The 922746-nt window shown below is 42.3% G+C and carries 820 protein-coding genes, 1 tRNA gene, 109 pseudogenes and 2 riboswitches (2 of these 932 cut by a window edge); of the genes and pseudogenes, 500 read left to right on the top strand and 430 right to left on the bottom strand.

From position 1 onward, the window contains the following. Positions 1-114 (top strand): annotated as a pseudogene (locus VL20_RS01740) (RNA-guided endonuclease InsQ/TnpB family protein) (its annotated part extends 802 nt beyond the left edge of the window); the annotation flags it as partial. A gap of 18 nt (positions 115-132) precedes the next feature. On the opposite strand, the gene VL20_RS01745 reads toward VL20_RS01740, so the two are convergent. Beyond that, positions 133-585: an SRPBCC family protein gene (locus tag VL20_RS01745; protein WP_002771258.1), complete on the bottom strand. Its 453-nt coding sequence runs from the start codon at positions 583-585 to the stop codon at positions 133-135. 104 nt (positions 586-689) lie between these two features. Between VL20_RS01745 and VL20_RS01750 the strand changes: the two genes are divergently transcribed. The 3 genes from VL20_RS01750 to VL20_RS01760 all read left to right on the top strand — a co-directional run bounded on the left by VL20_RS01750 (position 690) and on the right by VL20_RS01760 (position 2430). Continuing rightward, positions 690-1052 carry a cupin domain-containing protein gene (locus tag VL20_RS01750; RefSeq protein ID WP_052275417.1) on the top strand — a complete coding sequence of 121 codons (363 nt, stop codon included), beginning with the start codon at positions 690-692 and terminating at the stop codon, positions 1050-1052. Positions 1053-1057: 5 nt separating this feature from the next. After that, the gene (locus VL20_RS01755) at positions 1058-1903 is read left to right on the top strand and encodes a prephenate/arogenate dehydrogenase (protein WP_052275418.1); all 846 of its coding nucleotides are present in this window, start codon (positions 1058-1060) and stop codon (positions 1901-1903) included. 68 nt (positions 1904-1971) lie between these two features. Beyond that, entirely contained in the window at positions 1972-2430 is a 459-nt protein-coding gene (locus VL20_RS01760; RefSeq protein ID WP_052275419.1) for a nitrate reductase associated protein, read from the top strand. Positions 2431-2822: 392 nt separating this feature from the next. Here VL20_RS01760 and VL20_RS01765 read toward each other — a convergent pair whose 3' ends face one another. Continuing rightward, positions 2823-3014 (bottom strand): DUF2949 domain-containing protein, encoded by a 192-nt coding sequence (locus tag VL20_RS01765; RefSeq protein ID WP_002758191.1) that lies wholly within the window; start codon positions 3012-3014, stop codon positions 2823-2825. Positions 3015-3057: 43 nt separating this feature from the next. Further along, positions 3058-3285, bottom strand: a complete 228-nt coding sequence (locus VL20_RS26905) for a hypothetical protein (protein WP_128575121.1) — start codon at positions 3283-3285, stop codon at positions 3058-3060. A 211-nt stretch (positions 3286-3496) separates the two neighbouring features. Here VL20_RS26905 and VL20_RS01770 point away from each other — a divergent pair, with 211 nt between their 5' ends. Then, complete coding sequence (locus VL20_RS01770; RefSeq protein WP_052275420.1) at positions 3497-4474, top strand: glycosyltransferase; 978 nt, start codon at positions 3497-3499, stop codon at positions 4472-4474. Positions 4475-4657: 183 nt separating this feature from the next. Here VL20_RS01770 and VL20_RS30940 read toward each other — a convergent pair whose 3' ends face one another. Continuing rightward, positions 4658-4843 (bottom strand): hypothetical protein, encoded by a 186-nt coding sequence (locus tag VL20_RS30940; protein WP_139294327.1) that lies wholly within the window; start codon positions 4841-4843, stop codon positions 4658-4660. A gap of 106 nt (positions 4844-4949) precedes the next feature. Here VL20_RS30940 and VL20_RS01775 point away from each other — a divergent pair. From VL20_RS01775 to VL20_RS01785, 3 genes and pseudogenes are all read left to right on the top strand, one after another. Beyond that, positions 4950-5285, top strand: a pseudogene (locus tag VL20_RS01775) (DUF4351 domain-containing protein); the annotation flags it as partial. 70 nt (positions 5286-5355) lie between these two features. Next, positions 5356-6827, top strand: a pseudogene (locus VL20_RS01780) (BCD family MFS transporter). 114 nt (positions 6828-6941) lie between these two features. Next, complete coding sequence (locus VL20_RS01785) at positions 6942-7379, top strand: pentapeptide repeat-containing protein (protein WP_012267829.1); 438 nt, start codon at positions 6942-6944, stop codon at positions 7377-7379. A gap of 387 nt (positions 7380-7766) precedes the next feature. Here the strand turns inward: VL20_RS01785 and VL20_RS01795 are convergent. After that, positions 7767-8669, bottom strand: a pseudogene (locus VL20_RS01795) (hypothetical protein). Positions 8670-8680: 11 nt separating this feature from the next. Between VL20_RS01795 and VL20_RS01800 the strand changes: the two are divergent. Next, on the top strand, positions 8681-9073 hold the full coding sequence (locus tag VL20_RS01800; protein WP_002748454.1) for a hypothetical protein: 393 nt from the start codon (positions 8681-8683) through the stop codon (positions 9071-9073). Positions 9074-9266: 193 nt separating this feature from the next. Here VL20_RS01800 and VL20_RS01805 read toward each other — a convergent pair whose 3' ends face one another. Then, positions 9267-9530 (bottom strand): hypothetical protein, encoded by a 264-nt coding sequence (locus VL20_RS01805; RefSeq protein ID WP_002777724.1) that lies wholly within the window; start codon positions 9528-9530, stop codon positions 9267-9269. A 173-nt stretch (positions 9531-9703) separates the two neighbouring features. Between VL20_RS01805 and VL20_RS01810 the strand changes: the two genes are divergently transcribed. Then, positions 9704-10243, top strand: a complete 540-nt coding sequence (locus VL20_RS01810; protein ID WP_052275423.1) for a hypothetical protein — start codon at positions 9704-9706, stop codon at positions 10241-10243. Positions 10244-10268: 25 nt separating this feature from the next. On the opposite strand, the gene VL20_RS01815 is transcribed toward VL20_RS01810, so the two are convergent. Together VL20_RS01815 and VL20_RS01820 are read right to left on the bottom strand one after the other, a co-directional pair. Then, complete coding sequence (locus tag VL20_RS01815) at positions 10269-10634, bottom strand: hypothetical protein (protein WP_002796256.1); 366 nt, start codon at positions 10632-10634, stop codon at positions 10269-10271. Next, on the bottom strand, positions 10631-10894 hold the full coding sequence (locus VL20_RS01820) for a hypothetical protein (protein ID WP_004162140.1): 264 nt from the start codon (positions 10892-10894) through the stop codon (positions 10631-10633). The genes VL20_RS01815 and VL20_RS01820 overlap by 4 nt, the downstream gene beginning before the upstream one ends. A gap of 38 nt (positions 10895-10932) precedes the next feature. Here VL20_RS01820 and VL20_RS01825 point away from each other — a divergent pair, with 38 nt between their 5' ends. The 4 genes and pseudogenes from VL20_RS01825 to VL20_RS01840 all read left to right on the top strand — a co-directional run bounded on the left by VL20_RS01825 (position 10933) and on the right by VL20_RS01840 (position 14906). Further along, positions 10933-11184 carry a DUF2283 domain-containing protein gene (locus VL20_RS01825; protein WP_052275424.1) on the top strand — a complete coding sequence of 84 codons (252 nt, stop codon included), beginning with the start codon at positions 10933-10935 and terminating at the stop codon, positions 11182-11184. A 66-nt stretch (positions 11185-11250) separates the two neighbouring features. Further along, entirely contained in the window at positions 11251-11475 is a 225-nt protein-coding gene (locus tag VL20_RS01830) for an AbrB/MazE/SpoVT family DNA-binding domain-containing protein (protein ID WP_012267820.1), read from the top strand. A gap of 4 nt (positions 11476-11479) precedes the next feature. Continuing rightward, a complete protein-coding gene (locus VL20_RS01835) occupies positions 11480-11695 on the top strand; it encodes a type II toxin-antitoxin system death-on-curing family toxin (RefSeq protein WP_284525977.1) in 216 nt (71 codons plus the stop codon). A gap of 170 nt (positions 11696-11865) precedes the next feature. After that, positions 11866-14906, top strand: a pseudogene (locus VL20_RS01840) (CHAT domain-containing protein). A gap of 382 nt (positions 14907-15288) precedes the next feature. Here the strand turns inward: VL20_RS01840 and mnmG are convergent. Beyond that, the gene (mnmG, locus tag VL20_RS01845; RefSeq protein ID WP_052275425.1) at positions 15289-17196 is read right to left on the bottom strand and encodes a tRNA uridine-5-carboxymethylaminomethyl(34) synthesis enzyme MnmG; all 1908 of its coding nucleotides are present in this window, start codon (positions 17194-17196) and stop codon (positions 15289-15291) included. 232 nt (positions 17197-17428) lie between these two features. Here mnmG and VL20_RS01850 point away from each other — a divergent pair, with 232 nt between their 5' ends. Continuing rightward, the gene (locus VL20_RS01850) at positions 17429-18856 is read left to right on the top strand and encodes a cytochrome ubiquinol oxidase subunit I (RefSeq protein WP_052275426.1); all 1428 of its coding nucleotides are present in this window, start codon (positions 17429-17431) and stop codon (positions 18854-18856) included. A gap of 8 nt (positions 18857-18864) precedes the next feature. Next, entirely contained in the window at positions 18865-19878 is a 1014-nt protein-coding gene (cydB, locus tag VL20_RS01855) for a cytochrome d ubiquinol oxidase subunit II (RefSeq protein ID WP_052275427.1), read from the top strand. A gap of 300 nt (positions 19879-20178) precedes the next feature. On the opposite strand, the gene VL20_RS01860 is transcribed toward cydB, so the two are convergent. Both VL20_RS01860 and VL20_RS01865 read right to left on the bottom strand, forming a co-directional pair. Further along, entirely contained in the window at positions 20179-20673 is a 495-nt protein-coding gene (locus tag VL20_RS01860) for a phosphoribosyltransferase (protein ID WP_039899628.1), read from the bottom strand. A gap of 22 nt (positions 20674-20695) precedes the next feature. Continuing rightward, positions 20696-20929: a hypothetical protein gene (locus VL20_RS01865; protein ID WP_002771307.1), complete on the bottom strand. Its 234-nt coding sequence runs from the start codon at positions 20927-20929 to the stop codon at positions 20696-20698. Between the two features lie 80 nt (positions 20930-21009). Between VL20_RS01865 and VL20_RS01870 the strand changes: the two genes are divergently transcribed. The 4 genes and pseudogenes from VL20_RS01870 to VL20_RS01885 all read left to right on the top strand — a co-directional run bounded on the left by VL20_RS01870 (position 21010) and on the right by VL20_RS01885 (position 23933). Beyond that, a complete protein-coding gene (locus VL20_RS01870; RefSeq protein WP_052275428.1) occupies positions 21010-21699 on the top strand; it encodes a lecithin retinol acyltransferase family protein in 690 nt (229 codons plus the stop codon). A 90-nt stretch (positions 21700-21789) separates the two neighbouring features. Further along, positions 21790-22026: a hypothetical protein gene (locus tag VL20_RS01875; RefSeq protein WP_016514875.1), complete on the top strand. Its 237-nt coding sequence runs from the start codon at positions 21790-21792 to the stop codon at positions 22024-22026. An 82-nt stretch (positions 22027-22108) separates the two neighbouring features. After that, a pseudogene (locus VL20_RS01880) lies at positions 22109-23271 on the top strand (GuaB3 family IMP dehydrogenase-related protein). 320 nt (positions 23272-23591) lie between these two features. After that, positions 23592-23933, top strand: coding sequence for a DUF760 domain-containing protein (locus VL20_RS01885; protein ID WP_002796237.1), 342 nt, complete (start codon positions 23592-23594; stop codon positions 23931-23933). A gap of 104 nt (positions 23934-24037) precedes the next feature. On the opposite strand, the gene VL20_RS01890 is transcribed toward VL20_RS01885, so the two are convergent. Together VL20_RS01890 and VL20_RS26925 are read right to left on the bottom strand one after the other, a co-directional pair. Continuing rightward, complete coding sequence (locus VL20_RS01890) at positions 24038-25891, bottom strand: hypothetical protein (protein ID WP_128575123.1); 1854 nt, start codon at positions 25889-25891, stop codon at positions 24038-24040. A gap of 90 nt (positions 25892-25981) precedes the next feature. Then, positions 25982-26245 (bottom strand): annotated as a pseudogene (locus tag VL20_RS26925) (zinc ribbon domain-containing protein); the annotation flags it as partial. A gap of 69 nt (positions 26246-26314) precedes the next feature. Between VL20_RS26925 and VL20_RS26930 the strand changes: the two are divergent. Beyond that, positions 26315-27330, top strand: a pseudogene (locus VL20_RS26930) (IS30 family transposase). Between the two features lie 218 nt (positions 27331-27548). Here the strand turns inward: VL20_RS26930 and VL20_RS30945 are convergent. From VL20_RS30945 to VL20_RS01910, 3 genes are all read right to left on the bottom strand, one after another. Continuing rightward, entirely contained in the window at positions 27549-27713 is a 165-nt protein-coding gene (locus VL20_RS30945; protein ID WP_002788348.1) for a hypothetical protein, read from the bottom strand. Beyond that, positions 27713-28003, bottom strand: coding sequence for a DUF433 domain-containing protein (locus VL20_RS01905; RefSeq protein WP_052275430.1), 291 nt, complete (start codon positions 28001-28003; stop codon positions 27713-27715). Before VL20_RS01905 ends, VL20_RS30945 begins: the two co-directional genes overlap by 1 nt. 165 nt (positions 28004-28168) lie before the next feature. Continuing rightward, positions 28169-29398 (bottom strand): HAF repeat-containing PEP-CTERM protein, encoded by a 1230-nt coding sequence (locus VL20_RS01910; RefSeq protein ID WP_052275431.1) that lies wholly within the window; start codon positions 29396-29398, stop codon positions 28169-28171. Positions 29399-29689: 291 nt separating this feature from the next. Between VL20_RS01910 and VL20_RS01915 the strand changes: the two genes are divergently transcribed. The 4 genes and pseudogenes from VL20_RS01915 (at position 29690) to VL20_RS01930 (ending at position 32232) form a co-directional block, all read left to right on the top strand. Beyond that, positions 29690-30115, top strand: a complete 426-nt coding sequence (locus VL20_RS01915; protein ID WP_052275432.1) for a DUF29 family protein — start codon at positions 29690-29692, stop codon at positions 30113-30115. 100 nt (positions 30116-30215) lie between these two features. Next, positions 30216-30488: a hypothetical protein gene (locus VL20_RS01920; RefSeq protein ID WP_052278354.1), complete on the top strand. Its 273-nt coding sequence runs from the start codon at positions 30216-30218 to the stop codon at positions 30486-30488. Next, positions 30475-30615 (top strand): annotated as a pseudogene (locus VL20_RS01925) (type II toxin-antitoxin system VapC family toxin); the annotation flags it as partial. The gene VL20_RS01920 and the pseudogene VL20_RS01925, both read left to right, overlap by 14 nt. 246 nt (positions 30616-30861) lie before the next feature. Beyond that, positions 30862-32232 (top strand): helix-turn-helix domain-containing protein, encoded by a 1371-nt coding sequence (locus tag VL20_RS01930; RefSeq protein WP_052275434.1) that lies wholly within the window; start codon positions 30862-30864, stop codon positions 32230-32232. A gap of 40 nt (positions 32233-32272) precedes the next feature. Here the strand turns inward: VL20_RS01930 and VL20_RS01935 are convergent, their stop codons facing one another. From VL20_RS01935 to psbA (VL20_RS01945), 3 genes are all read right to left on the bottom strand, one after another. Next, positions 32273-32710, bottom strand: a complete 438-nt coding sequence (locus VL20_RS01935; RefSeq protein ID WP_052275435.1) for a putative toxin-antitoxin system toxin component, PIN family — start codon at positions 32708-32710, stop codon at positions 32273-32275. After that, positions 32707-32970, bottom strand: a complete 264-nt coding sequence (locus VL20_RS01940; protein WP_052278355.1) for a hypothetical protein — start codon at positions 32968-32970, stop codon at positions 32707-32709. Before VL20_RS01940 ends, VL20_RS01935 begins: the two co-directional genes overlap by 4 nt. A gap of 92 nt (positions 32971-33062) precedes the next feature. Continuing rightward, positions 33063-34145 (bottom strand): photosystem II q(b) protein, encoded by a 1083-nt coding sequence (psbA, locus tag VL20_RS01945; protein WP_045358920.1) that lies wholly within the window; start codon positions 34143-34145, stop codon positions 33063-33065. Positions 34146-34420: 275 nt separating this feature from the next. On the opposite strand from psbA (VL20_RS01945), the gene msrB reads away from it, so the two are divergent. Beyond that, positions 34421-34837 (top strand): peptide-methionine (R)-S-oxide reductase MsrB, encoded by a 417-nt coding sequence (msrB, locus tag VL20_RS01950; RefSeq protein ID WP_002758329.1) that lies wholly within the window; start codon positions 34421-34423, stop codon positions 34835-34837. 53 nt (positions 34838-34890) lie between these two features. Here the strand turns inward: msrB and VL20_RS01955 are convergent, their stop codons facing one another. The 4 genes from VL20_RS01955 to ruvA all read right to left on the bottom strand — a co-directional run bounded on the left by VL20_RS01955 (position 34891) and on the right by ruvA (position 37291). Next, positions 34891-35094, bottom strand: coding sequence for a phycobilisome linker polypeptide (locus VL20_RS01955; protein ID WP_002739162.1), 204 nt, complete (start codon positions 35092-35094; stop codon positions 34891-34893). A 189-nt stretch (positions 35095-35283) separates the two neighbouring features. Continuing rightward, on the bottom strand, positions 35284-35769 hold the full coding sequence (gene apcB / locus VL20_RS01960) for an allophycocyanin subunit beta (RefSeq protein ID WP_002758327.1): 486 nt from the start codon (positions 35767-35769) through the stop codon (positions 35284-35286). A 79-nt stretch (positions 35770-35848) separates the two neighbouring features. Further along, entirely contained in the window at positions 35849-36334 is a 486-nt protein-coding gene (locus tag VL20_RS01965; protein ID WP_002744263.1) for an allophycocyanin subunit alpha, read from the bottom strand. 327 nt (positions 36335-36661) lie between these two features. Further along, positions 36662-37291 carry a Holliday junction branch migration protein RuvA gene (ruvA, locus tag VL20_RS01970; RefSeq protein ID WP_002764838.1) on the bottom strand — a complete coding sequence of 210 codons (630 nt, stop codon included), beginning with the start codon at positions 37289-37291 and terminating at the stop codon, positions 36662-36664. 171 nt (positions 37292-37462) lie between these two features. Between ruvA and VL20_RS01975 the strand changes: the two genes are divergently transcribed. Next, complete coding sequence (locus tag VL20_RS01975; protein ID WP_369800425.1) at positions 37463-38584, top strand: site-2 protease family protein; 1122 nt, start codon at positions 37463-37465, stop codon at positions 38582-38584. Between the two features lie 223 nt (positions 38585-38807). On the opposite strand, the gene VL20_RS01980 is transcribed toward VL20_RS01975, so the two are convergent. After that, positions 38808-39956, bottom strand: coding sequence for a substrate-binding domain-containing protein (locus tag VL20_RS01980; protein ID WP_052275437.1), 1149 nt, complete (start codon positions 39954-39956; stop codon positions 38808-38810). A 220-nt stretch (positions 39957-40176) separates the two neighbouring features. On the opposite strand from VL20_RS01980, the gene VL20_RS01985 reads away from it, so the two are divergent. Further along, positions 40177-41202, top strand: coding sequence for a cyanophycinase (locus tag VL20_RS01985; protein ID WP_052275438.1), 1026 nt, complete (start codon positions 40177-40179; stop codon positions 41200-41202). Between the two features lie 77 nt (positions 41203-41279). Further along, entirely contained in the window at positions 41280-41882 is a 603-nt protein-coding gene (locus VL20_RS01990) for a chromophore lyase CpcT/CpeT (protein ID WP_052275439.1), read from the top strand. Positions 41883-41893: 11 nt separating this feature from the next. Here VL20_RS01990 and VL20_RS31550 read toward each other — a convergent pair whose 3' ends face one another. Further along, positions 41894-42067, bottom strand: coding sequence for a hypothetical protein (locus VL20_RS31550; RefSeq protein WP_167341530.1), 174 nt, complete (start codon positions 42065-42067; stop codon positions 41894-41896). Positions 42068-42220: 153 nt separating this feature from the next. On the opposite strand from VL20_RS31550, the gene VL20_RS01995 reads away from it, so the two are divergent. Both VL20_RS01995 and VL20_RS02000 read left to right on the top strand, forming a co-directional pair. Beyond that, the gene (locus tag VL20_RS01995) at positions 42221-42589 is read left to right on the top strand and encodes a hypothetical protein (protein WP_052275440.1); all 369 of its coding nucleotides are present in this window, start codon (positions 42221-42223) and stop codon (positions 42587-42589) included. A gap of 43 nt (positions 42590-42632) precedes the next feature. Continuing rightward, positions 42633-44444: a sodium:solute symporter family protein gene (locus tag VL20_RS02000; RefSeq protein WP_052275441.1), complete on the top strand. Its 1812-nt coding sequence runs from the start codon at positions 42633-42635 to the stop codon at positions 44442-44444. A gap of 264 nt (positions 44445-44708) precedes the next feature. Here VL20_RS02000 and VL20_RS02005 read toward each other — a convergent pair whose 3' ends face one another. Then, positions 44709-46076, bottom strand: coding sequence for a helix-turn-helix domain-containing protein (locus VL20_RS02005; RefSeq protein WP_052275442.1), 1368 nt, complete (start codon positions 46074-46076; stop codon positions 44709-44711). A 446-nt stretch (positions 46077-46522) separates the two neighbouring features. Here VL20_RS02005 and VL20_RS02010 point away from each other — a divergent pair, with 446 nt between their 5' ends. The 3 genes from VL20_RS02010 to VL20_RS02020 all read left to right on the top strand — a co-directional run bounded on the left by VL20_RS02010 (position 46523) and on the right by VL20_RS02020 (position 47921). Beyond that, the gene (locus VL20_RS02010) at positions 46523-46909 is read left to right on the top strand and encodes a hypothetical protein (protein ID WP_052275443.1); all 387 of its coding nucleotides are present in this window, start codon (positions 46523-46525) and stop codon (positions 46907-46909) included. 88 nt (positions 46910-46997) lie between these two features. Then, the gene (locus VL20_RS02015; protein WP_052275444.1) at positions 46998-47402 is read left to right on the top strand and encodes a hypothetical protein; all 405 of its coding nucleotides are present in this window, start codon (positions 46998-47000) and stop codon (positions 47400-47402) included. An 84-nt stretch (positions 47403-47486) separates the two neighbouring features. Further along, on the top strand, positions 47487-47921 hold the full coding sequence (locus VL20_RS02020; protein ID WP_052275445.1) for a hypothetical protein: 435 nt from the start codon (positions 47487-47489) through the stop codon (positions 47919-47921). 61 nt (positions 47922-47982) lie between these two features. On the opposite strand, the gene VL20_RS02025 is transcribed toward VL20_RS02020, so the two are convergent. Beyond that, positions 47983-48180 (bottom strand): hypothetical protein, encoded by a 198-nt coding sequence (locus VL20_RS02025; RefSeq protein WP_002761095.1) that lies wholly within the window; start codon positions 48178-48180, stop codon positions 47983-47985. 411 nt (positions 48181-48591) lie between these two features. Continuing rightward, entirely contained in the window at positions 48592-49029 is a 438-nt protein-coding gene (cynS, locus tag VL20_RS02030) for a cyanase (RefSeq protein WP_012264521.1), read from the bottom strand. Positions 49030-49215: 186 nt separating this feature from the next. On the opposite strand from cynS, the gene psbA (VL20_RS02035) reads away from it, so the two are divergent. The 5 genes from psbA (VL20_RS02035) (at position 49216) to VL20_RS02055 (ending at position 51640) form a co-directional block, all read left to right on the top strand. Further along, a complete protein-coding gene (psbA, locus tag VL20_RS02035) occupies positions 49216-50298 on the top strand; it encodes a photosystem II q(b) protein (protein WP_045358920.1) in 1083 nt (360 codons plus the stop codon). An 85-nt stretch (positions 50299-50383) separates the two neighbouring features. Further along, the gene (locus VL20_RS02040) at positions 50384-50599 is read left to right on the top strand and encodes a hypothetical protein (protein ID WP_002799384.1); all 216 of its coding nucleotides are present in this window, start codon (positions 50384-50386) and stop codon (positions 50597-50599) included. Positions 50600-50604: 5 nt separating this feature from the next. Beyond that, positions 50605-50889 carry a type II toxin-antitoxin system RelE/ParE family toxin gene (locus VL20_RS02045; RefSeq protein WP_052275446.1) on the top strand — a complete coding sequence of 95 codons (285 nt, stop codon included), beginning with the start codon at positions 50605-50607 and terminating at the stop codon, positions 50887-50889. 254 nt (positions 50890-51143) lie between these two features. Further along, positions 51144-51350, top strand: coding sequence for a hypothetical protein (locus VL20_RS02050; protein ID WP_002799381.1), 207 nt, complete (start codon positions 51144-51146; stop codon positions 51348-51350). A gap of 2 nt (positions 51351-51352) precedes the next feature. After that, positions 51353-51640 (top strand): type II toxin-antitoxin system RelE/ParE family toxin, encoded by a 288-nt coding sequence (locus VL20_RS02055; RefSeq protein WP_052275447.1) that lies wholly within the window; start codon positions 51353-51355, stop codon positions 51638-51640. 72 nt (positions 51641-51712) lie between these two features. On the opposite strand, the gene VL20_RS02060 is transcribed toward VL20_RS02055, so the two are convergent. Beyond that, positions 51713-53083, bottom strand: a complete 1371-nt coding sequence (locus tag VL20_RS02060; RefSeq protein WP_052275448.1) for a helix-turn-helix domain-containing protein — start codon at positions 53081-53083, stop codon at positions 51713-51715. Between the two features lie 248 nt (positions 53084-53331). Between VL20_RS02060 and VL20_RS02065 the strand changes: the two genes are divergently transcribed. From VL20_RS02065 to VL20_RS02080, 4 genes are all read left to right on the top strand, one after another. Continuing rightward, a complete protein-coding gene (locus VL20_RS02065) occupies positions 53332-54132 on the top strand; it encodes a vWA domain-containing protein (protein ID WP_052275449.1) in 801 nt (266 codons plus the stop codon). Between the two features lie 17 nt (positions 54133-54149). Beyond that, positions 54150-55736 (top strand): PP2C family serine/threonine-protein phosphatase, encoded by a 1587-nt coding sequence (locus VL20_RS02070; protein ID WP_052275450.1) that lies wholly within the window; start codon positions 54150-54152, stop codon positions 55734-55736. Between the two features lie 4 nt (positions 55737-55740). Further along, a complete protein-coding gene (locus VL20_RS02075) occupies positions 55741-57021 on the top strand; it encodes a protein kinase domain-containing protein (RefSeq protein ID WP_052275451.1) in 1281 nt (426 codons plus the stop codon). 951 nt (positions 57022-57972) lie between these two features. Then, a complete protein-coding gene (locus VL20_RS02080; RefSeq protein ID WP_052275452.1) occupies positions 57973-58617 on the top strand; it encodes a Uma2 family endonuclease in 645 nt (214 codons plus the stop codon). Positions 58618-58857: 240 nt separating this feature from the next. On the opposite strand, the gene VL20_RS02085 is transcribed toward VL20_RS02080, so the two are convergent. Next, positions 58858-59430: a DUF2808 domain-containing protein gene (locus tag VL20_RS02085; RefSeq protein ID WP_052275453.1), complete on the bottom strand. Its 573-nt coding sequence runs from the start codon at positions 59428-59430 to the stop codon at positions 58858-58860. Positions 59431-59596: 166 nt separating this feature from the next. On the opposite strand from VL20_RS02085, the gene recF reads away from it, so the two are divergent. Then, positions 59597-60724: a DNA replication/repair protein RecF gene (gene recF, locus VL20_RS02090; protein ID WP_052278356.1), complete on the top strand. Its 1128-nt coding sequence runs from the start codon at positions 59597-59599 to the stop codon at positions 60722-60724. Between the two features lie 257 nt (positions 60725-60981). Here the strand turns inward: recF and rpiA are convergent, their stop codons facing one another. The 3 genes from rpiA to VL20_RS02105 all read right to left on the bottom strand — a co-directional run bounded on the left by rpiA (position 60982) and on the right by VL20_RS02105 (position 63623). Then, positions 60982-61692, bottom strand: a complete 711-nt coding sequence (rpiA, locus tag VL20_RS02095) for a ribose-5-phosphate isomerase RpiA (RefSeq protein WP_002747271.1) — start codon at positions 61690-61692, stop codon at positions 60982-60984. 72 nt (positions 61693-61764) lie between these two features. Beyond that, positions 61765-62292 (bottom strand): RNA recognition motif domain-containing protein, encoded by a 528-nt coding sequence (locus VL20_RS02100; protein ID WP_052275454.1) that lies wholly within the window; start codon positions 62290-62292, stop codon positions 61765-61767. A 44-nt stretch (positions 62293-62336) separates the two neighbouring features. Continuing rightward, entirely contained in the window at positions 62337-63623 is a 1287-nt protein-coding gene (locus tag VL20_RS02105) for an RNA-guided endonuclease InsQ/TnpB family protein (protein ID WP_052275455.1), read from the bottom strand. A 702-nt stretch (positions 63624-64325) separates the two neighbouring features. Here VL20_RS02105 and VL20_RS02110 point away from each other — a divergent pair. Together VL20_RS02110 and VL20_RS02115 are read left to right on the top strand one after the other, a co-directional pair. Beyond that, a complete protein-coding gene (locus tag VL20_RS02110; protein ID WP_002791926.1) occupies positions 64326-64526 on the top strand; it encodes an NblA/ycf18 family protein in 201 nt (66 codons plus the stop codon). Between the two features lie 133 nt (positions 64527-64659). Further along, on the top strand, positions 64660-65541 hold the full coding sequence (locus VL20_RS02115; protein WP_052275456.1) for a universal stress protein: 882 nt from the start codon (positions 64660-64662) through the stop codon (positions 65539-65541). Between the two features lie 306 nt (positions 65542-65847). Here the strand turns inward: VL20_RS02115 and arsC are convergent, their stop codons facing one another. The 4 genes from arsC to VL20_RS02135 all read right to left on the bottom strand — a co-directional run bounded on the left by arsC (position 65848) and on the right by VL20_RS02135 (position 68536). After that, the gene (gene arsC / locus VL20_RS02120; RefSeq protein WP_052275457.1) at positions 65848-66246 is read right to left on the bottom strand and encodes an arsenate reductase, glutathione/glutaredoxin type; all 399 of its coding nucleotides are present in this window, start codon (positions 66244-66246) and stop codon (positions 65848-65850) included. A gap of 23 nt (positions 66247-66269) precedes the next feature. Further along, positions 66270-66917, bottom strand: a complete 648-nt coding sequence (gene arsH / locus VL20_RS02125) for an arsenical resistance protein ArsH (protein ID WP_052275458.1) — start codon at positions 66915-66917, stop codon at positions 66270-66272. 9 nt (positions 66918-66926) lie between these two features. Then, positions 66927-68072 carry an ACR3 family arsenite efflux transporter gene (arsB, locus tag VL20_RS02130; RefSeq protein WP_052275459.1) on the bottom strand — a complete coding sequence of 382 codons (1146 nt, stop codon included), beginning with the start codon at positions 68070-68072 and terminating at the stop codon, positions 66927-66929. Between the two features lie 125 nt (positions 68073-68197). Beyond that, entirely contained in the window at positions 68198-68536 is a 339-nt protein-coding gene (locus VL20_RS02135; protein WP_052275460.1) for an ArsR/SmtB family transcription factor, read from the bottom strand. 175 nt (positions 68537-68711) lie between these two features. Between VL20_RS02135 and psb30 the strand changes: the two genes are divergently transcribed. From psb30 to VL20_RS02170, 9 genes and pseudogenes are all read left to right on the top strand, one after another. Further along, the gene (psb30, locus tag VL20_RS26940) at positions 68712-68831 is read left to right on the top strand and encodes a photosystem II reaction center protein Ycf12/Psb30 (protein ID WP_002736367.1); all 120 of its coding nucleotides are present in this window, start codon (positions 68712-68714) and stop codon (positions 68829-68831) included. Between the two features lie 223 nt (positions 68832-69054). Continuing rightward, positions 69055-71384, top strand: a pseudogene (locus tag VL20_RS33535) (NACHT domain-containing protein). A 10-nt stretch (positions 71385-71394) separates the two neighbouring features. Beyond that, entirely contained in the window at positions 71395-72816 is a 1422-nt protein-coding gene (locus VL20_RS02145) for a hypothetical protein (protein WP_052275461.1), read from the top strand. Between the two features lie 594 nt (positions 72817-73410). After that, positions 73411-74967 (top strand): M16 family metallopeptidase, encoded by a 1557-nt coding sequence (locus VL20_RS02150; protein WP_052275462.1) that lies wholly within the window; start codon positions 73411-73413, stop codon positions 74965-74967. 195 nt (positions 74968-75162) lie between these two features. Next, the gene (locus tag VL20_RS02155; RefSeq protein ID WP_052275463.1) at positions 75163-76611 is read left to right on the top strand and encodes a M16 family metallopeptidase; all 1449 of its coding nucleotides are present in this window, start codon (positions 75163-75165) and stop codon (positions 76609-76611) included. A 335-nt stretch (positions 76612-76946) separates the two neighbouring features. Continuing rightward, a pseudogene (locus tag VL20_RS26950) lies at positions 76947-77078 on the top strand (UPF0175 family protein); the annotation flags it as partial. 350 nt (positions 77079-77428) lie between these two features. After that, positions 77429-79870: a phosphoenolpyruvate synthase gene (gene ppsA, locus VL20_RS02160; protein WP_052275464.1), complete on the top strand. Its 2442-nt coding sequence runs from the start codon at positions 77429-77431 to the stop codon at positions 79868-79870. Between the two features lie 431 nt (positions 79871-80301). Then, positions 80302-82638 (top strand): GUN4 domain-containing protein, encoded by a 2337-nt coding sequence (locus tag VL20_RS02165; protein WP_052275465.1) that lies wholly within the window; start codon positions 80302-80304, stop codon positions 82636-82638. A gap of 154 nt (positions 82639-82792) precedes the next feature. Beyond that, a complete protein-coding gene (locus VL20_RS02170; RefSeq protein WP_052275466.1) occupies positions 82793-83947 on the top strand; it encodes an ISL3 family transposase in 1155 nt (384 codons plus the stop codon). A gap of 318 nt (positions 83948-84265) precedes the next feature. Here the strand turns inward: VL20_RS02170 and VL20_RS02175 are convergent. Next, positions 84266-85356, bottom strand: a pseudogene (locus tag VL20_RS02175) (ISAs1 family transposase). A gap of 542 nt (positions 85357-85898) precedes the next feature. Between VL20_RS02175 and VL20_RS02180 the strand changes: the two are divergent. After that, positions 85899-86297, top strand: a pseudogene (locus VL20_RS02180) (endonuclease domain-containing protein); the annotation flags it as partial. Positions 86298-86524: 227 nt separating this feature from the next. Here the strand turns inward: VL20_RS02180 and VL20_RS32150 are convergent. Together VL20_RS32150 and cbiE are read right to left on the bottom strand one after the other, a co-directional pair. After that, the gene (locus VL20_RS32150) at positions 86525-86917 is read right to left on the bottom strand and encodes a bifunctional cobalt-precorrin-7 (C(5))-methyltransferase/cobalt-precorrin-6B (C(15))-methyltransferase (RefSeq protein WP_284525980.1); all 393 of its coding nucleotides are present in this window, start codon (positions 86915-86917) and stop codon (positions 86525-86527) included. Beyond that, positions 86862-87755 carry a precorrin-6y C5,15-methyltransferase (decarboxylating) subunit CbiE gene (cbiE, locus tag VL20_RS02185; RefSeq protein WP_284525981.1) on the bottom strand — a complete coding sequence of 298 codons (894 nt, stop codon included), beginning with the start codon at positions 87753-87755 and terminating at the stop codon, positions 86862-86864. The genes VL20_RS32150 and cbiE overlap by 56 nt, the downstream gene beginning before the upstream one ends. Before the next feature lie 99 nt (positions 87756-87854). Between cbiE and VL20_RS02190 the strand changes: the two genes are divergently transcribed. From VL20_RS02190 to VL20_RS02230, 9 genes and pseudogenes are all read left to right on the top strand, one after another. Next, the gene (locus VL20_RS02190) at positions 87855-88469 is read left to right on the top strand and encodes an NERD domain-containing protein (protein ID WP_052275467.1); all 615 of its coding nucleotides are present in this window, start codon (positions 87855-87857) and stop codon (positions 88467-88469) included. Between the two features lie 57 nt (positions 88470-88526). After that, positions 88527-89228, top strand: a complete 702-nt coding sequence (locus VL20_RS02195; RefSeq protein ID WP_052275468.1) for a hypothetical protein — start codon at positions 88527-88529, stop codon at positions 89226-89228. A 57-nt stretch (positions 89229-89285) separates the two neighbouring features. Further along, on the top strand, positions 89286-89966 hold the full coding sequence (locus VL20_RS02200; protein WP_052275469.1) for a hypothetical protein: 681 nt from the start codon (positions 89286-89288) through the stop codon (positions 89964-89966). 57 nt (positions 89967-90023) lie between these two features. Continuing rightward, complete coding sequence (locus VL20_RS02205) at positions 90024-90626, top strand: NERD domain-containing protein (protein WP_052275470.1); 603 nt, start codon at positions 90024-90026, stop codon at positions 90624-90626. Beyond that, a riboswitch (cobalamin riboswitch) is annotated at positions 90597-90755 on the top strand. Its footprint overlaps the gene before it by 30 nt. A gap of 57 nt (positions 90756-90812) precedes the next feature. Beyond that, positions 90813-92236: pseudogene (cobG, locus tag VL20_RS02210) on the top strand (precorrin-3B synthase). Between the two features lies 1 nt (position 92237). After that, a complete protein-coding gene (locus tag VL20_RS02215) occupies positions 92238-92864 on the top strand; it encodes a precorrin-8X methylmutase (protein WP_052275471.1) in 627 nt (208 codons plus the stop codon). Beyond that, positions 92861-93565 (top strand): precorrin-2 C(20)-methyltransferase, encoded by a 705-nt coding sequence (cobI, locus tag VL20_RS02220; protein ID WP_052275472.1) that lies wholly within the window; start codon positions 92861-92863, stop codon positions 93563-93565. Before VL20_RS02215 ends, cobI begins: the two co-directional genes overlap by 4 nt. 334 nt (positions 93566-93899) lie before the next feature. Next, positions 93900-96437 carry an SUMF1/EgtB/PvdO family nonheme iron enzyme gene (locus VL20_RS02225; RefSeq protein ID WP_052275473.1) on the top strand — a complete coding sequence of 846 codons (2538 nt, stop codon included), beginning with the start codon at positions 93900-93902 and terminating at the stop codon, positions 96435-96437. A gap of 335 nt (positions 96438-96772) precedes the next feature. Then, the gene (locus VL20_RS02230) at positions 96773-97012 is read left to right on the top strand and encodes a hypothetical protein (protein ID WP_002750429.1); all 240 of its coding nucleotides are present in this window, start codon (positions 96773-96775) and stop codon (positions 97010-97012) included. A 195-nt stretch (positions 97013-97207) separates the two neighbouring features. On the opposite strand, the gene VL20_RS02235 is transcribed toward VL20_RS02230, so the two are convergent. Further along, complete coding sequence (locus VL20_RS02235) at positions 97208-97540, bottom strand: DUF5615 family PIN-like protein (RefSeq protein WP_002736383.1); 333 nt, start codon at positions 97538-97540, stop codon at positions 97208-97210. Then, positions 97530-97847, bottom strand: a complete 318-nt coding sequence (locus VL20_RS02240) for a DUF433 domain-containing protein (protein WP_002765820.1) — start codon at positions 97845-97847, stop codon at positions 97530-97532. Before VL20_RS02240 ends, VL20_RS02235 begins: the two co-directional genes overlap by 11 nt. 435 nt (positions 97848-98282) lie before the next feature. Here VL20_RS02240 and dprA point away from each other — a divergent pair, with 435 nt between their 5' ends. Then, the gene (gene dprA, locus VL20_RS02245) at positions 98283-99431 is read left to right on the top strand and encodes a DNA-processing protein DprA (RefSeq protein ID WP_052275474.1); all 1149 of its coding nucleotides are present in this window, start codon (positions 98283-98285) and stop codon (positions 99429-99431) included. A 66-nt stretch (positions 99432-99497) separates the two neighbouring features. On the opposite strand, the gene trxA (VL20_RS02250) is transcribed toward dprA, so the two are convergent. Continuing rightward, positions 99498-99854 (bottom strand): thioredoxin, encoded by a 357-nt coding sequence (trxA, locus tag VL20_RS02250; RefSeq protein ID WP_002750414.1) that lies wholly within the window; start codon positions 99852-99854, stop codon positions 99498-99500. 377 nt (positions 99855-100231) lie between these two features. On the opposite strand from trxA (VL20_RS02250), the gene VL20_RS02255 reads away from it, so the two are divergent. Next, the gene (locus tag VL20_RS02255) at positions 100232-101437 is read left to right on the top strand and encodes an acetate kinase (RefSeq protein WP_052275475.1); all 1206 of its coding nucleotides are present in this window, start codon (positions 100232-100234) and stop codon (positions 101435-101437) included. Positions 101438-101551: 114 nt separating this feature from the next. Here the strand turns inward: VL20_RS02255 and VL20_RS02260 are convergent, their stop codons facing one another. From VL20_RS02260 to VL20_RS26970, 3 genes are all read right to left on the bottom strand, one after another. Further along, entirely contained in the window at positions 101552-101749 is a 198-nt protein-coding gene (locus VL20_RS02260) for a type II toxin-antitoxin system RelE/ParE family toxin (RefSeq protein ID WP_284525982.1), read from the bottom strand. Further along, entirely contained in the window at positions 101746-101976 is a 231-nt protein-coding gene (locus VL20_RS02265) for an addiction module protein (protein WP_002788275.1), read from the bottom strand. The genes VL20_RS02260 and VL20_RS02265 overlap by 4 nt, the downstream gene beginning before the upstream one ends. Positions 101977-102244: 268 nt before the next feature. Further along, entirely contained in the window at positions 102245-103081 is an 837-nt protein-coding gene (locus tag VL20_RS26970; RefSeq protein ID WP_284525983.1) for a transposase, read from the bottom strand. Positions 103082-103491: 410 nt separating this feature from the next. Between VL20_RS26970 and VL20_RS02275 the strand changes: the two genes are divergently transcribed. Next, positions 103492-104061 carry a transposase gene (locus VL20_RS02275; protein ID WP_284525984.1) on the top strand — a complete coding sequence of 190 codons (570 nt, stop codon included), beginning with the start codon at positions 103492-103494 and terminating at the stop codon, positions 104059-104061. 224 nt (positions 104062-104285) lie between these two features. On the opposite strand, the pseudogene VL20_RS02280 reads toward VL20_RS02275, so the two are convergent. Continuing rightward, positions 104286-105450: pseudogene (locus VL20_RS02280) on the bottom strand (ISAs1 family transposase). Between the two features lie 157 nt (positions 105451-105607). Between VL20_RS02280 and VL20_RS02285 the strand changes: the two are divergent. Continuing rightward, a pseudogene (locus VL20_RS02285) lies at positions 105608-106757 on the top strand (IS1634 family transposase); the annotation flags it as partial. Between the two features lie 161 nt (positions 106758-106918). Beyond that, positions 106919-107197 (top strand): annotated as a pseudogene (locus VL20_RS02290) (IS1634 family transposase); the annotation flags it as partial. A 608-nt stretch (positions 107198-107805) separates the two neighbouring features. On the opposite strand, the gene VL20_RS02295 reads toward VL20_RS02290, so the two are convergent. From VL20_RS02295 to VL20_RS02315, 5 genes are all read right to left on the bottom strand, one after another. Further along, the gene (locus VL20_RS02295) at positions 107806-108357 is read right to left on the bottom strand and encodes an anti-sigma factor family protein (RefSeq protein ID WP_002788273.1); all 552 of its coding nucleotides are present in this window, start codon (positions 108355-108357) and stop codon (positions 107806-107808) included. Positions 108358-108470: 113 nt separating this feature from the next. Further along, entirely contained in the window at positions 108471-109127 is a 657-nt protein-coding gene (locus VL20_RS02300) for a sigma-70 family RNA polymerase sigma factor (protein ID WP_002735181.1), read from the bottom strand. Positions 109128-109356: 229 nt separating this feature from the next. Beyond that, complete coding sequence (locus VL20_RS02305) at positions 109357-109947, bottom strand: PAP/fibrillin family protein (RefSeq protein WP_002788271.1); 591 nt, start codon at positions 109945-109947, stop codon at positions 109357-109359. 246 nt (positions 109948-110193) lie between these two features. Next, positions 110194-110409 (bottom strand): hypothetical protein, encoded by a 216-nt coding sequence (locus tag VL20_RS02310; RefSeq protein WP_002788269.1) that lies wholly within the window; start codon positions 110407-110409, stop codon positions 110194-110196. A gap of 403 nt (positions 110410-110812) precedes the next feature. Further along, positions 110813-111904, bottom strand: a complete 1092-nt coding sequence (locus VL20_RS02315) for an ISAs1 family transposase (protein ID WP_128575369.1) — start codon at positions 111902-111904, stop codon at positions 110813-110815. A gap of 235 nt (positions 111905-112139) precedes the next feature. Between VL20_RS02315 and rseP the strand changes: the two genes are divergently transcribed. Together rseP and nth are read left to right on the top strand one after the other, a co-directional pair. Continuing rightward, entirely contained in the window at positions 112140-113231 is a 1092-nt protein-coding gene (gene rseP / locus VL20_RS02320; RefSeq protein ID WP_052275477.1) for an RIP metalloprotease RseP, read from the top strand. Then, entirely contained in the window at positions 113231-113887 is a 657-nt protein-coding gene (gene nth, locus VL20_RS02325; protein WP_052275478.1) for an endonuclease III, read from the top strand. The genes rseP and nth overlap by 1 nt, the downstream gene beginning before the upstream one ends. 103 nt (positions 113888-113990) lie before the next feature. Here nth and tnpA read toward each other — a convergent pair. Further along, a pseudogene (gene tnpA / locus VL20_RS02330) lies at positions 113991-114341 on the bottom strand (IS200/IS605 family transposase); the annotation flags it as partial. Between the two features lie 226 nt (positions 114342-114567). On the opposite strand from tnpA, the gene VL20_RS02335 reads away from it, so the two are divergent. Together VL20_RS02335 and VL20_RS02340 are read left to right on the top strand one after the other, a co-directional pair. Then, entirely contained in the window at positions 114568-115827 is a 1260-nt protein-coding gene (locus VL20_RS02335; RefSeq protein WP_052275479.1) for an RNA-guided endonuclease InsQ/TnpB family protein, read from the top strand. Between the two features lie 45 nt (positions 115828-115872). Further along, a pseudogene (locus tag VL20_RS02340) lies at positions 115873-116450 on the top strand (rhomboid family intramembrane serine protease). On the opposite strand, the gene VL20_RS02345 reads toward VL20_RS02340, so the two are convergent. Then, the gene (locus VL20_RS02345) at positions 116447-116773 is read right to left on the bottom strand and encodes an antibiotic biosynthesis monooxygenase family protein (protein ID WP_002759792.1); all 327 of its coding nucleotides are present in this window, start codon (positions 116771-116773) and stop codon (positions 116447-116449) included. The pseudogene VL20_RS02340 and the gene VL20_RS02345 overlap by 4 nt on opposite strands. 160 nt (positions 116774-116933) lie before the next feature. On the opposite strand from VL20_RS02345, the gene VL20_RS02350 reads away from it, so the two are divergent. Then, a complete protein-coding gene (locus VL20_RS02350) occupies positions 116934-117476 on the top strand; it encodes an NADPH-dependent FMN reductase (protein ID WP_002759793.1) in 543 nt (180 codons plus the stop codon). On the opposite strand, the gene folB is transcribed toward VL20_RS02350, so the two are convergent. Both folB and VL20_RS02360 read right to left on the bottom strand, forming a co-directional pair. Continuing rightward, positions 117463-117819 (bottom strand): dihydroneopterin aldolase, encoded by a 357-nt coding sequence (gene folB / locus VL20_RS02355; RefSeq protein WP_002770608.1) that lies wholly within the window; start codon positions 117817-117819, stop codon positions 117463-117465. The two genes, VL20_RS02350 and folB, sit on opposite strands and share 14 nt — an antisense overlap. A gap of 224 nt (positions 117820-118043) precedes the next feature. After that, the gene (locus VL20_RS02360; RefSeq protein WP_052275480.1) at positions 118044-119027 is read right to left on the bottom strand and encodes a glycosyltransferase family 2 protein; all 984 of its coding nucleotides are present in this window, start codon (positions 119025-119027) and stop codon (positions 118044-118046) included. Between VL20_RS02360 and VL20_RS30950 the strand changes: the two genes are divergently transcribed. The 9 genes from VL20_RS30950 (at position 118999) to VL20_RS02400 (ending at position 126484) form a co-directional block, all read left to right on the top strand. Further along, positions 118999-119178: a hypothetical protein gene (locus VL20_RS30950; RefSeq protein ID WP_128575124.1), complete on the top strand. Its 180-nt coding sequence runs from the start codon at positions 118999-119001 to the stop codon at positions 119176-119178. The two genes, VL20_RS02360 and VL20_RS30950, sit on opposite strands and share 29 nt — an antisense overlap. 114 nt (positions 119179-119292) lie before the next feature. After that, positions 119293-120213 (top strand): glycosyltransferase family 2 protein, encoded by a 921-nt coding sequence (locus VL20_RS02365; RefSeq protein ID WP_052275481.1) that lies wholly within the window; start codon positions 119293-119295, stop codon positions 120211-120213. Positions 120214-120227: 14 nt separating this feature from the next. Continuing rightward, positions 120228-121187 carry a GDP-mannose 4,6-dehydratase gene (locus tag VL20_RS02370; RefSeq protein ID WP_002770602.1) on the top strand — a complete coding sequence of 320 codons (960 nt, stop codon included), beginning with the start codon at positions 120228-120230 and terminating at the stop codon, positions 121185-121187. 2 nt (positions 121188-121189) lie between these two features. After that, entirely contained in the window at positions 121190-122407 is a 1218-nt protein-coding gene (locus VL20_RS02375) for a glycosyltransferase family 4 protein (RefSeq protein WP_052275482.1), read from the top strand. 29 nt (positions 122408-122436) lie between these two features. Next, the gene (locus VL20_RS02380; protein ID WP_002788256.1) at positions 122437-123414 is read left to right on the top strand and encodes a glycosyltransferase family 2 protein; all 978 of its coding nucleotides are present in this window, start codon (positions 122437-122439) and stop codon (positions 123412-123414) included. A gap of 32 nt (positions 123415-123446) precedes the next feature. Beyond that, positions 123447-124001, top strand: a complete 555-nt coding sequence (locus tag VL20_RS02385) for a phycobiliprotein lyase (RefSeq protein WP_052275483.1) — start codon at positions 123447-123449, stop codon at positions 123999-124001. A gap of 85 nt (positions 124002-124086) precedes the next feature. Further along, a complete protein-coding gene (locus VL20_RS02390; RefSeq protein WP_052275484.1) occupies positions 124087-124479 on the top strand; it encodes a MerR family transcriptional regulator in 393 nt (130 codons plus the stop codon). Positions 124480-124484: 5 nt separating this feature from the next. Continuing rightward, the gene (locus VL20_RS02395) at positions 124485-125705 is read left to right on the top strand and encodes a hypothetical protein (RefSeq protein WP_052275485.1); all 1221 of its coding nucleotides are present in this window, start codon (positions 124485-124487) and stop codon (positions 125703-125705) included. Next, a complete protein-coding gene (locus tag VL20_RS02400) occupies positions 125702-126484 on the top strand; it encodes a hypothetical protein (RefSeq protein ID WP_052275486.1) in 783 nt (260 codons plus the stop codon). Before VL20_RS02395 ends, VL20_RS02400 begins: the two co-directional genes overlap by 4 nt. A gap of 229 nt (positions 126485-126713) precedes the next feature. Here the strand turns inward: VL20_RS02400 and VL20_RS02405 are convergent, their stop codons facing one another. Continuing rightward, complete coding sequence (locus VL20_RS02405; RefSeq protein WP_052275487.1) at positions 126714-128129, bottom strand: mechanosensitive ion channel domain-containing protein; 1416 nt, start codon at positions 128127-128129, stop codon at positions 126714-126716. Positions 128130-128138: 9 nt separating this feature from the next. After that, positions 128139-128789, bottom strand: a complete 651-nt coding sequence (locus tag VL20_RS02410) for a nitroreductase family protein (protein WP_052275488.1) — start codon at positions 128787-128789, stop codon at positions 128139-128141. A 206-nt stretch (positions 128790-128995) separates the two neighbouring features. Between VL20_RS02410 and VL20_RS02415 the strand changes: the two genes are divergently transcribed. Next, positions 128996-130420 carry a PP2C family protein-serine/threonine phosphatase gene (locus VL20_RS02415; protein ID WP_052275489.1) on the top strand — a complete coding sequence of 475 codons (1425 nt, stop codon included), beginning with the start codon at positions 128996-128998 and terminating at the stop codon, positions 130418-130420. Positions 130421-130448: 28 nt separating this feature from the next. On the opposite strand, the gene VL20_RS02420 is transcribed toward VL20_RS02415, so the two are convergent. After that, entirely contained in the window at positions 130449-131690 is a 1242-nt protein-coding gene (locus tag VL20_RS02420; RefSeq protein WP_052275490.1) for an AmpG family muropeptide MFS transporter, read from the bottom strand. 307 nt (positions 131691-131997) lie between these two features. Here VL20_RS02420 and VL20_RS02425 point away from each other — a divergent pair, with 307 nt between their 5' ends. Further along, on the top strand, positions 131998-132618 hold the full coding sequence (locus VL20_RS02425; protein ID WP_052275491.1) for a GNAT family N-acetyltransferase: 621 nt from the start codon (positions 131998-132000) through the stop codon (positions 132616-132618). Between the two features lie 350 nt (positions 132619-132968). Continuing rightward, the gene (locus tag VL20_RS02435; protein WP_002770582.1) at positions 132969-134381 is read left to right on the top strand and encodes an LCP family protein; all 1413 of its coding nucleotides are present in this window, start codon (positions 132969-132971) and stop codon (positions 134379-134381) included. A 94-nt stretch (positions 134382-134475) separates the two neighbouring features. Here VL20_RS02435 and VL20_RS02440 read toward each other — a convergent pair whose 3' ends face one another. Then, complete coding sequence (locus VL20_RS02440; protein ID WP_052275493.1) at positions 134476-135159, bottom strand: Uma2 family endonuclease; 684 nt, start codon at positions 135157-135159, stop codon at positions 134476-134478. Positions 135160-135314: 155 nt separating this feature from the next. On the opposite strand from VL20_RS02440, the gene VL20_RS02445 reads away from it, so the two are divergent. Both VL20_RS02445 and VL20_RS02450 read left to right on the top strand, forming a co-directional pair. Continuing rightward, positions 135315-135956: a Uma2 family endonuclease gene (locus VL20_RS02445; protein ID WP_052275494.1), complete on the top strand. Its 642-nt coding sequence runs from the start codon at positions 135315-135317 to the stop codon at positions 135954-135956. Between the two features lie 328 nt (positions 135957-136284). Beyond that, on the top strand, positions 136285-136788 hold the full coding sequence (locus VL20_RS02450) for a hydrogenase maturation protease (RefSeq protein WP_052275495.1): 504 nt from the start codon (positions 136285-136287) through the stop codon (positions 136786-136788). Here the strand turns inward: VL20_RS02450 and VL20_RS02455 are convergent. The 3 genes from VL20_RS02455 to VL20_RS02465 form a co-directional block, all read right to left on the bottom strand. Further along, positions 136715-138397, bottom strand: a complete 1683-nt coding sequence (locus VL20_RS02455) for a mechanosensitive ion channel family protein (RefSeq protein WP_052275496.1) — start codon at positions 138395-138397, stop codon at positions 136715-136717. The two genes, VL20_RS02450 and VL20_RS02455, sit on opposite strands and share 74 nt — an antisense overlap. 3 nt (positions 138398-138400) lie before the next feature. Beyond that, positions 138401-139498 carry a saccharopine dehydrogenase family protein gene (locus tag VL20_RS02460; protein ID WP_052275497.1) on the bottom strand — a complete coding sequence of 366 codons (1098 nt, stop codon included), beginning with the start codon at positions 139496-139498 and terminating at the stop codon, positions 138401-138403. A gap of 89 nt (positions 139499-139587) precedes the next feature. Next, complete coding sequence (locus VL20_RS02465; RefSeq protein ID WP_052275498.1) at positions 139588-141030, bottom strand: sensor histidine kinase; 1443 nt, start codon at positions 141028-141030, stop codon at positions 139588-139590. Positions 141031-141422: 392 nt separating this feature from the next. Between VL20_RS02465 and VL20_RS02470 the strand changes: the two genes are divergently transcribed. The 5 genes from VL20_RS02470 (at position 141423) to VL20_RS02490 (ending at position 149628) form a co-directional block, all read left to right on the top strand. Continuing rightward, complete coding sequence (locus VL20_RS02470; RefSeq protein WP_052275499.1) at positions 141423-144545, top strand: DEAD/DEAH box helicase; 3123 nt, start codon at positions 141423-141425, stop codon at positions 144543-144545. A gap of 13 nt (positions 144546-144558) precedes the next feature. Next, complete coding sequence (locus VL20_RS02475) at positions 144559-145398, top strand: SWIM zinc finger family protein (RefSeq protein WP_052275500.1); 840 nt, start codon at positions 144559-144561, stop codon at positions 145396-145398. Positions 145399-145623: 225 nt separating this feature from the next. Next, positions 145624-146895 carry an AAA family ATPase gene (locus tag VL20_RS02480; protein WP_052275501.1) on the top strand — a complete coding sequence of 424 codons (1272 nt, stop codon included), beginning with the start codon at positions 145624-145626 and terminating at the stop codon, positions 146893-146895. Further along, positions 146895-147320 (top strand): hypothetical protein, encoded by a 426-nt coding sequence (locus tag VL20_RS02485; protein ID WP_052275502.1) that lies wholly within the window; start codon positions 146895-146897, stop codon positions 147318-147320. The genes VL20_RS02480 and VL20_RS02485 overlap by 1 nt, the downstream gene beginning before the upstream one ends. A gap of 283 nt (positions 147321-147603) precedes the next feature. After that, positions 147604-149628, top strand: coding sequence for a potassium channel family protein (locus tag VL20_RS02490; RefSeq protein ID WP_052278358.1), 2025 nt, complete (start codon positions 147604-147606; stop codon positions 149626-149628). A gap of 186 nt (positions 149629-149814) precedes the next feature. On the opposite strand, the gene VL20_RS02495 is transcribed toward VL20_RS02490, so the two are convergent. Next, positions 149815-151599 carry a hypothetical protein gene (locus VL20_RS02495; protein ID WP_052275503.1) on the bottom strand — a complete coding sequence of 595 codons (1785 nt, stop codon included), beginning with the start codon at positions 151597-151599 and terminating at the stop codon, positions 149815-149817. A gap of 264 nt (positions 151600-151863) precedes the next feature. Between VL20_RS02495 and groL the strand changes: the two genes are divergently transcribed. Beyond that, positions 151864-153546 carry a chaperonin GroEL gene (groL, locus tag VL20_RS02500; protein WP_052275504.1) on the top strand — a complete coding sequence of 561 codons (1683 nt, stop codon included), beginning with the start codon at positions 151864-151866 and terminating at the stop codon, positions 153544-153546. A gap of 190 nt (positions 153547-153736) precedes the next feature. After that, the gene (locus VL20_RS02505) at positions 153737-155626 is read left to right on the top strand and encodes an ABC-F family ATP-binding cassette domain-containing protein (RefSeq protein WP_052275505.1); all 1890 of its coding nucleotides are present in this window, start codon (positions 153737-153739) and stop codon (positions 155624-155626) included. Between the two features lie 29 nt (positions 155627-155655). Here VL20_RS02505 and VL20_RS02510 read toward each other — a convergent pair whose 3' ends face one another. The 5 genes from VL20_RS02510 to VL20_RS02530 form a co-directional block, all read right to left on the bottom strand. After that, the gene (locus tag VL20_RS02510; RefSeq protein WP_002759849.1) at positions 155656-156123 is read right to left on the bottom strand and encodes a hypothetical protein; all 468 of its coding nucleotides are present in this window, start codon (positions 156121-156123) and stop codon (positions 155656-155658) included. A gap of 267 nt (positions 156124-156390) precedes the next feature. Next, the gene (locus VL20_RS02515) at positions 156391-156582 is read right to left on the bottom strand and encodes a hypothetical protein (protein WP_002759850.1); all 192 of its coding nucleotides are present in this window, start codon (positions 156580-156582) and stop codon (positions 156391-156393) included. A gap of 92 nt (positions 156583-156674) precedes the next feature. Then, positions 156675-157025, bottom strand: a complete 351-nt coding sequence (locus tag VL20_RS02520) for a hypothetical protein (protein WP_052275506.1) — start codon at positions 157023-157025, stop codon at positions 156675-156677. Positions 157026-157075: 50 nt separating this feature from the next. Next, positions 157076-158134: an RpnC/YadD family protein gene (locus tag VL20_RS02525; protein WP_052275507.1), complete on the bottom strand. Its 1059-nt coding sequence runs from the start codon at positions 158132-158134 to the stop codon at positions 157076-157078. Positions 158135-158285: 151 nt separating this feature from the next. Then, entirely contained in the window at positions 158286-160304 is a 2019-nt protein-coding gene (locus tag VL20_RS02530) for a calcium-binding protein (protein ID WP_284526152.1), read from the bottom strand. A 478-nt stretch (positions 160305-160782) separates the two neighbouring features. Here VL20_RS02530 and VL20_RS02535 point away from each other — a divergent pair, with 478 nt between their 5' ends. Next, positions 160783-161874 carry an ISAs1 family transposase gene (locus VL20_RS02535; RefSeq protein WP_128575369.1) on the top strand — a complete coding sequence of 364 codons (1092 nt, stop codon included), beginning with the start codon at positions 160783-160785 and terminating at the stop codon, positions 161872-161874. Positions 161875-162000: 126 nt separating this feature from the next. Here the strand turns inward: VL20_RS02535 and VL20_RS02540 are convergent, their stop codons facing one another. From VL20_RS02540 to VL20_RS02575, 7 genes are all read right to left on the bottom strand, one after another. After that, positions 162001-164484: a calcium-binding protein gene (locus tag VL20_RS02540; RefSeq protein ID WP_128575125.1), complete on the bottom strand. Its 2484-nt coding sequence runs from the start codon at positions 164482-164484 to the stop codon at positions 162001-162003. A gap of 131 nt (positions 164485-164615) precedes the next feature. Next, on the bottom strand, positions 164616-165140 hold the full coding sequence (locus tag VL20_RS02545; protein WP_052278359.1) for a hypothetical protein: 525 nt from the start codon (positions 165138-165140) through the stop codon (positions 164616-164618). Positions 165141-165176: 36 nt separating this feature from the next. Next, positions 165177-165413, bottom strand: coding sequence for a hypothetical protein (locus VL20_RS02550; RefSeq protein WP_052275508.1), 237 nt, complete (start codon positions 165411-165413; stop codon positions 165177-165179). A 50-nt stretch (positions 165414-165463) separates the two neighbouring features. Continuing rightward, a complete protein-coding gene (locus tag VL20_RS02555) occupies positions 165464-166408 on the bottom strand; it encodes a DUF4351 domain-containing protein (protein ID WP_052275509.1) in 945 nt (314 codons plus the stop codon). Between the two features lie 321 nt (positions 166409-166729). Then, positions 166730-167245 (bottom strand): hypothetical protein, encoded by a 516-nt coding sequence (locus tag VL20_RS02565; protein ID WP_052278360.1) that lies wholly within the window; start codon positions 167243-167245, stop codon positions 166730-166732. A 36-nt stretch (positions 167246-167281) separates the two neighbouring features. Then, entirely contained in the window at positions 167282-167518 is a 237-nt protein-coding gene (locus VL20_RS02570) for a hypothetical protein (RefSeq protein WP_052275508.1), read from the bottom strand. 50 nt (positions 167519-167568) lie between these two features. Continuing rightward, positions 167569-168597: a DUF4351 domain-containing protein gene (locus VL20_RS02575; RefSeq protein ID WP_052275511.1), complete on the bottom strand. Its 1029-nt coding sequence runs from the start codon at positions 168595-168597 to the stop codon at positions 167569-167571. A 379-nt stretch (positions 168598-168976) separates the two neighbouring features. On the opposite strand from VL20_RS02575, the gene VL20_RS02585 reads away from it, so the two are divergent. Next, positions 168977-169189 (top strand): DUF2281 domain-containing protein, encoded by a 213-nt coding sequence (locus VL20_RS02585; protein ID WP_002738971.1) that lies wholly within the window; start codon positions 168977-168979, stop codon positions 169187-169189. Between the two features lie 17 nt (positions 169190-169206). Then, positions 169207-169614, top strand: a complete 408-nt coding sequence (locus tag VL20_RS02590; RefSeq protein ID WP_283160206.1) for a type II toxin-antitoxin system VapC family toxin — start codon at positions 169207-169209, stop codon at positions 169612-169614. 150 nt (positions 169615-169764) lie between these two features. Here the strand turns inward: VL20_RS02590 and VL20_RS02595 are convergent. Both VL20_RS02595 and VL20_RS02600 read right to left on the bottom strand, forming a co-directional pair. Next, positions 169765-170088: pseudogene (locus VL20_RS02595) on the bottom strand (DUF4351 domain-containing protein); the annotation flags it as partial. Positions 170089-170101: 13 nt separating this feature from the next. Beyond that, positions 170102-171088 carry a DUF4351 domain-containing protein gene (locus VL20_RS02600; protein WP_052275513.1) on the bottom strand — a complete coding sequence of 329 codons (987 nt, stop codon included), beginning with the start codon at positions 171086-171088 and terminating at the stop codon, positions 170102-170104. 27 nt (positions 171089-171115) lie between these two features. Between VL20_RS02600 and VL20_RS02605 the strand changes: the two genes are divergently transcribed. Then, complete coding sequence (locus tag VL20_RS02605) at positions 171116-171310, top strand: hypothetical protein (protein WP_052275514.1); 195 nt, start codon at positions 171116-171118, stop codon at positions 171308-171310. Between the two features lie 238 nt (positions 171311-171548). On the opposite strand, the gene VL20_RS02610 is transcribed toward VL20_RS02605, so the two are convergent. Beyond that, positions 171549-172976 (bottom strand): glycosyltransferase family 2 protein, encoded by a 1428-nt coding sequence (locus tag VL20_RS02610; RefSeq protein WP_052275515.1) that lies wholly within the window; start codon positions 172974-172976, stop codon positions 171549-171551. 211 nt (positions 172977-173187) lie between these two features. Between VL20_RS02610 and VL20_RS02615 the strand changes: the two genes are divergently transcribed. Beyond that, positions 173188-174423, top strand: coding sequence for a bifunctional sterol desaturase/short chain dehydrogenase (locus VL20_RS02615; protein ID WP_052275516.1), 1236 nt, complete (start codon positions 173188-173190; stop codon positions 174421-174423). Positions 174424-174433: 10 nt separating this feature from the next. Here the strand turns inward: VL20_RS02615 and VL20_RS02620 are convergent, their stop codons facing one another. The 3 genes from VL20_RS02620 to VL20_RS02630 all read right to left on the bottom strand — a co-directional run bounded on the left by VL20_RS02620 (position 174434) and on the right by VL20_RS02630 (position 176557). Further along, positions 174434-175378, bottom strand: coding sequence for an NAD(P)-dependent alcohol dehydrogenase (locus VL20_RS02620; protein WP_052275517.1), 945 nt, complete (start codon positions 175376-175378; stop codon positions 174434-174436). Positions 175379-175380: 2 nt separating this feature from the next. Further along, a complete protein-coding gene (locus VL20_RS02625) occupies positions 175381-175767 on the bottom strand; it encodes a hypothetical protein (protein WP_052275518.1) in 387 nt (128 codons plus the stop codon). A gap of 85 nt (positions 175768-175852) precedes the next feature. Continuing rightward, positions 175853-176557 carry an acyl carrier protein gene (locus VL20_RS02630; protein WP_052275519.1) on the bottom strand — a complete coding sequence of 235 codons (705 nt, stop codon included), beginning with the start codon at positions 176555-176557 and terminating at the stop codon, positions 175853-175855. Positions 176558-177093: 536 nt separating this feature from the next. Here VL20_RS02630 and VL20_RS02635 point away from each other — a divergent pair. Beyond that, positions 177094-177624: a universal stress protein gene (locus VL20_RS02635; protein ID WP_052275520.1), complete on the top strand. Its 531-nt coding sequence runs from the start codon at positions 177094-177096 to the stop codon at positions 177622-177624. Here the strand turns inward: VL20_RS02635 and VL20_RS02640 are convergent. Both VL20_RS02640 and sppA read right to left on the bottom strand, forming a co-directional pair. Beyond that, positions 177614-179773 (bottom strand): ComEC/Rec2 family competence protein, encoded by a 2160-nt coding sequence (locus VL20_RS02640; RefSeq protein WP_052275521.1) that lies wholly within the window; start codon positions 179771-179773, stop codon positions 177614-177616. The genes VL20_RS02635 and VL20_RS02640 overlap by 11 nt on opposite strands. Before the next feature lie 54 nt (positions 179774-179827). Beyond that, positions 179828-181642: a signal peptide peptidase SppA gene (sppA, locus tag VL20_RS02645; RefSeq protein WP_052275522.1), complete on the bottom strand. Its 1815-nt coding sequence runs from the start codon at positions 181640-181642 to the stop codon at positions 179828-179830. 663 nt (positions 181643-182305) lie between these two features. Between sppA and VL20_RS02655 the strand changes: the two genes are divergently transcribed. Beyond that, positions 182306-183673 (top strand): DNA cytosine methyltransferase, encoded by a 1368-nt coding sequence (locus VL20_RS02655; protein WP_052275523.1) that lies wholly within the window; start codon positions 182306-182308, stop codon positions 183671-183673. On the opposite strand, the gene VL20_RS02660 is transcribed toward VL20_RS02655, so the two are convergent. From VL20_RS02660 to VL20_RS02675, 4 genes are all read right to left on the bottom strand, one after another. Continuing rightward, positions 183670-184482 (bottom strand): TdeIII family type II restriction endonuclease, encoded by an 813-nt coding sequence (locus tag VL20_RS02660; RefSeq protein WP_045357158.1) that lies wholly within the window; start codon positions 184480-184482, stop codon positions 183670-183672. The genes VL20_RS02655 and VL20_RS02660 overlap by 4 nt on opposite strands. A 22-nt stretch (positions 184483-184504) precedes the next feature. Further along, on the bottom strand, positions 184505-184732 hold the full coding sequence (locus VL20_RS02665) for a helix-turn-helix domain-containing protein (protein WP_008203587.1): 228 nt from the start codon (positions 184730-184732) through the stop codon (positions 184505-184507). 144 nt (positions 184733-184876) lie between these two features. Beyond that, positions 184877-185107: a type II toxin-antitoxin system HicA family toxin gene (locus VL20_RS02670; protein WP_002744591.1), complete on the bottom strand. Its 231-nt coding sequence runs from the start codon at positions 185105-185107 to the stop codon at positions 184877-184879. Beyond that, on the bottom strand, positions 185104-185343 hold the full coding sequence (locus VL20_RS02675) for a type II toxin-antitoxin system HicB family antitoxin (RefSeq protein ID WP_002777417.1): 240 nt from the start codon (positions 185341-185343) through the stop codon (positions 185104-185106). The genes VL20_RS02670 and VL20_RS02675 overlap by 4 nt, the downstream gene beginning before the upstream one ends. A gap of 138 nt (positions 185344-185481) precedes the next feature. Between VL20_RS02675 and prfC the strand changes: the two genes are divergently transcribed. The 8 genes and pseudogenes from prfC (at position 185482) to VL20_RS02720 (ending at position 197577) form a co-directional block, all read left to right on the top strand. After that, positions 185482-187116 (top strand): peptide chain release factor 3, encoded by a 1635-nt coding sequence (gene prfC, locus VL20_RS02680; protein ID WP_052275524.1) that lies wholly within the window; start codon positions 185482-185484, stop codon positions 187114-187116. Between the two features lie 112 nt (positions 187117-187228). Then, positions 187229-187939: a lysophospholipid acyltransferase family protein gene (locus VL20_RS02685; protein ID WP_052275525.1), complete on the top strand. Its 711-nt coding sequence runs from the start codon at positions 187229-187231 to the stop codon at positions 187937-187939. Between the two features lie 346 nt (positions 187940-188285). Beyond that, on the top strand, positions 188286-189317 hold the full coding sequence (locus VL20_RS02690) for a GntR family transcriptional regulator (RefSeq protein ID WP_052278361.1): 1032 nt from the start codon (positions 188286-188288) through the stop codon (positions 189315-189317). A gap of 374 nt (positions 189318-189691) precedes the next feature. Beyond that, positions 189692-190816, top strand: coding sequence for a vWA domain-containing protein (locus VL20_RS02695; protein WP_052275526.1), 1125 nt, complete (start codon positions 189692-189694; stop codon positions 190814-190816). A gap of 17 nt (positions 190817-190833) precedes the next feature. After that, positions 190834-193987: pseudogene (locus VL20_RS02700) on the top strand (tubulin-like doman-containing protein). A gap of 92 nt (positions 193988-194079) precedes the next feature. Continuing rightward, positions 194080-196617 carry a hypothetical protein gene (locus tag VL20_RS02705; protein WP_072923736.1) on the top strand — a complete coding sequence of 846 codons (2538 nt, stop codon included), beginning with the start codon at positions 194080-194082 and terminating at the stop codon, positions 196615-196617. A 6-nt stretch (positions 196618-196623) separates the two neighbouring features. Next, entirely contained in the window at positions 196624-197265 is a 642-nt protein-coding gene (locus VL20_RS02715; RefSeq protein WP_052275527.1) for an OmpA family protein, read from the top strand. Positions 197266-197343: 78 nt separating this feature from the next. After that, a complete protein-coding gene (locus tag VL20_RS02720; protein WP_012268074.1) occupies positions 197344-197577 on the top strand; it encodes a hypothetical protein in 234 nt (77 codons plus the stop codon). Between the two features lie 51 nt (positions 197578-197628). On the opposite strand, the gene VL20_RS02725 is transcribed toward VL20_RS02720, so the two are convergent. Both VL20_RS02725 and VL20_RS02730 read right to left on the bottom strand, forming a co-directional pair. Beyond that, positions 197629-198189: a Uma2 family endonuclease gene (locus tag VL20_RS02725; RefSeq protein WP_052275528.1), complete on the bottom strand. Its 561-nt coding sequence runs from the start codon at positions 198187-198189 to the stop codon at positions 197629-197631. Between the two features lie 5 nt (positions 198190-198194). Further along, on the bottom strand, positions 198195-198785 hold the full coding sequence (locus VL20_RS02730) for a Uma2 family endonuclease (RefSeq protein WP_052275529.1): 591 nt from the start codon (positions 198783-198785) through the stop codon (positions 198195-198197). 552 nt (positions 198786-199337) lie between these two features. Here VL20_RS02730 and VL20_RS02735 point away from each other — a divergent pair. The 4 genes and pseudogenes from VL20_RS02735 to VL20_RS02750 all read left to right on the top strand — a co-directional run bounded on the left by VL20_RS02735 (position 199338) and on the right by VL20_RS02750 (position 204488). Continuing rightward, positions 199338-201257 carry a long-chain fatty acid--CoA ligase gene (locus VL20_RS02735; RefSeq protein ID WP_052275530.1) on the top strand — a complete coding sequence of 640 codons (1920 nt, stop codon included), beginning with the start codon at positions 199338-199340 and terminating at the stop codon, positions 201255-201257. 61 nt (positions 201258-201318) lie between these two features. Next, positions 201319-201767: pseudogene (locus VL20_RS02740) on the top strand (YlqD family protein). A gap of 247 nt (positions 201768-202014) precedes the next feature. After that, positions 202015-203379, top strand: a complete 1365-nt coding sequence (locus tag VL20_RS02745; protein WP_052275531.1) for a DUF3370 domain-containing protein — start codon at positions 202015-202017, stop codon at positions 203377-203379. 224 nt (positions 203380-203603) lie between these two features. After that, positions 203604-204488 carry a hypothetical protein gene (locus tag VL20_RS02750; protein ID WP_052275532.1) on the top strand — a complete coding sequence of 295 codons (885 nt, stop codon included), beginning with the start codon at positions 203604-203606 and terminating at the stop codon, positions 204486-204488. A gap of 153 nt (positions 204489-204641) precedes the next feature. On the opposite strand, the gene VL20_RS02755 is transcribed toward VL20_RS02750, so the two are convergent. The 5 genes from VL20_RS02755 to queA all read right to left on the bottom strand — a co-directional run bounded on the left by VL20_RS02755 (position 204642) and on the right by queA (position 212964). Continuing rightward, the gene (locus VL20_RS02755) at positions 204642-206213 is read right to left on the bottom strand and encodes a TIGR04222 domain-containing membrane protein (protein ID WP_052275533.1); all 1572 of its coding nucleotides are present in this window, start codon (positions 206211-206213) and stop codon (positions 204642-204644) included. Positions 206214-206799: 586 nt separating this feature from the next. Beyond that, positions 206800-208530, bottom strand: a complete 1731-nt coding sequence (locus VL20_RS02760; protein WP_052275534.1) for an Rqc2 family fibronectin-binding protein — start codon at positions 208528-208530, stop codon at positions 206800-206802. Positions 208531-208673: 143 nt separating this feature from the next. Then, positions 208674-209780 carry a glycine cleavage system aminomethyltransferase GcvT gene (gene gcvT / locus VL20_RS02765; RefSeq protein WP_052275535.1) on the bottom strand — a complete coding sequence of 369 codons (1107 nt, stop codon included), beginning with the start codon at positions 209778-209780 and terminating at the stop codon, positions 208674-208676. Positions 209781-209992: 212 nt separating this feature from the next. Then, on the bottom strand, positions 209993-211702 hold the full coding sequence (locus VL20_RS02770) for a serine protease (protein ID WP_052275536.1): 1710 nt from the start codon (positions 211700-211702) through the stop codon (positions 209993-209995). 164 nt (positions 211703-211866) lie between these two features. Next, complete coding sequence (gene queA, locus VL20_RS02775; RefSeq protein ID WP_052275537.1) at positions 211867-212964, bottom strand: tRNA preQ1(34) S-adenosylmethionine ribosyltransferase-isomerase QueA; 1098 nt, start codon at positions 212962-212964, stop codon at positions 211867-211869. A gap of 160 nt (positions 212965-213124) precedes the next feature. Between queA and VL20_RS02780 the strand changes: the two genes are divergently transcribed. Then, entirely contained in the window at positions 213125-213514 is a 390-nt protein-coding gene (locus VL20_RS02780) for a hypothetical protein (protein WP_002796539.1), read from the top strand. Between the two features lie 3 nt (positions 213515-213517). On the opposite strand, the gene VL20_RS02785 is transcribed toward VL20_RS02780, so the two are convergent. Then, on the bottom strand, positions 213518-214570 hold the full coding sequence (locus VL20_RS02785; protein ID WP_052275538.1) for an LOG family protein: 1053 nt from the start codon (positions 214568-214570) through the stop codon (positions 213518-213520). A 188-nt stretch (positions 214571-214758) separates the two neighbouring features. Continuing rightward, positions 214759-215946 carry a tetratricopeptide repeat protein gene (locus tag VL20_RS02790; protein ID WP_052275539.1) on the bottom strand — a complete coding sequence of 396 codons (1188 nt, stop codon included), beginning with the start codon at positions 215944-215946 and terminating at the stop codon, positions 214759-214761. Between the two features lie 37 nt (positions 215947-215983). On the opposite strand from VL20_RS02790, the gene VL20_RS02795 reads away from it, so the two are divergent. Then, a complete protein-coding gene (locus VL20_RS02795; protein ID WP_052275540.1) occupies positions 215984-217159 on the top strand; it encodes an esterase-like activity of phytase family protein in 1176 nt (391 codons plus the stop codon). Between the two features lie 110 nt (positions 217160-217269). Here the strand turns inward: VL20_RS02795 and VL20_RS02800 are convergent, their stop codons facing one another. From VL20_RS02800 to VL20_RS02810, 3 genes are all read right to left on the bottom strand, one after another. Next, positions 217270-217821 (bottom strand): LabA-like NYN domain-containing protein, encoded by a 552-nt coding sequence (locus tag VL20_RS02800; protein ID WP_002764933.1) that lies wholly within the window; start codon positions 217819-217821, stop codon positions 217270-217272. 381 nt (positions 217822-218202) lie between these two features. Further along, positions 218203-219027 carry a sulfurtransferase gene (locus VL20_RS02805; RefSeq protein WP_052275541.1) on the bottom strand — a complete coding sequence of 275 codons (825 nt, stop codon included), beginning with the start codon at positions 219025-219027 and terminating at the stop codon, positions 218203-218205. Beyond that, a complete protein-coding gene (locus VL20_RS02810; RefSeq protein ID WP_052275542.1) occupies positions 218996-219439 on the bottom strand; it encodes an ATP-binding protein in 444 nt (147 codons plus the stop codon). Before VL20_RS02810 ends, VL20_RS02805 begins: the two co-directional genes overlap by 32 nt. Positions 219440-219611: 172 nt before the next feature. On the opposite strand from VL20_RS02810, the gene VL20_RS02815 reads away from it, so the two are divergent. Further along, on the top strand, positions 219612-220748 hold the full coding sequence (locus VL20_RS02815) for a PP2C family protein-serine/threonine phosphatase (protein ID WP_052275543.1): 1137 nt from the start codon (positions 219612-219614) through the stop codon (positions 220746-220748). On the opposite strand, the gene VL20_RS02820 is transcribed toward VL20_RS02815, so the two are convergent. After that, positions 220749-221072, bottom strand: coding sequence for an STAS domain-containing protein (locus VL20_RS02820; protein ID WP_052275544.1), 324 nt, complete (start codon positions 221070-221072; stop codon positions 220749-220751). A 145-nt stretch (positions 221073-221217) separates the two neighbouring features. On the opposite strand from VL20_RS02820, the pseudogene crtO reads away from it, so the two are divergent. Further along, positions 221218-222862, top strand: a pseudogene (gene crtO, locus VL20_RS02825) (beta-carotene ketolase CrtO). Positions 222863-222907: 45 nt separating this feature from the next. Here crtO and VL20_RS32165 read toward each other — a convergent pair. The 4 genes and pseudogenes from VL20_RS32165 to VL20_RS02840 form a co-directional block, all read right to left on the bottom strand. Next, positions 222908-223091: pseudogene (locus VL20_RS32165) on the bottom strand (hypothetical protein). Between the two features lie 204 nt (positions 223092-223295). Then, on the bottom strand, positions 223296-225311 hold the full coding sequence (locus VL20_RS02830; RefSeq protein WP_052275545.1) for an ABC transporter ATP-binding protein: 2016 nt from the start codon (positions 225309-225311) through the stop codon (positions 223296-223298). A gap of 35 nt (positions 225312-225346) precedes the next feature. Next, the gene (locus VL20_RS02835; protein ID WP_052275546.1) at positions 225347-226519 is read right to left on the bottom strand and encodes a glycosyltransferase; all 1173 of its coding nucleotides are present in this window, start codon (positions 226517-226519) and stop codon (positions 225347-225349) included. 106 nt (positions 226520-226625) lie between these two features. Continuing rightward, positions 226626-227963 (bottom strand): ArsB/NhaD family transporter, encoded by a 1338-nt coding sequence (locus tag VL20_RS02840; RefSeq protein WP_052275547.1) that lies wholly within the window; start codon positions 227961-227963, stop codon positions 226626-226628. A gap of 232 nt (positions 227964-228195) precedes the next feature. Beyond that, positions 228196-228326: riboswitch (cyclic di-AMP (ydaO/yuaA leader) on the bottom strand. Between the two features lie 189 nt (positions 228327-228515). On the opposite strand from VL20_RS02840, the gene VL20_RS02845 reads away from it, so the two are divergent. Beyond that, positions 228516-229094 (top strand): DUF3172 domain-containing protein, encoded by a 579-nt coding sequence (locus VL20_RS02845; RefSeq protein WP_002733879.1) that lies wholly within the window; start codon positions 228516-228518, stop codon positions 229092-229094. 204 nt (positions 229095-229298) lie between these two features. Here VL20_RS02845 and VL20_RS02850 read toward each other — a convergent pair whose 3' ends face one another. Together VL20_RS02850 and VL20_RS02855 are read right to left on the bottom strand one after the other, a co-directional pair. Then, a complete protein-coding gene (locus VL20_RS02850; protein WP_002786257.1) occupies positions 229299-229616 on the bottom strand; it encodes a P-II family nitrogen regulator in 318 nt (105 codons plus the stop codon). Between the two features lie 73 nt (positions 229617-229689). Next, entirely contained in the window at positions 229690-230670 is a 981-nt protein-coding gene (locus VL20_RS02855) for a sodium-dependent bicarbonate transport family permease (protein WP_002786258.1), read from the bottom strand. Between the two features lie 1316 nt (positions 230671-231986). Between VL20_RS02855 and rimI the strand changes: the two genes are divergently transcribed. From rimI to VL20_RS02875, 4 genes are all read left to right on the top strand, one after another. Beyond that, entirely contained in the window at positions 231987-232565 is a 579-nt protein-coding gene (gene rimI, locus VL20_RS02860) for a ribosomal protein S18-alanine N-acetyltransferase (protein ID WP_052275548.1), read from the top strand. A 38-nt stretch (positions 232566-232603) separates the two neighbouring features. Continuing rightward, positions 232604-233794, top strand: a complete 1191-nt coding sequence (locus VL20_RS02865) for a glycosyltransferase family 4 protein (RefSeq protein WP_052275549.1) — start codon at positions 232604-232606, stop codon at positions 233792-233794. 90 nt (positions 233795-233884) lie between these two features. After that, complete coding sequence (locus VL20_RS02870) at positions 233885-234502, top strand: CP12 domain-containing protein (RefSeq protein ID WP_036388153.1); 618 nt, start codon at positions 233885-233887, stop codon at positions 234500-234502. 97 nt (positions 234503-234599) lie between these two features. Continuing rightward, positions 234600-235106, top strand: coding sequence for a DUF1269 domain-containing protein (locus VL20_RS02875; protein WP_052275550.1), 507 nt, complete (start codon positions 234600-234602; stop codon positions 235104-235106). A gap of 127 nt (positions 235107-235233) precedes the next feature. On the opposite strand, the gene VL20_RS02880 is transcribed toward VL20_RS02875, so the two are convergent. From VL20_RS02880 to acs, 4 genes and pseudogenes are all read right to left on the bottom strand, one after another. Further along, positions 235234-235758 (bottom strand): GNAT family N-acetyltransferase, encoded by a 525-nt coding sequence (locus VL20_RS02880; RefSeq protein WP_052275551.1) that lies wholly within the window; start codon positions 235756-235758, stop codon positions 235234-235236. Between the two features lie 39 nt (positions 235759-235797). Beyond that, the gene (locus VL20_RS02885) at positions 235798-236457 is read right to left on the bottom strand and encodes a tropomyosin (protein ID WP_052275552.1); all 660 of its coding nucleotides are present in this window, start codon (positions 236455-236457) and stop codon (positions 235798-235800) included. A gap of 19 nt (positions 236458-236476) precedes the next feature. After that, a pseudogene (locus tag VL20_RS33540) lies at positions 236477-236683 on the bottom strand (hypothetical protein). A gap of 207 nt (positions 236684-236890) precedes the next feature. Beyond that, complete coding sequence (gene acs / locus VL20_RS02890) at positions 236891-238861, bottom strand: acetate--CoA ligase (RefSeq protein WP_052275553.1); 1971 nt, start codon at positions 238859-238861, stop codon at positions 236891-236893. Positions 238862-239112: 251 nt separating this feature from the next. Here acs and psaC point away from each other — a divergent pair, with 251 nt between their 5' ends. Continuing rightward, positions 239113-239358 (top strand): photosystem I iron-sulfur center protein PsaC, encoded by a 246-nt coding sequence (gene psaC / locus VL20_RS02895; protein WP_002734319.1) that lies wholly within the window; start codon positions 239113-239115, stop codon positions 239356-239358. Positions 239359-239667: 309 nt separating this feature from the next. Here the strand turns inward: psaC and VL20_RS02900 are convergent, their stop codons facing one another. Beyond that, complete coding sequence (locus VL20_RS02900) at positions 239668-240378, bottom strand: Uma2 family endonuclease (protein ID WP_052275554.1); 711 nt, start codon at positions 240376-240378, stop codon at positions 239668-239670. Positions 240379-240453: 75 nt separating this feature from the next. Between VL20_RS02900 and VL20_RS02905 the strand changes: the two genes are divergently transcribed. Next, positions 240454-241182 (top strand): ABC transporter ATP-binding protein, encoded by a 729-nt coding sequence (locus tag VL20_RS02905; protein WP_052275555.1) that lies wholly within the window; start codon positions 240454-240456, stop codon positions 241180-241182. Between the two features lie 2 nt (positions 241183-241184). On the opposite strand, the gene VL20_RS02910 is transcribed toward VL20_RS02905, so the two are convergent. The 3 genes and pseudogenes from VL20_RS02910 to VL20_RS02920 form a co-directional block, all read right to left on the bottom strand. Continuing rightward, positions 241185-241955 (bottom strand): class II glutamine amidotransferase, encoded by a 771-nt coding sequence (locus VL20_RS02910; RefSeq protein ID WP_044034738.1) that lies wholly within the window; start codon positions 241953-241955, stop codon positions 241185-241187. A 637-nt stretch (positions 241956-242592) separates the two neighbouring features. Continuing rightward, positions 242593-244059, bottom strand: a pseudogene (locus VL20_RS02915) (hypothetical protein); the annotation flags it as partial. A 186-nt stretch (positions 244060-244245) separates the two neighbouring features. Continuing rightward, positions 244246-245418, bottom strand: a complete 1173-nt coding sequence (locus VL20_RS02920; protein WP_052275557.1) for an RNA-guided endonuclease InsQ/TnpB family protein — start codon at positions 245416-245418, stop codon at positions 244246-244248. Between the two features lie 340 nt (positions 245419-245758). Between VL20_RS02920 and thrC the strand changes: the two genes are divergently transcribed. Further along, positions 245759-246868, top strand: coding sequence for a threonine synthase (gene thrC, locus VL20_RS02925; protein ID WP_052275558.1), 1110 nt, complete (start codon positions 245759-245761; stop codon positions 246866-246868). A gap of 30 nt (positions 246869-246898) precedes the next feature. Here the strand turns inward: thrC and hisB are convergent, their stop codons facing one another. The 3 genes from hisB to VL20_RS02940 form a co-directional block, all read right to left on the bottom strand. Then, positions 246899-247528 carry an imidazoleglycerol-phosphate dehydratase HisB gene (gene hisB, locus VL20_RS02930; RefSeq protein WP_002782099.1) on the bottom strand — a complete coding sequence of 210 codons (630 nt, stop codon included), beginning with the start codon at positions 247526-247528 and terminating at the stop codon, positions 246899-246901. Between the two features lie 374 nt (positions 247529-247902). After that, positions 247903-249417, bottom strand: coding sequence for an energy transducer TonB (locus VL20_RS02935; RefSeq protein WP_052275559.1), 1515 nt, complete (start codon positions 249415-249417; stop codon positions 247903-247905). A 166-nt stretch (positions 249418-249583) separates the two neighbouring features. Beyond that, positions 249584-250267 (bottom strand): hypothetical protein, encoded by a 684-nt coding sequence (locus VL20_RS02940; protein ID WP_002796567.1) that lies wholly within the window; start codon positions 250265-250267, stop codon positions 249584-249586. A gap of 501 nt (positions 250268-250768) precedes the next feature. Here VL20_RS02940 and VL20_RS02955 point away from each other — a divergent pair. Next, a complete protein-coding gene (locus tag VL20_RS02955; protein WP_002756687.1) occupies positions 250769-250981 on the top strand; it encodes a chlorophyll a/b-binding protein in 213 nt (70 codons plus the stop codon). Positions 250982-251039: 58 nt separating this feature from the next. On the opposite strand, the gene dapF is transcribed toward VL20_RS02955, so the two are convergent. Then, positions 251040-251885, bottom strand: coding sequence for a diaminopimelate epimerase (gene dapF / locus VL20_RS02960; protein WP_052275560.1), 846 nt, complete (start codon positions 251883-251885; stop codon positions 251040-251042). A gap of 61 nt (positions 251886-251946) precedes the next feature. On the opposite strand from dapF, the gene VL20_RS02965 reads away from it, so the two are divergent. From VL20_RS02965 to VL20_RS02995, 8 genes and pseudogenes are all read left to right on the top strand, one after another. Next, positions 251947-252159 (top strand): Hfq-related RNA-binding protein, encoded by a 213-nt coding sequence (locus tag VL20_RS02965; protein ID WP_002733331.1) that lies wholly within the window; start codon positions 251947-251949, stop codon positions 252157-252159. Between the two features lie 337 nt (positions 252160-252496). After that, positions 252497-252745, top strand: a pseudogene (locus tag VL20_RS02970) (glycosyltransferase); the annotation flags it as partial. 101 nt (positions 252746-252846) lie between these two features. Continuing rightward, positions 252847-253302 carry a GtrA family protein gene (locus VL20_RS02975; protein ID WP_052275562.1) on the top strand — a complete coding sequence of 152 codons (456 nt, stop codon included), beginning with the start codon at positions 252847-252849 and terminating at the stop codon, positions 253300-253302. A gap of 63 nt (positions 253303-253365) precedes the next feature. Further along, the gene (locus tag VL20_RS02980) at positions 253366-254007 is read left to right on the top strand and encodes a hypothetical protein (RefSeq protein WP_284525985.1); all 642 of its coding nucleotides are present in this window, start codon (positions 253366-253368) and stop codon (positions 254005-254007) included. A 177-nt stretch (positions 254008-254184) separates the two neighbouring features. After that, positions 254185-255204 (top strand): hypothetical protein, encoded by a 1020-nt coding sequence (locus tag VL20_RS02985; RefSeq protein ID WP_284525986.1) that lies wholly within the window; start codon positions 254185-254187, stop codon positions 255202-255204. A 320-nt stretch (positions 255205-255524) separates the two neighbouring features. Continuing rightward, a complete protein-coding gene (locus VL20_RS02990) occupies positions 255525-256697 on the top strand; it encodes a glycosyltransferase family 2 protein (RefSeq protein WP_052275563.1) in 1173 nt (390 codons plus the stop codon). A 426-nt stretch (positions 256698-257123) separates the two neighbouring features. Beyond that, positions 257124-257705: pseudogene (locus tag VL20_RS27005) on the top strand (ISAs1 family transposase); the annotation flags it as partial. Positions 257706-257838: 133 nt separating this feature from the next. Further along, entirely contained in the window at positions 257839-258540 is a 702-nt protein-coding gene (locus VL20_RS02995) for a hypothetical protein (protein WP_002756702.1), read from the top strand. Between the two features lie 558 nt (positions 258541-259098). Here VL20_RS02995 and VL20_RS33545 read toward each other — a convergent pair. The 5 genes and pseudogenes from VL20_RS33545 to VL20_RS03015 form a co-directional block, all read right to left on the bottom strand. Next, positions 259099-259379: pseudogene (locus VL20_RS33545) on the bottom strand (hypothetical protein). Positions 259380-259454: 75 nt separating this feature from the next. After that, positions 259455-259634: pseudogene (locus VL20_RS27010) on the bottom strand (hypothetical protein); the annotation flags it as partial. Between the two features lie 17 nt (positions 259635-259651). After that, positions 259652-261199 carry a glycosyltransferase family 39 protein gene (locus VL20_RS03005; protein ID WP_052275564.1) on the bottom strand — a complete coding sequence of 516 codons (1548 nt, stop codon included), beginning with the start codon at positions 261197-261199 and terminating at the stop codon, positions 259652-259654. 141 nt (positions 261200-261340) lie between these two features. Continuing rightward, complete coding sequence (locus VL20_RS03010; RefSeq protein WP_052275565.1) at positions 261341-261622, bottom strand: hypothetical protein; 282 nt, start codon at positions 261620-261622, stop codon at positions 261341-261343. Positions 261623-261697: 75 nt separating this feature from the next. After that, complete coding sequence (locus tag VL20_RS03015) at positions 261698-264163, bottom strand: ATP-dependent Clp protease ATP-binding subunit (protein WP_004160623.1); 2466 nt, start codon at positions 264161-264163, stop codon at positions 261698-261700. Between the two features lie 481 nt (positions 264164-264644). Here VL20_RS03015 and VL20_RS03020 point away from each other — a divergent pair, with 481 nt between their 5' ends. The 11 genes and pseudogenes from VL20_RS03020 (at position 264645) to VL20_RS03065 (ending at position 271480) form a co-directional block, all read left to right on the top strand. Next, positions 264645-264923: a hypothetical protein gene (locus VL20_RS03020; protein ID WP_052275566.1), complete on the top strand. Its 279-nt coding sequence runs from the start codon at positions 264645-264647 to the stop codon at positions 264921-264923. Positions 264924-264960: 37 nt separating this feature from the next. Continuing rightward, positions 264961-265185 (top strand): addiction module protein, encoded by a 225-nt coding sequence (locus VL20_RS03025; protein WP_052275567.1) that lies wholly within the window; start codon positions 264961-264963, stop codon positions 265183-265185. Next, on the top strand, positions 265182-265478 hold the full coding sequence (locus VL20_RS03030) for a type II toxin-antitoxin system RelE/ParE family toxin (protein ID WP_052275568.1): 297 nt from the start codon (positions 265182-265184) through the stop codon (positions 265476-265478). Before VL20_RS03025 ends, VL20_RS03030 begins: the two co-directional genes overlap by 4 nt. 426 nt (positions 265479-265904) lie before the next feature. Next, complete coding sequence (locus VL20_RS03035; RefSeq protein WP_052275569.1) at positions 265905-267569, top strand: AIPR family protein; 1665 nt, start codon at positions 265905-265907, stop codon at positions 267567-267569. A 349-nt stretch (positions 267570-267918) separates the two neighbouring features. Beyond that, positions 267919-268185, top strand: coding sequence for a hypothetical protein (locus VL20_RS03040; RefSeq protein WP_004160621.1), 267 nt, complete (start codon positions 267919-267921; stop codon positions 268183-268185). 4 nt (positions 268186-268189) lie between these two features. Then, positions 268190-268333 (top strand): annotated as a pseudogene (locus VL20_RS33550) (clan AA aspartic protease); the annotation flags it as partial. Between the two features lie 86 nt (positions 268334-268419). Then, positions 268420-268848, top strand: a complete 429-nt coding sequence (locus VL20_RS03045) for a DUF29 domain-containing protein (RefSeq protein WP_052275570.1) — start codon at positions 268420-268422, stop codon at positions 268846-268848. Positions 268849-269240: 392 nt separating this feature from the next. Continuing rightward, positions 269241-270167 (top strand): restriction endonuclease, encoded by a 927-nt coding sequence (locus VL20_RS03050; protein WP_036401709.1) that lies wholly within the window; start codon positions 269241-269243, stop codon positions 270165-270167. A gap of 391 nt (positions 270168-270558) precedes the next feature. Next, on the top strand, positions 270559-270834 hold the full coding sequence (locus tag VL20_RS03055) for a hypothetical protein (RefSeq protein WP_002801699.1): 276 nt from the start codon (positions 270559-270561) through the stop codon (positions 270832-270834). Between the two features lie 216 nt (positions 270835-271050). After that, positions 271051-271260 carry a type II toxin-antitoxin system HicB family antitoxin gene (locus VL20_RS03060; protein WP_002734849.1) on the top strand — a complete coding sequence of 70 codons (210 nt, stop codon included), beginning with the start codon at positions 271051-271053 and terminating at the stop codon, positions 271258-271260. Further along, complete coding sequence (locus tag VL20_RS03065; protein WP_052275571.1) at positions 271253-271480, top strand: type II toxin-antitoxin system HicA family toxin; 228 nt, start codon at positions 271253-271255, stop codon at positions 271478-271480. The genes VL20_RS03060 and VL20_RS03065 overlap by 8 nt, the downstream gene beginning before the upstream one ends. A gap of 147 nt (positions 271481-271627) precedes the next feature. On the opposite strand, the gene VL20_RS03070 is transcribed toward VL20_RS03065, so the two are convergent. The 4 genes from VL20_RS03070 to VL20_RS31555 form a co-directional block, all read right to left on the bottom strand. Continuing rightward, positions 271628-272575, bottom strand: a complete 948-nt coding sequence (locus VL20_RS03070) for a PRC-barrel domain-containing protein (RefSeq protein ID WP_052275572.1) — start codon at positions 272573-272575, stop codon at positions 271628-271630. Positions 272576-272839: 264 nt separating this feature from the next. Further along, on the bottom strand, positions 272840-274099 hold the full coding sequence (locus VL20_RS03075) for a dihydrolipoamide acetyltransferase family protein (RefSeq protein WP_052275573.1): 1260 nt from the start codon (positions 274097-274099) through the stop codon (positions 272840-272842). 527 nt (positions 274100-274626) lie between these two features. After that, positions 274627-275370 (bottom strand): DUF561 domain-containing protein, encoded by a 744-nt coding sequence (locus VL20_RS03080; protein WP_002756734.1) that lies wholly within the window; start codon positions 275368-275370, stop codon positions 274627-274629. Positions 275371-275462: 92 nt separating this feature from the next. Beyond that, the gene (locus VL20_RS31555) at positions 275463-275630 is read right to left on the bottom strand and encodes a hypothetical protein (RefSeq protein WP_002756735.1); all 168 of its coding nucleotides are present in this window, start codon (positions 275628-275630) and stop codon (positions 275463-275465) included. 191 nt (positions 275631-275821) lie between these two features. Here VL20_RS31555 and glmU point away from each other — a divergent pair, with 191 nt between their 5' ends. Next, positions 275822-277192 carry a bifunctional UDP-N-acetylglucosamine diphosphorylase/glucosamine-1-phosphate N-acetyltransferase GlmU gene (glmU, locus tag VL20_RS03090; protein WP_052275575.1) on the top strand — a complete coding sequence of 457 codons (1371 nt, stop codon included), beginning with the start codon at positions 275822-275824 and terminating at the stop codon, positions 277190-277192. A 133-nt stretch (positions 277193-277325) separates the two neighbouring features. Here glmU and VL20_RS03095 read toward each other — a convergent pair whose 3' ends face one another. Next, complete coding sequence (locus tag VL20_RS03095; protein ID WP_052275576.1) at positions 277326-278141, bottom strand: hypothetical protein; 816 nt, start codon at positions 278139-278141, stop codon at positions 277326-277328. Positions 278142-278524: 383 nt separating this feature from the next. Between VL20_RS03095 and VL20_RS03100 the strand changes: the two genes are divergently transcribed. Together VL20_RS03100 and VL20_RS30965 are read left to right on the top strand one after the other, a co-directional pair. Beyond that, positions 278525-279106 (top strand): thioredoxin family protein, encoded by a 582-nt coding sequence (locus tag VL20_RS03100; RefSeq protein WP_052275577.1) that lies wholly within the window; start codon positions 278525-278527, stop codon positions 279104-279106. Positions 279107-279126: 20 nt separating this feature from the next. Further along, a complete protein-coding gene (locus tag VL20_RS30965) occupies positions 279127-279282 on the top strand; it encodes a hypothetical protein (RefSeq protein ID WP_158499311.1) in 156 nt (51 codons plus the stop codon). A 4-nt stretch (positions 279283-279286) separates the two neighbouring features. Here the strand turns inward: VL20_RS30965 and VL20_RS03105 are convergent, their stop codons facing one another. Next, a complete protein-coding gene (locus VL20_RS03105) occupies positions 279287-280537 on the bottom strand; it encodes an FGGY-family carbohydrate kinase (protein WP_052275578.1) in 1251 nt (416 codons plus the stop codon). A 2-nt stretch (positions 280538-280539) separates the two neighbouring features. Here VL20_RS03105 and VL20_RS03110 point away from each other — a divergent pair, with 2 nt between their 5' ends. From VL20_RS03110 to VL20_RS27025, 8 genes and pseudogenes are all read left to right on the top strand, one after another. Continuing rightward, positions 280540-281598, top strand: coding sequence for a tocopherol cyclase family protein (locus VL20_RS03110; RefSeq protein ID WP_052275579.1), 1059 nt, complete (start codon positions 280540-280542; stop codon positions 281596-281598). A 93-nt stretch (positions 281599-281691) separates the two neighbouring features. Continuing rightward, the gene (locus VL20_RS03115) at positions 281692-281934 is read left to right on the top strand and encodes a hypothetical protein (RefSeq protein WP_249264876.1); all 243 of its coding nucleotides are present in this window, start codon (positions 281692-281694) and stop codon (positions 281932-281934) included. A 155-nt stretch (positions 281935-282089) separates the two neighbouring features. Further along, positions 282090-282455: a hypothetical protein gene (locus VL20_RS03120; protein WP_284525987.1), complete on the top strand. Its 366-nt coding sequence runs from the start codon at positions 282090-282092 to the stop codon at positions 282453-282455. Positions 282456-282574: 119 nt separating this feature from the next. Beyond that, a complete protein-coding gene (locus tag VL20_RS03125; RefSeq protein ID WP_052275229.1) occupies positions 282575-284080 on the top strand; it encodes an IS5 family transposase in 1506 nt (501 codons plus the stop codon). Between the two features lie 3 nt (positions 284081-284083). Then, on the top strand, positions 284084-284608 hold the full coding sequence (locus tag VL20_RS03130; RefSeq protein WP_128575126.1) for a transposase: 525 nt from the start codon (positions 284084-284086) through the stop codon (positions 284606-284608). Then, entirely contained in the window at positions 284583-284795 is a 213-nt protein-coding gene (locus VL20_RS03135; RefSeq protein WP_052275239.1) for a hypothetical protein, read from the top strand. Before VL20_RS03130 ends, VL20_RS03135 begins: the two co-directional genes overlap by 26 nt. 361 nt (positions 284796-285156) lie before the next feature. After that, complete coding sequence (locus VL20_RS03140) at positions 285157-285633, top strand: hypothetical protein (RefSeq protein ID WP_002756760.1); 477 nt, start codon at positions 285157-285159, stop codon at positions 285631-285633. Between the two features lie 1350 nt (positions 285634-286983). Next, positions 286984-287664, top strand: a pseudogene (locus VL20_RS27025) (IS1 family transposase). Between the two features lie 149 nt (positions 287665-287813). Here VL20_RS27025 and VL20_RS03150 read toward each other — a convergent pair. Next, positions 287814-288125 (bottom strand): hypothetical protein, encoded by a 312-nt coding sequence (locus tag VL20_RS03150; protein ID WP_002749272.1) that lies wholly within the window; start codon positions 288123-288125, stop codon positions 287814-287816. Positions 288126-288203: 78 nt separating this feature from the next. After that, positions 288204-288965 carry a twin-arginine translocase subunit TatC gene (gene tatC / locus VL20_RS03155; protein WP_052275580.1) on the bottom strand — a complete coding sequence of 254 codons (762 nt, stop codon included), beginning with the start codon at positions 288963-288965 and terminating at the stop codon, positions 288204-288206. 248 nt (positions 288966-289213) lie between these two features. On the opposite strand from tatC, the gene nadA reads away from it, so the two are divergent. After that, the gene (gene nadA, locus VL20_RS03160; protein ID WP_052275581.1) at positions 289214-290173 is read left to right on the top strand and encodes a quinolinate synthase NadA; all 960 of its coding nucleotides are present in this window, start codon (positions 289214-289216) and stop codon (positions 290171-290173) included. 363 nt (positions 290174-290536) lie between these two features. Here nadA and VL20_RS03165 read toward each other — a convergent pair whose 3' ends face one another. The 4 genes from VL20_RS03165 to VL20_RS03180 form a co-directional block, all read right to left on the bottom strand. Further along, positions 290537-291994, bottom strand: coding sequence for a DASH family cryptochrome (locus VL20_RS03165; RefSeq protein ID WP_052275582.1), 1458 nt, complete (start codon positions 291992-291994; stop codon positions 290537-290539). A 362-nt stretch (positions 291995-292356) separates the two neighbouring features. After that, entirely contained in the window at positions 292357-293448 is a 1092-nt protein-coding gene (locus VL20_RS03170) for an ISAs1 family transposase (protein ID WP_128575373.1), read from the bottom strand. 204 nt (positions 293449-293652) lie between these two features. After that, positions 293653-295962, bottom strand: a complete 2310-nt coding sequence (locus VL20_RS03175) for a GumC family protein (protein ID WP_052275584.1) — start codon at positions 295960-295962, stop codon at positions 293653-293655. A 593-nt stretch (positions 295963-296555) separates the two neighbouring features. Continuing rightward, the gene (locus tag VL20_RS03180; protein WP_052275585.1) at positions 296556-297668 is read right to left on the bottom strand and encodes an IS630 family transposase; all 1113 of its coding nucleotides are present in this window, start codon (positions 297666-297668) and stop codon (positions 296556-296558) included. A gap of 368 nt (positions 297669-298036) precedes the next feature. Between VL20_RS03180 and VL20_RS03185 the strand changes: the two genes are divergently transcribed. The 5 genes from VL20_RS03185 (at position 298037) to VL20_RS03205 (ending at position 304007) form a co-directional block, all read left to right on the top strand. Further along, complete coding sequence (locus VL20_RS03185) at positions 298037-298879, top strand: putative capsular polysaccharide synthesis family protein (RefSeq protein WP_052275586.1); 843 nt, start codon at positions 298037-298039, stop codon at positions 298877-298879. 25 nt (positions 298880-298904) lie between these two features. Next, positions 298905-300206: a flippase gene (locus VL20_RS03190; RefSeq protein ID WP_052275587.1), complete on the top strand. Its 1302-nt coding sequence runs from the start codon at positions 298905-298907 to the stop codon at positions 300204-300206. Positions 300207-300370: 164 nt separating this feature from the next. Beyond that, positions 300371-301735 carry an oligosaccharide repeat unit polymerase gene (locus VL20_RS03195; protein ID WP_052275588.1) on the top strand — a complete coding sequence of 455 codons (1365 nt, stop codon included), beginning with the start codon at positions 300371-300373 and terminating at the stop codon, positions 301733-301735. A gap of 398 nt (positions 301736-302133) precedes the next feature. Further along, positions 302134-302973 (top strand): sulfotransferase domain-containing protein, encoded by an 840-nt coding sequence (locus tag VL20_RS03200; RefSeq protein ID WP_052275589.1) that lies wholly within the window; start codon positions 302134-302136, stop codon positions 302971-302973. Between the two features lie 131 nt (positions 302974-303104). Then, complete coding sequence (locus VL20_RS03205) at positions 303105-304007, top strand: sulfotransferase family protein (protein ID WP_052275590.1); 903 nt, start codon at positions 303105-303107, stop codon at positions 304005-304007. A gap of 513 nt (positions 304008-304520) precedes the next feature. On the opposite strand, the gene VL20_RS03210 is transcribed toward VL20_RS03205, so the two are convergent. Continuing rightward, positions 304521-305675, bottom strand: a complete 1155-nt coding sequence (locus VL20_RS03210) for an ISL3 family transposase (protein WP_052275591.1) — start codon at positions 305673-305675, stop codon at positions 304521-304523. 247 nt (positions 305676-305922) lie between these two features. On the opposite strand from VL20_RS03210, the pseudogene VL20_RS03215 reads away from it, so the two are divergent. From VL20_RS03215 to VL20_RS32175, 4 genes and pseudogenes are all read left to right on the top strand, one after another. After that, positions 305923-306648, top strand: a pseudogene (locus tag VL20_RS03215) (ISL3 family transposase); the annotation flags it as partial. A 140-nt stretch (positions 306649-306788) separates the two neighbouring features. Continuing rightward, a pseudogene (locus VL20_RS03220) lies at positions 306789-307277 on the top strand (ISL3 family transposase); the annotation flags it as partial. Positions 307278-307900: 623 nt separating this feature from the next. Continuing rightward, the gene (locus VL20_RS03225) at positions 307901-308839 is read left to right on the top strand and encodes a class I SAM-dependent methyltransferase (RefSeq protein WP_052275593.1); all 939 of its coding nucleotides are present in this window, start codon (positions 307901-307903) and stop codon (positions 308837-308839) included. Positions 308840-308896: 57 nt separating this feature from the next. Further along, positions 308897-309100 (top strand): annotated as a pseudogene (locus VL20_RS32175) (hypothetical protein). A 626-nt stretch (positions 309101-309726) separates the two neighbouring features. On the opposite strand, the gene VL20_RS03240 reads toward VL20_RS32175, so the two are convergent. After that, positions 309727-310770: an IS630 family transposase gene (locus tag VL20_RS03240; protein ID WP_052275594.1), complete on the bottom strand. Its 1044-nt coding sequence runs from the start codon at positions 310768-310770 to the stop codon at positions 309727-309729. Between the two features lie 688 nt (positions 310771-311458). On the opposite strand from VL20_RS03240, the gene VL20_RS03245 reads away from it, so the two are divergent. The 13 genes and pseudogenes from VL20_RS03245 (at position 311459) to VL20_RS03300 (ending at position 322297) form a co-directional block, all read left to right on the top strand. Then, on the top strand, positions 311459-312286 hold the full coding sequence (locus VL20_RS03245) for a sulfotransferase domain-containing protein (RefSeq protein WP_249264853.1): 828 nt from the start codon (positions 311459-311461) through the stop codon (positions 312284-312286). Between the two features lie 251 nt (positions 312287-312537). Continuing rightward, complete coding sequence (locus tag VL20_RS03250) at positions 312538-313809, top strand: glycosyltransferase family 4 protein (RefSeq protein WP_052275596.1); 1272 nt, start codon at positions 312538-312540, stop codon at positions 313807-313809. 100 nt (positions 313810-313909) lie between these two features. Continuing rightward, positions 313910-314185 (top strand): annotated as a pseudogene (locus tag VL20_RS03255) (Uma2 family endonuclease); the annotation flags it as partial. Between the two features lie 97 nt (positions 314186-314282). Further along, positions 314283-314576, top strand: coding sequence for a hypothetical protein (locus VL20_RS03260; protein ID WP_052275597.1), 294 nt, complete (start codon positions 314283-314285; stop codon positions 314574-314576). 71 nt (positions 314577-314647) lie between these two features. Then, the gene (locus VL20_RS03265) at positions 314648-315013 is read left to right on the top strand and encodes a PIN domain-containing protein (protein WP_238707180.1); all 366 of its coding nucleotides are present in this window, start codon (positions 314648-314650) and stop codon (positions 315011-315013) included. 115 nt (positions 315014-315128) lie between these two features. After that, positions 315129-315929: a Uma2 family endonuclease gene (locus VL20_RS03270; RefSeq protein WP_052275599.1), complete on the top strand. Its 801-nt coding sequence runs from the start codon at positions 315129-315131 to the stop codon at positions 315927-315929. Positions 315930-316292: 363 nt separating this feature from the next. Next, entirely contained in the window at positions 316293-317189 is an 897-nt protein-coding gene (locus VL20_RS03275) for a class I SAM-dependent methyltransferase (protein WP_052275600.1), read from the top strand. Positions 317190-317341: 152 nt separating this feature from the next. Then, positions 317342-318295, top strand: a complete 954-nt coding sequence (locus tag VL20_RS03280; RefSeq protein ID WP_052275601.1) for a glycosyltransferase family 2 protein — start codon at positions 317342-317344, stop codon at positions 318293-318295. 90 nt (positions 318296-318385) lie between these two features. Further along, on the top strand, positions 318386-319423 hold the full coding sequence (locus VL20_RS03285; RefSeq protein ID WP_052275602.1) for a glycosyltransferase family 4 protein: 1038 nt from the start codon (positions 318386-318388) through the stop codon (positions 319421-319423). A 49-nt stretch (positions 319424-319472) separates the two neighbouring features. After that, positions 319473-320144 (top strand): class I SAM-dependent methyltransferase, encoded by a 672-nt coding sequence (locus VL20_RS03290; protein ID WP_052275603.1) that lies wholly within the window; start codon positions 319473-319475, stop codon positions 320142-320144. Between the two features lie 200 nt (positions 320145-320344). Continuing rightward, positions 320345-320494 (top strand): hypothetical protein, encoded by a 150-nt coding sequence (locus VL20_RS32180; protein WP_249264849.1) that lies wholly within the window; start codon positions 320345-320347, stop codon positions 320492-320494. 22 nt (positions 320495-320516) lie between these two features. Continuing rightward, complete coding sequence (locus tag VL20_RS03295) at positions 320517-321296, top strand: glycosyltransferase (RefSeq protein ID WP_052275604.1); 780 nt, start codon at positions 320517-320519, stop codon at positions 321294-321296. A gap of 20 nt (positions 321297-321316) precedes the next feature. After that, positions 321317-322297: an NAD-dependent epimerase/dehydratase family protein gene (locus VL20_RS03300; RefSeq protein ID WP_052275605.1), complete on the top strand. Its 981-nt coding sequence runs from the start codon at positions 321317-321319 to the stop codon at positions 322295-322297. Between the two features lie 22 nt (positions 322298-322319). Here VL20_RS03300 and VL20_RS03305 read toward each other — a convergent pair whose 3' ends face one another. After that, a complete protein-coding gene (locus VL20_RS03305; RefSeq protein WP_052275606.1) occupies positions 322320-325028 on the bottom strand; it encodes a bifunctional acetate--CoA ligase family protein/GNAT family N-acetyltransferase in 2709 nt (902 codons plus the stop codon). Between the two features lie 333 nt (positions 325029-325361). Here VL20_RS03305 and gcvH point away from each other — a divergent pair, with 333 nt between their 5' ends. From gcvH to VL20_RS03320, 3 genes are all read left to right on the top strand, one after another. Beyond that, positions 325362-325757 carry a glycine cleavage system protein GcvH gene (gene gcvH, locus VL20_RS03310; protein WP_002737085.1) on the top strand — a complete coding sequence of 132 codons (396 nt, stop codon included), beginning with the start codon at positions 325362-325364 and terminating at the stop codon, positions 325755-325757. Positions 325758-325916: 159 nt separating this feature from the next. After that, entirely contained in the window at positions 325917-327089 is a 1173-nt protein-coding gene (gene moeB, locus VL20_RS03315; protein WP_052275607.1) for a molybdopterin-synthase adenylyltransferase MoeB, read from the top strand. 241 nt (positions 327090-327330) lie between these two features. After that, the gene (locus tag VL20_RS03320) at positions 327331-327912 is read left to right on the top strand and encodes a hypothetical protein (RefSeq protein WP_052275608.1); all 582 of its coding nucleotides are present in this window, start codon (positions 327331-327333) and stop codon (positions 327910-327912) included. A gap of 155 nt (positions 327913-328067) precedes the next feature. Here the strand turns inward: VL20_RS03320 and VL20_RS03325 are convergent. Beyond that, positions 328068-329371, bottom strand: a pseudogene (locus VL20_RS03325) (ABC transporter substrate-binding protein). Positions 329372-329499: 128 nt separating this feature from the next. Here VL20_RS03325 and VL20_RS32185 point away from each other — a divergent pair. Beyond that, entirely contained in the window at positions 329500-329622 is a 123-nt protein-coding gene (locus VL20_RS32185; protein WP_284525989.1) for a hypothetical protein, read from the top strand. A gap of 291 nt (positions 329623-329913) precedes the next feature. Here VL20_RS32185 and ctpA read toward each other — a convergent pair whose 3' ends face one another. Continuing rightward, positions 329914-331152 carry a carboxyl-terminal processing protease CtpA gene (gene ctpA, locus VL20_RS03330; RefSeq protein ID WP_002787753.1) on the bottom strand — a complete coding sequence of 413 codons (1239 nt, stop codon included), beginning with the start codon at positions 331150-331152 and terminating at the stop codon, positions 329914-329916. A gap of 228 nt (positions 331153-331380) precedes the next feature. Here ctpA and VL20_RS32190 point away from each other — a divergent pair, with 228 nt between their 5' ends. Continuing rightward, positions 331381-331593 carry a hypothetical protein gene (locus VL20_RS32190; RefSeq protein WP_249264847.1) on the top strand — a complete coding sequence of 71 codons (213 nt, stop codon included), beginning with the start codon at positions 331381-331383 and terminating at the stop codon, positions 331591-331593. A gap of 84 nt (positions 331594-331677) precedes the next feature. Here VL20_RS32190 and VL20_RS03335 read toward each other — a convergent pair whose 3' ends face one another. The 4 genes from VL20_RS03335 to VL20_RS03350 all read right to left on the bottom strand — a co-directional run bounded on the left by VL20_RS03335 (position 331678) and on the right by VL20_RS03350 (position 336083). Continuing rightward, a complete protein-coding gene (locus VL20_RS03335) occupies positions 331678-332721 on the bottom strand; it encodes an IS630 family transposase (RefSeq protein WP_128575128.1) in 1044 nt (347 codons plus the stop codon). Positions 332722-333072: 351 nt separating this feature from the next. Continuing rightward, on the bottom strand, positions 333073-334152 hold the full coding sequence (fba, locus tag VL20_RS03340; RefSeq protein ID WP_002744497.1) for a class II fructose-bisphosphate aldolase: 1080 nt from the start codon (positions 334150-334152) through the stop codon (positions 333073-333075). Positions 334153-334284: 132 nt separating this feature from the next. After that, a complete protein-coding gene (locus VL20_RS03345; protein WP_052275609.1) occupies positions 334285-335412 on the bottom strand; it encodes an aldo/keto reductase in 1128 nt (375 codons plus the stop codon). A 170-nt stretch (positions 335413-335582) separates the two neighbouring features. Beyond that, a complete protein-coding gene (locus VL20_RS03350; protein WP_052275610.1) occupies positions 335583-336083 on the bottom strand; it encodes a bifunctional nuclease family protein in 501 nt (166 codons plus the stop codon). Between the two features lie 475 nt (positions 336084-336558). Here VL20_RS03350 and VL20_RS27070 point away from each other — a divergent pair, with 475 nt between their 5' ends. Both VL20_RS27070 and rpsD read left to right on the top strand, forming a co-directional pair. Further along, positions 336559-336828: a hypothetical protein gene (locus VL20_RS27070; RefSeq protein ID WP_072926087.1), complete on the top strand. Its 270-nt coding sequence runs from the start codon at positions 336559-336561 to the stop codon at positions 336826-336828. Further along, positions 336783-337391 (top strand): 30S ribosomal protein S4, encoded by a 609-nt coding sequence (gene rpsD / locus VL20_RS03355; RefSeq protein ID WP_002737433.1) that lies wholly within the window; start codon positions 336783-336785, stop codon positions 337389-337391. Before VL20_RS27070 ends, rpsD begins: the two co-directional genes overlap by 46 nt. Positions 337392-337628: 237 nt before the next feature. Here the strand turns inward: rpsD and VL20_RS03360 are convergent. From VL20_RS03360 to VL20_RS03410, 11 genes and pseudogenes are all read right to left on the bottom strand, one after another. Beyond that, positions 337629-339227, bottom strand: a pseudogene (locus VL20_RS03360) (IS5 family transposase). 291 nt (positions 339228-339518) lie between these two features. Continuing rightward, complete coding sequence (locus VL20_RS03365; protein WP_052275612.1) at positions 339519-341345, bottom strand: hypothetical protein; 1827 nt, start codon at positions 341343-341345, stop codon at positions 339519-339521. 21 nt (positions 341346-341366) lie between these two features. After that, positions 341367-345926 carry a DUF6603 domain-containing protein gene (locus tag VL20_RS03370; RefSeq protein WP_052275613.1) on the bottom strand — a complete coding sequence of 1520 codons (4560 nt, stop codon included), beginning with the start codon at positions 345924-345926 and terminating at the stop codon, positions 341367-341369. Between the two features lie 35 nt (positions 345927-345961). Further along, positions 345962-349171: a hypothetical protein gene (locus VL20_RS03375; RefSeq protein ID WP_052275614.1), complete on the bottom strand. Its 3210-nt coding sequence runs from the start codon at positions 349169-349171 to the stop codon at positions 345962-345964. Between the two features lie 119 nt (positions 349172-349290). After that, positions 349291-349626, bottom strand: a complete 336-nt coding sequence (locus tag VL20_RS03380) for a nucleotidyltransferase domain-containing protein (RefSeq protein ID WP_052275615.1) — start codon at positions 349624-349626, stop codon at positions 349291-349293. A 130-nt stretch (positions 349627-349756) separates the two neighbouring features. Continuing rightward, positions 349757-350413 carry a type I restriction endonuclease subunit R gene (locus VL20_RS03385; RefSeq protein ID WP_249264894.1) on the bottom strand — a complete coding sequence of 219 codons (657 nt, stop codon included), beginning with the start codon at positions 350411-350413 and terminating at the stop codon, positions 349757-349759. A gap of 28 nt (positions 350414-350441) precedes the next feature. Further along, complete coding sequence (locus tag VL20_RS03390; protein ID WP_284525990.1) at positions 350442-352649, bottom strand: LamG domain-containing protein; 2208 nt, start codon at positions 352647-352649, stop codon at positions 350442-350444. Positions 352650-352698: 49 nt separating this feature from the next. Beyond that, the gene (locus tag VL20_RS03395; protein ID WP_284525991.1) at positions 352699-356703 is read right to left on the bottom strand and encodes a hypothetical protein; all 4005 of its coding nucleotides are present in this window, start codon (positions 356701-356703) and stop codon (positions 352699-352701) included. 1060 nt (positions 356704-357763) lie between these two features. Further along, on the bottom strand, positions 357764-358951 hold the full coding sequence (locus VL20_RS03400; protein ID WP_052275617.1) for an RNA-guided endonuclease InsQ/TnpB family protein: 1188 nt from the start codon (positions 358949-358951) through the stop codon (positions 357764-357766). Between the two features lie 209 nt (positions 358952-359160). After that, positions 359161-359760 (bottom strand): hypothetical protein, encoded by a 600-nt coding sequence (locus VL20_RS03405; RefSeq protein ID WP_052275618.1) that lies wholly within the window; start codon positions 359758-359760, stop codon positions 359161-359163. Positions 359761-360056: 296 nt separating this feature from the next. Then, on the bottom strand, positions 360057-360668 hold the full coding sequence (locus VL20_RS03410) for a calcium-binding protein (RefSeq protein WP_052275619.1): 612 nt from the start codon (positions 360666-360668) through the stop codon (positions 360057-360059). A gap of 242 nt (positions 360669-360910) precedes the next feature. Between VL20_RS03410 and VL20_RS03415 the strand changes: the two genes are divergently transcribed. From VL20_RS03415 to VL20_RS27095, 4 genes are all read left to right on the top strand, one after another. After that, positions 360911-361966, top strand: a complete 1056-nt coding sequence (locus VL20_RS03415; RefSeq protein ID WP_284525992.1) for a hypothetical protein — start codon at positions 360911-360913, stop codon at positions 361964-361966. A gap of 124 nt (positions 361967-362090) precedes the next feature. After that, on the top strand, positions 362091-362351 hold the full coding sequence (locus tag VL20_RS03420; RefSeq protein ID WP_002758926.1) for a hypothetical protein: 261 nt from the start codon (positions 362091-362093) through the stop codon (positions 362349-362351). Next, the gene (locus VL20_RS03425; protein WP_012264691.1) at positions 362338-362748 is read left to right on the top strand and encodes a type II toxin-antitoxin system VapC family toxin; all 411 of its coding nucleotides are present in this window, start codon (positions 362338-362340) and stop codon (positions 362746-362748) included. The genes VL20_RS03420 and VL20_RS03425 overlap by 14 nt, the downstream gene beginning before the upstream one ends. A gap of 194 nt (positions 362749-362942) precedes the next feature. After that, complete coding sequence (locus VL20_RS27095; RefSeq protein WP_128575129.1) at positions 362943-366293, top strand: CHAT domain-containing tetratricopeptide repeat protein; 3351 nt, start codon at positions 362943-362945, stop codon at positions 366291-366293. Positions 366294-366662: 369 nt separating this feature from the next. Here the strand turns inward: VL20_RS27095 and VL20_RS32195 are convergent. The 7 genes and pseudogenes from VL20_RS32195 to VL20_RS03460 form a co-directional block, all read right to left on the bottom strand. Continuing rightward, positions 366663-367619: pseudogene (locus VL20_RS32195) on the bottom strand (IS110 family transposase). A 538-nt stretch (positions 367620-368157) separates the two neighbouring features. After that, entirely contained in the window at positions 368158-368448 is a 291-nt protein-coding gene (locus tag VL20_RS03440; protein WP_002764160.1) for a helix-turn-helix domain-containing protein, read from the bottom strand. Between the two features lie 404 nt (positions 368449-368852). Further along, positions 368853-369338 (bottom strand): annotated as a pseudogene (locus VL20_RS03445) (IS630 family transposase); the annotation flags it as partial. Between the two features lie 195 nt (positions 369339-369533). Further along, positions 369534-369719, bottom strand: a pseudogene (locus tag VL20_RS27105) (IS630 family transposase); the annotation flags it as partial. Positions 369720-369898: 179 nt separating this feature from the next. After that, a pseudogene (locus tag VL20_RS03450) lies at positions 369899-370386 on the bottom strand (IS630 family transposase); the annotation flags it as partial. Positions 370387-370566: 180 nt separating this feature from the next. After that, complete coding sequence (locus tag VL20_RS03455; RefSeq protein WP_284525993.1) at positions 370567-370866, bottom strand: CU044_2847 family protein; 300 nt, start codon at positions 370864-370866, stop codon at positions 370567-370569. A gap of 204 nt (positions 370867-371070) precedes the next feature. Further along, positions 371071-371790 carry a hypothetical protein gene (locus VL20_RS03460; RefSeq protein ID WP_052275620.1) on the bottom strand — a complete coding sequence of 240 codons (720 nt, stop codon included), beginning with the start codon at positions 371788-371790 and terminating at the stop codon, positions 371071-371073. A gap of 645 nt (positions 371791-372435) precedes the next feature. Between VL20_RS03460 and VL20_RS03465 the strand changes: the two genes are divergently transcribed. The 7 genes and pseudogenes from VL20_RS03465 to VL20_RS03490 all read left to right on the top strand — a co-directional run bounded on the left by VL20_RS03465 (position 372436) and on the right by VL20_RS03490 (position 378509). Next, the gene (locus tag VL20_RS03465) at positions 372436-373149 is read left to right on the top strand and encodes a 2OG-Fe(II) oxygenase (protein WP_052275621.1); all 714 of its coding nucleotides are present in this window, start codon (positions 372436-372438) and stop codon (positions 373147-373149) included. Positions 373150-373345: 196 nt separating this feature from the next. Beyond that, positions 373346-374044, top strand: coding sequence for a hypothetical protein (locus VL20_RS03470; RefSeq protein ID WP_002763548.1), 699 nt, complete (start codon positions 373346-373348; stop codon positions 374042-374044). 54 nt (positions 374045-374098) lie between these two features. Then, a pseudogene (locus VL20_RS33555) lies at positions 374099-374248 on the top strand (methyltransferase); the annotation flags it as partial. Between the two features lie 90 nt (positions 374249-374338). Beyond that, the gene (locus VL20_RS03475; RefSeq protein WP_249264942.1) at positions 374339-374482 is read left to right on the top strand and encodes a hypothetical protein; all 144 of its coding nucleotides are present in this window, start codon (positions 374339-374341) and stop codon (positions 374480-374482) included. A gap of 319 nt (positions 374483-374801) precedes the next feature. Beyond that, a complete protein-coding gene (locus VL20_RS32200) occupies positions 374802-375080 on the top strand; it encodes a hypothetical protein (protein WP_223213098.1) in 279 nt (92 codons plus the stop codon). A 1203-nt stretch (positions 375081-376283) separates the two neighbouring features. Beyond that, the gene (locus tag VL20_RS03485; protein ID WP_052278369.1) at positions 376284-377582 is read left to right on the top strand and encodes a homoserine dehydrogenase; all 1299 of its coding nucleotides are present in this window, start codon (positions 376284-376286) and stop codon (positions 377580-377582) included. A 19-nt stretch (positions 377583-377601) separates the two neighbouring features. Then, a pseudogene (locus VL20_RS03490) lies at positions 377602-378509 on the top strand (LysM peptidoglycan-binding domain-containing M23 family metallopeptidase). Positions 378510-378822: 313 nt separating this feature from the next. Here the strand turns inward: VL20_RS03490 and VL20_RS33560 are convergent. Next, positions 378823-379023 (bottom strand): annotated as a pseudogene (locus VL20_RS33560) (IS1634 family transposase); the annotation flags it as partial. Between the two features lie 165 nt (positions 379024-379188). Between VL20_RS33560 and VL20_RS27120 the strand changes: the two are divergent. From VL20_RS27120 to VL20_RS32215, 4 genes and pseudogenes are all read left to right on the top strand, one after another. Next, positions 379189-379906, top strand: a pseudogene (locus VL20_RS27120) (IS1 family transposase). 95 nt (positions 379907-380001) lie between these two features. Continuing rightward, positions 380002-380304 (top strand): hypothetical protein, encoded by a 303-nt coding sequence (locus tag VL20_RS32205; protein WP_284525994.1) that lies wholly within the window; start codon positions 380002-380004, stop codon positions 380302-380304. Next, entirely contained in the window at positions 380208-380834 is a 627-nt protein-coding gene (locus tag VL20_RS32210) for a transposase (protein WP_284525995.1), read from the top strand. The genes VL20_RS32205 and VL20_RS32210 overlap by 97 nt, the downstream gene beginning before the upstream one ends. Next, entirely contained in the window at positions 380809-381021 is a 213-nt protein-coding gene (locus VL20_RS32215) for a hypothetical protein (protein WP_052275239.1), read from the top strand. Before VL20_RS32210 ends, VL20_RS32215 begins: the two co-directional genes overlap by 26 nt. Positions 381022-381417: 396 nt before the next feature. Here the strand turns inward: VL20_RS32215 and VL20_RS03505 are convergent, their stop codons facing one another. After that, positions 381418-383628 carry a molybdopterin oxidoreductase family protein gene (locus VL20_RS03505; protein WP_052275623.1) on the bottom strand — a complete coding sequence of 737 codons (2211 nt, stop codon included), beginning with the start codon at positions 383626-383628 and terminating at the stop codon, positions 381418-381420. A gap of 242 nt (positions 383629-383870) precedes the next feature. Between VL20_RS03505 and dnaX the strand changes: the two genes are divergently transcribed. Beyond that, positions 383871-386279, top strand: coding sequence for a DNA polymerase III subunit gamma/tau (gene dnaX, locus VL20_RS03510; protein ID WP_052275624.1), 2409 nt, complete (start codon positions 383871-383873; stop codon positions 386277-386279). Between the two features lie 87 nt (positions 386280-386366). Then, the gene (gene grxD / locus VL20_RS03515; RefSeq protein ID WP_052278371.1) at positions 386367-386690 is read left to right on the top strand and encodes a Grx4 family monothiol glutaredoxin; all 324 of its coding nucleotides are present in this window, start codon (positions 386367-386369) and stop codon (positions 386688-386690) included. Between the two features lie 327 nt (positions 386691-387017). Here the strand turns inward: grxD and VL20_RS03520 are convergent. Then, positions 387018-388756, bottom strand: a pseudogene (locus VL20_RS03520) (mechanosensitive ion channel family protein). 182 nt (positions 388757-388938) lie between these two features. Here VL20_RS03520 and lipA point away from each other — a divergent pair. Beyond that, positions 388939-389823, top strand: a complete 885-nt coding sequence (gene lipA, locus VL20_RS03525) for a lipoyl synthase (RefSeq protein WP_052275625.1) — start codon at positions 388939-388941, stop codon at positions 389821-389823. A 281-nt stretch (positions 389824-390104) separates the two neighbouring features. After that, positions 390105-391232, top strand: coding sequence for a class I SAM-dependent methyltransferase (locus VL20_RS03530; RefSeq protein WP_052275626.1), 1128 nt, complete (start codon positions 390105-390107; stop codon positions 391230-391232). Between the two features lie 47 nt (positions 391233-391279). On the opposite strand, the gene bchB is transcribed toward VL20_RS03530, so the two are convergent. From bchB to VL20_RS03560, 6 genes are all read right to left on the bottom strand, one after another. Continuing rightward, positions 391280-392806: a ferredoxin:protochlorophyllide reductase (ATP-dependent) subunit B gene (gene bchB, locus VL20_RS03535; RefSeq protein WP_002761981.1), complete on the bottom strand. Its 1527-nt coding sequence runs from the start codon at positions 392804-392806 to the stop codon at positions 391280-391282. A 155-nt stretch (positions 392807-392961) separates the two neighbouring features. Continuing rightward, complete coding sequence (locus VL20_RS03540; protein WP_002740297.1) at positions 392962-393558, bottom strand: ParA family protein; 597 nt, start codon at positions 393556-393558, stop codon at positions 392962-392964. Between the two features lie 201 nt (positions 393559-393759). Further along, positions 393760-394347 (bottom strand): hypothetical protein, encoded by a 588-nt coding sequence (locus VL20_RS03545; RefSeq protein WP_052275627.1) that lies wholly within the window; start codon positions 394345-394347, stop codon positions 393760-393762. 1322 nt (positions 394348-395669) lie between these two features. Then, a complete protein-coding gene (locus VL20_RS03550; protein WP_081417878.1) occupies positions 395670-396143 on the bottom strand; it encodes a tRNA (cytidine(34)-2'-O)-methyltransferase in 474 nt (157 codons plus the stop codon). A 160-nt stretch (positions 396144-396303) separates the two neighbouring features. Further along, on the bottom strand, positions 396304-396645 hold the full coding sequence (locus VL20_RS03555) for a hypothetical protein (protein WP_052275628.1): 342 nt from the start codon (positions 396643-396645) through the stop codon (positions 396304-396306). A gap of 393 nt (positions 396646-397038) precedes the next feature. Then, positions 397039-398082 (bottom strand): DNA cytosine methyltransferase, encoded by a 1044-nt coding sequence (locus tag VL20_RS03560; RefSeq protein WP_052275629.1) that lies wholly within the window; start codon positions 398080-398082, stop codon positions 397039-397041. Positions 398083-398435: 353 nt separating this feature from the next. Between VL20_RS03560 and VL20_RS03565 the strand changes: the two genes are divergently transcribed. Then, positions 398436-399940, top strand: a protein-coding gene (locus tag VL20_RS03565; protein ID WP_128575130.1) for an IS5 family transposase whose coding sequence is annotated in 2 segments (ribosomal slippage) — positions 398436-399195 and positions 399195-399940 — 1506 coding nt in all. Because the reading frame shifts where the segments join, the coding sequence is not laid out codon by codon here. Positions 399941-400158: 218 nt separating this feature from the next. Here VL20_RS03565 and ltrA (VL20_RS03570) read toward each other — a convergent pair. Both ltrA (VL20_RS03570) and VL20_RS03575 read right to left on the bottom strand, forming a co-directional pair. Continuing rightward, positions 400159-402004: pseudogene (gene ltrA, locus VL20_RS03570) on the bottom strand (group II intron reverse transcriptase/maturase). 770 nt (positions 402005-402774) lie between these two features. Then, positions 402775-403167 (bottom strand): annotated as a pseudogene (locus VL20_RS03575) (IS1634 family transposase); the annotation flags it as partial. Between the two features lie 68 nt (positions 403168-403235). Here VL20_RS03575 and VL20_RS33565 point away from each other — a divergent pair. Next, positions 403236-403424: pseudogene (locus tag VL20_RS33565) on the top strand (hypothetical protein). Between the two features lie 141 nt (positions 403425-403565). On the opposite strand, the gene VL20_RS03580 reads toward VL20_RS33565, so the two are convergent. From VL20_RS03580 to VL20_RS03600, 6 genes and pseudogenes are all read right to left on the bottom strand, one after another. Beyond that, positions 403566-404564, bottom strand: coding sequence for an IS630-like element ISMae24 family transposase (locus tag VL20_RS03580; protein WP_052275630.1), 999 nt, complete (start codon positions 404562-404564; stop codon positions 403566-403568). An 82-nt stretch (positions 404565-404646) separates the two neighbouring features. Next, positions 404647-405561 (bottom strand): annotated as a pseudogene (locus VL20_RS03585) (IS1634 family transposase); the annotation flags it as partial. A 140-nt stretch (positions 405562-405701) separates the two neighbouring features. Then, positions 405702-405932: pseudogene (locus VL20_RS33570) on the bottom strand (IS1634 family transposase); the annotation flags it as partial. 518 nt (positions 405933-406450) lie between these two features. Beyond that, the gene (locus tag VL20_RS03595; protein ID WP_284525997.1) at positions 406451-408160 is read right to left on the bottom strand and encodes an eCIS core domain-containing protein; all 1710 of its coding nucleotides are present in this window, start codon (positions 408158-408160) and stop codon (positions 406451-406453) included. 308 nt (positions 408161-408468) lie between these two features. Then, positions 408469-408754: pseudogene (locus VL20_RS27140) on the bottom strand (transposase); the annotation flags it as partial. 320 nt (positions 408755-409074) lie between these two features. Beyond that, a pseudogene (locus tag VL20_RS03600) lies at positions 409075-410139 on the bottom strand (ISKra4 family transposase). A gap of 135 nt (positions 410140-410274) precedes the next feature. Between VL20_RS03600 and VL20_RS03610 the strand changes: the two are divergent. Continuing rightward, entirely contained in the window at positions 410275-411147 is an 873-nt protein-coding gene (locus tag VL20_RS03610) for an IS630 family transposase (RefSeq protein WP_211571732.1), read from the top strand. Positions 411148-411178: 31 nt separating this feature from the next. Here VL20_RS03610 and VL20_RS27145 read toward each other — a convergent pair. Continuing rightward, a pseudogene (locus tag VL20_RS27145) lies at positions 411179-412163 on the bottom strand (IS30 family transposase). 197 nt (positions 412164-412360) lie between these two features. On the opposite strand from VL20_RS27145, the pseudogene VL20_RS33575 reads away from it, so the two are divergent. From VL20_RS33575 to VL20_RS03665, 9 genes and pseudogenes are all read left to right on the top strand, one after another. After that, positions 412361-413464, top strand: a pseudogene (locus tag VL20_RS33575) (tetratricopeptide repeat protein). A 36-nt stretch (positions 413465-413500) separates the two neighbouring features. After that, entirely contained in the window at positions 413501-413713 is a 213-nt protein-coding gene (locus tag VL20_RS03630) for a hypothetical protein (protein WP_002760549.1), read from the top strand. Between the two features lie 446 nt (positions 413714-414159). Beyond that, entirely contained in the window at positions 414160-414423 is a 264-nt protein-coding gene (locus tag VL20_RS03635) for a type II toxin-antitoxin system Phd/YefM family antitoxin (protein ID WP_002787527.1), read from the top strand. Continuing rightward, a complete protein-coding gene (locus VL20_RS03640; RefSeq protein WP_002734288.1) occupies positions 414420-414806 on the top strand; it encodes a type II toxin-antitoxin system VapC family toxin in 387 nt (128 codons plus the stop codon). Before VL20_RS03635 ends, VL20_RS03640 begins: the two co-directional genes overlap by 4 nt. A gap of 874 nt (positions 414807-415680) precedes the next feature. After that, positions 415681-417308 (top strand): annotated as a pseudogene (gene hcp, locus VL20_RS03645) (hydroxylamine reductase). 85 nt (positions 417309-417393) lie between these two features. Then, positions 417394-418110, top strand: coding sequence for a bidirectional hydrogenase complex protein HoxU (gene hoxU, locus VL20_RS03650; protein ID WP_002752680.1), 717 nt, complete (start codon positions 417394-417396; stop codon positions 418108-418110). Positions 418111-418118: 8 nt separating this feature from the next. Continuing rightward, on the top strand, positions 418119-418514 hold the full coding sequence (locus VL20_RS03655; protein ID WP_002731876.1) for a hypothetical protein: 396 nt from the start codon (positions 418119-418121) through the stop codon (positions 418512-418514). A gap of 2 nt (positions 418515-418516) precedes the next feature. Further along, a complete protein-coding gene (locus tag VL20_RS03660) occupies positions 418517-418978 on the top strand; it encodes a hypothetical protein (RefSeq protein WP_052275635.1) in 462 nt (153 codons plus the stop codon). Between the two features lie 77 nt (positions 418979-419055). Then, the gene (locus VL20_RS03665; protein WP_002740992.1) at positions 419056-419604 is read left to right on the top strand and encodes an NADH-quinone oxidoreductase subunit B family protein; all 549 of its coding nucleotides are present in this window, start codon (positions 419056-419058) and stop codon (positions 419602-419604) included. Positions 419605-420191: 587 nt separating this feature from the next. Here the strand turns inward: VL20_RS03665 and recG are convergent. From recG to VL20_RS03680, 3 genes are all read right to left on the bottom strand, one after another. Then, positions 420192-422660 carry an ATP-dependent DNA helicase RecG gene (recG, locus tag VL20_RS03670; RefSeq protein ID WP_052275636.1) on the bottom strand — a complete coding sequence of 823 codons (2469 nt, stop codon included), beginning with the start codon at positions 422658-422660 and terminating at the stop codon, positions 420192-420194. 67 nt (positions 422661-422727) lie between these two features. Next, positions 422728-423633, bottom strand: a complete 906-nt coding sequence (locus VL20_RS03675; protein WP_002770465.1) for a hypothetical protein — start codon at positions 423631-423633, stop codon at positions 422728-422730. Positions 423634-423778: 145 nt separating this feature from the next. Next, positions 423779-424933 carry an ISL3 family transposase gene (locus VL20_RS03680; protein WP_052275591.1) on the bottom strand — a complete coding sequence of 385 codons (1155 nt, stop codon included), beginning with the start codon at positions 424931-424933 and terminating at the stop codon, positions 423779-423781. Between the two features lie 198 nt (positions 424934-425131). Between VL20_RS03680 and VL20_RS03685 the strand changes: the two genes are divergently transcribed. Beyond that, positions 425132-425965 carry an Rpn family recombination-promoting nuclease/putative transposase gene (locus VL20_RS03685; RefSeq protein WP_002760540.1) on the top strand — a complete coding sequence of 278 codons (834 nt, stop codon included), beginning with the start codon at positions 425132-425134 and terminating at the stop codon, positions 425963-425965. Positions 425966-426070: 105 nt separating this feature from the next. Then, entirely contained in the window at positions 426071-427141 is a 1071-nt protein-coding gene (gene hypE / locus VL20_RS03690; RefSeq protein WP_052275637.1) for a hydrogenase expression/formation protein HypE, read from the top strand. Positions 427142-427209: 68 nt separating this feature from the next. Here the strand turns inward: hypE and VL20_RS32230 are convergent, their stop codons facing one another. Continuing rightward, on the bottom strand, positions 427210-427509 hold the full coding sequence (locus tag VL20_RS32230; protein WP_284525998.1) for a hypothetical protein: 300 nt from the start codon (positions 427507-427509) through the stop codon (positions 427210-427212). Here VL20_RS32230 and VL20_RS03700 point away from each other — a divergent pair. From VL20_RS03700 to VL20_RS03710, 3 genes are read left to right on the top strand one after another with little or no spacing between them, the layout of a single operon-like run. After that, positions 427490-427834, top strand: coding sequence for a hydrogenase maturation nickel metallochaperone HypA/HybF (locus VL20_RS03700; RefSeq protein WP_052275638.1), 345 nt, complete (start codon positions 427490-427492; stop codon positions 427832-427834). The two genes, VL20_RS32230 and VL20_RS03700, sit on opposite strands and share 20 nt — an antisense overlap. Continuing rightward, positions 427825-428643: a hydrogenase nickel incorporation protein HypB gene (gene hypB, locus VL20_RS03705; protein WP_052275639.1), complete on the top strand. Its 819-nt coding sequence runs from the start codon at positions 427825-427827 to the stop codon at positions 428641-428643. Before VL20_RS03700 ends, hypB begins: the two co-directional genes overlap by 10 nt. 46 nt (positions 428644-428689) lie before the next feature. Continuing rightward, complete coding sequence (locus VL20_RS03710) at positions 428690-429088, top strand: helix-turn-helix domain-containing protein (RefSeq protein WP_002787811.1); 399 nt, start codon at positions 428690-428692, stop codon at positions 429086-429088. A gap of 263 nt (positions 429089-429351) precedes the next feature. Here VL20_RS03710 and VL20_RS03715 read toward each other — a convergent pair. After that, positions 429352-431441, bottom strand: a pseudogene (locus tag VL20_RS03715) (recombinase family protein). Between the two features lie 78 nt (positions 431442-431519). On the opposite strand from VL20_RS03715, the gene VL20_RS03720 reads away from it, so the two are divergent. Next, entirely contained in the window at positions 431520-432857 is a 1338-nt protein-coding gene (locus VL20_RS03720) for a proton extrusion protein PcxA (protein WP_052275640.1), read from the top strand. A gap of 35 nt (positions 432858-432892) precedes the next feature. Here the strand turns inward: VL20_RS03720 and VL20_RS03725 are convergent, their stop codons facing one another. Continuing rightward, complete coding sequence (locus tag VL20_RS03725) at positions 432893-433711, bottom strand: Rpn family recombination-promoting nuclease/putative transposase (RefSeq protein ID WP_052275641.1); 819 nt, start codon at positions 433709-433711, stop codon at positions 432893-432895. Positions 433712-433747: 36 nt separating this feature from the next. Continuing rightward, positions 433748-435055 carry a hemolysin family protein gene (locus VL20_RS03730; protein ID WP_052275642.1) on the bottom strand — a complete coding sequence of 436 codons (1308 nt, stop codon included), beginning with the start codon at positions 435053-435055 and terminating at the stop codon, positions 433748-433750. Positions 435056-435322: 267 nt separating this feature from the next. Here VL20_RS03730 and VL20_RS03735 point away from each other — a divergent pair, with 267 nt between their 5' ends. Beyond that, a complete protein-coding gene (locus VL20_RS03735) occupies positions 435323-436807 on the top strand; it encodes a polysaccharide deacetylase family protein (protein ID WP_052275643.1) in 1485 nt (494 codons plus the stop codon). Between the two features lie 51 nt (positions 436808-436858). On the opposite strand, the gene VL20_RS03740 is transcribed toward VL20_RS03735, so the two are convergent. Beyond that, positions 436859-437644, bottom strand: coding sequence for a segregation/condensation protein A (locus tag VL20_RS03740; protein ID WP_052275644.1), 786 nt, complete (start codon positions 437642-437644; stop codon positions 436859-436861). Between the two features lie 51 nt (positions 437645-437695). Here VL20_RS03740 and pdxH point away from each other — a divergent pair, with 51 nt between their 5' ends. The 11 genes and pseudogenes from pdxH to VL20_RS32235 all read left to right on the top strand — a co-directional run bounded on the left by pdxH (position 437696) and on the right by VL20_RS32235 (position 443939). Next, positions 437696-438340, top strand: coding sequence for a pyridoxamine 5'-phosphate oxidase (pdxH, locus tag VL20_RS03745; RefSeq protein ID WP_052275645.1), 645 nt, complete (start codon positions 437696-437698; stop codon positions 438338-438340). A gap of 231 nt (positions 438341-438571) precedes the next feature. Then, entirely contained in the window at positions 438572-438874 is a 303-nt protein-coding gene (locus tag VL20_RS03750) for a trypco2 family protein (protein WP_052275646.1), read from the top strand. Positions 438875-438992: 118 nt separating this feature from the next. Next, positions 438993-439778, top strand: coding sequence for a trypsin-like serine protease (locus tag VL20_RS03755; protein ID WP_052275647.1), 786 nt, complete (start codon positions 438993-438995; stop codon positions 439776-439778). 430 nt (positions 439779-440208) lie between these two features. Then, complete coding sequence (locus tag VL20_RS03760; RefSeq protein WP_052275648.1) at positions 440209-440955, top strand: hypothetical protein; 747 nt, start codon at positions 440209-440211, stop codon at positions 440953-440955. 35 nt (positions 440956-440990) lie between these two features. Continuing rightward, the gene (locus VL20_RS03765; RefSeq protein WP_052275649.1) at positions 440991-441242 is read left to right on the top strand and encodes a hypothetical protein; all 252 of its coding nucleotides are present in this window, start codon (positions 440991-440993) and stop codon (positions 441240-441242) included. Positions 441243-441947: 705 nt separating this feature from the next. Continuing rightward, positions 441948-442196 (top strand): type II toxin-antitoxin system Phd/YefM family antitoxin, encoded by a 249-nt coding sequence (locus tag VL20_RS03770; RefSeq protein WP_002739617.1) that lies wholly within the window; start codon positions 441948-441950, stop codon positions 442194-442196. Beyond that, positions 442189-442458, top strand: coding sequence for a type II toxin-antitoxin system RelE family toxin (locus tag VL20_RS03775; protein ID WP_002739840.1), 270 nt, complete (start codon positions 442189-442191; stop codon positions 442456-442458). Before VL20_RS03770 ends, VL20_RS03775 begins: the two co-directional genes overlap by 8 nt. Positions 442459-442540: 82 nt before the next feature. After that, the gene (locus VL20_RS03780; protein ID WP_002760519.1) at positions 442541-442831 is read left to right on the top strand and encodes a UPF0175 family protein; all 291 of its coding nucleotides are present in this window, start codon (positions 442541-442543) and stop codon (positions 442829-442831) included. Then, positions 442815-443310: pseudogene (locus VL20_RS03785) on the top strand (DUF3368 domain-containing protein). Before VL20_RS03780 ends, VL20_RS03785 begins: the two are co-directional and overlap by 17 nt. A 27-nt stretch (positions 443311-443337) precedes the next feature. Further along, on the top strand, positions 443338-443559 hold the full coding sequence (locus VL20_RS03790) for a hypothetical protein (RefSeq protein WP_002749976.1): 222 nt from the start codon (positions 443338-443340) through the stop codon (positions 443557-443559). Positions 443560-443690: 131 nt separating this feature from the next. Beyond that, on the top strand, positions 443691-443939 hold the full coding sequence (locus tag VL20_RS32235) for a PIN domain-containing protein (protein ID WP_249264971.1): 249 nt from the start codon (positions 443691-443693) through the stop codon (positions 443937-443939). A gap of 167 nt (positions 443940-444106) precedes the next feature. Here VL20_RS32235 and VL20_RS32240 read toward each other — a convergent pair whose 3' ends face one another. Further along, positions 444107-444232: a hypothetical protein gene (locus tag VL20_RS32240; protein WP_283160201.1), complete on the bottom strand. Its 126-nt coding sequence runs from the start codon at positions 444230-444232 to the stop codon at positions 444107-444109. Positions 444233-444248: 16 nt separating this feature from the next. On the opposite strand from VL20_RS32240, the gene VL20_RS03795 reads away from it, so the two are divergent. The 5 genes from VL20_RS03795 to VL20_RS03815 all read left to right on the top strand — a co-directional run bounded on the left by VL20_RS03795 (position 444249) and on the right by VL20_RS03815 (position 447909). Next, on the top strand, positions 444249-444899 hold the full coding sequence (locus tag VL20_RS03795; protein ID WP_052275650.1) for a DUF3782 domain-containing protein: 651 nt from the start codon (positions 444249-444251) through the stop codon (positions 444897-444899). Between the two features lie 113 nt (positions 444900-445012). Then, positions 445013-445642 carry a DUF3782 domain-containing protein gene (locus VL20_RS03800; RefSeq protein WP_052275651.1) on the top strand — a complete coding sequence of 210 codons (630 nt, stop codon included), beginning with the start codon at positions 445013-445015 and terminating at the stop codon, positions 445640-445642. 111 nt (positions 445643-445753) lie between these two features. After that, positions 445754-446404 carry a DUF3782 domain-containing protein gene (locus tag VL20_RS03805; protein ID WP_052275652.1) on the top strand — a complete coding sequence of 217 codons (651 nt, stop codon included), beginning with the start codon at positions 445754-445756 and terminating at the stop codon, positions 446402-446404. 113 nt (positions 446405-446517) lie between these two features. Continuing rightward, entirely contained in the window at positions 446518-447126 is a 609-nt protein-coding gene (locus VL20_RS03810) for a DUF3782 domain-containing protein (protein ID WP_052275653.1), read from the top strand. Positions 447127-447237: 111 nt separating this feature from the next. Further along, positions 447238-447909 carry a DUF3782 domain-containing protein gene (locus VL20_RS03815; RefSeq protein WP_052275654.1) on the top strand — a complete coding sequence of 224 codons (672 nt, stop codon included), beginning with the start codon at positions 447238-447240 and terminating at the stop codon, positions 447907-447909. 84 nt (positions 447910-447993) lie between these two features. On the opposite strand, the gene VL20_RS03820 is transcribed toward VL20_RS03815, so the two are convergent. Then, positions 447994-449037: an IS630 family transposase gene (locus VL20_RS03820; RefSeq protein WP_052275655.1), complete on the bottom strand. Its 1044-nt coding sequence runs from the start codon at positions 449035-449037 to the stop codon at positions 447994-447996. Positions 449038-449162: 125 nt separating this feature from the next. Here VL20_RS03820 and VL20_RS03825 point away from each other — a divergent pair, with 125 nt between their 5' ends. From VL20_RS03825 to obgE, 5 genes are all read left to right on the top strand, one after another. Continuing rightward, positions 449163-449813 (top strand): DUF3782 domain-containing protein, encoded by a 651-nt coding sequence (locus VL20_RS03825; RefSeq protein WP_052278374.1) that lies wholly within the window; start codon positions 449163-449165, stop codon positions 449811-449813. A 464-nt stretch (positions 449814-450277) separates the two neighbouring features. Next, on the top strand, positions 450278-450604 hold the full coding sequence (locus VL20_RS03830; RefSeq protein ID WP_052275657.1) for a nucleotidyltransferase domain-containing protein: 327 nt from the start codon (positions 450278-450280) through the stop codon (positions 450602-450604). After that, a complete protein-coding gene (locus VL20_RS03835) occupies positions 450601-450984 on the top strand; it encodes a HEPN domain-containing protein (RefSeq protein ID WP_002787843.1) in 384 nt (127 codons plus the stop codon). The genes VL20_RS03830 and VL20_RS03835 overlap by 4 nt, the downstream gene beginning before the upstream one ends. 436 nt (positions 450985-451420) lie before the next feature. Then, the gene (locus VL20_RS27170) at positions 451421-451597 is read left to right on the top strand and encodes a hypothetical protein (RefSeq protein WP_221634927.1); all 177 of its coding nucleotides are present in this window, start codon (positions 451421-451423) and stop codon (positions 451595-451597) included. A 44-nt stretch (positions 451598-451641) separates the two neighbouring features. Continuing rightward, the gene (gene obgE / locus VL20_RS03840; protein ID WP_002787844.1) at positions 451642-452670 is read left to right on the top strand and encodes a GTPase ObgE; all 1029 of its coding nucleotides are present in this window, start codon (positions 451642-451644) and stop codon (positions 452668-452670) included. A 9-nt stretch (positions 452671-452679) separates the two neighbouring features. Here obgE and VL20_RS03845 read toward each other — a convergent pair whose 3' ends face one another. From VL20_RS03845 to purS, 6 genes are all read right to left on the bottom strand, one after another. Then, positions 452680-453045 carry a KH domain-containing protein gene (locus tag VL20_RS03845; protein WP_002787845.1) on the bottom strand — a complete coding sequence of 122 codons (366 nt, stop codon included), beginning with the start codon at positions 453043-453045 and terminating at the stop codon, positions 452680-452682. Then, on the bottom strand, positions 453038-453286 hold the full coding sequence (gene rpsP / locus VL20_RS03850) for a 30S ribosomal protein S16 (protein WP_002736858.1): 249 nt from the start codon (positions 453284-453286) through the stop codon (positions 453038-453040). Before rpsP ends, VL20_RS03845 begins: the two co-directional genes overlap by 8 nt. A 564-nt stretch (positions 453287-453850) precedes the next feature. Further along, positions 453851-454927: a dTDP-glucose 4,6-dehydratase gene (gene rfbB / locus VL20_RS03855; RefSeq protein WP_043995804.1), complete on the bottom strand. Its 1077-nt coding sequence runs from the start codon at positions 454925-454927 to the stop codon at positions 453851-453853. 46 nt (positions 454928-454973) lie between these two features. Beyond that, positions 454974-455900 (bottom strand): CDF family zinc efflux transporter Cdf31, encoded by a 927-nt coding sequence (locus VL20_RS03860; RefSeq protein ID WP_052275658.1) that lies wholly within the window; start codon positions 455898-455900, stop codon positions 454974-454976. A 279-nt stretch (positions 455901-456179) separates the two neighbouring features. Next, positions 456180-456866 carry a phosphoribosylformylglycinamidine synthase subunit PurQ gene (purQ, locus tag VL20_RS03865; protein ID WP_052275659.1) on the bottom strand — a complete coding sequence of 229 codons (687 nt, stop codon included), beginning with the start codon at positions 456864-456866 and terminating at the stop codon, positions 456180-456182. Positions 456867-456951: 85 nt separating this feature from the next. Next, positions 456952-457209, bottom strand: a complete 258-nt coding sequence (purS, locus tag VL20_RS03870) for a phosphoribosylformylglycinamidine synthase subunit PurS (RefSeq protein WP_002794616.1) — start codon at positions 457207-457209, stop codon at positions 456952-456954. Between the two features lie 31 nt (positions 457210-457240). On the opposite strand from purS, the gene VL20_RS03875 reads away from it, so the two are divergent. Then, on the top strand, positions 457241-457624 hold the full coding sequence (locus VL20_RS03875; protein WP_002734059.1) for a Fur family transcriptional regulator: 384 nt from the start codon (positions 457241-457243) through the stop codon (positions 457622-457624). 85 nt (positions 457625-457709) lie between these two features. Here VL20_RS03875 and accD read toward each other — a convergent pair whose 3' ends face one another. From accD to VL20_RS03890, 3 genes are read right to left on the bottom strand one after another with little or no spacing between them, the layout of a single operon-like run. Next, positions 457710-458660, bottom strand: coding sequence for an acetyl-CoA carboxylase, carboxyltransferase subunit beta (gene accD / locus VL20_RS03880; RefSeq protein WP_052275660.1), 951 nt, complete (start codon positions 458658-458660; stop codon positions 457710-457712). Between the two features lie 19 nt (positions 458661-458679). Next, entirely contained in the window at positions 458680-458889 is a 210-nt protein-coding gene (locus tag VL20_RS03885) for a hypothetical protein (protein ID WP_002746583.1), read from the bottom strand. 41 nt (positions 458890-458930) lie between these two features. After that, positions 458931-459740, bottom strand: coding sequence for a prepilin peptidase (locus VL20_RS03890; RefSeq protein WP_002787854.1), 810 nt, complete (start codon positions 459738-459740; stop codon positions 458931-458933). Positions 459741-459985: 245 nt separating this feature from the next. Here VL20_RS03890 and VL20_RS03895 point away from each other — a divergent pair, with 245 nt between their 5' ends. Further along, positions 459986-460288, top strand: a complete 303-nt coding sequence (locus tag VL20_RS03895) for a YkvA family protein (RefSeq protein ID WP_052275661.1) — start codon at positions 459986-459988, stop codon at positions 460286-460288. A 142-nt stretch (positions 460289-460430) separates the two neighbouring features. On the opposite strand, the gene VL20_RS03900 is transcribed toward VL20_RS03895, so the two are convergent. Next, positions 460431-461090, bottom strand: coding sequence for a phosphoribosyltransferase (locus tag VL20_RS03900; protein ID WP_052275662.1), 660 nt, complete (start codon positions 461088-461090; stop codon positions 460431-460433). A gap of 198 nt (positions 461091-461288) precedes the next feature. On the opposite strand from VL20_RS03900, the gene VL20_RS03905 reads away from it, so the two are divergent. From VL20_RS03905 to VL20_RS30980, 30 genes and pseudogenes are all read left to right on the top strand, one after another. Then, entirely contained in the window at positions 461289-461774 is a 486-nt protein-coding gene (locus VL20_RS03905) for a DUF4079 domain-containing protein (RefSeq protein WP_052275663.1), read from the top strand. Between the two features lie 188 nt (positions 461775-461962). After that, positions 461963-462301, top strand: a complete 339-nt coding sequence (locus VL20_RS03910) for a P-II family nitrogen regulator (RefSeq protein WP_002787863.1) — start codon at positions 461963-461965, stop codon at positions 462299-462301. 818 nt (positions 462302-463119) lie between these two features. Further along, a complete protein-coding gene (gene rplC / locus VL20_RS03915; RefSeq protein WP_052275664.1) occupies positions 463120-463758 on the top strand; it encodes a 50S ribosomal protein L3 in 639 nt (212 codons plus the stop codon). A 20-nt stretch (positions 463759-463778) separates the two neighbouring features. Then, the gene (gene rplD / locus VL20_RS03920) at positions 463779-464411 is read left to right on the top strand and encodes a 50S ribosomal protein L4 (RefSeq protein WP_002757580.1); all 633 of its coding nucleotides are present in this window, start codon (positions 463779-463781) and stop codon (positions 464409-464411) included. Then, positions 464401-464706 carry a 50S ribosomal protein L23 gene (locus tag VL20_RS03925; protein WP_052275665.1) on the top strand — a complete coding sequence of 102 codons (306 nt, stop codon included), beginning with the start codon at positions 464401-464403 and terminating at the stop codon, positions 464704-464706. The genes rplD and VL20_RS03925 overlap by 11 nt, the downstream gene beginning before the upstream one ends. Before the next feature lie 33 nt (positions 464707-464739). Continuing rightward, the gene (rplB, locus tag VL20_RS03930; RefSeq protein ID WP_002746601.1) at positions 464740-465573 is read left to right on the top strand and encodes a 50S ribosomal protein L2; all 834 of its coding nucleotides are present in this window, start codon (positions 464740-464742) and stop codon (positions 465571-465573) included. Positions 465574-465603: 30 nt separating this feature from the next. Further along, positions 465604-465885 carry a 30S ribosomal protein S19 gene (rpsS, locus tag VL20_RS03935; RefSeq protein ID WP_002753908.1) on the top strand — a complete coding sequence of 94 codons (282 nt, stop codon included), beginning with the start codon at positions 465604-465606 and terminating at the stop codon, positions 465883-465885. A gap of 128 nt (positions 465886-466013) precedes the next feature. Continuing rightward, positions 466014-466373: a 50S ribosomal protein L22 gene (gene rplV, locus VL20_RS03940; protein WP_002746605.1), complete on the top strand. Its 360-nt coding sequence runs from the start codon at positions 466014-466016 to the stop codon at positions 466371-466373. Between the two features lie 23 nt (positions 466374-466396). Beyond that, a complete protein-coding gene (rpsC, locus tag VL20_RS03945; RefSeq protein WP_052275666.1) occupies positions 466397-467125 on the top strand; it encodes a 30S ribosomal protein S3 in 729 nt (242 codons plus the stop codon). Between the two features lie 30 nt (positions 467126-467155). After that, entirely contained in the window at positions 467156-467575 is a 420-nt protein-coding gene (rplP, locus tag VL20_RS03950) for a 50S ribosomal protein L16 (RefSeq protein ID WP_002734310.1), read from the top strand. Continuing rightward, on the top strand, positions 467575-467793 hold the full coding sequence (gene rpmC, locus VL20_RS03955; RefSeq protein ID WP_002746608.1) for a 50S ribosomal protein L29: 219 nt from the start codon (positions 467575-467577) through the stop codon (positions 467791-467793). The genes rplP and rpmC overlap by 1 nt, the downstream gene beginning before the upstream one ends. A gap of 6 nt (positions 467794-467799) precedes the next feature. Further along, on the top strand, positions 467800-468042 hold the full coding sequence (gene rpsQ / locus VL20_RS03960; RefSeq protein ID WP_002801923.1) for a 30S ribosomal protein S17: 243 nt from the start codon (positions 467800-467802) through the stop codon (positions 468040-468042). Between the two features lie 20 nt (positions 468043-468062). Further along, positions 468063-468431 carry a 50S ribosomal protein L14 gene (gene rplN, locus VL20_RS03965; RefSeq protein ID WP_002732358.1) on the top strand — a complete coding sequence of 123 codons (369 nt, stop codon included), beginning with the start codon at positions 468063-468065 and terminating at the stop codon, positions 468429-468431. 72 nt (positions 468432-468503) lie between these two features. Continuing rightward, complete coding sequence (gene rplX, locus VL20_RS03970) at positions 468504-468857, top strand: 50S ribosomal protein L24 (RefSeq protein ID WP_002777681.1); 354 nt, start codon at positions 468504-468506, stop codon at positions 468855-468857. Positions 468858-468911: 54 nt separating this feature from the next. Continuing rightward, a complete protein-coding gene (gene rplE, locus VL20_RS03975; protein WP_002734750.1) occupies positions 468912-469451 on the top strand; it encodes a 50S ribosomal protein L5 in 540 nt (179 codons plus the stop codon). A gap of 222 nt (positions 469452-469673) precedes the next feature. Continuing rightward, entirely contained in the window at positions 469674-470075 is a 402-nt protein-coding gene (rpsH, locus tag VL20_RS03980) for a 30S ribosomal protein S8 (RefSeq protein WP_052275667.1), read from the top strand. 104 nt (positions 470076-470179) lie between these two features. Beyond that, positions 470180-470740 (top strand): 50S ribosomal protein L6, encoded by a 561-nt coding sequence (gene rplF / locus VL20_RS03985; RefSeq protein WP_052275668.1) that lies wholly within the window; start codon positions 470180-470182, stop codon positions 470738-470740. 3 nt (positions 470741-470743) lie between these two features. Next, positions 470744-471106 (top strand): 50S ribosomal protein L18, encoded by a 363-nt coding sequence (gene rplR, locus VL20_RS03990; RefSeq protein ID WP_002746610.1) that lies wholly within the window; start codon positions 470744-470746, stop codon positions 471104-471106. A gap of 26 nt (positions 471107-471132) precedes the next feature. After that, positions 471133-471654, top strand: a complete 522-nt coding sequence (gene rpsE, locus VL20_RS03995) for a 30S ribosomal protein S5 (RefSeq protein WP_052275669.1) — start codon at positions 471133-471135, stop codon at positions 471652-471654. Between the two features lie 10 nt (positions 471655-471664). Next, positions 471665-472108 (top strand): 50S ribosomal protein L15, encoded by a 444-nt coding sequence (rplO, locus tag VL20_RS04000; RefSeq protein ID WP_052275670.1) that lies wholly within the window; start codon positions 471665-471667, stop codon positions 472106-472108. Between the two features lie 249 nt (positions 472109-472357). Next, positions 472358-473677 carry a preprotein translocase subunit SecY gene (secY, locus tag VL20_RS04005; protein ID WP_052275671.1) on the top strand — a complete coding sequence of 440 codons (1320 nt, stop codon included), beginning with the start codon at positions 472358-472360 and terminating at the stop codon, positions 473675-473677. Between the two features lie 70 nt (positions 473678-473747). Further along, positions 473748-474314 (top strand): adenylate kinase, encoded by a 567-nt coding sequence (locus VL20_RS04010; RefSeq protein ID WP_052275672.1) that lies wholly within the window; start codon positions 473748-473750, stop codon positions 474312-474314. Between the two features lie 824 nt (positions 474315-475138). Continuing rightward, entirely contained in the window at positions 475139-475825 is a 687-nt protein-coding gene (locus VL20_RS04015; RefSeq protein ID WP_052275673.1) for an ATP-dependent Clp protease proteolytic subunit, read from the top strand. Positions 475826-475860: 35 nt separating this feature from the next. Next, positions 475861-476460 carry an ATP-dependent Clp protease proteolytic subunit gene (locus tag VL20_RS04020; protein ID WP_002734165.1) on the top strand — a complete coding sequence of 200 codons (600 nt, stop codon included), beginning with the start codon at positions 475861-475863 and terminating at the stop codon, positions 476458-476460. A 166-nt stretch (positions 476461-476626) separates the two neighbouring features. Then, complete coding sequence (locus VL20_RS04025; RefSeq protein ID WP_052278375.1) at positions 476627-477268, top strand: discoidin domain-containing protein; 642 nt, start codon at positions 476627-476629, stop codon at positions 477266-477268. Between the two features lie 383 nt (positions 477269-477651). Beyond that, on the top strand, positions 477652-477966 hold the full coding sequence (locus tag VL20_RS04030; RefSeq protein WP_249264868.1) for a DUF1622 domain-containing protein: 315 nt from the start codon (positions 477652-477654) through the stop codon (positions 477964-477966). Between the two features lie 514 nt (positions 477967-478480). Continuing rightward, the gene (locus tag VL20_RS04035) at positions 478481-479599 is read left to right on the top strand and encodes an RNA-guided endonuclease InsQ/TnpB family protein (protein WP_052275674.1); all 1119 of its coding nucleotides are present in this window, start codon (positions 478481-478483) and stop codon (positions 479597-479599) included. Between the two features lie 628 nt (positions 479600-480227). Continuing rightward, complete coding sequence (ltrA, locus tag VL20_RS04040) at positions 480228-482039, top strand: group II intron reverse transcriptase/maturase (protein WP_052275675.1); 1812 nt, start codon at positions 480228-480230, stop codon at positions 482037-482039. Positions 482040-482137: 98 nt separating this feature from the next. After that, positions 482138-482278: pseudogene (locus VL20_RS33580) on the top strand (RNA-guided endonuclease TnpB family protein); the annotation flags it as partial. Then, the gene (locus tag VL20_RS30980) at positions 482268-482420 is read left to right on the top strand and encodes a hypothetical protein (protein ID WP_158499313.1); all 153 of its coding nucleotides are present in this window, start codon (positions 482268-482270) and stop codon (positions 482418-482420) included. The pseudogene VL20_RS33580 and the gene VL20_RS30980, both read left to right, overlap by 11 nt. 94 nt (positions 482421-482514) lie before the next feature. On the opposite strand, the gene VL20_RS04045 is transcribed toward VL20_RS30980, so the two are convergent. The 3 genes from VL20_RS04045 to VL20_RS04055 form a co-directional block, all read right to left on the bottom strand. After that, the gene (locus tag VL20_RS04045; RefSeq protein ID WP_052275676.1) at positions 482515-483195 is read right to left on the bottom strand and encodes a response regulator transcription factor; all 681 of its coding nucleotides are present in this window, start codon (positions 483193-483195) and stop codon (positions 482515-482517) included. Between the two features lie 101 nt (positions 483196-483296). Then, a complete protein-coding gene (locus tag VL20_RS04050) occupies positions 483297-483752 on the bottom strand; it encodes a (2Fe-2S) ferredoxin domain-containing protein (protein WP_052275677.1) in 456 nt (151 codons plus the stop codon). Between the two features lie 55 nt (positions 483753-483807). Beyond that, positions 483808-484110: a hypothetical protein gene (locus VL20_RS04055; RefSeq protein WP_052275678.1), complete on the bottom strand. Its 303-nt coding sequence runs from the start codon at positions 484108-484110 to the stop codon at positions 483808-483810. A 115-nt stretch (positions 484111-484225) separates the two neighbouring features. Between VL20_RS04055 and VL20_RS04060 the strand changes: the two genes are divergently transcribed. Genes VL20_RS04060 through VL20_RS04080 form a run of 5 tightly spaced genes read left to right on the top strand, consistent with a single transcriptional unit; the run spans position 484226 to position 486792 of the window. Next, positions 484226-484627 carry an Npun_F0494 family protein gene (locus VL20_RS04060; protein WP_052278376.1) on the top strand — a complete coding sequence of 134 codons (402 nt, stop codon included), beginning with the start codon at positions 484226-484228 and terminating at the stop codon, positions 484625-484627. Continuing rightward, positions 484612-484851: a hypothetical protein gene (locus VL20_RS04065; RefSeq protein WP_052275679.1), complete on the top strand. Its 240-nt coding sequence runs from the start codon at positions 484612-484614 to the stop codon at positions 484849-484851. Before VL20_RS04060 ends, VL20_RS04065 begins: the two co-directional genes overlap by 16 nt. A gap of 6 nt (positions 484852-484857) precedes the next feature. Further along, a complete protein-coding gene (locus VL20_RS04070) occupies positions 484858-485058 on the top strand; it encodes a hypothetical protein (RefSeq protein ID WP_052275680.1) in 201 nt (66 codons plus the stop codon). A 9-nt stretch (positions 485059-485067) separates the two neighbouring features. Then, the gene (cobQ, locus tag VL20_RS04075; RefSeq protein ID WP_052275681.1) at positions 485068-486543 is read left to right on the top strand and encodes a cobyric acid synthase CobQ; all 1476 of its coding nucleotides are present in this window, start codon (positions 485068-485070) and stop codon (positions 486541-486543) included. 9 nt (positions 486544-486552) lie between these two features. Next, positions 486553-486792, top strand: a complete 240-nt coding sequence (locus VL20_RS04080) for a 2Fe-2S iron-sulfur cluster-binding protein (RefSeq protein WP_052275682.1) — start codon at positions 486553-486555, stop codon at positions 486790-486792. Between the two features lie 14 nt (positions 486793-486806). Here the strand turns inward: VL20_RS04080 and VL20_RS04085 are convergent, their stop codons facing one another. Continuing rightward, complete coding sequence (locus VL20_RS04085; protein WP_052275683.1) at positions 486807-487511, bottom strand: cytochrome b/b6 domain-containing protein; 705 nt, start codon at positions 487509-487511, stop codon at positions 486807-486809. A 44-nt stretch (positions 487512-487555) separates the two neighbouring features. On the opposite strand from VL20_RS04085, the pseudogene VL20_RS04090 reads away from it, so the two are divergent. After that, positions 487556-488295 (top strand): annotated as a pseudogene (locus tag VL20_RS04090) (TIGR00297 family protein). Positions 488296-488331: 36 nt separating this feature from the next. Beyond that, positions 488332-489387 carry an amino acid ABC transporter substrate-binding protein gene (locus VL20_RS04095; protein WP_052275684.1) on the top strand — a complete coding sequence of 352 codons (1056 nt, stop codon included), beginning with the start codon at positions 488332-488334 and terminating at the stop codon, positions 489385-489387. A gap of 2 nt (positions 489388-489389) precedes the next feature. On the opposite strand, the gene VL20_RS04100 is transcribed toward VL20_RS04095, so the two are convergent. After that, positions 489390-490277 carry a lipid kinase gene (locus VL20_RS04100; protein WP_002762832.1) on the bottom strand — a complete coding sequence of 296 codons (888 nt, stop codon included), beginning with the start codon at positions 490275-490277 and terminating at the stop codon, positions 489390-489392. 362 nt (positions 490278-490639) lie between these two features. Here VL20_RS04100 and VL20_RS04105 point away from each other — a divergent pair, with 362 nt between their 5' ends. Together VL20_RS04105 and VL20_RS04110 are read left to right on the top strand one after the other, a co-directional pair. Beyond that, a complete protein-coding gene (locus VL20_RS04105) occupies positions 490640-491398 on the top strand; it encodes a sulfite exporter TauE/SafE family protein (protein WP_002762830.1) in 759 nt (252 codons plus the stop codon). Positions 491399-491562: 164 nt separating this feature from the next. Continuing rightward, positions 491563-492144: pseudogene (locus VL20_RS04110) on the top strand (Rpn family recombination-promoting nuclease/putative transposase); the annotation flags it as partial. A 77-nt stretch (positions 492145-492221) separates the two neighbouring features. Here the strand turns inward: VL20_RS04110 and VL20_RS04115 are convergent. The 5 genes from VL20_RS04115 to VL20_RS04140 all read right to left on the bottom strand — a co-directional run bounded on the left by VL20_RS04115 (position 492222) and on the right by VL20_RS04140 (position 495720). Beyond that, entirely contained in the window at positions 492222-492776 is a 555-nt protein-coding gene (locus tag VL20_RS04115; RefSeq protein ID WP_052275685.1) for a Uma2 family endonuclease, read from the bottom strand. A gap of 407 nt (positions 492777-493183) precedes the next feature. Next, the gene (locus tag VL20_RS04125) at positions 493184-493390 is read right to left on the bottom strand and encodes a hypothetical protein (RefSeq protein WP_002762824.1); all 207 of its coding nucleotides are present in this window, start codon (positions 493388-493390) and stop codon (positions 493184-493186) included. Between the two features lie 18 nt (positions 493391-493408). Further along, positions 493409-493870, bottom strand: coding sequence for a hypothetical protein (locus tag VL20_RS04130; protein ID WP_002762822.1), 462 nt, complete (start codon positions 493868-493870; stop codon positions 493409-493411). An 11-nt stretch (positions 493871-493881) separates the two neighbouring features. Continuing rightward, positions 493882-495072, bottom strand: a complete 1191-nt coding sequence (locus tag VL20_RS04135) for a PEP-CTERM sorting domain-containing protein (protein ID WP_052275686.1) — start codon at positions 495070-495072, stop codon at positions 493882-493884. A 27-nt stretch (positions 495073-495099) separates the two neighbouring features. Then, entirely contained in the window at positions 495100-495720 is a 621-nt protein-coding gene (locus tag VL20_RS04140; RefSeq protein WP_052275687.1) for a hypothetical protein, read from the bottom strand. Positions 495721-496383: 663 nt separating this feature from the next. Between VL20_RS04140 and VL20_RS31560 the strand changes: the two genes are divergently transcribed. The 18 genes and pseudogenes from VL20_RS31560 to VL20_RS04155 all read left to right on the top strand — a co-directional run bounded on the left by VL20_RS31560 (position 496384) and on the right by VL20_RS04155 (position 503219). After that, positions 496384-496560 (top strand): hypothetical protein, encoded by a 177-nt coding sequence (locus VL20_RS31560; RefSeq protein WP_002762817.1) that lies wholly within the window; start codon positions 496384-496386, stop codon positions 496558-496560. Beyond that, positions 496557-497615 carry a DUF3326 domain-containing protein gene (locus VL20_RS04145; protein WP_052275688.1) on the top strand — a complete coding sequence of 353 codons (1059 nt, stop codon included), beginning with the start codon at positions 496557-496559 and terminating at the stop codon, positions 497613-497615. Before VL20_RS31560 ends, VL20_RS04145 begins: the two co-directional genes overlap by 4 nt. Then, the gene (locus VL20_RS04150; RefSeq protein WP_052275689.1) at positions 497612-498193 is read left to right on the top strand and encodes a CPBP family intramembrane glutamic endopeptidase; all 582 of its coding nucleotides are present in this window, start codon (positions 497612-497614) and stop codon (positions 498191-498193) included. The genes VL20_RS04145 and VL20_RS04150 overlap by 4 nt, the downstream gene beginning before the upstream one ends. A gap of 242 nt (positions 498194-498435) precedes the next feature. After that, a pseudogene (locus VL20_RS27190) lies at positions 498436-498510 on the top strand (DUF3531 family protein); the annotation flags it as partial. A 235-nt stretch (positions 498511-498745) separates the two neighbouring features. After that, a pseudogene (locus tag VL20_RS27195) lies at positions 498746-498820 on the top strand (DUF3531 family protein); the annotation flags it as partial. A 235-nt stretch (positions 498821-499055) separates the two neighbouring features. Further along, positions 499056-499130: pseudogene (locus VL20_RS27200) on the top strand (DUF3531 family protein); the annotation flags it as partial. 235 nt (positions 499131-499365) lie between these two features. After that, a pseudogene (locus VL20_RS27205) lies at positions 499366-499440 on the top strand (DUF3531 family protein); the annotation flags it as partial. A gap of 235 nt (positions 499441-499675) precedes the next feature. Beyond that, positions 499676-499750, top strand: a pseudogene (locus tag VL20_RS27210) (DUF3531 family protein); the annotation flags it as partial. Between the two features lie 235 nt (positions 499751-499985). Beyond that, positions 499986-500060, top strand: a pseudogene (locus tag VL20_RS27215) (DUF3531 family protein); the annotation flags it as partial. A 235-nt stretch (positions 500061-500295) separates the two neighbouring features. Next, positions 500296-500370 (top strand): annotated as a pseudogene (locus VL20_RS27220) (DUF3531 family protein); the annotation flags it as partial. Between the two features lie 235 nt (positions 500371-500605). After that, a pseudogene (locus tag VL20_RS27225) lies at positions 500606-500680 on the top strand (DUF3531 family protein); the annotation flags it as partial. A 235-nt stretch (positions 500681-500915) separates the two neighbouring features. Then, positions 500916-500990, top strand: a pseudogene (locus VL20_RS27230) (DUF3531 family protein); the annotation flags it as partial. Between the two features lie 235 nt (positions 500991-501225). After that, positions 501226-501300: pseudogene (locus VL20_RS27235) on the top strand (DUF3531 family protein); the annotation flags it as partial. Positions 501301-501535: 235 nt separating this feature from the next. Further along, positions 501536-501610, top strand: a pseudogene (locus VL20_RS27240) (DUF3531 family protein); the annotation flags it as partial. 235 nt (positions 501611-501845) lie between these two features. Further along, positions 501846-501920, top strand: a pseudogene (locus VL20_RS27245) (DUF3531 family protein); the annotation flags it as partial. Between the two features lie 235 nt (positions 501921-502155). Further along, positions 502156-502230, top strand: a pseudogene (locus VL20_RS27250) (DUF3531 family protein); the annotation flags it as partial. Between the two features lie 235 nt (positions 502231-502465). Further along, positions 502466-502579, top strand: a complete 114-nt coding sequence (locus VL20_RS27255) for a DUF3531 family protein (RefSeq protein WP_369800433.1) — start codon at positions 502466-502468, stop codon at positions 502577-502579. Between the two features lie 196 nt (positions 502580-502775). Then, positions 502776-503219, top strand: coding sequence for a DUF3531 family protein (locus VL20_RS04155; RefSeq protein WP_052275690.1), 444 nt, complete (start codon positions 502776-502778; stop codon positions 503217-503219). A 32-nt stretch (positions 503220-503251) separates the two neighbouring features. On the opposite strand, the gene VL20_RS04160 is transcribed toward VL20_RS04155, so the two are convergent. Then, positions 503252-503437, bottom strand: coding sequence for a hypothetical protein (locus VL20_RS04160; RefSeq protein ID WP_052275691.1), 186 nt, complete (start codon positions 503435-503437; stop codon positions 503252-503254). Between the two features lie 20 nt (positions 503438-503457). On the opposite strand from VL20_RS04160, the gene VL20_RS04165 reads away from it, so the two are divergent. The 6 genes from VL20_RS04165 (at position 503458) to VL20_RS04190 (ending at position 515036) form a co-directional block, all read left to right on the top strand. Then, positions 503458-505812, top strand: a complete 2355-nt coding sequence (locus VL20_RS04165; protein WP_052275692.1) for a GH116 family glycosyl hydrolase — start codon at positions 503458-503460, stop codon at positions 505810-505812. A 334-nt stretch (positions 505813-506146) separates the two neighbouring features. Further along, entirely contained in the window at positions 506147-508627 is a 2481-nt protein-coding gene (locus tag VL20_RS04170) for a CPBP family glutamic-type intramembrane protease (RefSeq protein ID WP_128575133.1), read from the top strand. An 80-nt stretch (positions 508628-508707) separates the two neighbouring features. Next, on the top strand, positions 508708-509559 hold the full coding sequence (locus VL20_RS04175; RefSeq protein WP_052275694.1) for a hypothetical protein: 852 nt from the start codon (positions 508708-508710) through the stop codon (positions 509557-509559). Further along, positions 509559-511409: a VMAP-C domain-containing protein gene (locus tag VL20_RS04180; RefSeq protein ID WP_052275695.1), complete on the top strand. Its 1851-nt coding sequence runs from the start codon at positions 509559-509561 to the stop codon at positions 511407-511409. The genes VL20_RS04175 and VL20_RS04180 overlap by 1 nt, the downstream gene beginning before the upstream one ends. Beyond that, on the top strand, positions 511399-512499 hold the full coding sequence (locus VL20_RS04185) for an AAA family ATPase (RefSeq protein WP_052275696.1): 1101 nt from the start codon (positions 511399-511401) through the stop codon (positions 512497-512499). Before VL20_RS04180 ends, VL20_RS04185 begins: the two co-directional genes overlap by 11 nt. An 8-nt stretch (positions 512500-512507) precedes the next feature. Further along, complete coding sequence (locus VL20_RS04190; RefSeq protein WP_052275697.1) at positions 512508-515036, top strand: SAV_2336 N-terminal domain-related protein; 2529 nt, start codon at positions 512508-512510, stop codon at positions 515034-515036. Between the two features lie 443 nt (positions 515037-515479). On the opposite strand, the gene VL20_RS04195 is transcribed toward VL20_RS04190, so the two are convergent. From VL20_RS04195 to VL20_RS04205, 3 genes are all read right to left on the bottom strand, one after another. Continuing rightward, positions 515480-516985, bottom strand: coding sequence for an IS5 family transposase (locus tag VL20_RS04195; RefSeq protein WP_052275229.1), 1506 nt, complete (start codon positions 516983-516985; stop codon positions 515480-515482). 152 nt (positions 516986-517137) lie between these two features. Beyond that, entirely contained in the window at positions 517138-517608 is a 471-nt protein-coding gene (locus tag VL20_RS04200; RefSeq protein ID WP_052275698.1) for a PIN domain-containing protein, read from the bottom strand. Further along, positions 517605-517907 (bottom strand): UPF0175 family protein, encoded by a 303-nt coding sequence (locus VL20_RS04205; protein WP_052275699.1) that lies wholly within the window; start codon positions 517905-517907, stop codon positions 517605-517607. Before VL20_RS04205 ends, VL20_RS04200 begins: the two co-directional genes overlap by 4 nt. A 1390-nt stretch (positions 517908-519297) precedes the next feature. Between VL20_RS04205 and VL20_RS04215 the strand changes: the two genes are divergently transcribed. Continuing rightward, entirely contained in the window at positions 519298-520890 is a 1593-nt protein-coding gene (locus VL20_RS04215) for an ArnT family glycosyltransferase (RefSeq protein ID WP_052275700.1), read from the top strand. Positions 520891-520990: 100 nt separating this feature from the next. Continuing rightward, a complete protein-coding gene (locus tag VL20_RS04220) occupies positions 520991-521455 on the top strand; it encodes a DNA phosphorothioation-associated protein 4 (RefSeq protein WP_002738176.1) in 465 nt (154 codons plus the stop codon). Between the two features lie 104 nt (positions 521456-521559). Here VL20_RS04220 and VL20_RS04225 read toward each other — a convergent pair. From VL20_RS04225 to VL20_RS04240, 4 genes and pseudogenes are all read right to left on the bottom strand, one after another. After that, a pseudogene (locus VL20_RS04225) lies at positions 521560-522899 on the bottom strand (aromatic ring-hydroxylating dioxygenase subunit alpha). 126 nt (positions 522900-523025) lie between these two features. Further along, the gene (locus tag VL20_RS04230) at positions 523026-523655 is read right to left on the bottom strand and encodes a DUF1361 domain-containing protein (RefSeq protein ID WP_052275701.1); all 630 of its coding nucleotides are present in this window, start codon (positions 523653-523655) and stop codon (positions 523026-523028) included. A gap of 3 nt (positions 523656-523658) precedes the next feature. Continuing rightward, positions 523659-524075: an acyl-CoA thioesterase gene (locus VL20_RS04235; protein ID WP_052275702.1), complete on the bottom strand. Its 417-nt coding sequence runs from the start codon at positions 524073-524075 to the stop codon at positions 523659-523661. A 7-nt stretch (positions 524076-524082) separates the two neighbouring features. Further along, complete coding sequence (locus tag VL20_RS04240) at positions 524083-524601, bottom strand: cofactor assembly of complex C subunit B (RefSeq protein WP_002734244.1); 519 nt, start codon at positions 524599-524601, stop codon at positions 524083-524085. Between the two features lie 134 nt (positions 524602-524735). Between VL20_RS04240 and VL20_RS04245 the strand changes: the two genes are divergently transcribed. The 3 genes from VL20_RS04245 (at position 524736) to VL20_RS04255 (ending at position 527541) form a co-directional block, all read left to right on the top strand. Further along, the gene (locus VL20_RS04245) at positions 524736-525641 is read left to right on the top strand and encodes a metal ABC transporter permease (protein ID WP_004163173.1); all 906 of its coding nucleotides are present in this window, start codon (positions 524736-524738) and stop codon (positions 525639-525641) included. Between the two features lie 672 nt (positions 525642-526313). Continuing rightward, on the top strand, positions 526314-526952 hold the full coding sequence (locus VL20_RS04250; protein ID WP_002760669.1) for a MotA/TolQ/ExbB proton channel family protein: 639 nt from the start codon (positions 526314-526316) through the stop codon (positions 526950-526952). A gap of 19 nt (positions 526953-526971) precedes the next feature. After that, positions 526972-527541, top strand: a complete 570-nt coding sequence (locus VL20_RS04255; protein ID WP_052275703.1) for an ExbD/TolR family protein — start codon at positions 526972-526974, stop codon at positions 527539-527541. Here the strand turns inward: VL20_RS04255 and VL20_RS04260 are convergent, their stop codons facing one another. Together VL20_RS04260 and csaB are read right to left on the bottom strand one after the other, a co-directional pair. Beyond that, a complete protein-coding gene (locus tag VL20_RS04260) occupies positions 527542-527892 on the bottom strand; it encodes a hypothetical protein (RefSeq protein ID WP_052275704.1) in 351 nt (116 codons plus the stop codon). It lies immediately after the preceding gene. A 274-nt stretch (positions 527893-528166) separates the two neighbouring features. Then, positions 528167-529204, bottom strand: a complete 1038-nt coding sequence (csaB, locus tag VL20_RS04265; RefSeq protein WP_052275705.1) for a polysaccharide pyruvyl transferase CsaB — start codon at positions 529202-529204, stop codon at positions 528167-528169. Here csaB and VL20_RS27265 point away from each other — a divergent pair. Next, positions 529150-529449, top strand: coding sequence for a hypothetical protein (locus tag VL20_RS27265; RefSeq protein ID WP_128575134.1), 300 nt, complete (start codon positions 529150-529152; stop codon positions 529447-529449). The genes csaB and VL20_RS27265 overlap by 55 nt on opposite strands. Before the next feature lie 43 nt (positions 529450-529492). On the opposite strand, the gene raf1 is transcribed toward VL20_RS27265, so the two are convergent. Then, positions 529493-530572: a RuBisCO accumulation factor 1 gene (gene raf1 / locus VL20_RS04270; protein WP_052275706.1), complete on the bottom strand. Its 1080-nt coding sequence runs from the start codon at positions 530570-530572 to the stop codon at positions 529493-529495. Between the two features lie 213 nt (positions 530573-530785). On the opposite strand from raf1, the gene VL20_RS04275 reads away from it, so the two are divergent. The 13 genes and pseudogenes from VL20_RS04275 to VL20_RS04325 all read left to right on the top strand — a co-directional run bounded on the left by VL20_RS04275 (position 530786) and on the right by VL20_RS04325 (position 541166). After that, positions 530786-531586, top strand: coding sequence for a beta-carboxysome assembly protein CcmO (locus tag VL20_RS04275; protein WP_002775137.1), 801 nt, complete (start codon positions 530786-530788; stop codon positions 531584-531586). Between the two features lie 409 nt (positions 531587-531995). Further along, entirely contained in the window at positions 531996-532469 is a 474-nt protein-coding gene (locus VL20_RS04280; protein ID WP_052275707.1) for a hypothetical protein, read from the top strand. A 332-nt stretch (positions 532470-532801) separates the two neighbouring features. Continuing rightward, positions 532802-533026 (top strand): type II toxin-antitoxin system MazE family antitoxin, encoded by a 225-nt coding sequence (gene mazE / locus VL20_RS04285; RefSeq protein ID WP_052278377.1) that lies wholly within the window; start codon positions 532802-532804, stop codon positions 533024-533026. Then, positions 533019-533390: a type II toxin-antitoxin system PemK/MazF family toxin gene (locus VL20_RS04290; RefSeq protein ID WP_052275708.1), complete on the top strand. Its 372-nt coding sequence runs from the start codon at positions 533019-533021 to the stop codon at positions 533388-533390. Before mazE ends, VL20_RS04290 begins: the two co-directional genes overlap by 8 nt. Positions 533391-534023: 633 nt before the next feature. Further along, a complete protein-coding gene (locus VL20_RS32250) occupies positions 534024-534533 on the top strand; it encodes a hypothetical protein (RefSeq protein ID WP_249264976.1) in 510 nt (169 codons plus the stop codon). Between the two features lie 2 nt (positions 534534-534535). Further along, positions 534536-535849, top strand: coding sequence for a site-specific DNA-methyltransferase (locus tag VL20_RS04300; protein WP_223210363.1), 1314 nt, complete (start codon positions 534536-534538; stop codon positions 535847-535849). 361 nt (positions 535850-536210) lie between these two features. Beyond that, positions 536211-536420, top strand: coding sequence for a DUF2281 domain-containing protein (locus VL20_RS04305; RefSeq protein WP_002760653.1), 210 nt, complete (start codon positions 536211-536213; stop codon positions 536418-536420). A gap of 221 nt (positions 536421-536641) precedes the next feature. After that, a pseudogene (locus VL20_RS32255) lies at positions 536642-537796 on the top strand (RNA-guided endonuclease InsQ/TnpB family protein). A gap of 574 nt (positions 537797-538370) precedes the next feature. Further along, positions 538371-538512 (top strand): annotated as a pseudogene (locus VL20_RS34030) (RNA-guided endonuclease TnpB family protein); the annotation flags it as partial. 10 nt (positions 538513-538522) lie between these two features. Beyond that, the gene (locus VL20_RS04315; protein WP_249265027.1) at positions 538523-538813 is read left to right on the top strand and encodes a PIN domain-containing protein; all 291 of its coding nucleotides are present in this window, start codon (positions 538523-538525) and stop codon (positions 538811-538813) included. Positions 538814-538902: 89 nt separating this feature from the next. Then, positions 538903-539016: pseudogene (locus VL20_RS33585) on the top strand (UPF0175 family protein); the annotation flags it as partial. A 31-nt stretch (positions 539017-539047) separates the two neighbouring features. Further along, positions 539048-539763 (top strand): IS1 family transposase gene (locus VL20_RS27280; RefSeq protein WP_441293345.1). Its coding sequence is split into 2 segments (ribosomal slippage): positions 539048-539375 and positions 539375-539763, totalling 717 coding nucleotides; the frame shifts between segments, so codons are not numbered across the junction. Between the two features lie 188 nt (positions 539764-539951). Beyond that, on the top strand, positions 539952-541166 hold the full coding sequence (locus VL20_RS04325; RefSeq protein WP_052278378.1) for an ISL3 family transposase: 1215 nt from the start codon (positions 539952-539954) through the stop codon (positions 541164-541166). A gap of 987 nt (positions 541167-542153) precedes the next feature. Here VL20_RS04325 and VL20_RS04330 read toward each other — a convergent pair. From VL20_RS04330 to VL20_RS04340, 3 genes and pseudogenes are all read right to left on the bottom strand, one after another. Beyond that, positions 542154-542456, bottom strand: coding sequence for a hypothetical protein (locus tag VL20_RS04330; RefSeq protein ID WP_052275709.1), 303 nt, complete (start codon positions 542454-542456; stop codon positions 542154-542156). A gap of 227 nt (positions 542457-542683) precedes the next feature. Then, positions 542684-543077 (bottom strand): annotated as a pseudogene (locus tag VL20_RS04335) (DUF5615 family PIN-like protein). Continuing rightward, complete coding sequence (locus tag VL20_RS04340) at positions 543074-543451, bottom strand: DUF433 domain-containing protein (RefSeq protein ID WP_002760641.1); 378 nt, start codon at positions 543449-543451, stop codon at positions 543074-543076. The pseudogene VL20_RS04335 and the gene VL20_RS04340 overlap by 4 nt, the downstream one beginning before the upstream one ends. 175 nt (positions 543452-543626) lie before the next feature. Here VL20_RS04340 and VL20_RS04345 point away from each other — a divergent pair, with 175 nt between their 5' ends. Then, positions 543627-543824 carry a hypothetical protein gene (locus VL20_RS04345; RefSeq protein ID WP_052275710.1) on the top strand — a complete coding sequence of 66 codons (198 nt, stop codon included), beginning with the start codon at positions 543627-543629 and terminating at the stop codon, positions 543822-543824. A gap of 64 nt (positions 543825-543888) precedes the next feature. On the opposite strand, the pseudogene VL20_RS04355 reads toward VL20_RS04345, so the two are convergent. Further along, positions 543889-544825, bottom strand: a pseudogene (locus VL20_RS04355) (IS110-like element ISMae40 family transposase). An 846-nt stretch (positions 544826-545671) separates the two neighbouring features. Continuing rightward, a complete protein-coding gene (locus VL20_RS04360) occupies positions 545672-546679 on the bottom strand; it encodes a Gfo/Idh/MocA family protein (RefSeq protein WP_052275711.1) in 1008 nt (335 codons plus the stop codon). Between the two features lie 84 nt (positions 546680-546763). On the opposite strand from VL20_RS04360, the pseudogene VL20_RS04365 reads away from it, so the two are divergent. Then, positions 546764-548802: pseudogene (locus tag VL20_RS04365) on the top strand (hydantoinase/oxoprolinase family protein). Between the two features lie 217 nt (positions 548803-549019). On the opposite strand, the gene VL20_RS04370 reads toward VL20_RS04365, so the two are convergent. The 3 genes from VL20_RS04370 to VL20_RS04380 all read right to left on the bottom strand — a co-directional run bounded on the left by VL20_RS04370 (position 549020) and on the right by VL20_RS04380 (position 550745). After that, the gene (locus VL20_RS04370; RefSeq protein ID WP_002767928.1) at positions 549020-549640 is read right to left on the bottom strand and encodes a chorismate lyase; all 621 of its coding nucleotides are present in this window, start codon (positions 549638-549640) and stop codon (positions 549020-549022) included. Between the two features lie 148 nt (positions 549641-549788). Continuing rightward, the gene (locus VL20_RS04375; protein WP_002787937.1) at positions 549789-550085 is read right to left on the bottom strand and encodes a hypothetical protein; all 297 of its coding nucleotides are present in this window, start codon (positions 550083-550085) and stop codon (positions 549789-549791) included. Beyond that, positions 550086-550745, bottom strand: a complete 660-nt coding sequence (locus VL20_RS04380) for a glutathione S-transferase family protein (protein ID WP_052275712.1) — start codon at positions 550743-550745, stop codon at positions 550086-550088. It abuts the gene before it with no gap. 236 nt (positions 550746-550981) lie between these two features. Between VL20_RS04380 and lepB the strand changes: the two genes are divergently transcribed. From lepB to VL20_RS04400, 4 genes are all read left to right on the top strand, one after another. After that, on the top strand, positions 550982-552079 hold the full coding sequence (gene lepB / locus VL20_RS04385; protein WP_052275713.1) for a signal peptidase I: 1098 nt from the start codon (positions 550982-550984) through the stop codon (positions 552077-552079). A 151-nt stretch (positions 552080-552230) separates the two neighbouring features. Next, positions 552231-552806: a hypothetical protein gene (locus VL20_RS04390; RefSeq protein ID WP_052275714.1), complete on the top strand. Its 576-nt coding sequence runs from the start codon at positions 552231-552233 to the stop codon at positions 552804-552806. A gap of 6 nt (positions 552807-552812) precedes the next feature. Beyond that, positions 552813-553181 (top strand): DUF1818 family protein, encoded by a 369-nt coding sequence (locus tag VL20_RS04395; protein ID WP_052275715.1) that lies wholly within the window; start codon positions 552813-552815, stop codon positions 553179-553181. 65 nt (positions 553182-553246) lie between these two features. Continuing rightward, a complete protein-coding gene (locus VL20_RS04400; RefSeq protein ID WP_052275716.1) occupies positions 553247-554317 on the top strand; it encodes a YheT family hydrolase in 1071 nt (356 codons plus the stop codon). A 10-nt stretch (positions 554318-554327) separates the two neighbouring features. Here the strand turns inward: VL20_RS04400 and VL20_RS04405 are convergent, their stop codons facing one another. After that, positions 554328-555323 carry a carbohydrate kinase family protein gene (locus VL20_RS04405; protein ID WP_052275717.1) on the bottom strand — a complete coding sequence of 332 codons (996 nt, stop codon included), beginning with the start codon at positions 555321-555323 and terminating at the stop codon, positions 554328-554330. On the opposite strand from VL20_RS04405, the gene VL20_RS32265 reads away from it, so the two are divergent. Together VL20_RS32265 and VL20_RS04410 are read left to right on the top strand one after the other, a co-directional pair. After that, positions 555313-555438, top strand: a complete 126-nt coding sequence (locus VL20_RS32265; protein ID WP_260441291.1) for a hypothetical protein — start codon at positions 555313-555315, stop codon at positions 555436-555438. The genes VL20_RS04405 and VL20_RS32265 overlap by 11 nt on opposite strands. A 181-nt stretch (positions 555439-555619) precedes the next feature. Next, on the top strand, positions 555620-556090 hold the full coding sequence (locus VL20_RS04410) for a GNAT family N-acetyltransferase (protein WP_052275718.1): 471 nt from the start codon (positions 555620-555622) through the stop codon (positions 556088-556090). On the opposite strand, the gene VL20_RS04415 is transcribed toward VL20_RS04410, so the two are convergent. Both VL20_RS04415 and VL20_RS04420 read right to left on the bottom strand, forming a co-directional pair. Then, entirely contained in the window at positions 556026-556883 is an 858-nt protein-coding gene (locus tag VL20_RS04415) for a sensor histidine kinase (protein WP_052275719.1), read from the bottom strand. The genes VL20_RS04410 and VL20_RS04415 overlap by 65 nt on opposite strands. Beyond that, complete coding sequence (locus VL20_RS04420) at positions 556838-557425, bottom strand: L-threonylcarbamoyladenylate synthase (protein ID WP_052275720.1); 588 nt, start codon at positions 557423-557425, stop codon at positions 556838-556840. Before VL20_RS04420 ends, VL20_RS04415 begins: the two co-directional genes overlap by 46 nt. Before the next feature lie 224 nt (positions 557426-557649). Between VL20_RS04420 and VL20_RS04425 the strand changes: the two genes are divergently transcribed. From VL20_RS04425 to VL20_RS04435, 3 genes are all read left to right on the top strand, one after another. Continuing rightward, positions 557650-558177 (top strand): GIY-YIG nuclease family protein, encoded by a 528-nt coding sequence (locus VL20_RS04425; RefSeq protein ID WP_052275721.1) that lies wholly within the window; start codon positions 557650-557652, stop codon positions 558175-558177. Positions 558178-558256: 79 nt separating this feature from the next. After that, entirely contained in the window at positions 558257-559291 is a 1035-nt protein-coding gene (trpD, locus tag VL20_RS04430; RefSeq protein WP_052275722.1) for an anthranilate phosphoribosyltransferase, read from the top strand. 901 nt (positions 559292-560192) lie between these two features. Further along, positions 560193-562838 carry an efflux RND transporter permease subunit gene (locus tag VL20_RS04435; RefSeq protein WP_052275723.1) on the top strand — a complete coding sequence of 882 codons (2646 nt, stop codon included), beginning with the start codon at positions 560193-560195 and terminating at the stop codon, positions 562836-562838. Between the two features lie 6 nt (positions 562839-562844). Here VL20_RS04435 and VL20_RS04440 read toward each other — a convergent pair whose 3' ends face one another. From VL20_RS04440 to VL20_RS04465, 6 genes and pseudogenes are all read right to left on the bottom strand, one after another. Next, positions 562845-564269: an FAD-binding domain-containing protein gene (locus tag VL20_RS04440; RefSeq protein ID WP_052275724.1), complete on the bottom strand. Its 1425-nt coding sequence runs from the start codon at positions 564267-564269 to the stop codon at positions 562845-562847. A gap of 129 nt (positions 564270-564398) precedes the next feature. Beyond that, the gene (locus VL20_RS04445; RefSeq protein ID WP_170863862.1) at positions 564399-565091 is read right to left on the bottom strand and encodes a Uma2 family endonuclease; all 693 of its coding nucleotides are present in this window, start codon (positions 565089-565091) and stop codon (positions 564399-564401) included. A 221-nt stretch (positions 565092-565312) separates the two neighbouring features. Further along, complete coding sequence (locus VL20_RS04450) at positions 565313-566011, bottom strand: Uma2 family endonuclease (RefSeq protein WP_170863863.1); 699 nt, start codon at positions 566009-566011, stop codon at positions 565313-565315. A 278-nt stretch (positions 566012-566289) separates the two neighbouring features. After that, positions 566290-566982, bottom strand: coding sequence for a hypothetical protein (locus tag VL20_RS30990; RefSeq protein WP_052275725.1), 693 nt, complete (start codon positions 566980-566982; stop codon positions 566290-566292). Continuing rightward, positions 566983-568332: an AAA family ATPase gene (locus VL20_RS04460; RefSeq protein ID WP_052275726.1), complete on the bottom strand. Its 1350-nt coding sequence runs from the start codon at positions 568330-568332 to the stop codon at positions 566983-566985. 366 nt (positions 568333-568698) lie between these two features. Then, positions 568699-569639, bottom strand: a pseudogene (locus VL20_RS04465) (serine hydrolase). A gap of 110 nt (positions 569640-569749) precedes the next feature. Between VL20_RS04465 and VL20_RS04470 the strand changes: the two are divergent. The 8 genes from VL20_RS04470 (at position 569750) to gshA (ending at position 576586) form a co-directional block, all read left to right on the top strand. Next, entirely contained in the window at positions 569750-570412 is a 663-nt protein-coding gene (locus VL20_RS04470) for a 4'-phosphopantetheinyl transferase family protein (RefSeq protein WP_052275727.1), read from the top strand. A 97-nt stretch (positions 570413-570509) separates the two neighbouring features. Continuing rightward, on the top strand, positions 570510-571643 hold the full coding sequence (locus VL20_RS04475; RefSeq protein ID WP_052275728.1) for a glycosyltransferase family 4 protein: 1134 nt from the start codon (positions 570510-570512) through the stop codon (positions 571641-571643). A 55-nt stretch (positions 571644-571698) separates the two neighbouring features. After that, the gene (gene clpS / locus VL20_RS04480; RefSeq protein WP_052275729.1) at positions 571699-571992 is read left to right on the top strand and encodes an ATP-dependent Clp protease adapter ClpS; all 294 of its coding nucleotides are present in this window, start codon (positions 571699-571701) and stop codon (positions 571990-571992) included. A gap of 2 nt (positions 571993-571994) precedes the next feature. Continuing rightward, on the top strand, positions 571995-572279 hold the full coding sequence (locus VL20_RS04485; RefSeq protein ID WP_052275730.1) for a DUF2103 domain-containing protein: 285 nt from the start codon (positions 571995-571997) through the stop codon (positions 572277-572279). 5 nt (positions 572280-572284) lie between these two features. Beyond that, complete coding sequence (locus VL20_RS04490) at positions 572285-574231, top strand: pentapeptide repeat-containing protein (RefSeq protein WP_052275731.1); 1947 nt, start codon at positions 572285-572287, stop codon at positions 574229-574231. A 216-nt stretch (positions 574232-574447) separates the two neighbouring features. Beyond that, a complete protein-coding gene (locus tag VL20_RS04495) occupies positions 574448-574687 on the top strand; it encodes a hypothetical protein (protein WP_052275732.1) in 240 nt (79 codons plus the stop codon). A 312-nt stretch (positions 574688-574999) separates the two neighbouring features. Then, positions 575000-575392 carry a pre-16S rRNA-processing nuclease YqgF gene (locus VL20_RS04505; RefSeq protein WP_052275734.1) on the top strand — a complete coding sequence of 131 codons (393 nt, stop codon included), beginning with the start codon at positions 575000-575002 and terminating at the stop codon, positions 575390-575392. Positions 575393-575431: 39 nt separating this feature from the next. Beyond that, entirely contained in the window at positions 575432-576586 is a 1155-nt protein-coding gene (gene gshA / locus VL20_RS04510) for a glutamate--cysteine ligase (RefSeq protein ID WP_052275735.1), read from the top strand. 4 nt (positions 576587-576590) lie between these two features. Here the strand turns inward: gshA and VL20_RS04515 are convergent, their stop codons facing one another. Continuing rightward, positions 576591-576878: a YggT family protein gene (locus VL20_RS04515; RefSeq protein ID WP_052275736.1), complete on the bottom strand. Its 288-nt coding sequence runs from the start codon at positions 576876-576878 to the stop codon at positions 576591-576593. A gap of 242 nt (positions 576879-577120) precedes the next feature. On the opposite strand from VL20_RS04515, the gene fumC reads away from it, so the two are divergent. Next, positions 577121-578524 carry a class II fumarate hydratase gene (gene fumC / locus VL20_RS04520; RefSeq protein WP_052278381.1) on the top strand — a complete coding sequence of 468 codons (1404 nt, stop codon included), beginning with the start codon at positions 577121-577123 and terminating at the stop codon, positions 578522-578524. 120 nt (positions 578525-578644) lie between these two features. Here fumC and VL20_RS04525 read toward each other — a convergent pair whose 3' ends face one another. From VL20_RS04525 to map, 5 genes are all read right to left on the bottom strand, one after another. Next, a complete protein-coding gene (locus VL20_RS04525) occupies positions 578645-580972 on the bottom strand; it encodes a VPS10 domain-containing protein (protein ID WP_052275737.1) in 2328 nt (775 codons plus the stop codon). Between the two features lie 134 nt (positions 580973-581106). After that, positions 581107-581733: an aminoacyl-tRNA hydrolase gene (gene pth, locus VL20_RS04530; protein ID WP_052275738.1), complete on the bottom strand. Its 627-nt coding sequence runs from the start codon at positions 581731-581733 to the stop codon at positions 581107-581109. A gap of 49 nt (positions 581734-581782) precedes the next feature. Beyond that, positions 581783-582007 carry a DUF2811 domain-containing protein gene (locus VL20_RS04535; protein ID WP_002739844.1) on the bottom strand — a complete coding sequence of 75 codons (225 nt, stop codon included), beginning with the start codon at positions 582005-582007 and terminating at the stop codon, positions 581783-581785. A 437-nt stretch (positions 582008-582444) separates the two neighbouring features. Further along, positions 582445-582846, bottom strand: coding sequence for a universal stress protein (locus VL20_RS04540; protein ID WP_002758063.1), 402 nt, complete (start codon positions 582844-582846; stop codon positions 582445-582447). A gap of 68 nt (positions 582847-582914) precedes the next feature. After that, positions 582915-583760, bottom strand: coding sequence for a type I methionyl aminopeptidase (map, locus tag VL20_RS04545; protein WP_052275739.1), 846 nt, complete (start codon positions 583758-583760; stop codon positions 582915-582917). A 326-nt stretch (positions 583761-584086) separates the two neighbouring features. Here map and trxA (VL20_RS04550) point away from each other — a divergent pair, with 326 nt between their 5' ends. The 7 genes from trxA (VL20_RS04550) (at position 584087) to VL20_RS04580 (ending at position 588505) form a co-directional block, all read left to right on the top strand. Then, entirely contained in the window at positions 584087-584404 is a 318-nt protein-coding gene (gene trxA, locus VL20_RS04550) for a thioredoxin (protein ID WP_002787985.1), read from the top strand. 33 nt (positions 584405-584437) lie between these two features. Then, the gene (locus VL20_RS04555; RefSeq protein ID WP_002743550.1) at positions 584438-584722 is read left to right on the top strand and encodes a DUF427 domain-containing protein; all 285 of its coding nucleotides are present in this window, start codon (positions 584438-584440) and stop codon (positions 584720-584722) included. Beyond that, complete coding sequence (gene coaD / locus VL20_RS04560; protein ID WP_002750042.1) at positions 584719-585192, top strand: pantetheine-phosphate adenylyltransferase; 474 nt, start codon at positions 584719-584721, stop codon at positions 585190-585192. Before VL20_RS04555 ends, coaD begins: the two co-directional genes overlap by 4 nt. A 36-nt stretch (positions 585193-585228) precedes the next feature. Further along, complete coding sequence (locus VL20_RS04565; protein WP_052275740.1) at positions 585229-585888, top strand: ATP synthase subunit B family protein; 660 nt, start codon at positions 585229-585231, stop codon at positions 585886-585888. Positions 585889-586048: 160 nt separating this feature from the next. Further along, complete coding sequence (locus VL20_RS04570; RefSeq protein WP_052275741.1) at positions 586049-586846, top strand: hypothetical protein; 798 nt, start codon at positions 586049-586051, stop codon at positions 586844-586846. A gap of 309 nt (positions 586847-587155) precedes the next feature. Further along, entirely contained in the window at positions 587156-587998 is an 843-nt protein-coding gene (gene folP, locus VL20_RS04575) for a dihydropteroate synthase (protein WP_052275742.1), read from the top strand. A 48-nt stretch (positions 587999-588046) separates the two neighbouring features. Continuing rightward, complete coding sequence (locus tag VL20_RS04580; RefSeq protein ID WP_002758047.1) at positions 588047-588505, top strand: cupin domain-containing protein; 459 nt, start codon at positions 588047-588049, stop codon at positions 588503-588505. Between the two features lie 17 nt (positions 588506-588522). Here the strand turns inward: VL20_RS04580 and VL20_RS04585 are convergent, their stop codons facing one another. The 3 genes from VL20_RS04585 to VL20_RS04595 form a co-directional block, all read right to left on the bottom strand. Beyond that, on the bottom strand, positions 588523-588723 hold the full coding sequence (locus tag VL20_RS04585) for a hypothetical protein (RefSeq protein ID WP_052275743.1): 201 nt from the start codon (positions 588721-588723) through the stop codon (positions 588523-588525). A 321-nt stretch (positions 588724-589044) separates the two neighbouring features. Beyond that, on the bottom strand, positions 589045-589269 hold the full coding sequence (locus VL20_RS04590) for a hypothetical protein (protein WP_052275744.1): 225 nt from the start codon (positions 589267-589269) through the stop codon (positions 589045-589047). A gap of 53 nt (positions 589270-589322) precedes the next feature. Beyond that, positions 589323-590123 (bottom strand): Rpn family recombination-promoting nuclease/putative transposase, encoded by an 801-nt coding sequence (locus VL20_RS04595; RefSeq protein WP_052275745.1) that lies wholly within the window; start codon positions 590121-590123, stop codon positions 589323-589325. 58 nt (positions 590124-590181) lie between these two features. Here VL20_RS04595 and VL20_RS04600 point away from each other — a divergent pair, with 58 nt between their 5' ends. From VL20_RS04600 to VL20_RS04630, 8 genes are all read left to right on the top strand, one after another. Next, a complete protein-coding gene (locus VL20_RS04600) occupies positions 590182-591069 on the top strand; it encodes a S66 peptidase family protein (protein WP_052275746.1) in 888 nt (295 codons plus the stop codon). Between the two features lie 64 nt (positions 591070-591133). Then, positions 591134-592111, top strand: a complete 978-nt coding sequence (locus VL20_RS04605; protein WP_052275747.1) for an SDR family oxidoreductase — start codon at positions 591134-591136, stop codon at positions 592109-592111. A gap of 23 nt (positions 592112-592134) precedes the next feature. Continuing rightward, positions 592135-593052 (top strand): NAD(+) kinase, encoded by a 918-nt coding sequence (locus VL20_RS04610; RefSeq protein ID WP_002765357.1) that lies wholly within the window; start codon positions 592135-592137, stop codon positions 593050-593052. 226 nt (positions 593053-593278) lie between these two features. Continuing rightward, positions 593279-594067: an ion transporter gene (locus VL20_RS04615; RefSeq protein ID WP_052275748.1), complete on the top strand. Its 789-nt coding sequence runs from the start codon at positions 593279-593281 to the stop codon at positions 594065-594067. 229 nt (positions 594068-594296) lie between these two features. Then, the gene (hemF, locus tag VL20_RS04620; RefSeq protein ID WP_052275749.1) at positions 594297-595319 is read left to right on the top strand and encodes an oxygen-dependent coproporphyrinogen oxidase; all 1023 of its coding nucleotides are present in this window, start codon (positions 594297-594299) and stop codon (positions 595317-595319) included. Positions 595320-595505: 186 nt separating this feature from the next. Next, on the top strand, positions 595506-595640 hold the full coding sequence (locus VL20_RS27305; RefSeq protein WP_284526004.1) for a hypothetical protein: 135 nt from the start codon (positions 595506-595508) through the stop codon (positions 595638-595640). 57 nt (positions 595641-595697) lie between these two features. After that, a complete protein-coding gene (gene tilS, locus VL20_RS04625) occupies positions 595698-596672 on the top strand; it encodes a tRNA lysidine(34) synthetase TilS (RefSeq protein WP_052275750.1) in 975 nt (324 codons plus the stop codon). A gap of 297 nt (positions 596673-596969) precedes the next feature. Continuing rightward, complete coding sequence (locus VL20_RS04630; RefSeq protein ID WP_052275751.1) at positions 596970-599270, top strand: ATP-dependent helicase; 2301 nt, start codon at positions 596970-596972, stop codon at positions 599268-599270. Here VL20_RS04630 and VL20_RS04635 read toward each other — a convergent pair. The 4 genes from VL20_RS04635 to VL20_RS04650 form a co-directional block, all read right to left on the bottom strand. Beyond that, a complete protein-coding gene (locus VL20_RS04635) occupies positions 599235-599474 on the bottom strand; it encodes a DUF6737 family protein (protein ID WP_016514583.1) in 240 nt (79 codons plus the stop codon). The two genes, VL20_RS04630 and VL20_RS04635, sit on opposite strands and share 36 nt — an antisense overlap. Positions 599475-599574: 100 nt before the next feature. After that, positions 599575-600456, bottom strand: coding sequence for a 4-hydroxybenzoate solanesyltransferase (locus VL20_RS04640; protein WP_052278382.1), 882 nt, complete (start codon positions 600454-600456; stop codon positions 599575-599577). 252 nt (positions 600457-600708) lie between these two features. Beyond that, complete coding sequence (locus tag VL20_RS04645; RefSeq protein WP_052275752.1) at positions 600709-601206, bottom strand: DUF427 domain-containing protein; 498 nt, start codon at positions 601204-601206, stop codon at positions 600709-600711. 65 nt (positions 601207-601271) lie between these two features. Further along, a complete protein-coding gene (locus VL20_RS04650) occupies positions 601272-601787 on the bottom strand; it encodes a DUF1499 domain-containing protein (protein ID WP_002788005.1) in 516 nt (171 codons plus the stop codon). 70 nt (positions 601788-601857) lie between these two features. Between VL20_RS04650 and VL20_RS04655 the strand changes: the two genes are divergently transcribed. Then, entirely contained in the window at positions 601858-602061 is a 204-nt protein-coding gene (locus VL20_RS04655) for a ssl0294 family protein (protein WP_002788007.1), read from the top strand. Positions 602062-602134: 73 nt separating this feature from the next. On the opposite strand, the gene VL20_RS04660 is transcribed toward VL20_RS04655, so the two are convergent. The 3 genes and pseudogenes from VL20_RS04660 to VL20_RS04670 all read right to left on the bottom strand — a co-directional run bounded on the left by VL20_RS04660 (position 602135) and on the right by VL20_RS04670 (position 604171). Then, a complete protein-coding gene (locus VL20_RS04660) occupies positions 602135-602599 on the bottom strand; it encodes an SRPBCC family protein (RefSeq protein WP_002778570.1) in 465 nt (154 codons plus the stop codon). 935 nt (positions 602600-603534) lie between these two features. Then, positions 603535-603936, bottom strand: a pseudogene (locus tag VL20_RS04665) (putative toxin-antitoxin system toxin component, PIN family); the annotation flags it as partial. Beyond that, positions 603923-604171 (bottom strand): hypothetical protein, encoded by a 249-nt coding sequence (locus tag VL20_RS04670; protein WP_052275753.1) that lies wholly within the window; start codon positions 604169-604171, stop codon positions 603923-603925. The pseudogene VL20_RS04665 and the gene VL20_RS04670, both read right to left, overlap by 14 nt. A 318-nt stretch (positions 604172-604489) precedes the next feature. On the opposite strand from VL20_RS04670, the gene VL20_RS04675 reads away from it, so the two are divergent. Continuing rightward, on the top strand, positions 604490-604807 hold the full coding sequence (locus tag VL20_RS04675) for a type II toxin-antitoxin system Phd/YefM family antitoxin (RefSeq protein ID WP_249264801.1): 318 nt from the start codon (positions 604490-604492) through the stop codon (positions 604805-604807). After that, positions 604801-605067: pseudogene (locus VL20_RS04680) on the top strand (Txe/YoeB family addiction module toxin). Before VL20_RS04675 ends, VL20_RS04680 begins: the two are co-directional and overlap by 7 nt. A gap of 70 nt (positions 605068-605137) precedes the next feature. Here the strand turns inward: VL20_RS04680 and VL20_RS04685 are convergent. Further along, complete coding sequence (locus VL20_RS04685) at positions 605138-607450, bottom strand: transglutaminase TgpA family protein (protein WP_052275754.1); 2313 nt, start codon at positions 607448-607450, stop codon at positions 605138-605140. Between the two features lie 299 nt (positions 607451-607749). Here VL20_RS04685 and VL20_RS04690 point away from each other — a divergent pair, with 299 nt between their 5' ends. Both VL20_RS04690 and ndhD1 read left to right on the top strand, forming a co-directional pair. Beyond that, positions 607750-608487 carry a phycocyanobilin:ferredoxin oxidoreductase gene (locus VL20_RS04690; RefSeq protein WP_052275755.1) on the top strand — a complete coding sequence of 246 codons (738 nt, stop codon included), beginning with the start codon at positions 607750-607752 and terminating at the stop codon, positions 608485-608487. 370 nt (positions 608488-608857) lie between these two features. Beyond that, positions 608858-610441 (top strand): photosynthetic/respiratory NAD(P)H-quinone oxidoreductase subunit D1, encoded by a 1584-nt coding sequence (gene ndhD1, locus VL20_RS04695; protein WP_052275756.1) that lies wholly within the window; start codon positions 608858-608860, stop codon positions 610439-610441. Positions 610442-610513: 72 nt separating this feature from the next. Here the strand turns inward: ndhD1 and VL20_RS04700 are convergent, their stop codons facing one another. The 4 genes from VL20_RS04700 to VL20_RS04715 all read right to left on the bottom strand — a co-directional run bounded on the left by VL20_RS04700 (position 610514) and on the right by VL20_RS04715 (position 614510). Next, positions 610514-611020 (bottom strand): hypothetical protein, encoded by a 507-nt coding sequence (locus VL20_RS04700; protein ID WP_002768563.1) that lies wholly within the window; start codon positions 611018-611020, stop codon positions 610514-610516. Between the two features lie 447 nt (positions 611021-611467). Continuing rightward, on the bottom strand, positions 611468-612139 hold the full coding sequence (locus tag VL20_RS04705; protein WP_002762999.1) for a hypothetical protein: 672 nt from the start codon (positions 612137-612139) through the stop codon (positions 611468-611470). A gap of 734 nt (positions 612140-612873) precedes the next feature. Next, complete coding sequence (locus VL20_RS04710; RefSeq protein WP_052275757.1) at positions 612874-613638, bottom strand: ABC transporter ATP-binding protein; 765 nt, start codon at positions 613636-613638, stop codon at positions 612874-612876. 59 nt (positions 613639-613697) lie between these two features. After that, positions 613698-614510 carry an inositol monophosphatase family protein gene (locus tag VL20_RS04715; RefSeq protein ID WP_052275758.1) on the bottom strand — a complete coding sequence of 271 codons (813 nt, stop codon included), beginning with the start codon at positions 614508-614510 and terminating at the stop codon, positions 613698-613700. 61 nt (positions 614511-614571) lie between these two features. Between VL20_RS04715 and scpB the strand changes: the two genes are divergently transcribed. Both scpB and VL20_RS04725 read left to right on the top strand, forming a co-directional pair. Further along, positions 614572-615090: an SMC-Scp complex subunit ScpB gene (gene scpB, locus VL20_RS04720; protein ID WP_081417800.1), complete on the top strand. Its 519-nt coding sequence runs from the start codon at positions 614572-614574 to the stop codon at positions 615088-615090. Between the two features lie 134 nt (positions 615091-615224). After that, positions 615225-615575, top strand: coding sequence for a DUF760 domain-containing protein (locus VL20_RS04725; protein WP_002735620.1), 351 nt, complete (start codon positions 615225-615227; stop codon positions 615573-615575). 441 nt (positions 615576-616016) lie between these two features. Here the strand turns inward: VL20_RS04725 and VL20_RS04730 are convergent, their stop codons facing one another. The 12 genes from VL20_RS04730 to VL20_RS04785 form a co-directional block, all read right to left on the bottom strand. Next, positions 616017-616886, bottom strand: a complete 870-nt coding sequence (locus VL20_RS04730; protein ID WP_052275759.1) for an NAD(P)-dependent oxidoreductase — start codon at positions 616884-616886, stop codon at positions 616017-616019. A gap of 25 nt (positions 616887-616911) precedes the next feature. Next, positions 616912-617571 carry a class I SAM-dependent methyltransferase gene (locus tag VL20_RS04735; RefSeq protein WP_002763008.1) on the bottom strand — a complete coding sequence of 220 codons (660 nt, stop codon included), beginning with the start codon at positions 617569-617571 and terminating at the stop codon, positions 616912-616914. Between the two features lie 13 nt (positions 617572-617584). Then, positions 617585-618427: a DUF6671 family protein gene (locus VL20_RS04740; RefSeq protein WP_052275760.1), complete on the bottom strand. Its 843-nt coding sequence runs from the start codon at positions 618425-618427 to the stop codon at positions 617585-617587. A 379-nt stretch (positions 618428-618806) separates the two neighbouring features. Beyond that, positions 618807-619664, bottom strand: a complete 858-nt coding sequence (locus tag VL20_RS04745) for a S1 RNA-binding domain-containing protein (protein WP_052278385.1) — start codon at positions 619662-619664, stop codon at positions 618807-618809. 96 nt (positions 619665-619760) lie between these two features. Then, positions 619761-620495 (bottom strand): dienelactone hydrolase family protein, encoded by a 735-nt coding sequence (locus VL20_RS04750; RefSeq protein ID WP_052275761.1) that lies wholly within the window; start codon positions 620493-620495, stop codon positions 619761-619763. A 147-nt stretch (positions 620496-620642) separates the two neighbouring features. Further along, the gene (locus VL20_RS04755) at positions 620643-621458 is read right to left on the bottom strand and encodes a Cof-type HAD-IIB family hydrolase (RefSeq protein WP_052275762.1); all 816 of its coding nucleotides are present in this window, start codon (positions 621456-621458) and stop codon (positions 620643-620645) included. 532 nt (positions 621459-621990) lie between these two features. Beyond that, the gene (locus VL20_RS04760; RefSeq protein ID WP_052275763.1) at positions 621991-622647 is read right to left on the bottom strand and encodes a Uma2 family endonuclease; all 657 of its coding nucleotides are present in this window, start codon (positions 622645-622647) and stop codon (positions 621991-621993) included. 20 nt (positions 622648-622667) lie between these two features. Next, positions 622668-623324 (bottom strand): Uma2 family endonuclease, encoded by a 657-nt coding sequence (locus VL20_RS04765; RefSeq protein ID WP_052275764.1) that lies wholly within the window; start codon positions 623322-623324, stop codon positions 622668-622670. 64 nt (positions 623325-623388) lie between these two features. Continuing rightward, positions 623389-624444 (bottom strand): 3-deoxy-7-phosphoheptulonate synthase, encoded by a 1056-nt coding sequence (aroF, locus tag VL20_RS04770; RefSeq protein WP_002768581.1) that lies wholly within the window; start codon positions 624442-624444, stop codon positions 623389-623391. 58 nt (positions 624445-624502) lie between these two features. Beyond that, a complete protein-coding gene (locus VL20_RS04775) occupies positions 624503-624967 on the bottom strand; it encodes a PAM68 family protein (RefSeq protein ID WP_002763019.1) in 465 nt (154 codons plus the stop codon). Positions 624968-624991: 24 nt separating this feature from the next. Further along, a complete protein-coding gene (gene rpsO / locus VL20_RS04780; RefSeq protein ID WP_002738807.1) occupies positions 624992-625261 on the bottom strand; it encodes a 30S ribosomal protein S15 in 270 nt (89 codons plus the stop codon). A 43-nt stretch (positions 625262-625304) separates the two neighbouring features. Then, positions 625305-625499, bottom strand: a complete 195-nt coding sequence (locus VL20_RS04785; RefSeq protein ID WP_052275765.1) for a hypothetical protein — start codon at positions 625497-625499, stop codon at positions 625305-625307. Positions 625500-625542: 43 nt separating this feature from the next. On the opposite strand from VL20_RS04785, the gene VL20_RS04790 reads away from it, so the two are divergent. Further along, a complete protein-coding gene (locus VL20_RS04790) occupies positions 625543-625872 on the top strand; it encodes an NAD(P)H-quinone oxidoreductase subunit M (RefSeq protein WP_002768583.1) in 330 nt (109 codons plus the stop codon). Between the two features lie 521 nt (positions 625873-626393). Continuing rightward, positions 626394-626555: a hypothetical protein gene (locus tag VL20_RS31445; RefSeq protein WP_155119788.1), complete on the top strand. Its 162-nt coding sequence runs from the start codon at positions 626394-626396 to the stop codon at positions 626553-626555. A 12-nt stretch (positions 626556-626567) separates the two neighbouring features. Here the strand turns inward: VL20_RS31445 and VL20_RS04795 are convergent, their stop codons facing one another. The 3 genes and pseudogenes from VL20_RS04795 to VL20_RS33590 all read right to left on the bottom strand — a co-directional run. Beyond that, complete coding sequence (locus VL20_RS04795; protein ID WP_002763025.1) at positions 626568-626801, bottom strand: hypothetical protein; 234 nt, start codon at positions 626799-626801, stop codon at positions 626568-626570. Between the two features lie 268 nt (positions 626802-627069). Continuing rightward, the gene (locus VL20_RS04800) at positions 627070-628575 is read right to left on the bottom strand and encodes an IS5 family transposase (RefSeq protein WP_052275229.1); all 1506 of its coding nucleotides are present in this window, start codon (positions 628573-628575) and stop codon (positions 627070-627072) included. 135 nt (positions 628576-628710) lie between these two features. After that, positions 628711-632146 (bottom strand): annotated as a pseudogene (locus VL20_RS33590) (beta strand repeat-containing protein); the annotation flags it as partial. A gap of 178 nt (positions 632147-632324) precedes the next feature. Between VL20_RS33590 and VL20_RS04820 the strand changes: the two are divergent. From VL20_RS04820 to VL20_RS04845, 7 genes are all read left to right on the top strand, one after another. Beyond that, positions 632325-633089 (top strand): PD-(D/E)XK nuclease family protein, encoded by a 765-nt coding sequence (locus VL20_RS04820; RefSeq protein ID WP_052275769.1) that lies wholly within the window; start codon positions 632325-632327, stop codon positions 633087-633089. 125 nt (positions 633090-633214) lie between these two features. Continuing rightward, on the top strand, positions 633215-633898 hold the full coding sequence (locus VL20_RS04825; RefSeq protein ID WP_052275770.1) for a J domain-containing protein: 684 nt from the start codon (positions 633215-633217) through the stop codon (positions 633896-633898). Positions 633899-634148: 250 nt separating this feature from the next. After that, positions 634149-634760: a DUF3611 family protein gene (locus VL20_RS04830; RefSeq protein WP_002768594.1), complete on the top strand. Its 612-nt coding sequence runs from the start codon at positions 634149-634151 to the stop codon at positions 634758-634760. Positions 634761-634762: 2 nt separating this feature from the next. Further along, on the top strand, positions 634763-635104 hold the full coding sequence (locus VL20_RS04835; protein WP_002768596.1) for a DUF565 domain-containing protein: 342 nt from the start codon (positions 634763-634765) through the stop codon (positions 635102-635104). Between the two features lie 59 nt (positions 635105-635163). Next, positions 635164-635286 (top strand): hypothetical protein, encoded by a 123-nt coding sequence (locus tag VL20_RS32270; protein ID WP_284526005.1) that lies wholly within the window; start codon positions 635164-635166, stop codon positions 635284-635286. Between the two features lie 108 nt (positions 635287-635394). Then, positions 635395-636582, top strand: a complete 1188-nt coding sequence (locus VL20_RS04840) for an RNA-guided endonuclease InsQ/TnpB family protein (protein ID WP_052275771.1) — start codon at positions 635395-635397, stop codon at positions 636580-636582. Then, entirely contained in the window at positions 636579-638948 is a 2370-nt protein-coding gene (locus tag VL20_RS04845; protein ID WP_052275772.1) for a tetratricopeptide repeat protein, read from the top strand. Before VL20_RS04840 ends, VL20_RS04845 begins: the two co-directional genes overlap by 4 nt. A gap of 269 nt (positions 638949-639217) precedes the next feature. On the opposite strand, the gene VL20_RS04850 is transcribed toward VL20_RS04845, so the two are convergent. From VL20_RS04850 to VL20_RS04875, 6 genes are all read right to left on the bottom strand, one after another. Beyond that, complete coding sequence (locus VL20_RS04850; RefSeq protein WP_016514503.1) at positions 639218-639529, bottom strand: hypothetical protein; 312 nt, start codon at positions 639527-639529, stop codon at positions 639218-639220. A 318-nt stretch (positions 639530-639847) separates the two neighbouring features. Continuing rightward, complete coding sequence (locus tag VL20_RS27330) at positions 639848-640084, bottom strand: tetratricopeptide repeat protein (RefSeq protein ID WP_128575137.1); 237 nt, start codon at positions 640082-640084, stop codon at positions 639848-639850. Further along, positions 640066-644025, bottom strand: coding sequence for a serine protease (locus VL20_RS04860; protein WP_128575138.1), 3960 nt, complete (start codon positions 644023-644025; stop codon positions 640066-640068). The genes VL20_RS27330 and VL20_RS04860 overlap by 19 nt, the downstream gene beginning before the upstream one ends. 39 nt (positions 644026-644064) lie before the next feature. Beyond that, positions 644065-644673: a COP23 domain-containing protein gene (locus VL20_RS04865; RefSeq protein WP_002763038.1), complete on the bottom strand. Its 609-nt coding sequence runs from the start codon at positions 644671-644673 to the stop codon at positions 644065-644067. Positions 644674-644732: 59 nt separating this feature from the next. Further along, a complete protein-coding gene (locus tag VL20_RS04870; protein ID WP_052275773.1) occupies positions 644733-645833 on the bottom strand; it encodes a S1C family serine protease in 1101 nt (366 codons plus the stop codon). Between the two features lie 143 nt (positions 645834-645976). After that, a complete protein-coding gene (locus VL20_RS04875) occupies positions 645977-646471 on the bottom strand; it encodes a tetratricopeptide repeat protein (protein ID WP_052275774.1) in 495 nt (164 codons plus the stop codon). Between the two features lie 178 nt (positions 646472-646649). On the opposite strand from VL20_RS04875, the gene VL20_RS04880 reads away from it, so the two are divergent. From VL20_RS04880 to VL20_RS04890, 3 genes are all read left to right on the top strand, one after another. Beyond that, positions 646650-647207 carry a Uma2 family endonuclease gene (locus VL20_RS04880; RefSeq protein WP_052278386.1) on the top strand — a complete coding sequence of 186 codons (558 nt, stop codon included), beginning with the start codon at positions 646650-646652 and terminating at the stop codon, positions 647205-647207. Positions 647208-647608: 401 nt separating this feature from the next. After that, positions 647609-647899, top strand: a complete 291-nt coding sequence (locus VL20_RS04885) for a DUF4160 domain-containing protein (protein WP_002797746.1) — start codon at positions 647609-647611, stop codon at positions 647897-647899. Beyond that, positions 647883-648131 (top strand): DUF2442 domain-containing protein, encoded by a 249-nt coding sequence (locus VL20_RS04890; protein WP_002785172.1) that lies wholly within the window; start codon positions 647883-647885, stop codon positions 648129-648131. Before VL20_RS04885 ends, VL20_RS04890 begins: the two co-directional genes overlap by 17 nt. A gap of 183 nt (positions 648132-648314) precedes the next feature. On the opposite strand, the gene VL20_RS04895 is transcribed toward VL20_RS04890, so the two are convergent. The 11 genes from VL20_RS04895 to VL20_RS04940 form a co-directional block, all read right to left on the bottom strand. After that, entirely contained in the window at positions 648315-648653 is a 339-nt protein-coding gene (locus VL20_RS04895) for a HepT-like ribonuclease domain-containing protein (protein WP_046662410.1), read from the bottom strand. Beyond that, a complete protein-coding gene (locus VL20_RS04900) occupies positions 648650-648943 on the bottom strand; it encodes a nucleotidyltransferase family protein (protein ID WP_002763046.1) in 294 nt (97 codons plus the stop codon). The genes VL20_RS04895 and VL20_RS04900 overlap by 4 nt, the downstream gene beginning before the upstream one ends. Before the next feature lie 86 nt (positions 648944-649029). Continuing rightward, positions 649030-649281, bottom strand: a complete 252-nt coding sequence (locus VL20_RS04905; RefSeq protein ID WP_128575139.1) for a hypothetical protein — start codon at positions 649279-649281, stop codon at positions 649030-649032. Between the two features lie 76 nt (positions 649282-649357). Next, positions 649358-649702, bottom strand: coding sequence for a hypothetical protein (locus VL20_RS04910; protein ID WP_052275775.1), 345 nt, complete (start codon positions 649700-649702; stop codon positions 649358-649360). Positions 649703-649892: 190 nt separating this feature from the next. After that, positions 649893-650189, bottom strand: a complete 297-nt coding sequence (locus tag VL20_RS04915; RefSeq protein WP_002763050.1) for a type II toxin-antitoxin system HicB family antitoxin — start codon at positions 650187-650189, stop codon at positions 649893-649895. Positions 650190-650200: 11 nt separating this feature from the next. Continuing rightward, the gene (locus VL20_RS04920) at positions 650201-650389 is read right to left on the bottom strand and encodes a type II toxin-antitoxin system HicA family toxin (RefSeq protein WP_002768607.1); all 189 of its coding nucleotides are present in this window, start codon (positions 650387-650389) and stop codon (positions 650201-650203) included. A 17-nt stretch (positions 650390-650406) separates the two neighbouring features. Then, on the bottom strand, positions 650407-650568 hold the full coding sequence (locus VL20_RS31570; protein ID WP_167341532.1) for a hypothetical protein: 162 nt from the start codon (positions 650566-650568) through the stop codon (positions 650407-650409). 144 nt (positions 650569-650712) lie between these two features. After that, entirely contained in the window at positions 650713-653880 is a 3168-nt protein-coding gene (locus tag VL20_RS04925) for a serine protease (protein WP_052275776.1), read from the bottom strand. Between the two features lie 231 nt (positions 653881-654111). Beyond that, the gene (locus tag VL20_RS04930; RefSeq protein WP_052275777.1) at positions 654112-656574 is read right to left on the bottom strand and encodes a CHASE2 domain-containing protein; all 2463 of its coding nucleotides are present in this window, start codon (positions 656572-656574) and stop codon (positions 654112-654114) included. Between the two features lie 15 nt (positions 656575-656589). After that, entirely contained in the window at positions 656590-657717 is a 1128-nt protein-coding gene (locus VL20_RS04935; RefSeq protein ID WP_052275778.1) for a DUF1822 family protein, read from the bottom strand. Between the two features lie 2 nt (positions 657718-657719). Next, entirely contained in the window at positions 657720-658967 is a 1248-nt protein-coding gene (locus tag VL20_RS04940; RefSeq protein WP_052275779.1) for a sigma-70 family RNA polymerase sigma factor, read from the bottom strand. A gap of 272 nt (positions 658968-659239) precedes the next feature. Here VL20_RS04940 and ftsH3 point away from each other — a divergent pair, with 272 nt between their 5' ends. Then, positions 659240-661093: an ATP-dependent zinc metalloprotease FtsH3 gene (gene ftsH3, locus VL20_RS04945; RefSeq protein WP_052275780.1), complete on the top strand. Its 1854-nt coding sequence runs from the start codon at positions 659240-659242 to the stop codon at positions 661091-661093. A 620-nt stretch (positions 661094-661713) separates the two neighbouring features. Then, a complete protein-coding gene (miaA, locus tag VL20_RS04950) occupies positions 661714-662661 on the top strand; it encodes a tRNA (adenosine(37)-N6)-dimethylallyltransferase MiaA (protein WP_052275781.1) in 948 nt (315 codons plus the stop codon). On the opposite strand, the gene VL20_RS04955 is transcribed toward miaA, so the two are convergent. The 4 genes and pseudogenes from VL20_RS04955 to VL20_RS04970 form a co-directional block, all read right to left on the bottom strand. Then, positions 662603-664009 carry a DUF2079 domain-containing protein gene (locus VL20_RS04955; protein WP_052275782.1) on the bottom strand — a complete coding sequence of 469 codons (1407 nt, stop codon included), beginning with the start codon at positions 664007-664009 and terminating at the stop codon, positions 662603-662605. The two genes, miaA and VL20_RS04955, sit on opposite strands and share 59 nt — an antisense overlap. A gap of 12 nt (positions 664010-664021) precedes the next feature. Continuing rightward, positions 664022-664878, bottom strand: a pseudogene (locus VL20_RS04960) (amino acid ABC transporter substrate-binding protein). Between the two features lie 18 nt (positions 664879-664896). Further along, positions 664897-665934 carry an AI-2E family transporter gene (locus VL20_RS04965; protein WP_052275783.1) on the bottom strand — a complete coding sequence of 346 codons (1038 nt, stop codon included), beginning with the start codon at positions 665932-665934 and terminating at the stop codon, positions 664897-664899. Between the two features lie 9 nt (positions 665935-665943). After that, positions 665944-666159, bottom strand: a complete 216-nt coding sequence (locus tag VL20_RS04970; RefSeq protein WP_369800440.1) for a hypothetical protein — start codon at positions 666157-666159, stop codon at positions 665944-665946. Positions 666160-666373: 214 nt separating this feature from the next. On the opposite strand from VL20_RS04970, the gene VL20_RS04975 reads away from it, so the two are divergent. Together VL20_RS04975 and VL20_RS04980 are read left to right on the top strand one after the other, a co-directional pair. Further along, positions 666374-667171, top strand: a complete 798-nt coding sequence (locus tag VL20_RS04975) for a pentapeptide repeat-containing protein (protein WP_052275784.1) — start codon at positions 666374-666376, stop codon at positions 667169-667171. 48 nt (positions 667172-667219) lie between these two features. Then, complete coding sequence (locus VL20_RS04980) at positions 667220-667672, top strand: hypothetical protein (RefSeq protein ID WP_052275785.1); 453 nt, start codon at positions 667220-667222, stop codon at positions 667670-667672. A gap of 17 nt (positions 667673-667689) precedes the next feature. Here VL20_RS04980 and VL20_RS04985 read toward each other — a convergent pair whose 3' ends face one another. Further along, positions 667690-668340, bottom strand: a complete 651-nt coding sequence (locus VL20_RS04985) for a ParA family protein (RefSeq protein WP_052275786.1) — start codon at positions 668338-668340, stop codon at positions 667690-667692. Between the two features lie 29 nt (positions 668341-668369). Here VL20_RS04985 and VL20_RS31000 point away from each other — a divergent pair, with 29 nt between their 5' ends. Continuing rightward, positions 668370-668555: a hypothetical protein gene (locus VL20_RS31000; RefSeq protein WP_369800469.1), complete on the top strand. Its 186-nt coding sequence runs from the start codon at positions 668370-668372 to the stop codon at positions 668553-668555. Between the two features lie 112 nt (positions 668556-668667). On the opposite strand, the gene gatB is transcribed toward VL20_RS31000, so the two are convergent. Then, positions 668668-670140: an Asp-tRNA(Asn)/Glu-tRNA(Gln) amidotransferase subunit GatB gene (gene gatB / locus VL20_RS04995; protein WP_052275787.1), complete on the bottom strand. Its 1473-nt coding sequence runs from the start codon at positions 670138-670140 to the stop codon at positions 668668-668670. A 600-nt stretch (positions 670141-670740) separates the two neighbouring features. Here gatB and VL20_RS05000 point away from each other — a divergent pair. Further along, complete coding sequence (locus VL20_RS05000; RefSeq protein WP_052278388.1) at positions 670741-672270, top strand: pyruvate kinase; 1530 nt, start codon at positions 670741-670743, stop codon at positions 672268-672270. Next, on the top strand, positions 672194-672589 hold the full coding sequence (locus VL20_RS05005) for a hypothetical protein (protein ID WP_158499316.1): 396 nt from the start codon (positions 672194-672196) through the stop codon (positions 672587-672589). Before VL20_RS05000 ends, VL20_RS05005 begins: the two co-directional genes overlap by 77 nt. 60 nt (positions 672590-672649) lie before the next feature. On the opposite strand, the gene VL20_RS05010 is transcribed toward VL20_RS05005, so the two are convergent. Then, positions 672650-672844 carry a hypothetical protein gene (locus VL20_RS05010; protein ID WP_002738625.1) on the bottom strand — a complete coding sequence of 65 codons (195 nt, stop codon included), beginning with the start codon at positions 672842-672844 and terminating at the stop codon, positions 672650-672652. Between the two features lie 236 nt (positions 672845-673080). Here VL20_RS05010 and VL20_RS05015 point away from each other — a divergent pair, with 236 nt between their 5' ends. The 4 genes from VL20_RS05015 to VL20_RS27345 all read left to right on the top strand — a co-directional run bounded on the left by VL20_RS05015 (position 673081) and on the right by VL20_RS27345 (position 676434). Next, complete coding sequence (locus tag VL20_RS05015) at positions 673081-673656, top strand: hypothetical protein (RefSeq protein WP_052275788.1); 576 nt, start codon at positions 673081-673083, stop codon at positions 673654-673656. 1 nt (position 673657) lies between these two features. After that, positions 673658-675337 (top strand): glycosyltransferase family 39 protein, encoded by a 1680-nt coding sequence (locus tag VL20_RS05020; RefSeq protein WP_052275789.1) that lies wholly within the window; start codon positions 673658-673660, stop codon positions 675335-675337. 11 nt (positions 675338-675348) lie between these two features. Next, entirely contained in the window at positions 675349-675558 is a 210-nt protein-coding gene (locus tag VL20_RS05025; RefSeq protein WP_002752080.1) for a hypothetical protein, read from the top strand. 181 nt (positions 675559-675739) lie between these two features. Next, a protein-coding gene (locus tag VL20_RS27345) for an IS1 family transposase (protein ID WP_128575271.1) occupies positions 675740-676434 on the top strand; the annotation gives its coding sequence in 2 pieces (ribosomal slippage) (positions 675740-676082 and positions 676082-676434; 696 coding nt in all). A 113-nt stretch (positions 676435-676547) separates the two neighbouring features. Here the strand turns inward: VL20_RS27345 and VL20_RS05035 are convergent. The 5 genes from VL20_RS05035 to rpmH all read right to left on the bottom strand — a co-directional run bounded on the left by VL20_RS05035 (position 676548) and on the right by rpmH (position 679186). Further along, on the bottom strand, positions 676548-677042 hold the full coding sequence (locus VL20_RS05035) for a Jag family protein (protein ID WP_052275790.1): 495 nt from the start codon (positions 677040-677042) through the stop codon (positions 676548-676550). After that, positions 677042-678190, bottom strand: coding sequence for a membrane protein insertase YidC (gene yidC, locus VL20_RS05040; RefSeq protein ID WP_052275791.1), 1149 nt, complete (start codon positions 678188-678190; stop codon positions 677042-677044). Before yidC ends, VL20_RS05035 begins: the two co-directional genes overlap by 1 nt. An 84-nt stretch (positions 678191-678274) precedes the next feature. Continuing rightward, positions 678275-678670 (bottom strand): PH domain-containing protein, encoded by a 396-nt coding sequence (locus VL20_RS05045; protein ID WP_002738951.1) that lies wholly within the window; start codon positions 678668-678670, stop codon positions 678275-678277. Beyond that, on the bottom strand, positions 678660-679022 hold the full coding sequence (rnpA, locus tag VL20_RS05050; protein WP_002738574.1) for a ribonuclease P protein component: 363 nt from the start codon (positions 679020-679022) through the stop codon (positions 678660-678662). Before rnpA ends, VL20_RS05045 begins: the two co-directional genes overlap by 11 nt. A 26-nt stretch (positions 679023-679048) precedes the next feature. After that, positions 679049-679186, bottom strand: coding sequence for a 50S ribosomal protein L34 (gene rpmH, locus VL20_RS05055; RefSeq protein WP_002739276.1), 138 nt, complete (start codon positions 679184-679186; stop codon positions 679049-679051). A gap of 91 nt (positions 679187-679277) precedes the next feature. Between rpmH and VL20_RS05060 the strand changes: the two genes are divergently transcribed. Together VL20_RS05060 and VL20_RS05065 are read left to right on the top strand one after the other, a co-directional pair. Beyond that, positions 679278-681266: an amylo-alpha-1,6-glucosidase gene (locus VL20_RS05060; RefSeq protein WP_052275792.1), complete on the top strand. Its 1989-nt coding sequence runs from the start codon at positions 679278-679280 to the stop codon at positions 681264-681266. Between the two features lie 65 nt (positions 681267-681331). Then, entirely contained in the window at positions 681332-681991 is a 660-nt protein-coding gene (locus tag VL20_RS05065; protein ID WP_052275793.1) for an HAD-IA family hydrolase, read from the top strand. A 135-nt stretch (positions 681992-682126) separates the two neighbouring features. On the opposite strand, the gene grpE is transcribed toward VL20_RS05065, so the two are convergent. Then, positions 682127-682849, bottom strand: coding sequence for a nucleotide exchange factor GrpE (gene grpE, locus VL20_RS05070; protein WP_052275794.1), 723 nt, complete (start codon positions 682847-682849; stop codon positions 682127-682129). Positions 682850-683089: 240 nt separating this feature from the next. On the opposite strand from grpE, the gene VL20_RS05075 reads away from it, so the two are divergent. Beyond that, positions 683090-685105, top strand: a complete 2016-nt coding sequence (locus tag VL20_RS05075) for a GspE/PulE family protein (protein ID WP_052275795.1) — start codon at positions 683090-683092, stop codon at positions 685103-685105. A gap of 138 nt (positions 685106-685243) precedes the next feature. Next, the gene (locus tag VL20_RS05080; RefSeq protein ID WP_052275796.1) at positions 685244-686344 is read left to right on the top strand and encodes a type IV pilus twitching motility protein PilT; all 1101 of its coding nucleotides are present in this window, start codon (positions 685244-685246) and stop codon (positions 686342-686344) included. Here the strand turns inward: VL20_RS05080 and VL20_RS32275 are convergent. After that, the gene (locus VL20_RS32275; RefSeq protein ID WP_284526007.1) at positions 686294-686599 is read right to left on the bottom strand and encodes a hypothetical protein; all 306 of its coding nucleotides are present in this window, start codon (positions 686597-686599) and stop codon (positions 686294-686296) included. The genes VL20_RS05080 and VL20_RS32275 overlap by 51 nt on opposite strands. A 97-nt stretch (positions 686600-686696) precedes the next feature. Here VL20_RS32275 and VL20_RS05085 point away from each other — a divergent pair. After that, positions 686697-687684 (top strand): annotated as a pseudogene (locus tag VL20_RS05085) (type II secretion system F family protein). A 96-nt stretch (positions 687685-687780) separates the two neighbouring features. Further along, on the top strand, positions 687781-688317 hold the full coding sequence (locus tag VL20_RS05090; RefSeq protein WP_052275797.1) for a hypothetical protein: 537 nt from the start codon (positions 687781-687783) through the stop codon (positions 688315-688317). 236 nt (positions 688318-688553) lie between these two features. Here VL20_RS05090 and VL20_RS05095 read toward each other — a convergent pair whose 3' ends face one another. Continuing rightward, positions 688554-691124 carry a TIGR03960 family B12-binding radical SAM protein gene (locus VL20_RS05095; protein WP_052275798.1) on the bottom strand — a complete coding sequence of 857 codons (2571 nt, stop codon included), beginning with the start codon at positions 691122-691124 and terminating at the stop codon, positions 688554-688556. Between the two features lie 31 nt (positions 691125-691155). Here VL20_RS05095 and VL20_RS32280 point away from each other — a divergent pair, with 31 nt between their 5' ends. From VL20_RS32280 to VL20_RS05130, 9 genes are all read left to right on the top strand, one after another. Beyond that, positions 691156-691281, top strand: coding sequence for a hypothetical protein (locus VL20_RS32280; RefSeq protein ID WP_284526008.1), 126 nt, complete (start codon positions 691156-691158; stop codon positions 691279-691281). 323 nt (positions 691282-691604) lie between these two features. Next, entirely contained in the window at positions 691605-692387 is a 783-nt protein-coding gene (locus VL20_RS05100; RefSeq protein ID WP_052275799.1) for an ABC transporter ATP-binding protein, read from the top strand. Positions 692388-692433: 46 nt separating this feature from the next. Continuing rightward, positions 692434-693768 (top strand): MlaD family protein, encoded by a 1335-nt coding sequence (locus tag VL20_RS05105; protein WP_052275800.1) that lies wholly within the window; start codon positions 692434-692436, stop codon positions 693766-693768. 416 nt (positions 693769-694184) lie between these two features. Then, positions 694185-695288: a non-hydrolyzing UDP-N-acetylglucosamine 2-epimerase gene (gene wecB / locus VL20_RS05110; RefSeq protein ID WP_052275801.1), complete on the top strand. Its 1104-nt coding sequence runs from the start codon at positions 694185-694187 to the stop codon at positions 695286-695288. Between the two features lie 3 nt (positions 695289-695291). Next, the gene (locus VL20_RS05115) at positions 695292-695777 is read left to right on the top strand and encodes a crossover junction endodeoxyribonuclease RuvC (RefSeq protein ID WP_002763127.1); all 486 of its coding nucleotides are present in this window, start codon (positions 695292-695294) and stop codon (positions 695775-695777) included. A gap of 269 nt (positions 695778-696046) precedes the next feature. Next, positions 696047-696298 carry a hypothetical protein gene (locus tag VL20_RS05120; RefSeq protein WP_002763128.1) on the top strand — a complete coding sequence of 84 codons (252 nt, stop codon included), beginning with the start codon at positions 696047-696049 and terminating at the stop codon, positions 696296-696298. 27 nt (positions 696299-696325) lie between these two features. Beyond that, on the top strand, positions 696326-696478 hold the full coding sequence (locus tag VL20_RS27350) for a hypothetical protein (protein ID WP_284526009.1): 153 nt from the start codon (positions 696326-696328) through the stop codon (positions 696476-696478). Positions 696479-696686: 208 nt separating this feature from the next. Beyond that, complete coding sequence (locus tag VL20_RS05125) at positions 696687-696932, top strand: type II toxin-antitoxin system RelE/ParE family toxin (RefSeq protein ID WP_080603664.1); 246 nt, start codon at positions 696687-696689, stop codon at positions 696930-696932. A 349-nt stretch (positions 696933-697281) separates the two neighbouring features. After that, positions 697282-697605, top strand: a complete 324-nt coding sequence (locus VL20_RS05130; RefSeq protein ID WP_052275802.1) for a helix-turn-helix domain-containing protein — start codon at positions 697282-697284, stop codon at positions 697603-697605. Here the strand turns inward: VL20_RS05130 and secF are convergent. Beyond that, complete coding sequence (gene secF, locus VL20_RS05135; RefSeq protein ID WP_052275803.1) at positions 697602-698534, bottom strand: protein translocase subunit SecF; 933 nt, start codon at positions 698532-698534, stop codon at positions 697602-697604. The genes VL20_RS05130 and secF overlap by 4 nt on opposite strands. 80 nt (positions 698535-698614) lie before the next feature. Here secF and VL20_RS31575 point away from each other — a divergent pair, with 80 nt between their 5' ends. After that, positions 698615-698752, top strand: coding sequence for a hypothetical protein (locus VL20_RS31575; RefSeq protein WP_167341533.1), 138 nt, complete (start codon positions 698615-698617; stop codon positions 698750-698752). 64 nt (positions 698753-698816) lie between these two features. On the opposite strand, the gene secD is transcribed toward VL20_RS31575, so the two are convergent. Next, entirely contained in the window at positions 698817-700223 is a 1407-nt protein-coding gene (gene secD, locus VL20_RS05140) for a protein translocase subunit SecD (RefSeq protein WP_052275804.1), read from the bottom strand. 26 nt (positions 700224-700249) lie between these two features. Then, complete coding sequence (locus tag VL20_RS05145) at positions 700250-701233, bottom strand: alpha-ketoacid dehydrogenase subunit beta (RefSeq protein ID WP_002742584.1); 984 nt, start codon at positions 701231-701233, stop codon at positions 700250-700252. Between VL20_RS05145 and VL20_RS31005 the strand changes: the two genes are divergently transcribed. The 10 genes and pseudogenes from VL20_RS31005 to VL20_RS05185 all read left to right on the top strand — a co-directional run bounded on the left by VL20_RS31005 (position 701232) and on the right by VL20_RS05185 (position 708343). Next, a complete protein-coding gene (locus VL20_RS31005) occupies positions 701232-701396 on the top strand; it encodes a hypothetical protein (RefSeq protein WP_158499317.1) in 165 nt (54 codons plus the stop codon). The genes VL20_RS05145 and VL20_RS31005 overlap by 2 nt on opposite strands. A 173-nt stretch (positions 701397-701569) precedes the next feature. Next, the gene (locus VL20_RS05150) at positions 701570-703138 is read left to right on the top strand and encodes a YcjF family protein (RefSeq protein WP_052275805.1); all 1569 of its coding nucleotides are present in this window, start codon (positions 701570-701572) and stop codon (positions 703136-703138) included. A gap of 80 nt (positions 703139-703218) precedes the next feature. Then, positions 703219-703815, top strand: a complete 597-nt coding sequence (gene yqeK, locus VL20_RS05155) for a bis(5'-nucleosyl)-tetraphosphatase (symmetrical) YqeK (RefSeq protein WP_002763152.1) — start codon at positions 703219-703221, stop codon at positions 703813-703815. Between the two features lie 55 nt (positions 703816-703870). Beyond that, a complete protein-coding gene (gene rsfS / locus VL20_RS05160) occupies positions 703871-704275 on the top strand; it encodes a ribosome silencing factor (RefSeq protein WP_002752120.1) in 405 nt (134 codons plus the stop codon). Positions 704276-704280: 5 nt separating this feature from the next. After that, positions 704281-704784 carry a CGLD27 family protein gene (locus VL20_RS05165; RefSeq protein ID WP_052275806.1) on the top strand — a complete coding sequence of 168 codons (504 nt, stop codon included), beginning with the start codon at positions 704281-704283 and terminating at the stop codon, positions 704782-704784. A gap of 15 nt (positions 704785-704799) precedes the next feature. After that, positions 704800-705753, top strand: a complete 954-nt coding sequence (locus VL20_RS05170; RefSeq protein ID WP_052275807.1) for an asparaginase — start codon at positions 704800-704802, stop codon at positions 705751-705753. A gap of 289 nt (positions 705754-706042) precedes the next feature. Next, the gene (locus tag VL20_RS05175; RefSeq protein ID WP_052275808.1) at positions 706043-706309 is read left to right on the top strand and encodes a hypothetical protein; all 267 of its coding nucleotides are present in this window, start codon (positions 706043-706045) and stop codon (positions 706307-706309) included. Between the two features lie 105 nt (positions 706310-706414). Then, a pseudogene (locus VL20_RS33595) lies at positions 706415-706486 on the top strand (divergent PAP2 family protein); the annotation flags it as partial. A 61-nt stretch (positions 706487-706547) separates the two neighbouring features. Beyond that, entirely contained in the window at positions 706548-707699 is a 1152-nt protein-coding gene (locus VL20_RS05180; RefSeq protein ID WP_052275809.1) for an AAA family ATPase, read from the top strand. 2 nt (positions 707700-707701) lie between these two features. Continuing rightward, positions 707702-708343: pseudogene (locus tag VL20_RS05185) on the top strand (DUF3226 domain-containing protein). 86 nt (positions 708344-708429) lie between these two features. Here the strand turns inward: VL20_RS05185 and VL20_RS05190 are convergent. From VL20_RS05190 to VL20_RS05210, 5 genes are all read right to left on the bottom strand, one after another. Beyond that, a complete protein-coding gene (locus tag VL20_RS05190) occupies positions 708430-710283 on the bottom strand; it encodes a peptidoglycan D,D-transpeptidase FtsI family protein (protein ID WP_052275810.1) in 1854 nt (617 codons plus the stop codon). Positions 710284-710475: 192 nt separating this feature from the next. Continuing rightward, entirely contained in the window at positions 710476-710997 is a 522-nt protein-coding gene (locus tag VL20_RS05195) for a hypothetical protein (RefSeq protein WP_052275811.1), read from the bottom strand. Positions 710998-711136: 139 nt separating this feature from the next. Then, entirely contained in the window at positions 711137-712501 is a 1365-nt protein-coding gene (locus tag VL20_RS05200) for a GTP-binding protein (RefSeq protein WP_052275812.1), read from the bottom strand. Positions 712502-712663: 162 nt separating this feature from the next. Continuing rightward, on the bottom strand, positions 712664-713128 hold the full coding sequence (gene folK, locus VL20_RS05205; RefSeq protein WP_052275813.1) for a 2-amino-4-hydroxy-6-hydroxymethyldihydropteridine diphosphokinase: 465 nt from the start codon (positions 713126-713128) through the stop codon (positions 712664-712666). After that, positions 713125-713835 carry a sirohydrochlorin chelatase gene (locus tag VL20_RS05210; protein ID WP_052275814.1) on the bottom strand — a complete coding sequence of 237 codons (711 nt, stop codon included), beginning with the start codon at positions 713833-713835 and terminating at the stop codon, positions 713125-713127. The genes folK and VL20_RS05210 overlap by 4 nt, the downstream gene beginning before the upstream one ends. 392 nt (positions 713836-714227) lie before the next feature. Here VL20_RS05210 and VL20_RS05215 point away from each other — a divergent pair, with 392 nt between their 5' ends. The 3 genes from VL20_RS05215 to VL20_RS05225 all read left to right on the top strand — a co-directional run bounded on the left by VL20_RS05215 (position 714228) and on the right by VL20_RS05225 (position 715314). Further along, positions 714228-714527 carry a type II toxin-antitoxin system HigB family toxin gene (locus VL20_RS05215; protein WP_052275815.1) on the top strand — a complete coding sequence of 100 codons (300 nt, stop codon included), beginning with the start codon at positions 714228-714230 and terminating at the stop codon, positions 714525-714527. After that, entirely contained in the window at positions 714514-714909 is a 396-nt protein-coding gene (locus VL20_RS05220; RefSeq protein WP_170863898.1) for a helix-turn-helix domain-containing protein, read from the top strand. The genes VL20_RS05215 and VL20_RS05220 overlap by 14 nt, the downstream gene beginning before the upstream one ends. Before the next feature lie 138 nt (positions 714910-715047). Beyond that, entirely contained in the window at positions 715048-715314 is a 267-nt protein-coding gene (locus VL20_RS05225; RefSeq protein ID WP_002771454.1) for a hypothetical protein, read from the top strand. Here VL20_RS05225 and VL20_RS05230 read toward each other — a convergent pair. After that, on the bottom strand, positions 715311-716975 hold the full coding sequence (locus VL20_RS05230) for a transglutaminase domain-containing protein (protein WP_052275817.1): 1665 nt from the start codon (positions 716973-716975) through the stop codon (positions 715311-715313). The two genes, VL20_RS05225 and VL20_RS05230, sit on opposite strands and share 4 nt — an antisense overlap. Before the next feature lie 112 nt (positions 716976-717087). Between VL20_RS05230 and cofG the strand changes: the two genes are divergently transcribed. Further along, complete coding sequence (cofG, locus tag VL20_RS05235) at positions 717088-717975, top strand: 7,8-didemethyl-8-hydroxy-5-deazariboflavin synthase subunit CofG (RefSeq protein ID WP_052275818.1); 888 nt, start codon at positions 717088-717090, stop codon at positions 717973-717975. A 537-nt stretch (positions 717976-718512) separates the two neighbouring features. Then, positions 718513-719825, top strand: a pseudogene (locus VL20_RS05240) (cytosine deaminase). Here the strand turns inward: VL20_RS05240 and VL20_RS32285 are convergent. Further along, a pseudogene (locus VL20_RS32285) lies at positions 719802-719915 on the bottom strand (DUF952 domain-containing protein); the annotation flags it as partial. The pseudogenes VL20_RS05240 and VL20_RS32285 sit on opposite strands and share 24 nt — an antisense overlap. A 75-nt stretch (positions 719916-719990) precedes the next feature. Then, the gene (locus tag VL20_RS05245; protein ID WP_052275819.1) at positions 719991-720332 is read right to left on the bottom strand and encodes a DUF952 domain-containing protein; all 342 of its coding nucleotides are present in this window, start codon (positions 720330-720332) and stop codon (positions 719991-719993) included. Between the two features lie 235 nt (positions 720333-720567). Between VL20_RS05245 and VL20_RS05250 the strand changes: the two genes are divergently transcribed. The 4 genes from VL20_RS05250 (at position 720568) to VL20_RS05265 (ending at position 724349) form a co-directional block, all read left to right on the top strand. After that, complete coding sequence (locus VL20_RS05250; RefSeq protein ID WP_052275820.1) at positions 720568-721563, top strand: L-lactate dehydrogenase; 996 nt, start codon at positions 720568-720570, stop codon at positions 721561-721563. 389 nt (positions 721564-721952) lie between these two features. Next, on the top strand, positions 721953-723389 hold the full coding sequence (locus tag VL20_RS05255) for an SEFIR domain-containing protein (RefSeq protein ID WP_052275821.1): 1437 nt from the start codon (positions 721953-721955) through the stop codon (positions 723387-723389). A 325-nt stretch (positions 723390-723714) separates the two neighbouring features. Next, positions 723715-724008, top strand: coding sequence for a DUF433 domain-containing protein (locus VL20_RS05260; protein ID WP_002771469.1), 294 nt, complete (start codon positions 723715-723717; stop codon positions 724006-724008). Further along, positions 724005-724349 carry a DUF5615 family PIN-like protein gene (locus VL20_RS05265; protein ID WP_004162992.1) on the top strand — a complete coding sequence of 115 codons (345 nt, stop codon included), beginning with the start codon at positions 724005-724007 and terminating at the stop codon, positions 724347-724349. The genes VL20_RS05260 and VL20_RS05265 overlap by 4 nt, the downstream gene beginning before the upstream one ends. A 262-nt stretch (positions 724350-724611) precedes the next feature. Here VL20_RS05265 and VL20_RS05270 read toward each other — a convergent pair whose 3' ends face one another. From VL20_RS05270 to VL20_RS05305, 8 genes and pseudogenes are all read right to left on the bottom strand, one after another. Continuing rightward, the gene (locus tag VL20_RS05270) at positions 724612-725880 is read right to left on the bottom strand and encodes a glycosyltransferase (protein ID WP_052275822.1); all 1269 of its coding nucleotides are present in this window, start codon (positions 725878-725880) and stop codon (positions 724612-724614) included. Further along, positions 725880-727622 carry an ABC transporter substrate-binding protein gene (locus VL20_RS05275; protein WP_052275823.1) on the bottom strand — a complete coding sequence of 581 codons (1743 nt, stop codon included), beginning with the start codon at positions 727620-727622 and terminating at the stop codon, positions 725880-725882. The genes VL20_RS05270 and VL20_RS05275 overlap by 1 nt, the downstream gene beginning before the upstream one ends. 198 nt (positions 727623-727820) lie before the next feature. Continuing rightward, entirely contained in the window at positions 727821-728960 is a 1140-nt protein-coding gene (locus VL20_RS05280) for a citrate synthase (protein ID WP_052275824.1), read from the bottom strand. A gap of 287 nt (positions 728961-729247) precedes the next feature. After that, positions 729248-729942: pseudogene (locus VL20_RS05285) on the bottom strand (Uma2 family endonuclease). A 281-nt stretch (positions 729943-730223) separates the two neighbouring features. Then, positions 730224-733442, bottom strand: a complete 3219-nt coding sequence (locus VL20_RS05290; RefSeq protein WP_052275825.1) for a type I restriction endonuclease subunit R — start codon at positions 733440-733442, stop codon at positions 730224-730226. 85 nt (positions 733443-733527) lie between these two features. Next, positions 733528-734598, bottom strand: coding sequence for a restriction endonuclease subunit S (locus VL20_RS05295; RefSeq protein ID WP_052275826.1), 1071 nt, complete (start codon positions 734596-734598; stop codon positions 733528-733530). A gap of 509 nt (positions 734599-735107) precedes the next feature. Beyond that, the gene (locus VL20_RS05300) at positions 735108-735527 is read right to left on the bottom strand and encodes an endonuclease domain-containing protein (protein ID WP_052275827.1); all 420 of its coding nucleotides are present in this window, start codon (positions 735525-735527) and stop codon (positions 735108-735110) included. 35 nt (positions 735528-735562) lie between these two features. Continuing rightward, positions 735563-737620: a class I SAM-dependent DNA methyltransferase gene (locus VL20_RS05305; protein WP_052275828.1), complete on the bottom strand. Its 2058-nt coding sequence runs from the start codon at positions 737618-737620 to the stop codon at positions 735563-735565. A gap of 291 nt (positions 737621-737911) precedes the next feature. On the opposite strand from VL20_RS05305, the gene VL20_RS05310 reads away from it, so the two are divergent. After that, the gene (locus VL20_RS05310) at positions 737912-739135 is read left to right on the top strand and encodes a DHH family phosphoesterase (RefSeq protein WP_052275829.1); all 1224 of its coding nucleotides are present in this window, start codon (positions 737912-737914) and stop codon (positions 739133-739135) included. 52 nt (positions 739136-739187) lie between these two features. Next, positions 739188-739682, top strand: a complete 495-nt coding sequence (gene sixA, locus VL20_RS05315; RefSeq protein ID WP_002761593.1) for a phosphohistidine phosphatase SixA — start codon at positions 739188-739190, stop codon at positions 739680-739682. A gap of 485 nt (positions 739683-740167) precedes the next feature. Here sixA and VL20_RS05320 read toward each other — a convergent pair whose 3' ends face one another. The 4 genes from VL20_RS05320 to ftsY all read right to left on the bottom strand — a co-directional run bounded on the left by VL20_RS05320 (position 740168) and on the right by ftsY (position 744384). Continuing rightward, on the bottom strand, positions 740168-741451 hold the full coding sequence (locus VL20_RS05320; RefSeq protein WP_052275830.1) for a DUF3086 domain-containing protein: 1284 nt from the start codon (positions 741449-741451) through the stop codon (positions 740168-740170). A gap of 247 nt (positions 741452-741698) precedes the next feature. Continuing rightward, the gene (locus tag VL20_RS05325; RefSeq protein WP_002761589.1) at positions 741699-742115 is read right to left on the bottom strand and encodes a DUF3119 family protein; all 417 of its coding nucleotides are present in this window, start codon (positions 742113-742115) and stop codon (positions 741699-741701) included. Between the two features lie 39 nt (positions 742116-742154). After that, the gene (locus VL20_RS05330) at positions 742155-742955 is read right to left on the bottom strand and encodes a metal ABC transporter ATP-binding protein (protein ID WP_052275831.1); all 801 of its coding nucleotides are present in this window, start codon (positions 742953-742955) and stop codon (positions 742155-742157) included. A gap of 94 nt (positions 742956-743049) precedes the next feature. Beyond that, entirely contained in the window at positions 743050-744384 is a 1335-nt protein-coding gene (gene ftsY, locus VL20_RS05335; RefSeq protein WP_052275832.1) for a signal recognition particle-docking protein FtsY, read from the bottom strand. Positions 744385-744589: 205 nt separating this feature from the next. Between ftsY and VL20_RS05340 the strand changes: the two genes are divergently transcribed. From VL20_RS05340 to VL20_RS05350, 4 genes are all read left to right on the top strand, one after another. After that, the gene (locus VL20_RS05340) at positions 744590-745177 is read left to right on the top strand and encodes a Uma2 family endonuclease (protein ID WP_052275833.1); all 588 of its coding nucleotides are present in this window, start codon (positions 744590-744592) and stop codon (positions 745175-745177) included. 101 nt (positions 745178-745278) lie between these two features. Beyond that, positions 745279-745425: a PCP reductase family protein gene (locus tag VL20_RS27360; RefSeq protein ID WP_128575141.1), complete on the top strand. Its 147-nt coding sequence runs from the start codon at positions 745279-745281 to the stop codon at positions 745423-745425. 80 nt (positions 745426-745505) lie between these two features. After that, positions 745506-746093 carry a Uma2 family endonuclease gene (locus VL20_RS05345; protein ID WP_052275834.1) on the top strand — a complete coding sequence of 196 codons (588 nt, stop codon included), beginning with the start codon at positions 745506-745508 and terminating at the stop codon, positions 746091-746093. A gap of 101 nt (positions 746094-746194) precedes the next feature. Then, positions 746195-746380 carry a PCP reductase family protein gene (locus tag VL20_RS05350; RefSeq protein ID WP_052275835.1) on the top strand — a complete coding sequence of 62 codons (186 nt, stop codon included), beginning with the start codon at positions 746195-746197 and terminating at the stop codon, positions 746378-746380. A gap of 4 nt (positions 746381-746384) precedes the next feature. Here VL20_RS05350 and moaA read toward each other — a convergent pair whose 3' ends face one another. Then, positions 746385-747374 (bottom strand): GTP 3',8-cyclase MoaA, encoded by a 990-nt coding sequence (gene moaA / locus VL20_RS05355; protein WP_052275836.1) that lies wholly within the window; start codon positions 747372-747374, stop codon positions 746385-746387. A gap of 494 nt (positions 747375-747868) precedes the next feature. Here moaA and VL20_RS33600 point away from each other — a divergent pair. The 4 genes and pseudogenes from VL20_RS33600 to VL20_RS05380 all read left to right on the top strand — a co-directional run bounded on the left by VL20_RS33600 (position 747869) and on the right by VL20_RS05380 (position 755347). After that, positions 747869-748771: pseudogene (locus tag VL20_RS33600) on the top strand (transposase). Between the two features lie 276 nt (positions 748772-749047). After that, positions 749048-749233 carry a hypothetical protein gene (locus VL20_RS32300; protein WP_071822930.1) on the top strand — a complete coding sequence of 62 codons (186 nt, stop codon included), beginning with the start codon at positions 749048-749050 and terminating at the stop codon, positions 749231-749233. Positions 749234-749360: 127 nt separating this feature from the next. Then, entirely contained in the window at positions 749361-750125 is a 765-nt protein-coding gene (locus tag VL20_RS05375) for a hypothetical protein (protein WP_002788156.1), read from the top strand. 98 nt (positions 750126-750223) lie between these two features. Beyond that, positions 750224-755347 carry a hypothetical protein gene (locus VL20_RS05380; RefSeq protein WP_052275837.1) on the top strand — a complete coding sequence of 1708 codons (5124 nt, stop codon included), beginning with the start codon at positions 750224-750226 and terminating at the stop codon, positions 755345-755347. 13 nt (positions 755348-755360) lie between these two features. Here the strand turns inward: VL20_RS05380 and VL20_RS05385 are convergent. Together VL20_RS05385 and VL20_RS32305 are read right to left on the bottom strand one after the other, a co-directional pair. After that, a pseudogene (locus tag VL20_RS05385) lies at positions 755361-756648 on the bottom strand (RNA-guided endonuclease InsQ/TnpB family protein). A 248-nt stretch (positions 756649-756896) separates the two neighbouring features. Next, positions 756897-757082 (bottom strand): annotated as a pseudogene (locus VL20_RS32305) (hypothetical protein); the annotation flags it as partial. Between the two features lie 494 nt (positions 757083-757576). Between VL20_RS32305 and VL20_RS05390 the strand changes: the two are divergent. Further along, a complete protein-coding gene (locus VL20_RS05390; RefSeq protein ID WP_052275838.1) occupies positions 757577-758905 on the top strand; it encodes a DUF3370 domain-containing protein in 1329 nt (442 codons plus the stop codon). Positions 758906-758912: 7 nt separating this feature from the next. Here the strand turns inward: VL20_RS05390 and VL20_RS05395 are convergent, their stop codons facing one another. Together VL20_RS05395 and VL20_RS05400 are read right to left on the bottom strand one after the other, a co-directional pair. Continuing rightward, complete coding sequence (locus tag VL20_RS05395; RefSeq protein ID WP_052275839.1) at positions 758913-759425, bottom strand: TolB family protein; 513 nt, start codon at positions 759423-759425, stop codon at positions 758913-758915. Between the two features lie 23 nt (positions 759426-759448). After that, on the bottom strand, positions 759449-759664 hold the full coding sequence (locus VL20_RS05400; protein ID WP_002788162.1) for a hypothetical protein: 216 nt from the start codon (positions 759662-759664) through the stop codon (positions 759449-759451). 365 nt (positions 759665-760029) lie between these two features. Here VL20_RS05400 and VL20_RS05405 point away from each other — a divergent pair. Beyond that, positions 760030-760103, top strand: a tRNA-Asp gene (locus tag VL20_RS05405). 85 nt (positions 760104-760188) lie between these two features. On the opposite strand, the gene VL20_RS05410 is transcribed toward VL20_RS05405, so the two are convergent. Beyond that, positions 760189-762723: a glycogen/starch/alpha-glucan phosphorylase gene (locus VL20_RS05410; RefSeq protein ID WP_052275840.1), complete on the bottom strand. Its 2535-nt coding sequence runs from the start codon at positions 762721-762723 to the stop codon at positions 760189-760191. 169 nt (positions 762724-762892) lie between these two features. On the opposite strand from VL20_RS05410, the gene hpnA reads away from it, so the two are divergent. Then, positions 762893-763879, top strand: coding sequence for a hopanoid-associated sugar epimerase (gene hpnA, locus VL20_RS05415; RefSeq protein ID WP_052275841.1), 987 nt, complete (start codon positions 762893-762895; stop codon positions 763877-763879). A 175-nt stretch (positions 763880-764054) separates the two neighbouring features. Here hpnA and crcB (VL20_RS05420) read toward each other — a convergent pair whose 3' ends face one another. Both crcB (VL20_RS05420) and crcB (VL20_RS05425) read right to left on the bottom strand, forming a co-directional pair. Continuing rightward, positions 764055-764459 (bottom strand): fluoride efflux transporter CrcB, encoded by a 405-nt coding sequence (gene crcB / locus VL20_RS05420; RefSeq protein ID WP_052275842.1) that lies wholly within the window; start codon positions 764457-764459, stop codon positions 764055-764057. 145 nt (positions 764460-764604) lie between these two features. Further along, complete coding sequence (gene crcB, locus VL20_RS05425; protein ID WP_052275843.1) at positions 764605-764994, bottom strand: fluoride efflux transporter CrcB; 390 nt, start codon at positions 764992-764994, stop codon at positions 764605-764607. 122 nt (positions 764995-765116) lie between these two features. Here crcB (VL20_RS05425) and rsmA point away from each other — a divergent pair, with 122 nt between their 5' ends. Next, entirely contained in the window at positions 765117-765923 is an 807-nt protein-coding gene (gene rsmA / locus VL20_RS05430) for a 16S rRNA (adenine(1518)-N(6)/adenine(1519)-N(6))-dimethyltransferase RsmA (protein WP_052275844.1), read from the top strand. Positions 765924-765940: 17 nt separating this feature from the next. Beyond that, a complete protein-coding gene (ispE, locus tag VL20_RS05435; protein WP_052275845.1) occupies positions 765941-766882 on the top strand; it encodes a 4-(cytidine 5'-diphospho)-2-C-methyl-D-erythritol kinase in 942 nt (313 codons plus the stop codon). A gap of 21 nt (positions 766883-766903) precedes the next feature. Here the strand turns inward: ispE and VL20_RS05440 are convergent, their stop codons facing one another. The 3 genes from VL20_RS05440 to VL20_RS31450 are packed head-to-tail and all read right to left on the bottom strand — an operon-like array spanning position 766904 to position 768350. Then, complete coding sequence (locus VL20_RS05440) at positions 766904-767716, bottom strand: urease accessory protein UreD (RefSeq protein WP_052275846.1); 813 nt, start codon at positions 767714-767716, stop codon at positions 766904-766906. Between the two features lie 3 nt (positions 767717-767719). Further along, complete coding sequence (locus tag VL20_RS05445) at positions 767720-768244, bottom strand: hypothetical protein (protein ID WP_052275847.1); 525 nt, start codon at positions 768242-768244, stop codon at positions 767720-767722. Beyond that, entirely contained in the window at positions 768198-768350 is a 153-nt protein-coding gene (locus tag VL20_RS31450; protein WP_162490486.1) for a hypothetical protein, read from the bottom strand. Before VL20_RS31450 ends, VL20_RS05445 begins: the two co-directional genes overlap by 47 nt. Positions 768351-768531: 181 nt before the next feature. Between VL20_RS31450 and VL20_RS05450 the strand changes: the two genes are divergently transcribed. The 3 genes from VL20_RS05450 to gyrA all read left to right on the top strand — a co-directional run bounded on the left by VL20_RS05450 (position 768532) and on the right by gyrA (position 773206). Continuing rightward, entirely contained in the window at positions 768532-769746 is a 1215-nt protein-coding gene (locus VL20_RS05450; RefSeq protein ID WP_052275848.1) for an AAA family ATPase, read from the top strand. After that, positions 769739-770323 carry a DUF4276 family protein gene (locus VL20_RS05455; RefSeq protein WP_052275849.1) on the top strand — a complete coding sequence of 195 codons (585 nt, stop codon included), beginning with the start codon at positions 769739-769741 and terminating at the stop codon, positions 770321-770323. Before VL20_RS05450 ends, VL20_RS05455 begins: the two co-directional genes overlap by 8 nt. 192 nt (positions 770324-770515) lie before the next feature. Next, complete coding sequence (gene gyrA / locus VL20_RS05460; protein WP_284526010.1) at positions 770516-773206, top strand: DNA gyrase subunit A; 2691 nt, start codon at positions 770516-770518, stop codon at positions 773204-773206. A gap of 32 nt (positions 773207-773238) precedes the next feature. On the opposite strand, the gene VL20_RS05465 is transcribed toward gyrA, so the two are convergent. Together VL20_RS05465 and VL20_RS05470 are read right to left on the bottom strand one after the other, a co-directional pair. Next, complete coding sequence (locus tag VL20_RS05465) at positions 773239-773769, bottom strand: ComEA family DNA-binding protein (RefSeq protein WP_046663126.1); 531 nt, start codon at positions 773767-773769, stop codon at positions 773239-773241. Next, positions 773766-774164, bottom strand: a complete 399-nt coding sequence (locus VL20_RS05470; RefSeq protein WP_002788179.1) for an NINE protein — start codon at positions 774162-774164, stop codon at positions 773766-773768. Before VL20_RS05470 ends, VL20_RS05465 begins: the two co-directional genes overlap by 4 nt. Before the next feature lie 321 nt (positions 774165-774485). Here VL20_RS05470 and asnS point away from each other — a divergent pair, with 321 nt between their 5' ends. Then, positions 774486-775850, top strand: a complete 1365-nt coding sequence (gene asnS / locus VL20_RS05475) for an asparagine--tRNA ligase (RefSeq protein WP_052275850.1) — start codon at positions 774486-774488, stop codon at positions 775848-775850. 167 nt (positions 775851-776017) lie between these two features. Here asnS and VL20_RS05480 read toward each other — a convergent pair whose 3' ends face one another. Both VL20_RS05480 and VL20_RS34035 read right to left on the bottom strand, forming a co-directional pair. Continuing rightward, complete coding sequence (locus VL20_RS05480; RefSeq protein ID WP_238567846.1) at positions 776018-776227, bottom strand: DUF6887 family protein; 210 nt, start codon at positions 776225-776227, stop codon at positions 776018-776020. Between the two features lie 23 nt (positions 776228-776250). Next, positions 776251-776535, bottom strand: a complete 285-nt coding sequence (locus VL20_RS34035) for a DUF6888 family protein (RefSeq protein WP_052275851.1) — start codon at positions 776533-776535, stop codon at positions 776251-776253. Between the two features lie 240 nt (positions 776536-776775). Here VL20_RS34035 and VL20_RS05490 point away from each other — a divergent pair, with 240 nt between their 5' ends. Then, complete coding sequence (locus VL20_RS05490) at positions 776776-777213, top strand: hypothetical protein (protein ID WP_052275852.1); 438 nt, start codon at positions 776776-776778, stop codon at positions 777211-777213. A gap of 225 nt (positions 777214-777438) precedes the next feature. Continuing rightward, the gene (locus tag VL20_RS05495; protein ID WP_008205255.1) at positions 777439-777792 is read left to right on the top strand and encodes a hypothetical protein; all 354 of its coding nucleotides are present in this window, start codon (positions 777439-777441) and stop codon (positions 777790-777792) included. A gap of 131 nt (positions 777793-777923) precedes the next feature. On the opposite strand, the gene VL20_RS05500 is transcribed toward VL20_RS05495, so the two are convergent. Together VL20_RS05500 and VL20_RS05505 are read right to left on the bottom strand one after the other, a co-directional pair. Further along, entirely contained in the window at positions 777924-778433 is a 510-nt protein-coding gene (locus VL20_RS05500; RefSeq protein WP_052275853.1) for a PIN domain-containing protein, read from the bottom strand. Continuing rightward, the gene (locus tag VL20_RS05505) at positions 778430-778675 is read right to left on the bottom strand and encodes a UPF0175 family protein (protein ID WP_002748168.1); all 246 of its coding nucleotides are present in this window, start codon (positions 778673-778675) and stop codon (positions 778430-778432) included. Before VL20_RS05505 ends, VL20_RS05500 begins: the two co-directional genes overlap by 4 nt. 379 nt (positions 778676-779054) lie before the next feature. Between VL20_RS05505 and VL20_RS05510 the strand changes: the two genes are divergently transcribed. The 5 genes and pseudogenes from VL20_RS05510 to crtD all read left to right on the top strand — a co-directional run bounded on the left by VL20_RS05510 (position 779055) and on the right by crtD (position 783258). Then, positions 779055-779300 (top strand): UPF0175 family protein, encoded by a 246-nt coding sequence (locus tag VL20_RS05510; protein ID WP_012264092.1) that lies wholly within the window; start codon positions 779055-779057, stop codon positions 779298-779300. After that, positions 779297-779440: pseudogene (locus tag VL20_RS31585) on the top strand (DUF3368 domain-containing protein); the annotation flags it as partial. The gene VL20_RS05510 and the pseudogene VL20_RS31585, both read left to right, overlap by 4 nt. Positions 779441-779961: 521 nt before the next feature. Beyond that, positions 779962-780672: a superoxide dismutase gene (locus tag VL20_RS05515; RefSeq protein ID WP_052275854.1), complete on the top strand. Its 711-nt coding sequence runs from the start codon at positions 779962-779964 to the stop codon at positions 780670-780672. Positions 780673-780674: 2 nt separating this feature from the next. Beyond that, positions 780675-781592 (top strand): homoserine kinase, encoded by a 918-nt coding sequence (gene thrB / locus VL20_RS05520; protein WP_052275855.1) that lies wholly within the window; start codon positions 780675-780677, stop codon positions 781590-781592. A gap of 157 nt (positions 781593-781749) precedes the next feature. After that, on the top strand, positions 781750-783258 hold the full coding sequence (crtD, locus tag VL20_RS05525; protein ID WP_052275856.1) for a C-3',4' desaturase CrtD: 1509 nt from the start codon (positions 781750-781752) through the stop codon (positions 783256-783258). 128 nt (positions 783259-783386) lie between these two features. On the opposite strand, the gene VL20_RS05530 is transcribed toward crtD, so the two are convergent. Further along, positions 783387-784724 carry a histidine phosphatase family protein gene (locus VL20_RS05530; protein WP_052275857.1) on the bottom strand — a complete coding sequence of 446 codons (1338 nt, stop codon included), beginning with the start codon at positions 784722-784724 and terminating at the stop codon, positions 783387-783389. A gap of 465 nt (positions 784725-785189) precedes the next feature. On the opposite strand from VL20_RS05530, the gene VL20_RS05535 reads away from it, so the two are divergent. After that, a complete protein-coding gene (locus VL20_RS05535) occupies positions 785190-786434 on the top strand; it encodes a DUF4912 domain-containing protein (RefSeq protein ID WP_052275858.1) in 1245 nt (414 codons plus the stop codon). Between the two features lie 97 nt (positions 786435-786531). On the opposite strand, the gene VL20_RS05540 is transcribed toward VL20_RS05535, so the two are convergent. From VL20_RS05540 to VL20_RS05560, 4 genes are all read right to left on the bottom strand, one after another. Further along, positions 786532-788184, bottom strand: a complete 1653-nt coding sequence (locus VL20_RS05540) for an acetolactate synthase large subunit (RefSeq protein ID WP_052275859.1) — start codon at positions 788182-788184, stop codon at positions 786532-786534. 219 nt (positions 788185-788403) lie between these two features. Next, positions 788404-788883 (bottom strand): hypothetical protein, encoded by a 480-nt coding sequence (locus VL20_RS05545; protein WP_041804515.1) that lies wholly within the window; start codon positions 788881-788883, stop codon positions 788404-788406. Positions 788884-789962: 1079 nt separating this feature from the next. Then, on the bottom strand, positions 789963-790634 hold the full coding sequence (locus VL20_RS05555) for a choice-of-anchor K domain-containing protein (RefSeq protein WP_369800446.1): 672 nt from the start codon (positions 790632-790634) through the stop codon (positions 789963-789965). A 341-nt stretch (positions 790635-790975) separates the two neighbouring features. Then, complete coding sequence (locus VL20_RS05560; protein ID WP_052275861.1) at positions 790976-791650, bottom strand: TIGR04283 family arsenosugar biosynthesis glycosyltransferase; 675 nt, start codon at positions 791648-791650, stop codon at positions 790976-790978. A 377-nt stretch (positions 791651-792027) separates the two neighbouring features. Between VL20_RS05560 and VL20_RS05565 the strand changes: the two genes are divergently transcribed. Beyond that, the gene (locus VL20_RS05565; protein ID WP_052275862.1) at positions 792028-792444 is read left to right on the top strand and encodes a CoA-binding protein; all 417 of its coding nucleotides are present in this window, start codon (positions 792028-792030) and stop codon (positions 792442-792444) included. A gap of 47 nt (positions 792445-792491) precedes the next feature. Here the strand turns inward: VL20_RS05565 and VL20_RS05570 are convergent, their stop codons facing one another. The 4 genes from VL20_RS05570 to VL20_RS05580 form a co-directional block, all read right to left on the bottom strand. Then, entirely contained in the window at positions 792492-794351 is a 1860-nt protein-coding gene (locus VL20_RS05570) for an iron uptake porin (RefSeq protein ID WP_052275863.1), read from the bottom strand. A gap of 207 nt (positions 794352-794558) precedes the next feature. Beyond that, a complete protein-coding gene (locus tag VL20_RS05575; protein WP_002771577.1) occupies positions 794559-795428 on the bottom strand; it encodes a bile acid:sodium symporter family protein in 870 nt (289 codons plus the stop codon). A gap of 300 nt (positions 795429-795728) precedes the next feature. After that, positions 795729-795947 (bottom strand): hypothetical protein, encoded by a 219-nt coding sequence (locus tag VL20_RS31010; RefSeq protein WP_128575143.1) that lies wholly within the window; start codon positions 795945-795947, stop codon positions 795729-795731. Between the two features lie 6 nt (positions 795948-795953). Beyond that, positions 795954-797954 (bottom strand): alkyl/aryl-sulfatase, encoded by a 2001-nt coding sequence (locus VL20_RS05580; protein WP_249264891.1) that lies wholly within the window; start codon positions 797952-797954, stop codon positions 795954-795956. Between the two features lie 45 nt (positions 797955-797999). On the opposite strand from VL20_RS05580, the gene VL20_RS05585 reads away from it, so the two are divergent. After that, the gene (locus tag VL20_RS05585) at positions 798000-798386 is read left to right on the top strand and encodes a hypothetical protein (RefSeq protein ID WP_052278390.1); all 387 of its coding nucleotides are present in this window, start codon (positions 798000-798002) and stop codon (positions 798384-798386) included. A 272-nt stretch (positions 798387-798658) separates the two neighbouring features. On the opposite strand, the gene VL20_RS05590 is transcribed toward VL20_RS05585, so the two are convergent. Together VL20_RS05590 and VL20_RS31015 are read right to left on the bottom strand one after the other, a co-directional pair. Beyond that, the gene (locus VL20_RS05590; RefSeq protein WP_052275865.1) at positions 798659-800035 is read right to left on the bottom strand and encodes a cobyrinic acid a,c-diamide synthase CobB; all 1377 of its coding nucleotides are present in this window, start codon (positions 800033-800035) and stop codon (positions 798659-798661) included. 316 nt (positions 800036-800351) lie between these two features. Beyond that, positions 800352-800504, bottom strand: coding sequence for a hypothetical protein (locus VL20_RS31015; protein ID WP_155726621.1), 153 nt, complete (start codon positions 800502-800504; stop codon positions 800352-800354). Positions 800505-800909: 405 nt separating this feature from the next. On the opposite strand from VL20_RS31015, the gene pckA reads away from it, so the two are divergent. After that, entirely contained in the window at positions 800910-802589 is a 1680-nt protein-coding gene (gene pckA, locus VL20_RS05595; RefSeq protein ID WP_052275866.1) for a phosphoenolpyruvate carboxykinase (ATP), read from the top strand. A 157-nt stretch (positions 802590-802746) separates the two neighbouring features. Here pckA and VL20_RS05600 read toward each other — a convergent pair whose 3' ends face one another. The 8 genes from VL20_RS05600 to VL20_RS05635 form a co-directional block, all read right to left on the bottom strand. Next, positions 802747-803970, bottom strand: coding sequence for a BaiN/RdsA family NAD(P)/FAD-dependent oxidoreductase (locus VL20_RS05600; RefSeq protein WP_052275867.1), 1224 nt, complete (start codon positions 803968-803970; stop codon positions 802747-802749). Between the two features lie 196 nt (positions 803971-804166). Next, entirely contained in the window at positions 804167-804865 is a 699-nt protein-coding gene (urtE, locus tag VL20_RS05605; RefSeq protein WP_052275868.1) for an urea ABC transporter ATP-binding subunit UrtE, read from the bottom strand. Positions 804866-804903: 38 nt separating this feature from the next. Beyond that, positions 804904-805650, bottom strand: coding sequence for an urea ABC transporter ATP-binding protein UrtD (gene urtD / locus VL20_RS05610; protein ID WP_052275869.1), 747 nt, complete (start codon positions 805648-805650; stop codon positions 804904-804906). Between the two features lie 99 nt (positions 805651-805749). Next, positions 805750-806904, bottom strand: a complete 1155-nt coding sequence (urtC, locus tag VL20_RS05615) for an urea ABC transporter permease subunit UrtC (RefSeq protein ID WP_052275870.1) — start codon at positions 806902-806904, stop codon at positions 805750-805752. A 3-nt stretch (positions 806905-806907) separates the two neighbouring features. Further along, the gene (locus VL20_RS05620; protein WP_052275871.1) at positions 806908-808068 is read right to left on the bottom strand and encodes an ABC transporter permease subunit; all 1161 of its coding nucleotides are present in this window, start codon (positions 808066-808068) and stop codon (positions 806908-806910) included. A 94-nt stretch (positions 808069-808162) separates the two neighbouring features. Next, positions 808163-809479, bottom strand: coding sequence for an urea ABC transporter substrate-binding protein (urtA, locus tag VL20_RS05625; protein ID WP_052275872.1), 1317 nt, complete (start codon positions 809477-809479; stop codon positions 808163-808165). 364 nt (positions 809480-809843) lie between these two features. Next, positions 809844-810119: a TMEM165/GDT1 family protein gene (locus VL20_RS05630; RefSeq protein ID WP_002732425.1), complete on the bottom strand. Its 276-nt coding sequence runs from the start codon at positions 810117-810119 to the stop codon at positions 809844-809846. Positions 810120-810239: 120 nt separating this feature from the next. After that, on the bottom strand, positions 810240-810659 hold the full coding sequence (locus tag VL20_RS05635) for a TMEM165/GDT1 family protein (RefSeq protein ID WP_128575144.1): 420 nt from the start codon (positions 810657-810659) through the stop codon (positions 810240-810242). 379 nt (positions 810660-811038) lie between these two features. Between VL20_RS05635 and VL20_RS05640 the strand changes: the two genes are divergently transcribed. Next, on the top strand, positions 811039-811659 hold the full coding sequence (locus VL20_RS05640) for a vWA domain-containing protein (RefSeq protein ID WP_052275873.1): 621 nt from the start codon (positions 811039-811041) through the stop codon (positions 811657-811659). Positions 811660-811705: 46 nt separating this feature from the next. Here the strand turns inward: VL20_RS05640 and glgA are convergent, their stop codons facing one another. Continuing rightward, positions 811706-813133 (bottom strand): glycogen synthase GlgA, encoded by a 1428-nt coding sequence (gene glgA, locus VL20_RS05645; protein WP_052275874.1) that lies wholly within the window; start codon positions 813131-813133, stop codon positions 811706-811708. 999 nt (positions 813134-814132) lie between these two features. Here glgA and VL20_RS05650 point away from each other — a divergent pair. From VL20_RS05650 to VL20_RS05665, 4 genes and pseudogenes are all read left to right on the top strand, one after another. Continuing rightward, entirely contained in the window at positions 814133-816316 is a 2184-nt protein-coding gene (locus tag VL20_RS05650) for a hypothetical protein (RefSeq protein ID WP_052275875.1), read from the top strand. Next, positions 816229-817965: pseudogene (locus VL20_RS05655) on the top strand (Calx-beta domain-containing protein); the annotation flags it as partial. The gene VL20_RS05650 and the pseudogene VL20_RS05655, both read left to right, overlap by 88 nt. A 190-nt stretch (positions 817966-818155) precedes the next feature. Beyond that, positions 818156-819121: an o-succinylbenzoate synthase gene (locus tag VL20_RS05660; RefSeq protein ID WP_052275876.1), complete on the top strand. Its 966-nt coding sequence runs from the start codon at positions 818156-818158 to the stop codon at positions 819119-819121. After that, positions 819097-820439 (top strand): annotated as a pseudogene (locus tag VL20_RS05665) (2-succinylbenzoate--CoA ligase). The gene VL20_RS05660 and the pseudogene VL20_RS05665 overlap by 25 nt, the downstream one beginning before the upstream one ends. A gap of 9 nt (positions 820440-820448) precedes the next feature. On the opposite strand, the gene VL20_RS31590 reads toward VL20_RS05665, so the two are convergent. After that, entirely contained in the window at positions 820449-820589 is a 141-nt protein-coding gene (locus VL20_RS31590; protein ID WP_002739942.1) for a hypothetical protein, read from the bottom strand. Positions 820590-820683: 94 nt separating this feature from the next. Between VL20_RS31590 and VL20_RS05670 the strand changes: the two genes are divergently transcribed. Then, the gene (locus VL20_RS05670; RefSeq protein WP_052275878.1) at positions 820684-822156 is read left to right on the top strand and encodes an NADH-quinone oxidoreductase subunit M; all 1473 of its coding nucleotides are present in this window, start codon (positions 820684-820686) and stop codon (positions 822154-822156) included. Between the two features lie 62 nt (positions 822157-822218). Here VL20_RS05670 and VL20_RS05675 read toward each other — a convergent pair whose 3' ends face one another. Beyond that, the gene (locus VL20_RS05675; RefSeq protein WP_052275879.1) at positions 822219-823382 is read right to left on the bottom strand and encodes a cysteine desulfurase family protein; all 1164 of its coding nucleotides are present in this window, start codon (positions 823380-823382) and stop codon (positions 822219-822221) included. Positions 823383-823627: 245 nt separating this feature from the next. Here VL20_RS05675 and VL20_RS05680 point away from each other — a divergent pair, with 245 nt between their 5' ends. The 4 genes from VL20_RS05680 (at position 823628) to VL20_RS05695 (ending at position 826686) form a co-directional block, all read left to right on the top strand. Then, on the top strand, positions 823628-824446 hold the full coding sequence (locus VL20_RS05680) for a hypothetical protein (protein WP_052275880.1): 819 nt from the start codon (positions 823628-823630) through the stop codon (positions 824444-824446). A 141-nt stretch (positions 824447-824587) separates the two neighbouring features. Continuing rightward, the gene (locus VL20_RS05685) at positions 824588-824989 is read left to right on the top strand and encodes a phage integrase SAM-like domain-containing protein (RefSeq protein ID WP_052275881.1); all 402 of its coding nucleotides are present in this window, start codon (positions 824588-824590) and stop codon (positions 824987-824989) included. Positions 824990-825109: 120 nt separating this feature from the next. Beyond that, positions 825110-825661, top strand: coding sequence for a DUF4334 domain-containing protein (locus VL20_RS05690; RefSeq protein WP_052275882.1), 552 nt, complete (start codon positions 825110-825112; stop codon positions 825659-825661). A gap of 89 nt (positions 825662-825750) precedes the next feature. After that, complete coding sequence (locus VL20_RS05695; RefSeq protein WP_052275883.1) at positions 825751-826686, top strand: RpnC/YadD family protein; 936 nt, start codon at positions 825751-825753, stop codon at positions 826684-826686. 170 nt (positions 826687-826856) lie between these two features. Here VL20_RS05695 and VL20_RS27400 read toward each other — a convergent pair whose 3' ends face one another. Beyond that, positions 826857-827435 carry a Coq4 family protein gene (locus tag VL20_RS27400; protein WP_349283557.1) on the bottom strand — a complete coding sequence of 193 codons (579 nt, stop codon included), beginning with the start codon at positions 827433-827435 and terminating at the stop codon, positions 826857-826859. A gap of 295 nt (positions 827436-827730) precedes the next feature. Continuing rightward, a pseudogene (locus VL20_RS05705) lies at positions 827731-829247 on the bottom strand (COR domain-containing protein); the annotation flags it as partial. A gap of 178 nt (positions 829248-829425) precedes the next feature. Between VL20_RS05705 and VL20_RS05710 the strand changes: the two are divergent. Continuing rightward, positions 829426-830220: a hypothetical protein gene (locus tag VL20_RS05710; protein WP_052275885.1), complete on the top strand. Its 795-nt coding sequence runs from the start codon at positions 829426-829428 to the stop codon at positions 830218-830220. A gap of 4 nt (positions 830221-830224) precedes the next feature. Beyond that, positions 830225-830644 carry a DUF488 domain-containing protein gene (locus VL20_RS05715; RefSeq protein WP_052275886.1) on the top strand — a complete coding sequence of 140 codons (420 nt, stop codon included), beginning with the start codon at positions 830225-830227 and terminating at the stop codon, positions 830642-830644. A gap of 395 nt (positions 830645-831039) precedes the next feature. Here VL20_RS05715 and VL20_RS05720 read toward each other — a convergent pair whose 3' ends face one another. The 5 genes from VL20_RS05720 to grxC all read right to left on the bottom strand — a co-directional run bounded on the left by VL20_RS05720 (position 831040) and on the right by grxC (position 832932). Further along, a complete protein-coding gene (locus VL20_RS05720; RefSeq protein WP_052275887.1) occupies positions 831040-831246 on the bottom strand; it encodes a leucine-rich repeat domain-containing protein in 207 nt (68 codons plus the stop codon). A gap of 220 nt (positions 831247-831466) precedes the next feature. Then, entirely contained in the window at positions 831467-831769 is a 303-nt protein-coding gene (locus VL20_RS05725) for a HigA family addiction module antitoxin (protein WP_052275888.1), read from the bottom strand. 12 nt (positions 831770-831781) lie between these two features. Next, positions 831782-832057 (bottom strand): type II toxin-antitoxin system RelE/ParE family toxin, encoded by a 276-nt coding sequence (locus tag VL20_RS05730; protein ID WP_012268033.1) that lies wholly within the window; start codon positions 832055-832057, stop codon positions 831782-831784. Between the two features lie 84 nt (positions 832058-832141). Beyond that, positions 832142-832630 carry a tRNA adenosine(34) deaminase TadA gene (tadA, locus tag VL20_RS05735; protein WP_052275889.1) on the bottom strand — a complete coding sequence of 163 codons (489 nt, stop codon included), beginning with the start codon at positions 832628-832630 and terminating at the stop codon, positions 832142-832144. Continuing rightward, a complete protein-coding gene (gene grxC / locus VL20_RS05740) occupies positions 832615-832932 on the bottom strand; it encodes a glutaredoxin 3 (RefSeq protein ID WP_002751734.1) in 318 nt (105 codons plus the stop codon). The genes tadA and grxC overlap by 16 nt, the downstream gene beginning before the upstream one ends. Before the next feature lie 125 nt (positions 832933-833057). On the opposite strand from grxC, the gene VL20_RS05745 reads away from it, so the two are divergent. From VL20_RS05745 to ccmS, 4 genes are all read left to right on the top strand, one after another. Beyond that, positions 833058-833618, top strand: a complete 561-nt coding sequence (locus tag VL20_RS05745; protein WP_002740951.1) for a 5-formyltetrahydrofolate cyclo-ligase — start codon at positions 833058-833060, stop codon at positions 833616-833618. Between the two features lie 244 nt (positions 833619-833862). After that, positions 833863-834180 (top strand): slr1957 family protein, encoded by a 318-nt coding sequence (locus VL20_RS05750; protein ID WP_002733676.1) that lies wholly within the window; start codon positions 833863-833865, stop codon positions 834178-834180. Between the two features lie 251 nt (positions 834181-834431). After that, positions 834432-835445, top strand: a complete 1014-nt coding sequence (locus tag VL20_RS05755) for an aldo/keto reductase (protein WP_052275890.1) — start codon at positions 834432-834434, stop codon at positions 835443-835445. 342 nt (positions 835446-835787) lie between these two features. Continuing rightward, entirely contained in the window at positions 835788-836228 is a 441-nt protein-coding gene (gene ccmS, locus VL20_RS05765) for a beta-carboxysome assembly chaperone CcmS (RefSeq protein WP_052275892.1), read from the top strand. Here the strand turns inward: ccmS and nagA are convergent. Then, positions 836184-837335 carry an N-acetylglucosamine-6-phosphate deacetylase gene (gene nagA / locus VL20_RS05770; protein WP_052275893.1) on the bottom strand — a complete coding sequence of 384 codons (1152 nt, stop codon included), beginning with the start codon at positions 837333-837335 and terminating at the stop codon, positions 836184-836186. The genes ccmS and nagA overlap by 45 nt on opposite strands. 493 nt (positions 837336-837828) lie before the next feature. Between nagA and VL20_RS05775 the strand changes: the two genes are divergently transcribed. From VL20_RS05775 to VL20_RS05785, 3 genes are all read left to right on the top strand, one after another. Then, a complete protein-coding gene (locus VL20_RS05775; protein ID WP_052275894.1) occupies positions 837829-838623 on the top strand; it encodes a metallophosphoesterase family protein in 795 nt (264 codons plus the stop codon). 78 nt (positions 838624-838701) lie between these two features. Further along, positions 838702-839520 carry a SirB1 family protein gene (locus VL20_RS05780; protein WP_002765776.1) on the top strand — a complete coding sequence of 273 codons (819 nt, stop codon included), beginning with the start codon at positions 838702-838704 and terminating at the stop codon, positions 839518-839520. Between the two features lie 161 nt (positions 839521-839681). Then, the gene (locus VL20_RS05785; RefSeq protein WP_052275895.1) at positions 839682-840146 is read left to right on the top strand and encodes a VOC family protein; all 465 of its coding nucleotides are present in this window, start codon (positions 839682-839684) and stop codon (positions 840144-840146) included. On the opposite strand, the gene VL20_RS05790 is transcribed toward VL20_RS05785, so the two are convergent. The 3 genes from VL20_RS05790 to VL20_RS05800 form a co-directional block, all read right to left on the bottom strand. Then, positions 840143-840910 carry a tryptophan-rich sensory protein gene (locus VL20_RS05790; RefSeq protein WP_052275896.1) on the bottom strand — a complete coding sequence of 256 codons (768 nt, stop codon included), beginning with the start codon at positions 840908-840910 and terminating at the stop codon, positions 840143-840145. The two genes, VL20_RS05785 and VL20_RS05790, sit on opposite strands and share 4 nt — an antisense overlap. A gap of 3 nt (positions 840911-840913) precedes the next feature. Further along, entirely contained in the window at positions 840914-841393 is a 480-nt protein-coding gene (fabZ, locus tag VL20_RS05795; protein WP_002734156.1) for a 3-hydroxyacyl-ACP dehydratase FabZ, read from the bottom strand. A gap of 255 nt (positions 841394-841648) precedes the next feature. After that, positions 841649-842788: a SpoIID/LytB domain-containing protein gene (locus VL20_RS05800; protein ID WP_052275897.1), complete on the bottom strand. Its 1140-nt coding sequence runs from the start codon at positions 842786-842788 to the stop codon at positions 841649-841651. Here VL20_RS05800 and VL20_RS05805 point away from each other — a divergent pair. Both VL20_RS05805 and VL20_RS05810 read left to right on the top strand, forming a co-directional pair. After that, entirely contained in the window at positions 842787-842996 is a 210-nt protein-coding gene (locus tag VL20_RS05805; protein WP_043995539.1) for a hypothetical protein, read from the top strand. The genes VL20_RS05800 and VL20_RS05805 overlap by 2 nt on opposite strands. A 180-nt stretch (positions 842997-843176) precedes the next feature. Further along, positions 843177-844268, top strand: coding sequence for an ISAs1 family transposase (locus VL20_RS05810; protein ID WP_128575398.1), 1092 nt, complete (start codon positions 843177-843179; stop codon positions 844266-844268). 355 nt (positions 844269-844623) lie between these two features. Here VL20_RS05810 and VL20_RS05815 read toward each other — a convergent pair whose 3' ends face one another. The 5 genes and pseudogenes from VL20_RS05815 to VL20_RS05840 all read right to left on the bottom strand — a co-directional run bounded on the left by VL20_RS05815 (position 844624) and on the right by VL20_RS05840 (position 847989). After that, positions 844624-845016 carry a Coq4 family protein gene (locus VL20_RS05815; RefSeq protein ID WP_128575146.1) on the bottom strand — a complete coding sequence of 131 codons (393 nt, stop codon included), beginning with the start codon at positions 845014-845016 and terminating at the stop codon, positions 844624-844626. A 289-nt stretch (positions 845017-845305) separates the two neighbouring features. Next, positions 845306-845806 (bottom strand): annotated as a pseudogene (locus VL20_RS33605) (type II toxin-antitoxin system PemK/MazF family toxin). 2 nt (positions 845807-845808) lie between these two features. Continuing rightward, positions 845809-846039, bottom strand: a complete 231-nt coding sequence (locus VL20_RS05830) for a hypothetical protein (protein WP_128575148.1) — start codon at positions 846037-846039, stop codon at positions 845809-845811. A 92-nt stretch (positions 846040-846131) separates the two neighbouring features. Beyond that, positions 846132-847215: pseudogene (psbA, locus tag VL20_RS05835) on the bottom strand (photosystem II q(b) protein). Between the two features lie 591 nt (positions 847216-847806). Further along, entirely contained in the window at positions 847807-847989 is a 183-nt protein-coding gene (locus VL20_RS05840; RefSeq protein WP_052275901.1) for a hypothetical protein, read from the bottom strand. A 122-nt stretch (positions 847990-848111) separates the two neighbouring features. Here VL20_RS05840 and VL20_RS27405 point away from each other — a divergent pair. Next, a pseudogene (locus VL20_RS27405) lies at positions 848112-848961 on the top strand (IS630-like element ISMae21 family transposase). 452 nt (positions 848962-849413) lie between these two features. Here the strand turns inward: VL20_RS27405 and VL20_RS05855 are convergent. From VL20_RS05855 to VL20_RS05975, 26 genes and pseudogenes are all read right to left on the bottom strand, one after another. Continuing rightward, positions 849414-849983, bottom strand: coding sequence for a Pvc16 family protein (locus tag VL20_RS05855; protein ID WP_052275902.1), 570 nt, complete (start codon positions 849981-849983; stop codon positions 849414-849416). After that, on the bottom strand, positions 849980-850642 hold the full coding sequence (locus VL20_RS05860) for a YkgJ family cysteine cluster protein (protein WP_170863894.1): 663 nt from the start codon (positions 850640-850642) through the stop codon (positions 849980-849982). Before VL20_RS05860 ends, VL20_RS05855 begins: the two co-directional genes overlap by 4 nt. Positions 850643-850672: 30 nt before the next feature. Next, entirely contained in the window at positions 850673-852829 is a 2157-nt protein-coding gene (locus tag VL20_RS05865) for an AAA family ATPase (protein WP_052278393.1), read from the bottom strand. 84 nt (positions 852830-852913) lie between these two features. Further along, positions 852914-853135, bottom strand: coding sequence for a hypothetical protein (locus VL20_RS05870; RefSeq protein WP_052275903.1), 222 nt, complete (start codon positions 853133-853135; stop codon positions 852914-852916). 103 nt (positions 853136-853238) lie between these two features. Next, positions 853239-853853 (bottom strand): hypothetical protein, encoded by a 615-nt coding sequence (locus VL20_RS05875; protein ID WP_052275904.1) that lies wholly within the window; start codon positions 853851-853853, stop codon positions 853239-853241. An 86-nt stretch (positions 853854-853939) separates the two neighbouring features. Continuing rightward, complete coding sequence (locus tag VL20_RS31595) at positions 853940-854104, bottom strand: hypothetical protein (protein WP_002793099.1); 165 nt, start codon at positions 854102-854104, stop codon at positions 853940-853942. Then, positions 854101-854448 (bottom strand): hypothetical protein, encoded by a 348-nt coding sequence (locus VL20_RS05880; protein ID WP_002793098.1) that lies wholly within the window; start codon positions 854446-854448, stop codon positions 854101-854103. Before VL20_RS05880 ends, VL20_RS31595 begins: the two co-directional genes overlap by 4 nt. 162 nt (positions 854449-854610) lie before the next feature. Beyond that, positions 854611-855039, bottom strand: a complete 429-nt coding sequence (locus tag VL20_RS05885) for a hypothetical protein (protein ID WP_128575149.1) — start codon at positions 855037-855039, stop codon at positions 854611-854613. A gap of 9 nt (positions 855040-855048) precedes the next feature. After that, a complete protein-coding gene (locus tag VL20_RS05890; protein WP_052275906.1) occupies positions 855049-857502 on the bottom strand; it encodes a hypothetical protein in 2454 nt (817 codons plus the stop codon). A 58-nt stretch (positions 857503-857560) separates the two neighbouring features. Next, entirely contained in the window at positions 857561-858328 is a 768-nt protein-coding gene (locus VL20_RS05895) for a phage tail protein (RefSeq protein WP_052275907.1), read from the bottom strand. 40 nt (positions 858329-858368) lie between these two features. Next, positions 858369-859886 (bottom strand): baseplate J/gp47 family protein, encoded by a 1518-nt coding sequence (locus tag VL20_RS05900; RefSeq protein WP_052275908.1) that lies wholly within the window; start codon positions 859884-859886, stop codon positions 858369-858371. A 54-nt stretch (positions 859887-859940) separates the two neighbouring features. Beyond that, positions 859941-863429, bottom strand: coding sequence for a putative baseplate assembly protein (locus tag VL20_RS05905; RefSeq protein ID WP_052275909.1), 3489 nt, complete (start codon positions 863427-863429; stop codon positions 859941-859943). Positions 863430-863454: 25 nt separating this feature from the next. Continuing rightward, entirely contained in the window at positions 863455-863847 is a 393-nt protein-coding gene (locus VL20_RS05910; protein WP_052278394.1) for a GPW/gp25 family protein, read from the bottom strand. 13 nt (positions 863848-863860) lie between these two features. Further along, positions 863861-864262 carry a PAAR domain-containing protein gene (locus VL20_RS05915; RefSeq protein ID WP_052275910.1) on the bottom strand — a complete coding sequence of 134 codons (402 nt, stop codon included), beginning with the start codon at positions 864260-864262 and terminating at the stop codon, positions 863861-863863. 34 nt (positions 864263-864296) lie between these two features. Further along, on the bottom strand, positions 864297-864950 hold the full coding sequence (locus VL20_RS05920) for a phage baseplate assembly protein V (protein WP_052275911.1): 654 nt from the start codon (positions 864948-864950) through the stop codon (positions 864297-864299). Beyond that, positions 864947-866014, bottom strand: coding sequence for a phage late control D family protein (locus tag VL20_RS05925; RefSeq protein ID WP_052275912.1), 1068 nt, complete (start codon positions 866012-866014; stop codon positions 864947-864949). The genes VL20_RS05920 and VL20_RS05925 overlap by 4 nt, the downstream gene beginning before the upstream one ends. A 118-nt stretch (positions 866015-866132) precedes the next feature. After that, positions 866133-866834: a CIS tube protein gene (locus tag VL20_RS05930; RefSeq protein ID WP_052275913.1), complete on the bottom strand. Its 702-nt coding sequence runs from the start codon at positions 866832-866834 to the stop codon at positions 866133-866135. Further along, complete coding sequence (locus tag VL20_RS05935; RefSeq protein ID WP_128575150.1) at positions 866825-869197, bottom strand: hypothetical protein; 2373 nt, start codon at positions 869195-869197, stop codon at positions 866825-866827. Before VL20_RS05935 ends, VL20_RS05930 begins: the two co-directional genes overlap by 10 nt. 13 nt (positions 869198-869210) lie before the next feature. Next, positions 869211-869750 carry a phage tail protein gene (locus tag VL20_RS05940; RefSeq protein ID WP_052275915.1) on the bottom strand — a complete coding sequence of 180 codons (540 nt, stop codon included), beginning with the start codon at positions 869748-869750 and terminating at the stop codon, positions 869211-869213. Between the two features lie 21 nt (positions 869751-869771). Next, positions 869772-869888 (bottom strand): DUF6760 family protein, encoded by a 117-nt coding sequence (locus tag VL20_RS33610; protein ID WP_369800470.1) that lies wholly within the window; start codon positions 869886-869888, stop codon positions 869772-869774. 41 nt (positions 869889-869929) lie between these two features. Next, complete coding sequence (locus VL20_RS05945; protein ID WP_002770407.1) at positions 869930-870292, bottom strand: hypothetical protein; 363 nt, start codon at positions 870290-870292, stop codon at positions 869930-869932. Between the two features lie 26 nt (positions 870293-870318). Next, positions 870319-870747, bottom strand: a complete 429-nt coding sequence (locus tag VL20_RS05950; protein WP_052275916.1) for a phage tail protein — start codon at positions 870745-870747, stop codon at positions 870319-870321. Between the two features lie 39 nt (positions 870748-870786). Beyond that, complete coding sequence (locus VL20_RS05955; RefSeq protein ID WP_052275917.1) at positions 870787-871929, bottom strand: phage tail sheath family protein; 1143 nt, start codon at positions 871927-871929, stop codon at positions 870787-870789. A 14-nt stretch (positions 871930-871943) separates the two neighbouring features. Further along, entirely contained in the window at positions 871944-873188 is a 1245-nt protein-coding gene (locus VL20_RS05960; RefSeq protein WP_052275918.1) for a phage tail sheath family protein, read from the bottom strand. A gap of 553 nt (positions 873189-873741) precedes the next feature. Next, positions 873742-874758, bottom strand: a pseudogene (locus VL20_RS27410) (IS4 family transposase). Between the two features lie 33 nt (positions 874759-874791). Further along, complete coding sequence (locus VL20_RS05975; protein WP_052275921.1) at positions 874792-875880, bottom strand: DNA cytosine methyltransferase; 1089 nt, start codon at positions 875878-875880, stop codon at positions 874792-874794. 824 nt (positions 875881-876704) lie between these two features. Here VL20_RS05975 and VL20_RS05980 point away from each other — a divergent pair. Both VL20_RS05980 and VL20_RS05985 read left to right on the top strand, forming a co-directional pair. Next, on the top strand, positions 876705-878972 hold the full coding sequence (locus VL20_RS05980; RefSeq protein ID WP_052275922.1) for a GspE/PulE family protein: 2268 nt from the start codon (positions 876705-876707) through the stop codon (positions 878970-878972). A gap of 65 nt (positions 878973-879037) precedes the next feature. Then, a complete protein-coding gene (locus tag VL20_RS05985) occupies positions 879038-879328 on the top strand; it encodes a DUF3082 domain-containing protein (RefSeq protein ID WP_002786666.1) in 291 nt (96 codons plus the stop codon). A gap of 45 nt (positions 879329-879373) precedes the next feature. Here the strand turns inward: VL20_RS05985 and VL20_RS05990 are convergent, their stop codons facing one another. The 6 genes from VL20_RS05990 to hslO form a co-directional block, all read right to left on the bottom strand. Continuing rightward, entirely contained in the window at positions 879374-880561 is a 1188-nt protein-coding gene (locus tag VL20_RS05990) for an RNA-guided endonuclease InsQ/TnpB family protein (protein WP_052275923.1), read from the bottom strand. 176 nt (positions 880562-880737) lie between these two features. Beyond that, positions 880738-882387 carry an alpha/beta hydrolase gene (locus VL20_RS05995; RefSeq protein ID WP_052275924.1) on the bottom strand — a complete coding sequence of 550 codons (1650 nt, stop codon included), beginning with the start codon at positions 882385-882387 and terminating at the stop codon, positions 880738-880740. 323 nt (positions 882388-882710) lie between these two features. Then, positions 882711-884354, bottom strand: coding sequence for a Ppx/GppA phosphatase family protein (locus tag VL20_RS06000; protein WP_052275925.1), 1644 nt, complete (start codon positions 884352-884354; stop codon positions 882711-882713). A gap of 110 nt (positions 884355-884464) precedes the next feature. Beyond that, positions 884465-885676 (bottom strand): pentapeptide repeat-containing protein, encoded by a 1212-nt coding sequence (locus VL20_RS06005; RefSeq protein WP_249264936.1) that lies wholly within the window; start codon positions 885674-885676, stop codon positions 884465-884467. Between the two features lie 636 nt (positions 885677-886312). Next, positions 886313-888268, bottom strand: a complete 1956-nt coding sequence (locus VL20_RS06010; protein WP_052275927.1) for a coiled-coil domain-containing protein — start codon at positions 888266-888268, stop codon at positions 886313-886315. A gap of 63 nt (positions 888269-888331) precedes the next feature. Then, entirely contained in the window at positions 888332-889246 is a 915-nt protein-coding gene (gene hslO / locus VL20_RS06015) for an Hsp33 family molecular chaperone HslO (RefSeq protein ID WP_002759591.1), read from the bottom strand. Positions 889247-889330: 84 nt separating this feature from the next. On the opposite strand from hslO, the gene VL20_RS06020 reads away from it, so the two are divergent. Continuing rightward, positions 889331-889714 (top strand): hypothetical protein, encoded by a 384-nt coding sequence (locus VL20_RS06020; protein WP_052275928.1) that lies wholly within the window; start codon positions 889331-889333, stop codon positions 889712-889714. 170 nt (positions 889715-889884) lie between these two features. Continuing rightward, positions 889885-891321, top strand: a complete 1437-nt coding sequence (gene ffh, locus VL20_RS06025) for a signal recognition particle protein (protein ID WP_052275929.1) — start codon at positions 889885-889887, stop codon at positions 891319-891321. Positions 891322-891324: 3 nt separating this feature from the next. On the opposite strand, the pseudogene thiL reads toward ffh, so the two are convergent. Together thiL and VL20_RS06035 are read right to left on the bottom strand one after the other, a co-directional pair. Further along, positions 891325-892292, bottom strand: a pseudogene (gene thiL, locus VL20_RS06030) (thiamine-phosphate kinase). 39 nt (positions 892293-892331) lie between these two features. Next, positions 892332-893002, bottom strand: a pseudogene (locus VL20_RS06035) (MBL fold metallo-hydrolase). A gap of 266 nt (positions 893003-893268) precedes the next feature. Here VL20_RS06035 and VL20_RS06040 point away from each other — a divergent pair. The 4 genes from VL20_RS06040 to cax all read left to right on the top strand — a co-directional run bounded on the left by VL20_RS06040 (position 893269) and on the right by cax (position 897860). Then, positions 893269-894366 carry an RRXRR domain-containing protein gene (locus VL20_RS06040; RefSeq protein ID WP_052275930.1) on the top strand — a complete coding sequence of 366 codons (1098 nt, stop codon included), beginning with the start codon at positions 893269-893271 and terminating at the stop codon, positions 894364-894366. A 112-nt stretch (positions 894367-894478) separates the two neighbouring features. Beyond that, on the top strand, positions 894479-895963 hold the full coding sequence (locus VL20_RS06045) for a site-2 protease family protein (RefSeq protein ID WP_081417900.1): 1485 nt from the start codon (positions 894479-894481) through the stop codon (positions 895961-895963). 157 nt (positions 895964-896120) lie between these two features. Next, positions 896121-896744, top strand: a complete 624-nt coding sequence (locus tag VL20_RS06050) for a YdcF family protein (protein ID WP_052275931.1) — start codon at positions 896121-896123, stop codon at positions 896742-896744. A 27-nt stretch (positions 896745-896771) separates the two neighbouring features. After that, positions 896772-897860 carry a calcium/proton exchanger gene (cax, locus tag VL20_RS06055; protein ID WP_052275932.1) on the top strand — a complete coding sequence of 363 codons (1089 nt, stop codon included), beginning with the start codon at positions 896772-896774 and terminating at the stop codon, positions 897858-897860. 2 nt (positions 897861-897862) lie between these two features. Here cax and rsmG read toward each other — a convergent pair whose 3' ends face one another. Both rsmG and VL20_RS06065 read right to left on the bottom strand, forming a co-directional pair. Next, positions 897863-898540 carry a 16S rRNA (guanine(527)-N(7))-methyltransferase RsmG gene (gene rsmG, locus VL20_RS06060; RefSeq protein WP_052275933.1) on the bottom strand — a complete coding sequence of 226 codons (678 nt, stop codon included), beginning with the start codon at positions 898538-898540 and terminating at the stop codon, positions 897863-897865. Between the two features lie 141 nt (positions 898541-898681). Then, the gene (locus VL20_RS06065; RefSeq protein WP_002786686.1) at positions 898682-899329 is read right to left on the bottom strand and encodes an ABC transporter ATP-binding protein; all 648 of its coding nucleotides are present in this window, start codon (positions 899327-899329) and stop codon (positions 898682-898684) included. An 85-nt stretch (positions 899330-899414) separates the two neighbouring features. On the opposite strand from VL20_RS06065, the gene VL20_RS06070 reads away from it, so the two are divergent. Both VL20_RS06070 and VL20_RS06080 read left to right on the top strand, forming a co-directional pair. Next, positions 899415-900329, top strand: coding sequence for a Sll0314/Alr1548 family TPR repeat-containing protein (locus tag VL20_RS06070; RefSeq protein ID WP_052275934.1), 915 nt, complete (start codon positions 899415-899417; stop codon positions 900327-900329). A gap of 517 nt (positions 900330-900846) precedes the next feature. After that, positions 900847-901887, top strand: coding sequence for a fatty acid desaturase (locus VL20_RS06080; protein ID WP_052275936.1), 1041 nt, complete (start codon positions 900847-900849; stop codon positions 901885-901887). A 310-nt stretch (positions 901888-902197) separates the two neighbouring features. Here the strand turns inward: VL20_RS06080 and VL20_RS06085 are convergent. From VL20_RS06085 to VL20_RS06095, 3 genes and pseudogenes are all read right to left on the bottom strand, one after another. Continuing rightward, positions 902198-903783 (bottom strand): annotated as a pseudogene (locus VL20_RS06085) (protein kinase domain-containing protein). Positions 903784-903939: 156 nt separating this feature from the next. Next, positions 903940-905163 (bottom strand): RNA-guided endonuclease InsQ/TnpB family protein, encoded by a 1224-nt coding sequence (locus VL20_RS06090; protein ID WP_052275937.1) that lies wholly within the window; start codon positions 905161-905163, stop codon positions 903940-903942. Positions 905164-905624: 461 nt separating this feature from the next. Then, a complete protein-coding gene (locus tag VL20_RS06095) occupies positions 905625-907115 on the bottom strand; it encodes a UDP-N-acetylmuramoyl-L-alanyl-D-glutamate--2,6-diaminopimelate ligase (RefSeq protein ID WP_052275938.1) in 1491 nt (496 codons plus the stop codon). A gap of 456 nt (positions 907116-907571) precedes the next feature. Here VL20_RS06095 and VL20_RS06100 point away from each other — a divergent pair, with 456 nt between their 5' ends. Then, entirely contained in the window at positions 907572-908318 is a 747-nt protein-coding gene (locus tag VL20_RS06100; protein ID WP_052275939.1) for a DUF4079 domain-containing protein, read from the top strand. Between the two features lie 6 nt (positions 908319-908324). On the opposite strand, the pseudogene VL20_RS06105 reads toward VL20_RS06100, so the two are convergent. Next, positions 908325-909751: pseudogene (locus VL20_RS06105) on the bottom strand (DUF7305 domain-containing protein). A gap of 383 nt (positions 909752-910134) precedes the next feature. Then, a complete protein-coding gene (locus VL20_RS06110; protein WP_052275940.1) occupies positions 910135-912360 on the bottom strand; it encodes a glycosyltransferase family 2 protein in 2226 nt (741 codons plus the stop codon). Positions 912361-912546: 186 nt separating this feature from the next. Between VL20_RS06110 and VL20_RS06115 the strand changes: the two genes are divergently transcribed. After that, on the top strand, positions 912547-912729 hold the full coding sequence (locus tag VL20_RS06115) for a hypothetical protein (RefSeq protein ID WP_002743955.1): 183 nt from the start codon (positions 912547-912549) through the stop codon (positions 912727-912729). On the opposite strand, the gene VL20_RS06120 is transcribed toward VL20_RS06115, so the two are convergent. Beyond that, complete coding sequence (locus VL20_RS06120) at positions 912722-913261, bottom strand: NUDIX hydrolase (protein WP_002776703.1); 540 nt, start codon at positions 913259-913261, stop codon at positions 912722-912724. The two genes, VL20_RS06115 and VL20_RS06120, sit on opposite strands and share 8 nt — an antisense overlap. A gap of 120 nt (positions 913262-913381) precedes the next feature. Here VL20_RS06120 and rpsN point away from each other — a divergent pair, with 120 nt between their 5' ends. Beyond that, positions 913382-913684 (top strand): 30S ribosomal protein S14, encoded by a 303-nt coding sequence (gene rpsN, locus VL20_RS06125; RefSeq protein ID WP_002740009.1) that lies wholly within the window; start codon positions 913382-913384, stop codon positions 913682-913684. 342 nt (positions 913685-914026) lie between these two features. Here the strand turns inward: rpsN and VL20_RS06130 are convergent. Continuing rightward, positions 914027-916179: pseudogene (locus tag VL20_RS06130) on the bottom strand (polyribonucleotide nucleotidyltransferase). A 57-nt stretch (positions 916180-916236) separates the two neighbouring features. On the opposite strand from VL20_RS06130, the gene VL20_RS06135 reads away from it, so the two are divergent. The 4 genes from VL20_RS06135 (at position 916237) to VL20_RS06150 (ending at position 921134) form a co-directional block, all read left to right on the top strand. Next, positions 916237-916563, top strand: coding sequence for a hypothetical protein (locus VL20_RS06135; protein ID WP_052275941.1), 327 nt, complete (start codon positions 916237-916239; stop codon positions 916561-916563). 165 nt (positions 916564-916728) lie between these two features. Continuing rightward, positions 916729-917829 carry a peptide chain release factor 1 gene (gene prfA, locus VL20_RS06140; protein WP_052275942.1) on the top strand — a complete coding sequence of 367 codons (1101 nt, stop codon included), beginning with the start codon at positions 916729-916731 and terminating at the stop codon, positions 917827-917829. A 144-nt stretch (positions 917830-917973) separates the two neighbouring features. After that, positions 917974-919215 (top strand): bifunctional ornithine acetyltransferase/N-acetylglutamate synthase, encoded by a 1242-nt coding sequence (gene argJ / locus VL20_RS06145; RefSeq protein WP_002787007.1) that lies wholly within the window; start codon positions 917974-917976, stop codon positions 919213-919215. A 416-nt stretch (positions 919216-919631) separates the two neighbouring features. Next, positions 919632-921134 carry a pentapeptide repeat-containing protein gene (locus VL20_RS06150; protein ID WP_052275943.1) on the top strand — a complete coding sequence of 501 codons (1503 nt, stop codon included), beginning with the start codon at positions 919632-919634 and terminating at the stop codon, positions 921132-921134. A 345-nt stretch (positions 921135-921479) separates the two neighbouring features. On the opposite strand, the gene psbM is transcribed toward VL20_RS06150, so the two are convergent. Beyond that, positions 921480-921587 carry a photosystem II reaction center protein PsbM gene (gene psbM, locus VL20_RS06155; RefSeq protein ID WP_002745897.1) on the bottom strand — a complete coding sequence of 36 codons (108 nt, stop codon included), beginning with the start codon at positions 921585-921587 and terminating at the stop codon, positions 921480-921482. A gap of 113 nt (positions 921588-921700) precedes the next feature. Next, positions 921701-922746: the 3' portion of a universal stress protein gene (locus VL20_RS06160; protein WP_052275944.1), read on the bottom strand. Its footprint extends 70 nt past the window's final position; only the last 1046 of its 1116 coding nucleotides appear in the window; the start codon falls outside the window, past its right edge; the stop codon is at positions 921701-921703.

The raw sequence follows: 922746 nt of genomic DNA on the forward strand, positions 1-922746 counted from the left end.
AGAGAGTCCGACCTCTGGGTTTTTAATGGAGACATTGAGAATCTAAGCTGTCTCGTTGAACAAGGAATTTCCGATAGTGATAGGTCAAGAATCCCCCGTCACAGCGTAGCTTGACGGTGGGAGTATGTCAACTCACCTTGGCGGCGTATTATTGACAATATTGAGCGCATAAAGGCGAAAACGCTCTAGATCAGCTTGCAGGGTTGATTCTACCACTCGACCGAGGAAAAGATTATCCATCAATTTTCCTAACCAACCGGGTATAGCATAGGCTGCTGTCAGTCGCACAATACTCCTACCATGACGATCATAAAAACGAATCGCCCCGCGGTTAGGCAACCCGTCCACGGATTCCCATTGAATAATCTGGTGGGGGACAATTTTCATTATCCGTGACAACCAAGTAAATTCTAGACCACCACTGGCTAACTTCCAACGGGAAAGCTCTGGCTCCTCCTCGATAATTTTCACCGATTCGATCCATTTCATCCAGTGGGGCATTTGTTCTAAATCTGACCAGAGTTCCCAAACCAGATCGATCGGCGCGTCCACTTCCACCTGTACACTATGTTCTAACCAAGTCATTCGTTAATTCTGGCGATGCTGAATATTTCTATGATAACGGCTATTAGTCTTTAGCTTTTCACTCAATGATAAAATAAAAACAATCTTCGAGGTTTAATTGTACTATGTTAATCAGAAAACTGCTCGAATGTGAGGAATTCATCGCTGGTGATCATACCCGATTGCGCGAGTTATTGCATCCCGATAAACAGCCGTTAAATCTACGTTATAGTTTAGCCCATGCGCAGGTAGATGTGGGGGAAACTTCTATTCCCCACGCTTTAAAAACTGCGGAAGTTTATTATATTCTGCAAGGACAAGGGGAAATGCACATCGATGAGGAAGTGCAATTAGTGACTGTCGGTGATGCAATTTATATACCTCCTCTAGCTAAACAATATATTCATAATTGTGGAGAGGAACCCTTAGTTTTCTTGTGCATTGTCGATCCTGCTTGGCGACTGGAAGACGAAATTATCTTTGAGTAAAACTAATGAATATTGGCATTATTGGACTGGGTTTAATCGGTGGTTCCTTGGGGTTAGATTTCCGCTCACAAGGTTATAAGGTTTTGGGAGTTTCTCGTCAACAATCAACCTGTGATATTGCTGTAGAAAAAGGAGTGGTAGATGAATCTAGCACCAGTTTAGAATTATTAGCTACTGCCGATTTAATCTTTATCTGTACTCCTATACATTTAATTGTGCCAACTTTGGAAAAATTAACTCCCTATTTACAAACCCAAACCATTGTCACCGATGTGGGATCGGTTAAAGAGGCAATTGTAGCCAATTGTAGTCAATTATGGCCAAATTTTGTCGGTAGTCATCCTATGGCTGGGAAAACCGAACAGGGAATTAATGCGGCACAATCGGGTTTATTTGTCAATACCCCTTATGTGATTACCCCCCTTGAATCTACTCCTAAATGTGCCGTGAAAATCTTAACTGAAATAGTAGAAAAATTAGGCTGTCAAATTTATTATTCCTCCCCCGAAGAACACGATCGAGCCGTGGCATGGATTTCCCATCTGCCAGTAATGATTAGTACCAGTTTAATCCAAGCTTGTGGGAAAGAACAAGACCCGAATATTCGCCAATTAGCGGAAAATTTAGCTAGTTCTGGTTTTCGCGATACCAGTCGCGTCGGTGCTGGCAATCCCGAATTAGGTTTAATGATGGCTAAATACAATCGTCAAGCTTTATTGATATCTTTGGCAAATTATCGGCAAAATCTTGATCAAATTGTTGACTATATTGCAGGAGAAAAATGGCAGGAAATAGAGGAAATTCTCGTCTCTAGTCATCAATATCGAGCCAATTTTCTTCAATCAAAATAACATTTTGCCCAGCAATTATACCCCAGCACTGTATCATAGATTTATCCTCAGCAAACCAATAAAATGATATGACCACCTTTTTCGACTTTGAAGCCGAATTTGTTGACTCCTTACGTTGCATACCGATGGCCGTGAGAATGAAACTAGATACCTGTGGAGTTAAATTAAAATTATCCCATTGGATGCAGTTAACTCAACCAGAAAGAATGGTATTAGTTAATATGGCTTGTACGACGGCAGCAGAAGCCAAAATCTATCGAGATTTTCTGCAAAAATTAATCACGGAAAAAACTGGCAATCCCGCAGGAGAACTAGCAATAGATACCCATCCCGCTTGGCTAGATGATAGCCAGATTCCTGATACAGTCCTAGAAAAAGCTAGAGAATTCCAGATCGAAATTAGTTTAGAACAATGGCAAAAATTGCCACCATCCCAACGTTTTGCCCTGATTAAACTCAGTCGTCCCGGTCACGAAAATCTCAACTTCTATCCGGCTCTAAAAGAGTTCCATATAGTCGATGCCTAACTCAAGGACTTAAGTAGTCGTGCAAAATAAATTTCCTAGTGAAGAAAGGCAAAGGGCAAGAGGCAAGAGGCAAAGGGGGGTTAGATATGTGTAATTAATTTTGCCTAGGTACTTATGCCAGATTAATTAAGTTTGTTTCTACCTTACTTTCATGACAAGCAAAAAGGCGATCAAGGCGAGAAATTAGTATTTTATACCAGATCAATCTCGAATTAAAACGGGGGGAAATAGCAGATGATAGCTGGTTTAATTAGTCCCAGCAAAGGGGAGGTTTCCTACGATGGTAAACTTTAACGGGACTTAATAAATAAATTTCAGTAAATTGCCGCTCTGGGGATTGGTCATTTTTCTTAATAAAAATGATAATTAATGAGCATATTCTTGGAAAATAATTATACAGTTTCCATCCAGTCAAAAACTTGATTTAATTGCGACAAATCGATTAAACCGTACTGCCATAAAACCATCGGCAAAGAACCCACCGATGCTTCACAGAGACGCACAGCCATATCGAAGGAACGGGGGGAAATAGCTAATTTTTCCAAGAGGAAAGTGCGGAGTTGTTTTTGTTGATGAGCTTCCATGATGTAAGGATCATTGGTAATGATAATCTGATTATTGAATAACTTATCCTCTATTAAAAAGAGATGCTTCCCTCACGGGGATCACCCAATTGGGTGATTTTGTCCACCAATCGGAATAATTGAAGAATTTATCCATAATATGTCCTACTATCCCGAAATTGCTAGTGGGGATATCAACACTTTCTTTAGTTAGGGTCTGCTGAAAAAGTTTTTCGTGGGGACAGGGTGTGGGGTGTGGGGTGTGGGGTTTTACCAATTTTGAGGAGGTCAATTACCTAATTTTCAGGGAAAAAGTCCAGGAATTTTCCCCCCGATCACTCCCAGATCTGGTACTTTTTGATTTCCCAAAAGTCTAAAAATCTTACCAAACAAGGTTTTTAGATTTATTCAGCATACCCTACTTAGAAAAACGAGAAAGGGGAACTTTTGGGATAAGCTATTGATAACCTAGTTTTTGCTCGAGTAGGAGAGAATTTCCCTCAATGAGTCATGTTCCTAAAGTTTCCGTGATTATTCCTTGCTATAATCAAGGTCGCTATCTTGATCATGCGATCGCATCTGTTTTAGTACAAACATACCAAGGCTTTGAAATCCTCGTCATTGATGATGGATCCACAGAACCAGAAACCATCGAGATTTTACAAGATTATCAACAGCCAAAAACTAGGATCATCCGCACAGAAAATCAAGGGGTTGCCACAGCGAGAAATCTAGGAATTGCCCAAGCGCAAGGAACCTATATTCTTCCCCTTGATGCTGATGATAAAATTGCCGATTCCTATCTAGAAAAAGCGGTTGCTTTGCTAGAAAGTAATGAGCAATTAGGTATAGTTTATTGCGAAGCGGAATATTTTGGCGATAGACAAGGAATTTGGCCGCTGCCTGAGTATAAATTTCCCGATATATTAGTAGATAATATGATATTTTGCTCCGGTTTGTTTCGGAAATCTGACTGGGAAACTGTGGGCGGCTACAATAGCAATTTAATTTATGGTTGGGAAGATCACGATTTTTGGTTATCTCTGATCGAATTAGGTCGAGAAGTCTATCGTATCCCAGAATTGTTATTTTTCTATCGACAAAAAGCTGATTCTATGAGTCGCTCAATGACCGCAGAACACTATATCTATTCCTACACCCAACTTTTTTATAATCATCCCCAACTTTACTCCCAAAATATCCAAACCATTTTTGCTGCTTTAGTCACCTTAAAAGTCGATATATTCGCTCAGTTGGAACAGGCTAGAGAACGAATTAAACAATTAGAAATTCATCAACAAGAATTGCAAGAAGAATTGCAAAAAACCCAATTGGATTATCGAGAAAGAGACGAGGAATTACAAAAAGCTGACAGTAAAATAGCCGCCATGGAAAAAAGTAAATTCTGGCAAATGAGAAGAGCTTGGATTAAAATGCAAAAATTGCTAGGGTTGCTGGAAAAAGACCCAATTTATTCCTAAGGGAACTTCAACGCTAAACAAAGATCGAATCGATTATAATCATTACAGAGTAAGCACTTGACGATTTGACTTCTGGATCACGGTGCCAAGATTTAGATCGTCGATAATTCCTCGCAGGTTGGCGATTCCTCCCTGTTTCATGGTTTCTTCTGGTTCTTTACTTTCGGTTTCCCCGTATTGAGTCTATTTTAGTCGGTCTTTGGGGTTGTAGATTTTGGCATCGGTGAGGACAATGGGGAAGATACGATCATAGAAATCTCCATTTTGTGCGATCTCGATTAACTCGAACATACAGTTACAGGAAAATGGATAATACAATAGGAAAATCTTGGCCAAAGTAGCCACAAAAATTGATAAGTAGGGAGGCACAATTATTTGTAGGATAGGTTAGCGGTAGCGTAACCCATGCTGGCGTTGGGTTTCATGCTTCAACCCAACCTACGTTCATCTTATATTTAATTCCACCCACCTACTTAATATCAAGGGGAGAACTGAAAAAAGCAATTTAGCCGTTGCTACAGCAATTCTGGCGGGGTTAGTATTAAGTAAGGAAATCACCAGAAGCTTATTAAGAGAAGAAATTATGGGCGAATCAGTCATTGATCAGGACATCCAAGAAAAAGGAAGACAATCAGAAGCGGTTTCTTTGATTCTACAACTACTTAACCGTCGTTTAGGTGAAATATCCTCAACTTTAAGCCAACAAATCCAAGAACTATCCCTAGAACAATTAGAAACTTTAGGAGAAGCGCTGCTCGATTTTACCAGCTTGACAGATCTGACCACTTGGTTATTGGACACAGAAACTTAAATCCCCAGAAGATGTCTGCTCGTCCTGCGTTAAATTTTTAAATACTGGCTTTTTTTGTATTGATTTAACCATGGCTACCAGCGATATCTCCAATTCTACTCACTCATCCCCAAAACCCCTGCCAAAACTGGGACTTTTCACCATGTTTCGCTTAGGACTCTTTCAGATGGGACTAGGTATTATGTCCCTGCTGACTTTGGGGGTTCTCAATCGGATTATGATCGATGAGTTAAAAGTTTTACCCTTTCTTGCCGCAGCTGCGATCGCTATGCACCAGTTTGTTAGTCCAGCACGCATCTGGTTTGGGCAAAGATCCGACGGTAAAACTATTTTCGGTCATCATCGCAGCGGTTATGTCTGGATTGGGGCGGCAATTTTTACCGCTTTAGCTTTTATTGCTTTGCAGGTAGTTTGGCAATTGGGACTTAGTATTCAAACTTCGGGATGGAATACCATTTCCTACGCTTGGATTGCCCTCTTAGCCTTAATTTTCGCCCTCTACGGACTAGCTTTAAGCGCCAGTTCCACCCCTTTTGCTGCCCTCTTGGTGGATGTGTCCGATGAAGATAATCGATCGCAATTAGTTGCTATAGTTTGGTCAATGCTGATGGTGGGAATCGTCGTCGGGGCGATCGTTAGTTCTCGTTTGCTGGATACTCCCAATATCTGCGGTACAAATATTTTGACCTACGATCCGACTCAATCAGCCCCTATAGCCAATATTCCGCAGCTACAGGCGAGTATTAACCCCGTGTTCACGATTATGCCCGCTATCGTCTTCGGTCTCTGTATTTTAGCGACTTTTGGCGTAGAAAAAAATATTCTCGTTTTAGTAGCCGGTCCACTCTTGTGCAAAGAGAGGATCAAATTACCTTCAAAGATGCCCTACAAGTTCTCACCGCTAGTCGGCAAACCGGTTTATTTTTCACCTTTCTGCTGATGATGACTTTGAGTTTATTTATGCAGGATGCAATTATGGAACCCTTTGGCGGCGAGGTTTTTGGGATGTGTATCGCCCAAACGACCCAATTGAACGCTTTTTGGGGAACCGGAACCCTTTTTGGTATTGCTGCCACGGGATTTATGCTCATTCCCCGCATCGGTAAACAAAAAACCACTAAATATGGCTGTATTTTTGCAACAATTTGTTTTATTCTCTTGATTTTTGCCGGCTTTTCTGCTAACCAAAGTTTATTAAAATCAAGCTTGCTCTTTTTCGGTTTAGCTTCGGGAATGATTACCGCCGGAGCTACCAGTTTAATGTTAGATTTAACCGCCGCCGAAACCGCAGGAACTTTTATCGGCGCTTGGGGATTATCACAAGCGATCGCCCGGGGATTGGCCACGGTTTTAGGCGGTACGATTTTAAATATCGGTAAAGTTGTCTTTTCTAGTCCAGTTTTAGCCTATGGCTTAGTTTTCCTCGTGCAAGCATTGGGAATGATCCTAGCAGTTTGGTTATTAAGTCGGGTTGATGTGAAGGAATTTAAGGAAAATGCCCGAGCAGCGATCGCTACGGTAATAAAAGGAGAGATCGACTAGCAAAAGCAAGCAAAAGTAAGATAACAGGAGAATTAGCCCGATCGGGGGAAGTTGGTTAGCAGCTTTTTTCCTATCCTAAAAGTAGAGAAGAAAACGAAAGAGGAGGCGAAAACAATGAAAAGGACTTTAATGATTGCCCTAGGTTCCCTAGCCTCCTTACTGCTGATTAACCCCGTCGGTGCGGAAAATCCCCAACAGGTACAACAATTATTGAATACGCGGGAATGTCCGGGCTGTGATCTCCGCGGTGCAGATTTAAGGGGGGCGCATCTAATCGGCGCAGATTTGAGAAAAGCGAATTTACAAGGAGCTAATCTGGAGGAAGCTAACTTAGAGGGCGCGGATTTGACGGATGCTAACCTAGAAGGCGCAAATTTGACCGCAGCTTTTCTGACTAATGCCAGTTTCAATCAAGCTGATCTCGATGGAGTCAATTTCACCAGTGCCGTGATTTATGATGCCGATGTGACAGGTGCATCGATGGAGAGAATCAACTTGACAAATGCTCAGATTTATGGCACTGGCATCGCTGTGGGTGGTGGCAATCCCTAGATAGGGCGGGCTGAATGAATCTAAAAACCTGGCGTTGTCAAATTGAAAGATGCTCCGAATCAGCACCGGAACTGAAATTACTTTGATAGGAAAGATTACATGGCATCTTGACAATTAGTGTTTAATGAACGAATAGTGCCGATAGTTGGGCTTAAGTGGGGAACAAGAGTCGCTCGATTTAGCAGTGGAATTAGCCCTACAATCGGCGTAGGGCTAATTCATGAATTAGCCCTACAATCGGCGTTGTCAAATTGAAAGATGCTCCGAATCAGCACCGGAGCATTGCATCTTTCCTCTTCTGATCTGACAACGCCGAAAACCTTGTGGGGTGCGACTTTTAGACTTTTTTTATTAACGATCGCTTTTGATAATTTCCCCGATTGACTCTCATCGGGATTTTGGGACATCCGGCGCGAGAATCATCAATTGTCCCTCCTTATCCTCGCGAATGGCTAGAATCGCCGGACGTTCATTGTCTGCCGACTGAGGGGATAACCCGCGAAAAACATAAGTCCAATTATTATTTTGAATTAATAAACGCCAGACTCGCGGGGGATTAACTTTACTATCATTCGTTTCTTTTCCCCGCAGCTCTTCGAGTAATTTGGTCTCACCGATAATTCGATAACCCTTAAGAGAAGGATCGGTAAAAACATCCTGCGGATTCCGACCGATCGCTATCTGTTTTTCCGGTAAAACTAAAGTGATAACTGGTAAGGTAGAACTATCATTAATTGCATCGCGACGGGCATCGATCGATCCCTGAATTCGAGCTAACCAAAAAAGGATAATTAATAGCCAAATAACAGCGATCAAATCTTTTCGGAGAGATTCGGGAATTCCCCGGACTAATAAACTTAGAAACTGAAATTTTTGATGAAATTTCCGTTTAGATTGACTGACAATTGCATAGGATGGCAGGGGAGACAAAATCTAGAGAGTAAATTGAATCGCAAAGGCAACGGCAACCAGCGCCAGAAACGTTCGCAGCAACGCCCCGAAATCGCCACAGAAGACCTGTATCGGCACGAAAAGGAAGGAACGCAAGGGCAAGTCTAGACGGTTAATCTCAAGGCTAAACCAGCCGAAATAGGCCCACCGATAGATCCATCCCGTAAAATAGAGAAAAATCCCCAACAAACCGAGAAGACTGGCGAAGGTTCCTAGTATCTGTGTTCCGGGAGGGGGAGAATTCGGAGCGCTCACGGCAAAATGTCCCTGATTGGCGTTTTCGATCGCTATCCTACTCGATCGATCGGGTTCTATCGCCAGTTCTTTGTATTTTATCAAGGAGAATAACCATGTCCATCGACGATCCCCGACAAGTTCGTTTTTTAATTGAGAAAATGGAAGCGAGTTTACCAATCCCTGTGCGTGCAACTCCCGAAACGTTAAAACTAGCTGAAACAAAAGGCGAGCGATACAAACCCGATCACCAGTTTTCGATCGATAAAATTTTCTACATGGGAGACGAGGGGGGAATTATTTGTTCCCTAAAAAACGAATCGGGAAAACAAACGAGTCTTGTCTGTTCTTTAACCCATCTACGCATCGATAACTCTCATCCGTTAGCGGCGGATATTCAATCCTACCAGAAAAAGCGATCGATGCGGATCGCACTACAGGATGGTAAAACCGGAAAAGCCCTCCGTATTGCCAAACAAAACCGCCCGAACAAAGGTTTCGGAAAGTAAAAATATATTGACAAAAACCGCAGGTTGGGTTACGAATATCGCTAACCCACCGCATCCAATTATATTCGGGGAATAGGTTCGATCCCCCCTTAGTCCCCCTTGATAAGGGGGGTGCCGATCCCCCCTGCGCCCTTGATAAGGGGGGTGTATGATAATTTTTAACGCCTACCTACTTAAAACTTGCTTTTAACACTTAAATATCCTCTGCCGTAAAATCTCCCCACGCTTCTCGTCGGGTTTTATCGATATCTTCAGCCGAGGGAGCCTGTCCTAAATCGGCGCATATACCCCATAAAGAGGGACGGGGTTGATTAACTTCTGCCGATTCCGATGCCATTTCTGCGGTAATTTTTTCGATCAGTTGCCGTTTCTCGATTGCGGATAATTTTTCCGCCCACCGCATTAGCTCTTGTAGAGTCATATTTCTATCGCTTACCGCATAAAGGAGTACCTTCATAAGTTTTAACATAAAGAGAAGATAAAACGCTTCCCCTTTGACAATCCCGACGCTAAAATATGGAAAAAACCCTCTAGAAAAAACCGCAGGTTGGGTTACTGTTACTCCTAACCCACCGCATCCAAGATCGAAAACAGAACCAACTAAATCCCGATCATTCAGGCAAGGTAAAGATGAAAAAACTCTACCCAATAATAACCGCAACTAGCCTAGTTTTTATCGCCTCTCTTGCTGGCTATCATCTACCAGCCACCGGCGATCAATCTCCCGTCAAGAAAATCCCCGTATTCATACCAGATGATACAAATGTATATTTAAAAAATGGCACTTCTCTATCCGGGAGATTAATCAAGTTCGATTCCCAAGCAAAAACGATCGCTTTAGGGAGAGATTCAAAAACAAAAGAAGTGGCAATGAAAGAGATCAAACAGATAGAGTTTCAAGGGAAGGTTATTATCAAAAGCGGAAGGCTTGTTATTCGTGGGGAAGAGAAATCAAGCAATCCAAAAGAGAATAGAAAACGCTGGCAGGAACCCCTACAGAACTTCAAAATTATTGATGTTAATCAAGGAAAAGCAGAAGTAACTTTAACCTCGCTAGATCCTCTAGAAATAATAGGGATCGAGGGGGTGGCGAGTAACAGTTCCTACGTTGTTGAGGAAATTAAATTCAACCCCTCGGACAAAATTGAGATTCAAGTAAACCCCCATTAAAATTCACAAAAAATAGGTCTATTTTTTAGGCAATTAAAGAAGACTTTAAATGGGAAAGTTGGCTGATGTATTGTTCGATCATTTTTGGTGATAGTGGATCGTTTAAGGTCGGGTTAGCGAGGTCAAAGATGATGTCATTGATGAGATTTTCCTCATCTGTTTTATAGGCGATATCTTCTCTGCATTCGATGGCATCGGCCCAGTTTTCTAGGTCGGTGGCAGATAGAGCGTTATTGAGATAGCGATCGAGAATATCGATCAGATGCTCTTTTTTTAGGGTGATAATTGCTTCGCTACTGTCCCAAGGAAAGGTTTTTAGGATAGGGAGGATAGTTGATAAGGGTTGGTCAAAGTTGACTAGGGCGTTGAGGTATTCTTGTCTATTTTTCATGGGTATTTTTGTTTGATGTGAACAATAGAACCGTTGGGGGCGTAGGTTGTTTTGGTGTAAAAGAGAGTGATTCCTTCCGCATCAATTTGTTTTTCGTAGGTTGCATAGGAACCGGAAATATTTTTGGCAGGAACGTCCGATTGAAATGCTTTGCCACCGTTGGGAAGATTATAGATCCGAATTGGGGTAGCATGACGGGGAAGGCGTTTTTGAAAGCGGTTGAGGTTGTCTAGTTGGGCTGGGGTTAAAGATGTCACCATATAGTAATTATAATCTTTATTGCCTTGGCGGTTGCTATATGAAAATAGACTATGATCGAGCCGCTAATGCCGCTTATATTCGTCGTTTTGAGGGAAAGGTTATTGATTCTGAGGAAGTAGCGCTGGGGATTATCTATGATTACGATGAGACGGATAGGATTGTAGGGATTGAGATTTTAGGAGTCAAACAGAGAACGGCCGAACAATTCAAAAATATTGATTTTCCGTTGGAAGAGAGTGAAAAACAAGAGATTAGACAATGGTTCGGAAAGTTAATACTAAATTGTTAAGTGATGTGAGAAATTCAGGAAATATGGGAGGTGCTATAATTGACACATTTACTCAGTCAAAAAACGATGATTAAGTTAAAAGTCACAACGGTAGGGAACTCTATGGGGGTGATTTTCCCGAAAGAGTTGGTGGAGAAGCTGCGCCTTAGTAAAGGCGATATGCTCTACGTCTTGGAAACGCCGAATGGCTTTGAGCTTACACCCTACGACCCCGAATTTGTCCAGCAAATGGAAGTGGCGGAGGAAGTGATGCGCGAAGACTGGAATGTTTTGAGAAAGCTGGCAACTTAGGCTCATGAACCAGCTAATCTGGATAGCTGATGGGGTAGCTCTCGCGATTCATCACCGCCAAATAGCCGAGCATGGTGGATTAGAGGGTATTCGAGATGAGGGGTTGCTAGAAAGCGCACTTTCCCGACCGCAAAATCTTCTGGCTTATTCTGAGTCGCCTCCTGACATGGCTTCTTTGGCAGCAGCCTACGCTTACCCAGGGAACAACAAGAGATGTTAATCGAGTCAGGGGAGAATATCAGGAATTGAGAGCCTGTTCCTGTAGTTATGATTTCCGCATCATTTTCTATTTAGAACGAGACGAAAAAACTCAAACAGATAGGATAGTTTTGATTAACATTGGAACTCATGATGAGGTGTATTAACTAATAACTGATAGCGGAAATAACTATGAATCCCAAATTTTACGCCTTACTTACTCTTTCTCTGGTGGCTACCGTCACCCTACCAGTTGTTAACGGGAAACTCTCCTCTCTCATCCCTGCGGTAATAGCGCAAAATACGGATGGGAGGAAAGCAGAAGCGGATCAACTTTTGCAATTATGTCGCCAGAATCTTGATAATAATCAAGTAAAATTGGCGATTCAATCCTGTCAACAGGCGGTGATAGCCTACCGGCAAATTAAAGACCTTTCAGGAGAAGCTAAATCTACCGCTAATTTAGGCAATGCCTATGTTAACGACGGTCAATACCGTCAAGCTATTTCTGTTTTAGAAAATGCGGTTAAAATAGCACAAGAGTCAAAAGAACGTCGTGTAGAAGCCCTCGCCTTTTTATATCTCGGTGGGGCTTACTATGAGTTAGGAGAATTTAAGGAGAGCATAGAATTTTTTCAGCAGACTTTAATAATCGCAAAAGAAATTAAGGATGCTGATTTAGAAAAAATTGCTGAAAAAATCATGGAAGCAGAAAAACAGCGAAAAGAAGCGGATAGGCTTTTACAGCAAGGCGCTCAACAATATGAAATAAGTCAGTTTCGAGAAGCCTTGCAATCGTGGGAAAAAGCCTTACAAATTTATCAAGAAATCAAAAATCGTCAGGGAGAAGCGGCTTCTTTAGACAATTTAGGAAGTGCTTATCTTTCCCTCGGACAATATCAAAAAGCGATCGATCTCCACGAAAAGTCTTTAGTCATTAACAGGGAGATAGTTAATCGCCAAGGAGAAGCCAATTCTTTAAACAATTTAGGAAACGCTTACCAATCGCGTGGAGAGTATCAAACAGCGATCGAGTACCATCAACAGTCTTTAGACATCACGAGAGAGTTAGATGATCGTTCTGGGGAAGCCAAGGTTTTAAACAATTTAGGAAACGCTTACCAATCGCGTGGAGAGTATCAAACAGCGATCAATTACCACCAGCAGTCTTTAGCCATCACGAGGGAGTTAGATGATCGTTCTGGGGAAGCCAAGGCTTTAAACAATTTAGGAGTTGATTACCGCTTACTAGGACAGTACCAAAAAGCTATCAATTACCACCAGCAGTCTTTAGAAATCGCTGAGAAAATCGGCGATCTAAAAGTGCAAGCCGATTCTTTAGGCAATTTAGGAAACGTTTACCAATCCCTCGGACAATACCAAAAAGCGATCGATTACCACCAGCAGTCTTTAGAAATCGCTGAGAAAATAGGCGATCAAGGAAGTAAAGCCAGATCTTTAGGCAATTTAGGAAACGCTTACCAATCGCGTGGAGAGTATCAAAAAGCGATCGATCTCTACGAAAAGTCTTTAGTCATCACGAGGGACATAGGCCTTCGGCAAGAGGAAGGGTCTTTTTTAAACAATTTAGGAGTTGCTCACTACTTCCTCGGAGAGTACGAAAAAGCGATCGATTACCTTAAACAGACTTTAGACATTGCGAAGAAAATAGGCGATCTAAAAGGGGAAGCTAATTCTTTAAATAATTTAGGAGTTGCTTATCAAAAGATAAATCAACCCGCAGAAGCGATCAAGAATTTGGAAGAGTCCCTCAACATTATCCTCAAGATACGGGGAGATATTTCGAGGGAAAATATTGCAGGTCAAAATCGAAAATCGTTTTTAGCCTCTAACGAAAGAACCGTTATCACTCTCGCCGAAGTCCTAATCCAACAAAACCAACCCGAAAAAGCTTTTGAATGGCTAAACCTCGCCACTACCGCCGATCTCGCCGATTACAATCGCCTGATTAATGCCAAAGTTGCCGATCCCGATGCACAAAAAGCACTTGATAACTGGAACACCGACAATCAACAACTCGAAGGAATGCGCCGACAACTACAGGATAAATTCTCTGAAGAACTGGCACAACAGATCCGACAATTCGAGGAAAAAGTGTATAAAAATGCGGAAACTATCGGAGATAAATATCCTGAAATTGCTGAACTTTTTGAAACCAAACCCACTGACATCGCCCAACTCCAGAAAAATATCGCTCCTGATACCCTCGTCATTCAACCCGTTCCCCTCCGCGATAAAGTCGCCCTATTTCTCGTTACTAGAGAAAAATTAATCGTTATTCAGAGCGATGCAAAACGCGAGGAATTGAATAAACTCGTCAGCGAATACCGTCCCCAATTAGCCAATGCTAAAAATAGCGATGTGTACGATACCGGTGGCAAACTCTACGAGATTTTAATCCGTCCCATTGAATCACAAATCGCCACCAGTTCCCCGAAAAATATCGCTATTATCGCCACTGGACAACTGCGCTATATTCCCTTTGAAACCCTCTACGATGAGAAAAATGAGCAAGTTCTCCTAGAAAAATATCCAATTTATTATTTAACTCGTATCTCGACCTCTTCTCTTGCTACTCAAAAAACGAAAACAGATCGCTCCACTCTCAAAGCCTTAGCTCTAGCTAATCCCAAACCTTTTCTATTTGACACGGAGAAAAAAGAAAAAGTTGATCTTAAAGGCACAGAAATAGAAGCAGAAACTATCAGCAAAATCTTTCCGGGAAGTGAAAATATCTCGGTACAAACGCAACTCTAGATATATTCAAAAAACAAGCCTTTCGCTTCTCGATTTTACACTTAGGAACTCATGGCTGTTTTAAGCGTGCTGGCTGTCCTAATTTGGATATGCAAGCTAATACTATTCTTTTCGCCAATAAAGAGCAATATAACATCGCTGATGCCGCATTATTAGGCTTAAAAAATACCGAATTAATTACCCTGAGTGCTTGTCAAACCGCCAAGGAAGCCAACGCAGACGGACAGGAAATATCAGGACTTGCTTACGTCCTAGAAAGAGCCGGTGCTAAATCAGTAATTGCCAGTCTTTGGGATGCTGAAGATAATACCAGTGCCGAAATTATGACCCAATTTTATCAAAATCTCAAGAATGGCATGACTAAAAGTGAAGCCATGCGACAGGCCAAACTGAGTCAAATTAAAAGCCATCCTTATTTTTGGTCGCCCTTTATTTTGATTGGGGCTGCTAATTAAGTAGGTAGGCACAATTATTTGTAGGATGGGTTAGCGGTAGCGTAACCCATGCGGGCGTTGGGTTTCATGCTTCAACCCAACCTACGTTCATTTTATATTTAATTCCACCCACCCACTTAGGGTTTGCTGAAAAAGTACGGGCGAAGCATTCGGATAGAAAATCTACGGTTTCACCGATAGGTTATTGCCCGAATGCTTCGCCCCTACAGGAGGCGGGCCGATGAAGACGCAAGGTTTTGAAGCATGATTCTCTCAAAATCTTGCACCTGTTTCGCTCGTAAAGCCACAAAACCCTTACCTTGCCTACATTTCACATTTATTCAGCAAACCCTAATTAAGCAGCCGATGATAACTCTCGATCGCTGATAATCAGGATTATTTCCTAACTTTTAACTGCCGACATCTGCCGCATTTCTAAATACACTAATAAAGCGTTAATATCGGCGGGATTAACTCCGCCAATTCGCGAGGCTTGACCGATGGTGGCGGGTTTAATTTTTGTTAATTTTTCCCTGGATTCCATTGACAAAGTTTCGATTTTCATGTAGTCAATATCGGGGGATAAATGACGGTTACTGTGGCGACTAATTTGGTCAATTTGATTTTGTTGTCGCTTCAAATAACCGGAATATTTAATCTCAATTTCTACCCCTTCTCTTTCGGCTAAATTTAAATCAGGATTACCTAAACCATAGCGATCAAGATCGAGATAATGCAAGCTAGGACGACGCAGTAAATCCGCTAAAGAGAGAGAACCTTTGATTTTTTGTTCCGTATCCTTAACGATGGCAATTGCTACCTCATCCCGTTCTTTAATTCTCGTTTCGTGTAGGCGTTCTTTTTCGGCGATAATATTAGCTTGTTTGCTCTGGAATAATTGCCAACGCCGGTCATCAATTAAACCAATTTCTCGCCCTACAGGTGTTAATCTTTGATCGGCATTATCCGATCGCAATACTAAGCGATATTCAGAACGACTGGTTAACATTCGATAGGGTTCCCGCAGATCCTTAGTACACAAATCATCGACCAAAGTTCCTAGATAACTTTCCTCCCGGGGAAAAACAATTAACTCTTTTCCTAAAGCAAATCTTGCCGCATTAATCCCCGCCACCAGTCCCTGGGCTGCCGCTTCTTCATAACCGGTTGTGCCGTTAATTTGTCCCGCACAAAATAACCCCTCAATCTTCTTCGTCATCAGGGTTGGATAACACTGAGTTGCTGGTAAATAATCGTATTCCACTGCATAGGCAGCCCGCAACATCACACAGTTTTCTAAACCGGGTAAAGTCCGCAGCATTGCTAATTGAACATTTTCCGGCAGTCCCGTTGAAAAGCCTTGGATATAAAGTTCGGGAATATCGCGCCCTTCCGGTTCAATAAAAATTTGATGACTTTCTTTATCGGCAAAACGGACGATTTTATCCTCAATACTAGGACAATAACGCGGTCCTTTGGAGTCAATAAAACCGCCATAAATGGGGGATAAATGTAAATTATCTCTGATTAATTGATGAGTTGCCGCCGTGGTGCGGGTGAGATGACAGTTCATTTGTTCTCGTTCGATCCACACCTCCGGATCAAAACTAAACCAACGCACCTCGTCATCGGGCGGTTGCGGTTCCATGCGCGAGTAATCCACCGAACGCTTATCCACACGGGCAGGAGTGCCAGTTTTTAGGCGACCGGTCTCGAATCCGAGACGATTTAGGGTTTCTGTTAAACCCACCGCCGCAAATTCGCCCGCCCGTCCAGCTGCCATGGATTTGCCGCCGATCCAGATTTTGCCGCCTAAAAAAGTGCCAGTGGTTAAAATGACGGCTTTAGCGGCGAAACAAGTGCCGAAATAGGTTTCTACTCCTAAAACTTGCTCATTTGCCCCTAAAATCAGGTCTGTGGCCATGGCTTCCCGAATAACCAGATTTGCCTGGGTTTCGACGATACTTTTCATCACCGCCGCGTATTCCCGTTTATCGGTTTGGGCGCGTAGGGCCCAGACTGCCGGCCCGCGAGAGGCATTAAGAACCCGTTTTTGCAGATAGGTGCGGTCGGCCATTTTGCCAATTTCGCCGCCTAAAGCGTCCACTTCGTGGGTTAATTGGGATTTAGCCGGACCACCGACGGCGGGGTTACAAGGTTGCCAAGCGATTTTATCGAGATTAAGGGTGAGGAGAAGGGTACGACAACCGAGACGGGCGCAAGCTAGGGCCGCTTCACAGCCGGAATGGCCCGCCCCGACGACGATGACATCAAATTCATCTTGAAAGTCTGCGGCTGAGGAGAAAGTCATACTCGATCGAGGGGAAAATTAATTAATCAGGCTAATATTCTAGCAATTTTTCTGAGTTTTCCTCCCAATACAATACAAGTGTACTAACTAAGTCATTGACTAACACCAAAGCGATCGCATAAATCTAAAAACAATCTATATAATTCCTATTTAACCTTGCCTTTTCAGGGCATTACTGGCTAAGTATTATAGGTGCTTATGATATCTTCACGATCGTTTAAAGATTATAATCATGGATTTACTTGCCAATCCCGTTGCTTTGTCGCGGATACAATTCGCCATCACCGCTATTTTCCATATGCTTTGGCCGGTGTTAACCACTGGTATGGGCATTTATCTAGTCATTGTCGAAGGATTATGGCTAAAAACTCGCAATCCTGACTACTATCATCACGCTCGCTTCTGGTCAAAACTCTACATTCTCAATTTCGGCATTGGAGTTGCTTCTGGTTTACCGATGGCTTTTCAGTTTGGCATGAATTGGGCGCCTTTTTCGGAAGCAGTGGGGGACTTTTTCGGAACTATCCTCGGTTTCGAGGGAACCATGGCCTTTATGCTAGAGGCTAGTTTTCTAGGAATTATGTTGTTTGGTTGGGGACGAGTTCCCCCTTTAATTCACTTCCTAGCGACAATTCTCGTCGCTTTCGGGGCTAATCTTTCCACTTTCTGGATTTTAACCGCTAATTCTTGGCTGCAAACCCCCGCCGGTGGCATCTTCGTGGATGGTAAATTTATCGTTCAGGATTACCTACAAGCGATTCTCAATCCCTTCATGGTTAATAGTTTCCTGCATATGTTTTTCGCTACTCTGGAAACTTCTCTTTTCGTCATTGGTGGGATTAGTGCTTGGTATTTGCTCAATAAACGTCACATTAGCTTTTTTAGTCGTTCTCTCAAAATTATTCTTACTCTAGCGATTGTTATCGCCCCCTTGCAAATTTTTGTCGGTCATCTTAGTGCCGAACAAGTGTATCACTATCAACCGGCTAAATTAGCCGCCATGGAAGCGCAATGGGAAACCATTCCTGCGGGAGAAACTGCCGGTTGGAGTTTGGTTGCTTTACCCAAGGATAAAGCGGAGACAAATAGCTGGGAAGTGAAGATTCCTAATGCTTTGGGTTATCTTTTGGAATTAAAACCCAAGTTATCGGAACCTGTTCTGGGCTTAAAAACGTGGAAATACGAAGACAGACCGCACATGGTGGGGCTAATCTATTATTCCTTCCGGATTATGGTCGCTATCGGTCTTTTTCTCGCGTCTTTAATGGCTGTAACTGTCGGGCAATGGCTGCGCGGTCAATTATCTAACGAAAAAATCGACAGTCAAAAATGGTTACTACGCGCTTGGGTTTTTGCGGCCCCTCTGGGTTATCTTGCGGTTGAAACCGGTTGGATTGTCCGTTGTGTCGGTCGTCAACCCTGGACGGTTTACAATCAAATCCGGACGGTGGATGCTGCTTCTAAACTGCCCGCAGGCGAGATTTTAACCTCTTTAATCGGAATTACGGCGATTTATGTCGTTTTCTTGGTTTCTGCTCTCTATTTCGGTAGTCTTATTATCCGTCAGGGACCCAATCTTAACTTACCACTGCCGGGGACTCAACAGGAAACAGTGACCTCACAGGAAGCGAATCCCCGTTCCCTAGAAGCGCAACAATAGGAGGAACTATGGAACCGTTACAGTATTTTTTGCCACAAATTTGGTTTTTTATTCTGGGTTTATTCCTGTTTCTCTACGTCCTCCTCGATGGTTTTGACTTGGGGGTAGGAATTCTTTCCCTGACTTCCTCCTCCGAGAAGCGTCGCAGTATTTTAATGACCAGTTTGGGCAATGTTTGGGATGCTAACGAAACTTGGATTGTCTTGATGGGTGGTTCCCTGTTTGGGGCGTTTCCCCTAGCTTACGGGACAATTTTAAACGCTTTATACCTGCCAGCAGTGATTATGGTAGTGGGGCTGTTATTTCGGGCTGTTTCCTTCGAGTTTCGTGAACATTCTCGTCGCAAGTTGTTCTGGAATTATGCCTTCGGACTCGGCAGTTTTTTGGCCGCTTTGGGGCAAGGATTCGCCCTCGGTGCGGTTTTTGAGGGCATTAAAGTGGATGAATTGGGTCATTTTGCCGGCGGTCCCTTTGATTGGTTAACATGGCGATCGATTCTAGTTTCTTTAACTTTAATCCAAGCTTATGTTTTAGTGGGTTCCACTTACCTAATTCTGAAAACTACGGGGAATTTACAGGAAGTTCACTATAAAACGGCAAAAATCGCCGCTATTACCACTTTTATCGGTGCTATCTTTATCACTATCAGTACGCCGCTGCTTTCTGACCATATCCGTCAGCGTTTATTTGACCCTCGACTAATTTACATCTTTATCCTCATCCCGATTTTAGCTGTGGTCTTACTGGGTTTATTACTGCGGAGTTTGCAACTAAAGGAAGAAAACACTCCGATGGTGTGGACAGTATTGCTGTTTATGCTCTCTTTTATCGGTTTGGGATTGTTGATTTTTCCCGATATTATTCCCCCGTCCGTGACAATTTATCAAGCGGCGGCCGCCCCTAGTTCTTTGGTGTTTATGCTGACTTTTGTGGTTTTTTTAATCCCAATTTTACTAGCTTATACAGTTTATAATTACATCGTTTTTCGGGGTAAAATTACTGCTGAATCCTACGGAGAATAGATGAGGTTGCCGATTTCAGACATGAATCTTCTTTGGTGGTATTTTTAAAGGGAAACTCTCGGCTAAAATCGGGCTTTACTTTCGATTTTATCATTCAATCCAAGCTTTTGGGGGGTAGAACCCCCGCGCATTATTTCTTCAGTGGGATGCTTACAGGCAGTTGTTGATACATTTGTAATGATTTAAGAGTCAATAATAATTGCTGATTGTCGGTATTTATGCAAATGACAGATTTCAGACATGAATCTTCTTTTGTGGTATTTTTAAAGGGAGACTCTCTAAGCTGATGCTAAACTGTATTTACTCTAGGAGATCTTTGGGTGTAATTAATTCGTAACGCTCGAAGGGTTGATGAATCCAAGGATTATCGGGGTAATATTCCACATAATAGTCAGGTTTGATTCTTGATGCCGCTTTGTACCAGATCACCGCAGTTTTGATATTGGTAATCCCGTATTTTTCCTGCAATAAAATCGAGGTTTTTTGGAGAGTAATTCCCGAATCGACTAAATCATCCACTAATAACAAGGGACTCTTTAATTTGGCTTCGATCATGGCTAAATTCGAGGAAATAGTTAATTCTCCCCGAATTTGATGATTTTGCCCCCCGTAGGAAGCAGCGTAGAGAATAGCTAGGGGTTGACGAAAAAGACGACAGAGAATGTCACCGACGCGCAATCCTCCCTTAGCTAAACAGACAATCTGAGCAAATTGCCAACCAGAATGATCGATTTTTACTGCTAATTTTTCGATCAGACGATGGTATTCATCCCAAGAAACATAGACATCGGCCATATTTTCCATTCCCGATTCAGAATTACTTATTTTCGGCAGGTCGATCACTACTCCAGGCCCACCAAACTCGATCGCATTGACAATGATAGAATTCCTGCCATTTACGACGAGAATCTTCTCCTAAAACGGGAGCGCGGCGATTGATCCAAACGGCCTGAGCTTCTTTAGCTTTTGCCCCACAGTAAGGACAACAAAAATTGTAGGCGTGAACAGCATTCTCTGTCCAGTCAGGGGGAAAGGGACTAAAAGCATCCATAATCTCTAAAATATAAGAGTAATAACTAGAAAAACTGGGTCAATAGATAATCTCCTTGTTTACTCTATCACTAAAAAAATATGGCTAAAGGGGATCAAATATACGCCTATCGGGAATTGCTCAATCTTCAGGGTGTTTATGCTCATCATGGCATCGATTGCGGTGATGGTAGCGTCATTCATTACCGAAAACCGAGCGAGATTGTCGAACGAACTTCCCTAGAAACTTTTGCTAGGGGCGGTAAAATCTATGTGGTGCGCTATGTAGAGGTGGGATTTTCCTTTATCCCCGATGTGGTGGTAGAAAGGGCGCTAAGTCGTCTGGGGGAGCAGAAATATAATCTTCTTTTTAACAACTGCGAACATTTTGCCACTTGGTGTAAAACCGGTATTAGCAAAAGTCAACAGATAGAAGAATTTATCCCGATTATTACCCATTTACAAGCGGTGGGACTCTACGAACCTCTGAAAAAATCTCTCATCGGAGCCGACCCCAACAATGCCCAAACCCTGTTAACAGGGGCTTTAAGCAATCTTAAGGTCAGTTGGGATGAAATTCAACCCCAGTACAAAAAAGCCCTTCAAGAAGCAGAAACATGGAATCGAGTAGCGATCGAAGCTTTAAGCAAAAATCGCGATGATTTAGCCCGGGAAGCCCTGAAACGCAAGGTAGAAGCCAAAAAACAGGCAAAACGCCATCAGGAACAATTGGATCAAATAGCGGCCATGACCGAAAATGTTCTTAAAAGTCTGGTGATTGCTAACGGTTAGTCTGGATGTCAGTAAACTGTTCAGTATCTAAACCTCTGCCAATTGCCTCGGTTGATTCCCCTCCACATCAGGTAATTTTAGTCGCTCGCCATGGAAATCTGGATTATTTTACGTTTTTCAATCGCCGCTGCCATTATCGCTTTAGTTTGCTGGTCTTTAACCAGTGCCGTGCGCGATAGTTGGCAAGTTGCCCGACGGATGCACTCCATCCCTTGCTCCCACTGCCGCTACTTTACCAACGATTATCGCCTCAAATGTAGTGTACAACCCAGGAGCGCCAACACCGAACAAGCGATCGACTGTGGCGATTATTTTCCTGATGCCTAGTCTGCCATAATACCGAAAAGCTTTTCGAGATGGTGCGAAATTTGCTAGTCTAGGCTAAATAGGTCTGAAATAGTATAGAAAAGTGGATACAATTATTGGTCGGGGCAAAACAGCCCGTAGAGCTTACGGTATCGATGAAATCGCACTTGTACCCGGAGTGCGAACCCTCGATCCTAGTTTAGCCGATACCCGTTGGTCTCTCGGCAATATCGAGCGGGAAATCCCGATTATCGCCAGCGCTATGGATGGGGTGGTGGATACTAAAATGGCCGTCCTTCTCTCCGAGTTGGGGGCGCTAGGGGTACTAAACCTCGAAGGTATTCAAACTCGTTACGAGGATCCTAACCCGATTCTTGATCGCATTGCGGCGGTCGGCAAAGCAGAATTCGTCGGTTTAATGCAGGAACTCTACGCAGAACCGATTAAACCGCAACTAATCGAGCTTCGTATCCAAGAAATTCAAGAAAAAGGCGGTATTGCGGCAGTTAGCCTCACCCCTGCCGGTGCCGTCAAATATGGTGCTATTGTTGCCCAAGCAGCAGCCGATATTCTCTTTGTCCAAGCAACGGTTGTTTCCACTGCCCATTTATCCCCGGAAGCTATCACCCCCCTCGATTTAGTGCAACTGTGCCAAGAAATGCCCCTTCCCGTGGTTTTGGGCAATTGCGTCACCTATGAAGTCGCCCTTAACCTGATGAAAACCGGGGCAGCCGGGGTTTTAGTCGGTATCGGTCCGGGGGCTGCCTGTACTTCTCGCGGCGTTTTAGGGGTGGGAGTTCCCCAGGCCACTGCTGTGGCCGATTGTGCCGCCGCTAGGGACGATTTTTTCCAAGAAACCGGTCAATACGTCCCCGTTATTGCCGATGGCGGCATTATTACCGGCGGTGATATCTGCAAATGTATTGCCTGTGGCGCTGATGCGGTGATGATTGGTTCTCCCATTGCCCGCTCCTTGGAGGCACCGGGCCGCGGTTTTCACTGGGGTATGGCCACACCTAGTCCAGTTCTACCCCGGGGAACCCGGATTAGTGTGGGCAGTACGGGAACTATTGCCGAAATCCTCGTTGGACCGGCAAAATTAGATGATGGTACTCATAACCTCTTGGGGCGCTGAAAACCAGTATGGGAACTTTGGGTGCTAAGAACTTAAAGGAAATGCAACAGGTGGAAGTGGTGATTGCCCCCTCGCTGCTGACGGAGGGTAAAGTCTATCAAAAGGCCCAGCAGTTAGGTATGGGTAAATAAAAGTTATCGGTGAACAGTGATCGGTTATCTGCTTCTCGGAGCAGTTTTTGATTTTTGCCAGAGATGGATTTTCTGCTTGGGATTACCATCACCTTCGGGTTCGGTTCTACCGACTGCCACTATCTCAAAAAACTGTTAAATTGGAAGGGAGCATCTCATTTATGCAAGCGAGTAATTATACTTGTCCCTAAAACTGGTTTCTAGCAAGGCTTTCAAAATAGCTTGACATAAAACCTGATTTAGGAGTTACAAAGGTGAAATGCTCCCAATTGGAAGAACCAAAAGGATAATTTAAAAAAATTGAGTTAAGGAGATCAAAGGTGTATAGAGAAAACGATCGCCCTCACAATTTATTCGGTACCGATAGTGAATTTTCCGAGAGTTTGTGGCAGTATGTCCAGACCTTAAGTCCAGAAACAATCGCCCAACTCTCGAAACCGGAGTCCCAAGAGGTTTTTCAAGTGATGGAACGCAACATTATCGGACTTTTGGGCAACCTTCCTTCGGAACATTTCGGGGTCACTATCAGTACCAGTCGCGAACATCTGGGCCGGTTATTGGCCTCAGCAATGATGAGTGGTTACTTTCTCCGCAATGCTGAACAGAGAATGAATTTTGAAAAATCCCTCGCTAGTCTCCAGAGTGGTTCTAGCGATGTTTAAGGTTTAGCGGTAGTTAGTTTGAAAGGGAAAAAGAAGCAATCAGATTTTAGTTACAAGATAACTTTGATCTGGTTAATAACTGATAACTGATAACTGATAACTGATTAAAGACAGTTTTGCTGCCAGAGTAGTTCTTTTTCGATTCCCTGTTTTTCTCCGGGGGGGACAGTCCTTTCCCGCATGATATAAAGTTGCAGGGATTTAATTTGTTGATCACTACCGTGCTGCTGATTCCAGTTTTGACAGAGATACTGACCAAACTCTCCATAAACTGACCGACCGATAGCTCGATTAAGATTAATAAAATATACCCGCCACTGCATGGTTTTATACAAACGATTGCGATCGCTATCCGTGGGTTTATCCCAAATTACCGGCTGTCCTTCTCTAAATATATCTACCGTGGAACCATCGGCTAATTGACTGACTGCCACAAACCAAGCATCATCGCGAGGGGGACTAGGGGAAAAAATAGTCCAATATTGGTCTAAACGGGTAACTCTTGCCAGAATATCAATTGTATTAAAAGTACGACGGGTGAGCAAGCGATCAAGAGACTTAATTAGAGGTGTATTTAAATCGCCTCTATCGACCGATTGCCGGACAAAACTGCGTAAATTCCAGATACTGGTCAACAAGAAGAAGAAAATTACCAAAATATTTAAAGGTAAAGAGGATTTAATCGTCAGGGGACGAAACTTGAGAGGTTTGGTGAAATTGCCCATAAAACGACGATGGGAGGCAATCCACTCATAAATTCTCGTTCCCAGGGTCATGAGGGGCGGTAAACGCAAAATTGGCGCTAAAAACCAGAAAATCGGCGAAAGACTGACAATATAAACCAATGCTGACCATTTAAACCGACGTTTTCCCTGCCAATCTTCCACCACCCAAGAATTTTGGGCCACCATATCCTCGTATATTGAGGGGTTATCCTGCGCGACTAACAGGGGAGTGCCGGGTAAAATGAGAAACGTGCGGAGAAGATGAACAACTTTCTTGCAAAATCCACAATCTCGATCATAATTAATCCTTAAACCTTCCCTTTCTGGGTTTATTATCCGTTTTTGTCCCCAATCCCAGACAAGACTAGGTATGATGGGCAACCAATGGGTAACACTCAAGAAAGGGAAAACCCCTAAATGTAGAATCAGTGCAAAAACCGTATGCAAGAAAATAAAGGAAACTACGGCGATTATTTTAAATAAACTATTGCGAAAGGGAACAAACATCAATAGCGGACCGAACCATTCAAAGCCTAGGGCTGAAATTGTCAGGAATTTGAGGAATTGCTGCGGTAAAGTCAGTAAAAAACTCCCGAAAGCGGTAGCGTATTGATCGTAACTAAGAGAGTAATAAACGGCTGTACCGTCGGGCCACCAAGTCTCACTTTTGAGTTTAAAAACCACTGACCACATATAGATATAACACACCTGTATCATAAAAGCCACCGTGGCAGCCGAAACTACGCGCTTGGGTAGGGGGTTGGGATTGGTGTTTAAGGCACTTTCCACGGAATAACAGGCACCGAGGGGTAAAAACATCGCCCAGAATAATACTGCCCGGATTACGTCATCGGCGGCAAATAGTAACAGGGGGTTGCGATGATGTAAAGAGACGATTAGCGCCCAAGTGGCGATCGTGGCTAAACGGGTATGATAGCCAATTAAAAGCAATAATGCGATCGCTATAGCGACAATAAACAGGATACTCTGCACCAGTACCGAGTCACTGAGAGCAAAAATCGACCAGTAAAAAGGACTAGCAGAAACTTTCGATAAGCTTCCTAGGGGTAAAACCCCTAATTCGCTGTAATGGGCAGTTACTTGGCTAAAACGAACTGATAAATCCACTAAAACCACTAACGCCAAGGCAATGCGAAATAAAGCCAGCGATCGCAGGTCAAACCCGAAAATCTCTGCCAGTCTTTGTCTAAATGATTTTGTCATTATCGCCATAGGATGATGATTCCCTCCACTTCTTCAATAAACCTACTTTTTGACTCTCCCCCGCTAACCGCTCGCACGGTGTAGCGGGGGATTCTTGGTTCATCTGCTCTTGACTAGATCAAACAGGTTTAACTGAACGATCCCCGTTAGATCGCCTCCGCAAGCGTTTTCTAACAGGGTCAGTCCGACCGCGTTTTTTCCTCGGTTCTCGATTACCTTCGCCGATGCCGTATCTCTCGGTTCGATGTGACCACAAGAATCGCATCGGTGAACTCTTTCCGATAACGACTTTTTACCAGTGAACGCGCCACAATTAGGACACTCTTGCGAAGTTCCGTTTTTATCAACCTTAAGATAATATCGCCAATTCAAAAATGAAACGCATCAACCTCAAGAGTTGACAAAGAAAGGCTCATCAGGTACTGTCTGATCATTAACAAAAACAAATCAGACCCAAAAACGAAGCCCCAACATCTTAACATAGAACAAAGAAACTTGCTCTACCAACTTAGTCAGGAGGGAAATTTATCTCAACGGCAAATGGCCGTCTGGCTCGGATGTCATCAAAGCACGATATCACGAGAATTAAGAAGGAATCAAAGTTCTCTCGGCTGCTATCTACCTGACACAGCACAAGCTGAAAGCGAGACGCGCACCAAAAATGCCAAACAACCCTTTAAAAATGTCAGAGAGTCAGCCTTAGAGTTGGTGAAAGAAGGATTGAAAAATTATCATAGTCCCGAACAAATAGCAGGTCGTCTGAAAAGAGCCAGTTAAGAATCGCTCAGTCATGAAACCATCTATCAAATGATCTATCAAAACTACCCTTGACTGTGGAAAGTATCAAGAATACCTACGCGGCCAGACGAGGAAAAAGAAAGAGTCGAAATGGAGCAAAAAGTAAGCGTGGAGGGATTCCAGGGCGTGTAGATATCAGCGAGCGACCAGCAATTGCTGACCAGAAAACCGAAATCGGTCATTGGGAAAGTGACACAATGATTGGGGGCAATCATCTAGGAGTTCTCGTTACTCATGTGTACAAAGCCTCGAAATTTTTAGGAGCAGGATTAGCCAAAAACAAAACCGCATCGGAAATCAATAGAGTCACAGAAAAACTTTTCCAAGAGATTCACCCTGACAAAAGAAAAACCTTTACTTGTGACAACGGCAAAGAATTTTGTGGATATCAAGAGTTGAGTCAGAAACTAGGAGCAGATTTTTATTTTGCTACTCCTTATCATTCGTGGGAGAGGGGATTAAACGAGCATACCAATGGACTGTTAAGACAATTTTTCCCCAAGGGAACGAATTTAAAAATTGTTAAGCCAGAGGAGGTGGAAAGAGTCGTAAACTTAATTAACAATCGTCCTCGAAAATGTCTTGACTATCGTACCCCGAATGAGGTATTCTATAAAGGTAGATCAGATAGTGATGCAATTCAGACTTGAATCGGCCCAATCCTGTTATAATTGCAGTGAGATTACTAAACTTTTTTCCCAGATAAATTATAAGTAAGTGCTTATAATTAAGGTTCTACTGAACTTGTCATGTAAAATTGACAGTTGAAAATAGGCAAAAGGCAATAGGCAAAATATTTTAAGAATTTAGTTTTTTAAGAAGAGAAGGAATCATTCGGGTTTCTTCCAGGAGTAAAGAAATAATCGATTTAATATCTTTTTCCCCTATTGCCTGTTGCCTGTTGCCTTAAATCAATTACTAATTTAGCATAACAATTACGGAAGAGCCTTACATCAATCTTCAGATTCCGCAAAGCTTCCAGGACCGAGCGTTGACCCGCATCTTCATCAAGGTAGAGACGGATTTGACTCATTACAATTCACCGGCTCGATATCGGGATTCCCAGTCTTCACAATCGGCTCGGTAAGCATCGATATCGGCCTCTATCTGTTCTTTATTCGCGTGATAATACGCTAGAGCGCTATAAATTTGAGCCAGATTTAACTGAGGATACTCCTTAGCGATCGCTTCGGCACTCATTCCCGTTTTATGATCCATGACTAAACTTTGAATCGTGATTCTAGTTCCCGCGATCCGGGGACGGGAATTACAAATATCCGGACTAGCCACAATAAATTCGCTAATATCAATGCCTGTAGCCATATTTTCGCCTAGAGAAGTCCCTTTTATTGTAGCTCGATCGATACATCCGAACAAGAAAAAAGCCCCCCTTTCGAGGATGCCCTTTTATCTAATGATTTAGACGCTAACTGATTGAGATGCCAAAAATAGGTAATTTATGGACTTTCCCATCAAAGTTAGGTTATATTATGACCATTTCTTAATTAAAAAACCCACCAAAGAAAACAGCCCTAACCCTAAAATAGAACTAGGCTCCGGTACAGATGGATTATTTTGCGGATTTAAACGAGCAATCCAAGCTTCAAGATTGCCATTAGGGTTCCATCCTTGACCCACGATCGTTAACCCATCAGCAGATACTTGAGGATTTCCAGCATAACTCAATGCCCCCCAACCAGTTAAATCTAAACCGTAATCATTGGTTAAAATCTCTCTTAAGCTCCGCATCCCTTGTGTGGAATTCCAGACAAATACCTCACCACCAACACTATAACCAACAATAACAGACCCATCGGCTGATACTCCAGTAGCCGCGCTCACGAAAAGACCCCCTGGTAAAGACCCTAAACCAATCATCCCCGTCCCTTGTGTCCAACGGAATGCTTCATAACCATAAGCTCCAGAGCTTTGACCAACCACAACAGACCCATCGGCTGATACATTTTGAGCACTGCTCCAGAAATTACCCCCCGGTAAGTCTCCTAGACCGACCATCCCTGTCCCTTGTGTCCAACGAAATGCCTCCTGCCAACCTAATACCTCAATTCCATTGGCACTCGTGCTGTTACCAACAACAACAGACCCATTGGCTGATACTCCAGTAGCAGAACTGGCGGCATAGTAACCACCCCCAGGCAAGTACCCCAACCCAACCATGCCCGTTGCTTGTGTCCAACGGAATGCCGTACCGTAAAATCCTGTGCCATTACCAACCACAACAGACCCATCGGCTGATACTCCAGTAGCTTTGCTATCGAAAATACCTCCCGGCAAGTCCCCAAGACCGACCATTCCCGTTGCTTGTGTCCAACGAAATGCCTCATAACCACCATAACCACCATTAACATTAGGAATGTTGCTGTAACCTACAACAACAGACCCATCTGCTGATATTCCAAGAGCATTACTCCCAGCGTTAAGATTAGCACTAGGCCCACCCCCCGGTAAGAACCCTAGTCCGACCATTCCTGTCCCTTGTGTCCAACGGAATGCTTCAGTAGGACTGTTAACACTACTGCTTTCACCAACAACAACAGACCCATCTGCTGATACTCCATGAGCAAAGCTCCTACTAAAACTGCCTCCTGGTAAGAACCCTAACCCCGTAAAAAAAGGGGCGGCTTGTACTGGAACAGCCACCCCGATCGCACCCAATCCGATCCCTAAGCTGATACAATTAGCTAGTATCTTGTTCATAACCTGATAAGACTCCAAAAAACTAAGTGATTCTTACAATCTAGATGTTCACTTTGGTTTTGTCTGTGGGAATTTGTGGCCATTTTGGATTTTCTGATACAATAATTTTTGTGGGATAAAGTGGGATTTAGTGACAAAAAGGAGGGCAAGGCTCATGAAACAAGGCTAAATTTTCGTTAATAAGGCAAGAGAACAGGCAAAAGTTTTCGCTTGTTTTTCCAACTTTAACAATATCTAATGTAAAGGACAAATTACTAAATTAAGAGGTTAATCAGTAAAAAAAAGCAAAAAATGGAAGAATTATTAGAGTTAAAAAATCTATTACTAGCTGGCAATGTTCCCGATGCCTTGATCTTGGTAGAGGAAATGACAGAAATGAGCAAGGATGATAAGCTCAATAAGATTTTTAGCTTTAGTATTATTGTATTATTACATCTGATTAAACAGCAAGCAGAAAAACGCAGTACACGCTCATGGGAAACCTCTATTTCTAATTCTGTTCGACAGATTCAACGCATTAATCAACGACGTAAAACTGGAGGAAATTATCTAACATCAGAAGAATTAAAAGAAACCTTAGATGATGCTTATTCTTCGGCTTTAAGACAAGGGGCATTAGAAGCTTTTGAAGGTATATATCAACCCGAAGAAATTGAGGCTATGATTGATAAAAATAAAATTATTAATCAAGCATTGGAATTGATATTAATCGATTAAGTAACAGGTGACAGTCGGAAACAAATCAGGAGGGTTAAATGTCAGAAACAGTCGCTTAAAGATTAGCAGCCTATTTAAAAACCTTAACAGAGGAAAATTAATGATTAACTTAGAACAAATTCAACAAGATATTAACCAATTACCTGAAAAAGCACAAAACTTACTGATTGATTTTATTGAGTTATTAAAAAAACGCTATTCTTTAGCAAAAAAGCCGGAGATTGCAGCAAAAATAAACCCTGAAGCTCAAAGTACCCTAGACATTTTAAAAGAATCTGGATTAATCGGTTGTATTAGTGCAGAATCAGACCTTTCTACTAATTATAAATCCGTTTTCAAAGAAGGATTAAAAGCTAAATATGATCATCGTTGATACTGGGTTCTGGGTGGCTTTATTTAACAATAAAGATCAATATCATCTAATAGCACAGCAAACCTTAGCACAGTATTCTTCCCAACCCCTAATTACAACTTGGTGTGTTTTAACAGAAACTTGTCATCAGTCCGTAGTAGTCCGTAGCGAATATGTCAGATTTTTAAATATAGCGCAGAGTTCAATTCATAAATTAGAAACTTATCTTCTCCTATCTGGACGGATAGGATGAGGTGAGCAAAAAGAGATAAAATAATAGTCGATCTTTTGCAAAAGTAAAGTAAAATGATTATTAGTCTGATAAAAAAACAAGAAACCTAAAATATGTTCCCTGATCCCAACCAGCAATACAACTGTTCTATCACTTACTTATATGGATATTCAAACCCTTTTAGAATGGACAGATAAACAGGTATTAGAGAAAACTGGTAAACATCTTGATTCATTGCAAGAATCCATCTTACAGGGTATTTGGGAACATCAAGATTATGAAGAAATTGCCAAAGATAATCAGCGCAGTTATGACCATATAAAAAAAGAAGCATGGAAGTTATGGCAACTGTTATCTGATGTTTTTGAAGAAGATATAAAAAAGTCTAATGTTCGTTCTATTTTAGAAAATAAAGCTTCATCCATTATTTATCACTTTGTTAACTATCATTGTAATAATATCGGCAATAACCATATAAATATCTGTCGAGAAAATAATCCCTATTCAGAAAACAACTTAAAAAAGTCTTCAAATTTTCCAGATAATGATCATCAATCCCCCATAATTGACTTAACAAAAGCTCCTGAATTAAGGTATAACTATGGACGTAAGTTAGAAATATCAACCTTAAAAGAATGGCTAGATAATAAAACTCGATTAATTACCATTTATGGGTTAAGTGGAATTGGAAAAACAGCTTTAACCCTTAAATTAATTTCAGAAATTGCCCCACAATTTGATTATATTATTTATCGCAGTCTGGAAAATATTCCTCAATTAATCGCTCTCAAAGATGATCTAAAACAGTTTTTCGCCCAATCTCTATCAACCCCCTTACCTGATATAATAGATTATCTAAGCTCCTATCGTTGTTTAATTATTCTTGATGATGTGCAGAATATTTTTAAACCGGGGGAATTAGCAGGTAAATATTTAAACGACTGTCAGGATTATCATAAATTTTTTCAGCAAATTGCTACCACATCTCATCAAAGTTGTTTGATTTTAATTAGTTGGGAACTTCCCAGAGATTTTGTCACCTTAAAATCCGATAAAATTAAAACTTTATACCTGCAAGGTTTAACAACAGAATTTGAAGAAATCTTCAAAGAATACGGTTTAAAAAGTGAGGAGAAATGGACGGAACTGAGGGAACTTTATCAAGGTCATCCTAACTGGTTAAATATCATCTCCTCAACCCTTATTGAACTATTTGATGGAGAAGTATCCTTATTTTTAGAACAAATGAAAAATGAAATTTATTTAGTAGATATAGAAGACTCGATCGAATGTCATTTACAGCGTTTATCCGCAACAGAAAAAAAGGTGATACACTGGTTAGCTAATCAAACTGAAGCGGTAGAAAAGTTTCCCAAAACTGCTAATCTTGACTTATCTACTTCTGAATTTTGGGCAGCTATTCAGTCATTAATGAGACGCTGTTTACTGGATAAATTACCATCAGAAACCTCGTCCTATTTTCCTATTAATCCTGTGTTTAAATCCTATCTTAAAAGAAATCCTAACGATTAGGATTATCTCTTTACAAATAAATGCGATCGCATTTTTATCTTTAACTATTTTGTAAGACTTGTAAGAATAAATTTGGCGATAAAATTTGTGTATGATGATAATGCTTTAGCGGTAAAATGTGTTTTTTATCTAAAGAAACTAGATAATCAGCACCTATTTCGTAAGCGGCTGCCAAAAACATATTATCATTTGGATCAACCTGATCGAGTAGCGTTGCTTGATAAATGCCTTGAATTTTGATAGCAGTATAAAAAATAGCCGTTAAAATATCCTTAATATCATTTCTGTCAATATTTTTTACTAATACTTTTTCAACCAATTCCTCCAATAATTGAGGAGAAATAACTAACTTAAATCTACCCTCTCTCCAATAACGAATAATTTGACAAGGCACACTGTTAGGATTTTTACTTAACAAAGCTGAAAGAAAAACCGAAGTATCAAGAATAACAAGAGGTGAATCTTGAGCAAACATCATAGTAAATCAGATTCTTCTAAGTTTCCTGAAATTCTCACACAAGCGTCATCAAATTTTTGCCAAACTTCATGATAACAATTATCGGGCATATTTTGAACCTCATTTAATGTTTCCATAATCAAATCTTTGGCCTGTTTTCTATTTACATTTTCTTTTAAAACTTCTAAATGCTTGTGTAACTGTTCTAATAACCATTTTTTATCTTCAAACGAAAAATTTCGTAACTTTTGTTCCAGTTCAATAATTTGAGGGGATATCATAAAATTAACTCCATTTAACATTGAGCTATATCATAATTCTAACAACAAAAAAGCACCCCCTCGCGGGAGTGCCTTTTTGTTCAGACTAGGAATTAACCATTGATAGCAGGAGCGGTCAGAGCCACAGGAGCCTGTTCACCACTAGCTAAGTCTAAGGGGAAGTTATGTGCATTGCGCTCGTGCATTACTTCCATACCGATACCAGCGCGGTTTAACACATCGGCCCAAGTACCGATTACACGACCTTGAGAATCGAGAATCGACTGGTTGAAGTTAAAACCATTGAGGTTAAACGCCATGGTGCTAACACCCATTGCCGTAAACCAGATACCGATTACCGGCCATGCACCTAAGAAGAAGTGCAGAGAGCGGCTGTTGTTGAAAGAAGCGTATTGGAAGATTAAACGTCCGAAGTAACCGTGAGCGGCAACGATATTGTAGGTTTCTTCTTCTTGACCGAATTTGTAACCGTAGTTCTGAGATTCGATTTCGGTGGTTTCACGCACTAAGGAAGAAGTTACTAGAGAACCGTGCATTGCACTGAACAAGGAACCGCCGAACACACCAGCAACACCTAACATATGGAAGGGGTGCATCAGGATGTTATGTTCTGCTTGGAACACGAACATAAAGTTGAAGGTTCCAGAGATTCCTAAAGGCATACCATCAGAGAAAGAACCTTGTCCGATGGGATAGATTAAGAATACAGCAGTTGCGGCGGATACAGGTGCAGAGTAAGCTACACAAATCCAAGGACGCATTCCTAAACGGAAAGACAGTTCCCACTGACGACCGAGGTAGCAGAAGACACCTAGTAAGAAGTGGAAAATGACTAACTGGTAGGGACCACCGTTGTATAACCACTCATCTAAGGAAGCTGCTTCCCAGATGGGGTAGAAGTGGAGTCCAATCGCGTTAGAAGAGGGAACAACTGCACCAGAGATGATGTTGTTTCCGTAGAGTAGGGAACCAGCTACAGGCTCGCGAATACCGTCGATATCTACAGGAGGAGCGGCGATAAAGGCGATGATGAAGCAGGTGGTGGCGGTGAGCAGGGTGGGGATCATGATGACACCGAACCAACCGATGTATAAACGGTTGTTGGTGCTGGTAATCCACTGGCAGAACTGCTCCCACAGGGAAGCGCTCTCGCGCTGTTGTAGAGTGGTGGTCATTGGTTTATGATTCCTATTAAGTTATCGAGGTACGATTGATTGATGATGTTTCTATCTTAGAGAGTTTGTAACGGTTTGTAAAGGGGTTTGACGATATTGTTACTTATATCATTGATAAGCTGGGGTTATGCTAAGTCTATAGGGTTTCCTGACCAAGTTTTCCTTTTGGGGAGTACGTCGTCAGGGGCCGATGCTAAATCAGGTCATACTTCATGTTTATGAAAAAACCCTAGATCTCGAACTCAGGTTAGACTAAAAAGGGAAGTTTAATCATAATGGCGGTTGTCCTGACTATGGTAGAAAAAGTTCGTAAAACCGAGGCGGAATGGCAGGCCCAGCTAACTCCCGAACAGTTCCAAGTTACTCGCAAAAAGGGAACAGAACGGGCGTTTACGGGTAAATATCACGATAATAAGGAAAAAGGTATTTACAAATGTGTCTGCTGTGGTACGGAGTTATTTACTTCTGACAGCAAGTATGATTCGGGTACTGGTTGGCCGAGTTTCTGGACTGCTGCTAACGAGACTAATATTAAGTACGAACGAGATATTAGCTTTTTCATGGTGCGGACAGAGATTGTTTGTGCCGCCTGTGATGCACATCTCGGTCACGTTTTTAACGATGGTCCACCTCCAACGGGAAAACGCTATTGTCTCAACTCTGCCGCTTTGCAGTTTGAAAAAAATCCCTAAAGCAAAAAGAGGTCTTTCCAGACCTCTTTTTTTTAAGTTCCAGTGGCAGCCAATTACAGTAAACCTGTATTAGTTCCCGGTTTGCCGGTAGCTAACTGCACTTTGACAATTTTGCCGCCCATTTTCATGATGCGTTGTTGCTCACGAAACCAATTATCGTAGGGAACGAGTTTGGTGAAATAGGTATTTTGTAATTCCCGTTGTGTCCGAATGCGGCTTTGGCTAGGAACACAAGCGGTGATTTTGAACATCCGCATGGATTGATTTCTCCTAATCGCTGAAAAACTTGTCGCTCAAACTAACGAAGGCTTTTTCCTAAAATAACAAAGGTCGGGAGTCAAGGATCAATACTAGCTCGTCAAAACCTATCTTGGACAGATTCAGCCTTTAAAGACCTAGCACTCATCCTCGGCTTCCCGAACCTATTTTGTCCGAGTTCGTTATTTCTAGCTTAAGCCAGAGCTAATGTAGTCGAAGTAAATCCCCATTTCTTTACCCGCATCAGCACCAACTAAACTAGCGGTGACTTCTTTCATCGCTTGGATAGCTTGAACGGTGGAGGAGATGGGTACACCTAAAGAGTTGTAGGTTTCTTTCAGGCCGTTGAGAACGCGCTCATCGAGGATAGAAGGATCTCCAGCTAACATAGCGTAGGTAGCATAACGGAGATAGTAGTCGAGGTCACGGATACAAGCGGCGTAACGACGGGTGGTGTACATATTGCCACCGGGACGGGTTACGTCAGAGTATAACAGGGACTTAGCCACAGCTTCCTTAACGATGCCGGCAGCGTTGGCACTAATGACACTAGCGGCACGCACGCGCAGTTCACCGGTGGCGAAATAGCTTTTCAGTTTGCCGAGAGCATTAGAGTCAAGGTATTTGCCTTGAACGTCAGAAGAGTTGATAACAGAAGTAATTGCGTCTTGCATGGTGGTTCTTCCTTGGGTTTTGCTTAATCTTAAGAGGTTTACGGGGGGTGTGTCTAGAACAATTCACAAAGGAGTTGTTCTACGACATAGAGCCGATCACGTAATCGAAGTAGGAAGAAGCTTCAGAAGCATCGTCAGAAGACATAAGACCAGTAGCAACTTCTTTCATTTCGCGAACGCTTTGAGCTACGGCACCGATGTCGGTTCCTAAAGATTTGTACATTTCACGCACACCGACTAAACCGATTTCTTCAATCGGGGTGACATCACCAGCAACTACTCCGTAGGTGATTAAACGTAGGTAGTAGTCCATGTCACGCAGACAGGTGGCGGTCATTTCTTCGCCGTAAGCGTTGCCACCGGGGGAAACGATGTCAGGACGTTTTTGGAATAAGCGATCGCCAGCTTGTTTAACGATGGTTTCGCGAGCGCCAGTCAGGGTTTCAGCGATGCGTAAACGAGCGGCACCACTGGTAACGAAGGCTTTAATTCTGTCTAGTTCGCCGGGGCTGAGGTAACGAGCTTCAGCATCAGCATTCACGATCGATTTCGTGACGATACTCATTGATGGATTCCTCCCAACTAAGTGAGATTAATAAACTTAATCTGACATTTTATAGCAGTTGTGGTCACTACGCTTAAGTTATCTCGTTTCCGCCTCAGCGTCTCAAGACTTCCCTAGCTAGAGCGACCTAACGCAACTATTTTGCGGCATCTGGTTCACCTTCTCACTATTTTCGTAATACTTTTTAACATTTGCCCTAAGAAGGGAGCACCGGAGTGGGGAAGTGGGGAAGTGAAGCATTTGGCTGAAATTTCCCTAAACCCCTAAATCCCTATCACCCCATCACCCTATCTATCGACTCCTATCTCCTGACTCCTGACGACTGATTTAACCTAGCCAATTAATTGCCCCTTTAATCCAGTCTTCTGGCTGAGTATTTTTACTAAATAAAGCATCTTGACTGAGGACTGCCATAGCTCGATCGATCTCCTCTTGGCTGTATCCTAAAGCTAAAAGGGTCATCTGCACATCTTCGAGGATTTCCGCTGCTGGTAATATTGCCGTGGTTGTCGTTGTCGCCTCTTTTAGCTGTCGCCATGCTGCCAATTTAGTTTTTAACTCTAAAGCGATTCTTTCTGCTGTTTTTAAGCCAACTCCGGGGGTTTTGCTCAAAATTTTGGTATTTCCTGTCACTATCGCCACCACAAGTTCCTCAATCCCCAAGGTATCGATTAAAGCTAGGGCTAATTGCGCCCCAACCCCATTGACGGAAAGCAGTTGACGAAACAAATCTCGCTCTGGAGCGGTGCCGAAACCGTACAATAAAGGCTGCTCCTCGCGAAGGAGTAGGTGAGTAAAAATCTGACGACTATCATTGTTATCTTTGCCGATGTCTAGGGCTAATCGCGAGGGAATTTGGATTTCGTAACCGATCTGGTTTACGTCTAAAATCAAGATCAGTCGGTTATTAGGGGTTTTGATCACCTCGATCGCTTGTCCCCGTAAATAATTAATCATTGATTTAATTCTCCTACGAAAATAACCGAACAACAGTGATGACGGTTTTTACTCCCTGAAGGAATGCTGGGGAGATTTTCATTTTTGTTACAATTTTTAACAGAAGTGAATGGCGCAGTTGATAACCTAATTTTCTTGGCGTTAGTCCCCCATAATTGGAGAAGATACAAAATGAATGGCAACATTAGAGTCGGGAATCTCTTTGGAATTCCCTTTTATATTAATCCTTCTTGGTTCTTTGTTCTGGGGTTAATTACCTTAACCTATGGGCGAGATTTAAGTCAGTTTCCCCAGTTGACGGGAATTATGCCCTGGCTCTTGGGATTTTTTGCCGCTATTCTCCTATTTGCTTCCGTGGTTGCCCATGAATTAGGTCATAGTTTTGTTGCCATCGCCCAAGGTATTGAAGTTAAATCAATTACCCTATTTTTATTCGGTGGTTTGGCAACTCTCGGCAGAGAATCGAAGACTCCTCTAGAAGCTTTTCTAGTGGCAATTGCTGGCCCTTTAGTTAGTTTACTGCTCTTCAGTATTTTCCTAATTATTCGTCTCAATATTAGTTTAAATGCGCCCATGGCGGCGATTCTTTCTCTGCTTGCCTATATCAACCTCGCTTTGGGTTTATTTAACCTGATCCCCGGTTTACCTTTAGATGGTGGTAATATCCTTAAAGCTATCGTTTGGCAAGTAACGGGCAATCCTAATAAAGGGGTTTTATTCGCTAGTCGTTTCGGTCAATTTTTTGGTTGGTTAGCGATTGTCATCGGTGCGCTATCAATTCTAGGAATCACTCAATTTGGCAGTTTTTGGACGCTATTAATTGGCATTTTCCTCCTACAAAATGCTGGCTTTTCCGCTCAATCAGCTAAGGTTCAAGATTTCCTAAGTCGCTACAGTGCTAAAGATGTTATCTCTCCTAATAGTCCTGTAGTTCCGATTAATTTAACCCTGCGCAAGTTTGCTAATAATTATGTTATCGGTAAACAACAATGGTCTAAATTCCTAGTTACCGATAGCGAAGGTAAACTATTAGGGGTGATTAATGTAGAGGAGCTAAAAACGATTCCCACTTCCCAATGGACCCAGGTAAATATCGGCCGGTTATTACAAACTAGCGAAAGTCTCAAACTGGTTTTGTCTAATACTTCCCTCCTAGATGTGGTAAAAATTTTGGAAGGAGAAAATTTATCTCAAGTGACAGTGGTAGAAGAAAACGGCACGGTTTTGGGATTAATTGAGAAAGCTTCTATCCTTACTTTTCTCGCCCAAGAAACCCAAAGTCAAACCGCTTAATCAGTTATCAGTTATCAGTGAGCAGTGAGCAGTTATCAGTTATCAGTTATCAGTTAGAATCAGTTAGGTAAATGTATTTTTTACCTCAATATTCTCGCAGAATTCTGTCTATTGTCTCCTGATACCAAATCCAGTTATTAAAGACTGATTATTTATTCCTCCTGTTGCCTGTTGCCTGTTGCCTGTCCTCATAAGTAGCCTGTACTCAACGAAGTTAGTATGACTATACTAACTGTCGCATTGCTTGCCACAATTGCTCGTATTCTTGCTCGGTTGCTGGCGATAAAGGGTTTAAAAAATCGCTTTTTTTGATCGCTTCTGGATTGACAAGTAAAGGATTATTTTTAATATCTGAGGGAATTTGGTCGGGATTTTCAGTGAGAACTAGGGGTGATAATCCAGAGGTAAATAAAGAAATTTTATTAGCGGATTCTGGTTGCCAACAAAAATCAATCCATTGCTCCACAAGAGAATTAGGAGTAGTTAAAACTGGTTTTACCCAGACATCTGACCAGAGAGAAGTGCCGGATTTGGGGACAACAACTTTAATTTTATTATAGCGATCGCTCACTGGTAAAATATCATTAGACCAACCCACAGACAGCCAGACATCACCGAGTATCAGGGGTTGTAAATAATATTGAGAACTATAAAATCTTACCTGTTTTTGTAAGGCGAATAGCTGGTCTTTTAGTGTCGTCACTTGTTTTAAATCACTGGAATTATAAGAATAACCCAATTTTTTTAGGGTTAAACCGATGACTTCCCGACGATTATCAATTAGGGCAATTTTACCGGTTAATTCCGGTCGCCATAGATCGGACCAATCCTGTGGTCGCCAGTCAAATTGAGCGAATTTTTCCTCATTATAGGCAATTACTGTCATTCCCCAACGGTAGGGCGCACCCCAGACTTTCCCCTCTGTTTGCAGTTGTCCTTGGGCATTGCGAGTCATATTTTCTTGCCAACGTGGGGGCAGTTTTGACCAATTAGAGAGTTGAGAAGTATCTAGGGGTTGAATTAAACCGTTGCTAATCGCTTTTCCTAGCCAAGCATCCCCTAGGGTGACTAAATTACCTATCGCTGGGTTTTGTTCCCTAAAAGGGATAGGAATCGAAAATTGTGAGGTTGGTTGCCCCTGATTTTTTAACCATTTTTCCAACAATTCTAATAGCTCTTTCAGCTGCCTTTCCGACTGAAAATTGACTTTTTTTTCGGCAATAGTTTTCTGAAAATCTGTTAGCAATCGCGGCGGAATTGAACCGGACAGGAGAAAAATGCTCGGATCGCCGCTTCCGGAAGCGCAGCCATTTAACCCCCCCGCTAAGGCGATTGTACCTAATCCTTGCAAAAAAGAACGTCTATTTAACATATCGCCCGCCGATTCTCAACTTTAACAGTAATAATTGCCAGTTTCTAGCCTTGAATTATTATAGGACGATTTTTAACAAAATGTAAACTAGGGAGTTTTGCTGGTACCGATTTCAGCCATAGAGAGGTTTTGTTGTTAACTTTTATGGTATAAAACTCTGATTTTGTCCTAGTTAAAGCTAGGATAGAAGGAGTAAGCTAAGGGGAGAGGGTATAAGACTATGCCAAACAATCATGATCGAGATTTCCATTATTCTTGTCGTTGTGGAAAAGCCAATTTTCAGTCTGTAAAACATCGATCTGGTATTTTATTAATCGGGGGAGCGGAAGGAGGTAAGTTAGGAGAAGATCAGGCGACAAAATGGTTATTAAATCGAGCTAAAGGCGGCAATTACTTAGTGTTGCGCTTTGGCGATCTTGGCGGTCAAGCCGATTGGATTTGCGACAATTATCCCTCCCTGATCGGCTCGGCAGCGGAACTATCAATTGATAGTCGTGAAGGGGCGAATCATCCTGATGTTATCGAATATATTCGTAATGCCGATATCCTTTTTTTTGCCGGTGGTGATCAAAATCAGTACGAGGATTTGTGGGAAAGCACAAAGGTGGAAACAGCGATCAATTATCTAATCAACGACAAAAAAGTTCCCGTGGCGGGAACCAGCGCAGGAATGGCTATTCTGGGGGATTTTTACTATGCGCCTACTCACGAAGGAGTACTGAGTTCAGAAATATTAAATAATCCCTTTCACTTCAACACCAAAGACTTCTATCGGAGTGATTTTATTCGGGTTCCTTTTCTCAAAAAAGTGGTGACAGATACCCATTTGGATCGACTCAATCAAGATCATCCCGAAACAAGATATGGTCGCCTTTTTGGTTTTTTAGCCCGCAATGTACACGATAATCACAATCAACTGCCCGCCTACGCTATCGGTTTAGAAGAAGGTGCTTTTCTGGCGATCGATGAGCATGGTATGGCCAAAGTCTATGGCAACGGCACCGATAAAGGACAAGATGCCTATTTTCTGCAAACTAACGGGACTCTACCCGAACAGATGGAGCCGGATCGGCCTTTAATCTGGAATAATAACGGTCAAGCGGTGAAAGTCTATCGCATCGCAGGAACTCCCTCCGGCAGCGGTAAATTTGACCTCAAGGATTGGTCTAGTGCTACTGGCGGTCGCTGGGAATATTGGTACACTAAAGGAGGAATAGCTGGGTTTAAGCGGGTTTTGGTAGCTTGAAGGTCATTTTTGTCAAAAAAGTGATTTCTATGGGTTTTAGGATTAATTTTGAGGCAATAAGGAGAGTTTTTTGAGCTATGACCCCTGAATTAATCACTTTTGGTCGGTATCTCGCGGGTGAATTTGAAAATCAACGGCAAGCGCAAGCAGAACCGGTGTGGTACGTTCACCTGCGTTTATGGTTGCGTCCGCTGCCTTTATTTCGAGAAGACAGCATCGCTCTTTTTGCCGAACAGGCCAGTATCATCAATTTAGACCAACCCTACCGACCGCGACTGTGGCGATTAACGCGCTCGGAATCGGGAGGGTTAGAGGTTAGGCACTATATGTTTAATGACCTGAAATCCGTGCAAGGTGCGGGCAAAAATCCCGATATTTTGCGAAAAATTAGCTTAGAAGACCTAACTTTCCTGCCTACTTGCACTTTAGCGGTTCAAGTCCATACTCTCGCTGATCATCAATACCAGTTTATCGCCCAACCGCAACCGGAACAGCGCTGTCAATTCACCTATGAGGGTACAACCTATCAGGTGGCTTTAGGTTTCGAGGTGACGAGTCATAGCCTAAAAACCTACGATAAAGGCCTAGATCCCGGCACTGGTAAGGGAATTTGGGGTGCTCTGCTCGGTCCCTATCAATACGAGAAAAAACGGGATTTTTCGGCAGAATTGGAGGTGTGAGGAAGATTGCATCACATTAGGTCAAAATGACGGCAGATAACACCGCAAACAGCCGCTAAAGCGGTAATTGCTAAAGCTGTACCGATGTCTTGTCCTTGATTGACAGCAAAGGAAGTGACGATTCCCGCACCTAAACCGGCTGTGATTGCCGCTCCGAGAAAATCTTTATCTGAGTTTTTATACATAGAGATAAGGCCAAATTTCGACAAAATCGTGTTTTTTACCTTATCATCCTCTTTTGAGCAACTAATCACCCGGGGGCGGAATTGCAATCAAGCTTTAGATTTAGCCACGTTTCTTAACATTAAGTTGGGTAGGATAGATAGGGGGTAAAATCGATGAAAATAGCTAAAATCTCTTTTTCTGGCTTTTTAACGCTGATTATCTCCCTTTTGCTAATACTGAGTTTTGTTAATGCCAGCAAAGCACAATCGGATACGGCGGTAAGATCGGATTTAATTAGTCTCCGCAATCGAGTCGAGCGCCTTGAAAGTCAAGTCCGAGGAATAACCATCCGCGGGGAAAATGCCGCTCCCATTCCCCAACGGCGATCGGGAACGGGTATAGTAAATGGGGAAGTAGTCGGGGAAAGTGACCCACTGTTCCAGCGTTTAGCCACTTTAGTAATTGAACTAAAGGAAGATTTAAAAAAGCTAGAGCAACGGGTGCAAATCTTAGAAAAAGAAACCGTTAGCCAGAAATCGTAGTCAATTGATGCTATAACGATCGAAAGTTAAATTGATCTCAACTATGCAGTTAATTGATTATGTAATTGTGCTGCTTTATCTAGCAGGAACCCTAATAATCGGGATTATCGCCGAGAAAAAAGCTTCTCAAGGTCTAGAATCCTACTTTTTAGGTAATCGCAATTTGCCTTGGTGGATGTTAGGGGTGTCGGGAATGGCAGCTAACACCGATTTAGCGGGAACTATGGTCATTTCTGCCCTTATTTACGCCGTCGGCCCCAAAGGACTATTTATCGAAATCCGCGGCGGTGTTGTCCTAATTATGGCCTTTCTCATGGCTTTTATGGGCAAATGGAATCGTCGCGCCCAAGTTATGACCATGGCGGAATGGATGCAGTTTCGCTTCGGACCGGGAAAACAGGGGAATTTTGCCCGAATTATTAGCGCCATCGCCATTCTCTTATTCTCTATCGGTACGATGAGTTATTTCTCCGTTGCGGGGGGGAAATTTTTAGGGCAGTTTTTGGGTATGGATGATCGTCTTGCTTCGGTGATATTAATTCTTTTAACCTTAATTTATACGGTGGCCAGTGGTTTTTATGGTGGGGTAATTACCGATTTATTTCAAGGATTTCTGATTTTTGTGGCGGTAATTTATGTATCGGCAGTAGCCTTTTTTACTGTCAATCTTCCCGATAGTTTCACGGTAGCAATTCCGGGGGCAGCAGAGCCAAAAACTTGGAATTTAAGCGACTGGTCTAGTATTTTCCCTTCGATGACTTTGGATTTACCCGGAGATTATGCCATCTTTAATTTGTTTGGTGGGGTGATTTTCTTTTATTTAGTTAAAACCATCATCGAGGGTTGCAGCGGCAGCGGTGGTTATATGTTACAACGATACCTAGCCGCCAAAAGCGATCGAGATGCCGGTTTATTATCTTTATTCTGGATTGTTCTGCTTTCTTTCCGTTGGCCTCTAGTCACAGCTTTTGCGGTTTTAGGCATTCACTATGGTTTAACCGAAGGCACGATTACAGACCCAGAAAGAATTCTGGCCACGGTGATTACTCAATACATTCCCGTGGGGATGAAAGGGTTATTAATTGCTGCTTTTTTAGCGGCGGCTATGTCCACTTTTAACGCAGTTATTAACGCTAGTGCTGCCTATTGGGTCAAAGATATCTATCAAGCTTTTTTGAAACCAAATGCGGGAGAACAGGAGTTAGTTTTTCAAGGTCGTTTGGCCTCGATTTTTGTGGTAGTAATTGGCTTAGTTTTGAGTTTTAATATCCAAAATGTCAATGATATTTGGGGTTGGTTAACCACGGGATTAGGGGTGGGATTAGCAGTTCCTCTCCTATTACGTTGGTATTGGTGGCGCTTTAATGGTTATGGTTTTGCTGTGGGAACTTTAGCGGGAATGATTGCGGCTATTGCCTCACAAGCGATAATTTTACCTTTCTTTCGTCACAGTCAATATCAGGAACTTATTCTCTTTCTTGTGCCGAGTTTGTTCGCTTTAGCTGGCTGTATTCTCGCTACTTTGTTGACTCCTCCCACCGATAGTTTAGTTATGGAAAATTTCTATAATGTTACCCGACCTTTTGGCTTTTGGGGAGAAGTACGTCACAGTGTTAAACCTAACCTACAGGCAAAAATTAAAGCGGAAAATCAACGGGATATCATCGCCGCTTTTCTCACCGTTCCTTGGCAATTAGTCCTGTTTATGATGGGGATTGTTTTAATCATCAAGCAGTGGCAAAGTTTGAAGATTTTGGCTTTGGTTTTTCTTTTGCTTTCCATCGGTCTCTATTTTACTTGGTATCGACATTTATCTAAGGAAATTACCGTCACTAAAGACCGAGATTTAGGTTAATCAGTTCAGGAGACAGGAGACAGGAGGCAGCTATCAGTTTTTTTCCTGCTCCCCCTGAATGGTTACTCTGTTTCTAGTTGATAATCCTGTCAATTGATGGAAACCCTGAAAATTTAAATTTTTGAATCGGAGAGTTATATTATGATTAAAATATCTATTTTAAATCTCAATATTATGTTAGGATTGTTAAATGCAAGTGTAACTATTTGACAGTCGTAGAATTTCGTAAACTATTATGATTGCGATAAAATTTTCGACTCAGCCCTAGATTTGATGATTAATTACATAAGCTTTAAAAACAGGATTCAAACATAATAAAGCGTTTTCATCTTTTGCCACTATTATTCGTCTGATTAGAGATTGAATGACTTTCAAAGAATCTGTATAAGCTAGAGAAGTTTGCTCGATCATTTCTTTAATAGAAATAGGTTGATTAAAATTTGCTAATTCTGTTAGCATTAGTTTCTCTGATTCTGTTAAATTTTGTAAAATACTTAATAAAGTCTGCTCTAAAGTTTCCTCGGCAATCGGGTATTTAATCTCCAAAAAGTCAGCCACCTTACCTAAAAATGTCTCTTGAATAAAACTAGCAACTAATTCTAACCAAAGAGGATGACCTTGATAACATTTAATTAAGGCTTCCCAACTGTCTTCATTTAATAGATTATGATGGCGCAAAATTTCTATGGCATCTTCTCCTAAACCTTCTATGATTAATGTTTTAATGAATTTATTTTTCTGCCCATAAAAAGTCGTATCAATAGGTTTTTCTTGACTCAACAACAGTAAACAGCTTTGATGATTGACTTCAGCAATGCTTTTAAACAATAGTTGATAATCTTGGTACTCTTTGTGATAATTACCTGCTAGTTTTTTAGAATCAAATAGACTTTGTAAATCATCAAGAATAATCAAGCATCGATGACTTTTCATTAATTGTAAGAACAAATTTAATTGCTTTTCAAGACTTTGAGAAAGCTTCAATTGAGGATTGATAGATTGTAAAATTTCACTTAAAAGTTCATCTAGTTTTGGACAAAAATACAAACTTCTGCGAATAACATAGTTAAAATTATCTTTGATTTTATCAACCAGTTTCAGAGAAAGTGTGGTTTTACCAATTTCTTTTAAACCTAACACATTAACCAAGCGGTATTTGTCCGCAACTATACAAGTTTGCAGGTTATTTAATTCGGTAATTCTTCCATAAAATTGAGTTATTTCAGGAGTATGACCTAAGTCTAAATAGGGTTGATCCTGCGGGATTTCAGACGGATGATTATTCTTGAGGGAGGATGGATTATGATCACAAATATGAACATTATTAAAAGAGACTAAATCTCGTCCCATATTATTATTTATAAAGCTATGTTTCTTTAAAACTGCTCTAATATTTGATTTAGTAATATCTTCCCCTAAAACTTCTGACAAAATTTTCCATAATTCTGAAGCACTATCTCGAACATGACCTTCACTAAGATGAGATTCTTTGGCAACTTCTGAGTATTTGTAACCTTCTAAAGTCGCTTCTAAGATAGTTTTTTGAAGATAGTCTAGATGTTGATCTGTTTTGGCAAAAACCAACTCATCTAAGAGATTTAACACCGTATTAGATAGATTAGCTTGAAACATGGACTATAGATTAGGTATGTGAAGGTAGAGCAGACAGTGATGCAATTCAGACTTGAATTGGCGAGTTTTTACGCGATGTGCAACTAAAAACGACAGAATCAGGGTTCCCGATGATACTTTATCACTGCTGATTTCTGAGAGCCTTGTAAATCAAGACTAAAAATATAGTTGCACACGGGGTAGTTTTTTACTTATTCTAGCTGACATTTCCGATATTTCAGATCAATTGTTTGGCTGTAAGTTCCGACTTTTCCGACTTACTAAACTCAAGACTGCGATGTATCCTAAGTAATTAAGCAGTTTCAAGGCTTTATTTAGCCAATGTAAAGAAAATGTGAAATAGTACAGGTTCTAGCATATCACAGTCAGGATGCTTAAGGTGGCTTTAGGCAATGTAGCCCAGGCCGCACGCTCAACCAGTACACAAATCAAATGGGGAGGAAAAAATGACATCAAGTTCTAAAGAAAATGTCTTAGTTGACAACTGTTTTGGTATTGTAACGAACAAAAGACTTACCTATATGGCGAAGAAAAGCTGGTTTCGTGGTGGACGAAGAGAAGATGTTCCTCTCAAGCAAGTTGTTGCAGTTCGATATGAAATGGATAGGAAAGTTGTTGGGGGACTATTCCTTGTTGTTTTAGGGATTGTCTTGATAACTGTAGTAGTGGGTATTATTCCCTTGATTTTTGGTGTTCTATTGATGTGGGGATCTCCAACGGTAAGTGTGGTTACGGCCGGAGGAACAGCAACTCCTGTCACTGGATGGCCATGGCAAAAATCAGAAGCAGAAGCGTTTGTAAATGCTGTACATGGTCAATTATTCGGTGAGTAAATCGAGCGCACAAATTGTTAAAATTTACTCAATCTTGCTGATACTTTTATAACTTCGGAAAATTAAAAAGTTAGCTGGAGAATTTTTTATGGATTTGGCAAATCGTTTGCTAATAATGCCTCATTACTTGAGTTGTTTAATTTCATATTTCTTTTTCTTCTATGGTGTATTACTTGCTGTTGTTGGGTTATTTGCACGGGAATTAGTTGCCCAATTCTTTCTAAATTGGCATATACTTATAGTAATATTTTTTCAGTTTCTTTTACAGATGTTTTTAAACCAATCATCACAGGAACAACTTCTGATGACTTTGGCCAGAGACATTGCATTATTGGCTTTCGGAATGTTACCAAGTATAGTGCCTACCAGTAATTTTCAAGAGGGTCTTCTCGTTTTTGTAATTTCGGGATTTTTTATGGTCGGAATCCTTGACTCAGAAGTAGTTAAGAGTTGTGGTACTTTCGAGCAATTGCTTGAAATGTTTGGTCGCTAAATAATATAGATTTTTAAGATTTACTCAATCTTGCTGATACTTTCATGACTTTAGAGATTTACAAACTTAGCTGGAGAATTTTTTATGGATTGGGGAAATGCTTTGAGAAATGTTTACGATGGGATCGTAAAAGCTGTCTCTGTTGGGTTTTCATTGATGGCGATTTATTTGGGATTTTGGGGATTTTTTGCACAAGATGCTGGAGCAATATCCCTACTATTTATAGTAGGTACTAGCTTGACTATTCTAAGTTATGCTATAACACCTGTACTAGGCTTAAGTTTAGATATATCTGCAATTTTAACTGATTTATTACTTGTTATAGTATCATATTTTGTGGCACATCTTTTTTTATCTGGTGCTTCTTCATATTTCGGAGTTCCCTATTCACCATTTCTTGTTAATATAATGTTTTTTGGAGCTATCGTTATGGTTAATCTTCGCCGAATAGCGGAGGTAACTTGTTTACCACAACTTGCACAAATATTCAGTTTTTCTATTAATCATTGCCTACGCTAATTTTTTTAAATGACGAATATTTATATATTCTAATGATAACAAAAGCTCCATATTTAAGGCTTTAACTAAAGATTACTTTGTTATAAACATCTGCCATCTCTACCTCAATCCTCAAAGATTTTAAAGGAACAATAATGTTAGTTTCATAAGCGGTAAAAAAACAGCGATCTCGCAGAGATCCGCTTTGCGGTGCGCCTTCTTCTTGAAAATGTTCAATATAACATCGCCAATTGAAGTCTGAATTGGCAGTTATAGTCATTTCAATTAAGATTGAGAATATCAATGCTAGAGTTAATCAGGGTTTCATCGGTCTAGAGCGTATCAGACTTATCTGAAATGACTATATCAGTTTACTGTCTTCCCACTCCCCAATTCATAATTCATAATTCCCCAAACCCTCACCGCTCAAGGAATTAGAAGTTTCACAGCATAATTAGGAGAGATACCTTGACTTTTGCGGCGGCTTGGGTTATGATTTTCTTACAATGGGACTTTTGTGTTTAAGTTCAAGTGCTAAGATTTCCATTATTACTAAACTCTTTTAAAAATATTGTCCCAAAATCTGCCAAAAAAAGCAAGCAAAATTTTGCCGTCAATTGTTAAGTTTTGTTAAGAAAAATAGCAAGAGCGGCAAGGAATAGAAATTCCTTACCGTTGACTTTGGCCGGACTCACCACTTCTTATAGGGTAAAAACTTACCCGACATAGTAATTTTAACGCGATCGCCTTTAGGGTCTTCCTCCTTATCCACGTCGAGGGTAAAATCGATCGCACTCATAATACCATCGCCGAATTTTTCATGAATCACCGATTTTAGTGGCATTCCATACACCTGCATGATCTCGTAGAAACGATAAATCAGGGGGTCGGTGGGGACAACAGGACCCAATCCCTTGACAGGATACTCGGTTAAGGATGCGACGATTTCGGTTCCCAGTCCCAAAGCTGCCACAATTTTCGTTGCTTCTTCTAGGGAGGCGCTCGCTTGCCGGTAAAAAACAGCGGCAATCCACACCTCATCTCGTCCTAGAATCGCTTCTAGGTCAGCGAAACTGAGGCCTTTTTCCTTCTTCGCTTCCAATAGTTTTGCGGTAATTTCGGGTATCATTGCTTATTTTTGCAGAATTTGTCTGCTTCTAGTTTACCTGAACATCAATTATATAAGTAAAAGTTATGACATTGATAAAAAAAACATTTCTTAAAACCCCTTTACATAACTATAAAAAGCCGATAGTATTAACTCATGTCAAACGACGAACCTTGACAACCTAATACATACAGAAATTATCCAACCATGACTACCACTCTACAACAGCGCGAGAGCGCTTCCCTGTGGGAGCAGTTCTGCCAGTGGATTACCAGCACCAACAACCGTTTATACATCGGTTGGTTCGGTGTCATCATGATCCCCACCCTGCTCACCGCCACCACCTGCTTCATCATCGCCTTTATCGCCGCTCCTCCTGTAGATATCGACGGTATTCGCGAGCCTGTAGCTGGTTCCCTACTCTACGGAAACAACATCATCTCTGGTGCAGTTGTTCCCTCTTCTAACGCAATTGGACTCCACTTCTACCCCATCTGGGAAGCAGCTTCCTTAGATGAGTGGTTATACAACGGTGGTCCCTACCAGTTAGTCATTTTCCACTTCTTACTAGGTGTCTTCTGCTACCTCGGTCGTCAGTGGGAACTGTCTTTCCGTTTAGGAATGCGTCCTTGGATTTGTGTAGCTTACTCTGCACCTGTATCCGCCGCAACTGCTGTATTCTTAATCTATCCCATCGGACAAGGTTCCTTCTCTGATGGTATGCCTTTAGGAATCTCTGGAACCTTCAACTTTATGTTTGTGTTCCAAGCAGAACATAACATTCTGATGCACCCCTTCCATATGTTAGGTGTTGCTGGTGTGTTCGGCGGTTCCTTGTTCAGTGCAATGCACGGTTCCCTAGTAACTTCTTCTTTAGTGCGTGAAACCACTGAAATCGAATCTCAGAACTACGGTTACAAATTCGGTCAAGAAGAAGAAACCTACAATATCGTTGCCGCTCACGGTTACTTCGGACGTTTAATCTTCCAATACGCTTCTTTCAACAACAGCCGCTCTCTGCACTTCTTCTTAGGTGCATGGCCGGTAATCGGTATCTGGTTTACGGCAATGGGTGTTAGCACCATGGCGTTTAACCTCAACGGTTTCAACTTCAACCAGTCGATTCTCGATTCTCAAGGTCGTGTAATCGGTACTTGGGCCGATGTGTTAAACCGCGCTGGTATCGGTATGGAAGTAATGCACGAGCGCAATGCACATAACTTCCCCTTAGACTTAGCTAGTGGTGAACAGGCTCCCGTAGCTCTGACTGCTCCCGCTATCAATGGTTAATTCCTAGTCTGAACGAAAAGGCACTCCCGCAAGGGGGTGCTTTTTTGTTGTTAGAATAGAAGGTGGTTTTTTGAGAGGTTGAATTATGATCAGTTTAGAACAAGCTTTAAATACTGTTGAGCAACTATCTTTAGAACAACAGGAAATGTTATTAGAAATTTTACAAAATCGTTTACTTGATATTCGCCGTCAAGAAATTGCTAGGGATGCTAGGGAGTCAATTAATGCTTTTCATCAAAGAGAATTTAAACCTCAACCCCTAGAAATTGTTCTGAGAGAATTGAGAGAAACTTTGGAATAGATATTATGAGAGAACTGGTTTTAACGCCTAAATTTAAGCGGACTTTCCGTAAGTTTGTTCTCAGAAATCCTCAGCGACAGAAAGCGATTGAGAAAACATTGGCACAAATGAGGGAAGATATTTATTTTTTGAGCTTGGGAACTCATTCATTAAGAGGGGAATTATCGGGACTTAAAGCTTGTTCTTGTGGTTATGATTGTCGGATTATTTTTTCTATAAAAATTGAGCCAGACACCCAGGAGGAAGTTATCATTTTACTTGACATTGGTACTCATGATGAAGTGTATTGATAAAATAGGAAAAACTAGAAAGCGCTCCTGCGGGTTTCTGCGTTGCGGTACACATATATTTATAATAAGATAAATTTGGCTCTCTTAGGTTTGGTGGGTAAAATGTATTCTAAGATACAGTCCTGGTGACGAGCGAGTGGAGCAAACCACAAAGACACAAAGGACACAAAGATTGATCGCTCCTATATAAGTTAAACTGATCACACAAAGAATAAGAGATCCCAGGTTTTGATCGAGAGTTAAGAGGTAAAATGATGACTTTGCAAGAAATGATCAAATCTTTTGAGAATTTATCAGAGGATGAACAGGAGTCATTGTTAGAGATTTTGTGTCAATATAGAGCTAAAGCAAGAGAAAGAGAAATTTTAGCTAATTTTAAGGAATTGAAAGATGCGATCGCTACTGGAACGGCCAGAAGGGGAACCGTAGAAGATTTGATTGCTGATTTGAATGAGGATTAACCATGGATCTAATATGGAGTGATGGGTTTAAGCGTTCGTTTAAGAAGCTAATCAAGAAAAATCCCCAGTTAAAACCTCAAATTTTCGATGTACTTAGAAAACTGGCAGAAAACCCATTTACACTGTCTTTAAAAACCCATAAGTTAAGTGGTAATTTAGAAGGGTTATGGTCTTGTACTGTAGCTTACGATTGTCGAATTATTTTTAGTTTTTCGGAAGATGGAGAATATTTAGAAGTTATCATCTTGTTAATTGATATTGGTAGTCACGATCAGGTGTATAGAAAATAGGAAAAACTAGAAAGCGATCCTGCGGGTTTCTGCGTTGCGGTACACATATATTTATAATAAGATAAATTTTTCCTAATCGTTAGGATTTCTTTTAAGATAGGATCTAAACACAGGATTAATGGGAAAATAGGACGAGGTTTCTGATGGTAATTTATCCAGTAAACAGCGTCTCATTAATGACTGAATAGCTGCCCAAAATTCAGAAGTAGATAAGTCAAGATTAGCAGTTTTGGGAACCTTTTCTACCGCTTCAGTTTGATTAGCTAACCAGTGTATCACCTTTTTTTCTGTTGCGGATAAACGCTGTAAATGACATTCGATCGAGTCTTCTATATCTCCTAAATAAATTTCATTTTTCATTTGTTCTAAAAATAAGGACACTTCTCCATCAAATAGCTCAATAATGGTTGAGGAGATGATATTTAACCAGTTAGGATGACCTTGATAAAGTTCCCTCAGTTCCGTCCATTTCTCCTCACTTTTTAAACCGTATTCTTTGAAGATTTCTTCAAATTCTGTTGTTAAACCTTGCAGGTATAAAGTTTTAATTTTATCGGATTTTAAGGTGACAAAATCTCTGGGAAGTTCCCAACTAATTAAAATCAAACAACTTTGATGAGATGTGGTAGCAATTTGATGAAAAAATTTATGATAATCCTGACAGTCGGGTAAATATTTACCTGCTAATTCCCCCGGTTTAAAAATATTCTGCACATCATCAAGAATAATTAAACAACGATAGGAGCTTAGATAATCTATTATATCAGGTAAGGGGGTTGATAGAGATTGGGCGAAAAACTGTTTTAGATCATCTTTGAGAGCGATTAATTGAGGAATATTTTCCAGACTGCGATAAATAATATAATCAAATTGTGGGGCAATTTCTGAAATTAATTTAAGGGTTAAAGCTGTTTTTCCAATTCCACTTAACCCATAAATGGTAATTAATCGAGTTTTATTATCTAGCCATTCTTTTAAGGTTGATATTTCTAACTTACGTCCACAGTTATACCTTAATTCAGGAGCTTTTGTTAAGTCAATTATGGGGGATTGATCGTCATTGCGTAAAAAACTTTTTGTTTTTTTTCCATTATTAATTGTTTGTAAAGATTGATCACAAATATGAATATTTCCTTGATTAACTTGTAAACAATGACCAAAATTAGAAGTTTGAGAAACCCGATATTTTCTTTCTAACTTGGATCGTAAATTATCTTTATTAACATCTTCGTCTAATACCTTACCCAACTTTTTCCATAAGTTAGCAGCCTCTTTTTTAATATGAGATTCACTACAACCATTAAAAGATTGAGCAATTTGCCAATATTTTTGACCTTGCCAAACCCCTGTCAAGATTGCTTCTTGTACTGGTGTCAGATGAGACGCCACTTTCTCAAACATTAAATCATCAACATATTGCAAAACTTGGTCAATATTATTCATTTCTGGTTAAAAAATTAGAGGGTTAATCCAATATATTATACCAAACGGAACTAAGACTGTACCATAACCTACCTATAAATTGTGTACCAAAGCCTACTTTGGTACTAAAATCAAACGCTACAATACTGAGATGTTAGGTAAATCAAGCTAATTAGTCCTATTTGCTTGCTAGATTGTCATCATAGCCCATTTTGCGGTGACATGATCATCTTTTCCCTTTCAAAAATCAATGAAGTAATCTTTAAGTTATGTATCAAGAACAACTGAGTAGCGCCAAGCCTGGATTTATCCTGATTATGATTGATCAGTCAGCTTCAATGTCAGATAAATACGCCAATTCAGATAAAGCAGATTTTGCCGCAAAAGCCGTTAATCGAGTCATCGGAGAAATTATTACAGCTTGTTCATCGGGTAATGAGATTAAAGACAGATGTTTTGTGGCGGCGGTTGGCTATGGAGCAAGTATTAATGTACTATTTCTAGATAAAGCCTCAGATTTGGCTAAAAATCCCAATACAACAACCCTTAAGAAAAAAGTCTCTGATGGTGCAGGTGGGTTGGTTGAAGTGGATGAAGTAATGCGAGTGTTTGTGGAACCGACTGCAAGTAATGGAACACCAATGGCTGAAGCCTTTAAACAGGCTTATACTGGGGTAGAAAAATTTATTTCTAATCATCGCGATAGTTTTCCACCTGTTGTGATTAATATAACCGATGGAGAACCTAATGATTCTAATGCTGCTACTACTGAAGCGAAAAAACTAGCACAACTTAAAACAAGTGACGGTAACGTGATTGTTTTGAATGCTCATATTTCTAACGCATCAGCAGGGAAAATAGAGTTACCTAGTGACAATGCTGGTTTTAGCAATAATAAATTTGCTAACTTTTTGTTTGATATTTCCAGTGTGCTTCCTGAGCCTCTTGCTGAGAGTGCCAAAAATGCGGGTTTTAATGTTCAACCTAATGCCAGAGGTTTTATCTTTAATGCTGATGCTGAAGCACTGATTAAACTTCTTCAATTTGGTTCTCAAGGAGCATTACGCTAAAGTTATTGTCATTAATTATGCAATCTGATCATAAAGTTTCAGTCATCCGTCGGTTCAGTTATAGAACTCATAAAGAGATGGAAACCATTAGCGGTTGTCAAGATAATTTTAGCTATAATGAAGCTAAGAATTGTTTTGCGATCGCCGATGGGGCAACTCAATCATTTTACTCAAGTATATGGTCAAAACTTCTTGTTGATTATTTTTGTGAAAATCCCCAGATTGATAAAAACAATTGGCAAGAATGGCTTGAACTAATTCAGCAAAAATGGTTAGAAGAAGTTAAAGCAGAATTACAAAAAGCAAAAAGCGGTAATAATCCTGCCTGGATTGAGATTTACAATGGTTTGAATGGTTTTCAACCAGCAACATCTACCTTTATTGGGTTACAATTTATTGAAAATCAAGCCAAAGTATCTATTGTTGGCGATAGCTGTCTGTTTATTTTTCAGGGAGATAAATTAATTAAAACCTATTTATTGCAAAAATCAGCGGATTTTAATAATCGACCTGGATATTTTGGAAGTTACCCTAAAAATAATAATGATTATAAGCCAGAATTTTTAGACATCGAATTAAAATACAAACAAGATTCAGATAAGCTTTATTTTGTACTAGCAACTGACGCTCTAGCTGAATATATTTTTAAATATACAGAACAGCAAAGAGATATTTTAAAAACTTTACTTAAAATTAATTCAGAACAGGAGTTTGAGAATTTTGTAAAATATGCTAGACAGGATGACACAATAAAAATGAAAAATGATGATGTTACTTTAATGATTTTAGAAGTCAGGGATCGTGAAATTCCCAGTTCGCCTACACAACCCATAAAAGAAGATCAAGAAAATTCTACTTCAAGTGATGAAACTAAACAGCCTTTTAACGAAGATCAAAACAATTCTTCAAAAGTAGAAGAAGAACCTAAAGACAATACTTCTGCTGAAAATTTAGAAGTTACTTCTGGTTTTGCCAAAATAAGATCCAATCTACAAACATTATTACAACCTCTGCTATCTTTATTCATGGCGCGCCGCAATCTGACGAGTTCAACTTCTAAACCGACGAAATACACCGTAATTAAAGGAGGAATAGATGGAATCCGTAATCTTCTCCTTGTTTTTATTCCTGTAAATATAATCTTAACTATACTCTCCACTGCGACCATAATAAATAGTATAAAAACTGAACAATCAAGCAATTCAAATTCATCTAGTCAAGTCACTAAATATGAACCTAAATATAGGAACCTTGAAAAAGGAAATCAAATCTACAAAGATCAAACTTTTCAAGAAATTATTATTCCTGCTTTATCTGACTCATCTCAGGTTTTAATTTTAGAAGAAGGAGAGGAATGGATTAAATTTCAGATTGATCTTTATGCTAATCAAGCAATCTTGAATGAATGTTATACTTGTGCAAGGGATGAAATAGAAATAAAACCCAAGACAAATCTGAGAATCTTTCCTAAGACAAATCTGAGAATCTTTCCTAGTGGATCAGAAGGGGATGTTTTTGGACAATTAAGTGAACCATCAAAGTTTAAAAAACTTGAATTTGATTCCCTTCCCAATTGGTCTAAATTTACATTTGTGGGTATGTAAAAAAATGAAATATCCGCTTAGAACTGACTATGAAACATTCGTAAAATCCCCTGATAAATTTATATACGATGGTATTTTACAAAAAGGAAAGCCTGTTAAGCAAAAGCAAAATCAGAACTTTTTACTGTCTCATAATGGCGGAAAAGCCGTTGTTTATGAAATTCAAACTAATCCTAAAAAATATGCCCTTAAATGTTGGATAGAAGATTTAGGGGATCTAAAAATTCGTTATAAGGCGATTGATGCCTATCTTAAAACAGTTCAACTTCCTTATTTTGTTGATTTTGCTTACCAAGAACAAGGAATTTTAGTCAATGGACAAAGATTTCCCATTATTAGAATGGAATGGGTTGATGGTATTAGCTTTAAAGACTTTATATCTAATAATATTAATAACCCGACTTCTATCCGTAACTTTGCCGAAAAATTCTTAGAAATGGTTAAAATTCTCCATCAAAATAATATTTCTCATGGAGACTTACAACACGGTAATATTATAGTGCGTAAAAATGGTGATCTATGTTTAATTGACTATGATAGTTTATATGTTCCTCAATTAAGCAATGCAACCGACAATATTAAAGGACTCCCTGGTTATCAACATCCTAACAGAAATAAGTTATCTAAATTAAGTCCAAAAGCTGACTATTTCTCAGAAATGGTGATTTATTTATCATTGCTTGTTCTATCAGAAAATCCTGACTATTGGCAACAAATACAACCAGAGGAAAGACTGCTATTTTCCGAAAATGACATAATTAAACCTAATTTATCCAAGATTTTTAAAGAACTTAAAAATCTTTCTCCTGAGATTGTGTATTTTACCCAAGAATTAGAGAAATTTTGTCAACAATCAAATATTGAAAACCTACAACCTCTTGAAAATTTAGTCAACAATTACACAGGAGCTAAATGGAGTTTTGAGCCTACTACTGATACTGGTATCCAGGATCCTCCCCCTGAGAAAAAGCCACCTCAAACCAGTCCAGAAAAGACAAAATCTTCAGATCCCTGGGAAAAACTTAAAACCAATTCATCAAGTGCTTGGGATAAATTTGACACGGGTAAAACACCACCTCCAAAAGATGAAAACATTTGGGATAAATTTGACACGGGTAAAACACCACCTCCAACAGATTGGGATAAACTCCATCAACAACCTCGAAAAGAAGCACCAGTACCTATTCCAGATGAAAACATTTGGGATAAATTTGATAATATTTGGAAGAAACTTACAACATCTGTATCATCTATTTGGAACAAAATTTTGAACTGGTTTAATTAGCTATCTGATTATTCTGTGCAGTTCTCCTATCCTAAAATCAACCCCATTGCTTGATTAATAATTTTATTTTTATCAACCATAGCTTCAATTTCTTCTGGTTTAAGTAGGTGGGTGGAATTAAATATAAAATGAACGTAGGTTGGGTTGAAGCATGAAACCCAACGCCCGATTATGTTACGCTACCGCTAACCCATCCTACAAATAATTGTGCCTACCTACTTAGGCTCTTCTCGACTTTGTGTGATAATTTTTGCTTATGTAAGGTTAAATGCTTACTGGGCAAGACTTTTAGGACTATTTTGAAAGAAGAAACTATCAGTATAGACCTCGTTTACACACAGAAACCAGAAGAGCCTGGTTTATATAGCGTTTCCTGTTCGCAAGAGGTACATTATCGATGTTGAAAAGCTTAATTAGGGTTTGCTGAATAAATCTAAAAACCTTGTTGGATAAGACTTTTAGACTTTTTTGAAATCCAAAAGTGCCGGGCATGGGAGTGATCAGGGGGAAAATCCCTGGACTTTTTCCCTGAAAATTGGGTAATTGACCACCTGAAAATCGGTAAAACCCTACACCCTACACCCTACACCCCGCACCCTGCCCCCACGAAAAACTTTTTCAGCAAACCCTATCTAAATGGTTGCCTTTTTTAACTTTTTTATTGATCTCATTAAGCATTTCTACTTATTGCAAAGGTGAGATGCTACCGGGTCTTGGGTCTTGCCTCTTGCCTCGTCTCAACAAGCAATTTAAATGCGCGGGCAGCTTACTAGAACTCTTGCATATAGCGCTTTTCACGTTACTGAGGTATCGACAAGTTTTGCCAACAAAGAGTTTAAGCCCCTTGCCCATGCCTCATTCTGATGAAAACTGCTATATATAGTCTAAGGTAGAAAAAAGTTAAATACTGACTAAACCGCGCAATCATAACAACTGAGCCGACAAATTCTGATGTTATTAGCATTACAACAACTAACTGTTACCCCAGGCGACCGCCTGTTGTTAACTTCACTCACTTGGCAAGATTATGAAAAAATTCTTGACGAATTGGGAGATCGACGGTCAATTCGTCTATCTTATAGTCAAGGAACTTTAGAAGCAATGACTCCTCTTTTTATTCATGAAAATACCAAAGTTTTAATCGGGGATTTGGTTAAAGTTCTCCTGGATGAATTAGAGTTAGACTATGAACCCGCCGGATCAACAACCTTTAAAAATCAGCAAATGGATCAAGGAATAGAACCAGATGAGTCTTTTTATATCGAAAATTGTGCCGCTATCAGGGGAAAAACGCGCCTTGATTTGGCGATTGATCCCCCTCCCGATTTAGCAATTGAGATTGATATTACTAAGCGAACCCGATTTAATAATTATGAGCGATTGGGTGTTCCTGAATTGTGGCGATATAATGGAGAGAGACTGGAAATCAATGTTTTGCAAAGATCAGAATATGTTGAATCTTCCCAAAGCCGACTATTTTCTCAATTTAATCTAATAGAAAAAATTCCAGAAACGCTACAAAATAGTCAAAAAATAGGTAGTGCAATGGCATTAAAACAATTCCGAATTTGGGTAAAGCAAACGCTTAATCCCTGACCTCAAATGTACAAGGAAGTCAGGGAACTTTTGCCGATGATAATTTAGAGGTTACAGTTTTCGGTTTAAGGCTGCACCTATTCCTATTGATCAGTGATCAGTTATCAGTGGGTAAGTTAACAGTTATCAGATATGAGTTTTTAAGTGTGCAGTATTAAATAGAGGTTTCCTACTGTCTTTTTACTGCTCACTGATTACTGGTCACTGATTACTGCTCACTGTTTTTAGACGTGGAACGGACTACCAGCGATCGCCAGCCTCATAAATTGCTAAACGTCCGACACCTAGATATAATCCGGGAGAATTGTCCCCAGGGGGATAAGCAGTAATTCCAAACTGATAGACACCACCATAATCGGGATTTCGTACTGGTTTCAGACCGATGGAAACGGTATTACCGGGGGGGACAGGAGGATCAAAAATGACCGTGATCGTCTGAGTATTGGGGTCAAAAGTAGTGGATTTTAGGGTTAATTTTTCGCCTCGCTGATTGCGATCGCCAAGAAAAGCAAAAGTTTGATCGCCAAGAAAAGCAATAGTTTGAATATTAGGCTGCTGTTGTATGGTTACTTTACCCAAGGGTGCCCCGAGAGACGGCGGTAGAGCGATGGTAAGATAGTATTTTGCCCCCCAAGTACGCACGGATTGGAAAGTAGCGGAGAAATTAACCAGAGTGGGAGAACTCTCAAAAAATATTCTGCCATCGGGAAATTGTCCTGCGAGAGACACAGAAGCATCAAAAGCGAGTATAGCAATCAAAGCGAGTTTAGATAGACTTTCAGTCTGTTTTAAAGGCAAAAAAGGAATTTTCAAGGTAAAAGCTACTATAAAATATTGATTGTTAAGGGCAATTATACCAAATTCACTTAACCCTAAACCGCTGCCATTATCAGTGATCAGTTATCAGTTGTTTTCTCCCCACTCCCCCACACCCCACTTCCCCAACCCCCAACCCCCAACAGCTAACCCCCAACTTGCAATGTATCTCGAACACCTACATCTTCACAGTTTTAGAAATTATGCCGAACAGGTGCTAAAATTCGACTCTAAAAAAACAATATTATTGGGCAATAATGCTCAGGGAAAATCCAATTTACTAGAAGCGATCGAACTTTTGTCCACTCTCAAGAGCCATCGAGTCAGCAAGGATCGGGATCTGGTGCTAGAATCGGACTCGGAGGCGAGAATTTTTGCTAGGGTTAATCGTCTTTATGGAGCATCAGAATTAAGTTTAATTCTCCGTTCTTCCGGTCGTCGCACCGTGATCCGCGACCGTCAACCCCTGCGCCGTCATCTCGATTTTTTGGGCGTGATTAATGCGGTACAATTTTCTAGTCTCGATCTGGATTTAGTGCGCGGTGGTCCGGAAGCTCGCCGAGATTGGTTAGATACTTTATTAATTCAATTAGAACCCCTATACGTTCATATTTTACAGCAATATAATCAGGTTTTACGACAAAGAAATGCTCTCTTAAAAGAGATTCGTAAACAGGAATTAGAGGGCAAAGTTTATGCAGATTTATCCCAACTAAAACTCTGGGATTTACAACTAGCAGAAACCGGTTCAAGAGTAACGAGAAGAAGGGCGCGAGTCCTGCAAAGATTAATTCCTTTAGCCCAAAAATGGCACGAAAGTATTAGCGGAAAAACCGAACTTTTAGAATTACAATATATTCCCAATGTGCCTTGGGTAGAAGATGATGTCAATGGGGTACAAAGGGCTTTTTTAGATAAGATTGAAACCCGTCGTTTGGCCGAGAAACAGCTAGGGACATCGGTAGTCGGTCCCCACCGGGATGAAGTGGATTTTTTAATTAACCAAAACCCCGCTAAATCCTACGGTTCCCAAGGACAACAAAGAACCTTAGTTTTAGCCTTGAAATTAGCGGAATTACAGTTACTAGAGCAGATTATCGGAGAACCTCCCCTACTACTCCTCGATGATGTTTTAGCCGAATTAGATATCGAACGACAAAATCAATTATTAGATGCGATCGAAGACCGTTTTCAAACTTTAATTACCACCACTCATCTCAGTTCTTTTGAGTCTCGCTGGTTGCAATCTTCCCAGATATTTTCTGTCAAAAAGGGACATATTTTTTATTAGCCTATAGTCATCTCTTTGTTTTGCTCTTTGTCTGTACACACCCATAATTCGATCCCCCCTTAATCCCCCCTTAATAAGGGGGGTATCTGACAGTTTTTAACACCTAACTACTTAATAAAACAGGCTGTAGGCCTGTTTTATTAAGTAGTTAGGCAAAATTATTTACACATGACGATCATTGCCCCGTAAGGGTTTTAGCTCGATCGGGCAGGTAATTAATTTTGCATGACTACTTATTAGCTTAAGAATAATTAAGCCTACTTAATTTCGCGCACTACCGGCTTACCGTCAATAATTTCACCGACGAGAATCAGATCAGCAACCCCGACAAATAAACCATTTTCTAAAACCCCCGGCATATTATTAATAGTTCTTTCCAAATCAGCCGGATCATCGATACTATCAAATTTAACATCGATAACTAAATTGCCTTGATCTGTCACCACGGGGCCGGCTTTTTTCACTCCCATGCGCAGGGAAGGTTTACCACCGAGGGCCTCTAATTTCAGCATCACCGGAGTCATGGCCATGGGTAACACTTCCACAGGCAAAAGAAAAGTCGATCCCAACTTATCCACCAGCTTATTGCCATCCACTACCACGACGAAAATATCGGCGAGACTATCGACAATTTTCTCCTGAGTATGGGCAGCACCGCCGCCTTTAATCAGGTTTTTCTGGGGATCCACCTCATCGGCCCCATCGATAGCGATATCCATCTTCACGATGACATCGAGGGTAGTGAGGGGAATTCCGTACTTCCTCGCCAAAACTTGCGCTTGAAAAGAAGTAGGAACCCCGACAATATTGCTGATTTCCCCGCTTTGCAGTCTAGCGCCCAGATATTCGATCGCATAGGCCGTCGTTGAACCAGTTCCCAATCCCACGACTGAATTAGATTGAACTAGATTAGCGGCGGCCTTACCGACCTCCTGTTTCATGATAATGACCGGATCGATTGCTGTCATGATGCACATTCCTAAAAGCGATGTTTTGAACCTCTTAGTTATCGGCTATCCCTTGCCCTCTTGTCAATGGAATTAGGGATTAGTGGCCTGAGCTGCTAACATTTCCTTGAGTTTAGCCAATTCATTGGCCCAACGGGGATCTGGCTGTAAAGCGTCACCATCGCCGGTAACTTTCGGGGTACTGCTGCTACCCCGTTCAGCCTTGCGTTTTTTGCCGCCGCCGCCACCACTACTGGATTTGCGCGGTGCTGCCGTCGTCGGTTTCGGAGTCGGTCTTTCGACTTTTTCCGGGGTTTCTACGCTGGCCTCCGGCCCTTCTGCTTCTTCTCCTTCTTCTTTACCTCCCTTGCTGCGGGGGAGAGCTTTCTCGATTTTGATCGGGTTTTCCATGAAGGATTGACCGTTGTATTTTTCGATAAACTGGTCAGCTAGTTCATCGCTAGGGACGGTAACGAAGGCAAAACCGCGACATTTGCCAGTTTTGCGGTCTTTGATGACTTTAGTGGTGATCGTATCCCCTTCATCGGCAAAAAGTGCCTGTAATTTTTCGCGCTCGACGGATTCTTTGGGTAAATTACCAACGTATAGACGAACGGACATGATGGATTCCTCCAAGTATAGGGTGATTTGACATACTCCCACCGTCAAGCTACGCTGTGACGGGGGATTCTTTCCACATTGCTGTTAGAAATTCCTTGTTCAACGAGACAGCTTAGATTCTCAATGTCTCCATTAAGAATCCAGAGGCCGGACTCTCCCAAGGCGTTTGGGTCGGTTTCTGTTTGCCCAACAGTACCGTTGAGATAATTTCCCAAATATTGTAACCCTTTTTTAAGAATATTTATTGCTGCATTATGATCCCTATCTAAGACTGTTTTACAGTTAGGACATTGATGAGTTCTAGTGCTTAATGTTTTTTGCACTCTCGTCCCACAAACTGAACAATCTTGAGAAGTGAAATGCGGCGGCACAGCAACACAAACAATCCGATAAATCTTGGCAAAATAATTCAACCATTGAGTGAATTGATACCAAGAAGCATCAGAAATCGACTGGGCCAGCTTACGGTTTTTGACTAAGTTTCTTACCTTTAAAGCTTCATAGACTACCAGATCATTAGACTGGACTAACGCCAAAGCGTCTTTAATTGCTTTGTCTTTACGTTGTCTTGATACTTTAAGATGAAGCCTAGCTACTTTTATCCGTTGCTTGTGATAGTTGTTAGACTGTTTCTTTCCTTTGCGAAATTGTTTTGATAATCTCCTTTGTGCTTTTTGAAGTCGTTTTTCTGACTTTCTTAAATAACGTGGATTCTCTACAGTATTACCTTGGGCATCGGTATAAAATTCCTTTAACCCTAAGTCAATTCCTGTTATTTGTCCCGTCGGTTTATGGTATTCTTGCCGTTCTACGTCAATCAGAAACTGGCAATAATAACCGTCAGCACGTCTAACAACTCTTACCCGTCTAATCTGTTGCTCTGAATAATAAACTAAGGTCTTTTGACTACACCATAAATCAAATTCTCCTGCTTTAAAGCCATCAGTGAACTTGATTTTACGTCGATCATCTGATAGTTTGTAGCCCGTTAGTTTATACTCAACCGAACGGTTATGTTTTTTGAACCGAGGAAAACCCTTTTTTCCCGGTATCTTAGCATGACAATTCTGATAAAATCTATTAATTGATTGCCAGGCTCTATCAGCAGCCGATTGACGAGCTTGAGAGTTTAATTTATTAACCCATGGTGTCTCTTTATTTTTAGCTAGTACCGCGCAAAGTTTTTGGAGATCATTGCGGGTTGTCCCTTGATTGGACCGCCAATAACGAACACAAGAATTACGCACAAACTGAGAAGTTTTGATAGCTTCATCAAGCCGGTGATATTGCTCTGGTGTTCCGTTTTTTAGCTTTGCTTCTACGACTAGCATCTAACAATCCTCGACCCTTGGCTAAGTTAATTATAACACAGTTTACCCACAGATTGTGGAATTAAACCGATGCTCTGCGGTTGATATTCTGGTCGGATTTCATCCCCCGCAAAGCTGAGTATCTTGTCGAAAAATGTAGCGGGGGCATTCATCCGACATTTTAGGTAAAAACTTGTGCGACATTCCGTGCCTGTATGCTGATTTTTTTAAGGCAAACAGAGCTAAGGAGGATGTTTCCCAGCGATAAGCTTGTAGTTTCTGCACGATAGCGGCTGTGTCCGTCAATTTTGACTATCCTTAACGATTTCAACGAGAGGGACGGGATCTAGGGGTTACGTTTTTAGCTGTTAACAGGCCTAATCATTCAACTTACCCGATTTATGTCGCTCTTTTCGATTATTACAGAATGTTTACACAATTTGTCAAATATTTTCTCTCGCCCTGGGCTACCTAAGTATAACTACTTAAGTATTTGTTCACAGTAAGCAAAATTTTATTAAAACTCTTGCTAAATGTATCATTATATGCTTCTTTCCTTTTGACGGCGGGGTATCCTAGCTAACAGGAGGGGAAAAGCAAAACCCTCTTTACAGATACATTGACACTTTGTCAAGTATTTGTTACATTAGTTAAAGAAAAGAGGTGATACCAATCACCCATCTCGCTTGTTATCAACCACTGTCTTCATCGAGGAGAAACACCATGTCTCAACCGATCGAACTTTCCTTAGAACAACAGTTCAACATTCGTTCTTTTCAGACTCAGGTAGAAAAAATGAGTCAGGAGCAAGCGCAGGATTTCCTGATCAAGCTCTACGAACAAATGATGGTCAGGGAAAATATGTACAAAGCTTTTCTCAAACACCAGTGGGGTCTAGATTCTAATCCCTGGGCTTCCCAATAACTCATTTCACCCCTGCGGGCGACCTCTTTCTCCGGCTGGGTTTCTCCGGAAACGAGCTAGGGATGCGGGGCGCATTTCTTCACCTTTTTAGCTATTCTTAGGGAAGAATAACCGAATTGCTAGGGGTTAATTTATGTTCGAGCGCGCTTTGATCTGTACAGATCTTTTCGATGGTCTCCATCGTCTTGTCCATTGTGTGCCACACTTAGCCCTGAGCGGCTTAAAACAAGTTATCTTCCTCCACAGTATTCCGGTTTGGGAACAACCCACCCTAGCTGCCGTAGATCAAGGAAAAATTGACGCGGCTAAAGAAAAATTATCCCCAGCTTTAGCAAATATTCCCGACGGTATGACAGTTATTGTCGAAATCTCTAACCGTCGTCCCGTGGATGCCGTGCGGGAAATCCTCGCGCATCACTCTATTGACGTGATTTTGATGGGAAATCCCATGCGCGGTGCCGTCCAAGAAAAATTATTCGGTAGTACCAGTTTAGCGATCGCAGGTATGACCGATATTCCGCTGCTGATTTTCCGACCGCAATTATTATCAGTTTATACTCGCGATGAATTAGCCCTGCGCTGTCAGCATCTCTGGAAACATTTATTAATTCCCTACGATGGCAGTCCCGACGCAATTTATCTAATTGAACAGATAGAAAAATACGCTCAAACTCGCTCCCCCGGTTCTTTTGAGCAATGTCTCCTCGTCCGGGTAGTGGAAAATATCAGTCGCGATCCCAGTGTCACCGAATCTCGTTTAAATGATGCCCATCGGGAATTAGAATCGGTGCAAGCGCGACTAGAAAAACTCGGTTTGCAAGTACAGAGCCAAGTGCGACAGGGAACACCTGTATTAGAAGTTTTGACGGCAGCAGAAGAAGATGATATCAGTGCGATCGCTGTGGCCACCTCCCATCGTTCTAATATGTTGGAATGGTTAGCTGTGCGTCGAATTAATGAAGATATTCTTCATCAACTGTGGTTTCCGCTCTTATTTTTCTCCCCCAAGGGATAAGCTATAAAAAAGATTCTCTTGGGGATAAACCACAGAGACACAAAGAACACAGAGAGGAAGACAGATTCGAGCGCTAAAATCTATCACACAAACGACAAGAGAACCGCAAAAATTTGGCAGAAATTAACTTAAGTAAATAGTTATAATTAAATTAAAGATGGATTTTGCCTCTGATCCCCACTGCCCCCTAGGGTTGATTCATAGTAGGGTTGATTCATAGTAGGGTTGATTCATAGTAGGGTTGATTCATGAATCAACCCTACCCTACCACCCTTGATAAGGGGGGTGTCTGACAACTTTTAAAACCTACCTACTTAACTGCTCGATTAATCCGATAACTTTAGCCTTAATTTCATCGCGAACTCGGCGAAAAGTTTCGATAGGTTGACCATCGGGATCATCAATTAACCAATCCTCGAAAATTTCCTGTAAAACCCATCCTTCCGGCAGATTGACACCGCAACCACATAGGGAGATAACTGCATCGTAATCTTCAGGATTAAAATCCCTAATTGATTTGGAAGTTTGGTCAGTAATATCGATACCAATTTCCCCCATAACTTCGATTGCTCGGGGGTGAACTTTGGCCGCTTCTAATCCGGAACTGGTGACAGCAATTTTGCCCGCACCTAAAGTTTTAGCGAAACCTTCGGCGATTTGGGAACGACAGGAATTTTTTCTACAGGCAAACATGACTCTTTTCATGATTTTAACTCCTAGGAATTGATTTAATTAATAGCTTTATGGGCAATTGTGACTATTTCTTGGGCGGCTTTTTCCTTTCTTTCACTATAGCGATCGGTCAGATAATCTACCTGATCTCGCAGGAGAATGGTAAACTTATAAAGTTCCTCCATTACATCAATAACTCGATCTCGATAGGGGGAATCTTTCATCGTGCCATCCTCGTTAAACTCCTGATAAGCTTTAGCCACCGAAGACTGATTGGGAATAGTAAACATTCGCATCCAACGACCAAGAATTCGCAGAGTGTTAACCGCGTTAAAAGATTGGGAACCTCCGCTTACTTGCATGACTGCTAAGGTGCGGCCTTGGGTTGGCCGAATCGCACCAATACTCAAGGGAATCCAATCAATTTGGTTTTTGATAATGCCGCTAATATTGCCGTGAAGTTCGGGAGATGACCAGACTTGACCCTCAGACCATTGACTTAATTCTCGTAATTCTTGCACCTTGGCATGAGTATCGGGAACACTGCCATAAATCGGCAATTCACGGGGATCAAAAAAGCGCACTTCTGCCCCATATTCAGTGATAATTCTGGCCGCTTCTTCTGCTAATAAACGACTGTAGGAACGTTCCCGCAAAGAGCCATACAGAAAAAGAATTCTCGGTTTGTGAGTCGATTGGATCATGGTGAATAATTATTTGTAAGGACTCAAGCAACGAGGATCGAGAAGGGTAGCTTTTTCTGGATCTCTGGGAAACCAAAAGGCGGTTTTTTTACAGAATTCTACCAACATTAACATCACAGGTACTTCAATCAATACCCCCACTACTGTCGCTAAAGCAGCCCCCGAATTCAATCCGAATAACATCACCGCAGTGGCGATCGCTACCTCAAAATGATTACTAGCACCAATTAAAGCAGCGGGAGCGGCATCTTCGTAAACTAAATTGAGTTTGAGAGCGGCCACATAACTAAGAAAAAAAATCAGATTAGTTTGAATAAACAGGGGAATAGCAATCAGGAAAATATGCAGGGGATTACTAACAATTAAATCGCCTTTGAAAGCAAAAAGCAGGATTAAGGTTAACAATAAGGCAGTGATTGCCACAGGACTGAGATAGTGAAGAAAACGCGATTCAAACCAGGCCCGTCCTTTATGTTTAAAAATCCAGTGACGGCTATAAATACCAGCAATAAGCGGTAAACCAACGTAGATTAACACAGAAAGAACAATGGTCTGCCAGGGGACTACAAAATTATTAGCTGCCAGTAACCATTTACCTAGGGGAGCGTAGAGAAAAAGCATCGCTAGGGAATTGACTGCTACCATAATTAGGGTATGACCCTGGTTACTGTAGGAAAGATAGCCCCACATCAAGACCATGGCCGTACAGGGAGCAATTCCTAGTAAAATGGCTCCAGCAGTGTAGGAACTAGCTAAACTTACCGTCTGTCCTCGGATAATCTCCGTTTGACTCAACCAAGGCAGAAACAGCCAGCCGAGAAAAAATTGAGCCAGCGCCACCATGGTAAAGGGTTTGATCAGCCAATTAACCACTAAAGTTAAAATAACTGGTTTGGGAGTACGGGCAGCCCGAAGAGCTTGAGAAAAGTCGATCTTAACCATGATCGGATACATCATGAAGAAAAGACAGATGGCGATCGGAATAGAAACGTTATAGATACTCATGGCATCTAAAGTCCGCGCTACGTCCGGAAATAACCGACCGAGGGCAATTCCCGCCAAAATACAGAAAATAACCCAAAGGGTAAGATATTTTTCAAAAACACTAAGGCTACCACCAGCTTTGGCGGCTTTAGGATTGATTTGATTAGTCATCGCACAAAGGTGGAAAGGGAATGATGGGAGATTGGGTAATCCACCTTTATTATTTCAAAAAAAGTTGATATGTCAAGGGTAAAAGCCAGTCATAAAGCTTTAATATTTCTAAAAATCTTGATTGGTTACTGATTTTCCTCGCAGAAACGAGCGGGGACGAGGGCAGCAAAACGACGATATTCGGATAGATATTCTTCTAGGAGAAGAAATTGAGATAGATTCAGGCTGTAGTAGATCCAACGACCCTCTTGACGACTGCGGACTAAATTGGCTTCTTTTAGCGTTTTTAGGTGAAAAGATAATTTAGATTGGGCGATATCAAGATGGTCGCGCAATTCACAGACGCATAATTCCTGATGTCGCAAAAGTTGCAGAATTTGCAGTCGCAGGGGATCCGAGAGTGCCTGAAAACCAGTATAAATCCGGGTTAACGAGTCGGGAGATGTGGTCAGAGAGTTGAACATTGAGATGGTCCCTCGGTGGGAAGGAAAGAGGAAAGCGGGAAAATTCAGAATTGCAACAAAACTTTATGTATTTTTGTATCGAATCAGGAAAACCAGCGAATCATCCCCTGTATGATAGACAATGGTTTTGACCAGATTAGCCTTTTAAATCATTGTAAACAGGTTAGGAGACATCATGGAATTATTTGCGGCTCTCAATTTAGAACCCATTTTTCAACTCACCTTCGTGGCGCTAATCATGTTAGCTGGCCCCTTTGTCATTTTCCTACTAGCTTTTCGTGGTGGCGACCTATAAAAACCGCCTCCCACCCATTGTTATTCGTGCTTTTTTTGACTTCTCTCCTCTTTAGGGAGAGATTTTTTGTCTAAAACCCAGTCATCAGTTATCAGTTATCAGTCATCAGTTATCATACTAAATCTGGTTATTAAAAACTGATTATTTATTCCCCCTCGTGCATGAGTGCCTCTCCTTATATGTAGCCTATACTGTATGAATCAGTGTTATATTGGTAGCCAGGATGTGGGAAAAAGGCAAAGAAACGGTACAGACAATGAAGTTTATTCACTGGAAAAAGCAGCAGTTATTGATGATTTTTGTCCTAGCGCTGGCAATTTCAGTCGCGTGGGGGACAATTTTGCCTGTTTCTACTAAAAAGCTTCCTGCACCTAATCCCTGTAACCAACTTAGGGGAGATATTCAAAATCGGGCAAAAAAAGATGCAGAAGCTGACCGTTTGAACTTTTTTAATACTGATAAAAAGAAAAAGACAATTGGTGATATTTTAAATTTGTATAAAGAGGCAAATTCTCAAGCTTCTTGTTTTCCACAGGATGAATTATGGGATATCTATGAACAACAATATGATAGTAATAAATATCCTGCCTGGATACCTGTGCTTGTTATTCTTGTTTTGGGTGGTATTGTGGGGACTGTTATTAGTGATACCTTAAAAAAATGGCTCAATCAGTCTTTAGAAGCGATTAGTAAATGGATTTATAAAACCTTTGCTGGAACACCCTTATTTGAAAATATTGCTCTTAAAAAGTATCGACAAGCATTAATTGATAAATATCAAAAACTTAATATACCTTTTCGTCCTCATCGTCCCCTAGAAATGCGGGAGATTTATGTTTCTTTAAAAGCTTTTAAAGCGAGCAAGCGCTCTTTGATTGAAGCAGAAAATGCGGTGCAAGAATACGGCCGCTTAGTGGTTAAAGGTGCGCCTGGTTCGGGGAAGTCGATGTTATTAAAGTATCTAGCACTTTCCTATTCAGAAGGACGATTCAAAAATTTATCGGATCGTCCCGTGCCAATTTTACTAGAATTGAACCGCCTCAATGAGGCTAATTTGACAGTAGAAAAGTTAGAACAACATTTAGTAGAAGCTTGCGATCGCCATAATTTTCCCAAAGCTAATCGTTTCATCTCTCAAGGTTTAAAAGACGGACGTTTACTGCTGCTTTTAGATGGGTTAGATGAGGTTAGTAGTGGCGTTCGCTCTTCTGTTGTTCGGTGTCTTAAAGACTTTTAGGATTACCAGAGTATAAAAAATGTCGGGTAATTATTACCTGTCGGACGGCTGTTTATCATAATGAGTTTGTCGATAATACCGAGGAAACTTTAGAAATTGTCGAATTTAGTGACCAGCAAATGCGCCGCTTTTTGCAAGCTTGGAAGTCGGAAATGCCGCCAGATAAATCAGTAGAACAATTGATTCAAACCTTGCGAGCTAGACCGAAAATTATGGCACTGGTGCGGAATCCCCTACTGTTAACAATCATTGCCTATCTTTATACTGATACTCCCTTCGTTTTACCTCATTCGCGGGCCGAATTTTACACTAAAGCTACTGATGTTTTATTAGAATTGCGCGATCAAGAAAGAAATATCCCTAATCAATATAGTGGTGTCAACAAGCGGCGAGTTCTGCAACATTTAGCACTTTATGCTCAGAATAGCACTAATCGACAACAGCAAGATCGCCGCATTCTTCTTGATTCTGAAGTATGGGAACAAGTTAAACAAGTCTTACCTTCATTAAATCTAGAGGCTAAAGATGCTAATTCTATCGTTGATGAAATCGTCAAACGCAGTGGATTATTGCTTCTCATTGATGGCGGACAGCGTTATCGTTTTCCTCATCTCACTCTACAAGAATATTTCGTAGCAGCAGCTTTAACAAACAGACAAGATGAATTAATTCAAAAATGGCAAAATGCTCCTAGCGACTGGCTAGAAATTGTCAAGTTATGGTGTGGATTGGCAAACAATAGTACGGATTTAATTACGGCGGTATATCAACAAGATACACTGACAGCATTTGAATGTTTAGCAGATGCTCAAGAAGTAAAACCAGAAGTTGCTCAGGAGATTATAGATTATTTTAAGACACAATTGAGAACCGATGAATCAATTTGTAGTGCTTTTGGCTCAGTAGCGGCTGATTTTCGTCCTAGAGGGAAAGCATTATTTGATTTTTTAGTTGCTAGTTTAGATAATTCAGCCAGCCAAAAAGCAGCGGCTCAAGCCTTATCCGCCACTAATTTGCCTCAAGCAGTAGAAAAATTAGTTATTTACTATGATCCCAATCAACCCCATTTTATAGAAGTGCGAGAAGCGTTAATCAGAATGGGAGGTTTAGCAGTCAATCAACTAGAATCTTTAGCTCGAAAAGGCTCTATAGAAGCAATGGATGATCTAGTTAAAATTGCCATACCAGAAGCGGCTGAGGCACTTGAAAGATTGCAGGAAGATCCGAACTTAAGCGGAAAAGTAAGTTTTCGACTTGCAGCACTGTTGAAGGAGTTAGAAGATAGTCAAGCTGAACGCAATCGCACTCTATCATAAAGGAAAACTAATGCTATTCAGATTCATTCGCCGACTAAAAAATCGAGCCGTCAAACAAAAGCGCCAGCCACAAGAGGTAATCGAAACGGACTTAAATTGGATTTGGCAACCTTTTGAAAATTCAAGCAATTTGCAGTTCTCTGCTACTGTCAAGAAAGTTGCTGCTGCAATTATTGAAAGCTCTGCTGATGATATTCCCACAATCACTCTTGAAGTCGATCCTCGGTTAGTCATTCCTTTATGTGCGATTCAGTTACAAGATGAAATTAATCTAACTCAATTGAGTTATTTAAAAAATGAATTAGAATCAGTTTCAATTGAAAATTTAGACAATAAAATAGAGTTTGTTGATCGAGTTTTAAGTAAAATCACTCCAAACCAGCGTTGGTTATATTTATTTAATAGTCTGACACCTGAATTAAAATTTGCCTTACTGTTTCGCTTAATCAACTACCGCCTACCCACAAGAAACGACTGGCGCAATCTTTTTAAAAAAATAGAATATGAGTTTAAAAAAGGCCGAGAATATCTAATTGTTATAACTGTTGTCTTCTTGCTTTCTCTTGCATCTGTAATTGAAATATTTGCCATTATGCTCAGTCAGCCAAAAAGTTGGGTTAATGGCTTGATGGCAATCACAATTGTTGTTGTCTTGTCTTTTTTAATAGTTTTATGGCAAGAATTTAAAGCCAAAGAAGAAAAATCAGAGCTATCAGAGCCAACTTTATTGATGCAATTGGGCTTACTAGGATCCTGGACGTTTTGCCAAGAATGGTATCGACTACTCAGAAAAAACCTAGTTTGGGAAGGAATAACAGCTTTGTTTGATGATCCTGTTAGGGCTAGGGCTGGGGCTGTGGTTGTGACGAATGTGGCTATGGTTGTGATGGGTGTGGCTGTGGTTATCGCTGGGGCTGTAGATTGGGCTACGGCTGTGGGTTGGGTTTGGGTTGTGGCTCTATTGGGGATGGGTAATATTGTGCTTGTGATTGCGGATTGGGATCACGATTGGGATCAGTATTCGGATTGGCATTGGGATCGGTATTGGAAGAACGTTTGGATAGCTATGCTTGGGACTGCGTGTCTGGCTGTGGTGGTGGCTTTGGAATGGGCTGGAGTGGCTATGGCTGTGGCTGGCGCGGTGGCTGGGGTTATTGTCTTTGGTTTGGGAATTTGGTATCTGGCTAAAGAAAAAACAGATTTAGGATGGGTGCGATTCTTGTCGATATTAGCTTTTCCCTGGTTTTGTTGGTTTCCCATTGTATTTGGGTTTACCTCTTTTGCTCTGTATCATCGCCTATCTTGGGAATGGCGATCAATATCCCTATTTTGGCTAGTTATCTTCGGATTTTGTACTGTCCTTTGGGTGCGAGGTAAAAAATTAGAAGAAAAAGCCCGCAACCCCCTCAGAGGCATTTTAGATGGGCAGTGATAGTCGCCCAAACAGTAATAAACTTGACGATGTTATAGAAATTCTTCTACTGTTGAGATACAGTGAACAGTAAACAATGAAATGACAACTGATAAGGGACTTGCGCTTTGATAATGTACCTTTTGGGCGAACGCAGTTCGCCCCTACATTGTGGGCAAAATCCGTTACTGTAGGGGCGCAAAGCTTGCGCCCTCTGATCGATTGGGATATTATTCCCACGCAAGTCCCTAAGCTGTTCGTAATTTAAATTGCTTGTTGAGACGAGGCAAAAGGCAAGAGGCAAAAGGCAACAGTAAAGGGATTGGGGGAGGTTCGGCTAATCTAAGAATAAGCGGTTTAAATGCGTCTTAGCTTAACTGTTTACTGTTTACTGTTTACTGAAAAGCCCCCATTGCCACTTCCCCACTTCCCCACTTCCCCACTTCCCAATTCATAATTTATAATTTATAATTCATAATTCTCACACCCCACTTCCCAATTCATAATTTATAATTCATAATTCATAATTCCCACTCCCCCTCTCCTAACAATCGACTGCTAAGATCGAACAGAGCGATCGATCTCGCGCTCCCACGATACCTGATAAAACTATCTATGATCATTAAAAATAACCCCTATTATCGGGCTGTAATCGGCTTTTGGGTCGCTTTTCTTGTGTTTTGGGGTTTTGGGAGTTTCTCACCCCTTCTTGCCCAAGCGAAAGAGGAACCAGCCGATGTACAATCGATTACCCCCTACCTTAAGCAATTTCAACAAAAAATTACCGAATTTCGCCTCGATAACGGACTAAAATTTATTATCCTAGAAAATCGCGATGCCCCGGTTATTTCCTTTGTCACCTACGCGGATGTGGGAGGTGCCGATGAACCAGACGGTAAAACAGGAGTTGCCCACTTTTTGGAACATTTAGCCTTTAAAGGCACAAAAACCATCGGTACTAGCGATTATCTTAGCGAGAAAAAAGTCCTCGATCGCCTTGAAGCTATAGACAAAGAACTACAAGCGGCCAAAAAAGCGGGTAAAAGCGCAGAAGTGGCTAAATTAACGGAAGAATTTCAAAAAACTAAGGCAGAGTCCGAGAAATTCGTCCAACGCAACGAATACGGGCAAATCGTCGAAACTCAGGGGGGAGTCGGTTTAAATGCCACCACTTCCACCGATGCAACTAGCTATTTTTACAGTTTCCCGTCGAATAAATTGGAATTATGGATGTCTTTGGAATCGGAACGATTTTTAGAACCGGTCTTCCAACGGGAATTTTACAAAGAAAAAGACGTAATTCTAGAAGAAAGACGGATGCGGACGGATAATAGCCCCTTGGGTCTATTAATCGAAGCTTTTCTCGATCAAGCTTATACTGTCCATCCCTACAAACGTCCCGTTATCGGCTACGATCGAGATATTCGCAATCTAGAACCCTCAGATATCCAAAACTTTTTCGATAAATTTTATCCTGCCAGTAATTTAACCATAGCTATCGCCGGGGATGTGGACCCAGAACAGGTCAAACAGTTAGCTAAGGTTTATTTTGGTCGTTTTCCCGCTAAACCGAAACCCCCACAGGTGAAAGTAGTGGAACCGAACCAAACCAAAACAAAGGAAATTACCCTAAAATTAGCCTCGCAGCCTTGGTATTTAGAAGGATACCATCGTCCCGCTCTCAATCATCCCGATCATGCGGTTTACGAGGTTATCGCCACTTTAATGAGTGAAGGAAGAACTTCGCGACTGTATAAAGCTTTAGTGGAGGACAAACAACTGGCCCTCGCTGCCCAGGGATTTAACGGCTTTCCGGGGGATAAATACCCGAATTTGCTGTTATTCTATGCTCTCAGCGCTCCTAATGTCAGTCTGGAGGAAGTAGCGCAGGGTTTGAATTGGGAATTGGAAAGATTGAAAAATGAACCGGTTTCGGAACAGGAATTAGAACGGGTTAAAAATCAACTACGGGCAGCCCTATTAAGAGGTCTTGATTCTAACATGGGCATGGCGCGATCCTTGATTGAATACGAGGTAAAAACCGGCGATTGGCGTAATTTATTCGCCCAATTAGATGCTTATAATGCTGTCACGGCAGCTGATATTCAACGGGTGGCTAAAGAAACTTTTACCCCCGAAAATCGCACTATTGGCCGAATTTTACCGAAATAGAGAGATGGGGAGATAGGGAAGTGGGGAAATGGGGGAAGTGGGGAAGTGGGGGAAGTGGGGAAGTGGGGGAATTTCAACTAAAACCCCATCACCCCCCGCAACGCGCACGCAGTGACCACCCCAACACCCCAACACCCTAAAACCTAAAACCTAAAACCTAAAACCTAAAACCTAAAACCTAAAATAAATATAATCATGAAAAAACGCTTACAATGGCTAGGTTTAATCCTGATCACCCTGATAGGTGTCCTAGCTTTTCGTTCCCCGGCAATTGCCCAAACCCCGCGACATTTTACTGATTTAACTTTTCCTCCCCTTCCTGAAGTTACAGTTCCCCAATACGAACGTTATCAACTAGATAATGGTATGGTGGTTTATTTAGTGGAGGATCGGAGCTTACCTTTAGTGAGTGGTACGGCGATGATTCGGACAGGAGGGAGATTAGAATCCGGGGAAAAAGTCGGATTAGCCGATATTACTGGAACCGTGTTGCGTAGTGGTGGCACCGAAAAACATCCTTCCAATGTCTTAAATCAATTATTAGAACAAAGAGCAGCCCTAGTAGAAACCTCGATCGATCTTAACGCTGGAACTGCTAGTTTTAGCGCCCTTAGTGAAGATTTAGAAGCAGTTTTTAATCTCTTTGCTGAGGTTTTGCGTTCCCCAGCTTTTGAAAGTCAGAGGGTGGAATTAGCTAAAGTTCAGGAAAAAGGGGCGATTGCTCGACGTAATGATGATCCCAGTGATATTGCTAGTCGGGAGTTTAGAAAGCTAGTCTATGGTGATAATAGCCCCTACGCTCGTACTGTAGAATATAGCACTTTAGCTAATATTGACCGTCAGGATTTAATCGATTTTTATCGTACCTATGTCCGTCCCGACCAAATAATTTTAGGAATTGTCGGTGATTTTGATTCTCAGTCGATGAAAGCATTAATCAATAAGACTTTTGGCGATTGGAAAAATCCCGCCACTGCCACTAAAATTGTCACCCCTTCGGCAACCCAAAAAAATCTTCAAGGTGTCTTTGTCGTCAATCAACCCCAATTAACCCAGAGTAGCGTTTTATTAGGTCATCTTGGGGGCCGTTTGGATAGTCCCGACTATCCTGCTTTAACGGTATTAAATGAGATTTTAAGCGGTTTTGGTGGTCGTTTATTTAATGAAGTGCGCTCCCGTCAAGGATTAGCTTATTCTGTCTATGGTGTCTGGAATAGTCGTTATGATTATCCCGGTTTATTTATTGCCGGAGGTCAAACTCGCACCGATGCCACCGTACCTTTTATTAAGGCAATTTTAGGCGAAATCGAGCGCCTTCGCAATCAACCCGTTACTGCCAAAGAATTAGAAGACGCTAAAAATGCTATTCTCAATTCTTTTGTTTTTAAGTTTGAGAAACCTGGTCAGAATTTATCGCGATTGATGACCTATGAATACTATGGTTATCCCCAAGATTTTATCTTCCGTTATCAACAAGCGGTAAAAGGGGTGACAATTGCCGATATTCAACGAGTGGCCCAACAATATCTGCAACCGAATCAAATTGTGACTCTTGTGGTGGGTAATGAACAGGAAATTCAACCTCCTCTATCCAGTTTGGGAACTACGGTTAAAACTGTTGATGTTACCATCACACAAATATAAATAAATCTAGGTTGGATTGAGCTAAACTAGGTGAAATCCAACCTAAAAAAATGAGATAAATATAGCAGGAGATATGACTTTACAACTCACCATAAATTATCCTGAAAATTTACCCGACTTTCTTCAAAAAAACCGCGAGGAATTCGAGAGAGAAGCAACTTGATCTATGGTAGTAAAACTCTTTGAGATGAAACCTAAGTAGGTAGGCGTTAAAAATTATCAGATGCCCCCCTTATTAAGGGGGATCCCCCCGCCTATCGGCACCCCCCTTATCAAGGGGGGCAGGGGGGATCGAACCTAAAATCCATTTTTAATTTAATTATAACCAGCTACTTATTTCATCGGGTATGGCTGCCAATTTATTAGGAGTGGATAGGGTTAATTTTTTATTGAGATTGACCGATTTTGGCGTAGGGATGATTGACTTAACAGAAGAAGAACTATTATCAGACCTTGAAAATGCCTAAAGCTAAATTACAGCCCTTCTCATAAAAAAAAGTATAACCTAATTTGGTATTGACTCCTGACTGCTGACGACCGACTCCCCAAAACGAAAACTTCCTATCTCACCATTGAGATAACTGCTGTAACTATTTTGAGATAACTAAGGCTATCATTGAGGAAAGTTACTGTTGAGACTCCTGATTAGTTTGTTAATTTTTGTGTTAAGTAGCTAGACAATTAAACCCTTTAGAGATAGGGTGATCGTGGCTGAGTTGGCTATTATAGAGTTTTGTAAATAAATATCAAACTCAAGGATTTTTGAAGATGGTATGTCGCTAAACTGAAAGTATAAAGTACAGAGGTAAAAATACTTATGATGCTACTACAAGATGTTGCGAGAACCTCTAGAGAACAAGCATTAATTCTGTGGTTTGAAGAAGTGGACAGCAAAGATGTAGGATTAGTCGGCGGCAAAAACTCCTCCTTAGGCGAAATGATCCAACAATTAACCCCAAAAGGGATTAATGTCCCCACAGGATTCGCCACCACCGCTTACGCTTACCGTCACTTTGTCGAAAAAGCCGGACTAGACGCACAATTAAGACAAATTTTCCAAGATTTAGACGAAAACGATGTGCAGAACTTGCAGGAAAAAGGTAAACAAGCGCGCACATTAATCCTCAATACACCGTTCCCCGATGATTTAAGTCATGCGATCGCTATTGCCTATCGCCGACTCTGTGAACGTTATGGCGATGATCTCTATCATTCCATCGATGTGGCCGTTCGCTCAAGCGCCACTGCCGAAGACTTACCAGAAGCGAGTTTTGCCGGACAACAGGAAACCTATCTCAACGTGCAAGGGGTGAGGGGAGTTTTAGAAGCTTGCCATAAATGTTTTGCCTCTTTATTCACCGATCGCGCTATTTCCTACCGTCATCATAACGGTTTCGATCACTTTTCCGTCGCCCTTTCCGTCGGTGTCCAAAAAATGGTGCGTTCAGATCTAGCCACCTCCGGGGTGATGTTTTCCATCGATACGGAAACAGGGTTCAAAAATGCCGCTTTAATCACGGCAGCCTACGGTTTAGGGGAAAATGTCGTGCAAGGAGCCGTTAACCCCGACGAATATCTGGTTTTTAAACCGACTCTTAAAAACGGTTACAAACCCATCCTCGAAAAACGCCTCGGCAGTAAAGCGATCAAGATGATCTACGATGATGGAGGATCGCGTCTAACCAAGAATATCCGAGTTAACAAGCTAGAACAGGATCAATTCTGCATTAATGACCAAGAAATCCTCACTTTAGCCCGTTGGACAGCCGAAATCGAGGAACATTACTCGCAAGTGCGCGGAACCTACACCCCCATGGACATCGAATGGGCAAAAGATGGGATCACGGGAGAACTGTTTATCGTTCAGGCGCGTCCAGAAACCGTACAATCGCAAAAAGCCGCTAATATCCTTAAATCCTACGAGATTAAGCAAAGAAGTCAAGTTTTAGCGGTGGGACGGAGTGTAGGTGCGGCAATCGGTCAAGGAAAAGCCAGAGTCATCCTCAGTGTAGATAAAATCAACAACTTTAAACCGGGAGAAGTTCTCGTCACCAATCGCACGGATCCCGACTGGGAACCGATTATGAAACAAGCAAGCGCGATCGTTACTAATCAGGGTGGTCGTACTTGCCATGCCGCTATTATCGCGCGAGAAATGGGCATTCCGGCGATCGTGGGTTGCAATAATGCCACGGAAACGATTAAAACCGGTCAGGAAGTCACCGTTTGCTGTGCGGAAGGGGATGAAGGGAAAGTTTACCTCGGATTGCTACCCTTTGAAATTCTTGAAACTCCCCTGGACAATTTGCCCCAAACTCGGACAAAAATCCTCATGAATATCGGTAATCCCGAAAAAGCCTTCGCTTTTGCCGATATTCCTGCCCAAGGGGTCGGTTTAGCCCGTCTAGAGTTTATTATCGCTAACCATATTCAGGCCCACCCCAGCGCCTTGCTGAAATTCCACGAATTGGAAGAAGGAGACGTAAAAGACCAAATCGCCGAATTAACCAAACACTACGAGGATAAACCCCAATTTTTCGTCGATAAATTGGCCCGGGGAATTGCCATGATTGCAGCCGCATTCTACCCCAAAGATGTAATTGTGCGGATGTCTGATTTTAAATCCAATGAATACGCTAATTTATTGGGTGGCAAACCCTTTGAACCCAAGGAAGAAAACCCGATGATCGGTTGGCGCGGCGCTTCCCGTTATACTGATCCTAATTATCGCGAGGCTTTCGCTTTGGAATGTCGGGCGCTGAAAATGGTACGGGAAGAAATGGGATTAACTAATGTGATTCCGATGATTCCTTTCTGTCGTACCCCCGAAGAAGGGATGAGAGTCCTCGAAGAAATGGCGAAAAATGGTCTCGAACGCGGGGTTGATGGTTTGCAAGTTTATGTGATGTGTGAGTTACCAAGTAATGTAATTCTTGCCGACCAATTTGCTCAGGTGTTTGACGGATTTTCGATCGGTTCTAATGATTTGACCCAATTAACCTTAGGATTAGATCGGGATTCTGCCCTAGTTGCCCATCTTTTTGATGAACGGAATGAGGGAGTTAAACGCATGGTGAAAATGGCCATTGAAACCGCTAAAGCCCAAAATCGCAAAATCGGTATCTGTGGTCAAGCTCCCAGTGATTATCCTGAATTTGCTCAATTTTTAGTGGAATTAGGCATCGATTCTATCAGTCTTAATCCTGATTCTGTCCTCAAGACTTTATTGATGGTGGCAGCAGTGGAGCAAGGACAATAGTTTAGTGATAAAGGTGGGCAAGTCCCACCTTTTTTTGTACTAAGCCAACTAACTTCATCATACTGAAAATACCTATAGCCCAATGGCTATTTTTTAGTTGTCTCTTAACAAATATTAACTTTAAACTGCGATTAAGAGATAAACTTAGATTTCGTCAGGATTAATGCCTAATTCCCGCAGTTTATTGGCTAATCGTTCCGCTCGTTGTTTTTCCTCATTATAGCTAGTGAAAGCTTGTCCATCGGGATAAAAAAGCGACATTTCCGGTTCGATCCCCCCTGCCCCCCTTGATAAGGGGGGTGCCGATCCCCCTTAATCCCCCCTTGATAAGGGGGGTGTCTGATAATTTTTAACGCCTACCTACTTATAAGCCAATAACACCACTCTAAAGGGGTCTAGTATAATTAGAAGAGGTTGATCAAAGGGGGTTTATGGACGATAAAACCGCAAAGCCGGAAGAATCCGAATCTGAAGAGAAAAAAGAATCAGATTTTGACCAGGAAAAGGAACAGGCTGAAGTTTGGACGGGAAAAATCACTGCTTTTGTTGCCCATCAACTCCGAACCTCCGCTCCTTCCCTTCCAATTATCGGGGGTAGCATTACAGGCATCTTAACTTGGCTTAGTCAACATGACACGGTTAAGGCGATTATTGTCGGGGGAGTCACCTTTATCGTCACGGGCTTTTTTACCTACGGATCAGCCTGGAGTCAAGGGTTTTTAGAAATAGCAAGAACCCACGGTACAAATCATGGTAGAGGTACAGCTTTAAGCTTTTTTGTTTGGCTAGACAAAAGACTGGAAAAAATACGTTGGCAATTAGCTAATCCTGACGGTAAATATTTAATTAAATTACGGGATTCAGATTGTCGTTATGATGATATTGAAGGGATTGAAGATGCAATCTTTGGTTTTTCTACCCCAGAACTAGAAGAAATTTTTATTAATTTGGATCTGAGTCAATTAGAACTGCGCTCAGAAGAAGAATCTAAAGGTACGGGGGATGATATTTGGGATTTATTGCGACGGGCTAAAAAGAGGACAAATTTACGGTTGTTAATTCTGGCTCCTGGTGGACGAGGAAAAACAACTTTATTGCGTCATTTAGCCTATAACTACGCTCTAAAACAACCGAAACAAAATGCACCTGTTTTAATTCCTGTCTTTTTACGTTTACGGAGATGGCAGGAAGTGATTACCACCACAGAAGGATTGGATTTACCAACCTTAATTGAGCGACATCTTAAACAAGATATTTCTCAAGAATTAGATTTACCTCAGAACTGGGCTAAAAGTCATTTAACCCGTCAGCGAATGTTAGTGATGTTTGATGGTTTTGATGAAGTTAAACCCGAATATGCCGAAAAAGTCAGTCAATGGATTGGCAAACAGTGGCAAGATTTTCGCCAAAACTATTTTATTTTAACCTCTCGTCCGAAAGGCTATCAAGCGTTTAGCTCTGAGCATAAACCTCGGCAAAAGGTGTTTATTAATGAATTTACCGATAAAAATATTCAGGATTTTGTCTATAAATGGTATTTCTGGCAAGAGCAGGAAACCAGAGTTAGCAGAAGTTTAAAAGCTAAACAAGAAGCTGCCGACAATAAAGCAAAGGATTTAATTAATCAGTTATTTGCTCTCGATGATTCCGGGGAAAGTTCTACTCTATTAGCCTTGGCGAGAAATCCCTTAAATCTGAATATGATAGTACAGTTACATCGGGCAAACTTTGGATCGGGACAAAAATTACCTCAGCAACGAGTGGATTTATTTCGCCGAATTTTTGATCTGCAATTGATCACTCGCCCTCAAGCTAGGGGCATTGATATGATTTTAGATAATAATGAGGAAAATCATCGTCAACGGGTATTACAACAATTAGCCCTGAAAATGGGAAATACAACCACGATTGAATATTCGGAATTACTGAGTTCTATACAAAATTTTATTCAGGAATTGGGTTATCCTGAAAGCACTTCGGCTAAGGATTTTGTAGAGCGGTTAATTCATGTGAGTGAGTTAATTTTGAAAAAGGATGAATACTATGAGTTTGCCCATAATCTTTTTCAGTCCTATTTAATCGCTTTGGAAGTTAAACGGTTAAAGCAGGAAAATTTACTCAAGGAAAATTGGGAGCAAAATCTCTGGTACGAGGCTTGTATTATGTATGCCACTTTATTGACTAATCCGACTGATTTTATTGTCTATTTTTATAACCAATCTAATCCTAAAGCTCAGGGATTAGCGGAGCGATGTTATCGAGAATTACCTGTTAAAAAACGTCGCAGATTGGAACTTTTAGAACAAAAACGACAGACTTCTCTCTTTACTCAACTAGAAACCTATCTGAAAAATGGGCAATGGCGCGAAGCCGATGAGGAAACGATGCGGTTAATGTTGTTAATTGCTAAAAGGGAAGATGAAGGCTGGCTAGATGAAGAAAGTGCTGAAAACTTTCCCTGTGAGGAATTACGCACCATTGACAAGCTCTGGGTAGATAATAGCGGCGGCAAATTTGGCTTTTCTGTGCAGAAAAAAGTCTGGCTGGATTGCGGTGGTGTCCCAGGGGAATACGATTATGATGTGTATAAAAAATTCGCTGACGAGGTGGGTTGGCGCAGGTGGCGCAGGAGCGGACACTGGTTGAGCTATGATGAGCTAACTTTTTTATTAAACAGTAGTAAACACGCACATTTGCCTTTTTTAAAGTGGTTCCCTAGTAAGTACGCAAGGGCTGGTTATGCTCTTTTCTGGCGCAGCGACTTGTAACCTGTAATATATCACAGACTTATACATCTTAAACCAGTAAAAAGCCCCCTTATCAAGGGGGGTTGGGGGGATCAAACCTATGCAATTAACCAATCGGCTCTTCTAGGTTCTGTGTGAGCATGGTATAATAGTAACACAGAACAGGAGGTGGGTTATGTGGATAAATTTTGATCAACTCCTCGATTTACCAAATGTAACAGTGGTCAATTATCAAAAAATTGCTCAGACAATTTTCCTAAAGCTTGCTCTTTTAAATGAAACAATTGAATGTCCGAATTGCCATCAAACCTTAGACAGAATCAATCAGACAGAGTATAATCTAGTCAGAGACTTGTCAATATTAGGTAATCCAGTATATTTAGAAGTACCACGCCGTCAGTTTCATTGTCAAAAGTGCCAAAAGTATATCAGCGAAAGACTGAGTTTTATGAGATTAAGACAGCATCATACAATTCGCTATGAATCGATGATTTATGAGAGAGTAAAAAATTGTAGCATCGAAGAAATAAGTCGAGAAGAAGGGTTAGGATGGTCAGAAGTTGAGTTAATATTTAATCACTGTGCTAAAGAACTAGAAAAGGAAGAGTGGGAAGCACCAGAACGAATAAGCTTAGATGAATTTAGTAACTTAAAAGGACATAAAGATTTCATCACAACGGTCGTAGATATGGACAAGAAAATTTTACTAGATGTGATTAAAGGACATAAGCAAGAAGAATTAATGGAAGCCTTAAAAGCACAGCCAGACGCAGTTCGGGAGAAAGTGAAAGAAGTGAGCGTCGATATGTGGTCAGGATTTACAGCAGTGATCAAGGAATTATTTCCCAATGCTAAAATCATCTATGACCGTTTTCATGTAATGGCTATCATCAATGACGAGCTTAATAAATTGAGAAAGTTAATGGGGGTGCATGAAAAAGGATTACCTCATTTATTATGGAAGAATAAAGAGGACTTAAAGGACGAGCAAAAACAACAACTAGAAGTTATCTTAAAAGAACATCCATGCTTAGGAATAGCCTGGGAAATGAAAGAAGAAATTAGACAAATTTATCAAAGTAGTAGAACGTTCAGAGGTGCTGAGAGAAAATTGGAAAAATGGATAAGAATAGGCGGGATATTATATGAAAGTAGTGCCAGGATGATCCAGAAGCATTTGCCAGGTATTTGTAATTACTTTGAAAATCAGACAACCAACGGATTAATTGAGGGAATGAATACCAAAATAAAGCTTATTAAAAGAATGAGTTATGGATTTACCAATTTTGAACATCTTCGACTTAAGCTGTTTGCTTGCTTTAATTCATAACAAAAATTAACACACGAAAACCAGAAGAGCCACCAATCATCTTAAACCAGTAAAAAGCCCCCCTTATCAAGGGGGGTTGGGGTAGGGTTGATTCATTTAAATTAAGTATAGCTAATTTTGAGTCAATAAATTTGACTGAAGATTCTCAATTTTATCTTTCTCTAACCAAAAGAGTTAGTCACAATAACTAATATTTAATCTTCTGCCAATATTTATTATGAATAAATTGATAAAGCTTGTTCCCAAGCCACTAAAAGCCTATCTCTCTTCAAATTTTCTGAGAGTACATCCTGTTAATTTAGCTAATTTTTCTGCTTCTTACGTCGATAAAACTATCAGTTTTTCCCAACGTTCAGCTAACCACCTCTGTCCTCCGTTATTGAGAGAAAACCCAAACCTCTGAAAAGATTCAATCCTATGGTTGTGAGAATTGACCAATTGCTGGCCGCTTGAAAATCACTAATTTCGCTTTTATCTTCCTCAAAAATTACATCTTTTACCCAATGTAACTGATTTTCTATTTTCCAGTGTCCTCGAATAATTTTAGCAAATACTTCGGCGGATTCGGTTAGGCTACTGATATAGTAAGCTGTTTCTTCATAGGTTTTATCCCCGCGACTACCCCTTCTTTCTACTTTAATAACTCTTCGCAGATTTTCAAACCCTTTTCTTTCATTTTTCCTCACTTTAAAAACTTCTATTTTTCTTGATATTTTTCGTCCATGACTATTATCTTGTTCAAGAAAAAAACTTTCTGGCTTTGAGGAATTACTCAGGTCTTGTATTCGCTGATAAAGATTTTTCTGATTTCCTTTAACGGTGATAACATAGTCATTTTTAGTCTTGGCTATTAAGCTGATTGTTTTCTTCTGACAGTGTAAAGCATCCCCAGTAAAAACTTTATTTTGGAGAGAGCAATCCTCAATTATAGCTTGCCCTTCGTCGATTTCAGACCCTTTTTTGTTTTCGATTCTTTTTAAGTGTAATACCAAGCCACTTTCTTGACTAAACAATGAGATAAACATGATAAAATTTTGTTGTTCATTGTTAGGATTCTTTAGGGTGTTTTTGAGACTTTTTCCATCTATGCCTAGCCAATTTATATCATCTCTTTGTCCATATTCTTGTAATGCCCATTCATTAAACATTTTTAACAAAATCTGACCATCAACTCCCATCATTACCCTTCTAATTGTTGAATAGGATGGGACTCTTTCTGGAATTATGTTAAATTCTTTACTCAGCCTGTGCCGATTATTTTTAGCAAACTCTCCTAGTTCTCTATAACCTGAGTATCCTAGCATTGTTCCTAGTATTATTACTACTAATACTATCCATAAAGGGTGTCTTTTTCCTTTATCTTTCCGAAAGTCCTTGACTTGTTTTAGTTTTTCTATTAAGCTCAACATATATTTAAAAAGTTGCCGGTCACTTCTCATTTTACCTGATATTGATCGCTTTTACTTTTGATATTCTGATGGGAGAATGAAACAGCCCTAGGGTTGGGGGGATCAAACCTATGCAATTAACCAATCATCTTAAACCAGTAAAAAGCCCCCCTTATCAAGGGGGGTTGGGGGGATCAAACCTCAAAACTGCCCCCCAAAATTCCCCTGCTAACAGCAAAACTTATCAACAATAACACCTGATTTTTAATAAAAAAACGCAATCGCTTTAAGTTTCATCCCCCCGCCTACGACTCCTTGATAAGGGATATTATAGCGGTTCTCACCCCTGGGTGGCACAGTTAAACCTTTGCTGATTAAGCTTTTCAACATTAATAATGTACCTCGTGCGAACAGAAAACGCTATATATGCTAAACTTATTAGTTGAAAAATAATCTTTCTTTTTTTAATAAATAAAACTGCAATCACGTTAAGTTTGATCCCCCCAACCCCCCTTGATAAGGGGGGCTAAGTACGGTAACATGACTAACCAGAAAGTAAGCTTATGCAATTAACCAATCATCATCATCTACCCTACAATCCCAAACTCGTAGAACGAGCCAAAGAACTCCGTAAAAACATGACCAAAGCTGAAAGAAAACTTTGGTATGAATACTTAAAAAATTTTCAATATAGAGTTCATCGTCAAAGACCGATTGATCAATTTATTGTTGACTTTTATTGCCCCGAATTAAAATTAGTGATTGAAATTGATGGTGATATTCATAATAGTGAAGATGCTCAGAACTATGACTTAGAAAGAACCCAAATTTTATCAGGTTATGGATTAACAGTAATCCGCTTTACTAATCAAGAAGTTTTGAGTAGTTTTGAGGGAGTTTGTGGAGTAATTGGAAGTTTGATCCCCCCAACCCCCCTTGATAAGGGGGGCTTTGATCCCTCCTTATTAAGGGGCTTTGATCCCCCAATCCCCCTTGATAAGGGGGGCTTTGATCCCTCCTTATTAAGGGGCTTTGATCCCCCCAACCCCCCTTGATAAGGGGGGCTTTGATCCTTCTTGATCAGGGAGATCTGACAATTTTTAACACCTAACTAATTAGACAGGAAAAGAATAGCCAAAAAGTTCTATCTACAACTTTTGCAAGAGAAATCAAGGAGAAAATCAAGGATTTACAATCTCGGTTTCAGAACAGTCCACTGGGTTACGGGGGCCATGGCTTTCCAACCTAAAAACTTGCCGACTGGTTCGGCTTTTTCAATGCCAATTCGCAGCAGTTCCCCTCCTAATTTACTATGCCATTGCAAGAGGACTAATTCGCTTTCAATTGTAACAGTGTTGGCAACAAGACGACCCCCGGGGCGCAGGGCTAACCAACAGGTTTCCAATAGGTGGGGTGTGGTGATACCGCCACCGATAAAAATAGCGTCCGGCTGCGGTAAATCTTCCAGGGCGCTCGGTGCGATTCCGGCGACGATTTGCAGGTGGGGCGTTCCCAGGGCGGCGGCATTATCGGCAATGTATTGTAATCTGGTGGGATGATGTTCGATCGCAATCCCTGGCAACGGCGATCGCTCCGCAGCCACTCAATGGCAATGGAACCACAACCCGCCCCACATCCCAGAGCAATTGTCCGGGTAGGGGAGCCAATCTACTCAGCGTAATAGCACGAACTTCTCTTTTTGTCAACTGTCCGTCATGATGGTAAGCAGAATCCGGCAGTCCTGGAAGGCGCGGCGCCAGGGTGGGGGGATGGGAGGAGATGCAGCTAATGGCGATGACATTTAAATCTGCCAGATCTGTAAACTCCCAATCGTTGGCGATGCCTTGAATGTGGCGTTCTCGGGTTCCCCCTAGATGTTCTAAAACCGTGATGGAACTTTCGCCAAAACCTCCCTTCCTGAGCAGCCGAACAGCGATCGCAGGAGTCTGGGCATCAGCGCTCAGTACCAGCAGTTTAGCGCCGGGATAAAGCACCCCATTCAACCAAGCCGGGGGCCGACCGCACAAACTCAAAGTTTCCACTTCACTCAGGGACCAACCCAAACGACTACAGGCAAGACTAAAGGCAGAAGGAGAGGGAATAATCGTCATTTCCTCCAGGGGAATCTGACGGGTGAGGGTGACACCAATTCCGTAGCACATGGGATCACCACTGGCCAAAACACAGACAGATTGACCACGAAGGCGGATAATCTCGTTAACAGAGTCTTGAATGGGAGAAGTCCAGAGCAGTTTTTGCCGTTGATCCTCTGGGGGTAACATTGCCAGATGACGTTCACCACCGACAATAACTGATGCTAAAGAAAGCAGACTTCGTCCCACTGAACTTAACCCTTCTAAGCCATCTTCACCAATTCCTATGATCGATAGCCATTTCGACTGACAATTGCGATCCGCCATATTAAAAAAAATCGCTACTATTTCATTATCTGCTATCAGAGTCTATCCTTCAAACAAGATATAATCAGGTTATTGTCAAGTTAATTCAGAGGAGAAAATATGACCACCACCGCCGATGATGTTTGGCGATTATTAGCCGAATTAGTAGAAGCTCAAAAAGAGACAGAAAGATGCTTTCAAGAAACCGAGCGACGCTTTCAAGAAACCGAGCGACGCTTTCAAGAAACCGAGCGGATTCTCAAAGAACAATCTTTAAAAACCGATCGCCAAATTACCAGAGTCAGTCAAGAAATTGGTAATCTTGGCGGTAAATGGGGACGTTTTGTCGAAAATATGGTAGCTCCCGCTTGTGAGACTTTATTTTTAAATCGTCAGATTCCCGTACATCAAGTTAGTCAAAGAGTCAGAAAACGTCTCGACGGTAAAACCCTAGAAATTGATGTGTTAGTAACTAATGAAAATCATGTGCTAGTAGTAGAAGTTAAAAGTAGTTTAAGTGTAGATGATGTCAAAGAATTAATCAAGAATCTAACAGAATTTAGGCAATTTTTCCCCGAATATAACCATAAACAATTGTATGGGGCAGTAGCAGGCATTGAAATGGAAGAAGGAGCAGATAAATATGCCTATCGTCAAGGTTTATTTGTCTTGGCACAAAGGGGTGAAAATGTAGCGATTCTTAACGATACTGAGTTTCAACCGAAAACTTGGTAGGGGCTTTAAAAACAAGATATAATCAGGTTAGTATCAAGTTAATTCAGAGGAAAAATTATGACCACCACCGCCGATGATGTTTGGAAATTATTAGCCGAATTAGTAGAAGCTCAAAAAGAGACAGAAAGATGCTTTCAAGAAACCGAGCGACGCTTTCAAGAAACCGAGCGTGTTCTCAAAGAACAATCTTTAGAAACTGAGCGACGCTTTCAAGAAACCGAGCGTGTTCTCAAAGAACAATCTTTAGAAACCGAGCGACGCTTTCAAGAAACCGAGCGGATTCTCAAAGAACAATCTTTAAAAACCGATCGCCAAATTACCAGAGTCAGTCAAGAAATTGGTAATCTTGGCGGTAAATGGGGACGTTTTGTCGAAAATATGGTAGCTCCCGCTTGTGAGACTTTATTTTTAAATCGTCAGATTCCCGTACATCAAGTTAGTCAAAGAGTCAGAAAACGTCTCGACGGTAAAACCCTAGAAATTGATGTGTTAGTAACTAATGAAAATCATGTGCTAGTAGTAGAAGTTAAAAGTAGTTTAAGTGTAGATGATGTCAAAGAATTAATCAAGAATCTAACAGAATTTAGGCAATTTTTCCCCGAATATAACCACAAACAATTATATGGGGCAGTAGCAGGCATTGAAATGGAAGAAGGATCGGATAAATATGCCTATCGTCAAGGTTTATTTGTCTTGGCACAAAGGGGTGAAAATGTAGCGATTCTTAACGATACTGAGTTTCAACCGAAAACTTGGTAGGGGCTTTAAAAACAAGATATAATCAGGTTAGTATCAAGTTAATTCAGAGGAAAAATTATGACCACCACCGCCGATGATGTTTGGAAATTATTAGCCGAATTAGTAGAAGCTCAAAAAGAGACAGAAAGATGCTTTCAAGAAACCGAACGACGCTTTCAAGAAACGGAGCGCATTCTCAAAGAACAATCTTTAGAAACCGAGCGACGCTTTCAAGAAACGGAGCGGATTCTCAAAGAACAATCTTTAGAAACCGAGCGGATTCTCAAAGAACAATCTTTAAAAACCGATCGCCAAATTACCAGAGTCAGTCAAGAAATTGGTAATCTTGGCGGTAAATGGGGACGTTTTGTCGAAAATATGGTAGCTCCCGCTTGTGAGACTTTATTTTTAAATCGTCAGATTCCCGTACATCAAGTTAGTCAAAGAGTCAGAAAACGTCTCGACGGTAAAACCCTAGAAATTGATGTGTTAGTAACTAATGAAAATCATGTGCTGGTAGTAGAAGTTAAAAGTAGTTTAAGTGTAGATGATGTCAAAGAATTAATCAAGAATCTAACAGAATTTAGGCAATTTTTCCCCGAATATAACCATAAACAATTATATGGGGCAGTAGCAGGAATCGAAATCGAAGAAGGAGCAGATAAATATGCCTATCGTCAAGGTTTATTTGTCTTGGCACAAAGGGGTGAAAATGTAGCGATTCTTAACGATACTGAGTTTCAACCGAAAACGTGGTAGGGGCTTTAAAAACCAGATATAATCAGGTTATTGTCAAGTTAATTCATCTGAAAAATTATGACCACCACCGCCGATGATGTTTGGAGATTATTAGCCGAATTAGTAGAAGCTCAAAAAGAGACAGAAAGATGCTTTCAAGAAACCGAACGACGCTTTCAAGAAACGGAGCGCATTCTCAAAGAACAATCTTTAAAAACTGATCGCCAAATTACCAGACTCAGTCAAGAAATTGGTAATCTTGGAGGTAAATGGGGACGTTTTGTCGAAAATATGGTAGCCCCCGCTTGTGAGACTTTATTGTTAAATCGTGATATTCCCGTACATCAAGTTAGTCAAAGAGTCAGAAAACGTCTCGACGGTAAAACCCTAGAAATTGATGTGTTAGTAACTAATGAAAATCATGTGCTAGTAGTGGAAGTCAAAAGTAGTTTGAGTGTAGATGATGTCAAAGAATTAATCAAGAATCTAAGAGAATTTAGGCAATTTTTTCCCGAATATAACCACAAACAATTATATGGGGCAGTAGCAGGTATTGAAATCGAAGAAGGAGCGGATAAATATGCCTATCGTCAAGGTTTATTTGTCTTGGCACAAAAGGGTGAAAATGTAGTGATTCTTAACGATACTGAGTTTCAACCAAAAACGTGGTATAATCCTTAAACTTGTCTTTGGGAAAGTCCAGTGCGATTCTGGTACTGTGCCGCAGCTGTAATCAGGTAAAAAGTAAAAAGAGTACATCTTCCCTTTTTCCTTGCGAGTCAGAATACCAATTACAAGCTTTTGATCGGTAGTATAGACAACTAATTTTCTAACTACTTCTCTGCGTCGCATGGAGAACAAACAACGGTGAATTGGTTAGTTAAAGCAAATGCTTGTCCCGGTTTATTTTATGGAACTGCTGCCCAGGATGGGTTTTTAATTCGTCTCCGCACCCCCGGTGGATGGCTCAATTCTCCACAGGGAAAAGCGATCGCCACTTGGCTCGAACAATGGCAGAGTACAATACAAGTTACCAATCGGGCAAATCTGCAAATTCGCGGACTGCAAAAATCCCCCAGTTTAGAAGAATTTCAAACCCTGCAAAAATTAGGGTTAGCTGCCCATAATCCCAGTATCGATCATCTGCGTAATATCATGTCTAGTCCCACGGCTGGAATTGACTGCCAAGAATTGATCGATACTCGTCCATTAGTCCAAGAATTAGATAATTTTATCCAAAATTATCCATCAATTGCCCAACTAAGTCCTAAATTTAGTATCGGGATCGATGGCGGCGGTGCCGTGGGAATTGGCACCAGTTCAACTATGCCCTGGCAACACCGCTATAACGAGATTCAGCTATCAGCAATTGCCCTCAATAATCCGACAAATTTAACTTCTATTGTTTGCTTTCGATTAGCCCTCGCAGGAGATAAACAATTCTATGACACGGACTTATTAATTGAGCCAGAAAACTGTTTAGCTGTAGTCAAAGCTTTAGTAAAAGTTTATCTCGATTATGTTCAACAAACCCCTAATATCAAGGGGAAAAAACCTCGGATGAAACACCTACTCAAAGATTGGGGATTGACAAAATATCTCGAACAAGTTAACTCCCAATTACATCGGAATTATACTGGAATAATAGACTGGCAAGAATGCCAGCAAACTGCCCATTCTACTCAACCCTATTTTCATCTGGGAATTCATCCTCAAAAGCAACCCGGATTGTCTTATATTGGCCTATCATTAAGATTAGGACAATTGACGGCTAATCAACTATGGGGATTAGCGGCACTATCAGAAACTTTTGGCAGTGGTCAGTTACGATTAACCCCTTGGCAGACTGTTATATTACCCGATATTCCCGATGAAAAAGTGTCAGAATTGTTGCCAAAACTGGCATCACTAGGATTATCCGCTTCTCCCGGATGGGATGCGGGATAGTTGCCTGTAGCGGTAAACCGGGTTGTGCAGCAGCGGCCACTGCAACTCAAATTCATGCTTCTCTCCTAGCAGATTATTTGCAGGAACACTTAACCTGCAATTCTCCTGTTAATATTCACTTGACGGGTTGTGCTAAATGCTGCGCTCAACCGGGTCCAGCCGAAATTACCCTTTTAGGAACTACCATCGAGGAAAATGGCCAAATACTAGAAGCTTATCAAGTCTATATGGGTGATAGTAAAAAATTCTTAGAAACACCTATATTTGAGGGAGAATTTGCCAAGATTACCCCGCTCATAGCCCAAATTTTAAGCTCCCAAAACTCGAAAAATTTAGATGAATAGAATGGAATACATTAAGAATGGTGAGGAAATTTACCGCAAATCTTTTGCTATTATTCGGGCTGAAACTAACTGGAAAAATCTCCCCGATGATTTAGCTCATGTGGCAGTTCGTCTAATTCATTCCTGCGGGATGACAGACATAACAGAAGATTTAGAAGCATCACCAGACGCGGTTAAAATCGGACGAAATGCCCTCGCTGGGGGTGCAGCAATTCTCTGTGATTCTCAAATGGTCGCTAATGGCATTACCAAAGCCCGTTTACCTAAAAATAATCCGATTATTTGTACCCTCAATCATCCAGAAGTAACCGAGTTAGCACGGCAAATTAATAATACCCGCTCCGCTGCCGCTTTAGAACTTTGGCGACCTCATTTAGCTGGAGCAGTGGTAGCCATTGGTAATGCACCAACCGCACTTTTTCACCTACTAGAATTGCTCGATCAAAATGTAGATAAACCGGCTTTGATTTTAGGCTTTCCCGTGGGATTTGTAGGAGCGGCAGAGTCGAAAATAGAATTAGCAACTAATAGTCGTGGCGCGCCATTTATTACCCTACACGGACGTAGGGGAGGCAGCGCAATCGCAGCAGCGGCAGTCAATGCTTTAGCAAAAGAGAACGAATTATGAATAAATTAGGCAAACTTTATGGATTAGGAATCGGGCCTGGCGATCCCGAATTGTTGACGCTAAAAGCACACCGGATTCTCACAACTGTTCCGGTAATTGCCTATCCTACCTTAGAAAGTGGCAAAGTTTTGGCACGGGCAATTGTCTCGGATTTTATCCGTCCCGAGCAGATAGAAATTCCCATGCCTTTACCTTTTAGTGTCGAGCGCAGTTCTCAACCTCATTATGATATTGCCGCCGAAAATATCGCCGAACAGTTAAACTTAGGTCGAGATGTGGCGGTTTTATGTGTGGGCGATCCGATGTTGTATGGCACATTTATGTATATCTTTAATCGCTTGTGCGATCGCTTTTCTATTGAAGTCGTGCCGGGTATTTCTTCAGTGATGGCAAGTGCAGCAATGCTGGGTGTACCTATCACTTATCGAAATGACGTATTTAGTATTATGCCCGCTACTTTAGAGGCGGAAATATTGCGGGATCGCCTAGGATTTATCGATGCAGCAGCGATTATTAAATTAGGCAGACATTTCGCTAAAGTTCGTGATATTCTCCAGGAATTAGGATTATTAGAACGCGCCCTCTACATCGAACGAGCAACCCTACCCAATCAGCAAATTATTCCGATTACCGAAATCGATCCAGAGGCTGTCACCTACTGGTCATTAATTCTGATTCCTAGTAAAACTAAACCCCAATAACTCTATAGACATAGTTAAATCTTCTATCCCCTACCTGACAGAACCCATCGGGTTTAGATGATATGATGAAAATGTCTTTTCTTCATTGCTTTTTTGTTCCACAGGAGGTTATATATCGCGTTTCTCGGATTGATAAGTAGGTAGGCGTTAGAAATTATCAGATGCCCCCCTTATCAAGGGGGGATTAAGGGGGGATCCCCCCGCCTATCGGCACCCCCCTTATCAAGGGGGGCAGGGGGGATCGAACCTAAAATCTATTTTTAATTTAATTATAACCAGCTACTTAAGGTAATCTATTTTATTCTCCCTTCTCTGTCACCTAAAAATAACTACCATGTCCGATTCTCCTGAATCTATCCGCAATACTAGCGTCAGCGATCAAGCGACTAATAATGATGCTCTCGGATTTGAGCCTTATGTAATAGCGATCGCTGAATTTTTGTTGCATGAGCAGACACAACCACCCCTAACTTTATCGGTTGAGGGAGAGTGGGGTAGTGGCAAGTCTTCTTTTATGAAAATGTTGGAGGAATATTTACGAAAAAAAGGAGGTCGGACGGTTTGGTTTAATGCTTGGCGACACGATAAAGCGGAGTCGGTATGGGCAGCTTTTGCGCTGTCTTTTATTAAGCAGATTTCTACGCCCAAAAATTGGCGAGATTTGCCTCGAGTTATTCTAGGACATTTTAAATTACAATTATTGCGTTTTAACTTAGAAAAAGGCTTATTTGAATTAATTAAAGCTTTACCATTAATAATTTTTGTGATTTGTGCCTCAATTGCTATTCCCTTTATTTTAATCGTTTATGGAGTTGAAGGAATTAACGAATTAATCAGAGCAACAACCTCTCAAGATATTTTTTGGAGCAAAATTAATTCAGTTTTTAAATTATTATTTACTGCGGTCGGTGTCACCTTATCAGGAGCGGGGATTTTCGCTGGTATTAAGAGTTTATTGAGAAATTTTCAAAGATTACTCCAAAACCCCAAAAACAACCTAATTAAATACATAGAAGCCCCAGATTATAAAAAACAATCGGCATTTGTAGAAGAATTTCATGAAGATTTTGCTAAAATTGTTGATGCCTATGTTGGCAATGATCGGGTATATGTATTTATTGACGATTTAGATCGTTGTGAACATCCAAAATCAGCGGACTTGATGCAAGCGATTAACTTGATGATTGCCGATGATCCTTCAGTCGTGTTTATTTTAGGAATGGACAGAGAAAAAGTAGCCGCTAGTTTAGCTGTCAAATACGAAAACATTCTCAAGTATTTACCGTCAGAAACCACAGAAATTGATCCTGATATTTTAGCGAGACGTAGTGCTAATAAAGGGTTAGCTTATGGTTATACTTTCATTGAAAAGTTTGTCCAGCTTCCCTTTTTAGTTCCCCAACCATCCCGGTCAGATTTTGAGCGTTTTTTGATTCAGCTTGCTACTTCAACTCCTCCCAATTTACCGCCAGCTAAACCTCGTTTTCCATTTTTTCAGTCATTCTGGGGTAAGTTAGCTTTACCCCAGAGAAATAATTCGCAAAAGCATCTTACTTCCCCAACAAGTAATCAGACAAGTGATTTAAACAAATCGTCTCCAGATAATCCTTCGATAGAATCTGAACAAACCGAAAAAGAGAAAGCACGAGCATCTGTAATTAAGCGATTAGAAGCGATTCAAGTCAACAATTTTGATAAAGATTCCCCAACAGTGCGGAATGTCATTATGATGGTGGCTCCCGCATTGGATTACAATCCGCGACGGATTAAACACTTTATCAATGTCTTTCGTCTCAAGGTTTATATCGCTAATGAAACTGGTTTATTTTTTGAGAAGCGAGACAAGGATGATAATTTGTTAGAGCCTTCTTTGACTTTTGAACAGTTAGGTAAATTTACTGCCATTAGTTTAAAATGGCCATTGTTATTGTCAGATTTGGAAAATGATCAGCAAATTTTAGCAAAATTAGAAAAATTTGCACTAGATGAAGAAAAAACCCAAGAATATGAAGAGTCGATTCGCTATTGGGCTAGTCATACTAAGCTTAAAGCTTTAATGGCTTACGGTCATACAAGATTTGTAACTAACTCTAAATTTAGCTTGGCAGAGGTAAATGTTGATAAGTTATTACAAGTATCACCCAAGATAATTCGGTCAGCTAATCAGCCTATTCAACGAAAACAAATTAGTCAAAATATAAAAATTAGCCAAAATATTACCTCATTGCCTCCAGACTTTCACTTAGAAATGGTGGATATACCCGCCGGTAAATTTAACATGGGTTCTAATGAGTATGAAGATGAAAAACCGATACATGAAGTAATTGTGCCAGCATTTCAGATAGGCAAATATCCCGTCACCCAAGCACAGTATCAAGCAGTGATGGAAAAAGCTAGTTCAAGTTTTTCACGAAATCCCCAGAACCCAGTAAAATCTGTTAGTAAGGATGATGCTGAAGTCTTTTGTAAACAACTGAGCAAGTTAACCGGAAAAAACTACCGTTTGCCTACAGAAGCAGAATGGGAATATGCCTGTCGCGCTGGCACAGAAACCCGATTTAGTTTTGGCGATGATGAAAGTCAACTAGGAGATTATGCCTGGTTTAATGGTAATTCAAATGGTACGACCCATCCTGTTGGGGAAAAGCGACCTAATCCCTGGGGAATCTATGATATGCACGGCAATGTTTGGGAATGGTGTGTTAATAAATGGACTGGACATTATGATATTGCATGGAATAGTTATAAAGCATCATCACTTCGTGGCGGAGCTTGTGACTCCTATCCCGGACTTTGCCGTTCCGCGTATCGCGGCGACATGGATGTTCTCGGCTACGGACACGGGTTTCGGGTTGTGTGCGATCTCTCCTAATCAGTTAACAGTTAACTTTTATCAGTTGGGAGCCACCATTGGCGCAATAATATTATTGTAGGGGCCAATTGCATTCGCCCTCTTTGAATAACTTCTGCTGCTCACCTATAGGTGAGGGAAAGTCACAAATAGGAGATGCAGCCGATAATTTTCTGGAAATATAGTCTTTAAACCCTTGTCTGGCAAAACTACAAGGAATGATAAGCAATGATTATCACACAAAGTCGAGGAGAGCCATAGGGGGAGCCTGAGAATAGCGATCGCTGTAGTTAGCCATCACCGCTTTTTATGGTTACTTTAATGTTAGAATCGAATCACTTCTTTTAGGTTTTGCTATGCGTGCGATTGAAACCACTGGTATCCTCAATACTCAAGGACAAATTCAACTTGATCATCCTATTCCCCAAGAAAAAGATCGGTTTGTGCGCGTCATTCTTTTGATGTCGGAGGATGAACTGAACGAAAAAAACTGGCTAGATGCCGTTTCCCATAACCCTAGCTTTGCTTTTCTGCAAGATCCCGAAGAAGATATTTATACTCTTAACGATGGACAACCTGTAACTAATGAAGGGTAAAATTGTATTAATTCAATTTCCCTTCGACGATTTATCTTCCAGTAAGGTTCGTCCTGCTTATTGCTTAACCAATCAAATTGGAGGCTATCAACATAACCCATGCCGCACAGGATTGTAATGAATATAATCACAGTGTAAAGATTCAATCTTGTAAATTGCGTTACCCAACGTACCTTTTTTTCTGAATTATGATTTTTATAAAAACTCAACATTTTTATACATATAATCAGGCTCTAAACATTCCCAAATTAAAACTAAATCACTAATAATTTTGCCAATAGATTGACGTTGATGTGAATAAATAATCCCCCAATGCTCTAATCCCATTGAAGACAAAACCAGAAAATCATCATCAAAAGTAAAAATGACTCGGCCTTGCGATAAAGCATATGCTAATTGTTCCTCATCGGAAGACCCCATCAGTCCTTTTTCTGGAGAAGTTGTAACATCAATCCCTCGCATTCTTAAACCTTTAGCGATCGCATTAGAGACGCTTTCATCTAGGTGAAACTTAAGCTTATTGGCCATTATTTCCCTTTAAAAGTTTTTCGACCAATGAAGGTTTATCCCCTTGTAACTGTTTAGCAAAATTTTCGCTGGATTCAATATCTTGGCGAATTTCTTCTCGATGCTCATGGTAATAAGCTAAAGCTGCATAAACATCAGCTAAAGTAATCGTTGGATAATTATAAACAATTTCATCAGGACACATCGCCATTCTTTCATGCCAAATAACAATGTCTTGTACCTTAATCCGATGTCCAGCAATACGAGGTTTACCGCCACAAACACCAGGTGTTACTTCAATATGCTGTTTAAGCACTAAGGATGACATAATAACTCATTTACTCTACTTCTAGATATCATAGCATTTTTCTTGAAAAAACGCAACCACCGATCTTTTAGGATACGTTGCCTAACGTGCCTTTTAATGTGAAACATTTTATACATTTTCATATTATTATCCGTTACGCTATGCTAACATATTCTACCGTTACTGCTACAATTGGCTCCAAAGACCACTATAACCAACTAAAACTATGACTCCAGCTACTTTTGCAGAAATACTAGAAGCAACCGAACAACTTACCCCAGAAGATCAAGAACAACTTATTCACCTGTTAAAAAAGTGAAAGACATGGGCGAGGCTCAACAATACCTCAAGAACTAATGGAAAGTATTCCGGCATGATTAAAATAAATTAAGGTCATCTGGCCGCAGTCAGTTTTAACCGACTGAAAATATTACTTGGTTTGAGGAGCTTTTTAAATTGACAGACGAGCGCGTTTATTGGTTAGCATGGTCAAGTATTGCTGGAGTTGGGGCAATTTCCCTGAAGCGACTCTATCAGCATTTCGGCAGTGTCGCTGTGGCCTGGAATGCCACCGATTCTGCGATCGCAGAAGTGGCGGGATTTGGCAAAAAGTTAATGGTAGCGGTACGGGAAGGGCGATCGCAAATTGACCCAGAAGCTCTTTTCGCCGAACATATCCAGAAAAATCCCCTTTTTTGGACTCCTAGCGACCCAGAATATCCCCGATTTCTCTGGGAAATTCCCAGTCCTCCCCCCTTACTTTACTATCAAGGAAAGGTCAATTTAGAGGAAAATCAGGGAAATATCCCCACCGTCGCCATTGTGGGTACTCGTAACCCCACGGATCACGGCCGGCGCTGGGCGCGGCGCTTAAGTACCCTTTTGGCCCAACAGGGATTTACTATTGTTTCTGGTATGGCCGAAGGAATTGATGGCGAGGCACACCAAAGCTGTTTAAAAGCAGGGGGAAGGACGATTGCCGTCTTGGGAACGGGGGTCGATGTGGTTTATCCTAGTCGTCATCGGCAGCTACACGCCGACATCCAAAAGCAGGGTTTAGTCATTAGTGAACATCCCGCCGCAACTCAACCGAATAAAGCCCATTTTCCCAGTCGTAATCGCATTATCGCCGGTTTAAGTCGCGCCACGATTGTTATCGAGGCCCCCGAAAGGTCTGGCTCCCTGATCACGGCCAGTTATGCTAACGAATTCGGCGGCGATATCTATGCTTTACCCAATTCTCCCGATATTGCCACCGCTAGGGGTTGTTTACAACTGATTCATCAGGGAGCGGAAATTATCGTTTCTGAGGAGAAATTACTACAAATGTTGGGGGCAATTCCCACCGCGAACCAATCCGCACCGGTTAATCTCTCCCCTTCACTCCCTCTAGAGACATCCCCAGTCGTTAATGCTGCTCCTCCAGTCAATCTAGAACCTAGACTAGCACAAGTGTATCAGTTATTTGACAGAGATGCCCTGTTGTTTGACATTATTGTTCAAAAAATGCAAATCCCCACCTCAGAAGTGGCGGGGATCCTATTGGAATTAGAATTAATGGGTCTAGTGACTCAGTTACCCGGTATGCGTTACCAGAAAACCTAGTCAACCCCCAAATGCTTATTTAGGGTATTAGCTAAAGTAGTTTTCGGTGCAGCCCCAACCACCAGATCAACTTTTTGAGCCCTTTTGCGGATCATCAGATTCCAGGTGTTTAGTTAAGGTATTGGCTAAAGTGGTTTTAGGTACAGCCCCGACCACCATATCGACTTTTTGACCTCCTTTGAAGATCATCAGAGTAGGAATACTGCGAATCCCGTACTGACTAGCGATATTGGGGTTTTCGTCGGTGTTGAGTTTCACCACCTTGACTTCCCCTTCGAACTGTTTGGCAATTTCCTCGACAACGGGAGCCACCATTCGACAAGGGCCGCACCAAGGAGCCCAGAAATCCACTAGGACAGGGTCGGCACTATCTAAAACTTCGTCTTTAAAGGTGGCATCTGTAACGGCAGTAACCTCTGACATACTTAAGAAATCCTCTAGTAATCACGGTTATCTAGAATACGCAAAAATTCCGTTCTAGAGATTCGTGGTGCGATGTTGACATTCCACTGGTGAAAAGGACGAGAACTAGCTCTAAATCCACTTTAGAGGCCTTAACTTGCATCAGAGGTAGCTTCTTGGATCAATTTCACAAGGGGCATTCTTGTATTTTATAACCCTAGAGGCTCTATTTTGACTTTTTTTTGATAAAGTTTTGTAATATTGCCCGAGTCAAGCATGGGTGATGACAGCCGGATAAAATTTTCTTGAAGAAAAACCCGAAAAGTCAGCGATTTTATCTAGGCTTAACCTGAGTTTGATTATGATCGGCATAGCCCACTTCCTAATTGAGCTTTTTTATGAAAATTCTGGTCTTAAATGCGGGATCGAGCAGTCAAAAAAGTTGTTTATACGATTTAGATTTTTTCCCCTCCCATCCTCCCCAACCAATTTGGGCAGCGGGAATCGATTGGACGGTTAACCCTGATTACGGGGTTTTAACGGTAAAAGCCAAGGGAATTAAACAGGAAATTAATCTTTCTAGTCAGGATCGTCCGGCGGCAATTGCTCGGATGTTAGAGACTTTAGTCACTGGCGAAACTAAGGTGGTGGCCAACCTCGCAGACATTAGTATAGTCGGTCATCGAGTTGTCCATGGTGGCACGGAATATTCCCAAGCAACTATGATCACTCCCCCAGTCAAAGAAACGATTAAAAAGCTGATCCCCCTTGCTCCTAGCCATAATCCCGCTCATTTAGAAGGAATTGAAGCGATCGAGCAAGTTTTAGGCGATGTTCCTCAAATAGCAGTGTTTGACACCGCTTTTCATCGTTCTATCCCTCCCGAGTCTTCTCTTTATCCCATTCCCTACCAATGGAGTGAACTGGGAATCCGTCGCTATGGTTTTCATGGCACCAGTCATCAGTACTGCTCCCAACGGGCCGCCGAATTGTTGGGAAAACCCCTAGAATCCTTGAAAATGGTCATCTGTCATCTGGGTAATGGTGCTTCCCTATCGGCAGTCAAGGGGGGTAAAAGTGTCGATACTACTATGGGATTTACTCCCCTAGAGGGATTGATGATGGGAACCCGCAGCGGTTCGATCGATCCAGGGATTCTGATTTATCTAGAGCGAGAATATCAATATAATCCCGATAGTTTAAATAGTTTACTCAATAAAGAATCGGGTTTAAAGGGAATTTCGGGTATTTCTGGGGATATGCGGGCAATTACCACGGCGATAGACGAAGGCAACGAGAGGGCAAAATTAGCATTTGAGATGTATATTCATCGTCTGAAAAGTTTAATCGGATCGATGATCGCTTCTCTAGAGGGGTTAGATGTCTTGGTATTTACGGCAGGAATCGGCGAAAATTCAGCTTTAGTGCGGGAAAAAGCCAGTCAAGGCTGGTCTTTTTTGGGTTTAGAGTTAGATTTGGCTAAAAATGCCGCTCGTCCCCGGGATGAGGATATCGCCACCGACACATCTAAAGTAAAAGTGATGGTAATTGCCACGGCGGAAGATTGGGCGATCGCAAGAGAATGCTGGCATTTCTTTCAATAGTTAGGCAGATGGCAACTTCAATTACTTGCGATTTTTCCAGTATCCAGGCTCACGACTGCAATGCATGACTGCCAAAATCAGAATGTAGTCTTGCTCAATTGTGTAGAGAACACCCTAAGGAAACTTACGCGCCATACACCGCCGAACATCTTCATCAATTGCAGCGTAACGGGTTGGAGACTCCCTGATCCGATAAACTGTATCCTCGATCGCGTTTATGAACGCTTGAGCAACCTCAACTCTCTGCTCTGTGTAGTATTGAACTGCTTCAGCGTATTCATTCAGCGCTTCAGGATGAAATACGTACCTCATGGCTCAATCAGCCGTCTGACTTGGGCTAAAGCGTCTTCGCCTGGAATTGCTTGAATAGAACCATCTCGCACCTCATCTCTTCGGCGCTTGGCTTCAGTTACCCAAACTGCCTGAATTGCTGAGTCGGTATCGAATTCCAAGCTTTCCACCAACTTGTCTGCTAGGAATGCTCTTGATTCGCTAGGCAGCGACAATATTTCCTCAGTCAGTTGCTCAATTGATCGCATAGTCCCCATCCCTCGCAGAAGGCTCAATCCTGAATGAATTGTATCAAACTTTGACATGAGACGAATTTGAGGAAGCAATCGTCCACCTCAGATCCCACATTATACGGCTTGGTTAGTTGCTCGAAACATTTCGCACCTCTTCGACTAATTTATGCACCTCTACTCCTGAAAAGTGCCTTTGCCCACAACCATTCCACAAGTTCTCAAATTGCTCTCTAAAATGTTTATACCCTGAGTGCCTGACACATCTTGTGTCAGGGGTAGCAGGTCAAGGACGACAGAGCAAAGAGTGAACACGGGAAAACCATATTCGGTCATAGTAATCGGAGAGAGCGTTCTTAGAAGAGAAACAGGGTTCTGGGTCAGAGTGGAACAAAGGGATAGGAGAAAGCAAAGAGCGGCCCTTGTGGACAACGCCCTGGAGCCAACGAAGACCAATTTTGAGATAGCTGAGACCCCGCGTCCAATGGGGGTCAACCTGAGAGCGAAGACCATTGAGTTGAACGGCCATACCGTGAGTAGTGGCATAAAGAAGAGCAAGGGCTGCGACCAAATACAGACGGGTCAAAGCAGGAGCAGAACGGATAGCGGAGTCTTCAAGTTGAAAAGCACCGGATTTTGAATCTAAAAATAACTCCTCGACCCGAAAGCGCAAGGCGTACTGCCATAAAGTGTTCAGAGAGGGGGTTTCGTCAGTAATGACAGCCCAAGGTTCTTTGACTCCCGTGACCCTTGCCAGAACAAGATTGCATCGATAGATGCCGTCTGTCCACAGACCGACCTGATCGTAAAGAATGGCTTCTCCTTTGGCAGGCCAGAGATATTTGACTTCGATAGGATGTCGCCGAACCCCATGGACCAGAACGTCGCCAGGTAAACGTAAGCAGTAATGCCATCCACTGACTTGCAGCCAACTGAGCAAACCATGATTGGCAAACCCTCGGTCGGCTAAGAGCATGACATCGGGATAATCCTTCAACAATCGCTGAGCATCGCGCAGCATCGGTTTGTAGGTGTTCACTGCGACGGTGGCACTCGGATGGTCTAGCACTCGCCATAACAGGGGGACTGCACGACCGCAACAGACTATCGACAGATGAATCATACAATAGCGATTCCACAATACAGTTGTATCTAATGCCAAGTAAAGTCGATGGCCTTTCCAGCTACTGATGGCGGCTAGCACCAGAGGAATATACAGGGATTTGAATTCAAGGGGTGACAGAGGGGCTACAAGCTAGATAGAGCGGGGGGTCTAGCCAAACGATCCCCTAAAGAAATAGAGTGGTTAGGACAACCACTCAAAATTTTAAAATGTTACCTTCATTCTATCAGGCTTGTTTACAGGCGAACCTTAGCGAGGCGAGCTATTTGACCTTACAGCTCCTAATCCTGCTCTTACAAAGTCATCGGATAGTCCAACTAGAGAAACTGGCCGCTCTTTTCCCGCAACCGATAACCTTTGAAAGTAGAAGACGGAATTTGCAGAGATTTCTTAAGCTCCCGCAACTAAACGTGAAACTCTTGTGGTTTCCTTTGATCAAACAGATCGTCAAGCTAGAATTTAGCGGAAAAAATAAAAATCGAGAGCCAAGAAGAAGGCTCAAAAAACTGAAACACGCGGGAAGATTATTAGTCGTCATAGATAGAACCGATTGGAAGGGTAGAAATTTATTCGTCGCCAGTGTGATTTGTGGTCGGAGAGCTTTGCCCGTATATTGGGTGTTACTGAATAAAAAAGGAAGTAGCGCTCTCGGGGAACCGAAAAAATTCCTCAAGCCAGTCTTAGGGTTGTTGAAACCCTATCCGCTCGTCGTAATGGGAGACCGTGAATTTCAGTCAGCGCAATTAGGGAAGTGGCTTGACGACAGAGGTGTAGCTTTTATCTTCCGTCAAAAGAAAAGTACCTACACGCGATTGAAAGATGGAGAAAACTATCAAGCCCTTTCCGAGTTAGAACCGAACCGGGGCGAGCGAAACTTCTTTCGGGGAGTGACCCACACGAAAAGCCATGAGATCGAGGGGTTCAACCTAGCAACTTATGGGAAAAGAGGTTATCGAACTAAAGGGTCTAAAGCAGGGTAATCGCGCGTTGACCGAGCCCTTGAATTCCGAGAAGTTAGTCTAAATTTTGGCGTTTGTTCCGATTCTATCCGAGTAATTTTCCGAAATTTAGGGGGTTTCTAATCCTCGAAAACCGATGAACTCAGAAGGAACTTTATCTACTGGGTTCTTTCATTCCAGACTGGATTGGTCGCAACGCGCTCGCTGCGCGAGAACGCTCACAAGTCTAATTGACACCTCCTTTTTCAGTCAACCGCACTGGCCTCCAAGATTTTTACCATGAAATTATCATCCATGCTCGCCCTATAACGTTTCATTTTCAGACTCATTTTCGAGGGCTCCTGCTTCAACAAATTCACACTTAAACGGCGCAACAGACCTAGGTTTTCCGCTCCATGCCCCAGACGAACCCGACTGGCATCTTCATTAAAGGTAACATCGAGTACCCAATGGAGACTATTTTCAATACTCCAATGTCCGCGAATCACCTCGGCGTGTTTTTGGGCATCCGCTGCTAAACTACTGATGAAGAAGCGAATTTCTGTAGTAGTTTTATTCCATAATTGGCGGACACTGCGAACCATGACTACGGTGGTTAGGCCAGGCCACAGACTCTGCCGATGCAGGGGCGGTAATTGGGACACCGGCACCACCCAAATTTGACGGGTTTCGATCCGGTGATGCCCCGACTCCACCTTTTCGTGGTAGCTGTATTCAATCCCTTGCCAATCCCCGGCTATAGCTTGGTCAAACCAGCCTTCTACTTGTTGAAAGAGCTTGCCCTGATTGCCTTTGAGGGCTAAGACGTCATCTCCGCCCCCAGACTTGATTTGTTGGGCAATTTCCGTCTGGGTTCCCATGGCATCCAAAGTGACTATCGCTCCCTTGAGATTGAGCAATTGCACTTCTGAGCGGCACGGCGGTAATTTCATTGGATTTACTGTCCACTTTTTCTTGGGCTAAGACTAACCCATGTTCGCTACTCCAAGCACTTACTGTGTGCAAAGCCTTTAGTTTCTTTTCACGGTCATAGGAACCCTTGGCGGTTTTCCCATCTATGTGGATTAGTTCTAGGTTCAATTTTTCGGTGATTTCCCCGATCCACCCTAGGAATCCCGACCTTAATTGCTCGGGTTCTAGCATTCCTAAGACTCGACCCAAGGTGTCGTGGGAAGGTATCCCATTGGGTAATTCCAAAAAGGTTTTCAACCAGGATTGTTTGGCTTTTCCGTAGGCTTCTATGGCGACAAACCCGTCGGCACCCGCTAAGACCGCCAAAATGGCTAGGGCAATTAGGGATACCAGGCTGTGATTGCGTCCCCTGTCCGCTCTGGGGTCTTCTAGGTGCTGAAAATGTTTCAAGACACTCTTTCTTAAAAGTTTTGCCTCTCGCTCTTGCTTGGGGTTCAAGACTAGGGGACCAAATCCTTCTGCCATACTCAACCACTAAAATACAGGATTTTTCACTTCCTCTCAGATTAACTCAGGCCAGTTCGTCGTCACCAAATTAACAGTTAGGGATTTTTGTCTGTTACCATCTATACAAAACGACGCGCGATTACCCTGACCTTTATACTTATTTAGTCAATTTTTTGAAGATAAAGGAATCGAAGAATTATTGGGAGAAGAAATAAAAACCGATTATATCAATGATGATAAAATTGGGAGAGTCATGGATGAATTATACAAACATGGACTGAATGATATCTTTATAGAAGTTGTCTTATCGGTCATCAAAAAATTTAAAATAGAGACAAAATATTCTCATCTAGATGCCACATCATTTCCTCTAGATGGAGAATATAAAAGTGAAGAAAAAAAAGAGAAAGAAGAAGAGCTGCTCAAAGAAAGACCAATAATTATTACTAAAGGATATTCTCGTGACCATCGACCAGATTTGAAACAATGCGTCTTAGACTTAATAACAACCGAGGATGGAGACGTACCATTATTTGTGAGAGTCGGAGATGGAAATGAAGCGGACAAAGCTGTCTTTGGCAAAATCTTAGTAGAATTTAAAAAACCAATAAAATTTGACAGTATTATGGTCTGTGACAGTGCCTTATATAGTCAAGAGAATCTTCAACTAATTCAACATCTAAAATGGATAAGTAGAGTTCCCATGACGATAAAAAGAGCCAAAGAATTAGTCCAAAATTCAGAAATGGAAGAAATAGAGGCCAAGGAAAGAGAAAAAGGGCAGAGCTAAATTTAGAAGGATATACCTGGAAAGAAGAAAAAGTGACTTATGGGGGAATCCAACAAATCTGGCTAATAGTAACCAGTGAAAAAAGACAAATAAGTGACTTAAAAAAACTAGAAAATAACCTGAAAAAAGAAAAAGACAAAGGGGAGAGAATTCTCAAGAGCTTGCAGAAAGAAGAGTTGGAAAATCCCCAACAAGCCGATATAAATTAAGAGCAATTAATCAAAAACTAAACCTCGTTAAAATCCTAGAAATTGACCTAATTGCCAGTCAATCAAAAGACCATAAAACGATTTATAAAATTAGCGGCGTAGGGCAAGAAAAAACTGAAGAGATAGTCAGAAGAAGAAAGGAAGCAGGCAGATTTATTTTAGCAACTAACTTAGTTGATGAAGAAGACAAATTAGACTCAGCCGAAATGGTGACAACTTATAAAAATCAACAGTCTTGTGAAAGAGGATTTAGATTTTTGAAAGATCCTTTATTTGGCTCTTCGGTTTATGTTATGCAATGAACGGGGGTTATAGAGGATGTAACCCTTGTATAGAAAGGCATTTAGCGATTTTTGTCAATTATTTTTCTCTAGAGCGAACTAATCAATTAAGTCTCTTGCCAGATAAGGATTTAGTCGATTTATGCTCCCCTATCGAACCATACCAAGTAACGAAGAGCCCTTTATTTTTTGCGGATAGTTTCTTTGTTAAAAAAACGGAAAGAATCGAGACAATGTTATTCTTGATGTCTTTCTGCTTGTTAGTCTATAACCTCGGACAAAGAGAACTAAGAAATAGCTTAAAAAGAGCCAAGGCTGGAGTCAAAAATCAAGTCAGTAAATTAACGAGTCGTCCCACAATGAGATGGATATTTCAATGTTTTCAGGGCATTCATATTTTTATTGTGAATGGGGTCAAGCAAATTGTCAATTTAACTGAAGAACGCCGTTTTATTTGAAATTTTCTGCCTTCATCTTGTCAAAAATATTATCTGTCATCGTTAGTCTAAATAACAAAGCAACAAAGTTGATAACAATTGAGTAATATGCTTATAGGAGAGTCACTACTCCTCGAATTGTTGTGACTTAGTTTAACTCTTTGAGCCGAAAAAATATTTGGTATTTTATGATTTCTCCTCAACATCTGGCTCTTCTCGACTTTGTGTGATAATTTTTGCTTATGGAGTCGTGAAATGCTTATTGGGCAAGACTTTTAGGGCTATTTTGCGGATATTCTATCAGTATAGACCTCGTTTCCACACAGAAACCAGAAGAGCCAACATCTGATTGGTTGAGTATTTTTTTTGATTATTCTGATTTTTTTTCTTTGAAAAGACCTGTAGTTTTTTATACTTCAAAGTGAAGTGCGGAATATGGGTTGAATATGTCTAGAGCAAGGATGACAAGGATAAAAAGTAACGTGATGTAATATTCGAGATTGCGCCCCAACGATATATCTCGAAAAGCTTTTTTGATGAACCTAATCACAAACGTTACACTCCTCAAGTCCTCACTCTAATAGACGAAATTTAAGCACTGCCCTAACCGATAGATAAATCTGCCTAACTTACCTTTGGCCATTCTCTTTTGGCTCTTCCGTTGTGGGAATCTCGATAATCGGATGGTTGAGAGCAATCATCAAATGGTCTCCCTCTTGGCTAATACTGCTCGGACTGCTGGCCATTTGGGAGAGGGGATCATTGCGTACCGAGACGAAGTAGGAGCCAACAGCGATCGCCACAGCCGTTAAAATTGCGCCACCATAAACATAATATTGCCGACGACGCTGACCATCGACTTTTCTGAACACCTGTTCTGCCAATCGGTCGCCGGCCATAGTAGCTGGTACGGGAATTTGCCTTAAATTAGTTTGTAATCCCAAGAGCTGCCGATAGAGTTTTTTAGCGGCAGCATCATGGTCTAACCAATGCTGAACTAGCTTTCTTTCCTCTACCGTTACTTCGTTATCAATATAGGCGCTAATTAAATCGAAACGATGAGCTTCTTCGTTATCCTCATCTAAGAATAAAATATCCTCGGCTGCGGAGTCGGAATCGCTGTCATCGTGACGTAACAAAGACTTTATCCATTGAACATCTTCGGGTTGATAATTATTCATGGTTGACCTCGACCAGAAGCGATCGGTATGCAATCACTTTTCACCAGCACGGAGCTAGTTAAATTTAACGACTCCTCACTTCGGCCGTTAGTGCCGAATCACCACAATATTCTTTAGCCTTCTGTAAAATAGGGCTGTAAAACGGATTGTAATTTAGCGCGAGCGCGAGCAATGCGAGATTTAACAGTTCCTAAAGAAACTCCCGTCATCTCGGCAATTTCTTCGTAGGCCATGCCTTCAATTTCTCGGAGAATAATAGTTGTCCGAAAAGCTTCTGGTAAATCAGCGATCGCCGCCTGTAATTGATCGTAGAATTCGTGGGTGGTGAGATGTTCATCGGGACTGGGGTAATCGGACTCGATATCCCAATCGATTTCGCCATCCTCCACGCGCCGGGGAGCATCAAGGGAAATGGGATGATTAACCCGCTTGCGTTTCCGCAATTCGTCGTAAAAAAGATTAGTAGCAATGCGACTTAACCAACCGCGGAACTTGAGGGGTTCATGGAGACGGTTAATATTGCGATAGACGCGAATCCAGACCTCTTGAGCCAAATCAGCGCGATCTTGCCAATCGGGAGCCAAATGATAGAGTAATTTATCAACATGAGCCTGATAGCGCCGCAGCAGTTCCGCAAAAGCTGCCCGATCTGGCTGACACCCTTCCTGACAGCGTGCAATTAGATCGTAGTTGGAGAGTTTGTCAGGGGACACGGGGTTTTGAGACTTTTTGGCCTCAAGTGACCAAGATGCTGGAATCGATTGACTCATGGGATTTCCTCAAGGGTATAAGCTCCTCACTCAGAGGTTGAGGACGGGAGAAGTCAGTAAAGGTTCCCGAAAATAAATAATTTTTTTCCCATATTTCGATTCTAACCGATCGAGGCATTCATCTGGGGGAGCAAGGGAGCAGCAAGTGCGGAGGTGGGGTAGTAGGGTAGTGGGGAGAATACATAAAAGCTGTCTCGGAGTCTCGGAGTCTCCTGAATAGCTCTGTAAGTTAGGTTTTTTCCCTAGCGAGAATAAAGACGCTGCCTTCGCTGCCGCGACCGATGCGGAGATCTTCATCGAGATAGGTGATATCGAGCCAACCGGTTTGTGGGCGATTATTGAAGGAAAAATCGAGGGGAGGAAATTTTTGGCCACTCTCGATCGCATCGATAAATTCTTGGGCAGAATGATAATTGAGAAGACGTTGCAGACCGAGGATCGAGCGCTCAAATTTGACCATTATCCGACGCTCGGATGTGGGTTCAAAGGTAGCGGAGACGATTACTACCCCTTCTAGCCAAGGCACGCCGATAATTTCAGCAATATTGTAGAGTTTAGCCTTGTTCAGGTCGAGATATTGATAAATTTGCCCTAATTGAAAAAAAGGTAGGCGATCTATTCCCAGAATGTTGCGGCTGCTGGTAAATAATAAGCGCCAATTACCCCCTAATAGTTGTTTAACTTCGAGGGGATGGGGATGGGGATTGTGATCCTCCAATTGTTCGATCGCCGCTAAAATCCGCACGCGGTCGCTTTCCGTAGCCAGGAGTCCGCGATTTCTACCAGCGATCAATTCCAGTAATTTCGCTTTGGCATCCATAGAATCTCCCTTATTTTATAAATTACCTCGACCTGCGAGGCACTCGATCGAGGTTTTTGGTGGTCTTAAGAGGCCTACCCACGCCGATGATTTCAGGGGTTCAACGGGTTTTTCACCTCGGTGAGCGGCATTTTTAACTGTTGACTTAATTATTTTAACACAGATTAAATGCCGCATTTTTAAAACTTTTTCATAACCGTAATTAAGTGATCGAAATAGGGAGCAATTGCGGTTTTTTCTGAGCCACTAAAATGATCTAAGCTGTATTATTTTAAGGCCTCTAACCCCGAAATCATCGCCCCTAATGGCACTGATAGTATCTAAATCCCTATCACTGAGATAGGGAGTTTGATCATCCGCTTGTTGCCAAATAGCGATCGCTGCTTGCTGATAGGGCCAATCAGCGAAACTGATGATTCTCGCTTTTGGGATTAATTGCTGGGCGCGCTCACTCAAAGGCATCGATCGCTCTCCGTTGGGTCAGATTAGGCAGTTAAGTTCTCTTTTACCATAAGTAGCTGGTTATAATTAAATTAAAAATGGATTTTAGGTTCGATCCCCCCTGCCCCCCTTGATAAGGGGGGTGCCGATCCCCCCTTAGTCCCCCCCTTAATCCCCCCTTAATAAGGGTAGGGTTGATTCATTTAAATTAAGTACAGCTAATTTTGAGTCAATAAATTTGACTGAAGATTCTCAAGTTTATCTTTTTCTAATCAAAATAGTTAGTCACAATAACTAATCTTTAATCCTCTGCCAAATTTATTATGAATAAATTGATAAAGCTTGTTCCCAAGCCACTAAAAGCCTATCTCTCTTCAAATTTTCTGAGAGTACATCCTGTTAATTTAGCTAATTTTTCTGCTTCTTACGTCGATAAAACTATCAGTTTTTCCCAACGTTCAGCTAACCACCTCTGTCCCTCTGTGATTGAGAGAAAACCCAAACCTCTGAAAAGATTCAATCCTATGGTTGTGAGAATTGACCAATTGCTGGCCGCTTGAAAATCACTAATTTCGCTTTTATCTTCCTCAAAAATTACATCTTTTACCCAATGTAACTGATTTTCTATTTTCCAGTGTCCTCGAATAATTTTAGCAAATACTTCGGCGGATTCGGTTAGGCTACTGATATAGTAAGCTGTTTCTTCATAGGTTTTATCCCCGCGACTACCCCTTCTTTCTACTTTAATAACTCTTCGCAGATTTTCAAACCCTTTTCTTTCATTTTTCCTCACTTTAAAAACTTCTATTTTTCTTGATATTTTTCGTCCATGACTATTATCTTGTTCAAGAAAAAAACTTTCTGGCTTTGAGGAATTACTCAGGTCTTGTATTCGCTGATAAAGATTTTTCTGATTTCCTTTAACGGTGATAACATAGTCATTTTTAGTCTTGGCTATTAAGCTGATTGTTTTCTTCTGACAGTGTAAAGCATCCCCAGTAAAAACTTTATTTTGGAGAGAGCAATCCTCAATTATAGCTTGCCCTTCGTCGATTTCAGACCCTTTTTTGTTTTCGATTCTTTTTAAGTGTAATACCAAGCCACTTTCTTGACTAAACAATGAGATAAACATGATAAAATTTTGTTGTTCATTGTTAGGATTCTTTAGGGTGTTTTTGAGACTTTTTCCATCTATGCCTAGCCAATTTATATCATCTCTTTGTCCATATTCTTGTAATGCCCATTCATTAAACATTTTTAACAAACTCTGCCAGTCAACTCCCATCATTACCCTTCTAATTGTTGAATAGGATGGGACTCTTTCTGGAATTATGTTAAATTCTTTACTCAGCCTGTGCCGATTATTTTTAGCAAACTCTCCTAGTTCTCTATAACCTGAGTATCCTAGCATTGTTCCTAGTATTATTACTACTAATACTATCCATAAAGGGTGTCTTTTTCCTTTACCTTTCCGAAAGTCCTTGACTTGTTTTAGTTTTTCTATTAAGCTCAACATATATTTAAAAAGTTGGCGGTCACTTCTCATTTTACCTGATAGTGATCGCTTTTACTTTTGATATTCTGATGGGAGAATGAAACAGCCCTACCCTTAATAAGGGGGGCATCTGATAATTTTTAACGCCTACCTACTTAAATGATCGGAAAATTAGCGATAACTAAAGATTTTTTGCAATCTGCTTGGGAGGATCGCTTACAATAAACAAAAGCTAAGTCATTATAATTTGATCATCATGTCAGTTTTAATAGCGATCGGTGTACTTGCCCTATTAATTGTCGTTCACGAATTGGGTCATTTTGCCGCTGCTCGTTGGCAATCTATCCATGTTAATCGCTTTTCCATCGGTTTTGGTCCAGCTTTAGCTAAATATCAAGGTAAAGAAACGGAATACGCCCTCCGCGCCATTCCTTTAGGGGGTTACGTTGGTTTTCCCGATGACGATCCCGATAGTCAAATTCCCAATAACGATCCTGATTTATTACGCAATCGTCCTGTTTTCGATCGAGCTATCGTCATTAGTGCCGGGGTAATTGCTAATTTAATTTTTGCCTATTTTTTGCTTGTTACCCAAGTCGCTACGGTGGGGTTTCCCCAAATTAACTATCAAGAAGGGGTAATTATTCCTGAAGTTTTCACTGCTGAAAATTCCGTCGCTAAACAAGCGGGAATGCAAGCGGGGGATATTGTTCTCGCTATCAATGATCAGCCCCTTGGTGCTTCTCAAAATGCCATTATTGACTTCCGTGACATTATTCAATCTTCCCCCGATCAACCCCTAAAATTAACCATCAAACGCCCGACAGAAACGATCAATTTAATCGTTACTCCTGAATTGGGAAGTGATGGTCAGGGTAAAATTGGGGTTAGATTGGCTCCTAACGGTGAAGAAACTCGCCTGAAAGCCGATAATTTTGGGCAAGCTTTTAGCTTAGGTGCGGGTGAATTTCAGCGATTAACCCTATTAACCGTTCAAGGTTTTGGGCAGTTAGTTAGTAACTTCAAAGACAGTGTTCAACAGGTAGCAGGACCGGTGAAAATTGTCGAATATGGAGCGGCAATCGCTCGTAATGATGCGGGTAATCTTTTTCAATTTGCCGCCCTAATTAGTATTAACTTAGCGGTAATTAATATTCTGCCTTTACCTGCTCTTGATGGCGGTCAATTAGTATTTTTATTAATCGAGGCTTTGGTAGGTAAACCTCTCCCAACTAAACTGCAAGATAACATCATGCAAACAGGTCTAGTTTTACTCTTAGGATTAGGAGTTTTCTTAATCGTGCGCGACACGGCTAACCTAGCAGTTTTTCAGGATTTATTCCAGTGATGGCCCCGCGAAAAAAAACTAAGCTTCAACTGCGCGCCCTAGAGATTTTAAGCAACTTAAAGCGATTATATCCAGAGGCAACCTGTAGCTTAAATTATCAAACTCCCGTGCAGTTATTGGTGGCAGTGATTCTCTCGGCACAATGCACTGATGAGCGGGTAAATAAGGTTACTCCTGCTTTATTTGCTCGTTTTCCCGATGCTAAATCCTTAGCTTTTGCCGAGCGAGAGGAGTTAGAAACCCTAATTCGTTCCACGGGATTCTATCGCAATAAAGCTAAAAATATTCAGGGTGCTTGTCAAAAAATCCTCGAGGATTTTCAGGGGGAAGTACCCAAGACAATGGCGGAATTATTAACTTTACCCGGGGTAGCTAGAAAAACGGCTAATGTGGTACTTGCTCACGCTTACGCGATTATTGAGGGGGTGACAGTAGATACCCACGTTAAGCGCTTAAGTAATCGTTTGGGTTTAACTACTAATAACGATCCGGTGAAAATTGAACGGGATTTAATGGCTTTACTGCCTCAACCGGATTGGGAAACTTTTTCTATTAGTATTATTTACCACGGCCGGGCGGTTTGTAAAGCAAGAAATCCCGCTTGTTTTTCCTGTCAATTAGCCTCTCTTTGTCCCGCAGCAAACAGTAAACAGTAAACAGTAAACAGTAAACTCACACCTGATAACTGGTAACTGAATCACTGATAACTGATCTGGTGGCTATCTCAATGGAGCGAGATGAATCGCCACCAGAATAAAACTAACGCGGTAGGGTTTCCACTTTTGGGGAGTTTTTTTGGTTCTCGACGTATTTTTTTAGTTGTTCGACGGTAACGCCGCCACAACTAGCCACGAAATAAGCTCCCGTCCAAAAATAGGGTTTATTGTCGAAATACTTTGCCGCCAAATCTGGAAATTCCTTTCTAATTAAGCGACTACTAACTGTTTTAAGGTTAGCGATTAGTTTGGATAAAGCGATGTCAGGCTTGTCATCGATAATCCGGTGAACGTGATCCGATTCACCGTTGAAATCAAGCAATGCGCTTTCCCATTTTGTGAGCGTTGATACAAAGATTTCTTTCAGTCGGGCTAAGATTTCATCGTTAATAAGTAGTCATGCAAAATTAATTACCTGCCCGATCGAGCTAAAACCCTTACGGGGCAATGATCGTCATGTGTAAATAATTTTGCCTAGGTACTTAGCAATGGTCGGTATTTGATGACGAATACAACGTGGGCGGTAAGTCTATAAACAGAACGAAATCCATGATTGTAATCAGTTGACATATTAGGCAGTAAGTGTTATAATCTAGCTATACATCACGAAACTAACGACAGTGATAACGCTTACCTACCAGTACAAACTAAAGGTAAACAGGCAACAGGAACGGGAGATCGTCCACATTCTTGATGTTTGTAAGAGCGTTTATAATTACGCGCTCTCGGAACGGAAAGATTGGTTAAACTCTCGAAAGTGTCTTGCGGATCGTTGTTCGTTAGTTTCCGAGTACATAATTCCTGCGGATGAACCCTATCCTAATTACTTCGTTCAAGCCAAAAATCTAACGGAAGCTAAAAAAGTTTACCCGATATTAAAGACGGTTAACGCTCAAGTCTTACAGCAAGTCTTAAAAACTTTAGATAAAGCGTTTGACCAGATGAAATCGAAAGGCTTCGGCTTTCCTAGATTCAAGAAAAAGATGCGAAGTTTTGTTTTCCCCGCGCTGTCAAAAAACTTTCTAGGGGATGGATGTTTGAATTTTCCACAATTGGGAAAAATTCGGATTAGGAAATCCAGAAAGTACCCGTCTGGGTTCGAGCCTAAACAAGCTCGAATTATCCAAAAAGCGTCGGGATTTTACGTTTCGGTTTCCTTCCAATCTACGGAATTAGTTCCCGATATGACATTTGGGAAAACCTGTTTAGGAATCGACGCGGGGATTGAGAGTTTTGTCGCTACTTCACGAGGAGATTTAATCAAAGCCCCTCGATTTTTGTTGAAAGTACAGAGTAAGCTTAAATTGCTACAAAGACGCTTGAAACGGAAAACTAAAGGCTCTAGCAATTGGTTAAAACTTCAGGAGAAGATAGCAAGATTACACGAAAAAGTGTCTAATACTCGTAGAGATTGGCACTTTAAACTAGCTCATTACCTTTGTGATCTTGCTGATAATATCTTTGTCGAAGATATTAACTTCGTTTCCTGGTCTAGAGGGATCGTTAGAAAACAATCTCTGGATTCAGGCATCGGTAGTTTTATTAATGAGATACTACCGTTTGTTATTTGGAAACGGGGAAAATATTATCTTAAGGTTGATAAAAACGGAACTTCGCAAGAGTGTCCTAATTGTGGCGCGATTACCGGCAAAAAAGCGTTATCAGAAAGAGTTCACCGGTGTGATTCTTGCGGCCACATTGAACCGAGAGACACGGCATCAGCAAAGGTAATCGAGAACCGGGGAAAAAACGCGGTCGGACTGACCGTGTTAGAAAACGCTCGCGGAGGCGATTTGACGGGGATCGACCGGTTAAACCAAGTCGATCTAGTTAAAAGCCTAAGAACCGAGAATCCCCCGCTACACCGCGCGAGCGGTTAGCGGGGGAGAGTCAAAATGGGAAAAAATAACTCATCCATCAATCTTATGAGTCAAGGATCACGGCAAGAAATAAAAACCCAAGCAATAATCCTCGCTACCTTTGTGGCGATTTTTTGGCTGTTAGAGATTTTAGATCAATTTGTTTTTCGGGGCAGTTTAGACAATTTCGGGATTATTCCCCATCAAGTCATCGGATTGCGGGGTATTCTCTTTGCACCTTTCCTACACGGTAACTTTCCCCATCTTATTGCTAATACGGTTCCTTTCCTGATTCTCGGTTGGTTGGTGATGTTACAGGAAACCAGCGACTTTTTTATTGTGACTGGGTTGACTATGCTGGTGGGGGGTTAGGAGTCTGGTTATTTGCTGCTCCGGGATCCATCCATATCGGGGCAAGTATCTTGATTTTTGGCTATTTAGGTTTTTTATTACTGCGGGGCTATTTCCAAAGAAATATTCCTTCTATACTCTTGTCAATTCTAGTCTTTTTACTCTACGGTGGCACAATTTGGGGCGTTTTGCCTTCCCGTCCGGGGATTTCTTGGCAAGGACATTTATTTGGTTTCCTAGGCGGGGTTTTAGCCGCCAAATTAATCGCCACCGAAAAGAAACATTATTCCTAAATGGGGGAACCTTCTATCTCGCTACATACTTCGTAAAAATCGGTGACAGGAGGTTTCGCAAACAGAGGAGCCATGGATTTCAGCAATAATTCGTGGGCTTCGCTTTTATTTGCCTCCATATCATCGATTTTATCCCAGATGATCACGGCAATTCCTTCATCGGTTCCGGGTTTTTGCAACAGAAAAGCTCCCTGGAATCCCGTGGAATAGGTGGAAACGGCTTTTTCGTAGAGTTTTTGGGCTTCGGAAAAACACCCCGGTTTAAATTCACCAATAGCCACATAGGCATATTTATGTTTGAGAAAATCGAGAAATTCTGGCATGGCAATGAGGGGAAATGGAATAAATCTTTCTTTCTACTCCTATTAAAACTTAGATCGATCGCCCCCTCCGCCCCATCGACATATTTTTTTAACTAAGCTTCCCCAATTGTCTCTTTTTTTGTTAGCTTATATGTAGTCGTTATGAGTTTGTATAAGTTCTATGATCAAAATTGTTGGTATTAATGGCAGTTTACGCCCAGGATCCTATAGTGCGATGGCGTTAGAAGTTGCTATCAGTCGAGTACAGGCGTTAGGAGTAGAAACGGAGATAATTGACCTGAGAAAACTCTCTTTACCCTTCTGTAACGGGGGAGATGACTATTCTGACTATCCCGATGTGGCCAAAATGCAGCAAACGGTTAAATCGGCAGCGGGATTAATTTTGGCGACACCGGAGTATCATGGCAGTGTCAGTGGTGTGATGAAGAATGCCCTAGATTTAATGAGTTTTGAGGAGTTATCGGGAAAGGTTGCTGGATTAATCAGTGTTTTAGGCGGCCAATCCAATAGTAACGCCCTAAATGACTTAAGAATCATTCTCCGTTGGGTTCATGCTTGGGTAATTCCCGAACAAATTAGCTTAGGACAAGCGTGGAAAGTCTTCAACGAAGACGGAAAAATCCTTGACGAGAAGCTTTCCCAACGTTTTGACGCTTTTGCGCGAAGTTTAGTCGATAATACCCGTAAACTCAACGGGATCTAGTAATATCGATGGTGATTTTACCGGTGAAATGGGGAATTGGGGCGGCAGGTTTCGATAATTGTACTCTTACCTGTCGCACTCGATCGAGTTTTAGGATATCCTCAGCGATGACTGTGGCCAATTTTTCCACTAGGGCAAATTTGCTGGTTTCAATCTGGTGTTTGACAATTTTGATCGCCTGTCGATAATCTAGGGTATCTTCAATCGCGTCACTTTTGCCAGCAATGCTGATGTCAACTTCTAGGGATAAATCCACCTCAAACCATTGACCTAAAACCTGTTCTTCGGCCAGATATCCTGTGTAACCGTAGGCCCGAATTCCTGTAACGTGAATAGTATCCATAGATAGTTAAATTAAAAAACTGGCAGCGTTGGTCACAAAGATGAAGTGTAACCTAATTTGGTATCGACGACCCACTCCCCAAAATGAAAACTTCCTACCCGACCATTAGGATAACTGCTAAGTACCTAGGCAAAATTATTTACACATGACGATCATTGCCCCGTAAGGGTTTTAGCTCGATCGGGCAGGTAATTAATTTTGCATGACTACTTATAAATTATAGTTTAGACGGCTCTTACCTGTTCGGTGTAATCTTTGGAGCGTAGTTGACGGAAACCTTGAAAAGCCAGTTGTCTCAAGTTCAGAGGTAAATAGGAAAGCAGTAAACCCAGTCTAGCCCGTCGGGATTTTCCTGACAATTGCGAGGCTTTTTCTATTAAAACTCGCCCGGCTTCGTTTTCTCCCTTTTCAATTAATTTTATTCCCAAAGATTCCTGTAAAAAAGCCGTTTTTTTTACTCTTTCTTCTTCTAATTTTACATCATTAAAGTGATAACTTTCTGTACAAAACAGTTTTGCTTGCAAAAAGTGAACCGCTTGTTTTAAGCTAGTTTGACCGCCATGGAAACGATATTCCATTAATAATTCTGGCAGAAAATAAGCTTGTTTTCCCGCTAAAGCTAAACGCACTAATAAATCAAAATCTTCACAACCATCCGCTTGAGAGCGCATATAATCCACATCGACTAAAGATTGATAACGAAAAAGAGTCGAACCCACCTGTAAACTTTGATAGGAAAAAGTTTGTCTTTGTAAATCAGGAATAATCCCTTGTTGTAATCTGTCTTTGCCCCATTTCGCTGAATTTTCTTGGGTGGCAGCTGTAACTTTTTGTCCAAATTTATCAATAATCCAGTGATCAGTACAGACAAAATCAACGTTTTTTTCTTGCTCTAAAATAGGTACAGTTTTCGCTAAAAATTCAGGAGTTAGTCCATCATCATCATCGAATTTAATAAAATATTCTCCCCGAGCAGCCGTAAAACCTGATCGCATATTTAAACTTCTACCAAGATTTTGGGGATGACGCAGATAAATTATTCTCGAATCCTGAAATGCTGCCACCACTTCTGGGGTATGATCAGAAGAACCATCATCACAAACAATTAACTCAAAATCTTCATAAGTCTGCCGCAAGACAGTATTAATCGAATAGGTGAGATAATCGGCGCGGTTATAGGTGGGAATACAAATAGTTACTTTCGGCATAATATTTTCAGTTATCAGTAATCAGTTATCAGTTATCAGTGGAGAGTGTTATAGCAGTTATCTTCATGGTGAGATAGGAAGTTTTCCTTTTGGGGAGTCGGTCGTCAATACCAAATTAGGTTATACTTCATCTTTACGAGAAACTCTATAAGTAAAAAGCAATCTCCTGTCTCCTGTGTCCTGTCTCGGAGTCTCCTCAAGCATTTTTACATTTTTGCAAAGGAATGTTAAGTTTTAGGGTATTGAATGAGTAACCTTGATAGCCATGGCTCCTAAAATAGCAGGGATTATCTGTACCCACAACCGCGATCACTACCTAGCAGCAGCGATCGATAGTCTTTTAGCGCAAACCTGCCCAGATTGTGAGATTTTAGTGGTTGATAACGCATCTACCGATAAAACCCGTCAAGTGGCCCAGTCACGTCTGGGAGATGGGCGGCTAAAATACGTTTACGAACCTATTTTAGGGCTATCTACCGCCAGAAATCGCGGGGCGAAGGAAACTAGAGCGCCGATTTTAGCCTATTTGGATGACGATGCGATCGCTAGTCGTCAATGGTTGCAAATTCTGTTAAATGCCTACGAAAATAACGAAAAACTGGCAGTAGCGGGGGGAAAAGTCACCTTAATTTGGCCGCAAGGCTACAGTCAACCCAATTGGTTATCCGATCAGTTAGCAGCGGGTTTAGGGGCTTTCGATTTGGGCGACAATGTGGTATATATCAGCCAAGCGAATTTAACTCCGCGAGGGGTTAATTACTCAATTCGGCGAGATTTCTTGGAGAAGATTGGCGGTTTTGACCCTAATTTGGGAAGAATTGGCAAAAAACTTCTATCTAACGAGGAATTATACACTACAGAACTGGCACTGGCCCAGGGATGGCAAGTGGGCTATTTTCCCGCAGCACTGGTGGAACACAATGTTGCCCCAGAAAGAATCAATCGTCAATGGTTTATGCGTCGCAGTTGGTGGCAAGGCATCAGCGAACACTACCGGGAAGAAGTGGCAGGAAGAACGGGATTGGCTCAATTTAGGCGAGGAGGTGAGCGTTTGGTGAGAGGATTGGTTAAATCTGTCAAATTTATCAATGATCCTGCTAAAAGCTTTGATAATCTTCTCTATGCCTATGGACAAATCGGTTATTTAAGCGAAGCCGCCAAGGCGATGTTAAACCCTCAAAAGTAAATTTTTGTAAATAAATGAGTAAAAAAGCGTTAATTTGTGGTATATCGGGGCAGGATGGAGCCTACCTAGCCGAATTACTGTTAAAAGCAGGCTATACAGTTTGTGGCACCTCCCGGGATGCCCAAATGTCATCTTTTAGTAACCTGAAACGTTTGGGAATCAAGGAACAGGTAAAACTAGAATCGATGGCACTGAACGACTTTCGCAGTGTCCTACAGGTCTTAATTAAAATTCAGCCGGATGAGGTCTATAATTTGGCTGGACAAAGTTCTGTGGGTTTATCTTTTGAGCAGCCAGTGGAAACCTTAGAAAGTATTGCCACGGGAACCTTAAATCTCTTAGAAGCAATTCGATTTACTGGAGCAAAAATTAAATTATATAATGCCGGATCGAGTGAATGTTTCGGGGATATCGGCGATAATTCTGCCGACGAAAATACCCCTTTTCGTCCTCGCAGTCCCTACGCTGTGGCTAAATCGGCGGCTTTTTGGGAAGTGGCTAATTATCGAGAAGCCTACGGAATTTTTGCCTGTTCAGGCATACTTTTCAATCATGAATCTCCCCTGCGTCCCGAGCGCTTTGTCACCCAAAAAATTATCGCTGCCGTGGCTAGAATTGCCCAGGGAAGTCCTGAAACTTTGCAACTAGGAAATATGGATATTCAAAGGGATTGGGGTTGGGCGCCGGAGTACGTTGAAGCGATGTATTTAATGCTGCAACAGGAGCAACCCGATGATTACGTCATTGCCACGGGAGAAAGTTCAAAACTAGAGGATTTTGTCGCCACAGCTTTTGCTACTGTGGGCTTAAATTGGCCAGATCATGTAATTTCCGATCGAAGTTTATTAAGACCAACAGATTTAGCCATTAGTCGTGGCAATCCCAACAAAGCTAAGGAAAAATTAGGTTGGCAAGCACAATACAAAATGACCGATATTGTCCGCATGATGGTAGAAAATCGTTTAGAAAAATAGCTATGAATATCTTAATGATTAGTTCCACCTTTCCCTATCCACCTAGCAAAGGAGGAACTCAGGGCAGAACTTTTAATTTACTCAAGCATCTCAGCAAAAATCATGATATTACTCTCATCGTTCAGCGTACTGCTGATGTCGGAGATGAGGAGGTAGAAAAGTTAGGTAACTTTGTTAGTAAATTGGTAGTTTTTCCCCGTCCTCGAGATGCCACAACTGGAATAATTGCTAAACTGCAAAGATTAGCTCAATTCCTGCAAACGGGAACCCCTCCCAATGTACTTTTTGGCTATTCTCAAGAGATGCAGAACTGGATAGATAGGGCAGTTAAGAGTCAAAAATTCTCAGTAATTACCAGCGAACATAGTGTTAATGAAATTTATATTCGTTCCGAATGGCAAAGGCAAATTAGGACAGTAATTGATGTGCATAGTTCCCTCTATCAAACCTGCAAAAGTCAATTAGAAATTGGGGTTTCTAGTCAAAAATTACGGGATCGTCTCTACCTTCCTCTCCTGCGTCGCTACGAACAAAAAACTGTGCAGAAATTCTCAAAAATTGTCGTCACCACCGATGAGGATCAAAAACAAATGGAAGAATTTGCCCCCAATGGAGAGATTTATTTAATTCCTAATGCAGTAGATTTAGATTTGTTTCCCTATCGTTCCCAGGATGCTGCGGGACATAATTTAGTGTTTATCGGTGGTTTAGATTATTGGGTTAATATCGATGCGGCCTGTTTTTTAGCTAGAGAAATTTTACCTCGTATTCAACTTACTTACCCCGATACTACTTTAACTCTAGTCGGTGCTAATCCATCCCTAGAAGTGCAAGAATTAACTAAGTTAAAAGGAGTGATTGTGACGGGACGAGTACCATCAATGACCACCTATCTTCATCAGGCAACTGTGGCAGTTATTCCCCTAAGAACGGGTTTTGGAATGAAGTTCAAAACCCTAGAATCCATGGCGGCGGGGGTGCCAGTGGTGGCCAGCGATCGAGGTTTAGAAGGATTAACAGTGGCAGGAAATAATGTTCCTATAGTAGCCTTAAGAGCTAATAGTATTGAGGAATATTGTACGGCGATTAGTAGTCTTTTTGAATCGGCAGAGTTGCGAGAAAAATTATCTAGAAATGCTCGCAAGTTAATCGAAGATAAATATACTTGGCAACAAGCAGCAGGTAAGTATGAACAAGTTTTAATTGCTGACATTTGTTAGGAAATTTCTCTAGTTTTTTGTCAATTAATATGCTATCAAATCAAATACCTGTAAAAATATCTGTTGTTGTTCCTCTGTATAACGAAGAAGAAAATATCGATGCTCTCTTTCGGCGACTTTTAGCAGTTTTAGAGGCACTAAATACCAGTTATGAGATTGTTTGCGTTAATGATGGGAGTCGTGACAATACTCTCAAAAATCTCGTGGAATATCATCAACGTTATCCACAAATTAAAGTAGTTAATTTATCCCGTAATTTTGGTAAAGATATCGCCATGTCAGCAGGAATTGATTATAGTCAAGGGATGGCAGTCATTCCTATTGATGCTGATTTACAAGATCCCCCCGAATTAATTGCCGAGATGATCGAAAAATGGCAGCAGGGTTATGATGTGGTTTATGCGTCCCGTCGGGTTAGAATTGGCGAAAGTTGGTTGAAACGTTTTACAGCAGAAGGTTTCTATCAAGTCATTAATAAATTAAGTCGCGTTCCTATTCCCCCTAATACGGGAGATTTTCGCTTGATTGATCGCCGAGTGGTAGAATCAATTAAAAAAATGCCCGAACGTCAAAGATTTATGAAAGGAATATTTGCTTGGGTGGGATATAAACAGACATCAATTTTATTCGATCGAGAACCCCGGTATCAAGGACAAACTAAATGGAATTACTGGAAATTATGGAATTTTGCCCTTGATGGTATTACCTCCTTTAGTTTTTTACCTCTGAAAGTCTGGACCTATGTAGGATTTATCATTGCATTTATTAGTCTTGTTTATGCTAGTTTTTTAATTCTCAGGACTATTATTTTAGGAATCGATGTACCTGGATACGCTTCTCTGATGGTTGCTGTCCTATTTTTAGGAGGAATTCAATTACTGACTCTTGGTATTATTGGCGAATATATTGGCAGGGTTTATGAGGAAGTCAAGGGTAGGCCACTTTATCTTGTTCGAGATTGTTATGGTTTTGAAAATAGGGAACAAGTTACTGATAAAATAACTTAAAATTAAGATATGACATGAGGAGAGTTAAATTTATGAATACCGAAGTTTTTCAGCAATTTTTTGCCTATTGTGTCGGTAGTTGGCAAACGGAAAGAACCTATCATTATCTAGCTGCTCAAGAAGTGGAACGTTCCCGTACTGAATTCCTCATTCAACCCCTCACCAGAGAGATTAAACAGAAAGTTCTGACAGATAATAACTATCCTGATATTGCGGATTTAGAAAGTATCCCCGGGTTTAATTTAGGTTTCTATACCATCTCGGAAAAAGGGGAAGAAGTGCGACAAAATCTTAATCTTTTATTTGTGGTTAAAGCAGAAAATAACGGTTATTTAGAAGGGGATTATCTTCGTGATCGCGCCTACGAAGAAGCAAGACCAATTATCTCCGCTTTTCGCTTTGATTCCACTACCAGAGAGTTATTAATGACCACCAATTATACTCGCAGTGTTTCCGTGGATTCAATTACTTTAATCAATCCAGACCTGCGAATTCGCAAAATTATTAACTATCAACGTCCCAAGGAGGGGGAACCCTTGGAAAAAGTTCTCTTGGTCGGTTTTGGAGTTGAGTGTAAAGTCAGTTAAAAAAATATTTCTTTCCCCCCCCTTGATTCTCCAGTCAGGGGGAGATTTTATAATAGGGTAACGATAGGATTAAGGAGCAAAAATAATGCTCAAAATCGGTCAACTTTCCCTAGAAAGTGGTGTTTCAATTAAAACGATTCGTTATTACGAGGAATTAGGACTAATTCAGTCCCCTGAGAGGACAGAGGGACAATTTCGCCTATTTACTCCCGATACTGTCCATCGCTTGCTGTTTGTCAAAAGATTACAATCTTTGGGTTTAAGTCTGCAAGAGATCCGCGAATGTTTAGTAATTCATGACCATGGTGAGTTACCCTGTGGAGATATTCAAGAAAAATTAATTAAACATATTGCTGAGATCGATCAACAAGTGGAACAATTGCTTTTATTGCGTCAACAATTAACCGAAACCCTGCAAGGATGGACGGATACACCAGTAAAAGACGATCAATTTATTTGCCCTAATCTCAAGGTTTAACTATCATGAAAAAGTTAATTTTATTGGTAACTGTAGCAATGATTTCTACTCCTGTCATTGCTCAACATTTACATCTTGATTCACCTCAAACTCAGACTTTACAAGCAATTCCTGATAATATACCAGCTTGGATGTATAACAAGCAACGTAATCATATTTATCCCCAAAGAGGGGTTTATAACAATGCCATTTATAATGTCAGAGATTTAGCTTTAGACTTGAATGCGATCGCTGTTGGTCATGCCTTTGCCTACGAAGATATCGTAACAGGAAAAGCGAAAGATTTAGAAACTAAGACATACCAAAAAATTAATTGGGTTTTAAAAAATCCGCCTAAATTTATGCCCGATGAGGGTAATATTTCCCCAACTTTTGGCAGAAAATACGGTGTTTTAGAACAGGTTTTCGAGTGGGCGCATATTTTCCATGCTCAAACCGTTGATGTTTTAGCCAGCAGCAAATTAACCAACAAGGAAAAAGAGGCGGAAATTGAAAAATTATATCAATTTTACTTGACAAAAGTTCCCTATGCGATTACGGGATTACCCATGAATATGGGTTATCTGGATTCCCAGCCTTATTCTAAAGCCTTTCGCCAGAAATATCCGAAAGTTAATGGCTTATTTTGGGGCTACCATTGGTTACAAGGAACAATGTATGACTTGCTCTATGAGAAGACGCTAGAAGAACAAAAACAAGCTTATAAACAGGTAGGAAAACAATACCATAGTCAGGAATTGTATCGCACCGATCGAGCTTTTATGCCGATGTTTGCCGAACTTAGTCCCAAGTTTGCCCGACGTTTTCCCGCAATATCTAACACCTTTGATAACCTGCATATGTTGCACGATATGGTTAATGATATTCTGGCATCAGCTTGGCTAACTCCCCAACAAAAAGACGAACAAATTACCCGCGCTATTTGGTTAGTAATGGCCGCTAATCATCAAGGAATGGCAGCAGGAAAAAATTATGGTGGTGAAGGACTACATGATCATCGTTTTGAGTCAGGAATTCCGGGTATGGGATTAATGCCAACAGATATTTCTCACGAAGGTCATAATCACGATAATCCTGATAATTCTGAGAAAAAACCTGATAATTCTCAGGGACATGAGGAAGAAGATCACCAACACCATAACCACGAAAATTACTCTCCAGAAAAACCTCCTAATACGGAGAAAAAACCTGATGACAGCAATGATCAAGAGGAACTGAAAAAATGAGAAGATTTTTATTAATTGCTGTGGGTTTAGTTGCCAGTTTTACTAATCCAGTTTTTGCCAACGATCATAACAATCTTGATTCCGGTCGTCCCCTTTCTTTTGATGATGCTGAAAGTCTTGGTTTTGGGGAACAATCGATAGAATTTGGAGGAAGTCTAGTCTTTCCTGAAAATAGTAATCTTGGGGGTGAGTTTGATATTGAATACCTCAACGGTATTATTCGCAATGGTCACATTATTATCGGCATCGATCCGCAAGTGGGAGGACGAGTTAATAGTGATGATACGGATTTTGATGTGGGAAATTTATCTGTAGGTTTTTTCTATAATTTCAATCGAGAATACGATAATGTTCCCGCTTTTGCCATTCGTACCGATTTAGGATTACCGACGGGAAATAATGCTAGGGGATTAGATTTTCGTCTGCGGGGAATTGCTAGTAAAACTGTTGGTCAATTCGATCGCGTGCATCTTAATCTCGATTTAAACATAAAAACTGACCCCGATAACGGCGATCGAGCTTTTTCCCCGGCAGCAATTCTCGGTTATTCGCGACCGATTGGTTATCCGAAACGTTTTGATCGCACTTTTTTAGCAGAATTGGGCGTAATTACCGGCGATAATAGTAATGGTGGCGTTTTAATTCGCACTGGTATGGGAATTCGTCAGCAAATTAATCGCCAAGGTGTGATCGATTGGGGTATCGAGGGAGATATTGCCACTAATGGCAATGATCAAAGTCAATTAAAGCTAAAAATCGGTTATTCTTTCGGATTTTAGGATTTTTCCCTAGCCTGCTCTTAAAAGCTAAAATAGATGAAGTATAACTTAAATTTTGGTTTGACTGGGAGTACGAGGGGGTTTGGACGTCCACATCTTCTCATCCCTGAAAACAACAGGGATATCTGATCAGTTGTCCGCAGGTAGCGACTCCCTATTCTCAGCTTCGTACCTCATCATTAGGATAACTGCTAGAGAAAAAAGGCTGTAAATCTGTTGTCATTCCCTTTTAAGTCGCAAAAAAGCTCTTTAACCGTTGTCGCAGCCAAGAGACGGGATTTTTCAGGTCTTCCGAGTCTAAAAGCCCCATTTCTCCCAATTTCTGCTGACATTCGCGCAATTCCTCTTGACGTTGGGTGAGTGCCTGAGTGAATTCCTCCGCTAGAGCCGGATAAGTAGTGATAAGATGCTGAAACCCCTGACGATCGAGCAAAAATAACAAGGTTTCCCCCACTGCTTGCATAGTGGTGGGATAGGGAACCTCTAATATTAACGGTAATTCCCCAAAATATTGACCTTTATTAAAAGTAAAAATTTTACGACTGATTTTATCGTTTTCATAAAAAGCATCCACTTGTCCCTGCAAAACAATACAGAAATAATTAGCTCTTTCTCCCTGTCTAATTAAAATATCCCCGTCCTGGAGATGTTTACGACAACCCATTTCAATTAATACACGCAATTGCAGATCGTTAAAATGTTTAAAGTAACTCACCTCCAATAACATTTCTTTTAACGATAGCGGTTTTGCAGGTTTAACTATCTCCTGATCCTGTTCCTTAACTGCCTCAAAACTGTCGGTATTATGCAACCATAACTCTCGCTGGGGAAAAGGAATTGTTATGCCCCGATGACGCAGATTATGCTCGATAATGAAGTGTAGGGAACTTCTCAGAAAAACGGCCTGTTCGACTTTTTCCACCCATACCCACAACTCAAAATTTAAAGCACTATCACCAAAACCGTTAAAAATCACCTTGGGAAGCGGATTAAAGGCAATTTCTCCCGACATATAGGCTGATTGCAGCAGAATTTCCGTTACTATCAAAGGATCCGTACCGTAGGCAACTCCCACCGGTACAATGACTCGAATGCGCGAGTCGGTATAATGCCAATTCTGGACGCGATTGCTAGTTAGGATTGTGTTAGGAACGATTAACTCTGCACCATCAACAGTGCGAATGGTGGTGGAACGAATCGATATTTCCCGGATATAACCCTTTGTTTGCTCAAATTCGATAAAATCGCCCACTTTTAACTTGCGTTCCACCAACAAAGTTAAACCACTGGTGAGATTTTTGGTTAACTCCTGCAAACCGAAACCGATACCCACCCCCAAACCACCGGCTAAAACAGCGATCGAAGCGAGATTGAATCCAGTCAATTGTAGGGCGATAATATAACCAAAAGCCCCAAAAGCAAAACTAGCCAGAGTTGCGATCGCTTCTCGATTACCCTCATCAAAACCGATACTTTTCAGCAGACGATTTTTTAGTAAACTTTTAAAAGCGATCGTCAGACAGGTGACAAGAATAAACAGTACAAGAGTACCAATAATCCAACCGAGAGTGATGGACACACCCCCAGCGCGCCAAAGGGGAGTGTAAAAAAAGGGCGTTAACCAAGCTGAGGGAGAGAAAGTCATCGCTAAAGTTTAGATTTGATAGGGATTACCCAAGCGATCCACAAAAACATTGTAATCTAAAGGTAAACGCCCCGGATTAAGCCGCGGTTCCGCCGCGTAACCGATGGGAACGACAACAGCGATCGCCAGATGGGGATGATCGGCAGCACCGATCACCGCTTTTACCTTGTCCTCGATCCAACCGTTGAGAAAACAACTAGATAAACCGAGACTTTCGGCAGCTAAAACCAGATGAGTAGCGGCGATCATGGCATCTTTAATCGCGTATTCCCGGGTTTTTTCGCCTAAATTCTTTTGAAATCCCGGGATTGCCTGTTGAAAATATTTTACCGTGCCTTCGTTCCAAGCACCCGTACTGAGGGCCTGTTCATAGATGGGGGTTAGATCTCCTCCTCCTGCGGCAGCATCGGCAGCGAAAACAAAAGTAACCGGCGCTTGGATAATTTGCTTTTGTCCCCAAGCGGCCTCGGCTAAAGCGGCCTTTTGTGCCTCATCTTGTACTAAAATAATTCGCCAATCTTGGATGTTGAAACTACTAGGTGCGGCAACGGTTAATTCTACTAGGGTTTTCAGCAGTTCCGGGGCGATCGGATCGGTGGTAAAAGTTTTAATAGAACGACGTTGATTAATCGCCGTGGGAACATCGAGAGGCAAGGTCATAAAGTCAGTTGATCGAGTTACATATTTCTAATTATTATAAGGTCAAGCTATCAGCCTCAGCCTTCGGTGTGGCAAAACAGAAATACTAAAACATCAGGATTAAATTGTGGCAGTCAGGAAAAGATCCACTATACTGTTAGACTTAAACAGGTCATAACCCAATGACCATCTAGCTATAATCATGTCACCGCCACAAAAATCATTTTATGCGTTCTGAGCCGGAACCGAGCGACACCCTCACCACTGCCACAGTCAATATGGGCGATCAAAGTACCGATATCAAGCCAATTTTAGCCTTAAAAGAGTTGGTCGCTAGTTTATATCGCGAACAAAACAAAGTTCAAAATCTCTTAAGTTCCCTCGGTTTTGCCCTGCGGAGTTTCAATAATTTAAACCAATTCCTCGATCTTACCCCCTTGATGGCCGCACGAGTGGCAGATGCAGAAGGAGGGGCGTTGATTTTGAGCAAAAATAACGGTCAAGTGGCGCTTGATCAACTGCATTGCCAAGATAATCAAATTAATGGGGAACTACGCCGACAATTAGAGGCAATTATCCGACAATTAAACCAAGAAGCGGCACTTGAGAATAAAAATAATCGATCGCTTCTCGATAGTCTCGACCATAAAATCCGGCAAACTCTCGGACAGGGTACGCAGGTTTATAGTACACCTGTTTTGGTAAAAAATAGTGAGCGGGGACGTTTATACGTTTTCAGTCGCGATCCCGATTATGGTTGGACCCCCACCCGTCGTAAACTGCTGCAGCTAGTGGCCGATCAAACGGCGGTGGCTATAGCTAATAATGAATTAACGATCGAATTACGGGCCAAGGAACGTCAGGATCGAGAGTTAGAAATCGCTTCCGAAATCCAAAATCGTCTTTTACCCCGGCAATGTCCGAAAATTCAGGGGGTAGAATTGGCAGCCCACTGCAAAACGGCTAATCGCGTTGGTGGCGACTATTATGATTTTATCCCCTGCAACTACGATCAATTTAAACTGGCAACGGAGGCGGAAAGGGAAGCCAGTACCGCTCCTTGGAGTATAGTCATCGGTGATGTCATGGGTAAAGGTGTCCCAGCAGGATTATTGATGACCATGACCCGGGGAATGTTGCGAGCGGAAGTGTTAAATCGTCACTCCCCGGCCCAGATTTTGCGTCATCTCAATCGGGTTATGTATGCCGATCTCGATAATTCTCATCGTTTCGTGACATTATTTTATTCCGAGTATGATCCCCTGACGCGCCGTCTTGGCTACAGTAATGCTGCCCATTATCCCACCCTCTGGTGGCGAGCTAAACGGGGAGAGTTAGAGTCTCTCGACACGGAAGGGACATTAGTTGGTTTAGAGGCCGATTCTATCTATGACGATTCCCAAGTGCAATTAGAAGCGGGAGATACGCTGATCTATTACACCGATGGCTTTACCGATGCAGTTAACTCGAAAGGGGAAAGATTTGATCAGAAAAATTGGCTATCGGCAGTTAAAGAAGCCTGTCAACAGTACACCGATCCCGAACAGATTCTAGAATATTTATTTGGAAAAGTGGCCGCTTTTACTGGGTTGGTAAATGACAGTAGCGACGATATGACTTTAGTAGTTATGCGAGTGAAATCGGAGGAATAAATTATCATTACCTAGCTCATAAATTAGCCTAATTCGGCTCTTGCCAAGGAGCAAATAAAGGCAATAAAGCTAACCCAGGTAAAGCGGCAATTACCGTGATTAAAAAGAACCACTGCCAACCGATTGCCTCGGCTAAAACTCCGGCGGGAGCTACTAAAATATCGCGACTAAAGGCCATTAAACTCGATAAAAGGGCGAACTGAGTAGCGGTAAAACGAGCATTGCAAAGACTCATTAAAAAAGCCACAAAAGCGGCAGTGCCTAAGCCGCCGCAGAAGTTTTCAATATTAATAGCTAAGACCATAAAAGGATAATTTTGCCCTAAATTTGCTAAAATAAAATAGGCTAAATTACTAATAGCTTGCAAGCCGCCAAAAATCCAGAGCGATCGATTAATTCCCCAACGACTTAACAGGGAACCACCTAATAAAACTCCCACCATAGTTGCTATCATGGCCATGCCCCCTTGGATCGCCCCGATATCGGTTTGACTGAAACCAGTTTTTAAGAGAAAAGGAGTCACCATATTATTAACTAAAGCATCCCCTAAACGATAGAGAACAATAAAGGCGAGAATACCGATTCCTTGACCGAATCGATAGCGTTGAAAAAACTCTTGGAAAGGCAACCAAACTGCCTCTAAAAGAGTTTGAGGAGTATCATCTCTAGGGGGAGTAGCTGGGGCGAAAAAAGACCAAATAATCGTTAAAGCCATCAATCCAGCTAGGAAAAGATAGACGAGAGGCCAGGGAAAGAGATCGGCTAAAATTAAAGCGATCGAACCAGTTAAAATTAAAGCCAAACGATAACCTAAAACCCCGATCGCCACCCCAGCACCCATCTCCCATTTTTCTAAAATATCTGTGCGATAGGCATCATAGGCAATATCTTGGCTGGCACTAAAAAAAGCGATCAGTAAAGCATTAATTGCCAATAATTCTAAAGATCGTTGCGGTTGTTGAAAAGCCATGAAACCAATCGCTAAAGTTAAACAAATTTGAGCGATTAAAATCCAGCCGCGACGACGACCAAGCAGCGGGGGAAGATAGCGATCGAGTAAGGGAGACCAAAGAAATTTAAGAGAGTAGGGGAGAGCGACTAAACTAAATAAACCGATCGATTTCAGATCAACTCCTTCGGTGGTCATCCAAGCTTGCAGGGTGCGACTGGTGAGCAACAAGGGCAATCCAGAAGCGAAACCTAAGAATAACAAAGCCGCCATTTTTTGACTGCGGAACACTTGCAAATAAGCGGAAATTTCTTTGATCATAGAGGGGGGTAGGAGGATAGATTAGATTAAAGAATATAGTTAATTGACCCAAAAAGAAAGAAATTAGTTCTGACCGGCATCGTCCCATCTTAACCATAGCCCGGCGATCAAAAAAAATTCCCGAAAAATAGCGGTCTTTCCCCCAACTGGGGCTATAGGCAGTAGAATGGATGAGATTTTGATTCAGTAGTCTTGAAAAATTGCGGTATTCTCCTTAAGATAGATGCTTGATTCTCCCAACTAGCTCCTACCCCTATTTACCTTTCCCAGATAAGGACTGCCATCCCCACCTTCCCTGCCGACTCCTGTGATTAAAGTGGACTCCTGTTTTATCTCATACCTATTGTCTAATCCCTCCGACTCGGAAGCGACCGGTGACAATGCCACCATTACCATCGAGGTGCGTTTGGCCCAAAGCCAAGATCTCAAAAGCTTGGCGGAAATTCTCACCGATAGTTTTTTCCCCACGGCCAATTATTGGTCTTTTCTGCGTCCTATCTTTAAATTGGGCATTTACGAGGACTTACGGGGACGATTGCGCGCCGATACCCCTTACTATCACTGTCTGGTAGTCAGTCAAACCAGCGTCACGGCTGCGGGTTCTCAGGAAATTATTGTCGCTACGGCGGAAATCGGCTTAAAATCCAGTTCTTTTTTAGCTGTTCCCATTCCTTATATCTCTAATTTAGCCGTTAGTCCCGATCGCCGGCGTGCCGGTCTGGCCCGGAGATTGCTGCTCAAGTGTGAACAGATCGCTAGAGAATGGGGTTTTGAGGAACTTTCCCTCCATGTTCTCGATAATAATCTAGCGGCCCAGTCACTGTACTCAAGTAGCGGTTATCGTCTGCAAAAAACCGACGGTTGGTTGAGCAATTGGTTATTTAATCGACCACAAAAGTTATTTCTGCACAAGAAAATCAGCCAATGAGGAGATAGGAGATAGGAGATAGGAGACTCCGAGACAGGTTTTAGGTGTTGGGGGTTGGAGTTTTGGGGTTTTGGGGTTTTGGGGTTTTAGTTCAATTTCCCCACTTCCCCATTTCCCCACTTCCCCACACCCCACACCCCACTTCCCCGCTCCCACGAAACAAACCCTAGATATTTCGACAAAATTGCGATGCAGAACAATTATAAGGAAAAATTCTGCTATATTATCTGCTAACTCTCTAGAAAACCCACTTAGTTTAATAATCTTTTCCGGGTATCTGAGAAAAAAAATAGTTCATCTCTTTAAAATATGGTTTTAGGGAGATATTTAGTGACCGTGTGAGGCAATTTGTGGTTAATAAGACAAAATCAAGGCTTAAAAGCGGAAAATCAAGCAAATTAGCGGCTAAACCTGTTAAAAAGCGGCGATTGTCCGGTAAATGGTTCCTGACAGCCCTAGGCTTAACCGGCTGCGCCCTAGTTTCCGCTACGGCCGGCGCTATGTTGGCTGTGTCTCTCTCCTCCACACCTTTGCGACAAGCTGCTCTCAGTCCCCAAGAAGCCGCCGCTTTTAACAATCAGCAGGCCATATCCTATCAAAATCTGCAACTTCCCGCCCTCAACCGTCCCGTTAATATTCTGGTAGTTGGGGCTAAAGTGTTGACATCCGATGTCAAGGAGGCACAAACCCCAGATTTGGGTTATCATGCCCCGGTTAATTCCTTAGATGGTTTAACCGATACCATGCTGTTACTGCGTTTTGACCCCCAAAGACAGAAGTTAACCATGCTTTCCATCCCCCGGGATACCCGCACCGATATCGAGGGTTATGGGGAGAAAAAAATCAATGAAGCTAACGCCCTTGGTGGACCTGCTTTAACGGCGGAAACGGTTAGTCATCTTTTGGACGGAGTGGCTATCGATCGCTATATTCGCATTAATGTGCAGGGTGTGGAAAAATTAATTGATGCTTTGGGGGGGGTGACGGTATATGTTCCCAAAGACATGAAGTACAAAGATTTTAGTCAACACCTCTACATTGACCTGAAAAAAGGGGAACAACACCTTAACGGCGAGAAATTCCTCCAGTTTGCCCGTTTTCGTTACGATGCTAACGGCGATATCGGTCGTATCCAACGACAACAGCAATTAATGCGGTCTTTAGTGGAACAAACCCTAAAACCAGCAACTTTATTGAAAATTCCCGATATTATTAAGGTTATCCGCACTCATATCGATACTAATCTCAGTTTAGAGGAGTTACTCGCTCTAGCCGGTTTTGCCTCCAAAACTCAGCGCGCTGATGTGCAAATGCTACTGCTACCCGGAGACTTTAATGGTGATGGTCGGCAGGGGATCAGTTATTGGCTACCCAATCAAAGTAAAATTCAAGAGCTAGTGGCTCAACATTTTAACCACGGCTCTTTTATGGCTGACATCGAAGAAACCACGCAACCGACTCGCATAGCTGTGGAAGATAGCACCGATAATCCAGAAGCGGTGCAAACTCTAGTCAGATATCTGCGCTCATTGGGTTATGAAAATGTTTTTGTCTCTAAGTCTTCATCGCCAATTCTAGAAACTACCAAAATTATTGCTCAAAAAGGGGATAATTCCCTGGCTGCTGCCCTACATAATAGCCTTGGTGTCGGGGAAGTTTTGGTGGAAAGTACGGGGAATCTCGCTTCTGATGTGACGATTAAAATCGGTCAAGATTGGCAAGAAAAATCGGCTAATCTTTCTGAGCCATCCCTAGGCAACTAAGAAAAAAATCAAGTTTATCTGGGTTATTTATTAGCGTTGGGTTTCATGCTTCAACCCAACCTACGTTCTCAGAGAAAAATCAAGTTTATCTGGGTTATTTATTAGCCAAAATTTGACAAAAATCTTGGTGTTCTTGACTAGCTATTCCTTGTTGTAATATTGCCAAAACTTCGGCTAAATTGCCCGATAATAAAGCATTTTTATCCAGCCATAATCCGGGGAAGACTTGGGAGCAAAATGTCTTATCTTGATTTGATTCTAGGGGCAAATATTCCCCATCAGTTAAGCGAAACCAATCCAATTGAGCATCATAAACTCGCCAGATAATATACTCTTGTACTCCATGGTGACGATAAACTTTGAGTTTTTCGTGTAAATCGTAGGAAGCAGTAGAAGCAGCAATTTCTACGATTAATTCTGGCGCGCCTTCTACATAATCATCTTCACTAATGCTTGATTGTCCACTGGTTTCTATTCTTAATAAAGCATCTGGTTGTGGTTGATTATCCCCATCCAGTCGCACAGTAGTATTATCCAGTGTTTCTACTCCCGGTGTCGCCACTTCGTAGGCAGTTAACCAACCGATAATATTAGCGTGGGGTTTACCGTGGTTTTTGGCTCTCACCGCGGCTGCCATATAAACAACTCCTGCGATTAATTCAGCTTTTTTTAGCTGTGTCATTGCTTGATAACGGCGCTCGAATTCAGGACGAGTTAATCTATCGCCATTTTCGAGAGGGGGAATAATATGGGGGGAAACTGTGTTAGTCGATAGCATAATTTTTGGCTCATCAAGAAACTACTATCAAGGCTTAAGTTTTCTTACCAAACTCAGTTAATTTATCGATTGGGTTCAGCTGGGTATCGAGAACATCGAAGATATCCTATACTTATTTTACAGCGTTTCTCATCATTTACCTGGAACCTTGCGCCATGTTTGCCTTAGTTTCACTAGATAAAATCGAGCTACCGGCGGGATCCTTAGTGAGATTACCTGCCACTTGGCTAGATTATCAAACTTTGTCTCGGCAAAGGGGCGACAATTCTCAGCCTAAAATCAAATATCACAATGGAGAAGTCTTGCTTATGTCTCCACTTCCTAAGCATGGACGTGATGCCCATTTAATTGCTAATATTATCATCACCTTATTGGATTATCTGGGGCGTGAGTACGAGGCTTTTACTCCCGTAACCATGGCATTACCAGAAACAAGTGGTATTGAACCAGATTATAGTTTTTATATTGACCATTGGCCGGCTATAGCAGGGAAAGCCAGAATTGACTGGGTAAATGATCCTCCTCCCGATTTAGTATTAGAAATTGATGTCACCAGTTACTCGAATGTGGATGATTATCTGCCTTATCAAGTGCCTGAAATTTGGTTGTATCGTCAGAAAAATCTCTATATTTATTGGCTAGATAATCAAGAGTATATCCCTCGCCATCAAAGTCAATATTTTCCTAACTTTAACCTACAAAATCTAGTTTCTTTCTGTGGAGAAATTGCCGACAATCGCAATAGTAGTATGGCAATTCGTCAACTAAAACAACATCTCGAAGATTTTTATAAGTAGGGAGGCACAATTATTTGTAGGATGGGTTAGCGGTAGCGTAACAGGGAGCATCTCACCTTTGCAATGAGCATAAATACTTAGTGGAAAAATAGGCTTTTCGAGGGTAATTCTTGTTTTAATTCTCCATGTACGCAGTCTTTAAAAGCCTCTATTTCGTTCCAAGACACGATTAAGAGTGGCTTTTAGGCTAAGTATAATTACTCATCGCGTAAATGAGATGCTCCCGCGTAACATGAGCGGACGTTGGGTTTCATGCTTCAACCCAACCTACGTTCATCTTATATTTAATTCCACTTTGTACCTCATCATTAAGATAACTGCTATAACCATGAATAATTTTAAAATACTGCTCATCGGCTACGGTAATACTTTAAGAAATGATGACGGAGTGGGAGTGAGAATAGCCGAAATTATTGCCGGGGAGAATTGGCCTCATGTGCAAGTTATCGCTACCCATCAATTGACTCCTGAGTTAGCAGCCGATATAGCTGATGCTTCCCTAGTTATTTTTGTTGATGCAGTATTATCTAGTCAAACCGATATCCGGATAGAAAAATTAGCGGCAGTTACCGAATGGAATAATTTCGGTCATGCAGAAAGTCCCGCTTCTTTATTAGCATTAACTCAAGCAATTTATCAACAAACTCCCAGGGCCTGGGGAATATTTATTCCTGCTATTAACTGTGAATTTGGTGAAGAATTATCAACAATAACTCAAAAGGGCTTGACAAATGCGATTAAAGCTATTAGGAAAATTATTACTTCTGAGGATTTGACTGAATACCAAAAGCAGGACTTTGATAATCTTCCGGCAGATAATTTTCAGGAATAGTGCTGTGATTGCCATCCCGGAGAGCCTTGTAGTGAGGAGACATAATTTCGATACCGACTTCGTTACATTTATCCTGAATATTTTGGTGTAATTCAGAATAAATATACACCATTTTGTTAGGATGATCGGTGTAGGCATTTAGCTGATAGCTGACATAAAAATCATCGAGACTGGTTTGCAAGACAAAAGGAGCAGGTTCTGAGACAATAAATTGGGTGGCTAAGGCTGCTTCTTTCAGAGTTGCGTGAACCTTACGCCAAGGTAAATCATAACCGAGAGTGACTGTGGTTTGCAAAATTAAAGGCTGTTTGAATTCCCTTTGAGAGACACTAAAGTTAATCACATTGGTGTTTAACAGCGATGAATTAGGAATCGTGATAATTCTATTAGCCGGTGTGCGAATACGGGTGACTAATAATCCTTTTTCAATCACATCTCCAATAACATCACCAATAGAAATTTTATCTCCTAGTTGAAAAGAGCGGGTATAGATGAGGATAATTCCTCCTACCACGTTAGCGATAGCAGAGGTGGAACCCAAGGAAAATAGCACCCCTAAAAATACCGACACCCCCTGAAAAGCAGGAGAATTAAATCCGGGTAGATAGGGAAAAGCGATGACTATAGCTAAGGCAATTATCAGCAGTGACAGTAAATTATAGGTTGGGTTTGCCCAATCGGGATAGAAACCATGGATTACTAAATTTTCTCTTGCCAAGGCGGTGAAAAATGGTTTAATCGCTCTCAACAGATAGTGAGTTATAAAAACAATTAGCAGTATAATAAAAATATTGGGTAAATATTTTGCTATCTCTTGGGAAAAAACTTCCAAAGCACGAAAAAAGTATTGCAGAAAACCATCACCAAATTTTCTAGTCCAGGGAAAAAGACGAAGGACAAAAGTTAAATAAAAATAGAGAATAGTTAAAATAATTAGAGTGCGGATAAATTGCAAAATTCTTAGGGAAAAAATTCCTATTGTCCTAGAACTAATAATCTCAAAATTTTGGAATCCGACCCCAGGAACTAGGGAGGTGATTAATCTCTGAATCTGGGGAAAACCCCGCGAAGATATAAAAATCATCACCCAGAAAATTAAGACCGTGGACAGGGTAGCACTTACCGTCAAAACTGCATCTTTTAAGAGGTTATCTGGTTGACGTTCTTGACGATAACGGACAATGGCCGCTTTAATCTTTGCTAAAGCTCGTTCGGCCAATACTTCTTGACTGACCGCGTGTAATTTGGCATCTTTAGAAGTAATAGTAGCAATAACCGTATCTCCCAAAATAATCGAAGGGTTTTTGTCTTCAGGATCAATTTTTATAGTTAAATCTTCAGGAGAAAGAGCATCGTCATCGGCAATTTTTTCAATTCTATCTGTAATCGATTTCGCTCTTTCTTGCGCTGAAAAAGAACCTATTCCCTGCCGAATAGTAAAAAGTTCTTGATTATCAAGCATGACGGGAAAAACTTCTCCCAAAGTTTCCAGGGGTGTTTCCTGTCCTTGTTTAGCAGGATTATTCTGGGCTGCTATCATGAGGATGGGGGATAAAGTCAGTAACAAAACTAAACAAAACAGCCCTAGGTAACGCCAGATTTTTTTCATCTTCTAAGCCACAATTGCACAGGAGCGATCGAGTTTAATACCTCTTTTTTTCATCGTAGCATGGAATAGTTCTGTGGATAACACCTGTTCCACGGGATAAATCCCGGCTTTTTGGAGTTTTGCCCCTAAGATTAATTCTGCCACGCTGCCAGTTCCCCAGCCAGCTGCTTGAGCAGTGTTCTCGTGAACCATAGTTGCTTGATAAACTGCTTTTTGCTGCCCTTGCCATCCGGCGACTTTTGCTAACATTGCTACCCCAATTCCCGAAAATTTATCGGTTACTTCTGTCATGCGATAACTAACTTGGGAAAAAAACTCGATTCCCCGAGAACTTTCTACCCAAGCATCGGGAAAAATATGGGCAGTAATCCAAGTTAAATGATTATAAAAATCGGGAATAGAACCAAATTTTGTGATCACATTTTGCACTGGAAAAGATTCAGCAAAAGTATAGGTTTCTGGCATATCAAACCAATAAACACCAGTTTTACCCAAAGGAGCGGGAAAGTCAATTACTTCTCTAGCAGTATAGGGTTCAATCTCTTGCCATTTTCCCTCAATCCAAGCTAAAAAAGGCTTTTTTAAACCGAGAAAAGTTGTCCGCATCACAGTTAATCCCGCACCTCCTGAACCGGCTACGGCATAATTTAAACGGATCGTTTCTACCCTATCTAACTGTTCGACTCCCTCTCGCACTATACTATTAGAAATACCGGGGAAAATTCCCGTATTAACCACGGCAGTTATTCCCGCTTTTATCGCTAATTCTCGATAGGGGATTAACTTTTGATAAAAAGAACGATGATCACTAACATCAATATAATTGACTTTTTCTTCGATGCAAATTTTTACTACCCTGCCATCGCGATAATGAAAGGGACCAGCACAATGAATAACTAAATCACTCTTTTTAATTGCCTGTCTAAGCTTGTCTATTTCTTCTAAATCTAAAGCCAAAAACTGCATTCTTGGCAGTAATTTAATCGCTTTTTCCTTGCGTCCTGTGATAATAATTTTAGCTGCAGTATGATTAATAATATCTAGGGCGACACTTTGACCAATGCGACCAGTGCCACCTAAAATTAAAACAGTTTTTTCCATGGCAACTATTAATAATGTTTGCCCTAGTATAGCATCCTCTTGGCAAGTTTCCCTATTTTCCAAGATGCAAATTTTAGAATAATCCCAACTTATTTAATGCGTCCGAGGGGCAAGAAAATGGTTAAAATCTCACCTTCTTCGGGTTTTTCACGCACAATAAATTTACCTCCCAAAGCTTGAAAAAGGTTTTTAGTTACCTTCATATTCAGACTTAAACTACCGGTTTCTGGTTGAAACATTAGGACTTTTCCCAAAGCTTTGAGGGTAAGATTAGGTGATTTTATTTGAGTTTGAAACTGCATTTTTAATTGATTTCCTGCCGTTGATATATGTACTTGCAACAGGCCACCACTAGCCATACTGCGAGTACATTTTTCCACGACTCCATTTAACATTTGATCCAATAAATTCGGGTCGCTAATTACCGAAGGCAATTTTTTCGGTACATTAACTTCTAAATTGACATTGCGCCTTTTAGCTTGTTTTTGCCACCGGGGAATACTATCTTGAAAGACTTTTTCTAGAGCAATTGGAATTAATTGAATCGGTTTATCCCCCAGAGGATTAATACCCAATTCTGCGGCTCGAAAAATTAATTCCATGCGCTGAATTTGTTCACTACATTCTAAATCGATTGTTTCTAAATATTTTTCCACATCTTCCGTTACTTTGGCCCGTTTTAACAATAATCTGGTAATGGTGCGAATGGTGGTTAAAGGGGTGCGAATTTCGTGGGTTAAAGCGCGCAATAATTCCAAATCACAACCCGATTCTAAATTAGAATTATCTTCCTTTGGCGGAGTGATTTCGGCATTGATAGGCGATTTCGTTTTTTTCAGGTCTAAGTTAGACTGGTCGGGTAAATTTTGCAGTAATTGGCGACTAAATTGGCTAACTAGACGATAATCCGGCGAGGGACTGCCATTAGCCTCGATAATTGCCTCTAAAGTCTCGATTTGCGGATAACGCAGATTAACTAATCGTTGCCGCAACTGCTGCCAAGCTTGCTGAGTGAGGACGGGATCAAAGGAAAATTGAAAAGAGGATAAACCCCACTGATCTTCGCCTAAAACCAGCAAAAGAGCGAAACTTTCGCTAAAAACCAGACAAAATCTTTCATTAGCAATCGGATCCGTTGGCAAGAGAGGCAATTCATGAATCTCTGTCGGGGAAATATCGGCGGCGGATTTTTCCTGAGAAGGCAATTGCAAACCCAGCCATGGTAAATGTTTTAAAGCTTTAACGGTGAAAACACCGAATTTAAAACCCGTTAAAGCCTTGCTTTCTCTGACTAAAGCCGTCGGACCGGAGAGAATTAAACCCCGACCGGCGGCAGCATTATTTTGGTTTTGTAATAAGATATTTTCTAAAGCGGCGATCGCTGCGAACCATTCACTTTCCGCTTTTAGATGCGATCGCTTGAGCCATTCTGATAAATTAGGATAAAAAGCATTGGGGGTGAAAGTTTCCCGGTCCTGATGGTCAGTCGGCGGGAAAATATCGCTTAATTTCGGTAAAGACCCCTTTAACATCGTCTTCATCACTGACTAGATACAAATTCCTTAACTAGAATAGTACCCCCGTCAATGCTCATCCCATAACGGTAAAACCGAACTCTATTGGCAGTGATATCCGCGTTTTGATAACAGTTATCTTAATGGTGAGGTACAAAGTTTTACTTTTGGGGAGTCGGTAGTCGATAGCAAATTAGGTTACACTTCATCGAGGATGATCAGAAAGGCTGTATCAGTTATCAGATGTGAGTTTTCAGTTTGCTGATCATATTTTTCTCTGATCCAGAGAACTTTTGGGCTCCCAAAGGGATAAGAATAGGAAAGTGTGGAGAATCCTCCCATAATCGCTACAATTTTTCTAGAGGCTAAATGTTGCCCTCATTTAAGTTCTTTTGTACTCATTAAAAACCATGAAAATTCTTCACGGTACTTGGATTCCTCAATCAACGGACGAATTTATTCAGAAGGGTAGCTTTTATCTTTGGGGAGAAACTAGCACCCCGAAAAAGAGTCGCACCACTGCCGATAATTATCATCCTTTTCAGTTAAGCAAAGAAGAATTAACTAGCTTCCTTACCGGAGAGTTAGGAATAGTTCAATCGAATTATAATCCTCTTAGTCGGCAATTTGTCCCCCGCTACTTTCTTTTACCTAGCCAGGATAATCAACCTTTACCTTCCTTAGAATTACTGCGTTATCTAGAAAAAGAACCCCCAGAAAATAGCCAATGGCAATCTTGGCAAATTGATTGTTATCCCCTTAATCCTGTACTTAAACTGCTCAATGATCTGCACTTTATCTGTCTTTACAACTCCTCAGAGATTCAGTTAGGTGCAGATTTACTTTTTTGGTATCACTACAGTCAAGCTTTTAAAGAAATAATTCTCAAAGATAACTATATTCCTGCCTTTAAATATCGAGAATTAGCTACAAATAACCAGAAAACCGCTAACTTTGCCATCTACCCTCTTTGGGAAATTATATCAGCAACCTACGAAACCAATCTCGATCACTATCTCGAATATCTTCCCCGCATTTGTCTTGCTGGTGCTGAAAATCCCCATGCTTCACCACAATTATACGATCCCAAAACCCTACTCCGGCACTTCTCCGAATGTCTCCTCAATGAAATTGTCACTAATACGGCAATTCCTGCCAGTTTTGATAAAAAAATTGGCGAGACAATTATAGGTGACTGCCTCTCTGTGACTAAAGCTGCTGGATTTCTGCAAACTGCCGCTGCCTTAGAAAAATATCAACAGTGGCAAACTTGGAGACAGCAATTACTAGGAGACCAAAATATATCTAGTTTTAGCCTTGGTTTTAAACTAACGGAAGCGCCAGAAGATAATATTGAACAGTGGCAAATTACCTTTATCCTCATCTCTAAACAAGACCCCTCCCTGCGATTAGAATTAGACGAATATTGGTATGCAGTCCCCGATACTAGAACAAGCATACAAGCGCATTTTGGTCAAGATTTAGACAAAAATATTTTACTAAGTTTGGGTTATGCTGCCCGTATTTATCCCACCATTTGGCAAGGATTAGAAACGGATAAACCGACGGGATTTTCTCTAAACCTTACAGAAGCTTTTACTTTCTTAAAAGAAACTGCTTGGATTTTAGAAGATGCGGGATATAAAGTGATTATTCCCGCTTGGTGGACTCCCCAAGGTCGTCAGCGCGCCAAAGTTCGGCTAAAAACTACTTCTAAATCGGGCAAATCTACCCCCGTTAGTAAAGGGATTTTTAGCCTCGAAAACATCATTGAATATCAATATGAATTAGCCATCGGTGAAGAAACTATTAGTCAAGAGGAATGGCAACAATTAATTAACACCAAAACACCCCTAGTTAAATTTCGAGGTCAATGGGTAGAATTAGAACAAAATAAAATGCAGCAAATGCTGGATTTTTGGCAGAAATATCAGCAGGAAAATCCTGAGATGAATCTGATTGAATTAATGAAAAAAGCTGCCGAATACCCAGAAGAAATTATTGTTGAAACCGATGATTTTTTAGGTTCTATGCTAGAGAAATTACAAAATCCTAGTCAACTAGAACCGATCGAAAATCCTCCCCAATTACAGGGAACGCTGCGGGAGTACCAAAAGCGGGGGGTTGCCTGGATTCAATACCTAGAACAATTGGGGTTAAATGGTTGTCTTGCTGACGATATGGGACTGGGAAAAACCCTACAGGTAATTGCTAGATTGATTGGGGAAAGAGAGGGAGATAATAATGTTTTGCCAACTCTGCTAGTTGCACCCACTTCTGTGGTGGGAAATTGGGCAAAAGAAATTGAAAAATTTGCCCCCCATCTTCAGGTTTTAATTCACCATGGTAGTAAGCGCTATCAAGATGAGAACGAATTTCAGACAGTAGCTAGTCAAAAGGATATCGTCATTACTTCTTTTACCTTAGTTCGCAAGGATTTGAAATTATTTAACTCGCAATCTTGGCAACGTTTGGTAATTGATGAAGCACAAAATATCAAAAATCCTAAAGCAGCACAAACTAAAGCAATCTTGAGTTTATCTGCACAACATCGTCTCGCATTAACGGGAACTCCTGTGGAAAATAGACTGCTTGATTTATGGTCAATTTTTAACTTCCTTAACCCCGGTTATTTAGGCAAAGAAACTCAATTTCGTAAAGCTTTTGAAGTGCCAATCCAAAAACAAAATGATCGTCTCCAGTCCACGGTTCTCAAAAAATTAGTGGAACCTTTTATTCTGCGTCGGGTAAAAACCGATAAGCAGATAATTAAAGATTTGCCTGATAAAGTGGAAAACAAACAGTATTGTAATTTAACTAAAGAACAAGCTTCTCTCTACGAAGTTGTTATCAAAGAAGTGGAAAAACAATTAGAAGAAGCAGAGGGAATAAAACGCAAGGGATTAATTTTATCTACCCTGATGCGCTTGAAACAAATTTGTAATCATCCCCGTCAATTTCTACAGGATAACAGCGCTTTTACTCCTGAGCGATCGCATAAGTTAGAGCGTTTGGGAGAAATGCTAGAAGAAGTAATTTTAGAGGGAGATAGTCTGCTAATTTTCACTCAATTTACCGAAATCGGTGACTCCTTACAAAAGTACCTCAAACAAACTTTTCGCTATAATACTTATTATCTTCACGGGGGGACTTCTCAACCAAAACGAGAACAAATGATCGAAGAATTTCAACATCCCGAAACAGAACCTTCCGTATTTATTTTATCCCTAAAAGCTGGGGGAGTGGGGATTACTTTAACCAAAGCAAATCATGTTTTTCATTTTGATCGTTGGTGGAATCCTGCGGTGGAAAATCAAGCAACCGATCGCGCTTTTAGAATTGGTCAACAAAAAAATGTTTTCGTGCATAAATTTGTTACTTTGGGAACCTTAGAGGAAAGAATTGATGAAATGATCGAGGAAAAGAAAAAGGTAGCTAATGCTATTGTTAGTAATGATGAATCCTGGTTAACGGAATTAGATAACGAAAGTTTTCGTCAGTTAATCGCATTGAATAAACAGACAATTATTTAATCGAGGTAAACCTATGAATAAATTTAGTAAAACTTGGTGGGGACAACGCTTTATAGAAGCATTAGAGGAATTTACCGACTCAGCGCGCTTGAGTCGAGGACGTTCCTACGCTAAAAATGATAAAGTCAAGAATTACGAAATTGACGGTAATTTAATTACTGCTCAGGTGCGAGGTTCCATTAATCCCTACTTTGGAGTTTACAAAGAACCTTTGTATAAGGTGAGTATCGAGATTAAACCAATTACTAAAGCAGAGTGGTCACAAGCTTTATATAATCTTGGTTCAAGAGCGAGTATGATCTCTAAACTGCTGCTCAAAGAAGTTCCCGATAATATTGATGAAGCATTTAGCGATCTGAATCTGCACTTATTACCCCACAGTCAAAAGGATTTTATCACCAATTGTTCCTGTCCCGATTGGGAAAATCCCTGTAAACATATTGCTGGAGTTTATTACCTCGTTGCTTCCCAATTAGATCAGGATCCTTTCCTCTTATTTGAATTACGCGGTATCTCTCGTCAAAAATTACTGCAAGAGTTAGCAAAAACTCCCCTCGGTAAGCTGCTTTCCTCCTCTATCCAAGAGGAAAAAATTCCTCTTAACCCTGTCACTTCCTATCACACTAAACCCGAAACTATACCAGCATCAGAAATAATTGATCTCAAAGAATTTTGGCACTCCCATCACCGTTTACCAGAAAATCCTCAGTTAGTTAAATCCGCAACTATTCCCGCAATTGTCATTAAAAAAGCTGGTGATTATCCTGCATTTTGGGATAAGGATACTTCCTTTATCGAGGTAATGGAAGAAATGTATCAACGGGTACGCAATAAAAATGCAGGGATACTTTAAAAAAATATAAGTTTTCCTTTTGGGGAGTCAGGAGTCAGTCCCGATGCAAAATTAGGTTACACTTTATCTTGATGAGAAACGCTGTAGCTAAATTGCTGACTTTTTGACTTAGGTATCTATCCATAGGAGGGTAGATTAGAATAAACAGGTTAACAACTGACAGTAATTGAAAATCTACCCCTAACCTGCTAGTATTGTTATGAGACTGGACATAAGAGACATACAATGGAATCCTTAATTATTGAAAATTTTCTGATTATTAAGTATGCGGAAATAGAGATAAAAGAAATTAATGTTATCATCGGTGAACAGTCCACTGGTAAAAGTATTATTGCTAAATTAGTTTTTTTATTTGAAACATTTTTGTTTTATCAAGTTAAATTATTAGTCACTAATCTTCAAGATCAGCAAGAACTCAAAAGGCACATACAGAAGCGATTTGAGGAATTATTTCCTAAATACGCATGGAAAGAGCAAGTATTCAAAATAGTTTATCGTTTGGATGACATGAACTTTTTGATTGAAAGATATAAGGACAAATCTGGCTATTTTAAACTACAATTTACCTATTCAGATAATTTTAAAAAGTTTTACAATACAACAATTAGACAAGTGAGTAAAATTGCCAAAAGCAATAACAAAGTCACTCAAGATATTTATTCATATATGAATGATTGTGTGGTCAAAAATATTGCTGATTTTTTTCAAGGCAATGAAAAAATTTTTTATACAAAGATTTTATTTGTCCCAGCTAGTCGCACTCTGTTTGTTAAATACTTTACCAATAATATTTTTACCTTTTTAGCTAATAATTTTGATCTTGATCCTCTGATTATCAACTTTGGCTCTAATTATGAAAATGCTCAACGCCTATACAGAATAATTAATGAATCAGAAAGTTTATTCCAAGATAAAAAAGATGATAAAAAACTTTATGATCAAATTAAATTAATTAGCGAAAAGATTCTATCAGGCAGCTATGCGCGCGAGAAAGATCAAGATTGGCTTTATCATGCCGATGGGAGAAAGATCAACCTAATTGATGCTTCAAGCGGACAACAAGAAGCCTTACCAATGTTATTAATTCTCTTAGTTTTCCCCTTTTTTGCCACTCACGAATCTAATCAATTCTTTATTGAGGAACCCGAAACCCATCTTTTTCCCTCCGCTCAAAGAGATATGGTAGAACTATTTACCTTACTTTATGCTAATAAAAATTGTCGTTTCTTTCTCACTACCCATAGTCCCTACATTCTCACAGCTTTGAATAATAAAATCATGGCGGCTAACGTTGAGCCTGTCAAAGCGGAAAAATCTTTAGGTTATAAAAATACTATTCAATTTCAAGATGTGTCAGCCTACACAATTAGCAACGGACAAACTCAAAGTATCTTAGATACAGAGGTGAACTTGATTGGTATCAATAACCTCGATGCTGTCTCCGATGAACTTAGTCAAGAGTTTGAAGAAATCTTAGAAAGAAAGGCTCAACAATAATGGATATTAGTCACTGTTCTGAATGCAATACTAATAAAATAGTCAAAGTTAAAGAAAATGGTAAAGAATTCATCGTCAACAATAATAGTCAGAAATTAGTTACTAAGATAAAAATAGATAATTGTTTAATCATCGAGGGAAAAAGATGCGACTGGCTGTTAGAAATTGATTATCCCTGTAGCTTGGCTCTTTATATTGAACTCAAGGGTAAAAATATTGAACAAGCTTATGATCAATTATTGTCAACTCTAAATCATTCTTACTTACAAGAAAGACATAAAAAATCTAAAAAAGAATGCTATATTGTGGCTTCTAGAGTACCAAAAGCTGGAACCAATGTTCAGGTTTATCAGGCGAGATTAAAGCAATCTCATCCCGAAGTTAGTTTAAAAGTCAGGTCGATGAAAGCTGAAATCACTATTTAGGTTTTTCCCTCAGAAAAAAGCTGAACTAATTATTCCTGTCCCGATTGACAAAATCCCTGTAAACATATTGCTGAAGTTTATTACTTCGTTGCCTCCCAATTAAATATGGAAGAAATGTATCAACGGGTACGCAATAAAAACGCTGGTATGTTATAATTAGGTAGGTGTTTAAAATCGTCTAATACCCCCTTGGTTAAAAAAAAATTAAGGGTAGATTAAAGTGGGATTAAAGGGGGATCAGAAGTTTGAAAAAGCATTCTATTTTTTAAGACAAGCAGAATCTATGAACCAAGAATCTCTCAGCTTTGTCCATGGGAATGTCAAGTTAGCCGATCGCTTTTTAGTCTGTGGATTGGGTAGTCTCGGACAACACTGCGTCAAGTCTTTAAAAGAGTTTGGGGTTAGCGTTGTCGGTATCGAACTAATACAGCCTCCCAGTTGGGAAATTAACGATTTTCCCGATTTATTAGAGGAAATAATTATCGGTGATTGTCGTCAAAAAAACATTTTAGCAAGAGCGGGAATCGATCGCTGTCGGGCTGCTTTAATTGTCACCAGTGATGAGCGAATTAATGCCACCACTGCCCTAATTATTCGGCAATTAAATCCCCATACCCGCTTAGTGGTGCGTTCTTCTAAAGATAATCTCAATCAGCTACTTAAGGAACGTTTAGGCAATTTTATCGCCTATGAACCTACCCAACTACCCGCCAATGCCTTTGCTTTAGCCACATTAGGCACAGAAACCCTCGGTTTTTTGCATCTCGACGGTCAGAAATTGCGGATTATCCAGAGACAAATTAGTCCCGAAGATGGTTTACTCGATCGCTTTTTAGGTGATTTAAATACCCCCACCCGTCGTCTGTTAGCACACACAGCCCCCGATGAACCTTTAAGGGCCGGATTTTATCAATGGTCCCCCACCACCACTATCCGGGCCGGTGATACCATTACCACCATCGAAACTACCTATCAAAATATCGATGCTACCCGCCAGAAACCGTCAAATTCTCGCCAGAAGTTGCGGCATTTTTGGCAAAAATTAGGCAAAGAAACCCAACAATTCTGGCAATTGAGTTTTCAGCAGCAAATTCACCGGGTGGCTTTCCTGTCAGTATTTATCATTATCCTCCTAGTAATTATCGGGACTTTTCTTTTCCATCTCTACGCCCCGAGAGCTTCCTTTATTTCCGCTCTTTCAGGAACGGCGATTCTTTTATTAGGTGGTTACGGTGATGTTTTCGGTGCCTCTAACCCCGAAGATTTAAATGCAGTCCCCTGGTGGATGCAGCTATTTAGTCTCTTTTTAACCTTAGCTGGAACCGCTTTTATCGGGGTTCTCTACGCTATTTTGACAGAAACTTTATTATCATCAAGATTTCAATTTATCCCTAACCGTCCCCCAGTTCCCCAACAGAATCATATCGTTATTGTGGGCTTAGGTCGAGTCGGCAAAGAAGTGGCTAATTTATTACTAGAAATGCAACAGGCGATCGTCGGGGTCAGCTTAAATAGGGATTTTGATGCGACTATCCTGCCAAAAATGCCCCTGATGACGGGAAATATCGAAGAATCTTTAAAAAATGTCAATTTAGATAGGGCCAAAAGTATAGCGATTGTTACCGATGACGAAATCCTCAATTTAGAAGTGGCCCTAACCACCCGCAAACTCAACCCCCAAAGCTACTTAGTCATCCGCACCACCGACGACAACCTTAGTCAACAATTAAGTCAAATTCTGCCCCAATCTCACATTTTAGGAACCAACACCGTAGCGGCAGAAGCCTTTACGGGGGCCGCTTTCGGAGAAAATATCATCTATCTGTTCCGTTGGGCGCAAAAAACGATTCTGGTGACGGAATACGAGATCGAAGCTGGAGATACTCTCAATGGTAGCTCGCTCGGGGATATTGCCTACGGTTATCGAGTCGTGCCGATCCTACACCAACGAGAACGGCAAGCCCCGAAATTAATGCCCGAAGATTATCTCAACTTACGCATCGGCGATCGCATTGTGGTGCTGGCCACCATCAACGGACTGCGACGGGTGGAACAGGGTCGTCGCACTCCCAAAACTTGGCGCGTGCGGGTGGAAAAAGCCTTTAATCGCAATATTGCCGCGGAAGCGCCCACCGTAATCAGTCGTTTTTCTAATTGTCCCCTGAAAACCGCCAGCGATCTCATGGAAAATTTGCCAGCAACCCTGGGCGCCCCCCTCTACGAACAGCAGGCGATTCGATTAGTTTCCGAGTTAAAAAAAATTCAAGTTCAAGCGCTGGCTATTCCCATTAACCCGAAATCGAGTTAATCGGAGTTAAGTAAGTAGTTATAATTAAATTGAAGATAGATTTTGCCTCTGCCCCCCCTTATTAAGGGGGGTGCCGATAGGCGGGGGATCCCCCCTGCCCTACTTAATAAGGGGGGTGTCTGACAACTTTTAACACCTACCTACTTATCCTTTTTTATCAAACTAGAAGGCTCTCTTGGTCTTTTTTTATGCAGTTAAAGTGACCGTAGCCTTGGCAGTTTGTCCAGAATCAGAAGTAGCAGTAATAGTAATTTTATCCCCATTATTTCCTTGTGCAGGTGCAGTGTAGGTAAATTTGGCATCAGTGGTATTTTTATCAATTTTACCGCTGTCTGGCGGTGAGATTGTGATGGTGTAGTTACCAACGGGATTAATGATAAATTCTTGGATTCCATTTAATGCTAAAGTTGCGCTAGAGGGAGCGATCAGAATCGTTGGAGGTAGTCCCTGTCCAGTGGAACTAGCCTCTACAGTTACTTTTTTCTCCACTTGATTAATTAAATCGGGAATAAGACGTTCGCTAAATCCAGCCACAAAAGCCATTGTTAAAAGTCCATATAAATAGATGCCATTCCGATTATCTTCAGTGCCACCCCGAATTTCTAAGGGAGAAATATTAGAGTTAAGAATTAGCAGAATAAAGAAAGCAAAACTTCCCCCTAAAATCGGCTTAGTTAGACCAATTATAAATGGCAAGAGGTCATCGTCATATTTTTGGTTTTTGGGATTATCAAAATCTTGCAAACGAGTTAGAAGACTAACTGCTCCCCCTAAAGTGCCTGTCATCAATATCAATATCAAGAGTCTAAAATTTCCGTCTTTGTCTTCAGTATTTTGGTTACTTTTACCCTCAGTATTGATTGGAGGTAAAGACATAAGCAAATCTTTCACTGGAAGGGAGTTCATAATACCCCAATTCAAAGGGAGAGCTAACACTAATCCAATTAAAACTTTTGTAGGTATTTTGAAAGAATGGAACAGATTATCTCTGAATTCGGCTAGACGAGTCCAAAAACCTGTCTGGGTTTTTCTTAATCCCGTTCTGGCGGCATAGCGTAATTTTTGTGCCAGAATAATATTAGGTTTACCTATTAAAGATTTAATCGCAATTTCTCCAGCATCTACCACCGACTTTACTTGCATGATATCACCAGGTTTGGAAATGTTCTTGAGTTCCACCTGTGCCATCCCTAGTATTTTAATTAATTTGGCTAATTCTCCCTGTACTTCCCGGTCTAATTCTTGAGGGAATCCCGCTACTTGTTCTTGGGTTTTTTCCAGCAAAATATCAATTCTTTTATTTAGTTTGATTCCCTCATCTCTAGCTTTAATTTCATTGATTAAATCGTCTAAAGTTTGAAATAAAACACTTTCTTCTTGTACTTGTAGTTGTGCAAAATTATCTTTAAATTCCTTGACTAACTTTTCAAAGGGTTCATCTACTTCAGGAATTGAACTATATTTGTCTAAGTTTTCCTTCAGTTCAGCAATCAAAGACTCATTTTTCTTTTGTAATTCCACAGTGGTGGAAAATTTAACCAAAGTATCTTTAATTTTTGTTTGCCAAGCGATTAGTTCTTGCTTAAGTCCTGGCAAGTTTGCATCGTTAGCATTAGCATCGAATAGAATCGTAATTGTGGCCACTAAACTATCAGTTTCTTGGCTTAAAGTATCAAGAGGAGTTTCTGAAATTTTGCCCGTAGATAAAAGGTTGATTGTCTCCACAAGCTGATCTGTATGAGCTAGTATTTGTTTTTCTAATTCTTCTCTGCTAGGTAAAGGGTCTGAAAAAGTTAATTCACCTAGTTTTTGAATAAGTTCATCTCTTAAATTATTAGTCTCTTGAGTGATTGTTTTGGCTTCTGTTTGGTAACTAGCAAGGGTAGCTGATTTATCCTGACTAAATTTATTTTGGGTTTCCAGAATAAATTGATTAATTTTTTGTTCGATAGCAGGATTTAGATTAATCATGATTGTCTTCTCCTAAAAAAAGGCGAAAATGGGCTAAAATTCGGTTAGCTTCCAGATGCTACAATAGTTATCATTGATTTTCTGCAATTATTCATAAATCTTGATAAATTTTTATTTTTTTAACTCAATTCAGTCTGCCGTAGGGACATAACATCGTTATCTCCTCAACATCGTTATCTCCTCAATGACCGCAGCCGCATCTTAGCACTCAGGCCCTAAGAGTGCTAAATTAACTATAAGGAGTCCTATCACAACAGCGATACCATGTCCAAAATCATTGCCTTCAAAGATGAATCCCGTCGCGCCCTAGAAAAAGGTGTCAACGCCTTGGCCGATGCGGTAAAAATCACCCTCGGTCCGAAAGGACGCAATGTCTTGTTAGAAAAGAAATACGGCGCCCCCCAGATCGTTAATGACGGCATCACCGTGGCCAAAGAAATCGAATTGTCCGATCCCCTCGAAAACACCGGGGCGAGATTAATTCAGGAAGTAGCGTCAAAAACCAAAGATTTAGCGGGCGATGGCACCACTACCGCCACCATCATCGCCCAGGCTTTAATTAAAGAAGGTCTGAAAAACGTTACCGCCGGGGCCAATCCCGTCGCCTTAAGACGCGGACTAGACAAAACCATCGCCTATCTAGTCGAAGAAATCGCCGCCGTCGCTAAACCGATCGCCGGAGATGCGATCGCTCAAGTGGCCACCGTTTCTTCCGGCAACGACGAAGAAGTGGGACAAATGATCGCCACCGCCATGGAAAAAGTCACCACCGATGGCGTAATCACCGTGGAAGAATCGAAATCCTTAACCACCGAATTAGAAGTAGTGGAAGGGATGCAGATCGATCGCGGTTATATCTCCCCCTATTTCATCACCGATCAGGAAAGACAGATCGTCGAGTACGACAACCCCCTGATCCTGATTACCGATAAAAAAATCAGTGCGATCGCTGAATTAGTCCCCGTCCTCGAAGCCGTTGCTCGTCAAGGTCGTCCCCTATTAATTATCGCCGAAGATGTGGACGGCGAAGCCTTAGCCACTCTAGTGGTCAACAAGGCCCGGGGTGTCTTAAATGTCGTCGCCATCAAGGCCCCCAGTTTCGGGGAACGTCGCAAGGCGGTTTTACAAGATATTGCCATCCTCACCGGTGGTCGTCTGATTTCCGAAGAAGTGGGCTTAAGTCTTGACACCGTTAGCCTCGATCTGCTAGGGCAAGCGGCAAAAATCACCCTAGAAAAAGACAATACAATTATTGTCGCCTCCGGGGACAGCCGCAATAAGGCCGATGTGCAGAAACGTCTCGCCCAACTGAAAAAACAGTTAGAAGAAACCGATTCCGAATTCGATAAGGAAAAATTACAGGAACGCATCGCTAAATTAGCCGGCGGTGTGGCCGTCATTAAGGTCGGGGCAGCCACAGAAACCGAACTCAAGGATCGCAAACTCCGCATCGAAGATGCCCTCAATGCCACCAAAGCCGCCGTGGAAGAAGGTATCGTCCCGGGCGGTGGTACAACCTTGATTCATCTGGCTTCTAAGGTGAAGGCTTTCAAAGCTTCTCTCACTAACGATGAGGAAAAAGTCGCCGCCGATATCGTCGCCAAAGCCCTAGAAGCACCCCTGCGTCAGTTAGCTAATAACGCCGGTGTGGAAGGGGATGTGATCGTGGAAGGTGTGCGCGAAACCGCTTTTAGCGTCGGTTACAATGTCCTCACCGGCAAGTACGAAGACTTAATCGCCGCCGGAATTATCGATCCGGCTAAAGTGGTACGGTCAGCCGTTCAAAACGCCGCTTCTATCGCCGGTATGGTCCTAACTACGGAAGCCCTCGTGGTCGAAAAACCCGTTAAAGAAGCCGCAGCCCCTGATATGGGCGGCATGGGCGGCATGGGTGGCATGGGTGGCATGGGTGGCATGGGTGGCATGGGCGGCATGGGTATGATGTAATTCCTGATGCCGTCTGGCCCTTGAAAATAATCTCATGCAATTGAGCCAATCTGTCCCTTTTCTGGTTATCGTCGGCATTAGGGACAGGTTTTTTTTCCTCGGGAAAAACTTTTTCAGCAGAACCTGCTTAATCTATCCTTTGCATTAGTCCAGACACTACACTAGAAAAGAAGGATTATTCCCAGAAATCATGACACTGCTGACGGTTCGATCGCTCAAAAAAGACTTCGGTATCAAGGAAATTCTCAAAGATGCGAGTTTTAGTCTCGATGATCGCGATAAAGTCGGCCTGATCGGTACGAATGGATCGGGAAAATCGACCCTATTGAAAATGATCGCCGGGTTAGAAGCGATCGATGGTGGCGAAATTCAAATCAATTCGGGGATGAAAATCGTCTATTTACCCCAGCAACCCGATCTAGACGACGATAAAACGGTTTTAGAGCAGGTTTTCGCCGATAGTGGCGAAAGCATGACTTTAATTAAGGAATACGAGGAATTGTCTGATCGCCTTGTCCATGAGCCAGAAAATCTGGATACTATTATGGAAAGTTTGTCAAGGGTTTCGCAACAAATTGATAAACTTGCCGCCTGGGATTTAGAAACTAATGCTAAAGTTATTTTAAGTAAACTGGGCATCGATAATTTTAATGCTCGCGTGGGAGATTTATCGGGGGGATATCGCAAAAGAATCGCCATCGCTACCGCACTTTTAGCCGATCCTGACTGTTTATTGATGGATGAACCCACCAACCATTTAGACGCGCTTTCCGTGGAGTGGTTACAGAGTTATTTGTCCCGTTTTCGGGGAGGATTATTATTAATTACTCACGATCGCTATTTTCTCGATCGAGTGACTAATCGCATCATTGAAATCGATCGGGGAGATTTATCTACTTATGCCGGTAATTATGCCTATTATCTAGAAAAAAAAGCTTTAGCGGAAGAATCGATCGCCAGTAGTCAACGCAAACACGCGGGAGTTTTACGACGGGAATTAGAATGGTTATCCCGGGGACCAAAAGCGCGCAGTACCAAACAAAAAGCGCGGATTGATCGCATTCAGGTAATGGGTAATAAGGAATTTAAACAGGTGGAGGGAAAAGTCGATATTGCCACCGCAGGAAGACGCATCGGCAAAAAAGTTATCGAAATAGAAAAGATATCGAAAGCTTACGGCGATCGCACTTTAATTAAAGATTTTACCTATATTTTTACCCCCGAAGATCGCATCGGTATTATTGGCAGTAACGGGGTAGGAAAATCTACTCTCATGGATATTATTACCGGGAAAATTCTCCCCGATTCAGGCACAGTTGACATCGGTTCCACTATTCATATTGGTTACTTCGATCAACAATCCGATGATCTCAATATCAACGAAAATCAAAGAGTGATCGAATATCTGAAAAGTGTGGCCGAATTAGTCAAAACCCTAGACGGTAGCGTGATTACCGCTTCCCAGATGTTAGAAAAATTTCTCTTTCCTCCCGATCAACAGTATGCACCAATTTATAAACTTTCTGGAGGAGAAAGACGACGCTTATTTTTACTACGAGTTTTGATGAGTGCGCCTAATGTTTTAATCCTAGATGAACCCACCAATGATCTCGATGTGCAGACTTTAGCAATTTTAGAAGAATATTTAGAGGACTTTAACGGTTGTGTGATCGTCGTTTCCCATGATCGCTATTTTCTCGATCGAGTAGTTGATACTATTTTTTCCTTTGAAACCGGGGGTAATATCCGTCAATATCCGGGTAATTATTCCCTTTATCTCGATCAGAAAAAAGAGGAGGAGGAACCAAAAGAAAAAAAAGTCACCCCAAAAACTGTTAAAGCTTCTCCGTCACCTGTCAATAAAAAAATCTCTTTTAAAGAGAAAAAAGAATACGAAGATATCGAAAAACAAATACCAATTTTAGAAGCAAAAAAAGCCGAAATTGAACAGGTACTTTATGGAGAACCCCTAGAAGATTTTACCAAAATAACCGCGCTGACCGAAGAATTAGCTCAATTGAGTCAAAAAATTGATACTTTAACCGATCGCTGGTTAGAATTAGCGGAAAAATTAGGCTAGGATAATCCCTATTTTCCCGATCGATTTAGTCAAAACTGAGTGATAATTTCTGGTGAATCATCCTCATCCATGACCAGATCTACCGACTCCACCCGCAAGAGGGCCAAATTATCGTTAACCACCCCTTGAAGATAGATTTCCCCCATCCCTTCACCCCCCAGATCGATCGAGCCGAAAACTTGACCGGTTTTGGTATTAAAATTAAACTGAAAATAATTAGCCGAGGAAATTCCCTGGCTGACATTATCGTATTTAGCGATCTCTTGACCACTGTTATCATAAAAAGATACTTGAAAATTTTCTAAAACTCGCATTTTTCCCGAACCTTTTTCCGAAAAGATAGTCGGGGCCGTTTTTTCATCATAACTAAAAGAACCTTTAGCTGTATAGCCTTGATTTCCCAACCATTGAAAATCGAGCGTCACTGCTAAAACCCCTTGGCTATTCATGTTAGCAACTAAAAGCCAAGCTAATAAAGTCAATATTATCTTTTTCATTAGTCGGTTATTTCATTTACAGCAGTTATCCTAATGGTGAGGTAGGAACAAAATCGGTAAAACCCCACACCCCACACCCTGCCACCAGGAAAAACCTTTTCAGCAGACCCTATTATAGCAAAGGGATTGCTACTTGCTTCCAATTAAGTAGGGAGGCACAATTATTTGTAGGATGGGTTAGCGGTAGCGTAACCCATGCGGGAGTTGGGTTTCATGCTTCAACCCAACCTACGTTCATCTTATATTTAATTCCACCCACCTACTTAGTCACTGATAACTGATAACTGAATAGAGTTTGTCAGCGAAACGTTTTTTTGTCTTAAAGTCCAGAAAACGGGTTTCTCCGAGAAACCCGTTTTCTAGGTTAACTTCGGGAAAAAAGAAGCATAAAAACGCTTCAAAATACTCGGTTAATGCTTCTTTCCAGGGTTCATCATAATTGGCGGTTGTTTGGTTCATCAATTAGGGTGATAGTTTTAATTGTTCTCCGCTTCTGGCTAAGAGTTTTAAGGTGAATGGGTGGACAATGCCTACCCTACGGCAAGATTTTCTTATTGGATTCTTGCCAAAGACTGCTTAAATTCTGCGAGAGAATTAGCAGTAGCTGCTAATTTTAGTAGCTCTTCTAAGATAGTAGGGTTAGTGATTTTGCCGATTATCTCTTCAATTTCTGAAGAAATCTGTCCAAAACGCACAGTTAAAACTGTTTTTATGGCATCACGGCTTTTTTGTAACGCTCCAATTTCCTTACCAATTTCCTTGCCTATTTCTTTACCAATTTCCTTACCGCGTTCTATTCCTCGTAACTCCATATTACTCATTAAAGGCATGGTTCTTTCCTCCTCAAATTGTTTGATTTTACTCTCTAAGCTTGACTGTAATTCAGGGGATAAAGTCATCATATTGTCGATGATTTCAAACAGTTTACTAAGTAAGGTAGGTATTACCCACCCTACTTATTTATGATGATACTAAAAGACTTCCTACACTCCTCAAAAGAATTTACTATAAGTGCGGCTTTTAACATCTCTTCTAAAACCGAAATAACTGAAGCATCATTGAGACATTGTCCAATATCTCCAGGGATATCGCCTAGTCGGTTTTCCAAAACTTTTTTCACAAAATCACGAGCATTTTCTAACGCTCCAATTTCTTTACCAATTTCCTTACCAATTTCCTTACCAATTTCCTTACCGATTTCCTTACCGCGTTCTATCCCTCGTAACTCCCCAATTTCCTCACCAATTTCTTTACCGCGTTCGATTCCTCGTAACTCCATATTACTCATTAAAGGCATGGTTCTTTCCTCCTCAAATTGTTTAATTTTACTCTCTAAGCTTGACTGTAATTCAGGGGATAAAGTCATCATATTGTCGATGATTTCAAACAGTTTAATTATCTGTTCTCTCTCGAACTCCTTTTCATATAATCCCCTGATTAACTTCCACTTCCACTGTTCCCGTTGTGGCAGCTTCCCAGTAGTCGCTTTTGTTTTCAGGTGTGCCATTACTATTATAGCAAAAGGATTGCTGCTTGCTTCTAGTTCTGACCATCTTTCCTCATAGTCCAGTAATTTAACCGTTGGGAATTTCAGACTCACTTCACAGCCGGCAATGGTATAATTATAGGAATCTGGTCGCCAATTTACTCGTTCATCCCCTAATATAGCGAGACTGATAACTGGTTTCTGATACAAATCAAAGGCCCGATAGTTATAAATATACATCCTCTGAGGGAAATTTTCTTCGTATTGACTTTGAATTTCAATATGAATCAAAATCCAGACTTCTTCACCACTCAGTAACCAGACTTTATAGAGTTTGTCAGCGAAACGTTTTTTTGTCTTTGCTGAAGCGGTAATCCGTTTAAGTTCTTTTTCTAGGGATTCGGGAATTTTTGTCCAATCAATCAATTGGTGAACTTCAGGAAAGAAGAAGCTTAAAAACGCTTCAAAATACTCGGTTAATGCTTCTTTCCAGGGTTCATCATAATTGGCGGTTGTTTGGTTCATTGCGAGATAAATTAGCACACTAAGTACGGAAGAACCGTAGCGTAACGCACCGATTTAATAATAGAGTTGGTGCGTTACGGCGGATTGTTAATTTTGGTTTTTTGACGGAATTGGTGGCCGCCTAACGCACCCTACAAGCTGTTTGGCTAGGTTAATTTATCAGTGTGAAATCAGCCGCTATCAGGGTAGGAACAGTCAACAAACTGGCAAATTCAGCACCACTTCCTAAGCCAGCAGCACTACCATTTTGATTGTAGTAGATACTGCCACTGCTGTTACTGTAAACGATAAAAGCACTGCTAGTGGCGACTAAATCATCGTCAGCGACGCTGGCAAATTCAGCCAGTTGACTGAAGCCATTGCCGATGCTACTTTGTAAGGCAGTAAAGATGGCTTTACTTAATACTATTTTATCGCTGCCGGGGGTGAAATCGCTGATGGCATCGATGCCTAAATTACTACTGTTGAAGATAAAGTTATCGCTACCATTACCACCGGTGAGTAAATCATCGCCAGAACCACCAATTAAGCTATCGTTTCCGTTTTGACCGGTTAATTGATCGTTGCCACCACCACCAGTTAGAGTATTATTAAGGCTATTCCCAGTTAGTCGGTCATTACCGCTATCGCTAATAATATTTTCGATGGTGTTATTTGCCGAAAAAGTTAATTTTAGATTATTGGTGACGGCGGTTTGGACAGTAGTAACACCTAAGTTAACTCTTACTGCGGTATTTGTCCCGGTAAAGTCGAGGGTATCGATACCACCAGTAGTAGTTTCTTGGATGGTATCGCTTCCTAATGGGGTTGAAGCATTGAAACAGTAAATATCGTTACCATTAGCACCAGCGAGGATATTGTTACCGCTATTTCCGGTGATTTTATTGTCACCAGCGTTACCTGTACCGTTAATATTATTACTGCCAATTAGTCTGAGGTTTTCGACATTATTGGGTAAGGTGCGAGTACTTGCGCTTTGTAGGGTGTCAGTAATAATTACTTGTCCAATTGCTTCGTCGGGATTGATGGTAGCATTAACCGCATTTGACAGGGTTACTGTAAAGGCTTCATCAGGTTCATTGAGGTTATCATTGAGGATGGGAATGCTAATAGTAGCAGTGGAAGTATTCGCCGCAATGGTGAGGGTTCCTGTCTGGCTAGTGTAATCTACATTGGCGGTAGCATCAATGGGTGCAGTGGTATAGTTGACAGTAATTTGTTGTGGATTGGGGTTATTGACAGTAACGGTGAGGATGGCATTACTATTTTGACCTTCCACCACGGTGATGTCGTTGATGGAGAGTTGCGAGGTGACAGTGCTATCATCATCGGTAATTGTTCCCGTGGCTGCGTTAGGAGTACCTACTGTATAACCGCTCCCAGAAGCAAGGGTTAAAATAACAGTTTCGTTGGGTTCAACTGTGGTGTCAGCAGTGGGGTCAACAGTTACGGTAGCAGTCGCTGAACCAGCAGCAAAGGTGACTGTATTGGTAGTCCCGGTACGAGTGTAGTCGGTATTAAGAGTCGCTGTCCCTCCGAGGGTGTAATTGACTGTCAAAGCATTTGTTGTTACACCAGTGCGGGTGAAGGTGTAAACCAGATTAGTTGTCCCGTCTTCGGTGACACTACTAGGAGAAACTGCTAGGGTGACACTGGTATCATCATTGGTAATTGTCCCTGTTACTGCGGTAGTTGTCCCTACTGTATAACCTGTCCCGGCAGCGAGGGTTAAAGCGACGGTTTCGTTACTTTCTACTGTGGTGTCAGCAGTGGGGTCAACGGTGACGGTAGCAGTGGTAGCATTAGCGGCGAAAGTGACTGTATTATTAGTCCCTGTACGAGTGTAATCTGTATTGAGAGTCGCTGTCCCTCCGAGGGTGTAATTGACTGTTAAAGCATTTGTTGTTACACCAGTACGGGTGAAGGTATAAACCAGATTTGTTGTACCATCTTCTGTCACACTGCTAGGAGCAACCGCAAGAGTGATACTAGGTAAATCATCATTGGTAATCGTCCCCGTCACTGGGGTGGTCGTACCTACTGTATAACCCGTCCCCGCAGCAAGAGTTAAAATAACAGTCTCATCACTTTCTACTGTTGTATCAGCAGTGGGGTCAACTGTTACGGTAGCAGTGGATGAACCAGCAGCAAAGGTGACACTGGTGGGAATAGAAGTGTAATCGGTTCCATTGGTTGCTGTCCCCCAACTGTATAGTTGACAGTTAAAGCATCAGTGGTTACTCCGGTACGGGTGAAGGTATAGACTAGATTTGTTGTCCCATCTTCTGTCACACTTGCGGGAGAAACTGCAAGGGTAATACTGGGAAGAGTCGGACTAGAACCATAGCTAAAATAACTAGCAGTTAGACTTAATGCTGTTTGATCAGTGATATAAGCAATCAGTTCATCTGGTTCGCTGCCTGGTTTGTTGATGTAGAGTTTAGTATTAGAACCAGAAACCGATAACAGATAGTTACTACTTGAACCCCGTAATTGAATTATATCGTTAGTGGTGTTAAAGTCAGCAATTGTCGCGTAGTCGTTATCACCGGGAAGGGTAGGGCTGTTTCATTCTCCCATCAGAATATCAAAAGTAAAAGCGATCACTATCAGGTAAAATGAGAAGTGACCGCCAACTTTTTAAATATATGTTGAGCTTAATAGAAAAACTAAAACAAGTCAAGGACTTTCGGAAAGGTAAAGGAAAAAGACACCCTTTATGGATAGTATTAGTAGTAATAATACTAGGAACAATGCTAGGATACTCAGGTTATAGAGAACTAGGAGAGTTTGCTAAAAATAATCGGCACAGGCTGAGTAAAGAATTTAACATAATTCCAGAAAGAGTCCCATCCTATTCAACAATTAGAAGGGTAATGATGGGAGTTGACTGGCAGAGTTTGTTAAAAATGTTTAATGAATGGGCATTACAAGAATATGGACAAAGAGATGATATAAATTGGCTAGGCATAGATGGAAAAAGTCTCAAAAACACCCTAAAGAATCCTAACAATGAACAACAAAATTTTATCATGTTTATCTCATTGTTTAGTCAAGAAAGTGGCTTGGTATTACACTTAAAAAGAATCGAAAACAAAAAAGGGTCTGAAATCGACGAAGGGCAAGCTATAATTGAGGATTGCTCTCTCCAAAATAAAGTTTTTACTGGGGATGCTTTACACTGTCAGAAGAAAACAATCAGCTTAATAGCCAAGACTAAAAATGACTATGTTATCACCGTTAAAGGAAATCAGAAAAATCTTTATCAGCGAATACAAGACCTGAGTAATTCCTCAAAGCCAGAAAGTTTTTTTCTTGAACAAGATAATAGTCATGGACGAAAAATATCAAGAAAAATAGAAGTTTTTAAAGTGAGGAAAAATGAAAGAAAAGGGTTTGAAAATCTGCGAAGAGTTATTAAAGTAGAAAGAAGGGGTAGTCGCGGGGATAAAACCTATGAAGAAACAGCTTACTATATCAGTAGCCTAACCGAATCCGCCGAAGTATTTGCTAAAATTATTCGAGGACACTGGAAAATAGAAAATCAGTTACATTGGGTAAAAGATGTAATTTTTGAGGAAGATAAAAGCGAAATTAGTGATTTTCAAGCGGCCAGCAATTGGTCAATTCTCACAACCATAGGATTGAATCTTTTCAGAGGTTTGGGTTTTCTCTCAATCACAGAGGGACAGAGGTGGTTAGCTGAACGTTGGGAAAAACTGATAGTTTTATCGACGTAAGAAGCAGAAAAATTAGCTAAATTAACAGGATGTACTCTCAGAAAATTTGAAGAGAGATAGGCTTTTAGTGGCTTGGGAACAAGCTTTATCAATTTATTCATAATAAATTTGGCAGAGGATTAAAGATTAGTTATTGTGACTAACTATTTTGATTAGAAAAAGATAAACTTGAGAATCTTCAGTCAAATTTATTGACTCAAAATTAGCTGTACTTAATTTAAATGAATCAACCCTACCGGGAAGGGTGCTGTTACCGTCATCATAAAAGGTCTTTGTTGTATCTGCAAGGATAAAGCGATCGTTTCCTGTTCCTCCTTCTAGATAATCTTGTTCTCCTATACCGCCATCTGTTCCTTGTAGGGTATCATTCCCACTACCACCAAAAAGCCGATCATTACCAGCACCCCCATTGAGGACATCATTCCCATCCTCTCCATAAATTTGGTCATCACCAGCATTACCTGAAATAGTATCGTTACCACTTCCACCTGAGAGAGCGCCCCAATATTCACTTGCTGTACCGCCAAAAATGACATCATTATACTCAGTTCCCTTAAACCCTTCAAAACTCTCAATCGAAGTAAAGGTATCAGTTTCCGTACCGACAGTAATTGTCCCACTCCCGGTAGCGGTGTCGTAGGTCATGGTTAAACCACTACTAGCATTACTGTAGTTAGCATTATAGCGATCACTACCACTACCACCATTGATCGTGTCATTACCTGCATCTTTGGTAAAGTAATCATCTCCTGTATCACCATTGAGGACATCATTCCCATTACCACCATAAAGTCCATCATTATCAGCACCACCATTGAGGACATCATTGCCATCCTCTCCGTTAATATCGTCATCACCAGCATTACCTGAAATAGTATCATTACCACTTCCACCTGAAAGATCATTCGAGTTTTCACCTGCTGTACCGCCAAAAATGACATCATTGTACTCAGTTCCCTTAAACCCGTTAAAACTCTCAATCGAAGTAAAGGTATCAGTTTCCGTACCGACAGTAATTGTCCCACTCCCAGTAGCGGTGTCGTAGGTCATGGTTAAACCACTACTAGCATTACTGTAGTTAGCATTATAGCGATCACTACCACTACCACCATTGATCGTGTCATTACCTGCATCGTTGGTAAAGTAATCATTTCCTGTATCACCATTGAGGACATCATTCCCATTACCACCATAAAGTCCATCATTATCAGCACCACCATTGAGGACATCATTGCCATCCTCTCCGTTAATATCGTCATCACCAGCATTACCTGAAATAGTATCATTACCACTTCCACCTGAAAGATCATTCGAGTTTTCACCTGCTGTACCGCCAAAAATGACATCATTGTACTCAGTTCCCTTAAACCCGTTAAAACTCTCAATCGAAGTAAAGGTATCAGTTTCCGTACCGACAGTAATTGTCCCACTCCCAGTAGCGGTGTCGTAGGTCATGGTTAAACCACTACTAGCATTACTGTAGTTAGCATTATAGCGATCACTACCACTACCACCATTGATCGTGTCATTACCTGCATCGTTGGTAAAGTAATCATTTCCTGTATCACCATTGAGGACATCATTCCCATTACCACCATAAAGTCCATCATTATCAGCACCACCATTGAGGACATCATTGCCATCCTCTCCGTTAATATCGTCATCACCAGCATTACCTGAAATAGTATCATTACCACTTCCACCTGAAAGATCATTCGAGTTTTCACCTGCTGTACCGCCAAAAATGACATCATTGTACTCAGTTCCCTTAAACCCGTTAAAACTCTCAATCGAAGTAAAGGTATCAGTTTCCGTACCGACAGTAATTGTCCCACTCCCAGTAGCGGTGTCGTAGGTCATGGTTAAACCACTACTAGCATTACTGTAGTTAGCATTATAGCGATCATTTCCACTACCACCATTGATCGTGTCATTACCCGCATCGTTGGTAAAGTAATCATTTCCATCCCCACCGTTAAGAGAGTCATTACCATTACCACCATAAATATTGTCATTTCCCCCCAAACCACTTAAAGTATCATTGCCATCTAACCCATAAATGTTGTCATCCCCAGAAGTTCCCGTAATATTATCATCCCCATTAGTCCCCGTAAAATTCGCCTGTTCTACTTGAATAATTTCCCCATTTACTATAATTGTTGTCTGGTCATTCTCTGCTCGTAAAGCGTCTAGGGTTGCCACATCCAGACTATTTCCCTGCACCAACTCCGCAAAAATTGCCCCCTCATCTCCGGCGCTATCCACCTGATTAACTTGAGCATCCACATAATGCCCAATTTCTTCTAAAATTACGTTAATTATCGCTGCTGACGAGGCCGTATTTAAAAAAGATGCTGATAGATAAATCTTATTGGTACTGCTGGAATATGCACCATTTGCTGTCCCCAAAACCTCATCACTAAGTACCTCAATCGGGGGAAGTTGACTAAAATTTCGGCTTTGCCACTGCTGTCGTAATTCTGTCGCTTTAACCACATCATAACTTGTGCCAAAAGCGGTTTCTAAATTCGCCCAAAAACCATCAGATTGAGCGAAATTAAACAAAACATCGTAAACAGCAGGAAGAATCGGCAACAGGGTGGAAGTCATGACATTAACAGCAAAAGTTTATTGATAAAAATTTTGGCACAACAAGCGCCAATTTTTCAAGGGGGATATAACAAAAATTTACAGAAAACGGGTTCCTTTGAGAAACCCGTTTTCTAGATATTAGGATAAGATTATTGGATTCTTGCCAAAGACTGCTTAAATTCTGCGAGAGAATTAGCGGTAGCTGCTAATTTTAGTAGCTCTTCTAAGATAGTAGGGTTAGTCATTTTGCCGATTATCTCTTCAATTTCTGAAGAAATCTGTCCAAACCGCACAGTTAAAACTGTTTTTATGTCATCGCGGCTTTTTTCTAACGCGCCAATTTCCTTACCAATTTCCTTACCAATTTCCTTACCGATTTCCCTACCGCGTTCTATTCCTCGTAACTCCCCAATTTCCTCACCAATTTTCCTTCCCCGTAACTCCATATTACTCATTAAAGGCATGGTTCTTTCCTCCTCAAATTGTTTGATTTTACTTTCTAAACTTGACTGTAATTTAGTTGATAGAGTCATCATTGTGTCGATGATTTCAAATAATTTAATTATTTGTTCCCTCTCGAACTCCTTTTCATATAATCCTCTGATTAACCTCCACTTCCACTGTTCCCGTTCTGGCAGCTTCCCAGTAGTCGCTTTTGTTTTCAGGTGTGCCATGGCGATTATAGCAAAGGGATTGCTACTTGTTTCCAATTAGTCACTGATAACTGATAACTGATAACTGATAACTGAATAGAGTTTGTCAGCAAAACGTTTTTTTGTCCTTGCTGAAGCGGTAATCCGTTTGAGTTCTTTTTCTAGGGATTCGGGAATTTTTGTCCAATCAATTAGTTGGTGAACTTCGGGAAAAAAGAAGTATAAAAATGCTTCAAAATACTCGGTTAATGCTTCTTTCCAGGGTTCATCATAATTGGCGGTTGTTTGTTTCATTATGACAATTTTAGTGGGTTGTTGTCAGAAGGCGATCGCTAACATAAGAACTAAGCAGTTAAAGTATTTAACCAATTGATTAAATCTTCAACCGTAGAGAAGTCGAATAAAGCTTCTCCTAATGCTTCGACATCATCAATACTTAACTGCATAATTTTAGTTTCCAATGCAGGATTAATCTCCCCTAACTTGCGTTTAAGTTGACGAAGAATCAATGTCTTTTCACGTTCAATACCCCGTTCAATACCTTGTTCGATACCTTGTTCGATACCTTGACGCATCCAACTGGTGGTAATTTGCATAACTCCCTCCTGTACGGGTTGACTAAATGTGCTAATCTCTTCTTGAAATTGTATCTCTTCCACCGGATTTAGATTGAGATAAGTATCAATAAATCCAGAAATTAATTGCATTTTCGCTGGATTTAACCTTAAAGTAATTAACAAGCGCAGACATTCCGCTTTTACCTTAGCTCGCTCTTTCTCGGCAATGTTCATCTTAGCCATCAAAGCCGAAGCAACCGGATTCTGCTGATTGAGAAAATCTCGCCAATTTAATCGATTTAACTGCACTACCTGATAGTTAAATTCTAACACCTTAAAATCGGTAAAATCGACTACATACTGACTAATTGCTTCTTTTTTGGGCTGGGAGTAAGAAAAAATTACAATCGGATAAATCGGTAAGACAAATTTCTCATGAAAGCGAGCAAAATAAGTAAACATTCGCCGATTAAACCATTTTCGAGAACTTTCCTGCGCCTCGACATGAATCAGAAAGAAAGATTCTTTTCCGCGAAACTTAACTTGTGCTACTAAATCGCTTTCATACCTTTCTCCTTCCGTGACATCGGTAAATACTTCTTTGTCTAAAAAAGTAATCGATTCCCTATCTAAATAATCGATCAATTGAGGAAAAAATAACTCAATAAATTCGACAAAAAAGGTGGAGATTAACTCCTTAAATAAGCGGTCATGGTCAATATTATTAGTCATGTAATGTCATCTCAACTAATCTGAGCGATGAATGACTACTCTTATCTATTGTATTCTGAAAAGTCGGTTTTGGCAACGGATTGTTATGACCTCACCCCCTTAACCGACAGCGATTGTCAAATTCGCCCAAAAACCATCAGATTGAGCAAAATCGAACAAACTATCGTAAACAGCAGGAAAAATCGGCAACAGGGGAGAAGTCATGACATTAACTGCAAAAGTTTATTGCTAACAGTTTTAGCCCAACAATCCCTAATTTTTCAAGGGTGCTATCACAAAAATTAACATTTATTACAAGAAAACGGGTTTCTCAAAGAAGTTCTAGGATTGGATTTTAGCCAAAGACTGCTTAAATTCTGCGAGAGAATGAGCAGTAGCTGCTAATTTTAGTAGCTCTTCTAAGATAGTAGGGTTAGTCATTTTGCCGATTATCTCTTCAATTTCTGAAGAAATCTGTCCAAACCGCACAGTTAAAACTGTTTTTATGTCATCGCGGCTTTTTTCTAACGCGCCAATTTCCTTACCAATTTCCTTACCGATTTCCCTACCGCGTTCTATTCCTCGTAACTCCCCAATTTCCTCACCAATTTTCCTTCCCCGTAACTCCATATTACTCATTAAAGGCATGGTTCTTTCCTCCTCAAATTGTTTGATTTTACTTTCTAAACTTGACTGTAATTTAGTTGATAGAGTCATCATTGTGTCGATGATTTCAAATAATTTAATTATTTGTTCCCTCTCGAACTCCTTTTCATATAATCCTCTGATTAACCTCCACTTCCACTGTTCCCGTTCTGGCAGCTTCCCAGTAGTCGCTTTTGTTTTCAGGTGTGCCATGGCGATTATAGCAAAGGGATTGCTACTTGTTTCCAATTAGTCACTGATAACTGATAACTGATAACTGATAACTGAATAGAGTTTGTCAGCAAAACGTTTTTTTGTCCTTGCTGAAGCGGTAATCCGTTTGAGTTCTTTTTCTAGGGATTCGGGAATTTTTGTCCAATCAATTAGTTGGTGAACTTCGGGAAAAAAGAAGTATAAAAATGCTTCAAAATACTCGGTTAATGCTTCTTTCCAGGGTTCATCATAATTGGCGGTTGTTTGTTTCATTATGACAATTTTAGTGGGTTGTTGTCAGAAGGCGATCGCTAACATAAGAACTAAGCAGTTAAAGTATTTAACCAATTGATTAAATCTTCAACCGTAGAGAAGTCGAATAAAGCTTCTCCTAATACTTCGACATCATCAATACTTAACTCCATAATTTTAGTTTCTAATGAAGAATTAATCTCCCCTAACTTGCGTTTAAGTTGACGAAGAATCAATGTCTTTTCCCGTTCAATACCTTGTTCGATACCTTGTTCGATACCCCGTTCAATACCTTGTTCGATACCCCGTTCGATACCTTGTTCAATACCTTGTTCGATACCCCGTTCGATACCTTGTTCAATACCTAGTTCAATACCTTGACGCATCCAACTGGTGGTAATTTGCATAACTCCCTCCTGTACAGGTTCACTAAATGTGCTAATCTCTTCTTGAAATTGTATCTCTTCCACCGGATTTAGATTGAGATAAGTATCAATAAATCCAGAAATTAATTGCATTTTCGCTGGATTTAACCTTAAAGTAATTAACAAGCGCAGACATTCCGCTTTTACCTTAGCTCGCTCTTTCTCGGCAATGTTCATCTTAGCCATCAAAGCCGAAGCAACCGGATTCTGCTGATTGAGAAAATCTCGCCAATTTAATCGATTTAACTGCACTACCTGATAGTTAAATTCTAACACCTTAAAATCGGTAAAATCGACTACATACTGACTAATTGCTTCTTTTTTGGGCTGGGAGTAAGAAAAAATTACAATCGGATAAATCGGTAAGACAAATTTCTCATGAAAGCGAGCAAAATAAGTAAACATTCGCCGATTAAACCATTTTCGAGAACTTTCCTGCGCCTCGACATGAATCAGAAAGAAAGATTCTTTTCCGCGAAACTTAACTTGTGCTACTAAATCGCTTTCATACCTTTCTCCTTCCGTGACATCAGTAAATACTTCTTTGTCTAAAAAAGTAATCGAGTCCCTATCTAAATAATCCATCAATTGAGGAAAAAATAACTCGATAAATTCGACAAAAAAGGTGGAGATTAACTCCTTAAATAAGCGGTCATGGTCAATATTATTAGTCATGTAATGTCATCTCAACTAATCTGAGCGATGAATGACTACTCTTATCTATTGTATTCTGAAAAGTCGGTTTTGGCAACGGATTGTTATGACCTCACCCCCTTAACCGACAGCGATTGTCAAATTCGCCCAAAAACCATCAGATTGAGCAAAATCGAACAAACTATCGTAAACAGCAGGAAAAATCGGCAACAGGGGAGAAGTCATGACATTAACTGCAAAAGTTTATTGCTAACAGTTTTAGCCCAACAATCCCTAATTTTTCAAGGGTGCTATCACAAAAATTAACATTTATTACAAGAAAACGGGTTTCTCGTAATGTTCACTACCCGATGAAATTGCTATGGTAAAATGTCCATAATAGACAAGAGAGAATTTACTTATGAGTGTAGCCGACGAAATTTACAAAATCGTGAAATCAATGCCTGAAGATCGAGCGAATAAAATTTTGGATTTTGCAAAGTTTTTGCAAGCTAAACCAGAGTTAGAAGATAAGCCATTAGATTTCCGCGATGCGGCGGGATTGGGGCAAGAAATGTGGCAATCAATTGATGTAGATGCTTATATTCAGCAGGAGCGATCATCATGGGAATAGTTTTATAACCGGGAAATATTGTATTTTTAGATACGGCTCCTTTTATTTACTTTTTCGAGCAACATCCCATCTTTTTTCCTTATATGGAAAAGTTATTTTATGATGTCTCCATTTATCAGGTTAAGGTTATCACTTCGATGATCACTTTTATCGAAATTGTTACCCATCCAGCAAGGATAGGTAATCAGGAGTTGGTAGAACAATACCGGACATATTTCACCCGTTCGAGCCAAATTACTCTGTTACCAATCGATTTATCTATTGCTAATGAGGCGATCGCTCTTCGTACCCAATACACTCTCAAAACACCCGATGCGATTCAACTGGGAACAGCGATCGCATATTCAGCAACCTACATTATCACTAATGATAGGCAATGGAAACAGTTAGCTCATCAAAATGTATTGCTAGTAGATGAAATGTAGCGAATCAGTTCTGGAAATGAATGATTTTACCTCTCCCCCTAACCCCATCTCCTCGTAGGAGAGGGGGAATTGCGACTCCTGCGAGGAGATGGGGAAATACACTGATAACTGTTAACTGTTAACTGAAATTCATACCTGAAAATGACAATTTTACAGGGTAATTAAAGTATTTAACCAATTGATTAAATCTTCAACCGTAGAGAAATCGAATAAAGCTTCTCCTAATACTTCGACATCATCAATACTTAACTCCATAATTTTAGTTTCTAATGAAGAATTAATCTCCCCTAACTTGCGTTTAAGTTGACGAAGAATCAATGTCTTTTCCCGTTCGATACCTTGTTCGATACCTTGTTCGATACCTTGTTCAATACCTTGTTCAATACCCCGTTCGATACCCCGTTCGATACCTTGTTCAATACCTAGTTCAATACCTTGACGCATCCAACTGGTGGTAATTTGCATAACTCCCTCGAAATTACAAGCATTATAAAGTATTTAACCAATTGATTAAATCTTCAACCGTAGAGAAATCGAATAAAGCTTCTGCTAATGCTTCGACATCATCAATACTTAACTCCATAATTTTAGTTTCTAATGAAGAATTAATCTCCCCTAACTTGCGTTTAAGTTGACGAAGAATCAATGTCTTTTCCCGTTCGATACCGCGTTCGATACCTTGTTCGATACCTTGTTCGATACCGCGTTCAATACCTTGTTCGATACCGCGTTCAATACCTAGTTCAATACCTTGACGCATCCAACTGGTGGTAATTTGCATAACTCCCTCCTGTACGGGTTGACTAAATGTGCTAATCTCTTCTTGAAATTGTCTCTCTTCCACCGGATTTAGATTGAGATAAGTATCAATAAATCCAGAAATTAATTGCATTCTCGCCGCATCTAACCTTAAAGTGATTAACAAGCGCAGACATTCCGCTTTTACCTTGGCTCGCTCTTTCTCGGCAATGTTCATCTTCGCCATCAAAGCTGAAGCAACTGGATTCGGTTGATTGAGAAAATCTCGCCAATTTAATCGATTTAACTGCACTACTTGATAGTTAAATTCTAATACCTTAAAATCGGGAAAATCAACCACATACTGACTAATCGCTTCTCTTTTTGGCTTTGAATAAGAAAAAATTACAATCGGATAAATCGGGAGGACAAATTTCTCATGAAAGCGAGCAAAATAAGTAAACATTCGCCGGTTAAACCACTTTCGAGAACTTTCCTGCGCCTCTACATGAATCAGAAAAAAAGATTCTTTTCCTCGAAACTTAACCTGTGCTACTAAATCGCTTTCATACCTTTCTCCTTCCGTGACATCGGTAAATACTTCTTTGTCTAAAAAAGTAATCGATTCCCTATCTAAATAATCGATCAATTGAGGAAAAAATAACTCAATAAATTCGACAAAAAAGGTGGAGATTAACTCCTTAAATAAGCGGTCATGGTCAATATTATTAGTCATGTAATGTCATCTTAACTAATCTGAGCGATGAATGACTACTCGTCCCTATTGTATTCTGAAAAGTCGGTTTTGGCAACGGATTATTATGACCTTACCCCCTTAACCTACGAGGAGAGGGGGATGCTTCCCGCAAAAAACCCCACAGAAAACGGGTTTCTTGAAGAAACCCGTTTTCTCGATAAGAAATTAATTACATTTTCGCTAGATTTAACCTTAAAGTGATTAACAAGCGCAGACATTCCACTAACCGATCACAAAAAAAAACTGGAGCGAGCGCTTTTCGCCACCCCAGTGCTGTCACGGAATTCAATTCTGTATCTAAATTAACACATTATTGGCAGCAAGCATGATTAAGGAAATTGGAAATTTTTCCCAAAGGGGTTTCCAAAGGCTGTTACCTTGACTGACAGGGGATTTCGAGCCTGATAAAGCCAAAGTTTTGGGAGTCTATCCTCGAAAATTAAACTTCGGCGCTGAGATGTTCCCCCAGATGAACGGTTTTCACCCATTTTAAACGTTTAGGACGCAAAGCCATCCGTAGGCTGACACTGGGAATAATAATAAACCAGTGCATCATATAAATCATGCCGCGAATGGTTTGAGCCAGGATGTCCAAACCGAGAGCAAAAGTGAATTTTTTACCCGTATTGACTCGGATTAATCCTGTCACCATCCCCCAGAGAGAAAGGGAAAGAGCCAAACCAGTTAAAGGCGTTAAAATCGGGGCTTGATGCTGGGTAATTGTGATTAAAAGATCGGGAATAGCGGCCGCAGGTAAGATATATTGAACGAGCAAAAAAGCAATTAAATCAAACTTTTTCGGCCAAGGCATGGGAGACTTTAAAATTGCTTTCCAATAGTCGAGATAACGCTGAAAACCACCCTCGGCCCAACGATTGCGCTGATGCCATAAAGCGATCGCAGTTGTCACCCCTTCTTCCGCTACTGCGGGAAAATTTAAGACATTAATTTTCCAATTATCAATATGGAGACGAATAGTTAAATCAAGATCGTCGGTGATCGTTTGTTCATTCCAACCCCCGCAACGATTTAAGGCACTACGACGGACAAATTGACCATTTCCGCGCAATTCTCCGATCCCTCCCACTGCGATCCGTTGCTGTTGGAAACAGCTATCAAAGATCATTTCTACCGCTTGTCCTTTGGTCCAGAAGTTTTCGGCAGCATTGGCGATCGCTTTTCGCACCTGTACCGCACCCACTTCTCGATCGTCGAACATTGGGACCACATGACGCAGTAAATCGGAGGATAATCCCGCATCCGCATCGAATACGCCGATAATTTCCCCGTTAGTCAGGGATAAAACCTGATTCAAGGCGCCAGATTTGCCACCTCCGGCATTAGCAGGACGATGGAGAATTTTTAATTGGGGATATTCTAAAGCAAGGCGATCAAGAATTGCACCGGTGTTATCGGTACTATAGTCATCGACGATCCAAACTTCTAACTTATCTTGGGGATAGTCTAGATGACAGAGATAATTAACCAGCTTCGTGATTACAGTTTCTTCATTTTTGGCCGCTACTAAGAGGGACACCCTGGGGACAGAGGCTAAATCCCAATCTGGCAAAGGAATTGGCGGCGTTTCTGGTTTCGTGAACAGCAGCCGCAAAGCTTGCCCCGATAGTACCATAGTTAAGGCGATAATTGCCCAATAACCCCAACTCAGCCAATGAAGTCCGATAATTATTGTCCAGATCGCCATGAGGCTAAAAGCCGCTTTCTGTCTGCGTCCCGATCGGCCTTGAAAAATTTCGCTCCTAAATTCCTCCTCCTCATCTTCGGGATCGGACCAGTCAGATAGGAGGGAACCAATCGGGTCTAATTCTTCGTTATCATCCTCTCGCGACCAATAATTTTCTGCCATAATCGACTCAGGTTAAGTAACTGTTCAAATAGAAGCTTATTTCTTGCTTTATCTTACCGAAAATTGTTAAAATTTTTAACGGAATCTTAAGTTTTTTCGGTAAAGAAACCCCAGTTTTTCAGGCTATTGGTTCCTTTTACCCGATAAATGCGCTTTTTCGGCTAAGATTGCTTTGTTTACATTCGTTGAGAAAATTTAACATTTATCCCCTATGTCAAACCTGCTCCTCTGTGTCGGACTGATTTGTGGCTCAATTATTTGGGTGGAGATCGTGCGTGATTGCTATCATGCTCTGGCCCACCATTGGCAGCCCCTTTATCGTCTGCACGTCTGGCATCATCGGGTTTTTCGTCCCGATCTGTCGGTAATGAGCGAGGAAATTTATCGTCGGGCGCACTGGTACAATGATGTACCGGAGGCCTTGGTGATGTTGGCTGCCAGTGTTTTACCGGTACTACTGGCCTACTCTTGGGGGTTCGATCGCCCTTGGTTGGGTTGGTTAGGTTCCCTTTATACTTTGGCTTTTCTCAGTACGGCGATCGGTCGAGGTTTAGGTATCGCCAATCTGGAGGAATTAACCGATTTAACCCATCGTCCGGGGGAATTTGAGAGTTTTCCCGCTCAATGGCGCGTTAATCGTACCTACCACTGGCGACACCATTTTGATAACCAAAAGGCTTATTATTGTGGCACTTTCACCTTTATGGATAAATTGATGGGGACGGCACTTTCTCTCAAGGGTAAAACGATCGCCATTACCGGAGCGAATGGAACTTTAGGGCGATCGCTGTTAAAGTACCTACAACTGAAGGGAGCCAAGGTGATCGCGCTCACTTCTGGGGAGAATGCGATCGCTCTTGAAATTAACGGCGAATCAGTACCCGTAAAAACCGTGAAATGGCAAATCGGCGAAGAAACGCAACTTGAGAACCTATTTAAGTCTGTAGATATACTGATTTTAAATCATGGCGTTAATGTCCACGGCCAAAGAACCCCAGAAGCGATCGAATTAGCCTACGAAGTGAATACTTTTTCCGTCTGGCGTTTAATGGAATTATTCTTCAAAACTGTCCGCACTAACGAGCAAATTGCCCGCAAGGAAGTCTGGGTGAATACCTCGGAAGCGGAGGTTAATCCTGCCTTTAGTCCCCTCTACGAACTCAGTAAACGAGCGATCGGTGATATGATTACCCTGCGTCGTTTAGATGCTCCCTGTGTGGTGAGAAAGCTAATTCTTGGCCCTTTTAAGAGTAATTTAAATCCTGTGGGTATTATGTCGGCCGATTGGGTGGCTAAACAGATTATCAAGGCGGTACAGAGGGATAGCCGCAATATTATTATTACTATTAATCCCTTGACTTTTATCACCTTCCCAATTAAAGAATTCTCTGTTTCTACCTACTTAAAACTATTTACTCGTTCCCCAAAAAATCGGGAAAATCCCTAACTATTTATCCTTAATCGGGGATTAAGACTATTTTTCCGCGCACTCTTTCCGATTCACTATAATTATGAGCTGCTGCCACCTGGGAAAAAGTATAGGTGCGATCGATTCTAACAGTTAATTTACCCGATTCGATCGCTTCTTTGAGAAATTGCCAGTCAGACGCTTGTGCTTGAGCAAAAAATATCAGTTTCCCTTTTTGGGGCAACCAAGCACCGAGATAATTTAAGAGGATAATTCCTGGATTTGGGAGGGTGGTTATATAGGTCCCTTGGGGTTTTAAAAGCTGACGACAGTGCCAAAAAGAAGACTTAGCCACAGCATCGAAGATTATATCATATTTCTGCTCAGTTTTTCTCCAATCTTCTTGGGTATAATCGATAACTTTATCTGCTCCTAAAGAGGTGACATAATCGATATTTTTACTACTACAAACTCCATCTACTTCCGCAGAGAAAATTTTCCCTATCTGCACAGCAAAGCTACCCACTCCTCCCGATGCACCATTAACTAAAATCCGATTTCCTGCTTTAATATTGCCAAAATCTCGCAAGACTTGCAAAGCGGTAGAAGCAGCTAAAGGGGTGGCAGCAGCTTCAATAAAGCTCTGATTAGGCGGTTTTTTAACTAATAGGGAAGCGGGAATAATTGCATATTCAGCATAGGTTCTACCGGGTAATTTATTGACAAAACCAAAAACCTCATCTCCGATCTGGAATTGTTCCACCTGACTGCCTTTTTCAACGATAATTCCACTATAATCAAAACCTAATTGCAGGGGAAATTTATTACCTGTGGCTATTTTGAGCATTCCCCGACGAATCTTCCAATCAATCGGATTAATTCCCGCTGCCATAATCTTAATTAAGACTTCTTTCCCTTGGGGAATTGGCTTTTCTATTTCGGTGTATTGGAGAACATTACTATCGCCATAGCGATTGATGATAATAGCTTTCATAATTAAGAAAAAAGTTGGTAAAATAGTAAAGGAGCAAAAGTAATGACCAAGAGAACAAAAATCCAAACTCGTCCCGCTAAAAGATTATAATCTTGCCCTAATCTTGACCAAGAATGACCAGCGATAAAATGACCGAACAGAAACTCAAACCCCACTGTTAATACTAACCAAATTAAACCGATAGTAATTGCTTGACCGGAGGATTCTAGACCCCAAAAATAGACAAGAGTGCCAATATAAAGACTAAAAAAGAGGATTCCTGTCAGGGTAGAAATTTGATGGGCGCGCAGTTCATCGAGATATTTTCCGTAGGTGGTTTCTCGGAGGATACCGTTACTAACTCCTATTACGATCATCGGTAGCCATGCGACAATGTAGCGACTAATCATAAGTTGTTGGTTTAGAACTCGCTCTAATTGGATTATAGCTATATTTGGCTGATAACTTGAGATATTTTCGTAAAAATTAATATTGTTACTTGCCTAAATTTTCAGCCAGATAATCAACTAGCTTTTTCACTGTTGTAAATTCTTGGCATTTTTCTTCTGAAAGTTCTAGATCAAATTCTTCTTCTAAAGTCATGATTAATTCAACTGTATCAAGTTCATCTCCTCCCCAATTTGAGACTAATAAACCATTACTACAAGAACCATAAGAACTATAAAAGCTAGAAGAACTATAACTACTGAGGGTTTCCTTAGATTTTAAATAAAATAGTTCATCATCAATATGTATCTCAGACTTTTCCACATCTAATTGATCACTAATTATCTCTTGAACTTTGATAAAAATTGCCAGTTTTCGTTCATTGTCTTGTGACGTTATTTTCTCGGTATCATCATTGTTTTTATCGTTAATAACAGCATTAGCTTTTTGTTCTGCTATTTTAATAGCTTTCTCTTCATTGATTCTCCTTGATTCCAATAGACTGGATTGACTGAAAAATAACTGATATCTCATAACTTCAATTCTAGAATTAATTAAGTTTCGTATTATATGAAATTCTACTTTATGACCACTTTCCTTGTAAATTCTTGTGGCTAAATCCCAAACAATCTGATCGCGGTTTGCTTCTAGCTGGTTTAATTTTTCTTCACTCAGAGATACCATATCATCCAAATACTGATTGATCATCATTGCCAGAATTTGCATCTCATAATTTTTGCTATCTTCATTCATTCGACTAGATCCTCTGCTGCAAAAAATCTCAACCATATTGTATCTTAAGATAAATACTTTTATAAAAAATCTAGGGGTGCATCTCACATTTGCAGAAATACCGACAATCAGCAATTATCGGTGACTCTTAGATGATTACAAATGTATCAGCATCTGGCTGTAAGCATCCCACCGAAAAGCTAATGCGCTCCGGGGTTTGGGTAGGGTTGATTCATGAATCAACCCTACCTTGAATCAACCCTACCTTGAATCAACCCTACCTTGAATCAACCCTACCTTGAATCAACCCTACCTTGAATCAACCCTACCTTGAATCAACCCTAGGGTATCGTCTCGGAGTCTCCCCAAATTGTTAATTTTTTTGGGGATTTAGCTACATCATCCGAAAAATGTCACACTAGAGGTAGGGGAGCGTCAACTATCAGTCATCAGCTTTCAGCAATTTTTGGCTATTTCCCCAGGGTATTGCTGGCAGCCGGTGGGAAAAAAGATTAACTTCAACCCTGACTTTATCTGCTATCGAGGAGGTTAATTCGATGAATAATACGGAAACACTCTCAGTCGATCGGGATACCAACAAACTCTATAATAAAATTCTCGTGGCTGTGGATTATCAAGATGTCACTCCAGAGGTATTGAATACGGCTATTCTCTTAGCGAAAACCTACGCTAGTGAGTTGCGAATTGTTTATAGTCTGTCTAAACCTTTGACTCCCTACACGGAAACTTTTATTTATGGTAATCTGATCGGTTATGGTGGTGGTTATCCCCCCGATATGATCGCCTTGCAACAACAAATCACCGAAGAAATGCAGGCGGAATTACAAGCTTGGTTAAACGGTTTAGTCGATCGAGCTAAGGAAGATAATATCACAGCCCGGGCTGATTATTATATCGGTGATCCGGGGCAGAAAATTTGTCAAGTTGCCCAGCAAGAGGGGGTAGATTTAATTATTGTTGGTCGTCACGGTCGATCGGGTTTATCTGAGTTAATCTTAGGTAGTGTCAGTAATTATGTGGTACATCATGCTCCCTGTTCGGTTTTGGTGGTACATATCACTCATTAATTAGAAAGGGTTGAAATCCATTTTTTGCTGTCCATTGAATCGCACCATCTCTCCCCGTCCAGTAAGTCTTAATCCGGGCCTTTCTCAGTTGATTTCTGGCATTACGGGAGAGATTGTTGGTGACGGCGATCGCTGTTTGAGGTCGAATGGACTCTAACCATTGTTTATCTAGATTGCTTCCCTGCCATAATAACACTAGGGGGCTGAATTCTTGGGATAAATTAACGGGATTTTTCGGGTTGATAATCCAGAGCCAAGATTGATTTTTTACCTGAAATTTAAATAAATTTTTCTCGAGCAATTGTCCAGTAATTTCGCCGAGATTAAATTTTTCTAACTGGGATAAAGTAATAGTTTTTTTGATTGGTATGTCCTCACTGATAGTTGAGAATTGCGCCGAATTATTGACGGTTATTGCTCCTTGTATTTGATTAATTCCCTCCTGTCGCAAAAAAGGCAAAACTGTATAACGTGCTGTTGCGGGTTCCTCCCCATTAATTAAGAGAGTATTTCCTCGATTTTGAATAATTATTACCGGTTGCGATTTGGTGGCTAAAACTGTCACCTGAGTTAAAGTTAAATGCTGATAAATAATCGGTATTAAAATTAAAGTGAGGATAAATAAACCGATTAAATGCCACCGTTGACGAAACCAGATATTAAAGCAGATTAAGGTAAGGCAAATATAAATAATTAACATCACTCCTAAGGATAATTTACCTGTGGAGTAGGTACTAAAAGGAAGCAGACTAAAAAAGTTGGTAATTTGCAGTAATAACTCTAGAGGGTAATAGAGAATACTAGCACCGATACTGCCCAAAGGGGGATAAATTAAGCCTAAAAAGGCAGTAAAAACTCCTCCTAAACTAATCAGGGTAACTAGGGGAGTTGTGATAATATTAATGGGGATATTATAAAGAGCGATCGAGTTAAACGTAAACATTAATAAAGGCATAGTCCAGAGAGTGGCAGCTAGACTAATAGCTATAGGTTCAGCGATTAAATTAGGGAAATAGTCAATTTTATTTTTCAGTAAGGGAACGGTAATAATTAATCCCAAAGTCGCTAAAAAACTTAACTGAAATCCTAAATCCCAAATCCAGAGAGGTTGCCATAATAATAGAATTGTAGCCGCTAGTAACAGGGAACCTAAACTATTAACTTGTCGATTATAAAGCAGACCAATTAATGCGCCAATTCCCATCAAAATCGCCCGCAGAACTGAAGGTTGTAACCCTGTTAAAGTGCCGTAAATTATTAAGATAGTAACGGCAATAGTGAACTGTTTTTTAGGGGATAAATTGCGAGTAACAGTTAAAACAAATCCCAACAAAATAGACACATGAAAGCCAGAAGCTGCTAAAATGTGAGCCAATCCAGTTTTAATAAATAAATCAGTGATTTTTGCTGGCAAATTAACCGCTTGTCGTCCGAGGGTAATCGAACTTAATAAAGTGCCTTTTTCTTGGCCTATTCCTTGAATTTGTGCCTCAACAATGCGCTGACGAATCTGCCAAACTCCCCAAGTCGGTGATTTTTTATTGATAATTATTTCCCCTTTTAAACCAGCAAAAGCACCCTGACGCGCTAGATAATTAGCAAAGTCAAAAGCATTGGGATTATTGGCACGACGGGGACGATAGAGTAATCCTTTAACTGTTATTTCTTGTCCGGGATAAACCTGATTTTCTGCTAGATTTGGTAGAGTAACGTAGAGTTTACCTGTGGATTTTTCCTTTGGTAAATTATTGAGGCTAAATTCCTTTACTTCTAACCAAAATTGTAAATTTTCTCGGCGATTGAGACGAATTTCTGATATAATACTGCCCGTGATTTTAATAGAGTTAACCACATTATTTTTTAAAAGATGACTGATATCGTTTGCGCTGGGGTAAGGAGTGCGAATTTCTAGATAAACAACGGCAAAGATAGCTATTAATCCCGCTATCAGCCAAATTTTTTGCGGGGGACTTTGCCACCAAAAACGACGGATAAAAGTTGTGGTTAACAGGGTAATTAGACTGATAATAACAATTCTAATTACCACTTCTTGCCATCGGTTTAACTGGGGACTAAAATCTAGCAGACCTGTAGATAATAATCCCAAAATATAGGCTAAACCAAGAATAACGCTATTAGGGCGATTCATAGAAATTTTTGTCAAAGAATTTCAGAATTAGAGAGCATTATTTTTACCTAAGTATCAGCGAAAATCGAGATTAAAAAGTAACTTAGCATAAACACTATGGGTATCGTTAAATGTAGGTAACTTCAATAATTCCTGCTGAAAATTTTGCCATTCCTGCGTCAAAGGGTGATTATTTTTAGTGAGAGGAGGAAGATAGGTTTGCAAGAAATTAGAGAGGAGTTCTTCTTGCCAACTTTGCGAGCGAGGATATTCTTTAAGACTCCAATCATCCCCTAATTTAGCTGTTTTGGCTGCGTATTGTACTGCCACTTCTAGACCACCAATTTGATCAACTAAACCAATTTTAACCGCATCTTTTCCCGTCCAGACACGACCTTGGGCCACAGTTCTAACCTTGTCTGGGGATAATTTTCGCCCCTTGGCTACCGTCTCGATAAATAAATCATAGAACTGATTAACTGCCGCTTGATAAATTTCTAATTCTTGGGGATTTTTCGGTCTGGTAATAGTAGATATATCGGACAATTTTCCAGTTTTAACCGTATCCCAATCGATGCCATTATTATTAGCAATCTTCTGGATATTTAACAACAATCCAAACACACCGATCGAACCAGTAATTGTATCATTATCGGCAAAAATTCTTTGACCACCCATCGCAATCCAATAACCCCCAGAAGCTGCCACATCACCCATAGAAATAATTACCGGTTTTTTCGCATCTAAACGCTTAATTTCTCGCAGAATCACCTCGGAAGCGGTGGCACTTCCCCCCGGACTATTAATTCTCAAAACTACCGCTTTTACCTCCTCCTTCCCTTGTAATTTTCGCAATTCCTTCGCCAATTTATCCCCACCGATTTCGCCTCTATCTCCCTGACCTTCTACGATTGTCCCTTCTGCATAAACTATCGCTATTTGATCGCTACTATCTCCCCCATCATCATCGAGAGAACTAGCATAATTAGCTAAAGAAATTTGCGAAAAGGAGCCAGAGTTTTCCTCCTGATTAGTTTTATTTTTTGCTTCTCCTGTCAAATCCTTTGCTAAAGCAATTACTCGATCTAAATGGGCCACTTCATCAACAAAACCCGCCTTTTTCGCTGTGGTTGCTTCCAGAATACCTTGAGTATCAGAAATAGTTTGCACCTGTTGGGGTGTTAAATTGCGACTTTTGGCCACTGTGGAACTATAATTAGACCAAATTGTATCGAGTAGGGTTTGCAGCTGCTGACGATTCTGGACACTTAAATCCTGACGCGTATAGGGTTCCACCGCACCTTTAAAAGAACCCACTTTTACCACTTGTACCCCCACACCATATTTTTCTAGTGCATCGGCAAAAAAGGTTTGTTGACTACTTAAACCATTAATTTCCATTCTCCCCACGGGATTAATAATCACCTTTTCAGCAACGGAAGCGAGATAATATTCCTTTTCCGTCCATTCCACATCGTAGGCGATAATTTTTTTACCCGATTGGCGAAATTTTGCCAAAGCTTGCCGCACTTCCGTCAGGGTAGCATAGCCATATTCACCGACAGTGCCGCGACCGTAGAGTAACAGACCGACAATACTATCATCAAGGGCGGCCTTTTCGATCGCCGCTATCACCTGTCGCAAATTTAAAGTGATCCGACTCTCACTGGTCAAACTATCGGCTAAACTTGAACTAGGGGGAGCATCGCTGATATTGGTGGCTAAGTTAAAAACTAAGACTGATTTTTCCTTAACTGAGGAGCTATCGCTAGAAATCAGGAAAGAAAGCAGTAAAAATGCTAATCCCCCCACACCTAGGGACGAAAATACCAATAATCCCAATAAAGTTCCCAAGCAACTAGCGAAAGTTTGTTTAAAAAACTGACCCATCGGTTTTCATCTACTACTAATTATCCTGTTTCCTATTGTAGGGATTCCCCGCCCAGAAACAAGTTTTTTATCTGACTGCCTGACACATCTTGGTGAATCACCGACAGGTTAAGACACGGATGCGAGAGAACCAAATTCGGTCAAAGAAATCTTGTTTAGCTGGCTTGGAAGCAAAAATTGGTTCGAGGGATGAAACCCTTATAGAGAAAGACATTCGGCTATTTTTGTCAATTGTTTTCGCTCTAGAACAAAAGTGGTCTAGATTTTTTACTTCTATCTTTGACATTTTTCTTGACTTGAATATTTTTTGAGAACTTTTTTAGTTTCTCACTTTTTCTGCCCGAAGAGCATAAGTATAAATACTTAAGTTATTTTCATTTTATATGCTACCAGTCATAAGCTGTTGACTATCTAAATTGCTCGTTAAGGCTGCAAGGGAGAAGGGAGCAGGGAGAGGAAGTTTGAGCATTTGTACTAAAATTTTCAATCCGCAGTTTAAATTCAGTACAGCTTACTACAATTGGAAGTGCGGAATGTGGGTTAGAGGTCTATTATTGTCGTGCCTCGATCGGCTGAAAATACCGAAAAAAAACTCTTAAGTTATACTAAAATAATTAATACAGATAGGCATCTTCCCAGACGGTGAAAAGGAATTATTGACCCTTGAAAACCACAGTTAAAGTCAGCACACAAACCCAATTACCCCTACATCTAGTTATCACCCATCCCCAGTATCGTTTTATCGATTTATTCGCGGGAATCGGTGGGTTTAGAATCGCTTTGGAGAAATTGGGAGGACGTTGTTTAGGCTATTCAGAAATTGATAAACAGGCCATCCAAGTTTATCAACAAAATTTTATTAGCTATCTCAACAGCGATGAAATTGCTTTCGGAGATGTGAGTAAAATTAGCAATTTACCCGATAATCTCGATCTTATTGTCGGCGGCGTTCCCTGTCAACCTTGGTCGGTGGCGGGATGTTTACGGGGATTTGAGGACCCCCGGGGAAAACTCTGGTTTGATGCGATTAAATTAGTCCAGAAAAGTCAACCGAAAAGCTTTATTTTCGAGAATGTCAGTGGGTTAGCTAGTCCTCGCAATCAGGAGAATTTAGAGTTAATTATCGATGAATTAACCAGCTGTGGTTATCAAGTTTACTGGCAGTTATTAAATGCCTACGATTTTGGTTTACCCCAGAATCGCGAGAGAGTTTTTATCGTAGGAATTAGAAAAGATATAGACAACTATGATCGGTTTAAATTTCCTTTACCTTTGGGTATCCATCCGAAGGTTTTAGATATTTTAGAAGACATCAAGAATATTCAACCCGTCGAGAAAGTCAAGTTATCCGCAGATACTTTATTTAATGGTTTTGTTCCTCCATCGAGAACTCGTTTTCAAAAAGAAGATGAATTAAATGACTTTTTTATTTTTTCTGATTTAAGAAATGGTCACACAACTATTCATTCTTGGGATATTATCAAAACTACGGAACGACAAAAAAGTATCTGTTTAGCTTTGCTGAAATTAAGACGCAGTAAAAAGTATGGCGAAAAAGATGGTCATCCCGTGGCTTTTTCTGCTTTTTTGGAAATTATACCCGATCTAAAAATCGAGGAACTAAATCAGTTAGTTTCTCTGGGGATTTGTTGGCAAACGCAGGAGGGGAAGTATGAATTTATTAACTCGAAAAATATGACGGGAATTAACGGCATTTATCGGATTATTTTACCGACGGCCGATATTATTCCTACCCTAACCGCTACGGGTGCTAAAGATTATATTGCTACTATTTCAATTACCGCTACTCATCCCCAAGAATACAAACAATTGTTTTTAAAGAAAATCTATAAACCCAAAAAGTTTCGAGAAATTACTCCCCAAGATGCGCGTAAATTACAAGGATTCCCCGATAATTTTATCTATCATCCACAGCCGGCTATCGCTAAAAAACAATTCGGAAACGCTGTTCCTGTACCAGTGGTGGAGGCAGTAGCAAGAAATTTACTAGAAATAATTTTACCAAATTAATTATCTAGATAATTACGAAACTTTTGTCTATACTTGTTGATAAATGCTTGATCTTTTTGAAGATCAATAAAAGCTTCTTTAATTAATGACCAAGTATTGATTTTACCAGAACAAAAATCCCAAAATTCATTTTCAACCCATATATCATGATGTTCCTCTAGAGGATACATTTTATTTCCCTGTGATTGCCACCATGTTTGAGGTAAGAAAGGATTAAAAGGAATAACAATTCTTGTGTGAATACTTGCTAAAGGTTCACGGGACAGCCGATAACAATACCAATCTAACAACTGGTCGCTAAATCTAGAGCCATCTCCCCTATTGGGATGTGTAGCTTTTAAATCAAACACATACTCAATGTTGTCTTTGATTAAATAAATATCTACTCCATGACCAGAAGGAGGATCGATATAATTGAGGTTATTCCTATTTATTTTCTTAGCTACTACTCTAAGTCTTTCAATGCACTCTGTCATGGATATTTTTTGTTCTTTCGATTTTCTGAGACTTTTTAAATTATCGAGTTCACTTCTTAAGTCTTGAGGAAATGGACTAGGTTGTAAAAGTTTTTTATCCTGCTTATATAAAATACGAAATCCATTATCTTTGGCTAAAAAGTTTGCTAATTTTTCCCAGAAAGTAGTTCCCATGCTTGTCGTTAGTCCAGTCATCACAGAACTAATCTGTCTCTCCTCTGGAAATAAATAATCTAAAATATGATGATTCCTAGGTTTGGGTTTTTTAAAATAGTTTTCTATTGAGTTTTTAATTAGCTTTTGAATTTCTATCACTAACTGGTTATTATCCATACTGAATTGCAATTAATCAAATTTATAGATCAGCAAAAAGATCAGCAATAGATATATCAAGTGCTTTGGCTAACTTTTCGATATTTTCTAAAGATACATTACACTTACCAAGTTCAATACTGGAAATATAAGTTCGGTGCAGTTCCGCTTTTTCAGCTAAGATTTCTTGAGATAAGTCAAGTTCTCTTCTGCGTCTTCTGATAGCTTTACCAAAACGATGTTTGATATCTAAGGATTCTTTTTGTGCCACAGATCAATTATCAAGAAAGTGTATGAGACATTTCTACAGATTATAATTCACATTTTGCAGATTATAATTTACATTTTGTCTAAAACATTGGTTCGTTCCTCTGAAAGTACAATTGCTGCTATCGCTTCAACTATCTTTTAACTCTTATTTTCGTAACAACTCGAAAAATGTTTCTTTATCAAGACCAATATCTTGAATCATACCCATGAGAGTACCTTGCTTAATATCTTTTCCTGAATGAATAGGGATCACAACCCTACATCCACCACTATTTTTGTAAATAGCATGGCTACCTTTTTGACGATCCAAATAAAAGCCCAATTTTTCAATAACTTTAATAAACTCCTTGACTTTAACTGCGGGATACTGACTCATATTAAAATATTTAAAGGCTTAAAAATCAAATCTTCTTTGGGAATGGGTTGATGATCAGCTATCAAACTTTCGAGGTACAATTCCATAGCTTCTGTAATATTGACAATCGTTTCTTCAAAAGTGTCTCCTTGAGAATGACAACCTTGAAGCGCAGGACAAAAAGCGTGATAACCACCGTCTGACTCTTTTTCTAGAATAACGGTGTAGTTATAAATTTGTTTGGTATTATCACTCATAACACTATCAGTTGTGGATTGTAAATTATCCTAGCATAGACTTTTTTTAATGACTTTTCCCGGAGCGATCGATTTTTTGAGCGGATTAACTCCCCACTTAAACTAGAATAGAAAGATAGGAAAGCGATCGAAATTAGAATGACGACCGAAATTGAAAAAGAACTAGAAACCGGCGAAGCTGTCTTGGAAAAACGGCGAAATTTTGCCATTATCTCCCACCCTGACGCGGGAAAGACCACCCTGACCGAAAAACTGTTACTATACGGGGGTGCAATCCATCAAGCGGGTGCAGTCAAAGCAAGACGCGACCAACGCAAAGCCACCTCCGACTGGATGGAAATGGAAAAACAACGGGGAATTTCGATTACTTCCACGGTTTTACAGTTCGATTATCGTGATTTTCAGATTAATCTCCTCGATACTCCCGGCCACCAAGATTTTAGCGAAGATACCTATCGTACCCTAGCCGCTGCCGATAATGCGGTGATGTTAATCGACGCAGCCAAAGGTTTGGAACCGCAAACCAGAAAACTCTTTGAAGTGTGCAAACTGCGTCAGTTACCCATCTTCACCTTTGTTAACAAAATGGATCGCCCCGGCCGCGAACCCCTGGACTTATTGGACGAAATCGAGCGAGAATTAGGATTACAGACCTATCCCGTCAATTGGCCGATCGGAATTGGCGATCGCTTTCGGGGAGTCTTCGATCGAGCCACCCAGACCATACACCTGTTTGAACGTCGCTCCCACGGCTCTCAGGAGGCGCAGGAAACCGTGATCGAGCTTGGCGACCCCAAAATTGAGGATTATCTCGAAAAAGACCTGTATTACCAGTTAAAAGAGGATATAGAACTGCTCTCGGAATTGGGTGCGGAATTGGATTTGCCAGCAGTCCACGCAGGAGAAATGACCCCGATCTTTTTTGGTAGCGCGATGACCAATTTTGGGGTGAAATTATTCCTAGAATCCTTCCTCGACTATGGATTACTACCCAGAGGACGCAATTCCTCCCTAGGAGTCCTTGATCCCACCTATCCCGATTTCACCGGTTTTGTCTTCAAACTGCAAGCAAACATGGACCCCAAACATCGGGACAGGGTAGCCTTTGTGCGGGTATGTACGGGGAAATTTGAGAAGGATATGGTAGTAAACCACGCTAGAACTGGTAAAACTATCCGTTTATCCCGTCCTCAGAAACTTTTTGCCCAAGATCGGGCAGTTATTGAAGAAGCTTATCCCGGAGATGTGATCGGATTGAATAACCCCGGGGTCTTTGCGATCGGTGATACGATTTATATGGGTAAAAAGCTCGAATACGAAGGGATTCCCTGTTTTTCTCCGGAATTATTCGCCTATCTCAGAAATCCTAACCCTTCCAAGTTCAAACAGTTTCAAAAAGGAGTCTCGGAATTGCAGGAAGAAGGGGCCGTACAGATATTATCCTCGATCGATGAATTTAAACGCGACCCGATTTTAGCCGCCGTCGGTCAATTACAGTTTGAAGTGGTGCAATTCCGTCTTTTAAGCGAGTACGGAGTCGAAACTACCCTCGAACCCCTAGCCTATAGTTTAGCCCGTTGGGTCGCCGGGGGTTGGGCCGCTTTGGAAAAAGCAGGTAAACTCTTTAATACTTTAACCGTCAAAGATTATTGGGGTCGTCCCGTCTTATTATTCAAAAATGAGTGGAATTTACAGCAAGTCAAAGAAGATCATCCCTCTTTGCAATTAAACTCGATCGCACCGGTAGGAGCGGGAGTACAACCCCAATCCTAACCATTAATCCCTCAAGACAATTGCCGAACTGGTCAGGACAAGATAGCGACCCCCAGACAACTGCACTAAAGTGGAAGTGGTCAGAAAGTCTCGATCTTTCCTAACACTTCGGATGTCTCAAAGCACTATCGTTGACGAGTCCCTCACCATTAGAAAAATTCCTGCTGTCAATTCCCGAATTAATCCCTGTTTAATTCGCTTTTGTTATTTTCTGGGAAATTATCTGGTTTTACCAGCTTTTTTCAGCAAAATAACGGTTACGGGCCAGGAAAATATTCCCCTAACGGGGGGTGTCATCCTTGCACCTACCCATCGTTCCCGTTGGGATGCGCTGATTTTACCCTACGCAGTGGGACGCTTAGTTACTAGACGCGATTTGCGCTTTATGGTTTCCGCTAACGAGATGAAAGGGGTACAAGGTTGGTTTATCCGACGTTTGGGGGGTTTTCCCGTCAACACCGATCACCCCGGTATGGGTAGTCTGATCCATAGTGTCGAACTTTTGGCCGCGGGGGAAATGGTGGCGATTTTTCCGGAAGGGGGTATCTGTCGCGATCGAGTGGTTCATCCTCTTAAACCGGGGGTAGCGCGGATCGCGTTGGAAGTTAAGACCATGAAACCCGATGCAGATATCAAGATTTTGCCGGTAAGCATTAGTTATAATCAGCCTTACCCTGGATGGGGAAGCGAAGCGACAGTAAACATCGGTCAAGGGATTAATGTGCTTGATTATCAACAAAATTCGCTAAAACGGGAAACTGTCCGCTTAACCAAAACCTTGAGCGATCGCTTAAAACTTCTCCACGAGGATCAATCCCCTTAATCAGCTGTTGATACTAAATCCTGTTCAAAAAGTATAGTATAGTCGGGGGGTCACTGCGTGCGCGTTGCGGGGGGAAATGGGGTGATAGGGAAGTGGGGTGTGGGGAGAAACAATTCATAACTTGAGAGTTAATCACACTATTAAAAACGGATTTGGTATGACTATCTACCGCATGAGTGGGATTTCGGGGACGGATTAAAATGATTGTTTTAACTATTTTTAAGTAAAAAAGTAGCTTTTCTAGTTTAAATAAATAATATTTTGGTGTTTGCTGCTTCTGGCTCCTGAATACTGCCTCGAAGACCCCTCAGATCGGGGAAGATATCCGATTGTTGCCGGAGGTCTAATGATAGAATGGGCATCAGCGAAAGTAGTTTGTGAGCGAAGTGATCCGATGCAGTTCCAAATCCAGCCCGACAGTGAAATACCCGCCTCTAAGCAATTATTTGACCAAATTCGCTTCGCTATCGCCTCTCGTCAGTATCCCCCGGGCCATCGTTTACCTAGTACCCGTCAACTAGCTATGATCACGGGATTACACCGTAATACGATAAGTAAAATTTATCAACAACTGGAAGACGATGGGTTAGTGGAATCGATAGCAGGTTCGGGGATTTATGTCAAGGCTCGCGGACATGAAAACGATAATTTATTGGGTTCGCCCCTATTGGAACAAAATCCAGAAATAGGCCGACTAATTCGCCAGAGTTTGGCTGGTTTTCTCGCTCAAGGTTTAACTTTAGAGCAAATTCGCGAGTTATTACTGGCGGAAATCGATTGGCGATCGCAGTGTAGTTCTCAGGTTCTTGTCACCATTCCCCGTCACGATTTGGGTGCAGGAGAACTAATGTTGAGAGAATTAGAGCAATCCCTCAAAATTCCCGTCCAATTAGTGGCAATGGAGGATTTAGCCCAAGTTTTAGCCAATACTAAATCTGCCACTGTTGTCACCAGTCGCTATTTTATCAGTGTGGCGGAGGAAATTGCCGCTCCTTTTCACCTACGAGTCATTCCCATCGATATCTACGATTACAGCAAGGAATTGGCATTAATCAAAAAATTACCCACCGATAGCCGTTTGGGGATTGTCAGTATTAGCACCGGTATTATTAAGGTGGCCGAAATTTTAATTCATAGTTTACGGGGCGATGATTTATTAGTTATGTCTGCCCAAATTCATGAAACGGATAAGTTAAAAGTTTTAGCTCGAACTTCCCAGACAATTATCAGTGATCAGGCGAGTTATACTTTAATTAAAAATCTGATTAATGAAGTGCGATCGGATTTAATTCGTCTGCCAGAAATTATCTGTAGTGATAATTATATTGGGGATAAATCAATTCAATTGCTCAGACGAGAATTAGGATTAGGTGGTTAGAGGATAAAAGACACATTTTAACCTCTGAATCTCTCCCAATCCCTTTACTGTTACCTCTTGCCTTATCTCAACAAGCAATTTAAGTAGGGAGGCACAATTATTTGTAGGATGGGTTAGCGGTAGCGTAACCCATGCTGGCGTTGGGTTTCATGCTTCAACCCAACCTACGTTCATCTTATATTTAATTCCACTCACCCACTTAAATGCGCGGGCAGCTGAACTTTAAAATTTAGTTTAATCTATGGTTACTATTGACAATGACCTAGGGCAAATCGAGAATAAAAGCGAAAAAAACTTTTAGGAAGTATTAAATTTTTAGTACAATGGCGAAAGAATAGGGATAAGCTCAATTTTTCACTCTCGGACGAGGTTAGATGAAAAGTGCTGAATGTTTAACGGTATCCCCCGGTGAACCGCTTACTGATTGGCAAAAACTGGGATTAGATTTGGTGGCTCGTTGGCAGGGACGAGATGTTATCCTAGCGATCGATCTTACCGGCAGTGTTAACTTTAATGATGAAGGACGCACGCGCCTCGGTCAAATTATTCGCGATAGTTTAAAAAATAACGATTCCGTTTATTTAGTCCCCTTTGCTGATAATGTTCAACCGATTACAGAACCGATTTTAATTCGCGGAAGGGAAGATATAGACGCGGTTTTAAAGTCAATTCCTTGGCAATCTAGCCAAAGTGCTAAAAATACCGATATTCAGCGCGCAGAATGGCACGTTTATCCCCGACTGGCACGCTTAAATCAGTGTCGTTTAACTGCCAATCAAGCTATCAAACCCCAGTCGGTAGTTTGGATTACCGATGCACCCCTTTCTACTGCCGCGGGGATTACTTCACAACAGTGGATAGAAACCCCAAAAAATAGCCCTTTTCGTCTTGCTAATTCTCCCGAAAGTTTGGAAAGACAAAACTGGCTTAATTCCCTACCAATTAATCTAAGAACTCAAGAAATTACTGCCACTAACGGCAATAAATATAAACTATCAGTTGTCGATATTGCTCCCACAGCACAAGAGTTTTGCACTCCCGCACCGGGAGGACAAGAAACCTGTTTGATTAATCCTTATCTCTTGAGTCAGTTATGGTTGCCAGCATTGGTAATTACATTAATGGGAATTGGGGGAATAGTAGCGAGTATTTTGGGAATTCGTCACTGGTTGCGGTTAAATACTGCTTGGACTATTAAAGTCTCATCTAATGATGATGACAATGAAACCCAAAAATATATTTTAAAAACATCCGAAAGAATTAACATCGGTGGTGATGAATATCATAAGAATACCATTCCTTGTCATGGGGAAGAAATTCGCTGCTATTTAGAAAGACGCGGCAATCAGTTATATCTAAAACCCACTAAACAAGCAGAGATTTTTTATCGAGGTAATCAACTAACTCAGGAGGTGAAGATAGATAAAAATTACCTGACTTTAACCTATCACCATAACCATCAAGATTTCGACCTACAAATTCAGATTAGCAAAAAATAACTCAGGAGATTTAAACCATGGCTAACACCAGTCAAACCCGCGCTATCAAACGGACAGTTATCATCGGATTAGGTGGTACTGGTCGAGATGTGTTAATGAGAATTCGTCGCTTTATTATTGATAAGTATGGGAAGTTATCTAACCTACCCGTTGTCAGTTTTGTTCATATTGACACAGACAAAAACGCTTTCAATGGTTCGGGTTTACCCACAGGAAATAGCTATCACGGGGAAGAAATTCTTCTATCAGCTGCCGAAAGAGTATTCATTAATATGAATGCTCAGGATGTTAACAATCTAATCTTTGAACTTGAACACAAAACCCTTTTTGAAAGTCCCTTTTCCCATATTGAAAGCTGGTTAGACCCAAGACTAAAAAAACAAATAACTGCCATTGAAAATGGTGCGGGGGTATTCGTCCCGTCGGTCGTTTAGCTTTCTTCCATAACTATCAAAAATTCAAGAGGCAATTGAAGCAGCGGAAAGACGAACTTCTGGTCATGAACCCTTTATGTTTAGCGGTAAAGTTAATGGTCAAAGTTTTAATGTCCAAGAGGGTTTAAATGTCTTTGTTGTCGGTTCTTTGTGTGGGGGAACTGGTAGCGGTATTTTCCTCGATGTGGCCTATACTTTGCGTCATATTTTACAACAAACCGCCGAATATACATCCTTTGGTTATTTAATAATTAGTCCTAAACTTTATGGTGATGGGGCAATTATGAGAGCTAATACCTATGCAGCTTTGAAAGAGTTAGACCATTATACCAATGAAAGTAATTCCTTTCAAGTCTGTTATGATAAACAAAATTTCGTCAACATCGATGAAAAACGTTCTCCTTTTGATTTTGCCTACTTAGTTTCTAATCGCACTGCGGGAGATTACCGGATTAATAACAAAGGTAAATTATGTAACGTCATTGCTTACAAGATTTTCTTGGATTTTGCCGATGAGTTATCTCCTCACATCAAAAGCAATCGGGATAACTATAAAGACCCGATGATTCGTAAAGATAATCATCCTTTTCAGATGTGTCAAGGTTATATCTCCTTTGGACTAGCGAGGATTTATTTTACTCGCGACCGAATTGTGCAGATTGGTCTCAATCGTTTTAGTCTCAAATTAATCAAATTTTGGTTAGAGGGATATGGTCAAAGTCCCAGTGGACAAGAGTTATTAAGTAAGTTCCTAGCTAATTGGAGTACTCAAAGTAATAAGGATGATTTTACTGCCAGATTGGAAGAAGCAACCCTAGAGAATAATAAAACTTTTTCTAAGACTTTAACCTCTTGGAAAAATTCCCTAGAGGAAGAAATATCCAATAGTCAAGATTTGGAGAATTTACCCCAAACCGTCAAGCAATCCCTAGAAAAAGAGTTTCGCAAAGTACAAGGGGGAGAAACAGATAGCAGTCGCGGAATCTGGTTAACTCTGACCCAACAAACGCAACCCAAGTTAATCGAAAAATTTAAGTCAGATATTGACCAATTTTTGGAGATTCTTCTTAATCCTGATAGCTTAGAATTTTCTTTGGAAAATAGCCTATCTTTTTTGGTCGCTTTACAAGTACAGATTAATACCTACAAGGGGAATCTAGAGGAATTATCTCAGGATAATAAAGGGTTTCATTCCTCGGAAAAAATTGATAACATTTGGCGAAATGTTAAACAAACTCTCGAAGATATAAACGGGAAAAAGTCTGTCTTCAAGATGTTTAATAAAAATGCCAATAGTGAGAGAATCAAGGCCGAGTTAAGAGACTACGTTCAAAGCGGACAAAAATTAATTCAGCAGAACTTTAATTTCAGCATCAATGGGGAATCCAGAAAGATTGTTGAAGCGATTCTCAAGCATATTTCTAGTCGAATACTGCAGATACAACAACTGAAAGAATCCCTATATCAGCTAATCACAGAATACGATAAATACGAACAGGAGTTAATGCAGTTAAATCTCGACGAGATGACTGGGGAAGGTATTTTCCCAGAGGAGAATATTGATAACTGTATCCCTGACAGTAACTCCCGAACTCAATACATTTCCGTTAGCCAAAAAGTCACTAATAATTTAGGCTATAATGCTTCCTTATTCAGTTTATTTAGCCAATCCTTTGTTATTGATAATGAGACTCTCAAAGAGACCCTAACAGCAACAATTGAGAAACAGTTTCAATCAGTAAGCACTAATAAGATTGATGCAGTAATTAAGCGATTTATGGGTCAATATAAACCCCATGATTTTCCTGAACGCTTGGCGCAAATTCTGCGAGAAGCTGATTTAATGTTACCCATAAATGTTAATGATGCTTACTATCGCTTGGAACCAGATAAAGCATTACTAATTGGGACTAAGGATGATAATTCACCCACCATGCAAAGATTCCTGAAGACTCTCGAATCTGATTTAAATATTAATCGGGGTACTTCTTTTAAATCAATTCAAACGGACGAAGAAATCCTAATTACCTACGAATTTGGTGGGTTTCCCCTAAGAATCATTACTGATTTATCTGGGTTACAAAAAATCTATCAAGACCAAAAGAGAATAAGCATTTTACACAATGATTACAGGATAGATTTTGCTGATATTATCCCACCACCTGCGAAATTAATTGAGGAATTAGAGTTTATTTTCTATCCCGCAATTGCTCTCGGTTTACTAGAATACGATGAGGAAGATGATACTTATCAATTAGTCATCGAAGGCGATTTATTTAACAATAAGTCCATTATCGATATTAGCGGTAATTGGCGACTTGCTTTAGAACAATTTGCATCTCGTAAGGACATGATTAATGCTTTACAGATACTGCTTAATCAGGCAAAAAATGAGATTTTGGCTAATCCTCCTCTATTATTTACTAACGAGGGTGATTATTTCCAGAACGTCAGCTATTTTGTCAACAATGTCAAAAATTTACCCTCCTATCACCCCAATTATCGCTACAAAGATAAGGTAGCTGGACAAGATGGAAATACTCGACAGGAGGCAAAAGAAGGAATTATCACCCGTTTTGTTAATCAACTGAAAATGGAACTAGAAAAACGTGCTGCTGAACAGAAAAAACTCGACAAACAACAGCAAAAGCAACAAACTTTACTGGGAACAAATAATAACAGTAGTCAACCCAGTTTACCCCCAGAGGTTAGCACTACTGATGAATGGTCAAATTAATCAATCTTAATAATGTTTCCCCAGCTATCTGAGGAAACATTCACCCCCTAACTCTCTCTATCAACCACAATTCGAGGTATCCAATAACTATCATGGCATTACTTAACCTTTTTCCCCCCTATCTGATTGTTTTAACTCTAGTCTTGGTTATTTTTCCCACCGTCTTAACTCTGGGAATCCGGATTGCTCTCTATAAACATCTCCAAGAGTCAACTGTAAAAGTCAAGCGCTTAATTCGGGGAGAAAGTCGCGGGGTTCAACCTAAAATTATCTCTAATCTAGAGAATAGATTTAAGATAGCCAGTAGTCAACTAGATGATGTTAATACCGCAGCTTTGGTAGATGGTTTATACCATGAAGAACAATTTACTTTCATGTCTAAATCTCTTAGCTGCGAGAAATGGGATTATTTTGTAAGAGTCTTACCCAATCTCCTCCTCGCTTTTGGTTTGTTGGGAACTTTCCTCGGAATTACTCTCAATCTGACGGGAATCAGCACACTTATCGATATCAATAATGTCGATGTGCAAAGTTTAGGAGAAAAGCTCAAAACTCCCCTAGAAAGTATGGGGATTGCTTTTATCACTAGCTTAATTGGTTTAGCTTGTAGTTCTTTACTGACTGTGATTAACTTAATCTTTAATACCCACCTTGCTAAAGTAAATCTAATTAGTTCCCTAGAAGACTATTTAGATAACATCTTGCAGCCGACTGTAGAAGGGAATAGTCGCTTGAATAAAGCGGTTGATAGCATGGTGGATAAACAGCAAGCATTTCTGACTAACTTTCATACCGAGGTGACGAGAGTATTAGAATCTTCTTTAGGAAAAGTTGCTAAAGAAATTGCTGATGGTAATCAGGAAACAGCTAAGTTAGTCACCCAGGTTTGTGAAAGATTAACTGAAACCGCAGGAACTTTATCTACCGGTGCGACGACTTTTCAGCGTTCAGCTTTTGAACTTAACCAGCAAGTACCAATTATCACGCAAGCAAACCGAGAGTTTACACAATCCTCTCAGGAACTAAAAAATAGTGTACTGCTTTTTAAACAAGCGTCAGAGTTAATTGAAAAAAGTAACTTCTCTGGTAATATCGAAAGGTTTACCGCTAGTTTAGCAGAAACTCAAGGGAGATTTTCTCAATCCACTGCACTACTAGAGCAGAATATCGGGGAGATTATCAGCAGTAATAAAAGAGCTAACGATTTAGCAGAACAAGTGTATTTAAATATCCAAGAATCTTCTCAAAAATTACAAAATAGTGCGGTAGGTTTTCTGGAAGCTTCCGAAAAAATCGAAAGTAGTCAATTTGCCGATAAGTTAGTGCAAGCAACCGCAGATTTAATGACTGCTCATCAACAGTTTGCCAATTCTACTACAGATTTAAACCAATCAACTCAATCTCTAGCTTCTTTAACTCAAGACTTCCAGCGTTCAATGACAACTATGGTTGAGTTAGGAATAAAAATTACTGACTTGAATCAAAAATCTGAGACAATCCTAGAACAAAATCAGCAACGATCAGTCACCGAACAAGAAAAGTTATCTAACATCCAGGGAGAATTAGTAAAATTAATCGAAACTGTGAAAACCTATCAAGACAGTTTTAACTCCGAGTCGAAACAATTAGGAAACCAACTTATCAATCGTCTCGATGAAAGACTCTCCCAAACCTCCGATAAAATTCTCACTGCTTCCCATGGGATTGAGCGCTCTAGTAATAATCTCGATGTGACTAATGCTAACTTGTCTCGGTTAATTGATACAGTGACAGAGCAAGTTACTCAAGTCTCTGAGAAAATCCTAGAACAAAATCAGCAACGCTCAGTCACCGAACAAGAAAAGTTATCCAACATTCAAGGAGAATTAGTAAAATTAATCGAAACCGTGAAAACCTATCAAGACAGTTTTAACTCCGAGTCGAAACAATTAGGCAATCAACTTATCAATCGTCTTGAGCAAAGACTATCCCAAACCTCCGATAAAATCCTCACTGCTTCCCATGGCATTGAGCGCTCTAGTAATAATCCAGAGGTGACTAATGCTAACTTGTCTCAGTTAATTGGTACAGTGACAGAGCAACTTACTCAAGTCAAGGAAAGCTTACAGTCTGAGTTAAACCTTTTAAGCAATAACTTAGGGATGGTAGTTGATGATAAATTAACTAAGAACTCAGAACAATTAAAAGCAGTTTCCCAATCTATTGAGAAAACAGCCAATCAATTTGGCAGCCTTAAATCAGATTTTTCTCAAGTAATTAATTCAGTGAACACCAACACCAGTCAATTAACTGCTAACTTAGAATCTTTGCGAGATAAGTTAGAGAAAGTTATCGCTAAGGAAAATAAATCGAATCAGAAAATGATTGAACACATCTATGGAGAAATTCAAAAATGTTTAGCAGAACTGGAGAAAATTAACGATATGCGTTCTGAATTTTCTAACTTAAAGGATGAGATAGAAGAACTTTTTGAGACAATCCCTAATCCTGCTCAAAAAAATGTTCAGTCTGAATTTTCTAACTTAAAGGATAAGATAGAAAAACTTTTTGAGACAATCCCTAATCCTACTCAAAAAAATGTTCAGGATGACATTAACACCATATTTGATAACTTCACTAACAAATTCTAAGCAATTATGTCTAGACGTACCTACTACCGAGATGAAGATAAATCGGTGGATGTTTATCCCGCATTTACCGATTTAATGTCCAATGCTTTCATGATTCTGAGTTTATTTCTCCTCTTGGCACTTTTTCAGTCCTATAATCTCATCAGCAAACTGGAGGAAGCTAACCGAAAACTGCAAACAGCAACCCCCATAGTTATCGATGAAAAATCAGGAAAATTTAAATTTCAGTCGGGAAGTGCCCAATTAAACCCAGCTTTAAAAACCTATATTCGTCAGCGCATTATTCCTGCTATCGAAACCATTACCAAAGACAGAGAAATCGACTTTATTCAAGTAATTGGACACACCGACGGACAGGGAATACAAAAGACAAGTAATCTCGATAAAAATATCGAATCGGTTGCCAGCAGAAAACAATCTGTTAAAATGCTAGTACCCGGTTCTAACACTGATTTAGGATTAATGCGCGCTTTAGCAGTCGTCCAAGAAATCGAAAACACAGGTAAACTCAAAAACGTCAAATTTCGAGCTTTTTCCGCAGGACAGTTATACCTACCCTCGGGTAAATTAGCTGCGGTTAATCGTGACGCAGATGCAAGCAGACGCAGAATTGAAATCCGTTTTATTCCCCCCGGTAAAAAACAATAAGGCAAAAAAATCTAGAAATTTGTTTTTTTATCTTTTGCTTGTTACACTGAGGAAAGAACGAAATTCAAATCAATATCTATGGAACAAAACACTTTAGAGGGGACTTGGGAAGAAATTTTACAGCATAGTGCTAAATTAGCTGGTCAGCGAGTGAGATTGACCATTCTACCTAATCAATCTTCCAATTCTTCCACTCCAGAAACTCTAGACCAAAAATTAAAAGGACGAGTTGGACGAGTTTATTTTCAGCCATCAGATTTATCTGAGCGAGTAGAAGAAGTTTTTACAAATATTTTAGATGATAAAGACTAAACGGTATGGAAATCAACCTTTTGAGGTTGTACCTTAATGATTTTTCATTCCCTAGAGGGTGACATCCTCGTATAAATCCCGAAAAGATGCCGTCAGATTAATACTCTGCAAACTAAAACTTTCTTGCTGATAGGTTTGCAGAATCCATAAACCCTGTTCACCCCGTCGAAAAGTTTCTACTCGTTGGTGTTTACTATTGACTAGGACATATTCCTCTAAACTTTCTAGAGTTTGATAATCATTAAATTTATCACCCCTGTCAAAAGCTTCTGTGGAATCGGAGAGAACTTCAATAATCAATTTAGGAAAACTTTTGTAGGTAGCAGTTTCTCTATCTCTGTCATCACAGGTGACAATAATATCAGGATAATAAAAGTGATTGCGCTTCTCTAATCTGACTTTCACATCAGCAAAATAAACCCGACAATTGGAACCCCGCAAATGATTACGAATGATAAAAGTGAAATTGAGTCCGATAATATTATGAGTATCCGTTGTCCCTGCCATGGCGTAAACTTGTCCATCGATATATTCATGTTTAATGGGACTTTTTTCTTCAAACTGAAGATATTCTTCTGGGGTGAGATTATTATAGTTAGATAAAGCAATCATGGTTTTTAAGGAATTTGGGGAGTATCATTAACCGTTTCTAGGGTGACATCCTCGTATAAATCCCGAAAAGATGCCGTCATATTAATACTCTGTAAACTAAAACTTTCTTGCTGATAGGTTTGCAGAATCCATAAATCCTGTTCACCCCGTCGAAAAGTTTCTACTCGTTGGTGTTTACTATTGACTAAGACATATTCCTCTAAACTTTCTAGAGTTTGATAATCATTAAATTTATCCCCCCTGTCAAAAGCTTCTGTAGAATCGGAGAGAACTTCGATAATCAATTTAGGAAAACTTTTGTAGGTAGCAGTTTCTCTATCTCTGTCATCACAGGTGACAATAATATCAGGATAATAAAAGTGATTGCGCTTCTCTAATCTGACTTTCACATCGGCAAAATAAACCCGACAATCGGAACCACGCAAATGATTACGAACAATTGTGTATATATTCCCCGCAACAATATTATGAGTATCCGTCGTCCCTGCCATGGCGTAAACTTGTCCATCGATATACTCGTGTTTAATGGTACTTTTCTCTTCAAACTGAAGATATTCTTCTGGAGTGAGATTATTATAGTTAGATAGAGCAATCATCGTTTTTTCTGCTAATTACAACTTTATTAAGTACCTAAGCAGGTAGGTGTTAAAAATTGTCGGCACCCCCCTTATTAAGGGGTAGGGTTGATTCATAGTAGGGTTGATTCATAGTAGGGTTGATTCATAGTAGGGTTGATTCATAGTAGGGTTGATTCATAGTAGGGTTGATTCATAGTAGGGTTGATTCATAGTAGGGTTGATTCATAGTAGGGTTGATTCATGAATCAACCCTACCATGGGTAGGGAAGGATCAGAGGCAAAATCTATCTTCTATTTAATTAGAACCACTTACCTAAGCAAAATTAATTATACATCTAAGCCGTTAGCCTTTTCCGTAATCAGTAAGCAGTATTAAGTAACAGTACATTCCCTGATTACTGTTCACTGTTCACTGATAACTGAAAAGTCTCCTCTCTCCGAGTCTCGACTAGGAAATTAACTTTGCAGGATTAGATACCTGTTGAAATACTGTCTAGGAGAACCGGCAAAAAGAGCCTCGAATGGTTAATCTATATGTTATTACTCTTGTAACCCTCTATAACTACTGTTATGACAACCCTAATTGACTATTCAAATATTCAATCTTTACCCGAAGTTTGGTCAATAGTTGCCCAGCGTTTCCCCGATATTATCGCCCTGCACGATCCCCACAGTAAACCGGAAGTAATTATCACCTATCGGGAACTTTATCAACAAATTCAGCAATTTGCCGCCGCTTTACAAGCATTAGGAGTCACAGAAACCGAAAATGTCGCTTTATTTGCCGATAATAGTCCCCGGTGGTTTATTGCCGACCAAGGTTCCATGGCAGCCGGGGCAGCCAACGCGGTACGATCTGCTCAAGCAGATGCAGAGGAATTAGCCTATATTCTGGCCGATAGTGACAGTCAGACGCTGATTGTGGAAAATAACAAAACTTTAGGGAAATTGCTGGCGAAAATCCCTGAATTGCCCCTAAAATTAATCGTGCTGCTCACCGACGAAGACCCCGCTACTGGGGCGATTTCCGTGCAGACCTTAAATTTCAAGCAACTAATGGCGATCGGGGCTGAGAACACCCTTAAACCCATCACCAAGAGCGAAAATGATCTGGCTACCCTCATCTACACATCGGGAACGACGGGACAACCAAAAGGGGTGATGTTAAGTCATGGTAATCTCCTCCATCAGGTACGCAACTTAAATGCTATCTTTCAACCGGATCCTGGGGATCGAGTTCTAAGCATACTACCTTCATGGCATTCCTACGAGCGCAGTTGTGAGTATTTCAGTCTAGCTCAAGGTTGCACCCAGATTTATACCAGTATTCGCACTTTTAAGCAGGATTTAAAGCAGTTTAGTCCGCAATTAATGGTGGGAGTTCCCCGTCTTTGGGAATCTCTTTACGAGGGTATCCAAAAACAATTTAGCGAACAATCGGCCACAAAACAGAAATTAGTGCGATTTTTGCTAGAAAAGTCGGAAAAGTACGTTATTGCTAAACGTATCGCTGATAATCTCAGTCTAGATCATCTTCATGCTTCCCCCGGAGAAAGACTAAAAGCAAGAATTCAATCCCTCTTACTCTATCCCCTCCATGCCATCGGTGACAAGCTAGTTTATGGCAAAATTCGCCAAGCAGTGGGAAATAAAGTTAAAATCTTGGTTAGTGGCGGTGGTTCCTTAGCCAGACATCTAGATACTTTCTATGAGATTGCCGGAATCCCGATTTTAGTTGGTTATGGACTGACAGAAACTTCTCCTGTGGCTACCGTCCGTCGTATCGATCATAACCTGCGCGGGTCTGCCGGTCGTCCCGTCTTTCAGACAGAAATCTGTATTGTCGATTTACAGAGCAAAGAAGTCTTACCCACAGAAAAACACGGTTTAGTTTTGATTCGCGGTCCGCAGGTGATGCAGGGATACTATAAAAAACCGGAAGCAACCGAAAAAGCGATTTCTCCCGATGGTTGGTTTGATAGCGGTGATATTGGTTGGTTAACCGCTGCTGGGGATTTAGTCTTAACCGGACGGGCCAAAGATACAATTGTTTTGAGCAATGGTGAAAATATCGAACCGCAACCGATTGAAGATGCTTGTTTACGCAGTCCCTTTATCTCCCAAATTATGCTAGTGGGACAGGATCAAAAAGCTTTGGGGGCTTTGATCGTGCCTAATCTTGATATACTGGCCAATTGGGCCCAAGAACAGAAAATATCCTTAAATTTACCCGATCTTCACAGCGATCGCTCAATGATTCTTTCTAGCGATCTCTACAGCAAAAAAGTCTTAGCTCTCTACCAACAAGAATTAAAGCGCGAGGTGAGAAATCGGCCCGGTTATCGTGCCGATGACCAGATTAAAACCTTTGAGTTAATTTTAGAGCCTTTTTCCCAAGAAAACGGCATGATGACCCAAACTTTAAAGATTAAACGACCGGTAGTAACGCAACGCTATCGCGATATGATTAACGAGATGTTTGCCAAGTAAATATTTCTGGCAAATATTCCCTAACCCCTTGACAAAAAGACCTTTTTAGGATAAGCAAATCATGGATGACGCACAAACCAGTTTATTACTGAAGCGCCCGGTGACAATTAAAGTCATCGTGACTCCGCGCTGGAAAGAAGAAGCACAACAGCAATTACAAGCACAAATGGCTCAAATTGACGCACAAATTCAACAATTAGAAACCCAAGGACAAAGAGCGATCGCAGAAATTCAGCGTCAGAGTCTGATCCCCTTACCCCCGCGGCTGCCCAACAGATTGACAATATTCAAATCCAAGTCAATCAACAGAAAAGTGAGTTTCTCGAACAAAAAAACCAGTATCTGCAACAATTGCAACAGGTACAACTCTTGGAACTCAATCAAGAAGTCGCCCAAGCACAACTAGAAAGCTTTTTCCGCGTCGAAAAAGGCGATAACTTAGTGGCCAAAATGAATGTGGAACTCGTCCTTAGAGATGGCATCGTCGAAGACATTCGCGGCGAAATTTAAAGCTAGGGTGAGCAGTTACCCGTCCCTGTCAACTTAACGGTTAAAATCGGCAATAGCAAGGGTTTTTCTCCCTTGCTAACCCAGAAAACCGCCCCTAGCTCACATCATCCCTGACAGGACTTGATCAGACCTTAAAAATATATTAAGATTCTTTATCGATCGCCAAGACAAACTCGCTTATATTGTCCTATAACTTCACCTCTCCATCGACTCACCCTTAATTAGATCCTATAAATATGGAATCTCTATGCTTTCTTTCTTACCCACTATTCTTTTAGCTCAGTCCGCCTCGGTCTTGCCCCAGATAGAGAGGAAATTAATCACCCAATATCAGGAAGTGCGTCAGTTGCCCGGTCAACTAAATGACGTTCTAGTTTTTAATAGCAATAGTCCCGAAGTCGTAGAAAAAGAGGGAATTCTCCTCTCCACTTTCCCCGGCAAAGGAAAACGTTATCCCGTAGCCCATCTCAATCATCCCCTACAAGGACGTTTTGACGTTTTCACCCACCACATCGCTCGTCAAACCGATCCCAATCGCGACTTACACCAGGGCCTGATCGTTACTAATCCCACCTCCAGAAACCTGGTTATCCGCATCCTGCAAGGAGTCAGTTACGTCACCTCCGCCGATGCCCCTTTTGTCGATTTGCCCTCTCTGGTGGAAGATCCCAACGGCCGGGTTTTTTCCGGTCCCGGTTCCCGTTTAGCCGGCGATATCATGCGTCGTCGCCATGATAGCCAATTTCCCACCCAGATCGTCATTCCCCCGGGCCAAAGTCGGATGCTCTTCGATCTGGTTATCCCCAGAAGTAGCGCCCGCTCGACTCTCCTGCGTCTCTACAGCGATGGACCGGTCTATATGGCTAATTTAGCCCTCTACGAAGTTCCCCAAAAAGTCAAAATCGAAGATCGGGAAATAGAAAGCTTTCGTCCCCCTACCCTAGAGGAATGGCGTACCCTATTAGTTAGAGGTGATTTGGCCGCTCCTCGTGATTTTCCCCCCACTCCCCCCGATCAATGGTTCCCCGGCAGAAGAAATTTTTATGGTCGCGTGGCCGGAATTTCTGTCGGTTCGGAATGGGCAACCCGGATTGTCGATCCCAAAGGGGGAATTAATCTCACCATTCCTCAACCTGGTCAAGCTTTTGCCTATCCTTTAAGTACGGTGACAGCAGCTACTTTCGGAACCAGACAAATCCAAAGCGCCCCCATGTTAGTGCGTTATCCCGATACGGCTTTCAAAGCTCACGGTAACTACGGTGTTCACTACTATCTGACTTTACCTCTATATAACAACACTAGCAAAACCCAGGTGGTGGTTTTGAGTATTCAAACCCCAATTAAAGAAGATAATTATCTCGATCGCTTGCTATTTGTTGAACCCGTCCAGGGACCGGTATTTTTCCGGGGTGCAGTGCGCGTTACCTATCGTAACGAACTGGGACGCACTGAGGAACGTTTTTTCCATCTCGTTCAACGGGAAGGACAACAGGGAGAAGCTTTAGTGCAGGTGGAACTTCCCCCTGGCGCCCGACGCGACGTTAATCTCGATTTTCTCTATCCCCCCGATGCCACCCCTCCCCAAGTTTTGAGCGTTAAAACTTTGGAATAGATAGTTTTTCTCGAAAAGTTAACGGCTGATTGTCGGTAAAAATAAGTAAGATAAGTAGGTGGGTATTAAAAACTTTCAGATGCCCCCCTTATTAAGGGGGATCCCCCGCCTTCGGCTTCCCCCCTTATCAAGGGGGGCTAGGGGGATCGAACCTAAAATCCATTTTAAATTTAATTATAACCAGCTACTTACACTGATATTAATCTCTCTCTGGGAATTAGCCGATGAATATTAGCAAAACTTGCTTTATTTGCTGCTTATTATCTCAATTCTTGGGCGATGCAGCTGCGAGTTTAGCCGTGACTAAACTCGATTTTGATGCCGGTCAACCCCTCAGAAATCAAGTGGTTAGATCGGGGAAAATTAAGGTACAAGTTAGCTATCAACCTATCGACCTAAACGAGAAAGTTGATGATAATTCTGATATTAATAATGTGTCTTATCAAATCTTTTATAACGGGCAAATTTATCAGCAAAATAGCGGTTATAGTGCCTTTGGATCTGGCTATGTTGAATTAAGAGATTTAGATAATAATGGCATCGATGAGATTATCGTCTCCACCTATAGCGGCGGCGCTCATTGCTGCACATCTTTGGTAATTTATACTTGGCAAAAAGATAAATTTATTAGAGAAGAAACGGGTTTTTTAGATGGTAGTGGTGGTTCTTTTGAAGATTTAGATGGAGATAATAATTATGAATTTATCACCGTTGATAATGCTTTTTTGTATGCTTTTAGTTCCTACGCCGCCTCTTTTCCTCCCTCGAGAATTTATACTTTTCAACAGGGTAAATTAGCAGATGTCACCAGAAAATATCCCCAAGAATTAAGAAAAACTTTAGCAGCAATGTTGAAAGCTTTTCAGTTAGCTAAAAAAGAAAAAGCCGAAGTTAATGGCATTTTGGCCGGTTATGTGGCACAGAAAATTCTACTAGGAGAATACCAAGAAGCTTGGCAATTTCTTCTCGCTAATTACGATAAAAACTCCGATTGGGGTCTCGATATCCATGGCGAAAGTATAGCGATCGGAAAATATCCAGACTTTCCCACTGCCCTAAGAGCTTTTCTCCTGAAAAATGGCTACTTAACCCGAACTGGGGTTAAGTAGAAGCGATAAAATTCCCTGTTCAAGGAGGATTTTTTCGGCTGATGGCAGTAAGCAATCAAACCAGAGAGGAGATTAAGGCAAAAATTAACAGGGCTACGGTGGCGGGAATGTTCAACGGAACGAGCGAGCGGCTGTTAATAGCCTTGAACTCAATCAACCACCACCACAACCACCACAACCGCCACAACCGCCGCCACCGCCATCACTGCCGCCACCACCGCCATCACTGCCGCCACCGCCATCACTGCCGCCACTGCCGGCATCACTGCCGCCACTGCCGGCATCACTGCCGCTACCACTGCCGCTACCACTGCCGCTACTAGCAGCGGCTATGGGAGTCAGCATTTGATACAGGTCTGCTAAAGCCATATCCGCCATCAGAACTGTTGCTCCAAACAACGCCACCGCAAGTACCAGTTCAGAATCGCTGCTATTGGCTGTTTTTAAATGTTGTAAGCGATTTGTTAAATCATTAAAAATGATCTCTCCATAACGGCTGCGCTGACGCTGTGGTTTGACAAAAAACCTTGCTCCCAAAACTAGAAGCCCAAATATACAGATGAGAAGTAAACCAACTGGCTTATCGCGAGAAATTCCCACCGCCATTTTGCACAAGCCTATTCCTAGAAGAATAACCACAATCAATGATGGATAAATTTGCGCTTTCAATGCTTGGGCATCGCTCAGAAACAAACCAAGCTGTTCTAGGCGGGAACGAATGCTATCTTTCATTCCTTGAGACTTCTGGAAAACCTGTTTAATTGCCCCATCAGTGGCCAAAATATCTTGTGCAACCGCCTTTTCTACAGGATCGGCAATAGCATCGATCTTTCCTGTCACCACCAGTTTGCTTTGTGTTCTTCCAAATGGTGATTTTTCTTTTAATACCTCCACATAGCCTTGTTTTACCAAACTGGTGATTGCGGCCATAATCAGGCGATGATTGCCCCCCGCCAAGAAAGCTATCTCGTAAGTATTTAAATCAGGTTGCTGCTTTGTATTAGTGCTAACTAGGCACAGGGAAAAACGTAGCCAGGCTGCCAAAGCGATTCCCATCACTCCTAGGGAAATATAGAAGGTTAAAAATTCCGGACCTGTAAAATTCATTGGGTTAGGAATTTGGGAGATTATCTGACAGCCAGTTATCATCAGTGAAAGGAAGGCTAAAAAGGTAAAGATGCCTATTTTTCGCAGTTGTGGTTTGACGGAGACTGTGAAATTAGGTTTTGACAAAACCCAGCTTTGTTGAGTATTGATCCGGATAAAATGCAAATCTCGCCCGAATCGGTCTTTGGGTTTAGGCCAAATATCTATTGGGGGAATATGTCCAAAAAACTGTTCGTAACTTTCTAGCGTCTTGCTATACCAACTGCCAAATTTTAATTGCTCGGATGAACCCCCACGAGTCGGCTCGTGATGTAATGTGGTTTGCAAAATTTTGGGACAGAACTCTTGCCAGTACAATCGCGTATAGGTCAGATGTAAATGCCAAACTTGATCGATTTGGTCGGATGGCGTGACTGGATGTCCTGCTGCAACGGCTAGAAATATAAACTTTTTGTATTCCTCGATCACTCTCTGAGTATAGCCTAAGGACCAGCCGTTATCTCTTGCTAATCGTTGGCTGAAAGATAATTGACTATCTGGCCGATCCAAGGCAAATGCCTGAATTCTTTTATATAGTTCTATCTGTTGAAAGTTCATCGTCCCTAATGGGCTATCCATAAACCGGGCCTCCCGAAAAAAACTGTTTCTAGTCGTTTATTTAGGCCGAAGAGGCTTAACTATGCGTGCAGTTTAAATTTCTTTACAAAAAGCTGGATGCTAACTATCCCTCTTTCATCCCAAAGATAGAGCAAATATTCTCAACAATCAAAATCATTCATCTGGGCAATAAGGGACTTGCGTGGGAATAATATCCCAATCGATCGGAGGGCGCAAGCTTTGCGCCCCTACAGTAACGGATTTTGTCCACAATGTAGGGGCGCACTGCGTTCGCCCAAAAGGTACATTATCAAAGCGCAAGTCCCTAAGTCTCGGAAACCCAAAAGAAAGTTGAGGAAACTGACAGAACCGGTTAGGTGAAGATAAAATACCAGTGGTTGCTTTAATATCACCTAAATAGTCGGTTTTTTGTGTCTTTCCCCCGACTATTGGCTGCTACCACTGGTTTGCTGTTGTTTGTTGTTGTAATCCGAGGAAATATAGTTCTTGCGTTCCCAAGCGCCTGAACTGCATTTGTCTCTCTAGTAACAATTGTAACAGACAATACCCTTTTTGTGTAAAAAAAAGTAAACAATTTGGTAAAAAATTATTTTTTGCGGTAATCTTCAACCCTCTGAGGACAGCCCCAGATTACCGTTTCCTGTTTGTAAACCACCATACCGGGCTTGGCGCCCTTGGGTTTATAGACGTATTTGGGACGGGTATAGACGACGGGAACCTGTTCACTATGGCGAGCGCGGCTATAATAAGCGGCGTAATCGGCGGCAAATTGCAGATCGGCGGCTTCTGGAACTGTACCGGGGGTTAAACGGAGTAAAACGTGACTACCGGCGATTTCTTGACTATGAAACCAGATATCGTAATCGCTGGCGCTACGAAAAGTTAGCCGATCATTTTGACGGTTATTTCTGCCAATCCATAATTCGACTCCAGAGGGAGTAGTAAAGCGCATGGGTTCGGATTCTTTATTATTCGTCCGATTACGCTGGTAATTGCTTTCTAAATACTTCTGTTGTATTAATTCTTCTTGTATCTCGTCTAATGCCTCTAAATCTTCGCTGCCGCTATAATTTTCTAGTTGACTTAAACTCGATCGCACTTGTTCGAGATAATTAATTTCACTAACCACTTCCTCTAATAAAGGTTCCACCGCTAACCGCGCTCTTTTTAATTTCTGATGTTGTTTATAAAAATATTGGGCATTCTGTACGGGATTTCTTTCGGGATCAAGAGGAATAATTACAGGGGTTCCTGTCTCGAAATCTGCCAAAGTAATGCTAGTCATTCCCTGCGGTATTTGCTGCAGATTGGCCATTAATAAATCCCCTTGCTCTTTATAGCGATCAGCATGAGCAGATTCTGCTAGTCTTGTTTGAAATCCCGCCGCTTTAGTTTGCAGTTTAGTCAGTAAAGAGGTAATTTTTTGGTTTAATTTTTGCTGTAGTTGTCGAAAGCTTTCTTGATTAATTTGCTCGCTATAATAACGGTTTAATAATTCTTGGACATCTTTAGCCGCTGCCAGCATCTCCCCACCGATAACTGTATAACCTTCTCTCGTCCATCCCGGTTGAAAGGTTTTATTTTCAAGGATTTTTAACCATTCTTGCCAAGCTGAAAAGAGCTTTTCCCAATCAGTATTATCTAACTGATCCGTGTTTAATTTCGGGTTAATTTTGGCTTTTTGTAACAGCGATCGAGCGATGACGGGACTAACCCCACGATAGGTACTAACTAACTGTTTTTCGATAGTTTTAGGGATTAAACTAACCCTAGCTTGCCAACTGCTTAAGGATTCTTCTAAACTGGGGTCTGTTGCCAATAAAACGGGGGGTAGTTGATAGATTTGTCCCGTTTGTACGGTGCGAACACTAGACTGAGTGGCATTGACTTGATGGGCAACGGTGACGATTTGATTGTCAGCCGCAGTTAAAATCACATTGCTATATTTGCCCATAATTTCTATATACAAATGCCACAGCGCCGGATCATCGGGACGTTGGGCAAATTGCAGATCGATGACTCTTTCCCACGGGGCAACAAATGCTAATTTCGTCAGCGCAAAACCATTGAGTTGATGACGCAATTGATCGCTGAAAGTGAAGGTATCGGGGACTTTTGGCGGTGGATCACCAATATGCAGCCGCGCCCCTTGGGGATGCCAAGAAATAATTAACCATCCTTTGCGATCGAAGGTTCGTAAATGGAGGGCGATCGTTTGGCGATCAATTTGATACACTTGTTCTAGTCTGGCCGGCAGCCAAGCGGCGGCAATTTCGGCACAAGTGGCACTGAGGGTGGTAAAGTCTAGGGATTGCATTTTCAGTTATCAGTTATCAGTTATCAGTTATCAGTTATCAGATTTGAGTTTTAAGTGGACAGTGTTATCTAGCAGTTGCCGTTTTCTCTTCACTGATTACTGATTACTGTTCACTGAAAAGCCACCTAACCTCGATCACCTTTTTACTTTTTACTTTTATAAAAGGGTTTTTTAACGACGGTAGCGGGGTAGGTGCTGCCGCGAATTTCCACTTCGATCGCCTGTCCGATCGAGGCGAAAGGTGTGGGAAGATAGGCTAAAGCGATCGCTGTGTTTAAAGTTGGTGATAAAGTGCCACTGGTGACTTTACCCACCATTTCCCCAGCGAATATTACCGGATAATCGTGACGGGCGATATGTTTGCCGGACATCTGCAATCCCACCAAGAGCCGATTGACACCATTAAGTTTTTGGTCTTCCAGGACATCACGACCGATAAAATCGCCTTTTTCTGGCAGATGAACCAACCAATTTAAGCCAGCCTCTAGGGGACTCGTGCTATCGTCGATATCCTGTCCATAAAGGGCTAAAGCTGCCTCTAAACGCAGGGTATCCCGGGCCCCCAAACCGCAGGGAGTCACCCCTAAATTTAAGAATTCCGTCCAAAGTTGCTGCCCGATTTCAGGGGTGGCCATAATTTCAAACCCATCTTCTCCCGTGTAACCGGTCCTAGCGATAAAAACTTTTTCCCCGAAAAGCTGGCTTTCCCAGTGATTAAATAGGCCAAAATCGCTTAATTTTTCCCTGATCAAGGGCTGTAAAATTGTGGATGCTTTGGGTCCTTGCAGGGCAATTAAGACCCTTTCTCGCGATAAATCTTCTAATTTGACCCCCGATCCCTCTAAATTGCCTAAAATCCATTCTCGATCTTTATCGGTAGTTGAGGCATTAACAATTAACAGGCCCTGGCTTTCGCTTTGGTAGTAAAAGATAATATCATCGATTATGCCACCGTCCGGGTTAAGTAAAACGCTATACTGTGCCTTTCCTGCCCTTAAACGGGCTAAATTAGAAGGAACTAGGGTTTGGAGAGATTGAACCAGATTATCTCCAGTTAAGATAAATTTGCCCATGTGGGAAATGTCAAACATCCCGACACCGTTGCGGACAGCATTATGTTCGATTTTTAAGCCGCTAAACTGTATCGGCATCTCCCAACCCGCAAAAGGGGTAAATTTGCTGGTTTGTTGGGCAATTAAATTGTATAAGGGGGTACGAATAGCGGGGGAAGTTGCTTCTTGGTTGGCCACGGTGTTCTCGATCGAATGGTTTTCTGCCTAGAGTAGCATAGCAGTTATCAGTGACCAGTTATCAGTTATCAGTGACCAGTTATCAGTGACCAGTTATCAGTTATCAGTTATCAGTGACCAGTTATCAGTTATCAGTGACCAGTTATCAGTTATTAGTGACCAGTGACCAGTAAACAGTGATCGATCACTATCCACTATCCACTGATTACTGATTACTGATTACTGATTACTGAAAAAGTTCCCCACTCTCTTAACCTTTCTCGCACTCTGTCAATGGGAATTGCGAAACCGCAGCCCAATCTAACGGCATTTTCTAGGGGTTTAGGAGTGGAGGTATTATCACAAAATAAACTCGCTTGGGAAATCACTCCCACCACTTGATTTTTATCGTTTAAAACTGGACTTCCCGACTGTCCAGAAACGACAAACATGGATAAACTTAAGGATTTTTCGTTATTATCATTAACAGTGCCTTTGCTGACAGTCCAATCTTTTTGATTAAAAGGATTACCGATCGAGATTACTGGTTGATTAGCGGCAATTGGTAGGGGTGCTAAAGCTAAAGGTTTTAAATCTGGGGGGGGATTTTTTACCTCTAATACTGCTAAATCGAGCCAGTCGTTAGGGGGGGTAGTGTGGAGAATTTTAGCTTTTGAACGCTTGCGAATTTGTCCCTGGGGTGGTTGGCTATAATACTCCACAAAAATGCGGGACTTTGCATCGATTTCTTGACGGGAATTCGTGACCACATGGCGGTTAGTCACGATCCAAGCTGTGTCTTGATCTCGTTTTAATAACCAACCAGTGCCGATGCCATTTTTATTTTTACCGCGAATGACAATTTTAACAATTGAGCGTTTTAAATTCACCAGAGGATCACTCTTAACACTGGGAATTATCTCTGGCATTTTTAATAATTCGGGATGGTCGTGAATCAATCGCCCCCGTTGGATTTCCTCTAAAATAAATCTAACTTCTGATAAATTGGGATCAATTTCTACGGCCTGCCGACACCAATTTAGACCCTCATCGATCTGACCGTTGTTGATATAGATATAACAGAGATTTTCGTAAATATTAGCATTCTTGGGACTAATTTGGCGCGCCTGTTGAAAAACTGCCATGGCTTCCCCTAGTTTTCCCTGTTCCGCTAAAGCTTTACCTAAATAATTATAAATATCCCCATCTTTAGGAGCGTAAATTAAAGCCTGTCGATATATTTGCTCTGCTTCCTCCCATTTTACCTGTTTTGCTAGGGTTTCTCCTAATTTTTTGTAGGTTTCACCCTGATCAGGTATCAATTCTAGAGCTTGCTGATAGGCATAACTGGCCTCTGGCCAGAGTTGCTGTTCACTGTAGGCCTTTCCCAGATAAAAATAGGCTTTTCCCTGAGTAGGATCGAGAAAAACCGCTGCTTGCAGAGCTTTCGCCGCCTCATCCCAACGTTGTGAACTATAGAGGGCTTTTCCTAGCTGAAATTGCCCTTTAAAAGTTGGTTTAATGATAATTGCTTTTTGGTAAGCATCGATCGCCTCTGACCATTTTTCCTCCTGCGCGAAGATATCCCCCAAAGCCACTAAATAATTACTTTGGGAGGGTTCCATCGGTGGTTTATTATTAACGATAAAGCCACGATTATATGCTTTTAAGGCTTCAGAATAGCGTTTTTGACTTTGCAAGACCTGAGCGATTTTTATATGGGCTTGGACTGAATTTTCGTGAAAAGATAAAACTGTTCGGTAAGCAGACAGAGCCGATTCCTTCTCCCCCGCGGCCAAAAGTCGATCACCTTGCCAGAGATAGGCCAAGGCAATAAGATAAAAAATAGCAAAGGGAGCGGCGACGGTGAAGGCAATAATTAAAAATATTTGCAGGGGTTTGCTAGAATAGCGGCGACCAATTTTAATATCTTTTCTTTTCATTTCTTGGTTAGGATAGACAACAGGCTAGAGATGGTTCGATAATCGACCTAGACCAATTTAGATGCGCGGGCCGCTTACACATATTTTTACCTTTTTCCTGTTGCCCTTTCCGCAGTTCTGCTCCTCCTTCTTTCTAGGGTGTGGATGTAATTTTGTCCAACTACTTACTGATTACTGCTGCAAGCGCTGGGTAGGATTAACATAGCGTCACCGAAAGAATAGAAACGGAAACGTTCTTGGATAGCTGCTTGATACAATGCCAGTAGTCTTTCCCGTCCGACTAAGGCACTGACTAACATCATCAAACTGGACTTGGGTAGGTGAAAATTAGTGATCATGCCGTCGATAACCCGCCATTGATAACCCGGATAGACAAATAAATTGGTTTTTCCCTGAAAAGCGGTTAATTTATCGCTCTTAGTTTCTTTAATTGCCCCTTCCAAGGCGCGAGCTACCGTGGTTCCTACGGCGATAACCCGGCCACCTCTAGCCTTTGTTTGGGCAATTTTTTCGGCAGTTTCGGCGGAAATTTCTAAAAATTCCCGGTGCATTAGGTGTTCTGTAATATTTTCCACTTCCACGGGACGAAAGGTTCCCACTCCCACATGAAGGGTGATATAGGCGGTATCTATACCCTTCTGGGCGAGCTTATGGAATAATTCGGGAGTAAAATGTAATCCGGCCGTGGGAGCGGCCACAGAACCCTGTTTATCAGCGTAAACTGTTTGATAACGGTCTTCTTCCGCCTCTGATTCGGTGACGTAGGGGGGGAAAGGAATATGACCGTACTCCTCCAACATATCCCAAAAACTGCGTCCGGGATGACGTTGAAATTCCAGCAGACGACCACTGGTGTTCAGATCTCGATCGATTACTTTCGCTAACCATAATTTTGCTTGGTCTTCCGTTCGCCCTGTTTTCGGATAAAAAAGGACTTCTGAACCGACTTTAAAGCGTTTTCCCGGTTTCACTAGGGATAACCAACGATGGTCATCCTGTTCTTCCAATAGTAATATTTCTATGGGTGCGCCGGTGGTTTTACGTCCAAATAAACGGGCCGGAATCACGCGAGTATCGTTGAGAACCAACAAATCCCCCGGCTCTAACCAAGTGGGTAAATCCCGAAAAATAGCTAAATTATAACTATTAGGAGAATCTACCACCAAAAGACGGGAACTGTCTCGGGGTTCTGCGGGATTTTGGGCAATTAACTCCGGAGGAAGGTGATAATCGTAGCTGGAGAGTGATTGGTCAGGGATCATCGTCGTTATCATCATAAAGATCTTCGCAAAAGTTGGGTAATTCTACCCAGGCGAACTTCACTAAATCGGGGATTTCTCCCCTTGGTATCTGGAACGGTTTATCGTCAGACTAGAGATATAACACTAATCGTGACTGTTAGCCAACATCCCAGCGGCCACTATGGACTATCTCTATTTTCTTGCTAACGCTAGTTTAACGCTACGAGTCACCGAATACCTGCGATCGATGACTCATCTACCCTCCTCCGTGATGACGGTTATTCATCAGATTAACGGTTGGGTGGTCAAGGTCAAGTTTAATCAAATGCTGACTCCTTGCCAACACGGGGATTTTCGCGCCTACATGAATGAGTTAGGGATTACCTATCAACCAGAAATGCGTCTCCAGATGGTTTTTTGGAGTTTGGAAACGGGACAATCCCCCATTGATGTCATGCGTCGTTACCAAGTGGCGATCGTGTCCCACGGTACCCCGGATCAGCAAGATATAGAGGCTTTTCGGCAACAATTTACTAAGGGTTTAGGATACTGTCCGGAAACTCTAGCCTAGGGTTTATTTTTTCTCGGGATGCTCTTCAAGGGCAACTACAGGACTTAAATCGTTGATGTGATCTATTAATTGATACAAGCGTCCGTAACTCTTGCCGTTAAAGTAAAAAACTAGACGGGGTAAATGGTGGCTGGAATCCCGATTCTCTCGTTCTAGAATTTGACTAGGTGCGATTTTGCCCTTAACTACGATATCGCCGAAGTTTTGGTTAATTTGTTCGATCTGTTCCCCGCTTAGTTCGTGATTAAGACGAATAACAAAGGATTCTCCCACAAAACGGCTGGAGTGATACACCCGATAGAAGTGGCGAATTGTTTGACAAGCGTGGTCTAGATCGTTGGTAATAGTATAAAAATTCCGATCTTCGGCGGATATCAGTCCTCTTTTTTGCAGATTTTCACTAATTTGTGCTTGCCAAGTTTGCCAGTAATCCCCATCAGGCTCATCAATTAATACTAGGGGTGCAGGTCCGTATTTACCCGTTTGACAGAGGGTAAGCGTCTCAAAGGCTTCATCTTGGGTGCCGAAACCACCGGGGAATAAAGCTACTGCGTCACTTTCCCGCAGAAAAAATAGTTTTCTGGTAAAGAAATATTTAAAATCGATTAATTTGGCATCATTTATGATATAGGGATTAGCCCCCTGTTCAAAGGGTAGCTGAATATTTAATCCGAAGGAATTTTCCCGGCCGGCGCCTTCATTCCCCGCTTGCATGATGCCACCCCCAGCACCGGTTAACACCATAAAACCGTATTGACTGATACGACGTGCGAATTCTACTGCGAGACGGTATTCACTGCTGTCGGGTTTGATGCGTGCCGAGCCAAAAATGGTCAGTTTACGAATGTGACGGTAGGGGTAAAATACCTGAAATCCCTTTTCTAGATCTTCGATCGCGTAGGTTAAAATTTTCCAATCCAGGCGATCGATTTCCTCCCCGGCAATTCTGACTATTGCTTCCAGAGATCTTTGAATCCATTTACCATCTTTCAAGTGGGGTAAATGTTGCAGCAATTTCAGCAAGTCTTCGGTTAATTCAGAATAGGAGTTGTTCATTTGGGTGTTGGGTGTTGGGTTTTGGGTGTTAGAGTTTTGGGGTGTTGGGTGTTGGGGTGGTCACTGCGTGCGCGTTGCGGGGGGTTTTAGGGTTTTAGTTGAAATTCCCCACTTCCCCACTTCCCCATTCCCCCATTCCCCATTCCCCATTTCCCTGTCCATTAGTTAACTATTCAAAGACTTAAAGATCACTGTTCAGGATTATTTATTGCTTGATTAACTTGGGTGATTTGGGTTTGAAAATATTGTTCACGATAACGGATAGCTTGGGCTAATTCCGCACCTTTTTGGAAAGCGAGCAAAGCTTGGGGATAATTTTTTCTCTCTAGATAAATTTGACCGATTTGATCGTAGGTATTCATTAAACCGTAGTAATTATAACCCAATTCATGGACTTTAATTAATTCTTGATAGATTTGTAAAGCATAATCTACCTGTTGATAACTTTTATAAAGTTCTGCTAACTTATTTAAAGCTTCTCCTGCGGTGCCGTACTGTTGTAAAGCAAAAGCGAGAGAATAGGCTTCTTGAAAGTTTTGGCTGGCTTTATTTGCATCTTTTAAAGCTTGATAATCTAAACCAATTTGAATTTTTAGATCGGGAATTAACTGTATTTGCTGATTTCTGATTTGGGTTTCAGCTATTTCTTCTTTAATTTTTACTGCGTTAGCTGGTTGCAAAGATTCTCGATAAATTTCTGCTAGTCTTTGCAAATAAATTCCTTGAGTTAAAGAATTATTCTGCACCTTAGAAATAGTTAATAATTCCTCATATACTGGAGCTGCTTTTTGATAATCAAAACGGGATAAATGAATTTGACCAAGTTTATTTAAAGTGGCTTCTACTGCCACATTATCACCAGATTTTCTGGCATTAGCTAGGATTTTATCATAGATGATTATCGCCTCATTAAAAGCTCGTACCTGTTGATAGGATGTACCTAGTAATGCTAATAATTCCCCGTCCATTGTCTGGTTAGTTTCTGCGGTTTGTTGCACAGTTTTTAAACGAGCAGTAATTAATTTAACATCCTCGGTTCGATCTCGATTCCAAGCTGCTAAACCCACTTTTCCCAAAGATTTGACTTCTTCTTTTGCTCCTAAATAACGATTTAATTTAATCACTTCATACCAGATGGGAAAAGCTTCCTCATTTAATCCCGCATCGTATTTAGCCTGAGCTTCAGCATCGCGTTGATCGATGTATAATAACAGTTGACGACGCTCCAAGGGAGTTAAAGGGCGATCGATTGCGGGTAATAAAGGACTTTTTAGGGGAGTTTCGAGGGGATTGGGTGCAGGGGTTTCTGTTTGTGCTAGGAGAGGAAGGGAAGTACCGATCAAACAGAGCCATAAACTGAGAGAAAAACGTAGCATAATAGATTGATAAGAGCGTAGTAGAGGATGATATTTTGTGATCGATCGATTCTATAAGAGACTGACTGCCGAAAATTTGCGTTTCCCAATTTTGGGTTTAATTGCTAGTTTGATTGTAACCTTTAGTCTGGGGGCCTGTGGTGTCTCCCCGCAAGTTTTAGCAGAACAACGAATGTTTCTACCCCTCTCGGTCGAGTTTTTGGGAGAATATCAATTGCCACAAGCGGATTATCAAGGGACAAGGGTGGGGGGATTATCGGCAATTACATACGATCGTGCCAATAACCGCTTTTATCTCCTCAGTGATGATCGTTCTCAGAAAGCTCCGGCCCGCTTTTATCGGGCTAGTTTGCAGATAAATGGTGAAAAAATCGAAAAAGTGAATTTAGAGGCAGTCACGTTCCTAAAAGATGGCAAGGGAGAAACGTTTAAAAAGGGATCGATCGACCCGGAAGGTATCGCTTTTTCGCCCCGACAAACTTTGTTTATTTCCAGTGAAGGTGCGGTTAAACAGGGAATTGCTCCTTTTATTGCTGAATTTGATTTGCAGGGACAATTAAAGGAGTCTTTGTTAATTCCTAATCGCTTTTTACCAGATGATACCAATCAAAAAGGAATACAGGATAATTTAGGGTTTGAATCCTTAACTTTAGGGATTACCAGCACTCTCAAAGACGATCCTTTTCGTTTGTTTACTGCCACAGAAAGCGCGTTAATTCAAGATAGTCCCACGGGAAAAAGAGCAGAAAATCTCAGAGTGCGACTTCTTCATTATGTTATTGATCCGATTGGTGCGCCTGTGTTAGTATCAGAACAATTGTATGTGTTAGATGAGCCACCCAGTGGTGCGAGATACTACGGTTTAACGGAATTATTAGCTTTAGAAAAAGAGGGTTATTTTCTCAGTTTAGAGCGAACTTTTGGTTTAGAAGGTTTTGGAGCGAAACTATTTCAGGTAGTTAATGGGAGTGCCACTGACACCTCGAAAATTGCTCGGATACCGGGAGAATTAGAAGCTTTACAGGTGCAACCCTTGCGGAAAAAATTATTACTAGATTTAGGGACTTTGGGGATTGATTTAGATAATTTAGAAGGAATGACCCTCGGTCCAAGATTAGCTGATGGCAGTCGCTCTTTGATTTTAGTCAGTGATGATAATTTTAATCCGAATCAGGTCAATCAGTTTTTACTATTTCGACTCAAGGAAAAATAAACAAGAGATGGTTAATTGCCTCACCTATCCCCTTCTGGGAGAAGGATTGGGGTGAGGACTACCAATAAAAAAAATGGGATAAATAGCCGGTTTAAAGACACAACGGCCGGTTAATAATCACTTTTTTCGATATCTTTGCGAATATCATTCAGGTCAATATAGCGATCGGTGGCATTTCGCAATTCCCTAGCGATCATCCCTTCCGTAGAAACTACGGTAATATGAGTATTTTTAGAGCGCAATAGTTCGATCGCTCGTTCAAAATCTCCATCACCGCTAAATAAAATCACTCGATCATATTGATCGACGGTATTAAACATATCGACGACAATTTCGATATCTAAATTAGCCTTCTGAGAAAAACGACCGGAACTATCATCATAATATTCTTTCAAAATTTTCGTTCTCACCGTATAACCCAAACTAATTAAAGCATCGCGAAAACCTCTTTGATCTTGGGAATCTTTTAAACCCGTGTACCAAAAGGCATTAATTAACATAATATTCGGGTCGTTGGTGAAGTAATTTAACACCTTGCGCGGGTCAAAAAACCAACCATTTTTTTGTTGAGCATAAAACATATTATTGCCATCCACAAAAATCGAAAGGCGATCTTTCGGACGACCGCCACCATTACAATGACAAAGACCGGCTTCTGTCATACAAAATACATACCTAATTTTTTATAGAGTTTAACTATAAAATTACCTTTGAGTAATTTTACGGGGGAAAACGACTATTCTTTGAGGAATAGCGGTGATTTGAGAGCAAAAGGATAGCAACTAAAATAAAAATTAGCTTTTTTGTCTAAGTAGGGAGGCACAATTATTTGTAGGATGGGTTAGCGGTAGCGTAACCCATGCGGGCGTTGGGTTTCATGCTTCAACCCAACCTACGTTCATCTTATATTTAATTCCACCCACCCACTTAGGAGACAAATTAGATAATAGTTTCGGAATAATTAAAAGTGATAATAGGGGGATTGTACAGTAATTAGGTCATTTTGATAATCTTTCTCGATAGATGGGTATCAATAGGGCTGGTTAGATCAGGTAGGAACACCAATCACTCCAACCTCCAGAATATAGCTTAACATTCTCGTATCCGGCTAGGGTCAGGGAAAAGATATTAACACAGGCTGTCACTCCTGAACCACAGTAGAGGATAATTTCTCGATCGCCTTGCCGCTCTTGCCAACGTTGTTTTTGCAGGTCCTGGGGTTGAGAAAAACCCTGACTATCGGTGACTTCCAACCAGGGATAATTAAGCGCCCCCTCGATGTGGCCGGCGATCGGATCGATCGGTTCCCTTTCACCCCGATAGCGATCGCTTTCCCTAGCATCAATTAACACCACTCCCCCTTGCTCTTTTTGCCTTTTTACCTCCTCGATCGTGACTACCCAATCCTGTTGAACTTGGGGGAGAAAAGAGCCGGTTTTCGGCACAGGTATCTGATTAGAGACGGGATAACCGGCATTTAACCAATTTTGCCAACCACCATCGAGAATGCTGACTCGTTCATGGCCCAGATAACGTAATAACCACCAGAGACGACTGGCAAAGGCAAAACGGGAGGCATCGTAGGCGATGACATGGGTTTGACCAGAAATCACCCCTAAAGAGCTTAATTTAGCGGCTATCGTCTGCGGATTCGGTAAAGGATGACGGCCGCCATGAGGGGCAACGGGAGCCGATAAATCGCGATCGAGGTGTAAATAGAAGGCATTTTCAATATGATTGGCTAAATACTCTTGATAACCGAGATCGGGATCGTTTAACTGAAAACGACAGTCAATAACCATCAGATCGGGGCGATCGAGATTAGTCACTAACCAACTAGGAGAAACTAGGGGTGCGATCGGATTCATGGCGGGAAAATTGTTTAATAATTAATAGACAGTTGCGCTGATCTTCGCTGCGAGTATAACTGAGTTGATCGGCGATTTTTTCGAGGATCGGCAGTCCTTGCCCATGAGCGGAGAAACTATAGTCACGATGGGCATTTTTCTCGATAAAGCTCTCTAAATCGAAGGCGGAACCCCGATCCCAGATGCGAAGTTCCATCTGGTGGGGGGCAATCTCGATCTCGATCTCGATCGGGATTTCGGGAGGTAGGTGTCGGTGAGCGTGACGGACTGCATTGGTAAAACCTTCGGCAAGAGCAAGCTGACACTGGAGCCAGTCTTTTTGGGGAATGCCCGCTGGTTCAAGTTGCTCAAAATATTTTAAAACGGTATCTAAGGACTTGAGATCGCTATCTACCTGAAAAGAAATCTTCACCCCCGGCTTACCTCTCCAATGCCTTACGCTAGAAGTTATACCATTTTTCCCAAACTATGACTGATGTGTTAGCTCGATTCTGGATTTAATCCCTGGTTGAGGGACAAGCAAAGTCATCTGTCAGGGAGTCGGGGGTAGGCAGTAAGATTGAGATAGTCACGTCACAAAAAAGATGGTACGAATTCTAGTAATTGATGATGATGGAGTAATTCAAACGTTTTTGAGCCGCGCTTTGCGGAAGGAATACGAGGTTTTTATTGCCAGTGATGGGGAAGAAGGATTAAAGCAAGCGGGGCAACTAAAACCAGCGATGATTATTTGTGATTGGATGATGCCGGGGATCGATGGGTTGGAAGTTTGCCGGCAAATTAAGCTTAATCCCCAACTGTCAACGACTTTTTTTATCCTCTTAACTTCTTTGGGATCGGTGGAGGATCGGGTGAAGGGATTGGATGCGGGGGCCGATGATTTTTTGTGTAAACCGATCGAAATTAATGAGTTAAAAGCGCGTGTGCGAGCGGGAATTCGTTTGCATCAATTAAGTCATGATCTGCAAGCACAAAAACAATTACTAGAAATGGAGTTAGCGGAGGCGGCGGACTATGTGCGATCGCTGTTACCAGAATCTTTTATTTCTCCAAAACTTGCTATCGATTTTCGCTTCCTTCCTTCTCGTCGATTGGGGGGGGATGGATTTGATTATTATTGGTTAGATAATGACCATTTGATGTTATATCTTTTAGATGTGGCTGGCCATGGTTTGCGAGCGGCTTTACCTTCCCTTTCGGTGATTAATTTACTCCGTTCCCGTGGTTTAACTCAGGTGAATTACTATCAACCTAATCAGGTTTTACATGGGTTAAATCAAGTTTATCAAATCAGTCCTAAGAATGATAAATATTTTACTATCTGGTACGGAATTTATGATCAGAAACAACAACAGTTAACCTATGCCAGTGCCGGTCATCCCCCGGCAGTTCTCCTGACTCAAAAACCTTTTGGACAGATGATTGAAACCAGACTGAAAGCCCCCGGTTTTCCCATCGGAATGTTTCCGGAAGCAGAATATATCAATCAGGTTCAATCCCTGAATTTCTCCAGTAGCCTTTATCTTTTTAGCGATGGAATTTACGAGATCGATTGTGCTGATGGTAGGATGTGGGGACTAGAAAACTTTATTCAATCTTTACGAAATTATCACTGTAATTCTGCTAAAAATCTTGATAATTTTATTGAAAAAATTCAAGCTTTACAATTTGATGGTAATTTTAGGGATGATCTTTCGATCATGCAGGTGGATTTTCGTTAATTAACTTCCGAGGATTTTTTGTTCTAATTCTTCTCGGTTATTAAAAATTTCAAAAACTCGATCCATATCGGTCAATTCAAACAACATTTTTATCTGCTCATTAATCGAGCAGATCAATAGTTTACCCCCCGCAGAACGCACGGTTTTTAAGGATAAAACTAGCGCCCCTAAACCAGAACTATCCATAAAGGTGACATTCTTGAAATCAACGATAATAACCTCGGAACCTCCCTGCACGGCTTCGGCAATTTCTTGGCGAAATTCGCTGGCTTGGTTGCCATCTAAAATACCCGATGGTTGAATAACTTTGATGGAAGAACTCATAAAAAAAAGGAAAAATTAAATGTTTTCTACCTGCTCACTGATAACTGCTCGCTGAAATCTGCTGATAGCAGCCAATCTTTAACTATTTTTAACATATTAGGGTCAAGAAAAGCGCAAAATTAAAAATAGGAATTTTTGAAACTGTATGGAAAGTTACGATGTCATCCTCATCGGTGCGGGGCATAATGGTTTAGTTTGTGCCGCCTATCTCCTCAAAGCCGGTTATCGTGTCCTCCTTCTCGAACAGCGTAGCGTACCAGGAGGAGCGGCTACCACAGAAGCGGTTATCCCAGAGCTAGCCCCCGATTTTAAGTTTAATCTCTGTGCGATCGATCACGAATTTATTTTTTTGGGACCGGTAATTGAGGAATTGGAGCTAAAACGCCACGGATTAGAGTATTTATTCTTCGATCCTACCGTTTTCTGTCCCCATCCCTCTGGCCAATATTTTCTTTCCTATCGCTCTCTGGAAAAAACTCACGCCGCAATTGCCCAGTTTTGTCCGCGAGATGCCGATCGCTACCTTCAGTTTATCGACTATTGGGGACAGTTGATGAATGCGATTGGGCCTTGGTTTAACGCTCCGCCCCAAGATTTGCTCAGAATCGCCCGCAATTATAACTCTAGTGCCTTAGCTAGTGTCTGGAAAGCGATCGGCTCGAAAAAGAAACTGCTCGACTTCATCCGCACGATGATTACTTCCCCGAAGATGTCCTCAATGAATGGTTTGAGAGCGAATTTGTCAAAGCACCCCTGGCTCGTCTAGCGGCGGAAATTGGCGCTCCTCCCTCCCAAAAAGGCATTACCTCCGGGATGATGATGATGGCAATGCGTCATTCCCCCGGGGTGGCTCGCCCTCGTGGTGGTACAGGCGCACTAACCGAGGCTCTGGTGAAATGTGTTGTTAGTCTCGGTGGGGTGATTTTAACCGAGCAGAAAGTTAAACAGATTCTAATCGAGGAAGGACAAGCGATCGGGGTTAGGGTGGACTCTGGACAGGAATATCTGGCAAAAGCGGGTGTTATCTCTAATATTGACGCTAGACGAGTTTTTTTACAGTTAGTCGCCCCCGCCGATGTGGATGCCGCCGATCCAGAATTGCGAGAAAGGGTAGAACGGCGAATTGTCAATAACAATGAAACAATTCTTAAAATTGATTGCGCCCTCGCCGAAGCACCAAGGTTCGAGGCTTACGATCACAAAGAGGAGTATTTACAGGGAACGATTCTCATCGCCGATTCCGTGCGTCACGTTGAACAGGCCCACGCTTTAACGATTTTGGGGCAGATTCCCGACGAAAATCCCTCGATGTACCTAGATGTCCCCACTATTCTCGATCCCTCCATGGCTCCCCAGGGCAAGCATACCCTCTGGATCGAATTTTTTGCCCCCTATCAGATTGCTGGGGCCGAGGGAACAGGATTAAACGGCACGGGATGGACGGAAGAATTAAAAAATCGCGTGGCCGATCGAGTTCTTGATAAACTGGCCGATTATGCCCGAATCTCAAATCCGCCATTATTGCCCGTCGGGTGGAAAGTCCGGCAGAATTGGCTAATCGTTTGGGTTCCTATAAAGGTAATTACTATCATCTTGATATGACCTTAGATCAGATGATTTTCCTGCGTCCTTTGCCAGAAATAGCTAACTACAAAACCCCAATTAAAAACCTTTATTTAACTGGGGCAGGCACTCACCCCGGCGGCTCAATTTCGGGAATGCCGGGGCGCAATTGCGCTCAGGTTTTCCTGCGGGATCGAAGCACTTTTCTGCAACGATTATTCAACTAAGTAGGGTTGGCTGAATAAATCTAAAAACCTTGTTGGATAAGACTTTTAGACTTTTTTGATCTCAAAAAGTGCCAGCCGAGAGTGAGCGGGGCGAAAATTCCGGGACTTTTTCCCTGAAAATTAGGTAATTGACCGTCTGAAAATGGGTAAAACCCTACACCCCACACCCCACACCCCACACCCTGCCCCCACGAAAAACTTTTTCAGCAGACCCTAAGTAGGGAGGCACAATTATTTGTAGGATGGGTTAGCGGTAGCGTAACATAATCGGGCGTTGGGTTTCATGCTTCAACCCAACCTACGTTCTCTCTGACTTCTTGTTTTAAGATGGAGAATGAAACAGCCCTAGGGGGGCAGGGGGGTGGGGAAATAAATAATCAGTTTTTAATAACTGGATTTACTATGACAACAATTTTTGATTTTTGCAGGAGATCTATCGAGTCGAGGAATACTCGTAGTCTTCGATAATATGGAGAAGTCGCATAGCTGAACTACAGGATTCTTCTAAAATTTCCTGTTTCTCCTGAGAATCTTCGATTAAATCTTCAGATACTAGACGCAAAGAACCTAAAAGACTATTAAGACTGCTTCTCGCTTCGTAGGATAAATAAGCTTTTCTTTTTTGCTCATCTTCCCTATTCTTAGAGTCGGCCTCTTTGCTATCACTAAATTGCAGAGCGTGTAAACGGGCATAATGACCACCTTGAGCTAATAATTCCTCATGATTGCCGATTTCTGCCACTTTTCCCTTGTCTAGCACCACAATTTGATAGGCTTTTTGAACAGTGGAAAGACGGTGAGCGATCACAAGAGTAGTCCGCTCGCGACAGAGTTCATCGATCGCTTCCTGTACTAAACGCTCAGAAATTGTATCCAAAGCACTGGTGGCTTCATCGAGAATGAGAATATCCGGCTCTCGCAGTAAGGCACGAGCGATCGCTAATCTTTGTTTTTGTCCCCCCGAAAGTCTCACTCCCCGATCGCCAATTTCCGTATCCAGTCCTTCCGGCAGTTTGGAGATAAACTCGTAGGCATTCGCCCTTTTTGTCGCTGCTACAATTTCTGCATCACTAACATCGCTTAATCCGTAGGCAATATTAAAACGGAGAGAATTATTAAAGAGAAAAGTGTCTTGACTGACTATTCCCATGGCTTTTCTCAGAGATTTGATCTCATAATCCCGTAAATCTTGACCGTCAAAAAGAATCCTCCCAGCTGTAGGATCATAAAAGCGTGGTAATAAATCAGCAATTGTCGATTTTCCCGCCCCCGAAGCACCAACAAGAGCGATCATTTTTCCTTTTGGAATCCACAGATCGATGCCCTTGAGAACTAATTCTTGATGACCAGGATAGGAAAATTGGACGTTATCAAAATGAATACCTGTCTCTAATCTTTGATAGGGAATAGAGCCATTGCTCATAAATGGTTTATTCTCTCGAATGAGAAAATCCGCTACCACCTCTACTGCGGAAATATCACCCAATAGACTACTCCTAGCACTGTTAATTTGACTAACTATCGGCAAGGCCCGGAAAAGTACATAGAGATAGGTTAATAAAATTGTCGCTAAAGCTTGCAGTTGTTCATTAAAAAGATAACGACCAGCAATGATAATTAAAGCAATAATAATTACCCCACCGATCTCATTGAGCGGAGCGATTACAGCATTATTAGTCTGGGCATCTAAACCCGCTTTCTCCCGGGCTTCGATATCTTCCACAATAGATTCTAATTCGTATCTTTCATTGCCTACCGCTTTAATTAGACGAATTCCCGTTAACAGTTCCAACAGTTTATTAGTTTGCTGTTTAGCCGTTACGGTGATAATCTCTCCAAACTTTTTCGATCTCTTGACAAAGTATTGATTAAGCAGACCTAAAAAGCCACCCAAAACACTTGAAAGAATAGTTAATTGCCAAGAAATTGATAATAAAATAGCTAAGTACATGAAAGCTGTAGCGATAATCTTAATCAGGTTTATGTAATTTCTAATTGATGCTACAGCCCGATTAATCTCCGACATGAAACGATTAAAAATATCTCCTATTTTACTTTTTACATAATAATCTATATCCACTTCTAGCAGCAGAATAACTGAATCAATTCGCATATCTTTTGCCATAATTAAAGACAAGTAAGTGCCTAGCAAATTACTGACAAAATTGGTAATGTGCTTGAGAATTAAAATCAATAATATCGCCGCAAACATCCAGAAAAAACGAGTATCGACCGAGAAAAACTCGAAAACTGAGAGCAGCTTTTTGATAATTTCGGGGGCATTTTTTAAGATATCATTTTCGGGATTAATAAAAGAAATTAGTAAGGGGATAACTAAAATAGCTCCCACCCCATTAAATATGGTACTGGCAAAGCCGATAACAATACTGGAAACCACTAATATCCAGTGTTTAAGCGTATATTTAAGCAGAATTTGCTGAGGATTCATCGCTATAAGTAATAAAGTAAATAGTCAACGGTCAACTAATATTTCCCTTCCAGAGAAGTAATTATGCCAGAGAGAGTTGTCGCCATGGCGGTGGTACTGTAGGAGGCGATACAGCGCTCTCTCGCTTTTAGTCCTCGTGCATTAGCCGAGTCGAGATGATTAAAAACTTCTCTAATTATGACAGCTAGTTGCTCTGGCGATCTAGGTTCGACTAAATAGCCAATATCAGCTAAAATTTCGGGAATATCTGCCACTTTAGTGGAAATAATCGGTTTAGCCATCGCCATACCATCGGTGAGTTTAATCGGAAATTGGGCGTTAGCCGTGGCTTCATCCCTCTGGGGAACGATAATAGCATGAGCAGCGGCCACAACTTCCGGCATTCGATCGAGCGGTTGAGCAGGTAAATGAATTAACCAAGGTTGACCTTTTTCTAGCAAGCTATCCAGATAACCATCCCCGATTTGGCGACCACCGACCACCACCAATTTAAAATCAGGATCAGCAATTTTATCTAAAGCGATTAAGACATCTTCTAAACCTTTGTGGGGTCTAGCTGTACCCGGGAACATTAAGACTTTATACGCGGATAAACCGTATTTTTGACGACAAGCGACAGGATCGTAGAGATTGGGATCGAAAAGTTGCGTATCCTTGCCATTCGGTAAATAAATCCCCCCATAGCGCTTTTGCAAAAATTGATTATTAACCGTCACCGCATCAGCGCGGTTAATTAAATTTTCCATCCAATGCAGATAGAGAGGGTGATTCGGGTCCCTAAGCGCACCATTTTTTTTGAGGATATCCCTAGCTAATTGTCGAGGATAAGGACGATAGGACCATCGATCGCCACCAAACCAACTCATTTCCCAATCGTCAATATCGAGAATTAGGGGACGTGGGGAAAAAAAACGTTTCAGTAAACCGATGCCGAAACTGGTGGGACGGGGTTTAACCGCGTAGATAATCTCTCCGGAGAGGCGATCGAGTAAAGTTTTGATCTGGCCAAAAAACTGGGGATAATTATTGCCTTTGACCGATACCAGGGGTAAATTCCCCGGTGGGGTGGGATAGATTTCCCGGCCAAAAATCGGACCATAAACCGTCACCTGACAGTTTAGCTGTTGCAAGACTTGAGCAATCAAATAGACTCTTGTGCCACCACCACCGGATAAATCTGGTGCTAAAACAGAGATTTTTTTGTTCACGATCGCCGCTCAATCCAGATTATCTAGCACGATAGGAGAATGTTAATCGATGTTAACGTTCTTGTCAATCTTAAACGGACTTAACATTAATCCCCCCGGAGATAGACTAGACAAAGAAAACTAACATATACATAGCCGAGACGACTAACTGAGTAAACATCACTGGTAAACCGTAGCGCAGGAAGGTATGAAAAGTAATTTTGCCCCCGTGTTGTTCGGCGATGCCGGCGGCGACAATATTAGAAGAAGCCCCCACTAAAGTACCATTACCTCCTAGGGTGGCTCCATACATCATCGCATAGAAAAGCGGTAAAACTTCCGGGGGAAAAGAACCGGCATAATCGGGAGAAAGAACCTCCGTCCCGACTAAATTAACATTAACAAGGTACTGTTTCAGTAGTGGAACCATGGCCACCACTAGGGGAATATTCGGAACGACACTGGAAACAAAACCGACAAAAAACAGCAAGACTAGAGAACCTAAAAAGATATTTTTGCCTAAAATTATCGCCAGAAATCCCGATACACTATTAACTACCCCAGTTTTTTCTAAGCCGCCAATTAGGACAAAAATTGACATGAAAAATAATAGGGTACTCCAGTCCACATCTCGGAGAATATTATGCACCGTATCTATCTTCGATTGCTGGGCTAAAAGTAGGGCTAAAGCTGCCCCCATCAGAGCAACGGCAGCAGGAGCAATAGGTACGGGAAAAGATTCACCGACCACGAATAAAAATAAGACTAAAAAGACGATAATTCCCCCCAGAGCTAGGACGCGCGGATGATTAATTTGCGGATGGGGTAAGTCTTCTAAATGCTCGAATTTTGTCCGCCAGATTTTGGGGAATAACCAAGGTAACATAAGCAGAATGGTAATTACTGCCAGCGCACCACCTAAACTCAAACGCTGTAGGTATTCCATGAAGGTTATATTAATAGAATCACCGACGATATAAGTAGCAGGATCACCAACAATAGTTAATAATCCCGCACTGTTAGCCACGAAAACCATCAGGATTAAGAGCGGCACAAAATCCACACCTATATCCTGTGCCAATGGGGGAATTAAAGGTGCTAACAACATCACCGTGGTGGCGTTGGGCAATACCGCACAGATCGGGGTAGTAATAGCAACAATTCCTATTAGTAATAATTTGCCCTGTCCCTTGGCTAAAAGCACCATTTGTGCTGCTAAATAATCAAAAATTTTCGTTGGTTCAAAGGCTCTCACTAATACCATCACCCCAAAAAATAGGGCAAGAGTGCCATAACTGCGACTGATATAACCCACCGCTTCCTGGAGAGTCATGATATGGGTAAAAACTAAGATTAAAGCCCCCAGTAAAGCCGCTACGGTAATATGAAGCCACTCGAACATAATAACCACAATGACTGCAACAAAAGTCATCGCAGCAATCCACATTGGTAAAGATTCCAGCATTTTTGATCCTGTTTTTACTTTCGGTTTCTCGATAGGACTAAAAGTTTGCCCAAAGAATGTACAGCAAACTCATAGAAAATATGGTTATCTACGGAAAATCTTAAAATTGTTGCGATCGGTAATCTAACATGAAAATCCCCATAAACAATGTCTCCTTTGAGTTATGACTATCAAGTAGTCCCAGTGACATAACTGAACCGATCAAGACATTGCTAGGAATGTAGTGATGTTTCAGTCTTCCCCCCCACGCCTACGAAGTTAGCTGACGGGCTAGGATAGAGAGATATCCTTTTCTAGGCTAAAAAATCTAGAAATACGCCCCCAAATATGGTTCCTCCGCTCCGAATTTGTCTAGCTAATATCTAGCATAGAAACTTGGATTAGGCTGACTTACTCTGTTTAGTGATCCACCATAGCATACTAACCCCAAAAAAAACGATATAGCCCTATACCAGACCTATCCTGTCGGTTATCCCCCGGGTTGCTAGGATAGAACAATGATAAGCTAATAGCTAACGACTGACCGCCATAGCAGCCAGAAAAGAAATTTCTATGAATAGAAGACCCCGTTATACTCCTCCTCGATCGCGTGATCGTGATTATGACCGCTCCTATGGCGATGACTCCCGCGCTTCGTCCCCCGGTGGCCTATTGGCAAAATTGAACTATGCCATGATTGCCCTGATTGGTGGTATTTTTGTACTAGGAGTGGGTCTCGGTCTGGTATTCAGTTCTACTGCCAATTTTAGCCCCGAAAACGTCGCCTCCCGGGAAGTAATTGATCGCAGCGCCCCCAATGCGGAATTATGCGTGCAATTTGGGGCCAGTGCCATTGTCACCGATTTGCGGGTTTATGTCACCCTTAACCCCTTTAATGTTTTTGTCACCCAACCAGTCATGCAACCCGGTTGCGTTTTGCGACGCAATAACTGGTCAATTTTAGAACAACAAAAATTAGTCGATGGACAGCAGGTACAAAGTTGTAAAAACCGGATGAATACCTTTGGTTATACCGGCCCCTTGGAAGGCAAACCGAAAATCGATTGTATCTTCCAAAATGAAGCTGGGGGTAATCTTTTTGTTAATCCTGCTGGCGCTGTTGGCCCCAGACCAGATACAGATAAATTCTAAACCGGAAAAGATCGTTCTCCTGACTGCTGACTCCTGACCACTGACTCCTAATTAACTAAGTAGGTGGGGGAATTAAATATAAGATGAACGTAGGTTGGGTTGAAGCATGAAACCCAACCCCCGCATAGTTTACGCTACCGCTAACCCATCCTACAAATAATTGTGCCTCCCTACTTACGACAATTTTTGATTTTTACAAGAGGTCTAATGAGTTAGCCATTGGGCCGTAGTCACCACAAAAATTCCGCCAGCTTTTTTTAAAATAGGCTGAATTTTATCGATCAGACGACCAAGTTGTTCGTCACTATTACAAACCGTCATAATATAGCTACCACTGTAATCACAATCGAAGTCATCACAGGATAAACCTCGATCGCCTTTTCCCGAAGCATTGCCAAAGACGGTATAACCGGAAACTCCGACAACATCAAGAACGCTTAAGGTTTCTTCCAGAAAAGCATGACTAACAATTATGTCCACTTTTTTGACAGTTTGTAGGGAAGGATGGGGGGATTCAAGCATGGTAGTTCAGTAAAAAAGGGACAAGTGAAAGAGAACAATTTTGACAGGAATTATTTAAAAACCGCCGGGCCTTTTAGACTCCACAGCCAATGATTTTGATCATCTCTAGGTACAGAGGAATACCGATGATGATATTGAAAGGAAAAGTTAAAGCCAAGGCCATAGAAACGTATAAACTAGGATTAGCTTCAGGAACAGTCATTCTCATGGCCGCAGGAACAGCAATATAAGAGGCACTGGCACACAAAACAGCGAATAATAAAGCATTGCCCTGTTCAAATCCGAGAACCTTAGCGATGAGAATCCCCACCATAGCATTGATGACGGGAATGAACACCGAGAAACCGATGAGAAAAGAACCAGTTTTGCCTAATTCTCGAATTCTTTTCGCAGCCACTAATCCCATATCTAGGAGAAAGAAAGTTAAAGCACCATAAAAAATCCCTTGAGTGAAAGGTTGTAATTTTTCCCAGCCTCTTTCCCCCGTGAGCATACCAATAACAACACTACCGACTAAGAGAAATACCGAACCATTTAAAAAGGCTTCATGTAGAACCTTTGACCAAGAAAACGCTTCTTCTTCGCCATTTTTCTCTTTAAAGACTCGCACCAGGATTAAACCCACTACAATCGCCGGCGATTCCATTAAAGCTAAGGCCGCTACCATGTGACCGCCATAGGAAATATGAAGTTTTTCTAAAAAAGAACTGGCGGTGATGAAAGTAACGGCACTAATGGAACCATAGGCTGCTGCGATCGCTGCTGCATTGGCACTATCGAGTTTAATTTTCAGGATAAAGAAAGTGTAAATGGGAACGATGCAAGCCATAACCACAGAGGCAATCAAAGTTAAAGCAATTTGGTTATTGATGCCACTTTCCGCTAGTTCATAACCTCCCTTGAAACCAATCGCCATCAACAGATAGAGAGAAAAGAGTTTAGGCAGTGGTTGGGGAATCTCTAGGTCGGATTTAAAAAATACTGCCAGCATTCCTAAGAAAAAGAACAAAACCGGCGGATTGAGAATATTGAACAGGATTAAGCTGCCATCCATAGGTTTGCGTACATTGAGTTATTTCAATCTATACTATTCGATTTTGAGAATACTGGGGAAATGTTAAGTAGTCGTGCAAAATTAATTTCCTAGTCGAGACTCCGAGACTCCGAGACTCCGAGACTCCGAGACTCCGAGACGGGAGATGAACGTAGGTTGGGCTGAAGCATGAAACCCAACGCCCGATTATGTTACGCTACCACTAACCCATCCTACAAATAATTGTGCCTCCCTACTTAAGATGGGTGATGTTTCAGTGATCAGAACGTAGGTTGGGTTGAAGCATGAAACCCAACGCCCGATTATGTTACGCTACCACTAACCCATCCTACAAATAATTGTGCCTCCCTACTTAAGATGGGTGATGTTTCAGTGATCAGTGATCACTGATCTTGAAGCCGTCAGCTTTTCTCCCCTCTCCCCTCTCCCTTTTCCTCCTCTACAATAGACCTTTTGTAAAAACCAAAAATTGTTGCTAGGGTTAGGAGTCAGTAGTCAGTAGTCAGTAGTCAGGAGAATTAAAAATGAATAATAATCAGTTAAATGGTCTATTTACACACTTTATGCCATTTAATCGGCTCTTCTCGACTTTGTGTGATAATTTTTGCTTATGGAATCGTGAAATGTTTACTGGGAAAGACTTTTAGGACTATTTTGCGGATATTCTATCAGTATAGACCTAGTTTCCACACAGAAACCAGAAGAGCCTTTAATCCTTATTTTTGCCGTTTTTGAACCCTGAAAAATTAATTATGCAAGAGGTTTAATAATTACTCGCAGCCAGAAATACGTTGTTTATTATCATACTTTGTGCTTTTTGTCAAAAAAACTTTTTTTTTGCAATAAAACTACACAAAAAAAAGATCATCGTTGTGGGTGAAATTGACTGATTTAACCGTCTTAATTGGGATTACCTTCTAGGTGTGGCAAAGGTTTCAACCATTGCTGCCCAAAAAAGCATAGAATAACCCATTATGAAATTCAGTAAAATCGCTGTAACTATGATAACATCGTTGTTAAATAAAAATCTTTCTCAATTAATTCTTAAGAATTTATAAATATTGCGGAATGTTAATTTAAATATTCTCAAGTTTTTGCAGTCAATAAATAACTTTTGCTTATATTTGTCAGAAAATAGAACTCCTGCAAAAATCCCACATCTACTATTGGGTTAGGAGTCAGTGATCAGTGATCAGTGATCAGTGATCAGTGATCAGTGATCAGTGATCAGTGATCAGTGATCAGTTATCAGTTAACTGAGAAAACTCCCCACACCCCACACCCCTCTCCCGTTCCCCGCTCGCGTTCCCCGATAAATGCCAAAAATCCAGCTTAAAACCCCAAAATCCCCACATCTTGCCGCCATGGTAGCACTTGATCGCACCAGTCTCGGCGGTATCTGGACGTTATCGGGATATCAACGGGAATTAAACAGCCCCAACAGTGAATTATTAATTCTTACCCTGGACGGGGAGGACGAAACCCTAATCGGATTAGCTTGTTCTTGGGCAATTCTCGAAGAAGCGCATATTACCCTCCTGGCAATTTATCCCGACTATCAAAGACAAGGATTAGGAAAACTGCTTCTCTACAAACTGCTTGAGAAAGCTGTACAAAGACAACTGGAAAGGGCTACGCTAGAGGTGAGGGTATCGAACCAGTCAGCGATCGCGCTCTACGAGCATTTTGGCTTCCGCATCGCTGGAGAGCGTAAAAATTATTATCCGCAAACTGGCGAATCGGCCCTAATTTTCTGGCGCAACGATCTACAAACGGCCGCTTTTCAGGAACAATTAAGCAAGTGGCGACAAGAAATCCTCTCAAGACTGGCGCAGGGAGAGTGGCAATTAGAGGAAGAAACCAGAGCCAAAATAGATACCATGGGGATGTCATGATTACTTACCAGCTTAAATCAGGTCGAGGTTAGGGAAAAATGAGGATTTTAGTGTTGGCGTGGGAATTTCCACCGCGATTAGTGGGCGGTATCGCCCGTCATGTCGCTGAACTCTATCCCGAAATCGTCAAACTCGGTCATGAAGTCCATTTAATCACGATCGAATTCGGTCAGGCCCCCAGTTACGAACTGGTCGAAGGCATTCACATCCACCGCGTCCCCGTCCCCCCCGGCAATGACTTTTTCCATTGGGTGGTCAACATGAATAACAGCATGGGGCAACAGGGCGGCAAACTAATCGCCGAATACGGAAAATTTGACCTTGTTCATGCCCACGATTGGTTAGTAGGGGATGCGGCCATTGCCATGAAACATCTCTTTAAAATCCCCCTGATTGCCACTATTCACGCCACGGAATACGGACGTTATAACGGACTGCACACCGACACCCAACGCTATATCGCCGGCAAAGAGGGAACCCTCGTCTATAATGCTTGGCGCGTTATCGTCTGTACCGGCTATATGCGTCATGAAGTCCATCGGGCTTTGGGCGCACCCTGGGATAAGATCGATGTGGTTTATAACGGTATTCGGGCCGAGAAAAAGCAAAGAGACCCTAACTTTGATTACCGAGCTTTTCGTCGTCAATATGCCGAAGATCACGAAAAAATCGTCTATTATGTCGGGCGCATGACCTTTGAAAAGGGGGTTTCGGTGTTACTCAACGCTGCCCCAAAAGTCCTCGCTCAGACCGAGGCTAAAACTAAATTTGTGATTATCGGTGGCGGCAATACCGACAAACTTAAACAACAGGCTTGGCATCTCGGTATCTGGCATCATTGTTATTTTACGGGCTTTATGTCCGATGAAAACCTCGATCGCTTCCAAACCGTGGCCGATTGTGCCGTTTTTCCCAGTCTTTACGAACCTTTTGGCATTGTCGCCCTGGAAAGTTTCGCCGCTAGGGTTCCCGTGGTAGTTTCCGATACCTGCGGTTTTCCCGAAGTTGTCCGTCATGGTCAAACGGGAATTGTCACCCGGGTCAATAATCCCGATTCCCTCGCTTGGGGCATTTTGGAGGTTTTAAATCATCCCGAATACGCCCACGAATTAGCTAATAACGCCTACGAAGACCTAGAAAAACGCTTTCATTGGGCGAATTTAGCCCGTCAAACCGAGACAGTATATGGTTTGGTTGTCCAAGAACGACAACTGGTGGAATGGCGTTAATCAGGGAGCGGTTTTTTAGCCGTCAGCCGTTAGTATTAGGGGTCAGTTTATGTCTTAAAATAACAAAGGCACAACTTAACTTCTCCAAATATGACTATGAAAGCAGCTGAAATTATGACCACGGAGGTGGCCAAGATTAAAGGTTCTGAAACCGTTGCCAAAGCGGTGCAATTGATGAGAGAAAAGAACATTAGAACTCTCATTGTTGATCGCCGTCACGATGAGGATGCTTACGGAATTATCACCGAAACCGATATTGTCTATAAAGTCGTCGCTTTCGGTCAAGATCCGCAAAAAGTGCGCGTCTATGAAGTGATGAGCAAACCCTGCATCGTGATTAATCCCGACCTCGGGGTTGAATATGTGGCCCGCTTATTTGCTAATACCGGTATTCGTTTCGCACCGGTAATTAAAGGCGGTTTGCTCGGTGTTATCTCTGTTAGTGATATCCTCCATAAAGGTAACGCTGTCGAAAAGCCCCGCAGTCTTGATTTAGAAGCGGAGATTATCAAAGCTAGAGATATTGCCCGGGCAGTCTGTGCTGAAAAAGGGGGAAATTCTCCCGATTGTGCCGCAGCTTGGGATGTTGTTGAGGAATTACAGGCAGAATTGGCACACCAACGCGCTAAAAAACCAGAAAAAACCTATTTTGAGGAATACTGTCAAGAAAATCCCGATGCTTTTGAAGCGCGTATCTATGACACCTAATCCCCATGGGTTTTCGGTATTCTCCGATACCTCAAACTTTTTAATCCGGCAAAAGTAGTGTATAAAGGTTTTATTTACTAATAATCGAGGAAAAACTATGGCTGATCTATTTGTCATCGCCTATGAGGACGAATTTAAAGCAGAAGAAGTTCGTTTAACTTTGGCTAAACTGCAACAGGAACATCTCATCGAGTTAGAAGATGCTGCCGTAGTGGTTAAAAACAAAGATGGCCAGATTAAACTCAAGCAAGCGGTCAATTTAACGGCAGCAGGAGCCGCTAGTGGCAGTTTCTGGGGATTATTAATCGGAATGCTCTTTTTATCCCCTTTATTAGGGGCCGTCCTCGGTGCTGCTGGTGGCGCTTTGGGAGGTGCTTTAAGTGATATCGGTGTGGATGACAATTTTATGCGCGAATTGGGAGAAACCCTGCAGCCCAGTACCTCTGCTCTCTTTGTTCTCGTCCAAAAAGTTACCCCCGATAAGGTCCTCGATGAAGTGGCCCCCTACGGAGGTAAAGTGTTACGTACTTCTTTGACCAAAACCGACGAAGCTGAATTACAGAAAGTTCTCGACCAAAGAGGTGTTAAACCCGAAGCGGTTTAGGATCTGGGTCCATAAAAGCTAGAAAAAGGGAATATATTTCCCTTTTTGCTTTTTGAGCAAGAATGGGTTTAGCATGACCACCACAGCATCCATAAAATAAGAAACAATCAATAATTATTAATGAACTTTAAGCTTCGATCGAGAATAAAAGTGCTTCAGTGTCGTAGTATTTATTCGTTAATCCCATTGATTGCATTCCTAATCTTTCGGTGACACGAATTGAGCGATAATTATCGGGATTAACCACTGCGTAGATAATCGGCAATTGTAAGGTGATTAAGCCGTATTCTAGAATAACTTTAGCCGCTTCGGTTATGTATCCTTGTCCCCAATAATCGCGTCGTAAATGCCAACCAATTTCGCTATCTGGGGTAGGATAACCGTAGTTATCGGGTAAATTCTGTAAAATTATCGAACCGATAATCTGATTATTTTTTCGATCGATCATTGCCCACCAATCGCTGCCATTACCTTGATTACGAACAGTTGGTAATCTTTCGGAAAAATGGGCATTTAAACTCTCAATATCCGTGGCTAACTGACGAATTCTCGGTAAAAAATAAGTGACTTCGGAATTTTGATAGATCTGAAAAAAAGACTCTTTGTCTGTGGGTAGTTGCCAAGGACGGAGAATTAGGCGATCGCTTTTCATTGTTTTAGTGAGCAAATTATAGCAATTCTCTTGCTGAGATTAGGGATTATTGTTGATAAAAAAACTTCTAAATCCCACGGCTAGTAGGGAACCACTTAAGACAGTTATCAATGTCCAAATTTGATTTTTTTGGGTTCCTTCGACTTTCTCTAAGCGTTTATTCATGTCATCAAATTTACTATCAAGAGTTTTAATATCACCTTTAACTTCCGTGAGTTCAATCTTTAAATCGGTAGTATCTTTTTGAAGATTTTTGACATCAGCTTTTATTTCCGCTTGTCCATTCTCGATCACCTTCAATCGATTGTCCACCTCAATCAGTCGAGTTTCCGTGGTAGTGAGTCGCGTTTCCACGGTAGTGAGTCGATTGTCCACGGTAGTGAGTCGATTGTCCACCTCAATCAGTCGAGTTTCCATGGTAGTGAGTCGATTGTCCACGGTAGTGAGTCGATTGTCCACGGTAGTGAGTCGATTGTCCACCTCAATCAGTCGAGTTTCCATGGTAGTGAGTCGATTGTCCATGGTAGTGAGTCGATTGTCCATGGTGGTGAGTCGATTGTCCATGGTAGTCAGTCGATTGTCCATGGTAGTCAGTCGATTGTCGATCTCGTTGAATCGATGTTCGATTATCTTCTGTCCATTGAGGATTAAATCTTCTAGTCTTTTTAAATCATTATCCGTAGCAGTGGTGGTGGTCATTGATTAAACTCCTATAATTTCAATTTGCTCTTATTTTTATTATTATAGCCTTTCTTATAAACATGAAGTATGATCGGCTCTCTTGGGTTCGGTGGGTAAAATATATTATAGGATACATTCCTGCTGGCGGTCGCAACGCGCTCGCTACGCGAGATCAACTGGAACGAACCACAAAGACACAAAGGACACAAAGATTGATCGCTTCCAGATAATCTAAACTTATCACACAAAAAATTAAGAGAGCTTATGAGCTAATTTGGTATTGACGACCGACTCCCCACTTCCCATTCTCCTATACCTTTCAAACAGGATTATTATTAGCTATAGATTTGCTGCTTGAGCAAATATGTTCACCGATCATCACTCCCGTTAGAGTGAGATAAGATTAGCTCTCATTCCTCACCCTAACTACTAGGAAAAACCGGCAATTAAATTAGGCACCTTGGCGCAATTTGTCCAAAACCGATCGATCTTCTAGAGTAGAAGTATCACCAGAAATCTCTTGACCTGATGCTAAAGTTCGCAAGAGACGACGCATAATTTTACCCGATCGCGTTTTTGGCAGTACATCGGTAAAACGGATTTCTCCCGGTCGAGCAATAATGCCAATTTCCTTGACAACGTGATCCTTTAATGCTTGCGCTAACTCCTGACTCGCTTCATAATGTCCCTCCAGAGTCACAAAAGCATAGACTTCTTCCCCTTTAATTTCATCCGGCCGTCCCACCACAGCCGCCTCTGCTACCGCAGGATGAGATACTAAAGCTGATTCGATCTCCATAGTCCCTAAACGGTGGCCAGAAACGCTAATTACGTCATCAACGCGCCCCATTACCCAGAAATAACCGTCCTCGTCCTGACGGCTACCATCTCCAGCAAAATAGAGATATTGGCCATCTTTGGGGGCGATATGTTCCCAGTAGGTATTGCGGAAGCGATCGGGATTTTTATAAACTGTTCGCATCATACCGGGCCAGGGATGTTTGACCACCAGATAACCCCCCTCATTCGCGTGGGTGGGATTGCCCTCTAAGTCCACCACTTCGGCGATAATACCGGGGAAAGGTAGGGTTGCTGACCCCGGTTTGGTGGCAATTGCCCCGGGTAAGGGAGTAATCATAATCCCCCCGGTTTCCGTTTGCCACCAAGTATCGACAATCGGACATTTTTCCTTACCGATAACCCGGTGATACCACATCCACGCTTCTGGGTTAATCGGTTCTCCCACGGTTCCCAGTAAGCGCAAAGAGGATAAATCCCGGCTATTGGGGATGTCTTCACCCATTTTGATAAAAGTGCGGATAGCAGTGGGGGCAGTATAAAAGATATTAACCCGATATTTCTCGATTACATCCCAAAAACAACCTAAATTAGAGGGACGGGGAACCCCTTCATACATTACCGTCGTTGCACCATTAGAAAGCGGTCCGTAAACGATATAACTATGGCCGGTAATCCAACCCACATCGGCAGTACACCAGTAAACATCGGTGTCTTTCAGGTCAAAAATCCATTTGCTGGTGACATGGGTGTAAAGATTATAACCGCCGGTGGTGTGGACGACTCCTTTCGGTTTGCCCGTGGAACCACTGGTATAGAGGATAAATAACATATCTTCACTATCCATCGGTTCGGCCGGACAATTAGCAGATACCTGTTTTTGTAGATCATGCCACCAGTAATCGCGATCGGCAACCATATTGATTGGTTCCTTGCTGCGCTGAACAACGAGAACTTTTTCCACACTGGGGGCGCTATTATCGGCTAGAGCCAGATCTACCTGTTCCTTGAGGGCAACGACTTTATCCTTGCGGAAACCACCATCGGCAGTGATTACCACCTTAGCAGTCGCATCATTAAGACGCTCGCGCAAAGCATCGGCACTAAATCCCCCAAAAACTACACTGTGGGGCGCGCCAATTCTGGCACAGGCTAACATAGCGATGGCCGCTTCGGGAATCATCGGCATATAAATTCCGACCACATCGCCTTTTTTAACGCCTAATTCTTTTAAAGCGTTGGCAAATTGGCACACTTCTCGGTGTAGCTGTTCGTAGGTAATGGTGCGGCTGTCTCCCGGTTCTCCTTCCCAGATGATGGCAGCTTTATTGCGTCTCCAGGTGGTGAGATGTCTGTCAATACAGTTGTAACAAATATTAATCTTGCCGTTGACGAACCATTTAGCAAAGGGGGGCTGCCAGTCAAGAATCTCTGACCATTTTTCAAACCAATGTAATTCTTTTTCGGCTAATTGGGCCCAAAAAGCCGAGGGATCGGCCTTGGCTTTGGCGTAGAGTTGCTGGTATTCTTCAAAGCTTTTAATGGTGGCATTCTGAGAAAATTCGGCACTGGGAGGAAACAGCCGATTTTCCTGTAGGATCGATTCGATCGCTATTTCTGTCATACTGGCAAACGAAATAAATTATCTTGCGATCCAGATTACCTTTTTCGGTTCCCCCCGTAACCCCGGCAAGCAATTCTTTAAGGCTATTTTAGAATTGCCCGATCCCTGACTAGCGATCGCCATTTGGCCCCAAGTGTTACAGAGTTTAAAGTTATGTCACCGATCGAGCGATGAACAGATCGCTGTAAGGTAAACTAACCGATAAACCCGAAATTTAACATGGAGAACACTCGGTAAGGAGTCATAATTCGATGTCTCATAGCGTTAAAATTTACGATACCTGTATCGGTTGCACCCAATGCGTTCGGGCTTGTCCCCTCGACGTGCTGGAAATGGTTCCTTGGGATGGCTGTAAAGCTGCCCAGATTGCCTCCTCCCCCCGCACGGAAGACTGTATTGGTTGCAAACGTTGCGAAACCGCTTGTCCGACGGATTTCTTAAGCATTCGGGTTTATCTCGGAGCAGAAACCACCCGCAGTATGGGTCTAGCCTACTAGGCCTGGCAATCATTCTGTGTTTAACATTTAGCGAAAACTAATCTTGTTAAGAGGACTAACCAGTCCTCTTTTTTCGTTATACTCCCTTCGCTAGTTAGGGCTGGCTGAAAAAATCGGGGCGAAGCATTCGGATAGAAAATCTACGGTTTCACCGATAAGTTATTGCCCGAATGCTTCGCCCCTACAGGACGCAATCGCCGATCAAGATGCAAGGTTTTTGAGCCACTAGCTTTAAAATCTTGCACCTGCCTCGCCAAACAGGCCCCAAACCCCTTACCTCGTCTATATTTCACATTTATTCAGCAGACCCTAGTTAGGTAATTCCCCAAAAAGTTGACGATATTTTTGCAGTTTTGCCTCCATTTCTACTAACTGCTGATTAGCCTGTTCAGCCCGTTGGCGTTCATTTTCAGCCCGTTGGCGTTCATTTTCAGCCCGTTGCTTTTCCTGCTCCAGTAGTTGATTAATTTCGCTGTAGGACAAAAATTGAGTACCATCAGGACGATAAATTTTTAACTCGTCGGTTAAGTCAAACCGAATGCCTAAACGGGGACTCACCCAATTATTAACCTCACTAACACTGTCTAAACTGTCACCAATTCGCTGCCAAGCTTCTAGACTATTATCATCGGGATCATAGACGTAGTATTCTTGGACTCCATAGCGATCATAAAATAGCAATTTTTTGGCCATTTCGATGGAGGTATTATTGGGAGAAAGAATCTCAAAGACGACTTGAGGAGCAAGATTATCTTCTTGCCATTGTTTGTAGGAACCTCGATCGCCTTTCGGTCTGCCAAATACTACCATCGTATCAGGAGCGGCAGCAATTTTCGGCTGGCCTTGCACGGGATACCACAACAGATCCCCCGCTACAAATACCTGGGGATCATCGATATATAACCAGTCGAGATTCTGCTTAATCGTCACTATCCAGTGAAATTGTTTAGTATTATCTGCCATCGGTTTACCGTCGCTCTCAGGATAGATAATCTCGTTTTTGTTAACTTGACTAACCATGGGGAATACCTGCCGAACTCATTGGGCTATTTTTATTATATAATAAACTTGAACTAAGTAAGGAAAAGACCGCTCTTGATTTTAGAACTACAGCAAGTAAATTTAGCTATCCGACGGGGCAGTGCTTATCTGTTAGAAGATATTACTTTTGGCATCAAGCAAGGAGAAAAGTTAGCTATTGTCGGAGCATCTGGGGCAGGAAAAACGACTCTTTTACGATTGTTAAATCGTTTGCAAGAACCAAGCACGGGAAATATTTATTTTCACGGTAAATCGATTCAGGAAATACCGGTTATTTCCCTGCGACAACAGATAGTTTTATTGCCACAAGAGTCGAAATTATTAGGGATGACTGTTCGAGATGCTCTCGCTTATCCTTTGCAATTAAAAAAACTTACACCTGCGGAAATTAATCAGAGAATTGACCATTGGACATCCCTATTAAAAATTCCTCAACAGTGGTTTGAGCGCGGGGAGTTAGAATTATCTTTAGGACAAAGACAATTAGTAGCAATTACCAGAGCTTTGCTGTTAGAACCGAGCATACTGTTATTAGATGAACCCACCTCCGCTCTAGATACAGGCACGGCCACCAGGTTATTAGAAGTATTAAACAATCAAAGGTCAATGACAATAATTATGGTCAATCATCAACTAGATTTTTTAGAGGAATTTGCCGAGAGAGTTATTTATCTAGAAGCGGGAAAAATTGGTTCAGATTGCCTCGCCCATCAATTAGATTGGTTAGGACTAAAAACTCAGTTAATTGATTTAGAAAAATCTCGGCAAAGTGACCACTGGTAAGATTAACTTAAAATTGCTGCGCCCTGCTGAAAAACTAATAATTCTCCTGAATTAATCGTTGTCCAAACTTCATTATCAGTTAAGGGAGTAGTGGCAATAATTGCTACTTGATCGCCCGGACGAGCTAAAGCTTGAAAATCAACGCTCACATCTTCATCAATTAAATGAGCGGCGGCAAAAGGATACTGACGGATTATATAGCTTAATTTCGTCGAACAATGGGCAAAAAAATGTTCACCATCGGATAAAAGATAATTAAAAATACCTTGACAAGCGATAGAGTTTGTGATAGTTTTTAGGACTTGATAAAGTTGCTCTAGGGAAGGTTTGCCCTGGGGAAAAGTCTCTCGCAGGGTATTAAGAATTAAACAGAAAGCTTTTTCCGAATCCGTGTCCCCAACCGGTTGATAAAAATCTCCCGCAGCCGGTGAGAAATTTTCTAAATTACCATTATGGGCAAAAACCCAATATTTCCCCCACAATTCCCGCCGAAAAGGATGACAGTTTTCTAGTTTAATTTCTCCTTGGGTGGCTTTGCGAATATGGGCGATAACATTGGTAGAATGGATGGGATAGTTTTTAATTAATTCCGCAATCGGAGAAGCGATCGAGGGTTTAACATCAATAAAAGTTCGACAACCTAAACCTTCAAAAAAAGCGATTCCCCAACCGTCTCGATGTTCGTCGGTTTTTCCTCCCCGCGCACAAAATCCCTCGAAGGAAAAACAGATATCCGTGGGGACATTACAATTCATGCCTAAAAGTTGACACATAGTTGCTTGAGTTTGAATATCAGATGCCAGCAAAATTACTTACTGCCAGCAGCCGTGACAGGAGACAGGAGAATTTTTTCCAGCTGCCTCTTGCCTATCCTAGCTAAGAAATTAATCTGGCACTAAGTTAGGTAGGTGTTAAAAACTGTCAGACACCCCCCTTATCAAGGCTGACAGGGGGATCAAACCCCCTCAAGGTAAGGTTGATTGTCGGTAGGTGTTAAAAACTGTCAGACACCCCCTTATCAAGGGGGGCAGGGGGGATCAAACCCCCTCAAGGTAAGGTTGATTGTCGGTAGGTGTTAAAAACTGTCAGACACCCCCCTTATCAAGGGGGGATTAAGGGGGATCAAACCCCCTTATCAAGGGGGGCAGGGGGGATCAAACCCCCCTTATCAAGGGGGGCAGGGGGATCAAACCCCCTCAAGGTAAGGTTGATTGTCGGTAGGTGTTAAAAACTGTCAGACACCCCCCTTATCAAGGGGGGCAGGGGGGATCAAACCCCCTCAAGGTAGGGTTGATTCATGAATCAACCCTACTATGAATCAACCCTACTATGAATCAACCCTAGGGGCAGGGGGGGGAGATTCGGCTAATCCAAGAATAAGCGGTTTAAATGCGTCTTAGCTTACAAGCTAGAAGAACAGCAAGTTTTCCATTTTTGGGCGATAGAAAGGATTAATTCTTTTTCTGCTTGGGGTAAATTGGCAGCCTGTCGGTCGATTATATCCCTTAATTCCCTGATAATCCGTTTAAGAGCGAGTTTTCTAGTCTCTTGGGAGTCACTTCTCTGGACTAAAGCTACTTCTGCGATAACTCGATTTAAACTGCTGATAGCTTGCCAAGTTTGCGGACGTAATGACGGTTCTGCGGCAATAGGGGCAACCTCCAGGGAAGCGATACTATCGAAAGTTGCTGCCTGACTAAATCGGTGTAAAGTTTGGGCTAGACTATACATTTCTTCCCCGTAGGCGAGGGAACGTACCACAGCAAAGGCTTTTTCGGCTTTTTCGGTGTCCTGTTGGTGAAGATACCAAAAACCAGCGGCAGCGGCGCGAGCAGGAGTATCTAGACGGATTTGGCTGTCAGGAAAAGAAAACGGTTTCGCCGACGCATATTTTAACAATTGCCAATCGGAGGGATTTTCTGCCAGACGGGAGACGCGATAGATAATTTCTGCCTCTGGGAATTGCGGTAAAACGCGATTAACGGCGGCAAGGACAGGAATAAACTGGCGGCTGTACCGAAGGTATTGATTGAGGTTATTAATAGCCGTTTCCCAGTCTTGCTGTAACCATTGTTGTAGAGTCGAGGTTAACCCCGGCAGCGGTAGAGGGGTAATACGGGGAAAAAGTCGCCCTTGGGAGCCAGCCAAAAGCCCGATTAGCCAATTATCAAGACGGAAAAAGGCGAATATAAACACCACGCCCGACACGCCCCACACCACGCCCCACGCCACGCCCCACACCACGATCAACACCACGCCCAACACCGCGCCCGACACGCCCCACACCACGCCCCACTCCACGCCCGACACGCCCGACACGCCCCACACCACGCCCCACACCACGCCCAACACCACGCCCCACACCACGCCCCACGCCACGCCCCACACCACGATCAACACCACGCCCGACACCACGCCCCACCACGCGCCGAACACCACGCCCCACACCACGCCCGACACCACGCCCGACGCCACGCCCGACACCACGCCCCACACCACGCCGGACACCGCGCCGGACACCACGCCCCACACCACGCCCGACACCACGCCCAACGCCACGCCCAACGCCGCGCCCAACGCCACGCCCAACGCCGCGCCCCACACCACGCCCACCCAATTAACAGAAAGTCCTAAATTTGCTGCTATGCTACAGATAATCAGAGGGGTAATTACAGTTAAGAGAAGACCCTGAATCCCTAGGCGCAATTGTACGGGATGGTTATCGCCGCCGCCTCTCGTTTCCACATACCAGCGCACTGCTTGGGGAAAATAAAACACCCAGTACAACAGCAAAAGATAATCAAAGGGATTCCATAAAGATAAATCGCGTCTGAGTTTAGGGGCGAGATTAATGGTGGGGACGGTGCTTTCCTTCATAATTTTTATCTCTGGCTATTTACCCGGTGATGGTTTATTAAGTAGGTAGGTGTTAACTGTCAAACACCCCCCTTATCAAGGGGGGATTAAGGGGGGCTCAAACCCCCCTTATCAAGCAGGGGGGAGCCATCTTCAATTTAAATATAACCAGCTAAGTGAACTACTCTCAACAGAGTTGAGAGCTTCCTATTTCACGGGGGATTGCCTCAAGACGGACTTACGCCCAACTTTTGGTCTTACATCCCCTCTATAGGCAGTATCGCTAGTTCCTAACGACAATATCCGTAAGGCTTCATTTTTGATGTTTATCGCCGCATTTATATCACGCTCATGGGTTGTTTTGCAATGCTCACAAGTCCATGTTCTAACATCAAGTGGTAAACTCGCTACTTGATTTAGACAGACATTACAAGTTTTAGAACTAGGGAAAAACCTATCAACTTCGATATAAGTTTTTCCTTCCCATTCTGCCTTGTATTTAAGCATTGTACAAAACATTCCCCAACCACAATCACTAATAGCCTTAGCTAAATTATGATTGCGTACCATGCCTTTAACATTGAGATTTTCTACCGCAATAACTTGGTTTTCGTTAACTATCTTACGGGATAGCTTGTGGAGAAAATCCTCACGACATCTTGAGATTTTAGAGTGAACTTTAGCTACTTTACGTCTAGCTTTTTGACGGTTGTTACTTCCCTTCTTTTTACGGGATAACTTTTGTTGTTTACGCTTTAAATTACGTTGATGTTTAGCTAAATGTCTAGGATTCTCATACTTACTACCATTGCTGGTAATGGCAAAATGAGTAAGTCCTAAATCAATTCCTATGCCTTTGCCATCCTTTGATGTCTCAGGCAACTCCAATTCGTCATCAACTAAAATAGAAGCGTAGTATTTACCGTCTGGAGTTTTTGAGATAGTAACGGTTTTAATTGTTCCTGCAAATTCCCGATGACGCACACAATAAACTAATCCAACTTTACCCGGTAATTTGAGGTAGTCACCTTCAAACTTGACATTAGCTGGATAGCTAATTGATTGCCTACCATGTTTGGACTTGAATCTTGGTAATCTAGCCCGTTTTTCAAAGAAATTTTGATAAGCTTGCGATAAGTTCAAAGCAACAACCTGTAAGCACTGAGAATAAGCATCTGTCAACCACTCATATTCTTTTTTGAGACTAGGCAATAGTCCCTGAATATAGTTTCGTGTTAGCCCTTTTCCTGTGGTTTTATAGGTTTCTTGGCATAAATTCAAGGAATAGTTCCAAAACCAGCGACAACAGCCGAAGCCTTTAGCTAAGGCTATTTCTTGCTCGGTATTGGGTTTTATTGTGAATTTATATGCTTTGTACATGGCTGTTATCAAGAATCTATATTTATGATAACACAACTTTATAGAATTGTCTATATGCTGGTCAGCATTCATCCCATCGCTAAAAGCGAGGGACTTCTGCTGACACTAAGTTAAATCAACCTCTGAAAGACAAAAAGGGCAAAAAATCAGATTTTTAGCAATAAAATGACAATTTTTTGCCTAAAAAGGTCATTTATTTGCTTTTACTGCCTTTTATCTTCCCGCATCCCTGTTTTAACCCCCATGAATCTGAATCGGGCGATCGAGATGAATTTTTTGGACTGCTTATTGGATAAAATAGGAAACTGGGCCATCTAATCAAATCTGTATCCTTAAGGCTATGACAATTATTTCTCGATCGATCCCCCAATCACCCACTAAATCCTCGTCTATCGGCGGCTGGCGCGGTTTGATCGAAGAATATCGCCAATTTCTGCCCGTAAGCAGTAAAACCCCTGTAATTACCCTCCTAGAAGGCAATACACCCCTGATCCCCGCCCCTTATCTCTCAGCACAAATCGGGCGCGATGTCAAGGTTTTTGTCAAATATGATGGTTTAAATCCCACCGGCAGCTTTAAAGACCGGGGCATGACCATGGCCATCTCGAAAGCTAAAGAAGAAGGGGCAAAAGCGGTGATTTGTGCCAGTACCGGCAACACCTCGGCGGCGGCGGCAGCCTATGCAAGAAGGGCGGGGATGCGGGCCTTTGTGATTATCCCCGACGGTTATGTGGCCTTAGGAAAATTAGCCCAAGCTTTATTGTACGGAGCGGAAGTCATCGCTATTAATGGCAACTTCGATGATGCCCTCAAGATTGTCCGCCAACTATCAGAAAATTATCCCGTAACTTTAGTCAATTCCGTCAATCCCTACCGTTTAGAGGGTCAAAAAACTGCTGCTTTCGAGATTGTCGATGTCTTGGGTAATGCTCCCGACTGGTTATGTATTCCCGTGGGTAATGCGGGCAATATTAGCGCCTATTGGATGGGATTCTGTCAGTATCACCAGATAGGCAAATGTGACCGACTGCCGAAGATGATGGGTTTTCAAGCTGCCGGGGCTGCCCCTTTTATCTCCAAACAACCGGTTGACCATCCCGAAACCCTAGCCACGGCTATCCGTATCGGCAACCCCGCTAACTGGGAAAAAGCCTGGGCTGCTAGTCACGCTAGTCAAGGGCAATTTCACGCGGTCAGCGATGAGGAAATATTGGCAGCCTATCGGATTTTAGGGGGCCAAGAGGGGGTTTTCTGTGAACCAGCCAGCGCCGCTTCTGTGGCAGGATTATTAAAAGTGCATCAACAGGTTCCCGATCGGGCCACCGTAGTGTGTGTTTTAACGGGAAATGGCCTAAAAGACCCAGATTCGGCGGTAAAACACAGCAATAATCAACTAAAATCTGGGATTGCGCCCGAATTAACCCAAGTGGCTCAAATTATGGGCTTCTAAGCTAACGTTAATTCGGGTTAAGCAGTGCTTCTATAAAACTCCCTTAGAACTGGGAATTATACCGGCGCGACGGGGATCGATCGCTATGGCCATACTCATCGCCCGGGCAAAAGCTTTAAAAGTAGCCTCAATAATATGATGGGAATTAATCCCGTCTAATTGACGAATATGTAGGGTCATTTGACTGTGATTGACCAAAGCAACAAAAAATTCCCGCACTAGCTGAGTATCGTAGGTTCCCACTCTTTGGGTGGGAATTTCTAGACCATAACTGAGGTGGGGACGACCGGAAAAATCGAGGGCAACCTGCACTAAAGCTTCATCGAGAGGGGCGACAAAATGCCCGAAACGGACGATCCCTTTTTTGTCCCCCAAAGCTTGCAGTAAAGCTTGTCCGAGGGTGATTCCCACGTCTTCATTGGTGTGATGGTCATCAATTTCTAGATCTCCAGTGGCACGCACATCGAGATCGATCGCAGCGTGGGAGGCGATTTGCTGCAACATATGATCGAGAAAGGGAATTCCTGTCTGGGCGCGACAATTGCCGCTACCATCAAGATCGATCGTCACCTGTACATCGGTTTCTTTGGTAGTACGACTAACGGAGGCGCGACGGCAAGGTGAGACAAAAGAATCGGGGATCTGGGAAGTGGAAATCATTTGCAGCAGTTATCTTAATGGTGAGATACGAAGTTTTCCTTTTCAGGAGACAGGAGACAGGAGACAGAAGACAAGAAACAACTATCCTACCCATAAAACCTAAGATTATGTCAAATTTATCCGAGCTTTTAGATATTTTGACCCGATAGCAGCTCGATAACTTACTTGTGCGGGGGGTCTAGAAAAGAACGTAGGTTGGGTTGAAGCATGAAACCCAACGCCCGCATGGGTTACGCTACCGCTAACCCATCCTACAAATAATTGTGTCTCCCTACTTAGCTTAACAAATTAGGTTTTAGATTCGGCCCTTGTAATCAGTAAACTTAAAACTCACATCTGATTACTGATAACTGATCACTGATAACTGAAAAGGCCTAACTTTCTGGTTCAGTTTTAGCTTCCGCCGGCGGACCGGGGGGCAAAGCTTCCTCGCCCAGGGGTTGAGGATTTTGGCTAGTGGGGGGACTAGCGGGGGAACCCTCCGGCTGATTGAGAGCGGGGGTTTGGGGAGGAGTTTCTGGGGCTTTTTGCTCGATTATCGCTTCTTTGGGCGGTTCTTGCTGGTTTTGGACTGGATTTGGTCCTGTGGTTTCGGGCGGCTTGACGTTATCCGGTTGGGGACTAACGGCGGGTTGTGGCGGTTGATTAGGACGAAGCGGGGTTTCAATTGCCGGCGTTACGGGGGGGGAGTTACGGGTATTGAGGTTACTACCCTCCGGTTTTGGGGGATTAGCGATCGCACCTCGGCACACTTCCGGGTTAGGGGCAAAACTGACTCGCACCTGATAGATTCTCGACTCACCACTGGGATTATTAAAACGAGTTGATCTCACTTCCCCAGCCGCCTGTTGATTGAAAATCGGGAAGCCAGCACTTTTAATTAACTGGGGTTCACTGCTGAGGCGGCCTTGGGCATCCACCGTTACCCCATAAACCGCCGTCCCCGCCAATTGACGGGAACAAGCCGTAGCGGGATAATTACCGGTCAAATTGACGGTAGTTATGCCTCTGCTGCCCTGATTGGGCTGATTTAGTTCATTTAAGGCGTTAGGATTAGTTTTTTGGACTCTGGCCAGCCAATCCACCTGATTTCTCATAGCATCCTCGTTACTGGTATTGCTTTTATCCGCCTCCAGGGAGCGCAAACGTTCCCGCATTTCCCACATTAATTGTTGACGACGCTGTTCATCTAGGGGCGATTGACCATTCGGCTCCGGTGTGCGGGCTAGGGAATTGTTTAATTGTTCCTGCGCCTGTTGCGATGCACTAAGGGGCGAATTTCGCAATCTATCTAAAGTTAGATTATCTTGGTAGGGATCGAAGTAAGGCCGCACCTGCTGGTTATTAGTCTCCCTAGGCAGATTATTATTGTCCGGCAGGGTGGGAACAGCAGGAGGACTGGGTAAACTGGGGGTAGAAGTGGGAAAATTGCGAGGAATCGGTAATCTACCCAGGGAGGGGATAGATGCCACGGGAGGAGAATAGATATTGACGGAGGGTAAAGAGGAGAGGGGAGGTAAAGCGGGTAAGGAAGGTAAGGGAGGAAGGGAAGAAACCGAGGGTAAAGGAGGTAAGGTGCTGTTATGGATGCCATCCATGGGGGGGAGAGGAGGCAAAGAGGAAGAGGACGAATTGGGGTTAGGCAGTTCCGGTAAGCTGGACAGGGAGGAGTCGAGACTGGGAAGACGTGACTGCTCTAGAGGGTTCAATTCAATCAGATTGACGTTGCGTAAATCCTTTTTTGGCTCCTGCGCTGGATTATTGAGGAAATTAGGTAAGATAATCGCTAAAATTAGGCCGTGAATACCAAGAGAAGCGGCGAACGAGAGATTATTAGAGTTAATTAGTTTATTTTCTTCGGTTTCTAGACCAAAATAGGAGGATGTCATAATGCTAGTTAATTGAGCAGAGCCTTGAGGGGAAAAGTTAACTCTATTTTAATCGTCAGGGCGATTTTTTTTCTTGAGGGCGGGGAATTAATTGGTGTCAGTACCCCACCACCCCACACCCCACACCCCACACCCTGCCACCACCGAAAAACTTTTTCAGCCAACCCTACTTATGCGGTGAGCGGGCCACAGCTTTTAATTTGGGATACAATTCCGAAGGGTCTAACAAAGGGATAAACTCATCGATTGCCGGTTTAAAATTAGCCGGAAAATTCTCCCTAGTTCCAGGACCGTTAGGCGATTTAGGCACTGATTCTAATTCAGGGAATTTGGGCGTTTCCGGGGTTAACTGCGAGAATAATTCCTCCACATTACTCATACCTTTGCGAGGATCATTAAAAAGAGAAGTTTCTAAGTTGAGTAAAGAATCTTTACTCGTAGCTACTGTGCCATTATTATCGGTTTTTCCCGCTTCTGGCTCTGGACAGGGCTGCTCAAGGGTGGGAGAAGGTATATTGATCTGTTCCCGTTTAGGGATAACTGCTGGTTTTTTGCCATCTAACTGGGAATCTAGCAAGTTTTTACAAACCAAGCGCTCGAATTCCCCCGTAAAATGAAAGGTAGGATGGCCGCGACGGTGCCAAATTTTGAGGATTTCCTCCACCGAAATGACTTTGTAACGTCCCTGATAGAGTGCCTCTAAAATCGCCATGCGAATCCAATTTAGCGAATAGATGGGCAACCAGCGCTCGATTAATTCTTGCGCTTTATATCCTCTCATTTCAAATCGATATTGGTTGAGTATAGTCGCTATCTGCATGAGGTTGATCTCTGGGCTAATCTCTGCCATAGAATTTACAAAAACAGTGAGCGCAATCGTTACGGCTACTAGGCACTCTATATATTAAGATTCTATTCAGGTTTTTCCTAGTGGTTTTTCCCTATTCTCCCCACACTTAACCCATTCGGCACATCTTCGCTCAAGGTCAGTTGACTCCCTACGTTCGGGTTCGCTTTCGGTGGCAATTTTTCCCCCGCTAACTCCTGCGCAGTTTAACGGCAGTCCTCTGGCGACCTTAAGATAGTTTTTGTTTTTCCCTTGACTATGGTGGCCAAGCATACACCTCTTTGTTACCACAACTTGGGTAATTTGTCAATAAAAAAGCAAAATTTCCTCAATAAACCCAGAGGAGATAGAACTATAGCACTACCCTGACAGCCCAGAACCTTGCCGTTGACTGAATACCCGATCGAGTTTTTCTGAGTCTCCAGAAATTTTTTGTTAAAATTTGCAACATAACTTAACAATATGTTACACTTCTTAACATAATCATCCAAAAGGAGCCTCCCCATGACTGCCCGCGGCTACACCACCGAAGAACAAGGAAGACTGAATAATTTTGCTGTTGAACCGAAAATGTACGTTGATAGTTCTAGCAGTCTCGGTTTTACCAAAAACGCTGAAAAATTGAATGGCAGACTGGCCATGATTGGCTTTGTCTCTCTTTTAGCCATTGAATTGTTAACCGGTAAAGGAATTATTGCTTGGATTACCAGTCTCTAAGAATTAACAATCCCGTCGCGCTGTTCGGGGAGTTCAGTCCCCGTCCATACGGGGTGGTTTAGATACCATAAATGCCCTCAAAAACAGCTTTAGCAGGACCTGTCATGTAAACCCGGTTATCGGTTTGAGACCAGTGAATCTGAAGACAACCACCGGGGAGTTCCACGGTACAACGGCGATCGCATTTGCCCGTCAACAGGGCTGCCACCACCACAGCACAAGCACCAGTGCCGCAAGCGAGAGTAATTCCCGCTCCTCTTTCCCAGACACGCATCTTCATATAATCCGGTGCGATTACCTCCACGAACTCCACATTAGTCCGTTGGGGAAAAACTGGATGATGCTCAAATTTTGGCCCGATAGTTTCTAGGGGAATAGAGGTCAGATCATCGACAAAAGTGACACAGTGGGGATTACCCATACTAACGCAAGTAACTAACCAATCTTTGCCCTCCACCTCTAGGGGAACCGCGAGGACTTTTTCAGACCCCTTGACTAAAGTGGTGGGGATTTCACTGCCTAGGAGTTGCGGCGGTCCCATATCGACCGTTACCTGTTCATTGGCTTCTAAACGGGGAATTATCGTTCCTGCTAGAGTATGAATGCGATAGGTGCGGCCAATGGTGTTGTTAGCCTCTAAACGGGCGATAAATTGGGCTAGACAGCGAATACCGTTACCACACATTTCCGGTTCCGAACCATCAGAGTTGAAAATTCTCATGGTATAGTCGGTTGCTGCTTGGCCGGGAAGCGCAAAAATCACGCCATCGGCACCGATGCCAAAATGTCGATCGCACATAGCCACGGCCATTTCCGCTGTGATCAGGGGTTCGGGACTGTGACGGTTATCTATCAAAATAAAATCATTGCCCAGGCCTTGATATTTGGTAAAGGGGATTTTCATGGTCAATAAAAGCTGCTCAACAGGAATAATAGAGGATGAACACCTCATCGATAAACTCATTATGTCTCAATTTGATCCTGGTCTGCCGAGTATTAAACAAGTACAGAGCTATATTCAAGAGAAACGGGAAGTAGAAATTAAGTTAAGCACCGATGATCTGCTCGTTGGTCGCATCCTTTGGCAAGATGCTAACTGTCTATACCTAGTCGATCACTACGATAAACCCACTTTAATTTGGCAACAGTCTCTAGTTTATTTAAGACCTAAAGCCTAGGAGGAAATTGGCGATATTTGTCCGTGGGATGCGTCCCGGACGCATCAAAAATTCAGTAGCAAGCAGATAGCTTTTGAGCAAATGTAAGGTCAGTTGGGGTTAAGGAGATTTGGCCATGAATTTTAGCAAATAATCAGGTGGGATGGCGAGGATAGCATCAGAATTTCAGTGGCTGGAAAATTTGGGTTAAATTGCCCAATCAAGAAAGTCAGAGAGTCCAGCAGAGCGATCGCCATCTAATTTCAGATATGGATTGCCGCTTGTCTGCTAACAATTCAGTCCACTGCTGTACATAACCTGTTATACTCTTGGGCAAAACGAATCCACCGCCATTGTTATGCTGGAAAATCAGGTCGGGGCAGATGCCGTCGCCAATGAGCAGATACCTACTCTAGAATTATCGATCATCATGCCCTGTCTCAACGAGGCGGAAACCCTTGCCACCTGTATCGGCAAAGCGCGAGATTATCTGGAACAACACAAAATTGCGGGAGAGGTGCTAATCGCCGATAATGGCAGTAGCGATGGTTCCCAAGAAATTGCCACTAATTCAGGGGCGCGGGTGGTTCCTATCCCAGAAAGGGGACTATGATTATGAGGGATTTGAATATATGAGGACAGTTTATCTCTATTCGATATAGTAGTTACTATCGTGTAAAACAAGTTATTGCCAAAGTAATCTAAATTATGATTAATGTACTTCAAAAGAGTTTTTACAAATTTTGTTCTTTACTATCTAGTCAACAATTTCGACGATTTTTTATTTTTGGTTTAACCTGTAATATTATTTATACTTTTTCCATATATTTATTAACTGAAAAAATCAAATTTCATTACATTGCATCGGTAGTTATTGCTCTAATTTATACAAGTTTTCTTGGGTTTTGCCTAAATAAGTTTTATACTTTTAATACAAGTATAAAAATGTTTTTCCCAGAATTGATAAAGTACTATAATGTCATGTTTTCTGGCTTATTAATTAACGTGGCTTGGATGTTTATTTTGGTAGAAGTATTTAAACTATGGTACATGGCATCGGTAGTAATTGTGAGTGCAGGTTTAATGTTTTATAATTTTTTCTTGCACAAACACTGGAGTTTTCGTGGTTTAAATAAGCATAAAAAAGACCCTAAGAGCAGATAGTTTTCCTTGTTATTAGTAGATCAATTTCCGCTTTATTGAATTTAGTTAAGTGCAGTAAATATTATGCCCAAAAAACAATTATTGACGAGAATATTTTGCGAAGATATAAACAAATTATTCTTTGCTTGTGGGATTTTATCAATTATCATTATTAAGTTTTTTTTAATCAGAAACAGTGAAGTTTTAGGGCATCCAAGAGATTCCTTGCTCTATACGTTAATGGCAGATCAGAATATTTGGTTTCCTACTAATAAAGCTAAGGCAATAATCGATTATATGCCAGGATATCCAATATTTATAATGTTTTCTAATTTTCTTAATTTTTCTCTAAGAATTAGTCATGAGATTTTTTACACTATCTCTAATATATTATTAGTTTTTAGTTTTAGATTACTAAAAATTCCTCGATATATCTGCTTAGTTATTTTTGCAATTTTAACTTTTCATATAACAACTTTTCTGTGGTTCAATACTATTTTAACTGAAACAATAGCCATTAGCTTATATCATATCCTTTTGGCTTTAACTGTCATAACTGTTATGTCAGAAAATTTAGCTAGGAAACTAATATTTTCCGTTCTTGGTGGATTGTGTTTAGGAATAATATTCATTACCCGTCCAGAGCAGATAGTGTTCTTGCTGAGTTACCTAGTTGTGGGAGCATCTCACCTTTGCAATAAGCATAAATACTTAGTAGAAAAATAGGCTTTTCGAGGGTAATTCTTGTTTTAATTCTCCATGTACGCGGTCTTTAAAAGCCTCTATTTCGTTCCAAGACACGATTAAGAGTGGCTTTTAGGCTAAGTATAATTACTCATCGCGTAAGTGAGATGCTCCCCTAGTTGCCTAGTTGTTTTTGTTATTCTTGTATTAAGGAATAGAATGAATATAGCAAGAGCTATTCGAGAAGCTTTGCCGATTTGTATTATTCCCATTGCTATAAGTTTATTAATTACTACAGTTTTTACTTTATTAAATGCTTTTTTTCTAGAATTACCAGCGTTATCCATTAGTAACTCATCGGCTTTCAAAGAAACTTTTTCCCAGATTCAGAGTATAGATGATGGTCAAAATATAGATGATTTTGAGTTTGTCAATATAAATCGCCAACAATTAAAAATGGCTTATCAAGTGAGTCCAACATTGAATCAAGTCAAACCTCTAATCGAAGAAGAATTAGCTAGGAGAATTACTAGACTCGGTGGAAAAGATACTACTAATATAGAAGTAGCAATTGATTGGGTGTACTGGTCAACAATAGAAGCAATTAGAAGAAGCAATTTAACAGAAGATAGGAGTATGTATCAAGTTTTTACTCAAATTAATTCTGAACTGCAAGAGGCATTTAACGATAAAAGAATTAACCAGAAAACTTTCTCTTTTGATGATATAGATATAGGATTTTGGCTAAACAAATTTCCTCATTCATTAACTGAAATGAGTGGATATTTATTTTTGCCACGAGTCAGTAGTAAGAAATTATTACAAAATACGGATGATCCTCGAGTAACCCCTGAAATGAGATCAATATTTAATCGAGTGGCACATCGTCGAACTTATCTAGTTAACCAACCAGATTTAAATAAAGACCTTATCTTCTATTTAAACCGGATCACTCCTTTAATTCAGATCATCAATATTCTTGGAATGATATCTTTTGTAATATTATTGGTCTATTACTTGGTTAAACCTGTTCACTCCCAACTTCTCAATCAATACACATTGATTATTTCTTTTGCCTTATCTATAATTTTACTCCGCTTATTTTTGTATATTGCAATTGATCTGGCATTTTTCCCTGCAGCTTCACGTTATTTATTCCCCAGTAATCCATTGCTATCGGCACTGTCAATTCTAAACTTATATGTTACAACTAAACTTTTAAGGTCATTTCGATTTTAAGCTTGATATAGCTAAGGTTTATGGCTGTGAAACCAAGATAAACTTCAGTTTTTAATTTTTCAGTATCATTTTCTCTGGGTTGCCGAATTTTTGCCCTAAGCCGTTCGTAATCTAAACCCCGTTGTTGGGATGCTGAAGGCCCTGTCTAGCTTAGATAGCTTCGGAAATCTGGATAATGAACACCCCAATCATTATAGGTTATTGGGGACAAAGACAAGCCAATCAATTAAGGCAGCACTATTGAGCAATCAAAAATCTGTTGTCACAAATGTCAATAATCCTGTTATACTCTTGAGCAAAACGACTCCACCGCCATTGTTATGCTGGAAAATCAGGTCAGGGCAGATGCCGCCTCTAAGGAGCAGATACCTACTCTAGAATTATCGATCATCATGCCCTGTCTCAACGAGGCGGAAACCCTGGCCACCTGTATCGGCAAAGCACGAGATTATCTGGAACAACACAAAATTGCGGGAGAGGTGCTAATCGCCGATAATGGCAGTAGCGACGGTTCCCAAGAAATTGCCACTAATTCAGGGGCGCGGGTGGTTCCCATCCCGGAAAGGGGTTATGGTAGCGCCCTGCGGGGGGGTATCGCCGCCGCCAAAGGTCAATACATTATTATGGGGGATGCCGATGATAGCTATGACTTTACCAATCTCTCGCCTTTCCTAGAAAAATTGCGACAGGGTTATGATTTGGTGATGGGCAATCGTTTTCAGGGGGGAATTAAACCCGGGGCGATGCCGGTATTGCATAAGTATCTGGGCAATCCTGTCTTGACTTGGTTAGGACGGTTATTTTTTGGCAGCCCCTGTGGTGATTTTCACTGTGGATTGCGCGGGTTTAGTAAACAGGCGATCGAACAATTGAACCTACGCACCACTGGCATGGAATTCGCCAGCGAGATGGTGGTGAAAGCATCCCTCTACGGTCTGAAAATTACCGAAGTACCAACCACTTTATCCCCTGACGGTCGCAGTCGTCCCCCCCACCTAAAAACTTGGCGCGATGGCTGGCGACATCTCCGATTTCTGTTAATGTATAGTCCTCGCTGGTTGTTTCTCTACCCCGGACTGGCTTTAATGTTTCTGGGATTTGTGGCGACGATTTGGTTTATGACCCAACCGAGAGTTCACACCCTTCTCTATTCAGCCACAGCTTTGATTATTGGCTTTCAAATCGTCAGTTTTGCCATCTTCACAAAAGCTTTTGCTATCAGCGAGGGTTTATTACCGGAAGACCGAAAATTAAGACGATTTTTGCGTTATATTAATCTGGAGGTGGGATTGATCATTGGCGTAATTTTATTGGTACTAGGTATGGGGGGTTCACTGTATGCTTTATATACTTGGAATGCTCGACTTTATGGGGCTTTAGATCCAGCCGTGACCATGCGGATTGTCATTCCTTCCGTAACCGCTCTAGCGTTGGGAGTACAGGTGGTTTTTTCCAGTTTCTTTTTAAGTGTTTTGGGATTGAAACGAAGATAAAAATAATTGTAACTGATTGTTATCGGCTTTATTGGGCTCTTCTGGTTTCTGTGTGGAAACTAGGTCTATACTGATAGAATATCCGCAAAATAGTCCTAAAAGTCTTTCCCAGTAAACATTTCACGATTCCATAAGCAAAAATTATCACACAAAGTCGAGAAGAGCCTTTATTGCTTCTAAACTTATATGTTACCCTTCAACTTTCGTATACTCAAAAATACCAAGAAATAGACAATCATCCTAGTTCTTATGGTATCCGTATTAAACAGGGTAAGCTCATCTAATTTAGCAGTTAAGTAGGTAGGCACAATTATTTGTAGGATGGGTTAGCGGTAGCGTAACCCATGCGGGCGTTGGGTTTCATGCTTCAACCCAACCTACGTTCATTTTATATTTAATTCCACCCACCTACTTAATCATATTCAAGCCAAAAAAGCTGACTACGTTGTCGCCCTTAAAGCTAATCATCCGACTCTTTATACTCAGGTCAAAAACTGGTTTGAGCAAGCTCAAGCACATCAATTTGATGGTATTCAATTTAGTTATGATTACCATCTGGAAAAAGGTCATCATCGCCTCGAAAAACGTTGGTGTTGGGCTGTACCCTTAGAAGCTTTCGGCGGTCTTTATCAACAGGCTCAATGGCAAGGAATTCAAAGTATTATCATAGTTAAACGAGTTCGTCATCCTGGTCATAAAACCACTTGTGAAGTCCAATTTTATCTCAGTTCTCTCCCTGCTGATGCTCAAAAAATAGGTAATGCTATTCGTAAACATTGGAGCATTGAAAATCAGGCTCATTGGATTTTAGATGTTACTTTTAATGAGGATCAATGTCGGATTCGCTCAGGCCACAGCCCTCGTAATTTTGCATTCTTGAGACGAGTAGCACTTAACGCTCTTAACCAAGAATCCACTTACCGACGTAGTCTGGCACAAAAAAGTCAACGGGCGGCCATGGATAATAACTATATGATGGCTGTGCTGAAAGCCTTTTGTCAAGCCTAATTGAGATGCTCTTACCCTGGGTGATTCTGGCAAGAGCATTTGTTCGCTTGACTTGCTGTTCTTACTTATTATACTATAACAGTCCTTGGGCTATCAATTTTTCGAGATACCCAACTATGTAAACAAATATATTATGAATCAAGGCATTGACTATTTTAATCGTGGACATTGGTTAACAGGGATTCAAGAACGCTTAAGTGTAGAAGCTCGCCGTAAGATGTTTGATTTAGCTATGAACAAACTCGATTTACGGGCAGGAGAAAGTATTATTGATATTGGTTCTACTCCAGATGTGGAGAGGATAGACAGTAACTGTATGATTCCCTGGTTTCATGAAGCAGGGTTAACTGTCGCCCTCTCTTCCCCAGAAGACATTTCTTCCCTGAGCCAAGTGTTTCCTTTTGCCAAAATTTTAAGCCCCAATGGATTTCATCGCCCAATTCTTGCTAAGGAGTGTGAGTTTGATGTAGCCACCTCTAGCGCAGTTTTAGAACATTGTGGTTCGACTCATTTACAGGTTGAACATATTCGAGAGTGTGCCAGAGTTGCTAGTAAAATATTCTTAACTACACCCAATCGTTGGCATTGGCTAGAATTTCATACTAAACTTCCCCTAATCCATTGGTTACCTAAATCTTGGCATCGGTTTCTATTAAATATAGTCGGGTTATCCTTCTGGGCTAAGGAAGATAATTTAAACCTACTGGGTAGAGCCGAATTATTAAACTTAGCTAAACAAGCTTTAGGAGACAATTTCAGTATTAGAGTCGAAACCATCTGGGCGCTGGGAATGCCTTCCAATTTAGTATTATTAGCTAGACGTATTAATGACTAATACAGGGTAAGCGCATCTTAACAATCCTTGACAAAATGAACTTTATGTGAGTTGCTTACCCAGAGGTACATTCAGGCATATTTGAGGAGAATTTGCCATCTCAATTGTTAAGCAAAAATCGACCCAATGTTAAGATTTCGTAACTATTCTGATTGACTGGTATCACTTGAAATGCCCACACAGCAAGCAGATCACAAAAGTGGCTAATTATCAATAGCGTTTGAGATGCGCTCACCCTGGTATTAAATGTAAAATACTTGGATAAAACGTCAAGGTAGTTATGCAGACAAAGAACTCGTATTTTTTAGATTTAACTCCTCTAAGAGAATTGATGCTTTCCAGAACCTTCTGGTTCAGTCTCAGCATCGTATTCTCTATTTTGTACAGTATCTTATTCTTACAAATCGCTTTCGGTAGCGAGTACAGCATTCAGGATGACGCACGCCTTAGTATTGTTGACTTCCAGGAAAGAATAGGGCTGACTGGCTAAGGTAAAATTAGGGTTTCGGCTTATCCTGAACTCAGGTTAGTTATGACATGGCAATTCTACAAAACCGCCTAATTTGATAGCTTTTTACGATCTTCTGATCTGCCGCTTCTAGGCTGGTAATTGCGGTTTCTGCCGTCAAAATGTCAGGAATATCAGTTAAACTGGCAGTTTGATCAACCTGTTCATTTCTAGCAAATAAATTGCTCATATCTTGAGAATAATTAGAAGCGATCGATAATAAAGCTCCAGCAAAAATATAGAGAGGTAAAGGTAAAATAAACCCCTTGGCTCACTGATAAAATTCCACCAACAAAAATAACAAAACACAACCCACAATCCAGACTTTCATCGCACTTTTTCCCTATTTTTACGAGAAAAGGTGAGCAAAAAGCCCCCCCTGTATTTAACTAATTCCAGTGAGAATTTATTCAATCACGGGAGCGATTAACTCGCGTCTTTCCCCCGAAATAACTTTCACCTTACCTTCCTCATCGATATCGACCATGGCCGTATCCCCATCAGAAACCCGTCCGGAGAGAATTTCCTCAGCCAGAACATCTTCCAACAGACGCATAATCGCACGACGTAAGGGACAAGCAAGGTATTAAGTTTCCATCACTACTACCCAATCACTAGGAAAAGTAGAGTGCTGATCAAAGCTGTGATCAAGAGGAATCCCCAAATTTTCCAGAGCAATCCTTGCGCTTTGTTGGATTTAAGGGGCCAGAAATACACCCTACTGGCGAGATCCGACTTACTGTACTTTCTACCGGCGAGAGCGGACTTACTGTACTTTTCCTCAGTTAAGCAACTTTGGGATCGAGAAAGACCAATTAAACAACTAACACTGTCGATACGTTCAGCTAAACGAAACCTCAAAAAACTTTTTGGTTCTGCAAAGATGACCACACCACTATTTACACTAGGGTCAAAGACAAGAGAAGTAAATTGAACCAAAATGGAAAGAACAACCAAGCTGCTAATTAACCATCGTTTGAGCCGATTAACCGATAACATCTCTAAGATTAGCAAAGCTATTAAGGGGAGAAGTAGTAGCTGAACTGAGGTAACGTGATAACGAGCAGCCCAAGAACCATCTCCATGCCAGAAATCCAGTTTGCTGGTTAAGATAATATGAAAGACAAGTGCAAAAATTGAGGAAATAAAATATATTCGTATATAAGGTGTTAATTTGTTAAATAAAATAATCCCCAATACTAAACACGGTAAAAGAAAGGGGTCGTAAATAAATATACTTTTAGCTGGCGAGAAGAGAACGCCAAGAATACCAACGTAGGGAGGGTGTATGAGAGGATAATTAGGGGGGAATTCTGGCAACCCTGAAAAGATTGCTCCATTGTGGATTTGCTCCATGAGTAAGGATGTTCCCGTTGTCCAAAAATCCCCAAAGCGTAAGTAATTAAATAATCTACTCATAAAAAAGAAGGGAAATAAGCCGAAGTTCCAGAGTATGGCCGTCTTAAAGATTTGATTCAGCTTGAAATTTTTATAAATTAGACAGCTAATTAGAAAACCAAAAACTGTGAGAGCATAAATGATAGTTGTCGAGCGAATGATAATAGCCGCTCCGATTGCCAATCCACTCAAAAAAACATAGGGTACTTTGTTAGTTTTAATATAAGCCAAAGCACAAGCATAACCTAAAATCACACAAAGTAGGACTGGATTATTTTGTTGAAAAGTTTGTGCATAGTGGAGAACGGTAGTACCTAGCAACCAAATCAAGCTGGCAGATGCCGCAATTTTCTCCTGAAAATCAAATAGTCTAAGTAACCAATAACAAGAGAGAACAACTAATACATTTAGGGGTATAACTACAAGAAAACTAACCGCAAATTCTCGTAATAAGTAAGGCTTAATACTAGGAAAAACTTTAGAGAGTTGAGTGCCAATCCAATCTGCGGGCAACATTAATAAAGATTGTCCCATATCATAATGTTCATATCGTTTTCCATCTACTCCTAAAACACCAACATGGTCTAATCGAGAGGAAGGACGATAATTTGGGGGTAAAGAAACTTCTTCAGTTCCCGTCCACAGGGCATGGGCCATTCTTAGCCTAACATCGGTATCTGGAGGTACGTTGGCAGGATTGATTATTGTTATCCAGAGTAGGGCAATAAGAGCTAATTTTGTGACTGTTTTCATGATCATCTATTCTTAGAAGCTGTTTGAAAAGTTATAGGGCGTTGCTGATTTTAAGTATCAATTGTCCTCTCGGCAATTTTTAAAACCTAGCAGTAAGGTAACTTGTGGATAGGAGGCACAATTTAGTCTTCATGTCTTGATTCAGCGACACCGCTTTTTACTATCCTCCGCTGCTGCCGCTTCTAGGCTGGTAATTGCGGTTTCTGCCGTCAAAATGTCAGGAATATCACTTAAACTAGCAGTTTGATAAACCTGTTCATTTCTAGCAAATAAATTGCTCATATCTTGAGAATAATTAGAAGCGATCGATAATAAAGCTCCGGCAAAAATATAGATAGGTAAAGGCAAAATAAACCCCTTCGCCCACTGATAAAATTCTACCAACAAAAATAACAAAACACAACCCACAACCCAGACTTTCATCGCACTTTTTCCCTATTTTTACGAGAAAAGGTGAGCAAAAAGCCCACCCTTTATTTAACTAATTCCAGTGAGAAGTTATTCAATCACGGGAGCGATTAACTCACGTCTTTCCCCCGAAATTACTTTCACCTTACCTTCCTCATCGATATCGACCATGGCCGTATCCCCATCAGAAACCCGTCCGGAGAGAATTTCCTCAGCCAGAACATCTTCCAACAGACGCATAATCGCACGACGTAAGGGACGAGCGCCGTAGGCCGGATTATAACCCTCCTCGATCAAGCGTTCTTTAAACTTATCGGTGACAGACAAAGTAATATTTTGTTCTGTCAGACGTTTAAACACATCCTTGAGCAGGATTTCGGCGATTTCCTTGACTTCTTCCTTATTGAGTTGACGGAAGACAATAATCTCATCAAGACGGTTGAGGAATTCAGGGCGGAAATACTGTTTTAATTCCTCATTAACCAGCGATCGAATGCGATTATACTGGGCCTCGGCTTGATTATCGGCAAACTCGAAACCTAAACCACCGCCACCCTTCTCGATCACTTTAGAACCGATGTTCGAGGTCATGATCAACAGGGTATTTTTAAAGTCCACCGTGCGACCTTTGGCATCGGTCAAACGTCCATCTTCAAGGATTTGCAGAAGCATATTGAAGACATCGGGGTGAGCTTTTTCGATTTCGTCGAATAGCACCACCGTATAAGGACGACGACGCACCGCTTCCGTTAATTGTCCCCCTTCGTTGTAACCAACGTAACCCGGAGGCGAACCGATTAACTTAGAAACCGTGTGCCGTTCCATGTATTCCGACATATCGAGACGGATCATCGCATCTTCGGAACCAAAGAAATAAGCGGCCAGAGCTTTAGTTAACTCGGTTTTACCTACCCCCGTCGGACCGGAGAAGATAAAGGAAGCAATGGGACGGTTGGGATTTTTTAGACCGACGCGAGCGCGACGAATGGCGCGGGACACCGCTTTTACTGCGTCCTCTTGACCGATGAGACGCTGATGCAGGGTATCTTCCATGTGCAGCAGTTTCTCGGATTCGGTTTCGGTCAGTTTGTTGACGGGAACCCCAGTCCAAGAAGCGACGATGTGAGCGATTTCCTCGGCATCCACAAAGGGTTCATCGTTGCCATCTTCGCCTTTTTTGGTGGAAGCGAGATTCCGGATCTGGGTTTTGATTTCCATTTCCCGATCGCGCAATTCCCCGGCTTTCTCGAAGTCTTGACCGCGCACCGCATCATCTTTTTGTTTGAGAATTTGCCGCAGTTCTTTATCTAATTCCTTGGCTGCTGGGGGCAATTGGGAATTAATCAAGCGCACTCTCGAACCAGCTTCATCGATTAAATCGATCGCTTTGTCCGGTAAGAAGCGATCGCTAATGTAGCGATCGGACAATTTCGCCGCCGCTTCTAGTGCTTCGTCTAAGATTTTTAATTTGTGGTGCTGTTCGTAGCGTTCCCGGAGACCGTAGAGAATTTCGATCGTTTCTTCTACGGAGGGTTCACCGACCATAACCGGTTGAAAACGTCTTTCTAGAGCCGCATCCCGTTCGATATGTTTGCGATACTCATCCAAGGTCGTCGCCCCGATACATTGCAGTTCTCCCCGGGCCAAAGCCGGTTTGAGAATATTGGCCGCATCGATCGCCCCTTCGGCAGCCCCAGCACCGATGAGAGTGTGAACCTCATCGATCACAAGGATGACGTTACCCGCTTGGCGAATTTCGTCCATGATTTTTTTGAGGCGTTCCTCAAATTCGCCGCGATACTTGGTTCCCGCCACTAACAAGCCGATATCGAGGGTGACAACCCGTTTTTCTTCGAGAATGTCGGGAATATCCTTGTTAGCGATGCGTTGGGCCAATCCTTCTGCGATCGCTGTTTTACCTACCCCCGGTTCCCCGATCAGGACTGGGTTATTTTTGGTACGACGACCGAGAATTTGGATAACGCGCTCGATTTCCTTTTGTCGGCCGACCACGGGATCGAGTTTACCCTCGCTGGCCATTTGGGTGAGATTGGAACCGAATTCATCAAGAGTGGGGGTTTTAGTGCGACCTTGGGAAGATGAACCGGCGGCCACTTCGGCGGTTTCCCCTAACATTCTGATCACCTGGGTGCGAACTTTTGAGAGATCCACCCCGAGATTTTCCAGAACCCTAGCGGCCACACCTTCCCCTTCGCGAATTAGTCCTAAAAGGAGGTGTTCTGTGCCAATATAGTTATGGCCCAGTTGACGGGCTTCTTCGAGGGAGAGTTCTAAAACTCGTTTGGCTCTGGGGGTGAAGGGAATTTCCACGGCTACGAATCCGGAACCGCGACCGATGATTTTCTCCACCTCCACGCGCGCATCTTTGAGATTGACACCCATGGACTTGAGGACTTTGGCGGCAACTCCCGTTCCCTCTCCAATTAGTCCTAGTAAAATCTGCTCTGTTCCCACGAAGTTATGGCCAAGGCGGCGGGCTTCTTCTTGGGCGAGCATGATTACTTTAATGGCTTTTTCCGTAAATCTTTCAAACATAGCCTATCCATCACCTACACAAGCGACCCTAGATATGCTGATTTTAGCACGGCTTTTTAGTTTAGCTGTCTCTCAGTGATCAGTTATTGGGGAGCGGCTATTAGTTATAGTGGTTATAGGGCTGAAGATTTTTTCTGGGGTCAATCGGTCTCAGCTGACTTGCGGAGATGCCCGGAATCTCCCGGATTATGGTTTTGGTCCCCTGGAAACCTGCCGATAAGTTGTTCACCGTTGCATAATCCCCTAGGGTCGTGGTCATCCCCATCTCTCGATCGCTTGACTATTGATCGCCCATTTTCAGGTCAAAACTCGAAGTATAAGCAGATTAAATATTACTACCTATTGACAAATTAGTATTTTATGTTACAGAGCGGGGTGATATGCAGAAAGTTGACCCATATCGTTACTCTGGAGAGTGTTGTGCCGAAAGTTGACCTATAATATATAGTTAGGTCGCTTAGTATTTGAGTCATCAATATGTATGCCTAAACTAACGCTTCAAGTCCGAACCCATGACAACTTGTTAGAACTACTCGCTCAATCTGAATCGGGAGCTTGGGTTATCGCGGAAGAGAAAGTTGAGAAAATCACCCATGTCCAAGTCGTGAATTTTGACGGGATGCAAATGATTGAGGCTATCTTTGACCGAAATGCCAGCTACAGAAGAGATGATGGCAGGCTAGTGATCAAATTTCTAGACGGGCACATCGTTAATTGCAATGTGTCGTTTGACGGACAAAACCCTGTTCGCTATATTTGAGGAAGTTCTATCGAATGTCTCACCTTGAGGTTTCTGTATGGATATCGCGGCTACACTAAATGAAATTACAACTTTAAGTGTTGAGGATAGAATCCTTCTGGTTCAAGCGATTTGGGAAAGTATTGCAGTCGAACAGGTGTATCCTGATTTAACCGAGGCGCAAAAACACGAACTCGATCAGCGGATTGAGGGTCATAATAATGATCCCGATAACGTCCTCACCTGGGAAGAGATGAAAGCATCAGTCAGAAAGCAAGCATGAAGTATGTACTGGTATTTCGTCCAGAAGTCCGTGACGACCTCAGCGATGCCTATGATTGGTATGAGAGTCAACAAGCTGGTTTGGGTGATGAATTTATTGATTGTGTAGATGACTTACTCAATCAGATCGGCATGATGCCAGAGTCTTATGCAATCGTTTATCTGGACATTCGACGAGCAGTCATCAGACGATTCCCATATGCTGTCTACTATCGAGTGATTTCAAGTCGGGTCGTTGTGACCGCAATTTTTCATGGTCGGCGTGATCCAAAGTCATGGCGATCGCGAACCTAACAACCCCAATGCACCGGACCATTGAGGTTATTGGTTAGTGCGATGCCGAAGGCACTGCGTAGCAGGGCGCATCGCTTCGTGGGTTGGGTTGAGCGAAACAATACTGGGGCAAAAATAGCTCAATTCGCTTGAAAAAGCGCAACCCAACCACCCCAAAGGTTACTCTTTGTTGGGTTTCCTTGGGTTAACCCAACCTAAAATAATTGCTGCTCTATCGATCGCCCATTTTCAGACCAAAACTCGAAGTATAAGCAGATTAAATATTACTACCTATTGACAAATTAGTATATATGTTGTAAGACGGGGTAATATACAGAAAGTTGACCCAGATCGTTACTCTGGAGACTGTTATGCAGAAAGTTTTCGTATAATATGTAGTTAGGCACAATAAAATAAGCTATTTAAATATGTTCGTTAAATAAGTACATGAATATTAATATATCCATCATCGACCAACGCTTAGTATCAGTTAGCAAAGACATTCGTCAAAAAGCTTCTGAAGAACTACGAATCACAGATGAAGGCCGGCTTAAGTCTTTGGCTTTTGTATATCTGTGCGTTAAAACCATTTTAGATTTAGATGGAGATGATGTTTTTGATTGCTTAACAGAAGGAGGTGGTGACTTTGGAGTAGATGCTATACATATCTCAGAAGAATATGACGGTGAATTTACAGTTAGTTTATTTCAGGCAAAATATAAGAACAACCTAGAAGGAAACTCTAACTTTCCTGAAGAAGGTATAAAAAGTTTAATAAACGCAATTAATTACTTATTTAATCCAGCAGCCAAACTAGAACATATTAATCAACGACTGCTTGTGAAAGTGGAAGAAGCTCGTAGCCTAATCCGGGATGGCTATATTCCCCAAGTTCGGATAATAGCTTGCAACAATGGGCTGAAATGGAATTTATCTGCTCAAGAGGCTATTGATCGTGCTGAGTTTGGAGATCAGGTGACATGGGAATATGTTAATCACGAGCGTTTAGTCAAAATTCTTCAAGCTTCTAAACCCGTAAAAGATACTTTGCAGCTAAGTGGCAAAGCTATTGTGGAAGATATGGAGTTTAGCCGAGTACTGTTGGGTAGAATTTCGGTGACAGAAATTGCCACACTTATAGAGCGACATGGAGAACGTTTATTAGAGCGCAATATTCGTCGCTACTTGGGTTTACAAGGAAATCGCGTAAATGAGGGTATCCGTCATACTTTAACTAGCGATGAAAAAAACAATTTTTACTTTTATAATAACGGGGTCACGTTGATTTGTGATAGTTTCTCATACAACGCATTGCAAGATGGCGATTACAAAGTGCGTGTTGAGAATTTACAAATCATTAACGGTGGTCAAACGTGTATGACCATATTTAAAACCTTGCGAGAACCAGATTTAATTAATAAAAATGCCCAAGCTTTTGTTCTTTTAAGACTCTATCAATTGCCTCGTGAAAATGAAGGTTTAGTTCAAAGAATTACCTACGCAACCAATAGCCAAAATCCAGTAGACCTCAAAGATTTACGTGCTAATGATGAGCACCAGAAAATATTGGAAAAGGATATTGAGCAATTAGGATTTAACTACAGGCCTAAACGTTCCAATACTCCTACTCGCTCTGCTGATATTACTTCAGGAGTAGCTGCTGAGGCAGTATTATCCGTTTGGCGAAGAAAACCTCATCAAGCAAAGTTTTTCTCTCGTGAACATTTTGGGAAACTGTATGATACAATCTTTACTGATCAATTAAATGGAGCGCAAATCGTAATAGCTGTTCAGCTTTACAGAATTGCAGAAAACCGCCGCAAAAGACCTGAGTCTACTGACCCAGATTTTGTCCGCTATGCTTCATGCTTTATTGCAATGCAGATGGGACAAAAACTTTTGGCTGATATGAAAGTTCAGATGAAAGACATTAGTCATCAAAATTTTCAATCAGCCCAAATGCTTATTGATCAAAATGGGGAGAGTTACTTTAATGCTTCATTACAGGATATTAAACAGGCACTTCAGGATCTTTATGGAGAACAAGAGATTTCCTTGCAGCAGCTATCTGCAACATTTCGACGTGGTGATTTAATAAGTAGACTTCAATGAATCAAATCGGTTCAATAATTCGACTTCTTTTCTTGCAAACTCGCTTAACCTAACTTCACCGTTAGCTGAAATATTGGTGAATTTTCAAAGTTGCCTGTTGCTGTGTAACTTCACAGATTAATATAGTGCGATGCCAAAGGCACTGCGTAGCAGAGCGCAATCTTGTAGGGTGCGTTCCCTAAGGCAACTTCTACCGCTCCACCAATAGATTTTTGAGGAACGCACCATGCTCATTGATTGAAGCTGTAAGTGCGATGCCGCTCTTGTGGGCTAAGTTGGCGAATGTTAGCGAAGATTGCCAATGTTTAGGTTAAAATAGAGGGGCAAAAGTGGCAACGGGGTCAGGACAATGACAGTTAATCAACTCCGCTACAGCAAAGAAGAATTCGCTCGACGTGGTAATGAGATTTATCAATCTCAGGTGCGCCCCCAAGTCGAGGAAGGCAATCATGGGAAGATTGTAGCCATAGATATTGAAACAGGTGCTTTTGAGCTTGCCAATGACACAATAACTGCTTCTAATCGATTGCTTGAACGAAACCCTGATGCTCAAATCTGGCGTGTCCGAATTGGGTATAAAGGCGTTCACCGCTTTGGTGTAGGTCGTCTGCTTTAACTTTATGATGAACGGAATTGTTGATCAAAACTGCGAGGCAACGCTTCGGTTAGTCGTAAGCAATGAGAGTAAACAGAGGCAGGTAATTGATGCTGTTATTGATACAGGGTTCACAGGCTTTTTGACCTTACCTCTGACAGTAATCAGTTATCATTAAGAAAACGCCGGATCGTTAACCTAACAGAATTAACCCCACAATCCCACCCGAAAAGCTTGAAAAACAGGGAACCGGTTATGCCAACCACCTACGATTGCGATTTAATTCTCTGGGCCCGGGATACGGCTCAACTTTTGCGGGAACAACGCTGGGATGCCATTGACTGGGAGCATTTAATCGAGGAAATCGAGGATTTGGGGAAAAGTGAACGCAGTGCGATTGGTTCTCAAATGGAGCGAATTTTGCTTCATCTGCTCAAGTGGCAATATCAACCCCAACGGCGCTCCGATAGTTGGCTGGATTCCATCAATGATGGGCGATCGCAAATTCGTCGCAAATTAGAGGATAGTCCCAGTCTACGCGGTTATCCCGCGCAAATTTTGGATAAGGAATACACCAGAGCGCGTCGAGAAGCCGCCAGACAAACGGGTTTAATCCTTAGCATTTTTCCGGAGTTTTGTCCCTATACTATCGCGCAGGTGATCGAAGATTGGTGGCCCCAGTGATAGCCTTGATTAAAGGTTAAATAATCCTAAATCCGGTTATTAAAGACTGATTATTTATTCTCCCTTTTTGCATGAGTGCATGAGCAGAAAACGGGTTTCTCCGAGAAACCCGTTTTCTGTGCGTTGCTCAACCGATTTAGTATTATGTGACAGTTGAGGGTGCGGAATGTGGGATTGATCGCCCATTTTCAGACCAAAACTCGAAGTATAAGCAGATTAAATATTACTACCTATTGACAAATTAGTATATATGTTGTAAGTCGGGGTAACATACAGAAAGTTGACCTATATCGTTGCTCTGGAAATTGTTATGCAGAAAGTTTTCGTATAATGTGTAGTTAGGCATACCTTCCACCTTCCTACCTTCCTTTCACTTTCAATCTAGATATGAGATGTCAGATTTAACAAGCATTGAAAAGATTAAACTAGAGAAATTGCTCGAAATGGGCAATGGTTATGTGCTTGATTTTTCAAACATAACCTTCCGAGAATTCGTCTTAGAAAATTTAAATATCGATATATATGATGAAAAATATAATTATAGTAGTGGCTCAAAAGCAAATCGATTAAGAGGTTTTTGGAAAGAAGAATCTAATTCTACAGTAGGAAAACTGATAGAAACACTTTTGGAATACTGGAAAACAAAAAAGTCAATAACTCGGAAAGCTATCACCACTGAGGAGGAAAATTTATTTAACGAATGTCAAAAAATTGTAGAAAGATTGCAAGGAGGTAATACAAAGAATCCTAATCAGGATTCTCAGAGGAAGGAGGAATTTTCTTCACTTCGATCCAGTCTTCTGCTGGAATTTGATAACTTTACAAAGTTAATAAATTCGGAAGATAAGAAACAGCGAGGATTTTCACTTGAAGACTTGCTAAAACGTATTTTTTCTCTTTATGAGATTCCAACTCAAAAAAGCTTTAGGAGAAATGAGGGTGGAGAACAAATAGACGGCGCATTTAAGCTTGAAGGCTGGTACTATCTAGTTGAATGTAAATGGACTCAAAACTTAACGGATATACGGCAACTTGATAGCCTTTATGGCAAAATCAGCCGCTCTGGTAAACAGACATTGGGATTATTTTTATCGATCAATGGTTGGTCAAAAAATGTATGCCCCTTACTAAAGCAGAATAATGACAAATCTATCATTTTGATGGATGGTTATGACTTACGATCTGTTCTTGTCGAGCATAATAATTTGGACCTGAAAAATTTACTTATGAAAAAGTTGGAATGCTTAAATTTGGAAGGAGAGCCATTTTACAGCGCACATCAACTATTACAAAATACTATGAACAATCAAATTGTGTAGTGTGATCGCAATGGGAGCATCTCACCTTTGCAATGAGCATAAATACTTAGTAGAAAAATAGGCTTTTCGAGGGTAATTCTTGTTTTAATTCTCTATGTACGCGGTCTTTAAAAGCCTCTATTTCGTTCCAAGACACGATTAAGAGTGGCTTTTAGGCTAAGTATAATTACTCATCGCGTAAGTGAGATGCTCCCGATCGCAATCGCCGTAGGGTGCGTTCCCTGATGCAACTTCTACCGCTCCAGCGATCGATTTTGGGGAACGCACCATGCACATTGATTGAAACTGTAAGTGCGATGCCGCCCTTGTGGGCCAAGTTGGGGAATGTTAGCGAAGATTGCCAATGTTTAGGTTAAAATGGAGGGGCAAAAGTGGCAACGGGGTCAGGACAATGACAGTTAATCAACTCCGCTACAGCAAAGAAGAATTCGCTCGACGTGGTAAAGAGATTTATCAATCTCAGGTGCGCCCCCAAGTCGAGGAAGGCAATCATGGGAAGATTGTAGCCATAGATATTGAAACAGGGGCTTTTGAAGTAGCAAAAGACAGCCTCACAGCTTCCGATCAACTTTTAGCCCGATTGACCTATGCTCAAATTTGGTTCGTAAGAATCGGACATCGAGCAGTTCATCGAGTCGGTTTGATTGGGGCAAATTTATTTCAATGATTAATCAACTCTACGCTTGTTTTTGCACAATCTTCTCACTCAATTCTAGGAAGGTGGGACAATATTGGATTAATTACTAATAACCTAATATCTTATAGAGTTTTTCAAAAAGCTTGAGTTGGGTCAATGATCAGGAAACCTAACTATTTTCTAACCAAACGATTAGGAAACAGTTATGTTATGATTTTCAGAGTACGCCTGAGATGATAAGACACCATGAAAAATCGCATCTTTACTGTTATTTTGTACAAAGAAGATAATATGTACATTGCTGAATGTCCAGAAGTTGGTACAGTAGATCAAGGAGAAACAATTGAGCAGGCGATTGCTGGATTGAAAGAAGCCACACGGCTTTACCTAGAGGAATTTACCTTACCAGAAACATCCCCTAGATTTGTGACCAGTATTGAGGTTAGTTATGCCTAAGCTGCCACGAATCTCTAGTGGGGAGGCAATTAGATGTCTTGAACGCTTAGGCTTCGAGCAAGTTCGTCAAACAGGTAGCCATGTTGTGATGAAGAAAGAAACCGAAGAGGGCAAAATTGGCTATGTTGTCCCTTTACATCAGGAATTGAAGGTTGGTACATTAAGTGGAATTCTGAAACAAGCCCAAGTTACAGTTGAAGAGTTCATTGAACATCTGTAAAGTCTGACAAATCACTGCACTCGAAGTGATAGCAAAAGTATTTAGTCCCCCCAGAGAACCCCCTTGAGCCACATAGCACACTTTTCTTTTTTTGTCAAACTTTATGTTAAGAAAGATGTAACTAATGGATAGGGGGACTGTCAAAGATTAACCGTCTTCGTATTCGGGGATTCTTTCCTTTTTCTTCTCGGTGATATTGATGCGGGGGGGATTGTAATCTGGTTCCACGTCATCATCCCACATATCATCCTCGGCCTTATCTTCGTAATCGTCGTACTGAGGACGAGAAAAGCTTTCTGTGCGTTCTAACCGCGCTTCTCCCCAGTTATCTTCTTCTTCCTCGTATTCTTCCTCATAATAACGAGCTTCGGCCCGTTTTTGCGGTGGGGGAGTGGCGCGCAGGGGTTCTTTTTCCCATTCGTCTTCACTCCAGCGTTCTTCAACGGGTTTAGCGGCCTCAACGGGGGTACGGAGAGGAATGCCCGTACCTAACTGATTTTCTGGACGAGCAGCGGGAGTATAATAAGCTTCTTCTTCTTCCCTTTCCCAGGGGGGACGACCAATACCCAAACGTTCCAAAACTCCCACACTAACCTGCGTGAGACGTTCTTCGGCCCCTTCAAAGACGATTAAGCGATTCGGACCGCTGCTAACCACTTCTTCGATAGAAATTTCGTAGGTACTGATCAATTGTTCGGGGATCAGAGGCAATCCCAGGGAAGCAATGATAATGGAATGTAATTGACCACTGAGGGGATCAAATTGATAATCGCGGACTTTGCCTAAAGGTTCGCCGGTTTCCGTGATCACTTCACTACCGATTAAGGGAGTATAAGCATCGATATCGACGGATTCCAAGACGTTATCATCTTCCACGAGAACCACGTCTCCTGTCTGACTGATGCTCGATAAATACATATATTGAGGCATTCCCGACAAGGAGAGGATATTATCGCGGAGTCCCAGGGCAACTACTTCTCGTTGATCGATATCTACTAGGATATCTTTAACAACGCCGAGTTTTTTGCCTGTATTGCGAGTGATAACCTGTGTATTTAAAAATTCTGAACGTAAGCGACTATTCTCTGTGATCATTTTTTCCTATGGGTAGGCGTTAGGGCGTGGGAATACGAATTATTGTAGGCTTAATATATAGGGCGAAATTGAGTGTTAATTTACCGATATTAGCTTATATCTTAAAGTTCCCTGAGATTAACACTTTTTTTGGCCTTGTTTGGGCGATAGTTTGGGGTGATAGATAAGGTTAAACCTATTTTAGCTAATTCTTTACATTTTTTTAGTAACAACAAAACAGGAGCTAGAGAGAAACTCCCTTGGCTCCTGCTGTCTAGATTCTGATTACATAGTTAAAGACTGCACCTCGGTTTCGATCAGTTTAGCCAAGTCTTGCAGAAAGGAGGCAGCATCGGCCCCGTAGATGACTCGGTGGTCACTGGTGAGATTAACCGTCATCTGTTTTTGCACTCCGAATAAACCATCTTTATTGACGACGATTTGGGGACGGGAAGCACCCACGGCCAGGATTGCACCTTGGTTGGGGGGTAAGATAGCGGTAAAGCGATCGACTCCGAACATTCCCAGATTAGAAATGGTAAAAGTACCGCTATTATATTCTTCCGGTTGCAGTTGTTTACTGCGGGCGCGATCAACTAAATCTTTCCAACTGCGGGAGAGGGAATAGATATCCATCTGGTCAGCAGAGCGCAAAACCGGCGTAATTAAGCCACCACCAGGCATAGCCACAGCTACGGCCACGTTAATCGCCCCGTGGTATTGGATTCCTGCGTCGCTATAGCTGGCATTAACTATAGGATGTTTAGCGAGGGTATTAGCTACCGCTTTTGCTAAGAGGGCCGTCATGGTGACACCCTTAGATTTTAGCTGTTGATAGAGTTGATCCAGTGGGTCAGTGGTGATAGTGTAGCCCACTTGGAAGGTGGGAACCTGTAGGCTAACCGACATATTCTGAGCGACGGCTTTTTGCAGAGTGGTGAGGGGAACAGTCCGACCGACCGGGGCGCTGGTTGGAATCGGGGCTTTAGGAGCCGCTACAGGCACGCTGACGGGTTGCGGCGGAGTAATGACGGGAGCGGGGGCGGTGCTGACTTTTCCTGTCGCTTTTTCTACGTCTTCGGCGGTAATTCGTCCGTGGGGACCGCTACCCACTAGGGTTTTCAGATCTACCTTTAATTCTTTAGCCAGTTTTTTGGCCCTGGGAGAAGCGACTAAACGGCCATTATCTTTAACGGCGGCGACGGGGATCGAAACGGGAGGCGGAGCGATTTCTGGGGTCTCTACGGGCTTGCTAGGGGCAGCTGTGGCGGTTTTTCCCTGAGCTTTGGCCAGTTCAATTTCCGCTTCAGTTTCGGCAATATAGGCGATCGCTTCCCCCACGGGTGCTTCCTGGCCGGCTTCGACTAAAATTACAGCGAGATAGCCATCATAAAACGATTCCACGTCCATGTCGGCTTTGTCGGATTCGACCACTAACACCGTTTCCCCTTTGCTGACTTTTTCCCCGGGGGACTTCACCCAAGAAACTATTTTTCCTTCGGTCATGGTGGAACTGAGCGCGGGCATGAAGATATCTCGAATCATGGTGGAGTGCTTCTATCTCTAATGTTTTGAGCCATAGGGCATTTTACCACAGTTGATGGGGTTGGGGCTTTTCAGTTATCAGTTATCAGTTATCAGTGAGCAGTAATCAGTAATCAGTAATCAGTAATCAGTAATCAGTAATCAGTAATCAGTGAGCAGTAATCAGTGAACTGATAAGCTGTTGACTATAGCGTTTCCTAAGCTAGTGAGGTACACCTATTTTTCTTCCCTTTTGCCTTTTCCCTCTTGCATGAGTGCCTAAAACCCATAACTTTTGTACCTCAGCAGACTGAAAAACGCTATATCTAAATTGCTCGTTAAGATTGCAGGGGAGCGCCGGAGCTGCGGAGCAGGGAGAAGCAGTTTGAGCATTTGTACTAAAATTTCCAAGACGCGGTTTAAATTCAGTACAGCTTAACTCACATCTGATAACTGAAAACTCACATCTGGTAACTGATAACTGGTGACAAAGGGAAAAAGAGAAGGGAAAACGGACCCTTCTCCGTCGTATCTAGACAAAAATTGTTCTAGTTGCCAATATGGACCGGTTGTGCTTGCAGAGATTCGACTAAACCGCGCACAGCTGCCACCATAGCCACTTCATTATCCAATTGATTGATCGCCGAACCAACACCGATACCGGCCGCTCCAGCAGCGATCGCCATAGGAGCGGTGACAATGGATAAACCGGAAGCGCAGAGGACGGGAACCTTCACCGCATGGGAAATAGCGTGGGCTGCCGCTAAAGTCGGGGCGGCTTTTTCAATCAGTCCCAAAATACCGGCGTGACGGGGTTGACTGCTAGTGCCGCCTTCGGTTTGAATAATGTCAGCACCCTGACTAACTAAAGCTTCCGCTAGTCTCACCTGTTCATCGAGGGGCAGCAGATGGGGAACTGTCACAGACAGGGTAATTTCGGGCAGTAAGTCGCGAGTTTGACGGGTTAGGGCTAAAACTTCCGCCGCCTCAAAAATGCGTCCTTGGGCATAAAAACTATCGAAATTACCGATCTCAATTAAATCGGCTCCCGCGTCCACTGCCATCACCAACAATTCTGGCTCGACGGCCGATACACACACGGGTAAATTTGTCAAGGCTTTTACCGTCCGAATTAGGTCAGCATTAGCGGCAATATCGACAAAAGTTGCTCCTCCGGCTGTAGCGGCTTTAACTACTGAGAGAACCTGCGAGCGATCGAAATTATTTAACCCACTAATCACTTTCAGGGCATGACGACGGGCGAAGGCTTGCTGTAAGGTAAAATTGATCATTAATCTACACCTATCTGGAATTCTCAAAAAACATTTTCCCACCTTCTCGCCGATCAGAGGGTGGGATTTGAGAATTCTTAGGGAAATTTTCTTTAATTTAGGTGTTGATTCTCTTGGTTTTTGCGCTTGAGGTTTTGCAGTTGTTGCAGCAGTACCTCGATTTCCGCTTCTAGATGCAGGTATTTCACCTGTTGGTCAGCTTGGTAGGTGGTGCGAATCTGTTTCATGGCGGAGGATTCCTTAGTTAGTACAGTTGTCATAGCGGTATCTATAGAGTGCTGATTATGTTTAATTGTTTCAATTTGTATATAGTACCTTAACAATGTCTTAAAGAAAACCTTTTTATGGTAGTTTCTCAACTGGCACAGGATCAAAGAGGGGAAAAATTCTTGCAACCAAGGGGATCGGAGTGCGATATACTCAGTCGCGAACGATATTGGCAAGCATGACCATGGTAGCGGTAGCAATTTTAGCAGCGGGTAAGGGAACCCGAATGAAGTCCAGCCTTCCGAAAGTTTTACATCCCCTCGGCAGTCGCTCGCTAGTGGAACGGGTGCTTAATGTCAGCGAATCCTTACATCCCCGGCGAAAACTGGTGATTATCGGTTATCAAGGGGAACAGGTGCGAAATAATCTACAGCATCTTGAGGATATCGAATTTGTTGAACAAAAGGAACAGTTAGGCACTGGCCATGCTATTCAGCAGTTAATCCCCCATTTAGAGGACTTTCAGGGGGATTTGTTGGTCTTAAATGGCGATGTTCCCCTGTTGCGTCCCGAAACCTTGCAAAATCTTCTCCAGATTCATAAAAACCATGGTAACGCTGCCACCCTCTTAACTGCTAACCTCCCTAACCCGAAAGGTTACGGTCGAGTTTTTTGTGATGGCAATAATCTCGTTAAGCAGATTGTCGAGGAAAGAGACTGTACCGATGCCCAACGACAAAACCACCGGATTAATGGAGGTATATACTGCTTTAATTGGTCAAGATTAGCGGCGATACTGCCTAATTTAACGCCCAATAACGATCAAGGTGAGTATTATCTCACGGATGTGGTCAATTTTCTCGATCCCGTCATGGCTGTGGATGTGGAGGACTGTTTAGAAATTAGCGGCATTAACGATCGCAAACAATTGGCCGCCGCCTATGATATCCTGCAAACTAGAGTCAAAGATGATTGGATGGCCGCTGGAGTCACCATAATTGACCCCGATAGTGTCACCATTGAGGATACTGTCACCCTCAGTGCCGATGTGATTATCGAACCCCAAACCCATCTGCGCGGTGAGACGATAATCGCTTCTGGTTGTCGTATAGGTCCGGGGAGTTTAATCGAAAATAGTCGGATAGGCAGCGATGTAACGGTCTTATTTTCGGTGATTTCTGATAGTCAGGTGGATTCTGGTTGTCGCATCGGTCCCTACGCTCATTTGCGCGGAGAAGCGAAAATTGGGGCTAATTGTCGAGTCGGTAATTTTGTTGAAATTAAAAAAAGTGACATCGGCAATAAAACCAATATTGCCCATTTATCCTATCTGGGAGATGCCACTTTAGGGGAAAAAGTTAACGTTGGTGCGGGAACAATTACTGCTAATTACGATGGTGTGAAAAAACACCAAACTATGATCGGCAGTGGCACAAAAACCGGGGCAAATAGTGTTTTAGTGGCTCCTCTAGAATTAGGAAAAAATGTCACCGTGGCCGCTGGTTCAACTATCACTAGAAATGTCCCCGATAATGCCTTAGTTATTGCTCGCGAAAGTCAGCGTGTGATCGAAAATTGGGCAGATCAGTTTCAGTCGGTTAATTCTGGGATTTAAGGTAAGAAAACCGTTGCTAAATTCCGAGATTAGAGTCAACATAAACGGGGAGGAAAGAAAGAGGGGTTGAGTACCATTCAACCCTTATTTATACAAGCGAACTAGATAGTGATTAAGGAGTATGTTTGCTGATTTAACGGCTGCGACGACCGGCTTTACCGACTACGCGAATATTTTCAGGAGATTCGGTAAGTTTCACAATATCTCCCTGAACGGCGATGATATCTTGCAGTCCTCTTTCCTCCATTTCTGAAAGAATATCGATTCTCTCATTTTTAATCTCGAGAAACTCGATAAATCCCGCTAAAGAATCTGCTGAACGAAAATACTCCTCCAATCGCCGCCATAATTTTGGCCAAATTGGAGCGATTGTTTTCAAGTCATCCTTATTTTTAACAGTAACTCCCGTTAAAGTTTTATCACTAGGCCAATAACCTTTTTTATCTTTCTTAGCCACGGCTAAAGCTTTGTTGAATTCTTGTCGCAATTGGGTAAAAAGCGTATTGTAATATAAAGGGTAGGCATAACCCTCTAGTACCTGCCGATAGTTGACGGAATTTTTCAGTAGTTTAGCATCTAAAAATACTTCATCCCCATCTTCTCGCTCGGTATTTCCTGCGAAAACAAAACAAATCGGACGACCAGAACCGTCATCCACCATGCGCGCTAGAATATAGCCCTTGGGGGTGGGATTATTATTTTGATCGTAACCGATTAAATCGAGCATATTCTCTTTAGCTTGAGTCGATAAAGGTTTAATTGCTCCTTTTTCGATTGCGTCGATACCCTCGAAACGTAACTGCACAGTGCCGTTATCAGGAGAAATATTCGGTCTTCGACCTTCTAATTCAAATAATAGGCGACGATTGTTTGCCAAAAAACGTACCGAATCCCCATCGGGTTGACCGAATTGTGGGGTAAATTTACCTTTGATGAGAATAAACGCCATAAAACCTCTAAGTAGTTGGACAAAAGTAAAGTTAACTGTGGGGTAAAGCGTCGGCTCTTCTCGACTTTGTGTGATAATTTTTGCTTATGGAATCGTGAAATGCTTATCGGGCAAGACTTTTAGGGCTATTTTGCGGAAGAAAGTATCAGTATAGACCTCGTTTCCACACAGAAACCAGAAGAGCCAAGCGTCAAGTCGGGAGTCAGCTTTTTTCTACCGCTCTCCACTTCCCACTCCGATGCAGCTCTAACCAGTAATTTAGATAGGTCAATCACTTATCAGTTCACTGTTTACTGATACTGATTAAGGTCTTAAGTTTGCGCGATGAAGCATGAAATGCTATAAAAATCTCAGTCCTCCCTATAGAAAAGAGTATAAACTTTATGGCACGCACCGAGTCCACAATGTTAGATTTGGGGACAAAAGCTCCCAGTTTTGCCTTACCCGATGTGGTTTCGGGTGAAACTATCTCTCTGGACAGCTTTGCGGCTAAAACCGCTCTGTTAGTCATCTTCCTCTGTGAACATTGTCCCTTTGTTAAACACATTCAAGAAGAACTTACCCGTCTAGGTCGCGATTATGCTAACACCAATCTGGGCATCCTCGCCATTAGTTCTAATGATGTGGAGAAATATCCCGATGATTCGCCAGAAAATTTGAAAACAATGGCGATAACTCTTGACTTTAAATTCAATTTATGCTATGACGAAAGCCAAGAAGTGGCGAAAGCTTACACGGCAGCCTGTACTCCCGATTTTTTCCTCTTTGATAGTCAGCGCATTCTAGTCTATCGCGGTCAATTGGATGATAGTCGTCCTAGTAATGGAATACCAGTCACAGGCAAAGATCTGCGCACCGCCATTGACAAGGTTTTAACCGGTCAACCGGTGCCGACGGAGCAAAAACCGAGTTTAGGCTGTAATATCAAATGGAAACCGGGTAATGAGCCACCCTATTATGGTTAATTAACGAAGGGTGTGGGGAAGTGGGGAAGTGGGGAAATGGGGAAATGGGGAAGTGGGGTGTGGGGAAATGGGGAAGTGGGGAAGCTGTCTCATCACCCTATCACCCCAAAACCCTATCACCCTATCTCCTGAATACTGACGACCGACGACCGACTCCTGACGACCGACTCCGTTAAGAGATTATTTCAAGAGCGTAACCGATTGCTGTGCTAATAAGGCAGTACCATAGGCCGCTTGCTCCTGTTGAGATAAAAGCACGGGAACCCCTAAATGACGCTGACGAATTATTCTCCAAGTCGGATTTTTTGCCCCACCACCGGCACTATCAACTCGCTCTAATTTATTGGCCCCCAATTCCTGTAAACGCTGATAACCTAAAGCTTCAATGCGGGCAATACTTTCTAGTAAACCATGCAAAAATTCTAAAGGATTATCGGGGCGAGGAGTCAGTTTTGCGGGTAAAAAAGGATCGTTAATGGGAAAGCGCTCGCCGGCTTTTAGGAGGGGATAATAATCTAAATTACTTTCTTTTTCTCCATCTATTGCTAAACTATAATTTCTCAATTCTTCATGAGAAAAAAACTTCTTTAACACCGCTCCCCCCGTATTAGATGCCCCACCAGTTAACCACAAATTTCCTAAACGATGACTATAGATGCCATAGTTACTATCATCAACTTTCTGGCTACTTAATAATTTTAAAACTAAAGTTGAACCTAAAGATGTCACTGCAGCCCCTAAAGAATTAGCACCACTGGCTAAAAATGCCGCTATGCTGTCGGTGGTTCCCGTATAAATTAAACAATCTTTCGGGATAGCAAAACGAGTCACTAAATCTGGTTTAATAGTATCGATCGCTGTACCCGGAGCAAAAATTTCCGGTAGTAAATTAAACATCGGTAAATTCTCTAACCATTGGGGATAACAGAGATTTTCGAGATCATAACCTAACTTTAAGGCATTATGATAATCACTAATTCCCAGTTTACCGTGCAGGAGAAATGCTAACCAATCCGCTTGCGAGAGAAAATAACGCGCTTGCGAAAAAATTTCTTGTTCACTCCACCAAAGTAATTTAGCTAAACTAGAGGTGGCACTAATTACGGGATGGTGAGGGGGTGCTATAGCTTTAATTGCTTCTAAAAACGCAATTCCTCGCCCGTCATTGTATAATATTGCCTCAGAAAGAGGATTACCCCAATTATCACATAATAACACCGTCGAGGAAGTACCATTAATCGCGATCGATTTAAGTTCTGAACGCACCGAATCCCCTAGATTATCCAATAAATAAAATAGGGCCTTTTGCCAATCCTGAAAATTGGCATTAGTGAAGGGATAATGAACCTCAGCGACGATATTTTTGCTAGAATCAATAGCGATCACTCGCGCTCCCGACGTGCCAAAATCAATACCTAAAGATAAACCCATAGATGTCTTCACAACCCCCTCATTCTGGCTACCATTGGGATGGTATCACTCCCCGATTCTTTGAAGGTTGGTACTTCCGAGTCATGATTCCGCAATTAGCCGACGGATTCGCCTTTATGTATTCTATTCAAGACCCAAGCGGCGGTCAAGTCAATAGCGGCGGAGCGCTACAAATTTTAGCCATAGAATCTAATTATCTTTGTCGCACTTTTCCCGATACGGATAAATTTTGGGCAAGTCATCAGGAATTAGCCATTATTCATTGGGGAAAAACTAACTTAAAAATCCGTCCCCGTCTGCTTTCTCCGTTAGATTTTTTTGAGTCTATTCGAGAAGGTTATCAAGCAACGGCACACCAGCAGCAAGGACGAATTTATGATCCTGTCACTGGAGAAATCTGTCAATGGGATTATCGCATTGAAACTAGGTACACTTGGGGAGATAAAAAGCGTCCACCCCAAGCAACAGCAGGAATATTATCGTATTTACCGATTTTTGACCCGGGTTGGCAGATTTTAACTGCTCATGGTTTAGCAACGGGAATGATTACCCATCGGGGAAAAAATTATCAATTTCAGAATGTACCTTTTTATAGCGAGAAAAATTGGGGTTATTCTTTCCCCGAAAAGTGGTTTTGGATTAATTGTAATGCTTTCCCTGAAAATCCCGATTTAACCTTAACCGCAGTGGGTTCTACCCGGAAAGTTCTCCACTGGACGGAATCGGTGGGAATTATCGGTATTCACTGCCAAAATCGCTTTTATAAGTTTGATATCTGGGATTCTCAACTAACTTGGACAGTGCAACCCTGGGGATACTGGGAAATGAGGGCAACCAACGAGGATTATACCATTGTCTTAATCGGGATCAGTGATCATCCTCCCGATCGCGTGCGTGTACCCACAGAAAAAGGTCTCTGTTTTGCTTGTCAAGATACCCTCAAAGGTAAATTGTCGATAAAATTGGCTGATAGTCGTGGTAAAACCATTATAAATGCTTCTAGTGGTCTAGCTGGTCTCGAAATTGGCGGTATTTGGCCATCAGCATGGATAAAACGGTGAGTTAAATCACCATTGCGACGGGAGAATATCACTCTATTCTTGATTGATCGGTATTAACATAGAATCAGTTTTTGATCGCTAAAAAATTGCTTCATGAACCAACCTTCTCTCAATTTTGTTGAGAAATTAGTGATAGCAGAAGTGCAGGAACAGTTAAGGAATTTACCTGCTTCTTTTCGCAAATATCGCTCGGAGATTAAAATTGATCGAGTCATGAATAATGCTATTCAAATTCTGCCGCGCAGTTTCAAAACTTTGGAGAAAAAATATCACGACTATCACACCCGAAGATTAAGAATAACTTCAGCCACTCAGCAGCAAGAGCGATCGGTCTGACTGACGGACACATTTTTCAATACAAAGACAAGTACTGTTATGTGAAAGCCTCAAACCTGACTGACGGACACAAGTGGGTCAAAGCCTGACAAGACAAGGGTTGCCAAAAAGAAAAATATCTGGGTAGATAGGGAAAAAGCAAGAATCCCTACAAGATGAAAACCGAGAACAGAATCTTCTCCCAAGTTTATTCCTATCTAGAACAAGGAAGCCGATTTGTGGATAAAAGACATTTAACCGTCCTCAGTTGGATGGTGACAGCCCTACTCAGTAGTCAAAGTCTCAATCAAGCCAGATGGGAACCCTTTGTACAAAGCAGAGCCGAACAAGCCAATAGTTATCAGAGACGGTGGAATCGCTTTTGCCAGAATGGAAGAGTAGCGGTGGAAAAGATATACATCCCCTTAATATTGAAAGCCATCGAGACTTGGAAGGAGAAGGGGGAAAGACTGTATCTAGCAATAGATACCACTCTGTTGTGGAATCAATACTGCTTTGTCTATCTAGGGTTTGCTGAATAACTGTGAAATACTTATGATATAAGGATTACAGCCATATTAAATTCCCAAAAAGTCAAGAAAAAGGGACAGAAAACGGCTAAAATTGCTAAAATACCCTTGCACTTATCCGACAAGAACATATGTACCGAAAAACGAACGAGTCTTCAATTGCCCCAGAAAACTTTGAGTTGCCTTTTGAGGGAAAATTATCAGCAGATAATCGCTGGATAATAATGGCAGAGTTAATTCCCTGGGAAGAATTTGAAGAAGAATATGCCCAAAATTTTGACGAAGAAATGGGTGCGCCAGCCAAACCATTTAGGATGGCATTAGGAGCATTAATTATTAAGGAAAAATTAAAAACAAGCGACAGGGAAACCATAGAGCAAATCAAGGAAAACCCCTATTTACAGTATTTTCTAGGGATGTCAGCCTATAGTAATGAAGCTCTATTTGATGCGACAATGTTCGTTAATTTTCGTAAAAGAATCAGTAAGAATTTAATCAATAAAATTAATAAAAGAATGGTGATGAGAGAGAGAAAAAAGAAGGAAATTGAAGAAAAAAGTGAAAGAAAAGAAGAAGAAAAAGAGAGTCAAATAAAAAATAAAGGAAAATTAATATTAGATGCAAGTTGCGCACCTGCTGATCTAAGTTATCCCCAGGATTTAGGGATATTAAATCAAGCAAGAAAGAAAACAGAAAACATTCTAGATTGTCTCTATCAAAGTTTGAGAATCAAGCTGAAGAAAAAGCCAAGAACTTATAGAAAAAGAGCGAGAAAAGATTATTTAAAAGTAGCCAAAAAACGTCGTTGTTCTCAAAAAGAAAGACGAGAAGCTATCAAGAAGCAACTGCAATATATCAAAAGAAATCTATCTCAAATAGAGAAATTAATCGAGGGGGGATCAGAGTTAAGTAGTCTCAGCAAAAGAAACTACAAAATGTTGTTAGTGGTGACAGAAGTTTATCGTCAACAATTGTGGATGTGGGAAAATAAATCATCGAGAATTGATGATAGAATTGTGAGTATAACCCAACCACACATCCGCCCTATCGTTAGAGGAAAAGCAGGAAAACCAGTTGAATTTGGAGCAAAAATCTCAGTAAGCTGTTTTGAGAGTTATGTATTTTTAGACCATTTAAGTTGGGATAATTTTAATGAATCTGGGGACTTACAAGCGCAAGTAGAAGAGTATAAAGAATTCACAGGATATTATCCAGAATCAGTTCATGTTGATAAAATTTATCGAACTAGAAAAAATCTAGCTTGGTGTAAAGAAAGAGGAATTAGAATCAGTGGAGTTCCTCTAGGAAGACCACCTAAAAATATTAGTAAAGAAACTAAAAAACAAGCTCTTGAGGATGAAGGAATTCGGAATGCAATTGAAGGTAAATTTGGTCAAGCAAAAAGAAGATATAGTCTTGATTGTATCATGACAAAACTTGATAAAACTTCAGAAACTTCCATTGCCATTACTTTTTTAGTCATCAATCTTTCTAACCTGCTTAGACAGGTTAACTGTCTTTTTTTGTCCCTATTTCTTTATACATCTAAATTTAGCTTTATTCATCCCTCTTTGATTAGAAAAGATGATAAAAAAGCTGATTTCTCAACAGAAAAACTTATCTTAAATTCGGGCTGATTTTTGAGAGTTTTTGTTTTTTACTTTTTCAGCAAACCCTATCTAGCGGTGGTCTGCGGGGGGAGAGCCGTCCCCTTGATGTGGATGGGATTAGAACATGGTAGTGCCAGCCTAGCTTTTGAGAAATACGAACCCTTGTTGGACAGAGCCAAAGGCTATCTTCAGGGCTTTGAGAATGTCATGCTGTTAGCCGACCGAGGCTTTGCCAATCAGCAATTAATTCAATGGCTCAGGAAAAATACTTGGCATTGGTGTCTTCGCTTACCTTGCGATACCCTCATTTACGGTGTTCGCCGTCGGGGTTTTGGCTATGAGGTCAGAGAACTCTATCCTCCCAAACGGCAAGCCTGCTTTGATCGCAACGTTCAAGTCTGGCAGGAGGCTAGAATCACTGCTCATCTTGCTTTAGCCTCTGTTCCAGGGGTTAAGGATAATTGGGCAATTCTGAGCGATGAACCTCCTACCCTTGACACCTTCTGGCAGTATGGTCTTCGTTTTCCCATTGAACATCTCTTTCAAGGGCAGTAAATCGGGCGTTTTTGACTGGGAACATTCTCGTGTTCGCTCTGCTGCTTGTTTAGAACGTCTCTATCTCATTGTTGCCATTTCTATTCTCTTTGCTACTTTAACTGGCATGGCGGTTCAACAATCTGGCTCTCGCCGTCAGGTTGATGCTCATTTTCGGCGTGGTTTGAGTTATTTGAAAATTGGTTGACGTTGGCTGGCGGGAGTTGTTCATAAGGCGCGTCCCTTCTTGCGACTTGACCACTTATTTTCTGTTGACCCTTTTCCCTGTTGGCTCTTCTCGCAAAGCTCGTCAGGATTATTATGGCAAAATTACCTTTTCTTTTATTCAGGAGTTTGAGGCTTTCACATAACAGTACTTGTCTTTGTATTGAAAAATGTGTCCGTCAGTCAGAGTATGTTGTCTTGGCATCTTGTATGTTGATTTAGCATAAAGAGTAACGAAGAGCCACAAATATCAACCTCTAAAAGCTCTGGATATTCCACCAGGGACTGAGCAGTTTTTCTCAGGAATTTATTAGACAGATTCTCATAAACTTGGAGCTTTTAATTTGGCAACTTGCGGTCAGAGACGCTATCGTAGTAAACAAGCCGAAGCTCCCTGGTATCTTCTTACTAATCTTGACTCTTTAGAGAAGACTTTAAAGTTATATGAATCTCGTTTTGGCATTGAAGCTATGTTCAAAGATTGTAAAACGGGAGGTGATAATATCGAGAAGACTAAAGTTAGTGAACCTCGCTTTTTAGCTCTTGTTTTATTGATTGCTATCGCCTATTCTTTAAATACGATACGGGGTCAACAACTCAATATTTTACCCCACCGTGTTTATATTTGTCGCCTCAAAGAATCTAATCGTTCTGCTGAAAGACATAGTGATTTTTGGATAGGTACTTATGGTACTTTTTGGGTTGAGTCGATGGATACTTTCTCGGAACTTGCCTTTTCTTTGATCCGCCTCAAACCCCAGAAAAACCCTTATTTCTCCAAAGGGTTAACGGCTATGAGCCTTATAAAGCAAGCTTTTTAACTGTTCTGTCACCCCTTGAGCTAAAAGCCTTATCTAACAAGGTTTTTAGATTTATTCAGCAAACCCTAATTAAGTAGGGTCTGCTGAAAAAGTTTTTCCTGGGGGTAGGAGTCAGTAGCCGGTCGTCAGGAGTCGGTCGTTTCAGGCTTTGTTGCCCTTGTTTTTTGTACCAAGCGATGTACCACAAGAAGGATAATGCAAGGTTTTTGAAAGTCCCAATCCTATTTTCTTGCACTAACATCGGACTTTAACAGGTCAAAAGCCTTATTTTAAAAGGGTTTTACCATTATTCAGCAAGCCCTAAGTAGTTCGACAACTGAAATGTATATCTGGACTTCCCCCATACATAAATACTAAAAAATTAACAAAACCCTTACTGCAGGTCGCTTCTAAGAAAAAATTGAAAAGAGACTACTGGGTACATTTTTCACTTGAAAATGGCTGTACCGTTGACTGTATCTGGAGTAGAGCAATTCCGTAGAGTTGGCTGTATAGTGATCGCTAACCTGATTTTAACAGATAGTGTCATTAATCTCTAGAGTAAGGGATTCCCTCTGTAGCCATGTTTTTGCTGATTTTCTGCCCCGAAACAAGCTATAATGGTCCAAAGGTCAAATTTGAAAATTTTTGCCTCAAACCCTATCTGCGTAAGAACTTCAGGATTTTGTGTCCAGTAGTTCATTGGTATTGTATTGCTTGAACTCAGGCTCTGTAAGACTTTTAGCCATAGCTAGTATGTTTATACGGGGGAAGTCCAGGTATATCTATCGTTGCTAAGTAGTCGTGCAAAATTAATTTCCTAGTCGAGACAGGAGACTCCGAGACAGGAGACTCCGAGACGGGAGACGGGATACAGTTATTAGGGATCGGATTTGAGTTTTCAGTTCACTGTTTACTGATCACAGCAGAAGTCTGACGGAGTAGTGGCTTAGATGTGTAATTAATTGTGCTTAGCGCTCTTGGAGGGAGTCTGGCAAAAGTCTTACAGTCTCTAAACTCTAGCTCTCTTATGGGGTAAGCCTTCAAGCTATCGCTAACTAACAGAAACCCGAAATTTGAGTTTTTATTAGAAAAAAAGTTAGCGATCACTTGTCAACCAAGGGTTTCAGGGTAATGATTCGGTAGTAGTGGCGTAGCTCTCTTGCTTACCTGGTATGAATTGTGTAAAATATTTATTAATAAAAATAATTGGAACCCGCTCAGTCTTTAAACCTCTAGCTTGCTCATGACTTTTCTGATAAATATCTTTTTCTGGCTCCTGTCTGGCTTACTGAAATATCAGTCTAGCACCGAACAAAGTACCCCCTTCACCTCCGTTCCCCTGTCAAGCGTTGTGGTTCTCACCATAGGATCAAGAATGGTTCTATTCCTAAGGGAAAACCCAAACGTCAAGGTAAAGAATGTGGTCGTCAGTTTGTGATCAATCCCACTAATAAAACCGTCTCTGACGAAACCAAACAATTAATTGATAAACTCTTGCTCGAACGAATTTCCTGACGAGGAATTGCTAGAGTAACAGGGGTAAGTTGGTCATGGTAACAAAATTATGTCAACAATAAACTGGCGGCTGTCCCCCGTCAAATAAAGGTTTTGGACAAACCAAAAGGTAAATTGGTTAGAGAATGTGATGAAATGTGGTCTTTGGTTTTTTCTAAGACGATAAAGGTCTATATTTGGCGGTTAATTGATAGAAATACAAGGGAAATTATTGATTGCTATGCGCGGAGATAGGAGTCGTCAATCAGCCAAAAAACTTTGGGCCAGTTTACCAGGCGTTTACCGACAATGTGCAGTTGCTTACACAGACTTTTGGGAGTCATATAAGACAGTAATTCCCAGTAAACGTCATCGACCAGTCGGGAAAGAAACTGGTCAAACTAATCCTATTGAAAGATTAAATAATACCTTTCGACAAAGGATTTCTCGGTTGGTGAGAGAGAGTCTATCTTTCTCTAAAAAAATGGAGAATCACGTTGGGGAGCCCTTTGGTATTTTATCCATGACTACAATGCACACCTGGCAAAGGATTAAGCCGCCATCACTACTACCGAATCACCACCGGTTTCAGAATCTGGATTCCGTCGGGGATTTCCGAAAGTTCCAGAAGAGCGATAATTGCGATGATTAAGCCAATAATTGGCACATTTATCGGCGTTGTCAGATCAGAAGCTGATAACTGATTACTTCCTCAGTAGTTCTTCGGCATTTTGCAGGATTTCGAGGACTTGTTCGGCACTAATCAAGCGTTTTAGCACCACTTGCCCGATGGTGGGGACAGTATCGGCAATTTCGGCACTCTTGGGGGCAACTTCTACCATAATCACGGCTTCTTCCACCTTATAAAGCCATAAAACCTGTTCTCCCTCTAAAATACCGATATTTAATCGCTCTATCTGCGGTGGTCGTCGCCAACTACTCGCATGGTCCCACAAACCGCCAAATTCCCACACCCGTCCTATTGTCCAACCTGCCGTTAAGAAAAAATATTTCACTTTGTTACTCAATCTAGAATCAATCTCTAGCTTTCTGGCTTAATTAGTTTTCAGCCGTCAAATTTTATCAAAAAACTGCTAACGTCCCGTTAATTTCACTACCCCAATCCCCCCAAAGTATAGACCCAAGACCGCCCCTGCTAACAGGGATTGGGTGAGAGGATCTGTGGAAGGGGTTAAAATTGCGCCTAAAATCACCGCACCCAAAACCACGAAACGCCAACCCGATAACATCGTTTGCGAGGAAATAATGCCTAAAAAGCTCAAAATCAATTGAATAACGGGAATTTGAAAGGCGATGCCGGTACTAAACAGCAAAAGTAAGACAAATTCAAAATAGCGCTCGATCGACCAAGCTTGTTCGACCACTTCCGCCCCATAATTGACAAAAAAGTTTAAAGCGGCGGGAATCAGGGCAATATAGGCAAAAAATAAACCAGCAAAAAATAAAACACTCGATCCTAAGACTACCGGGACAATTAAACGCCGTTCGCGACGGGTTAACCCCGGCAGCACAAAGAGGATAATTTGCAACAGAATGACGGGACTAGCCACCAGTATGCCGCTATATCCAGCTACTTTTAGGGAGACGAAAAAAAATTCTCCCGGAGCTAACTGCAAAAATTTTACCCCTTGGGCGGGAACTTCCAGCACTTGTACTAGGGGTTTAACGAAGATAAAACATCCCACCGCACCTACAGCCACGGCAATTAAACTATAAAAAATCCGGCGACGCAACTCCTCCAAGTGGTCAAATAAGGACATTTCCACTTCTCCGGGTAACTCATCGAGATATTCGGGACTGTCTGGGGGCGGGGTTTTTACTTCTGTCGATGACATGGCTTTCGCTCGATCGTTCTCTACTCAAGCCTTTATCCTAGCATTGTTGACCCTTAGCCTTGAATCAGTTATCAGTTATCAGATGTGAGTTTTTAGCGGACAGTCTTAATCGGGGGTCAGTATTCAGCTTTTATTTATTCTCCCTGCTCCCCATCTCCCCATCTCCCCACTTCCTAATCACTTTAAAAAAATTTGCTATGATATAAGCACTTGTTTAGTATTTGGTAAAAATTACCATAAACCCCACCGTGTTCACAACTGTTCAACCCGCAAATCGATCGAGCTTACCTGATGACCTATTTACGGCAATTAAAGAGCTTAAACGGCAATTAAACGCCGTTATTCTGGCTCACTACTATCAAAATTCTGACATACAGGATATAGCTGATTATATTGGTGATTCTCTAGGTTTATCCCAACAGGCTGCCCAAACGCCAGCAGATGTGATCGTATTTGCGGGGGTTCACTTCATGGCAGAAACAGCTAAAATCTTAAATCCAGATAAGTTGGTATTGCTGCCGGATTTAGATGCGGGATGTTCTTTAGCTGATAGTTGTCATCCTGAAGACTTTGCTCGTTTTAAAGCCCAATATCCCGATCATATCGTGATTTCCTATATTAATTGCAGTGCAGAAATTAAAGCCATGAGTGATATTATCTGCACCAGTTCCAATGCAGTCAAAATAGTCAATCAAATCCCTGCCCATCAACCGATTATCTTCGCTCCTGATCGCAATTTAGGCCGTTACGTCAGTCAGCAAACTGGTAGAGATTTAGTTCTCTGGCAGGGTAGTTGTATTGTCCATGAAACTTTTTCCGAACGCAAGATAATAGAATTAAAAGTCGCCCATCCAGAAGCAAAAATTATCGCCCATCCTGAGTGTGAATCATCGGTTTTACGCCATGCCGATTATATTGGTTCCACGACGGCACTATTAAATTATTCCCTGAAAAGTTCTGAAAAAACCTTTATTGTCGCCACAGAACCGGGGATTATTCACCAGATGCAAAAATCGGCCCCAGAAAAACTATTTATACCCGCACCAGGTTTGAATAACTGTGCTTGTAATGAGTGTCCCTACATGAGACTGAACACTCTCGAAAAATTGTATCTCTGTATGCGAGATACAACTCCAGAAATTACTATTTCTGAAGATTTAAGAGTTAAGGCACTGTTGCCGATTCAAAGAATGTTAGAAATGTCTTAATCAGTTATCAGTTATCAGTTATCAGTTATCAATTATCAGTTATCAGTTATCAGTTATCAGTTATCAGTTATCAGTTATCAGTTATCAGTTATCAGTTATCAGTTATCAGTTATCAGTTATCAGTTATCAGATGTGAGTTTTCAGTTGATTAGACATCTGCAAAAATTATAACCCAATCAGAGCTTGATTTGATTATTTGTACTAATAAATAGTTCGATAATCCAAATATATATCTATCGTTGTTCATTCAATTTAACAGAAAAAATCTGGGGACATTAAAATCATTTTTATTTGGGTAAGTTTCTTGTCTAGAAAGAATTTTAGTCTTGAGAAAATATTAGGTAGAAGTCCAATGATTACTGATTACTGATTACTAAAATGCTGAAGATAAATTTTTTCGTTGTGTTTGATCGATTGAAAAAAATCGACAATGGGACGAGGATAATTAACCCCTAAAATCACCGTATAACGCTTTTGTTCCTCTGGAGATAACTTATAAGGTTCGTGAATTTTATCGCCTTTTATTAGGGCTAATTCGGGCAACCAGTGACGTAAATAATCACCTTTGGGATCATAATCTCTCGACTGTTTAGGGATATTAAAATAACGAAATCCTCGCGCGTCATTGCCGACACCAGCAGTGTAATTCCAATTACCCCAATTACTACAGACATCGTAATCAATTAATAACGACTCGAACCATTCTGCTCCCATACACCAATCAATACCGAGATTTTTGGTCAGAAAACTAGCGACATTTTGCCGGCCACGATTCGACATAAATCCTGTAGCGGCTAATTCTCTCATATTAGCATCTACAAGGGGATAACCGGTTTTTCCCTCACACCAGAGATTAAATCTTTCCCAATCTTCTAACCAAGGTAAATAAAGTTCTTGCAAACCAGATTTATAGAAGATTTTATGACCGTGTTTACTGCAAATAAATCGAAAAAAATCTCGCCATAATAATTCAAAAATCAGCCAATAGGTAGAGTCATTTTTTACTCTCGTTTGCTCATATTTTTGTACTTCCTCATAGATATAACGGGGGGAAATACAGCCAAAACTTAACCAGGCTGAGAATTTTGAGGAATAATTAGTCCCTAACATTTCATTGCGGGTTTCCTTATAGGTTTTTAAGGAATCACTATCCCAAATATATTCCTTAATCCGTGATTTTCCTGCCATTTCACCCCCTTGAAACGACAAAACACATCCCTGGTCTAGAATTGGTTCTGTTAAGCCTAAATCGTTTAAACTAGGAATATTTCCTAAATCTATTTTAGGTAATTTTGTCAACTTTTTCGGACTGGGATAAGTTGTTCTTATTTCCCAATGACGTTCGACTTGTTTACGAAAATTAGTAAATAATTCTGGCAGTTGATTAAGGGTAAAAGGTAAGTCATCAGGATGACATAAAGTGGCTGTCCAAAAAGTTTTTATCTGCACAGGAACCCCGGATAAAGCCTTATTTACCGCTTTTTCTACCGCTAATTCCTCTGCTGTTACCTCTTGATGATAATAAACCTTGGCTATCTGCAATTCTTGAACTAATTGCGGGATAATTTCCTCTGGTTTTCCCCATCGGATAATTAAATTACTGTCTAAACTTTCCAGAGATTGTCGCAAATCTGCTACGCTTTCTAATAAAAATTTAGCCCGGAACTTGCCAGTTTTTGGAAACCCGTAGGAAGTAAGACCAAATTGACGCTCATCAAAACAATAGAAGGGAATTATCTCTAATTGTTCTTGAATGGCTCGATAAATTGCCTCGTGATCGTGAACTCGCAGATCATTGCGATACCAAATTAAAACCCGCATTTAACATCAATTAAAAGTTGATAAGTAAGTGGTTATAATTAAATAGAAGATAGATTTTGCCTCTGATCCCCCCTTAATCCCCCCTTGATAAGGGGGGTGCCGATCCCCCTGCCCCCTTATTAAGGGTAGGGTTGATTCATTTAAATTAAGTATAGCTAATTTTGAGTCAATAAATTTGACTGAAGATTCTCAATTTTATCTTTCTCTAACCAAAAGAGTTAGTCACAATAACTAATATTTAATCTTCTGCCAATATTTATTATGAATAAATTGATAAAGCTTGTTCCCAAGCCACTAAAAGCCTATCTCTCTTCAAATTTTCTGAGAGTACATCCTGTTAATTTAGCTAATTTTTCTGCTTCTTACGTCGATAAAACTATCAGTTTTTCCCAACGTTCAGCTAACCACCTCTGTCCCTCCGTTATTGAGAGAAAACCCAAACCTCTGAAAAGATTCAATCCTATGGTTGTGAGAATTGACCAATTGCTGGCCGCTTGAAAATCACTAATTTCGCTTTTATCTTCCTCAAAAATTACATCTTTTACCCAATGTAACTGATTTTCTATTTTCCAGTGTCCTCGAATAATTTTAGCAAATACTTCGGCGGATTCGGTTAGGCTACTGATATAGTAAGCTGTTTCTTCATAGGTTTTATCCCCGCGACTACCCCTTCTTTCTACTTTAATAACTCTTCGCAGATTTTCAAACCCTTTTCTTTCATTTTTCCTCACTTTAAAAACTTCTATTTTTCTTGATATTTTTCGTCCATGACTATTATCTTGTTCAAGAAAAAAACTTTCTGGCTTTGAGGAATTACTCAGGTCTTGTATTCGCTGATAAAGATTTTTCTGATTTCCTTTAACGGTGATAACATAGTCATTTTTAGTCTTGGCTATTAAGCTGATTGTTTTCTTCTGACAGTGTAAAGCATCCCCAGTAAAAACTTTATTTTGGAGAGAGCAATCCTCAATTATAGCTTGCCCTTCGTCGATTTCAGACCCTTTTTTGTTTTCGATTCTTTTTAAGTGTAATACCAAGCCACTTTCTTGACTAAACAATGAGATAAACATGATAAAATTTTGTTGTTCATTGTTAGGATTCTTTAGGGTGTTTTTGAGACTTTTTCCATCTATGCCTAGCCAATTTATATCATCTCTTTGTCCATATTCTTGTAATGCCCATTCATTAAACATTTTTAACAAAATCTGACCATCAACTCCCATCATTACCCTTCTAATTGTTGAATAGGATGGGACTCTTTCTGGAATTATGTTAAATTCTTTACTCAGCCTGTGCCGATTATTTTTAGCAAACTCTCCTAGTTCTCTATAACCTGAGTATCCTAGCATTGTTCCTAGTATTATTACTACTAATACTATCCATAAAGGGTGTCTTTTTCCTTTATCTTTCCGAAAGTCCTTGACTTGTTTTAGTTTTTCTATTAAGCTCAACATATATTTAAAAAGTTGCCGGTCACTTCTCATTTTACCTGATATTGATCGCTTTTACTTTTGATATTCTGATGGGAGAATGAAACAGCCCTACTTATTAAGGGGGGTGCCGATAGGCGGGGGGATCTACCCTTGATAAGGGGGGTGCCTGAAAATTTTTAACACCTACCTACTTAACCGATAAATAGTAAGCAAGATGGGATTTAATTATCTTTTGCCGTAGTAATGGCTATAGTAACGATAATTGTGGTCTTTCCGACTAACATTATTAGCCACTAAACCTAACACGGAAATCTGGGATAATCTCAGATCTTCGAGCAGATTTTTCAGCACAAAGCGATCGGTTTTGCCCAGTTTGGTGACGAGAATTAGGCCAGTGGCCATGGCGGCGAGAATTTTCGCATCGGCAAAAGCGGCGATCGGTGGTAGATCGTAGATAATTAGATCGAAAGCGTGGTCTTGCTGTAATTGCGAGATCATCTCCTGCATTCTCTGGGAAGAAAGCAAGCGGGTTGGATCTGGGGGAATTAGACCGGCGGTAAGAATCGATAAATTCTCGTGGCGGGGTAGGAATTGAATCGCCTCGTTCCAATCGAGACCCTCGGCGAGGACATTACTAAGGCCGTGGTCGTTATCGAGATTAAGTCGTAGGTGAATCTGGGGTCGTCGCAGGTCGGCATCCACCAATAAGACTTTTTGTCCCATACGAGCGGCAGCCTTAGCGATATTTATTGCCGTAGTAGTTTTACCATCTCCCGGTGATACAGAACTAATCACGAGGGACTTGAGGGGGGAATCGGAACCGAGGAGGCGAATATTGGTGTTAAGAGTGTGGAAAGCCTCCGAGAAGGGGGAGAAATTATAGTAGTAGAGGTTTTCGTTGGCTGATTTCGCATTGGTATTAGGGATAGTAAGTTGTTGACCAGCGACTGTTAACTGGGGTAGGGCGGTGATCACTTTTTCGATCTTATCGATGTCTTTGTTCCAGGGAATTGCGCCTAAAAGGGGCAGTTTGGTATCTTCTTTTAGTTCATCTGCACTATGATGAACGGGATCTAATCTTTCAGCTAAAAAGGCTGCCCCTAGGCCTAGTAACAGGCCACCAATAACCCCTAAAGCGAGATTTCGCACGGGTTTAGGAGAAACGAAATCTTCCTCTACTTCTGGAGGGGAAATTAGTTGCCAAGGCACCACTTGTTGTGCCACCTTGAGTTGGAGTTTTTGTTGTTCCTCCAGAAAACGGCCGAGACTGGTGGTGGCAATTTCCAATTCTCGTTGCAAATCCGTATAGCGACGGGCTAAAACCGCCAGATTTTTGACCGAGGCTTTCTGTTGTTCGAGGGCCCGGGCAAGGGATTTTACCTTAATTTCTAGGGTTTGGCGGGTGTTAGCGGCTTCCACCAATTGCTGGGTTAATTCTACCCGCAGAGCGCTGCGTGACACCAAAGCCGGGGAATTACCCACTGTCTGGGGCAGTTTTTCCCCTAGGGTTCTCTGGGCCTCGTTTTGCAGTAGGGGCAGTAAATTGGCTCTTTTTTCCTCTAGGGTGGCGATTATCGGGCTATCTTTCGCGAAAACTGCCGATTGTTTGGCCAATTCCACTTCCACTTCCTGCAGCTGCTTGAGCAAATCTTGATAACCGGGAGATTCACTGAGATAAGTGGCGATAATTGCTTGATTAGGCGCCAATCCCACCTGTTGCTGTAAAGCTTGATAGCGAGAGTTAATTTCGTTAAGGGCAACTTGGGCGACTCTGTACTCCTGCTCGATGCTGGTTAACTGTTGCGATAAACGAGTGGCTTCCTTGTCGGGATCCAGGAAATTGTATTGCTGCCGGAATTGCTGCATTTGTTTTTGTAGAGAATTAACTCGTTCCTGCAGCACGGGCAATTGAGCGTTAACAAAATCCAAGCCTTGATTAATTTCGGTCTTGCGTTCCTGGGAACTATAGTTTAGGTAGTGACTAGCCAAATTGTCTAAAACCAGCTTAATTTTTTCTGGTTCTGCATTTTCGTAAACGATCTCTAAAACTTTCGTATCTTCTAATTGACTAATTTTGAGATCAGATTTGCCAGTTTTACTAATTAAATCACTGTAGGTAAAATCGGGATACTTAGGAGTTATTTTGCTAAGGATGGGGTTAAGGAGTTGAGGACTTTTCAGGACAGCGATTTGGGTTTCATAATCGATGTTCTCTCCACCCAACTGAGGCAGGATATCTTGGGCTGCCAGTTTGAGAGAATTTTTATTTTCCTCAATCGGTTGACCGATGAGCAGCAGGAATCTACCTTGATAGATAGGGGTTTTTAAGAAAGTCCAAGCAGCGATCGCACCTGTTACCCCTAGGGTGATGCCAGCGATTATCCACCAGCGATGCTTGACGACAGAAAGGACTTGACGCAGGTTGAGTTCCTCTTCTTCCTGCGTCACGGAGGGGATAAAAGCTGGTTGGGCAAAAACTGGTAGATTTCCTTGGCTTTGGGTTTTTAAAGCCCCGTTTTGTTGGTTGTTCATCATTAATCAAATAGTCAAGGGATAACTATATTAAACCGCATCTAGTATGCCAGTATAGCTTGAGAATAATTTGGGAATTTGTCCAAACATGGTATCTATTTAAAATAGCCTCAAACCCTTATAGAGTAAGGAATATGACATCTAAAGCTGAGATTGACTTCGGGACACTTTTAAGGATATAAACCGCAACCAGCTAGAGAACTGGAATCTCACTGGCAGGCCATTAACCCTTAAAAGTATTGCTATGCAAAGATCATAGCCGAAAAAACCAAACTACGGTTTTCCCTGTGGATGCGGGTTAAAAGATTTTGCGGTAGCAATCTGGCTCGATTAATTACCGCTTCATCATAAGTAGTCATGCAAAATTAATTACCTGCCCGATCGAGCTAAAACCCTTACGGGGCAATGATCGTCATGTGTAAATAATTTTGCCTAGGTACTTAACACCATGCTACAATGGCAACTATAGTTTTTCCAGAACTGCTAACTTTTGTCCTGCTGCGTCTTATAGTCAAGCTTGCTGATAATCCCCCCGACCAATCAGAACATCCATAGGTAGCCATTCTACACTCAGGAATAGATAAGCTTTTACGCATTTAAGTTACATTGACAGCATTACCCTTATTTTTAAGTTTTCTACTCCATTTAATAATCAATCCCCCTTCATTTAAAAGCTGATTGACTACTTTTTCCAGTTCTTCTTTATTTTCAAATTCTCGATTAGCTATGTACTCTTTAGCGGAATGCCACACTAATTCTATTAGGTTGTAATCTGGACTATAAGCTGGTAAAAACTCTAGCCTAATATTGGGCAACTCTTTTTCCACCTGCTCAATAACATCTTTCTTTTTGTGATAACTAGCATTGTCTAATATGATGATAATTTTCGGTCCTTTTTCTCGAAAATCTTCGGGCAGATTTCCCAAGTTTATCCATTCTTGACGAATCTCTTCATGAAGTTTCTTTAATTGTTCATGGAAAGTTTCTGAATTTCCTTTTTTGATCATAAAACAGACTCGTTTTTTGTCATTATATCTTAAGGCTCCCATCACATTCACCCTTCCTCTTTTTCTTTGTCCATTCACTTTTTTTCGCTTTCCTTTTTTTGTCCAAGCTCTCCTTCTTATTACTCTCAAACTAAATCCACACTCATCCCAAAACCATACCTGGATTGACTCTGGCTTTTCTTTAGCCAACCTTAAATATTCATCTAATTTTTCTTTAAATGCTTTTCTTAATTTCTTGTCTTGCTTATCTTCTAGACTATATTTCGCCCAGATATACACATACTTTTTTCTTCTCAATATTCTTCTCACTTGCGAGCCACTCAGTTTAATTCCTGTTTCCTTTTCTAGATGCTCTGCTAATCTTGCCGCTGTCCATCTCCCGAATTCATATCCAAATTCCTTCGGGTCTTCATCAACTATTTTTAATAGTAAATTAATATATTCCTCTGTGGCTTTTTTATGATTTCCATTTTTTCTCCCATCTTCTAGACTTTCTAAATTGTTAGGATCGCCGTGAACACACCAATGGGCGACCGTTTTGAGTGAACAGCCAATAAAGTCAGCTATTTCTCGTTGAGTTTTTCCGTCGTTTAGCAAGAGAAACATTAAAATTCTTTCCCTAACCTCTGCTCTTTCTTCTTCTTTAAGAGCTTTTTGTAAGTTTTTCTTTTCTTCTAAGTCTAGGAAATCTTTGGCTGGCATAAGTAGGATTTTTCTAAAATTACTATTTCTATTTTAGGTGGTTTAAGTGCGTTTTAGCTTAATTAAGCGGTTAGTTGACCAAGAGTTTTTTCGGGGCAAAGGGGGAAAATTGGGACAAGGAGAGAGAATTAACGGATAAAGCCGAAAAAATAGTTTATTAATGGCTAAAAACAGCTTTAAAATCAGTAAAATCCGTTTGTTTGCTTAGTGTCCTCAATGTAAGTGAGATAATTGAGCAACTATCTTGAGAATTACCAAAATTACCACCCTGGGTTGACAAGGATGCTGAAATAGATTAAACTCACTGAGAACTCAGCATCTGTATCGCTGGTGTAGAGTAAAAAAATTAAACTACAGGCAAAAACCAAATGTCTAAATTTCTTGATAACCTGACTTATCTGCTGAATATTGTTCTGCAAGACATAAAATTACGATTCAAGCTTTATGCCACTAACCAAACACCTATTATAATCTATCAAATGGGCAAAGTGGGTTCTAGCTCGGTGATGAAATCCTTAGAAAAAAAAGCAATTTTGCCATTGTTTAGTGTTCATTTTTTACTCAAAAATGCTGATAATAGAAGCTTTTACAATCCTAATGTTTACGAAATTTTAGAATTAAAGCTGGGCAGAGAAAAGCAAGTCAGAAGTGGTGAGTTTTTATATAACAAGATAATCGTTCCCAAAAAACAGGTAAAGATTATTTCTTTAACTAGGGAACCAATAGGTAGAAATGTTGCAGCTTTTTTTCAGAACTTTGAAAGAGAAACAGGGAAAAAATATGAACAATCCAATTTTACTCTCCAAGAGCTAATGGATATATTTATCAATTTTTTCCCTCATTCAACTCCCCTAGACTGGTTCGATAATCACTTCAAGCCATTTTTAGGGATAGATGTTTATGAATATCCTTTTCCGAAAGAGCAGGGATATTTAAGAATTAACAAAGATAATGTGGATTTATTGATCCTCAAACTAGAAACCTCTGACAGTGTCAAGGAAAAAGCGATCACCGAATTTCTGGGGTTAAAAGAATTTAAGTTAGTAAGGACGAACGTGGGAGAAGATAAAAATTATCGAGATATGTATAAAGAATTTAAGCAAAATCTCAAATTACCACTATCTTATGTAGAGGAGATGTGCAGTTCTAAATACTTTAATCATTTTTACACGGAGGAAGAAATCAGAAAAGTTTATTCACGATGGACTTAGTAGCATCCCTGGAGCAAAGAAAAAGATGAAAAAAACTCCCTTAAAACTAAAAGAACGTTTAATTCGAGATGCGACGGGTTCTCTTGGTTTAAGAGTTGCTTTCATAACCCTTAGTTTTCTGACCAGTATTATTCTAGCTCGCTGGCTCGGTAAAAATGGCTTTGGGGTTTATACCTATGCAATGACTTGGCCTGCTTTGCTGGGCATTCCCGCGACTCTAGGCTTTAATAACTTATTAGTCAGAGAAGTGGCTATCTATAGCAGTCAGTCAGCTTGGGGATTAATGCGTGGTTTATTACAATGGGCAAATGCAATTGTCTTCATAGTTTCTAGCCTAATGGCATTAGTTGCTATTGCTATTATTCTGAACTGGGGACAAGTCAGGGAGCCGGACTTATTACCATCTCTGTGTGTAGCGATGATTTCCTTACCAATTGTCTCTTTAACTAGCTTGAGACTAGCGACGATGAAGGGTTTACACAGGGTGGTTTTAGGGCAAATGCCAGAAAATCTACTAGCTCCCTTAGTTTTTATTATCCTGACGATTTCTAGCTACTGGTTTCTTAGAAATCAAGAAAATATCACTGTCTGGGTGATGGGCTTAAAATTGATATCTCTTGGCATTACTTTTGTCGTTGGTGTGGTACTATTAGCCAGAGTGCTTCCCCAAGAGGTTAAACAGGCTAAACCTGAATACAAAATTCTGACTTGGCTCAAGGACGGCTTACCGTTTATTTTGCTAGGAGGACTAGCGGTGATTAACTCTCGTATCGATATATTGATGCTCGGTGCCTTGAAGGGGGCGGGTGCTGTGGGAGTTTACGCAGTAGTCAGTCGAGTCACTTCTCTGATTATTTTTGGCCTAGGAATCTTGAATAACGTCCTTTCGCCAACTTTTGCCACACTTTATGCAGAGGGAACGCGGGAACAACTGCAAAGGCTGGTTACTCATAGCACTCGTTTAATCAGCTTGTTTGCTCTGGTCATGACTTTGGGGTTGATTGCATTGAGATACTCGATTTTACAGCTTTTTGGTGCTGAGTTTATACAGGGACAAACAGCTTTGATAATTTTGAGTATTGGCTATCTGGTTAACGCTCTGACTGGTTCCGTGGGTCTATTGCTAAATATGACCCGCCATGCTAAATTTAGTGCAGCAACTGTGGCATTTGCCGCTTTGTTAAATGTCTGTCTTAATTGGCTACTAATACCGAAGTGGGGGGTGAATGGTGCAGCCACTGCCACCGCAATCTCGATGATTGTAGGTAATATTATCAGTGCTATCTGGGTACGCCAAAAATTGGGCATCAAATCTACGGCAATTTAAATGGGTGGGTGGAATTAAATATAAGATGAACGTAGGTTGGGTTGAAGCATGAAACCCAACGCCTGCTCATGTTACGCTACCGCTAACCCATCCTACAAATAATTGTGCCTCCCTACTTAAGTATTTGCGTTTCGATGTTATCAGAGAAAACTTACTAAGGAGATATGATGAGCGAAAATGATATTAATTTGGTTAAGATAATAACCTTTGCCTGGCTTTTATTTTGGGCTTTTTTGTCCGGCAAGAATATAATATTTAAGCGCTATTACTCTGCCTACTTAGTAATTATCATTAATTTTTTGTTTTTTGGTGTGCCGTTGTTATTAGATTTAGTAATTGGTGAACCTAAGTACGATTTTTTTCGTGGACTTGATAATCTAAGAGTGGCTGTTAGGGATGAAACAACCTTTTTGGTTTACTGTCTATACATTGCTATCGTGCCAGTAGTATTGTGGTACAATGGAATCCCCAAAGACAAGGAGAGTCATGGAAGATTATTAATCAATAATCAAACATTTTGGGTTAACTTAATTGGTTTCAGCAATAGGTATAAGCTCGGTAAACAATTTAAGTTATTAATGATACTTATTGGTTACTTTCTTTTATTCTTACCTGTCATTGTTTGGTCATTTAGTCCTAATCCCGGTCTCTACATTACTTACGGAGCAAAAGGTGCTGGTCTCTTGTCGGAAGAAGAGTACAACTTTCATCAACTTATACATCTTTCCTCTTTACTCAGTTTGGGTGGACTAATAACAATAATTGTATTGCAAAAAAATAAAAATTTGTCATTAATAAATTTTTACTTTTGGGCAAGTGTTCTCATCCCAATATCGGTAACAATATGGCTTAACGGCAAGAGATCTATTATTGCTTTCGTGATTTTTGCTTTGGTTCTGACTTTACTTTTAAAAAAAGCTTTAAGTAGAGTAAAACTTTTAGCACTTTTATTGGGTTTATTATTAGTTTTTGGCATTTTTTCCTATTCTTATCAAACTTCCTTAGTCAGGAGTATAGATACAAAGCAAATGTATGAAATATCTCGTTTCGATTATGGTAGAGACCATCTGCTTAAACTGTCTATTTACTCAGAATTAAATCCTGATAAATTTAAGATACTGGATCATCGACTTCAGACAGTTTATCATGCTTTAGTTTTATATATTCCTCGCTTTTTGTGGCCAGGTAAACCCATTCCTTATGATTACAAAAAATATATAACAGCGGCCGCCTTTAACATATCTCCCAAAGATGTTCTCCTCGGTCTAACAGGGACTTGGTTGGGGGAATCCTTATCTAATTTTGGTTGGGTAGGAGCTTTTATCGGTCCAATTACAATTGCCTTAATTTGTAGATTTGGAGATTCTACAAAAAATAATTTCTTGATTATTTTTACTTCTTTTATTGCCCTGTGTTTGCTATTGCTAAGTCTAGGCTCTGTCTTTCGTTTTTTGATTATTTGGTTAATACTTTTACTCAGAGAATACTACCAAAAAAAATACAAGAAATATAAAGGATATAAAATATGAATTCAATTCTATAAACGGAGTTATAATTATGGACTAACTAAATAGTTACTTGATAAGTACTTTTTGCCGATCTAGGAAAGACCTATATCATACAGGGTAAGCGCATCTTAACAATCCTTGACAAAATGAACTTTATGTGAGTTGCTTACCCAGAGATCGATTCAGGCATATTTGAGGAGAATTGGCTATCTCAATTGTTAAGCAAAAATCGACCAAATGTTAAGATTTCGTAACTATTCTGATTGACTGGTATCACTTCAAATGCCCACACAGCAAGCGGATAACACAATTGGTCAATTGTCAATAGCGTTTGAGATGATCTCACCCTGCTATATCATATCAAACTGTGTGTTATGATGCCCTGTGAGAAACTGGTTAATATATAAAGACGAAACCTTATGAAAAACATACTATCCTTTCCATTGAATTCTTTAAACATCTTGACCTTGCCTAGTCGAATAGCAAAAAAAATCAAGTATGGGCGTTCTCTGCACAAAAATCATGTGGTAGAGGATGTTTTCCTCGTTTCCTATCCCAAATCAGGCAATACCTGGTTAAGATTTCTAATTGCTAATGCTATCAAAGTCCATTATAATGTTGAGCAAGATGTTAACTTATTTAATATTTTAGATATCATACCTTCAATAATAGGAGATGGCAATCTTCGTCCAGAAGGTCCTTTTGGCAGGACAGATATACCTAGAATTATTAAAAGTCACTCTGCCTATAACCCTTACTACTACAGAGTCATTTTACTTGTCCGAGATCCTAGAGATGTAATGATTTCCTATTATTACTACCTAAAAGATAGAAAACAAATAGATGATAAGTTAGAGATTTCAGAATTTATTAGACATACAAAATATGGAATTAACAGATGGACAGAACATACAAAATCATGGTATTACAACAACTATGGAGGTGGGGGTGGGCAGATCATTAAGATATTTAGATATGAGGATTTTTTAAAAGACACACACTTGCAATTATCTTCCGTGATGGATTGTTTTGGAATTAAAATCAATGAGAAATTGATAGATGAAGCTATTGCTTTAAGTTCTAAAGAAAAAATGAAAGATTCAGAGAAAAAGCATCTGTCTACCAATATTAGAAATGGGAAAATATCCTTTGTGCGAAAGGGAGTTGCTAGTGGTGGACAGGAATTATCTGATCTGGATATAGAGTTTATTGCGAATTCAGCGACAGATATTGCTCGAATACTTGGTTATGACTTGTAGTATGTAAATTTTTCTGATTCTGCAGCCAGATAATTATTTGTTAGCCTGCAAGAGTTTGAAGCATAAATTTACGTTAGCGCAATCATTGATGTTTCTAGGGAATTACCATTTAAGTATGAGGAAGTAAAAGTATGGCATTGCCAAATTTTTTAATTATCGGAGCAGCCAAGGCGGGGACGACTTCCCTTTATGATTGGCTCAACCAACATCCACAAATTTATATGACACCAATTAAGGAGACTAACTTTTTTGCTTTCGAGGGCGAAAAAATTAGCTATCCTAAAGGTTCAATTAGTGAAGGTTATTTGGATGGTTTTAAGACTAGCTTTGAAAGTTATATGGAACAATTTCAGGGAGTTACGAATGAAATCGCCATAGGTGAAGCCTCACCTAGTTATCTATACCATGCTAAGGCGGCTGCAAGAATTAAGTATTATTGCCCTGATGTAAAACTAATAGCAATACTGCGAGATCCAGTGGAAAGAGCGTATTCGCAATTCTTGCATCATGCTCGAGAGGGCTTTGAAAACTGCTTAGATTTTAGTGCCGCCCTTCGGGAAGAAGATAACAGAATTCTTAACAAATGGTGGTGGGGATACTTTTATGTAGACGGAGGATTTTATTATACTCAATTACAGCGATATTTTGAAAAATTTGACTCTAGTAAAATCAAAGTTTATCTCTACGAAGATTTAAGAAGTAATCGTTATGATTTAATCAAGGATATTTTCCAATTTTTGGAAGTTGATGACAATTTTATTCCCGATACATCAACTAAATATAATGTTACTGGTATCCCTAAAAACCAATTATTGCATGAATTTTTGTCAAAGCCAAATCTAATCACCACCTCTGTTAAGTATCTTATTCCACGTCCCCTTCGCCAGAAACTAATTAATGATATAAGAAATTCTAATTTAGCCAAGCCTCAACTAACACAACCCCTAAGACAACAACTAATAAGCATTTATCGAGAGGATATATTAAATCTTCAAGAATTGATTCAAAGGGATCTGTCTGAATGGTTAAAGTAAATAATGAATTTTGGGTTCTTCGTTACTTGGTATGGTTCGGTAGGGTGTCATAAATCGACTAAATCCTTATCTGGCAAGAGATTTAATTGATTAGTTCGCTCTAGATCGAAAACAATTGACAAAAATCGCCAAATGTCTTTCTATATAGGGTCTGCTGAAAAAGTACGGGCGAAGCATTCGGATAGAAAATCTACGGTTTCACCGATAGGTTATTGCCCGAATGCTTCGCCCCTACAGGACGCGGGCCGATGAAGACGCAAGGTTTTGAACGACGATTCTCTCAAAATCTTGCACCTGTTTCGGGAGAAAAGCCCCAAAACCCTTACTTTGCCTACATTTCACATTTATTCAGCAAACCCTATATAAGAGTTTCATTCCTTATAATCCTGTCCGTTGCATAATACAAACCGAAGAACCGAATTTTGTAAAAAAAATCAGGAGTTAATACTATTAACCGACATTCCGCACATCTTCATATATTTGGCTCTTCTGGTTTTCGTGTGTTAATTTTTGTTATGAATTAAAGCAAGCAAACAGCTTAAGTCGAAGATGTTCAAAATTGGTAAATCCATAACTCATTCTTTTAATAAGCTTTATTTTGGTATTCATTCCCTCAATTAATCCGTTGGTTGTCTGATTTTCAAAGTAATTACAAATACCTGGCAAATGCTTCTGGATCATCCTGGCACTACTTTCATATAATATCCCGCCTATTCTTATCCATTTTTCCAATTTTCTCTCAGCACCTCTGAACGTTCTACTACTTTGATAAATTTGTCTAATTTCTTCTTTCATTTCCCCGGCTATTCCTAAGCATGGATGTTCTTTCAGAATAACTTCTAGTTGTTGTTTTTGCTCGTCCTTTAAGTCCTCTTTATTCTTCCATAATAAATGAGGTAATCCTTTTTCATGCACCCCCATTAACTTTCTCAATTTATTAAGCTCGTCATTGATGATAGCCATTACATGAAAACGGTCATAGATGATTTTAGCATTGGGAAATAATTCCTTGATCACTGCTGTAAATCCTGACCACATATCGACGCTCACTTCTTTCACTTTCTCCCGAACTGCGTCTGGCTGTGCTTTTAAGGCTTCCATTAATTCTTCTTGCTTATGTCCTTTAATCACATCTAGTAAAATTTTCTTGTCCATATCTACGACCGTTGTGATGAAATCTTTATGTCCTTTTAAGTTACTAAATTCATCTAAGCTTATTCGTTCTGGTGCTTCCCACTCTTCCTTTTCTAGTTCTTTAGCACAGTGATTAAATATTAACTCAACTTCTGACCATCCTAACCCTTCTTCTCGACTTATTTCTTCGATGCTACAATTTTTTACTCTCTCATAAATCATCGATTCATAGCGAATTGTATGATGCTGTCTTAATCTCATAAAACTCAGTCTTTCGCTGATATACTTTTGGCACTTTTGACAATGAAACTGACGGCGTGGTACTTCTAAATATACTGGATTACCTAATATTGACAAGTCTCTGACTAGATTATACTCTGTCTGATTGATTCTGTCTAAGGTTTGATGGCAATTCGGACATTCAATTGTTTCATTTAAAAGAGCAAGCTTTAGGAAAATTGTCTGAGCAATTTTTTGATAATTGACCACTGTTACATTTGGTAAATCGAGGAGTTGATCAAAATTTATCCACATAACCCACCTCCTGTTCTGTGTTACTATTATACCATGCTCACACAGAACCTAGAAGAGCCTATATTTGGCTCTTCGGGAATTGTTATGCAAATAATTAACTTAAAATAAAATTCGATGAGAGCAACTACGCTCAAAAGTAGCTGAAATTCATACAGGAAAGGACTTAAGGCACAAATAGGTTAATACCAAAAGATAGACAATTGAGTTAAGATTTGATATAATAGCCAAAAACGAGATTATTTTACTTATGATACTTGACAAATTTTTGAACCTACAAGGAACCTGTATTCAAGGCTATCGACACCTAGAAAATATCGGTATAGTTTTCCAAATCGAATCGAAAAATAAAAAAGCAGTCTGTCCTCGTTGTGGGTTAGAGAGCGATAAACTACACCAAAATCATCGACATTTAGTCAAAGATTTACCGCTCTCAGGTCAACCAGTGTACCTACAAGTTAATCGTCGTCAATTTAAGTGCGGTAATTGTCAGAAACCCTTTAGCGAAGAGTTAGATTTTGTCGCCAAGAAACGAACCTATACGAAAAGACTAGCCGAGAATATACTCGAACAATTAAAATCAGGAGATATTTTAAATGTTAGTCGAAGAAATGACGTAACGGAAGAAGAGATTCAAAGAATGATAGAGGACATAGCTGAAGAAATTACAGAGACAGACCTATCGAAATTAAAAAGACTAGGAATTGACGAAATCGCTCTAGTCAAAGGACAAAAAAATTACTGTGCAGTTTTAGTAAATTTAGATACGGGAAAACTAATAGCTATTCTAGAGAAGCGAACACAAGAAGAATTGAGGGAAACGCTTACAGGGTGGGGAAAAGAGGTGTTAGAGCAAATTGAAGAAGTCAGCATAGATCTTTGGTTGCCCTATAAAAATTTGGTGAAAGAATTGATGCCATCGGCCGAGGTAGTCGCCGATAGATTCCATGTAATGAAACAAATTAATCAAGAGTTAGACGGGCTCTTCTCGACTTTGTATGATAATTTTTGCTTATAGAATCGTGAAATATTTACTGGGAAAGACTTTTAGGACTATTTTGCTGAAGAAACTATCAGTATAGACCCCGTTTCCACACAGAAACCAGAAGAGCCTTAGACGAACAGAGAAAAGCAGAAAAAAGAGCGGTAGAAGCGCAGAAAAATAAAAAACAGAAAGCGGAAAAAGAAGCAAAGCTAGAAGTTTTAAAGCGAAGTAAATATAGCTTGTTAAAAAATGAAAAAGATTTAACGGAAACCCAAAAAATCAAACTAGAAGCTATCAAAGAAAATTTCCCAAATTTGAAAAAGATGCACGAGTTAAAGGAAGAATTTAGAAAGATTTATGAAACCTCAGAGAATTCGACAGAGGGAATGCTATCCATCTCGGAATGGTTGGCAAAATCCTCCAGTGTTTTTACCAAGAGTTGTCAAACAATCCGAAACTGGTTTGGAGAAATCATTAGTTATTTCGAGCGAAGGACAACGAATGGGGTGGTCGAGGGAATCAACAATAAACTTAAACTAATAAAACGGAGAGCCTATGGCTTGAGAAACTTTCGTAATTTTTGGGTTAGAAGTATGTTATCTTGGCATCTTGTCTGTTGATTTAGCATAAAGAGTAACGAAGAGCCCTATATTTTTATATGTTTTTACATTCCCCAAGATGTTTTTACGAAAAACTGTCATTGTAGAGAATACTATTGAGAACTATTTTCAATAATTGATTTTTTCTGAGAAAACCAATTACAATTCTTCACCTTGATAAAAATCCATCATTGTAGCTATAATCCTTACTGGCAATGGGTTGTAAGCAATGTATTAGTAAAAATTATCAATTGAATGTTAAGAAGTGCGGAAGATGGGTAAGTACCTAGGCAAAATTATTTACACATGACGATCATTGCCCCGTAAGGGTTTTAGCTCGATCGGGCAGGTAATTAATTTTGCATGACTACTTATTAAGTAATAAGTACCTAAGCAAAATTAATTACACATCTAAGCCACTACTCCGTCAGACTTCTGGTGTGAGGAAACAGTGAACTGAAAACTCAAATCCGATCCCTAATAGCTGTCTCCCGTCTCGGAGTCTCCCGTCTCGGAGTCTCCCGTCTCGGAGTCTCCTGTCTCCTGTCTCGACTAGGAAATTAATTTTGCACGACTACTTAGTTGACATCAGATAGACCTTTTTGCTATCTTGTGTTTGTCAACTTTAATGAGTGTCAAAGAATATGCACATAGTCTGTCCTTTAAGCGGTAGTGCTAACCTTGTTTTACGAGAAACTATAGAAGTTAAAGCACTCATTAAACTGTATAGCAGATGGGGTGGGTTTGATATCAGTTCGGAATTTCTTGATTTAGAGACGATTAATTTTTATCATTGTCTAGATTCAGATTTGAAATTTTTTCATCCTCTGGTTACAGGTTCAGAGTCATTTTATCAAGAATTACAGAAGTTCAAATGGTATTATATGGATGATAAAGAAGAATACGATTATGCTTGTAATTTCATCACTAGCGAGGATCGAGTTTTAGAAGTGGGCTGTGGGAAAGGAGCTTTTTCTCAAAAAATAAAAACCTCTAATTATACTGGACTTGAATTTAGCAGTAAAGCTATAGAAATAGCATCTCATGCCAATATAAATGTTCTTAATCAAATTGTAGAAGATTACTGTGTGAGTAACTCAGATAGTTACGATATTGTTTGTTCATTCCAAGTGTTAGAGCATGTGTCTAACCCTAAATCTTTTATAGAATCTTGTTTAAAATGCCTTAAAAAAGGGGGTCTATTGATTATCTCTGTGCCTAGTGATGATTCATTTATTGGCTCTCTCAAAAATAATATTTTAAATATGCCTCCTCATCATGTTACCCATTGGTCTGACAAAGCTTTGCAATATGTAGCTAACTGTTTTTGTCTCAAGCTAATTGATATTCATCATGAAAAATTAGCAGATATTCATAGAAGGCTATATGCTCGTGAACTTGTCATAAAGTCCCTGGACAACTTATTCAAAAATAATCAAAACTATTCTTTAGTAGATATTTCAACTAATTACCAAGTTAAATTAAAAATATCTCAAGTGATAGCATCATTTATTTCTGCTGGACTCACAGATGATAGAATTAAGCCAATTGGTCATTCAGTGACAGTTGTTTACCAGAAATAAAAAAATTTACTTCCGAAGGGTTAAATTGAGATAAATTACGGCTCTTCGGTTTGTGTTATGCAATGGACGGGGGTTATAAGGGATGGAACCCTTATAGAGAAAGGCATTTAGCGATTTTTGTCAATTGTTTTTGCTCTAGAGCGAACTAATCAATTAAGTCTCTTGCCAGATAAGGATTTAGTCGATTTATGCCCCCCTATCAAACCATACCAAGTAACGAAGAACCTAAATTACTTACTGGTTACAATTGTTATATTCTGAATATGAGGATAATATGCTTAAAAAATTCCTGAAAAACCTGTTCAGAAAACTAGGGGTTGAAGTCAAGAGATATAATCTTAATACTTCACAAGTGGCTCTGATGGAAAGGTTACTGGAATATCATAAGATAGAGCTAATTTTTGATATGGGTGCTAACTTTAGAATAGTGTTGCAAACTGATAAAATCTTGCTAATTTTGAAAGAAGCGGGCTTTAGAATACATATTCGCAACGTAAACAATACTAACTTATAACCTTTGATTGGAATAAAGTCACAGTCTGAGTTTGATTCACAGCCTAATATTTTGGGTTGGAAAGGTTAAGTTTTATGGCATCGAAATTTAGGGATGAAAGAAATCCAGGCTCTTCGGTTTGTGTTATGCAATGGACGGGGGTTATAAGGAATGGAACCCTTATATAGAAAGGCGTTTAGCGATTTTTGTGAATTATTTTTGTCTAGAGCGAACTAATCAATTAAGTCTCTTGCCAGATAAGGATTTAGTCGATTTATGCCCCCCTATCGAACCATACCAAGTAACGAAGAACCGAAATCCAAGAGCAGTTGATGTCTTGGAAAGGGAACTTATCAGGGAATCAATCGATAAGTAAGACATAGAGACATATACTTTAGACGTTCATAATCTGAGATTTATTAAACTTCTGAAATCGTAGAGTCAGCAAGGAATCCAGTTCTTTTTTATGTTTCAGATGGGCATCATTCAGACATTCATAAATAGCTGAAGAAAAGTCAGAAAAGTTCTCATAATATTTACCATATAAACATTTCTTTTTGACCAATTTCCACAGCCTTTCAATTAAATTTAGATTAGGTGAATAAGACGGCAGATAGAGCAGCTCTATTGACAAAGAAAGAGCCAATTCTTCAACAATTTTACATTTTTGATAGCGGGCATTATCTAAGACTAGAGTGATGGGAATCATTAGTCCTAAAGCAGCTATTTTTGACCGGAGTTCACAGACTTGAGTTGCCGTAATATAAGTGTCATATGTTACCAGAATAACTTCATGAGTTATTGCATTTAATGCTCCTAAAACATTGAAGCGTTTACGCCCGCTCGGTGACTTAACAAAAAGTCTCTCAAAACACCAAACAAAACCGAGAAATGCTCCCATGACGAAGTGAGCGGCATCAACAAAAAAAACAGCCCTTTTTCCTTCTTTTGCCTCATTTAGTCTGGGTTCTAGCTTTTTTTCTTTGTAGTCCTCTTGTTCATCTGGGTCAGCTTTAGAAGGAAGAGAACCTACTTTTAAACATTTCATTCCCATTGATTTTAAAAATTTTCTCACTTGGGTAGGACTTCGTTTTATTCCCGTCAATTCTTCTATCCTATATACAGCTTCATTTATTGTGGCTGCTGGATTTTTCTCGAAGTATTTTTTGAGGGTTTCTTTTTGAAACTCTAATTCACTTTTAGGGCGATAGAAGTTGATTTCTTTTAATTTTTCTATTCCGCCTTCTTGATAATCGCGAAGATAGGTTAATAAGGTATTTGGCGAGATTCCTGCTAACTGACAAATTTTTTGGTGCGGTATCTTTTGGCTTTTTAACCAGAGAACTTCCATCTTCAGTTGAACCCGGGGATGGGGATGATGAAATCTTTCATAATACAGTGAGTTCTTTTCTTCTTCCGTGAATTCTAGGTTAATCATGTTTTTAATGAGTGCTTTGCTTCTAATTATGACTCTTAAACTATATTATTGTCCTTGAGTAAAAAATGCAAGTTGTAGCCGTGCAAAGTATAGAACCCATTGCCTGTGTATCCAATAGAATATCTGGACTTCCCCCATACATAAATACTATAAAATTAACAAAACCCTTACTGCAGGTCGCTTCTAAGAAAAAATTGAAAAGAGGCTACTGGGTACATTTTTCACTTGAAAATGGCTGTACCGTTGACTGTATCTGGAGTAGAGCGATTCCGTAGAGTTGGCTGTATAGTGATCGCTAACCTGATTTTAACAGATAGTGTCATTAATCTCTAGAGTAAGGGATTCGCTCTGTAGCCATGTTTTTGCTGGTTTTCTGCCCCAAAACAAGCTATAATGGTCTAAAGGTCAAATTTGAAAATTTTTGCCTCAAACCCTATCTGCGTAAGAACTTCAGGATTTTGTGTCCAGTAGTTCATTGGTATTGTATTGCTTGAACTCAGGCTCTGTAAGACTTTTAGCCATAGCTAGTATGTTTATACGGGGGAAGTCCAGGAATATCATCTGAATTATACTTGGATTTTCCTACAATAGGCATTCCAAAAGTATAAATTATGTGTTATTATATCTGTAAATCATATACGCTTTTGAGCTATTCGTAATGTTATTGAGCAAATTATCTCATAAAATTGTGACAAAAATTCACAGTGTCACATTGCAGAAAAAAATTATCAGTGTTTATAAAAATACGGAAAACCCCAAATCGGCTATCTTTTACACCACTCATAAATGCGCTTCGAGTTTTGTGCCTCAATTATTTAGTGTAATCTTGAAAAATTCTGATTATGAATTGGTGGACTATGCTGGAGCCATCTGGCATTTGGGAAATAAATTTAATTTAGGCACTCCTCACATCGATTGTCTCCAAAATTTCCTAGAAAAATCCTACAGCGACCTTTATTCTCTTCATGGTAAAATATATGGGCCGCAAAGAGTTCCTTTGGATTTTCCCGGTAGAGATAAGTTTAAAAATATTTTCTTTCTCAGAGATCCAAGAGACGTGCTTATCTCTGCTTATTTTTCCTTTGCTTTTACCCATCCTGAACCTCTGAACGATATTAGTAGGAAGGAGTTTCTTGAAAGAAGGAAAAGACTACAAGAACAGGGGATAGATCAATATGTTCTGGAAGAATCGAAGACTTGGGCAGTACCTTTGTACGACAAATACAAGCATCTTCGAGATACTGCTCAAAACTCTATTTATTTAAAATATGACTTTTTCACGGCTCAAACCCCAGAATTTATTGAGAGAATTGCCGAATTTTTAGAATTAAATCCTTCTCAAGAAGAAATTGCTCGATTAACGACAAAAGCTAACCCAGTTCAAAAGATAGAGGTTATGAAACATCAGCGTTCTGGTAAAACTGGTCAATATCTAGAAAAGTTACATCCAGATACAGTGGATAAACTCGATCATATTCTAGCAGAAGTTTTATCTGACTGGGAATTTCCTCTGTAATTCAACGATCCTTGGCTTTTTTTAAACTAAAAGTTTCAGAGTGTTACGGCGGATTCATGTTTGTTCTGGTACATTTTTCACGCCGAAAGGCTTATCCAATAAGGATTTGTCTGTGCCAGATGGATAGAGTAACCGCCGTATTAGTTGAAAATTAAAGTCTTGATATCCGTAACATTAACTTTATTGACTTTGATAAATACCGCTCTTAGAATAAGGAAAACTATGTAAATAGAAAAGATGTTATTTAAATTATGAAAGTATGTTTACTAAGTAATTCTGATAGTCAAGGAGGGGCTTTTATAGCCGCTCATCGTCTGCATAAAGGGTTACATCGGATCAGTGTAGCAGCGACTATGCTAGTTAATGATAAAACGACTGATGACTATACTGTTTTATCGCCAGCAAGTAAATTAATGAAGGGATGGACAAAGCTAATACCTACTGTTGATCACTTGCCCTTGTCATTATATTCTCAAAGAGAGAGAACACCTTATTCTATCCAATGGCTTCCCGATCGCCTTGTTTCTAGAGTAGCCCAAATTAGTCCAGATATTATTAACTTACACTGGATTAATGCCGGGTTTTTACAAATTGAAACCCTAGCCAAATTTAAGCAACCTCTTGTTTGGACGGCTCACGATATGTGGCCTTTTACGGGTGGTTGTCATTATAGTGGAGAATGTGATCGCTATACCCAATCCTGTGGTCATTGTCCTCAACTAAAAAGTCAGCAAGATGGGGATATTTCTCGTTGGGTTTGGTGGCGAAAAGCCAAAGCTTGGAAAAATCTCAATCTGACTATTGTTACCCCCAGTCAATGGTTAGCAGATTGCGCTAGAAATAGTTCTCTATTTCAGGATTTACGGATAGAAGTAATTGCCAATGGCTTAGATATTCAAAAGTATAAACCAATCGAGAAAAACACTGCTCGCCATCTCTTAGGATTACCCCAAGATAAACAGCTTATTCTCTTCGGTGCTATGACGGCAACAAGCGATAACCGAAAAGGGTTTCATCTGCTGCTACCTGCTATAAAAAAACTTAGTCAGGGGGAAATATGGCAGCATAAATTAGAGTTAGTGGTCTTCGGTGCCTCTGAACCGATTAATCCGCCTGATTTTGGACTGAAAACCCATTATTTAGGCAGATTAAATGATGATATTTCCCTAGCTTTAGTCTATGCCGCCGCCGATATTTTTGTTGCTCCCTCAATTGAGGATAATCTTCCCAATACAGTCATGGAAGCTCTCGCCTGTGCCACTCCCTCTGTGGCCTTTAAAATTGGTGGAATGCCTGATATGATCGAACATCAAGAGAATGGTTATCTGGCCAAACCCTTCGAGGTGGAGGACTTGGCAAGCGGAATTAATTGGGTATTAGAAGATAGAGAAAGGTATAACAAATTGTGTATTCAGGCAAGGCAAAAAGTGGAGCAAGAATTTACTTTAGAGTTACAGGCAGAAAAATATTTAGAGTTATACAGTGATATCTTGAGCAAGAGCAATAATACATTTAGGCTATAATGACCATAATATTTTGCCCCTGTCTGAATTCTAGCGGCTAGATATTTTCCCTAGTGCTAGAGGAAAAATCCCCATAAGTCTAGTCACCAGCGTAGCTACCATGACTTCAACTATTGCCCCTTCTCGACTTTCACTGCCCACCCAAGATGAATTGCCCTGCGATGACGGCGTTCCCATGGAAACCCAACGACATAAACTCCAGATGGATATACTCATAGATACCTTGTTGCCCTGGTTAGCTGCTAGGGAAGATGGCTATGTAGGCGGCAATATGTTCGTTTATTTCAGCGCCGCACAGTTAAAAACCGAGGAATTTCGCGGTCCTGATTTTTTTGCTGTCCTGGGAGTTCCCAAAGCGGAAAGAAAAAGTTGGGTGACTACTCTATGGTAAAACATGAGCAAATTTATTTGTTGATATCCCTTCTCAAATAGTGCTACACTGTGTACACAGTATGAACACAACGAGAGAGACTATGGATAAGCATGACATTGAGAAAATTGGGGTGCGAGAATTTCGGAGCGAACTCCCTAAATACATATACGGTGAGACTCCCGTTGAGGTACTACGTCACGGTCATACTGTTGGGTTCTATTTCCCGGTTAAACAGGGGAGTAAAAGCGCAGATATCGCTGCCTTACAAGCGGTGGCCGCTCAATTTGAGTATCTGTTAAGTCAAAAGGGAATTTCCGAAGACGATATTGTTCGTGAGTTTCGTCAGATGCGTGAAGCTGACAGAACAAATCAGAGAAAGGATTTGGACAAGTGAGACTCAAATTCGTCGTTCTCGACGCTAATATCATCATAAGAAGTGTATTTGGGGTGAAGGTGGCGAGGTTGATGCAATCTGTCGGCGACAACGCTTGTTTTCTAACTCCCGATGTCTGTCTTGATGATGCACAAGAATACATTCCCAAAATAGCGGCTTCCAAAGGACTTGATCTGGCACTTGTTAGAGAAGGATTCGGCCGCGTGTCGAACATTGTAGAGGTTGTGCCAGCTTCGCTCTATAGTCAACATCAATCAGAGGCCATAAAACGCATAAAACAAAGAGATCTTGATGACTGGCCGATTTTAGCAACCGCCCTTCTTTTTAACTGCCCGATTTGGACGGAAGATCAAGATTTCTTTGGAACAGGGGTTCCAACTTGGACATCAGATAGAGTCCACTTATATTTCCATTCAGAAGAGAAGAATGAGCAATAATACATTTAGGCTATAATTGCCGTGATGTTTTGCCCCATCTCAATTCTAGCCCCTAGATATTTTCCCCAATGCTAGAGGAAAAAGCTCCTTAAGTCTGATCACCAGCGTGACTCCGATGACTTCAACTATTGCCCCTTCTCGACTTTCACTGCCCACCCAAGATGAATTGCCCTGCGATGACGGCGTTCCCATGGAAACCCAACGACATAAACTCCAGATGGATATACTCATAGATACCTTGTTGCCCTGGTTAGCTGCTAGGGAAGATGGCTATGTAGGCGGCAATATGTTCGTTTATTTCAGCGCCGCACAGTTAAAAAACGAGGAATTTCGCGGTCCCGATTTCTTTGCCGTCCTGGGGGTTCCCAAAGCGGAAAGAAAAAGTTGGGTGGTTTGGCAAGAGGGGAAAGCTCCCGATGTGGTTATCGAACTCCTTTCCGAAAGTACCGCTCCACAGGATAAAACTGAAAAGAAAGCAATCTATCAAGACCGTTTGCGAGTGCCAGAATATTTCTGGTACGATCCCTTTAATCCTGAAGACTGGGCGGGTTTTATCCTTAGAGACGGCAACTACGAGCCATTATCTCTAGAGATGGGAGAAAGATTTTTCAGTCAAAGGCTGGGTTTGTCCTTGGTACGCTGGCAAGGGGAGTATAAGGGAGTCGAGGCAGTTTGGCTGCGTTGGGCGACTTTTGCCGGCGATTTACTGCCCACGGAGTCAGAGCTAACTGAACAAGAGAGAATGCGGGCTGAACAAGAGAGAATGCGGGCTGAACAGGAAAGAATGCGGGCCCAACAGGAAAGAATGCGGGCCGAACAGGAAAGAATGCGGGCCCAACAGGAAAAAATGCGGGCTGAGGATTTGGAAGCATTGCTTCAACGCTATCGAGAGCGTTTTGGAGATTTGCCAGAATAAATCTAGATGTTGACCGGCCAAAGTACAATAACTCTCCAGAAAGCTAATAGGATAGGAGCATCAAGCATAGACAACCAATAACCTTAGAAAACTCTTGTTCGCTTTCTGGTGTTAGCTGGTTAAAATTTTTCTTTACAAGAAGTTGATCATCGGGTAAGATGTACCCAATATACCCATTGAATCCGGTCTTGAACTGGTTGGTTAATTAAATTGCCCATTATGGGTGACAGGCTGCCGCATCAGTATTTTGTCAAGATTTAATAGGAAACAACCAGCTAGTAATAGTTTGATCAAGGATGCCAGTTCCCAGTTGGCTTTGACGAAAAAACATGACAGTAAATATTAGTAGTGTAAAGGTTGACAATGTTGAAAAAATTACTTAACCGTATGCAAACCGAACAGGGTAGAAAAAATATTAAATTTGCTCTAGCCAGACAAATATTCAATCCCCTCTTAAGAAATATTGGCTACACCCTAATTACTGACCATTTTTATCAGCCCATACCCAACCGTCAGGAAATTATGACATACGCGGGCAAAGAAAGGCCTCTTAGCTCAATTGAATGGCATCTAGACAAGCAAACTGAACTGGTTAAATATTTACTAGAAAAATATGCTTTAGAATTTAACAATAAAGAAATTTTTTCAGCATTTGGTTATTCCGAAGATAGTTCTGGTCTCATTAGTGGTGATGCAGAAGTCCTCTATGCTATGGTCAGAGAAAAAAAGCCGTCTCGGGTAATTGAAATTGGCTCGGGTGGTAGCACTAAAATTATCGCCGCAGCTTTGAGAATGAATTTTATAGAAAATTCCCAAAAATCACAACTGATCTCGATCGAGCCTTATCCTCAAGATTTTTTAAAAGACTTTGCTAATGTTAGTAAATATTTTCTAGAATTTAGTTTGCTTAACCAGAAAGTAGAAGCCGTAGATTTGTCTGTTTTTGAATCCCTGCAAACCAATGATATTCTGTTCGTTGATTCTAGTCATGTATTTAAGTCTGGTAGTGATGTAGAGTTTGAATTTCTTCAAGTTTATCCCCGTTTACAAACAGGAGTCTTAGTTCATATTCACGATATATTTTTTCCCTATGATTATCCCATCGAATGGAATCTGAAAGAATCACGATACTGGAACGAGCAATACTTTTTAGAGACTTTTCTACAGTTCAATAAAAAGTTTGAAGTGTTGGCATCCTTATCTATGGTATCTTATTATAAGAATTCTGTGTTTCTTGAGAATATCAATGCTTATAAGTAGTCATGCAAAATTAATTACCTGCCCGATCGAGCTAAAACCCTTACGGGGCAATGATCGTCATGTGTAAATAATTTTGCCTAGGTACTTAATAAAGATCGATTACCCGGTTCTTTCTGGATGATTGCTTAAAGATTACTCGCCCCTAAAAAACAATGAAAATAATTAATCTCAATCATAACTTTTCCACGACTCGCAAGCTCACTTCTGATCCCCTACAATATCCAATATTATCTCCAGCAAATCTAGAACGCAAGGGAGAAGGAGGATTAAGAACAAAGGGATATTTCAAGCACTCCTACGGGGAGACAAGTGAGTTATCGGAAAAATTTACAGTTCCTTTGGTTACTATTATAACGGTAGTTTTTAATGGAGAAAAGCACTTAGAGCAGACAATTCAGAGTATCATTAGCCAGACTTATGATAACGTGGAATATATCATCATAGACGGAGGTTCCACGGACGGTACAGTTGATATTATACGCAAGTATGAAGAAGTAATTGATTATTGGGTAAGCGAACCAGACGCAGGAATTTCTGACGCTATGAATAAAGGGATAAGTTTGGCGACAGGAATTCTAATTAATCACTTACATGCAGGGGATAAATTTGCTGCTGACACAACCCTGTCGTCAGTGGTTTCATCTTATAATTCAGAAGGCTGGCGATGGTGTTTTGGTAATCAACTATTGAGAAGTCACACAGATGATACTATAGTGGGTTGTTTCTGTCCCCCTAAATTTAGTCAAAAACTACTTCACATAGTAAATACAATTCCCCATCCAACTGTTTTTTCTGAACGAGCTTTGATGGAAGAAGTAAATGGGTTTGACAATGATTATAAATGTGCTATGGATTACCATCTCTGGCTCAGATTCACTCAAGTATCAAAACCCAAACAATTTGATTATGCCACTGCTGAATATTTACTGGGGGGTCGCTCCTCAGATGTAAAATTAGCCTTGAAGGAGGAGTTTAGAGCGAGAAGCGAGGTTTTAGAACAATCACCAATAGATAGACTAATATCTCTTGGCGTTGTATTAATTAGGTATTTAAAGAGGAAGTTGCGTATTACTACCTTTGTTAAGAATTTTGGTTCTTCGGTTTAGCTTATCAATAGTAGATGGTTAAGCATCATAAAGTACCGAAAGTCTATAATTGTCAACAAATAGAAGTATAAAATGTAAATTATTATTCATATGAAAGTAGCTTTTATCGTTCCCAGTCTAGAAGATAGTGGACTGACAAGAATTCCATTTCTTTTGGCTCAAAATCTCTTAAAAGATTGTTTTGTAAAAATTTTTTACTTTAAAGATGCGAAATCAAGAAATTTCAAGTTTAATGTTGAGGTTCCAACAAAGAAGATATCTTTGGTCAAGTTTGATGATGAATTAAATGAATTTGATGTTATCCATTCTCATGGAATGAAACCAGATTGCTATACCTGGCTAAATATGGCTAGAATTCGAGGAAAAAAAATTACAACAGTTCATGGTTTTCGTCATGAAGAACTAATGTATTCATATGGAATGCCTTTATCAGTGATTTATAATGCTCTATGGAATTTTGTTTCAAGCAAATTTGATCGACTGGTTTTTACAGTTGGAGTACAACAAAACTACTATAGAAAAATAGGGTTAAAAGATGGAGAGCTAATTTATAATGGAGTACCTCGAATTTCAGTTAATAGCGTTCAAACTATTAAATCATCAAATATGACTAATATTTCAACTCTCTCAAATTTAGGAGCTAGAAAAGGGATAGATCAAATTTTAAAAGTTCTTGCGTTAAATGAGCAATATCATCTAACATTAATAGGTGGTTCTAATATTCAATATATTCAAAATTTACAATTCTTAGCCAGCAAGTTGGATGTAGGACAAAGGTGTTATTTTTTGGGATTTGTAGACAATCCCTGGGAAATTATCCTAGAAAGTGATGTCTTTATTTTTCCATCTCGTTCAGAGGGATTTGGTATTGCATTAGTTGAAGCTGCCAGTTTAGGAATTCCAATTATCTGTTCTGATATTCCGACATTTCGAGAGATGTTTGACGACAATGAAGTGACATTTTTCAAACTTGATGATATAGATGACTTGAACAACAAAATACTTATGTTAGATGAAATTAAAGACAAAGTTTCTCGGGCTAAGTTAAAAGCAGAAAAACTTTTTTCTTTGGAAAGTATGTGTTACAATTACTATCAGGAGTACAAAAAATTAATTGATGCTAATTAAAAATTATGAACTATAACCATATATAAAAATAAAAGGAGGCTCTATTTAGATGATTGGGATTTGTAATTTATGCGGTTCTGTGGTGGTGCGGATACATCCAGGATATTTTGGTACTCGTTGTTTAAACTGTAGATCTACTAAAATTCATAGAGCAGTTGGTTTGACAATTGAATCTCTAAACTTTTCAACCAGTACCTCTGTTTACGAGTTGTCTTCTCGCGGAGCTTTGTATAAATTCTTAAAGGGTAAATTTAAAAATTTATACTTTTCTGAATACTTTGATGATGTACCTCTAGGATTGATGAAGAACTCTGTTGTCTGTCAAGACGTTCAAAATCTTTTTCTCAACGACGAATCTTTTGATTTAGTGACTTCCACCGAAGTTTTTGAGCATGTTCCTGATGACAGCAAGGGTTTTTCTGAAATTTACAGAGTCCTAAAAAAAGATGGATACTTTATCTTTACCGTGCCTTTATCAGATAAACCGAAGACAGTTGAAAGATGTTTCTTACAGCCTGATGGGACTATCATACATCAACTTGAGCCGGAGTATCATGGCGATCAAATTCGTGGACAGGGAAGAGTTCTTGCCTTCAGAAATTACGGATTGGATATAACTAAACGGTTAGAAAGTTGTGGTTTTCACGCTGAAATACGTCTAGTAAACTCGACGCGCAATGTAATTGAAGATCAGAAGGTTATTATAGCAAAAAAAATCTAGTTCTACGACGGTCACTAAAAAATCAACTGGAGGCGAGAATAAAATGTTAATTTCCTGCAAATACAACTCTCTTTTTATCCGTAATCCCAAAGTAGCGTTGTCGTCTTTGGAGAAATCTCTGAGAAAAATTATCTTAAATGACTGGGAATGTTTTAACTATATTTGAAACTTGACAAAAAGACTATGAGAGAATACTAGAATTGCTTAAGTTACCAAAAGTAAAACTAGCAACCGTCAATCAAAATCCTCAACGTCAGCGAGACTACAGGAGTTATTATAACGAAGAAACTAAAAATATTATTAGTGAACATCTCAAGGAAGATATAGAATTGTTTGGATACTCTTTTTAGTAAAAGATAGCTTTAGATACTTATGCAACTTACTGCCTCCCTTGTCCTTTACAAAAATGACCCAGAGATAGTTATTCAAGCAATTAAATCTCTGTTCAGCACACCCATAGAAATTAATTTATCTGTAGTAGATAATTCTCCTACTGATGAATTCAAAAAAATCTTTGATAATTTTCAGGAATACGATATAGATTATTACTTCAATAATGGTAACAATACTGGTTTTGGTCAAGGACATAACCTAGCTATTACTAGGGCTAAAAATTATGATTATCATTTAGTTATTAATCCAGATGTTTATTTTGATAATAATGTGATAACTGAACTTATTCACTACCTCGATAAACATCAAGATGTGGGATTGATTACTCCAAAAATATCTTACCCTAATGGGGACATCCAATACCTTTGTAAGCGTCAACCCACAGTTTTAACCTTATTTATTAGACGTTTTATTCCTAAAAAAATGCAATTTCTTTTCAAAAAGAGATTGGACTGGTATGAAATGCGAGATATTAGCTATAACCAGATAATGGAAGTACCGATTATTAGTGGTTGTTTTATGCTATTTAACAGAAAATATTTAGATGATATTGGCTATTTTGATAAAAATATGTTCATGTATTTTGAAGATTATGATTTGACCCTTAGAATGTCTAAAAAATACAAAACCATACTTTACCCCCATGTAAATATTTATCATCATTGGGCAAGAGGAGCGCACAACTCTACTAAACTGGCAATAGTTTTTGCTCAATCGGCTGTGTATTTTTTCAATAAACATGGTTGGAAACTTTACTAAACTTAATTGAATAATTAATAATGAAAAACGTTTTAGTTACAGGTTCTACCGGCTTTATTGCCAGCCACTTACTGCCAATTTTACATCAACATAACTGCCAGATAACAGCTGCAATTCGCCAGAAATTTGAGTTTCCTGCATCCCTGTCAATTAAGGCCATTCAGGTGGGTGAAATTGATGATACGACCGATTGGCAAGAAGCATTGCTAGGCATTGATACCGTTATTCATCTAGCAGGACGCGCTCATATCCTTCATGAGACTATATCCAATCCAGAAGCAGCATTTATAAAAGTTAACACTAAGGGGACTATTAACCTAGTGAAGCAGTCGCTAAAAGCGGGAGTTAAGCACTTTATTTTTGTCAGTTCTATTCATGCTATGGCTGCCGAAAGTGATAATATTCTTAACGAAAATTCTCCCTGTCACCCTGATAGTCCCTATGGTCGTAGTAAACTGCAAGCAGAACAAGCTTTAATTGAACTAGCAAAAGATAGTGACATGACTTGGACGATCCTTCGTCCTACTCTAGTTTACGGACTAGGCAATCGTGCTAATATGGAGCGCTTGATGAAACTAATTAAACGGGGATTACCTTTACCTTTTGGTGCGATCAAAAATCGTCGTAGTTTTGTCTTTGTGGGTAACTTAGTTGCTGCCATTATTACCTGTTTAGATCATCCTAATGCCGCTAATCAAATCTTTTTAATTAGCGATAACCAAGCTGTTTCGACTCCCCAATTAATTCGACTTATTGCTCAACGAATTCAACAACCCTGTCAATTGCTACCCGTCCCCACTACCTTACTTAGATTCTTAGGTTATCTGGGTGATAGGGTAGAATCTATAACAGGGAAAAATCTCCCTTTTAACAGCTATAATATCGATCGCTTGCTTGGTTCTCTTGCCGTTGACTCTAGCTATATTCAAAAAACCCTGAATTGGCAACCTCCCTTTACTTTAGAGCAAGGATTAGCCCAAACAATTCAGCCAGAGAATTAGTGATCAGCTTGTCAAAAAGGCTTCATAATTCAAGTTCCGCTTTGACAAAATCGGCAGTTTTATAGAGAGAAAACCCTACTTTGGCGGCTATCATCTGCATAGCACGGTTATCCCTTAAAATTTCCCCTTCAATTCCCTCTAATCCTTCCTTTTTGCCAATAGTAACCAAGCGACGTAGTAATTCTGTACCAATTCCTTGACCTTGATAGTCATCCCTAACTAATAGGTCAAATTCCGCCACATTAACGCCATGCAGTTTATTTAAGCGTCCTATAGCGATAATTTCTGGCTCTTCCGTCTGATCTTTATTAATCTCTACCACTAAGCTCATTACTCGATCATAATCGATAAAACAAATGCGCGTAAGACGATCATAAGCGGTTTGGCGATCGAGATTGACAAGATGAAAATAACGATAATAAATGGTTTCTTCCGAGAGATAATGGTGAAATTGTCGCACTAAAGGCTCATCTGCTGCCTGAATTGGACGAATTAGCACTTTTAAGCCTCTTTTCGTCGTCCAAGGTTCTATATAATGTTCGGGATAGGGACGAATCGCCGGATGAGATAACTTTTCTGGGGGTGTAGTTGGAGGATGAAGAAGGATAGAAGCGGAAAGGGCGATTAATTGCTCTGAATCGGCAAAAAAGGGATTAATATCGATAGTTTTAATGCGAGGTTGTTCACTGACCAGGTGACTAAATTTAACGATTATTTGCTCTAAATTCGCTAAATTAAGCGATTTAATCCCATTTAGTCCCTGAAAAGCCCGATAAATCTTGGTTTTTTCTAAAAGTCGGCGAGCGAGATTAGTATTTAAAGGAGGTAGAGCGGTGGCGTAATCTTGAAAAATATCGACTAAACGGCCACCAGTACCAAAAATTATCACCGGTCCGCACTGATCATCGTAATTAGAGCCGATAATTAACTCATATCCTCGATCGATTTCTAACATCGGTTGAATAATCACTCCGAGAAAATGCTCCCCACCCACTTGTGCGCTAATATTAGCTTCGATCGCCTGATATGCTTGTACCACTGCCCTAGGGGAAAAAAGCGGCAATTGTACCCCACCCACCGCACTTTTATGGATAATCGTCCTCGAATACAGTTTCATCACCACGGGATAACCGAGAGATTCAGCGAGATTAACTGCTTCTGCGGCACTTTCGGCAATTTTAGTGACAATAACAGGGATTCCATAAGCTTTCAGTATATCTAAAGACTCTGGCTCACTGAGAATTGTTCTATCCCCTGCTTGCTCGATAATCTGGCTCACTAAAACTCGATCGGAGCCATTTTCCTGAGAATTGGTTAAAATTGGCGTTTGATAAAGACCGCGCAGATTCTCTTCATATTTCCAGAGCAAATTAAACACCCTGGCGGCCGAATCGGGATAGCGATAGGTGGGGATACCCTGCTGATTTAATAACGCTACTCCCTCTGCAATGCCATCTCCCCCCATCAAACTTGCTAAAATGGGTTTTTTGCTATTTTGAGCGATTGAAGCGATTCTAAAGGCAATTTCTCGCAGATCGGTGTTAAAGCGAGGCGAGAGAATCATCAACACCGCGTCGGTATGTGCATCCGCTAAAGCGATCTCTAGGGCGCGAGCGTAGCTATCGGGATCGCTGCCGCGACGCAGATCGATGGGATTTTGGGGGACGATATCCGTGGGAACAAGAGGCGCTAGTTTTCCGATCGTTGCGGGGGTAAGGGTTGCCAGTTGTCCATCTTCCGCCAGTAAAGCCGAGGCCGCTAAAAGAGCGGGAGCAAAACCATTGCTGATGATTGTCAAGCGTTTTCCCCGGGGAAATCGGGGAATTTTCGCTAAAACTTGCGTGATATTCAAGAGATCGGCCAGTCTTTGTACTTCCACGATGCCACAGCGAGCAAAGGCAGCGGAGAGAGTTAGCTGATCGCTGGTTAATTTGCCAGCATGGGAAAGAGAAGTGGGGTCAAAGTCGGTACTGTGGCGACTAATGGCGATAATTGGTTTATTTAGGGCAACTTCTCGGGCTGAGGACAGAAAAGAGCGGGCATTATTCAGGGATTCCAAGTAGATAACGATGCTTTTGGTTTGGGGATCGTCTCCTAAATAATAGAGTAATTCGCCCCAATCCACATCTAAAAGGACTCCGAGGGAGATAAAGTGACTAAAACCGACATTTTCGCTTAAACTCCAATCAAGCACGGCAGCAGCGATCGCCCCACTTTGACTAATCAGGGCAATTGAACCGGTTTTCGGCAGGATGGGGGAAAAGGTGGCGTTAAGATTTTGGCTTATATTGCAGATTCCTGAGCTATGGGGACCGATTATGCGTAATTTTTGACCAGCGATCGCTTTAATTTCCCTAAGTAAATTTTCCCCTGTCTGTCCAGTTTCCCGAAAACCCGTGGAGAGAATCAGGGCGCATTTAACCTGTTTTTCGACAGATTGGGCGATAATAGCGGGAATTTCGGGAGCGGGGGCGGTGATAATTACCAGATCGATCGCCGCCTGGATATCCTCTAAACTGCTATAGGTGGGAAGATCGAGCCAGTTTTCGGGGTGAGGATTAACTAGATAAAGGCGGTGCTGACCGGGATTATGATGGAGATTATGTAAAAGAGTGCGATCAAGTTGGGGATTTTGGCGATTAAATCCCACCACAGCGATGGTTTTTGGCTCAAAAAAGGCTCTTATGGTTTGATGTTCGCCACCACGAGGCTCTAAGATGGGATTTAACATAAGTGGGTGGGTGGAATTAAATATAAGATGAACGTAGGTTGGGTTGAAGCATGAAACCCAACGCCCGCATGGGTTACGCTACCGCTAACCCATCCTACAAATAATTGTGCCTCCCTACTTAAGTAGGCTAGGAGGTATTTAAACCGGTTATTGTTCCAGTGTTCCGGTGTTCCCCGATCAACCTAGACCAATTCTAGCTGTTTAATCAGGGTTCGATCGGTGTAATTAATTTTGTCTAGGTAGCGATCGGCAATAAAACAGCCCTAGCCGATGAACATTTTCCCCAAGAGATCTAGTAAACTAACTGATGCTGTAAATATTTAGAGACAGACGATGGAACTGGAATATCCCGAGGATTTGAGATACCTAGAAACCCACGAATACGTCAGACTCGAAGGTGAAATCGCTACCTTGGGAATTAGTGCTTTTGCCGTCGATCAATTGGGTGATATCGTGTTTCTAGAATTGCCCGAATTGGGAGAAGCGCTAGAAGTAGGTAGTAGTTTCGGCACGATCGAATCGGTAAAAGCGGTAGAAGATCTTTATCCTCCCGTCTCGGGGACCGTAGTTGATCGCAATCAAGCGATGATTGACTCCCCCGAATTAATTGCCGATGATCCCCACGGGGAGGGTTGGTTATTAAAAGTGCGGGTAGAAAATCCCGATACTGCCTTGGCTGATACCCTCTCCGCTAGTGAATACCGCGCCCAAGTAGCAGGGGAAAGTTAACTAATATTAACAACAGGGAGCCAGACCCTCACACTATCATAGGCATAGAAAGAATTGAAAATCCAGGAAGCGATCGAGTCTTCCTGATTTTTGTCTCTAAACCGTGCTGAGACGAAATTCTTGCCCGAATCGAGTCAGGTTTCACTATTTACCCAATCTATGCTAAATCCTAATCTCGCGGCGATCGAACTTTCCAAAGAGGAGGTTCAACGCTACTCTCGACACATTATTCTGCCCGAAGTGGGCTTAGAAGGTCAAAAAAAACTAAAAGCCGCCAGTGTTCTCTGCATCGGCACCGGGGGACTCGGTTCCCCGCTTTTACTCTATCTAGCGGCGGCTGGCATCGGTAGAATCGGTATTGTTGACTTCGATATCGTCGATAGTTCCAATCTGCAACGTCAAATTATTCACGGCACTTCCTGGGTAGGTAAACCGAAAATTGTTTCCGCTAAGGACAGAATTCTAGAAATTAACCCCTATTGTCAGGTGGATTTGTACGAAACCCGCATAAGTTCCGAAAATGCCCTTGACATTTTAGCCCCCTATGATGTAATCATCGACGGGACGGATAATTTCCCCACCCGTTATCTGACTAATGATGCTTGTGTTCTTCTCGACAAACCCAACGTCTATGGCTCAATTTTCCGCTTTGAAGGACAGGCAACCGTTTTTAACTACCAAGGCGGTCCCAACTACCGCGATCTCTATCCCGAACCGCCACCACCGGGGATGGTTCCCTCCTGTGCGGAAGGCGGCGTTTTAGGGGTTTTACCCGGAGTAATCGGCACAATTCAAGCCACAGAAGCCATTAAAATTATCCTTGGCGCTCCGGATACCCTCAGTGGTCGTTTACTGCTCTACAATGCTTGGGAAATGAAATTCCGCGAGTTAAAATTGCGTCCGAATCCCATCCGTCCCGTCATTGAAAAATTAATTGATTACGAACAATTCTGCGGTATTCCGCAAGCAAAAGCACAAGAAGCAGCAGAACAGCAAAAAATGACAGAAATTACCGTAGTAGAGTTAAAGGAACTACTTGACAGCAATGCCAATGATTACATTCTCATCGATGTGCGTAATCCCAACGAGTACCAAATCGCTAATATCCCCAACTCGGTATTAATTCCCCTACCCGATATCGAAAATGGTGCGGCAATTCCCAAAATTAAGGAATTAGTCAACGGTTATCGTCTTATCGCCCATTGTAAGATGGGGGGACGTTCCGCTAAAGCCCTCGCTATCCTCAAAGAGGCAGGTATCGAAGGAATTAACGTCAAAGGTGGCATCAGCGCCTGGAGTCGCGAAGTCGATTCTTCTGTACCAGAATACTAATTTTGGCTCTTTGGTTTTGGGGGTTGGGTGTTAGGGTTTTGGGGTATTAGTTGAATTTCCCCATTCCCTATCCCCCCATCTCCCTAGGGTTGATTCAAGGTAGGGTTGATTCATGAATCAACCCTACCCCATCTCCCCATCTCCCCATCTCCCCATCTCCCCATCTCCCCATTCCCCCATTGCCCGTGAATCTGTTAAAATCAAGGCCAGTTAGCCTTAAAATCCTCGGTGTGAGCGAACGATGAAAAACCATATTAAAAAAATTGCTAGTTGGAGCGCGATCGCTACTATTTCCCTTGGCTTAGTAGAAATGAACCGAACAGCGATCGCATTTGGCAACAATAATCAATTTAGTGCCTGTATCAGTCAGATTGTCGGCACGGGAGTCAGTCCCCAAGATGCCGCCACCGCTTGTTCAGAAGCATTAATTCCTAAAGAATTATCCCGCTGTGTGGCGATGATTAAATCCAAAACCCCGATCGATGGTAATCTGGCTCTGCAAGCTTGTTTTCAAGTGCGTCGTCCCATCGACCTAGGTAATTGTGTGGTCGATATCCATCGCGCTGCCCCCTTATTTGCCACTAATTCCCTCAAACAAACGGAAACAGCCAAGGAACCCGATAAATTAGGGATTTCTAAACAGATTTTAGATTCCTGTCGTCAAAGTTTATTACCCGGTCGCTTTTCCGAGTGCGTTATCGCTGTCAGTCGTGGTGTGGACAAAAATAATCCCTCCCAAGCTTTACAAACCTGTTTAAGTGCCGAGGATTTCCCCAGAGATCTATTCCCCAGTTATCCCCAAAATCAAGACCAGAGACTTTAATCAAGATTATTTCCACGAATATCCCAGAGATTCCCTACCCAGACTCGTTGAGCGGTAGGGAAGGGTAAACTTGATGCTGATTTGGTGGGAGCTAGAAACATTCCCCTCAGAGCCTTACTGAGGGTATGCTGAAAAACTTTTTCAGCATACCCTAATTACTGATTGGGTGTCACCTTATCGATAACCTTGAGAGTGCCGTCATCCTTAACAGTCCAGACATCGTAACTACCGACCACATCGCCATTTTCATCGATATCCACATTGCCACTGGCCCCCTGATAGTTAATATCCTCGCCTTTGCGAATCATTTCCATGGCTTGACAAGCATCGGTTACTTCCGTCCCCGGACCATTAGCCACCTCACGAATCTTGCTTTGAATCCCTTCACCAGTGTTAGATTTAGCCGCCTCAGCTGCTAACATCAATAAAACCGCCGCGTCCCAAGTATGGGGAACAAAAGCGGTGACATCCTTGCCAGTTTTTTCCTTCCAGAGAGTAGTAAAAGCGCTTAAAGCTTGACCGTCGGCCCCAGGGACTGTACCTAGGGCGCCGGCAATAATTGACTTACCATCGGTTCCTTTCCCCACCTGTTTGGTGAAATCTTCCGAATAAACCCCATCGGTGAGGAGGACAGTAACTCCTTTGGTCAACCCCTGTTTATAGGCCGCTTGTAGTAATAAACTACCCGTTTCAGCGTAAAGGACTGCCGCTACAGCATCCGGTTGGTTAGCGAAGGCAGCCGCCGCTTCACTATCGAGAGTGGCAGCTTTCGGGTCATAACGGACAGGATTTTGCTTATTAGTGATAGTGCCGCCTAATTTATCGAAAGCGCTCACGAATTCCCGTTCAAATCCGACTCCATAATCGTTATTGATCACGACGGTGGCCACATTTTGAAAACCCTTTTTCTTAGCTAGGACCGCTAAAGCTTGAGCTTGGTAGGTGTCTGGGGGAGCCGTCCGCGCCCAAAAACCTTGAAAATCGCCTTTTTTCGCCCTGTCAGTAAATACAGGACTGGTGCTACCCGGAGAGACTAACATAACTTTCTTTCTCACCGCCACATCGACGGCTGCTCCTGAGACGCTACTGGCAAAGGAACCGATCACACCGGCTACTTTATCCACCTCCGCTAGTTTCGTCATCGCTGAAGCACCAGCAGCGGGATCGGTTTGGTCATCTTCTTTCACGAGGGTGACGGGTTTGCCATTGACTCCACCACAGGCATTGATAGTCTCCACCGCTAGGGCGGCTGCTTCGGGCATATTTTGACCAATAGCGGCTAAATCTCCAGTAATGGGCAGTAATGCTCCTAATTTTAAGCCCTCATCACCGGGGCAGTGGTGGTGGGACTAGAGGCGTTGTTATTCGGGGTTTGGGCATTATTACAAGCGGTTAAAAAATTAGCTAAGACGCTGATACTCAGGGTTAGGGCTAGGGGCGATCGAATATATCTCTGCATGGCGTTAAGATCAAGGATGAGTTAAGGTTGCAAGGTTGAAAAACCCGGACTGGGAAAATTCTAATCGATGTTAGCATTCTCTCCAAATCAAACAGGTTTTCATCTTAATTTAGATATTGATGGAAAAAATGGCTAATTTGTTCGACCTATGCCGTCGGGTGTGGGGAAGTGGGGTGTGGGGAAATGGGGAAATGGGGAAATGGGGAAATGGGGAAATGGGGAAATGGGGAAATGGGGAAATGGGGAAGTAGAGCATTTGGCTGAAATTTCCCTAAACCCCTAAACCCCTAAATGGCTCTTCGGTTTGTGTTATGCAATGGACGGGGTTTATAAGGGATGGAACCCTTATGTAAAAAGGCATTTGGCGATTTTTGTCAATTGTTTTTGTCTAGAGCGAACTAATCAATTAAGTCTCTTGCCAGATAAGGATTTAGTCGATTTATGCCCCCCGATCGAACTATACCAAGTAACGAAGAATCCTGAAAACTCGCATCTGATAACTGGTAACTGATAACTGGTAACTGATAACTGAAAACCCCACTTTAGGAAGCTTTGGCTAAAACGGTGTTCTGGTTTAAAAACTGAATCGCCGTTTGGTATTGACTATCTTTTTCGGTGCCGATTTCCTCATAGGTGATCGGTTCCTGTGCCACCACTTGATCGGGGATAATTCCTAACTTATGAATATCATGGTGGGCGGGAGTTTCATATTTGGCGACGGTAATCGCTAATCCTGCCCCATCGGGTAACTCGAATAGGGACTGAATTAATCCCTTACCGAAAGTCTTTTCTCCCACTAAAACTCCCCGTTGATTGTCCTGTAATGCTCCAGCTAAAATCTCGCTGGCACTGGCGGTTCCCTGATTGACTAAAACGACTAAAGGCGAGTCGGTTAAAGCATTACCAGAAGCGGCAAAACTATCGGCAATTCCCTCGCGATTAACCGTATAAACGATCGTTCCCTGATTAATCCACATCCGAGCGATTTCTATGCCCGCTTGCAGTAAACCACCGGGGTTATTTCTTAAATCTAAAATATAACCCTTGGCTCCTTGTTTTTGTAGGTTCGTCACAGCTTCCGAGACTTCTTTGGCAGCGTTAGCACTAAATTGATTTAAGCGCACATAACCGATGGGCAAGGAACTAGAATTTTTATCTAAAACCGCTACCACTGGACTTAAAGAAATGCGTTGACGGGTTAAAGATAGGGTTTTTGGTTGACTTTTTTGATAGGGAAGAATGACTAAGGAAACTTCTGTTCCGGCGGTCCCGCGCATTTTGGCCGCCGCCGCATCGAGGGTTAAAGTAGTGGTATCGATACCATCAATAAACAAAATGCGATCGTGGCTAGTTAAACCAGCGGCCTCAGCAGGAGAACCGGCAAGGGGGGCAACTACTTCTAAGTAACCATTATCGGGATTGATATTAATTTGCAGTCCTACCCCCGATAATTCCCCCGTGGTGCTAATTTGTAGGTTATGGTATTGATCCGGTCGCAGGAGACGGGTAAAGGGTTCATCGAGGGTGGCTAACATCTGTTCGATCGCATTATAGGCCGCCGTCCGATCGTTGAGGGGTTTTTTGATGAATTGTTCCCGCACCTGCCACCAGTTTTGATGATTAAATGTGTCATCATAATAAGATTGGTTGACTAATCGCCAAGATTGTAGTAATAATTTTTGTTCTTCGCTAAAGGCGGCTGCTGTGGGTGTCCATGCCATCCAAGTCAGACAAAACCAAAATCCCACTAATAATCCCACCCACAAAGATTTTTTTCTCATCTTGCTTCTCTTATAAATCAAGTGCTGATCTGCTGATTATTTTCAGTATAGTCTTTTCTCTGAAATCGATTGGCTCTCTTATTCTTTGGCTCTTCTCGACTTTGTGTGATAATTTTTGCTTATGGAGTCGTGAAATGCTTATTGGGCAAGACTTTTAGGGCTATTTTGCGGATATTCTATCAGTATAGACCTCGTTTCCACACAGAAACCAGAAGAGCCATTCTTTGTGTGATCAGTTTAACTTATATAGGAGCGATCAATCTTTGTGTCCTTTGTGTCTTTGTGGTTCGTTCCACTCGCTGGGTGCATCTCATTTTTGTAAATCTACCAATTGGGATTTTTACGGGGAAACTCTTGGCTAAGATCGGGCATTACTTTCGGTTTTATCGCTCAATCCCAGCTTTTGGGGGGTTCTATCCCCCAAACCACCCGTTTGGGTAGGGTTGATTCATGAATCAACCCTACCCAAACCCCGGAGCGCATGAGCTTTTCGGTGGGATGCTTACACGCAGCTGCTGATATACTTTAGACGTTCATAATCTGAGATTTATTAAACTTCTGAAATCGTAGAGTCAGCAAGGAATCCAGTTCTTTTTTATGTTTCAGATGGGCATCATTCAGACATTCATAAATAGCTGAAGAAAAGTCAGAAAAGTTCTCATAATATTTACCATATAAACATTTCTTTTTGACCAATTTCCACAGCCTTTCAATTAAATTTAGATTAGGTGAATAAGACGGCAGATAGAGCAGCTCTATTGACAAAGAAAGAGCCAATTCTTCAATAATTTTACATTTTTGATAGCGGGCATTATCTAAGACTAGAGTGATGGGAATCATTAGTCCTAAAGCAGCTATTTTTGACCGGAGTTCACAGACTTGAGTTGCCGTAATATAAGTGTCATTCGTAACCAGAATAACTTCATGAGTTATTGCATTTAATGCTCCTAAAACATTGAAGCGTTTACGCCCGCTCGGTGACTTAACAAAAAGTCTCTCAAAACACCAAACAAAACCGAGAAATGCTCCCATGACGAAGTGAGCGGCATCAACAAAAAAAACAGCCCTTTTTCCTTCTTTTGCCTCATTTAGTCTGGGTTCTAGCTTTTTTTCTTTGTAGTCCTCTTGTTCATCTGGGTCAGCTTTAGAAGGAAGAGAACCTACTTTTAAACATTTCATTCCCATTGATTTTAAAAATTTTCTCACTTGGGTAGGACTTCGTTTTATTCCCGTCAATTCTTCTATCCTATATACAGCTTCATTTATTGTGGCTGCTGGATTTTTCTCGAAGTATTTTTTGAGGGTTTCTTTTTGAAACTCTAATTCACTTTTAGGGCGATAGAAGTTGATTTCTTTTAATTTTTCTATTCCGCCTTCTTGATAATCGCGAAGATAGGTTAATAAGGTATTTGGCGAGATTCCTGCTAACTGACAAATTTTTTGGTGCGGTATCTTTTGGCTTTTTAACCAGAGAACTTCCATCTTCAGTTGAACCCGGGGATGGGGATGATGAAATCTTTCATAATACAGTGAGTTCTTTTCTTCTTCCGTGAATTCTAGGTTAATCATGTTTTTAATGAGTGCTTTGCTTCTAATTATGACTCTTAAACTATATTATTGTCCTTGAGTAAAAAATGCAAGTTGTAGCCGTGCAAAGTATATATTTGTAATCATCTAAGAGTCACTGATAATTGCTGATTGTCGGTATTCCCGCAAATGTGAGATGCACCCCACTCACTCGCTGGCGGAACTGTATCTTAGAATACATTTTACCCACCAAACCCAAGAGAGCCATCGATTCTTATCTGACAACTCTTTCCCTTGAAGGCATTCCCATAAAAAAGAGGGTAGTTATGGTTAACTACCCCAAAAAATTCTACTAGATCGGTGCCATTAAGCGATCGCTTAATTGTTCAGCTACTAGACAGCCACAACTTTTTTGCTGACTTGGGTTAATTGCCCTTTAGCATATTTGGCTGCGTAGTCATCGAGGGACATTTGTTTGATTTTGCTGGCGTTACCGGCGGTACCAAATTGTTGATAGCGATCGGCACAAACTTTCTGCATATAGGTGATCGAGGGTTTCAGGAAGAAACGGGGATCAAACTCTTTCGGGTTGCTGAATAGTGCTTCCCGAACTGCGGCGGTAATTGCTAAACGGCAGTCGGTGTCGATATTGATTTTACGCACACCACTCTTGATGCCTTTTTGGATTTCTTCCACGGGAACACCGTAGGTTTCAGGGATAGCGCCACCGAATTGGTTGATTAATTCGAGGAGATCTTCAGGAACCGAGGAAGAACCGTGCATAACCAAGTGAGTATTGGGTAAGCGGTTATGAATTTCTTCAATACGGCTAATAGCGAGAATTTCGCCGGTGGGTTTGCGGGTAAATTTGTAAGCGCCGTGGCTAGTACCAATGGCTACTGCTAAAGCATCTACTTGAGTTCTTTCGACGAAATCCACCGCTTCATCGGGATCGGTTAACAGCATCGAGTGATCTAATTCTCCCTCAAAACCGTGGCCGTCTTCCGCTTCTCCTTTACCAGTTTCTAGGGAACCTAAACAACCGAGTTCCCCTTCCACACTAGCACCGATCGAGTGAGCAACTTTTACTACTTCAGCAGTAACGTTAACGTTGTACTCGTAGGTGGCGGGAGTTTTAGCATCCGCTTCTAAGGAACCATCCATCATGACACTGGTGAAACCGTTACGGATCGCCGAGTAGCAGGTGGCGGGTTCGTTACCGTGATCTTGGTGCATCACGATGGGGATATGAGGATAGGTTTCCACCGCGGCGGTGATCAGGTGACGCAGGAAGTTTTCCCCTGCATATTTGCGCGCACCGCGAGAAGCTTGCAGGATAACGGGGCTATCGGTGGCTGCCGCCGCTTGCATGATCGCTTGGATCTGCTCCATATTATTTACGTTAAAAGCGGGGATGCCATATCCGTTCTCAGCCGCGTGATCCAACAATAACCGCATGGGGACGAGTGCCATATCCTTTACTCCTTAATCTATTTCTTGTTTTTTGTCTCTTTAAATTCAAGAAAGTTAATTCTCTTACCTGTTAATCTTAAGATAGTTTTTACACTTTGACGATCCCCAAAAAAAATTTTTTCGGGTTTCGTCCTAAGATGACCACAATCTCCGTTGCGCCGGTCCCTTAAGTAGTTCGTGTGTATCAAATAGCAGTCGGGGAATGGGCAATTTTTCCGGGCAGCGAGGTAAACAATCACCGCATTCAGTACAATTATTGGCCTTGCGTCCGGGGAACCAATGACCGGCATTTTCCAGCATTCGATAGCGATACTGACCAAAATCGGTCATTTCGTAAGCTACTGCCAGATTCCGCAGTCTCAACACTTCGGGGATATTAATATTTTCGGGACAGGGTAAACATTGATAACATTGGCTACATAAATCTGTAGCCAATTTATCGGTTAAATGTGCCTCTAAACGCTTAAAAACGGCAATTTCTGCCGCATCTAGGGGCTGATCTCCTTCGCATACGTTAATAATTGCCTCTAATTCCTCCGGTATCGCTGCCCCGACGCTGAGGGTAGTAATGCGCGGATCGCTCAATAAAAAGCGATAATTTAGCTCTAGGGGTGAAAAAGGAGCGCATAATTCCTCTAGCTTCTTGGGAGGTCTGTGGAGACCACCTCCCTTATCAGCAGGGGAAATAATAAACACACCCATGTCCTTTGCTTGGGCTAAAGCGATCGCCGGTTGCTGTCTTTGCCAAAAAAAATAGTAATGGATATTGACAAAAGCGAAGAAATCTGTATTGATCGTCTCGAGAATAATTTCTAGGGGTGCATGGGTAGAAAAGCCAATATGACCAATTTTTCCAGCTTCTTGGGCCAGAAAAACGGCTTTCATGCAGCCTTGCGGGTCTTTAATCCAGTTTAAATGCTCGCGGGTGTTAATACCGTGAATTGCTAGACAATCGAGGTAATTTAATTGTAATCGTTCTAGGGATTCGGCGATCGCTTTTTCCATAGTTTGGCGATCGGGAGTGGGGACCAATTTCGTGGTCAGATAAACCCGCTCCCGCACCCCTTGACGCTGCAGGTAGCGACCGAGAAAAACTTCGCTATTACCGTAACCTCTGGCCGTTTCTAGGTGATTAATCCCCAATTCTAGGGCGCGATCGACTGTTGCAGTAAACACCGACTCTGAGGACAAACAGCGCATTGTCCCCAGGGAAAACAGCGAAAATTGCCAATTAGTACGGCCAAATCGTCGATAACGCATTGATTCAGTTATCAGTTATCAGTTATCAGTTACCAGTTGTTAGTTAGAAGGTATTGGGGGATGGGGTGTGGGGGTGATGGGGTGATGGGGTGATGGGGAAGTGGGGAGAATAAATAAAAATAATCTCCTGTCGACCGTCGACCGTCTCCTGAATCCTGTCTCCTGAATGTTCACTGATCACTAAAATCACCGTGACGTTGGATCAGGTCTGAGGGGCTAAGATTGGAGACGAAATTGCGAAAAGCTTGACGTTCCTGCTCATCCGCGTCACGATCGACAGGAATAGAAGCGGAAGCGATCACTTCTTCCATTACCCAGACAGGACTGTTGGTACGCAGAGCAATGGCGATCGCATCACTGGGACGACAATCGATTTCTTTTTTGACTTCGCCGCGCTGGAGACAGAGAACAGCATAAAAGGTATTATCTTGGAGAGAATGGATGATAATCTTTTCTAAATCCATGTCCCAAACTTTAAAAATATTAGCGATCAAATCGTGGGTGAGGGGACGAGGGGGTTTTTGTTGTTCGAGGACGGTGATAATGGCCTTAGCCTGATCTTGTCCGATGTAGATAGGTAGGGCGCGACGCTCGGAACCATCCTTGAGTAGTACAATGGGACTGCGAGTGATAGCGTCTAGGGCAATTCCAGCGACTTTCATTTCGATCATGACTATGGCTTCTCCAATATAGAGATTCAGCTAGGGAAGGAGTGGGAAAGCAACCTGAATAATATAGTGCTTCGTTACACTCACAGTATGCCCTAAGATGGCAGAGATTAGCCTCATCTTTATTGACATCCTCGCCGCACTTTTAGGGCGGCGATTCCTAAACCTCACGATTTAAGTTTCTGCTTCCACCACCGTCGCATACCACAGTTAAAAAACCATGTACTGTCTTACACAGAGTCCACAGACTTTCGCCCCATTTCAGAAGCCCGATTCCCTGTGTCCCACGGTACGTTGACCGCCTATAGCTTCTTGTACTTGTTGCGCGCGACTTTTTACCCGGCCAAGCTTTTCTGGTCGGAACCCCCTAAGCCGAGTTTTCAAGGTGCTGCGCCGTCCACTTGGTTTTCGAGACTGGCTTTTTAATTCTAACGTAAAGCCAACCTAGAACGGCGGGGTTTCAGACCCAAAATTTCCGATGAAAAAAATACATCAGCTGCCGTCAGGAGGCGGTTATCAGTTATCAGTTATCAGTTATCAGTTCACTGAGAAAACTCCCCACACCCCACACCCTACACCCTACACCCTACACCCCACCTCCCCACTTTCCCACTACCCCACTTCCCACACCCCAAATAAATTACTTAATTTGTGCTACGATAATAGTTTTGGGATAAATTTAAATAGGAGCAGACTGTCTGTATGTCTCGTTATAGAGGACCGCGCTTGCGCGTTGTGCGTCGTTTAGGGGAATTACCAGGGTTAACCCGTAAAAATGCCCGTCGTGCCTATGCACCGGGGCAACATGGCCAGGCCCGCAAAAAACGTTCAGAATATGCCATTCGTCTAGAAGAAAAACAAAAACTGCGTTTTAACTACGGTGTCAGCGAGAAACAATTAGTTCGCTATGTCCGCAAAGCTCGCCGGGCTACTGGTTCCACCGGTCAAGTGCTGCTGCAACTCCTAGAAATGCGTCTGGATAATACCGTTTTCCGTCTCGGTATGGCCGGGACAATTCCGGGGGCGCGACAATTAGTCAATCATGGTCACGTCACCGTTAACGGTAGAGTTGTGGATATTGCCAGTTATCAGTGCCGTCCGGGTGATGTGATTGGAGTTAGAAATCAAGAGCGTTCCCAGGATCTCGTCAAAAGAAATATGGAATACCCCGGTTTAGCCAATCTGCCGAGTCATTTGGAATTTGACAAAAACACCCTTGTGGGCAAAGTGAATGGCGTTGTGGAAAGAGAATGGATTGCCCTCTCGATTAATGAACTGTTAGTAGTGGAATACTACTCTCGGAAAGTCTAGGAAAAAAGCCTTTTCCAGATACCTTGAGGACGCAATTGGCAGCGTCCTTATTTTATTGGTTAAATTTAGGTTGAAAGATAGCAAAAATACGATGCTAAGTAGCTGGTTATAATTAAATTTAAAATGGATTTTAGGTTTGATCCCCCCTTAGTCCCCCCTTAATAAGGGGGGCATCTGATAATTTTTAATGCCTACCTAGGGTTTGCTGAAAAAGTAAAAAACAAAAACTCTCAAAAATCAGCCCGAATTTAAGATAAGTTTTTCTGTTGAGAAATCAGCTTTTTTATCATCTTTTCTAATCAAAGAGGGATGAATAAAGCTAAATTTAGATGTAAGTACCTAGGCAAAATTATTTACACATGACGATCATTGCCCCGTAAGGGTTTTAGCTCGATCGGGCAGGTAATTAATTTTGCATGACTACTTATAAAGAAATAGGGACAAAAAAAGACAGTTAACCTGTCTAAGCAGGTTAGAAAGATTGATGACTAAAAAAGTAATGGCAATGGAAGTTTCTGAAGTTTTATCAAGTTTTGTCATGATACAATCAAGACTATATCTTCTTTTTGCTTGACCAAATTTACCTTCAATTGCATTCCGAATTCCTTCATCCTCAAGAGCTTGTTTTTTAGTTTCTTTACTAATATTTTTAGGTGGTCTTCCTAGAGGAACTCCACTGATTCTAATTCCTCTTTCTTTACACCAAGCTAGATTTTTTCTAGTTCGATAAATTTTATCAACATGAACTGATTCTGGATAATATCCTGTGAATTCTTTATACTCTTCTACTTGCGCTTGTAAGTCCCCAGATTCATTAAAATTATCCCAACTTAAATGGTCTAAAAATACATAACTCTCAAAACAGCTTACTGAGATTTTTGCTCCAAATTCAACTGGTTTTCCTGCTTTTCCTCTAACGATAGGGCGGATGTGTGGTTGGGTTATACTCACAATTCTATCATCAATTCTCGATGATTTATTTTCCCACATCCACAATTGTTGACGATAAACTTCTGTCACCACTAACAACATTTTGTAGTTTCTTTTGCTGAGACTACTTAACTCTGATCCCCCCTCGATTAATTTCTCTATTTGAGATAGATTTCTTTTGATATATTGCAGTTGCTTCTTGATAGCTTCTCGTCTTTCTTTTTGAGAACAACGACGTTTTTTGGCTACTTTTAAATAATCTTTTCTCGCTCTTTTTCTATAAGTTCTTGGCTTTTTCTTCAGCTTGATTCTCAAACTTTGATAGAGACAATCTAGAATGTTTTCTGTTTTCTTTCTTGCTTGATTTAATATCCCTAAATCCTGGGGATAACTTAGATCAGCAGGTGCGCAACTTGCATCTAATATTAATTTTCCTTTATTTTTTATTTGACTCTCTTTTTCTTCTTCTTTTCTTTCACTTTTTTCTTCAATTTCCTTCTTTTTTCTCTCTCTCATCACCATTCTTTTATTAATTTTATTGATTAAATTCTTACTGATTCTTTTACGAAAATTAACGAACATTGTCGCATCAAATAGAGCTTCATTACTATAGGCTGACATCCCTAGAAAATACTGTAAATAGGGGTTTTCCTTGATTTGCTCTATGGTTTCCCTGTCGCTTGTTTTTAATTTTTCCTTAATAATTAATGCTCCTAATGCCATCCTAAATGGTTTGGCTGGCGCACCCATTTCTTCGTCAAAATTTTGGGCATATTCTTCTTCAAATTCTTCCCAGGGAATTAACTCTGCCATTATTATCCAGCGATTATCTGCTGATAATTTTCCCTCAAAAGGCAACTCAAAGTTTTCTGGGGCAATTGAAGACTCGTTCGTTTTTCGGTACATATGTTCTTGTCGGATAAGTGCAAGGCTCTTCTCGACTTTGTGTGATAATTTTTGCTTATGGAGTCGTGAAATGCTTATCGGGCAAGACTTTTAGGGCTATTTTGCGGATATTCTATCAGTATAGACCTCGTTTCCACACAGAAACCAGAAGAGCCAGTGCAAGGGTATTTTAGCAATTTTAGCCGTTTTCTGTCCCTTTTTCTTGACTTTTTGGGAATTTAATATGGCTGTAATCCTTATATCATAAGTATTTCACAGTTATTCAGCAAACCCTACCTAGTTAATAGGTTTTTAAGAACCAATAAATCTCACTTTTTCTACTCCTTCAATCATCTCTAAAGCCAATTGAGCAGAGGTAAATGAGCTACTATTTTTAATAGCTATAGCTAGGTTGTTAATATTGATGACCTTTTTATTTTCATCCCTCCAAGGAAAAACATGAGAATCAATGTTTTTACCACTTCTCAATTGTTTGTAGGTTTTCTTCTCATCATCCAAGTCTAGTCCGAAATGTAAGGTTTCTGGTTTTTGGTGAATATCTAATGTTTTGATTTCTCCCTTAAATAAACAGATTAAAACATTAGCAGAAAGACGTTCCATCCGTAGTAATTCAATCTTGTTTATATCATCTTCATTATAACCATCAACGAGTAAACCCGGCCAACCTGACACCACATCTGAACGGAGTAAAAAACCAGTTACTATGGGGTAATTGTTAACAGCAGGATTTGTTTTATTTTCTTGATCCTGTTTATGATCTGATGTAGTTACTCGACCAATACTAAAGGCTCCATCTAATAGGCATTCTATCCAAAGGGAATCAAGATAGAAGAAACGAATTGATTCTACAGGTAACATAAGTTCATCAGGAACCAGATAATTAAAAGGTACACCTTTAAGAAGACTTAAATCTTCAAACCAATTATAAATACTCTCAGGAAGTTCTGTATTAGGTTGATTGTAAACGGGTAAATGAGTTTCGATATTTTGTAAGCTTTGTCTATGAGTGCGTTTCCAATTATAGAGACTAACGGATAAATTTTTACTCTGTAAAGCGAGTAATCTTCCTAATTCCCAAGCAGCAGAGTATGAAACATCAAACATACCATTATCAGGATTATAGATGATTAATTCATCTGCTGTACGAATGGGTAAAGTGATGTTATTGTTAGGGTTGTTTCCTGTGATCAAAGGACTATGATACCAAGAGAAGGTTTTCCCTCCTTGTCGTAAAAAATGGGGTAAGGGAACATAACCCATAGATAGATATTTTTCGGCTTCAGTATTATTAACTTGTGGCAATCTTAGGGTACTAGGTTCTCGGTTAAGATGGATCAAAAGTCCTTTAAAACTTTGCTTTTCATCAATACAAGAAAAACTCCAACTTTTTAGGCTAACTAAACGAATATTATCATTATCTCCTGCTCCCTGAAAATCAAAACCGTTATTATTATAACGTCCTTCTAAAGAAACCAGATGGACGATACTTCTGCCACTTTTTTGAGGAAGTCTATTACAAATAATAACGGCTAATTCATCGCCGATTAATTTTCCTTGAGCATCTGTTCCTTGACGAACATGAGCAAGATAAGTTAAGTCTTCTTTAGGGGGTAAAATTTTTTCTAATAACTGTTTTTGGACATCAATAATTATTACTTTATCGTCTTCATGTTGTCCACTTTCTAGGGTAAAATTGGGAAATTTAGCGGGATAACTATTAATATTTTTTAAGGTTTCTAGGGTAATAATTTGAGTTTCTGGTGCTTCCGTTTCTTCAAATAATAATAAAGCTAACCAAGGAGTATTATTATTATTACTAATAGATTGACGTTCCCAAGGTAAGGTACTACGGTTTAGGATAATATGGGGTAAAACATTGGAATGTTCTCCTAAGCTACCATCAGGGGGAAATACAGCGTGGATGTCTGTAGGTTTTAAGTCAAATCTTTCTGCACCTACAGAAAATTTTCTAGTAATCTGAAAGGAGTTATTTGCTGTAATTTTTTCCTCTTTTATTTCTTGTGTAAGAGTAATCTCATAATCACCATCTTTTAAAGCTGGTTGATGATACTGAATAAATTCAATTTTAGTGGGTTCAGTTGTGGTAGTTTCTGGCATTTTTGACTCCTTTAATAATAATTAATTAACTAAAACTCCAATTTTAGGTAAACCTAAGAAATGATCGGCAATTGTTGCACTGAGATCAATTTCTTCACTGTTTAAATTTAGTGCTTTTAGTAAATTATCTCTGGTGTTGTTGACTGCGTTATCTACAATAGTGCTACTAATGTCTTTAGTGGTTTCCTCCTGAAAAGTGCCAATTGTCTGCCAATGATAAGCATTATCAATCGAAACAGGGCTAAATTGTAATTCACTGCGATTAATGGCTTGAGTTGCCCCCAGTTCTGGTTGTTTTTTAGGTTTAATTTCTAATCCAGATAGGGTATTTTCAATAAATTGATTACCATTCAAACTAGGGTTTAAAGATTCGCCCCAAAGTGCGATGGGAACTTTTTTAAATAGGGGAATACAAGTAAAATTTTTGTCAAATTCTGCTGAACTTAGAGACTTGCCATCTCTAGTTATACTAATCGTTAAATCTGAGGTTAATTGCTCCGATTTGACTTCCATTGGACTGATGCCAAATTGGGTATTACTTGCCGCGATTTGGATTTGATCGTCTTGAAGAGTTATATCTTTAGTATAGACAGCTTTCTTAGCAGGAATGACTGAATTAGTGACTAAGCAGAAATCTTTAGGATTAATGATCCCTAAATCTGTTTTATCATCTTGATTAACTTTTCTGACTAAACCCTCTTTAACGGCAATGGTACAAATAGCATCAGCAGCAGGGAGAAAAGAGGTTTTAAACTCATTCCAGTCAATGGCTGTGGGTGCTTGCGAGGCACTGCTACCAAAGCTCACATCAAAAGAAATAATCCAAAGATGAATATGGGCAATCCCTGTAAATTCGGGTCCCCAGATGTGTAAATCTGCCCCTAATTGAACGGTAATATGCTGAGTCCCGAAAAATTGGAAAGTATAGGAAACCCCCATATCAATATAGATAGAAATATCGTAGTGATAGGGTTTCCAAGACATGAGAAAGTCTGCCCCGGCGTTGAACCAAGCACTCAGAGGACCACTATTCCAAGTAGCTTGGAGGTGTCCCCCGGCCATGATAGCGGAAGGAGTCAAGGCAAAATAAGCATCTGCTTTGAGGTAAAGTTCACTGCTAACTTGCCAATTAAGCCCAAGGCGAGGTACTTTCGGGTAATGGTCTGGGACTTTAAAGAGGGGATGATAACCCCCTAAAGTGAGGACAAAATCTCCCTCATGGACGTTAGGGGCAAACCAGCCATAAAAGGCAAATCCTCCAGTGAGATGACAAGCTTGAGAAAGGATATAAGAGTTAGGAGTAAGTTGGGCAATAACGCCAATAAATCCTTCGGCGGGCAGAAAACTGGCTTTGAGGGCTAGTTGTACCTCGGCAACTGGGGGGACTCCTGCGCCTACATTTGGGGGGGCGATGAGGGTGGCTAAACCAAGTATATTAAGTTCAAAACGATTACCAAAAGCGACGGTAAGCAGGAGAAAAGAATCAATCAGTTTAAAAGAGGTGAATTTAATGCCGATGGCGAGGAATATTTGCCCAGTTTCGGGGGGGATATAGTCTCGGAGTTTGGTTAGTTCTCCTGTGAGTCGGGCGGCTTGGTCTGAGTTAGAACCCTCAGCAGGAGGAGGGTTAACCGCTTCGGCGACAAGGGGGAAGGTGGCAATTTGGTCAATGGTGGGGACTTTGAGGGCGCGGTTATAGCCAAAGCCGGCGGCTAATCCGGTGACGAAGAAGAAGGAGGGGCCACCGATGGGGTAGTCAAGAATGGCGTAGATAAAGAGGGAGGGATGCCCTTGAAAATAAGCATAGGACCCTATGGCGGAAAGTTTGAGGGCTTTGCCTTTGACGTTAAATTTGATAACGGCGGCACCGTCGTATTCGTCGTAGGTTTTTCCATCTTGGGTGGTGATTTTGGTTCTGAGGAATGCGCCACCAATTTCTAGTGTGTCGCCTCCTTTGTAATCAATGCCGATGCCTTTAAGGTCAAATTTGGGGTCAAATTGATTGAGGGGGGAGTTAACGGCAAGTCCATCAAGGGAGAGGGAAAGTCCAGCTAGGTTAAGACTAGCATCTAATAAAACCCAGATTTTTGAGTCTTGGTATTTTAGACCAACTCTCTGAAAGTGGACAGGCCCTAAGCTTTTTTGCAGTGTAAACCATTTGGTACTATCACTAATTGGGGTGGGAGTAGAGGAAGGGGTGACGACTGAGGGAGAAAGGTTATTATCCCGTGGGGGGGTTGTTCCTTCTATTTGACCATTATCTTTATTGATGGTGATGGGGAGTTCTAATTGTTGGATTTCGCTTCCGAGTTGAAGCGAGGGGATAAGGTCTAGACCTTGCTTAATATTGGTGGTGGGGAGTTGAATGCCTCCGTCGGTATATAAAGTGTTTAAGGCTTGTAATTCTGGGGCTGTAAAATCAGCTTTAGTTGCTAAGATTTGTAGGGAAATTTTCAGGGTTTGATTGGGAGGAAATTCTTGTCCGACTAAGGGGAGGTTAGAGAGGTTAATGCCACCATCAATATTTAAACCAAAGAGAAAGTTAGTTAAGGTTTGTTGTTTAGCATAGGCAAATAAGGCATCTTTTAGGCTTATTTCTAGTCCTTCTGGTATATCCTCTTTTAACTGAGAATCAATATAACCAATTAGGTCTTTAATTTTTATCGTCTGGTCATCATGGTAAGCGGCGAGGAATTTGGTAGAGGTTTGGTCAGTATCGAAAATGAGGGCAAATTTTAAGCTCCCAATAGTGATATGTCCATCAAAGTGTTTTTGATAAGAACCGTCTAATTGTTGGGTAATATTAATTTGAAGAATTACATCAATTATTTCTTCTTCGATCTCCAATATAGATTCACAGGTAAAGTAGAAATTCTTTGTTTCAGTATTGAAATAAGTTGCTATATTTTCAACCACTAATCCCTCAATAGCTTTGGGAAAACCTTCATCTGTTATTCCAAAGGTTGTTACTAAATCTTTTATTAACAGTCCGATGGGAATTTGCTGTCCAGGTCTGGTACTTCCGGCAAAAGTCCAACCCCCACTTTCGTTGGCATTAGTCGCCAGCAGAATCAGATCTACCCCGGCAATAGTCAGAACACTGTTAATTGTAGCAAAGCTACCACCAAGGTTCTTTTCTATCTCTAGATGTAAATATTTAAGGGGTAAGATAGAAGTTCCTCCCAAGTTCAATTCCCAATCACTAGCCATCTCTATTTCAAAGGCGTATAACCCTTGTTTGATATCAGCACTTATCGCAAGGTCTAATATGGAGATGTGTGGCAGGTGAGCATTGGGGATTATTTCCTCAATGATTTGCTCTAAGGCGATGGTTTGATATAAGCCAAGTTCACCATAAAAAGCAAAGTCGGGAAAGACGGCTGAAGCGTTTACTAAACCCCCTCCCACATTAAAAGCGGATAGGAGATAAAAACGAATAGGAGTAGGATCTCCGGGACTAACTTCCCATCGTAATAATAAATCCTCAATTGTTAATGCTTTTCCTAATAAGGGTTGATTCCAGTTTGCTGTCGGACCGATACTTAAGACAATATAAGATACCCTAAGTGGACTTAGGGATAAGTGTAGGGATAATTCACGAATTTCTAGGGTACTTAATGAGTTTATTGCCAGAGGAAAGGTATCGCTATTGTTGGGTAAATGACCACTTAATAAGTTAGTAAAAGTGTCGAAACCGGGAAAAGGAATAGGTTCTGCATTTTCGATGATGAGTTGTGTACTCCCTACGGGCCAGACTATCTCTACGTTTTTAGGTGTTTTTGAGGTTCCTATGCTAACTCCCCCTAAAAAGCTAATCCCTGATCCTATATAGTTAGCATAAAGAGAGATGCTGGTATGCAAGACAAGTGAAGAAATCCCAAAACTGAAAATATCTTCATAGGTTTTAGTAAAATTTAGTTCTATCTCTAAGCGTATTTCTTCGTATTCAGGTTGTTGATTTAGATAGCCATAAAAAGGTAAAGATAAATCTTGATAACCTGCAAACTCTATTAGTGTATCTAAAAGTGGCATCTCAGAAAGTGCTATCTCTGAAACAAAATTTAGCCCCTGATGGATTTTACTAATATTTAAGGTAGTATCTAGTAATGTGAGATAGGATTTTGGGGTTTGATCTTTCTGAAAATTGTGGGAAGAAAAAACCAGTACCATCGGCTTATCAGCGGGAAATCGTAAGTCGTAAAAAAGTGAGGATTGATTACCCGCATCTGGACCTAAGTTGCCAAAATTAGTATAATCGGGAAGGTCTGGATAAGACCAAGAAAAATCCCAAACCTTCGGGAGAGTGGCTTTTAGTAGGTACTCTAACTGACCGTTATAGACAAAAAAAATGCCTTCGACAGCTTGCAGTCTTACCCCCAGTAATGAAGGGATTCTTGCTTGAAAATATAGGGAATCATCCGTTTCTGCGATGGTTTGTTTTACTGCCTCAAGTTGTAATATTTCTCCAGAAAAGGCTTGTTGAAGTTGATTAGCTAAAGCTGAACCGATGGCATTCTGATCCAGTGTTAAATGACCTAAGTTGAGTTGGTTTTTGATAGATTGAAGGTTGGGATTGATCATATAAATAGGTTTGTTTTTTAATGGGATAGATTGATTTACAGTTTCTTAGCATTTGAAACCATACTTTGTTGTTTTTTTAATCTTTTCTTTTCATCCCCAGGTAAAGTTGCTTTTTCTTCTTCTGTTTCTTTAATCTGTCTCTTCAGGCTTTCGACTTGTTCCCCAATGCTGTCAACTTCCATTTTAGGGTTCGCCTTCTTAAGTTCTTCTTTCATGACCCCAATTTTCGTTGCTATATCTTTCTGAATTTTCGATATTTCTTCAATAGTTTCTGTCAAATAATTAATGTTTTTCAACAAAACTGAATCTTTAATAATCAATTTAAGTTGGCTTTGATTTTGCTGTTCTACGGTCATATTTTTAAAATCTTCTGCAATTTTATGGTCAATAGTTATTTGAGATTGAATGTCAGTATTAGCATTTTTAAGCAATTCTTGTAGCATATTGCAATTTTCCTCTAGTTGCTCTAGATTTATGGTTGTAAAATCAGGAGTAGAATTTTGTAGAATCTTCTTTATTTCAGATGTTTCCGTTACTATTTGTACTGCAAACCCGTTTATTTGCTTCAGGTTATTGAATATTTTACGAAGTTCTTGATCTAAATCTAAAACTCTGCCGATAATCCCCGCTTCTTCCTCGCTAGGTAGCAGTTTTTCTACACGGCTTTTAATTTTTTGCTTGTACTCAGACTCTTTACCCATTGCTATATACAACGCTCTTTCTACCATGTAATCAAGGATCTGGCATTCATGTAAGTTTATGCTTTCACTTTGAGCATCGTAGATGTGGTCAAACACTTTTTTCCCATCATAATAAAGCTTGTAGCGCATCCAACGGGCTATTGGTAGATACATGAAAAAATGTCTTTCCAAATTGTACTGGAACTTGAAAAGCTGTTTCTTTTTATCTAGATTAGTAGCAGAATCGCTAATTGCATCTGACAATTTCTTAAAAGCTGTTCTAAGAGCCTGATCATCTATGTTACCAGAAGCATTTATTTTAAATTTTAATCTATATTCATCTGGGGATACATTAGGAACTTTTTCAAAGAATTCGCTTTGTTGATTTTTTACCGTATGATCTGTAACACCATCCAATAAAGTTTCATTTAATTTGTCTTGCGTATAACTTCCTCCTGTTACCCATGTACCCGCATTCGGTATCAAATAAGCCGTAATTCGGGCTTTTAATTTACTTCGTTCAACTTCTTTAAAATCGGTTTTATTTTGACTGACGCGACGTTGACCAGTTTCAATCGCCAGTTGTTCAGTGTTGCAGTGTTTACTACCAGAAACAAAATTACCCAATTCTTCTGGACCGCCATCCCCATGACCAAACAGGTGACACCATTCTTGATCGGTTTTTAAACTAGAAGCATCAACAGTAGCATTTACATCTAGTTTATTATCTACACGCCATTGCTCCTTAACAGCATTATCATTAAGCTGTCCTAGTACATATTTAGCAAAGGAGGTGGCCGATAATTTAGAATCAGTTATTTTAGGCGTGATATTACTGGCTTTCATCCCAGGATATACATGAAAATCACTCAAGGCTTCTGCCATCGTTTTCCCCGCATCTACTCGTTCCTTTTCGTTAAAACCTAAAGTGAGATCTTCTCCAACAGCGTTGAACTTTTTCCATACCCGGTAGCCAGTATTGTCTAACTTTACAGATATTTCAATTTTTTTGATATCAAATTTATAATCATAACCAGGAATGCTCGGATTCGTAACGCGAGGCGGAAATGGGTCTTTTAGAGGCTTATTTCTCTTAGGTTCTGACGGATTAAATGTTTTATAATATTGAATCAAACTATTTATACTACCAATGACAGGATTTTTAAATCCATCTTTTTTGACTTTGTCGTAAGGCCAATTAGTAGGGTAGAAAGCATCAGATGTGTTAGTTGTGCGGTTTTGTTGAATTTTTGGACGATTAGCTGATGTTACTAAAAACTCTGGATTTAATTCAAACAAATAACTCCATAATTTTGCTAAGGGAAAATTTGCATCTCCATCAAGCAAATCAATTAACCATTTATAGTTTACCTCATTCACCCTATCGGCACGCATAGGATAGCCACTACTTCCACGCCCTCCCTCGCCTATATTTACGGCGGAGATATGCCCCATTAAAGTTCCCCCGTTATCGTGGTAAAAACAGTGATAGTTTCCCTTAGGAAGCTCGCAAGCCGCCTGATGTGCTAAGGCTTTAGCTTTTTCTGTTTCTTTATCATTTCTTTCAGTATCATCTTTTCCATCATCCTTTTTGAAATGAATTCTGTCTCTCAATAACTTATTCTCCGCGTCATCCTCTTTTTTTGGTAGTGTAAAGACATTTTGTCTAGTTTTAGTTACAGTATTCTTCCCCTTCTCCTTATCACCCAACTTATTGATTTGACCTCTTAATTCCCACAAATAACGATATTGCTCATTTCCTTTTTCTAAAAAATATTCAGCGTCTTCGTTATCACGCTCTTCATCTTTATTTTTTATTTTTTCATCATACTTGTAAGTTCGCTTTATCTCATAATCATTAGAACCATCTTTTTTTCCGTATTTATATCTTTGGGTATCTTCACTATTATCCAGAAAAAGCAATCTAGCGTTAGGATTTACATAAACACCGTAATATAAGTCAGTGCCATTTGTATAAGATCCCTCTGGGCTGATAGCAATGGCTGGCACGATTAAGGTTTGATCCTGAAGGGGTTTTTCATTTGTTATCCAGTGTTTTCCTCCTATCTTATTACCTGTACTATTATCAAATCTTACAAAAATTTTATTGAGCAAATTTGCATTTACAATGCGTAATCGGTTCAGTATTATTTGATTGCCAGCAGTATCTTTTACCTCATTGTTACCGTCGAGCCATTTCCAGTAGTATTTATTTTCTTCATCGGCTATTCGAGCTAAAAGTGTGTCAACATCTTTAGAAAGATGGGTGTCTTGTAAGATATAGCCAATGAGGCAATCATTGAAGTTGCATTCCTTTCCCCAGAACTCTTTCATTGAAGTCTCAAAGTCCGAAGATATTTTTTCGTTCCTCGTGGGTTCTGGTTCGTTTTTAAGCTTAAAATCGGTTTTAAGCTTAAAAGTTGTTAAAGCCGCTTTGAGTATAGATTGATAGTAATCTGTTATGGTAAGCGGTTGTGTGGGAGGAATTGCAATGACATTAATAACATTGTCTTTAAACTCAACTCGATCGTCTGTTTCGGTTTTTATAGCTTGGAAGTTTCCCATGATTTGACCTACCTGTTAATAGATTAATAAATTGTGAAGAAGATTAATATTTATCTGCGATCGCTTTTGATTTTCTCTTTTAGGGGGGATGGGGTGCGATCGCTTTTGATTTTCTATTTTCATAGAATTATTCCCTCTTTACGAATATTCCTAAGCAAAGGACCAGAACGATGAATGAATCGGTATTCATCCATAAATATACAACTGATTACCGAATCTTTTTCTAAAGATAAACTGGCTATAATGGAGCCAGTTTTTTCAATTTCTTCACTGGCATTTACTTCTCCTTTGAGAACCACTAAGACATCAATATCAGAGTCTGGATGCGCGTCACCCCTGGCCTGAGAACCAAACATGATCAACTGTTTAAGGCGATCACCGTAATGATTTTTTAATTCTCGTTTCAGTCGAGCGAGAATGGTTTTTAGGGTATCATTGACAATCGTTAATGTCATGCTTAATCATTCTTTTAGGGTAGGGGTTGAATTAGGAGGGTGCTGCCCTCGGCAGCTCCCTTCGATACGCTTTCCGCATTTTAACATAGGACTAGAATAAAGAGCGATTATTTCAATATCTTTTAATTTCTTAATCCGTCATATTTATGATCATAATTTTAGCAATTTGTTTGAGAATTTGCAAGATATCCTCTAACTGATTTCTCCGGGGTAAAAGCAGGGAAAAAATGTTAGAAAAGTCATATTGAGGAACGCCTTGGATCAGCATTTTAATAAACATAAATTCATCACCGTTACCTATCAAACCATAGACAGGGATTTGAGGGTTAGGATTTGCCATCATGTAAGTCATTATTTGCGGTAATGCAACGGGAAAAGCAATGGTAGATTTAGACTCAATGATTAACACCCACAGTTGTGGAGCAATAATTAAAGTATCAATTCTCCCCCGTAAGATTTCCTCCTCTTCTTCTATTTCTAGTTCAACACTTGCTTCCGTGGTGACATAGAAAGGTTCATCATATAAACCCGCCAAAGTTAGTAAAGGAGAAATGAGTAATTGATTGATCACTCCTTCTGCTAAAGGACTTCTCTCTCTATGGCGTTCAAATCGTCTTTTGATTTGCTCTAAGGTTTCTTTTTCTTGAGTAGTTAAATCAGGTAAGTCCTGTTGCCATTCATTAAAAAATTGATCGTTATCTGTAGCAGATAAATTAAACTTTTGCTTTAGAACAGCCAAGGTGGTGATAGTTTTAGAAATTGGGTAAGTCTGTATCATGCTTAACATAATCTTTTGTTTAGTTTATCGTTCATAATTATTCATTTAATGTAGCTCCAATCCTCCAAGCAAAAATTCGATAGCTACCTTTGAAAAAACGTTGACTTTTCCTTTCCGGTCCATAAGTTGAAGTATTGTCTGCAGCAAAAACGGCCTGTCCTGCTGTTGCAAAATCAAAAGTATTATGGTCTGGCATCAATAAATAATAACCACAATAGCTATTTTGGAAGTCACCATCATTGACTCTACGAAGTGTCGTTTTTGCATCCCATATTCTGCCATTAGTATCTTTAAAAAGAATTTGAGTAACTAATAAGAAAGTTCCTAAGTTATGCTCTTTCTTATAATTTTTATTTATTTCAACATCAAACCAACCACTATCATAATTGGCAATAAGTTGACCTAGAGAAAATTTGCCTGTGATCGCTGTATCTCCCTTTACTTTCAATTGTTCAGTCCCTGGAGTAATACCCATGCCAACCTTGCCGTGCTCATCAAACAAAATGGGTGATTTTTCTATCGTACAAATAAAAGTTCCATCCCAATAACCCGGAATATTTTCATAGCGTATATAAAGATTGGTCTGACCAGAAGGAAGAGAAGAAATGATCTTACTAATTGTTAATTCAATACCCTGTTCCTGTCGTAACTCAACGTTTTCTTCATTTTGATTAGTTATTGTCCAAGTTGGCGATTCTCCTTGAGTCTCTTTAACAATTTTCCACTCCTCTATATGTCTTGCCGTCAGTCGAAAATCTGTTCCTTGAATCCCTATTCCTTGTACTTGACTTGTGGTTCCCAAAGCCCAATCTTTATTCTGCCCTTCTTCTTGAACATCAAAAGAGATAATAAACTTAGAGGCATTATCCCCCTTACTATCTGGAATCAAAGGAATAGATTTATCTTTTAATACATTAACAATTCGCAAAGTTAACTTATTTGTCGTTGTGCCATCATTCAAAATCCGATTAGAGCCTACAAAACTGACATGAAGCGGAATATTTTTCTTACCCCGATGATCGATAACACTGAGGTTTTTTTCTCGGTAATAATGAGTTAAAGTCTCTCCTTGATAAGTAAACTCTGGACATAAAAACTCAACTCTGGTTGTTCTTGCCCCTCCCGCTGCTGAAGCACTGACGTTTGGCAGGGTTAAAGTAACGACCTCATTAGCTGATAAAGTAGTATTAGTTGTTAAGAAATAGAGAGAAACTATCCCATCTGCTTGAGTAACAGGATGACTCATACTCCAATTACTTTGAGGTTTTAAAGCCAATTGCTGTAAAGATTTAGGTGATAGAGTATCAGGTCTAAATCTTAATTCAAAATGATAATTATTTTGACTGACTGCTCCACTTTTTGCCAGTAAAGTAATCCCTTGTTCTGTATTATTAGCAATTTCTAAAACCAGTTCTTCTCCCTTAGTATCATTTTCAATAAAGATAATGGACTCTTTATTGTCCCCTTCATATAAGTCAAAATCAAGAGGATAGGCAAGATTAAAAGCGGCGATCGCAGTTAAATCATCATTCATATCCTGTTTAATTTCTTCTGGGAATAATGCCTTATTATAGATGCGGAGATGAGCAATTGTTCCCGCAAAATAGTTAGCATAAGCTTCATTGCTTCCTCCTCTACGTGCTAGATAAAGAGGTGAATCATTTTGTGTTTGAGATTGGGTTGTATCATCCGTACTATTTTCTTCATGTCCATCTAAATAAAGCCGTAACTTGCTACCTTCTTTCACAAAAGCAATGTGATAAAATTGCTCACTATTAAGTTGGGTTGTGGTGGTGACAGCGGGATTATTAGAACCATCATATCTTGCTGCATGGATTCTTTGCTCATTACGCAAATATCTGATGACATAGGGATAACCTCCACTACCATTCCATTTTTCAATAATATCGTTGTCACCATTGGTTTTAAATGGTTGTTCTTTGGCTATTTTTATCCAACTGGCAACGGTAAAATCTTGATTAGTTGCAAAGTTAATGTCCTCTGAATTAGGAATTTCTATATAGTCTTGTCTTCCATCAAAAATGAAACAACTGCCAAAATGTTCATCACTCACAACTTGGGGACTACCATGAACACTATATTGGTTCTCAGTAGAAGCCGAAATATTCTCACTTAAAGCTGAAACATTCTCGCTTAAAAAAGCACTACGAACTATTTGATTGTCTGCATCGGGGATAATGGTATCTAGTTTTAGATGTAGAACTAAGTCATTAGTGTTACTCATAATTGATACTCCTTGATTTAAAAAATTAACGGGTGAATTTTGAATAAACTTACGGATTAGGACTATTAGGGTTGGGTGGCTCTTTTTTGGTGCTTAACTTTAACCATCCCTCTCGAATTTCTTGCTTGCCAGAGAAGATAGCATTAACATTAGTTTGACCTATTTTATCGGCAGTTGACCATTGTTCCTTTTCTTTCTCCAACCATGACCACTGATAACCAACTTCATCAGGTAAAGCTAAATTAATTTTACCATAATCTGTCAAGATAGGAGCAGAGAAGAAAGTAATTTCTATTTTCTCTAACGCTTGTTGATATTGATCCGGGGGAATATCAATTGATTTCGTCGGTAAAATTCCAGTAGTTGCGTGAACTTTTCCTCTGGGATCGATGAGCATAGTCAATAAAGTGGGTGAATCTTTTAGATTAAGATCAATATGCCAAGGATTGTTACCATTATGAAATTTAATAGCCGGATGATTAATTCCCTCTAAATCACTTTGAGGGGCATAAAATACATCCTTGAGACTTCCATTATCCCCTTCCAACCAATAACCTAATAAACCATCATTTAACTGTTTATATTCCCCTAAACGAATTGGAAACTTGACCTTTTCAAAGCCATCCGTTTCTCGGAAATTACGTCTTAAGTCTTGCCAAAATCCCCCCCAATCTTGGTTAATAGCTGGAAGTCCCTCTAATTCCAAATTTAAAGAAGCTCTGACTAGGGCAATAGGTCGTCCCATTAACAGTGCTAAACCTTGATTTTGCGCTGAATTTTCGGGATCAATGTTTTCTAAACCACTATCTAAAGCCGAAATAAAATTAGACAAAAATTCTGCCCCCTGCTTAATAATATAGTTAATCACTTTTTGTAAATGATCATCAATTTTATCAAAGGGGATAACCGTATTTTCCCCCGGCGCAGCCTGCCATTTTGCTAATTGATTAATCGAACCCAACGCCTTACCTTGATTATCATAGATAGCGAGACTATTATCTAAATTATTAGGCAATATCCAGCCACAAATAGGAGTAGTAGCTGGATGACTATTCATTTCCTGTTCCCCTTCAATTGCAGATAACCAACGGAAATTAATACGCGCCGGTTGTACCAAACGAGGGGGTAAAGATATCAGATAGGGACTGCCTGGAGTCGTCATCTGTTCAGGAGTGATAATATTTCTAATATCTAAATCCTTCACTTGTCCAAAAGTATCCACCAACCGTAACCGCAAAATCTTCATTACCCCTGAGCGAATTGGGTTAAAATCATTTAAAGGTTCTGGCGCACTACGGACACTTTGTTGTACCATTTCTTTTATTTCATTTGTAAAAGGCTGATAATCATTAAATCCTAAAGGATCAGCAATAGGTAACTGTAAGGTCTGTTTGTGCATCAATAAAGCCTCGTTAAACCCTCCTAAAGCTTGAGATAGACAATTTAGGCTTAAAAGATTTTGATAAGCTCTAATGGCAGTATAAATGGGGTCTTTAGCTTTTTGATCCGAGAATAGATTAGTGAAAATTAAATTAGGATTACTAGGATCATAACAGGGTTTTTGCTCATACCAAGCTTGAATGGCTTGAATCTTTTCTTGTTGGTCTAAGTTGGTCAAAGAATTTGGTTTGTCCTTATACCAATCTTGGATTCTTTTTTGGTAAGCTTCTTCTTGTTCAGACAGGTTTAGTTCGTAATATTCTTTAGCCTCATCAGGTAATTGTTTCTTTAAATAAACTTCTATTTTTTCCTTAAGCTTAATTCCGGCATGGGGTGTTAAAATACTCCGACCACTATAAACATTAGCAGCTTTAAGAACAGCCCCCTTTCCGTACTGTAAAGAAAGCTCTGGCTCGTTTTCTTTCAAGGTATAATTACCCGTAATAAACTCAGCATCATATTGATGATTATAGATGCCATGATTACAGCCATTTTGGAGTGGAAAAACTTCTACCTCCCACTCTAGTAAAAACGGATGCCAAGGTTGTTCTTCCCAAGTGTTAAAGCCAATATGTTCCCCTTTTTTATTGTTTGCTATCTGATCAATTTTACCGAGAATAGACGAAAATCCATTGAGAAAAATGTCCTCTTCCTGTTGTAAAATCTCACATTCTAACAGTCCATCATCCCTCAATCTTCCATCTTGTCCATGGCGAATGGTGGGTTTTACCCCTTCCCCCGCCATCAAGACAACTGGTTCTGTTGGTTGCCAATAACGGGAACCGGCAATAGGTTTCAGGGTATAAGGTGGTGGAGCTTTTAAAATTAGCTGAGGGAAAGAAACTTCTAAAAGCAGACGATTGCAACGGACTAATTCTTCTTCGTTTTTAGTAAAAATTAAATTTAAGGCATCTATAATTTCTCCTTGGTTTTTCCCTGCAATTTTACTGGACAAATCGGGGATTAACTGCTCAATTCTTTTAATTGGCTCTGTTTCGTTTTTAGTAAAAATTAAATTTAAGGCATCTATAATTTTTCCTTGGTTTTCCCCTGCAATTTTACTGGCCAAATCGGGGATTAACTGCTTAATTCTTTTAATTGGCTCTGTTGTTCCCTGTTCTAACTGATTAATCAATTTTTCCCAGTCTAAAATATCACTAACTTTTAATTTACACTGGGTAATATTTACTTGAGTAATCGCCTGTTGTAATTGAGTTAAAGATTTATTCAATAACTTTTCATAATTCTCTAGATCATTCAGTTTTGCCTTTAAAGGTTCAATTCCCTTCTCCTCAATATAATATTTAACTTCATCAATATCAGGATACTGAGCGGTGCTACCTTGGGGGGGATAAGCACTTAACATATACTTATACCAATCAGAAAAGAGTTGCCGACGCATTGACTCAATTTCATCGAAAGTGCAGTCATATTTCTGTTGAGAGAGATTAAGCTGATTCAGTTTAGGAGCTATATTATCGGGTAAAGTAACTTCGCTCTGAGCTTGAGCATCTTCAGCATTTGCTGTTGTAGTGTTTGTGCTTCCTAAAGTAATTGTCCATATTCTGCCAGATGAGACCGCATTAAACCCTTTTTCATGGCGTGCTTCCTCAAACTTAGCCGTTAGATCAAACTGCCGATGTTCTAGACTAGAAGATAGGGTTAAAGCTTCTAATTGATCTTCAATAATAGATCGAGAATTGTTGTCAATTTTTTGACCTAAATAAGCGGATAATGCCTCCGTTCCCGTATTTCCTACAGCCACTTCTACCGAAATTTCTCTCTCTGTATTGGTTGGAGACGCAAACTTTAAGCGGGCATAGCAAAGCATTCTTTGAGGTATTTGTTCATTGCTTTTAACGGGAATGTCCCACTTGAATTCTTCTTGTATCGCTTTGATTAATTCTTGTGTAGTTAATTGAGATTTTGATTTGATGAATTGATTGAAATAATCCTTTTCTAATTGACGATACCACCCAATCACATCATACTGTAAACTATCAGTAGGTTGAGGAGAATAATCATCATAAAATCCAAAAACGCTGTGACAATTGGGATAAAAAGCCGCAAAAGTCGGTTCACCATAACCTACGGCAGTTAATAAGGGTAAGTATTCAGCCTTGGGATCATTTTCTAACCAAGCTTCTATAGGCAGTTTGCGACCTAAATAGCGAAATGGTTGATGATTACCATTACCATTTTTTATCTCAATGGGATAAACAATACTACCTAACTGCTCCCCTTCTCCTTCCCGATAAAGATAATCACTCTCCACTACCCATTGACGTTTTTTGCCGTTAAGAGTGCGTGTTACTAACCAGCGATTAGGAACTGATGGGAAAACTGTCTTTTTATCGCTATCTTGAATCCCTTTTGTTAAAGCATCGGGTAACGCCCAATGTAAATGGATTCCCGCTTTCAGGTAGAGATTTTGATTTTGAAAGGGTTGGGAAACAATCTCCTCGCTGATATGAGCAATATTCGGATTTACGTCTCTTTTTCTATTAAAATAAGGAACTATGCTCAAATCTGCCATCGCCTCTACAACTAGGCGATCTCTTTTCAGATAGAGAGCATCCAAATGAATAGGAATCATTAAAATACTATTGACCATGTTCTAATTAGGATTACAAGCATTTACTGTTGCTCTGATTCTAACAGGTTTAGTTTTCTAATGTTATAATGTTTAGTGTTTATTCACAAATCAGATTTATTTTTTCGGGTGCATCTCATAAGTAGGGTTGGCTGAATAAATCTAAAAACCGATGCTCTAAGTAGTTGGACAAAAGTAAAGTTAACTGTGGGGTAAGGAGTCGGTCGTCGGTCGTCAGTCCCGATGCCAAAGTTGGCACCGCCAAGCCTGAAAGTGGTACTTTTCCCTCCTGCCCCCTGCCTCTTTCAAGTCGGTCGTCAGTAAGAATTGCGGCAATTTACATTTCTTAAGATAGACAACAGAATTTATGTCAGACTACTTAACAAATATATCTTGACCACTATTCCTTGCGCGATAAACGAGCTTCGGCGGGTCTTGTTGCCAGAAAAAGTATGGGTCTTAGGAACTAGGACTCCTGCTTGGGTCGGGACAGAGCCTTGCAACCAGGAAAAAGCTACTAAGTGAGACATAATTTCTTAGTCTCACTTAGTAGAGGATGTTGGGTTTTACTTCCCGCAACCCAACCTTGTATCTTGAGAAGCAGGCAACCCGTCCCAACCTAGGTAAAAAATACCGCTTTGTAGCTTGGGTGCCTATATTCTGAAAAAGGGCTTGTACATCCAGTTCAACCGAGGTGCTTGACACCGTTAGGTAGCCACCGGAGCCACGCCGTCATCCCGAGGATACAAGCTCGAACAATCGCGCTTAGGCTTTAAACCTCCTATTCGCAAGGACGAGTATTCAAAGGGACAAAATAACTCAATCCTAGTAACGCTCTTCTGGGACTTTCGGAAATCCCTAACCGAATCCAGATTCTGAAACCCTTGGTTGACAAGTGATGGCTAACTTTTTTTCTAATAAAAACTCAAATTTAGGGTTTCTGTTAGTTAGCGATAGCTTGAAGGCTTACTCCATAAGAGAGCTAGGGTTTAGAGACTGTAAGACTTTTGCCAGACTCCCTCCAAGAGCGTTATAAACTTTGACATCCTCACCGCCGTAAACGGACGGTGATTCCCAAACCTCACGATTTAGGTTTCTGCTTCTTTCCCGAAGGATTTTTCGCACCTGCCTTAACAGATTTACTCTGTTCTGGTCTTATGGTCGCTCTACAGACTGACACCGCAAGCCCTGCGGCCAAAATATTTTTACTCGCGTTAATATCTCGGTCATGGTGAGTCCCACAGTCTGGACAATCCCACTCTCGAACATTTAACGGCATTTTTTCAGCAATATACCCGCAATTACTACATCTTTTAGAGCTAGGAAACCATCTATCTATTTCGATGTAGTTTCTCCCATACCAACGGCATTTGTAGGCTAATTGTCTAGTGATTTCTCCCCAACTAACGTCAGATATTGCCTGAGATAATTTCGGGTTTTTGACCATATTCTTGACGGCTAAATTATCAACCACAATCGTTTGTTTTTCACGAACTAATTGAGTGGTTAGCTTATGTAAATGGTCTTTTCTACTATCGGTGATTTGAGCGTGAATCCTTGCTACTTTGATTTTTGCCTTTTCCCGATTTTTTGACCCTTTCTGTTTTCGAGAAAGACTTTTAGATGCTCTTCGCAGTCTCCGATAATGCTTGTTAAAATGCTCAGGATTAGATACTTTGTCACCATCGCTGGTAATCACAAGGCTACTAATTCCTAAGTCAATTCCGATGGCTTTATCTGTTACTGGTAATGGCTTAATTGTTGGGTCATCAAATCTTATTGAAATATGCCAACGTCCAGAAGGATGTAATCTGACTGTTACTGTACTTGGTTCACATCCGTCTGGTATTTGTCTTGACCATCGAATAGGTAAAGGTTCTGTGCATTTGGCTAAATAGATTTGTCTGTCTTTAAATTTAAAGGCTGATTTGGTAAATTCGGCACTTCCTCCCTGATGTTTTTTCTTAAAGTTAGGATACTTAGTACGACCAGCAAAGAAATTGGTAAAAGCTGTTTGTAAATGTCTTAACCCTTGTTGTAAAGGTACACAGCTTACTTCGTTTAAAAAGTCTAATTCTTCTTGTTTTTTCCAATCGGTTAGCATTGAAGAAGTTTGAGCGTAGCCTACTCTTTCTTGCTTTTCGTACCATGCTTGTGTTCGTTCGTGGAGAGCTTTGTTGTAAACTAATCTTACACAGCCCAATGTGCGCCGCAATAGCGACTCTTGTGTTGGTGTGGGGTAAAATCGAAACGAGTAGGCTTTTTCCATACCTCACGTTTTAGCATATATTTCGTAAACGATGCTCATATTTAACAGTAAAGCCGTCGTAGAACGACGGGGTTTCAGACCCAAAATTTTCGATGACACAAGAAAAAACATGGGTGGGGAGCGATGTCAGTAAAGATGTTCTAGATATCTATCTGCTACCCCAAGGTCTCAGCTGACAACAACCCAATAGCGAGCTACAATATCTGCGATCACTTTCTGGCTTTGCGGATAGCACTCCCTAGTATTAAACCCCCAAGGGTAATATAAGCAAGAACGCTGCTGGATTCTGGAGTCGTTCTTTTAGATGCAACACGAATCTGAACAAGAACATCATCGTCATCATCATCTACAGTGAAAGATGCAGCGTCATCAAGATGAGCTAAGAAGATATTAGTATCTAGTAACTCAAATGTATTTCCTCCGAAACCAAGGCTATTATCTAGATCTGAAAAAACTATTTGTGAAGCCCTATCTGTGCCTCCAATTGTAGCGAAAAAACTTTGACCATTCCAGTTAGTTAGAACCGCCAGTGGAATTGGTTGATCTGGATTAAAAGACCCCAAAAAAACCTCACTGTTTGTTGATGGATTATTCGGCAATCCTGAAAGAACCGGAACAAAGTTTTCTGAAGTAGTCCCAAGACCAAACTCAGAATTGGCACCAGCACCACCTCCTAAGGATTTAACGTAAATATCAACCTGATCAGGAAATTTAAACTCTGCTGCACTGCTTAGATTAGTAATACCGCCAACGAATAAAGCAAGAGCAAAAGTAAATAAGGGATATTTGGGGTTGCAGGGATTGAACATTTTTGTTGCTCCTCAAAAATTAATTCTTTTTTTGTTGTTCGTTATCTGGCTCTTCTGGTTTATGTGTGGAAACGAAGCCTATACTGATAGTTTCTTCGGCAAAATAGTCGTAAAAGTCCTTCTCAGTCAACATTTCACGATTCCATAAGCAAAAATTATCACACAAAGTCGAGAAGAGCCGTTATCTTTTGTTCCTTGAGAACAAGGTTCATGCTTTTAGTTTGACCAGTGAGCAAAAATTCCCCAGTCGTCTGGAACAGGCGAACCAAAAGATTCGCCCGCCCACTCCCAATTAGTTAAATAAGCTGAACATCGAAAGAGACAGCAAACCCGGCGGGGCGATTTTCAATGGTTGCGAATTGTTGCCCAAGAAAACTTAACCCACCTGTTAAGCTATTGTAGTTAAATTGGCTAAGGCTACTAGCATTAAATCCGGACTTACTGATTTGGATGACATCGCCCTCTATCCACTGAAAATCCTTGATTACGTCAACTCCTTCTAGAAGAGAACCGAAAAAAAAGGCATCGGCACCAGTGCCGCCAGTGAGGATATCATTGCCATAGCCGCCATAGACAAAGTCATTCCCAGCGCCTCCTAATAGAACATCGTTGTCGGCTCCGCCAAAGAGATAATCAGTGTCGTTTCCGCCTGATAAAGTGTCAGCACCCGCTTCGCCAATGAGCAAGTCACTACCGTTTCCGCCGAAGACATTGTCATTTCCAGCGCGGCCGAAGATGATATCTGCACCATCTCCACCATCAATGTAGTCGTTGCCTATTCCACCGTCGATGTAGTCGTTGCCTCCTTGGCCGTAAATGCTATCATTCCCTTCATTCCCGTACATGGTGTCATTACCGAAACTGCCGAACAAGAAGTCATTGTAAATTGTACCGTTGTAAACTGGCATTAGCTGTCAACTCCTGTGAATTAATTAAGTTGATGATTCAAGTCAAACATTCAGAGCAAATAACATTCAATAGATACTGAATAACAAATTGGTATCAGCCAACAACTCTAAATAACTCTAAATAGCTCTAAATAACCGTACATAACTTTAAATAACAATTAATAACAGTGCTTTCTCTTTCTCATCAAAATATTGACAAATCCGAGAAAATGATGTAATCTCTAAATATCTCCATTAATTTTTTGATTATTTTTGAACTAAAAATGGTTGGCATTCCTGACAGGATAGGAACTAAAGATAAAGACCTATTGCAAAAAGCATTTCTAAACCAGATCTTGCAAAGTACTGGTTTGATAAAAAATCAAGATCATAGTTGTTTATTTCAACTTCTATATAATCCAAAAAATCAAGATAAAAAAAGAAGTGAAATTGTCGAAATAATGAAAGATAAGCATAATCTTCATTATACGGAAGCAACTATTAATGAATATGCGAAAAGAATTAGGAGAATAATGGTAGATGTGTTTAAACAAGCGATGATAGACGATGGATTAGAATTAAGTGTCAATTTAATTACTACTAAATATGAGAAGAAAGGAAAACCTCAGAATTCAATTGAACCTCATCAAGTGACTTATCAATGGTTATGGGAGAAAAAATTTCCTCGGATGGGTTGGGAATTAGCAAAAGAAGTTGCTGCACCTGCTTGTAATAAGTTAACGATGCTGGATATTAATGAAAATTTTGAGGGAGAAAAATCCCCTAATGGAGGAGCCTCAAACGGGAGTTCAAAAAGGGGTCTAGTTATGAATGGTACTGTAATTAAGCCAGAGCCAGATAAGGGTAATTATATTTATCTTAACAAGCCCCATTATTTATGGGTTAATTTACCTGACAATGGTCAATATTTATTATTAATTAATGAGACGGTAGAAGGAAATTTTTATCTCTTTAGTCCTTCAAGAGCATTTGCCTATGTTCCTTATACTAAGCTGTCAGAAGGACTTCGTTTACCCCCGTCTGAAGGACTAGCTCGATTTTTCCAATATGATGCAGTAGGAGATGAATATTTTCTGGCAATTGTCACAGAGCAACCCATTGATTTATCTTGGGTTAATGGGGAATCTGACCCTACAGATATTATTTTAAGTCAAGAGCGTCTTGAGGAGATATTTATTAAATTGGGTCAACAGGGTAATAGTGAAGTGTTTTATAAGCGGTTTAAGGTGGTGGAACAAACAATTAATTACTCTGAGCAATCGGCAACAATAATCAACAACAAAAACTTAGTTTATTAAAGGAGGATAGTAACATGAATCAAGCCATAATTAACCAGATACAATAGTATAACTAGATCGCATCATGCCAGCAATCGCCCTTGCCCATTGTCAACAGTAATTGCCCATAAAATAGGAAAAAACAATGCAAATTTCTATTCAACTAGACGATGAACACGCTCAAAAACTAGCCTATATTCAACAAACCACCCAAGAAAATACTTTAGAAACCATTCAACAAGCCATTGAACTACGCTATCAACAACTCCAAGAAAAAACACACGATCCCCTAGCTAAATTAAAACAAAGTTCCTTTATCGGTAGCTTTGAAGCAGAGGCTGACTTTGCCGAAAACTCAGAAAACATTTTGCATTCACTCCTATCCGAAAAAAATGATCATTGCTGATACAGGATTCTTTCTCGCTCTTGGCAATCGAAAAGACAAAGATCACTCGTTAGCCATTCAAACTATTTATAGTCAAAATGAAGCCTTAATTACCACCTATCCTGTTATCACCGAAACCTGTTATTTACTCTTAGCCAGAATAGGTAATCAGGCGCAAATCAACTTTTTGCAGGGATTGGTTAACGATAACTTTGAAATATTTCATTTACAAAATCATCATATTGAACGAATGATTGAATTAATGGATCGTTACGCTAACTTACCGATGGATATGGCAGACGCTTCTTTGATTGTATTAGCAGAGCATCTAGGACATGGAAGAATATTAACTGTTGATCGTCGAGATTTCAGTATCTATCGTTGGAACAATACGGAGGTTTTTAACAACTTATTGTAGGAGATATTTATTCAGGTTAATCAGGGTAATAGTGAGGTGTTTTATAAGCGGTTTAAGGTGGTAGAAAAACCCATTAATCACTCTGATCAATCAGCAACAATAATCAGCAACAAAAACTTAGTTTATCAAAGGAAGATAGTAACATCAATCAATCCATAATTAACCAGATACAACAGTATAACCAAACCCTAGGAATGCTATATCAGCAGGGGCAATATGAGCAAGGGATTATCTTCGCTCAACAAACCTGTGATTTAGCCAAAAGTTACTCACTAACTAATGAGCCTATTTATGCTTATTCTTTGAATCTTTTAGCCATATTATATAAGTCAATGGGACGGTATGAGCAAGCTTTACCTCTCTCTCAACAAGTTCTCGAAATTGTTGGTAAAAGTTTAGGTACTGACCACCCTGAATATGCTAATTGTCTGAATAAATTAGCCGTATTATATCAGTTAATGGGACAGTATGAGCAAGCTTTACCTCTCCATCAACAAGCTCTCAAAATTACTGGTAAAAGTTTAGGTACTGACCACCCTAACTATGCTGAGTCTCTATATAATTTAGCCGTATTATATAGGTCAATGGGACAGTATGAGCAAGCTTTACCTCTCCATCAACAAGCTCTCGAAATTCGTGGTAAAAGTTTAGGTACTGACCACCCTGACTATGCTGGTTCTCTGGATAACTTAGCCATATTATATCAGTTAATGGGACAGTATGAGCAAGCTTTACCTCTCCATCAACAAGCTCTCGAAATTCTAGGTAAAAGTTTAGGTACTGACCACCCTGACTATGCTGGTTCTCTGAATAACTTAGCCGCATTATATAAGTCAATGGGACAGTATGAGCAAGCTTTACCTCTCCATCAACAAGCTCTCGAAATTCTAGGTAAAAGTTTAGGTACTGACCACCCTGACTATGCTGGTTCTCTGAATAACTTAGCCGCATTATATAAGTCAATGGGACAGTATGAGCAAGCTTTACCTCTTCATCAACAAGCTCTCGCAATTCGTGGTAAAAGTTTAGGTACTGACCACCCTGAATATGCTGGTTCTCTGAATAACTTAGCCGCATTATATAAGTCAATGGGACAGTATGAGCAAGCTTTACCTCTTCATCAACAAGCTCTCGAAATTCTTGGCAAAAGTTTAGGTACTGACCACCCCGACTATGCTCATGCTCTGAATAACTTAGCCATATTATATCAGTCAATGGGACAGTATGAAGATGCTTTACCTCTGTTGCAACAAGTCCTAGAGATTCAACATAAAAGTATTGGAAATAACCATCATGAATATGCAGTTTGCCTGCATATTTTAGCTAATTTATATCAGTCAATTAAACAGTATAAAGATGCTTTATTCTTCTATCAAAAAGCTCTAGAGATTGAACGGAAAACTATTGGAACTGACCATCCTCACTATGCTGCTTGTTTAAATGATTTAGCCCTTTTATACAAGTCAATGGGGGAGTATGGGGAAGCTATACCTCTGTTACAACAAGCCTTAAAAATTCGCCATCAAAGTCTTGGGAGTAAACATCCCCACTTTGCATATTTTTTATATAATTTAGCCCTTTTATATACAGCAACCAACCACCCAGAAGAAGCACTAAAATTAATGCAAGAAGCAGCGGAAATTGACTTAAAAACTATCTCGAAAATTTTTAGCATCAGCACCGATAAGCAACGCCTCAACTATCTTGAACAAAACTACTATAAAGTAGAAACATTTCTCTCCCTAGTTTTCCAACACTTTCCTAATAGCCCCGAAGCGGTACAATCTGCCTATAACCTCATCTTAAGACGGAAAGCGATCGCAACCGAAACCGCCATCCTGCAAAAAATCGCCCTTTTATCCCAACAATACGCCCATCTTGCCCCCAAACTCCAACAATGGCAACAAATCAGACAACAACTCGCCAAACGCTGTTTTGATATACCCACCCCCGAACAACTTCCCTACTACCAACAAGAAATTAAATCCCTCGAACAACAAGCAGAAAACCTCGAACGAGAATTAAATATCCCCGAACTTAACCTCGAAAAAGAACTGCAAAACGCTGATTTTCGTACCATCGCTTTAGAATTACCCGAAGGAACTACCCTAATTGAATTTATTAGGTTTAATAACTACAATTTTCAGGCAATTCCCGCCAACGGTGACGCTGCATCCTTTCCCCCTCGCTATCTTGCCTTTATCCTACCTGCCCAAGCCCCAGAACAGCTAACTATGATAGATTTAGGAGAAGCTGAACCCATAGACAAATTAGTGAAAGAGTTTCGGGAATCGGTAGAAAACCCACGAGGATTAAGTGTGGCCGTATTTAAGAAACAAGAGGATATACTGTCAAAAATTGAACTAAGCAAGCTTATATTTGACAAAATCAAGCCTTATCTCACCCAAGAATTAATTATCTGTCCCGATGGCGAATTAAACTGCTTACCCTTTGAAATTTTACCCACCGATAAAGGCAGCTACTTAATGGATGAATATCGCTGCAACTTCTTAAATGTAGGGCGAGATATCCTGCGCTTTAAAGCCAAAATTCCCGCCAAAGTCACCTATCCCCTCGTTATCGCTAACCCTGACTATAACTTAGCCAGTCCCGAAAACACGCCATCAACTGCTGAAAATGAGGAAAAATTCCCCTTTAAACCATCCTTACGCAATTTAGCCACCTCTAGACAAGGACAAATATTCAACTCCCTCCCCGGCACCGAAATCGAAGGCGAAAAAATCGCTAAAATACTCAGAGTCAAACCCGTTACCGCCGCCAAAGCTTTAAAACCTCTTGTCTCCAAAGCCCAAAAAGCCCCTTATATTCTCCATATTGCTACTCATGGCTACTTTCTCGGCGATATAACCCCCGAACTGGACACAATTAACCAAAACTTCATGTTATCGAGTCTTTCCGCCTCAGAAAGATTCCAAGTCGGCACCAGACAAAATCCCCTGTTGCGTTCAGGTTTAGCCTTTGCGGGGGTGAATACGATGTTAAACGGCGGTAAACTACCCGAAAAAGCCGAAGATGGCTTATTAACTTCCCTAGACGTGCAATCTATCAATTTAGCAGGGACAGAGTTAGTAGTAACATCCGCCTGTGAAACCGCCTTAGGAGACCTCTACACAGGAGAAACCCTCATCGGTTTGCGTCGTTCCTTCATCCAAGCAGGAGCAAAAACCGTTATTATCAGCCTTTGGAAAGTGGAGGATGTGGCTACCACTATCTTAATGCAGTATTTCTATTATTATCTCCTGAAAGCAAAACTTAGCAAAGCAGAAGCTTTGAGAAAAGCCAAATCTAGCCTCCAGCGTCTCACCATCGCCAAAATGCGTTCCCAATGGCTAACGGAAGATGCCATCAAATCGGCAGAAAAACACAGTATAGGAACTGCTGCCCATTTGCGTGAATTAAGTCAAAAATCTGATTTAGAACGCCCTTATGAAGCTCCTAAGTATTGGGCCGCTTTTATTTGTTTAGGGAATCCAGCCGGTCTTCCGCTTTTACCACAGGCGAGCAAGGGACAAAATCTGAAATGAGGAAACTACAATTTCAAGATATCCCTTTATTTTTAGATTAGCCGAACCTCCTCCCCTTGCCCCCAACCCCCCAACATCGGGGGGGTTGGGGTAGGGTTGATTCAAGGTAGGGTTGATTCAGTAGGGTTGATTCAAGGTAGGGTTGATTCAAGGTAGGGTTGATTCAAGGTAGGGTTGATTCATGAATCAACCCTACTAGATGAACGTAGCGACTGTCTTGATTGTCAAGGGGTAACTCAAAAAACAATCAAGGAGTTGCTGTCGAACCTAAAATCTCAAGCCAGAAAAAAGCGCAGCAAAAACTAAGTCGCTCAGGTTAAACCAAAGCAAGCGCAACCCTTGATCAGAGATAACAAAAAGTGTGAATCTCTAGGAACAAGGTGGTAAATTGTCAGCAAGCTGCCAAGGCTGATTTTGGCGAACCATTGCATTAAGAATAACTAAGATTTTCCGCACACAAGCAGTCAGAGCCAGTTTTTTTGATTTACCTCGTCCGACTAGGCGTTCGTAAAAGGTTTTAATCACCGGATTATGACGCATAGCTACCACCGCTCCCATGTAAAGAGTCGCCCGAATCTGAGCGCGACCTCCCTGAATCATTCGCTTACCTTTATGTTGACCACTATCAGGATTAATCGGTGCGACACCGACTAAGCGAGAGATTTGTTTGGCGGTTAATTGACCGAGTTCTGGTAAGTCGGAGACGAGAGTAGTAGAAATTACTTGACCAATCCCCGGCACGGTTTTGAGTAAATTAACTTTCTCGAGCCATTGTTGGTTAGCTTGGGTCAATTCCTCAATTTCTTGATTGAGTTTTTCGAGGCAGTTATCGAGATACTCTAAATGGGCTTCGATATCGACCAAAGCTTTACCGCGAGCGCGTTCCCGTCGGTTTTTTTCGGCAGTCCGCATCTCGACAAGTTGCCGGCGACGACTAATTAAGTCGCCCAATTGACGAGATTCTTCCGACTCAACCGCTAATATTTGCGGTTGCATTGCTTCGCCAAAATGAGCTAAGATTTGAGCGTCAATGGCATCGGTTTTGGCTAATTTACCAGTGGCTTTAGCAAAGTCTCTTCCTTGACGGGGATTGATTAAGGCTACAGGTAAATCCGCTTCTTGTAATTGAATCACCAGTTCAGTTTCTCAACCTCCTGTCGCTTCCAGAACGATGAGGTTGAGCGTGTAAGATTTTAGGGTCTCGACCAGTTTAGATATGTCCTCCTTTGTGTTAGCAACTTTCATGGCTTTACCGACGGGACGGAGGTAAACATCTAGGGTGGCTTTACTAATGTCAATGCCTACCCATTGAGAGATATTTTCCATGATTGGACTTACCTAAATTTGCCGAATTGATGGTTATTTTTGAGAGCATCCCCTTGATTTTACTCATCCTTGCCCGATACGGTCTCTTAGCTTAACAATTGATTGTTTTCGCCACGACCCCGGCGACTGTTCGAGTTTTGTCAGGGAGATTATGGTGGTGACCCTTGCTACGAAGCGGTCTTTTCCGACCAAGGTTGGGACGGTCTACCACCTCTCTCAATATACAAGGTTGGGTTGAAGCATGAAACCCAACGCCCGATTATGTTACGCTACCGCTAACCCATCCTACAAATAATTGTGCCTCCCTACTTAATAAGGTGGCTAAGGTGGGGTTGACTTTTAAGGGTTTTTCAATGTTTGAAATCATCGCTTATTTTCCTCTGTTTAATCGCTTTTCTGCTCTAGATAAACTTTTTTCTCAACCTTTAATTTCTCTTTTTCAGTAATTAATTAAGTTTTCATCGGGGGATTTTTTTTGTTCCTCATTGGCAATTTTTTGATGATGGATCAGAATTTGATAACGAATGCTTTCAACAGATTAGCTAACAAGGCTCATTTTGACTTTTTGATTGAGTGCGGTGGCGATTTTTTGCAGCATTATTAGGGGATTGTCTTGATAGTCAGCGTCTTCTAGATCTTCAATAACGGATTTTTCAACATGGATTAGGTCGGCTAGTTGTTGTTGGGTTAATCCAGCTTTTGTACGAGAGTCATAAATCAGTTGTGCGATTTCTGCGTTGATGGATTCTAGGGCGATTTGTTCTTGTATTGTGGGATCGTCTGCGATGATTTGATGAATGATTTTTATGGCATCTGTGGTTTTAGGCATATTTATTTTTAGTTAATTTTTTTTGTTAAAGATGTCCTCGATTTTTTGATAGTTCATTTAGGATCTTTGATTTCTAATCATTTAAAAGTTTGGCTGATGTATTTTGTTACATAAACAAATTTTATATAATGCAATCTTACAATAATTTAGTAAATCCTGCTTGTTCAAAATGACGATCAGAGGTAAGCTGTTCGTAATTTAAATTGCGTTAACAGAAGGCTATTCGTTACTTGGTATGGTTCGATAGGGGAGCATAAATCGACTAAATCCTTATCTGGCAAGAGACTTAATTGATTAGTTCGCTCTAGATCAAAAACAATTGACAAAAATCGCCAAATGTCTTTCTCTATAAGAGTTTCATTCCTTATAATCCTGTACGTTGCATAAGACAAACCGAAGAACCTAACAGAATTACCCTTGTTTTTCAACTTGCGATCCCACTTAATAATTAAACCTCCTTCATTTAAAAGTTGATGTAAAAGAGATTCTAATTCTTCAACTGATTTAAAAAGTCGATGAGCGATAAATTCTTTTGCCGAGTGCCAGACCAATTCAATGATATTTAAATCTGGGCTATAGGCGGGTAAATACTCTAAAATTAAGTTGGGCATATTTTCAGCAATTTTACCAACAACATCTGTTTTTTTGTGAATACTAGCATTATCGAGAATCAGGACAATCTTTGGACCCTTCTCTCGAAAATCCTCCTCTTTATTCCCCGCTTCCACCCATTCTTTAATGATTTCTGTATAAAAAACTTTTACCACTTCATAAAAAGTTTCTGAATTTCCTTTTTTGATGAATTCTACGAATCTTTTTTTATCGGAATATCTCACTCCTCCCATCGCATTTACTCGACCACTTCTTCTTTGTCCGCTAACTTTTTTTCGGCTCTTCGTTACTTGTTATGGTTCGATAGGGGGGCATAAATCGACTAAATCCTTATCTGGCAAGAGACTTAATTGATTAGTTCGCTCTAGATCAAAAATAATTGACAAAAATCGCCAAATGCCTTTCTATATAAGGGTTCCATCCCTTATAACCCCCGTCCATTGCATAACAAAAACCGAAGAACCTTTTTTTCTTTGGCTTTTTTTCCCCCATGTTTTTCTTCTAATGACTCTTAAACTGAATCCACTTTCGTGAGGGGCTGTGTGGCGAACCTGCGTCGCCACCTTGAAAGCCCCGTCCCAAAACCATACCTGTAGCTTATTTGGCTCTTCTTTTGCTATTTTTAAGTATTCGGCTAATTTTTGTTTAAATTCGGCTCTTCGTTACTTGTTATGGTTCGATAGGGGGCATAAATCGACTGAATCCTTATCTGGCAAAAGACTTAATTGATTAGTTCGCTCTAGATAAAAAACAATTGACAAAAATCGCTAAATGCCTTTCTATATAAGGGTTCCATCCCTTATAACCCCCGTCCATTGCATAACACAAACCGAAGAGCCTTAAATTCTTTTCTTTTTTCAGGATATTGTCGATCTTCTAAACTATATTTAGCCCAAATATAAACATACTTCTTTTTTTTTAAATGTTCGTGACTTGAGAACTACTTAATTCTATACCTGTCTGTTCTGTCAGATAAGTGGCTAATCTTTTGGCTGTCCAACGGCCAAACTCATACCCCATTTCTTGAGGCTCTTTGTCAATTGTCTCTAACAATATTTTGATATACTCATCCGTCGCTTTTCGATAATTTCCCTCCATTCTCTTGTCTTTCAAGCTATCTAAATTATTGGCATCTCCAGGAATACACCAATAAGAGACTGTTCGCAGTGAACACCCAATGAGTTTGGAGATTTGGACTTGAGTTTTCCCGTCATTTAACAACAACAATATCAAAACTCTTTCTCTAATGTAAGGATTTTCTTCTTTTTTTAGTGCTTTTTGTAACTTTTCTTTTTGTTCGGAATTCAAGTGATTAGGGGCTGGCATAGCTATTGATATTTGAATAGGTTACTGTTTCTATTATACGCTATTTAGATGCTGAACAGCTTAGAGACATTGCCCTAAGTCTTGACATAACTCTTTAATTCTTTTTTCATTTTCTGATAACATTGAATTATTCCTCCCATCGAGATATATTCTGAATTGTAAATTATAACTATTATAATCTCATTTCTCTTTGTGATCAAGTAGAAGATTTTCTAGTTGTTGACGGCTATAAGCATTAATACTCATTGCATAAGTGAGATGCTCCCGTTCATTGAAACTTTTGACCTTATTAATTATGGCATTTGCCACGGGTTTTATGCCATTTAATACGTCTTCAAAAGACTGAGCAGCTTTAACAGCTATTTCATCTGTTAGACTAATAAGTTCATCTTCTGGTTTCGGTTTGGGTAAGGGTAACTTTTCATCCACCTCGATGTAAATAGTCCCCTCCTCCGAGGTAAATTCCACTAAACGAGTCATAAAAATTCTCCTGTTTATTTTATTGCGGTTGCCTAGACTTAATCAATCACAACTCCATCTTTTTGCTCTCATGCCTAATTATAGCGTTTTTCAGTCTGCTGAGGTACAAAAGTTATGGGTTTTAGGCACTCATGCAAGAGGCAGAAGGCAAAAGGGAAGAAAAATAGGTGTACCTCACTAGCTTAGGAAATGCTATATATCTCTTTACCAAGTGTTCGGTTGAAAGTCAGCATCATTAATAATTGCCACCGTATCCCCAGATGGTTTAATCACAAATAAGCCTTTTTTATAAGCATAGCGATCTACACCTTTGTTAATTTCAATACCAGCGACTGCACCGTAAGCTCGATAGTTTTTGTAATGGGGAAAAGCGATTTTAAAACGAGTCAATTTTTCGATAAATTCATCTACATCATCTTGAGATAATCGAGATTTACATTCCACCACCACAAGATCGGTATCATCCACCCCTAGGATATCAATTTCCATGGCGATACCTTGACGCTTGACTCTAGCGCGGGGATAAACTTCCTTAATATCAATGCCTTTTTCCTGAAAAAGCCGTAAAACCGCCGGTTCTACCAATTCCTCCACAAATCGACCCCAGCGAGTGGTCAAACTATCTACCGCTTTGCTGGTTCGTTCTACGGTGCGTTTCAGTTCTGCCATCGAGCGCTCGGCTTCGGCGGCCCGGCGATCGCTTTCTAATTTCGCTTCGGCAGCTTGGCGCTCAAGTTCGGCAGCCCGGCGATCGCTTTCTAATTTCGCTTCGGCGGCACGGCGCTCGTTTTCTAATTTCGCTTCGGCAAAGATACGTTCCATTTCGGCCCGACGAAGATCGCTTTCCCTTAAACGGCGATCAAACTCCTCGGCCGAAGCGCGGAATAGCTGGTAAATATCCTCAAGGGTTACAGGTTCACTCATGGACTGACATCGAAAATAAAACACCCCTAATTATTTTAGCGATTCGGTCGAGAAAACCGAGGAGAGCGAGAGAGCAAAAACGAGATAAATATTAAGAATTATGTAGAAAACTTGACACAAGTATCGTGCTGTGTTATTGTTCCTTGTCTTGAATGTCAGGTGAAGAGCCTCGGTTTTACCGCAGTTAGAGCTTTCTAAACATTTTAAACCTTTGCTTTCAAGACTCGGTTAACAATTTGTAATATTCCTTACTAATTATTTATTCCTCCTTTTGCATGAGTGCCTGTTGCCTGTTGCCTGTCCTGATAGCGGATTTAGTAAGTACCTAAGCAAAATTAATTACACATTTCGATAAAGCTTTTGCCTCTTGCCTTATTGCCTCTTGCCTGTCTTCACTAGGAAATTTATTTTGCATGACTACTTATTAGTGTTCCTCTAGTATGTCACGGTCAAGTCTGTATTAAGGGAACTCGCATTATTTTCTCTACTGGAATGGAAATGCGAAACCTTTGCATCAGCGTACATCTGCCTTTTTCCGGATACAGGCAAAGCTCTCGATGCAACGCAAACCTGTTATAATCACCAACTAGATGGAATCCGTGACCGCCTGCAAATGTATCCAGGCTTTGGGGTGGGAAAGCTGCAATGACAACTGACTTTATCGAGATCTACGAACACGCTTTACGCCCAGAATTGTGCGAAGAGATCAGGCATCGTTTCGAAGCCAGCCACCGCAAGTCGGATGGACGGATCGGTCATGGAGTCGACAAATCCAAGAAGAACAGCACCGACATCACCATCACAGGCCTCTCCGAGTGGAGCGATTTGCACAGTCAGATACTCGACAGCACACTGCGTCACCTGATGTTGTACATTCGCAAGTATCCATACCTGGTCACGAGTGCGTTCGCATTAAGCTGGCAAGAGCCGGCTACCGGACTGGTCAGGCCGTTAACAACTTCGGATGTTGGAGCGGCATCGGACCTGGAACTCGCCGAGTATTTGTTCAGAGTATTTCGACCCGGAGCGATCAACGTTCAGAAATACTCGAAGAGTGTCGGTGGTTACTACTACTGGCATTCGGAAATCTATCCTCGCGACCCAGCTGCCGAGACGCTCCATCGCGTCCTTTTGTTTATGTTCTATCTGAACGATGTAGAGCGCGGTGGTGAGACGGAGTTCTTGTACCAAGAACGGAAGCTCAAGCCGACCTCTGGGACGATGGTGATCGCTCCCGCCGGTTTTACCCATACCCATCGCGGCAATGTGCCCGAGTCGCACGACAAATACATTCTGAGCAGCTGGATCTTGTTCAACCGCGCCGAGCAGCTCTATGCGCGCAAACCCAATCCGGCGTGAGACGACACCAGCGACACAAAGACAGGCATTGCCAACCTCGCCATTTTACTGGCAACCCGAACGTTGCCTGGCTCACGATAGACGGAGTCAACGGGCCACCGTCTGGTGATGGTAGCTCTCTACTCGCGCTTAGAAATTAATTGAATGGAAACTATCAGTAATCAGTGATCAATTAACCTTTAATCATGAGTCAGTTATGATGATGAAATTATTAAGCTCTGTAGTCATTTTGGCAAGTTTACTGAATGTTACACCTAGGATGGTAAATCATCCACCCCGACAAGTTGCTCAAGCGTCTAGCGTTTCTTCGATTCAAGGTTATTGTTTTTCAGTCGCTAATGATGATCTAGATTCTACGGCGAGGATTTATATTCAGGGAAATCAAGTCACGGGTCGGGTAGAAGCTACGATTCATAATGAACAAGAATCTTATTATAGTTCCTATACTCAAACCTTACAAGGAAGGAAAAATGGGAATCAGTTAAACTTAAATATCAAGACAAAAATTGAGTTAGATACTCAAACAACTCAAGAAAAATGGACGTTAACTTCAGATTCTTTGAATACGGGACGAGTCGTTTATCAAAAACAACCTTGTTTAGTATCTCAAATTCGGTTGGCACCAGGAACTAATACCACTGCAGTTAATCAATCGGTTGTTCGAGGTAGTCGAAATATTTATTTATTAAGAGCGAATCAAGGACAGAGAATGGATCTGAAAATTACAGCATTAGAAAATAATGCCGTATTCGATGTGATTGCACCGAATGGGCAAACTTTGAAAACAGAAGCTACCCAATCTAGTTTAAAATTACCGGCTACTGGAAATTATGAAATAATTGTAGGGGGAACTCGTGGCAATGCCACCTATAAATTAAATGTTAAAATTCAATAAATAGAAGGAAACATGGAACAGCCTTGAGGTTGGGGGAGTCTTGACTCTTGCCTCATCTCAACCAGCAATTTAAATGCGCGGGCAGCTTATCCTATATGGTACTGTTTAATTTTATTCCCACAAAAGTTGATTATGTCCTTACCTGAACTCCCTCTTCATCTTCAATTAACCCAAATGATTTCGGGTTACTGGCTATCTCAAGCTAAGCTAAAACGCACTTAAACCACCTAAAATAAAAATGGCTCTTCGGTTTGTGTTATGCAATGGACGGGGTTTATAAGGGATGTCACCCTTATGTATAAAGACATTTGGCGATTTTTGTTAATTGTTTTCGATCTAGAACTAACTAATCAATTAAGTCTCTTGCCAGATAAGGATTTAGTCGATTTATGCCCCCCCTATCGAACCATACCAAGTAACGAAGAACCCATTTCTTAAGATAGACAACAGAATTTATCTCCGACTACTTAACGGCATTATTCAGGGGGGATATTCATACAATACTGAAAAACAATCGAACGTTGCTTTTTTTCCTCTCTATCCTATTTTATTCAAATAGATTGCATCTTTAACTTCTTTAATTTTGCCTATTTATGGTCTTATTTTTTCTAATTTATGTCTAATATTTGCCTTAATTTTTGTTTATAAAAATAGCAACATTTATCTGAATAAGAGAGGCTGTAAAAAGGTTTTAATTCTTATGTTAATTTTTCCTAACTCCTTTTTTTATAGCTGTTTTTATAGAGAAAGTTTATATTTGCTAACCACCTCTGCTTGTTTTTATTTCTTTCTGAATAAGAAATACTTTTGGTCTGGATTTTTGGGATTTTTTGCCAGTTTAACTAGAGTCACAGGAGTAATAATTTTTCTGGCTTTTGCTATCGAATTACTCTGGAAATATTTAAAGAAAAAAGAACTGCCCAAGAGAGAAAGTCTTTTCCTATTATTAATACCCTGTGGGTTAATTGCTTATATGGTATTTTTAGCGTGGAAATTCAACGAACCTTTGGCATTTGTTAAAATTCAGGATATGTGAGGTAGAAATGAGAGAGTATTTTCTTTAATTACTCTAATAAACTACTGGAAGAATATCAATTGTATGTTTCCCAAAGATGCCAATAATGCAGTTAGATTATTATAGCGGTTCTCACACCTGTGTGGCACACTTAAACCTTTGCTAATTAAGCTTTTCAACATCGATAATGTACCTCTTGCGAACAGGAAACGCTATAAATACTTTTTTTAGCTTCTCTTTTTGGCTCTTCGGTTTGTGTTATGCAATGGACGGGGGTTATAAGGGATGGAACCCTTATATAGAAAGAGATTTAGCGATTTTTGTCAATTGTTTTTTATCTAGAGCGAACTAATCAATTAAGTCTCTTGCCAGATAAGGATTTAGTCGATTTATGCCCCCCTATCGAACCATAACAAGTAACGAAGAGCCCTCTTTTTTAGGTATTTTGCTATTCTCTATCGTTAAAAAGCCTCTCAATATTTCCCTGTTAATTTTTGCCTTCCTGAGCATTTTTTTACCTTTAAGTACAGGAACAACACAATCAATGATGAGGTATATGATGACAATATTTCCAATATTTATTATTCTTGGATATTGGAGCCGAAAAAATTGTTATTTTTATGGATTTCTGTTATTCTTGTTTACCTATTTTTTATCCATTCTATTTCTTTGGTATGGTAATTGGGGCTGGATAGCTTAGTTGATCGTGCAGTTGAGTCAAATTACCCTAACTAATAATGCTAACATAGCTCTTTGCTCAGAGAGAGTCGATTGATTTGTTCAAAAATATCAACTAGATAGGGAATTATTGTAATCATAAATTAGAGGGCTCTTCTGGTTTCTGTGTGTAAACGAGGTCTATACTGATAGTTTCTTCTTTCAAAATAGTCCTAAAAGTCTTGCCCAGTAAGCATTTAACCTTACATAAGCAAAAATTATCACACAAAGTCGAGAAGAGCCATTAGAGTTATGAGCAAAAATGTTACTGACATTGCCGAATATCTATATCGGTCAATAAAATCAATAACAATTATAGGATAAGCGTTTAAACTTGATCGAGATTTCCTTGATTTAAATACAAAAATACTGAATATTTATCATCATCAGGCCCTGAACGCCAGCAAAAGAAAACCCCACAGACAAAGACCCTGTAATGATAAAATCGACAATGGCGACGGCTTGGCCATTAGTATTTTTTGCGTCGGACTAGCAGGAGATAAAAGCGTGACCTTTAAGATTGGTTTACTCGGTTTCGGGGTTGTGGGGACGGGAACAGCGAAAATCCTCCTCGATCCTTTTGGTCGTCATCCCGTACTCAAAGAGATTACCATTGGACGAGTGGGAGTTAGATCCCTAGATAAACCGAGAGAAATTGAGCTTTCTCCCCAGCTGTTGACCACTGACCTAGAATCGATCGTTACTGACCCCGAAATTGATATTATTGTCGAATTATTGGGGGGTTTGGAACCGGCACGCTCTTTAATTCTCCAAGCAATCGCATCGGGGAAGCACGTTGTTACGGCAAATAAGGCGGTTATTGCCCGTTTTGGCGATGAAATCTACGCCAAGGCCAGTGAAAAAGGGGTTTATGTCCTCCTAGAAGCGGCCGTGGGTGGTGGCATTCCCGTCATTAAACCCTTAAAACAATCCCTCGGCGCTAATCGCATCAGCAGCATCATGGGAATTGTCAACGGCACAACTAACTATATTCTCACGGAAATGAGCCAAAAAGGGGCAGATTTTAGCGAAGTGCTGGCCAAAGCTCAGGAATTAGGCTATGCAGAAGCGGATCCGACTGCGGACGTGGATGGATTCGACGCGGCCGATAAAATTGCCATTTTAGCTTCTTTGGGTTTTGGAGGTCGGGTAAAACGGGAAGATGTTTACTGTGAAGGTATCCGGCAAGTTAGCGCCGTCGATATCGCCTACGCTGATAGACTGGGATTTGTGATTAAATTATTAGCGATCGCGAAAGATACGGTTAAGGAAGATTCCGATACCCTAGAGTTGCGGGTTCATCCGACCCTAGTACCGAAAACCCATCCCCTCGCTAATGCTAACGGAGTCTATAACGCTATTCTGGTCGAGGGGGAACCCTTGGGACAAGTGATGTTTTACGGACCGGGTGCCGGTAGCGGACCGACGGCCAGCGCGGTAGTATCGGATGTGATGAATATCGTCGGAATTTTAAAAAGTAGTGGCAAAACCAAGGAACTTGACCCGCTTTTAAGCTGTATTCACCAGCATTATTGTCAAATCGCGCCGATGGAGTCGTTATCGACCCGTTTTTATGCTCGTTTTCTCTGTCGCGATGTGCCGGGGGTAATCGGTCATTTAGGTATGGCTTTCGGCGACCATGGGGTTAGTCTAGAATCCGTGGTACAAATTGGTATTAGGGGTGATTTAGCCGAAATTGTCGTTGTCACCCACGATGTACGCGAGGGCAATTTCCGCAACGCTTTAGCAGCCATAGAGTCTTTAGAAGCTATTGACAGCATTCCTAGTATTCTCCGGGTTTTGTAATTATAGAGATCGCTTTTTTATGGTCATGGGTCGGAGAATCAGAAGTGAGAAAAGTTGGCTAAGTTTAACTAGCACAATTTTGTTATTTTGTCTAGGTTTTTTGGGCTTAAATCAAAAATTAATTTTTGCCCAAGGGTCTGATAATGTTTGTCCCCTACCGATTTTATCAAGGTTACAACGCCATAAAATCCAAGCGGGAGAAACGATCGCCTCCATCGCCGAAAAATACGCTCTTATCCCGGCAACGATAATTAAACTCAATCCGACTATTCTCAAAAATGGTTCGGCCCCGTGGGGAAAGAAATCTTTATTCCCCCGATGAACGGCATTCGCATCGAAGCGCCCAAGGGTTCCACTTGGCGCGATTTAGAAGCGGCCTATGGTATTCGTGCTGATATACTCTTTGAGCTTAACGGTTGTGGTCGCCGGCCGACAATAGTTTTTATCCCCGGCACCAATTGGTCCGCCACGGGCAAGCGCTCGGATTATACTGGATTAAGTTCTTATCCCTTACCCTTAGCCAGCACTGTCGGATTAGCCTACGGTTGGCAAAAAAGCCCCACGGAACAGAAAAATCTCTTTCATAGTGGTATTGATCTTCTCGCAAATGTTGGTACAAATGTTTTAGCTGCCGAGGATGGTCTAGTGATTTATGTGGGTCAGGAGGGAGCTTATGGTAATTTGGTAGTAATTAATCATTTAGGTCGCCGGCAGACCCGTTATGCCCATTTAAGCAGGGTAACAGTGAGAATTGACCAACGGGTACGAGCAGGAGACGTTATCGGTGCGGTTGGCACCACGGGACAACCGGATATTATTCCCCCCCATCTTCATTTTGAGGTGCGCTTAGATACTCCCGTCGGTTGGACAGCGCAGGATCCCGCTTTGCATTTGCCCCAAATCGGCCCGCAATCAAGTCAAAAGTAAACGGTTAAGTGGGATTATTGATTTATTTAGGGCTTGCTGAATAATGGTAAAACCCTTTTAAAATAAGGCTTTTGACCTGTTAAAGTCCGATGTTCATGCTGCGAAAATAGGATTGGGACTTTCAAAAACCTTGCATTATCCTTCTTGTAGTACATAGCTTGGTACAAAAAACAAGGGCAACAAAGCCTGAAACGACCGGCTACTGACGACCGGCTCCTGACTCCTACCCCCAGGAAAAACTTTTTCAGCAGACCCTATTTAACTTTGACAAAGGGAAACTTATTTTGTCACCCCTGGAAGTCAATCCATCTGGTCAAGATAAGAGATAATATTCCTGGCAAGGTTTGGGAAAAAATCTCAAAATGTTGCGCCTCTCATCCGTTAAGTTGCTAATCTTTTGATTGTCTTGAATAGGTCGGAGATGAATCCCTTGAAAGTTCTGAAATATCCAGCGTAATGTTGGTCGGTCAGTTAACTTACCCAACTGATTTTTCCGTCCCGTCTCCTGCTGGGTAATGATTCGGTAGTAGTGGCGTAGCCCTCTTGCTTACCTGGTATGAATTGTGTAAAATATTTATTAATAAAAATAATTGGAACCCAATCAGTCTTTAAACCTCTAGCTTGCTCATGACTTTTCTGATAAATATCTTTTTCTGGCTCCTGTCTGGCTTACTCAAATATCAGTCTAGCACCGAACAAAGTACCCCCTTCACCTCCGTTCCCCTGTCCTAATTGTGGTTCTCACCATAGGATCAAGAATGGTTCTATTCCTAAGAGAAAACCCAAACGTCAATGTAAAGAATGTGGTCGTCAGTTGGTGATCAATCCCACTAATAAAACCGTCTCTGACGAAACCAAACAATTAATTGATAAACTCTTGCTCGAACGAATTTCCTGACGAGGAATTGCTAGAGTAACAGGGGTAAGTTGGTCATGTTTACAAAATTATGTCAACAATAAACTGGCGGCTGTCCCCCGTCAAATAAAGGTTTTGGACAAACCAAAAGGTAAATTGGTTATAGAATGTGATGAAATGTGGTCTTTGGTTTTTTCTAAGACGATAAAGGTCTATATTTGGCGGTTAATTGATAGAAATACAAGAGAAATTATTGGTGGCTATGCGCGGAGATAGGAGTCGTCAATCAGCCAAAAAACTTTGGGCTAGTTTACCAGGCGTTTACCGACAATGTGCAGTTGCTTACACAGACTTTTGGGAGTCATATAAGACAGTAATTCCCAGTAAACGTCATCGACCGGTCGGAAAAGAAACTGGTCAAACCAATCCTATTGAAAGATTAAATAATACCTTTCGACAAAGGATTTCTCGGCTGGTGAGAGAGAGTCTATCTTTCTCTAAAAAAATGGAGAATCACGTTGGGGAACCCTTTGGTATCTGACTGACGGACACAAGTGGGTCAAAACCTGACAAGACAAGGGTTGCCAAAAAGAAAAATATCTGGGTAGATAGGGAAAAAGCAAGAATCCCTACAAGATGAAAACCGAGAACAGAATCTTCTCCCAAGTTTATTCCTATCTAGAACAAGGAAGCCGATTTGTGGATAAAAGACATTTAACCGTCCTCAGTTGGATGGTGACAGCCCTACTCAGTAGTCAAAGTCTCAATCAAGCCAGATGGGAACCCTTTGTACAAAGCAGAGCCGAACAAGCCAATAGTTATCAGAGACGGTGGAATCGCTTTTGCCAGAATGGAAGAGTAGCGGTGGAAAAGATATACATCCCCTTAATATTGAAAGCCATCGAGACTTGGAAGGAGAAGGGGAAAGACTGTATCTAGCAATAGATACCACTCTGTTGTGGAATCAATACTGCTTTGTCTATCTAGCGGTGGTCTGCGGGGGGAGAGCCGTCCCCTTGATGTGGATGGGATTAGAACATGGTAGTGCCAGCCTAGCTTTTGAGAAATACGAACCCTTGTTGGACAGAGCCAAAGGCTATCTTCAGGGCTTTGAGAATGTCATGCTGTTAGCCGACCGAGGCTTTGCCAATCAGCAATTAATTCAATGGCTCAGGAAAAATACTTGGCATTGGTGTCTTCGCTTACCTTGCGATACCCTCATTTACGGTGTTCGCCGTCGGGGTTTTGGCTATGAGGTCAGAGAACTCTATCCTCCCAAACGGCAAGCCTGCTTTGATCGCAACGTTCAAGTCTGGCAGGAGGCTAGAATCACTGCTCATCTTGCTTTAGCCTCTGTTCCAGGGGTTAAGGATAATTGGGCAATTCTGAGCGATGAACCTCCTACCCTTGACACCTTCTGGCAGTATGGTCTTCGTTTTCCCATTGAACATCTCTTTCAAGGGCAGTAAATCGGGCGTTTTTGACTGGGAACATTCTCGTGTTCGCTCTGCTGCTTGTTTAGAACGTCTCTATCTCATTGTTGCCATTTCTATTCTCTTTGCTACTTTAACTGGCATGGCGGTTCAACAATCTGGCTCTCGCCGTCAGGTTGATGCTCATTTTCGGCGTGGTTTGAGTTATTTGAAAATTGGTTGACGTTGGCTGGCGGGAGTTGTTCATAAGGCGCGTCCCTTCTTGCGACTTGACCACTTATTTTCTGTTGACCCTTTTCCCTGTTGGCTCTTCTCGCAAAGCTCGTCAGGATTATTATGGCAAAATTACCTTTTCTTTTATTCAGGAGTTTGAGGCTTTCACATAACAGTACTTGTCTTTGTATTGAAAAATGTGTCCGTCAGTCAGCTTTGGTATTTTATCCATGACTACAATGCACAGCAAAGCAAAGGATTAAGCCGCCATCACTACTACCGAATCACCACCGATTCAACTTCATCGCTGGAGTTCTTTCCCTCCCACCCCCGTTGATGCTTTTTACTACTCCCCTTCCTCTTAGTTGTAAAATACCTACACCTGTCAGCTAAAAGGGGCGGGGTTTTAAACCCAAATTTTCGATAATTCGGCATTAACTAAAGACTTCAACGGGATTAATTTGACAGCACAAGCTTTTAATTCTGGTTGCAGGGAAATCGGACAAGCGGCCGGATGGGTGAGACTATTGGCCTCAGAATTTTCTGCCCATAGGGCCCCCCAGTGCATCGGCACAAAGACACAATTAGGAGCAATTGCTTTGGTAATTAAAGCGGGAAAACGGGCAGAACCGCGACGAGAACGCACCTCCACCCATTCCCCAGCTTCTATGCCCAATTTTGCCGCATCTTGGGGATGAATTTCCAGAAAAGGTGCGGGGTGCATTTTGACAATTTTCTCGATGCGGCCGGTGCGGGTTTGGGTGTGCCAGTGACCGTACAAACGCCCCACGGTCAACACTAGGGGATAATCATCGTCCGGGGGTTCCGCTAGACCTTTACTGTGGTAGGCTGCGAAAACAGCACGTCCATCGGCAGTATTAAATTTACCATCGGTATAAAGGCGTTTTGCGGCTGTTTTTTGGCTTTTATCGTCATCTTTAACTAAATTACCTAGTAATTCCCCGGAATTAGCGGTTTTAGGGGCGGAAATTTCATCGATGGAATCGGGCCACGGTCGGGGAGTCTCGGCCAGGCGATCATAATTAATCCCTGTCATATCACAAGGACGTTTATATGTCAAGCCGGCAAACTCGGAATATACCTCGGCCGAATCCTGAAAATTAAATTGTGCCTCAAAACCCAAACGGCGACCGACTTCGGCAAAAATTTGCCAGTCGGCCCGAGCTTGTCCCACGGGAGGGCGAAAAGCCTTATTTAACGTCACCATGCGCTCAGAATTGGTCATTGTTCCCGTTTTTTCGCCCCATTGGGCCGCTGGCAGTAATAAATGGGCATAGGCGCTGGTTTCCGTGGGATAGTAGGCATCCTGATGGATAGTAAAAGGTGATTTTAACAGGGCCGCCTTGGTACGTTCTAGATCAGGCATACTAACGGCCGGATTAGTGGCGGCAATCCAGAGAAGTTTGACATCTCCCGTCTCCAAACCAGTAATCATACTCCAAGCATCGCGACCGGGGACGGGAGAAATCCGACCGGCGGGTAAACCCCAAGCTTGTTCCACTTCGGCCCGGTGTTGGGGATTTTTGACGGAACGATAACCGGGGAGAAGATGGCAGAGGCCGCCGGCTTCCCGTCCCCCCATGGCGTTGGGTTGTCCGGTTAGGGAAAAAGGACCGGCCCCCGGCCTACCGATATTAGCCGTCATTAGGTGTAAATTGATTAAAGTGCGGGCTTTGGCCGTGCCTTCCCTAGATTGATTGATACCCATCGACCAGAGGGAAAGCACTCTTTTCGATTCGGCCCAGTAGCGGGCAGCCTTTTCTAAATCCTCGATGGGGATGCCGCATTTAGGGGCGACTATTTCGGGGGGATAATGGCCGATAATTTCGGCGTATTTGCCGAAATCCCGGGTACATTTATCGATAAAATAGGTATCGATCGCACCCCAATTCATTAACAGGTGAGCAATACCGTTAAATAGGTCAATATCGGTCCCCGGGTTAATGGCTAGGTGGAGATTAGCGGCCTCGGCGGTTTTTGTCCTGCGGGGATCAACGACGATTAATTTCGCTTCTTTGTTACCTTTGAGATACTTGTGCAGACGGTTAAAGATGATGGGGTGACATTCGGCCGTATTTGTCCCCACCAAAAAGGCACAATCGGTTAATTCTAGGTCATCGTAACAGCAGGGGGGACCGTCGGACCCGAAACTGTCCAGATAAGCGGCCACGGCCGAAGACATACAGAGACGGGAATTAGCATCAAAGTTATTGACTCCCAGACAGCCCTTGACCAGTTTTTGGGCGATGTAGTAATCTTCGGTGTGAAATTGTCCCGAACCGTATAGACAGATACTTTCCTTTTCCCCCTGAGCGATTAGAGTTTGGATACGGTTAACGATGCGATCGAGGGCTTCTTCCCAGGTACAAGGACGGAATTGCTCTTGGAGAGAATCGCGAATCATCGGGGTTTTGAGGCGATTTTTATCGATTGATTCCGCTACGGTAGCCCCTTTAACACAGACCATACCTTGACTGGAGGGGTGGGACTTGTCCCCGAAGACTTTCCATGCTTGTCCGGCCGACGCGGGGGGGGTGACTGTCAAACCACAACCTACTCCACAGTAAGGACATTGGGTTTTTGTAGATTCAGTCATAAGCAGTTGGTCTGATTGGTGGCGCTGTCTTTAGGCATACTAAGATAGTCGTCAGGTTTTCTCGGCCAAATTGTAGTTATTAATACAATTTATTAGAAGCCTTGGCCAAATTGCCATTTTTATGATGCAAATCGCGCATTACAACTGGCTAGATAAAAAGCATACACTTGTTCTCGTGTTGAAAAAGAATCGGCATAGGATAATAGTAGTCTCTAGGGTGCGGAAAAAGTTTTCAGCCAGTCATGACCTACGAACCTCTACATCATAAGTATCGTCCCCAAACCTTTGCCGATTTGGTGGGACAATCAGCGATCGCCACGACCCTGAGTAATGCCTTAATCAGTGAGCGAATCGCTCCTGCATACCTATTTACTGGACCCAGAGGCACGGGGAAAACCTCCTCGGCGCGAATTTTAGCCAAATCCCTCAACTGTCTGTCTAGTGACCATCCGACACCGATTCCCTGCGGTAAATGTTCCGTCTGTCAAGCGATCGCCAATGGTTCAGCCCTAGACGTGATCGAAATTGATGCCGCTAGTAATACGGGTGTGGATAACATTCGGGAAATTATCGAGCGATCGCAATTTGCCCCCGTCCAATGTCGTTATAAAGTCTATGTCATCGATGAATGCCTGACTGGGGATAGCCTTGTTTTCACCGAAACGGGATTAATCCCCATTAATCATCCTGAGATTCTCGGAAAACGAGTTCTCAGTTACAACGAGAGCAGCGGAGAGTGGGAATATAAAAAAGTCCTGCGATGGCTAAACCGAGGCGTAAAAGCAACTTTAACCATTCAAACCAGAAATCGGACGATTAATTGCACTGGTAATCATTTGATTAAGACAGAAAAAGCATGGATACAAGCAAAAAATCTCAAAATCGGCGATCAGATCCTATCCCCTGTGAATGTGGCTGCGGTGCAATACAGGCCTAGTATCATAAAATCCCCTCAATGGCTTACAAATTTCGAGGAAGTGATAGGGATTCAAGAAGGTGACACAGAAAGCGTCTATGACCTAGAAGTGGAGGACAATCATAATTTTGTTGCCAATGGGTTATTAGTTCATAACTGCCATATGCTCAGTACGGCGGCCTTTAATGCCTTGCTGAAAACTCTGGAAGAACCGCCGGATCGAGTGATTTTTGTGCTTGCTACCACGGATCCTCAGCGTGTCTTGCCTACCATCATCTCCCGTTGTCAACGCTTTGATTATCGCCGTATTGCTCTCGATGCGATGGTGGCACACCTGCAAAAAATCGCCCAAATAGAAGCGATCGATATTAACCTAGAAGCATTAACCCTGGTGGCTCAGATCGCTAACGGTGGTTTACGCGATGCCGAAAGTCTCCTCGATCAATTAAGTTTACTCGCAGGAACGATTACGGCCGAGCGAGTCTGGGATTTGGTCGGTGCAGTCCCCGAAAGAGACCTCTTAACCCTGCTTAAAGTCATTCATGGCAATATTCCCGATCAAGTTATCGAACAATGTCGCCATCTGATGAATCGCGGGAAGGAACCTTTAATCGTCTTGCAAAATCTAGCCGGATTCTATTTAAACCTACTTTTAGCCAAAACCGCCCCTAATCGTCCAGAAATGGTGGCTGTCACCGCTCCCACTTGGCAGGAATTATGTACGGAAGCGCGTACTTGGTCTTTAGAGGAAATTCTCCGCGGTCAACAACTGCTTAAAGACAGCGAAACACAACTAAAAAACACCACTCAACCCCGTCTCTGGTTAGAAGTCACTCTATTAGGACTGTTACCGCAAGCACAGGTGATTCCGCTAGTTGCCACGGTAGCGCCTTCCCGTCCCCAAACCAGCGCCGAGAGGCCCCCGGAAGTGATCACAGCGCCGGCACCGGTTAATGAACCGATAAAACCGCCAGTTATCACCCCGACAACTAGCGTCGCAGTGCCGAAAACTGAGGTTAAAACTGTTGCCAGTGATGACAATCATGAACAAATTTGGCAGCGGGTTTTAGAAGTAATGGAACCCCCCACTACTCGCACTCTCTTGCGTCAGCACGGTAGTCTTTTTAGCATGGAAGAATCGAGTGCTTATTTAAGCATATCTTCGGAACAATTATTAAAAATGGCCCGGCTACGCTTGACTAATATTGAGTCAGCTTTCGAGGCTGTTTTTCAGCGCCGGATTAAAGTCCATTTACAGGTAGGTTCCGCCACTGCTGCCATGGCTGCGGAAGTTTCCCAATCCCCGGCGGCCAAGAGGCAAGCACCACTGGAAACCGCACCAACTCCACCAATAACTCCCGAAAATAAAGTTATGACTGTGGTGGATATTCCCCCAGTCAAAGAAGCAATTATCGAGAAAAAAGAAGCAAAGATCACTGCATCGGGAACCCCAAAAACTCTTAGCACAGAACTGCCCCAAAAAATCTTAAATTTTGATTCATCTTTAGAGACATTAGATCAAGATGTAGATGTTAGTGAAATTTTGGCAGCCGCTCAAAAGTTAGCGAAATCTTTTGATGGTGAAGTGGTCAATATGGGTTATTCAGTGCCAGAAAATTCGGACGCAGAAACTAAAGTTAATAAGTCTCTGGAAAATATGACTATCGTGCGCGGGAGACCTGATGTTAACGAAATTTTAGAGAGTTTGGAGGAGGACGAAGACCTGCCTTTTTAAAGCTATCCCAACGGCTTGTGCTAAACTAATAGGATATGCCACGTCTCAGGATTGGCTATTCTTGCTCAAATTCTAGCTACTAGACCTATGACACCCGAAACTAAGGACAGAATCGATCAATTAGTTCAGAATAACAAAGTTCTTGTGTTCATGAAGGGCAATAAATTAATGCCTCAGTGTGGTTTCTCGAATAACGTCATACAAATTCTCAATATTCTGGGGGTTTCCTACGAAACTGTCGATATTCTGGAAGATCAGGAGTTAAGACAAGGAGTTAAGGAGTATTCCAATTGGCCGACTATTCCCCAAGTCTATATCAACGGTGAGTTTATTGGCGGTTCCGACATTATGATCGAACTCTATCAAAATGGGGAACTACAACAAATAGTCGAGGTAGCCTTAGCTTCCTAAAAATTTTCTAGGTTAGGTTAGCTATCCTAACCTAGTTCCAACCTACCAAACAGTAATCAGTGATCAGTAATCAGTGAAAAGACGGCAATTTTCTACTTAGGGTTTGCGGCAAAAAGTACGGGCGAAGCATTCGGGCAATAACCTATCGGTGAAACCGTAGATTTTCTATCCGAATGCTTCGCCCCTACAGGACGCGGAGTGATAACTGCACTGATAACAAATCCGTTTTTAATAGTGTGATTAACTCTCAAGTTATGAATTGTTTCTCCCTTATCCCCACACCCCACTCTCCTATACCTTTTAAACAGGATTTAGTATCACTCCCCTTTAAAACTGTCCTTTGAATTCTTCTCTATCTTGTGCTATCAGGAAACTTTGTTGGGGAATACCGATGTGAATTCCCTTCTCCTCAAAAGCAATTTTTAGACGACGACGATACTCTCTTTCTATGTCCCATTGTCGTAATCTTTTGACGACAATTCTGAGCATAATTTCCATCCCCGTGTGAGAAACCCGACTGACACCAGCAACCTGCACGGGATTGATGATATCTTCTTGCCATTGTGGATCTACAGCCATATTTTCAGCGATGGCTGCCATTAAAGAGATCGCCACATCTGCCTCAGTCTGATAGGCGACTTCGATGGTAAAATTGACTCGCGCCCAATCTTTACTGAGGTTGTGTGCGCTAATAATTTGGTTATGGGCAATAGTGATTAAACGTCCATCGGCAGCCCGCAATTGAGTCGCTCGCAAACTCATATTTTCCACCAAACCGATAAACTCCTGAAACTGGATCATATCACCGACAGTGTACTGATCTTCAAAGACAATCAGAAAACCGTTAATCCAATCTTTTAAAAGATCCTGAAAGGCAAAGGTGAGCAATGCTCCCACTAAACCGGCTCCCGTGAGTAAAAAGGCGAAAGAAAGACCCATCCAACTCAAAAAAATCAAAATTCCTAGAAAAATGGCGATAAATGTGATCATTTCTCGCCCAACTTCTAATAAAGTGGGAGCGCGCAGAATCCTCCTTTCCAAATTTTCCGAAAAAACCGCTCCTTCCTCTACCCACTCCCGTAGCCGAAAATTAACGTAGAGATTAACCATATTGCTCACTGATGTCATCAGCAACCAGATAATAAAAATCTGTAAAGGAATACGAATTATCCCCCGTCCTTCTAGCCTAGTTTCAGGAAATACATACAAAATCGCCGCTACTCCGCCAAACCAGAGCAGTATCAGTCCAATAAGAGCCAGTCTTTTCCAGAGAATATTTAACGTCAGTTGTCGCTGAATATCAGCCTGTTGACGGAAATTAGAGGAATCTTCTAGAGCGGCTAAAATCGGCTCTTGGGAGCGATCTTTTCTGGGGGGGAATTTATGGCTAAATTTCGATCAGATTGACTTTTAGCCTGTTTTTTGAGGAGATTAAAGCGATTTCTTAAACGTTTCTGCCACCAAATTGATACCCAGCTTAAGAAAATTAGCCCCGAAATAATTATAGCGGCAGTCATTACCTGTTGTCGGCGAGCGGCGGGTTGACGTTCTTGCCAAGCTTGGAGCAAAGCTGTTTTGATGATTTTGACCCATCGGTCTGCTAAATCGTCAACCGAAGAAGAATCGATCAGGGCATCAACTTCTGTTACTGTCAGAATTACCTGTTGCGGTAAATTCTGGTTATCCCTAGCCACAATCACAGTTAAATTATTGAGAGTCGCCGGACTGACTTGCAAGGTTGTCGGATCGAAACCCCCATTGATAATATTATTTAAGCCTCTTTCAATGCGCCTAGCCCGTCTTTGTACTGGGGAGAGTTCCTGGGCCTCAGAAGCGGTAAAATCTTGGGAGGCAATCTCAAATAAGGCAAATCCATCTAAATACACGGAAGTATATTCTATATCCCCGGCTACAAAAATCCTTGTCCCCGTGGGAGATGCAAATGGAACCAGAAAATTTTGGGCCAGGGATGGCAGGGAATTAAGAACACATATACTAATTAACAGGCAACTCGCCAATCTTTGAATGACCAGATTGAAAATTTTTCCCCGTTGCCGTCGTCCCATTGCCCAAGTTTCCTTTTTGATTAACAATGATCTTGAGTCGCTTTCTCAGCTGATGACAGTTATCTTAAGGGTGAGATCAAAAGTTTTCGTTTTGGGGAGTCGGTCGTCTCTCTCCCTTCTCCCCTCTACCCACTGATAACTGATAACTGCAATCCCCAACCCCCAACATTAGTTAACTTCTCATGTCCAATATACCCCCACAGTGGCGCGAGGAAATCACCTCTTTACCCCCTTGGTTACGGCGTTCACTCGGCAAATCTAGCGAAATCTCCACGGTTCAGCGCATTATCAAACAAAGGAACATTCATACTATCTGCGAGGAGGGTCGCTGTCCCAATCGCGGCGAATGTTATGCCCAAGGTACGGCGACTTTTTTGTTGATGGGTCCCACCTGTACCCGGTCCTGTGGTTTTTGTCAAGTGGATAAGGGTCATGCACCCATGCCTCTCGATCTGGAGGAACCGCAAAAAGTGGCGGAAGCGGTGCAATTGTTAAATTTAAGTTACGTTGTCTTGACTTCTGTGGCCAGAGATGATCTGGAAGACGGCGGGGCCAGTTGGTTTGTGCGGACGATGACAGCCATTCGCGAACTCAATCCCCACACTTTAATTGAGGTGTTAACCCCGGATTTTGCTGGAGGTAAGGGAAGTCAACAGGAACGGGTGGCGACGGTGGTAGGGGCAAAACCTGCCTGTTATAATCACAATATCGAGACGGTGCGCCGTTTGCAAGGGCCGGTTAGACGCGGGGCTAAATATGATCGCTCTTTGGCGGTTTTGCGTTATGTTAAGGAAATCGATCGCTCAATTCCGACGAAATCTGGCTTAATGGTCGGTCACGGTGAGACAAAAGAGGAAATTATCGAGACTTTGGCAGATTTACGGGCGATCGACTGCGATCGAGTTACTATTGGTCAATATATGCGTCCTTCTCTGGAACATTTGCTCGTACAGAAATATTGGACTCCCTCAGAATTTAGCGAGTTAGGAGAAATTGCCCAAAAAATGGGGTTTTCTCAGGTTAGGTCTGGGCCGCTAGTCCGCAGTTCCTATCATGCGGGAGAGTAAATCAGTTATCAGTTATCAGTTATCAGTTATCAGTTATCAATTATCAGATGTAAGTTTTAAGTTATCAGATGTAAGTTTTAAGTTAATTAGTTAGTTATCTTTATATTTATAAGTACCTAGGCAAAATTAATTACACATTTCGATAAAGCTTTTGCCTCTTGCCTATTGCCTCTTGCCTGTCTTCACTAGGAAATTTATTTTGCATGACTACTTACCTGTTTACTGTTTACTGTTTACTGTTTACTGATAACTGAAAAATCTTCCCCACTTCCCTGATCAAGATGAATTTAGAAGCAATCATCCTAGAGGAAATTAAACAATCAGCAGCGGGTCGAATTAGCTTTGATCGCTGGATGGATTTAGCTCTCTATCACCCCGATTATGGCTATTACACCTCTGGAAAAGTAGAAATTGGCTCAAAAGGAGATTTTTTTACTTCCTCGTCCCTAGGGGCAGATTTTGGCCAATTGTTGGCGGATCAATTTGTCGAGATGGCGGAATTTTTAGGCAATTCGCGAGGATTTACTTTAGTGGAAGTGGGAGCAGGTTCGGGAATTTTAGCGAAGGATATCCTTGATTATTTGAGTGATAGCTATGCTGATTTTTATCAAAATCTCAGTTATATAATTATCGAACAATCTCAGAAACTCAGGGAAAGACAACGGGCAACTTTAGCGGGATATTCCCTGGTATCTTGGCAAAGTTGGCCGAATTTAGCTGATAATTCCCTTGTGGGTTGTGTGTTTAGTAATGAGTTAATCGATGCTTTTCCTGTCCATCGAGTTGTGATCGAGTCGGGAGAATTACGAGAAATTTATCTGGGATTGGGGGAACCTTTTCAGGAGATTATCACAGATTTATCCACCGACAGAATCAAAGACTATTTTGATTTAGTGGGGATAAATATTCCTTCCCCACTTTATCCGGAGGGTTATCAAACCGAGGTAAACTTATTAGCTTTAGACTGGTTAGAAACCGTTAATCGGAAACTCGATCGAGGTTATATCTTAACCATAGATTACGGTTACACTGCCGAAAAATATTATCATCCCCAAAGAAGTCAAGGAACCCTACAATGTTATCGACAACATCAGCGTCATGATCATGCTTATTTCTGGGTGGGAGAACAAGATATTACCACTCATGTGGATTTTACTGCTTTACAACGTCAAGGGGAGAAATTAGGCTTAAAAAATCTCGGTTTTACTCAGCAAGGATTATTTTTAATGGCTTTGGGATTAGGGGATAGATTAAATCAACTTTCTCAAGGAAAGAGCGATATATTAACTATATTTCAGCGTCGAGATGCCCTACATCAATTAATCAATCCCACCGGTTTAGGAGGATTTGGAGTGTTAATTCAGGGGAAAGGAGTAGAAGAAAGAATACTTAAGGGATTAAGTAGATAACTAAAAAATAGGGCTGAATGCTGTTAACTTTCAGCCCCAAGAAATGATTAAGCTCCTACGGATTCTTTAGCCGCATACATTACCTCTAAAGTTATTTCACCAATACCTCGCTCCCGGGCAAATTTTTCGGTATTTCGTTTGACTTTCCCCCGCACAAAACCGGGTATTTTCTGCAATTCTACCGTAGCTTCCTTATTCCAATTTAGGTCAGAATCTGCCGAAATACCTTTAGTAATTACCTCTTTAGTATCATGACCACCAAATATCTCTAATAGGTGATCTTCCATACCCAAAGTAAAGGAATTATAGACCAAATCGGCGATCTGATTAGTGCCTTCGTAACCTAAGAAAGGTTTATAACCGAGGGGGAAATTTTGGATATGAATAGGTGCAGCAATTACTCCACAGGGAATATCTAAACGTTTGCCGACGTGACGTTCCATTTGAGTACCAAATATCGCCGCTGGTTCTAATCGAGCAATAGCGTCTCCGATCGCCCCATTATCATCACTAATTAACACTTCATCGCAATATTCACTCACTTGTTCCCGGAACCAATCGGCATCATACTTGCAATAAGTACCCGCTAAAACCACATGGATTCCCATCTCTCTGGCGAGAATTTTTGTCATAGCGGCTGCGTGGGTATTATCACCAAAAACCACCGCTTTTTTCCCTGTCAAATTCTGACAGTCAATGGAACGAGAAAACCAAGCAGCTTGGGAGATATGCAGAGTTTGTTCATTGATAAAATCTTCGTAATCTACTGCTGCACCTTGGGCATTAATTACCTCTTGGATTTTGCGAATACAGCGCGCTGTTTCCACCACTCCCATGGGGGTAATATCAACGTAGGGCATAGCGAATTCACTTTCGAGATATTTGGCTGTCATTAATCCCACTTCTCGATAGGGAACCAGATTAAACCAAGCGCGGGGCAGATTTTTTAAGTTGTCCACCGAGGCAGCTTCGGGAATAATTTCGTTAACTTCAATGTCCAAATCTGCCATTAACCGCTTTAATTCCGTGCGATCATGTTGGTTATGGAAACCGAGGGTGGTAATACCAATAATATTAACCGAAGGTTTAGGGGTTTTCTGGGAGATAATTTCCCCTTTTCTCTGGGCCTTATCGAGATAATATTTGATAATTTGATAGAGGGTTTTATCGGCCGCTTGTAGTTCATTATAGCGATAGTGGTTAACATCGGCCAGCAGCACATCTCCTTGGGCATCCTGTCGCGCTCTTTCGACAAAGTTTTGTAAATCCTCTTGGAGAATGCTGGAGGTACAGGTGGGGGTTAAAACGATTAAATCGGGACTTTCTTCGCGATCTTTGCGAACAATATTATCGACGACTTTTTCTTGGGAACCCCGGGCTAAAACATTACGATCAACAATACTAGCAGTGACGGGGGTAAAATTACGCTCCCTTTCCAGCATCGAGCGCATGACGTTAAAATAATCGTCTCCCAGAGGAGCGTGCATGATAGCATGAACATTTTTAAAGGAACTGGCGATCCTTAACGTGCCAATATGAGCGGGACCCGCGTACATCCAATAGGCCAATTTCATAGAGGGTTCTCCTACAGTCAGACTTTTTTGATTGTCTCAGACTTTACCGATTTAGGAGTGAACACTTAACGGAAGATTACAAAAAGTCCCCATGCAGATTAAGTATCTTTTTGGGGAAAAATGACACAAATATTAATATTAACTTTTTTAACAATTTATGTCATTAGGGCAAAAATTTCTTTACCGACCGCTTGGTAACAAAGCCAACCGAAATTCGACCGGGGGTCGGGATAATCTTTGACGATGACTCCCTTTTCGGCCGCTCGTTCAAAAGCAACTAAACGGGGAATTTCTCGCTTAAATAGGGGTAATTTTGCTTCTTCTAGAGCTTTCCGAGCTTCTCGTCCTGTTTTTGTCCGTGAATCCACTTGGGTTAAAAGAACTCGATAATTATCGGTCATCGTGGACAGCAATTCTGCCGCTTTAATGGTGACATCGATATCGAGATGATTGGGAGTGGTGGGTAAGATTAATAAATCGCTGCCCTGAGCTAAATCTTTTAACTCGTCCGGCTCCGGCCGGGCCTGGGTATCGACGATAATATGAGTGTATTGTTTCACCAGTCCCGTCGCTCCAGCTTGGGACGCTACCATAAAAGGAAGGGTATCTTCCCGGGACCAATGGAGAGCCGAACGATTTTTATCCGCATCAATCAATAGGGTGGGCGCTTTTTCTTGAAAATAGGCGGCCAAATGAATCGATGTGGTGGTTTTCCCGACCCCTCCCTTCAGTGCTACGACGGAAATAATCATGAACGGCTCGATCAAATAAGTGAGTATTTTCTAGTGTACTCCCAGACGGACTGAAAACCGTCTAAGTTTCCCCCCAGAAAGGCTATCAGTCAGGATTCTAGATTTTTGAGCCTGGCTCTCTCGACATTTTGCTGTAAAGTGTCCCTTGATGTTAGATTTTGGGCTGATACCCTCCCTTAGATGACGATAACTTTTGCCGCTTTAAAGCACACATCTATTATCTTGGCGAATATCCCAACTACCGTCAACACGGAATAAAAATAAACAGCGTTTGTCGGGTGTACCGGAAGCAACTAAAGTAATTCTGCCTAACTGTCCCCAAGAACCCCCTAACCCCCCCTTTGTATCGGCCCAACTAGCGCGATAAATTGTACCTTGATTACCCACAGGTCCACTAACTCGGCGTAGGGTAGAATTATCAGTATCGATGCTAACACCAGGAGTGATGGGAGTCCAATCGGTGACATTTTCACATTCATCCCCTTGCACTTTTGCCACTTTAATCTGTTCAGTTTCACTTGCTGCCATGCACAAAGATAGGGGATGAGAACCTCCTCCTGTGGCTTGATAACGGGTATTTTTCCACTGTTGTGATATTTCAAAGGTGGCGATATTTAAGCGAATCCAAGCCATTAAACGATGATAAACAGAAAGGGCAATGGTTAAGAGAATTCCTAATAAAATTAGGGTAACTAACATCTCGACTTGAGTTAAGCCAGAGGTGGATTTTTGCCGATTAAAAAGCTGTAAATTGCGAAAAGTATTGGGAGTAAGGTCGAAGATATTCATGAGCCTAATCTTGCCTTTTTATTTTCAATAAATTATGGGATTAGAAAGGAGCAAAAATTAATTTGCGCTAGGATAATCCACATAATTTCTTGCTGTTATTACGGACAAAATTGACTGCGATCTCTATTTTTCCTGATATGGGCAAAAATGAGCTAAATAAAAGCAATTTTCTGATTTTTTGCTCAATTTAGTTTATTTGCCCTGTTTATATAGGGCTGGCTGAATAATGGTAAAAACCTTGTTGGGTAAGACTTTTAGACTTTTTGTCAATCAAAAAGTACCAGGCATGGGAGTGATGAGGGGGAAAATTGAGGCACTTTTTCCCTGAAAATTAGGTAATTGGCCACCTCAAAACCGGTAAAACCCCACACCCCACACCCGTTACAGTAGAGCAGGAAGTCGCCTTCCCACCCCCTGCTTCAAAACCGGACTTACGACTTTCGCCGTATCCGGCTCCTGAGTAACTAGGCTACTGTCATTAGTAGAATAATAAGTAGTCATGCAAAATTAATTACCTGCCCGATCGAGCTAAAACCCTTACGGGGCAATGATCGTCATGTGTAAATAATTTTGCCTAGGTACTTAATGGGAATTATTATTTCCTTGTCTATTCAACCCTCTTGGCTGTATCCCCACCAGACAAGATTGTTGGTTTTAGGGCGTATATGACCGTTGATTGTTGCTTAGACTTCCTAGTTACCCGTCCTTTGTCAGCATATCTTTGATATTACTCAAAGCCTTGGCTTTTAAGGACATCCTCTCCCTCTATTGACTTGCGGATGGTTTCCTACTGCCCCAAACGGGCAGAGTCAATCAGGGTTACTTCGTTCCCTATAACCATTGGTTGAACCATTAGGATGATACTGTCCACAACAGAGTAACGGGAATGCCTTACTGATAGTGGTATGAGCTATCAGCCCCAACTCTGTTAACTTTTGTTTCGAGCCTGTCAGCCTTTTGGCTCGTGGGTGTTGACGATGGTTAATTCGTATCTTCGCCCCAGGGCTATCCATAGGTTCTGGCTCAACGGGTTTCTGATTTAGGCTATCAGATACCGCTTTTTTTTCCTCGCTCACTACCTCAGATGTACCAAGTCTAAAGCAGCAGGAAATGCCGTCACTCTAGGCATCTAGAGGACAGGACTAAGGTTATTACTAACCCGCACCTGTATGGTTATAAAGTTATCAAGGTACTACATTTACCAAGCGGCTAATCCTCTAAACGTCTTACTGTCTAGTTTCTAGCCAACGAATCGCACCACACCCCACACCCTGTCCCCACGAAAAACTTTTTCAGCAGACCCTATATAGCAAAATGTCCCACTAACGAATAAATCCCAATTGTCGTCTGGCCTCAAATAATCCGATCGCCACACTAACGGAAAGATTTAAACTTCTCACCCCCGGTTCTGCCATGGGAATATAAACCGTGTCATCGCACTTATTTAATAAATCTGCCGGAATACCGTCGGTTTCACTGCCAAAAAGTAGCCAATCTCCGCTTTGATAGCTGTATTCCACATAACTACTGCTGCCGCGCACGCTAAACCCGATCGCCCTTCCGCCGCTCTTTTGTTGATATTCACAGAAGTCATCGATTGTCAAGTAGTACATAAGTTTTACATAAGGCCAATAATCTAAGCCGGCCCGCTTCAGATAGCGATCGCTAATTTCAAAACCCAAGGGACCAACTAAATGCAATTCTGTCCTCGTTGCGGCGCAAGTACGGGCAATATTTCCCGTATTTGGCGGAATTTGCGGATTGATTAAAACCACTCGTAAAATCGCTTCAGTCATCAGTTATCAGTTATCAGTTATCAGTTATCAGTTCACTGTTCACGGCAAAAAACTCCCCACCTCTCAATTCATAATTGATAATTTAAATTTATAATTCCCACTTCCCATCTCCCTTGGGTGAGGACTAACTATACTGGATTCTGCCCCACCCTAGTCAAACTTATTTTAAATTGGTATAACTATCCATACTCAACGGGACTAAATCGCCATGGATGGTCAAACCTAACAACATTGTTTCATTAGCGGGGATTAAATTGCCTGTAAGAGCGCAAATCTCATTTTTTCTGGCTGTAGCGTTAAATACTGCCCTTATATCGCTGGCACAAAACTGAGGTCGATAATCTCCTGATTTCTGCTGAACGAAATTCCACAAGACATCGCGAATGAGTGCTTGATATCCTTGATTGCCGGAAATCTCTTTCAGCTTGTCTTTGAGGACTCTTTCCAGACGAATGCTGGTGACTTCCATATCGGTAGTGGTGGTGCGTGTGATTGTCCGCATAATTGTTTCTCCCGAATACTAAAACCTATTGGTGTTACAAGTGTAGTATAAGAAAGATACCTTTAACAAGCACAACCGGCGAAACCATCACCTCTGCTGCTCTTTTTATTGTTACCTCATGGCTATTTTTCCCATTTTTGAACTCTCGAAAATTAATTATGCAACAAGTCCACTGTTAATCCAGTTAGAGTCGAGCCTAAACAGCGATCGCATCGTTCCAATAATAACTATTATTAAGTAGGGAGGCACAATTATTTGTAGGATGGGTTAGCGGTAGCGTAACCCATGCGGGCGTTGGGTTTCATGCTTCAACCCAACCTACGTTCATCTTATATTTAATTCCACCCACCTACTTAATATACCCAAACACCTAGAAACAATTGCTATTTTTCCTCAGATTGACAATAAATCTAATTGTCTCCCCTGTAGGTCTTTAAGGCTGATATTTTCTTGAGAATCTCTGGATAAATCTAAAGCTTTAATCACCTCTTTTGCCACCGCTTCTACCACGGGAATAGCCACAGAATTACCGAACTGTTTATAAGCTTGGACATCACTAACAACAATCTGAAAACTATCGGGAAATCCCTGTAATCTTGCCCATTCTCTGGGAGTCATTCTGCGGACGAATAATTTATTTACTTCTCCCTTAATGCGAGTAACGGGAGTGAAATTAGTCAGTCTTTTATCGATAACTAAATTTCTTTCTTTTCCCATACCTCCCACCACAATAGCATTAGCGATACCATCGGGAGAAATAATCTCATAACCGAACCCATTACCTTTATTTTGGTGTCTGTCCTTGTGTTTAAACAAAGTTTCTAAATACTGATTAGAGAGATAATATTTAACGCTGACTTCCTTTTCTTCTAGGATATCTTTGAGACAAGTTTCTTGATGGGTTGGTTGAGGATAGGAAAAATAGTAAATATTTAAATCCTCTCGAAAACCGACGATAAAAATTCGGGGACGGTTTTGAGGAACCCCAAAATATCTGGCATTTAAAATCTGGGGACTAGGGACAAAATAATGCAGATCCTTTTCTAATATATCTAAAATAGTTTTTAAAGTTTTACCTCGATCATGATGGACTAAACCCTGGACATTTTCTAAGATAAAAGCTTTCGGTTTCTTTTCGTGTAAGATCCGGGCAACTTCAAAAAATAAGGTTCCGCGTGCATCTTCAAAACCGTGTTTTCTGCCGGCGATACTAAACGCTTGACAGGGAAACCCGCCGCACAGTATATCATGATCGGGGACAGTTTTTGCCTCTAATTTTCTGATGTCTTGATTATCGGGTAAATGACCATAGTTAGCTAAGTAAACCTTTTGGGAGTGAGGATCGATTTCCGAGGAAAAAACGCATTGACAACCGAGATTCTCTAGAGCGATTCTAAATCCTCCTATACCGGCAAATAAATCAATAAAAGTCCACATATTTTATCTATTCTAAGCTTCCGTTTTGATCCCAGAGACGATATTATACTAAATCTGGGGCTCTTCTCGACTTTGTGTGATAATTTTTGCTTATGGAGTCGTGAAATGCTTATTGGGCAAGACTTTTAGGGCTATTTTGCGGATATTCTATCAGTATAGACCTCGTTTCCACACAGAAACCAGAAGAGCCAATCTGGGTTATTAAAGACTGATTATTTAGGGTTTGCTGAATAACTGTGAAATACTTATGATATAAGGATTACAGCCATATTAAATTCCCAAAAAGTCAAGAAAAAGGGACAGAAAACGGCTAAAATTGCTAAAATACCCTTGCACTTATCCGACAAGAACATATGTACCGAAAAACGAACGAGTCTTCAATTGCCCCAGAAAACTTTGAGTTGCCTTTTGAGGGAAAATTATCAGCAGATAATCGCTGGATAATAATGGCAGAGTTAATTCCCTGGGAAGAATTTGAAGAAGAATATGCCCAAAATTTTGACGAAGAAATGGGTGCGCCAGCCAAACCATTTAGGATGGCATTAGGAGCATTAATTATTAAGGAAAAATTAAAAACAAGCGACAGGGAAACCATAGAGCAAATCAAGGAAAACCCCTATTTACAGTATTTTCTAGGGATGTCAGCCTATAGTAATGAAGCTCTATTTGATGCGACAATGTTCGTTAATTTTCGTAAAAGAATCAGTAAGAATTTAATCAATAAAATTAATAAAAGAATGGTGATGAGAGAGAGAAAAAAGAAGGAAATTGAAGAAAAAAGTGAAAGAAAAGAAGAAGAAAAAGAGAGTCAAATAAAAAATAAAGGAAAATTAATATTAGATGCAAGTTGCGCACCTGCTGATCTAAGTTATCCCCAGGATTTAGGGATATTAAATCAAGCAAGAAAGAAAACAGAAAACATTCTAGATTGTCTCTATCAAAGTTTGAGAATCAAGCTGAAGAAAAAGCCAAGAACTTATAGAAAAAGAGCGAGAAAAGATTATTTAAAAGTAGCCAAAAAACGTCGTTGTTCTCAAAAAGAAAGACGAGAAGCTATCAAGAAGCAACTGCAATATATCAAAAGAAATCTATCTCAAATAGAGAAATTAATCGAGGGGGATCAGAGTTAAGTAGTCTCAGCAAAAGAAACTACAAAATGTTGTTAGTGGTGACAGAAGTTTATCGTCAACAATTGTGGATGTGGGAAAATAAATCATCGAGAATTGATGATAGAATTGTGAGTATAACCCAACCACACATCCGCCCTATCGTTAGAGGAAAAGCAGGAAAACCAGTTGAATTTGGAGCAAAAATCTCAGTAAGCTGTTTTGAGAGTTATGTATTTTTAGACCATTTAAGTTGGGATAATTTTAATGAATCTGGGGACTTACAAGCGCAAGTAGAAGAGTATAAAGAATTCACAGGATATTATCCAGAATCAGTTCATGTTGATAAAATTTATCGAACTAGAAAAAATCTAGCTTGGTGTAAAGAAAGAGGAATTAGAATCAGTGGAGTTCCTCTAGGAAGACCACCTAAAAATATTAGTAAAGAAACTAAAAAACAAGCTCTTGAGGATGAAGGAATTCGGAATGCAATTGAAGGTAAATTTGGTCAAGCAAAAAGAAGATATAGTCTTGATTGTATCATGACAAAACTTGATAAAACTTCAGAAACTTCCATTGCCATTACTTTTTTAGTCATCAATCTTTCTAACCTGCTTAGACAGGTTAACTGTCTTTTTTTGTCCCTATTTCTTTATACATCTAAATTTAGCTTTATTCATCCCTCTTTGATTAGAAAAGATGATAAAAAAGCTGATTTCTCAACAGAAAAACTTATCTTAAATTCGGGCTGATTTTTGAGAGTTTTTGTTTTTTACTTTTTCAGCAAACCCTATTTATTCCCCTTTTTGCCTTTTGCATGAGTAGAAAACGGGTTTCTCCGAGAAACCCGTTTTCTGTGCGTTACTCAACGGATTTAGTATTAAACCGGCTATATTAGGGGTCGAGAAGGTCGTCACCGACCTCCCCTCCCATTCAGAACCGTGCATGAGACTTTCACCTCACACGGCTCCTAGTTTGACTGTTCCCTTGTTAAGGATACAGCTTGACTTCCTTTGGTTAACCTTGTATTATCTAGTTTGACTTCTGATTTTGTCAAACCAGATGGATTTAGGCTTCCATCGGTTGCCGATTTATCATCGTGACAGTGGCGGTGTAGTAATTGAAGGTTTTTATATTCATCCTTTCCGCCTAGGCTGAGAGGATGAATGTGGTCAACTTCAATTAAATCCGATGGGGTAAAATACTGCCCACATCGGCTACACTTGCCTTGTTGCTTCTTAAGTAGTTTGGCTACTCTTGTCGGTGTGTCGATTGCTTGTCCTCGTCTGGTCGCCCAGTAAGTCCAATTTCCGTCGAATGGTGATGCGTCGGGGCGTACTAGGGTATGTCTGACAATTGGTGTCCAATTATGTTTCCATAGATAGAGACCGTCTTTGGTTTGAAATAGCCAAGATTCTTGTCTTTCTTTCCCATTGCTAAGTTTAACTGTACCCGGTTTAAAGTAGTTTCTCAGCTTTTCGTAGTCCGCTTTACCGCATCTTGATTCTGTCCATGCCCTTAACATTGACCAGATTGTGTAGTCTAGTTTATTGAAGGTATCTGTGGATACTACTCCTGAGTAGTAGTTAGCCCAACCTCTAATAATTGGGTTTAAGTGACTAATCAAGGCTGATTGAGGTGCTGTCTTGTGTTTTTTGATTACACCTTTAATCGCTTCTGTGTGGGCTTTAACTGCTTTTTGGCTAGGTTTAATATGTGTTAGAAATGTTTTGGGTATTCCTTTATTTATTTTCCCTGCTTTATATTTTCCTGCTGGGTATTGCCTAATATTGAATCCTAGAAAATCAAAGCCGGGTTCCTCCGTTTTCCCATTGTATTCAATGGGGTTAAGTGTATGACACACTCTGGTTTTTTCTGGTTTGAGTTCTAATCCTATCGGCTTTAACCATTCAGAAATAGCAGTTTTGCACTGTTCAATGATTTTGAGTGATGGGGAAATTACTACAAAATCATCGGCGTATCTTATTAAAACAGCTTGATTTCTTTTATCACTCTTTTTGGGGAATAGTGTTTCAATCAATCTTGCCATTCCATCCAGTGCGATGTTGGCAAGTAGTGGACTTATTACCCCTCCTTGAGGTGTCCCTGTTTCTGTTTCTTCAAATACGCCGTTGTCCAATACTCCTGCTTTAAGCCATTGTTTAATATCTCTTTTCAAGGAACTTGGACAATGAATTTTGGACAGTAAAAGGTCGTGATTAATTCGGTCAAAACATTTGGCAATATCAGCATCTAATACAAAGTAATTACCTTTATTGATGGTTGAGAATATCCTTGATATTGCGTCCTGGGCTGACCTTCCCGGGTCGAAAACCGTAGCTGGTTCCTTCCATTTTTGACTCCCATTCTGGTTCGAGTGCCGATTTAATTAACGCTTGTCTAGCTCTGTCTTTGATGGTTGGTATTCCTAATGGACGTTTTTCATCCCTGCCGGGTTTAGGAATCCATACCCTTCTTAACGGTTTTGCTTTCAGTGTTCCTTTGATTTCTTCGGTTAGATTTAGCCTTTGTTCTGGGGATACTGCTATCATTCCATCGACTCCTGCTGTTTTCTTTCCTTGATTGTCTTGGGTTACTTTGCGTACTGCTAATAGACGAGCGTAGTATGATTTCACTAATAGACGTTGCAACTTTCTAACCTTTGCACCCTGTCCCGATTTAGCCGCTTGGTATATCCTCTTTTGGAGCTTGAAAACATATCTTTGGATTTTACCCCAGTTGATAGTTTTCCATACATTCGTAGTCTTAGTGGTTTTCGGTTTCCCGAACCCTTTACCTTCTCTCGATTTCGTCATATAGACTCCTACTAGACTCTATCCTTACAATCAAACCGTAACCTGTTAGCATATCTTGACTGTTACCGTCAAGCGTTGGCTTTTGGTTACATCTCACACCCTTGAAGGCTTGCGCTTACACTTATTACTACTGAGTATTTCGACCGATACTCAGAGCCTAAAAGGGTTTATCACGTTCCGTTTATATGGGCATTCCATCTTTAGATTTGTCCTATCCACCGGGGTACTTTTAAAGGTCTGTGTGAGTGAGAGTAAGATTTCCTCACTATTCCCCTTATTCTTTTGAACGCAGTGTGTCAACCTATTTCACTGCTTATTAATTACGATGGTTCAGGTCAGACATTCGGCTCACGCCTAATCATGGATGGTTGGCAGTGGTCTCGATTCTGGTGTTAGGTAACACCTCGGAGCCTTCCGTTCCCCGCTTCAGTCCCAGAATTGTGATTTCTGAATCTGGGGGTGGCTATCGCCGTTACTCTCACCTTGTAAAGATTTATTACAAGTGTATTGACCTTGAGTTCCCTTGCCTAGTTTGGTATCGGATGATACTAAACGTCGGGACATATAAACAGTTATAAGGTTGGTCTGTGTTGACCTCTTAGATTCAGTCGGGGGACTGAAGACCTTACTAGGCGGTTATTTCAGGCATTTCAGCCCTATTTCATGCCTAAACGTTTCGCACCTTAGATTTTAGTATAACTGGACTTCCCCGTTGACAAAAAGCCATAACCTGTGCTGTAGAAGGGATTAAGAAAATTTCCGCTGCCCCGTTACTGGGTACAAATCAGGGAAACTCCCAATAAATCTAACGCTTTTTGTTGCAGTTGGGTCGGTCGAGTTATCTTAGAAAAACGATAACTTCCCTCCCTAATCGTACATTCCACTGTATTCAAGCAAATTGTCCCCAGGTCTTCCAACAAAGTCCGAAAGCTATGCACAGGAAAATTCTCTTGATTCCGTTTTTTTCTCTCTTTAGATTGCACCGATTCACTGCGACTCGCCTTAATCACATTCAGAGAACCATCATCAATTTCTTCATCCTCAAATAACAAAGGAGCCAAGGACTGTTTTAAATGCCATTCCACATAATAAGCCAACATACATAAAAAGATATGGGCTTTAACTCTATCACCCTTATAATGATAGATAGGACGTACCTTTAAATGGCTCTTCGGTTTGTGTTATGCAATGGACGGGGGTTATAAGGGATGGAACCCTTATATAGAAAGGCATTTAGCGATTTTTGTCAATTGTTTTTGCTCTAGAGCGAACTAATCAATTAAGTCTCTTGCCAGATAAGGATTTAGTCGATTTATGCCCCCCTATCGAACCATACCAAGTAACGAAGAACCCTTTAAATCAATTGACTTATAACAGCGAAATGCCTCCTCCACTTGAGATAAACTTTTATAAGCTTTAACCGTCGTCGCTGCATCCATCAAGGTTGACTCCAGAGAAGTTCTTAACACATACACACCATCCAAGGCCGTTTCTTGAGCGATTAATTCCAGCTTACGCTGATAAGAAAAGCCTTCCTCTGTTATCTCTAGGTTATAAGTACCTAGGCAAAATTAATTACATACTCGCCTCCAAAATTGTCCAGCACTTTTTTAACGTAAGCGAGGAGGCTCTTTCGGTCTTTATAGGCGCTAAATTCAATCCATTCATATTTTAAAAATCTCCATAATATTTCAATTAAATTTAAATGAGGTGAATAAGTGGGCAACCAAAATATTTTCAAGTTTTTCTTTTCCCATTCCTCAAGTTTCTCCATAAATGCCTCGCTGGTATGAATGGAAGCTTGGTCAATTATTATGACGGTTTTTTTCTGTATATTTTGGCAATATTTATCCAGAAAATTAATAACTATCTCGCTAGTAACCGTTCCGACCTGTGTCTCATAAAATAATTGATTATCTCGTTTCATTATTCCTAAAATATTTAGTCTTTTACCTTCAATTGGTGGTAACTTTATCGTGGTTTTTTCTTCTTGCCAAGCGTAAGGAATACAAGGCTTTGAATCCCATCCCATTTCATCCAAATATCCTATCTCAATCTCTCCTCTTTTTTCCTGTTTTTTTAGTTCTTCTAAAATAGGTAGTTTGACCTCAAGCTCCCACTCATCAGGGGTTTTGGCGACCCCTCTTCTCACCCTTTTCCACCTCATGTTGATTTTTTTTATGAGTCTTTTTATCGTGTCTTTGCTTACGGTTAATTTCCATTCTTCTACAATTTTTATCTGGATTTTTTTTAAGCTTTTCGGTTCTTCTTTTACCCAGTCAATAACTTGTTGACCTTGTGCTTCTGTCAATTTAGGTTTTCTCCCTCTTCCTCGACGATTATAAAAACCAATTAGTTTTCTATCTTCCCAGGCCGTCAACCAATTATAGATGGTCTTTCTCGTAACTCCAAATATTCCGCTCAATTCTTCTATCGTGGTTCCCTGAAAACTTAAGAGTATACATTTCGCTCGCTCTCTTACTTGATGATGTTTACTAGCTCGATAAATTCTCTCTAGCATTTTCTGGCTCTCGGGGTTTAGGTCTCTAATCAATCTCATTGTATTTTCCTGCTGCTTCGTTTTTTTATGTATTATACTTCTTAATTTTTTATTTGGGTAATTAATTTTGCATGACTACTTAGTATTTATTGACCTTAAACTGATTAAGAACCTTGCCCACTCTCAAAGCTATCTTATCTTGACCCTTTAAAGCTCTTTTCTCCCTTTGAGTCGCTTGAACAATCAAATCTAGTTCCTTCTCTACCGCTTCTAATAATGCCTCTCTTTGTAGTTGATTTTTCTGGGCGATTAAGGGATTCCGACAAGCAATTAATCTTTCATCGGGATAATCTTCACTCTCAAATTCCACCAAGTTTACCTGATAAAATAATCCTAATTGAATCACTTCTACCTCAGCCAGTTTCCGAATTTGAGGCTTAGTTAAACCAGTAATATAGTCTAATCCTTCTATGGGTTTTACTAATTCCTTGATTTTCGAGTTGGTGAAAATTCCTCTATCGCTTACCCAGACCACATTCTCAATCCCCCAACCCTTTCTGACTTTCTCAATTTGTCCGCTTAAAGTAGCACCGTCTGAGGTGTTTCCTTCAAATACTTCTACCGCTATCGGACAACCCTTAGCTGAACAGAGCAGACCAAAAACTATCTGAGTTTTCCCTTTCTTTTTATCTCGATTATCACCATATTTTCCCAGTTCACAACCATCTCCTTCTAGGTAAGTAGAAGTGACATCATACAAGACTAATGTTCCTGATTCCAAGTGTTTAAGTGCTAGGTGCTTCTCAATTTTCTCTTGTTTTTCTAATAACCAATCTAAGGCGTTATATAATTCGTCTTCATCGGCTTTCTCTAAGTCTAACAATTGTCCTAAACTCTGACTGCAAGTTTCGCTATTAAACCCTCTCGCTGTGGCTAATTTCGATTTAGGATTGATGATTCTTGCCACAATCATCGCCACCACTACGTTTCTGATTCGTGAGGATTTTTCACTGATTATTTTATCTAAACCTAATTTTTTAATCGTCTCTAAAATAGCGGCTCTTCTGGTTTCTGTGTGTAAACGAGGTCTATACTGATAGTTTCTTCTTTCAAAATAGTCCTAAAAGTCTTGCCCAGTAAGCATTTAACCTTACATAAGCAAAAATTATCACACAAAGTCGAGAAGAGCCAAATAGCCATCACATGACCATGAGGAAGACTTCTAATCACTTCAAAATGATTGGGAATGCCTTCAGTCATGGACAGTGTTGCCCCTTTAAGAGCCAGTTTTATATTGTCGATAATATCATCGGGTAATTTTGAGAGATTGGCAAGGGTTCTTTTTTTGACTTGATCTCCTTCTCGGTAGGACTCCCGAAGAAGAACGGCGGGGGGAGAATTACGGTTAGGAACTTTTTCTATATACATGGCTATCATTTTAGCAAATGGAGAGAATTCTTGTCCATTAAGAAATGTTACAAATTACATGGGTACATTAAGAAAAGTTAAGGGGGTGTATCCATTGATGGATAAGGGTTTTCAGCTATTATGGTATATATGTATGGGGGAAGTTCAGCTATACAAGGGCTAGAGCAACTGTTGATTTCAACGACTAAGGTGCGGAATGTGGGTAAATGGGATGTGACGGTTCTGCCCTCCTAGCTGGCATCTTATTTTTACGCAAGTCCCTTATTTATTTTAGCGGTTCTCTCCAATCCGTTCAATGACAGGTAGCGCAATCGCACTTGTTGGGGATGGTGCGTTCCCTGAATGGGGATTGAGTGGGTCATGGGGGTTGTGGAAAGGAACGCACCCTACAAGAGCGGCGATTGCACTGATAACCTAAATGAGCCTGGTGCGTTCCCAATATCTGAATCATAGAGTCACAAGAGTTGCATCAGGGAACGCACCCTACAAGAGCGCTACACTCTACAATGTAAATAAAATCAGATACCAAAATACCCCAAAAACTGGTAAGGAATATTTTGCACTGTTCCATTCATATTTCCCGCTGGATGTCCATTACGCACTTGTCCAGGACCAGGAGCAATGGGCTGCGTTGGATACATCTGTCCATTGCAGGCTTGTACCCCCCCACCAACATTTGGTATATAGTTTATGGCAACTCTTACCCCTGATACTGATTGGATTGGTGCAGATACTGCTTGCGATATTCCAACATCACTCCTCTGATGATTAAGGCATACAATCCATGTACTGCGTTGATTTGCAGGAATAGGACCAGGTATCCAAGCTACATTAACTCGTATATCATTTTCAAACAATTCTTTTGCTTTTCTCCATGAAAAACTTTCCCACGCTTCTGAGTTAAATCTTCCTTGCGTCCCTGACGGAGGTACATTACCATGGTCGTTATAAAAATCTAACATTGTTAATGGGTTTGCAAGCCGATTCATCGCATTTCTTACTGTATTGTGTGCTCCATGCCTGCTACTACTATGATAATTCCCTCCATCTGTCTCATTTCTCATATTCATCAATCCTTCATAAATATTTAATGGATTCATTCGCCAACGTCGAGGGTCAACTATATCCTTAAACCCTTCCCACTCAAAATTGGCAGCCGTGAAAAAATCATAAAGTGTTGTTAAAGGTGTTGAACGTGACCAACGATATGGCTGTATAACTTTACTCTGAATATTTGGCTGTAACTCTGGGGATAAAGGCGACCTCTGGAGGGCAGAAATACTCGGTTTCGCCTGAAGTTCTTCGTCTGGTTCTTCCTGGCGTTGGAGTGCAGAAATACTCGGTTTCGCCTGGAGTTCCTCGTCTGGTTCTTCCTGGCGCTGCACCTGGGGATTGACTTTCAGTTCCCTACTGGTAGCAGGCAGACTCGACTGTTCTCCCATTGCTGCTGGCTCACTCCCCGGAGTAGTATGACGCGGTGCTTGAAATTGCTGACCCTTTCCTGACTGTCCGGTCGATGATGATGGCGATTCGGCATTGAGTCTTTGTAAGACTTCCGAGGCTACCTTGTCCGCTTCCTGTTCGTAGCGATCGCCTGCTTCCCCGATCGCCAGTTTTCCCCGCACAGTTCCCGTTTGCTGCACTACATGGGTCAACTCATGGGCCAGTAATTCCTTGCCACTGGAACTCCCAGGATTGTATTCCCCTTGGCGGAAAAAGATGTCTTGTCCTGTGGTGAAGGCACGAGCACTGAGGGATTGATTGAGAGCATCAGCCGTGCTGTCGGTATGGACGCGCACCTCACTGAAATTGGTGCCAAAAGCGGATTCCATTTGCCGCTGGATGCCAGCATCGAGCGATCGCCCCCCACCCCGTGTCTGTTCAATTGTTGCTTCCACCTCTGGCGTGGCTTCGGTTTCTCTCAGTCCTTGGCGAGACAGTTCCACTACCCGTTGGACGTAGCGGTTGCCGTACTGCCGCTGCATCTGGAGCATCAGTTGGCGGCCGCGGGCGGGGTAGTCTGAGGTTGCCCGACTGAGCAAGTTAGCGTGAACTTTGGCCGAGGGAGCACTGCCAATCGGACTGATGACCTGTGTTAGGGGGTCTTGTTGGGTTGCCAGAACATCTTCTTGGGCAGTCGCCCTCTGTGCTTCCCGTTCCTTGGTTGGCTGGGAGTGCTGGGATTTGGTGTCGGGGGTCAATTGGCGATTGCGCATGGCACACCTCATATCAAAAGTAGTCTGACAGTTTCTCCAAGGAAATGAAAATTCTCCTCATGCCCTTTGGCTACTATATTGTTAGTCTAGCACAAAAATGGAATAGTTTTGAACCCCTAAAATAATTCCTGAATGATTTTGTCTTTTATCAATCCAATTAGTATGGATTTTATAAAAGTGTATCTTCATCTAAATACAGACGAATTTTGGTCATTCTAGGAGTTGTTTTTTTTTGATAATGTTGTTTGGCGAGTTCTTGATAGGCAGTTTGTTCTGCTGCTATGTCTCGCTCTATTTCCTCTCTATTAGCATGATATACTTTAGACGTTCATAATCTGAGATTTATTAAACTTCTGGAATCGTAGAGTCAGCAAGAAATCCAGTTCTTTTTTATGTTTCAGATGGGCATCATTCAGACATTCATAAATAGCTGAGGAAAAGTAAAAAAAGTTTTCATAATATTTACCATATAAACATTTCTTTCTGACAAATTTCCACAACCTTTCAATTAAATTTAGATTAGCGAGACGGTAGATAGAGTAGCTCTATTGACAAGGAAAGAGCTAATTCTTCAACAATTTTACATTTTTGATAGCGGGCATTATCGGTTCTTCGTTACTTAGTATGGTTCGATAGGGGGGCATAAATCGACTAAATCCTTATCTGGCAAGAGACTTAATTGATTAGTTCGCTCTAGATCAAAAATAATTGACAAAAATCGCCAAATGCCTTTCTATATAAGGGTTCCATCCCTTATAACCCCCGTCCATTGCATAACAAAAACCGAAGAACCGCATTATCTAAGACTAGAGTGATGGGAATCATTAGTCCTAAATCAGCATAGACCTCGTTTCCACACAGAAACCAGAAGGGGAGCATCTCACCTTTGCAATAAGTAGAAATGCTTAATGAGATCAATAAAAAAGTTAAAAAAGGCAACCATTTAGATAAGCACAGCGATGACGAAGGACTTGCGGTACATTACAAGATTGCCAACTTGCACCAGTAATTTTAAGACGATGAGCAATTTGTTTAATTTTTGATTCGACGGAGCCAGAGCCAATGGAAATCCCCTCTGCCTGCAAATAACCATAATTGACAATTCGATGTTTATGCTTGTTTAAATAAGTAATAAAATTCTCAACTTGCGGCTCTGACCATCCTTCACAACAAGAGATAGCGGCGTCCACGTCCCCCTTCCTCAAGAAAACATTTTACCTCCTCAATTCGCTGGAATGACCCGCCAACTTTATAGAGGTTTTCGATTAAATGATACCAATCCAATATTTCAATTCTTTCCTGTTTCTCTCCGAGCTCACGAAATAAATTCCAGATACCATCATGTCCATCTCCTAAACAAATTAAAGGCTTGGCCAAAACTTGAGAATTAACCAAATCTAATAAAGCTGAGTTATCTTGAAAAAAAGCCGCTACCCCCAGTTGATGAAAACTCACTGCTTTATAATCACGCCAAATTAAGGCTTTTCCCTTGGCAGTTCTTAGTCGTACCTTACCGCCATCTAGGCTCATTTCTTCCACTTCCACTTCTGGGTTAGACGGTAATTCTTCAAAAGCCTAGCGATGTACGAGGCGTTGTTGGGTACTGTGAGAAACAGCAATCCCTGTCAATGATTTGATTTTCTGCGCCGATTTTTCGTAGGATTCATCGCCACTTAATAGCAAACAGTTCTTCTCTAACATTGGACTCATCTGAGTCCGAGACTTTATTTCTAATTTTTTCGCTTGTTTTTCTGTAATTGGTAATTCCCCCAAAATACTTTTCACTTTTCTCGTCCGACCGGCAGTTTCTTCTGTGCTTGTTTTGACAAAAAAATACCGATTTCTGGGTTAACATAATGAATCATTAAATCTCTGACTGTCTCCTCTATCTCTCCCAAGTTATTAAATTTCTTAATTTGGGATTGCTCATATAGACAAGCTCCCAACTCTCGGGATAACTCTTTAATTCTTTTTTCATTTTCTGATAACATTGAATTATTCCTCCCATCGAGAGCTATTCTGAATTGTAAGTTATAACTATTATAATCTCATTTCTCTTTGTGATCAAGTTGAAGATTTTCTAGTTGTTGACTGCTATAAGTATTAATACTCATTGCATAAGTGAGATGCTCCCAACCAGAAGAGCCAAAAATCTCAAGAAAAAAAGTGCAGAACATCGGAGAGGAAAAGAACCTTTATTGAAGGAAGAACAATTGCAAAAATTAAAAGAAGAACTGAAAAAACGTCCTGCCGATGGAGGAATCTGGACAGGTCCGAAGGTAGCCAGATGGATAGAAAAGGAAACGGGGCGAGAAAAAGTTTGGAATAAAAGGGGATGGGATTACCTAAAAAAGTCGAGATATTCTTGTCAAAAAACCAGACCAAAACATAAAAAAGTAGATCCAGTTGAACAAGAAAAATTTAAGCAAAATTTACCAGTAAAAGTCCAAGAATTAAGAAATAAATTTCCCAATGCTCAAGTAGAAGTCTGGTTCTTTGACGAACATCGAGTTGGCTTAAAACCAATCATTAGAAAAGTCTGGGCTCCAATAGGAGAAAGGCCTTCTGCCCTAGTGCATCATCGTTATGAATGGTTATATGTTTACGGGTTTGTTGAGCCAAAAACAGGAAAAAAACTCTGGTATTTAATCCCAAGAGTTAATCATCAATGGTTAAGTTTAGTCTATCAATCTTTTGCAAAAGATGTCGGGTTATCGGCAGAAAAAATTGTCCTATTAGTACAAGATAATGCTGGGTGGCATAGAAGTGAAAAACTTGAAGTTCCTGATGGAATCATGCTCGATTTTCTACCGGCTTATTCGCTAGAACTAAAGCCAGCCGAGAGATTGTGGTCTCTAGTAGATGAACCTCTGGTTAATGAGTATTTTGAAACAATTGAAGAAATAGAAGAAATTCTGATAACTCGTTGTCAGTATCTCGAAACAATGACTAATAAAATTAAAAACTTGACTAACTATCATTGGCTAACTTATGACTGATTGTTATCATTTTTTAAAACAGGATTTAGTATCAAGTTTGAATTGCATCACTATCTGATCTACCTTTATAGAACACCTCATTGGGGGTCTGATAGTCAAGACATTTTCGAGGACGATTGTTAATCAAGTTTACGGCTCTTTCCACCTCCTCTGGCTTAAGGATTTTAAAATTTGTCCCCTTGGGGAAAAATTGTCTTAACAGTCCATTGGTATGCTCGTTTAATCCCCTCTCCCACGAATGATAAGGAGTAGCAAAATAAAAATCTGCTCCTAGTTTCTGACTCAACTCTTGATGTCCACAAAATTCTTTGCCGTTGTCACAAGTAAAGGTTTTTCTTTTGTCAGGGTGAATCTCTTGGAAAAGTTTTTCTGTGACTCTATTGATTTCCGATGCGGTTTTGTTTTTGGCTAATCCTGCTCCTAAAAATTTCGAGGCTTTGTACACATGAGTAACGAGAACTCCTAGATGATTGCCTCCAATCATTGTGTCACTTTCCCAATGACCGATTTCGGTTTTCTGGTCAGCAATTGCTGGTCGCTCGCTGATATCTACACGCCCTGGAATCCCTCCACGCTTACTTTTTGCTCCATTTCGACTCTTTCTTTTTCCTCGTCCTTGACGTAGGCATTCTTGATACTTTCCACAGTCAAGGGTAGTTTTGATAGATCATTTGATAGATGGTTTCATGACTGAGAGATTCTTGACCAGCTTTTTTCAGACGACCCGCTATTTGTTCGGGACTATGATAATTTTTCAATCCTTCTTTCACCAACTCTAAGGCCGACTCGCTGACATTTTTAAAGGGTTGTTTGGCATTTTTGGTGCGCGTCTCGCTTTCAGCTTGTGCTGTGTCAGGTAGATAGCAGCCGAGAGAACTTTGATTCCTTCTTAATTCTCGTGATATTGTGCTTTGATGACATCCGAGCCAGGCGGCCATTTGCCGTTGAGATAAATTTCCCTCTTGACTAAGTTGGTAGAGCAAGTTTCTTTGTTCTAAGTACCTAGGCAAAATTATTTACACATGACGATCATTGCCCCGTAAGGGTTTTAGCTCGATCGGGCAGGTAATTAATTTTGCATGACTACTTATGTTAAGATGTTGAGGGCTTCGTTTTTGGGTCTGATTTGTTTTTGTTAATGATCGGACACTACCTGATGAGCCTTTCTTTGTCAACTCTTGAGGTTGATGCGTTTCATTTTTGAATTGGCGTTGTGCGCGGTTTAGAAAATGCACTACTGTGCTGCGAAGAAGCAGAAAGTCAAGGCTATGTATTATCGAGTCAAAGTCCGGTTTATGGGGGAACCTGGGCCGGAGTTCCTAAGATTTTAGGCTATTTAAACCTATCTCGTGAGCGATTTGAGCGGCAATTTCCCTTTACTTTAGTATTCTTATTGCCGGAATTTGCCTTGCGGTATTTTATTCGTCGTGCGTCGGATTTTTTTGATTGGTATTCGGGAGTTTATGAATTTCCGACGGATAAGGACATATTGGAAAGAGAAATTAGAAGACTGGTTTATTTAGACGGAGATCTCGATACCTATCAGCAATTCACTCCCCAACAACCACAGGAAAAGTTAGCCGAAATTAAGGCCTATTTAAGCGATTCCCCATCTCTCGATCCTGTTCGAGCATCTGAATTGTGGCATGAAAAAGGCTTAATTCATCAAATGGGAAAAGAATACGAACAAGCGATCGCCTCCTTTGATCGAGCTTTAGAAATTAAACCCGATGACCATCAAGCTTGGTACAACCGAGGGATTGCGTTAAAGAATTTAGGCAGATTTGAACAAGCGATCGCATCCTTCGATCGAGCTTTAGAAATTAAACCCGATGACCATGAAGCTTGGTACAACCGAGGGGTTGCGTTGGGTAATTTAGGCAGATTTGAACAAGCGATCGCATCCTACGATCGAGCTTTAGAATTTAAACCCGATTACCCTGATGCTTGGAACAACCGAGGGATTGCGTTACATAATTTAGGCAGATTTGAACAAGCGATCGCATCCTGGGATCGAGCTATTAAAATTAATTCAAATGATGCTAAGTACCTAGGCAAAATTATTTACACATGACGATCATTGCCCCGTAAGGGTTTTAGCTCGATCGGGCAGGTAATTAATTTTGCATGACTACTTAATGCTTACTACAATAAAGCTTGCTGTTATGGCTTACAAAACAATGTGGAATTAGCTATCGAAAACTTACAACGCGCCATCAATCTTGATGTCGAATATCAAGATATGGCAAAAACGGATAAAGATTTTGATCAGATTCGGGGAGATGAGCGGTTTCAGAGTTTCCTAAATCGAGTATAATAATATATATTTGTATTTTAGCTAAGGAGATATTCTATGACTAATACCTACACAGCTATCATTCAGCCAGACGGAGATTGGTGGATTGGTTGGATAGAAGAAATTCCGGGAGTTAACTGTCAAGAAGCATCTCGTGACCAGTTATTAGAAAGCCTAAAAATTACTCTTAGTGAAGCATTAGAATTGAATAAACAGGAAGCAATTTCCGCTACTAGGGGAAACTACCAAGAAGAGAAAATTGTTGTATGAAACGCAAACAGTTTATCGATCGCGTCCTGTAGGGGCGAAGCATTCGGATAGGAAATCTACGGTTTCAGCGATAAGTTATTGCCCGAATGCTTCGCCCGTACTTTTTCAGCAAGTCCTAGCCATTCTTGGTGGTTTAACCCCCAATTAAATAAAAGATCTGCGATTCCAAGACATACCGGAGTGATAATTATCACAATTGGGCAATTCAGCAATGGGAAAAAGTTGCCAACCCTTTATTAACTTGTGAGGCAGTTATCACTGAATCCTGTTTTAGGCTCTTCTCGACTTTGTGTGATAATTTTTGCTTATGGAATCGTGAAATGCTTATCGGGCAAGACTTTTAGGGCTATTTTGCGGAAGAAAGTATCAGTATAGACCTCGTTTCCACACAGAAACCAGAAGAGCCTGTTTTATTTTGTGAAGTAAATAAAGAGAGAAAATTATTCATGTCAAACAAAACTATTGATCTCAATCAAGTACAGTTAACTTTACAAGAACTACTTGCCTTAATAAAGGTAGATACTGAAATTATTATAACCGAAGGAAACAAGCCTGTAGCTCGTCTAATTCCTTGGGGAGATACTGAAAAAACAACGTCTGAAACTCCTTCTCCTAAGTTACGACAACCAGGACTACACGCTGGAAAAATTAGGACTAGGGAAGATTTTGATGAGCCACTTCCTGAAGAATTTTGGACAGGTGAATCATGAAATTTCTTTTAGATACCCATACATTTATTTGGTGGGATAGCGAACCAGAAAAACTCTCTCAAAGAGCTTTAGAACTGTGTAGAGATCCTAGTAATACGCTATTACTTAGTATTACAAGTATTTGGGAAATGCAAATCAAACTACAACTAGGTAAACTATCACTCAAGATACCTTTAGCAGAAATGATTAATACTCAGCAGGAAACTAACCAAATTGGCCTTTTATCAATTACAGTCAGCCATGTTTTAGCTTTAAATACTTTACCTAACATCCATAAAGATCCATTTGACCGCTTGTTAGTTGCTCAAGCTAATCTTGAAAATGCTAGACTGATTAGCCATGATTCAATATTAGCAAAATATCCTGTTCAGATAGATTGGTAGATAGGGCTTGCTGAATAAATGTGAAATATAGACGAGGTAAGGGTTTTAGGGTTCTGTTTTGCTCTCACAGGTGCAAGATTTTGAGAGAATCGTCGTTCAAAACCTTGCGTCTTCATCGGCCCGCGTCCTGTAGGGGCGAAGCATTCGGACAATAACCTATCGGTGAAACCGTAGATTTTCTATCCGAATGCTTCGCCCGTACTTTTTCAGCAAGTCCTAGCTATTCTTGGTGGTTTAACCCCCAATTAAATAAAAGATCTGCGATTCCAAGACATACGGAAATTAGGTATATTCTCGCTAATAAAATCTGCAAAGATATCGGAATACCACTAATAAAATAAATCGTTCATCAGTCTTGATGTCAAATATCAGGATCTGGCAAAAACAGATAAAGATTTTGAGCAGATTCGGCGAGATAATCGGTTAAGTTAAGTAAATAAAAAAAGAGATAACTATCTATGTCGAAAGCAATCCCATCATCAGAGTTAGGCGATAATAACTCTTAAGTTCCAACTTTCTATCCTAATCAGGAGACCGATTGCTATGACACTGGCAAATACCCACCTAAAAATCGAAAATTTCGCTCATTATATCATAAAAATCACCAAAAATACTTAATTTAAATAAGACAACTAAATAATTGTTTAATCGGTAATTCTTGAGGAAATCTAAAATCAGAACCCAACCGGCAAAAAAAGTGAGAGAATAAAAACATAGTTCAGAGAGTAGAGGCTGTCAAGACAAGCTTTCCAGTCGTAAAATCCATAATTCTTGCTGGGTGAGGGCCGATAACTAACTTTCAAAAAGCAGAATTAAATTTAGTAGAAAAAAATCGCAACAATCTGTCAATCTACTGAAAAAAGAGAGAAAACTTATGTTTTGTGAACAATGCGAACAAACCGCTAGTGGTAATGGTTGTCATCAGTGGGGAGCCTGTGGAAAAAGTCCCGAAGTCAACGCCGTTCAAGACTTATTAGTGTATTGTCTGCGGGGATTAGCATCGGTGGTTTTAAAAGCCAAAGAAGCGGCAATATCTACTCGCGAAGCTGATATTTTTACCTGTGAGGCGCTTTTCGCCACCATGACCAATGTTAACTTTGATCAGCGGCGTTTTACTGATTATATTCAGCGTTGTTTAGAGATTCGGGAAAATTTAAAAGCACAATTGGGATCGCTGGACTGGTCTGCACTTGCTAACTATCAGCCTAATTTTAATGAGAGCCTAGTTAGCCAAGGTCAAGAAGTATCCTTAGAACTAATTGAAAAAGTGCAAGACCTCGATATTTTTTCCCTAAAGTTAACTGCTATCTACGGAGTTAAAGGTCTTGCTTCCTATACTTTCCACGCTCAGGAATTAGGTCAAGAGGATGACTCAGTTTATCAGGTTATCCAAGAGACTTTAGCGGCAATTGATCGCAGTGATTTAAACCTGAATGATTGGGTGGCAATCTGTCTAAAAGTTGGGGAAGCAAACCTGCGAGCAATGGAATTATTAGATCAAGGTCATACCGAAACCTACGGTCATCCCATACCGACAAATGTTCCCTTAAATCCGCGTCTAGGTAAAGCCATTTTAGTCTCCGGCCATGATATTAAACAATTAGCGGCTTTACTGGCACAAACTGCCAATACTGGGATAACAGTCTATACCCACGGAGAATTATTACCCGCCCACGGTTATCCAAAACTCAAAGAAAAATATCCCCATCTCTACGGTCATTATGGCACCGCCTGGCAAAATCAAACTAAGGAATTTGCTAAGTTTCCGGGGGCAATAGTTTTAACTACTAATTGTCTCATGCCCCCCACGAAAACTATGAAAGTAAACTCTTTACCCTCGGACCTGTGGGTTATGTCCATATTAACCGCTTAGAAACAGTGGACGGTGCGATCGATTTTAGTCCCGTGATTGCTAAAGCGCAGTCATTGCCCGGATTTACTGAAATAAGCGAACCTCGGCAGGTAATGGTAGGATTTGCCCACAATACCGTTCTTAGTGTCGCTGATACGGTGGTTGATGCCCTTAAACAGGGTAAAATCCGTCACTTCTTCCTAGTTGGCGGCTGCGATGGCGCAAAACCTGATCGCAATTACTACACCGAATTTGTGGAACAAGTCCCCGAAGATTGCATCGTTTTAACCCTTGCCTGTGGAAAATTCCGCTTTTTCGACAAACAATTAGGTAGCATCGAAGGATTACCCCGGCTGATGGACGTGGGACAATGTAACGATGCCTATAGTGCCATCAAAATCGCCCTAGGATTAGCCAACGCTTTTAACGTTAGCGTCAATGAGATTCCCCTCTCCCTAATTATCTCTTGGTACGAACAAAAAGCGATCGCTGTACTGCTCACCCTGCTGCATCTAGGTATTCAAAATATCCGTCTGGGACCAACTTTACCGGCATTTATCTCCCCCAACGTCCTGAAATTCCTCTCCGATACCTATCACCTGCAGCCGATTACCACCCCCGCAAAAGACTTAGCCGCTTGTCTAGGTTAAAACTTTCTGTAAAAATCCCACCCTTGGCCACAAATTGTGGCCTATGGGAAGGAGAGGGATATTATCCTCAAGGAGAATAATTTTTATGTCCGTAATCACTTTAAGCATTGATGGTAAAGATGTAGCGATCGAAGCGGGTTCGCGAGTTCTCGCAGCCGCTAGTCAGGTAGGAATAAAAATTCCCGCCCTCTGTCATCTCGATGGGGTTTCCGAAGTAGCTGCCTGTCGCTTATGTTTGGTAGAAATTGAAGGTATTAATAAATTATTACCTGCCTGTGTAACGGAAGTGGCGGAAGGAATGGTGGTTCACACCGATACCCCAAAACTGAAAGAATATCGCCGCATGACAGTGGAATTATTATTCGCTGAAGGTAATCACGTTTGTGCGGTTTGTGTGGCTAATGGTAACTGTGAATTACAAGATTTAGCCATCGAAGTGGGTATGGATCATAGTCGTTTTCCCTACCGTTTTCCCAAGCGAGAAGTGGATATTTCCCATCCTCTTTTTGGTATCGATCATAATCGTTGTGTTCTCTGTACCCGTTGTGTGCGAGTCTGTGATGAAATTGAAGGGGCGCACGTTTGGGATCTGGCCTATCGCGGCGAAAAAGATAAAATTATTGCGGGAATGGATCAGCCTTGGGGCAGCGTTTCTGCCTGTACTTCCTGCGGCAAATGTGTTGCCGCTTGTCCAACCGGGGCGATATTCCGCAAGGGTTCCGCCGTTTCCGAAAAAGAGGAAGATCGATCGAAGTTGGAATTTTTAGTTAATGCTAGGACTGAACACCAATGGACGCGTTAAACTAATCGATGGAGGGTGATAGTGATCGATGGGCGCATTTAGATATCTACGAGCAGAAATTAACCGCCAAGGTAAGGGAGGACTATGATCAGATTATGGGTAATAATCAAGATATCCTAGGGATTGCTGCCCAATACGAAATCTCGGAAATCGATATCCGACGCGCCAAGGATTACGCTTTTGGATCGGGAGTGTCTCGATATCAATTTTTTCCCGAAGGTTTAATGGTAGCAGCTTGGCGAAGACTCGCTGGCGCTCAAGGGAATAATCTTGATCGGATGTTTCTCAATCATGAAATCTACGAATCTGACTTAGTGATTAATCGAGGCTTTTCGCAGCAACAAGCGCATTTACTGGCACAAAAACAATATCCTTGGTCCGATTCAATTCAGCAAACGAGATAATTATGACCACATCACCCGAATCGCAATTTCTGCAAGCCATAGAAATGTGTCAGTCTCTCTCCAATTTGACGGCGCAATTTTCCAGTATTCCTTGTCGGATAATTGAAATTTTGTCTGATGTCAGTCAAGAGCCTAGGGTTTTGTATTCGCTCTTAATTAAATATTCTAGAGAAGTGGATTCCGCTTTAGTTGCCCTAGATATTTATGCCAAAAGTGCTGATAATTGGCGAGTAAAAGATCGAGATAAAACCTGTTCTCTTGGTTTTGGAGTAAAAGACCATTGCACGATTTTAAGCTGTTTGCTCAATTTCGGCAAACGTCCTTTTTCTTTTATTTCCTATACGGGAAATTTTGCATCGGAGGCGATTATTTTTGAGCTACTTAAAGACTGGAAAAATCTAGATTTAGCTCCTTTCTTTGAGGAAAAAATGCAAGAGTTTATCCTGGAGGCAAAAATAGCTTAAAAGAGAATTTCTTTGCGTTTGATCCTTTTGACGAAATTGCAACTCAGCCAAAAAATACCAATCAAGGAATTAAAATTATGTCTAAAATTCGCTTTGCTACTGTCTGGTTAGCCGGTTGTTCGGGATGCCATATGTCCTTCCTCGATTTGGACGAATGGCTGTTAGAATTAGCTGAAAAAGTTGACGTGGTGTATAGTCCCGTCGGCTGCGATCTGAAAACCTATCCGGAAAATGTCGATGTCTGTTTAGTGGAAGGAGCGATCGCTAATCAGGATAATTTAGAACTAATTCATCTAGTCCGTCAAAATACCAAAACCGTCGTTTCTTTTGGTGATTGCGCTGTGACTGCTAATGTTCCCGCTATGCGGAATATGTTGGGAACTGCTGATCCCGTGCTAAAAAGAGCTTATTTAGAGTTAGGAGATAACACACCTCAACTACCAGAAGAACCCGGTATCGTTCCCGAATTATTAGATCAAGTGCTGCCCGTCCATCAAGTCATTCCCATCGATATTTTTATGCCGGGTTGTCCCCCCGATGCGGACAGAATTCGCGAGACATTGATTCCCATTTTAAAAGGGGAATTACCCGTGATGGCAGGACGAGAAATGATTAAATTTGGTTAATTGAATCAGTTATCAGTGATCAGTTATCAGTTATCAGTTATCAGTGATCAGTGATCAGTGATCAGTGATCAGTTATCAGTGATCAGTGATCAGTTATCAGTTATCAGTGATCAGTTATCAGTTATCAGTTATCAGTTATCAGTGATCAGTTATCAGTTATAAGATTTGAGTTTTAAGTTTTGAGTGAGCAGTATGTATTAAGTGAGCCTCATCAAATGGCAGTTTGCTGCTGTCTTTTCGCTGATTACTGATCACTGTTTACTGATTACTGATTGGGTGCATCTCATATTTGTAAAAATACCGACAATCAGCAATTATCAGTGACTCCTAAATTATTACAGATGTGTCAGCAGCCGCGTGTAAGCATCCCACCGAAAAACTAATGCGCGGGGGGTTTGGGGGCGGCGCCACGCCCCCAACGGGGGGTTTGGGGGGTAGAACCCCCAAAGGCTTGGATTGAGTGATAAAATCGGAAGTAATACGGCCATCCCTTGAGTATGGGCTACATATCAAGAGAGGCACTCATGCAAAACGGAGAATAAATAATCAGTTTTTAATAACTGGATACTGATTACTGAACATCTAAATCAAGTTAAAATATCCGCTCCTAACATCCGTTGATATTTAGCTTCTAAAGCTTGTTTCAAATTGGGCAAAGTGATTAAATGGGGATCATCTAACATAATTTTTTCGGCGGCATCTCTTGCCAAAACTAACACCTCTTGATCCTCCACTAAACTAGCGAGGGCAAAATCTGGTAAACCCGATTGTCGTTGTCCTAAAACTTCCCCCGGACCGCGAAATCGCATATCCATTTCCGAGATAAAAAAGCCGTCTTGGGATTGTTCCAAAACCGTCAATCTTTGACGGGAATTAGCACTATTACTGCCACTTAAAAGTAAACAATAGGATTGATGGGAACCTCTGCCGACGCGCCCCCGTAATTGATGCAATTGTGAAAGGCCAAAACGTTCGGCATTTTCAATTAACATCACCGTGGCATTGGGAACATCCACCCCCACTTCGATAACCGTAGTTGAGACAATAATTTGCAGAATATTATCGCGAAAAGCTGTTAAGATTTCCTCTTTTTCGGCGGAACTCATGCGACCATGGAGTAAACCGATATTAAAATTGGGAAAAATCTTTTCTGATAAATTTTGATATTCTTCCACCGCAGCCCTCACATCTAATTTTTCCGATTCTTCAATTAAGGGAAAAATCACATAAGCTTGTCTGCCTTGGGCAATTTCACGGCGAATTAAATCATAGGCAGCCCTTCTTTGATTGCCATTTAAAGCGGTGGTTTGAATCGGTTGTCTGCCGGGGGGTAATTCGTCAATTTGACTCACATCTAAATCCCCATGCAGGGTTAAAGCTAAAGTACGGGGAATCGGTGTTGCTGTCATGGTTAAAACGTGGGGAGACTCTCCTTTGCTTAATAATCTTGCCCTTTGTTGTACCCCAAAGCGATGCTGTTCATCAATAACAACTAAACCTAATTTGCGGAAATTAACTGCATCTTGAATTAGGGCATGAGTTCCCACTAAAAGTGGTAATTCTCCTGTCTCTAATTGGGCGTGAATTTCTCGCCGTTTAGCGGTTTTTGTGGAACCAGTTAATAATTCTACGGGTAAATGTAAGAGATTAAACCAGCTAACTAACTTACGATAATGTTGTTCTGCTAAAACTTCCGTAGGAGCCATTAATGCCGCTTGATAACCGGATTGTAGGGCTGCTAAAATGGCATAAACTCCGACAATTGTTTTGCCAGAACCCACATCCCCCTGCACAAGACGATTCATCGGGGTGCTAGAATCTAAATCCTCTAAAATTTCCTCAATAACTCGTTTTTGAGCATTGGTTAATTGAAAGGGAATTATCTGATTAAATTGATCAATTAGTTGACCCTTAGCACTAAAAATAGCGCTTTTCTGTGTCTGACGATACTGTTGCCGCCGCCGCAGAAACCCCAATTGTAAAAAGAAGAATTCATCAAAGACTAATCGCCGTCGCGCTTGACTGAGAATCTCGGCATTATTGGGGAAATGAATGTTAGTAATTGCTGTTTTTAAATCGATTAATCCGTATTGTTTTCTTAGACCGAAAGGTAGGGGGTCTTTTATCGCCTCTACTGCCCCAAAAGCGGCGACTACAGCCTTTCTAATTAGGTCGGCGGGTACTCCATCGGTGAGGGGATAAACCGGCAGGATACGCCCGATTTTTAAGGACTCAATACTTGCCCCAGAACTGTCTAATAACTCAAATTCAGGATTTTCTAAAGTTAACCCATATTTTCCCGCTTTGACTAAACCACTAACCGCCACCACCGAACCGACGGGATAGAGTTTTTTTTGTCCTTCTTGCCAAGCACGATTATTATAGCGAGTTCCCGCATAAAAACGGTTTAATTTTATCTGTCCAGTGCGATCCTGTAAGAGCAATTCAAAGATAGCTAACTTGGTGTTTTTGGGGCTAGTAAAACAATTACAGCGCTTGACATTCCCCACTAAAGTTACCGTTTCCCCCTCGGTTAAATTAGCGATATTGACTTGACGACTATAATCCACATGATCCCGGGGATAATAATATAATAAATCTTCAACTTTGTGGAGGTTTAATCTTTCTAAAAGACTGGCTTTTCTCTCTCCCACTTCCGCTAGATATTTCAAGGGTTGTTCGAGGGTGACTTGCCGTGGAGAATTAGCCTTTGCCGTGATGGGAGTGGTATTAATAATTTTCGCCACAGCTGGTTCTTTTGGGGTGGGGGTTGCTTCTAAAGTTTGCCGTAATTGTTGTAAAAAATTGCGAGTTTCGGCGACTAATTGTTGTCTTTGTCTGGGATTAAATTGGGAATATTGGGCAAATTTTTGGGCTAATTCTCGCCAGCGATTTCTCTCACTGGTGGCAATTCCCACGGGAGGATTATCCCCGAAACTAAGACAGAAAAACTCGCTAAAACGGTATTGATTTCCCTGAAGATCGGGATAACCTTTTTCCGCTTCTACAGATAAGGCTTTTTGTAATCTCACCCAGTCGGGTATTTCCCCTTTCATAATTGCCTCTTGATTCCAAATTTCCCAGTATTATGTTTCCCTAATACCTCTGTTTGATTATAACTGATTAATCATACCAACTACTGCGCCACGCCGCTTCCGCTTGAGCGATAGTATATTCTTTGCGAAGGTGATGATATTGTTTACCTAGACGATTTAATTGTTCCCAAAGGGAGCGAATTTGATTTCTTTCGACACTTAAGCGCGTATCAGCAAATTCCAGTTCAGCCATTCGTAGATGAATTGCCGTTACTTTAGTGACTTTGCCACTTGAAAAATTATGATCATCCCCATCATCTTCATCTTCATCTTCATCTTCATCTTTTTCCTCCTCTGGTTCAGGGTTTTTAGCTTCTACTAAAATGTTTAACATATTATTTCCTCCACCTAGGGATTGTCCCTCTTCTCCCGCTTGAATTGCCATATCGATAATTTGACTGGGTAGATGAGGGGGAAGAATATAAGCTTTTTGTAGTTGCTGATTAATTTGTTTGGAGAGATGATTGAGAATCTCGATACAGTTTTTTTCCAGCACTCGACAACAATAAAGTAAAATATCGGGGTTATTAATCTCTCCAGTTGCGGCTAGATTTTCTGGTTTGTTTAGAAAAAGTTTCAAGAAATCTGGGGTATTTTTCGTCTCTGCTGGACTTTTAGAGAATCCTACCCCTGAAAATGTCCCTCGATCGAAGCTCTGCTCGCCCAATTGCTGTAAACTGGCTTTAGCCTCTTGTCCTAGAGCTTTGATCTCCTCTTGTAGTTTCTGACGATTGCTGTGGGAGAGAGCCAGAAATTCCCCCCCATAGTAGCGGGTACAGATATGATACACTGCCCCGATCGCCTGTTTATAGAGAGATTCACCGAGTAAATCAAGATAAATTCGGTATTTTTCCCGCATTCTTTCGGCTAAATTTGCCACTTCCGTTTCTATGTTCCTTAAATCTTGTTGTAGCTTGTTCAGTCTTCCAGTCATAGAAATTTTACCGAGGGAGAAGTTAGCGATCGGCGAATTCTATTATAGCGACTCACTGTCAGCTATAGCGCCCTGACCAGGGGGAGATGTTTAGACTCGATCGGTTGTCAGTTAGGCTCTTCTGGTTTTCGTGTGTTAATTTTTGTTATGAATTAAAGCAAGCAAACAGCTTAAGTCGAAGATGTTCAAAATTGGTAAATCCATAACTCATTCTTTTAATAAGCTTTATTTTGGTATTCATTCCCTCAATTAATCCGTTGGTTGTCTGATTTTCAAAGTAATTACAAATACCTGGCAAATGCTTCTGGATCATCCTGGCACTACTTTCATATAATATCCCGCCTATTCTTATCCATTTTTCCAATTTTCTCTCAGCACCTCTGAACGTTCTACTACTTTGATAAATTTGTCTAATTTCTTCTTTCATTTCCCCGGCTATTCCTAAGCATGGATGTTCTTTCAGAATAACTTCTAGTTGTTGTTTTTGCTCGTCCTTTAAGTCCTCTTTATTCTTCCATAATAAATGAGGTAATCCTTTTTCATGCACCCCCATTAACTTTCTCAATTTATTAAGCTCGTCATTGATGATAGCCATTACATGAAAACGGTCATAGATGATTTTAGCATTGGGAAATAATTCCTTGATCACTGCTGTAAATCCTGACCACATATCGACGCTCACTTCTTTCACTTTCTCCCGAACTGCGTCTGGCTGTGCTTTTAAGGCTTCCATTAATTCTTCTTGCTTATGTCCTTTAATCACATCTAGTAAAATTTTCTTGTCCATATCTACGACCGTTGTGATGAAATCTTTATGTCCTTTTAAGTTACTAAATTCATCTAAGCTTATTCGTTCTGGTGCTTCCCACTCTTCCTTTTCTAGTTCTTTAGCACAGTGATTAAATATTAACTCAACTTCTGACCATCCTAACCCTTCTTCTCGACTTATTTCTTCGATGCTACAATTTTTTACTCTCTCATAAATCATCGATTCATAGCGAATTGTATGATGCTGTCTTAATCTCATAAAACTCAGTCTTTCGCTGATATACTTTTGGCACTTTTGACAATGAAACTGACGGCGTGGTACTTCTAAATATACTGGATTACCTAATATTGACAAGTCTCTGACTAGATTATACTCTGTCTGATTGATTCTGTCTAAGGTTTGATGGCAATTCGGACATTCAATTGTTTCATTTAAAAGAGCAAGCTTTAGGAAAATTGTCTGAGCAATTTTTTGATAATTGACCACTGTTACATTTGGTAAATCGAGGAGTTGATCAAAATTTATCCACATAACCCACCTCCTGTTCTGTGTTACTATTATACCATGCTCACACAGAACCTAGAAGAGCCTCAGTTATTTTAGCTATTAGCTTTTTGCAGACCAGCTTTTAGCATTTGTTTTGGCGAAGATAACTGCTATAATCAGGCTAATTAGTAGGAAAACTCTCTATCTCTATATTTTTGCATAGTTTACACCACAAGTCCGGGCATGAAAACCGACAGTATTTTTTATGATCTTTTTCAATCTTATCCGTCAATTTTCTTTGAATTAATCAACCTTTCCCCCGGAGAAGCCGAGAATTACCGCTTTGATTCCGTCGAAATCAAGCAACTAGCTTTTCGTATTGATGGCGTATTTTTGCCCAATATTACCGATCCTAGCATTCCTATTTATTTCTGCGAGGTGCAATTTCAAGATGATCAGAATTTTTATGGCCGTTTCTTTGCTGAAATCTTCTTATATCTCAGTAAAACTGCTTTTAACAATGATTGGCGCGGGGTGGTCATTTATCCCCATCGTCGGGTAGAATCAGATAAGATTTTACGTTATCAAGACTTATTGACATCTGGGAGAGTGACGCGAATCTATTTAGATGAACTAGATGATATTAATCAAGATTCCCTCGGTATTGCCACCATAAAATTAATTATTGCTAAAGAAAATCAAGCCGTGGCAACAGCCAAACAACTTATTGAACGAGTGCGAACTGAATTTACCCAACCGCAAAACCTCCTACAATTAATAGAAACGATCCTTATCTATAAATTACCACGTCTAAGTCGCCGGGAGATAGAAGCCATGTTTAGTTTAGATGAACTGAAACAAACCCGTTATTTTCAAGACGTTCGAGAAGAAGGTAAACTGGAAGGTAAACTGGAAGGTAAACTGGAAGGTAAACTGGAAGGTAAACTGGAAGGTAAACTGGAAGGTAAACTGGAATCTGTGCCGCGTTTATTGGCTTTAGGTTTAACGGTAGAACAAATTGCTCAAGCCTTGGACTTAACTGTAGAAAAAGTGCGAGAAATACCAGAAACCCATTAAGATAATCTAGCAGTAAGCTATGACAGTGTTTTTCATCAAGATAAAGTGTAACCTAATTTGCTATCGGCCACCGACTACCCAAAACGAAAACTTACTACCTCACCTATGACTAGCACTCCTTCAGCTTCTTTAAAATTAAAAAAAACAAAAATTACCGACACAAATATCACTCTCTCCCATGGCAGCGGTGGCAGAGCAATGCGGGATTTAATTAACGAGATATTCGTTAGTAACTTCGATAATAACTTACTGGCACCCCTTGAAGATCAAGCCCGATTTGAGATTAAAGATTTGGCTAAAATAGGCGAGCGCTTGGCATTTACAACCGATTCCTATGTGGTTTCTCCTCTATTCTTTCCGGGGGGTGATATTGGCAGTTTAGCAGTCAATGGAACCGTTAATGATTTGGCTGTCGGTGGGGCAATTCCTCTCTATCTCAGTTGTAGTTTTATCCTCGAAGAAGGTTTATCTATCGACACCCTAAAAACCATCGTTACTAGCATGAAAATAGCCGCCGAAAAAGCAGCAGTAAAAATCGTCACCGGGGATACAAAAGTCGTTCTCAAGGGACAAGGGGATCAAATATTTATTAACACCTCTGGAGTCGGAGTAATTCCGGCCGGAATCAATTCTGGGGCGAATAATTTACAAGTTGGCGATCGCATTTTGCTAAACGGTTTTCTGGGGGATCACGGTGCCGCCATTCTGATTGCTAGGGGCGAATTAGACCTACAATGCACAATCGAAAGCGATTGTCAAGCCTTGAATTCTTTAATTTCTGCAATTCTGGCCGTTTGCCCACAAGTTAAAGCGATGCGGGATGCCACTAGAGGCGGATTAGCCACGGTTTTAAACGAATTTGCCCAAAGTTCAGGGGTGGGAATACAGGTGCAGGAAACGGCGATCCCCATCCGGGAAGAAGTGCGAGGAATGTGCGAATTATTGGGCTTAGAACCGCTTTATCTGGCAAATGAGGGCAAATTAGTCCTTGTCGTGCCTCCAGAGGCAGAAAATCGCGTTTTAGCAGTGATGCGTTCCCATCCTGACGGTAAAAATGCCGCTTCTATCGGGGAAGTCGTCGCTTCTCCCCCCAATTTAGTTTACTTAAAAACCCCTTTCGGCACTAACAGAATTCTCGATATGTTAGTCGGTGAACAATTACCGAGAATATGTTAATTAGACAGGAGACAGTTTTAAAGGAAAAAGTGAAAACTAAAAAAACAGATAGTTGGGGTTTTGGGGTTTTAGTTGAAATTTCCCTGATAACTGATAACTGATAACTGATAACTGATAACTGATAACTGATAACTGATAACTGATAACTGATAACTGATAACTGATAACTGATAACTGATAACTGATAACTGATAACTGATAACTGATAACTGATAACTGATAACTGATAACTGATAACTGATAACTGATAACTGATAACTGATAACTGATAACTGATAACTGATAACTGATAACTGATAACTGATAACTGATAACTGATAACTGATAACTGATAACTGATAACTGAAAATGCACGAACTAGGAATCACCCAAAATATTATCGAACTTGCCTTAGAACATTCCCGAGGAATGAAAGTTAAGCGCGTGGTGTTAGAGATTGGTAAACTAACGGCAATTATGCCAGAATCGATCGCTTTTTGTTTTGACACCTGTTGTCAAGGTACTAATATAGAGGGGGCAATGTTAGAGATTCTGGAAATTTCTGGTTTAGGACAGTGCCAAGATTGCGAAAATAAGCTAGAACTAGAATATCCCTACGGAATCTGCGATCAATGTGGTAGTCGCAATATAGTCATTTTACAGGGTCAAGAATTAAATCTCAAATCCTTGGAGACAGAATCCTTATGTGTGTAACCTGTGGTTGTTCTGATAACTCGGAAGTAACGGTAACTAATCCGCAAACGGGAACCCATGAACATATTTTAGCCGATGGTACTGTTATTAGTCATAGCCATCACGCTCACGCTCACGAGCATGAGCATCCCCATCATCCTGCGGAAATTCACGCTCAAATTCATGGTAATATTCTCCAAGTTGAGCAAAACCTGCTGGCAAAAAATAATCTATTAGCGGCACAAAATCGCGGTTGGTTGAAGGGGAGAAAAACTGTTGCTCTTAATCTGGTTTCTTCCCCCGGTTCGGGAAAAACTACCCTGTTAACTCGCACAATTGCCGATTTAAAAACCGCTATTCCTATCAGTGTCATTGAGGGAGATCAAGCAACAGCTAATGATGCTCAAAAAATTAGTGAAACCGGTTGTCAGGTTATCCAAATTAACACCGGAACAGGTTGTCATTTAGAAGCATCAATGGTAGAGAGAGGATTAATCGAACTCGATCCACCGATGAATTCTTTAGTCATGATCGAAAATGTTGGTAATCTAGTTTGTCCTGCTTTATTTGATTTGGGAGAAAATGCAAAAGTCGTCATTCTTTCCGTCACCGAAGGAGAAGATAAACCGATTAAATATCCCTATATGTTCCACGCTTCTCAAGTCATGATCTTGACAAAAATAGACCTACTGCCCTACGTTAATTTTAACCTCGATCGCTGTTTAGATTACGCCTATCAAGTTAATCCCAATCTGAAAGTTTTTCAAGTTTCTGCTACCACTGGAGAAGGTTTAGATGCTTGGTACAGTTGGTTAACATCACTGGTTTAAGTTAAGTAGTAACACACCCAAAAAGTTCAGTCTAACCGAAAGAAAAATGACCCTAGCACTTGATGACAATATTTATAATCAACTGTTGACTAAATTTCAACCTAAAATCATTGAAAATGAGGAAGAATATCAACAAGTTCGTCATCTTCTTCTTAATCTAATTAGTAAACAGGATCGACTACCAGAAGAAACCGCGATGGTTAAATTAATGGCGACAATTATTAAGGATTTTGATGCCAAACAACCTCAACCAGAACCAGCTTCACCGCAGGAAGTATTATTACACTTAATGTCAGCTAACAACATGAAACAAGCTGATTTAGTTAGTAAAATTGGTTCTAAGGGGGTGGTTTCTGAGATTGTTAATGGCAAGCGATCGATTAGTAAAGCTCAAGGGAAAATTTTAGGAGAGATTTTCAATGTTTCCCCCAGTGTATTCATTTAATTCTCTATTAGTTTTTAATGAAAACAGCCGTCATTGTTCCCCCGATTAAATGTCAAGGTATCAAAACTAAACTGGTATCATCAATCAAAAGTTTAGCGGATCAGCAAAACTGTGAGCGCTGGATAGAACCCTTGTGTGGTTCGGAGTTGGTAGCTTTTAATTGACAACCCCAAAAGGCCTTATACTAAATCTAGTTATTAAAAACTGATTATTTATTTCCCCTTTTGCATTTCCTAACCAAGAAGTTAATTTTGTTCTAGTGCTTAATCATATTCTTTTGCCGCTTGTACTAAAGATAAAAGTTGTCCGGTTTGATCAGTTCCCGATACTCCTAAATCACTGTGACAGAGGATAACTTTTTCGCTTACCCTTGCTAATAAATCCCTTAAAATTCTCTGTAAACGTGCCTGATTTTCCTCTAATTCTGCTTCCGTTGTCCAGCGTTGATAGGGACTTTCTCGCCAAAAAATCGGCGCAGCAAAAAGAGTGGAAGCACCTCCTTGTTCCCAGAGTGGGGAGGAACAATCTAGCCAAAAATGCCAACGATGACTAGAACGAAAAGAACGATATTGAAAGATATTGCCTAGGGTAACTGCCGGGGAAGATTTAATAAATTGTCGCACAGGATAGGGATTAGCAGTGATTGTGCCACGACGCAAAAGTTGGATAAACTGACTAATAGTTTCGCTGGGACTTTGAAAAGAGGGTTCACTCTCACGCAAACGGCGATCAATCTCCCAAAAATGTTGGGCAGTTTCCATTAATTCTCGCAAAGCTGCCAAGTGATCGAAGGGCAAATTTTCCCCATCGTTTAATAATTCTTCGATCGCTTGATTTAAGACAAAAATCGGGAAAAGTTTGGCTTCTTGCTGCCGTTTTTTCATCCCTTCGATCCAGTGACAAATTCTTTCGTAGGCAGTACAAGCTTTTTGTCCTAAGCGATCCCAACGGGGAAAAGTTTCGATCGCTAATAAACGGGGATTTTCCAGATCCACTTGATAACAATGATCGGCAATTAATCCGGCGCGGATTGGATCGATATCGGGAATTAAATTTTGTTCTTCATCCCAGCGATAACGGCTAAAAATCACCAGCATTTCCGCTATAGCCTCTTGGGGGCTAAACGCCCCAAATTTTCATAAACAAGGGCGAGAAGGGTCAATAATGCCCGAATCAGAGGACAACTGATCAGGGGTCGTTGTTCGTTGAGGGGTTGAACGGCTATCCCAGCACCGGTTAAAATTTCCATCAGGCTATAACGGGCGATTTCGTCTAAACCAGGGGCAATAACGGCGATTTCTTCGGGTTTTACTGCTCCTTGCTTGACTGCTTGAATAATAGCTGTGGCTGTCTTCCGTAACAATTCGGCGCGAGAGGTGGTTTGCAGGGAGATGAATTGATCGGGAAGATTGCCAAGATAGTTACCGTCGCTGATTAAGGAGAGAACCGTCTCGCTAAACTGAGCAGCTAACCCGTCAGTGGTAGATAATGACATAATTTGACAGCGTGCCGCTAATTTTTGTAGATAATCGGGATCGGCAGTTAATCCTAAGCGAATTTTTCCCTGGGGATTGTAGGTAAAAACGCTAAAATAATCATGATCGAGGAAAAAACTGAGTAAATCCTTGGCAATAGCTGGATAATCGTCCACATCGTCCGCAAAAACTCCCCGGAAGCGTTTTAATAGTTGCTGTTGATAACGACTATCAGGGAATAAATAGCGCCAATAGAGTTCGTAGATGATACCATAACTTAATAAACCACGTTCTAGAGACCAATCACGCCATTGAATGATTAATTCTCCCACTTTTTCTGGTATTTCCTGCTCATTAATTGCTAAAACTCGTTTTAGATCTGTTTCTGATAATCCGTCGGCTAATCTTTCGGGTATCTTTTCTGCGGGAACACCACTAGCGCCGGCTAATTGTAACAAATCGAGAACTTGACGGACGAAACGATATTCATTTATGCTAGTAAGCTGGAAGAATTCAGCGATTGCTGGTTGCCAGAGACGGGTGGCGAGTTCCTGCTCCGTTTCTGGGCGTAATCGGCGGGGAAATTGCGCTTTTAGCTCCAAAAACTCGAAAATTAACGGCCAAAACAGAATGACTTCATCGGTGAGAAAACCTAAAGGGGTTTTGCAGAGAATCGGATAGCTACCCCTAACAGCAATGGCTAATTGATCGGCTAATTCCCGTTTATTATCATCGTTGGCAGCGAAAACTAAGATCGATCGAGGAAGGGGGGATGATTTTGAGCGATCGCGAGACACCCAGCGCCGAAATTCCCCGACTAAAGCGGTGGTTTTTCCCGATCGCGTGCCACCTTCGATCCAAATTGGTATGATTGACATCGTTTTTTCTCGATTGTATTTGTTAAGATAACTGATCGGTACTCTAGCTTTTCTCCCTTGTGGAAGTAATTGTTTCCTATGAATCTTAATCGGATTTTGCAAGGTGTTAATCAATGGTTATTACAAACTCCTGAACGTTCTTTAGATGAGGCCTATCATGCAGCTTTGAAGATTAAGGAAATAGAAGATAAGCATTTTCAAGGGCGAAAAGTGGCGAATGAATTCTCGAATTATGGCAGCAGCACTAATTCCTATTTTATCGCAGAAGTTAAAGGTTATCTGCAAAAAATTAAAGTCAGATTGACGGAGTTTAAAGCTAGTCGATCAATCGTTAATACCTTCGGACCTAATCAACCGACAATTAATAATGGGGTGATTACTGTCACCACAGATGTTTGTCTGAAAAAACTTCAGTTTATCGATAGTATTATCGGAAAATATCAAGATAATTATTGGCAAGAAGATATTCAAGATGTTCCCAAAAGTATCCAGAACAGAAATTTTGAGCAGGAAACAGCCAAAAATAAGACTTCTAGAAATCGCTCTTTTTTAGCAGCGGGTAGTATTGAAGATGAGGAAATAATCAAAAGTAATAAATCCCAAAAAGCTACGGAAAAACCGGGGGTTTTACCCCGTTCTTTTGTCAATACTTTTAACCGCATTAAACAGGAAATTGATCCCCAAGCGGAGGAATCGGAGGAGGCAGTTTTAAAGAAATTTCGCAATTCTCGTTATAAAACAGCCATTTCACTCAAGTTTATTTTACTGTTAATTATTGTTCCTTTATTAACCCAGCAATTAACCAAAACTTTCCTGATTACCCCCTTGGTTAATAAATATTTCCAACAACAGGAACAGTTTATTTTTATCAATCAGGATTTAGAAGAAGAAGCTTTTTCGGAATTGAGAAGATTTGAGGAAGCTTTACATTTTCGAGGTATGATTGGTTTAGCACCCAAATTATCTAACGAAGAAATCGAGGGAGAAATTACCAAAAAAGCTGCGGTACTAAGTGAAGAATTTCGCCAACGAGGTTTAAATGCGATCGCTAATATTTTCGCCGATATTTGTTCCCTGATTGCCTTTGGTTTTGTTGTCGCTTTTAGTCGTCGGGAAATCGAGATTGTCAAGTCTTTTCTGGATGGCATTCTCTATAATCTTAGCGATTCAGCTAAAGCTTTTTTAATTATTCTCTTTACCGATATATTTGTCGGTTTCCACTCTCCCCACGGTTGGGAAGTGATCCTAGAAGGGTTAAGTCGTCATTTCGGTTTACCGGAAAATCGCGAGTTTAATTTTCTCTTTATCGCCACTTTTCCCGTTATCTTGGATACAGTCTTAAAATATTGGATTTTCCGTTATCTCAATCGCATTTCTCCCTCAGCAGTGGCTACCTATCGTAATATGAATGAATAGGGTAAAATCGGGGAGAAACTTGATAATTTACCCTTCTAATCTGGGAAGGATAATTTTGCTGCTGTCTCTTGTACTTTGGTAAGTTCTAATTGCAAAGCAGTGGCAATCTGTTCTATACTTAAACCTAAGGCCAGTAAACCAGCAATCGCTTCAGTTTTAGCTTCTTCACGACCTTCTTCACGACCTTCTTCACGACCTTCTTCTTTAGCTTCTTGATAAAGTCGAGTTTGTCTGAGATCATCTAATCCGAACATAGCTTCTAACTCCGTGCGACTAAGATTAGTAAATTTATAGGCCAAGGTTCTTTCAATTAATTCTACAACTTTTTGCTGGAAAACTAGATCATCAATTTCAGCGATCGCTTTTTCTAAAAGTGGTTTTCCTCGTTGCTGTGCTAATTGGGGTGTAGCGACGATTAACTGAATAATTCCTAAACCCAGAGACGGATCTGGACTATCGATTAATTCATCTAAATAAATACGTCTGATCTGTCCCGTTATCTCAAATCCCCGTAGTTGATAGGGAAAATTATTGTCGATATCCCTGGAGGCAAATAAAGCTACAGCCATCCAATCCTGAACGGGTTTATACTGATTGAGATAGATGACAATTTCTGTTAAAAATCGCCAATAAAAATCGCTTTTATCCTGAAATTGCACTTCAACAAAGTAAATAATTAGTTCCGGTGCTGCTGTGGTCGGTAAAAAAATACCGTCAAAACGACGCGCTAATTCTTTGATTTCTCGGGAGGAGAATTGATAATTTTCAGCTTTCTGGGTTGATTCTCCCAGTAATTCAAAAATTAACCCCGGAAAAGTTTGCAAGAGTTGATAAAAAATTGTATCGGTCTTCACAAGCTTGAAAAAATCTAGATATTTACTAACAATTACTTACAAATCATCCAACAAGAGCGTGACTAACACCTTATCGACGCGATTACCGTCCATATCCACCACTTCCAAGCGCAACCTTTGCCATTCAAAATGATCAGCAGCCCCCGGAATCCGGCCAAGATGGGTAATAATAAAACCCCCTAAAGTGTGATAATTCCCCTGTTTTTCCCCGGGTAATTCACTGATTTCAAATAATTCTTTAAAATCTTCGATCGCCACTGTGCCATCGATCAACCAAGAACCATCTTCCCGCTGCACGATCTGAGCATCTTCAATATTATCTAATTGGGGTAAATCGCCGACAATTGCCTCTAAAATATCCTGGCGCGTCACCAATCCTTGAATCACCCCGTACTCATCCACTACCAAGGCAATATGATGGCCACTTTGCTGTACCAATTCTAAAACCTTTAAACCCCTAGTGCTTTCCGGCACAAAAAGCGGCTGCTGTAAATCCTTCGTTAGATCGAAACTTTCACCGGTTAAACAATCGGCCAATAAGTCTGTGACTTCGATTACCCCCAAAACCTCATCTAAACTGCCCTGACACACAGGAAAACGGGTATGATTGCTCTCAATTAGCTTCTGGCGGTTAATTTCGGCACTATCTTCCAAATCTAACCAAACAACATCTGGACGCGTGGTCATAATCTGACTGACTCGGCGATCGCTCAATCCTAACACCCTTTCCACCATATCCTGTTCTGCTTCCTCAAAGGTTCCCGCTTCGGTTCCCTGTTTAAGCATAATTTTCAATTCTTCCTCCGTAATTGGGGAATCATTATTATTACCGCTAATCCCCAACAAACCGAGAATCAGATTAGTCGATTGACTCAAAAGATGGACAACGGGCGAAACAATTTTTGATAACCTATTCAGAGGATCAGCAACGAGGATAGCGATTTTTTCAGGATTACTTAAACCTAACCGTTTCGGCACTAATTCCCCCACCACTAGGGATAGATAGGTAATAATTAACACCACTAATCCTAATCCCAAAGCTTGACTGTAGGGGGCTAAAACAGGAACTTGGGCCAATAATTGCGCCACACTGACCGATAAATTAGCTCCTCCGTAGGCCCCGGCAAAGATACCCACTAGGGTAATGCCAATCTGCACCGTCGATAAAATTTGATTGGGATCATTGGCCAATTTTAAGGCCACCGCCGCCCGTCGATCATCTCTGGCTAATTGTTCCAAACGGATTTTGCGGGCCGAGACAATGGCAATTTCCGAGAGAGCAAAGACTCCATTGAGGAGGATGAGGAAGAAGATAACAAGAATTTCGGTAGTCGCCGAGAACATGGTTAAAATTTACAGGTAAAAGGGCGGATAGTTGTTTGTATCATAGTGCGAGGATCGGTTAAGTTCAGTAAAGAATCATCTTGATTTTTAACGAGTTACGAAGGCTTGTGTCTGGAGGGGGTTACTCCCAGTATAAATGGGATAGGATCAAGTCCGCACTCTTAGCTCAGTTAGCAGTGAACAGTCAGGAGTGACCTGTTGCCAGCAAAAAAAGTTGTCCCTGGGAGAGTGGGGACAAACTATCTCAATCTATTCGCCTGAAAAATTATGATCGCTACACCCGTATCATCGAAATCGAACCCTATCACGGAAATCCGCCCTGGACTACCGACTATTTGCGGTTGGGAACAGGAAATTGCGGCGATTGTCAATCACGATGATCCGATCTTTTTACCGACAACAAATCTCAAATTAGACAATATTAAGGCTGGTTTTGCCTGTGCTTTGCATATGCACCAACCCACCATCCCCGCGGGTGTTAACGGTGAATTAATCGGCAATCTCCAGCATATGTTCGAGCATCAGGGGGATGGCGATAACCATAATGCCAGCGTTTTTGCCTGGTGTTATAGTCGCATGGGCGATTTTATCCCAGAATTGGTGGCGGAAGGCTGTAATCCCCGGATTATGCTCGATTATTCCGGCAATCTCCTCTGGGGTTTGGTACAGATGGGACGGCAGGATATCCTCGATAAACTCAAATTAATCACCTGTAACAGTCAATATCAACCCTATGTGGAATGGTTGGGGACGATGTGGAGTCATGCGGTGGCTCCTTCCACACCGATTCCCGATCTAAAATTACAGATGCAAGCATGGCAAACCTATTTTGCCTCGATTTTTGGGCCGGATGCCCTGAAACGAGTCAAAGGGTTCTCTCCCCCAGAAATGCACCTTCCTAACCATCCCGATACCCTCTACGAGTATATTAAAGCCCTGAAAGAATGCGGCTATCGTTGGTTATTGGTACAGGAACACTCGGTGGAAAATCTCGACGGTTCGGGATTGAGTCAGGAACAAAAATATATTCCTAATCGCCTGGTGGCCCGCAATTCTCGGGGTGAAGTGATTGCGATTACTGCTTTGATTAAAACCCAGGGTTCCGACACCAAATTAGTCGCCCAAATGCAACCCTACCACGAGGCCAAATGCCGCGGTAAACAGCAAATCGGCGGCGTTTGGGTTCCTTCCCTAGGTTCCCAGATTGCCGACGGTGAAAATGGTGGCGTGATGATGAATGAATTTCCTCGCGATTTTCCCAATCCTTGGCGGGAAATGCGGGGGGGTTCCAGTGTGGCAGGATTTAACGGTACGGAATATCTGGAGTTAATCGAGGCGGCTGGCGTTAATCCCCAAGATTATCCCCCAATTCAAGCCGTACACCAGCATAAAATCTGGCAGCGAGTTAATCCCGATGCCGCTACCCCGGAAGCAGTGGAACAGGCGATCGCTGATTTAAAACAGTCCGACCACCGTTTTAGCATGGATGGGGCATCTTGGACAAATGATCTCAGTTGGGTGCGCGGTTACGAAAATGTCCTCGAACCGATGAACCAATTAAGCGCTCAATTCCACGAGAAATATGATCCTTTAGTACAGGCGGATCCTAGTTTTACCCGACGACCGGATTATCTGGAAGCACTGCTTTATAATTTGCTCGTGCAAACCAGTTGTTTCCGTTATTGGGGCCAGGGTACTTGGACCGATTATGCCCGCACTTTGTACGAAAGAGGCGCGGCCTTAACCCGCTAAGATAGTAAGGTATCTAGGGCGCAGATTCTGCGCCCTGTTAGTATATTTATACTAGCAAGGGATGTTCGCCGATGAAGTAATTAAAGAAATACTCAAATCCTGATAAAAATCCTCTTGTTTTAATTCCACTTTTGATTGAGAAGCCAGTAAAAGTAAAGCCCAAAAAATCGCCACCTTTTCCTGTGTTGCCGAGTGACTAGAGGGCTTTTCTGCTTGCCATAAATCTAATAAATACTCAAACTCTATCTCCTTTTTCTCCAATTGAAAAAACTTTCTCTGCAAAAAAAAGTCCAGTTCCGCTGCCAATTCCGTCAGGTTTTCTTGGTGGGCCAATTCCGTGATAATTTGTACCGCTTCCCGTCGGGATTGGGGCCGGGGTTTCGGGACAACTACAGCCAGTTTCGGTAAAGCTTCAATCTCTAGGGCAATCTGTTGTAATTGAGTGATTAACTCCTGCAAAGTTACCCGTCTTTTTCGCGGTGGTGGGGCGGCAGTACGACGGCGAATATGATTTTCTAGATAACGGGGTAAAGTTCTTAATTCTCTTTCTAAGTCGCTAATTTCCTCATCAATCAGACTTTCTTCTTGCTGGTCTAAAGACAATCTTTCTAGGGTATCAGCCTTAAATAAAACTAACATGGAAGCCCATAAAAAAGCCTGTCCCGATTGGGGTAAATTAGCCTGGGCCATGGCTAAATCTAGATCATTTAATAACCCCAATTCTGCCAAAAAGCGATCGATCACATCAATAACCTGCACATCCCAGGGGTCAATTTCTCCCTGTTCCGCCATTTCTAAAAGAGAGGCGATCGCATCACTGGCCGAGGTGATAGTCATGATTGTAGAATCTTGTAGGATCTCAAAGGATAGAATTTAGCAAGCAAAACCATGGACATATCGATCGCTGACCTGCGTTTGGACTACAATCTTGAAGAATTGCTAGAGTCAGAAACATCTGCCGATCCTTTCATTGTATTTAAACAATGGCTAGAACGGGCGGTATCTTCGGGAAGATTAGAACCCAACGCTATGACTTTAGCCACTATTTCCCCGGAGGGTAAACCCCGGGCCCGCATGGTACTGTTAAAAGACTTCGATCCTCTCGGTTTTGTTCTCTTTACCAACTACCACAGCGCCAAAGGACAGGAATTAATCGCCAATCCCAATGCAGCCCTAGTGTTTTGGTGGGGAGAATTGCAACGGCAAATTAGGATCGAGGGAACTGTAGAAAAAATCAGCGAGGAGGAATCGGATAATTACTTTTTTGTCCGTCCCTGGGAATCCCGTTTAGGGGCCTGGGCCTCCAATCAAAGTGAAGTGATTTCGGGGCGGGATATCCTCGAAAAACGCCTAGCAGAACTAAAAGAAGAATATGCTGGTCGTGAAGTTCCCCGTCCTCCTCATTGGGGCGGATTTCGCCTAATTCCTAGTTTAATCGAGTTCTGGCAAGGTCGCCCCAGTCGTCTCCACGATCGTCTCTGTTATTATCGTCAAGAAGATGGCAGTTGGCAAAGGCAACGTTTAGCTCCTTAGTTTTATTTTGACACCTTGTATTGGCAAAATAGCTCGATGCTAATTCAATTTGTCATTTTAGTCTTGAGATAATATTAGGTCGATGTCTTTTCCCAACCCGCGCTTACCTTAGCGATCGGGTTGGGCTATTATATCAATTGGATAAAGGCAATCTCTCTGCCCTAAAGTCTCAGAAAAACGATAGAATTGAAAGGGTTTTTGTTTGCATCCTTCAAAAATAACTAGAGAATTATGGACATCAATAAAGTTGGACTTCGAGAAACCTTAGAAGCATTGCGGGTTGAACTGAGTAAATCTATTTTAGCCTCTGAGGGTGAGCAGATTCGCTTTGAAGTGGGTGACATTGAATTAGAGGTTCAATTTGTGGTTGAGCAGTCGAAAGAAGGCAAAGGTGGGCTGAAATTTTGGGTAGTAGAAATGGGTGGGGGTGTCACCAATAAAGATACGATAACCCATAGAATTAAAATTCCCCTTAAACCCATTGGGAAAGATAAAAAACCTGTATTGACAGGAAGTGATGATATTCCCGATTAGAATTTTATACCCCTAGGGACGCAATGCTTGCCCCCAAAGCAGTTAATTTGTAGGATGGGTTAGCGAAGCGTAACCCATCACCATCCCAGAAGAATAGGTTACATCAATCCGATAAGTTATGCCCCAATTCCAACCCGATCGCGCTTTAGAAATTGTTGCCCCTAAATACGGCACTGCCTATCGAATTGGGGGACGTTTACTCTTGACTTGTCGGCATCTATTTGATAATAGTAACGACTGTAAAGTACGATTTAGATCAGCATCAAACTATTCTGATAAGCAAGACATAGACGCTAAGGTAATTTGGAAAGCTCCCGATAATATCGATATAGCCTTAGTAGAATTACCAGAAACTATCGAAACTTGTGATCCTGTAGGTTTTGGGTTGTTACCTGATGCGAGTAGCACCCAAAAAGTTAAATTTGACTTTTTGGGATTTCCTCTATTTTTACGGTATTCTGAAGATGGTATAAAATACGCCACAGGGTTACATATTCAGGGAACTATCGATGTGGCTAATCGTGTTCCTCATAACCGTTTGTTATTAAATATTAAAGATAGTCAAGACATACAACCCACCGATGAACAATTAGAAAGATTAGCAGAAGATCAGTCACCTTGGCAAGGAACATCGGGATCAGCAATTGTTTGTTATGGGTTAGTGGTGGGTGTGCAGAAATGGCATCAAAATCCAGATCGTCCTGAATCTTTAGAAGCTGAATCTTTGGCAAGAGTTTATGACAATCCCGAATGGGGTGAGATATTAGAAAGTCATGATATTGATCCTGAACCTAAACCCGTTATATCCGCTTCTTTAAAATCTTCTTCCTATCGCAATCAGTCCCTATCTTTCCCCTGCTTTGTTACCCGAAGCCTTGCAAGTTGCCAGAGGGATTGGGGATGAATCCAAACAGGGTGAGAGCATCTCAAACGCTATTGACAATTAGCCAATTTTGTGAACCGCTTGCTGTGTGGGCATTTCAAGTGATACCAGTCAATCAGAATAGTTACGAAATATTCACATTTGGTCGATTTTTGCTTAACAATTGAGATGGCCAATTCTCCTCAAATATGCCTGAATCGCTCTCTGGGTAAGCAAATCACATAAAGTTGATTTTGTCAAGAATTGTTAAGATGCGCTTACCCTGGGATGGGTTAGCGGTAGCGTAACATTAGCGGGTGTTGGGTTTCATGCTTCAACCCAACCTACGTTCATCTTATATTTAATTCCACCCACCTACTTAGAATATGAAACTTATGTTCCTCTTGCAGATCAGCTTTTTACGATATACTTAGAAGAAATAAATAAGGTTTTGCTCAAGGATTTTTTGCAGATGGAAGGAACTATTTTACGCTTCGACACCTCCAATAACACAGGGGTTATCAGAGGCAATGACGGGACAAGATACCAGTTCACAAACTCCGATTGGAAGGACGAAAAAGAATTTCCCAGAGTGGGGTTATTGGTGAATTTTGAGGTTAACTTAAACAATGAACCCGTTGATATTTACTGTATTCCTAAAGATAAGGGAAAGAGAATATGGCAGTATGATGGATATCTGGTGATGTTGCGGGGGGCATCTCTACCAAATCGCTGTATCAAAACCAATCGCCCGGTAACGGGAAAAGAAGAACAGACTTTATCCTTTAATCCTTTATTCGTTAATTTTTCTGCCCTTTTTTCTGCCCTGATTAGAATCATTTTTTTAATCATTTTTTTAATTTTTGTGCCCTGGATTGTAACAATACCGGTTATCATTGCATATTTTGCTATGACAAAATACGAAAAAATCACTTTTGGACTTTCTCAAGAAGTTAAAAAACAGCACAGATTATTAACAGATACGATTTTATCGTGCGTAATTTTTATGATAATTATGGCTGCTGTTAATGTACATTACAGCTTAGTAATATTTGCCCTATTGTGCTTGCCGTTTTGGTTGATTTTACGGAAATCGCCACTGTCAACTTCTGGAATTTCAATAGTCTGGATTCAGGGTGAATACATTTGCATCCGTGGAATCAATAAAGAATATCTTTCTGAGTTTCCTGAATGGAGTAATTATAGACGACGTGGTTAGTTTTTTATTTATCCGAAATCTTACCAGAAGTTTTAGTGGTTGCCAGAGAGTTTGGGTCTGAATCCTCCCGTGCAGAGGCATTAAAAGCCTTAACCGCCACATTAACCCCTGCTAATGTTGACTTATCTTTCTGGCAAGATGTCCTTCAGGCTTTGGGAACTCTCACTCGTCCTCGTTTCCTCGAAACTATTCCTAACTTAGTACCTTTAATCCTTCATTTTGAGGGAGAGGTCGCCTTAAGAGAAGTGTATCAAAGTATTAAGGATGTTAGTCGGTGGTGGAAATAATTCCCCTTATGATGTATAATGCTAGACCATAGCGGATAAGGTATTCAACCGCTCTAAAAACCTAGCTATCTAATCGATAGGCGCACCTTGAAAACTAGAGTTATAGGGTTCCATAAAGGATTGCTTTTATGGGTAAAAGCTCTAAGCATCAAGTACCAGAGAAACCAATTATTTTAGAGGTTTTGAACTGTATCGTAGGGCATACGAGAACAGGCTTCTGTAATGGAGCGAAAGTCTGAGGAGAGACTCGCCTCTGGGTTAGATACCGCAAGGGGTCTGATTTAAGCGAACTCGTTGAGCCAGAAATTCTAATCAGCGATGATAGAAGAATCCACGTCCGTTCACGGCGCGGAGTATGTCAACGGAAGTGTTACCCGAAACCCTTAGAAATTGCCAGAACGATTGGGTCTGAATACCCGCGTGCAGACGTATTAAAAGCATTAACAGCCACATTAACCCCTGCTAATGTTGACTTATCTTTCTGGGAAAAAAACCTTCAGGCTTTGGGTACTCTCACTCGTCGTAAGTTCCTCGAAACTATTCCCAACTTAGTCCCTTTAATCCTTCATTTTGGGGGAGAGGTCGCCTTAAGAGAAGTGTATCAAGGGATTAGGGAGGTGAGTCGCTGGTGGAAGTGATTGCCCTGTCAATAATTGCTATAATAGCTAAAATGGTCATAATGGCTAGTTTCTATAAAGGTTAGTTATGAAAACATTAGGAGCCTCAGAAGCAAAAAATCGCTTTGGCGAACTGTTAGACTTGGCTCGAAGAGAACCAGTAAAGATAGCAAAAAAGGGACGTAATGTTGCAGTCGTGCTGTCAATCGAGGAATTTGAGAGATTTTCCGAGTTAGAAAATCAACTTTTGGCTTTACAGGCAGAAAAAGCTCATCAAGAAGGTTTTATCGGAACAACAGAAAGTGAGGCTTTACTGTCAGAAATTTTAAATGCTTAAGATTAACCTATCTCGACAGGCAACTAAACGCTTAAAAAAACTGCCAGATAAACACGCCAAACAAGTAGCCACAAAAATAACCGAACTGAGAACAAATCCCTATCCCCAAGATTCTCTAAAGTTAAAAGGATACTCTTATCATAGAGCCGATATTGGTGAATATCGAATCGTTTATCGTGTTGAGGAGCAAACACTAGAAATCTTGCTGATTGACAAACGAAACGATGATGAAATTTATAAACAACTAAAGAGAACAATATAGAGAATCTTAATTATCAACCATCAATTAATTAGCGATATTATTCCTGCTAAAATCAAGAAAAACAAATTATCTTTAAACACTCATGAACATTAACGTAACATTTCCCGAAGAACTTCTCATTGCCGCCAGAGAAGAAAAAGAAACATTCTCTCGTAAAGTCATAATTTATACATTAGGGCATCTTTATCAAGAAGGAAAAATTTCAGCAGGAATCGGCGCACAAGTATTAGGATGCGATAAATATACATTTTATACACTTCTCTCTGAGTATGGTTTTTCCATTATTGATTACACAGCAGAAGAATGGGAATCAGAAATACAAACCAGCCGTAAATTAGCCCAAAAAATCCAAGAGAATGAAGATAATTGTTAATTCTACACCGATCATCGCCTTATCTTTGATTAATCAATTAGATCTTCTTAATCAGCTATTTAATGAAGTGATTATTCCTTGGGCAGTTTATCAAGAAATTGTCATCGCTGGAGATAATAAACCGGGGGGCAAAAGAACTCAAAAATGCCAATTGGATTCAAGTTCAAGAAGTTGCATCATCATCTCCTCTTGAACCGCTATTACTAGGATTAGATCGAGGAGAATTAGAAGTTATTCTCTTGGCAATTTCAATCAAACCAGACTGGGTAATTATAGATGAGAAATTAGCAAGAAGAGTTGCCAAAGCTATGGGATTAACCGTCAAAGGAACATTAGGAATTCTCTTGGTTGGTTTTTATGCAGGTTATCTATCTAAACAAGAAATTTTAGATTTATCACAACAGTTAGTTGATTATGGAATTCGTATTAGTTCTCCGATTCTTAATTGGCTAAAAACAGAATTAGACAATGATCATTAATACCAAATCAATACAAAATAAACTACCATGAAACAACTAATCGTACACATTCGTGACCAAGAAAAAGCAGAAACACTCTCTAAAATTTTAACTGCTTTAGATTTTGTTGACTCCGTAGAAATCATCGAAGATCAAACAACATTATCTGATAACGAGCAAGACTTCTTTGCCCTGGCAGGATTGTGGGAAGACAGGGATATTACCCCTAAATCTATCCGTGAAGCAGCATGGCGAGAAGAAAAACGATGATTTTATGTGACACCAATATCCTCATTGAATTCTATAAAAACAACCATAGAATTATCGAAGAGCTTCGCCATATTTGACTAAATCAACTAGCCATTAGTTCCATTACTCAAGCCGAATTATATTATGGAGCAATCAATAAAAATGAACTCAACAAAATCAAAAGACATCCCGGATTGCTACATACCTTTCCTGTAGATGTCGCAATATCCAATCAATTTATTAACTTAATGGAAACCTACTCCCTCAGTCACAAACTCAACATCCCTGACTCTATCATTGCCTCAACAGCATTAGTGCAGAATATTAAGCTATATACATTGAATTTGAGAGATTTTTGTTTTATTCAAGGCTTAGAACTCTATGATCTGTCAAATGAATAACCCATCAACGTTAGCATTTTCCAGCGTTCAGCGAACCAGTCATAAATTAGTCAAAAAATCAAAGAGAATGAAGATAATTGTTAATTCTATTCCCAATTTAGCGCCTTTAATCCTTCATTTTGGGGGGGAGGTTGCCTGAAGAGAAGTGTATCAAGGGATTAGGGATGTTAGTCGCTGGTGGCGGTGATTCTTGTTCTATGAATTGCCTCCACCTTACCCAATTGAATCAGCAGTCTGCTCCCCAGTGCCTTCGGCAAGCGCAGAAATCCAATAAAATAGTGAATAGGTGACATCGGGAAAAAATCATCTATGGCAACTACATCAGAAGACGTATGGCGAATCTTAGCCGAATTAGCGACTGCTCAAGCCGAATTGACTGCTGCTCAAAAAGAAACTGACAAACAACTCAAGGAAACTGACCTACTATTGAAGGAAGTCAGTCAACAACAGAAGGAAAACGCCCAACAAATCAAGGAAACTGACCGACAACAGCAGAAAACTGACAAACAACTCAAAGAACTGGGCAAACAAATTGGGGGACTCGGGGCAAAATTCGGCAGCTTTACCGAAGGACTTGCTCTCCCCTCAATGGAAACGATTCTCAGACAACGGTTCGGTATGAAAGTTGTTAGTCCCAGTGTCCGAGCCAGCGAAGATGGACAACACCTAGAAATTGATGTCCTTGCCTATACCAATGGTGAGCTAAATATCGCCTATATCGTCGAGGTTAAAAGTCATGCCAGAGAGGAGTCTATTACACAATTAAAAAGTATTTTACAACGGTTTCGCCGCTTTTTTCCTGAACACAAAGATAAAAAACTCTATGGCATATTAGCTGCGGTTCATGTATCCCCGGAATTACGGGAAAAAATTCTGCGAGAAGGGTTTTATGTGGCTCGGATTCATGACCAAGTATTTGAACTCGATATTCCCGATAATTTTCAACCTCAAACCTATTAAAACATCAAGGGCTATCGCTCTATCTTCCCCAAAGGAAAAAACACTCTCTTATTCATGAATCGGCAAAATTCAGTAAAATAGTAATAGACCAAATCAGAGAGAAAAAATCATCTATGACGACTACATCAGAAGACGTATGGCGAATCCTAGCCGAATTAGCAACTGCTCAAGCCGAATTGACTGCTGCTCAAAAAGAAACTGACAAACAACTGAAGGAAGTTAGTCAACAACAGAAGGAAACTGACCGACAACTCAAGGAAACTGACCGACAACAGAAGAAAACTGACAAACAACTCAAAGAATTAGGTCAGCAAATTGGGGGACTTGGTGCAAAATTCGGCAGCTTTACCGAAGGACTTGCCCTTCCCTCAATGGAAACGATTCTCAGGCAACGCTTTGGTATGGAAGTTGTCAGTCCCAGTGTGCGAGTCAGTAAAGATGGACAACACCTAGAAATTGATGTCCTTGCCTATACCAATGGTGAGCTAAATACCGCCTATATCGTTGAGGTTAAAAGTCATGCTAGAGAGGAATCCATTACACAATTAAAAAGTATTTTGCAACGGTTTCGCAGCTTTTTCCCTGAACACAAAGAAAAAAAACTCTATGGCATACTAGCATCGGTTGACTTATCCAACGAATTACGGGAAAAAATTCTGCAAGAAGGGTTTTATGTGGCTCGGATTCATGACCAAGTATTTGAACTCGATATTCCTGATAATTTTCAACCTCGACCTTATTAAAAATTTAGATGCGATTGCCCTCTTCCCCAAAGGAAAAACAACTCTCTTATTCATGAATCGGCCAAATTCAGTAAAATAGTAATAGACCAAATCAGAGGGAAAAATTTATCTATGGCAACTACATCAGAAGACGTATGGAGACTCTTAGCCGAATTAGCGACGGCTCAGGCCGAATTAACTGCTGCTCAAAAAGAAACTGACAAACAACTGAAGGAAGTTAGTCAACAACAGAAGGAAACTGACCGACAACTCAAGGAAACTGACCGACAACAGAAGGAAACCGAGCGACGACAACAGGAAACCGACCGACAACTCAAAGAATTAGGACGGCAAATTGGGGGACTTGGTGCAAAATTCGGCAGTTTTACCGAAGGACTTGCCCTTCCCTCAATGGAAACGATTCTCAGACAACGGTTTGGTATGGAAGTTATCAGTCCCAGTGTCCGAGTCAGTAAAGATGGAAAACACCTAGAAATTGATGTCCTTGCCTATACTAATGGTGAGCTAAATACTGCCTATATCGTCGAGGTTAAAAGTCATGCTAGAGAAGAATCCATTACACAATTAAAAAGTATTTTGCAACGGTTTCGCCGCTTTTTCCCCGAACACAAAGATAAAAAACTCTATGGCATACTAGCATCGGTTGACTTATCCCCAGAATTACGGGAAAAAATTCTGCAAGAAGGGTTTTATGTGGCTCGGATTCATGACCAAGTATTTGAACTCGATATTCCTGATAATTTTCAACCTCGACCTTATTAAAAATTTAAATGTAATCGCTCTATCTTGCCCAAAGGCAGCAACACTTTTTTCTTCATGAATCGGCAAAATTAAGTAAAATAGTAATAGACCAAATTAAAGGAAAAAAATTATCTATGGCAACTACATCCGAAGACGTATGGCGAATCTTAGCCGAATTAGCGACTGCTCAAGCTGAATTAACTGCTGCTCAAGCCGAATTAACTGCTGCTCAAAAAGAAACTGACCGACAACAGAAGGAAACCGAGCGACGACAACAGGAAACCGACCGACAACTCAGAGAATTAGGTAAACAAATTGGGGGACTTGGTGCAAAATTCGGCAGTTTTACCGAAGGACTTGCCCTTCCCTCAATGGAAACGATTCTCAGACAACGGTTCGGCATGAAAGTTGTTAGTCCCAGTGTCCGAGCCAGCGAAGATGGACAACACCTAGAAATTGATGTCCTTGCCTATACCAATGGTGAGCTAAATACTGCCTATATCGTCGAGGTTAAAAGTCATGCTAGAGAGGAGTCTATTACACAATTAAAAAGTATTTTACAACGGTTTCGCGGCTTTTTTCCTGAACACAAAGATAAAAAACTCTATGGCATACTAGCATCGGTTGACTTATCCCCAGAATTACGGGAAAAAATTCTGCAAGAAGGGTTTTATGTGGCTCGGATTCATGACCAAGTATTTGAACTCGATATTCCTGATAATTTTCAACCTCGACCTTATTAAAAATTTAGATGCGATTGCCCTCTTCCCCAAAGGAAAAACAACTCTCTTATTCATGAATCGGCCAAATTCAGTAAAATAGTAATAGACCAAATCAGAGGGAAAAATTTATCTATGGCAACTACATCAGAAGACGTATGGAGACTCTTAGCCGAATTAGCGACGGCTCAGGCCGAATTAACTGCTGCTCAAAAAGAAACTGACCTACTATTGAAGGAAGTCAGTCAACAACAGAAGGAAAACGCCCAACAACAGAAGGAAACTGACCGACAACTCAAGGAAACTGACCGACAACAGAAGGAAACCGAGCGACGACAACAGGAAACCGACCGACAACTCAAAGAATTAGGACGGCAAATTGGGGGACTTGGTGCAAAATTCGGCAGTTTTACCGAAGGACTTGCCCTTCCCTCAATGGAAACGATTCTCAGACAACGGTTTGGTATGGAAGTTATCAGTCCCAGTGTGCGAGTCAGTAAAGATGGACAACACCTAGAAATTGATGTCCTTGCCTATACCAATGGTGAGCTAAATACTGCCTATATCGTCGAGGTTAAAAGTCATGCTAGAGAAGAATCCATTACACAATTAAAAAGTATTTTACAACGGTTTCGCCGCTTTTTCCCCGAACACAAAGATAAAAAACTCTATGGCATACTAGCATCGGTTGACTTATCCCCAGAATTACGGGAAAAAATTCTGCAAGAAGGGTTTTATGTGGCTCGGATTCACGACCAAGTATTTGAATTAGATATTCCTGATAATTTTCAACCTCGACCTTATTAAAAATTTAAATGTAATCGCTCTATCTTGCCCAAAGGCAGCAACACTTTTTTCTTCATGAATCGGCAAAATTAAGTAAAATATACTTTAGACGTTCATAATCTGAGATTTATTAAACTTCTGAAATCGTAGAGTCAGCAAGGAATCCAGTTCTTTTTTATGTTTCAGATGGGCATCATTCAGACATTCATAAATAGCTGAAGAAAAGTCAGAAAAGTTCTCATAATATTTACCATATAAACATTTCTTTTTGACCAATTTCCACAGCCTTTCAATTAAATTTAGATTAGGTGAATAAGACGGCAGATAGAGCAGCTCTATTGACAAAGAAAGAGCCAATTCTTCAACAATTTTACATTTTTGATAGCGGGCATTATCTAAGACTAGAGTGATGGGAATCATTAGTCCTAAAGCAGCTATTTTTTCAAGGAGTTCACAGACTTGAGTTGCCGTAATATAAGTGTCATTCGTAACCAGAATAACTTCATGAGTTATTGCATTTAATGCTCCTAAAACATTGAAGCGTTTACGCCCGCTCGGTGACTTAACAAAAAGTCTCTCAAAACACCAAACAAAACCGAGAAATGCTCCCATGACGAAGTGAGCGGCATCAACAAAAAAAACAGCCCTTTTTCCTTCTTTTGCCTCATTTAGTCTGGGTTCTAGCTTTTTTTCTTTGTAGTCCTCTTGTTCATCTGGGTCAGCTTTAGAAGGAAGAGAACCTACTTTTAAACATTTCATTCCCATTGATTTTAAAAATTTTCTCACTTGGGTAGGACTTCGTTTTATTCCCGTCAATTCTTCTATCCTATATACAGCTTCATTTATTGTGGCTGCTGGATTTTTCTCGAAGTATTTTTTGAGGGTTTCTTTTTGAAACTCTAATTCACTTTTAGGGCGATAGAAGTTGATTTCTTTTAATTTTTCTATTCCGCCTTCTTGATAATCGCGAAGATAGGTTAATAAGGTATTTGGCGAGATTCCTGCTAACTGACAAATTTTTTGGTGCGGTATCTTTTGGCTTTTTAACCAGAGAACTTCCATCTTCAGTTGAACCCGGGGATGGGGATGATGAAATCTTTCATAATACAGTGAGTTCTTTTCTTCTTCCGTGAATTCTAGGTTAATCATGTTTTTAATGAGTGCTTTGCTTCTAATTATGACTCTTAAACTATATTATTGTCCTTGAGTAAAAAATGCAAGTTGTAGCCGTGCAAAGTATAGTAATAGACCAAATTAAAGGAAAAAAATTATCTATGGCAACTACATCCGAAGACGTATGGCGAATCTTAGCCGAATTAGCGACTGCTCAAGCTGAATTAACTGCTGCTCAAGCCGAATTAACTGCTGCTCAAAAAGAAACTGACAAACAACTGAAGGAAGTTAGTCAACAACAGAAGGAAACTGACCGACAACAGAAGGAAAACGCCCAACAACAGAAGAAGACTGACAAACAACTCAAAGAATTAGGTCAGCAAATTGGGGGATTAGGGGCAAAATTCGGCAGCTTTACCGAAGGACTTGCCCTTCCCTCAATGGAAACGATTCTCAGACAACGGTTTGGTATGGAAGTTATCAGTCCCAGTGTGCGAGTCAGTAAAGATGGACAACACCTAGAAATTGATGTCCTTGCCTATACCAATGGTGAGCTAAATACTGCCTATATCGTCGAGGTTAAAAGTCATGCTAGAGAGGAGTCTATTACACAATTAAAAAGTATTTTGCAACGGTTTCGCCGCTTTTTCCCCGAACACAAAGATAAAAAACTCTATGGCATACTAGCATCGGTTGACTTATCCCCAGAATTACGGGAAAAAATTCTGCAAGAAGGGTTTTATGTGGCTCGGATTCATGACCAAGTATTTGAACTCGATATTCCTGATAATTTTCAACCTCAAATCTATTAAGTAGTCGTGCAAAATAAATTTCCTAGTGAAGAAAGGCAAAAGGCAAGAGGCAAGAGGCAAGAGGTGGTTAGATATGTGTAATTAATTTTGCTTAGGTACTTAAAACCTCAAAGGCGATGAGAGCATCCCATTTTCGCCAATCGCCTTCTACAGATGGGAAGTTTTCTCCTGAAACTGGTTCACACAGACAATCCCCCAATCCAAAATCCAAAATGAGATGTTCCCAACCCTTCAGGCTTTGGGGAGTCTCACTCGTTCCAATGTCCTTGAAACTATTTCCAACTTAGCGCCTTTAATCCTTCATTTGGAGGGGGAGGTTGCCTTAAGAGAAGTGTATCAAAGTATTAGGGATGTTAGTCGCTGGTGGCGGTGATGCTCATAAATCAATTAGAAGTGCTACGATCAGCACAGGCCACCATAATACATTTTTTTGCCAAATACAATAATTTCTAGGTAATAAAACAATGGCTCAATTACAAACCCTAATGCCTATACTACAAGAATTTCGCCAAGAATTAGCAAAGTTTTATGGAAAACGGTTAGTAAAACTCATCCTTTTTGGTTCACAAGCGAGGGGTAACGCCAATGAGGACTCAGATCTTGATATTATGGTCGTATTAAAAGGCCCCATTTCCCCTGGAGATGAAGTGATTCGGATGGCAGACATCGCTACTCAACTAGACCTTAAATATAATACCTTCATTTCTTTGATTCCCATCGCCGATGAAGACTTTGTACATCGACAAACCCCATTAATGGACAATATTCGCCGAGAAGGGATTGTCCTGTGAACCAAAACCAAATTTCGTCCTATATCAATCAAGCTAATGAAGAATTAGAAGCGGCCACCCTATTACTTGAAAAAAATTATTATCGTGCTTGTATTTCTCGTTGCTATTATGCCATTTATTGTACAGTCCAAGCTCTGTTAATAGTTAAAAATATCAATACTCGTAGTCATCGAGGGGTACGACAGCAATTTTCTCAACATTTTATTCAAACAGGGGAATTACCATTAGAACTATCAAAAGCGTTAAGAATTACCTATGATTTACGACAATTAGGAGATTATGATCAAGTTATTGAAATAACTAGGGAACAAACACAAATTGCCTTAGAATACGCCACAGTATTTGTAGAACAAGCAAGCCACTGGCTTAATACACATTAGTTTAGTATAAAGAGATAGATAAATTATCAGGGTAAGCTCATCTAATTTGGTATAAATTGTACTTGACAAAGATTTCTGAATAGGGTAGTGAAATCGCCATAGCACCGTCCCGCACCGCCAGTACCCAGACTTAGCCGCTGCTACCTCTGTATAATTTATAATTAAGCCTTAGTCTCACTGTTGTTCATGAAAATTAACGAGGAAATAGCTCATGGGTAAAGGTTTTGCCCCCAGGGTGAGAGCATCTCAAACGCTATTGACAATTAGCCAATTTTGTGAACCGCTTGCTGTGTGGGCATTTCAAGTGATACCAGTCAATCAGAATAGTTACGAAATATTCACATTTGGTCGATTTTTGCTTAACAATTGAGATGGCCAATTCTCCTCAAATATGCCTGAATCGCTCTCTGGATAAGCAAATCACATAAAGTTGATTTTGTCAAGAATTGTTAAGATGCGCTTACCCTGTATTGACGTAGATATTATTATTCTTGCTCATTGGCAGTTATTAAAAAAACAATATCCGAGCCGTTATCTAGTCATCGCTACTACCAATGTCAAACATTTTCAGGGATTCGCAGAAGCTTTAAATTGGCAAGATGTTAACCTATAACAGCTTTGAGCTTGATCATTTTTTCACTTTAATTACTTAATCTTATGCAGTTTATTGATCGCGCCGAAATAGAAGTAGAAGGGGGTAAGGGAGGTGATGGAATTGTCGCTTTCCGTCGGGAAAAATACGTCCCCGCCGGCGGTCCGGCCGGCGGTAATGGGGGAAAAGGTGGTTCGGTGATTTTCGTGGCCACTCAGAACCTGCAAACCCTGCTAGATTTCCAGTATAGTCGCTATTTTAAGGCCGATGACGGTAAACGGGGCGGCCCGAACAACTGCACCGGGGCCAACGGTAGCGATCGCATTATTAAAGTTCCCTGTGGTACAGTGGTTTACAATCTCGATAGCGAGGAAATTATCGGCGATTTGGTCACTCCCGAACAGACTTTAATCGTCGCTGCTGGAGGAAAAGGGGGATTAGGCAACCGCCACTTTTTAAGCAATAATAATCGCGCGCCTGAATACGCTTTACCCGGTTTAGACGGAGAAAAACGCCATTTACGCCTAGAATTGAAGTTATTAGCAGAAGTGGGACTGATCGGGCTGCCCAATGCGGGAAAATCCACCCTAATCTCCGCCGTTTCCTCTGCTCGTCCCAAAATCGCCGATTATCCCTTTACAACTCTTATCCCTAACCTGGGAGTGGTACGCAAACCCACAGGAGACGGGACGGTATTCGCCGATATTCCTGGATTAATCGAGGGAGCGCACCGAGGAATCGGCCTAGGACATGAATTTTTACGCCATATCGAACGCACACGCCTGTTAATTCATCTTGTCTCCTTGACAGCAGAAGACCCGATCGCCGATTATCAAATTATCCAGGGAGAATTGGCCGCCTATGGTCGAGGCTTAGAAAAGCGATCACAAATACTGGTTTTCAACAAAATTGATGCTGTGGACGAGGAAACGATAGATAACTATCAAAAGCAGTTTGCTAAAATAACCAATGCCGAGATTTTGACTATTTCCGCCGTAACAGGAGCCGGATTAACCACTCTACTCGCCAAAGTTTGGCAGCAATTAGAGCAACTGGAGAGGGTCGAGGATGAAACCCCTTCCCTGTTTTCCTAAAATCGCTCGTTAGTTGTTGAGCTGCCGGGGTGCGGGTGGTCGTCGATTGCTCGGTCTTCTTTCCGTACCTTCAAAGTTACCATTAGAACGACGGGTGCGGCGCTGTTCGCCTTCATTTTCGGCCGCATAGACTTCTAGATAAAGAGAGCGACCCGCACTCGCGGCCGCCATTTCTAGGGTAGTTCTAATCGCCTGTAAATTGCGTCCTCCCCGGCCGTAAACTTTGCCTTTATCGGCATCATCGAAGGCTACACGCACCCAAAGACGTTCATTTTCCTTACAGCGCTCGATATCCAATCTCAGACTGGCCGGCTCTTCCAAAAACGGCTCGATAATAAATTTCACCAGTTCGAGATAATTGGGGGTACTAGGCATTGATTTTCTCGAAAATTTTCTGTTTGGTGAGAATGCTGCGCACGGTGTCCGTCGGTTGCGCTCCTTGTTGTAAGCGTCGGATGATTCCTTCCTCATCCAGACGCACTTCATCGGTGCGGGGATTGTAAAATCCTAATTCCTCTAGGGGACGACCATCGCGACGACTGGTGCTAACGGCCGCAACGATACGATAACTGGCTTCGCGTTTTTTACCAAAGCGTTTTAGACGTAATTTGATCATGGTTACTCAAAAATTCTCCTTTCAGATTCTAACTCATCCCGGTGGTATTTCCACAAGTGGCGATCGAGGAAACGGTCGGCAGCCATTGGCTATTATTGAAAATAACGCCGGTTCTTCGTTACTTGGTATGGTTCGATAGGGGGGCATAAATCGACTAAATCCTTATCTGGCAAGAGACTTAATTGATTAGTTCGCTCTAGAAAAAAACAATTAACAAAAATCGCTAAATGCCTTTCTATATAAGGGTTCCATCCCTTATAACTCCCGTCCATTGCATAACACAAACCGAAGAGCCATAACGCCGATATCTTAATGGTGAGGTACAAAGTTGAAGTGTGTTAGTTTTGGCTAACACACCCGAAATTAAGATTAAATTAAACCTCTTGCATAATTAATTTTTGAGGGTTCAAAAACGTCAAAAATAAGGATTAAATCGCATAAAATCTGTAAATAGACCATTTAACTGATTAATGCTCATTCTTAATTCTACTGACTACTGGCTACTGACTCCTAACCCTAACAACAATTTGTGATTTTTACAAGAGGTCTAGTTTTTACCCCTCTCTAACCGTAAACTTTCCCATAATACTCTTGATATTCTTTGGATAACAAAGGTTGCCACCAATCCCGATGATCGAGATACCATTGAATGGTTTTTCTTAATCCCCCCTCTACCGTTTCTTGAGGTTGCCAACCTAATTCAGTGCGAATTTTACTGGCATCAATAGCATACCGGCGATCATGTCCGGGGCGATCCTTAACAAAGGTAATTAAATTCTGAGCAGGTTTCACGGGTAAATCGGGAGCTAATTCATCCATTAACTCACATAACATCCTGACTAAATCGATATTTTTTACCTCATTATTTCCGCCAATATTATAGGTTTCTCCCGCTTTGCCTTTGTGAATAACTGTATCTAAAGCTTGACAATGATCCCGCACATATAACCAATCTCGAACATTTTGACCATCACCATAAACGGGTAAAGGTTTACCCAAAAGAATATTAATACACATCAAAGGAATTAACTTTTCAGGAAAATGATAAGAACCATAATTATTAGAACAATTAGTAATAATTGTCGGCATTCCGTAGGTGTGAAAATAAGCTCTCGCTAGATGATCACTCCCCGCTTTTGAGGCAGAATAGGGACTATTAGGCGCATAGGGAGTAGTTTCGGTAAAAGCCGGATCATCTACTCCTAAACTGCCATAAACCTCATCGGTGGAAACGTGCAGAAAACGATAGTTATCGGGTTGATGATTACTTAACCAATGTTGCCGAAAACTTTCTAATAGAGTAAAAGTTCCCACCACATTAGTTTGCACAAAAGCTCCAGGACCAAGAATCGATCGATCCACATGGGATTCGGCGGCAAAATGAGCAACCGTATCGATATTTTCACCAGCAAATAATTCATCAACTAAAGCTCGATCGCAGATATCCCCTTGCAGAAAACGGAAATTCTTTCTATCTTTCAGTGTCCCTAAATTATTCAAATTGCCCGCATAGGTAAGAGCATCGAGAACAATGACACGATCCTCAGGATAATTCTCGCACCAATGATGAACAAAATTCGAGCCGATAAATCCTGCTCCACCAGTAACTACTATGCTTCTAGCTTGATTCTCCGTCGTCATGGCCACCTCTAGCAAAAGTTCGCTACTTATTTTAGGCTTTTTTGCTTCACACTTCTTCATCAAAAGTGATCCGATCAGAGTGATAATCCGGCGGTTCAACGTGAATTAAAATTCTCACAGGGCTAAATTGTTGGCTTAATCTTGCTTCCACCGCTTCCGTGATTGCGTGAGCAGTTTCCACATCTTGAGCGGAGACAACTAGGTGCATTTCTATAAATACCTGTCTTCCCACCACTCCCCGAGACGCGATCGCATGACAATTAAGCACCCCCGGCACCTCCAAGACAATTTGATGAATCACTTCAGGAGCGATCGCCATTTCATCCACTAACAAAGGTAAATTCTCCTTGAGGACTTTCCAACCACTGCTAAACACCAAAAAAGCGACAGGAAAGGACAAAATCACATCTAACCATTGTAATTGGGGAATATTAGCCGTATTGCCCACCCAAACCCCAACTAACCCCAATAAAACCGTAATTGTCACCCACACATCACTCATGGTATGCCTAGCATCGGCAATCAAAATCGGACTACCGACACGCTGCCCCACGGATCTTTCATAATAGGTGACAAAAATATTCACCCCTAAAACGATAATTAATAGCCATAATTCCGGACCGGCAATCTCGACAGGTTTTCCTCCTTTGATAATACGCATGATCGCCCCTTGCAAGATTTCAAAACAGGCAATCCCCAAAAATGCGGCGATCGCTAAAGCTCCGATCGCTTCGTATTTCAGATGTCCGTAGGGATGATCTCGATCTGGATAGGGAGAGGAAAACCGCATCGCTACTAATCCCAAGACATTATTGGCACTATCGGTGACACTATGGAGAGCATCCGCTTGCAGACTTAAAGCACCAATCCTCAAACCCACCCCCGCTTTGATCGCCATAACCAAAATGTTCAGCAGTAGGGTGATCCAGAGAACTTTTTGGACGGTAGCCCGATTATCTTTTAAAACAGCCACAGGATTATCAGTTATCAGTTATCAGTGGGTAAGTTATCAGTTATCAGTTATCAGTGGGTAAGTTATCAGTTATCAGGGAAATTTCAACTAAAACCCCAAAACCCCAAAAACCCAACTACTTGAGGGTTGAAAAAGGGCAAAAATAAGGATTAAATTGCCTAAAGTCGGTAAATAGACCATTTAATTGATTATTATTCATTTTTAATTCTCCTGACTACTGACGACCGGCTACTGACTCCTGACCCTAACAACAATTTTTGATTTTTACAAGAGGTCTAGTCAACAACAATTGATCAACTCCTGAAATAACAGACTCCCATCGGTCAAATTGAGCATCAGATCGGCGGCGCGTTCGGGATGAGGCATCATTCCTAGCACATTTCCTGCTTTATTGGTAATTCCTGCAATATTATTTAACGAACCGTTGGGATTTCCCGACTCATTTACCTCTCCTGTGGGAGTACAGTAACGAAAGAGAATTTGTCCGTTATCCTCCAGAGATTTTAACGTATCTTCTGCGGCATAATAACGCCCTTCCCCGTGAGCAATCGGCAAATTAACCACCTGTTGTGGTTGATAGCCTCGCGTCCAGACAGATTGATTATTTTCCACTTTTACCGGCACTCGATCACAAATAAAATGTAAATCGCGATTACGAATTAACGCACCGGGTAGCAGCCCAATTTCCGTTAATACCTGAAAACCATTACAGATGCCTAAAACTAATTTACCTTTTTCGGCTTCTTCTCGGACAGTTTTCATCGCTGGCGAAAATCGAGCGATCGCACCACAGCGCAAATAATCGCCGTAACTAAATCCCCCCGGCACCACAATCACATCCACATCCCCTAGATCCGTCTCTTGATGCCAAATATAGCGGGTGGGTTGCTGAAAAATACCCTCTGTCACCGTTGCCACATCTCGATCGCAATTCGATCCGGGGAAAACAATAATCCCAAACTTCATAATTTTTAACTTGGTTAAGTTTTTTAGCAGAAGGTGACAGATAAATTTTAATTATTTGCCCTACCTCCCGTCTTCTGACTTCTATCTACTGACAATGCAAATCAAAGCGATAATTTTCAATTACAGGATTAGCCAATAGTTGATCGCACATTTGATCCAATTGTTCGCGGGCGCTGGTTTCGTCCGCTGCTGTCACGGTAAGCTCAATATACTTACCAATTCGCACCCCGGCCACAGTATCATAACCTAATTGCTTTAATCCCGACTCTACCGCTGTACCCGCCGGATCGAGAACCGAAGGGCGCAGAGTAACATAAATACAGCACTGATAATTTTTTGGCATAGAATTAACTTTGATCGCTGACCTTTTTGATATGAAATCCCAACGCACCCGATCGCAAGAGCGCATTATCCACTTACTCAAAACCTTAAATCGGGCAGTATCCGCTCAGGAACTGTTTGTGGAACTCCGTCAGCGTGACCAAAACATGGGGTTAGCCACTGTTTACCGCGCCCTAGAATCCCTAAAATTACAGGGTGCAGTGCAGGTGAGAACCCTAGCCACAGGAGAATCCCTCTACAGTTCCGTTCAGCAGGATCAACACCATCTTACCTGTATTCATTGCGGTCGGTCTATCGTCTTTAATGAGTGTCCCGTTCATGAATTGGAAGAAAAACTCGAAAAATCCCACCAATTCAAGGTTTATTACCATACTCTCGAATTTTTTGGACTTTGCGATCGCTGTCAACCCAGTTAAGTAAGCTGTACTACATTTAAACTGCCTATCGGGTGAATTTAGTACAAATGCTCAGACTTTCAACTCCAGTGCCGTCTTACAGGGATTAAACTGTTGTTTGTCCCTGGGCTGTTTTCAGGGGGATTAACTCTGGTTGACTGTAGTGATGATGACTGTTGAGGGGGGATAACAAGGGGAAAAAGGGCTGATGTAAACTAATTAATTGAGCGAGGGTTTTCTTGAGATGGGTACGGGGAACGATCGCATCGACAAACCCGTGTTTTAATAAGTATTCCGATGTTTGGAACCCTTCCGGCAATTTCTCGCGCAAAGTCTGTTCAATTACCCGTTTACCGGCAAAACCGATAGTAGCCTTCGGTTCAGCGATAATAATATCTCCCAACATGGCAAAACTGGCCGTGACTCCTCCCGTGGTGGGATTAGTCAAGACGGGAATATACAGTAATTTTGCCTCCCGATGCCGGTTAAGAGCGCCAGAAATCTTGGCCATCTGCATTAAACTTAACATTCCCTCCTGCATTCTCGCCCCGCCGGAAGCGCAGATGATCACCAGGGGTAAACTTTCATCGGTAGCTCGTTCCGTCAAACGACAGAGTTTTTCTCCCACCACCGATCCCATGCTACCACCCATAAAACGGAAGTCCATCACCCCTAAAGCTAAGGGTAAACCATCGATCGTCCCCATTCCCGTCCGGACAGCATCCGTCAGACCGGTTTTTTCTTGGCTTTCTCGGATGCGATCGCTATAGCTTTTCCGATCGCGAAATTTGAGCGGATCCGTCGGTCGAATCTGTTCATCGAGGCAATTCCAAGTATTAGCATCCACTAACTGGCGAATTCTTTCTTCACTTTCCACCCGATTATGATGACCGCAATCGAGACACACCAGTTGATTAGCTAATAAATCCTTCGTATAGGCCAAAACGCCGCAATTTGGGCATTTTGTCCATAAACCATCGGCTATTTCTCGTTCCTGTTGTTGTTGAACCTTGGGTTCTGTTTTTTGGCGATTTGCAAACCAATCAAATAGAGACATAGTTTAAAATAAAGATAATTTATCGACTTTCTTCTAGAGGACTTAATAACAAAAGCGCTGTCCAGCGATCTTGGGGACGGACTTGTAGGGCGGCCTGATGCCCCTGGCCGCAATAAATACCAGGGCCAATAGCGATAACGCGACTGGGGATGTCGTGAGCTTTGAGCATTTCCTGTAGCCAATCGGCTTCCCAACTACTGGGGGTTGTTCTAATGGTGATCCAAGACACGGAAGACTATTGTATCAAGATTTAATTACAGGATAACTTTTTTACAAGAAAGGGAAAAAAATGGTTTGATAGGCTGAGATGATCTTATCACTCCAAAATACACTCATCAGAGCGCCGAGGGCAAGAAATGGACCGAAGGGTATAGCTTGTTTTTTCCCCATTTTACCGAGAAAAATGCCCGTCATCCCGATGGCCGCCCCGATAGCGCAGGCCAAAAAAGCGGTGACTAATAATGCTTGCCATCCTAACCAAGCACCGATCATGGCCGCTAATTTCGCGTCCCCTCCCCCCATGGCCTGTTGTCTGAGGGCAAAACTTCCCCCCCACCGGATCAGATCGAATAACCAGACTCCTAAAACCGCACTAGCGATCGCTGAAAAGAGATAGATAACAGTTTGATTATTTTGCCAACCCAAGAGAGTCTGAAAAACTATCCCTAAAACTAATCCCGATTGGGTGAGGGAGTTAGGAAGCGTCATCGTGTCAAAATCAATCAAAGCTAAAGCTAATAACCAACTGAGGAGAATCCAATAGCCGAGGGTCTGCCAAGAAAAGCTAAAATCTCCTAAAACCAGACAAAATAATAAACCGGTAAAAGTTTCGATCGCTGGATAACGGACAGAAATCGGGGTTCTACACCAGCGACAGCGACCCCCTAGCCATAACCAGCCTAAAACGGGTATATTCTCGCTTTTCCCCAACCTATGGTGACATTTCGGACAGTGGGAAGGAGGATAAACTAGAGATATCCCCTGAGGTAATCTATAGATGACCACGTTTAAAAAACTGCCCACCGAGGCACCAAAAGCGAAGACAAAGGCAAAAGTAACTAGATGAAAGAGGGTTTCCATCCTTAAACTGGCAGATAATTGATTAGTTTGTCATCGCCTATTATAGGGGAAAAGATGCCACTATCTCCCCTCTTAAGCATCCAGTAATAATACTTCAGGCTCATCCCTAAAGGTGAATTTTCTTCGGGGCATTTTTAGTGGATAATTAGCGGGGATAACCCTACATAATGGGGGGCAAAACCCCACTATCACCCCCAAGTGGAACCTGACACAATTAAATTATCCCAGTCAGCGAGGACAAATTAATGAAACCGATTGTTGAATCTTTTTACAACTGGTACAGCGGCAAAATCAGTCACCCTAAATATCGTTGGATTATCATTCTGGGAACTATGGTTTATCTTTTTAGTCCCCTCGATATTTCTCCTGACGTTTTCCCGATTATTGGTTGGATCGATGATGGGATCGTCCTCACCCTTTTAACCACGGAATTATCGCGATTAGTTCTTGATTATCGCACTCGCCGTCCAGGAGGAGTCAAGAATCAAACCGAAGTTTCTTCCCCAACCAATACCGTTGATACCGATGCCGTAGAAGTCAAAAGTTAGAACTCTGAAGTCTCAATTTTGACTTCTGAATTCAGGAGATTGCTGTTATTTACTCTCCCCCCGCAACGCACACGAAGTGGTCTCCCCACTTCCCACTCCCCACTTCCTAATTCATAATTCATAATTCATAATTCATAATTCCCTAAACTGGAATCAAAGAACTATCGACGCTGGCTAAAAGTGTTTGCACCTCCTCATCGCTGGTTTGGGAAAAATCTTCGTACCAAAGAGAAATTGATCTCAATTCGTAGGGTTTATGTAGGCAAATTACTCGATCGACTAATTTTTCTAATTGATCACAGACTTCCGGTGGGGCAACAGGAACAGCAATAATAATAGCAGCGGGATTCCCAGCTTTAAGGGTCAGAATCGCCGCTTTAATCGTTGCTCCCGTAGCGATCCCATCATCTACTAGAATAATCGTTTTTCCCGCCAAGACTGGAAAGGGGCGTTCACCTCGATACAAGCGATCGCGTCGCTCTAATTCGAGCATTTCTTCCTTTGCTACCCGTTCCATCATCGCCTCCGATAGGTGCAAGTCGTCAACGATACTTTCATTGATTACCCGCACCCCATTTTGACCGATCGCCCCAAAAGCTAACTCTTTGCGCTCCGGTACACCTAATTTTCGCACCAAACACAGATCTAAAGGCAAGTGTAACCTTTGGGCAATTTCAAAGGCGATCGGAACCCCACCCCGGGGCAAAGCCAAAACTAGCACCCCAGCACTATTGGTATATTCTGTCAAGTAACTAGCTAATAGTCTCCCAGCCGACCGCCGATCTTTGAGCAGATAAGTCATAACTCCCTCCTAGGGGCTAATCCCCGTGGAGATCCCTAGTCTCCCCTGACTCTATTCTATATTTCTCCGCTCATCTCTAGCTGAAATGTTAAGAAATTTAGCGAAGGCTTGACATTTTTTCGGCTAACCGCAGTTTTTCCAGTCCGGAGATCGGCTAAAATCTTAGGCAAAAGGGTTTTGTAAAGTTAGGTAACAAACATGAATCAAAGTTTAAGTGATGCGCTAGAGCCGATCGCCGCTGCCTTTCGCAGTCTCGGAACTCCCGAACCGATCGTTCATTGGGGACATCCAGTCATGATGGGGATTGTGGTTTTAGTTATGGGTAGTTATACTGCCTATGCCGGTTGGCAAAGCCGTTTAAGCCAAGATGGGGAAGTAGTAGCCAAAAATCGGGCTGATCACCGCAAACTCGCCCCTTGGCTGTTTTTATTTATCGCTCTCGGTTACACCGGTGGTGTTTTATCCCTAGTCATGCAGAAACATCCCATCCTCGAAAGCAGCCATTTCTGGACAGGATCGATCGCGATCGGTTTATTAGCTTTCAATGGATTATTATCCCTCACTGGCTTTGCTGGCGGGAAAAAAGAACTTTTACGGACTATTCACGCCTATATCGGCAGCATTGCCCTGATTTTACTGCTAGTTCACGGTGTTTTCGGTCTTCAGTTGGGATTATCTCTCTAGTTGGTTTATTTATGGCTTCGGGTGGGCTATTTCCCACCTGGAAGTTTTTCACGGTGGAAGACTGTGGCCAAGGAAAATAATTGAAGAAATCATGACTTTAAGCGCTATTGTCGGGATTCTGCGTTTAGAATTAACAGTTAATTTACCAAGAAAGTAAAGTATCGTCACGCAACGAGGAGATAGATATTTTGAAGAAAGTAGAAGCGATTATCCGACCCTTTAAACTGGAAGAGGTGAAAATCGCCCTAGTTAATGCGGGCATTGTCGGGATGACCGTCTCCGAAGTTAGAGGTTTCGGTCGTCAGAAAGGTCAATCGGAACGTTATCGCGGTTCCGAGTACACCGTCGAATTTCTCCAAAAACTCAAGATCGAGATCGTCGTCGAAGATAAGCAAGTCGATATGGTCGTCGATAAGCTGATTTCGGCAGCCCGTACCGGTGAAATCGGAGACGGTAAAATCTTCATCTCCCCCGTGGAACAGATCGTCCGCATCCGTACCGGCGAAAAAGATCTCGAAGCGATTTAACCTCCAAACAAGGGATGATAGTACAATGCTGTCATCCCCCCCATTGAAGGCAATTCCCATCAAGCAGTGTAACCTAATTTGATATCGACCACCAACGACCGATTCCCCCAAACAAAAACTTTGTACCTCACCATTAAGATAAATACTATAATTGCAATCTGCTGAATATCAGTTTAAGCCTTGCTAGAAAAGAGTTTTGCGAATTTTTGGGCTAAAAAAGTACCAGAAACTTGAAGGGGTGACAAGCAGATTGAAAGTGAAACAGGGTGTGGGGGGTAGGGAAAAACCTTGAGACTTTCCCCGAAATGAAGACGAGAGAATTAAGTTAATCAATTTGAAGGGTGACAGCGAGAAGATTTTCCCAGAACCCCACAGCCTAGACCCTGCACCCAGCCTAGACTTTAACCTCATTGTCACCCCTTCCTTCAGCCAGACTAGATATGATCATTTCCGGTGACTAAAAAAACCTCTTGCCTAAAAAGTCATAAATATTATATAATGTTTGATCGTGGCCAAAATCGGTGTTAGGTGGTGCTAAAGGCACTGCCGAGCAGAACCGCCTTGGTCGCTCGGTCTTCGCCGGGATACTGAAGATAAACCCTTTAAGTCCCCAAGAAACAAAGACCAGCAACAATCTAGGCAGAACCAGCAACCCTGTCTAGTCCTACTTACGAATCTAACGGGATGCCAGCTTAAATAACTCGAAAAAAGTCATTCAAGTTGGGCAGGCTGATAAAGCGGGAAAGATTTTTCCCGCTCCTATAGCCACGGCCACGTTATTTTTGATTGTCGTCTAGTAAAGATAAAGAGAACAATCCGTGTCTATCGGTATCCTCGGTACAAAACTGGGCATGACCCAAATCTTCGACAACAAAACGGGAGTCGCCATTCCCGTCACCGTCGTTCAAGCCGGTCCGTGTCCCGTCACCCAAGTCAAAACTAAAAAAACCGACGGTTATGAATCCATCCAAGTGGGGTACAAAACCGTCAAAGAAAAAGCCCTCAACAAACCGCTGCTCGGTCATTTAGCCAAAGCCGGTGTCTCCCCCCTGCGGCATTTAATCGAATACCGCATCGAGGACGCATCCGCTTACACTTTAGGACAAGAAATTACCGCCGCTATCTTCCAAGAAGGCGATTTAGTCGATGTGGCTGGAACCACCATCGGACGGGGTTTCTCCGGCTATCAAAAACGCCATAACTTCAAACGCGGTAACATGACCCACGGTTCCAAAAACCACCGTCTCCCCGGTTCCACTGGTGCCGGTACTACCCCCGGCCGCGTTTTCCCGGGTAAGAGAATGGCCGGACAATACGGATCAACCCAAGTGACCATCCGCAAACTGTCCGTGGTCAAAATCGATAGCGAACGCAACCTGATCCTGATCAAAGGAGCCGTCCCGGGTAAACCAGGAACCCTGTTAAACATCACCCCCGCCAAGAAATTTGGTAAATAGGGCAAGGAAAGATTAAAGCCATGGTTAACTACACAGTCAAAAATTGGCAAGGGGAAGAAGCGGGAACAGGCACCCTGGAACTGAAAACCGCTAAACCCGAAACCGCCAAACATCTAATTCACCGCGTCGTCGTCAGCCATCTAGCGGCGGCCCGCCAAGGTAATGCCTCCACCAAAACCCGCTCGGAAGTGCGCGGCGGTGGTCGCAAACCCTGGCGGCAAAAAGGCACCGGTCGCGCCCGGGCTGGTTCGATCCGTTCTCCCCTCTGGCGTGGTGGCGGTGTCATCTTCGGACCAAAACCGAGAGATTTTGAGGTTAAGGTCAATCGCAAAGAGAAAAGATTAGCCCTGAGAACCGCTTTGATCAGCCAGTCCGATAACTTTATCGTTGTTGAAAGCTTCGCCGAACAGTTCTCCCAACCCAAAACTAAAGAACTCACCGCTGCCTTAAGTCGCTGGGGAGCCAGTCCAGAGGAAAAAATTCTGCTGATTTTGACGGAAATTCCCGAAAATGTCTATTTATCGGGACGTAATATCTGCAATCTCAAAATTATTCGCGCCGATAGTCTCAACGTCTATGATGTCATCCTAGCCGATCGAGTTATCGCCACCGCCGCAGCCCTAGCTAAAATTGAGGAGGTCTATGGTGCTTAAAACTGAAGCCAGACAACTCGCCGATCTGATCCTAAAGCCGATCGTGACCGAGAAAGCCACCCTACTCCTAGAACAAAATAAATACGTCTTCGATGTCGCCTTGAAAGCGACTAAGCCGGAAATTCAAGCGGCGATCGAATTGCTGTTTGACGTGAAAGTAACGAAAGTGAACACCAGCCGCCCCTCTCGTCAGAAAAAACGCGTCGGCCGTTTCCTCGGTTACAAACCCCAATACAAACGCGCGATCGTGACCCTAGCGCAAGGCGACTCGATCGCCCTCTATCCCGACGTATAACCACCAAGAAACCCGATAACGGAAAACTAAACTATGGGTATTCGTTCTTTTAGACCCTTAACCCCCGGGACAAGGCAGGCGGCCATCTCCGACTTTAAAGAGATCACCAAAACCGAACCGGAAAAGTCCCTAACTCATCGCAAACACAGCAAACAAGGGCGTAATAATCGCGGTGTCGTTACCAGTCGTCACCGGGGCGGCGGCCATAAACGCCTCTACCGGATTATCGATTTTCGTCGCGATAAACGGGATATTCCCGCCACAGTAGCGGCGATCGAGTACGATCCTAACCGTAACGCCCGCATTGCCCTGCTTTTCTACAAAGACGGGGAAAAACGCTACATCATCGCCCCCGCCGGTTTAGGTGTTGGTGATACCGTCATCGCCGGAGAAAACGCTCCCTTCGAGGTCGGTAATGCCCTACCCTTAAGTCGCATCCCCCTAGGGACAGAAGTTCATAACATCGAACTCGTCCCCGGTCGCGGTGGTCAAATGGTGCGGGCTGCTGGTGGTTTCGCCCAAGTGGTAGCCAAAGAAGGCGATTACGTTACCATCCGCCTCCCCTCCAAAGAAGTACGCATGATCCGGCGTGAATGCTACGCCACCATCGGAAAAGTCGGTAACGCCGAAGCGAGAAACATCAGTCTCGGTAAAGCCGGTCGTACCCGTCACCGCGGTCAACGCCCCCATGTTCGGGGTAGCGTCATGAACCCAGTGGATCACCCGCACGGAGGTGGAGAGGGTCGCGCTCCGATCGGACGTTCCGGCCCGATGACTCCCTGGGGTAAACCCGCCCTCGGTCGCAAAACTCGCAACAAGAAAAAACGCAGTAGCGATCTGATCGTGCGCCGTCGTAACCAGGGTTAGAAATTATTACTTTACTTTTGACTGAAAATTATGGGTCGTTCACTGAAAAAGGGGCCATTTGTCGCCGGCCACCTGATGGAAAAAATCGAAAAACTCAACGCCCAGGGCAGTAAACAAGTGATTAAAACTTGGTCCCGGGCCTCGACCATCATTCCCGATATGGTCGGTCACACGATCGCCGTTCACAACGGCAAACAGCACGTTCCCGTCTACGTTTCCGAGCAGATGGTCGGTCATAAACTCGGTGAATTCGCTCCCACCCGCACCTTCCGCGGCCACGCCAAGAGCGACAAAAAAGCAGGACGGAAATAGATCAGCCGATACTCCCTCAGTCGTCAGCTAGATAGTGGCCTCTGAGCAAGGCCGAAGAGTCGTGACCATAAATCACCGAGACTGATAACTGATGACTGATAACTGATAACTGATAACTGATAACTGAAATGACCATCGATACCTCTAACGAAGTCAAAGCGATCGCCCGCTATATTCGGATGTCACCCCTGAAAGTCAGACGGGTACTCGATCAGATTCGCGGTCGCTCCTATCGGGAAGCCCTAATTATTCTCGAATTTATGCCCTACCGGGCCTGTGATCCGATTCTCAAAGTCCTGCGTTCCGCCGTTGCCAACGCCGAAAATAACGAAGGACTCGATCCCGCCACTTTAGTAGTTAGCCAAGCCTTTGCCGATGGCGGACCGACCCTAAAACGGTTTCGACCCCGGGCCCAAGGCCGCGCCTACCAAATTCGCAAACCCACCTGTCATATCACCGTCGCCGTCGCTCCTAGCAACAAAGACTAATCACCTTAACTAAAAAAACCACAATGGGACAAAAAATCCATCCCCTCGGTTTTCGTCTCGGCGTTATCAAAGATCACAAATCCTGCTGGTATGCCGACGCGAAACGTTACCCCGAATTAGTGCAAGAAGATCGCCGCATTCGTGAATACGTCGAAAAAAACCTCGCTAATGCCGGTATCGCCGATATTCGCATCGAACGCAAGGCCGATCAAGTAGATATCTCCATCCACACCGCTCGCCCCGGGGTCGTCGTCGGTCGTGGTGGCACGGGAATCGAACAGCTGCGCCTAGGTTTACAAAAAACCCTCGGTAGCCAGCGTCAAATTCGCATTAACGTCATCGAAGTGGCTCGCGTTGATGCCGATGCCAACCTGATCGCCGAATACATCGCCCAGCAACTAGAAAGACGGGTTTCCTTCCGTCGTGTGGTTCGGCAAGCCATCCAACGGGCGCAAAGGGCCGAAGTCAAAGGGATCAAAATTCAAGTTAGCGGTCGTCTGAACGGGGCAGAAATCGCTCGGACTGAATGGGTGCGGGAAGGACGAGTTCCCCTGCATACCCTGCGGGCCGATATCGATTACTCCTATAAAACCGCCAGCACCATCTACGGGATTCTAGGGGTGAAAGTTTGGATCTTTAAGGGCGAAATTATCCCCGGTCAAGAAGAAATTGCCGCCGCCGTTCCCGCTCAAGCACCGCGCCGTCAACAGCGTCGCCGTCAACAGTTTGAAGATCGCTCTAGTGAGGGCTGATCCCTAATATTTATCAGTGGTAAATAGCTCATGTTAAGTCCCAAAAGAACAAAATTCCGCAAACAACAGCGCGGACGGATGCGCGGGCTGGCCACCGGCGGAAATACGATTAATTTCGGCGATTTCGCCCTGCAAGCCACCGAACCCTGTTGGATTACTTCCCGTCAAATCGAAGCCGCCAGACGGGCAATGACTCGTTATATTCGTCGGGGTGGCAAAATCTGGATTCGCGTTTTTCCCGATAAACCCGTCACCCAACGAGCCGCAGAAACTCGGATGGGTTCCGGGAAAGGTTCCCCCGAATTCTGGGTGGCCGTGGTTAAACCGGGGTTCATTATGTTTGAAATTGCCGGGGTAGCCGAACCGGTAGCCCGGGAAGCAATGCGCCTAGCCGCCCAAAAATTACCGATTAAGACCAAATTTATCACTCGCGAGGAGGATTTTGTCTAATGGCTCTGCCGAAAATCGCCGAAGTGAGGAAGATGAGCGATGACGACATCGCTGATGCTATCCTCGATGCCAAAAAGAAACTGTTTGAATTGCGTTTGCAACAGGCCACCCGCCGCTTGGAAAAAACCCACGAATTCAAACACACCCGCCACCGTCTTGGCCAATTATTGACCGTAGAACGGGAGCGCCAACTAGCCCAGTCCACCCCGGAGGCATAACCCGTTATGGCAGTTAAAGAAAGAGTTGGGGTAGTGGTCAGCGACAAAATGGATAAAACCGTAGTGGTAGCCATTGAAAACCGCTCTCCTCACCCTAAATACGGCAAAATCGTCGTGAAAACCCAGAAATTTAAGGCTCACGACGAAGAAAATCAAGCCAAACAAGGCGATCGAGTTCGTATTCGTGAAACCCGCCCCCTCAGTAAAACCAAACGTTGGCAAGTGGCGGAAATATTAACCGATAATTAAATTTCACCTAGGTAAAAACCGTGATTCAACAACAAACCTACTTAAATGTCGCTGACAATAGCGGGGCGCGGAAACTGATGTGTCTGCGGGTGCTGGGAACAGGTAACTGTACCTACGGTGGCATCGGTGACAAAATTATCGCCGTGGTTAAGGACGCTATCCCCAATATGCCCGTGAAAAAATCCGATGTGGTCACTGCGGTGATTGTGCGGACCCGTCAAACCGTCCGTCGCGATAGCGGCATGAGCATTCGTTTTGATGATAACGCCGCCGTGATTATTAATAATGACGGTAATCCCAAAGGTACTAGGGTTTTTGGTCCTGTCGCTCGGGAATTGCGCGATAAAAACTACACCAAAATTGTTTCCTTAGCCCCAGAAGTTCTCTGATCAAAGTGAAAAGTACCAAGGCAATTGGCTGATGGCTAGTCTAAAACTTTTCACACTTTGAGGTCAAAAAAAATGAGTAAGAAAAACATTCAAACCCCACCCCAAAGGCAAAAAATGCACGTTAAAAAAGGGGATGTCGTTCAAGTAATCGCTGGTTCCGATAAGGGCAAAGTGGGCGAAATTTTACGCGCTTTGCCCCAAGAAAGTACCGTGGTGGTCAAGGGAGTTAATATCCGCACCAAACATACTAAACCCCAACAGGAAGGAGAATCGGGTCAAATCCTTACCTACGAAGCACCGATTCACAGTTCCAAAGTGATGCTTTATTCCGAGAAGAAAAAAATCGCCAGTCGGGTGGGTTATACCTTTACCGAAGACGGTCGGAAAGTGCGGATACTGAAGAAAACTGGCGAAATTATTGATTAGTTTCCCATCAATTCTAGTTCCTGACCAAGCCCAGGAAAAGTAAGCAGAAAAACTATGAGCCAAAAACTAAAAACCACCTATCAAGAAACCATTGTTCCGAAACTGAAAGAACAATTTGGTTATACCAATATCCACCAAGTACCTAAAGTTATCAAAATTACTGTTAACCGCGGTCTTGGGGAAGCTTCACAAAACGCCAAAGCTTTGGAGTCTTCCAAGGAGGAACTGTCCACCATCACCGGACAACAACCGGTAGTGACTAGAGCTAAAAAAGCGATCGCTGGTTTCAAAATTCGCGAAGGAATGCCCGTGGGTGTGATGGTGACATTGCGCGGCGATCGAATGTACGCTTTTTTAGACCGTCTAATTAATCTGGCCCTACCACGTATTCGCGACTTTCGCGGTATCAGTGGTAACAGTTTTGATGGTCGTGGTAACTACAGTTTAGGCATTCGTGAACAGTTGATCTTCCCTGAAATTGAATACGACAAAATCGATCAAATTCGTGGGATGGACATCTCAATCATCACCACCGCTAAAAACGACGAAGAAGGACGCGCCCTCCTCAAAGAGATGGGAATGCCCTTTAGATAAATCAATCAAGAGAAAAGTCAACAGTGACCAGTAAATAAGTGATCAGTGAACAGTAAACAGTGAACAGTACACAGTACACAGTGATTCAGTCAAAAGACAGCAGGAAACTGCTATTTAATACTACTCACTTAATACTCAAATCTGATAACTGATAACTGACCACTGATAACTGATAACTGACCACTGATGTTGATCCCAATTTAGGAGAAAAACAGGTAATTCATGTCTGCTAACGATACCATCTCGGATATGCTGACCCGCATCCGTAACGCTTGCGCGGTTCGGCAGACCACTACTCAAATTCCCACCACGCGGATGACGCGCAGTATTGCTCAAGTTCTCAAGAACGAAGGCTTTATTGCTGACTTTGAGGAAGTGGGTGAGGGGATTAAATCTCAATTAGTTCTTTCCCTCAAATATAAAGGCAAAAACCGTCAACCGATCATTACTACCCTCACCAGAGTCAGTAAACCGGGACTGCGAGTTTATTCCAACAGTAAAGACTTACCGCGCGTCCTCGGTGGCATTGGCATCGCCATTGTTTCCACCTCTAGAGGCATTATGACCGATCGCGAAGCCCGTAAACAAAACGTTGGCGGCGAAGTCCTTTGCTACATCTGGTAAACAAGGATAAGCTATCAGCCGTCAGCCTTCCCCAGTTTAAACCCGATAGCTGACCCACTGATAACTCTTCCCTGATAACTGATAACTGATAACTGATAACTGTTATGTCTCGTATTGGCAAACGCCCGATTCCTATTCCCAATAAAGTCACCGTCGATATCGATGGTGCTACCGTGACGGTGAAAGGACCCAAAGGAACTCTCCAGAGAACCCTACCCACCGCCGTCACCATCAATAAAGATGGCGAAACCCTGCTCGTTACCCGTCAAGACGATTCGCGTACCGCCAGAGAACGCCACGGACTCTGTAGAACTCTAGTAGCCAACATGGTGGAAGGAGTCGCTACCGGCTTTCAAAAACGCCTCGATATCCAAGGGGTAGGCTACCGCGCCCAGGCGCAGGGTAGTAAATTAGTTCTCAACGTCGGTTACAGTAAACCCGTGGAAATGGAGATGCCCGATGGTGTTTCCGTCGCCGTAGAAAATAATACCCAAGTTATCGTCAGTGGCATCGACAAAGAAGCGGTCGGTAACATTGCCGCTAAAATCCGCGAAGTTCGTCCCCCCGAACCTTATAAAGGAAAAGGGATTCGCTATCTTGGTGAAGTCGTCCGTCGCAAAGTTGGTAAAGCTGGCGGTAAAGGCGGTAAAGGAGGTAAAAAATAAACCATGAAACTTAGTCGCAAAGAATCAGTCCGTCGTCGTCACCAGCGTGTGCGTCGCAAAATTAATGGCACTGCTGAACGGCCGCGTTTATCCGTATTTCGTTCTAATAACCACATCTACGCCCAAATTATCGACGACGTAGCCCAACATACCCTCGCGGCCGCTTCTACCCTAGAGGCCACCTTGCGCGGGGAATTAGAGTCCACCGCTACCCAAGAAGCCTCGGCTGCCGTGGGTAAACTGGTGGCCCAACGGGCCCTAGAAAGAGGCATTGAACAAGTGGTTTTTGATCGCGGTGGCAATCTCTATCACGGTCGCGTCAAAGCCTTAGCAGAAGCCGCTCGGTCAGCCGGCTTAAACTTCTAAAATATCCTTTCAACACTGATAAAACTATGGCAAAACGTCGCAAAGGCAACCGCGAAAAAGAAAAAGAAACCACTTGGCAAGAGCGGGTCATCCAGATCCGCCGGGTTAGTAAAGTGGTTAAGGGTGGTAAAAAACTCAGTTTCCGGGCCATCGTCGTGGTCGGTAATGAAAACGGCCAGGTGGGAGTGGGAGTTGGCAAAGCAGGGGATGTTATCGGGGCCGTCCGTAAAGGCGTGGCCGATGGCAAAAAACAACTAATTGAAGTCTCCTTAACTAAGGCTAGTTCTATCACTCACCTCACCCGGGGTGCTTCCGGTGGCGCTCAGGTGCTTATGCGTCCAGCTGCTCCGGGGACTGGGGTTATTGCTGGGGGTGCTGTCCGTACCGTTTTAGAATTAGCTGGGGTGAAAAATATCCTCGCTAAACAACTCGGTAGCGATAACCCCCTCAATAACGCTAGAGCCGCCGTCAACGCCCTGGAAACTCTCCGCACTTTCTCCGAAGTTGCTAAGGATCGAGGCGTATCTATAGAACATTTGTACACATAGAGAAATCACCATGAAACTCCACGAAATCGCCCCCCAACCGGGGTCAACTAAACGCCGTCGTCGTGTGGGACGGGGTGTCTCGGCCGGCCAGGGCGCTAGTTGCGGTCTGGGAATGCGCGGACAAAAATCTCGCTCTGGGACAGGGACTCGCCCCGGTTTTGAGGGGGGACAAATGCCCCTCTATCGTCGGGTGCCGAAATTAAAGCATTTTCCTTTGGTTAACCCCCGTCAATACACGATCGTTAATCTGAAAAAATTAGCTTCTTTACCCGCTAATACGGAAGTTACCTTGGAAAGTCTCCTAAAAGCTAACATTCTCACCAGCAACGACGGCCCTTTAAAAGTTCTGGGTGATGGTGAAATTACCGTTCCCCTCAAGGTGAAGGCCGCCGCTTTTAGCAATAGTGCTAAAGAGAAAATTACCGCCGCTCAAGGTACTTGGGAAAAGATATAAATTTCCCCAGGAGATTACAAGAAGCAGGCGGGGAACGGGCAGCAGCGAGTTTTTTGCTGTGTGCAGTAAACAGTAATCAGTGAACTGAAAACTCACATCTGATGACTGATAACTGATAACTGATCACTGATAACTGAAGACTGGATTGCTATATCATAAGAAAGACAGGGGAAATCTTAAAAAAATCGAGAAAGTTTTCCCCCTCGATTACTTTTTCCCATAAAAAAACTGCACTAGAGGTAACTGTTAATGGTCGTCAGTCGTGATAAGGCTCCCACGGCACAGGAAACGTTTATGCAAATGGCACAGGCGGCCGGTTTACGCGGTCGCTTGTTGATTACATTGGGTTTACTGATTCTGCTCCGTTTTGGGATGTTTGTACCGATACCCGGTTTGGATCGGGCAAGATTAGCAGAAATTATTCAAGGTAACGCCGCTTTGGGAATCCTTGACCTGTTTACCGGGGGAGGATTATCGACGTTAGGGATTTTTGCCCTCGGCATTCTTCCCTATATCAACGCCTCAATTATCGTGCAACTGCTCACCGCTGCCCTTCCTTCTTTGGAAGATTTACAGAAAAATGAAGGGGAGGCAGGACGGCGAAAAATTGCCCAAATTACCCGTTATATTGCCTTTGGTTGGGCAATTATTCAAAGTATCGGTATTACTCTCGGTTTATTGGTGGCTAACGGCGTTGTGGCCGGAACTTTACCCTCGATCGCCGCTACGGTTCTCGCTTTAGTGGCCGGTTCTATGTTCGTGATGTGGATTTCGGAACTGATTACGGAACGCGGTCTGGGAAATGGAGCATCTTTGCTGATTTTTGTCAACATTGTCGCTGTTTTACCGAAAACCCTCGGTGATACGATTACTTTTGCTCAACAGGGTGGCCGACAAGCGATCGCTCAAGTGGTGATTCTCTTGCTGGTTTTCTTGGTGATGATTATCGGCATTGTTTTTGTTCAGGAGGGAACCCGTCGGATTCCGATTGTTTCTGCCCGTCGTCAGGTGGGTCGTCGTCTCTATCGGGAAAGAACCAGTTATCTACCCCTACGACTCAATCAAGGGGGCGTGATGCCGATTATTTTCGCCTCCGCAGTGTTGGTCTTACCTTTTCAATTGGTGCAAGCTTTACCCACGGATAACCCCGTCGGTCAGGTTTTAGTCCAGTTGGTTAATGCCCTGCGTCCCGATAGTTGGGGTTATGTGGCTTTTTATAGCTTACTAATTCTCGGTTTTAGTTTCTTCTACGCTTCCCTGATCGTTAACCCCAAAGATATGTCCCAAAACCTGAAAAAAATGGGAACCAGTATTCCGGGGATTCGTCCGGGGACCGCTACTACTAATTATCTGGAAGGGGTGCTGAATCGTCTCACCCTTTTGGGCGCTCTCTTTTTAAGTTTGGTGGCTACGATTCCGACTTTGGTAGAAAGCGCCACCGGTGTCACCACTTTTCGCGGTTTGGGGGCAACTTCCCTGTTAATTCTGGTGGGGGTGGCGATCGATACGGCGAAACAAATTCAAACCTATGTCATGTCTCAACGCTATGAGGACATGATTAAAAAGTAGTTAGATAGTTAACCAGTGACCTTTTAGCGGTTACTGGTTGTTTTTTACCTTAAAACCCTATATTTAATCCATGAGCAAACGGATCGGTGTGATATTTTTGGGACCGCCCGGATCGGGAAAAGGAACCCAAGCGGCAAAATTAGCGGAATCTCTGACGATTCCCCATATTTCTACCGGTGAAATTTTACGTCAAGCAATTACAGAGAAGACAGAACTTGGTCAGCAAGCACAAGCTTATGTGGAAAAGGGCGAATTAGTCCCCGATGAGTTGTTGTTAGGTTTAATTCAGGAACGTTTAAAACAGCCTGACAGTGCTAAGGGTTGGATTCTTGATGGTTTTCCCCGCACGGTGGCACAGGCGAGCTTTTTAGACGCATTACTGGAAGAATTGGCCGATAGTTACACATTTGTGGTCAATTTGGCTGTACCAGATACGGTCTTAATTGAGCGTCTGATGCAACGGGGTCGTCAAGATGATACTCAAGAAACGATCGCCCGTCGCCTACAGGTTTATATCGACCAAACTGCCCCCGTTTTAGATTATTACGGTCAAAAAGGGACTCTTAACCATATCGACGGTAATCAACCGCTGGACGCGGTTACGGCGGCTTTAACAGCAGTTGTCACTCCTGGGTAAAGTTTCCCTCATTCAGTCATCAGTGATCAGTAATCAGTGATCAGTAATCAGTGATCAGTAATCAGTGATCAGTTATCAGTAATCAGTTATCAGTCATCAGTCAGTAAGTAGTCATGCAAAATTAATTACCTGCCCGATCGAGCTAAAACCCTTACGGGGCAATGATCGTCATGTGTAAATAATTTTGCCTAGGTACTTAAAAATTAGACCTCTTGCAAAAGTCTTAAGTCGATCCTTGTACAGCAACATTTTTGAAGATTATCAACTACTAATAAATAATTAACTGAAAGTCCCTCCCATTATTGTTTCTATCGTTTGTTTTCGGATTTATGCAAGAGGTCTATCACCACTTTTTATAAGTTTTTTATATCAAACAAGCTTTAATAGTTGAGAATATTTAAATTTACATTTCGCAATATTTATCTTTTCTTAAGAATTTAATGAGAATTATTCTCATTTGTTTACGAGGTTGCAATACTTCCAGCGATTATGGTATAATTTCGCAGTATGAAATGATAGGCTTATCCGTGCTTTTTTGGGTTTTTAGCTGTCTGTTGATTCTGAAAACCCTTGCTAAATCTACACTCACCTATTTGGGAACAGCAATAAATGGGGGTTAAAGAGCCTTTTAAAACCCAACCCGTTGATCAATTAATTGTGTAGTTTTGTTGCAAAGAGAAAGTTTTTTTGACAAAAAGAACAAAGTGTGCTGCCACTGGATTGAACTTAGTGTCAACATTCATCCCGTCGCGCTCAAGGGAGGGACTTCTGCTGACACTAAGTTAAAATCAAAAGCAGGATACTGTGTATGACGGAAAAACTCGATGAACTCAGTGATTAAAGCGGTACAAACTGCCTATTATGGGGATGCAGCCTATCGGACACCACCACCAGACTTGGAATCTCTCCTGCTCAAAGAGAGAATTGTCTATCTGGGGTTGCCCTTATTTTCCTCCGATGATGTCAAGCGCAATGTCGGGGTGGACGTGACGGAATTAATTATCGCGCAACTGCTTTACCTGCAATTTGACGATCCCGAAAAACCGATTTTCTTCTATATCAACTCTACCGGCACATCCTGGTACACCGGCGACGCGATCGGTTACGAAACGGAAGCTTTCGCCATCTGTGACACCCTCAACTACATTAAACCTCCCGTTCATACTATCTGTATCGGTCAGGCCATGGGAACGGCAGCGATGATTCTTTCCGCGGGAACCAGGGGTTTTCGCGCCTCCTTACCCCACGCTACCATCGTTCTCAACCAAAACCGCACTGGGGCGCAAGGACAAGCCACCGATATCCAGATTCGCGCCAAGGAGGTAATCGCCAACAAACAGACGATGTTGGAAATTTTCTCGAAAAATACGGGTCAAACCACCGAAAAACTGGCGAAAGATATGGATCGCACCTTCTATCTCACCCCACAACAGGCGAAAGACTACGGATTAATCGATCGCGTTCTCGAAAGTCGCAAGGAACTGCCGAAACCCCTCGCCCAAGTTAGTTAAGATTTATTACAAATTAGCAGGAGTTGTTACCAATTATGCCTATCGGTGTGCCAAAAGTTCCCTACCGTCTGCCGGGTAGCCAATACGAACAGTGGATTAGCATTTACAGCCGTCTTTCGGTGGAACGCATTCTTTTTTTAGGACAGGAAGTCACCGACGGGTTAGCCAATGCCCTTGTGGCCCAAATGCTTTATCTCGACTCAGAAGACCCCACCAAACCCATCTATCTCTATATCAACTCGCCAGGGGGTTCCGTTACCGCCGGTATGGCCATCTACGACACCATGCAGTACATCAAAGCGGAAGTGGTGACTATCTGTGTGGGATTAGCGGCCTCTATGGGGGCATTTTTACTGGCTTCTGGTAGTCCGGGTAAGCGTCTCGCTCTTCCCCACGCGCGGATTATGATTCACCAACCCATGGGCGGAACCGGGCGCCGGCAAGCGACGGATATCGACATTGAAGCTAAGGAAATCCTGCGTATTCGCCAGCAATTAAACGAAATTATGGCTAATCGCACCGGACAAACCATCGAACGTATCGAAAAAGACACGGACCGCGATTATTTCCTCTCCGCCGAGGAAGCTGTCGCCTACGGTTTAATTGATAAGGTGGTGGAGGGAAGACCGGCTTAAGTCAGCCATAGGTTAGAACAGGTTTCTCGCCTGTTCTAACCTTTTTTTCTGATAATCAACCTGACTTCTTTACCATAAAAAACGGGAAAAAACTGTATCAAAATTAGCAGAAATGGGCAAAAAAAAAATAAACTCGTTTCCGTTAATTATTGAAGGAAATTTGCCGATGAAACTCGCCATTAAGCCCCTTGTTTTATCCACTGCCAGTTTAGGGTTAATATTTGGGGTGGCACAAAACGCCCAAGCCGCTCTGATTACTGGAGTTACTGCTTCCACCGATATGGGTGTTATTAATCCTGCTGATGTTAATATAGCCGATACTGTCAATGGAAGAGGGTTGCCAGGTAATACACCAAGTCTGACGGGGAATCATGCTACGGCAATTGGAGGTAATGCTTGGCTGTCAGCGCCGAACATTGTCACTGGTAATGTCACTTTCAATCTCAATGGCAGCTATAGCCTCGCTGGTTTTAGCTTCTGGAACTTCAATCGGGACATCTTCACTGGGGGAATTAAGGGCGTAACTGTTCAATCCTCCACCGATGGTACGACTTTCACTACTGTAGCGGGCGCTCCTACTCAGTTTGCTATCGCAGCTAACGCTCCTATAGCTCCAGAAGTGATCAGCTTTTCTCCGGTTACTGCGTCCTTTGTCCGATTTGTTGTTGCTAGTAACTGGGGATTCTCTTCTAGCGGCTTCTCTGAGGTTCAATTTGATGGAACTCCCACTCCCGTCCCTGAACCTTCTTCCTTGCTTGCTCTGTTAGCCTTTGGTTTAGCGGGTGTTGGTTTCAGAAAAAGAATGTAATCTTGAGATGGTAGGTTGGTTTATAGGATTCGTGGCAAGAGACCAACCTACTTACTTAGGGCTTGCTGAATAAATGTGAAATGTAGGTAAGGTGAGGGTTTTGTGGCTTTTCTCGCCAAACAGGTGCAAGATTTTGAGAGAATCGTGCTTCCAAACCTTGCGTTTTCATCGGCCCGCGTCCTGTAGGGGCGAAGCATTCGGGCAATAACCTATCGGTGAAACTAGAGATTTTCTATCCGAATGCTTCGCCCGTACTTTTTCAGCAAACCCTACTTAAAGCAATCAAAATCGTTGTCAACTGTTGCCTTGGGCGCTAAGATTGGGTTAATGGCTTTTCTGGGGATTTTCTGGCGGGTTTCTGTGCTTGGACAATCAGGGAAGAAATGGAATTTTTAGCAACTTTAGAAACAGGCTTGATCTCTGCTGTGGCAATCATCAAGTTTTGCCTAGAAAGTCTTTCAATCGCTTGTGTGGTAATCGGACTCATTAAAACTCTACAATTAGCTTGGCAGTCTAATCGTCACCGTCGCAGTCGTCCTTCTTTTTCCTTCAATCAATTTCGCATTCGTTTTGGTACTTGGCTATCTTTAGCCCTAGAGTTTCAGTTAGGTGGAGACATCGTGGCTACCACTGTCACACCTACTCTAGAAGCCTTGGCAAAACTCGCCCTCATCGCTATTATCGAAAATTTGGGTTAAAACCCCGTCGTTTTACGACGGCTTTTCCTGATTTTCAATGTAGCACTTAAGAACTTCCAGGGGCGCACCTCTCAGTTATCAGTTATCAGTTATCAGTTATCAGTGGGTAAGTTATCAGTTATCAGATGTGAGTTTTTAAGTGTGCAGTATTAAATAAGTAGTCGTGCAAAATTAATTTCCTAGTGAAGATAGGCAAGAGGCAAGAGACAAGAGGCAAGAGGCAAGAGGTGGTTAGATATGTGTAATTAATTTTGCTTAGGTACTTAGAAGTTTCCTACTGTCTTTTTACTGATTACTGATCACTGATTACTAACCGACTTGACATTATTAACAGACCTAGTTAAAATAAATACAGACACACACATATTGGCTCTTCTGGTTTCTGTGTGGAAACGAGGTCTATACTGATAGTTTATTCCGCCAAATAGCACTAAAAGTCTTGCCTGATAAGCATTTCACGATTCCATAAGCAAAAATTATCACACAAAGTCGAGAAGAGCCACATATTAACCCAATGAAAGCGAGGTATCAATACCGTATTTACCCAACAGACCAACAAAAGAGGCTTTTGTCTCAGTTGTTCGGGTGTGTGCGCGTTGTCTGGAACGATACCTTAGCTCACTGTCAAGAACTCTATCGACAAGGAGAGAAAAAGCCAAAATATACCGAGTTATCTAAAAGACTAACTCAAGTCAAAAAAACAGAAGAAAAGCAGTGGTTGACCGAGGTTTCTTCTATCCCTTTACAACAGTCTTTGAGAGACTTAGAGACAGCCTATTCTAACTTTTTTGCATCTTGCAAGGGAGAGAGAAAAGGAAGAAAAGTCAAACCTCCTAAATTTAAGAAGCGTAAATCTAAACAATCAGCGAGATTTACTGACAATGGTTTTACCATCAATCAATATCACGTTACTTTAGCAAAAATCGGTGATTTAAGAATAGTTTGGAGTCGTCCATTACCTTCTAAACCTTCTAGCGTCACCGTGATTAAAGATGCAGCAGATCGCTATTTTCTCAGCTTTGTTGTCGAGATTCAGTCCGAAATACTTCCTAATAACGGGGAGTCCGTGGGAATCGATCTAGGGATTGCTACTTTTGCGACTCTCTCAACAGGGGAAAAGATAGACGCACCGAAACCGTTAAAGAAACAATTAAAACGGCTAAGAAAGGCACAGAAAAACCTTTCTAGAAAACAGAAAGGAAGTAAACGACGGGAAAAAACTAGGAAACGAGTAGCTAAAATCCACGCAAAGATTAAAGACGCTCGCACTGATTTCTTGCAGAAACTATCCACTAGAATCGTTCGTGAAAATCAAACGATAGTTTTAGAGGATTTAAACACATCGGGAATGCTTAAGAATCGCAAGTTATCCCGTGCCATATCAGACTTAGGATGGCGTTCTTTCCGAGATATGCTATCGGCAAAATCTGATAAATGTGGGCGTGATTTTCGGATAATTTCTCGATGGGAGCCAACGTCTCAGCGATGTTCCTGTTGTGGGAATATTGGCGGGAAAAAGGCGTTAAATATCCGCGAGTGGGAATGTCTTTTCTGTGGGACTTTCCATGATAGGGATGTAAACGCTGCAATTAAGTGCGATTCGTTCAGTCGAAACCTAGAAATAGGGGGATGACTGGCCTCTGTTGAGTAACCCTAACTGGGTTGAGTACGCACTTTAATCCTCAGCAGATGACAACTTCATAACCTTGTAAGTGAGGGCTAGTATCCTAGAAACCCCAAGTCTTACCTTCCAGACGCAGGAATGAAAGCAAACGCCCTTACGGTAGCGACTAGCCATCAATCCGTAAAGCAGGGAATCGAGCGGAAAAAGCGACTTATAGCCTAAATAAGTCAACCGTAAGCAAGTTCCTATGGATAACGAAAGTTAAGTCATCGTCCGAATTACCGTTACGGCGAAGCAGTGAAATAAGGCTGACACACTGCCAGTACCAAAAGGTCAATAGTATAGGGTGGTATAAGGATTTGTATCGATATACCAAGCGTTACCCAAAAACTCGGTAAAAAGATGACATCCTAAAGGGAACAAACCAAAGGTTATGAGGAACGAAGTAACCCTATTATTACTCTTTAGTAAAGGTCGAAAACTAAGAGCAGTCAGCTAAGACGAAAACTCTGCAATACAGCAGGTAATAGTAGGGAAAGATTGAGTCAAAAGCCAACGCCTATTTGTAACGAATAGGATATGCAGACGGACTCACGATTACATGGAATGAAAAGTTGTAAGTAGTAATGTAAAAGTTATGACCACTGTTCAACAGATGGATAAATGGAAGACTTGGCAAGACATCAATTGGAAAAAGGTTGAACGTCAGGTTTTTAAGTTACAAAAACGAATTTTCAGAGCGTCTAGTTGTGGAGATGTCAAGAAGGTTCACAGACTCCAAAAATTATTGTTAAAGTCCTACAGTGCTAAAGCGTTAGCGGTGCGTAGAGTAACCCAAGACAATCAAGGAAAGAAAACCGCAGGTGTGGATGGAGTTAAATCTCTAACCCCAAAACAACGGTTAACCCTAATGACTGAACTAAACTTGGGAACAAAGGTCAAACCCACACGCCGAGTATGGATTCCCAAACCCAACGGCGAAAAACGACCTTTAGGAATACCTACCATGAAAGACCGTGCCTTACAAGCACTAGCTAAACTGGTACTAGAACCAGAGTGGGAAGCCAAATTCGAGCCTAACAGCTATGGATTTAGAGTAGGACGCTCTTGTCACGATGCTATAGCAGGGATATTCCAAGCCATTAACAAAAAGGCAAAGTATGTTCTTGATGCAGATATAGCTAAATGCTTTGACCGCATTGACCATCAAAAACTGTTAGAAAAACTTAACACCTACCCAACCATGAGGAAACAAATCAAATCATGGTTAAAAGCAGGAGTCATAGACGACAAACAGTTATTCCCAACCTCAGAAGGTACACCGCAAGGCGGAGTGTTATCGCCATTATTGGCAAATATAGCACTTCATGGGTTAGAGGAATTGGTTATGAATCTAGCACCCTCATTTGACATGAAACGCAAAGACGGGACACAAATGAGTGTTAGAGACAAAATAAAATCAGTGACCTTAATCCGATATGCAGACGATTTTGTGGTACTACATGAAAACCTAGGGGTTATTCTCCTAATCAAAAAGGAAATAGAGGGATGGTTACAAAACATCGGACTTGAGTTAAAACCAAGTAAAACAAGAATAGCCCACACACTGAGAGAAGATGAAAGCGAACAAGCTGGATTCGACTTTCTAGGGTTTAATATAAGACAATTTCCCGTCGGTAAATACACCTCGGGAAAAGTCAGAGGTAATCTGCTTGGTTTCAAAACAATAATAACCCCTAACAAAGAGAGTCAAATAAGACACTATAGAGAACTTAAACGCATCATAAACACCAGCAAGGGAATCAACCAAGCTGAACTCATTAAAAGGTTAAACCCTGTAATAAGAGGATGGTGCAATTACTTCTCAACAGTGGTTAGTCAGAAAATCTTTGAAAGATTAACCCACATCCTAGGGCATAAACTCATCAAATGGGGGATAAAACGCCATCGAAACAAAGGAAGAAAGTGGATTTCTAAAAGACACTTTCACACAATAGGTGGCAATAACTGGGCTTTCACAACCAGAGAAGAAAATAATCCTCTAAGGTTGTACGAACATAGAGAAACGGAAATCCGACGCTATGTGAAGGTCAAAGGGAACGCCTCACCCTACGATGGAAACCTAGTTTATTGGAGTTCAAGAATGGGGACTCATCCCGAAATGCCAACAGAAATTTCAAAACTGTTGAAAAAGCAAAAAGGGAAATGTACTCACTGTGGACACTTCTTAAGAGATGGGGATTTAATGGAGATAGACCACATCACCCCTAAATCACTAGGGGGGAATAACAGTTACAATAACCTCCAACTTCTTCATCGACATTGCCATGATGAAAAGACAGCCAATGATGGCAGTCTAGGCAACAAATCTGACTGCAATAGTGTCAAGCCAGAACCGCCCATACCAGATAATTACATCTGGGTAAAGGATATGTTGGTAATGACGTAGGAATGACAAACCCCGTGTAGTTGAGGAGCGGAATGACGAGAAATTGTCACGTTCCGTTTTGTAGAGCAGTAGGAGAGGCGACTCTCTTACTGACTTTAATTATCAAGGTCGCCGGTGGGCAATCGGAGACCTCAAAAAACGGACGCAGAGGAAGGTGTAAGACTTCTGTTAAAGAAGCAGCATCCCGTGAAGCGTCAACCCAACCGAAGATCGTTCAATTAAGTTTGTTTGATCTGTAGGGAATCACCGTCCGTTTACGGCGGTGAGGATGTCAACCGAACTTTCCTCAACTATTTCCTCAGCCAAGAATTGGAAACGGAATTGGCCCTGGAAAAAGAGCGATCGCAACTAGCAGACCAGGACAATCTCAGGGATGTTTAATGCCAAAAAAAGCTGAGTTGACAATCACCTGACACTAAACCCTGATAAGTTGTTGACTATTGAGGGTATGCTAAAAAACTTTTTGCCGCAAACCCTAGATAGTCAACAGCTTATTACTTTCGATCGCCCACTGGGTTAATTCCGTGCGATTATGAAGACCGGTTTTATGGAGCATATTCGACACATGACTTTCGATTGTCCGTTGACTAACATTGAGTTTTGTTGCGATTTCCCGATTAGCCAGTCCCTGGGCGACCAATTGTACTACTTTTAACTCCGTTGGGGTTAATTCCACATTACCCGGAACCTGAACAGGGGTGACATCCGGGGAATGAATGCGGGTGCTGCGTTTCAGCAACCGGCCCGCTTGTTTGAGGGAAGACTCCACCCGGGCCACTAATTCTTCCGGTTCAAAGGGTTTGACTATATAGACAGCGGCCCCGGTGATTAAACCTGTCACCTTGTCCTGACTTTGATCCTTAGGGGAGAGAAAAATCACGGGAAGACCACTAAAACGACTGTCGCGACGAATTGTTTCGAGGAAGGCATAACCATCCATTTCCGGCATGATCAGATCACAGATAATGATATCGGGCATTTCCCTTGCTTTAGCCGCATTTGCCCCGCGTTCGAGGATTGCTAGGGCCTCCCGACCGTTTTCTGCGGTTATCACCCTATAACCACGAAACTCTAGATAATCCTTCACCAAAAGTATTAAATTTGGGTCATCGTCGATTAATAAAAGTTGTTTATTGTCTTTGTTGGTCTCTTTCATCGCTATTTTTCTGGGCTGCAGGGTTGGGGGAATGGAGACGGACAAAGGATTGACAGGCACTCATGCAACAGGTAGTTAGATATGTGTAGTTAATTAGGGTTTCAGCTAGTTTTAACGCTGTTTTCCTCTATTGTTTCGGGTTCTTCTCTGGAACAGTTCAGGGAGATTGCTGGTAAATCGTGGCAAAGGAAAGCATATTCGGTGACGATTTGATTACCGATTAGGTGTTCTTGGATAATTCTTTCGATCGCTTCCTTGTTTACCCTTCCATACCAGACTCCTTCCGGGTACACTAATAAAATCGGGCCTTGGCTACAAACCCGCAAACAGTTGGCTTTAGTGCGAAAAATACAACCTAGACGGTCGGCCCTAGGGCGATCGAGTTGTAATTCACTTAACCGCTTCTTTAAATAATCCCACACTTCTAACCCTTCTTCCTTGTCACAGCATTTTGGCTTAGTTTGATCGCAGCAGAGAAATAGATGACGCTGGATCTGGGCCAGTCCCAACTTAGCCACATTTTCCCCCAAGATATCTCTAGTGTCCGCTTCTTCCATAAATTTTTTTTATCAACTAAACTCTTGACATTGAACAGAAAATGTGCATGGCCGACTAAAATTTCGGTTTGAGGATGTAACGATAGATAAGATAAACGATAGCGGCAAGGATTAAAGCGCTTAAAACTGCGCTGACTAGGCGTAAAATCGCCGTTAAAATCGAAAGAGCCACAAAAACCCCCGCCACTGCCACGACTACCTGTGCCGGTGTGGACAGGCTGCCGTACCAAGTTTTCACTTTTTCGAGAGTGGCAGCGAAACTAACCGGGGTAGCAACGGGGGGAAAATCGTCGGTTTCGATTTCCACTTCCACTTCCTCTGGGGTATATTTATTATCGAACGGTTCGGGAGACTGCATAAACACTCAAGCTACTTAACACTTCATCCCTATTTTATCGGTGATTGGGGTTGACAGGGATTGAGACAGAATTAATGTAACAATGAGTTTATCAATAGCCAAACGACCGGAATTTATGAGCCTATCGACTGCCACCGTTACCGCCATCAATTATCCTGATGCTACCATCACCCGGGCCGAACGCGCCCTCTGTTGTTCTCCTTTCCGTGTCACCCTATTTGCCGCTATGCTGGAGCAAAGTGTATCACTTTTAAGCATCCCTGGTGCTGGGGGTTTAGAGAAAGGTTATACTTCCAGACTGCTGACGGAAGCGGCAGCGGAAAGCTATCTTCTCTGGTTGATTAAAGTGGGAATTTTGCGGCGCGAAGTAGATGGACAGGGGATAACCGATAGTTTTCGTCTCACTCCTTTAGGAAGGAAATTAATAGAAAAATGGCAACCCCAAGGGGACTTTTTCCCTAAACCCACTTTCTGGCAAAGATTTTTTAATACTCTGCAACGTTGGTTTTCTTTTTAATGCTGTTGGGAGTCAGTTATCAGTTATCAGTTATCAGTTATCAGTTATCAGTTATCAGTTATCAGTTATCAGTTATCAGTTATCAGTTATCAGTTATCAGTTATCAGTTATCAGTTATCAGTTATCAGTTATCAGTTATCAGTTATCAGTTAAGTAGTCATGCAAAATTAATTACCTGCCCGATCGAGCTAAAACCCTTACGGGGCAATGATCGTCATGTGTAAATAATTTTGCCTAGGTACTTATCAGTTATCAGTTATCAGTTATCAGTTATCAGTTATCAGTTATCAGTTATCAGTTATCAGTTATCAGTTATCAGTTATCAGTTATCAGTTATCAGTTATCAGTTATCAGTTATCAGTTATCAGTTATCAGTTATCAGTTATCAGTTATCAGTTATCAGTTATCAGTTAACTGAAAATACTCAATAAAAAAACTAGATGAAAGCAATTATGGTAGTGGGGACAACATCCCACGCGGGTAAATCTTTTTTAACTGCGGCTTTATGTCGTTTATTCAACCGGAAAGGTTGGCAGGTAACACCCTTTAAAGGTCAGAATATGGCCCTTAATGCCTATGTTACCGCCGGAGGGGAAGAAATGGGTCACGCCCAGGCGGTGCAAGCATGGGCCGCGGGGACAATTCCCCGGGTAGAAATGAACCCAATTTTATTAAAACCCCAGGGAAATATGACCTCTCAGGTGATTATTAAAGGTAAGGCTGTTGGTGTCACTACGGCAGCGGATTATTATCAGAATTATTTTGACCAAGGTTGGCAAGCAATTAAAGAATCTTTAGCTAAATTATCGGCAGAATTTGATCTAGTTGTCTGTGAAGGTGCGGGAAGTCCGGCGGAAATAAATCTCAAACATCGCGATTTAACTAATATGCGGGTGGCTAAATATCTCGATGCCGCTACTATTTTAGTGGTGGATATTGATCGCGGGGGGGCTTTTGCTCACGTCGTCGGTACGTTAGAATTATTAGAACCGGAGGAAAGAGCTTTAATTAAAGGTATTGTGATCAATAAATTTCGCGGACAAAAATCTCTCTTAGATTCAGGGATTACTTGGCTAGAAGATTATACAAAAATTCCCGTGTTGGGAGTTCTTCCCTATAGTGATATCTTTTTAAGTGCCGAGGATTCTCTTAGTTTACTCGATCGCCCCGCCCAAAAACCTAAAGCTGAACTAAATATCATTGTCATTCGTCTGCCTCATATCGCTAATTTTACTGATTTTGACCCTCTCTGTGGTGAAGCAACGGTTAATGTCCGTTATCTAGAATTACAGGAATCTTTAGGTGATCCCGATGGGGTAATTATCCCTGGCTCTAAAACCACTGTTGCTGATTTAATTGCTCTTAATCAAAGTGGTATGGCTAATCAATTACAAGCCTATCACCAAAGGGGAGGTATTATCTTTGGCATCTGTGGTGGTTTGCAAATGTTAGGGCGATTAATCCTGGATCCTGACCATCGAGAAGGTCCCGACAGTGAGGCAGCTGGCTTAAATTTACTGCCGTTAAAAACGGTAATTACTGACGAAAAAATTACCCGTCAACGACAAGTTTTATCCAATTATCCCCAAGGGGGTTTACCAGTAACAGGATACGAAATTCACCAGGGAATAAGCGAATGGGAAAGTGAATCAGGTTATCAAAAAATGTTCGAGGAAGATGCTAGTCTAGGAATTGTCAATGATTCTCTGTCAATTTGGGGCTGTTATTTACATGGTATCTTTGATAATGGTTCTTGGCGAAGAACTTGGTTAAATCATCTACGTCAGCGTCGCGGTTTATTGTCTTTGCCTACGGGAATTGCTAACTATAGTGAACAAAGAGAAATAACCCTCGATACTATGGCTAATTTATTGGAAGAACATTTAAATCTTACACCTATTTTTGCTCATTTGTAAGGAAAAATTATGACTATTTCAGTGCGTTTTTTACCCGATGATATCATCATAGAAGCGGAAACTGGAGAACTATTATTAGATGTAGCCAAAAAAGCGGGAATTGACATTCCTACTGGCTGTTTAATGGGTTCCTGTCACGCTTGTGAAGTAGAATTAGATGATGGTACTCAAATTTGTAGTTGTATTACTGGTATCCCCAGCGATCGAGATTCTTTAACTGTTCATTTATACTCCGATCCGCTTTGGTAGTTGCTCCCTCGGATTTAGTCAAACTTGGGAATAATCCAAGCTGCTATAATAGCCAATAAAACAACAATTTCTAAGACTTTATATAAGTTAAGAGATTGTAGCCACTGAAAACTATTGGCTAGACGCAAACTTAACCCCCATTGACGTAATTGAGATAACCATAATTTCGGGCTATCTTGTTCACGAAAACCCCATTTAAGGATAGACAATAACAGGGGAACTCCCCCCACTTTAGCAGTCATGAGCAGGTGCAGCACCAGACATACTGCCATAATTAACCAACTGAGCAAATGGGCATAATACCAAAAGTGATTTAATTCCCCTTCTGGTAGCCATTTGGAATCCATCATCCGGCCACTATACAAAGCAAAAGTTAGGGCAAAAAGAGTCAAAGTATTGACTAAACGATGGAGACTATACCACCAAATCGGCTTACCAAATTGGGTTAATTTGTTAAGAGAATCACTTTGAATTAATCTTTTGTTGCCCCGACGAAAAGCATAGATAGCAAAAACGGGAAAGATAATCAGAGTATAGAGGCCAAAAGTGCCATGAATACTTTCAATTTCTTGATATTCTGGTAAGGGCAGTTTTAACCAACGACCGTCAAAAGTATCATAGGTCCAATAGGCCGTAACCATGGCGGCAATGAGGGCAATTCCCGTGAATCCGTGCAGAATTCGCAGTAAAAGAGGTTGATAAGGTTGATTAGTTTTCATGAACTCGATCGATACAATAGGGTATGTAAACTTGCCCAGATACTATGTTAACTAATCCTTGGCTCGTCGCTGTTCTTCTCAATACCGTCCTCCTCGGAATCGCCTGGATTGCCCCAAAAAAGCTCTTAACTCGGATGGGTTATCTCCATGCTTGGGTTTTAGGGGTGATTGTCTGGGGAAGCTTGGGATGGCGCGGTTATCTAATTGTTTTATTCTATTTCCTCGTCGGTTCTACTGTCACCCGCATCGGTTTAGCACGCAAGGAAGCGGAGGGAATTGCCGAAAAAAGAGCGGGGGTACGCGGTCCAGAAAATGTCTGGGGTTCCGCTTTAGCGGGGGCAATTTGCGCTATCCTAAGTCTTTTTGCCGCTTCTCCCTGGGATTGCCTCTTAATACTCGCTTATGTGGCTAGTTTTAGCACCAAATTAGCCGATACTACTGCCAGTGAGGTGGGTAAAGCTTACGGTAAAACTACTTATCTAATCACTAATTTTAAATCCGTCCCCGGGGAACAGAAGGTGCTGTTAGTTTGGAAGGAACGCTCGCTGGTTTGCTGGCAGCCACGGCGATTTCCCTGTTAGCATGGGCTATCGGTGCGATCGATCTTATCGGTGTGTTATGGTGTGTAATTGCGGCATTTATCGCCACCAATATCGAAAGTCTCATCGGCGCTACCCTACAAACCCGCTTTCTGTGGTTAACTAATGAATTGGTCAATGTGATCAATACGGTTATCGGTGCGATCGTGGCTATACTGTTAAGCTTGCTCTGGTCTTTCCGCTAAAATTAAGTGACTAAAAAAATTTTTCAGAGAATATCTATGCTAAAGTGGCGTTTTTGTGCATTGTCCCTGCTTTTACTGCTAATTACTGCCTGTGGGACGGAAAATCAATCTAATTCTAGTTCTAACACCGCAAGTAGTCCCGATGCTGGCCGCTTGCAAACGGTGAAAAATCGCGGTAAGTTAATTTGTGGCATTAACGGAGAAGTGTCGGGGTTCAGCTTTGTTAATGAAAAAGGCGAATATTCGGGCTTAGATGTGCAAATTTGCCGAGCTATCGCTGCGGCTCTCTTTGATGATCCCTCTAAAGTCGAATATCGTAAACTTAGCCCCCAAGAGAGATTTACTGCCGTACAGACGGGAGAAGTGGATATCCTCAGTCGCAACACCACCTGGACGATTAACCGGGATACCGCCCTGGGGATGGAGTTTATCACCCCGGTTTTCTATGATGGTCAGGGAATTATGGCCACGAAAGCCAGTAATATTAAGAAATTAGAAGATTTAAGCGGAAAGTCCATTTGTGTGCTGTCGGGAACCACCACGGAACAAAATCTGGCCGATGCCATGGCAAAAGCGGCAGTTCAAGGTTATAAACCGATCGTTTCCGATGATGTGGAGGCCTTATATACAGCTTATCAGGCGGGGCGTTGTCAGGCTGTCACTTCCGATCGCTCCCAATTGGTGGCCCGGCGCTCGGTTTTTCCCCGACCGCAGGATCATCAATTATTAGAAGTGGTAATATCTAAGGAACCTTTGGCCCCGGCCGTGGCCGATGGTGATCCCGCTTGGTCGAATGCCGTCCGCTCGATCGTTTTTAGTTTAATTCAAGGGGAAGAATTCGGGATTAACTCCCAAAATATTGCCACTTTTGCCGACAGCAAAGACCCCAGTATTCGGCGCTTTTTGGGTATTGATGAGAAGTTAGGCGAAGATATGGGTTTACCCAATGATTTTGCCCAAAGAGTCTTAAAACAGGTGGGTAATTACGGTGAAATTTATGAGCGGGAAATCGGTAAACCCCTACAACTCGATCGAGGTTTAAATAATCTTTGGACAAAGGGGGGTTTATTGTATTCTCCTCCTTTTCGTTAGTTTTAAGATTGTGTTTCCTGACGGGGAATATAGACCCCTATGGCCGCTGGAATAACTCGAAACATGGCGGGAGTAGTGCTAGTAATTTCGCCATCGGTGTTAATACTATGGGGTTTACGAGTCTGAATTTGAATTTCTTTCCCCTTAAGAGTTCTCACCCAAGATAATAAACCCTGTTGTCCTCGCGGTAATGTCCATAAAAGCGGGAAAATTTGCCACCAGTGTTCAATTTCTAGGCTATATAAATCTAACCTTTGATCGTCGATTTGGGCATCATGAGCGATCGGCATTCCTCCCCCATAATAACGACCATTTCCGATCGCTATTTGTAGGGTTTTAACTTTGATATTTTGGCCATCAATACCGATCATAGCGGTAAAAGGACGAGTTTTACTTAATACCTGTAAAGCTGTCCAAGCGTAGGCCAAAATCCCCAAACGTCGCTTTAAACCCTTGTTCAGTTTTTGGGTAATTTTCACACTTAATCCTAAACTAGCCACGTTGAAAAAGTATTTATTATTTACCCAACCTAGATCGATATATTTTAAATTACCTTCCGCAATAATTCGACAGGCTTCGGCAATAGAATTCGGTATCCCTAAAGTCCGGGCTAAATCATTAGCCGTTCCCAGAGGTATAATGCCTAAAGGCAGTTGAGTTTCTACCAACATATCCGCCATAGCATTAAGAGTCCCATCGCCACCACCGACAATAACTAAATCAATACTAGAGCGATATTTTTCCAGCAAAAAAGGTATATCTTCTACCTTTTTCAAAGGGACGCTGATAATTTCAAAATCCCAATTATTGAGCAGATCAACAGTTTGAGCAAAGTTTTCTTTACCCTTGCGCGAGTGACGATTGATTAGTAGTAAAGCTCTTTTAGTCATAGGTAAGTTTCTCAGCAGTGCAGGGATAAAGGTTATGTAATTAGGAGTTGCTGAATAAATGTGAAATATAGACGAGGTAAGGGTTTTAGTGGCTGGTTTTGCGAAACAGGTGCAAGTCCTGTAGGGGCGAAGCATTCGGGCATAACCTATCGCTGAAACCGTAGATTTTCTATCCGAATCCTTCGCCCTTATTTTTTCAGCAAACCCTAATTAAATCAGAAAAAATATCAGGTGATTGTCAATAATTTAGCCCCATTGATCACTAAATTTTAGTTAATAGCCCTTTCTTCGAGAAAATGTTCTACCATTGCCTCTAGGTATGATAGCAAATTCAGACCCTTCAAGGCCATGAAACGAAGATAATGGCAGACAATTACTTGATTTTACTGATAACGGGCGTTTTTTCGGGCTTATTAGCGGGTTTATTCGGTATTGGGGGTGGCACTATCTCCGTGGCGATCCTGTTAAATTTGGGCCACAGTTACGGGGAATCGGTGGCTACCAGCAGTTTAGCGATCGTTTTCACTTCCCTAGGAGGTACGCTCCAAAATTGGCGATTAGGTTCCCTCAAATGGCAGCGAGTTCTCCTCTTAGGTTTACCCGGGATTTTTACGGCATTTATCGGGGTCTATCTGGTCAAATATAGCCCCAAACACCTCCTAGAAGCGGCTTTTGGTTGTTTTTTACTGCTCAATATCTATTTAACCAATCTCAAGCAAAATTTAAGCCAAAAAGAGCCAGTTTCTGCCATTAGATTGAATCCTAATCTAGCCTGTCTGCTAACCGGAGGAATCGCTGGATTTCTAGCCGGTATTTTCGGAATTGGCGGTGGGGCGATCATGGTGCCACTACAAATGATTTTTTTGGCAGAAAAGATCAAAATCGCCATTGTCACCAGTTTAGGTGTGGTTTTACTCAATTCGATCGCCGCCTGTTTCGCTCATGCCCAAGCCAGTTATATTCTTTATCTACAAGGGATTATTTTAGGTATCGGTGGTTCCCTAGGTGTACAAGTAACCACTCGTTTTTTACCGAAATTACCGGATCGATTGGTGCGGATTACTTTTTATATTTTTCTGCTACTGATGGCCATTTATTTCTTCATCCGCGCTTGCTCTTAGACCGCATCAACGGACTCGTTAAATCTCAACTTTCTAACCTTTCTAGTCTCTCCCTGATTGGCTTTTTCCGTGTTCATCAATAAAAAACGGAGAATACTTGACAAATTCGGGGGGGGAGAATAAAGGAGACATAATTTTAGATGCCTATTGTGGGTGTGGAACGACTCCATCAAGTGGTTATTTATCTAAGGAAAAGTGACTCCCCCAAAGTCCGACAGAATGATTATAAACAAGGGAAAACCTCTCATCAATTTGAAGTGATTAGACTCTGGGAACAACCCTCGGAACCCCTATTAAAGGCTCCCGGACTGTTTCCTTTTGCCATACTTGCTCAAGCTGAGAAACAAGAAAACTTACTGCGGCAAATTGCCCAAGAAATCGAGCAAATCAGCGATAGTCGAGAACAAAGTAATCTGGCTGCATCTACCGCAATTCTAGCCGGGTTAGTATTAGAGAAAGACATCATTCAACGATTATTGAGGAAAGACATCATGAAAGAATCAGTTATCTATCAAGAAATCTGGTCGGAAGGTTTACAAGAGGGACGACAAGAGGGACGACAAGAGGGAGAAGCTAACCTAGTTTTACGTCAATTAAATCGGCGTGTAGGGGACATTTCTCCCGAATTATTGCCCAATATTCGCAGTCTTGACCTAGAACAGTTAGAAAACTTGGGAGAAGCTTTGTTAGATTTTCAGTCACTACAGGATTTAGAACAATGGCTGGAAAATTGCCGAGCTAGTTAGTACAAGTAAACTAAATGCTGTCTATCCATTCCCATGGAAGCAGCAAGCTCTCAACTCCCTTGAGAGTAGTTAACACTTTAATCTATTCCGCGGTAGAGATCGGCGATGGCTAACTCTAGGTTAATACTTTGCAGGATCACCCGATCGCCTGTCTCGTAAATAGTCGTTTCCCATATCCCCAGAGAATTACGGCGACGGCATTCCACGCGCTGGATTTCTTGGGAAATTAATACATATTCTTCTAAAGTTTCTATCTGTTGATAATCTTGGAATTTTTCGCCCTTGTCAAAAGCGGCCGTACTGGGGGAAAGCACTTCCGCAATTAGTTTCGGATAGCGTTTCAGATAACGATCTTGGCGATCGCGCGGATCGCAGGTAACAAAAGCATCGGGATAGTAATAAAACTGATCTTGATAGTTAACCTTGACATTACCCGAGTAAAACCGACAGTCTGTAGAGTCGCCGAAATGTTCGTCAATGACTTTGAGAAAATTGAAGGCGATGCGCTCGTGATTATCCGTACCGCCGGCCATCGCATAAACCAAACCACGTCGGTATTCATGACGGATCTGACTCTGGCGCTCGATAGCGAGATATTCTTGGGGACTGATGTAGTTGGGAACTGCGATCATAATCTCTAGGGGAAAGCCTACTATCAATTATAGTACGAGAATGGCTCTCTTATTCTTTGTGTGATAATTTTTGCTTATGGAATCGTGAAATGCTTATCGGGCAAGACTTTTAGGGCTATTTTTACGTTCAGCGAAGCTCAGTCGAGCCGCGGAAGAAACTATCAGTATAGACCTCGTTTCCACACAGAAACCAGAAGAGCCAAATTTCCAATACTCAGTTTAAATTTAGTACAGCTTAACCAGATTACTTGGAGTAGATAAAATCTCTGAAAAGGGGGTTTTAGTCTCAGCCAAAAATTCAGAAATTGTCTCTCCTTTTCAACAACTATTTGATGTTTTGCCTCCACAGGATATGACATTTTTTCCTTCTTAGCTGAAACTGTCTTGCTTAGTATTAAGCCAGCCCCTTATTTAGTTGTAATCCGTGAAGATTTGCAATTCACTTCTCCTTCCACTGGTAAAGATTTAACATGAGAACCTTGAAACTTTTCCATATTGCTGACTCGCCACATAGACAGAGGAAAAGTAATAGCAAATAAACCAAAAACTCCCACTAAAATCCAGACGATATTGTGCATTTTACGAGAGGAAAGTTTTCTAATTTGAACATCCATTTTGTTACCTCCATAAGTTTAAGTTAAGGGTAAATAAGGAAAGATAGGATGCCATGACATAGCGGTGGCGGCAATAATGAGGGCGAAAAACCAAAAGAGAATTGTTTTAGCCTTAATCTTGCGATCTTTCCAGAGATAATGGAGTATAGGCCAACTGATTAACCAGCCAATTAATAACATAGTTTCTTTGCCGGTATAACTGCCAATATTACCCCACATTTTGCTAGGATTTTTACTGCCAGGAATCCAAGACCCTAAATTCCAGAGCAGAGTTTCTACGGTTTTTGTCTGGTCTGCATCGGAAAAATGGTGAGAAACCATCATTAAACAACAACCGATTGCGGCGCTAATAATTGCCGCAGCTGCAGGGCCAGAAGTAGCGGGAGAACGTTTGGCACCTTGGGCTAAACCTTGGGGAAATTGTTGTACAAAAGCCCAGATTTTACCGTACCAAGGGCTATCAACATAGGGTTGTGTCATGAGAGTTGCTCCTATTTTTTAAGAGTTCGTAACTGTGTAAAACCCAAAATTCCCACCGCTAAAAGTCCCATAATGGTGCTAGGTTCGGGTACAGATTCTAGGAGAAAAGCGCGGGTTTCCGTTTCTCCCAATTCATTAGTAAAAGTGCCAAAACCAATAATTTGGCCACGCCCATTAATGCCCGTGGCTTGATTTAAAACCCAACCCGTACCATTAATGACTAAATTATTTAAATCAAATAACTGGCCTTCTTGCCAAAGAGTCGCATGGGCAACTTCACTAGCAAGATTAGAAAAGCCAACAATTTGACCAGATTCGTTAATACTTAAAGCATCGCCTCGCGTACCACCAAGACTGCCTAAATTAATCAAATTGCCGTTATCCCAGAGGAATCCACTAGAGGTTAAAGTGGCTCCTGAACCATTAGTCGCTTGACCAATAACTAAGCCATTTTCGTTAAGATCTCGGGCAAAACTTTGGGCGAATCCGTTGGGAATTCCTAGATTAGTCAGGACAAAATTACCATTGGCATCCTGCTCCCAAAAAGCAGCACTGTAGACATTAGTTCCGTCCACTACACCATCGGAGTCTACATAACCAACGATTTCGGTATTGTCATTAATGGCTAAACCAAAATTTTGATCGCCGTCAAGACTAGGTAAGTTGATGCGCGTACCATCTTCCCAGAAAATAGCGTTTCTTCGATTGGTTTCAAAGATATGATAACCAGCAATCTGATTGCTGTTGTTGATGTCGATAAAATAACTTTCCAGGCCACCAAAGTTATAAATGTTGAGGTCGTAACCCCCGGAACCGTTAGGAGTCCACAATAACGCCCGGTCTGTGGGTCCGGCGGTTTCATCTCCCGCACCGACAATCATCCCTGCGTCATTAATAGAACGAGATAAACCACCGCGACCGGGGAGAGTGACGGGGGTGCCGCCATTAACTGGGCCAGTAAGGGGTAAAGCCGTTATCGTACCGTTTTCCCAGATATAGCCACTAGAAGCGGTATTACCGGCAGTGCGGGAACGACCGACGATTTGACCTTGGTTGTTAATGCTGGCTGCCCTCGTATCCGTACCATCGGGGCTGAGTGTACCCAAGTCGGTGATTTTATACATCGAACCCGCTAGGGCAGGAGACACAGTATGTAAGCCGAAAACAGTGGCTAGAACGAGCGAAAGTTGAATTTTAGTCATTTTTGAGTTGAATCAGCAAATAAGGGTTTACAGAGCCTGAATTTTGGCGACACCGAGGCCGCTAACGAGACCACCCATAGCAAAAAACATCATTGCCATCAGAGCAATGCAAGTGGCTGTTAACACCGGTCGGTTAGCTTTGTCCAAAATTGAGTCGCCGTATTTCCAGAGAATCCAAGTGCAGGCCACGCCTAGGGGTAGGGTAAAAAGGACGCTGAATTCGTGGTATTCCATGAGGACGTATTGACCGAGGGGCGAATTTTCCTTTAGCCATGCCCGCGCACCGCCAAACTCTAAATCGGCCCGATAGCGCATATAGGCTAAATTACCAGTGGCGATCGCTAAAAAAGCGAGGACGGTAGCCCAGAAGGTGAGGGTTCGCATTTGCCGCAAGAGTTTGCTAGAACCTCTTAACAGGGGAAAAGCGAGGTGGCCTGCGTAAACAATGACGACTAGGGCTAATAAAGAGCCAAAACCGTGAATTGTGCCTAACCATCGCTGCCACGGACTCGGATGCAGGAGATTGACGAAGGGCAGGAATAAAAATAAGCCCGCCGAGAGGATTCCTAGCCCATAAACGCAAACGGTGGCGATATCTAGGGTTTTGGGGAAATCTATTTTTTCGGATTCTGTGGGATCAGATAACATCTGCTTCTCCTTGACGATTTGGAAAGAGTAAATGAGAAATTATCTCAATTAAGTCGAACTTTGATCAAAAAAGTCCAGAGAATACCTGTGTCCAACCATCAAAGGATTTTTAGACTCAAGTTGACGCTCAATAACGTCAAGACTAGAATTTAGACATAGACAAAGCTGGCGCTAAATGATTCTAGTAATCACTTAGCCTCAACTATGCACTGCTAAAGGAGCGACTGGCATCGCTTCTTTGGTTTAATCAGGCTCTAGACTAATTTTCTTGTCAACCATTCAGTCTAGGGCTTTTTTTTAGCCAAGTCTAGTATCAACAATATTTTTTAATAGTTGAGAATAATTCTTAACTATTTTGAAGCTAATGCTTAAATCTCTGGCACAATTGATTTTTGATGGTTTAAAAACGCTAAAAATAAGGATTAAGTGGCATAAAATATCCAAATAGACTGTTTAATTGATTACTGTTCCTTCTTAATTCTCCTGGCTACTGGCTGCTGACTCCTAACCAACCAAGATAATTTTTGATTTTTACAAGAGGTCTATTCCTAAGGGTGTCACACTACGGCTATCGGTCTTCTCCCCACTCCCCCCCCGCAACGCTCACGAAGTGGTCTCCCCACTGCGGTAAACTAAATGAGATGATCCACGGGAGTTATGACTATGACCACTCACTTTATTAGTGCCGAAATCGACCTACAGGAAACCCCGCAACAACTGCAGCAAGAAATCGAAAAAGAATTAGCCAAACGGGGTGAACCCTTGCGTTGGGCAATCACAGAAGTGGATAGCGAGAATAATCAAGTCAAAGTCGAAGCGATTGTCACCACTGCCTCGTGAATTCCCGTCCCTATACCGCCGTACTAATTATTCCCACCGGCATCGGGGCCGCGATTGGCGGTTATGCTGGGGATGGCATTCCCGTGGCCAGAGCGATCGCCAAAGTTTGCGATCGCCTAATTACCCATCCCAATGTCCTTAATGGCGCACAACTGTACTGGCCTCTGGACAACACCTATTATGTGGAGGGTTACGCTTTAGATCGTTTTGCCCGGGGGGATTGGGGATTAAGTCCCGTCCATCAAAATCGCATCGGGTTACTATTCGATCGCGCCATTGAATTTGACCTCTTGCAAAGACACCTTCAGGCTGCCGATGCTGTCCGGGCCACCCTAGGCTTAGATCTGACCGATTACGTTATCACCGATGCCCCCTTAAATGTGCAGTTGCGAGAGGCAGCCTCTGGGGCCAGTTGGGGAACAATTGGTAATCCCGACAGCTTGCTGCGGGGAGCAGAAAAACTGATTAACCAGGGCCGGGCGGAAGCGATCGCCATTGTTGCCCGTTTTCCCGACGATCCCGATAGCATTGCCCTGGCTAATTATCGCCATGGTCAGGGGGTGGATCCCCTTGCCGGGGCCGAGGCGGTAATTTCCCATCTGGTGGTCCGACAATTCCAAATACCGGCAGCCCACGCTCCCGCTTTAAGTCCGCTGCCCCTCGATCCGCAACTTTCCCCCAAGGCCGCGGCCGAAGAAATCGGTTATACTTTTTTACCCTGCGTTTTGGTGGGTTTAAGTCGCGCCCCCCAATTGGTCAAGCAGCCCAGTCCCGATGCTATTTGGAGCCGGGAGGTGGACGCGCTGATCGTTCCCGCCAGTGCCTGCGGCTCTAGCACAGTTTTTAGTTTTTGTCAAGAAAAAACTGTACTGATTGCTGTTGGGGAAAATAGTACAAGAATGAAGGTGGCCCCGGAACCTCTAGGGGTGAAAGCAATTAGGGTACACTCGTATATGGAGGCGATCGGTGCGATCGTTTGTCAACGGGCCGGGGTTAACCTAGCATCTCTTCGCCCTACTTTAAACTCTTTACGCTGTTTATCCGAGAATCCGTGACTAATTCCCCTAATTCCGAATTTGATCCCCTGACACGCACACAAGTCCTCACCATTATGGCGGTAACGGCGATTATCTTGCTGGTAGTCGCCAAAGTTTGGCAATATTTCGGTGCGATCGCTATTCCCGCCATTCGCTGGACTCTCCCGGATTTCTTGTTCGGATTAGCCTTAGCGGGGGCAATTAGTGGAATTAGTGGGCTTCTCTATCGTTTTTGGTCTAGTTATCGCCATAGTGCTAACGCTTACTTACAATTAGTCATTAAACCTTTAGCTTGGCCTGATTTAATTTGGATTGGATTACTGCCGGGGTTAAGTGAAGAATTATTATTTCGCGGGGTAATTTTGCCAGCTTTAGGCTTAAATATCTTTGGTTTAACCGTTTCTAGTCTAATTTTTGGTATCCTCCATTTTAGCGGTTCCCAACAATGGCCCTATGTTATCTGGGCAACTGTTGTCGGTTTTGCCCTCGGTTATACCGTCATCATCACCAGTAATTTATTAATCCCGATCCTCGCTCATGTTATCACCAATCTCCTCGCTAGTTTTCTCTGGAAATTACAGCATAGTAATCAGTAATCAGTTATCAGTTATCAGTAATCAGTTATCAGTTATCAGTGGGTAAGTTATCAGTGATCAGATTTGAGTTTTAAGTGAGCAGTATTAAATAGAAGTTTCCTACTGTCTTTTCACTGATTACTGTTTACTGTTCACTGAAAATACTCCCTTCTCCCCAATTTATATTCATAATTCCCACTCCCCCGTCTCCTGTCTCCTGTCTTCTGTCTCCTGTCTCCTGTCTCCTGTCTCCTCTAAAAAATATGCAAGTACAATTTCGCGAATTTAATCCTTTTGATGTCTGGTTTTGGCTGGAATTTTCGACGGTTCCCTCGAATTCAGTTATCAGTAATCAGTTATCAGTTATCAGTGGGTAAGTTATCAGTGATCAGATTTGAGTTTTAAGTGAGCAGTATTAAATAGAAGTTTCCTACTGTCTTTTCACTGATTACTGTTTACTGTTCACTGAAAATACTCCCTTCTCCCCAATTTATATTCATAATTCCCACTCCCCCGTCTCCTGTCTCCTGTCTTCTGTCTCCTGTCTCCTGTCTCCTGTCTCCTCTAAAAAATATGCAAGTACAATTTCGCGAATTTAATCCTTTTGATGTCTGGTTTTGGCTGGAATTTTCGACGGTTCCCTCGAATTCAGTTATCAGTAATCAGTTATCAGTTATCAGTGGGTAAGTTATCAGTGATCAGATTTGAGTTTTAAGTGAGCAGTATTAAATAGAAGTTTCCTACTGTCTTTTCACTGATTACTGTTTACTGTTCACTGAAAATACTCCCTTCTCCCCAATTTATATTCATAATTCCCACTCCCCCGTCTCCTGTCTCCTGTCTTCTGTCTCCTGTCTCCTGTCTCCTGTCTCCTCTAAAAAATATGCAAGTACAATTTCGCGAATTTAATCCTTTTGATGTCTGGTTTTGGCTGGAATTTTCGACGGTTCCCTCGAATTCAGTTATCAGTAATCAGTTATCAGTTATCAGTGGGTAAGTTATCAGTGATCAGATTTGAGTTTTAAGTGAGCAGTATTAAATAGAAGTTTCCTACTGTCTTTTCACTGATTACTGTTTACTGTTCACTGAAAATACTCCCTTCTCCCCAATTTATATTCATAATTCCCACTCCCCCGTCTCCTGTCTCCTGTCTTCTGTCTCCTGTCTCCTGTCTCCTGTCTCCTCTAAAAAATATGCAAGTACAATTTCGCGAATTTAATCCTTTTGATGTCTGGTTTTGGCTGGAATTTTCGACGGTTCCCTCGAATTCAGTTATCAGTAATCAGTTATCAGTTATCAGTGGGTAAGTTATCAGTGATCAGATTTGAGTTTTAAGTGAGCAGTATTAAATAGAAGTTTCCTACTGTCTTTTCACTGATTACTGTTTACTGTTCACTGAAAATACTCCCTTCTCCCCAATTTATATTCATAATTCCCACTCCCCCGTCTCCTGTCTCCTGTCTTCTGTCTCCTGTCTCCTGTCTCCTGTCTCCTCTAAAAAATATGCAAGTACAATTTCGCGAATTTAATCCTTTTGATGTCTGGTTTTGGCTGGAATTTTCGACGGTTCCCTCGAATTCAGTTATCAGTAATCAGTTATCAGTTATCAGTGGGTAAGTTATCAGTGATCAGATTTGAGTTTTAAGTGAGCAGTATTAAATAGAAGTTTCCTACTGTCTTTTCACTGATTACTGTTTACTGTTCACTGAAAATACTCCCTTCTCCCCAATTTATATTCATAATTCCCACTCCCCCGTCTCCTGTCTCCTGTCTTCTGTCTCCTGTCTCCTGTCTCCTGTCTCCTCTAAAAAATATGCAAGTACAATTTCGCGAATTTAATCCTTTTGATGTCTGGTTTTGGCTGGAATTTTCGACGGTTCCCTCGAATTCAGTTATCAGTAATCAGTTATCAGTTATCAGTGGGTAAGTTATCAGTGATCAGATTTGAGTTTTAAGTGAGCAGTATTAAATAGAAGTTTCCTACTGTCTTTTCACTGATTACTGTTTACTGTTCACTGAAAATACTCCCTTCTCCCCAATTTATATTCATAATTCCCACTCCCCCGTCTCCTGTCTCCTGTCTTCTGTCTCCTGTCTCCTGTCTCCTGTCTCCTCTAAAAAATATGCAAGTACAATTTCGCGAATTTAATCCTTTTGATGTCTGGTTTTGGCTGGAATTTTCGACGGTTCCCTCGAATTCAGTTATCAGTAATCAGTTATCAGTTATCAGTGGGTAAGTTATCAGTGATCAGATTTGAGTTTTAAGTGAGCAGTATTAAATAGAAGTTTCCTACTGTCTTTTCACTGATTACTGTTTACTGTTCACTGAAAATACTCCCTTCTCCCCAATTTATATTCATAATTCCCACTCCCCCGTCTCCTGTCTCCTGTCTTCTGTCTCCTGTCTCCTGTCTCCTGTCTCCTCTAAAAAATATGCAAGTACAATTTCGCGAATTTAATCCTTTTGATGTCTGGTTTTGGCTGGAATTTTCGACGGTTCCCTCGAATTCAGTTATCAGTAATCAGTTATCAGTTATCAGTGGGTAAGTTATCAGTGATCAGATTTGAGTTTTAAGTGAGCAGTATTAAATAGAAGTTTCCTACTGTCTTTTCACTGATTACTGTTTACTGTTCACTGAAAATACTCCCTTCTCCCCAATTTATATTCATAATTCCCACTCCCCCGTCTCCTGTCTCCTGTCTTCTGTCTCCTGTCTCCTGTCTCCTGTCTCCTCTAAAAAATATGCAAGTACAATTTCGCGAATTTAATCCTTTTGATGTCTGGTTTTGGCTGGAATTTTCGACGGTTCCCTCGAATTCAGTTATCAGTAATCAGTTATCAGTTATCAGTGGGTAAGTTATCAGTGATCAGATTTGAGTTTTAAGTGAGCAGTATTAAATAGAAGTTTCCTACTGTCTTTTCACTGATTACTGTTTACTGTTCACTGAAAATACTCCCTTCTCCCCAATTTATATTCATAATTCCCACTCCCCCGTCTCCTGTCTCCTGTCTTCTGTCTCCTGTCTCCTGTCTCCTGTCTCCTCTAAAAAATATGCAAGTACAATTTCGCGAATTTAATCCTTTTGATGTCTGGTTTTGGCTGGAATTTTCGACGGTTCCCTCGAATTCAGTTATCAGTAATCAGTTATCAGTTATCAGTGGGTAAGTTATCAGTGATCAGATTTGAGTTTTAAGTGAGCAGTATTAAATAGAAGTTTCCTACTGTCTTTTCACTGATTACTGTTTACTGTTCACTGAAAATACTCCCTTCTCCCCAATTTATATTCATAATTCCCACTCCCCCGTCTCCTGTCTCCTGTCTTCTGTCTCCTGTCTCCTGTCTCCTGTCTCCTCTAAAAAATATGCAAGTACAATTTCGCGAATTTAATCCTTTTGATGTCTGGTTTTGGCTGGAATTTTCGACGGTTCCCTCGAATTCAGTTATCAGTAATCAGTTATCAGTTATCAGTGGGTAAGTTATCAGTGATCAGATTTGAGTTTTAAGTGAGCAGTATTAAATAGAAGTTTCCTACTGTCTTTTCACTGATTACTGTTTACTGTTCACTGAAAATACTCCCTTCTCCCCAATTTATATTCATAATTCCCACTCCCCCGTCTCCTGTCTCCTGTCTTCTGTCTCCTGTCTCCTGTCTCCTGTCTCCTCTAAAAAATATGCAAGTACAATTTCGCGAATTTAATCCTTTTGATGTCTGGTTTTGGCTGGAATTTTCGACGGTTCCCTCGAATTCAGTTATCAGTAATCAGTTATCAGTTATCAGTGGGTAAGTTATCAGTGATCAGATTTGAGTTTTAAGTGAGCAGTATTAAATAGAAGTTTCCTACTGTCTTTTCACTGATTACTGTTTACTGTTCACTGAAAATACTCCCTTCTCCCCAATTTATATTCATAATTCCCACTCCCCCGTCTCCTGTCTCCTGTCTTCTGTCTCCTGTCTCCTGTCTCCTGTCTCCTCTAAAAAATATGCAAGTACAATTTCGCGAATTTAATCCTTTTGATGTCTGGTTTTGGCTGGAATTTTCGACGGTTCCCTCGAATTCAGTTATCAGTAATCAGTTATCAGTTATCAGTGGGTAAGTTATCAGTGATCAGATTTGAGTTTTAAGTGAGCAGTATTAAATAGAAGTTTCCTACTGTCTTTTCACTGATTACTGTTTACTGTTCACTGAAAATACTCCCTTCTCCCCAATTTATATTCATAATTCCCACTCCCCCGTCTCCTGTCTCCTGTCTTCTGTCTCCTGTCTCCTGTCTCCTGTCTCCTCTAAAAAATATGCAAGTACAATTTCGCGAATTTAATCCTTTTGATGTCTGGTTTTGGCTGGAATTTTCGACGGTTCCCTCGAATTCAGTTATCAGTAATCAGTTATCAGTTATCAGTGGGTAAGTTATCAGTGATCAGATTTGAGTTTTAAGTGAGCAGTATTAAATAGAAGTTTCCTACTGTCTTTTCACTGATTACTGTTTACTGTTCACTGAAAATACTCCCTTCTCCCCAATTTATATTCATAATTCCCACTCCCCCGTCTCCTGTCTCCTGTCTTCTGTCTCCTGTCTCCTGTCTCCTGTCTCCTCTAAAAAATATGCAAGTACAATTTCGCGAATTTAATCCTTTTGATGTCTGGTTTTGGCTGGAATTTTCGACGGTTCCCTCGAATATGGAACAGCAATATGTAGAAGAAGTTTTTGCCTCTTGGTTTTATTTGGGTAAATTAGGGGCTTTCAATGCCGAAAACCTACAGGTACAGGAGGTGGGAATCGATATTAGTTATATGGAATACGATCCAGATATGGCCGAAAATGCCTTTATGTCACCGATGCACAATATGACCGATTTTGAATACTTAGGTACTTGGGGACGTTGCTGGTTTGATCTCGGTACTAGCGATCTTATTGCTTTGGATATTTTAATCAATGCCTTGACCCAATTAAGTAAGGATTTTGTCGATATTAAACGTTTAATTATCGGGGGAGAAAATCAAGATTGGCCAGTCAGCGATCGCAGTAATTATCTTTTTAGCGAATAATTAGGGTTTACTGAAAAAGTTTCTTGGTTGAGTCAGTATTCAGTATTCAGGAGGAGATAGGGTGATAGGGTTTTGGGGTGATAGGGTTTTGGGGTGATAGGGTTTTGGGGTGATAGGGTGATGAGACAGCTTCCCCACTCCCCCACTCCCCCACTCCCCCACTCCCCCACTTCCCCACTTCCCCACTTCCCCACTTCCCCACACCCCACAACCCACACCCCACAACCCACTTAAATCTATGCTTAATCTCGTCTCCCTTCCAGAAATTCCCGCCGCCGCTTGGAAACGTCCTCTCGGCAAAGGTTGGGAAAAACCCTACAGCGTCCGCTATGCCAGCAATTTAGATGATGGTCCTTGGCATGGGATGCCTCTGGGGGGATTTGGGGCCGGTTGCATCGGACGTTCCCCCAAAGGTGACTTTAACCTCTGGCATCTGGACGGCGGTGAACACAGTTTTAATAGCCTTGCGGCCTGTCAATTTAGCATTTTTGAACAAACAGAAGACGGAAGCGCCCAAGCCTACGCTATGGCGACGGAAAGCCCCAAGGATGGAACATTATCGCGCTGGTCGTGGTATCCAGCCGAAAAGGGAACATATTCTGCCCTTTATCCCCGCAGTTGGTACGAGTACAAAGATGTTTTTCAGACTCAATTAATTTGCGAACAATTCTCACCGGTTTGGGCGCATAATTACCAAGAAAGTAGTTATCCTATAGCCCTATTTGAATGGACGGTTCATAACCCCACCGATAAACCGATTACTATTAGTATTATGCTGACTTGGCAAAATACAATCGGTTGGTTTACTAACGCGATTAAATCCCCAGTGGTTAAGGTGAGAGATGATGGTAGTCCCGTCTATGAATATCAATCAAAATGGGGGGAAAGTGAGGGTAATTATAATCAATGGATTGTCGATAATTTCCGCGTTGGCTGTCTGATGCGTCGGGATTACGAAAACCCCGGGGAAGGGGATGGACAGATGGCGATTGCCAGTATTACTAATCCGAGTCTAGAGGTATTCTATCTGGGTAAATGGAACCCTGCCGGCGATGGGGGCGAAGTTTGGGACTATTTCGCCATGAATGGCTCTTTACCGGATATTGAGGACGAAACCCCTGCCGAAAAAGGGGAACAAACGGCCACGGCCATGGCGATTCGTTTTACCATTCGTCCGGGGAAAACTCGCAAAATTCCCTTTATTTTAGCTTGGGATTTACCCGTCACGGAATTTGCCCAAGGAATTAACTATTATCGTCGTTATACGGACTTTTTCGGTCGCAATGGTCAAAATGCTTGGGCGATGGTACGCACGGCTTTAAAACACGGCGATACATGGCGAGAAAATATTATTAACTGGCAAAAACCGATCCTAGAACGCACCGATCTGGCTGCTTGGTTTAAAATGGCTTTATTTAACGAATTATACCTGTTAACGGACGGCGGCACTCTCTGGACGGCAGCCACGGAACAGGATCCCATCGGTCAATTTGGGGTCTTAGAATGTATTGATTATCGTTGGTATGAAAGTCTTGATGTGCGTCTCTATGGTTCCTTTGGGTTACTGATGTTATGGCCGCGCTTAGAAAAGGCCGTGATGGAAGCTTTTGCGAGGGCAATTCCCAGCAGTGACGACACTCCTCGAATTATCGGTTATAACCAAGCTAGTGCCATTCGTAAGGCTAAAAATGCCACTCCCCACGATTTAGGCGCACCCAATGAACACCCTTGGCAAAAGAGCAATTACACCAGTTATCAAGATTGTAATCTCTGGAAAGATTTAGGCAGTGATTTTGTTTTATTAGTTTATCGGGATTATTTATTAACGGGGGCTAAAGATGAGGATTTTCTGCGGGAATGTTGGCCGTCAATTGTCCTGACTTTGCAATATTTAAAAACTTTTGACCTTGATAACGATGGCATCCCCGAAAATTCTGGTGCACCAGACCAAACCTTTGATGATTGGCGTTTACAGGGAATTAGTGCCTATTGTGGTGGTTTGTGGATAGCGGCCCTAGAAGCGACGCTTAAAATTGGCGAAATCATTGGAGAAGATACAGCAATTTTTACCAGTTGGTTACAGCAATCTCGCGCTATTTATCATCAGACTCTCTGGAATGGAGAATATTATAATTTAGATAGTGGCAGTGGTTCCGATGTGGTGATGACTGACCAATTATGCGGTCAATTTTATGCCCGTTTATTGGCTTTACCGGATGTGGTAGAAAATCAATACACGCAATCAGCTTTAAGTAAGATTTATCAGGCTTGTTTTCTCAAGTTTCATGGGGGAAAATTTGGGGCAGCAAATGGGTTAAAACCCGATGGTACTCCCGAAAATCCCGAGGCAACTCATCCCTTAGAAGTTTGGGTAGGAATTAATTTTGGGTTGGTGGCTTTTTTACTACAAATGGGAATGGAAAAGCAAGGATGGCAAATTACGGAAGCGGTGGTGCGACAAGTTTATGAAAATGGCCTACAATTTCGCACCCCGGAAGCAATAACATCGGTGGGAACTTTTCGCGCCTGTCATTATTTACGCGCCATGGCTATCTGGGCTATCTATGGGGTTTTGACGGAATTTCAGGGATAAAACAGGATTATCGCCATCTAACTGGTGATCTGGTTTTACCTGGTAAATCACTCTAATCCTAAATCCGGTTATTAAAAACTGATTATTTATTCTCGGTTTTGCCCTTTGCCTCTCCTGATATGTAGCCTATACTCAGGGGATTTAAGTAGTTAGGCGTTAAAAATTATCAGATGCCCCCCTTATTAAGGGGAGATCAAGGGGGGACTAAGGGGGGATCGGCACCACCCTTATTAAGGGGGGATCAAGGGGGATTAAAGGCAAAATCCGTTTTTAATTTAATTATAACCAGCTACTTAGTCTAAACGCTGTAGGCTGGAGAAACCTGACTCGATCGATGAGCGTCAGCTATACCATGAAAAGAACGATTTCCCGGATTGTCTGGATACTTCTCTCGCTGGCGGCGATCGCTCTAGCGGTGTTTCTGTTCAGTCCGCGCCCCGTGGAAGAAGCCAAGGCTGACTACTGGATCATGAGTCGGTTAGCGGTCAATCAACCGGGCTATTTTCCCCTAGAGCAATCCCTCGATCCGCGATGGTATCGCCCGATCGCCCCCTGGATCGGTCGCCTGATTTTGCCAAAACCGGAGGAATATTCGGCCACACCGGGGGAAGATTGGACTTGGTTGCAGGTTTACCAAGCACCCCGGCCGGATTTAGTCGGTCAAAAAGTTCGTTTAGGTTGGCGGCAATCCCCGGCACTGGCTCGATATTTAGGACTGGTTACTAAGGATATTCGCTTCACTCCAGAGGCGATCGAGAGTGAAAAACAGGGAAATATCCTACCGACTCGCTTGAATGGTCGTTCAGGGGTCGGACCACTGCAAGCGCTGGCCGGATCGCGACCGCTCGATGATGTGGTCGTCAGCTTTCCCGATGCAGAAATCGGGGAAACGTCATTACAAGTGGAGCGAATGCCCTTGATCGTTACCGGGCGCTTCGTGGCATTGGTGAAAATTATCGGCGAAGCTCCCCTCCGAACCCCCACCGACATCCCCAAGGTTTGCCCCGGTTCACCCCCCTGTGGGAGCGAACTTTTCCGAGTGCAACACTATAACCGCGACAGTGGACAATTCGACGGCAGCTCGGAAGTGATCCGCATTCCCCAACAACCCTTAGTTTCTGGAGGACGTTTTATCTCCACCCCTCGACAGTTAGCAGCAGCAAGCGAAGGAAAGGAGGGCTGGTATATCTACGGGGTGCAGGGACGGGATAACCTCTTTACCGTTCAAGCGCTCAAACCCCGATCGCTGTTTCAACTGCAACCGACGGAAATCCTGACTGGGGTGCGATCGGGCCAAGATTACATCACCCGTGGCACTTGGAACGATACCCCCGCCCGCAAAGGAACCGCCAGTCGGGTAACAGTCCTGCCGGAGGGTGAAAAAAAATCGTGGAAAGAGGGGGATAAAGGAATAGGAATTCATCTCTTCGGGGGAATCGGCGGTAAAAAAGGCGAATCAATACAATTGGCAACGGTAACGGGTCATTTTTCCTATTTTCTCTACGAAGTGATTCGGGATGCCCAGACGGGAGAGCTGCAGTGGCAGCTCGATTACGATCAGGTGTATGCTCACAATCCCCAGGGGATTTTATCGGGATATCAGAGTTGGGCGAACTATACGGGTAGTTTAGAGCGGGGATGGCTTAATTCCCGACCCATATCCGATGCGATCGTGAAATTAGACCTATTGGAGGATTACAACTTTGGCGGGGTTTCTCTGTCCCCCCTGACAGAATTCCGCAAGCAGTTAGAGATCATGATGGCTCGCTACCGAATCGGGGACGGGACCGGGGTTTCTAGTGTTACCCCCGCGACTTCCTGCGTCCAGGACTCGAATCAGGCCCTTTATATCACGATCGCTACCCTGCGCCACCAGTTTGAAACCGATCCAAAGATCGCCGCTTGGTTGACAACCCATGCCGACGATCCGGAAACCTTGCGTTTTCAACGTTTGGGACAATTGGGCGATCGTTTAGAACAAGTATTAGCTCCCCGGGGGGTGATCCGGGCCGATTGGCGGCAAAACGCCCAAATTCTCGCCGGTATCACCGATAGTCGCGGAAAAGGCTTTATTCGGGAAAATACACTGGCCAACGCTCTACTAAGCTGGCGCTCGATGTTACCGCGAGGCAGCAATGACGTGATCGGTGAGATTTTCTTGCGGTCAGGAGCTACTCTCTGGTTCCTCCGTACTAATCAGGTTGGGGGAGCGATGCCGGAGATTTTACCCCTCGCACCGACCAAGTTATTCGGGGAAATGCCGATGATCGCGCCAATGCTCCGTCGCACTTTGGGAGCGCTCGTGCTGCCCCTTACCGGTCGGGATTGGGGGGTGACGGCGATCGGATTGGGATTGTACGCTGTGATCGCCCTGACCATCGGTTTCCGGTCGGGTTTTTTACGTTGGCACTTCCCCGAAGGGAGACCGTTAGAGATACTGAAAATGCTCGTCTTTTGTTTTTTCTTCCCGGCATTCTGGGAGGAATTCGTCTTTCGGGTGCTGTTAATTCCCCATCCGGAAACGGCAACTTCCACAGCTAACCTGATCCTCTCTGCTTTGGTCAGCATCACGCTTTTTACCGTCTATCATCCCCTCAATGCAATTATTTTTTACAAAAAGGGCAATCCGACTTTTTTTCAGCCTATTTTCTTGATTTTAGCGGCTTTATTGGGATTAACTTGCACGGTTATCTATTGGCTGACCGGTTCTCTCTGGACGATCTCGGTGCTGCATTGGTTGGTGGTGGTGGTTTGGTTGCTGTTTTTGAACGGTCTATCTCGACTGACAAGGCGATCGAAGCAAGGCAGTTTTTAAATTTGCTCTCGGTCTCAAGTGCGAAAACCATTTAAAATTGAAAATCAACAGGGATAGGAAGGCTCTGTAACCGCACGATCATGGCTAAAATTGTCGGTGTTCACGGTATCGCGCAAGAATTTAGGGGTAGCAACACGATTTCTGCTGATTGGTTGCCAAGTCTCAAGGATGGATTGAAACTCGCGGGAACCGAGTTAAAGTCCGATACCGATTTTCTTTGTGCGTTTTACGGAGATATTTTTCGGGGAAAATCGAAAGCGCTCGGTATCCCGAACTACGATGTTAATGATATCGATTCCGATTGGGAAAAAGAATTACTTCAGTTGTGGTGGCAAGAAACGGAACGATTAGAAAATAATCATCCCAATGCGAATAGCCTTTTGAGAGAAAAATCTACCCCAAAAATTATCCAGAGAGCTTTGTCGGGGTTAAGTGAATCTCGGTTTTTCGGTAGCATTGCCGAGAAATTGGTTATTTCTTATCTTAAGCAAGTGGGGAGCTATTTACACGATCGAAAGCTAAAACAGCAGATTCAAGAGCGAGTAATAGAATGTATCGGTGAAGATACGCGGGTACTTGTAGCTCATTCTCTCGGTTCGATCGTCTGTTACGAAACTTTATGTCAGCATCCAGAATGGCCGATTAAAGTCTTTGTCACTCTCGGTTCTCCTTTGGGGATAAGACAATTAATTTTCGATCGACTGCAACCATCCCCCCGCAATAACCTGGGGCGCTGGCCCGGAAATGTGGAAAGATGGGTAAATATCGCGGACGATGGCGATGTGGTGGCGTTGACAAAGCAACTCAACCCTTTATTTGAGGGAACTGTCGAGGATAAGCTAGTTTATAATGGTTGCGAGGCTCATGATGCCAAAAGGTATCTGACGGCGGTTGAAACTGGGGAAGCGATTCGATCGGGGTTAATCGATTGATGGGTAATGGTATGGATGAAGAAATCAAGTATTATCTAATTGCTTGTGGGACGAAGGATTACAACGCATTCGAGCAATTACCCAGCGTCGAGACGGATTTAGAACTGGTGAAAAGTCTGTTTACCAGTGGTTTTGGATATGAAAGAGTTCTGCCAAGTTTACACTTGAATCCCACAACTAACGATCTTAAAATACTATTCCCTAATTGGCTTCGGGATAGAGAGCGGCATGGAACGAAAAATATTCTTATTTTTTACTATTCTGGTCATGGCGAATATTGTCCAGGTGATAGACATTATCTCATACTGGAAGACACAAATAGTGACGATATACCTTCAACGGCTTTACCGACTCAAGACTTAGTTCTTCCTCTTAACAATAAGCAAGTAAAAATCTCTCAAATTCTCTATATTATTGATACTTGTTACTCCCAAAGTGGTGCGGGAGATATTATAAAATTCGTTAGCGATGCGATCAAACAATATGAAGCGGTTCGAGGAGCTAATATAGCTATTCATGTTATGGCAGCTTGTAGGGCAAAAGATACAGCGATCGAAGGCGTTTTATCCCGATCGCTGCAACAAGCTCTCGATGATATAGAAGCGATCGAGTTTTATTCCCACTCTGGATATGTCGATCTAGGTTGGTTGGTTCATAAAATGAACCAAAATGTTGACAGTAATCAGCGTGTTAATTATTCTGCGCTAGGAATTGAAACCTATGCTAGGTTTTTTCCTACTTATCCTAAAGCTGACCAAAAATGGGAAAATCAACGATTTAATTTAATCGAAAAACTTTTCAATATTTTAAATATTAATTCTGATAATAGTTTATTTTTAATCAACTCTTTTCTGTTAGTCTATGAGGATCCTAAATCATCATCTATTTCAAACATACAAGAGCTTAGAGAAAAACTAAAAGATTTATCTAGTAAGCCAGTTAATAAAGAAATATGTCCTTTGATTTTATTTTCTGAGTGGTGCAGATTGAAGTTATTTAAGGATGAAACCCTAGATATTGCTGACAATATTGATACTTGGAAAGTTGAAGCTGTTCGATATAGGGATGGTGTGCAGTTAGACACAATCAAAAAATATGCGAGAGAATTGTGGGATAAATTTAATAAAAATATCGAACTAGAAGGAAGAATACAAATTGTAATCTCACCCGCAATTGATAAACATAATAATACTGGCTTACAAACAGAATATTTTCATGTAAATACGATGTTTTTTGTGGGAATAAACAATAAAATTAAGTTATGGAATATCTATAAAAAAGAACAAGGTTTTATGTTAGAAGAAATGCAAAATAGTTTCTATCAGGTAATTCCTGAAATGTTTTACTATTTACCCGATCGAGTGAGACTAGAGATTGAATTTTTCCTTCCATTTGCTTTGCTGAAACACTCCCTAGAAGATATTAAGTTTAGATGCGGTGAGGGGCCATCTATCGGATACGAGTATCCTGTTTTTATTAACTCCTTCGATCGCTATTTCGATGAAGATTTCCGAGAAATACGCGACAAGATCGAGGAGATCAAGAGAGCTTTATGGGAAAATAATAGCGATCTTGACCAGAAAGATTACTACATCGGAACCGAACCATCGATCGCCGATCTGGAAGATATCGTGGAATCCCTGCCGATCGCCGTCTGGAGTCGAAACGCCAACCAACCGATGACAGATAACGATCTAAAACCCTCGGAATGGAGAAACTGGCCCGATAAGACCAAAGAATTACGCAGAAACAAGCGAAAAATCGCCCTTTTCTGGGACGATCCATACCCCAAACCCTCCCCGAGACCGAGACCTCTAAACACGAGAGTGGTGGAATCCAATGGCCGATAAACCAGTTCCCAAACCAGAAGACCTTCGCATCTATCGGGGTTTGACCCTGAGTGCCGATAGTTTACCCACACCCAAAGAACAAAGAAAACACCTCGATCGCATCCCACCGCCACCTCCTTGGCGCAGTTTTAGCCTGTCCCCGGAAGAATGGACAAAAGCGGCAAAATCGCAGAAAATACCGCCCAAACAGGGAAAAATCGACCCTAGGGCTTTAGGATTCGTCGCGGATAAAAAAGCGGTGGAATTGGTGAATGCTGCCCTCTGTTTGCGTCGTCCCCTACTGATCGAGGGCAACCCCGGCGCCGGCAAGACTTCCCTGGCCTACGCAGTGGCGCGGGAATTGGGATTACCCGGCCCCTACCGTTGGTCGATCGTTTCCCGCACCACCCTTAAAGAGGGTCTTTATGCCTACGATGCGATCGGACGGTTACAGGAAGCTTCCCTACAAAGACAGAAAGTGGGAGAGGGGGGAGAGTACGAGGAGCCGGATATCGGCAGCTATCTAAGATTAGGCCCCATGGGGATGGCTTTTTATCAATCCCGTCCAGGACGACCGGCGGTGCTGCTAATTGATGAGATCGATAAAAGCGATATCGATATGCCTAACGATCTCCTCCATATTTTCGAGGAGGGATTTTTTGAGATCCCGGAACTGACACGATTAAAAACCGGCAACCAATCCGTTCTTCCCTATCGCGGTCAACAGGAGGACAGCGAGGAAAAAATCCCGATCGATCGAGGTTGTGTGTCTTGTCAGGAGTTCCCCCTAGTATTCATGACCAGTAACGAGGCCCGGGAGTTTCCCCCCGCTTTCCTGCGTCGATGTTTGCGTTTAAGACTCGAACAACCCGACAACGAGGATGATTTCTATCGGATACTAGAGCAACGTTTCCCCCCGGAGAGCCTAAATCAATTGGACGAACCGGCCAGAAATCTGATCCGGGAATTTCTCGATCGAATTAAACGCAAAGACAAACTAGCCACGGATCAACTGCTCAACGCGGTCTATCTGTTACTACAGGGAAACGACCTCACCGCCACCGATCGCCAATCGCTGCTAGACACCATCTTTAAATCCTTGCAAGGGTAGGGGGAGAGATGGAAGGGAAAAAAGCCATCTGGTGGGAAGACGAGAGGGAAATGGCAGAACTGATCTGGTGCGCTGCTTACCTCGATCGAATTATCGCGCCTTGGTCGATTGAGCAGTCTGAACAGTCGGAAGCAACCTCATCTAATGATAAGGAGGATAACCGGTCATCCGGCAGCGGTGAAGAAACCCCTCCCCCCGGAGCGATCGAGTCAACGCTCCCCGTTGCCTATCCCGAAAACATCGATCGCCAGACGCAGACCTCCCGGAAGCGCGATTCGGTCGAGAGCGATCGTTCTTCTCCCGTTCGCGTCCCCGATCCCTTTCCGATACCCGAACCCACCGCTATCAGTAAGGCAATTCTTCCCCTAGCGCGTCGCGTGCCTGGATTACGGGCCGACGAGTTGGATATCGAGGTTACAGTGGAACGGACGGCCGAAGCGGGGGGATTACCGATTCTCGCTTTCCGACCCCCCCTAGAACGTTGGTTAGAGGTTCACCTGTTGATCGATCGCTCTCCCCCGATGGAATTTTGGGGAGATCTAGCGGGGGGAATGACCACCCTCTTCCGTTGGCAAGGCTTTTTTAGGGATGTGCGGGTTTGGTGGTTCGAGACGGGTGAAAATGAAGCTCGTTTGCTTTCCGGCGCCGGGCAAATCGAACGGAACCCTCGCAGTCTGGTTGCACCCTCTGGGAACCGACTTTTTATTGTCCTAACCGATACTTTGGGGAAAGCTTGGCGATCGGGGTCTGCCTTCGCCACCCTAGCGGATCTGGGAAAAGAACACCCCGTCACCATCGCTCACATTTTCCCGCAGGAGCTATGGCAACGAACCGCTTTAGAGGGAGCAATCCTCCGGCCTTTGATTGCACCGGGTCCCGCTTCTGCCAATGCAATACTGCAAGTGGGGGAAAGACTCCGCACGAAGCAGATTCTCTATCGGTTCCCTATTTTCAATCTATCCCCTGCTCACTTTGCAACCTGGGCGAAATTTATCGCTGGGAGCGGTGGTAACTCGATTCAGGGGGTTTTAATGGGAGCAACCACTGCGGGGGTGAATATGGGTGAAACCGGAGAAGAAGAGGCAGCCGCTCCGGAAGCGGAATCCCCGGAAGAGTTATTGAGAGGCTTTTTAATCGATGCCAGTCCCTTGGCCCGAGAACTGGCTAAAGTGCTGGCGGCCGTTCCCCTGATTCCTCCGGTGATGCGATTGGCACAGCGGCGATTTTTACCCGATAGTAAACATTGGCATCTAGCGGAGGTCTTTTTTAGCGGACTGGTCGAAAAATCTACCTTTAGTCCGGAAGGAGCGACGGTTACGGATGCTTGGTACGATTTTTACCCCGGCATTCGTCAGTTACTGTTGGCAGATAGTGCCGCTAGACGCACGATCGATATTTGGCGCGGCATCGGCGATCATATTCGCGACCATTACGGCGAATTTCGCGATTTTTCGGCTCTAATCCCCAATCCACAGGGTTCTCTAGCGGATGCAGTCAGCGATCGCTCTCTCTATTTCGCTGAGGTGGACGCGGCTGTTCTCCGCACTTGGGGGGGAGAGTACGCCGATATCGCCCAAGACATCGAGGAGAGAGTGAGGCAGCGAAAACAGGAAATCTTGACCCCGGAAAAACTCCTAAAATTCCCCTTCAAGACCCTATACGTCAATAAACGGGGAATAATTACCAAAAGAGAATCCCTGGAGGCCTACTACTACGAGGAACCCCTAGGCAAGGGAATCGAACCCCTGACTATGGTTGCTATTCCAGGGGGAACTTTCCTGATGGGTTCACCGGGAGAAAAGGACGATTTCAAGTCTGAAAAACCCCAACACCCCGTGAGCGTCAGTGCTTTCTACCTGAGCCAGACTCTGATTACCCTGGCGCAATGGCGGTTCGTGGCCCACCTACCGAGGGAGGGAAAAGACCTCAATCCAGACCCCGCGAGCTTTAAGGAAAGCGATAATAACCCCGTCGAGTCCGTGAGTTGGTACGATGCGATCGAATTCTGCGCCCGTCTGTCCCGTCACACGGGAAAAAATTACCGTTTACCGAGCGAGGCCGAGTGGGAATACGCTTGTAGAGCGGGAACAACCACCCCCTTCCACTTTGGCGAGACGATCACGGCAGAACTGGCGAATTACAATAGTTCAAAGGTCTATCAACAAGAAAAGGCGAAAAAATCCCCACACAAAACCACCCCCGTCCGCTCCTATCCCCCCAACGCCTTCGGGCTGTACGATATGCACGGGAATGTTTGGGAGTGGTGTTTAGATCCGTGGCACAGAGATTATCAAGGCGCACCGCCCACAGACGGGAGCGTTTGGGACGAGACAAATAATGATAATCGTTATGAAAACTTATTAAATAGTATAAATGAACTCTTGACGGATAAACGAATTGGTGTGCTGCGGGGCGGTTCTTGGTACCTCAATCCGTATTACTGCCGTTCTGCTTACCGCATCAGCGACTTCCGCCGCGACTACAACTACTACAACCTCGGTTTTCGGGTGGTGTGCGGTGCCGGGAGGACTTTGTAACCCTTTTCCCCTTTTTTTCCCTTTTTTCCCTCATTCCCTTTTCCGGAATTTTTTTGGGCAAGCTATGGTACAAATGTATTAGTTTAGGGGGTCAATTACCTGGGGGGTTTGATCCCCCTGCCCCCTTGATAAGGGGGGTGCCGATCCCCCCTGCCCCCTTGATAAGGGGGTGCCGATAGGCGGGGGATCTCCCTTGATAAGGGGGGTTTGATCCCCCTGCCCCCTTGATAAGGGGGGTTTGATCCCCCTGCCCCCTTGATAAGGGGGGTTTGATCCCCCTGCCCCCCTTAATAAGGGGGGTGCCGATCCCCCCTTAGTCCCCCCTTGATAAGGGGGGTGCCGATAGGCGGGGGATCTCCCTTGATAAGGGGGGCATCTGATAATTTTTAACGCCTACCTACTTAGGGTTTGCTGAAAAAGTAAAAAACAAAAACTCTCAAAAATCAGCCCGAATTTAAGATAAGTTTTTCTGTTGAGAAATCAGCTTTTTTATCATCTTTTCTAATCAAAGAGGGATGAATAAAGCTAAATTTAGATGTATAAAGAAATAGGGACAAAAAAAGACAGTTAACCTGTCTAAGCAGGTTAGAAAGATTGATGACTAAAAAAGTAATGGCAATGGAAGTTTCTGAAGTTTTATCAAGTTTTGTCATGATACAATCAAGACTATATCTTCTTTTTGCTTGACCAAATTTACCTTCAATTGCATTCCGAATTCCTTCATCCTCAAGAGCTTGTTTTTTAGTTTCTTTACTAATATTTTTAGGTGGTCTTCCTAGAGGAACTCCACTGATTCTAATTCCTCTTTCTTTACACCAAGCTAGATTTTTTCTAGTTCGATAAATTTTATCAACATGAACTGATTCTGGATAATATCCTGTGAATTCTTTATACTCTTCTACTTGCGCTTGTAAGTCCCCAGATTCATTAAAATTATCCCAACTTAAATGGTCTAAAAATACATAACTCTCAAAACAGCTTACTGAGATTTTTGCTCCAAATTCAACTGGTTTTCCTGCTTTTCCTCTAACGATAGGGCGGATGTGTGGTTGGGTTATACTCACAATTCTATCATCAATTCTCGATGATTTATTTTCCCACATCCACAATTGTTGACGATAAACTTCTGTCACCACTAACAACATTTTGTAGTTTCTTTTGCTGAGACTACTTAACTCTGATCCCCCCTCGATTAATTTCTCTATTTGAGATAGATTTCTTTTGATATATTGCAGTTGCTTCTTGATAGCTTCTCGTCTTTCTTTTTGAGAACAACGACGTTTTTTGGCTACTTTTAAATAATCTTTTCTCGCTCTTTTTCTATAAGTTCTTGGCTTTTTCTTCAGCTTGATTCTCAAACTTTGATAGAGACAATCTAGAATGTTTTCTGTTTTCTTTCTTGCTTGATTTAATATCCCTAAATCCTGGGGATAACTTAGATCAGCAGGTGCGCAACTTGCATCTAATATTAATTTTCCTTTATTTTTTATTTGACTCTCTTTTTCTTCTTCTTTTCTTTCACTTTTTTCTTCAATTTCCTTCTTTTTTCTCTCTCTCATCACCATTCTTTTATTAATTTTATTGATTAAATTCTTACTGATTCTTTTACGAAAATTAACGAACATTGTCGCATCAAATAGAGCTTCATTACTATAGGCTGACATCCCTAGAAAATACTGTAAATAGGGGTTTTCCTTGATTTGCTCTATGGTTTCCCTGTCGCTTGTTTTTAATTTTTCCTTAATAATTAATGCTCCTAATGCCATCCTAAATGGTTTGGCTGGCGCACCCATTTCTTCGTCAAAATTTTGGGCATATTCTTCTTCAAATTCTTCCCAGGGAATTAACTCTGCCATTATTATCCAGCGATTATCTGCTGATAATTTTCCCTCAAAAGGCAACTCAAAGTTTTCTGGGGCAATTGAAGACTCGTTCGTTTTTCGGTACATATGTTCTTGTCGGATAAGTGCAAGGGTATTTTAGCAATTTTAGCCGTTTTCTGTCCCTTTTTCTTGACTTTTTGGGAATTTAATATGGCTGTAATCCTTATATCATAAGTATTTCACAGTTATTCAGCAAACCCTACTTAGCGTCAGAACATCTATTGCTGCCGCAAAAGTCGTTCGAGTAGGCTGGGTGCAACCCAAAAGCCAGCTTCTTGGAGACGTTCAAAGGTTACTCTTAAATCGAGCAATCCGAATTGGGCAGCATCTTTGACAATGCCCAAAAGTCCAATAATTCTTAAGCCACGCTCCGAAGCAATTTGCCTCCCTGCTTTGTCATCTAAAATAATCAATTCAGCTTCAATTTGCTCTGCTAGTAAAATCGCTTCTTGCTCACCCGGATCGAGTTTTTCCAATCCTGACCTTGAGGATGTCCTAACAATTTCAATCCGGAGCCAATCAGGGGGGTTAGCAATCCAATTGCGAACGATAGATGGAGATTCTGAGGCCTTTAATTCATCAGCTACAGCTTCAGGAATGACCACAAGCTCATACAGTTCTTGTAGGATCATAATTTGGTCAATTAAGAGCAGGTAGCAAATCGGAGAAGTGTCAGAAACAACTATCATTTTGCTCTGAGTTCTTTGAGAGTTTGCAAATCGCGTTCCAGTTCAATTTCATCATAATTCAGATAGACTCCCATCCGCTTTAAAAAGGCATGAGTTTCTAACCGAGAAGGTAATTGAAGGATGCGTCCAACTTCGGCCGTACTCAAGATACCGGCACGGTAAGCATCAGCAATAACCATTTCCAGCAGTTTATGAGCCAAATTATCGCCTGTTTGACCTAATCTCTGGGCGATTTCGTCGGGAATATCAACAGTGATTTGCATAAAATTATCGGAGTCGCTACCAGTTAGTTTTATCATAGGTGAAATAGATGGCTCTTCCAGTTTTTGTGTGGAAGGAAGAAGAATAGGGATAATTTGGGTGCATCTCAATTTGGTCGAAATATCTATAGGACATTTTGGGCGCACACAGTTCGATAAACTCACTGACCACAGTGCGGCCCTACCATTGGCGTAATAATATTATTGTAGGGGCGAATTGCATTCGCCCTCAGGGTTTGCGGCAAAAAGTTTTTTGTGGGGGCGGGGTGTGGGGTAGGGTCGTTTCATTCCCTCAAATGTCATTCTCTCCAATCCAACAGAGTTTTTAGATTTATTCAGCAAGCTCTATCTAGGGTTTGCTGAATAAGTACGGGCGAAGCATTCGGATAGAAAATCTACCTTTTCACCGATAGGTTATTGTCCGAATGCTTCGCCCCTACAGGACGCGGGCCGATGAAGACGCAAGGTTTTGAACGACGATTCTCTCAAAATCTTGCACCTGTGGGAGCGAGAAAAGCCCCAAAACCTTTACTTTGCCTACATTTCAAATTTATTCAGCAAACCCTATCTAGCCGGTCTGAGATTAACCCTAGCCAAACTCATCCAACGCTCGCAAAGTTGGGAAGCGCACCTAGTCCAGGGAGATACCCACCGACTACGGCGGGATATCTTCGATTCTTACGAATTCACCAGAATATCGGATATTGTTGTGATCGCCGTCGTTCACTCACCGAAATACAGGTGAACCCGATTGCTCGTCCAGGTTGCCACCCCCGTGCCGAAAAAATCCGCGTCTTCCCCAACACGGCACGGATGAGAATATTGGCATCCAGAACGATTCTTTTCGTCATCGGAAATTTTGGGTCTGAAACCCCGCCGTTCTAGGTTGGCTTTACTTTAGAATTAAAAGGCCAGTCTCGAAAACCAAGTGGACGGCGCAGCACCTTGAAAACTCGGCTTAGGGGGTTCCGACCAGAAAAGCTTGGCCGGGTAAAAAGTCGCGCGCAACAAGTACAAGAAGCTATAGGCGGTCAACGTACCGTGGGACACAGGGAATCGGGCTTCTGAAATGGGGCGAAAGTCTGTGGACTCTGTGTAAGACAGTACATGGTTTTTTAACTGTGGTATGCGACGGTGGTGGAAGCAGAAACTTAAATCGTGAGGTTTAGGAATCGCCGCACTTTTAGGGCGGCGAGGATGTCAATTTACCGTTCCCCGTTCTCTTAATCCTCTTTCAGATCGCAAATCAGCAACGCCTGGGGAGAGTTTGCTGATAGCCAAGGGCTAAGAGATGACAGAGTTGGTGATATAGTAACTAAAGATCACACTTAAATCTAACCTTGCCATAGATGCACAAATCTCGAATCTGGCAACCTCAAAAATCTCCCGTCTCTAACATCAGTTTTAGCGATGAAATGAGGTAAGAATTTTGACCAAAATAATTAGCGACCGCATTGCCGTTTATCTGCTCATCGGTGGACTCCTGTTTAGAACAATCATCGCCCTGGGGCTTTATCCCGGGTATGATGAAGCCTATTATTATGTTTACAGCCATAATCTAGATTGGAGTTATTTCGATCATCCGCCAATAGTAGCGATTTCCACGGGTTTTGGGACTTGGATCACGGGATTAGTCAATCAATTTACCATTCGCTTCGGGACTCTCCTCCTCTATACTGGCAGCCTCTGCTTGCTCTATCTGACGGCTTTAAAATTGTTCAGTCTGCCGGTCGCCAGAATGACTTTAGCGATCGCGACCCTGATCCCCATCTATGGGATTGTCTTCGGGATTCTCTCGCAGCCAGATAGTCCTTTAATCTTTTTTTGGTCATTAACAGTCTATTTAGCTGCCCAAGAATTCTGGCCAATTCGGGAAAAAAACTATCATCCTAGCTATCGTCTGGCTTATATTGGACTTGCCGTAGGATTGGCGGTTTTAAGTAAATATCATGGCTTTATTTTGGGCTTTGGTTTAGTTTTATTTTGTCTGACCACTCCCCGCTATTGGCCTGTATTTAGATCGCCCTGGTTGGGATTAGGATTTATTCTCTTTTTGATAACTTTATTGCCAATTATATACTGGAATATTAACCATGATTGGATTTCCTTTCGCTTTCATTTAGAAGACCGTTTTTCTGGAGAACCCAAAGCCTTTAATATTCTCGGTATTCTCTCGGTTGTTGGCATTAGTATCGCCACGATGTTTCCTCCTTTCGGTCTGCCGATGTGGTGGGTGACATTTAAAAGCTTTGCCGAACAAATTCCTAACTTTATCTCGAAAAAAAGATTTTTTCATCGAGAAGAAGAATCACTAAAAAAATGGTTAATTCTCTCGGTTTCTCTGCCTTTAATCCTGGGAATGCTTTATGTGGGTGCTTCCCATTATCTCGCCCCTAGTTGGATTTTACCCGGGTTCTGGTCCTGCACAATTTTATTAGGAGAAAAGGCCAATACTTGGCAGCAATCTTCTCGAATCTGGGTAAAAAGATGGTTATGGGGATCGGGAATTTTTATCGTTACTGTTTTATCTATAGCAATGCTTCACGTTACTTTTGGCACTTTCCAAAAACCCAGTCAATACGCAATTTTTGGGGGAATTATTGCCCCAGAACAGGACCCTTCTCGGGAAATTGTCGATATCGATCAACTGCGCCAAGGCTTTGCTAATTCGCCCGAATTATTAGCACTTTTAAAAGATTCTAGCTTCGTTTTTACCCATAATTTTTATGTGACAGCATGGCTAGATATGGCTCTCTATCCCCTAGTTCCTATTCCCGTCACCTGTTTTAACAACGATCAAAGGGGTTATCAAATTTGGTTTAATCCTCAAGAATGGATCGGTAAAAATGGTTTATTAATTACTACAAATAGTTCTCTAGAAAGACCAGAAATAATCGATCGCTACCGTCCCTATTTCCAAGATATAATTAAAGTAGCTGTCATTCCGATCAAGCGCGGTGGTGTCGCCATCGAACAATTTCATGTTTACCAAGCTAAAGGACTAATTAAAACTTATCCTTAAAGCAGTTATAGCGGATAGGGGATAGATAAAATAGTCCATATATACTGATAACTTCTATCTCCTGAATTTTGTAAACTTTTTTACTTTTTGCTTGATAAATATGTCCATTCATCGAGTTCGTATTGCTAGAGATAAAGGGGAATTTGTCCAGTCCTTAGTTAATTTTAATCAGGGAATTGGACCCTTTCAAACCTATGCTGATGTCATCGCTTTTGCGGCGGCTTTAGGGGTAAGATATCAAGAGAGGGTGGCGATAGAAAATGTAGCGAAGGAACCCTCACCTATTAACCTAGAAATTTTTATTTCTCGTGGCTACGATACCCTAATCAAATTATTGGCAGTCAATGAATTGCAAGACACGAAAATTCTGTCTCCCCACGGGGTAGATTCGGAAGCTTTGCGAGTGACAATTTTCGAGGAATATGCCAACGCCGGTTTAGCAAGATTAGAACGAGAATTGCGCGGTGCGGTGGATTATACTGAAAGATTATTGTTAATTATCAGTCAGGAACGTTTTCGAGAAATTACTGCCACAACGGAATTCGATTTAGGCAGATTTTTGTAGTAGAAATCTTAGTTAAGTACCTAAGTAAAATTAATTACACATATCTAACCACCTCTTGCCTCTTGCCTATCTTCACTAGGAAATTAATTTTGCACGACTACTTATCAGTGTAGTTTGGTATGGGCTTTTTTCTCATAGGTGCGTTCAAATTTTGTGCGGGTGTAATTGGCAGCGATCGCTATTGCCAAAGCCAAAATTGCGAAAATAAGGGCAGTAATTTGATAGATAGACTGATTTGGGGATAAAATTGCCAGTAAAGCTAATAATATCCCCATTAAAATTGCGATCTGTTTAGTTTTTACCATTTTTTCATGGCATCGCTATAGGTGCGACAGTGGACAGTGTGACGAGAATAGCGATCGAGGGGTAAAGGATCGGATAAATCGATCGCCGTTGTCCGCTGACTGGTGTAGCCTTGATAGTAGGGGAAAGAGTCCCCATAGCGATCGAACCATTGACGTAACTCAATCACCAAGGCATCGGAACTTTTTAAGGGTAAGTATAATTTTTGTAAACTATCTCTTGACTTTTCCACCATTTGCTGCTGACTTTGAATTAAAGGTAGATCATCTTCGAGGATGCGACTTTGACGCAGATGTTCCAACCAGCGCCAACGGTATTGACGGGAGTTAACGGCAAAATTTTGGTAACGTCGCATCAGTAAGCGAGAACGACCTTGACCCAGAGAAATCCCGTATAAAGCCAATCCAGCACACCAATGGGGATTAGGCAGAGCAAAACGATAATGAACGAGATTAGGGGCTATAAAATCCAGATATTTCCAGCTTTCCTGCGGATTGCGGCTATTGCGCCACTGACTGCGAATTCCCCGCGCCGAGATTTCGAGGATTTGGAAGGCTAACGGTTGAGCATTTTCCCGTTTTGCCCCGAATTCGCTGCGATCATGGCTAATATTAACATGGGCGGGATCGAGGAGATTTTCGAGTAAATAGCCCTGTTCATAGGGAAAATCGATGACATAATCGGTATGGACACAATTGGGGTCTTCTAGGTCTTTGATGATAGGAATATCGCTTTCTTTCGCTGTTTCCTCTTCTCCTAACCAAACCCAGAGGACTCCCTGACGTTCCACCACCCGATAGGATTTAACCTTGGCATTGCGGGGAATCGGGGTATTGACTGGCAGTTGGGGAATATGGGAACATTTTCCATCCGTCTCGAACTGCCAACCATGGTACAAACATTCTAAACGCCCAGCGATCATCTGTCCGGTGGAGAGTTTCGCCAAGCGATGGGGACAGCGATCAAGCAAACAGCCCCATTTTCCCTGCTGATCGCGAAATATTAGCAATGGTTGCCCATAAAGAGAGAAAGAGTAGGGATTTTTTTGCCAATCCTGCACGAATAACACAGGATACCAACAATTTTGGTAGTGAAAATAGTCATCCCTAGGCAGGGGTTGAGATTGATCAGTGCTTGTCATGGGGGTGAGAGAGAAAAAATATTAATCATCATCATAATATCGGTGCGGCCAATTGATCTCTGTCTTCCTACTATCTTTTAATTAATCGGAAAGAGACTAGGAGAGGGTGGAAATTCCCGATAGGCGTTAATTGTAGCCAAAAAATCGATTGTAAAGCCTTTTATTGATTTCGTATAGTAGCCAAATAATTAAAAAACAGACAGAGATGAATAGCAAAGGTTTTTTAGTCAGTAAATTCTGCAAACTCCAGAATAGTTGCTGCGGTTGAGTGACTAGATACCAACTATTCAGTCGGAGAAACCTTCCTAAATAGATACCGATCGCACTTAAAAAATGGAGAGTTATTTCTAGGGGTAAAACTGCTGAATTTAGCTGACTTTGCTGACAATAACTTTTTAAATTAAGTAAGGAGAGAACGTATAGCTGAAAGCCAATAAAAATAAAGAAGCTATACTGGGGAATTAAAACTAAAAAAATTAAACTTTTGGCGTAATCCTCCTGAACATAAGAGATTAAATGAATGCTATCGGTGAGAATATAGGGAGCATTGGGTAAAAAAAGCACAAAAACTAAGAGAATTAACCACCAGAGTAGGGAACGATCGAGGGTGATCCGAAATAGCCAAAAGCTGAGGACAAAGGGGATAAAAGCCAGAAAAGAATTCCAGATAATTCTTCCGGTGCTAAGGTTAAATAATTGCCAAGCATTGTGCCACCAATCCCTAGTTAAAATTATCGTTAAATCTGCCCAAATCATCTCTTAAATACCAGTATCCTCTGGGGTTGATAAATATCTTAACCAATTTTTTAAAGATTCCGGAAAAGGGATTCTTTTTCTAGCGGTGGGAGCGATGCACACATGGCGAGTTTTCGCTTTTGCGACCATGATTTCAGCCAAATAAATTTTATACTGCAATTGAAACTCGTTTTCGCTCAGGGATCGGGCAGTGAAATCAATCTGTATTTGATCGCCACAAAAAAGAGGCCGAAAAAACTGGATTTCCGCTTGAGTAATCGGTAGGGCAACCGGAGAATCTTTGAAAAAATCCTTGATATTAATGCCAAATTGTGCTAAAGAAAACTCGTAGGCTTCATGACAGATCGAGAGAAGATGGGCAAAGTAAACCACACCGGCCGCATCGGTATCGGCCAGATAAATTAGGCGTTCATAGGACATAAAAAGCTTATTGTCTTTCTAGAAAGGTTAAACTATCTTGTAGTTGTCTTAACTCGTCTCGATGGGCTTTGACAGTTAATTCCGTTTGCTGAGATTTGCTTTCTACTTTAAAAGCCACTTCCTCTAAACGGCCGACTTTTTGCCAATAGAAAACACCCGCGAGGGGAGATAAACCCACAAGAGCAAAAATATAGGGATTAGTATCGGGAAATAACACCGATAACACCAGTGAGAAGCAAAATAAACCCAAGGCAGCTAAAATTGTCAAAAATATCGCTAGAAAGGGGCTAGGCGGCACAAAACCCTGTAATCTGACAATATTCTGTTCGGGTTCGATCGCCTTGACTTGATAGGAACGTCGGTCAAAATAATCTCGCAGTTGTTCTAATAGTTGGTCGTCACTGGTACTGGTAAGATAGACACGCTGTTCGATACGCTCTTTGACGGAACCGCGAATAAAAAAGAATAATCCCACCATGAGCAGGAGAGTCAGAAAAAAAGTTGAGGAAAGAACGGGGGTATCCATGGCAGCGGTTAGGAGCGAAAAAACTTACAATTAATCCTAATTATCCTAACCTATCTTCTCCCCGATTTAGAAGATAGACCCTAGGAGCAAAACCTCGATCGAGAATCAGAAAAATTTAACCCCAAGGCAGATTCATGGGCAACAATCTATTAACAGGATTAATCGAACCCTTACAGTATAGTTTCATGCAGAGATCCCTAATTGAAGCTATCATCGTCGGGATCATTTGTGCGGTGGTGGGAACCTACCTGATGGTACAACGTTTGGCCCTCTTGGGCGATGCCATCAGTCACTCGGTCTTACCCGGATTAGCGATCGCTTTTATTGGTAATTTTAATCTGCTACTGGGTGCTTTACTAGCCTCAATGGTCAGTACTCTACTGATTAACTTGATCCGTAATCGTTCCCCAATCAAAGAAGATGCGGCCATGGGTATCGTTTTCTCGGCTTTTTTTGCCCTTGGCATCACCCTGATCACTCTCATCCAAAAAAACAACAAAATTGACCTGAATCACTTTCTCTTCGGCAATATTCTGGGTGTTACTGCTGCCGACATCCGCGACACCCTAATTATTGCCGTTATCGTTTTGTTAACCGTTTTGCTCCTGTATAAAGAACTATTATTCTACACTTTCGACAAAATCGGGGCGCAAGCGGCGGGTTTACCAGTAAATTTATTAGATTTAGGCTTAATGCTCCTGATCGGTCTGACAATAGTTGCTAGTCTGCAAGCGGTGGGAGTAATCCTCGTTTTGTCCCTTTTGATTACCCCCGCGGCCACTGCTTATCTTTTAGTTACCCGTCTCCATCAAGTCATGGGTTTAGGTGTGGGTGTGGGTATTATTTCTAGTATCAGTGGGATGTATTTAAGTTATTACTGGAATTTACCCTCTGGACCAGCGATCGTGCTTGTCGCTTTTAGCCTATTTATGTTGGCCTTTTTATTCAGTCCCCGTCAGGGAATTTTCACCCATCCCTCTAGTCTAGGTGGTCAACTTTCTATCTGGGGAGAGATGAAAAATTTGTTGAGACGACGTTAGTTTGCAGCAGAAGGTGGGGTTTTTGGCCCGTGATCAAAAACAGCCGACGACTGACGACTAAAAAACTGATAACTGCTATAAGTAGGTGGGTGGAATTAAATATAAGATGAACGTAGGTTGGGTTGAAGCATGAAACCCAACGCCCGATTATGTTACGCTACCGCTAACCCATCCTACAAATAATTGTGCCTCCCTACTTAAGTAGTCGGACAAAATTAATTTCCTAGTCGAGACTCCGAGACAGCAGAGGATGCCCTATCCGGTTATACTTCATCTTTATGATAAACGCCTTAAGTAGGTTTGGCTGAATAAATCTAAAAACCTTGTTGGGTAAGACTTTTAGACTTTTTGTCAATCAAAAAGTCCCAGCTCTGGGAGTGATCGGGGGGAAAATTCCTGGACTTTTTCCCTGAAAATTAGGTAATTGACCCCCTCAAAATCGGTAAAACCCTACACCCCCCCTGGGTTGGGGGGGCCACACCCTGTCCCCAGGAAAAACTTTTTCAGCAGACCCTAAGTAGGCGACAGTTTTTGAAAAATGGTATAAGAACTATAAATGTCAATTGATCGACTTAAATCTTAAACTAAATAATCAAGCCCGAATCGCCCGGTATTGGAGGGACAAAACAACTCGTGAGTATAACTGATTTAATCCAAAAAGGCGGAGTGGCCATGTGGCCACTGCTTTTTCTGTCTATTTTAGCTCTTAGCACTATTATCGAACGAATTTGGTTTTGGAGTCGTACTCTCCTCAGTGAGGGCCAGATTTTAAATCGCATTATGGAATCCGCCATCCGTAACTGGGATTTGGCGGCAAAAGTCGCCGGAGATTCCCGCAATCACCCCATTGGTAGCTATCTCTACGCACCCCTGCGCTTAGAAAATCCAGATCCAGAGGTTTTTCACTTTGCCCTCGAATCGGCTGCCGATGAACAATTATCCCTAATGAAACGGGGCGATAAAATCCTTGAGGCAGTCATTGCCCTTTCTCCCCTGTTAGGATTATTAGGGACGGTACTCGGTTTAATTACCTCTTTGGCCAATATTCAATTAAGTGACCTGGGAACTTCCTCCACAGCCGGAGTAACTTTAGGTATTAGTGAAGCTTTAATTTCCACCGCTACCGGCTTAATTGTCGCTATTTTTAGCCTCGCTTTCTATCGTGTTTTTCAGGGACTCTGGTTCAATCAAGCCCGAATTTTTCGCAAGGCCGGCAGTGATTTAGAAATTATCTACCGCCAACGCTGGTTACACCAAGAAGACCAACAATACGCCCTCAGTGCTAACCTAGAAAAACCTCTCGATCGCTAAGTCTCCCCCCTTATCAAGCATGGCCGAAACTAAATCTCTTAACCACAAAAAGCCAAAAAGTAGCCATATTACGGCTCGTCCGCTCAAATTATGGCATGATCAACAGCGCATTCAAGAGGATGTGCAGGTTAATATCATCCCCTTGATCGATGTAATTTTCTGTATTCTCACTTTCTTTATTCTCGGTGCAGTGGGATTATCTCGCCAACAGGCTATCAGCCTCGATTTACCGAAAGCTAGTACCGCCACCACCCCGATGCGGGAAATGTTGGTGGTTAGTCTCGATGATTTCGGACAACTCTACGTCGAAAAACAAATGGTGACTCGCGCCCAGTTGTTCGAGGCGATCAAGAATTATCATCAATATAGTCCCAATGGACTGATGGTACTGAATGCCTCCAGAAATGCCAGTTATAACGAAGTGGTTGGGGTTTTAGACCTACTGCGACAGGTAGGCGGTGATCGTGTGGCTTTAGCGACGCTATCGGGGGAGGCTAACAATCCCACCCTGGAAAATAGCAATCCTTTGCCCAATTTGCCGACTAATCCCACCTTGCCCAGTTTACCCAATCCTCTGGGCAGAAATTAACTAGGAATGGATGCGATAGGTAAGTAATTGTTCTTCGAGAGCAGCAATGCGATTGTAGGCCGCTGTCAATTGTGCCGTTAATCGGCGAATTTGGATTTCATCGGCAAAAGAATTATCGCCATTGACAGCTGGCGCTTGTTTGCCACCGTGATCCCGGAGAATATCTTTATGATCGTAGAGGCTATTATCGGATAACTCGGAAAAACCGACCATTTCCAGGGATTCTCCCAGGGAATGACTCGATTTATCCCCAGCTAGGATAGCAATTTGCTGGCTGAGGCTTTCGACAATATCCTGTAGACGCTCGACTTTCTGCTCAAGACTGATAATCTGTTGTTGTAGTCCATTCATGCAATTACCTAGGGATAAAGGAGGTTTCCCCTCTATGCTAGGCTCTGGAGGAAATGGACTATAACAATTTATGATTGATTTAACGATCCCTTTACTACCCTTAACGAAAATATGGCACGGGAAGTCCCCACACGAGACCGAAGCAGGATGGGGATGTGCCGAGTGCCTCCTTTCCCCTTGATCAAAACCTATGCCACAACAAGGACTTAAGCATATTTTGAGACTTTTTAGAATGAAATAGCCCTGGCATCGGTAATCGCACTCGACATAAAAATTAGCTCACCAATCTAGATAAAACTTCTCGATGAATTAAAGCTCGATCGATTAAAAAATGTTTGCGATCGCTAGTTAATCCCTCTCCATTGGCATAAAAATCAATCCAAGTGGTACTAATATCATTAACTGCCTCTGGTAACTGATCTAATTCCCAACCTGGCATCGGTACTTCGGCAATTAATCGCGACACTTTCGGATCATAACTAAGGGCAAAACAACGACAATCTTCTGCTGCGGCCATAATTAAACTATGAAAGCGCATTCCGATCACCATTTCTACCCCACGAAATAAGCCTTTTAACTGTCTTGGATCCTCTAAAATAATGATTTGATGATTTTCCCTTAATTGACGTGCTACAGCTTCACAGAGGGGCAAATCCCGCGACTTTTGAAAAGGGACTAAGAGAATAAATGCCCCCGTACTGGTTTGCAAATCAATTAAAGCTTGGGTTAATTTATCTAATTTTGCTGGGGTTAATAGGGGATGGGGACGTAAATTGACGGCGATTCTTGGGGCAGGTAAATCCGATAATCCCTTGACTGATTGAGCGTCTAAAGCCCATACTGGATCGGGGGCAACAATGGGACTAATACCCCAATTGGCGACTAAATGAGCCGAAGTATCATCGCGCACACTAACTAAACTACATTGTTGTAAGACTTTTTTGGTTAACCAACGGGTAAAAGGTCTATTTAATGGTCCAATTCCCTGCCCCCAAGCAATAGTTTTTAAGCCCAATAATTGAGCAAGAGCCATTAAACCACCGTAATAAATTGGACTGGCAAAACTGGTGACATCCTGCATTAAACTGCCACCACCCCAGATAAATATATCGGCTTTTTTAAGAGTTTGAAAAACTTGCCACCAATCCCGACTAGGACAGGTTTCCACTCCATAACGTTGACTGGTTTCTCTGGGATTATTTGACAAAACAATAGGTTTAATTTCTGACGGCAGCATCTGCAATAGAGACACTAATAATGCCTCATCTCCTCCGTTTCCTCTCCCATAATATCCACAAATTACTGCACGCATATATCAGTTATCAGTTATCAGTTATCAGTTATCAGTTATCAGTTATCAGTTATCAGTTATCAGTTATCAGTTATCAGTTATCAGTTATCAGTTATCAGTTATCAGTTATCAGTTATCAGTTAATAGAGCTTTTCACGTTACTGAGGTATCGACAAGTTTTGCCAACAAAGGGTTTAAGCTCCTTGCTCATACCTCATTCTGATGAAAACTGCTATATCTATTTTCTTATTCCCACTCATAACTAATAGCTTAAACCTGATCACTGTTTACTGATAACTGATCACTGACTTAGTCGTCCATTTGCCAGGGTTCGGTGATGTTTTTTTCATCAAGGATATTTTTTGCTCTTAAAATCAAGACCAATTCACCTAGTATGGTGACATCGGGCGAACTATCAAACCATTGTAAAAAAACGGCATTATCCTTCTCCACTAGATAATAATTGTTCACGTCCCATTCGGCAAAAACTCGATCGATCACTAATAACACTTCCTCAGATCTGGTGGCAATCGATCGAGGTAATTGATCACTAGGCCATAAAATAGCTACAGGATCGATCGCCTTGAGAATTGCTTGCCAACCGGGGAGAGGCACAATTGTTTGTTTATCCCCCACCGTTACCAATCGAAAAGGTTCCTCGACGCTCAGACTTTCCGTGCATTTTATATCAGTTACCGTCACCGGAAATCTTCCTACTAAAGGAATAATTCTGGCTAATTCGTCCTCATCCTGTAAACGATGGACGGGCAGCAACGGTGCGCTACGGGTGGGAGTAACGGTAAAATCTTGTAGTAAAGACTCGATCGCCTGTCTGGCCGAGTCAGAATGGGCAAATTTCAAACCTTTAGCGATTAATTTCGCTCTTTCGGCTAAATCTCGCTTTTGTTTGCCCCGTTTCCAACACTGGTAAGCGATCGCATCTCCAGGATGACGAGTAAATTCACTGGGAATCTGGGATAAACGGGAAAAATCTTGGATAGCTTTGGCGATATCGTGTGCTTCAGCCACCTCAATCCTTTTTTCTGCCGCTAATTTCGCTGCCCCCAATCTTTGTTCTTGGTTGAGAATCCGCAATTCGTATAGCACATCACTGCGCGGCCCGATGTAGTAACTTAATAAATCTTCATCTGCCCCCGCTTTGATTAAACTCTCAAAAACTTGGGCAGCGACAATAATTAAATTTTGTTGGGCATTTTGAAAACCGGTTTGTTCAAAAATTAACTGGGAATCGTAGCCAGCTTTTTGCAGTTTTTGACATTTTTGCCCCCAATTCACCCAATTTCCTTCCTTATGAAGCAGCGAGCGCATTAATTCGGTCGCTTCCGTTTCGCTGATTCGATCATCTGTACTGCGAGGCTGTTCTGTCATAGACAACTTGATCAAGCTACAATAACTAAAATTTATCTAGTCCCTAAAAAATCTTCAATAGCAATTAAGGTTAACAGGATAGACTAGATAGTAACAGGATAGCTGACAATCACCCCCTTCATACCTGTTAGGGCAAGTTTATCTTCAATGTCTAGATTAAGAGTTAATGGAAGCATTCCCCCCTCGTCCACAACTAACCCCGGTCAAAGGACGATGAAAACCAAGCGTCACCCCAAAGATAGTGCCTTGGGTTTAGTCTCTACCCTCAGCTTTCCGGCGATCGTCGGGACGGCGGATATGATGCTAAAATCGGCAGAAGTTACCCTCGTGGGTTACGAAAAAATTGGCGGTGGTCACTGTACGGCGATCGTGCGTGGTAATATTGCCGATGTGCGGTTAGCAGTGGAAGAAGGGGCAAAAACCGCCGCACAGTTCGGACAATTGGTATCTAAATCGGTTATTCCCCGACCAATGCCCAATTTAGAGGTAATTTTCCCAATTGGTAGCCGTTTAGCCGAAATTGCCCAAAGTCAACGGGGTTTCAGCAAACTGAGCAATATGTCGATCGGTCTCTTGGAAACCCGTGGTTTTCCTGCTATGGTGGGGGCCGCCGATGCCATGTTAAAATCGGCCGATGTGCAGTTAGCTTCCTACGAAACAATTGGGGATGGTTTGTGTACGGCCATTATCCGGGGTTCCGTCGCTAATGTGGCCGTAGCCATTGATGCGGGAATGCGGGAAGCAGAGAAAATCGGTGAACTGCACGCGGTGATGATTATTCCCCGTTTATTGGAGGATTTAGAACATACCCTACCGGTAGCCAGCTACTGGTTAGAAACCCCCGAACCTTTACCGATGTTGTTACCCAATACTGTCCGGGAAAAACAACGGGAATTGGTCGCTTTACCAGAATTGGAAAAAACCAAAATACCAATTCGTCGCCAAGAAATGCAGGAAAAAGTGTTAGAAGAAGTGATTCCCGTGGAAGTTATCACCGATGAGGACAGTTATTAATTTTTATTTTCAACCTTGCTCCTGTGCTGCTAAAAGTATAGGAGCAAAAGGTTGAATTAGGATTTGCTGAAAACGTTTGTTGGTGGGTGTGGATTTCCAGGTAAAAAATCTTTACAGAAGGCCCCGACAATTAAAAGAATCGAATAATGATAAATTTTTATCAAGGGGTGCGGTCAGATTGAATAATCGTCGGTAGAATGAGCCTATGTTGTCAGAAATTTAGTTAAACAAGGTTTTTGGCAATATACTAATCTGGCTAACACGCTTTTGGGCGTGATATAGGGAAAAGCTCTGGCGGTTGCGCCTAAATGAGGTGATATACCGAAAGTTGACCCATATCGTTAGTCTGGAGAGTTTTAGGCAGAAAGTTGACCTATAATATGTGGTTAGCCGCGTCCGAGGTAGAACAATGGCGGAGCCGAAACGACTGATTGATATCCAATTGGAGATGCTTAACGCTGAACTGAACCATATCGGTGGGGCGATCCGTCAACATGATGAGATCACCAAGTCGGTTAAGAACTGGGCCGTCGTGACATGGACAGCTAGCATTGGCTTGTTCCTCAAGGACCCAAATTTGCACTCACTCATCTGGTTGACAGCCATCGTGCCTTTGGTGTTTTGGATTGTGGATGGTTCCTTTCGCAGAATTCAGAGGAGTCTCATTAGTCGCATGCAGGAGATTTCACACTACGTAAACTCGCCGATGTTCAGAACAGCAGCCGAGAACGGGTCTGCCTTGGAGTTCCCGCTGCTACTGATGCGAAGGAAGACCAAAGATTTCAAAAACACGCTTCCAGGCACGATGTTGTTTCGATCGGTATCGCTGCTCTATCTGGGTTTGGCGTTTTGCAGTTCGCTGCTCTGGCTGACTGTGAAGTGAGAATGAGGGAGCTAACCAAACGCTCCAGCCGACTGCTACGGCTGCGGCTGAGCGTTGACGTTAGGTTTCAAACCAACATTGCGATCGCAATGTTGTAGGGTGCGTTCCCTAATGTGGCTCTTACTGCTCCACCGATCGATTTTGGGGAACGCACCATGCACATTGATTGAAACTGTGGGTTTAAGTGCGATACCGAAGACACTGGGTAGCACCCATAGATGTCGTTAGGCCTTCAATCTACTTACAGATCAGAGGCAGGCATTGACAATTAATGTAGGATTAGTTAGTATGATGATCTAATCCTACCAAGCTGTCGTAAACAGTTTATGGCAATGAGTAAGAAAGTTAGCATAACCTTAGACGACGAAGTTTTGGAATTTGTAGATCGACTAGCAAGCAATCGTAGCAGCTTCATAAATGATGTTCTCTGGCAAGAGAAGAGAAGGGTTTTTATGAAAGAGCTAGAAGAAGCTTATAAAGATCAGGCCAATGATCCAGAGATGCAAGCAGAAATCTCTGTCTGGGATATTGCAGTGGGCGACGGTCTAAATGCCTAATGGAAGACTAACCTATAAGCGAGGAGAGATCTGGTGGGTCGATCTGAAACCCGCTGTTGGTCATGAAACCGATAAAGAACGTCCTTGCCTGATTTTACAAAACGATATTGGCAATCAAAATGGAACAACGACAGTAGTTGCTCCATTGTTGCCCGGGAAAAGGACTTATCCTTTTGTTGTCAATATTACACCGACAGTGCAGAATGGACTAGACGGAGATCGATACATCAACTTAAGTCAAATGAGGGCTGTAGATTCTCAAAGAATTAAGAATAAACAGGGTGTTTTAGAAGACGTTTATTGGGAAGAAATAGAGAAAGCAGTATGTATTGAGCTCGGTTTCAGCAAATCGCTATCGTCGTAGAGTTCGTTCCCTAAGGTGGTTCCTACTGCTCCAGCGATCGATTTTGGGGAACGCACCATGCACATTGATTGAAGCTGTGGGTTAAAGTGCGATGTGGGCTAATCTGGCTAACACGCTTTTGGGCGTGATATAGGGAAAAGTTCTGGCGATTGCGCCTAAATGGGGTGATATGGCGAAAGTTGACCCATATCGTTACTCTGGAGAGTGTTATACATAGAGTTGGCGTATAATATGTAGTTAGAACCTCTTAAATAGTGGGTCTGCAAGCTCAATGAAAAAAGAACGAAAATTTTCCGACTACAAATCCGAAGCTGAGGCGTGGATCACACTCGCCACAGGTGAGTATTACCCAGATATTCTTCCGGACGCTTGCCGATTATATGAGCCAGTTCTAGTCGAGTTTGGGCTATTGCTAAAGACATCGCATTCTTCCACTAACTTTTTCACCTCTATTATGGACACGAGGAATCAGTGGATGCGCACGCAGCTTTGCCGTGTATTTAAGAAGTACGTTAGCCCACAAACACCAGTTGAAATGTTAAAAAAAAAACAGACACAGATAGAATATGTGTTCAGTTTGGTGATGCTTTCAGGAATATTGTCGAAGTCCAGCAGAAATTTGACAGTCGCCCCATGCCCGACGAAGCGTTATGCGCAGTACTTTGGGAATACAAGGATCGCGGTAAAAAAGGGTATGACTTAACTGAAAGGTTATTCGATGTTCTGCGCAGCCAGCATATCGGGTTGGTTGTTACGGGCCCTGAAAGAGCGGGTAAAGATGTACTGCTAGGAAATGTTTTTAATGATTACCCGAAGCCAGATCGTCCAGTAGATTTCGTTATCTATGAAGGCAAGAAAGTGCTTGCTATTGGTTTGGCTCGCTACGACTCAGATCGCGGCGGTGCACAGGAGGATGATCGCACGGGTCAATATCGTGAAGTTGCCCAAGAGATTCTTGGCTATGCAGACAGTCATGGATTGCCGCATATCAAAGTGGTCTATGTAAATGACGGCCCAGGCCTCTTACTTGGTTCTATGTGGAATGATTACGCTTACATCGAAGATCAATGGCCAGACCGAGTAAAGGTTGTCACGCTGCGCATGGTTCCAGATCGCATCACATCTGAATGGTTGAGGTCTTAAGTATGGCGGTTCCAATTCCAGGCATGGGAAATCGTACAAAAGGAGAAAGGGTGTCGCCTGTGGACACTAATGGTTTTCGCCTAGAGTACCCCGGAAAAAAGGCACAAGAAGATATTCTTGCGCTTCCCGCAGGACACTACTCGCCAAATTCGGCATATTCAGGCGGCGATAATAGGCTTTACCACGCGGACAACTTGGCTGTACTTGCGGCTTTAGCGAAGGATGAAGCCGTAAGCGGAAAAGTGAAACTTGTTTACATCGATCCTCCATTTGCAACTGCATCATCCTTTGAGTCAAGAAAACAAAACCATGCTTATGACGATCATCTTGTTGGACCTGATTTTGTTGAAACGTTACGCGAACGCCTAATTTTAATTCACCGTTTGTTGGCCGATGATGGTTCGCTATACCTTCACCTTGATGAAAGAATGATTTTTCATTTTCGCGTCGTCTTAGATGAAATTTTCGGAGAGAAAAATTTCCGAAATTGCATAACGCGCAAGAAGTGCAATCCTAAGAACTACACGAGAAAGACATACGGAAATGTAGCCGACTACATTCTTTTCTACACAAAGAGCGATAACTATGTATGGAACCGACCAATTGAACCATGGGATGAAGTTAAATCAGTAAAGGAGTATCCATGCCTTGATCCCGATGGGCGCAGATACAAAAAAGTACCCGTCCATGCTCCCGGTGTCCGTAACGGGGAAACAGGTGGGGAGTGGAAAGGCAAGCTGCCGCCACCCGGAAAGCATTGGCAATATAAACCGTCAACCCTAGATGAGATGGATGCCCGTGGAGAGATTTATTGGTCGCCAACGGGAAACCCGCGCCGAAAAATCTATCTTGAAAATAGCGCTGGAATTCCAGTGCAAGACATTTGGATGGACTTTCGTGACGCGCATAATCAAAACATTCATATAACCGGCTATCCAACGGAAAAGAATCCTGCACTTCTTTCTAGAATTATTGAAGCATCATCAAATCCCGGTGATCTTGTCCTAGATTGCTATGCAGGGTCTGGAACCACATTAGTGGTGGCATCAGAGCTTGGGCGGAAATGGATTGGTGTTGATCGTAGCCAGGAGGCTATTACAACAATATTGCATAGGATGGCTAATGGCTCGGATCGTATGGGTGATTTTGTCAATGAGAAATCCAAAAAAGCTTCATTGCCATTATTCAGCATTGCCGACTTCACACTGTTTGAAGAGGCTGCGGAAGAAAACATTCAGCCTAAAGATGCTGACATTACATCGCCAAACGGGGTTCTAACAATTCGTTCCAGCGGACGCGCTAAAGCGCGCCGCTGAACTTATCCGTTATGCTAAACCAATAAGCTGTAGTGCGATACCGAAGGCACTGCGTAGTGCGATGCCGAAGGCACTGCGTAGCAGTACGCAATCTTGTAGGGTGCGTTCCCTAAGGTGGCTCCTACTGCTCCACTAATAGATTTTTGGGGAACGCACCATGCACATTGATTGAAACTGTGGGTTTAAGTGCGATGTCGAAGGCACTGGGTAGCACCCCTAGATGTCGTTGGAGGGCTTGCTTTAGGGCGCTATACTGGGTTATAGGGGTTTTCAAGATTAGTGCTGTTTCTCATCAAATCCTATGCTAGACTGGTGGTAGATTAGTTATCAACTACTACAAAAAGTTGAATTGGTAAAATACATGAGTACATCAGCAAAATCACTAGAAGAACTGGTGAGACAATTATCGCCCCAGTTAAAGGTTGAAGTACAAACGTTTGTAGAGTCACTTTTAAGTAAATCTAACCAACCTATAAAACGTAAACTCCGTCAAGACTGGGCAGGGATGCTTAAAACCGATTACACATCAATTGAGTTACAGCATCTTGCAGTTGAATGGAGAAATGGCTAGTGTTTCTTCTGGATACGAATATTTGGCTAGAACGCTTATTAGGACAAGGACAGGCGGAGGTTGTTGCGGAGCTACTTGATACGCTCTCGCCGTCTGATATGTGTATGACTGATTTTACTTTACCTAAAATGTCGGATGAATGCCCCCGCTAGATTTTTCAACAAGATACTCACCAATAACAGTTAACAGTTAACAGTTACCAGTTATCAGTTTTTCCCCCACTGTTAACTGATAACTGTTCACTGACAACTGAAGAGACACCATGGGTTAATAAATTAAACTCTCAAGCTCGTCAATCGGCTGCTGATAGAGCCTGGCAATCAATTACTAGGTTTTACCATAATTGTCATGCTAAGATACCGGGAAAAAAGGGGTTTCCTCGGTTCAAAAAGCATAGCCGTTCCGTTGAGTATAAACTAACGGGCTACAAACTATCTGATGACCGACGTAAAATCAAGTTCACCGATGGTTTTAAAGCAGGAGAATTTGATTTATGGTGTAGTCAAAAGACATTAGTTTATTATTCAGAACAACAGATTAAACGGGTAAGAGTTGTTAGACGTGCTGACGGTTATTATTGCCAGTTTTTGATTGACGGAGAACGGCAAGAATACCATAAACCAACTGGACAAATAACAGGAATTGACTTAGGGTTAAAAGAGTTTTATACTGATGCCCAAGGCAATACCGTAGAAAATCCACGTTATTTAAGCAAGTCAGAAAAACGACTTAAAAAAGCACAAAGGAGATTATCAAAACGATTTCGTCAAGGAAAGAAACAGTCTAAAAACTATCACAAGCAACGGATAAAAGTAGCTAGGCTTAATCTTAAAGTGTCAAGACAACGTAAAGACAAAGCCATTAAAGACGCTTTGGCGTTAGTCCAGTCTAATGATCTGGTAGTCTATGAGGCTTTAAAGGTAAGAAACTTAGTCAAAAACCGTAAGCTGGCCAAGTCGATTTCTGATGCTTCTTGGTATCAATTCACTGAATGTTTGAATTATTTTGCCAAGATTTATCGGATTGTTTGTGTTGCTGTTCCTCCCTATTTTACTAGCCAAGATTGTTCAGTTTGTGGGACGAGAGTTCAAAAAACCTTAAGCACTAGAACTCATCAATGTCCCAATTGTAAAACAATCTTAAGTAGTCATGCAAAATTAATTACCTGCCCGATCGAGCTAAAACCCTTACGGGGCAATGATCGTCATGTGTAAATAATTTTGCCTAGGTACTTAGATAGGGATCATAATGCAGCCATCAACATTCTTAAAAAAGGGTTGAAATATTTGGGAAATCATCTCAACGGTACTGTTGGGCAAACAGAAACGGGAGCATCTCACCTTTGCAATGAGCATAAATACTTAGTAGAAAAATAGGCTTTTCGAGGGTAATTCTTGTTTTAATTCTCCATGTACGCGGTCTTTAAAAGCCTCTATTTCGTTCCAAGACACGATTAAGAGTGGCTTTTAGGCTAAGTATAACTGGACTTCCCCCATACATAAATACTAAAAAATTAACAAAACCCTTACTGCAGGTCGCTTCTCAGAAAAAATTGAAAAGAGACTAATGGGTACATTTTTCACTGGAAAATGGCTGTACCGTTGACTGTATCTGGAGTAGAGCGATTCCGTAGAGTTGGCTGTATAGTGATCGCTAACCTGATTTTAACAGATAGTGTCATTAATCTCTAGAGTAAGGGATTCCCTCTGTAGCCATGTTTTTGCTGATTTTCTGCCCCGAAACAAGCTATAATGGTCTAAAGGTCAAATTTGAAAATTTTTGCCTCAAACCCTATCGGCGTAAGAACTTCAGGATTTTGTGTCCAGTAGTTCATTGGTATTGTATTGCTTGAACTCAGGCTCTGTAAGACTTTTAGCCATAGCTAGTATGTTTATACGGGGGAAGTCTAGGTATAATTACTCATCGCGTAAGTGAGATGCTCCCAACAGAAAAACAGAAACCGACCCAAACGCATAATAGAGAGTCCGACCTCTGGGTTTTTAATGGAGACATTGAGAATCTAAGTTGTCTCGTTGAACAAGGAATTTCCGATAGTGATAGGTCAAGAATCCCCCGTCACAGCGTAGCTTGACGGTGGGAGTATGTCAAATTCTATCGGGGTGATCTGTAATCGGCTGAATCAAAGAGACGTTTTTATCAAATTTGTGGATGACGTTTTGATTGATGCTGGTGTTGTGCTGGTCGGTGTTCCTGCTAACCAAATGAAGAGAGTCGTAGAAATAATGGCTCTCTTTCGCTTGGATTTTGATGATGCTTACCAATATGTTGCTGCCGAGCTTGAAAAAGCTACTATTGTGAGTTTTGATCAAGATTTTGACAAGACAGAGCAAAGACGTTTGACTCCTATGCAAGTGCTTAAAATTAGAAATTAATTGCTGGCTCCCGTCAGTCAATAATACCAAATCCTGTTATCAGAAAACGAGTAAAGACGAGGAGATAAATAGTGCGTGAGGATGTCTTAATGAAAATTACCCTGAACCTACCGGATAACCTCAGCCAAGCCGAAACCTTTAACCAGGGCGACTGGCTCCGGGAGATTGCCATTGCGCTGTTTCAGCAAGAGCGGATGGCGTTGCATAATAGAGATATGAATGGAGGAAATCAAAATGCAATGCCCTGAATGTAAATCTACCCATATCCGTAAAAATGGCATCAATAAACAAGGTAAACAAAATCATATTTGTGTAACCTGTGGCCGTCAATTTATTGATAACTATGAAAAACAGAAAGGCTATGACGAAAAAACGAAGCGAGAATGCCTAACTGCCTATGTTAATGGGATGGGATTTAGAGGAATAGAAAGGCTAAAGGGAGTTCATCATACGACCGTAATTAATTGGGTAAAATCTGTGGGAGAATTATTGCCAGTCGCCTATGACCCAGAAACAATTCCTGAAGTAGGGGAACTGGATGAATTGGAAACCTTTGTTGGCTCAAAAAAAACAAAATCTGGGTGTGGACAGCCGTTGACCACTTTAAAAAAGGAATTTTAGGTTGGGTAATCGGAGATCATAGTAGCGAAACGTTTCGCCCATTATGGGAATTAGTTAAGTCTTGGGGATGCTATTTTTATGTGAGTGATGGATGGTCAGTTTATCCATGTTTTATAGCAGAGGGCGACCATATAATTAGTAAGACTTATATGACCAGAGTAGAGGGTGAGAACACACGTTTAAGACATTATCTAGCCCGATTGCATCGCAAAACACTCTGCTATTCTAAGTCTACAGAAATGTTAGGATACTCTATTCGTTTATTAATTCATTATCTGAAGTTTCAAGGCTCTTCGGGAATTGTTATGCAAATAATTAACTTAAAATAAAATTCGAGGCTCTTCGGGAATTGTTATGCAAATAATTAACTTAAAATAAAATTCGATGAGAGCGCCTACGCTCAAAAGTAGCTGAAATCCATATAGGGAAGGACTTAAGGCATCAACAGGTTAATACCAAAAGATAGACAATCGAGTTAAGATTTGATATAATGGCCAAAAACCCGAGTGTTTTACTTATGATACTTGACAAATTTTTGAACCTACAAGGAACCTGTATTCAAGGCTATCGACACCTAGAAAATATCGGTATAGTTTTCCAAATCGAATCGAAAAATAAAAAAGCAGTCTGTCCTCGTTGTGGGTTAGAGAGCGATAAACTACACCAAAATCATCGACATTTAGTCAAAGATTTACCAATCTCAGGACAACCAGTGTACCTACAAGTTAATCGTCGTCAATTTAAGTGCGATAATTGTCGGAAACCCTTCAGCGAAGAGTTAGATTTTGTCGCCAGTAAACGAACCTATACGAAAAGACTAGCCGAGAATATACTCGAACAATTAAAATCAGGAGATATTTTAAATGTTAGCCGAAGAAATGACGTAACGGAAGAACAGATTCAAAGAATGATAGAGGACATAGCTGAAGAAATTACAGAGACAGACCTATCGAAATTAAAAAGACTAGGAATTGACGAAATCGCTCTAGTCAAAGGACAAAAAAATTACTGTGCGGTTTTAGTAAATTTAGATACGGGAAAACTAATAGCTATTCTAGAGAAGCGAACACAAGAAGAATTGAGGGAAACGCTTACAGGGTGGGGAAAAGAGGTGTTAGAGCAAATTGAAGAAGTCAGCATAGACCTTTGGTTGCCCTATAAAAATTTAGTGAAAGAATTGATGCCATCGGCCGAGGTAGTCGCCGATAGATTCCATGTAATGAAACAAATTAATCAAGAGTTAGACGAACAGAGAAAAGCAGAAAAAAGAGCGGTAGAAGCGCAGAAAAATAAAAAACAGAAAGCGGAAAAAGAAGCGAAGCTAGAAGTTTTAAAGCGAAGTAAATATAGCTTGTTAAAAAATGAAAAAGATTTAACGGAAACCCAAAAAATCAAACTAGAAGCTATCAAAGAAAAATTCCCAAATTTGAAAAAGATGCAGGAATTAAAGGAAGAATTTAGAAAGATTTATGAAACCTCAGAGAATCCGACAGAGGGAATGCTATCCATCTCGGAATGGTTGGCAAAATCCTCCAGTGTTTTTACTAAGAGTTGTCAAACAATCCGAAACTGGTTTGGAGAAATAATTAGTTATTTCGAGCGAAGGACAACGAATGGGATGGTCGAGGGAATCAACAATAAACTTAAACTAATAAAACGGAGAGCCTATGGCTTGAGAAACTTTCGGAATTTTTGGGTTAGAAGTATGTTGTCTTGGCATCTTGTATGTTGATTTAGCATAAAGAGTAACGAAGAGCCAGAAAGAAATGTATTCATTACTAAGTCCCACATTGTACCATCTTCCTATATAATTTTGCTTGGCTGCAACAGGAGTGCTGTGAATATTCCACCCAAATGTAGAAACTATGGCGGTGGTGGTCATCAGTAATTTATGCAGTTTTTTCATGGTAATGTCCTGAATAAATAGGGGCTGCTGAAAAAGTTTTTCGTGGGGGCAGGGTGTGGGGTGTGGGGTGTGGGGTGTGGGGTTTTACCCATTTTCAGGTGGTCAATTACCTAATTTTCAGGGAAAAAATCCCTAAATTTTCCCCCCAATCACTCCAATGGTAGGCACTTTTTCAGGGAAAAAAAGTCTAAAAGCCTTATCCAACAAGGTTTTTAGATTTATTCAGCAAACCCTAAATAGTTAAAGGCTAAACTGGACAATTTTGGATAGCGATCGCTCATATTATACTAGGTTTACATGATTACGAGCTATCTAACACACGGTCGGGTGCAATGATTTGTGGCTCTTCTGGTTTCTGTGTGGAAACGAGGTCTATACTGATAGAATATCCGCAAAATAGTCCTAAAAGTCTTGCCCAGTAAGCATTTCACGATTCCATAAGCAAAAATTATCACACAAAGTCGAGAAGAGCCGATTTGTTAGATCTCAAATTCGATTACAGTAGCAATGGCGGCTACAATTTCCAGTATTGTAATTTCAGAAATGCGGCTCTTCTGGTTTCTGTGTGGAAACGAGGTCTATACTGATAGTTTATTCCGCCAAATAGCACTAAAAGTCTTGCCTGATAAGCATTTCACGATTCCATAAGCAAAAATTATCACACAAAGTCGAGAAGAGCCGAAATGCTTCCTAATTTACGAATAAACCTTTGTAAATCCACCCCCCTTAGTTGAAGAGTGTCATTTGATTTCTGCACCAACAGTAGGATCGAAGTTGACTAACCAAATTTCTCCACGTTTTGGCAGCTCAGGGTTAATAGTCAATGATGTCAGCTGCCATTAACTCCTGCCATTCAGAATCTTGTTGATAGTGAGAGAGCATTATATCGGCTTGACTTTTGAGAATATTCCTCCGTTCAGTCATTGGTAACTTCAGAAAAGCAAGACGCTGTTTTAAGGATGGAGAGATATATTCGCTGGTAGAAGAATCAGAACTAACTTCTTCAACCAAAATAACTACCTCAACAGTTTGTCCTACAGTCAGCTCTGGAGATTCAATTTCAATTCTATTTCCCGGTAGGACTTTTGCTGTCGTGTACAAAGTTGATTTAACCATTTTAAGCCTTCTCTTTAAGTATTGTTGTTAATATAGCTTATTAAAATCGGCGACCGCACTTTAACCCACAGTTTTAATCAATGTGCATGGTGAGTTCCCCAAAATCGATCGCTGGAACAGTAGGAGCCACCTTAGGGAACGCACCCTACAAGATTGCGTTCGACATCGCACTGGGGCTACGCCTTCACAGATAGACGAAGCCGCCTAACGGCAAAGTTAGACATTTGCTATGGAATAAACAGACGACTCACGCCTAAATAATTTTCAAGGTAAAGAGCAATTTCAATCAAGCGATCAACACATTCTTCTCGATATTCTCGTTCAATAATCCGATCAACATTTGCAAACGTAACCACAGGCAAAGAAGTTGGTAAACATTCTTCTCGGATTACCTGCTCTAAAGAATCTTCACCCTTCATACTACGGTTGGCGGTTAGTAAAATCATTTGATTCTCTTGAGCAAACCTCCAGACCACTCTATCACTGCTGTTAATTGGTAATTCAACTTCATCAAATGAAATAAAACGAATTGGTAATGTTTCAAGCCACCCTTCAGAAGTAATACTGCCAAAAAGTATGAGCGATTGCCCTTCAATAATTGTGATCGATTAGAAAAATCACTGGCTTATTGCTGCTCGTTTGGCTTTACGCGCTTGCAATTTTTGCCAAGCAGAAGTATATTCAGGCTTGGGCGGCAACTTAGAAATATTAGCAATACGTTCTTGGTTACGCTCATTCCAATAATCTCGAATTTCTGCTGCTTGCCGCACAACTATTTGATACTCTGACTCTACTTCTTTGTAGTGAGCGTCAATATAAGAGATGGCTGCATCAAACTGCTCATCAGTTAGATAGAATTGATGGCGGATTAAATGACGAGGGTAATTGGCGTGAATATAGTCCATTATTTGATACAAGGTTATTCTTGTGCCAGAAATTGTTAAACCACGCTCTGTTCGAGTAATTGCGGGTTCCTGATCAGGATACAGTGACATAGTTTTGATTAGCTCCAAATGGTGTTGAGTGGCCGCTCTTTTCTCATCATATCACCCCCAACTCTGCTGGCCTCATCAATGAAAATATGGCGCATTACATTTGATTAGCGTACCCTCGTCAGCGTACTGCTACCCAGTGCCTTCGGTATCGCACTTAAACCCACAGTTTCAATCAATGTGCATGGTGCGTTCCCCAAAATCGAGCGCTGGAGCAGTAGGAGCCACCTTAGGGAACGCACCCTACGGCGATGGCGATCTGCTACGCAGTGCCTTCGGCATCGCACTGAAACAGTCCACTACGAGAGCAGCAATTATTGTAGCGATTGTCTTAAAAGTCAAGGGGAATAAAGAAAATCTTTTGTACCCCAAATAGGCAAGACAAAGTAACGGCACCAGTCATCCGTTTTGTCAGCGATGAAATTGTTCGGAAAACTGGACTAAGCGGGTGCTTGCCAGCATTTATTATCACGAATCATGGCATTGAGGATAACCAGCAATTTCCTCATACAGGCAACTAAGGCCACCTTTTTCAACTTGCCATTGGTCAACAACCGTTCGTAGAACTTCCGAATCACCGGGTTATGACGAATGGCTACCAATGTGGCCATGTACAAGCCACAGCGAACCGAGGTGCGTCCCCCCGAAATCATGCGTTTACCCTTGTGCTGGCCACTATCGTGGTTGATAGGAGCGACCCCGACCAGCCGGGCAATCTGTTTTTCGCCAGAGTGTTCCCATCTCGGGTAATTCCGCCAAACATAGGGCAGATGAAACTTTGCCGATCCCTTTAACGGATTGTAAGATTTCATTTTTGCCTTGCCAATCGGCTTGCTGTTGGGCGAGGGACTGAATCTGCTCGTTGAGGCTTTCAATACGCTGTTGGATTTCCTCAATATGGGCTTTGATATCTAGTTGCACCGTCTCAGACGCACGACTGAGGCGGTTTTTCTCCGCCACCTGCATCTCCACCAACTGCTGTCGTCGTCGTACTAGGTCGCTCAATTGTTGGGCTTGGGGGGCAACCACGGGTTGGGGTTGGGGTTGCACGGCTCGTGCGAATTGAGCGATTACCTGTGCGTCCAATTTGTCCGTTTTTGCTTTCCCCAATGCCGTCGCAAACCCTTTGACCTTGCGGGGGTTGGCGATCGCTACCGGTATGGTGGCGGCTTGTAAGCCCGATACGAGTGCGCGCTCTAATCCACCCGTCGATTCCACCACCACCAAACTCGGTGAGAGAGGATGTAATTGTTCAATCAGCGATTGAACGCCAACGTCGCTGTTGGGTTGTTGCAAGGTCAGACCTTGCGGCAACACGTAGATATCTAGAACCTCTTTACTGACATCGATCCCTACCCATGTTTTTTCTTCTGTCATCGTTTATGCTGGGGTTAAGTTATTTTGTCCCTTTGGTAACTCGTCCTTGCGAAGACGAGGTTAATCCTAAGGGCGATTGTTCGAGCTTGTCTCCTCGGGATGACGGCGTGGCTCCGGTGGCTACCCAACGGTGTCAAGCACCTCGGTTGAACTGGATGTCCACGCCCTTTTTCAGAATATAGGCACCCAAGCTACAAAGCGGTATTTTTTACCTAGGTTGGGACGGGTTGCCTACTTCTCAAGATACAAGGTTGGGTTGAGGAACGAAACCCAACCAAGAGTAACCTTTGGGGTGGTTGGGTTTCGCTTTTTCAAGCGAATTGATCTATTTTCGACCCAGTATTGTTTCGCTCAACCCAACCTTGACTTTACAGATGCAGCGATCATTGCCATAGCTGAAAGGCTTACTATTACTCGCGTTTACACACTTGATCGCCGAGATTTTTCGATTATTCGTCCAAGTCACTGCGATTACTTTGAGTTATTTCCTTGAACCACCAGCTAACACTGCGTGGCAGCGGACGGTCGCAATTCGTCGCTGCCGAGCTTGCTTTCTAATGCCGTCGCTGATTTGAGCCGTTAGCGATCGAGCGCGCTACGCACCGATCGGGTTCTGGACTTCCCCATTGACAAAAAGCCATAACCTGTGCTGCAGGAAGGATTAACAGAATTTCCGATACCCCCTTACTGGGTACAAATTAAGAAAACCTCTAATAAATCTAACGCCGTACAAACTCCTCGTCAATAGCAAATCAGGTTATACTTCACACCCCACACCCCACACCCCACACCCTACCCCCACGAAAAACTTTTTCAGCAGACCCTACCTATCGATCCCATTTTTACCTATTCTAAGCGCAGGATTTCTCCACCTCTGGCTAGAGATAATTCTGCTGCCTGGAGGATTTTGACTAATTGGGTCCCTACCGATCCCGAAGATACAGGAGAATTGACACCCGTAGCCACCGACTCTAAAAAATGTTCGCACAATGCTTTTAGGGGTTCACCATCGGCAATAGGGATAGATTCCGTCTCCTGTCCCCGGGGAATAAAATAGGCTTCCTGACGTTCAAAATAGCCCTTTTGTCGGGTTAAAGGCGCTCGAGAGTCTAATTCATTGAAAATTAAAGTCCCTTCGCTGCCAACTATCCCTAAGCGTCGCTGTTTATCGGGATTCAACCAACAAAGGTGAATAGTCGCTTGAAAACCATCGCCATAGATCAGGGTTAACCAGACTAAATCGGCTAGATTAGGTTGTAGCCAGAAGGTTCCCCTCGCCTGAATCAATACGGGTGTACTATTTAGCCAATGATTAAAAATCGAGATATCGTGAATAGCTAGATCCCACAAAGCGGACACATCCTGACGAACCGGACCCAGGTGAGTGCGAGTGGCATAACCATAAAGAGGTTTACCGATGCCACCGGATTGCAGGACTTTTTGTCCAGTGATAACGGCGGGATGAAAAAGATAGGTATGATCAACTAATAAAATACGCTGTTTTTGCGCCGCTAATGCCGTTAATTCGGCACATTCTTGGGGATTGAGGGTTAAGGGTTTTTCGGCGAGGACGTGATAACCTAAATTAAGAGCATCTTTAATCAGGGGATAATGGCTGATGGCAGGAGTAACAACGACTACGGCTGAGATTTCGGGATGATTGCGAATAGATTCCCAGTCATTGGCTAAAATAACCTTATTAGTATCGATATTAAATTGATCGCGACAGAGACGGAGTTTTTCAGGAGAGGAGTCAACGATTGCCACTACTTGTGCTGAGGGATGTTGAGAAAAATGACGGACGTAATGCACTCCCCAACGTCCTACCCCTAAAATAGCGATTCCTGTGGACATTTTGCTTACTCAGATAAATCAATCTAGTTTATTTTAAAAGGATTAGGCACAATTGTTAATTGATTCTGAGAACTGGAAGGGATTATGTTAAAATTTTTTATCGATCGAGGGGGAACTTTTACCGATATCGTGGCGATAATCGATCGACCAGAAATTATTGAACGACTAGCTAGAGATGCCGCTAGATTTCTGATTGTTCCCCTTGCCGATCAACAGTGGATTGTTCTCTATAAACTGCTCTCGGAAAATCCCGAAAAATACCCAGATGCAGTCATTCAAGGGATCAAAGATATTAGCGGTTCCCTAGATAACATCGAAGTGATTAAAATGGGAACAACGGTAGCCACCAATGCGCTGTTAGAAAGAAAGGGAGAGCGCACGGTTTTGTTAATCACCAAAGGGTTTAAAGATGCCTTGAGAATTGGCTATCAAAATCGCCCCGATATTTTTGCACGTCAAATTATTCTTCCTTCTTTATTATACGAACAAGTTATCGAAGTGGCCGAACGCTACGATCGTCAAGGACAAGAATTAATCGCCGTTAATCCCGCCCAAGTTAAAGCCGATTTAATACCAGTTTATCAAGCGGGTATCCGAAGTTGTGCGATTGTTTTTATGCACAGTTATCGTTATCCCGACCACGAAAAACAAGTGGCAGCCATTGCCGAAGAAATCGGCTTTACTCATCTAGCTATTTCCCATCAAGTCAGTCCTTTAATGAAACTGGTATCCCGGGGAGATACCACAGTAGTTTCTGCCTATTTATCGCCAATTTTACGCCGCTATGTTGATAGTATTAGCCAGCAATTACCGAAGACTAGCTTGTTATTTATGAAATCCGATGGCGGTTTAGTCACCGCCGATAAATTTCAGGGTAAAGATAGCATTTTATCTGGTCCTGCGGGGGAATAGTCGGGGCAGTACAAACCAGTTTAAGGGCGGGATTTAGCAAAATTATCAGTTTTGATATGGGAGGAACTAGCACCGATGTTTCTCATTTTCAAGGGGAATATGAGCGGCAAACAGATAACGAAATTGCCGGCGTAAGAATGCGAGCGCCGATGTTAAGTATTCACACCGTGGCAGCTGGTGGGGGTTCGATTTTAGTCTATGATGGTTATCGTTTTCGAGTCGGACCGGAAAGTGCCGGAGCTAATCCGGGACCTGCCTGTTATCGACGGGGTGGACTATTAACAATTACCGATGCTAATGTTTTGTTAGGAAAAATTCAAGCTGCCTATTTTCCCGCTATTTTTGGACAAGAGGGAAATTTACCCCTAGATAGAGAGATTGTGCTGACAAAGTTTCACGAATTAGCGGCAACAATGGGGGGTAATAATAGTCCTGAACTGCTGGCTGCGGGGTTTATTCAAATTGCCGTGGAAAATATGGCTAATGCGATTAAAAAAATCTCTCTGCAAAAGGGTTATGATCTCAGTGATTATACTCTTTGTACCTTTGGCGGTGCCGGGGGTCAAGTGGCCTGTTTAATTGCCGATACTCTGGGAATGAAAAGCATTTTTCTCCATCCCTACGCCGGGGTTTTAAGCGCCTACGGCATGGGTTTGGCCGATTTGAGGGTAATTAAAGAAAAAGCGATCGAACAGCCGTTAAATGCTGATTTAATCGGGCAGTTACTCACGGAAATGAACGAATTAGAAGTTTTAGCAGGTCGGGAATTAGAGGGTTATAATCAGGTGCGGCAGCAAGTCAGTTTAAAATATCAAGGCAGTGATGCCACTTTAGCGGTTAATTTTAGCGATCAAATGCGTCAGGATTTTGAACGGGAACATCAAAGACGTTATGGGTTTAAACAAGAACAAAAAGCTTTAATTGTTGAGTCCATCGCCGTGGAATTGATCGAGACTATGGACAGTCCCCAAGAAGCAATTTTAACTCGCACCCGTCCGATGGGAGAATTACCTCCTATCCTCGATCGAGTAGCGGTTTTTCTGGCTAATCAATGGCGGGAAACGCCAATTTATCAGCGTTCAGATCTGCAACCTTTTGATTGTCTGCCAGGACCCGCAATTATTATCGAAAAAATTAGCACGATTGTGATTGAACCGGGTTGGACGGCCAAATTAACGGAGAAAAATCATTTAATTCTCTCCAAAGCTTAACTAGGGTTTGCGGCAAAAAGTTTTTCGTGGGGTAGGGTGTGGGGTGTGGGGTGTGGGGTGTGGGGTTTTACCAGTTTTGAGGTGGCCAATTACCTAATTTTCAGGGAAAAAGTGCCTAAATTTCCCCCACTTTTTGATTTCAAAAAAGCCTAAAGATATTATCCAACAAGGTTTTTAGATTTATTCAGCCAGCCCTACTTAGAAATATCTACAGCAGTTATCCTAATTGATCAATTCTCATTTCGCCGAGGTATTTACGGAGACAGGGAGAAAAAACCTCGTAAATCAGGGTAAGGGGTTGGCGAGCGTGCCAAAATAGGTAATGACGACCCCAAAATGCTCCTTTTTCCCCAAAAGCTATTTCTAATTCCGGGGAATGACCGTAATAAAGTCCCTGCACATCGCGATACAATTCCGTGTGCAGCCGCGAGAGACTTTCCCAAATCGGTAGGGAACGATTTTCTAGATATTCGTCCACTTGATTGGCAGACCACCAAGAAGCGGCATAGGCTAACCTTTGACCACTAGCTGTGCGTAACCAGACTTGACGACGCAATCTCGGTCCTGGAATCAGGCTAATTTTCATCGGTGCGCCATCCTCATCGTCGCCGATGGGGGACATATCGATCACATCCACCTCCGTTTTTTCACCAGTTAAAAGTTGTAAATGACGGGTGGGAGAACCATCGCCGAGAATTAAAATCTGCCAAGGAGGCGCGAGTTGGCTATGGGGTAAACCTTGTTTCACATCGGTTTCGTCTCCTTGCCAGAGAGGGGACAGGGAGTACCAAGGACGATTAAGCAGGGGTTTTTCTTGGGGGTGGAGGATAGCAGTCAAGGTTTGTTACAAAACTTTATGATTTTTTCATTAATCATAACACGGGATTTTTGTCTGCTGGTGATAAAAGCGATCGCCTTGCTCCAATCCTCTCTAACTTTTTGGTTAGCATAGGCACTCTCGCCAAAGGAGATCGGCTATTTTGATCTTAACGATAGAAAGGTATGAATATCTGTAGGAGTTTTTGTAATCTTCTCAGGGCAATTAATTGTCGAATCTTGGGATTGATTTGGGGTGGATAAATGCTAGTGGCTAATTGTTCTTCTAGTAAGGCATATTCTGCCGCATTTAGGGGTTGATTATCCAAGGGCGATCGAGCCGAAGTGATAATTTCTGCTCGTAAAACTTCTTCGGGAATATCTTCAGGAGCGGGCAAAGCAAGGGCTTTTAGGGGCGATAAGAAACCGATCGAGATGAGGATGATAATTTTGGTCGTTCGCTGCATTTAATTTAAACCAGGGGGCAATTTTTCTCGACACTGTTGATGAATTTCCCCGATTCTAGCAAACAACCAGGGATATTTTTGACGATAACTGGGAATTAGAGCCAGAGGACTGAGTAGGGCAGTGGCGGCAATATCGGCTACACTTAATTTATCTCCCACCAAATAGGCCTGATTTTGCCAATATTCTAGAATCTTGAGGGCATTTTCTAGCCGCTCCTCCGCTAGTTTTACCCTGGCTGGGGTGATTTTATATTGTTGTCGCACGATATTAATAATTATTTGACTACTCAGGGAAGGATCGATCGCTTTTCCCTCTCCGGCGCGATAATTATAATAGACAAATCTAGTCGCTACTCCAATACTTTCATCTAACCAATCCTCTAGTAACCAAGCTTGATTTTTCTCCTTTTCCCCAGCGGGAATAAAAGAGGGGAAAGGAACTACTTTTTCTAAATATTTTAAAATGGCAGTAGAATCGGCAATAATCTCATCTGCTGCCATTAAAACGGGGACAGTGGTTAACCCTTTGGTTAGGGGACTGAGTTTGAGAATATGTAGTCCGGGGGTGAGATTTTCTACTTGGTAATCAATCCCCTTATAACCTAGAGCTAAACGAGCTTTGCGACAGTAATGAGAGGTGCTAAATTGCAGTAAGAGCATTAATTGTTGTTGATTGCTATATTAGTTATCAGTTATCAGTTATCAGTTATCAGTTACCAGTTATCAGTTATCAGTTATCAGTTATCAGTTATCAGATTTGAGTTTTAAGTGAGCAGTATGTATTAAGCGAGCAGTATTATTCCTAATATGTTTTCACTGATCACTGTTCACTGATCACTGTTCACTGATTACTATTTACTGTTTACTGTTTACTGAATTGGCAATAGGTCTATACTATGAGCAAACCCCCCCTTTTTTCGGCTGTTTCTCCTCCTGATGCGACTAATTCACTGGCAAAAGATCCCTGGTTAGCTGTCAATCTCTCGATGTTCTTCCCCGGCTTGGGACAATGGTATGCTAACAAAAACCAAAAAGCAACCATTTGGGCGATCGCTCAAGTAATATTAATAATTGTAACAATTTGGTCAATTTTTAGTCCCAATGGCCCTGTAAGCTGGGGATTAGGGGGAATAGTTGCTCTGGTTGTCCTTTACGTTAGCAATATTTTTGACGCTCACTGGAGTGTTTATTATTCCAGACAGAATAACAGCTTAGAGAAAATTCCCCGGAAACAAAAAAACCCATGGTTTGCCGTCTTCGCTAACCGGATTATGCCAGGTTTGGGGCAATTGTACGCTGATAAGGTGAGCTTAGGGATAATTTTTCTGACTATATCCCAGATTAGCCTGAAAATGGCTGATTTTTTTGCTAATATCCTCTTTCTTGCGCCTTTAATTACAGCGATCGCTATTTATCATGTTTATCACACTTTCCCCCATCAATTCCATCCCCATCGTCACACCTATCGTTCCATTTTGGCGCTGATGGTGGCAGCAATTTTTACTTGGGGAATTATCTGTAATTATTTTCCCGATTGGTTACATCAAAAAATAGAATTTTTCGAGATTCCTAGCGAATCCATGCTGCCTACCCTCGCAGTAGGTGATCGCGTTTTCGTCAGTCAATCCAGTAATTATCAAGCGGAAAGAGGCGATATAATTGTTTTTAGAACTCCCGAAAAAATTAAGCAACTAGAGCCTAATTCGGGAGATTTTTTTATCAAACGAGTCATCGCTATTCCCGGGGATACCATTGAAATCCGCAGGGGTAAAGTTTATCTCAACCGGCAAGTTATCGAGGAAACCTACACCGCCGAGTTAGCCAATTATGAAATAGAATTTATGACTGTACCCCCAAAAACCCTGTTTGTTTTGGGAGATAATCGTAACCATAGTTTTGATTCCCATGCTTGGGGTTTTTTGCCAGAAAGTTATATCGTTGGTCAAGCCTATAAAGTTTACTGGCCTCTCGATCGTGTCCAGTCTTTGCTATGATGGGGATGACTGGGGTAACTTTGAGCCTAGGTGTTACAGTTAGATGAGTTGGGGTATTGTTAGATGATTATAACATTCCCAACCTCTTGAAATGTTACTGAAAAATCCCCACTGTTCCTAGATAACTAACTCCAATCTTTTCTTGCTTAATATGCTCTTAAAATTCCCTCAAAAGCTTAAAATTCAGCGAATAATATTATTAATATTCTGGCTAGGAATAGGGATATTTTTCTGGTGGTTATCCTGGCAATCCACTGGGATGAGCCAAATTCAACGACCCGAAACAGTTGCTCAACAAATTTATCAAGCAATGCCAGATTTACCGAAAGAAAACAACTATACCCGTCGAGACACAGGAGCGATCGATCCGAATAATACCCTAATAAGTCGCTTTCTTCGTTATCATCAAGATACCAAAAAAAGATTTACTCTCATCCGTTTTGATTGGCAATTAACCCTAGGAGATTATCTAGGAGTAAACGAGAAAATCAGCGAAGAAAACTATCCCGGACAAGCAACCCTTACCGTTAATCCCATGACTGCCGATATCAAAGCGATTAACAGTCTTAATCGTCGTCAACGGCAGCAGTTAGTAACTCTTTTAGTCGAAATTTATAACCCCGCTATTCTTCCCCAAGAAACCCCCAATCCTAGTCCTTCTCCTCGTCCTTCTCCCCGTCGTCCATCATTATCAAAACCGGGAGATGCCGACCTATTAAAATTCTAGAAAATTATGGAAAAAATTCTCAAATATGGTTCGGGTTGGCGACTCGGTTGGAATCCTACGGCAACCGTTTATAAAGGATTAATTGGTGGTGATGATTGGGCGATCGAATTAACCGAGGCCGAGTGGCAGGATTTGCGTCGGTTACTATCACAATTGACTGCGACTATGGCTTCCATAGCCACAGAATTAATGGATGAAGAAAGTATTGCTTGTGAAGCGGAAAGCGAGCTTTTATGGTTAGAAGCGACAGGATTTCCCGATAATTATTCCCTGCGATTGATTCTCTATCAAGGTCGCAGTTGTGAGGGCAATTGGTCGGCCGCTGCCCTGCCAGAGTTGCTCGCTGCTTGGGACAATTTGCTTTACAATTTTTAAGAAAGCGGTGGGCATAAGTTAATTTTTGTCTCCCCCTCTTGACTTTTTGAATCCCCTGTGCTGCCATGATTGCCCATCCGAGGACGAGGACCGATAATCTCACCTACACTCCGCCCCCATTGCTGAAAAACGGTTTTGCCATGACTCTCTATGTGGCCCTAAAAGCGCGAGAAACCTGGCAAAATACGATCGCTATTCCCGAACCAGTCTATCAAGAAACCATTTTCACCGGGGCTAATGCCGTCCCCATCTACGGGATTTTTTCCATTCCCCCGCAAGCGAAAGGAACCATTATCGGCACCTACGGCATCACGGGAGACTTAGATAATCAATGGTTTTTAAGGATTTTAGGCAGAAAAGCCGTAGCGAGAAACTACGCGGTCGTCCTCTTCGATTGGCGGGCCCACGGTAAGACAGCCGAATTATCCCCGACTCTCACCTCTGATGGCATCTATGAAGGGCTAGATTTCCTTCATATTGCCGCCCAAGCTCAAAAAATGGGCTGTCCTGCCCCTTTTTGGTTCACGGGTTACTCTCTGGGGGGACAATTAGCCCTCTGGGGAATTAAATCGGCAGAGAATCAGGAAGATATGGGGATAGATCCCACCCATATCGGCGGCGGTGCGGTAATTTGTCCTAATTTAGACTCTAATCGTTCTTTATCCTATCTCGTTCGGGATACCTGGGGGAAACATCTGGAAAAAGCGATCGCCGGGGAACTACGCAAGTTAGCCAAACGCATCCATAAAGCTCATCCTGATCATATCGATCCCCAAGCAATTACTCGCGCCACCACGATTGCCGGATTCGATCGAGAATTAGTGATTAAAAAGCTAGGATTTGAGACAGTTTTTGACTATTATGCCGCTAGTAGTCCCTTGCCCTTTCAACCCTATTTAACTAAACCCACTTTTATCCTCTACGCAGCCGATGATCCCCTCTTTTCCCCCGCAGTTATTCCCGATCTGCAAGCAGCGATCGCCGATAATCCCCATGTGGATCTACTTTTAACCAACCATGGCGGTCATGTGGGTTATATCAGCAGTTTATCCTGTCAGCGTCAGTGGGGCGATAGCGATCGCTGGTGGGCATGGAATCGGGTTTTAGACTGGTTTGACCAAAAAACTGGCAAATAAGGGCTAATTTCTAGGAGTCAAAGGCCGCTAGAAACTCCTCCACCTGTTCCCGAGTCGGTTGAGATGCGATCGCTCCTGCTCTTCTTGTCACCATTGCCCCCACCGCACAGGCATAAATCACCGCATTACGGGCTAAATCGGCATTTTCCTCGATTTGATCGCCTCCCAGACCAGCACGAGCCAAAAAACCCGCCACAAAGCCATCCCCTGCCCCAGTTGTATCCACTACCTCCCCAGAAAAAGCCTCGACAGCACCGCTATTTTCGCCTAAATGATATTTACAACCTTTTGCGCCGCCAGTAACCAGAATTGCCCCTAAATTGGGGTATTGTGATGATATTTCTCCGGGGGTATCAGTGCCAAATAACCATGCTGCTTCTTCCTCGCTACATTTGAGCAAATCGGCCTGGGCAATAAAATCTCGAATGATATCAGGGGCAGCCTCAAGATTAGGCCAAAAAACCGGTCGCCAGTTGATATCGACCAATACTTTCACCCCGTAAATTTTAGCCAATTCGAGGGCGCGCATCATCGCAGCTCTCGCCGGGGGATAGGCTAACCCTAGGGTTCCCATCACTAGATAATCGGCATTTTTCCAGAGATTTTCGGGCAATAGGTCAGCATTAAGGGCAGTATCGGCAAAATCCGTCGTTTTAATGCCGCCAAAACCCGCAAAATGTCTGTCTCCCCCAGCATCGCGGGTGACATAAACTTGTCGGGTGGGTAGGGTGGCATGATACTGTACACCAGTGGTATCGACTCCGAGAGCGTCTAGCAAGGCGATTAACTGTTCCCCTCGTTGATCTTTGCCCACACAACCGATAAAAGCCGAATTTATGCCCAATTTTCGCAATCCACAGGCCACGTTTGCCGGCGCACCCCCGGCATAGGTTGTCCAAGAAGTCACCTGCTCCATAGAGCGATCGCTTTGATCGGCAATTAGATCAGAGAGGATTTCCCCTAAACAAATGACAGACACTGGCGAAGATCTTTGATTGTTAAGCATTGCTGTGGGAAGTGGGGTAATGGGGAAGTGGGGTAATGGGGAAGTGGGGAAGCTGTCTCAACCCTATCACCCCAAAACCCTATCACCCTATCTCCTCCTGACGACCGACTCCTGAATCCTGAATCCTGACTTGTCAAGAAATGACGATAAATCAACTAGAGATTATCTTAGGCATTTAGTATAATAAAATACATAGATAAGGGTAAATTGCTCGTAGATTAGCCTGAGGGAGCGTGAATCCTTTTTCTCGCCCAAATATCTTCCCCTGTTTTTTAGTCTTAGACTAAGGAAATATCATGATTGATTGTAGTCAGATTCAGTTTGACGAGGATAAAAGCAAGATAGATTTATTGCAACTACGAGAATTATTTAATTTAACCGCATTTTGGGCAATAGATCGCCGTTTAGAAGATTTAGAAACCGCAATTGACTATAGTGATCCGGTGGTGACGGTGTGGAATGAGCGGCAATTAATTGGTTTTGCTCGGGCTACTTCTGACGGCATTTATCGGGCCACTATTTGGGATGTGATCGTTCATCCCGATTATCAGGGAGCGGGTTTAGGGCGTAAATTAGTAGAAACAGTTTTAGCCCATCCCCGGATGAATCGGGTGGAAAGAGTCTATTTGATGACTACTAACCAACAACAATTTTACCAGCGCATTGGTTTCCAAAGCAACGCCATGACGACGATGGTATTATTTAATCGTTATCCCGAGGAGTTTTCCTGTCCGGCGATCGAGGTAAAGAAAAAACGATCCGTGTGAGCTTGTCCTGACTATTGTTATTGATTTGATCTAAGCTCATTTCCCCCCCCGATACTTCGATAATTCCCTTCGCTAACTGGAATTTAAGACCGGGAGAAAGACCGAGAGCTTGAGTAAATTGTTTGACTTCTTCTGGCTTTGATTCTAAACTCAAAGGAGAAATTTCTGGCATTTGCCAAAGAGGGATTTCCCCTGAAAATTCTAGACTAATAGTGACTTTTTTCTCGCCAAGGGCGCTGACCGATATACAAATAGAGCCGCTGGTTAAGTTGGCGATCGCTGCATCGACGAGAAGGACAAGAGCGGAGGATAAACGCTGATAATCGGCAATAATAGCAATATCATCGGTTAAAGGGCTAAATTTAAGCTGAATATTGCGATTAGCTGCCTGTAAATAGGTTAAACTTGCCCAATCTTGCCAGAGTTTGGTTAAAGAAAAAATTTCTCCCTCCAGAGGTATAGTACCCGACTCTAGTTTGGAGAGATTAATCATCTCATCGAGCATTGCCATCAGTTTACGGCCCGCCAGTTGCCCCTGGGCGATAAATTCCCTTTCTTCGGCCGGACTTTCGCAAAGATCGGCGAGAATCATTTGATGGAGACTGATCATACTGCTTAATGGCGATCGCAATTCGTGGGCAACCCGTCCCAAAAAACTGCTTTTGAGGTGATTAATTGCCACAGCCATCTGATAAGCGAGGCGAGTTTGCTGTAATTCCCGTTTTAAAGCGTCAATATCGTCCATATTTACAGAAAAACTGCCCCTTGTCGTAAGATATCCCATCTTTGACATTGCCAACGCGCGACGGTGGAGGGTTGTCCACTATTGATTATTCCCCATGCTTGCCTTTCTGTGGGAGCTAACACCGTTACCGAGGGAAAAGTAGTCATAATCGCTTCTGGAGTTAATAAAGGCTCTTGTCCTGACAGATTAGCACTTGTGGTCGCTAAAACACCAGTTCGACCGAGAATTTCTCTTGCGATCGCATGAGCGGGAACTCGGATACCAATCGTGCTAGGATCCTTAGGGTTAAGAACTTTTGGTACTTTTTCAGAAGCAGGTAAAACCAAAGTTAGGGAGCCGGGCCAGTGTTTTTCGGTCATTTGCCGCCAAATTTCCCTTTCTTCCTGATTTCCCTTGACATAATCCCATAAATCTGATGCTGAGGCCGCCATGAGAATTAAAGGTTTATCAAAAGTCCGTTTTTTAGCGGCAAAAACTAAGGCAGCATAGGGGGGAGAAACCGCTAAAGCGGGAACTGTATCCGTGGGAAAAGAAACCACTTGACCACTGAGGGCCGCGTGAACAATTTCGTTAAGAGAAGCAGTAGGCATTGAGAATTGATCATTTTTGGGGACTAATTTAGCCTAAAACTTTTTGGTACAATTTTAAACGGGTAGGGTTGATTCATGAATCAACCCTACCTTGAATCAACCCTACCTTGAATCAACCCTACCTTGAATCAACCCTACCTTGAATCAACCTACTTGATCAGCGGGGTATCTGAAAGTTTTTAACACCTACCGACTTATCTCCAACCAATTATCGACAGTTAATTATGAATGAGCCTGATACTTTTGCTAATCTCAAACAATTAGAATATATTCCCTACCTAGATGACACGGGTAATATCTGTGCTGATTTCCAGGGAAAAATCGGGGTTTATGCAATTTTTGATCGAGAACAAGTTTTAGAGTTTGTCAGCTATTCTCGTGATATTTATCTCAGTTTAAAACAACATCTTGCCCGACAGCCCCAAGCTTGTTATTGGCTAAAAATCCAGGTTATTGAGCGTCCTAATCGGACTATTCTCGAATCGATTAAACAAGCTTGGCTAAGAGAAAGTCAGGCAGTAATCGGCAATGAAAAACTCTGGACAGAACCAATTGATGCTAAATTAGCCATGACTGAGACAGAAAAAGAAATTTTTCAAAGTGCTGATGAATTAGGGAAAATCAAGTTATTAAAACAGGTATCCAGACGAGTAGAAAACGATATTTTATCAACCCTAGAAAAACGGGGAGTACAGATGGAAATTCGTTTTAATCCCAAGTTAAAAGAACAGGGTTTGCTCGATTTAAAGTAAAAATTACCTGGAGCGATCGATTCCCCAGACAAACCGCTATGATATTATATCGCCCCCTCCCCACAGCAATGGAACAGCGATGACCACTCCAGACTGGCCAAACCTACTGCAGCAACTACTCGATCGAAAATCCCTTTCCCTTAACCAAGCTCAAGAATTAATGACCGGATGGTTAAACGGCCAGATTCCGGAAGTTTTATCGGGGGCGATTTTAGCGGCTTTGCAAGCAAAAGGAGTCTCGGCCGCCGAATTAGCGGGAATGGCTGGAGTTTTACGGCAACAATCTCGCTTAGAAGACCCTAAACCCCATACTACTCCCGTTATCGATACCTGTGGCACCGGCGGTGACGGGGCCTCAACCTTTAATATTTCCACTGCCGTGGCTTTTGTGGCGGCCGCCGGGGGCGTAAAAGTGGCTAAACACGGCAATCGCTCTGCCTCCAGCAAGGTCGGTTCGGCCGATGTTTTAGAATATCTTGGGGTTAATTTAAGCGCCCCTAGCGAGAAAGTGGCGGCGGCCCTAGATGGGGTGGGAGTGACTTTTCTTTTTGCCCCCGGTTGGCATCCAGCCCTGAAAAGTGTGGCTAATCTCCGCAAAACCCTGAAAGTTCGCACGGTTTTTAATCTTCTGGGCCCTCTAGTTAATCCTCTCCGTCCCACAGGTCAAGTTATCGGGGTTTATGACCGGCAATTTCTCACCCCCATGGCCACGGCTTTAGCAGAAATGGGAACCCCAAAGGCGATTATTGTTCACGGCCGGGAAAAACTCGACGAGGTGGGGTTAGGAGACCTGACCGATATGGCTTTATTAAATAATGGCGAGGTGATTTCTGCGGCGATCGATCCCTTGTCAATTGCTATCCCCAGAGCCAGTTTAAATGCCCTTAAAGGCGGGGAAGTGCCAGAAAATGCCGAAATCCTCAAAAATGTCCTGCAAGGGGGGGGAACGCCAGCTCAACGGGATGCTGTGGCGATTAATGCCTCTCTTGCCCTACAGGTGGCAGAAAAGGTCTCTTTTGGCGACCATGCTGCCGGTTTCGCCCTCGCACGCGAGATTTTAGCCAGTGGATTAGCTTGGCAAAAATTAGAGGAGTTGGTTAAGTTTCTCGCCTAGGACAATTCACAGGAGTCGGGAGACTCCGAGACAGGAGATTGCTTTTATTTATTCTCCCTATCTCCCCACTTCCCCACTTCCCCACTCCCCCACTCTGCAATAATTACTCGCAGCCAGAAATATGCGGCGTATCATACTTTGTGCTTTTTGTCAAAAAAACTTTTTTTTTGCAATAAAACTACATAAAAAAAAGATCATCGTTATGGGTGAAATTGACTGATTTACCCGTTTCAATTAGGATACCCTTCTAGGTGTGGCAAGGGTTTCAACCATTGCTGCCCAAAAAAGCACAAAATAACCCATTATGAAATTCAGTAAAATCGCTGTAACCATGATAACATCGTTGTTAAATAAAAATCTTTCTCAATTAATTCTTAAGAATTTGTAAATATTGCGGAATGTTAATTTAAATATTCTCAAGTTTTTGCAGTCAATAAATAATTTTTGCTTATCTTTGTCAGAAAATAGAACTCCTGCAAAAATCCAACATCTACCATTGGGTTAGGAGTCAGTTATCAGTTATCAGTTATCAGTTATCAGTTATCAGTTATCAGTTATCAGTTATCAGTTATCAGTTATCAGTTATCAGTTATCAGTTATCAGTTATCAGTTATCAGTTATCAGTTATCAGTTATCAGTTATCAGTTCACTGAGAAAACTCCCCACACCCTACACCCCACACCCCACACCCCACACCCCACACCCCACACCCTACACCCAGCTATTCTCATTTTGAAACGATTTTGCGTTGTTTCAGCGATCTAGAGATTCGTTAAGAATTATTAACCCCTCTAGGTGCAAGGGTTTTAATGTCATGAAACCTTAAAATGAGAATTGCTACCCTACACCCCATACCCCACACCCTACACCCCACACCCGACACCCCACTTATTCAACAAAGATGAAAGAATCGTGGCGAGAACGTCTGAATATCTCTCGAATAGCGATTAATGCCCCGAGGTTAACCATTGGTTTCTGGTTAGCGGTGGCCGTGGCGGGAATTTTGGCTTTTAGTTCCCTAAAATACGCTCTTTTCCCCGATATCAGCTTTCCAGTCGTAATAATTAACGCTCAAGCGGATTTAGCTACTGCTATCACCACGGAACAGCAATTAACTAAACCCCTAGAAAAGCCCCTTTTCTCTCTCCCCGGTTGTCGTGATATTTCCTCGACTACTTCCTCCGGACAGTCAATAATCAGCATTTTCTTTAAAATTGGCACAAATTTAGACAAGGCCACCGCAGCAGTTAAACAGGCTATCTCGCAAGTCCCTTTACCCCCTCAAGCTACCACAGAAGTTATCCCCGTTGATTTAAATGAGTCGGCAACAGTCACCTATGCGCTGGTGAGTGAGCAGAAAACCCTAGAAGAATTAAGCCAAATCGCCCAAGATAATTTAATTCCGCCCTTAAAAGCTCTCCCTGATACGGCTAAAGTTAATTTACTCGGTCAAGGTACAGTTAGGGAAGATAATCCCCATAAAAGCTTAACCCGACCATTACCCACACTGGTGCGCTTTAATGGTCAAGAAGCGATCGCTGTGCAGGTAATCAAAAAAGGTGCCGCTAATAGTCTCGATCTGGTCGCTCAGGCAGAAAAACGGGTTAAAGACATAGCACAAAAACTGCCCGATGTCAAGATAATTTTAGCTGAAACCCAAACGGAATATATTCGCGCTGCCCTACAAGGCACGATCGATGATTTACTTTTGGCAGTTTTGCTGTCGGTGCTGGTTATATTGATATTTTTAGGCAGTTTCGCCGCTACAATCATTTCTGCTCTGGTTATCCCCCTATCTCTTTTGGGGACTTTCATTATCATGGCAATCTATGGGTTTAATCTGGAAACCCTGACGCTGCTGGCTCTCGCTTTGGTGATCGGCATTGTCGTGGATGATGCGATCGTGGATGTAGAAAATATTTCCCGTTTAATCGATGCGGGGGAAACCCCGAAAAATGCGGCACTCAAGGGGACAAGGGAGATCGGATTAGCTGTCACCGCCTCCACTTTAACCATTGTTGCCGTGTTTATACCCGTGGCTTTTATGGGGGGTGCGGTGGGGCAGTTTTTCCAACCCTTCGGTTTAACCGTCTCGGCTGCGGTGATTTTTTCCCTGTTGATCGCCCGAACTTTATCGCCAGTTTTGGCAGTATATTGGCTGAAACCGCAGTCACGGGCAAAAATGATGAAACAAAAGCGACCGATTGAGAACGCCTATCGAAGGCTCTTAAACTGGTCATTGCGTCATCGTTTGCTGGTCATTGCTATTGCCCTAATTACCTTTTTGGCGGGTATTGCCCTGATTCCTTTTATTTCTAGGGGATTTATTCCCCGACTCGATCGCGGCGAGTTTAATCTGGTTTATACTTCTCCTTTGCCGAAAATAACGCAAATTAGCCCTAATAAACCGACGGCTAAGAGTTATAGCGATAGTTTCGCTTGGATTTCCCAGTTAGCGAGTTCTCCCGAAAGTTTTCTTTTGCGTCGCACTATCCGCGATGGCAGCAAATTAGAAGCGCCGATTTTGCAGGATGGGGAAGTGGAATCTACTTTTCTGATCGCCGGTTTACGCGGTGAGCCGAATCGTGGCAAAATTCACGTTACACTGAAGAGCGATCGTAAATCTCACACCAGTGCCGTGCAGCAACGGATTCGGCAAATTTTACCGCCAATTAGAGGGGTGAATGTCAGTGTCGAGGACATTCCTTTTGTGCAGACGGAAGCGGAAAAGCCGATCCAAATTGCGATTAAAAGCGATAATTTGCCACTATTGCGCGATAGTGCCGAGAAATTGCGGGTTGAGTCCGCTAAAATCGCCGGTTTAAAGGATATTTCCCTATCATCTAGATTAAATGAGCGGGGGGATTTTTTGGCGATCGAGCGTTTAAATGGTCAACAGGCGATTTTTCTCAGTGCTAATCTCAGTCCGGATTTAGGCTTAGAAGATGCGGCCATTAAAATTGAAGGGATTCCTTTACCGGAAGGGATAACTTTACAGCGTTGGGGTACTTCTTCTCAAAGTAGCGATGTTTTGGGCAGTTTTGGTCGCACTTTAATCCTGGCGACAATTTTAATGTTAGGAGTTTTATGGTTATTATTCAGAAGACTGCTAGAAACTATCGTCATCGCTTTATGTTTACCTTTAGCGATTGTGGGGGCAATGTTGGGGTTATTGGTAACGGGTAGTGAGTTTAGTATGATTTCTTTGATCGGGTTTATCTTCCTCTTGGGATTACTGGATAAAAACGCTGTGTTATTGCTGGACTATACTAACCAATTGCGTCAACAGGGTTGGAGTCGGGAGGAAGCGGTTTTAGAAACGGGAATGATTAGGTTAAGACCGATTTTAATGACCACTTGTTCGACAATTTTAGGTATGATTCCGCTCGCTTTGGGATTGGGTACCGGTGCGGAATTGCGGCAACCCATGGCGATGGTAATTGTGGGAGGTTTAGTCACTTCTTCCCTGTTGAGTTTAATTGTTGTGCCTGTGTTATATCTAAGTTTAGAGGATGTTTGGAACCAGATTAAAGCCGGTCAAAAGTAGCCAATTTTACCGTTTTGGCTTCTGATTACTATAGAGTCGTTTGAACTCTTTTTGTTGTTGATTATGATCGACAATTGGCTCAGGATAACCACAACGATGTCTTTCTAAACGGGGGATTTTCCCGGTTACTAAATATTCCGTATCTACGGAAGCTAATTCCGGCAACCATTGACGAATATATTCCCCTTCCGGATCGAATTTTTGTGTCTGACTAGCGGGATTAAAAATTCTTAAAGGTTTCGGATCCATGCCACTAGAGGCACTCCACTGCCAACCACCATTATTAGCGGCTAAATCGCCATCAAAAAGTTTCTGCATGAAGTATTTTTCGCCTTTTTGCCAGTTAATAATTAAATCTTTGGTTAAAAAACTGGCCACGATCATGCGACAACGATTGTGCATCCATCCCGTTTCATTCAATTGTCCCATGGCCGCGTCAACGATCGGATAGCCGGTTTTTCCCTGACACCAAGCTTGAAAATGTTCGTCATTATCCTGCCAAGGAAAATGACGAAATTCTTTTCTATAAGCACCCTCAGCCAATTCTGGGAAAAAATAGAGACAATGCTGGTAAAATTCCCGCCAAGCTAACTCTTGCTGCCAAGTGATAATACTATCTTTTGCTTCCTCGGCGCGGCAATTTTCTAATAACTCTAGGGTTGCCGTCCAAATTGTGCGGATGCCAATTGCGCCAAATTTTAAAGCGGCACTCAAGCGCGAGGTCCCATCAAAAGCGGGGAAGTTACGATCTTCTTGATAATTGTTAATAACCCCTTGACAAAATTCTTCTAATCTGCTATGGGCGGCCTTTTCTCCGGGGGTGAGGGGTAAGGGGTTTTGCCAAGTAAAACCTAAATTTTCTAGGGTTGGTAAGTTAATAGTTTCTGTGAGTTTGTCCCCCTCATTTTCGTCTAATCCTTGCAGGTTTTCTAAGGTTTTGGGGCTGGCTTTGGCTAATTGGCTCCAATTTTTCCAAAAAGGAGTATACACGGTGTAGGGACTTTTTGAGAGGGTGAGGACTTGTCCGGGGGCATGGAGAAGTTGATCCCAGAAGGTTTCTACTTCAATTCCTTTTGTTTGTAAAGCGGCGATTACCTGTTGATCCCGTTGACGCGCGTAGGGTTCGATATCGAGGTTAAAAAAAACTGCTTTTGCCGATAAATCGCTGGCTAAATTGACCAGTGTTTGGCTGGGGTTGCCGCGAATAATCAGTAATTGACTACCTTTTTGGCGATAATTTTTTTCTAATTCCTCTAGACAACCGAGGAGATAGGCAACTCTAGCAGGGGCAATATCATCCCCTTCTAAAATAGCAGGATCGAGGCAGAAAACCCCGATAATTTTCGGACTGCGCTCCCTAGCTTTACTCAGTCCAATATTATCCGAGAGACGTAAATCGCGACGATGCCAGAAAAGGATTAGGTTTGACATAAAGTAAGGTGATGAGAAGATTATCAGGGGCGAGATTATTGGGGTACAGTTAAGAACAAATTCAAGTCATAAATACTCTTTCTGTCATTATAGGACAGTGGATCAAGAATAATTGTCTAATTTGAAAATCTAGCTGTGATTGGCAGTTAGTTTATTGACAAAATCTCGATGTTCTGCTGTTTCTAACCCCCGCTGCAAAATCACTAAAACTTTTCCTAAGTCACCCATTAATAAAGCGTTTTTATCTAGCCATAAACCGGGGAAGATTTGGGAGCGTATTATGCCATCACTATCGGGTTCTAGTTTAATATATTCTCCTGTCTGTAGCAGAAACCAATCAAATTCTTGTTCATAAAACCGCCAGACTAGGTATTCTTGGACTTGATTGCGACGGTAAACATTTAATTTTTGATGAACATCGTAGGAAGCACTAGAAGCAGCAATTTCGACAATTAATTCCGGCGCGCCTTCTACATAATCATCTTGACTAATTGTCGATTGTCCTCCCTTGTCAATTCTTAATAGGGCATCTGGTTGGGGTTCGTTATCAATATCTAATCTCACGGTGCAATTATCCCCTAATTGCAGATAGGGGGTAAAAGCTTTATAAAAACCCAACCATAACATAATGTTTGCGTGGGGTTCACCATGTTGGGTAATTCTCAAGGGAGATGCCATATAAACGATTCCTTCAATTAGTTCCGCTTTTTTGAGATGGGGCATTGCTTGATAACGTCGTTCAAATTCCCATCGAGTTAATTTATCGCCGTTTTCTAGGGGAGGAATTGTTAAAGAAGCAGCTATTATTGGGGTAATTATCATAATTTTTCTCTTTTCACCCGTCTTCTAGTTAATCTTTGCCCGCTATCGGATCAGGTTTTTTTCCTGATCTTCCATTATTATAACACCCATCGGTAGGGTGTGTTAAAGTAGCTCAACACACCCACAAAAATCAGTTAGAAGTCAATAAATAATCCATTAATTTGAGCAAAGTTTTTTCTCCCACATTATAAAACACTTGAGAAAAAATAATTATCTAATTTTTAAACTTGAGAGCGATCGCTAGTTAATTTATTAACAAAATCTCGATGTTCTGCTGTTTCTAACCCCCGCTGCAAAATCACTAAAACTTTTCCTAAGTCACCCATTAATAAAGCGTTTTTATCTAGCCATAAACCGGGGAAGATTTGGGAGCGTATTATGCCATCACTATCGGGTTCTAGTTTAATATATTCTCCTGTCTGTAGCAGAAACCAATCAATTTCTTGTTCATAAAACCGCCAGACTAGGTATTCTTGGACTTGATTGCGACGGTAAACATTTAATTTTTGATGAACATCGTAGGAAGCACTAGAAGCAGCAATTTCGACAATTAATTCCGGCGCTCCTTCTACATAATCATCTTGACTAATTGTCGATTGTCCTCCCTTGTCAATTCTTAATAGGGCATCCGGTTGGGGTTCGTTATCAATATCTAATCTCACGGTGGCATTATCACCCAATCTAACACCTGGAGTCGCCGCTTTATAAAGAGCTAACCATCCGATAATATTAGCATGAGGCTCGGCGTGACTTTCAAATCTGAGGGGAGATGCCATATAAACAATTCCTTCAATTAATTCCGCTTTTTTGAGATGGGGCATCCCTTGATAACGTCGTTCAAATTCCCATCGAGTTAATTTATCGCCGTTTTCTAGGGGAGGAATTGTTAAAGAAGCAGCTATTACTGGGGTAGTTGTCATAAGTTTTCTCTTTTCACCCGTCTTCTAGGTAAGTGTTTCTAATTAAATAGAAGATAGATTTTGCCCTTGATCCCCCCTGCCCCCCTTATTAAGGGGGGTGCCGATAGGCGGGGGGATCCCCCCTGCCCCCCTTGATAAGGGGGGTGTCTGACAATTTTTAACACCTACCTACTTAGTTAATCTTTGCCCGCTATCGGATCAGGCTTTTTTACTGATCTTCCATTATTATAACATCCATCGGTAGGGTGTGTTAAAGTAGCTCAACACACCCACAAAAATCAATTAGAAGTCAGCAAATAATCGACAAGTTTGCTCAGAGTTGCTACCCCCATTTTATCTACTCGATCAGTGATATCATTAAGAGAAATAAAGGGCTTCTCCTTTAGAAAATTTGCAGTAACTGTTCTATTTATTCCCGCTTTTTTAAGTTGATTAGCATCACAGCTATTCAAAAGCTCTAAAATCGATTTAGAAGGAGGAGAAGGAGAAGGAGAAGGAGGAGGAGAAGCAGGAGGAGAAGCAGGAGGAGGAGAAATAATAATTTTTTCTTCCAGTCTTTTGATTTCTTCTCGCATAGCCTGTAATTCATTTGTTATGCTTAATCTGAATTCACTCAAACACTTCTCAATATCTGGATGGTTGTCAATATCTGGCTTTGGAGCATTTAGTTCAGGGCGAAGTAATTGGATTTGTTGCTTGGCATTATCTTCGTATTCATGATTTATTACGATAGAACTAATAGTCTCAATACTAGAATTTCTTTCTCTGGCTATTCTAGAAGCATAGTATTCTAAATTACCATTAAGAATTTCGTACTGTTCAAATCCTGTTTGTTTTAAAGTAATTGGACAGACTATTCCTCCCATATCAATAATAAGATTAGCTAGGTTTTCCAATTTATTTTGCTCGAAGCTTGAGAGAGCTTCAGAAGAACTGATATTATCTAAATCAATTCGTAAAAATTTCCACATTTATTTAACTCCTATTTTAGCTAAAACTTCCAGTGCTAAGGCTTCAAATTCTGCTGCTGACACTCCTGCATCAGCTTGATGTTCGGCATAATCCATTATAGATTGGGGGGCAGGAATTTCTAAATCTCCTACAGTAACGTATTGATTTATACAGCGAGATAAAGGCATTCTTTCCGAGATAGTCGATTCCATCAAAGGTAAACCATATTTGTCTGGAATCACTTGTTTTTGTCTGGGAAAATTAAATCTTAAGTATTGAGCATGGGTGGAAATTTTGGAAGGTAAAACGCCTAAAATTTTTAGGGGTTCTTTACCTAAATTTTCACGACTTTCGTTAATTGCTTCCTTGATAAAACTTTTTACACTATTTAAACCTTGATTAGAAAATGGTTTAAGATCTGATGGAATAATCAGATAGTCGGAAGCAATTAAACCAGCTTGAGCATAAAAATCTAAGGATGGCGGTGTGTCAATAATAACAAAGTCATAATCATCTCTAACTTTATCTAATTTTTTAGATAATCTTGTGTTAGAGGTTCCGTATCTGGTTAGGGTAGTTTGTTTTTCAATTAAGCTAATATGAGCGGGAATTACATCAATTTCTGGATGATTAAATCCCTGAGATTTTCTGACAACAGTTGGCACAAAAGTTATGTCTCCATCATTGAGCAAATGAAAGACATTTTTATCTTTTAAATCATCGTCATCATCGAATTGAAACTTAATTAAACCAACGGCAAAGGTACTATTAGCTTGAGCATCAATATCAATTAATAAAACTCGCTTGCCTTTTTTACTCAAGGCTGCCGCTAGATTGGTAGCGACGGTGGTTTTACCAACACCACCTTTATGATGATAAATTGCGATGGTTTTCATGGGGGTTCTGTGGTTGATTATTGGAGAATTAAGCGCTGGAATACCCAGGGATAAAGTTTCGTAGCCAATCAGAGATTTTAACTGTTCTAAGTGAGCGGCAATTTCTGACCCAGAACATCTAAAAACTAAATAAATTTTATCGGGTTTTCTTTGATAAAGTTGAATCTCATAACCATTGGTTAATAATCCCCACCGCACTTTAAAGTAGTTGAGATAATAACCTAAGCGGTGACGATGATTGATGAGCTTTTCTCTGGGGTTTTTAGCCTCAATAATTAGACAGTGAGAGGGTAAAAACTGCTTTTTATTGATAGGTTTTTGAGCATAAACAAGGAAATCTAAGCGGACTTTACCAAAGCTAACTTGTTGATACCAATGTTCGGGATTGTAGCCTAGTTTGGGTAGTAAATACTGGACAATTAATTTACTCTCCACTTCCCTTTCGTTATGACAATGGCGAGGATTGAAAGTCACACATTTGAGTAAATACTTAAGAACAACTTATTGTTAGTTTAAATGATGACAGCCCTTCTCGTCAAGGTGAAGCACAGACTGAATCCTTACTTAAGTGGGGAGGCACAATTATTGGTAGGATGGGTTAGCGGTAGCGTAACATGAGCGGACGTTGGGTTTCATGCTTCAACCCAACCTACGTTCATCTTATATTTAATTCCACCCACCTACTTAATCGAGTATTTCAGATGCAAGAACAAACCCCATCTATCCCAGAAAAGCTATATATTGAGATGAATATCAGTCAATTTACGGGTTCATGACAGTAGGATGTTTATCTAACACTTTTGACAATGACAGAGAAAACCATCCTACCCACAGGTTAAATTAATTGAACTGCATAATTTTCTCGGCTACTTTCTGGGAGATAAAAGGTAAAATTGAGCGATTTTGACTGTTATCTTTTCCCTCGGTAAATACCACCAATAGATAGGGAGTATGATGGGGAATTTCAATATAGGCTGCATCGTGACGTACTTGACTTGTCCAACCAGCTTTTGACCAAATTTGACTATTTTCTGGTAATCCTTGTCCCAAAAATCCTAAGATTTGTGTATCATCTCCTTGACTTGTCCAATCAGCAGGATTAAGACTACGTTTTAGTAAAGACATCATCATCTGGGAACGTTGGGAAGAAACCGCAATCCCCCCAACAATAGTATGAATTAAACGCGCCACTGCATTGCTAGTTAACATATTGCGATTCTCCATTAATTCCCCTAAAAAAGCGCGTTCACGTCCATAGGGACCATCAGACCAAGTTTTTTGATTAACGTTAATTGTCGCTAATTCTGGCCAATTTAAGGATTGAAAATAACGATTAACTATGTTGCGTTGTTGCTTCCAAGTTTCAAAGGGACCGGCGGAAATTTCTGGACCGCTAGTGGTTCCCGTGACCAGATCTACAACTAAACTGGTAGCATCATTACTAGAGTCAACAATCATGTCACGAATGGCGCGATTTAATTCGCTGCTTTCGGCAATCATCCCCCCCTCTAACCACTCATGAATCGCTACTAGATAAAATAATTTAACTAAACTAGCGGGATAGGTTCTTTCTTGTCCGCGATAGCTAAATCCGCGGGGGAATATTTCCAGAATTCTTCGTGAGAAATTGCTCCCCCCGTGTTGACGATAACAGGAGGATCATATACTATCCAAGTTAGGGCAATTTGTTCTTGAGCTAATTGGGTAAATTCTCGCCAAGTTGTTTCTAAAATATCTGTACCGAACTGTTGGAGGTGGTCTTCAGTATGAAAAAAGTTCATAGGTGTGCTGCAAAGTCAAGAGTTAGAAGGTGGATAAATTCTTGAGTCGGCAATTCTCATTTTAAGGTAAAATTTACCGATAATTAATTATTTGATCGCTTCTGAGTTTAATGTTTATATCTACCGATGAGGTTCATCTCTATTTTATCAGTCTCGATCCCTCTGGGGATAGACGAGAAAAACTGGCTTCTTTGCTCTCGGAAGATGAAATAATTAGAGCTAATCGTTACCATTTTCCCCAACACAAGCGGCGTTTTTTGGTGGCTAGGGGATGTTTACGGGAGATTTTAGGGTCATATTTGGCGATAAGTCCCGAAAAAATCGAGTTTATCTACAGTGAACGGGGAAAACCGAGTATTAACTACCAATTGCAGTTTAATCTCTCCCATTCCGAGGAGATGGCCATCTGTGGCTTGACTTTAACCGCTCGCATCGGGGTAGATTTAGAGAAAATGCGCCAGATGAAAGATCTAGATAGCTTGACAAAAAGGTTTTTTTGTGCTAAGGAACATGAGCTTGTTGAAAAGTCCGCAGAGAAGGAAAAGCTATTTTTTCAGTTATGGACGGCAAAAGAGGCTTATTTAAAGGCAGTGGGAACGGGAATTAGCGGGGGACTCGATCAAGTGGAAGTGGGCCTCAACCCCTTAAAATTAGACAATGTGGCGGGGGAATGGCAATTATGGACAGCGGCAATCGGCGATAATTATCGAGCGACGGTGGTTATCGAAGGTAGCGATCGAGTGATTAAAACCTTTGGCCTTTCTGATCTATGATTAATTGGGGAGTTAATTGCCTTGAGAAATTCAGTAATTATTCCTAGCTATCTCGAAAAAAGCTTGCCCTTAACTATTACTTAATCTTGCTTTCTCTATGCGAATTGCTCTTTTTACAGAAACTTTCTTACCGAAAATCGATGGCATTGTCACCCGTCTTAAACATACCGTAGAACACCTACAAAGATTAGGTCATCAGGTATTAGTTTTCTCTCCCGATGGCGGTTTAAAAGAGTACAAAGGTGCTAAGATTCATGGAGTTACAGGGATTCCCTTACCCCTATATCCGGAATTAAAAATGGCTTTCCCCCGGCCTTCAGTCGGTCAAGCTTTAGAGAGGTTCAAACCTGATATTATTCATGTGGTTAACCCGGCTATTTTAGGGGTGGGAGGCATTTATTTTGCCAAAACTATGAACATTCCCCTCGTCGCTTCCTATCATACCCATCTCCCCCAATACCTACAACACTATGGATTAGGTTCCCTAGAAGGATTACTCTGGGAATTATTAAAATTGGCCCACAATCAAGCAAGTTTAAATCTCTGCACTTCCACTGCTATGGTACAAGAATTATCTAGTCGTGGCATTGAAAAGGTCGAGCTTTGGCAAAGGGGAGTTGATACGGAATTATTTCAACCTCATTTAAAATCCCCAGCTATGAGACTGAAATTATCCCAAAATAACCCCGATAGTCCTCTCTTATTATATGTTGGTCGAGTGTCGGCCGAAAAAGAAATTGATCGCATTAAACCAGTATTAGAAGCGATTCCCCAAGCAAGATTTGCCATTGTGGGAGATGGTCCCCATCGGGAAGCTTTAACAAGTCATTTTGCCGACACAAATACCCATTTTGTCGGTTATTTACAGGGGTTAGAATTAGCCTCCGCTTTTGCTTCCGCAGATGCTTTTCTTTTTCCCTCACGCACAGAAACCCTCGGTTTGGTACTTTTAGAATCCATGGCTGCCGGTTGTCCGGTGGTGGCGGCAAATTCGGGGGGAATTCCCGATATTGTCACCGATGGAGTTAATGGTCATCTCTTCGATCCTAGGGATGAAAAAGGTTTAATTAGTGCCACCCAAAGATTACTAACCGCCAAGGCAGAAAGAGAGGAATTACGACGAAATGCGCGCCTAGAAGCGGAAAAATGGGCATGGCAAGCGGCCACCAAACAGTTATTAAATTACTATCACCAAGTTTTGAAGAATAATTCTGTGGCTTTTGCCGCTTAATTGTTGTCAAAATGCTCGAATTTAACCGCAAAAACCTTGACCTATTGTAACTTTTATGGCCAGCGCACCTAGTACCACCTTAGATAAGTCCACTCAAGTGGTCAAAAAGACTTATCCCAACTATAAAGTTATTGTTCTCAACGATGACCTTAACACCTTCGATCATGTGGCCAATTGTTTAATTAAATATATCCCGGATATGACTACCGATCGAGCTTGGGAATTAACTAATCAAGTTCACTACCAAGGACAAGCAATTGTCTGGACAGGTCCCCAAGAACAAGCGGAACTTTATCACCAACAATTGCGACGGGAAGGATTAACTATGGCTCCTCTAGAGGCCGCATAATTATGAATAATGGTCGCTTAGTTTGGAATCATTCTACTCATATTCCGGGGTTGATTGCGGTATTAGAAAAGTTAATTACCTATCAAGGAATCACCACTGTCACCCCGGGGGTACTTTCTCGCTCAAAAGGTCATTGTCCGCGGTTACAATTGCGGATATCAGTGCCGATTCGTGGTGGTTTTAAGCTGATTGCGAGGACAGGAAAAAGTGTTCAAGAAGTCTTTGTTATCACCGATTTCAACCAAGAGGACTTAGAGATGGCTATCCAAGCTTGTTTAGGAAAATAACTGTCGTGGGTGCGTTGTTGAAAGGCTGCTGGTTACTAATTATTTTTTTTCTGTTTTTCTGTTTACATTCTCTCCCTAGTTTGGCAGTAGTGGATAGAGTTCCCTTAACAGTAACTTTATTGCAGGAACGTTTAAGCGCACCCGTCCTTAAAGAAGGGATGACTACCATCGATTTAGCCAATTTAGTTATCGATATCCGCGATGAAAATAAAGAACTACAAGAACAATTTTATCAACAGATTCAAGGTCAAATTAATCGCGCTAAACAACCCCTAGGTTTAGATTTTAGTAATTCCTTAATTCAAGGCAATTTTATCGCTTCTCGTCTCGGTTTACCAACTCCTTTAACAAAAGTGGCTCTCGCTACCTTATTATCACCCACGGAAGAACAGTTATTACAACAGGACGAAAATTTTTTATTCGATAGCGATGAACCGGTTTTTAATGTCACAGTATTTCGCGGACCGGTGAAGTTGCAGGGAACCGTATTTATGGGAGAAGTGGACTTTTCTAAGACTTTTTTTCTGCAAATTGTCGAAGCAATGGCAGCAAAATTTAGTCGTGAAAGTAATTGGTTAGAATCCCGTTTTGCTAGGGTGGCAAAATTTAGCAAAGCCACTTTTATGGGAGATGTAAATTTTAGTCAAAGTCAATTTTTAAATAAAGCCATCTTTCGCGCGGCCCATTTTAAAAGTATTACTAACTTCCATGGCAGTCATTTTACTGCCGAAGCTTATTTTGATCAAACCAAATACGATAAACTCGCAGATTTTACCCGTACTTTCTGGCAAAAAGAAGCTAATTTTTCCCAAAGTCAATGGCGAGATCGTCCGCTATTTTCTAAGAGTAGATTTTTAAGTTTATTAACATTTAGAAATGCCACTTTTGAAAAATCGGGTGCTTTCCGGTCTAGTTATTTTAATGGTGTGGTTAGTTTTCAAGACGTGAAACTTTTAGATCAGGTAGATTTTAGTAATTCCACTTTTACTAAAAATAGTTACTTGACTGTATCAGGATTAGCTTTTGATTCCGATAAAGCGAAAATTCTAGGAGATAGAGGAGTAATTGGTCAAGCAATTTATTTACCAAACCTAGCAGGAAATGAAACAGTTTTAAGAAATTTAGTTCGTAATTTTCGCTCCCTAGAACAAATTGCCGATGCTAATCAAATTGAATACAAAACTGAAAAATTGCGAGTTCAACAGTTAAAACAAAAACTAAATAATATCTCAATTATTCGCCTAATTAACCTCACTTGGGTAGCTGATTTTCTGCATACTTCTTTCCTTGCTTTACTATTACTCTTAAGTCAAGATGGTACAAATTTTAGTTTAGTTTTCGGTACAGGAATCATAATTTTTGCCTATTTTGGCTGTTTATTTTGGTTAATTGATCGCGTGCGTCGTCTCACTCCTAAACCGGTAATTCCTAGTCGTTATGAAATCTTTTGTATGGTAACTAGCTATATTATTCTCACCCTTTCCGGTGTGTTTAATATCCTGCAATCTGCCAGTCGTCCCCTACTAACTTTAACAGCTATTGCCCTAATTCTTGTCCCCTTACCCCTAATTTTAATTATCGAACTTTATCGTCGGGGACGCTATCACGATTTAATGGATAGTTCCTATTTCCTGCAAGATGGCAGTATGCGACAATTACGCTTATTAATCACCCGTTTACCCGTAGTTCCCGAATTTCCCCTTTTTCGCGATCGTTATACTCCTATTCCTTGGCAAAAGCGTTGGAATTGGTTAAATTATTACGATTTAAGTCTCAATAATTTGCTAAAATTAGGCTTTAATGATTGGCGAGTTCGCGATCAAGAATTACCCGCTATCATTTCCTTTTTAGTTTGGTATCAATGGGGTATCGGCATCTTTTATATCACTCTCCTTATCTGGACTCTCTCCCGCACGATTCCGGGGTTAAATCTCTTGATTTATTTAAAATAAACTGTAAGAATTGAAATACAGCAGTTATCTTTTCGTTTTGAGGAGCCGAAATATGAGTGGAAAAATGACCCTTACTTTGAACCGTGATACCTACGGAAGGTTAAGCTGTTCGTAATTTAAATGCTTGACAGCTTAGTGAGTGTTCGCCGTGATTTTCTATCACTGTTTGAGGAATCGAATTAGAATCTTGATAATCTTACTAAAGAGGAAAAAAACATGAATGCCAAATTGATTGAATCTCTCGTCCAAATTATCCAATCCCTTTCTGAAGAAGAAAGATTGCTCTTAGAGAAAAAATTAGCTGCCCATGAAACTCAAACAGATTTTGATAACCTAGCCCAAGCTTTAGCAGAATTGCGACAAATTTGTGCTGAAGAAAACTATACTATAGAAGTTCCTCCTCGCCAAGATCGTTCTAATCCATTTGCAGAAAGCTTAAATGACCTTCCTGGCTGATACTAACATGATCAGCGAGTTAGCACGTCCCCAACCTAATGCTGGCCTGCTACAATCATCGATTGCCTTAAGTGTCATCACCCTCGAAGCAATTTACTATGGTTTAACCTCAAAACCAAAGGCCAGAATTAACACTTGGTTTCAGCAGTTCTTTATTACTGTCAAATTATACCAATTACTTCTGAAATTGCTTTCATAAAGTTAATTTTGTCAAGGATTGTTAAGATGCGCTTACCCTGCTAAAACCCCAAAACCCAAGACCCTAATTTAGTGATTTAATAAAACCGACCACTGCTGCAGGAGATAAAAACTATGTGTATTCTCGGTTTTGATCCGGGTAAGGATAAATGTGGAATCGCGGTCAGGTCATCGACAGGGAAAATTTATACCCATGAGGTGATAGCATCGTCACAAGCGATCGAGCGTTTAGCCAGTCTCTGTCAACAGTATCCGATCGAATTATTGGTGATGGGGAACCAAACCACCTCAAAAAGTTGGCACCAAAAAATTGCCGCTCGTGTCACCATCCCAATTACTCTAGTGGATGAACGCAATAGTACCCTAGAAGCGCGCGATCGCTATTGGCAAATGTTTCCCCCCAAAGGATTACAGAAACTCATCCCCCAGGGGATGCGTCTTCCCGATCGCCCCATTGATGATATAGTAGCGATTCTACTGATCGAACGTCATTTACAGTCCAAATAATGTCAAACTACAAAATAGACACAGCAGGGTGAATTGACGATGCTCCTAAGTAAAGGTTTTGAAGTGGAAATGTACACCGGAACAGCAGCCGGAGAAATTATCGGTTTATCCGATCGCATTGTCAAGGATTTAGATGGTTTTGTCCGAGAACCAGATAGTCGTAACGTAGAATATACTACGGCTCCCATGACTAACTATGACCGTCTTTTATGCGCTACTTTAAAACCTCGTCTCGCTCTACGGCGATATTTGCGTCGTTTAGGCGATTATACCCTCATCCCTGGCAGTACCCTCTCCTTGGGCGATAGTCAACATTTTTATCGCAGTGACCCCCACAATCCCTATCATGACTATATTGAACAGACCTACGGCACTAATGTGGTCACGGCCAGTATTCATATTAACGTCGGTATTAGCGATTATGAGGATTTAATGCGTGCCTGTCGCTTAATTCGCCTAGAAGCTCCTTTATACTTGGCTTTAAGCGCTTCCTCTCCTTTTCTCGATGGTAAAATCACCGGTTCCCATTCCCGTCGTTGGCAAGTTTTCCCCCAAACTCCCGCTGATGTTCCCCTCTTTGAAAGTCATAAACATTTTGTCACCTGGACCGAGGAACAATTAAAACTCGGTACCATGCAGAATGTTCGTCATCTCTGGGTGTCGGTACGTCCTAACGGTAGCAATCGTCCCTATAATCTCAATCGTCTAGAATTGCGAATTTGTGACCTGATTGCTGATCCTATTAGTTTATTAGCAGTTATGGCTTTTTTAGAGGCCCGTTTAACTCAACTTTTACAAGCTCCCCAATTAGACCCCTTAATTTTAAGTCAATTACCCAGCAGCAATCGCAGCGAGGATTTATTAACTTTAACCCAAGAAAACGAACAGGCTGCCGCGCGTTTTAGTCTTGATGCCACCCTGAGACATTGGTACGATGGCCGGGAAATCTTGGCTAGGGATTGGATTAAAGACCTCTATGTTCAAGTTTATCCGATCGCTAAAGCAAGGGGTTTTAGTTGTTTTCTCTCTCCCCTACAAAAAATCCTCCGCGAAGGTAACACTGCACAACAATGGTTAAAACAATACGACCAGGGTATGGATGTTAAAAGTATTATCAAACAGGCGATTATTACCCTAGAAAAACAGGAACGAGAGTTAGAACATAAATTATGTCAGCATATTCTAGTCGCTTAAATAATTATTTTAAGGCCATGGTAATTAAACCCTGTTGACCGAGAAGAATTTCCCGCAGCAGCGTACAAATTCCCACCCAAATAATTGGAGAAATATCAACTCCTCCCAACGGTGGGATGAGTCGACGCACGAGGATTAAAAAAGGTTCCGTTGGCCAGGCAATAATATTAAAGGGAAAGCTATTTAAATCTACCTGTGGATTCCAAGTCAGCACGATCCGTAAGATAAACAAAAGGGTCATCAACCCTAAGATAATTCCCAATGTCCAACTTAATGCGATCGCTGTGTCCATAGTCTCCAATCCCGTCTTTTTTACTGATTATCTTCCCTAAAATATAACAGTTTTTGTCTCATAATCACTCCAGCACCCTGCCAGTTATTCTTGCCAACCTTCCGGGTAAAAATGCCGCCAATAAAAAGTTCCAATAGGGCTTGACAAACTAGCTAGACTTGACTTATACTTTTCTTATAATGGGAATCCGTCTCGCCCTGGAGACCCTCTCTTTTCAGGCCAGATGCAGAAGTAACTTAAAGATGACAGAATTTCGCATCGAGAAAGACAGCATGGGAGAAATTCCCGTACCTGCCGATAAACTTTGGGGAGCGCAGACCCAAAGATCCCTACAATACTTTAGTATCGGTGATAATCTCATGCCCCGGGAGATGATCGCGTCCTATGCCATTCTCAAAAAAGCCTGTGCAATTGTCAATCAGCAAAAAAATCGTCTCAGTCAGGAGAGAAAAAATCTTATCTGTCAAGTCTGCGATGAAATTTTAGCCGGACAACACGCAGATAACTTTCCCCTCTACGTTTGGATGACGGGAAGTGGCACTCAATTTAACATGAACATCAACGAAGTCATCTCCAATCGTTGCAGTCAACTAACGGGGAATCCTCTGGGTAGCAAAACTCCCGTCGATCCCAACGATCATGTTAATATGTCCCAATCGACTAATGATTCCTTTCCCTCGGCCATGTATATTGCCGTTGCCTTGGCAGTCAAGGAAAAATTAATTCCCAGTCTGCAACTATTACGGAATAGTCTCGATGAAAAGGCGCAATTATGGGCAAATATAGTTAAAATTGGTCGGACTCACCTACAGGATGCCACTCCTTTAACCCTCGGACAAGAGTTCTCCGGTTATGTGGGTTTATTGGATGATGGCAGCGATTGGCTAGAAAAATGTCTAGAAAAAGTCTATCGTTTATCCTTGGGAGGAACAGCAGTGGGTACGGGAATTAATGCTCCCCCGGATTTTGATCGAGATGTGGCTGCCGAAATCGCTAATCTGACCAAATTACCCTTTATTACCGCTCCTAATAAGTTTACCGTGCAAGGTTCCCACGATGCTCTCGTTTTCTTGAGTGGGGGACTGAAAACTATCGCTAGTTCCCTGTATAAAATTGCTAATGATATCCGTTTACTTAGCTGTGGTCCCCGTTGTGGATTAGGAGAATTACAGCTGCCGGAAAACGAACCGGGTTCTTCAATTATGCCGGGGAAAGTTAATCCCACCCAATGCGAAGCTTTATCGATGATAGCAGTGCAGGTGATGGCTAATGATTTAGCGGTGACGATGGGAGGCGCCGGAGGACATCTGGAAATGAATGTCTATAAACCGCTGTTGATTCATAATCTCATGCAGTCTATCCGTTTGCTCACTGATGGTTGCGGTAATTTCTGTCAGTTTTTGGTTAAGGGGATGACTGCTAATCAAAAACAAATTGAGACTTTTTTAAATCAATCCTTGATGCTGGTGACTGCCTTAAGTCCCGTGATTGGCTACCAAAAGGCTGCCTACGTCGCTCATTATGCCCTAGAAAAGGATTTAACCCTGAAAGTGGCAGCCTTGCAACTGGGATACATCAAGGAAGCGGATTTTGATCGCATTGTTGACCCCGCTAAGATGGTCAATCCCTACGTTGCCGATGGTTAATTCTCTGAGGGGTTGACTGCCGTAAAAATCAGAGGTCGCAGGCAGGCACGGATTCCCATTATATATATAATTATAAGGCAAGCGGCGGGATTTGTCAAGCCCCGCCGGTGAAAATTTCCGCTAAACTTGGCTAATGATAGCGAAGAAAACAAAGAGAAAAACCATAAATGCCCCTGCCATGCGGAAGAAGGATTTAGGAAGATTAATAACTTTCTCCAGTTTCAAGAAACCCACCAGAAAATAAGCGGCGATTGCTAGGAGAATCGGGATAACCACGCGCAAGATTGTGCCAAGGGGACCAGAGAAAAACTCACCGATTTTATAGCGGGGTGTATTTTCTTCCGCGTGAGGAGGAATAGTTACACTTGTCCAAGTTTCTCCCCCATCGGTGGAACGAAAAACTGTAGTTTTAGCGCCACCAAAACCGAATAAAGTTTTATCTTGAGCGTAATTAGGAGAAAACTGGACGGAGATACCAGAGGAAGGGATACTATGAATTTTCACTAGGGGTATTTTAGGATCACCAATTGATTTAAAAGTTTCCCCGCCATCGGTAGATTTAAACAAACCATCTCCCTGTAAACTAACCATTACCGTGCGATCATTAGCGTAATCAGGAGAGATAGCAATGGTTTCTACTGAGGTATTGGGATTAAACCCTGGTTTTTCTAATTTTGTCCAACTTTTAGCCCCATCTTTGCTGACAAACAAACCAGAAATTGTCCCAGCAAAAATAGTTCCATCACTGGGATAATTGGGAGAAATTGCCAACTGCACATTAGGGGTTTTTGATAGGGGTGTTCCTTGGCTGACATTTTTCCAAGTTAGTCCACCATCAACACTTTGATAAATCCCCTCTGTTCCCGTGACAAACAAAGTTTTATCCTTAGCAAAATCGGGGGAAGCTACCATAGCAGGGGCATAATTACCGAAAATTCTGCCCACTTCACTGATATTTTTAACCGTATTTCCTCCATCGGTAGAACGAAATATTCTCCCCTGCTGATTGGTGAGAAAGAGAGTTTTATCCTTGGCAAAATCTGGAGAAGGAACTATTCTCGGACCGCGGACTCCTTCATCGATTTCGATAATTTTCCATAAATCACCACTGTTATCGGATTTGGCAAATCTATTGCGTAAAAACCCAGCAAAAATAGTTCTATCTTCTCCATAGTTAGGAGAAAAGGCAATGTCAAAGAAACGCCGGGGATCTTGTCCTGATTCTTCGGGATCTTTACCAAGTCGATAAACCTCTAAACCGCGATTAATTGGTGTCCAAGTTTCCCCTTTATCCCGACTGATGAAGATATTGCCTACATAATTAGCAATGACGACAGTACCATCCTGGGCATAATTAGGAGAAACCGCCATAGCGATAACTGTTGCCCGGGCTAAAGTTTCTATTTCCTGCCATTGTTTCCCCCTATCTGTGGTTTTAAATAAGCCATTAAATCCCCCCAAAAACATCGTATCTTCAACGACTTTTAAGTCCATAAAATGGGGAACTTTATAATCATCTGCTTGTTTGTCTTTGGTTAAACCCTCGCTCATTTTTGTCCAACTTTTGCCCCCATCCTGAGAAACATACATTCCGTCATACCAAGTAATGGCATAAAGGGTGGAGTTTTGGGCATATTCGGGAGAAATAACGATGTCTTCGATGATTTTATCCTTAATTCCTTCGTTAACGGCTTGGAAGGTTTTACCATCATCAACGGTTTTAAAAATACCTGCTTCTTTTGTACCGACAAAAAAGGTTTTATCCCTGTCTAGATTAGGAGAAAAAGCAATTGTATCTACTGCCCCCACATTAGCGGGTAAGGGGAGATTCTGCCAAGTTTTCCCCCCATCGGAGGAAGTGTATAATTTACCCTGTTCATCCCCGAAAAAAATTCGCCCTGGATTGTTGGGAGTAATAGCTAGAGAGGTTATCAGTGCCGTGGTGGGGAAAATATTTGACCAATTTTTACCGCCATCTTCGGTTAAATAAACCCCTTTTTCTAATCCCACTGCCACTGCTATATTGGCATCGGAAGGGGCAATTTGTACGAAGTTAATAAAGTTAGTTTCTAAACCCTGATTAACTTTCTGCCAAGATTCCCCCGCATCTTCACTTTTATAAATACCATCGGATCTTGAAGCTAGATAGAGAATATTTTTATTGAGGGGAGATAGGGATAAGGAACTTAATTCCCCCGTATAATCTAAACCTTGAATTAATCTTGTCCAGTTGCTACCTCCGTCGCTAGATTTATAAAAGTTATTTCGCACCAAGATATATACTGTATTATCTGTCTGGAAATCAGGAGAAACTTCCACTTGACTAATTACATCATGGGGACGATGGGCAAAAGCAGCATTACCCCAAAGACAAAAAACTGTAGCGATTATCAATAAAATGAGATTAAACTTGTGGGCGAATCTCAGCAAACTTTGGCGATTAATCATACTTAAACTACTAATATCGAGGATGAAAATTGACCTAATCTAGCAAAGGGCGATCAAAATTTAAGCAAGGGTTCTGTAGGAGTATAGACAAAAATGGCGATTATAACCATTACTAAAATCAGGCTTATTTGCTATCAGCATAGATTAGAGCCAATCTCTACACTTTGATTATTGTAGAGACTCATTGCCTTTTGTAACCCTTGTTTGAGACCAAGTTCGATCGCTTTTCTGGACAAGTCTAACACTTTCAAGATTACTTGGTTTTCTTGGGGGGTGAATCGGCCTAAAACGTGGGAAATAGTCGCTTTTTCGGTTGATTTACCGATTCCTATGCGTAAACGAGCGAAGTTTTCCGTGCCAACGTGGGCAATCATCGATTTAATACCGTTGTGTCCGCCCGCCGATCCCGATAGACGGATTCTCAACCGGCCTAGGGGCAGATCCATATCATCGTAAATAACTAAAATCGACTCTGGAGCTAGTTTATACCAGTCAAGCACCGATCGCACCGATTGCCCGGAGCGATTCATATAGGTTTGGGGTTTCAAGAGACGAATTTTGCCCGGGAGAGGACCGTCACCCTCGGCGATAAAACCTTGAAATCGCTTGTTTTCCTGCCAAGATAGCCCCCAATCCCGCGCTAATGAGTCCACAGCTTCAAAACCGATATTATGACGGGTGCGATCATATTTGGGTTCGGGATTACCCAAACCGATAATTAGCTGAGGAATGATTAAATTAGGGGTTTTATCGGAATTCATATGGAGAAATCGGGTTTTTAACCAGGACCCGATTCTTATTATCACCGAATTAGCACTCCGAGCGCTGGAACAAAGTTTCTAGATAAACCTTGGCACAGCTATTTTGCTCCTCAAAATTCATCCTTTCGGGGGATTGACAATTAAGCAAAAAAAATGATAGTGCCGCCGTAAACACACCATCTTGATCCCAACCGGGGTGAGTTTCTAGGTATTGTTGTAGGGATTGGTGGAGAATTTCGGGGATTTCTGCCAAGATACTGACTGATGTATTCATATCGTTTACCTCTGATCGGAAGTGGGGAAATCCCTGACTCCTGTAGTGGACAGTAAGGACTATTGTGAGCCAAGTTGGAGGGAGTTGCAATATTACCAGATGTAAAGGAATGCTTTAGAAAAACTTAATATTTACGAGGGAATAAGGGTTAGAGCCAGATTTTATTTACTTAACTTAACAGTAACTCAGTATCTATCGATGGGGATTTTGACAATCAAGATTAATTTTTTCTAGAAGCAAGTGCCGATTCTATCGCTGTTGCCTGTGGAAAAGTCCGGGTAAACTGTGGAAAACTGGGGAGTGAGTGGGGAAATACCGGGGAATGTATGGGGGAAAACATCGGGGAAAAATAAGATTTGCAAATTTTAGTCAGCAGTGCTGCTCAAGACTACTTAGGCACTCTTGCCAGAGTACCTTTTCTAGCTGAATGCTGGCTGCTATGCTTTTACCACCAATACGGAACAGGTAGCTTCTGCCACCACGAGACTACTAACAGAATCTTCGATCACCCGTTGAACTCCCGTTAATCCCCGGCTGCCGATCACGATCAGATCAGCTTGATAGATATTCGCTAAACGAATAATTTCCTCCGCTGGATCACCAAAGATGACTTCGATTTCACTAGGGGTAGCAATCTGGGATTGATAGCAGCGCAATTGATCTTCAATGATCTCACGGGAGGGATGAGGGCGATCCACTGCCGATTCATCTCCCTTCTTACCAAGAATATGGGTGATGATGATGTAAGAATTTGCCGTTAGAGAGAGGGAATTCAAAGCATGAAGGACTCGATGGGATGATTCCCCACAATCCAAGGCAACAACGATATTTTTAAACATTTTGACTAAATCCTGCCGCTAAATAAATTTTCAATTAAGATTCCGGACCAAAAAATCTATAGACAATTTTATAGGTTATTGCGATCGGTTAGGATTTCATAACCTGTGGCGGTTACTAAGACAGTATGCTCAAATTGAGCGGAGAGAGCATTATCCATCGTCACCACCGTCCAACGATCGCGTAAAGTTCTGGTATGTTTAGATCCCCCATTGACAATTGGTTCAATTGCCAGAGTCATCCCGGCGCGGAGTTTGACATTGGGTAACTCATTAGTGCGAAAATTAAATACCGAGGGTTCTTCGTGGAGATTTCTGCCGACTCCATGGCCGGTAAAATCTTCTACCACCTGGAAACCGTTAGCTTGAACGTGATCTTCGATCGCTCCTGCAATATCGAGCAGATAATTGCCAGCTTTTACCTGATTTATGCCTTTATATAAAGCTTCTTCCGCTACGCGGATTAATTTTTCGGCTTTGGGAGAGACGGAACCGATCGCGATCGTGATACAGGAATCCCCATGATAACCTTGGTAGTAGGCCCCCGTATCTACCTTTAACACAGAACCGGCTTTGAGGCGTTTTTTCGGGCTAGGGATACCGTGAACGACTTCGTTATCGACGGAGGCACAAATCGAGGCAGGAAAGCCATAATAACCTTTAAAACTGGGAGTAGCACCCATTGCGCGGATACGTTTTTCCGCATAGACATCCAGATCCGCCGTCGTCATTCCGGGTTGAGCGATCTGGGCAATTTCTTTGAGGACTGTAGCGGCAATTTTACCCGCTTGTCGCATAATAACGATTTCTGCGGCGGATTTGGTCTCGATTCCCCGGCGGCTTTTCTGTACTCGCGGTGAACCTACTTGCTCTGGGGTTTTAGTTTCGGGAAAAAGCAGCTTGGTTAGGATGTTCATGGAAAGTTGGCTGTCGAGTCTTTACCTAACTTAGCATTTTCCCGGCGATCGATGACTGCTCTGGAGAAATCAAAAATCTTCCCTTAGGTGAGGAGATAGGAGACTCCGAGACAGGAAATGGGGAGGTAGGGAGTGGGGAGATGAGGATAAAAAAGACAAGAGACAACTATACTAGCCATAAAACCGAAAATTATCGCAAATTTATCTGAGTTTTAAGATATTTTGAGCCGATAGCACATCGAGAACTTACTTTTGCAGGAGAGCTAAGGGACATTTAGAAAAGCTATAGTAGGGAAAAGGCTATTTTTCTGGCGAGGTGACAATTTATGGCAGTCAAAAAAGAGTTTTCCAGTTTTCAGGAACTGTTGCAAACCACTAATCTCCCCGTGTTAGTGGATTTCTATGCCACTTGGTGCGGTCCTTGTCAAATGATGGCTCCGATTCTAGAACAAACGGGAATGTATTTCAAAAATCGCCTACAAATTGTCAAAATTGATACAGACAAATATCCCAATTTAGCCACTAAGTACGGTATTCAAGCTTTACCGACTTTAGTAGTCTTTAAAAATGGTCAACCGATCGATCGAATCGAGGGAGTGATGCAGGTTAACCAACTGGTTCAACATTTACAAACTCTGTTGTAAGATGATTTTGAACCAGAACTAGGAGTTAGTGTCATGGCAAAGGCGATTTGGAATGGTGCAGTGGTAGCGGAAAGCGATAACTGTGAAATTGTCGAGGGAAACTACTATTTTCCCCCCGATACCATCAAAGCTGAATATTTTCAACCCAGTAACACCCATACCATTTGTTCTTGGAAAGGAGAGGCTAGTTATTATACTCTCAGGGTAGATGGACAGGACAATAAAGATGCCGCTTGGTATTATCCCGATCCTAAACCAAAAGCCCAAAATATTAAAGGATATATCGCTTTTTGGCGAGGTGTGAAGGTTGAGAAATGATCGCCATCTACCCCGGCAGCTTCGATCCAGTTACACTCGGTCATTTAGATATTATCGAACGCAGTGTGCCACTATTCGAGCGAGTAATCGTGGCAGTTCTCTGCAATCCCCATAAAAACCCCCTGTTTACGGTCGAAAAACGCATAGAACAGATCAGTTACTGTACAAAACACCTGAAAAACGTTGAGATAGACAGTTTTTCAGGATTGACGGTTGAATATGCCAGATTAAAAGGTGCTAAGGTGCTGTTGCGGGGGTTGCGGGTTCTCTCAGACTTTGAAAAAGAACTGCAAATGGCACACACCAATAAAACTCTCTGGGAAGGAATCGAAACGGTTTTTTTAGCCACCACTAAAGAATATAGTTTTTTAAGCAGTAGCGTGGTTAAAGAAATCGCTCAATTCGGTGGCTCCGTCAGTCATCTAGTCCCGGAAAACGTTTCTAGGGATATTTACTCATACTACAGTTAACATACTAAAATACAGTAATGAGGACGATCTGAACCTATGGCGCGCCGAGAACCTAATGATCCCAGAAAAGCAGTACCTAACACTTCTAATAGTGGGGTTCCCAGTCCACCCGTCGATTTCGATATCTATCAGGATCTGGCGCGTCTGCAAGAGATGATTTTTGATAGTTTCCATATCCCCCTCACCCGTTGGACAATCATCGATGAGGGACAGATAGCCGAACAGATCGATCTCATCTATGAAACCGTGCCACCAGCAGTACAGAAAGCTTTAGCAATTTTGCAGGAAGAACAGGAAATTATCACTAAAGCAGAAGAATACGCTCAACAAGTCCTTCGTTCCGCTCAACAAAGAGCCGCCCAAATTCTCGATGAGTCTGGTATTATTCAACAAGCAGAACGGCAAGCGGCCCAAATTCGTCAACGGGTTCAGCAGGAATGCGAATCCTTGCAACAACAAACCCTCGATGAAATCGAACAGATGCGTCACAGCACCTTGCAGGAAGTGCAACAGTTACGACAAAAAACCCAAGCTGAATGTCATGAAATTCAAAAAGGCGCTGACGACTATGCCGAAGCGGTTTTAGAACATCTCGATCGAGAATTAGGGGAAATGTTACAAGTTATTCGCAACGGTCGTCAACAGGTAAGATCGAAACCAACATCTTCAAAAAATCTACCCGGAGAACGTCCTTAATCAGTGATCAGTTATCAGTGATCAGTTATCAGATGTAAGTTTTAAGTTAATTAGTTAGTTAGTTATCTTCATCTTTATCCCTGATTACTGTTTACTATTTACCGCTCGCTGAAAAGAACCAAACCTCCGATTCCTCACCGATAACTGATAACGGAATTTCATGAATAACTCCTCCTCGAATTCCCATCTATTCGGACGCTTTCTTAGCGGGTTATTCAGCTGGAAAATTTGGTTATTTGTCCAGATATTTCAAGGCAGTAAAAGCTTTTATCGATTCCTGTATCATTATTTATATCGTCGTCCTAAAATCGATCGCATTCTCGGTAGCGATGTCATCTATATTCCTGAGAAAAAACTTTATAGCATTCCCCTCGATGTGCTGAAAATGGAGCGGCAAATGGTTAATAGTGATCGCCAGCAGTTGACTTCTATTACTACTTGGAAAGTTAAAACGATTCATCCCACCATCACCGAAACCGAGATACAACTCCACGATATTACCGTCGATTTACAACAGGTACACCTGATTAAATCAGACCTTAATAACTATGATTATACTAACACTCGCCGCTTGGCTCCTCTGGTGAAAACCTTGCTTTTTGAAATTAACCCGAAAATTGCCAGTTTAGTAGAAAAGAAAAATCAATTAAATAGACTGCGAAATCTGGCCGCATCTTCCGAAATTTTTCATTCACAAACCCCATTGTACGATCGAGCAATTAATCAAGTCCAGCTAATTATTGATCAAGCGGAAGCTTTGAGACAAGAATGTTTAAAATTTATCCGAGAAACCCTGATCGAACGGGAATTAGTGCAATCCGAGATCGATAGCAATATCGTTGATTGTAACCTCGATTTTGCCAGTCAATATCAACTAATTCAAGAAAAATATCAACTCTGGAAAGAAGAAGTACAAGCTTATTTTGAATTAAAAGATTCTTCTCTACCTAAAAATTAACTATCACCGTCAGTTATCAGTAATCAGTTATCAGTAATCAGTAATCAGTAATCAGTAATCAGTAATCAGTAATCAGTTATCAGTTATCAGTTATCAGTTATCAGTTATCAGTTATCAGTTATCAGTTATCAGTTATCAGTTATCAGTTATCAGTTATCAGTTATCAGTTATCAGTTATCAGTTATCAGTTATCAGTTATCAGTTATCAGTTATCAGTTATCAGGAGATTATTTTGATTTATTCTCCCCACTTCATAATTCATAATTCATAATTCATAATTCATATACTTTTTCAACAGGATTTATTATTATGTCTAGTTTAACGGCAATTCGTGAACATATTTTTGCTTGGGGAAAACGCACCTATATCATGGGTGTTTTGAACGTTACTCCCGATAGTTTTAGTGATGGGGGAGAATTTGACAATGTTGAAAATGCCCTGCTACAAGCGATGAAAATGATCGAGGCTGGGGCTGATATAATCGATATCGGTGGTCAATCCAGCCGTCCGGGAGCGCAAGAAATTAGCCTAGAAGCAGAATTATCGCGAGTTATCCCCGTAATCACCGCTATTCGACAACAAAGTTCTATTCCTATCTCTCTAGATACCACTAGGGCGATTGTAGCAGCCCAAGGTATCGCCGCTGGGGCCGATTTGATCAATGATATTTCTGGGGGAACCTTCGATCGCCTATTATTGCCGACGGTGGCTAAATTGGCCGTTCCCATCATCCTCATGCACCTGCGGGGCAATCCGCAAACCATGCAATCCATAACACATTACGATAATTTAGTCAAGGAAATTAAAGAATTTTTACAGAATCGCGTTGAGGAAGCTTTACAGTGGGGTATTGCTAGGGAAAATATTATCATCGATCCGGGGATTGGTTTCGCCAAAACTGGGCGACAAAATCTTGAGTTATTGCGAGAATTAGGGCAATTTCGGGATTTAGATTTACCTATTTTAATTGGATTGTCGAGAAAACGCTTTATCGGCGAGATTACAGGCAAAGATGACCCAAAAGAACGAGTTTTCGGAACAGCGGCGGCCTGTGCTATAGCGATCGCTAAGGGGGCCGATATCCTGCGCGTCCATGATGTGGCTGCGATCGTAGATGTGAGGAAAGTGGTGGACGCAATCGAGCGAAGTTGAAAATTTTTGCTAGTCTTAGAATCATCCACAGTTCGATCGAAATTAGCGATGAATAGCCAACTAACCAGCGATCATTGTATGCTACCCGTGATTCGATCTCCCCGGGATTATCAAGTTTTTCGCATTAGCGCTGGGGATACAAATCGTTTAGCGATCGTCTTTGATTCTACCGTAGCGGGGGATTCCTTGACCGTCTGTGTGGAAATTTTCGATCCCCACGGTCGCACCCCTACCCATCGTCATCATTTTGCGGTAGAAATGTTTTTTATCCTCAAAGGGGAGGGAATGGCTATCTGTGATGGTAAACCGATTCCCCTAGGTCCAGGGGATAGTTTATTAGTCCGTCCCACGGGTATTCACGAGATTAGAAATGTGGGGGACGGAAGACTTTATGCACTATGTTTTATGGTTCCCAATGAGGATTTTTCGGAATTAATTCGCAATGGTATCCCAGAGGAGTTAGACGCAGAAGATTTAGAGGTGTTGATGGGAACTATTAAAGGATAATCAAGCAATATCATCCCTTAAATTTTGGCCTTTTTTTTCAGGAAAAGAGCGATTAAAAAGGTAAAGGTTCCTCCCAGAAGGCCGAAGATTAGCCAATTTAATCTTGGATAGCCTTTATTGATAGCGATGACTGTAGCAATGCCACCGATGAGACAATGCCAGAAAAAAAGCAACAAGAATAAATCTAAGCTCGGGGAAATATCAGCAATTAGTTTCATATTTTATCCGTAGAGCGATAGAGTGAATTGTTTAGATAGCAAATCTCTAGAATTTTTCCAATGACCGAATCCCTGACCCGATTTTATGTTTATTAACCTCTATAAGTATTTCTATTTTTTTGTCCAAGGCCATTTTGTTCCCATCTCGGTTAAAGCTGAAAAAACTAGATAGAGAATGAGAAAAGCAACACCAAAGAGAAAAGTCAATAATTCGTTATTCATCGAGTTATCACTGATAGGTTAAAGGTCACTGATTCGCTGCTATTCATTTGTCCACTACTTAGCAATTACTGTTTTTCTAGACTGTTGAAACAGGTTTAATTATTGTTGCTGTTGTGCCAAATAGTTAAGCACTGTTTCCAGAGTTAATTCTAAGCGTTCCGAGATTTGTTTTGGGGTTAAACCGAGGTCTTGCAGGAGAGGAATCGTTTTCAATTTTTGCAAGTTTATTCCCTGTTCAATTCCCTGTTCAATTCCCTGTTCAATTCCATCTCCAAAAGCTTCTTGATAGAAACGAGTTTGTTTGAGGTCTTGTAGTTCTAACATAGCTTCTATTTCCTCTCGACTGCTGTTTTTCTAAACTGTTGAAACAGGTTTAATTATTGTTGCTGTTGTGCCAAATAGTTAAGCACTGTGTCCAGAGTTAATTCTAAGCGTTCCGAGATTTGTTGCGGGGTTAAACCGAGGTCTTGCAGGAGAGGAATTGTTTTCAATTTTTGCAAGTTCATTCCCTGTTCAATTCCATCTCCAAAAGCTTCTTGATAGAAACGAGTTTGTTTTAGGTCTTGTAGTTCCAACATAGCTTCAATTTCCTCTCGACTTTTTTGGGGTAACTTATAAATGATTATTGTTTCGATTAAATCAATGACATTTTTCTGCACTAAGCGATCGCTCACTTCTCTTTGAGCCTGTTTAATTAAAATCTTAGCAGAATTAACAGCTTGACTCTCACTTTCCGTAACCAATTTGACCATGGCGATCGCTAAGGAAGGAGTCTCGTCATTTGCCAATTCATCCAGATAGATTCTTTTAATCCTATCCAAGGATAACAAGTCGGCAAATTGCTGGGGATGTTCTCGCTCAATTTCTCGACTAGGATAAATAACAACTATCTGCCACGGTGACAAAGGTTTATACTGTCTAAGATACAGAAAAAGTTCCGAAAATAATCGATAATATAGGTCTTCATCCTTTTGAAACTGCACTTCTACCAGATAAAAGGGTGAATTTTCTAGATTATCGAGCGGCAAAAATAAACCATCCAATCGAAAAGCTAGTTGTTTGACTTCTTGGGAAGTAAATCGATAATTGCTAACGATAGCATCGGGTCGCTCAATTAATTCAAAGAACGAATCGGGAAAATCGAGAAACATTCGATAGAATATGCTGTCAGTTTTCATGCTGCCACAAAATTACCTGTAATTTCCGCTTAATCCGCCCACAAAAGAGAATTAACCTATGATCATCCCATCATTTCTGCAACCCGGTGCTAAAGTTTCTCTGGTGGCCACCAGTGGTGCCGTCAAGGAATTAGCCGCCCTCGAAAAAGGCGTAGAAATCTGGCGATCAAGGGGTTATCAAGTGGAATTTAGGGAGAATTGGGCTAATCGTCTCGGTTATCTCGCCGGTAGCGACGAGCAACGTCGTCAAGCTTTAGCCCAAACATGGCAAGATGCCGATTGTCAAGCAATTCTCTGCGCTAGGGGGGGTTACGGTAGCGCTCGCCTCTTAGAAAATTGGACATGGGCAAAAACTAACCCGAAATGGTTAATCGGTTTTTCCGACGTGACGGGGATTTTATGGAGTTTAGCAAAACAGGGCATTTGTAGCGTTCACGGTCCAGTTTTAACCACCTTAGCCCAAGAAAGTCCCCAATCAATTGATCGCCTCTTTTCTCTTCTGGAAGGTCGTCCTTTAGCCCCTCTTATTGGTCAAGGTTGGGGTGGGGGCAAAGTGCGGGGACGCTTATTACCGGCTAATTTAACCGTAGCCACCCATCTCCTCGGAACCTCGGTTCAACCCACCCTAGAGGGGGTAATTTTAGCCCTAGAGGACGTAACCGAGGCCCCCTACCGGATCGATCGAATGTTAACTCAGTGGCGAATGCTGGGCATTTTCTCGCAAATTAAAGCCATTGCTCTCGGTCGTTTTAGCCGTTGTCTGGCAGCCCCCGGTAGTGATAGTCAAACCGTAGAGGAAGTCTTAAAAGAGCGTTTGGGCGATTTAGGCATTGCGGTTATTGCTGAGTTACCTTTCGGTCATGATGGCGATAATGCCGCTTTACCGGTGGGAACAATGGTAGAACTGGACGGGGATCGGGGAATCTTAGAATTTTTCTATCCCTAATGAGCCACTTTTTTGATACTATCTTAGAGAAGTGTTAACAAATGTAACAAAAAATTAATTATAGATGAAAGTATTAGTTATCGGTGCGACGGGAACCCTAGGACGACAGATCGTGCGTCATGCCATCGATCAGGGACATCAAGTGCGTTGTTTGGTACGCAGTCAGAGAAAAGCGGCTTTTTTGAAGGAATGGGGCGCGGAATTAGTCGGGGGAACCCTACGGGATAAAAGTACAATTATTGCTGCTTTAGAGGGAATGGACGCGGTGATCGATGCCGCTACTGCCCGGGCGACGGACTCAGCCAGCATTAAACAGGTGGATTGGGATGGTAAAGTTAATCTGATTCAAGCGGCCAAAACCGCCGGAGTAGATCGCTTTATTTTCTTCTCGATTCTCAATGCCGAAAAATATCCCAACGTGCCTTTGATGGAGATAAAACGCTGCACCGAGAAATTTCTAGCAGAATCGGGTTTAAAATATACAATTCTCCGTCCCTGTGGCTTTATGCAGGGTTTAATCGGTCAATACGCCATCCCGATGTTAGATAATCAAACCGTCTGGATCACGGGAGAAAGTACAGCGATCGCCTACATGGACACCCAAGATATCGCTAAATTCGCCGTTCGCGCCCTAGAAGTCCCCGAAACCGTCGGTCAATCCTATCCCGTGGTCGGCAGCAAAGCTTGGAAAGCTGAAGAAATTATCGAAGTTTGCGAGCGCCTATCGGGTAAAGAGGGGAAAATTTGGCGTTTACCCATGGGATTACTGCGTTTTATGCGAGGAATAAGCCGTTGTTTCCAATGGACTTATAATATATCTGACCGACTAGCTTTTGCGGAAGTTCTCGCTAGTGGTCAAGCTCTTGATGCCCCAATGGCAGAAGTTTATCAAGTATTTGGCCTTGATCCGAGTCAAACAACTACTTTAGAATCCTATTTACAAGAATACTTTAGCCGCATTCTCAAGAAGCTCAAGGAAATCGACTTCGAGAAACAAAAAGCTCAGAAGAAGAAGAAAACCCCTTTCAAAAAGAAAGCGTGAACCAGCAGTAGGAAAATTTGTCAATGCCCAAAATCGGCATTATTTACAACGATATTAAGCCTATCGCTTGTAAAACAGCCCATCAGATACAAGATCAGCTACTTTCCCTAGGTTGGCAGGTGTTTATGGCTACCGGCAGCGGTGGTCTGCTAGGCCATTCTAAACCCTCTCGTCCCGTTTGTTTTACCCCGATCGATCAGTTAGTCCCCCCCCACTTCGAGCAAGATTTAAGTTTTGCGATCGTGTTGGGGGGCGATGGTACAGTCCTATCGGCGGCCCGGCAGTTGGCCACCCTCAATTTGCCCCTGTTAACGGTCAATACGGGACACATGGGCTTTTTGACCGAAATTTACCTAAATCAGCTTGAACCCGCCTTAGAACTGGTTCTAGAGGGGAAATACACCCTCGAAAATCGCTCGATGATCACGGTGCGACTGTTTCGCGAAGATACCCTCCTCTGGGAGGCACTTTCTCTCAATGAGGTGGTCGTCCACCGGGAACCCCTCACCAGTATGTGTCATTTTGAGATTCAAATTGGTGAACACGCACCCGTCGATATCGCTGCCGATGGGGTGATTCTCTCCACTCCTACCGGTTCTACTGCCTATGCTCTCAGTGCCGGTGGCCCGGTAATAACTCCCGATGTGCCGGTATTACAATTAGCTCCCATTTGTCCCCATTCTTTAGCTTCCAGGTCCTTGGTATTTTCTGACAAGGAAACTGTAAATATTTTCCCAGCAACTGCTAATCGGATGGTGATGGTAGTGGACGGTAATGGCGGTTCTTATATCTTGCCAGAAGATCGAATTAATGTGCAGAAATCGCCCCACCAAGTCCATTTTATTCGTCTGCAATCGACGGAATTCTTCCGCATCCTCCGGGAAAAATTGGGTTGGGGTTTGCCTCATATTGCTAAACCCACTTCGGTGGAATTACCTTAATCAGTTATCAGTTATCAGTTATCAGTTATCAGTTATCAGTTATCAGTTATCAGTTAAGTAGTCGGACATAAATTCTGTTGTCTATCTTAAGAAATGTAAATTGCCGCAATTCCTACTGACGACCGACTCCTTACCCCACAGTTAACTTTACTTTTATCCAACTACTTATCAGATGTGAGTTTTCAGTTGACTGATTACTGGTTACTGTTTACTGATCGCTGAATTTATGCTCTCTTTTCGTGCCAAAATAGCTTTTTATTTAGAGGATGTCACCACGGCGATCGGACTGACGGTAAATCTGCTTATCTTAGCATTAATTTTACTATCTTTGGGGATTTATGTGGCTCAAACCTATCCCTTATCCGCCACTTGGCAAATGTGGTTACGTCAGCTTGATTGGGGAATTTTAAGCTTATTTTCCCTAGAGTATTTAATTCGGTTTTGGTGTGCGGAATCAAAACTAGGCTTTGTTTTTAATATTTTTTCGATCCTAGATTTATTGTCAATTCTGCCCCTATTCTTTGGTTTTTTTGATATTAGGTTTTTTAGAATTTTTCGCTGGTTTAGAATTTTGCGAGTGATTCGTTTTTTTGGTTCCGATCTTTCTATTTTTCAAATTAAAACTTCCGATCAGATAGTATTTATTCGCATTTTACTAACTCTATTTTCGATTATTTTTGTCTATGCAGGTTTAATTTATCAGATCGAACACCCGATTAATCCCCAAGTCTATCGGACATTTTTTGATGCTTTTTACTTCGCCATTGTGACTATGACTACCGTGGGATTTGGGGATGTAACTCCCCTTTCCGATGGGGGCAAAATGGTGACAGTTTTAATGATTTTAACGGGAGTTTTGTTAATTCCCTTGCAGATTAGCGCTCTGACTAAACAACTATTAAAATCTGGCACTCAAATTGATTATCCTTGTCCAGATTGTGGTTTACCCCGTCACGATATAGATGCCAATTTTTGTAAAAACTGTGGGGCAGAACTCTTAAAAAAACCTGATTGAGACTAATTCGGGCGAAATTGAGGAGTCAGTATTCAGGAGTCAGTCCCGATGAAAAAATTTTCACCACCACAGATGAAAGAGGTTTCCTTCCCTACACCCTACACCCCGCACCCCCACACCCCACACCCTGCTCCCAATCCGTCTAAATGTTAAGTTAAGTATCGAAGAGCGGCCATTTCATCACCCAGTAGTAATATAATCACTGAGTTATCAATTTTGATCCTTGAGTATGACTGCATTCACCACAACCCCCACCCTTGCTAATTTGCCAGCCAGTGACAGCCGTAGCCGCGTCAGTGAATTTATGAAATCCCTACAGGATGAAATTTGTCGGGGATTAGAAGAAGTGGATGGACAAGCAAAATTTATCGAAGATAGTTGGCAACGGCCCGAAGGTGGCGGCGGACGTTCGCGAGTTTTGCGGGAAGGGGCAATTTTTGAACAAGCAGGGGTGAATTTTTCGGAAGTTTGGGGGAAAGAATTACCTCCTAGCATTGCTAAACAAAGGCCCGAGGCTGCTGGTCATCAATTTTATGCCACGGGAACCTCGATGGTCTTACATCCTCGCAATCCTTATATTCCCACGGTTCACCTCAATTATCGCTATTTTGAAGCAGGTCCGGTTTGGTGGTTTGGCGGTGGTGCCGATTTAACTCCCTACTATGCTTTTGAAGAAGATGCTAGTCATTTTCACCGCACTTTTAAACAGGTTTGCGACCAACATCATCCCGAATATTATCCCGTTTTTAAACGCTGGTGTGATGAATATTTTTATCTCAATCATCGTCAGGAAGCCAGAGGCATCGGCGGGATTTTCTTTGATTACCAAGACGGTTTAGACCCTCTCTATCGGGGTCCTTTTGCCGAAAGTGATGCCGCTATCTATTCAGAAAAATTATCTCCCCAACAACCCCGCAACTGGGAAGAAATTTTTAGTTTCATTAATGACTGTGGCCGAGCTTTTCTACCCGCTTATGTTCCCATTGTCCAGAAACGGCGCTCGACGGAATACGGTGACAGAGAACGTCAGTTTCAACTCTATCGTCGCGGTCGTTATGTAGAATTTAATTTAGTTTATGATCGTGGCACAATTTTTGGGTTGCAAACTAACGGTCGTACCGAATCAATTTTGATGTCTTTACCTCCTTTAGTCCGTTGGGAATACTGTTATCAACCTGCACCAAACACCCCAGAAGCAAAACTCTATGATGTCTTCCTAAAACCCCAAGATTGGGTTAATTGGCAAGGTTAAATCAGTTATCAGTGATCAGTTATCAGTTATCAGTGATCAGTTATCAGTGATCAGTGATCAGTTATCAGTTATCAGTGATCAGTTATCAGTTATCAGTTATCAGTGATCAGTTATCAGTGATCAGTTATCAGTTATCAGTTATCAGTTATCAGTGATCAGTTATCAGTGATCAGTGATCAGTGATCAGTGATCAGTTATCAGTTATCAGTGATCAGTTATCAGTTATCAGTGATCAGTGATCAGTTATCAGATTATAGTTTTAAGTGGACAGTGTTAGGTGAAAACTTCGCTAATTTCTTTTCACTGATTACTGTTCACTGATTACTGTTCACTGAAAATACTTCCCACACCCTTGTCAAGTAAATAAATCTAAAAATTTTGGCTAATTTTTGGACACCTCTCCATACTCGTCTGGAAACCACGGTGAAAAAGGGACAATTACTACCTAAAAATGCGTCTCTGTTAGTGGCATTGTCTGCGGGTCAGGATTCCCTCTGTTTAGGTCAATTATTGCTGGATTTGCGCTCTCGTTGGGGTTGGCAACTAGCGATCGCTCATTGTGATCACCGTTGGTCCTACGACGGAGGATTAGTGGATCATGTGCAGAAAATCGCCGAAATTTGGCAATTACCCGTTTATATTGCCACTGCACCCCCCATGGCGGAAACAGAAGCCAAAGCAAGACAATGGCGTTATCAAGCTTTACAAACAATCGCCCAAGAACAGGGTTTTAATTATCTTCTCACGGCACACACGAGGAGCGATCGAGCGGAAACTTTTCTTTATAATCTCACGCGCGGGGCGGGTAGTGATGGACTTTCTGCCTTAACTTGGTTGACAAGTTTAACCCCAGATATTTTTTTAGTCCGTCCCCTCTTAAATGTCACTCGCGGGGAAACTTTCGCTTTTTGTCAAAGTCGAGAATTACCGATCTGGTATGATCGAGCTAATGAGAATTTACGCTATGCTCGCAATCGCATCCGTCAGGAATTATTACCCTACCTGCAAACTAATTTAAATCCCCAAATCGAAAAACATCTCGCCCAAACTGCTGAAATTTTGGAAGCAGAAAGCGATTATTTATATAGTATTGCCCGGGATATTTTTCGTCAGGTTATTGATCTAGATCAAAAAAGACTCGATCGCTCCCCTTTACAAATTTTACCTCTAGCGATACAAAGACGAGTGATTCGTTTATTTTTAGCTCAATATTTACCATCATCGCCTAATTTTGCCGAAGTTGAGTCAGTGGTTAATCTCATTACTGGTGTTAATCGCAATGCCACTTCTTCCTTAACCGGCAAAATTCGGGTAGAAGTACAACAAAATTGGCTATATATTAGTTATCAGTGATCAGTTATCAGTTATCAGATTACAGTTTTAAGTGGACAGTGTTAGGTGAAAACTTTCTTTTCACTGATTAAGTGGGTGGGTGGAATTAAATATAAGATGAACGTAGGTTGGGTTGAAGCATGAAACCCAACCCCCTTCGCTACTTTCTTTTCACTGATTACTGCTTACTGTTTACTGTTCACTGAAAAAACCCATCTCCCCATTCTAGTTATCTCTAGCTAACTTTTACAGCAATTGGTTTAAGAAGAAACTAAAATGGTAATACAATTAAACTAAGAATAAAATTGGCGGGGCATAATGAGCGAAACTAAAGTAATTAATCGAGAAAATTTACTGGTAAATCTCCGGCAACAACTACGCGCCGGACAACAGGAATTAGCCGATTGGCAAGGGGGAAAAATGGCCATTTCTGCGGTGCCGGGAGCGGGAAAATCTCACAGTTTAGCAGTAGCTGCCGCTATGGTTATTGCTCGTGAGCAACTGCACGCTAAAAAACAGTTAATTATTGTCACCTACACCCGCTCGGCTGCCGCTAGTATTAAAGCTAAAATTAAACAACGCTTGCAAGATTTACAGCTTTCTGCTCAAGGTTTTAGCGTTCAAACTCTGCACGGACTGGCCCTACAATTGGCCCGTCGTTACCCAGAATTATCGGCATTAGACCTCGAATCTTCTACCTTAGTTATTCCGACTCCTAGCCACAGAATTATTAGAAACTCGGTGGAAAAATGGCTAATTGCCGATCCAATTCGTTATCAAAAGTTATTAGAAGGAGTAGAATTTGATGGGGAAGAAACCGAAAGATTACGCCGTCAATCGGTGCTGAGAACCGAAATTTTACCTAGTCTTGCTTATGCGGCCATTCATGAGCTAAAAAGTTCGGGATTATCACCGCAGCAAGTCTGGGAATTAAGCCACTATACCGACGATAATTATCAAATTCTCGCTATGGCTAGTGGTTTGTACGAACAGTATGAAATCCTGATGCGTCAGAAAAACTATATAGATTATGATGACATGATTTTAGGAGCCTTGCGAGTATTAGAGGAAGAAAAAATTCGCCGACAATGGCAAAAATCTGTCTTTGGAGTCTTTGAAGATGAGGCACAGGATTCTAGTCCTCTCCAAGAAAAACTAATTACTATTTTAGCAAAAAATAATGACGGAGAAATACCTAATTTAATTCGCGTCGGCGATCCCAATCAAGCGATTAATTCTACCTTTACTCCCGCCGATCCTGTTTACTTTAATTGGTTTTGTGAAAGTTGTCAAAACGAAGGCAATTTATCCACTATGAACCAAGCAGGTCGCAGCAATACTAAAATTATTGAAGCTGCTAATTTAGTGTTACAATGGGTCGATCGAGATTGGAAACAGGGAAAAGATAATCATAAAGTTACCGAGGCGCCTTTTCGGGTTCAAGCGATTCTTCCCGTCGGTGCTGAAGATCCCCAACCTAATCCAGTTAAAGAGGGAAAAGGATTAGAAATTTATCAACCCGATGACATTTATCAAACAGTAGAATTAATTGAAAAACGTCTAGTTAAATTACTCCAAGAAAATCCTCAACATAATGCCGCTATCCTCGTTAGAGAAAATCGACAAGGACACTTTTTTGCTCAAAAATTCGCCCATTTTTATAAAAGTTATCAAATCAGAATTTTTGAAGCTAACGAGATCGATCGCTTTTCCCAAATTCCCGCCGAAATGCTGAAACTATTAGCTTTTGTCGAACGTCCCCACTCTCCCGATTATCTCAAAGCGGCTTTAGAAGTGCTACAATTTAGGGGTTTAATTACTGCCCAAGACTTAAATCCTTTAGTTACCTATCCCGAACAATTTCTTTATCCCACTCCCCTCGATCCTGAACTGAAATCTAACGAAAAAATCGCCCGTCGTTATTGTTGCAGTTTACTAAAAGCTAGATTAGAATTACCCCATTATCAACTCCTGTCTTTTTTCGCTATGACTCTCCAATATTCGGGGTCAGAATTAGCCACATTGCAAAAATTAACCGCCCGTATTTATCAGGAAACTGCTGGTAATAGTTCTCTGAAAAATACAATTAATACCCTTAATGAAATTATCGCCTCTGAGCGCTTTGAAGGAGTGGAAGAAGATAACGACGATTGTTATACTCGTCCCGGACAACTGACTATTATTACTATGCACAAAGCCAAGGGTTTAGACTGGGATTATGTTTTTATTCCCTTTCTTCATGAAGATATTATCCCCGGCAAACCTTGGGTTCCCAATGGGGCGAAATTTTTGGGAGATTTTACCCTCGCAGAAGTGGCACGAGCGCAAATTCGAGCAGCGGTTCATCAACGCTATTTAAACCCCGACAGCATACCAATTATTCCCCCACCTTTAAGCGCTTGGTTAGAAGCTGGACAACTTAAAAAAGCTGAAGAATACCGACTTTTGTATGTAGCGATGACGCGAGCAAAAAGACTTTTATGGATGTCGAGTGAAAAAAAAGCTCCCTTCCGTTGGAACACTTTTCGCGGAGATGAAAGTAGTCAATTACAGGATAAAAATCCCTGTCCTGTCTTTCCTGTTTTAATCAATGCTTTCCCCGATTCTTTCTGTGTTTAACTGTTGCTGCAGCGTCCGCGGATAAAGAATTAGGAAGACAAACCACCAGAGGAGTATAGGAATAGATAGGAGTAGAGTTAACCAGAGACGCTGAGTTAAAAACCAACAGCCGGCAATCAGGGTAATTCCTGTCAATAAAATCGACCAAGGTTGACACCAACGGGGTTTGTGATCCCAAACGCTACTAGATTTCGAGTTAGACATTGGTTAAGGTTCGGTAATTTACTAACTCAATTTTAGAGCGATCGAGCTTAAAAAACGCTTGGGAAGACCGAAAGAGTAGAAAATTGCTCGATTCACTTATTTAAAAATAACTTCCCCCAATCATAGCCGCTAATAAAATAAAACCGACCCAAACATTTTGACCGAACATTTGACCATAAACTGGTTTGGGTAAATCAGATTGACGTAACAGCTGGTATTGACGCAACCAAGCGATCGCCGCTAGACCCAACCCTAGCCAAAAAGAGGCTGATAACTGCATTTTTTGCCCCTCCCAAGCCAATAAACCCACTGTTATGGCAAAAAAGACCCCCACGGCTTCTGGGGCGTATTTGCCGAAAAATATGGCACTTGAGTTAATACCAACCTTGAGATCATCCTCTCGATCGGACAGAGCATAAATTGTATCAAATGCTAATGTCCAAAAAATCACCGCTCCCCATAATATAAATGTATTGCTATTTAACGACCCGGTGACGGCACTCCAACAGATTAAAACCGCAAAACCCCAAGCGAGAGAAAGAACCAATTGGGGTACAGGAAAAAAACGCTTGGCGAGGGGATAGCAGATAATCAAGGGAACGGCGGCCACACATAGGCAAAAACTCAGGAAATTCAGATATAAAGCTAAAATTGCGGCGCAAAAGAAAGCAATCAGAGCGATAATCAAACCAACCTTGATCGATAAAGCTCTGGCCGCTAAAGGACGGTTACGAGTGCGATCGACTTGTGGATCGATATCCCGATCCCAAAGATCGTTAACCACACAACCGGCGGCGCTAGTGGCCAAAGTTCCCAAAATGATCACCCCGATCAAGGGTAGTGGTGGCACCCCGTCTGCCGCCAAAAATACCGCCCATAAAGCGGGAACCATCAAAATTAACCTACCGGCGGGTTTATCCCAGCGCAAGAGGCGAATAATCGTCATCCAAGTGGGTTCTAGATCGGGTTGGGATATGGTCATAATTTCTCGTAAAAAGTAGAAACTAGGAGTTAAGGGGGTGTGGGGTGTGGGGGGTTGGGTGTGGGGTGTGGGGTTTTGGGGAAGTGGGGTGTGGGAAGTGGGGTTTTGGGGAAGTGGGGTGTGGGGTTTGGGGTGTGGGAAGAATAAATAAAAATAATCTCCTGACGACCGACGACCGGCTACTGACGACCAGCTACTGACTCCTAACCCCACCAGTAAACTTTTTCAGCAAACTCTACTTACTTAACGTGATTACCAGCCCCAACTATTGGGAACGCCTTTAAACGGACCGACCACATCGGAGGTTATCCATCCCCCGTAAAAGTTGCCCGGTTGCGGTTGTACTAATTCCCCGTCGGCATAACAAGCGGTCATTTTCGCAGGATAAAAAGCCAGATAATTCTTAATTGCCTGAAACTCTGGTGTCGGATCCGGATAATACCAAGCGGCGTTAATTGCCTGTTGGTCGCCAACGGTGATATTGTAATATCCGGCTAGACCTTTCCACTCACAAAAAGACTTTTCTGCTGTGGCTTGCAGGTATTCCATTTTAATATCTTGGGGCGGTAGATAATAAACTGGGGGATGACTGGTTTCTAGAACTCGATAACTGCTTTTAGTATCGGCAATTATCACACCATTAAAGATAATTTGTAGGTGTTTAGGCGATAATTCTAGGCGCGGGGGACGAGGATAATCCCAGACGGATTCCTGTCCTGCTTTTGCTGGTATCGGTTGGGGACGAAACATAATTTTTCTTATATTATTCTCCGAGTCAGTAAACAGTAAACAGTATTCAGTTTACTGCTCACTGTTTACTGTTTACTGCTCACTGAAAAGAGTTTTCTCAGGGTTTCCACTCGTTCTCGATTGACATTTAAATCCGATTCTCCTAAGCGGGAGGCCGAGCGAACATCGATCGCATTTTTGCTAGGATTAAGAGAAAATTCCAGATCATCGACAAATCCCATCCATTGACTGCTAAATTCGGCGTAGAGATAGTTACTATCTTGGTTAATAATTTTAGTTCTCGGTTGGGAAGCGATAATTTTAGCTAATTGCTCGATCGCTTTTTCCCCGCTACCCTGATAACTAAGGGGTTCGATCGAATGAGCCGGATCCTGACTCTGACTACTAACACAATTAGGAGTGACCGGACAAGGGGCCAGTTTACCTTCCCTGACTCCCAAATAATCGGGACGAGTACCGGCGAATAAACTGACGCTATCGGGAGCAATTAACCTAATTCCTAGCCAGATGAGCAGTATTCCCAGGAAAATAAACGGGGTTAGCCGGAAAGATTTTTTCACCGTGTCGGAAGTTTCAGTCATGCTAGTCTTACAGAATCACTTCAATTAACTTAACATTGATAGGTGTGACAATATCAGGAGATAGAATAAGATGTTTCTCGATGAATTACAACCCGTTGTTAAAGAACTGATTCAACAACCGATCGCTTTTTTCGGTGGTTTTGCCTCTGGATTACTGCGCTTGAAACTTTCGGACGATCCCCTGAAAACATGGTTAGAACAGCAGGGATTAGTCAGTTTTAACGACAATAATCAGGATAACGGCAACAGTCCCCAGTCGATCTCGATCGATTAGGGATCAGGGGTTAGCTGTTGGGGGTAAGGGTATTCTCCCATCCCCAACACCCCCCGCTTACTACCCCATCAGCTTAACTTGTTGCTGAAAGTAGATAAATTTCCTCGGCTACTCGTTTCAAGCGTCTTAATTGCGCTTCCATATCCTTTTTAGTCCATTTGGCGGCGAATTGCTGGAATCCCCACCCCACAACCGGATTAGGAATCGCAAACTCAAAACGATTGATTAGACAAGTGCCGCCATCATTGGGTTGACATTCCCAGCGATCGCAACCGCGAAAAAAGCCTTCAAATTGCCAGACAATTAACCCCGGTTCTCTCTCAATCACCGTACTTTTCAGCGTTGGCTGAATTAGGGGAATTTGAATCAAAAAACGACTTCTCCCACCGATATCGGTCTTCCAATCGCCGATAGGTTCACAAACTAACACCGGATTCAACCAACGACGCATTAACTCTAAATCCGTGATACAACGCTCCACCGTCGTGGCACTAGCTTTAATCTGAATTGATTGTTCAAATACTTGACAAGATGACATTGATCTGCTTATAAATTACTGGCTGGAATTAAATATAAGATGAACGTAGGTTGGGTTGAAGCATGAAACCCAACGCCTGCATGGGTTACGCTACCGCTAACCCATCCTACAAATAATTGTGCCTCCCTACTTAAATTACTGGCTGAGAATTATCGGTAGTCGGACAAAAATAAAGTTAACTGTGCAGACAAGGCAACAGTAAGGGTTTTGTACTTGGTTACATTTCTTAACATAGTCTTGTTTATAGCCTTTCTCATCAAGATGAAGTGTAACCTAATTTGCTATGGACGACCGGCGATCGACTCCCCAAAACGAAAACTTCCTACCTCATCATTAAGATAACTGCTCTCAAGCTCATTTTTTCACTAGCTTGAGCAACTCTTGAAAACGTTGGCGTAATCTCTCAATATTAGCCGATTTCCCGCCATAACTCCAATCAACGTAGGCGCGAGCAATCTCCGGACCCTAACGAGGGTTGGCTGAATATTACTGGAAGCCTGACTACAAAAGGATTTGACTGATAGTTAGCAAGCACTAATTAATTTACTTGTTGAATAAAAAATCATTAACTGTAACAATATTGGGCTCTTCGTTACTTGTTATGGTTCGATAGGGGGGGCATAAATCGACTAAATCCTTATCTGGCAAGAGACTTAATTGATTAGTTCGCTCTAGAGCAAAACCAATTGACAAAAATCGCTAAATGCCTTTCTCTATAAGGGTTCCATCCCTTATAACCCCCGTCCATTGCATAACACAAACCGAAGAGCCCTAATTAATTTACTTGTTGAATAAAAAATCGGCTCTTCTGGTTTCTGTGTGTAAACGAGGTCTATACTGATAGTTTCTTCTTTCAAAATAGTCCTAAAAGTCTTGCCCAGTAAGCATTTAACCTTACATAAGCAAAAATTATCACACAAAGTCGAGAAGAGCCAAAAATCATTAACTGTAACAATATTGATAGACAGAAAAGGATGTAAAATGAGTAAATCTTGATCTCCTGTAATGATCGATTCTGCTTGACCATTAACGGCTAATTCTAAATATTTATTATCTTTAGTATCTCGGCAAATATCCGTTCTGAATTCCATATTTAAAATAAATTCCACAGTTTCCGAAAAGTCTAATAAAAATTGTTGACGTTCTTCAAGACTAATATAGCGGCCAAATTTTGGTCGCGATAAGACGCTTTCCAGTTCTTGCCAAGTGGCAGAGGACACGATAATGATTCCTAATTGTTGCGCTTTTTTAAAAGCAGTATTGGGTTTACTCTTGGGCGATAAAACAGAACTGATAATAATATTGGTATCGATAACAAAGCGTCTAGTCATCTTCATTTAAGAGAGATTCTAAAATTTCAGGGGTTAATCCTCTCTCTTGTGCTTTTTGTCCAATATTATCCATCGTTTTATATAATTTGTCCAGAGATTCTTTTCTAGATAAATTTGAAGATTGAACATAAAAAGCGATTTTTTTCTCTATTTTTTGACGCTCTTCTTCCGTTGCATTCCAATAAGTTTCAGCAACATCTAAAGGAACTTTGATTCGGATTTCTGTTTGATAGTTTGTCATAATTATATTTTCTTAGTTTAGTAGTAAGTAGTCATGCAAAATTAATTACCTGCCCGATCGAGCTAAAACCCTTACGGGGCAATGATCGTCATGTGTAAATAATTTTGCCTAGGTACTTAAAGAAATTTAGTCGAAATTAATAGCCTCCCTTCCGCCAGCGTTACAGTCTAGAAGTTTCAGTTACTCTAGCGCATTGTTAAACTGATTGTCAAGTTTAGTTACTCTCAATTTAATATCTGTAATTTACTTTGGTTGCGAAAAACCAGCACCGACAGTATAAGCGCCGGGAAAAAATTTTTTGTAAAGATTGGTTATAGCTTGAGTCAGGTTTGGATAATTGGCGCTAAGATTATCGGAGGATTTTCTTTCGGCACTGGTAGAAAACAATTAGGAGGATTTATGATCCCAGTTAATGAGGCTCAACAAAAGTTGCAGGACTTGATTGATTCAGTGACTGTTTCCCACGAACCCATTATTATTGAGGGATGCGATGGTAATGCAGTTTTGCTATCTCAAGGGGATTGGAAATCGGTACAAGAAACGTTATATCTCCTCTCAATTCCGGGGATGCGAGAATCAATTCGGGAGGGACTGGCAACGCCGGTTGAAGAATGTGCTGAGGAGCTAGAATGGTGAGGTGGAAATTGGTTTACACCAAACAGGCGCAGAAAGACGCTAAGAAGCTTAATTCTAGTCATTTAAAAAATAAAGCGCAGATGTTACTTGACATTCTTCAGGTCAATCCATTCCAAAATCCCCCGCCTTAGGAAAAGTTAGTGGGAGATTTGAATGGTGTGTACTCTCGGCGAATAAGCATTCAGCATCGTCTTGTGTACGAAGTTATTCAATCTGAGGGTATAGTTAAAATCCTGCGGATGTGGACACATTATGAATAGCGTTAAGACATCGTTAAATCTAGGATTTGCTGAAAAACTTTTTCGGCAAACCCTAACTATAGGCTCAAGCTCACTTTTTCACCAACTTGACAAATTCTCGAAAACGTTGGCGTAAACTCTCGATATTAGCCGATTTCCCGCCATAACGCCAATCAACGTAGGCGCGAGCAATCTCCTCGATAATATTCGCCACTGGCGGCGGTTGGACGCGGCGGGCGGCGGCGGCGTATTCTAAAGGGGTTTGAGCGGGATGTTTACCATAACCGGCTTCTGTTAAGATTCCTAACATTTGCTGGTATAAACGCTCGATTGGTGGTAGTTTTGCTAACTTGCGACCCCGACGCCAACGATGGAACTGTCCCCATCCTAACCAACCAGCGTAAGCGAAGACGACCCCCACTAAACCACCGAGAATTCCCCCGAAAAGACTGCCGGAAATAAAGCGCCATAACCAGGCCAATAACTGACCGATAGTAACGATAACATTTTCCCAAATCAGACCGAGAAAACCCGTTACTGGAGAGGGCAACCATCCGGCTACCCATTGCCAAAATTGCTTGAGGACGCTAAAAGGTTCCGCTTCCTCAAAGGATGGGGGAATTAATTCGTGACCTGGGATAGGATCGAAAGTGTACCAACCGTAACCAGGGAAAAACACCTCTGTGATGGCGTAAGCGTCCGTATTTTGGACAACATAAAAGCCAGTGAAAGGATTAAACTGGCCAGGGGCAAAACCGGTGGCTAATCGGGCAGGAATACCGATCGAGCGTAACATAATCGTTAACACGGTGGAAAAATGATCGGCGTAACCCCCCTGAAAACGAAATAAAAAGGCCGAGACTAAATCCTCATTTTCGGCTAAAAAGGGCAAATCGGTTTTTAATTCATAGTTTTGCTTTAATGCTTGGGCCAAATATAGGGCCTTCTCGTAGGGAGAGGTTAAAGGTGTGGGAGATTTGGCCAGCAATTCCTCGGTTTTTCGGCGGACTTTCGGGGCAATTTCGGCAGGAATTTGTAAATAATAGTTGAGAATAGACTTAGGGTAGGTTTCTGGGGCCGATCGCAGTTGGCTGCGATTGCGTTCCGGCACTTGTGAGATTACAGTATAAGTTAGCCCTTCCGCTAATCCCCCCGGCGACCTTAAGCTATTTTCTCGGTCAAAAGATACCTGTCGAGTGGGAAAAAAGAGAAACTGGGGCCAAGTAAGAGCAGGGATAATATTCGGTAAACTGGAGACAATGCTGTAGGTTTGGACTACCTGATGGGTTTTGGTCTGGGTTGCGGGTAACGGCACAAAAAAGCGATAAGACCAACGATTGCGATTTAAATCCTCTACTTCTTGATCTCGCGAGATTTGCCAACCTTGACCAGTATAGCGATCAAAGGCCATCGCCCGCCAGAATCCGGGGGCTTGAGAACGTACCCGCATGACTGTCTGGGGAGTCATACTTCCCCGCAAATTTTGGTTGATTTGGCTGTTAAAACCGTAATAAAAGGTAGAATCTAACTGTCCTGACCCTGTAGTGGGACTATTACCGCCATTTACGCCACCATTCCCCGTTTCACCCTCGCGCACATAGCCGGGGTTAACGATTTGTCGGTCTCCCTGTTCAAAATCCTGATTTTCCATACCTGCTGGACTATTGACGGGAAAAGATTGAATTTGATAACCCGGAAAACGCGGCATCAGAGCAAAAATTGTCAATCCCAAGAGGAGAATTGTCAGAAAGAAAATCCCGAAACGTTTGGGAGAAAGGGGAGAATTTTGCAGGGAAACTAATTTTTTTGTGGCTAGACGGGGGGGTTTCTTTGAGAAGAAAGGGAGACTCTGATTGAGATTATCTAAACCTAAACGAGAACGATAGTCTAAAACTAGGGTAGGTAGGGATAAAAGCAGAAAGAGGATTAACCAAGGCGCAAAAGCGAGGGTTTGGGAGATTGTCCCGGCGACTCCCAAGAGAATTAAACCGATTACCATAGAATACCCTAAATCTTTGCGTCGGGGCAGGTCAAAACTATGGAGAATTTGTAATTGAATTAATAATTGTGTTAGAGCAATGCGACTATCCTGCATCGCAACGATATCACCCAAGAATAGCGCCAACACCACTAACATTCCGATCGCTATACAAAATTTTGCCCCAATATTGCGCTTTTTCCTGCGTCGCCAACTCCAGATTCCGCCGATAATACTGAGAGGAACCGCCCAAATACTGGTATAACTATCGGTAGCCACATCGGTGGCGATAATACCGACGATTACTAACGCTTGCACCAGAATTCTTAAAATAATCGATTCCTCGGTTTCTGGCAAGGGAGAAGATTCTATCTTTTGCCAGAGGGTTTTTAAGGAAGGTCTTGGACGAGCGGCACTGCTAACCATAGGCTAAATTGGGAGAAGGATAAAGAAGTTAATTTTATATTTCCCAGTTCTAATCTCGATCGCTCCATGGGGTAAAGTGGATTTTAGATGTCAGGAGATAGGAAAATAGGGAGATAGGGAGATAGGGAGATAGGGTGATAGGGAAATAGGGTGATAGGGTGATAGGGAAATAGGGTGATAGGGAAATAGGGAGATAAGGAGAAAAAAGCTGATGACTGATGACTGATGACTGATGACTGATGACTGATAACTGATGACTGATGACTGATAACTGATTACTGATTACTGATTACTGACCTATGATAGCCGTTACCAACCCTGAAATTTTACCGTTACTTCATCCCCTGATTGGACAATTAGCCACAGCAATTCTGTCCCACTGGGAAAATTATCTTGATTTGTCCCCCTTTGAGTTACCCGAAGGTTTAGGCTATGTGGAGGGACGTTTAGAAGGGGAAAAATTAATTATCGAGAATCGCTGCTATCAAACTCCCCAGTTCCGCAAAATGCACCTAGAATTGGCTAAACTGGGCAATGGTTTGGATATTCTCCACTGTGTCATGTTCCCCCGTCCAGAATATCCGCTGCCGATGTTTGGATGTGATATAGTCTCCGGCAAAGCGGGAATCAGTGCCGCTATTGTGGATCTTTCTCCCACCAGTAGCGATAAAACTCTCCCTAGTGCCTATAATCAAGCTTTAGCGGCTTTACCTGGGGTCGATTTCGCTCAAGCTCGTGATTTGCCGCCTTGGGGTCATATTTTCTCGGAATATTGTCTGTTTATTCGTCCCGAAACCGCCGCCGAGGAACGACAATTTTTACAAAGAGTAACAGATTTCTTGACAATTCACTGCAAATGTGCTATGGAAAGTCAGCCCCTTTCCGGAGAAGAAGCGCGCATTTATTTACAGGGACAACGGGATTATTGTAGTCAACAGCAAAAAAACGATAAAACTCGGCGTGTACTAGAAAAAGCCTTTGGTTGGGAATGGGCAGAGCGTTATATGACAGGTGTTCTCTTCGATTTACCCGATTAAACTGAACTATCCCTTCCCCCCTTGCTCCTAGGGTTGATTCATCGTAGGGTTGATTCATGAATCAACCCTACCATTAATATGGGGGGAGCCGACAATTTTTAACACCTACCCACTTAATTTAGAGATTTTCTGCAACCTCATCGCTATTTTTCCCATTTTTGAACTCTCAAAAATTAATTAGGGCGGAAGTCTCTTGAAACTTAACAATATTAACAGACAAGGACGGGAAAATAATTGCTAGATTGGGTTAGGTACAGTCAAATGTAACCGCGAGAACAAGAGAAAAAAGGCGGTTTTGCTAGGTAAAACCGTCAAAAGGCCTTAGCTTAATTTCTCGATTCTGACGATTAAATAAATATTAAAACAGCCGATGAATCTAACGAACTTTCCTTGGTTAACTGTCATCATCCTTTTTCCCATCGTCGCCGCTTTATTGGTTCCCATAATTCCCGATAAAGACGGTAAAACCGTGAGATGGTTTGCTCTGACGGTGGGATTAATCGACTTTGCCCTAATTATCTACGCTTTCTATAGCAGTTACGATTTCGCTAATCCCAATCTGCAATTAGTGGAAAGTTACCAATGGTTGCCAGAAATTGACCTAAGATGGTCTTTAGGAGCCGATGGCCTCTCCATGCCTCTGATTATCTTAACGGGATTTATTACCACTCTAGCTATCTTAGCGGCTTGGCCGGTCACTTTTAAACCGAAACTATTCTACTTCCTGATGCTGTTGATGTACGGGGGACAGATTGCGGTGTTTGCCGTACAGGATCTGTTACTGTTCTTCCTCGTCTGGGAATTAGAATTAGTCCCCGTCTATCTGATCCTCTCTATTTGGGGCGGTAAACGCCGTCTCTACGCAGCCACCAAATTTATCCTTTACACCGCCGGAGGCTCTCTCTTCATCCTTGTAGCGGCGCTGACGATGGCTTTTTATGGCGATACCGTCTCCTTTGACATGGTGACTATTGCTGGCAAGGATTTCCCCCTGAAACTGCAATTATTCCTCTACGCCGGTTTTCTGATTGCCTACGGGGTAAAACTGCCGATTTTCCCCCTCCATACTTGGCTACCGGATGCCCACGGCGAAGCCACTGCCCCCGCCCATATGTTACTAGCGGGAATTTTGCTTAAAATGGGTGGTTATGCGCTCTTACGGATGAATATGGGGATGTTACCCGATGCTCACGCCGTTTTCGCTCCCGTTTTGGTGATTTTAGGGGTAGTTAATATTATCTACGCCGCCTTAACCTCTTTTGCCCAACGCAATCTTAAGCGCAAAATTGCCTATTCTTCCATCTCTCACATGGGATTTGTCCTGATTGGCATGGCTTCCTTTACCGATATTGGTACAAGTGGGGCGATGTTACAGATGATTTCCCACGGACTGATTGGGGCGAGTTTATTCTTTATGGTCGGTTGTACCTACGATCGCACCCATACCCTGATGTTAGACGAGATGGGCGGTGTCGGCAAGAAAATGAAGAAAGTTTTTGCCATGTGGACCACCTGTTCCCTCGCTTCCCTGGCTTTGCCCGGGATGAGCGGTTTTGTGGCGGAATTAATGGTATTTATCGGTTTTGCCACCAGTGATGCCTATAGTCCCACTTTCCGCGTCATCATCGTCTTTTTAGCGGCTATCGGTGTCATTCTCACCCCGATTTATCTCTTGTCCATGTTGCGAGAAATTCTCTACGGGCCGGAAAATAAGGAATTAGAAGAACACCATGCCCTCGTCGATGCGGAACCCCGGGAAGTCTTTATCATCGCCTCTCTATTAGTGCCAATTATCGGCATTGGACTCTATCCCAAAGTGGCGACGACGATTTACGATGCTACCACCAATAAATTAACCGCCCTAGCGCGTAATTCCGTCCCCAGTTTAGTGCAACAGGCTAAAGTGAAAACCCCTAGTTTCTCCCTTTATTCCCTAAAAGCACCCGAAATTTAAATGTAGGGTGGGTTAGGCGACGACAAGTTAAGCAGTTAACCAATAATTAAAAATTCGCCGTAACCCACCACATTATTGATCAAGAGAGGACTTATCAGGAATAAGTAGCTTTAACAGAAACAATATCTGACTTATTTCGGAACGCATAGCTCTGATCTCACCTTCAATCACATCAAAGCGTTTTGATATTGAATTCTTGTCATAATCAATAGGCATCGAGTCTTGAGTAGATAGATTGTTGAGTTTATTAGCAAGAGCTGCCCAACTATTAGCTTTTAATCCAAAATAATACTTAGCTTCATTTAGCGTTCTAAACTGCTGCTTAAGAGTATCAACAGTGAAGTTGATTGTCTGATAAACGCAAGCTTGGTTGTCTAGATCTTCCTCAACCATATCAACAACCTCACGAATAAGTTGATCGTGATTTTCACTAATCTGAGCGGCGGCTCCTAGTATACGAGAGGTCGCTTTAATCTGCAATTCAGTATCTTGTTGAAGCTGATCGGCAATTTTACGAACTTGTTCCCCCAATGTGCCTTTACGCTTTGGCTCTAGAGCAGGTGTTAACTCTTGACTCATGAAAAATCTCCTTTATTCCTGGACTTCCCCCGTATAAACATACTAGCTATGGCTAAAAGTCTTACAGAGCCTGAGTTCAAGCAATACAATACCAATGAACTACTGGACACAAAATCCTGAAGTTCTTACGCCGATAGGGTTTGAGGCAAAAATTTTCAAATTTGACCTTTAGACCATTATAGCTTGTTTCGGGGCAGAAAATCAGCAAAAACATGGCTACAGAGGGAATCCCTTACTCTAGAGATTAATGACACTATCTGTTAAAATCAGGTTAGCGATCACTATACAGCCAACTCTACGGAATCGCTCTACTCCAGATACAGTCAGCGGTACAGCCATTTTCAAGTGAAAAATGTACCCAGTAGTCTCTTTTCAATTTTTTCTTAGAAGCGACCTGCAGTAAGGGTTTTGTTAATTTTTTAGTATTTATGTATGGGGGAAGTCCAGTTATTCAGAAAGGATATCTTTAATGGCAAGCCAAATGCGTTTGAGCTTTTGCAGCAAACCAACTGGATTACCAGTAGATTCCACTTCTACCGAATCAACTAATTGTTGAATCCTATCCATACGCTCTGCTAAAGCATAAAGGTTATTCACCGCCTCATCCTTGCTTGCCAACGATTCACGCAGTAGAACAACCATTTCAGCAATTTCCTGCTTTAGACGCTCATTTTCAATTTTACGGCGAGTTTCCCAACCCTTGATGCCAGCCTTTGAGCGTCTTTCTCGTTTAAGCAGCTCTTGGGCTTCATTATACAGAGTCAGATATTGCGTCCGCTGGGCATCTGCTTCTTGATATTTGGCTATTAATTCAACAGTTTTTGCCTTCTCTTCGTTATAAAGACAAAGAGTTTGCTGATATCTTTGCTGCTCACTAAGATAGAGTTGATTATTCTGCGTTGCACGCTGCTCCCATTCATCAACTGCAAGCTGTGAAGTCTGAAGCTGTTGCTGCAATTGAGCTTTTTCCTGCTGCAACAAAAACTTATCACCTCTAGCATTATCTCGCTGCTGTTTCAGTTCAAGATAAGAGGGTGGCTCTGGCTGCCGAGAGCGAGGATTGTTGCGCTCATTATCACTATTAGAATCTCGGCGATCCGCCCTTCGCATCCCTGGCATAATTCAACCTCCGAAGCAGATATCCCTATAACTTGAGTCTTCCCAAATCAACGGAACGAGATAGCATTCGACAAGCTAAACCTCCTAATGAATCAATCAGTATCGATCACACTAAAAAATAACTTGACGGACACTATCACTACTAAGAGTTAAAGCGACCTAACGACTTAATCAAGAGGCAATCGCCACTCTCAACTTAAATCTAAAATATCATATTTGTCCGCTCCGATGATTTGCCATAACCCGATTACTTCTTAATTCTTAACTGTAGCGAGCATCAATAATCTTGGCGAACTGAACAACGAAGTCAGCTATTTTTAATTGCGTAATCCTTGCTCAAATAGCGACTATTGAGACTTAAACAAAAACTGAGGTAACAATAGTTAGGGTCTGCTGAAAAAGTTTTTCCTGGGGGTAGGAGTCAGTAGCCGGTCGTCAGGAGCCGGTCGTTTTAGGCTTTGTTGCCCTTGTTTTTTGTACCAAGCGATGTACTACAAGAAGGATAATGCAAGGTTTTTGAACGTCCCAATCCTATTTTCTTGCACTAACATCGGACTTTAACAGGTCAAAAGCTTTATTTTAAAAGGGTTTTACCATTATTCAGCAAACCCTAGTTAAATAGTTTCAAACCTATAGCAGTAAGCCATCAGCTTTGAATCAGTTATATAGGAAGTTGTCGTTTTCTTTTCACTGTTTACTGATTACTGTTCACTGATAACTGAAAAATCCCTACCCTACCCAATCACCTCGTGTAAATCCGTCGGTGCGAGATTAGGATAAACCACTTCACCATCCTTAAACCAAATAATGCGCTGAGAGTGACGCGCCACATCAGCCTCATGAGTTACCATGACGATAGTAATGCCACTGTTATTCAATTCCGAGAAAATAGCCATCACCTCTTGGGTAGTTTTCGAGTCTAGCGCCCCCGTCGGTTCATCAGCAAGTAATAATATGGGTTGATTGACAATTGCCCTAGCAATAGCAACGCGCTGCTGTTGTCCCCCCGATAATTGATTGGGTTTATTGTGCAGTCGATTATCCAATTTTACCTTCGTTAAAGCAGCGATCGCTCTTTCCTTTCTTTCTTGGGGAGAAACCCCACCATAAATCATCGGTAACATGACATTTTCCAGCGCACTCATCTGGGGTAAAAGATGGAATTGCTGGAAAACAAAGCCGATTTTGCGATTGCGAATCTGGGCTAAATCCCCATCCGGCAGCGTGGAAACGTCCAGATTTTCTAGATAATAGGACCCCGAGGTGGGACGATCAAGACAGCCGATAATATTCATGGCTGTGGATTTTCCCGAACCCGAAGCCCCCATAATAGCGCAATATTCCCCTTTTTTTAGGCTTAAATTGATGTTATTGAGGGCTTTAACCATGGTTTCGCCACTGCCGTAGATTTTAGACACATTTTCGAGGCGAATAATTACTGGCTGATAGACTTCGGCTTTATCGTTGCGTTCGCTGAGAGAGGAAGTATCAAAACTCATGAAATAATATAGAGATAAAACCATTAAATGCAGCTATTCTAACCTGAGCAATTCTCCATTCAAGCAACATCCTTGAGAAAACCGACCAAAGGCAAGAAAACTGGCGCTAAATTCGATCGAGCCACGGCTAAACAGGGATAGGATCGATCACTATAATTTTCCCCCACCTGTAAGGGAAAAATCTTTTCTCCTAAAGAGATAAATACCCCGCCGGCGGCCTGTAGAATTGCCCAAACCGCAGCAATATCCCAGACTTTTGGGGTTGCTTCCACTCCTCCCAAGACAGTGCCATCGGCAACCAAAAGCAGATTATAACTAGCCACTCCTATCATCCGCACTTTGCAGGGAAAGGGGTTTTTAAATACACCTGTACTACGAGCGCAGAGATTAAACAGATGATTTTTGCTGGGAAAATCGTCGCTGGTGTGAATCGGTTGACCATCGCAGTAGGCCCCCTCTGGACCGGTTAAACCCGTCTCACCGTACCAATAACCATAATAGGCCTGTTTCAGGCAGGGGAGATAAACAAATCCGAACACAGGAGTCCCCCGGTAGAGAAGTCCTAGGGAAATGCCCCAGATGGGAATACCGCGAGTAAAATTAGTCGTGCCGTCGATTGGATCCACTACCCAACACCATTCTTGATCCGGGAAAATATGGGTAGTTTCCTCGGTTAGGACTCCATGATCCTGGAAAGTGCGGGCAATTAATGATCGCAATTCGCCATCGGACCAACGGTCGGCAGCCGTCACTAAAGTCCCGTCTGCTTTATTGGTGGCCTGTAATTTGCCAAAATCAGCTACTAGGCGATCGCCCACCTGCTCGGTAGCCTGATAACAAAAGTCTAAAACCTGACTCCAAAAAGTTTCCATAATTTTCTCGTTCGTCTTCTAGTAGAATATTAAATCATTGTCTAAACTTAGGTAGTCGAGATTGAGCGCGGAAGCCCACCAGGAGATCAGACTAGCTACCCGTCTAGAAGCGATACTTTACCTAAAAGGGCAGCCTGTCCCCTTAACCGAGATGGTGAGATTAACCAACAGCGATCGCTTGACGGTGGAAGATGCCATGATCGAGTTAATGTCCGATTATGCACACCGGGATAGTGCCTTGGAAGTGGTGGAAACCCCCCTCGGTTATAGTTTACAATTGCGGTCAGCTTATCAGAATTTGATCGAAGACCTGATCCCGGCCGAATTAGGCACAGGAACCCTCCGTACTTTAGCAGCGATCGCACTAAAAGAACCGATTTTACAAGCGGATTTAATTAATTTACGAGGCAGTACGGCCTATCAACAGGTTCAGGACTTGGTAGAACGAGGATTTGTGAGAAAACGCAAGCAAAATGAAGGTAGATCGTACTGGTTAGAATTAACCGATAAATTTCATCAATATTTCGAGGTTGACAATCTTAGAGAACAGGGTATTCTGGAAGCTACCGATCGGGAATAAGGAGAGAGAGAGTATATTAAGGGTGAATGTTTGATCACTGAGCTAAACTTGAAGAAGATGGGGGGGACTTCAGGCAATCAAGAAGAGCGATTTGTTAACCTAAATCTAATAACCACTACAGCGTGGGAGTTCTGATGACTTTTAATCCTGATTTTTTTCCCTGGGAAACCGAAGAACAAAATGATAACTGTCTGATGCAGTATCTCCAGCAGCAGCATCCTGAAACCCTTGAGAGAATAGCCCAATCCGTCAGTAGCGAAATTAAGGATATTATCTCGCAAAACGTCAGGGGATTGGTGGGAATGCTGCCCTCAGAGGATTTTGCGGTACAAATTACCACCGACCGCGAGAATTTGGCTAATCTTCTCGCTTCAGCGATGATGACGGGTTATTTCCTCGGTCAAGTGGAGAAGCGCCATCATTTAGAATCAATTTTGTTAGCTACAGAATCAATTAAATTAGGCAAAAAACCAAAAATAGATTAATCTTCACCCCAAAAAGATAGAGACACTTTCATCGGTGTCTCTATCGGTTTTTAGCCCCCTTTGGCAAAACTCACCATCACTAAAATCGAGAGCAGGATACCGGGGACAAGTAAACCCGCTAATAATCCAAATTCAGTCAGCGTCATAGGAAAATATGCCCAAAATTCCATCACTTCCCACTCTAACCCCCTCTTCCGGCCACCTCAACAAAGCTTAAGGAAAATTTAAAGCCTTTTACCAGTTTTTCTCCTATCAGTTGTCCGACTAGACAAACCAAAAAGAGTCTTTTTGATGTTGCCAAGCGGTTTATAAGTAGCTGGTTATAATTAAATTAAAAATGGATTTTAGGTTCGATCCCCCCTGCCCCCCCTTGATAAGGTAGGGTTGATTCATGAATCAACCCTACGCTTGATAAGGGGGGTGTCTGATAATTTTTAACGCCTACCTACTTAATTCTTTTTTCAGCGCTTCGTATAAAGCTGAATAATCTTGTTCTGCTAATCCCATTTCTAAAGCTTTTTCCAGAAGGCTCTGTACTCCTGTTAGGGGAAAAGTGGTTAAATCTAACTTCTCCGATTCCTCTAAAAAGAGATTGACATCTTTGAGTAAATGTTTAGTGGGAAAATTAGGGTTAGCATAATTTTCTTCTAACATTCTGGTTAATTTTTTGTCAAAAGTAGGCGCATATAAGGCACTTTGACGCAGGATAGTCATGAACTTTTCTAGATCTACTCCTTGCTGGGATAAAAAAGCTAAACTCAAAGCAAAAGCACTGGTTAGAGAGGCAATTAATTGATTTAAAGCTAATTTTAACGCCGATGCGGTTCCCACTTCCCCGATTAACATCGGTTCTTGACCAAAATGTGCTAATAAATTTGACCATTGATGAAACTGTTTTTCTGTTGCTCCCACCATAACTAAGAGAGTCCCATTTTTAGCTTCGGGAATACTTCCTAACACGGGTGCTTCTAGATATTCTCCCCCTTTAGCCACAATTTGATCTCGCAGTTGTTTACTTTCAGAAGGAGCAATAGTTCCCATCTGGATAATAGTCCGATTATTAAAGTTAGATTGCTCGGAATTTAATCCTAAAACCTCTTGGATAGCGGCGGCATTAGTTAACATTAAAATCAGACAATCTGCCTCTTGAATGACTTGCTCGGAACAGCTAACTGTTTTGGCTCCTAACTGCTGTAAAGGTGTCAATTTTTCCAAGGTGCGATTATAGGCAATAACAGGAATTTTCTGATTTAATAATCTTTCTACCATTGGCGTTCCCATTAATCCCGTTCCCAAAATTCCAACTTTCATAACTTAATTTTACCTGATTTAGTGATTAGTTTTTACTGGTTTTTATGGCTGTCCAATGACGTTCGGAAGACTGATAAATTTTAACATTTTTTAATCCCGATTGCTGGATTAAATCTTCGATTTCTGCTAGGGTAAAAGCGGCCTGGAGAGAATCCTTAAATAGTTGCGCTTGTCGGGGAGAAAAATTAGGATCGATTTCCCTCACCATCCCCTGGATTATTTCCTCGGAATCGGGACGGAATAAATCTCTTAAAAAAATGCCACCATTGGGTTTTAAAACTCGCTTAATTTCCCTTAAAAAAGGCAGAGGATTTTCGAGATGGTGGATTAAACTATTAGAAATAACTAAATCAAATTGCTCGGATTGGTAGGGAAGATTTTTTCCATCAACTTTTTCTAATTTGATCTGTTCTTGACAGTTAGCACTCAGGATATTTTTTTGACCAATTTCTAACATAGAATCGGCCAGATCAATAGCGATAATTTGCCATTGGGGACGCAGTTGACAGAGCATAATCGGAATGCGTGCAGTACCGGTTCCCACATCTAATACCCTAGCATTAATACCGGCCAATTGTACGGCTTCTTTAGCAAAATTAGTATTAACTTCGGTGAAGTCCATGGCATCATATTCGATCGCTTCTTCCCGATCATCCATTACTTCCGGTTCTAAAATTCTTTCCATAGAAAAGCTATCCTTAAGGATTACAATATTCACAATACATCGGATCGGCAGTTTTTTGACCGTTGGGAAAGAGTTTTTCCTCTCGATAATCACACCTTTGACAACCGTATAGTTCCAGTTTAATTAAAGAGGTGGGAAAGTGACATAAACCACAGGGTAAACCCGATGTTCTTTCGATAATATCAAACCCCGGACAACCACAATTAGGACATAATTGATTAAGTTTCTGCACCAGATTTGCTGTCGCAGCTGCAATTGCTTTCATCCGCGTGGGATTGTGCATAGCACGCATATCGGTTTCTAGGTGTACCTTGCCGTTTTTGTCAAGAATATCTTCAACAATTTTAACGAAATTTTTCTCGTCAGTAATTCCCTTAAAAATCTGCTCGGAGTCGAGAGAATTTTTATCAAACATCACCACTAAACCATGACTAGGAAAGCCGATTTTTTCGGCAAATTCTAAAGCAGCTGCTAGATTAGTTACAGTTTGGTGAGCGTGATTAGTTTCCGTGACTATTGCTTGACCAATTATTTCTAGATTATGGACTCGATCGAGCAATAAAATCAATTCACGATTACAGGAAACTAGCGGCAAGTGGGGATAGGGATAAAAACTACCCTCACTAGCAATTCCGATATCGTATCCCGAAAGCTCGATCGCTTGTTGTGCCTTCCTGCGAGCGGTTTCAATTTGTGTCCCGATGCGCTTAATATCCCGGGTAAAAGTGCCAAAGCGATCGGTATTAAAATTATCGGGTACAATCACCTTAAGGCCTATTTCTTGCGCTAAAATCGGTGCAATCACCCGCTCTTTTCCGTGCATAGTCCCTAAAATTGCTATCCGATCTTGAAACATCTTTGTCAAGTAAAAAGGAGACAGGAGACAAATTCACCTGATAACTGATGGTGGGTTACGGCGAATACTAAATAGGTGGTAAAATATCTAAGTTATTGTCGCCTAACCCACCCTACGCTAACTTGAAACATCTTTGTCAAGTAAAAAGGAGACAGGAGACAAATTCACCTGATGACTGATGGTGGGTTACGGCGAATACTAAATAGGTGGTAAAATATCTAAGTTATTGTCGCCTAACCCACCCTACGCTAACTTGAAACATCTTTGTCAAGTAAAAAGGAGACAGGAGACAAATTCACCTGATAACTGATGGTGGGTTACGGCGAATACTAAATAGGTGGTAAAATATCTAAGTTATTGTCGCCTAACCCACCCTACACTAAGTTGCTGGGGTTTTTTCCTGAGCTTGTTTTAATCTTTCTGCTGCTGTTTCCATGACTTCTGCAAAGTTTTCGAGAATTTCGCCGGGGTGCGCTTCGAGGATTTTTGTGGATAGGGAAATGCGATTTTTATATTCGTCAATTTCCGCGACTACCACTTTAATTGCTTGACCAACTTTAAAGAAAGTCATGGGAGAATTAAAAGAGGCTCCTGTCACCTGTTTAGCATGGAGTAATCCCGTCACTCCACCGCAATCGACAAAGACACCGTAGGGTTGTAATTTAACCACGGTGCCACTTAATAATTTACCCACAGCTAATTGACTGATAGCGTTAGCGCGAGCAATTTCTCGCTGAGATAAAACTAATTTATTATTTTCTTGATCGATTTGAATAAAAGTTGCGGTTAAAAGTTGTCCGATCAGGGAATCTAAATCATTTTTTTCGATTAAATGGGAGCGAGGGATAAATCCTTTTAATCCCTCCACCTCTCCCGTCACTCCCCCCTTATTCACCCCCGTGACGCGCAGCTGCACCGACTTGCCACTTTCAGAGATTTCCCTGACATTTTCCCAAGCTTTTTGTAGTAATAATTGCCGCAGAGACAGGGTAACTTGTCCTTCCGCGTCCTGTCCACGGGTAATCAGAAAATCGAATTCTGCACCTATGGGTAAAGCTTCAGCAATAGAAATAACATTTTCCAGGGAAATTTCCCTTAAAGGAATAAAAGCGGAGGATTTGCCGCCAATATCGATGAATGCTCCATCGGAGGTGTGTTGATCGACTCTCCCGCGCACGATCTGCCCTTTTTCAAATTGATAATCGTATTGATCAAGAGCTTTGGCAAAATCGTCCATGGAAAAGGCTGGGTTCGGTGTCATGATAAATAGAATGGTTACAAGTATAATTTCGATCTGCTTCCAGTGTAAGCTGAAGCTTGAGGGGTCAGACCATTAAGATTTAAGAAGGCTAAATAACTCTAGCACATGATCCCAGGCAGATTTGGCCGCATTAGCATTATAACTAGCCCTTTGGTCGCAGAAAAAGCCATGGTCGGCATTTTCATAGCGGAAAACTCGATGAGGAATTTGATAACGGATTAATGCGTTTTCTATCTCATCCACTTGCTTTTGAGGAATACTCGCATCTAACATCCCGAAAAATGCGTAGATTGTCCCTTTGATTTGGGGAGTCACCTTCACTGTCGCTTGACCACCCCCAGGGGTTCCCGTGGTGATTCCCGCACCGTAAAAAGAGGCACTAACTTTGATATCCTCTAGAGTGGAGACAAGATAAACCACATGACCACCAAAACAAAAACCGATCGTGCCGACACCGGTTTTTTTCACCTGTGGCAAACTATAAAGATAATCGATGGTGGCTTGGATATCGCTGATTAATTCGGCTGCTTTGGTTTGTTCTTTGTACTGACGACCGATTTCAATATCTTCCATACTGTACCCCGTTTCAAAACCAGGAGCGAATCGCTGATAAATGGCAGGAGCGATCGCTATATAGCCTTCTTGGGCAATTCTGCGGGTGACATCGCGAATATGGTCGTTTACGCCGAATATTTCCTGAATTACGATAATTGCTGGATAAATTCCCACCCGATCCGGAATGGCTAAATAGGCATCTATGTCAATATCTTTGTTAGGAATCGTAACAGTTTGCGTATTAATAGTCATAATTTTCTCGATGAAAAGGGTTTTAGGGTGTTAGGGTTGTAGGGTTGTAGGGTTGTAGGGTCTTAGGGTTGTAGGGTTTTAGTTGAAATTCCCCAATTCCCCATCTCCCCATCTCCCCATTTCTCCACTTCCCCATTCCCCCATTCCTCAAATTAAAACAAACTTTTCCAAGGCCGCAGCCACCCCATTTAAGTTTACACTGGGGGCAACCCAATCGGCTTGATCCTTAACGGCTTGGGGAGCATTACCCATGGCGACACCAACACCCGCATAGGTGAGCATAGAAACATCATTAAAATTATCACCGATCGCCATAACGTTTTGCGGTTGTAATCCTAGGATATCTTCGGCCAAAAATTGGGTGGCGCTTCCCTTGGTAGCCTCAACGTGGGTAACTTCAAAAAAAGTCGGACTCGATTGGGTAAAGTATAAATCTTGATTTTGATAGCGTTGCTGTAAATGATGCCAAATCTCGGCGATAAATTGCTTATCTTCCCCCATGGCCAGGATTTTAGTGGTTTTGTGGGCAACTTTGCGTAAATCTCCCACTGCTTCGGCAATAATACCCGATCGCTGCCGATAGAATTCGGTTTCCGCATTTAATTGCCGCACATAAAGCACATCGTCCATATAAAAATTAAGGGAGATTTTCTCCTTCCATTGGGGTTGTTCGAGATAATCTAAAAGATCGATCGCCAAGTCGGGGGAAATAGGGGTATGTCGATGGTGAACTTGGGAAACAGGATCTTGAATCCAAGCGCCATTGTAAGCAATTAAAGGTAAAGTCGATTTAAGGCGTTTATGAAAGCGTAAAGCCGAGCGGTACATCCTACCAGTGCCGATAGCGACGGGAATTCCCTTTTTTTGGACGGCCGAGACAGCTTGCACCACAGCCGGATTAACCTGATTGTTATCCCCGGCGATCGTTCCATCCACATCAACAACGATTAAGCGAATATCCACAGTCTTTTCCCATTCAACAGTCAACAGTTATTGACACTCTCGCCGTCAAGCTACGCTGTGACTGGAGATTCTTGCTTCTACTCCTCTTAACTAGACACAATCGGAAGACTATGCCCCCGTCAGACCGAATCCACAAGCGTTTTAGTTTAACGTCTACCGACTGCCCGGCGGCGGACGGATCTGAATTTTATTTGTGGGCTGTTTTGACCTTAGCCGTTAAGCTTCTATCCTGCTTGACCCGTCACCATTACATTTTCAAGGGCGATATTTGTTCCGAGGTACAAAGGAGCGGGAGGTTTCCGTGATCCCTTACGCGCTTTACCGCTTTCTGTATTCTAGCGAAATCCCTCGAAAATTGTCAAAGTATTGAAAGCTAGGATGGAAGGCATGGGATTAAATGCAACAGTCCGAACATTTGGATACACGAATAAAACAATATTAAATTGGGAAAAGAAATTATCAGCCTGACAAGAAACGTTAGTATTTAACTCTAGATAAAATGTCACCATAATTACCTCAAAAACTGCCCTAGTTAATTATTTTTAGCTAGTTGACTAACAAGCCATGCTCTTAAATTCTTTTCTGCCCTCACTTCATCCTCTTTAGCAGTGGCTAAAAATTCATAGAGTTTAGTTTTCGGAACTAGGGGAAAAGTCGGACTAAATTCTCCTTCCTGATAACCCCCCTTTTCTAACCGATAAATGCGCCATATTTGTCCATTAAAACGCCATAATTCCGGCACTCCCAAACGGGCATAAAGTGCTAATTTATTAATATCCGTGTGGGTTATATCCACTTCCACCACTAAATCTGGGGGCGGATCTTCAGTTAAATTAATCCTTTTTCCCAGCACTTTAGCTTGATTTTGAATATAGTAGGCATTATCGGGTTCTGCTCCTCGTTCTAAATCTTCCCTAGCTAGAGTTGTGGAACCCATACTTTTAATTTTTAAACCCAATTCGGACACCAAAAAATAGATAAAACGTCCGATTAATTCCCGATAAAACTCGTGTTCTTCTAGGGGCATAGTAATCTCTAAAGTGCCACGATCATAAAATAAATGGGCGCAATTATTTTCCCCTAGCGCCTGTAAAATTTGCTGATAGGATAACCAATTGAGATGATAAAAAGTAACCCGTCTTTCTGCCCAGATTTCGCTAGTATTTAACTCGAGAGGAACTGTCACCATAATTACCTCAACTGCCCTAGTTAATTATTTTTAGCTAGTTGACTAACAAGCCATGCTCTTAAATTCTTTTCTGCCCTCACTTCATCCTCTTTAGCAGTGGCTAAAAATTCATAGAGTTTAGTTTTCGGAACTAGGGGAAAAGTCGGACTAAATTCTCCTTCCTGATAACCCCCCTTTTCTAACCGATAAATGCGCCATATTTGTCCATTAAAACGCCATAATTCCGGCACTCCCAAACGGGCATAAAGTGCTAATTTATTAATATCCGTGTGGGTTATATCCACTTCCACCACTAAATCTGGGGGCGGATCTTCAGTTAAATTAATCCTTTTCCCCAGCACTTTAGCTTGATTTTGAATATAGTAGGCATTATCGGGTTCTGCTCCTCGTTCTAAATCTTCCCTAGCTAGAGTTGTGGAACCCATACTTTTAATTTTTAAACCCAATTCTACCACCAAAATCCGAATAAACAATCCGATTAATTCTCGATAAAACTCGTGTTCTTCTAGGGGCATAGTAATTTCTAAAGTGCCACGATCATAAAATAAATGGGCGCGATTATTTTCTCCTAGTGCCTGTAAAATTTGCTGATAGGATAACCAACTGAGATGATTAAAAACTACCCGTTTCTCACCCCTAATTTGCTCAGTATTTAACTCCAGAGGAACTGTCACCATAACTGCCCCGAAAAGCGAAATTTATGCCCAAAAAAGGGGGTTGACTCACCCCCTGATCATCTTATCAAACCAGTGCCGGAACCTGGGGCCAACGCCCGATCGCCTTACCAATGACCGCTAACTCCCGAGTTAATCGATCGAATCGGTCGGGGGTCAAGGATTGCGGCCCATCAGATAGGGCCTTTGCCGGGTTAGGATGTACCTCGATCATCAAGGAATCGGCCCCGGCTGCTAGGGAAGCCATGGCCATGGTCGGGACATATTCCCATTTACCCGTACCGTGGCTAGGATCGATCATGATCGGCAGGTGAGTTAAAGTTCTTAAAACGGGAATACAGGATAAATCTAGGGTATTGCGAGTATATTTACTGTCAAAGGTGCGGATACCGCGTTCGCAGAGAATAACATTGCTATTTCCTGCGGCGAGGATATATTCTGCCGCCATCAACCAATCTTCAATAGTGGCCGCCATGCCGCGCTTGAGTAGGACTGGTTTCGGTTGCGCTCCAACTTTTTTCAAGAGGGAAAAATTCTGCATATTGCGGGCTCCCACTTGCACCACGTCGGCTATTTCGACAATCTTAGGGAGATCCGCCGCGTCCATTACTTCCGTGATAATACCCAAACCACTGGCATCTCTAGCCGCCGCTAGTAATTCCAAAGCGCTTTCCCCGTGACCTTGGAAAGCATAGGGAGAAGTGCGGGGTTTGTAGGCACCCCCCCGGAGGAATTGCGCTCCGGCTGCCGCCACTCGTTTGGCAGTTTCCACGATCATGGCCTCATTTTCCACCGAACAGGGGCCGGCGACAATGCTAACGGGATGATTTCTGCCGATGGGGATAACACCGTTAGGAGTAGGGACTAAAACCTCGCTGTATTCCCCGTGACGGTATTCTAAACAGGCGCGTTTGAAGGGTTGTTCGACTCGCAGGACGGTTTCGATCCAAGGGCTTAATTCTTGGATTTGTAGGGGGTCTAATTCCCTGGTTTCTCCGACTAAACCGATGACAACTTTATGCTTACCGACGATTTTCTCGGGACTTAATCCCCATGCCTCGAATTCGGCACCGACGCGCTCGATTTCAATTTCCGGGGAACCAACTTTCATGACAACAATCATGGCATTAACCTTTTATTGTTTCCTTTAATCTCTATTGTTGACGATTTCTAGAGGTTATCTATTTTTCTTCCACTTCTTTTTTGCCGGACCGCCAGGCGGCGATCGTTCTGCCAAAATTAGCTTGAAATTCTTGCCATCCTAGCCAATCCCCCACCCGATCCTCATCCCAAGAAGCGGAGAAGATGCCATAACTCAGACCGATGAAACCTAGACCAAACAGGCTTAAACTGACGAGCATGGCGACGTAGGAAGGGATTTCGAGAAGATCGTGGCTAATAATCCAGTAGAAGCCAAAAAAGGAAGCTATCCCCAGTGCCGTCGGCAGGCCACAAAATACCGCCATCCGTTTGGCCATCCGTTGACTGACCACTTGCGGAATCGCCTTTAAGCTGGTTTCCTCGGAGCGATTTTTTAGGGGCGGTGGCACGGGACTAGGGGCAATTTTCGGGGTTTTTCGCTTATTTTGGCGCGGCTCAAAGGGGAGACGTTCTTTTTTCTCCGTCGATTTCGATTCAGAGGCCATGGTAGGGATGCAAAGGGGGTATGCTTAACGGCGAATTCCGAGACGACCAATCAGGGTTTGATAACGTTGTTGATCTTTCTTCTGGATATAGGTTAACAGTCCCCGACGACGACCGATCATCTGGAGTAATCCCCGACGGGAAGCATGGTCTTTCGGGTTAGCTTTCAGGTGTTCGGTCAGTTGGTTGATTCTCTCGGTTAAGAAAGCTACCTGTAACTCCGATGATCCTGTATCGGTTTCGTGGGCCTGATATTGGCTGATTAGTTCTTGTTTTTTGGTCTGGGTTAAGGCCATAGGACTCGTGATCTCTGCTTAAATACTGCAATCTATTATAGTATCACGTTTCTGGTCGATCCGTAAACATTGTTCGGGAGGCAGGGTGATAGGGTGATAGGGTGATAGGGTTTTGGGGTGATAGGGTGATGAGACAACTTCCCCACTTCCCCACTTCCCCACTTCCCCACTTCCCCACTTCCCCACTTCCCCACTTCCCCACTTCCCCACTTCCCCACACCCCATTGCCGCAAATCATGGCAAAATCTTAGACATAGCGTCTAACTTACCCTGAAGATTCCATGCTGTTAAAATCCACGACCCGTCATATTCGCATTTATACGGCTGAAGTAAAAAATAATCAATTAATCGAGAGTAACCATGTCTTGACTCTTGATGTGGATCCCGATAATGAATTTAATTGGGAAGAAGTGGCTCTCAATAAGGTTTATAGTAAGTTTGATGAATTGGTAGAGTCCTACAATGGGGAAGAACTGAGCGAATATAATCTCCGTCGCATCGGTTCAGATCTAGAACATTTTATCCGTTCTCTCCTGCAAAAAGGCGAAATTAGCTATAATCTCAATGCCAGAGTCCAGAACTATAGTATGGGTTTACCAAAATTAGGGTGAACAATTCCGCGTCAGTCCCCACCCGCACACCTAGAAGGGTGGGGAAGTTGCATCGCGGCTCTTCTGGTTTCTGTGTGGAAACGAGGTCTATACTGATAGAATATCCGCAAAATAGCCCTAAAAGTCTTGCCCGATAAGCATTTCACGATTCCATAAGCAAAAATTATCACACAAAGTCGAGAAGAGCCATTATACCAAATACAAAATGAATTACACAAGATTGGAGCAGCAAAGCAAGGAATCACAAATAGCTGAATTAGAGCTATTTATAAAAAGTGTAATGGATTCAAGAGAACTGAAACGAGCGCTCTTAGTAAAGATGTAGATGTCTCTCGAAGGTAAAACCTGTGAAGAAATCAGCAGAATACTCTGTGTCAAGCAATCTTTTATATATTACGGTCGAAATATATTTAAAATAAATAGAAGGAATTAGAATAGGATATAAAGGCTCGATCGGATATTTAACAGATGACCAGATAAATGAAGTGATCGGGTGGTTAAAAGCAAAGATTTATTGGAACATGGATGAATTAATCGATTATATCAGCCAACCTTATGCTGTTATTTACAAATCAAAACAAAGCTCTTATCATTTGTTTTTGCTGGCGAGTATAAGTGGTCAAAAATCTCAAAAAAGTCAGCCAAAATTTGAGCAAGAGTTAGTCGAAAATAAGAAGAAATAAATTCAGAAACTATTAGCTGAAAACAACGATGCAATATCCAGACTTCTTCTCCACTGAGTAACCAGACTTTATAGAGTTTGTCAGCGAAACGTTTTTTTGTCTTAAAGTCCAGAAAACGGGTTTCTCAAAGAAAACGGGTTTCTCAAAGAAAACGGGTTTCTCAATAGTTTCTTGAAGAAACCCGTTTTCTAGGTGACTTAATGCTTCTTTCCAGGGTTCATCATAATTGGCGGTTGTTGGGTTCATTTGAGTTGTCCGCTTACTCTTAGGTGTAAAGCGCGATAGCGTAACGCACCGATTTAATAATAGAGTTGGTGCGTTACGGCGGCTTGTTAATTTTGGTTTTTTGACGGAATTGATAGCCGCCTAACGCACCCTACGCCTTAGAAGGAGAGCTTAGACGCTTAGATAAAGAAATTACCCACTGGAATGTTCCCTAAAGCTGGTAAAGTACCAGTAAATCCGGTGATATTTAGGGTTTGCTGAAAAAGTAAAAAACAAAAACTCTCAAAAATCAGCCCGAATTTAAGATAAGTTTTTCTGTTGAGAAATCAGCTTTTTTATCATCTTTTCTAATCAAAGAGGGATGAATAAAGCTAAATTTAGATGTATAAAGAAATAGGGACAAAAAAAGACAGTTAACCTGTCTAAGCAGGTTAGAAAGATTGATGACTAAAAAAGTAATGGCAATGGAAGTTTCTGAAGTTTTATCAAGTTTTGTCATGATACAATCAAGACTATATCTTCTTTTTGCTTGACCAAATTTACCTTCAATTGCATTCCGAATTCCTTCATCCTCAAGAGCTTGTTTTTTAGTTTCTTTACTAATATTTTTAGGTGGTCTTCCTAGAGGAACTCCACTGATTCTAATTCCTCTTTCTTTACACCAAGCTAGATTTTTTCTAGTTCGATAAATTTTATCAACATGAACTGATTCTGGATAATATCCTGTGAATTCTTTATACTCTTCTACTTGCGCTTGTAAGTCCCCAGATTCATTAAAATTATCCCAACTTAAATGGTCTAAAAATACATAACTCTCAAAACAGCTTACTGAGATTTTTGCTCCAAATTCAACTGGTTTTCCTGCTTTTCCTCTAACGATAGGGCGGATGTGTGGTTGGGTTATACTCACAATTCTATCATCAATTCTCGATGATTTATTTTCCCACATCCACAATTGTTGACGATAAACTTCTGTCACCACTAACAACATTTTGTAGTTTCTTTTGCTGAGACTACTTAACTCTGATCCCCCCTCGATTAATTTCTCTATTTGAGATAGATTTCTTTTGATATATTGCAGTTGCTTCTTGATAGCTTCTCGTCTTTCTTTTTGAGAACAACGACGTTTTTTGGCTACTTTTAAATAATCTTTTCTCGCTCTTTTTCTATAAGTTCTTGGCTTTTTCTTCAGCTTGATTCTCAAACTTTGATAGAGACAATCTAGAATGTTTTCTGTTTTCTTTCTTGCTTGATTTAATATCCCTAAATCCTGGGGATAACTTAGATCAGCAGGTGCGCAACTTGCATCTAATATTAATTTTCCTTTATTTTTTATTTGACTCTCTTTTTCTTCTTCTTTTCTTTCACTTTTTTCTTCAATTTCCTTCTTTTTTCTCTCTCTCATCACCATTCTTTTATTAATTTTATTGATTAAATTCTTACTGATTCTTTTACGAAAATTAACGAACATTGTCGCATCAAATAGAGCTTCATTACTATAGGCTGACATCCCTAGAAAATACTGTAAATAGGGGTTTTCCTTGATTTGCTCTATGGTTTCCCTGTCGCTTGTTTTTAATTTTTCCTTAATAATTAATGCTCCTAATGCCATCCTAAATGGTTTGGCTGGCGCACCCATTTCTTCGTCAAAATTTTGGGCATATTCTTCTTCAAATTCTTCCCAGGGAATTAACTCTGCCATTATTATCCAGCGATTATCTGCTGATAATTTTCCCTCAAAAGGCAACTCAAAGTTTTCTGGGGCAATTGAAGACTCGTTCGTTTTTCGGTACATATGTTCTTGTCGGATAAGTGCAAGGGTATTTTAGCAATTTTAGCCGTTTTCTGTCCCTTTTTCTTGACTTTTTGGGAATTTAATATGGCTGTAATCCTTATATCATAAGTATTTCACAGTTATTCAGCAAACCCTATTTATTAATAAATCATTGCTGGATTGGAAGCCAGCCGTGCTATCATTAATAACGAGATAAGTTCCAGCTATTGCACCGGTTGTTACCTGCACTAAGGCGGCACTATTAACCCCTAATCCTTGATTACCTGTAATCGCTCCATTAGCATCAGTAAATACTTGATTGACTAAATTCTGTAAAGTGGTGACGGTGCTATTAGCAGCACGACTGAAACTACTAGGCGCATTCATGGCAGTTCCACCTTGAGTTAATAAGTCAATTTTATCACTATTGATGGCAAAATCTGTGATACGATCGCTTGTTGATATGGTAGATTGGCCAAATTGGAAGACGAAGGTATCTGCACCTAAACCACCGGTTAAAGTATCAATTCCCGCACGTCCATTGATTTGATTAATGCCACTATTTCCAGCGATTTTATTGTTACCGGCGTTACCTGTACCGTTAATATTATTACTGCCAATTAGTCTGAGATTTTCGACATTGTTGGGTAGGGTGCGAGTGAGAGTGCTTTGCCAAGTATCAGTAATGATAACTTCTCCTATTCCCCTTCGGGATTGATGGTAGCATTAACGGGATTTGACAGGGTTACTGTAAAAGCTTCATCAGGTTCATTGAGGTTATCATTGAGGATGGGAATGCTAATAGTAGCGGTGGCAGTATTAGGTGCAATGGTGATAGTTCCAGTTTTGCTAGTGTAATCTACATTAGCGGTAGCGTTAATGGGTGCGGTGGTATAGTTGAAGGTAATTGGTTGTGGATTGGGGTTATCAACTGTGACGGTGAGGATGGCATTATTATCTTTACCTTCCACTACGGTGATGTCATTAATGGAGAGTTGCGAAAAGTCGTCATTATTAATTGTTCCCGTGGCTGCGTTAGGAGTACCTACGGTATAACCTGTCCCCGCAGCGAGGGTTAAAATAACAGTTTCGTTACTTTCTACTATTGTGTCAGCAGTGGGGTCAACTGTTACGGTAGCAGTGGATGAACCAGCAGCAAAGGTGACTGTATTGTTAGTCCCTGTACGAGTGTAATCGGTATTGAGAGTAGCTGTTCCCCCGATGGTGTAATTGACGGTTAAAGGATTAGTTGTTACTCCGCTACGAGTGAAGGTATAAACCAGATTTGTTGTCCCGTCTTCGGTAACACTTGCGGGAGAAACTGCAAGGGTAATACTGGGAAGAGTCGGACTAGCAACATAGCTAAAATAACTAGCAGTTAGACTTAATGCTGTTTGATTATTGATAACCGCAATCAGTTCATCTGGTTCGCTGCCTGGTTTGTTGATGTAGAGATTAGTATTAGAACCATCAACCGATAACAGATAGTTACTACTTGAACCTCGTAGTTGAATAATATCATCAGTGGTGTTAAAGTCGGCAATTGTCGCGTAGTCGTTATCACCGGGAAGGGTGCTATTACCGTCATCATAGAAGGTCTTTGTCGTATCTGCAAGAATAAAGCGATCGTTTCCTGTTCCTCCTTCTAAAGTATCTCGTTCTCCTGTACCGCTATTGGTTCCTTGTAGCGTGTCATTGTCATCTTGTCCATAAAGGTTATCATTACCTGAACCACCAGTTAATACATCATTACCTTCTCCTCCTTGTAAAATCACATAAGTAGTTGCAGAAGCATTGATATTATCGTTACCAATTCCCCCTTGAAAATCTAATTCTTCAACTTCCTTGATTGTCCCTCCTGTGGAGAATGTACCTGCATTAATATCTGTGTAGGTCAGACTAATCCCTAAATCACCAGAGCCAAAAGTTAGCCTGTCTGTTCCTATTCCACCGATATATTGATCTTGTTGAATATATTCTCGTTCCCAATAATAATGTCCAAAATTATCATTTCCTATACCGCCATTAAGAGTGTCATTCCCTTCGCCTCCATAGAGTTGGTCATTTCCTGAACCTCCACTAAGACTATCATTACCAACCTGACCATTCAGTTCATCATTACCTGAACCACCAGTTAATACATCATTACCTTCTCCTCCTTTTAAAATCACATAAGTAGTTGCAGAAGCATTGATATTATCGTTACCAATTCCCCCTTGAAAATCTAATTCTTCAACTTCCTTGATTGTCCCTCCTGTGGAGAATGTACCCGCATTAATATCTGTGTAGGTCAGACTAATCCCTAAATCACCAGAGCCAAAAGTTAGCCTGTCTGTTCCTATTCCACCGATATATTGATCTTGTTGAATATATGGCTCTTCTGGTTTCTGTGTGGAAACGAGGTCTATACCGATAGTTTCTTCCGCAAAATAGTCCTAAAAGTTTTGCCCAATAAGCACTTCAGGGTTCCATAAGCAAAAATTATCACACAAAGTCGAGAAGAGCCAATATATTCTCGTTCCCAATAATAATGTCCAAAATTATCATTTCCTATACCGCCATTAAGAGTGTCATTCCCTTCGCCTCCATAGAGTTGGTCATTTCCTGAACCTCCACTAAGATTGTCATTACCAACTTGACCATTGAGTTCATCATTACCTGAACCACCAGTTAATACATCATTTCCTTCTCCTCCTTTTAAAATCACATAAGTAGTTGCAGAAGCATTGATATTATCGTTACCAATTCCCCCTTGAAAATCTAATTCTTCAACTTCCTTGATTGTTCCTCCTGTGGAGAATGTACCTGCATTAATATCAGTGTAAGTAAGACTAATTCCTAAGTCACCAGAGGCAAAAGTTAATCTGTCTGTTCCTGTTCCACCGATATATTGATCTTGTTCAATATATTCTCGTTCATCCCACCAACTTCCAAAATTATCATTTCCTGTACCGCCATTAAGAGTGTCATTTCCTACACCTCCATATAGATTATCATTTCCTGAACCTCCACTTAGGTTGTCATTACCTGCCAACCCATAAATGTTATCATCCCCAGAAGTTCCCGTAATATTATCATTACCATTAGTACCCGTTAAATTCGCCTGTTCTACTTGAATACTTTCCCCATTGACTATAATTGTTGTCTGGTCATTCTCTCCTCGTAAAGCGTCTAAGGTTGCCACATCCAGACTATTTCCTTGAACCAACTCCGCAAAAATTGCCCCCTCATCTCCGGCGCTATCCACCTGATTAACTTGAGCATCCACATAATGCCCAATTTCTTCTAAAATTACATTAACTATCGCTGCTGAGGAAGCCGTATTCAAAAAAGATGCTGATAGATAAATCTTATTGGTACTACTGGAATATGCACCATTCGCCGTCCCCAAAACCTCACCACTAAGTACCTCAATTGGGGGAATTTGACTAAAATTTCGGCTTTGCCACTGTTGTCGTAATTGCGTCGCCTTAACCACATCATAACTTGTGCCAAAAGCGGTTTCTAAATTCGCCCAAAAACCATCAGATTGAGCGAAACTGAACAAAACATCATACACAGAAGGAAGGAGGGGCAAAAGAGGGGTAGTCATGACAGTAACAGCAAAAGTTTATTGCTAACAGTTTTAGCTCAACAAGCGCAAATTTCTCAAGACCCCTGTAACAGAAATTAACATTTATTACAAGAAAACGGGTTTCTAAATAGTTTCTCAAAGAAACCCGTTTTCTCGATAATAGGCTAACTGCTGTTTTATTCACGATAATCCTATTATGCCTAAGATCTACCGTCTTGCCCAAGGTCATTTAAACCTATTGGAAACCTGTCCACCGAGATTTCAAAAAGTCTATCTAGAGGAACTTAACACACCAGCTGACCCTGGGCAATTGCAGCGGCAAGAATGGGGCAGTCAGTTTCACCTATTATTACAGCAGCGGGAATTAGGGCTGCCGATCGCGCCTCTATTACGGGAAAATGAACAGTTAGAACATTGTTTAACGGCCCTATTAAAAGCTGCCCCGGCAATTGCCCAAAATCCGGGAGAAACCAATCGAGAAGCGGAACATTGTCGCAGTTTAACTGTGGGTAATTATTTATTAACGGTTATCTATGATTTAATTTTATTAGAGAGCGATCGAGCGGTAATTTTTGACTGGAAAACCTACTTAAAACCGATCGATGCCGACAAACTAGCCAAAAATTGGCAGACGAGACTTTATCTGTATGTTTTGGGAGAAACTTCTGCTTATCCTCTTGATAGTTTATCGATGACCTATTGGTTTGTGCAGTTACCCCGCAGCCCCGAACAAATTACTTTTAACTATAATCGGAAACTACACCAACAGACAGGGCGAGATTTGCGCCGTTTATTGAAGGATCTCGATCGCTATCTATCAGCATACGAAAATGATTTAGTTGATTTTCCCCATCGTCCCGATTGTCAGCTTCATTGTCCCTATTATCTTAGACAAGAGCGATCGGGCCCAATAGACTTACCCTCGATCGAGGATATCCCTGAAATCAATCCTTTTGTCTAAATCAGTGATCAGTGATCAGTGATCAGTGATCACTGATCACTGATCACTGATCACTGACAATTCTCCTTCTGCGCTGCGTTAACCATAGTCGATAATAATAAAAGACAGATCGATCGCTTGCGCTCATGACCGGCAACCACTACCAAACCTTAGAAATCAGCCATAAATCGACCCCTGACGAGATTAAACGGGCCTATCGGCGTTTAGCCAGACAATTCCATCCCGATAGTCAAAACGATAGTGCCAGTCACGATAAAATCGTCGCTATTAACGCCGCCTACGAGATTTTAAGCGATCCGAGGCTAAGAAAGGACTACGATAACCAAATAATCGCCAATTCTCCCCGCGCCCAACGCACTGCCACCGCCCAAGCAAATTACCATCGTTACAAAGAAGCGGTCCAGGAAGACGAAGCCCTAGTCAAACAGTGGTATAACCAGACCTATAGCCCGATTAATCGCCTGATCGGTCAAATTATCCGACCTCTCAAAGGTCAGATCGATCACCTATCCGCCGATCCCTTCGATGATCAGTTGATGGCTGTTTTTCAAGACTATCTAGAAACCTGTCGCCAAAATCTCGATCGAGCTAAAACCCTCTTTTGCCAACGGCCTAACCCTGCCAAAATGGCCAAAGTGGCCGCTTCTCTTTACTACTGTCTCAATCATCTCACTGACGGACTAGAAGAATTAGAAACCTTTACCCTTAACTACGATGATCGCTCTCTCCACACCGGTCAAGAAATGTTTCGCATGGCCCAGCGTTTACAGGTGGAAGCTAAACAGATAGCCAGTCAGTGCCAAAATTAAATCTCTGGTAAAAATCAAAAATTGTTGTTAGGGTTAGGAGCCAGTAGTCAGTAGTCAGGAGAATTAAGAATGAATAATAATCAATTAAATGGTCTATTTACAGATTTTAGGCAATTTAATCATTATTTTTGCCTTTTTTGAACCATGAAAAATTAATTATGCCAGAGCTTGATTAAATCTCTAGCCATGGGCAAAAAAAAAGACGAAAATAGATCAAGACCAGATTTACCCAATCCCTAGCTTAACCCCGATGAGAGACAAACAATCAGAAATTACCAATATATCCACCCCTAGAGATTCTGATCTTTATTCCTTGCCTCCGGCCGTCCAACGAGCTGCTAATATCCTTTTACGTCAGGGAAGAATCGGTTTTTGGACGCAGATTGTCCTGGGCGTAATTTCGGGGGTTTTATTACTGATTGCTACCGCTAGTTTATTAGGGACGAGACAACGCACTTCTGGCATTGAAATCGGTGTTTTGTGTGCTATTGGTGGGGCTTGTTTCTTGGTGGTTGCCATTTTCTTTTCTTCTCGTTACATGAAAATTGCCCGTCAAATGTTGAGAGGTGATCAAGATAGTCGCCCGAAAAAATCCGATACTATTCAGTTAATCCGTCAGGGTTTAATCGCTAATATTATCGGGATGTTTTTAACTATTTTGGGAGCGCAAGCCTTGGCGGGAATTGTCTTAATTAAATCCCTCAATGTTCCCCAAGGTACTTTTAATGTTGCCTCTAACCCCAGTCAGTTTGTTAATTCTGTTGACCTGTTAATTGTGCAGGCCAATACTAATACAATTCTCGCTCACTTTACTGGTATTGTTACTTCTTTGTGGCTTCTTAACCGTATTACTTCTAAATAAATATGGCCATGCAACGCACCCGTTTAAGTACGCTGGCTAATGTCACCAGCAGTCGATTTAATCGCTTTTTTGGTAATCCTTGGCGACGGATTTCCCTACAGATAATTTGTGTTTTATTTGGAGTTTTTTCTGGGCAAGCAATTGTCACCACTGCTGGTCAAACTGCTCAATGGGATGTCACGGCTGCTGGTTTATTGCTGCTGTTTACGGAGGCGATTAGCCGGATTGTTTACCGAAAAAGTTCTCAGGCTAAACCTGCACCGATTCTGCGAGAATCTTTCAATTTACTCAAAATTGGTATCACCTATAGTTTATTTCTAGAAGCCTTTAAAATTGGCTCTTAAATAGGGTTGGCTGAAAATGTTTCTTGGTGGGGTGAGGATTCAGGAGCCAGTCGGGGAAAGTGGAAACCTTGCCCTTAAGTGCCGACCGGCAGCGAGCGATCGTAGCCAGACTAGACAGAACAAGTGTATTAGTTAAGCTGCCCAACGATACCCTTACTCCATGGCGCTTCTCAGGAAAATAAGGATTTCAGACGTTCATCGAAAATTTGGGTCTGAAACCCCGTCGTTCTACGACGGCTTTACTGTTAAATATGAGCATCGTTTACGAAATATATGCTAGAATGTGAGACATGGAAAAAGCCTATTCTTACCGATTTTACCCCACACCCGAACAAGAGTCGCTATTGCGGCGCACTTTGGGCTGTGTAAGATTAGTTTACAATAAGGCACTCCATCTCAGAACACAAGCATGGTACGAAAGACAAGAAAGAGTAGGATATACTGAAACTTCTTCAATGCTAACCGATTGGAAAAAACAAGAAGAATTAGAGTTTTTAAACGAAGTTAGCTGTGTACCTTTACAACAAGGGTTAAGACATTTACAAACAGCTTTCACTAACTTCTTTGCTGGTCGTACTAAGTATCCTAACTTTAAGAAAAAACATCAAGGAGGAAGTGCCGAATTTACCAAGTCAGCCTTTAAATTTAAAGACAAACAAATCTATTTAGCCAAATGCACAGAACCTTTACCTATTCGATGGTCAAGACAAATACCAGAAAGCTGTGAACCAAGCACAGTAACAGTCAGATTACATCCCTCTGGACGTTGGCATATTTCAATAAGATTTGATGACCCAACAATTAAGCCATTACCAGTAACAGATAAAGCCATCGGAATTGACTTAGGAATTAGTAGCCTAGTAATTACCAGCGACGGCGATAAAGTATCTAATCCTAAGCATTTTAAGAAACATTATCAGAGGTTGCGAAAGGCACAAAAAAGCCTTTCTCGAAAACAGAAAGGGTCAAAAAATCGGGAAAAAGCAAGAATCAAAGTAGCTAGGATTCACGCCCAAATTACCGATAGTAGAAAAGACCATTTACACAAGCTAACCACTCAATTAGTTCGTGAAAACCAAACGATTGTGGTTGAGAATTTAGCCGTCAAGAATATGGTCAAAAACCAGAAATTATCTCAGGCAATATCTGATGTAAGCTGGGGAGAAATTACCCAACAATTAGCCTATAAATGCCGTTGGTATGGGAGAAATTACATCGAAATAGATAGATGGTTTCCTAGCTCTAAAAGGTGTAGTAATTGCGGGTATATTGCTGAGAAAATGCCGTTAAATGTTCGAGAATGGGACTGTCCAGACTGTGGGACTCACCATGACCGAGATGTTAACGCGAGTAAAAATATTTTGGCCGCAGGGCTTGCGGTGTCAGTCTGTAGAGCGACCATAAGACCAGAACAGAGTGAATCTGTTAAGGCAGGTGCGGAACCCCGCAAGGGAAAGAAGCAGAAACCCAAATCGTGAGGTTTGGGAATCGCCGTCCGTTTTACGGCGGCGAGGATGTCAAGCCACAACAATCCTTAATCACTAAAACCCTGACAGAGCAAGCCATTACCCCACTTGCACAAAATAGTTTAAATGTCAAGCTTTTAAAAAAAATACTTTTATTGTCTCCCCTGTTATTTTGGGAATTATTTGGTTTAGAAGTTAGCTCGGTGAAAGCAGTGGAAAACCTGCAATGTCCCGTCATTTCTAAGGAAGAAGTTGATACTAATGCCATCAAAAGAGAAATTGCTGATTATTCGGCCACTCTGCGAGTCTATCCTAGCGATCTGGGGACGATTAAACTTTATCTTCAACGGGGAATGGCCCGAGAAAAAATCAACGATCAAAACGGTGCGATCGATGATTTCAGTCAATACATTTGGTATAGTAATTATAATGCTCCCGCCTTCAAAGATCGACAGTTACTAGCTCAAGCCTATTATCAAAGAGGTGTGTTAAAGTTAGCCATGGCAAAGGAGCAGCGTCAGCCAAAATTATTAGAAGCTGCCCGCTCAGATTTTCAGCAAGCCTTTAAATATAATCCCAATAAAAGCGAAGTTTACTTTAACCTAGCAATTATTGCATCTTTGCTCAATCATCAATCCTTGGCTTTAGATTATTACCAGCGTTTCATCGGTTATGAAACTGAAGATTATCGCGGCTATTATCATCGAGGACAGCTATACTCTCAGTGGGGAAATTATGCAGAGGCTATCAAAGATTATGATCTGGCTATTTCATACAAACCCGATCTAATTGAAGGCTATTATAATCGGGCCATAGCTTTAGAAAAGATAGGGGGAAAACGAGAGGCTTTTAAGGATTATAAAATCGTTTTAAAATGCTCACCCAAACTATTTTTAGCCAAGAATGCTCCTAGCAGTTATCAAAACCGTGCTAGAGTACAAATTGAAATCGCTGACGAGGAAGTAGAATTAGCCAACTTATCTTCTAATTCCCCCCAAGGATATCAAACAGCGATCGAGTATTATAATGGAGCCATCAAAGATTTAGCACTTGTCATTCGTATTAATCCCAACTACGATAAAATTCCCCATGCTAGAGCATTTCTTAAACGGGGTTATGCTCACCTAAGACTCAACAATAATCAAGGGGCAATTCAAGATTATAACCAAGCAATTTATCTGCAACCCCAAGACGCAAAAGCTTATGTATATCGGGGGTTAATGCGGGCCAATAAATATCAAGAATACGCAGGAGCTTTAGAGGATTTTACTGCGGCAGTGGCACGAAATCGTCATGATGCAGCCGCTCACTATCATCGGGGATTAGTGCTGTATAAATTGGGGCGTTATCAGGAGGCAGTAGATAATTATAATATTGCCTTAGACCAAGATGATCGGATTAATATACCTAGTTTTACTTCTCGCTCTGTCTGTAGCGAAAATATCCGAGAATCTGCCGACAGAAATTATTTTTATGACTCCAGAGAACCCGATTTTCGTCCTAATTATAACGTCTCTTGTCATGCTCAAGCCCGGGGAGATGCTTATTTTGCTCTGAAAAATTTTGCCGCGGCCGAAAGAGATTATACTACTTATATAGTTGCCTATCCTAACGATCCAGAAGGGTATCATAAACGGGCTAATGCGCGTTTTGAAAAAGGGGATAAACAGGGAGCGATCGAGGATTATAATGTATTCCTACAAAAAGTCCGTGATGCGAGAATTTTCTATAGTCGTGGTAATAGTAGCGCTGACGTGGGAGATGACCAAGGAGCGATTACAGATTACCTGCAATCTTTGAGCATTAATCCTATCGATGTGACAGCGTATAGTAATCGGGGAAATGCACGCACTGATACCGCTACTATTCCCGATAATGTACAAGTAACACCGAGAATATCGGAGAATCCGATCGCCTATAATAATCGTGGTATTATTCGACGACAAACTGGGGACAAGGAGGGTGCTTTAGAGGATTTAGATAAGGCAGTTAGCTTGAATTCCAATAATCCTATTGCCTATAATAACCGGGGAGTTATTCGCTTTGATTTGGGAGATAATGCCGGAGCTTTGGAGGATTTAAATATCGCTATTGCTCTCCAGTTTAACTATGCTGAAGCTTACTATAATCGAGGTTTAGTTAAGGAAAAAATAGGCGATAAGAAGGCAGCGATCACCGATTATCAATTAGCAATTACTTATCAGCCAAATTATGGCGAAGCTTATTATAATTTGGCACTTGCCACCTACGATGATAAAAATCCTAGTAGTCGAGTAGCGAGCCTTAACTATTTGCAAAAAGCCGCTAATGCCTTGATAAAAACCGGTAATTTAGAACTCTATGAACGGGCGGTAGAATGGATGTTAAAAATGCAGTAATTTCTCGAAAAAATAAGCTAATTTTTGACAAAGACTTCAAGACTTGGCTATTTCAAGCCTTCAAAGAGCGGGGGAGTCTCTTATTGCCGATGAATTAGCCGCTAATCATCATACAAGGTTGGGTTGACGTAAGGAAACCCAACTATAGACCCAAGGCAACCCAACAAAAAGATTCAGACGGATTTAGGTGTTGGGTGTTGGGTTTCGCTTTCCCTGAGAATTGAGAGGGTTTCTTTAACATATTTATTCGCTCAAACCAACCTACGAAACTACGGGCGCTCACTACTTAATTTAATCACTTGTTGCTCAGGAAATTTAAGGGTAAGTTCCCATTCTCCCCCTAATTCCCTCATCATACGGGTTAAATTTTCTAGGGTAAGATGTTGTTTTAAATCATCCGATTTTGCTGAGAAACAGGGCTGTTCACTTTCGCTTTCCGTGATTTCTTCTGAAGCAAGTCCTAGGCGTTGAAGAAGTTCATCAATGATTTGCATTTCTTGTAAAAGCTCTTGGGTTTTAGCTTCAATTTTTGCCCTTCTTTCAGAGGGCAGTTTATCCATTTCTTCATCAAAGGTAATCATAGATTTTGCTCCGTTAAGGTTTTTAAATAGGCTTCAAATCTTTTTTCGGCGATGGGAATGTTTTTTTCATACCATCTTTTATCGCCAGTTTTATTTCCTCCTACTAGCTAAAGTCGATTGGGTTGAGGCACGAAACCCAACAATACACCCAAGTAAACTACTGTAGGTTGGGTTGAGGCACGAAACCCAACAACAGACCCAAGGAAACCCAACAAAAAGATTCAGACAGATTTAGGGGTTGGGTGTTGGGTTTCGCTTTCCTTGAGAATTGAGAGGTTTTCTTTAACCTATTTATTCGCTCAAACCAACCTACGGACTCTAATTTTTACTCATTTCTTGGCGAATCATGCTGATTAGTTTTTGAGCTTTTTGATAACCTGCTTCATTCCCTTGTTGACGATATAATTCTGAGGCTTTTTCGGCATCAGCAAGGGCTTTTGGAAAGTCTCTTGTCAGGGCATAAACAACCCCCCGATTGATGTAAGCATAAGCATAATTAGGATTAAGTTCAATGGCTTTGCTGTAGTCAGCTAAAGCTAATTCGTATTTCTGCAAGTTTTTGTAAAGAACCCCCGATTGACGTAAGCATTAGCATAATTAGGATTAATGTCAATGGCTTTGCTGTAGTCAGCTAAAGCTAAATCGTATTTCTGCAAGTTTTTGTAAAGAACCCCTCGATTGTTGTAAGCCTCAGCAAAATTAGGATTAATTTCAATAGCTTTGTTGTAGTCAGCTAAAGCTAATTCGTATTTCTGCTGGTCAGAGTAAAGATTCCCTCGATTGTTGTAAGCCTCAGCATAATTAGGATTAATGTCAATGGCTTTGCTGTAGTCAGCTAAAGCTAAATCGTATTTCTGCAAGTTTTTGTAAAGAATCCCCCGATTGTTGTAAGCGTCAGCATAATTAGGATTAATGTCAATAGCTTTGTTGTAGTCAGATAGGGCTAAATCGTATTTCTGCAAGTCATCGTAAAGAAGCCCCCGATTGTAGTAAGCCTCAGCAAAATTACGATTAAGTTCAATAGCTTTGTTGTAGTCAGAGAGGGCTAAATCGTATTTCTGCTGGTTATAGTAAAGAATCCCCCGACTGACGTAAGCCTCAGCATAATTAGGATTCATGTCAATAGCTTTGGTGTAGTCAGCTAAAGCTAAATCGTATTTCCGCTGGTTATAGTAAAGAAGCCCCCGATTGTAGTAAGGACCAGCATTATTAGGATTAATTTCAATAGCTTTGTTGTAGTCAGAGAGGGCTAAATCGTATTTCTGCTGGTTATAGTAAAGAATCCCCCGACTGACGTAAGCATTAGCATAATTAGGATTAATGTCAATAGCTTTGCTGTAGTCAGCTAAAGCTAATTCGTATTTCTGCAAGTCAGAGTAAAGATTCCCCCGATTGTAGTAAGCATTAGCATAATTAGGATTAATGTCAATAGCTTTGCTGTAGTCAGCTAAAGCTAATTCGTATTTCTGCAAGTTATAGTAAAGAAGCCCCCGATTGTAGTAAGCATTAGCATAATTAGGATTAATGTCAATGGCTTTGCTGTAGTCAGCTAAAGCTAATTCGTATTTTTTTTGGAGACGGTAAAGCTCCCCCCGATTGTAGTAAGCATTAGCATAATTAGGATTAATGTCAATGGCTTTGCTGTAGTCAGCCAAAGCTAAATCGTATTTTTTTTGGAGACGGTAAAGATCCCCCCGAACGAAGTAAAAGTGACTAAAATTTGAATTAAGTTCAATAGCTTTGTTGAGGTCAGCCAAAGCTAAATCATATTTTTGTTGGCGATGGTAAAAAATCCCCCGATAGAAGTAAGCCGAAAAAACATCATCAGAATTAATGTCAATAGCTTTGTTGTAATCAGCTAAAGCTAATTCGTATTTCTGCAAGTCAGAGTAAAGATTCCCCCGACTGGCGTAAGCACCAGCATCATTAGGATTAATGTCAATAGCTTTGTTGTAATCAGCTAAAGCTAATTCGTATTTTTGTTGGCGACGGTAAAGATTCCCACGATTCTCGTAAGCCTTAGCAAAATTACGATTAAGGTCAATAGCTTTGTTGAAGTCAGAGAGGGCTAAATCGTATTTTTGTTGGTAAGAGTAAAGATTACCCCGATTGTTGTAAGCACCAGCATCATTAGGATTAATGTCAATGGCTTTGTTGAAGTCAGCTAAAGCTAAATCGTATTTTTGTTGGAGAAGGTAATTAAGCCCCCGCCCTCTATAATATAAACCATAATTAGGATTAAGTTCAATAGCTTTGTTGTAGTCATCTAAAGCTAAATCGGATTTTTGTTGGTAGGAATAGTGCGTCGCTCGAACAGAGTAAGCCATAGCATAATTAGGATTAAGTTCAATAGCTTTGTTATGGTCATCTAAAGCTAAATCGTATTTTTGTTGGAAGAAATAGTACCTCGCTCGAATCACATACCACAAAGCACGAGGAGCGAGATAAATTGCCTGATTAATCGCAGCTAATCCCTCATCATAGCGTTCTAAACTATCTAATACTGCCCATTTCTCGTTATAGTAATTGGGGTTATTGGGAAACAGAGAAATCGCCTGATTAATCACCGTTAAGGCTTGCTCATAATTTTCTCTGGCTTCTCTTTCTCTACCAGCACTTGTTGAGAAGTCACCTAAAGAGCGATAAACAACACTTTGCTGTTGTAAAATACTACTGTGAAAGTTCTTTAAATCTTCCCCTTTAGGTAAGGTATTAATCGCTTGTTGCAAAGCTTCTATAGCTGGTTGATATTTATCTAAAGCAAATAACGCTAATCCCTTCCCATACCAGGCTAAATAGACATTATCGGGGTCATTTTGCTTAATCGCCTCATCAAACGCCTTAATTGCTTCCTCAGACCTCCGTAACCGCCATAATTGTCCTCCCCTTTCTATCCAAATATCCGCCTTCGCATTGGTATTAGGGACAATAACACCAGTAATCGCTTGAATAATTTCTTGTTTTTGTTGCGGACTAACTTGGGGTTGAGCAGTGGTTAATAATTGCGGTTTTACCTTCAATCTTTCTTGCAATCCGATAAAAGTGCTAATGGGAATCCCCAAACTAAACCCTAACTGAATTTTCCCTCCCCCTGCTCCTTCCGAACGTCCATGAATCCCTATTACTCTCCCCTGGGAGTCTAAGACTGCACCGCCACTCATGCCCCCAAATGTGATGCTGGTATAAACTAATTCATAGCCTCCGGTTAAAGAACTGACACTTTTTAATACTGCCCCTTGTTCATTGCTTAAGTCACTTTGGCGGGTTAGTAGTAATCCCATTTCTTGATCTTTGATTCTACCTCCACTAAACAACCATTTCGAGGGATTGTCGCCAATTTTGGGGAAGCCTGCCGCAAAAACAAAATCATCGGTATTTGGGTTATAATTCGCTATTTCCGCAACGGGATAATTGTCCAGGCTTTCAAACTGAAAAACTGCTAAATCTACCCCTTTCTGCCGGATGATGGTGCTTTTCTCGATGTTTCGAGTTTTGCCGTCGCTGGTGACGACGGTGTAGGTGTAATCAGCACAGCTGGCGGTGCGTGCCATTTCTCCGCAAAGGACGTGATCGGCGGTTAGGACGGTGTAAATATTGCCTTTTTTAGCGATAATTACGCCACTTCCATTGGCTTTACTGCTACTATCAATCCGCACGGTGAAACCCTTGGTTTTTGTTTCTAATTCGGCGATATAGTCAGTAGGGGCGGTGGTTTCTATATCGGGGTTCACCTGCGGTAGGGGCAGGTTATAGGCGCTGAGGATTTCGGGACGGATGTAGGTTAATAGGGTATTGATGGAAATGCCCCAGTTAACCGCTCTCATCTGTTGGATTTCTGCGTCTGTGGGTTTTGTACCGTCCTCGTAGATGTAGTTAGAGAGAATCGGATGGGCCGATCGCCCGTTAATGCCGATTAACTCCCCATCGACAAAAATGCCGCCGCCACTCATTCCCTGCACGATCTCGCCACTATAACCGACGCTGTAGCCATCCCGGAGGGGTCGATCGCTCACCTGTTCGAGGGTTCCCTTTGTCGTCCGATACTGTCCCGTTTCGGCAACATATCCCGCAGCCACCACTTCTAAACCGATCCTGTTTTGATTGATGGTAAACTCCGCGATGGTGGCGATCGAATATTCCCGGGTATCGCTAAACTCCACGAGGGCCAGATCCTTATCTTTTAAAAGGGAATTCGGCGCGATCGAGGCTGTGCGGGTTTGGCCGTCGTGGGTTTGGATCTGTAGGGTTTTCGCGCCGCGGATAACGTGAGCGTTGGTTAGGACGAGGTATATACTGCCTTTTTTCCCGATAATGATTCCCGATCCCCGATTTATCTCGCTAGTAATCTTAACAGTGACTTGACGGATCGATCGCTCGATCTGCGCGTTTGGGCTGTCTTCCGCCACGATCGCCGGAGCAGAGAAAGGGGATAGCGCTTTAACCGGTACGACGGGCAGAAGTAGGAGGCTTAGGAGTAGGGGAAAGGGTTTCAACATGATTATTATGGGGAAATTCGGGGTAAAACAGCGAAAATTCTAGCGGGTGGGAACGCAATTATTTTGCGGGCCAGCAGATCTCGTACCACAGGGTGCGTCGCGATCGGCGAGTGGTGCTTTGGCGAAAAACTCCGTCATCGAGATATAGGTTTTATCTCCGGAATTCTGGAGGAGCATATCCGAGCTTTTCCCCTCTAGGATGTCCATGAGTTGTTGCAAGACTAAATCTGGATTATCGTGGGGTTTAAGGGTAAAAAGTTGGCTATTACCATCGCAGGGATCGCCGGATCGTGAAACGCTGCAGATGATCGGGTATCCCTTCGCCCGGCCGGTGGTGAGATAGTTAAAACGCCCTTGATTATAGGCTTCCTGGAATTTTTTCGTGACTTCCTCGCAACGAACCGGGGAACGTTTGGAGAAATATTCCGATTTCCAGCCGATAATCCGCACATTGCCGCTCCTTTGGGGAATCCAAGCCAGGGTGGCGGGGATTTTTCCTCCCGATGCGCGATCGAACACCTCTTTACAGAAGAAGGTGACGCCATTCGGGGTGGTCGATTGGCTGAAACCGGGGGCGATACCACCGAGGAGGACAGTGGCGAGGAGGCCGACGCAAGCGAGACGGTGGGAAATATATCTAGAGTTCATAGGGATAGTTCCTCAGAAAATAGGGATTAGAATCGTGATTAGGGTCAAAATGGGATTATTTAAGGGTTAGCGGCGGCGTTGAGGGTGTAGCGACCCGATTCACCCCCTTCGCGAGAGGTAGCCACTAGGATATAAACTCCATCGGCAGGTAATTCGGTTACGAGTCGAGCGTTAAAATCCCCGGGAGCGCGATCGACACGCTGGTTACTACGGGCGACCTGTGGGTATTTTGTCCCCTCGGAAGATTGGAGAACGCGATAGAGGACAAGATAGGGAGCGATCTCGTTGCTGTTCATATCCAGAACGATTTTCTGTCCGGCACGACCCTCGAACCCGTAATATTGCTCGTTTTGGTCTTTGGTCAAGTTGCCTTGAACGGTCTGACCGTTAAGAGGGAGGGCGAGTAACTGTATCCGATCGTCCTGTCCTAATGTTGAGACGGTGGAGACATCACCTGTTTTAACTGCGGTGAGGAAAGCTTGCAGGCGATCGAGGGAAACGGCGAAATTAATGCCGCTCTGGGTAAGGCCGATCGGGTTTCCCGCACCGTCGTAAACGTAACTCCCGATATCGCCTGCGACGTTAACCCCCACCACTTCCCCCCGTGAATTCAAAAGCGGCCCGCCGGAATTGCCTTTGTTGATATTAGCGTTGTGTTGCACAATGCCTTTTTCGGGGTCGAGACGGCTGATAATGCCCTGGGTGAGGGTGTTTTGATAGTCCTCGTTTAAGGGTGTGCCGATGACGAAAACGCTTTCGCCGACTTTGGCGGAGTTCGGACGGGCGAGGGGAAGATAGGGCAGGTTTTGGCGGTTATAAATCCGCAGGACGGCTAAATCCACGCCATTTTTAGCGAAGCCGATCACGTCTGCCGAGGCCTGCTGTCCGTTGGAAAATTTCACCGTCACCACCCGGGGTCCGTCCGCAACAACGTGGGCGTTGGTAATGATGATACCGTCGGGACTGACGAGAAAGCCGCTACCGTGGCCGCTGCCATTTTTGACGGTGACGACGGCGGGGCTGGCTTTCTGATAGACTCTAGAAGCGGTCTGCTCCTGGGCGAGGAGGGGTGGAACGTTTTCCATCAGGAAGCCTCCTGGTTGAACGAGTAGGCCAGTGGTGGCCAGTAGCACCGATAGGGTGAAAGTAATTGGTTTCATCGGGTTGGCTCCTCTTTAGTCGAGGGATACTTGCAAGGATGTTATCGTTGGTTTTTTCCCAATTATGCGATCAAGTTTTAAGTCCTCAGGTTGCTTTTTTCACAAAAGTTTAGAGGGGGAGAGCGATCGCTCTCCCTTGCAACTTACGCACCTATCTGCCGTAGTGCTTCTATGGCGCTGTTGTACATTTCTGTGTTTCCCTGCTGGCGAAATAATTCGGCGGCCGTTGTTAGATCGGCGATCGCATTTTGTCTCTGGTTAAATGCGAGATGGACGTATCCGCGGAAATGGTAAGCGTAGGCAGCGCGGGGGTTTAGTCGGATCGCGGTGTTCAGGTCTTGAAACGCCGGTCGCCATTGTTCGCGAATCGTGTAAATCATGCCCCGACCGAGGTAAGCTTCGGCATAGTCCGGATCGAGTTCGATCGCTCTGGTGAATTGAGCGACGGCGAGATCATATTTTTCCTGTTGGATGTAGTTAATTCCCCGGTTAAAGTGGGCGATCGCTTCTTTGTAGTTCGTTTGAGCGATCAGGGTTTCGGCTGGTTGTCGGCTCTCTAGGGCGATGACGGGGCGAACAGTCGCGAGGGTGGAGAGGCCGATTAGACTGACGGTGGTGAGAAGGGCAAAGGATTTCATGGGTAGTTCCTCGGTGAGGGTGATTTGAGCTTCTACCTAATTCATCGGTTGCTTTTTTGGGAATATGCAGGATAGGGCGATCAATTTTTTTTCCTTTCGGGTACAAAAGGAAAAAGCGCGGCAATCGGCATCGCTTTGTTATCATTTAGTGAAAAATACTTGTTTTTTTCGATGCAATATGGTAAGCAAATCCCCGACGATTACCGATGCGGAATTAATTCGCCTCAGTTGTCAGAACCCGGAATTAGGCTTTGAACGCAATGCAGATGGAACGTTAGTCACTATGGCCCCGATCGGAAGTATTTCAGCGAATCGAGAACTGAAAGCCGGCGCTCGCCTGCTCTACTGGGTCGAACAGAACGGGTTAGGAGAGGTATTTAGTTCTAGCGGCGGTTTTAAACTGGCCAATAGCGCGGTACGCTCTCCCGATGTGGCTTTCGTGGCGAGAGAACGTTTACCGTCCGGTTGGCAGGAAAGGGAGGATGAATTTCTCGATCTCGCGCCGGATTTCGTGATCGAGATCCGTTCTAAAACCGATAGTTTATCCAAGTTAAAGCGGAAAATGGAGGAGTATCGGGAGAACGGGGTGAAGTTAGGATGGTTGATCGATCGCCACAATAAACAGGCTTTCGTCTACCGTCAGGACGGGACGATTACCTGTTATCCCGAGAACGCGATTTTAAGCGGGGAGGATGTGGTTCCGGGGTTCACCCTAGCGCTAGAAATCTTGCTGTAAGATCGATCGCTTTTTTCGGGGTGAGATTCAAAATCGATCGAGTATCTAGACCGCGCCTAATTGCCGTAGGAATTGCAGGGCTTTTTCGCGTGCTGGCGCGTTCCCTTGCTGGCGGAACAGTTCGGCGGCTTGTCGGAAATCCTCGATCGCTTTTTCCTTGTCTAGCCGATAGACGTAAGGAACCCCAACAATAGACCCAAGGAAACCCAACAAAAAGGAAACCCAACAATACACCCAAGGAAACCCAACAAAAAGATTCAGACGGATTTAGATTTTGGGTGTTGGGTTTCGCTCCGATGACCCAACCTAGGAAAGGATGCGATCGCTTTTCGTTCTCTAAAACAGTGATCGCACCAAGATGACAAGCACTGTAGCATAACCCACCGAATATTATAAAATTGATGGTGCGTTACATTTCATGCTTGGCGAAATCCGGCAAAATAAGCTTTAACCTCATGCCAGAAATTTTCAGACTGGAAGGCTATGTTTTCTTTTTCTATGCCAATGAAGGCAATGAACCCATGCACGTTCACGTTCGACGGGGCGGCGGATATGCTAAATTTTGGCTAGAGCCGCTAGAATTGGATTATGCTAAAGGTCTAAAAACCAAAGAAATTGTTCGGGCTGAAGTTATCATTACAGAAAATATAGAAATAATACGGAGGAAATGGCACGATGTATTTGGTACATGAAAGCATAGTAAAAGCTCAAAAAGTTTGGGTTGAAGATAAATGGATTTGTATTCGTTTAGAAGACGATAGAGAAATTCGTTTTCCTGCTTATAAAAATAAACGCTTATCAAAAGCAACCTTTGAACAATTAGCAGAGGTTGAGTTAATTTGTGATGGCACGGGATTACATTGGGAAACCTTAGATGAGGATTTGTCCATCATTGGCATTTTAGAAGGAAGATTGGGTGCTTAAATGTTAAATGCTTAAAAAAAATCGGCTCTACCGAACCTAGTAATCATAGCAATTATCGTCGATTGGGTTGACCCAAGGAAACCCAAAAAAAAGATTCAGACAGATTTAGGTGTTGGGTGTTGGGTTGCGCTTTTCCTGAGAATTGAGAGGTTTTCTTTAACATATTTATTCGCTCAACCCAACCTAAGAAACTGATTCTAGATATCTTAAAATCTGTTCTTTCAAATCATCCAAATAATTTTCTACCACCTCCCAAACTGTATTAAGGTCAATTCCCCCTAAATAATCATGTACTAAAATATTCCTAAAACCAGAAATATTACGCCAGTCAACATCGGGAATATTGACCTTTAATTCCTCCGAAAGCCGTTGAGTTGATTCTGCCAAAGTTTGTAAGCGTCTAATGATAGCATCGCTGATCATTGAATTAGCAAAAAACTCCTGTTTTCCTCCTTGGGAATAGTCCTTAATTTTATCAATACAGTCTAAAATGTATTCAAGATAAACTTGATCTTCATTCATAACTTAATTGCCTCCTTTAAGATTCGCTGTTTAATTAGATGATGAAGGCTTTTTTCAGTTACTACATCCACTTTACACCCTAAGAGAGCCTCTAAATCAACTAATAATCCACCGGGAAACCAAGGGGACGTTTTAGCTAAATCATAATCAATTAAAAAATCAATATCACTATTTTCGGTTTCCTCACCTCTAGCAACGGAACCAAATACACGCACATTAAAAGCACCATGTTTGGTGGCAATTTTTAGGATATCCTCTCGTTTGTCTTGTATGAGTTGTTTTAAGGTCATAAAATAACATCCCTCCCGAAGGTTTTTAATGAACAATTAACAGACTAGACTAGAAAAAACTAAATACTGATAACTCACCCCCCCACTTATTGCCCTAATTTGCGTAAAAGTTGCATCACCTTTTCATAAGTTGCCATATTATTCTGTTGGCGGAATAATATAGCGGCTTGTTGTCGATCAATTTTGCCTTTTTCGGTTTGTTTTAATTTGGCATATAAAAGACCACGACTACTGACCTTATGAACGATGGCTAAATAAGGGACTTGCGTGCGAATAATATCCCAATTGATCGGAGGGCGCAAGCTTTGCGCCCCTACAGTAACCGATTTTGTCCACAATGTAGGGGCGAACTGCGTTCGCCCAAAAGGTACATTATCAAAGCGCAAGTCCCTAAGTAATCATTGATTTCTCATTTCAGGTTCGCATTAGATTATATTCTTCGCGGATTGATGAAGTTAGAGATTCCAATAAGATTAATTTTTCCTCAATTGACAGGTTTTTTCCTTGTTTAATTAATGTTTGTAAAGTCATTTTTTGCAAATCAAATTCCGGCACAAGTAGAGCCAATTCTTGTGTTTGTTGATTTTGTAAGTCAGTAATTAATTCTTGTAAAAATAGAGAATCATTACTTAAGTCTGAAATTTCATCTTCATAGTTTTCGAGAGCTTCTATTTGTTGAATACGGTCACTATAATTTTTGAGAAGGGATTCGAGAGCTTCGATAATAAATTGGATGTCTTTAAATGATAGAGTTTTCATAGTTTACCTCAACTTACTTTTTTAAATCCTATAGTAATCATAGCAATTATCGTCGATTGGGTTGACCCAAGTAAACCCAACAAAAAGATTCAGACAGATTTAGATTTTGGCTGTTGGGTTTCGCTTTTCCTGAGAATTGAGAGGTTTTCTTTAACATATTTATTCCCTCAAACCAAGCTAGGGACTGCACCTAGTTTTTTACACACAATTCCTGATGGTTTAAAATAGCTTCTGATACCTCAATGAGCAGAAAAGCGATCGCATCTTGATGATCCGCGTCGGTTAAAATGGTTTCGAGGGTGCTAGGGGTGGGAATTTCGTCCCCATCTGCCAACATAAAGGAAATATGACCTTTTAAGGCTTCAGTTGCCATTTTTTTCGCTTCTTCGATGGTTTCTCCTGCACTAATACAACCCGGAAAGTCATAAAATTGTACCCCATAATCACTATGGTTATCTTTATGAACGGTGGCTAAATAAGTAATCATTCATTTCTCCTTTATCGTAATTTAATACCGGCTTGTTTTTCGATACTGATTAGGGTTTTAAGGGGAATATCCTTTTTAGGGTGAGGAACAGTCACTTTCCCTTTTTTATGGGGATGTTTAAAATGATGATGACTTCCTGTTGTACCTACTTGATACCATCCCTCATCCTTCAGTTTTTTGATAATTTCTCGACTTTCCATAATTGATGATTTCTATTTCACCCCCCTAATTGTTGTAAAATCTGCATCACTTGTTCATAAGTTGCCATATTATCCTGTTGGAGGAATAATATAGCTGCTTGTTCTAGGTCAATTTTTGCTTTTTCGGTTTGTTTTAATTGGGCATATAAAACACCACGACTACGGATTATAGTAATCATAGCAATTATCGTCGATTGGGTTGAGCCAAGGAAACCCAAAAAAAAGATTCAGACAGATTTAGGTTTTGGGTGTTGGGTTTCGCTTTTCCTGAGAATTGAGAGGTTTTTTTCAACATATTTATTCCCTCAAACCAAGCTAGGGAACTACTGATTAACATAATTTTTTAGTTCAGGATGTGCTAATAATTTTTGAACATCAGCAAAAATTTTGTTTGTCCGTAAAATCTTTTTGAGGAAATCAATATTGGCAAGTTGAGAATTAATACTTAAAGCACTTTCAGCGAGTTTTAATGCTTTATCTTTTTCGCCTTGATGATAAAAAGCAACGGCTAAAGCTAATTGAATTTCGGCTGATTGATTGTTAATTATTAGTGCTTTTTCCCATTGTTTAATTGCTTCACTTATTGACCCTTGTTCATACTTAACTAAGCCGATGCCCATCATAGCAAACCAAGCATTTTTGTTAATTTTAATAGCTTTGTTGTAGTCAGAGAGGGCTAATTCGTATTTTTGTTGGAGATAGTAAAGACTCCCCCGATTGTAGTAAGCTATAGCTAACTTAGAATCAAGTTCAATAGCTTTGTTGAAGTCAGCTAATGCTAATTCGTCTTTTTGTTGGTAATAGTAAATACCCCCCCGATTGTTGTAAGCCATAGCTAACTTAGAATCAAGTTCAATAGCTTTGTTGAAGTCAGCTAAAGCTAATTCGTATTTTTGTTGGTTATAGTAAATGCCCCCCCGATTGCTGTAAGCCCCAGCTAACTTAGAATCAAGTTCAATAGCTTTGTTGAAGTCAGCTAAAGCTAATTCGTATTTTTGTTGGTTATAGTAAAAACGTCCACGATTGTTGTAAGCCTCAGCTAACTTAGAATCAAGTTCAATAGCTTTGTTCCAGTCAGCTAAAGCTAATTCGTATTTTTGTTGGTCATTGTAAATATTCCCCCGATTGCTGTAAGCCATAGCTAACTTAGAATCAAGTTCAATAGCTTTGTTCCAGTCAGCTAAAGCTAATTCGTATTTTTGTTGGTAATAGTAAAGATTCCCCCGATTGTTGTAAGTTATAGCTAACTTAGAATCAAGTTCAATAGCTTTGTTGAAGTCAGCTAATGCTAAATCGTATTTTTTTTGGTAATAGTAAAGCTCCCCCCGACCAGAGTAAGCCATAGCATAATTAGGATTAAGTTTCATAGCTTTGTTGAAGTCAGCTAAAGCTAATTCGTATTTTTTTTGCAAGTAATAGTTACTCCCACGAATCGCATACCAAAAAGCACGAGGAGCGAGATCAATTGCCTGAGTAATTGTGTCTAATCCCTCATCATAACGTTTTAACTCATATAATACTACCCATTTTATGATATAAGATTTAGGATTATTGGGAAACAGAGAAATCGCCTGATTAATCACCGTTAAGGCTTGCTCATAATTTTCTAAAGAGCGATAAACTACACTTTGCTGTTGTAAAATACTACTGTGAAAGTTCTTTAAATCTTCCCCTTTAGGTAAGGTATTAATCGCTTGTTGCAAAGCTTCTATGGCTGGTTGATCTTTATCTAAACCAAATAACGCTAATCCCTTCCCATACCAAGCTAAATAGACATTCTTGGGGTCATTTTGCTTAATCGCTTCATCAAACGCCTTAATTGCTTCCTCATACCTCCGTAACCGCCATAATTGTCCTCCCCTTTCTATCCAAATATCCGCCTTCGCATTGGTATTAGGGACAATAACACCAGTAATCGCTTGACTAATTTCTTGTTTTTGTTGCGGACTAACTTGGGGTTGAGCAGTGGTTAATAATTGCGGTTTTACCTTCAATCTTTCTTGCAATCCGATAAAAGTGCTAATGGGAATCCCTAAACTAAACCCTAGCTGAATTTTCCCTACCCCTGCTGTTTCCGAACTTCCATGAATCCCTATTACTCTCCCCTGGGAGTCTAAGACTGCACCGCCACTCATGCCCCCAAATGTGATGCTGGTATAAACTAATTCATAGCCTCCGGTTAAAGAAGCAACACTTTGTAATGTTCCCCCTTGTTGAGTGCTTAAAGGACTTTGGCGGGTTTGTAGTAATCCCTGTTCTTTATCGTGAATTCTACCGCCACTAAACAACCATTTCGAGGGATTTTGTCCAATTTTGGGGAAGCCTGCCGCAAAAACAAAATCACCGCTATTTGGGTTATAATTCGCTATTTCCGCAACGGGATAATTGTCCAGGCTTTCAAACTGAAAAACTGCTAAATCTACCCCTTCCTGCCGGATGATGGTGCTTTTCTCGATGTTTCGAGTTTTGCCGTCGCTGGTGACGACGGTGTAGGTGTAATCAGCACATCTGGTGGTGCCTTTGATTTTTTCGCAGAAGACATGGTCTGCGGTTAAAACCGTGTAAATATTCCCTTTTTTAGCGATAATGACACCGCTACCGTTTCCACCGCTCGTACTATCAATCCGGACGGTGAAACCCTTCGCTTTCGCTTCTAATTCGGCGATATAGCGAGTAGGGGCGGTGGTTTCTATATCGGGGTTCACCGGCGGTAGGGGCAGGTTATAGGCGCTGAGGATTTCGGGCCGGATGTAGGTTAATAGGGTATGAAGGAGAATGCCCCAGTTAACCGCTCTCATCTGTTGGATTTCTGCGTCTGTGGGTTGTTTTGTACCGTCTTCGTAGATGTAGTTAGAGAGAATCGGATGGGCCGATCGCCCGTTAATGCCGATTAACTCCCCCTCGACAAAAATGCCGCCGCCACTCATTCCCTGCACGATATCGCCACTATAACCGACGCTGTAGCCATCCCGGAGGGGTCGATCGCTCACCTGTTCGAGGGTTCCCTTTGTCGTCCGATACTGACCCGTTTCGGCAACATATCCCGCGGCCACCACTTCTAAACCGATCCTGTTTTGATTGATGGTAAACTCCGCGATGGTGGCGATCGAATATTCCCGGGTATCGCTAAACTCCAGCAGAGCGAGATCTTGATTCTCCGATAGGGAATTGGGGACAATGCGGGCTGCACGGCTGTGGCCGTCGTAAGTTTGTACCTGTAGGGTTTTCGTGTTGCGGGTAACGTGGGCGTTGGTTAGGACAAGGTAATTATCGCCTTTTTTAGCAATAATCGTCCCCGATCCCCGATTTGTCTCGCTAGTAATCCGAACGGTGACTCGTTGTAGGAATTGCTCCTCGGTAAGCTCCCGATCGCCCTGTGCCGTCAGAATGGGATGATTAGAAATATTTCCGGCAGCCGGGGTGATAAGGGTTAACCCGGGTTGAGGCAGTAGGGAGAAAAGAAGGATGAGGGCGATCGAAGGTTTGATCATGGCTGTTACCTAGGGTTTGCTGAATAAATGTGAAATGTAGGCAAGGTAAGAGTTTTGTCGTTTTTCTCGTGAAACAGGTGCAAGATTTTGAGAGAATCGTGCTTCAAAACCTTGCGTCTTCATCGGCCCGGGTCCTGTAGGGGCGAAGCATTCGGGCAATAACCTATCGGTGAAACCGGAGATTTTCTATCCGAATGCTTCGCCCGTACTTTTTCAGCAAGCCTTACCTTGCTATTTTAAGTAGTAAGAACGAAGAAAAAAGAAGATACCGGAGGTGGTGAGAAGTGCGATCGCTGGGGGGATAATCGGAACCCAGAGACCGAAATAACTAAAGAGAAGCCAACCGATACCGGTGAGGGAAATCATAGCGATCGCCACTGTCAAAAGTACCGTTTTTACCCGAAGAAAACGCCACGTTAACAATCCCCCCACCAGAGACCAACCCAGCACCCAGAAAGCCTCCTGTAGGGGATTCCAGAAAGCGATCGAGGTACGTTTTCCTGTCATTGTATCGAGAATTTGACTGACTGCGTGCGCGTGCAAATAAACCCCCGGAATTGCTTCCGATGGGTTGCGACTAAAGGGGGTTAAAAAATCATCGATCCCGGGTTCTGTTACTCCAATCAGGACAATTTTTCCCCGGACCGATTCAGGATTAAAACGCGGATCTAAAACCTGTTGGAGAGATTTTTTCGGGGCAATTTTTGTGATTGCATCGCTGCCATTATCGGCGATTCGACGGTAAGCGAGCATAACTTGACGGCCGGATCGGGTATCGGATTGACTGGTTCTGTAGGGGCCGCGGTTGGATTGTAGCCAGTCACCGAGATGAGTATCCCCGATATTAATTTCTAGAATTCCCCGCTCCAGTTTATTGCAGTCAAAATCTTGATTCTGGGATTCTAGATATCGTTTGGCAATTAGGAGACTAAAACTAGGAGCATAATCTTTAAAATTACAGGACATTGAGTCAACTTTGGCCAAAGAATCCGGGGGAAGACAGGGAGAGGTGCGATCGAGTTTTGCCTGATATAAAAAACGACGAATTCGGGGAACTCCGGCAATGGTTTCGTCTGGGACTATGTTACTAAAACCACTCTGATTTTTTGGCAGTTCCGGGGGTGGGGGAAATCCGTCCGGTTGCGGGTAATTATTAAACTTACAAATCGAGATAAAATTAGGAGTATTTTGTAATTGTTTGGCTAGGGGTGGATAATCTTGACTGGCAGCGATGGGACGGAGGATATCTAAGGCGATAATTTGCGGTTCGTAGGGCAGTAATTTATTTAAAAGCTGCGATAATGCTTCTCCTGCGAGGGAACGTTTTCGATCGCTTCCTGGTATTGTTGGTCTTTTCATACCCATGCGATCTTGATAGGCCCAATCTTGGCGATCGATGGTAACAATTAATAATCTTTCATCGGGTTTATCTTTGGGTTTTAGTTGCATCAGACGATCATAAATATTTAATTCTAATGGTTCTAAAATTCCTGTTTCTCTTATTGCCAAGACTGTCATCGTTACGGCTAAACCTAAACCGAAAGTTAGAGCAAATCGTCGCCAATTTTGTTGTTTTTGAGGGGAGTTACTAAAACTATGCCAAGTGGGGGGTTCTTCGGTGGGATTGGGGCAAACTACGGGCAGCCAACTGGCACAGGGATAGTCTTTTTCCCAGTCATCGTGCAGATTTTTTTGGGCTTCATGTACGGCGCTATAGAGAGATTTATTATTGGTAAAAGCGGTTAAAAAGTATTGCAGAAATTTGGGAGAAACAGGATCGGGTAATTTCTCGCGCATAAAGATTAGATGGGGTAATGCCATCCCTTTTTCCCGGGATAGTTGTTGTGCCAAACCGATACCATCACAGGAGTTAAATATCGCTAATTTTAACCCGTTTTTAGTGGCTTCTCCCAGGGAAAAGCTAAAATCAGCTATCTTTAATTTATGAGTTTCTGTTAGTTGAATTTCGCAATCTTGTCCATCTTCTGTACTGGCACTATGACCGCTAAAAAAGAGGATATTCCAAGTTTCTTGACGCAATAACTGATTTAATTTTTGCGGGTGGGGAGCTTTTTCCCAGATAATTTCGGCTCCTGCTTTTCCCGCAATATCGTCTAAGGTTTTGCGATCTTCTTCGAGAAATTTTAAGTCGGTGGCATAGCCTAAAATGGCTAAAATCCGAATTTTTTCATGATTTTTTAATTGTCTGGCTAAGGTATCGTATTCTGAGACAATAATGGCTATATCTGCGCCGGTATTTTGGAGAATTTCCCATTTTTCCCAGGGGAATCTTTGCAGCCAAATATTATCGGTTTGTACCCAGATACGAAAGTTATTACCAGAGCGCAGAATTGCGGTTTTTATCGGTTCAAATTCTGGGCTATTATTCAACCATCTGTTTAAGTTATCCTCAAATAATTTGGCTTTTTCTTGGCAGTTTTTAAAGACTAAACTCTGCTGAGAACTATTGGTAATTTGTTGGGGATTGCTATCTTTTAAGACTTTAAAAAATCCCTCTAATTCACTATAGTGACGTTGCCATTGACGGTAAAGAGTTAATAACTCTAAATTAGCTGGTAGCCTTGCTTTGATCACAGTTTGGGGACGAGAATTAAGATCGGGACGAATTTCTAATTTTACTTTAAATCCCCGATCAAATGTGCCATCTAGTTCGAGAGTTAAGAGTTTAATCATGAAGTTTTTCCTCGCTTATACTTGTAAATATTCGGTTACTCTTGCCGATTCTAAAGCCACTTCAATGAAGAATTTATCCCCCAATTCAGCATCAAATCGATAACGAATAAATTCATCGTTATCTGTGGCAATTACTTCTCGAAAAACCTGGCCAGTTTCGGTGAGAATACTTAATTTTAAATGGGGGGGTAAAGTGCTTGTTTCTCCGGTGGGGTAAACAGTCGCTTGCAGGCTAAATATTTCTTGAGTTTTAGCGATAGTAATCATCAAAGCGAGGGGATTTCCCAGTAATTCTACTCCTAAATCTTTGATGCGTTTAATTTCTGTATTTTTGAAAGCTGGAACCAGTGACAGTGAGCTAAAATTGAGGATACTTTGCCAATCAATGGGGAAATTATCAGTAAACCAATTGGTTAACTTGACGGGAGATTTTTGCCGACGGGTAATTAAAATTTTTCTCCAGTTACTATTGACGATAACTGCTGCCCATTCTTGAAAAGCAATAGCTTTTCTGGGAAAGATTAACTGAGGATTAGCTAAGATGTCTAGTAAGGTTGTCAATCTATCTAAAGATAGTTTTTCTTCCATCTTTTCCTGTTCAATCTTCACTGGTTGTAATTGACACTCTCCCCATAAATCTAAAGAATCTGATCCTGATTGCAGTTGATTTCTCGGTAGAGAGTAGTTAAGATTACGCTTAATATATTGTCCTTTTTCTTTAATATCTTTATGGGTAGTAGAACCCCAAATTCTCAGATAACTTTCGGCAGTGTTTACCTGTACCGCTAGATAATAATCACCAATTAATTGAGGAATATCTACCCATTCTTGAGGAATTTCGATCGCTTCTAGATCCAGAGTTTCGCTGGCAATAACTATTACTGACTTTTCGCCTAATTTAACGGTAAAACCATTAACTCCTAGTTGCCAGAAATCCTCTTGATTTTCTACTAAGCTAACCCCAGGCATCCCTGACTGTAGATAGTTAAAAATAACTTGTTGACAAAGATAATTAACATAAAATCTCTGACGAATACTGGCATCAGTAAAACTGGCACTTTTTGCCCAACTTATCTCTTGAACATCTGCGGGTATTTCTAGCCAAATGCTATCAGGAGTTAGTTCTAACCAATCATTAACCATAATTAATCCTCCTGAGTTGTTGCGCTGGTTTGATAGTAGTATGTTAGCCATGGTTCTATTGCCTTACTAATAACTTCTCTATCGTGAGACTGGGAAGGAATATGCAGGTTTTCGCTGGCCCAGGGTAAAAACTTTTTAGCGAGGTGACGATAAACTTTATCCAGTTCCCTAGAAACCTGATATTGTTTGATAACTACCGTGGTGATTTCTGTAATCTTAGCGGCAATTGCCACTTGTCCCAACCCTAACCCATAAGTCATCTCTAGAATTAACTGAATTTGCGGATGCAGTTTTGCCTGTTGCGGCTGCTGACAAATCTGTGAAATTTCTGCCCCTAACCAAGCTAGAATTTTTTGGTGGTTTTGTTGCGACTCGCGAAAATTTTCCGCCGCTTCTAATTGCTGCCAAGGGGTATCATGGTCAGTATCTTCGATCATTTCTTCCCTCGTGGTACTTTCCTCACCCCCGAAAGGTTGCTGTAGGGAAATTGTTTTTCCTTGGGGAAATAAATAATCAAAAATAGCTTGTCCTGCATCCTGTAACCATCGGGTAATTGTCCCAGAATTGATTTTGATGGTAGAGTGGCTATCCGAGTTATAGGCAGCGGCGATTTTTTGCCAGATTTCTGGACTAGGTTCCTGAATTTTACCATCGGTTTTTATTTTTGCCTGGGCATAAATTTCTTTATAGTAATCCCAAGCTAAAAGGTAATTTTCGAGAGTTTCTCCCACTAATCCCCTCGCCAGGAGAGCTTGGCTGAGACGCGCTCCGGTAGAATTAAGTAGTAGGCTCCAAGTATTATGGCCGAATGCTTGACTAATCTGACGGATGCGATCGATTAAGCGATATTTAATCCTCTGGGTGGCAAAATTATCGAAGCGAGTGGAGAATAAAGGCTTAAAGTCAGCTAAGATAGCCTCAAAATCAAGAATTCCTTCGTTAAAGTAGTCTTCGATCTGATAATCCAGTTTAGCTTGATATTTTTGATAGATTTCGGCAGCTGCCCAGTAGCAAGGTTCCTGCAAATAAGCGTATAAATGCCCACGAAAAAGATGATTTTTGGAACCGTGATTCTGGTACTGTTGGTGAAAGAATAGAGACCAATATTCCTCGGACTCGACATTAGGATCGATTGGGCCATAGCTTTCCATGTTACGACGCAAACGCCGATCGCAATTCCATTGTGTCCTATTTTGCTGCAAAACTAAAAAGCAACAAAACTTCTCCAGCAAAGTCTCTCGTTTTTTCATCTAGCTAGTCCCCGTGGAGGTCAACTAAACTCTCTATCGTTCCACTTGCAGCTTTTATGCAGTATTTTGGCATTTTGTTACAAATTGATCATACTCGGTCTAGGAGAGTCACATTCACATACTCCCCCACCCCCAACAGCTAACCCCCATGGCGGACCAGAACGGGCATATTAAAAAAAAACCTGTCCACTGTTCCTGAGAAACGTTAACATAAATTAACAACCCCTTAACAACCGATAAGATCATCCTCAATTTATCAGGAGTTCGACAGCGTGAACAAAAACGGTAATAACAAAAAATGGCGCAATGCGGGACTATATGCCCTATTGTTAATCGTAGTCCTTGCCTTGGCCTCAGCTTTCTTCGATCGCCAGCCAGCAGTGCAACAGACTTGGAAGTATAGTGAATTTTTACAGGAAGTACGGGAAGGTAAAGTGGAAACCGTGCGCTTAAGTGCTGACCGGCAACGAGCGATCGTACCCACCCAAGATGGAGCAAATGTATTAGTTAACCTGCCCAACGATCCGCAATTAATCAACATCTTGGCAGAAAATAACGTTGATATTTCCGTACTGCCCCAAAGAGAAGAAGGAGTATGGGTAAGAGCCTTCAGTAGCCTATTTTTCCCTATATTGCTTCTTGTTGGTCTATTTTTCTTGCTCCGTCGCGCCCAAAGTGGTCCCGGTTCCCAAGCGATGAACTTCGGCAAATCGAAAGCAAGAGTACAGATGGAACCCCAAACCCAGGTTACTTTCGGTGATGTGGCCGGGATTGAAGGGGCAAAATTAGAATTAAACGAAGTGGTGGACTTCCTCAAAAATGCCGATCGCTTCACGGCAATTGGGGCAAAAATCCCCAAAGGAGTCCTTTTAGTCGGTCCTCCGGGGACAGGTAAAACCCTACTCGCTCGCGCAGTAGCTGGGGAAGCAGGAGTCCCGTTTTTTAGCATTTCCGGTTCGGAATTTGTGGAAATGTTCGTCGGGGTGGGTGCTTCTCGCGTCCGCGACCTATTTGAACAAGCGAAAGCGAATGCACCTTGTATCGTCTTTATCGATGAGATTGATGCTGTCGGTCGTCAACGGGGCGCCGGTTTAGGGGGTGGTAACGATGAACGGGAACAAACCCTCAACCAATTATTAACGGAAATGGACGGTTTTGAAGGTAATACAGGTATTATCATTATCGCCGCCACTAACCGTCCTGATGTGCTGGATGCCGCTTTATTACGTCCGGGTCGTTTCGATCGCCAAGTGGTGGTGGATCGTCCCGATTACGCTGGCCGTAAGGAAATCCTTAATGTCCACTCCAGAGGCAAAACTTTGGCCCAAGACGTGGATCTCGATAAAATCGCTCGTCGTACCCCCGGTTTTACCGGTGCCGATCTAGCTAATTTGCTCAACGAAGCCGCAATTTTAGCGGCACGTCGCAATTTAACCGAGATTTCCATGGATGAGATCAACGATGCGATCGATCGTGTCCTAGCAGGTCCTGAGAAGAAAAATCGCGTCATGAGTGAAAAACGCAAAACCTTAGTTGCTTACCATGAAGCTGGTCACGCTTTGGTGGGTGCTTTGATGCCGGATTACGATCCCGTCCAGAAAATTAGTATTATTCCTCGCGGTCGCGCTGGGGGTTTAACTTGGTTCACTCCTAGCGAGGATCGCATGGAATCCGGGTTATATTCTCGCGCTTATCTGCAAAATCAGATGGCTGTAGCTTTGGGGGGTCGTTTAGCTGAAGAAATTATCTTCGGTGAGGAGGAAGTGACTACGGGTGCTTCTAATGACCTGCAACAGGTGGCACGAGTAGCGCGGCAAATGGTCACTCGTTTCGGCATGAGCGATCGCCTAGGACCGGTGGCCTTAGGTCGTCAAAATGGTAATGTTTTCCTAGGTCGTGATATCGCTTCCGATCGAGATTTCTCCGATGAAACTGCGGCAGCTATTGACGAGGAAGTGCGTAACCTAGTAGAACAGGCCTATCGTCGCGCTAAAGAGGTTTTAGTCAATAACCGCGCCATCTTAGACCAGTTAGCGCAAATGTTAGTGGAAAAAGAAACCGTGGACGCGGAGGAGTTACAAAATATCCTCGCTCATAACGATGTGAAAATGGCGGCTTTAGCTTAAGTTTTGTAACATTTTCTTGACAAACAGCATCCTGATGGGTGCTGTTTTTTTTGTTAAATGAAAATTAATGACAAACTTAAGCTGTTAATCGGGTGTATCTCAATTTTTGTCAATCCCACACAGAGAAAACGGGTTTCTCGGAGAAACCCGTTTTCTACTCATGTAATTTGGGATTTTTAAGCGGAAACTTTCTCCTAAAGTTGATTCAAGGTAGGGTTGATTCAAGGTAGGGTTGATTCATGAATCAACCCTACCCAAACCCCGAAGCGCATTAGTTTTTCGGTGGGATGCTTACAGATAGCTGCTGATATATCTGTAATAATTTAAGAGTCACTGATAATTAATGTGGGATGTACCCCTGTTAATCAGCTTCACAATACCCAGTTTAAATGCGTCTTAAGTAGGGAGGCACAATTATTTGTAGGATGGGTTAGCGGTAGCGCAACATGAGCGGACGTTGGGTTTCATGCTTCAACCCAACCTACGTTGATCTTATATTTAATTCCACCCACCCACTTAGCTTAACAGTCCTGTCTTTTCACTGTTCACTGATTACTGATTACTGTTCACTGATTACTGATTACTGTTCACTGATTACTGATTACTGTCATGTAGCATTGATGACTACTTCCTCTTTACCTATTTTAATTGTTATTTGTGGGGCAACTGCCACGGGAAAATCCAGTTTAGCCCTACAATTGGCCGAAAAGTTTAATTCAGTAATTCTCAGTGCCGATTCCCGACAAATCTATCGAGAATTTAATATTGGTACCGCTAAACCTAGCTTAGAAGAATGTCAGCGGATTCCCCATTATCTAATTGATATTTGTGATCCTCAAGATAATTTTACCCTAGCACAGTACCAAGAACAAGCTGAGGATTTAATCAGCAATCTCCACTATTCTCCTCTGTTTTTGGTCGGTGGTACGGGACTTTATATCAAGTCCATTGTCAAAGGTTTAAAAATACCGAGGGTTTCTCCTCAAGCGGATTTAAGACAGCAATTACAAGCTTTAGGGCAATCCTATCTTTATCAAATTCTGACGCAGGTAGATGAGGAGGCTGCTAAAAAAATTCATCCCCATGATCAGGTCAGGACTTTACGCGCTTTAGAGGTTTTTTATCTGACAGGAAAACCTATCTCTAGTCAGCAGGGAGAAAATCCTCCCACTTATCCGATTTTACAAATTGGTTTAGATTGTTCCCCAGAAAGTTTAGGCAAGCGGATCACTGTTCGTACTGATCAAATGATCGCCAGGGGATTAGTAGCAGAGGTGCAGAATTTGGGGGATAAATACGGTTGGGATTTGCCACTTTTGCAGACTTTGGGTTATGCAGAGATTAAGCAATATCTGCTCGGGGAAATTTCTTTAGAACAGGCGATCGATTTAATTATCCTCCACACCCGTCAATTTGCTAAACGTCAGCGCACTTGGTTTCGTGCCGATGCTGATATTGTCTGGTTTCCCATCGATAAAGAAAATTTATTGAAATCGGTAGAACGAAAAATTATTTTGTTTCTTGAGGGGTTGTCAAGGCCCGATATAAAAACACATCATCCTGATTAAGGATTAACTGAAAGTTCTCATTTTGATGCAGTTTATTTAAGTGATCATCAATTAGTTCTGGTGAACTAGACCAACCGGGATGACGGCGATCGAGTAGGATATAATTAAATTGATTTAAATCTAGGGATTGGGAACCTTCGATCGCTAATTTGATCATTTCTCGATGGGTAAGATGGGGGGCAATTCTAGAAGTAGTCAAGACACTCTCACTGGTGGTAATTTGGGTTAGAGCTTTTTGGGTGGCGGACCAAGTATCGAGGGAATTTAAATACAGTGACCAAAAATAGCCGTATTTAGCTAAGGCAAAAAAGGCAATAATTGCCCAAGTAATTATCCATTTAGGCTGCTTCAACCAGCTGCTATTATGGGCTAAAGTGGCGATAACCGCTAGAAATAAAAAGGGCAAAATTGGCAGGGAATATTGAGTGGTTAAGTTTTTTTGTGGGGCATGATCTGCTAATAAATTTAAAGCGAGTGCGGGAATAGCAGCAATTATTGGGGCAGAATAGCGCCAGGATAAACCCCAAACTAAGGGAATAATTAATAGGATGAGGTATTCTAGATTGTTGCCAGTAAAGATTTTTCCTAAGACAAGATCGGGTTTGAGGAAAAGATTAAAGATAATTGCTGGCAAACTATCTCCTAGATAACTATATCGAGAATCAGCCATTTCAATAACTGCCGATTTTCCTGTCAGGAGGGGAATTAATAACTTCGTGGTGATAATAAACCAAAGAATGCCAGTAATCATGGCAATTATTCCGGGGATTTTTTTCTTTTCCCAGAGAAGTAACCAGATACCCATTCCCAACAATGTTAAAGAGAGAATTGCTTTACAACCGAGAATAATAATGATTCCTAGACAAAATCCCCAGAGATTATTTAATCTTGCAGCCAAAATTGTCCAAAAAATGGCTGGAACTGCTATAACTTCTGGATGAAAATCAAAGAGATTAACATTAAAAATTAGGGGATAGAGCAGATAAACTAAGGCTAATGTATAAGCTTGTTTTTCTTTTAATCCCGCTTGTATTGCCAATTGCCAGAGGGGAAAAGCACCAAGAGAAAGGGAAAAAGCTTGTAAGAAAAGCAGCCAATAAACGCTAGGATAAATTTTATAAAGTAAGGCTATAGGATAGAGAATAAAAGCGATATGATCGCCTAAAATATGGTAGCCAACAAAAGATATAATCGGTGGTTTACCTTGAGAAATTAGGTAAACTCCTTGATCAAACCAACCAAGATCGAGAGCATTAGATTGAAATAAAATATGTCTGACAGCACTGCAAATAAACAGGATTATTGTAGCGCAACCAATTAACCAAAATAAATCATTTTTTTTGTGCATAATCGTTAAGTTTTACTGGGATTTTTCGGGATTATTACGACAATATTGCCAGGTATCTCTAAAATAGGAAGCAACTTCAGTAAACCATGCTTTAAAAATATTTCTGTTCTCACTGGTGACGATAACCCCATTAATAAACTCTTGCCATTGGGGATCATTAGCGGGAAGAATAAAACCATAATAATCACAATTTAAAGGATTGCGGGGATAAGTTGATAATCTTTTCCTAGGGATAAACCGAGAATGACAGCTTCTCCAATTAGCAGAATCCCATCACTAGCAAAAGCATCTATTCTATTCCTTCTTAAACTTTGGATACCTCGCAGTCTTCCCGTCACTCCTTGAAATTCCTGATAGGTAGCAAGAGGATATTTTTGTCTTAATAATTCTTGAGTGGTGGTATCTCGCAAAACTCCAATACTTATACCTTCTAAGGACGAAGAAAAGTTAAAATTTTTCTGATTATCACTCCGAACTAAAAACTGAGTTCCCGTCACAAAAAAAGGACGAGAAAAACTGACACCATCAGGTATATTTTTTCTGATACTATTGGGACCACACTCGAAATCAACGGTTTTATTTTCCAATAACTGGAAGCGATTAAATAAAGTGGATTTATAAATTTTGACACTGATGATCTGGAGGTTTAATTTGTGCTTTAGTTCCCCTCTGAGCAATTGGATAAAATCTAAGCATAATCCCTGCAAATTATTATTACTATCTCGATAGCCAAAAGGAATGGCATCTTCTCTCATCGCTACTTCTAATAATCCCGTGCGTTTAATTTTTTCTAGAACCGTTTCCGACTTAGCTGGGAGAGCAGCAAAAATATTAGATAAAATAACGAGAGTAAGAATGATTAATTTCATGACTTTTGCCGAGATTATTTAAGATTTGTTATGGACTTTATCCCATTGATCTAAAATGTCTTTGAATAATAATTCATCTAACCATGTTTTTACTACCACTGTCAAAGGTAAAGCCAATAATAAACCTAAGATGCCAAACATTTGAGCAAAGAAAATTTGAGCAATTAGGGTAATTGCCGGTAGTAAAGATACCTGTTTAGCCATGACAGTGGGTGTCAGCCAATAACTTTCGACATTTTGGATAATAAAATAGAGAATCAGAATAGCGACAATTTTCCAAGGTGCATCGATAACAGCAATTAGAATGGGAAAAATCACACTAGCAGTCGGTCCGATATTAGGGATAAAATTGAGCAATCCTGCTAGGATAGCATGAACGAGAACTAGATTAATTTGTAGAACGAAAAGACCGAACCCACTTAATAACCCTACCATAGTTGAACTAATGGCAATTCCCAACAACCAATTACCCAAACCCGCTTCCGATAGGGTCAGAATTTCCTCGGCACGACGACGATAGAAGTTAGGAAATAATTTTAAGAAAGCTTGTCGATAGGGTTGGGGGTTGGCTAACATCATCATTGCTAACACCAGCACGAATAATAATTGCAAAATTGCCGCAACTGAGTTAGAAAAGAAGGTAAAAAAGTTACTAAAAACAAAGGTTCCTAAAGGTTGTAACTGCTGGAATAAATCAGTTAAATTAGGCAGCGATGGCAACCAATCAAATTGAAATTGTTGTCGCCATTGAATCGAGTTATTGCGGACTAAATCCCAAGCTTGCGGTAAAAGTTCAATTAATTTTTGAAACTGTTCGATAAAGGGGGGAACAATAATTATAAAAAATAAAATCACAATTCCTAGACTCGTCAGCAGGGTGATTAAAATAGCCAAACCCCTTTTAATCCCCAATCTCTGCAATCCTTTAACACATCTATTTAAGGCTACGGTAAACACGATCGCCATAAAAATCAATAATAACAGCTGTCGAATCTGCCACAATACATAGAGAGCCATTATTAAACAGATAAACCCCAACCACTGACCAAATTTCACGACCTTGATTTATCCTATCGGGACAAGTTTTATCATACAGCAGTCGGGAGGCGGTCGGCAGGAGATAGGTTTTAGGTCTTGGGGTTTTGGAGTCTTGGGGTTTTGGGGTTTTAGTTCAATTTCCCCAGTTCCCCACTTCCCCACTTCCCCACTTCCCCACTTCCCCACTTCCCCACTTCCCCACTTCCCCACTTCCCTAACAGCACAAATCAAGTTCTGTATCAAAAATTTGCTAATTTTGCTGTTATGTGCTATACAGTTACGCATCAAAACAGGATAGAAAAACGAGATTTTTTTAATTACCAGACATTTTCTCAAATTTTATGGCAACTCTCCCAGAGTCAAATTATCCTAAAAGAAATCCTCTCCTAGAAAATCCGACAAGACTCAGAGAAATTGTGGCCGTTAATGCTTTTATCCTTGTACTAGGACTTCGATAATGAAAGAATTGGAGCGATACTATAAAGTTTTAGGGTTAGATCATGGGGCATCTCTCGACGAGATCAATCAAGCCTACAAAGATTTGGTGTTTATTTGGCATCCCGATCGCATTCCCAAAGATAATCAGCGTCTTTTGGAAAAAGCCACCGCTAAACTGCAAGAAATTAACCACGCTAGGGAACAGTTACGGCAAATTCATCAAAATTCTCCTAAACGCTCCAATTCCCCCCCTAAAACTGAAAAACAGCCCGCCCACGCCTATAAAACTGCGTCCCCCTATCAGCCTCACCCTAGCCAACCCAGCCAAAATTCCCAAACCCACAGTCATAAAACCCATAGTCAACAAACCCACAGTCAACAAACCCACAGTCAACACAGCCACTCCCAGAATAACCATCAGGTCCACAATCATGCCGCCTGGCGCCCTCACTATCGGGATTTAAACGGAGCCGATTTACAGGGAGCTAACCTGAAGGAAAAAGATTTCTCTAGTCGCAGTCTCATCGGGGCAGATTTAAGCCATGCCGACTTAAGCGATAGCTTCCTGCACAAAGTTAACCTAGAAAAGGCTAATCTGTACAAAGCTAATCTTTTTCGCGCCAATCTCCTCGAAGCTAACCTTAAAGGCGCAAATTTACAGGAAGCCAATCTCATCGGAGCGGATTTAAGTGGGGCAGATCTGTCGGCGGCAGATTTACGCGGGGCAAAAATTGGCTTTGGTAAGCGTATTATGGTGAAATTAACTGGAGCAATTTTAACGGGAACAATTCTCCCCGATGGTTCGATTCATCAATGAATAACCTCCTGCTAATTTTGATTTTTCTTTAATAGGAACTATCACCCGATGGGCATTTATTACACAATCGCTGCTGTTTTTCTAGGGATGCAATTAGCTGGAGGAGAAAATTTATCTGCAGCGAATCCTGATTTTTTACTGCTGCAAAAAGCTCTAGAAAAACACAATTTTATCGTCAAACTTGCCCCACCACCAGTGCGAGGAGCCTACGGTTTATTTGATAGTAAAACTAGAATTATTTGGATTCATCCCCTAGTTTTTGACTTAGGTATTGCCCGACCAACATTAATTCATGAAGCTGTCCATGCCGCTCAACTTTGTCATGGAGGCAAAACAGTTAAAGCTCTTAATTTAGCCATAGAACCACCGGCAATGACCAGAAGATTTTTTATGCATTATGAGGGTTTTAGCAGACAAATTGAAGCCGAAGCCTATACTGTTCAAGTTCAGCCCGATGGTCTGGATTTAGTGATTTCTTTACTGCAAAAATATTGTCCTTAGAAAACCTGTCCATAAATCTACCAATCTCGTTCTAATTCTTCGGCTACACGACGATAATCAGCGCTGGCTTCTTGGGCATTTTTACCGCGCCAATTGGTAATAGCAACCCCGTCTAAAACGGCTTTTTCGTGGGCCTTATAATTTCTGACAAAAGCATGACAGGCGGGAATACCTAATTCTAATAAAGTATTTTGTGCTTCTAAAGTTTCCTTAAGACTACGGGAATCCACTTTTGTTAATAAAACCCGATAGGCAATTCCTAGGGGTTTAACTGCCGTGCGTACCGTGTCAATTAAAGCCATTAAATCCATCGGTGCGGGAGGAGTCGGTAAAATTAAATAATCTGATTCTGCTATGACTGCGGTAAGTAATTCGGAACGCAAAGCTGGTGGTGTGTCAATCACGATCAGATCGTACTCGATAATTTGACGCAATTCTCCTAATTTCTCTGTATTAATTTGCTTGGCTAAATCAAATACCATACCCGCTTGATTTCTTTCTACCCACCAAGTGGAGGAACCCTGCGGATCCGCATCCACCAGCAAAACACGCTGATTCTGCCCCCAAATTGCCGCTAAATTAACCGCAGTGGTGGTTTTACCCACACCACCTTTACCGTTGACAACAGCGAGAATTTTCGGGCCATTAGGCTTTAATTGCGAGGTCATTTTCAGTTATCAGTTATCAGTTATCAGTTATCAGTTATCAGTTATCAGTTACCAGTTATCAGTTACCAGTTATCAGTTACCAGTTATCAGTTATCAGTTATCAGTTATCAGTTATCAGTTATCAGTTATCAGTTATCAGTTATCAGTTATCAGTTATCAGTTATCAGTTATCAGTTACCAGTTATCAGTTATCAGTTATCAGTTATCAGATTTGAGTTTTAAGTTCAATGATTACTGTTTACTGGACGGCTACGCCGTGCCTTTGGCAACACTGAAAAAAAGCTCCCCACTGATTACTGTTTACTGATTACTGATCACTGAATATAACTAACCAGAAAGTTTTTGATCTAAGATTTGGCTAGTTAATTTAGGATCGGCTTTACCGCCGCTTTTTTTCATGACTTGACCGACAAAAAATCCCTTAAGATTGGTTTTACCCGCCCGGAATTTTTCTAACTCGCTTGGATGGGAGGCGATAATTTCCTCGATCAGTTTTTCGATCGCAGAACTGTCAGAAATTTGTATTAATCCTTTCTTTTCCACCAGTGTTTTTGGTGAACCGCCCTGGGTGAGAAGTTCCGGTAAAATTTCCTTAGCAATTTTGCCACTAATTGTTCCCGTTTCAATCAGTTTAACTAATTCCGCTAAGTCTGGTGCTTGCAGGGCAATTTCTGTGATCGTCAGCTTATTATTATTCAAATAAGCGGCGATATCTTGACTGATCCAGTTAGCGACTAATTTCGCATTTGCCCCGGCAATTACCGCAGTTTCAAAATATTCAGCCACGGTGCGATCATCGGTTAAAACCCTGGCATCGTAGGCGGAAAGACCAAATTCTTCTTCATAACGACGACGTTTACGAGCGGGTAATTCCGGTAATTCTTCCGCCCAAGCTTTTAACTGTTCGGGGGAGACTTCTAGGGGGGGTAAATCCGGTTCGGGAAAATAGCGATAATCGCTAGAACCTTCTTTTTTCCGCATACTAATCGTCCGTTGAGTAGCTTCTTCCCAAAGACGGGTTTCCTGTACGATCAGTTCGCCATTTTTGATCGCTTCAATTTGTCGATCGATCTCGTATTCTATGGCTTTTTGGATAGCACTAAAGGAGTTCATATTTTTGATTTCTACCTTAGTCCCGAACTTTTTAGTGCCTTTTTTGCGAACGGAAATATTGACATCGCAGCGCAGGGAACCTTCCTGCATATTACCGTCACTGATGCCGAGATAACGCACTAAACGCCGTAATTCTTGGGCATATTCCGCCGCTTCGGTGCCGGTGCGTAAATCCGGTTCTGAGACAATTTCCAATAATGGTACACCTGTACGATTAAAATCCACGAGGGAATGGGTGGAACCGGAGAGACGTTCGCTGCCAGCATGAACCAGTTTTCCCGCGTCTTCTTCCATGTGCAGACGGGTAATGCCGATAATTTTGCGGCTAACTTCCTTAGTTTTTTTATCGACGATCTCGATTTCTAGTTGACCCTGTTCGACAATAGGGAGATCATACTGGGAAATTTGATAATTTTTCGGCAGGTCGGGATAAAAATACTGTTTGCGATCGAATTTGCTATGAGGTGTGATTTTACCATCGATAGCTAATCCCAGTTTAACAGCACTGGCCAGGACTTCTTGGTTAAGGACGGGTAATACCCCCGGATAACCCAAACAGACGGGACAGACGTTAGTATTGGGGGGACTATCGAAGTTGGTAGGACAGGAACAAAATATCTTGCTTTTGGTGTTGAGTTGACAGTGGGTTTCTAAACCGATAATTGCTTCGTATTCAGTGGCAGACATATTTTCTCGCTCTAGCCGACACAGGAATGATCTGTTTACTCATTATAGTCGCGATTCTGGATCATTCCCTCCCTTCATAAAACTTAATACTGTAGTTACTAATCAATTTATACAGCCTGAATATAGCTCAAAAAAGATAATTGATTTAACCAATGTCCGCCATTATTTTTAATTTTATGGAATAAAACAGGGAAGCTTATCGATAGTTTTTCACCGATAAACCTAGCTTTTCTAGTAGCGACCACCGACCAGCGACTCCCGAAAAAGAAAACTTACCACCTCACTATGAAGATAACCGCCACAAATCGTAGCAAAAATTAACTTCTAGAGGCGGGATATTCGCTTAGTATAGAAACAGAGAGATTATACCTGAGAACTGACCCCATAACCAGCCAAAAGCAATATGAGCGGTGAAAGTGATCATTTTCTAGGCGAGTATTGCCTTAGTAAGTAGGTGGGTGTTAAAAATTGTCAGATACCTCCCTTATTAAGGAGTATCCCCCTTATCAAGGGGGGCAGGGGGGATCAAGGACAAAATCTATCTTCGATTTAATTGAAACCACTTACTTAATTGACGATTTTTACTTTTTACTTGATTTTATGTCTTTAACTCTCTCAGAACAACTCAAACGAGAACAATTATCCTACCCCCAAACTCTCCTCCATCATCTGCAAAAGTTACGGCATTTTGTAACAGTAGAAGGAGAGGAGAAATTGCAGCAGTGGAAAAACCTGATTGAAAAGGAGAATTTTCAACCTAGCACCCGTAATTTAGCCTATTATCTCGCCCTGAGACAAGAAGATATCCGGGATTTACAATTAGCTTTAATGCCCTGGGGATTATCTTCCCTAGGCCGGATTGAATCGAAAGTTTTACCGACCCTCGATGCGGTAATTGCCACTTTAGGGGCGGTTTGTCATCAAGAAGCCTCATTATTACCCAAACATCCCCCTTTAGAGGCATTTTTCCAAGGAGATCAACTTTTAGCCTCCCATAGCGCCGAAGTTTTTGGTCTGTCTTCCCCCCGGCGTCGGGTGCGAATTATGGTGACAATGCCGACGGAAGCGGCAACCGACCCCGATTTTATCGCTCAATTACTGCGTTGCGGGATGGACTGTATTCGCATTAATTGCGCCCATGATGGCCCGAAAGAGTGGCAGGGAATGATCGAAAATCTGCGCGAGGCGGTCAAAAATCCCGAAAATTTAGTCAATGGACATACCTGTAAGGTTTATATGGACTTAGCCGGCCCGAAAATCCGTTTAGAAGAGATTTTAGCCCCCCAGTCCCAAACCAAACTATATCAAGGGGATTTTCTCCTCTTAACCACCCAACCGCCTCACACTGCCCATCCTCAGTATTTTCAGGCTAATTGTTCCCAACCGGAAATTATTCCCCAAATTCCCGTCGGGGCGAAAGTTTGGATTGATGATGGTCATATTGGGGCTGAAGTTATTGCCATAATGCCGGAAGGTCTTTTACTAAAAATTACCCACGCTAGGGAGAAAGGGGAAAAACTCAAAGCAGATAAAGGCCTAAATTTCCCCGATACCGTCTTAAATATCGATCCTTTGACCGCAAAAGACCGGCAAGATTTAGATTTTATTGCCGAAAATGCCGATATTATCGGTTACTCTTTTGTACAAAAAGCCAGCGATATCGAGACACTACAGCTAGAGTTACAAAGTCGTTTGGGGGATGCTTGGCGACAAAAAGCAATCGTGGCCAAAATAGAAACACCTTTAGCCGTGAAAAATCTTCCCGAATTAATCATCCATGCCGCCGGTAAACAACCTTTTGGGGTGATGATTGCCCGGGGTGATTTGGCTGTAGAAATTGGCTATCAAAGACTAGCAGAAATTCAAGAGGAAATTCTCTGGTTATGCGAAGCGGCCCATATTCCGGTAATTTGGGCCACCCAAGTCCTAGAAAATCTGGTCAAGAAAAGTATTCCTTCCCGGGCCGAGATTACCGATGCCGCTATGGCCGAAAGGGCTGAATGTGTCATGCTGAATAAGGGGAAATATATCCGCAAAGCGGTGACAATTCTCGATGATGTTTTACAGAGAATGCAGACCCACCAAGCTAAAAAAACCCCCCAATTACGCGCTCTCCATTCTTGGGTTTAGGCAGCTTCAGTTATCAGTTATCAGTTATCAGTTATCAGTTATCAGTTATCAGTTATCAGTTATCAGTTATCAGTTATCAGTTATCAGTTATCAGTTATCAGTTATCAGTTATCAGTTATCAGTTATCAGTTATCAGTTATCAGTTATCAGTTATCAGTTATCAGTTATCAGTTATCAGTTATCAGTTATCAGTTATCAGTTATTAGTTATCAGTTATCAGTTATCAGTTATCAGTTATCAGTTATCAGTTATCAGTTATCAGTTATCAGTTATCAGTTATCAGTTATCAGTTATCAGTTTTCAGTTCACTGTTTACTGACCACTGAAAAAACTCCCACTCCCCCACACCTTTTCAACAGGATTGAGAATCAGAGGCAAATTAACGCATATTATTGACCGCACCACTAACTAAACCAGCGCTAACATAGCGACCATAACCATCAAGACGGTTTTGTTGAGCGATTCGGGAGGGATTATTGACGAGATCGGCAACTCCCACACCCATCATCACCACGGAGATAACTGCGATTAAGTAGTTACGGACAAAAGTTGGATTTTGGTGGCTGACTAACATGGTTGTTACCTCTCTTTCCTGTCGATAACCTTAGAATACGAGAGGGTTTGGGGTGATGTCAGTCCCATAATTCCGGGTGACAGAAGTGGAAAAAAGTGGAATCCACAGATAAGCTATGATTTTTTGTCGATTAGAATCGGTAAATAGGGAATGGGGAACAGGAAAAGGGCAGTATTCGTCGTCAATCTGGTTAAATAATCGATAAATTACCTAAAAACTCAGATATTCTCCAGAATATGACCTTAAAACCCGCGATTATGACCATAAAATTTTTCTGGCCTTTAGTTTTAGGATTATCTATTGTTATTATTGACAATGGGCAATATTTGAGAGCAGAAACGGTAACTTTGAGCGCCAGTCAACGCCAACAACTGCGATCGCTAGATGCTAAGATTATTTTACCTAACTATATCCCTCCCGGATTTCGGGCCAGCGAGATTAAAATCCTCGCAGAAGAGGGGAAAGGATACGCAGTCCTCTTTGAAAATGCCGAGAATAGCTGTTTTTTGGTGGAGGGAATCGAAAACGCCAGGGGCGATGATGGTTTAGAATTAGAGGGAACCCTAGCGCTCAATTCCCCACTATTTGGAGAAGGATACTGGCTTAATTATGGTACACCTAAAAACTCGGAATTAAGGCAACAATTCCCCGAACCTGATTTGTATTCCGATTGGATGAAAATGGGAGAATATTTTTATCGTCTCAGTGGGGCATTAATTGCCCGGGAGGAGTATGATTATCCTAATTGCCGTCAAGATATTTCCCCATCGGAAGCGGTTAAAATAATCGAATCTTTTGGAGATAACAATTAAATTGAATTTATCTACAGTCATTTCTGATCTACAACAAAGAAGCAAGGAGCGGTTAGCTTGGTCTGATTTTTGCTGGTTAGGATTAGTAATAATTTTGGGACTGGTTATTAGGTTAACACAATTAACAAGCAAACCTCCCTGGACGGATGAATTTGCCACTATGGTTTTTAGTATTGGCAATAATTACCAGATAGTGCCGTTAAATCAAATAATTTCCCTAGACACCTTATTAGCACCTCTCCAGAGCAACCATCAGGCAACTATTGCCGATGTAATTAAATTAGTTATTCAGGAGGACAATCATCCACCTTTATATTTTATTTTCGCCTATCTCTGGAATAAATTATTCTTTGATCGGGGAGAATATGTATCCTTAGAAGGAATGCGATCGCTGGCAGTGTTTTGGGGAGTTATTTCGATTTCTCTAATTTATTTTATCAGTAAATTGGTCTTTAAATCCGGCTTGATCGCTTTTCTGGCGGCGATTTTAATGGCGGTTTCTCCCTACGCAGTTTTTATCTCCCAAGAAGCGCGCCATTATACTTTAGCGGTTGTATTTGTCCTCATATCTTTAGGCTGTTTTCTGAGGGCAAGCAGCAAAATTATCCACCGTCAGAGAATATCCCCTACTTTGGTTTTTTTCTGGTTAATTGTCAACTGTCTAGGGTTATTAGTCCACTATTTTTTTAGTTTAACTATCCTCGCAGAGGCAATAACTTTATTATGGATTTTATCCAATCAAATCAAACAAAAAAACTTTTGGATAACTAATTGGTGGCGTTTAAGTTTAGTTTTTTTAGGTAACTTGAGCTTTATTATTATTTGGTTTATCACCTTTGTCCCCAAAGATTATGGCAATCAGATGACCGGTTGGATTCAGAGAGACAATGATAGTTTTTTAGCAGTAATTAGCCCCTTTTTTCAATTGCTGGGAACATTAATTACTATGCTTTCCCTGCTCCCAGTCGAATCAGAATCTTTAATAATTATCTTGATTTCTGGGGCAATAATGATCGGGTTTTTTCTCTGGATTATCCCACAATTAAAAACAGCATGGCTAGACTCCTATAAACCCGAATTAGGCATTCTCTCGGCATTTTTTCTCAGTTCAATTGCCATTTTCTTTGTCATCACCTATCTGCTTTCGATCGATATTACCCGGGGAGCTAGATATAGTTTTGTTTACTTTCCCTCGGTAATTTTAATTCTAGCAATTTTATTAGATAATTGTTGGCAAAGGAAGCAGAAAAGAATAGTAATTATTGTCCTTATCATGGCTTTAGTTAGTTCCCTAAGTGTGACTTTTAATTTAGGCTATCGTAAGTATTATCGGCCAGATAAATTAGTTACTACTATCGAAAATAATAGCCGTTATCCGTTAGTAATTGCCACTAGCTATAGGAGTTTAGTGCAGGTGGGAGAAATGATGGGAATTGCTTGGGAATTTAACCAAAGATTTCCCGATAAAACCCCTAAGTTTCTCTTAGTTAACCCAGAACAAAAGCCAAATTTTAATCTGTCATCTTCCCCCCCTTTTGAATTATGGTTAATTAATTTCCATTCTTCAATAGATTTATCGGACTGTCAACTCTCAGAGTTATCCTCCAATTATGTAACAGGTTATCAATATCAAAAGTTTCTCTGTGGGCGATCGATGGATTATAATAATAAAGTTAAGTAGGGCTATTAACTATGATTATTTGGGTAAATGAACAGATTGATCCCTGTGGTTTAGTACAAGCTTGTATTGCCTGTCAAGACGAACAAGCGGCAAAAGATTGTCATCAAAGTTGGTTAACCAATCTTACGGACGAACAAAAACAAGCGGGGTGGGTGGCAGTTTTAAGAACCGTAGAATCTTGGGATGATGTACCTGTAAATGCTCTGAAGTTAAGTTATTAAGTGGGTGGGTGGAATTAAATATAAGATGAACGTAGGTTGGGTTGAAGCATGAAACCCAACGCGCGCATAGTTTACGCTACCGCTAACCCATCCTACAAATAATTGTGCCTCCCTACTTAACTCTCCTGCAACAATCAAAAATCGGCGTTGCATAATAGAGATATGAATGGAGGAAATCAAAATGCAATGCCCTGAATGTAAATCTACCCATATCCGTAAAAATGGCATCAATAAACAAGGTAAACAAAATCATATTTGTGTAACCTGTGGCCGTCAATTTATTGATAACTATGAAAAACAGAAAGGCTATGACGAAAAAACGAAGCGAGAATGCCTAACTGCCTATGTTAATGGGATGGGATTTAGAGGAATAGAAAGGCTAAAGGGAGTTCATCATACGACCGTAATTAATTGGGTAAAATCTGTGGGAGAATTATTGCCAGTCGCCTATGACCCAGAAACAATTCCTGAAGTAGGGGAACTGGATGAATTGGAAACCTTTGTTGGCTCAAAAAAAACAAAATCTGGGTGTGGACAGCCGTTGACCACTTTAAAAAAGGAATTTTAGGTTGGGTAATCGGAGATCATAGTAGCGAAACGTTTCGCCCATTATGGGAATTAGTTAAGTCTTGGGGATGCTATTTTTATGTGAGTGATGGATGGTCAGTTTATCCATGTTTTATAGCAGAGGGCGACCATATAATTAGTAAGACTTATATGACCAGAGTAGAGGGTGAGAACACACGTTTAAGACATTATCTAGCCCGATTGCATCGCAAAACACTCTGCTATTCTAAGTCTACAGAAATGTTAGGATACTCTATTCGTTTATTAATTCATTATCTGAAGTTTCAAGAAGTGCCTATTCCTTACTGATTCATAGCTTAATTCAGCAACGCCCAAAAATCTTCCGTTAGGTGAAGAAACTCCAGACAGGAGATATCTGGCTAAAATAAAAAAGAGGGCAGGTTTTACCCCACCCTTTGATCTTATTTTAAACGAATCACTAACCGGCGATCGGGTTCCACGCCGCGACTTTCCGTGGTTAAATCGTTTTCTTCCTGAAAAAAGGCATGGATTTGGCGACGTTCCGCCGAAGATAGGGCTTTTAATTCTATTTCCTGTCCTGTTTGCCGCACTTGCGTCGCCGCTTGATTAACCCAGTCGAAAAGTTCTGACTGTCTTTGTTGACGATAGCCATTGATTTCGACAATATAGAATTGATGTTCTGCCGCCTCGACACCAATATTCAGAATCGTATTAGCTAGGGACTGAATCGCATCCAGTCCCTCACCCTTGTTAGCGAGGAGGAGTTCCACTTGTTGGGGACTCAATTGACTGCTATCAATAATTAACCAACAGGAGGAAGGTCCTGTTCCCAATTCCTGCACACCAATCTGGATATCTGCGGGCATGGCCATCAACTTTAGCAGTTTTTCCAGCCATTGTTTAGCTTTCTCGCTATTTTGCTCCCATATACTCATTACGATGTTTTTTCCTTTTTTTTGCTAGAACGTTTTTCAAAGGGGAGAGTATCGCGGGATTTTTCCGTTTTTTCCTGTTCCGCTACCAATTTTTGCAGGTTTTCCGGTAACGGTTCCCGCATCAAAATCACCGTTTGAATAGTTTGGAAGATGTTCGCGGTTAAGATATACATCAATACCCCCGCCGGTAAGGGGAAAAACAGGAACATCATACTAAAAATTATCGGGGTGATTTTATTCACCGTTTGCTGTTGTTGGGCTGCCCCCCCCGAAGGCGCACCGGCGCCGGATAACTCTTGGTTAACATAGATACTAATACCGAAAGCGATCACCATCGCCAAGATATCCCAGTGAATTTCACCATTGGCACCGGTTGCCCCAATTCTTCCCAGGGCCTCAATAAAGAGAAAACCCGTATTAGCGGCAATCCCCGGCACGATAACTTTAATACTGGCATCTCCGGGGGCTAAAGCGACGATGGAACCGTCTTCATTAACTTGCACCAGTTCTTGACCTTTAACCACCTCGTAGGTGGGTTTTAGGTTATTTTCGGGTGCTTCCGTGGCTAATTGGCTTAAAGACTTGCCCTGGTCGTTTTGGAGGTCGATTTTTAGCTGTTCTCCCGGGGCGATTTTATTGCCTTGGGGTAAAAAAGCGGTGATGGGATAGTGGAGAGACTCGTCAATATAAACGTTTTGGGGTTTGGTGGCATAGGGTTGGCGCTGCACGAGGGCGATTTGTTCGGCCGGCAGCACTTGTAAATCGACAGTATAGTTAATATCCGAGAAGGGGGAACCCCGCAGCGTCGCAAATAAAGCCAAAAGAATCGGCATTTGTAATAACAGGGGTAAACAACCGGCCAAGGGATTGCCCAACTCCTGCATTAATTTGCCCATTTCCTCCTGTTGTTTTTGGGGGTCGTTTTTGTAGCGTTGTTGAATTTCTGCTTGTCTTTCCTTCATCAAGGGTTGAGTGATTCGCATTTTTCTCATATTGCGAATCTGGCCGGCGCTGAGGGGAAAGACGGCAAATCTCACCACCAGCGTTAAAGCAATGATGGCGAAACCGTAACTATGCACAATCCGAAAGAAAAAATCTAGGATTGGCAACATGATATTTGTGGAAATAAATCCGACTCCAAAATCCATGGCTTTAATCTATGCCTTCTCGTTTAATAGGGGTTCACTTTGACAAATCTAATTTATCGAATCTCGGCGATCGATTATTTTGTTTTATTGACTGATGATCGATTCTAGGGGACGACCGGTTTTATCGGCGACTCTTTCGGCAATGTAGTCATGAATTTCCCGGAATTTCGGCATCGCGCGCATTTCTAAACGACTTCTATCCTTGAGAGTTACGACAATATCCCCCCAAAGACCAATTCCTCTCGGCATTTTTGCCACTTTTGCCACTTCTGAATAGATAATATCTGTGCGATCGCGTCCCATCCAACCCCCGGTGATCGAAATCCGCCGATCGGTTATCTTATATCTTAACCAGATTGCCCGCACCACTGCCCCAACGGTTAAAGGTAAACAAATCACTGTAAATCCTAGCAGTATATTGATGATTAGGTCGCCGATGTGCGGACCGCCTTCATAAAAAGTTTCTTCTTTAATGCCCATGAATTATATTGGCCTTCACTAACAACTGCTTTAATTCTCGCAAAAAATGTTCATAATTGCACTCGATCGCCCCGGGACGGATAATGATTATTCCTCGCCATCCTGTCGCTATTTCTGGCAATAACTGCCGAATTACCGCTCGTATTTGCCTTTTTAGTCGATTACGAACCACCGCTTTTTTACTAACTTTCTTGCTAATCGAGATGCCAAAACGACTGGGAAGAGGCTTATCCGGGCCAGAATCCTCTAAACTAATTAAGGTTAAGTGGGAACCGTGATAACGCTTCCCTGTTCCATAGACAGCTTGAAAATCCTGTCGATGTTTTAAGCGATGAACTTGGGGTAATCCCACGAAAATTAGTCGGTTCCCAGAATAACCTAAACACTTAAACGATAGCGTCCTCTTTTCCGACGAGCTTTAATCACTTTACGTCCGTTGACGCTACGCATTCTCGCTCTAAATCCGGAAGTGCGCTTCTGTTTGCGCGTGGTTCCTTCTAAAGTACGTTTACTCACTGCTGATTTTTCTCCTTAAGATAGAGTTAGTCTATAGATATTAAAGACACAATTTTTGATTATAACAAAATTACTAGGAATTGGGAAGCTCATGGTCAAGCTCCGTTTCGGTCGGGATATCTGTAATTATCTCCCTAGCGCTGAAAAGTGCGAATGGTTAGTCACTAATGGTATTGGTGGTTTTGCTGCGGGAACCGTGGCCGGATTGCTAACTCGCTGTTATCATGGCCTCTTGATCGCTGCTTTGGCTCCACCGACCCAAAGAACGCTTCTTGTGACTAAAATCGATGAATCGGTACAATATAACCAGAAAATTTATCATCTGGCCAGCAATCGCTGGTTAGGTGCTACGATCGAACCGCAAGGCTATATTAATATCGAAAGTTTTCATCTGGAAGGGACAATTCCCGTCTGGACTTTTATCTGTGGGGATGCCTTACTAGAAAAGCGTATCTGGATGGAACAGGGAGAAAATACCACCTATACCCGCTATACCTACCTTCGCGGCAATTCTCCCCTAACCCTGAATCTCACTGCTTTTGTCAATTATCGTGATTTTCACGGCAATACCCAGGGTTTTAACTGGCAAATGGCTATTAGTCCCCTGGAAAAAGGAGTAAGAGTGATTGCCTATGACCATGCTGTACCTTTTTATCTATTAATCAGTCAGGGACAGGTTTTTCCCGCTCATATCTGGTATTATCGCTTTGATTTGGCCGTGGAACGTTATCGTGGTTTAATCGATCGAGAAAATCATCTCCATGCCGCCAGTTTTTCGGCTACTCTTAAAGTGGGAGAATCGGTGACAATTGCCGCTAGTACCCGTCCCGATCCCAGTTTAGACGGTCAATCTTCTCTAGAGTCTCGCTATCGCTACGAGAGTAGTCTGATTAATCCCCAGCAGCCACCATGGATTCAACAACTTACCCTCGCTGCCGACCAGTTTATCGTTAGTCGTCCTCTCCGGGATCAACCGGACGGCAAAACGATAATCGCAGGTTATCCTTGGTTTGGTGATTGGGGTCGCGATACGATGATCTCCCTGAGAGGGTTAACTTTGACTACAGGCCGACCTGCGATCGCCCGTCAGATTTTACTAACTTTTTCCCGTTATCTAGACCGGGGTTTATTGCCGAATTTGCTACCCGATGGCGGAGAAATCCCCGAATATAACGCTGTCGATGCTATTCTTTGGTATTTTGAAGCCATTCGTTGCTATTTTAACCAAAGCCAAGATATTGAGTTTCTCAGAACTATTTATCCCGCTTTAACGGAAGTGATCGCTTGGTTTCGTCGCGGCACTCGCTACAATATTCACCTAGATGACGATGGTTTGATCTATGCCGGCGAAGCGGGAGTACAATTGACTTGGATGGATGCCAAAGTTGATGATCGGGTGATTACTCCCCGCATCGGCAAACCCGTAGAAATTAATGCTCTTTGGTTCAATGCCCTCAAAATTATGGTTCAATTTGCCCATTGTTTGGGCATGGATGCCACTGATTACGAAAAAATGAGAAAAATGACCTTAAAAGGGTTCTCTCGCTTCTGGGACGATTCCCTGGGGTATTGTTACGATGTTTTAGATACGGACAAGGGCAATGATGCCAGTTTACGACCGAATCAACTTTTTGCCGTGTCTTTGTCGGTGGAGGAGTTATTAAATTTCCCACAGAAAAAGGCCATTGTCGATGTTTGTACTGTCAAACTGTTAACTTCTCGCGGTTTGCGATCGCTAGATGCCGATCATCCCGATTACCGTGGCGTCTACAGTGGCGATCGCTTAAAAAGAGATAGTGCCTACCATCAGGGAACAGTCTGGGGATGGTTATTAGGGGCATTTATCGAAGCCCATCTGAAAGTCTATCGCGATCCTATCCTAGCCGAGAGTTTTTTAACACCGATGATCGACCATCTTCGGGATAGCTGTATCGGTAATTTAAGCGAAATTTTCGATGGTAATGCCCCTTTTACCCCTAGGGGAGCTTTTGCCCAAGCATGGACGGTGGCAGAGGTATTAAGAGTTTGGCAAGCGATCGAAGAATTTTCGCCAGAATCCTTTAAAATGATCAATTGTTAGGTGTGTTAGACCCCTAAAGGGCCGACCCTAAAAACCTCAGTTCGACCGTTATAAACAAAACTCTCATGCAGAAACCGCAAGTTATTTTTCTCGATGCTGTGGGGACTCTTTTTGGAGTAAAAGGCAGTGTCGGAGCAATTTATAGTCAAATAGCGGCGGATTTTGGGGTAGAGGTGGCGGCCGAGAGTCTAGAACAATCTTTCTTGGCTATTTTCCCCACTTCTCCCCCCCTAGCTTTTCCTAAGGTTGAACCGGCACAAATTCCCGAGTTAGAGTATCGCTGGTGGCGATCGCTGACTGGGGCAGTTTTTAATAAATTAGGTTATCTGGAAAGATTTCCCGATTTTGAGGCTTTTTTTGGCGAACTTTATCATCATTTTGCCACGGGCGAGCCTTGGCTGCTGTACGAGGATGTCATTCCCGCTTTAAGACTCTGGCAGATTCAGGGGATCGAGTTGGGCATTATTTCTAATTTTGACAGTCGTATCTACCAAGTTTTGGCCGAATTAGGCTTAGAATATTTTTTTCGATCGATCACGATTTCTTCTCAGGTAGGAGCAGCTAAACCCGCTCCTGAAATTTTTCAAATTGCCCTGCAAAAACATGATTGTTCCCCCGCACAAGCTTGGCATATTGGCGATAGTAAAAAAGAGGATTACCAAGGAGCAAAATCCTTGGGTATAGAAGCGTTTTTAATTAAAAGATCAATAGGGCTTGCTGAATAAATCTAAAAACCTTGTTGGCTAATATCTTTGGCTCTTATGGGAAAAAGTCTTTCAGTGGGGATAGGGGATAGTGGGGAATACAGACCCTACCAGCTAATACCTAACCCTCGAACCAGTTTAATGCCTATCGGGATTTTAGACTAATTCCTGGGATGGAATGGAAGTAGATTCTGACTGATCAGCGTTAGGATCTGTCTCTTTGGGGGCGGCCACTTTTACCAAAGCATGACGCAAGACCTGTTCTCCGAGAGTGTATCCTCGCACTAACTGCTCCACCACCGTGCCTTCGGGATGTTCATCGGTGTACTCCCGCATCATCGCTTCGTGGTAGGTGGGATCAAAGGGTTGACCCTCTGGACGCATAGGGGAAACGCCTAAACGCTTGAGACTGTCCACTAAGGTTTTATAGACTCCTTGGTAACTCTTGTGAATACCCGTCTCGCCATCATTAGCCGGTTTAATTTGAGTACGGGCGCGCTCAAAATTATCCACCACGCCAAGAATTTCCATCAGGGTTTTGCCCTTGATTTTTGTTTCCAGTTCCTCTTTTTCCTTGGCTGTGCGTTTGCGAAAATTGTCGAACTCGGCCGCTAGAGTGATATAGCGTTTCTTGTAGGCATCAACCTGTTGGGTTTGCTCCTCTAACTGCTGTTTGAGAGTGTCGATTTCCTCTTGTAGAGTATCGATAGTCATTCCGCCTAGAAAGGAAAATTCCTCGCTAGAGGCGGCCTGATCCGTCACAGTTTTGGCTTCATCGGTGACACTGGCTTCCGATTCGGTGGTCAGGGATTCGGGGTAATTAGGAAAGGATTCTTGGTTTTCGTCGAAAATTACTGAGGTATTTGGTTCTGCACTCATAGTAGACAATTTTATTGGGTAATTTGGCAATATATGACCATTTACTGCTAATTTTGGTCTTTAAGTACCAGCTAATAATCAAGGTTTAACCCTTAATGTAACATTTTGTGGACAAGATGCGTAACTGGATATAAGCGACCCCGATAGATAATCGGTGATCTGGAAAAATTTTTGCTAGAATGCAATTTTACCAGTAAAATTGGGAACATTTAAGGGTAGTGGAGAGGTTAAGAATCGTCTATGACATTTTCTTCCAAGAAAACCCGTGCCGTTGCCCTACGCAATTACTTTTCCCCTTTTGGTAACAAGTTGGTGCAGTCGGGATATATCGGTGCCGACCAAATGCAACAGGCCCTGGTGGAAACACGGAAATCGGGACGATCGCTAGTAGAAATATTACAACAACTAACTGGGCGCCCTTTGCCCCCGGATTTGCAGCGACAGTACAAGAAAAATCAGTTATTTGAATTAAAAATTCTCTACGGAGTCGAATCGATCGACCCCGAATTAAGCGATGTGGATGGACTGGAAATAGCCCGATTGATCGATTCTTTGATTCCGATCGATCTTTGTCGTCGCTATCGTCTCATCCCCCTGCGAAAGATCGAAGGAGAGCCGGCTGCGATTTTGATAGCCATGGTCGATCCCGACAACCTCGAGGCTTCCGACGATATTAATCGTATTCTCCGCCCCAGGGAGTTAGGTTTACAGCGTTTGGTGATTACTAGCGAAGATTATGAAAGATTACTGGAAAAATTCCACTCGGCTCAATCGGAATTAGAACAGGAAAAAGCCCGACTGCAAAAAGAAAAAGAACTAGAAAAACTCTCGGATCTCACTGGTATTGTCAGCAATATTGAGGTGGCCTCTGGTGCGGCTAACGATGAAGTGGCCGATGATCTCGGAGAAGGGGAAGCTAATCAAGCTCCCGTCATCAACCTCGTCAATAAAATTATAGCTAAAGCCCTACAGGAAGGGACTTCCGATATTCACATCGAACCCCAAGAAGAATTCCTGAAAATTCGCTTTCGCAAAGATGGAGTTCTTCATCAAGCTTTTGATCCACTGCCGAAAAGAATTACCCCGGCGGTGACAGCCCGTCTTAAAATCATGGCCGAGCTCGATATCGCCGAACGTCGTCTTCCCCAAGATGGTAAAATTCGGCGGATGTATCAAGGGCGGAAAGTGGATTTTCGGGTTAATACCCTGCCCAGTCGCTACGGGGAAAAAGTCTGTTTACGGATTCTCGATAACTCGGCTACCCAGTTGGGTTTAGATAAACTAATCACCGACCAAAAGACCCTGCAAATCGTCCGAGACATGGCCAGTCGTCCCTTTGGTCTGTTGCTGGTGACAGGCCCGACCGGTTCGGGGAAATCCACCACTTTATACTCGGTGTTAGCCGAAAGAAATCACCCCGGGGTCAATATTAGTACGGCCGAAGATCCGATCGAATATTCTCTACCGGGCATCACCCAGGTGCAGGTAATTCGCGAAAAAGGCATGGATTTCGCCTCGATTCTGCGGGCATTCATGCGACAAGACCCGGATGTGATTCTGGTGGGAGAAACTAGGGACAAGGAAACGGCCAAAACAGCGATCGAGGCGGCCTTAACTGGTCACTTGGTCCTAACTACCCTACACACCAACGATGCCGCAGGTGCGATCGCTCGTCTCGATGAGATGGGGGTTGAACCGTTTATGATTTCTGGTTCTCTCTTGGGAGTCTTGGCCCAGCGTCTCGTGCGGCGCGTCTGTAGCCAGTGTCGAGTCGCCTATCACCCCAGTCAAGAGGAATTAGCCCGTTTTGGTCTTTCCGCCGCCAATGAACGGGAAGTGACCTTTTATAAGGCTAATACCCTCACCCTTGAGGAAATTCAACAGGCGCGAAAACAGGGCAATCTCTGCCTTAAGTGTAGCGGCAGCGGTTATAAAGGTCGCATTGGTGTCTATGAGGTAATGCAGAATAGTGAACGACTACAGCAGTTAATTAACCAAGGGGCAACCACTGATCGCATTAAGGAGACGGCCGTCGATGAGGGCATGGTGACACTCCTAGCCTATAGTTTAAATCTGGTGCGCGAGGGTTACACCACCCTCGAAGAAGTGGAACGGGTGACATTTACCGATTCCGGTCTGGAAGCGGAACTAAAAGCCAAACGGAAAAGCGGTTTAATCTGTCGTGGTTGTCGCGCCGAACTACAACCAGAATGGCTCGATTGTCCCTATTGTATGACACCGCGATTTAGTGATTAAGACAGTTTTTCAGTTATCAGTTATGAGATTTGAGTTTTAAGTAAGGAGTATTAAGTGAGTAGTCTTAAATAGCACTTTCCCAATGTCTTTTCACTGGTTACTGTTCACTGATTTTACCTTAAAGATGGGGTTTAACTTATGGAATTAATGATCGAAGATTTAATGCAACAATTGGTCGAGATGGGCGGTTCTGATATGCACATTCAGTCTGGGGCGCCAGTCTATTTTCGCATTAGTGGCAAACTCGCCCCGATTAATGAAGAATCTTTAACCCCGCAAGATTGTCAGAAATTGATTTTTAGTATGCTCAATAATACTCAAAGAAAAGAGTTAGAGCAGAATTGGGAATTAGACTGTTCCTACGGGGTGAAAGGATTAGCAAGATTTAGGGTCAATGTTTATAAAGAAAGGGGGGCTTATGCAGCTTGTTTACGGGCTTTGTCCTCTAAAATTCCTAACTTTGAACAATTAAATTTACCTAGAGTAGTACGGGAGTTATCGGAAAGACCGCGGGGATTAATTCTCGTAACTGGCCAAACAGGTTCGGGTAAAACTACCACTTTAGCGGCAATTTTAGACTTAATTAATCGGACTAGGTCTGAACATATTTTAACTGTAGAAGACCCAATTGAATACGTTTTTACTAATATAAAAAGTCTGTTTCACCAACGACAAAAAGGAGAAGATACCAAGAGTTTTGCTAACGCTTTAAGAGCATCTTTACGGGAAGATCCTGATATTATCCTTGTGGGAGAAATGCGGGATTTAGAAACAATTAGTTTGGCAATCACGGCGGCAGAAACCGGTCACTTAGTCTTCGGAACCCTGCACACCAACTCAGCAGCGGGAACAGTGGATCGGATCATTGACGTTTTTCCAGCTAACCAACAGGCACAAATTCGCGCCATGTTATCCAATTCTTTACTAGCAGTTTTTAGTCAAAACCTAGTCAAGAAAAAAAATCCTAAACCGGGGGAATTTGGCCGGGCAATGGTACAGGAAATCCTGGTGGTAACTCCAGCGATCGCTAACCTAATTCGGGAAGGAAAAGCCCCCCAAATCTACTCAGCAATTCAAACGGGAATGAAGTTAGGAATGCAAACCATGGAACAGGGATTAGCTAATTTAGTTGTTAGGGGTGTTGTCTCTTTGGAAGAGGCCATTTCTAAAAGCGGTAAACCCGATGAATTACAACGTCTTATCGCCGGGGCCAGCACTAACGCTAAAGCCCGGATTTAATCCTAAATCCTGTTTAAAAGGTATAGGAGAGTGGGAAGTTTTTTGCTGTAAACAGTAAACAGTGAACTGATAACTGATAACTGATAACTGATAACTGATAACTGATAACTGATAACTGATTTGTTCTATGCCTACTTTTGTCGCACAAGTTAAAAGCGGCTCTGGAAAAGTTTTCCAAGAGAAAGTTGAAGCTATGTCTCCCGAACAGGCCCGGACGATGCTGAAGGCGAAATATGCCGCCGTCGGTAAAGTCAAAAAAGTGGGGGGAGAGATCGATCTTTCCGGTTTACAGTTGATGTTTGCCAGCATTTCCATCAAAGATAAAGCGGTTTTTTCCCGTCAATTTTCGGTAATGATTAATGCTGGTGTGGCGATTGTGAGATGTTTGGGAGTTTTGGGGGATCAATGCGGTAATCCCAAGATGAAAAAAGCCCTACAAGCGATTAGTGCTGAGGTACAGCAAGGGAGTCCGTTATCGGAAGCGATGGCCAAACATCCCGAATGTTTTGATCAACTTTATGTCAGTATGATCGAAGCTGGAGAGACGGGGGGGTACTCGATGAAGTGCTGAACCGTCTCTCGAAACTTTTGGAAGATATGGCCCGCTTGAAAAACCAGATTAAATCAGCGATGACTTATCCAGTAGCGGTGGGAATTTTGGCGGTAGTTGTGTTTTTCGGGATGACGATCTTTTTAATTCCCGTCTTTGCGAAAATTTTCACCGATTTAAAGGTGGAACTACCGGCTTTAACGCAATTTATGCTCTTTTTAAGTGGTGTGATGCGTAGTTGGTTGATTTTAATTCCGATTGTCACCATTGTTGCCACGGTTTTTTTACTGCGTCGCTATTACAAAACCCCGATGGGTCGTCTGCAAATTGACCATTTTTTCCTTAAAATGCCTCTTTTTGGTGATTTGAATGAAAAGTCGGCTGTGGCTAGATTTTGCCGGGTTTTTGGGACTCTGACGCGTTCTGGTGTCCCAATTTTAAGTTCCCTCGACATCGTTTGTAATACGGTGGGTAATCAGGTAATTGCCAATGCGATCGCTGGTGCCAAGGCGGAAATTCAGCAGGGGGAATGATGAGTTTGGCCCTACAAAAAGCCAATGTTTTCCCAGCTTTGGCAATTCAAATGATTAGTATTGGGGAGGAAACGGGAGAATTAGATGCCATGATGATGAAAGTGGCGGATTTCTACGAAGATGAGGTGGAACAGGCCATTAAAGCTTTAACCAGTATCATTGAACCCTTGATGATGATTGGTGTTGCGGGGATGGTGGGAATTATTCTTTTGTCTATGTACTTGCCCATGTTTAAAATCTTCGATGCCTTGGGATAAGTTTAGAGGAGTCATTTCCGTTATCAGTTAGTCGTCGGTAGCTTGAAATCAGAAAAATTTTAATTTTCATCTCCCTTTATTTGATTAGGTGAATCTGTGTCTTACGAAACTTTATTAGCGGAATACAGCTGTCGTGAAGGGGCGATCGAATTATTGCGACAATATCGCCCCTATTTAGAGTTAATTCCTAGTCTGCGTCGTCCTGAAGAGAGTTTAATTACTATTCCCTTGCCCTTGGTCAGAATTCGTCCACCTTCTGGCCTTGAATCTAGAAAGACGGTACAATTAGCCTGTGATTTGGCTATTCTGATGTGTGATCCGGAATGGAAAATTAAATTAGGTTCAGAAATCCTGATTTTTATCCATCGTCCGGGGGAAGATTTCTCTGATTTGTTGAAACGCTGGCGCGAAACCCAAATCTGTTTAGATAAAGAATATGAATGGTTAATGCCCCCCAGAGAACAACATATGTTTAGTGAAGGTGCAGAAAAAATTCATCCTTTATTTGTGGTTTTTGATCAAACGGCCGAGAGAATAAAAAAGGGTTTAAGAGGGGCTTTTTTACCGATGGTTGTTCAAAATTATCGGCCAGCTTTGATTGATGATTCCTTAGAATTAGTCGATCAAGATTAGCTGACTCTCTTAAGTATCTAAGCACAATTAATTACACATCTAAGCCACTACTCCGTCAGAATTCTGCTGTGATCAGTAAACAGTGAACTGAAAACTCAAATCCGATCCCTAATAGCTGTCTCGGAGTCTCCCGTCTCGGAGTCTCCTGTCTCGGAGTCTCCTGTCTCGGAGTCTCGACTAGGAAATTAATTTTGCACGACTACTTAGTTTAGTATAAAGGGAACAGTTGACGATGGTTAAGCCCCTAAAATCAAGCGCTGACGATGAAAATTCAGCAGCGAAAGTTCTTGGCCAGAAACCCTTTCTAACATCTCGACGATATGATCGGGCTGCAGTAAAGTGCCATCATTGCGACAACTGCCCACATAGCACAAAACGGCTTGATTGTCAACAGTTTTTAACTCTAATTCATATAATTGTTCTCGCAGATTAATCGTGACTTTTTTGCCGGATTTGGTGGTTTTTTCCCGTTCCATCACCGTTGCTTGCTTAATTGCCTCGAGCCAATTTTGCCACTGTTGACAGTCAATTCCCTCGCTATTAAAAGTGAGCAAATACTCGGCTTTTTCTAACAAACGGGTGGCAGCAGGGGCATTTAAGGGAATTTCTTCCACCTGATAAACTGGTAAATCTGCGGGCAATTGTGCGCTTAATTGCTGTTTAAACCTCTCTAAATCCATCACTTTTGTCAATTCAAAATCGACAATCTCACCGCTACTGGTTGCTCCCAAGGATAAGGCATTTGCGATCGAAATGCGCGGACCGGGGTGAAATCCACCGGTAAAGGAAATGGGAATAGCAGCCCGACGGACGACGCGATCAAATAAACGCACCAGATCCAAGTGGCTAACTAGGGCCATTTCGCCAATTTTGCCAAACCAAACCCGAATTCTTTGGGCGCGTTCTTGATTGGGTTGAAAATGTCCGGCAAAAGCGGGAATCGCAGGCGCTTCAATAACGATATTATGGCCAAAATCGACGCTACAAACGCCACAATGGGAACAACCCTCAAAAGAACAATCGGGAACCGTTGCCGCGTCTAGGGCGCGTTTTAAGTCCTCCTCTAGCCATTTTTTATCGATACCGGTATCCAGATGATCCCAGGGCAAAGGACGCTCTAAAATATCTTTGTCTGTATCGGCAAAAATATTCCATTCTCCCTGTTCTACCTGACGATATTTCCAAGTTAAACCGGATTCTTTGATCGCCTGTGACCATGCTTGATAGGCTTTTTCCGTATTATCCCACCAAGCATCCATCCCGGCTCCCAATTGCCAAGCGCGCAGCACCACTTTCCCTAAACTTCTGTCACCGCGACCGATAAAATCTTCCATGGCCGAGATGCGGACATCGGTATAATTGACTTTTACCCCTCTCATGCCTTGGAATTCCTGTCTTAATAACTCCTGTTTGCGGATAAATTCGGCCGTTGAGACGGAATGCCACTGGAAGGGGGTATGGGGTTTAGGGGTAAAATTCGAGATAGTTATGGTAAAATCGAGGGGTTTCCGCTTCGGTAAACGACATTCCCGACGCAACCAACGCACCGTTTCCGCAATACCGATGACATCCACATCGGTTTCCCCTGGCAAACCGATCATAAAATAGAGTTTGACCTTATCCCAACCCTGTTCGACGGCAGTTTTTATCCCTCTGAGTAGTTCTTCGTTGGTTAACCCTTTGTTAATCACATCGCGCATCCGTTGGGTTCCCGCTTCCGGTGCAAAGGTTAAACCCGATTGACGATTGCCCCCAATTATGTTAGCAATATTTTCGTCAAAGCGATCGACTCTTTGACTGGGTAAGGATAGAGATATATTCTCATTCTGGAGACGGTTTTTAATCTCCATACCCACGGCAGGTAAAGCTAGATAATCGGAGCAACTGAGAGATAATAAGGAAAATTCATTATATCCCGTCGCTCGCATTCCTTTTTCAATCGATTCGATGACTGCTTCTGGTTGCACATCCCGCGCAGGACGGGTTAACATCCCCGGTTGACAAAAACGACATCCCCGAGTGCAACCGCGACGAATTTCCACCACCAGGCGATCGTGAACCGTTTCCACGAAGGGAACTAAACCGATAGAATAGGCTGGGATAGGAGTAGCTACCCGGCGTAAAATTCTTTTCGGTACATCGTCACGATTGGGGATAACTGCACCGATTGGGGTGACATCGTAGAAACGGGGGACATATACCCCCGGAATTTGGGCTAAATCTAGCAATAGTTCTTCTTTGCTTAGATTAGCTAGTTTACCCTCTTCTAAAATTAAACCGATTTCTGGCAATAATTCTTCACCGTCACCGAGGGCGATAAAATCAAAAAAGTCGGCGTAGGGTTCGGGGTTAGAGGTGGCAGTTTGTCCCCCGGCAAAAATTAGCGGATAGTTACCCGAGTCTCTTGCTCTCCAAGTCAAGGGAATTGCCGCTAGGTCGAGCATTTCTAAAATATTGGTGGCTCCTAGCTCGTAACTGAGACTAAAACCCAGAATATCAAAATCGGTGAGGCAACGACGGGATTCTAGGGCAAATAAGGGGGTTTTTGTCTGTTTGAGTTTTTGGGCTAAATCCGGTGCGGGTAGATAAGTGCGATCGCAAAGTTGGCGGGGTTGAGCATTGAGGATATTGTAGAGGATAATATGGCCGAGGTTAGATGCCCCCACTTCGTACACTTCCGGATAGGTTAACACCCAACGAACCACAGCACTTGCCCATTCTTTATGTTTAGCACCTAACTCGTTGCCCAAATAACGCGCCGGTCGAAAAATGTCGGGGGTGAGCAGTTGGTCTAAAGCAATAGTCACGGCAATCTACCTCAGATATCGTCAGCAATGGGTGCTTTTCTACTATAGCAGCCAGAATCGAGTCAGTTATCAGTTATCAGTTATCAGTTATCAGTTATCAGTTATCAGTCAGGGTGAGAGCATCTCAAAAGCTATTGACAATTGGCCAATTTTGTGATCCGCTTGCTGTGTGGGCATTTCAGGTGATACCAGTCAATCAGAATAGTTACGAAATCTTCACATTTGGTCGATTTTTGCTTAACAATTGAGATGGCCAATTCTCCTCAAATATGCCTGAATCGCTCTCTGGGTAAGCAACTCATATAAAGTTCATTTTGTCAAGGATTGTTAAGATGCGCTTACCCTGAGTTATCAGTTATCAGTTATCAGTTTTCAGTTCACTGATTACTGTTGACTGATTACTGTTTACTGTTCACTGAAAATACTTCCCACTTCCCCATCTCCCTAAAATTCCAGAGGTTATAAGATAATTAAGCGACGATGAAAGAACCGTTAATTGAATTGAGAGGAGTATCGAAAAGATTCGGGGATAACGTTATTCTCGAAGGTTTAGATTTAACCATTTATCGAGGGGAGGCCCTGGTAATTATCGGACCGTCGGGAACGGGAAAATCGACGGTTTTACGAGTAATTGCGGGATTAACGGGGATAAATGCGGGAGAAATTCGTATTAAAGGTCAATTGCGTCAGGGATTGCTAGAAGATGGTCGGGAAGCGATGCGAACTTCCTTAGTTTTTCAACAAACGGCCCTGTTTGATTCTCTCACCGTCGGGGAAAATGTCGGTTTTTATCTTTATGAACAAACTAATTTAAAAAAAGCCATAATTAGGGAATTAGTGGAAAAAAGCTTGGAAATGGTCGGTTTACAGGGAATTAGTAACCTTTATCCTTCGGAACTATCGGGGGGAATGCGTAAACGGGTGGCTTTTGCCCGCGCTATTATCACTAATCCCGATAATCCCGCCGATAATCCTGAATTACTGCTGTATGATGAACCTACCGCGGGATTAGACCCGATAGCTTCCACAATTATCGAGGATCTAGTGCGGACTCTCCATGAAAAATCGGGGTCTGCGAACACTTATGTAATGGTTTCTCACCAACAAAGTACCATCCGACGCACCGCCGATCGAGTAGTATTTCTCTATCAGGGAAAAGTGCAATGGCAGGGATTAGTGGCAGATATCGATCGTACCGATCATCCCATGATTCGGCAATTTTTTAGTGCCAGCATTGAAGGTCCGATTAGGACAATCGTTTAAGCTAGATTAAGCTAAATTAAGAACTATCGAGAATGAGAGAAAAATCATGCAGAGTTCGCGAGCTTTACGGGAAGGAAGACTAGGTTTGTTTGCCCTAGGCGGATTATTGGTCTTTGGGGCGCTCGCTATCTGGGTTCGCGGGGGAGGATTTGGTCAAAGAACCTATCAATTAATCTTCGAGTTTGCTGACGTGGAAGGGTTACAAGTCGGGGCGCCGGTACGTTTTCGCGGGGTGAGAGTGGGAAGAATTACGAGTTTTATCCCGGGGAGTAATCAAGTGGAAGTTATTGCCGAGATTGCTTCTGCTACTTTAGTTATGCCTAGGAAGGTAACTGTTACTACCAATCTTTCTGGATTAATTGGGGAGGCAGCCATCGATATCACTCCCTTAGTTTCTTTAAGTGCTGAGGCCAAAAATCTCGACCCTCTGGGTCCCGACTGTGATCAAGAGTTAATTCTCTGTAATAATAGTCGTTTACAGGGGACAACAGGAACACAATTAATGTCTAGTGTTGGTCGTTTAGTGGATACTTTTACCAGTCCTGAATTTGTGGGTAATCTCAATGATGTCACCAAAAATACCGCTATAGCGGCCCAAAAAATCGCCCGTTTATCCGATGATACCTCCCAAACTATCCGTAATGCCCAAAGAGAAATTTCTCGTCTATCTTTGGAATTAGCCGCCACCAGTCGCTCGGTGACTAATACGGCTAATAATGCCTCGCGTTTTATCAATACTTTAGATAGTACGGTTCAGGAAAATCGCAGTCAAATCAGCAGAACTTTTCAACAATCTTCCCAATTAGTCGCTAATCTTAATGGTGTTCTCAGCGAAAATCGGGGACAAATTGTTAATACTCTCGATAATATTAATCAAGCTAGTTTAGGTATTGGTAGTCTCGCTAATAATCTCAATAATACCGCCCTGAGGTTGAATGCTGGTTTAGATGAAATTGATACTAAACAAGTCATGCAAAATATCGAGACGATTTTGAATAATGCGGTGGAAACATCGAATAATTTACGAGAAATTACTAAAACTATTAACGATCCTGCTACAATTGTCGTGTTGCAAAAAACTCTCGAATCTGCTCGGGTGACTTTTGAAAATACTCAAAAAATCACCTCCGATATTGATGATTTAATCGGTGATCCCCAATTTCGCGAGAATTTAAGACGTTTAATTGATGGCTTAAGTAATCTGCTTTCTTCTGGGGAACAATTAGAATATAATTTGCGTATCGCTCAAACTTTAGATACCATGACTCAAGAGTTAGCTAAACAAAAAGTTTTGACTATCTCTCGACCTTCTTTAAATCCTAAGCAAATGCAACTCTATCCCCAATTTATCGTTCAACAACCCCCCACCAGTGAAAAATGACAAAACAGCACAATTCAAGCTATTTGCAGTGAACAGTAATCAGTGAAATGAGGCTCTTCGTTACTTGTTATGGTTCGATAGGGGGGCATAAATCGACTAAATCCTTATCTGGCAAGAGACTTAATTGATTAGTTCGCTCTAGAGCAAAAACAATTGACAAAAATCGCTAAATGCCTTTCTCTATAAGGGTTCCATCCCTTATAACCCCCGTCCATTGCATAACACAAACCGAAGAGCCTGAAATGAAAACTCACATTTGATAACTGATAACTGATAAGTACCTAGGCAAAATTATTTACACATGACGATCATTGCCCCGTAAGGGTTTTAGCTCGATCGGGCAGGTAATTAATTTTGCATGACTACTTAACTGATAACTGATAACTGATAACTGATAACTGATAACTGATAATAATATGTTGAAATCAATTTGTATTACTCTTGGAACTCGTCCCGAAGCGATTAAATTAGCTCCCGTTATTCGTGCTTTTCAAGAATCGGAACAGTTTCAAACCCATGTAATTCTGACGGGACAGCATAAAGAAATGGTAGCGCAGGTGATGGAATTATTTGCTTTAAAAGCAGATGAAAATCTGGATATTATGCAAACCCGTCAAACCTTAACTGATATTACTTGCCGCAGTTTACGCGGTTTAGAAACAGTTTTTGAGCGCATAAAACCAGATTTAATTATTGTGCAAGGTGATACTACTACTGCTTTTGCTGCTGCTTTAGCGGCTTTTTATCAACAAATTCCCATCGCCCATGTGGAAGCCGGATTAAGAACGAATGATATCTATAATCCCTATCCCGAAGAAGCTAATCGTCGCCTAATTTCTCAACTGACTACCCTACATTTTGCTCCCACAACTTTAGCCGTAGAAAATTTACAAAAATCTGGGGTGACAGGAAATATTCACCACACCGGCAATACGGTTATTGATGCTTTATTAACCGTAGCCAAAACCGCCCCAGAATGTCAAATTGCGGGCTTAAATTGGTCAGATTATCGGGTTTTATTAGCCACGGTTCACCGCCGGGAAAATTGGGGCGAACCCTTACAGGATATTATCAAAGGATTCACTTTGTTGTTAGAAAAATATGCCGATACAGCCCTATTATTACCCCTGCATCGCAATCCCACCGTCCGAGAACCAATTCAGTCCGCTTTGGGCAATCATCCCAGGGTATTTTTAACTGAACCTCTCGATTATGCCGAGTTAGTGGGGGCGATTCAACGCTGTTATTTATTATTAACTGATTCTGGGGGCATTCAAGAAGAAGCCCCTAGTTTAGGAAAACCAGTTTTAGTATTGCGAGAAACCACAGAAAGACCGGAAGCAGTGCAAGCGGGAACAGCGAAATTAATTGGGACTAATCCGGAGCAAATTTTAGCAGAAGCGGGAGAATTATTAGGGGATAAAATCGCCTATGATCGTATGGCTAATGCAATTAATCCTTTTGGAGATGGACAAGCATCCCAAAGAATCCTCCAAATCGTCCAAGATTTTTTGGCTTAATCTATGACTACTTGGTTGGGTATCGACCCCGGATTAGCGATTGTCGGTTGGGCTATTCTCCGGGATAATAGTGAGTTAATGCCGATTTTAGTCGATTACGGCACGATCGAAACTTCTAAAAATCTTTCTACTGCCCAGCGTTTGATCGAAATTGAACGGGATTTAAAGGAGTTAATCGCAGAATATAAACCGGGGGAAATTGCCGTGGAAATGCCCTTTTTTAACCGGCAAATCAAGGCAGCTGGTGGAGTCCTGCAAGCATTGGGAATTATCAATCTGGTTAGCTGTCGCGATGGAGGAATTGAACCGATTTTCCTCCATCAAGCTAGTTGGAAATGTCATCTCGGCCATGGTAGGGCCACTAAAGCGGAGGTGGCCGAACAAATTAAGTATTTATTCGGATTGACAAAAATGCCCATTAATGATGCTGTAGATGCTATAGCGATCGCATACGCTGCTTTCAGTGGCGTTCGCAATCAAATCTCTTGAAGCAATTTGACGAAATTGGCGCAAAAATTTAGCTGACAACTAAAAGCCATCTTTAAGCTTGCACTATCTTAGTTCGATGGGACGGTTGAAGATAATAAGGCCTTCAAATATCTTTGATTAGCGTTGGGTTTCCTTCCTCAACCCAACCTACCATATCAGCGATCGCACCAAAGGGTTTAAGTGTGGAATTGTGATAATTGTCATCGTCAATGCTAATAAAAATATGGTATAGTTCTTAAATGAGTATAAGTTTAAAATAATGAAAATAAATGAAAATAAAAGTTTCTCAAAAAAAGGGATCATCAAACGAAGTTAACCCTCAGTTAAAGCATATTGCCTATTCGATGGACGCACTGATTACAGGCTTTTATATTTGGTTGGGTTCTTTTTGTTGGCGATTGGGGGGTAGTGATGCAGAAGAAAGTTATCCAGGAACAATACATAGTTTTGCGGGTATCAGCTTAGTTTTACCTGGTTATCAAATTTTTACAACCTATAAAGGGAGTTATGACCCTCGATAAGCATCAAATTGATGGTCTTTAGGTATAATGGGGCTTGACCGGTGGTATCAGTTATATCACCATAAGCGAATGCGTAATACCCGTCCTATATCTTGGATTAAAGCGGCACGGAAAGATTTTCAAAAGTTTCCCAAGGAAGCCCAAGAAATTGTACTTGACGCTTTAACTAGGGCTTGCTGAATAAATCTAAAAACCTTGTTGGATAAGGCTTTTAGACTTTTTTGACCTCAAAAAGTGCCGACCATTGGAGGGATCGGGGGTAAAATTCAGGTACTTTTTCCCTGAAAATTAGGTAACTGACTACCTCAAAATCGGTAAAACCCTACACCCCACACCCCACACCCCACACCCTGCCCCCACCAACAAACTTTTTCAGCAGACCCTAACTATTGCAGCAGAAGGGGCAAAATCATCCCTAACCAAGCCTTTTAAGGGGATGGGTTCTGGTGTGTTCGAGATTGCTCTACCTTTCAAGGGGGATGCCTATCGAACTATCTATGCTGTCCAGTTAGGTGAGGCTATCTGGGTGATTCATGCCTTCCAGAAAAAATCCCCAAAAGGGATCAAAACACCACAGCAAGAAGTCGAAGTTATCAAAGCACGGCTCAAGCGATTGAAGGAGGAACTCTCTTGACATCCTCGCCGCCCTAAAAGTGCGGCGATTCCTAAACCTCACGATTTAAGTTTCTGCTTCCACCACCGTCGCATACCACAGTTAAAAAACCATGTACTGTCTTACACAGAGTCCACAGACTTTCGCCCCATTTCAGAAGCCCGATTCCCTGTGTCCCACGGTACGTTGACCGCCTATAGCTTCTTGTACTTGTTGCGCGCGACTTTTTACCCGGCCAAGCTTTTCTGGTCGGAACCCCCTAAGCCGAGTTTTCAAGGTGCTGCGCCGTCCACTTGGTTTTCGAGACTGGCCTTTTAATTCTAACGTAAAGCCAACCTAGAACGGCGGGGTTTCAGACCCAAAATTTCCGATGAGTGAAGAACAATTTGAACTGGTACAAGGTAGCGGGAATGTGTACCGCGATTTTGGCGATGTAGATGCGGACGTGCGACAAGCGAAAGCACTGCTTGCTGCTGAAATTATCAAGCTTCTGGAGAAGGAAGACTTATCAACCCGCGATGCTCAAGTGCGAACTGGAATTAATCACAGTGAATTTGTCCAGATTCGCCGTGCTAATTTGGGACGCTTTACTATTGACCGTTTGATATCAATTTTGGGTCGTCTCAATCAACAGGTTGAAATTACTATTACGACCCATCCAAGAACCACTGATTCTTCACCAATGGCATCCTAACTGTAATTGAGTGTGGGTCGAGGGGAACGACCGCGCCACCAAGCTAGTAGGGTACTAGCGATAAAAATACTCGAATAGGCCCCGGCTACGAAACCGATAATTAAAGCTAGGGCAAAATATTTTAAGGTGCTGCCACCAAAGAGAAAAATCGCCACCAGAGGCAATAAAGTGGTCAGGGTAGTATTAATCGAACGAGTTAGGGTTTGACTGACCGCATTATCGACAATTTCATCCACGGATAATTCGGGGGTATTGACAAAATTTTCCCGCACGCGATCATAAATTACCACTGTGTCATTAACAGAAAAACCCACAATTGTCAAGAGGGAAACCAAAAATAAACTATCCACTTCTACCCCCGCAATTAAGCCTAAAACCGCAAAGACCCCTAAAGTGATCAAAACGTCGTGCAGCAGGGCGACAATGGCAAAAAAAGCGTAATCCCGTTGAAAACGGAAGCTGAGATAGGCGGCAATGCCAAAAAAGGAAACTAATAAAGCTAAAAATCCTGACCTAAATAATTCTTGACCGATGGTCGGCCCAACTGTATCGATTTGACTGGTTTCGGGGTCAAAGGTGCCAATTTTCTGATTTAAGGTGTCGAGTAATTTCGTTCTCTGTTCTTCTACGAGGGTTTTCGTCCGCACCGATAAAGTATATTTATCCAACACCTGCACACTACTGTTACCCAATCCCTCCTCGTCTAAAATTGCTTGCACTTCAGCAGTAGTTAAGGGTTTCTCACAGTTATTCTTTTTGGCACAGGCTAATTCTATCTGAATTCTCGTCCCACCAACAAAATCTAAACTCGGTCGCAAAGGCGCTTGAATAGTGAACCAAGAAATCACCATGGCCAAAATACTACCAATCGTCAGCAGGGCCGATACTGTCCACCAAAAATTACGCTGTTTTGTAACGTTAAATGCCATATTTTTAAAGGAAAAAGGAAAAGGGAAAAAAGGGATTGGGGGAGTGGGGAGATTTTTCAGTTATCAGTAAGCAGTAATCAGTGGGGAAGTGGGGAAGTGGGGAAGTGGGGAAGTGGGGAAGTTGTCTCATCACCCTATCACCCCAAAACCCTATCACCCTATCTCCCTATCTCCCTATCTCCCTATCTCCCTATCTCCTCCTGACTACTGACTACTGACTACTGACTACTGACTACTGACTACTGATAACTGATAACTGATAACTGATAACTGATAACTGAATTATTGGTTTGCCGGTAAATTAGGGCAGAAAAGTTGGGGTTTTTGGCGAATGCTAGGGACGCTTAACACAGTGATTAACAGGAGAGTACGACTACAGGTTAAAGCGGTAAACATACTCACAGCTACCCCAATGGCTAAAGTTAAAGCAAAACCCTTGACTAATCCCGAACCCAACCAAAATAGGGCAGCACAGGCGATTAAAGTAGTGACATTACTATCAAGAATACTGGAAAAAGCCCGGTAAAATCCCGACTCCACCGCCCGAAATAGGGATTTTCCGGCCCTTAATTCCTCCCTGGTACGCTCAAAAATCAGTACATTTGCATCAACTGCCATGCCGATACTGAGGATAAATCCGGCAATACCGGGTAACGTCATCGTGACTCCCACTAGGGCAAAAGCCCCCAGAGAGAGAATAGTATAGATAATCAGGGAAACATCGGCAATAATCCCGGGTAAACGGTAATAAACCGCCATGAAGATTAAAACTAACAGTAAACCCACTAAACCGGCGTAGATACTACGACGGATGCTATCCTGGCCTAAAGTTGCCCCGACGGTGCGAATTTCTTCCACTTTAACGGGGAAAGGTAGAGAACCACCGCGCAATTGAATCGCTAGATCGTTGGCAGTTTCGGCGGTAAAATTACCAGTAATCACGGCCCGGCCTCCTGTAATTCCCGTTTGGGCAAACTGCACATCAACCACAGGGGCGCTAATTAATTCATTATCAAGGAAAATCCCAATACTGCGACCAGTACCCGCGATCGCTTTAGTTAGTTCGGCAAATTTACTGCCCCCTTCCGAGTCGAAAGTAATGGCCACTTCCCAGTTAGTGCCTTGGGTGGAACTAATAGTGGCATTTTGCAGATTTTTTCCAGTTAAGTCCACCGATTCAAATAAATTTAAAATCGCCTCTTTAGATTTTTGCAGAGATTGTTCTAGTTCGGCAATTTTAGCGGCATTTTCGGGTTTATTCTCGGCTTTGAGGGCGGCTAATTCCGCTTTTTTTTGTTGAAAAATTGAATATTCAGCCCGGAATTCTCCTTCTGTACCTTGTTTTTGCTGACGAAATTCTAATTGGGCCTGAACATTTAGGTTTCTCTCAGCTTCTTTGGGATTTGTGACCCCGGGTAGTTGCACGATTACCTGATTTTTACTGTCCACAGTCTGCACTAATGATTCAGAAACACCGAGGGCATTAACGCGATTTTCAATCACATTTTGTACGGCTTTTAAATCATTAGGTTGAATGGTTGTGACGGTTTCCGTGGGTTTAACCTGAATGGTTAATTGACTACCACCGCGCAGGTCTAAACCTAATTGTAGGGGTAACTTAATCAGGACGAAGATCGAGGCAATAACCAGACCGATGATCAGTAACAATAACCAATTTTGTCTCTGCATAACTTCAGTATCAAAAGGAGAATTTTTTAAATGCGATCGCCAACCATTTTTTGGACAGCTTCGACAATTTGATTAGGTTGAATAATCGTCAATCTTTCTAGATTACCGTTATAAGGTGTGGGGATATCTTGGGAAGATAATCTTAACACGGGGGCATCTAATTCATCGAATAACTGCTCGTTAATTAAAGCAATTAACTCGGAAGCAATTCCCGCCGTTTTCATACATTCTTCCACGATAATCACCCTGTGAGTCTTGCGAATCGAAGCGGCGATCGTCTCCATATCAAAGGGTTTCAGGGAAATTAAATCGATAATTTCTGGATCGTAGCCATCTTTTTCTAACTGTTTTAATGCCTGTAAACAGTGATGACGCATCCGCGAATAGGTGAGAATAGTTATATCTTCTCCCTTGCGAACGATTTCCGCCTTATCGAGGGGTAAAAGATACTCGCTATCAGGTAAATTTTCCTTGAGATTATAGAGAAGAACGTGTTCAAAGAAAAGCACGGGGTTATTATCTCTAATCGCCGATTTTAATAAACCTTTGGCATTGTAGGGAGTGGAACAAGCGACAATTTTTAGACCGGGTACCGCGTGAAAATAGGCCTCTAAACGTTGGGAATGTTCCGCACCTAATTGTCTCCCCACACCCCCCGGACCGCGGATAACCATGGGGATTTTAAAATTACCGCCGGAAGTATAACGTAACATCCCGGCATTGTTGGCAATTTGGTTAAAGGCAAGCAGAAGAAAACCCATATTCATGCCTTCAATAATCGGACGCAATCCCGTCATGGCTGCCCCCACTGCCATGCCCGTAAAACTATTTTCAGCGATGGGAGTATCTAAAACCCTTAAATCGCCATATTTTTTGTAGAGATCTTTGGTAACTTTGTAGGAACCACCGTAATGACCCACATCTTCACCCAAAACAAATACTGTCTGGTCGCGGCCCATTTCCTCATCGATCGCCTGTCGCAAAGCATTAAATAATAGGGTTTCTGCCATGTCAAGTCCCCGCTTACAATTCGGTCATCTTATCACTAAACTTATTATCTTACCCCTTTTCTGGTCCGAAGGAAGTGGGGAAGTGGGGAAGTGGGGAGGTGGGGAAGTGGGGAGGTGGGGAAGTGGGGAAGTGGGGAAGAACGTAGGTTGGGTTGAAGCATGAAACCCAACGCCCAATCATGTTACGCTACCGCTAACCCATCCTACAAATAATTGTGCCTCCCTACTGATGAATAAAAACAATTATGACTATAGATAATAGTCTATTCTAGTTCCCGACAATCGGCCGGCAAAGAACTAAGATCAAGATCAAGGAATCCCCTACCGTTAAAGCTGATGAAATTACCCCGTCTTGCCACTTTAATCATTGGTCTGAGCTTTATTTTCGGATTAATGTTGTGGTTAGTCAACTCTATCTATCGTCTTTACATCCAGATCGCCTTTACTGCTCCTATCTTAGCTAATATTCTGCTTTTGCTGATTATCGGACTGCTGGGCTTGCTAATATACGTTCTTTTGTACTACTTTTATCTGCTGCCCCAGCAGCAAAAAAGTCGCCGCGGGTTGCGTTCTTCCTCCCGTCCACCCCTAAAATTACCGGTAGAAAAAACCGAGGCCGCTGGGGAAACCTTAAAAGCTATCCGGCAACAAGTGGAGCAAATTCAAGATAAAGTAACCCAACAGGTTTTTATTAAGCGTTCCCAAGAAATTGAGCGAAGTTTAGCCAGAAAAGAAGTTAAAATCATCGTTTTCGGTACGGGATCGGCGGGAAAAACCTCCCTAATTAACGCCCTCATCGGTCAAATGGTGGGCAATGTGGAGGCAACCATGGGAACCACGGAAAAAGGGGAAACCTATAGTTTAAAAATGAAAGGTGTGAATCGGGAAATTCAAATTACCGATACCCCCGGCATTCTCGAAATTGGTGCAGCCGGAGGTCAAAGGGAACAGTTAGCGCGACAATTAGCCACGGAAGCAGATTTACTTTTATTTGTCATTGATAACGATATTCGACAATCGGAATACGCCCCTTTATTGCGTTTAATTGATATTGGTAAACGTTCTCTCTTAGTCTTTAATAAAATCGATCTCTATAGCGATGAAGATCGAGAAATGATTTTAAAACAATTACGAGAACGGCTAAAAGGAGTGGTTCTTTCAGCCGATATTATTGCCGTTACCGCTAATCCCCAACCAGTACAGTTAACCGGTGGACAAATCATCACACCAGAACCAGATATTTTAGCTTTAATTAAACGGTTGGCTTCAGTTTTACGGGCCGAAGGGGAGGATTTAGTGGCGGATAATATCCTCTTACAATCCCAAAGATTAGGAGAAGAAGCTAGGAAAATTATCGATCGCCAACGTCGTCGCCAAGCTGATAAAATTATCGATCGCTATCAGTGGATCGGTGCGGGAGTGATTGCTGTGACTCCCTTACCAGTGTTCGATCTGTTAGCAACGGCGGCGGTTAATGCTCAAATGGTCAGGGAAATTGGTCAAGTTTATGGCTGTGAAATTAACAGCGATCGAGGCAAGGAATTGGCTCTATCTTTGGGCAAAACTCTAGTTAGTTTGGGAGTAGTGAAAGGAGCAGTAGAATTATTAGCCAGAATCCTACAGTTAAATTTTACTACCTATATAGTCGGTAAGGCAATTCAAGGGGTCAGTGCCGCCTATTTAACCCGCATTGCCGGCAAAAGTTTTATTGAATATTTCCGTCAGGATCAAGACTGGGGTGACGGTGGTATGACGGAAGTGGTACAAAGACAATTTCAACTCAGTCGCAAGGAAGAATTTATTAAGTCTTTTGTGGCCGATGCGATCGGTAAAGTGGTACAACCTTTTCAGGATGATTGGCAGCAAGAAGAAGTTTTAGAAGCTAGTTGCGAGGATGATTGGTAAAGATCGAACCCGGGAGCAATAGGCAAAATTGTATAGTAATTGTTACAATCGTTTTGGGGTTCCACAAGGGCAAAAAAAAGATGCGACAGCAAGTTATCGACTGGTTAAAAGAAAACGTCAACGAACACCGTCTGCGACATATTCTCGGTGTGGAGACCATGTGTATTGATTTAGCTCGTCATCACGATCTCGATCCCGTCCAAGCAGGGCAAGCGGGATTACTACACGATCTGGCTAAATTTTTCAAGCCCAAAAAACTGCTAAAAATGGCGGAATCGGCGGGAATAGACGTGGATAATATCTGTTTATCCCATCCCCACTTACTCCACGCCGATGTGAGTGCAGTTGTCGCCCAAAAAGAATTTAACGTTACCGACGAGGAAATTCTCGAAGCAATTCGCAATCATACCCTCGGTAAACCCAATATGAGCGATCTTAGCTGTATAGTCTTTATTGCCGATGCCTTGGAACCCAATCGCGGCGATACACCCGAATTAAACGCCCTACGACAACTCAGCTATCAAAATCTCCATAAAAGCGTTCAACAAACCTGCGATTATTCCCTAAAATATCTTTTAAGTAGCCATTGTCCCATTCATCCCCGCACCGTGCTAACCCGCAACTGGGCGTTACAAATTGTTAAAGAACAACCAACAGAAACTAAAACCATTGATTAACATAATCTCAAGACTCGCTTACAACCACCTCAGCCAAAGGATAACCACAACCTGAATGACCAATCCCACTGGAATTATTACCCCCATCGCCGAAAATCTCAAGACCGAAAAATTTCTAGAGACAATTGTCACCGCTGCCGAGGACAAGAAAGCGGGGGACATCGCCATCCTGAAAGTCGCCGATATCTGTTATTTAACCGATTATTTTCTGATTATTACCGGCTATTCTACCACTCAAGTGCGAGCGATCGAGGATGCGATCGAAGCTGCTATGGAACTAGAATGGCAACAATCCCCCCGACAAGTGGAAGGAAAAAGCGAAGGTAGCTGGATCCTGATGGATTATGGCGATATCATTGTCCATATCTTTTTACCAAAAGAGCGAGAATTTTATAATTTAGAAGCATTTTGGGGTCATGCTCAACGGATTCCTCTACCTAGCGACCATTTGGAGGAGTAGAATCCATGAAATCCTCCCTTGATTTCTGTCCCGTCCCGGAAGAACAGCAACCGGTTAACGAGTACGAACAATTAAAAGAATCTTGGTTTTTCCGTTGGGCGACGCTAGATGTAGCCTCTTATACAAAAAAAATTGTCTGGTTATGGTTATGGACATGGTTAATTGTCGGACCGATTGCCGCCGCTAGTTTTCCCCTCAAAAAAGCCCCTTTTCTCTTCTTCTGCGCGGGGATTTTTGGCTCGACAATTTTGGTAGGATTGGTGTTATTGCGCTTGTATTTAGGCTGGATCTACGTCTATGATCGCTTGCAATCGGAGAAAGTATTTTATGAAGAGTCGGGCTGGTACGATGGCCAAATCTGGACAAAAACCGCCGCCATTTTAACCCGCGATCGTTTAATCGTCTCCTATCAAATCCAGCCCATTCTCCAGCGTTTACAAAAAACCGCCCTGATTCTAGGGGCAATTATCGCTATCAGTGGTCTTTTCTGGCTATTTTTCACTCACTAACCGCAACCAATCTGAATGAATAGGGTAAAACGTTCACCAACCCACCGCTTAGAAATTCATCTCCTCCGGGAAGGTATTATTGAATCGGTCCATCATGTCGAGGCCGCTATTTGCGATGACCGCGGCCGGGTATTATCCACCGCCGGCAGCGCCGAAACTAGCGCCTTTATTCGTTCGGCCCTGAAACCTTTTCAAGCACTGGCTGTCATCAGTACCGGCACCCTCGAACGCTACGATCTCAACGATAAGGATCTAGCCATTATCTGTAGTTCTCACCAAGGCACGGTGGAACACGCCCGTCAAGTCTTTAATATTCTCTGGCGTGCCGATATCGATCCTAATGCCCTGCAATGTCCTCTCCCGGAAGGTAAACCCAGTCGCTTGCAGTACAATTGTTCTGGTAAACACGCCGGGATGTTAGCGGTGTGTCAACAGCGTGGCTGGCCGTTAAATAGCTATCTGCGGCGTTCTAGTCAGATACAGAAGCTAATTTTAAGCAAAATTGCCGAATTATTGGGGATGCCAGGAGATGAATTAATCAGCGCCCATGATGACTGCGGTGCGCCCACCTATTCAATGCAGTTGGGGCAAATGGCCCATCTCTACGCCCAGTTAGCCTCTGGCAACCGTTTAGACTTAGAAAGAATCGTCCGGGCGATGACCTATCATCCCCGCATGGTAGCAGGAGAAGGGGCTTTTGACACGGAATTAATGCAGGTTAGCCAAGGGGAAATCGTCAGTAAAGCTGGGGCCGAAGGGATTCAATGTATTGGGCGCGTCGGTGAGGGTTTAGGATTAGCAATAAAAGCCCTAGATGGTTCCAAACGGGCTAAATATGCGGCCGCTTTGCAAATTCTTAAACAGTTAGGCTGGATTACTCCCAATGTGGCCGAATCTCTCTCGGAAAAATTCCTCAAAATCGGCAGTTATACCCGCTTGGAAGTGGTGGGAGAAATGGCTTTATTGTAAGTAGTGGGTTGACCCAAGGTAACACATCAAAAACTTTTCTTTTTGGTGTGTTAGGGCAGTATTTATAAGTAGCTGGTTATAATTAAATTAAAAATGGATTTTAGGTTCGATCCCCCCTGCCCCCCTTAATAAGGGGGGTGCCGATAGGCGGGGGATATCCCCTTGATAAGGTAGGGTTGATTCATGAATCAACCCTACCCTTGATAACGGGGGTGTCTGATAATTTTTAACGCCTACCTACTTATCTTGATTTTTTTCCTCAAAAACCGAACTTCGGAGTACAATACCTATGACTAAATTAATTCAAGAAACTTTCGAGCAAATTGCACTGCTTTCTGAAGAACAACAAGATAGCCTGGCAACCTATCTAAAAAAACACCTAGCTGAATTTTTAGAAGAAGCGGAAAAAGAACGACGAATTGCAGAAGGGATTTATACCATAAGTGATTTTAACGAAAAAACTCAACAAGCTATTCAGAATATTGAAGAGGAAAAAAACTTAACTGTTGGCAAGGATGAAGTTGAACTGTATCAGCAGCTAGGAATTTATCGCTAACCTGATTATATGATGTCATTAATCTCTAGAGTCAGCGATTCCCTCTGTAGTCATGTTTTTGCTGGTTTTCTGCCCCGAAACCAGCTATAATGCTCGAAAGGTGAAAAGGGACTAAAAGCGCTGATTGAGTTAATCTGTGATGGTAAGGTGAGTCTGCGCTATCTAGTCTCGTCGGGGCTTTGGCTACTGGGGTTGAGATAAACTAGATTTAATAACTAAAAATCCGGGGTAATCACTCATGTTACAATCCCTAAAAATTGAAGGCTTTCGCGGGTTTCAGAATTTTGAGATGGCCAATCTTGGTCGAATTAATCTCTTAGTGGGTAAAAATAATAGCGGTAAAACTTCTATTTTAGAAGCGATTCAGTTTTTGTATGCTCAGAATAATATAGATATATTTCTTGAAACTATTAGCTATAGAGGTGAGTTTGGTTGGTCAGAAAGTAATCTACCTAGTCGCACTAAAGTTTTTGAAATTTGTCATTTATTTCCTGGGCATGAAATCGTCCCAAGTCAGGAAATTATTATCATTGGTTCTAGAAAATCACATCAGGAAAGTGTTACTATTTCTGTGAAAAGTATTCCTATACAACTATCTCCATTTTCAGACAAAAATGATGATTTAAATAATGATAATATTTTCGACGATGAGGAATGGAATAAACTTCTTTTAAGTATTAGATGGAGTCAATCACAAAAACCTATTGAACTGGAACTTCTTGCCAACGGTACTCTTGCCAGAGATTCCACAAGAAGAATGGCTAGTTTAAGCAGAATTTCCCATAAAATAGGTATTAATAATAAAATTGAATTGAAGTTCTTAACACCATTTTCTCTAACAAGTTCTGATATGGCAGCACTTTTTGATAACATTGTTCTCTCTCCTTTAGAAGATTTAATTATTGAATCTTTGAAAATTATTGAGCCAAAAATTGAAAGGATAGCCAGTGTTGGTTCTGGCAAGTATTTAACTTCAAATAACCTAGGTGTTAGAGGTGGGTTTTTAATCAAAATTAAAAATCATGATCAACCTATACCTATTGGCAGTTTAGGTGATGGATTTTGGCGAATGTTAGGATTAGTTTTAGCGATGGTTAATCTTGAAAATGGAATTTTATTAGTTGATGAAATTGATAGCGGATTGCATTTTACTGTCATGACTGATATGTGGAAAGTAGTCTGGGAAACCGCCAAAAAACTCAATATTCAGGTATTTGCCACCACTCACAGCCGCGATTGTTGGCAAAGTTTAGGCGAATTAATTACCGAAGAAAAAATTACCGATAACGAGATTACTATTCAAAGGATAGATAGGGAAAAAAGCCAATCTGTAATCTTTGATCCAGAAGAAATTGTTATTGCTTCTACAAGTAATCTTGAGGTGCGGTAACAATGCCTAAAATAGAGACAAAAAAGTTATTAGTGGAAGGTGCAGAGGAATTGAGAGTTATTCCCCAATTAATGGCAGCAAATGGAGTTACTTGGAATAGAGGGTAAGAACCATTGAATATCATAAATTGTGATGGTGTTGAAAATTTACTAAAACCTAAATATATCTCTACGCAACTAAAAACTCCTAACGGACTAACTCATTTAGGAATTATTATGGATGCGGACGAAGAACCTGATAATCGTTGGAAAAGTTTATATAATGCCTGTTTACCAAATATACCTAACTTACCTCAAAATTTACCAGCAGAGGGATTAATTATAACTCTAGAATCGGGGATAAAATTCGGTGTGTGGATGATGCCCGATAATCAATCTAGAGGGATGTTAGAGACTTTTTTAGCCTATTTAGTTCCCGATAATAATCTTTGGCAATATACACAAAACAAGGTGATAGAGGCAAAACAACAAGGGGCAACCTATAGGGATTATCATCTAGATAAGGCTAATATTCATACCTATTTAGCTTGGCAAGATCCTCCGGGGAAACAACTTCACGATGCAGTCAAACAAAGAATACTTAATCGCTCCCATCCCCAATCGGCAAATTTTTTGAGATGGTTACAGGAGTTATACGAGATTTGATAGAAGTATGGATCGAAATGGGAATGACAGCCCCATAATATTTCTCTGTGCTTTGTTAAATAAAGCCTCTTTCAAAAAGACTTAAATTAATCCTGCCGCGGGGGTTTATTGGTCGCAGAACCCGCCGGAACGACCTTGGAGGTGGGGGGGATACCTTTGAGGGAAATGAGCGTATTCATCACCGTTTTTGCCACAGGAGCGGCAACAGTGGAGCCAAAAGTATTGGCACCCTTGGGTTCATCCACCACCACCAAAACCACATAACGGGGCGATTCGATCGGTAAAATCGCGACAAAACTGGTAATTTTGGCGTTAGGTAGATAACCCCCCGTCGGACTAGCTTTTTGTGCGGTTCCCGTTTTGCCTCCGATGCGATAACCGGGGATTTGGGCCGCTACCCCCGTCCCCTTGCTGACGACGGTTTCCATCATTTCCACCACTTGCCGGGCTACGGTGGGAGAAAAGACTTTTTTGCTGGGATAATCGGGCTGCCAGTGCAAACGGCCGCGGTCGTCGGCTAATCCTTTGATCACATGGGGAGTTACCAAGGTACCACCATTGGCCAGCGCACCGTGCAATTGTACTAATTTTAAAGGCGTTAGGGATAAACCTTGACCAAAAGAAGCGGTGGCCGATTCAATGGCATTATCCAGAAATTCTTGTTCGGGTTTGAGATATCCTGACACTTCTCCGGGTAAATCTACACCAACCCTTTGATTTATGTCCAATCCTAATAAACTTTTATAGAAATCAACTCGCCCCATTTTTTGGGCAATTTGCACCATGGCCACGTTACTAGAGGTTTGCAGAACTCGGGCCATATCTAGCGTCCCATAACCCTGTTTAGAGGCATTTTTAATCGTCCAGGGACCGACAGTAATTGCCCCCGGATCATTGACTACTGTATTAGCTTTAATTGCCCCTGCTTTCATGGCCAGGGCGATAATAATTGGTTTAAAAGTTGACCCCGGTTCGTACTGATCGGCTACAGTCCAATTTTTAAATAGAGCCACATTGGCTTTATAATATTCATTGGGGTTAAAAGTTGGCTCACAAACTAGGGCTAAAAGAGAACCATCAAGGGAGTCCATGACGATGACAGCCCCCCGTTTAGCATTAAATTTTTTTAGCTGTTCTCGTAGGGCTGTGCGGGCGGCTCTTTGTAGTTTTAAATCGAGGGTTACTTCTAACTGTAATTCATCAAATTGAAAGATACCATCGGGAACAAAAGCTGGTAAAATTCGCCCGTCTCCCATGCGTCTTGTATTGACAGAAAAAGGGTCTCTTTCTAATAACTGACTGGAACCTCGTTCTAATCCTGCTTGACCACGATGTTCTTTATCTACATAGCCAATCACGTCGGCTGCCACATCGTCTTGGGGATAATAACGAGCGTACTTTTCCTCTAATTCTACACCGTCAAGAGATAATTGTTTTAATCCCCTAGCCACGGATTCGGTTAATTGATTGGCTAAACGAATTCCTGTTTCTTTTTCTTTAAATCTTTGAATCAGTTGATTAGTAGGAATATTTAATAAAGGAGCTAATTTATCAGCCACTTCTGCCGGCGGAATAGCAAACAGTTTTGGGTGTACATAAAGAGTATAAATCAAGCGATCGGTCGCCAAAACATTACCATTACTATCGACGATCGCCCGTCGGGGAATATAGGGTCTAATACTGGTAGTTTGCTGTTTTCTGGCTCTTTTTTGTAATTCCTGTCCTTGTACTATTTGTAACTGATACAATCGCCAAGCTAAACCCACAATACCCATGACTAAAATCAACCACACCGCCACCAATCGCCCGTTACTCAAAGGCATTTTTTTTAACTGTTGTTGCCGTTTTTTGGCGGTTAAATAGGACTTTCTGTCCCGGATCCTGCCCGAGGGCGATCGAGTTTCTTTACCTCTAAATCTGGGTCTTTTTGTGTCAGTCATGAGCAGTATCTTTCAGTGATCAGTAATCAGTGATCAGTAAACAGTAATCAGTAATCAGTGATCAGTGATCAGTAAACAGTAAACAGTGATCAGTAAACAGACAGTAGGAAACTTCTATTTAATACTGCACACTTAAAAACTCACATCTGATAACTTTTAACTTACCCACTGATAACTGATAACTGATAACTGTTAATAGGCACTTCTCGGTCGAGAATTGACGGTAGATTGGGGTTGAGAAGCGGTGGCCGGTTTCAGGTTAGGGGCAGATTTACGCTGTAAAAAGATAGTTTGGAAGGGTTGGGGATGAGTTAATCCGGTTTCGGGTTTTTCTGCTTGTTGAGCTAGTTGATGTTTAAGGGTTTCATTGGTGGCCAAAAGATGGCGCTCGTGACGTTGCAGTGTTTCCAGTTTACCAAATTCTTTGTCCCAAACCTTGGGAATATATACCGTCCAAGCATATATTCCCAGAGTCGAACCCAACAGACAAAAAGTAATCACGGCCACTATTCTTTCTAGGAGGCAAAGGGAACGTAATTGACGCGAGGCTAATTGTTTTTGTGTCGGGGCCACGGGAACTCTCACCACCGATTTAGTCGTCGGTTTTACTGTTGGGGTCGTCTGATTTACTGGTGACTGGGGACGGTGTTGACTGCCTTGGCTTTTTTGGCGAGAAACGGGAACGGGAATATAGGACTTATGGGCAGCAGACATGATTTTCTCTCGATATTTCTAGCTAGTGGTCGTTGTCAAAAATTAAGTTTCTAAAATTAGGAGTCGGTCATCAGTAGTCAGTAGGAAATATTTAATTGATCACTGTTGCCTTTTTTCCTTTTTACTTTTTCCCTTAAAATCACTGTTCTAGCTCTAGACGTAAACGATATAAGATAGTTTGCGGATGAACTTGAGCGAGAATTTGATTAATCACCGTACTCGGTCCAGATGCCCCCCAACTACAACCGCGTTCTAGATAGATTTTAGCGGCTTTCCCGATGATATAGGTTCCATAAGCAGCAATTCCTCCCTGTAGGAGGGCGGTGCTACCGTAGAGAGTTAAAGAGGTAGGATTTTCAAAAATACTCGCCGCTGCCGCTGCCGTTTTGCCCAAACCGATAATCACAGTGCCGAGGATTTCCCCCACCAGCAACCCCGCACTACTCAAAAGTAGAGTCCGCCAGAGTTGACCAGCTTGGTGACTGGTAATTGGCAAGCCGTACAAACGAGCTAAAGCCCGAACTAGAGTCAAATCGACGATTGAAGCCCCTAGTAGGTCTAAAATAGCGATCGGATTGGCCGCAATCGCTAAAGCCTTATATTTCGCGTATTGCCAGATAATTTCCTCCGCTTGACTGTCCCGCAGTTCTAGGGTTTTTCTAGCGATATTTTCCTCCGCTTCTTGCCCCTGCACTAAAGCATTTAAGGCCAGCAGCGATCGCCCTTCCCGATTTAAAATCGTTAAGAGTTTATCTTGCAGCTCCTCAATTTGGGGGGGAGGGGTTTCCCACTCAGTCACCACGCTCCCATCGGGGTATTCCACCCGGACGGGAATCGGTTGCGGTTCGGCGGCTACCATAACTATCTCATCGCTAGTTAACAAATCTTCTAACGTTTTTTCGTCCCGATTGGTTCCTAATCTCTGTAACTGCTGAAAAATCTGACGGCGATCAGCTTCTGGATAGAGATCAATCTTATTAAACACCAAAATAATCGGTTTTTTAGCCCGGCGCAATTCTCCTAATGCCTCGTATTCGGTGCGGGTAATATCCCCCGCAACGATAAATAAAATCAAATCGGCACTTTTAGCGACTTCTCTGGCCATATTCGCCCGTGCTTCCCCTTCAATCTCATCCAATCCGGGGGTATCGATTAATTCTATCTGAATTTTACCCGTGGCTGGTGTCCAACGCACCGATCGCGGCCAGCGTGTCACCCCGTGCAGGGGGCCGGTTGCCAGGACTTTTTGACCGACTAAAGCGTTTACCACCGAGGATTTACCGCGACTGACTAACCCGAAGGCCGCCACCCGAATCACTGTTTCATCCAGTTTATCCAAGGCCGATTTGAGGGACTGCAAATCCTGTTTAACGGCGGCCTGAAGTTGGGGATCGGGGGGATAATTCCAATGGCGGCGAAAACTGGCATACCAAGTTAAGGCCTGTTGCAAACTAGCTTTAGCCTGATTGTAATGAGTTTCCTCGAGCGATGGGGTCTTGGTCACGGTTGATTTTTTTACTGTTTATTGATGCTGCTGCCTTTATTGTAGAGTTTCGGGGCGGTAACTGAGATGAGGTTATCTGGGGAGATGGGGAAGTGGGGACGTGGGGACGTGGGGAGCAGGAGAGATGGGGGAATTTCAACTAAAACCCTAACACCTAACATCCTACTCCGCCAATCCCAATCGGCCCAATAGCTGAAGGATAGTTTTTCCAGTTACGGGATCTCGCCAATCGGGGGCAATTTCTGCCAGGGGAAGCAGCACGAAGGCCCGTTCTCGGCAGCGGGGATGGGGTATCTTTAATTCGGGCGTTTCTAAGATCAGGTCATCATAAAATATTAAGTCTAAATCGAGGGTACGCGGTCCCCATCTTTCCCGTCGGACTCTCCCGAATAACTGCTCGATTTCTAACAATTTATGCAGTAAATCTAAGGGAGATAAGTCCACTTGCACAATGGCGCAACCGTTGAGATAATCGGGCTGAGGAGGGCCGACGGCTGCGGTTTGATACCATTGGGAATGAGCTTCTAGTTTAATTCCTTTGACTCGCTCTAATTCCCCTAAAGCTTGCCCTAAAATTGTCGCTGAATCTCCTAAATTACCGCCCAAAGCGATCGCTGCCCGCTTCATCCACATCCTTCCTCAACAATAATCTCGGCTAATTCCCCCGTCGCCCCCAAAGATTTACCTAAAGATATATTGACATTTGGATGCTTTTGTGATAGTTCAAAAACTTGGGCTTCGATCGCGGCGGTAATTCCACCAGTAAAGAGGAAATAGGGCAGTATAGCAATTGTTGGGCTACCTTGAGCAATTAAACTCTCGATTTGTTGGGATAAACTCGGTTCTATCGACCAATAAGCTGTAATTGCTCCAGAAAACGCCGCTAGATTTTCCACTTCCCGATTACCCCCGGGGCGACGACTACCGTGGGACAGTAAAATGCGGTCTTGGGGGCTTAAATCAGCAAATTGTCGGGATAACAGCGATTTTATGCCCTGATAACTGCCTAAATGGGGCTTTAACTCTAGCTCAATCGGCGATCGCACTTTGGCCACGGCTGCGGGAATATCTTCTTTAACGTGAACCCCCGACAGGAGAAACAGGGGGATAATCTGCAACCGGTTACATCCTTGGCTTTGTGCTTGTTGGGCAAAAGCTTCTATTTTTTGATGGAGAGGTGTTATCGCTAATTCTAGGGCGGCAGTCCCCACTAATACCCGATTATCTGCTTCTAGAACCGCTAGAGATGGGCTAAACTCCGATTTACTCGCCAATCTTTCGGCGGGTTGACTGATTTTTTCTTGAACTAAGGCTGCTAATCGTGTCACCGCCATGGCTGGACGCGGATCGCGACTACCGTGGAAAACCAATAAGTAGGCTGAGGAGGTCTTCAAAGAAATCTGGCCAAAATAGTTTAGTTTTTAGCCTAATACATTTTCTCTCCCTTTAGGCATCAATTCTCCTGATATTCTCGATTTAGCTGGTAAGCGGAAAAACCTCCCCACTAGCGGGCGTTGGGTTTCATGCTTCAACCCAACCTACGTTCATTTTATATTTAATTCCAGCCACCTACTTAGCTGGTAAGCGGAAAAACCTCCCCATTAGCTCCAAGTGCTACCATTTTAGGCAATGTAAAGTGTGAGCAAATCAGCCCGCTGGCTTGAGTTAGCCTAGATATTGAGATATAATTGCTATTGACAGAAACTGCCAGAGGTATATTTGTATTATGCGGGGAATTAGCCGTCGAATACTTCGCGATTTCTGTATCACTAATGCTAATTCCTGCGAGTCTCTCTATGATTGGTATAGAGTCGCTAGTAAAGCAGCATGGCAAAATCTAATCGATGTGCCAGCCACTTATAAAAGTGCTGAATCTGTTGGTAATTTCACTGTTTTTAACATTAAAGGAAATCACTTTCGTCTAATTGTAGATCTAGTTTATAGCCGACAAACTATCTATATTAAATATATTCTTACCCATGCCGAGTACGATAAAGAAAATTGGAAAAATGATGCTTACTTTTAATTCTAAAACCTATGGAGAATTACTCGCTTACTATCAACCAAAAGCAATCACCACAGAGGTGGAAAACGAGCGAGTAATCGCAATTGCTCAAGAGTTGGAACATCGCTCGGAACTTAGTTTAGAGGAGGAGGCTTTACTGGAGTTATTGATTAGTTTGATCGAAAGGTTCGAGGCGGATAATTATCCAATTCCTGACAGAAATCCTTTAGCCACCTTACAGCATCTGATAGAAGCTAACGAGATAGAATATCCAGAGCTAATTACTATTTTGGGTTCCCCTGATGCGGTGGAGCAAATAATTAATGGACAACGCAGCATCAATCAGTCAGAAGCTAGGTCTTTGGGAGCATATTTTCGGGTTGATGCTAGTTTATTTACTTAATAAGTACCTAAGCAAAATTAATTACACATCTCAAGGGAAATTGATTTGACACGACTACTTAACAAATTATTGCGATAGCTTGCCATTAACTAATTTTCAGCGATAATCTAAAGTCAGAGTCCATCGGGAGATAAGATCATGAACTTTCGTCTAGTTCTATTTTCAGGCCTAGTAACGGCTTTAGTTGGTGCTGGTATTGGTTATGGCATTAGCCGCATTGAACGCAATCCCAGCCAAGTCAACTATAGAAATCCCCATCACTATCAAATCATCTATGGACGTTATTTTGCCGGTGCCGGGGCAGCCCTAGGCTTCTGTGTGGGTGCGGGTTTACAAATGGTCAAAGAACTCAAAGAAGAAAGAGACAGAGAAATGGGCATCCTAGATGATGGGTCAGAATTCTAGTCTTTTGGGGCTAATTCCTCAAGAATGATAAATTGAACGTGATTAATCGCTAAATCGCCGATGGGAACTTGGGTTTTTAACACCGGTTGTCCTTGACTGAGCATTCGTTCAAAGGGGATATCTTTGGCAATTTCCGTGTGATACCAAGCTAAACCCATAAAGAAACGATTGGGATAGGGACCACCTTCAAAAATATCATCGGGATTGGACTCCATGGGAACCCAACCGATAGAGGGAAGATAAAATTCCATCCAGACGTGATTGTAATCCGGTTCGAGGGGTAAATTACGTTCGAGGGCATGGGGTGGGCATTTATAGCGTCCTACCGTGCGACAGGCAATACCATTGAGACGACACAAAGCCAATAATAAACCCACATATTCCCCACAGGAACCGACTCCGCGCCGCAGGGCAATATCAGGGGTGTCGATGTTGGGTTTGATGCCGTAGGAAAGCTGATCATAGACGTAATTACGAATACTATAAACTTTTCTGAGGAGATTGGTTTCCCGACCGGTCGCTTCTTCGGCAGCATTGAGGATAATTTCTGTATTCATGGCCAGATCATCATTATCGATCAAATAGCGATCGGGAAAATCGGCGGGTAAGGGGGGTAAATCTTCGCAATCTTGGGGAGTAATTTGGTATTTAATACCCCACACTTCTAATACTACTTTCCACCCAAAAATATGACGTTGTTTGCCGGTTATTTGCTCGAACTTAAATACTGCCACCCGCTGCCCGTCCTGAATTTCTTCAATAAAAGGCAATCCCACCGCTTCGACGCTGCGAATTTTTTGCCGTGGTGTTTCTAAGGGTAAAGCGATGCGCCATTCCACATCTTTTAGTTCGATATTATAGAGGGGTTCCAATTCCTCGACGTAGGATAATTCAATCAGATAACCGTTAGAAAGGGCGTATTTTTTAGCGGGATCGTAGTGAAAATATAGAGGATGGACAAAAGTACGCGGACGATAACTAAGTTCGTGAACCTGTTCGGAATTGGGATTATCGCGGATACAGGGTTCTTGGAAAGCATAGGCCACATATAATATATCCTTGCCACTGTTAGCATCGCGATAAAATGCTAATCCCGTCGGTGATTCAAAAGGAGTTATCATGCTAAAAAGCTGTTCTCCCGTGGCGCGATCGAGACAGTAAACCGTTTGTTCTAGGGTATCCGTTAGCCAAAGTTCTTCCCCGCGAATGGTGATATTTTCGATGCCGATACCCGGTGCGTACAAACGGGTAATTTCCTGTCCCGATTGGCGATCAAATATAAAGATTTGTCCAGAACGTTGACAAGTGACATAAATTGTGTTGCCAGTTACGGCAACTCCGTTAGCGGTGTAGGGAAGACGGGTAAAAAATTTCGGGGTAAAATCTTCGAGAGTACAGCAGTAGAGATTTTCGCGAGTGGTAAACCAGAGGTTATTTTGATCATCGATTGCCAATCCCGTCGTCCCGACGAATTCTTGCCAGCGATGGGAATTAAGTACGCTTGTATGACCAGTATCGAGGACAATTTGGTATAAATAGCCGTTTTTTGCGTCGATAGCGATTAATTTGTCATCTTGAAATACAATTCCGTGCAGGGCCGTGGCGCTAATCGGGCGAATCGTTTGACGATGGGAGGGAAGACTGGCAGGATCGAAAATCATAGGAGGAAGCGAAAAGGGAGAGCGTTTTTAGGTGAATAAAACAGCAATTCTCCCCACGATAGCAAATTTTCTCGCCCTTGAATGCTCGTAATGAACTGCAATCCCGAAAAAAATGTCAAGAATTGTCACCTATAGTCCCTCTCATACCCTTGTACCTACCTACGAGTGTTTCAATCGTTGCAGTTATTGTAATTTTCGCAGGGATTTAGGCACTCATGGCTGGTTAAGTTTGGAAAAAGCCAAAGAGATTTTAACTGCTTTGCAGGGTTCGGAAATTACGGAAATTTTAATTCTTAGCGGCGAAGTTCATCCTTTAGCACCCAATCGAGAGTTATGGTTTCGGCATATTTATAATTTGGGAGAATTGGCTTTAAATATGGGTTTTTATCCCCATACCAATGCGGGTATTTTAACTTTTGCCGAGATGGAAAAACTGAAAAATGTCAATCTATCTATGGGCATAATGTTAGAACAAATGACGGTGACTTTATTAGATAATGTCCATCGTCATGCCCCCAGTAAAGTGCCATCCCTGCGTTTAGAACAGTTACAATGGGCGGGAGAATTAGGAATTCCTTTTACCACGGGTTTATTATTAGGAATTGGTGAAACAGAATGCGATCGCTTAGTAACCTTAGAAACTATTGCCACTATTCATCAACGTTGGGGACATATTCAAGAAGTGATCCTACAACCCTACAATCCGGGCAAAAGGGAACAGTGGCAAAATAATCCTTTTTATCTGCAAAAATTACCCGATCTGGTTAGACAAGCTAGGGAAATTCTGCCCCCAGATATTGTCATTCAAATTCCCCCGAATTTAGTACCCGATCCTCTTTTTCTCTTGGATTGTTTAGCGGCAGGAGCGCGGGATTTAGGCGGTATTGGCATTATCGATGAAGTTAATCCCGATTACCTCCATTTACACCCCGATAAATTAAAGGAATTTTTAGCAGTTTATGGCTGGGAATTAAAGGCGCGACTACCGGTTTATCAGTAATCAGTAATCAGTAATCAGGGAAAAGATAGCACTGTTAATGCCATTTAACACTCCTTACTTAATACCGCATAATTGATTATTATTCATTCTTAATTCTTCTGACGACCGACGACCGAGGGTGCATCTCATTTTTGTCAATCTACCAATTGGGATTTTTACGGGGAAACTCTCGGCTAAGATCGGGCATTACTTCCGATTTTATCACTCAATCCAAGCTTTTGGGGGGTTCTACCCCCCAAACCCCCCGTTGGGAGCGTGGCGCCGCCCCCAAACCCCCCGCGCATTAGTTTTTCGGTGGGATGCTTACACGCAGCTGCTGATACATTTGTAATTATCTATAGCGTTTCCTGTTCGCAAGAGGTACATTATCGATGTTGAAAAGCTTAATTAGCAAAGGTTTAACTGTGTCACACAGGTGTGAGAACCGCTATAAGAGTTACTGATAATTGCTGACTGTCGGTATTCCTGCAAATGTGAGATGCACCGACGACTGGCTCCTAATCCTAACAACAATTTTTGATTTTTACCAGAGGTCTTATGATTCCCTCAAGCGAGCGCTACTGGCTCAAAAATGCTCATATTCCCGTTTCCCTGCTAGAAAATGAGAGTTTCTCTCCCCAAACCTCCGAGGGATTAACCTTAGTTAATCTGGAAATTAATGACGGTAACATTAATCGCATCACCTCAACAATCCCCCCGAAGATAATATTCCCGTTATTGACCTCAAAAAAAAGATTGTTTTTCCTTGCTTTGTTGATATGCACACCCATCTCGATAAAGGTCATAGTTGGCATCGTTGTCCTAACCATGATGGCACTTTTGACAGTGCCTTAAAAATGGCCCTAGAGGATTCCCGACGGGAGTGGCGCTTAGAGGATGTGTATCGTCGCATGGAATTCGGCGTTAAATGCAGTTATGCCCACGGAACCGCCGCTATTCGCACCCATATCGACTCTTTTGGTCAACAGGCACAGATTAGCTTAACTGCTTTGGGAGAATTGCAACGACAATGGGCCGGTAAAATCACCCTGCAAGCGGTTTCCCTAGTTTCCCTTGACTACTATCAAACCTCCGAGGGAGCGGCCTTAGCCGATAAAATCGCCGAATTTGGGGGCATATTAGGGGGAGTAGCCTACACAAATCCTGATTTACAGGCACAAATTGATATTACCTTCAAATTAGCCCAAGAAAGGGGTTTAAATCTCGATTTTCATCTGGATGAAAACGGCGATCCCGATTCTACCTGTTTAGCAGCGATCGCCCGTACTGCTATCAAAGAGCAATTTTCTGGACAAATCATCTGTGGTCACTGTTGCAGTTTAGCGGTACAATCCCCTGAAATAATCCAAGAAACCCTAAATTTAGTCAAAAATGCGGGTATTGCTATCGTTAGCTTGCCGATGTGCAATCTCTACCTACAGGATCGTCAAGAGGAAAAAACCCCCTTTTGGCGCGGGACAACTAAGGTAAAAGAGATGAAAAAAGCGGGAATTCCGGTAGCTTTTGCCAGCGATAACTGTCGCGATCCCTTTTATGGTTTTGGGGATCACGATGGTTTAGAAGTCTTTACCCAAGCGGTGCGGATTGCCCATCTCGACACACCCTACGCTGACTGGGTAAATAGTGTCACCCTCACCCCAGCAAATCTGCTCGGATTGCCCCATTTAGGGCGTATTAAGACGGGTCTAGAGGCAAATTTGTTAATTTTCAAGGCGCGCTACTTTAGCGAGCTATTATCGCGACCACAGTGGGATCGTCTCGTGATTCGGCGCGGGTTAAGCATCGATACTACTCTCCCCGATTACCAAGAGTTAGATGATTTAGTTTTAGGAATTGAGCAACTCCTGTAAGGGTTTGACAAAAACTACCGATTCTAGGTTGATAGCACCGTAAATATGGGGAAAGGTCTCTCTTTCTAGCTCTAAAGAACGTAGGTTGGGTTGAAGCATGAAACCCAACGCCCGCTCATGTTACGCTACCGCTAACCCATCCTACAAATAATTGTGCATCCCTACTTAGGAATTGAGCAACTCCTCTAGGGGTTTGACAAAAACTACCGATTCTAGGTTGATAGCACCGTAAATATGGGGAAAGGTCTCTTTTTCTAGCTCTAGAGTTGCATTTTCTGGGTTAGGATGTTGGGGCTGCTCCCATTTGACCGGGGACTGCAATTGTTCAGGAGAAATGGCTAAAACCAGCAAATCTGGCTGATTTTGATAAAAAGCGTCCACAACTTTCGGAATTTGTTCTAAGGTGGAGCAATGGATAAATCCCTCATTTTTTAGGGAATAAGCCCGATATTCCCCCATTTCACGAGCTATTTGCCAACCTCTTTCTGTGGTGATGTGATAGATCATCGGTTCGCCTCCTACTGTCACTTTATTCCTAATTTTAGGATATAGCCTGAAGCTGTCAGCGGCCCTCAATTCTCTTAAACTAGAGGTCAAGGAATAAAGACAAGAAATTTGTCCGACCACTTACCAGAAAAAAATGGCTGGTAACGTCCTCAAAATCTCTTTATAGTCTCTTTTTACCTGATATTAACCTTTTCCCCTTAAAATAAGCTTACCGAGCCAGTAACTGCAAAAATCTATGTTAGATAAAATATTTACTCCCAATCCCTACGCTGAAAAACCCGCACCTCTGCGTCCTCGCAAGGGGGTGATTATCGGTGTTGGTCAGGTGGGGATGGCCTGCGCTTACTCGATGTTAATTCAAGACTGTTTTGATGAATTAATTCTACAGGATATCGCCACGGATAAAGTCGAAGGGGAAGTGATGGATTTAAGGCACGGAATGCCTTTTATTGAACCCACAGACTTGAAAATGGGAACCGTGGCCGATGTGGGACAAAATGCCGATGTGGTGATTATTACTGCCGGGGCCGCCCAAAAAGAGGGAGAAACCCGATTACATCTCCTTGAGCGAAATGTGGCGATTTTCCGCCGTATTCTCGCGGATGTGGCTGTTTACTGCCCCAGTGCTTTGATTTTGGTGGTGAGTAATCCCGTCGATATCATGACCTATGTTACCCTTAAAATCACCCATTTTCCGCCCTCTAGGGTGATTGGTTCGGGTACGGTGCTAGATTCTGCCCGTTTACGCTCTCTTTTATCCACCCAACTCCATGTAGATGCGCGTAACGTCCACGCTTATATTATCGGTGAACACGGGGATAGTGAGCTTGCTGTGTGGAGTTCGGCTAATATCGGAGGAGCAAGGTTATTAGAAGGAGATTGGCAGGATTTAAGCGCGGCCGACCAAGAAAGCTTAACAGAAATTTTTCTTCAGGTTAAAAACGCCGCCTATGAAATTATCAAACGCAAGGGTTATACTAGCTATGCGATCGGTTTAGCTACCACGGATATCGTTAAAGCGATTTTACGTTCCCAAGAAAGAATTCTCACTATTAGCACTCTCCTCGATGGTCAATACGGTCTCAAAGATGTGTGTTTAAGTATTCCCTCGGTGGTTAACGAGAAAGGAGTGATTAAAACCCTGAATCTTGCTCTCAGTCCCAGAGAAACCCAACAGTTACATAATTCGGCCAAAATCATGCGCGATTTAATCGATCAACTCAAAATTTAACTTAGGGTTGGCTGAATAAATCTAAAAACATTGTTGGCTAAGATTTTTAGATTTTTTTGCCCTCAAAAAGTGCCGAACATAAGAGCGATCGGGGGCAAAATTTTGGCACTTTTTCCCCGAAAATTAGGTAATTGTGGGGTGGACTGAAGAAATTAGTGCTAGACTTCCCGAAAAGTCTATTTTATTGCAGCTTGTTGTTAGGAATCTACTTAAAAGAGGCTGTTTAATCTGGCTAATACGCTTTTGGTTATGATACGCGGAAAAGTTCTGGCGATGGTGCTAAAATGGGGGGATATGCCGAGAGTTTTTACATATCGTTACTCTCAGGAGTGTTATCGAGAAAGTTTTTGTATAATTAATAGTTGGACTTATTAAGGATTTACGAATAGATGAAAAACCCTAAGTTATTTATTTCTTATAGCTGGTCTAACCCAACACATGAACAGTGGGTAATTGATTTAGCTGAAGACCTGACCCAATCGGGTGTTCATGTTATTCTTGATAAATGGGATCTTAAAGAAGGGCATGATTCCTTTGCTTTCATGGAAAAGATGGTTACAGACCCACAGATAACCAAGGTGGCCATCATATGTGACGAGGTTTACGCTTCAAAGGCAGATGATCGATCCGGCGGTGTAGGCACTGAAACTCAAATCATCTCACGTGAAGTTTATGAAAACCAGGAACAAGGAAAATTTGTAGCCATAATTGCTGAGAGAGATTCAGAAGGTAAAGCATACCTGCCAACATACTATAAATCGCGAATATATATCGATTTAAGCGAACCCGATAACAATGCAGATAATTTTGAAAAGTTATTGCGTTGGATATATGACAAACCCCTTTATACGAGGCCTGAGATAGGTAAGCGGCCATCTTTTCTGGATGAATCAGATGGAATATCTCTGGGTACTTCGGCAGTGCACAAAAGGGCTATATCTGCTATCAAAGAAAACAAGCCATTTGCATCGGGGGCGTTAGATGAGTATTTGTCTACTTTTGTTAGTAATCTTGAAAAGTTCAGAATCACCGAAAAGGAAGGTGAATTTGACGATCAGGTTATTGATAATATAGAAAAATTTATTCCTTATAGAAACGAAGCAATTACTTTGTTTATCACTCTCGCGCAATATGCACCAACAGAAGAAAATGTCCTCAAAGTTCATCGCTTTTTTGAAGATTTGATCCCATATATGAGTAGGAGGGAGAATGTTAACAGTTGGGGTGAATGGGACTTCGATAATTTCAAATTTATTATTCACGAGCTTTTCTTATATGTGGTTGCCATTTTCACAAAGCATGAAAGGTTTGCAGAAGTTAACCTACTGTTGACGAATCAATACTATGTGAACGGAAGATCCGATTATGGAAAAGATGTAATGGTTGGATATGAGGCTTTCCGAGATGGCTTGCGTTCTTTAGACCGTCGAAATAGTAGATTAAAGCTAGGACGTTTATCTGTTCATGCGGATCTGCTTAAGCAAAGAAGTAAACACTCTGGCATAGAATTTCGTTACCTAATGCAGGCTGATTTTATATTGTTTATGCGGGCTGAAATACAGCAAGCCGACTTTTATTCTCGTTGGGTTCCACACACATTACTGTATGTTTGCCAGTTTCACAGTGCGTTTGAAGTATTTGCAAGGTCGTCATCAAAGTCATACTTTGAAAAAGTTAAATGTATTCTAGGCATAGATAAACCATCAGATCTAAGTGAACTGATGGAAGCTTATAAGGCACACCCTCAAAGATTACCAAGGTGGCAGTTCGAGTCATTTAGTCCATCTATACTACTTGGCTATGAACAATTAGCTACAAAGGCATAACAAGGTGCTGCCGTCGGACAAATTTGCCGCAGAGCGCTTCGTTAGACAGAAATCCCAGAAATGTTCAATCTAATCTTTATAGTTCTTCGGTTTGTGTCAGTGTGATGCCGAAGGCACTGCGTAGCAGTACGCCGCTCTGGTAGGGTGCGTTAATGAAATGTAACGCACCTCTTTTTTCTCTAGTCAAACTATTAGAGCCAGTCTTAGGTTAGGTTGCCGAAAAAACATCTAGCCTAGGATTCCTCTAGCCACTAGATGCCATGATCAAGTCATGTCTGTCCCTGACTAAAATAGAATTAGCGATTTCCCTAAGAGACCTAATTCCATGACGATTATCACTCTTTCACGTTATGTCACCAGAAACAATGAGATTTTAGGTGGAGAGCCAATTATTGAAGGCACTCGCACATCTATTCGCGCAATCGTCGGTCTGTGGCGATTAGGTGTGATGCCAGAGGAAATTCCAACTCATTTACCTCATTTGACCTTAGCACAAGTGTTCGATGCCTTGAGTTTTTATTTGGATCATCAAGCAGAAATTAACGAGTACATTGAGCGTAATCAAGTCCCCGATGAGTTGGTTCATCCTTCTGTAAAGGCTGCTTTGGGTGAGCTATGAGTATATTTGCTTCCCTTTACATGGACGAAGATATGTCAGCGTTAGTTGCAACACTTCTGCGTTCTCGTGGTTTAGATGTCACCACTGTTCCTGAGCAGTCAACTTTAGGCAAAACTGACAGCGAACAATTAGAATTTGCAGCTTCTTTAGGTAGATGTCTTGTCACCCACAACCGAGTTGATTTTGAACGATTACATCTTCAATTCATAGAGGAAGGCAGAGAACATTGTGGAATTATTGTTGTCCCTCAGAAAACTGCCTACGAGGTCGTGCAACGGGTTAGTGTTTTAGTCAACACCTTAACTGTTGATAGTATTAATAATCAGTTACTATACGCATGATTTCTCCGCAAACTTACACTCTAAGCACAAGCCAGCTAACACGATGAAGCGGCGATGTTCTAGTTCATTCATCACCGCTGACCATTGCTGTTAGACAGAAATCACAGAAATGTTCAATCTAATCTTTATAGTTCTTCGGTTTGTGTTAGGCCATGGACGGGTTATAAAGGGCGATTTTTGTCAATTGTTTTCGATAACGTTTTTAAAACCCGACACCCGACACCCTGTCCCCAGGAAAAACTTTTTTAGCAGACCCTAGCCATTATACCGATAGGACGGGTTGGCCGGTAGAAATGGCTTTTTCGACGATATCGGCGGCCATTTTCACTCCTCCAGTCTTCTGTAGTGCTTTTTGCATTCTCAGGGCATTTTCTCGGTAACTGGGGAAGGATAAGACCTTTTCAATCGCCTTTCGTAAACGGGGAACTTCTAGACGGGAAATCGGAATCACTTCCCCTGTCCCCGACCATTTTATCCGAGCAGATACCCCCGGTTGGTCGTTAGTGATGGGAATGGCCACCATCGGTACAGCTTGCGCTAGGGATTCTAGGGTAGTATTTAAGCCTGCGTGGGTGATAGTAAGAGAGGCTCTGGTTAAAAGCTCTAATTGAGGAGCGTAGGGAACAACTAGGGCGTTTTTTGTCGTTATTTGAATGTTAGAGTCGGTGTTGCCCAAGGATAAAACTAATTGTACCGGCAAATCGGCACAGGCTTCTGCGATCGCATTAAAGGCCGATTGTAGGCGATTTTGAATTGTACCGAGGGACGCATAAATCAAGGGTTGTCCGGTTAATTTTTCGTAGGGAAAAGGAATCGGTTTTCTGGTGGAGGAATCGTGAAAGGGGCCAGTAAAGTGAAAGTGAGCGGGTAAATTTGGCCGAGGAAACTCAAATTCGGCAGGTTGTTGGCTAATTTGAGCAAGGGGGGAATAGCGTTGATTGATGTTTTGATAGGGAATTAACCCCCATTCTTGACGCTGCTGGTTGATTAACTCATTCAGGGGACGAGTCAGAGAGTCAAGGAGTTTATAGCCAATTTTATTGCGAATAACCCCGATAAATGAGGGATTATAGTCCCAAGTGGTCATAAAGGGCGGAATAAGCGGATCACGATTTAAAACCAATGCCCCGGCAAAACTGACAAAGGGAATAGCTAATTTTTCTGCGATTGTACCTCCTGAGGGGGAAACTTGATCGACAATTAGGGCATCAATTCCCAAGCGACGCATCTCTTGGGGGATAGTTTGAAAGAGGGTCGCGGTAGAATTAGTTACTAATTCTACTGTGCGTCGGACGGCGGCTGTTCCCTGTAATTGACCAATTTCGGCTAAATTTTTGGCTGATGTGCCTTTTGGATATTTGTCGGGTGCAATTGCCTGAAAATCTAACCCGGCTGCTTGCACCATTTCTTCACCATCAAGAGTTAGAAAACAGGTAACTTTATGACCGCGTTTTTGTAATTCTTTTCCTAAAGGTAGGAGAGGATTAATATGTCCAGAAGCGGTGGGACAAAGAATGCCAAAATGAGTCATTAAACACCTCCACAGGTTTTCTTTAATTCTTCTAGATTCCAGAATGCCCCACCCAAGGCGGAGAATTGTATTCCTTCAAAGCAGTTACGCACCGCCCCCAAAGCGAGGGGATTGACAAGATAAATAAAGGGGACGTATTCCTGTTGAAGTTGTTGAATTTCATTATAGATAACTTTGCGCTTCTCAAAGTCTAATTCTTGGGAACCTTTGACGTATAAATCAGCGATTTTTTTCTCCCAATCTGCCGCTTGCCAGCCTTGAATCGGAGGACTACCCGGTTGAGGTTGTTGGTTAAAAGCGTGGAGATTTCCATCTACATACCAAATATTCGGGGCGTGGGGTTCATTATCGCCGGTAAAACCTAAAATATGTGCCTCCCAATCTAGACTATTACTCAGTTTATCAACTAAATTACTAAAAGCGATCGCTTGAAAATCCACTTGAATTCCTATTGCGGCTAAATCATTTTTAATTTGCGCCCCAATTGCTTCCCTGATTTTATTTCCTGCATTAGTAATTAGGTTAAATCTAACGGGATTATTATCAGCATCGACTAGCAGATTATCACTATTATACTTAAATCCGGCCTCTAATAATAATTCTTTGGCTTTTTCGGGATTATAATCGTAACCTTTCAGGGTTTTATCGTAAAAAGGCGATTGAATAGAAATAAAAGAGTTTTGTTCTTGTCCCAATCCTCGATAGATATCATCAATCATTCTTTGACGATTAATGCCATAGGCAATAGCTTGACGGAAATTTAAGTTATTAAACCACCGGGATTTAATCGGCTCTACTAGGGGTTTTCCGTTGCGTTTGCCTTGGTTGAGATTAAAACTAATAAACTGGGTTCCGTAGGCAGGTCCCCCGTTAAAAATAGTGAAATTTCCTCTTTCTTCTTCGGTTTTTAAGAGGGAGAAAAATTCGGGAGTTACCGCAATAGAATCTAAACTTCCCGAACGAAATTGCAGTAAAGTTGTATCCTGAGATTCAACAATTGCCCAAATTACTGAAGTTATATGGGGTAATTGTTGTCCCTGAGCATCTTTTTTCCAATAGTAGGGGTTATTCTCAAAAATAATCCTTTGTCCCGTGATATATTCTTTGAGTTTATAAGCACCATTAAAAACAATTTTATCGGGAGGAGTATCTAACCCCCAAGTGGAGAGAAATTCCAACCTACCATCGGGGCTTTTTTTCTGAATAGTTTTCTCTAAAGCGTGTTTAGGTAAAATCGGTGAACTGACAGCATCTAAAAAAGGAGCAAAAGGTTCGGGTAGTTTAAATTCAATTCTGCGATTATCTAGTTTGGTGATAACGGGGAATTCTTTTTTTAATCCTATTCTTAAACTATCGCGGTAGTTGTTGGGAATATCAGGATTTAGATATAATTTTTTATAGGTAAAAACCACGTCATCAACGGTTAATGGTTGACCATCTGACCATTTTAAACCCTCTCTTATAGTAAAAATAATGCTCAAATTATCATCGGAAATTGTCCAAGATTCTGCTAAGACTGGTTCTTTTTTGCCAGTAATGGGATTTTCTGTTAATAGTCCTTCGTAGGTTAAACCAAAAATATTCGGGGATTCGGCCGATAAAACAGCATTAAAGGTTTTGGGGTCACTTAATACCGATATGACCACTTGATTGCGTCTAACTGGATTACCACAAGCAGTTAGGGAAATCAGCAATAAACAAGAAATTAAAAATACCGTTAATCCCCGCCAAAATTTCACCATAATCTTTAATATTTTTCTGTCCGACTATCTAGAAGTAAAGACCTTGTCTTGCTATATACACCGAAACTGACCAAGCTGAAAGCCGCTAGACTGTTTCCTTGCCCCATCAATATAACAGGAAATGAGACAAAAAATCTCGCCTAGGAAAGATTGACAAAGGCGAGAAACCGTGTTTCCATCAAGAATGGGAGATAAAATCTAAGAACGTTGTTCGATCGGTGTATAGGGGACTTCGTGTTGTCCGGTGTAGATTTGGGTAGGACGGAAAATGCGGTTAGCATTTAATTGTTCTTTCCAGTGGGCCAACCAACCAGCCACCCGGGAGATGGCAAAAATCGGGGTAAATAAATCATTGGGGATGCCTAATTTCCGATAAACCAATCCCGAATAGAAATCCACATTAGGATAGATACCTTTTTCGCCGTAGATATCCACCATTGCCTGTTCTAATTCTAGGGCGATATCGTAGTATTCATCGGAACCTAATTCCGCGAATAATTGTTCGGCCAGATTTTGTAAAATCGTCGACCGGGGATCCTTAACTTTATATACCCGGTGTCCAAAACCCATAACTTTTTGTTTGTTGGCGATACATTTTTCCACATAGGGACGAACATTAGCCACCGAACCGATTTCCTCTAACATTAACAATACTTCCTCGTTTGCCCCACCGTGGAGGGGACCGGCGAGAGTTCCCACTGCTGAAGCGATGACACCGTAGGGGTCGGTTAAAGTGGAAGCCGTCACCATAGCCGAAAAAGTCGAGGCATTCATGGTATGTTCAGCGTGGAGAGTCAAACAGACATCGAAAACTTTCGCCGCTAAATCCGTCGGTCTTTTTTCCGTCAACATATAGAGGAAATTGGCCGCATAATCAAGACTATCGTTGGGCTGAATGGGATGATTACCTTTGCGAATCAATTGAAACGCCGCCACCATAGTGGGGATTTTCGCTAATAGCCGCACTACTGCCTGACGGATATATTCGGGATTATCCAAAGCCCGACGGGCATAGTATAACCCTAAAGCCGCCGCCGAAGTTTGTAGCGCATCCATGGGGTGGCCTTTTTCGGGGAAGCATTTCATCATGTCTTCGATACGGTACTTGATGCGTCGATGATAACGGATTTCATCGGCAAATTCGTCCAGTTCCGCCCCCGTGGGCAGAACACCCCAGATAAGGAGATAGGCGGTTTCGAGGAAGGTACTTTTTTCGGCGAGTTCCTCAATCCGAATGCCCCGATACTCTAAGATTCCCTTTTGCCCATCCACAAAGCTGATACTCGATTGGGCGGCGGGAATTCCTTCTAAACCTGGCCGATATTCACAAACTGTCATAGTTCTACTTTCCGTGGCGAAGATTAAGCCCTAACGCTAACTTACTTGATCTTTCCACCCTTACCGAAATTTTATAGAAATTCTTCGGTTCTGCCTCTCCCGTTCAGGATTGGGGAGAAGTGGACGGAAATTACCCCTATTTAGCGATTGCTTCGTCGATTTAGTCAACCCTGCCCTAGCGCATTTTTTCTGGGCTTACTGTTGCGACTCTAGCTAGAGGACTTGATATTTATCTACTTTCATTGTAGCGAGACTATCTCGATCGATTGAGCCGAGCGATAATTTTTTTAAGTTTCTTCGGGATTAATATTTAACTCCCGCAGTTTTGCCGCTAACCTTTCGGCCCGTTGTCGTTCCACTTCAGCCCGTTGTCGTTCCGTTTCGGCCCGTTGTCGTTCCGTTTCGGCCCGTTGTCGTTCTTGGTTGTAACTGGTGAAAGGTTGACCATCGGGATAATACAAGAGTAACTCCGGTTGGGCCAATTCAAAACGAATGCCCAAGCGAGGACTGACCCAATTATCGAGATTTTCCAGACTTTCGAGCCGATTTTCCCGACGAATACAGCCGCCCAAATCATTTTTATCGGGATTATAAATGTAGTATTCTTCCACGCCATAACGGTCATAAAACAGTAGTTTTCTGGTCATTTCCGTTTGGGTATTACCCGGAGAGAGAATTTCAAAAACCACTTGCGGGGGATATTGTTCTCTTTCCACTGTTGATAGGAACCTCTTTCGCCTTTTGGTCTGCCAAAAGCTACCATGACATCGGGTGCTTGTCGAGTCTTATTATCTCCCTCCACGGGATACCAGAGTAAATCACCGGCGACAAAAACATCGGCATCATTGGCAAATAACCAGTCTAGATTCGCTTTAATCGTCGTAATCCAGCGAAATTGTCTTGTATTGTCGGCCATCGGTTTACCATCGCTATCGGGATAGACGATTGTGGTTTTCGGGCTGTCGTCGAGTTGTCTAACCATTGCTTAACCCTAAGTAAGTGGTTTCAATTAAATTGAAGATAGATTTTGTCCTTGATCCCCCCTGCCCCCCTTGATAAGGGGGGTGCCGATAGGCGGGGGGATCCTCCTTGATCATGGGGGTGTCTGACAATTTTTAATACCCACCTACTTAGAGTTTCGTCTTTGCTTCCTTAGTAGTATAAATTTACTATAAAAAATCGGAGCAAATATTTAGGGACGGTGATGATTATCAGAACTAAAATCAGCAACTCTGGAAAAGCGAAATATGGACAGTCCAGAATCTAGGCAGCCGCGCTGTAATAAGGCGAAGGCAGACTCGGATAAACTCGCAGGATGTGACGGAAGACTTCTTCCGTTTTTTCTTCCACTTCTTCGTCCGTGTAGAGATCGACGGGTAAACCAGTATTATCGCTGTATAAAAAGTTGTGAATAGTAGTTTTAACCTCCGCCCGACTGGATTCTTTATCTGGCCAACGATCGATCTTTAGTTTCTCTTGTTTTAGGGTTTCCAAAAGCCGCGTGGCGATCTGTTTAATTTTTTCAATTTCTTGCGGTGATAGATTCTCTTTGGTTAAAAGGTCGAACAGGGCCAGGGATTCCTCGTCTAATCCCTCGCTAACCGCCCGTTGGGACTCTTGATCGAGTTCCTGAATAAATTCTAATAAGGCCTCGAAGGTCTGTTCGATCGCCACCCGATCCTTCTCGAAATTATAATCAGCGACGATCCGCTCGTAATGCTCTTGAAAGTTCGTCCGTTGCAGATTCTGCTCGAGCATTGTTCGGAGACGGTTTTCGATGGCGTTTTTGAGAGTTTGGACGGTGGTATTCTTACGATCGCTATTGGCGAATTCCTGTTTCAGACGCTCGAAGTTGATTTTACTGATGTTGTACAGTGGCGTATCATCGGCCCTCGCTTCGGTGGTTACATCGATCGCCCCGTCGATTACCGATCGCATTTCCAAGAGAATTTCCCCGATGTCTATTTTCTCCCGATCACCTTGAATGCATTTATAGATAAGTTTAATCGTGTCGTGAGCCGGACGGTAGTGATTAACCGATGGCTGATTAAGACAGGCCTTAAAAAGATGGAAGACCTCTTGAGAGAGGAGTCCAAAATTTTGTCGGGCCTGATCACTTCGATTGATCGCTTCCTTCGCGTCGTTAATGGCTTTATTGAAGGCAAAACTAGGTATTTTATATTCGAGGAGCGCGTCTAGGGATGCGTTACTTTCCCCCAAAAATTCTTTAACTGCCTCGATCGATCGGGCCAATTCATCCAGTAAATTTTCTTGCGGTTTCGTGGGGTCGAGACTAAGATGGTCTTCCCTGCGTCCCTGATCGGAAATTTGGGCGAGATCGGCGAGAGCTTGACGGAGATTTTTGAGGATTCCGCAGTAATCCACGATTAAACCGTTGGTTTTGCCCTCGTTAACCCGGTTAGCACGAGCGATCGCTTGCATGAGCGTATGAGCTTTTAGGGGTTTATCGAGGTAGAGGGTGGAGAGGGAGGGAACATCGAAACCGGTCAACCACATAGCGCAGACGATGGCGATCCGAAAGGGGTGATCGGCTTGTTTAAAGGCATTTTCCGGGCTGATTCTTTTACCGTCCGCCAGTTCAAAGCCATTTTTGATTACACTGCGATGGCTGGTAATATCTAACCCGTGTTTCTGGAATTTGTCGATCTCTCCCTGTTCCTCGCTGACGATCACGGCCGTTAGGGTTGCTTCCATCCATTGAATCTGACGCTGACGATAGTTTTCCTCTTGGTCATCGGTAATTTTTTTGAGGTCTTTTTTCAGTTGTTGGATTTTTTCGCTCCAGTAATGATCGATCAGGTTATGCAGCTTGACACAGGTGAGCTTGTCGATACAAATCACCATGGCTTTGCCTGTTTCCCAAGCGGTGCTGTAATGTTCAACGAAATCACGGGCCAGCGCCTCTAACCGCTGCGGGGCCGTCAGGATGTAGTAATCCCTTCTTAATTCCCTTTCTAAACGGTCTTCTATCTCAACATTTTCGATCTCTAACTCTTCGATTTTGGCGGCGATCTGTTCGTTGAGGTCGTTGACGGCGATCGAGAGTTTATCACCCCTTGCATCATAGTAGAGGGGAACGGTGGCTTTATCCTCGACCGCTCTCTGGAAGTCGTAGGTGGAGACATAATCCCCGAAATAGCGTTTAGTGATCTCGTCGTTGCTGACTAGAGGGGTGCCGGTAAAACCGATAAAACCAGCGCCCGGAAGTGCAGCCCGGAGGTTGCTGGCCAGGGTTCCGTACTGGGTTCGGTGGGCTTCGTCGCTGATAATGATGATATCGTTTCGGGAGTTGTAGGGTTGGTCGGGATTGACGGTTTGGTTGAATTTCTGGATGAGGGTGAAAATATAGGCTTTATGCTCTCCCAGAAGACTCTGCAAGTGTTCGTTACTGGAAGCTTGGCAGAGTTCTTGCTCGTTATTGGTCAATCCGGAACCGGCAAAGGTATAGTAGATCTGTTTATCTAGATCTTCGCGATCGGTACAGATAACGAAGGTATAGTTTGCGCCTAGTTTACGGCGAATTTTGCGGGTGAAAAAAACCATAGAGTAGCTCTTTCCAGAGCCTTGGGTATGCCAGAAAACCCCTAGTTTGTTATCTTTTATCGCACCCTCCCGCCATCTTTTCACAGAATCGATCGCTTGATTAACCCCCAGAAACTGGTGATTTCGGGCGATAATCTTGCAGGTTTTGCCAGTGGAGTTATCGAAAAGGATATAATTTTCTAACAGATCGATAAAGTTATTTTTATCGCAGACTCCTTTTAGCATGGTTTCCATATCGACAATGCCGGGGTCACTCTCGGCCAGGCGTTTCCATGAATGAAAGTGTTCGTATTTGCCGCAGAAACTACCTATTTTCGCATCTATGCCATTAACTAAAATCGCAAAGGCGTTATAGGCGAATAGATGGGGGATAGTACGGATATACTTTAATAAATTCTCGTCGTAGGCCGCTTTTAGGTCCCGGTTGAGGTTTTTCGCTTCTAGGAAGAGTAGGGGAATGCCGTTAACAAAACCTACCAAATCCGTGCGACAGAGGTAGATTTCCCCCTGTATCCACAGTTCTCGAACCGCTAGAAAATGGTTATTGCTGGGTTGGTCAAAATCCAGGATTTTTAGGGTTTGTCTAATTAGCTCTCCTTTGGCGTTGCGGTAGCTCACCTGTACTCCATCGAGAAGGAGTTGATGTTTCTCTTGATTGGTGGCCAGAAGGGTTTGACTAGAGTTGATTTCTTCGATTTGGAGAATAGCCGATTTATAGGCTTCTTCGGGAAGATTGGGGTTAAATTCTCGTAATTTCTGTTTTAGGTAGCGTTTGAGGATAACTTCTTTCTGATTTTGCCGTCCGAGCAGGCTGTTTTCACCGTAATCCTCTTGATTATAAGCATAGACACTCTGCCAACCAAGTTGATCTCGCAGACAGTTGGCGGTGAGTTTTTGTACTTTATCCTCGGTGGTCATAGGGTCGATCGTGCGGGGGAGTGGTTTATTTTATTAATATTGCCAATTTTCAGGGATTTTTACAGGTGCGATCGATCTTTCGCCTCTACACCTCGATCTCTCCATTCATAAGTTTCGGAAGTAGTATGTCACGCGCTTGTTTTAGTTTTTGATTATACCGATCAAGAAAATGAATTTGGGTATAGATCGGATTGGCGAAAGCGAGAAAAAGAGATTTCAATGTACAAGACGGACATAAAACCTTAATTTTATGAATATCATTACGATTCAGAGTAGGAACTGCCGCACCAGCATTATATTGTTCTAAATGTAAATTCTCTAAAAGATGAAGTGCAAATACCGCATCAACTTTAATAAAATCTTTCACATACAGTGTTGTATTAAGCGGCCAGAAATCTTCCGCAATATACATAACTTTGCCTAAAGAACCACTTCGACCTGTCACTATACCCGGTGCTTGAACTTTAGCCTTTTCATGATAACCATTAATACCGGTTGATGCAAAAATAGGATATTGTCCGTGAGTTCTTTTTGCACTAGGAAGATCGAATCCTCTTTGTAAGGTTAGAACCTCACCTAGTTTTAATCTCTCCCACCCTTCAGGAATACCATCAATAATCGGGGTGTGTTCGTGTCCGGGGAAGCGTAAACGGACGAACCATTCCTTGTAAAGTAAACGGGCTGAACGTTCTAATAACTCGATGCGGCGGCGATTATTTTCGATTAAATCATCATATTTGGAGAGGATATCGGCGATTTTTTCTTCTTGAGATTTATCGAAAGCCAAAACTTTAATATTAGCAATGTGATTTCTATTTAGCGTAGGAACGCCAGTACCGAAATTAAAACGAGAAAAATCAATATTTTTTAATACATAATAAATAAATCTTGGGTTATGTTCTTTAAAATCTTTTACCCATAGTGTAGTATTAAGTGGCCAAAAATCACTAGCTACATATTGACCGCCACCTATGCTACCACTACGACCAATTACAACTCCCGGCCCCTTAACTTTGGCGATGTTGTGAGAACCGATTATACCTGTTGAAGCCACAACAGGTATATTGCCTATAACTCGCTCTATCTCTGGAAGATCAAAACCTCTTTGTAATATGATTAAATTATTTAAAGCTATATATTTTTTGTTTAATTTCATAACTTAATTTTCAACTTAACTAATTTACATTGTAAAGGTAATAAATCCCCAACCCTTCAAAATTCTTAGCAATTTCATCAGCTAAACAAATCGCCCGCAGATGTAACCTTTTCTAACTTACCAAATTTGGGAATCACCGGTGGGAAGCAGGACTTTTTATCCCCCTAAATCCCCCTTTTCAAGGGGGACTTACGCAGCCATAGCGCCCGTCTCACCTCCAGTACCCCTACCGCGCTCCGATTCCAGTTCCGGTTCCCCTTCCGGTTCCGGTTCCCCCCTTGAAAAGGGGGGCTAGGGGGGATTACCAAGCTTTTCAAGGGGGACTTACGCAGCCATAGCGCCCGTCTCACCACCAGCACCCCTACCGCGCTCCGATTCCGGTTCCGGTTCCCCTTCCGGTTCCGGTTCCCCCCTTGAAAAGGGGGGCTAGGGGGGATAGCCTTGAAAAGGGGGGCTAGGGGGGATAGCCTTGAAAAGGGGGGCTAGGGGGATAACATTTTCAAGGAGGACTAAGGAGGATCATCAACCTCCGTACAGACAGGAAGCGAAGAAATAAACCCCGATATTTTCTCACAAACCGCCTCGAAATCGTATTTAACCTCATCATTGGTGAAACGGATCACCGTTAATCCGTATCCCTCTAAAACCTTCGTTCTTCTAGCATCATAAGCCATTGCCTCCGGAGTAAGATGAACCTCCCCATCCACCTCGATCACTAATTTCAACTTCGGACAATAGAAATCAACGATAAAATGATCGATCGGTCGCTGTCGCCACATTTTTAAAGGAAATTGTCGGAGAAAAGCCCATAACTTTTTTTCTGTCGGTGTGGGATTTTTTCGCATTTCCTTGGCTCTAGGTACTAAATCGGGATTGTAGGGTAGAAAATAAACACCGTATTTTAATTTAGACACGATCGCTATCTCCATCGGTCTCCTTTAAGGAAATATACCCAAGTTCTTTTTTAAATTCCTAACCCTTCAAAATTCTTAGCAATTTCATCAGCTAAACGAATCGCCTCGGAGTTGAGATCATTTAACTCCAGATGAATTTCGCGTAACGTTTCCTCGAAATCGAAATCCTCATCTTCCTCCTCTGGGGAAACGCCGACATAGCGTCCGGGGGTTAAACTCCAATCATTCGCCTGTAACTCCTCGCGATCGACCACTTTAACCAACCCTTCCACATCCCGCAGCTTGGCATCGGGGAACCTTTCTAATAACCAGTGAGCGTGACGGTAGAAACCACGAACCGATTTAAGCTGTTCGATCGCATTCTGACGGCTTGTATCAGCTTCTTTGCGTAAGGTGTTGAGTTCGCGGGAATTCCACCACAGTTTACTATCTCTTGCTCCCAGATCCTTCTCGGCACGCTCGATCGCTCGACCTAATAATTTATTCACCAGATCCGCCTGTTTGCCCAGATCCCGGCTAAATTCGCTGTATTCGTGATAACAGCGGACAGCCTCGTGTAAAGTCTCTAAATCATCAGCGTTATAGGAAATCGGAGCGAAACCGGCGTATTTATCCATGTCATCTTTGAAAAGCTCAGATGCTGTTCGGAGTTCTAACCATGTTCCGTCTTTTTCATCGATGAGATTATAAAATTTCTCTAGGGCCTCGGTTAACTTGTCCAGATGCTCGCGATAGTTTTGTAAAAGAGCGATCGATCCCTGATACTCTCGATCGATACTCTGGCAATAACCGACAACCAAATCGATAAAACGCTTCGATTCGCTCCGATAGAGCCAGACAATCGAGAGAATATTCTCTAACTGCTCTGGGCTAAAATCGTTGATCGTCCGGTTTACTTTCCGGTAAATATTGCGGGCATCGATCATTAATATCTTATCTTGAAGCTCGGCGGGTTTCCCTCGATTGAGAAACCACAACTCGCAGGGTACGGAGCGGGTATAGAAAAAGTTAGAGCGGATCGCGATCATTATGTCCACCGTTCCCGTCTCGATTAACTTCTGTCTTACCTTGCCTTCGTCTCTCCCGGCGCTGGAAGCTTGGGAAGACATGACAAAACCGGCTTTTCCTCGATCATTGAGATAGCTGTAGAAGTAACTGATCCATAGATAGTTACCGTTGGAAACTTTGTTACTTTTATTAACCCCCGGCAATCCGAAGGGTAAGCGCTCATCACCATCTACCTTACTATCCACCTCGTCCACGTTAAAGGGAGGATTGGCCATCACATAATCCACTTTCCCGGCCAATGCCAGCGGATCCTCGTAGTAGGTGATCGCTTTTTGGATATCCCCTTCTAAACCGTGAACCGCGAGATTCATCTTGGCTAAACGAATTGTGGTCGGATTCTTCTCTAACCCTTTAAAAGTTAACATCTGGGGATTGATGCGCTGTCTCTCAACGAAATGTGCGCTCTGGACAAACATTCCCCCCGAACCACAGGCAGGATCGAAAACCAATCCGTGATCGGGTTCTAAAACATTGGCGATCAAAGATACTAGAGAAACGGGAGTGAAAAACTCTCCGTTATCGTGAGCTTTGAGATTAGCGAATTGAGTTAGGAAATATTCGTAAATTCGCCCGAAAATATCCCCATCGGCTTTTTTTAACTCTTCCGGGTTTAAAATCCGTAGTAAATTCCCTAATACCACGTTATCTAGCTCTTGGTACTCTGTTTTCGGTAAAATACCCCCTAAAGGTGGATAATCCCCCTCGATCGATAGCATTGCTTCCATCAAGGAGGTCGAGCGATTGACGCTATCGGGGAGCGCCACCAGAAAATCGAACTGAGCTTTTTCTTGGAGATAGATCGCTCCTTTGCACAAGAAATCTTCTTTGGTTAAGGAGCGTGTTTTACCCCCTCGCTTCGGTAAATCCGCCTCTACCTCCCTTTTAACCTTGAGAAAACGACTGTAGGCATGACGGAGGAAAATCAAGCCCATAACGGGCAGAAAATACTCGTTACTGGCATAGTTAGAATTAGCTCGCAGAGTATCGGCCGCTTTCCAGAGCTTTTTTTCGATCGCTTCGATGTTGTCCAGTTGGGCCATGAAATTTCACTCAAGAATTAGGTAGATGGTCGAGCGTGAGGGGAAAATTAAGGGATTCTGTATAGTATCTATCTTCTCAAGTAATGGCAGCGATGGTTAATTGCCTTCACCGCTCTCCCAGAACAAACAGGAGAGGTCTTTCGATAGACTAGAGTTATAGCCCGACAGTGGGGAGCTAGGGGCTAGAAAAGCTTAATATTTGAGATGAACCGATCGAGCGGTGATATCGTCTAGAATTGATTAGCTCAAAAAATCCTGACTGCATTTACCTTTAAGCGAACTTTTCTAAAAATGATGGCTGAATTACTGAGTCTAGTTCCTGCCAAATCCCTCGAAACCGATGTATTGGTAGGGGAAGCGTCGGCAGTATGTCCCCTTCCTCCAGTCACGGTTAGTAATGATACCCTACTTATTTCCCTGATCGATCGCCTGCGACGTACTTTGGAAAATCATCGCGGCGAAAATCAAATTGTGGTGATGCAGGATTTCCCAGATCCCGATGCTCTTTCTAGTGCCTGGGCCTATCAAATTATCGCCGAACAGTACGATATTCACTGCGATATAGTCTATGCGGGTACTCTCTCCCATCAGGAAAATGTCGCTTTGGTAAAACTAACGGGTTTACCGGCTAAACGTTGGGGAGTCCATACCCTCAAGGATAGAGATCTTTCGGTTTATCAGGGTTGTGTTTTTGTCGATGGTCAGGGAACCAATAGTCAGTTAACCACTCTGGTTAAACAGGCAAAAATTCCCATTATTGCCGTGATTGATCATCATACTCGCCAAGGGGAGCTAGAGGCGGAATTTGTCGATATTCGTCCCCAAATCCGGGCAACAGCGACGATATTAACCCAATATATCCAAAAAGGGTTAATAAGTTTTAATACTAGCGATACCGTCCATGTTAAGTGTGCCACAGCTTTGATGCACGGATTGCGATCGGATACGAATAATTTAATGCAAGCGCAAGAATGTGAATTTATCGCTGCTGGTTATCTCAGTCGTTTCTACGATGCCCAATTATTAAACGCTGTCCTGCAATCGGCCAGATCCCGACGGGTGATGGATGTGATTGAACGGGCCTTAAAAAACCGTATTATTAAAAATAATTATTCGATCGCCGGGGTGGGTTATTTGCGTTATGATGACCGGGATGCGATTCCCCAAGCTGCCGATTTTTTGGTGACAGAAGAAAATGTTCACACGGCTTTAGTTTATGGTATCGTTCACGATGAAGATGAGGAGATCGAGTTAGTCATTGGTTCTATGCGTACCAGTAAAATTACCCTAGATCCCGATGAATTTCTCAAGGAAGCTTTCGGACAGGATAACCAAGGTCGCTTTTTTGGTGGTGGTCGTTACATGGCCGGAGGTTTTGAAATTCCTATCGGTTTCCTCGGTGGTTTTAATAATAATGCCGAATACGCAAAACTTAAGTGGGAACTGTATGACACCCAAATTAAACAGAAACTTTCCCATCTAGTTAACCCAGATGAAAAGGTAATTCGCACCTAGCTATTAGACCTCAGCTATCTGTTAACATTGCCAAGACCGACCTAACACTGATATGAAACTTTATTTTGTGCGTCATGGATTAGCAGGACAATCGGGGGATTATCTCAACGATGGGGAACGTCCTTTAACCGAGGAAGGTAGGGCCAAAACTGCTAAAATTGCCCAAAGATTAGGACAGTTGGGGGTGAAATTTGACCTAATTTTGACTTCTCCCCTGGTGCGTGCCGTGCAAACCGCCGAAATTTTGCAAAAAGCGGGTTTAAGCCGTAAAATTGAGCAATTTAATCCCCTATCGCCCAATGGCAATATTCAAGATTGGGTGCAATGGTGGCAAAAGTCCGACTATCAGCGAGAGGAAAATGCGATCGCACTGGTAGGCCACGAACCGGATTTAGGCTATTGGACGGAAATGCTAGTTTGGGGCAAGTTTCAAGGGAAATTATCGGTCAAAAAAGCGGGAATAATTGGTCTAGAGGTTCCCAATCAAGAAAATCCCCTAGGTAAGTGTCAGTTATTCTGGTTGACAGCACCGAAATTACTTCTCTAGGAATTAACCTAGGTGTATCTATCCTTTTTGGAGACTACAATCGATGTTTAGTTAGGGTCTGCTGAAAAAGTTTTTCCTGGGGTAGGAGTCAGGAGTCAGGAGTCAGTAGCCAGTCGTTTCAGGCTTTGTTGCCCTTGTTTTGTGTACCAAGCGATGTACTACAAGAAGGATAATGCAAGGTTTTTGAAAGTCCCAATCCTATTTTCGCAGCATGAACATCGGACTTTAACAGGTCAAAAGCCTTATTTTAAAAGGGTTTTACCATTATTCAGCAAGCCCTAGTTAGGGTATGCCGAATAAATCTAAAAACCTTATCCAACAAGGTTTTTAGATTTTTTTTACCTCAAAAAGTGCCGACCCTTGCAGTAATCGGCGGGAAAATTCCGGGACTTTTTCCCTGAAAATTAGGTAATTGACCCCCTCAAAATTGGTAAAACCCTACACCCTGCCGCCAGGAAAAACTTTTTGCCGCAAACCCTAATTAGTTAATACCAATAACTAGAACTTTGTTGGGGTTCAGGGGCAAAAGCTAACCAGTAGGGGAATTGTAAAAGAGCGAAATTGAGCCGTTCTTCGGTATCATCGATGATAATGAGCGGTGAATATTTATCCTCAATTAAACGTTCCGCTTTTTGAATTAAAGCTTCGGGAGACTCAAAGAGAACGATGCCGCGGTCTGGTCCAAAATCGGCGCGGGAAATGCCGAGACAATCTTGGAGACCGCGCCGCCATTCGCCTAAACGTTCGGGACTATTAGCCAGAACGAGAGAACGGAAGCGATCGCCCTGTAATTCCGCCATAATCGAGATAATTGCCGAAGCGACCAGAATATTCTGGAGACGGCTGCCCATACCGCGAACAGTACCCCGGCCCCCCTGTTTAAAGAACCACTGTTGCACCCGTTCGGCGTGAATTGGTTCAAAAGTGCGCCGTAATTGCCAAGGCGGACCGTAATAGTCAGGACGACTGCGATAACGGTCTAAAAGAGTTTGGATGCGCTGATTTTGGTCAGAAAAGCCCTGTCTAGGGGTGGATTGCCCCACCGGTTCCGATTCATAACCCGAACGGTTAGAGCGACGGGGTTCTTGCCAATTATCCCGGCCTTGGTTACTGGTACGGGAGGGACGGGGACTTTCTTCGCGATCATCCCGGCCTTGACTGCCACGGGATGGACGGGGGTTTTCCTCCCGTTCGGTCCGCAGGGGAGGTTCCACGGGTCGGGGGGATTTTTCGGGGGTTTCAAAACGGGGTAATTCCAACTGTTCGGCAGCCGCGGCCAAATCCTGTAAACTGCCCACCAGATAGTCTTTAAATCCCTGAACCCGCACGGCCATATCCTGGGAGACTCCGGCGAAATTACTCCGCATTTCCTGCCGAATCCGCTCACGACGGCGTTCTAACTGTTCGATCGCCACTTCTAACGCCTGTTTGCGTTGTTCTAGGTCTTTTACGCCTTCCTTGAGCATTCTTTCGATTTGAGCTTTGATATCTCCTAGTTCCTCGGCGATCAAGCGTTCTCTTTCCGCTTTTAATGCCGAGATTTCTGCCTCTAGGCTCTGTTTTTGCCGTTCTAGAGCCTCGATTTCTGCCCGCAGGGGTTGCGCCTGCGCTGTGGGAACTAATTCGCCTTCGGGGGCGATTGCCGATGGCAGCGGATTCTCTACTGGGCGATCGTTCCAGAGATCATCAAAACTAAATTCTTCGACAGATTCATTGGGTAAGTCTGTCATTTTGTCAAGGGGTAAAACATTAAAATCTTCTGAATTCATCGGCTTTAGAAATGCAGAGCGAACAGAGGGCCAAGGCAGGCAATTAAGTAAGTGGTTCTAATTAATAGACGATATATCTTGCCTTCGATCCCCCCTGCCCCCCTTAATAAGGGGGGTGCCGATAGGCGGGGGGATCCCCCCTGCCCCCCTTAATAAGGGGGGTGCCGATAGGCGGGGGGATCTGACAATTTTTAACACCTACCTACTTAAGACGCTATTAATTGCTAGATTTTATTTTAACTCAATCTTAGTTCGCTTCTGAGTCGATCGCTGGCGATGCTGCTAAAGGATAGTATTTTTCGAGGCACAGTCTCAGGGTTGCGCTGTCAAAGATAATGGGCAAAAAATGAATGCTGTTAATTTCTTTGAAATAAAATAGGATCGGGACTTTATTCCAGAAAATCCGCCAATTTTGCCATTCTTGGTAGGGAAAGGAGCGAATTTGTTGCCCAGATAGATAGACATCTAAGGAGGTGGGGGTAAACTGGAGACGAATGCGGGTAGTCTGGAACATCAAGAATAGCCCTAACAGGGAGAAAATTATGCCCAGCCAGACCTGTAAAAAGAGTAAAGGCAGCGATAAAATTACCAAAAACAGGGGAATTCGATAGTTAGGAGCCAGTTCGATCGTTCCTGTTACTTCTTGCGGGGAAATAGTTTTCATCGGTGTCCCTATCGGCAGTCAGCCAAAATATCTTCGCTTCTAGTTTATCGCATTGTTTTTCGACAGGCGATCGAGATAATCGAGACTCGATCGGCGATGATCTGGTGGTGTCATGGCATCGTAGAAGGAGACTTTACCCCCATAGGCACGCCGGAGATTAAAATCAGTTAAGACCTTAGATCGTTGATCGGCGAGGATCAATTCTTTATTTAAGAGGATTAAATCAGCAAAATGGGTGATAGATTCGCCTAAATCATGGTTAACGACCATGACAATTTTATTTTCTTGGGCTAACTCACCAAAGATATTAAAAAGAATCCCCTCGGTTTTCTGATCTACCCCAACGAAAGGTTCATCAAAACAGAAAATCTCCGCTTCTTGGGCCAAAGATCTGGCTAAAAAGACTCTTTGCTGTTGTCCTCCCGACAACTGACCGAGGGGACGATGGCGTAAATCAGCCATTTCCACCCGTTCTAGGGCATTTAAAGCCCGTTGACGACTAATATGGGAAAAAGGACGAAACCAACCCGTTTTTCTGACTCTCCCCATCATTACCACATCCCAAGCGGTGACGGGATAGGTCCAGTCGATTTGAGATCTTTGGGGAACATAAGCGACTTTATCCAGTTGTTGCTGTAGAGATTGCCCTTGATAGTTAACGCTTCCCTGTTGTACGGGAATTAATCCTAGCATGGCTTTGATCAGGGTACTTTTGCCCGCACCGTTGGGACCGATAATACCGGTTAATCGTCCTGGATGAATTTTCAGGGTGATATCCCGTAGGGCTTCCACGCCGCGATAATATACTCCTAGATGACTAACTGTAATTGTCGTTTGCATAGTTGTTACCCTGAGTCTCCAGTTCTAGCATAACTAAAAATGAGACAATTATGAAGCAACCATGAAAAGATTATGAAAGATAGCTAGGGTGAGATTAATCGCCACTCAGTAAAGCTTCCACGAATTCGTAACTGGAAAAGGGCCGCAGATCCTCGATTCCTTCCCCAGCGCCAACAAAGCGAATCGGTAGGTTAAGCTGACGCGCTACGGCAAGGGCGACACCTCCTTTAGCTGTACCATCGATTTTAGTCAGGATCACGCCGCTTAATTGGGCAGCTTCCGAGAAAACCTCGGCCTGTCGCAGCCCGTTTTGTCCTAAAGTGGCATCGAGAACTAGAAGGGATTCCACCACGGCACTCTCGGCTTTTTTGTCGATAATGCGGCGAATTTTGCTTAATTCTGCCATTAAATTCTTTTTATTCTGCAATCTTCCCGCCGTATCTACTAAAAGTAATTCTACCTCCCTAGATTTAGCGGCTTCGATGCCATCGTACACCACGGCGGCCGGGTCGGTATTTTTGCCCGGGTTGGCAATTACTTCGACTTGCGATCGCTCTCCCCAAACTTTCACCTGTTCCACGGCAGCAGCGCGAAAGGTGTCGGCAGCGGCGATTATACAGCTATAGCCAGATTGTTTAGATAAATGGGCTAATTTGCCGATAGTCGTCGTTTTACCGACTCCGTTAACTCCTGTGAGCATCCAGATATTTAATTTGCCTTTTTCTGGCTCAAAACCGGGGTTGCTATAATTGGCTAAAGGTGCATCTAAAATCTCGCGGATAATTTCTTTGAGATATTCGATCGCTTTTTCGGGGGGCAGAGCTTCCTGTTTTAGCTTATTTTGGAGGGTAGTGATAATATAATCGGTGGCATCTACCCCCACATCGGCCTGAAGCAATAAAGCTTCGATTTCCTCCACCGCATCTTGATTGAGGGGACCCTGACCGACCACGGCCTTAAGCTGATTGACCAAGCTGCGGCGCGTTTTGCCTAAACCCTGACGCAATTTTTTTAACCAAGTGATTTCTTCTTCCGAAACGTCCTCTGCTTGTCGTCCCTGATTGGCTAAAACTTTGGCGGACCAGATAAAGTCCTCATCTGGTTCTGTGGGGGTTTCGATGGCGGTTTCTTTGAGAATTTCGAGGCGATCAGATTTTTTCAGCCATGCGGGGGTATTATCCTCGGTTTCTTCTTCTTTAACCGGTTCTTCCTCTTGCAGAGGTTCGGTTTCAGCAATAGATGTTTCAGAGGGTTCGCTCACGACGGCCTCGGCCGTGGCTTTTTTCTCTTGAATATTTTTAAAGGCTTTTTTGGCCCAATCTAAATAGTCTTCCTGACTGGTTGCCTCGCTGGGGGTTTCCTCTACGGGTGCAGGGGGTGCTTGTTCTTGTTCGGGTTGGACTTTCTGACGACGGAACCAGTTAAACATAGGAGAAACTAAACATAAAACTATTTATCTAGTTTATTTTAACCCTTGGCGTGAGCAATTTTGATAGTTATATTTTTAATTGTGGATTTCTCAGCATTTTTTGCCAGAGATTAAGGGAAAAATGATAACCTTGCTCAAGGATAACTTTATCTCTTTTTAGGGAAATGCTGTATCCTAGAAAATAGAATAGGAAGGAGAGTCAAAAATGTTAAGCACTACCGAAACTAAATATTATACTCCCGAAGAATATCTAGCTCTGGAGGAAACGTCCGAGGATAAAAATGAATATCGTCAAGGAGAAATTATCCCAATGGTAGGAGCCACCACTAATCACAATCAGATTTGTCTAAATTTTTGCCGTAATTTTCCTTTAAATATCAATAATCAAGATTATTATACCTACATGGAAACGGTGCGTTTATGGCTGTCATATTATAGTATTTACACCTATCCCGATGTGATGGTGATTAAAGGTCAACCTCTCTATCAAGGTAATAGTCAATCTAACGTGATCAATCCTTTAATTATTGTCGAAGTTCTCTCTAATTCTACCCAAGCTTATGATCGAGGGGATAAGTTTAAATTCTATCGTTCCTTGCCAACTTTTCAAGAATATATTCTGATTGAACAATCTAGTTATAGTGTAGAACGTTACTATAAACAAAAGGATGATCAATGGTTAGTTGATTTCCTTACAGGGGAAAATGCAGTTTTACAATTGGTGTCGGTAGATTGGCAGATTTCTTTGCAAGATTTATATCAAAGAGTCAATTTTGACCTAGCGGAAACCTAAAATTAAAAGAAAGGTGAAAAAGAGTCGCTGTCAAGAAAATTGTCATCTCAAAATAGCTAATCTTTTTTGGTATAATGGACGGACTACTATATGTTAAATCTATGGACGCTCTAGATTTTTCCGATCAACTACAATGGACCGCAGAAGCAAAAGCAAAACTGAAAAATATTCCCTATTTTGTTCGTTCCCAAGCGCGTCAAAGGATTTCTGAGATATTGAAAATACACTTTTCCGAGCCACTCAATTGATAGCCTTGCTCAAGGATAACTTTGTCTCTTTTTAGAGAAATGCTGTATCCTAGAAAATAGAATAGGAAGGAGAGTCAAAAATGTTAAGCACTACCGAAACTAAATATTATACTCCCGAAGAATATCTCGCTCTGGAGGAAACGTCCGAAGATAAAAATGAATATCGTCAAGGAGAAATTATCCCAATGGTAGGAGCTACCACTAATCACAATCAGATTGCTGGAAACTTCTATCGAAGATTTCCTCTGACTATCAATAATCAAGATTATTATACCTACATGGAAACGGTGCGTTTATGGCTGTCAGATTATAGCATTTACACCTATCCCGATGTGATGGTGATTAAAGGTCAACCTCTCTATCAAGGTAATAGTCAATCTAACGTGATCAATCCTTTAATTATTGTCGAAGTTCTCTCTAATTCTACCCAAGCTTATGATCGAGGGGATAAGTTTAAATTCTATCGTTCTCTGCCAACTTTTCAGGAATATATTCTGATTGAACAATCTAGTTATAGTGTAGAACGTTACTATAAACAAAAGGATGATCAATGGTTAGTTGATTTCCTTACAGGGGAAAATGCAGTTTTACAATTGGTGTCGGTGGATTGGCAGATTTCTTTGCAAGATTTATATCAAAGAGTCAATTTTGACCTAGCAGAAACCTAAAATTAAGAGAAACCTGAAAAAGAGTCGCTGTCAAGAAAATTGTCATCTCAAAATAGCTAATCTTTTTTGGTATAATAGACGGACTACTATATGTTAAATCTATGGACGCTCTAGATTTTTCCGATCAACTACAATGGACCGCAGAAGCAAAAGCAAAACTGAAAAATATTCCCTATTTTGTTCGTTACCAAGCGCGTCAAAGGATAGAAGAATTAGCTCGTCATGCCGGTTCCGATCGAGTTACCGTGGAAATGGTGGAACAGGCTAGAGTAGAATTCGGACAGTAGATTTTTAGCCGCCAATTTGGGACATAGTACGGGTATAAATGCCGCTTGATGTGCCGGAATCACGCAGTTTAAAGTTTATTTCTGCCTTCAGTTCTATTAATTCCCGCACTCTTTCCCTGATTTCTGCTGGCGAAATTCCCTGACGGAGGGCAGTTTTTAGGTCAATTTGTCCGGTTTCGTTGAGGAGACAGGGACGCAACCAACCATCGGCCGAGAGACGTAGGCGGTTGCAGCGATCGCAAAAACACTCCGACATCTGACTGATAAAGCCGATTGTACCCTTAGCCCCCGGAATTTGAAAAACATCGGCTGGACCATTTCCCCGCACTTGACCCTCATTTAAGCCCCATTTTGCCCGAATTCGCCCCCTTAATTCCTCGTTGGCAATCCAAGCTTTTTCTTGAAATAAATCACCGTTACCGATGGGCATAAACTCGATAAAACGGACGTGCCAACGCTTATCGATGGTCAAAGCCGCTAAATCTTCCACTTCTGCCTCATTTATCCCCGGAATCACCACCACATTCAATTTTAAGGGGTCAAAACCCACCCTCTGGGCTGCTTGAATACCTGCCCAAGTTTTTTGCCAACGACTCCGGCCGCGATTACCGATAATCTTATCGAAAGTGTCGGGGTCGAGGGAGTCTAAACTAATATTAATCCGTCTTAGTCCGGCTTCATACAACATTTCGGCTAAATTGTCAAGTAAATAGCCATTAGTGGTCAAGGCTAAATCGCTAGTAGCAGATAAAGAGGCGATGTCGCGCACAATCTCCACTACTTCGGGATGTAAGAGAGGTTCCCCACCAGTAAGACGAAATTTGCGGAAACCGAGGGGAATAAAGACATTTTTGACTAAAGTAAGAATTTCCTCCCGGGTGAGTAAGTCTTGCGGTCGAACATAGGCCAATTCTGCATCTTCAGGCAGACAATACTGACAGCGAAAGTTACAGCGATCGATTAAACTAATCCTGAGATAGTCGATTTGGTTCATGTTCACGGGGAAATACTGTCATAAAACTTCATGAATTGATCATAACAATTCCGGCTCGATCGATATCTAAACATCGGGCCAAGTTTCTAGAAAACCATGGCTAGATCTAGATTTTAGTCTATGATGACAATAGATTTGCTCAATGGCAAGAGCCAAGAACGATTCTGAAATCTGGCAATTTTTCTTGATTGTACTTAACCAAAAAGGTCAGCTAAAACCCGAAAGAAATATTAAACAATCCTCTAGATATGGACAAACAGGATACTATCTAATACTCAATCCGTTGAGGCGTTGGGTTTCATGCTTCAACCCAACCTTGTATATTGAGAGAAGTGGTAGACCGTCCCAACCTTGGTCAGAAAAGACCTCTTCGTAGCAAGGGTCACCACCATAATCTCCCTGACAAAACTCGAACAGTCGCCAGGGTCGTCGCGAAAACAATCAATTGTTAGGCTAACAGACCGTATCGGGCAAGGATGAGTAAAATCAAGGGGATGCTCTCAAAAATAACCATTAATCTCGCCAATTTCTCAGGTTTAATCAGGGAAAATATCTCTCAATGGGTAGGCATTGACATTAGCAAAGCGACCCTAGATGTTTACCTTTCTAAACTGGTCGAGACCCTAAAATACTACACTGTCAACCTCATTGTTCTGGAAGCGACAGGAGGTTGAGAAACTGAACTGGTGATTCAATTACAAGCAGCGGGTTTACCGGTCGCCTTAATTAATCCCCGTCAAGGAAGAGACTTTACTAAAGCCACTGGTAAGTTAGCCAAAACCGATGCCATGGACGCTCAAATTTTAGCTCATTAACTGCCCCGGAAAACTCAATCAAGAAATTGAGAAATTGACCCAAGCTAACCAAGAATGGCTGGAGAAAGTCAATTTACTAAAAACCGTGCCGGGGATTGGTCAAGTAAGTAGTCATGCAAAATAAATTTCCTAGTGAAGACAGGCAAGAGGCAATAGGCAAGAGGCAAAAGCTTTATCGAAATGTGTAATTAATTTTGCTTAGGTACTTAATTTCTACTAACCGCCAAACAAATCTCTCGCTTAGTCGGTGTTGCGCCCATCAATCCTGATAGTGGTCAACATAAAGGTAAGCGGATGATTCAGGGAGGTCGCGCTCAGATTCGGGCGACTCTTTACATGGGAGCGGTGGTAGCTATGGGTCATAATCCGGTGATTAAAGCCTTTTACGAACGCCTAGTCGGACGCGGTAAATCAAAAAAACTGGCTCTGACTGCTTGTGTGCGGAAAATCTTAGTCATTCTTAATGCAATGGTTCGCCAAAATCAGCCTTGGCAGCAACAGACAATTTACAGCCTTGTTCCTAGAGATTCACACTTTTTGTTATCTCTAATCAAGGGTTGCGCTTGCTTTGGTTTAACCTGAGCAGCTTAGCTTTTGCTGCGCTTTTTTCTGGTTTGAGATTTTGAGTTTTACGGCAACTGCTTGAGTTTTTTTGAATTACCCCTTGACAATCAAGACAGTCCCTACACTATACTCGTTGTCAAACAGCCAAGTTATGGTTCACAATTAGGCTATTTTATGGGTAAATTCACAAAGTGTCACAACCGCTAGTGAAACTTGACCAATCTTTTTCTAGCATAAAAAAGAGGGTTCTACCGAACCTGTTATGTAAAAATAACAGGTTCTTCGGTTTGTCTTATGCAATTTTTGTCAATTGTTGGCGATCTGGAGCGAACTAATCAATTAAATCTCTTGCCAGATAAGGATTTAGTCGATTTATGCCCCCCTATCGAACCATACCAAGTAACGAAGAACCAAAAAAACCAGACTATTCTCTGCTTATTGTCCATAACGTCACCTTTTCCTTCAATAATCATTTCTTAGTTGTTGCCAAAATCTCAACCCTTTTCCCTTTCCCCTTTTCCCTGTTCCCCGTTTCCTTTTTCAATCATCAGTTTAGCATACTAAGTTCGGTAGAGCCAGAAAGAGAAATAAAAAAGAGGTGATTGAGATGTTTTTAAGCTATCTAGGATTTATCGGGTTTTGTGTGATTTTTGGAGCCTTAGTCTTACTAGCTTTTGGAATTTTACGATGGTTGCACATCCCGTCAGGAAATTTAATCGATTGGTTGATTGGGATCGCCAGTTTTTGGTGGTTGTTAGTGATTGTGACTGTTCCTTGGAACATTTATTTTGATGCCCAGGAAGTAATCGCAGAAGCAGCAATTTCTCAAGAGAAAAATATTACCGTAGATCAGAAACAAGTTGATTATGTTAAGACAGTAGCGCGTTGGTCAATTCGGCTTGCGATTGCCTTACATTTGCTGTCAGGAATTGGACTTTATACCTTAGCAGCAACGGGAATTAGTGCAGTAGGATATGTGAGTTCTGGTGCAACTTTATTATTGACAGCTTTACGTCCGGCGATTCGGGCTTATCAATATTTAGCCGTGCGTTTGTCAATGATTCGACAACAGATTAAGTATCCCAGAGAGGATGTAGTAGAGTTGCGTAATCGCGTCTCTATTTTAGAGGATAATCTGGCAATAATCAGGGAAAAACTGGATACCGAAGCAAATATACAGCAAGAAGAAGTCCAAATAAATCGCCAAGAATTAGCCCGTCTGAAAGCCTTACTAGAAAAATTGGAGGCTAAAAATCAGGTTGAACATGAAACCTTATCTCAGGAAGCACAAAATGCGATCGCACAACTGACAGAAGACAGTCAATTTCTCAATCATGTACGAGAGATTATTCGCTTTTTCAAGACAGCTTAGATGAGATTAATTTCTTAAGAGATCTAACCAAGGCTGAAACCCTTACTGTTCCCCGTTCCCTTGTCTCCCCAGTTAACTTTATCTTTATCTGATTACTTATGTCCTTTCAAGAGAAGCGAATCATCCCAATAGAAATCGTCAATCCAAGTTCGCCGGCCGAACTTTTACTAGCTCTCAAGCAATGGCTAGAATTAGATTTGATTGCCGACAAAAGACTAGAATTAGCAATAAATGCGAGAGAAAATTCAGTTCAAGAAACCCTCGCTCTGACAATAACCACCAGCGTCCCTTTATCTAACTTTTTAGAAGGTTTGGGGCAATGGCAGGAGCGAGGCTGGCTGACTGCTTCTCAAATCCGGGTTGTTATAAGAGTGAGAGCTTCCCATCCCTCTCTAGTACAAGGTTTAGAACAATGGCTCCAATTAGGATTACTTGGGGAATCTCAAGTCAAGCAACTGTGTCGGGAAAACCTCTCCTGTGTCATGCCTATACTGACAACTGCCCCTACCAGAGAGCCGCTGCCAGACCCCATCTCCTCCCAGCAGACTCCCCCACCCGCGCTACCTTCTCGACGGCCAGAAGCTCCCCGTAGAATCCCGCCACAGCCGCCAACATCTCCTCGACGGCAGGAAACTCCCAGTCAATTCGGACAAATGTTACAGTCTCTGATGGCAGAATTGAGCGTCCTCTGGCTGCTGCTGTTGGGAGTCTTCATGGTGGTCATCTCCTCTGGTGTCCTCGCCGCCAACTTTTGGGAAAAATTCTCAACCGCCGGACAGTATGGGGTGTTGTGGCTTTATACTTTAGCTTTTTGGGGAGCCAGTTTTTGGAGTAGCCAACAGCCGCGCCTGCGCCTGACCAGTCAGGCTTTGCGCCTGGTTACTCTGTTGCTAGTACCGATGAATTTTCTGGCCATGGATAGCTTGGGCTTGTGGCGCAACCCTCTAGACTGGTTGATTGTGGTAGTGGCTGCCCTTTCCCTTACCGCCGTAACAGTTCAACTATTCCGGGGGAGGTACGGGGAAACTCGCCAGGCAGGATTTTCTCAAAGTCTGCCGAATCACTTGGGATTGAGCTATCTGCATTGGGGATGGGCAATTGGAGGTTTTCCCTTGCTGGCAACTTACTTGGGCATGGTGGGAACAACTTTGATCTCCCTTTCCCGTGTTCCTGAAGGAGCCGGACAAGAAGCAGCATCAAGGAGAGAAAGATTAGCCCCTTTTAGCTTAAATGAGGCAATTGTCGTCTATGGGCTAGTTATCCTGCTGGTGCGGGCAATTTTTATCGCTCAAGTAGAGATTAGCCAATTGGGGCTGGCTGTGGGGATTTGCGGCTGGTTAGCCAGTTGGCAGACCAGACAATCTGTTTCCTTGTGGCAGCGTATCGGCGGTAGCTTGCTGCTGCTAGGTTGGTTACTGTCGGTGGGTGAAACACCTTGGCAAGCCCTAGCAGTGAGTGGTTTATCACTCCTGTTTTTTGCCCGACGCATCGGTTACTCCTGGCGGAAGTTCGACTTGGCAGCAGCCTTGCTGATTGGGTTGCAGGGGTTGTGGCTGGCTTGGCGCTTACTTCCAGACACTTTCAGGCAAGGGGCAATCACCTTGGGGACTGGTTTAACTGGCGCTGAAGCTACCCCTTGGGCGTTACTAAGCTTAGTTCTCTTTCCTTACCTAGTCTTGATCCTATTCCTGACAGATTGGTTCTCCCAATTGGGCAAGCGGGAATTAGCCTCTTTTACCGGCTCGATAGCCTTGTTCTGGGGAACAACCTTGACCTTTTGCTCCTTAGTCAATCCTGCCTTGAGGACGCTCAACTTGGCAGCTTCAACCCTGGCGTTAGTAATTTTCAGCCAACGGCAAGTCAAACTAGCTTCCCTTCAAGAGATTTCCCGCCGTTTTCTCTCCCTGGCCTATCTCACTCACCTAGCTGGCTTGCTCACCCTAATTTTGGCGATTGACTGGGGATGGCCAAGGCTGAGTTGGGCAGTTTGGGGCGTGATTTTAATCATGCTGGCGGTGCTGGAATTGGCATTCAGCGTGAAACGGCCTTTTCCTGCTACTTCCTTGCTTCATCTCCTACACCACACAACTTGGAATCTGGGACTAATCTTGGCTGGGCTATCCTATGGCTTGTTTGTCCTCAATCAGGGGGCAGTTTTCGCCCAGTTGACCTCTGTGTTGGAGCACCCGCTTATGGGGCTAGAGTGGGGCTTAGTCTGGGGTTTGGCTCCCCTGGCCCTGACTGGGGTGGGAACTTGGAATCTGGCTCGGCGGGAAGTTGCCAGTTGGTTGAGTATAGACGCTTTAGCCCTGTGGCAGTGGCTTATCTTAACAGCCCTACTCCTGCAAGGGTTGGAACCAGGAATTGCCTCAATTGGCTTAGGGATGGCTACAGGATTGATGTTCGTCAATAGCCGTAACTTAGAGCAGGTAGCAGCAGCAGCGATTACCGTAGGTTTTGGCTTGAGTTGGCTGGCACTGTCTTTGTGGGATGGCAGTTTTGGTTGGGCATTGCGGCAAGAAGCAAGCTGGCTGTTGGCAGGGGTAATTACTGCGACAAGCTTGTGGATTCTCCGCCAATGCTTAAGGGCATTACCGAATAATTTGGCGAGAATTTATGCCCAGGTTAGCGATGGTTGGGCAACTTGCCTCTCGCTCCTGATGTTATTGGCGCTTTCTGGCAATGTCCTTAATTCTCCAGACGGTAGAGAAGCGATCGCCACTTGGCTGCTGATGGGGGCGACAGCTTATCGCAGTTGGCAACCCTCGCGCCAACCTAACCTAGTCATTTGGTTGAGCATCTCAGTCCTGCTAGTTGCCCAAATTCCCACCTGGGTAGGGGAAGAAACTCGTCTCGTCACCCTGGCGATCGCCACTGGGTTGATGTTCTTCCAGACTCATCGCCTACAAAAATTAGCAGCGGCTGCCATCACGGTAGGCTTGTCCTTGGGCTTGAGCGTTGCCTTACTAGAGAGATTGCCTCTCTCTGGATTAGATTGGCTGTTGGCGGGGGCAATCGCCCTTATCCCCCTCTGGCCGTTGCGCTATTGGTTGAGCCAGCGTACTTCTAAACTTGCCCTCCTCTATGCCCGCGCCTGCGATGGCTGGGCAATCGCCCTCTGTAGTCTGGAGTTGTCGATTCTGGTAGCTAACACCTCGATAGTGCAGGAGCCTTTCCGCACTCTCCTCTTGTCGCTCTTGCTTATGGGAGCAACCGCCTATCGCAGTTGGCAACCTCCCCGTTTTCCCTCAGCAATCTGGTTGAGTATTGCCACCTTATCCCTAGTCCAGTTGCCCTTGCTAGGGCTGACAGGGTACAGGCTAATCGGCTTAGGAATAGCAACTGGGTTGATGCTGGTTCATGCCTATTATTTACAACAAGGGGCGGCAGTTACCCTTACCATCGGCTTCGCTCTGGCTTTGTGGGGAACTTGCCTGTGGGATGGTTGGGCGGGATGGGCTTTGCGTTCAATTGACGGCTGGTTGCTGGCAGTTGCCTTGCTCTTAGCTGTCCTCTGGATGCTGCGGAGTTGGTTCTTGCGCCGCCAGAGCCAACTTGCCGCCCTCTATACCCAGTCCCTCGATGGCTGGGCAATTGCCCTCTGTAGTCTGGAGTTAGTCGCCCTGACTCTCCATTCTCTAGCCGTTTACTGGGATTGGATGGCGGCCTCGAGCCTCTCTGTCCTAGCGGCTGCCCTGACTTTAGGGGCGATCGCCTATCGAAGCTACCTCGAGCCGAGTAACTGGGGCATCTACGGGGTAGGCTGGAGCTTGGAACTGCTCACCATCGAAGTTCTCAACCTGACTAAGCAGTCTTTAATTGCCCTAGCGATCGCCAATATTCTCTTGGGATTGCTTACCCAACTGTTGGGAGATTGGTGGCACAGATCTACTCACAGACGGGAAATGCTCAATAGCTGGAATATTCTACCCTTGCTCTATGGGGCATTAGGAGCGGCTCTGCGTTGGGGATTTTTCAGTAGTTGGACTGGCTTGAGTTCTCTGGGACTGGTACTGATTGCCATCGGAGTTGGGCGGCGCTCTCCGGCCGGGAAGCCCTTGTTGTATCTGGGAATTGGCGGGATCTCCATCTCAGCCTACGAGCTATTGTTTTATCAAATTGCCGACCTGTCCCAAGGCGATCAATTTTTGGCAATGGCAGCCCTGGCCGCCAGCTTGGTTTACGGCTATCGATTGCTCTCTCCCTGGTTGGCTGGCTACTTGCCTCTGACGGCCTCAGAATTGAAGTTGGTTGCCCACCTGCACTGGGCTTTGGGCAGTTGCCTGTTACTAGGGGCTTTATTCTATCCCGTTGCAGTCAATCAACTGTTGGGATTGGCAACCGGTATCTTTTTGACTCGTTATGCTATCTGGCAAGGGCGCAACCATCCTGACCAGGCGATCGCTGAAATCTGGGTCTATCTGGGTATTCTAGAAGCGACTGGGATTGGGGTTTATGCTGCCAATACTATTCCTCCGATGGAATTCTTCTCTCAATACCTAGTTTCTTGGTTGGGAGTAATCGCCTCTGGGGTGGCTGTTTTCACCTATCTGCTCCCTTGGCGGCTTTGGGGCTGGCCACCTCGTCCTTGGCAATTCCTCGCTCTTGTTCTTCCAGGACTCGCCCTTGGGGGCAGTTTAGACAAGCTCAATCCCCTAAGTTTGCTGGTGGTGGCTGGATTCTATGCTTGGCTGGCTTGGCTGCGGCAGCAACCCCGGTGGCGCTATCTTACCCTACTGTTAGTGAATTGGGCGATCGCCCTTTGGCTGGCGGCTTTCTCTCTGGCAACTCCCTTCGCCTACAGCAGTCTTGTCGGACTGTCTCTCCTCTGTCTTGTCTGGATAGAACCTACCTGTCAGGGGAGGCAAGGCAAATCCTTGCGCCACCTGCTCCGCCTCTTGGGAACAGGCATTATTGCTAGTGCGGCTCTCTGGTTTGATCATCAGACGGGAATCCTGCCTGGCATCCTCAGTTTAGTGGCAATTTTTGCCGGATTAGCCTTACGAATTCGCGCCTTCCTCTATCTTGGCACTTTTACTTTTGTGGCTAATGCTTTCTATCAGTTGGTAATTTGGATTTCCCTTTATCCTCTGCTTAAATGGATTATCGGATTGCTGGTGGGGGTTAGCTTGCTCTCAATTGCTGGCAATTTTGAAACTCGCCGTACTCAATTAACTAGCTTGCTGCAAAATTGGCTCCGAGACTTACAGGAGTGGGATTGACATACTCCCACCGTCAAGCTACGCTGTGACGGGGGATTCTTGACTTATCACTATCGGAAATTCCTTGTTCAACGAGACAACTTAAATTCTCAATGTCTCCACTGAAAATCCAGAGGTCGGACTCTCTATTATGCGTTTGGGTCGGTTTCTGTTTGCCCAACAGTACCGTTGAGATGATTTCCCAAATATTGCGACCCTTTTTTAAGAATGTTGATTGCCGCATTATGATCCCTATCTAAGACTGTTTTACAATTGAGGCATTGATGATTTCTAGTGCTTAATCTTTTTTGAACTCTCGTCCCACAAACTGAACAATCTTGAGTCGTGAAATGGGGAGGAACAGCAACACAAACAATCCGCTAAATCTTGGCAAAATAATTCAACCATTCGGTGAATTGATACCAAGAAGCATCACTAATTGACTTGGCAAGCTTACGGTTTTTGACTAAGTTTCTTACCTTTAAAGCTTCATAGACTACCAGATCATTAGACTGGACTAACGCCAAAGCGTCTTTAATTGCTTTGTCTTTACGTTGTCTTGATACTTTCAGGTGAAGCTTGGCAACTTTTATCCGTTGCTTGTGATAGTTTTTAGACTGTTTCTTTCCTTGACGAAATCGTTTTGATAATCTCCTTTGTGCTTTTTGAAGTCGTTTTTCTGACTTTCTTAAATAACGTGGATTCTCTACAGTATTACCTTGAGCGTCGGTATAAAACTCTTTTAACCCTAAGTCAATTCCTGTTATTTGTCCCGTTGGTTCATGGTATTCTTGCCGTTCTCCGTCAATCAAAAACTGGCAATAATAACCGTCAGCACGTCTAACAACTCTTACCCGTCTAATCTGTTGCTCTGAATAATAAACTAAGGTTTTCTGACTACACCATAAATCAAATTCTCCTGCTTTAAAGCCATCAGTAAATCTGATTTTACGTCGATCATCTGATAGTTTGTAGCCCGTTAGTTTATACTCAACCGAACGGTTATGTTTTTTGAACCGAGGAAAACCTTTTTTTCCTGGTATCTTAGCATGACAATTCTGGTAAAATCGACTAATTGATTGCCAGGCTCTATCAGCAGCCGATTGACGAGCTTGAGAGTTTAATTTATTAACCCAAGGGGTCTCTTTATTGTTAGCTAGTACCGCACAAAGTTTTTGGAGATCATTGCGGGTTGTACCCTTATGCGACCGCCAATAACGAACACAAGAGTTACGCACAAACTGAGAAGTTTTAATAGCTTCATCAAGCCGTTGATATTGCTCTGGTGTTCCGTTTTTTAGCTTGGCTTCTACGACTAGCATTTAACAATCCTCGACCATTGGATAGTTTAATTATAACACAGTTTACCCATAGATAGTAGTATTAAATCGATGCTCTGCGGTTTATTTTCTGGTCGGATTTCATCCCCCGCAAAGGTTGATGTCTTGTCGAAAAATTTAGCGGGGGCATTCATCCGACATTTTAGGTAATGCTTGATCCTTTGATAATGTCCTCTATGTAGTGCTGGCTGAATAAATCTAAAAGCCTTATCCAACAAGGTTTTTAGACTTTTTTTTTCCTCAAAAAGTGCCGACCATTGGAGGGATCGGGGGTAAAATTTAGGTACTTTTTCCCTGAAAATTAGGTAACTGACTACCTCAAAATCGGTAAAACCCTACACCCCACACCCCACACCCCACACCCTGCCACCACGAAAAACTTTTTCAGCAGACCCTATGTATGAAGTGGAGGGCATAAGTTCGCAATTTATCCCCTTTTTTGCGAAGATTTAGAGTTCACAGTAGGCGCAAACAATCGCTTGGAAACCCTGCTCTGATCCGCCTAAAGCTTGAACTGATTTGAGCAGGTGTTCGGCTAAAGTAACCCCTGGTAAATCCCACGGTAAATCTTAGTCATTCTTAATGCAATGGTTCGCCAAAATCAGCCTTGGCAGCTGCCTGACAATTTACAACCTTGTCCCTAGAGATTCACACTCCTTGTTATCTCTAATCAAGGGTTGCGCTTGCTTTGGTTTAACCTGAGCGGCTTAGCTTTTCCTGCGCTTTTTTCCGGCTTGAGATTTTGAGTTTTACGGCAACTGCTTGAGTTTTTTTGAATTACCCCTTGACCATCAAGACAGTCGCTACGTTCATCTTATATTTAATTCCACCCACCGACTTATCTAAATTGAGCGAGCCAGTAATGCTATGATCAAAAATTAATTATCTTGAGATGGTAATTTTTTGTGTGATGTTACCTTTTTTACTACCCATTGCCCAAACTCCCCCTAGTGTAGAAATAATTCGACCGGCCCAGGTGCGTCCTTTACCGAATCAACTAGATCAAGTTCCTGTTTTTAATAGCAATAGTCCCGAATTATTGCTAGGAGAAGGGATTTTGCTTTCGACTTTTCCCTCCCAAGAGAAAAGTTTTCCCTCGGCCCATTTAAATTATGCTTTTCAGGGACGCTTTGATATTTTTGCCCACCATATAGCGAGGGGGAGTTTTCCCGATAATTTACGCACCCTTTATCTGGGTATATTACTCCACAATCCCAGTCCTAATCCCGTGACTGTTAAAATTTTGCAGGGGGCCAGTTATTTGAGTCAACCCGATGCAGCTTTTATCGATTTACCTGCACAAGTGGAAAATAATCAGGGGACGGTTTTTGCTGGGCCGGGAAGTCGGGTAATGGGGGATATTTTAATGGGGCAGCGTCAGGATATTTTTCCCGATAGGATTATTATTCCCCCTGGGGAGAGTTTTATGGTCTTAAATGCGGCGATTCCCGTGCGCGATTTGACTCCCCCTTTAAACGGTAGATCCACTTATCTTCGTCTGGAAAGTGACGGTCTTCTCTACGCTGCTAGTTTAGCTCTTTATGCACCCTTAGACGAAAATGGGCAGGAAAGACCACCAAATCTGACAGAGTGGCAAAATTTGCTAGAAAAAGGCAATTTATCGACTCCGCGGGATCGAGCGCCCACTCCTCCCCATAGTCAAGGACAGATAATTTATGGACGGGTAGCGGGGGTGTCCCAAGGTTCAGCTTGGCCTGCCCGATTGGTCGATCGAGCTTCTTTATGGTTAAATATTCCTGATTCTGGTCAATCTATAGCCTATGGGATTAGCACCCTACCCGGAGGCAAACTGGGAACGGAACAAAATCAAAGTGCTAGTATGTTAGTTCGCTATCCCGATACGGCCTATCAAGCTCATGGTAATTACGGTGTGGAATATAGGTTAAGTTTACCTCTATTTAATCGAAGTGATGAGGCGAAAACGGTGACTATTGCGCTAGAAACACCGATTAAAGAGAATATTATTGGGCTGGGTTTGCGTTTTCTCGATCCGGCTGCTCCACAAGTGTTTTTTCGGGGAACAGTAGCCGTCAATTATAGCGATGATCAAGGACAGGCACAAAGCAGATTTTTTCATCTCGTTCAAAGACGCGGACAAGAGGGGCAATCTTTAGTGACTCTGACTATTCCTCCGGGGGATTGGCGTGTAGTACAGGTAAATTTTTTATATCCACCAGATGCTACTCCTCCGCAGGTTTTAACGATTAAGACCGAGTAGAACAAGTTTAAAATTGGCCGTTAATGATCGCAATATTCCATTGACCGTCTTGGTTGGTTTCAAAGGCAATTTGGCGACCATCACCGCTAATGGTGGGATTGCGGACGCTTCCCCGCAGGTTAGCGGTTAACAGGGTTGCACGGGATCTGGAACGATCATAAACCATGACATCACTTTTACCGCGTTCGCTGGAGATATAGGCAATTAAACGACCGTCAGCATTTAAAGATGGCTGATCTTGGCTAGAATCGCCACGATTTAGGTTAGGAAGATTAACTAGGCGCTTTTCTTGCAGATCGAATAAATATATACTACGACGACCGGAGCGATCGGAAGCGAAGGCTAAATAGCGACCATCAGCACTATAACTGGGGAATTGATCGGGAGCAAAACTATTTAAACCACCGGCGGGAACTTGAGGAGTGATCAAAAGAGGGGAATTACAGCCACTTATCCCCGATAACAGCCCAAAAGAGGCCAAAAATCGCCCCAGCCAGACAAAAAAAATTTTTTCTTTCATCTTGACTTTTGACCCCAAATGTGCTAGTAACTTTCTTCCTTGCCGACGGTTTTGAGGGTAAGTAGTTGATTGCCTTGACTGAGACTATCGGCGATCGCTTCTCGAATCGGCAGGTCAATACTGGTTTCTGCGAGGATTTCTTGGGCTTTTTGCCGCAAATCTGCCCCGGTATCGGCATCTACTTGGTCTAGATCGAGTAATTCTTGCGATAGCTGTTCGATCGAATTCAGGTTAGTCATAGCTCAGGCTCCCAACAAGCTTAATTACAATCCCATGGTAAAGAGTATCCCTCTCTACCATGGGATTTTTTGGCTTTAATTCAGGATTGATACCAATCCAACTTTAAAAACCCTCTTAAGTAAGTAGTTATAATTAAATCGAAGATAGATTTTGCCTCTGATCCCCCCTGCCCCCCTTGATAAGGGGGGTGCCGATCCCCCCTTAGTCCCCCCTTAATAAGGGGGGCATCTGATAATTTTTAACGCCTACCTACTTATCAATTGTTTCCCCCCTCTCCCCTCTCCCCTCTCTCTCAAAAAAATTTTCCCAGAGGTGCTTGACATAACCCTGATGATGAAGTTACAATCAGAATTGTCGCAAAAATGGGATTGTAGTTCAATTGGTTAGAGCACCGCCCTGTCACGGCGGAAGTTGCGGGTTCGAGCCCCGTCAATCCCGTAGAAATTTAGGTTAAAGTCGCCCATGCTTGGCTATCCTGTAGGCAGTAGGATAAATTAACAGAATCCTACTGCCTAGATTTGTTCTAATTTACCGATAAACCAGCATTAGCTTGAGTATAATCGGGTAATTCAATCTTTACTGGTTGTACCCGCCAGATTTCCTCGCAGTATTGCCGAATCGATCGATCGCTAGAGAATTTACCCATGCGGGCCACATTAAGAATTGCTAAACGACTCCAATGTTCTTGATCTTTATAAGCGTGACCGACTCCTTCCTGACAGTCGATATAGGACTGATAATCGGCCAGTAACATATAGGGATCATCGTAGATAAGATTATCCACAAGCGGACGGAATAAACTACTATCACCCCGGCTAAAAAATCCCGAACCAATGAGGTCTAATACCGCCCGCAATTCTTCGTTATGGTAATAGTATTCTTGGGGATTATAACCAGCGGCTTTCTTAGCATAAACTTCCTCAGTTGTCAAGCCAAAAAGAAAGAAATTTTCCGCTCCCACCTCTTCACGAATTTCGATATTTGCCCCATCAAGAGTGCCGATAGTTAAGGCACCATTCATGGAAAATTTCATATTACCAGTTCCCGAAGCTTCTTTCCCAGCTGTGGAAATTTGTTCAGACAAGTCGGCAGCTGGATAAACCCGTTGACCGAAGGTGACATTATAATCGGGTAGGAAAACCACTTTTAAACGTCCTCCAATCGTCGGATCATTATCGATCACTTCTGCCACAGAATTAATCAATTTAATGATTAATTTCGCCATAAAATAACCCGGGGCTGCCTTACCACCAAAAATAAAGGTACGGGGGGTAATATCGAGATTGGGATTATTTTTGAGGCGATGATAGAGGGTGACGATATGTAAAACGTTGAGATGTTGCCGTTTATATTCGTGAATGCGTTTTACCTGCACATCAAAGAGGGTACTAGGATCAACTTTAATGCCGACTTTTTTATCGATATAATTGGCTAAATCTGCCTTAATATCGTATTTAATTCGTCGCCAAGAGTCCCGAAATCCTCCATCATCCACATAGTTTTCTAAACCGCGTAAATCCTCCAGATGCTTAATCCAATTTTCGCCGATTTTTTCTGTAATCGCAAAAGTCAAGCGGGGATTACTAGAAACTATCCAGCGCCGGGGAGTAACTCCATTAGTTTTGTTGCTAAACTTTTCGGGAAAGAGTTCATAGAAATCGCGCAGAACATCTTTTTTCAGTAATTCTGTATGGAGGGCTGCCACCCCATTAATTGCCTGGGAACCCACACAGGCAAGGTGAGCCATACGGACGTATTTTTCGCCGCTTTCATCGATTATAGATAAACGGGACATTTTGCCATCATCATGGGGATAAATAATGCGAATTTTATCCAAGAAACGATGGTTAATTTCGTAGATAATTTCCATTAATCGCGGTAAAAGACGACCAAAAATACTCAAAGACCATTTTTCTAAAGCTTCTGGCAAAAGAGTATGATTGGTGTAAGCGAAGGTATTTTGAGTAATAAACCAAGCTTTATCCCAATCGAAATGATGCACATCAATTAACAAGCGCATTAACTCGGCTACCCCGACGGAAGGGTGAGTATCATTCAATTGTACCGACCATTTTTGATGAAAATTATCGAGACTGGGGTTCTCATGTAAGTGAATACGAATCATATCCTGTAGGGAACAGGAAACAAAGAAATATTGCTGTTCTAAACGTAGTTCTTTGCCTTGAATTGGTTCATCGTTAGGATAGAGAACTTTACTGATATTTTCCGAGTGAACTTTATTATCCACCGCACCATAATAATCGCCGCGATTAAAGCGACCAAAATCAAAAGATTCACAAGCTTCTGATTTCCATAGACGCATAGTATTAGCGGTGTTAACTCGATAGCCGAGAATTGGGGTATCGTAGGGAATTCCTTTGACTACATAATCGGGAATCCAACGACTGCGATAATTACCATTTTCGTCGGTATAGGATTCGGTATAACCGCCAAATTTTACCTCTACTCCCGCTTCTGGTCGGGCAATTTCCCAGGGATTTCCATACTGTAACCACTTATCGGTTATTTCTACCTGCCAACCGTCGTGAATTTCTTGATCAAAGATACCAAATTCGTAGCGAATACCGTAACCAATAGCCGGAATTTCTAGGGTAGAAAGGGAATCAAGATAACAGGCAGCTAAACGACCTAAACCACCATTTCCTAACCCCGGTTCTTCTTCCTGGGCAATTAATTCTTCTAGTTTTAATCCCGATTCGCTGACAGCTTTCTCCACCTGTTCGTAGATACCGAGATTGATTAAATTATTGGCCAAATGGGGACCGACTAAAAATTCGGCCGAGAGATAACAAACGGTTCTGACATCTTTTTTTAGATAGGTTTGTTGGGTGGTCAACCAACGCTGCAATAAACGATCACGGATGGTATAAGCTAAGGCCATGTAAAGATCGTTTTTGCTGGCTAATTCCGGTAATTTACCTTGAATATAGAGTAAATTATCCCTTAAAGCCCGTCGGATAGTTTCTGTGTCTAATCCCGTTCTGTCATCTTCGATGATAATCGGACAAACAAAAGTTGACTCTGGAGATGGATCCATAGGAGTGTTTTGACTAAAAATCGACTGCTCTTAGTCTAAAATAATCTGTACTCAAATTTTATCAAGAAAAGCTTAAATCTTGACTAAGATTAAGGTATAGTAATGATGAAGTTAAGGTGATTAAGTTTCAATTACCGATAGGAAGCGAAAACAGGGGAAAGTTTGAGCAATGCGTGCTTTTGTGACGGGTGGAACGGGTTTTATCGGGGCGAATTTAGTGCGATTGCTTTTAGTCGAAGGCTACCAAGTGCGCGTCCTCGTCCGTCCCCAGAGTAATCTCAGAAATTTGCGGGGTTTAGACGTGGAAATTGTCCGGGGTAATTTAAATGATGAGAACTTATTTAAATTAATGGTCGGATGCGAAGTTCTCTTTCATGTAGCGGCGCACTATTCTCTCTGGCAAAAGGATAGACATCAACTCTACCAAAACAATGTTTTAGGTACAATAAATGTGCTAGAATCGGCGCATTTAGCGGGAGTTGCCAGAATAGTTTATACCAGTTCTGTGGCGGCTATTGGAGTTGGTAAAAAGGGTGAAAGTGTCGATGAAACTTATCAAAGTCCCGCCCATCAATTGGTGGGTTATTATAAAAAATCAAAGTATTGGGCAGAACAGGAAGCATTGAAAGCAGTGCAAAGAGGACAGGATATCGTTATAGTTAATCCTAGTACGCCGATAGGAGCCTTTGATCTTAAGCCTACACCCACTGGCGACATTATTCTCCGTTTTTTGCGGCGAAAAATGCCCGCTTATGTGAATACGGGATTAAATCTAATTGATGTGCGCGATGTGGCCTGGGGACATTTATTAGCTTTAGAAAAGGGAAGAACTGGCGAAAGATATATTTTAGGTCATCAAAACACTTCTTTAAAAACCTTGTTGACAGAATTAGCCGAAATTACCAGCATAAATGCTCCGAAAATTGTTTTACCTTTTTGGATTCCTTTACTAATAGCTTGGCTGGATGAAAAAGTTCTTCCTGTCTTCGGAAAATCGCCCTCTATACCCCTTGATGGCGTGAAAATGTCAAAACAGTCCATGTACTACGATTCCTCGAAGGCACGGCAAGAACTGGGCTTACCGCAATCGCCGATTAGACAAGCTTTAGCTGATGCTATCGATTGGTTTCAAACCAATGGAGACATTACTTATTAAGACTGGGTAGGAAAGGAAAAAGATGGCCTCAATTGTGCTGAAATGCTTAAGTAGTTAGGTGTTAAAAGTTGTCAGACACCCCCCTTATCAAGGTAGTAGGGTTGATTCATGAATCAACCCTACTATGAATCAACCCTAGGGACAGGGGGATCAGACGCAAAATCTATTTAATAATTCATCTAGGAAAACCTGTTCTTGCTAAAATAACTCCAATTTTAAGCGCAATCATCCCCCCAAGAACACTGCCCAACCAATAAATTAAACCGAAAGTCAAGTTTCCCTGCTCTAAAAACTTGTTTACCTCCAAACTATAGGTAGAAAAAGTTGTATAGGAACCACAAAAACCCGTGGCAATCATCAATCCTAATTCTGGGGCAATTATACGAATATTTTCCTTAACCATAGTAAAGATATAGGCAATAATTAAACAGCCAGAAACATTGACAAAAAATGTCCCAAAAAATCCCCACTCTTTACCGAAGATACTGTCAATTAATTTCGCAATATAAAAACGACTTAAAGCCCCAAAAATAGCCCCAATTGCCACGAATAAACCATAACGACCCCTGAAAAAATTCATGCTGTCTCTCCTGCCCTTCAATAGTAAATAAATTGGAGAATTAAGTAGCTGGTTATAATTAAATTTAAAATGGATTTTAGGTTCGATCCCCCCTTAATCCACCCTTGATAAGGGGGGCATCTGATAGTTTTTAACGCCTACCTACTTAACCTAGAAAAAATTGGGCAATAGCTGCCCCGATTCTCACGGCAATCAATCCGAAAATGATACTAGCAACGGCAAAAATAAGACTGAGAAAATTTTGTTGATTGCGCCAGAGGGTCAAGATATCTAAACTATAGGTAGAAAAGGTGGTATAAGCTCCTAAAAATCCCGTTCTAACCATTAAATCTAGTGAGTGGGAATAAAAGGAAAAACTGGGTAAAATAGCCCAAAAAAAGCCGATAGCTAGACAGCCAGTTAAATTAATAATAAAGGTTCCATAGGGAAAGCGCAAGCCGAATTTCGCTTTTGTCCATTCGGTAATATGATAACGAGATAACGCCCCTGGAACCGCTCCTGCTGCAATTGCGAAAACATCGTTCAAATCTGACATTGTTTCTAATTTTTTTGCTATCTTTGCCTAGGCTCTATGATAATTGATGCGGTTATCGATCGCATGGCCGATATTTTCAGGAGTGTTATTGTCAAGGACAACCTGACATTCAGGATAAACGTATGAAAATTCAACCGCGTAAACGTTTTGGACAACATTGGTTAAAAGATGAATCGATACTCGATCGCATCATCGGCGCTGCTAATTTACAATCAGAGGATCGGGTATTAGAAATCGGCCCTGGTACAGGCATTTTAACCCGTCGTCTTCTCGATGGCGCTCAATTGGTTGTCGCTGTAGAAATCGATCGAGATCTATGGACAATTTTAAATAAAAAATTTGGCCAACAAGATAACTTTCATCTCATCCCAGGCGACTTTCTTACCCTTAAACCCGAGCAACTGCCGCCAGTTAATAAAGTAGTGGCTAATATTCCCTATAATATCACCGGTCCGATCCTCGAAAAGCTGCTCGGTTCGATCGCCCATCCCTTCACCCCCCCTTACCAGAGTATTACCCTCTTGGTCCAGAAAGAAGTCGCCGAAAGATTAGTCGCTGTCCCCTCCACCAAAGCTTACAGCGCTCTCAGCGTCCGCATTCAATACCTTGCCGATTGTCAATGGATTTGTGATGTCCCCCGGCGAGCCTTTTCCCCACCTCCCCGGGTGGATTCGGCGGTAATTCAGCTTTTACCCCGTGTTTTCCCGAAAAATGTCAGTAATGCGGCCTTTTTGTCCACTTTAATTAGCTGGGGTTTTGCCAACCGGCGCAAAATGTTACGCAATAATCTAAAAAATTGTCTGGATAGCGATCGATTAAGCCAAATCCTGACACAATTAGAGATTAATCCCCTCGCTCGCGCCGAAGATCTCAGTTTATCGCAATGGATTGACTTGGCGGAAAAATTAGGTCAATTGCCAAAATTTTAGATTTTTTTTCTTGACAAATGCACAGTTATACCCTTCTAGCCCCCGCTAAAATTAATTTATATCTAGAAATCGTTGGCGATCGCCCTGATGGTTTCCACGAGTTAGTCATGGTGATGCAGACGGTGGCATTATGCGATCGCATCACTCTCCGGCCGAACGGATTGCAGGAATTCCGTCTCTTTTGCTCTCATCCCCTCGTCCCCCAAGATAGCAGTAATCTCGCCCATCGCGCCGCCACTTTGATGGCGAAGGAATTCCCCCGCCTCTTTGCCAATTACGGCGGCATCGATATCACCATCGAGAAACATATTCCCGTGGCTGCCGGTTTAGCGGGGGGGTCCACCAACGCGGCGGCGGTGTTAGTCGGCATCGATTTAATCTGGGAATTAGGCTTAACCCATCCGGAATTAGAAACTTTAGCGGCAAGATTGGGATCGGATACTTCCTTTTGTGTGACAGGAGGAACGGTTATCTGTACGGGAAGGGGAGAAATTCTCGATCCTATCGCTCCTCTGACTGGATTATGGGTGATTTTAGCCAAATACGATCATTTATCCGTTTCTACACCCTGGGCCTACCAAAGCTATCGGCAAAAATTTCAGGATACCTATCTGTCTTCTCCAGAGGAGTTCCATCACCGTCGTCAGCAGGTGAGTTCCGGGGCTTTGGTACAAGCGATCACCCAGAAAAAACCAGCCGCTATAGGCAAATTTATCCATAATGACCTCGAAAAGGTGGTTTTACCCGAATTTCCCCTCGTAGCCGAGTTAAGACAGGTTCTAGGGGATTTAGGCGGTTTGGGAACGATGATGTCAGGCTCTGGCCCGACGGTTTTTACTCTCTGTTCATCTCAGGAAGTGGCGGAAACTATCGTTAAAGAGGCCCGGGAAATTCTTGTCGCTCCCGATCTACAATTTTGGATAGCTCCAATCACCGATACAGGCATTCAAGTGACTTGATAAAATTAAAATTGACCGCTTTTACCAAGATAACCAAACTCGCGGAATAATTGCCTCTCGATCGCTCATTTCTCGCCTTAAAATTTGCCAAACCTGCTGAAACCATTGTCGCACTTCACCGCTAGAATTACCCCGATAACGACATAAAAGACCATCTCCTAAAGTGCTAGTAACTCCCATCTCTCCTTCTAGGGAAAAATCTCTCACTTTCTCGATTAAATCTCTTCCCACTGGTTGACCGATATAAACTAAAGTACCGATCATGGCACTATTATTTAAACCAGAAAATCCCTCGATCATTTTACCACCCAACAGGAAGGAGCGATCGAGCCATAAAGGTTGTCCCGATCGCCAAATTTCCCAATTAGAATGCCATTCTCCCGCTAAAAATTTCTCGCCTCGCGCACTGCGACCAAAACGGGTAATTTCCCATCCCAACCAACTGCTATTTTCCCCTAAATCCACTCGTAAATGTTGGCGAAATACCGCACCATTAAAGATAATTGTTTCTTGGGGTAGCCATTCTAAACTGGCATTGTCATCGATTTTAATCTCGATTAATTGCTGGGCCATCTGACCGTTACTATGGTAAACTTTTCCAGCAGAAGCAGTGGTAATCAGGGCATTAGTAGCGGCTTGGAGATGAATTTTTTGTTGAAGAATATCACCGCCAACTATTCCCCCCGCCGTATGTAAAATCACCGTATGACAAAGATTTTTTCCTTCAGGATAAAAGGGTCTTTGTACTTTTAAAGGGGCGGTAGCATAGACGTGATTAATCTCGGTTGCGAGATTTTTTTGCTTGTAAATTAGTTCTAGGTTTCCCTGCCACATTATTTATTGATCCTCAGTCATGTTTTCTAGAAATTGCCGATAATTTTCAGGACTGAGATTAATTTTAAATTCTATTTGCTGTTCTTTATCCCTGAACAGTAAAATATATTCACTTTCCGATTTTTTGCCAACTAGGAGAGGATTTTTCATCTCGAATTTTTGATAAACTAGATGGGGTTTCGTCACCCGAATAACTAAACTAGGTTGGGATTGGGGATAAATATATAATTGCTCCCGTTCCCGATCTAAAATTAATTGTTTAGGTGTCATGCTTCTTTCGTCAGCAAAAGTAGATTTATGCCAATAGAGGGTAATCCCGCGAATTTGGGGCATTTGGATGCTAAATTTTTCATCAAAACCTTGCTGCTCCCAATTAATATCTTCCAGAGAGCCAGTATCGGGAATTAAACGCTGTTGCCAGAAGACTTCCTTAAGATTTAAATCTTGCCACCATTGGCTAATAATTTGGAAATTCTCCAGATTATCGGGGTTGGGATTGGCACTTTGCCAGAGGAGAGGAGTAAGCATTTTCGGGGAATTTTTGCGCTGGGAAAATCAGGTTAATAGTCTTCGCTGGAGTTAAGGGATCATTAATCTCAATCATCATCGATTCTTGAGCTGCCGATAGGTCCATGATATTAACTCTCGATCGCATTTTTATTTTATCCTAAATTATCGGGGGAAAAACTGCTAAAAGTGGTCTTCACTGGTGATCGCCAGCCACCAGCCTAGAAAACTGAGGGAAGATCAGATAGATTGGGATATAATTAACTAATAAAGCTCTGTATGATCCCAAAAACTAGAATTGTTTTAATATGAACCAGCCTAGACTATTATCTTTTACCCTCGATGGTTGGGGTGTGCTAGGTGGTCCAGTTTCCCTATCCCTAGTTAACCAAGTTGGGGTATTAGTGGGGAGAAACGGTGCGGGGAAATCCGCTATCCTAGAAGGATTTGAAGCCATCTCATCCTGTGCTATGGGTAGATCGATCGTATCTCGGATGATTGACAGTGATAGCATTCCCTCAATTTTGCAGGTTGAAATTCTAACACCGACTAACCGGCGCTTAGGATACAGGTATGAGCTAATCATCCCCTTTTCTATGGACGATCTAGATACAGACATAGACGATACCACTAACGATAATTCCTTGGAAAATTCCTTTTCTTGGAATGATTCTTGTCATTATATTGATGGAGATCAAGAACTTCTCTGGAAAACCGAATTTGGACTAACAAGCTTTAATAATAATGGTGAGCCAATATTTGCTATTCTTGGCAATACTACCTCGCTGCGACAGTCAAATGTACCTGGAAATTCATCGCTAAATTTACCTCCAGAAATGAAGTGGGTTTATGCTATTTTAAAAGGGATTCGTCTTCTTGGCAAAGCTCCTATCCGTCGCACATCAAGGCGACAGCCTTCCTTACTAAAGGTGGCAAGTAAGAAGGTTTCTACCAGTCGATTTGATCTAGCAGATACTCTAGCTCGGAGAATATTTTCTTGGGTAGGTACGGATTATTTTGATGAACTAGAAAATGTTTGTCAACGAATAGGACTTGCCAAGAAAATCACTGTGCAGAAGTTTGTTTTGAGTGAGCATTCTGGACAGACAGACCAAGGTAAAGACGAAGAGTACATCGCTTCAGTATTATTAGATGGAGTCAATATTGGATTACTCTCCGATGGCACCTTGCGAGTTTTATCAATTCTTATCGAAATAATTGCTCACTCTCCTAATGCAACAACCATAATTGAGGAGCCAGAAACACAAATACATCCCGCAATGTTAGCAAAATTATTAAATGAAATTAAATCCTATACTTGGGATGAAAATTTAATTATATCAACTCATTCACCACAAGTAGTAGCTTGGACAAAGCCAGAAAATATTAGCTTAGTTTATCGTAACCAGGGACGGACAAGTGTTAGGAAACTAGAAGAAGGAGAGATTGAAAAAGTTGTCGAGTACCTCTGTGAAGAAGGAGATTTAGGAGACTGGATTTACAGTGGTATTCTCGATGAGTAGTAACTTGATCGCCATAATTGCCGAAGATGAGACGGACTGCGATGTGTTTCGTCAAATTATCCATCGCGTGCTGGGGACAAATACTAGGACAAAATCTTGGGCATCTAAATCCTCTAGTACATTAAAGAGAAAACTGTCAGCAAAACTTAAAGTGATGACAAGGGAAGGATGTGATGCTTTTATCATTGTTCATGATTTAGATCGTAATCCCAAGAATAACTCTCTTAACGATGAAAAACAATTGCGAGATCACTTAGAATTAAGCTGTTCTAATATTAATGGTATCAGGAAATATATCTGCATCCCAATAGAAGAATTAGAGGCTTGGTTTTGGTCTGATCCAGAGGTGGTTAAATATGTGGGACGAGGCAAGGGAAAAGATCACCCAAACCCTCACCTAATTATCAAACCGAAAGAAAAATTGATCCAATTGTCAATCGGTGAAAATAGAAAACCCCGTTATAGTACCAACATGAATGTTGAACTGGCCGAAAAGCTAAATTTAGAACTTTGTGCCACTCGTTGTCCTTCTTTTAAAGATCTTCTCGACTTTCTGCAATCTCTGTCAAGAGGATAGCAAACCATTAACCCCCCCATCCCAGCCAAGAAACCTGCGAGCGCCGCCTCAAACCCCAAAAAAGAGGGATTTTATGGTAAAATAGTCCTACAAATGGGCATATTCTGCACATCAAAAGGGTAAAAACCCGATTTTTAGCGAATTTACTCACAAAAACGCTTTTTTTGCCTTGTTATTGGAGTTAACCCCCCTATGACCGCCGCCCAGGATCATGTCGTCCCCACAGACTTAAGCAATGAAATGTCCCGTTCCTACCTAGAATACGCCATGAGCGTCATCGTCGGGCGCGCCTTGCCCGACGCTAGGGACGGACTGAAACCCGTACACCGGCGCATTCTTTATGCGATGTACGAACTAGGATTAACTCCCGATCGCCCCTTCCGCAAATGCGCTAGAGTCGTCGGGGAAGTATTAGGAAAATACCACCCCCACGGAGATACTGCCGTTTACGATGCCCTCGTCCGCATGGCCCAGGATTTCTCCATGCGCGATCCCCTGATTAACGGTCATGGTAACTTCGGATCGATCGATAACGATCCCCCGGCAGCCATGCGTTATACCGAGTGTCGTCTGCACACCCTGGCCACCAACGCCCTACTACAGGATATCGAGTCAGAAACCGTCGATTTCGCCGATAACTTCGATGGTTCCCAACAGGAACCCGTGGTTTTGCCCTCTAGAGTCCCGCAACTGCTAATTAATGGCTCATCGGGCATCGCCGTCGGTATGGCCACCAATATCCCCCCCCACAACCTGGCCGAGATTATCGATGGAACCGTTGCCCTCATCCATAACCCCGATCTCACCGATACGGAATTACAGCGTTATATCCCGGGGCCAGACTTTCCCACCGGGGGGCATATCCTTGGTAGAGACGGCATTCAGGAAGCTTACACCACCGGCCGCGGTTCCATTACCCTGCGGGGAGTCGCCACCATTGAAACTATCGAACAAAGGGGAAGACCCGATCGAGATGCTATTATCATCACCGAACTGCCCTATCAAACCAATAAAGCGGCATTAATCGAAAAAATCGCCGATTTGGTCAATGATCGCAAAATAGACGGTATTTCCGATGTGCGGGACGAAAGCGATCGCGACGGCATCCGGGTGGTGATCGAACTGAAACGAGATGCCTATCCCCGCGTCGTCCTCAACAATCTTTATAAACAAACGCCCCTCCAGTCGAATTTTGGGGCGAATATGTTGGCATTAGTCGATAACGAACCGAGATTACTGACTTTAAGGGAGTTTCTTCGGGTTTTCCTCGATTTTCGCCTAGAAGTTATCACCCGTCGTACCCGTTATGAACTCCGCAAGGCCGAGGAAAGGGATCATCTCCTTCAGGGTTTACTAATTGCCCTCGCTAGTCTCGATGCAGTCATTGCCCTAATTCGCAGTGCTGCCGACACAGCTAGTGCAAAAGAGGGATTAGTGCAGAATTTTGGTCTTTCGGAGGTGCAAGCGGACGCAATCCTACAAATGCAGCTGCGACGGTTAACTGCCCTAGAATCGGAGAAAATTCAGCAAGAACACGGGGAATTACTGACAAAAATCGGCGATCTTCAGGATATTTTAGCCAGAAAAGAACGGATCGACAGCATTATCGAGGAAGAACTGCAACAGATCAAAACGATTCACGCTACCCCCCGTCGCAGTCATATTGAACAACGGGAAGGAGAAATCGCCGAAACTGACTTGATTGCCAACGAACAGGCCTTAATTCTCGTCACTGAACAGGGTTACATCAAAAGAATGCCCGTTAATACCTTTGAGTCCCAAAATCGGGCGACAAGGGGCAAAGCTGGCGCGAAAATGAAAGAAGACGACGGCATCGATCACTTTATCACCTGCCGCGATCATGATAGCGTCCTCTTTTTCACCGATCGCGGGGTTGTCTATAGTCTCAACGCCTATCATATCCCCACCGGTTCCCGTACCGCTCGCGGAGTTCCGATCGTGCAACTGTTAGAGATTCCCAAAGGGGAGAAAATCACCTCGGTGGTGGCAGTCAGCGAGTTCAGCGAGGATAATTACCTGATTATGCTCACACAAAAGGGATTTATCAAGAAAACCGCCCTCGCTGCCTTTAGTAATATTCGATCGAACGGTTTAATCGCCATTTCTCTCGAAGACGGTGATCAACTGCGTTGGGTTCGCTTGGCTAAAGAGGAAGATAGCGTCATTATCGGTTCTCGTCATGGGATGGCAATTCATTTTAAGGCCGATAGTCAACAATTGCGCTCCTTGGGAAGGGCAACTAAAGGCGTAAAATCGATGAAATTGCGCTCAGGTGACGAATTAATCAGTATGGACATCCTGCCTAGTCAAATTGTCGCCCAAATCGCTGAATCTAACGAAGAAGAAACCGAGGACGAAAGCGAAGAAATTAACCCCGAAGTGGCTAATAACGGCCCCTGGGTGTTAGCAATTACCATGGCAGGACTAGGAAAACGGGTTCCCGTTACCCTCCTCCGGCTGCAAAATCGGGCGGGATTAGGAGTTAGAGTGATTAAATTCCGCAAAAAGAACGATAAATTAGCGGCTCTGCACGTTGTTAACCCCAACGAGGAATTTATGATTATCACCGAAAGGGGTATTATCATCCGTCAATCCGTCGATGCTATTACTCCCCAATCGCGATCGGCCGGAGGTATCCGGGTACAAAAACTCGATGAGGACGATGCGATTGCTGCGGTGGCCCTAGTTCCCCTAGTGATGCGGAGGAATCTGAAGACATTTAGATTTGCTGGGAAGTGGGGAAATGGGGAAGTGGGGAAATGGGGAAGTGGGGAAGTGGGGAAGTGGGGAAGTGGGGAAATTGAACTAAAACCCCAAAACCCCAAAACCCCAAAACCCCAAAACCCCAACCCCAACACCTAAAACCTTCCTGCTGCCTTCGTTAAAATTTGGGGTTAAAACTGAAAAAAGTGCATTAATTGGGAGATTTCCTGAGCGTCTAGGGATAAACGCCCTTTAAAATCCACAATATTCTTAAATAATCCCTGTTCTTCTCTATTTTTAATAATGGCAGCCGCCAAATTATCGCTGATCAGGGGTAGGGTGGTTAACTGCTCGATCGAAGCGGTGTTAGGATTGATTTTAGGGGGTGCGAGGTGACTTTCGGGGCTATAATAGGCAAATTCTAGAATCGGTTCCCAAGCTTTCAATCTAGCCACAGGAACACTCAAAGCAGCCGCTAGATCTTCGAGACAAAGCAATTCTACCCCCATACCCAGCAATTCCACCAACATCCGCGCTTGATGGATGGATATCCCTGGCAATCGCAGCCAATCATCCACACCCGCTTGACTGACATTAATTTTAATGCCCAATTGTGCCGCCATAGCGATCTCATCGAGGGAACGAAAGCGATAATAGGGATCATTGCTAATTTTGGCTTTTAAAGGGTTAAAAGTGCGCCCTAACCAGTTTTGCGGTGTCATTGTAGTAATTGTCGCCGTTTTTCTTCAAATTCGTACTCAGAAATCAATCCTTCTTGCCGGAGGCGCTCTAATTCCCTTAAAGCTGCCCCGATCGCCTCTACTTGTTTAGGCTCTAAACTGGGGACAGTGGCAGCAGCGGTGGCAGTGGGAAAATAGTTAGCCAAAAATTGGTTATCTTGGATTAAATACCACACTGCATCGATCGCGCAAGCCACCCGGGGAATCGGAGTTTGCCAAAGGAGAAGATAGATAATTCCCCAGAGAGGTTGACCGAGATAGAATTTATGAATACCGGCGATAGGAAAGGGTAAAGCGAGAATGCTACCGATAAAAGCCAAAAAAATCGCTAATTTACGGCTTTTGGGCTTACTTAATAATTTTTCCACCAGAAGCATGACACCTGTTCGAGATTGATTTTAGCCTGATCTGAACCTTCTATTCTAAAATAAGTAGGGAGGCACAATTATTTGTAGGATGGGTTAGCGGTAGCGTAACCCATGCGGCCGTTGGGTTTCATGCTTCAACCCAACTTACGTTCATCTTATATTTAATTCCACCCACCCACTTACTCTTTGGTTCTAAGTAGGGAGACACAATTATTTGTAGGATGGGTTAGCGGTAGCGTAACATAATCTGGCGTTGGGTTTCATGCTTCAACCCAACCTACGTTCATCTTATATTTAATTCCACTCACCCACTTAACATAGGGATAAGCAATGACTACCAGAATCAAGGAAATCTTTCAGACAGGACAACCGGATCAATCCGTCACCGTGCAGGGTTGGGTGAGAACAAAACGAGAATTAAAAGAATTTACTTTCCTGGAAGTTAATGATGGCTCATCCCTAGCCAACTTACAAGTTATCCTCGAACCGACTTTACCCGATTATGAAAATGTACTAAAGACAATTAGTACAGGAGCGGCGATCGCTGTTTCGGGAAATTTGGTTCCTTCCCCGGGTAAAGGGCAAAATATCGAGTTAAAAGCGGCCGAAATCACCCTTTATGGTGACTGTCCTGCGGATTATCCCCTACAAAAGAAACGTCATTCCTTTGAATTCCTAAGAACTATTGCCCATCTGCGAGCAAGAACCAACACCCTAGGGGCAGTAATGCGGGTTAGAAACGCTTGCGCTACCGCTATACACACTTTTTTCCAAGAAAAGGGCTTTATTTGGGTACATACTCCCATTATTACCGCTAACGACTGCGAAGGTGCGGGAGAATTATTTACTGTCACCAGTTTAGATTTAAAAAAACCCGCCAATTTTGCCGAGGATTTCTTTGGTAAACGGGCCTATTTAACCGTCAGTGGACAATTACAAGCGGAAGTAATGGCCATGGCTTTATCTAATGTTTACACTTTTGGCCCGACTTTTCGCGCCGAAAATTCTAATACTTCCCGTCATCTGGCCGAGTTTTGGATGGTGGAACCGGAAATGGCTTTTTGTGACTTGGAAGGAGATCAGGATTTAGCGGAAGCTTTTCTGAAATATATCTTTAAATTCGTTTTAGAAAATTGTCCCGAAGATTTGCAGTTTTTTAACGAACGTATCGATAAAACGGTGTTAAGTACGGCCGAAAATATCGTTAATAGTGAGTTTGGCCGGATTACCTACAGCGAAGCGATCGAGTTATTAGAAAAAGCCGATCGTCAGTTCGAGTTTCCGGTAGAATGGGGCGTAGATTTACAGTCAGAACACGAACGTTATCTAGCGGAGGAACTATTTAAAAAACCCGTGATTGTCACCAATTATCCCAAGACAATCAAAGCTTTTTATATGCGTCTAGATGACAATAATAAAACTGTTTCCGCTATGGATATTTTAGCACCCAAGATCGGCGAAATTATCGGCGGTTCCCAACGGGAAGAACGATTAGATGTATTAATCCAAAGAATGCAGGAACAGGGAATGAATCCCGATGATTTGTGGTGGTATTTAGATCTGCGTCGCTACGGTTCCGTTCCCCACGCTGGTTTTGGTTTAGGATTCGAGCGTCTGGTACAATTCATGACGGGAATGACCAATATTCGCGATGTGATTCCTTTCCCCCGTACCCCTTTAAGTGCCGACTTTTAGAATGATGTCTAGAACCCACCGGAGAAAGGAGGAATGTAAATATTTATTAAATTGTAGCTTAGGCTACAGACTTGAAGTAGAAAATGTGCATTGTTTTGTTGTCCTCCTTCTGTCTTGGGTTGGGCTATTGCTTGACCTGACTGCGAGAGAGTGCGATCGCAATGTATCTAAGTTAACTCATTTTGCTGAAAATTATGACGGGAATCTTGACGCATTTGTTCAATAACTTCGGGATATTTTTCCATATCTTCTAAGGAGTTTAAAGGTGGATAAACTACTCGATCTTTTCTTTCATTTACCTTATCTACATAGGCATAAAAAGCCTCGTCATCCTCACGATGAGATAATACATAACTTTTTAATTCTTGAGAGGTCATAGTTTTAAAATTAGGTTTTTGATTCATTTTATCCATTGTCCATTAGGTTTAATTTCAATCTCAATACCTTCACCAATTAACATGAAAATATTTTTAGTACGATCATCCAATCTTATTAAGTTAATTGGTAAATAAAACCTTGTTGCCCAACAAGATAGGGTATAACATTGTAAGAGTTGTGCAAGTGTCGGAATATTTTTCCCTCCCAAAACCGAACGAATGACACTAATTATAACAAAATAGAGAATCTGCTTCAACAACTTCGAGACAGAGATGAACGCAAAGACGAATCCGACAGACCGCGCCACAATAACTCAAGGAAGAGGATAGTTCGTCTGAGAAGGGGTAAAACAGCGGAAAACACCTGAGACTCCCTGCTCTGTCAACCCCTAAGCTAGGGAGAGAAATATAAAGATTTATTAAATTGTAGCTTTTGATACAGTTGTGGGGGGGGAGTGTGTATTGTTTTGCTATCCGCCTTTAGTGTTGGGTTGGGTTGTTGCTTCACCTAGCTGCGAGGGGACGAACACTTATGTACTGAGTAGCGAATGGTGATGAAAAAAGGATTTTTCAGATGGCTACCAATTTTAGCCTTAACTATAGCTTTATCTTCTAACTTCTATCAGAATCACGATGATATTGCTCAAGCCCGTAATTCGAGACGTGTAAGCAATGGTTTTGCTTTCGAGATTCAGAATTGTAATAAAGACAATAATTCTGTAGTTTGTACTTTTATGGTTGCAAACTTAGGGGAAGTCAGAGATCTTTATTTTTATCCCAAAGACTCTATCATCATTGATTCTACCGGCAAGCAATTGAAGGGATCGGAGGGCCGTATTGGAGGAATAGGTCGTGATATGGTATGGGTAAGAGATATGCCTTCTAGAGTCCCCATTAACGGAAAAATTCTCTTTAAAGGAAATTTGCCCGGAAGAATCGTTTATCTGCGATTAGTAGGTCCTGGTTTCTCAGTTGAATGGAGGTAATATATTACCTCGTTCTCAGGTTCTACCTGAAGATTTTTCCTGTGGCAGCAGCATTGAGATTCGTAGGTTGGGTTGACGCAAGGAAACCCAACAACTTCCTGGAATATTTTCACAATGTTTGTTGGGTTTCGCCTTTTGAGCCGATTGGTAATACCTGAGCAATAATGATAGCTCAACCCAACCTACGGCTCGATTAATTAATAAACTTATTCAGGAATGATAGTTATGGCAATCAGAATCAAACTTTGGGCAGATTATGGAAGTTACCCACTTTGGGGAGTAGATGAAATTGATAACATTGCTCCTGAAGAATTACCATTAAGTCAAGCAACCATTCAACGTTTAAACCCATGGCAGGATACTTACGATAAGACTTTAAATCAAGACTATCCACCTTTATCAGATTTTCCTAATCAGCAAGCTGAAATGGATTTTAAACAAGAAGGAATTAGTTTATGGAAACAGTTACGTCTTGAACTGGCCCCGGATTATGAAGTTTTCTACCAAAATGAAGGTCAATTGTTCAGACATCCTAAGGAAATAACCACAAAATCTACAGTACAAAAAATAACAGTTTGAGTATCATCACCCTCGGAACATTAGGCGCAGCTTCAACCCTGAAGCGCCAACTAAAACCCTCTTAATCCACTGAAAAAGAAACCACAAAAGTCGGCTAAATTGCCTCTCAAAATACCATCAATGCCCCTTCTTCAATCTTGAGGGGGTTTATTTTTTTCTTCATCAACAATCTGTAAAACACTGCTGTATAAAGGTGCAGCAACCCAAAATCCTGCTCGATCAATCAAAGCGTCTAGTAGGGGTTTCACCTCAGAGATTAACCGTCGATTCTTCGCCTCAACTAAAATGCCCAGAATTCCTGTGTATCGAAGATTAAGTCTAGCAGCAATTCTACGACCAAGACGCTCATCAATCAAAACTTGATCTGCTCCCAACTCAAGTGCTAAAGCAATAGCCTCAGCTTCTCCCTTATCTAGTTCATCTGCAAGAGCTTCAATCACTGTGCGGTTAGTTACCGTTCGAGTTTGAATCCAATCTAAGGTTTGTACCTCTATTGAACCTGCTACCGGAAAATCAGGCTCAGTTAATTCTCGATAAACTGCTTCAGGAATAAAAACTATTTCGTAAAGTTGTTGTAGCAGATGAAGTTGATTAATGGCGGCAAGATTGTTGATAGGGGATGTATCACTGACAACAATCACAATCTTCCCATCTCCCGCAAGTTCTTAATATCCTGTTCAAAATCTTCGACATCGTAGTGTACCGGAATTTGACGACTTGCAAGTAGGTGTTGAAAAGCAATACGATTCATTCCTGCAAATCGACTCGCTTGAGCAAGGGTGAGCTTCTCTTTTTGAAAGAGCATGACCGCAATTTCCTGCCTCATCTCAGCTTCAGTCATGCGTGTTGCACTGAGAATTTCATCGGAGATATCAATACTCATGGCTATAACCCTATCTATCCCTTCCTATTGGAATGATATCATAACCCCCTTCATTTAGTCAGTTGAGCGGGTTTATTTTTTGCGTCTCTTCTCCTTACACATTTTACACATTAAGAATCGGTGGGTCTATTGAGTTACCAAAGCCAATAGAAGAGGCTTTATTATCAGTTGCCAACTAAACCCCTCCCAATCCATTGAAAAAGAAACCACAAAAGTAGGCTAAATTGCCTCTAAAAATACCATAAATGCCCCTTCATTCAATCTTGAGGGGGTTTTGTTTTTTTGCTCGTGTTTCCAATCATTAATTTTTATTAATTAATTGCTCGTAAGTAGTTTTTGTGATACAATAATGGCTCTCAGTTTAATATCGTAAAATTCAATGACTATTGTGATTCCCAACGAAATTATACAAGCAACAGGAAAAAACGAGCAACTGTTGCGACTAGAACTGGCAATCATTATGTTTAGAGATTATCATATCAGTAGCGCAAAAGCAGCTGATTTTGCCAACTTATCTTTAATTGAATTTCGTCAAGAAATCGCCAAGAGGAATATTTGCGTAAATTATGATAGTGTAGATTGGCAACAAGAATTAGAAACCTTAAAAACTTTAGGTGATCTGTGATTGTTGTTAGTAACACCTCTCCTATTACCAGTTTAGCTGCTATCGGCTATCTTAACTTGCTCCATGATATTTATGGAACAATTATTATTCCAGTAGCTGTTTATGAAGAAATGACAGGATTAGGTTATGCTGTACCAGGTAAGTACCTAGGCAAAATTATTTACACATGACGATCATTGCCCCGTAAGGGTTTTAGCTCGATCGGGCAGGTAATTAATTTTGCATGACTACTTACTATTTAGGATTGTTTTGAGGTTTATCTGGCTTATTTTCTCTTTTAGGACTCAATTCGGCTCTTCTGGTTTCTGTGTGTAAACGAGGTCTATACTGATAGTTTCTTCTTTCAAAATAGTCCTAAAAGTCTTGCCCAGTAAGCATTTAACCTTACATAAGCAAAAATTATCACACAAAGTCGAGAAGAGCCAACGATAAATTGACAAGTGTGGGGATGGGATTTTTTTCCTCCCCACTTCAAGAAAAACGCGCTCTAGAAACCTTCCAAATTTAACTCTTAATTTTAGGTAAACAATTTTTTTAAAATTCCCCGGCAATTACTCAAAAAATTTGACATCTTAGAGCGGACAGGTAAAAATTAAAACTTTTCTCTGCCAAGGCACCGATCGATAGGATAATTAATAATCGGAACATCTGCTCTGAGAATATGTCTCTTGATCGCCGTCAATTTCTTTATCTTTTAGGTGCTACCCTTGGCACAGCCACTCTTGTCGGTTTTAACCGTGCCGCTTTTGCCGCTACTGGTCCCTATGGTCTTATCGCCCTACCCTATGGCTATGATGCCCTAGAACCTTATATCGATAAGGAAACGATGCAATTTCATCACGATAAACACCATGCAGCCTACGTTAATAATCTCAACACGGCAGTGGCAAAATATCCAGAATTGCAGAAAAAAACAGTAGTAGAATTAATTAAAAATCTTGACTCTTTACCCGCCGATCTTCGCATCACTATCCGCAATAATGGCGGCGGCGATCTTAATCATACGATGTTTTGGCAGATTATGTCCCCCGATGGCGGTGGCGAACCAACAGGAGAAATAGGAGCGGCAATAATCGCTAAATTTGGCAGTTTCGAGGAATTTAAAAACGCTTTCAACCAAGCAGGTACTAAACTTTTTGGTAGTGGTTGGACATGGTTGGTTTTAAATAAGTCAGGACAACTGGAAATTATCAGCACTGCTAACCAAGATAGCCCCCTAATGATGGGATTACAGCCAATTATGGGCAATGATGTCTGGGAACACGCCTATTACTTAAAATACCGTAATCAACGGGCTGAGTATTTAAAACAGTGGTGGAATGTGGTTAACTGGGAGGAGGTAAATCGCCGCTATGTTCAGGCAAAAGCTTAACGATGACAACTTTTACGGTAACAGTTCCCGCTACCACTGCTAATATTGGGCCCGGCTTCGATTGTCTCGGAGCGGCCTTAACCCTATATAATCAGTTTACTTTTACCCTGCTGCCAGCAACGACAGCTAACCCTGTCAGCATTATTGTCAAGGGAACTGAATCAGCTAAAGTTAGCCAAGGTGCTGATAATTTAATCTACAGTTCTTTTTTGCAAGTTTATCAAAAAATAGGACAGAATCCGCCCCCTATCGCCATCGAGATCGGTTTAGGGGTTCCTCTGGCTAGAGGTTTAGGTAGTTCTGCGACTGCTATTATCGGTGGGTTAGTGGCTGCCAATCAATGTGCGGGAAATCCTTTATCTCTGGGGGAAATCGAAGCATTAGCGATCGCTTTGGAGGGCCATCCAGATAATGTGGTGCCGGCTTTGCGGGGCAACTGTCAGCTATCGGCAGGATATAGCACAGATTGGGCTATTTGTCAAGTATTTTGGCAAAAAAATCTCATTCCCGTCTTGGCGATTCCCGATTTTGAACTGGCTACGGCAAAAGCTAGGGCGGTTTTACCGGAAAAAATTAGCCGTCAGGAGGCTATTTTCAATATTTCCCGCTTGGGTTTATTATTGCGGGGATTGGAGACGGGTAACGGCGATTGGCTGAGAATTGCCCTAGAGGATAAACTGCATCAACCCTATCGCCAATCTTTGATCCCGGGTTACGAAAAGGTGAAAAAAGCCGCCATTAATGGGGGTGCTTACGGGATGGTAATTAGTGGCGCAGGTCCCACCCTATTAGCTTTAACTAACCCCGACAATGCCCAAAAAACAGCCACAGAGATGACAAATGCTTGGAAGGAAGTGGGGATTAACTCCAGTGCCAAAATTTTGGCTTTAGATACCCTAGGGGCGCAAGTAAACTGTTAAGCATCCAATTTACTTGTTAAGAGTCCATGGCAGATTGGTTGGGGTGTGGGGAAGTGGGGTGTGGGGAAGTGGGGAGCTTTTCAGTGAACAGTAATCAGTAATCAGTGAAAAGACAGCAGTGTTAGGATAAAAATAGATATAAATAATTGTTAAGAAAATGACGCGAATTACCGTTATTGGTGCAGGGATTGGCGGACTAACGGCGGCGGCATTATTGGCGCGTCGAGGTTATCAAGTCACAGTATATGATCAGGCGCTCGTCCCCGGGGGTTGTGCCTCGACTTTTTCCCGTCGGGGTTTTACTTTTGACGTGGGGGCAACTCAAGTGGCAGGATTAGAAGTAGGGGGCATTCATCAGCGCATTTTTGCCGAATTAGGGATAGATTTACCCGATTCTGTCCCCTGCGATCCCGCCTGTGCAGTTTTTCTGCCGGGGGAAACCACTGCGATTAACGTCTGGCGCGATCGGCAAAAGTGGCAAGAGGAAAGACAAAAACAATTTCCGGGCAGCGAACCTTTTTGGCAATTATTACAAAAACTCTTTCAAGCAAGTTGGCGTTTTCAAAGTCGCGATCCAGTTTTACCCCCGCGCAACTGGTGGGATTTAGGGCAATTAATCGCCGCTTTGCGTTTAGATACTGCCATTACCTTCCCTTTTACTTTGATGACTGTGGGGGATGCTCTGCGATTATACGGCTTAGAGAGGGATAAACGCCTAAAAACCTTTCTTGATCTCCAGTTAAAGCTTTATTCCCAAGTTACTGCCGATGAAACCGCTTTACTTTATGCCGCCACCGCTTTAGCAGTTTCTCAGTCTCCCCAAGGTTTATCCCACCTTCAGGGTAGTATGCAAGTATTAAGCGATCGCCTAGTAGCAGCTTTGGAAAAATACGGCGGTAAATTGCAAATGCGCCACACAGTGGAAAAAATACTGACAGAAAAGGGAAAAGCCACGGGAATTATCGTCAGAAATCAAAAAAATGACCAAATAAATTCAGAAATGGCCGATGAAATTGTCGCTAATATCCCGATCCAAAATTTACCACAATTAATCGATCGCGAAGCCATTCCCAGTCTTTATCACCAGAGAATCGAAAAACTTCCCCCCGCATCCGCTGCTTTTGTGGTTTACTTAGGAGTCGATCGCGCTGCTATTCCCCCCGATTGTCCCCCCCATTTGCAATTCCTCTACGATTACGATGGCATAATCGGCGAAAATAACTCTTTGTTTGTTTCCGTGAGTAAAGAAGGGGATGGCCGCGCTCCAGTGGGAAAAGCGACGATTATTGCTTCTTCCTTCACCGATACCAGTCTTTGGTGGCGAAAAGGAGCAGATAATTATCAGCAATTAAAAGCAGCATACACCCAAGAGGCGATCAAGCGTCTCGGTAATTATTTCCATCTTAGCCCTGATCACATCGTTCATATCGAATCAGCTACACCTCGTACTTTTGAACGGTTTACGGGGCGAAATCAGGGCATTGTCGGCGGTATTGGTCAAAGATTGTCCACTTTTGGCCCTTTTGGCGTAGCGACGCGCACTCCGATCCCCCATCTTTGGTTAGTGGGAGATTCCACCCATCCGGGAGAAGGCACTGCCGGAGTCAGCTATTCGGCACTCACGGTAGTTAGACAGATTGAGAATAAATTATTGGCTTCTAGTTAGCCGTAATTATGAATTATGAATTGGGAAGAATAAATAAAAGCAATCTTCTGAATACTGAATACTGAATAATGATAACTGATAACTGTTAACTTACCCACTGATAACTGATAACTGATCACTGATAACTGTTATAAAGCACCAGCTGCCGTGCGATCGAGTATTCCTGATCCTAGATGATAGGTAATATTAATTGCTTGTAGGACTGGTTGAGAGTCAACTCCTTTGGGATAATCGATGACACTAACCGCACCATTTCCCTGTTTAATATTCCAGAAATTGGCGGGTTTTAAACCCAATAAATAACAAAGAATCACCTTATTAATGGCATCGTGAGCTACCACCATAATTGTCTTAGGACTATCGCTATTACTATAGGTTTTAACGATTTGCCGCCAACAAGCGATCGCTCGATCCCAAACTTCCTGTAAATTCTCCCCTTCCGGCATTTGCACGGTTTCCGGGGCATTTTTCCAGTCTTCTAACATCCCGGGGAAACTCGCTTCAATTTCCTCCTCTAATTTACCTTCCCAAAGTCCGTGACAGATTTCTGTCAGATCCCCTTGGGTATCTAAGGTGATATCGGGGTGATATTGCAGGATAATTTGGGCAGTTTCCTTGGGACGGGACAAAGGACTGGTGACAGCGTGATCGATCGCCGTTTCTCGCAGAAATTCGGCGGCTTTCTCAGCTTGAGCTTTGCCATTATCATTGAGAGGAATATCGCGCACCCCTTGAAAACGTTTATCCCGATTCCATTGGGTTTCTCCGTGACGCACAAGCAGCAGCCTAGAACCTTGGAAAGGAGGACGCGGTGGGGGTAAAGCTATCCCTAGGTGTGCCGTTTGATTGAGGGATTCCACCTGGACAGGATCACCAAAATTACCCGTAAAATTGAGAACATTAACGCAACAGTTAGATTGTTGTAGGGAATGGTATAAGGAAACCGGAATACCGATGGCACTGAGGATTAAACAGCGATTAATACCGTTATGGGCAACAATTAGTATAGTTTGTCCCTCGTGTTGGGGAATAATTTCTCGCCAAAAATCCTGCGCTTGTTGATAGAGGGAGAGAACGGGGTAATGTTCTTGACCATCGGGCAGTATCATCTTGAATTCGTGAGGTTTTTGGTGCCAATCCCGATATTCTTGGGGGTATTGAGCTTTTACCTCCTCTTTGACCATATTTTCCCAGATAGGCAGATCGATTTCTAGTAACTGCGAAGTGGGTTGAATGACGGGAGAGTGATTTAAACGAGACTGAATCACCTCAGCAGTAGATTTGGCTCTTTGGAGAGGACTACAGTAAAAAGCGGCGATATCGATTTGACTGAGGGCATTTCCTACTTTTTCCGCGTCCAGATGCCCTTTTTCCGTCAAAACCGAGCCATCACTGCGACCTTGTATTTTCTGCTCTGCGTTATAACTGCTTTGTCCATGACGAACAATAATCACACGAGTAGCCAAGCGGTTCAGTCTCCTTAACTAAAAGTCTCAATATCAGATTACAGGCGATCGGGATCGGAGTACAGTCTCGTTAGGGGATAGGGATTAGGGGAAGTGGGGAAGTGGGGAAGTGGGGAAGTGGGGGAGTGGGGACGTGGGGGAATTTCAACTAAAACCCCAACACCCTAAAACCCCAACACCCTAAAACCCCAACAGCCAATAAGAATATCAAAACTTCCTGATATAACAATCTCTTTGGGATCAAGGGTTTGGCGGTTTTATCAAGAAACCATGACAATGTACTTGGTCAAAATCGGAATCTTGCTGTTTAATAGGTATTTATAACAAGCGATTCCCTTGATCCCCATCGAGTGGATCTCTCGTTCACAAAGCAATCGATGAGTAGTTAGAAGGATTACCCAGATCACTGCTTTTGCAAATGCCCAAAAACATTTGCCGTCGTAACTAATCGGAGAGCGTCAACTCATGGTTCCAGAATACCCCCCCTTAGATGAGATGACCTTGCGGCAACTACGACGAGTTGCCAGTCAATACAGCATCTCTCGTTACAGTCGGATGCGGAAAACGCAGTTAATCGAGTCAATTACCCAAGCTATGGGAGTAAGCGGCAATTTTAAATCTATTATTAAAGAGGAAAAACCAGTGGAAGCAGCAAAATTTGAATTAGGTCAAGCTAACCCGATCGAAGATATACTAGGTTCAGTGGATGATGGTTTAGGAGATCTGCCCGGTGGCTACGGTGAAAACCGCATTACCCTCCTACCTCGCGATCCTCAGTGGGCCTATGCTTACTGGGATATCCCCAACGAATCGAAAGAAGATCTACGTCGTCAAGGGGGACAACAGTTAGCCCTGCGTCTTTATGATGTCACCGATATCGATCTCAATAGCCAAGGCGCCCACAGTGTCCAAGAATATCTCTGTGATGAATTAGCCCGGGAATGGTATTTACCAATTCCAGTCAGCGATCGAGATTATGTTATCGATATCGGTTATCGTTGTGCTGATGGTCGTTGGTTAGTTTTGGCCCGTTCTCCTTTAGTGCGGATTCCTCCCGTCTATCCTTCCGACTGGATTGAAGATATTTTTGTCACCGTTAACTGGGAAGAAGAACTGGTGGGTAAAACTGTTTACGAACTCGTTCCCCCCAGCAAACGCTACGACAGCAGCACCGGAACCACTGGAAGCCCTATCTACGACCAAATTTTCGAGAGTGTCGGCGATATCGAGGCCCTACGGGTGGCCGGTTCCTTGTTTGGTTCCATGCAGCACGTCGCTGGTTCCGTACCGATGTCGGAAGTGATCAGTTCTTATGTATTCCCCTCTGGGGTTGGTATGTGGGCAGTTCCCACGGTATCGGGACTAACCGCTTCCGGTATCGGGATGACTGCTTCTGGTATCGGTATGGGTGCTTCGGAAACCCTACAACGTCCGCGCAAATTCTGGTTAGTTGCCGATGCCGAATTAATCGTCTATGGTGCCACCGAACCCGATGCCACCGTAACTATCGGTGGTCGTCCGATTAAACTCAATCCCGATGGCACTTTCCGCTATCAGATGTCCTTCCAAGATGGTTTAATCGATTATCCGATTATGGCCGTGGCCGCCGATGGGGAACAAAATCGTTCTATCCACATGAAATTTACCCGGGAAACTCCCTCTCGCAATACCAACACTAAAGATGAGGCGGTTCTAGAATGGTTATTCTAGATCGGGTTTTCTAACGTTACCAAAGCCAACCTAATTACCTCCCCCTAACTGAGATTTAGTTAGGGGATTTTTTGGGGATTGTCAACGCTATCAACTTCTATTCCCAAATCTGACAGCTTAAATCGCCCGATTTTTGGGAAAGACGCAGATTTTCACCGTAATCGACGGGAACATCGATCACCGCAGGGACATCTTGCTGGAAAGCATCCTCTAGTATTGGGATCAAATCCTGAGCAGATTCCACCCGATAGCCTTTTAATCCCATACTTTCGGCAAATTTAACAAAATCGGGATTACCAAACTTAATAAAAGAAGAGGTCCCAAAATGATTAAACTGCTTCCATTCGATTAAACCGTAACCGCCATCATTAAAGATGAGAGTGACGAAGGGAGTTCCCACCCGCAAAGCTGTCTCCAATTCCTGACAATTCATCATAAAACCGCCGTCTCCCGTCACCGCCACAATGCGCTTATCGGGATGAACTAACTTAGCGGCGATCGCACCAGGGATAGCAATACCCATAGCGGCGAAACCGTTAGAAATAATGCAAGTATTAGGACAATCGGAGTGATAATGGCGGGCCATCCACATTTTATGAGCGCCCACGTCAGAAATGGCGATATCTTCTGGTCCCATCACCTGACGCAGATCGTAGATCAATTTTTGTGGCTTGATCGGAAAACCCGTATCATTGGCATAGGTTTCGTAATCGGCCCGAATTTCCGTCTTTAATCCCGCAGTGACAGGAGTTGGTTTATTCTGGCGATCAGCCCGTTTGAGGATATCGATGAGAGAATCGGTGATATCACCCACCACTTCCACCACCGGGGCATAACTGCTGTCAATTTCCGCCGGAGTCATGCCGATGTGAATAATCGGTAATTTCCCGTCTGGATTCCATTTTTTCGGGGAATACTCGATTAAATCGTAACCAACAGCGATAATTAAATCACTGCGCTCAAAAGCACAACTAATCAAATCCCGTTGCTGTAATCCTACCGCCCAAAGAGCCAGAGGATGGGTATAGGGAATCACCCCCTTACCCATAAAAGTGTTAGCCACAGGGATATTCAAGGCCGTGGCGAATTCCGTTAAAGCCTCACTAGCATTAGCGCGAATTGCCCCATTTCCCGCCAAAATCAAGGGATTTTTCGCTTTAGAAATCACCGCCGCCGCCATGTTCAAAGTCCGATAGGAAGCGTAAACTTTTTCCTGACTATCGAGGGGCAAAGGACTACCATCGGCAGCCATAGCGGCGATATTTTCAGGAAGATCGATATGAACTGCCCCCGGTTTCTCACTTTGGGCGGTTTTAAAGGCTCTCCGTACCACTTCTGGGGTGATACCCGGCCGCACGATTTGTTTATTCCATTTCGTCACCGGGGCGAACATGGCCACCAGATCCAGGTATTGATGGGATTCAATGTGCATCCGATCGGTTCCCACCTGGCCAGTGATAGCCACCAAGGGCGCCCCATCGAGGTTAGCATCGGCTACCCCTGTCATTAGGTTAGTCGCCCCCGGTCCTAAGGTGGAGAGACAAACCCCCGCTTTTCCCGTTAAGCGTCCATAGACATCGGCCATAAAAGCGGCGCCCTGTTCGTGACGGGTGGTGATAAATTTGATCGAGGAGTTTTTTAGGGCTTCCAAAACATCGAGGTTTTCTTCCCCGGGTAGCCCAAAAATATACTCGACCCCTTCATTCTCTAGACATTTAACTAGAAGTTCGGCTGTGTTTAATTCCCCCATAGTTCCCTCCTGTAGAGCTTACTTCATCAGTAAAGTCTCTAGAGATAGTTCATCCCGGCGGATTGAGGTTGTTGCGCTCAACTCGTCGGGATGATATCAGTAGACTATATGTACCAATGTAGCTGACTAAAATTTTGTTTAAGTCTATCCATATACCATTGTGACTTAAATCTTGACCCTTGGCAGATTATTTATTAGCACAATTGGGGAGAATTTTTTTTAGGCCGTTAATTCTTCGGCGGCGTGAGCTAGTTGGGCGGCGACTTTGGCTAAATAGGGACGACTTAACCACCAGATAAAGGGGGACAGCCAACCCCGCAGGGTGACAGAATAGGAAATATAACTACCACAGAGGGTTGATTCCACTTGGTAGGTCATTTTCTGTTCCATGCCGGGGATAGCGAGAACTCTGAGGCTGAGAAGTTCCCCGGGACGGACATTTTCCACGAAAACCCGGATAGGAATGGGAGTCAGACGGGTGACAGCTTGATAGATTAACCCCGGTTTAGCGATTAAACCCAAGGGAACATCAGCCTTGGCAATCAAAGGATGCCAAGAGACATCGGCCACATTGATTAATTTTTGCCAGAGGACATCGACGGGGGCGGTACTGACCACCCGATAGGTTTTGTAGAGTGAAAACTTACAGAATAGTCTGCCTTTGGCCGCTACAATCCTTAGGGAAAAATTGAGAATCACCGATCGCCCCCCGCAAAAATAATCCAGGTAATCTTCTATTTTGACATACCCCACGCCGTAAACGGACGTGGATTCTTCTAGCATCACTGCTGTGAATTTATGGCTCAACGAGTCCACTTGAATTAGATTCCTGGCGAAATCCCACCTCTGGGTGGTTCTCTCCTCAGACTTTCGCTCCCTTACAGAAGCCTGTTTTCGGGGTCCCCTACGATACGGTTCAAAACCTCTAAAATACTTGGTTTCTCTGGTACTTGGTGCTGAGAATTTTACCTATAGGAGCATTCCCCTATAGAACCCCATAACTCTAGTTTTCAAGGTGCGTTCATCGGTTGATGACTGGGTTTTTTAAGCGGTTGCTTACCCAGCCTCCTATTCTTAATATCATACATCCTATAAAGTCGCCCTCAAAGGGCGAGGCTTTCAACCCAATTTTTCGGTAAAAAATAAATGGCTTTCCGGCAGTGTGCGCTTTTGATAATTTTCAATTATATGAATAGATTGATAAAGCTTGTTCTCAAGCCGCTAAAAGCCTATCAGTTCTTTGTGTGATCAGTTTAACTTACTATAGAAGCGATCAATCTTTGTGTCCTCTGTGTCTGGAGTGGTTCCTTCCACTCCCTCGCCAGCAGGACTGTATCTTAGAATACATTTTACCCACCAAACCTAAGATAGCCTGGTTCTTCGGTTTGTGTTATGCGATGGATGGGGTTACAAGGGATGAAAACCCTATATAGAGTTGGCTGAATAAATCTAATTTTTTCGATAAAAGCGGCAGGGTTAAAACCAGCAAGAGTGGCTGTGCCAAGGGTAGCACCTAAAAGATCAAGAAATTGACGGCGATCGAGAGACATATTCTCAGAGCAGATGTTCCGATGATCAATTATCCTATCGATCGGTGCCTTGGCAAAGAAAAGTTTTTATTTTTACCTGTCCGCTATAAGATGTCAAATTTTTTGAGTAATTGCCAGGGAATTTAAAAAAATTTGTTTACTCAAATTAAGAGTTAAATTTGGAAGGTTTCTAGAGCGCGTTTTTCCTCAAGTGGAGATGGAAAAAATCCCATCCCCACACTTGTCAATTTATTTTCGCTGCTTGTTAAATACTGAACCCATCCCCAGTAAACCCAATGCCAATAACCCCAGAATCGAGGAAGGCTCTGGAACCGCTGGAAATGGATCTGGACCGGTACTGGGTGATAAAAATCCTTTGGAAGGATCACCCACGGCTCCAAAACCAACAAGATCGAGGGAATTAAACTGAGTTATAACTTCTACATAGGTCTCTTCTCCTTCTAGTACCCTGAAACTACCGCGATTAGGGAAATCCGTAAAGTAAATGAAATCTGCACTAGCGATAGGATCAGCAACATTTGGGGTGTTCACAATCGTGATTTTTAATGGCAATGTTTGAGTGAAATCTGGGTCGGAGGAAGTGGTGTTGATTATCAGATCAACCCCATCAATCTGAGTGCCTAGAAAAATAGTGCCATTACGGTAATACAAGCGCCCTGCAACAAAGTCTTGACCCTTGGGCTGATCGGTAAAGTCAGAAGGAATAAAGGACAATTGATTGGTAAATGAACCATCTACAGGCGTTCCCCATTCGATGGTGTCGGTTCCGTTGCCCGTGTATACTGAGTCGGGGAGCGTGATGGCGTTGTCAAAATGGCCTGTCACTGTCCCTGTCCCTAAAATTGCTTGGGCGGCTTGGAAAGGGGTTAGGATGGCTAGAGTTGCCCCCGCTACCAACAAGCAATGCTTACCCCCCCCACCTTTTTGATTACTTTTGTTAATGTTTGCGCCATGGAAACCTCTTCTTTGGTATGGTTTCCTCGATTATATGATTGTATTTTTCAAAAGACTGGTACTGCCTGCTACAAATAAGTAATGCTTACCCCCCCCGCATTCTTGATGATTTTTGTTAATGTTTGCGACATGGAAACCTCTTCTTTGGCAGGGTTTCTTCGATTGTATAATTGTCTTTGCCTCTCTTGGATATTGGCTGAAAAATGTTCACAATGTCACATTATGGGCGCAAGCGTTGCGCCCCTACATTACACAATGACCTCAAATACTTTTTCAGCAAGCCTTTATTACCATAAACGATAAAAACTTTTCAACAAACTAGGCGGAATTTTTAGATAATAACCAATAATAACTAATTGATTAACTAAGGTAGTTTTGCCAACTCCTAATGTTTGCCAACGTCTTGCCGAGGTAATCACCGCGGCAGAAAATATGGCTATTTTACCCCTTTTTTTCAATCTTTGTATTAATTCAAAATCTTCCATAATTGGCAACTCAGGAAAACCGCCCAAATCGGCAAAGATTGAGGCTTTTAAAAATATTCCTTGATCTCCGTAGGGAAGAGAAAGCCAGCGAGAACGCCAATTAACTAATTTTTCCACTAAACGCAGGGATTTTTCCTCTCCATCAATTTTTAATTCAAAGGCCCCCGCTACTATTCCAGATTGGGATAAAGTATTGATAATTTGTTCTTGAAATTCCTGGGGGAGTAAAGTATCTCCGTGCAGAAATAATAAAATATCTCCTTTTGCTATTTTGGCTCCTAAATTCATCTGAAATGCACGACCTTTACTAGAAGAAATAATTACCTTCGCTCCCGATTGTTCGGCTATTTCTCTAGTTTTATCGGTACTTCCCCCATCGACAACAATAATTTCTACTCCCGTACCTATCTGTTTTAACGTTGCTGCAATTCTTAACTCCTCATTGAGAGTCGGAATGATAATACTAAGATAATTCATCAGGTTTTAAGGTAACTAAAGTCAGAGAATTTAGGGGGAACCATCGGGTAAATTTTCCCACAGATACCGAGGGATTGATTTCGATTTGTAATAAGTAAGTAGTTCTAATTAAATAGAAGATAGATTTTGCCTCTGATCCCCCCTGCCCCCCTTAATAAGGGGGGTGCCGATAGGCGGGGGATCCCCCCTGCCCCCCTTGATAAGGGGGGTGTCTGACAACTTTTAACACCTACCTACTTAACTGTTTTTCTGGTAAAAAGTTAAACATCGCTGCCAGTTATTCAGAGTGGCTAAAGCTGGAGTCAAAAGTCGATACCAAATTAGGTTAAACTTCATCTTTATGGAAAGCGAAACTCAGTTCTAAGATAGGTGGGACAATGCCGAATATTAAAGGAGACGATGGTGCGCTCAAAACCATCTTCAGCAATAGTAAAATTATCGCAGTGGTCGGGCATTCCGAGAAATCGAATCGCGCCAGCTATCAGGTGGCCAAATTCCTGCAAGCGGTGGGTTATCGAGTCTATCCTGTCAATCCGATGGTCAAGCAAATTGACGGTCAAAGCTGCTATCCTTCTCTAGAGGCTATCCCTGAACCCGTGGATATTGTTAACGTTTTTCGTCATCCTGATTATCTACCCGAAATTGTCGAGTCAGCTATTGCTATTCAGGCTGCTACTCTTTGGACACAATTGAAAATTTATCACCCAGTTGCCGAAAAAAAAGCGATCGAGGCGGGTTTAAATGTGATTATGGATGCTTGTATCCAGATAGAATATCAGCGTTTATTTGCCTAAAACAAAACCCCACCATCGGTGGGGTTTCGGGTTTAATTTAGGAAATCCTAGAAGGTAAAGGTTCCGCGCAGGGTGCCAATCCACTCGTTACCAGTGCCTTTGAACTGTTCAGGTGCAGAAATCCAGATGACACCGGGGGTGATAGAAATATTGTCGGTGACTTGGTACTTGTAGAACAATTCAACGTGGTAGGGAACGATGTTAGATACTTTTAGCCCCATGTCTCGGAAGCTTAAGTGACCGATGTAGGGCTGCGCACCAGCAAACAGACCTAAGATATTTCCTTCTTTACCTAAGTCGGGGAAGGCAATACCAGCACCGTAGGTCCACACTTCCGCATCACCGAGACCGAGTAAGCGCACGGTGGAGTAGGAACCGAAGGCACTCAAGCTGGCGAAACCAAGATTCACTGCACCGGTTAAACCGTAGCTATTGGATACTTTGGCTCCGAAGTTGAAGAAACCGACTTCATCCTGTAGGGTGACGCTATCAGGATCGTTGCCGTTGACGTTGAGCAGGGTGTTTAACTGAGTTTGGGAAAGGTTAGCGGCGGAAGTCCCCGTTACACCGAAGGAACCACCGTTACCGAAGATGGCGGTATCGGCACCTTGGTAGGCGTTAACGTAGGTGAAGCCAACGTTCAAGAAGTTAAAGAGGTTAGCGTTAATCTGTGCTAAAGCGGCGTAATCTCCGTTAAAGAGACCATTACCCGGGTTAGGATTGGCCGCAGAACTGGAGCCACCACCACCGGCTAAATAACCCAAGGATAGGGAGGTCGGACCGACAATGCTTTGAAGAAAGCCTAACTGTAGGCTAACACCGGCCCCAGAACCACCACCGATACGATAGATGGGGTTTTCGGATGCGAAGGTGGATAGCGCACCATTACCACCGTCGAAGTCTTCAAAGAAGGGGTTAGTGGTGGGAACGAAGTCATTCCAAATACCACCCCAAGCGGCGACGTAGGTATTGAAGCGACCAAAATAACCTAAGTCAATGGGGGTATAGTAGGCCAACCAGTCGAGAACCACATCGCTACCGTTACCGGCGGCGGTCCAAGTTTGATAAAGGGAAGGGCTTTGCAGATTATCGAATCTGACGGAAGCGGGATCACCATTTTGTAGTGTGGTGGTCGATTTGTAATCAAATCCGAAGGGAGTGGCGCTGCCGGCCGATAAACGGGTTTTTAATACGTCCTGACCGGTGAAGCTCGTGTTTAACAGCAAACGAGCGCGGTATTGCATGGCGGCCTGGGAGGCAGGGCTACCGGCACCGACCGTATCGGTGACAGCGAAAATAACTTCCCCAGCTAATTTGGTGGTGGTGGAGAATTGGTTATTTTCGAGGAAAGACACCCGGCTTTCTAAGTTATCAACTCTAGCTCCCAACGCCGCTAATTCGGCCTGGAACTCATCCATCAAGCGCTTGAGGGCATCTAAGTCTTCCTTGAGGACGTTGACACCATCTTGAATTAAACGTTCCATCACGTTTAAGCAAGCGTTTAAACCAGCCGCAAATTCCCAACGGGTTAAAGCTCGGTCGCCGCGGAAGGTGCGATCGGGATAACCAACAATACAACCATAGCGTTCAACTAAACTTCTCAGGGCCTCATAGGCCCAAGCGGTGGGAGAAACATCGCGCAGTTGGTTAACGCTGGTGACTTGATCGATGGTGTTGCCCTGTACGGGTGCAACTTGACCTTCGTTACCGTAGCGCTCGATCTGATTGAGTAATTCGCCAGTTCCTGCACTGTTGTCCTGAACTTGAGCGATTTCTAGATTGTTAAATTCGGTAGAAACACTGGTAGATTTGACGGGATCGAAGCTACTAGCATTAGCGGAAGCTACTAGGGTAGCCCCCAAAATTGCTGGGCTAACCAGCAATGATTTCCAGAACATTTTTAACATGATGGTTTTTTCCTCACACCTTATAGGTTGACTACACAGTTTGATGCCGCATATAGCCTTGCTATTCTTCTGCCATTATACACAACTTAATTACTTAGGGAAAGATGTGATCTCATTTTTTTCCCTCGACCAGTTGACAAAGTGGCCACTCTGTCGTCCCTGACGGCACTTAAACAAAACCTAAGAGTTGACACAGCGGCGAGGATATCAAAGTTTCTCCAATTTGCGCTTACGACCGATTGAGTAAAGAACGCCCAGAACGGCTCCCAAAATTAAATAAGCCAGCAGCGTAGGAATCACCTGCTGCTGTACGTCATTCAAAATAGCGATAAAAAAGGCTAAACCGACATTGCGAGCAATAGAGGAAATCGCGAGAATCGATCGCTGATCATCATCGGGACCGCCTAGAGCGTGTCCTATCCCTAGAGAGGCGATTACCATAATCAGAATTGCAACCAGTGGCAATCCCCAAACTTTCAACAATACAGGAAATCCCAAAAGACCGACTAAGATAGCTAAGAGCAAAAACAAACCATTAGCCATAAAAGTTAAGGGTTTGGCGATCTTTTCGGCCAATTTAGCGGCGAACTTTTGCATCAGAAGCCCGATACTGACAGGCAAGAACTGCACCATGGCGACTTGCTGGGCTACCTCTAAAACGGTTACATTCTCTGAAAGCCTCTCAAAGAGGGTGGTAAAAATAGCCAAGGTAAGGGGCGTAATCACAACCGCAAGTAAAGCCAGGGTGAGTTGGAGACTGGCTGAGTAACGGAATCTGACTCCCGCCATTTGCGATCGCTTGGTAGTTAGAGGCGCACCAGGGGAAGCTGCCAAAAATGCCAATCCAGCCATCACTTCTGGGGGTAAGTTAAATAGTTTTAACAGCAGGAAAACCAGCAAAGGCACTAGGACGACAACGGCTAGAAGCGCACGGAAGAGTAAAGCGGGTTTGCGCCAGAGGGAGAGCATTTTCTCGAAAGAGAGAGCGATCCCGATGGCTAACATCAGCGAAAAAATCGTGATTTTAACAAGGATTAGCAATATTGGCTTGACTTCGAGAGATATAAGGGAGTTCATCGGAAATTTTGGGTCTGAAACCCCGCCGTTCTAGGTTGGCTTTACGTTAGAATTAAAAGGCCAGTCTCGAAAACCAAGTGGACGGCGCAGCACCTTGAAAACTCGGCTTAGGGGGTTCCGACCAGAAAAGCTTGGCCGGGTAAAAAGTCGCGCGCAACAAGTACAAGAAGCTATAGGCGGTCAACGTACCGTGGGACACAGGGAATCGGGCTTCTGAAATGGGGCGAAAGTCTGTGGACTCTGTGTAAGACAGTACATGGTTTTTTAACTGTGGTATGCGACGGTGGTGGAAGCAGAAACTTAAATCGTGAGGTTTAGGAATCGCCGCACTTTTAGGGCGGCGAGGATGTCAACGGCGGTCAGATTGCCATAATCAGGGATTAAGTTGCGGCTTAAGACAGAACACTGTGGAAGGGACGGGGAGACGAGGAGAGGTGAGATACTTGCCCAACTCCCCCATTCCGAAACTGTCCCGCTTGAAACCGGTAGCCCTTCACCGTTCCCAGGGGTGACTGCCATTGCCGCTCAACCTCCAGACGTATCTGCCGGCTCTGGCTGCTCGAACGAGTTCTCAGTGGGCGTAACTGACTCCGCCGGCTTGCTTCCTGGCAAGATCTCAAAGTCCGGGGTGAACTGGACTAAGAGGCTCTGGAGTCGCACCAAGACCTGAGCATCGCCCTCTAGCTTCACCTTCCCTTCGCCAATCAGGGCAGGAAATGTGGCTATCCCAGCCATAATCAACTCCAGATCGCTACGGTCGATCGTGATGGTGAGATCAGGATTTTTGGCCTGGAATCCCTTGATGTTTGTCAGGGTTGAATTACTCATTTCCACCGCAAATTTCTCACCGTTGTCCGGTGTGAGCAAATTGATGGTGAATTTCATCCCTTCCGCTTTCTGGCTATCTAGACGAATGCCGATGAAGTCGAGCCAGAGTTGGGTGGACATGGCGCGAACCGTATCGGGGGTGACTGTCTTGGCCGTGACCCCCTTGGGGAAGCCATTTCGTAGTTCGTAAGCGGCGGCCAGAAAGCTGTTGCGGACACTGGGGCTTTCTTTCTGGTAGCCAATCTGCTCAAACACATCGGCCAGGAGGTCTTTAGCTGCCTGGTTCTGGGGTTCAGCATAGACCAGCTTGTTCAGTATCTCCATGGCTTCGCGGTATTGGCCTCGAGCGTGCAACTCCTGACCTTTGGCCAGAATCTTATCCGCACCCCCCATCATCTCGACGTAGAGCGGAGCCGATTCCCTCGGTGACAGCGGAATTAATGTGGCTGGATTGGCATCCCAGTAGCCCAGGTAGCGGTTAATCACGGCACGGCTATTGTGTTCCTCAGAACCGTGGTAGCTGTGGGCAGCCCACTGTTGCTGCAAACTTTCGGGCAGCTTGTAAACATTGTGGATTTCATTAATGGTCACGCCCTGGTTAGCTTGGTGCAGCACCTCGTTATGCAGATGGGCATAGGCATCCCGCTGGGTTCGCATGACTTCCTGAATGCGATCGTTGCCCCAACGGGGCCAGCTATGGGAGGCAAACATCACCTCCGCTTGCTGCCCGAACCTATAGAGGGCTTCATTAATTTTCTTCGACCACTCCAACGCATCCCGCACCAATGCACCCCGCAGCGTGTAGATGTTGTGGATCGTACCGCAGATGTTTTCTGCTGCCCAGAACGCTTTCCAGTCAGGGAAATAGGTGTTCATCTCGGCGGGGGCTTCGGTGCCTGGCGTATTCTGAAATACCATTTTCACCCCGTCGATGGTCAATTCCTCAATGTCCTGCTCGATGTAACGGGTGGGTTCAATCAGTCCGGTGTTGCCCGCTGCGGTGTTCTTGCCGATCGACTGATCTACATGGCCGAACGGGCTGCGCGGCAATAGCAGGCCGTACTGAAAGAATGCCCGGCGGACCATCGCCGTCCCCGAATAGACGTTTTCGGCGATCGCATATTCCATGAAGCCAACGGGGGCGATAATCTGCACCTTCCCGTTCTTCACATTCGCCTCATCCACCACACCGCGCACCCCGCCGTAGTGATCGACGTGGGAGTGGGAGTACACGACGGCGACCACACGACGGTGTCCCAGGTGTTCATTGACCAGTTCCAGAGCGGCTTTAGCCGTTTCCTTACAGGTCAACACATCAAATAGAATCCAACCTGTATTGCCCTTGATGATCGTCATGTTGGCCAGGTCGAACCCTCGCACTTGGTAGATCTTGTCCGGCAAGACCTCATAGAGTCCGTAGGCCATGTTCAGAACTGCCTGGCGCTGCAATGAGGGGTGAATGCTGTCGAAAACGCTGTCAAAGCCCCGCAACAGGAACTCGTAGCTGCCCATATCCCAAGCCACGTTACCCGCCTCTGCTATGATTTGTTTGTAAGGTGGGGCGGCAATAAAGCCTTTTTGGGCCTCTTCAAAATCCCGTTTGTCCTCGAACGGCAGGGTCTGGCGCCAACCGTTCTGTAGTTCGATGGTGAACGGGGAGGGCATCTTGCCTTTTGGATCGAAGTGCTTGTTTTTCATAAGGAGTGGTGGGTAATTAATGCGAACAAAAACAGAGACAAGACCATGAAACAAAAAAAGATAGCCAATACACTGCGTAAAGCCTTGCTAGAAGATGGCAAAATGGAACGCGCTCTTTATGAATACGAACTAGAAGAACACCTAGACTACTGGTACGAAGGTCTCAAGTCCGACCGTGATCAGTTTGTCTTTGCCGTCACGGAAAACTCCGGTGACGTGGCCATGGTATTGATTACCCCAGATAAAACTATCTATGTCAATGAGGAGGCGAGAGAGAAACTCTCGGAATTCTGGATAAAAGCTTATAGGAACAATATAAATCGATTAATTCCCATGATGGCAGAGAATTTGGCCAATGATATTATCTCGGTGACAGGCGTTAAAATGGTGTCCCCAAACCAGAATCGGCGATGGGTTAGTTTGCGCCCGTAGAATTAAAGTGAAGAGATGACGGGAAACCCTGAAAAACTATCCGCCCTTACCAATTGCTCGGTAAGGGCGGTGTAGCGGGTCATCAGAATCGACACCAGACTGCCGGAAGGAACTCCAGCTAGTCTAAATCTTGTTTAGACGTGGGGGTCTAGAGAACAGCCCCGGCGCACAGCCAGCCATTGTCGATTAGGAGACCCATGCTTTTACTACTTTCTACCATCGACATCACCTCCTGTATCCCTGAACGGATTGATTATTAAATTTATCTGCAACTAGCTTAACGCAGCTGTTCGGAAAAAATCAAGGCCGGCAGCTAAAAATTTTTTCGGCAGGCTGAGGTTAGCCCCAAAATGTAGGTGGAGATAGGAAGCGTGTAGATTCTTACCTTGCCACCCTTCGCCATTGATAGCACTTTTGGGGAATGCTTGCAGTTGATAAATCGGTGCGTCGCTTACCCCGCTTAATTGGGAGCGATGGAATTCATGGCCGCGCACTGGTTGACCTGCTTTGAGCAGGATCGTCTCCTGTTGGGCGATGGCTTGTCGATAACCTAGGGTTAACTTCGGGGACATTATAGCAGATTGGTGGATTATTTGCAACATAAAATGATTTTTTTGCTCAAAATCAACTATTTTGTCACATAAATACATTAATCCGCCACATTCGGCGTAGGTGGGCATTCCAGAGGCGATCGCTTTTCTCACCTGGGTTAAGATAGGGGTGTTAGCCGCTAATTCTGGGGCAAAGATTTCGGGAAAACCGCCACCAAAGTACAACCCTTGCAGGTTTTCGGGCAAATTTGCCCCTTGCAAGGGACTCCAAAAGATTAATTCCGCGCCTAAATTGGCTAAAATATCGAGATTATCGGGATAATAAAAGTTAAAAGCCTTATCTCTAGCAATACCGATACGGATAGGGGGAAAAAGCTTATTTGCTCCTGGGGGATTTTTCGGGTTCTCTTGGGGAGAAATAGTCAGTAAAGGCAAGAGAATGTCCCAATTAAAGCAGTTTTGGGCAATAGAAGCCAGTTGATCTTGCAGTTCCCTGATTTCTCCTAGTTCATCCCTGGGAACTAATCCTAGATGGCGATCAGGAATTGTCAGGGAATCTTGACGACGCAAAACCCCAACAATCGGCATATTGATGGATTCTAGGGCGGTTTGCAGTAATTGCAGGTGGCGATCGCTACCAACCCGATTGAGGATAACCCCTGCTAGATGGAGATTTTTGTCTAAAGATTGATAACCGCGGACAATAGCGGCGACAGAGGTAGATAAACGACTACAATCGATAACTAACAGTAGAGGAAGCCCTAAAATACGGGCAATATGGGCGGTACTGGCATAATCGGGAAATTGAGTATCGCTTAATTGAATACCATCAAATAGCCCCATTACCCCTTCAATCAGAGCATAATCGACATTTTGACAATGTTGGGCAAAACAGGTTTTTACATAGTCTTCAGAAGTTAAAACCGGATCGAGATTGCGACAGGGGCGACCGGTAAAATGAGTATGGAACATGGGATCGATATAATCGGGCCCGACTTTAAAAGATTGCACTCGATCGCCACGACTGATTAAATAGGCCAAGATTGCCAGAGTAATCGTCGTTTTACCGACTCCGCTTCTTTCTCCTGCGATGATCATTATTAGTTGTTTTTTTTCGAGATCGAGCTAGACTTAATTAACCTTTTAAGTAGTTGGACAAAAGTAAAGTTAACTGTGGGGTAAGGAGTCAGGAGTCAGGAGTCGGTCGTCAGTAAGAATTGCGGCAATTTACATTTCTTAAGATAGACAACAGAATTTATGTCCGACTACTTACACAATCAATTCTAGAGCTTGCCAACGGCTAATAGAGTTAATTTTGGCCGCTAACTTGCCCTGTGTCAATCGACTTTTTTTATTAGCGGCAAAACCGATTTAACCACGTTTAGGAGCCTTGGCATCATCTCCGGACGACCAGCTATTGTTCTGACGTTGCCCAAAACCAGAGACTTCCTACCCCACCATGAAGATAGGCTAAGACGCATTTTAACCGCCTATCCTTGAGATTGGCTAAATCTACCCAAATCCCTTTACTGTTGCCTGTTGCCTGTTGCCTCATCTCAACAAGCAATTTAAATTCGCGGGCAGCTTAACTGCTAGATTAGCTGACCAATGTTGTTTAGCTGTTAATTTTTGTAAAAAAAACATCGTCTGTATCCTATTGTACAGCTAGACTAAAAATATCTAGAAAAAGCAGTTAGATCGGCAAGAGGGAAAAGGTAAAAACCCTGACTGGGAGATGACGGGTAAATACGCAAATAAGCCTGAATTACCGCTCTAAAATTGGCTTTACCGACAGCAAGAGACCAGATTAATCAGGCAAATATCGTCAAATAAACTAATCAATATAGCTTCTTAGGTGTCTGGGAGTGAAAAGGACAGAGAACGGAGCTTTTTTAGTTTCTATAACTGCACTAATCAGAGACCTGGAACTTAGCTCTAAACCGACAACTAAATTATCAGGAGAATTAGGGTTATGCCGACTCTACACACGCTGACCAATGATAGTATCTCTTGTCCCTTGCCCGATCGCATGGAGAATGTCAATTTCCACTGCGAATTAGAAAATCAAATTCATCCCACCTACGGCCTCGAAAACCTAGGCATGAAAAATCTCGGTCGCGTTTATCGCAATCTTTCCGTACCGCAATTAGTCGAACAGGCGATCGAACGTCATGAGGGCGTTTTAGCCGATAATGGGGCTTTAGTGGTGGAAACGGGTAAATATACCGGTCGTTCCCCCAAAGATAAATTCATTGTCAAAGAAACCACCAGCGAAAAGGAAATCGACTGGAATCAGCATAACGCTCCGATTAGCGAGGAAAAATTCCAGCAATTATACCGAAAAGTCCTCGCCTATGTGCAGGGAAAAGACCTATATATTTTCGATGGTTACGTCGGGTCCGATCCTAATTGTCGCTTTGGCGTGCGCGTCGTCACCGAAATCGCCTATCATAACCTCTTTGCTCATCAGTTATTCCTCCGGCCTAGTGCGCTCGAACTAGCTGCCCATGAAACTGATTTTACCGTGATTGCCCTGCCGGGGTTACAGGGAGATCCCGAGGATGACGGACTGAACAGCGAAGCCTTTATCGTCCTCAACCTGGCCAAAAAAATCGTTCTCATCGGTGGCACTCGCTACGCTGGCGAAATCAAAAAATCCGTCTTCTCGATGATGAACTACCTGATGACCAAACAAGGGGTTTTACCGATACACGGTGCCGCTAACATGGATAAACACGGTCATACAGCCCTCTTTTTCGGTCTCTCCGGTACGGGGAAAACCACCCTTTCCGCCGATCCTAAACGCAGCCTCATCGGTGATGATGAACACGGTTGGTCAGAAGACGGCATTTTTAACTTTGAAGGCGGTTGTTATGCTAAAACTATCCGTTTAAGTGCCGAATACGAACCCCAAATCTGGGCGGCGATTCAATTTGGCACTATTCTCGAAAACGTGATCCTTTCCCCCGATAATCGCCTTCCCGACTACGATGATGGACGTTTGACCGAAAACACCCGCGCCGCCTATCCCCTGCGTTATATCCCTAATTGTGCCGTATCTGGCATGGGAACCCACCCGAAAACTATTATCTTCTTAACTGCCGATGCTTTTGGGGTACTGCCACCAATCGCCAAATTAACCACGAACCAGGCGATGTATCATTTCCTCTCCGGTTATACTAGCAAATTAGCGGGAACGGAACGGGGAATCACCGCCCCACAGGTGACTTTTTCCAGTTGTTTCGGTCAATGTTTCTTCCCTCTGTCACCCCTCGTCTATGCCCAAATGTTAGGGGAACGTTTAGAACAACACCCCGAAACCTCCGTTTATCTGATTAATACCGGTTGGTCCGGTGGTCCCTACGGAGTTGGCGATCGCATTTCGATCAAACACACCCGCGCTATGGTTTCCGCCGCTTTAAATGGCGATTTAGAGGAAGTGGTTTTCCATCCTCATCCCATCTTTCAGGTTCTCGTCCCCGAAATTGTCCCCGGAGTTCCCAAAAAAATCCTCGACCCGCGACAAGCATGGCAAGATGGCGAATCCTACGACCTACAGGCCCGAGAATTGGCCCATCGTTTTGTGGAAAATTTCCGTCAATTTACCACTGCCTCCCAAGAAATCATTGCAGCCGGTCCAATTTGGGAATAGCAACATCAAGGAATCGGTTATCAACTAGGGTTTGCGGCAAAAAGTTTGTTGGTGGGGTTATCAGTTATCAGTTATCAGATGTGAGTTTTCAGTTCACTGTTTACTGTTTACTGAAAAAAGGTTCCCCACTTCCCCACTTCCCCCTCTCCAGCACTCCCTAAACCCTTCTATTGCCCATAGCTTGTCCAGCAAGATAACCGGTGGTCCAAGCGCTTTGAAAATTAAATCCCCCCGTAACTGCATCGATATCTAATACCTCCCCGGCAAAATATAACCCCGGACAGATTTTACTTTCCATAGTTTTAAAATCCACTTCCTGAAGATTCACTCCCCCAGCGGTGACAAATTCCTCCTTAAACACCCCTTTTCCTTTGATTTGATATTCCCCTTGCTGTAATTCAATCATCAATCGATTGAGAGTATTTTTAGATAATTCGGCCCAGGGAGTTTCCGAGTTAACAGTCAAGTAACTTAATAAACTCTGCCAAATACGCTTAGGTAACTGCTCAAAGGGACAATAATTAAAAAGTTTTCTTTTGGGATATTCACTTTTAGTTTGTAAGATAATTTCTCGCAATTTTTCAGGATGATAATCCCCTAACCAATTAATGATTAAAGGCATTCGATAATGATGCTCGTGAAGTACCCGCGCCCCCCAAGCAGAAAGTTTTAAAATAGCTGGTCCACTAACTCCCCAATGGGTAATTAATAAAGGTCCAATTTGTTCTAATTTACTTCCCCCAAGACGAACTCGCACTTTATCCACAGTAACCCCTAACAAATCTTGCAGACGAGGATCGGCAATTTGAAAGGTAAATAAAGAAGGGACAGGAGAGACTAGAGAATGACCTAAATCTTGAGCGGTGAGATAACCAAAAGGACTACTTCCCGTAGCAATTAAAAGCTTATCTGCCCTAATTTGCTCATCTCTTTTTAATTCAATTAAAAAACTTTCTTCCTGTTTTTTTACCGATTTAACTGGGGAATTTAGCCTTAAATTAATCCCAGCAAAAGTCGCACTTTCCCGCAGACAATTAACAATAGTTTCAGAATTATCGGTGCTGGGAAACATTCGCCCATCCACTTCTGTTTTGAGTTTTACCCCCCGCAATTCAAACCATTTAATAGTATCTTGGGGTTGAAACCGACTAAAAGCTCCCCGTAGTGCTTTGCCACCGCGAGGATAATAATTAACCAATTGGGAAACGTCAAAACAATGATGGGTGACATTACAGCGTCCCCCTCCCGAAATCCGCACTTTCGCCAGAGGTTCTTTTGCCGCTTCTAGGATAGTAACGCCAGCTTTTGGGTTAGATTCTGCCGCTTTAATTGCGCCAAAAAATCCCGCTGCCCCGCCACCAATTACGACTATTTGAGTCATATAAGTAAGTGGTTATAATTAAATTGAAGATAGATTTTGTCTTTGATCCCCCCTGCCCCCCTTGATAAGGGGGTGTCGATCCCCCCTTAATCCCCCCTTGATAAGGGGGGTGCCGATCCCCCCTTAATCCCCCCTTGATAAGGGGAGTGTCTGATAATTTTTAACGCCTACATACTTATCAAGAAAAAAGTTAAGTTTAAACCGCCAAAAATCGCTGAATGACTTCTTGACTTAATTCGCTTGTGAAACCGGAAGCAACAATTCCCCCTTTCTGCATGGCGTAATATCGATCAGCTTGGCGGACAAAATGCAGGTGTTGTTCTACTAATAAAACGGCGATTCCTTTGCTGGCAACAATACGCCGCACAGCTGCTTCAATTTCGAGAATAATTGACGGTTGAATTCCCTCCGTGGGTTCATCTAAAATCAATACTTTTGGTTCCCCCACTAAGGCGCGAGCGATGGCTAATTGCTGTTGTTGTCCCCCGCTTAAATCCCCTCCCATCCGCGATAACATGGTTTTTAAATCGGGAAATAAATCAAAGATTTCTTCGGGAATTGTGGCATTTTTTCTTTTTGTGGGTAAAGCTTCCAAACCGAGAATTAAATTCTCTTTTACCGTTAAACGGGGAATAATATCCCTACCCTGCGGCACATAACCCAGTCCTAATCTGGCTCTTTGATCTGAGGTTTTATTAATCAGGTTTTGTTGCTCATAATTAATTGTTCCCGCTCGCGGTTTTAAGATACCCATCAAGGTTTTTAATAGGGTAGTTTTACCCACGCCATTACGTCCGATTAAACAGACCATTTCTCCCGCATTAATGTTAAGATCAACATCTCTTAAAATATGACTTTCTCCGTAGTAAACATTGAGATCAGATATGTGTAACATTGTCAACCCTTTTTAACTAATTTTAATCGTTTGATTCTTTATTCTTCCGAGGAACCTAGATAAACTTCAATAACTTTCGGATCATTTTGAATTTGCTCCATATTCCCCTCACAGAGAACGGTTCCTTGGTGTAAAACCGTGACTTTACGGGCAATTTGCCGGACAAATTCCATATCGTGTTCAATGACAATAATTGAATGACTTTCCGCTAGATTTAATAACAAATTACCCACGTTTTCCGTTTCCTCATCGGTTAATCCTGCTACGGGTTCATCTACTAGCAGTAAATCTGGTGACTGGGCCACTAATTGACCAATTTCTAAGCGTTGTTTTTCGCCGTGGGAAAGTAAAGAAGCGGATAAATCAGCTTTAGCAGTTAACCCGATAATTTCCAATAAACCAATAACTTTTCTGCTATCTTCTAGCGGAGGACGACCGAAAAGAGTTGAGAAAACATTTTTATTACGGTTGCTAACTAAATCGAGATTTTCTCGGACAGTTAGATTTAAATATACCCTAGGAGTTTGGAATTTGCGACCAATACCTAAACGAGCGATCGCAAATTCGGGAATTTTGCGGAGATCTCGACCTTTAAATAATACCCGTCCGATGGTGGGTTGCACTTTCCCCGTAATCACATCTAAAAAAGTGGTTTTTCCCGCACCATTGGGACCGATAATCACCCGCAATTCTCCCGTATCCATACTGAAATTAAGATTATTGAGAGCTTTAAAACCCCCAAAACTAACGGTAAGATTCTCGATTTCTAAGATTTTTCCAGTCATAATTTCTAAGAGGGAATAGGGAAGTATTTTCAGTGAACAGTAATCAGTGAACTGAAAACTCACATCTGATAACTGATAACTGATAACTGATAGCTAAGATCACTTATGCTCTAATTCTTCTTTTTCCAGTTGCACTTCCGGAGCTTCCTCAATACTAGGATAGGTAATTAAAGTTTTGCGGAAACCAAAATGAGTCAGCAAACGTTTAATTCCACCGAGAAGACCATCGGGAAGCACTGTCACCACAATTAGGAATAGGGCCCCTTGGAAAAATACCCAGACTTCCGGAAATTGTTCGCTTAAAAAAGTTTGGGCTAGGCGTACTAATAAAGTACCGACAACTGCCCCCACAAGAGTAGCACGTCCCCCCACAGCCACCCAAATCACCATTTCAATGGAAAAAGCCACATCCATAGAGTTAGGGGTGATAATTCCCGTTTGCACGGTATAAAGGGCGCCTGCAACACCAGCAATCGCCCCAGAAATGCCAAAAACTAACACCTTAAACCAAGTAGGATCATAACCGGAAAAACGGACACGCACCTCATCATCGCGAATGGCGACTAATAAGCGCCCAAATCTGCCCGTAGTTAACCAACGACAGAGGAGATAAATAGCCAGTAAACAGACAATTGTGAGTAAATAAAAGGCCACTTGAACGGCATCGGAACCCACCAGCAAACCGAAAATTGTTTGGGTATCGGTTTTTAAGCCATTAGTGCCGTTAATTAACTTTTGTTGACCGTTAAAAAAGTTAAAAAATACCAGTAAAGCCGCTTGGGTCAAAATCGAGAAATAAACCCCTTTAATGCGGTTGCGGAAGATTAAATAACCCAATAATCCCGCCACGATCGCTGGTACGATAATTAGGGCTAGAATTGTCAAAGGTAGGGAATAAAAAGGTTGCCAAATAAAAGGTAATTCTGTCACCCCGTAGAGAGTAAAAAATTCGGGCATTTGTCCGGGGGGTAACTGAAGATTTAGGTACATGGCCAAAGCGTAACCACCGAGGGCAAAAAATATGCCATGACCAAGACTTAATAAACCCGTATAACCCCAGATTAAATCTATCCCCAAAGCGACAATAGCGAAGGAAAGAAATCGCCCCAATAAACGCAAGCGGAAGGCCGACAAAGCTAAGGGCAGCAACACCGCAAAGATGACCACTAAACTAACAATAACAGCGATTTCCGTGATTAACTTTTTCTTTTCCCGTTGTCGGGATTCGTTTCTAGTGATGGTTTCGGTAATCATAATCTATAACTCAGCAGTACGTCCTTTAGGAGGAAAAATTCCCGCAGGTTTGAATTGCAAGAAAGCAATAATTAAAGCAAAAATCATCACTTTTGCCATGCTAGTGGTGGAGAAAAAGGTGAAGAAATCCGTTAGGGGTTTTAGTGCTTCTACGGAACCAAAAATCAGAGCAAAAGTTCCCGAACCAATTAAATAATTAGCCACACCGATGGCCATGGCCGCAATAATAGTTCCTAGTAGATTACCCACTCCTCCCACGACCACTACCATAAAGGTATCAACGATATAATTTTGTCCCACATTTGGACCGACGGAACCCAAGAAACTAATCGCACAACCAGCAACTCCAGCTAATCCCGAACCGAGGGCAAAAGTCAAAGCATCCACTTGATTGGTGGGAATGCCTAAACAGGCACTCATCTGGCGATTTTGGGTGACGGCACGAATGCGTAAACCCCAAGAAGATTTATTCAAAAACCAATAGGTTCCTAACAAACAAAGGGCAGTTAAAATGATAATAAATATACGGGTGTAGGGCATTTGAAAACCCAGTAAAGGTAAACCTCCCCGTAACCAAACAGGAGCGGTGACATCGACGTTTCTGGCACTAAACCAGGGTTTAGCAAGAACGGAATTAAAAGATAAAAGATAGCCTAATAATCCAGCGATAGCTAGGGATAAAGGGAGGGTGATACCGATAGCTAAACTGCGAATTCTCTCCCAATCTAGGCGACGACTTAACACCTTCATTGCCCCAAAAAATAAGAGACAGAAAACTATTAAACTAATTACTAATAAGCCGTTGACACTTCTGACAAATTGCTGCAGAATTAAGCTGACTCCCCAAGTGGCCAGCAGCGTTTCTAGGGGTCTGCCGTAGAGGAACCTAATCACCCCCCTTTCTAATAATAATCCCGCCAATCCCGACACTAAAAAAGCGATCGGTAGGGCGAATAAAACATAAGTATCAAAGAAGGGAGAACCGAAACCCTTAAAGACATTTTGCACCACAAAAGTACTGTAGGCCCCTAACATCATTAACTCACCGTGAGCGAGATTAATCACCCCCATCAGTCCAAAGACAATCGCTAGTCCTAAAGCTGCCAGCAATAGCACAGAACCGATGCTAATACCATTAAACAATCCTTCTAATAATGCTGACACTTTTCCTTATTCCCGTGCATTTTTAAGGTTTAAAAAGAGGGGTGAACAGCAATGCCCACCTCACTCTCGTTACTGTCTGGAAAAATTCCTAAAACTAGGATTTTTCCATTTTGAACTTACCGCCCTTGGCCGGATCCGTCCAGTCACAGGCAAAGCCCTTAGTTTCGGGGACAAATTGGTTCCAAGGTTGCGGATCCACCACCCCCGGAGTTGACCAAACGATGTCAAATAGACCATCATCTCTCACCTGACCAATGCGGACGGTTTTGGAGATATGATGATTGGGGAACATTTGCACCGGTCCTTCGGGAGCATCGAATTTTTGTCCGATGGCGGCGGCGCGAACTTTGTCCAGATCATCGGCGGTTCCCGCTTGTTCCACCGCTTGCTTCCAGAGATAGACCATAATATAGGCCGCTTCCATCGGATCATTGGTCACGCGATCCTCACCATATTTAGCTCGAAAAGCCGCAACAAATTTCTTGTTAGCGGGGGTATCTACGGTTTGGAAATAGTTCCAACAAGCGTATTGACCGAGGAGATATTCCTTACCAATCTGTTTAACTTCTTCCTCAGCAACACTCACCGACATGACCGGATATTTATCGGGAGTTAAACCGGCCGCTTGCAGTTGTTTAAAGAAAGCCACGTTACTGTCACCGTTGAGGGTGTTGAAAATAACGCCGCCATCGGGTAAAGCTTGCTTAATTTTGGTAATAATCGGGGTAACTTCCGTGTTACCTAGGGGTAGATAGTCTTCGCCTACGGTTTCGCCACCTTTCGCCTTTAACTGCTCTTTAATGATCGTGTTGGCAGTGCGGGGGAAAACGTAGTCGGAACCGACAAGGAAGAATTTTTTCCCTTTGTTTTCCAGCAACCAAGTCACTGCCGGCTCGATCTGTTGGTTGGGGGCAGCGCCAGTGTAGAAGATATTTCTAGAACACTCTTGACCCTCGTACTGGACGGGATACCAGAGCATATGGTTTCTGGATTCAAACACGGGCAAAACCGCCTGACGACTGGCGGAAGTCCAACAACCGAAGACGGTCAAAACTTTGTCCTGATCGATCAGTTTGGTGGCTTTTTCGGTAAAAGTTGGCCAATCGGAAGCGCCATCTTCCACCACTGCCTCGATCTGTTTACCAAGAACACCACCGGCGGCATTGATTTCCTCGATCGCCAGTTTTTCCGCATCAACTACGCTGGTTTCACTGATGGCCATGGTGCCACTGAGGGAGTGCAGAATACCCACCTTAATCGTCTCTCCAGAAGCCGGGGCGGGACTAGCAGCTGGGCTAGGACTAGCCGTGGGGGTTTGGTTTTGATTGCCACCGCAAGCTTTTAACAGAATACTGGTTCCCAAAGCGGCAGAACCGTACAGGAGAAATTTACGTCGTCCTAAATTTGACATGATGATCTTGAACTAACCTCGCTGACAATATTAGCTACTTCACACGGATGTTTTTGCTGAGGAGATTTTCGGGAATCTTTCTACGAATATCTGTGTGATATTACGGCTAGGTTAGCAGATTTTTTGTAATTTTCGCTACTTTTTAGATTTTTTTTGTAATTTTTGCTACTTTTTTCCCAAAAATTAATGATTTTTCTGGAATTTACCTAAGTTTTTTAGCTATCAGGAGTCGGGAGACAGGAGGCAGGAGATAGGGTGATAGGGTTTTGGGGTGATAGGGTGATGAGAAAGCTTTCCCACTTCCCCACCTCCCCACACCCCAAACCCTGCCCCCAGGAAAAGCTTTTTGCCGCAAACCCAATGATCAATCCGAATCTGGCCAAAGCAGCCGGACAGCAAGCAGCGCAAAACCAATGGCCGCTATCGCTTTTAAGATCTTAGCGGGGAATAACTGCGCCATACTGCCGCCCGCAAGGACTCCTAAGAAACTGGTGCAGATTAAGGCGGTAATTGAGCCAAAAAAGACAGCTTTAGGTGATTTGGAACTGCCACCGAGAGCGATCGCTACTAATTGACTTTTATCGCCGATTTCTGCCAAAAAAACCGTGATAAATGTCAGTCCGAATAATTGCCAATTCATAAATTCTAGGGAGGTGGGAAGCTTTTTTCAGTCAACAGTAAACAGTGAACTGCTCACTGATAACTGCTCACTGATAACTGATAACTGATAACTGATCACTGATCACTGATAACTGATTGCTTAGAGAATATCGCCGATCAGTAAACCAGTGATCAAAAGGAGAAGGATAGCGACACCGATATCTAAGGTTTTGGGGGAAAGACGACGAGCAATCCAATAACCGATCAGGACACCGAGGAGACTGGTAGCGATTAAAGCGCTGGCTGCCCCGGCAAAAACCACCCAGGGGGATTGGGATTCGGCGCTGATGAGAAGGGTGGCTAATTGGGTTTTATCGCCGATTTCAGCCAAAAATACGGTTAGGAAGGTGGAACTAAACACCGTCCAAAAACTCCAAGAAGGTGGATGCTCTTGGGTTTTATCGCCGATTTCAGCCAAAAATACGGTTAGGAAGGTGGAACTAAACACCGTCCAAAAACTCCAAGAAGGTGGATGCTCAGGCTTTTTCTCGGTTGAGGCGATCGATTTGCTATCACTCATCGGCTAATTTAACAATATCGGGTTATAATTAAATTTAAAATGGATTTTAGGTTTGATCCCCCTTAGTCCCCCCTTGATAAGGGGGGTGCCGATCCCCCCTGCCCCCCTTGATAAGGGGGGTGCCGGTCTCCCCTTAATAAAGGGGGCATCTGATAATTTTTAACGCTTACCTACTTAACAGTATCAGGTTAAGAAATAATTTTCATACTTTTTTCATTTTAGCCCGACTGGTTTTCTGGCGATAGTTTCTGCTGTTGATTACGCTGTCTCCTTCCCCCAATAGTTAAAAAACCCTAGTCGATCGAGGAAGAGTTTCCATCCTAGAGTTTAATAATCATTAGACTAGGACGAGCGCAAATCGCTTGGAGGTATAGCCCCTATGACCAGTGAAAGTGTTGTACAGGACAGAGATTATACTCTGATTATTGACAAAAGTGGCAGTATGTCCACTGCTGATAAACCCAGCGAGAAAACCCGTTGGCAAATTGCCCAAGAATCCACCCTCGCCTTGGCTAGAAAGTGCGAGGAAATTGATCCAGACGGCATCACTATCTATCTTTTCTCTGGACGTTTCCGACGCTATGATAATGTTACTTCCGATAAGGTGACACAAATTTATCAAGAAAATGAACCCATGGGGAGGACAGACCTAGCAGCTGTGCTGCAAGATGCCCTTGATAATTATTTTCAGCGCAAAACTGCCGGCAAAACTAAACCCAACGGAGAAACTATTCTGGTGATTACCGACGGAGAACCAGATGATCGCAAAGCGGTGATGCGTCAAATTATCGAAGCTTCTCGAAAACTCGATAGCGATCAAGAATTAGCCATTTCTCTGATTCAAGTAGGCCATGATCGACAAGCGACCGAATTTCTTAAAGCTTTAGACGATCAGCTAGAATCGGCGGGGGCCAAATTCGATATCGTTGACACAATTACTATCGATGATATGGAAGATATGACCCTAGCGGAAGTTCTTCTCAACGCCATTACCGATTAATTTCTAGCCAGTAGGGGTGATATCTCCACCCCTACTTAATCAGGATTTAACTGCTAGTCAGGGCGACCAATTTATCTTTTTCCTCATCGGATAATTGCTCCGATTGTCCCGTGATTTGTTTGTAGATTTTGAGATATTCCAAAGAGGATTTATACCAACTGAAATCTTGAGTCATTGCCCGTTGTTGTAGTTTTTGCCAATCCTGTTTATAACGGAAACTTTCCCAAGTCCGGATCATACAGGTAAACAGGTCTAAAGGTTCATAGCGATCGAAACTAAATCCCGTTCCTTTTTCCTGAATCGGGTCGTGGAAAGACACCGTATCGACTAAACCACCAGTGCGGCGTACCATGGGAATACAACCGTAACGCATGGCCATTAATTGGGAGATGCCGCAGGGTTCAAAACGGGAAGGCATTAACAAAGCATCGGCCCCCCCATAGATGCGACGGGAAAGGGCATCACTATAGAGAAGATGCAGGGACATTCGCCCCCGGAAACGGGAAGTCATCTCCCATAGTTGGGTTTCATAATAGCGATCGCCTGTACCCAAAATAATCAATTGTGCATCAGTATAGGTGAGAAAGCGATCTAAAATTTGCATCACTAGATCAATACCTTTTTGTTCCACCAAACGCGTCACCATCCCCATGACAAAGGCATTTCTGCTGACCTGTAGCCCCACTTCTTCTTGTAGGGCAATTTTATTGGCCAGACGTTTTTCGATGGTTTCTGGGGTAAAATTCTGCTTAAGATAAACATCTTTAGCCGGGTTATACACCTCCGTATCGATGCCATTGACAATCCCCACCAGATTGCCGGAAATATAGGACAATAATCCCTCTAAATTTTCGCCATAAATGGGGGTCTGTATTTGACGGGCATAGGTGGGAGAAACGGTGGTGATGCGATTAGCAAATTGAACCGCCGCGGCCATGGTATTATCGCCCTGCATATACCAAGGACACCAAGTCATTTTTTCTAATGCTTCGCGCCAAGGACCCTGGTAGGCGAGATTATGGATAGTAAAAACGGTGCTAATATCGGGGTCTTGGTGCATCCAGACGGGAATCATGCCCGTGTGCCAATCATGACAGTGAATAACTTGCGGTTTCCAGTAATTCCAAGCGAATTCCGCCGCACCATTGGCAAATAGGGTAAATCGCCAGGCCTCATCTTCGCCTCCGTAGATACTGCGTCCAGAGAAAGCTAGATGACCAAAGAGGTAGAGAGGAATATCCGTATCGGGTAAAACCGTCTCATAGACTAAAAAATCCTGAAACATGGCGAATCCTGACCAAATGGGTTCGGAAGGGATGTCCATTTTTTCCTGGAGAAAACCGTAGTAGGGTAGAAAAATCCGCACGTCATGACCTAGCTGACGCAAGACTTTCGGTAATGCCCCAATTACGTCTCCCATTCCCCCAACTTTGGCCATTGGGGCGGCCTCGGCACCCACAAATAGAATTCGCATACTCTTCCCGCTTCACTTCACGACGACAAGAAATTTTAACAGATAAAACCCCCCTAGCAGGATTTGCCAGCAGGTTATTATCGGATTAGCCTAGATTTTTCTTTCACCAACCAGAGAGCCAACGAGGGGAAAATTAGCTGTTTTGGACATTATTAAGTTTTGTAGCCTTTTTTTGCCGGCTTTTTATTCGGAATAAGTGTTTAAGATTTTGGATGGACTCTACCAAAGAAGACAAAGTAAACTATAGCAATCCTAAATCATTTTCTAAAAACAACTGTATTGATGAATTTTAGGAAAATCAAATTTATGATCGATCATCAATACAAAATTCAAATAAAAATTTGACAATCTTAAAAGACTTGCATAAATACCGGCGTTGTCAAATTGAAAGATGCTCCGAATCAGCTAGGAACTGAAATTACTTTGATAGCAAGGATAGCATTGCATCTTGACAATTAGTGTTTAATGAACGAATAGTGCCGATGGTTGGGCTTAAGTGGGGAACAAGAGTCGCTCGATTTAGCAGTGGAATTAGCCCTACAATCGGCGTAGGGCTAATTCATGAATTAGCCCTACAATCGGCGTTGTCAAATTGAAAGATGCTCCGAATCAGCACCGGAGCATTGCATCTTTCCTCTTCTGATCTGACAACGCCCCCGTTTTCTTGTATTTAGAAAACGGGTTTCTGCGAGAAACTATTTAGAAAACGGGTTTCTTGTAAGTACCTAGGCAAAATTATTTACACATGACGATCATTGCCCCGTAAGGGTTTTAGCTCGATCGGGCAGGTAATTAATTTTGCATGACTACTTATTTAGAAAACGGGTTTCTGCGAGAAACTATTTAGAAAACGGGTTTCTTTGAGAAACCCGTTTTCTGCAAACGCCTATTTAGAAACCCGTTTTCTTGTAATAAATGTTAATTTTTGTTACAGGGGTCTTGAAAAATTCGCGCTTGTTGAGCTAAAACTATTAACAATAAACTTTTGCTGTTACTGTCATGACTACCCCTCTTTTGCCCCTCCTTCCTTCTGTGTATGATGTTCTGTTCAGTTTTGCTCAATCTGATGGTTTTTGGGCGAATTTAGAAACCGCTTTTGGGTCAAGTTATGATGTGGTTAAGGCGACGCAATTACGACAACAGTGGCACAGCCGAAATTTTGGTCAAATTCCCCCAATTGAGGTACTTAGTGATGAGGTTTTGGGGACGGCGAATGGTGCATATTCCAGCAGTACCAATAAGATTTATCTATCAGCATCTTTTTTAAATACGGCCTCGTCAGCAGCGATAGTTAATGTAATTTTAGAAGAAATTGGGCATTATGTGGATGCTCAAATTAATCCGGTGGATAGCGCGGGAGATGAGGGGGCAATTTTTGCGGAGTTGGTGCAGGGAAATAGTCTGGATGTTGCAACCTTAGACGCTTTACGAGGAGAGAATGACCAGACAACAATTATAGTAAATGGGGAAATTATTCAAGTAGAACAGGCAGATTTTACAGGAACGCCAGGGAATGATAATATTACGGGTACATCTGGAGATGATGTAATTCAGGGGTTAGGGGGAAATGATCGGCTTTCTGGATTAGGGGGGAATGATAGCTTAGATGGTGGCTCTGGAGATGACCTGATTTATACCGATGTAGGTAATGACACCATTAATGGTGGTACAGGTTTTGACTTTTATCGTGCAGATTACAGAGGTCGTCCCACAGGGTTGATTGTCACCTACGACCCAACTACGGGTAACGGGACTATTACTGTTGGTAGTGAAGTTGATACCCTGATTTCTATCGAGAGTTTCAACTACGATTCTTTTTGGGGAACAGAGTTTGCTGACAATATTGTTGGGACTTCAGATGGAGAGTGGGGGGGGTTATATGGCGGGGACGGGAATGATACGATTTCAGGAGGTGCGGGTAATGACAATTTGTATGGTGAAGAAGGTAATGATGTCCTCAATGGTGATCTTGGAAATGATAAGCTTTTTGGGGGTAATGGCAATGATAGTCTTAATGGTGGCTCTGGAGATGACCTGATTTATACCGATGTAGGTAATGACACCATTAATGGTGGTACAGGTTTTGACTTTTATCGTGCAGATTACAGAGGTCGTCCCACAGGGTTGATTGTCACCTACGACCCAACTACGGGTAACGGGACTATTACTGTTGGTAGTGAAGTTGATACCCTGATTTCTATCGAGAGTTTCAACTACGATTCTTTTTGGGGAACAGAGTTTGCTGACAATATTGTTGGGACTTCAGATGGAGAGTGGGGGGGGTTATATGGCGGGGACGGGAATGATACGATTTCAGGAGGTGCGGGTAATGACAATTTGTATGGTGAAGAAGGTAATGATGTCCTCAATGGTGATCTTGGAAATGATAAGCTTTTTGGGGGTAATGGCAATGATAGTCTTAATGGTGGCTCTGGAGATGACCTGATTTATACCGATGTAGGTAATGACACCATTAATGGTGGTACAGGTTTTGACTTTTATCGTGCAGATTACAGAGGTCGTCCCACAGGGTTGATTGTCACCTACGACCCAACTACGGGTAACGGGACTATCACTGTTGGTAGTGAAGTTGATACCCTGATTTCTATCGAGAGTTTCAACTACGATTCTTTTTGGGGAACGGACTTTGCTGACAATATCGTTGGGACTTCAGATGGAGAGTGGGGGGGGTTATATGGCGGGGACGGGAATGATACGATTTCAGGAGGTGCGGGTAATGACAATTTGTATGGTGAAGAAGGTAATGATGTCCTCAATGGTGATCTTGGAAATGATAAGCTTTTTGGGGGTAATGGCAATGATAGTCTTAATGGTGGCTCTGGAGATGACCTGATTTATACCGATGTAGGTAATGACACCATTAATGGTGGTACAGGTTTTGACTTTTATCGTGCAGATTACAGAGGTCGTCCCACAGGGTTGATTGTCACCTACGACCCAACTACGGGTAACGGGACTATTACTGTTGGTAGTGAAGTTGATACCCTGATTTCTATCGAGAGTTTCAACTACGATTCTTTTTGGGGAACAGAGTTTGCTGACAATATTGTTGGGACTTCAGATGGAGAGTGGGGGGGTTATATGGCGGGGACGGGAATGATACGATTTCAGGAGGTGCGGGTAATGACAATTTGTATGGTGAAGAAGGAAATGATGTTGTGAATGGAGATACAGGCAATGATGAACTCTATGGTCAGAATAACAATGACACCCTACAAGGAACCAATAACGGTATAGGAGAACAAGATTATCTAGTAGGAGGAACAGGAAACGATCGCTTTATCCTTGCAGATACGACAAAGACCTTTTATGATGACGGTAATAGCACCCTTCCGGGTGATAACGACTACGCAACAATTGCCGACTTTAACACCACTGATGATATTATTCAACTACGAGGTTCAAGTAGTAACTATCTGTTATCGGTTGATGGTTCTAATACTAAACTCTACATCAACAAACCAGGCAGCGAACCAGATGAACTGATTGCTTATATCATTGAGCAAACAGCATTAAGTCTAACTGCTAGTTATTTTAGCTATGTTTCTAGTCCTACTCTTCCCAGTATTACTCTTGCAGTTTCTCCCAGTAGTGTTACCGAAGACGGGACAACAAATCTGGTTTATACCTTCACTCGTAGCGGAGTAACAACTAATCCTTTAACGGTTAATTACACCCTCGGAGGGACAGCGACTTTAAATACCGACTACACTCGTACAGGGACTAACAATACAGTCACCTTTGCTGCTGGTTCATCCACTGCGACGGTAACAGTTAACCCCACTGCTGATACTACAGTAGAAAGTAACGAAACTGTTATTTTAACCCTTGCTGCGGGGACAGGTTATACCGTAGGTACTCCTAACGCAGCCACGGGAACAATTAATAATGATGACTTTTCGCAACTCTCCATTAATGACATCACCGTAGTGGAAGGTAAAGATAATAATGCCATCCTCACCGTCACAGTTGATAACCCCAATCCACAACCAATTACCTTCAACTATACCACCGCACCCATTAACGCTACCGCTAATGTAGATTACACTAGCAAAACTGGAACTATCACCATTGCACCTAATACTGCCACCGCTACTATTAGCATTCCCATCCTCAATGATAACCTCAATGAACCTGATGAAGCCTTTACAGTAACCCTGTCAAATCCCGTTAATGCTACCATCAATCCCGAAGGAGGAATAGGAGAAGTTATCATTACTGATACTTGGCAAAGCACTCTCACTCGCACCCTACCCAACAATGTCGAAAACCTCAGACTAATTGGCACTAATAATATTAATGGTACAGGTAACGCTGGTAACAATAAAATCACCGGAAATAGTGGCAATAATCAAATCAATGGACGTGCGGGAATTGATACTTTAACCGGTGGTTTAGGTGCAGATATCTTCATCTTTCAATTTGGTCAATCTACCATATCAACAAGCGATCATATCACAGATTTTGCCATCAATAGTGATAAAATAGACTTATTAACTCAAACTGGAAACGCCATGAGTGCGCCTAGTAGTTTCAGTCGTGCTGCTAATAGCACCGTCACCACTTTACAGAATTTAATCAATCAAGTATTTACTGATGCTAATGGAGCGATTACAGGTAATCAAGGATTAGGGGTTAATAGTGCCGCCTTAGTGCAGGTAACAACCGGTGCAATAGCTGGAACTTACCTCGTTATTAATGATAGCACGGCTGGCTTCCAATCCAGCAATGATTTATTAATAAATATCACTGGATTTACTGGGACTTTACCAGCTTTAGGTAGCATTCCAGTGGGTAATTTCTTTATCTAAGTTTCTAAGCTCTCCTTCTAAGTCACCTAGAAAACGGGTTTCTTCAAGAAACTATTTAGAAACCCGTTTTCTGGACTTTAAAACAAAAAAACGTTTCGCTGACAAACTCTATAAAGAACGTAGGTTGGTTTGAAGCATGAAACCCAACGCCTGCTCATGTTAAGCTTTTCACTACTACTTATAGTTAATCATGTATTTCTGGCAATTTCGTGTTTATCAGCGTCCTTTGCTGCATCCCCTACAAACCCATCACGGACTCTGGCAAATTAGGGAAGGAATTATTATTCGCTTAGAAGCGGAAGATGGACGTATTGGATGGGGAGAAATTGCTCCTTTACCTGAATTTGGTTCGGAAACATTATCGGCAGCAATATTATTCTGTCAAAGTCTCGAAAATCCCCTATCAATAACTTCAATTTTTTCTATTTCTGAACAATTTCCCGCTTGTCAATTTGCCTTTGAATCAGCTTTAGAAGATTTAAGTATCGAGAATAAATCAAGAGAATTAGAACCGAAAAATTATAGTTATTTATTACCCACCGGTGCGGCAGTATTTCCCTGTCTGGATGATATTTTAGCCGCTAATCAAACTAATACTTATAAATGGAAAATTGCAGTTAATTCTCTCAAGCAAGAGTTAAACTTATTTGAAAAATTAATTGACCGATTACCCAGGGGAATTAAATTGCGTTTAGATGCCAATGGGGGATTAAGTATTGCTGAGAGTAAAATCTGGTTAAAAATTGCCGATGAATGTCAAATAATTGAATTTATTGAACAACCTTTACCCCCGTCTCAATTAGCGGAAATGTGGCAATTAAGTCAAGATTTTACCACAGGGATTGCTTTAGATGAATCGGTGGCCAATCTTCGACAAATAGAGGAATGTTATCAACGGGGATGGCGAGGAATTTTTGTGATTAAACCTGCTATTAATGGTTCAATACAAGGGTTAAGAAATCTCTGGGGAAAATATCCCTTAGATTTAGTATTTTCCTCTGTTTTAGAAACTAATATCGGCAGAAAAGCTGCTTTACGTCTAGCACAAGAATACCCCAGCAAGGAGCGAGCTTTAGGTTTTGGTGTGCAACAATGGTTTAATGATAGTGACCCCGATTGGTTAGAAAAACTGTGGACGACATCAGCAAACAATTAGCATATCTCAGTCAAAAAGATTGGTTATATGGATACAATAGCCAGAAATTTTATCAATTATATCAGTCCTATTCTCAGAAATTTATCGCCGCAGATAATCCTCGATTAACTATACTGCTTGCTGAAGGCAATCCCCTTAAATTCTTAGCTATATTCTTGGCTGCCGTCAGGTCAAAAAGTTGCCTATTTTTAGCTAATCCCGACTGGAAAACTAACGAATGGCAACAGGTTTTCTCTCTGATTCAACCCGATTATATTTTTGGTGAAAATATCAAGGTTTATCACCATAATTCTCCTCCTGTAAATCCTTTGACTAATTCTCTGATGATACCCACAGGGGGAACCTCGGGAAAAATTCGCTTTGCTATCCATAACTGGTTAACTTTAACTGCTTCTGTTAAAGGTTTCTCTGAATATTTTCAAGTCAAGCAGGTTAACTCTTTTTGCCTACTCCCTTTATATCATGTTAGTGGTTTAATGCAGTTTCTGAGAAGTTTTTTAACGGGGGGAGATTTTGCTGTTATTTCTTACCATAAAATCAAACAAAAGCGTGTAAATAATCTCAATCTTCAAGATTATTTTATCTCTTTAGTACCCACTCAATTACAATTCTTTCTAGAAAATGATCCTCGATGGTTAGCCAATTTTAAAACAGTTTTACTAGGAGGTTCCCCTGCATGGCCATCTTTACTAGAAAAAGCTAGAGAATATAATATTTCTCTGTCTCCCACCTATGGAATGACGGAAACTGCCTCACAAATTGTCACTCTTAAACCAGAAGATTTTCGACGAGGCAATAATAGTAATGGACAGGTATTACCCCATGCTCAGATAAAAATTAATCCCGATAACCAGAAAATTATTATTGAAGCGAAATCTTTATTTTTAGGCTATTATCCCCATCTTAATCAAGCAAGCTACTTCGAGACCGATGACTTAGGTGACTTCGATGAAAGTGGTTATTTATATATCATTGGCCGCGATAGTCAAAAAATAATTACTGGAGGAGAAAATGTTTATCCTTTTGAGGTAGAAACTGCCATTAGACACACTAATTTAGTTAAAGATGTGGTGGTTTTAGGGTTGCCAGATTCTCGATGGGGACAGGTAATTGTCGCTTTTTATGTCCCCGTTAATTCTCAGATATGCCAGACAAGTATTAAATCCCAGATTAAGGATAAATTAGTCAATTATAAACTGCCGAAACATTGGATAAAATTACCAGAGATACCAAAAAGTCGCCAGGGGAAGATTAATCGAACTACTTTAATTAAATTAGCCGAAACTTTTTTGACACCGAGTCAAACCCCAGACGATAATTATAGCAGTTATCTTAATGGTGAGTTATGAGGGGTTCCTAAATTGGCTTCATTTTCTCGGCCAAAAGCCAAGGAATTTACTCGGTATATGGCAGCAAAATCGCTGTTTTTTTCTCGACGAATTTCTGGTAATGGTAATCTCTGGCTCATTTTATTAATAAATGTTAAAAGTTGATAGCTATCTTGCTAAAGATTGACCGCTTAGGCAATAATATTAAGTTTATCATCCCCATTAAAGTAAAGAATGCTCAACGCTTTTATTTGGCTACCGATTATAGGGGCGATACTGATTGCCTACACGCCTCTAGAGGCGAAAAAAGTGCGAGGATTAGCTCTAACTCTTGCTGTCGTTCTCTTACTGCTTAATATTCTCCTTGGCTGGCAATTTGACCCTAGTAACCCGCAAATGCAGTTCACGGTTAACCTGCCTTGGATTAATTTCCTCGGTTTCAATTATGCCCTCGGTGTCGATGGCTTATCATTCTCATTACTTTTTCTTAACAGCATCTTGACAATAATTGCTCTTTATGCTAGTGGCACAGAGGTTAACCGACCGAAATTTTACTATTCTCTGCTCTTGTTACTCAATGCCGGAGTAGCGGGGGCCTTTCTAGCGCAGGATTTACTGCTATTTTTCCTATTTTACGAATTAGAAATCGTCCCCCTTTACTTTCTCATTGCCATTTGGGGGGGTCAAAGACGCGGCTACGCGGGCATGAAATTTTTATTATACACGGCAATTTCAGGCTTTTTAGTGCTAATTTCCTTCCTCGGCTTAGTTTGGCTAACCGGTGCTAATAATTTCGCCTATAATCCCCTTTTATCGAATAATTTAGACGTTAAAACCCAATTACTGCTCCTCATACCCCTTCTGATTGGATTAGCAATCAAAATCCCGATTTTTCCCTTTCATACTTGGCTACCGGATGCCCACGTGGAAGCATCTACCCCCGTTTCTGTGCTTTTAGCGGGAATATTACTCAAATTAGGAACCTATGGACTGCTGCGCTTTGGAGTCGGTTTATTCCTCGATGCTTGGGTGACTATCGCCCCTTGGTTAGCAACGATAGCAGCTATCAGCGCCCTCTACGGGGCCAGTTGCGCTATTGCCCAAAAGGATATGAAAAAAGTAGTCGCCTATTCTTCTATTTCCCACATGGCCTATATTTTACTAGCGGCGGCGGCCACCACCAGATTAAGCATCACTGCGGCGATTTTGCAGATGATTAGTCACGGTTTAATTTCCGCTTTGTTATTTTTGTTGGTGGGAGTAGTGTATAAAAAAACCGGCAGTCGGGATGTGAATTATTTACGCGGTTTATTAAATCCGGAAAGAGGTTTACCAATCACGGGAATGTTAATGATTTTAGCGGCTATGGCCAGCGCCGGCATACCCGGAATGGTGGGATTTATCGCCGAATTTTTAGTTTTTCGTGGCAGTTTCCCGATTTTTCCGATACAAACGCTCTTATGTTTGGTCGCTAGTGGTTTAACCGCAGTATATTTTCTCCTGATGATTAATCGGGTTTTCTTTGGTCGTTTAACCCCCGAATTATCGCGCATTCCCCGGAGTACCTGGCCCGAAAGATTTCCCGAAATTGCTTTGGCTTTATTTATTATTGTTTTGGGATTACAACCGAGTTGGATGATTCACTGGAGTGAAAACCAAGCATCAGTGTTATTAACTGGCACGGCAATTAGTCAAAAGCAATCATAGAAACCTTTTCCGGAATTTTTCAAACCTAGACCGAAACTAACTTGTGGATAGGTGCCGAAACTTCAAAAATTTTTGGCTTTGCGGAGGGAATTAACCGTTAAAACCACCTGTTCCCCCACCAGTTCAATTTCTTCTAAAGTGTTAAAACGACTCAACCCGAAGCGTAGGGAGGCGTAGGCGAGAGATTCGGGGCGACCCAAGGCAGTTAAAACGTGAGAGGGGGCGGTATGGCTAGAAGAACAGGCAGAACCGGAGGAAAGAGCCACTATTGGCTGTAATCCTAACAATAACGCCGCACCGTCCACCCCTTCAATACTAATATTCAAATTTCCGGCTAATCTTTGGCTAGGATGACCATTGAGATAAATTCTGTCTAATTGACTGATAATCTCCCATAAACGGGCTTTTAACTGATTTAAGTGGCTGTTATCTTCTTCTATCGCTTTGATGCCCAATTCTACTGCCTTGGCAAAACCGACAATTTGCGGTGTAAATATTGTACCCGATCGCAGTCCTTTTTCCTGACCTCCCCCTTGAATTTGAGCGGCGAGACGAACTCTGGGGTTTCGGCGCCGGACGTACAGCGCACCGATTCCCTTTGGTCCGTGGACTTTGTGGGCAGTTAAGGACATTAGATCTATATTCATTTCCTCCACATCTAGGGGAATTTTGCCGATTGCTTGGGCCGCGTCCGTATGAAAAAGTACCTGATACTGGCGACAAATCGCCCCAATTGCCGCTAAAGGTTGAATCACCCCAATCTCGTTGTTAGCAGCCATAATTGACAGCAAAATCGTGTCAGGACGCAAAGATTTTTCTAGTAGTTCCAAGTCAATTAGGCCATCAGCACCGACGGGTAAAATTGTCACCTCAAAACCCAATTTTTCCAGATAATGACAGGGATCTAAAACGGCCCGATGTTCTGTCATCACCGTAACTATATGCCTTCCCTTGGCGAAATAAGCTTCGGCAACCCCTTTGATAGCGAGGTTATTGGCCTCCGTTGCCCCACTGGTAAAAATAATTTCTTCGGGACTACTATTAATAGCAGCGGCGATTGTTTCTCTTGCCTGTTTAACCGCGGCCTCGGCTGTCCAACCATAGACATGATTAATACTACTGGCATTACCAAAGTGTTCGGTAAAATAGGGCAACATCGCCGCCAGAACTTGCGGCTCTAGGGGTGTCGTGGCGTGGCAATCTAGATAAATCGGCTTTTGAGACATATTTTTCCCCTGCGGGGGATTTGAGAAGGAGATATCCTCGGTTTTAAGAGAATCTCTGAAAGTGCATTGCTAGTCTATGTTAACAAAAAAGTATCGGATAGCAGTCAACAGCTGACGACTCAGACCAGAACTTTAAGATTTAATAATGAGAGCGCAATCGCTCCCTGAGAGCAGTTACAATTCCCCTATTCCAATGTTGTTCAGCAACCCAACAGGATTAATAACACATATTTTCTGGCTCAATCATGGCTAAAAAATCGAAGGCATTTAGTGAACTGCTCAGGCTGCAGAAAATGTCCCAAGGATCCGAAAAACCCTTGAAAAGCTTTGAGAAGAAATTAAGAGAAAAGTCCTTGCCTTTCAAGGAAATTGTCGTCTCTCCTTCTGGGGAAGTCACAATGTCGGAAGTTCTGGAGGATTTTATCGAGCCTTACCGCGAATCCAATGAAACGAAGGGATCTATGCGAACACTGCTGACCATAGGGATAATCGCTTGGAATCTGGCGTTGTCCCCCGAATCAAAGCGGCAAGAGATGATAGACCGAGTTTTTAATAAAGACCTTCTTAAAGGAGATAAAAGGCTCAAGGCGGATATTCAAGGGCTAATCGAGGAGCTAATCGCTAGGAAAACCCGTTATTTCTCGGAAAACAAGCGGATGATTGTGGATTTTGAGTTAAAAGAGCTAGGAAGCGAGTATCATCTCTCGGTTGCCTCCAGCTTGTCGCCCGAATTTTCCGAGTCAGAGTTTGCCTTCAAAGTCGGCGACTCGGTCATCGTCAAACAGGGTGTACTTGACCCAGATTTGGGGACTGACATCGGTGGTTGGCAAGGAAGAATTGTGATAATTGAGCGGCAGAGCAATCTCATCGGCATTGAATGGGATAGCATCACCCTGAAAAACATCCCCAGTTCGGTGATTGACCAGTGTGAACTGGAAAACCTAGACTGGGCCCAAATGTACCTCTCCTCAACGGATGTGGAATTAACCCAACCTCGAGATACAGAAGAAGATGTGGCCGCCATCATTGAGCAAATTCAGTCTAACATCGTTGAAGCTATTTAGCAGAAAAGAGAAAGGCGATTCAGGCGGTTGGCCGACGTTGACCATGAGGAGAAAATGGCGGCTTTAGACGCTTGGAAAAAAAACACTTGATTCATTACCCTATTGACCATCGAGCAGCGATTTAGAGGAGAGAAATTTGAGATGGATGATTCCCAGAAATATGAGGCTGACTGTCAAAAGATAAGAAAAGTCAATCATGAATTACTAAAGGATTTCGAGAGTTGGCTAGAATCATCAGGTTTGTCGGAAAAAACCATTAATAATCATATTTCAAATATAGATTTTTATATCAACGAATATTTACTCTATGAGGATGCAGTAGAAGCTAAAGACGGGGTAGATATGGTCGGTGACTTTTTGGGTTATTGGTTTATCAAAAAGGCCCTGTGGGCCAGTCAATCAAGTCTCAAGGCTAACGCAGGTAGTCTGAAAAAGTTCTACACTTTCTTACTGGAAAAAGGCCTAATAGATAAAAATGATTTGCGAGAACTTAAAGAAACCATCAAGGAAGAACTGAGTGAATGGCTGGAAACCCTAGAGTGATACGATGACCCATTGACTGAAGATATGTCGGATGTTTGGTAATCTTAACCGAGGGGCAATCCCCCACCCTCTGGCTGGGCAGCTATAATATCATTGTCAGGACACAATAAGAGCGAGACAATGGAAACACTAGAATTAGAAAGCTGCCAGTCGATTCTTAAAGCTGGTCAAACAACCACAGAAAGAGCTTTACAATTGTTTGACGCTCTCGAACCCGTGAGTTTAGACTTTATGCTCGGTCTTTGGCAAGGTTCTGGACTTCAGACAAATCACCCCATGGATGGTTTATTAGAAGCATCTAATTGGTATGGTAAAGAATTTGTCGATACTGAGAATGTCCACCCCCTGTTATTTTTAGATGGTCAGGGAAAAATTTTTAAGGTGGCACCTAATCCCACGGCCATGAACTGGATTTTGAAGCTGCCGATACTGAAAAATAATTCTCTGAAACCTTTGCTGATGCTGACCAACTCCTTGCTAAAAACAGAGACAAGTCAGGCTAGACTGCGAATGATGGAATATCGGGACAAAGTTAGCGCCACGATGATTTATGATTATTTGCCGATTAATGACTCTTTTCGGAAAGTAGATGATAATACGGTGCTGGGAATTATGGATTTTAAAAATTTTCCCCAGCCTTTCTTTTTTGTTCTCAAGCGATGTCAAAGATAACTTAATTCTTGAGGTTCGATTTAAACCCTTCATTATTGACGATATAATAAGATTATTGCCGTCCTTTTTCGGCTCGATTATCAATTGCAATGACTCGCCAAATTCACGACCAATTTGCTAAGGAGTATTTAGAGGAATTGTTAGCACCTCTAGGGACGATTAGAAAGAGCAAGAAAGTAAAAAGCGAGGTTCAAGAAATTGATGTCTGGTTTGAACCGGCCAGTTCACCATCAAGGAATAAACTCCCTTTAGGTTTACTCGGAAAAATGGCGGCGACTTCCTGCTTGTTTGAACCTTTCCGCAACTCTCCCTCAGAAATAGAGATTCGCAGTTGTATATCAAAGTTATATGCGGTTCATAATGACCTCTTAAGGAAGGCGAAACGGTCAAACAAAGCTCTAACTGCAGCAGAATTGCCAGTTTTATGGATTCTCACGCCCACCTTTTCAGCTAGAATGATCCAAGGATTCCGGGCTGACAGCGATGAGAGTAATTGGTTGAAAGGGGTTTACTTTTTAGCTGACTTCCTCAAAACAGCCATAGTCGCCATCCATCAATTACCGGTGAATGAAGACACTTTATGGTTGAGGGTTTTAGGAAAAGGAGGAACTCAGAAACGAGCCGTAGAAGAGTTAGTTGAACTTCCCCAACCTAACCCTTTTCGAGAAAATTTACTGGAAATCTTAGCCAACTGGCGCAAGAATTTAGAGTTGAGGGATAATTTAAGTGCAGAGGAACAGGAGGTCATTATGAACTTATCACCAGCTTATCTAAAGCAGCGAAAAGATTGGAAGGAAGAGGGAAAACAAGAAGGGAGACAAGAAGGGAGACAAGAAGGCACCTTAGAAGAACGTTACTCGATGATAGCCAGTCTTCTGGAAGGAAGGTTCGGAACTCTAGATTCGGAATTATCCGCTCTGGTGGAACGGATTGCCCAACTTCCCATCTCGGAACGCACCGAGTTAATTCTTTCTCTGGCGAATTTATCCCGCTCCTCACTATTAGAAAGATTGAGAGACAATTAAATTTTCAGTCCGCTTGAGCCTTAAATCCTGATGGTAGAGAGCCTCCGCAGGGCGACACGGATTCCCACTATAGTAAAAGGTTATCAAAAATTTTTGAGTTTGTCAAGTCTTTTGCGAAAAAAAAGCTGAAAAAATTTCAGCCCGATAATTATCTGTAATTGTCTCTTAGTTTAGTTTTTAGAGGAGACAATCGCCAATTCTTGCCGCCAAACTAGCAGGGATTTCTCCCAAGCTAGTTCCCATTTTTGCGCCAAAAAAGGTCGAGTATTTTTGCCAAAATTATAGGCGATGACAATCTCTTCCCAGAGAGAGGCTAAGGAAAGTGGAGAAGAAAATAAAGCTCCCAATAATCCCCCTAAAAGTAGGACAATAGCTAGAGGGCGACGAGTTTGACTTAATTCAAAAGCTTTCAGTTGCAATTCTCCCGTCACATCGACACCAAAACCCGTTACTATATGCCAGATATCGTGAGTTTGCCCTAAGCGAAGCAGCAGATAATCTGTATCGGAATTGACCTGAATAGACCGATAAAAATTAGGATCAAAATTGAGACTAATTAGGTGAGCAGCATAATGATAACCCAGGGAATCTTCTGGGAGTTTTAGCAGGGTTTCTAAACAGGGACTAGCGGCTAGATATCTTTGGGCAATTATTTGAGCGGTAGCTCGACCGCTTTTAACATATTGCCAAGATAATCGCTGTAACCAACTCTCTTTTAAGCCATCTTCAATATCATATACAGACAGAATGTTACCGGGATTTTGTCAAAGAGAAATTATTCCCTTGGCCACACTGATTAGATTAGTTGTGAATAGCATATAATACTAAATCCGTTGAGTATAGGCTACATATGAGGACAGGCACTCATGCAAGAGGCAAGAGGCAAAAGGGAGAATAAATAATCAGTTTTTAATAACCGGATTTAGTATAAGAGGTTGAGAAAGGGAAAAGGCCAAGAGTTTTCCCAGTTTGATAAAAAGAGAGATAATATTAAATATTTGTAAACTTTTTCGCCTAAGTTACTTTTCTGTGGTATGCAAATCTTTACTGCTCCGATTCGGGGGTTTCTTGGGGGTGTCATCGTTCTTGGTTTTTGGTTCTTGTCCTTTAAAAGTAGGGATAAATCGCCAAAAACCCTCTAAAAACTGATTGAAGGTCGTTTCATTGATTTTACCCGTCCAGAACAATAACACAATCACAATAAGAGCAAAGATAAAAATAATTGTCAAAACGCTGGTAATATGCTTTGAATCTGGCACAAAATGGGCAAACACCGCAACTATACAAGCAACCACAGCGAAAACCAGCAACAAAGCGAGACTAGGTTTCAGGAGATTGGGAGTTTCTGGCGTTTTGGGACTCATAGGGCGATTTTCTCGGCTTTTGCGGCTACGTTCCTCCCTTTCGTCGAGATGTCTTTCTCTTTCTCTCTTAGATTCCACCCCTTCTAAGATATCGCGGATATTGTATTTGCCGCGCAAACCGGGGAGAGTTGCTTCCACGCTGCCTTGGCGATCGAGTTCTATCAGATGGAGATAATCGACGGGAACTTCTACCCCGGTGGGTTTTTCCCCTTGCAATTCTCGAATCACTAACTTTTCCTGTACGGCTAAATTAGGGATAGTAGCGTGAATTTTGTCAAAATCTGTCTTAATAATAGCTAAAAGCGCACTAGCACGGGAACCCTGGGCTTTTATGCTGATATAGTTATCTTCCTCGTCGGCACGCACCAAAGCTTTATTAAGATCCATTGTCAGAACCACACCACTACGCCAACGCATGGTTTTATAGATCATCTGGTGATTACGGACGATAAAGCGGGAAATAATGCTACCGGGCAGGATATCATAACGGTACTGGAAGTGTAAAGGTGCGTTTTCGTAGATATCCACATCCGGTTCATCGATGGGTAGAAGATCGGTGATTAGATAGCGATCGGGACTGTAACCATCAAGGGGAAAACAGAGTTCAAATTTTCCCATCAAATCCATCAAAAATCCGCGTTTATTTTCGGGATAACGTTGGGGTTGTTTGAGAATATCTTGCAGATCTGGCAGTGAAAGAATGCCCTTTTTTTGCACCATCAAATCGTGATTATTGAGAATATCATAAACACCGTCAGTTACCCATTCCGGGTTCAGGACATTGGTTTCATTCAGTCGCGGATCATCTTGGTAGTTGAGGACAATACCGAGATCGTGGAGAAACTGCACTAAACTTTTTTGATCGCTGGCCTCTCTAATCTCGGCTGTCTGACACATTTCCTGATACTTTTCGTAGGAAATAAAGTCATAACTCTTTTGCATTGCTTCTAGTTGAGTTTTGATCTCAAACCAACTATTAGGCAATAAATCTTTGATATGGGGAATAGCATCGATTTGGGAGGCGATTTCCTGCACAAGTTGCTCGATTCCCGCACCGGTTTTACAGGAAGTGGCGATTAGCTTGGTGATTTGGGGATATTTTTTCTGGAGGGTGCGGATCTTAACTTGCGGGGGATTTTCATCGGCACAATTACCCACGATAATCACGGGAGAATTGCCTCCGTAGGTTTCAATCAAAAATACTCCGAAAATTGTATTGACAAGTATAAAGGTTTTTTGTTAATATTCATTCAAACTTTGATCACAAAATTTCTATTTTCGATTTTTTCAGGATAAAATATATTTTCAAAACAAGGGTTTTTAAAGAAAATACAAGCTTTCGGCTTGTCAAAGGTCATAATTCAGGCTAAATATTATGGAAACTAGAAAAATTTTAATTGCCACTAAAACTTATCCATCTATTAGCACTAAATATCAAGAGACAGTCTGTACGGCAGGAATATTGTTAAGTGAAGAGGAAAATCCGCTACAGTGGATTAGAATTTATCCCATCAGATATCGTTATTTAGATTTTGATAAACGTTACCATCGATGGGCAATTGTTAGTGCTAAAATTAAAAGAAATGATCAAGATTACCGTCCAGAAAGCTTTAAAATTGATGACAATTTCTTGGCAATTATTAGAAAAATAGATACAACTAATAATTGGCAAGAAAGAAAATCTATAGTTCTATCTTTACAATTTAGGTCTATCGCCGATATTCAAGCACAGGGAAAATCTCTAGGGATTATTAAACCCAAGTCAATTGAAAGATTTTTTTCTAAGAAAACTTCTAGAGAATGGAATCAAAAACAACAGACTGTCCTCAATCAACTAGATTTGTTTGAGCCTAATATAGACTTAGAAAAAATTCCTTATAAATTTTTTTATCAATTCACGGATGAAGATAATGTACCGCATAAATACTCAATTAGTGATTGGGAAATTATGGAACTTTATCGCAAGTGCCGTGATCGATCTCAATTGTCAGGACTAGAAGCTGAACAGTATGCCTTAGAAAAAGTTAGACAAAAACTAGAAGATGATTTTCTTGAAAGTAAAGATTTATATTTTATTGTGGGAAATCTCAAAAATCATGCTAAGTCTTTTATGATTATTGGTTTGTTTTATCCTCCCCTAGTAAAGTTCAATCAAATGGAGTTATTTTAGAATCATGAAAAATCCACCTACAAAGCAATCATTGATTTTAACCTTTGGCTACGGCAATCGTTCAAGCTATGATAGTCTTTTAGCATATATTAACGAATTTGAGGTTGATTTTCTGATCGATGTTCGCGAAAAACCCCGCGCATGGAGTCGCAAATGGTATGGTGATCAACTTGAAAAATTGTGTCATCAACAAGGAATAGAGTATTTGTCAGAAAAAACTTTAGGAAATATTTCAGGGACAAGTCATTGGGTTTCCCCTGAACCGGAAAAAGTTGATCAAGTTTTACAAGATATTGCTAAAAAAGCTCAGTCAAAAACAGTTTTGCTATTATGTGCAGAAATGGATTATCATCGTTGTCATCGGGTTGAAGTGGCTGAGAAGTTAAAAAAATTAACTCACCAACCAATTAAGCATTTAGAATAACATAATTCTACACTTGCTGTGGACGAAATGCGCGTTCATCCCATTCTTCTTGATAAATAGAGTCAGATGTTTGATTCATTTTGAGTGCAATATCACTTAAGAGTTTGTGGCGTTTGAACATTCTTCTAATTTCACCATCGACTGGATTTAACAAATAAGGAATTTCATGTCCTTATTTGACAAAAAGAGAGACAATATTAAATATTTGTAAAGTTTTTTGCCTAAGTTACTTTTCTGTGGTAAGCAAATCTTTACTGCTCCGATGGGGGGTTTCTTGGGGGGTGTCATCGTTGTTGGTTTCTGGTTCTTGTCCTTTAAAAATCGTGATAGATCGCCAAAAACCCTCTAAAAACTGATTGAAGGTCGTTTCATTGATTTTACCCGTCCAGAGCAAACTAAAAGAGGACCAGCAGGGAGGTAAGTCGAGCGAGCGCTTCTGGAATCTCCCTGATTTGGTTACTAATGAGGTCGAGGGATTGCAGGGAGGTGAGTTGAGGGATTTCGGGGGGAATTTCTGTTAAGTTTCTGTCGGACAGATCTAACTTCCCCGCTCTTTCGTCCTTTGCCTGTTGAATTAACTCTAATACTTCCCGTGCTGTCATTGACCATCCCCCCGCTACTATATTTACTCCATTTTGGCAAAAGATCTGGTTAATGCCACTGGTGGTGATCAGCTAGTCCACTGTTAATAGTATGATTAACTCCCACACGCGGTTATTCATACATTTGTATCAGTTTAAGGATGACTGATAATTGCTGATTGTCGCTATTTCTGCAAATGTGAGATGCCGCCAAATGAATAATTATAGAATTCAAGAGAATTTATCCTGAAGACAGGGATTGATAAGGAATAATTTCTTCGAGGGTATTTCCTAACTTTTCCCTCGCTAGATCTAACTCATAGGCTTTTTGTAAATTCATCCAAATTTCTGCCCCGGTATTAAAAAAACGCCCTAATTTTAAAGCAATATCTCCCGTGATATTTCCTTGTCCCTTGAGAATTTGCTCAAGTTCATTCTCAGAGATATTAACTCTTGTGGCAAGCTGAGAAACATTAAGATTAATTTCCTCTAATTCATCAGCCAAAATTTCACCAGGGTGGATAGGACTTTTCCAATTATTCATCGTGAATTCTCCTTAATGATAATCAACAATTTCAACATTAGTAGCTGCATCATCCCATGAGAAACAAATACGATACTGGTCATTGATGCGAATACTATATTGACCGATTCTATCCCCTTTTAAACGTTCTAAGCGGTTACTCGGCAATCCTGCCAATGCTTCTAGTGTATTAGCACTTTCTAAAATACGCAATCTTTTGATCGCTAATCGTTCAATCCCAGAAAACTTTTTAACAAACTGCTTATTATAAAGCTTTTCTGTATCTTTACATCGAAAGCTTTTAATCATGGGTTATTTTTGTCATGTCTAAGGCAATAATTTGATAAATTTAGCTAAATTTATCAACCGTCCCGATAATTACTCAAATTTTTCTCATCTTTTTTTCTCAAACCATGTTTGTAATAATTCCCCGGATTCCTTGGCTAAAATTCCCGCGATTACCGGTAAACGATGGTTAGAAAAAGGACTATCTATAAAATTAGCCACAGTGCGGATAACTCCTGTTTTGGGATCGTCAGCACCGTACACTAATAATCCTAATCTAGCCTGAATGATTGCCCCGGCACACATGGGACAGGGTTCGAGGGTGACGTAGAGGGTACAATCATTTAAGTGCCAATTGCCTAAAACTTGACTAGCGGCACGAATCGCCAGAATTTCGGCGTGAGCGGTGGGATCATAGTGTTTTTCCTTGCAATTAGCCCCTTGAGCGATTAAATGTCCCTCTTTATCCACGATAACTGCTCCCACAGGTACATCACCCCGATCCCCCGCAGTTGCCGCTAAATTTAAAGCTAACTGCATCCATTGCCGATGTTTCTCATAGGCTTTTTCGTCAATAGACTTTAGATAGTCCCACATTTAGCCAGTAAATTATCTAATTTTTTCTGACCATCCAAAGCATACAAATCATCACAACCACCGATATGTTCATTATTAATAAAAATCTGTGGTACACTGCGTTTACCGTTAGACCGTTCCGCCATGGCTTGACGAGCGCTTTCATCCCCATCAATCTTGTATTCGGTGTATTTTACCCCTTTCCAACCCAGCAGCCATTTAGCACGAATACAGTAGGGACAAGTTGCCCAAGTGTAAATTTCCACATTGGCCTTGATATTCTCGTTATAACGCCCAAAAAGCGAGTTAAATAGATTTAGCATCGTTCTTACTAAGTAGTTAGGTGTTAAAAACTGTCAGATGCCCCCCTTATTAAGGGGGGATTAAGGGGGATCCATCTTCAATTTAATTATAACCAGCTACTTACTCTCCTATTTATCTTTATTTTATGAATTCTGCTACCAAAAAAGCCCAATTACGCAAACAACTAATTGCCCAAAGACGATCGCTTACTAAGCATATTTGGCAAGAAAATAGTCAGCAACTTTGCAAAAATTTACAATCTTTACCCCTCTTTCAACACGCTAAAACCATTCTCGCTTACTTCAGTTATCGTCAAGAGCCGGATTTAAGTTCCTTATTTTGTCAACACCATCGCTGGGGTTTTCCCCGTTGTGACGGAGATAGCCTGACTTGGCACTGTTGGACTGCCGACGATCCCCTAGAATTAAATCGTTATGGCATCTATGAACCAACAGCGATCGCTCCTCTCATTTTACCTGCCGAAGTGGACTTACTGTTAATTCCCGCCGTCGCTTGCGATCGCCAAGGTTATCGCTTAGGTTACGGGGGAGGTTATTTTGATCGTCTCCTACATTCCCCCGAATGGCAAGCTATCCCCTCGATCGGGATTGTCTTTGACTTTGCCTATCTCGATACCCTTCCCCTCGATACTTGGGACCAAAAATTACAGGCAATCTGTACCGAATCAAGAACCGAAATTTTTTAACAATTATTTCCTTTTGTGTGATCGGTTTAACTTATATAGGAGCGATCGATCTTTGTGTCCTTTGTGTCTTTGTGGTTCGTTCTGGTCGTTCGCTGGCACTGTATCTTAGAATACATTTTACCCACCGACTACTCATATATTAAGTTTTATTGAATCCGATCGACCCTTAAGATAGCTTTGCTAGGATGAAGTTCGCATCAAGAGATGTTTAAAGTAATCACCAGAAAAAGTCAACAGGGAAGCAATGAAACACTTTCACGAACCATGGATTCAAGAATGGTGTCAAGAAAACGGCTGGACAGAGCTATTTCTCGAACGCTACAGTAATTATTGGGCATTCCCTCCCAATGCCGTCATGCCAGAACCAATTCCCACCAAAGTGTTACAAAATATTAAGCGTCAAAAAGGTCTATCCCCTGCCGAAAAACTTTGGTTAGGAATGGCGATTGGATTGACTGTGACAGCTTTAATTCTCTGTGTCATCCTCGCTTGTCCTATGCCTATAGTTCTCGCTTTCGCTTTTGATGCTGTCACCGCAGCGCGATTGGAAGTGGAATATTAACCGGGCAAAAATTGAGCAGCAAAAACCTAAACAGGGGGAGATTTTTCCGAAAGTCTTCCCCTTGACTGCGTTTTTCCAGACAGGGACGATCGATCTGTCTTGAATCAGTAATCGGTGATTAGTGGTCAGTAGGAGAATAGAATATTAAGTGAGCAGTATTCAATGGCAGTTTTCTGCTGTCTTTTCACTGATTACTGTTTACTGTTTACTGGACGGCTACGCCGTGCCTTTGGCAACACTGAAAAGTCCCCATGTCCGAATCTCGTCGCTTACAGTTTACCCCCGATCTGGAAATTTGCCGTATTTTGAACGGAATGTGGCAGGTTTCAGGCGCCCATGGTTCGATCGCACCCCAAAAAGCGATCCCTAGTATGTTCTCCTATCTAGATGCCGGTTTCACCACTTGGGATCTGGCCGATCATTACGGTCCAGCCGAAGATTTTATCGGTGAATTTCGTCGTCAATTAGTCGCCCAAAGGGGCATTGATGCTTTAAATAATCTGCAAGCTTTCACTAAATGGGTTCCCCGTCCGGGTAAAATGACTAAGGAAATAGTCGCAAAAAATATCGCTATTTCCTTGCGTCGCATGGATGTGGATAGTCTCGATTTATTGCAGTTTCACTGGTGGGATTATCGCGATAAAAATTATCTAGATGCCTTATATTTTTTAGGAGAATTACAACAGGAAGGCAAAATTAAACACCTGGCCTTGACTAATTTCGACACGGAACATTTAAAAATTATTCTCAGCACCGGGATTAAAATAGTCTCCAATCAAGTCCAGTTTTCCCTAATTGATCGCCGTCCCCTCGTCAAAATGGCACAATTTTGCCAAGAACATAACATCTATCTCCTAGCCTATGGTACTCTAGCAGGAGGCTTATTAGGAGCTAAATATCTCGGTCATCCTGAACCCAATCCCATGAGTCTCAATACCGCTAGTTTACGGAAATATAAAAACATGATCGATGCTTGGGGAAACTGGCAATTATTCCAAGAATTATTAACTGTTCTTAAAGCGATCGCTGATTCCTATCACGTCACCATTCCTAATGTGGCAGTGCGTTACGTTCTCGAACAAAAAGCCGTAGCTGGAGCAATTATCGGGGTGCGTTTGGGAGTTGCTGAACATATCCAGGAAAATGCCCGTATTTTCGATTTTCAATTATCTCCCCAAGACTATCAAAAAATTGATCATGTCTTGCAAAAATCCCGGGATTTATTGCAGTTAATCGGTGATTGCGGTGATGAGTACCGTCGATAAGTAGGTAGGTGTTAAAAATTGTCAGCTTTCCCCCCTTATTAAGGGGGATCCCCCCGCCTATCGGCACCCCCCTTATCAAGGGGGATCCCCCCGCCTATCGGCACCCCCCTTATCAAGGGGGATCCCCCCGCCTATCGGCACTCCCCTTATCAAGGGGGATCCCCCCGCCTATCGGCACCCCCCTTATCAAGGGGGGCAGGGGGGATCGGCACCCTCCTTGTTAAGGACTGATAACGGATAACGGATAACGGATAACGGATAACTGATGACTGATCACTGATCACTGATGACTGATCACTGACAACTGATAACTGATAACTGATAACTGAAAAGAGGCTAATGATGAGATTTGAACAACCAATCCCCGATGATCCCGCTAATCAATGGCGCTATCAATTAGATCAATTCGTGCAAGAAAATCAACAGGAATTAGCCGGTTTAATGTGGGGTTTACTCTCGGAATGGGGAGAAGATGCTCAAGAAACCCTGGGCATTGATCTTAAACCTCAGCCTCATTTTGTCTGTTGTTCTAGGGAGTCCCTAGAGAAATTAAATCGCCAGGTTAATTGTAAAATTCAAGAGATGCTTGGGATTATTTATCGCTATAATCCCAGGGAAGAAGTGGCTATAGTCGCTATCGGTGATGGTCAGGTAAAATTGATTTATTTTCAACCCGATCTTTCCCCTCCTGAATGTTTTGATCGCCTCGAAGTGGATCTTGATACCCTCATTCAACAGTTAGAGTCCAAAATGCTGACGGAAATCCAATCTTTCCCAATTTGATGCCGATTGCCAGCGCAAAAAGTTGGCAGGTTGTCCCACTGATAAACCCGCTAATCCGATCGCTTTTCTGGGGGATTCTGTGCCTAGAATAATCGCCGTTTCTAAATCACATATTCCCCAGTTAACTAAATTGGCTACTCCTTGTAATAAGGGTAAGGTTGTTCCCGCTAAAGTACCGTCAAAAAGTCTTGCTGTTCCCTGTTTAACTTCAATTTCTCTCTCGTCCCAAGGATAGACACCATCCCCCAAACCAATCGGCGCTAAAGCATCACTAACTAAGAAAATTCCTCGATGATAATTACTGGCTTTTAGTAATAATTCTATCATGGTTGGATGGATGTGTTGACCATCGGCAATTAACCCACAATAGACATCGCAATTGATAATTGCTTCCCCTAATAACCCCGGTTGACGATGGTGTAAAGGAGGCATGGCATTGAAGGCATGAGTAACCATTTTTGCCCCCTGTAAAAAGGCTTTTTTGGCTATTTCTTGACTCGCTTGCGAATGTCCTAAACTGACGGTAATCCCTCGATCGCTTAGGTATTTAATTACAGTACCGCTACTATCTAATTCGGGGGCTAGGGTGATAATTTTTACGATCGATAAGTAGTCCCCAAAGATTTTATCTACTGTTTCTATACTTGGGGTTAAAAGATATTGTCCCAGATGCGCCCCCCTTTTTTCATAGTTTAAAAATGGTCCCTCTAAATGTACTCCTAAAACCTGCGCGCTCGCTCGATTTTCCTGTTTCTGTTTCTCGATATATTTGGCAATTACTGAGAGGGATTTTTGAAATTTCTCCACAGACGTGGTTACTAAGGTGGGCAGATAACCATCAATTCCTTGATTCCCAAGATAATCACTAATCTTATCTAATTTTTCTAGATCTGTTATTTCTAAGTCGGGAAATGCTAATCCTAATCCTCCGTTGATCTGTAAATCTACTCCTCCTAACGATAGCCAATCCCCTTCCATATCGATAATCTTTTCCCCTTTTTTCCTTCCCCCCATCTCCGTGATTCTCTCGATCTTTCCCGCAGCATTTATCTCTATTTGTTGTCGATCCTGATAGGCGGGAATTCTAGCGTTAATTAGGGTTATCATAGCAGCAGAAAACTAATTTTTTTTTTATTATAATCTCAAAAAAAACTTTTTTTTTGATCATGCTTGACAAGGGAGCATTTTTGTGAGATACTTTTTTATATAATGGTAATCTGTGCGTTAGTTGATAGTTGCTGACATCCAATTATATAAAAACTGATCATAAAAAAATAATACCATAACCTGTCCGCTCCCTGCCCAGAGATTGCAAAAATACTTTACAAAACAATTAAGTAGGGAGGCACAATTATTTGTAGGATGGGTTAGCGGTAGCGTAACCCATGCGGTAGTTGGGTTTCATGCTTCAACCCAACCTAAGTTCATCTTATATTTAATTCCACCCACCTACTTACAGCCTTTCTCCCGCAGTTCCGGCGTTCCCCAAAACCAGTGACTGTCAGAGGGAAAGCTTTGTCCTATAATAAAATTAAGACCTTATAAAAACTGCTTTTTTAGCGATAAAAGAGTAGCAATCTCAGCAATTAGAGAGGGGTGTGTGTTTTTTAAAAAAATAGAGAAACAGACTCAAGAACCGCGTCGTATTATTATCGGAGATGTGCATGGCAGTTTTCAGACACTTTTGCGACTATTAAACCGAGTTGCTCCCGATAGTGAGGATGAGGTTTATTTTCTGGGGGATTTAATCGATCGAGGACAGCAGAGCTTGGAAGTGGTGGATTTTGTCATCAAAAATAACTACCAATGTCTCCTAGGAAATCATGAATATATGCTCTTAAAAGCTCTGACGGGAAAAGAAGTTTCTGAAAAATGGTTCAACGGCTGGATTGAGAGTGGCGGGGCGGCGACACTACTAAGTTATAATAACAATATACCCGCCGAACATATCAATTGGTTCCAATCCCTACCCGCTTATTTAGACCTAGGAGATATTTGGTTAGTTCACGCAGGAGTACACCCAGAATATCCCCTTGAACAGCAAACAAACGAGCAGTTTTGTTGGATTAGAAATGAATTTCATACCATGACCCAACCCTATTTCAAGGATAAACTAATTATCACAGGTCATACTTTAACCTTTACCTTTCCCGATGTCAAACCGGGGCAACTAGCTCGCGGCAGCGGTTGGCTAGACATTGAAACTGGGGTTTATCATCCTCAAAGTGGTTGGTTAACTGCTTTAGATTGGACAAATCAATTAGTTTATCAAGTGCAGGCTCAAAATAAAAATTGTCGCACGATCCCTTTAGAAAAAGCGGTGGTTAATCTAGATATTGACCAGATTTCTCGTTACTCCTCCAGGGAAAGCTCGTCTAAACCGATGAATCTTTAATGGTGATCAGAAAAGAGAGGCCATAAAACCGGAAGGATCGGTTAAAATAGTTGATAATCTGATTAATACCCTTTTCTAATGACCCTTGAACTCTTATACCAAGCTTTCATCGAAACAATTCAACATCCTGACCCTGAGATAAATCTAGCTCGGGCAGCCCTACAAATAGCCAATTTTGAATATCCCCGTCTCAAAATTGATCACTATTTAAATAGAATAAATTTAATGGCTGACGAGGTAAAAAAACGCCTACCCGATAGATTATATCCTTTAAAAATAGTCAAGGTTATCAATCAATATTTGTTTGAAGATTTACAATTTACTGGTAATAACCAAGAATACTATGACCCCCGCAATAGCTACTTAAATGACGTAATTGATCGCCGCACGGGTATCCCACTCACTCTCTCGATTATCTATTTAGAGATTGCCAAACAGATCGATTTTCCCATGGTAGGAATTGGTATGCCCGGCCATTTTATTATCCGTCCCGATTTCGAGGAAGTGGAAATTTTTGTCGATCCCTTTCACGGTGGTGAAATCCTATTTAAACAGGACTGTCAAGAAAGATTAAGTCAAGTTTATCAACAGCCAGTTAAATTAGAAGAACATTTTCTCAATATTGCTACCAATCAGCAAATTTTATTACGTTTGTTGACTAATTTAAAATATATTTACCTGAATCGTCAACAATGGTCTCAGACAATTCGGACAATAGATCTACTACTTTTGCTCATTCCTAATCATCCCCTAGAGCTGCGCGATCGAGGTTTAGTTTACTATCAAATTGGACAACTCAGCCAAGCGCAACAGGATTTAGGCTTCTATCTTGCCCTCCTACCCAACGCTCAAGATGCAGAATCCATTCGACAATTATTGCAAAAAATTAACTCTTAAGTCGCCAGCCTGATCAGTTATCAGTTATCAGTTATCAGTTATCAGTTAGCGGTATTAAATGAGGAGTATTAAATGACATTAATAGTGCTGTCTTTTCACTGATTACTGATTACTGTTCACTGAAAAATCCCCCAATCCTTTACTGATAAATGATAACTAAAATGACTATTAGCCCTTCCGTAACCACGAAAAAACTCAAAATCGGTCAACTGCGAAAAGTCCATCATATCGCTTTCAACGTCAAAGATATGGAGGCTTCTCGTCATTTTTATGGGGAAATATTAGGATTAGAGGAATTAGTGGGCGAAAAAATTCCCAGTACCTTAAAAGAATTAGTTGCCCAAGGAAAAGTGGCCAATTTTATCACCCCCGATGGTAAAGTAATTGACCTATTTTGGGAACCAGATTTAAACCCTCCCGACGACAATCCCGAAATCGCTTTTACCCGTGCCAATCATTTAGCCTTCGATATTGCCCCGGAATGCTTCGATTTTGCCCTAGAAGTGCTACAAAGTCAGGGAATTACTATTGCTAGTGGACCCGTGACCCGGCCGACTGGGAGAGGGGTTTACTTCTACGATCCCGATGGCTTTATCGTCGAAATTCGCTGTGATCCCGCATCTTAACGACTCAGAGGACGAAAATTGCCACGAAAAACTAGAAAAGTTAGGGTAATCGCTAATATAATCGCTGTTATCGCAATTAGAGGCAGAGAAATCTGTTTAACAGCGATCGCCAAAAAAGCCCAGATAAACACCCCGATAAAAGCCCGATCTTTTCTTTTTAAACCGACTAAAATCGCGATTATCGCCCCGATAACTAGGATTATTACCGTCCAGATTTGGTCAGTTAGACCCCATCGCTGCCAGTCGATCCAATCTAGCACCGAAGCGACGTTGACAATTGTGGCTACGCTAATCCAAGCGAAATAAATACTAATAGGAGCATTAACTAATAAACCCTGTTTACGATTGACAATCAAGCGATTAATTTCTAAGCGAAGATAAAGCTGGATGAGAGAAAATAAAATGCCTAGCATTGCCAGTAAAGACAGGGTAAAAAAACGCAATTGAAAGAAAATTACCCAGAGAATCTGACAAGCACTAGCGATGGCTAATTCGTAGCCTAACCGACGCAAACGCGGTTCAGTTTTATTAAAAGCCAAAGCTTGGTAAATTCCCAGACTAATTAAACCCAGATAAATTAATCCCCAGATCGCAAAAGCATAATTAGCGGGAATAATTAAGACATCTTGAAAAACTGTATTCGAGATAGCCCCGATATTTTCGCCCTTAAGAGGGAAAATATTAGCGAAAATATTGGTGATAAAAGCCCCTAGAATAGCAAATAAATTTAGTTCTTGTCGGAGACGATCTCGATCAAAATTCATAGGTCAATCAAAGACGGAAAACATCATTTCGCCCTGGGCGGCCAATTGCCCATCGACTCTTGCTTCCCCTTGCATTTTAGCAATTTTATTCATCTTGAAGGATAATAATTCCACCGTCATGATTAATTGATCCCCCGGCACCACAGGACGACGAAAACGGGTTTTATCAATGCCAGCGAAGGCAAAAAATTTCCCTTTCATCCCGGGTAATTGGGTCAAAATCACCCCCCCCACTTGGGCCATAGATTCAACAATTAACACCCCCGGCATCAAGGGACGACTGGGAATATGACCGGGAAAAAAAGGCTCGTTGATCGTGACATTTTTTAGGCCAACGGCTTTTTTACCTGGTACATAGTCAATAATCCGATCAACTAGGGCAAAGGGATAACGATGGGGCAGTAGTTGGCGAATTTCCTCGACGGTAAAGGTAGTTTTTATGACTGGTTCCAACTCGGTTAAGGCTTCGGTAACGATGGTCATGCAAGTCAAAAATTACAAGTGAGATCAGACATTATCTCATAATCAGTTATCAGTGATCAGTGATCAGTGATTAGATGAACGTAGGTTGGGTTGAAGCATGAAACCCAACGCCCGCTCATGTTACGCTACCGCTAACCCATCCCACAAATAATTGTGCCTCCCTACTTAGCCTAACCAATTAGGTTTTAGATTCAATCCTTGTTATCAGTTCACTCTTTACTGTTCACTGTTCACTGGAAATGGCTGACAGCCTTTTTAATTGGGCATTTCAGTTAAACGAGCATTTTGATAATAATGGCTGAGAATGCGATCATAAGTCACCCCTTGGTCAGCGAGGGAAAAAGCACCCCATTGACTTAAACCGATCCCATGACCGAAACCGCGACCATTGATGGCAAAAGTACCGTTATTAGCTGAAATCGTGAATAGGGTACTACGCAGCTCGAGTATTCGCCGTAATTGGGTATCAGAGATTAATTTAGAGCCTTGATCGCCCACTATACGCATTCTAATCACCCGTCCGTGGGGAGTGATCCTTTCGGGAGATAGCGATCGCACGCGACCGATACCACCGATTAAACGGCCTAATTCCCCGGCGCTAAAGTTTTTTGACCATTGGAATACCGGGGCGACTTGATCGTAATCGACGACACCGCGCAGGTAGGGTAAGGGGGAATTCCAAACATCTTCGACATTTTCCGTATGACCCCCGGAGGAGGAGTGAAACACCGCTAGAATCGGTTTGCCGTTGAAACTCATAATTTGTCCGGCGGTGGCATTAACTGCCTCATGGGTGCTAGTAAACTCGCTTTCTAGACCCTTATAAACTTGGGTGCGGGTGGTAGTATCGAGATCGTAGATGCGATTACCAGAAGTATTCATTTGGTAGAGAGCATAGGTGCGCGCCGCCACAGATTGGGCTTTTAAGGCCTCTTGCGGCCAGGAGGGAATCGCCTCCGCACCGACTACACTATAGAGATATTCCTCTAAATCGACTAAATTTAGGGCTGTCACCCCAGAACCCTGCCGAATGATCCTTGTTCGTCCTCGATACCAGCGATCATTAATCCAGACGTAACCATCATTCTCCGGTTCGATGATCAATTGACTGGCCTGCCAATCGGCCAAACCCACCGCTTTTCCTCTGGGATTAGCATTGAGGGCATTCATGGCGGTCAATTCTCCTAGGACTCTGCCAGCCCCATCTTTCACCACAGCATCGGTGGAACTGCCCACGGAGACGGCGCTAACACCTTTACTGATAGCAATGCGTAACTCGACAGCAGCTTGGACTGGAGCAATAATCAAAGCCCAAAAAACTAGGACGAGCCAACTATGGGCAGGCAGGCGCTGCAGGTAACTGCCCAGCAGTCTTGCTGTGTGTTTATTGGTCATGGGGATCGGACTCCTCACACAATCGATCGATAATCAATTTTACCCGGACTGGGATTTTTTTGCTACTCCTGTTCGGAAAAATTTTTCCTCCGTCACTTTTTCCCGATTGTCTGACAATTTTTCTGTCCTCTGGCCCCTGAATCGGCAAATTGCCTTATTTTGTCCGATTAATCGGGATTTATTCGGGTTAGTCGATTATTTTAAGTAGGTAGGCGTTAAAAATTATCAGATTTCCCCCCTTAATCGTAGGGTTGATTCATGAATCAACCCTACTATGAATCAACCCTAGGATTAAGGGTAGGGCTGTTTCATTCTCCCATCAGAATATCAAAAGTAAAAGCGATCACTATCAGGTAAAATGAGAAGTGACCGCCAACTTTTTAAATATATGTTGAGCTTAATAGAAAAACTAAAACAAGTCAAGGACTTTCGGAAAGATAAAGGAAAAAGACACCCTTTATGGATAGTATTAGTAGTAATAATACTAGGAACAATGCTAGGATACTCAGGTTATAGAGAACTAGGAGAGTTTGCTAAAAATAATCGGCACAGGCTGAGTAAAGAATTTAACATAATTCCAGAAAGAGTCCCATCCTATTCAACAATTAGAAGGGTAATGATGGGAGTTGACTGGCAGAGTTTGTTAAAAATGTTTAATGAATGGGCATTACAAGAATATGGACAAAGAGATGATATAAATTGGCTAGGCATAGATGGAAAAAGTCTCAAAAACACCCTAAAGAATCCTAACAATGAACAACAAAATTTTATCATGTTTATCTCATTGTTTAGTCAAGAAAGTGGCTTGGTATTACACTTAAAAAGAATCGAAAACAAAAAAGGGTCTGAAATCGACGAAGGGCAAGCTATAATTGAGGATTGCTCTCTCCAAAATAAAGTTTTTACTGGGGATGCTTTACACTGTCAGAAGAAAACAATCAGCTTAATAGCCAAGACTAAAAATGACTATGTTATCACCGTTAAAGGAAATCAGAAAAATCTTTATCAGCGAATACAAGACCTGAGTAATTCCTCAAAGCCAGAAAGTTTTTTTCTTGAACAAGATAATAGTCATGGACGAAAAATATCAAGAAAAATAGAAGTTTTTAAAGTGAGGAAAAATGAAAGAAAAGGGTTTGAAAATCTGCGAAGAGTTATTAAAGTAGAAAGAAGGGGTAGTCGCGGGGATAAAACCTATGAAGAAACAGCTTACTATATCAGTAGCCTAACCGAATCCGCCGAAGTATTTGCTAAAATTATTCGAGGACACTGGAAAATAGAAAATCAGTTACATTGGGTAAAAGATGTAATTTTTGAGGAAGATAAAAGCGAAATTAGTGATTTTCAAGCGGCCAGCAATTGGTCAATTCTCACAACCATAGGATTGAATCTTTTCAGAGGTTTGGGTTTTCTCTCAATCACAGAGGGACAGAGGTGGTTAGCTGAACGTTGGGAAAAACTGATAGTTTTATCGACGTAAGAAGCAGAAAAATTAGCTAAATTAACAGGATGTACTCTCAGAAAATTTGAAGAGAGATAGGCTTTTAGTGGCTTGGGAACAAGCTTTATCAATTTATTCATAATAAATTTGGCAGAGGATTAAAGATTAGTTATTGTGACTAACTATTTTGATTAGAAAAAGATAAACTTGAGAATCTTCAGTCAAATTTATTGACTCAAAATTAGCTGTACTTAATTTAAATGAATCAACCCTAGGATTAAGGGGGGATCCCCCCGCCTATCGGCACCCCCCTTATTAAGGGGGGCAGGGGGGATCAAAGACAAAATCTATCTTCAACTTAATTATAACCACTTACTTAAGTAGTCCAGCAAAATTAATTTTCTAGGTTCGAGTGGACAATCGCCAATTCTTGCCGCCAAACTAGCAAGGATTTCTCCCAAGCTAGTTCCCATTTTTGCGCTAAAAAAGGTCGAGTATTTTTGCCCAAATTATAGGCGATGACAATCTCTTCCCAGAGAGAGCCTAAGGAAAGTGGGGAAGAAAATAAAGCTCCGAATAATCCCCCTAAAAGTAGGACAATAGCTAGAGGGCGACGACTTTGACTTAATTCAAAAGCTTTCAGTTGCAATTCTCCCATAACATCAACACCAAAACCCGTTACTATATGCCAGATATCGTGAGTTTGCCGTAGGCGAAGCAGCAGATAATCTGTATCGGAATTGACTTGAATAGACCGATAAAAATTAGGATCAAAATTGAGACTAATTAGGTGAGTAGCATAATGATAACCGGCTCTTCTGGTTTCTGTGTGGAAACGAGGTCTATACCGATAGTTTCTTCCGCAAAATAGTCCTAAAAGTTTTGCCCAATAAGCACTTCAGGGTTCCATAAGCAAAAATTATCACACAAAGTCGAGAAGAGCCGATAACCTAGGGAATCTTCTGGAAGTTTTAGCAAGGTTTCTAAACAGGGACTAGCGGCTAGATATCTTTGGGCAATTATTTGAGCGGTAGCTTGATCGCTTTTTTTATAATTTTATATTTTATAACACCCTATTATTCGAGTTCTTGAGGTTCAATAACCAACTTAATTCCCTGAATAATTAATTTGATTTTTTCCCGAGAAAGTCTTCCGATAGACTCCGTTAAAAGACGCTTATCAACCGTGAAAACCTGTGAAACATTAACAACACTGGATTCAGGTAAATTCCCTTCACCCTCATTCAATAAAACATTCCCAATAAATAGGGCTCTTCTGGTTTCTGTGTGGAAACGAGGTCTATACTGATAGTTTATTCCGCCAAATAGCACTAAAAGTCTTGCCTGATAAGCATTTCACGATTCCATAAGCAAAAATTATCACACAAAGTCGAGAAGAGCCCCAATAGCTTTTGCTCGTCTCAAATTAGTTGTTAATGGACACACAATAACCGTACCAATTTGTGACTGATTCAGAGCATCATTTGGCACCACAACACAAGGACGAAGATAAGCAGGTTCAGAACCTTGTGGTTCTCCTAAATCAATCCAATAAATCTCTCCTTGAAAAATCGTCATATTTACTCAGATAATTGGCGTTGATGATGGCGTATTCCCTCTAACATTAAAGTTTCTGATTCGTCCAATCCATCACTATAAGCTTCATTCCAACTATCTATTAATGCTTGTTTAGTTTTTTTTTGATTATTCAATCCTAATTGTTGATGTAACTGCTCCAATAACCATTGTTTATCTTCAAACGAAAAATTTCGTAACTTTTGTTCCAGTTCAATAATTTGAGGGGATATCATAAAATTAACTCCATTTAACATTGAGCTATATCATAATTCTAACAACAAAAAAGCACCCCCTCGCGGGAGTGCCTTTTCATTCAGACTAGGAATTAACCATTGATAGCAGGAGCGGTTCAGAGCCACAGGAGCCTGTTCACCACTAGCTAAGTCTAAGGGGAAGTTGTGTGCATTGCGCTCGTGCATTACTTCCATACCGATACCAGCGCGGTTTAACACATCGGCCCAAGTACCGATTACACGACCTTGAGAATCGAGAATCGACTGGTTGAAGTTGAAACCGTTGAGGTTGAACGCCATGGTGCTAACACCCATTGCCGTAAACCAGATACCGATTACCGGCCATGCACCTAAGAAGAAGTGCAGAGAGCGGCTGTTGTTGAAAGAAGCGTATTGGAAGATTAAACGTCCGAAGTAACCGTGAGCGGCAACGATATTGTAGGTTTCTTCTTCTTGACCGAATTTGTAACCGTAGTTCTGAGATTCGATTTCAGTGGTTTCACGCACTAAAGAAGAAGTTACTAGGGAACCGTGCATTGCACTGAACAAGGAACCGCCGAACACACCAGCAACACCTAACATATGGAAGGGGTGCATCAGAATGTTATGTTCTGCTTGGAACACAAACATAAAGTTGAAGGTTCCAGAGATTCCTAAAGGCATACCATCAGAGAAGGAACCTTGTCCGATGGGATAGATTAAGAATACAGCAGTTGCGGCGGATACAGGTGCAGAGTAAGCTACACAAATCCAAGGACGCATTCCTAAACGGAAAGACAGTTCCCACTGACGACCGAGGTAGCAGAAGACACCTAGTAAGAAGTGGAAAATGACTAACTGGTAGGGACCACCGTTGTATAACCACTCATCTAAGGAAGCTGCTTCCCAGATGGGGTAGAAGTGGAGTCCAATTGCGTTAGAAGAGGGAACAACTGCACCAGAGATGATGTTGTTTCCGTAGAGTAGGGAACCAGCTACAGGCTCGCGAATACCGTCGATATCTACAGGAGGAGCGGCGATAAAGGCGATGATGAAGCAGGTGGTGGCGGTGAGCAGGGTGGGGATCATGATGACACCGAACCAACCGACATAAAGACGGTTGTTGGTGCTGGTAATCCACTGGCAGAACTGCTCCCACAGGGAAGCGCTCTCGCGCTGTTGTAGAGTGGTGGTCATTGGTTTATGATTCCTATTAAGTTATCGAGGTACGATTGATTGATGATGTTTCTATCTTAGAGAGTTTGTAACGGTTTGTAAAGGGGTTTGACAAAAGTATTTCTTGTCGGAATGATAAGGTGGGCTTATGTTCGGTTAGTTGGTCGAAGCGATCGATTTGCCGACAATAAACTCATCGGAAATTTTGGGTCTGAAACCCCGCCGTTCTAGGTTGGCTTTACGTTAGAATTAAAAGGCCAGTCTCGAAAACCAAGTGGACGGCGCAGCACCTTGAAAACTCGGCTTAGGGGGTTCCGACCAGAAAAGCTTGGCCGGGTAAAAAGTCGCGCGCAACAAGTACAAGAAGCTATAGGCGGTCAACGTACCGTGGGACACACGGAATCGGGCTTCTGAAATGGGGCGAAAGTCTGTGGACTCTGTGTAAGACAGTACATGGTTTTTTAACTGTGGTATGCGACGGTGGTGGAAGCAGAAACTTAAATCGTGAGGTTTAGGAATCGCCGCACTTTTAGGGCGGCGAGGATGTCAAGAAGCACCTTTTCCTTTGAGCGAGAGAATGCGATCTGGCGTAGCGAGCGCTTTGCGTTCGCTCTACTTGGTGTTGTTTTTGGCCCGTTCGATCTTGCCTGCGATCGCATCCAACCTGGCTTTGATTCCGGTCATCCATTGGTTAAACTCGGCCGACTGCCGGTCGATAGCTTCCTTCCGTTCCCTTATCTCTTCGGTTGTTTTTTCGTGGGCTTCTAACCGGGTATTTAATTCTTCAATCATCATTGCCTCAAGTATCTATCGATTCTTTGCGGCAGGGAACTTGATATATATAGTCATTTCAAATAAGTGTGAGACGAGGGAAAAATAAGGTAAAATAAAGGGAAACGAGCAACCCATACAGAAAAATGTCTTATAGCCTAGACTTGAGAAAAAAAGTAATCGATTATGTAGAGAATGGGGGAAGCATAACCAAAGCCGCCGCTCTATTTAATATAGGAAGAGCGACGATATATAGATGGCTAGGTAGGGAAAAACTGGAAGCAACAAAGGTAAAACACCGTCAGAGAAAGCTGGACTGGAAAGCACTGTCAAAAGATGTCCAAGAAAATCCCGAGGCAAGATTAAGAGACAGAGCCGAGAAATTTGGAGTGAGACCAAGTGCCATTTGCTATGCCTTAAAAAAAATGAAAGTTACCAGAAAAAAGAAGGAACTTCGTTATAGAGAAAGAAACCGAGAAGAAAGAATGAAATACTACAGAGTGCTGAGAGAATTGATTAAAATATATGGAAGTGAAAGCCTTGTATTTATTGATGAGTCAGGGTTTGAAGAATTTCAAGCCTGTTTTTATGCTTGGTCAAAAAAAGGGAAGAAAGTCTTTGGAGATAGACAAGGAAAACGAGGAAAAAGAGAGAACCTTGTCGCTGGTAGAAGAAAGGGAAAAAAAGACTTTATTGCACCGATGGTATTTACGAGAAGCCTGAATGCCGAAGGTTTTGAAGGGTGGTTATCTTTATATTTATTGCCCTCTCGCACCCATAACATCAGTATTAATTATGGATAATGCACCAATTCATCGGAAGACAGTCATTAAACAACTGGTAGAGGAAGCAGGTCATCAGGTCGTGTTTTTGCCAAAATACTCTCCTGATTTAAATGATATCGAACATGATTTTAGTGCATTAAAGAGGGCAAGAATGTATGCTCCTGTGGGGACACCCCTTGATGAAATTATTCGTACTTATTGTGTCGCCTAGCGTCTCGTTCTTATTTGAAATAACTATATCTGTCAAAAAATAATGCTTCTACACAAGTTCTCTATTTAAATAAGAGAATTTTATCTGATTTTTTTCAAAATGAGAATTGCTGCTCTTATGGAGTAAGCCTTCAAGCTATCGCTAACTAACAGAAACCCGGAATTTGAGTTTTTATTAGAAAAAAAGTTAGCGTTCCCTTGTCAAGCAAGGGTTTCAGAACCTAGATTCGGTTAGGGATTTCCGAAAGTCCCTCCAAGAGCATTATACTAAATCCGTTGAGTAACGCACAGAAAACGGGTTTCTCGGAGAAACCCGTTTTCTACTCATGCACTCATGCAAAACGGAGAATAAATAATCAGTTTTTAATAACTGGATTTAGTATTATTTGTCCGTTTTCATAGATAGCTTCGTATTGCATGGGTTGAGTGGCTGTTCATCATTAGCTTAACTACCTACTTTGGCTCGACTTTGAGAACTTTTTCTGTTACCAAACGAACCTCAACCGCTGTAAAGGGTTCAACTGCAACAGTCACCATGTAGCTGATTCCCGCTTTCATCCGTCCGTCAAGCGCCCCCCAAAAATCCCAAGCATTCGGGGTGCGTTCGGGTTGAGAAACCCAGGCGCGGAGAGGTAGAGATTGATTGGCTATTTGCCCCTTGAGGACTTCCGTTGGCAAAATTGGATAGCTCAATAAGGTCTGCAAAATACTGCCTAACAGTCGATGTTCGTCGGCGACATCGGTTGTCCAAACGGTGATTAGATAGGATAAATCAATACGAGTGGGGGCAATTTTTTCGGTTCCTGTTCCTGTGGTTCCGTTGCGGGAGAGATAGCGCTCATTGCTGCGTAACTCGTGATTCTCGCGGATGTCGTAGAGAAAACAATTAATTGTAGGCTTATTCGGCTTGGGATTCCAGTCGTCTTTGTTCGGCACTTCAAACTTAATATCGATCGCGTTAGGATCGAGAGGCACTTTTTGCACCAGCAATTCTTTAAGCGTATCGTCGAGATCGTGGATCATTGAATTTCACCTCCTGGAAGTTCCATTTCTGCTGCACTCAAGTTGTGGGGCCAGTTTGGCTCGTTCAGCTTGGGATTGACAATTTTATTTTCAAAGTCGAGCCAGATGCGCCTGTCGTTGCGGCAATCGTAGGCTCGGCAAGGGATGGGGCGCTGGGAATGCACCGTACAGCCTAAACCTTGGCGATCAAAGTGGTGGCAATAGCCGTCCGCACCTTTGGCAATAACATAAGGTTGGCTCAACTCCCAGCGGATGACTCCTTCTTCGATGTCTTGGCGCGACAGGGGAAAAACCATTTTGCAGCAGGCAGCCTGGCACAAATGTACCCGATTTTCGCAGTCAATGGCGACGGGTTGGGAAAAGGTATATTTATCTTGTTCTGGTTCCTGCAAGGAAACGCCCGGATCTTGCTGCAGGAAACGTTTGAGCAGTCGTTGGGCTACCTGCTTTTTCCTTGTGTCAATTTCGTCAAGATCGAGTAAGCCTTTTTCTGTCAGCAGTTCGATGAGCGCATAGACGAAGGAGGCGGCTTCCAGGGTGCGCCCTGCCGTGGCATTTGTGCGTGCATGGAGATAAGTTAGGCCCTTTGCCACCTCATGGTGTCGGGCAAGGTCATCAGGCATGGCTGGATTAATCCCGGTTTGGCTTTCTTGATCCATGATACTTGGCAGAACAATGGGCAAACCAACTTACTTTTGTTTAAATGGCAAAAACTCCTCCTCCCCAATCAGTCTTCCCATCTTCTGAAACTCCCGCTTGGTTGCTTGCAGCAGATGTTTCATCGTCACACACTGGCTCTTTTCTGCGGCGAGGAAGGCAGCCGCCAGGGCGATGTTGCGAATATTACCTCCTGCCAGCTTGAATTGCCGCGCCATGCCTTCGAGATCCACATCGGCTGCCAGGGGTGTCTGTTTGGGCCAGATGCGCCGCCAGATTTGCAGGCGGTAGTCCGCTTCAGGAAAGGGAAACTCGACAATGAAACGGATGCGCCGAGTGAAGGCTTCATCTAGATTCTGCCGCAAATTGGTGGTTAGGAGCGTCACCCCTTCGTATTCCTCCATTTTCTGCAACAGATAGGCAATTTCAAGATTAGCGTAGCGATCGTGGGCATCCTTAACCTCGGAGCGCTTGCCAAAGAGAGCATCTGCTTCGTCAAATAAAAGGATGGCATTGGCACTCTGGGCGGCGGTAAAGATCCGCTCCAGGTTCTTTTCCGTCTCGCCAATGTACTTGCTGACTACTTGGGAGAGGTCGATCTGATAGAGGTCGAGGTGCAACTCCTGGGCGATGACCGCCGCCGCCATTGTCTTACCCGTACCAGGTGAGCCAGAGAAGAGGGCATTTAGCCCTTTACCGAGGGAGAGTTTCTGCTCGAAGCCCCACTGACCGCAGACGAGGTGATGGTATTTGACCTGATTGCAAATTTCTTGGAGTTGAGTCAGTCCCTCGGGCGGGAGGATCAGATCGGCCCAGGTGGAGTGAGGGGAAATTTTGCGGGCGAGGGAAGTCAGGGCTTGACCTGAGTGGGCGCGAGCAGCAGCAAATAGATCTTCTAAGCTTAAGGAATGAGGGGGTTCCTGGGATGCCTGGGCCGCCTGCCAGCGAGCCTGGTGCTGGGCTGAGGCGACTGCATCGCCAATTTGTTCAGGAGTGAGGCGGAAACGGTCAGCGAGGGTATCTAACTCCTGGGCCGGTCGGCTAATGCCAGATTGGGAGAGATAGGCTTGCCAGTTGTCCCGACGTTGGGCAAAGTCAGGTAGGGGAAAGGAGACGGGAAGAATTGTGCGGGTGGAGCCTGGAATGTCTGACAGGGTTGGCCCTCCTCCTCCGAAGATGGCGATACTGGGAAATTGGGCGATCGCCTGCAATAGGCGCTGATAGTTGTTTATCTGCTCTTGGGAACCCAGTGCGTCGATTCCCTGGAGATACAGCACCGCATCTTGAAACTGGGCTTCTCGCAAGAGCAGGGGCAAGATTGACTCTAGCTCGGTTTTCGCGGCGATCGCTGTGGCGATGTCTGCTACTAGCAGCTTCATGCCTAACTTGAGGGCGATCGCTTCTGCTGCTTGGCGCTTTCCCACTCCCTGGGGACCGTGAAAGTAAAGGTGTAAAGGCTGATTGGCTTGTTTCGCCTGGAGTGCCAAAGCGTTTAGCGCTTGCTGGATTTTGGCATCTAACAACGGTGACGACCGTTCTCCCCTGGGGCCTACTAGCTCACAGAATGTTGCCAATCGGGAGTCGAGTCCCTCCTGTCCCAGCAGGTAGCGGACTAGCTGCTCATCAGGCTTGAGGTAGCAAGCAAGTAAGGGCGGCTGCACCTGATGGGGGTCGGCCAACAGATGGAGCAGTCGATGGCGGAGTAGGGGCGCTTCTGGGGCAACCCTAGACCTTTGCCACAGCTTGGTTGGGGCTGAAGAACACAGCAGGTTGAGGGCGAGATCTACTGTGGGTCGCCTGCGAGTTACGTCGTCCTGGAGGTAGGCGTAAAGCCTTTCGTAGCGCAGGTCGAGTTCGGGAGCGAGGGCAATCACGAGTAGCGCTAGGTCGAAGACGGACAGGTCAAAGGTTTGCTTGAGCCAGGCTAGGCGGGATGCTTTGTCGGCTAACTCAGAAAAGGATGGCTCCCAAGCTTCTCCTCCAAGTTTCAGGACAGGCTCTCCTGGCTGGCGCACTAACATTTGCTCTACATCTTCCTGCGTGAGATAAAGACCTTGATAGGCTTCAGTTGCTGGGTCTTTGGCATAGGTTGCTTGAGCGGCAACTACTGCTTTTTCTAGCAGTTTGTCTAACCACTGCAAAGCTGGTAACAGATTTTCCAACCATGCCTTACTAGCTTCGATAACCATGATAAAAGCCACAGAGAAACAGAGGACACGGAGTTTTTTTATTTAGGTTTTGCATCATGGCAGTTTTTTTGAATATTAATTACTTCAGTTGGTTTGAGTGAGAGGTTCTACTATTTCAACAACGTCAAGGTTTTCTTCTTCCTCAGTTTTAGCGAGTAACTCTTCTAATACTTGAATAGCGCCACTGATGCGAAGCATGGTATTTCTTAGATTGAGTCCTTGTGTTTCTAAATCAGCTAACATTTTTTGACCAGACTCATATTCTGCTTTGAGTTGTTCGAGGCGTTCTTTGATTTGTTTTTTCATAGGAATAATGCGTTGAAAAAATTTGCTTTTAACTTAAATCATAACATAAAAGCTGATTTTGCAATGGTTTGGCAGATTAATTATCGCCGATTTCATAAATTATCTACTCTCCTAGATCTTTATTGATGATAGCATGGTATAAGATGCCTAAAATTTTGTTGATGTCTTTAATGTAATACTCACTCAAATCAATCTGAACGGTTTGACCTACAAGTTTTAAAAATCTCCAGATAGTTCCAATTGTCACGACTCCGTAAATGACAGAAATTTCATTACCTTCCTGTTGGTTAAAGATTTGAGCGGCGATTGCTTCAGCAATACACTGACCAAATCCTGAGTTTAAGTTTTCATTTTTCGCTTCAACAATTGTGACAATCGGCTGACGAATAAATAACTGTTCTGGATTTTTACTGATAATAAAGTCGCAAATACCGTTCAAGCCTTGGCTGAAATCTACAGTAAAATCAACTCCAGAAAATAGACTAATTTGGTGTTTTAATTTTCTTCGCAACTCTAATAAGACAGGAGCAATAATCATTTCTGAACGAGCTTTTTCGGTGTTGATAGCTACTGCTAAATCGACTGTTTCTTGGAGAGTTGTTATTAAATATTCACTACCCTCTACTTCTGGGATGGAGGCGAATAATTCAGAGTTTTCCCGAATGGTTAAATCAAAAAGTTTTACTAATTCATCTAACTTGAAATTGCTATAAACCATTGACACTCACCGCCTTTTATTGTTCAAATAAAATTCTGATAAACACCACAGAGACACAGAGGACACGGAGTTTTTTTGTTGCTGATTCAGTGTTCGCTCTGTTGTTTTGCTTCCCTAAGTTCTCGCATTCGCTGTTGATATTTTAAGGCTACTTCTGTTGATATTTCACAAATTTCTCTCGCTTGTTGTTCAGCAATTTTGAACTGTTCTAGCATGGCTAATAAGGTTTTTTCATCGGGCAGTTTTTTCATGGGTTATTTCCTAAAAAATCAATAAGTCTTTGCAAGCGGATTTTTTCTTCTATGATTTTTCCTTGCAACATTCCCAAATCTTCTCCTGCTTCTTGAATTAATTCCCTCGGCACGTCTTCATCAGAAATAGTATCAATAGTGGTTTGGATTTGTCGTCTTGCTGTTTCTAGGAAAAACAGAATCGTGTTAAGATAAGCAAAATACTGCATTAGTATAACATTTTCTGGGAAATAAGACAATAAGCTTCTAAGCAGATTAATTCCTTGTGCTGCTTGTTGTTCAATTTCGTTTAACTGTCGATCAAGTTGATTGATGAGAATTTGGATTTTTGGGGGAATGGACATAGTTATCGGGACTCTCCCGTATTTGTGATACAAAATCTTATTATTGGTAACAATAAGAAACACCACAGAGACACAGAGGACACGGAGTTTTTTTTGTTGCTGTGTTAGTTCACTACTGGACTAGGAAAAGCTAAAATTCAAACTGAAATTGTTCATCAGAGTTTAAGCATTAATTTTTTCGTTGATTTTTCCTTCTAATTTTTTAATGATTTTATAGAGTTCTTGCGTGGCAGAAATATGAAGCATTGACAAGGCATCATAGTCAACAACATGAAAATCATCTACTTCTCGACCGTACACAAAAATATCGCCTGTGTAGTTAAGGGAAATTTTGAATTTATCGGTTTTGATGTCTTCAACGGTAAATAATTGGCTGTCGTTGTCATTCCAGAAGATTTTAACTTTATCCCCAATCTTTAAATTATGATTGTTTAATGTCACCCAGTTTTCTTCAATAATGGCAAATTCCAAAATATCAGGAACGGTATCAACATAGGTTGACACTGCTTGGGGATAAACGGTAACAATTGCTTGTCCGAAGGTAGGGTTAAACATGGCTTTATCACCAGTGATGAGAATGAATTCAGTCATAGATTAATATCATCCTCCGGCCCTAAAGGTAATCCCATCTAAAGAAACCCACACATTACTTCCTGATACTACTGTAACTTGTCCATCAGCAAGAATATCAACCCGACCAATTGTATTAAGATTGGTTTGAACTGCTTGAAGTTCTCGATTGGAAGGTCTATAACCAACAGGAAGCGTAAAAATAGTAGTATTGTTAGTACCATTCTTGACTAACCCTCTGAGGTGAACTATTCCCAAACTATCTTTGAAATATCCAGCAGGATTATAGGTGGTATCATAATTTGTCCAACTATTCATAAATGCTGGGACTATCCAGGCTTCCTCGCTGTTAAAGTTGTTAAAGTTAAATGATAGCTGACTAAAAGCATAGCCCGTTTTTAAATGAGCATTAGGACCTCGATAAGCTTGTAATACTTCTATACATTTTGATTCTCCTTTAATAAAAAACAGTGCATAAGAAACACGATACTCTGCGCTAAAGGCTTGTTTCCCATTAATCGCATCCAACAGAGTAGCTGCTGAACCACCTCTGGGAGCCTTACTTAAAGCATCATAGCTGGCAACAGCTACTAAATCTCCAGCTGCGGCATTAGAGTTAACCCAATCAGCCCAATTATTCCAATTTGTCTTATCTCCATATACATCGTGATTCGCCTTACGTCTATAAGCACCACCTGGGTTGAGAATTATCGTATTCAATCCACGTTGTGTTGTCAGCCCAAAATCAAAGTTGGCAATCTTTAAAAATGTAATATTTCCCTCTGTTGACTCAAAGGCTGATCCTCTTAAATAGATATCATATACATCAATAATTTTATTAGCCGATAAATTAGGAATACGAGCAACATTTAATGTTCCTGTAGCAATATTTGTCGCATCAATTGTCCCCGTAATTGTACCAGTTACTTTTAAATCACCATTGATCTCTAACTTTGTACCTGGGTTTGTTGTTCCGATACCAACATTACCATCTTTGATAACCATTTGTACTGCTCCACCACCAGGATTGAGTTCCTCGTCATTATGGGAACCACCTTTATACCAAGCAAAGTTTGCATCGCTACGAAAATATTGGGTCAAATTTTGTACGCCAATTCCATAGCCAGTTGACCATAAATTAAGCATTTGACGCACTTGTGAACCAAAACTAACTGAACCTGTTACGGTGAGATTATTTTGAATTGTCAGCGCCCCCGTCATCGTATCCCCGGCTTTTTTCACGACTCCCGTTAAGGTTGAACCATCTCCGAGAAATGAGGTAGCTTGGACACTGCCATTAACCTCCAATCTTTGGGTAGGAGGGGCGGTGGTGGCAATACCGACGTTGCCAGTAACTGTCAGGTTGCCCCCTGAAAACTTGAAATTAGCTCCATTCTCGGCAACAAACCGAAACTCCTTAATGCCGTCATCTCCTGCTTGAATATATCCATAGCGCTTAAGATCTTGATCTGCTCCGCTCTTACTGTGATACCAATTAATGAAAGGTGGCTCAGGATTTTTACTCTCAAAGGAAGCTATCAAGCCGTATTTACCACCACTTTGACTAATTGTCAGCGCCCCCGTCATCGTATCCCCGGCTTTTTTCACTGCCAAATTGATGGCAGTCGTTACCTCGCTATCCCGGGCAATTGCTGGGTCAATTCTCGCCTCACTAATCACCCCCGTACTCGCATTAATCTGAGTAACAAGGCGGTTCGTTCCTCCCTGGTTATCGATTTGGGCGGCGGTTGTTTGGTGGGGGTTATTGGTGTTAATGGTGTGAGTATCCAACTTAGTCCCATCAGCAGAAACATCCCGACCATCCACTGTCCCAGTCACTTCCAGCTTACCAGTAACTCTCAGGTTACTTTGTAAATCGGCGCGTCCGGCGGCTCCTAAACGCATCTTGGACCATTGGGACGGATCAACATTAGGATCGGTTAAAGTGAGACTACGGGCTTCTAAATCGCCAGCAACGACCCCAGCAGCACGCCGCCGATTAACTCCCTCTCCTTCATCGGTGGCTGTAATTTTGCCCTCAGAGTTCACTGTCACCCGCCCCAAGATCAATTGCAGACTCAATTGATCAGCGGAAGGGGGATTTTCACTTATCTTAATGGTGGGGATTTCTTGTACGCGGGTAAAGCCTTCCACTCCCGTTTCATTCGTCTTATCGACTTGCTCATACTCGTGGGCGATAGTAACATAGACCGTTTTATTAACAAAGCCAGATAAATCTTTATCAGCTTTCTCCACTAGCACAATCTCTCGTCCCTTACTGTCAATCGCCATGCCTTCAGCAATTTCTATCTGGGACGAACCAATAGTATATTGTAATTTTAAGCCATCGGCGATGCCCCAAGTGTGGAGATTCTCATTGTGTCGCCGTCTCATCTCTAGGTGATAGGTTTGTTCCTCAGTAAAATCGGGGGCTCGCAGGAATTGCCCGTTAAAGTAATTTAAGCGTTTGATTGGGTTAGCCATCTTTCGTCTCCTTGGGTAAGTTTAGATTGCAGTACAGATAGTGTTAGGTCGGTTATCTTCAAAGCGGATCTAAAAGAGTATCGATGCCTACAGTGGAATTAACATCAATCCGAAATACAGGCGTTACTACTGTAATCGGTTGGCGATAGTCAGTGTGAGCTGGTTTTTGTAAATCGACAATAGCGGTAACAATCTCTTGCTGTTGCTTGCGCCGTTCAGGATTGGCCGTTGGCAAAACAATTTGCACCCAAAAGAAGAAGGGAGCGCCACCATCAAGGATGGTATCTTTACCAATGGTAGCATGGACACCTACCTGAAATGGCGCGTTCAGTTCATTGACCTGCACACCAACATCAGATGTCGTCTGTACCCCCGTTTGGGTATAAATAATTAAAGCCTCTTCTAAACCGCGTTTGGTGCCTCGCAGCCGATACAATTGAGTTGCTCTAGCAATCAATAGTCGTTTCTTATTTTCTTCCCAATCATCCCGCAGAGTCAAGGCTACCCAACTAGCCAGCCAAGGTAAGAAATCCCTAGTAGTGTGTTGAGATGCGTTTAAGTTTGCTCCTGGCTCAAAATACCGATAAACTCCTGCTAACTGGGTTGTTCCGCTACCATCAGTGATGTTTCCTCCCCCCAGAATTTCTTCTAGACCCGGTTGAGGAACTTCTGAAGATACTTCTCCTAAACCAAGGAGGATTCTTTCAAAAGCCAGTAGAAAGCGACCGAGAAAATTCGGCTGGTTAGCTTCACTATCTTCTTGAAAAATAGCCGGTAGGTAATTTAGTAAAATACTCGCCTGTCCAGTTCTTTCATTAATTGTCATAAAATCCTCTCCAGAAAAAATTGTTTGATCACTTACTCGCTTAACCAGTAATAGCTGAATCCACCTCAACCTGCGATCGCAAATCAATCACTTCTCCTGCTTTGATTAACAGCCATCCCCCTTTTTGGATGCGATCGCCAGATAATTCAATAGAAGTAACCTGATTAATAGCCAAATTTAATTCTTCAAAAGAACCTGTTTCAACATACGAAGTAACCTGATTAATAGCCAAATTTAATTCTTCAAAAGAACCTGTTTCAACATACTTGGAATTTTCTAAGCGCAAGCTACTCATTTTGATTGTTTTAGCGGCGGTAACTTCAATTTTCATGGCAGTTTCACCATCCGGGTTTAGGTCGCGAATTGTTGGATATAAAGGATGGAAGAAAGCTCGAGTTTGGCTTTTAATTTGCCGCCTCAGTAAGTCGGGATTGGCTCCCGAAGCAGCTCTAACTTTAATGGTTAACTGCACTACCAAAAAATTAGCACTAGGTGCGATCGCTATCTGGTCTAGTTTGAGGCGGTTTGCCGGCAGATAATGGTCATACAGTTCCAGTCCAATCGGTTCCCCCCGATCATTCCAGAGGGTTTCTGTTGCTAGGCAATGTTGATCTTCTGGCTGGCACTCGCTGACAAGTAGAACGTCTGTTAAATAATCAATTCCGTCAATTTTTTCTAGTAATTCATACACCTCCGAGACGTGAACATCTCGACTAAAAGGCCAGTTTTCCGGGTCAAGGAATTGCTGCATAGCTTTGACGATGCCGTTGCTGACTGTCTCAGTGAGTACATCAGAGCGACGAGCAACGAGAATTTCCACACTGATAGGAGTATAGGTCGGACCGACAACCGACAGGCGAGTAGTGAGGATAGACCGTTGCTGAAGATATCCCTGAAGTGCATCTCGTAGTAGAGTCGTTGGTTGGGGTCCTAATTGATTGGCACTGTCACTATCTTTATCAGGTAGAATCAGAACACTAACATAGTTAGGTTTACTTTGCTTCTTTTCTTCTTCCCTCCCTGCTCCTAAATAGCGTTGCGGAACACAGTAAGCGCGTTTAATTTTTTGGCTCACTTTTGAGGGTAAATTTTCTTCTTTTACCTCTAAATTAGTAGTATCCCACCATTCTTTGCAGCGGTCTTTAAGAGATTTTTCAAGTAATTTGTCCGCCTTTTCTTCTTGCTGCATCTGCACTAACCAGATGTTAAATTTTTCCTGACTTAGGGTTTCGTAATCTTCAGCCGTTATTGCTCGATATTCATCCCGCAAATTTAAAACAGCATCCTGGATTTCTTGTGCTAAATCCTGATTTTGCTCGGCAACCCAATCAGGTCCATTAAGCAACCGCAAAAATGTTCGCAAGTTATCATCAGTTATTCGATTTTGCCGATACAGCAACATTTCCGTCAAGTAGGCCAACATTTCAATCAGGGTAATGCCTGGATCGGAGGGATTATAATTTGTCCATTCCGGGGCGTAGTTAGGAATCAGTCTGAGGGCTTCGGCAACAAGATCCTCATAAGTGCGGTCATCTAAGTTAGGCAATTCTAAAGGCATGGTAAATAATTCACAATTTAATTAATTTTCAATCTTCAAAAACTGCAAGCTTCCTCAAGATTCCTCAAAAAATAGGCTGATGGTGTGAGTACCAGAATAGACTAAGAAACGGCCGGTCTTTCTTATCGCCTCAACCTCCTGAGAAACCCTGCCATCATCGACCAGGAGGCGGCGAATATAACTGACCCCCGGGACGGCTTCTAATAGGGCATAAAAATCGGATTTGTAGGGTTCGCGTCCAAAATCCCAGCCATTGCCATCTAATCCGCCCGTCAGGGGGTGTAAAAATTGCTCTAGGGTTGCTTTAACTGCTTGTTCGACAGCACTGGCTCCTTCGAGTGAACTCAAAGCAATTTCGACATTAACGCTTACTGGGATATAAGGAGGCCCAACCACCAGAATCTCGACAGTTGGACAAGCACGCGCTCTGAGAAACTTTTCAACTCGGCTAATCAGTTCCAGACTTGGTAGAGGCTTGAGCGCCTCAGAGCGCGGTACGATGATGATGCTGGTTGTTCCCCGTCTAGGTGCTTGCTCAGGTGGATCTCCTAGCCAATGTAGAGGTAGGCATTTCGCCCTTGCCACCTCTGGGGAAGCCAGTTTTGCTAAGTCTTCGTAATCTTCTAGGGTGACGGCGCGATCGCGGTGACGGATAGTTTCAGGGAGGCGATCGCGCAGGGATTCCAGGGTCTCTGCTTCTGCTCCACCCACCGCCGCTTGTAAGTTGGTCACTTTCTCGATGTAGGGAACTGTGGTCTTCAGTTGCACAATACTATCAACAGGTTTATTCCCCGCTTTGCCACCGCCTGTCTGATACCGCGCTATCCTTAGATTACCAGTTCCCAGAGGCGGAATCAGCCCGTTGCGTCCGTTACCAAACCGAATTTTGCCCGTAAGCTGGTCGAGGACGTAGTGGCGATCGCGGGAACTTGAGCCATAAAAATCAGGAACTTGCTGCCATTGTACCCAGACTTCTCGAGAATTGGGAGTTGGGGTAATCGGGTTGCTATTTCCTGGCAGTTTTAGTCTCTCTAGCTCTAGTTCTGAAGGTTTTTCTGGTTCTCTGACCTCTAATTGTGGGTTTTGCAGGACGGGAAAGCGAGTCGTTTGGAAAATTTGATTTTCTGACCCGTTACTAGAACCTAAAATTTCCTTGACAATCGTGAGCGTTTGGCTGGCAAAAGTTGTATTGAGGGCAAGGTTGATGATTCTAGGTTCAATGAGATAGTCTCCTGTTTCCCACTGTACCCGTAACCAGTAACGTTCCGATAAGTCAAACTCGGCTTTAGTTTGACAGTCAGCCGGAACCAAGAATTTAATTAATCCTGAAAGGGTGAAATTTTCGCTGCCATCATCGACCGTAAGTTTGGACCAAGCTTGTCCATTCCAATATTGCCAAGATAACCGGACTGGCGACATTGGCGGTAGTTGGTCTGCCACAAAAGTTTCTAAAGTAGCAGTATAAATAGTAGCAAAAGTATCAGGACGGCTCAGGCGGAGGAAAGCAATATCTCGGTTTTCCTGATTGAGATCTTCGGGAATAGTAATCTGCACTTTTAAGGATTTTATTTCCCCAGGAGCAAGAGTAATTGAAGTCCCTTCCTCTGAGATTGTCGTCTCCCAATTATTGCCCCAAATTTCCACTCGCCAAGTGACTGATTGCTCCGTATCATTTGTTACCCATATAGGATGGGTGACTATTCCGGTTGTCGCAACTTGACGACTGTAGGGAGGAGAAAGAGGGATAAATTTTTCCCCATATTTCAAGTCTGCTAAGGAGACAAAAAGACTCAGAGGACGATTGGGAAATTTGGAGCGATTTTGCGGGAGGGTAAATCCTAGATATAACGAAGGATGAGATTCTGTGAGGGCTTCAAAAGGAATAAATGGTTGTTCTTTCTGTTGAATGTAGGTAAAGTTATTGTAGGTTTGACAAGCAGAAAGGGACTGAGTAGCATTATATGTATAACTTAGGGTTAGGGATTTGAGCAAAGGGGGAGAAAGGGTGTTAGAAATTAACCATACTCCTGTCCCCACTGGATGAGGCGATTGTAGGGCTTCTGTCAAGGTCAGGCTATTATTTGAGGTATTAACAACCCCGATAGTTCGGACCTCCTGAGTGTTAGTTCCCGTGGCAATTTGGATGCGATCGCCTGGCATAAACCCCCGGCTACTGTTGACGATAATTTGCTCGGTGTTTTCCCTAATTTCTTGTCTGAGGGTAGTAAAAGTAGGGGGTTGAGAGGAAGTACCCGTGCCATAGTTTCCCCGAACAATCCGCACGCGAATCCAATAATTATTCTTGCCATTAACTTCACCTAATCCTATCTGATTGGGCAAAGTAAAAGTGATTGAACCGCTTTGGCTGAATTTGGCAGTTGCTAGACTACTGGGAGTTACCAATAATGGCTGCCAAGCCTTACCATCCCAAGTATCGAAGGCTAATTCAACTTCATTTTCGCTGTTGACGGGGACAGTTTCATTGAGGGTGATGTTGACTGTTACCCTAGCTCCGGCTTTGGAAAAGACTTCCTGACTAGCTAGGTAGAGTGTGTCACTGAGGCGGGGGGTTTCGCCAAAGGGAGAGAAGTCTTTAGTTAGGTCGAGGGGTGAAGAATTAATAAAACCGAGATCGGGTAGTAAATTCGACTGATTGACCCTAACACTAGCAGTGATAGATTGAATACTTGGTAAGGGGTCAGATCCGGCGGTAAAAGGCTGATTGAGCGCAACTTTCAGCCAGGACGCTTCTACGCCATTGATGATTTGTTTAACGGGAACGGGAAAGTTAGGAATTGATACTTGCCAACTTTGGTTATTTTCTGAGATATTACTGACCAATTGACTGATTTGCCGCCAATCTTTACCATCCCAATAAGACCAAGTCAAGGGGAGTCCTGCTAACCTCTGAGCCTCCTCAGATTGAATTGTTAAGGTGACAGTTTTAGCAACTGGTAGGGTGAATAGGTCATCGCAAGCTAAGTACAGGCTGTGTTCGACTCCCGCATCGCCATGAAAGACAAAACCCGCAGTTGCAGTTTTGGTCGTCAGCCACCCAGTGCGATCGCTCCAGGTATCCTGCTGCGGCTCCCGCACAAATACGGAGGTGAGTTGAGCGGCGGTAACTACTAATTCCGCTTCTGTTTCAAAGATGACTGGGGCTTTTTCCCCTTCCGCTGGGGGAGCGGCTACCTGAGTTCCCACTGGAACCACTACATCCACTGTAGAGCCAGCCGCCAAAGAAAAGGTCAGGGGAGTGCGAGCGGCTTGAGGTGGGAGGCGGGAGGCTCCTAACAAGTCCAGGAATGCCAAGAAATTCTTGTCCGGGACTTGGTTCAAGCGCTCGATGATAATTTCGGCAAAGCGGGCAAAGGTGCCAATCAAGACGGCACTGATAGTCCCCTTTTTCGGCAGTCTCTTGCCTGTTACTGGATCTATTTCAGATTCCTGCCAAGTGGGTGCATATTCAAGCAGTAATTCCTGCAACTGCTGGGTAATCTCAGTTGCTGTGCGCTTGTCAATTTTCGGGGCTGATTTAACCATTGAATTATGAATTATGAATTAGGAATTACATTCTTTCTAAATAAAACGGATAGACGAGATTAAAAACGTTATTACTTGCTCGCACCTGATAGTCAATACTGATGAGCAGTTTTTCTCCGTCGCTGTCGGATTGGGAAATAACTTGAACGTCTAGTACATCAATGCGAGGCTCGAACAAGAGCAAAGCTTCTCGCACTTGTTGGGAAATTTTGCCAGCGGTGGCTGCCGTATTCATTTCAAAAACGAGGTCGTAAATCCCGCAGCCGAAATCAGGGCGCATCACGCGCTCGCCCTTAGCCGTTCCCAGAATGATCCAGATGGACTGACGGACGCTTTCTTCGTACTTTGCCCATTTGAGCGCCCCCGAATCCACCTGAATGGGGAATCCTACGCCAACACCTAAAAAAGATTTCTCCATCTCCATCCTCCCCTTAACCAATTAAGACAGTACCGACAGCAATAACCTGTCCTACGGGCAAATCGGCTGGATCATTGCACGTCTGGGCTGTATCGCTGTTACGCGCTGCCATCTTACCGTTGATCTTGACGGTTGGGCTACCGATTTTAATGGTGGCTTTGTTGGCGGGAGGGTTCTGGAATGCCGTACCAGGAGGGGTCGGGATATGGGGCGGAGTGTTGTCTGCCGTGCTGTCCACGGTGGCGGCTGCCATCCCCATAATCTTGACATCTGCACTGAGGTTGCCGTTGATGATGCCAATAAAGGGGTGGGGAAGGGGAGTCGGAACTGGTGGTCCCGGCGGTGCTGGCACCATGATAATGTGGGTGTCGGTGGCAATAATTTGGTCGCCTTGTTTAGCTGCGGGTTGTCCCATAATGGATTTTAGATTTTAGATTTTAGATTTAAAACTAATTGAGGTTGATAGTTGCGCCTTTAAGATTCATGGTGGCGCTGGCTTTGATATCCATGCCTGCACCAGCTTCTATTTTGCTGTCGGCGGAAGACTTAATTTCGATTTTTTGTGCGTCTAGTTTGATCGTACCTTTAGTAGCAGAAATGGTAATGTCTTTGTCAGCAGTAATAGTAATTGTGTTATTAGATGTATCGAAAATTAGACTGTTATTGCCACTTTTATCGATAATCTCAATAGTTTCTTTGCCATCTTCATCATTGAGACGAATGGCATGACCGCTGCGAGATTTGATCAGCCGCAGGTTATTTTTCCCGTCGCTATTATTAGCTGGAGGTGCATCTTTGCCATTCCAAAGAACCCCCAAAACGTAAGGAAAACGCGGGTTTCCCTGCTCGAAACCTACCAGAACTTCATCATCTACTTCTGGGAGAAAGTAGATCCCTCTTTCTTTGCCGGCCATTGGGGCAGCAATTCTCGCCCAGTTGCTTTCATCTTCATCTTTATCGCTAAGCCAGGGAAATTTCAACTTGACTCGACCTAAGTTATCCGGGTCTTTATTGTTGGTAACTATACCTACGACCACTCCGAAAATACGACCGGCGATCGCTTCCCTAGTTTCCGTATCTACTGTCACCTCAAAGAGATTCATATTGCATTCCTCCGAATTGTAAAATAGGTGAAGTAACCGCGAGGTCCGTAGCGATGGCTGGCCGCGGTGACGTAATACAGTCCACTAAATCGCTGACCAATCCCATCGATCTCAATGACTTTACCGGCCCGCACTTGGGTATTACCCCGACAAATGCCTTGACCAGTAATCAATCCCAGTACCTCCCGATTAAATTGAGCTTTAGCAAATTGATCAGCTTCAGCTTGACTGGCAACGGGGCGATCGCTAATGCCTCCTATCCCCTCACCGAAGGCACTCTCACTAAGCTTGGCACCACTCGACTGTCCCCCCATCGTCGAGACTTCATCCCCTGCCTTAGCCTGTCCAAGAACTTTTTGCTTGTCCTTGGCACTCCAGCCGCGCACTGACACCTGGTTCACCTGTCCGAGAGAGGAGAGGCGGGGATAAAATTCCAGCAGGTTATCTTCCAGAGTCAGGGTTAAGACGGCGCTACTGGCATTCCCTACCGGACGGAACAAGAGGGTTTTGTCCTCTACTACTACCTCATACTGGAGCTGCCGCGCTCGTGCTTGCAAGAATTCCAGATCGGTCTGGTTAGCCTGCATAATATAGTCATGGGTGACTTGGCTATCTTCGGCTTTGGCAGTAAGTCCTCCTTCACTGGCAATTTGAGCGGCGATGTCGCTGTCTTTTTTCTGGAGGAAAGTACGAGTCTTGCGTCCTCTTTGTAGTCGGTGGCGGCGATCGTAACCGCGCACGATAAAGCTAGGCAGGCGATTGATCGTAAATTCTGGTTCTAATCCGGTAATTTCTCCCTTAATTAAGGTGGCCACTTGGCCCCCATAACCCAGTTTAACCTCTACTTCGGTACCAAGAGCAAAAAGAGCGTCATCGAGTAAGGAAATCTGACTATTCTGAGTTTCAAGTCCAGTCAGTTCCACTGTGAACATACTGGGTAGAGTCAGGTCATCCTCAACGGTGATGCTAATAACCTGAATTTCTGTCTCAATTGGCAGTGGTGAACCGCCAATTTTCAGAGCAAAACTCGGTAACAGCAAATTTGGCGTACTCGTTGTCGGCATTATCGATAATTCTCCTGATTTTAGATTTTAGATTAGTTTTTTCCCCGTTTTCTGTTCGCTGCCATATAACTCTGTCACCTGCCCAATTCCCAATTCATAATTCATAATTCATAATTCATCAACGTAGTTTCGGAATAATTAGAGGATTGCTCACTTTTAAATGGCGCGGATCGTCTAGATTATTTGCTTGGGCGATAATGCGCCAGAGATTGGGATCTCCATATACTTCCGCCGCTAGGCTGCTTAAAGTGTCTCCTCGCTTGACTAGGCGTGTCGTTTGTTCGGGATCAGTTTGTTTGAGGTCTTTTTCTCGATCAATCCATTCAGTAAAAGTCACTGTCAGCCTAGCGCGTAGGGGTTTGCCATCACTTTTGAAGAGGGTAAAGTTCTGCACCAAGTTAGTCACCACTCCAATAAAGGGAAACTCAGGAGGATCAAGGGGGTTTCCCCAAGACACTGTGCAAATTGGCGGTTGATTGGTATCCCGTTCAATGCGCGTCAGCTTGACAATTTTATTGGTGAGTTGGCGCACGTCATCTACTGGCTTACCCTCAACGGGTTCGGTCACGTCAAAAAACAGTTCTAAAACAAGGGTACGACTTCCTCCTCCCCCAAACTGCAAAACTGGTGCATTCAAATTTCTCTGGACGGTAGATTGCTCTCCTTTGGTGGCTGTTGAAGTACTAGCAGATACTTGCGAACTCCAAGTGACTGGTTTGGTAATTGAATAGGCAGTCGGATTGAATTGCACCGTAATTTCTGGCAGCTTAGACGGTGGTAGAGGTTTAATCTTTAATTTGGTAGGCGTTTCTAGTACCATTGGCTCATTCCTCGACGTTCACGTTCAACGGTTAACTGGCGAAACAGCAGACGGCTGACTTGTTCGGCGATGTCTGCAACATTAACTACCGGAGTCTGGTTTGGTGTCTGAGTGATCGCTGGTATAGCAGGATTTGATGGCACAGCTTCCATCTCGGAAGTCGTATTTGACATCTGGCGCAGGCTATTGGGACGATTAGGATTGACTGGAATACTGACTGACGGCAAAGAGGAGTCAGTATAGCCGTTGTTGGCGGCGGAGAAAACTGTCCTCGCTGGTTCACTGGTAGTTTTACGCCAAACCAGATTGGTCGGGACTGGGAGGTTTCCTGGAACCTCTCTAGAGGGAATTTCTGGGACGACGGCGATCGAAGTTGTTGCTAATTCGGAGTTAACGGCGGCAATATCTCTATTTGCTTGATTTCCTGACTGTTTTTGTCCTCCGATCGCCTCTCTGTGTATTGTACCTGAACCTGTTGTTAGTCGGTTAGATTCTTTATCTAGCGATTGTAAGCTTTGCCGCAGCAACAAGGGGGTTGCTGTGCTTAAATTGCTTACTTGAGGTTGTCCTAATTCCACTGAGGTAACTTTTGTTTCTCCTTCTGTTGACGCAACTATTGCCTCTGATTGGTCTAAAGTAGCTGCTGATTCTGAGTTAGAAGTGGGATTATTTATTCTTTCAGTAATTGTTCCCAAAGGTAAAGTAGATTCTCCCGAAGTGGCTGTTAAAGAATCTATCTTTTTTTCCTCAGATGTTTCGTCTGGCTGCTGCCAGTTTTTTCTGAATACTAAAGGGTTGGTTGTTGCTTCGTTACTAACTAAAGACTGTCCTTGTTCAATAGCAGTAACTTTTGTCTCTGGTTTGAGAGATATTTCTGCTGATTCTGAGTTAGAAGTGGAAGTATTTATTCTTTCAGTAATTGTTCCCAAAGGTAAAGTAGATTCTCCCGAAGTGGCTGTTAAAGAATCTATCTTTTTTTCCTCAGATGTTTCGTCTGGCTGCTGCCAGTTTTTTCTGAATACTAAAGGGTTGGTTGTTGCTTCGTTACTAACTAAAGACTGTCCTTGTTCAATAGCAGTAACTTTTGTCTCTGGTTTGAGAGATATTTCTGCTGATTCTGAGTTAGAAGTGGAAGTATTTATTCTTTCAGTAATTGTTCCCAAAGGTAAAGTAGATTCTCCCGAAGTGGCTGTTAAAGAATCTATCTTTTTTTCCTCAGATGTTTCGTCTGGCTGCTGCCAGTTTTTTCTGAATACTAAAGGGTTGGTTGTTGCTTCGTTACTAACTAAAGACTGTCCTTGTTCAATAGCAGTAACTTTTGTCTCTGGTTTGAGAGATATTTCTGCTGATTCTGAGTTAGAAGTGGAAGTATTTATTCTTTCAGTAATTGTTCCCAAAGGTAAAGTAGATTCTCCCGAAGTGGCTGTTAAAGAATCTATCTTTTTTTCCTCAGATGTTTCGTCTGGTTGCTGCCAGTTTTTTCTGAATACTAAAGGGTTGGTTGTTGCTTCGTTACTAACTAAAGACTGTCCTTGTTCAATAGCAGTAACTTTTGTCTCTGGTTTGAGAGATATTTCTGCTGATTCTGAGTTAGAAGTGGAAGTATTTATTCTTTCAGTAATTGTTCTCAAAGGTAAAGTAGATTCTCCCGAAGTAGCGGGTAGGAAATCTATCTTCCTTTCTTCAGATGCTTCGTCTGGCTGGTGCAAATTTGGGCACAACAACAAAGGATTTGGTGTGCTTAAATTGCTTACTTGAATCTGTTTTAATTCAACTAAAGTAACTTTTGTTTCTTCCTCTTTTGGCGCAACTGTTCTCTGTGGTTGAGCTAAGGTAGCCGCAGGCTTAGAGTCAGGAGTTGACACCGTTACACTTTCAACAATTGTCCTCAAGGATGGGCTATTTTTTTCAGAAGTGTTTGCTGGAGCATCTATCTTCTCAGAGGAATTTACTTGTTTACTTAAAGAATTAGAATCTGGTGCCAAGGGAACAGCTTTGCGACTGAGGCGAAAAGTTTGACCAGCTTGGGAATCAGAAATATTTTCTATTGGTGGCGCAATCTTCTCCTGATATATCCGTTCAGATAACATTGCTGAAGACAATTGGCTAGTGAGGTTCGGTTCGGTTGTAATTGGCTGCACTGGTGTAGCCAACATTAATTCCGTACTGCTACCTGGTTCACTCTCACCAAAAGCATAACGAGATTGCCACCTTTCTAGGAAACGGGAACGCTGAACCATCCAGCTTGGAACTCGTGCTAATTGAGTCTGGAATTGTTTTAGGTTAATCACCCCAACAGGTTCACTCTGGAGGCGAAGGAGACGCTCTACCAGAACAGATTTTTCATCAGGAGAATCGACCATCTTATACACCTTTTTAGAAACCAATATTGACAGATGCACTTAGTTCAGCGGCGATTCCTCCTACCAAACTGCTCACGCTAGGACGGCTGAGTCCTCGGTGAAATAATTCGACACTTTCAAAGGCGACGTTGCCTGAATCTGCTCGCAATTCTGGGCCAGTCCACTTATAGGGAAAAGCTTCTTTAAAGTTCCACCAAATGACCGGGATGCGCTGCTTGTTCAGCAAATAAATTGTGCCGTTTTGGCGTTCAATCTTGCCTTGGACTACATCTTGATGCCAACTCCACAGTCCATCAATCGGGGTAAGTCCGTGTTTGAGAATCAAGGCTGGGGATTTGCTGCGCCCGGCAAAGCGATGTATGTAGTCATTGACACCGCCTTCCTGGTACTCTTCAATAGTAGTTTCTACCTGCAAACCGCTACATTCAGAGAACCCTCCTGCCAAAATTCCTTCAATCTCGACCAAAAAATTGAAGACCTGATAGGGATCGCTGCGAATTCCCAAAAGATTGGTCGCCAAACTGAAAGCGGCGTTTAAGCCCAAGGATGACATCAGTTATTTTCTCCTGTTTGCTCAAGTTTGTTCGTTAAAACGCTGGTTAATCTTGGCGATTTCTGCCACCCACTGCTGGCGTTCTGGGTGTTCCAATCCCAGAATTTGTTCCGGCTGCCAGTGAAAGTGGTAGGCGATATAGGCTACCTCCTCATAAAGCCGTTCGAGGGGGTAGCGCCTTACTCCCCCAAGCTAGTGAGTTCCACGTCAAACTCTTTTTCGCAGTAAGGGCATTGGGTATGAACCCGGTTGTGACCATTTTGATTAATGCGGCAGTAGAGGTCTTGTAAGTAAGCCAAATCTGCCGCATACAGTCCTTCAATCACCTTCGGGTTGATATACTCCAGGCTGCCAAGCTTAGCGATTACCCGCGACAGCAGGACGATCAGCAGATAAGCTTGGTTGCTACGGACACGGGGATCTTTGAGGGGGGCAATTTCATCGAAGGCAGTGGCTAGGCGCATGACACCTTCCCGATGCAGGTTGCCTTCCCCATCTATATACCCCAGGGGTAAGGTAAAGGGAAATTCAGTCTGGAGCATGATTGGGTGATCAGTTTAGCGGGGGATTAAGCTTTAACCATTTCTTCGTGGACAATTTCTAGGGTTTCAATCGCTACTTCATTGCTGGTGGCATTAAAACTTGGTCCTGTCCATTTAGAAGGCCAGGCTTCCCGCAAATTCCAGCGCAATTTTTCTTCCTGCGCTTCGTTGAATAGGACAATCGAGACATTTTTGCGGGTGGTTTTCCCACCAATCACGGTTTCTCTCCATTCCCAGAGGGTCTTGGAATCGGTGATGCCCCGTTTTAAAGTAATGGGCGCGAATTTATTCAACCCGGTCAATTTACGGACGTGGTTGGCATCGGTTCCTTCCCGATAGTCAACGGGATCGGTTGTCGCATCTAGACCGCTGCATTCGCGGAAGCCTGCTTCTTGAATGCCGTCGATTTCAACGCGAAAATTGAAACCTCGATAGGGATCAACTCTGTCAGCCATAGAAAATCTCCTTGTTAAACAACCAGTAATAGTTAGGAATCAAGGGGTTGGGCGCATTTCCACGCTTCCCGCTCGATGAATGATCCGAATCACGAGAAACTCAGCAGGAGCAGCAGTTGCTAAACCAATTTCAGTTAGCACCTTCCCTTCTTCCCGGAGGTCGGTCGGGTTAGTTTCAGCATCGCATTTGACGTAGAATGCCTGGGCTGGGCTGGCTCCCTGGAGTGCCCCTGACTGCCACAGTTGGGTTAAGTAAGCACTCAGTTCTCGCCCAATTCGCACCCACAAGCGGGGAGAATTGGGTTCAAAGGCTGCCCAGCCGAGATTTTGGTCGATCCACCGCCCCAAGGTGAGGAATAGCCGCCGGACGTTGAGATAACGCCAGTTGGGATCTTGACTGAGGGTCCGCGCTCCCCAGACGCGCAGTCCGCGACCCGGAAAGGCCCGCAGGCAGTTGATGCCAAAAGGATTCAACTCACCTTGAAGGGAATTGTCGATCGCCACTTGCAAATCGAGGGCATCCTGAATCTCTTCATTGGCTGGGGCTTTGAAGACACCCATTGTGCGATCGCTGCGGGCAAAGATACCAGCAATATGACCGCAGGGGGGAACCCAGCGCCCTTGGGTATTTTTCAGCCAGGGATAGTAGAGAGCGGCGTTAATCGGTTTGGGCTGGCCGCGGACAATTGCCTCTCGTTGGTTTTTGACTGCTGCTGCGGTACTGTTTGGGAGAGGATCGAGAATGGCCAAGCGATCGCCTTGTTGGGCGCATTGTTGCAACATTGCCTGTTGCACTTGGATAATGGCACTTTCATCCGTCAGCTTCATAGCATCGGGAACTGCCAGTAAGTCCAAATCCTTCAGGGGAGCGAGAGACGACAAAGCCGCTTCTAAGGCTGATTTTGGCTCTTGATTGGAGTCTGCTCGCACCACATAACAGCGAGTTCCGCCATTGGCAAAGAAGCCAGTCACTGCCTCTAATAGATAGCCTTGGGCGATAAATTTTTCGCTGAATTCTTCCTGACGGTGTAATGCCAGCGGGGTGTTGACTGGGAAATCCTTCTCTGATGGCTTAGCCTGAAAGAAGCCGACGAATCCAGGAATGCCAGTGGGTAGCTTGGCTTCTGGTTGGCGGAAGCTTTCCTCTCGATAGACACCTGGCGTTTTATAGGCGATCTCCATAGCTCACCTCTCTGTTAGCTGGTTTGGGCCATCTGGCTGATGCGGAAGATGACAAATTCAGCCGGACGGACAATCGCCACGCCAATTTCCGTGACGACTTGGCCCAATTCGCGCAACTCGGGCGGGTTGTTTTCGGCATCGCACTTGACGTAAAACGCCTCCTGGGGTGTATTGCCAAACAAAGCCCCCGAGCGCCAGACATTGGTGAGGAATGCCGAAACGTTGCGGGTAATTTGTTGCCAGAGGGCGGGAGTATTCGGCTCGAAGACCACCCACTGGGTGCCTTCGTCAATCGATTCCCGCAGAAAAAGCAGGGTGCGGCGGACGTTGATGTATTTCAAGTCAGCATTGTCATCGCCGCCGACGGTTCTGGCTCCCCAGACTAGGATTTTGCCATTGAGGACGCGGATGCAGTTGACTCCTTTAGGATTCAAGTTATCCTGGTCAGCTTTACTGAGGGGCTGGCTTACGTCTTGTGCGCCAAAAATCACCTCATTGGCCGGTGCTTTGAAGACTCCTCGCTCGTTGTCAACGCGAGCATAGACTCCTGCTAGGTGTCCACTAGGGGGGACAATGAGCGACCCATCACCACTAGGGTTTTGTAGTTTAGTCGCTGGGTCAAAAACCTTGATCCAGGGGAAATACCAGGCGGCCAAATCGGTTCTTTTCGGCATGACTCCTGAGTCAGCCGGAATTTTGGTCAGAGTGGTTAAATCGGCAGCCGTCTCAGGTCCATCTAGGATAGCAAAGCGATCGCCAGTGGCTTGACAATGAGCTACCACTTTATCTCGGATCCCGTCATCGGTGTTTCCTGGGATTGCTACCAGTGAAATTGGATCGATCGCGGCAAAAGCTTTGAGGGCATCATCAAGTTGTGTATCATCAGTAATCCGCACTACATAGCAACTGCTGCCGCCATTGTTGAAAAATCCGTAAACTGCGTGAGCCAGGTGTTGGTGTCCAGGATCAATGGCAGGATCGGCATCTGCCGTTGCTGCCTTTGTTTCGTCGCCGATTAGATCGCCAAAGAATTTGGTAAATTGGGTCCAATTGGTAATCAATTTAGCTATCTTGGCTGGCGGCAGCGCAAAGTCCACAAACTTAGTGCTTCCGGGCGTTGTCGGATTTTTGGCGACCAGGTGGATTTTGTCTGGTACAATTCCAATAAATCCGGGGATGCTGGTGCTAACTCCAGCGATCGCTTTAACGGCTGAAGGTACTTCTTCAACATAAACGCCTGGAGAAAGATATTGAGGCATAGCCCTCTCCTTAACAAAATATTTGCTTAATCTCCATGCTAGCACTTTTGGTCTATTGTGACTCCTCTCTACAGGGGTGACAACGAGATTAAAGTCTAGGCTGGGTGTGGGTTGTAGGTAGGGTTGATTCATTTAAATTAAGTACAGCTGATTTTGAGTCAATAAATTTGACTGAAGATTCTCAAGTTTATCTTTTTCTAATCAAAAGAGTTAGTCACAATAACTAATCTTTAATCCTCTGCCAATCTTTATTATGAATAGATTGATAAAACTTGTTAACAAGCCACTAAAAGCCTATCTTTCTTGAAATTGTCTGAGATTACATCCTGTTAATTTAGCTAATTTTTCTGCTTCTTACGTCGATAAAACTATCATTTTTTCCCAACGTTCAGCTAACCACCTCTGTCCCTCCGTTATTGAGAGAAAACCCAGAAACGTTGAATCCTGTAATAAAACTTTACATTGACAAGCATAATACCCCTATAACCAGAAACGTTGAATCCTGTAATAAAACTTTACATTGACAAGCATAATACTCCTATAACATCAAATTTTAAGTTGAATAGACAATCCTCCGGAACCAGTGTAAATAGCTAATATGTTGACACATGAAACTCTGTAAATAGCGCAGTTTGTCTAATAAGATTTTCCCAAATCCTTCTTCAATATCTATTAGCTGTAGAATCAGATAAGCGATAATGCAGCTATAGAGATGTAGGCGGATTCCGTTCTCGTTTTTAGTGATTAGATTATCCAACTTTAGAGGCATTTTAAAAAATTTCCACAGCAGTTCTATTGGCCATCTTTGGATGTAAATTTCGGCAATTTCTTCATTGCTAACTGCCCCTTCTCCTTGTAGAGGTAAATCTGTCGCCAGCCGAAATTCTGTTTGACTTTCTAGGTCGCAAAAAGCGACTACTCTTACTTCTATTTGTCTTTTATCTTTTCCGAGTTTACACTTGCCATTTTCGAGCATATCCAGGCTAATATTATTTTTCAATCTCAAGACAAAATGCTTGTCACTACTCTCTAATAATTCGGTGATTCTTTGATTAGAAGCAAATCCTCTATCCATTACGCCAAGTCCATTTACAGTAATTGCTTCTATCGTTTTTCCTCCTTCTTTCGAGTCATGAACTTAACCAAAATGGATGAGGATTCCGACCACCTCTGTTGTGATACTATTAAGACCAGAGAATAGTTTTACTTGATGCCATCCTTGCGACCATAGTATTTTACTGGTTAAGCTAATTATTGTTGAGTCAATGGGAAATAAAGCTCGCGCATTCTCTATTCCTTTTTTGGCAACTAAACGCTTATTTAATTCAACAATGACTTTCTCAAACGGACTTGTTTCTCTAATTTTGCTTGCCTGAGAAAATGGGGATAAATTTACATTAATTCCTTCAAGTACCATGCGACTGCATAAGTCCCTCATACTGACGATGCTTTTATCTAAAGCAAAACCAATCCAACAGGACAAAAATGTAAAAGTGTCTAAAGCGGGGTAGTCATTTTTAGGCAGTGGTTTGAGAAGCTCTTTTATGAGTTTTGAGAAATTCGTCATCAGGGCAAACTCCCTATTGTGAGGGTAATAAGTTGTCTAGATTCTATCTATAATAGCATTTTTTGTCTGACTTTTCTCAACGTTCAACACTTCTGGTTCTAATTGTCTCCCCTCTAGGTCTTTAATCCTGATATTTTCTTGAGAATTTCTGGATAAATCTAAAGCTTTAATCACCTCTTTTGCCACTGCTTTTACCACGGGAATAGCCACAGAATTACCGAACTGTTTATAAGCTTGGACATCGCTGACAACAATCTGAAAACTATCGGGAAATCCCTGTAATCTTGCCCATTCTCTGGGGGTCATTCTGCGGACGAATAATTTATTTACTTCTCCCTTAATGCGAGTAACGGGAGTAAAATTATTCAGTCTTTTATTGATAACTAAATTTCTTTCTTTTCCCATACCTCCCACCACAATAGCATTAGCGATACCATCGGGAGAAATAATCTCATAACCGAACCCATTACCTTTATTTTGGTGTCTATACTTGTGTTTAAACAAAGTTTCTAAATACTGATTAGAGAGATAATATTTAACGCTGACTTCCTTTTCTTCTAGGATATCTTTGAGACAAGTTTCTTGATGGGTTGGTTGAGGATAGGAAAAATGGTAAATATTTAAATCCTCTCGAAAACCGACGATAAAAATTCGGGGACGGTTTTGAGGAACCCCAAAATATCTGGCATTTAAAATCTGGGGACTAGGGACAAAATAATGCAAATCCTTTTCTAATATATCTAAAATAGTTTTTAAAGTTTTACCTCGATCATGATGGACTAAACCCTGGACATTTTCTAAGATAAAAGCTTTCGGTTTCTTTTCGTGTAAGATCCGGGCAACTTCAAAAAATAAGGTTCCGCGTGCATCTTCAAAACCGTGTTTTCTGCCAGCGATACTAAACGCTTGACAGGGAAAACCGCCGCACAGTATATCATGATCAGGGACAGTTTTTGCCTCTAATTTTCTGATATCTTGATTATCGGGTAAATGACCATAGTTAGCTAAGTAAACCTTTTGGGAGTGAGGATCGATTTCCGAGGAAAAAACGCATTGACAACCGAGATTCTCTAAGGCGATTCTAAATCCTTTTATACCGGCAAATAAATCAATAAAAGTCCACATATTTTATCTATTCTAAGCTTCCGTGGCTCTTCTGGTTTCTGTGTGGAAACGAGGTCTATACTGATAGTTTATTCCGCCAAATAGCACTAAAAGTCTTGCCTGATAAGCATTTCACGATTCCATAAGCAAAAATTATCACACAAAGTCGAGAAGAGCCCTTCCGTTTTGATCCCTGAGACGATATTATACCGGCTATCTTAGATTTTAGTATAAATGCTCGAATCTTTCTGTCCATTTCCCCATCTCCCCTGTCCGCATAATTTTTTTCTCCCAAATACTAAACAGATTGATGTTACAAGTGTAGGATAAGAAAGATACCTTTAACAAGCATAACCTAGAAACCATGACCTCTTCTGCTCTTTTTATAGCAGTTATCCTAAATGATGAGGTAGGAAGTTTTCCTTTTGGGGAGTCGGTCGTCAGCAGTCGATACCAAATCAGGTTACACTTCGTCTTGATGAGAAACGCTATAAGTAGGCGACGATAAATCCGACATTCCGCACATCTTCATATACTTTTATATATTTTTACATTCCCCAAGATATTTTGACGAAAAAGCTTCATAGAAACTACTATTGAGAACATTTTCAATAATTGATTTTTTCTGAGAAAAAATTACAATTCTTCACCTTGAGAAAAATCAATCATTGTAGCTATAGTCCCTACTAGCAATGGGTTTTAAGCAAAATATCAGTAAAAATTATCAATTGAATGTTAAGAAGTGCGGAAAGTGGGATAAATTTTCTTTTACCTGTTAGCTGCGGTGAAAAAATGGGAATACTAAGGGATGTAGTGGGTTGTACAGTCTTTACTGGCTCTATTCCATGTCATCAGCAAACGAGAAACTTCAGACCAAGCTGCCTTCCTTTGCCCAAAAGTTAGTGCAATCGGGTTATGTCACTATCCCGCAACTACAAAAGGCAATGATCGAGAAGCAGAAAAGTCATCTGCCTCTACGGGCAATTTTACCCCTGATCACCGGCCGTCCTTTACCCAAAGAGGCACTGGCATACTACCGACTCGAACAACTGTCAAAATTAAAAGCCAAGTATGGGGTAGAATATCTTGACCCTGAAAGTGAGACGATCGACTGGAGAGAAATCGAGAATCTGTTTCGCACGGTCCTTCCCTTTGAAATTTGCCGTCGTTATCAGATCCTGCCCCTACAAAAACAAGAATCCGATCCCAATGTCCTTCACCTAGCCATGGTGGATCCCGCTAATCAGCAAATTCTCGATGATTTACGTCGTATCCTCCGGGATCAAGAATTGCAGTTTGAACGTCGTGTCATCGATCGAGCAGATTACCAGAAATTGGTCGAAATCTATCGTTATCGCCAAGAAGAAGCCCTATCTGGCCATTTTCTTCCCCAAGAACAAGAGCTAGAGACCATAGTTGACATAACCGGCCTTTTTGAAGATGGCCAATCTCTCCCCCATCTCAACTGCAAATTAGCCGACGAGGATCTCGGTCTGATTCAACAGGCCAATCAAGGGACGATCGTCAGTGTCGTTAATAATATCCTGGTTCAAGCCATCGAAAGTAAAGCGACGGAAATTCACCTAGAACCCCAAGAAAATCAATTAACTGTCCGTTTTCGCCAAGATGGTCTCCTGCGTTCTGCCTGGGAACCGATTTCTCCAGAAGCGACCCCAGGGATTATCTCACGGTTAAAAATTCTGGCTAACCTCGATTTCAGCGAAAAATCGCGCCCCCAACAGGGAAAAATGACCATAACTTTTTCCGGTCGCAAAATAGATTTTCGTCTCCACACCCTACCTCGTCAACAGGGAGAAAAAATTCTGCTGCGGGTTTTTGATTCTCGATCCCCACTTTGGCCCCTCGATGAGTTGATTGCTAGCCAAGAAACCTGTAAACTGGTACGCACCATGATTGATTGCCAGGCGGGGTTAATTCTGCTCACCGCACCGGCCAGAGGCGGCTGTTCCACCAGTTTCTATTCTCTACTAGCCCATCGAAACCGGGGTGGGGTTAATATCGCTACCCTGGAAACCTCGATCGAACGCAGCCTTAATGGTATTACCCAAGTGGAAATCGCTGATGGTCAAGGCCAAGATTATGCCTCGATTTTGCCCTCTTTCCGGAATCAAGACCTAGACATCATCGGCATCGATCGCCTGGCGGATTCTTCCACCCTTACCCATGCTCTAGAAGCGGCTTTGACTGGACATTTAGTTATTTCTAGTTTACCCCTCAATGATGCCTTTGCTGCGATCGCTCGCCTCAATCAATTAGCGGAGCCGGCCTTAGTGGCTGATACCCTCATTGGAGTGATCAATCAAAGACTGGTGCGACGGGTTTGTCCGGTTTGTCGGCTGAAACATCAACCAAAAAGGGAAGAATTAGCTAAATTTGGTCTTTCTCCCGCCCAAGCTGCTCAATACAGCTTTTATAAAGCTAATTCCCTCACTGCCGAAGAAATCATCCAAGCGCGGGAAAAAGGCAGATTATGCCGTCATTGTCACGGCATCGGTTATCAGTCCCAGATCGGGGTCTTTGAAGTGATCACGATTACCCCTCACCTCAAAACTTTCATCGCTGCGAAGAAACCCGCCGATATGCTCAAAAAAGCGGCAACACAGGCAGGATTTAAGTCTCTCCTCACCTACGGTTTAGAATTAGTCTGTCAAGGTTATACTACCCTAGAGGAAATCGAGCGCGTCATAGCTGATCAATTCACTTTGCCCCCCCTCTCTGCTGCCAATAATCCTGAGATTCCCTCGGATGTTTTCGGGAGAATCGAGGCGATCGAGCAGTTATTAAAAGCTCTCAATGGTGAATTACAGTCATTAAAGCAAGAAATTAACCTAAATTCGCTCAAAAATTTTCCTAAGAGCGCAAATACAACTATTCTCGACCAGGAGTTACCTGATTTGACTAATCTAGTCCTTTCTTCCCAAAACTGGTCATCGGACAAGGAAACGATCGTTTTCGCTGCCCCTGTTTATGAGGAGTTAACCGACCCCGGCGATTGGGAACAGTTAAAACGGGAACTAGACCAGAATCAAGACCTGATCGCCTCCTCGCAAGTCGATACTTCTTTTCCTTCCGTCCTCGATCCTTGGTCCTAGTCGGGTAAAATGCTGGGGAAAAGAATTAAAATTTAACCTGGGCAATATTTGAGGACTAAAAAGGAATGACCACAGAATTAGAAACCAAAAAAGTTACTCCTACTCGCTGTTTGGTTGGTGCGGCAATTTCGGCAGCATTGGGGACAATTCTCTATTATCTCACAGCAGCGATCGGTCATTCTTTTTACTCAAAACCAATGGTTGCTCACAGTCCGATCGCCTTGAGAATTGGCAGTGCTGTCCGCACTTTAGTTTTTGGTTTAGCTTCTCTAGGAACCTTTATTTTTGCTTTTGTCACCATTGGTTTAATTCTTTTGGCTATCCAATTACTGCTTAAACGCCCTCAACAAACATAAATTTTGACATCCTCGCCGCCGTAAACGGACGGTGATTCCCAAACCTCACGATTTAGGTTTCTGCTTCTTTCCCTTGCGGGGTTCCGCACCTGCCGCCCCAGATTTACTCTGTTCTGGTCTTATGGTCGCTCTACAGACTGACACCGCAAGCCCTGCGGCCAAAATGTTTTTACTGGCGTTAATATCTCGGTCATGGTGAGTCCCACAGTCTGGACAGTCCCATTCTCGAATATTTAACGGCATTTTCTCAGCAATATGCCCACAATTACTACATCTTTTAGAACTAGGAAACCATCTATCTATTTCGATGTAATTTCTGCCGTACCAACGGCATTTATAGGCTAATTGTCGAGTGATTTCTCCCCAACTAACGTCAGATATTGCCTGAGATAACTTGGGGTTTTTGACCAGATTCTTGACGGCTAAATTCTCAACCACAATCGTTTGGTTTTCACGAACTAATTGAGTGGTTAGCTTATGTAAATGGTCTTTTCTGCTATCGGTGATTTGAGCGTGAATCCTTGCTACTTTGATTCTTGCTTTTTCCCGATTTTTTGACCCTTTCTGTTTTCTAGAAAGGCTTTTTTGGGCCTTTCGCAGTCTCCGATAATGGTTTTTAAAATGCTTGGGATTAGATACTTTGTCACCATCGCTGGTAATCACAAGGCTACTAATTCCTAAGTCAATTCCGATGGCTTTATCTGTTACTGGTAGAGGCTTAATCGTTGGGTCATCAAATCTAATTGAAATATGCCAACGTCCAGAAGGATGTAATCTGACTGTTACTGTACTTGGGTCACAGCTTTCTGGTATTTGTCTTGACCATCGAATAGGTAAAGGTTCTGTGCATTTGGCTAAATAGATTTGTTTGTCTTTAAATTTAAAAGCAGATTTGGTAAATTCGGCACTTCCTCCCTGATGTTTTTTCTTAAAGTTAGGATACTTAGTACGACCAGCAAAGAAATTGGTAAAAGCTGTTTGTAGGTGTCTTAACCCTTGTTGTAAGGGTACACAGCTTACTTCATTGAGAAAGTCTAATTCTTCTTGTTTTTTCCACTCGGTTAGCATTGAAGAAGTTTGAGCGTAGCCTACTCTTTCTTGCTTTTCGTACCAAGCTTGTGTTCGTTCGTGGAGAGCTTTATTGTAAACTAATCTTACACAGCCCAATGTGCGCCGCAATAGCGACTCTTGTTCGGGTGTTGGGTAAAATCGAAACGAGTAGGCTTTTTCCATGTCTCACATTTTAGCATATATTTCGTAAACGATGCTCATATTTAACAGTAAAGCCGTCGTAGAACGACGGGGTTTCAGACCCAAATTTTCGATGAATTATGAATTGGAAGTGGGGAAGTGGGGAGCTTTTCAGTGATCAGTAAACAGTAAACAGTGAACTGATAACTGATAACTGATTAACGGACATTTTGAGCGGTAAAATCTTCGATGAGTTGTTCTAAAGCGGCCGAGGAGGCGCGGGTAATCAGAAAACATCGAAACTCTTGGCCTTGACTGAGATATTGGGAATAGGCCGCCTGTAAAAAAGGTTTATAGCCGGGGTTTTTGCGAATATACACCTCAAAAAAGGCCAAAGATAGAGAATGGGCGTAACTATCGATCAGATATGGTGCTGGCAGGGTAAGATCGGCTATGGATTCGATCGCTTCGTTAATTCCCGCATCTAGTACCGAAAAATCGACGTGAGCTTGACCTTCAATCAGAGCTAAATATTTATTTTCGGTGTTGAGCAGGGGAAAAGAGCGCACCTGTTCAAAAATAGCGGGGGTAGCGGGATCGTAGGTTCCTGCCGCTACAAAAGTGGGAATTTCGATCTTAGCCAGTCCTTTAGCCCCAAAAATACTCCAATTAAACGGATTAACCGCAAAAATCGCTTTGATTCTCGGATCGCGAAAATTGTATTCTTCTCGGGGTAAATCCAAAGCACGACACTGCAGCAAGAGGGAGACATTGAGAAAAGCTAATCTTCTTTGACAGTCCCGTTGTAAATTCTCGAAATCGATCGTCGCTCCACCCACCGCTAAGGCTGTATAACCGCCGAAGGAATGTCCACCAACTCCCACATTATCTAAATCTAATTGCCCCTGAAATTCCCCCGCGTTGCGTCTTTGTAATTCATCGATCACAAAAGATATGTCCAATGGACGATTGACAAATTCGTTGCTATAAAAAACCATCCGCGATAAACCGGCGAGTAGATTCTGTACCTGTAGGGTATCGCTGCCGGGGTGTTGGGGTATGGCGACGAGATAACCGTAACTAGCCCAATGTTCCGCTTGTCGGACAAAATCTTCAGGACGGGAAGCTAAACCGTGGGAAAAGACGATAACGGGGGTTTTCTGGGTTAATTGCCCCTTGGGTTTGACAATAATTAGATAAAGTTCCCTCTGACGACGGCTATCGGTTAAATCCAGCCGCATCTGTTCCACTTGTTGCGGTCCCGGTTGTCGGGGGTCGGTCATAGCGGTAAAATTAATTTCACCGGCCTTTTTAGCTTCTTCTAAGGATAATTGCGCCACCTTTTCTGTGAATACTGTGGTGGCTTTCAGGACGACATCGATCGCCCGAGCTAGTCTTTGCACTTTTGTCACATCAATCTGCATATTAGTGGGCAGATTACGCAGCAGGCTAAGAATAGTTACCCCTTCCGGTTCAAAAGCTGATTTAATTAGGGCAGAACGCAGGGCAAATTTACCATTAATACCCCCTTGAATGGTGATCAGTTCCCCTAAGAGGTTGAGGATATCTTCCCCCATTGTGGAGTTAAAAAAGCGCGAGATCAGGACGGGATTAATTTCTTTACTTGTGGTTAAAGCTTGGCGAAATTCTTTTTGTTGTTCCGCAGTTGTATTACCTAAATATTGTCTTAGATTAGCGTCAATTCTGCCAGTTTTGGCAAACTTTTCTAGGGAACTAATTTCTAGGGTACGACTAAAGGGCGCTAAGATAAAAGTGATTCTCTCGGCCGAGAGGACAGGAAAGCTAGTCAGTATCGTTCCTAAGCAACCCAGAGCGATCAAGCGGCCAATTTTGGCTAATTGCAACAAGTTTTTCTGCTCCTTTTCTTCCTGCGTTCCTATTCCCTCTGGATTATAACAGTAACTTCGCAGTTTTTAACGTTTTTTTTGCTTGACTATCAACAAAAATTATCAATTTACCTCGATCGATAATCTTGACCTAGAACGTAGGTTGGGTTGAAGCATGAAACCCAACGCCCGATTATGTTACGCTACCGCTAACCCATCCTACAAATAATTGTGCCTACCTACTTATCAATTTACCTCGATCGATAATCTTGACCTAGAATAATAGGTAACAAGTCTCGAAAATTTCCATCTTGCCGATTTCAAGCTACTGATCGCTCATGATTTCAGGGTAAAAATGCCAAAGTTGCCACTACTTTCACCCCAAATTCTTCCTCAAAAACAGGTTTTTTATAGTCTAAACTCCATAATTCTAAAGCACAATCATCTTCAGCATTATTGGGAAAAAGATGCAGATGTAGGGTTCTATATTCGGGATCATACTTACATTCAATCTTTTTAATCGCTCCTATTTGTCGTCGATCTAAAGCCACGGCCAAGCGCAGTATAGCACTTAGATGTCTGACCATATACTGATAGTATTCCGTTAATTTCATAAAATCATCGTGTCTTTTCTTCGGTTTACTTTTGCGGTGATAACGAGCGATATTAGCGATAACTTCTAACTCTATTTCCGTATAGCCCAACAGTTCACCATTGCGAATTAAATAATAGGAATGTTTATGATGGGCAGCATGACTAACATATAAACCACTATTATGTAAAATTGCCGCCGCCCATAATAAATCTTTAGCCTCCTGATTCCAAGAATGTAATTGTGCTTGGGTTTGCTCGAACAAAGACAGGGAAAATGTCGCTATTCTCTCGGCCGATTCTAAATTAACTTGATACTTTTTCGCTATTTTCAAGACACTGCGCTGACGGATTTCACTCTGATAAAGTAACCGATTATCAATTAAACCGTGCGTCAGCATCCAATCGACGATTACCCCTTCTCGCAGGGCCCTTTCACAGAGAACTAACTTATCAACATCTAACATGGTCATCGCTTCCAAAAGCACGATCGAACCGGCTAGAATTATCTCAGCCCGTTTATCGGACATCCCCAGAATTGCCAGTCTTTGGTGATAGTCCAAAGTGGCGAAACGTTTGACTAATTCTTTGACATCTTTGCGGGTTAATTGATAGCCATTTAAAGGATTGGGAATTTCCCCTAATTTCTCCAAAGCATGGATAGTCATCAAAGTTTCGATCGTCCCAGAAGTTCCCACTAAACGCGGCACTTCTCCCAGCTGTAAATGATGTTTAATTTCCTCTACTGCCCGCTCCAACATTCCGCGGGTGTATGCCCTTAAATAGGCTAATTCTGTGGTACTAATGGGATCGGTGGTGATCAAATCTTGCGTCAAACGCACCGCGCCGATTTTGGTACTACTAAGAAAGCGAATTTCTTGACTATCGGCTAAGATTAATTCTGTGGAACCGCCACCAATATCGATAATAATATGGGCTTGGTTTTGGAAATCCATCCCCGAGACGACACCGAGATAAATCCGGCGCGCTTCCTCCTGTCCAGAGATGAGATTTACAGAAATACCGACTTCTTTCTCGATTAAAGCCAAAAATTCGTCACCATTGGCCGCTTCCCGGGTGGCGCTGGTGGCAACAGCGATAATCTGATCCGCATGGAGACTAATAGCCAGATCGTGACAGCGTTTTAAAGCGGCGATCGCTCTTTCCATGGCCGCTAGGGTTAATTTACCGGTTTTCCTATCTCGATCGCCCAGACGGACTGTATCCTTTTCTCTGGCAATAATCGTAAAAGCGGGTAAAGACGGTTCAATTTTCACCACTACCATGTGAACCGAATTCGTACCAATATCAATCGCCGCTAGGATTTGGACATCGGGGACTTTTGCCTGGGGCGCTAGTCCCCAATTGGGTGTAACTTGATTAGAAATATTCACCATCGCTTATCAGTGATCAGTTACCAGTCGGGGGATAGGTGTTAAGGCTGGTCTTATTATCCCTCTAATTGTCCGCCTCGGCGCAGCAATTTTAGCTTTGTATAGCAGTTGTCCTATTCGTCAATATACAATTTTCGCTGCTCCAGGGCCAATTGCCGGAATTCCCCTTCCCCAAATTCTCCCTCCCTGGGACGGCGCTCTCCCTCGGACTCGACTAAATAGATATAATCACAATCAACCCCTTCTAAATTGGTATTTTCGGCGATTTTCCAAGCTTCGATACAAGCGCCCGTCAGGGTGGCCCCCTGTAAATTGGCTCTCATCACGTTACTATGGGCTAAATTTGCCCCTTCTAGATTAGCGTAGGCTAAATTTGCCTCGCTCAAATTTGCCCTAGTCAGGTTGGCATTTTTGAAGTTAAACCCGTAAAGATTTAGTCCGCGAAAATTATAGCCAATATAAGCTTTATTTTCCCCTTGACCAGTAACCAGAAGATTTCTCATCGCCACTTCGGCTAAAATTGTCTTTTCCCAGCGCGCTCGCTCGATGCCCGATACCAGATAAAATCGAGTTCTAGTTAAATCTTTTGCCCTTAAATCAGTGGCTTTTAACTGCGCTCCCGTGAAATCCGCTTCTTTAAGATTTGCTCCGCAAAAATTTGTACCTTGACTGGCTAAAAAAGCAATTGCTATCGATTTCGTGATTGTTTCTCTCGATTCTTCTAGGGACAACCAGGCCAGATAAGCGGTGAATAAATTACCACAAAACCCAACAATCAAAGCTATAGAAAAAGTTACATTCATCACGGCTATTCCAGCTAATGCTCCTTGAAAAGCCAAGATAATTACTGTCAATAAAGTTAAAATTAAGCTGATGCAAATTGCTAGGATAAAACTTGTTGATTGACCAGAAATCAAGGATAAAACTAAGGGTAATCCCCCAACTCGCTGACGATAAAATCTTCCGTAAATTAGGGATAAAATCGTGATTATCACCGCAGCAATGATTTTAAATTGGCTTACATCTGTCACCAGCATTAAAGCTAGATAATAACCAGCTAATCCCCACACAAAGCCGCAGATAGCCGCTATTAACCAAGAAATTAAAATTAATTGTAGCCGACCGCGCTTTAGTAATCCTGCCCTAGCCTCGGTAAATTTAGTTCTCTCTAAAATAGCCCCTTGAAAATTAGTACCACGCAGATCTGCTTTACTAAAATTAGCCCCCGATAAATTCTGTCCCTGAAAACACTGTCCTTTTAATTTTACTCCTGTAAAATTGCGTTTCCCTTTGGCATATAAATCCAGTACCTCACTTGCTTTCATAGAAATTACGGAGGTCTGTTTTTTGCTTGATTGATTAATGTAATTCATAACACCTAAGTAAGTGGTTATAATTAAATTGAAGATTTATCCCCCCTTTATCCCCCCCCTTAATTCCTAGGGTTAATTCATGGTAGGGTTAATTCATGGTAGGGTTGATTCATGAATCAACCCTACCCTTCTATCCCTTATAGGGATCTTTCTTAACAATTTTTTCATTAAGCACTCCAACTCTTATCCTGACTTGATTTCAGTTTTTTCTTTGTCAGTAAGGGTGTCAACAAAGAATATTACAAATTGTTAACCGAGTCTTGAAAGCGTTGTGCTACAAAGGTTTGAAATGTTAAGAAAGATGTGACTAATGGACAGCCTTGATAAGGGGGGTGTCTGATAATTTTTAACGCCTACCTACTTATTATCTTTTTAAAATTGGCTTTGGTTATTTGTTGGCAATTTATACTAAATCGGTTTTGAATAGTGCGATGAACTCCCAAGTTATGGATTGTTTCTCCCCGCTCCTCCGCCATCCTATCCCTTGTAAACAGGATTTAGTATAATACAGATTTAACTTGACAGACCCCTGGGGATGAGGGACTTTTTTTAGGGGTAATCCACGGCAAAAACAGCCCCTAAAACTGATTATTGACCCGGACTTGGTGCTTCTATCGGGGACTCTGGGGAAAGGGGAGTCGATTCAACTATTGGTGGTGGGGCCGGAGGTTGGAGAATATTGCGCCAGCCTCGTATTTGGGAGCGAGCCGAACTGTAAGCGGTACTTTCCGGGGATACGGATTCAGCAAGGCGAATAGCTTCCAGATAACTGCCATTATTAGCTTGGTCCGTGGCTAAAGACAAAAGCTGATAACTCCAACGTTCCAGCAATTCAGTCCGTTGCACACCCGCATCGGTTTTAGTGGAAATATTGGTAACTAAAGCAATCGCTCGGGTTAAACCTTCTGCGGTTCCCATCGCCGCTAATTGATTAGCCTGTTGGAGATTTTGACGGGCCCGCAACTCTCGGCGCCAACGACGGATATTTTGGGATGCTTCCGCGGAAAGAGTGCGACCAGGGGGAATTTGATTGGCAGTGTCGATCGCTGTGCTATAGTCTTTGAGATTGGCCAAAGCTTGAGCCTGATCTAAAATGGGTTGATCCTCCATGCGTTCAATCCGTACTTGCCAGTCGTCAATTTCCCGTTGGGCATCTCGGTATAAGGCCCGATTTTTACCAATAGCCTGCGCCTGAATAATAGCGTTACTGAGGGAATTAATATCGCCGGGGATAGCGATTTCCCGCGCCCGTTCTAAAATCGGCCGGTCTTCTATGACTTGTATTTGACGATTCCAAGAGCCAATTTCCTGCTGTGCTTGCGACCAGAGGGGATTATTACGGGGAACCTCGCCCGCTTTTGCGATAGCGGCGCTATACTGCCCGATTGTACCTGCTTGTGCTAAATCTCTAGCCTCGGACAGTATTTTTACATCCTGTACCTGTAACTGCCAGCGTTCCCTCATAGCTAGGGCCGTTTGATAGAGAGGTCGAGAAGCGTCGATTTGTTCTAGTCCCAGTATGCCAGCTTCTAATCCGTCCACCGTGCCAGCTTCCGCATCTAAGGCCGCTTCGGACAAGACAGACCAATCGGTGACATCTTCTTTAATTTTGAGGTCTTTGGGGGTTTGGTTAGCCAAATCCCGGAGAGCTTGCCATTGCTTCCGCTCAATTAATCTTTCGGCGTATTCTTTTAGTTTATCCTCGGTTTTCCCGATTAATTTTTGGGCCTCCTGATAGGCATAACTGCTGGCTTGAATTTTTCTAGCTTCTTCGATGACTTTCAACCAATTGTCGAGACCGCCCCGGGCAAAGAGATTAAAGGCATTATCTAATTTACTGCTATCTTCCCGGGCGACGGTAATTTTAGCGAGCGCTTCATTATATTTAACCGTTGCCCAATATTCGTTATTTAAGTTCAATAAATCCACTGCTAGGCGGAAAGATTGATTCCAGTTGGAAGCGCGGAGATTTTCCTCTAGTTTGCTTAAGATATCGTTGCCTTGCGTCCAAGTTCCTTGCCACTTAGCGATTCTTTCTTCAATAATTGCCGCTACTGCCATATTATTGGGGATTTGACGAGCTTTAGTGATCGCTTGCTCTAAATTTCCCGCTTGATAGTCTTTTTCAGCCAAATTCAGTATATCTCGCGCCCACTCTTCCACCTGTTGATTAACTTGCGATCGCAAGGGATGGTCCTCGGGTAAAGCTTCCACCAGGGCAATTGCTGCGAGTAATCCTTCCACGGTGCGACTATCGGCGGAAAGTTGAGCGCAGTAGAGACGCAGGGAGGCAGAAGCAATAGGCCAGAAGATTTTGGGGCAATTGGGCGACTTCTGCATATTTAATAACTGCCAAGTGGCGAGAAAGCCAACACCGCCAAAGACGACCACAAATAAAGCCGCCCAAACTTTCCAAGTGAAACGATGCTGGTATCGGGACCAAAAGAGAAAAAGAAAAGACTTAGTTTTCTCTGGCCAACGAGTCAGGGAGTCAATCGATTCTCGTTTGACTAGATTTTTGGTTAATTCTTTTCCTTTAAACATTCACGACTCCCTGACGGATATTTTAGATAGATTTTACCCTAAGGGCGCTCATTGCCCAACTTCTCAGCAAGATTCAGCTTGTAGAGACTCGACTAATTGGATTAATTGCGTCTCGTTGGCACTATACACTTCCTGGCAAAACTCACAGATGGCTTCCGCTTGTTTATCCTTTTCGATAATGTCTTTTAATTCATCGACCCCAAGGAATTTTAAAGCTCCTAAGGCCCGTTCAAAAGAGCAGTCACAATCAAAACGCAGCATCTGCACAGCTGGAAAAATTTCTAGACCCATATCTCCGAGAAGTTCCTGAAAAATATCTTCTAGACCCTTTCCTGCTCGTAAAAGGGGTGTAAATCCCGTTAATTTTCGCAATCTCGACTCTAAACGAGCCACCAAGACCTCATCCCTGGCGGCCTCTTTCGAGAGAACTTGTAATAAAATTCCCCCAGCTGCCGTTACTCCTGTGGTCGTACCGACAAAAACCCCCACTTGCAAAGCGGAGGGAATTTGTTCCGACTGGTCTAGGTAGTAGGCGATATCTTCCCCCACTTCCCCAGAAACTATCTCGACGATGCTTTCCTGAAGTTCATTTCTCTCCTCACCTTTTTCTTCCCGCAAGACTCGCACATAACCTTTGTTACCCACGGCGCGACCCACATCTAATTTACCCTGAGCATTGGGGAGTAATTCCACCTGGGGACAGTCCACATAACCCCGCACCGTGCCATCGAGTCCAGCATCAACTAAAACACCGCCTAGGGGACCGTCGCCTTTAATGCGAATATTGACCCTAGAACCGGGTTTTTTTAAACTGGAAGCCAAGAGTAAAGCCGATGCCATCGTGCGACCGAGAGCGGCAGTGGCTACGTTAGATAATTTATGTCTTTGGCGGGCTTCTTCGGTTAAACGAGTGGTAATCACTCCTACTACTCTAATTCCGCCATCGGCGGCCGTGGCGCGGATTAATTTATCTGCCATACTACTTACTGTTATCCTTGGAAAACGCTGTCCCGATTTTTAGTTATTCTTTAACTAACTTAACAAAAATTATCAGACAACAATATGTTCGGCAATTTTCAACAAAGTCAGCTGCGTATCGAAATCTCGGCCCGTGAACAGGCTATCCGGGATAGTTTGCTCAAAACTGCTCATCTCCGTCAATGGCTGTGGCCGCAAATGCTCTCGCCCAATCTACCCGATAAATTAGAGGAAGGTTTGACTTTTACCTCTTGGTTAGGTTTAATTCCCGTACAACATCAGGTTTTATTGGCCAATGACCAGTGTTTACGCTTGCTTTTGAGTCAAGGTATCGATGGCTATCACGAATGGTATTGGGGCGATGGTTGGTTACAATCGCGTTTAGAAGGCATTTCTTTCCTTCCCCTCAATCTCGGTCAAACTCTCAGTTTGTTGAAATTACGACTATTTCTGAGCAATCAAAAGTAAATCGCACTTTAAAAACCCAATTATGGATTGTCTCTCCCCGCTGCTCACTCTCCTACACCGGGAGATTGGCCGCACCATGCAGGTCCGGGACTATTGACAGGCTAAGAACAGGGGTCTTCCCCCGACATTTGAGATAAAATCGATCTAGTTAAAAATTTAATTCCGAAACTATGTTCGACGCACTGGCCGACCGCTTAGAAGACGCATGGAAAAAATTACGAGGTCAAGATAAAATCTCCTCGGCCAATATACAAGAAACCCTCAAAGAAGTCCGGCGGGCTTTATTAGAAGCAGATGTTAACCTACAGGTGGTCAAGGGATTTATTGCTGAGGTCGAGAAACAAGCCCTCGGCGCTGAAGTTATTTCTGGAGTCAATCCCGGTCAGCAATTTATCAAAATTGTCTATGATGAATTAGTTAAAATTATGGGGGAAAGTAACGTTCCCCTAGCCCAGGCCGATAAACCCCCCACCGTAATTTTAATGGCCGGGTTGCAAGGGACAGGAAAAACCACCGCCACCGCCAAATTAGCCCTATATCTCCGCAAACAGTCCAAAAGCTGTCTGATGGTGGCCACCGATGTTTACCGTCCGGCGGCCATTGACCAATTAATCACCCTCGGTAAACAGATAAATGTTCCCGTCTTCGAGATGGGTTCTCAGGCTAATCCCGTCGATATCGCCCGTCAAGGTGTGGAAAAAGCCAAAGAATTAGGCGTAGATACCGTTATCATCGACACCGCCGGTCGTTTGCAGATAGATACCCAGATGATGGGCCAACTAGCACAAATCAAGAAAATTGTCAACCCCGACGACACTTTATTAGTGGTGGATGCGATGACCGGTCAGGAAGCGGCCAGTCTTACCAACACTTTTCACCAACAAATCGGCATCACGGGGGCAATTCTCACCAAACTCGATGGCGATACTCGCGGCGGGGCAGCCCTATCAGTGCGGCAAATATCGGGACAACCGATTAAATTTGTTGGGGTTGGGGAAAAAGTAGAAGCTTTAGAGCCATTTTATCCCGATCGCCTCGCCAGTCGCATCCTCAATATGGGTGATGTCCTGACGCTAGTGGAAAAAGCTCAGGAACAGTTAGACCTAGAAGACGCGGCCAAAATGCAGGCCAAGATTTTAGAGGCTAAGTTTGATTTTAATGACTTCCTCAAACAGATGCGGCTGTTAAAAAATATGGGTTCCCTGGGGGGAGTCCTCAAGTTAATCCCCGGTCTGGGCAAACTGAGCGGGACAGACATCGAAAAGGGCGAAAAAGAGTTAAAACGCACGGAAGCGATGATTAATTCCATGACCACGGAGGAACGCGCTAACCCCGATTTATTGGCTAAGTCTCCTAATCGTCGTCGTCGCATTGCCAAAGGTTCGGGACATCCGGAAACAGAAGTTAGCAAACTAATTGCTAATTTCACCAGAATGCGAACGATGATGCAACAGATGGGACGGGGACAAATGCCCGCTATGCCGGGGATGCCTGGGATGGGTGGCGGAATGTTTGGGGGGGGCAATCAACCGGGGTTCCGCGGTCAAGGTGGCAGCCCGAAAAAACCGAAGAAAATCAAGAAAAAGAAAGGTTTTGGCGATTTATAGAGGCTAAAAATGTTGAAAGCCAGAGCTTAAACTGAGGTTTCTACCGTCGGCTAATTTTATCTCTTTCCCCGGGACAATTTGACCGATTATCGCCCCCTCTTCCCCCACTTGCTCCAGCAATTCTCTGGCACTGTCCGGGGGCAAACACAAAACTAACTCAAAGTCTTCACCGCCGTATAAAGCCCATTCTAGAGCTTTTTCGGCTCCTACATATTCTTTCAGGGTTGGATGCAGGGGAATACTCTCGATTTCGGCACCAACCCCACTACAGCGACAAATTTGCATGATGGCATCTGCTAACCCGTCACTGCTATCCATGCCCGCGATGGGAAATTGCTTGACAATTTTTTGTAAATGTGGTATGCAATCGAGTCTCGGTCGCGGGCGTTGATGAGCTTGGATTAATCGCTTTTTTTGGGCGGAATTTAAATTCCTCCCGGTTTCAGGGTGCAAGAGTAACTCTAATCCAGCCCGCGATAAACCGTGATAACCTGTAATAACGATACTATCGCCCACTTTTGCGTTAAAACGTCTAATTTCTTCATTTTTTGCCACTTGTCCCAGAGCAGTGATGCTGATGTTAATCTCCGTAGCCCGACAGACATCGCCACCAACGATCGCCGTCTGATATACTTGCAGACAAGAGCTAAGACCCCGATAGAGTCCTTCTAGCCAATCGATGGCTAGATCGGGAGTTAAAGCCAATCCTACCGTAATTCCCAGGGGTTCTGCCCCATAGCCGCTAAATCGGATAAATTAGCCGCCGCCGCTCGCCAGCCCACATCTTCCGGAGAGGTAGTAAGATCGCTAAAGTGGACGTTATTGACTAAAACATCAGTGGTGACAACGAGAGAGTAACCGTCTTTGAGGGATAAAATCGCCCCATCATCACCGATAATCTCCGCAGGACAATATTTTTGCAGAATCGGTAGCAATCCCTGTTCACCTAAGTCTTTAACGGTTAAATTCATGATGTTTGAGAATTGAACGATGCAGCTTCTAAAAAGTCTTTAGTTAAGAGGATTGGCGCTGATTTTTTCGTAGGCGCGATCGATAATTCCCCGACCGCGCAAAAAGCCGGTATTAGCTCCAGGACAAAGATAGGAGAGGGTTTCCGGACTAAAACGGTCTAAAATGGCCTTTTGCGATCGCAATTGCCGCGGCCAGTGGAAAGTTTTCGCGGTCTGTAGAGGTTGCGGTTGACCCTTGGTGTCGGGGAGAAGATGACGACCGGTAAATAAAACCCCCCGTGACGGTTCCAGTAGAGACAGGAGGAACCGGGAGAATGGCCTGGAGTCCAAAAACCGCTACAAGTGGGAGATAACTGGATTTGCTGCTGAAAAACGGTAATTTGACGGTGAGGAAGCAGATAGGCTTCCTGTTCCTGTAGAATAATCTCACAATCAAGCCAACTTTGCAGAGAATCGCTCTGTTTACCCTGACCCCCGCGATGGGTAAAAAATAAGTAACGGACTCCCTTTTCTCGGAGAAAATCCCGCTCGCTCTCGTCACAGCCAGGACAATCCACCAGAATATTGCCAGTATTTTCTACAATAAGATAAGAGGTTCCCCCTAGGGTTTCCCGATTAGGCGAGAAAGCGTATAAACCTTCTAGAATTAATCGAGGGGGTTTTGTGGTTTTGCTAACCTCTAAAGGAGACGATTCGGTTTCCGATCGCATGGTTTGCCTATCCAAATCACAATCAATGCGGTTTATAACTTAGCACGATCGGTCACTAACCCAGCCATAAAAGGGACGGAGCTTGCCTAAACCAATTTAGGCGACGCAAGTAGAGACTACCGCATCGAGACACAATCTGGTACAGACCTCCGAATACTTCCCTAGTTCGGATTCCCTCTCAGCTTTATTGGTAAAGCGTTGTTAGACAAGACATCTTGATGGTGTTGCGGTAAGGGACTTTAACTTTACTCTTAAGGATTATCTCCATGGCAAGAGTTCCTGTTATTTCAAAAGACGGAAAACCGTTAATGCCCACCAAACCCAGTCGGGCTAGACGGTGGATTAAAGAAGGAAAAGCTATCGGCAAATTCAACGACTTAGGTATTTTCTATGTCCAGCTAATCGATGAACCTTCCGATAGTAAAACCCAACCGATTGCTATTGGTATTGACCCAGGTAAATTATTCTCTGGAATTGGCGTTCAATCCTCTCTTTTTACTCTTTGGAAGGCTCACTTAGAACTTCCTTTTAAACGAGTAAGAGAGCGCATGGACAATAGACGGTTAATGCGAAAAGGACGTAGAGGAAGACGGATTAACCGTCAACTTCCTTTTAATCTAAGAGCGCATCGACAAAAACGATTTTCAAATAGAAAACAAGGAAAATTAGCCCCCTCAATCAGAGCTAATCGTCAACTTGAACTTCGAGTCGTTTCCGAACTAACCAAAATCTATCCAATTACTGACATTTACTTTGAGTATGTCAAAGCCGATATTGATTTAACTTCCGGTAGAAAAGGGGCTAAGTCTGGAAAAGGTTTCTCGTCGGTTATGGTTGGACAAAAATGGGCTATTGAGCAACTATCTCAATTGGCAACAGTCCATACTCGCTTTGGTTGGCAAACCTCTAATCTCAGAAAGTATTTGCGACTAGAAAAGTCCAAAAATAAAGCAGAACAATCACCAGAAAGTCATGCTAACGATGGAATTGCTCTTGCCTGTTTTCAATTTTTAGATTATTTGCCATTCCACAATTCTAATGGACATGGATATGATTGGAAGGGTTCTGTTAAAGTAACAAACGCTCCCTTTGCTGTCATCAAACGTCCTCCTATTAGTCGTCGTCAACTTCACCTGATGGTTTTTTCTAAAGGTGGTAAACGACGTAAATATGGTGGCTCTACCACAAGACATGGGTTCCGTAAAGGAGATTTAGTTTCTTCTCCCAAAGGAATTGGTTATGTTAGTGGAGATACCGAAAAACAGCTATCTGTAAGCGATACCAGTTGGAAACGATTGGGACAGATAGCTGTTAGTAAGATTCAGTTAATTCGTCGTTCTAACGGTTTAATTGTTTCTCGCTAACTTATGTAAAGCCGCCCTCCGCTATCGCTAAAGGGCGGGGTTTCAGACCCAGTTTTTCGATGACCAGGCCGGCTGAAATTAGCCGCTTTTTATTCAAGAGAAAAGAGCCGATATGGAAATGTGGTTGTTATTAGGGATTCTTGGCGGTTTCACTTATTTTATCGTCAAGCGTAGCGTGGCCAAAATCACGACAACACCAGTTTGGTTAATTTGGTTAGTCCTGATGACTCCGGCTCTAATTTGGACCGGCTGGACGTTAATCTATGGAGAGGATACTCCCATACCGGCATTTTTGCTGTTCGGTCCTTTTGTGATCTGCCCTTTTTTGTACTGGTGGTTAGTACAAAGGGGGCGGGTTACTCCCCAAGAAGGCCCCCCATCACCACCAAAAACAGCGAATTTAGTCCTAGAAAATATTGATAATCCTGCACCTAAAAATGATTTAAAACCGATCACTGCCGAAGAGGAAAAATCCCTAAGAGATTGTTTTCCTTGGGGTGTTTATTATCTGCAAAATATCGATTATCGTCCCCAGGCAATTCTCTGTCGGGGCAAATTGCGAGCGGTTCCCGAAGAAGCTTATCAAGTGATTAAAAACAATGTGGAGAAGGTTTTTGGGGATCGCTTTTTATTGCTTTTCCAAGAAAGTTTTCAGGGACAACCTTTTTTCGCTCTTGTGGCTAATCCCTGGCAGCAAAAAACAGAAACTATAGAAACTGAAAAAATTACTCGCCCCTTTCTTGCCCTGGGTTTATTGTTATTAACTCTCTTAACTACCACGGTCATCGGTGCGGGATTAAGTGGCATTACCACCCAACAATTAGAAAATAATTCTAGTTTATTATTGCAAGGTTTACCCTACAGTTTAGGCTTAATTGCTATTTTAGGACTGCACGAATTCAGCCATTATTTGACAGCAGTTAAATATAAAATTAAAACTACTTTGCCCTATTTTATCCCCATTCCTTTCTTCCTAGGCACCTTCGGGGCTTTTATTCAAATGCGATCCCCTGTACCCACCCGCAAAGCTTTATTTGATGTGGCGGTGGCCGGTCCTTTGGGGGGTATAATTATCGCTATTCCTCTACTGTTTTGGGGATTGTCCCTCTCGGAAATAGTTCCCCTAACTAATCAAAGCAGTTTATTAAATTTTCAGGCCTTAAATCCGCAGTTTTCTTTTCTCTTGTCTATCCTAGCTAAACTAGCCCTCGGCAGTAATTTAATCGCCGGAAAAGCGATCCATTTACATCCTTTAGCGGTGGCAGGTTATGTGGGAATTATCGTTACAGCCCTAAATTTAATGCCCGTGGGTCAATTGGATGGTGGTCATATTGTTCACGCCATGTATGGGCAGAAAACCGCCGTAATTATCGGTCAATTAACTCGATTATTCCTGTTTATTTTAGCCCTAGTGCAACCAGATTTTTTACTCTGGGCGATTATTCTATTATTAATGCCAGTCAGCGATCAACCTGCTTTAAATGATGTCACCGAATTGGATAATAAACGAGATTTATTAGGTTTATTTTCCCTAGCTTTGTTATTAAGTATTTTGCTACCCCTTCCCGAAGCGGTGGCCCGTTGGTGGGGAATGTAAGCGACTGCATCAATCAACCTGAGTTCCAGGAAAATTATCGGTCAGTTGGGGAATAAAATCCCTATCTCCTACGTCAATGTGAGTTCGATGACCCTCACCCTCGATCACTTTAATCCACAAAGCTGAAGGCTGACAACTGATCACCGATCACTGATATATGGTTCTCAAGGCTAATTCTCGCAGAAAAAAGCGAGTTTCTCTGAAAGCGAAGTTAGGCAAATCTAGGTTAAAATTGCTGGCTATTCCGCTAATTTTGGCGAGTTTAGGCTGGTTATACCACGATTTACGTCAGCAGTGGCTAAAACCGGAAGCGATTTTTGTTTTGGGAGGTCATGCCGCTCGAGAACGTTTTGCGGCAAAATTAGCTAAGGAATATCCCGATCTACCGATTTGGGTATCTTCCGGTAGTCCGCGACGATATGTGAAAAAGATTTTTAAAAAAGCGGGAATTCCCCTAGAACGTCTCCATCTCGATTACAATGCGCGAGATACTGTCACTAACTTTACTAGCCTAGCCGATCAACTGAAAGCCCAAGGTATTGATAGTGTCTATCTAGTCACTTCCGATAATCACATGAGAAGGGCGCGATTAGTGGGAGAAATTGTTTTTGGTAGTCGCGGAATTATGATTAAACCGGTGACTGTTCCCTCCCAATCATCCCCCGAACCCCTAGAAAAGTCCCTCAGAGACGGTTTTAGGGCAATATTATGGGTAATAAGCGGTTCCACTGGGGAATTTTGGCTAGAATCCGCTTCTAGTTCCCATCTCCGATCAAAATAAAATTATCTTGACAAAATTACCCACTTTATGTTAAGCAAAAATACCATTTTCGCCATCTTATTGATTTTTGTGCCTATATCGATCGCCGGTTCCCTGTTACACTGGGGCGGAACAGTTGTTTTTATCACCGCTTGTCTAGCCATTATCCCCCTAGCGGCCTACATGGGGGAAGCCACCGAAGCGATTGCGGTGGTGGTTGGGCCAAATATTGGCGGTTTGATGAATGCCACCTTTGGCAATGCCACAGAATTAATTCTCGCCTATGTCGCTTTGCGGGAAGGTTTTATCGATGTGGTAAAAGCGACGATTACTGGCTCAATTATCGGTAATTTACTCTTAGTTATGGGATTATCGATGTTTTTAGGCGGTTTACGCTTCAAAGAACAGGAATTTCAACCAATAACTGCTCGTTTAAATGCTTCAGCCATGAATTTGGCGGTGGTGGCGCTCCTTTTACCCACTGCCGTGGAATTTACCTCCACGGGAGTCGGGGAAGCAGTCCTGCAACGTCTATCCGTGGCCGTGGCAGCGGTGTTAATTTTCGTCTATGGTTTAAGTCTCTTATTTTCCATGAAAACCCACACCTATCTCTACGATGTCGGGGTTGCTGGTATCGAGGAGGAAAGCACCGGAGAAAGCACCGCAAGGCCGAAAATCTGGTTTTGGTCTTTGATTTTATTGATCGTTACTATCGCCGTGGCCGTAGAATCGGAGTTATTGGTGGCATCCCTAGAGGAGGCTACGGAACAGCTAGGTTTAACGGCACTGTTTACCGGGGTGATTCTTTTGCCTATTATCGGTAATGCGGCCGAACACGCTACGGCTGTCACCGTCGCCCTTAAGAATAAAATGGATCTGTCGGTATCTGTGGCCGTCGGTTCCAGTATGCAGATCGCCCTGTTTGTGGCTCCGGTTTTGGTTATCATGGGTTATATTATCGGTCAGCCCATGGATCTAAATTTTAATCCCTTTGAGTTGGTGGCAGTGGCTGTAGCGGTGTGGTTGGCTAATTCGATTAGTAGTGATGGGCGATCGAATTGGTTGGAAGGAATGTTACTCTTAGCTACATATACTATCCTGGCCTTGGCTTTCTTTTTTCATCCTCTCACCGCTTAGAGTTATCCCTTGCAGATATATAGACAATGACGGATGCTTTGGCTCAAGGGAGTGGTAAAACTGGCAATTTTGAGGATTTTACCGCCGGCTTTCTCTAGATTCTTCTCTAAACTTAAACTATCCTCCGACGACCACTGACCACGATAGAGAATAGCGATTCCGGTCTTTTTCAGGAAAGGCAAAGCATAGTTAACACAGATATCCACATTACCTACCGCTCGCAAACAGACGATATCGTAAGCACAGTTATGTTTAAGGTTTTTCCCGACGATTTCCGCCCGACCTAAACGAGTTTTCGTGTTATTTAACTCTAATTTGTCAATAACTTCTTCCAGAAAATTAATCTTTTTTTGGGTGGAATCCAAGAGAGTCACCGACCAATGGGGATATGCGATCGCAATTGGCACCCCCGGAAATCCGGCCCCCGTCCCCAAATCAATGACTGATAGGGATTTTGTCAATAGATCCGGCTGGGATTTTTGTAACCAAGCTAAACCCGATAAAGAGTCCCAAAGATGTTTTTCCCAAAACTCCTCCGGTTGGGTAATTCGGGTGAGATTAAAACGTTGATTACCCTCTAAAATCAACTCATAAAGTTGTTGAAATCGCGCTTGTATGGCCCCATCGGGTTGCCATTCTAGGGTTTCTTGCCAAAGGTCAAATAATTCAGGAAGGATCATTAATTCAGTTATCAGTTATCAGTTATCAGTCATCAGTTATCAGGTATGAGGGAAGTGGGGAAGTGGGGAAGTGGGGAATTTCAACTAAAAACCCCAATACCCTAAAACCCTAAAACCCTAAAACCTCAAAACCCTAAAATCTCAACTATCTGTTTTTTCACTTTTTACTTCCCTCAAATGTCCTTGTTCAATTTTCCAGTGACGGTCAGCAATAGGCAATAATTCCCCAGCATCGTGACTAACTACTAATAAAGTCCAGTGTTGTTTGAGACTAGCGAGAAGTTTAGCCAATTGACGACGCATAGACCAATCTAAACCGGCCGTAGGTTCATCGAGAAGTAACAGATTAGGCTGCCGGATTAACTGGACAGCGAGAGATAAACGACGCTGTTGACCTCCACTAAGATTGTGGGGAGAAGTATCCAGAGGAATATTTTCTAATCCTACCTCCTTTAAGGCCGCCGTTAGGCGATCGCTTTTAATCTCTGGATGACCGAGACGCAACTCCTCAAGGATGGTTTTACCGCAAAAATGACGTTCAGGAAACTGAAAAACGATTCCTCCTAATTGTTGCAGGTGCAGTACCGTTAATTCTTGGTCGCGCCAGTGAATCGTCCCTGCTGTTTTATCGGCAAAGCCTGCTAGAATTTCCAAAAGAGTCGTTTTTCCAGAACCACTGGGGCCAACAATCAGACCTAATTCTTGGGGTGCTAATTCGAGATTAATCCCCTGTAAAATGGGATTGAGGGCAGCGGGGGGATGATAAACCACATCTTTGAGATAAAGCATTGACAGGAAAATAACTGGAAATTAAGTCTAGAAACCCGTTTCTATTGTGACAGATTTTTTCATTCGCTCAAGGAGACTTTTGACCATGGTGCTGAGGTTAGGTTTAACGAAAAAAATGGCGATCGGTGCTTCGCTGGCTGTTATGGTAGTGGTTAACTGGATTGGTCCCGGGTTGGCCGGAGATCCTTTCCGCAAAACCAATCCCCGACCGATTGGTGATAAGACCGAGGCCGCTTTTAACGCTATTTTTAAACAAGGTAATTATCTAGAGGCAAAAAAATTAATTGTTGAGGCCACAGAAAAGGAACCCCAAGAACCTTTGTCCCATGCTATGCGTGCCTCTCTTGCTTTTACCGACCAGGATTGGAACACCCTCAAAACCTACTCCGAGAAAACTAAGGAAGCGGCCAAACAAATGCAGGACAGCGACCCTTTAAGGGGAAATTTGTATCTCGCGGTGGGGAGTTTTTTGGAGGGAACCTACGTTTTTCAAACCGAAGGAGCAGTATCGGCTATCCCCAGATTACAACAGGTGTTTCAGTATTTGGAAACCGCAGAAAAGGTTAGTCCTACGGATCCGGAATTGAACCTGTTAAAGGGTTATATGGATTTGATTTTAGCGGTTAATCTGCCCTTTTCTAGTCCCCAAGAGGCAATTCAACGGCTAGAAACATACGGGAGTCCTGATTACTTGGTTGATCGAGGTATAGCTCTAGCTTACCGGGATTTAAAGCAGTATGATCAGGCTTTGCGGTTTATCGATAACGCTCTGAAAGCGACCCCCGATAATCCAGAATTAATGTATCTGAAGGGTCAAATCCTGAGAATTCAAGGCAATACGGATAAAAATACCGGCTCTTTGAAACTGGCACTAGATTACTTTAATAATGCCCTGAAAAAACAGGAACAACTCCCCGAATCAGTTAAAAAACAGTTAAATCGCGAACACCGTAAGGTACAGGAGGAGATTAAATCCCTAGAAAACACCGCTAATCGTTAAAAAACGCCTAAAAATAGTCAATATTTGTTTTTTTTATCAGTTATCAGTTTTTGAAGGCAAGAGGCAGTCGTCAAGGCTGCATCGCAGATTTGCAGGAATACCGACAATCAGCAATTATCAGTGACTCTTAGATGATGACAAATGTATCAGCAGCTGCGTGTAAGCATCCCACCGAAAAACTAATGCGCTCCGGGGTTTGGGGGGTATAACCCCCCAAAAGCTGGGATTGAGTGGTAAAATCAGAAACAACGCCCGATTTTAGCAGGGGGGTTTCCCCGTAAAAATCCCAATTGGTAGATTTACAGAAATGAGATGCACCCGCCGTCAAATTTTGCCAAAACAGAAAATCTCCTCTTATGGTATATAAAGTAAAGGATTATTAAGCTTCGCAGAAGTTTATTAATTAAAGTTAAAAATATATTGACAAAAAAGACGGCTTGTGGTATAGGGCAGAATTTAGCCAAACCTCCTAGCTAATTTCTTGTCAAGGGTTCACCTAAGTGTAATTGGAGATTTCATGACGGCAACGACGGATAAATTGCATGGGGAGTTGATCACCTCGATCGAGCCAGACTTTAAACTGAAAGATATTATTCAAAGCATTCCCAAAGAATATTTCCAGAAAGACCCAGTTAAAGCTTGGTTTGGTGTGATTACGAATATTTTGGCGGTCATTGCGGGTTATGCAATGCTAGTTTATTCTCCCTGGTATTTACTGCCTTTAGCTTGGATTTTTACGGGTACAGCTTTAACGGGATTCTTTGTGATCGCGCATGATTGCGGTCATCGGTCTTTTTCTAATCGACCCTGGGTTAATGATCTTGTCGGTCATATTTTCCTCTTACCGCTTATCTATCCCTTCCACTGCTGGCGTTTCCTCCATGATCGCCATCATGCTAAAACTAACATGGTAACGATAGATAATGCTTGGGATCCGTGGGAATTAGAAGCTTTTAACTCGGCCAACCCCTTAGTGCGTCTCTTTTATCGCGGCATTCGCGGCCGTTTCTGGTGGCTCGGTTCGATCGCCCACTGGGCGATTCTACACTTCAACATCGAACAATTCAAGGAGAACGAACGGGAAAAAGCGCGCTTTTCGATGATTGTCGTCCTAGTTTTTGCCGCTATTTTTTTCCCAACCCTAATTTTCTACACTGGTGTTTGGGGATTGGTTAAATTTTGGGTGGTACCTTGGTTTGTCTATCATTTTTGGATGAGTACCTTTACCCTTGTCCATCACACAGACCCCGATATTCAATTTTCCTATCCCGAAGACTGGAATCAAGCTTTAGCGCAACTAGAAGGGACAGTTCACTGTAGCTATCCCCGTTGGGTAGAAATTCTCTGTCACGATATTAATGTCCATATCCCCCATCATATCTCGACGGCGATTCCTTCCTATAACCTCCGCAAAGTTCACGCTAGTCTCCAAGAAAATTGGGGGAGTCACCTGAAAGAAACCAAGTTTTCTTGGGCATTAATGCAGCGAATCGTTGATTATTGCCATATTTTCGACTCCGAAACCGCCTACAAAACCTTTAAGGAAAGCCGCGGTTAAATCAGTTATCAGTGATCAGTTATCAGTTATCAGTGATCAGTTATCAGTTATCAGTGGGTAAGTTATCAGATTTGGCTCTTCTGGTTTCTGTGTGGAAACGGGGTCTATACTGATAGAATATCCGCAAAATAGTCCTAAAAGTCTTTCCCAGTAAATATTTCACGATTCTATAAGCAAAAATTATCATACAAAGTCGAGAAGAGCCGTGACAGTATTAAATCGAAGTTTCCTAATGTCTTTTCACTGATTGCTGATTATTGTTTACTGGCCACCGTTTACTGATTACTGTTTACTGATCACTGAAAAAAGATTACCAGAAACTGCGTTTACCATTGGGCATAACTGTTAACCAATTGGTTTTTGCCAGGGCGATTTGTTCTCGAGTTACTTGGGCATCAGAGAGATTAGCCCCGCAAAGATTAGCATCTTTGAGATTAGCGTAGCGAAGATGGGCGCCAGTGAGATTAGCCCCGCGTAAATCGGCCCTTTCCAGATCTGCATAACCGAGATAGGCATTATTTAAATTGGTATTTTTGAGAATAGCTTGACTGAGATTAACCCGGCCCAGATCCGCATTGGACAGATCCGCCCCTCGTAAATTAGCTCCTGTTAATTTGGATTGACAGAAATTGATGCCAAAAAGTTTGGCTTTGGCCAGATTGAGATTTGGTAATTCCTCTTGGGCGAAATTGCGCCGGCCGTTATTGTAAGCATCGAGAATCGCTTTTTCATCTAAGCGGGGTTTTTTCTTCAGTAAGGTTAGCTCTGTGCTGCTGCGGGCTTGACTTTTGATCAATACATTTGTATTAGACAGTGAAAAAGCCATCTGTCCCCCCAGCATATTATCTGGAGAGGCCTCTGGATTTTGATTTTTGGGACGAAATTTAGACTTGAGAAGGCCAGAAACGGAGGAAGTGGCTATCGAACCTGAATCTTGTCGGGGGGCTGGGAAGTAACCATTGGAGCGGCGATTAAACTTTGGGCTAGACTATCGGCATAAGCCGTCATGTCTAAAGCATCCATTACCTCTTGGGCGGATTTGTAGCGATGACGGACAGAGACTTCCAGCATTTTTTTCAGGACTTTAGCAAACTGGGGACTCACCTTGACTAATTTTTCCCAGAGTAATTCACCTGTATTAATATCAACTTCAATCGCTTTAGGAGATTTGCCCGTGAGTAGATAGAGACAGGTAGCTCCCACCGCATAGATATCACTAGCGTAAACGGGACGCATGGCCATCTGTTCGGGGGGGGCAAAACCCTGGGTACCCACGGCAAAATTAGTGAAAGCGGTTTGAGAATCGGCATTGGCCATGACGCTATTAACTTGATTTTTGACAGCCCCGAAGTCAATCAGAACCAATTTTCGGTCTGTTTGCCGACGAACTAGGTTAGCGGGTTTGATATCCCGATGAATTACCTTTTGCTCGTGGACATATTTCAAAATCGGCAAGAGTTCACTTAAAAACTGTTTGACTCCCGCTTCGCTAAACGGTCCGCGTTTTTTGACCTCTTGGTGCAGGTTATGACCTTTAACGTATTCTTGAACTAGATAAAACTGTTGATTATCTTCAAAATAGTCCAATAATCGGGGAATCTGCGGATGAACTCCCAGTTTTGCCAAGGTGGCCGCTTCTCGATCAAAAAGTTCCCTCGCCATGCGAAAAACATTAGCATCTTGAGGGGGAGGTTGCAGTTGTTTGACCACACAGAGGGGCTTATCTGGTAGGGACAGATCCGATGAAACAAAAGTTGCCCCAAACCCACCTTTCCCCAAAATGCGTAGGGTTTGATAGCGGTCGTGCAGAAGAAGTTTTGAACCGCAACTCTCGCAGATTAACGCTGTCGGGGCGTTTTTCGGTTGAGTACAGTTGGGATTAAGGCAGTAGGTCATCTAGAGCCACCAATTGACCGATCTTTTTTACTAACACACCTTAACAATGCACTTTAAGAGATTCTCCTCAAGGGGGGGTATCTCCCAAAGTCTAAAGCCAGAGGCCTCAGACAATCAAAGCGCCTGTAACGCCTTTTTTGTTTGACGCTCCCCGCTCTAAAAAGACGGGGATTCTTCGTTCATTGAGTCTCCGTTAGCAAGCAGGATTTCTCCAACCAACCAAGAGGGAATCTCTCCCGAAGCGTTTAAAGTTTGCGTGCGCCCCACGCTACTTAATCCCTTTTGCAAGATGTTTAAAGCGGCGTTTCTATCTCGACAATCTGTATATCCACAATGAGGACAAACATGGGTTCGAGTAGATAGCGACTTTTGGACTTTTTGTCCACAATTAGAACAATTTTGAGACGTATTATGGGGTGAGACAGCGATAGTTAACTTGCAGTATTTGTCCCCAAAATACTCTAGCCATTGCCTAAAAACAGACCATCCTGCATCAGTTATCGACTTAGCTAAATGACGATTTTTGACCATGCCTTTGATATTTAAGTTTTCATAGGCGATTAAGTCGTTAGACTTAACTAAACGGAGTGCCACACTCTTGACAAACTCTTCTCGTTGCCTACTTACTCTTAAATGTTTCCGAGCATATCGCTTTCTAGCTTTGTGATAATTACGAGATTGTTTTTTACCCTTACGGTATTTCTTTGACTTTTTCCTGTTTAATCGGTTTAATTGTTTTTCAGCTTTTCGATAGTAGTTCGGACAATCAATTTGATGGCCTTCGCTATCTACTAAGAAAAACTTTAAGCCGACATCAATCCCAGTAGCTTTCTGGGAAGGTGTTAAAGGTTTAACCGTGTCTCTGGGGTCTAATTTAATGCAGAACTGCACATAGTAACCATCGGCACGATTAAGGATTCTTACCCGTTTAATCTGGTCTGGTTGATAATAATTAATATCTCTAGAGCCAATCAGTTTAAGAGTCCCAATACCTTTTTTGTCTGTAAAGGTAATATGGCGTTTATCTTTTGATAGCTTCCATCCAGATACTTTATACTCAACAGAACGAGAATGTTTTTTAAACTTAGGGTAGCCTTTCTTTCCTTTAACTTTATTTTGGCAATTATCGTAAAACCGAGTAATTGCCCGCAAGGTTCTTTCTACGGCAGTCTGGCAAGCATGGGAGTTTAAATCATCAACAAATTTAAACTCTTTCCTTAATGCTGTGTTGTACCGAAATAACTCTGTTTTGCCAACACCTGGATTATCCATCCAATAACGCAGGACTTTATTCCGAACAAATTGGGTTGTCCGTATTGCCTCATTAATGGCTTCTATTTGATTAGGTTTTGGCTTAACTTTGTATTTTAGTACAAACATTTTGACATTGCTCGATCGAGTAAGTACCTAAGCAAAATTAATTACACATATCTAACCACCTCTTGCCTCTTGCCTCTTGCCTTTTGCCTTTCTTCACTAGGAAATTTATTTTGCACGACTACTTATCGACATCTTAACACAAAATTCCTTAAGTTGACAGGCTCTTCGGTTTGTGTTATGCAATGGACGGGGGTTATAAGGGATGGAACCCTTATATAGAAAGGCATTTAGCGATTTTTGTTAATTGTTTTTATCTAGAGCGAACTAATCAATTAAGTCTCTTGCCAGATAAGGATTTAGTCGATTTATGCCCCCCTATCGAACCATACCAAGTAACGAAGAACCAGTTGACAATACATATTTAAGGTGGAGCTGCCCGACCCTGCGCGGGCATGGCGGGGCTTGTACCCAAATTTTCGGTCAACTAATGTTAGCTTTTCTTGATAATTGATCATCCCTCATCACTTTTTCCCTTTCATCAAAGCGGCCCGGGCCTGTTCGCGGTCATCGAAATGGATTTTTTCCGTCCCCAAAATTTGATAATCTTCGTGACCTTTACCCGCAATAATTACTCCGTCTCCCGGTTGTGCTGTTTGAATAGCGGTGTCAATGGCCAAAGCGCGATCGCTAATTACCTGCACGGTAATTTCTGGGGGAATGCCAGCGATAATATCCTCAAGGATTCGTTCGGGAGACTCTGTGCGAGGGTTATCGGAGGTAACTATGGCTAAATCTGCTAATTCTGCGGCTATTTTACCCATTAACGGTCGTTTTGTCCGATCTCGATCGCCACCACAACCAAAAACACAAATCATCCGACCGGAAATAAAGGGCCGGGAAGCTTTTAAAACATTCTCTAAACTGTCGGGAGTATGGGCATAATCGACAATGACGCTGATATCTTGGTCGGGAGCGGTGCTAACCCGTTCCATCCGCCCCGGTACTCCTGAAAATTGGGGAATTTGGGCGATTACTGTCTCTAAATCTACACCACATTCTAACACTGCCGCCACCGCCGCTAACAGGTTAGCTAGATTATATTGACCCACTAGAGGAGAAGCAAAGGCTATTTCTCCTCGGGGAGTCACCATCACCCCTTCCACTCCCGTGGGTTGATACTGTAAATCCTTAGTATAAAAATCGGCACTAGCATCGGACACACTATAGGTTAAAACCTGTTGGGGAGACAGGGAGGCCGCTAAACGTTGACCATAGACATCATCAAGGTTAATAATCGCCTTACCTTGCAGATAATCGGGACTAAATAATTTAGCTTTAGCGGCAAAATAATCCTCCATATCGAGGTGATAATCGAGATGGTCCCGGGTGAGATTAGTAAACACTGTCACGGGAAAAGTACAACCCTGTACCCGTCCCTGGGCCAGTGCATGGGAACTAACTTCCATGACGGCGATTTCATTGCCGGCGCTCACCGCTTTGGCCAAACTGGCTTGTAACTCGTTAGCGAAAGGGGTGGTATGATTAGCGGTTTCTTGGAATCCTTGCCAACGGGTGTAAAGAGTCCCGAATAAAGCGGTGGGAATCCCTGCTTGGCTGAGAAAATATTCAATTAGATGGGTGGTGGTGGTTTTGCCGTTGGTTCCCGTCACACCGATTAATTTTAGGGTTTGGGCAGGATAATGATAAAATTTAGCAGCGATCGCGGCAGTGGCAGTAACTAAATCTGCCACAACGATTACGCAAGCATCCTCCGGGGGGGGAAATTTAGCGGCGGCTGCCGGGGAGATAATCGCCGCTAGGGCCCCGGTTTCCAAAGCGGAACGCCAAAATTCGCCGCCATCCACCCGCGTTCCGGGTAAACCGATAAATAGATCTCCCGGTTGACAAGCATGGGAATTGGTGGAAATTCCTGTAATCTCGGTAATAGAAGCGATAGGAGAAGAAATCGGGGAAACCGGAGTGATATTTGTCAAAAGTTCTTGTAGTTTCATAGTCAGGATTGAATCTAGGGATTGCTGCTTTTAGATTAGCCGATAATCAAAGAGGTTCCTAGTCCGAAATGGGAAGTGGGTTTTTCAGTGATCAGTAAACAGTAATCAGTAATCAGTGAACTGAAAACTCACATCTGATAAGGCTCTCTTGTACTTTGTGGGAAAATGTGGGTATTCTTGATAGTTTCTTGGGTAAGTAAGCACTGAAAGCCTTATCCAAAGACCGTTTGAAAAGCCATAAATTTTGCTTATCACACGAAACCCAAGAGAGCCTCTGATAACTGATAACTGATAACTGATAACTGAAATCCCCAAAACCCTATCACCCTATCACCCTATCTCCTGCCTTTTGCCTTTTGCCGACCGGCTCCTGATATCTGCGATAAGCTAAAAAAAACAAGGCTATAGCTTGTCAACTATTGACGATTTTCTGCTGACTATTTTCGGGATATTTATATGCAATTCGTCGATTTTCTGGCTCTCATTCATCCTGTCCTAGGGATAGTGGTCGTTTTCCCTATTATCGGCCTCGTAGTTAACTTTGCTTGGCAAACCCGTCAACGTCGCCTAGAAACCAACCCGGGAAATAAAAGTAAAATTCCGCCAGTGGTCGGGCTGGAACATCTACGCTTAGGCCGCTGGTTAACGGCTACAGTGGTAGGGGTTAACCTGTTAGCACTAGCTTACTCGGTCGTTTACGGTTTTAATGGTTTTGTCGATCAACAAAAAGACGGAAAATTAGACTCCTTTCAGGTCATTTTTGTGATTTTGATGTTTTTTGTCACCATTGTCTCTTTGGTCTGTCTCTACCGCGCTAAACAAGCCCTCTGGCGCGGAATTTTTGCCACTTTGACTGGCATGGGTTTAATTATTATCGGTTCTCAGGATGGGGTCTGGCGACTCTCGGCCCAATGGTACTGGTCTCACTACTATATCGGCATGGCGGCATCATTACTGATGATTTTCTCTCTGGCAATTGTCGAAGATATCTATAAAGACCGTTCCCATCGTTGGCGCATTGCCCATACAATTCTCAATTGTATTGCTCTGGCTCTCTTTCTGGGACAAGCCATGACCGGTTCGAGGGATTTGCTGGAAATTCCCCTCAGTTGGCAAAAACCGGCAATTTATCGCTGTGATTTCACCAATAAAACCTGTCCTGAACCGAAATCCTCAACCCCCCTCATTAACCCGATAAGCTAAACTTTTTTAGGGACTGGGAGAGGGTGAAGCAGTTGGCGCACACAGAGATGTACCCGTAGTATCAATGGGTTCCTCACACCAATTGTCAATACCACCAAGTTGGGGAAATGGGGGTCTCAGGTCTTCGATTAATTCAGTCCATTCTACCCTTTGAGTAACAGCTACAGCACCGCTAGTTGAGGCACAGTCTGAAATTTTGCCCCAATTTTTACCCCAGGCAGCACCGAAGAAATTACCATTACCAGTGTTACCGAGGGAATAGTGAGGAGCAAAGATAAACGCTTGTAGTCTTTGGTCTCCTCTCAGACAAATTTTCGCGGAATCTGATTCACTATAGGCATAAATTTGTAGATTGCCCGGTTTACAGTCAGGCTTAGCACCACAATTGTGTTCGATCGCACCGTTAATATTACCTTGAACATAGAAAAATACCCGGTACCCCGCAGTGATGGTAATCTTCTCGTCATCTTCCTCATCCAAGTTGATATTATTAACAATATACTCGTACACTCCGCTGGGAGATGCTGTGTCTCCCGTTCTGGGAAAAGTTTCAGAACTGGTAAGGTCTCCTAGGCTTGGAATACCGGTGGGAGTCTCCGGTAAATTGGGGAAAAACACACCGACAACTTGTGCTTTGTAGGGGGGGTTCCAGTGCTGGGCGTTGGAATCTTATCCTGCTTAATATCACATTCTGGCCACGCCACAACCTCCACCACATCCCCTTCAAATTTAGCACCATCGTCCGCCGTTCCCTCACTTATCCATAAAGCTGGGACCGTGGTGCGGTTAAATGCGAGGGGAGGGGCATCAAGAATAGGGATAGTTACCACCACGCGGTTACGGGAGGCGGCATTGTCGTCAATATCTCTATTGATAGCAATGTTAGTTAGGTCTTTTTCGGGACTTTTGCGAGAACGTCCTTCGAGGGTGAGAACTCCCTGCCCGGACACAGGATTATAATCATATCCAACCACGCGATAATAACGATTATTACCGAGATCAACCCATTTATCTTCGCTCAAATCTCTTAATTCACGGATTTTTGCCTTCAAGGTATCAGCATCGTTGGGATTACTACAGGAGGGGGCGGCGTCGACTAATTTTTTTAAATGTTTTTGTAAATCGTTACTGGGATCAGTAACCACTTCGGCGTTTTTCCAACAGCCGTGAGTATCACAGTTACTATCACTATTAAACCTCGCCATAACTCGAACACTATTGAGTAGATCCTGCACGCGAGCCACTCCAACTTCGGAACTTCTTAAAGCATCAGCCCGGACTTTTTGGGCAATTACTTTCGATTGGTCCCCTTGGGCGCGCATTATCATAGTTATTCCTGTCACCATGAGGATGAGTCCAATTAACACGGCAAGAGGCAAGGCAAACCCCTTTTCCTTATTAGCCATCAGGTGAAGGTATAAACGATTGTTCATAAGCCAGTCCATCTAAGAATGGTTACTTTTACTACAATAATATCAATTTTTGGTCAAGTGAAAACTGTGAGAATACAGGAATAGCACTGTGAGTGAAATCACAGACTAAGGCCAGTTGATAGGATAATCAGCCAGTAATTTTTCGATAAGTATGTAGGCGTTAAAAATTATCAGACACCCCCCTTATCAAGGAGGATCCCCCCGCCTATCGGCACCCCCCTTATCAAGGGGGGCAGGGGGATCGGCACCCCCCTTATCAAGGGGGGACTAAGGGGGGATCGGCATCCCCCTTATCAAGGGGGGACTAAGGGGGGATCGAACCTAAAATCTATTTTTAATTTAATTATAACCAGCTACTTAAGTATTTTCGATTTTTGACTGAACTAAAGGGCTGTTTTTCGATTCAGAATTGCCCGAAAAATCAAGACTATACCCCGAAAAAAGCTGATAATTAACAACCAAAGGGATTGTAATTCTCCTGCCGTATTTTTCAGTGGCCAGCGCTGGTGACGACAGAATAAAAAAGTAATTAATTTTCTCTGGTCTGATAGGATAAGTGGCTGGAATTTAAGGGTTGCTTGCCAGATTTTGCCTCGTTTTTCTAGATTGACTAGATGAGCAGATAGGCGCAAATCTTCCCCTAAAATATCTAGGAGTAATTTTTCTGAGTAGATGGGTTCCCTCAGGTTAATTTCTGCTCCTATTTCCGAAAGTTTTTTCAGATTGCCCTGTATAATTATATCCGATTCTGTGATCAAGTTAACAGGAGATTCCAGCAATTGGTATTGAGTTTCTAAGGTGAGGGGAGCTTCCAATAAAGCCACCAGAGCCGTCATGATAATAACCACGTTATATATAGCCAAAATCAAGCCAAAATTTAGGGGACTTTCTTGATAATTGTGATGGTGTAAATTAAAGAAAATACTAATTAAAGTAATAGTGAGAAAAAACAGCAATGGGTAGGATAAGTGCCAATTATATTGATAATCTTGGCGAGCAAGTCCCTTCGGTGTCACCTGAAATCCTTTGTCAAAGGGTTTCCAAAGAACATGGAGAACTGTTAGGGATGTTGGTACACAAATAATCATCGATAATACTTCAGAAAAAACAATTGAGCGCGAGCGAGAATTTAACCAGTGATAAGTGGCTAACTGCAGCATCATGTAGGGTAAAAAGATATAGATTGTCTCATCGATGGTAATGTTCAAAGGTACGATGTAACCAAAGGTATAAAGGAGAGGAATCAGCAGAGAAAATAAACGAGCTAAGGGAGAAAACCAAGATAAAATTCCTTCTAAGTGTGCCAATCTTTGGGGTAGGGTTAGTCCCGCAATTTTTAGGGGATTAGCTTTGATAAAAAAGGCCTGTAAAGTTCCTCTTGCCCAGCGCAATCTTTGCAGTAAATAAGCTGATAAACTTTCAGCAGATAAACCAGCACTGAGTTTTTCATTTAAGTAAATAACTTCATAACCTTTCGCTGAGATAGCAATCCCAGTAAAATAGTCTTCACTAATAGATTCTATATTAAAATATCCCACTTCCTCTAAGGCTTTTCTTCTGACAAGAAAAGAAGTACCAGCACAGACAGGACTACCCACCCCATCTTTAGCTGGTTCGATATGACGATAAAATAATTCTTCGTCGGGAGTAACGATATTTTCTAAACCTAAGTTATGGGCGATAGGATCGGCATTATAAAAGCTTTGGGGCGTTTGCACTAGGGCAATTTTAGGGTTTTGAAACCAGCCAACAGTTCTTTCTAGAAAATTCCGACAAGGGATAAAATCTGCATCAAAAACTACCACTAATTCCCCTTGAGTTTGTCTGAGAGCATGGTTTAAATTACCTGCTTTAGCATTTTTTCTATCCTGACGAGTCAGATAATGACAATTTAATTTTTCTGCTAATTGATGAATTTCTGATCTCTGAGTATCATCGAGGATATAAATATTTTTATGGGGATAATTAAGGGCTTGACAACCGATAATAGTTCTTTTTAAGATAAAGGCTGGCTCATTATAGGTGGGAATCAGAATATCTACCGTGGGCAAATACTGTTTATTGATCACTGCTTGGCTATAAAAATCAGCTTCTTTGCGTCTATCTTTCGTGGTTAAGACTAAAACTAACTGAATTATGCTACCACTTAAAACCATCATCTCAAAGCCTAAAAGCAGTAAACTAAAAAAGCCATTGAGAGGAGTAGAAAGATTTAAGGTTTCCAGAATCCTCCAGATTAGATAGCGCAGGGTGATAGCGAGAGTGATAGAAATAATGACTAATCTTGACCAAACTTGCGGATGCGGAGACAAGAACATGATTAACTGCGTAAAAATTAGCAGGATAACCGTGGGTAAGAATAATTGATAGCTATGAGCAACCGTGGGAACTTTAATCCAAGCAAGGGGGTTAAAAAAATCTTCTACTAAGCCAAGGAGTAATCGATAAATATTGTGTTCTGGCCAAGATAATGATAAACTGACCATCATTAGCCCGCCGATCACTGCTAACATAATTAAGATAACTGATATTATCGCTAAAATCGACTTGAATGGGGAGGAATACACTGGTTTTTGAGGGAATGGAAAAATCGATTCTTGGTTAGACATGAATCTCCTTCTGATCAAATAAATCTAACTACATTTTACAATTCTTAACAAAAACCAGGACATTTTTGGCAATGACAGGAGCGCTCTCCACCAAAATGCTAAATTTTGTATCAAACCCAAGATGAAACTAGCCAGAAAAAGTCTGAAAATAGTATAATCTGGTTAACCGTGAGGAAAAATTAGTCTATGATAGCCGTCAAAATCGCCATTGTTAGCGCTCTCGTTTTAGTTGTGGTCAAATTCGTCGCTTCTGTTCTCGGTAAAGGCAATATACCCCTACTTAATCAAGCTGTCACTGTGATTTTAAGCCTTTTTATCGGTTTTGAGTTGATTCAACTAGGACAAGCGGTGATTGAAAAGATTAATTAAGAGCTAAACGGGCCAGATAGAAGCTAGTAATAGTTTTAGCATCGATCGATTCTCCTCTGGCGATCGCTGATTCCATTTCCTCAAAACTCATAAAAACCACTTCTAGATCTTCATCGGCATCTTGAGCGGGGGGCAAGCTTAATTTTTCCAGATCCTGGGCCAGAAAAGCATAGATATATTCATCGGAATAACCCGGTGCCAAGGCAAATTTACCCAAAGATTGCCAATTATGCGCCCGATAGCCCGCTTCTTCCTCTAATTCTCGTTTTACCGTCGTAGCAGGGTCTTCTCCTTCATCAATCGTTCCGGCGGGAAATTCCAGAATTCGAGCTTGCAAACTAAATCGATACTGACGTACTAGAACCAATTGACCTTCCTTGGTAATTGGAACTGCTAAAGCACCCCCCGGATGACGGACACATTCCCATTCTCCCTCGACACCGTTAGGTAAACGCAGTTTCGAGACTTCAAATTGAAAGACCCGACCTTGATAAAAAAGACGTTGTTGGAGCAATTGAGGCGATTCAGACATAGAAAATTTGCAACTAGGACTTTAAGAATTAATATCAACAAATGTCACCTTTGTCACCGGTGTTTCAGGTTATAATGGGAAATGCTGTCTTTACAGGTTAAATCTTTTTCGAGAAACCCCATGGCAAAAAAATCGATGGTAGAACGCGAGAAAAAACGCGCTCGTCTCAGACAAAAATACGAAGCTAAAAGAGCGGAACTAAAAGAACAATTCCGCACCGCCGAAGATTTTGAAGAAAAACTGGCAATTCACCAAAAATTACAGGAATTACCCCGCAATAGCGCTCCTAGTCGTCACCGCAACCGTTGTTTAACGACCGGCAGACCGAGAGGATACTATCGCGATTTTGGTTTATCCCGCAACGTTTTACGCGAATGGGCCCACCAAGGTCTTTTACCCGGTGTGGTCAAGTCTAGCTGGTAGTCAGAAACAATATCTAGGGAAAATACCGGGATAGAGGCGTGGTTTTTGCGTCTCTATTGCCGTTTTTAGGTAGGGTTTGCGGCAAAAAGTACGGGCGAAGCATTCGGATAGAAAATCTACGGTTTCACCGATAGGTTATTGCCCGAATGCTTCGCCCCTACAGGACGCGATCGCCGCTCAAGATGCCAGGTTTTGAAGCACGATTCTCTCAAAATCTTGCAGCTGTTTCGCCAGAAAAGCCACAAAACCCTTACCTTGCCTACATTTCACATTTATTCAGCAAGCCCTAAACAAAAACTCTCGATCGAGCGATCGAGAGTTAACCATGAACAAAAAATTCACCTAGACTACAGTAGCAGCCTTACGGGCAGCGGCGGCCTCGTCGGGATGAATACCGAGACGGGTGAGATTGAGACGACCTTTACTATCGATCTCCCGTACCTTAACTAACACCTCATCCCCCACGGCCACTTCATCTTCGACCTTACCGACGCGTCCCTCGGCCAATTGGGAAATATGGATCATTCCCTCTTTCCCCGGCAAAACTTCCACAAAAGCGCCGATTTGGATAATGCGAGTCACACGACCGAGATAGACCTCACCCTCATTGAGTTTGCGGGTCATATTGTAGATCAGTCGTTTAGCTTTTTCGGCCTGTTCCCCATCGGTAGAGGAAATAGTCACAGTCCCATCGTCATCGATATCGATTTTTGTGCCGGTCTGTTCAGTAATCCCTTTAACCGTCTTACCACCTGGCCCGATGACTAACCCGATCAGATCTGGATCGATCTTGATCGTCAATAACCGGGGTGCGTGGGGAGATAATTCCGTGCGGGGTTTTTCTAGGGTCGCTAACATCTTCTCTAGGATATGTTTGCGGGCCGGTAAAGCTTGTTCGATCGCCTTGGCCACCACTTCCATGGTTAAACCGGGGATTTTCATATCCATCTGGAGAGCGGTGATGCCAGAATCAGTGCCAGCCACCTTAAAGTCCATATCTCCCAGAAAATCCTCGATACCTTGTATATCGGTCAAAATCCGCACTTCTTCCCCTTCTTTAATTAAACCCATGGCCGCACCACTAACGGGTTTTTTCAGGGGAACACCGGCATCCATCAGTGCCAAGGTAGAACCGCACACGGAACCCATGGAGGTGGAACCATTAGAAGAGAGGACTTCCGACACCACCCGCAGCACATAGGGAAATTCCTCCTGGGGGGGAAGGATAGGTACGATCGCCCTTTCCGCTAAAGCACCGTGGCCGATTTCTCGACGGCCAGGAGAACGCATCGGACGGGTTTCACCGACGGAAAAGGGTGGGAAGTTGTAGTGATGAAGATAGCGTTTTTCATCTTCGGGATGGAGGTCGTCCCCCAAATCCTGAGCATCACCGGGGGTGCCAAGGGTGGCGATCGAAAGCACTTGGGTTAAACCGCGATTAAACAAACCGCTACCGTGAACCCGACGGGGTAAAACTCCCACCCGGCAAGAAATCGGGCGTACTTCGTCCAGTTTGCGACCATCAACCCGCACCCCATCCTCGATAATTTGGGCGCGCATCAGTTTTTTGGTCAGATCCTTAAAGAGATTACCGATTAACTTTGGCTCTTCCAGGGTTGGAGCTTTTAAGGGATCTTCATCGGGAAGAGCGGTTATAGTTTCCTTAATCCGATTTTCGATCGCCTCTAATTTCTCATCCCGTTCGGTTTTGCTGAGGGTAAACTGAGAGAGAATCTGTTTAATTTCCTCTTTAGCTTGTTCTTTCAGGAAATTATGCACGGTTTCGTTTACTACCGGCGCTTCTCGGGTGACGAGGGGAATACCCAACTGATCGATCAATTCCCGTTGAGCGGTGATCAGGTCGCGGACCGCTTCATAACCAAAATCGATCGCCTCAATAATATCCCGTTCCGGTAACTGATTGGCTCCCGCTTCGATCATCACCACCCCTTCGGGACTACCGGCCACCACTAGATCCAATTCTCCGTTATGGATTTCCTTGTAGGTGGGATTGATGATAAATTCATCCCCTAGTAAACCGACGCGCACCGCTGCCATCGGTCCTTGGAAGGGAATCCCTGCCAACAGAACCGCCACGGAAGCCCCGGTAACGGCCAAAACATCCGGGGTACTTCCTCATCCATCGAGAGGGTCGTAGCGACCACCTGAATATCATCCCGTAGCCAACTGGGGAATAGAGGCCGCAGGGGGCGATCGATCAAACGACCGGTCAGAATTGCTTTTTCCGGGGGACGACCTTCACGACGCAAAAATCCTCCCGGGATGCGCCCGGCGGCGTATAATCTTTCTTCGTAATCAACGGTCAAGGGCAGGAAATCTACTCCTTCTCTGGCTTTGGCGGTGGTTGCTGTCACTAAAACTGCCGTTTCTCCCGATTGGATCAGAACACTACCGCCAGCTTGGGGGGCTAAAAGCCCTATTTTTAGTCGAATATCCCTGCCATCAAAGGATATTGACTTGTCAAACTCTTCCATGTAAAGTTATATTCCTTTCTTTCGCTTTTCTCTGTGCTGTGGCAATCCTAGCATTTTTTGTCCCCCTTTCCGACAGGTTTAGTATTCAGTGATCAGTTATCAGTGATCAGTTATCAGTTATCAGAGTTGAGTTATCAGTTCGCTGATTACTCTTTCCCGTTTACCGATCACAGCAAAAAAGCTCCCCATCTCCCCATCTCCCCCCGCAACGCGCACGAAGTGGTCTCCCCACACCCTGCTTTTAAACAGGATTTAAGATTACTTGCTCAAACCAGCCAAAAAATGATAGTTTCAGATATAGGAATAATCTGGTTAAGAAAAAAATGTCTTCCCTTGCCGCTTGCTGGCCCAAAAATATTTCTAAGTATTAGCAAAACTGACTGACTCTCAGCAGTTGGGCGGGATTTTTCTAGGCTCGAAGAACCCCAAACCAAGAAAATTAAGACAATTAAAAGGATTGCGTCTCTATTATCTGTTAGACGCTTCTATTCCAGTGAATTTGCGGTTTATCTTCCCATTAACCCCGTTTAACCCTATTTATTATCGATTATGGCTGAAAGTTATTTACTAAACAAACTGCAATCTGTAGAACAGACCTACAAAGAATTAACCCGTCGTCTAGCGGATCCCGATGTCACCGGTAATCCGGGTGAATTGCATCGTCTGGCCAAATCCCGCGCTTCCCTAGAGGAAACGGTCAACACTTACGAAATTTGGCAAAAAAGTCAAGAGGATTTAATCGGTGCGAAACAAATCTTCAAAGAATCCGCCGGCGATCCCGAATTACGGGAAATGGCCGCCCTAGAAGTGGCAGAATTAGAGGCAAAAATCGCCACTTTGGAAGACCAATTAACCATTCTGCTGCTGCCCCGGGATCCCCTCGATGAAAAGAATATCATGCTAGAAATTCGCGCTGGGACCGGAGGTGATGAGGCCAGTATTTGGGCGGGGGATTTAGTTCGCTTGTACTCAAAATATGCCGAAACTCAAAACTGGAAAGTTAGCCTTTTGAGTGAATCTCCGGCGGATATGGGCGGATTTAAAGAGGCAATTTTAGAGATTAAAGGCGATAACGTCTATAGTAAGCTGAAATTTGAGGCGGGAGTCCATCGGGTGCAGCGGGTTCCTCTGACGGAAGCGAGTGGTCGCGTCCACACTTCCACCGCTACCGTGGCGATTATGCCAGAAGTGGACGATGTGGAAGTGCATATCGATCCCAAGGATATTGAGTTAACCACGGCTAGATCCGGGGGTGCAGGCGGTCAAAATGTCAATAAAGTGGAAACTGCCGTCGATTTAATCCATAAACCCACGGGAATCCGGGTTTTCTGCACCGAAGAGCGATCGCAATTGCAAAACCGGGAACGAGCTATGCAGATTCTCCGGGCGAAACTGTACGATATGAAGTTACAGGAACAACAGGAAGCGGTCAGTTCCATGCGGCGCTCTCAGGTGGGAACCGGTTCCCGTTCGGAAAAAATTCGCACCTATAACTATAAGGATAATCGTCTCACCGATCATCGCTTAAATCAGAATTTTTCCCTCGATCGCATTTTAGACGGCGATATCGAAGATGTGATTCAATCCTGTATCGCCAAGGATCAACAGGGAAAACTGGCGGAATTAGCCGCTGCCCAAGAGACAGCTTAATCAGGAGACTCCGAGACAGGGGATTATTTTTATTTATGCTCCCCACTCCCCTCTCCCCAACCCGCAACGGTCAAACCCTTTGCTACTTTTTGGCTTTTTACTTGCTATAATCGATCGTCGAATTTGAGTAGGAGACGGGAGAAAATGGCCGATTGGCAGGAAATAGAGGGGGGGATCACCGCCCCAAAAGGATTTAAATCCGCAGGGATGGCTGCGGGGCTAAAACCGTCCGGTTTGCCCGATTTAGCCCTAATTGTCTCGGAAACAGATGCGATCGCCGCTGGAGTCTTTACCACCAGTCAAGTGCGGGCCGCTTGCGTCGATTATTGCCGTCAACGCCTCCAAACCAAAGCCAGCGCCAGGGCGATTTTGTGTAATGCTGGCCAAGCAAACGCCGCCACGGGGGAAGCTGGATGGCAAGACGCTCTCGATAGTGCCGCCGCCTTGAGCCAAGTTTTAGGGATTCCCGCCGATGCAATTTTGCTGGCTTCTACGGGAGTGATCGGGCAACGGATTCGCATGGATGCGTTAACCGCCGCTTTACCGACCTTAGCGGGTTTATTGTCGGAAAATGGTGGCGAAAGCACGGCCCGGGCGATTATGACCACGGATCTAGTCCCCAAATCGATCGCCTTGCAAACCACTATCGATGGTCGTCCGGTCACAATTGGGGGAATTGCCAAGGGATCGGGGATGATTCACCCGAATATGGCGACAATGCTCTCCTTTATTACCTGTGATGCCGCAGTATCGACGGTTCTCTGGCAAAATATGTTAAGTCGGGCGGCCAATAAAAGTTTTAATCAGATTACGGTGGATGGGGACACCAGTACCAATGACAGTCTGATCGCCTTGGCTAACGGTCAATCGCGCACCACAGCGATCACAGAAATGGGCCGGGATGCCCAAAAGTTAGAGGCCATGTTAACAGAAGTTTGTCAATACCTGGCCAAAGCGATCGCCCGGGATGGGGAAGGAGCCACCTGTTTAATAGAAGTGCGGGTTTCGGGGGCGGCCGATGATCAGTCCGCTCGTCAGATTGCTCGCACCATTGCCGGTTCTTCCCTAGTAAAATCGGCGGTTTTCGGTCGAGATCCCAACTGGGGACGAATTGCGGCGGCCGCGGGCCGGGCCGGGGTTGTCTTCCATCAAGAAGACCTACAAATCAAGTTAGGCGACTTCGTGATGATGGAAAATGGTCAACCTCTGGCGTTCGATCGAGCTAGTGCCAGTAATTACCTGAAAGCGGCAGCCAGCGGGGCTTATTTACGAGAAGATACCGTTTTAATGTCTATCTGTATCGGTAACGGTTCGGGAACAGGTACGGCCTGGGGTTGCGATCTTAGTTACGATTACGTCAAAATTAACGCCGAGTACACCACTTAAAGCGATCGATTCTCTAAACAGGCTCTCTTGTCCTTGCTGGATTGTATCCCAACAGCTTGATCAAAGGTTGACGTTAGGCTCTAGTCTATACCGACAATCTCGATGATCGATCCTGTTGATTACACAGCATCCGAGAGAGCCGATTACCCGATTAACAGACAAACTTTAATGGTTGGATTGTAAGTAGCTGGTTATAATTAAATTAAAAATGGATTTTAGGTTCGATCCCCCCTGCCCCCCTTGATAAGGGGGGTGCCGATCCCCCCTTAGTCCCCCCTTAATCCCCCCTTAATAAGGGGGGCATCTGACAACTTTTAACGCCTACCTACTTACTTCTTTTCAACCGGTCTCGAAAACAGTTTTGTCAGTCCCTCAGTCCCTTGGCAAAATCCATCTATTGGCGGGGAAAACGCTGCATGGTTCCGAAAAAATCACCACGAATTCCTTTAGAATTGCACCAGATCAAGGCTTACGAGTTTTATCAAAAACGGCTGGCATCGGGTAAAGAAGGCAATGAGATAGATGACTGGCAGCAAGCGAAAGAATATTTGAGCCAACATCCCAGAGCGATTCTTGCTTGGAATCTAAAAATGCCCTATCGCGGGGGAAAAAGGCTAATTAAAAGATTGTTGCTATCGCTCCAGTCTCTTGTCAGAGTTGCTTGGAAACTGCTAATCTTTCCCTTCTGGCTATTTCAGCAAATACCGGGGCTTTTTGCCCGTGAAGACAAAGACAGCCGCACCTTTGCCATTGATGTGGTCAAAACGATTATTTCTGCCCTGGGATTAATTGCTACCCTTTTGGCAGGAATTGGGCTTATTGTCAATTATTTCAATTCTCAAGCGGAAATGCAACTGACTCAGCAACGTCTGATTACCGAGCGCTTCTCGAAAGCTGTCGAGCAAATCGGTAGTGGTAAAGAGGAGGTGGTAATTGGCGGCATTTATTCCCTAGAGCGAATTGCCAAAGATTCTCCCAAGGATCAATGGACAATTATGGAAGTGCTGACTTCCTACATTCGTAAAAATTCCCCCATTCCCTCGAATAAGAGACAACTGAAGCCAGAGGGAGAGGAAAGAGAGAAGACCCCAGAAAAGCTCCCTTCCGTGAGTATTCCAGTTCAGGCCGCTTTAACGGTAATCGGGCGGCGTAAAGGGGATAATTTGGCTGAAACAACTGACTCTAATAAAATTAAAATTCTTGATTTAAGTCGGACAAATTTGAGGGGAGCCAACCTCAACCGAGCCAACCTCAACCGAGCCAGCCTCCACCTTGCCAACCTCAACGGAGCCTTCCTCGAAGAAGCCAACCTCGACGGAGCCAACCTCAACCGAGCCAACCTCAACGGAGCCAACCTCGACGGAGCCAAGCTCATCGGAGCCAACCTCATGGGAGCCAACCTCAACGGAGCCAACCTCAACGGAGCCAACCTCAACGGAGCCAACCTCATCGGAGCCAAGCTCATCGGAGCCAACCTCAACGGAGCCAACCTCAACGGAGCCTTCCTCATCGGAGCCTTCCTCATCGAAGCCAACCTCGAAGAAGCCAACCTCAACGGAGCCTACCTCAACGGAGCCTCCCTCGACGGAGCCTACCTCGACCGAGCCAACCTCAACCGAGCCAACCTCGACGGAGCCGACCTCAACCGAGCCTACCTCGAAGGAGCCGACCTCGACGGAGCCAACCTCAACCGAGCCAACCTCAGGGGAGCCTTCCTCATCGGAGCCGAGGGTCTTAATCCAGAACAAATTAAATCGGCCTGCTCTTGGGAAAAAGCAATATACACGGAAGCCAAATGGGATGAAGATAAACAATTATTGGTGGCTGCGGACCGGGAAGCCAATCAACGAGAAATCGACAAACTCAAAAGGGACAAAAACTCAGATCCGCCAAATTTGATCGATTGTAATACTAAATAGGGTTTGCGGCAAAAAGTACGGGCGAAGCATTCGGATAGAAAATCTCCGGTTTCACCGATAGGTTATTGCCCGAATGCTTCGCCCCTACAGGACGCGGGCCGATGAAAACGCAAGGTTTGGAAGCACGATTCTCTCAAAATCTTGCACCTGTTTGGCGAGAAAAGCCACAAAACCCTTACCTTACCTACATTTCACATTTATTCAGCCAACCCTAAATACTTTAACTTTTGGCGATTTAGGATCAGGTGACGAAACTAGCATTTTCCCCTAATTGAAGCGAAAAAACCCCGCATGACTTCAAGAAATCACCGGGGTTTTTAGGAAAAATAGGGATAGGGAAGGAATTTAACCCTCGGTTTCCTCTCTGGTTTGGATAAACAGAATCAAGAGGAAAACCGTGGGGACTAGGACGAATAGGATACTAGCGATAAAGCCGAGATTATTTACCTGCATGAGTTAACTCCCTTAAGTGACAACGGATTTGCATTAAAGATTAACTCCTAGAATATCATCCCAGAGGGCGTTGCTGATTTGAGAGGGGGAGTGGGGAAGTGGCAGAAAGGTAGTCACCTTTTCACCCCCTTGGCCGGCGCGTCTTTAACTGGTACTTTTGGATCAGTGGCGATGATGTGAAGATCGATATTTTTCTGCCAGATCAGACGCATGAGTTTTTGGGTGAAAGAACCTTTGATTAAATGCTTCCAGCGCGATTGACGGCTCTCCCCGATCACAATCTGGGTGATTCGTTCCTGTTCGGCCACTTCTGCGATCGCTGATGCCACCTGATAGCTTTTAACCCGTAAGAATTTCCCCTCGAAGTCCCGACATAAACGTTCGCAGGTTTCGATATGTAAAGCCTCCTCTTTGGTGAGAAAGCGATCGGGTTTATCGACGAAAATCACGAAAAATTCCGCATTCATATACCCCGCTATCCGCGCTCCTCGACGTAATAATCGTAAAGAGTTGGGATAGGTGGAAACACAGACTAATACCCGTTCGTGAACGGGACAGAATTGACCGATAAATGTCGAATTACTCGCTTCTTCTTCCACTGTATCGGCCACTTCACGCAGGGCGAGTTCCCGGAGGGCGATTAAATTGCGCCGTCGAAAGAAATTATTTAAAGATGGTTGGATCTTTTCGGGAGTGTAGATTTTTCCCGCTAATAATCTTTCCTCTAGGGTTTCAGCGGTGACATCTACCACGATCACTTCATCAGCTTCCTCCAAAATTCGATCGGGTATTCGCTCCCGCACCACCACCCCAGTGATTCGGGCAACCAGATCGTTTAAACTCTCAATATGCTGGATATTCACGGTCGAGTAAACATCGATTCCCCGGGATAAAATTATCTCCACGTCCTGAAAGCGTTTCTCTCGCTCCGAACCGGGTGCATTCGTGTGGGCCAATTCATCGATCAGACACAGCTGCGGCGAGCGGGCGATAATCGCTTCTGTATCCATTTCCGAGAGAGTGAATCCCTCTTTCTCTAGGATTTTTCTCGGTACGATTTCCAATCCCTCGGCCTTTTCGGCGGTCTCTTTTCTGCCGTGGGTTTCGAGCAGTCCAATCACCACGTCGGTTCCCTGCTTTCTGAGACTATGCCCCTCCT

The organism is Microcystis panniformis FACHB-1757 (assembly GCF_001264245.1).
Lineage (GTDB): Bacteria > Cyanobacteriota > Cyanobacteriia > Cyanobacteriales > Microcystaceae > Microcystis > Microcystis panniformis.

Coding starts and splice junctions, on each gene's coding strand:
- VL20_RS05220 (WP_170863898.1), top strand. CDS start 714,514: ATGCTTACTTTTAATTCTAAAACCTATGGAGAATTACTCGCTTACTAT.
- VL20_RS03095 (WP_052275576.1), bottom strand. CDS start 278,141: ATGGCGTTTATTCTCATCAAAGGTAAATTTACCCCACAATTCGGTCAA.
- VL20_RS01940 (WP_052278355.1), bottom strand. CDS start 32,970: ATGATATCCCCTCAAATTATTGAACTGGAACAAAAGTTACGAAATTTT.
- VL20_RS05330 (WP_052275831.1), bottom strand. CDS start 742,955: ATGCAAACGACAATTACAGTTAGTCATCTAGGAGTATATTATCGCGGC.
- VL20_RS04660 (WP_002778570.1), bottom strand. CDS start 602,599: ATGTCATCTTGTCAAGTATTTGAACAATCAATTCAGATTAAAGCTAGT.
- rplP (WP_002734310.1), top strand. CDS start 467,156: ATGTTAAGTCCCAAAAGAACAAAATTCCGCAAACAACAGCGCGGACGG.
- VL20_RS04390 (WP_052275714.1), top strand. CDS start 552,231: ATGCTCTTAAAATTCCCTCAAAAGCTTAAAATTCAGCGAATAATATTA.
- folB (WP_002770608.1), bottom strand. CDS start 117,819: ATGGATACTATTCACGTTACAGGAATTCGGGCCTACGGTTACACAGGA.
- VL20_RS03895 (WP_052275661.1), top strand. CDS start 459,986: ATGAAACCGATTGTTGAATCTTTTTACAACTGGTACAGCGGCAAAATC.
- urtD (WP_052275869.1), bottom strand. CDS start 805,650: ATGACTGGAAAAATCTTAGAAATCGAGAATCTTACCGTTAGTTTTGGG.
- VL20_RS03275 (WP_052275600.1), top strand. CDS start 316,293: ATGTTGAAAAAATTACTTAACCGTATGCAAACCGAACAGGGTAGAAAA.
- gyrA (WP_284526010.1), top strand. CDS start 770,516: ATGACCGCCGCCCAGGATCATGTCGTCCCCACAGACTTAAGCAATGAA.
- VL20_RS01785 (WP_012267829.1), top strand. CDS start 6,942: ATGAAAAGGACTTTAATGATTGCCCTAGGTTCCCTAGCCTCCTTACTG.
- VL20_RS04250 (WP_002760669.1), top strand. CDS start 526,314: ATGTGGCCACTGCTTTTTCTGTCTATTTTAGCTCTTAGCACTATTATC.
- VL20_RS02985 (WP_284525986.1), top strand. CDS start 254,185: ATGAATATAGCAAGAGCTATTCGAGAAGCTTTGCCGATTTGTATTATT.
- VL20_RS03700 (WP_052275638.1), top strand. CDS start 427,490: ATGCACGAACTAGGAATCACCCAAAATATTATCGAACTTGCCTTAGAA.
- rpsS (WP_002753908.1), top strand. CDS start 465,604: ATGGGTCGTTCACTGAAAAAGGGGCCATTTGTCGCCGGCCACCTGATG.
- VL20_RS02040 (WP_002799384.1), top strand. CDS start 50,384: ATGATCAGTTTAGAACAAGCTTTAAATACTGTTGAGCAACTATCTTTA.
- rpiA (WP_002747271.1), bottom strand. CDS start 61,692: ATGACAGCAATCGATCCGGTCATTATCATGAAACAGGAGGTCGGTAAG.
- VL20_RS02010 (WP_052275443.1), top strand. CDS start 46,523: ATGACATCAAGTTCTAAAGAAAATGTCTTAGTTGACAACTGTTTTGGT.
- VL20_RS05005 (WP_158499316.1), top strand. CDS start 672,194: ATGATGTTTTACAGAGAATGCAGACCCACCAAGCTAAAAAAACCCCCC.
- VL20_RS02300 (WP_002735181.1), bottom strand. CDS start 109,127: ATGAGTCAATCGATTCCAGCATCTTGGTCACTTGAGGCCAAAAAGTCT.
- VL20_RS03440 (WP_002764160.1), bottom strand. CDS start 368,448: ATGCCTAAAACCACAGATGCCATAAAAATCATTCATCAAATCATCGCA.
- VL20_RS05065 (WP_052275793.1), top strand. CDS start 681,332: ATGCAGAAACCGCAAGTTATTTTTCTCGATGCTGTGGGGACTCTTTTT.
- VL20_RS03790 (WP_002749976.1), top strand. CDS start 443,338: ATGAAACAACTAATCGTACACATTCGTGACCAAGAAAAAGCAGAAACA.
- VL20_RS02165 (WP_052275465.1), top strand. CDS start 80,302: ATGGACGATAAAACCGCAAAGCCGGAAGAATCCGAATCTGAAGAGAAA.
- VL20_RS05455 (WP_052275849.1), top strand. CDS start 769,739: ATGAGTAGTAACTTGATCGCCATAATTGCCGAAGATGAGACGGACTGC.
- VL20_RS01765 (WP_002758191.1), bottom strand. CDS start 3,014: ATGGAAGCTCATCAACAAAAACAACTCCGCACTTTCCTCTTGGAAAAA.
- lepB (WP_052275713.1), top strand. CDS start 550,982: ATGAGCAAACCCCCCCTTTTTTCGGCTGTTTCTCCTCCTGATGCGACT.
- secY (WP_052275671.1), top strand. CDS start 472,358: ATGGTCGTCAGTCGTGATAAGGCTCCCACGGCACAGGAAACGTTTATG.
- VL20_RS02265 (WP_002788275.1), bottom strand. CDS start 101,976: ATGCGATCAATTGAGCAACTGACTGAGGAAATATTGTCGCTGCCTAGC.
- grxC (WP_002751734.1), bottom strand. CDS start 832,932: ATGCTAAATCTATTTAACTCGCTTTTTGGGCGTTATAACGAGAATATC.
- VL20_RS03110 (WP_052275579.1), top strand. CDS start 280,540: ATGTCTTCACAACCCCCTCATTCTGGCTACCATTGGGATGGTATCACT.
- VL20_RS05960 (WP_052275918.1), bottom strand. CDS start 873,188: ATGCCTCAATATCTTTCTCCAGGCGTTTATGTTGAAGAAGTACCTTCA.
- glgA (WP_052275874.1), bottom strand. CDS start 813,133: ATGCGAATTCTATTTGTGGGTGCCGAGGCCGCCCCAATGGCCAAAGTT.
- VL20_RS04565 (WP_052275740.1), top strand. CDS start 585,229: ATGGCGCGCCGAGAACCTAATGATCCCAGAAAAGCAGTACCTAACACT.
- VL20_RS03750 (WP_052275646.1), top strand. CDS start 438,572: ATGGACATCAATAAAGTTGGACTTCGAGAAACCTTAGAAGCATTGCGG.
- gcvH (WP_002737085.1), top strand. CDS start 325,362: ATGGAACTGGAATATCCCGAGGATTTGAGATACCTAGAAACCCACGAA.
- nth (WP_052275478.1), top strand. CDS start 113,231: ATGGCCCCGCGAAAAAAAACTAAGCTTCAACTGCGCGCCCTAGAGATT.
- VL20_RS03070 (WP_052275572.1), bottom strand. CDS start 272,575: ATGATCACAGAGAATAGTCGCTTACGTTCAGAATTTTTAAATACACAG.
- VL20_RS03545 (WP_052275627.1), bottom strand. CDS start 394,347: ATGAATATCTTCGACCTTACTCCCAATACTTTTCGCAATTTACAGCTT.
- VL20_RS04940 (WP_052275779.1), bottom strand. CDS start 658,967: ATGAAAAAACGAGAGACTTTGCTGGAGAAGTTTTGTTGCTTTTTAGTT.
- VL20_RS32205 (WP_284525994.1), top strand. CDS start 380,002: ATGAAAACCGAGAACAGAATCTTCTCCCAAGTTTATTCCTATCTAGAA.
- VL20_RS27350 (WP_284526009.1), top strand. CDS start 696,326: ATGGGGCTTGACCGGTGGTATCAGTTATATCACCATAAGCGAATGCGT.
- VL20_RS04655 (WP_002788007.1), top strand. CDS start 601,858: ATGTTTCTCGATGAATTACAACCCGTTGTTAAAGAACTGATTCAACAA.
- queA (WP_052275537.1), bottom strand. CDS start 212,964: ATGATCCCTGACCAATCACTCTCCAGCTACGATTATCACCTTCCTCCG.
- VL20_RS02415 (WP_052275489.1), top strand. CDS start 128,996: ATGCGTTCTGAGCCGGAACCGAGCGACACCCTCACCACTGCCACAGTC.
- VL20_RS04245 (WP_004163173.1), top strand. CDS start 524,736: ATGGGCAACAATCTATTAACAGGATTAATCGAACCCTTACAGTATAGT.
- VL20_RS06050 (WP_052275931.1), top strand. CDS start 896,121: ATGGTTCTCAAGGCTAATTCTCGCAGAAAAAAGCGAGTTTCTCTGAAA.
- VL20_RS04400 (WP_052275716.1), top strand. CDS start 553,247: ATGATTGCCCATCCGAGGACGAGGACCGATAATCTCACCTACACTCCG.
- VL20_RS05635 (WP_128575144.1), bottom strand. CDS start 810,659: ATGAGTGATAGCAAATCGATCGCCTCAACCGAGAAAAAGCCTGAGCAT.
- VL20_RS05120 (WP_002763128.1), top strand. CDS start 696,047: ATGAAAATAAAAGTTTCTCAAAAAAAGGGATCATCAAACGAAGTTAAC.
- VL20_RS02395 (WP_052275485.1), top strand. CDS start 124,485: ATGAAAAAGTTAATTTTATTGGTAACTGTAGCAATGATTTCTACTCCT.
- VL20_RS05015 (WP_052275788.1), top strand. CDS start 673,081: ATGACCTTAAAACCCGCGATTATGACCATAAAATTTTTCTGGCCTTTA.
- VL20_RS03640 (WP_002734288.1), top strand. CDS start 414,420: ATGAAATTTCTTTTAGATACCCATACATTTATTTGGTGGGATAGCGAA.
- VL20_RS06010 (WP_052275927.1), bottom strand. CDS start 888,268: ATGTTTAAAGGAAAAGAATTAACCAAAAATCTAGTCAAACGAGAATCG.
- VL20_RS05660 (WP_052275876.1), top strand. CDS start 818,156: ATGTATTTCTGGCAATTTCGTGTTTATCAGCGTCCTTTGCTGCATCCC.
- VL20_RS04505 (WP_052275734.1), top strand. CDS start 575,000: ATGTGTATTCTCGGTTTTGATCCGGGTAAGGATAAATGTGGAATCGCG.
- VL20_RS03030 (WP_052275568.1), top strand. CDS start 265,182: ATGAAGTATGTACTGGTATTTCGTCCAGAAGTCCGTGACGACCTCAGC.
- VL20_RS05990 (WP_052275923.1), bottom strand. CDS start 880,561: ATGGAAAAAGCCTACTCGTTTCGATTTTACCCAACACCCGAACAAGAG.
- VL20_RS03455 (WP_284525993.1), bottom strand. CDS start 370,866: ATGACTCGTTTAGTGGAATTTACCTCGGAGGAGGGGACTATTTACATC.
- VL20_RS03225 (WP_052275593.1), top strand. CDS start 307,901: ATGCACATAGTCTGTCCTTTAAGCGGTAGTGCTAACCTTGTTTTACGA.
- rpsP (WP_002736858.1), bottom strand. CDS start 453,286: ATGATCAAATTACGTCTAAAACGCTTTGGTAAAAAACGCGAAGCCAGT.
- arsB (WP_052275459.1), bottom strand. CDS start 68,072: ATGACTAATCAAATCAATCCTAAAGCCGCCAAAGCTGGTGGTAGCCTT.
- VL20_RS04325 (WP_052278378.1), top strand. CDS start 539,952: ATGATACTTGACAAATTTTTGAACCTACAAGGAACCTGTATTCAAGGC.
- VL20_RS04535 (WP_002739844.1), bottom strand. CDS start 582,007: ATGAATACATCAGTCAGTATCTTGGCAGAAATCCCCGAAATTCTCCAC.
- VL20_RS05145 (WP_002742584.1), bottom strand. CDS start 701,233: ATGGCAGAAACCCTATTATTTAATGCTTTGCGACAGGCGATCGATGAG.
- VL20_RS05855 (WP_052275902.1), bottom strand. CDS start 849,983: ATGATCCACGATCTCGACGATACGCTTAAAGAATTGCTGGTGCAAAAA.
- VL20_RS03795 (WP_052275650.1), top strand. CDS start 444,249: ATGGCAACTACATCAGAAGACGTATGGCGAATCTTAGCCGAATTAGCG.
- rpsN (WP_002740009.1), top strand. CDS start 913,382: ATGGCAAAAAAATCGATGGTAGAACGCGAGAAAAAACGCGCTCGTCTC.
- VL20_RS04850 (WP_016514503.1), bottom strand. CDS start 639,529: ATGATTACCTTTGATGAAGAAATGGATAAACTGCCCTCTGAAAGAAGG.
- VL20_RS06000 (WP_052275925.1), bottom strand. CDS start 884,354: ATGGTGAATATTTCTAATCAAGTTACACCCAATTGGGGACTAGCGCCC.
- VL20_RS02565 (WP_052278360.1), bottom strand. CDS start 167,245: ATGGCACACCTGAAAACAAAAGCGACTACTGGGAAGCTGCCAGAACGG.
- urtE (WP_052275868.1), bottom strand. CDS start 804,865: ATGTTACACATATCTGATCTCAATGTTTACTACGGAGAAAGTCATATT.
- VL20_RS04915 (WP_002763050.1), bottom strand. CDS start 650,189: ATGATTACTTATTTAGCCACCGTTCATAAAGATAACCATAGTGATTAT.
- VL20_RS04685 (WP_052275754.1), bottom strand. CDS start 607,450: ATGGTTAGCAGTGCCGCTCGTCCAAGACCTTCCTTAAAAACCCTCTGG.
- VL20_RS01935 (WP_052275435.1), bottom strand. CDS start 32,710: ATGATGTTTGCTCAAGATTCACCTCTTGTTATTCTTGATACTTCGGTT.
- VL20_RS03025 (WP_052275567.1), top strand. CDS start 264,961: ATGGATATCGCGGCTACACTAAATGAAATTACAACTTTAAGTGTTGAG.
- VL20_RS02375 (WP_052275482.1), top strand. CDS start 121,190: ATGAATATCTTAATGATTAGTTCCACCTTTCCCTATCCACCTAGCAAA.
- bchB (WP_002761981.1), bottom strand. CDS start 392,806: ATGAAATTGGCCTATTGGATGTACGCGGGTCCCGCTCATATTGGCACG.
- VL20_RS04735 (WP_002763008.1), bottom strand. CDS start 617,571: ATGGAAAGAATTTTAGAACCGGAAGTAATGGATGATCGGGAAGAAGCG.
- VL20_RS04870 (WP_052275773.1), bottom strand. CDS start 645,833: ATGAAACCAATTACTTTCACCCTATCGGTGCTACTGGCCACCACTGGC.
- VL20_RS02350 (WP_002759793.1), top strand. CDS start 116,934: ATGATCAAAATTGTTGGTATTAATGGCAGTTTACGCCCAGGATCCTAT.
- VL20_RS04060 (WP_052278376.1), top strand. CDS start 484,226: ATGAGCCTATCGACTGCCACCGTTACCGCCATCAATTATCCTGATGCT.
- VL20_RS03390 (WP_284525990.1), bottom strand. CDS start 352,649: ATGAGTAACACTAATGACTTAGTTCTACATCTAAAACTAGATACCATT.
- VL20_RS03370 (WP_052275613.1), bottom strand. CDS start 345,926: ATGATCAATCCCAACCTTCAATCTATCAAAAACCAACTCAACTTAGGT.
- VL20_RS05215 (WP_052275815.1), top strand. CDS start 714,228: ATGCGGGGAATTAGCCGTCGAATACTTCGCGATTTCTGTATCACTAAT.
- VL20_RS04730 (WP_052275759.1), bottom strand. CDS start 616,886: ATGAAAGTTGGAATTTTGGGAACGGGATTAATGGGAACGCCAATGGTA.
- recF (WP_052278356.1), top strand. CDS start 59,597: ATGTATCTCGAACACCTACATCTTCACAGTTTTAGAAATTATGCCGAA.
- VL20_RS04425 (WP_052275721.1), top strand. CDS start 557,650: ATGAATGAGCCTGATACTTTTGCTAATCTCAAACAATTAGAATATATT.
- VL20_RS02260 (WP_284525982.1), bottom strand. CDS start 101,749: ATGAGGTACGTATTTCATCCTGAAGCGCTGAATGAATACGCTGAAGCA.
- VL20_RS31570 (WP_167341532.1), bottom strand. CDS start 650,568: ATGATTACTATAATCCGTAGTCGTGGTGTTTTATATGCCCAATTAAAA.
- VL20_RS04590 (WP_052275744.1), bottom strand. CDS start 589,269: ATGTTAGAACTACAAGACCTCAAACAAACTCGTTTCTATCAAGAAGCT.
- VL20_RS03005 (WP_052275564.1), bottom strand. CDS start 261,199: ATGAAAACAGTCACAAAATTAGCTCTTATTGCCCTACTCTGGATAACA.
- VL20_RS03175 (WP_052275584.1), bottom strand. CDS start 295,962: ATGATGAACAACCAACAAAACGGGGCTTTAAAAACCCAAAGCCAAGGA.
- VL20_RS02790 (WP_052275539.1), bottom strand. CDS start 215,946: ATGCTACGTTTTTCTCTCAGTTTATGGCTCTGTTTGATCGGTACTTCC.
- grxD (WP_052278371.1), top strand. CDS start 386,367: ATGACACCCGAAACTAAGGACAGAATCGATCAATTAGTTCAGAATAAC.
- VL20_RS02625 (WP_052275518.1), bottom strand. CDS start 175,767: ATGATTAGTCGCTACATTGTCGCATGGCTACCGATGATCGTAATAGGA.
- VL20_RS04195 (WP_052275229.1), bottom strand. CDS start 516,985: ATGTACCGAAAAACGAACGAGTCTTCAATTGCCCCAGAAAACTTTGAG.
- VL20_RS03400 (WP_052275617.1), bottom strand. CDS start 358,951: ATGGAAAAAGCCTACTCGTTTCGATTTTACCCCACACCAACACAAGAG.
- VL20_RS04830 (WP_002768594.1), top strand. CDS start 634,149: ATGAGAGACAAACAATCAGAAATTACCAATATATCCACCCCTAGAGAT.
- VL20_RS04255 (WP_052275703.1), top strand. CDS start 526,972: ATGGCCGAAACTAAATCTCTTAACCACAAAAAGCCAAAAAGTAGCCAT.
- VL20_RS02405 (WP_052275487.1), bottom strand. CDS start 128,129: ATGACTTTCTCTCCCTCAGCTTGGTTAACGCCCTTTTTTTACACTCCC.
- VL20_RS31445 (WP_155119788.1), top strand. CDS start 626,394: ATGGATGAATTAATCGATTATATCAGCCAACCTTATGCTGTTATTTAC.
- VL20_RS05465 (WP_046663126.1), bottom strand. CDS start 773,769: ATGACACCGCAAAACTGGTTAGGGCGCACTTTTAACCCTTTAAAAGCC.
- miaA (WP_052275781.1), top strand. CDS start 661,714: ATGACTACTTCCTCTTTACCTATTTTAATTGTTATTTGTGGGGCAACT.
- VL20_RS05340 (WP_052275833.1), top strand. CDS start 744,590: ATGTTAAGCACTACCGAAACTAAATATTATACTCCCGAAGAATATCTA.
- nagA (WP_052275893.1), bottom strand. CDS start 837,335: ATGATAACCCTAATTAACGCTAGAATTCCCGCCTATCAGGATCGACAA.
- VL20_RS04305 (WP_002760653.1), top strand. CDS start 536,211: ATGAGTACATCAGCAAAATCACTAGAAGAACTGGTGAGACAATTATCG.
- cbiE (WP_284525981.1), bottom strand. CDS start 87,755: ATGGCGGATCGCAATTGTCAGTCGAAATGGCTATCGATCATAGGAATT.
- VL20_RS02805 (WP_052275541.1), bottom strand. CDS start 219,027: ATGAATCCGATCGCACCCCTAGTTTCTCCTAGTTGGTTAGTGACTAAT.
- VL20_RS04405 (WP_052275717.1), bottom strand. CDS start 555,323: ATGCTTAACAATCAAAGATCTTCGCCAGTGTCTGTCATTTGTTTAGGG.
- VL20_RS02460 (WP_052275497.1), bottom strand. CDS start 139,498: ATGGAAAAAACTGTTTTAATTTTAGGTGGCACTGGTCGCATTGGTCAA.
- VL20_RS05565 (WP_052275862.1), top strand. CDS start 792,028: ATGCCGAATATTAAAGGAGACGATGGTGCGCTCAAAACCATCTTCAGC.
- VL20_RS04175 (WP_052275694.1), top strand. CDS start 508,708: ATGGCTAAAATTGTCGGTGTTCACGGTATCGCGCAAGAATTTAGGGGT.
- cax (WP_052275932.1), top strand. CDS start 896,772: ATGTTAAGCAAAAATACCATTTTCGCCATCTTATTGATTTTTGTGCCT.
- VL20_RS03305 (WP_052275606.1), bottom strand. CDS start 325,028: ATGTTAAATCCCATCTTAGAGCCTCGTGGTGGCGAACATCAAACCATA.
- VL20_RS04875 (WP_052275774.1), bottom strand. CDS start 646,471: ATGAAATCCTTTGCCCTTCTCACCACCGTCAGTCTAATCGGCCTCTCC.
- VL20_RS02475 (WP_052275500.1), top strand. CDS start 144,559: ATGAATAAATTTAGTAAAACTTGGTGGGGACAACGCTTTATAGAAGCA.
- wecB (WP_052275801.1), top strand. CDS start 694,185: ATGTTGAAATCAATTTGTATTACTCTTGGAACTCGTCCCGAAGCGATT.
- VL20_RS04290 (WP_052275708.1), top strand. CDS start 533,019: ATGCCTAATGGAAGACTAACCTATAAGCGAGGAGAGATCTGGTGGGTC.
- VL20_RS04955 (WP_052275782.1), bottom strand. CDS start 664,009: ATGCACAAAAAAAATGATTTATTTTGGTTAATTGGTTGCGCTACAATA.
- VL20_RS03200 (WP_052275589.1), top strand. CDS start 302,134: ATGAAAAACATACTATCCTTTCCATTGAATTCTTTAAACATCTTGACC.
- VL20_RS03780 (WP_002760519.1), top strand. CDS start 442,541: ATGAACATTAACGTAACATTTCCCGAAGAACTTCTCATTGCCGCCAGA.
- VL20_RS32300 (WP_071822930.1), top strand. CDS start 749,048: ATGCAATTTTTGTCAATTGTTGGCGATCTGGAGCGAACTAATCAATTA.
- aroF (WP_002768581.1), bottom strand. CDS start 624,444: ATGATTGTTGTCATGAAAGTTGGTTCCCCGGAAATTGAAATCGAGCGC.
- VL20_RS03185 (WP_052275586.1), top strand. CDS start 298,037: ATGTCTAAATTTCTTGATAACCTGACTTATCTGCTGAATATTGTTCTG.
- VL20_RS04395 (WP_052275715.1), top strand. CDS start 552,813: ATGGAAAAAATTCTCAAATATGGTTCGGGTTGGCGACTCGGTTGGAAT.
- VL20_RS02605 (WP_052275514.1), top strand. CDS start 171,116: ATGAATGACTACTCGTCCCTATTGTATTCTGAAAAGTCGGTTTTGGCA.
- VL20_RS03805 (WP_052275652.1), top strand. CDS start 445,754: ATGGCAACTACATCAGAAGACGTATGGAGACTCTTAGCCGAATTAGCG.
- VL20_RS04925 (WP_052275776.1), bottom strand. CDS start 653,880: ATGATCAAACCTTCGATCGCCCTCATCCTTCTTTTCTCCCTACTGCCT.
- VL20_RS02055 (WP_052275447.1), top strand. CDS start 51,353: ATGGATCTAATATGGAGTGATGGGTTTAAGCGTTCGTTTAAGAAGCTA.
- VL20_RS04900 (WP_002763046.1), bottom strand. CDS start 648,943: ATGACCTTAAAACAACTCATACAAGACAAACGAGAGGATATCCTAAAA.
- VL20_RS05800 (WP_052275897.1), bottom strand. CDS start 842,788: ATGACCAATAAACACACAGCAAGACTGCTGGGCAGTTACCTGCAGCGC.
- VL20_RS03075 (WP_052275573.1), bottom strand. CDS start 274,099: ATGATTCGAGATATCTTCATGCCCGCGCTCAGTTCCACCATGACCGAA.
- VL20_RS03120 (WP_284525987.1), top strand. CDS start 282,090: ATGAAAACCGAGAACAGAATCTTCTCCCAAGTTTATTCCTATCTAGAA.
- rsmA (WP_052275844.1), top strand. CDS start 765,117: ATGAAAATTCAACCGCGTAAACGTTTTGGACAACATTGGTTAAAAGAT.
- VL20_RS04865 (WP_002763038.1), bottom strand. CDS start 644,673: ATGAACTCTAGATATATTTCCCACCGTCTCGCTTGCGTCGGCCTCCTC.
- VL20_RS05755 (WP_052275890.1), top strand. CDS start 834,432: ATGTCCGAATCTCGTCGCTTACAGTTTACCCCCGATCTGGAAATTTGC.
- VL20_RS03465 (WP_052275621.1), top strand. CDS start 372,436: ATGACAACTGACTTTATCGAGATCTACGAACACGCTTTACGCCCAGAA.
- VL20_RS04340 (WP_002760641.1), bottom strand. CDS start 543,451: ATGTCACTGTATCCTGATCAGGAACCCGCAATTACTCGAACAGAGCGT.
- secD (WP_052275804.1), bottom strand. CDS start 700,223: ATGCAGAGACAAAATTGGTTATTGTTACTGATCATCGGTCTGGTTATT.
- VL20_RS02800 (WP_002764933.1), bottom strand. CDS start 217,821: ATGACAGAAGCCGGTCTTTGTCATTGTAATGGTGGCGGTCGTCCGAAA.
- VL20_RS02235 (WP_002736383.1), bottom strand. CDS start 97,540: ATGGCCAATAAGCTTAAGTTTCACCTAGATGAAAGCGTCTCTAATGCG.
- VL20_RS02840 (WP_052275547.1), bottom strand. CDS start 227,963: ATGCTGGAATCTTTACCAATGTGGATTGCTGCGATGACTTTTGTTGCA.
- VL20_RS02675 (WP_002777417.1), bottom strand. CDS start 185,343: ATGAGTGATAATACCAAACAAATTTATAACTACACCGTTATTCTAGAA.
- VL20_RS05715 (WP_052275886.1), top strand. CDS start 830,225: ATGAAAAATCCACCTACAAAGCAATCATTGATTTTAACCTTTGGCTAC.
- VL20_RS05880 (WP_002793098.1), bottom strand. CDS start 854,448: ATGTCCATTCCCCCAAAAATCCAAATTCTCATCAATCAACTTGATCGA.
- VL20_RS06040 (WP_052275930.1), top strand. CDS start 893,269: ATGGCAAGAGTTCCTGTTATTTCAAAAGACGGAAAACCGTTAATGCCC.
- purQ (WP_052275659.1), bottom strand. CDS start 456,866: ATGAAGTTTGGGATTATTGTTTTCCCCGGATCGAATTGCGATCGAGAT.
- VL20_RS04785 (WP_052275765.1), bottom strand. CDS start 625,499: ATGATTTGCGGCAATGGGGTGTGGGGAAGTGGGGAAGTGGGGAAGTGG.
- VL20_RS05745 (WP_002740951.1), top strand. CDS start 833,058: ATGAATTCTGCTACCAAAAAAGCCCAATTACGCAAACAACTAATTGCC.
- VL20_RS01975 (WP_369800425.1), top strand. CDS start 37,463: ATGAATGGCAACATTAGAGTCGGGAATCTCTTTGGAATTCCCTTTTAT.
- mnmG (WP_052275425.1), bottom strand. CDS start 17,196: ATGACTTTCTCCTCAGCCGCAGACTTTCAAGATGAATTTGATGTCATC.
- VL20_RS05265 (WP_004162992.1), top strand. CDS start 724,005: ATGAGTATATTTGCTTCCCTTTACATGGACGAAGATATGTCAGCGTTA.
- VL20_RS01990 (WP_052275439.1), top strand. CDS start 41,280: ATGACCCCTGAATTAATCACTTTTGGTCGGTATCTCGCGGGTGAATTT.
- VL20_RS04130 (WP_002762822.1), bottom strand. CDS start 493,870: ATGACACAACCCTATGTTGATAGCCCTTGGTACGGTAAAATCTGGGCT.
- hypE (WP_052275637.1), top strand. CDS start 426,071: ATGACTAGCACTCCTTCAGCTTCTTTAAAATTAAAAAAAACAAAAATT.
- VL20_RS02715 (WP_052275527.1), top strand. CDS start 196,624: ATGTCTAGACGTACCTACTACCGAGATGAAGATAAATCGGTGGATGTT.
- VL20_RS05440 (WP_052275846.1), bottom strand. CDS start 767,716: ATGTGGCAGGGAAACCTAGAACTAATTTACAAGCAAAAAAATCTCGCA.
- VL20_RS03250 (WP_052275596.1), top strand. CDS start 312,538: ATGAAAGTATGTTTACTAAGTAATTCTGATAGTCAAGGAGGGGCTTTT.
- VL20_RS05230 (WP_052275817.1), bottom strand. CDS start 716,975: ATGATTTTCGATCCTGCCAGTCTTCCCTCCCATCGTCAAACGATTCGC.
- VL20_RS03665 (WP_002740992.1), top strand. CDS start 419,056: ATGTCTAAAATTCGCTTTGCTACTGTCTGGTTAGCCGGTTGTTCGGGA.
- VL20_RS05300 (WP_052275827.1), bottom strand. CDS start 735,527: ATGGAGATAGCGATCGTGTCTAAATTAAAATACGGTGTTTATTTTCTA.
- VL20_RS04410 (WP_052275718.1), top strand. CDS start 555,620: ATGATTGATTGTAGTCAGATTCAGTTTGACGAGGATAAAAGCAAGATA.
- VL20_RS03285 (WP_052275602.1), top strand. CDS start 318,386: ATGAAAGTAGCTTTTATCGTTCCCAGTCTAGAAGATAGTGGACTGACA.
- VL20_RS02820 (WP_052275544.1), bottom strand. CDS start 221,072: ATGAGTTCTTCCATCAAAGTTATTCAACCATCGGGTATTTTAGATGGC.
- psb30 (WP_002736367.1), top strand. CDS start 68,712: ATGGAATTATTTGCGGCTCTCAATTTAGAACCCATTTTTCAACTCACC.
- VL20_RS05025 (WP_002752080.1), top strand. CDS start 675,349: ATGATTATTTGGGTAAATGAACAGATTGATCCCTGTGGTTTAGTACAA.
- VL20_RS05930 (WP_052275913.1), bottom strand. CDS start 866,834: ATGGTACTAGAAACGCCTACCAAATTAAAGATTAAACCTCTACCACCG.
- VL20_RS03105 (WP_052275578.1), bottom strand. CDS start 280,537: ATGGGTTTATCTTTAGGTATTGATTTTGGCACGTCGGGAGCGCGAGTG.
- VL20_RS04895 (WP_046662410.1), bottom strand. CDS start 648,653: ATGAATGAAGATCAAGTTTATCTTGAATACATTTTAGACTGTATTGAT.
- VL20_RS05100 (WP_052275799.1), top strand. CDS start 691,605: ATGAAAGAACCGTTAATTGAATTGAGAGGAGTATCGAAAAGATTCGGG.
- ispE (WP_052275845.1), top strand. CDS start 765,941: ATGCACAGTTATACCCTTCTAGCCCCCGCTAAAATTAATTTATATCTA.
- VL20_RS04450 (WP_170863863.1), bottom strand. CDS start 566,011: ATGACAACTACCCCAGTAATAGCTGCTTCTTTAACAATTCCTCCCCTA.
- VL20_RS05255 (WP_052275821.1), top strand. CDS start 721,953: ATGAAAAACCCTAAGTTATTTATTTCTTATAGCTGGTCTAACCCAACA.
- VL20_RS03045 (WP_052275570.1), top strand. CDS start 268,420: ATGCCAACCACCTACGATTGCGATTTAATTCTCTGGGCCCGGGATACG.
- VL20_RS01810 (WP_052275423.1), top strand. CDS start 9,704: ATGAAAAAACTCTACCCAATAATAACCGCAACTAGCCTAGTTTTTATC.
- VL20_RS02670 (WP_002744591.1), bottom strand. CDS start 185,107: ATGAGTCAGTATCCCGCAGTTAAAGTCAAGGAGTTTATTAAAGTTATT.
- VL20_RS04280 (WP_052275707.1), top strand. CDS start 531,996: ATGGCGGAGCCGAAACGACTGATTGATATCCAATTGGAGATGCTTAAC.
- VL20_RS02525 (WP_052275507.1), bottom strand. CDS start 158,134: ATGAACCAAACAACCGCCAATTATGATGAACCCTGGAAAGAAGCATTA.
- VL20_RS04170 (WP_128575133.1), top strand. CDS start 506,147: ATGAGCGTCAGCTATACCATGAAAAGAACGATTTCCCGGATTGTCTGG.
- VL20_RS05390 (WP_052275838.1), top strand. CDS start 757,577: ATGTTACCTTTTTTACTACCCATTGCCCAAACTCCCCCTAGTGTAGAA.
- VL20_RS04205 (WP_052275699.1), bottom strand. CDS start 517,907: ATGATAAAACTAACTGGTAGCGACTCCGATAATTTTATGCAAATCACT.
- VL20_RS04010 (WP_052275672.1), top strand. CDS start 473,748: ATGAGCAAACGGATCGGTGTGATATTTTTGGGACCGCCCGGATCGGGA.
- VL20_RS05955 (WP_052275917.1), bottom strand. CDS start 871,929: ATGGAGATCGCCTATAAAACGCCAGGTGTCTATCGAGAGGAAAGCTTC.
- VL20_RS05710 (WP_052275885.1), top strand. CDS start 829,426: ATGGAAACTAGAAAAATTTTAATTGCCACTAAAACTTATCCATCTATT.
- VL20_RS03405 (WP_052275618.1), bottom strand. CDS start 359,760: ATGTTCAATCCCTGCAACCCCAAATATCCCTTATTTACTTTTGCTCTT.
- VL20_RS03815 (WP_052275654.1), top strand. CDS start 447,238: ATGGCAACTACATCAGAAGACGTATGGAGACTCTTAGCCGAATTAGCG.
- VL20_RS04080 (WP_052275682.1), top strand. CDS start 486,553: ATGACTATTTCAGTGCGTTTTTTACCCGATGATATCATCATAGAAGCG.
- VL20_RS02995 (WP_002756702.1), top strand. CDS start 257,839: ATGAATCAAGGCATTGACTATTTTAATCGTGGACATTGGTTAACAGGG.
- VL20_RS05295 (WP_052275826.1), bottom strand. CDS start 734,598: ATGAAATTAAACAAAAAATATATAGCTTTAAATAATTTAATCATATTA.
- VL20_RS05320 (WP_052275830.1), bottom strand. CDS start 741,451: ATGAATTCAGAAGATTTTAATGTTTTACCCCTTGACAAAATGACAGAC.
- VL20_RS04300 (WP_223210363.1), top strand. CDS start 534,536: ATGGCGGTTCCAATTCCAGGCATGGGAAATCGTACAAAAGGAGAAAGG.
- rpsQ (WP_002801923.1), top strand. CDS start 467,800: ATGGCAGTTAAAGAAAGAGTTGGGGTAGTGGTCAGCGACAAAATGGAT.
- VL20_RS06110 (WP_052275940.1), bottom strand. CDS start 912,360: ATGTCTAACCAAGAATCGATTTTTCCATTCCCTCAAAAACCAGTGTAT.
- VL20_RS01890 (WP_128575123.1), bottom strand. CDS start 25,891: ATGGCGATAATGACAAAATCATTTAGACAAAGACTGGCAGAGATTTTC.
- VL20_RS05650 (WP_052275875.1), top strand. CDS start 814,133: ATGACTACCCCTCTTTTGCCCCTCCTTCCTTCTGTGTATGATGTTCTG.
- sixA (WP_002761593.1), top strand. CDS start 739,188: ATGAAACTTTATTTTGTGCGTCATGGATTAGCAGGACAATCGGGGGAT.
- VL20_RS02505 (WP_052275505.1), top strand. CDS start 153,737: ATGACACTGCTGACGGTTCGATCGCTCAAAAAAGACTTCGGTATCAAG.
- VL20_RS05590 (WP_052275865.1), bottom strand. CDS start 800,035: ATGATCATCGCAGGAGAAAGAAGCGGAGTCGGTAAAACGACGATTACT.
- rsfS (WP_002752120.1), top strand. CDS start 703,871: ATGACCAATCCCACTGGAATTATTACCCCCATCGCCGAAAATCTCAAG.
- VL20_RS05165 (WP_052275806.1), top strand. CDS start 704,281: ATGAAATCCTCCCTTGATTTCTGTCCCGTCCCGGAAGAACAGCAACCG.
- VL20_RS27265 (WP_128575134.1), top strand. CDS start 529,150: ATGCCTCATCTCCTCCGTTTCCTCTCCCATAATATCCACAAATTACTG.
- VL20_RS05305 (WP_052275828.1), bottom strand. CDS start 737,620: ATGGCCCAACTGGACAACATCGAAGCGATCGAAAAAAAGCTCTGGAAA.
- VL20_RS03055 (WP_002801699.1), top strand. CDS start 270,559: ATGACAGTTAATCAACTCCGCTACAGCAAAGAAGAATTCGCTCGACGT.
- VL20_RS31555 (WP_002756735.1), bottom strand. CDS start 275,630: ATGACAACTGTACTAACTAAGGAATCCTCCGCCATGAAACAGATTCGC.
- VL20_RS04185 (WP_052275696.1), top strand. CDS start 511,399: ATGGCCGATAAACCAGTTCCCAAACCAGAAGACCTTCGCATCTATCGG.
- VL20_RS05075 (WP_052275795.1), top strand. CDS start 683,090: ATGACATTTTCTTCCAAGAAAACCCGTGCCGTTGCCCTACGCAATTAC.
- grpE (WP_052275794.1), bottom strand. CDS start 682,849: ATGAGTGCAGAACCAAATACCTCAGTAATTTTCGACGAAAACCAAGAA.
- VL20_RS03475 (WP_249264942.1), top strand. CDS start 374,339: ATGTATAAAGACATTTGGCGATTTTTGTTAATTGTTTTCGATCTAGAA.
- VL20_RS02015 (WP_052275444.1), top strand. CDS start 46,998: ATGGATTTGGCAAATCGTTTGCTAATAATGCCTCATTACTTGAGTTGT.
- VL20_RS03825 (WP_052278374.1), top strand. CDS start 449,163: ATGGCAACTACATCCGAAGACGTATGGCGAATCTTAGCCGAATTAGCG.
- raf1 (WP_052275706.1), bottom strand. CDS start 530,572: ATGACAGAACAGCCTCGCAGTACAGATGATCGAATCAGCGAAACGGAA.
- VL20_RS03205 (WP_052275590.1), top strand. CDS start 303,105: ATGGCATTGCCAAATTTTTTAATTATCGGAGCAGCCAAGGCGGGGACG.
- ppsA (WP_052275464.1), top strand. CDS start 77,429: ATGATGCTACTACAAGATGTTGCGAGAACCTCTAGAGAACAAGCATTA.
- VL20_RS03015 (WP_004160623.1), bottom strand. CDS start 264,163: ATGTTTGAAAGATTTACGGAAAAAGCCATTAAAGTAATCATGCTCGCC.
- VL20_RS04600 (WP_052275746.1), top strand. CDS start 590,182: ATGATCATCCCATCATTTCTGCAACCCGGTGCTAAAGTTTCTCTGGTG.
- VL20_RS05950 (WP_052275916.1), bottom strand. CDS start 870,747: ATGGCTGACAGAGTTGATCCCTATCGAGGTTTCAATTTTCGCGTTGAA.
- VL20_RS02155 (WP_052275463.1), top strand. CDS start 75,163: ATGAAAAAACGCTTACAATGGCTAGGTTTAATCCTGATCACCCTGATA.
- VL20_RS02510 (WP_002759849.1), bottom strand. CDS start 156,123: ATGAAAAAGATAATATTGACTTTATTAGCTTGGCTTTTAGTTGCTAAC.
- VL20_RS05080 (WP_052275796.1), top strand. CDS start 685,244: ATGGAATTAATGATCGAAGATTTAATGCAACAATTGGTCGAGATGGGC.
- VL20_RS02585 (WP_002738971.1), top strand. CDS start 168,977: ATGAGTGTAGCCGACGAAATTTACAAAATCGTGAAATCAATGCCTGAA.
- crtD (WP_052275856.1), top strand. CDS start 781,750: ATGACGCGAATTACCGTTATTGGTGCAGGGATTGGCGGACTAACGGCG.
- VL20_RS05670 (WP_052275878.1), top strand. CDS start 820,684: ATGCTCAACGCTTTTATTTGGCTACCGATTATAGGGGCGATACTGATT.
- VL20_RS04330 (WP_052275709.1), bottom strand. CDS start 542,456: ATGGTTAAATCAACTTTGTACACGACAGCAAAAGTCCTACCGGGAAAT.
- VL20_RS06120 (WP_002776703.1), bottom strand. CDS start 913,261: ATGTCTGAATCGCCTCAATTGCTCCAACAACGTCTTTTTTATCAAGGT.
- VL20_RS03635 (WP_002787527.1), top strand. CDS start 414,160: ATGTCAAACAAAACTATTGATCTCAATCAAGTACAGTTAACTTTACAA.
- VL20_RS05350 (WP_052275835.1), top strand. CDS start 746,195: ATGGACGCTCTAGATTTTTCCGATCAACTACAATGGACCGCAGAAGCA.
- psbM (WP_002745897.1), bottom strand. CDS start 921,587: ATGCAGGTAAATAATCTCGGCTTTATCGCTAGTATCCTATTCGTCCTA.
- VL20_RS03735 (WP_052275643.1), top strand. CDS start 435,323: ATGATCGCTACACCCGTATCATCGAAATCGAACCCTATCACGGAAATC.
- VL20_RS02115 (WP_052275456.1), top strand. CDS start 64,660: ATGTTCGAGCGCGCTTTGATCTGTACAGATCTTTTCGATGGTCTCCAT.
- VL20_RS01760 (WP_052275419.1), top strand. CDS start 1,972: ATGACCACCTTTTTCGACTTTGAAGCCGAATTTGTTGACTCCTTACGT.
- dapF (WP_052275560.1), bottom strand. CDS start 251,885: ATGAAAATCCCCTTTACCAAATATCAAGGCCTGGGCAATGATTTTATT.
- VL20_RS04670 (WP_052275753.1), bottom strand. CDS start 604,171: ATGACAAACTATCAAACAGAAATCCGAATCAAAGTTCCTTTAGATGTT.
- VL20_RS31010 (WP_128575143.1), bottom strand. CDS start 795,947: ATGGCAGTCACCCCTGGGAACGGTGAAGGGCTACCGGTTTCAAGCGGG.
- rplF (WP_052275668.1), top strand. CDS start 470,180: ATGTCTCGTATTGGCAAACGCCCGATTCCTATTCCCAATAAAGTCACC.
- VL20_RS04230 (WP_052275701.1), bottom strand. CDS start 523,655: ATGATTTGGGCAGATTTAACGATAATTTTAACTAGGGATTGGTGGCAC.
- VL20_RS01805 (WP_002777724.1), bottom strand. CDS start 9,530: ATGAAGGTACTCCTTTATGCGGTAAGCGATAGAAATATGACTCTACAA.
- VL20_RS30990 (WP_052275725.1), bottom strand. CDS start 566,982: ATGTGGAAATTTTTACGAATTGATTTAGATAATATCAGTTCTTCTGAA.
- secF (WP_052275803.1), bottom strand. CDS start 698,534: ATGGCATTTAACGTTACAAAACAGCGTAATTTTTGGTGGACAGTATCG.
- VL20_RS03280 (WP_052275601.1), top strand. CDS start 317,342: ATGAAAATAATTAATCTCAATCATAACTTTTCCACGACTCGCAAGCTC.
- VL20_RS04920 (WP_002768607.1), bottom strand. CDS start 650,389: ATGGAAAGTCGAGAAATTATCAAAAAACTGAAGGATGAGGGATGGTAT.
- VL20_RS27070 (WP_072926087.1), top strand. CDS start 336,559: ATGAAAAAAATACATCAGCTGCCGTCAGGAGGCGGTTATCAGTTATCA.
- VL20_RS05000 (WP_052278388.1), top strand. CDS start 670,741: ATGTCTTTAACTCTCTCAGAACAACTCAAACGAGAACAATTATCCTAC.
- ffh (WP_052275929.1), top strand. CDS start 889,885: ATGTTCGACGCACTGGCCGACCGCTTAGAAGACGCATGGAAAAAATTA.
- VL20_RS04580 (WP_002758047.1), top strand. CDS start 588,047: ATGAATAGCCAACTAACCAGCGATCATTGTATGCTACCCGTGATTCGA.
- VL20_RS04030 (WP_249264868.1), top strand. CDS start 477,652: ATGGAATTTTTAGCAACTTTAGAAACAGGCTTGATCTCTGCTGTGGCA.
- VL20_RS05310 (WP_052275829.1), top strand. CDS start 737,912: ATGATGGCTGAATTACTGAGTCTAGTTCCTGCCAAATCCCTCGAAACC.
- argJ (WP_002787007.1), top strand. CDS start 917,974: ATGGCCGATTGGCAGGAAATAGAGGGGGGGATCACCGCCCCAAAAGGA.
- VL20_RS06065 (WP_002786686.1), bottom strand. CDS start 899,329: ATGCTTTATCTCAAAGATGTGGTTTATCATCCCCCCGCTGCCCTCAAT.
- VL20_RS05780 (WP_002765776.1), top strand. CDS start 838,702: ATGACCCTTGAACTCTTATACCAAGCTTTCATCGAAACAATTCAACAT.
- VL20_RS05535 (WP_052275858.1), top strand. CDS start 785,190: ATGGTTCCAGAATACCCCCCCTTAGATGAGATGACCTTGCGGCAACTA.
- VL20_RS05720 (WP_052275887.1), bottom strand. CDS start 831,246: ATGACAGCACGGGAAGTATTAGAGTTAATTCAACAGGCAAAGGACGAA.
- VL20_RS03550 (WP_081417878.1), bottom strand. CDS start 396,143: ATGACTGAAGCGATTTTACGAGTGGTTTTAATCAATCCGCAAATTCCG.
- VL20_RS05875 (WP_052275904.1), bottom strand. CDS start 853,853: ATGGTTTATAGCAATTTCAAGTTAGATGAATTAGTAAAACTTTTTGAT.
- VL20_RS02465 (WP_052275498.1), bottom strand. CDS start 141,030: ATGTTAAAGGGGTCTTTACCGAAATTAAGCGATATTTTCCCGCCGACT.
- VL20_RS01750 (WP_052275417.1), top strand. CDS start 690: ATGTTAATCAGAAAACTGCTCGAATGTGAGGAATTCATCGCTGGTGAT.
- ltrA (WP_052275675.1), top strand. CDS start 480,228: ATGACCACTGTTCAACAGATGGATAAATGGAAGACTTGGCAAGACATC.
- csaB (WP_052275705.1), bottom strand. CDS start 529,204: ATGCGTGCAGTAATTTGTGGATATTATGGGAGAGGAAACGGAGGAGAT.
- VL20_RS04840 (WP_052275771.1), top strand. CDS start 635,395: ATGGAAAAAGCCTATTCTTACCGATTTTACCCCACACCCGAACAAGAG.
- VL20_RS03265 (WP_238707180.1), top strand. CDS start 314,648: ATGCAATCTGTCGGCGACAACGCTTGTTTTCTAACTCCCGATGTCTGT.
- VL20_RS03875 (WP_002734059.1), top strand. CDS start 457,241: ATGAAATCCCAACGCACCCGATCGCAAGAGCGCATTATCCACTTACTC.
- VL20_RS05325 (WP_002761589.1), bottom strand. CDS start 742,115: ATGAAAACTATTTCCCCGCAAGAAGTAACAGGAACGATCGAACTGGCT.
- VL20_RS02445 (WP_052275494.1), top strand. CDS start 135,315: ATGTTTGCCTTAGTTTCACTAGATAAAATCGAGCTACCGGCGGGATCC.
- VL20_RS03010 (WP_052275565.1), bottom strand. CDS start 261,622: ATGAAAGTCTGGGTTGTGGGTTGTGTTTTGTTATTTTTGTTGGTAGAA.
- VL20_RS04035 (WP_052275674.1), top strand. CDS start 478,481: ATGAAAGCGAGGTATCAATACCGTATTTACCCAACAGACCAACAAAAG.
- fba (WP_002744497.1), bottom strand. CDS start 334,152: ATGGCACTCGTCCCCATGCGGTTATTGTTGGATCACGCGGCTGAGAAC.
- VL20_RS05180 (WP_052275809.1), top strand. CDS start 706,548: ATGTTACAATCCCTAAAAATTGAAGGCTTTCGCGGGTTTCAGAATTTT.
- trxA (WP_002750414.1), bottom strand. CDS start 99,854: ATGTCAGAGGTTACTGCCGTTACAGATGCCACCTTTAAAGACGAAGTT.
- VL20_RS02135 (WP_052275460.1), bottom strand. CDS start 68,536: ATGTTCAACTCTCTGACCACATCTCCCGACTCGTTAACCCGGATTTAT.
- rfbB (WP_043995804.1), bottom strand. CDS start 454,927: ATGACGACGGAGAATCAAGCTAGAAGCATAGTAGTTACTGGTGGAGCA.
- VL20_RS02980 (WP_284525985.1), top strand. CDS start 253,366: ATGCCCAAAAAACAATTATTGACGAGAATATTTTGCGAAGATATAAAC.
- VL20_RS02910 (WP_044034738.1), bottom strand. CDS start 241,955: ATGTGTCAACTTTTAGGCATGAATTGTAATGTCCCCACGGATATCTGT.
- VL20_RS05245 (WP_052275819.1), bottom strand. CDS start 720,332: ATGATCTATCACATCACCACAGAAAGAGGTTGGCAAATAGCTCGTGAA.
- VL20_RS03675 (WP_002770465.1), bottom strand. CDS start 423,633: ATGACTGGAAGACTGAACAAGCTACAACAAGATTTAAGGAACATAGAA.
- VL20_RS03595 (WP_284525997.1), bottom strand. CDS start 408,160: ATGAGGTGTGCCATGCGCAATCGCCAATTGACCCCCGACACCAAATCC.
- VL20_RS01820 (WP_004162140.1), bottom strand. CDS start 10,894: ATGGTGACATCTTTAACCCCAGCCCAACTAGACAACCTCAACCGCTTT.
- VL20_RS06005 (WP_249264936.1), bottom strand. CDS start 885,676: ATGAAAGCAAGTGAGGTACTGGATTTATATGCCAAAGGGAAACGCAAT.
- VL20_RS02785 (WP_052275538.1), bottom strand. CDS start 214,570: ATGAACAACTCCTATTCTGAATTAACCGAAGACTTGCTGAAATTGCTG.
- VL20_RS01995 (WP_052275440.1), top strand. CDS start 42,221: ATGAAAATAGCTAAAATCTCTTTTTCTGGCTTTTTAACGCTGATTATC.
- VL20_RS04605 (WP_052275747.1), top strand. CDS start 591,134: ATGAAAGTATTAGTTATCGGTGCGACGGGAACCCTAGGACGACAGATC.
- VL20_RS05925 (WP_052275912.1), bottom strand. CDS start 866,014: ATGCCGACAACGAGTACGCCAAATTTGCTGTTACCGAGTTTTGCTCTG.
- VL20_RS03100 (WP_052275577.1), top strand. CDS start 278,525: ATGGCACGCACCGAGTCCACAATGTTAGATTTGGGGACAAAAGCTCCC.
- VL20_RS03800 (WP_052275651.1), top strand. CDS start 445,013: ATGACGACTACATCAGAAGACGTATGGCGAATCCTAGCCGAATTAGCA.
- VL20_RS03900 (WP_052275662.1), bottom strand. CDS start 461,090: ATGACTTATCTGCTCAAAGATCGGCGGTCGGCTGGGAGACTATTAGCT.
- VL20_RS02070 (WP_052275450.1), top strand. CDS start 54,150: ATGCAATCTGATCATAAAGTTTCAGTCATCCGTCGGTTCAGTTATAGA.
- VL20_RS02240 (WP_002765820.1), bottom strand. CDS start 97,847: ATGTCATCCTTAGTGCTTAAACAGCATATTGAAGTAACACCTGGTGTT.
- VL20_RS05260 (WP_002771469.1), top strand. CDS start 723,715: ATGACGATTATCACTCTTTCACGTTATGTCACCAGAAACAATGAGATT.
- VL20_RS03375 (WP_052275614.1), bottom strand. CDS start 349,171: ATGGGAAACTTCCAAGCTATAAAAACCGAAACAGACGATCGAGTTGAG.
- VL20_RS02480 (WP_052275501.1), top strand. CDS start 145,624: ATGGAATCCTTAATTATTGAAAATTTTCTGATTATTAAGTATGCGGAA.
- thrB (WP_052275855.1), top strand. CDS start 780,675: ATGACAACTTTTACGGTAACAGTTCCCGCTACCACTGCTAATATTGGG.
- VL20_RS03080 (WP_002756734.1), bottom strand. CDS start 275,370: ATGATCAATTTTACCTTACAGCAAGCCTTCGCCCGTCGTCATGCCCTG.
- VL20_RS05170 (WP_052275807.1), top strand. CDS start 704,800: ATGAATAGGGTAAAACGTTCACCAACCCACCGCTTAGAAATTCATCTC.
- VL20_RS02975 (WP_052275562.1), top strand. CDS start 252,847: ATGATTAATGTACTTCAAAAGAGTTTTTACAAATTTTGTTCTTTACTA.
- VL20_RS04690 (WP_052275755.1), top strand. CDS start 607,750: ATGATAGCCGTTACCAACCCTGAAATTTTACCGTTACTTCATCCCCTG.
- VL20_RS04045 (WP_052275676.1), bottom strand. CDS start 483,195: ATGAAAGAGACCAACAAAGACAATAAACAACTTTTATTAATCGACGAT.
- VL20_RS05115 (WP_002763127.1), top strand. CDS start 695,292: ATGACTACTTGGTTGGGTATCGACCCCGGATTAGCGATTGTCGGTTGG.
- VL20_RS27255 (WP_369800433.1), top strand. CDS start 502,466: ATGCAAGTACAATTTCGCGAATTTAATCCTTTTGATGTCTGGTTTTGG.
- VL20_RS01915 (WP_052275432.1), top strand. CDS start 29,690: ATGGAAGAATTATTAGAGTTAAAAAATCTATTACTAGCTGGCAATGTT.
- VL20_RS06070 (WP_052275934.1), top strand. CDS start 899,415: ATGGTGCTGAGGTTAGGTTTAACGAAAAAAATGGCGATCGGTGCTTCG.
- VL20_RS04750 (WP_052275761.1), bottom strand. CDS start 620,495: ATGACTATTAATACGCAAACTGTTACGATTCCTAACAAAGATATTGAC.
- VL20_RS03845 (WP_002787845.1), bottom strand. CDS start 453,045: ATGCCTAGTACCCCCAATTATCTCGAACTGGTGAAATTTATTATCGAG.
- VL20_RS02920 (WP_052275557.1), bottom strand. CDS start 245,418: ATGTACAAAGCATATAAATTCACAATAAAACCCAATACCGAGCAAGAA.
- VL20_RS06045 (WP_081417900.1), top strand. CDS start 894,479: ATGGAAATGTGGTTGTTATTAGGGATTCTTGGCGGTTTCACTTATTTT.
- yidC (WP_052275791.1), bottom strand. CDS start 678,190: ATGGATTTTGGAGTCGGATTTATTTCCACAAATATCATGTTGCCAATC.
- VL20_RS01835 (WP_284525977.1), top strand. CDS start 11,480: ATGAACCAGCTAATCTGGATAGCTGATGGGGTAGCTCTCGCGATTCAT.
- rplV (WP_002746605.1), top strand. CDS start 466,014: ATGACCATCGATACCTCTAACGAAGTCAAAGCGATCGCCCGCTATATT.
- VL20_RS05680 (WP_052275880.1), top strand. CDS start 823,628: ATGGCTAAAAAATCGAAGGCATTTAGTGAACTGCTCAGGCTGCAGAAA.
- VL20_RS03260 (WP_052275597.1), top strand. CDS start 314,283: ATGGATAAGCATGACATTGAGAAAATTGGGGTGCGAGAATTTCGGAGC.
- VL20_RS03540 (WP_002740297.1), bottom strand. CDS start 393,558: ATGATTATTTCCGTCGTAGCACTGAAGGGAGGGGTCGGGAAAACCACC.
- VL20_RS02990 (WP_052275563.1), top strand. CDS start 255,525: ATGCTGGAAAATCAGGTCAGGGCAGATGCCGCCTCTAAGGAGCAGATA.
- VL20_RS02385 (WP_052275483.1), top strand. CDS start 123,447: ATGAATACCGAAGTTTTTCAGCAATTTTTTGCCTATTGTGTCGGTAGT.
- VL20_RS02660 (WP_045357158.1), bottom strand. CDS start 184,482: ATGGATAATAACCAGTTAGTGATAGAAATTCAAAAGCTAATTAAAAAC.
- VL20_RS02450 (WP_052275495.1), top strand. CDS start 136,285: ATGAATAATTTTAAAATACTGCTCATCGGCTACGGTAATACTTTAAGA.
- VL20_RS03385 (WP_249264894.1), bottom strand. CDS start 350,413: ATGTTAAGCATGATACAGACTTACCCAATTTCTAAAACTATCACCACC.
- VL20_RS04470 (WP_052275727.1), top strand. CDS start 569,750: ATGTTTATATCTACCGATGAGGTTCATCTCTATTTTATCAGTCTCGAT.
- VL20_RS04610 (WP_002765357.1), top strand. CDS start 592,135: ATGCCCAAAATCGGCATTATTTACAACGATATTAAGCCTATCGCTTGT.
- VL20_RS04540 (WP_002758063.1), bottom strand. CDS start 582,846: ATGTTTAAAAATATCGTTGTTGCCTTGGATTGTGGGGAATCATCCCAT.
- VL20_RS04200 (WP_052275698.1), bottom strand. CDS start 517,608: ATGATAGTTGTTTCTGACACTTCTCCGATTTGCTACCTGCTCTTAATT.
- VL20_RS02690 (WP_052278361.1), top strand. CDS start 188,286: ATGATAGAATGGGCATCAGCGAAAGTAGTTTGTGAGCGAAGTGATCCG.
- crcB (WP_052275843.1), bottom strand. CDS start 764,994: ATGTCAGATTTGAACGATGTTTTCGCAATTGCAGCAGGAGCGGTTCCA.
- VL20_RS04975 (WP_052275784.1), top strand. CDS start 666,374: ATGAAAGAATTGGAGCGATACTATAAAGTTTTAGGGTTAGATCATGGG.
- VL20_RS02545 (WP_052278359.1), bottom strand. CDS start 165,140: ATGGCACACCTGAAAACAAAAGCGACTACTGGGAAGCTGCCAGAACGG.
- VL20_RS04775 (WP_002763019.1), bottom strand. CDS start 624,967: ATGGCCTCTGAATCGAAATCGACGGAGAAAAAAGAACGTCTCCCCTTT.
- VL20_RS04820 (WP_052275769.1), top strand. CDS start 632,325: ATGCCTAAGATCTACCGTCTTGCCCAAGGTCATTTAAACCTATTGGAA.
- VL20_RS04595 (WP_052275745.1), bottom strand. CDS start 590,123: ATGAAAACTGACAGCATATTCTATCGAATGTTTCTCGATTTTCCCGAT.
- tadA (WP_052275889.1), bottom strand. CDS start 832,630: ATGTGGGACTATCTAAAGTCTATTGACGAAAAAGCCTATGAGAAACAT.
- VL20_RS04095 (WP_052275684.1), top strand. CDS start 488,332: ATGCTAAAGTGGCGTTTTTGTGCATTGTCCCTGCTTTTACTGCTAATT.
- VL20_RS05250 (WP_052275820.1), top strand. CDS start 720,568: ATGTTAGATAAAATATTTACTCCCAATCCCTACGCTGAAAAACCCGCA.
- VL20_RS05290 (WP_052275825.1), bottom strand. CDS start 733,442: ATGACCACCGAGGATAAAGTACAAAAACTCACCGCCAACTGTCTGCGA.
- psaC (WP_002734319.1), top strand. CDS start 239,113: ATGTCTCATAGCGTTAAAATTTACGATACCTGTATCGGTTGCACCCAA.
- VL20_RS02540 (WP_128575125.1), bottom strand. CDS start 164,484: ATGACTTCCACCCTGTTGCCGATTCTTCCTGCTGTTTACGATGTTTTG.
- VL20_RS27360 (WP_128575141.1), top strand. CDS start 745,279: ATGGACGCTCTAGATTTTTCCGATCAACTACAATGGACCGCAGAAGCA.
- VL20_RS05175 (WP_052275808.1), top strand. CDS start 706,043: ATGACTAAATTAATTCAAGAAACTTTCGAGCAAATTGCACTGCTTTCT.
- VL20_RS05150 (WP_052275805.1), top strand. CDS start 701,570: ATGAAATTACCCCGTCTTGCCACTTTAATCATTGGTCTGAGCTTTATT.
- VL20_RS05035 (WP_052275790.1), bottom strand. CDS start 677,042: ATGAGTATATGGGAGCAAAATAGCGAGAAAGCTAAACAATGGCTGGAA.
- VL20_RS02060 (WP_052275448.1), bottom strand. CDS start 53,083: ATGAATAATATTGACCAAGTTTTGCAATATGTTGATGATTTAATGTTT.
- cynS (WP_012264521.1), bottom strand. CDS start 49,029: ATGATACCCGAAATTACCGCAAAACTATTGGAAGCGAAGAAGGAAAAA.
- VL20_RS04125 (WP_002762824.1), bottom strand. CDS start 493,390: ATGGATGTTCAAATTAGAAAACTTTCCTCTCGTAAAATGCACAATATC.
- rpsC (WP_052275666.1), top strand. CDS start 466,397: ATGGGACAAAAAATCCATCCCCTCGGTTTTCGTCTCGGCGTTATCAAA.
- VL20_RS02230 (WP_002750429.1), top strand. CDS start 96,773: ATGCGTGCGATTGAAACCACTGGTATCCTCAATACTCAAGGACAAATT.
- VL20_RS05860 (WP_170863894.1), bottom strand. CDS start 850,642: ATGGATCAAGAAAGCCAAACCGGGATTAATCCAGCCATGCCTGATGAC.
- rpsE (WP_052275669.1), top strand. CDS start 471,133: ATGGCAAAACGTCGCAAAGGCAACCGCGAAAAAGAAAAAGAAACCACT.
- VL20_RS04220 (WP_002738176.1), top strand. CDS start 520,991: ATGTCCATTCATCGAGTTCGTATTGCTAGAGATAAAGGGGAATTTGTC.
- VL20_RS05225 (WP_002771454.1), top strand. CDS start 715,048: ATGAACTTTCGTCTAGTTCTATTTTCAGGCCTAGTAACGGCTTTAGTT.
- VL20_RS02305 (WP_002788271.1), bottom strand. CDS start 109,947: ATGGATGCCAAAGCGAAATTACTGGAATTGATCGCTGGTAGAAATCGC.
- coaD (WP_002750042.1), top strand. CDS start 584,719: ATGATCGCCATCTACCCCGGCAGCTTCGATCCAGTTACACTCGGTCAT.
- VL20_RS04180 (WP_052275695.1), top strand. CDS start 509,559: ATGGGTAATGGTATGGATGAAGAAATCAAGTATTATCTAATTGCTTGT.
- rsmG (WP_052275933.1), bottom strand. CDS start 898,540: ATGATCCTTCCTGAATTATTTGACCTTTGGCAAGAAACCCTAGAATGG.
- VL20_RS05640 (WP_052275873.1), top strand. CDS start 811,039: ATGACCAGTGAAAGTGTTGTACAGGACAGAGATTATACTCTGATTATT.
- VL20_RS04375 (WP_002787937.1), bottom strand. CDS start 550,085: ATGCAGCGAACGACCAAAATTATCATCCTCATCTCGATCGGTTTCTTA.
- VL20_RS05885 (WP_128575149.1), bottom strand. CDS start 855,039: ATGACTGAATTCATTCTCATCACTGGTGATAAAGCCATGTTTAACCCT.
- VL20_RS02845 (WP_002733879.1), top strand. CDS start 228,516: ATGAATAGAAGACCCCGTTATACTCCTCCTCGATCGCGTGATCGTGAT.
- VL20_RS02170 (WP_052275466.1), top strand. CDS start 82,793: ATGTGGATAAATTTTGATCAACTCCTCGATTTACCAAATGTAACAGTG.
- VL20_RS02550 (WP_052275508.1), bottom strand. CDS start 165,413: ATGAAACAAACAACCGCCAATTATGATGAACCCTGGAAAGAAGCATTA.
- VL20_RS02520 (WP_052275506.1), bottom strand. CDS start 157,025: ATGATGACTTTATCCCCTGAATTACAGTCAAGCTTAGAGAGTAAAATC.
- VL20_RS01980 (WP_052275437.1), bottom strand. CDS start 39,956: ATGTTAAATAGACGTTCTTTTTTGCAAGGATTAGGTACAATCGCCTTA.
- VL20_RS02390 (WP_052275484.1), top strand. CDS start 124,087: ATGCTCAAAATCGGTCAACTTTCCCTAGAAAGTGGTGTTTCAATTAAA.
- ruvA (WP_002764838.1), bottom strand. CDS start 37,291: ATGATTAATTATTTACGGGGACAAGCGATCGAGGTGATCAAAACCCCT.
- VL20_RS05945 (WP_002770407.1), bottom strand. CDS start 870,292: ATGCTCCAGACTGAATTTCCCTTTACCTTACCCCTGGGGTATATAGAT.
- acs (WP_052275553.1), bottom strand. CDS start 238,861: ATGACAGAAATAGCGATCGAATCGATCCTACAGGAAAATCGGCTGTTT.
- VL20_RS05045 (WP_002738951.1), bottom strand. CDS start 678,670: ATGGGCATTAAAGAAGAAACTTTTTATGAAGGCGGTCCGCACATCGGC.
- moeB (WP_052275607.1), top strand. CDS start 325,917: ATGCTAAATCCTAATCTCGCGGCGATCGAACTTTCCAAAGAGGAGGTT.
- moaA (WP_052275836.1), bottom strand. CDS start 747,374: ATGAACCAAATCGACTATCTCAGGATTAGTTTAATCGATCGCTGTAAC.
- VL20_RS05450 (WP_052275848.1), top strand. CDS start 768,532: ATGAACCAGCCTAGACTATTATCTTTTACCCTCGATGGTTGGGGTGTG.
- VL20_RS05910 (WP_052278394.1), bottom strand. CDS start 863,847: ATGGAGAAATCTTTTTTAGGTGTTGGCGTAGGATTCCCCATTCAGGTG.
- VL20_RS02630 (WP_052275519.1), bottom strand. CDS start 176,557: ATGAATGAAGATAGCAAAAATTATGAGATGCAAATTCTGGCAATGATG.
- VL20_RS03345 (WP_052275609.1), bottom strand. CDS start 335,412: ATGCGTTATCGACGATTTGGCCGTACTAATTGGCAATTTTCGCTGTTT.
- VL20_RS02850 (WP_002786257.1), bottom strand. CDS start 229,616: ATGCTTGAATCCCCCCATCCTTCCCTACAAACTGTCAAAAAAGTGGAC.
- rplE (WP_002734750.1), top strand. CDS start 468,912: ATGAGCCAAAAACTAAAAACCACCTATCAAGAAACCATTGTTCCGAAA.
- VL20_RS05750 (WP_002733676.1), top strand. CDS start 833,863: ATGAAACACTTTCACGAACCATGGATTCAAGAATGGTGTCAAGAAAAC.
- VL20_RS31450 (WP_162490486.1), bottom strand. CDS start 768,350: ATGGACCTATCGGCAGCTCAAGAATCGATGATGATTGAGATTAATGAT.
- VL20_RS03190 (WP_052275587.1), top strand. CDS start 298,905: ATGAAAAAAACTCCCTTAAAACTAAAAGAACGTTTAATTCGAGATGCG.
- VL20_RS05900 (WP_052275908.1), bottom strand. CDS start 859,886: ATGCCTTTAGAATTGCCTAACTTAGATGACCGCACTTATGAGGATCTT.
- VL20_RS02100 (WP_052275454.1), bottom strand. CDS start 62,292: ATGTCCGTTCGTCTATACGTTGGTAATTTACCCAAAGAATCCGTCGAG.
- clpS (WP_052275729.1), top strand. CDS start 571,699: ATGGCCAGCGCACCTAGTACCACCTTAGATAAGTCCACTCAAGTGGTC.
- VL20_RS03710 (WP_002787811.1), top strand. CDS start 428,690: ATGACCCTAGCACTTGATGACAATATTTATAATCAACTGTTGACTAAA.
- VL20_RS05480 (WP_238567846.1), bottom strand. CDS start 776,227: ATGACCTCTCAAGAATTAAAAAGTTATGTATTATCTCATCGTGAGGAT.
- VL20_RS03775 (WP_002739840.1), top strand. CDS start 442,189: ATGCTTAAGATTAACCTATCTCGACAGGCAACTAAACGCTTAAAAAAA.
- VL20_RS03210 (WP_052275591.1), bottom strand. CDS start 305,675: ATGTGGATAAATTTTGATCAACTCCTCGATTTACCAAATGTAACAGTG.
- VL20_RS04100 (WP_002762832.1), bottom strand. CDS start 490,277: ATGACTAAAAGAGCTTTACTACTAATCAATCGTCACTCGCGCAAGGGT.
- prfC (WP_052275524.1), top strand. CDS start 185,482: ATGACGACCGAAATTGAAAAAGAACTAGAAACCGGCGAAGCTGTCTTG.
- VL20_RS05510 (WP_012264092.1), top strand. CDS start 779,055: ATGACTATTGTGATTCCCAACGAAATTATACAAGCAACAGGAAAAAAC.
- VL20_RS30945 (WP_002788348.1), bottom strand. CDS start 27,713: ATGAGTCAAATCCGTCTCTACCTTGATGAAGATGCGGGTCAACGCTCG.
- VL20_RS05280 (WP_052275824.1), bottom strand. CDS start 728,960: ATGACAGTTTGTGAATATCGGCCAGGTTTAGAAGGAATTCCCGCCGCC.
- VL20_RS01865 (WP_002771307.1), bottom strand. CDS start 20,929: ATGGATGCTTTTAGTCCCTTTCCCCCTGACTGGACAGAGAATGCTGTT.
- VL20_RS02195 (WP_052275468.1), top strand. CDS start 88,527: ATGACCACCACCGCCGATGATGTTTGGAAATTATTAGCCGAATTAGTA.
- VL20_RS04740 (WP_052275760.1), bottom strand. CDS start 618,427: ATGTTTCAAGATCGGATAGCAATTTTAGGGACTATGCACGGAAAAGAG.
- VL20_RS04240 (WP_002734244.1), bottom strand. CDS start 524,601: ATGGATACCCCCGTTCTTTCCTCAACTTTTTTTCTGACTCTCCTGCTC.
- VL20_RS05410 (WP_052275840.1), bottom strand. CDS start 762,723: ATGGATCCATCTCCAGAGTCAACTTTTGTTTGTCCGATTATCATCGAA.
- VL20_RS04800 (WP_052275229.1), bottom strand. CDS start 628,575: ATGTACCGAAAAACGAACGAGTCTTCAATTGCCCCAGAAAACTTTGAG.
- VL20_RS04630 (WP_052275751.1), top strand. CDS start 596,970: ATGAGCGAAACTAAAGTAATTAATCGAGAAAATTTACTGGTAAATCTC.
- prfA (WP_052275942.1), top strand. CDS start 916,729: ATGGCTGAAAGTTATTTACTAAACAAACTGCAATCTGTAGAACAGACC.
- VL20_RS04835 (WP_002768596.1), top strand. CDS start 634,763: ATGGCCATGCAACGCACCCGTTTAAGTACGCTGGCTAATGTCACCAGC.
- trpD (WP_052275722.1), top strand. CDS start 558,257: ATGACCACTCCAGACTGGCCAAACCTACTGCAGCAACTACTCGATCGA.
- VL20_RS03460 (WP_052275620.1), bottom strand. CDS start 371,790: ATGAGTGAACCTGTAACCCTTGAGGATATTTACCAGCTATTCCGCGCT.
- VL20_RS03050 (WP_036401709.1), top strand. CDS start 269,241: ATGTCAGATTTAACAAGCATTGAAAAGATTAAACTAGAGAAATTGCTC.
- VL20_RS03295 (WP_052275604.1), top strand. CDS start 320,517: ATGCAACTTACTGCCTCCCTTGTCCTTTACAAAAATGACCCAGAGATA.
- VL20_RS04420 (WP_052275720.1), bottom strand. CDS start 557,425: ATGCCTACTGCTTCTCTTAACGAAATTGTTCACGCGGCCCTCAGTGGT.
- VL20_RS04635 (WP_016514583.1), bottom strand. CDS start 599,474: ATGTCTAACTCGAAATCTAGTAGCGTTTGGGATCACAAACCCCGTTGG.
- VL20_RS02555 (WP_052275509.1), bottom strand. CDS start 166,408: ATGACTAATAATATTGACCATGACCGCTTATTTAAGGAGTTAATCTCC.
- VL20_RS03125 (WP_052275229.1), top strand. CDS start 282,575: ATGTACCGAAAAACGAACGAGTCTTCAATTGCCCCAGAAAACTTTGAG.
- VL20_RS04135 (WP_052275686.1), bottom strand. CDS start 495,072: ATGACTAAAATTCAACTTTCGCTCGTTCTAGCCACTGTTTTCGGCTTA.
- VL20_RS02865 (WP_052275549.1), top strand. CDS start 232,604: ATGAGGATTTTAGTGTTGGCGTGGGAATTTCCACCGCGATTAGTGGGC.
- VL20_RS02065 (WP_052275449.1), top strand. CDS start 53,332: ATGTATCAAGAACAACTGAGTAGCGCCAAGCCTGGATTTATCCTGATT.
- VL20_RS02900 (WP_052275554.1), bottom strand. CDS start 240,378: ATGGTTAGTCAAGTTAACAAAAACGAGATTATCTATCCTGAGAGCGAC.
- VL20_RS02025 (WP_002761095.1), bottom strand. CDS start 48,180: ATGACTATAACTGCCAATTCAGACTTCAATTGGCGATGTTATATTGAA.
- VL20_RS02295 (WP_002788273.1), bottom strand. CDS start 108,357: ATGAATAATTATCAACCCGAAGATGTTCAATGGATAAAGTCTTTGTTA.
- VL20_RS04935 (WP_052275778.1), bottom strand. CDS start 657,717: ATGGTTAATGATTGGTTAGAACTAACTCCTGATAGCATTTGGCTAGAA.
- pckA (WP_052275866.1), top strand. CDS start 800,910: ATGCCGACTCTACACACGCTGACCAATGATAGTATCTCTTGTCCCTTG.
- ctpA (WP_002787753.1), bottom strand. CDS start 331,152: ATGAGAAAAAAATCTTTGTGGGTGGGATTATTAGTGGGATTTTGGTTT.
- VL20_RS02770 (WP_052275536.1), bottom strand. CDS start 211,702: ATGAAAAGAAAAGATATTAAAATTGGTCGCCGCTATTCTAGCAAACCC.
- VL20_RS02735 (WP_052275530.1), top strand. CDS start 199,338: ATGACAACCCTAATTGACTATTCAAATATTCAATCTTTACCCGAAGTT.
- VL20_RS04260 (WP_052275704.1), bottom strand. CDS start 527,892: ATGAATGGACTACAACAACAGATTATCAGTCTTGAGCAGAAAGTCGAG.
- urtA (WP_052275872.1), bottom strand. CDS start 809,479: ATGTCAAATTTAGGACGACGTAAATTTCTCCTGTACGGTTCTGCCGCT.
- rpsH (WP_052275667.1), top strand. CDS start 469,674: ATGTCTGCTAACGATACCATCTCGGATATGCTGACCCGCATCCGTAAC.
- VL20_RS02145 (WP_052275461.1), top strand. CDS start 71,395: ATGCTATTCAGATTCATTCGCCGACTAAAAAATCGAGCCGTCAAACAA.
- hemF (WP_052275749.1), top strand. CDS start 594,297: ATGACTGCATTCACCACAACCCCCACCCTTGCTAATTTGCCAGCCAGT.
- VL20_RS01930 (WP_052275434.1), top strand. CDS start 30,862: ATGGATATTCAAACCCTTTTAGAATGGACAGATAAACAGGTATTAGAG.
- VL20_RS03680 (WP_052275591.1), bottom strand. CDS start 424,933: ATGTGGATAAATTTTGATCAACTCCTCGATTTACCAAATGTAACAGTG.
- VL20_RS02190 (WP_052275467.1), top strand. CDS start 87,855: ATGACCACCACCGCCGATGATGTTTGGCGATTATTAGCCGAATTAGTA.
- VL20_RS04415 (WP_052275719.1), bottom strand. CDS start 556,883: ATGTCAAAGATGGGATATCTTACGACAAGGGGCAGTTTTTCTGTAAAT.
- VL20_RS05445 (WP_052275847.1), bottom strand. CDS start 768,244: ATGCTTACTCCTCTCCTCTGGCAAAGTGCCAATCCCAACCCCGATAAT.
- hoxU (WP_002752680.1), top strand. CDS start 417,394: ATGTCCGTAATCACTTTAAGCATTGATGGTAAAGATGTAGCGATCGAA.
- VL20_RS02870 (WP_036388153.1), top strand. CDS start 233,885: ATGACTATGAAAGCAGCTGAAATTATGACCACGGAGGTGGCCAAGATT.
- VL20_RS02685 (WP_052275525.1), top strand. CDS start 187,229: ATGTCTCAAAGCACTATCGTTGACGAGTCCCTCACCATTAGAAAAATT.
- hypB (WP_052275639.1), top strand. CDS start 427,825: ATGTGTGTAACCTGTGGTTGTTCTGATAACTCGGAAGTAACGGTAACT.
- VL20_RS02225 (WP_052275473.1), top strand. CDS start 93,900: ATGTCCGATTCTCCTGAATCTATCCGCAATACTAGCGTCAGCGATCAA.
- VL20_RS04615 (WP_052275748.1), top strand. CDS start 593,279: ATGCTCTCTTTTCGTGCCAAAATAGCTTTTTATTTAGAGGATGTCACC.
- VL20_RS02880 (WP_052275551.1), bottom strand. CDS start 235,758: ATGAAAAGCGATCGCCTAATTCTCCGTCCTTGGCAACTACCCACAGAC.
- VL20_RS04015 (WP_052275673.1), top strand. CDS start 475,139: ATGAACTCAGTGATTAAAGCGGTACAAACTGCCTATTATGGGGATGCA.
- VL20_RS04860 (WP_128575138.1), bottom strand. CDS start 644,025: ATGTTGAAACCCTTTCCCCTACTCCTAAGCCTCCTACTTCTGCCCGTC.
- VL20_RS05685 (WP_052275881.1), top strand. CDS start 824,588: ATGGATGATTCCCAGAAATATGAGGCTGACTGTCAAAAGATAAGAAAA.
- VL20_RS02215 (WP_052275471.1), top strand. CDS start 92,238: ATGGAATACATTAAGAATGGTGAGGAAATTTACCGCAAATCTTTTGCT.
- VL20_RS03820 (WP_052275655.1), bottom strand. CDS start 449,037: ATGATTAACCTAGAATTCACGGAAGAAGAAAAGAACTCACTGTATTAT.
- VL20_RS03335 (WP_128575128.1), bottom strand. CDS start 332,721: ATGATTAACCTAGAATTCACGGAAGAAGAAAAGAACTCACTGTATTAT.
- VL20_RS01870 (WP_052275428.1), top strand. CDS start 21,010: ATGGCTAAAGGGGATCAAATATACGCCTATCGGGAATTGCTCAATCTT.
- dnaX (WP_052275624.1), top strand. CDS start 383,871: ATGACCTACGAACCTCTACATCATAAGTATCGTCCCCAAACCTTTGCC.
- VL20_RS04525 (WP_052275737.1), bottom strand. CDS start 580,972: ATGATTAATCGCCAAAGTTTGCTGAGATTCGCCCACAAGTTTAATCTC.
- VL20_RS05690 (WP_052275882.1), top strand. CDS start 825,110: ATGGAAACACTAGAATTAGAAAGCTGCCAGTCGATTCTTAAAGCTGGT.
- VL20_RS05010 (WP_002738625.1), bottom strand. CDS start 672,844: ATGTTAGTCAGCCACCAAAATCCAACTTTTGTCCGTAACTACTTAATC.
- VL20_RS03065 (WP_052275571.1), top strand. CDS start 271,253: ATGCCTAAGCTGCCACGAATCTCTAGTGGGGAGGCAATTAGATGTCTT.
- VL20_RS04725 (WP_002735620.1), top strand. CDS start 615,225: ATGACTTTTAATCCTGATTTTTTTCCCTGGGAAACCGAAGAACAAAAT.
- VL20_RS04825 (WP_052275770.1), top strand. CDS start 633,215: ATGACCGGCAACCACTACCAAACCTTAGAAATCAGCCATAAATCGACC.
- VL20_RS03240 (WP_052275594.1), bottom strand. CDS start 310,770: ATGATTAACCTAGAATTCACGGAAGAAGAAAAGAACTCACTGTATTAT.
- VL20_RS02935 (WP_052275559.1), bottom strand. CDS start 249,417: ATGACATCCTCCTATTTTGGTCTAGAAACCGAAGAAAATAAACTAATT.
- VL20_RS02610 (WP_052275515.1), bottom strand. CDS start 172,976: ATGGCAGAAAATTATTGGTCGCGAGAGGATGATAACGAAGAATTAGAC.
- sppA (WP_052275522.1), bottom strand. CDS start 181,642: ATGGGTCAGTTTTTTAAACAAACTTTCGCTAGTTGCTTGGGAACTTTA.
- VL20_RS27095 (WP_128575129.1), top strand. CDS start 362,943: ATGCTATATCAGCAGGGGCAATATGAGCAAGGGATTATCTTCGCTCAA.
- VL20_RS05495 (WP_008205255.1), top strand. CDS start 777,439: ATGGCAATCAGAATCAAACTTTGGGCAGATTATGGAAGTTACCCACTT.
- VL20_RS04795 (WP_002763025.1), bottom strand. CDS start 626,801: ATGAACCCAACAACCGCCAATTATGATGAACCCTGGAAAGAAGCATTA.
- VL20_RS04315 (WP_249265027.1), top strand. CDS start 538,523: ATGTCAAATTCTATCGGGGTGATCTGTAATCGGCTGAATCAAAGAGAC.
- VL20_RS05490 (WP_052275852.1), top strand. CDS start 776,776: ATGGTGATGAAAAAAGGATTTTTCAGATGGCTACCAATTTTAGCCTTA.
- VL20_RS02440 (WP_052275493.1), bottom strand. CDS start 135,159: ATGCTATCGACTAACACAGTTTCCCCCCATATTATTCCCCCTCTCGAA.
- VL20_RS03530 (WP_052275626.1), top strand. CDS start 390,105: ATGAATTTAGAAGCAATCATCCTAGAGGAAATTAAACAATCAGCAGCG.
- VL20_RS04745 (WP_052278385.1), bottom strand. CDS start 619,664: ATGGACGATTTTGCCAAAGCTCTTGATCAATACGATTATCAATTTGAA.
- VL20_RS02705 (WP_072923736.1), top strand. CDS start 194,080: ATGGCATTACTTAACCTTTTTCCCCCCTATCTGATTGTTTTAACTCTA.
- VL20_RS03720 (WP_052275640.1), top strand. CDS start 431,520: ATGAATCTTAATCGGATTTTGCAAGGTGTTAATCAATGGTTATTACAA.
- VL20_RS02515 (WP_002759850.1), bottom strand. CDS start 156,582: ATGAACCAAACAACCGCCAATTATGATGAACCCTGGAAAGAAGCATTA.
- fabZ (WP_002734156.1), bottom strand. CDS start 841,393: ATGACCATCGTTACCGAAGCCTTAACCGAGTTGGAACCAGTCATAAAA.
- VL20_RS04790 (WP_002768583.1), top strand. CDS start 625,543: ATGCTGTTAAAATCCACGACCCGTCATATTCGCATTTATACGGCTGAA.
- crcB (WP_052275842.1), bottom strand. CDS start 764,459: ATGAATTTTTTCAGGGGTCGTTATGGTTTATTCGTGGCAATTGGGGCT.
- VL20_RS04020 (WP_002734165.1), top strand. CDS start 475,861: ATGCCTATCGGTGTGCCAAAAGTTCCCTACCGTCTGCCGGGTAGCCAA.
- VL20_RS02410 (WP_052275488.1), bottom strand. CDS start 128,789: ATGACCTTGCCTCTCGATGTTCCCACGGCGATTAATCAACGTCGTTCT.
- VL20_RS03810 (WP_052275653.1), top strand. CDS start 446,518: ATGGCAACTACATCCGAAGACGTATGGCGAATCTTAGCCGAATTAGCG.
- VL20_RS02940 (WP_002796567.1), bottom strand. CDS start 250,267: ATGGCAGAGATTAGCCCAGAGATCAACCTCATGCAGATAGCGACTATA.
- VL20_RS04765 (WP_052275764.1), bottom strand. CDS start 623,324: ATGGTGACAGTTCCTCTGGAGTTAAATACTGAGCAAATTAGGGGTGAG.
- VL20_RS04910 (WP_052275775.1), bottom strand. CDS start 649,702: ATGAAAACTCTATCATTTAAAGACATCCAATTTATTATCGAAGCTCTC.
- psbA (WP_045358920.1), bottom strand. CDS start 34,145: ATGACCACCACTCTACAACAGCGCGAGAGCGCTTCCCTGTGGGAGCAG.
- VL20_RS02615 (WP_052275516.1), top strand. CDS start 173,188: ATGTCAAACCTGCTCCTCTGTGTCGGACTGATTTGTGGCTCAATTATT.
- VL20_RS02875 (WP_052275550.1), top strand. CDS start 234,600: ATGGCTGATCTATTTGTCATCGCCTATGAGGACGAATTTAAAGCAGAA.
- VL20_RS02730 (WP_052275529.1), bottom strand. CDS start 198,785: ATGATTGCTCTATCTAACTATAATAATCTCACTCCAGAAGAATATCTT.
- VL20_RS03365 (WP_052275612.1), bottom strand. CDS start 341,345: ATGCCAGAAACTACCACAACTGAACCCACTAAAATTGAATTTATTCAG.
- VL20_RS01745 (WP_002771258.1), bottom strand. CDS start 585: ATGACTTGGTTAGAACATAGTGTACAGGTGGAAGTGGACGCGCCGATC.
- hpnA (WP_052275841.1), top strand. CDS start 762,893: ATGCGTGCTTTTGTGACGGGTGGAACGGGTTTTATCGGGGCGAATTTA.
- VL20_RS02365 (WP_052275481.1), top strand. CDS start 119,293: ATGGCTCCTAAAATAGCAGGGATTATCTGTACCCACAACCGCGATCAC.
- VL20_RS32250 (WP_249264976.1), top strand. CDS start 534,024: ATGCCCGACGAAGCGTTATGCGCAGTACTTTGGGAATACAAGGATCGC.
- VL20_RS05810 (WP_128575398.1), top strand. CDS start 843,177: ATGTTGAGCTTAATAGAAAAACTAAAACAAGTCAAGGACTTTCGGAAA.
- VL20_RS02575 (WP_052275511.1), bottom strand. CDS start 168,597: ATGACTAATAATATTGACCATGACCGCTTATTTAAGGAGTTAATCTCC.
- gshA (WP_052275735.1), top strand. CDS start 575,432: ATGCTCCTAAGTAAAGGTTTTGAAGTGGAAATGTACACCGGAACAGCA.
- VL20_RS02370 (WP_002770602.1), top strand. CDS start 120,228: ATGAGTAAAAAAGCGTTAATTTGTGGTATATCGGGGCAGGATGGAGCC.
- VL20_RS05675 (WP_052275879.1), bottom strand. CDS start 823,382: ATGTCTCAAAAGCCGATTTATCTAGATTGCCACGCCACGACACCCCTA.
- VL20_RS03740 (WP_052275644.1), bottom strand. CDS start 437,644: ATGACTATCACCTCGGCCAGTGATGCGATCGCCTCTCTTTTAGAAATG.
- VL20_RS05585 (WP_052278390.1), top strand. CDS start 798,000: ATGAAACAAAAAAAGATAGCCAATACACTGCGTAAAGCCTTGCTAGAA.
- VL20_RS06095 (WP_052275938.1), bottom strand. CDS start 907,115: ATGAAACTACAAGAACTTTTGACAAATATCACTCCGGTTTCCCCGATT.
- VL20_RS04165 (WP_052275692.1), top strand. CDS start 503,458: ATGCTTAATCTCGTCTCCCTTCCAGAAATTCCCGCCGCCGCTTGGAAA.
- VL20_RS05785 (WP_052275895.1), top strand. CDS start 839,682: ATGACTATTAGCCCTTCCGTAACCACGAAAAAACTCAAAATCGGTCAA.
- VL20_RS04645 (WP_052275752.1), bottom strand. CDS start 601,206: ATGTTTCGTCCCCAACCGATACCAGCAAAAGCAGGACAGGAATCCGTC.
- VL20_RS05400 (WP_002788162.1), bottom strand. CDS start 759,664: ATGACTAACCTGAATTCGATCGAACAGCTATCGCAAGAATTACTCGAT.
- VL20_RS04435 (WP_052275723.1), top strand. CDS start 560,193: ATGAAAGAATCGTGGCGAGAACGTCTGAATATCTCTCGAATAGCGATT.
- rpsD (WP_002737433.1), top strand. CDS start 336,783: ATGTCTCGTTATAGAGGACCGCGCTTGCGCGTTGTGCGTCGTTTAGGG.
- VL20_RS01755 (WP_052275418.1), top strand. CDS start 1,058: ATGAATATTGGCATTATTGGACTGGGTTTAATCGGTGGTTCCTTGGGG.
- VL20_RS03060 (WP_002734849.1), top strand. CDS start 271,051: ATGAAAAATCGCATCTTTACTGTTATTTTGTACAAAGAAGATAATATG.
- VL20_RS01965 (WP_002744263.1), bottom strand. CDS start 36,334: ATGAGTATCGTCACGAAATCGATCGTGAATGCTGATGCTGAAGCTCGT.
- hslO (WP_002759591.1), bottom strand. CDS start 889,246: ATGGCAGATAAATTAATCCGCGCCACGGCCGCCGATGGCGGAATTAGA.
- VL20_RS03380 (WP_052275615.1), bottom strand. CDS start 349,626: ATGACATTAACGATTGTCAATGATACCCTAAAAACCATTCTCGCTCGA.
- VL20_RS02455 (WP_052275496.1), bottom strand. CDS start 138,397: ATGAAAAAAATCTGGCGTTACCTAGGGCTGTTTTGTTTAGTTTTGTTA.
- VL20_RS02420 (WP_052275490.1), bottom strand. CDS start 131,690: ATGATCAAAGAAATTTCCGCTTATTTGCAAGTGTTCCGCAGTCAAAAA.
- VL20_RS02110 (WP_002791926.1), top strand. CDS start 64,326: ATGTCTCAACCGATCGAACTTTCCTTAGAACAACAGTTCAACATTCGT.
- VL20_RS32185 (WP_284525989.1), top strand. CDS start 329,500: ATGGCTAATTTGTTCGACCTATGCCGTCGGGTGTGGGGAAGTGGGGTG.
- VL20_RS04980 (WP_052275785.1), top strand. CDS start 667,220: ATGGGCATTTATTACACAATCGCTGCTGTTTTTCTAGGGATGCAATTA.
- VL20_RS03660 (WP_052275635.1), top strand. CDS start 418,517: ATGACCACATCACCCGAATCGCAATTTCTGCAAGCCATAGAAATGTGT.
- VL20_RS03630 (WP_002760549.1), top strand. CDS start 413,501: ATGACTAATACCTACACAGCTATCATTCAGCCAGACGGAGATTGGTGG.
- VL20_RS05190 (WP_052275810.1), bottom strand. CDS start 710,283: ATGACTGACACAAAAAGACCCAGATTTAGAGGTAAAGAAACTCGATCG.
- VL20_RS02495 (WP_052275503.1), bottom strand. CDS start 151,599: ATGATTAATCTAAATCCTGCTATCGAACAAAAAATTAATCAATTTATT.
- VL20_RS06100 (WP_052275939.1), top strand. CDS start 907,572: ATGCAATTCGTCGATTTTCTGGCTCTCATTCATCCTGTCCTAGGGATA.
- VL20_RS02855 (WP_002786258.1), bottom strand. CDS start 230,670: ATGGATGGCAGCTTAATCCTGTTCAATATTCTCAATCCGCCGGTTTTG.
- VL20_RS05375 (WP_002788156.1), top strand. CDS start 749,361: ATGTTTTTAAGCTATCTAGGATTTATCGGGTTTTGTGTGATTTTTGGA.
- VL20_RS02720 (WP_012268074.1), top strand. CDS start 197,344: ATGGAACAAAACACTTTAGAGGGGACTTGGGAAGAAATTTTACAGCAT.
- VL20_RS05270 (WP_052275822.1), bottom strand. CDS start 725,880: ATGACTCATTTTGGCATTCTTTGTCCCACCGCTTCTGGACATATTAAT.
- VL20_RS05870 (WP_052275903.1), bottom strand. CDS start 853,135: ATGAAAAAACAAATCAAAGAACGCCTCGAACAACTCAAAGCAGAATAT.
- VL20_RS02570 (WP_052275508.1), bottom strand. CDS start 167,518: ATGAAACAAACAACCGCCAATTATGATGAACCCTGGAAAGAAGCATTA.
- VL20_RS03685 (WP_002760540.1), top strand. CDS start 425,132: ATGAAAACCGACAGTATTTTTTATGATCTTTTTCAATCTTATCCGTCA.
- VL20_RS04055 (WP_052275678.1), bottom strand. CDS start 484,110: ATGCAGTCTCCCGAACCGTTCGATAATAAATATACCCCAGAGGAAGTG.
- ccmS (WP_052275892.1), top strand. CDS start 835,788: ATGAGATTTGAACAACCAATCCCCGATGATCCCGCTAATCAATGGCGC.
- VL20_RS05275 (WP_052275823.1), bottom strand. CDS start 727,622: ATGGTGAAATTTTGGCGGGGATTAACGGTATTTTTAATTTCTTGTTTA.
- VL20_RS05865 (WP_052278393.1), bottom strand. CDS start 852,829: ATGGTTATCGAAGCTAGTAAGGCATGGTTGGAAAATCTGTTACCAGCT.
- VL20_RS04760 (WP_052275763.1), bottom strand. CDS start 622,647: ATGGTGACAGTTCCTCTCGAGTTAAATACTAGCGAAATCTGGGCAGAA.
- VL20_RS02205 (WP_052275470.1), top strand. CDS start 90,024: ATGACCACCACCGCCGATGATGTTTGGAGATTATTAGCCGAATTAGTA.
- VL20_RS03890 (WP_002787854.1), bottom strand. CDS start 459,740: ATGGAAACCCTCTTTCATCTAGTTACTTTTGCCTTTGTCTTCGCTTTT.
- VL20_RS02255 (WP_052275475.1), top strand. CDS start 100,232: ATGAAAATTCTGGTCTTAAATGCGGGATCGAGCAGTCAAAAAAGTTGT.
- VL20_RS04140 (WP_052275687.1), bottom strand. CDS start 495,720: ATGTTATCTGATCCCACAGAATCCGAAAAAATAGATTTCCCCAAAACC.
- VL20_RS05895 (WP_052275907.1), bottom strand. CDS start 858,328: ATGACAATTAATGAAAGAACTGGACAGGCGAGTATTTTACTAAATTAC.
- VL20_RS03350 (WP_052275610.1), bottom strand. CDS start 336,083: ATGATCGAAATGAAAGTCGCTGGAATTGCCCTAGACGCTATCACTCGC.
- VL20_RS03270 (WP_052275599.1), top strand. CDS start 315,129: ATGACTTCAACTATTGCCCCTTCTCGACTTTCACTGCCCACCCAAGAT.
- VL20_RS03320 (WP_052275608.1), top strand. CDS start 327,331: ATGAAAAACCATATTAAAAAAATTGCTAGTTGGAGCGCGATCGCTACT.
- VL20_RS03925 (WP_052275665.1), top strand. CDS start 464,401: ATGGTGCTTAAAACTGAAGCCAGACAACTCGCCGATCTGATCCTAAAG.
- VL20_RS03300 (WP_052275605.1), top strand. CDS start 321,317: ATGAAAAACGTTTTAGTTACAGGTTCTACCGGCTTTATTGCCAGCCAC.
- VL20_RS04705 (WP_002762999.1), bottom strand. CDS start 612,139: ATGCCAGGGATGCGAAGGGCGGATCGCCGAGATTCTAATAGTGATAAT.
- VL20_RS02310 (WP_002788269.1), bottom strand. CDS start 110,409: ATGCCTTTGAGTGAGCGCGCCCAGCAATTAATCCCAAAAGCGAGAATC.
- VL20_RS03040 (WP_004160621.1), top strand. CDS start 267,919: ATGACAGTTAATCAACTCCGCTACAGCAAAGAAGAATTCGCTCGACGT.
- VL20_RS02020 (WP_052275445.1), top strand. CDS start 47,487: ATGGATTGGGGAAATGCTTTGAGAAATGTTTACGATGGGATCGTAAAA.
- VL20_RS02050 (WP_002799381.1), top strand. CDS start 51,144: ATGACTTTGCAAGAAATGATCAAATCTTTTGAGAATTTATCAGAGGAT.
- thrC (WP_052275558.1), top strand. CDS start 245,759: ATGACAATTATTTCTCGATCGATCCCCCAATCACCCACTAAATCCTCG.
- VL20_RS02955 (WP_002756687.1), top strand. CDS start 250,769: ATGACTGCCCGCGGCTACACCACCGAAGAACAAGGAAGACTGAATAAT.
- VL20_RS05540 (WP_052275859.1), bottom strand. CDS start 788,184: ATGGGGGAATTAAACACAGCCGAACTTCTAGTTAAATGTCTAGAGAAT.
- VL20_RS02470 (WP_052275499.1), top strand. CDS start 141,423: ATGAAAATTCTTCACGGTACTTGGATTCCTCAATCAACGGACGAATTT.
- VL20_RS05380 (WP_052275837.1), top strand. CDS start 750,224: ATGTCCTTTCAAGAGAAGCGAATCATCCCAATAGAAATCGTCAATCCA.
- VL20_RS03655 (WP_002731876.1), top strand. CDS start 418,119: ATGGAGGGTGATAGTGATCGATGGGCGCATTTAGATATCTACGAGCAG.
- VL20_RS05985 (WP_002786666.1), top strand. CDS start 879,038: ATGACCACAGAATTAGAAACCAAAAAAGTTACTCCTACTCGCTGTTTG.
- VL20_RS04380 (WP_052275712.1), bottom strand. CDS start 550,745: ATGCTCTTACTGCAATTTAGCACCTCTCATTACTGTCGCAAAGCTCGT.
- VL20_RS05915 (WP_052275910.1), bottom strand. CDS start 864,262: ATGGGACAACCCGCAGCTAAACAAGGCGACCAAATTATTGCCACCGAC.
- ndhD1 (WP_052275756.1), top strand. CDS start 608,858: ATGAATCTAACGAACTTTCCTTGGTTAACTGTCATCATCCTTTTTCCC.
- VL20_RS04275 (WP_002775137.1), top strand. CDS start 530,786: ATGAAAACCAAGCGTCACCCCAAAGATAGTGCCTTGGGTTTAGTCTCT.
- rpmC (WP_002746608.1), top strand. CDS start 467,575: ATGGCTCTGCCGAAAATCGCCGAAGTGAGGAAGATGAGCGATGACGAC.
- VL20_RS02620 (WP_052275517.1), bottom strand. CDS start 175,378: ATGAAAGCTATTATCATCAATCGCTATGGCGATAGTAATGTTCTCCAA.
- VL20_RS05505 (WP_002748168.1), bottom strand. CDS start 778,675: ATGAGTATTGATATCTCCGATGAAATTCTCAGTGCAACACGCATGACT.
- VL20_RS03555 (WP_052275628.1), bottom strand. CDS start 396,645: ATGCGGACAATCACACGCACCACCACTACCGATATGGAAGTCACCAGC.
- VL20_RS04105 (WP_002762830.1), top strand. CDS start 490,640: ATGGCAGACAATTACTTGATTTTACTGATAACGGGCGTTTTTTCGGGC.
- VL20_RS05470 (WP_002788179.1), bottom strand. CDS start 774,164: ATGCTTCTGGTGGAAAAATTATTAAGTAAGCCCAAAAGCCGTAAATTA.
- VL20_RS02535 (WP_128575369.1), top strand. CDS start 160,783: ATGTTGAGCTTAATAGAAAAACTAAAACAAGTCAAGGACTTTCGGAAA.
- VL20_RS04050 (WP_052275677.1), bottom strand. CDS start 483,752: ATGGAAGAAGCGGACACTAGAGATATCTTGGGGGAAAATGTGGCTAAG.
- VL20_RS05730 (WP_012268033.1), bottom strand. CDS start 832,057: ATGATTAAAAGCTTTCGATGTAAAGATACAGAAAAGCTTTATAATAAG.
- VL20_RS02075 (WP_052275451.1), top strand. CDS start 55,741: ATGAAATATCCGCTTAGAACTGACTATGAAACATTCGTAAAATCCCCT.
- VL20_RS05060 (WP_052275792.1), top strand. CDS start 679,278: ATGGTCAAGCTCCGTTTCGGTCGGGATATCTGTAATTATCTCCCTAGC.
- VL20_RS03505 (WP_052275623.1), bottom strand. CDS start 383,628: ATGACTGAATCTACAAAAACCCAATGTCCTTACTGTGGAGTAGGTTGT.
- VL20_RS04115 (WP_052275685.1), bottom strand. CDS start 492,776: ATGATCGCAGTTCCCAACTACATCAGTCCCCAAGAATATCTCGCTATC.
- VL20_RS05805 (WP_043995539.1), top strand. CDS start 842,787: ATGGGGATCGGACTCCTCACACAATCGATCGATAATCAATTTTACCCG.
- VL20_RS01920 (WP_052278354.1), top strand. CDS start 30,216: ATGATTAACTTAGAACAAATTCAACAAGATATTAACCAATTACCTGAA.
- VL20_RS03770 (WP_002739617.1), top strand. CDS start 441,948: ATGAAAACATTAGGAGCCTCAGAAGCAAAAAATCGCTTTGGCGAACTG.
- VL20_RS02200 (WP_052275469.1), top strand. CDS start 89,286: ATGACCACCACCGCCGATGATGTTTGGAAATTATTAGCCGAATTAGTA.
- VL20_RS05105 (WP_052275800.1), top strand. CDS start 692,434: ATGCAGAGTTCGCGAGCTTTACGGGAAGGAAGACTAGGTTTGTTTGCC.
- VL20_RS02885 (WP_052275552.1), bottom strand. CDS start 236,457: ATGACCACCACCACTGCTACGGATAATGATTTAAAAAGACTAGAAGAT.
- VL20_RS01830 (WP_012267820.1), top strand. CDS start 11,251: ATGATTAAGTTAAAAGTCACAACGGTAGGGAACTCTATGGGGGTGATT.
- VL20_RS04475 (WP_052275728.1), top strand. CDS start 570,510: ATGCGAATTGCTCTTTTTACAGAAACTTTCTTACCGAAAATCGATGGC.
- VL20_RS02830 (WP_052275545.1), bottom strand. CDS start 225,311: ATGAATCCTCAGCAAATTCTGCTTAAATATACGCTTAAACACTGGATA.
- VL20_RS03395 (WP_284525991.1), bottom strand. CDS start 356,703: ATGGTCAATAGTATTTTAATGATTCCTATTCATTTGGATGCTCTCTAT.
- VL20_RS04495 (WP_052275732.1), top strand. CDS start 574,448: ATGAATGCCAAATTGATTGAATCTCTCGTCCAAATTATCCAATCCCTT.
- rplO (WP_052275670.1), top strand. CDS start 471,665: ATGAAACTCCACGAAATCGCCCCCCAACCGGGGTCAACTAAACGCCGT.
- glmU (WP_052275575.1), top strand. CDS start 275,822: ATGGTAGCGGTAGCAATTTTAGCAGCGGGTAAGGGAACCCGAATGAAG.
- VL20_RS04235 (WP_052275702.1), bottom strand. CDS start 524,075: ATGTCCTATGAACGCCTAATTTATCTGGCCGATACCGATGCGGCCGGT.
- VL20_RS06020 (WP_052275928.1), top strand. CDS start 889,331: ATGTTCGGCAATTTTCAACAAAGTCAGCTGCGTATCGAAATCTCGGCC.
- VL20_RS03760 (WP_052275648.1), top strand. CDS start 440,209: ATGGAAGGAACTATTTTACGCTTCGACACCTCCAATAACACAGGGGTT.
- yqeK (WP_002763152.1), top strand. CDS start 703,219: ATGCGACAGCAAGTTATCGACTGGTTAAAAGAAAACGTCAACGAACAC.
- VL20_RS03905 (WP_052275663.1), top strand. CDS start 461,289: ATGAATCAAAGTTTAAGTGATGCGCTAGAGCCGATCGCCGCTGCCTTT.
- VL20_RS01825 (WP_052275424.1), top strand. CDS start 10,933: ATGAAAATAGACTATGATCGAGCCGCTAATGCCGCTTATATTCGTCGT.
- VL20_RS03165 (WP_052275582.1), bottom strand. CDS start 291,994: ATGCGGGTTTTAATTTGGTATCGCAATGATCTGCGAGTTCACGATCAC.
- VL20_RS05210 (WP_052275814.1), bottom strand. CDS start 713,835: ATGGCGGTGACACGATTAGCAGCCTTAGTTCAAGAAAAAATCAGTCAA.
- VL20_RS04485 (WP_052275730.1), top strand. CDS start 571,995: ATGAATAATGGTCGCTTAGTTTGGAATCATTCTACTCATATTCCGGGG.
- VL20_RS04885 (WP_002797746.1), top strand. CDS start 647,609: ATGGTGCGTTACATTTCATGCTTGGCGAAATCCGGCAAAATAAGCTTT.
- map (WP_052275739.1), bottom strand. CDS start 583,760: ATGAACATCCTAACCAAGCTGCTTTTTCCCGAAACTAAAACCCCAGAG.
- fumC (WP_052278381.1), top strand. CDS start 577,121: ATGACAGAATTTCGCATCGAGAAAGACAGCATGGGAGAAATTCCCGTA.
- hisB (WP_002782099.1), bottom strand. CDS start 247,528: ATGATTTCCACTTCCCAGATCCCCGATTCTTTTGTCTCACCTTGCCGT.
- VL20_RS02380 (WP_002788256.1), top strand. CDS start 122,437: ATGCTATCAAATCAAATACCTGTAAAAATATCTGTTGTTGTTCCTCTG.
- VL20_RS03170 (WP_128575373.1), bottom strand. CDS start 293,448: ATGTTGAGCTTAATAGAAAAACTAAAACAAGTCAAGGACTTTCGGAAA.
- lipA (WP_052275625.1), top strand. CDS start 388,939: ATGTCCAATATACCCCCACAGTGGCGCGAGGAAATCACCTCTTTACCC.
- VL20_RS06080 (WP_052275936.1), top strand. CDS start 900,847: ATGACGGCAACGACGGATAAATTGCATGGGGAGTTGATCACCTCGATC.
- VL20_RS02750 (WP_052275532.1), top strand. CDS start 203,604: ATGAATATTAGCAAAACTTGCTTTATTTGCTGCTTATTATCTCAATTC.
- VL20_RS04085 (WP_052275683.1), bottom strand. CDS start 487,511: ATGAAAACTAATCAACCTTATCAACCTCTTTTACTGCGAATTCTGCAC.
- VL20_RS04445 (WP_170863862.1), bottom strand. CDS start 565,091: ATGATAATTACCCCAATAATAGCTGCTTCTTTAACAATTCCTCCCCTA.
- gatB (WP_052275787.1), bottom strand. CDS start 670,140: ATGTCTGCCACTGAATACGAAGCAATTATCGGTTTAGAAACCCACTGT.
- VL20_RS05905 (WP_052275909.1), bottom strand. CDS start 863,429: ATGGTTAAATCAGCCCCGAAAATTGACAAGCGCACAGCAACTGAGATT.
- VL20_RS31005 (WP_158499317.1), top strand. CDS start 701,232: ATGTCAAGTCCCCGCTTACAATTCGGTCATCTTATCACTAAACTTATT.
- VL20_RS04880 (WP_052278386.1), top strand. CDS start 646,650: ATGGTAAGCAAATCCCCGACGATTACCGATGCGGAATTAATTCGCCTC.
- purS (WP_002794616.1), bottom strand. CDS start 457,209: ATGCCAAAAAATTATCAGTGCTGTATTTATGTTACTCTGCGCCCTTCG.
- asnS (WP_052275850.1), top strand. CDS start 774,486: ATGACTACCAGAATCAAGGAAATCTTTCAGACAGGACAACCGGATCAA.
- VL20_RS05975 (WP_052275921.1), bottom strand. CDS start 875,880: ATGTGGACTTTTATTGATTTATTTGCCGGTATAAAAGGATTTAGAATC.
- VL20_RS04985 (WP_052275786.1), bottom strand. CDS start 668,340: ATGACCTCGCAATTAAAGCCTAATGGCCCGAAAATTCTCGCTGTTGTC.
- rplD (WP_002757580.1), top strand. CDS start 463,779: ATGGTTAACTACACAGTCAAAAATTGGCAAGGGGAAGAAGCGGGAACA.
- VL20_RS05580 (WP_249264891.1), bottom strand. CDS start 797,954: ATGAAAAACAAGCACTTCGATCCAAAAGGCAAGATGCCCTCCCCGTTC.
- VL20_RS02360 (WP_052275480.1), bottom strand. CDS start 119,027: ATGCCGAAAGTAACTATTTGTATTCCCACCTATAACCGCGCCGATTAT.
- VL20_RS04345 (WP_052275710.1), top strand. CDS start 543,627: ATGTGCATGGTGCGTTCCCCAAAATCGAGCGCTGGAGCAGTAGGAGCC.
- cobI (WP_052275472.1), top strand. CDS start 92,861: ATGAATAAATTAGGCAAACTTTATGGATTAGGAATCGGGCCTGGCGAT.
- VL20_RS05890 (WP_052275906.1), bottom strand. CDS start 857,502: ATGGCTAACCCAATCAAACGCTTAAATTACTTTAACGGGCAATTCCTG.
- VL20_RS02780 (WP_002796539.1), top strand. CDS start 213,125: ATGGACTATCTCTATTTTCTTGCTAACGCTAGTTTAACGCTACGAGTC.
- mazE (WP_052278377.1), top strand. CDS start 532,802: ATGAGTAAGAAAGTTAGCATAACCTTAGACGACGAAGTTTTGGAATTT.
- VL20_RS01875 (WP_016514875.1), top strand. CDS start 21,790: ATGGAAATCTGGATTATTTTACGTTTTTCAATCGCCGCTGCCATTATC.
- VL20_RS31590 (WP_002739942.1), bottom strand. CDS start 820,589: ATGAGCCAGAGATTACCATTACCAGAAATTCGTCGAGAAAAAAACAGC.
- rplR (WP_002746610.1), top strand. CDS start 470,744: ATGAAACTTAGTCGCAAAGAATCAGTCCGTCGTCGTCACCAGCGTGTG.
- VL20_RS04700 (WP_002768563.1), bottom strand. CDS start 611,020: ATGAGTCAAGAGTTAACACCTGCTCTAGAGCCAAAGCGTAAAGGCACA.
- VL20_RS01800 (WP_002748454.1), top strand. CDS start 8,681: ATGTCCATCGACGATCCCCGACAAGTTCGTTTTTTAATTGAGAAAATG.
- VL20_RS05515 (WP_052275854.1), top strand. CDS start 779,962: ATGTCTCTTGATCGCCGTCAATTTCTTTATCTTTTAGGTGCTACCCTT.
- rplX (WP_002777681.1), top strand. CDS start 468,504: ATGAGTAAGAAAAACATTCAAACCCCACCCCAAAGGCAAAAAATGCAC.
- VL20_RS05630 (WP_002732425.1), bottom strand. CDS start 810,119: ATGAATTGGCAATTATTCGGACTGACATTTATCACGGTTTTTTTGGCA.
- arsC (WP_052275457.1), bottom strand. CDS start 66,246: ATGAAAAGAGTCATGTTTGCCTGTAGAAAAAATTCCTGTCGTTCCCAA.
- VL20_RS02150 (WP_052275462.1), top strand. CDS start 73,411: ATGATCATTAAAAATAACCCCTATTATCGGGCTGTAATCGGCTTTTGG.
- VL20_RS05395 (WP_052275839.1), bottom strand. CDS start 759,425: ATGAAAGAAAAAATTTTTTTTGTCTGGCTGGGGCGATTTTTGGCCTCT.
- VL20_RS04440 (WP_052275724.1), bottom strand. CDS start 564,269: ATGTCAAACCTAATCCTTTTCTGGCATCGTCGCGATTTACGTCTCTCG.
- VL20_RS02725 (WP_052275528.1), bottom strand. CDS start 198,189: ATGATTGCTTTATCTAACTATAATAATCTCACCCCAGAAGAATATCTT.
- VL20_RS03410 (WP_052275619.1), bottom strand. CDS start 360,668: ATGCCAGTTTACAACGGTACAATTTACAATGACTTCTTGTTCGGCAGT.
- VL20_RS01815 (WP_002796256.1), bottom strand. CDS start 10,634: ATGAAAAATAGACAAGAATACCTCAACGCCCTAGTCAACTTTGACCAA.
- VL20_RS04715 (WP_052275758.1), bottom strand. CDS start 614,510: ATGGAAACTTTTTGGAGTCAGGTTTTAGACTTTTGTTATCAGGCTACC.
- VL20_RS05570 (WP_052275863.1), bottom strand. CDS start 794,351: ATGTTAAAAATGTTCTGGAAATCATTGCTGGTTAGCCCAGCAATTTTG.
- folK (WP_052275813.1), bottom strand. CDS start 713,128: ATGAAGCGGGCAGCGATCGCTTTGGGCGGTAATTTAGGAGATTCAGCG.
- msrB (WP_002758329.1), top strand. CDS start 34,421: ATGGCGGTTGTCCTGACTATGGTAGAAAAAGTTCGTAAAACCGAGGCG.
- VL20_RS04360 (WP_052275711.1), bottom strand. CDS start 546,679: ATGTCCACAGGAATCGCTATTTTAGGGGTAGGACGTTGGGGAGTGCAT.
- VL20_RS06150 (WP_052275943.1), top strand. CDS start 919,632: ATGGTTCCGAAAAAATCACCACGAATTCCTTTAGAATTGCACCAGATC.
- VL20_RS06090 (WP_052275937.1), bottom strand. CDS start 905,163: ATGTTTGTACTAAAATACAAAGTTAAGCCAAAACCTAATCAAATAGAA.
- VL20_RS02005 (WP_052275442.1), bottom strand. CDS start 46,076: ATGTTTCAAGCTAATCTATCTAATACGGTGTTAAATCTCTTAGATGAG.
- VL20_RS02105 (WP_052275455.1), bottom strand. CDS start 63,623: ATGCTAGTCGTAGAAGCAAAGCTAAAAAACGGAACACCAGAGCAATAT.
- cydB (WP_052275427.1), top strand. CDS start 18,865: ATGGAACCGTTACAGTATTTTTTGCCACAAATTTGGTTTTTTATTCTG.
- VL20_RS05725 (WP_052275888.1), bottom strand. CDS start 831,769: ATGAATAATTGGAAAAGTCCTATCCACCCTGGTGAAATTTTGGCTGAT.
- cobQ (WP_052275681.1), top strand. CDS start 485,068: ATGAAAGCAATTATGGTAGTGGGGACAACATCCCACGCGGGTAAATCT.
- obgE (WP_002787844.1), top strand. CDS start 451,642: ATGCAGTTTATTGATCGCGCCGAAATAGAAGTAGAAGGGGGTAAGGGA.
- VL20_RS01860 (WP_039899628.1), bottom strand. CDS start 20,673: ATGGCCGATGTCTATGTTTCTTGGGATGAATACCATCGTCTGATCGAA.
- VL20_RS04515 (WP_052275736.1), bottom strand. CDS start 576,878: ATGGACACAGCGATCGCATTAAGTTGGACATTGGGAATTATCTTAGGG.
- VL20_RS02755 (WP_052275533.1), bottom strand. CDS start 206,213: ATGGATAGCCCATTAGGGACGATGAACTTTCAACAGATAGAACTATAT.
- VL20_RS03420 (WP_002758926.1), top strand. CDS start 362,091: ATGCAAATTTCTATTCAACTAGACGATGAACACGCTCAAAAACTAGCC.
- VL20_RS03180 (WP_052275585.1), bottom strand. CDS start 297,668: ATGCCAGCCAAAGATTTCCTAGACTTAGAAGAAAAGAAAAACTTACAA.
- VL20_RS03020 (WP_052275566.1), top strand. CDS start 264,645: ATGCCTAAACTAACGCTTCAAGTCCGAACCCATGACAACTTGTTAGAA.
- VL20_RS05940 (WP_052275915.1), bottom strand. CDS start 869,750: ATGTCATCCTTGGGCTTAAACGCCGCTTTCAGTTTGGCGACCAATCTT.
- VL20_RS04585 (WP_052275743.1), bottom strand. CDS start 588,723: ATGAAACTAATTGCTGATATTTCCCCGAGCTTAGATTTATTCTTGTTG.
- VL20_RS02400 (WP_052275486.1), top strand. CDS start 125,702: ATGAGAAGATTTTTATTAATTGCTGTGGGTTTAGTTGCCAGTTTTACT.
- VL20_RS02635 (WP_052275520.1), top strand. CDS start 177,094: ATGAATAATACGGAAACACTCTCAGTCGATCGGGATACCAACAAACTC.
- VL20_RS31550 (WP_167341530.1), bottom strand. CDS start 42,067: ATGTATAAAAACTCAGATAAAGATTTTCTCGGAGCGGCAATCACAGCC.
- rseP (WP_052275477.1), top strand. CDS start 112,140: ATGTCAGTTTTAATAGCGATCGGTGTACTTGCCCTATTAATTGTCGTT.
- VL20_RS32240 (WP_283160201.1), bottom strand. CDS start 444,232: ATGTCACCTATTCACTATTTTATTGGATTTCTGCGCTTGCCGAAGGCA.
- VL20_RS04570 (WP_052275741.1), top strand. CDS start 586,049: ATGAATAACTCCTCCTCGAATTCCCATCTATTCGGACGCTTTCTTAGC.
- groL (WP_052275504.1), top strand. CDS start 151,864: ATGTCCAAAATCATTGCCTTCAAAGATGAATCCCGTCGCGCCCTAGAA.
- VL20_RS04710 (WP_052275757.1), bottom strand. CDS start 613,638: ATGAGTTTTGATACTTCCTCTCTCAGCGAACGCAACGATAAAGCCGAA.
- VL20_RS04930 (WP_052275777.1), bottom strand. CDS start 656,574: ATGATTAAACTCTTAACTCTCGAACTAGATGGCACATTTGATCGGGGA.
- VL20_RS05600 (WP_052275867.1), bottom strand. CDS start 803,970: ATGACTCAAATAGTCGTAATTGGTGGCGGGGCAGCGGGATTTTTTGGC.
- VL20_RS03755 (WP_052275647.1), top strand. CDS start 438,993: ATGCCCCAATTCCAACCCGATCGCGCTTTAGAAATTGTTGCCCCTAAA.
- VL20_RS26970 (WP_284525983.1), bottom strand. CDS start 103,081: ATGATTCATCTGTCGATAGTCTGTTGCGGTCGTGCAGTCCCCCTGTTA.
- VL20_RS03560 (WP_052275629.1), bottom strand. CDS start 398,082: ATGTGGACTTTTATTGATTTATTTGCCGGTATAGGAGGATTTAGAATC.
- rpsO (WP_002738807.1), bottom strand. CDS start 625,261: ATGGCCTTAACCCAGACCAAAAAACAAGAACTAATCAGCCAATATCAG.
- VL20_RS03035 (WP_052275569.1), top strand. CDS start 265,905: ATGAATATTAATATATCCATCATCGACCAACGCTTAGTATCAGTTAGC.
- VL20_RS31595 (WP_002793099.1), bottom strand. CDS start 854,104: ATGAAAAAACTGCCCGATGAAAAAACCTTATTAGCCATGCTAGAACAG.
- pdxH (WP_052275645.1), top strand. CDS start 437,696: ATGGACATATCGATCGCTGACCTGCGTTTGGACTACAATCTTGAAGAA.
- VL20_RS02965 (WP_002733331.1), top strand. CDS start 251,947: ATGTCTCAATTTGATCCTGGTCTGCCGAGTATTAAACAAGTACAGAGC.
- VL20_RS03830 (WP_052275657.1), top strand. CDS start 450,278: ATGGCTCAATTACAAACCCTAATGCCTATACTACAAGAATTTCGCCAA.
- VL20_RS05195 (WP_052275811.1), bottom strand. CDS start 710,997: ATGTCTGCTGCCCATAAGTCCTATATTCCCGTTCCCGTTTCTCGCCAA.
- arsH (WP_052275458.1), bottom strand. CDS start 66,917: ATGATCCAATCGACTCACAAACCGAGAATTCTTTTTCTGTATGGCTCT.
- rplB (WP_002746601.1), top strand. CDS start 464,740: ATGGGTATTCGTTCTTTTAGACCCTTAACCCCCGGGACAAGGCAGGCG.
- VL20_RS02315 (WP_128575369.1), bottom strand. CDS start 111,904: ATGTTGAGCTTAATAGAAAAACTAAAACAAGTCAAGGACTTTCGGAAA.
- rimI (WP_052275548.1), top strand. CDS start 231,987: ATGCCAAAAATCCAGCTTAAAACCCCAAAATCCCCACATCTTGCCGCC.
- VL20_RS05840 (WP_052275901.1), bottom strand. CDS start 847,989: ATGATGATTGAAGAATTAAATACCCGGTTAGAAGCCCACGAAAAAACA.
- VL20_RS03470 (WP_002763548.1), top strand. CDS start 373,346: ATGATGATGAAATTATTAAGCTCTGTAGTCATTTTGGCAAGTTTACTG.
- pth (WP_052275738.1), bottom strand. CDS start 581,733: ATGAATTCCGATAAAACCCCTAATTTAATCATTCCTCAGCTAATTATC.
- VL20_RS01905 (WP_052275430.1), bottom strand. CDS start 28,003: ATGGCTACAGGCATTGATATTAGCGAATTTATTGTGGCTAGTCCGGAT.
- VL20_RS02640 (WP_052275521.1), bottom strand. CDS start 179,773: ATGAATCGCCCTAATAGCGTTATTCTTGGTTTAGCCTATATTTTGGGA.
- folP (WP_052275742.1), top strand. CDS start 587,156: ATGTCTAGTTTAACGGCAATTCGTGAACATATTTTTGCTTGGGGAAAA.
- VL20_RS05830 (WP_128575148.1), bottom strand. CDS start 846,039: ATGATATCCCCTCAAATTATTGAACTGGAACAAAAGTTACGAAATTTT.
- VL20_RS03425 (WP_012264691.1), top strand. CDS start 362,338: ATGATCATTGCTGATACAGGATTCTTTCTCGCTCTTGGCAATCGAAAA.
- psbA (WP_045358920.1), top strand. CDS start 49,216: ATGACTACCACTCTACAACAGCGCGAGAGCGCTTCCCTGTGGGAGCAG.
- VL20_RS04650 (WP_002788005.1), bottom strand. CDS start 601,787: ATGACTGAAACTTCCGACACGGTGAAAAAATCTTTCCGGCTAACCCCG.
- VL20_RS04025 (WP_052278375.1), top strand. CDS start 476,627: ATGAAACTCGCCATTAAGCCCCTTGTTTTATCCACTGCCAGTTTAGGG.
- VL20_RS01850 (WP_052275426.1), top strand. CDS start 17,429: ATGGATTTACTTGCCAATCCCGTTGCTTTGTCGCGGATACAATTCGCC.
- VL20_RS02345 (WP_002759792.1), bottom strand. CDS start 116,773: ATGCCAGAATTTCTCGATTTTCTCAAACATAAATATGCCTATGTGGCT.
- VL20_RS04640 (WP_052278382.1), bottom strand. CDS start 600,456: ATGACCATATCCCAACCCGATCTAGAACCCACTTGGATGACGATTATT.
- VL20_RS05935 (WP_128575150.1), bottom strand. CDS start 869,197: ATGGTCGATTCTCCTGATGAAAAATCTGTTCTGGTAGAGCGTCTCCTT.
- VL20_RS02745 (WP_052275531.1), top strand. CDS start 202,015: ATGCTTTCTTTCTTACCCACTATTCTTTTAGCTCAGTCCGCCTCGGTC.
- VL20_RS31560 (WP_002762817.1), top strand. CDS start 496,384: ATGACCACTCACTTTATTAGTGCCGAAATCGACCTACAGGAAACCCCG.
- VL20_RS05560 (WP_052275861.1), bottom strand. CDS start 791,650: ATGAATTATCTTAGTATTATCATTCCGACTCTCAATGAGGAGTTAAGA.
- VL20_RS03290 (WP_052275603.1), top strand. CDS start 319,473: ATGATTGGGATTTGTAATTTATGCGGTTCTGTGGTGGTGCGGATACAT.
- VL20_RS03610 (WP_211571732.1), top strand. CDS start 410,275: ATGCTCCCAACCAGAAGAGCCAAAAATCTCAAGAAAAAAAGTGCAGAA.
- recG (WP_052275636.1), bottom strand. CDS start 422,660: ATGAAAGGGGAAATACCCGACTGGGTGAGATTACAAAAAGCCTTATCT.
- accD (WP_052275660.1), bottom strand. CDS start 458,660: ATGTCTCTATTTGATTGGTTTGCAAATCGCCAAAAAACAGAACCCAAG.
- trxA (WP_002787985.1), top strand. CDS start 584,087: ATGGCAGTCAAAAAAGAGTTTTCCAGTTTTCAGGAACTGTTGCAAACC.
- VL20_RS04155 (WP_052275690.1), top strand. CDS start 502,776: ATGCAAGTACAATTTCGCGAATTTAATCCTTTTGATGTCTGGTTTTGG.
- VL20_RS05130 (WP_052275802.1), top strand. CDS start 697,282: ATGAGTGAAGAACAATTTGAACTGGTACAAGGTAGCGGGAATGTGTAC.
- VL20_RS05980 (WP_052275922.1), top strand. CDS start 876,705: ATGTCATCAGCAAACGAGAAACTTCAGACCAAGCTGCCTTCCTTTGCC.
- VL20_RS01955 (WP_002739162.1), bottom strand. CDS start 35,094: ATGCGGATGTTCAAAATCACCGCTTGTGTTCCTAGCCAAAGCCGCATT.
- VL20_RS02045 (WP_052275446.1), top strand. CDS start 50,605: ATGAGAGAACTGGTTTTAACGCCTAAATTTAAGCGGACTTTCCGTAAG.
- cofG (WP_052275818.1), top strand. CDS start 717,088: ATGTCAAGAATTGTCACCTATAGTCCCTCTCATACCCTTGTACCTACC.
- VL20_RS02815 (WP_052275543.1), top strand. CDS start 219,612: ATGGTACGAATTCTAGTAATTGATGATGATGGAGTAATTCAAACGTTT.
- VL20_RS02490 (WP_052278358.1), top strand. CDS start 147,604: ATGAACCAAGAATCTCTCAGCTTTGTCCATGGGAATGTCAAGTTAGCC.
- ftsY (WP_052275832.1), bottom strand. CDS start 744,384: ATGTTTAACTGGTTCCGTCGTCAGAAAGTCCAACCCGAACAAGAACAA.
- VL20_RS05790 (WP_052275896.1), bottom strand. CDS start 840,910: ATGAATTTTGATCGAGATCGTCTCCGACAAGAACTAAATTTATTTGCT.
- VL20_RS04190 (WP_052275697.1), top strand. CDS start 512,508: ATGGAAGGGAAAAAAGCCATCTGGTGGGAAGACGAGAGGGAAATGGCA.
- apcB (WP_002758327.1), bottom strand. CDS start 35,769: ATGCAAGACGCAATTACTTCTGTTATCAACTCTTCTGACGTTCAAGGC.
- VL20_RS05345 (WP_052275834.1), top strand. CDS start 745,506: ATGTTAAGCACTACCGAAACTAAATATTATACTCCCGAAGAATATCTC.
- VL20_RS03580 (WP_052275630.1), bottom strand. CDS start 404,564: ATGAGATTGATTAGAGACCTAAACCCCGAGAGCCAGAAAATGCTAGAG.
- VL20_RS02485 (WP_052275502.1), top strand. CDS start 146,895: ATGGATATTAGTCACTGTTCTGAATGCAATACTAATAAAATAGTCAAA.
- VL20_RS04555 (WP_002743550.1), top strand. CDS start 584,438: ATGGCAAAGGCGATTTGGAATGGTGCAGTGGTAGCGGAAAGCGATAAC.
- VL20_RS03195 (WP_052275588.1), top strand. CDS start 300,371: ATGATGAGCGAAAATGATATTAATTTGGTTAAGATAATAACCTTTGCC.
- VL20_RS05695 (WP_052275883.1), top strand. CDS start 825,751: ATGACTCGCCAAATTCACGACCAATTTGCTAAGGAGTATTTAGAGGAA.
- VL20_RS01910 (WP_052275431.1), bottom strand. CDS start 29,398: ATGAACAAGATACTAGCTAATTGTATCAGCTTAGGGATCGGATTGGGT.
- VL20_RS02600 (WP_052275513.1), bottom strand. CDS start 171,088: ATGACTAATAATATTGACCATGACCGCTTATTTAAGGAGTTAATCTCC.
- urtC (WP_052275870.1), bottom strand. CDS start 806,904: ATGATTACCGAAACCATCACTAGAAACGAATCCCGACAACGGGAAAAG.
- VL20_RS04890 (WP_002785172.1), top strand. CDS start 647,883: ATGTATTTGGTACATGAAAGCATAGTAAAAGCTCAAAAAGTTTGGGTT.
- VL20_RS02760 (WP_052275534.1), bottom strand. CDS start 208,530: ATGCAATCCCTAGACTTTACCACCCTCAGTGCCACTTGTGCCGAAATT.
- VL20_RS05575 (WP_002771577.1), bottom strand. CDS start 795,428: ATGAACTCCCTTATATCTCTCGAAGTCAAGCCAATATTGCTAATCCTT.
- VL20_RS03115 (WP_249264876.1), top strand. CDS start 281,692: ATGAACCAACCTTCTCTCAATTTTGTTGAGAAATTAGTGATAGCAGAA.
- VL20_RS02695 (WP_052275526.1), top strand. CDS start 189,692: ATGAAAAGTGCTGAATGTTTAACGGTATCCCCCGGTGAACCGCTTACT.
- VL20_RS01985 (WP_052275438.1), top strand. CDS start 40,177: ATGCCAAACAATCATGATCGAGATTTCCATTATTCTTGTCGTTGTGGA.
- VL20_RS03730 (WP_052275642.1), bottom strand. CDS start 435,055: ATGTTCTCGGCGACTACCGAAATTCTTGTTATCTTCTTCCTCATCCTC.
- tatC (WP_052275580.1), bottom strand. CDS start 288,965: ATGTCATCGACAGAAGTAAAAACCCCGCCCCCAGACAGTCCCGAATAT.
- VL20_RS01770 (WP_052275420.1), top strand. CDS start 3,497: ATGAGTCATGTTCCTAAAGTTTCCGTGATTATTCCTTGCTATAATCAA.
- VL20_RS05920 (WP_052275911.1), bottom strand. CDS start 864,950: ATGAATCTCTTTGAGGTGACAGTAGATACGGAAACTAGGGAAGCGATC.
- VL20_RS06115 (WP_002743955.1), top strand. CDS start 912,547: ATGATAGCCGTCAAAATCGCCATTGTTAGCGCTCTCGTTTTAGTTGTG.
- VL20_RS02080 (WP_052275452.1), top strand. CDS start 57,973: ATGTTATTAGCATTACAACAACTAACTGTTACCCCAGGCGACCGCCTG.
- VL20_RS02000 (WP_052275441.1), top strand. CDS start 42,633: ATGCAGTTAATTGATTATGTAATTGTGCTGCTTTATCTAGCAGGAACC.